This is a genomic window from Enterobacter sp. ECC-019 (assembly GCF_043974075.1).
Taxonomy (GTDB): domain Bacteria; phylum Pseudomonadota; class Gammaproteobacteria; order Enterobacterales; family Enterobacteriaceae; genus Enterobacter; species Enterobacter asburiae_D.
Genome location: NZ_CP143759.1, coordinates 2,353,406 through 3,262,113, shown reverse-complemented (window position 1 = coordinate 3,262,113; position 908,708 = coordinate 2,353,406). Strand labels below are relative to the sequence as shown.

The following is a 908,708-nucleotide window of genomic DNA, read 5'->3' as shown; positions in this document are numbered from 1 at the left end:
ATGCCGATAGCGGCATAGTGTCCACCCGCGAGGCGTACCTCAGGCGCACAAGCCGGATAGGCGCTACAGGTTCGCCCTTTCAGGATGCCTGCGGCAGCGAGCAGCTGCGGGCCGTGGCACACTGCAGCAATCGGCTTACGCGCGGCGTCAAATGCCTGCACCAGCTTTAACACATCCTCATTTAGCCGCAGATACTCGGGCGCTCTCCCGCCAGGGATGAGCAGCGCGTCGTAGTCCTGCTCTTTTACAGCGGAGAAGTCGGCGTTGAGGACAAAACGGTGACCGGGTTTTTCGCTATAGGTCTGGGCGCCGTCAAAGTCATGGATTGCCGTCATGATGTAGTCGCCCTTCAGTTTATCGGGGCAGACCGCATCCACCTGATGGCCAATCATCTGCAAAGCCTGAAAAGGCACCATGGTTTCGTAATCTTCGGCGTAATCGCCAACTAGCATCAGGATCTTCTTGCTCATCATTCCTCACCTTTTTCAATAAAGATGATTAAGATATAGCCTGGCATGGCTGAATTGCCGGAAATAAAAAAGCCCGTCAGAGCACGGGCAACATAAGCAAATGTATAAGTGATTCGTTATCAACATTTTTGGAGGATAACGCCGCGTATTTTACGCGGCTGTAAGAGAAGCAGATACCTGACATATTCGGTAGGTGAAACAAGCGATTAAACGTGCGTTACGGTGCTTCGAAAGTCGGGTAAAGGCTATTTTCAAGAAATTCGACGAGATACCAGATCTCACCGCTAAAAATAAACCAGAAGCCAAATATAATAAGGAGTAAAATAATTAAGGTGAGTATTATTTCGGTTTTTCCCATTGCAGCTTTAACCCACCTGAAGCTAATTGATTCGAGGTGGGCATTGTAGCGGGGCTTTCCTGGATACTCCAGTTTCATGCAGCAAGGACTTTATTGCGTCCGTCATTTTTTGCGCGATACAGCGCATCGTCCACACGCTTAAACAGCTCGTCAATACTCTCCCCCTGATTGTGCCGCGCCACGCCAATGCTGACGGTAAAGCGAGGCAAGCCGGGGATCGTAATGCGGGCAACGGCCGCACGGATCGACTCGGCAATCTGCAACGCGGTATCAAGAGAGGTATGCGGCAGCAGGATGACGAACTCTTCACCCCCCCAGCGGAACACCATGTCGTTCTCCCGGCTACAGGCTTCCAGCGTTCGCGCGAGGGCGATAAGCACCTCATCCCCTTTCAGATGACCGAACAGATCGTTAATGTTTTTGAAATGGTCGGTATCCACCAGCAGCAGGCTAAATTGCTGCTGCGCAGGAAGTTTATTCAGGTTGCTTTGATCGGTAATTGTGTAGAACTGCCGCCGGTTGAGTAGCCCGGTCATGGAGTCACGTAACGCCGCATGTTCCAGCTCCTGCTCCAGCCTTTTTTGCTCGGTGATGTCGTGGATGATGCACAGCATCAGCTTGTCACCGTAGATCTCAATGGGCCCGGCATACGTCTGAACGTGGCGGGTGGAGCCATCGGCAAGGCGGTGAACAAAATTAAGCGGCTTATGTCCGCCGGGCAGCGCGGCAATCGCAGTCATAATGGGCATTACATCCCGGCCCAGGGTATTGATTTCCCAGGTATGTTTACTGCACATATCATCATGCGAATAACCATAAAAATTGAGCGCGGCCAGATTCGCATCGACGATTTGGCCATCGCGGGCGGGATCGATTAGCAGCATCGGGGCGCTGTTGGTCAGAAAAAAGCGCGCGTAAAAACCCTGTTTTTTCCGCCGGTAGGTGGCGGAACGGCTGGCCTTCAATCCTGAGAGTATTTGTGGGGAGATTCCCTCGAAAACAATCACATCTCCCCAGGGAGCGTAGTGGGCAAGTGAGAGCCGACAGCTTAACGAGGTATCCTGTCCATCCCGGCTTAGCGTCCAGATTTCGACGATCTCCTGCTCTGTTTTCAGCTCAGGTACATACATCGACAGGAGGGTTTGCGCACTGGCAGAGTAGATCCCTTTGCGCAGGTCATCGAGCGTTTTATCCCCCATAACCTGCGTTGCGGCTACATTCGCAAAAATGATTTGTTCCGACACGGGTGAAATGAGCCACACGGGTGTTTTAATTACATTCAACGCATCAAAACAAGGTTGTGACATAGGCATTTCCTGTTCATCGGCACAGTGTGGCCGACAGTCATGACAGAATTGACTCGCGTGTACTCCTTTGAAACATACTCCACTTAACCCCGTCAGGCATGATTTTTTTGTGAAATAAATGTGGAGTCCGTTTGAATTTTATTAATGGGTATAATTTGCTTATCGGAGTTTATTTGCAGAAGCAGCCACGGCACCTGTTCGGCAGGTAAGGGGCGGGAAAAAAGGTAGCCCTGCAGATAATCGCAGCCGAGACGGGTGAGGACCGCCTGCTGTTCTTCCGTTTCGATCCCTTCTGCCACCACATTCATCTCCATGGTCCTGGCGATACTGATGATGGTTTCAACCAGCTTGTAGCTTTTTTCATTTTCCAGCATCGAGGTTACAAAGCTTTTGTCGATCTTGAGTTCTTTAGCCGGAAGCACGCTCAGCATCAGCAGGTTGGAATAGCCCGTACCAAAATCATCAATCGAGACGGTGATCCCCGCGTGATTAAACGCATTGAGCAACTCAATGCTGCGGTCGAGATTTTTAAGCGCGGTGCTCTCGGTTACCTCAAGGATCAGCCGGGACGGAGACAAGTTATATTTTTCCAGCATCGACGAAATGACAAGGAAAATGTCCGGCTGTTCGAACTGGACGGGGGATAGGTTAAGCGACAACGTCCACTGGCTGAACCCTTGTTCAGTCCAGAAATGAAGCTGTCGGCATGCCGCTTCAATGGCCCAGTTACCTACCGGAATAATTAAGCCCGTTTGCTCCAGCGAGGGGATAAACAGATTAGGTAACACAACCCCTTGCTCAGGATGTCGCCAGCGCAGAAGGGCTTCAAAACCGTGAATGGTTTTCTCTTCCGCATGCCAGGTTGGCTGGTACCACAGTTCAAACTGATCGCGTTCAAGCGCCTGAGAAAGCTCCTGCAGGAAACCAGGTTTCGCCGGGATCGCTGTTGACATCTCGGCCCGGTAAATCGCCCAGCCATTGCGGCCATCTTCTTTAACATGATGTAAGGCTGCATCCGCCTTGAGCTTCAGCTCGTGCAGCGTTTCGCCATCCTGAGGATAGAGGCTGACGCCCGCGCTAATCGTCGTGCTCATTGTATGTCCGCAGATAGACAGAGGGCGTCGTACATCCCCCAGCAACGCGGTGAGCAGGGCATTGAGCTTGTCGTCATCACATTCAGGCACCAGCAGGATAAAGGCGTCTCCTCCCAGCCTTGCCAGGGTCATCTCACGTGTGAGCCGGGCCGTGATGCGCTGCGCGACGGTGATCAATAGCTCATCACCGACGCTGTGACCCCAGGTGTCGTTAACGCGTTTGAAGTGATCGACATTCAGGAAAATAACGGCAAATGGTTTCTTGCTCAGCAGCGCGCTGCGCAGACAATCCTGCATGCGGAGATCCATCTGGTGGCGGTTTGCGAGCCCGGTGAGCGCGTCAAAACGCGCCTGCAGCTCAAGCTGGCGGTTGAGCTGCTGCAGATTATCCGTTAGCCGGCTGGTGCGCCGGTGAGAATCGATAAGTGAAATGATTAACATCAACCCGAGCAGGCAGAGCGTGGTGACTGAAACCCAGATGGATAACCCCAGCTCGCCAATCCCACCGGGTAGGGTATGCGCCATTTCCTGAAACTGCGCGGCACTCATGCCGGTATAGTGCATCGCACAAATCGCGGCGCCCATAATGAAGGCCGCGAGAATGCGATCGATAAAGACGCCTTTGTGTTTATCCCGCAGACGGAAAGCCAGCCACAGCGCCGTGCCGGAGGCAACAACGGCAATAACCACGGATACTGCCACAATGCGGCGATCCCAGATGATGCTGCCATCCAGCATCAGGGCCGCCATACCGATGTAGTGCATAGACACCACGCCAGCGCTCAGGATTGCCGTGGCGAGGATCAGTCGAAAGGGAGAACGTTTTTTGCCCGTGACGGCAATATTAAGGGCCGTGGCCGAAGCACCTACTGCGACGCCCAGTGACGCAAGGGTTAACCAGAGGTCGTAGCTCATCATCATGGGCATTTGCATCGACAGCATGCCGATAAAGTGCATCGACCAAATGCCAATACCCAGCGTAACCCCACCGGCAATGCGCCAGAACAGGGCAGCCTTGCGGCTGGAAAGGGGGATCTTTCCGGCGCTGTCCAGCGCCACAAAGGAGGCGATAAACGCCACCAGATAAGAGATAGCGATTAACACAGGGTCCCACGATATATTGAGCATTATGCAATCCCACGCCTGAGAGGGTTACCGATTTCGCCTGCCGGGTACATCTTTATCGGGCAACGAACATGCGCATTCAAACCATATTAGTTATTTATCGTGAACAATGACCAGTCATATTAATACTCTAAAACTTATTAAGAATATAAAATATATTCTTTTGTTAATGTATTAAGCATTGCTAAACAAAAACGAATAACTGTAGCAAAGCTCCTTAAATATGAGGGCGATCGTATCGTCTCACCGCGGGCGATACTATCGCTTAAGATGGCGGGAGACCAGTATCACAGCATCCTGCGCAGAACATTTTCACTAATACGCTCTTTTTATCTGACTTAAGACAAATCACAGGATGCTAACGGCGAAACCAAAAACAAGTGTCGTTTGCGATGAAAAAATTCTGAGCCAATGCTATAAGTCTTAATGCCGACAAAAATATAAAACGTGGATATTATCATGCTAAAAAATATTAGTGTCAGGACCTTTGTTATGGGGTTCCTTTTATCTCTTTTTTTGGTGAATGCAGGTGTCGTTGTTCTATTTTCCAGCAATCCTTCTCTCTTTATTTCGCTTAATGTCACCAACTTCGTTGCGCTATTTTTGCTCTGGGTCTATATGACGAAGTTCCTTGTGAAGCCGATCAATACGGTGAAGAAAAGTATTGAAGAGGTGACAGCAGGTAACCTTGGCGTCTCTATCCCTGAGTTTGGCAATAACTGTGCGGGCCGACTCATCCCGGGGATAAACAGTCTTTCCGGCAACATTGCGACGCTGGTGCGCGAGATCAGGGCGTCATCGCAAACCGCCATGACCTTATCGGATCAACTCTCGGCACGTAGCGCTCAGCTTTCGGTTAAAACTGAGCAGCAGTCTGCGTCTTTAGTGCAAACCGCAGCCAGCATGGAGCAAATGGCCGCGAGCACCAGGAACAATGCCGATAACACCCGCCTGGCGAGCGAGCAGGCCACTGTGGCGACGTTACAGGCGCGCAAGGGCGGCGAGCTCATGGGGCAGGTCGCCAGCAATATGCAGTCCATTACCGAATGCGCACAACAGATGACGGAGATTATTACGCTGATCGATGGCATTGCATTCCAGACGAATATTCTGGCGCTTAACGCGGCCGTTGAGGCGGCAAGGGCGGGCGATCATGGAAAAGGGTTTTCTGTGGTTGCGGAAGAGGTAAGACACCTGGCGCACCGCAGCGCAGAGGCCGCAAAGAATATCAAAACGCTGATTGACGTCACCAGCAATAACGTCACCCAGGGGGCCAGCGTTGTGTCACAGGCAGAGAAAAATATGCATGAAATTGTCACCGGCGCTGGGAATGTCAGCCGGTTGATGGACGACATTTCCGCATCGACGTCAGAGCAGGAGAAAGGAATCTCTCAGATTACGCTGGCGCTATCGGAGCTGGAGCGGGTCACGCAAAGTAACGTGGCAATGGCAGAAGAACTCAACGGTTCCTCTGATGTACTGCGCAATCAGGTGATTGAGCTGCAGGCCCGAACGCGTAATTTCAGACTCGACCCGGGTTCCTCTTCCTTATCATCTACCGGCTCGCCATCCTTCCTTCAGCGGCCAGAGCACTCAATGTGACATAATCTCAAAGCCTGGTATGTCAGGCCCTTTTACGCCTCTGGCCAATTCCTGAGCGATTTCAGCGCGATGGGAAACATAGTTGTTGCTTAAGCCCTGATGGAAGCTAGACTGACACCGAAAGAGCTAAAAAGGTGGAGGCGCTGTGGAAAGCATTAAAGGATCTGAACTTAACGTTCCAGACGCAGTTTTTGCGTGGGTGCTGGATGGTCGCGGCGGTGCGCGACCGCTGGAAGATAATGATGTGATCGACAGTGCGCATCCCTGCTGGCTACATCTGAACTACACCCATACGGACAGCGCTGACTGGCTGGCCTCGACCCCGCTCCTGCCTAACAACGTGCGCGATGCGCTGGCGGGCGAAAGCCTGCGGCCCCGCGTGAGCCGAATGGGTGACGGTACGCTGATCACCCTGCGCTGCATTAACGGCAGCACCGATGAACGTCCGGACCAGCTGGTTGCGATGCGTGTTTATATGGACGATGGGCTGATTGTCTCCACCCGGCAGCGTAAAGTCCTCGCGCTGGATGACATCGTCAACGATCTGAAAGAGGGCACCGGACCAGTCGACTGCGGCAGCTGGCTGGTGGACGTGTGTGACGCGCTTACCGATCATGCGAGCGAGTTTATTGAAGAGCTTCACGACAAAATCATCGACCTGGAAGATAACCTGCTCGATCAGCAGATCCCGCCACGCGGTTTTCTGGCCCTGTTGCGTAAGCAGTTGATTGTGATGCGCCGCTATATGACGCCACAGCGCGACGTTTACGCACGTCTTGCCAGCGAAAGGCTCACCTGGATGAATGACGATCAGCGACGCAGAATGCAGGATATTGCCGACAGGCTGGGCCGCGGGCTGGACGAGATTGATTCCTGTATTGCCAGAACGGCGGTGATGGCGGACGAGATCGCGCAGGTGATGCAGGAGTCGCTTTCGAGGAGAACCTATACGATGTCCCTGATGGCGATGGTCTTTCTACCCAGCACGTTTCTTACCGGGCTGTTTGGCGTGAACCTGGGGGGAATTCCGGGTGGCGCTTATCGCTACGGCTTTACCGCGTTTTGCGTCATGTTAGTTGTTTTGATTGGTGGTGTTGCATGGTGGTTGCATCGTAGTAAATGGCTGTAAATTTACGCTTTTTTCAGCTTTTACCGGGTTCAAAACGCTCTTTTAATTGAGCGAAGTCAATAAACATCTACCCCGTAAGGTGCAATATTACTCCCGCAGGTGAATGCAACGTCAAGCGATGGGCGTTGCGCTCCATATTGTCTTACTTCCTTTTTTGAATTACTGCATAGCACAATTGATTCGTACGACGCCGACTTCATAGTCGGCTTTTTTTTGCCTCCTGATTCTCAGCGTCTACCCTAAAAGGGACGACAGCAAATTCTGGAGGGAATGATGAGCATCCTGAACGCTCTGCTACTGCAACAATCGCGTCAATCCGATCCTATCCCCAGCGATCCGGTGCCAATGCCCGATCCCATCCCGCGCCCGCAGCCAATGCCCGACCCGCCGCCAGATGAAGAACCGATTAAATTGTCGCATCGAACCGCGAGATCTGCGAGGATACGCGCCATCTGACCGCAAAGATGACCACGAGAGATTATTGTGACCGCTTTTTCTACCCTGAATGTTCTGCCCGCAGCCCAACTCGATAACCTCAACGAGTTGGGATACCTCACGATGACGCCTGTTCAGGCGGCCGCGTTGCCCGCAATCCTCGAGGGCCGTGACGTGCGCGTGCAGGCGAAAACGGGCAGCGGGAAAACGGCGGCATTTGGCCTTGGCCTGTTGCAGCACATCGATGCGGCGCTTTTTCAGACCCAGTCTCTGGTGCTGTGCCCGACCCGCGAACTGGCAGACCAGGTTGCGGGCGAACTGCGTCGCCTGGCGCGTTTCCTGCCCAACACCAAGATTTTAACCCTCTGTGGCGGACAGCCGTTCGGCGCACAGCGTGATTCACTTCAGCATGCGCCGCACATTATTGTCGCCACGCCTGGCCGCCTGCTGGATCATCTGCAAAAAGGCACCGTCTCGCTGGATGCGTTACAAACGCTGGTGATGGATGAGGCAGACAGGATGCTGGATATGGGCTTCAGCGATGCGATTGACGAGGTGATCCGTTTCGCCCCGGCCGATCGTCAGACGCTGCTGTTCTCCGCGACCTGGCCGGAGGCCATCGCCGCCATCAGCGGGCGCGTGCAGAAAAATCCGCTCACAATTGAAATCGACAGCGTAGATGCGCTGCCCGCTATCGAGCAGCAGTTCTTTGAAACCTCGCAGCAGGGGAAAATTTCGCTCCTGCAGAAATTGCTGAGCCAGCATCAGCCTGCGTCCTGCGTGGTGTTCTGTAATACCAAAAAAGACTGTCAGTCGGTCTGTGATGCCCTGAATGCCGCCGGCCAGAGCGCATTGTCGCTGCATGGCGATCTGGAGCAGCGCGATCGCGATCAGACGCTGGTCCGCTTCGCTAACGGCAGCGCCCGCGTTCTTGTCGCAACCGACGTCGCTGCGCGCGGTCTGGACATTAAATCCCTTGAGCTGGTGGTGAACTTTGAGCTGGCGTGGGATCCTGAAGTCCACGTGCACCGTATTGGCCGTACCGCACGTGCAGGAAATAGCGGTCTGGCGATCAGCCTCTGCGCACCGGAAGAGGCGCAGCGCGCTAATATTCTGTCTGAGATGCTGCAGATTAAGCTGAACTGGATGAATGCCCCTGCTGGCGTCAGCCTGGTGCCGCTGGAAGCCGAAATGGCAACGCTGTGTATTGATGGCGGTAAAAAAGCCAAGATGCGTCCAGGGGACGTATTAGGCGCGCTGACCGGGGATGTGGGTCTGGACGGGGCGGATATCGGTAAGATTGCGGTCCATCCGGCGCATGTCTACGTAGCGGTTCGCCAGGCTGTAGCCCATAAGGCATGGAAGCAGCTGCAGAACGGGAAAATTAAGGGTAAAACCTGTCGCGTACGCCTGCTGAAATAAAGAATCAAGCGTCTCAGAAGATGTTTCTGAGACGCTCATCGCTTACTTCACTTCAAGTACGTTCAGACGCAACTCTTCAAACTGATTGTCATCTTCTTCCGGCTGCCAGCCAGCTGGTTGCATGGGAATATCTTCCCGGTCAAACGCCAGATCGCCGCCATTCACCACGTCTGAGTCATGGTTTATGCCTTTGAAGTCGAACAACTCCACATCAGCGAGATGGGAAGGGACGACGTTCTGCATCGCACTGAACATGGTTTCGATACGACCCGGATAACGCTTATCCCAGTCGCGCAGCATGTCGCCAATCACCTGACGCTGCAGGTTCGGCTGAGAACCGCAGAGGTTACATGGAATGATCGGGAACCCTTTCGCCTGAGAAAACCGCTCAATGTCTTTTTCACGACAGTAGGCAAGCGGGCGGATCACAATGTGTTTGCCGTCATCACTCATCAGTTTAGGCGGCATGCCTTTCATCTTGCCACCGTAGAACATATTGAGAAACAGGGTTTGCAGGATATCGTCGCGGTGATGGCCCAGCGCAATTTTGGTCGCGCCCAGCTCCGTCGCGGTACGATACAGAATGCCGCGGCGCAGGCGAGAGCAGAGTGAGCAGGTGGTTTTCCCTTCCGGGATTTTCTCTTTCACAATGCCGTAGGTGTTCTCTTCGACGATTTTGTACTCAACGCCCAGCTTCTCGAGGTATTCCGGCAGAATATGCTCCGGGAAACCCGGCTGTTTCTGGTCAAGGTTGACCGCCACCAGGGAAAATTTCACCGGTGCACTTTGCTGAAGATTACGCAGGATCTCCAGCATGGTGTAGCTGTCTTTACCCCCTGACAGGCAAACCATGATGCGATCGCCTTCTTCAATCATGTTGAAGTCTGCAATGGCTTCGCCGACGTTACGGCGCAGTCGCTTTTGCAGTTTGTTCAGGTTGTATTGCTCTTTTTTGTTAATTTCTTGATTCTCTTGCATTTAGTACTACCTTCGGAGCCAGCAGGGGCAAAATTGTATGCCGCGTATGGTACGGATTCCGGCGGCGAATACCAGCACGTTTTGCAGCGGGGTTATATCTGGCGTGGCAACGCTGTCAGGGTGCGCTGTGATTTCAAAACCTCTATAGCATCTTACTCGTCCTGGTTTTCCATATTTGTTATATGACGGCAGGGAACTTATATGGCATAAGAGCGTTAAACGAACATAAAAAGGAACGACGTTATGTCGCTTTATGACCTCAAAACCGAAGCACTTGCATTACCGGAGACCTGGCATTCTCTAGTATTAGGCCGCATTGGAACTGCGAATCTCAAAGTTTTACGAATGGATGAACGCTCAGTGATTGAAGAGGTTCATGAGTATGACGAGGGGTTACTGGTCATTGATGGACGTCTGGAGCTGAGCGTGAAAGGTAAAAAAATCTCTGTAACGCCTGGGCAGCTGTATGTAGCCAAAGCTGGCACTCCCCATACTGTAGAAACAGGCAGTTTTGGCACCCTGGTTATCATTGATTTACCCGAAACGGAAGTGGCCTCACGTTAAGCGGCTTGCGATGAAGTTACTGATTGTCAGGGTTGTTCGACGTGCTGATCCAAACTTTAATTAGACTCAACGTAATCAACCCCATCATAACGGCAACAGTGGTTACTATAATATAAGATGTCATGAGATAATCTTCCTGGTAAGCGTCTTCATTTGACTCATTTCTTTTGCATTAGTTCCAGCAAAGAGCAAAATTTCAATGAAAAGAAGTGTCGGGTTTTAGTTTGTTTTATGTAAATAAAAAGGAGGTGGAGTATAACTGCAGACTTTATAAAAAAGGCCTGCATTTAGCAGGCTTTAATAGTTAGGCATTTTGATTATTTTAATTCAATAGATAAAGCCGAAGACGCAGATCACAAATGGATTTTTGCGGCATCAAGTATCTTCTGAGAGGTGAGTTCTCTATCAGAGGCAACGTAGACAAAGCTGCGATCTCCGGTTAACGATGGGAAACCAGCAGACATAATCTGAAGGTATATTTCTTCTCCATCCGGATACTCCTGCCTTACAGACGTAACGCCTTGTTGTACCGTGACAACTTTACCTGGTTTCCCATTGAAAAAAACGATGACATTCTTCATAAACCACCCTGTGTTTTTTGGGAACATTCGAAAACTAAAGCAAGCATTTTTTAGCTTTAACGTGTATTGTGGCAGTCCGTAAAATCAGGAGATGCCTATGTCTGGACGTAAAAATACACAATCCCGTCGAAATCATTTAGTCAAATGTCCATGCCCAAATTGCTCTAAAGATTCAGAGCATAGTTTTAATCGCGTGCAAAAGGGCGCTCAACTTGTCTGCCCGTACTGCCACGCTTTGTTTAAAACTACTCAACGATTCTAAACCAAAGTAGTGGACAAATGAGTTAGCTTTGAGTTTTAGACTACTCGTGCACCAGTTCTGCACTTCATCACATTGGTTAGCGCACTCGTTAAGAAAATATGCTGGCTGTTGATATGAATAACAGTCATATAATCCAGGGCCCGTTTACACAGGAAACCTTATTGGTAATCACGGGCCATTGATAATATTATCTATCCAGAAGAATGACATTTGCAGCAGCAGGGCCTTTATCGCCGCTTAGAATCGCAAATTCGACTTTCTGACCTTCAAATAGTGTATTAAAGCTTTCTCCCTGCAGGGCAGAGAAACGAACAAGAACATCTTTACTGCCATCAAGCGGGGAGATAAAGCCAAAGCCTTTATCTTCATTAAACCACTTAACCAGACCTTGAATTCTTGAAGACATAAATACTCCTTTTAAAGACTTTTTAAGTGATAATAAATGGCAAAACGTATGGGCTCAAAAGGAGGGGATATCAGTGATAGCGCCTGGTTATGAGGGCTGTCTGGTAAAATAGTGTCTTCGGTATTACATCGAACTAACTAAATCATTAAGGCACGGACTGAGTTGATAAGCAAATATTATTTTAGCCATCTGGGTGGCTGTTTAAAAAGGTTAGCTAAAACAAGTATTTCCTGTATGATTGACGTTCGATTACTACAAGGAAATTATTTGTCTCGTAAAATGACAGGAATTGTCAAAAGTTTTGACTTCAAAAGCGGGAAAGGTTTTATCAGTCCCTCTGATGGCCGAAAAGATGTTGTTCTACATATCTCCGCATTAAATAATAGCGAAAATCAATCCTTAAAACCAGGCGTTCGCGTTGAGTTTTATCGCATAAATGGGCTTAGTGGCCCGATGGCGGCTAACATATTTCTTTCTTGAAGTATGATTTATATGAAACTGATGTGGAATGAGGTTATCCAGATATCAGCCTTACTCTCTGAAACATTTCTAAGATAGCGTATAATGGGTCTTCGAAAAAACACCAACAACCCAGTGGCGCGTGCTATGTCCCTCAATCGCTTTTGTTACTTACTCCTGATATTCGCTGCGATCGGCAGTCTTTTATCGTCGAATCCTGTGGTCGTGTGGTTTCTGCTGATCAATGTGCTGACGATGATCATGTATGGTGCCGATAAAATGGCGGCGCGGAAGGGGATGCGCCGGGTTCCGGAAGCGACGTTGCTGGTATTTGGCGTGACCGGAGGTTGGACTGGCGCCATCGTGGGGCAACAACTCTTTCGCCATAAAACCCAAAAGCAGCCCTTCAAAACCTACTTTTTCATCAGCGTTGTGGTCAGTATCGCCATGATGGCGGCGGTTTACCATTTTTCGTCTTATTCTCCCTTATATTAATCCCTCCGTTACTGCCAATAGTAGTAGGACTATTCTTAAGAGGTTGCTGTTTTTTGCACAATCTGAATAATACGTGTAACAACACGGAAGACAACATCCCATGAAAATAGAATCTATTATGCTGGCAGTGCTGGTGGTCTTTTCTGCACCTTCCTGGTCTGCATTTCAGGAGCGGGAATATAATACCTGGTATATCAAAAATGCCGTCCTTTATGATATGACTCAAACCTCGGAAGGTTTCCCGGTTATGGTGAGTGTTTCTCAGCCTGGGAGAAAATCTGCTAATTTGTTGGTGTCATATATTACTGAAGGTCGCTGTGGTGAGAACAACCAGTCACTTAATGTGAATGGTAAAGTGCTGCCCGCCAGGTATGATTGTGTCCAGGTAGGACAGAACAGAATTGAACATTTTTCAGTGGTTGATTCGGACAGCGTCAATGGTATGGTGACGTATCTGAAATCAGATTTCACTATTCTTCTGCAAAACGATATCAAGATTTGGGCTGCAAACATCAAAACGCCAAAATACGGTTTGACGCCGCGATTCTAAACATGGAATGCCTGTGTTTCGACAGGCATTTTTTTGGATGCAACGCAATCATTTCTAAAATAATAGTTTTAACACAATACTAATCAATATTAAGGGTAAGTGGCCCTGTTTTTTTACATGTCTAAATGTACTGTATACTAAATGGTACAAAATAATATAAATAAACGTTGTCAAATCTTCATTGCTTTATGGATAAAGCGCTCTATCAGACTTACGCTTGCTAACACCTTTTAGTTGTTCAACACATCTTTATTGGTAAGGAGCAGAAAATGTCACAGCGTAACAGTCTGGATTTACTAAGCCGTAAAGAAGGAATGTGTTTGTTAGAGCAAAGCATGGGTTTTGTCTGGCAGGCTGCACTTCGGGCGGTCGCGGTATTAGGCGTCGCAGATCTTCTGGTTGAAGGAAAAAAATCCGTTAAACAACTGGCTAAGGAACTGAAAGTCGACGTTGACTATCTTCATCGAATCATGCGCTTATTGTCCTCTCGTGGCGTTTTCAACGAATTATCTGAAGCTGAATACAGTCTTAGCCATTCAGCACAATTCCTGCGTTCTGACCATGAATTTTCTTTGCGTGCGGCGGTGCTCATGCTGACAGACCAAACATTCTGGCAGCCAGCAGCTAAAATGGATGAGATATTGCAAGGCAAACCTGTTTTTAATGAATTGTTTGGTAAGCCTTTTTACGATTACTGGCAGCATGACGATAGGGACGCTGACAGCAACATTTTTCATGCCGGTATGGCCTCTATGTCATCCGTAGAGAATGAAGTCATTGTTGATAGCTATTGGTTCTCTCAAAACGCTGTCGTTGCCGATATCGCCGGTGGTCTGGGTAACTTATTGTTGGCCGTTTTACGTCGAAATCCGACCCTAACGGGGATCCTTTTTGATCAAAAAGACGTGCTTGAGCGGAATCGACTGTACCTGTTAAATGATAATCGTCGATGGGAAACCGTTGAGGGCAGTTTTTTTGAAGCCTGCCCTGTAGCGGACATCTACCTACTCAAATATATTTTGATGGACTGGCCTGATGAGAAGGCCGTTCAGATACTTCAATGCTGCAGAAATGCTATGAAAGAAACCTCCCGATTATTAATTTTTGAGCCACTGATTAAAAAAGAAAATAATGAGCAGGGACGATTTGAAATTGACCTTCTTCTGTTAACAAGCTTTGATGGCGGACGGGCACGGACAGAGTCTGCGTATCAGGCCTTGTTTGAACAGACCAATCTGAAGTTGAACAAAATAATAGACACCCGTTCGTATCTGTCGATTTTAGAAGTCGTACCTGTCTGAACTGTTTAAATGATATTCACAGAGCACGTGTCCGGCATTCCGTTTTACTGTATTCCTGCTACGCTTGTTTGTTGTACCAGGAGCATGAATATGAAAAACAAAGATGAACAAACCGGATTAGTGGGGCTGGCGATTGGGGCCGCCGTTATTGGGCTGGTTTCAGCGCAGAAACCGATCCATCGCAACAGTATTGTCGATGAGCTGGTCAGGCTCGGCAGGCAAAAAGGCGATGGTGTAGAAGACGAGGTTTTCGTGAAAGCAGCAGAATTGGTGAGAAAAGGGGTATAGCTCATGTCTGAAAGACGTAATGCGAAGTGCCATTGCGCGTTCTAATCCAAATGAATACGGTGTGAACGCCGCATGTTTTGAAAGCGTTTCTCCGGTTGATTTCCCTCAGGTAACGGTGATGGACGGTGTCAACCATCCCACGGATGGGGAAAGTGGAGTATTTGGCTATCGAGACCCCTGAGTCAGGGGATAAAAAGCCTCAGCCTGTGAAAAAATAACGCGACCTTTGCGTTTATCCGCCACCGGCACTGCTGGTGGCTTTTTGTTTTCAGGGAACATAGTTAACTGCCATCCAGATGGTTTAATAGCGCGCCGAGATGCCCGACAATATCACCAAAATCAAAAATTAACGCCATCCACAGCACGGCTAAAAGGGTAAGTACGGCAAGGGATACACGACTAAACAACGCTGTTATCCTTAGTGACGAAAGGGCTATCACCTGAGTTTAACCAGCTTTCTTTCAACTTACCCTCAACCAACCCCTTTCTGAAACTGTCTTTTGTGACGGACTTCAAAAAAACGAGCCCGCATCATAATGCGGGCTCTGGCAATCAGAACTGGTAAACCAGACCTAACGCGACGACATCATCCGTGCCAATGCCGTTGTTTTTGTAGAAGCTGTCATCTTCATCCAGCAGGTTGATTTTGTAATCAACGTAGGTGGACATGTTTTTATTGAAGTAGTAGGTCGCGCCTACGTCAGCATATTTAACCAGATCCTGATCGCCCTGACCGTTGCCCAGGTCCTTACCTTTAGACTGCAGGTAGGAAAGGGTTGGACGCAGGCCGAAGTCGAACTGGTACTGCGCGGTCACTTCAAAGTTCTGGGTTTTGTTCGCCACGGCGTCGGTATTATCACCATACGGGGTCATATTGCGGGTTTCAGAATACATTGCCGCCAGGTAGATGTTATTGGCGTCATATTTCAGACCCGCAGTCCATGCATCCGCTTTGTCACCACCCGCTGTGGTATTCATCACCTGCTCATTGGTACGGTCAGAAGAGGTGTAGGCGGCACCCGCAGTAATTCCCATGCCAAAGTCATAGGTGGTAGATATACCGAAGCCATCACCATTCTCGTGACGCGTGTCGCGACCGTTGTTGGTGCCTTCCTGATTGTTGCTGGCATCTTCATTCTTGCCCTGATACTGCAGCGCAAAGTTCAGACCCTGCACCAGACCATAGAAGTCGGTGTTGCGGTAGGTTGCCACGCCGTTGGCGCGGCCCGTCATGAAGTTGTCTGCTTTGGTGTAGGAGTCGCCACCGAACTCAGGCAGCATATCTGTCCAGCCTTCCACGTCGTACAGCACGCCATAGTTACGGCCGTAATCGAAGGAGCCATAGTCGCCCACTTTGATACCGGCGAAAGCAAGACGCGTCCAGGACTGGTTATCAGACCCTTCGGTGTTATTGGCCTGAATGTTGTATTCCCACTGCGCGTAACCGGTCATCATGTCGTTGATCTGGGTTTCGCCTTTGAAACCCAGACGCATGTAGGTTTGATCCCCGTCAGCGCCTTTATCGTCGGAGAAGTAGTGCAGACCATCTACTTTTCCGTACAGATCTAATTTATTGCCATCTTTATTATAAATTTCTGCCGCATGCGCAGCACCAGCCATTAACAGAGCCGGAATCATCAGAGCCAGTACTTTTCTTTGCATTGTGATATTCCTTTGCAGTTGTTTTTATTTAATTACCTGTTGAACTTTCAGAATGAGAAAGTTGTCTCATGCTAAATCACTCCAGTGTAAGAGTAATAAAATATAATTGTTACGAACTAAGTAAAATCTAAACCGAATAAATCTGCGGAAATGATCATTGATTAGATGAATGATTTAGAAGTAAGTATATTAAATTGAAATTATTAATCAGGCGTTAATTAAGGTAGTCTTGCTGGCGTTATATGCCTTTAAGATGATTCATCCATAATTAACATGAATGCTATAAAGGAAACTCAATAGATATTCATTGATTATCTGGATTCGCCCGGTGTGAATACGCCGGGCTTTTTTTATGACAAAAAAATGCCCGGCCAAGCCGGGCAGAGGAACTAGTCGCTGGTCGGTTTTTCGGCTTTACCCGCCATTTGCGCCAGGAAGTCATAGCGTTTTTGCAGGTCAGCAGCGGCATCTTTCCAGAGCTGTTCGGCCACTTCCGGCTGCTGCGCGTTAAGGCGACGGAAGCGCTGTTCCTGCATTAACGTCTCGGCCAGAGCATCTGACGGCGGACGTGAATCCAGCGCCAGCGGTAATTTACCCTCGTCAGCACGACGCGGGTCGAACCGGTACAGCGGCCAGAAGCCGGTTGCGGTCAGCTGACGCATCTGGTCGTGGCTGAGCGCCAGGTCGTATCCATGCTCTTCGCAAGGGCTGTAGGCAATGATCAGAGACGGGCCTGGATACGCCTCCGCTTCCTGGATGGCTTTTACCGTCTGGTTAAGCTGGGCACCCAGCGAGATTTGCGCGACGTAGACGTGACCGTACATCATCATGCTCACGCCGAGATCTTTGCGCGCCTTGCGTTTACCGTGTTCACCGAATTTCGTCACGGCGCCTAACGGTGTGGCTTTCGACGCCTGGCCGCCGGTATTGGAATAACACTGCGTATCCAGAACCAGGATATTGACGTTTTCGGTCAGGCTCAACACGTGATCCAGTCCGCCAAAGCCAATATCGTAAGCCCAGCCGTCGCCGCCAATCAGCCAGATCGATTTTTCGACCAGGGCGTCAGCGTCGGTCAGCAGTTGTTCAGCTCCCGCCACACCCTGAAGCGCGCGACGCAGCTCAGCAACCTGCTCACGACGTTCTTCTGGCGTTGCGTCCGCATGAAGCGCGTCATTGAGCTCAGCAGGGATCTGCCCGGCAAACTGCTCCAGCTGGCGCATCACGCGTGCGCGATGTTGGTCAACGGTCAGGCGGAAGCCCAGGCCGAATTCGGCGTTATCCTCGAATAACGAGTTTGCCCACGCCGGACCGCGACCATTGGCGTCGGTGGTGTAGGGAGTGGAAGGCAGATTACCGCCATAAATTGAGGAACAACCGGTTGCGTTGGCAATCAGCATCCGATCACCGTACAGCTGGGTAAGCAGCTTGATATACGGCGTCTCACCGCAACCGGAGCAGGCCCCGGAGTACTCAAACAGCGGCGTAATCAGCTGTGACGTACGAATATCAATACGTTCCAGTTTGCTGCGGTCGATTTCCGGCAGATTCAGGAAGAAGTCATAATTGACCTTCTCCTCTTCAACGTGCTCAAGACGCGACATCATATTGATGGCTTTGATCTCCGGATCCTGCCTGTCTTTCGCCGGACAGACCTCAACGCACAGGTTACAGCCGGTGCAATCTTCCGGCGCGACCTGCAGAACGTATTTCTGTCCGCGCATGTCGCGGGATTTCACATCCAGCGAATGCAGGCTGGCAGGCGCGGCTTCCATCTCTTCCGGTGATACCACTTTGGCTCGAATGGCAGAGTGCGGGCAGGCCGCCACGCAGTGGTTGCACTGGGTACACAGCTCTTCTTTCCAGATGGGGATCGCTTCGGCAATGTTACGTTTTTCCCAGCGCGTGGTGCCCATCGGCCAGGTGCCATCCGGCGGTAGCGCAGAGACGGGCAGGACATCGCCCAGGCCGGCCAGCATCGCCGCCGTCACGGTCTTAACGAAATCAGGCGCCGCATCGGACACCACCGGAGGGCGATTCGGACTTGCGGCATTCACCGGCTGCAGCGGTACTTCAAACAGCGATTCGCGTGCCAGCGCCAGTGCCTGCCAGTTTCGCTCAACCAGCTCCTGGCCCTTGCTGCTGTAACTTTTGGCAATCGCGCCCTGCAGTTCTACCAGCGCGCTGTCGCCCGGCAGGATATGGGTCAGATGGAAGAAGGCCATTTGCATAACGGTATTAATACGCGCAGCAAGACCACATTCGCGGGCAATTTTTGCAGCGTTGACCACATAAAAACGGGCTTTTTTCTGGTTCAGCACCGCCTGAACTTCCTGCGGCAGGCGCGCCCAGACTTCGTCAGCGCTGTAAGGCGTATTGAGGAGGAAAATACCGCCGGGTTTCAGGCGCTCAGCCATCTGGTATTTATCGATAAACTGCAGCTGGTGACAGCCAACAAAATCAGCCTGAGAAATAAGATACGCGGAGCGGATGGGCTGTTCGCTCACGCGCAGGTGGGAAACGGTCAGGCCGCCTGCTTTTTTGGAGTCGTAAACGAAGTACCCCTGGGCGTACCACGGCGTTGAGTTGCCGATGATTTTGATGTTGTTTTTGGTCGCGGAGACGCTGCCGTCGCTGCCCAGACCATAGAACAGCGCCTCAAGTTTGGCGGTCGAGGGCAGGGTATTTTCCGGCAACGACAGGGACAGGTTTGTCACATCATCATAAATGCCGACGGTAAAGCGCGGCTTGGGTTTCGCTTCGCTTAACTCGTTGAATACCGCCAGCACGCAGTCCGGCCCAAACTCCTTGGATGACAAACCATAGCGACCCCCGATTACGCGCGGCAGCGTTTCGCGTTCGCCCTGATTAAAGGCTTCTGCCAGGGCTGTCATCACATCCAGATAGAGGGGTTCCGCCTGCGCGCCCGGCTCTTTGGTTCGATCGAGAACCGCCACCGCGCGGGTGCTTTCAGGCAGAGTCGAAAGCAGATGTTTGGCCGAGAACGGACGGTAGAGACGCACTTTAAGCACGCCAACTTTTTCGCCGCGCGTCAGCAGCTCGTCAACCACCTCTTCACAGGTCCCAATGGCTGAACCCATCAGCACAATCACCCGTTCCGCCTGCGGATGGCCGTAGTACTCAAACGGTTTGTACTCCCGACCGGTAGTGGCGGCAAAGTCATTCATTGCCTGCTCAACATGGTCGTAAACCGCGTTGTACCAGGGGTTCGTGGCCTCGCGGGACTGGAAATAGGTATCCGGGTTCGCCGATGTCCCGCGAATAACCGGGTGTTCAGGATTAAGAGCCCGGGCGCGATGCGCGTCGATTTCCGCCTGCGGCAGCAGATTCAGGATAGTATCGTCAGCCAGCGGGACGATTTTGTTGATTTCGTGAGAGGTGCGGAAACCATCAAAGAAGTGAATAAACGGCACGCGGCTTTTGAGCGTGGCGATATGCGAAATTAAGGCAAAGTCTTGTGCTTCCTGAACGCTGCTGGCGCATAGCATCGCGCAGCCGGTCTGGCGCACGGCCATCACGTCAGAGTGATCGCCAAAGATGGAGAGCGCGTGGGTGGCAACGGTACGCGCGGCAACGTGCAGAACGAAGGGCGTCAGCTGACCGGCAAGTTTGTACAGCGTTGGGATCATTAGCAACAATCCCTGAGAAGAGGTAAACGACGTGGAAAGCGCGCCAGTCTGAAGCGCACCGTGTACCGTGGCAATCGCACCGGCTTCAGACTGCATCTCAACCACTCTCGGGACATCGCCCCAGACGTTTTTTAACCCGTTACCCGCCCATGCATCTGCCTGCTCGGCCATGGTAGAACTTGGCGTAATCGGGTAGATGGCGATAACTTCACTGGTGCGAAACGCGACTGAGGCAACTGCACCATTACCGTCAATAGTTTGCATAGGACAACACCCTTACATTGCGCAAAAAATAGGGGTCTGTATTACGGCAACAAACCCTGAATATTATCAGTGTATTCTAGCAAATGCGGGATTTTACGATTTTCGCTTTTGTGTCCTTGGTATTCTCGCTATCAATGAGTAGATCAAACTTTTGGCGAAAAAATTGCGAGAAATTGTTTCTGGAGCGCATAAATACGCACTCCAGCTCTCGACGACGCGGGATGTGATGCCTATTATGCATAGGTTTCGGATTATTCATGGGGGAGAGAGCATGCGCTCAGCATTTTTGGTAGGGTGTGCCGCATTATTGTTGTCGGCATGTAGCAGTGAGCCAGTCCAGCAAGCAACGGCAGCCCACGTGGCGCCGGGAATGAAAGCGGCGATGTCCAGTTCTGGTCAGGCCAACTGCGCAATGATTGGCGGTTCGCTGTCTGTCGCCCGCCAGCTTGATGGTTCTGCTATTGGGATGTGCGCCTTGCCAAACGGCAAACGCTGTAGTGAACAGTCGCTTGCCGTTGGAAGCTGCGGTAACTACTGATTATTCTGCACGCTTAAACATCAGCGTTTTATCGGCTGTCGCCAGCGTTAACTGGTCCTCAGTCAGGTCGACCTGCGCCCCTTTGCGCAGCATGTCGCCGATGGCCTGATCCAGCTCATTCAGCTGCGGTTGAGTACAGAGCTTGCGCGTCATGGCCAGCGTTTTAACCTTAAGCTCGCCTTCGGACAATTTCCCCTGTCCGTTGAAGCGGTTACACATCTGGCCAGAAACGCTGATGTTATTAACCAGGCTGATATCTGGCAGCGCGCTAAAACCGATCTCAGGTTGCGTTGTCGCGGTCTTCACGGCCTTACCGTTCACATTTTCCAGCACAAAGCGGTGGTTTTTAAGTTGCTCCGGCTGTACGGAGGCTTTACCCGGATTAACGCACCCGGTAAGGACAAGACTAATAACACTTAACGCGATGAGCTTTTTCATTTTTCTTCTCAAACTATAAATACTGTGAATCTTTTCCAGTGTAACGATACTCTGCCGTGCGTTAATGGGGTTTATCTGAAAGTGCGGGGGGAAGTACCGGGCAACGCAGCGGTTGCCCGGAATGGCGTTAATGTGATTTAAACCCTGCCGCCGTCATCAGCATACGGAAGAGCATACTGACAGCAGCCAGCGCCAGTACGCTGCCGCCCCAGATAATGGCCAGCCACAGTAATCTTTTCCAGACCGGTTGTTGCATCAGTGATAACCCTCCCCATGCTGAACTTTGCCGCGAAACACGTAGTAGCTCCAGAAGGTGTAGACCAGAATAACGGGAATGATCAACAGCGCGCCCACCAGCATAAAGCCCTGGCTTTGCGTCGGGGCGGCGGCCTGCCACAAGGTGATCGACGGTGGAATAATATGCGGCCAGATGCTGATCCCAAGACCGCTAAAGCCGAGGAAGATTAGCCCCAATGTCAGGATAAACGGACGGCTATGGCTGTCGGGATTATTCAGGCAGCGCCACTGGTACAGGCTAAAAATCACCACCAGGGCAGGGACAGGCAGCAGATAAAACAGATTCGGCAGCGTAAACCAGCGCGCAGCGATGGCCGGTTGCGCCAGCGGCGTCCAGAGGCTTATCGCCGCAATAAACGCCAGCAGCACGATTAACAGCGTTTTCGAAACCTCACGCATCCGCTGCTGCAGCGCGTTTTCGCTTTTCATCACCAGCCAGGTAGAGCCTAACAGCGCATAAGCCACCACCAGCCCCGCGCCGCAAAACAGGTTAAATGCGGTAAACCAGTCAAAGGGGCCGCCGGTATAGGCCCGACCGGTGACGGTAAAGCCGTTAATGACGGCGCCTACCGTCACGCCCTGGGTAAACGTTGCCAGAATCGAACCGCCTATAAACGCCTTATCCCAGAAGGGGCGGTGGGCCGGCGTGGCTTTAAAGCGAAACTCAAATGCCACCCCGCGGAAAATAAGTCCGATCAGCATTAACGTCAGCGGAATGGTGAGAGCATCAACGATCACCGCATACGCCAGCGGGAATGCGCCGAACAGGGCGGCTCCGCCAAGCACCAGCCAGGTTTCATTTCCGTCCCAGACCGGCGCGACGCTGTTGACCATCACGTCGCGATCGTCGGCGTTCTGCGTTGCCGGGAACAGAATACCGATCCCCAGATCAAAACCGTCCATCACGATATACATCAGCGTGGCAAAGACGATTATGACAAACCAGATAATGGAAAGATCGATACCCATTATGGCTGCTCCTTATGTTCAGTTGTGACGGCAGAAAGCGGGCGCGCCGGACGTCCGTCGGACTCGGTGGCGAATGATTCATGCGGCTGCGGGCCTTTTCGGATGAGGCGCACCATATAGCTGTAACCCACGCCGAATACCGAGGTATAGACGACGAAGAAGGCCAGCAGGCTCACGCTCATGTGAAGGTCACCGTGGGCAGACACCGCATCCTTCGTTCGCTGGAGTCCGTAGACCACCCACGGTTGGCGGCCCACTTCGGTGGTGACCCACCCGGCCAGGATGGCAATCAGCCCGGTTGGCCCCATCAGCAGCGCAAACCACAGGAAAGGGCGCGACGAATACATGCGTTTTTTGTAGCGCAGCCAGAGTGCCGTCACCCCAAGCAGCAGCATCAGCATGCCCAGGCCCGCCATAATGCGGAATGACCAGAAGACGATGGTGGAATTCGGACGGTCTTCCTTCGGAAACTCTTTGAGGGCCGGAACCTGTTTATCCAGGCTGTGCGTCAGAATAAGACTCCCCAGCGCCGGGATCTCCAGCCCAAAACGGGTGCGCTCCTGTTCCATATCCGGCCAGCCAAACAGCAGCAGTGGGGTAGGTTCACCCGGCGGATTTTCCCAGTGGCCTTCAATGGCGGCAATCTTGGCGGGCTGGTGTTTTAAGGTATTCAACCCGTGCATATCGCCAACCATGGCCTGGATGGGGGCGACAATCAGCGTCATCCACAGCGCCATCGAAAACATCGCGCGGATGGCAGGGGTATTATTGCCGCGCAGCAGATGCCATGCCGCCGATGCGCCCACAAACAGGGCGCTACTCAGGAATGCGGCTATCGACATATGCAGCAGGCGGTAAGGGAAGGAGGGGTTAAACACCACGGCGAACCAGTCCACCGGCACGACCTGACCGTTGACGATCTCATAGCCCTGCGGGGTTTGCATCCAGCTGTTCGATGAGAGGATCCAGAAGGTGGAGATAATGGTGCCCAGCGCCACCATACAGGTGGCGAAGAAGTGCAGACCCGGCCCGACCTTGTTCCAGCCAAACAGCATCACGCCGAGGAACCCGGCTTCAAGGAAGAAGGCGGTGAGCACTTCATAGGTCAGCAGCGGGCCGGTAATGCTGCCCGCAAACTGTGAAAATCCGCTCCAGTTGGTGCCAAACTGGTAGGCCATCACCAGCCCGGAGACCACGCCCATGCCAAAGTTGACGGCAAAAATCTTCGACCAGAAATGGTACAGCGAGCGCCAGACCGGATTTTTTGTTTTCAGCCACAGCCCTTCGAGTACGGCAAGATAGCTTGCGAGACCAATGGTGATGGCCGGGAAAATAATGTGAAAGGATACGGTAAACGCAAACTGTATCCGTGCAAGGTGAAAAGCATCTAAACCAAACATGCACAGCCTCAATGTCAAACGGTGTGCTGTTATGGTATAGGGGCAACGTTCGGACTATCAGAGGCAGAAAAGTGATTTTTAACCATAACAGTTGGCATAAATCTCATGCTTTAGCCATCTGATATACCTCGCGAATGAGGAATAAAAACAGTATTTTTATGAATTTTACGCATAAAACTGCTTGCCTTGTCGTCTGCGCCGTGCGTTAATGGTCTTCTGGTTTTGAGTCCAAATAAATATCTGACGTAGTTTTATAAAGCAGTTCTCATCACGTTGTGCCTCTCCGCAGCCTCTCTTGGGTCTTTATCTACTTTCCGATTCGTTTTGTTTAAAACCATTATTGCCCAATCGGCCCATTAGTAATTTACGTTTTACGTTTCAGGAGAATCCTATGACTTCTTATATCCATTTTCGCTGCCCATGCTGTCATGGCTCGCAGTACCGTACCTCAGTCTTTGATATGTCTGAGAAAAACCCACTCGGCGCGAAATGCATCTTTTGCAAATCGTCGATGATTACGCTCGATCACCTGGCCGCTGCGCGTCAGGCGCAAAGCCACGTTACCGAGTACCGTAAGTAATTCATTTCACGAACTATAACAGTTAGCTAAATCTTCTCTTTTTCTCCTGCTGATATACACTGTCGGTCATAAGGAGAATCTGATGAAAAAATACCAGCGTCTGGCGCAACAAATTATCTCGCAGATTGAGCTTGGCGTATGGCTGCCGGGCGATAAGCTGCCTTCGCTGCGAGAGCAGGTGGCAAGCAGCGGTATGAGTTTTATGACCGTTGGCCACGCGTATCAGATGCTGGAAAGTCAGGGGCGCATTGTCGCCAGACCGCAGTCGGGCTATTACGTTGCCTCGCGCCCGACCGCACAACAGCCTGCTCCACCTGCCCAGGTGATGCGTGACGAAGTGGTGGATATTAACACCTACATCTTCGACGTCTTACAGGCCAGCCGCGACCCGTCCGTTGTTCCTTTTGCCTCCGCGTTTCCCGATCCCCGACTTTTCCCGCTGCAGCAGCTCAACCGCTCGCTGGCGAACGTCAGCAAAACCGCGACGGCGATGAGCGTGATCGAGAACCTGCCGCCGGGTAACGTCGATCTCCGCCACGCCATTGCCCGTCGCTACGCGCAGCAGGGGATGAACATCTCCCCGGAAGAGATCGTGATCACCGCAGGCGCGCTTGAAGCGCTCAATCTCAGCCTGCAGGCGGTGACCGAGCCGGGTGACTGGGTGATAGTCGAGAACCCGTGTTTCTACGGCGCGCTGCAGGCGCTGGAACGCCTGAAACTCAAAGCGTTATCGATTGCGACGGATGTCCGCGAGGGGATTGACCTGAATGCCCTTGCACAGGCGCTGAGTGAGTACCCGGTTAAAGCCTGCTGGATCATGACCAACAGCCAAAATCCGCTTGGCTTCACGCTGAGCGCGGAGAAAAAAGCGCAGCTTGTGGCGCTGTTAACGCAGCACAATGTCCCCCTGATTGAAGACGATGTCTACAGCGAGCTCTATTTTGGCCGCGAAAAACCGCTCCCGGCGAAAGCCTGGGATCGTCAGGACATGACGCTGCACTGCTCGTCCTTTTCAAAATGTCTGGTGGCCGGTTTTCGCATCGGCTGGGTTGCGGCAGGAAAACACGCGCGACGCATTCAGCAGCTGCAGCTGATGAGCACGCTCTCAACCAGTTCTCCCGTGCAGCTGGCGCTGGTGGATTACCTGGCAACCAAACGCTACGACGCCCATCTGCGCCGCCTGCGGCGGACGCTCGCCGAGCGTAAGCAGCAGGCCTGGCAGTCTCTTCTGCGCCATATGCCTGCCGGTGTCAAAATCCACCATAACGACAGCGGCTACTTTTTATGGCTGGAGCTTCCGGCGCAGTTGGATGCGGGGCTGTTGAGCGAAAAAGCCTTAACGCACCACATCAGCATTGCCCCCGGAAAGATGTTTTCCACCTCTGACGCATGGACACCGTTCTTCCGGTTTAATACCTCCTGGGCCTGGGGAGAGCGAGAAGAACAGGCGGTTGTTCAGTTAGGAAAATTAATTAGCGCGATGCTGGAATAAACTTTTCTGCGTTATTTAAATAATCAATTCTTATCCTGATGACGGCACGGCGAATATTTCGCGGTGTCCTGTCATAGGAAATCTGCATACCGTCTCTCGCGGCTAACTCCTTGTCTATAATCCAGTTAACGGGGAATGCGCCCTCTGTCACACCTTGATGAAATTTCCTGAAGCCGTACGGTGCGGCGCATTTGCGCGGTCTACGTTTAATAAGGGAGATATTTTTACGGCACGGCTGCCGCTAAATTTCATTGCGACAGGAGTAACTCTTATGAGCAAAAATTTTGCCCGCAGCAGCCTGTGCGCGCTCGGCATGACTATCATGACAGCGCAAGCCGCAGAACCACCAAAGGCCATTGGCGACGGGGAAGGTCGGCTGGATATTATCGCCTGGCCGGGATACATCGAACGCGGACAGACCGATAAAAATTATGACTGGGTCACCCAGTTTGAAAAAGAGACCGGGTGTGCGGTCAACGTCAAGACGGCGGCCACGTCGGATGAAATGGTCAGCCTGATGGCAAAAGGGGGATATGACCTGGTTACCGCCTCGGGTGACGCCTCCCTGCGTCTGATTATGGGCAAACGCGTTCAGCCCATTAACCCCGACCTCATCCCCAACTGGAAAACCCTCGACGCGCGGATTGTGAAGGGGGAATGGTTTAACGTCGGGGGCAAGGTCTACGGCACGCCGTATCAGTGGGGGCCAAACCTGCTGATGTACAACACCAAAACTTTCCCGACGCCACCGGACAGCTGGAGCGTGGTCTTTACCAAACAGGATCTGCCGGACGGTAAAACCAACCTGGGACGCGTGCAGGCGTACGACGGCCCGATTTATATCGCCGATGCCGCGCTGTTCGTCAAAGCCACGCAGCCGCAGTTGGGTATCAAAGACCCGTACCAGCTCACCGAAAAACAGTATGCCGCCGTGCTCAAGGTGCTTCGCGACCAGCATGCGCTGATCCACCGCTACTGGCATGACACTACCGTCCAGATGAGCGACTTTAAAAATGAAGGCGTCGTGGCCTCCAGCGCCTGGCCGTATCAGGCGAATGCGCTTAAGGCTGAGAACCAGCCCGTTGCTACCGTCTTCCCGAAAGAGGGAGTGACCGGCTGGGCGGACACCACCATGCTGCACGCGCAGGCAAAACACCCGATGTGCGCCTACAAATGGATGAACTGGTCGCTGACACCTAAAGTTCAGGGCGATCTGGCGGCATGGTTTGGCTCCCTGCCCGTGGTTGCAGAAGGGTGTAAGGCCAGCACGCTGCTGGGTGATAAAGGCTGCGAAACAAACGGTTATAACGAGTTCGACAAAATCATGTTCTGGAAAACCCCCATCGCCGAAGGCGGCAAGTTTGTCCCTTACAGCCGCTGGACGCAGGATTACATCGCCATCATGGGCGGTCGTTAATTGCCCGGGAGCAGAACATGACGTACGCGGTAGAGTTTAACGATGTTTCCCGTCTGTACGGCGACGTACGGGCGGTGGATGGGGTCACCATTGCTATTCGTGACGGAGAATTTTTCTCCATGCTGGGGCCTTCGGGCTCCGGCAAAACCACCTGCCTGCGTCTGATAGCGGGTTTTGAACAGCTGTCAGGCGGCACGATTTCTATCTTCGGCAAGGAGGCGAGCGAACTGCCTCCCTGGGAGCGGGATGTGAACACCGTCTTTCAGGACTACGCGCTGTTTCCGCATATGTCGATCCTCGACAATGTCGCCTACGGGCTGATGGTCAAAGGCATCGACAAGAAAAAACGCCATGCACAGGCCCGTGATGCCCTGGAAAAAGTGGGTCTGAGCTTTGCTGTTGCCCGCAAACCTTCGCAACTTTCCGGCGGCCAGCGACAGCGTGTCGCCATCGCCCGCGCGCTGGTCAATGAGCCGCGCGTCCTGCTGCTGGACGAACCCCTGGGTGCGCTCGATCTCAAACTGCGTGAACAGATGCAGTTCGAGCTGAAGAAGCTTCAGCAGGAACTCGGTATCACCTTTATTTTTGTCACCCACGATCAGGGCGAGGCCCTTTCCATGTCAGATAGGGTGGCGGTGTTCAATAACGGGCGCATCGAGCAGGTGGACACCCCGCGCGATCTCTACATGCGTCCGCGCACGCCGTTTGTCGCCGGTTTTGTCGGCACCTCTAACGTCTTCGATGCGGGTCTTGCGCAGAAAATATGCGGCATGGAAGGCAGCTATTCCCTGCGCCCGGAACATATTCGCCTTAATGAGGGCGGAGACGTTCAGGTTCAGGGCATCGTGCAGGCCGTTCAGTATCAGGGGGCGGCCACGCGGCTGGAGCTGAAGCTCGCCGATGGCGCCAAACTGCTGGTGAGCCAGGCTAATCTCAGTGAATCCTCGCCGCTGAGCGGCATTGCGCCGGGGCAGGCCGTCACGGCGTCGTGGTCACGCGAGGCGATGATTCGCCTGCACGAGGAAAGGTGAAATGGATATGAGTGTCGCGCATCCTCCCGCCTCGCGTGGCCGGTTAAGCCGCATGACGGCGCTGTTCTGGCGTAAACCGTCGCTCGGCCTGTTCCTGCTTCTGCTCGCGCCGCTGATGTGGTTTGGCATCGTCTATTTAGGATCGCTTCTGACCCTGCTGTGGCAAGGGTTCTACACCTTTGACGATTTCACCATGGCCGTCACGCCGGATCTGACCCTGGCGAACATTCAGGCGCTTTTCAACCCGGCCAACTACGACATCATCCTGCGCACGTTAACGATGGCGATTGCGGTGACGATTGCCAGCGCCATCCTGGCATTCCCGATGGCGTGGTACATGGCGCGATACACCCACGGCAAGTGGAAAGCGTTTTTCTATATCGCTGTGATGCTGCCAATGTGGGCGAGCTACATCGTCAAAGCCTACGCCTGGACGCTGCTGCTGGCGAAGGACGGGGTGGCGCAGTGGTTTCTTAGTCATATGGGGCTGGAGCCGATCCTGACCTCACTCCTTACGATCCCAGCGATTGGCGGCAACACTTTGTCCACCTCCGGGCTGGGACGGTTTCTGGTCTTCGTCTACATCTGGCTACCGTTTATGATCCTGCCCGTTCAGGCGGCGCTGGAACGCCTGCCTGTCTCGCTATTGCAGGCCTCCGCCGACCTCGGCGCGCGTCCTCGCCAGACTTTTCGCTATGTCGTTCTGCCGCTGGCAATTCCGGGTATTGCGGCAGGTTCAATCTTCACGTTTTCCCTGACGCTGGGTGATTTCATCGTTCCTCAGCTGGTCGGCCCGCCGGGCTACTTCATCGGTAACATGGTCTACTCGCAGCAGGGTGCCATTGGCAATATGCCGATGGCCGCCGCGTTCACGCTGGTGCCCATCGTATTGATTTCACTCTATCTGGCGTTCGTGAAACGTCTGGGAGCATTCGATGCACTCTGAACGCGCACCGCTGTTCCTGAAAGTGGCAGCGTGGGGAGGCGTCATCTTCCTGCACTTCCCGCTGCTGATCATCGCGACCTATGCCTTTAACACCGAAGACGCGGCCTTCAGCTTTCCGCCACAGGGGCTGACGCTGAAGTGGTTTAGCGTGGCGGCGGGGCGCGGCGATATCATCGAATCCGTGACGTTGTCACTTCAGGTTGCTGCGTTGTCCACCGCCATTGCCCTTGTGCTTGGCACGTTTGCTGCAGCGGCGCTGTGGCGAAGCGAGTTTTTTGGCAAGAATGCGATCTCACTGTTGCTGCTGTTGCCGATTGCGTTGCCGGGGATCATTACCGGTCTGGCGCTGCTGACCGCATTCAAAACGATTGGCCTTGAGCCGGGGTTTTTCACCATCGTGGTGGGACACGCCACCTTTTGCGTGGTGGTAGTGTTTAACAACGTGATTGCCCGGTTCAGACGCACCTCCTGGAGCCTGGTGGAAGCGTCAATGGATCTCGGGGCCGACGGATGGCAAACCTTCCGCTATGTGGTGCTGCCCAATCTGGGTTCCGCGCTGCTGGCCGGGGGAATGCTGGCGTTTGCCCTGTCGTTTGACGAGATAATCGTCACAACATTTACGGCGGGACACGAGCGCACGTTACCGCTGTGGTTGCTCAATCAGCTCGGCCGTCCGCGCGACGTGCCGGTCACTAACGTCGTAGCACTGCTGGTGATGCTGGTGACAACCATCCCCATTCTGGGAGCCTGGTGGCTAACCCGCGACGGTGAGAACATCGCCGGCAGCGGGAAATAACAGTGAATTCAACAGGAAAATGCTATGCAAACACAACTGCTGATAGAGGGAAAACTGGTTACCGGAGAGGGAGAAAAACAGCCGGTCTATAACCCGGCCACTGGAGAACGCCTGCTGGAGATTGCTGAGGCGTCAGCGGCTCAGGTCGACGCGGCGGTTCAGGCGGCCGACCGTGCTTTTGTGGAGTGGGGACAAACCACACCGAAAACCCGCGCCGAGTGCCTGCTGAAGCTGGCGGATGCGATTGAAGCGCATGGGGAGGACTTTGCCCGGCTCGAATCCCTCAACTGCGGCAAGCCGCTGCACTGTGCTCTGGGTGATGAAATTCCGGCGGTGGTCGACGTTTTCCGTTTCTTCGCCGGAGCCGCCCGCTGTCTCAACGGGCTGGCCGCCGGGGAGTACCTTGACGACCACACGTCTATGATCCGCCGCGATCCGGTGGGCGTAGTTGCCTCTATTGCGCCCTGGAACTACCCGCTGATGATGGCAGCCTGGAAACTGGCGCCCGCGCTGGCGGCAGGGAACTGCGTGGTGATTAAGCCCTCAGAGATCACGCCGCTGACCGCGCTGAAGCTGGGAGAACTGGCAAAAGATATCTTCCCGGCAGGCGTTCTGAACGTCCTGTTTGGCCGGGGGAAAACGGTCGGCGATCCGCTTACCGGGCATGAAAAAGTCCGAATGGTCTCGCTGACCGGTTCGATTGCTACCGGGGAACATATCATCGGCCATACGGCGCCCTCTATTAAACGCACCCACATGGAGCTGGGCGGTAAAGCGCCGGTTATTGTCTTTGATGATGCCGACCTGGATGCGGTTGTAGAAGGGGTGCGGACGTTTGGTTTCTACAATGCCGGACAGGACTGTACGGCGGCCTGTCGTATTTATGCCCAGAAAGGCATTTATGCCGCGCTGGTGGAAAAGCTTGGCGCAGCGGTCGCCAGCCTTAAAATGGGGGCGCCGGAGGATGCCTCTACCGAACTGGGCCCCCTCAGCTCGGCGGCTCATCTTTCACGCGTCTGTCAGGCTGTCGATGACGCGAAAGCGCTCCGCCATATTCGCGTTGTCACTGGCGGGAGCAAAAAAGAGGGGGCAGGCTACTACTTCCAGCCAACCCTGCTGGCGGGGGCAAAACAGGATGACGCCATCGTTCAGCGCGAGGTGTTTGGCCCGGTGGTAAGCGTCACCGAATTTGACGACGAGGCGCAGGTGCTGGCCTGGGCGAACGATTCGCAGTATGGACTGGCGTCATCGGTCTGGACCAAAGACGTGGGCCGCGCCCATCGTCTGAGCGCGCGCCTGCAGTACGGCTGCACCTGGGTGAATACCCATTTTATGCTGGTGAGCGAAATGCCGCACGGCGGCATGAAATTATCCGGCTACGGCAAAGATATGTCGGTCTACGGGCTTGAGGATTATACGGTTGTCCGGCATGTGATGATCAAACACTAATCCCGTCATGCCTGGTCGCATTCGCGGCCAGGCGTTCGCCACGCCCGCCATGAGTGTTATGCAAGATACTCAATTGTTATTATCCATGAATTTTAAGTGGTTATTCTGTAACGAAAAAACTTGATCTGTATCAACATATGACGCATATTGCGTGCGGTTATTTTTTCGGCTCTGGTATACAGAATGACGTTGTATCAAAAGATGTTGGTTTTCTACGCAATCATGGCTTCCATCTGCGCATTAATTACCTGGTTCCTCTCCAAAGACCGCAAACGTATCCGCCTGCTCAGCGCTTTCCTGGTGGGGTCAACCTGGCCAATGAGCTTTCCCGTTGCGCTGCTGGTCTCGCTTTTCTGAAGCACGCTTCCATTTTTAAAAGATGAATATGGCATTCCAGATACGATAACTGTATAAATACACAGTGCATCGTAAAAGGAGTGCTTATGAACAGTTTTTACTCGCAGCAGGCCGGTTGCACCGTGCGCTGGCATGACCTGCCCGGCACCGGCGATCCCGTGGTGTTTATTCACGGGCTGGGCTGCGCCTCTTCCTATGAATATCCCCGTGTCGTTCATGACCCGCTGTTTGGCGCGCGCAGAGCGATTCTCATCGATTTGCCCGGCAGCGGCTACAGCGACAAGCCTGAGCACTACAGCTATAAAACCACCGACCAGGCGCACGTTGTGGCAGAACTGATTGACCACCTTAAGCTTGATGCCTTCTGGTTATACGGCCACAGCATGGGCGGGAGCATCGCTATCGAAACGGCGGGGCTGCTGGCCACGCGCGTGAAGGGGCTGATGGTGTCAGAGCCCAATTTTCATGCGGGAGGGGGGATGTTCAGCCGGTCTATTGCAGCGCAAACCGAGCAACAGTTCCTGAACCAGGGCTATGACGCCATGCTCAGCGCGGAAAAAACGGCGTGGGCGGGATGTCTGCAAAGCAATGCGCCGTATGCCGTCTGGCGCGGTGCATCCGGCCTGGTGGCGGGCGTTGAGCCGGAATGGGACGCGCAGTTCCTGTCACTCCCTTGCCCGGTAACGTTGATTTTTGGCGAGCTGTCCCTGCCGGATGACGATGTGGATACTCTGAAGCAAAAGGGCGTTGAGGTGAAAATTATCCCTGCGGCGGGGCATTCAATGTCGTGGGAAAACCCGTCTGCGCTGGCACAGACGTTAGCCGGGTGTATGACGATGTGATTATTGTGCAGTTTATTATCGTTGCAAAATGTAGGCCGGGTAAGCGCAGCGCCACCCGGCAACAAGGGCGGCTACTTTATTAAAGCCTGTAGTGCCTGACGTGCCTCAGGCTGAACATCATGCGGATGCTGGTAATCAATGTTCTCTATCGCGCGGCTATAGAGGGCGACCAGCCAGTCGTAAACGTACGCGGTGGCCGCATGCACAGGCTGTTCCCCCAGGCGCGTCAGACGAGGCTCGGCGCTGCTGACCACGGGCGTGACGAAGATGGCCTGGCCCTTGCGGATGCGGCTTGCCGGACGTACCGCCACGGGCGTCTGGTCGTAACCCAGCCAGCCAATGAAATTGCCCATCACGGCATGCAGTTGCGCCGCGCTACTTTTATCCGCTTCGACGATACGCTGAAGCTGTTGAGGCAGATCAAGCCGGTAGCTGGTGACCACCAGGACATCCGCGATTTGCTGTAACACCGCAGGTTCCAGCCCAAGACGGGCTGCCGCGGCCTCATTGCGGCTCCACTGACGCAGATGATTTATCCAGACTCTGTGCGCCAGTCGCGCTTTGTCTTTTGTCTGGAACCGGCCGTTGCTTTCCTGCGCATTCTCGGCAAACAGGTCAATGGTGTCCGTAAACAGCCCGTTCACCTGCTCCTCGCGAGGCTGCTGAACGGCGAGCAGCGTTTCAAAGGCTTTCAGCGGCGGCAGCAGGCCTTCAAGCAGTTCGCCGTGGCGGGCGGCGCTGTTTTGCAGCGTGCGCACCATGTTTTCGGCCTGAGCACGTCTTGTCTCCGGATCCTCAACCAGCGGCGCCAGATAGCTTTGCATCAGCGATAAGAGCTCCTGTCGCAGCAGGCCATTCAGCGTGCTGAGACGCTTCTGTCGCTGCGCGGGCAGCGTGGCCTGAGAGAGCCACTCAATGACGCGCTGCATGCTGTGGCTGTCCAGCGCCTGCAGCGTGCCCCAGCGTAAACCCGGTTTCCCGAGCAGATGCTGTACGGCTTCATCGAGATTCTGCCGGGTGGTAAAGCGGGCGTCATGGGGGGTAATCGCCCACACCAGACCCGGAAGGGCAGACTCTTCAGCAGGCTGCGTCTCCTTCACCCAGTTCATCAACACTTTTGCTTTTTTGGCCGTCTGTTCGTGCTGCGCCGTCGCATTACAAATTACCAGCACATCAGGCTGAAGCTGTTGACGGTAATGCTCGAGCAGCCACTGGGATTTCGCCTGGCGTAGCGGGTCGGCACGGTTATCTTCAAAAACCGGAATATCAATAATATCGACGTTATCGAGCGCGCCGTTCTCAACCGGCAGCACCAGCTCGCGGGTCAGGAAGGCCAGCACATCGACGGGGATACTGATGGCGTTAAGCATTTCACCGCTATTCAGCGGATGAAGCAGCGTCTCCTGCGCGTCCTGAAGGTCTAACGTGCCGTCGTGCGTCAGGAATCCTTCACCCGGCAGCCCAAAGCTGTCCACCAGCAGGCTAAGCGGGGCAGCAAGCTCACCGGCATGGCTGGTCTGGTGCAGCACATGGGCCAGTTTTAACCACTGCTGGGTCAACTCCTGCTGCTCGCCCCACAGCAGCGACCAGACGCTGGCCCGCGTGCTGAGATCGAGCGATGGCACCAGTTGGGCAAATTCATGCCACAGGGCATCATCAATTTGCTGTTTCGCGACGGGTACGGTGCTTTGCCAGAAGCGGGCAATCGCACCCACTTCCAGAGCCGTGATGCCGGGCACGCCCTGCGGCTGGCGCAGCCCGCGCCATTTCTCCAGACGTGTCTCTATGACCGCCTTATCCACGGCGCGCATCTGCGGATGGAGGGTCGTGCGGGCAATAAACAGCTGTACCAGCTCGGCCTCGGTGACCAGACGCAGACGCAGCGGGAACGCCTCATCGGCCACCTCCGGGTTATCCCGGGTGAAGCGGACGGCCATGTTGGTCAGGGCATGTCCCGGATTGATATGCGAAAAATAGTCAAAGGTGCGCTGGCCCGGCGTCACGTTCAGGCGTCCATTACCGCTGCCGCACAGAGACAGCAGCAGGTGTGCTTTCGCGCTCTGCGAATGACCGTACAGCCCAATGCTGCTCTGGCGAGTCATGGCGCGTTCAATGGCCTGCTCCCGCGCCTGCGCCGCGTTGATGCGAGCAAGCAGGGCGTCAGCATCGTTATCCAGCACAGGGGCGTTCAGGCGCGTCTCATTAATCCACCCGATTAAGGCCTGAGTGGTGGTCGTCGTCGCTGTCATTTCAGGTATACGCTCCCGCTGTCGATCCAGTAGTGGCTACCGCTGTGTCGGCGATCGGCCAAGGTATTCAGTTTGAAGGTTAATGCGTCAGGTGCAACCGGCGTGCCGTCCTGCAGCCAGGCATCGCTCAGCTCGAAGGCCTCCGGGCCTTCCTGCTTGCTGCCGCCGCAGAGTTTGAGGCGCACGTTCAGCACGCCGTCACCGGCAATGGCTTTCGCCAGTTCAGCCGAGTTAATGCTGAGCGTGTAGAGCGGCGTGGCAGGCCAGCGCGCGTTCGCCAACTGGCGGAAGCCGAGGGTGACGTTACCGCGCAGCGGGAAGTGCAGACGCGCGTCGAGCTTCGCGCCGGGTTTATCAAGATCGATATCCTGATACCAGACGTTTTCCTCGCGCAGGGTATTGACGGTGTTATCCAGTACGCCGAGATACCGCACGGTTGAATACGCGCCAATGTCCGCGGCTTTAAAGTTGAAGCGCGGCAGACGCAGGTCGAGCGCCAGGCTACAGAGCATGGCCCCCACCGCGGCTGTCGATTTTGGATTGCCAATGCGCCCCTGCTGGCTGAACGGATACCACTCGTGCACCTGGTATTTATCCAGCCAGACGATGCGATTGACCGGCACCGGCTGCAGATGACGAATCAGCGCCTGAACGCCCGGCAGGCAGCCGGGGCGTCCGGTGATCAGCAGAATATCGCAGCTGTAATGGGATATCGCTTCACACACCGCGTGGAGCGGTGAGGCCAGCGTAAACTGCCCGGCCAGCATCGCATCCTGCATTTCGCGGAAATTCACATGCAGCGGCACGGCGAACAGGTCAAACGCGTCTGAACCCGCAGGCAGTGCATGATCGATCGCCTGCTGCAGGTAATTCATCACGTTGCGGGTCGGTTTCTGCGACAGGAGATCGCCAAAGGTGGCATGCAGACCGGCCAGCGGATCGTCAACGTCGCTCGATTCCCACGCGGCAAGAATGGCATGGCCAATCGACATAAAGAGCTGAAGCGCCGTTTGCTGGCGGAGTACGGCCTGGGTATCAATGCGCCCGGAGTCGCCGAACAGCGAAGCCATTAGCAGCGAGGCGTCCGCGATGCCGGATTTCTGCAGCTGCGTTTGCAGGGCAGGCAACACGTAGCGCTGAATCACGTCCAGAAGCGTATCGTCACCCGCGACTTTAAAGCCTTCACGGAACAGCAGCTGCGGGGTGATCTTAACGTTATTGCCGGAACCGTCATCCAACTGATAATGGGTGATCGCCATATCCGTTGTGCCGCCACCGATGTCGATGGAGGCAACGCGCAATGCGCGACCCGGCTGGCTACCCGGCTCAGGCTCGCGGTCCGGGCGGGCCAGGGAGGCGAAGAAGGCTTCGGTCTGACCGCCAAAGCGGGAGATCGCTTCGTTATACAGCCAGACCAGTTGACCACAGCTGGCTTCATCCCACTCCATCTGGATTTCAGGAACTGGCACCACGCTCTTATCCTGCTGCTTGCGGGTGACAAAATCCTCATCCTGCGGGTGCCAGCCCATCGCTTTCCAGACGATGGCGATGGCTTCAAACATGCGGCGACGGAAAATCTCGCGCTCCTGCTTCGGCATGGCCGAGGGCAGCGTCAGGATCAGGGTGCGCAGCTGGCGTGGCGACGCCGGGAAGCCCAGACGCAGGCGCGTGGCGACGCTGTTGATCTGCCCCAGCGCCTGCGCCAGCAGCTCGCACAGCATGTGCGTCATCAGGGTGCTGCGGCTGTACTGCGGCGAGAAGACCGGCAGCCGCTCGTCCTGCGGTAGCGTGAAGAGCGGCTCTCCGTCATCGTTCATCAGGTTCATCAGCGGAAATGCGGTGGCAAGCGGTTCACGCTGGGTTTTGCTGTTCATCTGGCTAAAGCGCCAGTCCTGTACAACCGGCGTTTCATCCCACAGGTAGCGGCGCGGGCTGGAGATGCCGCTGTTGCCTTCGGTCCCCAGACGCTGCATCGCCAGCTTGCGGGCTTCATCGCCCACGCGGACAATCGACGGCCAGACAAAGGCATCTTCGCGACCGCTTTCAACCGAGAAGTGCTGTTTGCCAAACCGCGCTTCCGAAAACTCGAGACGGCTGGTGAACAGCGGCTCGTTCAGGAATTGCGGCTCGCTTAACGAGCGTACCTGCAGCTCGGCGGTCTGGCGCAGTCCATCGTTAGCGTCGCCGTGGTCTTCAATAATAACGCCGCAGGTGTGGGTATTGCCCACGTCGAGGATCAGGTCGACCGGAATGGCAGGGGTGCTGAGCGTATGGGTAACAAATTTCACTTCCGGCACGGTGAGTTGTTCACCGAGCATGGTCATCAGGTTGAGCCAGTGGGCCTGATATTCAAAACCGCGCATCGCCAGCTGGAGATCGCGTTCTGAGCGGTTTTCAACGCCGTCGGCATACTGGGTAAATGCCTCGCGCAGCCAGCCGTCAATCCAGGTCTGGTCGAGGAAACTTTCAATCTCATTGTCTCGCCAGGCCAGCGCGAAACGGGTCCCGTTCAGAATATCGTTTTCAACCGGGGACAGGGCAGACGTGGCGTGTTCAGCAATCTGGCTGTCAAGAGCGAGAGTGACGCGGTGCGTATTGCCTGCCGTATCGGGTGTATCCAGCCTGCGCACCTGAACGCGGGCCCAGTTATCCGGCCCCTCAACAAAGGTTCGCGGTGGGTTGAAGCGCAGGAACGGAACCGGAAGCCAGACGCCGTCCAGCACCGTCAGAGACTGATGCAGCGGGATGGTGGTTTCCGGTTTGACCACTTCAGGCTGCCCGCCGTTCGTCCCCGGCACGGTATAACGCCCGTTGACCAGGTCGAAATCGAGTCGCAACAGCGGGCCGTTCGCGGTTTTACGTACGAAGCGCCCGTTGCTGGCGGTGTCCTGCGGCGTCAGACCGAAATCAAGGAACTGCACGCCGCTGTTGGCAATAAGCGTGACGCTTTGTTTATAGTCGCAAAGATTAACCAGCATAGGATCAGGCACCTGCTTTCTTGAACGTCAGTGGGACGACGGTATTGGCATCATAACGGGCGCGACATTCCGCGATATCGCTGGCGCCTGCTTTACAGGCAACCTCCGGCATCGGGTAGCGGGAGCCGTCGGTGCAGCGGGCAGTACCGCGACTTTTAATCATCAGCTCGCCATTGCTGTGCAGCCCGGAGAAGACCTCCGCGCGGCAGACAACGTTGTCGCCATGGACAACCCGGGCGAAACCTTTGTTGTTCTGAATCTGATAGCGCATTGACGGCGGCTTACCGGTTACCGGATCTTTTACGTCGAGAACCGCACGCCAGGTGCCGTTCAGGAAACGCGTCGATCCCGCTTTTACCTGATTCGCTTCCATCACCATGGCATCTTTCGGGATGGCGACAATCACCACCGGGGCGGGCTGTGGCGCAGGAGCAGGCTCTTTTTCTTTGCTTGCCAGGACCTCTGCCTGATGCAGCGGTAATTTCATTGCCAGCGGCTCAACCGCTTTGATCGGTTTTGGCGCAATCTCCACGGGCTCAGGTGCGGGCACCGGTGCGGGCTCAGCGGAAGGCGACTGTTTTGGCCACAGCAGCGGTGCTGCAATGGCGGCAACGATCACGGCGGCAACCGGCAGCGTCCACAGGGGAACGCGGCGCTTTTTCGCGACGATCGGCGCAGTCGGTTCCTGAACGGGTTGCGCCACAACCGGGGCTGGCTCTGGTTCATAAAGTTCTTCCGGCGTAATGCGCACCACCGTGGAAGGGGCGATCAGCGGCTCGTCAGCGTGTTCAAAGGCCACCAGCGGTTCTGGCTCAGGTTCTGGTTCAGGATCTTCAATGACAACGGGGGCAGGCTCAGGGACCAGCGATTCACGCAGGCAGTCGAGGACATCGTCGCGCGCATTCTCGTTCAGGTTTACAAACCCCCAGAAGCTGATGACCGGCTTTCCGTCGACCAGGAAGAGGAAGTTTTCACCCGGGAACTGAAACGCCTTCGACAGGAGAGAACCAAAAAGCTGCTGCGCGGTTTTGGGAGACTGGAGACATTTCTTGCTTAACGACTCGACGCTGGCTAGCGTGTTTTCCAGATAGCGCAGGGCGCGATAACGGTCATCTTCATCGGCCGCTTTCCAGCTGGTTACGCTCCCTTCCACAGGGGAATACCAGTCCACGCGGTCACCGCTGTCGTTGACCTGAGGAATAGCCAGACAGTCGACGATGGCCTGTTGTTTGCGCAACCGGAGCGCTTCCCGGATTTGTAACGCTGATTCAAAAACGGCTTGTCCGCCGCCGCCAACGGCCTGAAAGTCATCCAGGTTACCGCTGCGTAAAAGAGTTTTTGCCACGATTTGATCCCATATACTTCTTCACACCGTTACTTTAACGAAACGAGGAAGCAACCAAACGGGGGAAGAGACGCTAAAAGGGCCGATTTCTTGCGGCATAGAAAATGACGGTTGTGCTTGACGAATAATGGCCCTTAAGGCAAATCACGGTTTTTGGGCGCTGACGGTTAAAACAGCAAAAAATGCGGCTTTAGAATAACCTGATAGTGTTTCGTTATTTGCCAGGTCATACCGCCTGTGCTGTTATTACTGTCTTATATAATAAAACTGTCAGGGTTATAACCATGTCTACAGGGAAAACACTGCTCGCCCTTGCGCTGAGCGCTTTTTTACCAGCCGGTGCCGCGTGGGCGGCAAACAACAACACCCTTATTTACTGTTCTGAAGCGTCCCCCGAGTCGTTCAACCCGCAAATTGCCAGCTCTGGCCCGTCTTTTGTGGCCAGCTCTCAGGTGCTGTATAACCGCCTGATCAATTTCGACCCGGTGAAAAACACCCCGGTTCCGTCGCTGGCGGAGTCCTGGACGATTTCACCGGACGGCAAGACCTACACCTTTACCCTGCGCAAAGGGGTGAAGTTCAACAGCAATAAATACTTCAAACCAACGCGCGACTTTAACGCCGATGACGTTATTTTCTCGGTCATGCGTCAGAAAGACCCTAAGCACCCGTACCACAACGTGTCGCAGGGCAACTACGAATACTTCAACGATGTGGGTCTCGATAAGCTGATCCAGGACGTTAAAAAGGTCGACGATTACCACGTTCAGTTCACCCTCAGCGAGCCTAACGCCGCGTTCCTGGCCGACTGGGGGATGGATTTCGCCTCTATTCTTTCCGCTGAATACGCCGACGCGATGCTGAAAAAAGGCACGCCTGAGAACGTTGATACCTGGCCGATTGGGACCGGGCCTTATGTCCTCCAGCAATATAAGGTGGATTCGCTGATCCGCTATGTTGCTAACCCGAACTACTGGGACGGCGAGGTTCCAACGAAGCATCTCATCTTCTCCATCACGCCAAATGTGGAAACGCGTCTGGCGAAGCTGCAGACCAACGAGTGCCAGATCGTTCCTGCGCCGTCCCCGGTGCAGTTCGATGTTATCAAGAACAACAAGGACCTGACGCTGCACGCCGTCGATGCGCTGAACGTCGGCTACCTGGCGTTCAACACCGAGAAAAAACCGTTTGATAACGTGCTGGTGCGTCAGGCGCTGAACTACGCGACCGACAAACAGGCTATCGTTAACGCGGTCTTTATGGGATCGGGTACGGTGGCAAAATCGCCGATCCCGCCAAACATGCTGGGCTTTAACAAAGACCTGAAGGACTACAGCTACGATCCTGAAAAAGCGAAAGCGCTGCTGAAGCAGGCCGGGCTGGAGAAGGGCGCGGAAGTCACGCTGTGGTCAATGCCGGTTCAGCGTCCGTACAACCCTAACTCGCGCCGTATCGCGGAGATGATCCAGAGCGACTGGGCCAAAGTCGGCGTGAAGGCCAAAATCGTCTCCTACGAGTGGGGCGAATACCTCTCCGGAATGCGCAAAGGCGAACATGACTCCGCGCTGTTTGGCTGGATGTCCGATAACGGCGATCCGGACAACTTTGCCGACGTTCTGCTGGGCTGCAACAGCATCAAAACCGGTTCAAACGCCGCGCGCTGGTGCGATAAGGGGTATGATGATCTGGTGCAAAAAGCGAAGCTGACCAGCAACCTGGCCGAGCGTGCGAAACTCTACGGCCAGGCGCAGGAGATTTTCTACCAGCAGGCGCCGTGGATTGCGCTGGCAAACGGCAAAACGTTCTATGCGACCCGCAGCAACGTGACCGGATACAGCGTGAGCCTGATGGGCAGCGATTTCTCCAAAGCGAAGCTGAACTAAGCGTTTTTCGCCGGGTGGCGGCTGCGCCTTACCCGGCCTACATTTGGCACCCGTAGGCCCGGTAAGCGTAGCGCCACCGGGCACATAACAAGGAGTGACAATGTCACATTTAAATGAAGTTACCGCCCGTGTCGATGCCGCCATCGAAGAGAGCGTGATTACCCACATGAATGAACTGCTGATTGAATTAAGCGAAGATGCAGAGCTTAGCCGTGAAGATCGCTACACCCAGCAGCAGCGGCTGCGTACCGCGATTTCACACCACGGTAAGCAGCATAAAGAAGAGATGGATGCGCGTGAGGAACAACTGACCAAAGGCGGCACCATACTGTAACGATCAAAACTGGCGTCGCGCCACCAGCCAGGCCCCGACGACCAGCATCACCGCGCCGCACACCGGGCCAATCAGGGCGCGGAGCGGAACGCCATGGCTTCTCAGCACGTCCAGCATCAGCCCGCCAATCAGCTGGCTTGCCACCAGCACGGCGATAGTCGTCGCCGCGCCAACGTTCTGATACCCGCTAATGCTGGCAAACACGAAAAACGACCCCAGCAGCCCCGGGATAAGCGTCCACCAGCGTACCGTTGCGGCCAGCTCGCTAAACCCGGCGAAGCCCTGTTTCAGCAGCAGAATACTGACAAACAGCACAATGCCGACCAGGGAATTCAGCAGCATCGCGATAAGTATGGTGGAAGAGGACTGGGTGATTCGCACCATTAAGGTGTTTTGCACCACCAGGCCAATGCCCGCCGCCACCAGAAACGCCAGCGTCAGTGACTGATTCATGGGATGGCGTCCGGGTCGCTGCGCTCGTCCAGCTGCAGCTGCATAAAGGTTAAGTCCAGCCAGCGGCCAAACTTGGTGCCCACCTGTGGCATCTGTCCCGTCGTCACAAATCCCAGCGTTTCGTGCAGATGAATCGAGGCGTGGTTCTGCGCTTCAATTCCCGCCACCATGACGTGTTTGCCGATCTGACGAGCCTCAATTATCAACGCCTTCATCAGCGTGCGGCCAATGCCTTTGCCCTGATGCCCCGGGTGGACATAAACCGAGTGCTCAACCGTATGGCGAAAACCGTCAAACGCGCGCCAGTCGCCAAAAGAGGCGTAGCCGGTGACAACGCTGTCTTCTTCGCTTACGAGAACCGGGTAACCCGCGAGCGTGCGCGCCTCAAACCAGGCGATTCGGTTATCGGTATCGACGGTTTTATCGTTCCAGATTGCGGCGGTATGCAGCACCGCGTGGTTGTAGATCTCTCCTATCGCAGCGCAGTCTTCTTTGCAGGCGTGACGAACGATCATGATTAAACCTCTGTGTGTTGTTCACTATAGTATTACGTTGTTGCTACGATATTACACAACCGTATAGCCTGAACGCTACGGCATAAGCCATATTTTTTTGTTATCAAAAGCCCATTGAAATGCCGTTCATACACTATAGTATGACGTCATGAACACCATAACAGACACGATGAATCAACGGATTAGCGCAAGAATTCGCCTCGAGCGCGAGTCTCGCGGATGGTCCCTGAGCGAGCTTGCCGACCGGGCAGGCGTCTCCCGCGCCATGATCCATAAGATAGAGCGCGGGGACAGTAGCCCGACGGCCACCTTGCTTGCCCGCCTGTCAGGCGCGTTTGGCATCAGCATGTCCACGCTGATTGCCCGGGCCGAGATGCAGGAGGGCAAGCTGCTCCGCCTGGCAAACCAGCCCGTCTGGCGCGACCCGCAGACGCACTATCTCCGCCGCCACGTTTCTCCCCGCACCGATCTGCCCATCGACCTTGTTCAGGTTGAACTGCCCGCGGGCAGCGATGTTCCGATGCCTGCATCTTCATACGCGCTGGCACGTCAGCTTATCTGGCTCCAGTCCGGTGAACTGGTGTTTCAGGAGGGCGATACGCGCCACGAAATGCACGCCGGAGATTGTCTCGAGCTGGGGCCGCCAAATGACTGCCGGTTTATCAATGAAACGAATGAAACCTGTATCTATCTGGTTGTACGCCTTAACCAGTCTGCCTCGTAATGCTAATGCGATAACGCCGATCGTGAGCCAGGCTGTAATGACATGTGTACCAGAAGGAGATCCCGATGAATCAACCTGTTTCGCAAAATCGCCGCTGGGTACTGGCCTCTCGTCCACAGGGGGCGCCGGTCGCGGAAAATTTTCGTCTCGAAACGCAGCCTGTTCCAGCCCCCGTTGAGGGGCAACTTTTGCTACGTACCGTCTGGCTGTCGCTGGACCCTTACATGCGGGGACGCATGAGCGATGCGCCATCCTATTCACCGCCGGCTGAGCTGGGCGCGGTGATGGTAGGGGGAACGGTCAGCCGCGTTGAGCAATCCCGTCACCCCGATTTCAAACCGGGTGAGTGGGTTCTGGGCTACAGCGGCTGGCAGGAGTATGAACTCTCAGACGGCAGCGGCCTGGTGAAGCTGGGGGAAAATCCGTCACACCCTTCCTGGGCACTGGGTATTCTGGGCATGCCGGGCTTTACCGCCTATATGGGGTTGCTGGATATCGGGCAGCCAAAAGCGGGTGAAACGCTGGTGGTCGCTGCGGCGACGGGCCCGGTTGGCGCGACCGTCGGGCAGATCGGCAAAATCAAAGGGTGCCTGGTGGTCGGCGTCGCCGGTGGCGCTGAAAAATGCCGCCATGCCGTTGAGGTTCTCGGGTTTGACCAGTGTCTGGATCATCACGCGGCCGATTTTGCCGAACAGCTGAAACACGCCTGCACGAACGGGATTGATGTCTATTATGAAAACGTCGGCGGGAAAGTGTTTGACGCCGTGCTGCCGTTACTGAATACCTCCGCCCGCGTGCCGGTTTGTGGTCTGGTGAGCGGCTACAATGCGACGGGCCTGCCCGAGGGGCCGGATCGCCTGCCGCTCCTGATGGCGACCATTCTGAAGAAACGCATTCGTATGCAGGGCTTTATCATCGGCCAGGACTACGGGCACCGCATTAAGGAGTTTCAGGAAGAGATGGGGCGCTGGGTGCAGGAGGGCAAAATTCACTATCGTGAACAGGTAACGGACGGGCTGGAGAACGCACCGGAGGCGCTGATCGGCCTTCTTGAAGGGCGTAACTTCGGCAAAGTCGTGATTCGCGTCGCGGGTGACAATAAATAAACAGCTTTATGGCGGGGTTTCCCGCCATATTTATTTGTGAAGATACGATATATTGTCTTTAATTAATGGACATGGCATTTCGCGCCCGCATCCCGGATAGGCCCGAAACCGATAAAAAAACAAACTTTGCTTTTTTTGATGTTTTTATGAACTTCCCATCACCAGGCATGACGATACAGGATATATCGGACCAGCGTCGTTTTATTAAAACTGGCGTTTAAAAATAGCATTAAGTTTTAGCTACAGGAATTGAACATGCTTGATTTGGATCACTTAGAAAAAGCCCAAAGGATCAGTCTTACCATGCAAGTTGAACTCAGTTTGAAAGGAGCGTTAATTACGGGCTCCCTCAAACCTGGGGCACGACTGATTACGAAAGAGATCGCGGATAAATTAGGAACCAGTATTACTCCGGTTCGCGAGGCGCTTTTGCGTCTGGTGTCATCAGGGGCATTACACGCCACGCCCGCGCAGGCATTTCTGGTTCCGGAGGTGACGCTGGAGCGTTATAACGAAATTAACGCCATCAGAAAACAGCTTGAACCGATGGCGGTCGCCGCAGCATGCCAGAATATGTCAGAAGGCAAGCTGGAGGCGTTGCGCAAAATGTCAGAGGCATTCCATGAGGCCATGCGCAACGGAAACGTTCAGCAGGCGCTGCATGCAAATCGCATCTTCCGCTTTACGCTCTATCAGTATGCGGAAATGCCGACGCTTAATGCGTTGATTGAACAGCTCTGGGTGCGCATCGGGCCCTGTATGAACTATCTGCATCAGGAGCTTAACGACATCAAAGCATCGACCTATCACTATGACGAACTTCTTTCCGCCCTTGAGCGAAGAGATGTTGTCGCCTGCCAGAAGGCGATTGATAAGGTGATTGATGAAGCGAATTTGCTTTTACAGCGACAATATTTTAACTAAGAGATTATTTAACAGAGCGACTATATACCGCACCTAATTATTTATCTGGTGAATAACTCCTGATGGTTTATTGCCATCAGGAGGGTTATTTCATTAATAAAATAAACTTTTCTTTTTACTTACTCGAAGCGATAAGAGACCGACAGCCCGACCCCGTAGTTACGGCCTGGTGCAGGTTCGTAATAACGACCGTTGGACTCGTTGACAATAACCGAGCCAACGTATTCTTTGTCAAACAGGTTGTCGACGCGGCCAAAGACGTCCATGCCCCAGTTGCCATAGTTGAATTTATACCCGGTGTTCAGCCCGACCACCGTATACGATGGCGCTTTCGCCGTGTTCTCGTCGTCGGCCATGATATCGCTCATGTAGCGGACGTCGGAGCCTGCGTACCAGCCTTCCTCCGGCTGCCAGCCAAACGAGGCGTAGCCCATGTTACGGGCGATGCCCGGCATACGATTACCGTTACAGTCTGCGTCGCTGCAGACGTTGGTGCGGTAGGTCGCGTCCAGGTAGGTCCACGCCAGCTTCAGCTTCCAGTTCTCAGCAAACTGCTGGTCGAGGGAGACTTCCACACCCTGACGACGGGTTTTACCGGCATTTTTATAGCTGGTACGTCCGCCCGCGCTGGCATCCACCACGATCTCATCATCCGTGTCGGTGCGGAACAGGGCTGCCGTCAGCAGGCCATTGCCGATACGGGTTTTGCTGCCCACTTCGTACGTGTTGTTGGTGGACGGCTTCAGGCCAATGTTCAGACCGCCCTGGTTATCGGCACGATAGGAGAGTTCGTTGATGGTTGGCGTTTCGAATCCACGCCCTGCAGCAGCGTAAAGATTCCATGCGTCCGTCACCGCATACTTCACGGATCCCGCGGGGAGCCACTTGTGGTAGCTCGCGTCACCGCTGTCATCGCCGTTGCCCGGCGTAACGTAATGGTCATTGGAATCAAACCAGACTGAGCTGTAGCGCACCCCCGCATCCAGTGACAGCTTCTGCGTCAGCTGCCAGCTGCTTTGCAGGTAAGGATCGACGTTCCACATCAGGTTACGTTCGTTTCGACGTTTGTCACCCTTCACGCCATAATCCGGCACGCCGTTGTTCATCACGAAGTTCTCGTATCCGCGACGATCTTCGCTCAGGTTTTCGTAGTTCAGGCCAGTGGTGAAGGTGACCGGCACCAGCAGTTCGCCACGGTGCGTCCAGCGGGTATCGATACCCTGATAATGACGCTGCATATCAATCACCCCGCCGGAGTGGGAGGGTCTCAGCTGCGGCTGATACGGAATCGACTGGTACTGCGTCATTTCACGCTCGCCGGCGTACATCATCACGCTGAGGTCGTCCTGCACGCTGAGCTGGCGATCGTAGCGCAGACCGGCCTGGGTCTGTTTGATGGTCTTGCGGGTGTTGTACTGATCGCCACGCGGAGACTGACGCGGATTATTCTGCCACTCCTGATAGCTCAGCCCGCCCGGATCGTTAGCCTTCATGTCCACGCTGTTAAAGATGAGCGTCAGCTTGCTGACGTCATCAATCCGCACGCCCAGTTTGGCGTTGGCAAGGTTCTTACGCGCGCCGCTATGGTCGCGAAAACCTTTGGTGGTAAATCGGGTGGTAGAAACGGTGTAATCCACATCGCCCGCGTGGGTACCATCACCCATCGCGCCGGTGGCTTTCATGCCGTAGCGCCAGGTCCCGTAGCTGCCGTAATAGCTGCTGGCTTCAATGGTCGGCGGCTGCTGCCCGGTCTGGGTGTTGATGTTAATCACGCCGCCAGAGGCGTTGCCGTACAGGGCAGAGAAGGGGCCGCGCAGCACTTCAACGCTCTCGACGCTGGAGAGATCGATGTTGGAGGTCTGACCCTGGCCGTCCGGCATGGTGGCAGGGATACCGTCGACGTACATACGGATACCGCGCACGCCAAACGTTGAGCGGGCGCCAAACCCACGCATCGAAAGCTGGAGGTCCTGAGCATAGTTCTGGCGGTTCTGAATTTGCAGTCCCGGCACGCTGCCAAGGGATTCAGACAGGTTAATGCGAGGCGCGGCCTGGCGCATATCATCGCCATTGACGACGCTAACCGCGGCCGGGGTATCCAGCTCCGATACGGTTTGCGGCGTGGCGCTGACGATCATGGTCTGTTCCTCCGCGCTTATTGCGGTTAGCGGCGCGAAAGTAACGGGAACCAGCAGCAGCGGGAGAGAGGCCTTACGGGCAGAAATGATTTTCATGAATAAAACCGGTTGTGGTGTATAAACGAACCAAATGGAACATGTCCATACATGTTAAAGGTTTTGTAAATGTTTTGAAAACTATAACCGCACATTGCGTTAATGAAAGGCGAGACGCGAAAGAAAAACTCCACATTTCTCTCATTAATGATTACTATTCTCATTATCAAAAGGCATTGCCATGACGTTGCCTGCCGGAAGTGATGTCAGCGGAAACCCCTCTTTTCAGAAAAGGAATTGTTATGTCTTTACGTCATCTGTGCTCGCCGCGTCTGAGCATGTCACTGCTGTCTGCCACTTTACTGCTTGCCGGGACGTTCCAGGTGCATGCCGCCGAAGAGGTGCTGCGTAAAGCGGTGGGCAAAGGGGCGTATGAAATGGCGGTCAGCCAGCAGGAGAATGCACTGTGGGTGGCGACGTCACAAAGCCGCAAAACCGATAAGGGCGGGGTTATCTATCGCCTTGATCCGGTCACGCTGGACGTGACGCAGGCGATTCATAGCGATCTCAAACCCTTTGGTGCCACGCTTGATAGCGCGACGCAAACCCTGTGGTTTGGCAACACCATTAACGGCGCGGTGACGGCCATCGATGCGAAAACGGGCGACGTGAAGGGGCGTCTGGTGCTTGATAATCGCCAGCGCAGTGAAACCGTCAAACCGCTGCAGCCGCGCCAGCTGGTGGCGGATGACGCGAGCAACACGATTTACATCACCGGTGTCGGCAAAGAGAGCGTGATTTGGGTGGTGGATGGCGCAACGCTGAAGCTGAAAGAGACCATTGCCAATACCGGTACCTACAGCACCGGCCTGGCGCTGGATGCCCAGGCGAAACGCCTCTATACCACGAATGCGGATGGTGAGCTGGTGACGATCGATACGGCCACGAACAAAATCCTGAGCCGTAAGAAGGTGCAGGATGACGGTAAAGAGCACTTCTATCTGAACCTGAGCCTCGACACTGCCGGTCAGCGTGCCTTCCTGACCGATTCAAAACAGCCTGAAGTGCTGGTGGTGAGCCTGAAAGACGGCAGCGTAATGGAGAAGATCGCCGCGCCTGAATCACTGGCCGTCCTGTTTAACCCAACGCGTAATGAAGTCTATGTGACGCACCGCGAAGCGGGCAAGGTGAGCGTGATTGACGCGAAAACCTACAAGGTGACCAAAACGTTCGATACGCCGGTTTACCCGAACAGCCTGGCACTCTCTGCCGATGGTAAAACGCTGTATGTGACGGTGAAACAGAAGTCGACCCGTCAGCAGGAAGCTACCCAGCCTGATGATGTGATTCGTATCGCACTCTGATGTGGGAACTGCCCGGTGGCGCTGCGCTTACCGGGCCGACAAAACCATGAGAAGTAGGCCGGGTAAGGCGAAGCCGCCACCCGGCTTTTTTATTAACGCGAGGTCTCTTCTACCAGCGGCGCGTCGTGTTTTTCATCGTCGTGATGAACCGGCGCGGTGCTGTGGATCTCGTGAACGCGCTTACGCACGCCGAACCAGCCAGCAATCAGCAGTACCGCCAGCAGCGGAATGGTCGCGATGGTGTAGGTACCGTTCGGGTAGTCGAACGCCATCAGCACCAGCACGCTGAACAGGAACAGCAGGGTGAGCCAGGAGGTCACCGGTGCGCCCGGCATCTTGAAGCTCACATCAGCCGCTTTGCCTTCTTTGATCGCTTTGCGCAGACGCATCTGGCAGACCACAATAAAGGCCCAGGAGGCGATAATCCCCAGTGCAGCCACGTTCAGAACGATTTCAAATACGCGGGACGGCACCAGATAGTTCAGGAATACGCCAAAGACGTAAACCACCAGCGTTGCCAGAATCCCCGCATAGGGAACCTGCTGCTTGCTCATTTTCGACATGAACTTCGGCGCGGAACCGCCCATCGACATAGAGCGCAGGATACGACCGGTAGAGTAAAGGCCGGAGTTCAGGCTGGAGAGCGCTGCCGTCAGAACCACGATGTTCATGATGCTGCCAACGTAAGGTACGCCCAGCTTAGAGAAGAAGGTCACGAACGGACTCTGACCTGCCTGATAAGCAGTCCACGGGAGCAGCAGAACCAGCAGCACCACGGAACCGACGTAGAACAGACCGATACGCCAGATCACGCTGTTGATGGCTTTTGGCACCATCGTCTGCGGATCTTTACATTCACCTGCTGCGGTGCCCACCAGTTCGATGGAGGCGAAGGCGAACACGACGCCCTGAACCAGCACCAGCGCAGGCAACAGACCGTGCGGGAAGAATCCGCCGTTATCGGTTATCAGGTGGAAGCCGGTGGCATTGCCGTCCAGCGGCTTGCCGCTGCCGAGGAAGACGGTACCCACGACAAGGAAAATCACAATGGCCAGCACTTTTACCAGCGCGAACCAGAACTCCATCTCCGCGAACCACTTCACGCCGATCATGTTCATGGTGCCGACAATCGCCAGCGCGCCAAGCGCAAAGACCCACTGCGGCACGTCACCGAACGCGCCCCAGTAGTGCATGTACAGCGCAACGGCGGTGATATCGACAATACCGGTCATTGCCCAGTTAACGAAGTACATCCAGCCCGCAACGTAGGCCGCTTTTTCACCGAGGAATTCACGGGCGTAGGAGACGAAGCTTCCGCTGGAAGGGCGATGCAGTACCAGTTCGCCCAGCGCGCGTAGAATGAAGAAAGAGAAGATCCCGCACACCAGATAGACCAGGGCGAGAGCCGGGCCAGCCATTTGCAGACGCGCACCAGCACCTAAAAACAGACCCGTTCCGATAGCGCCGCCGATGGCGATCATTTGAACCTGACGGTTGCCCATCGCTTTGTGGTAGCCCTCTTCGTGGGAGTTTAACCAGCGACGTTTAGCAGCATGATGATCGGCTGCGCTTTTATTGCTTGTTTTCATTGAGTTACCTGTTTGCCTGTCTGAACCATTATCGTGATAGTCCTGCCTGGCAGAAAGCAATACAAACGATTGCTTCTGCGCAAACACATGTCGCCTTCCCAGTCATTCTGCGTATGGATAAGGCGAAACATGGCGAGGCATCCTACCTGCAATTCATAAGCGACGCAAAATATAACCGTGCCGAAAGTGATGCACGTCGAAGGAAATCGTGTGGTCAGAGCAGACGGCGATCGCAACACGCTGAATCGTGATGAGTTTTTAGACAAAACAGTTGGTGGGTTGATTATTTAATCATCAGAATCTCTTAATTATTACCAGATGGTATAAATTTGGATTACCTCAGAGCACCCGCCTGTAACCTGAAACGGTAACAGGCGGGCGATGGCTCTGCGATAACGCACAAAATGACCTCAGGCTTTACAGACCCCAAACGGCTAACCGCCAAAAACGGCAATCGCCTGCTGCAGGCGCGTCGTGCGCTGCGTCAGGTGATTCGCGGCGTGAGTGACATTATCCACCATCCCCGTATTGTTGCTGGTCATTGCGCCGATACGGGAGATGGATGCGTTGATGAGCGTCAGCGCCTGGGTTTGCTCCTGAGTGGCGTGGCCGATCTCCTTAATCAGGGAGGAGACCCGCAGCACGTTGTCGATCATAACCGTCAGCTGCGTTTCGGTCTGTTCCACTTTTTCAACGCCAGCGTTGACGCTGGCAACGTTTTTCTCAATCAGCACTTTGATCTCTTTCGCCGCCGTCGCGGAGTGCTGCGCAAGATTGCGCACCTCGGCCGCCACCACGGCAAAACCGCGCCCGGCTTCACCTGCACGCGCCGCTTCCACGGCAGCATTCAGCGCAAGAATGTTGGTCTGGAAGGCAATACGATCGATAACGCTGATAATATCGACGATCTGGCTGTTATCCTGCGACACGGATTGCATCATACCGATGGTCTCTTTCATCATCGCTTCGCCGCAATGGGCGCTGTCGCGGGTGCGATCCGCCATCTCCGTGGCTTCTTTCGCGGTTTCTGCCGTCTGCTTTACCGCGCTGGCGATCTCTTCCACCGCAGACGCGGTTTGCTGCAGAAAGTCTGCGGTCTCTTCTGAACGCGTCTGCAGCGCCGCGCCTTCTTTCGCCACCTGCTGGCTGATGGTGCCAATCCCGCTGATTTGCGCCCCGACATCGTCAACCAGCGAATTCAGGTTCAAACCTGATTGATTGACCAGGCGCATCATCAGCCCGATGTTATCGATCCTGTCAAAATGGTAATAGTCCGTTTTACGTCCTGAAACCACGCGCTGCATCTGTTGCACAATGGATTTAACCGGCCGGGAGATCTGCGCATGAAGATAATAGGTCAGGGCAATAAACAGCAGTACCAGACTTCCAGACTGCACAAATTTATCAGGGAATAAATACACCGCCAGGCAGGAGAGTAACGCTGTAGTCACAATACCCAGATGGATTCGTTTACTGGTGCTAAGACATTTAAAAAGCGACATAAACGAAAATAAACCGCGCCGAACCAGTAATCCTTTATAAAAGCGGTAATGTTTTAATTCATTATTACGCACTTTTGCATACAGTTTTTCACTGGCCGCGATCTCTTCCCGTGCGGGTATATTTCGCACCGAAATATAGCCCGTCAGAGAGCCACCCTGCCAGACCGGCGTCACGTTAGCCCGTACCCAGTAATGATCGCCATTATGACGACGGTTCTTCACCATCCCCGTCCAGGTCTCGCCCTGCTGCAGGGTAAACCACATGTCGCCAAACGCGTCGGCAGGCATATCGGGATGGCGGATGAGGTTATGTGGCTCACCTAAAAGATGTTCTTCTTTATATCCGCTGGCTTCAATAAAAGCGGAATTAGCATAGGTAATATGACTTTTTGTATCGGTGGTCGACATTAACGTCGAACCATCGTTAAGCAAATACTCGTTTTGTGTAACAGGAGTGTTACGCCTCATGAGTAACTCCATGATGATGTGCAAGAATAAAAAATACACTGAAAACGTTCAGGTAAGATTAATGTGATTATTTTTATAACAGCCTGTGGTCTATTCTCTCTGAAATTAAGACTGTTCGAAATAGCCCTGCGCAATATTTTTAAATTGTTAATTCCATGGAATGTAATAAAAATGAAAATATTTTCTGGGGGCGTTATGGGGTGGCGCTGCAAATAAATAACATAAGCCAAATTGAAAGGGGGAGATCGCCTCCCCGGGAAAATTGCCAGGCTGAAATAGCGTTTCGTTAACAGGATGAAAACGCTATCATTTGGTCAGTTTTTCGTTAACACAGTGAGGCTGAGGTGAAAATTAACGTCATCGGAACCAGCGGGAGCGGAAAAAGCACGCTGGCGAAGCAGATTGCGACCGAACTGGCTATTCCCTATATCGAGATGGACAGACTCTACTGGCGCCACGACTGGCAGGGAACGCCGGACGATGAATTTCAGGAAAAACTGGAGCAGGCGCTACAGGCGTCGCCAGACTGGGTGCTCGACGGCAACTATAACCGCACGCGACCCGTCAAATGGCGTAATGTAGACGTTGTGGTGTGGGTAGATTATGGGTTTGCCCGGACTCTCTGGCAGGCCGTCATCAGGGTAATCAAACGGGCCTGGCATAAGCACGAGCTCTGGCCCGGAACCGGGAACAAAGAGAGTTTCCGCCGCGCGTTCCTGAGCAAAGAGTCCATTATCATCTGGACAATCAAAACCTGGCGCAACAACCGCACGCGTTATGAAGCCGATCTGCAGGATCCGCGCTACGCACATATTCGCTTTGTCCGCATTACCCGCCGCGGGCAGGTGAAAGCGCTGATTGCCTTTCTAAAGGCTTATTCTTAGCATGGTTTTATATATCTGATTTCCGGCAAACCAAATGTAAATTAATTGTTTCTCAGTGGTGAAATGCGCCTTTAATAATGTCGACATGTTAAGTCAAACGAGAACGCAACATGTCATGGCGAATCAGCATTCTGGATAAAAGCCCCATCGCTGAAAATGAAACGGCTGCCGATGCACTGGCGCGTACCCTGGCGCTGGCGCAGCAGGCAGAAAATCTGGGCTATCACCGCTTCTGGATTGCCGAACACCACAATACCCCACAGCTTGCCAGCCCCTCGCCGGAGCTGCTGATTGCCTGGATCCTCGGGCAAACCACACGAATTCGCGTTGGCTCCGGCGGCGTGATGCTCCAGCACTACAGCCCTTATAAAGTTGCCGAAAATTTCAACGTTCTGGCCGCGCTGGCCCCCGGTCGCGTGGATCTCGGCGTCGGAAAAGCGCCCGGCGGCTTGCCGCTCTCAACCCGCGCGCTGCAGCAGGGGCTGAATCAGCAGGAAAAGGGCAGCTTTGCCGAACAGCTGGCCCAGCTCGATCGCTGGATCCGTCCTGAACATCCGTCAACTGAGGATGCCGTCCGCGCCACGCCTCTGCCGCCGTCGCCTGCAGAACGTTTTCTGCTGGGCGCGAGTACCGATAGCGCGCTGCTGGCCGCCAGGCTCGGCTGGCACTTTGTTTTTGCCGCGCATCTGAACGGTGACCCGGAACTGCTGCGCGAGGTGGTATCGACCTGGCGTAAGAGCAGCACGCGGGACGTGATTGTGGCGGTACAGGCGATTGTCGCGCCGACGCAGGCCGAGGCAGAAGCTTTGGCGCAAAAGGTCGAAGTGTGGGGCGTTGAGCTGGCAAACGGCCAGCGCGTCACCGTGGCCAGCGAAGAGCAGGCCTACGCCTTTGCGCGTCAGGCGGGCAGCGAGCCGGTACGCATTGCACGCCGGGCGCAGTCGCTGCTTGCCGGTACGGCTGAGTCGGTACTGGAACAGCTTAACGCGCTGCACCAGCAGTGGGGCATTGACGAATTTATCATCGACACGCCGGTAGCGGAGGGAGCAACGCGCGTCGCGTCGCTGCGCCTGCTGGCCGAGGCGCGTCTTAACAGGGAGGTCACCGTATGAGTTTTGGCGAACAGCTGATTGCCTGGCGTCGCGAACTGCACCAGAACCCGGAACTGTCCGGCCAGGAAGTTGAAACCACAGCGCGCCTGCGCCAGTGGCTGACGAATGTCGGGATTACCCCGCAGCCTTACGACCTGTCTACCGGACTGGTGGCGGAAATCGGCTCGGGCAATAAACTGATTGCGCTGCGGGCGGATATTGATGCCCTGCCGATTGAAGAGCGCAGCGGCGTGCCGTTTAGCTCGCAGCGTGCAGGCGTAATGCATGCCTGCGGACACGATATCCACACCAGCGTCATCCTCGGCGCCGCGTTGAAGCTGAAAGAGCGAGAGGCCTCGCTTAACGGCCGGGTGCGGATCCTGTTTCAGCCTGCCGAAGAGAACTTTGGCGGTGCGAAGAGCATGGTGCGCGCCGGTGCCTTACGCGATGTCAGCGCGATTTTCGGTATGCACAACGAGCCCGGCCTGCCGGTCGGTGAGTTCGCTACCCGCGGCGGGCCGTTTTATGCCAACGTCGATCGCTTCGTGATTCGCATTACCGGAAAGGGCGCGCACGCCGCACGTCCGCACGAAGGCAACGACGCGATTGTGCTGGCGAGCCAGCTGGTGACGGCGCTGCAAAGCGTTGCCAGCCGCAACGTCAATACGCTGGATTCGGTGGTGCTGAGCGTGACGCGCATTGCAGGCGGTAACACCTGGAACGTGCTGCCGGAAAGCGTCGAGCTGGAAGGCACGCTGCGCACCCATCGCACGGAGGTGCAGCAGAATGTGAAAGCTCGCGTGGGTGAAATCGCCGCCGGGTTTGCCAGCGCCTTCAGCGCGCAGATTGATATCACCTGGTATGCCGGGCCCACCGCGCTGGTGAATGATGAACGCTGGGCCGATTTCGCCACCTCGGTTGCCCGGGACGCCGGATACGAAACCCGGCACGCCGAGTTGCATATGGGCGGGGAAGATTTCGCGGTCTATTTGCAGTCCATTCCCGGCGCGTTTGTCAGCATTGGCAGCAACAGCGCGTTTGGTTTACACCACCCGGCGTTTAACCCGGACGAAGCCTTAATTGAGCCCGCTGCCCGCTATTTTGCACAGCTTGCGGAAAAAGCCCTGCAACACGTTTAATTCTTAAGAGGTGAATATGTCTGCACATCGTCAACTGCGGCTGGGGACCATTTTGCATGGTGCATCCGGAAATATGTCCGCCTGGCGTCACCCTGAGGCCGTCGCCGATGCCAGTATCAATTTTGATTTCGTCAAAGCGACGGCGTTAAAGGCGGAGGAGGGCAAACTCGATTTTTTATTCGTTGCCGACGGTCTTTATATAAACGAGAAATCGATCCCGCATTTTTTAAACCGGTTTGAACCGCTGACGGTGTTATCCGCGCTCGCCAGCATCACCTCGCGCCTGGGGCTGGTGGGAACCTTATCGACCTCCTACAGCGAGCCCTTCACCACGGCGCGCCAGTTCGCCAGCCTCGACCACCTGAGCAACGGACGCGCGGGCTGGAACGTGGTGACATCGCCGCTGGAAGGGTCGGCGAAGAACTTTTCCCGTGAAAAACACCCCGAGCATGCGCTGCGCTATCGCATTGCGGATGAGTATCTCGACGTGGTGAAAGGGCTGTGGGATTCCTGGGAAGGTGATGCGTTCGTACGTAATAAAGAGAGCGGGCAATTCTTTGACGCGTCAAAGCTTCACACCCTGGATCATCACGGTGATTTTTTCCAGGTCGCCGGGCCGCTGAATATTGGTCGTACGCCACAGGGACGACCGATTGTCTTTCAGGCGGGCGCGTCGGACGACGGGAAAAAACTGGCGGCGAAACACGCCGACGCCATTTTTACCCATCACGAAACGCTCGATGAGGCAAAAGCCTTTTACCGCGACGTGAAGCAGCAGCTGGAAATTAACGGACGCCGCGCGTCAGATTTACATATTTTCCAGGGCGTCAGCGTGATTGTGGGAAAAGACGCCGACGACGTGGAAAACCAGTACCAGACCACGGCGGCGCTGGTGTCGATTAACGATGCCCTCAACTACCTCGGACGTTATTTTGAACATCACGACTTCAGCCAGTATCCGCTCGACGAGTCGTTCCCGGATATCGGCGACTTAGGCAAAAACAGCTTCCGCAGCACCACCGATGAAATTAAGCGCAATGCCCGCGAGCGCAGCTTAACCCTGCGTCAGGTGGCCCTTGAAGCCGCATCACCGCGCCCGCGCTTTTCCGGTACGCCGGAAGAGGTGGCAGACGGTCTGCAGTCCTGGTTTGAAGGCTATGCCGCAGACGGCTTCATCATCCAGGGCGGTACGCCGGACACCTTCACGCGCTTTGTTGACCAGGTGGTGCCTGTTTTACAGGCCCGCGGCCTGTTCCGTACCGACTACCCGGGCACCACGCTGCGCGAAAGCCTCGGCTTAGACCAACCTAAAAACCAGTTCACACAACAATAAAAGAGAACACCGCTATGCAGAAAACATCGCTTATTCTGGCGCTCGCGCTGGCCTTTACCCCTGCCGTCTGGGCAGAGAATGTGAATATTAACGGCACCGGCGTGAGCATCGAGGCCAATAAAACGCCGGTTAATACCGCTAAAAACATTGATGCGGTGGCACAGCTGCCGAAAGACTATCGCTTCGCCGTGCCGGGGAAATTTACCGTGGCGGTGGCGGGCCTCAATCAACCGCCGCTAACGGTGTTTTCCGATGACAACAAAACGCTGCTGGGAAGTGAGGTGGACGTCGCCCGCCTGGTCGCTGACAGCCTGGGGCTGGAGCTGAACGTGGTGCCGACCTCCTGGGAAGACTGGCCGCTGGGCGTGGCCTCCGGGAAATATGATGCCGCCATCAGCAACATCACCGTCACCAAAGAGCGTAAAGAGAAGTTTGACTTTGCCACCTACCGTAAAGATTCCCTCGGGTTCTACGTGAAATCAAGCAGCCCGATCAAGTCGCTTGAGAAGGCTGAGGACATCGCCGGGCTGCGGATTATCGTCGGCTCCGGCACTAACCAGGAGGCCATCCTGCTCGCATGGAATGCCGAAAACCTGAAGAAGGGGCTGAAGCCCTTTACCCCGATCTATACCAAAGACGATGCGGCACAAACGCTGGCGCTGCAGTCCGGACGTGCGGATGCGTACTTTGGTCCGAACGTGATTGGTGCCTGGAAGGCCGCGCTGAACGGGAAAACCAAACTGGTGGGTAGCGTCGACGGCGGCTGGCCGAAGGCGGCGCACATTGCGGTGACGCTGAAAAAAGGCAGTGGGCTGGTTGAGCCGGTGCAAACCGCGCTGAACGGCGTTATCAAAAACGGCGATTACGACAAAGTGCTGAACCGCTGGGGGGAAGGGGTTGAGCGCATTCCTCAGTCAGAAGTGAACCCGGCTGGCCTGGGCGATTAAGGAGGCGTAATGAGCGAACGATTTCGTGATGTTTCCCCGGAAGATGCCGAGCTTCAGCCCATCATTGAGGGGCTGTTCGGTGAATATGCCGCCCGCTATGGCGACTACTTCTCTAAGGACGCGGAAGTTGAACTCACCGAGTGGTATTTAGCGCCGCAGGGGCTGTTTATCGTGCTGGAGCGCGACGGGAAGATTATCGCCACCGGCGCGTACAAACCTTTCGACGAACGCACCGCGGAAATCAAACGCATCTGGACGGACAAAACCCTGCGTCAGCAGGGGCTTGCCGGACGCGTGGTGCAGGAGCTTGAGCGCAGGGCGGTGCTGGCAGGCTATAGCCAAATCTACCTGACAACCGGTTTTCGCCAGCCGGAAGCGGTCAGGCTCTACCTCAGCCAGGGCTATCAGCCGCAGTTCGATCTGCACCGGGATCCGGAAGAGTACAGCCAGCCGCCGTTTGACGGTCGGCTGCGCTTCACTAAAACGCTGGTACGCGAAGCGTTCAGTAAAACCGCATGAGGAACGACGATGAGCAACGTTGAAACCATTAAGGTGGTCCCGGCGCGTTATCCGCTGCGGACCGTCGGCGCCGCGGTGGCGCTGTTTGTCCTGGCGGTCGTGATTCAGTCCGTGGCCTTTAACCCGCGCTGGGAGTGGGCGGTGTTCGCCCGCTGGTTCTTTGACCCGGTGATCCTTGAAGGCGTAGGGCAGACCCTGCTGCTGACCCTGATCGGCACCGCGCTGAGCGTGGTGTTGGGCGGCATGCTGGCGCTGGCGAGACTGTCCTCGTCGTGGCTGCTGAGCAGCCTGGCATGGGGGTACATCTGGCTGTTTCGATCGCTGCCGCTGATTGTGGTACTGATCATCCTGTACAACTTTTCCTATCTCTACGACACGCTCTCTCTCGGCGTGCCGTTCACCGGCATCACCTGGGGCAGCTTTGAAACCATCAACGTGCTGGGGCAGTTTTCTACCGCCGTGGTGGGGCTAACCCTGGTGCAGAGCGCCTATACCGCCGAGATCATTCGCGGCGGATTCCTCGGGGTCGATCACGGGCAGTACGAGGCCGCCGCCGCGCTCGGCCTGCCGGCCTGGCGCCGCACGGTGCGCATCATTTTGCCTCAGGCGCTGCGCACCATCCTGCCGTCGGGCTTCAATGAAATCATCAGCCTCGCCAAGGGCACGGCGATGGTGTACGTCCTGGCGATGCCGGAGCTGTTCTATACCATCCAGATGATCTACAACCGCACGCAGGAGGTGATCCCGCTGCTGATGGTCGGTGCCGCCTGGTACCTGGCGATCACCACCGTCCTGTCCGCTATCCAGTATGGTGTTGAACGCGCGCTTGCCCGCAGCGAACGCCGCTCTGCGGTTAACCAGAACCGTGCCACCCGTCGTACCCGTTCTGTCACCACCACGCCAGCACAGGAGCCCGTCCATGCAAGCCTCTCCTGAAGGACATATTTCGATTACCGGCGTCAGCAAATTTTTTGGCCGCCATAAAGCGCTCGACAACGTTTCGCTTGAGATCCCGCCCGGCTCCGTGACGGTGATCCTCGGGCCGTCCGGCTCCGGTAAATCGACGCTGCTGCGCACCATTAATCACCTGGAGCGCGTCGACGAAGGCTTTATCCAGATTGACGGGGATTACATTGGCTATCGTCGTCAGGGCGATAAGCTCTATGAGCTAAAGGAGAAGGAGATCCTCAAACAGCGCGTCAACGTGGGCTACGTGTTCCAGAATTTCAATTTGTTTCCGCATCTCACGGTGCTGGAAAACCTGATTGAAGCGCCGATCGCGCACAAAAAGCTCAGCAAAAAAGAGGCGGTGGAAAGGGCGTACAGCCTGCTGGACGTGGTTGGGCTACGGGATAAAGCCGATGCCTGGTCACGTCATCTTTCCGGCGGGCAACAGCAGCGTATTGCCATTGCCCGCGCGCTGGCGCTGCGTCCCCGCGTGATGCTGTTTGATGAGCCTACCTCGGCGCTGGATCCGGAGCTGGTGGGGGAAGTGCTGGACGTGATCAAAAAGCTGGCCCGGTCCGGCACCACGCTGGTGGTGGTGACCCACGAGATCGGCTTTGCCCGGGAAGTGGCGGATCAGGTGGTGTTTATGGTCGACGGAAAAATCGTCGAGCAGGGAAGCAGTGACGAGGTATTAAACCGTCCGTCACATGCGCGAACGCGCCAGTTTCTCTCCAAAGTCTTATAAGGAGTACCAATGAAATATGGACTTCTGGCGGGGCTGATCTTTACGACGGTGAGCCACGCCAGCATTGATTTGAAAGCCAACGAGCAGCCGCTGCCGGTGACGGTGGATCGGCAGGCCGTGGCGAAGATCCCCGCCAATTACAAATTTGTGGAGCCGGGTACGCTAACGGTCGCCGTTTCGGCGTTGAATTCTCCGCCGCTGGCGCTGCTGGCCAGCGATAACCGCACGCGCATTGGCAGCGATCCGGATATCGCCCGTCTGCTGGCGAGTAGCCTGGGGCTAAAGCTGAAGCTGGTGCCGACGGCGTGGGAAGACTGGCCGCTGGGGATCGCCTCCGGGCGCTACGACGTGGCGCTGGTGAATATTGCGGTGACCGAACAGCGTAAAGAGAAGTTTGATTTTGCGACCTACCGCGTCGATTCGCTGGCGTTTTCGGTGAAATCCACCAGCGAGATCCGGTCAATCAAAAGCGCGGAAGATCTGGCAGGGAAAAAGGTGATTGTCGGCTCCGGTACGAATCAGGAGCGCATTCTGCTGGGCTGGAACGAAGAGAACCAAAAGGCGGGGCGGACGCCCGCGCTGCCGGTCTATCTCCACGACGATGCCTCGGGCAATCTCTATATTCAGTCCGGCAGGGCGGACGTGTTCTTTGGCCCTCAGTCGGTTTCAGCCTACAAAGCGGCGCTCACCGGCAAAACCCGCGTTGTCGGTTTAGGGCCGAAAAAAGCCTGTGTCGCGACCACCACCAAAAAAGGCAATGAGCTGGTGTACGCGCTGCAGGCCTCGCTGGACGGCGCGATTAAGCGCGGAGATTACCAGAAGGTGCTGGCGCGCTGGGGCGAGCAGGGGGAAGCGGTGGCACAGTCGGAGGTCAACCCGCCTGGGATAACCTACTGATGGTGCTCTACACTTAGGGTTTTCATCCCGCAGGGGGCAACATGATTAAACTCTATGGCGTACCTGGCTGGGGCTCAGCAATCAGTGAAGTAATGCTAACCCTGGCTGATATCCCTTATCAATTTATCAACGTGGACGGGTTTGACCAGCCCGGCCCGCAGCGTGAGCTGCTGCAAACGCTCAACCCGCTGTGTCAGGTACCCACGCTGGAGCTGGAAAATAGCACCATCATGACCGAAACGGCGGCGATTGCCCTGATGGTGCTCGACAGATGTCCCGATCTCGCCCCGCCCGTGGGGCAGGCCGAACGCCAGCAGTTTCAGCGTCTGCTGATCTGGTTTGTGGCCAACGTCTATCCCACGTTTACGTATGCGGACTATCCCGAGCGCTGGGTGCCGGACGTGCCGGAACAGCTGCAGAAAAACTGCATCGAATACCGGAAGTCCCTCTATTTGTGGTTCGAAACTCAGCTCAAGGCTGCCCCGTTTGCGTTGGGTGAACGGCTGACGCTGCTGGATGTGTATATCGCGGTGGCGCGAACCTGGGGGCCACGCCATGACTGGTTTGCGACCAATACGCCGAAACTGACGGTCATCGCAGATACCGTATGTCAGCTGCCGGAACTGCACAAGGTGTTAAAGGCCAACGGTATTATCTGATAACGTGGAGCCATGACTCACAACTGGAAGCCTGCATATGCCACACGTAGATATCAAATGTTTTCCCCGCGATTTGAACGACGAACAAAAAACCGCACTGGCCGAGGATATTGCTGAGGTCATTATTCGCCATTTCAACAGCAAAGACAGTTCCGTGTCCGTTGCGTTGAATCAGGTGAACCAGGAGGACTGGAAAGCACAGGTCTGGGATACCGAAATAGGACCGAAGCTGGACGAGTTAATTAAAAAGCCCGGCTATTCAATGTAAGCGCAATTGCCGGGGGGGATCGCTCCTTCCCGGTTTTTTCCCCGCCTCGTCTTCCCGCTTTTCGCAAAAATCGATAAAAATGCGTTTTGTCTTATCCGTTACACTTTACGTTTCTGACTGACAGCCCATCAATCCTTAGGAAAGATCTCCAACAGAATCAGTTAAGGACAGACACGTTAAAGGATAATTTTCTCATGACAAAATTACCCCGTTTTTCACTCACCTTTCTTCATCCCCGTTACTGGCTAAGCTGGGCCGGCATTGCCGCGCTGTGGCTTGTCATGCTGCTCCCTTATCCGCTGTTGTTCAGCATCGGTCATGGCCTTGGTCGACTGGCAATGCGCCTGCTTCCGCGCCGCGTCGAGATTGCCCGCCGCAACCTTGAGCTCTGTTTTCCGGAGATGAAAAAGGATGAACGCGAGTCTCTGCTGCAGCGTAATTTTGAATCGGTAGGAATGGGGGTAATCGAAACCGGGATGGCATGGTTCTGGCCTGCATGGCGGGTGCGGAAATGCTTTACGGTGACGGGTTATGAGCACATGGAAAAGGCGCGGGCAAAGGGCAATGGCGTGGTGCTCGTTGGCATGCATTTTCTCACCCTTGAGCTGGGCGCGCGGATATTTGGCATGCTTAACCCCGGTATTGGGGTGTATCGTCCCAACAATAATGCGCTGCTGGACTGGCTTCAGACGCGCGGACGCCTGCGCTCAAATAAAACCATGCTCGATCGTCATGATTTAAAGGGGATGATCCGCTCGCTGAAGCAGAATGAGATTTTGTGGTACGCCCCGGACCATGACTATGGCAAAACCAATAGCGTCTTTGTGCCGTTTTTTGCGGTTCCGGATGCCGCCACGACCGCCGGGAGCTATATGCTGGTCAAAAGCGCTAAGCCTGCTGTCATTCCCTTTGTGCCGCGCCGCAGGGCGGACGGCACCGGCTACGAACTGATTATTCTGGAGGATATCAGCGAGGCGCTGCAGGGGGGAGATAAAGAATCAGTTGCGACGCAAATGAACAGGGCGATTGAGCAGGCGGTACGAATGGCGCCAGAACAGTATATGTGGCTGCACCGGCGCTTCAAAACGCGTCCTGAAGGTCAGTCTGACCGGTATGCCCGCCGCAAGAGCGTGGCACCACGGGCTGATATCCTGTCCGCCGCCGATCTTTCCGACCGGTCGGGCGTCCAGCACTAAGGCCGCAATCCTGCCCTCACCGTGCAGTGAGGGCAGGCGCGAGGCTTACAGCGCAGACCTGCGGTACGGCGCATAGTCCGCCTGCCACCAGGTCTTCTCGATACGCGCCATCAACGTCTCATCATCTATCGCCGGAGCCATGCCCTGTTCAATCGCGGCTCGGGCGACGGCGACGGCAATCTGGCGTGAGACCGTTTCAATCTGATCTACCGGCGGCAGCAATCCGCCTTTTTCCGTGGTCACCAGCGGAGACTGCGCGGCCAGGCTGCGGCTTGCTGCCATCAGCATCTCTTCAGTCACCCGGCGCGCGTTACAGGCCAGGACGCCCAGCCCCAGGCCCGGGAAAATATAGGCGTTATTACACTGGGCGATCTCGTAGTGTTCATTCTCCCAGAATACCGGGGCGAACGGGCTGCCGGTGGCCACCAGCGCGGCACCCTGGGTCCAGGCGATAAGATCCTGCGGCTGGGCTTCCGCCCGCGAGGTCGGGTTCGAGAGCGGCATGATGATTGGGCGCGGACAGTGGCGATGCATCTCTTTTACAATCTCTTCGCTGAACAGCCCCGGCTGGCCTGAAACGCCGATCATCACCGTGGGATGCGCGTTCTTCACCACGTCCAGCAGGGAAATGTTCTTCGCGTCTACCTGCCAGCTGCAAACGGCGTCGCGCGCGGTAAGCAGGTTTTTCTGGAAATCGAGTAGGTTCGTCATGTCGTCGGTTAGCAGGCCGAAGCGATCGACCATAAAGATCCGGCTGCGCGCTTCGGACTCGGTCAGGCCGTCATCCACCATCAGCGCCACAATTTTTTCAGCTATCCCGCATCCGGCAGAACCGCTGCCCAGGAAGACCACGCGCTGGTCGCGAATGCGCGTGCCCGCCGCATGCGCCGCCGCCATCAGCGTACCGGCTGTGACGGCAGCCGTGCCCTGGATATCATCATTGAAGCAGCACAGCTGGTCGCGGTAGCGCTGGAGAAGTCGGGTGGCGTTTTTCTGCGCGAAGTCTTCAAATTGCAGGAGAACATTGGGCCAGCGCGCTTTAACGGTGCTGACAAACATATCCATAAACTCAGCATACTGCTCGTCGCTGATGCGCGGATGACGCCAGCCCATGTACATCGGGTCGTCGAGGTGCTGCTGATTATTGGTGCCGACATCCAGCATAATCGGCAGGGTGGAGGCCGGATGGATCCCGCCGCAGGCGGTATACAGCGACAGCTTCCCAATTGGGATGCCCATTCCGCCGATACCCTGATCGCCAAGCCCTAAAATACGTTCCCCGTCCGTCACCACAATCACGCGAACGTCGTTGCGCGAAAAACTTTGCAGCATCTCATCAATACGATGGCGGTTAGGCCATGAAATAAACAGGCCGCGCGCGCGTCGATAAATCGTGGAGAAATGCTCGCAGGCTTCACCGACCGTCGGGGTATAGATAATCGGTAACGTCTCTTTCAGATGCAAACGCAAGAGGTTATAAAAGAGCGTTTCATTGGTGTCCTGGATATTTCGCAGGTAAACATGACGTGAAATATCGCTTTTAAAATGGCAGAACTGCACCCAGGCGCGCTCGGTTTGTTCTTCAATGGTTTCAACGTTGTGCGGCAATAATCCATGCAGATTAAAATTGTCACGTTCTTCTTTAATAAATGCGAGTCCTTTATTGAGCAGCGGGTTTTCCAGCAATACGGCCCCGTTATAGGGGGTGTACAGAACTTCTTTCCTGGACATGATTAACTCCTGAATTTTTTAAATAAAACAGATTAAGAGATGAAATAGATCATAATGCCTTCGGTCACGACCCCGACGGCAGTGCCAATTAATATGGAAGAGGATGCGGTATCAATATAGGTATCGCTGCGTAAAGCAAACATCCCCGCGGCAATAGCGGAAGGCGTTGCGCCAATAATCACAACCTGCTGCAGTAAAGTATGGCTCAGGCCAAAGGCGATCCCTGCGGCGGCCATCATTGCCGGTTGAATCAGGTTTTTAATACTGATATTGGTAAATGTCTGCACATTCAGTTTTGGACGCTCACCGTAAAACAGCAGGCCGAGGGCAAACAGGGACAGTCCGCCGGAAACCTTTCCAACCATCTCAATAGGCATGCTGAGAATAGAAGGGATTTGCACACCGGCCAGACTGAGCAAGACGCCGGAGACCGGGATCCAGACGATAGGATTGCGTGCCGCTTTGATGAGGTTTTGCACGATCATCGCGCCCGGGTGTAGCGCCTCCAGGCCATCATGTCCGTTTTTATCACCCATACGAATCAGGACGATAGTCAGGGGGATCATGATAACGCTGGTAATAATATTGCCGATCAGCACACCGATAAATCCTTCCGGCCCAATCAATACCGCCAGGACCGGTGCGCCAAAGTAGGCCATATCAGGAAAGGCGCAAACCAGAGACTGAATGGCGCTGGTTTTGATATCGTGGCGAAAAACGTAGCGTGAAATAAATAGCGTCAGTAAATACGACCCCATTAAACCGACGACCAAAACGGCCATAAAGGTCAGGTTCTTAATTTTATTGGGATCGGTATGCAATGCACCAATAAAAAGATGAAAAGGAAGAGCGAAACGAATCACCACGGTTGCCATGACGTTTGCATCTTCACGCCGGGAATATCCCAGCTTTCCACTTAGCCATCCAAGTAACATTATAAAGACGAGCGGAAACAGTGACTGTAATAGTAATGAAGGCATAGTATTTCCTGTAGGGTATTTTATGTGTTTTATTGCAGCGCTAATCTAGCGCTTAGCTAGCAGGGCAGGAGTGACAAGGGTCACACTCTCTCTGGTTTTATTAATTTCAAAAAGATTGCATTAGTTGGATAAGTAATGCTTTCGTTAAAAATTGATAAGACGCAAGAAAGCGACATGAGTCGCCATAAATAACTTTAGTTACTTAACTCTGAATTAAGTTATTTAAAGACAAATAGCCGAATTGTTCACATTTCTCCCGGTACGCCCGTGATAATTTCACATTGAGCCTGTTTTTAGAAAAGGCCATCTACGTCATTATTTATATTTAAGAACATTTTTTCGTATCAGGAATAGTTTCAGTTATTCCTTTCTCTGTATATCCGAACACAATTTTCAGGTGATTATATGAAAGATAATCCTGTACCGACTTCTGAGCTGTCTACCTCGCGTTTTGCCTTTGGGCTCAACAATACCGAGGTGGGCACGGTCCCGTTGATGCTGTTCGTCGGGATTGCCACCATTGTGGCGACATCCGCCTGGGCAGGGCTGCTGCCGAAAAATATGATAGGTGGTCTTGCGGTCATCATGACCCTCGGTTTCGCGTTTGCCAAAGTGGGGCGTCAAATCCCGGTGCTGAAGGATATCGGCGGCCCGGCTATCCTGTGCCTGATGGTGCCCTCCGTGCTGGTCTATTTTGGCGTATTCGGGAAACATACCCTTGATACCGTGCATTTGCTGATGAAAGAGGCGAATCTGCTCTATTTCGTCATCGCCTGCCTGGTGGTCGGCAGCATTCTGGGGATGAACCGGGTGCTGCTGATCCAGGGGATGATGCGCATGTTTGTTCCGCTGGTGGCGGGAACATGCATGGCCGTGCTGAGCGGCCTCATTGTGGGCTCACTGTTTGGTTATACGCCTTACCACACCTTCTTCTTCATCATTGTGCCCATCATCGGCGGCGGGATTGGCGAGGGGATTTTGCCGCTGTCCCTGGCCTATTCGGCAATACTGGGGCAGACGCCGGACGTCTACGTTGCGCAGCTGGCACCCGCTGCGGTCGTCGGGAATATCTTCGCCATTATTTGTGCGGGCTCGCTGGCGCGTCTCGGCGCGAAACGTCCTGCGCTTTCGGGAAATGGCATGCTCACGCGGAGTAAAGACGACGCCAGCCTGTTTGCCGGGGCGCAAAGCACGCAGCAGACGGATTTTCATCTGATGGGGGGCGGATTGCTGATGGTGTGCGCGTTTTTCATCGTCGGCGGATTGTTCGAAAAACTGGTACACATTCCCGGCCCGGTACTGATGATCCTGATTGCCGTTCTGTGTAAATACTTCAGGGTGATCCCGGCCTCAATGGAGCAGGGCGCGCACAGTTGCTATAAATTCGTCTCGGCTGCACTGGTCTGGCCGCTGATGATCGGCCTCGGGATGTTATACGTGCCGCTTGAGAGCGTGGTGTCGGTCTTCTCGGTGGGATACGTGGTGGTATGCGGTTCGGTTGTGATTGCGATGGCGCTGAGCGGCTACTTTATCGCGTCGCGTCTGAATATGTATCCTGTGGAAGCGGCCATTGTGACCTGCTGCCACAGCGGGCTGGGCGGAACGGGAGACGTGGCCATTTTGTCCGCGTCTAACCGGATGTCGCTCATGCCGTTCGCGCAGATTGCCACCCGCATCGGCGGCGCGTCGACGGTGATTTTCGCCACCCTGCTGATGGGCTGGATTATGGCGCGCTGATCCAAAACGTCAGGATACTGAATCGCAACGACATTTTCAGGATGTCGCTGCGGTTCAGTCCTTTATAAATATCACCGTACTGTATAGAATTACCGCATCCACAGCGACGGGATACCACACGATGACCGGAAGAGTTGATTATCAGATTGAAAAATATCTCCTTACCGAAGCCGCCGAGCCGGAGCGTCTGACGCGCCAGTGGGCAGAGGTGATGGAGGAGTGTCGTGAGCAAAAGTCCGGTGCAGAGGAGCGGTTGCGCCTCGCGTTGCTTAATGTGGATTACGTCACCAGCTTCGAGCTGCCCTTCAGGCTGCTTCTTACCCGTACGCCCCAGCTGATAGATGTTGTCAGAAAAGAGCTGCAGCTCAGTCAGAAAAATGTTCTCTTTAACGGCAAGCGCTTTGGCTGCGTCTATAGCCTTAAAAGGGATCTCGACGGAATACCTGACGAGTTTACCTATCAGCTGAAAACGCGGATCCAGCGCAGTGACGCGACGGGATGTAATGAATTACCTTACAGGCAAATAGCCCAGCAGGTTAAAGCCCCCCGCGAACGACTTAAGCTGGCGCTGGAAAATGGGTTAGCGGTAACGGCACTCGACGGGCTTTTCTGGTTTGGCATTCAGCGCATCGCGGCGGATGTACAGAGGTTAAGGAAAATGGGCGTGAGGATTGTGACGTCTGAGACCGAGGTCTTCGATACGCTTACAAAGACCAGCCGGCGGATCCCTGTTTATAGCCTTGCTCGCCCGGAATGAGTATTCGCCGCTGACCGGTCGACGGCATCAAACATGACGGAAAATTGCGGCCAATTTTTTTACAGCGTCTTCTATTTCTCTCTCCGTGTAAGCGGCAAATCCCATTAAAAAACCGGTGGACGCGGGGGAGCCTGCATATAAATCGGTAAGCCCAAGTATATCAACACCCGCGCGGCGGGCGGCGGTGGCTATCTCTTTCTCGGATATTCCGTGCTTCAGGTGACAAGGCATTTGCATTCCCCCGGCTGGCGTTTCACAGGCAACATACTCGGAAAGATACGTTTCTATCATGCTTGCCAGCGTGTTGCGACGAGCAACGTAGATACTCCGCATCTTTCGAACATAGGCGCCAAAATGGCCTCCCTCCAGAAATTTAGCCAGCGTCAGCTGGGTTATTGAGGCGGTGTGGCCATCCATTAACGTCCTCGCCATGGTAAAGGGCTCTATCAATTCTGAGGGAACGATGGTGTAGGCAATACGCAGCCCGGGGAAAAGAGACTTGGTGAACGTGCCGATATAAATTGTCCGGTTGTACGTATCAAGCCCCTGAAGACTGGCCATAGGCTTACCTTCGTAGTGAAACTCACTGTCATAGTCATCCTCGATGATCCAGGCTCCGTAACGGTTTGCCCATTTAACAACTGCCAGTCGTCGGTCAAGAGAGAGCGTCACCCCGGTAGGGTACTGATGAGACGGCGTAAGGTAGATCGCCCTGGCTGGCTCGGTCAGAGAATTAAGACCGTCAACCGAGATGCCTTTTTCATCAAGAGGAACCGGAATACAGCGAAGTCCTGCAGCGTTGAACGCTTTGTGTGCCCCTTGGTAGGAGGGATCTTCAATGACAATGCCATCCCCGGCGTCCATCAGCACATGGGAACAGAGCGCGAGCGCCTGTTGAGAACTTGTCAGCACGATAACCTGTTCTGCCCTCGCACGCGTCCCGCGCTCAAGGTTGACATATTCCGCAATGGCCCGTCGCAGGCGCTCTATACCCTGTGGTGGGCTTTGCTCTAACGCCTGGTGCTGAAACTCCTTCATGACCTGTCTCTGAAGACGCTCCCAGATCGGAATGGGAAACATGCGGGTTTCAGGAATGCCGGGCGCAAGGGGGCGAGGGGCGGAAAACTCGCGGATCCCGCCGCTTTCATAAACGATCTTTCCCCGGACGCTGAGTTTTGCTTTTCGTATATCAGCGGTTGGCTGAGGCTGTCGGGGGCGGGGTTTTAAAAAACGCGCGCTGGAAGAGACAAAACTCCCTCTGCCTGTTTGTCTCTCAATAAAACCTTCGGCATGCAGGCTGGAGTAGGCCGCTTCTATGGTATCCCGGGAAACGCTGAGAGAAGCCGCCAGCGCGCGTGAAGCAGGAAGGGCCTTACCGTGAGACAATACCCCTTCCAGTATCAGCGTCCGTATTGCTCTCTGGATCCTTTCATGAAGCGGTAGCGATCCGTTAGCGGGGTCGATAATCCATGCCTTAACCGTTTCAAGCTGTGCGTGCTTAAACATTATGTTGTCCACTTTCCCTCTGCGTCTCTTAATTCTAAAGCAATATTGCACGCAGCAGGATGAAAAATTGGTCTGCCTTGATGGCGAGAATTGGCGGGGCAAAACGTGCCATTCAGCGAATACACTCTTCCTGAAACGAATAAACGGGTGAGAGAAGAGGCAATATGAATAATACGAGCGTGACAATTGAGGCAGTTAAAGAACGTGATTTTGAAAGCTGGATGCCACTGTGGGGAAAATATCAGGCGTTTTACAACGTCGATCTGTCCGGGACCATTACTGAACGAACCTGGCAACGATTTTTCAGCCCCGTTGAGCCGCTATTCTGCGTGGTGGCACGATGTAATGGAGACATAGTGGGTTTCGCGCATTATCTCTTTCACCGTTCGACCTGGGCTGAGAGCGATTACTGCTACCTCGAAGATTTATATGTCTGCGAAGCTGTCAGGGGCAAACATATTGGCAAACAGTTAATAGAATATGTTCAGAGAGAAGCCAGAAAACATCATGCCAGTCATCTTTACTGGCATACGCATGAAGCCAATTATCGTGGGCAACGATTGTACGACTGGATTGGCAAAAAAAGTGGGATGATTGAATATCGTATGCAGGTAAGGTAAATCCCTTTGCTGACGATATGCCCCTTACATCATTAAGGGGCATGAACCCGATATGCTCTTATGACTTAGCCTGTAAAAGTATCGCCATCAGCCCCGGAAAGCGGGCATCCAGATCCTCTCTGCGCAATGAAATCATGTTTTCTCGTCCCTGTGGACGCTGCCAGATCACGCCGCTGTCGCGCAGTACGCGCCAGTGATGGGTCATCGTCGATTTCACCACATCTTCCGGGCGCAGCGCGTTACAGCTGAGTTCGCTGCCATCGGCCAGCCGGCGAATTATCGACAGCCGGAGCGGGTTGCCGAGGGCAAACAGCACATTTTCCAGCAGTATTTGTTCAGTTTCAGGGTGGTTTGGGATCATCGTTTTCCTGCGTTTGGCGTCAGATTGAGCTATATCAACAATAGGTCAACCGTTAAAAAATAGTTCGATAATACTCGTACAATAGGACTATTATAGCAAACGAACGAATGCACGACCATCCTGGTCGTCACAGACAAGTCATAAGACTTAAGGAAATATCATGCCCCGACCCATCCCTCTCGAACGTTATCGCAACATCGGTATCTCCGCGCATATCGATGCCGGTAAAACCACTACCACTGAGCGCATCCTGTTTTATACCGGGATGAGCCACAAGTTGGGTGAAGTACACGATGGCGCGGCAACCACTGACTGGATGGCGCAGGAGCAAGAGCGCGGGATCACGATTACCTCCGCGGCGGTCAGCTGCTTCTGGCCGGGTATGGACAGAGGATATGAACCGCACCGGATCAACATCATCGACACCCCGGGGCACGTGGATTTCACCATTGAAGTGGAACGTTCCATGCGCGTACTCGACGGTGCCGTGATGGTGTATGACTCCGTGGGCGGCGTGCAGCCGCAGTCGGAAACCGTCTGGCGTCAGGCCAATAAATATCATGTTCCGCGACTGGCCTTCGTCAACAAAATGGACCGTCCGGGCGCTGATTTCTTCCGCGTCGTGCGGATGATGCAGGAACGCCTGAAGGCCAATCCGGTGCCGATTGTCATTCCGGTGGGTGCCGAAGATCATTTCACCGGCGTGGTGGATCTCATCAAGATGCGCACCATTCTGTGGGACGATGCGACGCAGGGCATGGTATTTACCTATGCGCCCGTGCCGGATGATTTAGTCAGTACCGCCCGGGAATGGCGGGAGAAAATGGTCTCTGCGGCGGCGGAAGCCAGCGACGATCTGATGGATAAATACCTGGAGACGGGCGAGCTCGACGAAACGGAAATCATCAGGGGGCTGCGTATTCGCACCATCTCGGGCGAAATCCAGCCAATGCTGTGCGGCAGCGCGTTCAAAAATAAAGGCGTACAGCGCATGCTCGATGCGGTGATTGAGCTCATGCCGTCGCCGCTGGACGTGCCGGCCATTGATGGCGTGGATGAAAAAGGCCAGCACGCGGAGCGTCATCCAAGCGATGATGAGCCGTTCTCCGCCCTGGCGTTCAAGCTGATGAGCGATCCGTACGTCGGTCAACTGACCTTTATCCGCGTGTACTCTGGCGTGCTGCGTAAAGGCGACGCGGTGTACAACCCGGTGAAAGGGAAGAAAGAGCGTATCGGGCGTATCGTGCTGATGCATGCCAACGATCGCCATGAGGTGGAGGAACTGCGCGCCGGGGATATCGCGGCCTGCGTTGGGCTGAAAGATGTCACGACTGGCGACACGCTTACCGATCCGAACGCAGTGATCACGCTTGAACGCATGGAGTTCCCGGACCCGGTTATCTCGCTGGCGATCGAGCCGAAAACCAAGGCCGATCAGGAGAAAATGGGGATCGCGCTGCAGCGTCTGGCGGCGGAAGATCCGTCTTTCCGCCTGCATACTGACGAAGAGTCAGGCCAGACCATTATCTCCGGGATGGGTGAGCTACACCTCGAGATTATCGTTGACCGCATGAAACGTGAGTTTGGCGTCGAGGCGAACATCGGTCGTCCGCAGGTGACCTACCGTGAAACCCTGCGTAAAACGGTGAAGGATATCGAAGGCAAATTTGTCCGTCAGTCCGGCGGTAAAGGGCAGTACGGCCATGTGGTGCTGAGCCTGGAGCCGCTGGAGCCTGGAAGTGGTTTTAAATTTGAAGATGCCACCAAGGGCGGCGTGGTACCGCGCGAGTATATCCCGTCCGTTGAGAAAGGGCTGCGGGAAGCGATGAACAGCGGCGTGCTGGCGGGCTATCCGGTAGTCGATGTCAAAGCGACGCTGACGTTTGGCTCGTATCACGACGTTGACTCCTCGGAGATGGCGTTCCGCATGGCTGCGATCCTCGGTTTCAAAGAGGGCGCCCGCAGGGCGGATCCGGTGATTCTCGAGCCGATCATGCACGTGGAGGTGGAAACACCGGAAGAGTACGCCGGTAACATTATGGGCGATCTCTCTTCCCGCCGCGGCATGGTGCAGGGGATGGCAGAGCAGTACGGAAGCCAGATTATTCGTGCTGACGTGCCGCTGTCAGAGATGTTTGGTTATGCCACGACATTGCGCTCGATGTCCCAGGGGCGCGCGACGTATACGATGGAGTTCCATCATTTTGCGGAAGCACCGCGAAATGTTGCGGATGAGATTATTTCACGGCGTGCGAAGTAGTTAATTAATCGCACACGGTAGCCGCTGGGCTACCGTGTGCTTTTTCCTCTGCGACAGAGGGCGTTTCCTTTCATATCACGTTCTTACTTTATCAGCGTGGCCGAGCGAACTTTCCATGCGCCTTTTTCCTGAACGAGACAATCTGCTACAACGTGATCTTGTGTCTTACCAAACGCGATATAGACGTTTGTGCAAACGGCATCAAAATCAGAATGTAAGACGGTTATCTGATTCCAGTCTTCATCCCAATCCTGCGATTTGATGAACATATCCGCATCTGGCATGTCTTTTTCGTTACTGTCGCCAGAGTACATTTCTTTAATTGCTGCAATGGTTCCTGAGGCTACGTACTCGTTCATGGTGTCTGGATTAAGTACTGGCGGTTTGTTCTGATCTAATTGCGCGATATACCATTGATTGAATTTAAGCGCCGCCTGGCCCGGTGAAGAGATGCTATCTGCGACCGCGAACGGAGACAGGGCGAAAAGAAAAAAACAGAGTGTTTTCATTAGTCATGCCTGAACAGTTCGTAATGGGGCTGTATGTTTCGGTAAGCCTGTCCGGGATACAGAGTGCGTTGTACAAAATCGCTTATCCACTGCTGACCATCGTAGATGCAAACGTGCCCGCTATCGTGACCCACAATATTTTGGATAACGGCTACGTCACCGGCATGAGGTTGATCGTATACCAGGCGGAATCCAGCGTTGACCAATGTACGCCCCATGTCTTTTGCCAGACGCGTATTGGGGATTTTTAATCTTCCACCCGTTCTGATCGCTTCGGTGACGTAGTGAGCACAATAACCCGTGCTCTTCGGTTGGGCGTGTGATTTGGCATACGAGATTGCGCCATCTTTATTCCATGTCATTGATATTTCCTTAACGCGAGAGGGCTAATGCAGCAACTCAGGAAATATCCTCCGTTTTACGACGCAATAGTAAACATAAAATGCCATAGAAATTCAATATAATTCAGTAGGATATGATTAAGTAAATCAATTCAGCGCCTTCACCATCTTCCCGCTCGCCACAAACATCCCGGCTCCAAGATGATGCAGGGTATTCAGCTTATCCTCGTCAAACTGCCAGCGTCCGCCGACAAACGCGCGTTCATCGGCTGCCGCTGAAACCACTTCCCCAAACAGCGTATCGTATTTTTCTGCCGCGGAGGTGACGGGTAATAAACGACACTCCATCCACGCCAGACATTTTTCTTCAATCACCGGCAGGCCAAGTTCAGGACCGTTCACGACCGGGATCCCGTAGCAGTTGAATTTGTCTTCATCGCGCCCGCTGACGCTACCGACCGCGTAGGTCCAGTTGGCCGCCGCCACGCCAGGGATGACGATGCCAAATTTCCCGCTGCGTTCAATCAGCTCACGTGACCAGGTACTTTTATCTACTACTATTGCGATACGCGGCGGCTCAAACTCAACGGGCATTGACCAAGCGGCGGCCATCACGTTGCGTCTGTCGAGGCTTTCATCACGACTGGTGATAAGCACAGTTGGGCCGTGGTTCAGCAGACGGCTGGCGTGACGTAATTCAACAGGGCGAAAATGGCTCATAGGATCTCCTCATCTACACCGATGAGTATGACGAAAAAGCACGGAAATCAAAGTGAGTGCGTAAAATTAGTTTATAAACAGAACATCACAATCAAAGGAAACTGATTCATGTCCCCATTCCTGACCGCCTATTTCGCCCGCATCGGCTGGACGCAACCGACACGGGTGGATATCGACACCCTGCGCGCGCTGCATTTACATCACAACTGTGCGATCCCTTTTGAGAATATTGATGTCGTTCTGCCGCGCGAAATCCAGCTTGACGATCGGTGCCTGGTCGACAAGCTGGTCACCGCACGTCGCGGAGGGTACTGCTTTGAGCAAAACGGCCTGTTCGAACGCGTATTGCGCGAGGTCGGGTTTACGGTGCGTAGCGTGCTGGGACGCGTGGTATTAGCGAGTCCGCCGCAAATGCCCCCGCGCACGCACCGCCTGCTATTGGTCGAGCTTAACGGTGAGCGCTGGATTGCCGATGTCGGCTTTGGCGGCCAGACGCTGACGGCGCCGATTCGTCTGCTCGCCAGTGAAGAACAAGAGACGCCGCACGGGCTGTATCGACTGCTGAGCGAGGGTAATGACTGGGTGCTGCAGTTCCGTCACCACGAGCACTGGCAGTCGATGTACCAATTTGACCTGACGACGCAGTATTTCAGTGATTACGTGATGGGGAATTTCTGGTCGGCGCACTGGCCGCAGTCGCATTTCCGTCATCATCTGTTGATGTGTCGCCATCTGCCTGACGGCGGCAAGCTGACGCTGACTAACTTTAACTTTACCCACTGGCAGAATGGCCACGTTGAAGAGCAGATCCATCTGCCAGATGCTGAGGCGCTTTATCAGCTGATGCAGGAACGCTTTGGACTGGGCGTTGACGATGCAAAGCACGGATTTTCACTGGCGGAGCTGACGGCGGTAATGGCGGGCTTTGATACACATCCTCAGGCCGGGAAATAATACGCAAAGGGGCACAGGCCCCTTTATCGTTACAGGGTTTATAGCTGAGTAAACTTGCCGATCCAGGGGCTGCTGTTTTCGCCTGACCACAGATGTAATATCAGCTCCCGGAATTTTTCCGCCGCCGGGCTCAGGGTCGTTTCGCGGCGCTGCACGAGGCCCAGCGTACGCCGTATCACGGGTTCAATCAGCGGACGGCTGACAAGGACATGATGTTCGTCGGTCGGCATCGCCAGGCTGGGAACGACAGACACGCCAAGACCCGCTTCCACCATCCCCAGCGACGTTGACAGATGGCGCACTTCATAAAACCAGTTCGGTTTCCAGTCCATTTTCTCGAACGCCTGATCGATAAGCGATCGGTTCCCGCTGGAGCGTCTTACCCCAATCAGCTTCATGCCCGCCAGATCGTCCCATGTCACCAGCGGTTTCTTTGCCAGATCGTTGTCCCGTCGGCATGCCAGAACAAAGGGTTCATTCACCAGCGGCGCAAAATCAATATTTGGATGTGTGACGTTTATCATATTTATGCCGAAATCTGCGTCGCCATTTAACACCGCTTCGAGACAATCGCTGGCACTGTGCTCAAGTATGCGGATACGGATGTTTGGGTAGTCATTGTTATAATCTCGTATCACTGAAGGCAGAAAATAGAACGCGGCGGTCGGGATACAGGAAACGGTAATAACCCCTGCCTGATGGGTCGCCATCTCTTTAATACTCAGGATCGCGCTTTCATAAAAATCGATTAAATTCTTTGCCTTAGGTAAAAATTCCCTTCCCACGGTTGTGAGCTTGACGCTGCGCGTGGACCGTTCAAACAGCGTGGTCCCCAGGCTCTCTTCGAGCTTCTGAATTCTGCGTGTTAAAGCCGGTTGTGAAATATGAAGAAATTGCGACGTTTTTGTAAAACATCCGATTTCTGCAATTTTTACAAACGCTTGTATTCCCTGTAATTCATGCTGCATATCCGCACCTGATTATTGCTTTCCTATAACCACGATAACGCAAGGGCTATTAATACGTAAAGCGTATTAATCCTGCTTTTTTTGACATTAGAGTTATCAACGGGAGTGTGAAAACCTTATTGCGTTCCTGATAAACGCGAAATGAGAAAAAGACATGTTAAAGATCCCTTGCGTATTAATGCGTGGCGGTACCTCAAAAGGCCCGGTCATTCTGGCCAGCGATCTGCCTGCAGAAACCGAAGCGCGTGACGCGGTTTTACTCAGCCTGATGGGCGCAGGCCACGAACTCGAAATTGACGGCATTGGCGGTGGAAGTCCGCAAACCAGTAAGGTGGCGATCGTCAGTGCTTCCGACAGCCCGGACGCGGATGTGGATTACTTATTCGCCCAGGTGATGGTGAACGAACGTCGCGTCGATACCACGCCAAACTGCGGCAATATGCTCTGTGCCGTCGGCCCCTTTGCCATTGAAAAAGGGCTGGTGGAGGCGCAAAGCCCGGTGACGACGGTGCGTATCCGCAATCTCAACACCGGAACTCTGGTCGACGCAGAAGTGCAAACGCCTGATTATCGCGTCGTGTATGAAGGCGATACCGAGATAGACGGTGTGCCGGGTACAGCGGCACCGATTGGCTTAACCTTTCTGAATTCAGCAGGGTCGAAAACCGGGAAACTGCTGCCAACGGACAGCGTGACAAACGTGTTCGACGGTATCGAAGTTACCTGTATTGATATGGCGATGCCGATGGTCCTGATTGACGCCTCGGCGTTGGGCAAAACAGGCGGGGAGTCACCGGCAGAATTAGACAGCGACAGGGCGTTTAAGGAAAGGCTGGAGAACCTGCGCCGTCAGGCTGGCGCGGCGATGGGCTTAGGGGACGTGTCCAACAAAGTGATCCCTAAACCGGTTCTTCTTAGCCGGGCGCGTAACGGCGGAACGCTTCAGGTGCGCTATTTCATGCCGCATACCTGCCATAAATCACTGGCGATTACCGGCTCGATTGGTATCTCAACCGCGACGCTTATTGAAGGCTCCGTCGCCGCTAAAATTGTTGCCGACCGTCCAAAGGAGCGCTTTACCAACATTATTGATATTGAACACCCCAGTGGAAAAATATCCGTATCGTTGCTGAGGGACGGAAATAATATCGAAAATACCCGGGCAGCAGTTATTCGCACGTCACGCAAATTATTTGAAGGCGTCGTTTGCGTGCCAGGAAAAATGCTCTCTGAAGTTGATTAAATAAAGTATTAACTAAAAATCTATCCATCTTACAAAAATACATCCTGTACCTTAACTATAATACTGAGGTTATTATGGCGTTAACGCATGCTAACAATACCCTGAAAGCTCCCGATCCGGTAAAAGTCAGCGCAAATATTCGCGTGATTCTGGCCCTGGCATTATCCGGACTTGCGGAACTAGCTTCGTTGTTTTTTATTCAACCACTGCTCCCGATGCTTGCTGTGGAATATAATGTCCCGGTCAGCCAGGTGAGTATTATCTTATCCGCAGAAACGGCACTGCTGGCAATTGGGCTGCTGTTTACCGGAACGTTATCCGATCGCTATGGCAGGAAGCGGTTAATTATCGTCTCCCTCCTGCTGGGCGGCATACTGACACTGCTCTGCCCGCTGGTGGAATCGTGGGCGATGCTGGTGGCGCTGCGGGCGGTGATTGGTCTGGCGCTGAGCGGCATCGCTGCGGCGGCAACCGCCTACATCAGTGAAGAGGTCGCCCCGGTGGCGGCAGGCATCGTAACGGGATATTTTGTCTTTGGTAACTCGATGGGTGGCATGTCCGGGCGTATTGTAGCCAGCCAGCTGATTGATCACGTTTCTATCAACGTCATCTTTTACGGGTTTGCGGTCAGTCTGATCGCGGTTGCCATTCTGGTGAAATTCCTGCTGCCAGAATCGAAGAACTTCACGCCTACGCAGAGTCTGAACGTGATGCGCATGGTGAAAGGGGCAGCATCGCATTTCAAAAACAAAAATCTGGCGCTGGCGTTTGTTATCAGCTTCATCATTTTCGGCGCATTTACCTCACTTTATAACTATCTGGCCTTCTTCCTGAAAGGCGAGCCGTTCCATATTTCACCGGCAAACGCGGGTCTGCTCTCCTTTAGCTTCGCCCTGAGTTTCTTTACGGCTCCGCAGGCAGGTCGCTTATCGGCGAAATATGGCGCAATGAAAGTCCTGCGCGTGCTGTTCCTGATGATGGCCTTAGGGATGCTGCTGACGCTGACGTCAAATGTGGTCACCTTTATCGTTGGCGCAGTGATTTTTACCGGCTGTTTCTTCGGCTGCCACTCTATCGGTTTAAGCTGGGTCAGTAAAAACGCAACGCATGCAAGAGGCCAGGCCGTCGCACTCTATTTATTCTTCTACTACATGGGCGGTTCGGTTATTGGTTTTATCAACGGTTTTGTCTTCCACTCAATGGGCTGGCAGGGAATGACCGGATTTATTCTGGCATTACTGGGCGTGGGCGTTGTGGTGGCAACGTATCTGGCATCCGGGAATAAACAGGTACTGGTTCCAGCGCAGTCAGCTGAATAAATAGCATGGCAATGTGTTCACGCCTCCGGGCGTGAACACAGAATGAGCACGTCTATCAAACGGGTATTATTATGAAATTAGCAAGCTATATTCATCAGGGCCGTAAAAGCTACGGAATTTATACACCGTCCGGCATTATCGATCTGGGTAATAAAATCGGCCATCACTATGCGACATTGAAAGACCTTCTGCAATGGGATGCGGTTGACGTCGCCAGGCAATATCACGATTGCCCTGTGGATATGAAGCCTGAAGACATTACCTTCCTGCCCGTGATTGAAGAGCCAGGAAAGATTTTCTGCGTTGGGATGAATTACGCTGAAAAAAGAAAAGAATTTGCCGAGACGAATAATGCCCCCACGCTGTTTATTCGCTTTCCTGATTCACAAACCGGACATGCGCGGCCGGTTTTAAAACCGGTTCTCTCCAGCGAGTTTGATTACGAAGGCGAGCTGGCCGTGATCATCGGTAAACCCGGCTCCCGAATTGACGTCAACAACGCGCTCAGCCACGTCGCGGGCTACAGCTGCTATATGGATGGTTCCGTCCGCGACTGGCAGCACGCCTGGTTTACCGCCGGTAAAAACTGGAAGCAAACCGGTGCCTTCGGCCCGTATATGACCACGGCGGATGAGATCCCCGATCCTCACGCGTTGACCATCCACACCTGGCTAAACGGCATGCTGGTCCAGAATGACTCCACCGGCAGCATGATCCACAAAGTGGCGGATCTTATTGCCTATATCAGCACGTTCACCTCCCTCAGCGCCGGGGACGTCATCATTACCGGCTCGCCCGGCGGCGTCGGGAAAAAACGTAATCCGCCTCTGTTTATGCGCGATGGCGATCGCGTCGAAGTCGAAATCGAAAACATTGGCCGCCTGATGAACACCATCGTGGAAGCGCAACCCCAGCAGCAAGAATTGACCGTCTAGACGCTCAGGAGAGAGACGATGTACACCGCCACCACGCCAGAATTTGAGGTGATTAAAGCCGATAACGCTCAGGCCAGAGAGGAGGTTGCCCGCTTCCTGGCCCGCAACGGTTTAGGCATTGATAACGATATTGAGCAATTTATCGTTGCGCGCTATCAGCGTCAGCTTGTCGGCTGCACCGGCATTGCGGGTAACACGCTGAAATGCATCGCGGTGGATGCCGGGTGGCGGGGCACGTCGTTAAGCCTGACGTTAATCCATGAGGCCGAACTGCTGGCGGCACAAAACGGCGAACATCAGCTCTTTCTTTTTACCTGCCCGGATAACGTAAAGTCATTTCGCGGATGCGGGTTTTATCCCCTGGTGACGATCGAGAACTGTGCGGCATTAATGGAGAATACACCGGTCGGTATTCATCGTTACTGCAGCCTGCTGCGTCGCCATCATTTCGTGCCGGGGCAAAACATTGGCGCGATTGTGATGAACGCAAATCCGTTCACCCTGGGCCATCAATATCTTATCGAGCATGCGGCCAGCCGGTGCGACTGGCTGCATGTTTTCGTGGTGCAGGAAGATGTCTCCGCTTTTTCGTTTAAAGAACGGTTTGCGATGGTCAGAGACGGAGCGCGGCATCTGCAGAATGTCACTGTGCATCCGGGGTCGGCATATATTATTTCTCGCGGCACATTCCCGGGCTATTTCCTGAAAGACAAGCAGGTCATCGATAAAGCCTATGCCGCCATTGATCTGATGCTGTTCAGAAGTTATATCGCCCCCGCGCTGAATATTAATCATCGTTTTGTCGGTACCGAACCTTTCTGCCCGTTAACCGCGGAATATAACCTGGCGATGCACCGCTGGCTGGAAGACGAAACGTGTTCGACGCCGCGTATAAGCGTACACGAAATAGAAAGAAGAACGGATGGCAATAATGTCCCGGTGTCGGCTTCAGCCGTTCGTCGTTTATTAAATGAAAACAAACTCCCTGCCGCCAGCCGCATGGTGCCGGCCACCACGCGCGCGTTTTTGAATAAAGAGGTTCAGCATCAGCCTTGTTTATCCGAACCGATGTCGGCAGTGGTTTAACCGCATTATCACAGGAAAAATGATATGAAAATTGTGCAAGCCGCAATGGCGGGAACGCTGGAGTCCAGCGACCTGATGGTCAAGGTAAGCCCCGTCGAGAGCGGGCTGGATGTGGTCATCCAGAGCGAAGTGTATAAGCAATTTGGCGACCGAATTACTGAGGTTGTCAATGAAACCCTGGCCGCGTTCAACATCGAGCAGGGGCTTGTCGTTATTGATGATAAAGGTGCGCTGGACTGCGTGATCCGCGCCCGCGTGCAGGCTGCTCTGCTCAGAGGAATGGCCCAGGAAGACATTGCATGGGAAACGTTATAATGAAAAAGTTACGCCGCAGTATGTTATTTATTCCCGGCTCAAGTGCCGCCATGCTTTCAACGGCATTTATCTATAAACCTGATTCCATAATGTTTGATCTGGAAGATGCCGTCGCGCTAAAAGAAAAAGACAGCGCCCGTCTTCTGGTATTTCACGCCCTGCAACATCCGATGTACAGCGATATTGAAACCGTTGTCAGAATTAATCCCCTGAATACGCCTTTTGGATTAAAAGATCTTGAAGCCGCCGTCAGGGCGGGTGTCGATGTCATTCGTTTACCCAAAACCGACTCCCCGGAAGATATTCATCAGCTCGAACGTGAAATCGTCCGCATTGAAGAAACCTGCGGACGCCCGGTTGGCTCAACGAAATTAATGGCGGCGATAGAATCTGCCGTTGGCGTGATTAACGCTGTCGCCATTGCGAAATCCTCCGACCGCCTGATGGGTATTGCGCTGGCTGCCTTTGACTACGTGATGGATATGCAAACCGAGCGGGGCGATGGGACGGAGCTGTTCTATGCCCGGTGCGCCGTATTGCATGCCGCGCGCGGAGCCGGCATTGACGCCTTCGACGTGGTGTACGCCGACGTGAACGACGAGGCCGGTTTCCTGAAAGAAGTGGATCTCATCCGCCGGATGGGCTTCAACGGTAAATCGCTGATTAACCCGCGACAAATTGAAATTCTTCATAACGCCTACGCGCCAACGCAGGAAGAGGTGGATTACGCAGAGCGCGTGCTTGCCGCCGCAGAGGAGGGTGAACGCAACGGACTGGGGGTGATTTCGCTGAACGGCAAAATGATCGATGCGCCAATCATCAACCATGCCCGCGTCGTGATTGAACGCAAAAATGCCTCCGGCATTCGTCAGTAATCCCCTATACCGCAAGCGACAGGATGAAAAATGAAAAACCAAACTGAAACCCTGCACCACATTCCTGGCTCTCGCCGTGAGTACGTCGCCTTCAGCGGCGCTAACGCGACGACGCCTTATCTTGCTGACAGCCAGCAAAAGTATCAGCGCAAGCTGTTTACCAGCGTGGACGATGTGCTGGCCCGCTGCGATCTGCATGACGGCATGACCGTCTCTTTTCATCACGCCTTTCGTGAAGGGGATAAGGTCATCAATTACGTGATGGACAAGCTGGCCCAGCGCGGCCTGAAAGGCATCACGCTCGCGTCAAGCTCATTAATGTCCTGCAATACGCCGCTTATAGATCACATTCGCAACGGCGTGATCGGCAAAATCTACACCTCCGGGATGCGCGGCGAACTGGCGGATGCGATTTCGCACGGGCTGATGGACGAGCCGGTGCAGATTCACTCCCACGGCGGGCGGGTGAATTTGATTCAGCAGGGCGAAATTGCCATTGATGTCGCGTTTCTGGCTGTCTCCTGCAGCGACGAATACGGCAATGCCAGCGGCAACGGGGGCACCTCGCAGTGCGGCTCGCTCGGCTATGCGATGGTCGACGCGAAGTATGCCAGAAAGGTGGTCTTGCTCACCGAAACCCTGAAGCCGTTCCCCAACCTGCCAGCCAGTATCGTTCAGGATCAGGTTGACTATGTTGTGCAGATTGAGAGCGTCGGCGACCCGGCAAAAATCAGCGTCGGCGCCGCCAGGGTGACCAGCAATCCTCGCGAGCTGATGATTGCCCGCTCTGCCGCCGACGTTATCGAACACTCCGGCTATTTCCGCAACGGCTTTTCCATTCAGACCGGTTCGGGGGCGGCGTCAACCGCCTGCACGCGGTTTATGGAAACCCGTATGCGCAAGCACAATATTGTCGCCCGCTTCGCGCTCGGCGGGATCACCGGCAGCATTGTCGATCTGCATCAGAAGGGGTTAATTGAAAAGATCCTCGATACGCAAAGCTTTGACGGCGCGGCGGCAGCCTCCATGGCGGTCAATCCCGACCACGTGGAGATCTCCACCAACGTCTATGCGAACCCGGCCGCAAAAGCCGCCTGCTGCGACAGGGTGGACGTGGTGATCCTCAGCGCGCTGGAGGTGGATACCCAGTTCAACGTTAATGTTCTGACCGGCTCCGACGGCGTGATGCGCGGCGCGTCGGGCGGACACTGCGACGTCGCCGCGGCGGCAAATCTCACCATCGTGGTTGCCCCGCTGATCCGCAGCCGCATTCCTACCGTCGTCAGGCAGGTCACCACCCTGGTGACGCCGGGTGAAAGTATTGACGTTTTGGTTACCGATCACGGTATTGCCGTTAACCCGGCGCGCCCGGAAATTCGCGAACGCTTGATTAACGCCGGGCTGGCCGTTGTCGACATCGACGCGTTGTATCAAAAGGCGCTGCTCATCTCGGGTGAACCTAAGCCTGTTGAGTTCACTGACCGTATCGTCGGCGTGGTGCGCTACCGCGACGGCAGCGTGATTGACGTGGTTCGTCAGGTGAAGGAGTAATCGTCATGACGGATAAAGCCTCGAACGCGAAAGTCTCTCTGGAACAGGTGTTGAGCGCCAGAGAGCAGCGAGCCCGTCGGCAGCAGGCGTGGCTGTTTCAGTCGGAGCATACGGTTGTATCCGTCACGCTGGTCTGGCCGGGGGAGGTGAAGGATACCGACCTGGCCAGGCGGGTGATGGCCGCCGCGAATCAGGCACTCGGCGAGGTATTCCGCACCCATCAGTGGACGGTCTGCCGGCATCAGATCCTGCAGCCGGTCACCGGCCCCGAAGCGCTCTGGTCGGTGTCGGCACCCGCGTGGATGATCAAACACGTCACGGCGCATCTGGAAGATAACCATCCTCTGGGGCGCCTGTGGGACATCGACGTGTTTTGTCCGAAGACGGGACTGCTGAAAAGAAACGCCATCCAGCAGCCGATGCGCAGTTGCTTTATCTGTCATGAACCGGCCCACGTTTGCTCTCGTGCGCGGCGTCATTCGCAGGCCGAACTCGCGCGCGTAATCGAGGAGTTAACCGATGACTACTTCGCTTGCCAGATGTAAAGCGCCAGACGTTCAGCGCACTTTCGCTGAGCTGGCTGCCGAGGCCATGTATCGGGAAATTCGCTTAACCCCGAAGCCGGGTCTGGTGGATCGCGTAAACAGCGGGGCGCATAGGGACATGGATTTTGCGCTGTTCATGGTCAGCATCGCGGCGATTGCGCCCTGGTTCTCAACCTTCTTTCACGTTGGCAGAGAGACGGCTCGTCTTGCTGGCCCGCAAACGCTGCGAGCCATAAGACCGACCGGCCTGGCCTGCGAGCAGGCGATGTTTAACGCCACCGGTGGGGTGAATACCCATAAAGGCGGGATTTTCTCTCTGGGGCTGCTGTGCGCCGCAGCGGGACGTCTGACGCAAAGGGATGAAGCGCTCACGCAGCGCAGTTTATGTCGTGAGACCCGCATTATCTGTACCGGCATCGTTGAGCTGGAGCTAAAAACCACCGGCATCGCCAGAACGAAGGGCGAGCAGCAGTTCCAGACCTACGGGTTTACCGGGGCGAGAGGGGAAGCGGCCAGCGGTTTTATGACCGTCCGCCAGGCGGGTCTCCCGCACCTGCACACCGCATCAGGTCAGGGCGAATTCGAAGACGTGGCGCTCTTAAGGATGCTGCTGGGTTTGATGGCCGCGAATCCGGATACCAATCTGGTTTCCCGTGGGGGAATAGAAGGTCTGAACTACGCCAGACGCTATGCGAGGCGGTTATTAAAAATAAGACGTCTCCCGGCGGATAAATTGGTTAACGCGCTGCTCAGAATGGACGCGGAATTTATTAAACGCAATTTAAGCCCCGGCGGTAGCGCCGATCTTATTTCCGTTGGCTGGCTATTGTCGCAGTTTCCACCCGAATAATCGCGAATAGCGTAACAGGAAAACGTCATGATTGAACAGCGCCTGCAGCAGCTCAGTAAGGTGTACGCCCTTGTTCTTGTCCCGGGTCTTAGAGACAGCGATGAACATCACTGGCAAAGCTGCTGGGGGCGGCGTTTTCCCTTCTGGAAACGGATCCAGCAGAAAAACTGGTTAGAGCCCGATATCGAAAACTGGGTCTCGGCCATTACCCGCGAGCTGGCAATGTGCCCGCTGCCCGCCATCCTCGTCGGCCACAGCTTTGGCGCGCTGGCGTCATGTCGGCTGCTGCAAACGCGGCGGGTAAACGTAGCCGGGGTAGTGATGGTCGCACCGGCAGAGCCTGCTATTTTCGGACTCGAAGAGGCCATTCAGCCAACGCCATTACCCGTCCCCTGCATCATATTTGCCAGCCGAAACGATTCTCTGATGCCTTTTGCGCGCGCTCACTATTGGGCCACGCGCTGGCGTGGCCATCTCATCGATATCGGTGAGGCCGGACATATTAATTCGGAGTCCGGTTTTGGCGAATGGCCGTATGGACTCGAACGATTAACTGAATTTTGCGAACAACTTTAGCTTTAACAGGAGAACCTATGTTAGATGATTATCATCAGCACCAGAAAGCGCGCGCTGAGTCGGATATACCCGCGAAACCGTTAACGGCGGAACAAACCGATGCACTTATTCATCGTTTAATAAATAATGCGTCCGCACATCATCCACAATTATTGGATTTATTAACCCACAGCGTTCCGCCGGGGGTCGATCCTGCGGCAAAACTAAAAGCCGATTTTTTATTTAAGGTGGCACTGCAGGAATACCGTGTTAACGGGCTTTCTCCCGACGCGGCCACAACGCTGCTGGGGTCCATGCAGGGCGGGTATAACGTCCAGCCGCTGATTGAGCTTCTTGACCATCCGAACCTCGCACCGCTGGCCGCCGAGCAGCTTTCTTCTACCATCCTGATCTTTGAAAAATTCAGCCAGGTGGAAGCCAAAGCGAAGAGCGGCAATGTCCGGGCAAAAGAGGTGCTTCACTCCTGGGCTAATGCCGAGTGGTTCACGCGTCGTCCGGCCATGCCTGAAAAAATTACCCTGAAGGTGTTTAAGGTTCCCGGTGAGACCAATACCGACGATTTGTCTCCGGCACCGGAGGCGTGGTCACGTCCTGATATTCCGCTACACGCCCTCTCCATGCTCAGTAACGTCAGGGAAGGGGTAACGCCTGATGAACCCGGCGTGCGTGGCCCTTTGCGCCAGTTGGCAGAACTGAAAGCGTCGGGCTGGCCGCTGGTGTACGTCGGTGACGTCGTGGGGACCGGATCCTCACGTAAATCCGCCACCAACTCCATCCTTTGGCACATCGGGAATGATATTCCGTTTGTGCCGAATAAACGTAACGGCGGTTTTGTGTTTGGCGGCAAAATCGCGCCCATTTTCTTCAACACCCTGGAAGATTCCGGCGCGCTGCCGGTAGAGATGGATGTCTCCGCGCTGATGACCGGGATGCTGATCGATCTTTACCCGTACAAGGGCGAAATTCGTGAGACAGAAAGCCAGCGGCTGGTGACGACCTTTACCCTTAAAACCGAGGTGCTGCTGGACGAAGTACGCGCCGGCGGGCGGATCCCGTTGATTATCGGACGAAGCCTGACGGCGAAAGCGCGGGAATCGCTGAAGCTTGAGCCTTCAGCGGTATTCCGCATGCCCGCTTCACCTGCGCCATCCGCAACCGGCTTTACGCTGGCGCAGAAAATGGTGGGTAAAGCCTGCGGCGTGGCGGGGATCCGCCCAGGACAGTATTGCGAGCCGCAGATCGCTACCGTCGGTTCTCAGGACACCACCGGCGGAATGACGCGCGACGAGCTGACCGACCTTGCCTGTCTCACGTTTTCAGCTGACCTGGTGATGCAGTCTTTCTGCCACACCTCTGCGTACCCTAAGCCGGTAGATGTCCAGCTGCATGAAACCCTGCCGCAGTTTATCACCCGCCGGAATGGGGTGGCGCTCAAGCCGGGCGACGGCATTATCCACTCGTGGCTTAACCGCATGCTGCTGCCGGATACGGTAGGCACGGGTGCCGACTCCCATACCCGCTTCCCGCTGGGGATCTCCTTCCCGGGCGGCTCCGGGCTGGTGGCGTTCGCCGCCGCAACCGGCATCATGCCGCTGGACATGCCTGAATCGGTGCTGGTGCGCTTTACGGGTGAGATGCAAAAAGGGATCACCCTGCGCGACCTGGTGCATGCCATTCCGCTCTACGCCAGAAAGCAGGGGCTGTTGACGGTCGAGAAAAAGAATAAGCGCAACGTTTTCTCGGGCCGGATCCTCGAAATTGAAGGCCTGGAAGCATTAAGTGCAGAGCAGGCGTTTGAACTGGCTGACGCCTCCGCCGAACGGTCCGCCGCCGCGTGCGTTATGCGCCTGGAGGAAGAGAATGTCGCGCAATATCTTCGCTCCAATGCGGCTCTTCTGCGCTGGATGGTTAAGCAGGGGTATCAGAACGCCGCCACGCTTGAACGACGCATTGCTGAAATTGAGGCGTGGCTGGCTAACCCGTCGCTGCTCCGCGCCGATCCTGACGCGGAATATGCGGCAGTCATTGAGATCGATCTTAATGAAATCACCGAGCCGGTGGTCTGCGCCCCGAACGATCCGGACGATGCCCGGCTACTTTCGGAGGTTGCCAGCACCCCTGTTGAAGAGGTGTTCATTGGCTCCTGCATGACAAATATCGGTCACTTCCGCGCTGCGGGTGAAATCATGGCCGGTGCCAGCGAAAACCAGGCGCGTTTGTGGCTCGCACCGCCGACAAAAATGGATGCCCAACAGCTCGCGCGCGAGGGCTATTTTAATCAGTTTATTCAATCGGGGGCGAGAATCGAGCCTGCGGGCTGTTCCCTGTGCATGGGGAACCAGGCGAGGGTGCGCGAAGGGAGCAGCGTGGTATCGACGTCCACCCGAAATTTCCCGCATCGTCTGGGAACGAATGCGAAAGTATTCCTTGCCTCAGCTGAATTAAGCACCGTCGCGGCCATGCTCGGGAAAATGCCAACCGTGGAAGAATATTTTAGCTATACGGATAAACTTCACGATGCGCATGAAAATATCTATCGCTATCTCAGTTTTGATACTCTGGCCGAATATCAAATCACAGCAAGTGATAATATTTAGGTTGTTAGCGCGTAGTTTTTTATTATTTATTTAGCAAATGTATTTATCCGGCAGAGGCGTCTTTCAGGAGAACTCTCTGCCATTCAGGGACCCTTTTCTCATGGGTGAGATATGCTTAATTCCAATATTTTAAAAACAATCTTACTTGCCATAATAATATTATTATCAATATTTATTCCACCGCCTGATGGATTAACCAAAGAGGCGTGGATACTGGCAGGCATATATCTGTCCGCTATTGTTGGGCTGGTCATTAAACCGTATCCCGAACCCGTCATAATGCTGGTTGCGGTGGCATTAACCTGTTTTACCGTAACGAAATTTCCAGATTCTCCTGTCAAATCGATGGATGTCCTGAGCGGATACGCCTCCGGTACGACCTGGCTGGTGTTTAGCGCCTTTACACTGAGCGCGGCGTTTGTCACTACGGGGCTTGGGAAACGGCTTGCATACTGGTTTATCCTCAAGTTTGGCAGCACGACGCTGAGGCTGGGGTATGTGACCGCCTTGCTGGATTTGGTGCTGGCACCCGCCACGCCCTCAAATACCGCGCGGGCAGGCGGCGTGGTTTTTCCTATTATTAACAGCATCGCGACGGTATTAGGCTCGACGCCAAAAGAGACGCCGTGCAAGGCTGGCCGTTATTTAATGGTCAATGTCTATATGGTGACTAAAACGACCAGCTATATGTTTTTAACGGGCTTTGCCGGAAACGCGTTAGCGCTACAGCTCATTTCCGATATCTTCCATATTCATATTAGCTGGATCGGCTGGATGCTGGCAGGGGCCCCGTTGGGTTTATTGATGCTGTGTATCATTCCCTATATTTGCTACCGGGTTGCCTCTCCGGAAATTAAACATATTGATAATGTCGCTATTGCTACCAACGGCCTGCAAAGCCTCGGGGCAATGAGCCTCAAAGAGAAGGGGCTGGTGGTGATTTTTATCGCCGCGTTATTAGGCTGGATCTTCTCTCGTCACCTTGGGCTGAATGAATCCGCCGTCGCCATTATCGCGATGGGGGCGGCGCTGCTGTTTAATATTATCGGCTGGAGCGACGTACAGAAAAACAAAGGCGGCTGGAATACCCTGATGTGGTACGGGGGCATCATCGGTCTGAGCGCCACGCTGAGCAAGGAGGGATTTTTCCGCTGGCTGGCTGATTTCCTGTCAGCGCACCTCGATTTTCTCAGCGCAGGGAATATGACCATCGTTATTATCGTGTTTCTCAGCGTGCTGGTTCGCTATTTCTTTGCCTCCGGCGGAGCATACGTCGCGGCGATGGTGCCGGTCTTTGCCACCGTGGGGCTGGTCACCGGAACGGCACCCGTTCTGCTTGCTCTCGCTATTCTTTTTTCCAACTCCTATGGGGGTTGCATCACGCACTATGGCGGCGCAGCGGGGCCGATTATCTTCGCCGCCGGGTATAACGACATCAGGTCATGGTGGACCATCGGCACGCTCGTGGCGCTATGCACGTTTTTAATCCACATGTTCCTCGGCATTCCCTGGTGGGGTTTCCTGATGCAGCACGGCATGCTGCAGTCTTAACAGACCGGGTGTAGACAAAAGGTAGGCCGGGTAAGGCGTCGCCGCCACCCGGCAACCTCACTGCTTAGACGGGGTATTAAATAACTCGAGCGTGATTAATGTATCAAGATGGTTGTTAAACGCGGCTTCGTCCATTTCGGGCATGTTTAAGATATACATTCCGTCAAGACCGCACACCAGACCAATCAAGCGCCAGGCAATATTTTCCGCCCGATCGCCCGGATTCAATTCTCCGGCCTCTGTTCCCGCCTTGATTAGCGCCACCGTTTCCTGATGCCACATCTCCATGGTCATCACATAGGCGGCCTTGATTTCAGCATCACGGCTGGCGAGGATCTGCGCTTCACGCCACAGGCGAATATAGGGCTCAAACCTGCCGTCATCGCTGCCGAGCATACCATGAAGCTGCTCCCGCCATCCGGCCTGTTTACCCGCGACATCCGCATCCAGCAGCTCGCGAATCAACCGTACGAACGCCAGTGATTTTAGCTCTCCGCCGGACGTAAAGTGATGATGCACCTGGCCGGTGGCGACTCCGGCCTCGGCGGCAATACGGCGTACCGTCATGGCCGCCAGTCCTTCAGCCAGCGCCACGCGCATGGCGGCCTGTAAGATGGCTTCCCGCCGTTCATCCTTGCTCAGATATCGCATGTTTACTCACTCTCAATGGGAATGAAATGAGTGTAACAAAAAGCTGGACATGTGTTCAACTTTACGTAGGATCGCATCCTGGACATGTGTCCATGTTTTAAAAGAAAAGGAAATTTATGTTTCGTCAGTGGTTAGCGTTAGTGATTATCGTGCTGGTGTATATCCCGGTTGCGATCGACGCGACGGTGCTGCACGTGGCGGCGCCGACATTGAGCATGACGCTGGGTGCCAGCGGCAATGAATTGCTGTGGATCATCGATATTTACTCGCTGGTGATGGCGGGAATGGTGTTGCCGATGGGCGCCCTGGGTGACCGCATTGGTTTTAAACGATTGCTCATGATTGGCAGTACGCTGTTTGGCCTGTCGTCGCTGGCGGCAGCGTTTGCCCCTTCAGCAGGGTGGTTGATTGCGGCGCGCGCCTCGCTGGCAATCGGTGCCGCGATGATTATTCCGGCTACGCTGGCTGGGATCCGCACGCTGTTTATCGACGCGCGGGATCGTAATATTGCGCTCGGCGTCTGGGCCGCGGTGGGTTCAGGTGGGGCGGCGTTTGGCCCGCTGATTGGCGGTATGCTGCTTGAGCATTTTTACTGGGGATCGGTTTTTTTAATCAACGTGCCGATTGTGCTGGTGGTGGTTTCGCTGGCCGCGCGTTTTGTGCCTCCTCAGCAGGGCCGCCCGGAGCAGCCGCTGAATATTAGCCATGCCATCATGCTGATTGTGGCGATTTTGCTGCTGGTCTACAGTGCGAAAACCGCGCTAAAAGGTGTCCTGTCACCGTGGGTAGTTGCGTCCGCGCTAGTGACCGGCTCGGTGCTGCTGTTTATCTTCGTGCGTATTCAGCTCCGCGCTCGCGTACCGATGATCGACATGCGTCTGTTCTGCCATCGCATCATTCTGAGCGGCGTGGTGATGGCGATGACCGCCATGATTGCCCTGGTCGGGTTCGAGCTGCTAATGGCCCAGGAGCTGCAGTTTGTTCATGGCTTTACGCCGTTTGAAGCGGGAATGTTCATGCTGCCGGTGATGGTCGCCAGCGGGTTCAGCGGTCCTATCGCGGGTGTGCTGGTCGGGCGTTTGGGGCTACGCATCGTCGCCGCCAGCGGAATGGGGCTCAGCGCCGTCAGCTTTATCGGCCTGTCGATGCTCGACTTCAGCACCCAGCAGTGGCAGGCGTGGGGGCTGATGGTGCTGCTCGGCTTCAGCGCCGCCAGCGCGCTGCTGGCCTCGACCTCCGCAATTATGGCCGCTGCGCCGAAAGAGAAAGCCGCTGCCGCAGGGGCGATTGAAACCATGTCCTATGAGCTGGGCGCCGGGCTGGGGATCGCCATCTTTGGTCTGCTGTTGACCCGCAGCTTCTCGGCGTCAATTGACCTGCCGCAAGGGCTGAATGCCTCACTCGTCGATAAAACCTCGTCATCCATTGGTGAGGCGATGAAGGTGGCGCAGGATCTGACCCCGACGCTGGCGGAGTCGGTGATTGAGGCGGCGCAAAGCGCGTTTATCACCTCGCACAGCGTGGCGCTGGGCAGTGCGGGCGGAATGCTGCTGCTGTTGGCAGTGGGGATCTGGTTCAGCCTGGCGAAGGTCAAGCCGCAGTAATACAGGGTGCGAGGTTGGCGCGGGCGGGGCAGATGGGCTATGTTTTTTATAGGATTATCTGACTCTTGCTGGAAAATATGAGCCCTCGCCACAGCAGTGAACCGTCCCAACCGCTCTCCCGGATAACCCTGCTTGCAGGGGGGGCGCTGGGCGTCGTTTTTGGTGATATCGGTACCAGCCCGCTTTATACCTTCCGCACGGTGCTGTCGCTCTCTGAGCATGACCCTACGCCCGGTGTCATACTGGGCCTGCTCTCGCTGATTACCTGGACACTCATCCTGGTGACATCCATAAAATATGCCGCCTTCGCCATGCGAATTGATAATCATGGTGAGGGGGGCATCATGGCCTTGATGTCGCTTCTGGTGGAGAAAGGCAAAGGCGGGCGCTGGGTGATTTTTGCCGCCCTGATTGGCGCAGCGCTCATTTACGGTGACGGCGCGATAACCCCGGCAATCTCGGTGCTTTCCGCTCTGGAAGGGCTGGAGATGGTGATCCCTGAGTCCCAGCCGTACATATTACCCCTGACGGTGGCGGTTTTGCTGGCGCTGTTTCTTATCCAGCCTTTTGGTACCGCCCGCATAGGGAAAATATTTGGCCCGGTCATGGCGCTGTGGTTTTTGGCGATTGCTGCGCTTGGCGTGCGAGGCATCGTACAACACCCCTCGGTACTGCTGGCCCTCAACCCTGCGTACGGCATCGCGTTTTTGTTTTCGAACGGGTATACCAGTTTCCTGGTCCTGGGCGGCGTTTTTCTCTGCGTGACGGGTGCCGAGGCCCTGTATGCAGACATGGGGCATTTTGGTAAAAAGCCGATCTGGCTTGCCTGGTACGGTATCGTCTTTCCTTCGCTGCTGCTCAACTATGCTGGCCAGTCAGCGCTGATTCTGGCCGGTGCCGACAGCAAGCAAAACCTTTTCTACACGCTCTGTCCGCCTGTGCTGCAGGTTCCGCTCATCGTTCTTGCCGCGCTGGCGACGATCATCGCCAGTCAGGCGATTATTACCGGCGCTTTTTCCATGACGCGCCAGGCCATTCAGCTTGGCTGGTTACCCCGATTACGCATCAAACAGACGGCGGCAGAAAGCTACGGTCAGATTTATATCGGAATCATAAACTGGCTGCTGATGGTGGTGACCATCGGGCTGGTGGTGTTCTTCAAATCCTCCGATAAGCTCGCCGCTGCGTACGGCATCGCCGTGTCGTTAACCATGCTGATGACCACGGGGCTGTTGTTTGTGGCGATGCGGGAAGTGTGGCGCTGGAGCCTGGTCAGCAGCGCGCTTATTGCCCTCTGCTTCCTGGTGATTGATGCCACCTTCTTGTTTGCCAATCTGATTAAGGTCCTGGAAGGCGGCTATATTCCGTTGCTGATGGCCGCAGCGATTTGTACGGTGATGCTGATCTGGCACCGCGGCGTTAAGGCGGTATCCGCATCGGTGGGCGAGAAGGGCGTCAGCGTGGATGCGTTCTTTGCCCAGCTTCAGCAAAAGACGGTGCCCAGGGTGGCGGGCTCCGCCGTCTTTTTGACCCGTACACAGAACAATATCCCGCCGGTCATGCGCTGGCATGTCGCGCGAAATCGGGCGCTACAGCAAGATGTGTTGTCGCTTACCATTGATATTCTGAATGTGCCCTATGTGGGGGAAGAACAACGTATCAGGGTAGAGCCGCGCGCGCCGGGCTACTGGCACGGCGTGGCGCAGTATGGTTTTATGGAACACCCGGACATCCCGCGTTTGTTGCAGGGTGTCAGCGAGATTAACGCGCTTTTTGCCACGGATGACGCCACCTGGTATGTCGGACATGAAACCATTGTGGCAGGCGAGGGTGAGGCAGGTATGGCGGCCTGGCAACGGCACATATTTGCGTTCATGAAGCGCAACTGCACGCACGTCATCAACCATTATCACCTCCCCAGCGATCGGGTTGTTGAAATCAGTCGACGCGTTGCCGTGTAGACTCTGGCGAAAGCAGAGCTCCTCTGCTTTCGCACCGTTCTATCTCTCAAGGGCTGCAGACAGGACGCTATGCAATAACACATTCGCCCCTTTCTCCGCCCACTCTGGCAGGATCCTTTCCGCTTCGTTATGGCTAATGCCTTTCACGCAGGGGATAAAGATCATGCTGGCTGGCGCAATTTTGCTGACATAGCAGGTGTCGTGTCCCGCCCCGGAGACCATCGGTTTCGACGAATAGCCCAGTTCCGCCACGGCCTTCTCCGTACGAGCCAGGCATTCGGCATCAAATGCGATGGGCGCGTAGTCAAAAATGCGTTCAACGGCAGCAGCGACGCCGCGCAGTCTCAGGCTTTCAGCCACCTTATGCAGCGCCGCTTCCATGGTTTCCAGAGCCTGCTGCACCGGATGGCGAAACTCAACGCTGCATTCCACGCGAGACGGCACGACGTTGCGCGAGTTTGGCGTAACCTTTGCCATACCGATCGTCGCGCGTCCGTCCGGCGCATGCCGATAGCCAATCTCTTCCACCTTCAGCGCCAGCTCGGCGAAGGCGGTGAGCGCGTCGCGGCGGCTGTGCATCGGCGTCGTGCCCGCGTGCGCGGCGAATCCGTCCAGCGTCAGGGTAAACCAGCGCTGGCCCATTGCCGCGCGGACTAAGCCGATATCGATAGCTTCATCTTCCAGAATCGGGCCCTGTTCGATGTGCAGTTCGTAGCAGGCGTGAACGGGAAACGCGCGGGCAGGGGCTTCACCCCGGTAGCCAATGTTATCCAGCGCTTCACCCACGGTGATGCCATCGTTATCCGCGCGGGCATGCGCGTACGCTTCGCTAAATTGCCCCGTCCAGACCCCTGAAGAGAGCATGGCTGGCGCAAAGCGCGCGCCTTCTTCGTTAGTCCAGTTCACCAGCACAACGTCACGCTCAGTCTCAACGTGACGATCGTTAAGGGTTCGCAGCAATTCCAGCCCGGCCAGCACGCCGTAAACTCCGTCGTAGTTACCGCCCAGCGGCTGGGTATCCACATGTGAACCCGTCATGACCGGGGCAAGCTGCGGGTTTTTCCCCGGTCGACGGATAAACATATTGCCCATGCTGTCGACGTCGCAGGTGAAACCCGCGTCCAGCGCCCAGTCGCGCAGCAGGTTGCGCGCAATACGATCTTCCTCGCTCAGCGCCAGACGGGTCACGCCACCGGCGGGCGTGCCGCCAATCTGCGCCATCATCTCAAGCGTTGACCACAGCCGTTCGGCGTTGATGCGGATCATGTCTTGTCCTTACTGCTGCGGTAGCGGAAATCACAGCACGAACCGCCCTGCATGATGGTGGTCGTGCGGGTCAGCTTCACGTCCGGCGCATAGCCAACGATGAATTTTTCATCGCGCGCGCAGGAAAGCAGGTGACCAATCTCGCCCAGCCCCATTTCGTGATACATCTCCGCGTAGCGACAGCGGGTCACGTTGTAGTTGTACTGCTGGTCGTCGGCGTCGATCACCTTCACGTCCAGAGCGTTATCTTTTTCCCACAGATACTGCAGGGCGATGAAACTCTTGACGTCCGCGCCGTTGGGTTCTTTGCTGGCAAACGCTTTGCCTGCGTCAATCGCGGCCTGCTCGATAGCCTCGCCAATGACCGCCTGGGCGCGGGTTTTCCCTATCTCGCGCACCAGGATTTCATAAATTGGCTTAATAATTTCTGCTTCAATTTTGCGGCGGGCGAGAATGCCCAGCTCGTTATTATCACTCATCACATTGCCCTCACTGCGTTACTTCGCTTTTGCGCCACCCAGCACGGTCTGCGGCTGCCATTTGCCATCGACAACTTTGTAAACGGTGAAAGACGGCGATTTCAGGTTACCTTCTTTATCAAACGCGATCTGTCCGGTGACGCCGGAGTAGCTGATGGCGCGCAGGGCGGGCAGATAGTCGGACGGCTCAACGGAGTCTGCTTTTTCCATCGCCGCAACCAGCACGCGGGTGGCGTCATAGGCGAACGGGGCGTGCAGTTCGATATGGGTGTGGTAGCGTGACTGGTACGCCTGCTCGAACGCTTTACCGCCCGGCATCTGCTCAACCGGCAGGCCTGGTTCGAGGGCGACAACGCCTTCGCCTTCTTTCTGCGCGAGCTGCAGGAACGTCTGGCTGACAAATCCACCTGCGCCCATCAGGGTGGCGTTCATGCCCAGCTGTTTGATACGACGCGCCAGCGGTGCGGCCTGGCTGTCGACGCCGCCGAAGAAGATCAGATCGGCGTTTTTACTGCGGATGGCGGTCAGCACGGCGCTGAAATCCACCGTTTTGTCATCAACGTACTGACGATCGACAACCTTCACGCCCTGCGCTTCAAGCGATTTAATAAACTGGTCCGCCAGTCCCTGACCAAAGGCAGTACGGTCGTCGATCACCGCAATACGTTTGGCTTTCAGCGTATTGACCGCGTACTGACCGGCAAACTGACCGCCGTCGTCGTCGTGGCCCATCACGCGGAAGCTAGTATCAAAACCCTGTTTGGTATAGGCGTGACCGGTCGCGACCGGTGCCACCTGTGCGATGCCCGCATCGTGATAGATACGTGCGGCAGGAATGCTGGTACCGGTGTTCCAGTGACCGACGACGCCCGCCACGCCGCTATCCACCAGACGTTGCGCCACGGCCACGGCGGTGCGCGGGTCGGACTGATCGTCTTCGGATTGCAGTTTGAAGGTCACCGCTTTGCCGCCGATGGTCGGGTGCTGCTTGTTAATGTCGTCAATGGCCAGCTGCGCGCCGTTCTCCAGATCTTTACCGATACGGGCGGACGGGCCGGTGAGCGGGCCTGCCAGACCGATAACCACGGTTTCACCGTCGGCTGCCCACGCGGCCGTCGAGGCAAAACTGCCGAGGAGGATAGCGGCGCTGAGCGCACTGATTTTTACTGTTTTCATTGTATTTCCCTGATGTTGGCTGGTGTTGTTAAACGGGCATTTCGCCCAAATAAATCTGTGCAATCTGGTCGTCATTGAGCAGCGCTTTCGATTCGCCATGATGAACAATGCTGCCGCTGTCCATCACCCACGCGCTGTCGGTGACTTCCAGCGCGAGACGGGCGTTTTGTTCAATGAGCAGCAGGGCAACGCCGCGCTCGCGCAGGCCGGCAATGACGGCAAAAATGTTTTCGACCATCTTCGGCGCAAGGCCCATCGAGGGTTCGTCGAGGATCAGCAGTCGCGGGCGGCTGAGCAGGGCACGGTTAAGGGCCAGCAGTTGTTGTTCTCCGCCGGAAAGCAGGCCGGCTAGCTGATGCTGGCGTTCTCCCAGGCGCGGGAAGCGCTCGAAAATGGCATTCATTTCTTGCTTAACGGTGACAGTGTCACGCCTGAGCCAGGCGCCCATCTGCAGGTTTTCCAGCACCGTCATTCGGGAGAAGATCCCACGTCCTTCCGGGACCATGACTAACCCGTCGCGGAGCAGGGATTCGGACCTGTGCTTACGTACCGCTTTACCGTTGAACTCAATACTGCCGCTAAAACTTTCCAGCCCGGTAATGGCGCGCACGGTGGAGCTTTTCCCCGCGCCGTTAGCGCCGATCAGCGTAGCCTGTTCGCCCTCGTGCAGGGTAAAAGAGACATCGCGTACGGCCTGAATACCGCCGTAATGCACGTCCACACGTTCCACTTTCAGTAATTCAGACATGGGCGTTGCCTCCAAGCCAGGCGGCGATCACTGCCGGGTCGCGACGCACGCTCTCCGGCGTGCCGCTGGTGAGCGTTTTACCGTAATCAAGCACCGTCAGGCGATCGCAGATGCCCATTACCAGCTTGACGTCATGTTCAATCATCAGCAGGGTTTTGCCGTCATCGCGCAATCGGATAAGCAGCTCGCCGAGCGCCACTTTTTCCGCTGCGTTCATCCCGGCGGCGGGTTCGTCCAGCGCCAGCAGCAGCGGTTCCGTTGCCAGCGCGCGGGCAATCTCCAGACGGCGCTGATGGCCATAGGCCAGATCGCAGGCGCGGTAGTGCGCAAACTTCGCAATGCCGGTGTACTCCAGCCAGTGCCAGGCCAGCTCCCGGGTCTGCGTCTCTTCCGCACGAGCGCGTTTGTGGCGACTCAGCGCGGCCCACAGGCCGTTACGGGTGCGCACGTGACGACCCACCATCACGTTTTCCAGCACCGACATGTCGTTAAAGAGGCGCACGTTCTGGAAGGTGCGCGCAATCCCGGCGGCGGTGACCTTCTCAATGTGCTTTGGAAAATAGGGCTTGTCGGCAATTGAAAATTCACCGCTGTCCGCCGGATAAAGCCCGGTGATCAGGTTAAAACAGGTGGTTTTTCCCGCCCCGTTAGGACCAATCAGGCCGTAGATCTCGCCCTTGTTCACGGCGATCGAAACGTCATCCACGGCGGTAAGCCCGCCGAAGCGTTTTGACATGTTGCGTACGGTTAACAGACTCATGTATTCACCTCCTTGTGGCGTACCGGCCAGATCCCGGCAGGACGCACCAGCATGACCAGCACCAGCGCCAGGCCGTAGAACAGCTGACGCAACACTTCCGGGTCAATCAGTACCGTACCGAACAGCGCCTGCTGAACCGGGGCTGCCTGACTGCGCAGCAGTTCCGGCAGGGCGGTAAGCAGTATCGCGCCGAGGATCACGCCCGGAATATGTCCCATACCGCCCAGTACCACCATCGCCAGCACGGCAATGGATTCCTGTAACGTGAAGGATTCCGGGGAGACAAAGCCCTGAAACGCGCCGAACAGCGCACCTGCCACGCCGCCAAAAGAGGCACCCATCGCAAAGGCCAGCAGCTTATAGTTACGCACGTTGATGCCCATCGCGCGGGCCACATCCTCATCTTCACGGATGGCGTGCCAGGCGCGACCAATACGGGAATGCTGCAGGCGCAGGCAGACAAAAATAATCGCCACAATCACCAGCATCAGCAGGTAGTACCACAGCCACAGGGCGGGCACTTTGAAACCAAACCAGTGGTATACACCGCTGAACTTCAGGCCGAATAGATTCAGCGTATCCACCCCGGTAATGCCCTTTGCGCCGTTGGTGATGTTCACCGGACGGTCGAGGTTACGCATCAGGATGCGGATGATTTCGCCAAAGCCGAGGGTTACTATCGCCAGGTAGTCCCCGCGCAGTTTCAGCGTGGGAGCACCCAGTAAAATGCCGCAGACCGCAGCGACGAGCGCAGCCAGCGGAATAATCAGCAGATATGACGTGTGCAGCCCGTCCGGGAACCAGACGCCGAGGACAGGAAACACCTCCAGCAGGTGTGGGGAGGCCATCAGTGCAGCGAGATAGGCGCCGACCGCGTAAAAGGCGATAAACCCCATATCAAGCAGGCCGGTATAGCCCACCACAATATTGAGCCCCAGCGCCAGCATGATGTAGAGCAGGGCGAAGTCGATCACACGCACCCAGTAGTTGCCGCCAAGCTGCGTGGCCACCACGGGAGCAACCAGCAGCGCGAGGCAGAACAGGACCATGCCTGACCAGAATTTGCGTGTTGCCGCAGGGTTTTGTAGTTGAAGCGTTGTCATTGTTTTCCTTATGCCCTGTGCGCCACGCGCTCGCCCAGCAGGCCTGCCGGACGGAAGACCAGCACCAGAATCAGGACCATGAAGGCAAAAACGTCCTGATAGTTGCTGCCAAAGACGCCGTGGGTCAGTTCCCCCAGATAACCTGCGCCCAGCGCTTCGATAATGCCGAGCAGGATCCCGCCAATCATTGCACCACGAATGTTACCAATGCCCCCCAGCACGGCGGCGGTAAAGGCTTTGATCCCGGGCAAAAAGCCCATTGAGAAGCTGGCGTTGCCGTAGTTGCTGGCCATCATGACGCCTGCAAGCGCGGCAAATACGCCGCCAATGGCGAATGTCAGGGTAATAATGGCATTGGGGTTAACCCCCATCAGCGCGGCCACGCGCGGGTTTTCCGCCACGGCGCGCATGCCGCGGCCCAGGCGGGTGTATTCCACCAGCAGCCATAGCCCGGTCATTACCGCAAGCGCCAGCGCCACGGTAACAATGCCGGTGACGGTCACAATGGCAGGGGGATGCAGTTCGCTTCCTGACGTCACGGCGATCGGCTCCATGGGCAGGATCTGCGGGAACATCAGCGGGTTGCGCGTCCAGATAATCATCGCCACGGTTTGCAGCAGGACCGAGACGCCGATACCCGAGATAAGCGGTGCCAGGCGCGGGGCGTTGCGCAGTCGGCGGTAGGCAAAGCGCTCCACGGCCATTGCCAGCAGGGCGCAAACGGCCATGGCAATCGCCAGGGCAACGCCAAGCTGCAACAGCAGCGGCATGTGCGGAAAGGTGGCGTTCAGGGCGTTAATGGCGGAAAGCGTGGTGAGCGCGCCGACCATCAGAATATCGCCGTGAGCAAAGTTAATAATGCGCAAAATGCCATACACCATGGTATAGCCCAGCGCGATCAGCGCGTAAATGCTTCCCAGCATCACACCGTTGATCAGTTGTTGTATGAGTGTATCCAAGGTCTGTACCCGCAAAGTGCTCTTTCTGCGGCTACCATCCGATAAATGAATTAAATTGTAAAATACACATATATTATTTCTTATGATAAACCGATATTGCTTTATCTTAATGATTTATATAAAGATAATGCAATGGTATCCCCGGCTAAAAAGCCTAAAGAAATCAACATATGAATAAAACAGAACAATCGGCGGGTTTGTCTGAGTATGCAGACAGTCGCCTGGCAAACGATCCGCCGCTTCGGGCTGTCCGTGCCTTTGAGGCCATCGCCCGGCTGGGCAGCGTCACGCTGGCCGCGCAGGAGCTGGATATCTCACCGTCGGCGGTCAGTCATCAGCTCAAGGTGCTCGAAGGGTATCTACAAATGCCGCTGACGGAGCGTCAGGGGCGCAGGCTGGTGCTGAGCCAACACGGACGTGAATATTACCGCTCGATCCGTGCGGCGTTTAACGTCCTGCGCCAGGCAACGGAGCATCTGGCTGGGCAGGCGCAAACGCGGCAGGTCACCATCAGCCTGATCCCGCTTTTTGGCATGGGGTGGTTTATCCCGCGTCTGCCTGATTTCATACGTGCCAACCCGCAGACCGAGATCAACGTTGTGTATGCCAACCATCGTAACTATCTGAGCGATGCCTCGGATATGTCGATTCGTTTTGGTAACGGTCAGTGGGCGGGCTATCAGAGCGAAAAGCTGATTTCCGGACAGATGGTGCCGGTGTGCAGCCGCGCGTTTCTGCGCATTCATGGCCATATCGACACGCCTGAGCAACTGCTGCAAATGCCGCTGCTGCATGATGAGGAGCGCACCACGTGGCCGCAGTGGTTTCTGCTGCAGGGGGTAAAACGCCCTCTTCGGCGCAGCGGCCCTCTGTTTGAAGACGGGCTGTTAACGCTGGCGGGCGTGCAGGCCGGGCTGGGCTGCGCGTTGATGCGCGAGCCGCTGATCGCACCTTATCTTGAGAGCGGCGAGCTGGTGAAGATATTTGACTTGCCCATTGATGACGGGCGCGACTATCACCTCTGCGTTCGTTCAGATTCAGAGATGACCGAGGACGGTAAGCTGCTGCAAAACTGGCTGCGTCGGGCGGCGAGCGGGGAGTCGTCAGCAGGGTAAAAGAGACAGATAAAAAAAAGCCAGCTTATTCAGCTGGCTTTTATACAGACAAGGTTTAGAACTGGTAGGTCAGACCCAGCGCAACGATGTTGTCGGTACCGATGCCTGCCTGGCGAGTGAACTGGTTGTCGTCGAGCAGGTTGATTTTGTAATCCACGTAGGTGGACATGTTTTTGTTAAAATAGTAGGTCGTGCCAACATCGATGTATTTAACCAGATCCTGGTCGCCGAAGTTTTCGATGTCTTTACCTTTAGACTGCAGGTAAGCGATGGATGGGCGCAGGCCAAAGTCGAACTGATACTGAGCCACAACTTCGAAGTTTTGCGCCTTGTTTGCAAAACCGTAAATGTCGGTACGCTTATTGTTGGAGGTACCGAAGCGAGTTGCGTTATAGGTCTGAGAGTACTGCGCAGCAAGGTAAATGTTGTTCGCGTCGTATTTCACACCACCGCTGTACACTTCAGCGCGGTCGCCTTCACCGTATACGCCAGCAGCATTCTGGTCAGCGGTACGACGGGAAGAGGACATTGCACCACCTACGCTGAAGCCTTCGCCCAGATCGTAAGTCAGGGACGCGCCGTAGCCGTCACCGTTCTGGTTCAGCAGGCTGCGACCGCTGGTGTTTTCACCGCTTACGCTGCCGTTTTTGCCCTGGTACTGCAGAGCAAAGTTCAGGCCGTCAACCAGACCAAAGAAGTCCTGGTTACGGTAGGTCGCAACGCCGTTAGCACGTTGCTGCAGGAAGTTGTCTGCGCCGTAGGTATCGCCGCCGAATTCTGGCAGAACGTCGGTCCAGGAGGTCACGTCGTAGATTACGCCATAGTTACGACCATAATCAAAAGAGCCCGCCTCAGCGAATTTCAGACCCGCGAACGCCACACGGGTCCAGGACTTGTTGTCGCCTTCTTCCTGGTTGCCCTGAATCTGGTATTCCCACTGGCCGTAGCCGGACAGCTGATCGTTAACCTGGGTTTCGCCCTTGAAGCCGATACGCATGTAGGTTTTATCGCCATCTGCGCCAGCGTCATCAGAGAAATAGTGCAGACCTGTTACTTTACCGTACAGATCCAGCTTGTTACCGTCTTTGTTGTAAATTTCGGCAGCGTTAACAACGCCTGCTGCCAGCATGGAAGTGACTGCCACTGCAACTAATTTAAGTCTCATCTTAAATATTCCTTATAATTTTTTTCAGTATTTCCTGAGCCACTGTGAACGATTTCTAAACGAGGCTGCTCGTCAATGGCATGCTATTTTTAAAAATCTCGTAGTCTTATTTCAATAATAAGTTTCAAATTATTAGAGATAATTTCAATTAATGTGATCTCGATCGTGTGAAAAGGCCATTATTCAAACGAAGCGACCGAATTTTATACGATTAATAATTATTTTATCTGCGGGACTATTGCCATCGATATAATTTCTGCGAGTTTTAGTATATTGGGTTAGATTTCGGTATTCCCGATGCATTGAGGGGGTGGGTATTAGTATTTTTGGTTTAATAATAGTGGGTTAGGAGAGCGTTATGACGTATATTACGAATATTTTCAAGGGTGTGTCAGGATGGAATTATTGCACTCAATGCTATCCATGGTGTTAATATTCACGATTGACTAATTTCATTCTGTTGTCAGTTTGTGTCAATTATCTTATTGGTCGCTTACAGAAGGCCTCAAATATAAACCGTATTTAAACGAATGCCCTATTATTATGATAAACATTCTGAGGCGCGATCACATTTTAAATTTATGTTAATTATGTTGCCGGGCTGAAATCCCCCCGGCCGTTGGAGTAAGCATTATTGTCTTGTTGCGTACCAGCAGAGCAACGACCCGGCGCAGACCATCAGCGCGCCCTGCCAGAACGAGAATGAGAGGGGGGAATTCAGCACTGCGGCGGCAAGCGCGGCTGAGAGGACAGGGGTAAAATACGATACGGCAGCCAGTACCGTGACGTTACCGTGAAGAATGCCAATATTCCATGCGGCGTATCCAAACCCAAGCGCGATACCGCACATGATGAGTTTCACCACCACCGGAAGCGTGAACACCATCTCGGGCTGATCGCTCAGGGTATATTTCACCCACAGACTCAGCGCGGTCAGCAAAACAAACAGGGTGATGCCGTTTTGTCCTTTCGCAAATTTGCTGGTGACCGTGCAGTAGGCGGCCCAGATAAATGCCCCGGCAAACGCCAGCGCGTAGCTCAGCGGGCTGGACACGATATTGCGGGTTATTTCATCAAGATGTAAACCCTGTTCACCGCCCAATACCCAGCAGACGCCCAGCAATGAGACGGCTAAGCCGGGGATCACCCACAGGGTTGATTTCTGTCCGTTGAACAAAATGGCAAACACAATGGTCAGGCTTGGCCAAAGATAATTGACCATGCCCACTTCAATAGCCTGCGAGCGCGTTGCGGCATAGCCCAACGACAGCGCCAGGCATATTTCGTAGCTGACAAATAAAACGCTGCCGGCAATAAGATAGCGGGGTGAAAACCGCCTGATATCAGGAAATCCTACCGTCACCAGACACAGTAATCCGCTGAGGGTGTAGATCATTGCCGCACCGCCTACCGGGCCCAGTCCCTCACTCACGCTGCGAATAAGGCCGACCATGGTGCTCCATAACAGTATTGCCGCCAGCCCAATAAGCGTTGCTCTTTTTCTGTCCATTACTTCGCCATTGCAATAAAAATCAAAGGAAAAATGTATCGCATTACGCCTGTCGCTGTCGTGAATTATTCTCTTAAGCCGTTAATCAAAAAGGGGTAATGAAATATTGCGGGGGTGACTATTAAGGGGGGGAAGGCTGATGACCTTGATTTGACGCAAAAAAAACAGGGGGTTTGCTGTTAGTTTGCGGCGCGAAGTCTTTTCAGATAACGAGGACAACAATGGACGTCAGCCGCAGACAATTTTTTAAAATCTGCGCGGGCGGTATGGCCGGAACAACGGCAGCCATGCTGGGATTTGCTCCCAAAATGGCGCTGGCTCAGGCACGCAACTATAAGCTGCTGCGCGCGAAAGAGATCCGTAACACCTGCACATACTGCTCCGTAGGTTGTGGGCTTTTGATGTATAGCCTGGGCGATGGCGCGAAGAACGCCAGAGAAGCGATTTACCATATTGAAGGGGATCCGGATCATCCGGTGAGCCGCGGAGCGCTTTGCCCGAAAGGGGCGGGGCTGCTTGACTATGTGCACAGCGAAAATCGCCTGCGCTACCCGGAATACCGCGCGCCGGGTTCTGATAAATGGCAGCGTATCTCCTGGGATGAGGCCTTCTCCCGTATTGCCAAACTAATGAAAGCCGACCGCGACGCCAACTTTATTGAAAAGAACGCCCAGGGCGTAACGGTTAACCGCTGGCTTTCCACCGGGATGCTGTGCGCGTCTGCGGCGAGTAATGAAACCGGCATGCTGACGCAAAAATTTGTGCGCTCTCTCGGCATGCTGGCGGTAGACAACCAGGCGCGCGTCTGACACGGACCAACGGTAGCAAGTCTTGCTCCAACATTTGGTCGCGGTGCGATGACCAACCACTGGGTTGATATCAAAAACGCTAACGTCGTGGTGGTGATGGGCGGTAACGCCGCAGAAGCCCATCCGGTGGGATTCCGCTGGGCGATGGAGGCGAAAAATAACAACGATGCGACGCTTATCGTCGTCGATCCGCGCTTTACGCGCACGGCATCGGTGGCCGATATCTATGCGCCAATCCGCTCCGGCACGGACATTACGTTCCTGTCTGGGGTACTGCTGTACCTGATCGAAAACAACAAAATTAATGCGGAATACGTTAAGCACTACACCAACGCGAACCTGCTGGTGCGGGATGATTTTGCCTTCGATGACGGGCTGTTTAGCGGCTATGACGCCGATAAACGCCAGTACGACAAAACGTCCTGGAACTATCAGTTCGATGAAAACGGCTATGCGCTGCGTGATGAAACGCTAACGCACCCGCGCTGCGTGTGGAACCTGCTGAAGCAGCACGTTTCCCGCTATACGCCGGACGTGGTGGAAAACATCTGCGGCACGCCGAAAGCGGACTTCCTGAAGGTGTGTGAAGTGCTGGCCTCAACCAGTGCCGCAGACAGAACTACGACGTTCCTGTACGCGCTGGGCTGGACGCAGCATACCGTCGGCGCGCAGAACATCCGCACCATGGCGATGATCCAGCTGCTGCTCGGCAATATGGGCATGGCGGGGGGCGGCGTGAACGCGCTGCGCGGTCACTCCAATATTCAGGGCCTGACCGACCTCGGCCTGCTGTCGACCAGCCTGCCGGGCTACCTGACGCTGCCGTCTGAAAAGCAGGCCGATCTGCAAACATATCTTGAGGCGAATACGCCAAAAGCGACGCTGCCGGATCAGGTGAACTACTGGAGCAACTATCCGAAGTTCTACGTCAGCTTGATGAAATCCTTCTACGGCGATGCGGCGCAGAAGGAGAACGACTGGGGCTTTGAGTGGTTGCCGAAGTGGGACCAGGCTTACGACGTCATCAAGTATTTCAATATGATGGATAAGGGCAACGTCACGGGGTATATCTGCCAGGGCTTTAACCCGGTGGCCTCCTTCCCGGACAAAAACAAAGTCGTTCGCAGCCTGAGCAAGCTGAAGTACATGGTGGTTATCGATCCGCTGGTGACCGAGACCTCCACTTTCTGGCAGAACCACGGGGAATCAAACGATGTCGATCCGGCGTCGATTCAGACCGAAGTGTTCCGCCTGCCGTCGACCTGCTTTGCGGAAGAGGATGGCTCTATCGCTAACTCTGGCCGCTGGCTGCAGTGGCACTGGAAAGGCCAGGATGCGCCAGGCGAAGCGCGTAACGATGGTGAAATCCTGGCCGGGATTTACCATCGCCTGCGCGAAATGTACCGCACCGAAGGCGGCAAGGGCGTTGAGCCGCTGCTGAAGATGGGCTGGGACTATAAGCAGCCGGACCATCCTGAGTCAGAGGAAGTCGCCAAAGAGAACAACGGCGTGGCGCTGGCGGATCTCTATGACGCTAACGGCAACCTGGTGGCGAAGAAAGGCCAGCTGCTGAACAGCTTCGCGCTGCTGCGCGACGACGGCACGACGGCGTCGTCCTGCTGGATCTACACCGGCAGCTGGACGGAGCAGGGCAACCAGATGGCCAACCGCGACAACGCCGATCCGTCCGGGCTGGGCAATACGCTGGGCTGGGCATGGGCGTGGCCGCTGAACCGTCGCGTGCTGTACAACCGTGCGTCTGCAGACGTAAACGGCAGGCCGTGGGATCCGAAGCGCATGCTGATCCAGTGGAACGGGGCGAAATGGGCGGGGAACGATATTCCTGACTACAACACTGCCGCGCCGGGCAGTAACACCGGGCCGTTTATCATGCAGCCGGAAGGGCTGGGACGCCTGTTTGCCCTCAACAAGCTGGCAGAAGGGCCGTTCCCGGAACACTACGAGCCGATGGAAACGCCGCTGGGGACTAACCCGCTGCACCCGAACGTGATCTCCAGCCCGGTGGTGCGCATCTACGAAGAGGACGTGCTGCGCCTGGGCAAAAAGGACAAATTCCCATACGTCGGGACGACCTACCGCCTGACCGAACATTTCCACACCTGGACCAAGCACGCGCGGCTTAACGCCATCGCGCAGCCGGAACAGTTTGTGGAGATAAGCGAAACGCTGGCGAAGGCGAAAGGCATTGCCAACGGCGACCGCGTGAAGGTGAGCAGCAAGCGCGGCTTTATTCGCGCGGTGGCGGTGGTGACCCGTCGTTTGCAAAGTCTGAACGTGCACGGGCAGCAGGTGGAAACCGTGGGCATTCCGCTGCACTGGGGCTTTGAGGGCGTGGCGCAGAAAGGCTACATCGCCAATACCCTGACGCCAAACGTCGGCGATTCCAACTCGCAAACGCCGGAGTACAAGGCGTTTCTGGTCAACATCGAGAAAGCGTAAGGAGCGATTCAATGGCGATGGAAACACAAGACGTTATCAAACGCTCCGCGACTAACCCGATAACGCCCGCGCCCCGCGCGCGGGACTACAAGGCAGAGGTCGCTAAGCTTATCGACGTCTCCTCCTGCGTGGGCTGCAAGGCCTGCCAGGTGGCCTGCTTGGAGTGGAACGATATCCGCGACGAGGTGGGGCACTGCGTCGGGGTCTACGACAATCCGGCGGATCTGAGCGCCAAATCCTGGACGGTAATGCGCTTTAGCGAAACCGAGCAGAACGGCAGGCTGGAGTGGCTCATCCGCAAAGACGGCTGTATGCACTGTGAAGACCCGGGCTGCCTGAAGGCGTGCCCGTCTGCCGGCGCGATTATTCAGTACGCCAACGGGATCGTCGACTTCCAGCAGGACAACTGTATCGGCTGCGGCTACTGCATCGCGGGCTGTCCGTTTAATATCCCGCGCCTCAATAAAGAGGATAACCGGGTATATAAATGCACTCTGTGCGTGGACCGCGTTAGCGTCGGGCAGGAGCCTGCCTGTGTGAAAACCTGTCCGACCGGGGCTATCCACTTCGGCACCAAAAAAGAGATGCTGGACGTGGCGCAGGCGCGGGTGGACAAGCTGAAAGCACGCGGCTACCAGAATGCGGGTGTTTATAACCCGCAGGGCGTGGGCGGTACACACGTGATGTATGTGCTGCATCACAACGACCAGCCGGAGTTGTATCACAACCTGCCGAAGGATCCGGCGATCGATACGTCCATCAACCTGTGGAAAGGGGCGCTTAAACCGCTCTCGGCGGCGGGCTTTATCGCCACCTTTGCGGGGCTGATTTATCACTACATCGGTATCGGGCCAAACAAAGAGGTGGATGACGACGAGGAGGAACACCATGAGTAAGTCGAAAATGATAGTGCGCACGAAATTTGTCGACCGCGCCTGTCACTGGACGGTGGTGATCTGCTTCTTCCTGGTAGCGGTGTCGGGGATTTCGTTCTTCTTCCCGACGCTGCAGTGGCTGACCGAGACCTTCGGTACCCCGCAGATGGGGCGCATTCTGCACCCGTTCTTCGGCGTGCTGATTTTCGTGGTGCTGATGTTTATGTTCGTGCGCTTTGTTCATCACAACATACCGGACAAGCAGGATATCCCGTGGTTGAAAGGGATCGTAGAAGTCCTGAAAGGCAACGAGCATAAGGTCGCGAAGGTGGGGAAATACAATGCCGGGCAGAAGATGATGTTCTGGACCATCATGAGCATGATTTTTGTGCTGCTGGTGACCGGCGTGATTATCTGGCGTCCGTATTTTGCCCAGTATTTCCCAATTCAGGTGATTCGCTACGCGCTGCTGATCCACGCCATGTCGGCCATCATTCTGATCCACGCTATCCTGATCCATATGTATATGGCGTTCTGGGTGAAAGGATCGATTAAAGGGATGATTGAAGGGAAGGTAAGTCGCCGCTGGGCGCAGAAACACCACCCGCGCTGGTATCGTGACGTGGAACGTCTGGAAGCGAAACAGGAAAGTACGGAAGGAATGAAGTGAGCCCTGCGCCGTCGGCTTTGCCCGGCGGCGCTGCGCTTGCGCGGGCCTATCCCTGCTATATCAGAACCGCTCCTCCACATACCGGAACGGGTATTTTGTGGGTTTGACTTTACCAATTTTGCGTTTCGGTAAATCCACCTTTTCTACGTGTATTTCTTTATACGGAATTTGGGTTAGCAGGTGCGAAATAATATTCAGGCGCACGCGTTTTTTATCCTCTGAACGTGCCACAAACCACGGCGCCCATGCGGTATCGGTGGCTTCAAACATCGCGTCGCGCGCGAGGGTATACTCGTCCCACAGGTTAAAGGATTTAATATCCATCGGCGATAGCTTCCAGATTTTACGACCATCGTTAATACGGTCGCGCAGGCGGCGCTCCTGCTCTTTCGGCGTTACCTCCAGCCAGTACTTCAGCAGGATAATACCGGCATCGACCATCGCTTTTTCCATCACCGGCGTGCCGTCCAAAAATTTCTCCACCTGTTCCTCAGTGCAGAATCCCATCACCCGCTCGACACCCGCGCGGTTATACCAGCTGCGATCGAATATCACGATCTCGCCTGCCGACGGCAGGTGCGGCACATAGCGCTGGAAGTAGAGCTGGCTTTTTTCTTTATCAGTTGGGGCAGGCAGCGCAACAACACGAAACACGCGGGGGCTGACGCGCTCGGTGATCGCTTTAATGGTACCGCCTTTACCGGCACCGTCGCGTCCTTCAAAAACGATGCACACCTTTAGTCCCTTGGCGACGACCCACTGCTGGAGCTTAACCAGTTCAACGTGCAGGCGACGTAGCTCTTGATCATACTCTTTGGTCTTTAACGGAGCATTCTTTACGACATCAACAGCGACACTGGTTTTCTTTTTGTTTCCCATGATTGTCATCCTCAGGTTATCCGGCGCGGGAAAAGCGAGGCCGCACTATAAAGTGTAATCCACCTGAATTAATGGATTAACGTGTCAGCCAGCTGATTTGAACTGGCTCACCATACAAGATTATTCAATAATGCCCGTCGCGAGTGATTAACCAGTGGTTGAAGTATGAAAAAGACAATTTTTTCGTTGGCACTTGGCACATTTGGCCTCGGGATGGCTGAATTTGGCATTATGGGCGTGCTCACCGAACTGGCGCATGACACCGGTATTTCGATTCCCTCCGCCGGGAATATGATCTCGTTTTATGCTTTCGGTGTGGTGATTGGCGCCCCGATTATGGCGCTGTTCTCAGGCAAGTTCTCGCTAAAGACCACGCTGCTGTTTCTGGTGGCGATGTCCGCTGTCGGCAATGGCCTGTTTACGTTCTCAACGTCGTACTTCTGGCTGGCGCTGGGACGACTGATTTCCGGATTTCCGCACGGGGCCATTTTCGGCGTCGGGGCGATTATCCTGTCTAAAATTGCGCCGCCGGGTAAGGTGACGGTCGCGGTGGCAGGAATGATTGCCGGTATGACCGTGGCGAACCTTGTGGGCGTTCCGCTGGGGACCTGGCTCGGGCACCAGTTCAGCTGGCGCTACACCTTTTTTCTGATTGCCGTGTTCGATGCGCTGGTGATCCTCTCGGTTCTGCTCTGGGTGCCGGACATCCGCGACACGTCAGAAATCAAATTGACCGAGCAGTTCCACTTTCTGAAAAAACCAGAACCCTGGCTGATTTTTGCCGCCACCATGTTTGGCAACGCCGGGGTGTTCGCGTGGTTCAGCTTCGTTAAGCCGTTTATGGTCAACGTCTCCGGTTATTCAGAAGGGATGATGACGGCCATCATGATGCTGATGGGGCTTGGCATGGTGTTGGGCAATCTGCTGAGCGGTAAGCTCTCGGGGCGTTTTAGCCCGCTGCGCATTGCGGCCACCACCGACATGGTGATTGTCGCCTCACTGCTGCTGCTTTTCGCCTTTGGCGAACTGAAAACGGCCTCGCTGGTGATGGGCTTTATCTGCTGTGCCGGGTTGTTCGCACTCTCTGCGCCGCTACAAATTCTGCTTCTGCAAAATGCGAAGGGCGGTGAGATGCTGGGGGCTGCAGGGGGGCAGATGGCGTTTAATCTCGGCAGCGCGATTGGCGCGTATTTTGGCGGGATGATGATTACCTTCGGCTTTAGCTGGCGTTACGTCACGCTGCCGGCGGCAATACTCTCTTTCTCGGCCATGAGCGCACTGCTGATCTACGGTCACCTGCGGGCCAGACGGGATCAGGCTAACGCTCGCGCGCTAGCCTGACAGATTTCAGGCAAGCCAGGGCTCACCCAGGGTCAGCATCAGGCGGTTGGCCCAGGCGAAGAAAGCGGCGGACTGCACCAGGTCAAGCTGCGCTAAGGTATCCAGCCCCTCTTTTTCCAGTGCGGCAAGGTGCAGCGGCGTGGCGGCAGGCGGCGTGACCGACAGCGCCGCCGCAAAATCGATTTCCGCCTGCCAGCGTGCGGATTGCCCCTCGCTCAGGGACCGCCCCGGCCTCACGGCCAGCAGGGCCTCTACCGCCGCGTCATCCTTTGACAGCTGGCTGGCTTTCCGCGCATGGACAGATGCGCAGTAAATGCAGCCGTTGATTTTACTGGCTACCGTTGCGGCCAGCTCGCGCTCGGCGCGCGGCAATCCTCCCGATGTATAAAAAATTCCTTTATCCGTCAACGTGCGCTGTTCGAGCACCGGCAGGTTGCGCCCCAGCAGGCGGAAGTAGTCGGAATCGGTATGGCCAAATTTCGCCAGGATGGCAACCTCATCGTCACGGAAGTCTGCCAGCGGTTTGGCCGCTATCCACGGTTCCCATCCCAGCTCATGCTGGGTAAACGCGACGGGAGCCACCTTCCCGGTGACCGTTGTTGCGGTCGTGTGCCAGATGCCTGCCGCCACCGGCGCATCGCTTTTGGCGACGGGTTTGTCGTTCAGCAGCCGCAGTCCGGTGATGATTCGACTCTGGAAGCTCACAAACGCGACGAGCTGTGCCAGGGTAACAATGCCTTCCTTGCTCCATCCCGCCTGGGTCAGCGCCCTTAACGCCGCAGGCGTCGCTTCGACGGGGGAGAACGTCAGCAGCCGCGCGAAATTCAGCGCCGGGGTCAGGCGTTCTGAGGTGGGGTCGGCCAGGCCAAACCCCGCATAGTGCGCGGCCAGCGCCTCCGCGCTGTGCCAACGGGCGACTTTGGCCGCCACGGCGAAGCGCTCGTCGAGTGCAAAATCACCATCCTGCTGGCTAAACAGGATTTCGTAGCTGCCCTGCGCGTGGCGCGTGGCGGCATCACGCGTGGCGCGCGCCTCTGCCAGAGGGGAACCGGGTTTAATTTCCGCCAGCTCGGCGAGAATGTCCTGACTTAATGACATAGGTGTCTCCTCAAAGTATGTGGGGGGCAATGCGTTCGGCGATAAGTTCAATGGACCGCAGCGTGTCGCGATGCGTGGGTTCGACCGAATGAACCTGGAATGAGATATCCGTGGCGCGCCTGAGAACGGAATCCGCATTCAGTGAATGCAGCACCGTATCGGGCGAACCAATATGGGCGTCGAACTGACGACGATAATCAGTGACGCTGTCACCTTTAACGATGTGCCCGGCAGCGCGATGCTGCAGGGCTTGTTTGGTGAGACCCGGCGTCGCGACTTTGAGCGCATGGTCGTCGCTGTCGGCGACAAACGCCGTACGGGAGGCCAGAATACGCGGTGCTATTCCTGCAGGCAGCGCATCGAGATAGGCATCCACAATCGGGTTCTGGATCTCGTCGAGCGTTAAATCCAGCCGATCTGCCGGGCGTGGCTGCGTGCGTGAGAGCATTAAACCGTGTCCGGCCTGCGCGGCGCGAACGGCACCGTCAACAGAGAAGGTGGCAATCCAGATACGGTCGGCCAGTTGTGGTGCAGGCGGATAAAGGTGGTTATCCGGATGGGTCAGCGAATCCCCGCGCCAGGCGCTTTGAATTACATGCAAATGGTCGGCAAAGGCCGCGCCGCGCTCCTCAAACGTCAGACCGAACGGCAGAAATGAGGTCGGTGTGCCACCCGAACCAAAACCGACTTCAAGACGGCCATCGGCGAGTAAATCGAGCACGGCGGCATCTTCTGCAACGCGCAGCGGGTTTTCCATCGGCAGGGTAATGATGGCCGTGCCCAGACGAATGGTTTCGGTATGCGCGGCGACGTGCGCCAGGAACAGCAGCGGCGACGGCAGGCCGCCTTCACTTTCGTGGAAGTGGTGCTGTGCAATCCAGGCGCTGTCAAAACCGTGGCGTTCGGCGTGGCGGATCTGTTCAGTTGCCAGACGATAACGCTCCTTCGGCGTAGCGTCGTCAAGCAGGCGGGTGAAAAATCCCAGGCGTTTTCGCGTCATGCGAACTCCTCCGTAGCGGGTGAAAAATGGGGGATGGCGTCAATCAGCTCGCGGGTATAATCATTCTGCGGCGACGCGAATAAGGTTCCGACGTCGCCCTGTTCGACCACCTGACCGCTGCGCAGCACCGTGACGCTGTGGGCGATCCGGCGCACGGTAGACAGATCGTGCGTGATAAAGAGGTAGGTCAATCCCAGCTGCTGCTGCAGCTGCTGGAGCAGAGCCAGAATCTGCGCCTGCACGGTGACGTCCAGCGCCGAGGTGGCTTCGTCCAGCACCAGAATGGTCGGCTCGAGGATCAGCGCCCGGGCGATGGCAACGCGCTGACGCTGTCCGCCTGAAAGTTCCCGGGCGGTGCGGCTCAGGAGTTCGACGGGCAGGGCAACCCGCTGTGCCACTGTCTCCACCCGGACCTTTCGCTCCGCCTTACCGAGGCGAGAAAAGTTCTTCAGTGGCTCTTCGATGATGTCAAACAGCGTCTGACGCGGGTCGAGAGAGGCAAACGGGTTCTGGTAGACAAACTGGATCTTCTGGCGCAGCTGACGACGGGCCTCGCGGCTGAGCGCGGTGGCATCAATATCATCAATAATGACCTGTCCGCTGTCGGCCTGTTCAAAACCCAGCAAAATACGGGCGAGGGTGGTTTTCCCGGAACCGGATTCACCGACCAGCGCATGCGTACTGCCGCGCCTGACGTCAAACGTCACCCGATCCAGCGCCTGAAGCTGATGACCTTTGCCCAGCGAGAATTGTTTGCTGATGGCGCGAGCGCGAATGGCCGGTGACGCGAGCGGAAGACCTGATACCGGGGCAATGGTCAGGCGCTGGCCCTGGAGATCGCTCAGCAGCTGGCGGGTGTAGGCGTGCTGCGGCGTGCGGACGATATCGGCGGTGTTGCCCTGTTCCTGAACCTCGCCATCGCGAAAAACCAACAGCCTGTCCGCGCGCTGGGCGGCCAGCGCCAGATCGTGGGTGACAAACAGAACGGCAGTACCCGATTCCCGGCGCAGGATATCCAGCAGATCGAGAATGCGTTTTTGCACCGTCACATCCAGCGCGCTGGTGGGCTCATCGGCAACGATAACGTCCGGGCGCAGGGCAATGGCGATGGCAATCAGCACGCGCTGTTTCATTCCGCCGGAGAGCTGATGCGGATACTGCGTCATGCGCTGTTCGGGGTGGCTCAGGCCGACCTTTGTCAGCAGGGCGAGCACCTGCTCGTCGCGCTCGGCGCGGGTCACTTTCTGGTGTAGCTGAATAATCTCTCCGACCTGCGCGCCGACGGTTTTCACCGGGTTGAGCGAATTACCCGGATCCTGCGGAACCAGGCTAATTCGCGCCCCGCGAAGGGTATCGAGACGCTTAGCGGACCATCGGCTAATCTCCTCGCCATTGCGCGATATTTTTCCCGCATCGCGCCGGGCGTTGTCAGCCAGCAGACCAATGATCGCCTGTGCCGTGGTTGTTTTGCCGGAGCCGGACTCGCCGACAAACGCCAGCATTTCCCCGCGCCCGAGCGTAAAGCTGACGTTATGCACCACCTCTCGCCACTGGCGCGCGGTACGGTAGCTAATCGTCAAATTTTCTACTGAGAGAACGGTCATTAGCGACCTCCGCTGAACTGTTGGCTGATACGGTTGGTGGCCAGCACCACGGCGATGACGACGACGCCGGGGAAGGTGGTGAGCCACCAGGCGGTAGAGAGATAGTTACGGCCTTCGGCAATCAATAAGCCCCATTCCGGCACCGGTGGCGGGGTGCCGTAGCCGAGAAAACTCAGCGTGGAGAGCGCCAGGATGGCCTGACCAAACTGCAGCGTGGCAAAGGCCAGAACGGCGGTTAAGGCGTTGGGCAGGATGTGTCGCCACAGCACGGCAAAAAACGTCCCGCCGCTGCCAAACGCCGCCTCGACGTAATCCGTGTGCCGGATGCGCACGACTTCACCGCGCGCGAGGCGGGCGAAGCTGGCAATTGAGGCCACGCCGACGGCAATCGCGGCGTTAACGGTGCCAAACCCGAGCAGAATAATCACCGTCAGCGAGAGCAGCAGAGACGGGATGGACAGCAGCACGTCGACGAAACGCATCAGCAGAGACTCGACGCGTCCGGCGAACGCCCCGGCAACCACCCCTAAGCCGGTACCGACCACCAGACCCATCGTCACGGCGGCCAGCGCCGCGCTCAGGGAGTGTGATGCACCATAAACAATACGCGTGTAAACATCGCGGCCAAGCTGATCGGTGCCGAGCCAGTGTCCCGCCTGCGGCGCCAGGCGTTGTGCCCCAGCGATGCCCTCAATCGGGCTGTAGTGGGTTAACAGGCCGGGCGCCACGGCGGCAAAAGCGGCGAGAATAATCACCCCCCATGCCAGCCACAGTCCCGGCTGCCATTCCACTGCCTGCCACGCTGGAACGCGCTTTCGCGCGGCGGCAGCGTAATCGACAAGACTCATGATGCACCTCCGGTAACGGTTTGCAGACGGGGATCCAGCAGCGGCATCAGCAGATCCACCAGCAAATTGATCAGGACAAAACCGAGGGCGGAAATCATCACCACTGCCTGAAGCACGGCGATATCCTGGTTATTCACCGCCTGCTGGGTCAGCTGTCCGAGCCCGCTGCGGCCAAAAACGGTTTCCGTGATCAGCGCCCCGGCAATCAGCTCGCCCAGCAGCAGTCCGGCAATGTTCAGGACCGGCAGCAGGGCATTGCCGGTAACGTGACGCCACAGGACGGCTGTTTCACTCAGCCCTTTGGCCCGGGCAACGGCGACAAACGGCTGCGTCGCCATCTGGTCCAGACTGCGCATCAGAATTTGCGCCAGCGGGGCGGAGATCGGGATCGCAACGGTGACGATCGGCAGGATCAGTCCCTGCAACGGCGTCGGGTTAATCACCGGGATCAGCCGCAGCTGAAAAGAAAAGAGCTGGATGAGGGCAATCCCCAGCCAGAACGTGGGTAAGGAGATAAACAGGACCGGCAGAGACTGGAGGGTATTGCTCAGCCAGCGCAGACCCGGCAGACGCGATGCAAAGGCCAGCGCAAACGCCAGCAGGACCGCGAGTACAAACGCGGGCAGGGCGAGACTCAGGGTATCCGGCAGATTGCTGGCAATCAGCTCGCTGACCGGCACGCCTGCCTGTAACGAATAGCCGAAATCCCCGCGCAGCATCGCCAGCAGCGTGTGGCCGTATTGCTGCCACAGCGGGCTGTCCGCGCCGTAGGCCACGCGCATCTCCTCGATTTGCGCCGGGCTTAAGCCCAGGTCCGGGTTCTGAAATTTAATCAGCACCGCGTCGCCCGGCAGCACCTGGAGCAACACGAACGAGAGGGTAAAGGCGGCCCACAGTACCAGCAGCCCGTGCCCAAAGCGTTGAAGAAGTGCGTGGCGCATCGTCAGCTCCTCAGTGTTTCTCGATCCACGCGCCGTAGAATGACGGGCGGCCTACCGCTTCAAAATTGACGCCTTTCAGCCACGGCGCACCGGCAAAGACCTGCGGCTCTTCGAAAATTGGAATGACGTAGGCGTTATCCAGCAGATAGCGCTGGGCATCGCCGGTCAGCTGCAGTCGTTTTTGCGGATCGACTTCGGCGGAGATGTTCACCAGCAGCGCATTTAGCTTGTCGTCGCGGAAGTTTTTGACCTTGTCGCTGGAGCCGCCTTTCTGCAGCAGCGCGTCGCGGTTAGCAGGGTAGAACATGCTTTTCACCACGTCAGGATCGGCACGGCCTACTTCGGAGACGGTTAACGGGGTTTTCAGCGGGTCAAGGTTATCCAGCGTGCGGCTGCCTGCGTCACCGGCTTTGACGCTCAGCGCCACACCCACCTGTCGCCACTGCTGGGCAACCAGCTGCAGCACCTCTTTGTTCTGCGGCTGCGGCAGGGATTCATACACCGTCAGTGCCAGACGTTGGCCGTCTTTGGCGCGGATCCCGTCGCCGCCTGCTTTCCAGCCCGCGTCGTCCAGCAGCTGGTTGGCTTTTGCCGGGTCAAAGGTCAATTTGTCGCTGAGATCGACAAAGCCTGCGGCGGAATCGGCAATCACTGACTTCGCCTGCGGATAGTTGGCCGAGAAGAGGGTCTCGACCACCTGTTTTGCATTGGTGGCATGCAGCAGCGCCTGGCGTACGCGAATATCGGAGACCAGCGGGTTATCCGGGCGGAAGCTGATGCTGTCATTCACCCCGCGCGTCGGGGCCGCATAGATCTTATAGCCCTGGTCTGTCGCCTGCTTTTCGTCATACGCCTGCACCTGGCGAATAAAGTCGGCCTGACCGGCCAGCAGGGCGCCCACGCGCACGCTGTCTTCCTGGGTCACAATAAACTTGATGCCATCAAGATTGGCTGGCCCCTGTTGCGCCAGGTTTTTCGGTCCCCACTGATAGTCTTTGCGCGCTTCGAGCGTCACTTCACGGCCCAGCTTCTCGTCCTTCACCACAAACGGTCCGGAACCAATGATGTGGCGGGCATCTCCCAGCTCTTCGAAGTTGCGCTTCAGCGTGCTGAGCGAGACCAGACCCGAGCCAATGGTGGCGGTGCCTTGCAGGAACCCCGGTGACGGTTTTTTGAAGTAGAACTTCACAGTCAGCGGGTCGATGACTTCGCTGCGATCGTAGTTATTGATCACTTCGGACACCGGCAGGCGCTGCGCCTTATTGCCTAAACCGTAGGTATCAAAGTTTTTCGCCACGGCGTTCGCGTCCAGCGGCGTGCCGTCGGAGAAGGTGATGCCGGGACGAAGCTTAAAGGTGTATTCGGTTTTATCGGCGTTGGTGGTCCAGCTTTCTGCCACCCAGGGTTCCACCTGCAGCGTCTTTGGGTTCTGCCACGTCAATTTGTCGGTGATTTGATTCAGAATGCCGCCGTTCGGGTAAAAGCCACCGGCAGGTGGATAGAGGTTGGTGTGCGCCTGTTGCTCCAGATAAATCAGCGTGCCGCCTTTGACGGGCGCATCAGCGGACCAGGCTGCGGTTGTCGTCAGAATCAGCGCCGTCAGCAGCGGCAGACGAAATGGGGTTTGCATGGTGAATTCCTTTGTTATCTTCTTGTTAGCGTCGGATTCATCATCGGGCGCGGGGGAAAACAAGGGAACAAAGGAATTGAGATAAGGATTGCCGGAAAATGGCTATAAAAAAACCGCCCCGGAGAGGAGCGGTGATGAACAGTGAACGATTACGAACGTAAGTCGATCACCATACGGCCGCGAATCTGGCCCTGTTCCATCTCTTTAAAGATGGCGTTGATGTCCTCCAGCGGGCGCATCGTGACTTTCGGCACGACCTTACCTTCAGCGGCGAACTGGAAGGCTTCCTGCAGATCCTGACGGGTGCCGACCAGCGAACCCACTACCTGAATGCCGTCCAGCACCAGTCGCGGAATGTCGAGGCTCATCGCTTCCGGCGGCAGGCCAACCGCGACCACGCGGCCACCGGCACGCACGGCATCAACCGCCGAGTTGAATGCCGCTTTTGCGACGGCAGTGACAACAGCGGCATGCGCGCCGCCGGTTTTTTCCTGCACAATTTTAGCGGCATCTTCGCTGCGGGAGTTGATGGTTAAATCCGCACCCATGCTGGCCGCCAGTTTCAGCTGTTCGTCGTTAACGTCAAGGGCGATGACTTTGGCGTTAAAGACGTTTTTGGCGTACTGCAGCGCAAGGTTGCCCAGCCCGCCCAGACCATAAATTGCGATCCACTGGCCCGGTTTGATACCCGAGACCTTCACCGCTTTGTAGGTGGTGACGCCGGCGCAGGTAATGCTGCTGGCCGCCGCCGAATCCAGGCCGTCCGGCACTTTTACCGCGTAATCTGCGGTGACGATGCACTCTTCCGCCATCCCGCCGTCAACGGAGTAACCGGCATTTTTCACATCGCGGCACAGGGTTTCGTTGCCGCTATTACAGTATTCGCAGTGACCACAGCCTTCAAAAAACCAGGCCACGCTTGTGCGGTCGCCGACTTTCAGCGACTTCACGCCGGGGCCGACTTCTTTAACGATACCAATCCCTTCGTGGCCCAGGATAACCCCGGTTTTGTCGCCGAAATCACCGTTCTTCACGTGGAGGTCGGTATGGCATACGCCACAGCATTCCATCTTCAGCAGGGCTTCCCCGTGCTTTAGCGGGCGTAAGGTTTTTTCGGTGACGTTGACCTGGTGGTCCTGAGTGACAACAGCAGCCTTCATGTGTATCTCCTTGTTCATGATGAGTATCTGCATAGCAGGTGTAGTACCCCTAAGGATTGATACATTAGCCTGGTAATGCAAGGCTGCGGCAACATAATGTCATCATTTGAATCGATTGCAGATTAAGAATACGGCGATCCTCCAATAATTAAGGGGGAAAATGCTGGCCCGGCGAGGTGTTCGCCGGGCGCAGACTTACAGCATTGCTTCTATCTCCTCAATCTCTTTACGCCATTGCGCCTGCAGTTGCGGCTTTTGATGCTTCGGCTTTCGCGCCAGATCGTCTTCCAGCAGCGTTTCCAGCACGACCAGCCGCTCCAGCAGATCGTCATATGGCGAGGATTGAACCGTCGCGGCGACTGCGGGCGCAGAGGATGTCATAAGCCCCGCGCTTTCACGCAGACGCTCAAACACCGCTTCTGCATCGTGCCACTCGCTCAGTTTTCCCTCTTCAATCAGCCAGAAACGGTTGCAGCTTTGGCTAATTAACTGACGATCGTGGCTGACCAGCAGCACGCCGCCTTCGAACTGCTGGAGGGTTTGCGCCAGCGTCTCCTTGCCTTCCATGTCCAGGTGGTTGGTCGGCTCATCCAGCATCAGCAGGCTATAGCGGGCAAGCGTCAGGCCTACAAACAGCAGGCGCGAGCGCTCGCCACCGCTGAGCGTGCTGACCGTTTGCCCGTGACGCGCCCACGGGAAACCCGCGCTTATCAGCGCCATTTTGCGGTTCTGCGGATCCGGCGCGAAAGGCTCCAGCGCGTCGAGCAGCGTGGCGTCATCCGGCAACTGATGAAGCGTCTGGTCGTAATAGCCTGGCGACACGCGCGGATGGATTTTCAACCCGCTGTCTGCGTGCTCATCGGCAAACTGTTGCCAGATAAGCCTCATCAGCGACGATTTGCCGCAGCCGTTACGACCGACAATCGCCACGCGATCGCCGCTTTTCAGCCGCGCCATGTCGATGTTAAACAGCGGCGGTAGCCCGGGTGCTGGCGGGACGCTGAGGTTTTCCATCTCCAGCAGACGGTCTGCCCGCAGCGCGTCGCCGCGCAGGGTTAACGTCCACTGGCTGCCGGCCGTGAGCGCCGTCTGGATCTCCTTCAGCCGTTCGACCTGCTTTTCCATCTGTTTGGCTTTGCGGGCCAGGTCTTCGTTGTCGTAAACCTTGCCCCAGGTCGCCAGCCGCTTCGCGCTCGCGGTCACGCGGTCGATCTCCTTTTGCTCAGCCTTGTGGCGCTGGGCATCGCTTTCATCTTTTGCTTCAAGCGCCGTGCGTGCCGCCGTGCAGGGAAGGGCAAAGTAGTGCAGCATCTTATCGCGCAGGATCCAGCTGCCGTTAGTGACGGCATCCAGCAGCTGTCTGTCATGCGAGACCAGCACGAAGCTGCCTGACCAGTTCTGTAAAAAGTGCTCCAGCCAGAGCATGGTCGGCAGGTCCAGGTGGTTACTGGGTTCATCAAGCAGGAGCAGATCCGGCTCGTGAATCAGCGCCCGCGCCAGCAGCAGGCGGGTGTGTTGCCCGCCGCTCAGCGTGGTGGATTGCAGCATCATATCCTGCGGCGTGAAGCCCATGCTTGCCAGCAGCGTTTCGGCTTTCCACCGCAGGCTATCGCGCTCAGCTAGAGGCAACTGTGCGAGTACGGCATCCAGCATGGTCAGCGGGAAAATGGCGTCCGGGAGATGTTGCTCCACGCGTGCCATCAGACAGTGCCCGGCCAGCGCTACCGTTCCGGCGGCAGGGGAGTCCGTGCCGTCCAGCACCTTCAGCAGCGTACTTTTGCCGCAGCCGTTGTCGCCCAGCAGGCCAATGCGGTCGCCTTTTTTCAGCGTAAAGGAGAGTGAGTCGAAGAGCGTGCCAAATGCCGTATCAACACGTAAAGATTGTGCAGTGAGTAAAGTGCTCATTGTTGCTTACCCAAGAGTTACAGGCATGTTCATGCCTCGTCAAACATCGCTGACGATAACTCAGTAAGCCCGAGAGAAGGGATTTAAGGGGTTGGTGTCTTCGCTCAAGCAGAAGTTATCGCAGCACGATACCGATAACGCTTGAGCTGGTGCGATCACCAAATGTATGTGAAACATTGAAAATTTCACGATACAGCATAATTGGCCTCCTTATATATTCAGTAGGTTAATGGATTAAGGGAGTGTAGCGGGGGAAAGGGGGTTTGGCTAGTGGGTATTCAATGGTGCGGTCTGATGCCCTCACCCTAACCCTCTCCCACAGGGCTGAGGGTTCCCCAAAAAAATGAAAAGCACGATGAAGTGTGATCTACTGGTTGCGCTAACAAATCAGAAGAGACCTCATCGTGCCTTTACAGACAGTCTGCCAGAAATTTTTCTCCGCGTCTTTACCTGACATTCACAGCTTCCGGGTCAATGTCCTTGTTTCCATGGCCGTCGCCCTCACGCACGGTGCCAGTCTGACCCTGACCAGCCTGGGACGTACCCTTCCCGGCAGGGCGCACGTTAAAAATAAAATCAAACGTGTTGACCGTGCCCTGGGCAATACCGCCCTTCACCGTGATATTCCCCGTATTCAGCACCTGCTCACACATACCATCACCTCCCTGATGCCCTTCTGTGTTATCGCTGTCGACTGGACCGGCTGGCATGACAGGAACTGGCATCTTCTGCGGGCAAGCCTGGTCTGTAATGGCCGCTCACTTCCGCTTATGAGTGAAGTTGTCCCCGCAGAGCTGGCGCAGAACAGCGGTGTACAGTGCCGCTTCCTTGACCGCCTGCATGACGCCATCCCGAAAGACAAAGCCGTTACCATCATTACGGATGCAGGCTTCCGGACAGACTGGTTCCGGCATGTCAGCCAGCTGGGCTGGCGCTTCACCGGCAGGGTCAGGGGCTGTATCAGCTTCCGGCTGGACGGAGATAAAAAGTGGATGAAAATCAGCGAGCTTGAGGCTACCGGACAACCGGTCTGCGTGGGTTACGGTGTCCTGTCCCGTAAACCACGAGCGCCCTGTTACGGCCGGTTCTATCTGCATAAGCGCCCTGACGCAGGGCGTCAGGGAAAAGGGGGAATGCCAAAAACACAGCGGGAACACCGCAGTAGCGCCCGTGAGCCCTGGCTGCTGTTCAGTAATGCAGAGGGGCTGGAGCCGCACCAGATAATGGCGCTGTACAGCCGCAGAATGCAGATAGAACAGAACTTCCGGGACGACAAAAGTCCCCGCTTCGGGTTCGGTCTGAGGCTGAGCCGGAGTCAGGGAAAAGGGCGGCTGGAAGTGCTGAATCTGGTCGCAGCGATGGCAAGTCTGGTGCTGTGGCTGGCAGGTTACAGGGCAGAAAGGCAGTGCTTACACAGGCATTATCAGGCAAGCAGTATCAGACACAGGCGGGTCCTGTCTTACCTGAGTCTGGCAGAAGAAGTCATCCGGCATGAGCCTGGAAAAGTGAGGCGGCTGAATATAGGTAACGAGATAAAAAAGCTGGGAAAAGAGTACAGTAATATGGTCATGGTGGTATGACCATATTACTGGGGATCCCTCAGCCCACAGGGAGAGGGAACGGTCGGGTCGAATTAAATCGAGGTACGGCGATAGCTGCGGTATTCAGGCTTCCAGAAGTTGTCGTCGATGGCCTGCTGCAGCGCGTCGGCAGAGGTTTTCACCGCCACGCCCTGCTGCTGTGCCATTTTACCTACCGCAAACGCGATAGCGCGCGACACCTTGTGAATGTCTTTCAGCTCCGGCAGCACCAGCCCTTCACCGTTGTTGACCAGCGGCGAGTAGCCCGCGAGGGTTTCGCTCGCCGACATCAGCATTTCGTCGGTAATGCGGGATGCGCCGGAGGCGATCACACCCAGACCAATGCCCGGGAAGATGTAAGAGTTGTTGCACTGGGCAATCGGATAGGTTTTATCCTTCCACACCACCGGGTCGAACGGACTGCCGGTCGCGACCAGCGCGTTACCTTCGGTCCAGGCGATGATGTCCTGTGGCGTCGCTTCCACGCGGGAGGTCGGGTTGGAAAGCGGCATCACGATAGGGCGCTCGCAGTGCTTGTGCATCTCGCGAATGATCTCTTCGGTAAAGAGACCGGTTTGCCCGGAAACGCCGATCAGAATATCCGGCTTCACGTTGCGCACCACGTCCAGCAGGGAAAGGACTTCGTTGTCGGTATCCCAGTTTTTCAGGTTCTCACGTTTCTGCACCAGCTTGGTCTGGAACGGCAGCAGGTTTGGCATGCCGTCGGTCAGCAGGCCGAAACGGTCAACCATAAAGACGCGGGATCGGGCCAGCTCTTCGCTTAAGCCTTCACGCTGCGTCTGGGCAATAATCTGCTCGGCGATACCGCAGCCCGCAGAGCCTGCGCCCAGGAAGACGATTTTCTGGTAGCTCAGCTGGCTGCCGGCTGCGCGGCTGGCGGCGATAAGCGTACCCACGGTCACGGATGCGGTGCCCTGGATGTCGTCGTTAAAGGAGCAGATCTCATCGCGATAGCGGTTCAGCAGCGGCATCGCGTTTTTCTGCGCAAAGTCTTCAAACTGCAGCAGAACGTCCGGCCAGCGGTGCTTCACGGCCTGAATGAAATCGTCGACAAACTGATAGTACTCGTCGTCGGTAATGCGCGGATGGCGCCAGCCCATATAGAGCGGATCGTTGAGCAACTGCTGGTTGTTGGTGCCGACGTCCAGCACCACCGGCAGGGTATACGCCGGGCTGATGCCGCCGCAGGCGGTGTAGAGTGAGAGTTTACCGATTGGGATCCCCATCCCGCCAATGCCCTGGTCGCCGAGGCCGAGAATACGTTCGCCGTCGGTCACCACAATCACTTTGATATTGTGGTTCGGCACGTTCTGCAGAATATCGTCCATGTTGTGACGGTTCTGATAAGAGATGAATACCCCGCGTGAACGACGGTAGATCTCTGAGAAACGCTCGCAGGCCGCACCCACCGTCGGGGTGTAGATCACCGGCATCATCTCTTCCAGATGGTTCTGCACCAGGCGATAGAAGAGGGTTTCATTGGTGTCCTGAATGTTACGCAGGTAGATGTGTTTGTCGATTTCAGTTTTGAAACCCTGATACTGGATCCACGCGCGCTCCGCCTGTTCTTCAATGGTCTCAACCACTTCCGGCAGCAGGCCAAGCAGGTTAAAGCTGCTGCGCTCTTCCATGCTGAAGGCGCTGCCTTTGTTGAGCAGGGGGAATTCGAGTAAAACCGGTCCGGCGTATGGGATGTATAAGGAACGATGTTTTTTCAGTTTGTTGTCCATGTCACTCACTCTTTTTATGAAGATCCGTCCCTGACACTGCTGTTTGTCATCTTTCTGGCCTGTGCACTGGGATGCGGTCAGGCGGTATTATAAAGGAGCTGAATATTAATTACCGCAACACATAAACAAAAACACCATCGGGATTACCGATGGTGTTCTGGATCTCAGTCTGGAACTTACTTGCCCGCGTGGCGTTTTCTGCCGGTGGCGTGAGTGACCTGCGTTTCATGGTCGCCTTCAATCACCACTTTACGCTGATTGGAAAGCTTGTAGTTCAGTCCCAGAATATGGCGTGCCTGACGGTTCGATTTCATGTTAACTCCTCAATCCTGTTGATAGTTTTAAGGACCAGTTTGCTTACGCAAACGAAATGTAACCCCTTAGGTTGCTGATCCAGCTTAGCAGGTTTTTACAAAGGTGCGTTTTGCCCGCTGACGACGTAGTTAATGGTCTGCTGGTAGATGTCACTGAGGATGTCATTATCCGTGGATTCCACCCACCTGGTCAGTTCCATCAAAATGTCATCTTCAGTCACAGCACCGTGCTCGGCGTGAAGACCCTGCGCAATCGCGTTAACGAGTTCAGGTTGTGCTGCTGCGGTATTAGCCGGGTAATAAGTAAACATGCTGCCTCCGTGTCGTTGTCTGTTTAATGGTACGGCTCGCAAAAATTTATTTCATAAACAGAATGGCAAATATTTTACCGGTTGTGGCTCAGATTCATCTTAGAAATAAAAATGACATAAGTGCATGCTTTTATGCGTTTTTATGCGGGTCGCATATATCGACAACTAACAGCGGGGATATTATGAGGGTGCTCCTGCTATCACGAATATATAGCAGGAGCAGATGTTAAATTACCACTTCATTTCGCCGGTATTTACCTTGGCGCTTAATTCCAGCGAGCTCTCTTCAGCCAGACCCGGATACTGTTTTTTCAGGGTGCTGATGACGCCTGCGGAATCTTTATGCGCGGACAAGGCCTTTTCAAAGCGCTGCAGGTAGTCGCGGGTAAAATCAATCGCGCCACTCCCTGCGGGTGGCGTGCCAAGATAGTGGCCCGGGATCACGCGCTCTGGTTTGTGTGCGGCCATTTTCACAAGAGTTTCCTGCCACTGCTTGCGGCTTTCCGGTGTCTGGGTGTCTGCCGTCCAGACGTGAATGCCCCAGGCTACCCCTGTGCCGCCAAGGATCGTTTTTGCTGACGGGATCCACACATAGGCCGCATAGCTGTCTGGCTGCTCGATATCGACCTTTTCCCCGTCAACCATAAACGTGTTGGAGGCAAGCACCTGCGGGACGACCAGCTCCGTTGGCGCGCCGTCTTTCATCTGCGGTCCCCAGTAGGCGAGTTTGGCGTCTTTGGTGGCCTTGATGTGATCAACCACGTGCTGCGTGGCCACCACTTTAGCGTTCGGGAAGGCTTTGACCAGCGGCTGCAGGCCAAAATAGAAATCCGGATCGCCTGAGGTGATCACAATCTTATTCAGGGTTTTACCGCTGCGGCGAATTTTCTCTACCAGCGCTTCGCCATCCTTCACGCTGAACTGCGCGTCAAACAGCACTGCCTCTTTTGGGCCGGAAACCAGCGTGGAGGAGACCGGGAAAATGCCTTTTTCCTGCGGGTTGTAAGTATCAACGTTCAGCTGTGCGGCAAACACTGCCGGCGTGATAAGGGTGGAAAGCAGGGCAAGGTGAGTGAGTTTCATATTGTTGTCTCTGTTGTTCAGGAATGTCTCTATTGTACGGATATTCCCATTTGCCAGAATTCCTGAAACAAGACATGCTTAGTTTCATAAATCGAGCAAATGGAGCTTATATGGATCGCGTTATCGCCGCTCAGGTCTACAACCGGATATGCGAGCTGGGCAGTTTGAGCGCGGCGGCCCGCGCGTTGGGCATTTCCCGACCGATGGTGAGCCGCTACCTTGAACAAATGGAGAAGTGGGCGGGAACGCGGCTGGTAAACCGCTCTACGCGCAAGCTGACGCTGACCGCAGCAGGGGAAAAGGTGCTGCAAAAAACGCGGACGCTCTCGCAGATTTCGCAGGAAATTGAAGGTCAGTCTGAGAAAGATCTCCCGTCCGGCACGCTGCGAGTGGCCTGCGCGCACTTTACCGCCATGCACCTGATTGCGCCGGTGCTGCCCGGCCTGCTCTCGCGTTATCCGCAACTGCGCATTGAGCTGGACGTGAATAACCACCCGGTCAGCCTGGTGGGAGAGCGCATTGACGTCGCCGTGCGCATTACCGACAACCCCGAACCCGGCATGATTGCCCGCCGGCTGGGGGAGTGTCGCTCAGTGCTCTGCGCCTCGCCGGAGTATCTTGCACAGCACGGTACCCCCGCCAGCCCCGAAGAATTAGCGCAGCACAACTGCCTGCACTACAGCTTTTTTGCCGGGCAGTCCTGGCACTTCCTGACGCCGGAAGGGGAAAGCCTGAGCGTGGCCGTCAGCGGCAACCTGAGCGCCAGCATATCGTCTCTGTTGATGGATGCGGCGGTTAAGCACTGTGGTATCGCCATGCTGCCGGAGCGCGAAGCGTCTGCCGCGCTGGAACAGGGATTACTGGTGCCGGTACTGGCGGCCCTGGAGCCGAAACCGCTTGCCATCCATGGCATTTATCAGTCCCGGGAGTACCAGCCTGCCGCACTGCACGTGTTCCTTGACGCACTGGCGCAATATTTATTGAGTGACTAAGACTCTTCTGTCTTCCCCGCAGAATCTGAGCAGCATTCTATACTTAACCCTTTGTAAGCCAAAAGGAGAGCAAGAATGACTATTCATAAGCACGGTTCGGCACACTGGTCTGGCGACATTAAGCGCGGAAAAGGAACGGTTTCCACCGAGAGCGGCGTTCTCAATCAACAGCCTTATGGTTTCAATACCCGCTTTGAGGGTGAAAAGGGGACCAACCCCGAAGAGCTGATTGGCGCGGCACATGCGGCCTGCTTCTCAATGGCGCTGTCGCTGATGCTCGGGGAAGCGGGCTATACCGCCGACTCCATTGATACCACCGCGGACGTCTCTCTGGATAAAACCGACGGCGGCTTTGCCATCACGAAGGTGGCCCTGAAAAGTAAGGTGACTGTTCCCGGCATCGCCCCGCAGCAGTTCGATGGCATTATTCAGAAAGCGAAAGTGGGCTGCCCGGTTTCGCAGCTCCTGAAAGCTGAGATTACCCTGGACTATAAGCTTAACTAAGCCCCAGCCGGGTTCGCGCCCGGCTATCCCTTCAGCGCGGCGGGAAACACCTCCGCCAGCCACGCAATAAACACCTTTAGACGGTGCGTTAAATGCCGGTTCTGCGGGTATACCACATGAAACGGATAGGCGGCAGGGCGCCAGTCGCCCAGGATCGCCGTCAGCGTCCCCGCCTGCAAATATGACTTTGCCGAATACTCAAAGGTTTGAACGATCCCCAGCCCCGCCGCGGCAGCCGCCAGATGGGCATTACTTTCATTGACGCCGAGATAGTGCGGAATGTTGATTTCCAGCACCTCGCCGTTCTGTCTGAAGCGAAACGGAAATGCCCGCCCGGTGACAGGCGAAAGGTAGCTGATCAGCTTGTGCCCGTTGCACAGCTCCTGCGGATAGGCCGGGACGCCGTAATTTTTCAGGTAACCCGGCGTCGCGCAGGTGACCATTTCGGCGTTACCGAGATGACGGGCGATGAGGGTTGAGTCGTCCAGCGGCCCGCCGCGGATCACGCAGTCTACGTTACCGCTGATGAGATCGACCGGCCGGTCGGCAACGCCAAGGTCGATGCGGATATCCGGGTAGCGCCGCATAAATTCCGGAAGCAGGGGGATAAGCACGTCCCGGGCGGTGGATCCGCCCACGTCAACCCGCAAATGCCCTTTCGGCGTCGCACGGGAAACGCGAAACGAGGTGTCGATATCTTCGATATCAATCAGCACCCTGAGCGCTTTTTCATAGTATTCCATCCCTTCAGGCGTCACGACTACCCGGCGAGTTGTCTGGTGCAGGAGACGTATCTCCAGGTGCGCCTCAAGCGATTTAACCAACTTGCTCAGCGTGGCGATCGGCATATTCAGCGAGTCCGCCGCGCGGGTAAAACTGCCTGACTCCACGACTCGCGTAAAAGCGCGCATCGCCATGAGCTGGTCCATGATGACCTCTGATTATTTCTGTAGGTGAATAGTCATTTTCATTTTTGCCCATTTTCCCCTAATGCCGCAAGGGCTAAAGTTTGTCCAACGCAAACCCAACAAAAGGTAAATGACATGAATACGACTCTCTCAGGAAAAATCGCACTGGTCACCGGCGGCAGCACCGGTATTGGTCTTGCCACGGCGCAGGAGCTGGCGGCTCAGGGCGCGAAGGTATACATCACCGGGCGTCGCCAGGCCGAGCTGGACGCGGCGGTGGCTGAAATTGCTTCAACCGCGGTAGGCATTCGCGCGGACGTCTCTAAGCTTGCCGATCTGGATGAGGTCTATGCCCGGATAGCAAAAGAAGAAGGCCGTCTTGATATCCTGTTCGCCAATGCCGGTGGCGGCGATATGCTGCCGCTGGGCGCGATCACCGAAGAGCAGTTTGACCGTATTTTCGGCACCAACGTTCGCGGGGTGCTGTTTACGGTGCAGAAGGCGCTGCCGCTGCTCTCCGCCGGATCGTCGATTATTCTGACCGGCTCGACGGTGTCCATTAAAGGGACGGCCAACTTCAGCGTCTACAGCGCCAGTAAGGCCGCCGTGCGCAACTTTGCCCGCTCCTGGGCGCTGGATTTGCAGGGCCGCGGGATCCGCGTCAACGTGGTGAGCCCGGGCCCAATCAAAACGCCAGGTCTCGGCGATCTGGTGCCGGAAGAACACCGTCAGGGGCTGTACGACGCGCTGGCCGCACAGGTACCGCTTGGGCGTTTAGGCGCGCCGGATGAGGTGGGTAAAGCGGTGGCTTTTCTGGCCTCCGACGCGGCCAGCTTTATTAACGCCACCGAGCTGTTTGTGGACGGCGGGATGGCGCAAATCTAATCCAGACTGCGCCAGCAGCGGACGTTACGGCCCTCGCGTGAGGGCTGTAACGGCTGGGGACGCTCACACCCCTGCGTTGCCATCGGGCAGCGGTCGCGGAAAAAACAGCCTTCGGGCAGATGACGGTTGCCGGGAAGCTCCGTTTTGCGCAACGCCAGATTTTCATCCAGCGGTTCACCGGTGCGGGGAACCGAGTCGAGCAGCAAGCGGGTATAGGGATGGCGCGGCTCGCCAAGCACCTGCGCGGCGCTGCCCAGCTCCACAATCTGCCCAAGGTACATCACCGCCACCCGGTCGCTCATGTGTCTGACCACCGAGACGTTATGAGAAATTAACACGTAGGTCAGATTACGCTGCTGTTGCAGGTTCACCAGCAGGTTGAGGATTTGCGCCTGCACGGAGATATCCAGCGCGCTGGTGGGTTCATCAAGCACAATAATATCGGGGTCGGACGAGAGCGCCCTGGCGATGGCAATGCGCTGGCGCTGCCCGCCGGAGAAGGCGTGCGGAAGCCTGTCGAGATACTCCGGGCGAATGCCAACCTGCAGCGCCAGATCCTCCGCCAGCTGACGGCGCACGCGCTCGCTGCTGCGTTTCTGCACCCACACCGGCTCGGTGATGATGCGCCAGACCGGCAATCGCGGGTCGAGCGAGGAGAGCGGGTCCTGAAACACCATCTGCATGCCCCCCGCGTGGTGCGTCCGCTGGCATGCGCCGGTGCTGGGCTTAAGCATGCCCATCAGCAGCTGGGCCAGCGTGCTTTTCCCGCAGCCGGATTCCCCGACAATGCCCAGCGTTTCACCCCGTCGAATCTGAAGATCGAGCCCGTTGAGGGCATGGACTTGTTCCGTTACGCGCCCCAGCCAGTTTTTGCGTGCCGCAAAGTTGACGTGCACGCTATCCAGTTCCAGCAGTACATCAGACATGGTGTTTCTCCCGTTGTGGATACCAGCAGGCAGCCTGTTGGCCTTCTGCCCCAGTAGGCGCTAAGCGCGGTGTTTCGCTGCATTTCGCCCCGGCGGCAAAGCAGCGCTCGCGGAAGGCGCAACCCTGCGGAAGCTGGCTGAGGTTGGGCACCGTGCCGGGGATGGCGGGAAGCAGGTCGCGCGGCTGGCCGTTTTCCGGGGCGCACTGCAGCAGGCCGATGGAATAGGGGTGTACAGGGCGGTGGATCAGCGTTTGCGTGGCACCGCTCTCGATCACGCTGCCCGCGTACATTACGTACATTCTGTCGCAAAGCTGCGACACTACGGCCATATCATGACTGATAAACAGCACCGAGGTACCGCTGGCCCGCGCCTTATGCTTCAGCAAGCGCAGCACCTGGAGCTGGACGGTAACGTCCAGCGCGGTGGTCGGCTCGTCGGCGATGATCAGCTCCGGCTCGCAGGAGAAGGCAAGGGCGATCATCACCCGCTGGCGCATGCCGCCGGACAGTTCAAACGGATAACGCTCCATGACCTGCTTCGCGTCCGGGATTTGCATCTCTTCCAGCAGGGTAATCGCCTTCTGCTGCGCCTCGCGCCGCGACAGCGGCCGATGCTGACGGATCACCTCCACCATCTGTTTGCCAATCCGCCGCGTCGGGTTGAGGGCGGTCATCGGCTCCTGAAAAATCATCGCCACTCGGGCACCGCGCCACTGTCGAAGCTGTTTCTCGGACGCCGTCAGGACGTTTTCGCCGAGTAACTTCACCTGACCGTGATGAATACAGTAACTCCCTTCCGGCAGTAGCCGCATGGCGAGCATGGCGGTCACGGATTTACCCGATCCCGACTCGCCCACCACGCCGACAATTTCGCCCCTGCCGATCTCAAGCGAGACGTGGTTCAGCGCGTGGACCTCACCGCGAAAGATCGGGAAGCTCAGATGCAGGTCCTCAATACGTAATACCGGTTCGGTCATCACTGTTTTCCTCCCGACTTCGGATCCAGCAGATCGCGGATACCGTCACCAAACAGGTTAAAGCCCACGGCAGTAATTGAAATCGCGGCACCGGGAAAGGCGCAGTACCACCACTGGTCCAGAACGTAGTTACGGCCCACGGCCACCATCGCTCCCCATTCGGCGGTGGGCTGCTGCGCGCCCAGGCCAATAAACCCCAGCGTGGCGGCCATCAGAATGGCGCTGCCGATATCCAGCGAAGCCTGCACAATCAGCGGCGGCAGGGCGTTTCGCAGGATATGCCAGCGGATCAAATGCCAGCGGGACGCGCCAAACGTGCGGGCGGCCTGAACGTAGGTAAACTGGCGCACCACCAGGGTTTGCCCGCGCGCCAGGCGGACGTAAAACGGGATGCGAACAATCGCAATCGCCAGCATGGCGTTAAACAGGCTCGGACCGAGCGCGGCGGCCAGGGCCATGGTCAGCACCAGGGAGGGAATGGAGAGCATAATGTCCATCACCCGCATGATGATGGCGTCGCCGCGCCCGCCCAGTACGCCGGACAAACAGCCCAGCAGTGAGCCAATGCCGCCCGCAATCACCACGACCGCCAGCCCGGCGGTAATCGACTGCTGGCTGCCCGTCAGCACGCGGCTGAACAGGTCGCGTCCTACCTCATCGGTACCAAACCAGTGTTGCGAAGAAGGCGCCTGCAGACGGGCGGTCAGATCCAGCGCGTTCGGGTCATGCGGCACAATCCACGGTGAGGCCACCATCAGAAAGAGCATCGCAATCATAATGACGCCGCCAACTATCGTGAGGGGGCTTTGACGCAGCATCCAGAACAGCCTGGCCCAGTTGATGCGTTGTCTGGCGGTTTTAACCGGGACGAGCGTTTCCTGCGTTAACATCATTCGGCACCTCCGCGCCCGATTCGCGGGTCAATCCACAGGTAAAGCAGATCGACCACCAGATTAACCAGCACGTAGGCCAGCGAAACGACGACGGCAAAGCCCATCACGGCAGGGAAATCGAGTGCCTGAATGGATGTCACCACCCAGGCGCCCATGCCCGGCCAGGCAAAGACGGTTTCGGTCAGCACTGCGCCGTAAAGTAGATCGCCCAGCGCCAGCCCGAGCACGGTGATGGACGGGATCATCGCATTGGGCAGGGCGTAGCGCAGGACGATGTACCAGCCGGGCAGGCCGCTGGCGCGCGCGGTGCGGATGTAGTCCTCGCTAAGCTGCTCCAGCATCGCCGAGCGAACCTGGCGCGCCACAATCCCCAGGTGAACAAACGCCAGCGTCAGCGAGGGTAAAATCAGGTGCTGAAGCGCGTTGAAGAACACCTCACCGTTGCCCTCCAGCAGCGCGTCCAGCAGATAAAACCCGGTGACGTGCGTCGGCGGATCGAGCCAGTCGTCCAGCCTGCCGCCGCCCGGCAGAATCTGCAGGTGCCCATAGAACAGCACAATCACGCCCAGCCCAAGCCAGAAGGCCGGGGTGGAGATCCCGGTCATCGCCATTAAACGCACCAGGTGATCCAGCCAGCGGTTGCGGTACACCGCTGACAAAATCCCCAGCGGCACGCCGATGACCAGCGCCAGCAGCAGAGAACAAAAGGCCAGCTCCAGCGTGGCGGGGAAAAAGGCCTTCAGATCTTCGGCGACCGGACGTCCGGTACGAATGGACGTGCCTAAATCACCGTGGGCAAGGGCGTCCACGTAGCGACCAAACTGAATATACAGCGGCCGATCCAGCCCAAGCTGCTGGCGGATGTTCTGCACGATTTCGTCGCTGGCGCGATCGCCGGCCAGCAGACGGGCCGGATCGCCGGGGATCATGTGCGAAATAATAAAGGTGATAATACAGACACCGGCCACCACCAGGAGTAACCCCCAGCAGCGCTGGCGCACGATGCTCCAGAACGTCATACACTTTCCCCCGGCGAGAACCGTTATTTGCTCATGGTGGCGATGTTGAACACCTGCTCGAGCATCGGATTAAAGGTGAAGCCGTTGACCTCTTTGTTCATCGCCAGCTGGTAGTTTTTCTGGAACAGATAAACGTAGGCCGCCTCGTCGATGACCACCTTTTGCGCCTGCTGGTAATCTTTGGTGCGTTCCGCCTGATCGGTGGTTTTCAGCGCGGCCTGCAGCAGGGAATCGACCTCTTTGTTCTCATAGAACGAACGGTTGCCCGGCAGCCCTTTTTTGTCCGACTCAAACCAGTAGTTCATGAACATGTACGGGTCGGCAAAGTCCGGGCTCCAGTTGCCGATGGCAATGTCGTAATCGCCTTTGCCGACGCGGTCGCGCATGGTGGCATTGGCCAGTTTTTCCAGCTTGACGTTAATGCCGATCTTGCCGAGACTCGCCTGGGTCGAAAGGGCGATCGGCTCCCAGTTCGGGTCGTTATCCGAATAGAGGAAGGTCAGGCTGGCGGGTTTGTCTTTGACCTTCTCCAGCGCCGCTTTGGCTTTGGCCTCATCGAAGCTGTACTGCATTGCCGTGGCGTCAAAGCCCCACATGCCTTCCGGGATCGGGCCGCGCATCTGCTTGCCGTTGCCGCTCAGAATGCCTTTCACCATCCCCTGGTAATCCGTCGCCCAGGAGATGGCCCGGCGTAAATCCACCTGATTGAGCGGCGCTTTGCTGTTGTTGAGATAGAGGTAAGTCACGCGCAGGGACGGGTATTCCGCGACGGCGACTTTACCTTCCTGCTTCAGGGCCGCAAGCTGATCGACCGGCAGGGCGTCGGCAATGTCCAGGTCGCCACGGGAAAGCTGCAGTCGGCGCGAGGCGCTTTCACCGATAATTTTCACCGAGACGCGCTTAAAGTGCGGCTTCTCACCCTGCCAGTGGGGGTTAGGCACCAGGATCAGCTGCTGGCCTTTCTGCCAGCTTTTCAGCATAAACGGCCCGGAACCGGCGGTGTTTTGCGCCAGAAAACCGCGCGCATCGTCCGCCGCATTGGCCTTCAGCACCGCCGGGTTAATGATGGACGCCCCGTCGTTTGCCAGCGTATACAGGAAAGGCGCGAACGGCTGGCTGAGGGTGAACTTCACCGTATGGTCATCGACGGCATCAATTTTCAGGTCTTTCGGGAAGGCTTCAGACGGCCCCTGGCCGAGCTTCAGCAGGCGCTCAAAGGAGAGTTTTACCGCTTCAGCGGTGACCGGCGTGCCGTCAGCGAATTTCGCGTTATCCGCCAGGGTAAAGGTCCACTCCTTCTGGTCGTCGGACGCCTTCCAGCCCGTCGACAGATCGCCTTCCACCTCGGTAGAGCCTGGCTTGTATTTGACCAGACGCTGGTAGGACGGATAGGTCACGGTCCAGTCGTTGTTATCAATGGTGATGGCAGGATCGAGCGTTTGCGGGTCGGCGGCTTTACCGATCGCCAGCATGTCTTTCGGGACGGCAGCCAGCGCCAGCGGCGCGCTCAGAGCCAGCGTGGCGGCGATCAGCGTCGAGATAAGCGATGTTTTCATGGCAGTGCTCCAGGTTTAAAGAGGGGTGTGCGTCAGGGGAAAACAGGCAAAACGGTCATCAAGCAGCGGGTAGCTGGCGGCATTCGGCAGTTCGAAGTGCCACCATTCGCTGCTGATACCCACAAAACCGCCGCCAAACATGATGGCGTTCAACAGCAGACGGTTGCGCTGGGCGTGCGGCGGCACGGAGGGGTGATACGGATGCGATCGGTCATGCATTTCGTCAAAACCGGCCCCCATATCCAGCACGGCGTTATGTTCATCCATCAGGGTGACGTCGATGGCCGTACCGCGGCTGTGATTGGAGCCAATCGCCACGTCGACCACATATTCCGGGTTCGGGCAGGCATCCCACAGCTGAGCCTGCGCCTGCTGCGGCCGATAGGCGTCGTAGACCGCCAGCTTCAGCCCGGCCAGCGAGGCAATGCTGATGGCTTTTGCCAGCGCGGTGGCCGCGTCGGTATGCAGCAGGCACAGCGCCTCCTGATAGATCGGGCGGCCGGTGATGTTGTCGGCGGTGGCGTACTTCAGATCGATATGCAGCGTGGGAAACGTCTTCGCCACATCAATCAGTTCACTCTCTTCGGGCATAGCTCCGCTCCTTTAGCGTTCGAATTGACCAAACTCTTGTTGTAATTGTCGGTTTACCGCCAGACGCGCCGGGAGGGCGTCACCCAGCGCTTCCACCACGCCCGACAGCAGCAGGTTGAACAGACAGCTCACGGGGGCAAGTGAATCCCAGAAATGACCGGTATCGGTTTTCACCTGCAGTAAATCAATCGGGTAATCCCGCGCCCACGGGCACCAGATGTCGGTGATTAAGGCCAGCTGAATGCCTTTCTCGCTGGCGACGCGGCAGTACTGGCGGGCCATCGCGGAATAGGTGCGCGTATCGGTCAGCACGACGTACGGATGCGAAAACCCCGAGTTGAGGGATTCAACCCAACTGCCGGAAGCGCCCTCCGAATAGCTCACCCGCGGGCGCAGGTACTCAAGGTGGCTGAAGAAGGCGTTGGCAATCCCGCGCGTGGACTGGATCCCCAGCACAAACACCGCGTCCGCGTGGGCGAGGTTATGCACCACCTCACGGAAGGCGTCCGTTTGCGCCAGCTGGTACACCTGCGTGATGGCATCCACTTCCAGCGACAGGGCATGCTGAAGGCGGCTGGAAAGGGGGCGCTGCTGCTGCCAGGAGTCGAGCCGCTCGTTCATGCCCCAGGGCTGATACGGATCGCGCAGGCTCTTTTTGGCATCTTCCAGGTTGCGATACCCCAGCTTGCGCAGGAAGCGTCCGACGGTAATTCCGCTGGTCCCGCTCGCCAGACCCACGCTTTCCGCCGTTTCAAACGGAATTTGCGCGGCGTGTGCCAGCAGCCAACTTCCGACCCGCTTTTCGCTGGGCGTGAGCTGGCTGAACGTCGCTTCGATACGGCTCAACATCTCAGGTTTCGTCGTCATACCGCCTCGCTGTTAACAGGCTGTCAATGGCCGGATTTGTGTTACCCGGTTAACAATGCATGACGCGTGCCATATTCACAGGGCGGGTGAAATCCGCTGCGCCGTAAACTTCATGCAATATTTGCTTAACCAATGATCAACATTTGTGCAGCGTAGTTCACTTTTGGTGCACTGGCCGAAGCGGCAGGTATGAATTTGGTGAATACGTCAGCCTGTTCACATTTTTGATAAGATAGATGTACTGTGAACATAAAAGGGATCCCGGCATGGCGAATTTGCCCTGGCGAGTCAGCGTGCGCCTGATGGCGCTTGCAAAGAAAATGGCGATGGTCGTGGGGATCGTGCTGATCGTCCTGCTGGCGGTTAGGGTCTATCTCTCGCAGCAGGGACCGGAACTGCACCTCTGGCATACCTGGCGGGCCGACGAGATGTCCGTGCGCGAGATGGATAACGCCAATTTTGCCGGGTATATCACCCGGGAAAACGCCATTTTTGCCGATCTTGATAGCGCTGTGACGGCGAAAACAGAGGGCGAGGAACGTTCGCCGTTAAACCGTTTTTATCGCCAGAGCCTGGTGTGGCCCGGTCAGTTTGCACCCGATGCCAACCGCTCATTTGTGTTGATTCCTGCCGGAAAGCCCCGCGGCGCGGTGGTGCTGCTGCACGGTTTGACAGACTCGCCTTACAGCGTCAGGCGCCTTGCGGTGAACTATCAGCAACGCGGTTTTGTCGCGGTGGTCCCGCGCCTTCCCGGGCACGGCACCGCGCCTGGCGCGCTGACGGACGTTGACTGGGAGATGTGGCTGGCGGCGACGCGTCTTGCGGTGCGGGAAGCCACGCGTCTGGCGGGTGAGGCAGTGCCTCTGCATCTGGTGGGCTACTCTAACGGCGGGGCGCTGGCGATGAAATATACGCTCGATGCGCTGGACGCGCCTGCGCTTCGTCGACCGCAGCAGGTGATACTGCTCTCCCCGATGATCGGCGTGACGGCCTTTGCGCGCTTTGCCGGTTTCGCCGGGCTACCGGCGCTGCTGCCGCCGTTTGCCAAAGCGGCCTGGCTGAATATCTCCCCGGAATATAATCCGTATAAATACAACTCTTTCCCGGTGAACGCCGCCCGCCAGTCGTGGCTGCTGACGAAGGCCCTGCAGGAGCAAATTGGCCGCGCGGCGCGGGAGAACAGGCTGGCGAATTTGCCGCCGGTGCTGGCGTTCCAGTCGGTGATGGATTCTACGGTCAGCACCCGCGCGGTGGTGACCGGCCTGTTTGACCAGCTTCCGGCCAACGGCAGCGAGCTGGTGGTGTTTGACATCAACCAGGCGGCGAGCTTCCGCCCGCTGTTCAAACCGTCGTCGTGGACGGCAACCTCGGCGCTGCTGCCGGTTGCGCAGAGACGTTACGGTGTCACGATTATTACCAATGCAGACGCACACAGCTTCTCGACGGTAGCGAAAATCACCCCGGCTGGCAGCACCCGGGAGACGGTCGTGCCGCTTGCGCAGGCCTGGCCGCAGGATGTCTATTCGCTGTCGCATATTGCGGTGCCGTTCCCGCCGGATGACGACCTTTATGGCCGTGAGCCTGGGGTGAAAAACCGCTACGGCATCAGCCTGGGGACAATCGCGCTTTGGGGCGAAACCTCCGTACTGAGCGTCGGAAAAGAGGCGCTGATGCGCGTCACCTCGAATCCGTTCTACGACTATATGCAGGAGAGGATTAACAGCCGGATCGGGGACGCGGAAAAGTAACGTTCCCTAGTGGTGTGAATATGTTAGGTCACATTGATTAAGTATGTTAAATAATAGCTTCAAGGCACCTCTCTTTCTCATTGGAACCTATTTTTGTGCTGACGACTCTGATTTACCGAAGCCAGTTGAATTTATCCCGCCCCTCCACCGAGCTGCGGGAGCTGGTGGAGCGCGCCAGAGGCCGAAACGCAAAACTGAACATTACCGGTGTACTCCTTGCTAAAGGCAGTGAGGTTCTGCAGATCCTCGAAGGTTCAGAAGAGAGTGTGGTCAAACTGTTCCACACCATCCGCGAGGACAAACGGCACAGTGGGGTGGTTGAACTGATGCGGGACTACGGTCCGCGCAGACGATTCGAAAACGTCGGTATGCTGCTTTTCGATCTGCAAACGCAGTCGCCGAAAGAGGTGCTGCAGTCGGTCCTGCATTACAGCAAGCTGGACAGCTATCTCACATCCGATGACCGGGTGTTCAAATTTATTCAGACGTTTATTATGGGCAAACGTCCGGCCCCGTCGGGCGCGCGCTACGTCCCTCAAAAATGGACGCTGTCACCCGAGGCGTTACCCTTTGGCGAACGCCTGGGGCTGATGGCCAACCAAACCTGCCAGTTCGCGCTCCAGCCCATCGTTGAGCCCTCGGAAGGGAAGATCAGCTCTCTGGAAGCCCTTATTCGCGGCAATGACGGCGGCAGCCCGGAGCATTTCTTCAGCACCCTCGACCCGGACAAACTCTACGAAGTCGATCTCCAGACGAAAGCGTATGCCTTTGCTCTTGCGGAAAAGCTGGGGATTGGCAGCCATAAGATTGCGGTCAATCTGCTGCCGATGTCGTTGGTTAATGTCCCCGGCGCAGTGGAATTTCTGGTCGATCAGATTAAAAAACATGGGCTGCAGCCTGAGCAGGTGGTCATTGAAGTCACTGAAAACGAGATGATATCCGGGTTCAACCAGTTCAATAGCGCCATTAAACAGCTTCGCGGCGAGGGTGTTGGTCTGGCGATCGATGATTTTGGTTCCGGCTATGCCGGTCTTTCGCTGCTAACCCGTTTCCAGCCGGACAAAATTAAGATCGACCGGGAGATAGTTAGCGATATCCACCTCAGCGGCCCGAAGCAGGCGATTGTGCGCTCCATCGTCAGCTGTTGCTCCGATCTCGAAATTACCCTGGTGGCAGAAGGGATCGAGAAGATAGAGGAGTGGTGCTGGCTCGAGTCTGCTGGAATCCGTCGTTTCCAGGGCTTTCTGTTTGCCCGTCCGCAGATTAATGGCGTCGGTGATATTCACTGGCCGCATCTGGCGCGTTAGCCAATTTTCCTCCTGCGTTATTTCCCCTTTGCCCTGCCTGTGCTTAAATAGCTAAAACGGTTTAACATAGTTTAGCTGAGAGGGCTACATGAAAAAAATCTGGGTACTTGGCGATGCGGTAGTGGATTTGCTACCTGATGGAGAAGGCAGATTACTGCAGTGTCCCGGCGGAGCACCGGCAAACGTCGCGGTCGGCATTGCCCGGCTGGGCGGCCAGAGCGCCTTTATCGGCAGGGTTGGCGACGATCCATTCGGACGTTTTATGTCTAAGACATTAGCCGACGAGCGGGTCGACGTGAAGTCTATGCGCCTTGACCCGGCGCATCGCACCTCAACGGTGGTGGTCGATCTGGATGACCACGGCGAACGCTCGTTTACGTTCATGGTGCGCCCGAGCGCCGATCTGTTTCTGGAAACTGCCGATCTGCCGACATTCAGCGCCGGGGAGTGGCTGCATGTCTGTTCCATCGCGTTAAGCGCTGAGCCGAGCCGCTCCGCGACGTTTGAGGCGATGGCTGCCATTCGCGAGGCGGGCGGTTATGTCAGTTTCGATCCCAATATTCGTCCGGACCTCTGGCCGGATGAGAACGAACTGCGTCGCTGCCTGGAACAGGCCCTGCAGAGCGCAGACGTGGTGAAGCTCTCCGTCGAAGAACTGGCGTTCTTAACCGGCGATGTACAGGTAAACGTCGGCCTGGACACGCTGATGGCGCGCTGCCCGGCGCGTCTGGTGCTGGTCACCCAGGGGAAAGAGGGGGTGATCGCCTGGCATGAGGGCACCGTGAAGCACTATCCGGCAACCCCGGTTCAGTGTGTCGATACGACCGGTGCGGGCGATGCCTTCGTCGCCGGTCTGCTCTACGGCCTGGCCGCCGGGCAGGACCTGACGCCTGTCATCGCCTTAGCCCAGCGCTGCGGTGCATTAGCCACCACGGCCAAAGGGGCGATGACCGCATTGCCCTGGCAGCACGAACTGTAATTCCTTCCTTCACTGGCCGCCTTCCGGCGGCCTGAATTGTCGCCTCGATCACACTTACTAAAACGGTTTAGCAAAAAAGATTGCCGATCCAAAATTCAGAGGTTTAGTATCAGCAACCTAAACCGGTTTAGCAATTTAGCACGTTTAATGACTTTTTTTAGGGATGCGACAAAATGTATAAAAAACGCAGACTTGCCGTGATGATAGGCATGCTGGCCGGAAGTACCTCTGTTTTTGCCCAAACGGATATGACAAGTATCGAAGCGCGTCTTGCCGCGATGGAGCAGCGCCTCCAGGCTGCGGAAACGCGTGCGCAGGTGGCTGAAAAACGCGCCACCGATGCAGAACAAAAAACGCAGCAGCTGGTTGCCGCCCAGCAGCAGACGCAAACAACAACCCAGGCGGTGGCGCAGCGCACCACTGCGCTTGAGAAGAAAGCGGATCAAAGCAGCGGGTTTGAGTTCCACGGCTACGCCCGTTCGGGCCTGCTGATGAACGATGCGGCCTCCAGCAGCAAAAGCGGTCCTTATCTGACTCCGGCTGGTGAAACCGGCGGTGCGGTAGGGCGTCTGGGTAATGAAGCCGACACCTACGTTGAGCTGAACCTGGAGCACAAGCAAACCCTGGATAACGGGGCAACCACGCGCTTCAAAGCGATGCTGGCCGACGGTCAGAGAACCTATAACGACTGGTCAGCCGATACCAGCGATCTTAATATTCGCCAGGCCTTCGCGGAGCTGGGCAATCTGCCTGATTTTACCGGCGCGCTGAAGGGCAGTACCTTCTGGGCGGGTAAACGCTTCGACCGCGACAACTTTGACATTCACTGGCTGGATTCCGACGTGGTGTTCCTGGCCGGTACTGGCGGCGGCGTCTATGACGTGAAATGGAACGATTCGCTGCGCAGCAACTTCTCCATTTACGGCCGCAACTTCGGCAGCGTGGAGCAGACCGACAATAATGTGCAGAACTATATCCTCAGCATGAACCACTTCGCCGGACCGTTCCAGCTGATGGTGAGCGGCCTGCGTGCGAAGGATAACGACGACCGTAAAGACACCAACGGCGATCTCATCAAAACTGACGCTGCGAATACCGGCGTTCATGCGCTGGTCGGGTTGCACAACGAGAGCTTCTACGGCCTGCGAGAAGGGACCGCCAAAACGGCGCTGCTGTATGGTCACGGGCTGGGTGCGGAAGTGAAAAGCATCGGTTCCGACGGCGCGCTGCTGTCTGAGGCGGATACCTGGCGCTTCGCAAGTTACGGTGTCACGCCAATCGGCGGTGGCTGGAGCGTTGCGCCTGCCGTGCTGGCACAGAGCAGTAAAGATCGCTACGTCAAGGGCGACAGCTATGAGTGGGTGACACTCAACACCCGTCTGATTAAAGAGGTGACGCAGAACTTCGCTCTGGCCTTTGAGGGAAGCTATCAGTACATGGATTTAAATCCGGAAGGCTATAAGGACCGAAACGCTGTTAACGGCAGTTTCTACAAGCTGACCTTTGCGCCGACGTTAAAAGCGAGCAAAATCGGCGATTTCTTCAGCCGTCCGGAGCTTCGTCTGTTTGCCACCTGGATGGACTGGAGCAGCAAACTGGATCATTACGCCAGCGATGATGCCTTTGGCAGCAGCGGCTTCAACGCCGGCGGGGAATGGAACTTTGGGGTCCAGATGGAAACCTGGTTTTAACCCATCACGCTCCCGCCAGGCGGGAGCGTTTCGCACATCATAAAAAGAAGTCAGGCAGAGGTATCTATGGATTTTAATCAAATCGCCCGCGAGCTTATTCCGTTGCTCGGTGGCAAGGAAAATATCGCCAGCGCGGCGCACTGCGCAACGCGTCTTCGTCTGGTGCTGGTTGATGACGCGCTTGCCGATCAGCAGGCTCTTGGCAAGGTTGACGGCGTAAAAGGCTGTTTTCGTAACGCCGGGCAGATGCAGGTGATTTTTGGCACGGGCGTGGTCAACAAGGTTTACGCCGCGTTTATTCAGGCGGCGGGGATCGGCGAATCCAGTAAATCGGAAGCCGCGGATCTGGCGGCGCGCAAGCTGAACCCATTCCAGCGCATTGCCCGTCTGCTCTCCAATATCTTTGTCCCGATTATTCCCGCGATTGTGGCATCCGGCCTGCTGATGGGCCTGCTCGGCATGGTGAAAACCTACGGCTGGGTCAATGCGGATAATGCTATCTACATCATGCTGGACATGTGCAGCTCCGCGGCGTTTATCATTCTGCCTATTCTGATTGGTTTTACCGCCGCGCGGGAATTTGGCGGTAACCCGTATCTCGGCGCGACGCTGGGCGGCATTCTGACGCACCCGGCGCTGACCAACGCCTGGGGCGTGGCCTCCGGCTTCCACACCATGAACTTCTTCGGCCTTGAGATTGCGATGATTGGCTATCAGGGCACGGTATTCCCGGTGCTGCTGGCCGTCTGGTTCATGAGCATCGTGGAGAAAAACCTGCGCCGCGTGATCCCGGATGCCTTAGACCTCATCCTGACGCCGTTCCTCACCGTCGTTATCTCCGGATTTATCGCCTTGCTGATTATCGGCCCGGCGGGGCGCGCCTTAGGGGATGGTATCTCCTTCGTTCTTAGCACGCTGATCGCCCACGCGGGCTGGCTGGCCGGGCTGCTGTTCGGCGGGCTTTACTCGGTGATTGTAATCACCGGTATTCACCACAGCTTCCATGCGATTGAAGCCGGGCTGCTGGGTAACCCGTCGATTGGCGTGAACTTCCTGCTGCCGATCTGGGCCATGGCGAACGTGGCGCAGGGCGGTGCCTGTCTGGCAGTGTGGTTCAAAACCAAAGATGCCAAAATCAAAGCCATTACCTTACCGTCGGCGTTTTCTGCGATGCTGGGCATCACCGAAGCGGCCATTTTTGGTATCAACCTGCGCTTCGTTAAACCGTTTATCGCCGCGTTGATTGGCGGCGCGATGGGCGGGGCCTGGGTGGTCTCAGTCCATGTCTACATGACCGCCGTTGGGTTGACCGCCATTCCGGGCATGGCCATCGTGCAGGCCAGCTCGCTGCTCAACTATATTATCGGCATGGTGATTGCCTTCGGCGTGGCGTTTACCGTCTCACTGCTGCTGAAATATAAAACGGATTCTGAATAATGACGTTACCTTCCCGCTGGCCTGCGATCCTGCAGGCCGTTATGAAAGGCCAGCCGCGGGCGCTGGCGGATAGCCTCTATCCGCAGTGGCACCCCGCGCCGGTGACGGGGCTGATGAACGATCCCAACGGGTTTATCTGGTTTGCAGGCCGCTACCACCTGTTCTATCAGTGGAACCCGCTGGACTGCGAGCATCGGTTTAAATGCTGGGGGCACTGGAGCTCTGCGGACCTGGTGCACTGGCAGCACGAGCCGCTGGCGCTGATGCCCGACGAAGAGTATGACCGTAACGGCTGCTACTCCGGTAGCGCCGTGGATAACCAGGGCGTCCTGACGCTTTGCTACACCGGCAACGTCAAGTTCGATGACGGCAGCCGCACGGCCTGGCAGTGCCTCGCCGTGGAACAGCCGGACGGGACCTTTAAGAAGCTGGGGCCGGTGCTGGCGCTGCCGGAAGGCTACACCGGCCACGTGCGCGACCCGAAGGTATGGCAGCACGAAGGGGTGTGGTACATGGTGCTCGGCGCGCAGGATGTGCAAAAGCGCGGCAAGGTGCTGCTGTTTAAATCAGCCGATTTGCACGTCTGGACGTCCTGCGGGGAAATCGCCGGTCACGGGGTCAACGGCCTGACGGATGCGGGGTATATGTGGGAGTGTCCGGACCTGTTTGCGCTCGACGACACGCACATCTTGATCAGCTGTCCGCAGGGGCTGGCGCGCGAGCCGCATCGCTATCTCAACACCTATCCGGCAACCTGGATGAGCGGGGCGTTTGACTATGCAAACGCCGCGTTCGATCACGGCGAGCTGCACGAGCTGGACGCGGGCTTTGAGTTTTACGCTCCGCAAACGACGCTGTCGGAAGACGGGCGACGCATTTTGATCGGCTGGATGGGCGTACCGGACGGGGAAGAGATGCTTCAGCCAACCCGGGCGCACGGCTGGATGCACCAGATGACCTGCCCGCGTGAATTACGCTATCGCGACGGCAGGCTCTGGCAGACCCCGGCGCGCGAGCTGGCGGCGCTGCGTGAAGGTGAGCAGCGCTGGCAGGGGCGCGCGAGCGGGGCGCCAGACCTGGACGCGGCGCGCCTGGAGTTTGAACTGAGCGCATCGCAGGTGAATGTCGATTTTGGCGGCGCGCTGCGTCTCACGGTCGATGAGCAGGGTATACGTCTTGAACGCGCGAGCCTGAAAACCGGGGAAACATTGACCCGCTACTGGCAGGGCGAGGTCAGTCATTTGCGCGTTCTGTGCGACCGCTCCAGCGTTGAAATTTTCATCAATCACGGTGAAGGGGTGATGAGCAGCCGCTATTTTCCTGACCATCCGGCCCGGGTGCGATTCGAAGGTGCGTCCGATATCACATTACGCTACTGGTCGCTGCGCGCCTGCATGATAGAATGAGGGTTTTGGCAGCCGGATCTAAGTCGTTGTGAGAAAAACAAAACGCGTCACCATTAAAGACATCGCGGAGCTGGCGGGTGTGTCAAAAGCCACCGCCAGCCTGGTCCTGAACGGGCGCAGCAAAGAGCTTCGCGTGGCGGAAGAGACGCGCGAGCGCGTGCTGGCGATTGCAAAAGAGCACCACTATCAGCCCAGCATTCACGCCCGGTCGCTGCGCGATAACCGCAGCCACACCATTGGTCTGGTGGTTCCTGAGATCACCAACTACGGTTTTGCCGTGTTTTCTCACGAGCTGGAAACGCTGTGCCGCGAGGCGGGCGTTCAGCTGCTGATTTCCTGTAGCGATGAAAATCCGGGCCAGGAGACGGTGGTGGTGAACAATATGGTGGCGCGTCAGGTGGACGGGCTGATTGTGGCCTCCAGCATGCTTAACGACGCGGACTACCATAAGCTGAGCGAGCAACTGCCGGTGGTCCTGTTTGACCGCCACATCAACGACAGCGCGCTGCCGCTGGTCATCACCGATTCGATTACTCCAACGGCGGAACTGGTAGCCGACATTGCGCGCCAGCATCCCGATGAGTTCTACTTCCTCGGCGGCCAGCCCCGTTTATCCCCGACGCGCGACCGTCTGGAAGGGTTTAAGCAAGGGCTGCGTGATGCCGGTGTGGAACTGCGCCCCGAATGGATCATTCACGGTAACTACCACCCAAGCTCCGGGTACGAGATGTTTGCTGAACTCTGCGCCCGTCTGGGGCGTCCGCCGAAAGCGCTGTTCGCCGCCGCCTGCGGGCTGCTGGAAGGGGTGTTGCGCTATATGGGCCAACATAACCTGTTGCAAAGTGATATCAGGTTAGCCAGTTTTGACGATCACTATCTCTACGATTCGCTGACGATCCCCGTGGATACCATTCGCCAGGATAACCGTCAGCTGGCATGGCACTGCTTTGATTTGATTAGCAAATTGATTGAAGGCGAGACCCCGGAACCGTTGCAGCGGAAACTGGACGCTACCCTGCAGCGACGCTATAAGTCAGCGAAATAGCCCGGTTCGATACATCAATAACTTTAATTAATTTAAGTTTTGGAAGCGCCGATAACCATAAGGAATAATTTTCCTTGAGGTATTGGTTTATGTCGTTGAAAAAGTCGTCCCTGATTGTCCTGTTCTCGCTGCTTTTCTTCTTTGTTGTCAGCATCATCACCAGCGTTGGCCTCATCATTAAAAGTAATAATTCGCTGGATAACGTCAACAAAGAGATCCAGGTTGTGCTGTCGATTATTGACCCCATCAACCACAGCCGTACGCTGCGCGTGCGGGTGATGGAGTACGTGAAGATGGTTGAAGCAGGCAACTCGACAGACGAGTCTGCAAAGCTTGCCGCCGTGAAAGAGGCGCTGACCAAAGCGGACCACGCTTTTGCGGCCTTTATGGCTTCGCCGCGTCTGACGGATGAGGCGCCGCTGGTGACTGCCTATCAGGACGCCTGGCAAAACTACCGCAACCAGGGGCTGGCACCGCTGATCGATGCCGCTGCGGCGCACGATGTGGCCAAATTTAACGCGCTGATCCCGGAAGTCTCCCGTCTTGACCGTCAGTACGAGATCGTTCTCGACCAGGTCCTTTCCGTCCACCAGAAATACGCCAAAAGCCTGAACGAAGATGCAAGCAGTAACTTCGTCTCTGGCCTGGCGATCATTGCCGCTATCGCCAGCCTGTTTGTGGTGGTGATTGTCGCCGTCAGCCTGCTGATGAAGCGCTTTGTCTTTGCGCCGGTCAACCTGGCGCGCGAGCACTGCAGCCAGATTGCGGCAGGCAAGCTGGACATTCCGGTGCCGGTCAAGGGGAGCGCACATAACGAAATCGACCACCTGATGAGCTCGATGGAACAGATGCGTCAGGCACTGCTTGAGACCATCGCCCAGGTGCGCGATGCGAGCCATACCGTAACGCACGCGGCGCAGGAGATTGCCTCCGGGAATATCGACCTCGCTTCACGCACCGAGCAGCAGGCTTCAGCGTTAACCCAGACGGCGGCCAGCATGGAAGAGCTGAGCGCGACGGTGGCGAACAATACCGATAACGTCTATCAGGCCGGGAAACTGGTGCAGGACGCGGTGAAAAATGCCCATACCGGTGAAGCGGTGACCCGCGAAGTCATCGACACGATGAATACCATCGCTGCGAACTCGAAGCGCATCGAAGACATTACCAGCGTGATTAACAGCATCGCCTTCCAGACCAATATCCTGGCGCTGAACGCGGCGGTAGAAGCGGCACGCGCTGGCACGCAGGGACGCGGCTTTGCGGTCGTGGCCAGCGAAGTGCGCACCCTGGCGCAGAAAAGCGCGGTGGCGGCTAAGGACATCGAGAACCTGATTGCCCAGTCGGTTTCCAGCGTGAAAAACGGTGCGGAGCTGGTGAGCCGCTCGGGTGAGGTGATTGACTCGATTATTTCATCGGTGAATAAAGTGAATACGCTGATGGAGCAGATCTCCGTCGCCTCCGAAGAGCAGAGCCGCGGGATTAGCCAGGTCGGGCAGGCGGTAACCGAGATGGATGGCGTGACCCAGCAGAACGCCGCGCTGGTGCAGCAGTCCGCTGCGGCAGCGGCCTCGCTGGAAGAGCAGGCGCAGCAGCTTTCGCGGAGTATTTCGAGTTTTAGTTTGCCGGTGCAGGCTTGATGGTATGAGGGAGGCTCCTGAGGGAGCCTTTTTTGTATCTGGTGTAACCGTTTCTGTATAATTCAGGACGTCTCTATAGGCAGCACAAATCTAATATTAATTATCACCAGGGAAAGGATTGGCATCAGAAAGTTCAGTACTATCGACAGGTCGAGAAACTGAGCATTTGGGAAATGGCGGATGCAACAGGCTATAACCCCAAGATGTCTGAATCCAGGCGCTGTACCGACAATCAGAAATGGCAAATTTTAGTTAAGTTCTGAGTGATGTATGATGGATCGATAATTAACCAGGGAAACTAAAAGGGATTTCGGGCATGACGGATGCCAAAGACAACACAACAGTGACCTGCCTGAGTCACAAAATGAAGTACAAAGAGGTCGCTTGTGGCAAGCAGCGGATGCACTGGCTGGAACTACAGTTCGTGGATGAGAACAACAACCCGGTTTCCGGTCTGAAGGTACTGCTGGAATACCATCAGCTGGCAACGGAGGCGGAGCTGGCGCTCTTGAGACGGGGAGGTGACAACCGGTTCGATCCCACGCCGCCGCCGAACCCGCCCGCCTGTGTCACCGACAGCCAGGGACTGGTGCGGTTTGATAACCTGTACTGGATAGCAGTAAATGTGAAAACAGACGGCCAGCAGCTGGCCGATGAGATGGAGCTGCGCCCGCTGGGCATCAGTCGCAATCCAAACAGCCAGCCGGTGAGTAATAATATTTTCCGGCCTGAAACGCGCGACCCAAAATGGCGTTCAAACGTGCAGATTAGCGCTGAGCAGCACGGCTATGACCATCATTATGTGGTCATCGGTGAGCTGTGTGACCGGATGCCCGATATCCCTGAATGGACGGATAAAGAGCCTCCCCGGTTTCACTTTCCGCATGGAGTATCGCTGCAAGGCACGGAAATCAGCCGGGAGACGCTGGAGAAGCGGCATGTCATCGAAATCTGTCCTTTCCGGGCATGGTCACTGGTGCTGCATGACACGAAAGACTATTCGCTGGCAAATGGCTATAACCTTGGAGTGATGGCTGATATGGCCTATGCGAAAGGTGGGAATACGGTGATTAAGCCGTTTTTCCTGGAAAAGTGCCTGGATTTGTCCACGACGCCGATATATGAAGAATTTCCGTCGTTTCCTTACGCGCTTGTTGTTGATGTACCGTTCCGTGAGCGATACATCACTGCTGAATTTCTGGACTCATCCCGCTTAAGTGACATAGCCCCCGCCCGCTCACTGCTCGACAGTACCCAGCTTTTTTACGTGGAAAATGCGGCCCATGTGATCGTGGCATGGCGGGGAACGCAGGAAGTCCCGGACTGGCTCACCGACGGCTGGTTCTCCCCGCAACTATGCCCGGCTGAGTTGACTAAGGCCGGTCGTATTCACGGCGGCTTTCTGGAGGCATACCAGCTGGCGAAGGAGCGGTTTGGGGAGGATTTTGATGGAATTAGAGATCTTTTAAATAGAGGAAAAAAACTGTTTATCGCCGGGCACAGTCTGGGAGGGGCACTGGGGCTGACCTATGCGGCGGAGATGAAGGGATTTTCGCCAATACTCTATACCTACGGAATGCCCCGGACCTTCACCGCTGATGCTGTGGGTAACCTGTATCAGATCACCCACTACCGGCACGTCAACGACAGCGACACCATTCCCAGCGTGCCGTTTGATGCCAATCTTGATAACTGGCTGTACGGTAAGTTTGGGCCTCTCGGTGCCTCGCTGGGCTTTTTCTGGACACTGGCGGCCGAGCTGCCGGCACAGATGGCGGGGGCCTATATCGGTGAGCATTACTGGCATCACGGCAGCCCGGTGGTCTTCTTCCGCGCCACACAGACCCGCACCTGGCTGGAATGTAAAACGATGAACAATCATACCTGCCGCCGCCTCAGCTCCAGCGATATGCACAAAGTTAAACTGTTCCTTGTCCCGTCGCTGTCTGAGGCTGAAAACACGGAGGCAAAAGAGGCACAGGTGGCGTTTGTGCGCGAGTTCCCGGCCGCAGATATTCAGAAAGTTTTTCCCCGTAACACCAATCCGAATTTTGACCATATGACCAGTCCGGGCCAGCACTCGATGGCGAGTGAGTATCTGCCGTTTCTGAACAACCAGCTTCTGGAATCGGCATGGCCGGAGCTGAAACTGAGCCGGAAAGAGTACCGGGAGGATTTCCGGCAGCAAATGGCGGATTACGGGGCAGGCAGCCCACCGGAGGAGTTGATGCGAAACCGGATGTTCCTGGCCCTGCAGGATATGGTGGGCAGTTCGCTGACGGTTACCCGGAAACTACCGGGCGGTGAGAATGCCCTGACGCGTTTTAAATCAGTTGCGGAGGAAGAAGTTGAATCGACACGCTAAATCACTGGCAGGACTGTTGCCACTTCTGACACTGTTACCCCTGAGCGGCTGCGCCAGTCGCCCGGACTGTACTCTTAGCCCCCCTGCCAGTTCTGAATGGGTAACGGTAGCGGTGAAACTGCCAGCTGAGACGGAGGTATTGCCGCTGGATGTGCTTTATCGCTCTGAGACATGCCGACGGAAAATTTATGATCCCACGACGGAATCACATGAGAGTACGGAAAGGGGACTGTACCCCATGCAGATGGATCTCGATCCAGCCAATGGTGATGGTGTTCGCCAGATCCGCATTGCGCTTGATGGCGGAACAAAGTGTCGCTGGACGCTTAGTGGTATCAGGGTCGGAATACAGTTAGCCAAAACTTCTGCGTTGGCTAAATGGAAAGATATGACACCTGCAAATTATGTATTTGATTTTGATGATGAGGGGTACAGCAATGCGTTTGGGAAAGGGAAGCGAAGAGAAATTAGAGGTAACTTGCATTCAGCTACAGATTTCTTCCCTGTTATTACTCACCATTTAGATGGGAAGATCTCTGTTAAATTGTTTGGCGGTGATACTCGTTATGAGCAATGGAGTCGATATTACCGCGTTTACAGTATCAACCAAATACGTATAGAGCCGGTTGTTTACTCGAATAAAATTGTGACTATCACCCCTCCCAATCCATCTCCAGGGGATCTTAATGTAACCTATCCTGATGGAAGTACTGGAAAGGCTCCTTATATATATCCCGATTATAAAAAGCTACTTTTGATGAGGTAGATGTTAATTATATTCGCTGAAGGATCTCTTTGAGATCCTTTTTACACCTTCGACTTCCGTCTCCGCTCGTTTTGAATATGTCGAATTTTTCCGCTTCGCTCACATTGAGCCAGGCGGTTAAAAGTTGCCTTAACGTGCAATATTTTCCGTTTTCTAAACGGAGCCCAAGTTGTCCGCTCCGATGAAAAAGAAAATCATTATCGTGTAGAGAATAGAGTCTCTGATATCCCAGGGCTCACGCTTCCTCACTGGGAACAGGTAAAAAAACCGCGAATATGAACCCTGGAGAGAGAACATCTCACGTTGGGCACAGCCGTATTATCAGCAGAAGAGTGTGCAGATAAGATCCTGGCAATAAGGAATAAGATCGCTCTAAACCGGCCTTAAACGATGAACAAGCGTCAGCAATTGCTTTCAAGGGGTGTGTGAACAACGCATCCCGCAAAATTTTTCATTCACCCCAGCAATATTTCCCTTCCTCATCCGTCTACCTCATCACAAGCCATAATCAGTTACTGTAAATGAGGTAAACACCATGAGAGATTTTGATATGCACGGCAGAGGTCACGGGCGCGGATTCGGTCGCCACCGGATGGGCAAGGGCTTAGTCATTGGCGCGGTGATTTTCATCGTGCTCGGCCTGCTGGTGATGACCCTGTGGAACGCCTTGCTCCCGGCCATCCTCGGCGTTAAGGCCATCGGATTCTGGCAGGCGCTGGGCATTCTGGTGCTGAGCCGCATTCTGTTTGGGGGTTTAGGTTTCCGTCCGGGGATGTTTGGCGCGCACCGCCGGATGCACGAGCGCTGGATGAACATGACGCCCGAGCAGCGCGAGGCGTTTATTCAGCAGCGTCGCGAAGGGTTCGGTCGCCACGGACGCGGCCACTGCGGCTGGCACGGTCATCGTGACGATAAGCGCGACGACGCCACGCCAAAAGCACCGGAAGCAGAGTGAGCGAAATGAAAGCCGGGGAGGCGGGCGGATCCATGCTGATGTCGGCGCTTAATGCCTGCCGCGCCCGGCTGACAGCCTTCATTCGCGGGCGGACGTCCGTTCGCGATGATGCCGACGACATTTTGCAGGAAGTGACCTATCAGCTGATGAAAGTGGAGCAGCCGGTCGAAAACGTCGCCGCCTGGCTGTTCCGCGCGGCGCGTAACGAGATGACCGACCGGGCGCGTAAAAAGCGCGAGGTCTCACTTTCCGGCTACTTTACGGGCGAAGACGAAGAGGGTTTTCCGGAAGACGAGCTGGCCGAAACCCTGTTCGGCGTGCCGCACACGCCGGAAGAGGAGTATCTCAAAACGCTGCTGTGGGAAGAGCTGGGGCAGGCGCTGTCTGAACTTCCACCGCCGCAGCGTGAGGTGTTTGAAAAGACCGAACTCCACGGCTACAGCATTAAAATGCTGGCAGAGGAGACCGGCGCCAGCGAACAGGCGCTGTTATCCCGTAAGCACAAGGCGGTGCTGTTTCTCCGCACGCGGCTGCGGGACGTCTATGACGCGCTGACGGGCGAATAGCGGCGACAGACAAAACCTTACACTTCCGGCACTTGTAGATTCATCACTATCGTTTATGATCGGGGCGTCTTGTTACTCTGGAATGTTATGCGCAACCGTCAGCTCCTCGGAAAATGGCTTTTGATCGTCACCTGTCTCGCGATGGCGCTTTGCCTCGTGCAGCGTGCGGTGATGCTCAACCATTTTTTACAGGGACTGGATCCGCAGATTTCTCTGAGTGCAGATGCCCCGGCTCAAAGCAGCATCACCGAACAGCCCGGCCCGTCGCCTTGTCAACTTGGCGCACACTCGCTGCTTTGCGCCCAGCCGCTGTTCTTCGACGGCGCGCTACCCGCCATTATTATCTTCTTCGCGCTGCTGCAGCTGTTTACGCAAGGGCGGGCATTGGCTCCCGCAGAACAGCCCGTTCAGGCACCGCCTCCCCGAATACACCTTAAAAACTGCGTTTTCCGTGAATGAAAATCATCGTCCTCATACGATAATTTTCACTGTTCACGGAGTAAAACATGGTTAACCTCTTCAGGGGATTCGTCTTCCTGTGGCTGTCCTGCATTGGCATTGTCCATGCGGCGGACACAGGCTGGCAGGTTTCCCCACAAAACGATCACGCCCGCATCCGCTTTCAGGTGGAGAGGGAACAAACGCACATTAAAGGCCTGCTCACCGTTGAGCTGAAGCCCGGCTGGAAGACCTACTGGCGATCGCCGGGCGAGGGCGGCGTGGCGCCGAAAATCAGCTGGCCGGAAGGCGTGACGGATAGCTGGTCCTGGCCGGTCCCGTCGCGCTTCGATATCTCCGGCATGACGACGCAGGGCTATCACGATAAGGTCACTATCCCGATCGCGCTCGACGGAGTGAAGGGTGACGCGCTCGACGGAACGCTCACGCTCTCGACGTGCAGTAACGTCTGCCTGCTGACGGACTACCCGCTGCATCTCGATTTTACCCAGCCGGTGGATGAGAGCTTCCGTAGCGAGTTCGAGCAGGCGATGCGCGCCGTGCCCGGTACGTCTGGCGTATCCGCAGATCTCTTCGCCTGGCTCTCTGGCGACAAGCTGGTGATTACCGGAACGACGGACGGGAAGTGGGATAATCCGGGGATCTACTTTGACCCGCTGGAGGGCGACCTTCTTCCCGGCGAGCCGGTCATTAAACACGACGGCAATACGCTTCGGGTGACGGTTCCCGTGACCGACGAATGGGGCGATAAACCCGCCTCGCTGGAAGGCAAAACGCTGTCGTTTGTGCTGACCAGTGGCGGTCACGCGCAGCAAACCACCATGACCGTTGGCGAGACGCCAGTTACGCATTCTGCGCCTGAAGGGACGAGCAAAATGGTGCTCTTTGCGCTGCTGGGCGGGCTGATCCTCAACCTCATGCCCTGCGTGCTGCCGGTTATGGGGATGAAGCTTAACAGCATCCTGCAGACGGGCTCGGACAGGCACGCGATCAGGCTGCGCTTTCTGGCCACCTGCGCCGGGATCCTCACCTCCTTTATGCTGCTGGCGGGGATGGTGACCGCGCTGAAGCTGGCCGGGGCATCGCTGGGGTGGGGCATTCAGTTCCAGAACCCGTGGTTTATTGGCCTGATGGTCGCCGTCACCTTCCTGTTTGCGCTGAACCTGTTTAGCGTGTTTGAGATGCTGCTGCCTTCCGCCGCCACGGGACGGCTGGCTACGGCAGGAGGATCGGGGATTGGCGGCAGCTTCTGCGAAGGGATGTTCGCCACGCTGCTTGCGACGCCGTGCTCCGCGCCGTTCCTCGGTACCGCGGTCGCCTTTGCCCTTGGCGCGCCGCTGTACTCACTGTGGCTCATCTTCCTGATGCTCGGCGTGGGCATGAGCCTGCCGTGGCTGTTTGTCGCCCTGGTGCCCAAAACGGCCTTGCTGTTGCCGAAACCCGGCCGCTGGATGAACACGCTCAAAGTCATCCTGGGCCTGATGATGCTGGCCTCCAGCCTCTGGCTGGCGACATTGTTAAGCGTGCATCTTGGCGAGGCGGTCAGCAAGATTGTGATGCTGGTGCTCATCGCCGTCGCGCTGGCGCTGTTCGCGCTGAAGGGGCAAAAATCCTCACCGCTGTTCTGGCTCGTGATCATCGTGCTGTCGGCGTTCGGCGGGTATCAGGCGCGCGGGCTGCTTAGTTCCCCGTCTGACGCCGTGGCGCAGAATGTTGCTCAGACCATCCCGTGGCAGCCGCTCAGCGAGGAAGCCATCCAGCAGGCGCTGGCGCAGGGAAAACGCGTGTTTGTGGATATCTCGGCGGACTGGTGCGTGACCTGCAAAGTTAACGAGCATCGGGTACTGAATCAGCCGGACATCATTGCCGCGCTGCGCCAGCCGGACGTGGTGGCCCTGCGCGGAGACTGGAGCCAGCCGTCCGCGCTTATTGCGGAGTTTCTGGCGAAGCGAAATCGCTACGCCATTCCGTTTAACGCAGCGTATGGCCCCGGTCTGCCTGAGGGGGAAATCCTCTCGCCGCTGCTGGACAAGCGCACCCTGATCACCACCCTGAACAACGCAAAAGGCTAAACGTATTATGAAAAAACTCCTTATTACGCTTCTGCTCCTGCTGGCCCCGGTTCAGGTGTTCGCTGCCCAGCCGCTGACGCCGGACCAGGAGCAGCGTGCGCAGAAGATGATCGCTGATTTCCTGTTTAACGATCCGAACTCCCCGCGCATCGGCGCGAAAAACCCAAAGCTCACCCTGGTGGTGTTTACCGACTACAACTGCCCGTACTGTAAAAAATTCGATCCGTACCTGGAGAAGATTGTTGAGAAATACCCGGACGTCGCGGTGGTCTTTAAGTTCTTACCTTTCCGCTCGGAAAGCTCGCTGACCGCCGCGCGGGATGCGTTAACGCTCTGGCGTCAGGATCCCGGGCAGTTTATGAAGCTGAACCATACCCTGATGGCCAGGAAGGGTTACCACGATGACGCCAGCATTCAGGAGGCGCAGAAGCGGGCGGGCGTGAGCGTCGCGACGCCGGATGAGGAGAGCATGCTGACGATCAAGCGCAGCCTGATCGTCGCGGAAAAAATGGGGATCCAGGGCACGCCCGCCACGCTAATCGGCGAGGGACTGTTGCCCGGCTGGGTACCGTTTGAACAGTTCGATGAAATGGTCAGTGACGCACTGAAAAACCGCTAACCTGAAGGGGGTGTAATGCCCCCGACAAACCGGAGAGGGAAATGAAAAAATTACTGTTACTTTCGGCACTGGCGACGTCTGGGCTGGTACAGGCGGCTGAAGCCATACCGGAAGTGGTGAAGCACTTCGGCGAGCAGCAGAACATTAAAATCATTAAGAAGCTGGATGCCCCCGGAGGCGCACCGGCCTGGCTGGGGCAGTATCAGGATATGGGCGTGACGCTGTTTTTAACCCCGGACGGCAAGCACGTCATATCAGGCTATCTGTACGATGACAAAGGGAAAAACCTTAGCGAAGGCTATTTCCAGAAAGAGATCTATGCCCCGATGGGACGCGAAATGTGGAAGAACCTCAACGCGGCGCATCCCCTGAAAGAAGGGGCAGATAACGCTCCGCGTAAAGTCTTTGTGTTTGCCGATCCGTTCTGTCCGTACTGCAAGCAGTTCTGGGCCGAAGCACAGCCGTGGGTGAAGGCGGGCAAGGTTCAGCTCAATACGCTGCTGGTGGCGTTTCTCAACCCCAACAGCGGAAGAAACGCCTCAGCGATCCTGAATGCGAAAGATCCGGTTTCGGCCTGGCGCGAATACGAGCTTTCCGGTGGGAAAAAACTACCGAAACCCGAGGGCGAGGCTTCCCGCGAAACGGTCGAGATCCTGCAGAAGCACCAGACGCTGATGGACGGCCTGGGCGCTAACGCCACGCCGGCCATTTACTATCTGAATGCGGAAAATGAGCTGCAGCAGGTGGTCGGTATGCCGGATGCGCAGCAGCTTGAAGCGATGTTCGGGCCGAAGCCGTAAAAAATCAGGCAGAAACGGGGCGTTTCTGCCTGATAGTCTCTTAGCTTCCCCAGCGTCCTTTCAGGTAGTTCACCGCCTGCTGCGTCTGCGGCTGGTTCAGGTAATCTTCCCGGAACAGGATGGTGCCGTTCACGTTGGGCAGCGAATCGTTGAGATCGAGCTGTTTTTTCAGCTCCGGCACGCCGCCCTGAACCGTCCAGTCCGGCTCATTTCTCGACGGCTCGCCCACCTTGTAGAACGCAATGCCAATATACAGGCGAGTGTGGGTCGGCTTCACGACGTCGGCCCACCATTTGGTCAGCACGTCGTAGCGCGCGGCATCCCGCGAGAAGGGCCAGTAAATCTGCGGAGCGATGTAGTCCAGCAGGCCCTGCTGCACCCACTGCCGCGTATCGGCGTAGGACTCATCATAGGCCGCGGCGCCGCGGGTGTCGGATCCTGCCGGGTCAAAGGAGCGGTTACGCCACACGCCCGCCGGGCTGACGCCGAACTCAACGTCGGGCTTGGTCTGTTTAATCGCGCGTGAAACCTGGACGATCAGCTGCTGCGTGTTGTGTCTTCGCCAGTCTGCCTTTGAGGCAAATCCCTGACCGTACTGCCGCCAGGTCTGCGAATCATTGAGCGCGGACCCCGGCGATTCGACGTAAAAGTAATCATCAAACTGCACGCCGTCTACCGCGTAGTTTGCCACCACTTCGGTGACCACGCGGGTGATCCAGTCCCGCACCTCCGGAATACCGGGGTCGAGAACAAAGCGGTCGCCCGAGACGCGCACCCACTCCGGGTGCTGGACATAGACGCTGGACGGGGTCTGATATGAGGTCCGGTTCAGAGCGGCGATGGTTGACGGTTTAGTGTTGGTCGACACGCGGTACGGGTTGAACCAGGCATGGACCTTCATACCGCGCTTGTGCGCTTCATCCAGCATAAACTGCAGCGGATCGTATCCTGGATATTCGCCGACGTTGCCCGTCAGCATATCCGACCACGGTAAAATTTTGGATGACCAGAGGGCCGTGCTGTCCGGCTTCACCTGGAAAAACACCGTGTTAATACCGAGGTGTTTAAGGTTGTCGAGCTTGCTGGTCAGCGCCTGCTTTTGCATCGCGATGCGCTGGTCAGCGCTGCGGCCATTCACCGAGGCCACCGGCGGCCAGTCGAGACGAGAGACGGTTGCCAGCCAAATCCCGCGCATCGGCTCGTTGGCCTGCTGCGTCGGTTTGCTCACGGTGGGGAGAGGGGTAACCAGTGATTTGGGTGGTTTTGAGGAGCAGCTCACAAGTAAAAGCGCGCAGCCAGCCAGCGCACCAATCCGTTTTACGTGTCGCGTCATTTGCGTATTAGCTCTTGATAATCCGACTGTTGGCCCAGGGATTAAAGGCGGGCTCCGCCTGTTCAGTGCTCACCTCATCGTTGAGGGAGTCCAGATACAGGGCTTCCACTTCCGCGCGCGCCCACGGGGTGCGGCGCAGAAATTTCAGGCTCGATTTAACGCTGGGATCTTTTCTGAAACAGTTAATTTTAATTCGGTCGCCCAACTCGCTCCAGCCATATTTCGCCACCAGGGCGTTGACCATCATCTCCAGCGTTACGCCATGCAAAGGATCGTTAGAAATGTGTGCAGTCATAGGTGTCCGGATGTCTCAATGTTAATGGGGGCAGGGTTACCGGTGAAAGGGTACAAGAAAGTGGAGGAAGCGGCAACAAACCTACCTTATTTTAGCGTCATGAATTTTATCCAGAACGGTATAATAATGGTGGCTCAATAACCTGCAATTTGCGTTCGGGAAAAATGATTATGAATGAAAATGGGAACGTCTTTACCTGGCTTGAGGTTTCGGAACAGTCCTTGATTACAAGGGAAAACGAAAAAAAAGAAATTGATGCGATAAAAGCAAGCAATGAGAAAGAAGGGATTACCAAAATAGTTCATTACCCGTCTTATGAGAAGGTTTGCGTTTTTTATACCCCAGAGGAGGGCATGACGAAACCTGAAGAAAAACTTATCGCTGAAACACGATTGTATGCTACGCCAGGCGCACTGGAATGTGGATACTCGCAGTGTATAGACTGGACGGGTGAGGCTATTTTAAATGAAAACATTTATAAGTCGATTGGCTTGTATACCTGCGCCAGATTAAAGCTTGCAGGGTCATGTGTTGTGATAAGTAAAAACAAAGCATTCAAAATTCAAAGTTTTTACCAATGTATCGAGGCCTCCGAAAAATCAACCATATCATTTATCCTCGGCGGTTTTTTCTGCTATCAATCGGCAATTTACTGGCTAACGTCCAGACATGAGCAGATAGCACATTTTATTCACGCAGGGCTGATTAAGAAAGCCTCTTTGCAGTTTTACCCGGATAAGGAGAAGCGAAAAACACCTGATTATCTTATTGAAACGCACAAGGGTAAATGGCATGTATTTGAGAGTAAAGGTGGAGGACATACTTCTCGATGGCAAAGGATAGAAGAGGCGATCGCACAACTAGACAGTGTCACTCAGATTGTCCGTAAAGATGGAGAGCCAGAAGATATCATCACCTTCGTTTGTTCACACACGTCGATAGATGCCGGTAATGAGATCTCCATCAACGTTGTTGATCCTGTCCCGGACCATGCACAGCCCCTTATTATCAATCCCGACGTTTGCACCCTTCTCTCAAAACTCACGTTAATCAGTCTTTACGATACCCTGTCCGCCATTGAAACAAGCCGTAAATATGAGATAGAAGGAATGGATGAATGGGTATTTGTCCACGCGCCAGAATATGATGACGTTCAGTTTGGTATTCCCAAAACATACCTGAAGTTCAAGGGTGAAATAAAATCCAGCCTTGGAATCTATCTTGCGCTGAAAGAGGTGATTGATCTTAAACTTGTTGGTAATAACGAGGTGGGTTATTTCAAAGAGGGTCTGGTAAAACTCGCTGAGCTATTTCCTTCCCGAGCAACGCTACTCAATGTTATTAAAAGAGTAAAACCAACACTGGAACAATACAGGAAAATAACTGAAAATAATTATGGTCATTTTTTAAAAAGCCTGGCGAAATCACTGGTGATAGAGCCCCTGACAGAAATGATTCTCCTGGAAGAATATCTCTTAACCAACAAATTACCGTCATCTATAAAGAAACATCTTTCTCCATGGGGGGGACTGACGCGTACGGCGCCACTGCCGGGTTATGATGATCCCTGGGCTACGCCGAAAAGTAAGTCTTCAAACAGACCAAAGAAACCCCGCCTGTAACGACGGGTCGTAAAGGTCACGATCACGCCTGACGTCCGGCCGCCTGCAGCAACTGCTCGCGTAGCCAGGCGCTCGCTGGATCCTGACTGTTTTTCGGGTGCCAGTACATGTAAATGGTAATCGGCTGGAGCGGCAGCGGCGGCGGAAAAATATCCAGCGTGCTGGCAAACTGTTGCAGCATCCGTTCCGGCAGGGTGCATAACAGGTCAGTTCCAGCGACAAGCGCAGGCGCCATGGCATAGCTCTGCGTGGACATCGCGACGTGTCGCTGATAGCCCAGCCCGGCCAGGGTTTGATCGACAAAGCCGGTAAACGGATCCCCCGCCGATGACACCACCAGATGAGAAAGCGCGCAGTAGCTTTCCAGGTCTAACGCACCGGTCCCGCGCGGATGGTCTTTACGCTGGGCGGTGGCAAACGCGTCGTCGAGCAGTTTACGTCTGACCCAGCCGTCATGAGCACCCGCGCTCACGCCGATGTAGATATCGACATCACCATTTTCCAACTGCTGCGGCAGTTCGACCATCTCCGGCAGGGCGAAGCGCAGGCGGATACCGGGAGCATCGGTGCTCACCTGGTTAAGCAGCCCTGTGCCCAGCATCAGCGCCGGGTTTTCATGCAGAGCGATCACAAAGGTTCGGCGGCTGGTGGGGGCATCAAACGTGGTGGGGGCAAACATCGCGCTGATGCCGCGCAGCACGCTCTCTACCTGAGGCTTAAGCGCTTCCGCTCTCGGCGTGGGTAACACCCCACGTCCGTGTGGGGAGGGGATAAACAACGGTTCGCCAAACAGTATTCGCAGACGCGCTAGACGGGCGGACAGCGCGGGCTGGCTGATGCCAAGCCGCGCGGCCGCATGGGTGATATTCCTGTCCTGAAGCAGGGCGTCCAGGGTCAGGATCAGGTCTATGTCCATGCCAGAGAGGGGCGTCATCTTATTTCGCGCTGCTGGCGTCCCGGTTGGTATAGGTGACAGGAACCCAGGCATAGCCGCCGTTTTCGCCGTTGGTGACATAGCCGATACCCGGGAACGGCAGATGGGGCGCGGCGACCAGGTCTTTATTTTTCACAAAGTCCGCAAACGCATGTTCGCGCACGCTTGCCGCTTTGTTCTGATCTTCATCGTAGGTAATGGTCACGTCGGGCTGCGGGAACTGAACAGCCGCGGCATGAATGATGTCACCGACAAAGGTGATCTTCTCGCCTTTGCTTGTCAGAGTGTAGAAGGCTGAACCCGGCGTATGGCCGGGATGAACCGTGCCGGTAATGCCTGGAAGAAGGTCAGAGGTGCCGCTAAACGGCACCACTTTGCCGGCATCAAGATAGGGCTTTAAGGTCTTCTGCGCGACGGTAAAGTAATTCTTGTCGTAGCCGGTTTTTTTCTGATTGTCGTCGTTAAAGAAAAAGTCGATGTCTGGTTTGCCAACAAAAACGCGCGCATTGCTGAACACCACCTTGCCGTCTTTCACCAGGCCGCCAGCATGATCGGAGTGGGCGTGGGTCAGCAGGACTTCAGTAATGTCCTCGGGTTTAATCCCTTGCGTGGCGAGGCTCTCAATCAGACGTCCGCCGTTGCCGGGGCCAAAAAGCTGGCCTGAGCCCGTATCCACCAGAATTTTATGCCCGGGCATCGAAATCAGGAAGGCGTTGATGGACACCTCAGGCGGGTTGGTCTGGAAGTTTTTGGCCAGCAATGTATCGATTTGTTGCGGCGTTGTCCTGCGCAGCAGCTTATGCAGATCCTGCGCGACGGTCCCGTCCGTAAACGAGGTAACCAGAACGTCGCCGACCTGAACGCTGTATCCGCCCGCCGGTTGTTTAACGACGTGCTGGGGCGTCTCTGCCGACGCCTGTAGCGCAGGGTAGAAAAGCAATGAACTGGAAATAAGCGTGGACAGGGCAAGTTTTTTCACGGTAAGCATACGAGTCTCCTTTGAAAGTGCTCATCTTACTTCTTCGTAAAATTATAAGAACCTGCCCAGAAATGATAGGACCTATAAATACAGTGGATAACACAGCGAAGAAGCCGGGTGGCGGTGATGCCTTTCCCGGCCCGTAAAACGCTATTTTTTCAGCGGTGCGTTCCAGCTGTCCGGCGTAGCTTTGGACCAGGAACCATAAGCGGCATTTGGCAGCACAATCCAGTCGTTGCCGAAGTGTTCCGCGCTGGCCTCAACCAGCTCACGCTGCTGCTCGCTCGGCTTTTTGTTTTTAAACTGCACGGCGAAATCCGGCAGGCTGTCGCCAAACAGCATCACGATCTGCTGTTTTTTGAGGATGCTCTGGCGACGCTCTTCCTTGCTGACCGTATCCAGCAGCACGCTTTCGTCAGACACCTGCGGAAGGCCGAGAGTTTTTAACGTCTTCAGCGTGTCGGCTTTATTTTCCTGCATGCGGTCCGAGACATAATAGATACGGACCTTGCTTTGATTCACGTGGTCAAGAAACGCCTTCGCGCCCGGAATTAAGCCAGGTTTACCCTGTTTCTCCCAGTCGCTCCAGGTGTCCCATTTTGTATAGTCGTGACACTGCTCCGTGTCGCGCACCAACAGAGGGGTGTTATCCAGTACCGTTTCATCCAGATCCATTACCACGGCGTAATTTTCAGGCGTTTTCAGGTCTTTTAACTTTTCGTTGAAACGCTCGGTGGCAAACCGATACGTCTGCAGCTGAAGAGCCATAATCTCTGCCGATTTCTGCTGATAGCGCAGCGCCATTTCGTACGCTTTGGGTTCACACAGGTCGTGCCCGGCGGCCGTCGCCGCTGCGGTTGCACTCAAAACAGGTAATGCCAGCAGTAATGCCTTAGCCATTGAATTCACACTTCTTTCCTCAACACCGTGGTTAATCCCGAAAGCGTAATGAAATTCAATGACAGAAATATGAAGGCTGCGCCGCCAGGCCAGCATGTAATACCAGAACAGGGCGACTTCGTCTTTTTCCGGTAAAGAATAGACGAAGCGGTTAAATCCGCTGGGCTAACACACTTTTAATCCTGAACTAAGCTTGTACTTCGTTCCGCGTAAAATGTGGGTCATTCGAGGACAATGAATGGAATTCAGGACATTTCAAAAGCAGTGGGGTGCTGAGTTTATTTCCGATGACGTTGTACGTTTTCGCGTCTGGGCAGAAGGACAGAAAGAACTTACGGTACGTCTGGCTATCGCCGACGTGCCGATGACGGCAACCGGCGACGGCTGGTTCCAGGCTGATGTGCCCGGCGTCACGCACGGTGCAGAATATCAATTTGTTCTTCAGGACGGCATGACGGTGCCCGATCCTGCCTCTCGCGCGCAAAAAGGCGAGGTTAACGGCCCCTCCGTCGTAATCGATCCCCGACGCTATCAGCCACTCAACCGGGACTGGACAGGGCGGCCGTGGGAAGAGACGGTTATCTATGAACTGCACGTTGGCACCTTTACCCCGGAGGGCACCTTCCGGGCGGCCATCGACAAGCTGCCTTATCTGGCAGAGCTCGGTATTACCCAGCTTGAAGTGATGCCGGTCTCCCAGTTTGGCGGAACCCGCGGCTGGGGGTATGACGGCGTGCTGCTGTATGCCCCGCACGCCGCCTACGGTACGCCGGAGGATTTCCACGCGCTTATTGACGCGGCTCACGGACTGGGGCTTTCCGTGGTGCTGGATATCGTGCTCAACCACTTCGGTCCCGAGGGGAACTATCTGCCCCTGCTGTCACCAGGGTTTTTCGATGCGGATCGTACCACGCCCTGGGGTAACGGCATCGCCTATGAGAGGGAGCCGGTGAGGCAGTACATTACCGACGCGCCGCTTTACTGGCTGACGGAGTATCGTCTGGATGGGCTGCGTTTTGATGCCATCGACCAGATTAAAGACACCTCCGGGACGCACATTCTTGAAGAGATAGCAGAGAAGATCCGCGAGACGATCCCGCACCGTCACGTTCACCTGACCACGGAAGACAGCCGCAACGTGATTTTTCTGCATCCGCGCGATGACCAGGGCAACACGCCGCTGTTCACCGCCGAGTGGAATGATGACTTCCACAATGCCGCCCACGTATTTGCCACCGGCGAAACGCACGCCTACTACCAGGATTTTGCCTTTGAGCCGGAGAAAAAATTCGCCCGGGCACTGGCGGAAGGCTTTGTCTACCAGGGCGAGATTTCGCTGCAAACCGGTGAATCCCGCGGGGTGGAGTGTCAGACGCAGCCGCCGCAGTTCTTCGTCGATTTTATTCAGAACCACGATCAGACCGGGAATCGCGCCCAGGGCGAGCGGCTTATCACCCTGGCCGGTGCCGATAAGACGCGGGTGCTGCTTGCCGCGCTGCTGCTTTCCCCCCATATCCCGCTGCTGTTTATGGGCGAGGAGTTTGGGGAAACGCATCCGTTCCTGTTTTTCACCGATTTTCACGGCGATCTGGCAAAGGCTGTGCGGGAAGGGCGCGCAAAAGAGTTTACCGGCCACGCCGGGCACGATGAAACCGTCCCGGACCCGAATGACGTGAACACCTTTGTTCGCTCAAAGCTCGACTGGAATAAGATTGCCACCGAGGAAGGTAAAACGTGGCTGCGCTTCACGCGCCACCTGCTGACGCTGCGTCATCGCCATATCGTTCCGCTTCTGCGTCATGGCGGCACCGTTCAGGGCAAGGTGATCAAGACCGCGCCCGGCATGGTGGCGGTGAGCTGGCGCTTCCCGTCGGGGACGCTCTCTCTGGCGCTCAATATCGGTAGTAAACCCGTCGCGCTGCCCGTTCTCGCGGGTGAGACGCGCTTTGCCAGACCTGAAGTCACAGACGTTTTACCGCCGAACGGTATCGTCGTTCGCTTTGCTGATGGAGAAGCATCGTTATGATCCCTTCCGCCACGTACCGTATTCAGTTCCGTAACGGCATGACCTTTGACCGCGTTGCGGCGCTGGTGCCGTATCTGAAAGATCTCGGCATCAGCCATCTCTACGCGTCGCCCGTGTTTACCGCCGCAGCGGGTTCCACCCACGGCTATGACATCACCAACCCGAATGAAATTGACCCCGCGATTGGCGGACGAGACGGTTTCGACCGCATGGCCGCGGCGCTTAAGCAGGCCGGTATGGGGCTGATTCTGGATATCGTCCCGAACCATATGTCGACCTCGTTGGAAAACCCCTGGTGGCGGGACGTGATTGAATACGGCCAGCAGAGCCGCTATTTCCGCTATTTCGATATCGACGGGTCGCGCCCGCTAACGCTGCCGTTTCTCGGCGACACCTTTGAAGCGGAGCTGGAGAAGGGTGCCATCACCCTAAGACGTGACCCTGTCACTAAAAAGGCCGCGCTGGTCTACTATGACGCCGAGTATCCGCTCAACCCGGGTACATACAGCGAGGATAAGAGCATCGCCGAACTGCATGACGCGCAAAGCTGGCGGCTGATGTCCTGGCGGGAGGCGCCGAAGCAGCTCTCGTGGCGGCGCTTCTTTGAGATCACCGGGCTGGTCGGCGTTCGGGTTGAAGATGACGCGGTCTTCGACGATTCACACCGGCTGATCCTGGCGCTGGTTCACGCGGGCGTGGTGGACGGCCTGCGCATTGACCACGTCGACGGCCTGGCCGATCCGCTGGGCTATCTGCAGCGCCTGCGGCAGGAAACCGGACCCAACTGCTACATCACGGTTGAAAAAATTCTCGCCCGGGGAGAACAGCTCCCCTCAGACTGGCCGGTATCCGGCACCACCGGCTACGAGTTTATCGCCTCGCTGGCGGAAGTGCTGGTCGACGACGCTAACCTGCCGCGCCTGGAGACCATCCACGACGAGACGCTGGGAATAACGGTCGATCGGCACGCTGAGCTGCGCGATGCCAAAGGCCTGATGACCGACCGCAATTTTGAGGGTGAATTCACCACGCTGCTAAACCTTGCTGACGATCTGGCCCGCCGCAATGAGGTTGCGCTGCCGCGCGAGGATATCCGCCACGCGCTGCGCGAGCTGCTTATCGCCTTTCCGGTCTACCGTACCTACGGCACCCGGGAGGGATTAACCCCGCCGGACGTGGCGCTGCTTAACCGCGTGGTCGCCAGCGTGGAGACGTCTGAAGCGGCGCTGAGCCTGATTGTGCGCATTCTTACCGGCGACCTGCCGCAAGCGTGTCGCGAGTCCGCCGCGCTTTTCAGAACCCGCTTCCAGCAGCTAACCGGGCCGCTGATGGCGAAGTCGGTGGAGGACACGCTGTTCTTCCGCCACAACCTGGAGCTGGCGCTCAATGAAGTGGGCGCCGACCCGACGCCGCGCGCGTTTTCGTTATCCCGCTTCCACCAGGAGATGCGCATTCGCCTCGCCCGTCAGCCCGACGCGCTGCTGGGTACCTCCACGCACGATACCAAGCGCGGGGAAGATGCCCGGGCGCGTCTCTACACCCTGACGGAGGCGCCGGAACGGTGGGGTGACAACCTGGCCCGCTGGCGACAGATGAACCAGACCCAGGTGCGTTTTCTCAATGACGGTACCGCGCCAAACGCCGCCGATACCTGGATGATCTATCAGGCGCTGGCGGGCGTCTGGCCCGCCACGCTGTCACCGGACGACGCCGACGGGCTGAAATCACTGGAAGAACGTTTCCTTGGCTTCCTCGAGAAAGCGCTGCGCGAGGCAAAACAGCGCACCGACTGGATCGACAGCAACGAGAGCTATGAGAGCGTGGTGTTGAGCTACGCGCGGCATCTGCTCTCGCCGGACAACACCCTGTTCCTGCATGATTTCAGCGAGGCGATGCAGCCCTTTATCCGGGCCGGGCTGATGAACAGCCTCAGCCAGACGGTGATCAAGCTGACGGCTCCCGGCGTGCCGGATATCTATCAGGGCAGCGAGGCGCTCAACTTTAGCCTGGTCGACCCGGATAACCGACGGGAGCCGGACTTCCCGACCCTGGTGCACAACCTCAGCGCGGCGGATGCCACGGTGTTTGACAACCCGGCCTGCTGGCGAGACGGGCGCGTCAAACAGTTTGTTACCGCCACGCTGCTGCGGCTTAGACCGCATTACGCCGCGCTTTTCCGCTATGGCGACTGGCTGCCGCTTAAGGTTTCCGGTGAGCGCGAGGAGAACCTGATTGCCTATGCGCGCGTTAAGGACGACGAAGCGCTGATTGTTGCCGTGCCGCGTCTGGTTTTTGGTGTCAACGGTAACGAAACGCTGTGGGTTAATACCACGGTAGCGATACCCGACGAACTGGCCGGGAAGCGCTATCGGGATCTGTTCAGCGGTGGAAGCCGCATTCTGCAAGAGACGCTGGATTTAACGTCAGAAAAGGGATGTGTACTGGTTCTGCTTACCTGCGAATAATCGTGGAGAACGAAAATGGCAAAGGATACTACGTTTGAAATTCGGGCCGGTCATGGCCAGCAGTTGGGTGCTAATTATGACGGGAAAGGGGTCAACTTCGCGCTGTTCTCCGCTCACGCCGAGCGGGTGGAGCTCTGTCTGTTTGACCCGTCCGGGAAAACCGAAATAGCCCGGCTGGAACTGCCGGAATATACCCATGAGGTCTGGCACGGCTATGTGCCCGATCTGAAGCCCGGTGCGCTGTACGGCTATCGCGTCTACGGCCCTTACGACCCGGAAAACGGTCATCGCTTCAACCCGCACAAGCTGCTTATCGACCCCTACGCCCGCGAACTGGTGGGCGATATCGACTGGAACGATGCCCATTTCGGCTATGAGCTGGGGCATGATGAACTGGACCTCAGTTTTGACACGCGCGACAGCGCGCCGTTCACGCCGAAATGCAAGGTCATCGACCCGGACGCCTTTGACTGGCAGGACAACAGCCGGCCCAACGTGCCCTGGCCGCATACCGTTGTCTATGAGAGCCACGTGAAGGGCTTTACCCAGATGAACCCGGCCATTCCGCCCGAGCTGCGCGGAACGTTTGAGGGGATGGGGCACAAAGCCTCGGTCGACTACATCAAGAGTCTTGGCATCACCTCGGTGGAGCTGCTGCCGGTTCACTGGTTCCCTGACGATCAGCACCTGCTCGACCGTGGCCTGAAGAACTTCTGGGGCTATAACACGCTCGGCTTTTTTGCTCCGGCGTCGCGCTACTACGGCCCGGCGGGGATCCAGGGCTTTCGCGACATGGTACGCGCGTATCACGATGCGGGCATCGAGGTGATTCTGGACGTGGTGTATAACCACACGGCGGAAGGAAATGAGCTTGGCCCCACGCTCTCGTTTAAGGGGATTGATAACTACAGCTATTACCGCACCCTGCCGGACCAGCACCGGTATTACATCAACGACACCGGGACGGGAAACACGGTGAACACCTCGCACCCGCGCGTGCTGCAGATGGTAATGGATTCCCTGCGCTACTGGGCGGAATCGATGCACATTGACGGTTTTCGTTTCGATCTGGGGACGATACTGGGTCGCGAGCCCGAAGGGTTTGACCCGCGCGGCGGTTTCTTCGATGCCATATCGCAGGATCCGGTGTTATCGAGGCTAAAGCTGATTGGCGAACCCTGGGATATTGGCCCCGGTGGATATCAGGTCGGCGGTTTCCCGCCGGGCTGGGGGGAGTGGAACGACAAATACCGCGATACCGTCCGCGAGTACTGGAAGGGCGATAACGTCTCCACCGACTTTGCCGCCCGTCTGCTCGGCTCCGGGGATCTGTACGATCTGCGCGGGCGTCGTCCGTGGGCCAGCGTCAACTTCATCACCGCTCACGACGGCTTTACGCTGAATGACCTCGTGTCGTACAACGAAAAGCATAACGCCGACAACGGCGAGGACAATAACGACGGGCATAATGATAACCGTTCTTACAACTACGGCGAGGAAGGGCCAACCGAAAATCCGGACATCATCGCCACCCGGGAGCGGCAGAAGCGTAACTTCCTGACCACGCTGCTGTTTTCCCACGGCACGCCGATGCTGCTGGCGGGCGACGAGTTTGGCCGCACGCAGAAGGGCAATAACAATGGATACTGTCAGGACAGTGAGATCTCGTGGATCGACTGGAAGGGGCTATCCGAAAACGACGCCGCGCTGCGTGAGTTTACCCGACGGCTCATTGGCCTGCGCGCATCGCAGCCGTTATTGCGTCGTGAAAGCTGGCGCGACGGGCTGGAGATCCGCTGGTTTAATGCCGGAGGCGGTCCGCAGCAGACCGAGCAGTGGGATGAAGGCTCGACGCTCGGGGTCTCCATCAGCAGGCCGGATCTCAGGCAGGAGGACGGCATCTGGCACGACGTGCTGATGCTGTTCAACCCGTTTGAAGGCACCGTGCCTTTCCAGATCCCGCAGTTTGGCGAAGGGGGATGGGTGCTGGAACTGTCTACGGCAGATGACGCTGCCGCCGGGACAGCGATCACCGACACCGTAGAATACGAACTGGCTGGACGCAGTATTACCCTCTTCAGACGACCTTAACTTTAGAGTGATGCCGCCGCGCGGGCGGCGGTGTCATACAGGGAGGAGATCGTGCGTAACAGCTGTGCGGTCTCGCCAATCGACTTCCCGGCAATGCCGCTCTCCGCGTGTATCGCAATTAAGCACGCTTCCCGCACGTCCCGGTACTTCATGCACAACGCTTTCCCTTCTTCGGTAGTGGAGAAAAAGAGCTCTTTGCCCGCTTTCTCGCTCGTCACGTAGCCCGCTTTGACCAGCTTTTTCAGGGCGTAGGTCACCACGTGGGTATCTTCCACATTGAGAACGAAACAGATATCGGCCAGCTTTTTCTTGCGGTCGCGGTGGTTCACATGATGCAGCAGCGAGACGTCAAAGGCGCCCATATCAGGCTCTCCGGCTGCGGTCATGCAGCGCACCATCCATTTATTGAACGCGTTGCTGGTCATGATCAGCGCGTACTCCAGCTCTGACAGTTCCGCGCAGCGCTCGGACACCAGATGGCGGGAAGAGACGATCCGGCCATCGTTGATATCGTCGCGATCGGGTGAAGCACTCTTTTTCGAGGTCATAACGTTCCTTAGCCAGAAATGTAAACTCATCGATAAAATAAGAACATTTTATTGATAATTTGTTTACATGTTTTTGAGGTTCAGATATAGCTTTTTAGCGCAGGTTTTGCAAAACCTGGCGAAAAACACAACATCGCTCGCCGCAAATTAAAAAAATAGCCGTCGGCGCGCAACGCTCACTTTGGATAGGGTAAACGTTATGGACGGTACTACGCTGTTGCCGCTGATCGGGATACCGATCGTGGTTATTGGTTTTGCACTGCGCTTCAACCCGCTGCTGGTGGTCGTGGTGGCGGGGCTGGCGACGGGTCTGCTGGTCGGTATGGATTTCGGGATGCTGCTGGAGACCTTTGGCGAAAAGTTCGTGAATAGCCGCTCGCTGGCGACCTTCATTCTGATCCTGCCCGTGATTGGTCTGCTGGAATATTACGGGCTCAAGGAGCGCGCCCAGGCCTGGGTGGCGAAGATCGCCAGCGCCACCTCGGCGCGTATTCTGATGCTCTATTTTGTCGCCCGTGAAGGTACCGCCGCGCTGGGGCTGATGTCGCTGGGTGGTCATGCCCAGACGGTGCGCCCGCTGCTGGCGCCAATGGCCGAAGGGGCGGCGCTGAACGAATACGGCGAGCTGCCGCAGCACATCCGCGACAAAATCAAAGCCCATGCCGCCGCGTGTGACAACATCGCGGTCTTTTTTGGGGAAGATATCTTTATTGCCTTTGGGGCGGTGCTGCTGATCGATGCGTTCCTGAAAGAGAACGGTATTCCGGGCATCGAACCGCTGCATATCGGCCTGTGGGCTATCCCAACCGCCATTGCGGCATTAATTATTCATATGACGCGCCTGCTGCGTCTGGATGCCAGCATCCGTCGCGACGTTATGGCCTGGCGTGCAGAGCAGGGTACACAGGGGGCCGCGCAATGATGACGCTTATCACCATTAACCGCGTGTACTACCTGATTGGCTTTGTCGTGATGCTGCTGGTTGTGATGACCCTGCGCGATCGCGCCAACCCGAAGCGTTTTACCACCGCGCTGTTCTGGTTTTTATTCGGTGGGATCTTCCTGTTCGGTGACCTGATGGTGCAGGAGCTGGGGAAATCGCTGGCGTACCGAATAATCGGCGGGGGCGTTATCGCTATCGCGCTGCTGGCGGGCTTTGGCCTGGTCGGGAAAGGGCACTATAAAATGTCCACCGAGGAGGAGCGCGTCGCGTCGTCTAATCGACTCAAAAACTGGCTGTTCCTGCCCGCGCTGATGATCCCGGTGGTGACGGTTATCGGCACCCTGTTCCTGAAAGGGGTTTCGGTTGGCGGCGTGTTCCTGCTCGACCAGAAACAGCTCACCCTGGCGGCGCTGTGCGTGGCCTGCGTCGCGGCGATCCTCACCGGCTGGTGGCTGACCAAAGGCACGCCGCTGCATGCCATTCGTCAGTCTCGTCGTCTTGTCGATACCATCGGCTGGGCGGTGATCCTGCCGCAGATGCTGGCCATGCTCGGCGGCGTATTCGTGGCGGCCAATACCGGTGATTCGGTGCAGAAGGTGGTGAGCCTGTTCGTTAACCCGGATAACCGCTTTATGCTGGTGGTGATTTACTGCGTGGGGATGGCGCTGTTTACCATGATTATGGGGAATGCCTTTGCGGCCTTCCCGGTGTTAAGTGCCGGTATCGCCTTGCCGTTTCTGATCAACGTGCATCACGGCAACCCGGCGCCGCTGCTGGCGATTGGCATGTACGCGGGCTACTGCGGCACGCTGATGACGCCGATGGCCGCGAACTTCAATATCGTTCCCGCCGCGTTGCTGGAGCTGAAAGACAAATATCAGGTGATCAAGATCCAGATCCCGACCGCGTTAACCCTGCTGGTGGTGAACGTGTTTCTCATGTATTTCCTCGTGTTTCGCTAAGGAGCTGTTATGGAATTAACGCAACATCAGGCTGACGCGTTTGCCCGCATGCCTTTGACCTATTTGCGCCAGGAATACCCGAACCACATCATGCACCTGCTGAATGATGATGGCGACGTGCTGCCGCCTCGCGAACTGCACCCGATTTTCTACGGCTGTTTCGACTGGCATTCGGCGGTGCACGGTTACTGGCTGCTGCTGCGCTGCGTGCGCCTCTATCCGGAACTGCCGAGCCGGGACGAGATCGTCGCGCTTTTCAACGAGCACCTGACGGTAGAGAACGTGGCGAAGGAGCTGGCCTATTTCGCCGCGCCATTCCGCGCCTCGTTTGAGCGCCCGTATGGCTACGGCTGGCTGCTGGGACTGGCCCAGGAGCTAAAACAGTCGTCGCTGCCGCAGGCCGCAGGCTGGTACCGGACGCTTGAGCCGTTAACCCGGGATATTCGTAACCGGCTGGTGGATTACCTCAGCAAGCTCACCTATCCAATCCGCGTCGGAACGCACTACAACACGGCGTTTGCCCTCGCGCTGGGGCTGGACTACGCCCGAGCCATAGAAGATAGCGCACTTGAGCAGGCGATTGTGACGGCGGCGGAGCGGTTTTATCGCGCCGACACGCGCTATCCTGCCCACTACGAGCCCGGCGGGGATGAGTACATTTCCGGCGCGCTGACGGAAGCGCTGCTGATGAGTAAGGTGTCGGAGGGCTTCCCGGCCTGGTTTGACGCGTTTCTGCCGGATGTCGCCTCCGTTGCGGCGCTGATGAACCCGGCGGAAGTGAGCGACCGTACCGACCCGAAAATTGCCCATCTCGACGGGTTAAACCTTAGCCGCGCGTGGTGTATGAAGCATATTGCCAAAGCGCTTCCCGCTAACCATCCGGCACAGCAGGCGCTGCGTGAGGCGGTGGCGAAACACCTGACGGCAAGCGTTGAGCATGTGGTTGGCAGCCACTACAGCGGCGGGCACTGGCTGGCGAGCTTCGCGCTGCTGGCGCTGGAGTAAACAAACGAGTCGTCTTTTTTGCCGGGTGGCGCTGCTGTATGACCGGATACATAGGTGACAGATCAGACCGGGAACATAGGTAACACTTTTAGTCTATCCGGAGCACACTCTGGGTTCTTCGGTCATAGTACGCAAGCGTTATTCCGTTAAAGATGATGGCCTCAAGGCCATCATCTTGTTCTTCCAGCATGATGTACTCATCAGTCAGCGCTTCACTCAGGAACACCGTCCCCTTTTTCCCCATGTAGAGTGTCCCCCTCGATTTCACCCTGTAGACCGTACCGCCTTCCGGATAAGCATATTCAGGAACCCTGCCATCCCAGTGACGGCCTGAGGGCTTCCACACCGTTCCGGGCGTTGCACCCGCCAGGGCTTCATGCGGTCTTTCGTGGTTAAATTCTTCCCGGTAGTCACTGAACCACCGCTGTTGTTCTTCCATCGTCATGAAGGTGTTGCCCTGTTTCACTGCACTTTTCAGCGAGCGGTGCATTCGCTCATGACGGCCGTTTTCTTCCGGATGCCCCTTTCTGATACGTTCCGGTCTGATGCCCAGCTTTATCAGCCAGACTGCAAGGCGACTTAACCCGGCAATACCTGTTCCCGCGAACGGCTGACCATTATCCGTTCTCAGGACTTCCGGCAGACCGTACTCCAGGAACGCATCCGTCAGGCACTGCCTGACGAAGGGCTCGCTCTCCCGGTCCGTTCCCCGGCAGCTCAGAAGATACCGGCTGTGATTGTCGGTCAGGGTGAAGGGATGGCAGTATTCCCGGCTCAGCAGCCTGAACTTGCCTTTAAAATCAGCGCTCCAGACCTGATTGTTCTCACTGATGATGGTCAGGGGCTGGCGATTGCCCGGGGTTCTGCGTTTTCGCTTTTTATCCGGAACCAGGCCTTCACGCTTGAGGATATCGCCGATAGTGCTGGCAGCAGGGACGGTAAAATCGACGTGATGATTGAGCAGCCACATCCGCAGTTTTTTGGGACCCCAGTCAGGGTATTTTTGCCTCAGGGCCGTAAGCTGTCCGGCGATATCATCAGGAACCGTCCGGGAGTGGGAGTGTGGCGCGCGCGACCGGTCAGAGAGAGATGACAGGTCAGAGGGATCAAAACGCTGAAGCCATTTATAGCCGGTTTTACGGCTGATGCCAAAAAGACGGCAAAGAGCGGAGAAGGAGTCCGTACCTGCATGGCAGGCACGGATAAAATCAAGGCGTTGCATAGGTCGGGTCTCAGTCCAGGGCATAGCGAGTCTCCTCTTCTATGCCAGTTATAACTGTTACCCATGTATCCGGTCTAAAGTGTTACCCATGTTTCCGGTTCATACCCTGCGCTTACCCGGCCTTGTATTATCCTTCCGTGCAGAAAGAACCGGCCAGTTCTTTCTGCCATGCAGTCCACATGCCGTACCCGGCCTTAGGCCACGAGCCTGTGTTGTAGATCCCTGCAGTGGACTGCACCTTCTCCACAAGTGACAAACCGGACAGTATCATGGACCGGTTTTCCCGGTAATCCGCATTCACAAGGTTGGTTTCACTATGGAACAGGAACTTCACTTTATTGGTATCGATGTCTCCAAAGCTAAGCTGGATGTCGATGTGTTGCGACCTGATGGCCGTCACCGCAGCAAAAAATTTACTAACACACCTAAAGGTCACGAGGAGCTGCTCAGCTGGCTCCGCAGCCATAATGTGGCTCAGGCACATATCTGCATGGAAGCGACCAGCACCTATATGGAAGACGCAGCAGCATCCCTCAGCGATGCCGGTTTCACCGTATCCATCATCAACCCGGCTCTTGGTAAAGCCTTTGCGCAGAGTGAAGGCCTGCGCAGTAAAACCGATGCCGTTGATGCCCGTATGCTGGCAGAGTTCTGCCGGCAGAAGCGTCCGGTAGCCTGGGAGGCACCTCATCCGCTGGAGCGCGCGTTGCGGGCGCTGGTGCTGCGTCACCAGTCCCTGACAGACATGCACACGCAGGAGCTGAACCGTCGTGAGACGGCGCGGGAGGTGCAGATGCCGAGGACCCGGACCTGAAGCACCGGCGAAAACTGCTGGACAGCATACCGGGTATCGGTGAAAAGACATCCGCGGTGCTGCTGGCGTATGTGGGGCTGAAGGACAGGTTCGGTCAGGCGCGGCAGTTCGCGGCTTTCGCAGGACTGACACCGCGGCAGCATGAATCAGGAAGCAGCGTACACAGGGCAAGCAGGATGAGTAAGGCTGGCCATGTCTCGCTTCGCAGGGCGCTGTATATGCCCGCGATGGTGGCGCTGTACAAAACGGAGTGGGGAAAAGCGTTCAGGACGCGTCTGGAAAAGAACGGCAAGGGAGCGAAGCTGATAATCGGAGCGATGATGCGTAAGCTGGCGCAGGTGGCGTATGGCGTCCTGAAATCAGGACGCCCGTTCGATGCCACATTGCATCAGGAAAATGCTTGCGTGGCATAACAGTATCTACATTGTGCAAGCGTAGCGCCGCCGGGCGAATCAGGCTGATGCCCGAACCGCAGGGCGCAGCCTGCTCACGCTAAACAACACCGACCCCGTCGAGGCGATGACGGCTATCCACAGCGCAAAATGCACGGCCCGGTCATGGTCTGATTCGGTCGTCGCAAGCAGCACGCCCACCGCGGCGGCGCCGAGACACTGGCCGAATGTCCTCACAATCGACAACACGCCAGAGGCATAGCTGGCATATTCCCGCGCCACGTTAGAGAGCATTTCCCGGTTATTGGGGCTCTGAAAGCAGCCAAACCCAATCCCGCACACCAGACTGCGCAGGCAGATATTCCATGCGGAAGGGCTGTCCGGCAATGTCGCCAGCAGGACCAGTCCACCGACAAAAACCATCAGCCCGATTGTCGAGATCAGCCGCGCGGAAATCGTATCTGCCCAGCGTCCCGCGTGCGGCGCAATCAGCACGATGCCAATCGGCCACGGGGTGAACAGCAGCGCGGAGACCACCGGGCTATAGCCATACACGCTCTGAAACAGGAACGGCAGCGCGACAAAGGTGATGCCCTGGCTCACAAACGAGGCCAGCGAGGTCAGGGCTGCGAGGGTGAAGCGTCCGTTTTTGAACATGACGGGCGGCAGGATGGGACTTCGCGCACGCCGAATCCGCCAGATAAAGGCGAGGGTGCTGGTCAGCGTAAGAATCCCCCAGCCGAGGGCCTCCTGGCTAATGTGTTGCTCCACGCGCTGAAGGCTGTCGGCCAGCATAATCGCTGAGCCTAACAGCGCGGCGGAAAGCACGGCGCCCGGCGCGTCAAAGGGTGAGCGGTCAACGGCCGACTCCCGCGGCAAGGCGCGCCACGCCAGCAGCAGGGCAATACTGCCCGGCACAATATTAATGGCGAACAGCCACTGCCAGCTCAGCGCGTCCAGTATGGTTCCGCCCAGCACGGGGGCAACTGCCGTGCTGGAGGCGATAAGCAGGGCGTGCAGCCCCAGAATGCGGCCAAGCAGTCGACCCGGAAAAACGGATCGCAGGATCGCCGGGGCGATACTCAGCGTGGCCGCGCCGCCGATGCCTTGCAAAATACGCATGCCGATCAGCATTTCTGGCGTGGTCGCCAGCGCGCAGCCGAGCGAGGTGAGCGTAAAGGTGGCAAGCCCGGCAAGAAACACCGGGCGATAGCCCACGCGCGCCGCCAGCGCCGCGAAGAGGGCTAACGTCATTGCCGCTGCCAGCAGGTAACCGTTGGCGAACCAGACCGCCACGTTCGCGGTGACCTGCATCGCCGTTGCCATGGAGGGTAGCGCGATGTTGATCATGGTGCCGTCAAAGACGCCCATCAGCGTGGTGGTCATGACGGCGGCCATCACCCTGGCGCGTTCGTGCCCGGGCAAACCTTCATCGCCGGGCTGGTTTGAAAATAGCGTCATCGTCGTTACTCCGGATAAGAATAGTAATGACGAAACTATAATCATGCGGTATACAGGGCGGAAGACGCATTAGCTGCACTTAATCGTTGCATATAACGCCTTATCTGAGGAGCCATCGTGTCCGATCCTGACTTTAACCTTCTGGTTGCACTCGACGTTCTGCTCGCAGAAGCCAGCGTGGCGGGCGCGGCGCGACGTTTGAACCTCAGCACCTCCGCCATGAGCCGCACCCTGAGCAGGCTGCGGGAGGTGACCGGCGATCCTATTCTGGTGAGGGCCGGGCGTCATATGGTGCTGACGCCCTGGGCCGAAGCCACGCGGGACCGCGCCAGAAGCGCCGTGCATGAGGCGAGGGCGGTGCTACAGCCCTCCACCGACGCGCTGAAGGTGGAAAATCTCGAGCGGCTGTTCACCATCAGAGCTAACGACGGTTTTGTGGTGGCGTTTGGGCCGCTGCTTATTGCGGCGGTGGCGAGCGTTGCGCCCGAGGTATGCATCCGCTTCTCTCCGAAACCTGAAAAAACGTCGCGCTATTTGCGCGAGGGGCTGGTCGACCTGGAGATCGGCGTGCAGAGCAATATGGGGCCTGAAATACGGCTGCAAAGGCTCTTTCAGGATCGGTTTGTTGGCGCGGTGCGCAAGGGGCATCCGCTGTCACTACAGCCTGACGTCAGCCTTGCCGATTATGTCGCGTGGGGCCACGTGGTGGCCTCACCGGACGGATCGTTATACGGGTTTGTCGATGACGCGCTGGCGGAACGGGGGATGAAGCGCAAGGTCGCCAGCGTGGTGCCCGGATTTCCGACGGCGCTATCCGTGGCGCTGGCGTCCGATTTGGTTGCCATGGTGCCGGCCCTGTACCTGCTCAATCAGCCGATGAACGAGCGCGTACACGTCTTTGAGCTGCCGTTTAAAACCCGGACCATTACGGTGTCACAGATGTGGCATCCGCGTATGGAAAGAGATCCGGGGCATCGATGGCTCAGGGAAAAGGTACTGGAAGTGTGCCGGGCCGTGCGCTGACGCTCAGGCCATTTTTCCCGGTACGGAGAGGATGAAGCGTGTCGACACCTCATCCGATTCCACGCGGACTTTCCCATGGTGCGCGGTGACGATGGACTTCACGATGGCAAGCCCGATCCCGCTGCCTTCGCCTTTGCGCTGTCTGGACGGGTCGACGCGATAGAAACGGTCAAACAGCTTTGGCAGATGCTCTTGCGGGATCGGCGTGCCTGGGTTTTCTGTCATCAGTTCAACGTCGTTATCCTGATTTCTGATGGAGACCGTCACCGTTTTGCCCGCTGGGGTATAGCGCAGGGCGTTGGATAACAGATTATTGATTGCTCTCCTGAACATCTGAGGATCGCCTTCTATCAGGCAGGGCATCCCGTTAAATTTTAGCGTGATGTTGCGTTCTTCCGCCCAGGCTTCGAAGAATTCGAAGACTTTCATAACTTCGGCACTTAAATCAAACATCACCCGGTCAGGGATCAGCTGGTTATTATCCGCCTGCGCCAGGAAAAGCATGTCGCTGACCATCCGGGTCATCCGGTTGTACTCTTCCAGACTGGAGTAAAGAACATCTTCCAGCTCTTTCTGCGAGCGGTTCTGGCTCAGCGCGATTTCCGTTTGCGTCACCAGATTGGTGATGGGAGTTCTGATTTCATGCGCGATATCGGCGGAGAAATTCGCCTGACGGGTAAAGACGTCTTCAATCTTTTCGATCATATGGTTGAAGGAGATGACCAGCTGTTCCAGTTCAACGGGCACGCGGGAAGGCTCCAGCCGTGCATCCAGGTTTTCTGAGGTGATATTTTTAATGGCGTTGCTGACGTTACGCAGGGGCAAATGTCCCTGACGAACCGCGATGCGAATGACAAGAATAATCAGCAGGCTGATCGCCGCAGCAATCATCAGGAGGTTCTTTTTCAGCGCCTCAAGGTAGTGCAGATGAAAATTAATGGAGAGCCCGATCAGCATAACGTAGCCCTGCGATTTACCCTGCAGCGTCGCCGTTCCTGAAGAGGCGATAATCCGGTACGTTTCCATTTTCATGTTGGACCCGGCGTGCATGCTTTCGGCAGGGTCTTCAACCGTCCAGTGAAACACATCCTGCGCGCGGCGGTGTTCGCTAAAATCCGCCGTGTTCATCGCGGGGCGCAGTGCCGCCCCTTGCGCCGAGCTGAACAGGGTATTTCCCTGCGGATCCAGGAGCAGGACGGCCACGTTGCGGTAGCTGGCGATCGACTCTTTGATCTTGCTGATTTTCTTTTGGTCGGGGTCGACCGGCGATTGCAGTATGCGGTGCATCGCGGTGCTGATTTGCTGCAGGTCGCTGATATCCTGCTCGGCAAAATGCTTTTCAACGGAATGGAGCATAAACCAGGTAAAGGCGAAAAAGGCCAGTATCGTGGAGAGACTGATAAAAAAGGTCAGCCGCAGGGCAAGAGAAAAGGGGCGCCTGGGAAGCTTAACGTGCATCCGGTACCTCCAGCATATAGCCCACGCCGCGCACCGTCTGGATCAGTTTCGGTTCATAATCGTTATCGATTTTCGCGCGAAGCCGCTTTACCGCCACATCAATCGCGTTTGTGTCGCTGTCAAAATTCATGTCCCACACCTGGGAGGCAATCAGGGAGCGGGGAAGCACCTCTCCCTGATGACGCATGAAAAACTCCAGCAGGCTGAACTCTTTGCTGGTTAACAGGATGCGACTTCCGGCCCGGCTTACCTTTCTCGACACGAGGTCAACCGTCAGGTCTGCCACCTGAAGCTGGCTTTCCGCGATCACCGTATTTCCGCGTCTTAACAGCGTCCTTACCCGGGCGAGCAGCTCTGCAAAGGCGAAAGGCTTAATCAGATAATCATCCGCGCCCAGCTCAAGCCCTTTAACCCGATGTTCAATCGTGCCAAGAGCCGTGAGTAGCAGGATGGGCATTCCTTTGCCGCCGGAGCGGAGCATGCGGACAATGTCCCAGCCGTTCACATCGGGCAGCATGATATCCAGAATCAGCAGATCGTATTCAGCGGTCATGGCGAGATGGTAGCCGTTCAGGCCGTTATCCGCGTGGTCCACAACAAATCCCGCTTCGGTTAGCCCCTTACTCAGGTACTCACCGGTTTTAATTTCGTCTTCGACGATCAGTATTTTCATTGTGCTCCCCTGACTGGCTGCTGATGACATTCTAGTGAGCCTGCGACCGTTAACAATGACTTACGCTAAAAATGACAACATTGTCATTATCCTGTCACCCGTTAAACAGGATGCGTTTCGTAGAGTAACCCTAAAACTACTCTGGACTTCATTTGAACCGTTATGTTCCTGTTAAAACGACTAAGCATCAGTACGGTATTTATTCTGGCAGGCTGCGTCTCGCTGGCCCCAGAGTACCAGCGACCGGAAGCACCTGTACCCCAGCAGTTTTCGCTCTCCCGTAACGGCCTGACGCCCGCGGCGGCGGGATATCAGGACACCGGCTGGCGACGCTTTTTTGTCGATCCTCAGATAGCCGGATTGATTACGGAAGCCCTGAATAATAATCGCGATGTAAAAATGGCCGCCCTGAAGGTCGAGGAAGCCCGGGCGCAGTTCAACGTGACGGATGCGGATCGTTATCCTCAGCTAAATGCCTCCTCGGGTATCACCTATAGCGGTGGGCTGAAAAGTGACAAACCCACCACGCAGCAGTACGACGCGGGCATTGCGCTTAGCTACGAACTCGACTTCTTCGGCAAGCTGAGGAACATGAGCGAAGCCGACCGACAAAACTATTACGCCAGCGAAGAGGCCCGTCGCGCGGTGCACATCCTGCTCGTCTCTAACGTTTCTCAGAGCTATTTCAACCAGCAGCTGGCGTATAAACAGCTGCGTATCGCGCGGGAAACGCTGAAAAATTACCAGCAGTCTTATGCGTTCGTTGAGCAGCAGCTGGTGACGGGCAGTACGAACGTCCTGGCGCTGGAACAGGCGCGGGGACAGATCGAAAGCACGCGGGCAGATATTGCGAAAAGAGAGGGGGAGCTGGCGCAGGCCAATAATGCCCTGCAGCTGGTCCTCGGCACGTATCGCGCGCTGCCGGACGACAGCGGCATGAACGCCAGCGACGTTGCGCCGGTAAAACTGCCTCCCCATCTTTCCTCAGCGATACTGCTGCAGCGCCCGGATATTATGGAAGCGGAGTATCAGCTTAAAGCGGCCGATGCGAATATCGGCGCGGCACGTGCTGCCTTTTTCCCGTCCATATCACTCACCAGCGGGCTTTCAACCGGCAGCACGGAGTTGTCCAGCCTGTTCACATCAGCTAGCGGGATGTGGAATTTTATTCCTAAAATCGACATTCCCATTTTTAATGCGGGCAGAAATAAGGCCAACCTGAAGCTGGCCGAAATTCGCCAGCAGCAGTCGGTTGTGAATTACGAACAAAAAATTCAGTCCGCCTTCAAACAGGTTGCCGACGCGCTCGCGCTGCGTGAGAGCATTAACCAGCAGCTTGCTGCGCAGCAGCGGTATCTTGATTCGCTACGCGTCACCCTGCAGCGGGCCAGAGGATTATATTCCAGCGGCGCGGTCAGCTATATCGAAGTGCTTGACGCGGAACGTTCTCTTTTCTCCACGCAGCAAAATATTCTCGACCTTATTTATGCCCGGCAGGTTAATGAAATTAATCTCTTCACCGCGCTCGGCGGCGGTTGGGTCGAATAACGTTATTTAATTAAACAGGAAAATAAACATGCGCAATTCACTTAAGGCTGTTGTATTCGGTGCCATCATTATGTTTTCTGCCGGTATCCAGGCTGAGGTTCATCAGCACGAGGGGATGAGTGCTGCCAGCGAAGGGACCACAGAGCAGCTCATCACCGGGACCGGCATCGTGAAGGACATTGATCTCACGAATAAAAAAGTCACGATTTCTCATGAGGCTATCCCGGCGATTGGCTGGCCCGCGATGACCATGCGTTTCACCTTTATTCAGGCTGACGAGAGTATCAATGCCTTAAAAGTCGGCAGTCACGTTGATTTTTCGTTTGTTCAGCAGGGCAATATCTCTTTACTGAAGAGCATTAAATAGCGAGAAACGGCATGGCCTCATTAAAAATAAAATATTCTGCCATGATAGTCAGCAGCCTAATTGCGGGAGGGCTAATATCGGTGACGGCCTGGCAGGCTCTTCATTCATCTGTAAAAACGGAAAATAGCGCACCAGAAAGAAAGGTACTTTTCTGGTATGACCCGATGAAGCCAGACGTTAAATTCGATAAGCCCGGTAAATCGCCGTTTATGGATATGGATCTGGTACCGAAATATGCGGATGAAAACGAGAATAAAAGCAGTGCCGGTATCCGTATTGACCCGACACAGGTTCAGAACCTGGGATTAAAAACGCAAAAGGTGACGCGCGGAACGCTGAATTATGCCCAGACCATCCCGGCTAACGTCAGCTATAACGACTATCAGTTTGTCATTGTGCAGGCGCGCGCGGAAGGCTTTGTGGAGAAAGTGTACCCGCTGACGACGGGCGATAAGGTGAAGAAAGGCACGCCGCTTATTGATATTACCATTCCTGACTGGGTAGAGGCGCAGAGCGAGTTTCTGCTGTTATCCGGCACCGGCGGAACGCCAACGCAAATAAAAGGGGTTCTGGAACGGCTTCGCCTGGCGGGTATGCCGGATGAGGATATTCAGAGGCTGCGTGCGACCCGCACTATCCAGACCCGGTTTACCATCAAGGCGCCGATCGACGGAGCGATCACGGCCTTTGACCTGCGTACCGGCATGAATATTTCCAAAGATAAGGTGGTAGCGCAAATTCAGGGGATGGATCCGGTCTGGATCGGCGCGGCAGTGCCTGAATCCATTGCTTATCTGCTGAAAGATACCTCGCAGTTTACCGTTTCGATACCGGCTTATCCGGATAAATCCTTCCCGGTTGAAAAATGGAGCCTTCTGCCGAGCGTGGATCCGACCACCCGTACGCTGCAGGTGCGCCTGCAGGTCGCTAACAAGGATGAGCTGCTGAAACCGGGCATGAACGCGTACCTGAAGCTGAATACCCAAAGTCAGGAAATGCTGCTGATCCCCTCCCAGGCCGTTATCGATACCGGCAAAGAACAGCGCGTGATTACGGTTGATGCGGACGGGAATTTTGTCCCGAAAAGCATCCACGTTCTGCATGAATCTCAGCAGCAGTCCGGCATTGGTAGCGGACTGGAAGAGGGGGAGTCGGTGGTGGTCAGCGGTCTGTTCCTGATTGACTCGGAGGCCAATATTACCGGCGCGCTGGAGCGCATGCGTCACGCTGAAGCTGCTGACGGCGCGCATTCTGGCCATTAAGGAGACGATGATGATTGAATGGATTATCCGGCGGTCAGTCGCCAACCGTTTCCTGGTCATGATGGGGGCGCTGTTTCTCAGCGTCTGGGGGACATGGACCATTATCAACACCCCGGTCGATGCCTTGCCCGATCTCTCTGACGTTCAGGTGATTATCAAAACCAGCTATCCCGGCCAGGCCCCGCAGATTGTCGAAAACCAGGTGACCTATCCACTGACTACCACCATGCTCTCAGTTCCCGGCGCAAAGACCGTGCGCGGTTTTTCGCAGTTTGGCGATTCGTACGTGTACGTCATTTTTGAAGATGGCACCGATTTGTACTGGGCCCGTTCGCGCGTGCTGGAGTATCTAAATCAGGTTCAGGGCAAACTGCCTGCCGGCGTGAGCTCTGAAATTGGTCCTGATGCCACCGGCGTAGGCTGGATATTTGAGTATGCGCTGGTGGATCGCAGCGGAAAACACGATCTCGCAGAGTTGCGCTCATTGCAGGACTGGTTCCTGAAATTTGAGCTGAAAACTATCCCGAACGTGGCCGAAGTGGCCTCCGTCGGCGGCGTGGTGAAGCAGTATCAGATCCTAGTCAATCCGTTAAAACTGGCTCAGTACGGCATCAGCCTGCCGGAGGTTAAGCAGGCCCTTGAGTCGTCTAACCAGGAGGCAGGAGGATCGTCAGTTGAAATGGCGGAAGCGGAGTATATGGTCCGGGCCAGCGGCTATCTGCAGACGATGGACGATTTCAATAACATCGTCCTGAAAACCGGAGAGAGCGGGGTACCGATTTACCTTCGTGATGTTGCCCGCGTACAAACGGGGCCGGAAATGCGGCGCGGTATTGCCGAGCTGAACGGGCACGGGGAAGTTGCGGGTGGCGTGGTGATCCTGCGTTCGGGCAAAAATGCGCGCGAGGTCATTACGGCGGTGAAAGATAAGCTGGAGACGCTGAAGGCCAGCCTGCCGGAAGGCGTTGAGATTGTGACGACCTACGATCGCAGCCAGCTCATCGACCGGGCAATCGACAACCTGAGTTCCAAGCTGCTCGAAGAGTTTATCGTGGTGGCCATCGTCTGCGCGCTGTTCCTGTGGCACGTTCGCTCTGCGCTGGTGGCGATTATCTCTCTGCCGCTTGGCCTGTGTATTGCCTTTATCGTCATGCATTTCCAGGGACTGAACGCCAATATCATGTCGCTGGGAGGCATAGCCATTGCGGTCGGCGCGATGGTGGATGCCGCCATCGTCATGATTGAAAACGCGCACAAACGGCTGGAAGAGTGGGATCACCAGCATCCGGGAGAGCAGATTGACAACGCCACGCGCTGGAAGGTGATCACCAATGCCTCTGTCGAGGTTGGCCCCGCGCTGTTTATCAGCCTGCTGATCATCACCTTATCCTTCATTCCTATCTTTACCCTTGAGGGCCAGGAAGGGCGGCTGTTTGGTCCGCTGGCCTTCACCAAAACGTACTCCATGGCGGGTGCGGCCGCGCTGGCCATCATCGTTATCCCCATCCTGATGGGATTCTGGATCCGGGGTAAGATTCCTGCTGAGACCAGTAACCCATTGAACAGGCTGCTGATTAAAGCCTACCATCCGCTACTGATTAAGGTTCTCCACTGGCCAAAAACAACCCTGCTGGTTGCGGCCTTGTCCATCTTCACGGTGATCTGGCCACTGAGCCAGGTGGGCGGCGAATTCCTGCCGAAGATTAATGAAGGCGATCTGCTGTATATGCCGTCAACATTGCCGGGCGTTTCTCCGGCAGAAGCGGCGGCGCTGTTACAGACCACGGACAAGTTAATCAAAACCGTGCCTGAGGTGGCCTCTGTTTTCGGCAAGACGGGTAAGGCCGAAACGGCTACGGATTCCGCGCCGCTCGAAATGGTGGAAACCACCATTCAGCTCAAACCTGAGAATGAGTGGCGGCCCGGCATGACGATTGACAAGATTATTGACGAACTTGACAAGACCGTTCGGTTGCCCGGCCTGGCTAACCTGTGGGTTCCGCCCATTCGCAACCGGATAGACATGCTTTCCACCGGGATCAAAAGCCCGATTGGTATCAAGGTGTCAGGTACCGTTTTGTCGGATATCGACGCCACGGCGCAGAGCATCGAGGCGGTAGCCAAAACGGTGCCGGGCGTAGTGTCTGCCCTGGCTGAACGTCTGGAGGGCGGGCGCTACATTGATGTCGATATCAACCGGGAAAAAGCCTCCCGCTACGGGATGACGGTGGGCGATGTGCAGCTGTTTGTCTCCTCGGCCATCGGCGGGGCGACGGTGGGAGAAACTGTGGAAGGTGTCGCCCGGTACCCGATCAATATTCGCTATCCTCAGGACTACCGGAATAGCCCGAACGCGTTGAAGCAGATGCCTATTCTGACACCGATGAAACAGCAGATCACGCTGGGCGATGTGGCGGATATCAACGTGGTTTCCGGCCCCACGATGCTGAAAACGGAGAATGCCCGGCCTGCGAGCTGGATTTATATCGATGCCCGCGGCAGGGATATGGTGTCGGTGGTGAACGACATTAAGACGGCCATCAGTCAGAACGTAAAGCTGAGACCGGGCACCAGCGTCTCATTCTCCGGGCAGTTTGAGCTGCTCGAGCACGCCAACAAGAAACTGAAGCTGATGGTGCCAATGACGGTGATGATCATCTTCATTCTGCTGTATCTGGCGTTCCGTCGTGTGGATGAAGCGCTGCTGATCCTGATGAGTCTGCCGTTCGCCCTGGTCGGGGGAATATGGTTCCTCTACTGGCAGGGCTTCCATATGTCTGTGGCAACCGGCACCGGTTTTATCGCTCTGGCTGGGGTGGCGGCAGAATTTGGGGTGGTCATGCTGATGTATTTGCGTCATGCCGTTGAGGCACAGCCGGCGTTATCTCATCGGGAAACGTTCACCGAGCAGGGGCTTGACGACGCTCTTTATCATGGTGCCGTGCTGCGCGTGCGGCCAAAGGCAATGACCGTCGCGGTGATTATTGCCGGTCTGCTGCCCATTCTGTGGGGGACCGGTGCCGGGTCAGAAGTCATGAGCCGGATAGCGGCGCCTATGATTGGCGGGATGATCACGGCGCCGCTGCTATCGCTGTTTATCATTCCAGCGGCGTACAAGTTAATTTGGTTGCGCAGGCATAAAACAAAGACGGCCGTTGGGGAAGATGACAGGGGAGACAATACCTGATAAATTAGCTATTCAATAACCTATTCATAAAGCGATTCAACACCATGATAAATCGATCCGAAACGCTACGACAATTACTGAGGCAAGGTCCTGTGTCTGTAAGGCAACTTACTGATATAATGGGAATTAGCCAACCTACCGTTTCGCGATCGATTAAAGCGCTTGGCGATGAAGTTGTTCGTATTGGGTCCGGTCCATCTATTCACTATGTTCTGCGCGATGCACATCGTGGATTCAGTTCGGCCCCCATCTACCGTATTACGGAAGAGGGTCAGATTAAATCGCTGGGTAAACTCGTTCCGGTTCATCCAGACGGATTTGTTATGGAGCAAACGGACAATATATGCCTCCATAGCGATGGGTTGCCGTGGTGGTTGTTTGACATGCGGCCTCAGGGTTACCTTGGCCGGGCGTATGCCTCCCGATTTTCATCCGAACTTGGCCTGCCTGCAAATCCAGAGAACTGGAGTGACACTGACGTTATCAGGGCCCTGCTGGCTCATGGACACGATGCGGTGGGGAACCTTTTAATTGGTGAACAGGCACGAAATCATTTTGTCGATATGCCGTCGCCTGTTGCAGTGGACCGGGCAACCGCATACCCGTCACTGGCGCTGGCCGTTAGCGCCGGTGATGTGCCAGGTTCCTCAGCAGGCGGTGAGCAGCCGAAATTCTGTACTTACACAGAACGTGGCCACGTCATTGTGAAATTCACGGCGCCGGACGATAACCCTGTAAGTGAACGCTGGCGAGACCTGTTACTGGCGGAACATCTGGCGCTAATGGTACTTGGCGTTGAGACAGAGGTGTTTGATTTTGGCGGACAGCGCTTCCTTGAAATCCCGCGGTTCGACCGTACAGGACCGCTTGGCCGTAAAGGGCTTTTTTCTTTACGTGCGCTCGAGGCTGAGTTTGTCGGTCGGGCAAGAGAAACCTGGCCGGTACTGGTAAACGAGCTGGCAAAGCAGGGCTGTGTTCATCAGGATGCGGTCACCAGCACGTCAAGGCTTTGGGCGTTTGGCATGCTGATCGGCAATACCGACATGCACCACGGTAATCTGTCGTTTATCAGTTCCCATGGCCGGCCTTATGATCTTGCGCCAGCCTATGACATGCTGCCCATGGGATTTGCCCCGAAGCCAGGAGGCGCGCTGGTTAATACACTTCGTCCGGCCACGCTTATTGATGGGATTGCGGGAGAGACGTGGCATGAAGCACTGGCGTTGGCTGAGCGCTTTTATGCACTGGCCAGCGGCTGCAGCCGTTTTTCTGCCAATTTTGCGCCATGTCTTGCAGCATTGCGCAGCCATCTGGATGAGGCGAGATTAAAGGTGTCACGTCTTGGATGATGAGTACGGGATTTTTACGGGATGCATACTTAGTGTGACAAGTGTGCATCCCGTGCTTGTCTGATCGGCCAAGGAAGAGGGAGCTTTTAATGGATAAAGGCGAGATGTCATTGGAGGTATTGAAGTTGGGGTTACGACTATATCTTATTTAACATAATATACATTATGCGCACTAACGTCAGGTAACGAGGATTGTAGCCAGATTGGTGCAGTAGTTAGTTCGCATAACAGTTGGATTGTCTTATGTGTTTATCGATCAGATTTCTTGCAGGTCTATTATGTCGAAGTCCGTATCATTGCCCGTAACTCGCCAGATTTTGTCCCCGGTGTTAGCAAACCAGCCTTCTTGGACCTGAGCCCTGACTTGCTCGCGAGTCAATTTTTGATAATTTAAGCTGTCACTGCTCCATGTCATTGTTTCATACTCGCCATCTTTGGCCCAGCTTTCTTCATCGGTAATGATCATCTTCTTTTTTTTCCGCTCAGATCTGGCAGTAGCCTCAGCCTGGTTAATGGCTTGAAAAACTTCAGACCTTGTTAACGTTATAACTTCAGCCCTTACGTGGTATATCGGTATGTCTACAGTTCCTCCACACCGGCAGACTAAAGTTGGGTTCGTATATTTCAAGGGAGCGACCAACACTTCGGCTTGCCCGATGTCAACAGGTTTGGGTTTGCCCTCGGGTTTGGTGTTGTTCGGATACGACATCGCAATCATCGGATGGTCCGGCGGTACTACAACTTCCAAAAAAACACCGACTGTCCCTTCGCCGGGTTGTGCAAATCCGAGAGAAGTCTCGGGTTGCCAAGAAAAACTAGATGGTAATTGATCGCTGTACGTCCCGATGTTCGCTAACATAGCCTCTGCCGATTCGGGCCTTTCTATCACGAAGCCGCGAAAAAGGGATGTGTTTTTGACTCTAGGCGCTCTGACACTAATCACATCCGAGAGATTATAAAAGCTTTCCGTAAGACCCTTTGTTACCGTATATTCTTCATCTTCCATATCAGTTTTGATACCTCCAGTGTCGGCCCTCTTACCTGATAATGAGTGAGTACCTCCGCCGGTGATCGAACGGATCCAACTATTCTCAGTCTCTTCGCCGAATTTACCGAGACCTTCATGAATAATGCCCAGATGTTCCTCGGCAATTTTCATGTCAATTGCCAGGGAAATCATAGTTCTGGAGTCAGGTGCAATATCGTCTCGTTGCAGCAGCATTTCGAGGTATTCTCGGGATACATTGTCAGTTTCGATGCCATATCCGGAATCAATTATACCTTTACGTAAGAAAGAGACCCCAATCCACATGCCCTGGATAGGAACATTCGCGTTATTTCTTTCTTTCTGGGTCGGCTGATGTTGTTTGGTCGAGCGATTGTCTACCATGGGCCGTAATTGGGCTGCTTGCTTTGCGCTAGGACTATTGCTCACCATCTCTTGCATTTTTCTTTGTGCAATAACCTCAGGGCGATTATCCACAAATTGAAATATAGACTCACCACCTCTCTGCTTCTGAAACACAGCATTTGTCGCCGATTGGCTTTTATTTTCTTGTTTTTTACCAGCGTGAGTATTCAATCTCTAAGCTCCTTAACTTACTGATGATGCTGAAGAGTAGGAAGGAAAATGACAGTTTATTAGGAGGTCGACGCCGAAATCACAGATTTTTCCGTAACCACAGTTTCAGCGCGGCAACCAACGCATCCAGGTCAATAATCTCATTGCTGCTCTGGAAAGTGTAATGCCCGTTCAACAAAATGTGCAGCTAGGCCACCGGAGATATCCGTGGCAAAGACTCAATGCCTTTGGCATTCCCATCCGACTTCCAGTCGTCCCAGCAAACGTGACAAGCATGAATGGTACCCAGCTTCAGCGAACCGGCGGTTCGCATCATCTCATCCCACTGGTTCTCTGCCTTCGACAGATCTGCACATCCTCGCGCTAGCGGTTACACTCTTAACGTACGTTTTCGTTCCATTGGCCCTCAAACCCCTGGACATCCTTGGCCTGATGATAATGGCATCTGAGTGTGTCTTCTCTTGAGAGCATTCCTGAGGCTTAAAGCAGACTGCCTGCCAGCCTGTGAGCACAGGCTGGCTATCAGAGAGTGTCACTCTGAGGTCAACACAACGGAGACCCCCTTTTCCGATACCGCACGGATCCACTCCATATCGGTATTGTCTTCAACGACAATGGTATTCACAGATGACACATCGCCAATCACAAACGAAGACGCTGTGTTGATCTTTTCCGGAGAAGCCAGGACAACCGTCTCCGCGGCTCTGCCTGAAAATGCACGTTTGATGCACGACTCTTCGAAATCACCGGTGGTCAGCCCTGCATCAGGATGAATACCGGTCACGCCCATAAAAAACAGATCTGCATGAATATTCGCGATGCCTTCGATGACCGCAGCGCCGACCGCAACGATAGAGTGCTTATACAAGCGACCGCCGATCAGAATCACCTCAATGGACGGATGATCGACAAGCCCCAGGGCAATGCTCGGGCTGTGCGTAACCACCGTGATGCGTAAGTCTGCCGGTAAAAACGTAATCAGCTCCGAGGTCGTCGTCCCACCGTCGACGATCACCACCTGGCCTGATGAAATCAGCTGCGCGCCTTTGCGGGCGACCCGTTTTTTCGCATCCATTTTCACGGATTTTCGTTCAGCAAAGGGAGCAATTGCGGAAGATGCCGGAAGCGCGCCGCCATGAACTCGCTGCAAACGCCCTTCTGCCGCCAGCTCGCGTAAATCTCGCCTGATGGTGTCTTCAGAGACGTTAAAGAACATGCTGAGTGCTTTTGACTGGACCTGACCTTCGGCGCTGAGTTTTTCAAGGATCAATTGTTTTCGCTGACTGGTGAGCATCATGAATTCCCGATGTTGCATGTTTTATCTTGAAACTACACGATAATGCTGTTTATGATAATTACTCTACGTAAGGAGGAGCAAACGTGCAATCAAAACGTGCAGATGTGCGCATCATTAACAGTGAAACGCTGTCAGATAACTGGTACGTCCTTAAAAAATACAGCTTCGACCTGCAGCGACGTGATGGCGAGTGGCAACGTCAGCATCGGGAAGTCTACGACCGTGGGAACGGCGCGACGATTCTGCTCTACAACCGTGATAAAAAGACGGTGATCCTGACTCGCCAGTTCCGCTTCCCCGTCTTTATCAACGGCCATGAGGGTGATTTAATCGAAGCCGCTGCGGGGTTGCTGGACAATATGGATCCCGAAAGACGCATAAAAGCAGAAGCGGAAGAAGAGACGGGATTCCACGTTTCACGCGTGCAGAAAATCTTTGAAGCCTATATGAGCCCGGGTTCCGTTACGGAAAAGCTCTATTTTTATCTTGCCGAGTACCATCCGAAAGACAGAACCGGCGCAGGCGGCGGGATCAAGGCGGAAGGAGAAGATATCGACGTGCTGGAAATGACGCTTGAAGAGGCATTACGCGGCATTGAAACGGGTAAGATTGTCGACGGGAAGACTATCATGCTGCTTTATCATGTTGCGCTGAAAGGCATTCTCTAGCCTGCCGTTCTTCGGACACCTGCCGCCGTGCAGGTGTCTGCCTGTGCTATTCTTGCAGAAGCCTGCAAAACGGAGAACCGAAAATGGCCGACTGGAACCCTTCTCTTTACCTGCAATACGGCGCGGAAAGAACGCGTCCTGCCGCTGAACTGCTCGCCAGAATTCCGCTGGATGAGGTCTCCACCCTCGCGGATTTAGGCTGCGGGCCAGGAAACAGCACGGCGTTGTTGAAGCATCGCTGGCCATCGGCACACATCACCGGGGTCGATAACTCCCCAGCAATGCTTGAGGAAGCACGCGGCGCGTTACCCGACTGCCATTTTGTTGAGGCCGATATCCGCCAGTACAAGCCTGGCCAGCCGCTGAACCTGATTTACGCTAACGCATCGCTACAGTGGATCCCAGACCATTACGATCTCCTGCCGCACCTTGTTTCCCTGCTCACGCTTAACGGCGTATTAGCGATCCAGATGCCTGACAACTGGCTTGAGCCCACTCACGTAGCGATGCGCGAAGTGGCGCTGGAGCAAGACTACCCTGACCGCGGTCGCGAGCCTCTGCCGGGAGTGCATGCCTATTACGACATCTTGTCGGAGGCCGGCTGTGACGTGGATATCTGGCGGACAACCTATTTCCATAAAATGAGCTCCCACCAGGCCATTATTGACTGGGTAAGCGCCACCGGTTTGCGCCCGTGGCTCCAGGAACTGAATGAGAGCGAGCAGAAACGGTTCCTGAAACGCTACCATGAACTGCTGGAAGAGCAGTATCCACTCCAGGAAAACGGGCAGATACTGCTGGCTTTCCCGCGGCTGTTTATTGTGGCTCAGCGTCAGCCCTGATCGGGGCTATGAACGGGCCTCTTTGAGCAGCTGCTTGATGACCTTTTCCTGCTGCTCATAATCGCCTTCGCCAAAGGCGGTATAACGCAGCTGGCCTTTGGCGTCGAAATAGTAATGCGCTGGCCAGTACTGGTTCCCGAAAGCGTTCCAGATTTGGTAGTTATTATCCGTCACCACCCGGTACGGCAGCTGCCACTTATTTACCGCGTTTTTCACCGAGGCGAGCGGTTTTTCCCAGGGGTATTCCGGCGTGTGAACCCCTATCACGACCAGCCCCTGCGACTGATATTTTGTGGCCCATTCTCGCACGTGCGGGAGCGTATGCTGGCAGTTAATGCAATCCCACGTCCAGAAATCAATCAACACCACCTTACCTCTCAAAGATTCAGACGTGACAGGGTCACCGTTAATCCACCCTGTTCCACCGCTTAACGAAGGCAGCTGACTGCTGGGCTCTGTCATCACGACCGGCTGGAGCTTCACCGGCGCGGCTGTGGGTTTCGCCAGCGTCAGGAGAGTTGTCTCCAGACGATCCGCAACGCCGTTTGCTCCTTTAAGAAGCGAGGTCATTCCTGTCGCGTTAAATACGACAGCCGCCAGCATCATCACGCCCGCCCCCTGCCGCAGCTTTTCCATCAGCGCCGATTTTGCTCTTAACGGCGCTATCAGCGTGCGGCCTCCTAAAACGAGCAGGCTCAACATCAGCGCGCATCCGCTGCCATAGGCCGCCAGCAGCGCGCCCGTCGCAATGGCCGAGTGGCCGGCGATGTTAATACTGAAAATGGCGCCCAGTATGGGCCCGGCGCAGGGAGACCAGAGCAGCCCGACCGCCAGCCCAGCCAGAAAAGCCGATGCCATACCGCGCGTTTTCCCGCTTCGGGCGTTGAGGACGTTTCCCGCGCTGACGGCCGGACCCGCAATACGCTGGGCGAATGACGGAAAAATTAAGGCCAGCGCGGCCGCGGCCAGAATGACGAGGGCGATCCAGCGCCCGACGATGGTTGCCTCTGCGATCCACTCGCTGGCGACGGTGACGACCATCGCCACCAGGGTGAACATCACGATCATCCCCGCGAGCAGGGCCAGAATATGGCGTCGCTGCCCCTGAAAACCGGCGAACAGGAGCGGAATAACCGGGAGCGTACATGGACTGAGCAGGCTTATCATCCCGCCCAGAAAAGCGATTAACAGAAACATAGACACCTCACAATACAAGTCCTGCGACGCTGCAGTGAGGCTATTTCATCGTGCGGATGTGTTCAGGATATGTGTAAAAACGCGGGTTTTGTCTGGCTCTGTATCGCCCTGGCCGGGAGATACAAAGCTGTACAATTATTACCTAACGGCGCGGTAGCGTAATGGAGACGTTCAGCCCGCCTTCGGTCCGGTTCGTCAGGTTGAGCTTTCCTTCCAGCTGAGCGGTAAGCTGTGCGGCAATCGCCAGCCCGAGCCCTGTTCCGCCGGTATCGCGGTTGCGCGATGTTTCAACCCGATAAAACGGCTGTAACACCGCCTCAAGCTCGGCTTCGGGGATCCCCGGTCCGTCGTCCACAATGTGTATGACTACCTCGCTGTCAGACGAATCGTCTATGGCAATCGCGGCACGCTCGCCGAACTTGAGGGCGTTATCCAGCAGGTTGGTCATCACCCGACGAAGCGCCTGCGGGCGCGTGACGATCGGTAAACGGACTTCACCTGCCTGAAACTGCACGTTTTTACCGATGTCCTGATAATCACAGGCGATGCTGTTGATCCAGGCGTTCAGCTCCAGCTTCAGCAAGGTCTCATCCAGAGATTCTGATGACCGGGCATACGCAATGCCCTCCCGTACCAGACGCGACATGTTATCAAGGTCGTTTAAGAGCTTGTCCCGTAGTTCAGGCTGATCCGCCATTTCAATACGAAGCTTCATGCGGGTAATGGGCGTCTGGAGATCGTGCGAAATGGACGCCAGTATCTGCGCGCGCTCCCTGAGATAAGCCTGAATGCGCGCCTGCATTGCGTTGAAGGCATGGGCTGCGCGCTGCACCTCCAGCGGCCCTTTCTCCGTCATTGGCATGCTGGCGGCAGGATCCAGCGAGTCCACCGCGCGGGTAAATTGTGAAAAAGGCCGTATCACCTGCCGCACGGCAATCCAGGAGCAGGCCGCCAGGAGCAGCAGCTGCAGGATGAGCACTACGGGCAGCCAGCTGGCGACCGGCGGCATGCGCGGGATGAGGTCAATGGTCAGCGGCGAGCCATCGCGTAACGTAAGATGCGCCTGGATGTGTGAAATGGCGCCGGGAACGGCGGTGAAGCTGAGCGGATACTCTGCCGCGAGCGTCGCTTTTAAGGTACGGATGGCATCCTGCGAACGCTTATCCGTCGGCGCTGCGCCGGGCTCGCCTGTACCCAGAATATAGCGATAGTTACCCCGTTCAAGCCTCGGAAGCCAGGCCGCGCGCTCGCTGGCCGGTAGCCGGTCTAAAATGGCGACGCTGGTTGCGACGTCATTTTCCAGATTACCGAGCATCACCGTGCGGGCGCTGTGCATTCGTTCAATCATGACCAGCGTCAGGCTCAGGGCGTTAGCCAGCAGCAGACCGGGCAGCACGACAATCAGCAAACGGGCCAGCAGCGAGCGTGGCCAGAACCTCATTCGTTAACCTCTTTGATGGTCACCGGCATCGTAAAGACGTAGCCTTCGCTGCGCACGGTTTTGATATAGGCGGGCGTACGGGCATCTTCGTTCAGGCGCTGACGAACCCGGCTAACCAGCAGGTCGATAGAACGTTCAAACAGCTCGGCGTCGCGTCCCTGCGTCAGGTTGAGCAGCTGATCGCGGGTCAGCACGCGCTGAGGATGGTCAAGGAAAACGCGCAGCAGGCGATACTCCGCCCCGCTGAGCGCCACGATCACCCCTTCCGGATCGATTAAGTGGCGGGCGACGGTATCGAGTTGCCATTCACCGAAAATCACCAGCCGCCCTGCTTCAGTCACCTGTAGATTGGGCGGCATCGTGCGAAAACGCCGTAAAATCGCTTTGATTCGTGCCAGCAGTTCGCGGGCGACAAACGGCTTCACCACGTAGTCATCCGCGCCCATCTCCAGACCCAGGATCCTGTCCGTCTCCTCGTTGCGGGCCGTCAGCATCAGGATGGGCAGATCTTTATGTTTGCCGCTGCGCAGCTGCCGACATAGCGTAAGCCCGTCGTCACCAGGCATCATGACATCCAGCACCACCAGGTCGATATGCTGTTTATCCAGCACGACGCGCATCTCTTTGCCGTTGGCCGCGCCCGTGGCGCGATAACCCGACTTAACAAGATAATCGACAATCAGTTCACGAATATCCCTGTCGTCATCGACGACAAGGATATGATCAATATGCTCCACCGAAATCTCCAGACCGAAGGGTAACGTACTGAAAATAGCACATTTCAGAGCTTGTCAGCGTCAACAACGGCCTTGACGAAATCCTGCGGATCTTCCTGAGGAGGATTGTGCCCCACGGTTGCCCCGAAGGTGCGATGCTCATATTTACCGGTAAATTTACCCGCATAGGCCTGCGGAGCCGGATGCGGTGCACCGTTGTTCCCGCCTTCGATGGTGATCGTTGGCACGGTGATGTTCGGCAGCGCGGCCAGTTTTTGCTCGTAGCTGTCGTATTTGCGCTCGCCTTTTTCCAGCCCTAAACGCCAGCGATAGTTGCTGAGCGTCACGGCGACGTGATCCGGGTTATCGAGGGATTTGGCGCTGGCGTTAAAAACTGCATCGCTAAATTTCCAGTCAGGCGAGGCCTGAGACCAGATCAAACGGGCGAAGTCATGCGTGTTTTTGGCATAGCCCTCAGCACCGCGCGCGGTGGCGAAATAGAACTGATACCACCACTGCTGCTCCGCTTTTGGCGGCAGCGGCTGTTTGCCAATCTGCTGGCTGCTGATGAGATACCCGCTCACAGACACCAGTGATTTAACGCGCTCTGGCCACAGCGCCGCGACGATATCCGCCGTACGGGCACCCCAGTCATAACCTGCAAATACTGCCTGCTTAATATTCAGGGCGTCCATCAGGTTCACAATATCTTTTGCCATGGCTGAAGGCTGGCCGTTGCGCGGCGTTTTTGCTGACAGGAAGCGCGTGGTGCCGTAGCCGCGCAGAGAAGGCACAATCACCCGATAGCCTTTTGCCGCAAGCGCGGGGGCGACGTCGGCATAACTGTGAATATCGTATGGCCAGCCGTGCAGTAAAATAACCGGCTGGCCATTTTTCGGTCCGATGTCGACATAGCCGACATTCAGATCGCCGGCGTTGATTTGCTGCGGATGATCAAAGGCTGCCGCGACATTTGCGCCGGTGACTTCGGCCTGACAGGACATCACGGTGCCAAGAGAAACGGTCAGTGCGAGGGTTGAGTACGCGAGTTTGCTAAACATGTTGGTATCTCCGGTTGAGTACAATTCACGGGGATATAACAACACTGCAATGTATAGCGGATATGTGCGAAAGCGGGTTTATTGCAAGCCTGTGTATGTATCCGGGACGCTGATACAGTGTGATACAAACACAGGCGTTGTCGCCTTAAAGGGAGAGGCGATAGCGCACGTAATCGTCAGCTTCGCCATATTTGTCATAGAGTTTACGCGCCGGGTTGTTCTCCCGGGTGACCCAATACAGTTTTGACCATCCTTCGCGTTTGCCTTCCTCAATCAGGGCATCAATGAGCGCCTTCCCGGCGCCCGCCCCGCGTTCGTTGGCATCAACAAACAGATCTTCCAGGTAGCAGATAGGGGCCGTTGACCAGGTGCCTTCATGCAGAATGCACATCGCGAAGCCGATGACCTTTTGGTCCTTCTCTACCACGCGGCAGAACATCGGTGAATGCGCTGAAAGTGCCCTTTCCCATGTCGATGCGGTGACGGATTCCTCGAGGTAGCAATCATAAAAATGGGTGTAACCATCCCAAAGCGGTCGCCACCGGGAATAATCGTCATCGCATAGAGGTCTTACTGTGACAGCCATGTGTTCCTCACATTACAAATCGATCGCCATTTCAAAACAGCGTAAATCAGCCCCCGCCATACGCGAGTGATGATAGGTTTCGCTCAGCGTCACAAACCCCAGCTTCTGATAAAACGACTGGGCGTTAGGCGTTGCATCCAGCCTCAGGCGGGTTATCCCCCAACTGCGGGCCTCATTTTTTAGCGCCTCGAAAAAGAGGTAACAGCACTGCTACCGGATAAGGATTTTGACGCGGAAGCTCGCTGAGTGGACGCGAAAAATACCGTTCCAGCTCGGGTGTGGAATGATTCAAGAGACGGGTATCACGATGAGTAATAGCCTCCTCTATCTCTTTGCCATGCTGCAGGATATCCTGGAAAACCCGTCCGGTTAAAAGAGACACAAAGCTCATCAATATTTCGCCATTAAAGAAAGGATGCCCATTTCTGGTAGGGAATAAACCCAGCGCGTCTGAACTGAATGTGATAGAGATAAAAATACCAGAACGCAAACAAAAGCATAACGCTTAAATATGGAGATTCGCGGATGACGATACCGACGCTCACGACAGAACGCCTGCTGCTAAAACCGCTGGTTGCCGAAGATGCTGCCCAGATTCAAAAGCTGTATCCGCGCTGGGAGATTGTCCGCTATATGGTCTCTTCCGTGCCCTGGCCCTACCCGGATAACGGCGCGGAAAACTATGTCAACAACGTGGCGCTGCCGGATATGGCGAAAGGGATTGCCTGGTTCTGGAGCATTCGTCGTCGCGAGGTGCCGGACGCGCTGATGGGCATTATCTGCCTGTACGATGTGGAAGATAACAACCGAGGATTCTGGTTGGCCCCGGAGTTTCAGGGCCAGGGATACATGCGCGAGGCCAGCATTGCCGCGACGGCTTACTGGTTCAATACGCTAAACAAATCCGTATTACGCGCCCCGAAAGCCGCCGCCAACAGCCGCTCCCGGCGTATTTCAGACAGTAGCGGCATGCGGCTTATCAGAACGGAACAAAAAGCCTATGTCAGCGGTATGCTGGATTCTGAGCTGTGGGAGATCACCCGCGACGAGTGGAACGCCCGTCAGGTCAGCTGATAATGCCTATCCGGCATCAGCCTTTCCGGAATGTTCTCTTCATCGTTCATCTGCAGCAGATCGCGTTCCATCATGTTGCAGATGGCGTCCAGCGGCAGATCGTTATTCTCAGTGCCGAACGGGTCTTCCAGCTCTTCCGCCAGGGTGTCCAGCGAGATAAAGGTGTAGGAGATCAGCGCCGAGACAAAGGGCGTCATGTAGTGCAGGTCCACGACCAGCGCGAAAGGCAGCATGATGCAGAACAGATACACTGTGCGGTGTAATATCAGCGTATAGGCAAACGGCACCGGCGTTGTCGCAATGCGTTCGCACCCGGAAAGGACGATGGACATATCGTTCAGGCGGTTGTTCAGGCTGTGGAACAGGATGTCCGAGAGTTGCCCGTTACGCCGCCGCACGGCCAGCCACTCCCCCATGATCAGTAAAATACGGTTTGCCGGCGAGTTGGCGCTCATCACATGACGTAAATCATCCGGAGCAAGATAGCGAGAGAGTTGCTCGGCGTTCAGATCCCGGCGCAGGGTCATGCGCAGGCAGTTGGCAAAAGCAATCTGCAGGCGGACAAATTCCCCCAGGTGCCGATCGTCGGGCAACGTGTTTTTTACCTCGCGAAACAGCGAGCGCGCCGCTATCATCAGCTGTCCCCAGAGCAGGCGAGCTTCAACGTAGCGTGAGTAACAGGCGTTGTTTCTGAAACCCAGAAAGATAGCGATCGCCACGCCGAGAATGCTAAATGGAGCCACGGTAAATTTGATGCCCAGCGAGGTATACCACGGCAGCATCAGGATAACGGCGATAGAAAGCAGGAAGTTGAGCAGCAATCGGGTATAGATTTTGGGAAGTACCGAACCGTGCCAGACGAAAATAAGTTGTAGCCAGTGCTGTTTAGGACGAACAATCATAGTGAGTTTCAGGAAAGAAAAGAGCGAGGCTATTAAACGTGATCCCCCTCACAGTTGCAAGCATGTTAACGAAACATTGAATTTTCTCGCCTGCTTAGCAATAGTCGCACAGTGTTGCATGTGCTTTTAAAAAAAGGGCCATATAGTATGTTGTAACTAAATAGAGGTGTAATTAAACCCGGCCGAAGCCGGGTCACGTGATCAGCAAAGGTATTTAACCGCTAACCGCTGCGCGCATTCCTTTCAGCAGAATGGCATCCAGATCCAGGGTGACCTGGTCAACAAGACCGGCGACCTGCGTCAGGTCCTGTTCCCAGTGCTCGCTCACGCTCAGCACTGACTGCACCAGGTCACGGGTACTCAGCTGCTGGTCCCGGTGCTGCGCCCAGAGCTGCTGATAACGTTCCAGCCAGAATGCATCATCCTGCACCGGATAGTTTTCCCCGTTACGCTCCGCGCGATAAAACGCGATCAATGCAGCCAGAGCGAACGTCAGACGTGCAGGCAATTGTCCGCCTGCCTTCTGCCCTGCCAGCAGTTGCGGCAGGATGCGGGTGCGGTATTTGGTCATGCCGTTGAGCGCAATGGAAAGCAGCTGGTGTCGGATGTAGGGATTACGAAAACGCCCTGTTACCGCACTGGCGAATGATTCCAGCTCGTCACGCGGCAGATCGAGGACAGGAATAATCTCCTGATAAATCGCTTTCTCGACGAATGCGCAGATCTCTGCATCATTCATCGCCTCGCCCACCGTATCCAGCCCGGCCTGGAATGCCACCGGCACCAGCGCCGTGTGCGCGCCGTTCAGGATGGCGACTTTGCGCTCTTTGTAGGGCCTGATGTCGTCGACAATCAGCACATTTAACGGGTACTTATCCAGACGAAGTTCCTGAGCAAGGGATATCGGCCCCTGGATAACGAACAGATAGAAATGTTCAGCCGTGTCCAGGAACCCATCGTGATAGCCCAGCTCAGCTTCCAGCGTGGCTGCTTCGTCGCGCGGGTAACCGGTCACGATTCGGTCAACCAGCGTCGAGCAGAAGCTGTTGGCGTCGTTTAGCCACCGGATAAAGGCCGCAGGCAGCGCCCACTCCTGGGCATAGCGCAGAACGAGTTCACGTAGTGCATCACCGTTGTAGTCAATCAGTTCGCACGGAATGATGATCCAGCCTTTATCCGCTGCACCGTTGAAGTGGCTGAAGCGCTCAAACAGCAGTCGCGTCAGCTTCGCCGGGTAGCTCACCGCTGGGGCATCGTCGAATCTGTCCCCCGCGTGGTAGCTGATACCCGCTTCGGTGGTGTTCGAGAAAACAAAGCGCATATCCGGGTTGTGTGCCAGTTTCAGAAACGCGGCATAGTCGTCATAGACGCTGATTTCACGGTTAACCGAGCGAATAAGACGGCTCTCACTCACCGCTTCACCCTGTTCGTTCAGGCCGCGAATGATAGTGGTATACAAACCGTCCTGAGTGCTTAGCGACGGCGGGAAGTTGCTCTGAATAGGACGGACGATAACCACACCGGCGTTAAGATCGGTATGTTCATTTAACAGGTCAATTTGCCAGTCGACAAAAGCACGCAGGAAGTTGCCTTCGCCAAACTGAATGATGCGTTCTGGGTATTGAGCACCGGGAAAATCACGACGGTTGAGCGTGTTCACAAGGAGGTTCCTTATATGATTAGTCATACAGCATGATAAGATTGGTACGATAACTTATCAAAACTTAACGACCGGGAACCCTGTTTTGATCAATCCACGGCGTAGTTGTACAAAATAATCATAAGAACTTATAGAACACGGATGTGGCCGTCATGGCGCCGTCCGGCATCAGCACATAGCGAGGGATCTCGCCCACCTTTTGCCATCCGCCGCGCTGGTAAAAGGTCTCGGCCCCGCTGCCGGTGGAGGTATCGAGTACCAGAACCGAAATGTTCCTGGCCCGGGCCTCAGCTTCAAGCGCTTCCATAAGCGCCATCGCGGCCCCTTTCCGGCGCGCTTTCTCGTGAACCAGCAGCTTCGCCACATCGGCGCGATGCGGCTGGTTTTCCGGCTGGTCTGTGATTAGCTGCACTGTTCCGATAACGCCGTCCTGCGGGTCGACACAGGCCAGCACGAGGCGCTCGTTGCGCCCTACGCTTTCAGCAATGCCGCGCCAGAAAGAGCGGCCCTTCTCCAGGCTAAAGGGAAGCATAAAGCTGACGGACGCCCCGCCGTTCACACAGTTTTCGAGGATCCCGGCCAGCGCATCAAGGTGGGTGAGAATTTCGTCTCGGGTGAGATTTTTGATTTGCAGTGAGGTATTCATTGTTTTTCCTTACGTTGAATACCGTCACTGTGCATTTAACATCTTCTTAACGCAAACGGATCGGACATAGGCTTTTGTTATGTCACCGGGCGCGCTGGCGCTGCTGCTTCATGGCATACATCTTTTCATCGGCATCTTTTAACCACTGCTGCAGGTCGTTGACGTTATGATCGAATTCACTTAACCCCCACGAGAAGTGAAGCGACCAGGGGTGAAGCTTCCGGGCGTTATAGCTTTCGACCTGCTCGGCGAGATACTGCATGGCAATCCAGGCACCCTGCTCATCCGTATCCGCGAACAGCACGGCGAACTCGTCCCCGCCAAAACGAACCAGCAGATCCGCTTCACGGAAAGAGGCACGCATCAGTTGTGCCATGGCTTTCAGCGCCTTATCCCCCTCTTCATGCCCGAAGCGATCGTTAATGTCCTTAAAGCGATCCAAATCCAGCCAGCCGAGCGTCAGCGGCTCGGCACGGCGCCGGGCAACGGAAAGCGTGAAACGCACGAGTTGATTAAAGCCCCGACGGTTGAATAACCCGGTTAATTCATCCGTAGTTGCCGCGCTGATGGCAGCAAATTCATCTTCCGCCAGCGCGCCAAGGTCTCCCAGGACGGCGAGGTCGGCGGCCGAAAACTCGCGGGGAGCGTAATCAATCAGGCACAGCGAGCCAACGCTTGCGCCGTCACGCAGGCGCAGCGGGAAGCCCGCGTAAAACCGCACGCGAGGTTCACCGGCCACCAGCGGGTTATCCGCAAAACGATCGTCCTGAAGCATATCCCCCACCACCAGCGGTGCTTCGGTAAGGATTGTATGGCCACAAAACGAGATGTTACGCGGAACGGTGTCGGGTGCCTGACCATCAGCCGACTTCACGATGAGCGAATGCTCATCAATGAGATTGACCATCGCCAGCGGCACCTGGAAAAAACGTTTTGCCAGTCGCGTTAACCGGTCAAACGCCGGGGAACTGTCGATCTCAAGCAGACCTGATTCTCGTAGCGAGTTGAGTCTGTCCGTTTCATTTTCAGGGGTTGCAGGTGCTTTCATAATGTCTCCTGACGTAAAGCGTTACTAAAAGCGTAGCTTAAACAGAGACATTGTCAGTGTTCTGACATCCTGTTAAGCCGCTTACTATTCACGTCAATGCCTTATGACGATTAACGCAGCTATGTTTCACTCCCGGAGGGCGCGGTAATTTGCTCGCCCGCCCCCCGGGAGCTGGTACGGTTTCGACCCGCTTTTTTTGAACGATAGAGATGATCGTCCGCTTCGGCCATGAGCTTGTTGAAGACCTCGGTCAACTGCCACGACTCAGCCTTTCCGCTTCCGAGGCCAATACTGACCGTCAGAAAGAGCGTCTGTTGACGCCATGTAAAAGGATGGCTGGCAACGGTTGACCGGATACGTTCAGCCAGTGCAAAACCGTGCTGTGCGTCGCCTGAATTGACCACCACAGCGAACTCTTCCCCGCCCATGCGCGCCACCATGCCGTCTTCGCCGACAACCTGCTGAACCTGTCGGGCAAACGACGCCAGCACGCGGTCTCCGCACTCGTGGCCGTAGTTATCATTAATGCTTTTGAAATAATCAATATCCAGCAGCATGACGGTCAGAAAACGTGTATGCCGGTACGTCTCTTCATGCTTTAACGCCTCGTAAAGCCCGGAACGCGAGTAGACGTGCGTTAAAAAGTCATAATCCGCCCTCAGCGAAACCTGGCGGATCAGGGAATTAATCGCCGCCATGCTGACGGAGACCATCACCGGACAGATCGCCATCGTGGCGATGCCCAGCCTGGCTGAAAACATCATTGGCGTCGTAAACGGCGTCGCCACGGCAATATTAATAATCGAGTTGGCGACCAAAATGATTTCAGTGGCGCCCGTGATAAACGTCAGCAGACAGGTCGCAGGCAATGAGTAACGAACCGCACACCAGATAAGTGCGGGCAGAGGAAACGAGAGGCTCCCCGCGCCGCCAATCACCACCGACGCGACCACCGAGACGATCAACGCCATCACCGGCAGCAGCTGCTCCAGACGTAATCTGAGTTCACGCCCGGGCATACGTAACGTGAGCATGCAGGGCACAACAAGCACGCCGGTTGAAAACTGCTCGCTAAACCAGTCGGCAAACAGTGGCCAGAAGGTATGACGGTCAATCCCGACCGACCCCACCGCGCCGAGCAAGGCACAAAGCAGCGCGGCAATCAAACAGTAGTTAAACAGGCGCAATGCGTTAAGCGGATCGGGGGTTTTCTTCATCAGCCGCTTGTCGCGCTGAACCAGTACGGCGACGACAACGATAAAGATCATGTTAGACAGGTTGATCACCACTGAGGCCATACCCCAGTTGGTCGTCACCGCGTCGTACAACAGCATTGCGACATAACATACCGCATAGTAATGCAGGCGATTCAGGTAAACATAGCGGGCGAAGATCCCTGCCATGACGCCATTTAGCGGCCAGAACAGCGACAGGGCCTCAACGAGCCGTAATTCCGCCCCCACAAAATAGAATAAGGTGGTGAGGATGAAGATCGTCGATGCATTTCGCAGCGGCGTGTCAACCTGGAACGGCCTGAAAGCGGTAAGAGCAGAACGCATTAAATATCATTCCATATGAAAGCTTATGGCAATTATTGCGGTCGTCAGCATGATCGGGACTAACTTGGGATGCATCTATAACACAAATACCACTGGAGCATAACTCGTCAAATTTAGGCGTTCATCTCCAGCACCAGCCAGTGGCGGATGACGCTGACGATATAATTTTGTTGCGTCGCGGTGAGCGTTACGCCCTGTGGAATGTTATGCCATTTTGCCAGACAGCCCCGACAACAGGTGGCGGTGGCATGCTGGGCGATAAACACCGGGTGACCGCGCATGGGCGTCTGTTTACCGTCGTTTGCGGGGTGCGCGGGCGCAAGGCGCTTTTCGACAAAATCCGCGGCATGCTGGTCAATGGTTTCGGGGCCTTTGTCCCAACAGTACTGTCGTTCCTTATCGCCTAAGCGAAAGCGCGAGCGAAATGTCGATCGCGCAAGCCGGGAGAAGAGAGGATCCAGATCGGACATCAGTATACGGAACGTCCCAGACGCTGGGTCAGTTTCTCCAGAACCGCCACGCCAGCAAGCGAATTTCCCGTTTCATCCAGTTCCGGGCTCCAGACGGCTATCGCCATTTCATGCGGCACAATCGCCACAACCCCGCCGCCGACGCCCGATTTAGCCGGAAGCCCAACGCGCCAGGCAAACTCGCCGGCGTTTTGATACATTCCGCTGGTGGCCATCAGCGCGTTAACCTGACGAGCCTGAAGCGGAGAAACAACCTCCTGATCGAGATGCGGGGCGTGCCCCTGATGCGCAAGGAACAGGAACGTCTGAGCCAGCTCAACGCAGCTCATTTTCAGAGCGCAGTAATGGAAGTAGTTTTGCAGCACTGTCGCCACGTCGTTATGAAAATTACCGAAAGATTTCATCAGCCATGCGATAGCCGCGTTACGGGCGGAGTGTTCAAACTCCGAGCGTGCCACCACCGCATCATAGGCAATATCGTCAACGCCCGAGAGCTGGCGAACAATCTCAAGCATTCGCTGGCGCGGTGCGCTGAGGCGGCTTTGCAGCATATCGCAGACCACCAGCGCCCCGGCATTGATAAATGGATTTCGCGGTTTACCCTGCTCAATCTCAAGCTGAAGCAGCGAGTTAAAAGGCTGGCCGGAAGGATCTTTACCGACACGCTCCCAGATCTCGTCTTCTTCATACTGGCGCATCGCCGCAACCAGACTCAGCACTTTCGAGATGGACTGAATGGAAAAACGTTCCGTTGCATCGCCGGCCTGGTATCGCTGTCCGTCGATGGTACAGATAGCAATCCCCAGCTTATTCCCGCTCACCGAGGCAAGGGCCGGAATATAGTCGGCAACCTTCCCCTTTCCAATTAACGGACGAACCTGCGCCAGAATCTCGTCCAACATCTCATTATGGATGACCGCAGCCACACTTTGCTCCTTGCCCTCAGGCTAAAACGGGCTGCGAGTATAACAGAGGCTTATGTATTGCGTCAGGCGCTAAGACGAAAACGCGAAACGGCCTGCAATAAAAGATCGGATTGCTTTTGCAGCCGCTCAGAGGCATCCGAGGCGTCAGAGACCAGCAGGTCCGTCTGACGGGAGACCTGATTCAGCGCCTGAAGCTGGCGCGTCATCTGGTGAATACTGTCACCCTGACTGAGCGTGGCGGTGGAGATCTCATTAAGCAAACTGCTTAAATTGCCCACCAGACCGGTGACCTGCTGCAGATTCTCTTCCATCAGGGTAACGGCCCGAGAACCGTCTTCAATACCCTGCAGCGAGCGGTTAATAAGCTCCTGAATGGTCTGCGTCGAGTGGCTGCTTTTTCTGGCCAACAGCCCGACTTCCCGCGCGACGACGGCAAAGCCGCGCCCCTGGTTTCCGGCATGGGCCGCCTCGATGGCCGCATTCAGCGCCAGGATGTTGGTCTGAAACGCCACGCTGTCGATCATCGCCACGATCCCGCGCATCTCAGAAGATCGGTCGACGATCGCCTGCATAGAGGCATTGACGGTAGACATCATCTGGTCGCCGCCCACGGCGGCCTGGCGCGCTTCATCGGCCCGCGAGCTGGCGAGCCTGGCATAGCCGGTATTCCCTTCCACATGGCTTTCCAGCGACGCAATATGCGCCGTAACATCCTCAAGCTCTTTCGCCTGGCGCGCTGACTGCTGATACAGCTTCTGATTACCCTCCGCCAGGGAGCCAATGTTCTCCACCATGGTGGCAGTGGCATGGCTGACCTGCGTCACCAGCTGCTGCAGACCGTGCTGCATCGTCGCAATACTGTCGCTAAGCTGCCCTATCTCCCGGTTGAAGCGCATGACGTCCGGCGGCGTGCCGGAGAGATCCCCTGCCGCCAGCCGGTTAATATGCGCAATCAACCGACGCAGCGGCGAAATCACCCATCTGGACATGCCGAACCAGACGGCAACCGCGATGGCGAGCAGCAGCACCGGCGCAAACAGGAATAACGTTTGCAGGCCGGAGAGCTGTGCCATTAGGCTCTGGCGCCCCTGCATGGCCTGCTTCTCGCTTGCCTGCTGATAGCGCGCATAGTTGTCGTTAAAATCAGACTGAAACGCCTGAGCCGGTACGGCAAAAAAAGCGTCGATGGTATTGGTCTTGAGAAGCCCGTCTGCCTGCTCCTTGATCGCGCCGTAGAAAAGCTGATAGCTGTTCACCAGGGCGTCATCTTTCGGCGGATTCAGCGCCAGCCAGGCCTTCCACGCCTGCTGAGAAACCTTCAGCGCCTTTTGCGCATCGTCCATCAGGCTATGCCAGCTTCCGTCGGAACCGGTCTCTTTATCCTGCATAAACCAGACGCCGGAGCGGTTAAGCAGGTCGCTTGCCGCCAGCAGGGAAACGCGGGCCAGATCCAGCTTGCTCTGCTGCTGCCAGGCCAGCAGGTTTTGCTGCTCGTTACGCTGGGCGTCGTTCAGGGAGGCGTTAAGCAGGAATGACGAGGAGAGCTGCAGCGCGGAGAAAAGGCCAATAATGCAAAAGATACCCGTCAGCAGGCCAAAGTGACGAGGGGTGAGACGCTGCGCAATACGGCGAAAAATTTGCGTTAGGTTCATAATTATCTTCATTAACAATGCGTTAGACGCGTGCGAGTCTACGAAATGAAAATGACAGAACCATTGCAGATAAATGACAACGGCCCTCGTGATGAGGGCCGAAATCACAGGCGGGCGATAAGTTACACGCGATCCTTCCACACCGTCTGCACGTTGCAGAACTCGTGCAGCCCAAAGTGGGAAAGCTCGCGGCCAAAGCCGCTTTTCTTCACGCCGCCGAAGGCAACGCGCGCATCGCTGGCGCTAAAGCCGTTGATAAACACGCCGCCGCACTCCAGTTCGCGGGAGAATTTATCCGCAAGCGCTGCGTCAGAGGTGAAGACGGTGGCGGACAGGCCAAAGTCGCTGTCGTTGGCAAGCGTCAGGGCGTGATCTGCGTCTTTCGCAACAGTAATGGCCGCGACCGGACCAAACAGTTCCTGGCGGAACGCCGTCATCGACGGGGTGACGTTGGCCAGCACGGTTGGCGCGTAGTAATTGCCCTCTCCGCTGATCTTCTCTCCGCCCAGCAGCAGCGTTGCCCCTTCGGTCAGAGTGGCCTGCACCTGCTGATGCAATTCATCGCGCAGGTCAAACCGCGCCATCGGGCCAATAAAGTTCTCTTCCCGATCCGGTGCGCCAAGCTTCAGCGCAGAAACGGCCTCGACAAAACGACGGGTAAAGGTCTCTACAATACCCTCCTCGACGATAAAACGTTTCGCCGCCGCGCACACCTGCCCGGTATTCTGGTAGCGACCCGCCACCGCCGCCTTCACGGCAAGATCCAGGTCGGCATCGTTGAGCACGATAAACGGGTCGGAGCCACCCAGCTCAAGAACGCATTTTTTCAGCGCGGCTCCCGCCTGCGCGCCAATGGCCGCACCGGCGCGCACGCTGCCGGTGACGGTCACGGCCGCAATCCGGCGATCGTTAATCGCCTGGCTTACGCCGTCATTGGTGGCGTTCACCCAGCCGAATACGCCTTCAGGGAAACCGGCATCCGCAAAGATCTGTGCAATAAGATCCGCAGAGCCGAGCACGTTTGGCGCATGCTTAAGCAGATAGCTGTTACCTGCCAGCAGGATCGGCACCGCGCCGCGCAGCACCTGCCAGAGCGGGAAGTTCCATGGCATCACCGCGAGAATCGGCCCCAGCGGACGGTATTCAATGACCGCGTTGTGGTTTTCCACCTGCGTAGGCTCCGCACGCAGCATCGCCGGGCCGTGCCCGGCATACCAGTCGCACAGACCGGCGGATTTTGCCACTTCCGCCCGCGCCTGCAGGATAGGTTTCCCCATTTCACGGGAGATTATCTGCGCCATCTCTTCCGCGCGGTTTCGCAGCGCGGCACCGAGATCCCGGAGCTTCTGCGCCCGGTGAGACACGCTTTCACGTCGCCACTGGCGATATCCCGCATCAGACTGAGAAATCGCGCGTTCAACCTCTTCCGGCGTCGCCCAGGGATACGCAGCGAGGGTTTCACCCGTTGCCGGATTAACAGAGAGGGAATGTGTAGCAGATGAATATTTCATGATGTTCTCCACGCATTTCGGTTGATTCATTGTGGCTCACTCTGTTATTTCTTAAAAATGAATAATACTAACCACCTTATTCACGAAACGAGAATGCTATGGACCTAACCCAGCTTGAAATGTTTAACGCCGTCGCGCTGACGGGCAGCATCACCCAGGCGGCGCAGAAGGTGCATCGCGTGCCGTCTAACCTGACGACCCGCATCCGCCAGCTGGAAGCCGATCTTGGCGTTGAGCTGTTTATTCGTGAGAACCAGCGTTTGCGCTTATCCCCCGCCGGGCATAACTTCCTGCGCTACAGCAGGCAGATCCTCGCCCTGGTGGATGAAGCGCGCATGGTCGTCGCGGGGGATGAGCCGCAGGGGCTATTTGCCCTCGGCGCGCTGGAAAGCACCGCCGCGGTGCGCATTCCCGAAACGCTGGCGCAGTTTAACCAGCGCTATCCGCGCATCCAGTTTGCCCTTTCTACCGGGCCATCCGGGACGATGATTGATGGCGTACTGGAGGGAACCCTCAGCGCCGCCTTTGTCGACGGGCCGCTGTCGCACCCGGAGCTGGAGGGCATGCCGGTCTACAAGGAAGAGATGATGCTGGTGACGCCTGCCGGGCATGCAGAGGTGACGCGCGCCACGCAGGTCAGCGGCAGCGACGTTTATGCCTTTCGCGCAAACTGCTCGTATCGCCGGCATCTGGAAAGCTGGTTTCATGCGGACAGAGCCACGCCCGGCCGCATTCATGAGATGGAGTCCTATCACGGCATGCTCGCCTGCGTCATTGCGGGCGCGGGCATCGCGCTGATGCCGCGCTCGATGCTGGAGAGTATGCCGGGACATCTTCAGGTTGAAGCCTGGCCGCTGGCGGAAAACTGGCGCTGGCTCACCACCTGGCTGGTGTGGCGACGCGGGGCGATGACCCGCCAGCTGGAAGCCTTTATAGCGCTGCTAAACGAACGTCTTCAACCAGCGCCTTCTCCATAAACAGGCTGAGCGGGTCCTCAGCGTACGGGGCAAATGCCGGACGCAAATCGTACCCGCACTGCTCATACAGACGAACCGCGGCGCGCTGTTTGATGCCCGTCTCCAGCCTTACCGTGTGGCAATGACGGCTCAGGGCTTCATCTTCCAGGGCGGCCAGCAGCGTCTCGCCGAGATGCTGCCCGCGATGGGCCGGATCGATATAGACCCGCTTCATCTCCCCCGTTCCGTCACCGTTGAGAACGATGGCTCCACAGCCCACGGCGTGCAGCTGCTGGTCACGAATGACCATCAGGATCAGCGAGGCTTCCGGCAGCGCAGCGAGGTCGAGCAGATGATTGCTTTCGGCGGGATAGAGTTCACTCTGATAGCGGTCAAGCGCCGCGATCAGGTTGATAATGTCCGGATGACGTGCAGATTCAGAGGTAATGGAATACATGGCAGGCTCCTTGCTTTTTTTTGAGACTAAATTTCAACATAGCGCAGGCCTGCCAGGGTGCTTCATAGTATTAACTTATAGCGCGTCACTCAGCTAACGCAGGAAAACACGCCCTTTCAGATACAGGGTCGCCTGGCCACCAATCAGCACGCGGTCGCCCTTCAGCTCGCAGCGTAGATCCCCGCCACGGTATGAGACCTGGCGGGCATTGAGTGACGTTTTGCCCAGTTTTTCGCTCCAGTACGGGATCAGCATGCTGTGGGCGGATCCCGTGACCGGATCTTCCGGCACCCCTTCGCCCGGGCAGAAGAAGCGGCTGACGAAGTCATATTCTTCTCCCGGCGCCGTCACGCAGACCATTTTATCCAGCGGAAGCATTGCCCCAATATCCGGCGTTAACGCTTCCACCTGCTGCTGGCTCTCCAGCACCACCACGTAATCCCGTCCGACGCGCACCTCTTTTGCCGCTGTGATGCCCAGCGCGCTAAACAGCACCTCGGGAGGATTATCCACAACCTCCGTCGACCACGCTGGGAAGTTCAGCGTCAGCCAGTCGCCGCTGCGTTTAACCGTCAGTTCACCCACGAAGCGGGTGGTGAAGGTGATTTCGGTATGCGGGTAATCCAGATATTCGAAAATGACGTGTGATGCGGCAAGCGTAGCGTGACCGCACAGGTTAATTTCATCCAGCGTGGTAAACCAGCGCAGCTCAAACCCGCCGTCGGTCCGCACGAAAAAGGCGGTTTCAGACTGATTATGCTGCTGCGCCATTTTGAGCAGCGTCTCGTCCGGCAGCCACTCTTCCAGAGGACATACCGCTGCGGCGTTGCCGCCAAAGGTTTTGTCGCTGAAGGCATCTACCAGATAAAAATCAATTTCCTGCATTGTCTCTTCCTCTTTTGTTATGGCTATTTAGCGCAGAAAAACTGTGCCTTTCAGATAAAGTGTGGCCTGCCCGCTCATCAGCACGCGCGAACCTTTCAGCTCACAGCGTACATCGCCACCGCGCGCTGAAACCTGACGGGCAAACATCGTTGTTTTGCCCAGCTTTTCGCTCCAGTACGGGATCAGCATCGTGTGCGCGGAGCCGGTGACCGGGTCCTCCGGGACGGAAACACCCGGGGAGAAAAAGCGGCTGACAAAATCATATTCCCCCTCACCACGCGCCGTCACGCTCACCTTATGCTCGCCCGGTGTCATCGCCGAGAAGTGTGGCACAAGCGCTTCAACCTGCTGGCGATTATCCAGAACGATCAGCCAGACGCGCCCTTTACGGGCTTCAACGTAGCGGCTGATACCCAGCGCCGAAAGCATTTCCGGCGGGGGCGTCTCTTCATGGGTTGGACATGCCGGGAAGTCCAGCGTCATCCACTCCCCCTCCCGGCTGACCGTCAGGCGGCCAGAGGCGGTTTCAAAGTGGATCCGCGAATCCGGGTAATCCAGCTCGGTAAACAGCACGTGCGCGGCCGCCAGCGTAGCGTGGCCGCAGAGATTGACTTCGGTGAGCGTGGTAAACCAGCGGAGCTCAATGCCCCCTTTACTGCAGACGAAAAAAGCCGTTTCCGACTGATTATGCTGCTGCGCCATTTTAAGTAAGGTCTCATCGGGCAACCACGCCTTCAGCGGGCAAACGGCTGCCGGGTTGCCGCCGAACGAGGTCTCGCTGAACGCATCTACCAGATAAAAATCAATCTCCTGCATTGTCTTACCGCCTGTTTTTATTGTGTTGTTCTTTTATATTCAATGAAAACAGTATTCCCGGCTACCGCTTTTATAAGGTAAATATTGAGAGCTGCATCACATAATGGTTGAGTTTTCGCCGTTTGACGTTTTAAGATCGTCTCCTCTTCTTTTCAGCAACGAATCTCCGACATCCCTATGACAACGAACACAGTTTCCCGCAGGGTTGCGTGGCTACGCGTGGTCACGCTGGCCATTGCCGCGTTTATTTTTAATACCACAGAATTTGTTCCGGTTGGGCTGTTGTCTGACATCGCTGAAAGTTTCCAGATGGAAACGGCTCAGGTGGGCATTATGTTGACCATCTACGCCTGGGTAGTGGCGCTGATGTCCCTGCCGTTTATGCTGCTGACCAGCCAGATGGAGCGGCGCAGGCTGCTGATCGGTCTGTTTGTGCTGTTCATCGCCAGCCATGTTCTGTCGTTTATGGCGTGGAGTTTTACGGTACTGGTCATGAGCCGCATCGGCATCGCCTTTGCCCATGCGGTGTTCTGGTCGATCACCGCGTCGCTGGCTATTCGCCTGGCGCCGGCGGGTAAACGCGCTCAGGCGCTGAGCCTGCTGGCCACTGGTACCGCGCTGGCGATGGTGCTGGGCCTGCCGATTGGCCGCATCGTGGGGCAATACTTCGGCTGGCGTACCACCTTCTTCGCCATCGGTATGGGTGCGCTGGTTACGCTGGTATGTCTGATTAAACTGCTGCCCGCGCTGCCCAGCGAGCATTCCGGCTCGCTGAAAAGCCTGCCGCTGCTGATGCGTCGCCCGGCGCTGCTGAGTATCTACCTGCTGACCGTCATTGTGGTGACGGCCCATTACACGGCGTATAGCTACATTGAACCCTTTGTGCAGGTTGTGGCGGGCTTTAGCGCCAGCTTTGCCACCGTTTTACTGTTGATCCTCGGCGGAGCCGGCATTATTGGCAGCCTGCTGTTCGGTAAGCTGGGTAACCAACATGCCTCGATGCTTGTGAGCAGCGCCATCGGCCTGCTGCTGGCCTGCCTGCTGCTGCTGATGCCTGCCGCAGGCAGTGAGAGCCATCTGGCGATCCTCAGCCTGTTCTGGGGCGTGGCGATCATGATTATTGGTCTGGGCATGCAGGTGAAAGTTCTGGCCCTGGCACCGGATGCAACGGACGTCGCCATGTCGCTGTTCTCCGGGATTTTCAATCTGGGGATTGGCGCGGGGGCGCTGGTGGGAAATCAGGTCAGCCTGCACATATCGATGTCAGCGATTGGCTATCTGGGTGCCATTCCGGCTCTGGTGGCGCTGGTCTGGTCGGTGCTCATCTTCCGTAAATGGCCGGTGGCGCTGGAGGAACAGGGGCAGCACGGGTGAGCCTTCTTGCCGGGTGGCGGCTTCGCCTTACCCGGCCAACAAAACCCGTAGGCCCGTGCAAGCGAAGCGCCGCCGGGCAAAACGTCAATGATAGGTCTTAATAATTTCCAGCACGCCGTTAATAATAAACTGCACGCCCATACAGACCAGTAAGAAGCCCATCAGACGGGAAATCGCCTCGATACCGCCCTTGCCTACCCAGCGCATAATGGCGCCAGAACTGCGCAGCGACGCCCACACGATAATCCCGATAATCGCAAAAATCAGCGGTGGCGCAACCGTTAGCACCCAGTCCGGGAAGGTTGCGCTGTCGCGCACCGTTGACGCGGAGCTGATGATCATCGCGATGGTACCCGGCCCCGCCGTGCTCGGCATGGCAATCGGCACAAAGGCGATATTCGCACTCGGTTCGGTTTCCAGCTCTTCCGATTTACTGGCCGCCTCCGGCGACTCATGCGCTTTTTGCGCCGGGAACAGCATGCGGAAACCGATAAAGGCCACAATCAACCCCCCGGCGATACGCAGGCCAGGGATGGAAATCCCGAAGGTATTCATCACCACCTGCCCGGCATAGTAAGCCACCATCATGATGGCAAACACATATACCGAGGCCATCATCGACTGATGGTTGCGCTCGGCGCTGTTCATATTCCCTGCCAGCCCGAGGAACAGCGCCACCGTCGTTAACGGGTTAGCCAACGGCAGCAAGACCACCAGCCCAAGGCTGATTGCTTTTATTAAATCCAACATAGTGCGTTGTTGTCCTTATCCATATTTAACACAGCAATTATAGGGTGAAAGTGTGACATTCAGCCATGGGCGCAACGTAACGATTATTTTCCTCCGGGAATGATAACTGACAGTTATCTATATGATTTGAAAGACCTCAAAAAGAGTTCATGAAACGTTTTAGCAATTCGTGGCATCGGCTGACTCATTCAGTTGACTTATACTTGCCTGAGCAATAATATCTGCCGTGACTAACTACTTGCCAGGGCAACCATTGTGAAAAGCACCAGTGATATCTTTAACGACGTTGTTCCGCTGGGTCGTCTTATTCATATGGTAAATCAGAAAAAAGATCGCCTGCTCAACGACTATCTGTCACCGCTGGATATCACCGCAACACAGTTCAAAGTGCTGTGTTCCATTCGCTGCGAAGTGTGTATCACACCGGTTGAGCTGAAAAAGGTGCTCTCTGTCGATCTGGGCGCGTTAACCCGCATGCTCGATCGTCTCGTCTGCAAAGGATGGATAGAACGAAGCCCTAACCCGAATGACAAACGCGGCGTACTGGTGAAGCTGACCAGCGATGGCGCGGCCATGTGCGAGCAATGTCATCAATTAGTAGGACAAACACTGCATCAGGAACTAACAAAAAACTTAACGGCAGATGAAGTGGCAACCCTTGAGCTTTTGCTGAAGAAAATCCTGCCGTAAACAGAAAAAAGAGGTATGACGATGTCCAGACGCAATACTGACGCTATTACAATTCATAGCATTTTGGACTGGATCGAAGATAACCTGGAATCGCCGCTCTCCCTTGAAAAAGTGTCAGAGCGTTCGGGTTACTCCAAATGGCACCTGCAACGGATGTTCAAAAAAGAGACCGGTCATTCATTAGGTCAATATATTCGCAGCCGCAAGCTGACGGAAATTGCCCAGAAACTGAAAGAAAGCAATGAGCCGATCCTTTATCTGGCGGAGCGTTACGGATTTGAATCGCAACAAACCCTGACGCGTACGTTCAAGAACTATTTTGACGTGCCGCCTCATAAGTACCGAATCACCAGCGTGCCGGGCGAATCCCGATACCTGTATCCGTTAAAACACTGTAGTTAATCATCGCCTGTAACAGACGTAACCGAGGAAATCATGAAAGTTACCGCCTCCGCCGCCCTCGCCTTGCTGATGCTGTTCTCCAGCCAGACCTTCGCGGAGCAAACCCCTCGTGCAACGCAGCAAAATAATCCTGATACGATGATTTTGCCGTCAGCACATGACCAGTCGCCTTATGATTTCAACCATATGGGTGCTGGTAGCGACAAATCCGACGAATTAGGCGTGCCTTATTATAATCAGCACGGCCTCTGATTCGTTTTTGCCCCGCAGACGCGGGGCTTTTTTTATGCCTTTCTTACCCGCGTCGCCCGACGCACGCGCAGGCCAAAGACGTTAATGTACAGCCCGGCCATGATCAGCACGGCACCAATCAGCTGCAGCGCGCTCAGCGTTTCATCCAGTAAGAGTGCCGCACTGGCAAGCCCCACCACCGGCACCAGCAGGGATAACGGTGCGACGCGCCAGGTTTCATAGCGCCCCAGCAGCGATCCCCAGATACCGTAGCCCACGATGGTGGCGACAAAGGCCAGATAGACAAGAGAAAGGATCGTGGTCAGGTCGATCTCGACCAGGCTGTTGAGCATGACGGCCGGGCCATCCAGAATCAACGCCGCGACCATAAACGGTACGACAGGGATCAGGGCGCTCCAGACCACCAGAGACATCACCTGCGGGCGCGCCTCGTGCTGCATAATCAGCTTGTTAAAGATATTCCCGCAGGCCCAGCTCAGCCCCGCCGCCAGCGTCAGCATAAAGCCCAGCAGCGCCACGTGTTGGCCATTCAGGCTGGCCTCTATCAGCACCAGTACGCCAAACACCGCCAGCGTGATCCCCGCCAGCTGTTTGCCCTGCAGGCGCTCGCCAAACACAAACGCGCCGAGAATAATGGTAAAGAACGCCTGTGCCTGTAAGACCAGCGAGGCCAGGCCAGCCGGCATACCGAACTTGATGGCGCAGAAGAGAAACGCGAACTGGCCGAAGCTAATGGTCAGACCGTAGCCCAGCAGCAGCTTTAACGGGATCTTCGGACGGGCGACAAAGAAGATGGCCGGGAACGCAACCAGTAGAAAGCGCAAACCGGCCAGCATCAGCGGCGGCATATTGTGTAACCCCAGCTTGATGACTACAAAATTTAGCCCCCATACTACGACCACCAGCAACGCCAGCAGCCCGTCTTTACGCGTCATACCCTGCCCCTGAATTATTAATATTTTGTTAACACTTCAAGGTAACAGAAAAAAGTGTGCCGCGAGAAGATCATTAATTCTGGCAGTCAGCTGAAGCACTTAGGGACAAATCGGGTGCTATACAAGCCCCTTATGTCATGGTAATCCTGTTAACACACATCTAATAAAAGCATAAGCAACTGTCGGGCAGGAATATGAAACCATCTCTCAGGCGCTCTACCGCGGCGCTGCTGGCATCGTCATTGTTATTAACCATTGGTCGAGGGGCAACGCTGCCGTTTATGACCATTTATCTCACGCGCGTCTATAGCATGAGCGTCGAGAATATTGGTTATGCACTGACGATTGCGCTGACTATCGGCGTAGTGTTCAGCCTGGGATTTGGCATTCTTGCCGATAAGTTTGATAAAAAACGCTACATGCTGATCGCGATCGTGGCCTTTATCGCCGGATTTGTCGCGATCCCGCTGGTCGATAACGTCAAGCTGGTGGTGTTGTTCTTTGCTTTGATCAACTGCGCCTATTCCGTCTTTTCGACGGTGCTGAAGGCCTGGTTCTCCGACGTGCTCACCACGAGCCAGAAAGCGCGCGTCTTCTCGCTGAACTACAGCTTCCTGAACATTGGCTGGACGATCGGACCGCCGATTGGCACCCTGCTGGTGATGTACAGCCTGCAGCTACCGTTCTGGCTGGCGGCCTTCTGCGCCGCGCTGCCGCTCGGATTTATCCATTTCTTTGTGCAGAAAAGCGTTGCGCTGGATACCGCCGAGGAGAAGATGCCCTGGCAGCCGTCGGTGCTGCTGAAAGACCGCGCCCTGTTCTGGTACACGCTGTCTGGCCTGCTCGCGTCATACGTCGGCGGATCGTTCGCGACCTGCATTTCGCAATATGTTCTGGCCGCGCATGCAGACAGTAATTTCGCCGAAAAGGTGGTCGCCGTGGTATTACCCGTCAACGCCGCCGTGGTGGTGACGCTGCAATATGCGCTGGGTCGTAAGATCTCTGCCAGCAATATTCGCCCGCTGATGACCCTCGCCACCCTGTTTTTTATCGTGGGGCTGGGTGGCTTTATGCTCTCCGGGGAAAACCTGGTCTACTGGGGCATCGCTGCCGCCATTTTTACCCTGGGTGAGATTATCTATGCGCCGGGTGAATACATGCTGATCGACAACATTGCTCCGCCGGGGATGAAGGCAAGCTATTTCTCCGCGCAGGCGCTGGGCTGGCTCGGCGCGGCGGCAAACCCGATGATCACCGGTATTATTCTGACCAACCTGCCGCACTGGTCGTTGTTTGTCATCATGATGGTCGCCATCGTCATTGCGTGGCTGATGATTTTGCGCGGCATGAGCGTGAAGGCGTGGTGCGAGTCGCCCAAAGCGGCGTAGCAAATGTAGGCCGGGTAAGGCGCAGCCGCCACCCGGCAGTAAAGCATCAGTGGTGCAACATCTCCTCCACCACCTGCTCTTTGTACATCTCATTCGGATAATAGGTCGGCCAGTTATCCATCTCTTTCAGCAGCGCCTCGTGGGAGGTGTTGCCCATGAAAATGTGGAAATGCGAAGAGGCCTTCGGCGCGATGGTATGGTCGCTGAACTGCACGAACTTCGGTGCCTTGCTGCTGGCGTCCTTACACTCAAACAGGTAGCGAACGCCTTTTTTACCCGATGCGTAGGTCAGTATTTTGTAACCGCTGTAATCATAATGACAGCGGCTGACCGCTTTGCCTTTATGAAATTCCATCACGTTATTTTCAATGCCGATGGCATCCACGTCCGTCGCATATCCCTTACGGTAGTACGCTTTCACCTCATCAAAGCTTTTGCTTTTGTCTTTCTGCGCTTTCTGTTTAAAGACCGGATCCAGAGAACCATCGAGCAGGAACGGATAGACCGACTGCCAGGTCCCGTCCCAGTCAGACAGCGTTCTGTCCTTCACGTCTTTATCCTCAAACACACCGTTCGCCGCTTTCTGTTCCGCTTCAGTCATCTGATGGCCGTGCGAATGAGCAAACAGCTGGCCGCTGACCAGCAGCGCCCCCAGAGTCATGGCAAATTTTCCAATATGTGCAGTCAACATAACACCCTCATTCCGTTTGATAAGAATGCGAATGTTATATTATAACATTTCAGATCGCAACCAGCCCGCGCACGCCCTCCTGCTCCATGTTCTCACCCCGGCCGCGCTGGATAATGGTGCCGCGCGACATCAGCAGGTAGCTGTCGGCCAGCTCGGCGGCAAAGTCGTAAAACTGTTCAACAAGCAGGATCGCCATGTCGCCCCTGTTCGCCAGGGTGCGGATCACCAGGCCAATCTCCTTAATCACTGAAGGCTGTATGCCTTCCGTGGGCTCATCGAGGATCAGCAGCTGCGGGCGGCTCGCCAGCGCGCGACCAATCGCCAGCTGCTGCTGTTGACCACCGGAGAGATCGCCCCCGCGACGGTGCTTCATCTCTTTGAGCACCGGGAACAACTGCCAGATCTCGTCCGGCACCTGCTTTGCCTCGCGGGCGGAAAAGCGCGACAGCCCCAGCAGGAGATTCTCTTCCACGGTCAGCCGCGGGAAAATCTCCCGTCCCTGCGGGACGTACGCTACGCCAGACTGCACCCGCTGGTGCGGCTTACTGTGGGTGATCTTTTTCCCCTGCCAGATGACCTCCCCGGTTTTCGCCGGGATCAGCCCCATCAGACACTTCAGCAGCGTGGTTTTCCCCACACCGTTGCGACCCAGCAGACAGGTGACTTCGCCGGTGACGGCCTCAAAGCTCACGCCGCGCAGGATATGGCTGCCGCCGTAATACTGATTCAGTTCGTTGACCTGTAACATTCCCTCTCCTTAACGTCCCAGATAGACCTCAATCACCTGCTCGTTAGCCTGCACCTCGCGAAGCGACCCTTCCGCCAGCACCCGCCCCTGATGCAGCACCGTCACATGGTCGGCGATGGTTTCAACAAAGCCCATATCGTGCTCCACTACCATCAGGGAGTGCTTGCCCGCCAGCGCTTTGAACAGCTCTGCGGTGTATTCCGTTTCCGCGTCGGTCATCCCGGCGGCGGGTTCATCCAGCAGCAGCAGGTGCGGGTCCTGCACCAGCAGCATGCCGATCTCCAGAAACTGCTTTTGTCCGTGGGAAAGCAGCCCGGCGCGACGGTCGCGCTCGCTGCTAAGGCGCAGCAAAACCAGCATCTCATCAATGCGGTCGCGCTGTTCACCGTTGAGTTTTGCCCGCAGGCTCGCCCAGACGGATTTATCGGTTTTCATGGCTATCTCCAGGTTTTCCCACACCGTCAGCGCTTCAAAAACGGTGGGTTTCTGGAATTTACGCCCGATCCCCTGGCGGGCAATGGCCGCAGGCTCCAGCGCGGTCAGGTCGATGGACTGATCGTAAATCGCCCTGCCGCTCTTTGGCCGCGTTTTGCCGGTGATGACGTCCATCAGCGTGGTTTTACCGGCTCCGTTGGGGCCAATCACGCAGCGCAGCTCACCCACGCCGATATTCAGCGAGAGATCGGTCAGGGCCTGGAATCCATCAAAATTGACGTTAATGGCCTCAAGCTGAAGCACCGGGTCGGTCTGTTCACGGTAACGATCGCCGGGCAACTGGCGGGTAAATAACCCTTCGGCTGGCTGCATTATTTCTCTCCCTTACGAAACAGGCCGTAGACGCCGCGCGGTAAAAACAGCGTGACGGCGATGAAAATCAGCCCCAGAAACAGCTGCCAGTATTCCGGCATCGCGACGGTGAAGAAGCTCTTCGCCCCGTTGACCAGCGCCGCGCCAATCACCGGACCGACCAGCGTGCCGCGCCCGCCCAGCGCCACCCAGATCGCGGCTTCAATCGAGTTCGTTGGTGACATTTCACCGGGGTTGATAATGCCCACCTGCGGGACGTACAGCGCCCCAGCCAGGCCGCACAGCACGGCAGAGAGCGTCCATACCAGCAGCTTGAAGCCGCGCGGATCGTATCCGCAAAACGTCAGGCGGTTTTCGGCGTCGCGAACGGCGGTCAGGATGCGGCCAAACTTGCTCTTCGCCAGCGCAAATCCGGTGCCTAACGCCAGGATCAGCAACAGCACGGTCGCCAGAAACAGCGCGATACGGGTGGTCGTTTCCGTCACCGAGAACCCGAGCAGCGTGGTGAAGCCGGTAAAACCGTTATTGCCGCCAAAACCGGTTTCGTTGCGAAAGAACAGCAGCATCCCGGCATAGGTCAGCGCCTGGGTCATAATCGAGAAATAGACCCCTTTGATCTTTGAGCGGAAGGCAAACCAGCCAAACACCAGCGCCAGCAGGCCCGGCACCATCACAATCAGCACCAGCGCCCAGGCAAAATGCTGGGTTCCCCACCAGAACCACGGCAGTTCGCTCCAGGAGAGAAACGACATAAACGCGGGCAGACCGTCACCCGCGGCCTGTCGCATCAGATACATCCCCATCGCGTAGCCGCCCAGAGCGAAGAAGATGCCGTGTCCAAGAGAGAGCATCCCGGCATAGCCCCAAACCAGATCCAGCGCCACCGCAACGATGGCATAGCAAAGGATCTTGCCAGTCAGCGTCAGCATCCAGGTCGACAGCGCCAGCGGATGCGTCGCAGGGAGTAAGGCGAAAAACGGTAATATCAGCAGACACACCACCAGCAGGCTGCCTGCAAGTTGGGTTGTGCGTGGCGCTTTGCGCGCCAGCGTTAAGGTCAGCGGCTGGCTCATCAGTCAATCACCCTCCCTTTCAGCGCAAACAGCCCCTGCGGGCGTTTCTGAATAAACAGCACGATCGCCACCAGAATCACGATCTTGCCCAACACCGCTCCCATCTGCGGTTCAAGAATTTTATTAAAGATCCCCAGACCAAAGGCCGCAGCCACGCTGCCTGCCAGCTGGCCTACGCCACCAAGAACGACCACGAGGAAAGAGTCAATGATATAGCCCTGGCCCAGCTCCGGCCCGACGTTACCGAGCTGCGATAATGCCACGCCGCCTAACCCGGCAATCCCCGAGCCAAGCCCAAACGCCAGCATATCGACGCGACCTGTCGGTACCCCGCAGCAGGCGGCCATGCTGCGGTTCTGCGTCACCGCCCGCACGTTGAGCCCCAGACGGGTTTTATTCAGAATGAGCCAGGTAAAGAACAGCACCAGCAGCACGAAGCCAAGCACCACAATGCGGTTCCACGGCAGCGTCAGGTTGGCAAAAACCTGCACCCCGCCGGAGAGCCATGCGGGGTTGGCGACCTCCAGGTTCTGGGCGCCAAACGTCATGCGCACCAGCTGGATAATCATCAGGCTGATCCCCCACGTCGCAAGCAGCGTTTCCAGCGGACGACCGTACAGATGGCGAATCACGGTGCGCTCCAGTACCATCCCGATGCCCGCCGTCAGGCAGAACGCGACCGGCAGCGCGATAACGGGATAGAGTGCCAGCCACTGGGGCGCAAGCCCGGCCATCGCCTGCTGCACCATCCAGGTGGCATACGCGCCCAGCATCAGCATCTCGCCATGCGCCATATTAATGACGCCCAGCAGGCCGTAGGTGATGGCAAGCCCCAGCGCCGCCAGCAGCAGCACCGATCCCAGGGACAGCCCCATAAACGCCTGGCCCAGCAGATCGCCCCACATCAGTCGATACTGGATCTGGCTAAGGCTCTCCTGCGCGGCAGCGCGAACCCCGGCGTCAGGCTCGGTTTGTGCCTGGGTAAACGGGGTAAGTCTGGACTCCACGTCCGGATCGTCAGACTGCCCTAATAATTCGACGGCCTTGCGGCGTACCTCTGCCTGCGGGCTGGAGAGCTGGAGATTCGCCACCGCCAGCAGCAGCGCCTGACGTGCCACCGCGTCCGTTTCATCGTTTACCCGCTTTTCCAAAAAAGCGAGCATTCCGGGCTGGGCATCCCGCTGAAGCTGGCGCGCCGCCGCGCGCCTTTCGGTGACACTGTCACTCACCAGCTGATGCGTAGCGATGGCCGTGGCGGCCAGCACACGCAGCCGGTTAGTCAGGCGAACGGCTTTGGCCGGCCCTTCGGCCGCCTTAGCGTCACCGAGCGAGACCAGTTGACCATTGCGCTGCGCAAAAGCGTGCTTTTGGCTGTCGGTATACAGGTTTTCCTTTTGCAGCGCCTGCAGCAGCGGCAGCCTTACCGCGTCCGGCGCGACGGCCCACTGCGTCAGCAATTCCGCCTGCTGGCTGCGGCTGGCGGCAACAAAACGATCGGCATCCGATGCCTGCGCCATCCCTGGCAGCAGTCCGGAAAGCCATACAAGAGCGATGAACATGCGCATGGCGTTCATGACGTTTCTCCCTGCGGTGATGGCTTAGTTGCTGGCGGTTTTCATCGGCTGGTCGGGCTTTTTATCGTTTCCGGCGATGAACGGGCTCCACGGCTGGGCGCGTACCGGCTGCTGCGTCTGCCACACCACGTTAAACTGGCCGTTGCCTTCGATTTCGCCGATCATGACCGGCTTATGCAGATGGTGGTTGGTGGCATCCATGGTGAGCGTAAAGCCTGACGGCGCCTTAAAGGACTGACCGGCCATTGCCGCACGCACTTTATCCACATCGGTAGTGCCTGCTTTTTCCACCGCCTGCGCCCACATATGGATCCCTACCCAGGTGGCTTCCATCGGATCGTTGGTCACCACAGTATCGGCGTTCGGTAGCTTATGCGCTTTGGCATAGGCTTTGTAATCTGCCACGAAGGCCTGGTTGGTCGGGTTATCCACGGATTCAAAGTAGTTCCACGCGGCCAGGTTGCCGACCAGCGGTTTGGTGTCGATCCCGCGCAGCTCTTCTTCACCCACGGAGAACGCCACCACCGGCACGTCCGTCGCCTTCAGCCCCTGGTTAGCCAGCTCTTTGTAGAACGGAACGTTGGAATCGCCGTTGATGGTCGAGACCACGGCAGTTTTGCCGCCCGCAGAGAATTTCTTGATGTTGGCGACGATGGTCTGGTAGTCGCTATGGCCAAACGGGGTGTAAACCTCTTCGATGTCCTTATCCTCAACCCCTTTCGAGTGCAGGAAGGCGCGCAGGATTTTGTTGGTGGTACGCGGGTAGACGTAGTCCGTGCCCAGCAGGAAGAAGCGTTTCGCCGCACCGCCGTCTTCGCTCATCAGGTATTCCACCGCCGGGATGGCCTGCTGGTTCGGCGCCGCGCCGGTATAGAACACATTCGGCGACATCTCTTCGCCTTCGTACTGCACCGGGTAGAACAGCAGGCCGTTCAGCTCCTCGAAGACAGGCAGGACGGATTTGCGCGAGACAGACGTCCAGCAGCCGAACACTACCGCCACTTTATCCTGACTTAACAGCTGACGCGCTTTCTCGGCAAACAGCGGCCAGTTTGAGGCCGGGTCAACCACCACTGGCTCCAGCTTCTTGCCCAGCACGCCGCCTTTCGCGTTGATCTCATCAATCGTCATCAGGGCGACATCTTTCAGCGGGGTTTCTGAGATCGCCATGGTGCCGGAAAGAGAATGCATAATCCCCACTTTGATGGTATCGGCCGCCTGCACGCCGAAACTCATTCCCATAGCAACGACAGAGGCAGACAACGCAAAGGCTTTTAATAAAGTACGACGATGCATATTTTCACTCCTGAAAAAGAACGCAGTGCGAAAACGTCCGTTACGGCGTGGACGCGGAAAAAAATGTCTCAGCGAAGCAGGAGCAAAAAGGATGCCAGAATGGAGGAAGCGCGAATGCAGGAGGTGAAGCGTAGGATGTAAAGAGAATGTCTCAGAATAGCCCAGCGCTGCACTTTTATAATGCAGCGCTGAGGAGGAGGTTTTACCAGACTTCGCTGGCGATCTGTGTGACCAGACGGACTTTATCCCACTGCTGGGTTTCGCTCAGGCTGTTGCCCTCTTCGGTAGAGGCAAAGCCGCACTGTGGGCTGAGGCAAATTTGATCTTTCGCCACGTATTTCGCCGCCTCTTCCAGACGGGCTTTAATCCCCTCCGGGTTCTCCAGCTCGCCGTTTTTCGTGGTGATCAGGCCCAGCACCACCTGCTGCTTGCCCGGGCGAACAAAGCGCAATGGCGCGAAATCACCGCTGCGGTCGTTGTCGTATTCAAGGAAGAACGCGTCAACGTTGACCGTCCCGAACAGCACTTCCGCCATCGGCTCATAGCCGCCTTCCGAAATCCAGGTTGAACGGAAGTTCCCGCGGCAGACGTGCAGTCCGATGGTCAGATCGTCCGGCTTGCCTTCCAGCACCTTGTTCAGGACGCGGGCATAGATGCGTGCCAGCTCATCGGCATCATCGCCGCGCTCGCGGATCTGACGGCGCTGATCGTCCGAACAGAGATAGGCCCATACGGTGTCGTCCAGCTGCAGGTAACGGCAACCCGCGTCGTAAAATGCGCGGATGGCGTCACGCCAGGTGGTCGCCAGATCGTCGAAATAGTCATTCAGATCCGGGTACACCGTCGCATCGATGTCTTTGCGCCCGCCGCGGAAATGGAGCACGCTTGGGCTGGGAATGGTCATCTTCGGCTGAGCATTGCCACTGATGCTTTTCAGGTAGCGGAAATCTTCCAGCATCGGATGGTCGCCAAAGCCCAGCTTGCCGGTCACGCGCACGCCGTGGGCTTTGGTTTGTACTCCGTTGAACTGAATGCCCTGCTGTGAATCATAACGCTCTACGCCCTGCAGACCGTCAAAGAAATCGAAGTGCCACCAGGCGCGGCGGAATTCGCCGTCGGTGACCACGTTAAGCCCGCATGCACACTGTTGCTCAACAACGTGACGAATGGCATCGTCTTCCACCGCACGAAGCTGTCCGGCGTCAATTTCACCGCTGGCGAACTTCAGGCGAGCCTGCCTGATGGCATCCGGGCGTAAAAAACTGCCGACTACATCGGCGCGGTACGGGGCGTGGTGTCGTTGCATGGAATCTCCTCGGTCTGCCGGTATTAATAACCCGCAGTGATAATTCATTATTTGAATTTTTAGACTTCTGGATGTCTAAATGTCCAAAAAAGATGTCATACCTGTCCTGTTCCGGCAAACGAGAAAATTTCACGGGTATTGAAAAAAATTCATCTTCACAGCGCGGCGGCGGTTTCGCTACTGGCAAAGGCGAACTTTTCATCTTCCCAGCCGGTGATCCCCCCAAGCATAATTTTGACCGGCAGTCCGAAGCGAGCCAGCTTGAGCGCGGCTCTGTCCGCGCCGTTGCAGTGCGGCCCTGCACAGTAGACAACGAACAGCGTGCCTTCGGGCCATTGGGCCATGCGCTCAGTGGTAATCTGGCTCCGCGGCAGGTGCAATGCCCCAGGTACGTGACGGCGGGCAAACTGCTCCGGGCTTCCCACTACGTGCAGCAGCACGAAGTCCTGCTCATTATTGGCGATGGCATGATGCACATCGGCACAGTCGGTTTCGACGCTCAGGCGACGCAGAAAATGGGTGACGGCCTCCTGGGGCTCGGCAGCCGGAAATTCAGTAACATAGCTCATGATCCTTCCTCATCTTTGGCGTTTGTGTTAACACTACTCTATCCACAAATTCAGCCCGTGAATGCGCTCGCTTATGCCAGAAAACAGCAAAAAGATGACAAACTTAAGACAAATCGCCCGCCCGAAAGTGCTCGTGCTGGCGTATGACGGTCTGTGTACCTTTGAGTTTGGCGTAGCGGTGGAGATCTTCGGCCTGCCGCGCCCCGAGCTGGGCGACGAATGGTATCGTTTTGCGGTGGCGAGCGTTGACAGCGGTGAACTTCGGGCGACAGGCGGGATCCGCATCATTACCGATGGGGATATCACCCTGCTTGAGTCTGCCGACCTGATCGTTGTTCCGGGTTGGCGGGGGCTGGATTCACCGGTTCCGGACGCGCTCTGCGAGGCACTACGCAAGGCCAGCGCGCGCGGATGCCAGCTGCTCTCCATCTGTTCGGGGGTGTTTGTGCTGGCCGCAACGGGGCTGCTGAACGGCCACAAAGCCACGACGCACTGGCGCTATATTGACGCGCTAAAAGCCCGCTACCCTGACATCGACGTGGTTGAGGATGTGCTCTACCAGGATGAGGGCGATATCCTGACCTCCGCGGGCAGCGCGGCGGGGATCGATCTCTGTCTGCACGTTGTGCGTCGGGATTATGGCACGGAAACCGCCAACAGCGTGGCGCGTCGGCTGGTCATCCCTCCACACAGGGATGGATCTCAGCCGCAGCAGCTGAGCCGCCCGGTGGCGCAGCTACGGGAAAGCCAGCGTCTCGGCCAGCTGTTTGACTTTCTGCACACGCATCTTATCGAGGCGCACAGCGTCGACTCGCTGGCACGCAGGGTCGGCATGAGCCAGCGCACTTTCCTTCGTCGCTTCGAAGCGGCGACGGGGACAACGCCCGCACGCTGGTTGATCAATGAACGCCTGCTGAGAGCGAAAGATTATCTGGAAAGCAGCCGGTTAAGCATCGACAGCATCGCTGAACAGACCGGGTTTGGTCAGGCCTCGACATTGCGTCATCATTTTCGCCAGCAGTTCGCGCTTTCCCCGGCCCAGTATCGCAAACAATTTTCACGTCCTGGTAATGCCCGCTGAGGCGTTATTTTTATGGCTACACTGGCATACGGAGCACCTGATGGTTACCACACACGTTTTTATCGCGGTCAGTCTTGATGGTTACATCGCCCGACGGAATGACGATATCGACTGGCTGCTGCAGCGCGACGATCCGGCAGAAAATCATGGCTATGAGGCGTTCATTGCGGACAAAGACTGCATCGTGATGGGACGAGGGAGTTATGAGAAGGTACTGACCTTTGATGCCTGGCCTTACGATCGTCCCGTGCTGGTACTTTCCCGGCAGCTGGCCGATACGCCCGTGCCGGAGGCGCTGAGGGGAAAAGTGCAGTTCTCATGCCGCACGCCAAAGGAGGTGCTTGACGATCTCGCCGCTCAGGACATTCATCGCGTCTATCTCGATGGCGGACAGGTGATCCAGTCGTTTCTGCGCGAAGGACTGGTAGCCGATATGGTGATCACGACTGTCCCTGTCCTGCTCGGGTCGGGAAAACCGCTGTTCGGGACCCTTTCACAAGATATCGATTTAACTCTGGTATCAAGCCGCAGCTTCCCTTCGGGCCTGGTGCAAACGCACTATCGGCTGACGCCATAAACCCACCGCGACGGCCTGCGCAAAAAAAAAACCGCCAAAAATGGCGGTAAATGCTTGCATGGATAGATTTGTATTTTGGTCTCTATGTCCCGACACTCCATGGCCGGGCTGCGGATCCTTTACAACCTAACACCTGTTGCCTTAACGAACGCTAAACAACCTTATTAACCTGTATGGGTATTGATCTGTCATAACATGCAACGCTCCCGTAGTCATACTCATTGACATTCTCTTTGCGCTAATTTGAACTTTTGAATAATAACAATAATAAATAATCGGCATGATTACCCCGCAATGTCATTCGGCGGTGATCTCATGATTAAAAAAGGGTTATCTCTCGTCATGCTTATCTGTGCGCTGTTTTCAGGCCAGCTTATGGCCGGGCACAAAGGACATGAATATTTATGGGTAAAGAATGTAGCGCATCAGCTTCGTCATGAAGCCGACAGCGATGAGTTGCGAAGCGCTGCGGAAGAGTCGGCGGAGGGTTTGCGCGAACACCACCTGTGGCAGAAATCGCGCAAACCGGACACGCACGTTCGGTGATTAACTGCCCTTGCGTTTTGGCAGGGTTTTCATCAGGTCGTCCGGACTGACGGACGCCACGATACTGCCGGGCTGCGGCATTTTGAAGATGTGGTTTTTCATCTTGCCAATCACATGCATTTCGCAAGGACGGCAGTCGAATTTGAGGGTCAGAACTTCGTCACCGTTTACCAGTTGCATCGGGGTGGCCTTCCAGCTCTTAATGCTCCCTTTCGCCTGCTTAGGACACAGGTTAAACGCAAAGCGGAGGCAGTGCTTGGTGATCATCACCGGCACATCGCCCTTCTCTTCATGCGCTTCATAGGCGGCGTCGATCAACTGCACCCCGTGGCGATGATAGAATTCACGGGCTTTATGGTTGTAGACGTTGGCGAGGAAGGATAAATGGGTGTCCGGGTATACTGGCGCAGGAACGGCTTCCGCTTTACGGCTACCGCGCGGATAATGCGCCAGGCGCGCGGCATCCAGCATCTCTGCCGTTTCACGGCGGAACGCGTTAAGCAGGCTGTTTGGCACGAACAGCGCGTCCGGCAGATTCACGTCGATAGCGCGGGCGTAGTAAATGGTCTGGCCCAGCTTCGCCACACCATCCTTCAGGCTGTTAAGCGCTTTTTCCGCGTTATTTGCCACCTCGAACAGGCCATCGAGCGTATGCGTCACGCTGATGCCGTCTTCACAGGTCATGGTCAGAATCAGCTGCTCTTCCCAGCCGCCCAGCTCAATATCCACGGCGATACGGCGTTCGCTGGAGGTTTTCAGCAGCGCCTGCTGCCAGTTATGATCGAGGTTACGGTTAAGCGCCGCGTTCGGCCGCGCCTTATAGAGATCGGCGGGCATTTCATTCGGCCATACGCGGTAGCGGTTCTCGCCGGTTTTCTCCACCGTATTAGCACGGAAGCCCACGACTTCACGCTTAATCATCACGTTAAGGCCGTCGCCGTTCGCCAGCGGTTCCGTCACTTCGACATCAAGGTGATCTTTCGCCACTTTCAGCACTTCACCAACCGGTAAACCGATAAACTTCGGTGAGTCAAACGCGCCGATATCCCCTTTACGGGCATTCACAAAATAGTCCGTGCTGCCGCGGTGGAACGTTTTGTCCGTCGATGGAATAAAGAAATGCTCGGTGCGGCCGGCCGACGCGCACGCCAGGTCGCCGCGATCTTCGATGATGGCGTCCAGCATCTGGCGATAGTGCGCGGTGATGTTCTTCACGTAGCTCATATCTTTGTAGCGCCCTTCAATCTTGAAGGAACGCACGCCCGCGTCGATCAGCGCACCCAGGTTGGCCGTCTGATCGTTATCCTTCATGGAGAGCAGGTGTTTTTCGAACGCCACGACGCGGCCCTGATCGTCTTTCAGGGTATACGGCAAACGGCAGGCCTGAGAGCAGTCGCCGCGGTTGGCGCTGCGGCCCGTCTGCGCGTGGGAAATATTGCACTGACCGGAATAAGCCACGCACAGCGCACCGTGGATAAAGAATTCAATCGTCGCGTCTGTCGCCTGGTGGATATCGCGGATCTGATTCAGGTTCAGCTCGCGCGCCAGAACGATCTGCGAAAAGCCGACGTCGGAAAGAAACTTCGCCTTTTCGACCGTGCGGATATCGCACTGGGTACTGGCATGGAGCTCAATGGGTGGAATATCCAGCTCAAGCACGCCCATGTCCTGAACAATCAGGGCATCAACGCCGGTCTGGTAGAGGTCGGTAATCAGACGTTGCGCAGGCTCCAGCTCATCATCATGAAGAATGGTGTTCAGGGTCACGAACACTTTCGCCCCGAAGCGGTGGGCGAACGGCACCAGTTCAGCAATATCGCTCAGGCTGTTGCTGGCGTTATGGCGGGCACCGAAGCCTGGGCCGCCAATGTAGACGGCGTCAGCGCCGTGAAGGATCGCTTCACGGGCAATGGCGGCGTCGCGGGCCGGGCTTAAAAGTTCAAGATGATGGGATTGCAGGCGCATACTTCGTCGTTATCCGTTATGGTCAAAATGGCGGCTATTGTAGTCAGAAGTCTGCGTCAGCGAAACAGTTTTGCGTAGCGTCAGCGGGGATAATGAATCAGGGAGTGAAAATGCACCGTCCGCTCGCTGCTGTTGCGATAGGCGTGCGGTTTATCACCGGCAAAACGGACGCCCGAATCGGCAGAAATCGTCTGCCATTTGCCGTCAAGCTTCATCTCCAGCTCGCCGCTGACCACCACCACATGTTCAATCACCCCGGCCTCATGCGGCGTGGATTCACTCAGCGCGCCGGGTGCCAGCGTAATGGAGAAATAATCAAACCCGAGCGTCTCGTCCCACGGAAAGAGCGGTTTGACCATCATCGCCTGCTGCTGCGGGTCAAACACCGCCTGCCGGTCCGCCTCCGGCGTGATGAACGCGGAAAAAGGAACGTTGAGTCCGGTGGCAATTTTCCACAGCGTCGACACCGTCGGGCTGGATTCATTTCGCTCGATTTGCCCCAGCATGGCTTTTGACACGCCGGTCTCGTCCGCGAGCTTCGACAAACTCCAGCCGCGCGCCTGGCGCAGCGTTTTCAGCGTTGTTGCAAGATGTAGTGTGATGTCCATGTTCCCTCCTGATGGCGATCAGCATACCACTTGTACGCTATAGCGCACAGTGTTACCTTATGCCGGACGTTATAACGCACAACGGAGTTTCCATGCGCCCTTCCTCTCACTTTGTTCCAGTCGCACTGGCTGGATTTGTCGCCGTGCTGGTCGGATACGCCAGCTCGGCCGCCATTATCTGGCAGGCCGCCGCGGCGGCAGGCGCCAGCGCACAGCAGATTGCGGGCTGGATGACCGCGCTGGGGATTGGGATGGGTGTCAGCACGCTGGCGCTTTCCTGGTGGTACAAAGCGCCGGTGCTGACCGCCTGGTCGACGCCTGGCGCGGCACTGCTCGCCACCAGCCTGCACGGTGTGACGCTGGCTGAGACGATCGGCGTGTTCATCTTTGCTAACGCGCTGATTTTACTTTGCGGCATCACCGGGCTCTTCGCCCGTCTGATGAAGCTTATCCCCCATTCGCTTGCTGCCGCCATGCTGGCAGGCGTGTTGTTGCAGTTTGGCCTGCATGCATTTGCGCACCTGGAGGGACACTTTCTGCTGTGCGGCAGCATGATTGTGGCGTGGCTAATGGCAAAAGCGCTGGCGCCGCGCTATGCCATCGTGGTCACGCTGCTTGTAGGCGGTGTCGTGGCCTGGGCGGGAGGTGACGTTGTCACCGATAAACTCACGCTCTCCCTTGCGATGCCTGAGTTTATTGCGCCCACGTTCACCTTCACCAGCCTGGTGAGTATTGGCGTACCCTTCTTCCTGGTGACCATGGCATCGCAAAACGCGCCGGGTTTCGCCACGATGAAGGCCTCCGGTTACCCGCTGGCGGTCTCACCGCTCATCATCGTTACGGGTGCGCTGGCGCTGCTGCTTTCCCCTTTTGGCGTCTTTTCTATCTGTATCGCGGCGATTACTGCTGCCATTTGTCAAAGCCCCGACGCACACCCGGATCCCGCAAAACGCTGGCTGGCGGCCATCGCTGCCGGAGGGTTTTATCTGCTGGCGGGGATTTTCGGCGGTTCGATTACCGGGCTAATGGCCGCCCTGCCGCTCAGTTGGATCCAGACGCTGGCCGGTCTGGCACTGCTGGGCACCATCAGCGGGAGTTTATATCAGGCATTAAGCCACGAAGTGGAGCGCGAAGCGGCCATCGTGACGTTCCTGATGACCGCAAGCGGCGTCACGATCCTCGGCATCGGTTCGGCATTCTGGGGGCTGGTGCTGGGCGGCATATGCTATGCCCTGTTTTCACGCGCTCGCCGCGCGTAGCTGCGAAGGCGTCATGCCCGTCACGCTGCGAAAGCGGTTGCTGAAGTGGCTGGCGGAGTTAAACCCGCAGGCAAGGGCGATATCCGTTAGCGGCGTCGAGGTGTGCTGCACCAGGGCCTTTGCTTTTTCCATTCTTCTCTGCATCACGTACTGATGCGGCGCCAGCCCCGTCGACTGGCGGAACATGCGGGCAAAATGGTATTCGCTGAGCGCGGCCTGCGCCGCCAGTTCAGCCAGCGTCAGGGGCTGCCCCAGGTTCTCTTCGATAAAGGCCAGCACGTTGCGCAGCACGAATGGCGATAGCCCGCCGGTGACGACCGGCAGCTTCCACTGAACGTTAGAGTAGTTTTGCAGCAGATGGGTCAGGAGCAGCGTTGAGGCCGTGCTCAGGGTTAGCTGGTTGGCGTGCTGCTGCCAGTCGCAGCCAAGCAAAAACTGGCGATACAGCGCGGTGATCTTCGTATCGCTACCAAAAATGTGCTCGTCCAGCGTCAGCGAAAGCGGCCGCTTGTCCCAGATCTTTTCCCCCACGTCGCGCAGGTGTTCATCGGTGCAGTAGAGATGCACAAACGACAGGTCATCACGGATATCCCACGTCGATTCGCTCTCTTTTGGCATCAAACAGAAACGGTCCGGTCCTCCGCCGTTCTTCCAGCCGCCCGGCGTTTTTTGGTAGCTTTCGTAGCCGTCCGCCACGTACAGGCTGAGGGTATGATGATTGCTTTTTACCGTGATCGTATCGTGCTTGTTGTACCACGCAGCCAGCTGAATACCCGAATTCAACGAGACGGTTTCCCGCAGGACCGCATTCTGTTGGCAAAGCGTTTCAAAGGTATCGTAAGCGTGAGACATGACCGTAAGCGCGTGATTGACTGGAATATCAGTCTAAGAAGAGTTGTCTCCCGTTGCCAGCCCCCGGGAAAGAAAAAAGCGCAAGATTTTGCAAGTCACCCGCAAGCCGGTGAAAGCCCGTTGCGGATCTCAGCGCCATACTGCGGGCTTCCGTGGTTTGAGAAGAGAAAAAGTATGAACGCATTATTATACGGACTGGTGGTGGTCATCTGGGGAACCACCTGGATTGCGATTTTCCTGCAGCAGGGTCCCGTAGCCGCACCCGTCTCTATTTTCTGGCGTTTCGCCGTCGCCAGCCTCACGATGATGGTGGTGTTAGTCGCCCTGCGCCGCCTGCGCAAGCTGGCGCTGCGGGATCACCTTTATTGCATGCTCCAGGGATGCTGCGTTTTCTGCTTTAACTTCTGGTGTTTTTACGCCGCAGCCTCGCACATCAACACCGGGCTGGAATCGGTGATCTTCTCCATGGCCGTGCTCTATAACGCCATTAACAGCTTTATTTTCTTCGGACAGCGCCCGCCCGCCCGTTTCTGGACGGCGGCGGCATTGGGCCTAATCGGGATCGTCACCCTCTTCTGGGACGATCTGCTGGCCAGCGGCTGGAGCGCGTCGCTCCTGACCGGGATTGGTCTTTCCGCACTCGGCACCTACGGCTTCTCGCTGGGCAATATGATCAGCATGCGTCATCAGCGCAGAGGCCTTGAAACCATGACCACCAACGCCTGGGCGATGTTATACGGCACGCTGGTGATGGGCTGCATTGCCCTGTTCAGAGGCGACAGCTTCGCGCCAGAGTGGACCATCAGCTACATTGGCGCGCTGCTCTATCTGGCGCTGTTTGGTTCAGTCATTGCCTTTGGCGCCTACTTCACGCTGGTGGGACGCATTGGTCCGGGCAAAGCGGCCTACAGTACGTTGCTCTTCCCACTGGTGGCGTTGTCCATCTCAACGGTGTATGAAGGCTACGTCTGGCATATTAACGGTATCGTGGGATTAGTGCTGATTCTGGGGGGAAATATGGTGATGTTTACCAAACCAGAAACCTGGTTCAGGCGCTTACGCACGGCGTAAATAAAAAGGCCTGCATGTCGCAGGCCGTTTTTTTTATTTCGCGGTTTTTTTCACATCAAACATGGTGGCATCCGTCGCCATATCATCAACAACCTGCTTCAGCGTCGCAAAGGTCATTGGCGTACTTTCGTTGCTCAGCTCTTTACCTTCTCCCTTACGAACAACCTTCATCACCGGTTTGTTGGTGGCCGCATCGATCAGTTCGCCTTCAAAGAAGAGATGCGTATCCATGGTGCGATGCCCGGTTGCCATTTGCGTCCCGGCAACCACCAGCGCGACTGGCACCACTTCATAGAACTGCAGACCCTCTTTCTGCGAACTCACCCCGGTAATCGCACCGCGGAAAATCAGGCTGTGTTTACCCGGCGTGGTCACAACAGGCTTACGGGTACCAATAGCGGTTTTCATTTTGTTATTGGTGTAATTCAACAGCTCATCAAGTGTTTTTTGCCCAATTTGAGTGGTTGGTTTTGGCGCAGGGTAATAAGTAATCGGCGTCCAGAGAATACTGTCGTAATTTGCTTCGTTATAGGAAGGGTCAACCCAACGCAGCGTTGGTTTTCCCGTCGCAGAAGTCGTTTGCTGCAAGCCTGAATAATCTTTTAAAAAGCCGGAGTATTGTTCTGGAGCGGCGACTTTTGAAGAACAGCCCGCCAGCGCCAACAAACCAGTAAGCACTGCAACTTTAAAAAAAGTTTGAGTACGCATGATAGTTTTCCATGTTATCTGCAAGTATGCATTTGAAGTTATAGCAAAAGACGGGTGGGTTTGTTGTGACAAAAAATGATGCGGGGAGCACAAATTGCGAAAAGACTGCCCGGAGGCGCACCGGGCAGTGAAAAATTACTCATTTATATCCAGTTGCCAGAACAGATGTTTGCCAAACGGGTCGATTTCATAGCCCGTCACCTCCTTGCGCACCGGTTCGAAAATGGTTGAATGCGCAATCATCACCGCGGGCATCTGGTCATGCATCATCTGCTGAGCCTCTTTATACAGCGCCACGCGTTTATCGCGATCGGTGGTTGATTTTGCTTCCGCAATAATTTTATCAAAGGGCTTATAGCACCATTTCGCCGAATTTGAGCCGCCGTTTGCCGAGGTACAGGTAAACAGCGGACCAAAGAAGTTATCGGGATCGCCCGTTGCGGTCGTCCAGCCCATCAGCGCGGCCTGATGTTCGCCGCCCTTCACGCGCTTGAGGTATTCGCCCCATTCGTAGGTGACGATTTTGGTCTGAACGCCGACTTTCGCCCAGTCGGCCTGAATCATCTCCGCCATGCGTTTTGCGTTCGGATTGTACGGACGCTGCACCGGCATCGCCCACAGGTCGACGCTCACGCCGTTGGCAAAACCGGCCTCTTTCAGCAGCGCTTTCGCCTTTTCGGGATCGTAATCGTAATCCTTAAGCTCGCTGTCTGCGCTCCAGACGCCCGGCGGCAACAGGTTCTTCGCCGCAGTGCCAGTGCCGTGGAACACCGCGTCAATAATGGCCGGTTTATTGATGGCCATTGCCAGCGCCTGACGGACTTTTACGTTATCCAGCGGCGGTTTTTGAGTATTGAAAGCCAGAAAACCAGTATTCAGTCCGGCTTTGCTCATCAGGTTGATGTCTTTGTTCGCCTTCATGCGCGGCAGGTCCGCCGGGTTCGGGAACGGCATCACCTGACATTCGTTCTTCTCAATTTTGGCAAAGCGCACGGAGGCATCGGGTGTGATGCTAAACACCAGCCGGTCCAGCTTCGATTTCCCCTGCCAGTAGTCGGCGAACGCCGTAAACAGGATCCGCGAATCCTTCTGATACTGCGCCAGCTTAAACGGCCCGGTGCCGATGGGCTGCATATCCACCTTCTCCGGCGTGCCCGCTTTTAGCATCGCATCCGCATATTCAGCGGAAAGGATCGAGGCAAAATACCATGCCAGATCGGCGACAAACGGCGCCTCCGGGTGTGCCAGGGTAAAGCGCACGGTGTGGTCATCCACTTTATCAATGGCGGTAATCAGGCTGCCAAACTCCAGACTTTCAAAGTTGGAGTAGCTGCCGTTAGAGACGTTATGGTAGGGATGATTCACGTCTTTCTGCCGCATAAACGAGAAAATGACGTCATCGGCGTTAAAGTCGCGGGTCGGCGTGAAGGACTTGTTGCTCTGGAACTTAACGCCTTTGCGCAGATGGAAGGTGTAGACCTTGCCGTCGTCGCTCACCTCCCAGCGCTCTGCAAGGCTCGGCACCAGCTCCGTGGTGCCGGGTTTGAAATCGACCAGCCGGTTATAGACCGGCACAGCGCTGGCGTCCACGCTGGTTCCCGAGGTGTACAACTGAGGATTGAAGTTTTCCGGCGATCCTTCGGAGCAATACACCAGCGTTTTCGCGGCAACGGTGGAACTGACCGTGAGTGCAGCAAGTGCCAGCGCTAAAGTTGTGAGTTTGCTTTTCATCATTTATTCCTGTCTTTTTAATTCGACGGCTAATTAATTCTTTTGCCATTTCATAAATAACATTAAAGTGAGATGGCAAACACCTGAAAAATAAATAAGGAACAAATCACTATGGGCTCGCCGCTTTCCAGACAATTAACGCACCGTTTTTTCCGCTATCTCGCTATCACCAGCCAGAGCGACCCCAAAGTCAAAACCCTGCCCTCAACGACTGGCCAGCACGACATGGCGCGGGAGCTGGCGCAGGAGCTGGCACAGCTGGGGTTAGACGACATTGTGATTGATGAATTCGCCACGGTAACGGCGGTAAAAAAAGGCAACGTGCCCGGAGCGCCGCGCATCGGCTTTATTACCCATATTGATACCGTGGACGTAGGATTATCACCGAATATTCATCCACAAATATTAACCTTTACCGGTGAAGATCTCTGTCTGAATAAAGAAAAAGACATCTGGCTGCGGGTTAAAGAGCATCCTGAAATTCTGGCTTATCCGAATGAGGAGATTATTTTCAGCGACGGAACCAGCGTATTGGGCGCGGATAATAAATCGGCGGTCACGGTCGTCATGACGGTGCTGGAAAACCTGACGGCAGAGCATCAGCATGGGGATATCGTCGTGGCGTTTGTGCCTGATGAAGAGATCGGCCTGAACGGAGCAAAAGCGCTGGATCTTAAGCGCTTCGACGTCGACTTTGCCTGGACCATCGACTGCTGCGAGCTGGGGGAAATTGTCTACGAGAACTTTAATGCGGCAGCCGCTGAGATCCGCTTTACCGGCGTGACGGCGCACCCGATGTCCGCCAAAGGCGTGCTGGTGAACCCCCTGCTGATGGCGACTGACTACATCAACCATTTTGACCGCCAGCAAACGCCAGAGTGCACCGAGGGACGTGAAGGCTATATCTGGTTTAACGGCATTCAGGCCGGCCAGAACGAGGCCATTCTTAAAGCCAATATCCGGGACTTTGACAAGGACAGCTTTGCCGCCCGCAAGCAGCAGATTGCCGACGTTGCCGCGCTGATTGCCGCCCAACATCCCACGGCCACGGTCGACTATCGCATTGAAGATACCTACAGCAATATCAGCAATGCGATTGGCGAAGACCGACGCGCTATCGATCTGATGTTTGAGGCGATGGAATCGCTCGGCATCACGCCGAAACCAACGCCCATGCGCGGCGGGACCGACGGCGCGGCGCTCTCGGCAAAAGGGCTGCTCACGCCGAACTTCTTCACCGGCGCGCATAACTTCCACTCGAAGTTTGAATTCCTGCCGCTGTCGTCATTCGAGGCGTCTTACAACACTGCGCTGCAGATCTGCCTGCTGGCCGCCCGTTAAGCGGGCTTGCGCGCCAGCATCGTGGCAAAGCGCAGCTTGATGCGGTTGCCGTTTTCATCGGTGCGGTGCAGTTCGCCAACGTCTTCGTTGTATTTGAGCAACTCCCAGCCTTCATAGTAGTTGCTCAGTTCACCGGTTTTAAACGCAAACGGGAAGCCGACGGTGCACGGATAATCCGCCGTGTCCATGGCGGCAACGATCAGGTTGTAGCCACCCGGCGTCGTACAGCGCTGCATGTTAGCGATAAGTCCGGGGATGGTTTTTGATTCCAGGAACATCAGCACCACGGTGTAGAGAATGAAATCGTACTCGCCGTCAAAACTCAGGCTGTTGAGATCTTTAACTGCCGTCTGGAGGTTATCGATCCCTTCTTCCGCCTTGATGCGCTCGATATTATCGATGCTCATTGGGTTCTTATCCCACGCGGTCACCTCGTAACCGTTGGCCGCCAGAAAGAGGCTGTTACGGCCATTGCCGCAGCCCAGATCCAGCGTTTTACCCGGTTTAATCTTTTGCGCACTGAACAGCACCTCTGAATGGGTGCGGGTTAAGCCATATTTCTCTGTGAAGTAATTCTCATCGACGGTCATTATTTTTTCCTGATCCTGCATACGTTTAAAGTGCATCCTGAATGCCATTTTAAGGCGTTTACCGTCTGGTTGCCAACCGTTCGAAAACCGAAAAATTTGCTACGTTTAGTTAAGACGCTTATCAGAGACAGAAAGATGAACAAATATCGCCTTAGCGACGAGACACGCCTCTGGCAATGGAAAAACGGCGAGACAGCCCACTCTGTGACGCTGCGGCAGATCGTCGCCACGGCGGATTTTAGCGATGTGACGGCCGGTACCAAAGGCGGCTGGATTGATGACGAGCGCGCCCTCGCGCAGGACGGCGACTGTTGGATCTACGACGAAAACAGCGTGGTGTTCGCCGGTGCCGTTGTGTCCGGCAACGCGCGTCTTACCCTGCCGTGCGTCGTCAGCCATGATGCCCGTATCGGCGACAGCTGCTGGCTGGACGGCGCGGAGGTCAGCCACGGGGCGCGCATAAGTGACAACGTCACTATTCAACAGTCCTGCGTGCGCGGCGAGTGCCATATTTACGGCGAGGCTCGCGTACTGCATCACAGCGTGGTGATTGCTGCCAGGGGGCTGACGCCGGACCATGAGCAGATCCTGCAAATTTACGATAAGGCGACGGTCAGCCAGTCGCGCATTGTGCACCAGGCGCAAATCTACGGCGAGGCGATGGTCAACTTTGCCTTTGTTGAGCACCGCGCCGAGATATTCGATAACGCCATCCTCGAAGGTAACGACCTGAACAACGTCTGGGTGTGCGACTGCGCAAAGGTCTATGGCAACGCCCGCGTGATTGCCGGTTATGACGACGATGCTATTCCGACGGTGCGCTACAGCTCTCAGATTGCGGAGAATGCCGTGGTGGAAGGAAACTGCGTCATCAAGCACCACGTCCTGATCGGCGGTCAGGCCTGGCTGCGCGGCGGGCCGATCATGCTGGATGACAAAGTGGTGATCCAGGGGCGCGCGCGGATAAGCGGCGATGTGCTCATCGAGCACCGGGTTGAAATCACCGATGACGCAGTCATTGAAGCGTTTGCCGGTGAGAGCATTCACCTGCGCGGCGAAAAGGTGATTAACGGCGACCAGCGCATCACCCGCACTCCGCTGCTGGGGGCGTTATAGGGTAGCGATCTTCCCGTAGATATTCACATCGTCAAAGCGACCATTCAGGTACTCCGCTTCCCGCAGGCACCCTTCCAGCGTAAAACCGTTGCGCACGGCAACGTTGTTGCTGTGCTGATTCGCCACCCGACATTTGATCACAAAACGTCGGATCTCACCGCGTTCGACGTAGTAGCGCATAAACGCCTGCAGTGACCGGGAGAGAATGCCCTGCCCCAGGTGGTTTTCATCCAGCCAGTAGCCGATGTACCCGGCCTTGTTGGTCGGTTCAATCGTGTTGAACGACAGCACGCCAACCAGCGCATCATCCTTGAAGATCAGAAACATTTTGGCGTAGCCGCGCTGATGCAGCATCTGGTTACTCTGCACGTTACGGCGGGTATCCTCTTCGCTGCCCACATGCTGCGCCCAGTCAAAAGCAGTTTGCAGAAAGGTTTTGTTTTTGACGACGAGGTTGTGCAGGTCGGTGGTGTAGCGCTCTTCGACGGCGCGAAGCTCGATATCCTGGGTAACGGGGATGATTTCTGAAGACATATAGTGCCTCGTCATTGCCGGGTGGCGGCTTACTCTGGATGCATTTGTAGGCCGGGTAAGCGCTAGCGCCACCCGGCACAATCCCACAAGGGTTAACGCATTACCCTGTCATCAACGTAATGACGTTTATCCGGCGCTGGCGGGAAATACTGATACAGCCAGGTTTCGCTGATGGCATCGCCCTGGCAGCGCAGGAACAGGCGCATATCCACCGGCTCCGTCGAATCCGAGGTTGGATACCAGTCAAACAGAATGCGATAACCGTCAAACGGCTCGACGTAGAGAATCTCAATCTGCTTCGCTTCACCGCTGGAGAGCGTGATCACCGGCTCAATGCCTTTTGGCGCAGCGGCCTTCAGGTCGCCGCCGACGAAGTCGATGGCGAAGCGACGGGCCCACACTTTCGGGTAATTTTCGCCCGGTGCCCAGCCTTCCGGGAACCCGCCCATACCGGTACGGGTAGCGAAGACGTTGGCCAGCGGAGAACGCGCCGGCGGCATGGCGCTCCAGTACAGACGATATTTAAAGTCCAGCTCGTCGCCCGCCTTCACCGGTTTTTCCGGCTGCCAGAAGCAGACCACGTTATCCAGCGTTTCACCGGTGGTCGGGATCTCCATCAGGCCAACCGCGCCTTTCCCCCAGTCGTTACGCGGTTCAACCCACAGGCTCGGGCGTTTGTTATACCAGCCCATCACGTCCTGATAGTGCGAGAAATCGCGATCGAGCTGCAGCAGGCCGAACCCTTTCGGGTTTTTGTCCATATAGGCGTTGAACTGCAGCTTCTGCGGGTTGTTCAGCGGACGACAGATCCACTCCCCGTTGCCGCGCCACATTTCCAGGCGGTCTGAGTCATGAATTTGCGGGTGAATGGTGTCACACATGCGGCGTTCGTTATTGCCGCAGCTGAACATGCTGGTCATCGGCGCGATGCCGAGCTGCTTGATGTCCTTACGCGCATAGAGATGGTTTTCCACCTCCATGATCACCTGGCTCTTCTCGCAGTGGATCACGAATTTATAGGCACCGGTGACGCTAGGGCTGTCGAGCAGCGTATAGACGGTAAAGGTCGTGTCGCCGGGTTTGACGGTTTCAAACCAGAAGGAGGTAAAGTCCGGGAACTCTTCCGGCGTGTCGGTAAAGGTATCAACCGCCAGACCGCGGGCAGACAGGCCGTACTGATAGGTGTCGTCCACCGCGCGGAAATAGCTCGCGCCCAGGAAAGAGACGATATCGCGACGCGCCAGTTCAGGGGCCTTAAAGGCGCGGAAGCCCGCAAAGCCGAGATCGCTTTGTCCTTCCAGCTGCCTGGTATCCACACCCGTTTCGCCGTAGCTGAACAGCTCCGGACGGAAGTGGATCTCGCGCGCCATAGAGGTAGACTGGTCCAGCGAGAACATCCGCACGCGGCGACGGAACCCCATTCCCATATGGAAGAACTGCACGTCCAGCTGACGCCCTTCAATGTTGTTCCACAGTGACTGTTTTTCATCGTAGCGGATGGCGTTGTACGCCTGCGGCGTCATGGTTGCCAGCGTGTCCGGCAGCGGGCGCGGCGCGCCACCCCACGGGGTTTTCGCCAGGTCATGCGCCATGGATTGCAGTACGGAGAAGTCAAAACGACGGCTCTGGCCGTCAGCAATGTCAGAGTCGGCAGCGTATGCCGCTTTGGAAAACAGAGAAGCAAGGCCAGATGTGCCGCTCAGGGCTGCCACTGCCAGCGAGCCTTTTAGAAAACGTCTGCGATTCATGCCTGGAAAAACGTCCTTATGGTCGTGTGAATGTGTTTCGCGCTCGGCGAAATGACGGCAAGAAAGAACGCACAGCCTAAACAAAAATGGTTAAGAATCCAATTGTTGGCCGGTGATTATCTGAACAAAGTGAGAAATATTTTCTGTCGACCAGAACGGCCTGAAAGTGGTGTAAAGAAAGCCTGGAAAATGTGTATAAAAATGCCCCGTCAGGACATCAGCTGACGGGGCTAATGAGGCGGTTATTTTACGCTGACATCGATACCTGGAAAGTACTTATCAGCGAGTTTAGCGATCGTGCCGTCGGCACGTACTTTATCAATCGCGGCATCAAGCTGCTTTTTGGTAGCCTCGTCACCCTTACGCAACCCAAAACCGATCCCACTGCCGAGGATAGTGTCGTCAGACACCGGTTTGCCGATGAAGCCAAACCCTTTCCCCTGCGGCTTGCTGAGGAAACCTGCCTGCCCGGCCGCGGACATCACCAGCGAGGCGTCGATACGGCCATTCAGCAGATCGCCCCAGGCCATATTCTGATCTTTATAAGACACCACGGTGACACCCTGTTTTTCCCAGTGCTCTTTCGCATAGGTTTCCTGAATGGATCCCTGCAGCACGCCGATGGTTTTACCCTTCAGCCCTTCTGGCGTTGCCTCAACCGCCGTACCGGCCTTGCCGACCAGCTGCGACGGAATACGGTAAATCGGCTGGGTAAAATCAATGCTCTTGCGGCGCTGCTCGGTGATGTTCATCGCCGAGTTGATGGCGTCGAATTTCTTCGCCACCAGGCCCGGGATCAGCGCATCAAATGAGGTTTCAACCCAGCTGCACTTCAGCGCAGCCGCTTTACAGATGGCATTCCCCAGTTCAACGTCAAATCCTTCCAGATCGCCCGCCGCATTGCGGCTCTCAAACGGCGGATATTCCGCTTCCAGACCGTAACGCAGCTCGGTGGCCGCGAAGGAAGAAAAGGTACACAGCAATCCCATGCCGACTACTAACGCGCGTAATTTCATCTAATACTCCTCAGCGTGGTTTAACCCGACACAGGGCCTGGGCACCTGCCCGTAACGTCGCCTCATCTTTCGCAAAAGAGAGACGAATCAATTTATTATCCGTACCGTCCGCATAAAACGCCGACAGCGGAATGGTGGCAACGCCGTACTCAACGATCAGCCTCTTCACCAGCTCGCTGTCGCGCTCGTCGCTGAACTGGCTGTAGTCCGCCAGCATGAAGAACGATCCGGCGCTCGGCAGCAGCGTAAACGGCGAATCGGCAAGCAGGCTGTGCAGCAGATCGCGCTTGCGCTGGTAAAACGCCGACAGCGACAGCCAGGTTTGCGGGTCGACCATATGTTCTGCAAACGCGTGCTGCATTGGCGTATCGGCAGAAAACATTAAAAATTGATGGACTTTACAAATCTCGTCCATCAGTACCGCCGGTGCAACACAGTAACCCACGCGCCACCCGGTGACGTGATAGGTTTTTCCGAAAGAGGAAATAATCACGCTGCGCTCTGCCAGCTGCGGGTGCGTGGCCATCCCGTGGTGCGGCTCATCGTCAAAAACGACGTGTTCGTACACTTCGTCAGACAAAATAATGATGTCGGTATTGCGCGTCAGCGCCGCCAGCTGCTGCAGGTCATTGGCGGAGAAGACCTGGCCGCTCGGGTTGTGCGGCGTATTGATGATGATCATGCGCGTACGCGGGGTGATCGCGGCGCGAACCTCATCCCAGTTGACGGCAAAATCCGGCACGGTGAGCTTGATGGCAATCGGGGTTGCCCCCTGCAGACGGACAATCGGCGCGTAGCTGTCAAATGACGGCTCAAAGTAGATCACCTCATCCCCCGGATGCACCAGCCCGCTTATTGCCGAATAGAGCCCTTCGCTGGCGCTGGCGGTCACCAGCACCTCGCTGGCAGGGTCATACTGCGTGCCGTAGAGCGTGGCGATTTTATCGGCAATACGTTCCTTGAGCGGCTGCAGGCCGGTCATTGCCGCATACTGGTTATGCCCCGCCTCCATGGCGCGGGTGACGCCCGCAATCAGCTTCGGGTCGCAGGAAAAATTCGGTGCGCCCTGAGAAAGGTTAATCGCGTTATGCTGCGCCGAGAGCTGGCCGATAACGGTAAAAATGGTGGTTCCCACATCTGGCAGTTTGGAGCGCGTTTGCACAGGCGTTCGTAAAGTCATCCTCTTTCCCTTCTCATGGACATTGCATAACTATTCAAACAACATCTGTGCTGTCGGGACAATCGAATTGTTGTCATAATAGCCATGAGAAAAATGCATAGCTGAGGTGTTTTCTATGTCACGCCGTTCGCTCCCCCTGAATGCCATCGACGCATTTTTAGTCACCGCGCGTCACCTCAATCTTACCCATGCCGCCGCGGAACTGTGTCTGACGCAGGGGGCCGTGAGCCGTAAGATTGCCTCCCTTGAGGCGTGGTTTGGCTTTCCGCTTTTTGAACGCCACGCGCGCGGGCTGCGCCTCTCACCGCAGGGCAGCGCCCTGCTTCCGGAGCTGCAGTCCGCTTTCGAGCAGCTGCTGTCCGTGGCCGACCAGGCCCGCAGCCAGCACACCGTGATCCGGCTGAAGGCCCCCACCTGCGCCATGCGCTGGCTGGTGCCACGCCTGCTGGAGGTGGAGCGCGAGCATCCGGATCTGCAAATTGCGCTGACCACCACCACCGATCACAACGTCAATTTCAAAACCGAATCTTACGACGCGGCCATTGTGTTCGGCACGCACATGAGCGCAGGCGATCTGCTGTTCGAGGAGGCGCTCACCCCGGTGATAAGCCCGGTGCGGGCAGGCGCAGCGCTGGGATCGTTAACCTTCCTTCACCCCACAAGGGATAAGACGGACTGGTCGCTGTGGCTGACGAAACAGGAAGGCCCGGGCTTTGTCATGCACAAAAATCAACACTTCGACACGATGGATCTCGCCATTACGGCCGCCATTCAGGGGCTGGGCGTCGCCATCGCCGACGAAACGCTGGTGGCAGAAGATGTTCACGCAGGCAGGCTGATGCGGCCCTATGAGACAAGCATAAAAACCGGCGCAAGCTACCGGCTGGTGATGCGCGAAACGCCTGGCGAGGAAAATGGTCTCGCGGCGTTTCGCGCCTGTTTGCTTAATCGAGGCTGACGTGGTGCTTCATTACCCGCTTGAATAGGCTCATGCGGGCACGCATAAAGCGGTTTTCAAGCCTGAAAGCTGCATGTTTATTCACACCAATGCGTAACAGAACGTCCCGCCCTTTGCGACACGCGGGCCAGTGCGTCGGCCCGGGCAGGCTGTCGCGACGACCCGCGTCACGCGCAAAGCTCACCCAGTAATCCGCCACCTGAGCAGCAAACTGCAGGTCCCGCTCATTGGCATAATGACGTGAAGGCTCCACCTGACCGAGCGTATCGAAGACGTAGGGAATTTCGTTGCCGTGCCAGGCGCCGTTGATATACGTGCCATGTTCCGCCTCTGCGACATAGTCAAACCAGTAACGCCAGCACAACCCACCCACGCGCTGCTGGGCCTGCATCACCACGTAGCCCATGGTGGTAAACGCCATGTCGCGGCACACCTGTCTGCCCAGCTCTTCATCGCCTTTCACGCCCGGATAGAGCAGCTTAATCAGCCCCAGCCCGAAGCGACGCTCCCGACGAAGCTTCTGAATTTGTCCGGCGAGATCGATGCCAAACACCGCCATCACGCTGGCTTCATCGCTGTTGGAGCCAATCATCACCGGCACCGGATGCTGACGGGCGGCGAAAAAGACGTCCAGCATGGCTTCCGGCAGAACGCAATCTCCAGCGATGGGCGCCGGGGCGACGTTCAGCGGCGCGGTGAGCGGCCAGAACGCCTCAGGCGGAATGGCGCGCAGCTGCCCGGCGGTCGCATTTTCCAGCCCGAAATGGGCGGCCAGCGCTTCCCCTTTTTGCAGCGCCTGATCGCGCGGCGTGTCCGGCAGGGTATATCCGCTTTGGACAATCGCCTTATGGAACAATCCTGCCGCCAGCGGCGAGGCCAGCAGAGAGAGCACGCTGCGCGCGCCAGCGGATTCGCCAAACAGGGTCACATTAGCGGGATCGCCACCAAACCCGGCGATATTTTCCCGCACCCATTCGAGCGCGGCGATCTGATCCAGCAGGGCAAAATTATGCACCACTCGCCCTTCCTCGCCTTCCAGCGCGGGATGGGCGAAAAAGCCGAGATGACCGAGACGGTAGTTGATCGTTACGACAACCACGCCGCGCGTAGCCAGCGCTTTGCCGTTATACGGAGGCAGTCCCCCGGCACCAATCGTAAACCCGCCTCCGTGCAGCCAGACCATAACCGGAAGCGGCTCGGCGCGCTCTGTGGGGGACCAGACGTTAAGGTAGAGACAATCTTCGGAAAACTGGCCCGGATCGCCGCCGCCTAACTCCTGACAATACTCGCTGCTTTGCCAGCTTGAGGGAGAGAAAGCCGTAGCCTCGCGCAGGCCATCCCAGCGTTCAGGGGGCCGGGGTGAGCGCCAGCGCCACTCCCCCACGGGCGGTGCGGCGTAGGGAATACCGCACCAGAGGTGAACGTTTTCATCGGTTAAACCAGTCAGTGCGCCCTGGCGCGTTTCAACCACAGGGGCGGAAGGATTTTGCATAACAACCTTATTTTTTCCATCACACCCCAGCAGAGTAACGATTTCAGAGCAAACCGCAACGCTGTTTGCTGCGCGTTTCAGCCTCCTGGTAGAGCGTAAACTCGTCATACACCGGACAGCCTAGCGCGTCTTCAAACGCATCGCGGCTGGCGTTACCGTGGCTGCGGGCCTGGGTTTCGTTCCCGAGATTGGACTGGAAAATCCCCGCGGCGCTGACCGGGAGGAAATCTTCGTAGGTGATCGGCTGGGCAACCACCCATCCGCGCTCAATCAGCGGCTGCGGATCGTCTCCCGGACGAAACGCATGACGATGGGCTTCCCCTGATGGCGTCAGACGGTAGCGAAAATAGGCCAGCTCCTGACGGCGCATGAGCATTTCGCTGTCCGGGAAGGCGCTAAAAATCTCCCGCAGATGCAGCTGGTGTGTCAGGTTATCTTTACCGGTTCCGGCCTGAGCGAGGAGGCTATCGTACAGTTCCCGGCCTTTCGGGGTCAGCGCCACGCCGCGCTGCTCAATCTCACCGAAACGCGCGGTGTGGGTGCCCTTATGTTCCCCGGCAAACAGCACCGGCTCTTCCAGCGCCTTGAAGCTGGTTTGACGCAGTAAGACGGGCACCTCGCGACGCGGCGGCCCTTCGATCAGAATTTTTGGCTCGATACCGTACTTCGGCATCAGCTCCTGCACCCGGTCAATGTCCAGCGTGCGCGGCGTGAGGTGGTTAATATGGCAGCCCGGGAAGCAGACCACGTCGGCAATCAGCCGATGCTCGTTGCTCAGGGCCAGATAGGTTTCCTGATCGACCGTCGCATGGCGGTGCCAGCGGAAGGTCTCTAACGCTTCCAGCACAAACTCGTGGGCCAGCGCTTCAGTAAAATACCCTTCCGACTCGTGGAGGTCGATCAGCTCCAGACAACGCGGGGTAAAGATGTTCCGCTGAGACAGGATCTCTGCGGCACGGTCGCGCAGCGCGACGTTTTCAATCAGCTCAAGACGCAGCAGCGAGGTAAAGATACGAAACGGATTTCGACACAGGGCCGCATCATCAACTGGGCGAAACGCCGTTGAGTGGACCGGCACTCCCGCCTGAGAGAGATCGTAATAGCTGACCGGGTACATACCCATAATGGCAAACATACGACGCAGGGTTGAAAGCTCCTGTGCCGTGCCGACGCGGATCGCCCCGTGACGCTCAACGTTCAGGCGAGCAAGCTCATCGGCATTAGCCAGTTGTTCATGTAATAGTGGGTTATTTTCCAGAACCCCCAGGTTTACGTCCGCAACCAGTTCGAGCAAGGTGCCGTACTGCGGAACTTCCTGCTGGTACATCGCCGACATAGCCTGCGAAAAGTGTTCCCGAATGTCATCAGCCGTGATGGTGTTCGCCATGATGTCATGCCTCCAGTGAATATTACCTGGAGTGTAGAGAAACCCGTTCCTTCCGGGGGGAAGAATTTCTGATTTGTGATCTTAAGACGACAGTGGTCAAACCGTGTGCTACCGGTCCCCGAATAGGTCCGAACAGGTCCGCCCTGTCGACCTGAACGCCTTTATCCAGGATTTTCCTTATAATTATTTAGGGTTCCGCTTTCTAGCCATAAAGGAGTATTTTTTGCCCCCTCCCCTGACTGCAAATCAACCAATTGTGCATGCCATTATTTTTATCCCCACCTTTCATTTTTTAGCTCAAAGTTAGGAATAATCCGAATATTTGTTTACAAGTCCTTCCTCCCTATCCATATTTCCAATTTAAGCGAAGCGCAAATTTACAAATATTTAAAAATAACGCAACCGCAAATAGCCAAACGCATTTGACGGATGACGTACAGCGACTAGAGTTATTACTCGAACGACGAGTGATACGGAAATATTTTCGTATCGTACTGACATAACCAATATATGACTATGAGGTTTAATATGGCAGAGCATCGTGGTGGTTCCGGTAATTTCGCTGAAGACCGTGATAAAGCATCAGAAGCTGGACGTAAAGGTGGCCAGCAAAGCGGTGGTAACTTTAAAAACGATCCGCAACGCGCATCTGAAGCGGGTAAGAAAGGAGGACAGAACAGTCATGGCGGAGGCCGTAAATCTGATAACTCCTGATCTTATTTAAACTCTTTTAATAAAATCTGAGAGCATGCTGCGGGCTGAATAGCTCGCAGTACCCTTTCGTTATTTTACCGGAGCGTAATTATTATGAATATGAAAAGTGTCGAGGATGTCTTTATTCATCTTCTGTCGGATACCTACAGTGCGGAGAAGCAGCTTACCCGAGCACTCAGCAAGCTTGCCCGCGCAGCCTCCAGTGAGAAACTGAGCGCAGCCTTTACCGCACACCTTGAAGAGACGCAGGGTCAGATCGAGCGTATCGATCAGATCGTTGAACAGGAAGACGGTATCAGAATTAAGCGCATGAAATGCGTGGCAATGGAAGGCTTAATTGAAGAAGCCAATGAAGTCATTGAAAGCACCGAAAAAAATGAAGTGCGTGATGCCGCGTTAATTGCCGCTGCACAAAAAGTCGAGCATTACGAAATTGCCAGCTATGGTACCCTCGCAACATTAGCAGAACAATTGGGCTATAAAAAAGCCGTTAAACTTCTTGCCGAAACGCTGGAAGAAGAAAAAGAAACCGATCTTAAACTCACCGACCTGGCCGTTGGAAACATTAACCAAAAAGCGCAAAAATGACGCAATAACACAGGTTAAATAAAATGAGCATCAGTCCCAGGACAATTAAACGGTGCCATTTAACGGCAGCCATAATATGGTTCATTCTCGCTATCCCTTCCGTAATATGGTGGAAGAACAGCGTGCTATGGGTCATTATCATCAGTATTTACGCCAATATTGTCGGCCATTTATCCGGCTACAGTGCCGCGCGTGCCGATCAGGCTGCTGAAAGTGAGACCAAATAAGTGAACCCTAATGAGGATATAAAGATGAATCACGTAGAACACTACCATGATTGGCTACGCGATGCCCATGCGATGGAAAAGCAAGCCGAATCTATGCTGGAATCTATGGCCAGCCGTATCGATAATTATCCTGATGTTCGCGCCAGAATTGAGCAGCATATAAATGAGACAAAACGGCAAATTACCCTGCTGGAAGAAATCCTCGACCGGAATGATATTTCTCGTTCAGTTTTAAAAGACTCAATGAGCAAAATGGCGGCGCTGGGGCAATCCATCGGCGGCATGTTCCCGTCTGATGAAATCGTTAAGGGTTCGATCAGCGGCTATGTTTTTGAACAGTTTGAAATTGCCTGTTATACCTCGCTCCTCGCGGCGGCCAAGAAAGCAGGCGACGTCGCCTCGGTACCTGCCATCGAGACGATTCTGGCGGAAGAACGCGAAATGGCCGACTGGCTGATTCGTCATATTCCACAGACCACGGAACAGTTCCTGCTGCGTTCAGACGCATCGGGCGTCGAAGCAAAAAAATAATCAGGGAGAATCGCCATGTTCCGACACGTCAAACAGCTGCAATACACGGTTCGCGTTGCCGAACCTAACCCTGGCCTCGCCAACCTTTTACTGGAACAGTTCGGTGGGCCGCAGGGCGAACTGGCTGCCGCCTGCCGGTACTTTACGCAAGGATTGAGCGATGACGATCCGGGCCGTAAAGATATGCTGATGGATATCGCCACCGAGGAGCTAAGCCACCTCGAAATCATCGGCACGCTGGTCGGCATGCTGAATAAAGGCGCCAAAGGCGCGCTGGCGGAAGGGGTGGAAAACGAGGCTGAGCTGTATCGGTCCATGACCGAAAACGGCAATGACAGCCACATTACCTCCCTGCTCTACGGGGGCGGCGCCCCGCTCACTAACTCTGCGGGCGTGCCATGGACCGCGGCTTACGTCGACACCATCGGCGAGCCGACGGCGGACCTGCGCTCAAACGTGGCAGCAGAAGCCAGAGCAAAAATCATCTATGAACGGCTGATCAACGTGACCGACGATCCCGGCGTAAAGGATGCCCTGGCGTTTCTGATGACGCGCGAGGCGGCACATCAGCTCTCCTTTGAGAAGGCGCTGCAGTCCATCCGTAACAATTTCCCGCCGGGGAAATTGCCGCCAATCGAGGAATTCACCAACAAGTACTACAATATGTCCGAAGGTGGAGAGGTTCGCGGAAGCTGGAACAGCGATAAACATTTCGATTACGTTGAGTCCCCCCAGCCTGCGGTTGATGGTGGCGATGGCAGTGCAAGCGTCACGCTCACGACCGAACAGGCAACCCTGGTCAAGGCGATGTCTGCCCGCACGAAGTCCGATCCACATTCCGACCCGCTAACCGGTGCCGAGCTGGGTGCCGGTAAGACTAAACCGTAATCGGTTTTGCCGGGCAGCCATAAACTGCCCGGCAATTCTCGTGCCCCATCGTTTCAGAGGTACGGACCATGTTCGAACTCGACGCGTTTCATCTGGCCAGAATTCAGTTCGCTTTTACCGTCTCGTTTCATATCCTTTTTCCTGCGATCACCATCGGCCTCGCCAGTTATCTGGTGGTGCTGGAGGGCATGTGGCTGCGCACCAAAAACGACGTCTGGCGATCGCTTTACCATTTCTGGCTCAAGATATTTGCCGTTAACTTCGGGATGGGTGTCGTTTCCGGGCTGGTCATGGCGTACCAGTTTGGCACCAACTGGAGCGGGTTCTCCCAGTTCGCGGGCAGTATTACCGGCCCACTCCTGACCTATGAGGTGTTAACTGCCTTCTTCCTCGAGGCCGGTTTCCTTGGCGTCATGATGTTCGGCTGGAATAAGGTCGGTCCCGGCCTGCACTTCTTTTCAACCTGCATGGTGGCGCTCGGCACGCTGATGTCGACCTTCTGGATCCTCGCGTCCAACAGCTGGATGCATACGCCGCAGGGCTTCACTATCGAGAACGGACAGGTTATCCCGCAGGACTGGTTGGCGATCGTCTTTAACCCCTCCTTCCCTTACCGCCTTATTCATATGGCTATCGCCGCGTTTCTAAGCAGCGCGCTGTTTGTCGGCGCGTCGGGCGCATGGCACCTGCTGCGCGGTAACGATACACCCGCCATCCGCACCATGTTTTCCATGGCGATGTGGATGGCGCTGCTGGTCGCCCCCATCCAGGCGATCGTAGGCGATATGCACGGCCTGAACACGCTTGAGCATCAGCCGGCCAAAATTGCCGCCATTGAGGGGCACTGGGAAAACTCGCCCGGCGAGGCCACTCCGCTGCTGCTGTTTGGTCTGCCGGATATGGACGAAGAGCGCACCAAATACGGTCTTGAGATCCCCGCGCTCGGTAGCCTTATCCTGACGCACAGCCTGGACAAGCAGGTTCCGGCGCTGAAAGACTTTCCGAAAGAAGATCGCCCGAACTCGACCATCGTTTTCTGGTCGTTCCGGGTCATGGTCGGGATGGGGCTGCTGATGATCACCCTGGGTCTGGTCAGCGTCTGGCTACGCTATCGTCATCGGCTTTACCACTCTCGCCCGTTCCATTGGTTTGCCCTCTGTATGGGGCCTGCCGGGCTGCTGGCGCTGCTCGCCGGCTGGGTGACCACCGAAGTGGGCCGCCAGCCGTGGGTGGTCTATGGCTATCTGCGCACCATCGACGCGGTATCGCTGCACAGCACCCTGCAGATGAGCATCAGCCTGCTGGCGTTCTTCATCGTCTACACGTCGGTGTTTGGCGTGGGCTATGTTTACCTTATCCGGCTGATTAAGAAAGGGCCGCAGCCTGTCGATACGCTGACGTCAAACACCTCGGGCACACCCGCCCGTCCGCTGTCTGCCGCTGAGTCTGTTCCTGAAGAGGAGAGAACCTGATGGGCGTCGATATCTCAGTTATCTGGTTTGCCATCATCGTCTTTGCCACGCTGATGTACATCATTATGGATGGCTTTGATTTGGGCATCGGCCTGCTGTTTAACTTCGTGGGGGATGCGAAGGAGCGGGATGTGATGGTGAACAGCGTCGCGCCGGTCTGGGACGGTAACGAAACCTGGCTGGTACTCGGCGGCGCGGGCCTGTTCGGCGCATTTCCGCTGGCCTATGCGGTGATCGTGGATGCGTTGACCATTCCCCTAACCGCCATGCTAATTGGCCTGATCTTTCGCGGCGTGGCGTTCGAGTTTCGCTTTAAAGCCACGCCGTCACACCGAAAGTTCTGGGACTACTCCTTTGCGGGCGGCTCCCTGCTCGCGACCTTCAGCCAGGGCATCGTCGTGGGCGCAATGATCAACGGCTTTGACGTGGAAGGCCGACGTTTTGTCGGCTCCGCGCTTGACTGGCTCACCCCCTTCAACCTCTTCTGCGGTATCGGTCTGGTCGTCGCCTACACGCTGCTGGGCACCACCTGGCTCATTATGAAAAGTGAAGGCGCGCTGCAGGCCCGCATGCGCGAGCTGACCCGCCACGTGCTGCTGGCGCTGATGGTCGTCATCGCCGTGGTGAGCATCTGGACGCCGCTCGGCTGGCAGCACGTGGCCGACCGCTGGTTTACCTTGCCCAACTTCTTCTGGTTCCTGCCGGTACCTCTGCTGGTCGGGCTTTTCAGCGTGCTGATCTGGCGCCTGACCCGCAACCCGAACAGCCACTCTCGCCCCTTCCTGCTGACGCTGGGGCTTATTTTCCTCGGGTTTAGCGGGCTCGGTATCAGCCTCTGGCCGAACATTATTCCGCCGCGCATCACCCTGTGGGAAGCCGCGGCCCCGCCTGCCAGCCAGCTGTTTATGCTGGTAGGCACGTTACTGATTATTCCGGTGATCCTGGTTTACACCGCGTGGAGCTACTACGTCTTCCGGGGCAAAGTATCGGATACTGAAGGCTATCACTGAGGGACGCTATGACCGACTGGCATACACGAGCCATTATTTATCAGATTGATACCGCGCTATTTTATGATTTGAACGGCGATGGCTGCGGGGACATCGCCGGGATAGCGGCCAAGCTGCGCTATATTCGCCGCATGGGGGCGACGGTCATCTGGATCACCCCGTTTTACCTCACGCCCTTTCTCGATGAAGGCTACGACGTCAGCGACCATCTCCAGGTGGATCCCCGCTTCGGAAAACTGGCCGATATCATCGCCTTTATCGAACAGGCCCGCGAGCTGGGCATGCAGGTGATTATCGAGCTGCTGATCCAGCACACCTCGGACGCGCATCCCTGGTTCCAGCAGGCGCGCCGCAGCCCGGCGTCACCCTATCGTGATTACTACCTCTGGTCGGATAACGACGAGGACGATACGCCCCCCATGTTCCCCGGCGTGGAGAAGAGCATCTGGACCTGGGACGACGAGGCGGGACAATACTACCGGCACATGTTTTATCGCCACGAGCCGGATCTGAACCTCACCTCGCCTGCGGTGCTCAAAGAGATTGAGAACATCATCCTCTTCTGGCTCAAGCTGGGCGTGTCGGGATTTCGCCTGGATGCCGCGTCCCACCTCACCACGCAGGCGGGCAACGGTGATGAAAAAAAGGGCCTGTGGATCCTCGCACATATGCGGCGTCTTATCGAACAGCGCAATCCGGACGCGATCCTTCTGGGTGAAGTGGACGTCGAGGTGGAAGCCTATCAGGACTACTTCGGCAATAATGACCGCCTGAATCTGGTGCTGAATTTCTGGCTCAACAAGTATTTCTACGTCAGCCTGGCCAGGAAAAGCGCCCGCCCGCTGCGCAATGCGGTGAAAAAGATGATCGTCCCGCCTGATGCCTGCTGTTTTGCTAACTGGCTGCGTAATCATGACGAGCTGGATCTGGAAGGCATTAGTCAGAAAGACAAACAGTTTGTCCTCGACACGTTTGCCCCTGACGAAGAGATGAACGTCTATCAGCGCGGGATCCGCCGCCGCCTGGCGCCGATGCTGAATGGCGATCGGAAGCGGCTGGCGTTCTGCCACGCGGTGCTGTTTTCCCTGCCGGGCGTCCCGGTGATGCGCTACGGCGACGAGATCGGCATGGGTGACGACCTGGAGCTGGAGGAGCGCTACGCCGTTCGCACCCCGATGCAGTGGGCGGGGTCACAAGGGGGCGGTTTCTCCGCAGCCGCCCCTGAAAAATTTATCGCACCGATTATCGACCACGGCCCTTACCGCTATCAGAAAGTGAACGTCGCCGATTCGCTGCTTCACCACAACTCACTCCTGCACCGGATAATTGATATTGCCAATACCCGCTCGGAGTTCCCCGAAATTGCCGTTGCGCCCTTTCGCCTTATCACAATCGATGATGACGCGGTGCTGGGGCTTTATTACGAGACCGACGAGCGCAGCATCCTGACCTTCGTCAACTTCAGCGACCAGCCGGTGCAGTTCACTGCAAAAGGGATCCGCAACGCCACCTGGACTGCCTGTCTCGAGGACAAGCGCTATGATGATGCACTGATTTGCGGAAAAACCGTTCAGCTCACTCTTGGCGGCTACGGCTATCGCTGGTTCTGGACGCACCGTAGCGCGCTGCGCTGATTACGGTTTCCGGCGGGTTATCAGACGCGTCACCACTATTCCCGCCACCGCGAGGGCGCCCAGCGCCACTATACCCGGCATGCCGGAGGTGACGGACGGCGCGCGGGTTTTCGCCTCGTCAGTAAAACGGCCGTGAATTTTGTGGAGGTCGTTAACCGGCTGGTCTAGGTAGTCCCGGCGATCCGGCGCATTCAGATCGTCGGTCATCTGACCTTCCCAGGCTTTTTTCACCATCAGCCGGTCGAGAAAACCGGGGAAAAAAAACTGCCCGACGATGGACTGGATGGTGCTGCTGCCTACCCACAGCTCGCGCACCGGTTTTTGTGCCACCCTGAAGATGGCGCTGGCGGCCACCTCGGGCTCAAAGACCGGCGGCACCGGTCGCATCGCCCAGGCGAACTTATTCCTCGCCCATTCGAACTGCGGGGTATTGAGCCCCGGCATCTGCACCATCGAAAGCTGAACCCGGCTGTTCTCATGCATCAGCTCGGTACGCACCGCATCGGTGAACCCGCGGATCGCCGCTTTGGCACCGCAGTAGGCTGACTGCAATGGAATGGAACGGTAGGCCAGCGCGGAGCCCACCTGGATAATCACCCCCCTGTCGCGCGGAACCATGAGTTCAAGAGCGGCGCGGGTGCCGTTCACGTAGCCGAGGTACGTCACGTCTGTTACGCGACGGAACTCATCCGGCGTAAGGGTTCGAAACGGTGCCAGGACGGCCCCCATGGCGTTGTTCACCCAGACATCAATCGCGCCCAGGCGATACTCAATTTCGTTAGCGGCATCCACCACCGCCTGACTGTCGGCGACGTCCGCCTGTACGGCGTGCGCATTTACACCAAAGCGACGCAGCTCCTCCTGGGTGGAGTGCAGGCTGGCTTCATCGCGGGCGATGAGCCCGACATCGTAACCCGCCTTTGCAAAGTGCAGCGCCGTGGCTTTTCCCACGCCCGCCGTTCCGCCGGTAATCACTATGACAGCCATAGAACCTCCCCGTGAGTTTAACCGTTATCCTCGTCAGACAATGCTGCCAGCAGCTCCGCCAGCGAGAAATGCACCGCTTTTTCCACCACATCCTGACAGTCACCGGAGAAAAGCACGGTGCGGGTTTGCGTCTCGCCACGTATATTCCACGCAAAGCAGACCGTCCCCGCCGCCGTGCCGTCGTCGCCCCCTTCCGGGCCTGCGTATCCGCTGATGGCGATGCTGATATCCGCCTGGGCGATATCGCGGATACTGGCGGCCATCTCGGTAACCGTCTGTTCGCTCACGGCCGTAAACCGCTCAAGCGTCTCAGGACGCACGCCGAGGATCCGCGTTTTGGCTTCGTCGCTGAACACGACCAGGCCGACATCATAAAATTCGGCGGTATTTTCCTCAGCGCAAAGCGCCACCGAGAGCTTGCCGCCTGTGCAGGATTCCGCGGTGGTTAAGCGAAGCCCGAGATCGGTTAATTTGCTCGCCAGCTTTTTGGTCAGTTCACCCACGGTATTATTACTGTCGTGAAAAAGATTGCTCATCTTGCCGCCTCTTATTTCTCGAAAGGAATGATTGAAATATGACCATTGCGCTCAAGTATGGCATATTTAATGTCGCTTATTTCCGTAATGCCGTTATTCTGCCGTGCAGACACCAGAATATCATCGCAGGAGACATCGACTTTTTTCAGCTTATCGGCTAACGGCACGCCGTTCTCGACCAGAATCACGGGCGTGCCATCCAGAATATTCTCCACCGGGGAAAAATATTTCTTCATCAGCCCAAATATAATGTCCACTACCACCAGCGTGGTAATGGTAATCATCGCGCCGGTGACGGAAAAATCCTGTCCAAGAAGCGCCTGCTGTGTGGCTTCACTAATTATCAAGAGCAGAATGAGATCGAAGCTGGTCATCTGCAGCAGCGCGCGACGTCCGGCCACCTTAAATACCACCACGAGGAACAGATAAATAGCCAGCGCGCGAAAGACCATATCCATATCAGCCTCCTAGGGGTAAATAAATTGCCAGATGTTAATCCCCGGCTCGCTGTTGACGCGGATGACGGTGTTCCATTTGCCGGCTCTGGAAGGTGTCGTGAAGAGTAACACTGAGAAGCTGTCTGACTTTTTCAGATTGTTATAGACAAAAAAGAGGGTCTTCCCCCGGCTGAACATGCTATCAGGCTGCGGCCAGACGCTGCCGGGCTCATAAACATCGCTGCTCTCGCTGGTCATGCTGAGGGTATACTTCCCCTCGGCCTGCACCGGAAACGCGAGCTCCATCCGCGTCTCTGTCTCCCGCCGTCCAAAGCGTTCATAGTTTATGGTCAGTGATTTAGCGGAATTCGTTTTGATCGTGTCGCTGACCATTCCGCTGGAAAACAGACCGGCAATGGCCGCGACGAAAATACCCAACAGAACAATAAAACCCACCTGACGAAACGCGTATTCAAACGTCAGCAAGCGATAACTCTCATCTATCCCGGGTAACCTTTCTTTTTCACGCTTCATGGCCGTCGTCACCGTTTCGCTTATTATCCGATAATTTTGATTTCTAACGCGAATGTTTTTAGGACTTATCACATTTGCCACATAAAGGAATAGCAACAATACTTAATAAGTCAAGACACCCAAAATGAAGGATATCGGATGAAATTATCACTTATTTCCGCTTTATTGATATTTCTGGTTCCGGCCGCATGGGCAGATAATAACGGGGGTTTACAAAAAGGCGAAGCCCCACCGCCACCGCACGCGCTTGATAGCGGATATCGCGGAACCGACGACGCGCGTATTATGACCATCGACCAGGCAAAACAAATGCACGATGGTGCGACAATTTCATTACGCGGTAATCTTATTGACGGTAGCGGCGATAAGTTTGTATTTCAGGATAAAACCGGAAAAATCGACGTTATTATTCCCCAGGCAGTTTTCGACGGCAGAACGGTAAAACCCGACCAGATGATCAGCATCAACGGTTCGCTTGATAAAAAATCATCTCCTGCCGTTGTCCGTGTTGATCGTTTGCAGAAATAATTCAGCGAAGCGTTAACGCTGCAGCTATCCATCAAATCTCACCCCTTGGCTTAAGGAGTCAGCTATGAGTGATACAAAACAACGTACGAACGCTTACCCGCAGCCCCCGTTCCCGGAACAGCCGCAAACGCCGCCGGGACTGGCATCAGAAATGCAGCCTGTACCCGACCACGGGGAAACAAGCTACAAAGGACATGGCCGTCTGGCCGGCAAAAAAGCGCTGATTACCGGTGGTGACTCCGGTATTGGTCGCGCGGTCGCTATCGCCTATGCGCGTGAAGGCGCTGACGTCGCCATCAACTATCTGCCTGAAGAAGAAAAAGATGCCTCTGAGGTCATCGACCTGATCGAAGCGGAAGGCCGCAAGGCTATCGCGCTGCCGGGGGACGTCCGGGACGAAACCTTCTGTAAGAATCTGGTTGAAGAAGCCGTGTCGAAACTGGGCGGGCTGGACATTCTGGTCAATAACGCGGGGCGTCAGCAGTTCCGTGAATCGCTTGAGGAACTGACCACCGAGGATTTTGACGCGACGTTTAAAACCAACGTCTACGCTCCGTTCTGGATCACCAAGGCGGCCCTGCGCCACCTGAAAGCCTCGTCCGTTATCATTAATACCTCCTCCGTTCAGGCGGTGAAGCCCAGCCCCGTTTTGCTGGACTATGCCCAGACGAAAGCCTGTCTGGCGGTGTTTACCAAATCCTTAGCCAAACAGCTGGGTCCGAAAGGGATCCGCGTCAACGCGGTTGCCCCTGGCCCTTACTGGACAGTACTGCAGTCCAGCGGCGGGCAGCCGATGGAGAAAGTGAAGGAGTTCGGTGGCGACACCCCGCTGGGACGTCCGGGCCAGCCCGTCGAGATTGCGCCGCTTTACGTCACGCTGGCCTCGGATGAATGTTCCTTTACGTCCGGCCAGGTGTGGTGCTCTGACGGCGGTGACGGCGTGATCTAAACCGGTAAACGACACCCCTCCGCAATGAGCAATAAATGAACAAGGACGTTCGCTTATCGCCCCCTCCAGAAAAACATGTTGTAACTCAAACAGATCAAATGTTAAAAATATTTTGCTATCAAGTTATCAAAATTAAACAACTTAACTTGTCACCCGCATCGCTCTGTTTTTAACATCGCCTATGGAAAAAAATGGTCTGTTCAGTCAGCGCATACGCTTGCGCCATTTGCATACATTTGTGGCCGTCGCTCAACAGGGAACGCTGGGGCGTGCGGCTGAAACTCTTAACCTGAGCCAGCCTGCGCTCTCGAAAACCCTCAACGAGCTGGAACAGCTGACCGGTGCCCGTCTTTTTGACCGCGGGCGGCTGGGGGCGCAGCTTACCATCGTGGGCGAACAGTTCCTCACTCACGCCGTTAAAGTGCTGGATGCGCTCAATACCGCAGGCCAGTCCCTGCATCGAAAAGAAGAACAATCCAGTGAGGTGGTGCGCGTGGGTGCTTTGCCTACTGCGGCGCTGGGCATTCTTCCGCCGGTTATCGGCCAGTTCCACAAGCAGCAGCGGCATACCACTATCCAGGTTGCCACCATGAACAACACCATGCTGCTCGCGGGGTTGAAATCAGGCGAACTGGATATCGGTATCGGTCGAATGTCCGACCCTGAACTGATGGGCGGTCTCAATTACGAACTGCTGTTCCTGGAGTCCCTGAAGCTGGTGGTTCGTCCCAATCACCCCCTGCTGCAGGACACGGTGACGCTTAGCCGCGTGATGGAGTGGCCGGTTGTGGTGTGCCCGAAAGGGACCGTACCCCGTCAGACCGCCGAAACGTTGCTGCAAATGCAGGGGTGTACGCTGCCTTCAGGGTGTATCGAAACGCTGTCGGCCTCGCTTTCACGCCAGCTCACCCTGGATTATGACTACGTCTGGTTCGTCCCCTCCGGCGCGGTAAAAGATGATTTACGCCAGGGAACGCTGATCGCCCTGCCGATTACCTCCCCAGGAGCCGGGGAACCCATCGGCATTTTGACCCGCGTAGACACGCCACTCTCAACGGGCGCACAGACGCTGCTGAGCGCTATCCGTAAATCAATGCCGGTATAAAACCTTTTTCACCCCTCACCCTAACCCTCTCCCCTTAGGGGCGAGGGGACTAGCCCGTGCGTTAATCAAATAATGCGGAATAATCCATTAACAATTGCGTAAAACAATTTAACAGTTTTATCATAACGGTGAATTCACCAAATGGTTCGCAAATCATTTTATAAAACCGAATTCACTCGTATTAATCATTATTCCTCCCGCAATTATTACCCAACTGGTACACACCCGACACGGTGGGGGGCTCGAAAGGAGAAAGACATGGCATTTGGCAGCGCGCCGCGCGGGATACCTCGTATTCTGCAGTGGCTTCTTGCCGGACTGATGATACTCATCGGTCTGGCGGTCGGCGGGTTGGGCTTTAAGCTCGCCACCGTAGGCGGGAGTGGATACTTCCTGATAATGGGCGTGGTCATGGTGATTGCCGCGATCCTGATTTTCCTCAATCGCACCAGCGGGATCGCACTTTACAGCATCGCGTTTATTGCCTCGCTGTTCTGGGCGGTAAGCGATGCGGGCTGGGATTTCTGGCCGCTCTTCTCTCGCCTGTTTACCTTTGCCGTACTGGCCTTCCTCTGCGCCATCGTCTGGCCTTTCCTGCGTGCTGCGAACCACAGCGCCGCGAACAAGGCGCCCGCTTTTGGCGTCGCGGCCGTGCTCGCGGTGGCCATGCTGGTCAGCCTCGGCTGGATGTTTAAGCCCCAAACCCTCGTGGCTGCGAACGAGCCCGTTCCGGTTAAACCCGTCGCACCCGGCGAGCAGCAAAAGAACTGGGAGCACTGGGGCAATACCACTCACGGCGACCGTTTCGCCGCGCTGGACCAGATTAACAAGCAAAACGTCAGCGATCTGAAGGTCGCCTGGGTTGCGCACACCGGCGATATTCCGCAGAGCAACGGCTCCGGCGCGGAAGATCAGAACACCCCCTTACAGGTTGGCGACACGCTGTATGTCTGTACCCCATACAGTAAGGTGCTGGCGCTGGACGTGGATTCGGGTAAAGAAAAATGGCGTTATGATTCCAAAGCCACGGCCCCTAACTGGCAGCGCTGCCGCGGTCTGGGCTATTTTGAAGACCACTCCAGCGTGACAATGTCACAGGCGGAGACACCGCCTGCGGCATGCCCTCGCCGCCTGTTCCTGCCGACCACCGACGCCCGCCTGATTGCCATCAACGCGGATACCGGCAAGGTCTGCGAAGACTTCGGCGACCATGGCACCGTGGATCTGAGCGTCGGCATGGGCGAGATCAAGCCCGGGTATTATCAGCAGACCTCCACGCCGCTGGTCGCCGGGAATGTCGTTGTCGTCGGCGGTCGCGTCGCGGATAACTTCTCCACCGGCGAACCGCCGGGCGTGGTGCGCGCCTACGACGTTCACACCGGTAAGCTGGCGTGGGCGTGGGATCCGGGTAATCCGAACCTGACCGGCCTGCCGCCGGAAGGCCAGACCTACACGCGCGGCACGCCGAACGTCTGGTCAGCGATGTCTTACGACGCTAAGCTGAACCTGATCTACCTGCCAACCGGCAACGCCACCCCGGATTTCTGGGCGGGCGAACGTACCGCGCTCGACGATAAATACAGCTCCTCCATCGTCGCCGTCGACGCGACCACCGGTCAGGTGCGCTGGCATTTCCAGACCACCCACCACGACCTGTGGGATTTCGACCTGCCTTCCCAGCCACTGCTGTACGATCTGCCAGACGGTAAAGGCGGCACCACGCCTGTGCTGGTTCAGACCAGCAAGCAGGGCATGATCTTCATGCTTAACCGCGAAACCGGCAAGCCGGTGGCGAAGGTAGAGGAACGTCCCGTTCCGGCGGGTAACGTTGAAGGTGAACGCTACTCTCCGACCCAGCCGTACTCCGTGGGCATGCCGATGATTGGCAACCAGACGCTGACCGAATCCGACATGTGGGGGGCGACGCCTGTTGACCTGCTGCTGTGCCGCATTCAGTTTAAAGAGATGCGTCATCAGGGCGTCTTCACCCCGCCGGGTCTCGACCGTTCCCTGCAGTTCCCTGGCTCTCTCGGCGGGATGAACTGGGGCAGCGTCTCCTTTGACCCGAACAACAGCCTGATGTTCGTCAACGATATGCGCCTGGGGCTGGCAAACTACATGGTGCCGCGCGCTAACGTGGCGAAAAATGCCAGCGGCATCGAGATGGGTATCGTACCGATGGACGGCACGCCGTTCGGCGCGATGCGCGAACGCTTCCTGTCGCCGCTGGGCATTCCGTGCCAAAAGCCGCCGTTCGGCACCATGTCGGCGGTTGACCTGAAAACCGGCAAGCTGGTGTGGCAGGTCCCTGTCGGCACGGTGGAAGATACCGGCCCGCTGGGCATTCGCATGCACATGCCAATCCCGATCGGTATGCCGACGCTGGGCGCATCGCTTTCTACCCAGTCTGGCCTGCTGTTCTTTGCCGGCACGCAGGATTTCTACCTGCGCGCGTTTGATACCGCCACCGGGAAAGAGATCTGGAAAGACCGTCTGCCGGTCGGCAGCCAGTCTGGCCCGATGACCTACGTGTCGCCGAGAACCGGTAAACAGTACATCATCATCAACGCCGGGGGCGCTCGCCAGTCTCCGGATCGCGGTGATTACGTTATCGCGTACGCGTTACCCGATAAAAAATAAGATGTGAAAAGGGACCGAAAGGTCCCTTTTTTTGCCCGGTGGCGCTTCGCTTACGCGGGCCTACAAATGCCAGTAGGTCGGGTAAGGCGAAGCCGCCACCCGACAAAACACGCCACTCAGAACGTCTCCCAGTTATCCCCGGAAACCGTCGCCGCCGGGCGCAACGGTGCGTTCTTCGCCACTGGCGCAGACATCACCGCCCGGCCCGGCTTTGCACCGCTCAGACGAAACGCCCCGACCGCCTCGGTCAGTCGCGCGCCCTGTTCTTCCAGAGACGCCGCCGCCGCGGAGGCCTCTTCCACCAGCGAGGCGTTCTGCTGGGTCACTTTATCCATCTCAGAAATCGCCTGGCTCACCTGGACAATACCACGGCTCTGTTCATCGGACGCTGCGGCAATCTCCAGCATGATGTCGGTCACGCGTTTCACCGCGTCGACAATTTCATTCATGGTGTTACCGGCGGCGACAACCTCACCGGAGCCCTGGTCAATCAGCGAAACCGATTCGTTGATCAGGCTTTCGATCTCTTTTGCGGCATTCGCACTGCGGCTTGCAAGGGTTCGGACTTCGCTTGCCACCACGGCAAACCCGCGCCCCTGTTCACCCGCACGCGCCGCTTCTACCGCCGCGTTAAGCGCCAGGATATTGGTCTGAAACGCAATGCTGTTAATCACGGCGGTAATCTCAGAGATCTTCTTCGAACTGGTGGAGATATTGCCCATTGTTTTGACCACGCCGGAGACCATCTGTCCGCCGCGGCTGGCTTTACCGGAGGCATCTTCCGCCAGCTTGCTGGCATGATGGGCGTTATCGGCGTTCTGTTTCACCGTTGCGGTCAGCTGTTCCATGCTCGCGGCGGTCTGCTCGATGGCCGCAGCCTGCTGCTCGGTGCGCGAAGAGAGATCGGTGTTACCGGCTGAAATCTCGCTGGTGCCGCGGTAGATCTCCTCCGCCCCCTGACGTACGGTGCCCACGGTGTTTTCCAGCGAGTGCTGCATGGTTTGCAAATCGCGCGTCAGGCGGCCAATTTCGCTGCGCCCGGCCACATCGTCCGGCATCGTCAGATCGCCTTTGGCGATATTCTCGATACGTTTCGCTGCACGCTGCAAAGGATTGATTACCGTACGGCGCAGCACAACAAAGGTCATCGCCGTCAGCACCAGCGCCAGGGCAAACGCGCCCACCATAAACATCAGGCCCAGCTGCGTGCGGCTGTGCGCCTGCGCCGTCAGCGCATTGGCGCGATCGGTGCGGATCTTAATCGCCTTCAGCAGCACGGCGTTGTATGCGTCATCCAGCGGGCGCGCCGTTTCGTTTTCGTGGTTGATAATCGCTTCGAACATGCCGTTTTTGGCGAATTTCACCATCGGCTGCATGCCCGCGATATAGGCGTCGTACCGCGCCTTGAGATCTTCATCCAGCGCTGCGCCCTCAGCGGTACGCACGGCGCGATTCATGTAGGCGGTAAAGCTCTCCTGGGACTGCTTAATGCGCGTTTCCGCCTCGCTGATGTTCTGCTTCATCGCATCCATCTCCGCGATACGGCTTGCCGCACCGGCGTGGATCAGGTTGATACGCGCGGTTCGCAGATGGTTTGAGCTGTTCGACAGCCCCATACGCACCTGAATTTCGGATGTGACATCCTGCTGATCGCGATCGGCCTGCAGCAGGAAATAACCCGCCAGACCCGAGCTCAAGGCAAACAGAAGAATAATGCCACCGAGAATGGAGGAAAACAGCGGAACCAGCCTGATGTGATGCAAGAAGCCCAGCTTGCGCTGCGCCGGCATCGAAGTAGTGTTGTCCATGACCGTCGACTCTCTTGTAGGTAAGATGCGTAAAAACACGCCTGTTAAATAGTCATCGGCACGGTGGGGATTTAGATTACGGCTAAAAACGCCGCACTGGTCACACTTTAGAGAAGATTATTAAAGAAACGCCAGCGGCGAAAAACCGCTGGCAGAAGAGTTACTTGTCGCCGAAATGAATGACGGTGCGGATGGATTTTCCTTCGTGCATCAGATCGAACGCCTCGTTGATCTGCTCCAGCGGTAAACGGTGTGTAATAAACGGATCGAGCTGGATCTTGCCGGCCATGGCATCTTCAACCATACCCGGAAGCTGGGTACGCCCCTTCACGCCGCCAAACGCGGAGCCGCGCCATACGCGCCCGGTGACCAGCTGGAATGGACGGGTTTTAATCTCCTGACCCGCACCGGCCACGCCAATGATGATGCTCTCGCCCCAGCCTTTGTGGCAGCACTCCAGCGCGGATCGCATCACGTTCACGTTGCCGATACATTCGAAGCTGAAGTCAACGCCGCCGTCGGTCAGCTCAACGATGACGTCCTGAATCGGTTTTTCGTGATCTTTCGGGTTCACGAAATCGGTCGCGCCCATTTCACCCGCCAGCTTGAATTTCTCCGGGTTGGTGTCGACCGCGATGATACGCCCGGCCTTCGCCTGCACCGCGCCCTGAATCACCGCCAGACCAATGCCGCCGAGACCGAACACCGCAACGGTATCGCCCTCTTTAACTTTTGCTGTGTTATGCACCGCGCCAATACCGGTGGTCACGCCGCAGCCCAGCAGGCAGACTTTATCCAGCGGTGCCTGCGGGTTTACCTTCGCCAGCGAAATCTCCGCGCAAACGGTGTATTCGCTGAAAGTGCTGGTGCCCATGTAGTGATAAACAGGCTCGCCGTTATACGAGAAACGGGTGGTGCCGTCCGGCATAAGCCCTTTCCCCTGAGTCGCGCGAACCGCCTGGCAGAGGTTGGTTTTACCGGATTTACAGAACTTACACTCGCCGCATTCCGCCGTGTACAGCGGGATCACGTGATCCCCCGGTTTCAGGCTGGTCACGCCCTCGCCCACTTCCACCACAATCCCGCCGCCCTCATGGCCGAGTACCGCCGGGAAGACGCCTTCAGGATCGTCCCCCGACAGCGTAAACGCATCGGTATGGCACACGCCGGTATGGGTGATTTTGATCAGCACTTCGCCTTTCTTCGGCGGTGCCACGTCGATTTCGACGATTTTGAGCGGCTGGCCGGGGCCAAATGCGACAGCAGCGCGAGATTTCATCATTTCTTCCCTTTTTGTCAGGTGTGTGGGTTTATTTTAGATAAGAGCGCAGCAAATGGCCGACTTCCGCCATGCGTACGGCTCGCTGATCCGGCGTGGTTTCCCCCGTTACCAGCTCATCTTTGAGGTGAATTTCAACCATTTCGCCCATCAGGCCATTGGCAGCCCCGCGCACGGCGGCGATTTGCTGCAGGATGGCCAGACAGGGGTCGCCCGACTCCAGCGCGCGTTCAAGGGCATCAACCTGGCCCCGAATGCGACGGACGCGGGTAAGAATACGTTTTTTATCTTCGGGTGAATGCGGCATACGCCCTCCTGGTACTATAGGGGGGTATGGTATTTTATTTACCTGGCGATGTAAACCTTCCATTTCAGCTTGCAACAACAGCGCATCTACTGCAGCTCATCAACTAGGTAAATAAAATGTGGTGATAATTAACTTACTGAAATATATAATTATTTAATAACATTATTTGCCTAACCGAAATGAAGCTCTCGTTGTTTAGTGGCGTTTTCATATCCAGCAGGAGTTAATACATGGCATGGAACAAACACGCAGCAGCCCTGCACGCACGCCAGAATGCCGGCACTTCATCGCAAAGACGCTGTGGAGAATTTACGCGTAAGGCAATACGTGCAGGTGGTGTAGATATTGGAAATGCACCTAACGCAAAAGACTATGGCAGTAACCCTGAACGAGCAGGTTTTCGAGTTTTAGGGCAAGGTGAAACATTACAGGAAGGCGATGTGGTTGTTATTCAGCCCTATGATGGCGGTAATCCTGCGGGTCACATGGCGATTTATGACGGCACTACCTGGTACTCTGATTTCAGACAAAGAGATATGTGGGGTGGTCCGGGATATCGCTCCGCACGCCCTGCTTACAAAATTTACAGGAAAAGCTGATGCGTAACCTTCTTTTGATGTGTCTGTTGCTGACAGGATGCGCAACACAAATGGATATGCCTGAAAAACGTACACATGACTTTTATATGTTCTACCTCACGGCTTTCGTCACAGACAGTAAAGAAGATAATCTCGATTCACCAAAAATGCGTGACTATGTTGCGCAAGACACGCTCCTCCGACTGCAGAAAATTTCCTCTCTCTATGAGCAGGAAATTATCGGTTCCGACTATTTTACCTATACGCAGGACTATGCGGCGGAGTGGCTCCCTGACCTAAGTGTAAGCAACGCGATAAATTCTGCGTCCGGAAAAGTTGTTAACGTTGAGCTGGGTGCAGGTAATGGACAGAAACAGCGGTTAAACGTGTATCTGCGCAATGAAGACGGTAAGTGGAAAATTTATCGTGTCACCGATGCGAGCCATCATTTTGAACAATACATTTTTGACGACAGGGCGATTGCTGCCGCACAACGTTATGCCGCCAGTATAACCTCTCCATAATCAGCAAGATCGGTCAGGATTCTGGCCGTTCGGTGAGGCAAAGTGGGTCATCAGGAGGATGCAATGAACGATGCAATCAAAACGGCCTACCGCGAGCGCTTCACGATGGTGTGCGACTATATCGCCAACCATCTCGATGAACCGCTTACGCTGGAGAAGCTCAGCGCGTTAGCCTGCTGTTCGCCTTATCATTTTCACCGGCAGTTTCTGGCGTTTAGCGGCCAGCCTTTATATCGCTATATCCAGTGGCTGCGTCTGCGTCATGCTTCCTGGCGACTGGCGTTTAATTCTCAGGATAAGGTGATTGATATTGCGCTCGATGCCGGGTTCCAGAGCCCTGAATCGTTCAGTCGCGCCTTCAGAAACGCGTTTGGAAAAAGCCCGCGTCAGTTTCGGCAGCAGCCGGACTGGCTGAACTGGCACCAGCGCGTACCGAAAATGACCTTTCAGGAGCAAAAAACGATGGAAATTAAGATTGTCGATTTCCCACAGACCCAAGTGGCAATGCTGCAGCACCGTGGCAACCCGGATCGGGTAAATGACAGCGCGGCGAAATTTATTGCCTGGCGTAAAAGCACGGGCCTATCGCCAGTACACGAAAGCAGCACGTTTGGTATTGCCTGGGATGACCCGACAACCACGCCCGCAGACGCCTTTCGTTTCGATATCTGCGGCAGTATCGCTGAAGCGATACCAGAAAATGAATTTGGGGTTTCCAGTGGCGAAATCGACGGCGGACGTTACGCCGTATGCCGTCACACGGGTTCTCTGGATACTATTTCCGCCACGGTGTGGGCGATGTTTCGCGACTGGCTACCGGCCAGCGGCGAAACGCTGCGCGATGCCCCGGTATTTTTCCACTACCTCAACTTCATTCACGAGGTGCCGGAACATGCGCTGCAAACGGATATCTACCTGCCGTTAAATTGACTCTCCCTTATTGACCGCCATTTCTGCCGGGTGGCACTGCGCTTACCCGGCCTACAGTCTCCTGCCAGCCTGCGCCTTAAGCCAGCGAGTCGCCCCCGCTGTCCACCGATTAAATTTTCAGATCAAAGATAGCAACTGAAAACCTGTCGCTTATGGGCCACCCGCGCCTGCGCGATCGGTGCGAAAAATCAAACACACCTTTAGACAAAAGCCACTTACTCTGATGAACGTTACCAGATAGTCTTCTAAAAAATCACAGTTCATGTGCTGCAGATAAACCAACCCACGGAGATAAAATGCTGTTCATTTTCACAATGTTTATATTTTCACTGACGCTTTCATTTTCTCCTGGCCCCGTTAATATGGTAATTATATCGTCAGGGGCCGTTCACGGTTTTAGAAAGACCTTTTCATTTGTCTCCGGTGCAACGATAGGGTTTACGTTATTACTTATCTTTATTTGTTTCGGTTTTTACGCTGCAATCGAAAAATATCCTGTGTTTTTCCGGTATCTTAATATTGCCGGTTCTTTATTTATAATGTATCTGGGCTATAAGATAGCGTCGTCCCGGCCCGATATGTCATTAACAAAAACGAATGCACCCGGTTTTGTTCAGGGTTTTGTAATGCAATGGATCAACCCAAAAGCATGGACCGCGTGCGCCTCAGGGGCAGCAATGTTTTCCGAACCCTCAAACCCTGCGGCAGCATTCATCTTTATAGCGGTCTATTTTTTAGTCTGTTATCTGTCGCTTTCTGCATGGGCATTGATGGGAGAAAAAGTGTCGGTGCTGCTCAGGAGCACACAGCAGATCCGTACGTTTAACGTGTTGATGGGCGGATTGCTGCTTATTACGGCGTGTTACATGCTCTCTTTAGCATTTTAAACCCTTTATAATGTGTGAAACTCAAACGCATTATAAATATCATTAATCAATTTGTAGGCAATACTGCTGGTCGACATATTAGAAGGCCATACGGCATAGACTTTCAGCGGTTCTAATGACCAGTCGGGGAGTATTTCCTGCATTTCTCCGCGATTAACGTCCTCTTCGCTTAAATAGCGGGGAGGTGCGGCGAGACCAATTTGTTGCCTGGCAAGGGCATAAGCGGCTTCGACATTATCTACATACACCCCAGGCGTATACGTTACGACGGCCACTTCCCCATTTTTATGCCGGAACTCGCGGTTATTCGACCTCATATTGAGTCCAATCCATGGCAGTTGCGCCAGATCATCAGGATGCGTAATCGTCGGGTAATGGCTGAGTAAATCACGGGAACCAACTACCTGACGCGGCAGCACGAAAAGATGGCGCGCTTTCAGTGAACTGTCCGGAAGTTCGCCGATTCGAAATGCAACATCAATACCGTCGGCAATAATATCTCTGCGCGTATCACTGTAAGAGATATTCAGTAAAATGCCCGGATGACGTTTTATAAAATCGGCCAAATGCCGGGTAAACGCACTCTTCAAAAAAACGGCAGGAAGTGAAACAGTAAGCTTATTCGCCGTTGATATCGAACGCTGCTTAAATTCAATGACCCCCTGCTCATACAGCGCCAGCATCGATTTGGCCGTTTCCAGCAAATTTGCGCCATCGTGAGTCAAAGAGAGTTTACGCGTGTTTCTGTAGAGCAACGCGCAGCCAAGATTTTTTTCCAGCTTTGATAAATGCGTGCTTGCCGTAGCGGTTGTAAGCCCTAACGCTTCTGCCCCACCTGAAATGGATCCTGCCTCAGCAATCTTTGCAAACACTATCAGATAACGGATGTCATCAATCATTTATCGTCCTGTTGCGACGGCGTTCCTACGAACTTCTCATTCAATCATAGAGTTACGATATCGTACTTTCCTCCCCGGCCGCATCTCTTTTTATCGTGAGCGTGAGAGCACACCTACTAATTTTAGTGTAAAACAATAAATGCTTATTGTTTTACGATAAACGCCAGGCTAGCCTGCACGCACTTCACCTTACCCTTTGCCAGGAGAGGCATTGAATGAAAAGAAGTCTGCTGTATGGCGTTTCGATCGCAGGGATCGTGCTTTGCGCCCCCTTACACAGTGCGGAGCTGTCCGGCTACGCGGGTCTGGGCGTTGAGGTCAGTCCCGTTTATTCGGGTTCGCGGCATTACGCACCCGGACCGCTGCTGAAGGGCGGCCTGAGTCTGAAGAGTAAAGACTGGGGGCAATGGGATCTCTCCACGGAGGGGGTGGCATGGACATTTCACCCCGACGCCCCGTTTGCCGTGAGCCTGCTGCTGGCCTCTGATGAGGGTCGAAAAGAGACAATTAACTATCCCTTCTCCGCTCGAAAAAACCGTGACCTCCAGGGAATGGGCGATATGTCCGATATGCTGATGGCGGGCGCGGAAATGCGTTATCAACGCGACGACTGGACGATATGGCTGCGCGCGTTAAGCGCAACGCAAAAACACCGGTACGGTGGCGAGACGCAGCAGCTGGCGAGGACCGTGAACAGCGGCGTAAAGTCCACCCTCTGGCGCGGGCCGGACGTCGAATTTTCGGTCGCAGGTGACATCACCTGGGCGAACAGCGGCTATCAGCAGCGCCATTATGGCGTCACCGCGAGCCAGTCTCAGCACACCGGGTTTGAGGCGTATTCCCCCTCATCGGGTTTACAGGAAGCTGGAGTCGATGGCGAACTGGTCTGGCACATCAGTGAAAATCTGGCGGCTGGAGTGACCGGTCGCGCAGCCTGCCTGCTTGATGAAGCGGGTAAGAGCCCGCTGGTTAACAGCCGTATGCAGTACACCCTGTCATCAATGATCCAGTATGAGTTCTGAGGCGCAGACCATGAATAAACAGTATGTATACAGCCGCAGGCGATTGTTAGCCGCAGGGGTGGTTTTTGTGTCGCTGATTGCCGCAGGCATCTACCTGCAGCCGGGCGTCAGCACGCCGTCCCCGCGCCAGACGGGTGATGCAACCATCGTCTCGTTCCTGACGCCACTCCTCAGTGGTGCGCGTGGCAGCGTTGCCGTCGCACTTATCACGCCGAAAGGCGTGCAGTACGCCCTGTGGGACAGCGATTTTACGAAACAGTATGAAATCGCCAGCCTGACCAAAACCATGACCAGCAGCCTGCTGATTGAGGCGCAGCGACGCGGCGAAGCAGCACCGCAAACCCGCGTCAGTGAACTTATTCCGGAGATCGCAGGCCCGGCGAGCGATATTACCCTGGCGCAGCTGGCTTCGCATCGCTCCGGCCTTCCGCAGCTGGCGACGTCGTTACCCGAGAAATTTCAGGTTATTAAGACCATCATCCTGCGTGACAATTTCTGGAAATTCGATGAGGAGACATTAATAGACATGGTAAATAAAGCCAGCGTCGAACGCCCGGCCGGATTTGACTATTCCAACACTGGCTACGCGCTGCTGGGACTGGCGCTGGCGCGTGCATCGCATCAATCTTTTGCGGATCTCCTGCAAACGCGAGTATTCGCTCAGGCGCACATGACAGACTCCGTCGTTGCCAGTGATACAGCGCCCGCCTCTTCCACATACCGGCACGGTCGGTCCGCTTCCGGCCTGAGCGAAGCGCCGTGGATAATGCACGCATTTGCCCCTGCCGGAGGCGTGCGTTCAACCATTGTCGACATGGCCCATTACGCTCAGTCGCTGCTGGCAGGCCAGCTCGCATGGAGCGACGCAATGACGCCGCAGTTTGCGACTGACGATCCCGATTCACGTGTGGGCTATGGCTGGTTCACCACGCGCATTCAGGGGCGTGATATCACCTGGCATGATGGTGAATCGTCAGGGTTCGCTTCCGCTATTGCCTTCGATCGACAGCGTAAAAGCGCCGTGGTGATCCTCTCCGACACCGCGTGGCCGGTGGTTGTCCCGGCCATACGGCTGCTATTAACCCAGCCATCGCATACGGCAGAGGCGCATCATGAACTGGATTGACATTCTCTGGGCGCTACTGACCTTTATCTCGGCCCTGCTGTTTGCGTGCGGAACGTGGGCCGCGCAGTATAAACTTCGGCTGGTGAACACAATGCTGACCGTGGGAATAATTCTGTATAGCATGGAGATGATGCAAACTATCACCCATCTGAATACTCCAGGTTACTTTTTCAGAATGCTCACCTGGGTGATTCAGGCATCTTATCTAGCCTTTAGCGTGTATCACGTGTGGCCAAAACCCTGGATGAAACCCGAAGCTAACTGTCTGAACGGCGGCAAGATTGCCATCGCGTTGATGCTTATGTCATGCTTGAGCATGCTGATCTTAAAATAATATGAAATATTCAGGAAGGTTCGACGTGAATGGTGCGAGGGATAAACTCAGTCTGGTGCTCATCGCAGGGGTGCTGCCGCTCTTTCTCATCCTGGTATTAATCACCCCTTTGTGGATTTATTTCACCGGTGAGTCGGTTTTTATTTCCACTCTGCTAAAGCTCGCTGAGGTTCAGAATGACAATCTGGCGGTTTCGACGGTTTCGCCGCTCCGCCAGATACTCCTGTTGGCGATCCTTTATCTCCCGGCGGGGCTGTTTGCCTTTGCTGTCTGGCAAGGAATGAGCGTCACGCGACAGGTTCGTCAAAAACAGATCCTCTCCCGGGTCCTGGCAAACAGCGTCCGCAAGATTGCCCTCGCGATGCTAAGCCTTGGGATCGCACTGCCGGTCTGTCGCTTTCTGATCCCGCTGACCATCGCGTGGCCGGGTCATTACTACCAGGTCACTCTTTTGCTTGGGGATTTTGTTCTGTTATTAACAGGCGGTTTGCTGCTGGTAACGTTTCACTCCCTGGTCGAAGGGATCAAAGCGGAAGAAGAGAATAAGGAGTTCATCTAATTATGGCTGTCGTGGTTCATCTGGACAAAATGCTGGTAGAGAAGAAAATGACGTCCAGAGCACTGGCAGCCTTTGTAGGGATCACTGAGCAAAACCTGTCGCTGCTCAAGTCCGGCAAGGTGAAAGGGATACGTTTTGATACGCTGGCGAAAATTTGCGAGGCGCTAGAGTGTCAACCCGGCGACATCCTCTCCTGGGAGCCAGATAGCCCGGAATGACGCGCCTGCGCCAGCATTTGCAGCTCTTCCTTAAGCCAGCGGGTCGCGCCCCGCTGTCCGCTGCGTTTGTGTGAGTAAATTTTCACTTCAAACGTGCGTATCGAAAACGGTAAAGGAAAAATCCTCAGGTCCGCTGCCGCAGTGAGCTTCTCAGCGGCAAAGCGGGGGATCGCCATCAGCAGGTCGCTTTCCGCAACGATAAACGGCGCGCTGAGCATCGACGGCGTTTTGATCGCGATTTGTCGGGTATAGCCTAACTGTTCGAGCCGCACGTCCAGAACGCCCTGCTTCTCATTCCATGGCGTCACCACCAGATGTCGGGCTGCGAGATAATCCTCCAGCGTCAGACGCGTCCGGCGCGCGTTGCTGATGACCACATATTCATCTTCAAACCAGTCGATCTCTTCCAGCTCCGGGTGGCGGATATCATCCTGAGTGCTGAACCCCAGCGCGAGATCCACTTCGCCCGCCAGCAGTTCCGTCAGCGCCGGGCTGTGCGGCAGATAGCGCAATTCGAAACGCAAACCCGGGGCAGCAAGCTGCAGTTTGTACATCAGCGCCGGGAAAATGCACAGCGCGGTAAAGTCCGTAATCCCAATTTGTAAGCTTTCGGTACTGTTGGCCGGGTCAAACTCCGGCTGCGGGGTCAGCTCATGATTCAGGAACGACAATGCCGAGGCAATGGAAGGCGCAAGCTGAGTGGCATACACGCTGGGGGACATGCGATGCCCTTCCCGAAAAAATAGCGGGTCATTAAGGGTGATGCGCAAACGCGACAGCGCATGGCTCAATGCCGATGTGCTCATCGACAGCTCATCAGCGGCAAGCCGAACGGAACGGTGGCGGTAAATTGCGTCGAAAACGGGCAGCAGGTTTAAATCAAGACGTCTCAGTACCGGATGCATAATATTCATCATTTGTTGATTTCATTGCACTTAATTCTTCGGACAATACGCCGTATGCTTAACGCCATCAACCGAAACACAGGCTTAAAAACAGGAAAAGCAATGAGCATAACCATTCGTCAGGCCCGTCCCGAAGATGCGGCGGCAATTTACGCCATGATCTACGAGCTCGCGGTGTATGAAAAAGCGCCGGAAGAAGTCGTGACCACGCCGGAGGGGATCCGGGAAACGCTCTTTGGCACCGGCGGCCAAACCGAAGCGTTGATCGCGGAATGTGAAGGTAAGATCGCCGGCTATGCCGTATTCTTCACCAGCTATTCTACCTGGCTCGGACGCAGCGGTATTTATATGGAAGATCTGTACGTGTCACCGGATTATCGCAGTAAAGGCGCGGGAAGAGCGCTGCTGAAACATATCGCGCAGCTCGCGGTAAAACGGCAGTGCGGCCGCCTTGAATGGAGCGTGCTGGACTGGAACCAGCCCGCCATTGATTTTTACCTGAGCATCGGCGCGCAGCCGCAGTCCGAATGGGTTCGCTATCGTCTTGATGGCGAAGCGCTGCTGAGTTTTGCCGAATAACAGCCTCTCTCTGTGCGAGCCCCCGCACAGAGATATATCCGAAAACAGCCCTGCCAGGTGCCGAAATTAACCTTTCGTCTCTCAGTTCCTCAAAGAGCAGCTATCCTTTAATTATCAACAAAAGGAGGCAAAAATGTCCGATATCGGTACTGATAAAAACACCCAGTTTGCAGAAGACAAAGCAAAAAATAAATTTGATGAACTTGCAGGTTCAGCGCAGCAGCAGTTTGGTGAATTTGTAGATTCACCAAAGCATCAGGTCAAAGGTGCGGCTAAAAAATATGCCGCGCAGGCCAGTGATGCGGTTTCCGACGTCACTGAAGCTGTCAGAAATAACCCCCTCACCGGCCTCGTCGCAGCGGGTGCGGTCGGTATTGTTCTCGGCCTGCTGCTGGGTCGAAAATAATAAAAGGCCCTTCGGGGCTTTATTTTCCTTAGCTAAACAACCTCACCATGCGGTCTAACTCGTCCTCTTTCACGGCGCGAGATAAATAATATCCCTGAAAGTTTTTGACGCCCATCGCGACTAATTTCTCAAACTTTTCTTCACTATCTACCCCCTCCGCAATACAGTCCGTTCCGGTCATGTCGCTATAAAACTGTATCGCTTTAATCAGGTTATAGTCATTGTCGTTTGCCACAAAATGCTCAATGATGTCCCGATCCAGCTTGAGTCCATCAAAATGCACCTGCCGCACCGGGAACATGGTTTGATGATTAGAAAAACAGTCATCCAGAAACAATCGACACCCCGTATTACGTAAATGCCGCATGGTTTCAGGGATCCTTTTGTCCTTCGTCACGTCAATATCTTCTGCAAATTCAAAGACCAGCTTTTCAGCCCATTGCGGTTTGAGCAGCATGTCGATAGCTTTCCTTGCCATATCAGGCAATGCATTTCCGGACGCCAGGCGAGGTGGAATATTCACTGAAAAATAGTATTTGCCATTATACTTATTGATCCCCGACACGGCAGCATGGATAACTAACGCTGTTATTTTTAACCATATCTCATGATTTAAGATATCCGTGAGAAAGCTGGCTGGCTTGACAATTTTACCGTTTTTATTCCAGCGGATCAGTATCTCAAAACCTACCCCTTTTTTGTCACGATCGGTAATAATTTGATAGGCAGGGAAGATCTCTCTTTTAAGTAGCGCATTAAATATTTCTGTTTCCTTATCCGTTAACTCAGTTTTTTGACGCTGGTGTTTAATCCCCCCTTCCGCTTTAAAATTGTGCGGATCGTGTAACCATCGCTTAATTAAGCGTAACTTCAGCACACCTTCTTTACGGTGGGTATAAACCGTTTTATTAGAAAGCCCCATTTCGTCGCATATTTCCTTTACGGACATGCCGCGGTAGAAATTTAATAAAACGTCAATCTCTCTTTTTGTTAGCCACTTTACGTTTTCTTGCGAAGAATTATCCCTGCAGCGATCGCGTAATAAGTATGACCTGTCCTTAAAAACGTGATGTTGGGTATGAGAACAAGTTATGGCATCTGAAACGCGGGCAATACGAATCAATGACAATTGATAACTGTTATTTAAAAGACTGCCCAGAGTGCGGTACAGCCAGCCATCCGGTATGTCACCATACAGGGTGACGCGTCGAATAACGGGAAGCGTATTGAGCACGGAAGCCAGCCGCTTCAGGCTCTCCAGGAGATTAACGATACCCTTTCCGAGAAACACCACAACATGAGCATTCTGATTTATAAGGATATTTTCCACATCCTGTTGGGATACGTCATCGCCCTCAAAGTGAATATGCGAGGCCTGTATTCCGTACTTGCTCAGGATCTGACGATATCCCTGGAATGTGTAAGCGCAGGCTGAAACGACAAATTTATGTTCATCGCACGCCCCATTTCTGAGAGAAACATTGTGGTTCATAACCTGCTCCTGGGCACCAAAAGCGCCGTTTCCATTTGTGCATAAATTAAATTTGTTGCACATGTTGAGAATAGTAATTTTATCCTGAAGCCTCAGGGTAAGAAACAGTTATCAGCCTCATTCACTGGAACATCTTTGCGTTAATCACCACGGCTTAAATATACTTTTCTTTGCAAATAACAACGGCAAATATCTCATTCTCAGGGTATAATGAGAATTCCGAAAAAGAAGACTGGACACTTCATCTATCGGCTCATTTAAATACGAGAAAAATGCTATGGATAATCACGTCTCATCCAGGGCCTTGCTACATCGAAGGGATGTCATAAAGAACAATCCGCGATTCGGTGAGGCAATATTACAGCACTACACAATTAATGATACCATCTACAAAAAACAACCTCTTTTCTACAAGACCATGCTGCAGGAATCACGATTTAACATTATTCTCTCTATGTGTTGTTTTATTTTTGGAAATCAGGCAGAGTCAGTTTCAGAGATAAAAGAGTTATGTTCTCGCTATAAGATAGCCAGCCCCAACAGCGTCATTGCGATCATTACGATACTGAGAACCACCGGGCGCATCAGGACCTGGCGCTGCACGGAAGACCGACGCAAAACGAGAATCGCGCCAACCGACAAAGGTTTGAATGAACTTAAGCGTTATATGTCCGGCGCATTTTTGCCCGTCAGCATTCTTTACCCCGCATTTAATATTAATGTTAACCTACTGGATAATGATATTTTGCGAAATAACTTCTTCCGCCGCGCGGCAGAATATCTCTTTAGAGGATTAACGTTCAGAAAGGTTTTGCCAGAAGTGGGGTTATTTATCGATAAGGATGGCGGCCGCATGATTATGCTTTATATTTACCTGCAGGCCATGCAAAACAAATCCGCTCACGGTGCGGTTATTGACTATTCGGCCAGCACGCTCGCAAAAGAATTTTTCGTTTCACGCATCCACGTCAACCGAATTATCAAATCGGCACAAGAGGCGGGTTATCTTAAAGATCGTGGTGATGGTCGAATGTCGATATACCCGGCGTTTATCGAACTTGTCGAAAACTATGCCGGATTATATTTTGCGTATGTTACGCATTACATCAACGTTGTCCCTAAAGAGCGACGCCACGCTCACAACGTGGCGTCAACCGTATAATCCAGCAGGCGTTCGGATTTCCGAACGCCATCCCCCTATCGTTCCCGCAGCGCCTCTTTTGCCTTGTTCAGCGGTTTTAACAGATAATCCAGAATGGTTTTGCTGCCGGTTTTAATATCAACGGTAACAATCATGCCCGGAAAGACCGGAAATTCCTGACCTTGCTTATTGGTCAGATGGTTACTGTCGGTACGAATATAGACGCGATAGTAGTACACATCCCTTTTCACCTCATCCTGCAGGGTGTCCGGCGAAATCATGGTCACTTCCCCTTCCAGCCCGCCGTAAATCGAGTAGTCATAGGCCGTAATTTTCACCAGCGCTTTCTGGCCAGGATGAATAAACGCCACATCGCGCGGCGAAATTTTCGCTTCGACCACCATCTGATCGTCAAGCGGGACCAGGCTCATCAGCTTGCCGTTTGGCGGGATAACGCCGCCCACGGTCGTGACGTCAATATCCTTCACGATCCCGCGAACCGGGGCATTGAAGGTCAGCCGGGTCAGGGAGTCCTCACGCCCTTTCATCACCGAACGCTGGGCTTCAATCTCCGCATTGGCTTTCGCCAGCTCCTCACGGGCGCGAACGTAATACTGGTTTTTCATCTCGGTAATTTTGTTCTCAAGCTCATTTTTTTGACGCTCAAGACGTAACACCTCAACCTTGCTGGCCGCCCCCTGGGTCACCAGCGGACGGGTCAACGACAGCTCGCGCTGCACCAGCTCGGCGCCCTGGCGCAACCCGGCCAGCCCCTTTTCGAGGCTCTCACGACGGGACTGGTAGAGCGCCGTTTCCTGTTTAACCAGCTCAACGTCGTCATCCAGTTCATCCGGAAACGCGAGTTCCGTGTCGTTCACCTCGGCCTTCAGGCGCGCAGCCGTTGCCAGCGCCGCATTCAGACGAGACTCGCTCTCCAGCACGCTGGACTCGGTTTTTGTCCGGTCAAGCTGCGCGAGCTGCTGGCCGCGTTCCACAATGTCACCTTCGCGCACCATCAGGCTGTGGATAATGCCGCCTTCCAGGGACTGAATGACCTGCTCATGAGAAGACGGTATGACCTTGCCGCTTCCGGTCGTCACTTCATCAAGATGGAACAGGCTCGCCCAGGCGATAAACACCGCCAGCAGGGCGAACAGCGACCATGCTACCAGTGACGAGCGCGGCAGGCGTGGCTCCTTCAGTCGGCTATTGAAACGAGAGAAATCATTCATGCCGCGCCCTCCTCGGCAACCGCCGCCGGCTTCATGGTCACGGTACGCTGCGCGGCTTTCTGCGGCGCCATACCGTGCTGATGCAGGATCGCATCGCGCGGGCCGTCCATCACCACCTTGCCGTTTTCCAGCACAATGATGCGGTCGACCAAATCCAGAATCGGCAGGCGATGCGTCGCCACCACCAGCGTCCGGCGTTTACCCAGCCATTTGTGAAGATGCTGTATAAACTGCTTCTCGCTCATTTCGTCCAGCCAGGCGGTAGGCTCGTCCAGCAACAGGATATTCGGAGAGGTGATCAGCGCGCGCGCCAGCAGCAGCGCCTGACGCTGGCCGCCAGAGAGGCCAGCCCCGCCTTCGTTGATGATGTAATTCAGCCCCATTTTCTGCTTGCGCACAAACTCCAGCGCGCCGCTGTTGACCAGCGCCTGATGAATCTCGTCGTCGGTGGCTAACGGGTTCCCCATCAGGATGTTGTCCCGCACGGAGCCAAAGAACAGCCGGGCCTGCTGGCTGAGCAGTTGCATGTCGCGACGCACGTCGGCCGGGTCCAGATGATTGAGGGCGATATCGTCGAGCAGGATGCTGCCCTGCTGCGGCTCCTGCATGCCCGCCAGAAGCTGTAACAGCGTGCTTTTACCGGAGCCATTACGCCCAAGCACCGCCACGCGCTCTCCGGCGCGGATCTGCAGCTTGCTGATGTTGAGCACGGTGAGTTTCTCTTCCTCGTCGTAATAAAACCCGACGTCCTCAAGCGCATAGTCGCCGCGCAGGTGGGCTTTGTGCACCTTCTTGCCGTGCTGCGGATCGTCAATCGGGCGCTGCATCAGGTCGTCCAGCCCCTTGCGGGCCACTTTTGCCGACTGCCAGCGCGAGAGCACGCCTGAGATCTGCGACAGCGGCGCGATGGTGCGCGACGCCAGAATCGAGGTCCCCACCAGCGCACCGGTGGTCATGTCGCCGCTGATGACCAGGTAACAGCCCACCAGCAGTACCACGGCGTAGACGATTGACTGTACTTCCTGCGTCCAGGTGAGCAGCAGGCCCGTCAGCCAGCGCTGCTTCATGCCGACGCTGGCGGCAACGTCGTTGGTATTATTCCACTGGTTCTGGAAACGCTGTTCGGCGCGCATCAGCTTGATGTCTTCAAGGCCCTGCACCGCTTCCACCAGCGTGGCGTTACGAATGGCGGATTCACGCATCCCTTCGCTGGAAAGTTTCCCCAGCGGGCGCTGCACCAGCAGGCCGGGAATGAGCAGCAGCGGCACGGCGAGCAGGACCACCAGCACCAGCGGGCCGCCAATCATCCACAGAATAAAGACAAACAGCAGGAAGAACGGCAGATCGGAGATGGCCGCAATGGTGGTCGAGGTGATCAGCTCGCGCACCGACTCCAGCTCGCGGATCTGGGCGATAAACGATCCGGTTGATTTGGACCGCGCGCCGTTTTTAATCCGCAGCGCGTGGGCAAACACGCGTTCAGAGATACGCAGGTCGGCGCGTTTCCCCACCACGTCAGAAATATGCACGCGCAGCATGCGCATGATGAATTCGAACACGATGGCGATCATCACGCCGCCAAACAGCACCCACAGCGTGGCTTCCGACTGGGACGGCACCACCCTGTCGTACACCTGCATGGAGAAGACCATGCCTGAAAGCGCCAGCACGTTGGCCACCAGCGCCACCAGCATAATGTCGCTGTAGCGTCGCCAGTCCTTCAGCGCCAGCTGCCAGAACCAGTTTTTCTCATAGGGTTTGATGTAGTCGTCCACGCGGGCATCCGGCGTGGATTCGAGCGGGCGCAACACCATCAGCCCCTTTAACCGAGCCCCGAGTTCGTCACACGTCAGCGTCGTCTCCAGCCCCGCGTCGCCGCTAAACTGCAGGCTCACGTTGCCTTCGCTGTCCATGCGGTTAATGACCGCGATTTGTCCGCCGGTGAATTCCGCCAGCAGCGGCAGGCGCCACGGATCGAGGGATACAGCTTCAGCCGCCACCATACGCATCCCCAGCCCAAGCTGGCGCGCCATCTCCTCCAGCACCAGTTGACGCGGAGACTGGCTTTCATGGTTAATCGTGACCCGAACATGCTCCGCTGAAAAATCCAGCCGGTAGTGTTTCGCGATGATAAGCATGCCCTGCAGCCAGGGTTCGTACTGTGGATGTGTCTTCATAATCTCCGGGTTAACGCAATTCGTGTAAAAGAAACGCCAAAAGGCCGCGGGGATCGCTCCCCGCGGCGTTGGTTTACGCAATTAACAGCTGATGGTTCGCCAGCAGCGTCGCCAGATCCGTCTGCACGCCGTTCAGGGTCACCAGAGTGGTCGGCGAGAACTGACCGCCTGTACCGTCCAGGTCGACCTGGATCTCGGTATTGCTGCCGTTCTGCACCACGCGGATGTAATCGCTGATATTCCCCGCGCTGCTGTCCAGCGTGGCCACGCCGTTCACATAGCTCGCCGAGCCGGTGCCGGTATAGCCGCTGTCGGAGAGCAGATCGCGCAGGTCAATGCGGTCCGTGTCCGCGGTCCCTTCCCAGGTGCCGACCGTAAAGCCGTTCACCACGTCGTGACCGTTACCGCCCGTTGCGTCAGACGCGTTGATCAGCTTGTAGAGCAACGTATCGTGACCGCCGCTGCCAATGTTGAAGGTGTCGTTCCCGCCGCGGCCTTCGAACTGGTTATCACCGCTGTTGCCGGTAATGACGTCATCGAAGTTCGAGCCGTTAATTCCCTCAATGTTGAGCAGTCGTGACGTACCGAACCCGGTGTCCTGCGCGGTAGAAAGGCGCAAATCAACGGTTACGCCGGAGGTCGCATTGCGGTAATCCACCACGTCCATCCCACCGGTGTTGCTCCAGGTGTCGTGGTCGGAATGGGTATTCCAGCCGCCGGAACCGTTGTAGGTATAGGTGCCATCCTCTGCGATAAAGGTGTCGTTATACCCGGTCCCGGTGAGGGTCCCGCTGTGGACGCCAGTGGCTGCTTCGGCCGTCAGGACGTAGCCCTCTTTGCCGTTGCCCGCTTCCAGACCGCTCCAGGTGACGTTATCCGACACGCCGTTGGTGATCTTCAGGATCTCGGCCGAATAGGTTTCATTCGGATCCAGCCCGTAGAAGCTCACCAGCGCAGAGGTATCGTTCGAACCGATACCGGACTGGGCGTTGATGATCTGCGAAGCCACCAGCACGCCCGCGGCGTTGTACAGATTGACCGTGTTACCGTAGTAGGCGTTGATGCCCTCGCTGTCGACAATGTGCAGGTGCATCGCGGTGCCGTCAGCAATGGTTTTGCTGTTTTGCACCAGCACCACCTTGCCGTTCTGCTGAGACACCAGCAGATCCTGCGCGCCGTCCCAGTTGTAGTCCACTGCCGCCACGCCGGTCGCGTAGGCAATACCTGACGCCAGCTGGCTTGAGGTCCAGGTGGAGCCGTAACCGTTGTTGGTGAACAGGGTCGCCGTCTGTGAACCGCCGTAGGTGCTGAGCTTGACGACGTCCATCTGCCCGTCGCCGTTCCAGTCCACTGCCACCGACAGATAGCCCGCGGTGGCGTTAGAGGCTTCCACCGCGCTCTTAGTGGCAGAGAGCTTCCCGGTACCGTCGTTGTAGTAAATTACCCCGCCGTTGTTGTTGTAGCTGCTGCCCAGGTACAGATCCATGTAGCCATCGCCGTTGAAGTCCGCCCACGTCATGGACGCTGCCGTGGTGGTATTCGAGGCGTTTGCCACAAACACGTTCGTCAGGTTCTGACCGATAGAGAGCGTGCCGTTACCGTTGTTGTTGATCACGGTTAACGAGTACGCGCCGCTGCGGTTGGTGTGCTGGACAATGTCTACCGTGCCGTCGTTGTTCAGGTCGACGCCGGAGATTTCGCGTCCGGAATCGAACTGACCGTAGAAACCACCTTCGCCACCGGTGCCGTCCGGCGACAGAACGCCGTTGTTGTTCACCAGGTAAGTCAGTGAGTCCATGCCGGCATCGCCGTACGCCAGATCCAGATAGCCATCGCCGGTTTTATCGTACGCAATCACGCCGCCGTACCAGATGGTGGTCCCCATCGCCAGCTGGCTGGCGTTATAGGTGCTGCCATCATAGGTCCACATCACCTGCGTAGAGCCGGAGTAGGTATTTTCCGTCGCGAAAATATCCTGCGTGCCGTTACGGTCAAAGTCGGCGGCGGTCTGGCTCACCACGTAGTAGCCGCGGGTGTTGGTCAGCGTATTTCCGGCATAGGTCGAGCTATCGCTGCTGGAGTAAGACTGGCCGTTAGCAATGATATTCCACAGACCGCTGCTGTTCATGCCGAGGGTCATGGTGGAGTTGTTGCTGTTCCCCGCCGTGGTTGCCCAGTCGGTATTCACCGAGGTGGTATCAATCACCAGGCTGCCGGTCGCCGTACCGGTGGTATTACCATTACCCGCGCTGCTCTTCACCTGCGCCGTCACGCTGTAGCTCGACACGCTCAGCGCATCGCTGTCCGGGATCTGCAGATACCAGGTGTTGTGATCCGGGTCGACCACCACCGCGCCGCCGGTCTGGGAGGTGTAGGTTTTTCCGTTCACCGTTACCACCAGGTATTCACCGTTCACCAGGTCAGCGGAGACGGTACCAGTGACGATCGGCGTGGTGTCCGACGTGGTCTGCGCGGTAATCGCCGCCGTGGTAGTCGGGATGCTAGTATCAACGTTCAGTACAAAGCCGTCGGATTCCGTGTAGTTACCGGCCTTATCGGTGACGCGCACAATGTAGGTGTGGTTGCCGTCGCTCAGGCCGTTGTCCTGGAAGGACCAGCTTGCGCTGCCGTTCATGGTCACCTGGCCGAGCAGGACCCCGTCACGGTAGAGCTGCACAATTTCACCGTCGTCCGGGGCGCGGTTAAGCGTACCGTTGATCAGCGGCGAGTTATCGTCCGTTGCCACCGCACTGCCAAAGGTCCCCTGACGCTCGCCTTCACCGTCGGTATAGCTCACTACCGTGCCTACGGTGGTTGGCGGCGTGGTGTCCACCGTCACCACCTGAGAGGCGGTGGAGCCCACGTTGCCCGCCTGGTCGATAATCCGCACCTGGTAGGTGTAGTCTCCGTCAGGCAGATCGCGGGTATCGGTGTAGCTCCAGCGCTGGTTGGTGACCGTGGTATCGAGCCAGGTATTTCCGCCATCCAGGCTTATCTGTACGCGCTCGTCGCTTGCCAGCGCGCTGCCCAGCGAACCGTTAATGGTCAGCGTGGTGTCCATGGTGATGAAATCACTCCCGGACTGGCCGGTATCTTCGCTGATGCTGTCGATGGTGACGCCGTACTGCGGCGACTGGGTATCCACCGTCACCGCCTGCGCGGTGGTGGCCCCGACGTTCCCCGCCTGGTCAACGACCCGCACCTGATAGTTATGGCTGCCGTCGGTCAGGGTACGGGTGTCGCTGTAGCTCCACTGCGTACCGCTTACGGTGGCGTAAACCCAGGTGCTGCCCCCGTCCATGCTCACCTGTACGAATTCACCCGCGCCGAGTTCTGCGCCGAGCGTTCCGTGCAGCGTGTACGAGGTCGAACTGGTCAGGAAGTCGTTATTGTCGAAGCCGGTATCCACGGTGATGTTATCCACGGTCACCGTAATCGCCGCATCCGGGGCGACCGTATCGACGGTCACCTGCTGATGGGCGCTGGCGCCCACGTTGCCCGCCGCGTCCACCACGCGAACGTAGTAGTCATAGGTCTGGTTACCCAGCGTGCGGCCGTCCACGTAGTACCAGCTGTTGCCGGTGACGATCACGTTCTGCCAGGTGACGCCGCCATCGATGCTGATCTGGGCATACTCGCCGTCGGCCAGCGTCGCGCCGAGCGAGCCATGCAGCGTCAGGGACGTATCGTTGGTGATAAAGTCGCTGCTGCTCAGGCCGGTATCGTCGCTGATGCTGTCGATGGCGATAGTTTTACCGGCGTCCGGCGCAACCGTATCAATGGTCACCACCTGGCTGGCGGTGGCGCTGATATTGCCCGCGTCGTCAATCACGCGCAGCTGGTAGTTGTAATCCCCGTCGGCCAGCGTGCGGCCATCGACGTACGTCCAGCTCAGGCCGCTGACGCTGACGTCGATCCAGGTAACGCCGCCGTCGAGGCTGATCTGCGCGTGGTCGCCGCTGCCCAGCGCCGCGCCGAGCGTCCCTTTCAGGCTGATCTGGTTGTCGCTGGTGATAAAGTCGCTGCCGGACAGGCCGGTATCCTGGGTGATGGAATCGACCGTAATGGTGCTTGCCGCTGGCTTCGTCAGGTCAATCACCACGTCCTGGCTGTCCGTCGCACCCACGTTGCCCGCGTTATCGATCACGCGCACCTGGTACTGGTAGGTACCGTCCGTCAGGGTGCGGCCATCGGTGTAGCGCCAGGTGGTGCCGGTCACGGTCAGGTCAATCCAGGTGGTGCCGCCGTCGAGGCTGATCTGCGCCTTCTCGTTATTGCCGAGCTGCGCGCTCAGGGAGCCGTTGACCACGACCTGAGCGTCGTTGGTGATGAAATCACTCGCGCTCAGGCCTGTGTCATTTTGCAGCGAATCAACGCTAATCCCCATCGACGGCGCGGTGAGATCCACGGTGACGCTGTGGTTATCGCTGCCGCTGTTGCCGATGGTGTTGCTGACCTGGGCGTTAATCACGTACGAACCGCCGTCGGCCAGCGCGGTCACGTCTGCGCTGCCCACCGTGTAGCTCCAGGTACCGTCATTCTGAACGGTCGCCGTGTAGGTTTTACCGTTCAGCGTAATGGTCACCGTCTGGCCCGCCGGGGCGTCGGTGGTGCCGCTGACGACTAGCGGCGTGCCGTGCTCGGCGGCGTTGACGATATCGTCCTGCGCAAAGGTGTTAATGGTGATGGTTGGGACATCGCCGTTCAGCGTCACGTCGTGCGTTGCGCTGCCCGGGTTGCCCGCCCTGTCGTTCACCGAAGCGGTGATGGTGTAATCCCCGTCGCTCAGGCCGAGGAAATCACGGCCCGGCACGAAGACCGACCACGATCCGTCCGCCCCGACGGTCGCCTGATAGCTGTGCCCGTTGAAGGAGACGGTCACCGTCTGGCCCTGTTCCGCCGTGGTGGTGCCGCTGATGGTCTGGCCCGCCAGCTGCTCCGCGTTGTTGACGATATCGTCATCGGCCACGGTGCTGATGGTCACGGTTGGCGCGACGGTATCGACCGTTAAGGTGTGCGTGGTCTGGCCGTTATTACCCGCTTTGTCGTTCACCGAGGCGGTCACCGTCAACGCACCCTGGCTCAGCGCGGCCAGATCGGCTGCCGGAACATCCAGCGTCCACGTCCCGTCGTTCGCGACGGTGGCGGTGTAGGTTTTGCCGCCCAGCGTCACGGTGACGGTCTGACCGGCCTCCGCGCTGGAAGATCCGTGCACGGTCAGCGGCTGCTGCGCTTCAAGCGCGTTCAGCATGTCGTCAACCGACAGCGTCGCAATGCTCACGACCGGCGCAGTGGTATCCACGCTGATGCCGTGCGTTGCCGACGCGCTGTTGCCCGCGCTGTCCTGCGCCGACACGGACACCTGATAGCTCGCGCCATCGGCCAGGGCACCCACGTCGGCGGCCGGTACGGTGGTCGTCCAGCTGCCGTCGCTCTGGATGGTGGCCGTATAGCTCTTGCCGTTCAGCATCACGGTGACCTGCGTCCCGCTGGCGAGCTGGGCGCTGGAGCCGTTAATCACCAGGGCCGAACCGGCTTCTGCCGCGTTGATGACGTCGTCACCGCTAACGGTGTTCACCGTCAGCACCACGGAGGCGGTGTTCACCACCACATCGTGGGTCTGGGTGCTGCTGTTGCCCGCGCTGTCGGTAATCGTCGCGCTGAGGGTCACGGTGCCGTCGTTCAGCGCGGAAATCACGCTGGCCGGAACGCCCACGCTCCAGTTACCGCTGGCGTCAACGGTGGTGGTGTACTGGTTAGAACCGATGGTGATGACCAGCTTATCGCCGACGCTCGCGCCGGTTGCCGTGCCGCTGACAATCTGCGCCTGCCCGTGCTCCACGCTGTTAATGACGTTATCGCCCGCCACGACGTTAAAGCTGACGGTCGGTGGCGTGGTATCAAGCGTAATCGCTTTGCCCGCGCTGCCCGGGTTACCCGCAGCGTCGCTCACGCTGACCTGCACGGTGTAGCCGTTATCCGCCAGTGCGGACAGGTCTGTGCCCGGCACGTTCACGCTCCAGATGCCGCCCTGCTGCACCTGCGCGGTATAGCTCTTGCCGCCCAGCGTCACGGTGACCGTCTGCCCGATTTCCGCCGTGGTGGTGCCGGAGATGGCCACGCCCGCAGCCGCTTCGCTGCCGTTAATCACGTTATCGCCAGCGACCGTATCGATGGTCACGGCTGGCGCGGTGGCGTCCACGCTGTACTCCCGGCCCGCAGAGGCGCTGTTTCCGTGCGCGTTGGTGACGCTCACCTGCACGCTGGCATCGCCGTCCTTCAGGCCCGCGAGATCGGCGGAAGGCACGGTGGTCGTCCATTTGCCGTCGGCGTCCACCGTCGCGGTGTAGCTCTTGCCGCCGAAGGTGATGGTGACGGTCTGGTTTTCCTCCACGTTCGAGGTGCTGCCGGACAGCACCAGATCCGCGCCTTTCTCCGCCGCGTTAATCACGTCGTCGGTGGCAATCGCATCGATGCTGACGGCAACGGCAGACAGATCGACGGTGACATCGTGGCTGATGGTCACCGGGTTGCCCGCCGCGCTCTGGCCAGCAACGGTCACGGTGACCGTGCCCGCAGCCAGGGCCCCGACGTCTGCCGCCGGGATCGCCGCGCTCCAGGTGCCGTCTGCCAGCACGGAGGCCGCATAGGTTTTGCCATTGACGGTCACGGTGAGCGTGGTGCCTGCCGCCAGCCCGTCGCTGGAGCCGGTGACAATCAGGTTTTGAGTATGTTCGATGCTGTTGATCACATCGTCGCCCGCCACGGTATCAATGCGCAGACCCGGCAGGCTGGCGTCTATAACGATTTCGCGCTCGCCCGCGCCGGTGTTGCCGTGGCCGTTGGTGACGGTCGCCGACACGGTCAAGTCGCCGTTGCCCAGCGCGGTCAGGACGGATTCTGGCACGCTCACGGACCAGGTCAGATCGTTCTGCACCGTTGCGGTGTAGCTGTTGCCACCGATAGTCACGGTTACCGTGTTGCCCGCTTCCGCATTCGCTACCTTTCCGCTGATGGTCTGGCCTGCGGCCACTTCCGCCGCATTGATGATGTTATCGCCCGCCACGATATTGATGGTGACGGTCGGCAGTGCGGTGTCCACCAGCAGGTTCGCGGTGTTACTGACGCTATTGCCCACGCCGTTGGTGGCGGCGGCGCTAAGGGTGTAATTCGCTTCGCCCAGACCCGCCAGATCCGCTGCCGGAACGGTCAGGCTCCAGGTGCCGTCTGCGGCCGTCGTGGCCGCGTAGTTTTTACCGTTGAGGGTCACGGTCACCACGGTGCCTTCCGACAGGTTGGCGCTGGTGCCGCTGACGCTCAGATCCTGACCTTTCTCTACCGCGTTCAGCACGTTATCGCCGCTGATGGCGTTGAACGCCACGGACGGCAGGCCGGTATCGACGGTCACGTCATGGCTGCCGGCACCGGTGTTGCCCGCCGCGTCGGTGACTGACGCAGTGACGGTTACGGTGCCGTCCTGCAGAGCAGAAATCACGCTCGCCGGGACGCCCACGCTCCAGTTACCCGCCGCGTCCAGCACGGTGGTGTAGGTCTGGCCGCCAATCGTGACGGTGACCTTATCGCCCGCAGCCGCGCCGGTGGCGGTGCCGCTGATGATTTGCGCCTGAGCGTGCTCTGCGATGTTAATCACATCGTCGCCCGCCACGGTGTTGATGGTCACCACAGGAACGGTCACGTCGACTGTCAGAGTGTGATCAACCGACGCCGGGTTGCCCGCCTTGTCGCTGACGCTTGCCGTCACGGTCACGCTGCCGTCGCCGAGCGCGGCCAGATCCGCCGCCGGAACGCTCAGCGTCCAGCTGCCGTCCGCGCCTGCGGTTGCGGTGTAGTCTTTGCCGTTCAGCGTCACGGTCACGGTCTGGCCCGCTTCGGCGGTGGTGGTGCCGGACACGGTCAGATCGGCCTGAACTTCTGCGGCATTCAGAATATCGTCGGTCGCCAGGGTATTAATGGTCACGGACGGCGCGGTCGCATCCACGCTGTACTCGCGGCCCGCCGAGGCGCTGTTGCCGTTCACGTTGGTGACGCTCACCTGCACGCTAGCGTCGCCATCCTTGAGGTGTACCAGATCCGCAGACGGTAGGGTGTAGGTCCAGTTACCGCTGTCGTCTACTGTCGCGCTATAGATTTTTCCGTTCAGGCTGATGGTCACGGTCTGCCCGGCTTCCACGTGGGTGGTCGCACCGGACAGCACCAGATCCGCGCCCTTCTCCGCCGCGTTAATCACGTCGTCGGTAGCGATGGAATTGATGCTGATGGCAACGGTCGCCAGATCTACCGTCACGTCGTGGCTGATGGTAATCGGGTTGCCCGCAGAGCTGTCGCCGGTAACGCTGATTTTGACGGTGCCTTCCGGCCACGCGCTCACGTCGGTGGACGGGATCGCCGCGCTCCAGGTGCCGTCCGCCAGTACGGTCGCCGCATAGGTTTTGCCGTTGACGGTGACGGTCAGCGCCGTGCCCGGCGCCAGCCCGTCGCTGGAGCCGGTGACAATCAGGTTCTGCGCGTGCTCAATGCTGTTGACGACATTGTCGCCCGCCACGGTATCCACGCGCAGGCCCGGCAGGTTAGCGTCGATAGCGATCTCGCGCTCGCCGGTGCCGGTATTGCCGTGGCCGTTGGTGACGCTCGCCGTCACGCTCAGGCTGCCGTTGCCCAGCGCGGTCAGCACGTCAGACGGCACGTTCACGGACCAGGTCAGATCGTTCTGCACCGTTGCGGTGTAGCTGTTGCCGCCAAGGGTGACGGTAACGGTATTGCCCGCTTCGGCATTCGCCACGGTGCCGCTCAGGGTCTGGCCTGCCGCCACTTCCGCCGCATTGATGACGTTATCGCCCGCCACGGTATTGATGGTGACGGTCGGCAGCGCAGTGTCCACCAGCAGGTTCGCGGTGTTGCTCACGCTGTTGCCCACGCCGTTGGTGGCGGTCGCATTCAGGGTGTAATTAGCCTGACCGAGACCGGCCAGATCCGCTGCCGGAACCGTCAGGCTCCAGGTGCCGTCTGCCGCAGTTGTGGCCGTGTAGTTTTTACCGTTGAGGGTCACGGTCACCACGGTGCCTTCCGCGAGGTTAGCGCTGGTGCCGCTGACGCTCAGATCCTGGCCTTTTTCAACGGCGTTCAGGACGTTGTCATCGCTGATGGCGTTGAAGGCCACCGATGGCAGACCGGTATCGACGGTCACGTTATGCGTGCCGGTGCCGGTGTTGCCCGCCGCGTCGGTGACTGACGCAGTGACGGTTACGGTGCCGTCGCTGAGGCCCGAAATCACGCTCGCCGGTACGCCCACGCTCCAGTTCCCCGCCGCGTCCAGCACGGTGGTGTAGGTCTGCCCGCCAATCGTGACGGTGACCTTATCGCCCGCTGCCGCGCCTGTGGCGGTGCCGCTGATGATTTGCGCCTGGCCGTGTTCTGCAATGTTAATGACGTCGTCGCCCGCCACGGTGTTGATGGTCACCGCAGGCGCGGTGATATCTACCGCCAGGTTGTGGTCCACGGACGCCGGGTTACCCGCTTTATCGCTTACCGATGCGGTGACGGTCACGCTGCCGTCGGTTAATCCAGCCAGATCGGCGGCCGGGACGTTCAGCGTCCAGCTGCCGTCTGCGCTGACGGTTGTGGTGTAGTCTTTGCCGTTCAGCGATACGGTGACCGTCTGGCCCGCTTCGGCGGTGGTGGTGCCGGATACGGTCAGATCCGACTGCGCTTCAGCGGCGTTCAGAATATCGTCGTTCGCCAGGGTATTGATGGTCACGGACGGTGCGGTCTCATCCACGCTGTACTCGCGGCCCGCCGAGGCGCTGTTGCCGTTCACGTTAGTGACGCTCACCTGCACGCTGGCGTCGCCGTCTTTGAGATCCGTCAGATCGGCCGCTGGCACCGTGGCGGTCCATTTGCCGTTGGCGTCCACCGTCGCGGTGTAGCTCTTGCCGCCGAAGGTGATGGTGACGGTCTGGTTTTCCTCAACGTTCGAGGTAGTGCCGGAGAGCACCAGATCCGCGCCCTTCTCGGCCGTGTTAATCACGTCATCGGTGGCAACGGCGTCGATGCTGATGGCAACGTTCGCCAGATCCACCGTCACATCGTGGCTGATGGAAACCGGGTTACCGGCGCTGCTCTGGCCAGCAACGGTTACTGAAACCGTGCCTGCGGCCAGCGCACCCACGTCCGCCGCAGGGATCGCCGCGCTCCAGGTGCCGTCCGCCAGCACGGTCGCCGGATAGGCTTTGCCGTTGACGGTCACGGTCAGCGCCGCGCCCGCCGCCAGCCCGTCGCTGGTGCCGGTGATAATCAGGTTTTGAGTACGTTCGATGCTGTTGATCACGTCGTCACCCGCCACGGTATCCACGCGCAGGCCCGGCAGGTTAGCGTCTATAACGATTTCGCGCTCGCCCGTTCCGCTATTGCCCACGCCGTTCGTGACGCTGGCTGACACGGTCAAATTACCGTTGCCCAGCGCGGTCAGCACGGATTCCGGCACGTTAACGGACCAGGTGAGATCGCTCTGCACCGTTGCGGTGTAGCTGTTACCGCCAATCGTCACGGTCACGGTGTTGCCCGCTTCGGCATTCACCACCTTACCGCTGATGGTCTGGCCGGCTGCCAGCTCCGCCGCGTTAATGACGTCGTCACCTGCAATGATGTTGACGATCACGCCCGGCAGAACGGATTCCACGTTCACGGTGTGCGACGTGCTGGTATTGTTGCCGACGCTGTCCGTTGCCGATGCGGTAACGGTGTACAACGCTTCACCCAGCTGGCTCACCTGATCCGCCGGAACGGTAGTCGTCCATTTCCCGTTATCGTCCACCTGCGCGCTGTACGCTTTGCCGTTCAGCATCACGGTTACTACCGCGCCTGCCGCCAGGCCGGAAGCCGTACCGGAGATCGTCAGATCCTGGGTTTTCTCTGCATTGTTGATCACATCGTCGCCGGAAACGGTGTCGATGGTCAGCACCGGGGCGGTCAGATTGACGTTGACCTCATGCGTGGCGCTGTTGCTGTTGCCCGCTTTATCGGTCAGCGCCGCGGTGATGGTGTAATCCCCGGCGGCCAGCGCGGTGACGTCCGCCGCAGGCACGCCCACGCTCCAGTTGCCTGAGGCGTCCAGGGTGGCGGTGTAGGATTTGTTGTTGATGGTAACGGTGACCACGTCGCCCGCCGCCGCGCCGGTCACGGAGCCCGTGACAATCAATGCCTGCGCATGCTCGGCGCTGTTGATCACGTCGTCGTCGGAAACGGTGTTAATGGTCAGCTGCGGGACGGTGGTATCGACCAGCACGTCGCGATCCGCTGAGGCCGGGTTGCCCGCCTTATCAGACACGGCGGCGCTGATGGTGTAGTTGCCGTCGGTAATACCGCTCAGATCCGCAGACGGCACGGTCACGCTCCAGCTGCCGTTCGCCTGTACGGTGGTGGTGTAATCCACGCCGTTCAGCGTTACGGTGACGGTCTGGCCCGCTTCGGCGTTGGTCACGCCGTTAACGACCAGATCCTGCTGCGCTTCGGCCGCATTGATGATGTTGTTGTCGCTGACAATTTCAATAGACACCGTCGGCGCGGTGGCGTCCACGCTGTACTCGCGGCCTGCCGACGCGCTGTTGCCGTTCACGTTGGTGACGCTCACCTGCACGCTGGCATCGCCGTCCTTCAGGCTGCCCAAATCGGCGGACGGTACGGTCGCCGTCCAGTTGCCGCTGGCATCCACCGTCGCGGTGTACGACTTGCCGCCGAAGGTGATGGTAACGGTCTGGTTTTCTTCCACGTTGGTGGTCGAGCCGGACAGCACCAGGTCCGCGCCTTTCTCAGCCGCGTTGATTACGTCGTCCGAGGCAATCGGGTTAATGCTGATGGCGACCGCCGCCAGATCCACCTTCACGTCATGGCTGATGGAAACCGGATTGCCCGCCGCGCTCTGGCCGTCCACGGTCACGGTGACCGTGCCCGCATTCAGCGCGCTGACGTCTGCCGCCGGAATGGCCGCCGTCCAGGTGCCGTCCGCCAGCACGGTTGCGGCGTAGGTTTTGCCGTTGACGGTCACCGTTAACGCCGCGCCCGTTGCCAGGCCCTCGCTGGAGCCGGTGATAATCAGGTTCTGCGCGTGCTCAATGCTGTTGATCACATCGTCGCCCGCCACGGTATCGACGCGCAGGCCCGGCAGGTTGGCGTCAATGGTGATGTCGCGCTCGCCGGTTCCGGTGTTGCCGTGGCCGTTGGTGACGCTGGCTGACACGGTCAGATCGCCGTTACCGATGGCGGTTAAGACCGTGGACGGCACGTTGACCGACCAGCTCAGATCGTCCTGAACTGTCGCGGTATAGGTATTGCCGCCGACTGAAATAGTGACAGCGTCACCGCTCGCCGCGCCGCTCACTTTGCCGCTCAGGGTCTGCCCGCTAGCCACTTCCGCTGCGTTAATGACATCGTCCGTGGCGACAGGGTTGATGGTGACCTGCGGCAGCGCGCTGTCGACCAGCACGCTGTGGCCGGTGCTCGCGCTGTTGCCTGCGGCGTCGGTTACGCTCGCCGTCACGACGTAGCTCGCTTCGCCAAGCGCAGAAACGTCTGCCGCCGGAACGGTGATGCTCCAGCTGCCGCTGGCGTCGGTGGTGGCCGTATAGCTGATTCCGTTCAGGGTCACCGTAATGGTAGTTCCGTCCGGCTGGTTGCTGATGCCGGACACCAGCAGATCCTGGCCTTTCTCGGTCGCGTTGATCACGTCGTCAGCCGCCAGGGTATTGATGGCAACCACCGGCGCGGTGAGGGAGACGTCAAACTCGTGCGTCGCGGTGGTGCTGTTACCGGCTTTATCGGTGAGAGTCGCAGAGATTGTCTGGTCGCCGTTTGCCAGCGCGCCCACGTCCGTCGCCGGAACGCCCACGCTCCAGCTGCCGGACGCATCCAGCATGGCGGTGTAGTCTTTCCCGTTCAGGGTCACGGTAATCACGTCGCCCGCCTGCGCGCCCGTCACCTTGCCGGAGACGATCAGCGCCTGGCCGTGCTCGGCAATATTGATGACGTCGTCGCCCGCAACGATGTTGAATGAAATCTGCGGTACGGTGGTGTCGACCAGCACCGAGGAGCCCGCGCTGGCCGGGTTGCCTGCCTTATCGGACACGGTCGCCGTTACCGCCGCACTGCCGTCGGTGATGCCAGCCATATCCGCCGCCGGAACGTCGAGCGTCCAGCTGCCGTCCGCCTGCACCTGCGCGGTGTACTGATTGCCGTTGAAGGTCACGGTGACCGTCTGGCCTGCTTCGGCAGTAGAGGTGCCGCTCAGGGTCAGATCCTGCGCCGCCTCCGCCGCGTTCAGCATATTGTCACTGCTGATGGTGTTGATGGTCACCGTCGGCGCGGTGGTATCGACGCTGAATTCCTGCGCCGAAGACGCCGCGTTGCCGTTCACGTTGCTGACGTTTACCTGCACGCTTGCGTCGCCGTCTTTCAGGCCGCTCAGATCGGCTGCCGGAACGGTCCAGGTCCAGTCGCCGTTGGCATCCACCGTGGTGGTATAGGTTTTACCCGCGACGGTGATGGTCACGGTCTGACCCGCTTCAACGTTGGAGGTGGTGCCGGAAAGCACCAGGTCCTGGCCTTTTTCCGCCGCGTTGAGCACGTTATCGTCGGTCACGCTGCTGATGGTGATGGCGACAGGCGCGAGATCGACGTCCACGACGGTGCCGATGGTCACCGGGTTGCCGGAGGCATCCTGCGCGCTGGCGCTGATGGTGAGCGAACCGTCCGCCCACTGGGACACATCGGCCGCCGGTACCGCCGCCTGCCAGGTGCCATCCGCCAGCACCGTTGCCGAATAGGCTTTGCCGTTGATGGTCACGGTCACGGTGCTGCCCGCCGCCAGATCGGTGCTGGTACCGGACACAATCAGGTTCTGAGCGTGTTCGATCGCGTTGATGACGTCGTCACCTGCGACGGTATCAATACGCAGTCCCGGGAGCTGGGCGTCGATGCTGAAGTCGAGAGAAGAAGAGCCGGTATTGCCGTGCGCGTTGGTCACGCTGGCGGATACGGTGAGGTCGCCGTTGCCTAGCGCGGAAAGCTGGCTCTCGCTTAACGGCAGGCTCCAGGTCAGATCGTCCTGCACGGTAGCGGTGTATGTCTGGCCGCCAAGGATGATAGTGACAGTGTCACCTGACGCCGCGTTCGTCACCTTACCGGTCAGGGTTTGCCCTGCCGCCACTTCCGCTGCGTTAACGATATTGTCGCCCGCCAGCGTGCCGATCGTCACCACCGGCAGCGAGCTGTCCACCAGCACATCGTGTGAGGTTGAGGCGCTGTTGCCTACGTTATCCGTGACGCTCGCCGTCACGGTGTAATGGGCTTCACCCAGCGCGCTTACGGCCGAGGCCGGTACGGTCACGCTCCAGCTGCCGCTGGCGTCTGTCGTGGCGGTGTAGTTGATGCCGTTCAGGTTAACGGTGACGCGTGTTCCTTCCGGCTGGTTGCTGGTGCCGGAGAGCAGCAGATCTTCGCCCTTCTCTGCCGCATTGATCACGTCGTCCGCCGCCAGCGTGTTAATACCGATAACAGGCGTCACGGTATTCACCACCACATCCAGCGAACTGCTTCCGGTGTTGCCGGATCGGTCGGTCACGGAGACGTCGATGGTCCAGGTGCCGTCTGCCAGACCCTGCACGACGGATGCGGGCAGGCCGAGGCTCCAGTTGCCCGATGCATCCACCACCGTGGTGTAATCGACGCTGTTAATGGTAATGGTCACAAGGTCGCCCGCTGCCGCACCAGTGACGGAGCCGCTCAGGATCTGCGCCTGTGAATGAGCGAGCTGGTTAATGGTATTGGTGTCGGTGACAAAGTCGTTAATGGTCACCTGGGGTACGGTCGCGTCCACCAGACCCACGCGATCGGCGCTGCTGGCGTTGCCCGCCACGTCGCTGACGGTTGCGGTCACGGTAACGATGCCATCCGTCAGGGCACCGACGTCTGCCGCCGGGACGCTCAGCTGCCAGGTACCGTCCGTCTGGACCGTGGTCTGATACGTTTTGCCGTTCAGCGTCACGGTGACCGTCTGGCCGGGTTCCGCACTGCTGCTGCCGCTTAACAGTAAATCCTGCTGCGCTTCAGCCGCATTGATGATGTTGTCGGCGGTCAGGTTATCGAGCGTAATCGCCGGTGGCTGCGTATCCACCGTGACCACCCGCGACGCGTCGGCACTGTTGCCGCTGACGTTAGTGACGCTTACGCTCACCTGCGCACGCCCGTCGATCAGGGTTTCCATGGCGCTGGCGGGTACGGTCAGGCTCCAGGAACCATCCTGCTGCACCTGCGCGGTGAAGGTCTGGTCAGCGAATTTCACCACCACGGTCTGCCCCGCTTCCACGCCCTGCGTCTGGCCGGAAAGGGTTAAATCACTGCCTTTTTCTGCCGCATTCAGCAGGTCGTCGCCGGAGACGGTATCAATGGTGACCGCCACGGCGTTCAGATCGAGTTCAATCGGGTGTTCAGCCGCTACGGTATTGCCCCAGGCATCTTCAGCGCTGACGCTAACCGTCATGCCGCCCGCCGTCCAGGCCTGCAGGTCCGCTGCCGGAACGCCGATCTGCCAGTTGCCGCTGGCGTTAACCGCGGTGACGTACTCAACGTTGTTGATGGTGACGATAATCTGCGTACCCGCGGCCAGATGGCTACTGGAGCCGGTGACGCTCAAATCCTGCTGCTGTTCGATCGCGTTGATCACGTCATCGCCGGAAATGGTGTTCACGCGCAGACCCGGCAGCTCCGCGTTGATATTGATGTCACGCTCGCCGGTGCCGGTATTGCCGTGCCCGTTGGTGACGGAGGCGGTGAAGGTTAAATCCCCGTCGCCGAACGCCTGAAGATCCGCTGACGGGATTTTCACGCTCCAGGTCAGGTCGCTGCCAACCGTTGCGGTGTAGCTCTTGCCGCCTGCGGTGATAGAGACGGTATCGCCCGCCGCCGCGCCGGTAACGCGACCGCTGAGGGTTTGATCGACGCCCGCTTCGGCGTTATTGACCAGGTTGTCGCCCGCAAACGTATTGATAATGACCTGCGGAAGGACGGTATCCACCAGCAGATTCGCTTCGGCAGAACCGCTGTTACCCACGCTGTCGGTACCGCTGACGCTAACGGTGTAAAGCGTGTTCGCCAGATTCAGGACGTCGGAAACCGGCACCTGGACCGCCCAGATACCGTTTTCGACGGTGGCCTGATAGTTGACGTTGTTCAGCGTCACGGTGACGGCGGTGCCGTCCGGCAGGTTGCTGGTGCCGGTCAGGCTCAGCGGCTGCATCGCCTCCTGGGCATTCAGGACGTTATCCTGGCTGATGGCGTCAATCGTAAATTCTGGCGGGTGTCCGCTCAGCGTAATGCCGTGCGTGGCGCTGCCGGTATTGCCTGCCGCGTCAGTGACGGAAACCGAAAGCGTGTGGTTGCCTTCACCCAGCGCACCCAGCACGGACGCCGGAACGCCGACGCTCCAGCTGCCGTCCGCCAGAACCACGCCGGTGAAGGTCTGGCCGCCAAGGGTTACGGTGACCACATCGCCCGCGGCGGCACCGCTCGCCTGGCCGGAAATAATGTGCGCCTGGCCCTGCTCGCTGATATTGAGGATATCGTCGCCCGCCACGGTATGGATGGTGACGACCGGCGCGGCGGTATCCACCGTGAAATCTGCCGTCACGGAAGCGCCGTTGCCCGCTTTGTCGCTCACGTTAACCGTCAGGGTGTGATTGCCCTCATTGAGCACCTGCACGTCGCTCGCGGCAAGCGTGACGGACCAGGTGCCGTCGCTGCCCACCGTGGCGTTATAGTTTTTACCGTTCAGGGTGACCGTGACGATCTGACCGGCTTCAGCATTCGTTTTACCGGTCAGGATCAGCGGCTGATTGTGCTCAGCCGCATTAATGATGTTGTCCTGTGCGAGAGTATCGACAGCTTGAAATGTCGCGTCAGGATCTGCAGACGGTGATTGTGAATCGCGGTGCGCTGGAAGCGGATGTAGAAAACGCCAAAGTGGCGCTGGAGCTGGCGCAGATCGACCTGCAAAACACGCGCATTGTGGCCCCGCGCGACGGCCAGCTCGGCCAGATTGCCGTTCGTCTCGGGGCGTATGTCACCGCCGGGACCCATCTCACCACCCTTGTGCCGCCTCAGCACTGGGTCATCGCCAATATTAAAGAGACCCAGCTCGCGGAGCTGCGCGTCGGTCAGCCGGTGAAATTCACCGTCGATGCCCTCAATAACAAAGCGTATCAGGGCCGCGTGGAGAGCATCTCTCCGGCGACCGGCGTTGAATTCAGCGCCATCACGCCGGATAACGCCACCGGGAACTTTGTCAAAATCGCCCAGCGCATTCCGGTGCGCATCGAGGTGCTCGGCAAGCCAGAGGCGTCCGCGCTGCTGCGTCCGGGCATGTCGGTGCAGGTGACCATTGATACGCGGGAGGAGAAGCAATGATCCTTCGCCCGATAGCCGCGCTGGTGTTGGCGGTAACGCTGGCCGGATGCCAGTCCGTCGATGTCAAACCGGCGCAGCCGACGCTGCAAATCCCCACGCAGTGGCGCAGCGTCTCAGGCCCTGCCAGCCCGACGGAGCAGCTCTGGTGGCGCAATTTTCATGACAACAATCTGAACCGCTACGTGGACCAGGCACTTAAGAATAACAGCGACGTGCTGATCGCCCGCGAACGAATTAACGAATATCAGGCAAGGGTCTTTGCTGCTGACGGCAGCCTGTTTCCTTCGCTTGACGCGGGCGTAACGGGGACGCGCGCCCGTTCGCAATCCGCCGCGACCGGGCTGCCGGTCTACGGCACGCTGTACAGAGGTAGCCTGACGGCGAGCTATGACGTTGATATCTGGGGCGTCAACCGCAGCACGGCCAATGCCGCCGAAGCCTCGCTGGAGGCGCAAAAAGCCGCCGCTGCCGCCGCGGATTTGACCATCGCGTCTTCCGTTGCATCCGGGTATGTCACCCTGCTCTCTCTTGACGAACAACTGCGGGTGACCGAATCCACGCTGAAATCACGCGAAGAGGCATTTAACCTCGCGAAACGTCAGTTTGAGACGGGCTACAGCTCGCGTCTGGAGCTGATGCAGTCGGATTCCGAACTGCGCTCGACGCGAGCGCAGGTTCCCGTGCTGCAGCATCAGATTGCGCAGCAGGAGAACGCCCTGAGCCTGCTGCTGGGAAGCAATCCCGGCGCGGTAGCGCGCAGCGAAAGCTTTGAGACGCTGACGCCGCTGAAGCTGCCGTCACAGCTGCCTTCTACGCTCCTGAACCGTCGACCGGATATCGTTCAGGCCGAACGACAGCTGGTGGCGGCTGACGCCTCGCTTGCCGCGTCGCGCGCGAGCCTGCTGCCATCGATCAACCTGACCGCGACCGGATCGGTACAGGATCGCACCCTTTCAGGCCTGCTGGACAACCCGCTTCAGCTCTGGAGCGTCGGGGGCAGTATTCTCGCCCCGCTGCTGAACCGCCAGGCGCTGAATGCGCAGGTAGACATTTCCCAGTCCCAGCGGAACCAGGCGCTGTACGCCTATGAAAAAATCGTGCGTAACGCGTTTGCCGAAGTGAACAACAGCCTTGATGCTATTACGCGCTATCAGGAACAGCTGACGGAGCTGCTTGCTCAGCAGGATGTGGCGCAGGAGACGCTGCGCATTGCGCAGAATCGCAATCGCAACGGCTACTCCTCCTATCTGGACGTGCTGGACGCACAGCGTACGCTGTACTCAGTTCAGACCAGCGTGGTGCAGGTGAAAAATAACCTGCTGCTGGCGCAGATCGATTTGTACAGAGCGCTGGGCGGCGGCTGGGTCAGTGCCTGAAAACCTGCCCGGTGGCGCCGCGCTTACCGGGCCTACATTTCGCCCCGTAGGCCGGGTAAGCGAAGCGCCACCCGGCAATCCCTCTCAAGGAGTCAATCTATGCAACAACAATGGTCTGCAGTAGATAATTACATGATTTCTTCGCTTATCCCTGATGATGACGTACTGAGTCAGGTACTGGAAAACAACAAGCGCGCCGGGCTACCTGAACACGATGTTGCGGCCAATCAGGGGCAGCTGCTGGCGCTGTTCGTGCGCATGACGCAGGCAAGACGTGTTCTTGAAATCGGGACGCTGGGCGCTTATAGCTCAATCTGGATGGCGCGCGCCCTGCCGCCGGACGGAAAGCTGGTTACGCTCGAGGCTGACCCGACGCATGCCGACGTTGCCCGTCAGAATATTCGCCTCGCGGGGCTGAACGATCGTATTGAATTAATTGAAGGCCCGGCGCTGAACTCGCTGGAGAATTTCGGTGACGTTCCCCCGTTCGACCTGATCTTTATTGATGCCGATAAGCCAAACAATCCCGGCTATCTGGAGTGGGCGCTGCACTATTCCCGTCCCGGCACGATAATCATTGGCGATAACGTGGTGCGCGACGGCGAGGTCATTAACGGGGAAAGCGACGACGCGCGCGTGCTGGGCGTGCGGCGTTTTATCGAGATGATTGGGGATAACCCGCGCTTAACCGCCACCGCGCTGCAAACGGTGGGGGTTAAGGGATGGGATGGGTTTACGCTGGCAATTGTAGAACGATAACCAGCCGGGTGGCGGCTACGCCTTACCCGGCCTACATATTCTCCCGTAGACCCGATAAGCGCAGCGCCACCGGGCAAGGGTTTTAAGCGGAAATCTGCTCCATCGCCTGCAGGATACGCTTATCCGAAATCGGATACGGCGTACCGAGCTGCTGGGCAAAGAAGCTGACGCGCAGCTCCTCAATCATCCAGCGGATCGCCTGCACGTCTTCATCCTCGCGGCGCGCCGGCGGCAGCTTGTTTAGCCACTGCTGCCACGCCTGCTGCACGCTTTCCACTTTCAGCATCTGCGCGCGATCGCGGTGCGGATCGATAGCCATTTTTTCCAGACGTTTTTCAATCGCCTGCAGATAGCGCAGCGTATCGCCCAGACGCTTAAAGCCGTTGCCGGTGACAAAACCGCGATAGACCAGCCCCGCCATCTGCGCCTTCACGTCCGAGAGTCCCAGCGCCATGGTCATATCCACGCGCCCCTTCAGGCGCTTGTTGATATTGAATACGGCAGTGAGGATCTGCTCAACCTGTTTGGCAATCTCCACCACAGTGTCGTTCAGCTCCGCGCGCACCTTTTCATGAAGCTGAGCAAAGCCCTCTTCCGTCCAGACCGGACCGCCCGCCTCGTGGATCAGTTTGTCCACGCCGCAGGAGATGCAGTCGTCAATCAGATCCAGCACCTTGCCGTACGGGTTAAAGTACAGCCCCAGCTTGGCTTTGTTCGGCAGCTTCTCGTGCAGGTATTTAATCGGCGACGGGATGTTCAGCAGCAGCAGGCGACGCAGCCCGCGCCACATCATCTGCTGCTGTTCCTGCGGGTTATCGAACAGTTTGATCGCCACGCTGTCGCGCTCGTCCACCAGCGCAGGCCAGGCTTTGACCTTATAGTTACCGCGCTTCTGTTCGTAGCTTTCCGGAAGCTGACCAAAGCTCCAGATATGCAGCCCGCTCTGCTCGATACCGTCGTCCGCCACCGCAGACAGCGTCTCCTGAACTTTCCCCTTCAGCGCCTCTTTCAGCTCGCTCAGCGAACGCCCTTCCAGCAGCTTTTTGTTTTTATCATCCACCACGCGGAAGCTGATTTTCAGGTGATCGGGCACCTGATCCCAGTTCCAGTCTTCGCGGTCGATGGTGGTACCGGTCATGCGGCGGAATTCACGCTCCAGCGCGTCCAGCAGCGGCAGCTCCAGCGGCGTGACGCGGCCTAAAAAGGCTTCCGCATAGTTTGGCGCAGGCACAAAGTTACGGCGCACCGGTTTCGGCAGGGATTTGATCAGCGCAATCACCAGCTCGCGGCGCAGGCCGGGGATTTGCCACTCAAACCCGCCCTCATCGACCTGGTTCAACAGCGGCAGCGGAATATGAACGGTTACGCCATCCGCGTCGGCACCCGGTTCAAACTGATACGTCAGACGCAGCTTGAGGTTCCCCTGATGCCAGAAGTTCGGGTAGTCGAGCTTGCTGACCGACTCCGCCCCCTCTTTAATCAGCATGCTCTTTTCGAAGTTGAGCAGGTCCGGCGTCTCTTTGCTGGCCTTTTTCCACCAGCTGTCGAAGTGGCGAGCGGAAATCACCTCGTGGCTGATGCGCTGGTCGTAAAACTCAAACAGCGCCTCATCGTCCACCAGAATGTCGCGGCGGCGGGACTTGTGCTCAAGCTCCTCCACTTCGGCGCGCAGCTTCAGGTTTTCGCGGAAGAAGGCGTGACGCGTCTGCCAGTCCCCCTCCACCAGCGCGTGGCGGATAAACAGTTCGCGGCTGAGCGCCGGGTCAATCTGGCTGTAGTTGACCTTACGCGCGGCGACCACCGGCAGGCCGTAAACGGTCACTTTCTCGGTCGCCATTACCGCGCCCTGCGCGCGCTCCCAGTGCGGTTCACTGTACGAGCGTTTCAGCAGGTGCTGAGCCACCGGCTCGACCCATTCCGGATCGATACGCGCGGCAATGCGCCCCCACAGGCGGCTGGTTTCCACCAGCTCCGCGACCATGGTCCATTTCGGCGGCTTCTTGAACAGGCCGGAACCCGGGAAGATGGAAAAACGGGCGTTACGCGCGCCGGTATACTCCTGCTTTTCGGCGTCCTTCATCCCAATGTGGGACAGCAGGCCGGTCAGCAGCGCGATATGAATTTCGCGGTACTCCGCCGGTTCGCTGTTGACCGGAATGCCCAGCTCTTTCACCACCTGGCGCAGCTGGGTGTAGATATCCTGCCACTCGCGCACGCGCAGGTAGTTGAGGAAATCCACGCGGCACTGGCGGCGGAACTGGTTCGAGGAGAGCGCTTTCTGCTGCTCGCCGAGATAGTTCCACAGGTTCACGAAGGCGAGGAAATCGGACTCTTTGTCGTGGAAGCGACGGTGCTTTTCGTCAGACGCCTGCTGTTTGTCCATCGGACGCTCGCGCGGGTCCTGAATGGAGAGCGCCGAGGTAATGATCATCGCCTCGCGCACGCAGCCGTGCTTTTGCGCTTCCAGCACCATACGGGCCAGGCGCGGATCCACCGGCAGTTGGCTGAGCTGGCGGCCCAGCGGCGTCAGCTTGTAGACCGTGGCCTGCTCGTCGGTGGTAATGGCGCCGAGCTCTTCCAGCAGGCGTACGCCGTCCTGAATGTTGCGTTTGTCCGGCGCTTCGACGAACGGAAACGCCGCGATGTCGCCCAGCCCCAGCGCGGTCATCTGCAGGATAACGGACGCCAGGTTGGTACGCAGAATTTCCGGGTCGGTAAACTCCGGACGCGACAGGAAATCATCTTCGGAATAGAGACGAATACAGATCCCTTCCGACACGCGGCCGCAGCGGCCTTTACGCTGGTTAGCGGAAGCCTGGGAGACCGGCTCGATCGGCAGCCGCTGGACTTTGGTGCGATAACTGTAGCGGCTGATGCGCGCCGTGCCCGGGTCGATAACGTATTTAATCCCCGGCACGGTCAGCGAGGTTTCCGCCACGTTGGTCGCCAACACGATACGACGTCCGCCGTGCGGCTGGAACACGCGGTTCTGCTCGCTGTTTGACAGGCGCGCGTAAAGCGGCAGGATCTCCGTGTGGCGCAGGTCGCGCTTGCTGAGCGCATCGGCGGTGTCGCGAATTTCGCGCTCGCCGCTCATGAAGATCAGAATGTCGCCTGCGCTTTCGTTGCCCAGCTCGTCAACGGCATCGAAGATGGCCTGCAGCTGATCGCGCTCGGTATCATCCGCCTCTTCTACAATCGGGCGATAGCGCACTTCCACGGGATACGTGCGTCCTGACACCTCGATAATCGGCGCATTGTTGAAATGCTTCGAGAAGCGCTCCGGGTCGATGGTTGCGGAGGTGATGATGATTTTCAGATCCGGGCGACGCGGCAGCAGCTCTTTCAGGTAGCCGAGCAGAAAGTCGATGTTCAGGCTGCGCTCGTGCGCCTCATCGATGATGATGGTGTCGTACTGAATCAGCAGGCGATCCTGCTGGATTTCCGCCAGCAGAATACCGTCGGTCATCAGCTTGACCATGGTGTTATCGCTAACGTGGTCGCTGAATCGCACCTTGTAACCAATGCAGCCGCCCGGCTCCGTCTGCAGCTCTTCGGCAATACGGTTCGCCACGGTACGCGCGGCCAGACGGCGCGGCTGGGTGTGGCCAATCAGCCCTTTTAACCCGCGTCCCAGCTCCATACAGATTTTCGGCAACTGGGTGGTTTTCCCCGAGCCGGTTTCCCCCGCGACTATCACCACCTGGTGGTCGCGTACGGCCTCAAGGATATCCTGTTTTTTCTGGCTAACGGGGAGGTTTTCCGGGTAGGTAATCGCCGGACGTGCGGCTTCGCGCAGCACAACTTTCCCTGCCGCCTGTTCAATCTCTTTCGCCATCTCCTGGTAAATGGCCTGTTGTGCATCAGGATTTTTAACCTTCTTCACGCCGTGCAGACGGCGGGCAAAGCGCTGTTTATCGCGCAGCATCAGAGAATCAAGCTGTTGCAGGAGCATCGGGAAGGTTAATTTTTGTTGTTCTGTCATAGCGTTAAAGGGCAGTACACTGCCGGGTAAAATCTCTTTTTAATGATTGCTATAGAGTACCACATTGACGCCTTTAGCGCCTTATTCAAAAAATTCGAACATAGACTTCGATATATTGCGCTATCTCTGTGGCAGGATTGTGAATAGAGTGTCAACAAGCAACGGGGCAACCCCCTTCAATCAAATGCAACAACAGGAATCACCCATGAGCAAAGTATTAGTTTTGAAATCCAGTATTCTGGCAGGGTACTCTCAGTCTGGTCAGCTGTCTGATTACTTCGTAGAACAGTGGCGTGAACAGCATTCTGCTGACGAAATCACCGTGCGTGACCTGGCTGCAAACCCAATTCCTGTGCTGGACGGCGAGCTGGTTGGCGCGCTGCGCCCAAGCGATGCACCACTGTCTCCACGTCAGCAGGAAGCGCTGGCCCTGTCCGACGAACTGATTGCCGAGCTGCAGGCGCACGACGTTATCGTCATCAACGCCCCAATGTACAACTTCAACATCCCTACCCAGTTGAAGAACTACTTCGACCTGGTGGCGCGCGCTGGCGTTACCTTCCGTTACACCGAGAACGGTCCTGAAGGTCTGGTGAAAGGTAAACGTGCGATAGTCCTGACCAGCCGTGGCGGCATCCATAAAGATACCCCAACCGACCTGGTTGCACCGTACCTGAGCGTGTTCCTGGGCTTCATCGGCATCACTGACGTGAACTTCGTGTTCGCTGAAGGTATCGCTTACGGTCCGGAAGTGGCGACCAAAGCGCAGACCGATGCGAAAGCCGCCATCGACAGCCTGGTTGCAGCGTAAGACTTCGCCCTCTCACCGCCCGGTGGGAGGGTTTTTCTTTTCCCCGCATTTCGTTATCATCCGCTCCCACTCTCCAGCCGGGCGGCCTGATGTCTGCGATCATTGATTCATTTATTGCTCCACCGTGTCACGATGACATTGAGATCCTCTGGCAGGATGAACATCTGCTGCTGATCAATAAGCCTTCCGGTCTGCTCAGCCTCTCGGGCAAAAATCCGCAAAACCTCGATTCTGTCCATTATCGTCTGGTCCAGACGTTCCCCGGCTGCACGCTGGTACACCGTCTGGATTTTGGCACGTCCGGGCTGATGGTGGTTGCGCGCAATAAGGCCATCAACGCGGCGCTGTGCCAGCAGTTCAGCCAGCGCAGCGTGGAGAAAGTCTACAGCGCCCTTCTTTGCGGACATCTGGAAAACGATGAGGGAGTGATAGACGTGCCGATTGCCAAAGACCCGGCGCTGTTCCCGCTGATGTCGATCTGCGCCATCAACGGTAAGCCCGCCCGCTCCCGCTATCGGGTGGTGGAACGGTTTTATCAGGGGACGGGACTGCCGTTAACGCGGGTGAAACTGATACCGGAGACCGGGCGAACCCATCAGCTGCGTATTCACTGCCAGCAGCTGGGGCACCCCATTCTGGGCTGCGATCTGTATGGCGGTCTTGAAGCGCCGGGGACTGAGGAAACGCCCCGGCTGATGCTGCATGCAAGCGTTCTGAATTTTATTCATCCCGTGAGCGGAGAGCCGGTTAACGCCCGTCACGCCGCCCCGTTCTGAATGCGTTTTACCACATCAAATCGTCAGGGATTTTGAAGTCCGCGTACGGATCGTCTTCGTCCTGTTCTTCCTGGCTGAGCGCGCTATTTAACACGATGCTGTCGGCATCGCGCTGGGCAATTTTATCGGCCACCACCGCCGGAATAATCGCGTATTCACAGTCGCCGCTGGCGTTAATGACCAGACGGGCAATCGCCAGACGGCCGTTGATCAGCTGAGCCTGAGTTTGCTTGTCGACCTCGATTTTTTTGATGAGATTGCCGTCGGTGAAGTTAAAGGTGATGTTGCCTCTCGCGACGGTGATGCGGTTCATCTCAATCAGCTGCTTCACCTGTGCTTTAAACTCTTTCGCCAGCACGGCCTGCTTCTGCTGCTCGCTCAACTGCTTGTCGCGCTCGATCTGCGCTTTCTTGTTCTCTTCTACCGCTTCCCGAGCTTCACGCGCCTGAACACGTGATTTCTTTGCCGTGCGCTGCACTTTCGCCGCTTTTTTGCTGCTGACTAAGCCCGCTTTCAGCATCTGCTCTTGTAAGGTGAGTTTTGTCATGATTGTTTCTAAACCGGTTGGAAATTTTGGGGATTATAGCGGGAATTGAACGGAAATAAAAAATCCCTCTCCCCTGCAGCCGGTTAACGACGAGGGCCAAGTGCATATCACAGACATATTGCGAGCTTCGCCCGGCGGCGCTGCGCTTGCACGGGCCTACAAACGACGCTGAACCGTAGGCCGGGTAAGCGCAGCGCCGCCCGGCATGAAGGCTGCGACATCTCGAGCATTACACTTCATGAACTTCGCTCATGTTGCATTGAAATTAAGTCACTTCCCCTGCGCCGCGGGCTCAGGCATAAATTATGCATCGGTAACTTCTTAGCAACATGAACTTAGGATGCATAACCACAATGAGCAAAGCTTTCACATATACCCTTAAGCGCAGTTGCTTCGATGAGAATTACAACCCGTCAGAAAATACGCGTACGACCACCAACTTTGCCAACCTGGCGCGCGGGGAAAAACGACAGGAAAACCTGCGCAATACGCTGGTGATGATCAACAACCGCTTTAACGCCCTGGCGCGCTGGGATAACCCCAACGCCGATCGCTACGCGGTTGAGCTGGAAATCATCTCTGTCGATTTGAACATTGGCGCGGAAAAACCGTTCCCGGCCATTGAGATATTGCAAACCACGATTGTCGACAAAAAAAATAACCTGCGTATTCCTGGCATCGTCGGGAATAACTTCTCTTCTTACGTGCGGGACTATGATTTCAGCGTCCTGCTGCTGGAACACAACAAGAACCAGCAGCACTTCAGCATTCCGGAAAAGTTTGGCGAACTGCACGGCAATATTTTCCGCCACTTTGTGAATTCGCCGGAATACAAAGAGAACTTCAGCAAGGGTCCGGTGATCTGCCTGAGCGTCTCCAGCAAAGACACCTACCGCCGCACCGGTAACCAGCACCCCGTGCTGGGCATTGAGTATCAGCCGGATGGCGAGTCGCTAACGGAACAGTACTTCGCGAAGATGGGCCTGCAGGTTCGCTATTTCATGCCGGAAAACAGCGTCGCGCCTTTCGCGTTCTTCTTTACAGGGGATTTGCTGAGTGACTACACCGATCTGGAGCTGATTGCCACCATCAGCACGATGGAGACGTTCCAGAAAATCTATCGCCCGGAAATTTATAACGCAAACTCGGCGGCGGGACTGTGCTACCGACCGGATCTGAACCAGCAGGATCACTCCTTAACAAAAATTGTTTATGACCGGGAGGAGCGAAGCCAGCTGGCGATTGAACAGGGCCGTTTTACCGAAGCGTACTTCATTAAGCCTTACCAACATATTCTTGAGCAGTGGTCTGATAACTACACGCTTTAATTCATCAAAAAAGGTCTTTTATTATGAAAACATTGCTCCCGACTTCTACGGCTGGCAGCCTGCCTAAGCCAACCTGGCTTGCACAACCTGAAACGCTGTGGTCACCCTGGAAATTACAGGATCAGGAACTGCTGGCGGGTAAACAGGATGCGCTGCGCCTGTCTCTGGATGAGCAGATCCGCGCGGGAATCGATATTGTCAGCGACGGGGAACAGACCCGCCAGCACTTCGTCACCACCTTTATTGAACACCTGAGCGGCGTGGATTTCGAAAATCGCCAGACGGTGCGCATTCGTAACCGCTATGACGCCAGCGTGCCGACCGTGGTTTCAGCCGTTGCGCGTCAGAAGCCGGTATTCGTGGACGATGCAAAATACCTGCGCCAGCTGACGGACAAGCCAATCAAATGGGCGCTGCCCGGGCCGATGACCATGATCGACACCCTTTACGACGCGCACTATAAAAGTCGTGAAAAGCTGGCCTGGGAATTCGCCAAAATCCTCAATCAGGAAGCGCGTGAGTTAGAGGCCGCAGGTGTCGATATTATCCAGTTTGATGAACCGGCATTTAACGTCTTTTTTGACGAGGTGAACGACTGGGGCATCGCCGCGCTGGAGCGCGCAATCGAAGGGCTGAAGTGCGAAACCGCCGTACACATCTGCTACGGCTACGGCATCAAGGCCAATACGGACTGGAAAAAGACGCTCGGCTCAGAATGGCGACAGTATGAAGAGGCCTTCCCTAAGTTGCAGACCTCTAACATCGACATCATCTCCCTGGAATGCCACAACTCCCGCGTGCCGATGGATCTGCTGGAGCTGATCCGCGGTAAGAAAGTGATGGTCGGCGCGATCGACGTGGCAACCAACGCCGTTGAAACGCCGGAGGAAGTCGCCGATACGCTGCGTAAAGCGCTGCAGTTTGTCGATGCGGACAAGCTTTACCCGTCCACCAACTGCGGCATGGCTCCTCTTTCCCGCGAGGTTGCTAACGGCAAGCTGAGAGCGCTTAGCGCCGGCGCAGAGATTATCCGCAAAGAGCTCGGCGCGTAATCCCTTACGTTTGCCAGTACGGCGGCGTACCAAAGTGCTCGACGTAATAATCAATCACCGCCCTGACGTTCAGGGGCGGATGTCGGGCATCAGGATAGATCGCCGCAATGGCCTGCGGTTCCGTATTGATGGCGCACTCCAGCGCGGGCAGGAGCGGAACCAGCTCGCCGCGCTGGAGCTGCTCGCTCACCAGCCAGTCCGGGAAAAGCACGATCCCCATTCCACCCAGCGCCGCAGCCAGTAACGCTTCCGCATTATTGGAGATCATCAATGGCGTAACGGGATAGTGTATCCACGCCTCGCCCTTCCTGCGAAACAGCCAGCGGTTTGGCCCTGACGATCCGCGATAGACAAGACAGTGATGACGGTTCAGATCGTCCGGCCCTTCCGGCGCACCCTGTTTTCGCACGTAGTCTGGCGATGCCGCCAGATGATAAACCTGCTGTCCGAACACCCGCGCATGAAACGAGGAGTCCGTCAGCACGCCAATCCGGAAGATCACGTCGGCGGCATCCCGATGCGGGTCGATAAAATCATCGGTCAGCGTCAGCTCTACGCTCAGGCGGGGATAGCGTTCCGACAGGCCGGGAAGGCCAGGTGCAATATGCTTCTGCCCAAAAAACACCGGTCCGTTAATGCGGATCGCGCCGGAAGGCTCCACCGCACGCGCGTCCAGCTCCCGGCGCGCCTCTTCCAGATTTTCCGCCATCGACCGGGCATAGCGAATAAACAGATGACCGCTTTCCGTCGGGATGACGGCCCGCGTATTGCGATAAAAAAGCTGTTGACCGAGCGCATCCTCAAGCTGGTGGATGACGCGCGATATCTGCGAGGCCGATATCCCCTGCCGCCGCGCCACGACGGAGAAGTTCTGCGCTTCATACACGTCAATAAAGATCAGCAGCGCGCGGACGTTGATGTTGCTGGCGTCAACCATTAATGCATATCCTGCAAAGGTGTTTCCAGCATTATGGCATTTTTCTCACGAGACTGACGACGTAATCTTCTTCGCCTGAAAACGGAGGAAGCGTAATGCAGTTTGTGTTGATTTTACTGGTGATTGTCGGCGGAATGGGCCTCTCCGTCGAGGCGGGGTTACTTGGGCCGCTGGGCGGCGAAGTGGGTGACTTATGGGCGACGTTCAGCATTTTTGGCGTCGGCGCCGCGCTGACGTTTCTGCTAATGCTGTTTTTCAGCCCGCGTAACAGCCCGTCGTTTTTCGCACAGCCCGGCTGGCAGCTGCTCGGCGGCGTGCTTGGCCCTGTCTACGTGGTCATTTTGACCGTTGCGACCCCCGCTATCGGCATCGCGATGACCATGATTGGCATTCTGGCAGGTCAGGTCTTTAAGAGCCTGATCATTGACCACTTTGGTCTGCTGGGTACGCCGCACAGGAAGATAAACGCGAAACGCATCGTGGCGCTGGTTTTTATTATTGCCGCACTGGTTCTGGTGGCACAGGGGTAAACGTATGACACTGATTATGATTCTTCTGGCCGTGTGTGGCGGCGCAACGCTGAGCATACAGGCAGCAATTAACGGGCAGCTCGGCAGCAGCGTGGGCGTTTTCAAGAGCGCGTTTCTGACGTTTTCCGTCGGCGCGCTGGTGACCGCCCTGCTCATTTTCTTCTTTGAGCCTAAGCAGGCGGCCACGCTGCTGGACGTGCCGAAATGGCAGCTCCTCGGGGCGATGTTTGGCGTGCCCTATATCGTGATAATGGTGCTCGCGGTGCAGCGGATCGGCACCGCCGTCGCCACGGTAGCGGTGATATTCGGCCAGCTCGCCATGAGTATGCTGATTGATAACTTTGGCTGGCTGGGCAATGCGGCCATTCCGTTTTCACCGAGCCGTCTGAGCGCGGTGGTGTGCCTGGGGATTACCCTGTACTTCATCTACTCCAGCAGCAAAACCGGCAGCGTCCGCAACTAAGCTGAGGTCTTACGGGTAAAGAACAGCGTCACCGTGGCGACGGTGACGCCAAATTTCTTCATCTCGGTTTTGTTAAACAGATGGGTCTCATCCTGCAAATACATCCAGTCGTCAAAGTTCAGCAGCCAGGTGCTGCCGTTGGCCGTCACGTTCATGCTGTAATGCCAGTTAAAGGCGTTGCCTGCGGCCTGCCCCGTGGCAACCCCTTCAATATCCCCTGCCGTCCCCTCGTAGCGATCGTTCCCCACGCGGCGAATATGCCAGACCCGCTGCTGCTTCTCGCCGTCGTCGTAGACAAAGTGCTCATTGAGCGTCAGCGTATCGCCGATAACGTCCCCGGCAATCTCAACGTGGAAGCGACGGATCTGCTTCCCGCTACGATCCTGCACCATCCCCCACGCTTCGGTTTTGCCCTGGAAGTAGTGGAAGATATCAAGTCGCGGCTGCTGCTGGCGATACTCGGCCACCTCGGTGCTACAGCCCGCCAGCAGCATCGTGAATGCCAGCGCCATCATCAGGATACGTTTCATTTTTGGCCTCCGATTAACTGCTGACGCAGCTCAGGATATTGCGTGCGGGGATCGAGCCAGATGGCCAGAAAACGGGTGCTGAACGCTTCCGACTGGCGTGGTCCGAGTGGAATAAAGGAGGTTTGCGCCGCTGACTTGCGGTACCAGAACTGCCCCTGCTTATCGTTGAAAACAAACGCCAGCTGTGAGCCCGGTCGGACATCCGGCCACAGCGACTGAAGCATACGCAGCCAGGCTTCGCTTTGCGGCTCCTGCGCCAGGATCCCCTGCGCCTGCCACTGGTCGCGGGTCGCCTCAACCAGTTCATCGCGATCGATGTCGCGCGCATAGGTAATGATCAGCGCCTGATCCTGGTCCCGGCTGTAACGCCCATCAGGGGTGCGCAGCTGGGAGGTATAGACGGTGAAAGGTCCCCAGGTGAGCGTGGCGTCACCCACCTTCCGCCAGGCAAGCCAGTCGGCGGCCTGGGCGACAGGCACAACCAGCATCAGCCAAAGCAGCAAAACCGCAGCTCTCATTTTTGTCTCCCCATCAGCAGGTGGAAAAACAGCATCAACACCAGCCAGCCCGGCGCCATCCAGCTCACGACGATAAAGGTCGGCTCCAGAAACGTAATGCCCCCCAGCCGCTCGCCAAACAGGTAGGCCACCGGCCCCCCCGCGGCGGCCAGCAGGGTCAGCAGCCAGCCGGGTAGCGTGGTGGTGCGCGTCAGCTGCGTCCAGACCGTGGCGAACATCAGCCACAGTGCCACCATCCATAACGGCATCAGGGACTCGCCGGTAAAGGCAATCAGCCCGGTCAGGGCCCAGAGGGCGTCGAGCAGGCTGCCCGCCGCGGCCAGCCCAATAGCGTAAAAACGGTATGCAGGCGGCAAGAGCAGGCACGCCAGGATCGCCAGCGCGAGCCAGATAATCAGGCCCTGTTCGCGAAAGAGCACCACCAGCGCCCAGTAAAGATCGAACGCGACGGCCAGCAGGAAGACCTGAAAATACCGTCTCATACGCGCTCGGCGGTCAGCTGCACCACGCTGATGGTGCGAGCGTTAAACCCGGCTTCGCAGTAGCCGAAGTAGTACAGCCACATGCGGCGGAACCGTTCATCGAAGCCGAGCTTTTCAATTTCCTGCCAGGCGTGGACAAAGCGCTGCCGCCAGTGGGCCAGCGTGCGGGCGTAGTCGGGGCCCATGTCGAAGAGGTTGCGCACCACGAAATCGGTGTGGCGCGTCATCAGCTCGTTCATCGCGGTAATGCTCGGCAGGAAGCCGCCGGGAAAAATGTAGCGCTGGATAAAATCGACGCTTTTGCTGTAGTTGCGATAGCGCTGGTCCTGAATAGTGATGGCCTGAATCGCCATCCGTCCTCCGGGGCGCAGCCGCGCCTGGCAGGTGCGGAAGAACGTCGGTAGATAGCGTTGCCCGACGGCCTCAATCATCTCTATCGAGACCAGCTTGTCGTACTGTCCGGTGAGGTCGCGATAGTCGCAGAGCAGTACCTCAACGCGATCCTGCAACCCGGCGCGGGCGATCCGCTCGGTCGCCCAGATATATTGCTCCTGCGATAGCGTGGTGGTCGTTACCCGACAGCCATAATGACGGGCGGCGTATTCCGCCATCGCGCCCCAGCCGGTGCCAATTTCCAGCAGGTGGTCACCCGGGCTTAGCGCGAGCTGGTCACACAGGCGAGCCATTTTGGCCTGCTGAGCCGCCGTCAGATCCTGCTCGTCAGCGGTAAAGAGCGCGCTGGAATAGAGCAGCTCCTTATCCAGAAAATGGGCATAAAAGGTATTGCCCAGATCGTAATGGGCGGCAATATTTTCGCGCGCCTGCACGCGGGAGTTACGCCGCGTCCAGTGGCGTATCCGTTCCAGCGGCCTGCCGAGCAGGCGGAACCCGTTTTCCAGACGACCGAGCACCTCGCCGTTGAGCGCCAACAGCTCCAGAAGCGGCGTGAGGTGTGCGGTTTCCCACTCGCCGTCCATCCAGGCTTCTGCCGCAGCAAGGCTCCCGCCCGTTAAGACGCGCCAGTAGACGCCGGGCGTGAGGATCTGCACGTCGGCATGCAGCGCAGAGGACGTCTCGCCAAAATGAAATGTCTGCGCCCCTTCACGCAGCGTGAGCGAGCCGCCGCGAATACCGCTTAACAGACGAAACAGCAGCCATCGCGCGATACGGACGTTGCGCGGGATATCGGGTTCTAACGCAAAGACGGGATCGGTCATGAGCGTTCACTCCTGCTGACGGGATGGTTATACAGCGGCACGCGCTTGAGCCACAGCCGCAGCGCCTGCCAGTAAATGGCAAAAACGGTTTTCAGGGTCATGAGCGGGATGCGCAGCAACAGCGAGCGCAGCGCGGGGCGCGTCAAAGGCTCCCGGCGCAGCGCGAGCGTGGCGTCAAAGACCTTCGCTTCCTGATGATTTTCAATGTGCATATGCAGCGTGTTATCCGGGTCGTTAAAGCGCCAGTGATAGATCATGTCCATCGGGTTGAAAGGGGAAACGTGAAACGCTTTTTCCGTGGGCTGCGCATCCTGTCCGTTGACGGCATAGTAATGACGTTCATTCCACGGCGTGTTGCGAACCTCCGCCAGCACCCAGCACAGCGTTCCCTTCCCGTCGTAGCAGTAGTAAAAGTTGACCGGATTGAAATGAAAGCCGAAATAGCGCAGTTGCGTCAGGAGCATGACCCGCCCGTCCGGACGTTCTCCGGTCAGGCTCTCCAGCCTGCTCAGCACGTTCTCTTTGAGCGGCGTGCCGAGCGGATAGTCCGCATCGTGGAACGAGGCGGCGGCAAAGCGGTTGCGCCGCACGCCGACGGACGACAGCAGCGGAAGCTCATCCAGATCCAGCCAGGCCATAAAGACGCTGTAGCTAAATTCGTGGGTTTTCGGCTGGAGGCGGCGGTGGTGCAAGACGCCGTGGTAGAGGCAGCTGTTCATCTCAGTTCCCCTCTCCGGACGCTATCGCATTGACCACGTCCAACGCGCTGCGCACGCCATCTTCATGAAAACCGTTGTACCACCAGGCACCGCAGTACCAGCTCCGGTTATGACCGTTAATCTCGCCGCGCCGCGCCTGCGCCCGCCAGCTCTGCGGGTTAAACAGAGGATGTTCATAGACAAAGCGTTGCAGAACGAAGCGTTCATCTACCGGCGCGTCCGGATTAAGGGTGACGCAGAACAGCGGACTGCCCGCAGGCAGCCCCTGCAGGATGTTCATGTTGTAGGTGACGCAGGCGCTGGCCTGTTCCTGAGCGCTGAGGCGATAGTTCCAGCTGGCCCACGCGCGCTGCCGCACCGGCAGCCAGCGCGGATCGCTGTGTAAAACGACCTCGTTACGCTGCCAGCCAATATCGCCCAGCACCTCACGCTCTGCGGGGGTCGGGTCATCAAGCATCGCCAGCGCGCTGGCGGAGTGGCAGGCAAAAATCACCCGATCGAAGGTCTGGCTGCCGTCTTCGAGCTGTAGCGTAACCCCGTGCGCGTGGCGGCTTACCCGCTGCACCGGCGCGTTCAGGTGCAACGTCAGACGGTCGCCCAGCTTATCCAGCATGGCGCGGATATACTCCCGCGAGCCGCCCGGCACCACGTACCACTGAGGGCGCTGGGTGATATCCAGCAGGCCGTGGTGGTTAAAGAAGCGTAAAAAGAGCGGCAGCGGGAAACGCTTCATCTCCTGCAGCGACGATGACCAGATGGCGGCCCCCATCGGCAGAATGTAATGGCGCGCAAAAAATGGCGTGAAATTGTGCTGCTGCAAAAACGTCTGCAGCGTGGCGTTCGGGTCCACCTCCCCGTCCAGCGCCTGTTTCGCCAGGCGATTAAAGCGGACGATCTCCCCGAGCAGCCGCCAGAATGCCGGATTCACCAGGTTTCGGCGCTGGGCAAACAGCGACGTCAGGGTGTGTCCGTTGTACTCCAGCCCCGTCGCGGGATTGTGCACCGAAAAGCTCATCTGCGTTTTTTGCCCGCTGATGCCCAGCTCGCTGAGCAGGCCCATAAAACGCGGATAGGTGCGATCGTTATAGACGATAAACCCGGTATCGATCGCGTATGTGCCCTGTGGCGTTGTCACGTCAACCGTTGCGGTATGACCGCCGGGCGCCGCGCCTGCTTCAAACAGGGTCACCTGATGGTGCCCGGCCAGCCGCCAGGCGCAGGTCAGCCCGGCGATGCCGCTGCCGATAATCGCAATGTTCATGAACGCACCATCCTGCGCAGCAGCGCGCGCTGTAAAAACGCGGGCAGCCCGGAGAGCAGCCGCAAAATAAAGCCGAACCCGTCAGGAAACGCAATATGCATTTTTCCTGCCGCCAGCCCGGTACGGATCGCCTTGACCGCCTCGTCGACGCTCACCCTGCCCGGCATGGCAAAATCGTTTTTGCGCGTCAGCGGCGTATCGACAAAGCCCGGGGAGACCACCGTCACGGCTATCCCTTTTGGCTCCCAGTCCAGCCGCAGACTTTCGGCAAACCAGCTCAGGGCAGCTTTGGACGCGCCATAGGCCTCTGCCCGTGGGAAAGGCAGCCAGTGGGCCATCGAGCTCACCAGCACCACGCGGTTGCCAGCAGCCAGCTGCGCCTGCAGCGCGTCAAGGCAGTTCACCGGGCCGAGGAAATTTGTCGCCATAACCCGCTCCACCAGCGCCGCATCCACCACGCCCTGCTCGAGGTATTCGCAGGTACCGGCGCAGAGAATAATCAGATCGGCGTAGCTGCCGGTCAGCGCCTGGCGACAGGCGTCCCTGTCAGTCATATCGAACAGGCGAACGGTGAGATTGGGGCAGGTCTGATGCAGCGCTTCGAGACGCGCCGGATCGCGTCCGCAGGCAATCACGTGGTAGCCGTCTGCGGCAAAGGATTTCGCCAGCCCGGCACCGATGCCCGAGCTTGCCCCGGTAATCAGCACCGTCTTCATGATTTGACCCTCCGCTTCACGCCGCGCACCGCCCAGCCAAGCACAGGAAGGTGTTCGTAGATCATCTCTCCCGCATCGTAGTAGTCCCGCTGGTGCGTGATGAGATCGTTTTCTGTCTGCACCACTGAACACCCCGGCAGTTTGAGCGGCTCTCCCCCGGCAATGCGTGGGTGCGACCAGTGCATCACCCAGGTGACAACAAACCGGCTTCCGCTGCACAGGGGGGAATCGATGGTAAAACGGCAATGCTCGACGTTGGCCAGCAGATGGGTGAAATAGCGCTGAAGCGCGAAAATCCCGTCATGCTCGCCAAACGGATCGATAAGCGTGGCATTCGAATGGTAAAGCCCCACCAGCGCGGACGGCGGCTGGTTATCCAGTGCGGCGTAGTACTCAACAAACCGACTCACGACAGAGGGCAAAGTGCTCATGGGTCACATCCTGGCTGTAAACAACGTGGCGTAATCGCATAATTAAAACTTACACAACTAGCGTTATTTGTCCAAGTTTGTAATGATCTATTTTTTATTTTTAATTTATATCAATGAGTTAAAAACAGGCAAAAGAGTGAATTTCGTAGGCCGGGTAAGGCGCAGCCGCCACCCGGCATTAACTTTCAGGATATCCTTAAGGCAAACTCGCCGGACTTCTTCCAGGCTTATCCTTTTTATTCATAAGGATGCCTGCATGAAACGTTTCTTTCTCTCCCTTTTCTCCAGCCCCGAATCTTTGCTCCAGGTGATGAGTCAGCAGGAAATCATTGAAGCCGTGGAAGATGGCGATCGCATCATTATCGACCAGGACGGGAACGCCTCGGTGAACTACAAAAGCAACGAGGTGCGGCAGGATTTTCTGCGTCACGTCAACACGCTGAAGAGGGCCTGATATGGGAACGGCGATATTTATGGTGCTGATGGTATGCGGTTACTGGTACACCAGCCGCGACCTGTCGACCCGCTTTAAAATCAAGCGCTCATTTGGCTGGGACGTCTATTTCCTTGTGGCGCTGTACGGCTGTATTTTCGTTCTGCAGGGTGTGATTGCCACCGGTCTGCTCTGGCTGCTCCTGCTTACCCTGTCCGCCGCCAACAACGCTTTCCACTTTGCCTCACCGAAATATACCGACTGGCAAATCGACTTTATGAACTGGAGTTTTTTAGGCATTCAGGCGCCGGTGGTCGTGATGCTGGCGTTTGCCATCCTGTTTTGCCTCTACCGCTCTAACTGGGCAGGCAGCGCCAGGCTGGACGGTGAAAGCCGGAAAAAGCTCTACAAACGTCTGGCGCAGTCGAGCGGTATCGAACAACTGCTGTACCAGTGTATGGAGCAAGGCGAACTGGCGCAGGTTACGCTCCGTTCCAGGCGGATTTACGTCGGCATGATCCACACCGCGACGCTGGAATATGGAAAAACGGCCAATATCGTGCTGATCCCGATGTTGAGCGGGTACAGAGACGCGAAGACGATGAACTTTCGCATCGAGAATAATTACAGTAAGTGGTATGCGGAACATGACATTACGCTCGACTCTGAACCCCGCAGCGCCATGTCATTCCGGAAGGTGATTTTACTCAATCAGATCGAGAGCCTCTCGCTATTCGACCCCGCCAGCGCCAGCGCGCTGTCGCTGGCACAGCATGACACGCTTTCTAAAGAGGCATCCCCATAATTCTGAGAATGCTCTGCTGTGAAGCGGTTTCGAAAAGGACGCTCTTAACGCAGAGCATGCCCTGCTTCCGGTAGAACCGGTACGCTCCCGCATTCTGCTCAAGCACCTCCAGCCAGAGATAGTCTTTCCCCCTGCTTCGGGCCATGTCGGTGATGTTGTTGAACATCACCTGACCATAGTTCTTGCCGGTCTCGGCGGGATCGAGGTAGAGCTTATTGAGGAGAACGCCCTTCTTGTCCGTTTCCGGGAGCCTGGCTTCCCAGGTCACTTTCATGAATCCCACTGGTCGATCGGTCTCGGCAACATACCAGGAAACAGCGTTATCTTTCAGGCTCTGTTCAAGTACAGAAAGCGCGTACTCGCCATGCAGAAAATCCTTCATCTCTGCGTCTGACACCCACAGATGCTGAAAATGGGCGGGGTAAATGCGGTATCCCAGCTCGCTTAAGAGCGCAGAATCGGCCCCGGTGGCCTGTCGAATTCGAAGAGTCATGGAGGGTATCCTTACTAACCCGCTTTACGTGTGATGCCGCGCGAAACGAGAAAGACAAAAAACAGTTAAATTCTTGCAACATATATTATTGTGGTAAACGACGTTAAGTACAGCCCGCGTGTTATGAATCTCGCCCTGACACACCAAAACGGGTGGGTGAAAACTCTCATCAGATCGCGCTAGTCTGGCTGAAATTAATGGAAGATCAGGACTCGCGATTAGAACGTATGGAAATTATTTTGATGCGGCATGGAGAACCCCATTACAGGGGCGCGCCAAAGGTCTCGAGCAGGGAAATGACGGAATGGATCGACAGCTACAACCTCTCTTCGACGGGCAGCGACAGGCCGTCTGAAATGGCCCAAATTCAGACGTACCGCGCGCTCACGTTTCTCAGCAGCCCTCTCCCGCGAGCCCTCTCATCGTTGAAAACGCTGGGGTGTGAACCGGGTTTAATTGATGAGGTTTTTCGGGAAGCAGAGCTGCCGGTGTTCCGTATTCCGGGGTTACGGCTATCGCCTTTTTACTGGGCGGCGCTGTTTCGTATTCTTTGGCTCTGCGGCCTGTCTGGCGAGGCAGAGTGCGTGAGCGTCGCAAAAAAACGAGCCGTTAAGGCGGCAGAAATCCTGGTGAATGTCGCGAAGGACTCTGACGGCCCCGTCTTGCTCATGGGGCACGGAATGATCAATCGGTTTATTGCGAAGGAACTGATCGCATCAGGCTGGAAAGAACAGACTTCCCCGGGTACCGGTTACTGGGGAGCGGGGGTTTACAGCCTTGCGTAAGGGCACATACTGACACCGAGGATTTTTTCATCCTCGGTGCCTGGGTCATAGCGTCTGACCAAGGATAACGCGATCGAACAGACGGTCTCCCAGCCAGAGACGCATGCGGATGAGCATCTTTGCATACTTGCCGGCTGCATAGCGTGTACGCGGATGAGGGCTTTTAACGGCGCGGGCAACCACGTCCGCAATCACCTTCGGGTCGCTGCCTCTGCCATTCCCGTATGCATTTTTGACCGATTTAGCCACCTTCTCCACGAGGCGAGCGTAAGGGCCATTTGCTGAACGTTTAACTATATTGCCGCTGACCACATCACCAAAGCCTGTCTCGATTAAACCCGGTTCAACAATCACAACCTTAATGCCAAATTCAGCCACTTCAAGACGCAGACAGTCAGACCATCCCTCAAGCGCATGTTTCGTTGCGTGATACCAGGCTCCCAGAAGGGTGTAAATCTTACCCCCCATAGAGGTGATATTAATAATGTAACCGCTGCGTCTGGCACGCATGGCCGGGATCAGCAGTTGCGTAAGGCGGGCCGCACCAAACACGTTAACCTCAAACTGATAGCGAGCTTCTTCAATACCGATCTCTTCTACCGGTCCATAGAGCCCAAAACCCGCGTTGTTGACCAGTACGTCAACCCCACCTGTCTGCGACATGATGGTATTCACTGCAGCCAAAATGTCTTCATCACGTGAGATATCCATCCGCAGAGGGTACGCGCCAAGCTGGGCGAGATCGTGCATTTTCTCAACGCTACGGGCAGCAGCGTAAACCTGATAGCCATCCTGAATGAGACGACGGGCGATGGCTTTGCCCATACCTGACGATGCACCGGTGACCAGCGCAGTTTTTTTGTCCTGAGTAAACATAGATACCTCGGTGAGCAGACTGCGGCTAGTTTGCTCTCCTTCGACCTCATGTTAACTAGCGTATCGCGCCATGTGACTCGCAAACTGCGCCATCAGAGCGATACATACGCACGTGTTTACTCAAGACGCATGGCTGTCCTGGCCGCTTCAGGAGTCTGACCCGTCCAGGTCATAAATGCGCGATAGAATGAGTTAGGATCTTCGAAACCCAGCAAAAACGCGATCTCATACCCGGAAAGACGCGTATTGCGAAGATAATGACGGGCCAGGTGTTCACGACACGCGTTGACAAGGTTGCGAAAGTTGTCCCCTTCCTGCTCAAGCCTGCGCTGCAGCGTGCGTTTGCTCATTCCCAGACGCTCCGCCGCTTTTTCAATAGTCGCTTCGTTACCGGGAATAAGCTCCAGGAGTACCGCTCGTACACGATCGGCGGTTGAAGCCCGTTCATTTAACTGACCGAGACGACGCTGCAGTTCCGGTTCAAACACCTGCCACATCCCCTCATTGACCGTTAAAAAGGGTCGAAGCGCATCGGCTGCGGAAAAGCTGATGGCGGGCTGTTCTCCGTATTGCACGTCAGTACCAAAGAAACGCGAAAAGTGACTGTTCTGAACCGATGACGGTAGCGCAGAAACGCAGATCCGTAAGGGGTTAACCGGTTCGCGAGTTCCCAGACGCAGAAGCTTGAGCAGGAAGCCCAGCTCTGCCACCTGGAGAAACGGCGGAATAGTTGTCGCAAAAAGCCAACGCGGTGAGACGGTAAGATCGCCGTTTTGGTCGACCGTTGTCTCCAGAACCATGGGAGCAATAAGCTGTTTATATCTGGCCAGACGCTGGACAGCCTGCATCATATTGCTGCTACACAGTGCGGCAAAAAGGGGCGGGTCAAACACGTCCGCAGAGATCAACTCAATGAGCGGGACGGGAAAGGCAGGATCGTTCGTTTCAGCCTCCAGCGCGTTCCAGAAGCGAATGTATTCATTCGTATCGAGTCCACGCGCTTTTTGCAAAAAGAGATCGTCAGGTAATCCTGCCCTGCGGAGAATGCGTTCTGGCTCAAGCCCCGCGTCTTTCAGCAGCGTTTTCCAGCTTATATCGAGAGCGAAAGTACGGTTCGAAGCCATTTGCTCATTCCCGGTTGAAGGTTATGCAACGCTTAGCGTTATTGTTCATCGACGGATGAACGGGCGCTATGCAGTATGGTTGGCTGGCAGGTCACCGGGAAATTCAGTGAGTTAGCAATAAAGCAAAGCTCATGCGCGCGGTGATGAAGTGCCACAGCGCGATCGATATCATCCCCTGGGCGAAGCGTGATTTGAGGCTTCAGGACAATAGAGGTGAAGCACCCCTTTTCTCCTTCGCGCATCGTTCCTTCCGCCCGGTCAATATAGGTATAAACGCTTATCCCCGCTTCCGCGCAAAGATGCAAATACCATAATTTGTGACAGGCAGAGGCTGACGCGACAAGAAGATCTTCAGGATTCCAGCATGATGCATCCCCCAGAAATGCAGGGTCTGATGAACCTGAAATCGGAGATTTATCACCCGCCGTGATGTCATAAAGACGATCGTACGCTTTATAGGATTCCGTCCCACGGCCTTTGTTCCCTTTCCACTCGACCTTAACCTGATAATGATGCTCACGATGGCTCATCTTGATGCTCCCGATAATGATATCTGATGGATTTTGCTGGCGATGTTTGTTCGCAATCACCTGTCTCGACGTAAGCTATCAGATGGTATACCATTATTCCATCTTTTCAGGAGAAACAGTATGCAGCTTAACGCCCTTTCGACCCCGGACGTGCTCGCCAGTGAATTAAGAAAGATGATAAACAGCGGTCGTCTGCGTGATGGAGAGAGGCTTGTTGAAAGGGATCTTGCCAGTCATTTTTCTGTCAGCCGAATCCCAATGAGAGAAGCAATCAGGCAGCTTGAACGCGATGGGCTGGTGGAAATTTTCAGGAACCGCGGCGCTGTTGTCAGAACGCTTTCTGTTGATGATCTGGATGAGATTTACTCCCTGCGTGCCTTACTGGAAGGGGAAGCCGTCTTTCAAAGCGTGAAAAACCTGAGCTCTGATACGCTGGCGAGGGCCGAACTGACGCATACGCTTCTCGCCAGAACGACTGAATTTGACATGCAGGGCACACTTAACCGGGAGTTCCACGATCTTGTCTACAGTGGGTGCAAAAACCAACGCCTGCTGAGGCTGATTAATGATACCCGCAATCAGATAGAGCGGTATGAATACCTTCAGCGAAAGCTCCTTTCCGCAACACGGGTTTTTCAGGATGACCATGCAGGTATCCTTACAGCCTGCAGGGAACGGGATGCCGGGAATGCACGAGCTGAAGTCATGCGACATATTCTTAGTGCCGGAGAAATGCTAAAAACGTTTATCAGCCGTCGCGACGAGGGTTAAGGGAAATCCCGTTAACACGGCTAATGCCCGCTTCAACGGAGTGATGACATCATCCGTCTCCATGCCCATTTGCGCATGAATAATGGCACCGTCAATGAGCAGCATGATTTCATTGACGACGCGCTCATCCGCGATCTTCGTCAGCGACGCAATCATATTCTTTGTTTCGATTTTATGATCGCGACATATCTCTTTTATTTCGCTTTCAATATCTTCCGATTTTGCCTCAGCGCTGGCATTAATAAATGCGCAGCCGTGGAACTCAGGCGAAATAAACCATTCGTAAAGCGTTGCCGATATCGCATCAGAAGGTATTTCACCTTCATCAAGATGTCGACGCAGCGTGGTTTCAAACCAGCCAATCCATATTTCGTGCCGATAGTGCAAATAGGCGAGAATAAGTAAACTTTTACTCGGAAAATGGCGATAAAACGTCACTTTGGTCACTTTCGATGCTTTAATCAGCGTATCCACGCCCGTCGCCCTGAAGCCTGTGGAATAAAACAGATCGTGCGCCGTAAGTAATATCTTATCTCTGACGCTGATTTTGGTATCGTTGCCTGCGGATTCTGTTTTCACTTTTGGGTAGCCTCAAAACGGATGTTGACAGCGTCATTTTACAGGCATAGATTACCGCATGTAGACAGACCTGTCTACATAATATAACACTGAGGTAATCGTCATGAACACACGTCCTCCTTTACCGCCCTTCACGCGTGAAAGCGCCATCGAAAAAGTCAGACTGGCAGAAGATGGCTGGAACAGCCGCGACCCGGCGAAAGTCGCGCTGGCCTATACGCTGGATACCCAATGGCGCAACCGCGCGGAGTTCGCCACTAACCGTGAAGAAGCCCGGGCGTTTCTGGAGCGGAAATGGAAAAAAGAGCTGGACTATCGTCTGATTAAAGAGCTCTGGGCATTTACGGATAACCGGATCGCGGTGCGCTATGCCTATGAATGGCACGATGATTCCGGCAACTGGTTCCGCTCGTATGGCAATGAAAACTGGGAGTTTGAGCCGGACGGGTTGATGAAGCGACGCTTTGCCTGCGTAAACGATATGCCGATAAAAGAATCCGAGCGGCTGTTCCACTGGCCGCTGGGCAGACGCCCGGACGATCACCCTTCGCTGAGCGATCTTGGCTTATAGGATTTTCGCATCACTCCGGGCCGCCCCGGAGTGGTGAATTTACAGGGCGCCCAGCTGTTTCATCAGCGTCAGGTTGTCCTCAATATGCCAGTTAGCCGCAATCTTGCCGTCAGCGATCTCATAGATATCCGTGGCGATAAAATCTATTTTCTGCCCCTTTCCCTTCAGCTTGCCAAATGTCCCGGTGAATGTGCCGTGAAAATGTAAATGCGAGACCACGCGATTGCCTGAAATAATCATTTGCTCAACGTCGCAGCGTAAATCAGGCACGGCTGTACGAAACGCACGGGAGGCTAAAATAGCGCCTTCGGGACCTTGCTTACGACCTTCCGGAGGCGTTTTATCGATGAAATTCACTGCCAGCGCATCACGCGCCAGGAACTCTTCTCCCGTATTCCAGAACGTTGCATATTCTCTGGCAACGGCTTCATTCGCCCTTAATTGCGCCTGGGGCAGGCTCTTATCAACAATAAGCTGTTTCGGTGGAAGCCATTCCAGCTGTGCCGAAAATGCGGTGCCGGACAGACCGGCAAGAATAAGCATCGCCACTGCTGGACGAAAACACGTCGTATATTTCATGATATCTCTCAATAGAGTATTACATTACCCGCAGTCGATTTCTTGCGGTTCAAATCCGCGAGGGTCAGTTAATTAACGCCCCGCCCTCAATATCAATGACCGACCCCGTGACAAAGGGATTATCAATAGCGAAAAGATACCCTTGCGCGATGTCCTCCGCCCTTCCCCAGGCTTTGGCTGGCAGGGTTTCCGCCGCACCGGCGAGCATTTTTTCCCGCACGGCGGAGTCCATGCCCGCGTACGCTTCCGTGTCGGTCAGCCCCGGACTCACGACGTTGACGCGCAGCGATGAAAGCTCTTTCGCCAGCACTTTTGTCGCGGCCTCAATCGCGGCATTCATCGTCGTTTTAACAATGGCGCCCGCCACGGTGCGACGCGCCACGAAACCGCTGGTGAACGTCAGCGTACCGCGGGGAGCGATGTTCCCGCTGAGATAGCGGGCGACATTGATGCTTCCCCAGAATTTTGTATCAAAGGCCAGCCTTGCAGCGCGGAGATCAAGCCCGGAAAGAAGCCCTCCCGGAGCCTGTGAACCTGCGGTAACGACGATATTATTGACCTCACCCAGCGTTTCACCGAGCGCGACAAGCTCTGCCTCACGGCTGATATCCAGCACGAGGGTGTGAACAGAGGCGGCATGGGTGCTCAGCCGCTGCCGCGCAGCGTTCAGCTTCGCGCCGTCGCGGCCCGCAAGAATAATTTCCTCGCCTCGCCCGGCAAGCAGGCTGCCCACGGCGAAACCGATGCCGGACGCGCCGCCGATAATTAAGGTTTTACGGGTCATAACGTTTCCTCCTGCAGGATGTAAATGGGGTAATCGGTATAGCTCGTCGCGGTGCCGCCAAACAGCGTGGCGGGGTCGCGCACCTGGGCCAGAGGCAGCTGGTGCGCCAGCCGGTGGGGTAAATCCGGGTTGGCAATAAACGGTCGTCCGAAGGCAATCAAATCGGCATAGCCGGCAGCAAGGATCTTTTCCGCTTTTTCAAGGTCATAGTTACCCGCAACGATAAGGGTTCCGCTAAACGTCTCGCGAAGCGATCGACGGAACTGTTCAGGTACCTGCGGCGCATCGTCCCAGTCGGCTTCCGCCAGGTGGATGAAAGCAATACCTTTTTGCTCACACCAGGCCGCGAGCGCGAGTATGGCTTCCGTCACCTGCGGATCGTTCATCCCGCGCTGGGTAATAAACGGGGAAAGGCGAATACCCGTACGCTCGCGGCCAATGGCCTCAGCAATGGCGCTTAACACCTCCTGAGCAAAGCGGATCCGGTTCGCCAGCGTGCCGCCGTACTCATCCGTGCGTTTGTTGGATGTCTGACGCAGAAACTGGTCGATCAGATAGCCGTTTCCACCGTGGATCTCCACGCCATCAAACCCGGCCTGGACGGCATTCAGTGCCGCCTGACGATAGTCCGCAACGATGCTGTGAATCTCCTTGCGCGAGAGCGTTCTTGGCTGCGGGCAGTCAACCATCTGGCCTTCCCCCTGTTCATTCACCACCCACACCTGCGCGTCCGGCGCCAGTGCTGACGGCGCAACGGGCTGACCATCCTGATGAAAACGGGCGTGCGACATTCGCCCCACGTGCCAGAGCTGAGAAAAAATAACCCCGCCCGCCTGATGCACGGCACCCGTCGTGAGCTGCCATCCTGAAACCTGCTCCGGCGAATGGATGCCGGGAGTCCATGAGTATCCCTGGCCCTGAGGCGAGATCTGCGTGGCTTCCGTGATGATTAATCCGGCGCTGGCCCGCTGCCGGTAATACTCTGCCATCAGCACGGAGGGAATATTGCCCGGCTGAAGGGAGCGTGCGCGGGTCATCGGCGCCATGACGATACGATTTTTCAGGTCTTGCTGCCCCAGCCTGTAGCGTTCAAAAAGTGAGGTACGTTGCATGTTTTCATCCCTTATGGTTTGGATGAAATCACTTTACAGGCGGCATCTGGTTTTGATAATTACGCTAAAAGCAGATGCACTTTTCGGAAAATATGAATAATGGGTAAGCTCGAAGACATGGCATTACTGGTTGAAGTGGCCGAGGCCGGCGGTCTTTCTGCCGCCGGACGACGCCTGTCGCTTTCCCCCGCCACCATGACGGCAAGGCTGAAGGCGATTGAGGAGCGTTACCAGACCCGCCTGTTTCACCGCTCAACGCGGTCCATCACGCTGACTCGCGCCGGAGAAGAGTTTTACCATGCCGCGCTGCGCGTGCTGGAAGAGGTGCATCACGCCGAGTCGTTACTGACGCAAAAAGAAGGCGTGCTCAGCGGTAACATTCGCCTTTCTGCACCCTCGGACTTTGGCAGACAGTATCTTAGCCCCGCCGTCGTGGAATTCTCCCGACGCCATCCTGACGTTAAATTTTTCATCTCGTTAAAAGAACACGTTGAGGACCTGGTCGCTAACCGGTTGGATATGAGCGTGCGTTTCGGCAACCTGCCGGACAGCAGCCTTGTCGTCAGAAACATCCGCCCGAACCATCGGGTGCTGGTCGCAGCCGGGGAATATCTTAACGAACGCGGCACCCCCGCCACGTTAGCAGATTTGGCTCAGCACCGGTGCCTGGCACTTGAGTCTCAGGGCGTGGTGATGAACGAATGGCGCTTTGAAACGAATGGCGAAGAAAGCATTGTACGCGTAGAGCCTGCCATGGTGTGCGACGACGGGGCATTGCTTCGCCAGTGGGCTCTCAGCGGGGCTGGTATCGCGGGGAAATCGTGGTGGGACGTCAAAGACGATGTGGAAACCGGTAGACTCACGGTGCTGTTTGCCGACACCTTCACCGGCTTTAGCCGATACGATCGCAAAGATGTCGGGCTGCAGTTTGTTTACCCGCAACGCAAATTGCAGCCGCTTCAGGTTACGGCGTTTAGCCAGTTTTTTCTCGACTGGCTAAAAAAACATTAACGCAATAAACAGTGATACACTCGCCCGATACAACTCATTATCCCGTATGAACGGCTTATGACTACAAATATTGCTTTTTTCGACTTCGATGGAACGATAACGTTTTCCGACACCTTCACCCCGTTTATTTATCGTTCTGTTGATGAAAAAACGCTACGGCGTGGAAAGCTGCGCCTTCTTCCCTACATCCTCGCCTATAAAATGGGCGCGTTATCGGGATCGGTTTTACGAAAAAAAGTGGTAAGAATAGCGTTAGCTGGCAAATCTGAAGCTGAATTAAAGCAGGCCGGGCTTTTCTACAGTAAAACCGAAATTCCTGCCCTGTTGCGGGAGGATGCCATGAAAAAAATCAGCTGGCATAAGTCTCAAGGGGATACGGTGGTCGTGGTCTCAGCCTCGCTTGATTTATACCTTAAACCCTGGTGCGAGCAGAATGGGCTCGAGCTCTTATGCAGTGAAGTGGCATTTTCAGGTGGAAAAGCAACCGGGAAATACAAAAAGGGTGACTGCAGCGCTCGCTTAAAAAAAACGAAGATTATTGATAATTATGATTTATCTTCCTACAACGTTATCTATGCCTATGGCGATACGAAGGAGGATTTAGACATGCTCTCGCTTGCCTCGAAAAAATTTTATCAGTGGGAAGAAATGGCCTGATCCGGCAATGATATATCAGAAAACATCATAATAAGAGGCCTCAGGTGGCAATAATGAATTTGTCGCCAAAATAAGAGATAGCGCGCATTTCGCTAACAACCTCAGGACTACTCTGGGAGCGGTTTTCAGGAGGTACAAAATATGAAAAAGCTTCTGATATGTTGTTTGTTTGGTAATACCGCAAACTCCCTCGCCAAAAAGATGCAGTCTCTGGCAGAACGCGAAGGCTATCCGCTGATGATTAGCGCCGTTGGGCTGGATAACTTCGCCAGTGTCGCTCCCGCTTTCGATGGTTTCCTCGTCGCGCCGCACATTCAGTACAAACTGGATGAGATAAAAGAAACGGTGGGTAATACGCGTTCAATCGCCATTATTGAGAGTCTGCCCTATGCGTCCCTGGACGCGAAGAAAGTGTTGAATTTCGTGAAGGAACAGATGCCAGAACTGGCTGCCTGATAGACAAGGCCGCATCGGTATTGCGGCCTCCTCTCACCCGCCGATCAAAACGTGTCGACACAAGGCTGGCCAACCTTATTAAGGGCATTTTTCAGTCTGGCTCTGAGCTCAACTAACGCCGCTTCTTTCTCTTCAAGCTGCTGCAACTTGCGGCGCAGGGACGCTTGCTTTTGCTCAGCAGTAAATTTGTCGTCAACCCAGACAGCTAAAACCTCAGAAATTTCGGCTAAGGTAAAGCCCAGCATTTTGGCATGCTTGATCATATTTAAACGCTGTAAATCGACGGCGGAATAGACTTTGTAGTTATTGCTGCGATTGGGTTGGGGGATATTCTCTAACAGCCCCTGCCGCTCATAGTAACGGACCGTCTCTTTTGACAATCCCGTTTTCGCACACAGTTCACCAATTCGCATCTCGTCGCCCTCACTTCGTAAAAATCACGCTTGACCGTGTACCTAAGTACTCGGTTTATCCTGTGCAGCATACATTAGGGAAACGGGATTAACGATATGAATTCTTTTGATTATACAGGAAAAACAGCGCTGATTACCGGAGCGTCTTCTGGCATAGGTCGTGATTTCGCCAGGCAGCTCGCTGCCCGCGGCGCGGCACTGATCCTGGTCGCCCGCTCCGAGCCAAAGCTGCAGGCGCTTGCCGCAGAGTTGGTCAGAAAACATGGCGTATCCATCACGATTATTGTGCAGGATTTAGTGAAACCGCAAGCCATTCCCCACATTGTGGAACGGCTTGAAACCTTAAGACGTTTCCCCGACATTCTGATCAATTGCGCCGGGTTCGCCACCTATGGGCCATTCGAAAAGCTGTCGATCGACAGGCAGCGTGATGAGATAAACGTGAACTGCCTGGCCCCCGTGGAGCTGACTCACGCCTTGCTACCGGGAATGCTGCAGCAAGGCTCCGGTGTAATTATTAATGTTGCTTCAACGGCCGCGATGCAACCGGATCCCTATATGGCGATTTATGGCGCAACCAAAGCCTTCCTGCTCTCGTTTTCGAATGCGCTGTGGGGAGAGTATCGCTCAAAGGGCATTCGCGTCCTGGCGCTTTGCCCCGGCGCAACGGATACGGCCTTTTTTGATGTGGTGAATGCTGAGGAAGCCTCGGTAGGTAAAAGAATGCCCGCTGAGAAGGTAGTCACCCTGGCGCTGAAGGCCGTGGAGAGTAACCGTAGCTACCTGATTACCGGATGCGGTAACTGGCTTCTGGGGCAGCTACATCGGTTTGTGACGCGCAAGCGTCTGGTGCTCATCGTTGAAAAAATATTGCGCCCACGCTCGGCTTAAGCAAAAACGGCTCTGTTCAGCGCAAGGGAGTTGCGCTGAAATCCTCGCTTATCGCAGACAGATAGATGCCATAGTGCGCGAAAAACAGTGATACACTTACCCTACCTGGTTGATCGTCCCGCCTGAAGGGCTCATGATGAATGGCGGTAACCAAAGTACGAAATGGTCACTCGTTGTTAATCGTAGCCTGTCACGCTAAGCTTAAATAATGACTAAAAATATGAACCCCCCATCAGCGCGTGGTCCACTTGACCATGCTGTCAGAGAGCAAATCGTCGAAGCCGCTTTTGAGCACTTCGGTCACTACGGCTATGAAAAAACCACCGTCGCCGAACTGGCTAAATCCATCGGTTTTTCAAAGTCCTACATTTATAAGTTTTTCGATTCCAAACAGGCCATCGGTGAGGTGATCTGCGCTAACCGCCTGGAGCTGATCATGGCGGCGGTGCTTTCCGCCATCGAGGATGCGCCTTCAGCAAGCGAAAGATTACGCCGCCTTTTCAAGGCGCTCACCGAGGCGGGAAGCGAGCTGTTTTTCCACGACCGTAAGCTTTACGACATTGCCGCCGTCGCCGCGCAGGAGCAGTGGCCTTCAACTCAAAAGTATAGTGAAAGCCTGATGAAGCTGATTGAGAGCATCATTATCGAAGGCAGGCAGGCCGGCGAGTTCGAAAGAAAAACGCCGCTCGATGAGGTTACACAGGCTATCCACATGGTGATGTGTCCTTTTATCAATCCTGTTCAGCTGCAATACAACCTCGAAATGGCCCCCACCGCGGCGGTGCTTCTTTCTTCATTGATTTTAAGAAGCCTGGCCCCCTAGTTTGTGACCATTGACATTTTTGGTTACTAGTCAGAGAATGCGGATACCGTCCTGTTACGTCAAAAAGGTTTCCCATGCTCAGGCTCACTTCAGCCCGCGTTGCCGTTTGTCTCCTGCCGTTTGCCCTGGTGGCGTGCGGCGATATTTCCGCGAGTGACGATCCGCGCACAAAGCCACCGCTCGTCAGATCCGCATCCGTCGAGCTTGCGAATAATACCGCCCGCGCCTTTACGGGCGTGGTAGTTGCAAGAACGCAAAGCGATTTGGGTTTCAGGGTTCAGGGAAAAATCCTTGAGCGACTGGTTGATACGGGTCAGACCGTCAAACAGGGTCAGCCCTTGCTGCGCCTGGATCCGGTTGACCTGAAATTACAGGCCCAGGCGCAGCAGCGCGCGGTGGATGCTGCCCAGGCGCGCGCGCGAAAAGCCTCCAGCGATGAGGCGCGCTATCGCGGTCTTGTGGCGTCCGGTGCCGTATCTGCCTCGGAGTATGACCAGATCAAAGCGGCGGCCGATACGGCCAGGGCCGATCTCAGCGCCGCCCGGGCGCAGGCCAACGTGGCGCAAAACGCCACGGGCTATGCCGTACTGCTGGCGGATTCAGACGGCGTGGTCATGGAGACGCTCGCCGAGCCGGGTCAGGTCGTCAGTGCCGGACAGGTGGTGATCAGGCTCGCCAGAGCGGGACAGCGTGAAGCGCTCGTGCAGCTTCCGGAAACGCTGCGCCCTGCCGTCGGCAGCGAAGCGCAGGCCACACTTTATGGCAATGAAGAACACCCGGTCACCGCAACGCTGCGCCTGCTGTCTGACTCGGCAGATGCCACAACCCGCACGTATGAAGCCCGCTACGTGCTGGATGGCCTGCTGGCGAACGCGCCGCTGGGGGCGACCGTCACGCTGAACATTCAGGACAATAAAGCGGAAGGTCAGGTCATGCAGGTCCCGCTGGCTTCACTCTATGATGCAGGAAAAGGTCCCGGCGTCTGGCGTATTTCCGCCCAGCCGGCAAAAGTCGCATGGACGCCCGTCAAGGTGCTGAGCGTGGGTGAAGATGCGGTGCAGGTCACGGGCGGCGTGAAGCCCGGTGAGAAAATTGTTGCGTTAGGCGCACATCTTCTGCACGAAGGTGAGGTCGTCAGGCTTGCTAAACAACGCAATACCGCCCTGACGGAGAACACACCATGAGCGGAAGCCGCTTCAACCTGTCAGCGCTGGCCGTCCGCGAACGTTCCATCACGCTGTTTCTGATCGTTCTGGTCACGATTGCCGGAATTTATGCCTTCTTTGGGCTCGGGCGCGCGGAAGATCCGCCCTTCACGGTTAAGCAGATGACGGTGATAACCGTCTGGCCGGGTGCGACCGCACAGGAGATCCAGGATCAGGTCGCCGAACCGCTGGAAAAGCGCCTGCAGGAACTCAAATGGTATGACCGTACCGAAACCTATACCCGTCCCGGCATGGCGTTTATCACGTTGTCATTGCAGGACAAGACCCCGCCTGCCGAAGTGCAGGAGGAGTTCTATCAGGCGCGTAAGAAGCTTGGAGATGAATCTCAACGTCTTCCGGCGGGCGTCATCGGCCCGATGATCAATGACGAATTCTCGGATGTCACCTTTGCCCTCTTTGCCCTGAAAGCGAAAGGCGAACCGCAGCGGCAGCTGGTACGTGATGCCGAAGGCCTGCGCCAGCAGCTTCTGCACGTTCCTGGCGTGAAGAAAGTGAACATTATCGGCGAACAGGCCGAGCGGATTTATATCTCCTTCTCCCATGACCGTCTGGCGACGATAGGGCTCTCACCCCAGGATATTTTTAATGCCCTCAACAACCAGAACGCGTTAGCCGCAGCGGGTTCCATTGAGACCCGAGGCGCGCAAATTTTTATCCGCCTGGACGGCGCGTTCGATGAACTGCAGAAAATCCGCGATACGCCTTTTGTTGCTCAGGGCAAAACGCTTAAGCTGTCCGATGTGGCAACGGTTGAACGGGGCTACGAAGATCCCCCGACGATGCTGATACGTAATCAGCATGAACCCGCCCTTCTGCTGGGCATCGTGATGCGCGAAGGCTGGAACGGCCTGGCGCTGGGTAAAGCGCTGGATGCGGAAACGGCAAAAATAAATGATAGCCTGCCGCTTGGCATGTCCCTGACCAAAGTTACCGACCAGTCCGTGAATATTCGCTCGTCGGTCGATGAGTTCATGATTAAGTTCTTCGTCGCCCTGCTTGTGGTCATGGTGGTTTGTTTTGTCAGCATGGGCTGGCGCGTAGGGGTGGTGGTTGCGGCGGCGGTCCCGCTGACGCTGGCGGTCGTCTTCGTGGTGATGGAAGCCGCGGGAATAAACTTTGACCGCGTGACGCTGGGCTCCCTGATCCTCGCCCTCGGCCTGCTGGTTGATGATGCCATTATCGCCATCGAAATGATGGTGGTTAAAATGGAGGAAGGTTACGACAGAATCAAAGCCTCGGCCTTCGCCTGGAGCCATACCGCCGCGCCCATGCTGGCCGGTACCCTGGTGACGGCCATTGGTTTTATGCCGAATGGTTTTGCCCAGTCGACCGCCGGGGAATACACCAGCAATATGTTCTGGATTGTCGGCCTCGCCCTGATTGCATCGTGGTTTGTCGCGGTGGTGTTCACGCCCTATCTTGGGGTGAAGATCCTGCCGGCGATCCCCAAAGTAGAAGGAGGTCATGCCGCCATCTATAACACGCCTCGCTATAACCGTTTTCGCCAGCTGCTTGCCCGCGTTATCGCCAGAAAATGGCGGGTAGCCGGGTCGGTGGTCGCCATTTTCATCCTGGCTGTGCTCGGCATGGGTCTGGTAAAAAAACAATTCTTCCCGACCTCCGACCGCCCGGAAGTACTGGTTGAGGTGCAGATGCCCTACGGTACCTCGATTGAGCAAACCAGCGCCGCAGCGGCAAAAATAGAAGCGTGGCTGGGCCAGCAGCCTGAAGCCAACATTGTCACTGCTTATATTGGTCAGGGTTCGCCCCGCTTTTATCTGGCGATGGCACCTGAACTGCCCGACCCGTCTTTTGCGAAAATCGTGATCCTGACGGACAGCGAGACCTCACGCGAGGCGCTTAAGCTCCGGCTGAGAGACGCTGTCGCCAACGGCCTTGCGCCCGAAGCGCGCGTGCGTGTAACGCAGCTGGTGTTTGGCCCTTACTCGCCCTTCCCGGTTGCCTGGCGCGTGTCGGGGCCGGATGTCGAACAGGTGCATGACATCGCTGATAAGGTGAAAGCCGTGCTTCAGGCAAGTCCGTTGATGAGAACCGTCAACACCGACTGGGGGTCACGCGTTCCCGTCTTGCATTTCACCCTCGATCAAAACCGCCTGCAGGCGACCGGATTAACCTCCAGTGCCGTTGCCGGGCAGCTTCAGTTCCTGCTGTCTGGCGTGCCCGTCACCTCCGTGCGGGAAGATATTCGCTCGGTAGAGGTGATTGGTCGCGCGGCAGGAGATATCCGTCTTGATCCGGCAAAAATAGAGGGCTTTACCCTTGTCGGCAATGCGGGACAGCGCGTTCCGCTGTCTCAAATCGGCAAGATTGAGATCGGCATGGAAGATCCGATCCTGCGTCGTCGCGATCGCACGCCGACGATAACCGTTCGGGGCGATATTGCTAACAATCTTCAGCCACCGGATGTGTCGGTCGCCATCATGAAGCAGCTCCAGCCGATTGTTGATACGCTGCCGGCCGGATACCGAATCGACATGGCGGGTTCGATTGAGGAATCGGGTAAAGCCACGCAGGCAATGATTCCGCTGTTCCCGATCATGATTGCCCTGACGCTGCTGATCATCATTTTGCAGGTGCGCTCAATCTCGGCGATGGTGATGGTGTTCCTAACCGCGCCGCTGGGGCTGATTGGTGTGGTGCCCGTTCTGTTGATTTTCAATCAGCCGTTTGGCATCAACGCGTTGGTCGGTTTGATCGCCCTTTCCGGCATTCTAATGCGCAATACGCTGATCCTGATCGGTCAAATCGATCATAACCAGAAGGACGGTCTTGAGCCGTTCCAGGCGGTGGTTGAAGCGACGGTCCAGCGTGCACGCCCGGTCCTTCTGACCGCCATGGCCGCCGTGCTGGCGTTCATTCCCCTGACGCATTCGGTGTTCTGGGGTACGCTGGCTTACACGCTAATCGGCGGAACGCTGGGCGGGACGATCGTCACCCTCGTCTTCCTGCCCGCGATGTATGCGATCTGGTTCCGGATCCGCCCAGCGGAACAACGCGTGCTGCACCCCACAGAAAACGTGTAAACTACCATGAGTAGATAACACATCTGAGGAAAGCATGGTTGTTAAGCGCTTAAGAAAAGAGGACCGCCGCGTGCAACTGCTCGAGGTTGCGCGCGGAATCGTTCGCCAGCAAGGCACGGAGGCATTGACGCTTGGCTACCTGGCCGAGCGGGCCAACGTGACCAAGCCTATCCCCTATGACCACTTTGGCGATCGTGAAGGATTGCTGATGGCGCTGTACCAGGATTATAGCGATCGGCAGCTGGCGAAATTCCGTGAGACGCTGGCGGTCGACAGCAAAACGCCGGAAAAGACGATCCGCTTTTTCAGTGCCGCCTATATCGACTGCGCCATTACTGCCGGGCCTGAAACCGGGCCAATCGCCGCAGCGCTGTCCGGTTCCCACGCGTTGCAGACGTTTCGTGAGGCATGCGTGGCCGAATGTGCCGACTGCCTGCGTACCGCGCTTTCCCCTTTTGTCACGCTGAAAGGCGTTCAGGGGGAAGCGGCGCTGACGGCCATTATTGGCGCGGCGGACGCGCTCAGCACCGCCGCAGGCAACGGCGTGCTCGCCCGGAATGTTGCGGAAGATACGCTCAGCGGCGCCATGACCGGCGTGCTGCAGACCTACGTGAATAGCACAAAATGATCGCTTTGGGCGGATTGACACCTAAGTTACCAATAGTAATATAGACGTCAATTCTCACCCATTCGAGGTCGCTATGTCTGCTACAAATGCCATTAATAACGCACTGATCGTGACGGCTCACCCTGTCGACAATTCGTTATCCCATTCGCTGGCAGCCCACATTGCCGGGAAATTACGCGAGCAAGGTACGCAGGTTGAAATCGCCGATCTGCATGCTGAAGGGTTTAATCCGGCCATGTCTCGCGCCGACCTTGATTTGTATCACGGCGATCCGAGTGCCCTTCCCGACGATATTCTGCGCGAGCAGCAGCGCGTCGAGCGAGCGGATATGCTGGTGTTTGTCTTCCCCGTTTACTGGTGGTCGGTTCCTGCGCTGTTGAAAGGCTGGTTCGATCGTGTATTAACCCTGAACTGGGCGTATAAGGTAGCCGACGATGGCCGGATTGTGGGCAGCTTACGTGATGTCCCTGTCCGCCTGATTGCGACCGGCGGCAGCGATCTCAGCGGATTCGACAAACACGGCTATTCGACGGCGATTCAGACGCAGATTATCGAAGGTGTATTTGGCTTCTGCGGGTTGAAGAACGTTAAGCTCAATATCCTTTACCAGGCAGACACGGCGACGCCTGAGCAGGTTGAGGATTTCCTGCAAAGCCTCGGCAATATTAAATAATATCAGCCAGTGAACTTCATATAATCCAGGTGCAACGCTAACGTTGCACCTACTGATGTTAGTGTATTGAAGAGAATCTCTCACCAGCGCTATAACTGGATACGATAGTTGCGCTAAAAGCGAAATAAACAAAGGTCATTACATGGTTAAGTCAGGTCAGCCAACAACTACCCTCACCACCACCGACACCTTCGGCGGCGTGGGCGTATCTGTAGCGAACGACTGACAAACAGAACCTCACTCCCCGCCAAACTGGACGGGGAAATATCTCTCCGTTCACCACCCTCTGAATGGAGAAAGAAAATGGTTTCATCCGACAATGCTCTCTTAATTATCGACATGCAGCAGGGCCTCTTCCGGGGCCCGGTTTCCCCCTGTTCCGCAGATGCCGTTCTGGCAAATATCCGTTTGTTAATAGCCAACGCGCGGCACGCGCAGGTGCCCATCTTTTTTGCCCGCCATATTGGACCGGACAACTCCCCCTTCTCAGAGAAGGGGCCGTTAACACAGCTGATACCCGAGCTGGACGTGAAGGAGCGGGAGGTTGTTTTCACAAAGCGCTATCCCAGCTGTTTTCGGGATACCGAATTGCTGCGTGAACTTAATCAGAGAGGCATCAAACAGTTGGTCATTGCCGGGATGAAAACAGAATTTTGTGTCGACACTACCTGCCGGGCCGCGCCGGAGCTGGGTTTCAGGACGGTATTGATTTCAGATGCGCATACCACAATGAATAATGCACATCTATCCGCCAATGACATCATTGCGCATCACAACAGCACGCTGGCCGGTCCGTTCGTGACGCTGTCGACTGCCAGCGACTGGCATTTTAATACGGTCAGTTAAGTTGGCGGGATCGTCTCTCTCTTTCCCGGCGCGCCTTTCCGCGCGCCGGAGACATGAGAGCACAATTACAGGGTAAAACCACCGTCACCCACCTGCGCCTGGGCGTACCATTTCATCAACTCCGCACTACCGGGTGCGTTCTCAGCCGGTGACCATGGGGCGGTATCGTGCTCAGGAACGGGCTGGTAGCCACCGTGTTTTACCTCAAAAATGACGCCGCCTTTATCCAGCGACAGCACGGCATGCCAGGTACCGGCATCCGTCTCCAGCACTTTGCAGTCTTCACCTAACACCACGCGCTGGGTCACGTTACCGCTGTCATCAAAATTCAACACCAGAAAGCGACCGCTCAAAGCCGTCAGCAGTTCAAACGTGTGCGGGTGGCGATGGGGACGAACATAGGTGCCAGGCTCCATCGCGACGGCCAGGCGCTGCACCGGGTCGCTCAGCTCAGGATGTAAATTACGATGCGCGCGTAAGCGAGGAGAATTAGCAGCCTGCTCGCTTTGTTGCTGCAGGTCACTGAAAGTAATCTGTTTCATATAAGCCTTTGTGAATGGGATCAGCGGGCGGCAACCCGATTGCCGCAAGACGTTATACCATTCTGAACGGTCGACAGGCGATGGCATTTGTGAAACAAATCGCTGCAACGTGAGGATGTGCGTGATTGCACTCCAAATCGCAACATTGAGTAAAACTCACTTTGATTTCCACTATTAATCGTTTTTCAAAAGCGACGGCTCTGAAATACCATCCATTCATCCCTGGGATAGAAAAAATAAATAATACCAAGCCTGTATGGAGCACCTATGACACTCGATGTTTTATTCCATGTAATGAATATTATCTCGCCTCATAAATTTAGCGCCCAAGCAAATGCGCATGAGTTGATAACGTTACTTTCAACAGAAAAGAAAAGCTCAGAGGCGCTTTCACCTTTCATCCATCGGCTGCACCTCCTCTCTTTCGCTCAAAGCAATCCGGGTAACGCCGAAGAGTTGCTCTCAGCGCATTTACCAAAAGAGGATGGGATCCTTCCGCTGCTTGACTTTGCGGAGTGGCCAAAGGTGCGTTACGCCGCGTCAGGCGAAGCTCAGACGCGTGAATCGGAGGAGTATTTCCGTGAAATGACGTCGGCTGCCAACCTGTTACGCATTGCGCTGATCGATGCTGAACGCGCAAAAGGGACGCCTGCGCTTTATATTTTGGATAAATTACTTAACCTGAACAGCGCCCTGCCGGAGAGATATAAAAAGATGGCGAATATTCCCTACGCATAAAATTATTCATCAGGCAGGAAATCCCGTACGGAATATCCTGCCTTTATATTTATTAAAAACGTTTTTCATCGTAATCGAGACAAACAATATCCTGAGAGGGTAAAACCGGCGTATGGAGATGAAGCCAGGCCATCAGGCGTTCGATACTCTCTCTTCTGAGCGAATTTTTCGGCCACACAAGATAGTAGCCATCCCCGGTTGCGATTGCTTCCTTGAAAGGTAGCGCAAGAAGTCCACTCTCAAGCGCTTCACGGGTAAGACGAAGATCGGCCATAGCAACACCATGTCCGTTCATTGCGGCACGGCTTCCCTGTTCAAGGGTGTCGAACACTATCCCTCGACTCACGTCGAGTCCGGGGAATAACCCCGTTCTTTTCAGCCAACGCTTCCAGTCCCGTCTGTCCGGCGAGGGGTGAATAATATCGCACCGCGCAAGCTGATGCCGGGCAGAATCAAGCAAAGACGGGGTACAAACGGGAATGAGCCATTCACTGAAAAGCAGCCTACTTTCTGTTGATTCGCCGAAATAGCCATTACCGAGCAGGATCGCACAATCGTAGGGCTCACGGCTGAAGTCAACGGAATCAATGTCCATCCAGACGCTGGCTATCTCAACTTTAGGTTTTGCATGGTTATCACGAAAGATTTTCAGAACGTCAAGAAGCCACCGCATCGTCAGGGAGCTGGGGGCTTTGAGGCGCAGAAGGTGGTTTTCACTTTTAAATGCGCGACAGGCCCACTCGATGCTGGTGAAACTTTCGCTCAAATGTCCGGCCAGAACGCGCCCGGCATCACTGACCTCCACTCTTGGCCCTTGACGTTTAAAGAGCTCACAGTCGAACCACATTTCAAGCGTCCGGACATGCCTGCTGACCGCGCCAGGCGTAATATTCAGTGCTTCAGCCGCTTTGCTGAAGGAGTTCAGCCGCGCGGCAACTTCAAAAGCGCGAAGCGCATACAGTGGCGGTAAAGACATACGTTCCCTTTCTGTGAGGTTTAACTATGCAGTTTTTTATTATCGGCACTCGGTGACTTGTCGCCCAGGTCCTCGGGCGGAAACGTCAGCAGCAGCTCCCTGAGCAGGGATTCAAGCTGCGAACGCTGCGCGTCAGACAACTTGCTCAGCAGTGCATTTTGCGTTTGTGTATGCACGATCAGCGCCTGTTCGATACGATTCTGGCCGTGCGGTGTCAGGCTTACGAGCGTGCTGCGCTTGTCATCCGGATCGGCAATTCGCCTGATAAGCCCTTGCTGTTCGAGATGGTTGAGCCGGTTCGTCATCGCCCCTGAGGTTACCAACAGCGATTTATACAACTGCGTGGGGGAAAGGCAGTACGGCTCACCGGCACGGCGCAGCGTGGCGAGCACGTCAAACTCGCCCTCGCGAAAACCAAACTGCGCCATGGCCTCCGCCCATTCTTTTCCCAGATGCTTCATCAGCCGGAGCATTCGGCCAAAAATTTTCATCGACGAGGCGTCCAGCTCCGGCATGGCACGGCTCCACTGGCCGACAACGAAGTCTACATGGTCTTTCATTTTCACCTCTGATGGCGTGGGAATTTATCGTGTTGTGCGGTACATCTTACACAAAAACAGATTTTATCTTAACGTTAAGATAAATGCTCGCGGCAATTTGCCCGGGCCATTCACAACTGAAAAGGATCCCCTGTTGAAACGCACGTCGCCTTTACTCTTCGCCGTTATCGCTTTTATCGTCGGGCTGAACCTACGCCCTATTCTGGCTTCTGTCGGACCGTTGTTTTCCGTGCTGCAGCGCGAAGCGGGACTGACCGCTACGCAATTCAGCCTGCTAACCACCCTGCCGGTCGCGATGATGGGGCTGGCCGCCTTATGTGGGCCCTGGCTTTTAGCCAGAGTCGGCGCCGTACGGGGAATTATGTTCGGGCTCTTCATCCTGCTTTTAGCCTGCTTATTACGCGGTTTTAGCGCCTCACCGGAGAGTCTCATGGGCACCGCTTTACTGGGCGGGGCCAGCATAGGCACGATCCAGGCGTTAATGCCTGCCCTGATAAAAAAGGAATATACGCAGACGGCCAGCACGGTAATGTCGCTATTCAGCACGGGCATTATGGCCGGTGCGGCAGTCGCCGCCGCCAGCGCCGAGCCGTTGTTTTCATGGCTGACGCTGAAGCCCGCGCTGGCAATGGCCGGGCTGTTAGCGCTGCTGGCGCTAATACTGTGGTTAACCCTGGTTAAGCATCCTCAGGGGGAAAAAACAGCACCCGAAACCGTTACGCTCTCCTCCTCCCGTACGGCACTGCTGTTGCTCTTTTTCGGCGTGGGGACGGGAGCCTACACGCTGGTATTGGCCTGGCTGCCCCCGCTCTATATTCAGGCGGGATGGTCCGCACGCAGCAGCGGCTACATGCTGGCCTGGCTGACGTTAACCGAGGTTGTCGCAGGGTTTGCCGTCTCCGCGCTGATCGGTAAATTTCCCGACCGTCGCGTGCCGCTGATCGCCGTATTGTTGCTGCTGCTAGCGGGACTCCTGTGTCTGGTCTTTTCGCCAGGTACAACGCCGGTATTATCCACGTTGCTGCTTGGAACCGGGATCGGCGCTCTCTTCCCGCTGTCGCTCATCGTTACGTTCGAGCATGCGCGAACGCCCGCGCAGGCCGGGAAGTTACTGTCTAAAGTTCAGGGAGGTGGATACCTGATCGCCGCGCTGATGCCGTTAATTGCGGGGATCGTTCGCGACAGCTCGGTCTCGCTGACCAGCGCGTGGCTGATCATGAGTGCGGGAGTCGTGCTGCTGATCCTCATCGCACTGAATTTTAAGCCCATCGAAGCCATGCAGGCACGGTGAATGCGACACCAGGAGTGAGGGTCGTATTTCAGCCGGTCGTAAGATAAATTCAGATTAATTTCACGTAATTAAGGAGTGGATATGTCGCAGACGTTACTGAAAATTGATGTCTTGTTTGTAGCCGGGTTCGGGCCCATTTCGCCGTCTGACCGCTCGCACAGGCGGCAACGTCCTGTTTTGGAGAAGAACAGTGGCCCACTGAGCACCCGATACCGCAGGGATGGGTTGAGTATGAGGTGCAGGATCTGGACCTGGCTACCCGCGTTCTGAGCGAAAAAGGCTATCGGTTACTGGTGGTTAACCGTATGGAACCGTGGGGGCAAACCGTCACTCGCCTGCTCTGCTTTGAGCGAGCGTAGACTATGCAATGAACCGCTAAATACAACGGTATTTTCTTAAATTTGAATAGGCTCTCACCTATTATTGATCCATCGGGATTATCTATAAAATATAGGAATTCACTCTTATTGTTCAACCAGCGCGGGGATCGTTCGGGCTGAATATTGTATTGCTGATGTTAAATCTATCGTCATTACATTTGATAGTTATAACGCTAACCCACCCTCTGCTTATAAAAAATTCCCCACCTCGCAATGGCTAAAGTTTGTTAAAAAGTTAACATCTACTGCGGCAATTGCTTCCGACAAATTATTTCTATAACTCATTCAGCCATCAGGTTTCTGCATTCTTTCAACAACTTGTTAAAGTTAAACATCACACAGTTAGATGTGGAATGAATTACATTACTACCTAACTATTTTATCGCGGAAGCTTTTATTCATTTAGCATATCCAGGAAACCTGGCGCCTCATAAAATTAACAAATTTTTTTCATCTCATTATATAAGTTTCACAATGGAACATTTAGTTAGCTAAATATAAAAACTTTTTAATGCTTTACATTTTTTTTAATCAAGAGTATTACTTTTTAACGCCATATATAGATGAGGAATGGATGATGCATATATCGTATATTGATACGTACTTACCAGGATGTAATATCAACAATGAAGAGCTTGGGAGTAGATTAAACTTCAAACCTCAGTTAATAGAAAAATTATTTGGAAACTATGGGCGTCACTTCTCAACCAATCTAAAAACGGGAGAGAACACAGCATCATGCACTGATTTAATACACTTAATGATGCAAAAGCTTATTTCGTTAAATGATAATGGAATGAGGGACATTGATTTTGTCCTGGTATCAACAGCTACTCCTGACTTACTTTTACCCACCAGCATCAATGAAGCGTGTAGCATGATAGGGTTCAAAAATATTGAGACCTATCAAATCATTGGTGGTTGCTCTGGTGCCGTACAAGCATTAAAGATGGCTGATTATATGCTCAAAAGTGGTCTGCACCATAAAGGATTAGTCATTGGGGTCGAATGTTCAAACAAGTTCCTCAATCTATTTGATGAAAACAAGGCTAAAGTTGAACCGAAAGAAATGGTTAACTACTGCCTTTTTGGTGATGGTGTTGGTGGTTGTATTGTTAGCGCTGAAAGAACTTCGGGTTCTGTCTATGTGAAAGGTATTGATTATAAATACAATGGATTGCAGGAAAAAATTGGTCAGTTGGCTAACTGGAGTGGTTCAAGGAAAGATTTTGATGATGGGCAACCCATGCTTAAGGAGGAATATAAATTAATTGAATCTTTGGTCCCTAAATTAACAAGTGAGACATATTCTGAGTTAAAAAACAAATACTCATCTAAACGAGATATCAGATGGTTTATGCCTCCTCAGTTGTCCGGACGTATGGTTAATAATATTTGTAATGGCATGAACATTCATGAGAGTAAAATCCTTTCGCTTGTTCATGAGATTGGTAATTGCGCAAATGCAGCTTTGTATTTTCAACTGAAAGAGTTTTTTGATCTCTCAGATGAAGGCGATGAAGGGATTGCCATATCAATCGAATCATCACGTTGGTTATCTTCTGGTTTATATTTAAAAAAGGAATGTTAAAATGAACCTCGACTTATTGAAAAAAATAAGAGAAGAGAAAACAAAAAACTATAATGGAATGAAAAAAATAAATAGTCTTTTTTTATGTAATCTCAGTCACAAAGCTGGGCTTTCTCTCATGAAGCATGGCGCTTCAGAGCTTGGTGTATTTCTGAATTTTATAGATATTGAATACAGTGATTTCTTTACCCTTCTAAATTTCAAACAGCAAGAGCTAAAGAATTACAATCTTCAGAATATATATATCCTTTTGGATGAAAACTACTATCTTGATGAGTTTGGTCATTGCGAGGACATTGCATTAGCCAGGCAGAACATTTCAAAATTAAAGGATGAAATTAACGCCTCGCTGAAGATAATAGAGAGCTTGACTTCTAATAAAATAGACATTGTGATTTCAACTCTTTATTTAAACAGTGAATGCACAAATGAATATATAAGTTTGGATGAAAGGAACGCATTGTCCGATTTGGTTTTTGACTTCAATATGTTTCTTGCTACAAAAAGAAATGAAAGCAAGCATAGCATACACCTCGTAAACATGGCCGGATTTAAAGGTAAAAGCATTGAGAATATTTATTCTGAACACAACACAGTGGCCAGTTTAGATTATCTCAATTTCTTTAGCGAAAAATCAATAAGTTATCTTCGGTTAAGCGAGGGCAAATCATTAAAGTGCATAATAACAGACCTGGATAACACTGTTTGGGGAGGGGTAGCTGCTGAGGGAGAGTATGAGAATAATGACTTGTATAACCAGGGAGCTTACAGGAAATACCAAAAGTGGTTGAAATGTATGCATCGACAAGGTGTTATCCTCTCGATATCCAGTAAAAATGATTTTCATGTCATAAAAGACTTCTTCTCAGAAAACAAACACGATCTGGAAATTCAGTGGTCCGACTTTTCGTTTCCTGAGATAAACTGGAATAATAAAAGTGATAATATTTTAAAAATATGCAAAAGCCTCAACTTAAGCCCTGAACATGTCCTTTTTGTAGATGATAGTGATTTTGAGTTAGAGGAAGTAACCAACGCCATACCCAAAATTAATACATTCCGTTTTTCTAAAAACATAGATGAAAACATATTTAAGCTAATTAATAACGATTTTTTTATTAAAGGTTCAATCACTTTAGAAGATCGTCTCAGGAATGAAAGTTTTGCTAATAACATTAAAAGAGAGGAGTTTTATAAGAACAATAATTCCAAAGACGATTTTTTAAAAAATATATCAATGGAATTATCTGTCAGTAATTGCACCCCAGAGAATCACCCCAGAACCTCAGATCTAACTATGCGTACCAATCAGTTTAACCTGACAACCTTACGAATGGATACCACAGATGTTCAAAATTACGTATCGGAAAATTCAGGGCAAATACTGCTTTTCAAGTTTAGTGATAGATTTGGTAGTTATGGGATCATTGGCGCCTCATTTCTAAAAATTGAAGCAGACGCATGTTTGATCGAAAACATTGTCTTAAGTTGCAGAGCATTTGAACGAGGGGTGGAGTTTGCAATCATAAAATCCATAGGTTCTTTTGCTTCAGCAGGTGGTTGTTCTAAATTAATCGGCAGTTTCATCGAAACGATAAAAAATAAAAAATTCAAGAATTTTTATACTGAATGTGGATTTGGAAAAATCAGCAATAATATATATAGCATAGACATTGATGAACTTGATGTTTCTGAAAAATGTAAAAATATCACCATACTAAGGAATTAAAATGGAACCCAATGAATTTATTGATTTTCTTAATCAAAAAACTGGCATGAATTTGAAGTATGACCAGGTTGACACCGACTTGACTCAAATAGCTGAGTGGGATTCACTGACCTTTGTATATACAATAATGGAACTAGAATTCAGAAATAGCATCACCATAAATGTTGAAAAAATATTAAAATGCAATACCTTGCGTAGAATATTAAAGGTTGTGAATGATGAAATACAAAAAAATTGATAGCAACAGAAAGCAAACTCTTATTTTTCTGGAACTGGCTAAAGCTATCAGAGGTGTTGCATTAATCGATGAAATAAAATCCTATCGACAATACACAAAATATGCCACATCCCTCCTTATTAAGTCGATTAGTGACGCTCTTGATGAGGAACGACATCTAAATTGCATGATTAAATACGGAAGCGACAATAAACTTATCGAATTACAAGATATATCTGCGAGATTGACTGTATCATATGAAAAAGATGGTCTATCGTCTGGAGTCTACTCTTCTGTTATAACCAACACAAATAATATGTCTACCTTAGAAATATACAGAGCCATATCTAATTTAAAAAGCAAAGGAATAAGCAGTTTTGATGACTCCAGACGAATCATGATGTTACAGAGATTGCCGTATTTTTTTGCAAAATGGGTTTCGAAGTTCATTTTTTACTTTCGCCCTGCCGTTCAACGTGATTTTTTCAGGAGTTTTACTGTCACCTCCTTAGGGAAAAAGAGTTTAAAATTGTGCATCCCAATTTCAGGCTCAACGTTTACATTTCAATTGGGATCCCCCAAAATTTTAGATACAGATGAGTGCTTGTTTAATATCGTCATGATCTACGATCATCGAATTATTGATGGCATTCAAGCTTCAAATCTGCTAGATAAGATAAAAACCTTTTATTCTAAACACTTAAATGATTTAGGGCAAGCAGATGTATTCTTTGAATGAATGTAAGAAATTTGTCTCTTTGCATGCTAAGACATTAAACCTCGGGAAGGATTTTACCAATTCATTATCCCTAATTACTTCGTTATCCGACGACTCCCCTCATGGTTGGGCAAGAGTGTTTTCAGAGGCGACTGATAGACAATTAAAGAAAAATAAGATTGATAAGGCGTTAGGTTACTTAAATATAGCACGATTTCCGTATGCAGATACTCCAATCCAAAAAGAAGCATACCACCGCTATCTTTCACTATTCCGTAAAGAATACGTAGAAACAGGCTTTCTGGAATTTAAGAAGACAGATAATGGAAAATCAAGTTTCTATTACAAAAAGGGAAAGTCAAAGGTAACAGTTATCATTTGTGGAGGGATAATCTCTCTAAAAGAACAATGGATACGGGCATTAAAAACCTTCAATAAGTTGGGGTGTTCAGTAGTGCTGTATGAAATGCCCGGCGTGGGTGAAAATAGCGAGGCTTACGATAATAAATCACTTAATCTATTCTCGCATGTCCTTGATTCGATAGCTTTTGATGATGATGGTATATGCCATATTGTAGGAATAAGCTTTAGCGGTTATTTTGCCTTAAAAGATACCTGCACTGATGCAAGAATTAAATCAATAACTATGACAGGAACACCGCTTGTGGATTTTTTCCACGACCGTCAGTCTTTTGACAGGTCGCCGGAAATTACTAAAGATATACTTGCATATTTGATTTCCAAAAAGCACCCCTTACAAGATTCACAAAACTCTCTTTATAACTTCCTGAACGAGCACTTCCCAAGAATTAACGTCATTAGAAATGACATAGCCATTTATTACTCGCAGAGTAAATTTGATGAGGTTATTTCTGCCAATGAAGTGCTGGAGTTAACCAGAGGTTTTGATGATGTTTATTTATTATTATTACCTGATGAACATGGCTCACCAAACTTTTATAAAGTTGTCTTTACGTTCGTTTTATGGAGCATATCAAAAACTATCAATGCCAATTGGTTTGTACCTCGAATGCTCAGAGCGGGGATACATTTACTCTATGTTATCCTTTTAATAAAAAATGCGTTCCCTTGCAAACATAAAGAGTCTCCGCGCACAGAGATGCCGTCAGTGCAGAGGGAAAATATATAAAAATCAGTGGTATTTTACAACGTTCATGAAAGGGAGCAGGCACTGGCGATCCTTCCTCCCTGCCCTTAAAAGACTCCCCAGTGAGTGACACCTTCACCCTGTCCAGCCGACTACCCTCTTATTAATTCAGCCAATTCAAGTGACCTCCGACATGGCGACCAGCGCGAAGAAATTTTACGTTCAAGGAGGTTAAATGTGATACATTCCTGGCGCATCAACCACCACCACACTCGCTATCAGGTATGCAGAACATAACAATAAAAATTCACTGGCTTCTGCTTACTCTCCCACTCCTCAGCGGTTGTGGCACGCTCTCAAAAATGTCCTCTCCGGAAGGTACTCAGGAACTTCTCACTCATGACTCGTTGGATGGCGACGTTGACAGCGTGGTGCGTCACTACATGGCACAAAAATCCGTGTCCGGGATGACGGTCGCGGTGATCCATAATCACGGCTCACCGCAGTTTTACACCTGGGGCGTAACCGATGCGGTCAATCGCTATCCGGTCAGGCCCGATACCCTGTTTGCGCTCGGTTCGCTCAGCAAAGGGATCACGGCGGAAGTGGTGGCTTGTCTGGTCAATGAAGGGCAACTGAACTGGAACGATAACCTGGCGACATTGCTTCCGCCGGGGACGCCGCTTAGCGCAGATGCACAAAAAATCACCCTGCTTGAACTGGTAACCCACACCTCCGGCCTGCCGCGTCAGAATATGGATGTTCCGATGCTGGGAAAATTCATCGGCTACTTAAGCACGGGCGAAAATTTCTACGGTGAGCTGGATAGCGATAACGTGCTGCGCTACCTCGCCGACTGGCGAGCGCCAAAGAATAAAGTGCCGCAATACTCCAATACCGGCTACGCCCTGATCGGCTATATCCTGAAACACAAAACCGGCGAAGATATTCAGAGTTTAGCCTCGCGCTATATTTTCCGTCCGCTGCAAATGGCTAACAGCAGCTTTACGCCCCGGCAGCTAAAAGGGTACCCCCAGCGTGCGCTTGGCCACGCGGGCGATCAGCCGAAATTTATCCCGCGCGGGCAGCTCACCCCGGACTGGCATTTTTCCAACAACATGGTGGCGGCAGCGAGCCTATACAGTAGCGCCGAAGATCTGGCGACCTACGCTCGCTATCACGTATCGACGACCCACAACCCCTTGCTGGACAGCGTCTTTGCCGAAGTCAGAAATACAGATATTCAACGACCCGACGGAGTGCAGGGTATTGCCTGGACCACCGACTTTATCGGTCTGGAAAAAATCACCTACCAGGTCGGCTATATCGGCGGCTACTCCAGTTTCATCGGCTATGACAAAGAAAAAGGCAATGCCGTGGTGGTGCTGCAAAATACCTTTAACTGGAGTAATTACATAGGCATCGCGCTATTGATGGATATGGCGAAAAAAGACAGCCTTACCCCTACACCGCCGACTTCGGCCTTAAATTCTCATCAAACGTCAGCCGTTTCCGTTCAGGCTCTACCTCGCGCAGCGGCTCCACCTGGTGCATAGTTAGCTTGCAGCGCTCCACCAGCACCTGATACTCCCGCGTGCCCTGCTGCTTCCATGCCAGCTCCTGCTCGCTGAGTTCGCGAATCGCTTTGGCCGGGCTGCCGATGATCAAATGGTTGGCGGGCATCTCCGCTTTCGCCTTCACGAACGCCGCCGCGCCGACGATGCTGTTTTCACCGATGACCGCGCCGTCCATCACCACTGCGTTCATGCCCACCAGCGCATTGCGGCGGATCACGCAGCCATGGAGAATGGCGCTGTGGCCGATATGCCCGTCCTCTTCCACCACAGTGTCCTGCTCCGGGAAACCGTGCATCACGCAGTTATCCTGAATGTTTGCCCCGTCTTTCACCACGATACGGCCAAAATCACCGCGCAGGCTGGCGTTAGGACCAACATAAACGCCTTTGCCCAGAATCACGTCGCCAATCAGCACCGCCGTTGGGTGAACATAGCTCTCGTCAGGCACGACCGGCGTCAGACCGTCAATTTGATAAACTGGCATCTTCACTCCTTATGCGCTTGTAAGACCACCAAAGCGTTGATAGTAGAGCGTGCCGGGCACGGGCAGTTCGCCCACGGAGGTTTCGCCCTTCTCGCTGACAAACGCCAGCGCCCCCGGCGCGACACGCTGATAGATATTAATGCAGAGCTGTCGGGCGCTTTGCCCTGCCCAGTGCGCGGGCAGCAACTCTTCCGGCAGCAGCGGGTCTTTCAGCACCACGCGACGATAAAAATGAATCAGCAGCAGCTGGATCTGGAAACAGCGTTCCGGCGTCAGCTCCTCCGGCGCGGCCTCTTTCAGCAGCGGCAGCAGCGGACGGAACGAGTTGATAAACGACTCGTACATCGCGTTTTGCTCGGTTAACTGCCAGCACTCTTCCACCCGCGAACGCAGCGCGGCGCGGGAGAGCGCCAGCGGCGAGTGGGCTTCAAAGAAAATCACGTTTTCCGCCACACCGGCATCGTGAAGCAGGGACTGCACGTCCGCCAGATGCTGCGACGGCGAGGCCATCAGGCTCGGTGCCAGCGTGCCAAACCCCTGCCAGATCAGCTGTTTTTTGACGTCGGCAAGGGTGGTTTTGTCCAGCCCTTCTGAGAGCAGCAATAACCATTTTCCGTCCCAGGCGGGCAGTTCCGCACGGTAAATCTTATTCTCCGCGCGACGCGTCAGACGCAGCCCTTTGTCGCTCAGGCGGTAAAAACTGCGACGCCCGATGCGGGAAACGTCCAGCCAGCCCTCTTTGTTGAGGCGAAACAGCGCGGTGCGCACGAAGCGCTCGCCAAACCCCATGCCTTCCAGTAAGGCGGCCAGGCTGCCGAGCCAAATCTCACCGCCGCGATGGGAAAGCGCGTCACCATATAATGAGGAGATGAGCGAGGTCCCGCTGACGGGAACGGAGCTGACCGCGTGCTGGATGAAGGCGTCGAGTTTATTCATGTGATTCATTCTGTTGTTATTTTTGTCCTGGATGAATCATAGCATAGGAATCTGAAAGATACCGAAAGGGCCCCTGTCGAGCCCCTTTTCTGCTTTATTTCAATGCCCCGTATATCTGATCGACAATCCAGCCATATGTCGCTGCTGGCAACAAGCCGCTGAGAAACACGTTTGGATTCACCGCAGGGTTCGCCACTGGTGAGTGTGGTCTGTTTCCCAGGATGACAATAGCCATGTTGTTAACGGGGTCGATAGCTGTCAGTGTTCCCGTCCATCCAGTGTGGCCATACGTTTCAGAACTGGCGAGCAGGCCGAAAGTCGGCGTCATTGAAGCGTTACCGTTCACACGCCAGCCCAGGCCAAACGTAGCATCTTCTGCCGAACTGTGCGTAAACTGCTCTACGGTTGCCCTATCGAAGAGCTTGACCTTCCCGTAGCCGCCACCGTTCAACATAACCTGCATCAGCACCGCCATGTCACTTGTATTAGAGAACAATCCGGCATGACCAGAGACGCCGCCCATGGAGTACCAGGCTTTTTCGTCATGTACCTGACCCCAGATTGTTTCTTTACGAATGTTAGGGAAACTGATTACACCATCGCGCGTATTACCGTTAAGTTCAGTAGCCGCGATTTGCGTTTTTGAAAATCCCTTAGATAACGGATTAAATACGGTGTGTGACAGGCCGAGCGGCTGAAAAATATTTTCTTCAACATACTTATCAAGCGGCATTCCGGTGACGAATTCAATGATAAAACCGAGTATCATATAATCAACATCGCTGTAGATATGCTTTGTTCCCGGCTTGTACTCCAGTGGCGTTTTCTTAATCATCTCCAGCGTAGTAGCCTTATCCTGTGAGAATAACTCACCTGCTACGTTTTTATTTGGATATTGCGGATCGGCAGGGAACCCGGCAACGTGATGAAGAATATCAGTAATACGAAGACTGCTTTTTCCTTTAATTTTATCCTCTGCTGAATCGCCGAAACCAGGTAAATAGGTTGAAACCAGATCATTGACGTCAATCTTTTTCTCATATACCAGCTTTTGCAACGCAAAATTGGTTGCATACATTTTTGTGTTCGAAGCCAGATCGTACAGGGTGCTGGTTGTCGCTTTGACCGGATCTGCAAGCAACACAGAACCGTCATATTTTTTTGCATAACCCCAAGCTTTTTGCAGCACGATATGATTATCTTTAATGACAAGAATATTCATACCGGCATACCCGGCATCAATCTGATGCTGAACCCAGGTATCAAGCTTATTCAGTTTCTTTATATCAAACCCAACGTTGTCCGGGCTTGTGATTGTCAGCACAGGATAGTCAGCAGCAAAAGCCGATACAGAACAGGCCAGCAGCAGAGTTGCAATCATTTTGAGTTTCATCGTTATTCCCTTAATTAATCAAGATCAACGTTTTTACTGCCAAACATTGCTGTAAGCATAAACCCTGCAATGTACGAAATCAGCACGCCGCCGCCATAGACTGTAATAGCAGGAATAATCCCCCTCTCTGAAGTCATAAGAGGCAAAGCAACAAGCCCGGACGGACCAAATGCGCTGTTGAGACCCACTGGTAGCCCAAGTTGAGCAACGGTACCAATAAACAGACCGCCAACTGCGCCGCCGATGCATGCCGTAATAAAGGGTTTCATGCGGGGTAACGTCACGCCGTAGATTAACGGTTCGCCAACGCCTAATAAGCCAGGAATGATGGCCCCTTTGATCTGTGAACGCAGCGTGGAAGCCTTGTCTGCTTTCCAGTACAGTGCCAGTGCAGCGCCAACCTGCCCGGCCCCGGCCATGGAAAGTATAGGGAACAGACTGTTGAAGCCTTGTGTATCCATCAGCGCCAGATAAACGGGAATAAAGCCCTGATGAACACCAAATACAACGGCTATCAGGAATACCCCCGCAAGAACAGCACATCCGAGCGGATTGCTGTTCAGGTGCATGAACAGCCAGGACATCCCCTGGAACAGCCACACCCCGATTGGCATGATAATGATATAGGTGACAACAGCCGTGATAACCAGAGTGAACATTGACGTCAGAATCATTTCAAGCTCATCCGGAATATAATTACGCAGGAAACGTTCAATTTTAGCGCCAGCATAGGAAGCCAGCAGTATGCCGATTATATTGCCGCGCGGATCAATGGTATGACCGAAGAAATCCTGTAAACCAGAAAAATAGCCTACCGTTGCCGACGGATTATAGCCAAGAATAAAGAGCGCCGCGATTATTGCTCCGTTAACCCCTGTACCACCAAACGCTTTTTGCGCGTTGTATCCAACCAGTATCGGCAGGAAGGTAAACAAGCCTTTACTGAATACTTTGAGAAAGTTTAGCGCATCAGGCAGTACACCTTTAGCATCTGGTGCGACATGCAATACCGTACTGAGTAACGTTGCGATGCCGAGCATTAAGCCAGCGGCGATAAACCCAGGAATAAGCGGTGTGAAAATAGTGGCAAAATTCGCCAGGAATTGTTGCAGAGATGATTGTTGTTTACTTTTCATCTCATTTTTCTTTTCAGCAGCGATAGCATTTAAGTCTTTTTTGCCTAAAAGCGCATTCATAGCGTCTGCTGCACGATTTGCTTTACCCGTACCGAAAACGATTTGTACTTCACTGCCATTGATAATTACACCGTTTACCAGCCCCTTTAACTCTTCTTTAATCGATTCAGATATCAAAGAGGTCGATGTAACCTTGAGGCGTAAGCGGGTCATGCAATTTCCGCATGTTTCAATATTATCTTTTCCGCCAACCAGTTCAAGAATGGAAATCAGCAAATCCTTACTGATATTTTTAGACATTATTCAGCTACTCCATGTTCTATTGCTAAACGAGTAGATCCGTCGTACTTCTCAAGAAGTTCTGCGGCAATTTTAGAACTGCATTTTCGAGTGAGCATAACAATTGCCTGCTTGCAATTCTGATTATTTTGTTTAAGCGCGTATAATGCTTCGGTTCGAGTACATCCGGTGGCGTCGACGACTATCATGACCTGACGCTCGATTAATTTAAGATTGGTAGGAACCACATCAACCATCAAATTACCGTAGACCTTACCCATCTTTACCATCGTGCAGGTCGAAAGCATATTAAGTATCAGTTTTTGTGCAGTACCGGCTTTCATTCGTGAAGACCCGGTAATCACCTCAGGACCGACGACAGGCGTTATTGCAATATCAGCAATATGGCTGATTGGGCTATCAGGATTGCATGATATTGCTATCGTTTTGCATCCTATAACGTTTTTAGCATGCTCCAGCGCTGAAACGACATACGGGGTGCGACCGCTGGCAGCAATACCGACAAGGACGTCACAACTATCCACGCCATAGGCAGAAAGATCGCGTAGTGAATCGACTCTGGAATCTTCAGCCCCTTCTACAGCATCAGTCAATGCCGTTCTTCCACCGGCAATGATCCCCCTTACTAACAATGGCGAAACACCATAAGTAGGAGGGCATTCACTTGCATCAAGCACGCCTAATCTACCGGATGTACCCGCGCCGATATATAATAACCGCCCTCCATTTTTTAACGCAGCATGTATCATATCTACCGCCTCTGCAATTTGTGGTAAACATGACTCCACCGCATCGGGGACTTTTTTATCCTCATTATTAATGACTGAACACATTTCTAAAGTTGATAAACGGTCCAATTCCATAGTTGCAGAATTTGAACCTTCCGTGACTAATTTGCCAAGATCTAAACTCATAATATTCCCTTAGTTATTCATCAACCATTTCATAAAAATTAATTTTTGTTTATCAGAAAGATTTAAATATGCTTCTTTGGCTTTTTCAATTCCTTCCAGCACTTCGGGCTGAACATTAGCCTCTGCTGGCTCGCTGATATCAGTAACAAGCATAGATTTGAAGTCTGTGAAGGCGTTGACGCTCTCCTGGTCTATCTTCTTTAATGAGAACTTAACCGGCACGCCGTTTGCGGTTAAAGAAAATGACGGATTTTTTGCTTCACTTTTTGCCTCATTTTCGTTACTGACTTTGCCTGCCGATAATAAAACGGGTGTAGAACCACCATAGCTAAATGAGATAATATAGGGTGCAGATGTTAATCTTCCCCGTCCCTGGTTTACAGACTCGGGGTTTGTTGCGCTATCAAACCTGACCACTAATTGTTGTTTACCCTCCGGTAACGCAATCTCTCTCGAAAACATAGACACTTTTGCATTTGCTGCCGCAAGTGCAACAACATTATCACCCAGTTCTAACGCGGTTTGTGCCATGACCATGCTCGAAAAAAATAAAGGCAACGCGAGAAATAATCTTTTCATTGACCTGACCCTCGTAAAGCAATGAGGGTTTACCACCCTCATTATGCGTATTAATAAAATCAGAACTCGTAACGCAAACCAACATGGAAATAATCATCAGCAGGATCGCTACCACCAAATGATACGGTACTACCCGTTACGCGATTTTTTCCTGCCTCACCGTTTCGCCATGAGTAAGAGGCGTACACAGAACTACGTGTAGTCGCTTTGTACTGCACTTCAAATGTAGTGTCGCGTAATTTGAGTTCATCGCCGCCCTCATTTTCTAAATGACGATAGCCGGTTCTGAACCACCACTCAGGGGTCAGTGAATAAACGAGAGTGGCTTCATAATCTTTATCTGTGCTGTCCGGACGACCATCCAGATATTGCACGGTATCTTCGGAATAGAGCAAGCCAAACATAAAGTCGCCGATAAAGTAACGGCTACCGGCCCCCCACATTGTATATTCATCTGCATTATCATCCGACTGCGCAGATGTTTCATCATGACTCGCTTTTGATTTCTGTGCGACGAGAACCGGTTGCAGTTTACCCGCAGCGCCCATATCGAGCGTATAGCGCACAGCAGTGTTGACGCCGTAATCAAGATCAGAACTATTGTTACCGAGAATATAGGCGGTGGAGAAATCAACGTTACCGAAGGTATTTTGATACTGAATCGTGCCGTCCTGACGGAAAACCTGCACTGCCGTTGGATCGATAAAGTTAGCCTGTCGCGCTGCTGCCACATCAGAACTTGCGAATACATCTCCGATATCAGTGAACATGATCAGGCCAGATGAAACGCGCCCCCCTGTTATCTTGCCGTATTCAGCTAAATCAACCCCAGCCCAGACATAGCGTGCTGTAAAATCATCGGGATCTTCCGCTTTAATGTTGTTAGCGTATTCAGCAGCATTAACCTGGTATTGCGTAAAACCGATTACCGCTATTTTGTCATTGATCGCCTGGCGGGCAGAGAAGCCAATACGGGCGTCAAAATCACCGCTTGTATCACCTGTTTTTTTATCTGAAACGTTGAAACCCAGACGGCCATAAAGATCAATGTTTGAGCCGTCATTAGCCTGATAGATGACAGCAGCATTAGATGAAACAGCGAAAGCAGCCAATAAATACGGTAAATACCTCAACCCTTTTTTCATAAATAATCCTTATAATTGCTGTGAGGCGCTCAAATTGCGCGACAGGAATTGTTGATCATGTTTTGCATTATAAAAAAGGAAAAAAATTTTCCTTTTTAAAAAGTTGTGACATCTGTCAAAATAAACTACTCATTTTAAACAAAATATAATTTGCACTTATGAATTCATGCGGTTATATTTTCTGGCTGATTAGCTGTCTTTTTAAAAGGTACATTGCCGTGTATTTGAATAAATTGAAGGCGGGATTAAATAGTTTTTCGAATGTAGAACGCAAGATTGCTATATATATAATAAATAACATTGCACAACTTAAAGATGCAACAACGACATCTATTGCAAACAAACTGCATATTGGTGAATCGTCTATAACGAAATTTGCTAAAAAACTCGGCGCTAAAGGATTTACTGAACTCAAGATTGCGTTAATTGTTGAAGGTAATAAAACCAAAAATAAAACACTTCACAGTTCTATAAATACAGAAGACCCCTTAAATGTTATAGCTGAAAAATTAATTCATGAAAAAAATGTAGCTATAACCAAAACGACAGAGTGTATCAATTTTGAACTACTTGAAAAAATAATAAAAAAAATCAACAAAGCAAGACGTATTCAAATTATTGGTTTAGGAGGGTCAGCCTTAGTTGCAAAAGATCTGGCTTTTAAGTTGATGAAAATTGGGTACAATGTCACCTGCGAAGTTGATACGCATGTGCAAATAACGGTTGCTCAGGCTTTGACTAAAGATGATATTCAGATAGTCGTGTCTTATTCCGGTAAAAAGAAAGAGATTACCATTGCTGCTAATGCTGCCAAAGAAAAAGGTGCGACCGTTATCGCAATCACTTCTATGATGAAAAGTCCACTCAGACGAATCGCAGACTATTCGTTAGATACTTTATCTAATGAAGATGAATGGAGAAGTTCATCTATCACGTCACGTACAGCACAAAACTGTATTACCGATTTAATATTTATAGGGCTTCTGCAATTAAATGATGTTCGCGCATCGTCTATGATTAAACAAAGTCGAGAGCTCATTAACAAACTTGAATAGCCATTTGTAATTTCCAGAAATCCCTCATCCCCTGAAGAGGATGAGGAATCAGATATCAACCGTTGGCCGCAACTTTACGCAAATCAAACACCCGGCAGGCTTTACCCTCTGAGCGCGGGATGCTGCCGCAGTTCACGATTGTCACGTCGGTGGAGATCCCCACCATCGACTTAATGCGGTGGCGCAGCTGGTGGCACACCTGGCAACGCTGCTCGTGGGTCAACGTGAGGCTGCTCTCTTTTAGCTCCACCTTCACGGAAAGTGAATCAAGATGCCCGCGACGGTTCACCTCCAGCTGGTAGTGCGGAGAAAGGTGTTCGAACTTCACAATCTCCTCTTCCAGCTGCGACGGGAAGACGTTGACGCCGCGGATGATCAGCATATCGTCACTGCGATCGCTGATCCGATCCATACGACGCATGCTGCGCGCGGTGGCCGGGAGCAGGCGCGTCAGGTCGCGGGTGCGGTAGCGGATCACCGGCAGCGCCTCTTTGGTCAGCGTGGTGAACAGCAGTTCGCCCTGCTGACCGTCATCCAGCGGCGTGCCGTCGTTCGGGTTGACGATCTCCGGGTAGAAGTGATCTTCCCAGATGGTTGGGCCGTCGACGGTTTCGATACACTCCATCGCCACGCCCGGCCCCATCACCTCGGAGAGGCCATAAATATCCAGCGCCGTAATGCCTAAGCGTTTTTCTATTTCGCGGCGCATGGCCTGCGTCCACGGCTCGGCGCCGAAGACGCCCACGCGCAGGGAACAGCCGCTGGCATCGCCGCCCATCTGGCGCTCCAGCTCTTCAATCAGGTTGAGGCAGTAGGACGGCGTCACCATGATCATGTCCGGCTGGAAATCACGGATCAGCTGCGCCTGTTTCTCCGTCTGGCCACCGGACATCGGGATCACCGTCGCGCCTAAACGCTCGGCCCCGTAGTGCGCCCCCAGCCCACCGGTAAACAGGCCATAGCCATACGCCACGTGAATTTTGTCCTTCGCGCTGCCGCCCGCCGCGCGCAGGGAGCGGGCCACCAGATTCGCCCAGTTGTCGATGTCGCCCTGCGTGTAGCCGACAACGGTCGGTTTGCCGGTGGTGCCGGATGACGCGTGAATGCGCACCACCTGCTCCATCGGCACGGCAAAGGTATCGAAAGGATAGTTATCCCGCAGATCCTGTTTGGTGGTGCACGGGAATTTGCGGATATCCGCCAGCTCTTTGAAATCGTCAGGGTGAACGCCCGCGGCGTCAAACTTGCGTTTGTACATCGGCACGTTGTTGTATGCGTGACGCAGCGTCCATTTCAGACGCTCGGTCTGCAGCGCCTGTAACTCGTCAAGGGAGGCCGTTTCAATCGGATCAAGCTTTGTTGTATTTGTCATTGTAGGGTACTCACATTGTTTTTATGCTCAAACACGCTCAAGGATCATGGCAATGCCCTGACCCACACCGATGCACATCGTACACAGCGCGTAGCGCCCGCCGCGTCGGTGCAGTTCATTGCTCGCGGCCAGCGCCAGTCTGGCACCGCTCATGCCCAGCGGGTGGCCCAGCGCAATCGCGCCACCGTTCGGGTTGACGTGCGCGGCATCATCCGGCAGGCCTAACTGACGCAGCACGCCCAGCGCCTGCGCGGCGAACGCTTCGTTAAGCTCGATCACGTCCATATCGTTAATACTGAGCCCGGCGCGCTCCAGCACCTTGCGGGTGGCGGGTACCGGGCCGAGCCCCATCAGACGTGGCTCCACGCCTGCCGTCGCCATCGCCACGATCCGCGTGCGCGGGACTAACCCCTGCGCCAGCGCCATCTTCTCGCTGGCGACGATCAGCGCCGCAGCGCCGTCGTTTACGCCGGAGGCATTTCCCGCCGTAACCACCCCGTTCATACGAAACGGCGTTTTTAGCCCGGCAAGCTGTTCGAGCGTGGTGTCCGCGCGCGGATGTTCATCCACGCTGAACGCTGTGACTGCACCTTTCTTGCCCGGCACCAGTACCGGCACAATCTCCTGCGCCAGAATGCCGTTCTGCTGAGCCTGCGCAGTACGCTGCTGGCTTCGCAGCGCAAACGCGTCCTGATCGGCACGGCTAATATTTAACAATTCAGCTACATTCTCTGCCGTTTCCGGCATACTGTCAGTTCCGAATTGCTGATGCATGAGCGGATTCACAAATCGCCAGCCGATGGTGGTATCAAAGATCTCCGCCTGACGCTGAAACGCGGCGGTGGCTTTGCCCATCACAAACGGCGCGCGAGACATCGACTCCACGCCGCCCGCAATCAGCAGGTCGCCGTCGCCTGCCTTAATGGCGCGCGCGGCGAAACCAATCGCGTCCAGCCCCGATCCGCACAGGCGGTTAATGGTGGTCCCGGAGACCGTCTGCGGCAGGCCGGCCAGCAGGGACGACATACGCGCTACGTTGCGGTTATCTTCCCCCGCCTGGTTGGCGCAGCCGAAGATCACATCATCGATCTGCTCGAGGTCGAGCTGGGGATAGCGGGCCAGCAGCGCGCGCAGCGGCACGGCACCGAGATCGTCGGTTCGGACTGCGGCAAGCGCGCCGCCGTAGCGCCCCACCGGGGTTCGAACGCCATCACAAATAAATGCGTCACGCATCTGCCTCTCCTGTCACGCTGCCGCCGATGCGGTGAGATTTTCCGCGAAAAAGGGCGACGGTTTTCTGTTGTTGGTTCTGGATTTCAATGTCATACACGCCGGTCAGCTTGCCCTGATGCATCACCCGCGCGGTGGCGGTGAGCGTGTCCCCGGCAAAGCCCGGACGCAGAAAATCAATCGAGCAGCCAGAGGCTACCGCCGCCAGCCCCTGGCTGTTGCAGGCGTAGGCAAAGGCGGTGTCTGCCAGCGAAAAAAGCTGTCCGCCGTGGCAGGTTTTGTGGCCGTTAAGCATCTGCGGGGTGATGGTCATGGTCACCACCGCGTAGCCTTCCTCCATGTCGACAATGTCCATCCCCATCGCCTGCGCGCAGGCGTCCCGTTCGTACATCGCGCGGGCGTTATGCCAGGCGTTATGACTCATAGCTACTCTCCAGAAGCGCGCGCTGGCGCAGCAGTGAACAGGGGCGATAGCGCTCTTCGCCGTAATGACGCTGCAGGTTCTCCAGCAGCGTCAGCAGCCGCTGCCAGCCCAGACGCTCACCCCAGGCGATCGGCCCGATCGGGTAGTTCACGCCCAGGCGCATGGCGGTGTCGATGTCCTTCTCGCTGGCGACCCCTTTTTGCAGGGCATCCAGCGCTTCGTTGGCAATCATCGCCAGCGTGCGCCAGACCAGCAGGCCGGGATAATCGGCAATTTGCACCACCCGGTTACCCTGCTGTTGCAGGTAGTGGATCACCTTTTGCGTCGCGGTGTGCGGGTTGCTGGCGGCCGCTGCAATCACCGCCACATCGCGCTCAATGCGGTCCACTACCACCACCGCGCCGTTGAGCCGCAGCGCCAGCGCCTGAGCGGTTTCCCCCTGCGTTTCAATCAGATACACATCATCAATTTCGGTGACGCCGTCACGTATTTTTTCCACGCGCATCGGGCTGTAGCTGTCGTTCACGGCTGGAACCCACCGCACCTCGGGTTTGTCACCCTGCCAGTCGTAGACGCCCTTCCCGCTCTTTTTGCCCAGCCTTCCTGCCAGCACCAGCTCCTGCTGCACCAGCGAAGGCAGAAAACGACGCTCCTGCCAGAAGGCGTTAAATACCGAGCAGGTCACCGCGAAATTTACGTCCTGACCAATCATGTCGGTCAGCTCCAGCGGCCCCATCGGGAAACCGCCGCCTTCGCGCAGGGCGGCATCAATCACCTCCGGCGGCGCGACCTGCTCTTCCAGCGCGCGCCAGGCTTCGGAATAGAACGGACGCGCGACGCGGTTGACGATGAACCCCGGCGTTGACTGGCAGCGAACGGGCTGTTTGCCCCAGTTCAGCGCCAGCTCGCAGAGCGCATCTGCCACTTCCGGAGAGGTCGCCAGCCCGCTGACCACCTCCACCAGCTTCATCACCGGTGCAGGGTTAAAGAAATGCAGCCCTGCGACCCGTTCCGGATGGTGGATGTCCGCCGCAATCGCCGTGACGGAGATAGAGGAGGTGTTACTGGTCAACAACGTCTGCGGCGGGCAGACTTCCGCCAGTTTCGCAAACAGCGTTTTTTTGACGTCAAGGCGTTCGGAGGCCGCCTCAATAACCAAATCTGCCGATGCCAGCGCATCGATATCCGTCACCGGAACCAGTCGGGCGAGGATCTGTCCGCTCGCGTCCGCAGAAAGCTTTCCGCGCGTTACCCGGGACGCGAGGCGTTGACGAATGCCGTCAATCGCGCGGGAAATGGCGTCGGCAGAAATGTCGTAAATCAGAACCTGATGACCGTGGCTTGCCGCCACTTCGGCAATCCCTGCGCCCATCGTGCCGCTGCCAATCACGGCGACAGTGCGTATGTTCAGCATCTTATTTCCCCGCAAAGTTCGGCGCGCGCTTCGCCAGGAAGGCGCTGACGCCCTCGCGGTAATCATCGCTGCGCCCGGCCAGGCGCTGATAGTCGCGCTCCAGATCGAGCTGGGCGTCCAGGGTATTGGTTTCCGCGGCGTTGATGGCCTGCTTGATCAGCCCCAGCCCGAAGGTCGGCTGAGAGGCAAAATGCAGCGCCATCTGCTGCGCCGTGGTGGAGAGCTGTTCGTCATCCACCACCTGCCAGATCATCCCCCAGGCCTGCGCCTGTTCGGCGCTGAGTTTGTCGCCGAGCAGCGCCAGCCCCATGGCGCGGGCGCGTCCGGCCACGCGCGGCAGCAGCCATGTGCCGCCGCAGTCCGGCACCAGGCCGAGCTTGCTGAAGGCCATCACAAAGTTGGCGGAACGCGCGGCAATGACCATGTCGCAGCCTAATGCCAGCGTCGCACCCGCCCCCGCGGCCACGCCGTTAACCGCGCAAATGACCGGTTTCGGCAGCTTGGCCAGGCGGCGCACCAGCGGGTTATAGAAGGTTTCAACGGACATCCCCAGATCCGGCGCCGGGCCGTTGGGGTCGACGTTGCGGTCGTTCAGATCCTGACCGGCGCAAAAGCCGCGTCCCGCCCCGGTGATCAGCAGGCAGCGAACGGTGTCATCCCGCTCGGCCTGCTTCAGGCACTCGGCAAGCTGCTGGTGCATCACGTCGTTAAAGCTGTTCAGACGCTCCGGACGGTTCAGCGTAATGGTCATTACGCCCTGCTCAACATGACTGAGAATAAATTCCACAATTAGCGTCCTTTAAAGTCGGGGGTGCGTTTTTGTAAGAAGGCGTCGATGCCTTCCCGGCGGTCTTCGGTGGCAGAAAGCAGCGTAAACAGCTGGCGCTCCTGCGCGAGCCCGGCCTGGAGCGGTACCTCCTGAGACTGGCGCAGCGCCTGTTTCGCCGCCTGCAGCGCCAGCGGAGAGTGGCGCGCCATCAGCGCCGCCTGCTTCAGGGCATACTCCAGCGTCAGCGCTGCCGGGAAAACGTCGCTGACCAGCCCCGCGCTCAGCGCCTGCTGCGCGGAGATACTCTCTCCGGTCAGCACCATTTTGCTGGCAAGGGATTTACCGACGCTGCGAATCAGACGCTGGGTACCGCCCGCGCCGGGCATAATGCCCAGCGTGATTTCCGGCAGACCAAAACGGGCGTTATCGCCAGCAATGACCACGTCGCACAGCAGCGCCAGCTCGCAGCCTGCGCCGAGCGCAAAGCCGTTCACGGCCGCGATCAGCGGTTTGCTGAACGCGTTAATGCGCGCCCACAGCTGCGGGCGGATATCGTTCAGGGTGGCGGGCAGGTCTTTCTCCGCCATTTCGTTGAGATCGGCCCCGGCGGCAAAGCAGCGCTCGCTGCCGTAAATCACGCAGACGGCGATGTCGACATCCACGGCGGCGGCCTCCAGCTGTTCCGCAAGCTGCGTCAACAGCGCATTGTTGAGGGCGTTGCGCGCCGCCGGACGGTTGAGCGTCAGTTGCAGCACGCGGCCATGACGGGTAACAATCAGTTCGCTCATGCCATCCCCTTCGCGTCGAAGTCGACAATCACGTCGGCGGTTAACGGCAGCGACTGGCAGCTCAGCACGTATCCGGCGGCCAGCTCGTCTGGCTCCAGGCTGTAGTTGGTCGCCATGTCCACCTTCCCGCGCAGCACTTTGCATTTACAGGTGGCGCACACGCCGCCCTTGCAGGCATACGGGAGATCCGCCCCCTGACGCAGGGCGGCATCCAGGATGCTTTCGTCGTCCGCCGTCAGAGTGATTTCACGGTCGCGCCCGTCCTGGCGCACGGTCACTTTCTGGCCTTCCGCCTGCACGTTCACCGCGCGTTTAACGGCGCGTTCTGGCGCATTAAAGCGCTCAAGATGAATGGATTTTTCCGGCATCCCCAGCGCTTTCAGCGCAGCTTCCGCGTCGTCCATCATCGCCGTCGGGCCGCAGATAAAGGCTTCGTCGTACTGGCGGAAGTTGATCAGGGTTTTCGCCAGCGCCTGCAGTTTTTCCCCGTCTATGCGGCCGTAGAGCAGGTCGCTGTCCAGCCGCTCCTGGCTGAAGATGGAGACCAGCTGGAGCCGCTGCGGGTATTTATCCTTCAGGTCCGCGAGCGCCCGGCGGAACATCATGCTCTGGCTGCTGCGGTTGCCGTAGATCAGAGTGAAATGGCTGTTCGGTTCGGTAGCAAGCGTAGCGGAGATAATCGCCAGCATCGGGGTGATCCCGGAGCCTGCCGCAATCGCCAGATAGTGGCCTTCACGTTCAGCCCGCGGCTGGTAGCCAAACTGTCCCTGAGGGACCATCACCTCCAGCGCCATGCCCGCTTTGATCTTATCCCGGGCATAGCGGGAAAAGCGCCCGCCGTCGATGGCTTTGACCGCCACGCTGATCTCGCCCGGGGCGGTACTCCGGCAGATGGAGTAGCAGCGGCGCAGCTCGTCCCCGTCAAGCTTCGTTTTTAACGTCAGGTGCTGGCCGGGGCGGAAGCGGTAGGCGTCCTGCAGCGCCTGCGGCACCGCGAACGTGATGGTCACCGCGTCGCGGGTTTCGGGTTCCACTTTTGCCACTGTTAATGAATGAAACGTTGTCATGGCAGCCTCAAATACATTTGAAATAGTCGAATGGCTCACGGCAGGTATTGCAGCGGTAGAGCGCTTTGCAGGCCGTCGAACCAAATTCACTGATAAGCGAGGTATCGGTGCTGGCGCAGCGCGGGCAGCGCACCTCCGCCGGAATATGCGCGTGACAGCTATGCCCCACGGGCGGGCTGATGCCGTACGCCCGCAGGCGTTCGCGCGCGTCGGCGGTCATCCAGTCGGTGGTCCAGGCGGGCTCAAGCTGGAGCACAATATGCACCGGAGTAAAGCCGTTCGCGGTCATCGCGTCGCGGATCGCCCCCAGCAGGTGTTCCGTTGCCGGACAGCCCGAGTAGGTTGGCGTGAAGCCAATGACCCAGCCTTCCCCCTGCGCCTTCACGCTGCGCACCATGCCTAAATCGGTGATGGTTAATACCGGCACTTCTGGATCGGGGATCTGGCTTAACAGCGCCCAGATCTCTGGAATTTGCGCAGGCGCGATGTCGACGAGGCGTTGCATAGCGTTCTCCTTTACCACTGCTGACCGGGATACGCGCGCTGGAGATACTGCATTTCCGCCAGCATCGGGCCCAGATGTTCGGTATGCAGCCCCCTCTTGCCCCCGGTGCGATACGCCACCTCTGCGGGCACCTGCAGGCAGGCTTCATTGAGACCGGCAAAGACTTCGCTTTCCCACGGCTGGCGCAGGACGCGCGGGTCAACCGCCGCGCCCGAGTCAATCAGCGCCAGCTCGACCTCGTCGGCTTCAAACAGCTCCGCCGTAAAACGCCACAGGCTGTCGATGGCCTGCTGCATCTTTTGCGCAGACGCTTCTGTCCCGTCGCCCAGTCGTACCAGCCAGCCGCGGCTGAAGCGCAGGTGGTAGCGAGCCTCTTTAATGGCTTTGGCGGCGATGGCGGCAAGCTGGCCGTCGCTGCTCCGGGTCAGGCGTTCGTACAGCGCCACGTTCCAGGCATCCATCAGGTACTGGCGGGCAATCGTGTCGGCGAAGCTGCCGTTCGGCTGCTCTACCAGCAGGACGTTGCGGAACTGACGTTCGTCGCGGCCAAACGCCAGCGTGTCTTCATCGCCCTGGCCTTCCCGTTCCGCGGCATAGGTCAGGAAATTGCGCGCCTGGCCCAGCAGGTCGAGACCGATATTGGCGAGCGCGAGGTCGATTTCCAGCTCCGGCGCGTGGCCGCACCAGGCGCCCAGACGCTGGGAGAGCACCAGACCGTTGTCGCCCAGACGCAGGGCATAGGCAGTCACTGAATTCATTCTTTGCCTCACATATGCTCGATGCCGTCAGGGATGGTGTAGAACGTCGGGTGGCGGTAAACCTTGCTTTCCGCCGGGTCGAAGAACTCGCCGCTCTCTTCGGGCTGAGAGGCGACAATCTCGCTCGCCTTAACCACCCAGATAGAGCACCCTTCGCTGCGCCGGGTATAGGCATCGCGCGCATTTTCCAGCGCCATGCGGTCGTCGGCGGCATGCAGACTGCCCACGTGACGGTGGGATAACCCTTGTTTGCTGCGTACGAACACTTCGTACAGCGGCCAGTAGACATTGCTCATGGTTATTTCCTCTTATGCGGCCTGACGGGCGCGCTGTTTTTCGGCGTGCGCCAGCGCGGCTTCCCGCACCCACGCCCCCTCTTCCCAGGCTTTACGCTTGGCGGCCAGGCGTTCGTGGTTGCAGATGCCGCGCCCGTTAATGACCTCTTCAAACTCCTGCCAGTCGATCTCGCCGAAGCGGTAATGACCGCTCTCGTCATCAAAGCGCAGGTCGGGATCGGGCACCGTCATGCCCAGCATCTCCACCTGCGGCACCGTGTTGTCGACAAAGCGCTGGCGCAGCTCATCATTACCGAAGCGTTTGATTTTCCAGGCCAGACTGCGGGCGCTGTTCGGCGAGTTGTCGTCGTTCGGCCCGAACATCATCAGCGCCGGCCACCAGAAGCGGTTGATGGCGTCCTGCAGCATCTGGCGCTGGGCCTCGCTGCCCTGCGCCAGCGCCATGCAGGCCTCAAAGCCCTGACGCTGGTGGAAGCTCTCTTCTTTACAGATTTTCACCATCGCGCGGGCATACGGACCGTAGGAGGTCCGGCACAGCGCCACCTGGTTGACGATAGCGGCGCCGTCCACCAGCCAGCCAATCACGCCGATATCGGCCCAGCTCAGGGTCGGATAGTTGAAGATGGAGGAGTATTTCATCCTGCCGTCGAGCATCTTCTGGTAGATGTCTTCCCGCGCGCAGCCCAGCGTTTCCGCCGCGCTGTAGAGGTAGAGCCCGTGCCCGGCTTCGTCCTGCACTTTCGCCAGCAGGATCGCTTTTCGGCGCAGCGTCGGCGCGCGGGCGATCCAGTTCCCCTCCGGCAGCATGCCGACAATTTCTGAGTGCGCATGCTGACCAATCTGACGGATCAACGTCTTACGGTAGGCGTCAGGCATCCAGTCCTGAGGCTCAATCGCCGTCTCCTGCGCTATGCGCTGCTCAAACCGTTGTTCTTGCGTCACGTCATCACCTTTATGATTCGTTAGTTTGCAAATTAAAGCGTAATGTTGAATCACTTTGTTTTTTAAAAGTTACACAAAGGTTAAATATAACCCCAAGAGTTGTTTCCTGGTTTTGTGATGTTGCTCGCAAGGCTTTTACTGCAGGTGCGCTGAAGCGCGTCCTGGCGCGCCGCGTTTCATCAGGGTGGATCACAATGTTAACAATTCATTAAAACTCAGCTTGATTTTTATGATTCACGATCAAACTATTAATGAGCAAATTACGTAACATTTGGAGATAAGCGATGCAGCAGTTAGCCAGCTTCGTGTCCGGTACCTGGCAGTCTGGCCGGGGCCGCGAACGCACTATTCATCACGCCATCAGCGGCGAAGCGCTGTGGAGCGTAACCAGCGAAGGGCTGGACATGGCGGCCGCCCGTCGCTATGCGATTGAGCGCGGCGGTGAAGCGCTTCACGAGATGACCTTTATCGAACGTGCGGCCATGCTGAAGGCGGTGGCAAAGCACCTGCTTAACGAGAAAGAGACGTTTTATGCCCTGTCGGCCCAGACAGGCGCGACGAAGGCGGACAGCTGGGTAGATATTGAAGGCGGCATCGGCACCCTCTTCACTTACGCCAGCCTGGGCAGCCGCGAGCTGCCGGATGATACGCTGTGGCCGGAAGACGAGTTAATCCCGCTGTCGAAAGAAGGCGGCTTTGCGGCGCGCCACGTCCTGACCTCGAAATCCGGGGTGGCGGTGCACATCAACGCCTTTAACTTCCCCTGCTGGGGGATGCTGGAAAAGCTGGCGCCGACCTGGCTTGCCGGGATGCCCGCCATCATCAAACCCGCTACCGCTACCGCGCAGGTGACGCAGGCGATGGTGAAATCCATCGTCGACAGCGGACTGGTGCCGGACGGTGCCATCAGCCTGATCTGCGGCGGCGCGGGGGATCTCCTCGACCAGCTCGACAGCCAGGACGTGGTGACCTTTACCGGCTCTGCCAGTACAGGGCAAAGCCTGCGCGTGCACCCGAATATTGTCGCGAATTCGATTCCGTTCACCATGGAAGCCGACTCCCTGAACTGCTGCGTGCTGGGTGAAGACGTTACCCCGGACCAGCCGGAATTTGCCCTGTTCATTCGGGAAGTGGTGCGCGAGATGACCGCCAAGGCCGGGCAGAAATGTACTGCTATCCGCCGCATTATCGTCCCGCAAAACCAGATTGACGCCGTGAGCCAGGCGCTGATTGCGCGGCTGGAAAAGGTGGTGGTGGGCGACCCGGCGCAGGAAGGCGTGAAGATGGGGGCGCTGGTCAACGCCGAACAGCGCGCGGACGTGCAGGAGAAAGTGGATCAGCTGATCGCCGCTGGCTGCCAGATACGTCTGGGCGGCAAAGCAGATTTGCAGGCCGCTGGCGCGTTCTTCCCACCGACCCTGCTGTTCTGCCCGCAGCCGGACGAAACCCCGGCCGTCCACGCGACCGAAGCCTTCGGCCCGGTTGCAACGCTGATGCCGTATCGCAACGCACGCCACGCGATGCAGCTTGCCCGCGCGGGCGGCGGCAGCCTGGCGGGTACGCTGGTCACCGCAGACCTGGCCATTGCCCGCCAGTTTATTGCCGGCGCGGCGCGCGCCCACGGGCGTATTCAGATCCTTAACGAGGAATCAGCAAAAGAGTCTACCGGCCACGGCTCCCCGCTTCCTCAGCTGGTCCACGGCGGCCCGGGCCGCGCGGGCGGCGGCGAAGAGCTGGGCGGTCTGCGTGCGGTGAAGCACTACCTGCAGCGCACCGCAATCCAGGGCAGCCCGACGATGCTGGCCGCCATTGGCAAACAGTGGGTGCGGGGCGCAACGGTGCAGGAAGATCGCGTTCATCCGTTCCGCAAATACTTCGAGGAGCTACAGCCGGGTGACAGCCTGCTGACGCCGCGCCGCACCCTGACGGAAGCGGATATCGTGAACTTTGCCTGCCTGAGCGGCGACCACTTCTACGCCCATATGGACAAGATCGGTGCGGCAGAGTCAATCTTTGGCGAGCGCGTGGTGCACGGTTATTTCCTGATTTCCGCCGCGGCGGGACTGTTCGTCGACGCGGGCGTCGGGCCGGTCATTGCCAACTACGGTATGGAAAACCTGCGCTTTATCGAGCCGGTTAAACCAGGCGATACCATTCAGGTGCGTCTGACCTGCAAACGTAAAACGCTGAAGAAACAGCGAACCGCAGAGGAAAAACCGACCGGCGTGGTGGAATGGGCGGTTGAGATCTTCAACCAGCACCAGCAGGCCGTGGCGCTCTACTCCATTTTGACGCTGGTGGCGCGCCAGCAGGGCGAATTCTGACACCTTCCCTTCACCGCCTTTTCTGCCGGGTGGCGCGATGCTTACCCGGCCTACGGCGACCTGCCGGGGTGTGACGCCGCCCCGCTCTTTTTTTAACCTGGCAAGACTGACAAATAACCTGGCAGATGCAGGCAAACGCTTTTCTCATGGGCCTGTCAGGATAAGGCTGTCACAACACAATAAACACAACAAGATGAGGTCTACGATGGGAAGCAATTCTTCTTTTTCTGCCCGTAGAACGGCGCTGGCCATGGCCGTTGCGCTGTGTTGCGCCTGGCAATCCCCTGTTTTCGCCCACGGCAGCGAGGCGCATATGGTCCCGATGGACAAAACGCTGCAGGACTTTGGCGCGGACGTTCAGTGGGATGATTACGCACAGATGTTCACCATTGCGAAAGACGGTGCCTTTGTGAAGGTTAAACCGGGCGCAAAAACCGCCATCGTCAACGGTAAAACCCTCAGGCTTGAGGTGCCGGTGGTGATGAAAGGCAAGAAAGCCTTTATTTCCGATACCTTCATCAACGATGTTTTCCAGTCAGGCCTCGATCGGACCTTCCAGGTTGAAAAACGCCCTCACCCGCTAAACGCGCTAACGGCGGACGAAATTAAGCAGGCCGTTGAGATTGTGAAAGCCTCGGCGGATTTTAAACCGAATACCCGCTTTACCCAAATCGCCCTTGCAGAGCCTGAGAAAGCTAAAGTGTGGGACTTTGTGCTTAACGGTACGGCCGTGGATGCCCCCCGCCAGGCGAAGATCGTCATGCTTGATGGAAAACACGTTATCGAAAGCGTGGTGGACCTGAAGGATAAAAAAATCCTGCGCTGGGAACCGGTGAAAGACGCGCACGGCATGGTGCTGCTGGATGATTTCACCGCAGTTCAGCAGATCATCAACGAAAGTACAGAGTTCGCCGAGGTGCTTAAAAAACACGGCATCACCGACCCGAAAAAAGTGATTACCACCCCGCTGACCGTCGGCTATTTCGACGGCAAGGACGGCCTGAAGCAGGAAGATCGCCTGCTGAAGGTGGTGAGCTATCTGGATGTCGGCGACGGCAACTACTGGGCGCACCCGATTGAGAACCTGGTCGCGGTTGTCGATCTTGAGCAGAAGAAAATTCAGAAGATCGAAGAAGGCCCGGTCATCCCGGTTCCGCTCACCCCGCGCCCGTATGACGGCCGCGACCGGGTAGAAACGGTGAAGAAACCCCTGGAGATCGTCGAGCCTGAAGGCAAGAACTACACCATCACCGGGGATATGGTGCACTGGCAGAACTGGGATTTCCACCTGAGCCTGGATTCCCGCGTCGGCCCGATGATTTCAACCGTCACGTATAACGACAACGGCAAAAAGCGCCAGATTATGTATCAGGGGTCGCTTGGCGGCATGATCGTCCCTTACGGCGATCCGGACGTGGGCTGGTACTTTAAAGCCTATCTCGACTCCGGCGACTACGGTATGGGCACCCTGACCTCACCGCTGGTGCGCGGTAAAGACGTGCCGTCCAACGCCGTGATGCTCAATGAAACCATCCCGGATTACACCGGCGCGCCGATGGAGATCCCGCGCGCGATCGCCATTTTCGAACGCTACGCGGGGCCGGAATACAAACATCAGGAGATGGGCCAGCCAAACGTCAGCACCGAGCGCCGCGAGCTGGTGGTGCGCTGGGTAAGTACCGTGGGCAACTACGATTACATCTTCGACTGGGTGTTCCATGAAAATGGCACCATCGGCATTGATGCCGGCGCGACGGGTATCGAAGCGGTGAAAGGCGTTCAGGCGAAAACCATGCACGATGCCACCGCCAAAGACGACACAAAATACGGCACGCTGATCGACCATAACATCGTGGGCACCACGCACCAGCACATCTACAATTTCCGTCTTGATATGGACGTGGACGGCATCAACAACAAGCTGGTGGCCATGGACCCGGAAGTGAAGCCGAATACCGCCGGAGGCCCGCGCACCAGCACCATGCAGATCAATCAGTACGATATTGATACCGAGCAGCAGGCGGCGCAGAAATTCGACCCGGGCACCATTCGACTGCTGAGCAATACCAGTAAGGAGAACCGCATGGGCAACCCGGTCTCATACCAGATTATCCCTTACGCAGGCGGTACGCACCCGGTGGCGACCGGCGCGAAATTTGCCCCGGACGAGTGGATCTACCATCGCCTGAGCTTTATGGATAAACAGCTGTGGGTGACCCGCTACCACCCGGATGAACTTTACCCGGAAGGAAAATTCCCGAACCGCTCCATCCACGACACGGGCCTCGGACAGTACAGCAAGGATAACGAGTCGCTCAACGGTCAGGATGACGTGGTCTGGATGACCACCGGCACTACCCACGTCGCCCGCGCGGAGGAGTGGCCGATCATGCCGACGGAATGGGTGCATACCCTGCTTAAACCGTGGAACTTCTTCGACGAGACGCCAACGCTCGGGAAAAAGAAAGACGAACAGAAATAAATAACGCACCGGGCGCAATGCCCGGTTTTTCATCTATTTACTTGCTGAATACCTCTCCCCGATTATAGTTATTTCTACCTCGTTTATTTCCCTTACATTTCTTGAACCACTTTCAGCCAGGACACGAAGTTTCCACGAACGACGTAATACACCACTGAGAGGTTAGGATGAAATTCAATTTGATCGTCAGGAGTCTTGCTCTGGCTGGACTTGTTATTTCCGTCAGCTCCGCGTATGCCGCAGAAGCCCCGAAGGATGCCACGGCCGCAACGCAACAAGCTAATAACGCTCTGTTTAATCAGCTTCCTTTCTCCGATAACACCGATTTTACGGACGCCCATAAAGGCTTTATTGCCCCTATTCCTCAGGACATTATCAAAGGGGAACAAGGCAATGTCATTTGGGATCCACAGCCACGTTGACCACTATGGCGGCGTGCGCGGCGTGGTGGATGAAGCCGACGTGAAATCCGGCAAAGTGAAGGTCTACGCGCCTGCCGGGTTTATGGAAGCGGCCGTTGCCGAGAATATCATGGCGGGTAACGTGATGAGCCGCCGCGCCAGCTATATGTATGGCAACCTGCTGAAGCCAGACGCCAAAGGCCAGGTGGGTGCCGGTCTTGGAACAACGACCTCCGCCGGGACGGTCACGCTAATTGCCCCGACTAACATCATTGAGAAAAACGGGCAGAAAGAGGTTATCGACGGCCTGACCTATGATTTTATGCTCGCACCGGGATCCGAAGCGCCATCCGAAATGCTCTGGTATATCGAAGAGAAAAAACTGATTGAATCCGCTGAGGACGTGACCCACACCCTGCACAACACCTACTCGCTGCGCGGGGCCAAAATCCGCGAGCCGCTGCCGTGGTCGAAATACATCAACCAGGCGATTGTGCGCTGGGGTGACAAGGCCGAAATGACGCGCGACGAAATCGCCGCTAACTTCAAGCTACCGGATTCACTGGCGCATACCTGGGCCAACCGAGGCTATTACGGTTCGGTGAGCCATGACGTGAAAGCCACCTATGTGCTGTATCTGGGCTGGTTTGACGGCAACCCGGCGACGCTGGATGAACTGCCGCCTGAAGAAGGCGCGAAGAAATTCGTGGAGTATATGGGCGGCGCGGATGCCATCCTGAACAAGGCGAAAACCGACTTCGACCAGGGGAACTACCGCTGGGTGGCGCAGGTGGTAAGCAAAGTAGTCTTTGCCGATCCAAACAACCAGGTGGCGCGCAACCTGGAAGCGGATGCCCTGGAACAGCTTGGCTATCAGGCTGAGTCTGGCCCGTGGCGTAACTTCTACCTGACCGGTGCACAGGAGTTGCGTAACGGCGTGGTGAAAGGTCCAACGCCGAATACCGCCAGCCCTGATACGGTGCGCGCGATGACGCCAGAGATGTTCTTTGACTATCTGGCTGTTCATATCAATGGTCAGAAAGCCGGTGAGGCTAAATCGGTGTTTAACATTGATTTGGGCAGCGATGGCGGGAAGTACAAACTCGAGCTGGAAAACGGCGTGCTGAACCACACGGCGAATGCAGAAGCAAAAGATGCGGACGCGACGCTGACACTCAACCGTGACACCCTGAATAAAATCATCCTCAAGGAGGTTACCCTGAAACAGGCTCAGGACAGCGGAAATATTAAAATTACTGGCGACAGCGCGAAACTTGATGCCATGCTTAGCTATATGGACAAGTTTGATTTCTGGTTTAACATTGTGACACCGTAACGGTACACGTAAAAGGGCGGTTCGTCCGCCCTTTCCTGCTTCACGTGTTAGCCAGACAGGGTAAAAGCATCAATGGAAAAAAGAAAAAAACCGACGCTGGAACGGGCAACCTGGCCAACGCGCCATGCCATGGTCATGCACGGGCTGGCAATGAACCTGCCGTGGCTGGCCTTCGTCAACATCAGCTTCGCGGTGATGATTCTGCTGCGACACGTTCTGCTTAAGGCCAGCGATCCCCTTTATCCCCACTCGCCGCAGCTGACGAGAATGATCGATGCCTCCATGCTCGGCATTATCATCCTCTCAGCAGCACTGATCCTCATGGCCTGGCGGCGCATCGCCGGTATCAGCGTGGTGCTGTTTTTCTGCAGCGCCATCTGGTCGGTCTCCTGCTTCTGGTTTATCACCCAGCTACTGCTCCCGCACGTCTGGCCGCTGTGCGTTATTTTATTACTCGCCGGTTTAACGGCGCTCTATTTTTATCCTGAAGGGTTACTCGCCTTTGTGCTCCCGCTCTGGATCACCCTGCCGATAGCAAGCTGGATACTGAATGATGGTTTCAACCTTCATTTCGTCGTCATCTGGAGCGTGTTTTCGCTGATCCTGATCTGCGGGCGTTTCATTCTGTTGAGCTGGTTTGACGAAGCCTGGCGGCGTAACCAGCAAAATCAGCTGCTGATCTCCAGACTGGATGCGCTGGCGCATCAGGATCCGTTAACCAAAACCGCCAATCGCCGGAAAATGGAAGTGGTGCTGGAGAACGCGGTTGAGCAGAAAAAAAACTTCTCGGTGATTATGCTGGATATCGACTATTTCAAACGCTACAACGACACCTACGGGCACCAGGCGGGTGACGACTGCCTGACGCGCGTGGCGCGGGTGCTGAAGCAGTCGGTGCGAACGCCTGACGATGTGGTGTCACGCTACGGCGGCGAGGAGTTCGTGGTGATCCTGTTTAACTGCCCGGTAAACATCGCTGAAAAGGTGGCCTTACGCATTCAGGACGGCCTGCACGCGGAGTCCATACCGCACAGCGCGTCAACCGTTAGCGACCATGTCACCGTGAGCATGGGGATTGCGAGCATGGCGGAGGGGTTAGCGGGTACCGAAATCATCGCCCGCGCCGATGCGGCGCTGTATCGGGCGAAGGAGGCCGGGCGGGATCGGTGGTCGCTTTGAATAACGCCGGGTGGCGCTGCGCTTACCCGGCCTACGGTGCGAGTCGTTGTAGGCCGGGTAAGGCGTAGCCGCCACCCGGCAGTGTTTTTAATACCGCACGCAAACCGACTTGGTTTCACACCAGCCGTCCAGCCAGTCCGGACCAAAGTCACGCCCGGTGCCGGACTGCTTCATGCCGCCGAACGGCAGGTTGGCGTCGATCAGCGTATGGCTGTTCACCCAGACGGTGCCCGCCTGCAGCCTGTCGGTGTACTCCAGCGCCTTGCTGATATTCTGCGTCCAGACGCTGGCCGTCAGGCCATATTCGCTGTCGTTTGCCAGCTGGAGCGCCTCTTCCCCGTCGGCGACGCGCACCACGTTGACCACCGGGCCAAACACCTCTTCACGCGTCAGGCGCAGTGAGGCATCCGGGTTCACCACCAGCGTAGGTGAAACGTAATAGCCTTTGCCTTCCGGCCCCCGGTTACCGACGATCAGCTCCGCGCTGCGCGACTTCGCTTCATCAAGGAAGGTCTGCACCTTGTCGCAGTGCGCACGCGACACCAGCGGGTTGATAAACGCTTCCGGCGACATGCCCGGCCCGACGCTCAGGGATTTCACCGCCTGCTCAAACCCGCTGACCAGCGTGTCAAACAGCGGTGCTTCAATGTAGATGCGCGAGCTCGCCGCGCACACCTGCCCCTGGTTCAGGAAGCTGCCGGTCATCAGGCCTTCGATCACCCACGCCGGGTCCGCGTCTTTCAGTACGATAGCCGGGTTTTTCCCACCCAGCTCCAGGGTCACCCCGGTTAGCGTATCCGCCGCCGCGCGGGCGATTTGCTTACCCGTCGCCGTTGAGCCGGTAAAGCTCACCTTTGCAATATGCGGATGCGTGGTCAGCGCTGCGCCACACACCGCGCCGCTCCCGGTTACCACGTTGAACACCCCATCCGGAATGCCCGCTTCGCTTGCCAGTTCCGCCACGCGCAGCATGGTCAGCGGCGTGGTTTCTGACGGCTTGATGACAATAGAGCAGCCCGCGGCCAGCGCAGGCATCACTTTCCACATCCCGATCATCAGCGGGAAGTTCCAGGGCACAATCCCGGCCACCACGCCCACCGGCTCCTTACGCGTCCACGCCTGATAGCGGGCGCCTTGCGGCAACGGGATGGAAAGGTCGAGGGTCTTACCCGAAATTTTGGTGGTCAGCCCGGCGGTATAGCGCATCCAGTTCAGGGTGCAGCTGACTTCAAACATGCGGGAAATGTTAATGGATTTGCCCTGCTCCAGCGTTTCAAGCTGGGCCAGCTCTTCGCTGTGCTGTTCGACCAGATCGGCGAAATGAAGCAGGATCCGCTCGCGCTCCGCCGGCAGTTTTCCGGCCCAGCTGCGGGCGACAAACGCGCGCCAGCCGGACATGACGGCACGGTCAACGTCATCGACGCTGGCATCGGCAGTCGAGGCAATGACCTCGCCCGTGGCCGGGTTGAAGACGTTCAGCCGTTTTTCACTGTCCGACGCGGCCTGACGCCCTTCAATCCACAGGCCATGCTGTCGGTCTAAAAATTGTTGTACGGCAGGCTGAATGGCCACCTGTGATTCAGACATAGGATACTCCTTCGTTATTCTTCGCAGGGTGTCCATCCAGTCTAAGTGGGGTTTTGCATTCTCGCTTTTGTCTCTGTGACATTCGCTTTGCCACCTGTGACAGGCTCCGCAAATCGCGATAATTGCCGCTTATATCGCTGTTACCGGTGAGTGTTCTTTCCTATAGTCAGCCTCATAGCTCTGACAAAATGCAACACAAATGCAACAATGCGAAAACGTTGACAGTGCAGTGAGAGAAACGATGGCGTGTGCAAGCGAGCAGGAACAGTATCAGCAGTGGCTGGCGCAAATTAACCAGGTTTGCGGGCGTTTTAACGCGCAGCCCACCGAGGGGAAGTTCTTCGGCGAGCTGGAAACCAGCTATGCGCGTAGCCTGAAGCTCAGCACCGTGACCGCAGGCGGCGTTAACCTGTTCCGCTCCCGTCAGGAGATCGCTCAGAGTAACGATGCCTGGTTCTATACCGTGTTCCAGCTTGAAGGCAGCGCGGAAATTGAACAGGATGAGCGTCGCGCGGTACTCAGAACCGGTGATATCACGCTGATTGACGCATCGCGTCCCTGTTCGATCAACTGGCGGGAAAAATCCCGCCAGATTTCGCTGCTGGTTCCCCGTCAGATTATTGAGCAGCAGTGTCGTTTCCAGGAGATAAGCTGCGCGACCGCCCTTTCCCGCACCTTGCCCACGGTACAGCTGAGCCATCGCCTGCTGATGGAGAGCATGAGCAATGCCGACCTGAGTAATCGGGAGAGTGAAGCGGCGCTCGAAGCGATGATCTGCCTGCTGCGCCCCGCTTTCCAGCAGCGTGAAATCATTCAGCCGCGCAAGGAACGCCAGTTCCAGCATGTGGTGGCGCTGATTGACGACCATATTCAGTCTGAATCACTGCGCCCCGAATGGATTGCCGCCGAGAGCGGTATGTCCGTGCGCAGCCTGTACCGCATGTTTGCCGAAAAGGGGCTGGTGGTGGCGCAGTACATCAAAAACCGTCGTCTGGATCTGTGCGCGCAGGTACTGCGCGCTGCCGGTGATGATGAAAAACTGGCGGGCATTGGCTACAGCTGGGGGTTCACCGACCATAGCCATTTTTCGACGGCGTTTAAGCAGCGTTTTGGCGTCTCGCCGGGTGAATACCGCAGGCGCTACCGCTAACTACTTTTTGAGCCATTTTCCGTTAATGCCCTTCACGTATTCGCCCGGCTGCGCGCGGGCAACCAGTTTTTGACCTGCCATTTTGGCCACTTCATCGACCGGCAAATTATTGCTGTCAGCCAGCTTCTGGTAGTTTTCCGTGCGGGCCGCATTGATACGATTGACCAGCGCCAGTGTTTCCGCGTCCTGTTGAATTGGGGCAAGATAACCGCTGAGGGTTTCCCCCACGCGCCCCTGCGCCCGGGCATCGTTTAAGGTCAGCGCAGCCGCCTGCACGTTCATCCCCAGCGCCAGTAAAATCAGAGCTAATCGTTTCATGGCATCCTCAGAACAGATCGCTGCGCGATTTCAGCAGGGTTTCAACGTCTTTATCGACCTTAATATGGATCTCATGTTCGATTTTGACATTCATATTGATGGTAATCGGCTCCTTTGGCGCAGCGACTTCAATACGCGGCGTACAGCCGGTCAGTAGCGCGGCAACGGCAACGGCGAGCACACCAGCCATCTTTTTCATTGTTGTTCCTCACTTTCCTTGCCAGTCGAACTGCGGGGAGCAGGTATCGCCGCATGTTGCTCAAACCAGGTTTGCAGGTTGTCCCCAAAACGCAGGCTGCGCCAGAGGGTAAAGACATTCTCGTCATGGGTATAGTTCAGGTTGACGGAGCTGCTTTTGCCATCCACCCGGCTGGTCCCCTTGATGGTCGCCTGCATGGTTAATTCACCCAGGTTATCTAAATTGATTCTCGTCCACGAACGCGAAATTTCCATATAGCGGAGCCAGTTAATCGCCGCGCCCGCCACCATATTATCTTTCACGATGGCGTCGGCCGTATCTTTGTCGATACGTAGCGTCATTGGCCCCGGGTTGGTCAGCCAGCCATCTTTAATGATCCATTTTTCATTGTCCAGCCAGAACGGCAGCGCCCCGCTGACCGGACCAGACATGGCAAACTGTTTCGGATTAACGGCGCTAATCAGCTCGCTGGAGGAGATATTGTCCACGCGCAGCAGAGCCGGATCGTGCTGTGGCATCCGCAGCTGCTGCATGGTGATCTTCCCGCCGAGGGCCTCCACCTTCACGTTGGTGAGCAGCAGCGGATTGTCCTCCGTCCAGGGATAATCCCCCTGTAGATCGGCGGTAATGTTGCGCGCGGTCACCAGGTTTTCCACTTCGCCAATGCGCAACGTGACCGGGCCGCGCGTGCCGAGAGACCAGGTTCCCTCGCTGAAGCGGAACGGCAGCACAAAATCGACGCCGTTAATCTGGTTATCAGGCATCCAGGCGCTGCCTGATTTCAGCACGCCGTGCCCGCCCGCCTCAAAGCCCTGATCGGCCGCCGCCGAGAAGGCGACCTGAGCATAAAGTTCCCCGTCGCGCAGCGTCATTTTCCAGTCCGGCGGGATCAGCGGCTGGAAGACGGTGAGGGACTGTTTCGGCCACCAGGCCTGCCCGCGAAGACGCACGCCGTCCCAACGACCGTTCACCTGTACCGGGCCGATTTTGTCCGCATGGAGGTCGCCCTTAAACTGAAAAAGGGTTGGGTCGGTGCCGTCGACGCTAAAGGTCAGGACCGAGGGCGGCAATGCGCTGCCGCCGGAGAAACGGGTTTGCCCGGCGTTGAGCGACAGCGCGCCGCTGAAGGCCGGTTTATCAGGGTCACGCAGCCAGCGCACCGGTTTTTCCAGCACCAGGCGCGGCTTGCTGACCTCCATCGTGCCGTACTGGAGCTTGTCAAAACCGGTGGAGAGCGCCGTCAGCTCTATAAGGTTGTCGCGCCACTCGCCTTTCCCGGCGACATCCCAGCGGGCATGCATCGGCGTAAAACCGCCTTTACCCCAGTAGCGCCACTGCCACAGACCGTTATCAGGCAAAAAGTCGTTGGCCTGGCCGTCCAGGTGGAGTTCAAAATCGCCCATCTCGTTTTCATGGGCGCGCAGGATCGCCTGTAAACGGCCGTCCACGCCCTTCTGCGTCAGCTTCACGCCTGCCAGCGGCCAGCGAATTTCATCAATATCAAGTGAGTCAATGATGCGCCCGCGCGAGCGGAGCAGCGCGCCCGGCTCAAAGGCCAGCTGCGGTTCATACAGGCTGCCGGTCAGCGTGGCGGGCAATTTGGCGTAAAGGATGAGATCGTTTTGCTTCGCCTCGCCGCTGAGATGCAGGGGCATGTCGCTGCTTTCCATGCCGAGCCTGCCGGGCCCAATGTTCAGTACCGCGTTGCCTTTCCCCGCGTCACCGTGGGTAAGCACATTCAGTCGTCCGGTCAGGGTGGTTTTATCCAACCCCTGCTGCCAGTTGTCCGCGCGAAGGGACACACGCCCGCTCAGCGGCATACCCGAAAGATCCCAGTTCCAGCGCCCGTCGCTGATGTTCAGCTGCTCCGCCGTGATCTGCCATGGCAGGTCGAGCAACGGATCGGGGTTGTCCCGCGCCATCACCACCAGTTGTCCCTGGTTGTCTTCCCAGTCCAGATCGGCATCGACCAGAGACGTTAACTGTGGCACGTTAAAGGTCGCGACCGCGTGACCTTTCACCGGCACGCCATCCGGTACCAGCGGCAAGGTAAACTCGCCCACCAGCTTAATCGGCTGCGGCTGGTCCGGGAGCTGTACATCGAACTGGCTGACCGAGAGCGTCTGACCGCGAAGCGTGCCTTTAATGCTGACCTGCTCGCCTTTATAGGCGATCTCCTGAATGGACGGCGTCAGCGATGCATGAAGTTCGCCCTGCCACTGCTGCCAGGGCGATAGCGTCAGACGGTGAACCGTGAGCCAGGTATTGGGTAACACCGCCTGCCACTGTGCCAGCGTTTTGGGGGCGATCGTTGAGGGCGCAGACTCGGGAATTTTGCTCAGACAAATGGAGTTAAGATCCAGCGCGCCGATATCCAGCTTCCAGCGGCTCGGATGTGACAGCGTCACGTTATCGATGCGGGCAATTTCGCAGTCTTCAACCAGATAGCGAAGATCGGGGATCACCAGCGCGTGGCGAGTCAGTTTCGGACTCTCTTCGAATGCGATGCGCGTCCCGACGGGCAGCCAGATCCCGGCGAGCGTCGGTACCCACTGGGCGAGCGTCATCAGCAGCGTCAGCGGCAGCAATATGAACAGCAGTAAAAGCGCAAGAGCGGCTTTGTATTTACCCTTCATGGGCAGTTAATATCCTGATTTAGCGAAAGAATTAAGCCGGCAGTGCCGATCATTGTCGCATGTTTAGCCAGTCAGTTGAAGGGAATGCCATTTTTAAGGATAGATGCTCTAGAATAATTGATAGAACTTATTGAATTCAATAATATTTTAGAAATTGTAAGATAATTTTAATCATGCTAACGTGAATGCAAAATCACTGGAGAAAGTCTTATGAAACTCGCGGTATATAGCACAAAGCAGTACGACAAAAAGTATCTGCAACATGTTAACGAGGCTTACGGGTTTGAGCTTGAATTTTTCGACTTTCTGCTGTCCGAAAAAACCGCCAAAACGGCGCACGGCTGTGAAGGCGTCTGCATTTTTGTTAACGACGACGGCAGTCGTCCGGTGCTGGAAGAGTTGAAAAAACAGGGGGTGAAGTACATCGCCCTGCGCTGTGCGGGATTTAATAACGTGGACCTCGACGCGGCGAAAGAGCTGGGTCTGAAGGTGGTGCGCGTGCCGGCGTACTCCCCAGAAGCGGTGGCGGAACATGCGATTGGCATGATGATGTCGCTCAACCGTCGTATTCATCGCGCTTATCAGCGTACCCGTGACGCCAACTTCTCGCTGGAAGGGCTGACCGGCTTCACCATGTACGGCAAAACCGCGGGCGTGATCGGCACCGGTAAAATTGGCGTGGCTGCCCTGCGCATTCTGAAAGGCTTCGGCATGCGTCTGCTGGCGTTCGATCCGTACCCAAGCGCCGCTGCGCTGGATCTGGGCGTGGAATACGTCGACCTGCCAACCCTGTTCTCGCAGTCTGACGTGATCTCCCTGCACTGCCCGCTGACGCCGGAGAACTACCACCTGCTTAACCAGGCGGCGTTTGACCAGATGAAAGATGGCGTAATGATCATCAACACCAGCCGCGGTGGGCTGGTTGACTCTCAGGCCGCTATCGAAGCGCTGAAAACCCAGAAAATTGGCGCGCTGGGGATGGACGTGTATGAGAACGAACGCGATCTGTTCTTTGAAGACAAGTCTAATGATGTGATTCAGGACGACGTGTTCCGCCGCCTGTCTGCCTGCCATAACGTGCTGTTTACCGGACACCAGGCGTTTCTGACTGCCGAAGCGCTAATCAGCATTTCAGAAACCACGCTGGGTAACCTGCAACAGCTGGAAAAAGGCGAAGCGTGCCCTAACGAACTGGCATAAGCGTGACGCCGGGTGGCGGCTATGCCCCACCCGGCGTACTGTCTGTTTCCCAGGTCCGGTGCGCAAAGCACCACCAGAGCAGGACGGCCACCAGCGCAATCGCGCTCAGAACACTGAATGCCGTCGCAAAAGAGTAATGACCCGCAATCGTGCCGGTTAACGCCGGACTCATGGATGCCCCAACCCCCTGCATCAGCATCACCACACTCTGCCCTGCATTGACGTGCCCGCTCCCGCGCAACAGCATCACGATAAACGACGGTACCACCACTCCCAGGATCCCGGCGGCCAGCCCGTCGAGGATTTGTACCGGGATCATCATTAACGGTGCGTCCGTTATTGCTGCCAGCGCCGCGCGCACCGGCATCACCAGCAGTGCCAGCATAATTAAGCGCCAGTAACCGTAGCGGTCTAGTCGGTGGGCGACCCAGATGGCGACGGGGATCATCACCGCCTGAGAGATGATGACGGTGCCCGCCGCGTACAAACCGGGGTTGATCGAGGCAGGTGCCGCGGCAACCCTCATGCTCAGCATTGGCAGCAGCGCGGCATTCGCCAGGTGAAACAGCAGCAGCGTCAGTCCGGTCACGAACAGCGCCCGGTTTTTAATTAACACCGCAAAGCCGGGAACCGGCAGGCTCGCGGAAGAGGACAGTCCTCGCGCCGCATCGTTATCAATATCCCTGTTGCGAATGGCAAGCAGCGCGCACAGCGTTAACAGCGTGGTACAGGTCATCAGCAGGAAAATCCCGCCGACGCCCCAGTACCATGCAATGCCGCCCGCAATCAGCGCGGTGACAAAATTACCGCCATGATTGAACGCCTCATTTTTGCCCATTTGCGCGCTGAACCCGCTCTGGCCGGTCAACCCCAGCGTAATCCCGGCGATCAATGGCCCGACAAATGCCGCGCAGATACCGGTGACGATTTGCGAAACAGCGACAACGCCGCTCTGCTGGCTAAACCAGAGCAGGAGCGTGCTAAGAGTGATCAGCAGGCACACCATCGCCAGCACGGTCCGCTTGCTGCGTGAGGTATCGGTGATGAATCCCGCCGGCAGCGTAGCGAGTAATCCCGCCAGCCCACCTGCTGTCATCAGAATGCCGATATCATCGGGGGTCCAGTGGCGTTCGGTCAGAAAAATACCGAGAAAAGGACCGAGGCCATCGCGGACATCCGCAATGAAAAAACTTGTCAGGCATAATGCCCGCAGCGAACGAAGAGACATACTGCCTGCCTTTGTCTGTTATCGCCTGTAAAAAAGGAAATGTAGTATACCGGATATTTTTGAAAATCAGATGACGTCTTAAAAAATATGACTTACGAACTTAAACAATTCATAAAGGAGGCTGTTTTTTCGCTTTACTCATTATCTTGCCTGTCTATACTGGCCATAAATTTTCACAGGAGTCCTTCGTTGGAAAGTTATTTTATAGTCGATACGAAGGTAAGCTAGCGCAAATTTCTCGCTGCTTGCCTTAAACGGTGGGCAGCAATCCTCTTTAAGCGATTGTATCCCGAAACAGTAAAACCGCTCAATTTGTGGGGCATCGCGATGTTCATGTTTACACATTCACTCTTTCCGCCACCGTCGTCCTGATACGCTTAGCATTTAAACGGCGTGATGATGTGCTTAGCAAAGCACTGACGCTTATTATTTAATAACGTTAACAGGCGACAGGCTGATGTTCCCTTATATCTCTCATCTGCTCGCAGCGATGCTGCTGGGCGCAATTATTGGCGCGGAAAGACAGTGGCGCCAGCGTATGGCCGGGCTTCGTACCAATGCACTGGTTGCCACGGGTGCGGCGGTGTTCATTTTAAGTTCGGTATCCACCTCTCCTGATAGCCCGGGGCGTATCGCAGCGCAGATCGTCTCCGGAATAGGTTTTCTTGGCGCTGGCGTCATTATGCGTGAAGGAATGAATATTCGCGGTCTGAACACCGCCGCAACGCTGTGGTGCTCGGCCGGAATTGGCGTACTGTGCGGATTAGGCCAGTTCTGGAATGCCGCCATGGCCAGCGTAATTATTCTCTGTGCCAACATATTGCTACGCGAAGCCGCGCAGCGAATTAATCAACTGCCCGTGCTCCATGAAGGCGAAAAATGCTATGTCCTGAAAATCACCTGCAATGATGAGCATGAAGATGCGGTGCGGCAGAGCATCGTAAACATGGCGAAAGAGTTGACGTTAAGTCTGAAAGCGATTTATTCCGCAACGGCGCAAACAGAAGGTAAAACTGAAATTCGGGCGGAGGTGATGACCCGGGAGGAATACCGAAAATTACTCGATCTGATTATGGGTAATATGGGCGGGAATAAAATTATCGCGTCCGTCAGCTGTCACGCAATATAAGGATATTACCGGGCATTTCGCCCGGTATAGACGCTGGCGTATTGCACGGTCACTGACAATAACGCAGCTCAGGAAGCGAGAATGTTCATTGCCATGACGGAATGTCAGGCAGGTTCGACTAATATCACATAACTGAAATTTATCCCCGTTGTGACAGCGTGCTCTCTGTTTTCCTGAAATTAACGGTCTAACCTGAGTTGTGTGAAAAACACTCAGGAGGGACACATGTATAACTCAATTTTAGTTCCAATTGACATATCGGAGGATAGCCTGACACACATGGTTATCCCCTTCGTTCAGGCGCACTCAGCACTTAACACAGCCAAAGTCCACTTTCTTACTGTTATTCCATCGCTTCCTTATTATTCATCATTAGGTTTGGCCTACTCGGTAGAAATGCCGAAGCTGAAAGAGTTCCAGCACGCGGCCTTAGCAAAACTGGATGAAATTGTTAAACAATTCAAAATCCCTTCAGACAAGATTCAGACTCACGCCGTGACGGGATCCCCTAAGGATCAAATCCTTAAGCTTGCTGACACGATCGGCGCCGACCTGATTATCATCGCCTCCCACAAGCCTGACATATCAACATATCTGTTGGGTTCAAACGCTGCGGCAGTGGTGCGGCATGCGAAATGCCCTGTGCTGGTCGTAAGATAGAACGCTGCGTTTACGCTCATAGTTATGGTCAGATAGCAGAAAAAAACCGGGCGCAAAGCCCGGTTCTTTTTTCTGACGAGACTGACGCTATTCGCTCAACCCGCGATTCTCCAGCATCGGTTCAATCTTCGGATCGTGCCCGCGCCAGTTGCGATACAGTTCAGCTAAATCCGTGCTGTTACCACGGGACAAAATCGCCTCGCGGAATTTTTGCCCGTTTTCACGAGTCAGTCCGCCCTGTTCGACAAACCACTGGTAGCCATCGTCCGCGAGCATTTGCGTCCACAGGTAGGCGTAATACCCTGCCGCGTAGCCGCCGCCAAAAATATGGGCAAAATAGCTGCTGCGATAGCGTGGCGGTACGGCGGGCAGATCCAGCCCCTCTTTTTTCAACGCTGCCGCTTCAAACGCGTCTACGCTTGAAACGGCCTCACCGATGCCGTGCCAGTTCATGTCCAGCAGCGCGGCGGCCAGCAGTTCCGTCATGTCATAACCCTTGTTGAAATGGGTCGCGTTGAGCATGCTTTCACGCAGCGCGTCCGGCATCGGTTCACCGGTTTCATAATGGCGGGCGTAGTGGGTAAATACCTGTGGATGGCTGGCCCAGTGCTCATTAATTTGTGAAGGGAATTCAACGAAATCACGCGGCGTATTGGTCCCGGAAAGCGTGGCGAAACGCTGGCTGGCAAACAGGCCGTGCAGCGTATGGCCAAACTCGTGGAACAGGGTAATCACGTCATCCCAGGAGAGAAGCGCGACGCCGCCGTTAGCGGGTTTTTGGTAGTTACAGACGTTATAGATCACCGGACGGGCAGCAAGCTCGAAGGATTGCTCGACGAAATTCCCCATCCAGGCCCCGCCCTGTTTGGAATCACGGGCAAAGAAGTCGCCGTAAAACAGCGCCATGCCCTCACCGGTGTGGTCGAAAATTTCCCAGACCCGGACGTCCGGGTGATACACCGGGATATCGAAGCGCTCCACAAAGCGAATGCCAAACAGCTGGCTGGCAGCCCAGAATACGCCATCGTGCAATACGGTATTGAGCGCAAAATAGGGTTTGATTTGCGATTCATCGAGGGCATATTTTGCCTGACGCACGCGTTCGGCATAAAAAGCCCAGTCCCAGGTCTGCGCGGTGAAACCACCCTGCTCATCATCAATGACTTTCTGAATATCGGCCTGCTCTCGCTCTGCACGGGCGCGGGCAGCAGGCACAATGCCGCGCATAAAGGCCAGCGCGGCGTCCGCGGTTTTCGCCATCTGGTCGGCGATACTCCAGCTGGCGTAATCCTCAAAACCCAGCAGGCGGGCCTGCCGCGCACGTAGCGCCGTAAGGCGGAGGATCAGCTCGCGAGTGTCGTTTTGATCCCCTTTCTGGGTGCGCGTCCAGCCCGCGTTGAACAGGTTTTCGCGGGTCTGACGATTGCGCAGCGCAGAAAGCGCGGGCTGTTGGGTCGTGTTCAGAAGCGAGATCAGCCAGCGATCGTTTAGCCCTCGCTCCGCGGCAGCCTGCGCCGCGTCGGCGATCTCGCTGGCGCTGAGCCCGTCAAGCTGGTGCGCGTAATCCACCACCAGCCCGCCCGTCTTATCGGCAGCCAGCAGACGCTGGTTAAACTGGCTGGTCAGGGTGGCCGCCTCGGTATTCAGCGCCTTCAGCTCGGCTTTTTCTGCTTCATTGAGACGCGCGCCGGCCAGAATAAATCGCTGCCAGGTCTCCTCGACCAGCCGACGGGATTCGGCGTCCAGCGCGGCACGGTCCTGCCAGACGCTCTCCACGCGGGCGAAAAGCACGTCATTCAGCCAGATATCGTTCGCCAGCGCGGCAAGCTCGGTGGAGAACTGCTCCTCAAGCTCCTGCAGGTACGCATTGGTGTGCGCGGAGGTCATGGCGAAGAACACGCTGCTGACGCGCGAGAGCATGGCGCCGCTTTTCTCCAGCGCCAGCACGGTGTTAGTGAAGTCAGGCGCTGCGGCCTGAGACACAATGGCGTCAATGTCCGCCCGCTTCTGGCGAAGCGCTTCATCGAAGGCCGGGCGATAGTGGCCGTCGTTGATCTCATCAAAACGGGGGGCCTGATAGGGCAACAGGCTGATGTCAAAAAAGGGATTCGTGGCCGTCATCTTTCGCTCCTGAGTACGGGTATCCTCCCAGAGTAGGCCAGGCCGCCATCCCCTGCAACGCCGTCATACAAATGTTGCCTTAACGCACCCTCTGCGGCCGTGCTATGTTAGTACAACACAAAAAGCGTTGAGGAACAGTGAGATGATTATTTTAGTTACCGGGGCAACGGCAGGTTTTGGTGAAAGCATCACGCGTCGCTTCGTCGCCAACGGGCACAAGGTTATTGCCACGGGCCGTCGTCAGGAGCGCCTGCAGGAGCTGAAAGACGAATTAGGCGACAGCATCCTGACCGCGCAGCTGGACGTGCGTAACCGCGCGGCCATTGAAGAGATGATTGCCAACCTGCCCGCCGAGTGGCGCGCCATCGACGTGCTGGTCAACAATGCCGGTCTGGCGCTGGGCATGGAGCCCGCGCACAAAGCCAGCGTTGAAGACTGGGAAAACATGATCGACACCAACAACAAAGGGCTGGTCTATATGACCCGCGCGGTGCTGCCGGGCATGGTCGAGCGCAACCGCGGCCACATTATCAATATTGGTTCCACCGCCGGGAGCTGGCCTTACGCGGGCGGCAACGTCTATGGCGCGACGAAGGCGTTTGTGCGCCAGTTCAGCCTTAACCTGCGTACCGATCTGCACGGCACCGCCATTCGCGTCACCGATATCGAGCCGGGCCTGGTAGGCGGCACCGAGTTTTCCAACGTGCGTTTCAAAGGCGATGACGCGAAAGCGGGCAAAACCTACGAAAATGCTAACGCGCTGACGCCGGAAGATGTGACCGAAACGGTCTGGTGGGTGGCGACGCTGCCAAAACACGTCAACATCAATACCGTCGAAATGATGCCAGTCAGCCAGAGTTTTGCCGGACTTAGCGTCCATCGTGGCTAAATCTGCCCTTCCCGGCCTGCGGGCCGGGTCTGTTTCGGTCCCTAAAAGAATGGTAGTATGTACAGGCTAACTCTCTGAGAAATGACAACTCATGGCCGCTGAATCGCAACTCAATCCCACCCAGCCCGTTAACCAGCAAATCTATCGCATTTTGCGACGTGATATTGTCCACTGCCTGATCCCACCGGGAACGCCGCTTTCTGAAAAAGAGGTCTCCGTGCGTTTTGACGTTTCCCGTCAGCCGGTGCGCGAAGCGTTTATTAAGCTTGCCGAGAACGGTCTGATACAGATCCGCCCGCAGCGTGGCAGTTATGTGAACAAAATTTCACTCTCTCAGGTACGCAACGGCTGTTTCGTTCGCCAGGCCATTGAATGCGCGGTCGCGCGCCGTGCCGCAACGCTTATCAACGACAACCAGTGTTACCTGCTGGAGCAGAACCTGCACCAGCAGCGGATTGCGATTGACCGTAAGCAGCTGAATGACTTCTTCCAGCTTGATGATGAATTCCACCAGAAACTGGCGCAGATTGCCGATTGTCAGCTGGCCTGGGACACCATCGAAAACATCAAGGCCACCATTGACCGCGTGCGCTACATGAGCCTCGATCACGTCTCCCCGCCGGAAATGCTGCTTCGACAGCATCATGATATTTTCAGCGCGCTTGAGAAACGCGATGCGGACGGCGTGGAAAAAGCGATGACGCTGCATCTGCAGGAGATCAGCGAATCCGTGCAGCTGATTCGTCAGGAAAATAGCGAGTGGTTTAGCGAAGAGTAATATTTGCCGCCCCCTTTCGGGTGCGGCGACCTGATTAGCGAACGACTAACACCGGGATCGTGGCATAGCGCAGAATAGATTCCGCATTTGAACCCAGCAGATGGGTGGAGATGCTCGGATTTTTCGACCCGATAACAATCGCATCATATTCCCCCTCCTTGCTCAGCTTGATAATTTCATCGCGGACGTTACCAAAACGCACCATGCTGTGAATATTCTCCGGGGCAATATCGAACAGTCTTTTTAACTCATTCATTTTCTTGCCGGATTCTGCGGTCATATACTCTTCAAACTTTTTAATATCGGCGTTGAACCCGCGCAGCAGAGACCGACTGCTGGCTGGCAGAATGTTGACCAGGGTAATCGACGCGCCCTCTGCCTTCGCCAGGTTTGCCGCGTGGCGAACCGCTTTGTCGCTCAAATCCATTTCAAACACGTCTACAGGCATCAAAATGCTCTTATACATAAGCCTGACTCCTTATTCCGATGAAGGGTTATTTCCTGCCCCCAGAATGACATCAGGAATTTAAACCAACCCTCAACGCTTCCCTGTCGAAACTATCAGTTAATGAAAATAACGGTCTGCTTTGTAAATAACTGTCCTGAACCGTCAGCACCCAACGCAATAAAGAAAAAAGTGTGAGTTTGATCAAAAACAAAAACATGAAACGCGGACAGGCGTATTTATATGCCCCGTGAACGGCAAACCTGAAATAGCGCCGTAACGAACAGGTTAGAGAGGAGAAAATACCATGATGACATACGACCGTAACCGCAATGCAATCACCACCGGTAGCCGCGTCATGATTAGCGGCACGGGCAAAACTGGCGTGATTAAGGCGATCCACAGCGACGGGCTGGATGCCGCGCAGGTGCGCCGCAGCAAAACGGTTGAAGTGGAAGGATGCGAAGGTAAGTTCGAGCCGATTGAGCTGATTCGCCTGGGGATGCACTAAACTGTGCGCAGATATGCCGCCGCGCGCGGCGGCATGTGCTGAATTACCGTTGGTACGCGTACCGGGCCACGGTCGCTTTCGCGCCCTGTTGCAGCAACGACCGGTACGCGGTCATCACCGCAGCAACAAAGCGCGACTCCTGCGGTAACTCTTTACCAAAGATGGCCTCAATGCCGAGCAGCGCGTTAACCCGACTTTCCCCTTCCGCACTTCCCTTCACCGCCGACTGAATCACCGCCAGCTGCGGATCGCTCACGTCGATGGCGTTACCCTGCTCATCCACACCGCCGACATAACGCATCCACCCTGCCACGCCCAGCGCCAGCAGTGGGAAAGGTTTCTGGTGCACCAGGTGCCAGCGCACGGAGTCCAGCATCCGCTGCGGGAGCTTCTGGCTACCGTCCATTGCGATTTGCCATGTCCGATGGCGCAGGGCCGGGTTGCTGTAGCGGGCAATCAGGAGATCGGCATAGTGGCCTAAATCAACGCCCTTCACTTTCAGCGTGGGGGCCTGCTCGTTAAGCATCAGCGCGTGTGCGGCGAGGCGGTAGTTCTCATCTTCCATACAGTCGTTGATATGCTGGTATCCGGCCAGGTAGCCCAGGTACGCCAGGAACGAGTGGCTGCCGTTGAGCATGCGCAGCTTCATCTCTTCAAACGGGATCACGTCTGACACCAGCTCGGCACCGGCTTTTTCCCACTCGGGACGTCCTGCCACAAAGTTGTCTTCGATTACCCACTGGCGGAACGGTTCACAGGCTACTGCCGCCGGGTCTCGCACGCCGGTCAATTGCTCAATTTTATCCAGCGTATCGGGCGTAACCGCCGGCACGATGCGATCCACCATGGTTGACGGGAAGGTAACATTAGCCTCGATCCAGTCCGCCAGCTCACCGTCTACCGCCCGGGCGTACGCGCAGGTCACATTGCGCATCACGTGGCCGTTCTCCGGCATGTTGTCGCAGGACATCACGCTAAACGCAGGCAGACCCGCCGCTTTGCGACGCGCCAGCGCTTCCACCACCACGCCCGGCGCAGATTTCGGCTGGTGCGGGTTTTGCAGGTCGGCGACGATAAACGGGTGATCGAGCATCAGTTGCCCCGTCGCCGGTGAGTGGCAGTATCCCTTCTCGGTGATGGTCAGCGAGACAATCGCCACCTGCGGTTCACACATCGCTGCCAGCACGGTCTCCAGCCCGTCAACCTGCGCATGGAGGGCCTTTTTGACCACGCCAACCACGCGGGACGTCCATGCATCGGCAGACATCTCCGCCACGGTATAAAGATTATCCTGCGCGTTCAGATCGGCAATCTGCTGCTCGCCGCCAATCAGGTTAACCTCACAGTAGCCCCAGTCGCTGCCGTGCTCGGCCGCGAGAATGTCGGCATACACCGCCTGATGCGCGCGGTGAAATGCGCCAAAGCCTAAATGTACAATGCGTGCTTTTAGGCTGTCGCGATCGTACTGAGGCAGCGTCGCGTTGGCCTGTAATAAAGTGTTTTCCATGATTAAGACTCGTTAATTAGAAAGCTGTGGATCGCAGCCGCTCCTTCTGAAGCGGCTGCGCCTGCTGACTACACCAACTAGAATGGCAGTTGGAGTAAAAAAATAACTGCCATCAACCATACTGATACTGCCGTTTGAGATTTTGATTTATATTAACTTTTGCTCATGTGGTGTGACATAAAGATAAAGTTATGTGACAGGTCACGTAAGTTATAAACCATTAGCGTCGCGAGGAGACCGCGCCGTAACCCACACTCTCCTCTGGCGCGGACTCCGCTGCGTCGTGCGCCGCGCTCAAATCACGGTCGCGCACTTCCGGCATCAGGATCGCCGAGACCAGCCCAATCACGGAATAGGCCACCAGCATGGCGACGATCGGCCACCAGGAGCCGGTCATGTTGCAGAAGATCCCCGCCAGCACCGGACCAAAGCCCACCGCCACCAGACCGCCCGCCTCTTTCGAGATAGCCATGCGGGTAAAGCGATTTCGCGAGCCAAACATCTCAGCCATGGTGATATTTTCCAGCGCAAACAGCCCCAGTACGGCGAAGTTATGGATAACGATGATAGAGAGCATAATTGTCCCCGGCGCATAGCTCTTATCGACGATGATAGAGAGCATCGGATACGCGAGAAGAATGGCGGAGACATTGAGGATAATGTACGGCAGACGGCGCCCTACTTTATCGGAAAGCCAGCCCAGCAGCGGAATGGAGATAAACCCGAGAATGGAGCTTACCATCAGCGCATCGGTCGGGATGGCTTTATCGAACAGCAGCGTCTGGACCAGATACCCGGCGAGGAACGTCTGGATCAGACCCGAGTTGCCCGCCTGACCGAAACGCAGGCCGGTCGCCAGCCAGAAGGATTTACTTTTCACCATTGAACCCAGCGAGGTGTCCGGCTGTACGGTTTGGGCATCGTTCACTTTCTCAAAGACCGGGCTCTCTTTCAGGTTCATTCGCAGCCAGATGGCGAAAATCATCACCACGACGCTGGCGAGGAACGGCACGCGCCAGCCCCAGGCAATCAGCTCTTCACGGTCGAGGGCAAAGAACATCACTGCCCAGATCGCCGTTGCGCTCAGCGTTCCGCAGTTAGTGCCCATCGCCACCAGCGAGGAGATAATGCCGCGTTTCCCTTTCGGCGCGTACTCCGCCAGCATGGTCCCGGCCCCGGAAATCTCAGCCCCGGCCCCCAGGCCCTGGATGATACGCAGCGTTACCAGCAGAACGGGAGCAAAAATCCCGATCTGCGCGTAGGTCGGCAGGACGCCAATCAGCGTGGTGCAGATCCCCATCATGGTGATGGTGATAAACAGCACCTTCTTACGACCAATGCTGTCGCCCATTCTGCCAAAGATAAAGGCGCCGACAATGCGTGCGATATAGCCTGCGCCGTAGGTCCCCATCGCGAGGATCAGCGCCATCGCGGCTGACTGTTCCGGGAAGAAGATCTCGTGAAAGACCAGGGCAGCCCCCAGCGAGTAAAGCTGAAAGTCCATAAACTCCAGGGCGGTGCCCAGCCAGCCGGAAACGGCGGCTTTCACCAGATCGGAGGTAGTTCTTTGAGGTTGTGCTTGCGTCATAATGGCTATCTCTGAAGGGTAAGATGCGTACCACATAGAGCCTGTCTGCGCAGGCTCTTAACCGCGTAAAGGATTATTGCCCGAACGTGAGCAAGACTTTGCAGCACTGCCGCTGGTCTTTCTCAAACAGTTCAATGGCGTCTGTTACATGGTGATAGTCAAAGGCATGAGTGATCAGTTTTTCCGGGTCGATCAGCCCTTTTTTCAGCCAGTCGATGACGACCGGGAATTTGTTGGCATTGAGGCGCGAGGAGAAGATCGCCAGCTCTTTGCCGGTGATGCCCTGCTGGACAATATGGCTCGGCTCGCTGGAGAAGCCCATCAGCACGATACGCGCCGCCGGAGAGGCCAGGGTAATCGCCTCCTGCAATATCGACGGATGACAGGCGGCATCAATGATTAACGTCGGTTTGATCCCCCTTTCGTCCAGCGCGGCCTGTAGCGACTGCTCGCCGTTATTCAACACCCAGTCCGCGCCGCTGCGCTGGGCCATTTTCAGGCGTTCGTCGATGCGATCAACCACGATAACCTGCTTCACCTTATAGACGCCCTTCAGCGCCTGCACGGTGACCAGCCCCATCGGCCCTGCGCCGTAAATCAGCGCGACGTCCTGCTCGGTGGGAGTGGCCTGCCCCGTTACGTTGGCGGCGATGGTAAAAGGTTCCACCATAACGGCGTGTTTATCAGGAATGTCATCCGGGATAGGCCAGGCATTTTTAGCGGGTACCGCCGCGTATTCGCTGAAGCCCCCGTCGCGGTGTACGCCCAGCACCACCAGCGAGGTGCAGACGTTCGGTTTTCCGACGGAACACGGATAGCAATGTCCGCAGCTGATCACCGGATCGACCGAGACGCGCTGGCCCAGACGGGCACTGTCGACCCCCTCGCCTACGGCGTCAATCACGCCAAAGAACTCATGGCCGATGACGCGTGGATATTTCGCAAACGGGTTATGGCCGCGATAGATGTGGCTATCCGAACCGCAGATCCCCGCCAGCGTGATTTTGACGCGAACTTCACCTGCACCTGGCGCCGGGAGTGGCCGCTCTTCAATCACCAGTTCGTTCGGCTGTTGAATCACTACGCTTTTCATCGTTCGCTCCTCGTTTACCAGTTCCACAGCGTGCCGTCCTCAAGACGGGCCACCGGCAGATAGGCCGGATCGTAGGGGTATTTCGCCGCCAGCTTTTCATCAAACTCGATGCCCAGCCCCGGCCTGTCGCCCGGATGCATATAGCCGTTATCAAAGCGCCAGCTGTGCGGGAAGACTTCCAGCATCTGTTCGGAATAGCCCATATATTCCTGGACGCCAAAGTTTGGCACCCACAGGTCGAAATGCAGCGCGGCGGCGTGGCATACCGGCGAGAGATCCGACGGGCCGTGCGAGCCGGTGCGCACCTGGTAGAGCGAGGCAAAGTCCGCGATGCGACGCATCCCGGTGATCCCGCCCGCGTGGGTAATGGTGGTGCGAATATAGTCGATGAGCTGCTCTTCGATGAGCTGCTTGCAGTCCCAGATGCTGTTAAACACTTCCCCCACCGCAATAGGCGTGACGGTGTGCTGGCGAATGAGGCGGAAGCAGGCCTGGTTTTCCGCAGGCGTTGGGTCTTCCATCCAGAACATGCGGAATTCTTCAATGCTCTTGCCGAAGCGCGCCGCTTCGATTGGCGTCAGGCGGTGGTGCATGTCATGCAGAAGATGTTCATTGAAGCCGAATTTACTGCGCACCGCGTCGAACAGCTTCGGTGTGAAATCGAGGTATTTTTCGGTGGACCAGAGCTGCTCTTCCGGCCAGTCGCCTTTGGTCGCAGGCTCGTAGGCAAGCCCCTTCCCTTTGGCCATGCCGTAGGTGGTTTTCATACCCGGCACCCCGCACTGCACGCGGATCGCCTTAAAGCCCATCTCTTTATGGCGGGCGTAGTCTTCCAGCACGTCGTCAATCGTGTGGCCGGTCGTGTGGCAATAGACCATCACCCCTTCGCGGGATGCGCCGCCCAGCAGCTGGTAGAGCGGCATGTTGGCCGCTTTGGCTTTGATGTCCCACAGCGCCATGTCCACGGCGGAGATGGCCGACATAGTGACCGGGCCGCGACGCCAGTAGGCGCCCTTATAGAAAAACTGCCAGATGTCTTCGATACGGTGCGCATCGCGGCCAATCAGCTGCGGGCAGAGATGGTCTTTCAGGTAGGAAGCCACGGAGAGTTCACGCCCGTTCAGCGTAGCGTCACCGAGGCCGACAATCCCCTCATCGGTGGTGATTTTAAGGGTGACAAAGTTCCGCCCCGGGCAGGTAACAAACACGTCAGCCGCGACAATCTTCATATTTCCTTTCCTTACATCATTCGTTGTGATGCTGGAAACTTACCCACTAACCAGACTACCATACAAGTATAATGATCATAAAATCCGCTAACGATCACAAAACCGGGGCCTCAGGCCCGCCCCCATCCCGCCACAATAATCAGCATTCCGCACAGGGCAATCAGCGCGCCGGCCCAGTCGTACGCGCTGAGCTTGACGCCGTCCACCACGCGTAGCCACAGCAGCGCGGTACAGACATAGACACCACCGTAAGCGGCGTAGACGCGGCCGCTCGCGGCCGGATGCAGCGTTAACAGCCAGACAAACAGAGCCAGCGCGACGCTTGCCGGGATGAGAAGCAATACGGATCCCCCCTTCTTCAGCCAGAGCCAGGGCAGGAAGCAGCCGATGATTTCGCATAGCGCGGTGGCAAAAAAAAGCAGCGTCGTTTTGAGCATATTTCACGTCAGGTGAGGATTTATTTAGACATCATACCTGATGATATCCTTTACTTTTCCATACTTGCACCGCGGGTATGCCGTCTTTTCGCTTTGGTGTAGAATCTGTTCGGGGTAACTTGATTATCTGCACCCGTTTAAAAGGAAACGCTATGACCACATTAAGCAAACGCCTTTGTCTGACAGCCCTGCTGGCGCTGTCATCGTTCGCCTTTGCCGCCTCTGCGACAGCGGAAACCAGCAAGCTCATTATTGAGTCTGGTGACAGCGCGCAAAGCCGCCAGAACGCCGCTATGGACAAAGAACAATGGAATGACACCCGCAGCCTTCGCCACAAGGTCAACAAACGTGCTGAGAAAGAGTGGGATAAAGAAGATGTCGCTTTTGACGCGCGCGATAAGTGTCAGCAAAGTGCAAACGTCAACGCCTACTGGGAGCCAAACACCCTGCGCTGCCTGGATCGCCGCACTGGCCGCACGGTAGCCCCGTAATGTCGGCGCCCTGCGACGTTAAGCTTCGCCCGCTGGAGCGTGAAGACCTGCGCTTCGTCCACCAGCTCGACAATAACGCCAGCGTAATGCGCTACTGGTTCGAAGAGCCGTACGAGGCCTTTGTTGAGCTGTCCGATCTCTACGATAAGCACATTCACGATCAGAGTGAACGTCGTTTTGTGGTGGAGTGTGAAGGCGAAAAAGCCGGTCTTGTGGAGCTGGTTGAAATCAACCATGTTCACCGTCGGGCGGAGTTTCAGATCATTATTTCCCCTGAGCATCAGGGAAAAGGCCTTGCCTCACGGGCAGCGAAGCTGGCAATGGATTACGGATTCAACGTTCTGAATCTCTACAAGCTCTATCTGATTGTGGACAAAGAGAACGAGAAAGCGATCCATATCTATCGCAAGCTGGGCTTTATGGTGGAAGGCGAGCTGATTCACGAGTTCTTTATCAATGGTGAATACCGCAATACCATTCGCATGTGCATCTTCCAGCATCAGCACCTGGCCGGACACAAACCGTCAGGCGCCAGCCTGCTGAAACCTACCGCGCAGTAACCTGCGCGGTTTTATTCTCAGTAGTATTCAATCGTGTTTTTGATGGTGTACTTGCGCTCAACAGCAGGTTTGACGCTGTCGTCGGTGATCGTCAGATCGCAGCTCACCGGATTATTGTGTCGATCGTAGTCGCAGCTCTGCTTGACGTTGCCCATCGGCTTGTCATTCAGCATGCTCACTGCCGAGTAATCCATTCTTTTGCGAACATCTTTAGACGGCGTCGACTGGACGGACAGATGCTGATCGCCGGAGACGGTGGTTTTGCCCAGCGGGTAGCCATCCGCATCGTAGCGATACTTCACTTCCATCTCTTTACCGTGCGCCGCCACCACAAAACCGTTGTCGTCGGTATCCCACGTCACCCCGGCTGACGGCAGCTCGGCCAGTTGACATTTCCCCTGCAGCTTCACTTTGCGCTGCTGGGTTTCCGCATCAAGGTAGAAATTGGCATCCAGCACCAGCGCCACGCCGGTGTTGGCCTCAAGGTCATGCAGCTCCAGCGTATCGAAACACCCTTCCGCCGACACGGTGCCGGTGACCCGTTTGGACACTTCGCCCTTCTCATTGAACAGCGTCTGGGTAAAGTCTTTGACCGGGCCGCGCAGAGGATCAAAATCAAATTCGTTCGAAAAACTCGCCATCTCGGGCGTAAACGACAGCGGCGCGGAGTTGTTGTCACACCCTGCGAGAGTGGCTGCCAGAAGCGTTATCGCTGCAAATTTCTTCACATCATTTACCAATAGAATGAAAGGATTGTTGCTCTCATAGTAGCAAATAGAGTGTTGCCGATGGGTAGCATTTTGTAATTTCATGCCTTTACGTTCACTCTGGCTACAACTGATTTTTATACTCCCCCGGATATGCACTTACTGATGTAGAACTGATCCAAATACTGGTAAAATACCTGAAGTTGCTCCAGCCATCAGCCTTAACGGGACGCTCAAAGGATGAGAACTTTTATAATCAATCTTAAACATTCGCTCGAACGTCGTGCAAAAATGGAGGCTCAACTGATAAAGTTGAACATTGCACATGAATTTATTGAAGCAGTAGATGGTCGGGAAATGACTGATGCTGAACGTAAAAATGTCACGCGCGAGGTAAATTATGCTTTCCTCCCAGGTGAAGTGGGTTGCGCGTTAAGCCATCAAGCAATATATAAAAAAATAATAGCCGAGAATATAGAGGCAGCACTGATTCTCGAAGATGACGTCGTGCTAAGTTGCGATCTTCGCGAAATATTAAACAACGTGACGCTTAGCGACACTAAACCTGAGATTCTACTCCTTAGTCGCGTCAATAAATATTATAAGAAGCCGATTAAAAATATATACGGCGCTTATAACATGCATAAGACGCACCAGGCCACGACAGCTCACGCATACGTTATTAATCAAAAAGCTGCCAGTAGGCTCCTTCAAAATCTTTATCCTGTATGGATGGTTTCTGATAAATGGAGCTTATTTGAAGACCTGTCCCTGGCTAAAATACACTCATTAGTGCCTTATCCAGTGCGTCTTTCTGAAGAGGCTAATGCCTCGACAATTAATGAATCAAAAGGTGATGCCCGGTTAGATGCGAAAAAGAAACAAATCTGGAATTCATTGATGCAGGAAAGGCCATTAGCGGCAAAACTTCGCCACCGTTATCGCCGAGCCATTACTCCGCTATTCAATCAAATAATCAATCAAGGCAAAGGGTAAGCTTGCTTTTGTGTTAATACTGGCTGGTCATCAAAGCGCCTCCAGGACTATTCAGAAAGATGATTACAAAAACAAAAGCTTACCTTTGTCCTGCTATGCTTAATCTACACACAGAGAAAAGGAGCGACATGATGAAACGGTTACCCTGGATTACCGCCCTGCTGTTAATGAGTGCCTCAGCGGCCGCCCTGGCGGCACCGGACTCCTGCGAGCGCGTGAAAAGCGACATTCAGCAGAAAATTATCAACAACGGCGTGCCTGAGTCAGGTTTTACGCTGAGCATTGTGCCAAACGACCAGGCCGACCAGCCGGGCACGCAGGTGGTGGGTCACTGCGCCAACGACACCTTTAAAATTTTGTACACGCGTACAGGCAACGGCGCTGCTGAGGCTCAGTAATTTACTCTCAATCCCCTTTGATTTGATGAGGATTAAGATTTAATACTCCCAAATAAGTAACACTCACCCCATCATTAGCCCGGTTATCATTTCGGGAGAAATAATACGCAATTATAATGATGGGGTGAGCCATGTCCGATATTGAACATCACGGCGGAATTAGCCGTCGAACTCTCGTGAAATCTACCGCAATAGGTTCTCTGGCGCTTGCCGCTGGCGGGATCTCGCTTCCTTTTGGTTTAAAAAGCGCCGCCGCGGCGGTGAAGGACGCCGTCCAGCCTGCTGAAGATAAAGTGGTATGGGGCGCCTGCTCGGTCAATTGCGGCAGCCGCTGTGCGCTGCGTCTGCACGTCCGTGACGATGAAGTGTACTGGGTCGAAACGGATAACACCGGTGAGGATATTTATGGCAATCATCAGGTGCGCGCCTGCCTGCGCGGACGTTCAATTCGCCGTCGGATCAATCATCCTGACCGTCTGAACTACCCGATGAAACGCGTGGGCAAACGCGGTGAGGGCAAGTTTGAACGCATCACATGGGATGAAGCGCTTAGCACCATCACCGCCAGCCTGAAAGAGGTGGTCGACAAATACGGTAACGAAGCGGTGTATATTAACTACTCCTCCGGGATTGTCGGCGGCAATATCACCCGCTCCTCGCCTTATGCTTCACTGGTGGCGCGCCTGATGAACTGCTACGGCGGTTTCCTGAGCCACTATGGTACCTACAGCACGGCGCAAATCGCCTGCGCCATGCCTTACACCTACGGCAGCAACGACGGGAACAGCACCTCGGATATTGAAAACACCAGGCTGGTGGTAATGTTCGGCAATAATCCGGCGGAAACGCGCATGAGCGGCGGCGGGATTACGTATTATCTGGAGCAGGCTCGCGAGCGGTCCAACGCGCGAATGATCGTTATCGACCCGCGCTATACCGATACGGCGGCCGGACGCGAAGATGAATGGATCCCGATCCGTCCGGGTACCGATGCCGCACTGGTGGCGGGTATTGCCTGGGTATTAATCGACGAAAACCTGGTCGACCAGCCGTTTCTCGATAAATACTGCGTTGGCTACGACGAAAAAACGCTGCCGGAAGGCGCGCCCGCTAACGGCCACTACAAAGCGTACATTCTCGGCCTGGGTGAGGACCACACGGCAAAAACGCCGGAGTGGGCCTCACGCATTACCGGCATTCCGGCGGATCGTATCGTCAAGCTTGCCCGCGAAATCGGCTCCGCAAAACCGGCCTACATCTGCCAGGGCTGGGGACCGCAGCGCCAGGCAAACGGCGAGCTGACGTCCCGCGCCATCGCCATGCTGCCTATTCTGACTGGAAACGTGGGGATCAACGGCGGCAACAGCGGTGCCCGTGAGTCGACCTACACCATCACCATTGAACGTATGCCCCTGCCGGATAATCCGGTCAAAACGCAAATCTCCTGCTTCAGCTGGACGGACGCCATCGCACGCGGGCCGGAGATGACCGCCCTGCGCGACGGCGTGCGTGGGAAAGATAAGCTGGACGTGCCGATTAAGTTCATCTGGAACTATGCGGGCAACACCCTCATCAACCAGCACTCCGATATCAATAAAACCCACGATATCCTGCAAGATGAGAGCAAGTGCGAAATGATTGTCGTCATCGACAACTTCATGACCTCGTCAGCGAAGTACGCCGATATCGTGCTGCCGGACCTGATGACCGTCGAGCAGGAAGATATCATTCCGAACGATTATGCGGGCAATATGGGCTACCTGATTTTCCTCCAGCCCGTGACCGCGCCGAAGTTCGAACGTAAGCCTGTCTACTGGATTATGAGTGAAGTGGCGAAACGCCTCGGGTCGGATATCCATCAGAAATTCACCGAAGGACGTACGCAGGAACAGTGGCTGCAGTTCCTGTATGCCAAAATGCTCGCAAAAGACCCTAAGCTGCCGTCCTATGACGAGCTGAAAAAAATGGGCATTTATAAGCGCAAAGATCCGAACGGACACTTTGTGGCCTATAAAAAATTCCGCGAGAACCCGGAAGCCAATCCGCTGAAAACGCCATCGGGTAAGATTGAAATTTACTCCAGCAAGCTGGCGGAGATTGCGGCTACCTGGGAGCTGGAAAAAGATGAGACCATTAGCCCTCTGCCCGTCTACGCATCGACCTTTGACGGCTGGGACGCGCCCGAGCGCGCGCAGTTCCCGCTGCAGCTGTTTGGCTTCCACTTCAAAGCTCGTACCCACTCGAGCTACGGTAACGTCGACGTGCTGAAAGCGGCCTGCCGTCAGGAGGTCTGGCTTAATCCTGTTGACGCCGAAAAACGCGGCATTAAGAACGGCGATACGGTGCGCGTCTTTAATCGTCGCGGCGAGGTGAGAATTGAAGCGAAAGTGACGCCGCGCATCATGCCCGGCGTGAGCGCCATGGGCCAGGGTGCCTGGCACGATGCCAATATGAGTGGCGATCGTATCGACCACGGCTCATGCATCAACACGCTGACGACCCATCGACCTTCTCCGCTGGCAAAAGGTAACCCTCAGCACACCAATCTGGTGCAGATTGAGAAGGTATAGAGAGTGAAACGCGAGACCCTGGTTTATTCTATGGTCAGTATTATCGGTTAACACAGTCGCGCGGACGTCCTCCGCGCGAGCAAGGAAGGTTTAATGAAAGACGTCTCACATCGTGAATCGTTCGCGTTCAGCGCCCGGGTGCTGGGCGCGCTGTTTTATTTCGCTCCCGACAGCGAGCAGGCCGCGCCGCTGGTGAAAGTGCTCACCGCGGGCGAATGGGTTCAGGACTGGCCCCTGCCTTCGGAAATGCTGCATCCCGTTGCCGATACGTTTGCCTCCTCTTCCGATGAGCCGCTGACAGACGCCTGGCAAAAGCTGTTTATTGGCCCGTACGCCCTGCCCGCTCCGCCGTGGGGGTCCGTCTGGCTTGACCGCGAATCCGTGCTGTTTGGCGACTCGACCCTCGCGCTGCGCCAGTGGATGCGGGAGAACAATATCGCTTTTGAGATGCAGCAGAACGAGCCGGAAGATCACTTTGGTACGCTGTTGCTGCTGGCGGCGTGGCTGGCCGAGAATGGCCGCGAAGCGCAGTGCGCTCAGCTTCTGGCGTGGCACCTGCTGCCGTGGAGCACCCGCTTCCTGTCAGTGTTTGTCGGGAACGCCGGGCATCCGTTTTATACCGCGCTGGGCAGGCTCGCGCAGCTAACGCTCGCGGACTGGCGAACGGGGCTGCTTATTCCGGTTGCGGAAAAGACGCTGTATCGCTAAGGGGGGTGGCTTGCTCACGGGTGGCGGGCAAGCCTTTAACTTCTTATGCCTATCCACCTGATTCACTTGCACTCTCTTTGCTTTGAATGAACCGAAGTGCCAGATAGAGGTCTGGCGCCAGAATCATGTCATCGTCATTCATCGTTGGCCGACTCTCTTTAAACCAGCGTGTTAATTCCGTTTTCCTGCCCGCAAGGATTAACGTAATCTGTCGACCTTTCAGATCACGCTTTAACTCATTAATGGTTGCCAGAACACTGATATCTGAATAGGTGAAGCAAGCAACGGCATCAATAATCACCCATTTAGGTTGTAATGCTGCGCTATCAACTAAGTTCAATACCCGACGTTTAAAATAAGCCACATTAAAATAGGTCAACGGTGAGTTAAAACGATACATCAGCACGCCCGGGACCATTTTTATATCGGTTGTATTACCTAATGAGTGAATCATTCCATCTTCGTCAGTGCCCAACAAGTGCTCAGAGGGACGAAATACTGTACGAAGGAACTGTAATAGCCCAAGCAACACCGCAAGGCCGATCCCCTGGATAACGCCGATAATCAAAACACAGCCAAACGTGAAGAAGGCCAGGCGAAACGCCTGTTTATTTCTGCGCCTCAGGTTCCATAGCCCACGTAAATCAATTAATGACCACGAGGCATACATTAGAACAATACCTAATGCAGATACCGGAATAAATTGTAATGGCTGAGTGAAAAACACGACTACGATACCGATGAGTAAAGCAGCGACTATAGAAACCAGCTGACTTTTCCCACCCACTGAATCATTAACCGCGGTCCGGGAATCGGCTCCACTGATAGCAAACCCCTGAGATAACCCAGACATAATGTTCGCAATACCCAGCGCTCTGAACTCAGCATCAGCATTAATTTCATAGCCATTTTTCGCGGCGAAACTGCGAGCAGTCAGCATCAGGCTGACAAAACTGACCAAAGCCAGGTTCAGCGCTGGGATCACTAAATCACGCATCGGACCGGGCTGGAATGCCCCCCAGTTAACGACGGGTAAACCAGGCTGGAAGCCATCCCCCCCAATAGTGGCGATACCATACTGTTGCGCAGATGTTCCCCATACCAGTAACGTTGTTATCACAATGGCAATTAAAGGTGCTGGCCACTGACTGCGGTACGTTTTGATAACCATTAATATAATTAACGTTAAAAGTGATATACCTATGGTTAATAAATGGCTGTCCGAAAGACGGCCTGGCAAGGACATTATTTTCTCAATAACCTGCGCTTCATCTAGCTTAATTCCAAAAACCTTGCCTAATTGCCCGACAATAATCGTCACGGCTACGCCATTAAGTAAACCCGTAAGAATGGGATGAGAAAGCAGATCGGCAAGTGCCCCCAGGCGAAACTTACTGGCAAGCAGACACCATCCGCCCATCATCAATGTCATGATAATCGTCAGTTGCCAGTGCAGTTCGGGATTACCTGCTGAAAGAGGAAACACGACGGCCGCAATCACCGCGCAGGTCGTGGCATCAGGGCCAACAATAAGTTGACGTGAAGAACCAAACAGTGCATACGCTATCATCGGTAAAACGCAGGAATACAGCCCCACTATTGCCCCAACACCTGCCAGCTCAGCATACGCAATAGCGACGGGTAGCGCGACAGCCGCAACGGATAACCCAGCTTTAACATCCTGTTTTAGCCAGTTTTTATCGTAGGCTAACAAATTTTGTAACCCTGGCATGTAGTTTAATAAAACTTTTCCGAACACATTATTCTCCGGATATAAATATTACCCACGTCATGTTGGCACACTTCTCAGTGAGGTTCTGGCTTTCAAATGCTCCGGATTGAGGCCGCCTCTTAGTTCCTAATAAGAGTTCAGCCATTTTATTATTCTGACTGATGTTAAACATAGTTCAAAAACTACGGCTTCATCAGCCAGGCAGCCGACGATCTGACAGGTTTGTGGTTCGATATGACAAGTGTCGAGATAAAGTTAGGCCCAAGATTGTCCGCTTAGCGCCAGGAGCGGACGTTGTTAACAATAGTCTGTATTGATTAACGGGGATGCAGGTCAGTCATTCCAGTCTATAATCAGGCCCCCTGAGAGGTAAGTAGACAGCGGCCCCGTTAATATTCTTATCAAGGTTCCCATAAATAATGATTGTCTACGTCTTCAACTCGTTTAAGAAGAAAGCCCAAAGAGCGATAAAATGCGTTTGCTGGACTCTCAACTAAAGCAATCAGCTTTATCGGCTTACTGGTTTCCGCAGCATGAGCCTGAAGGCTTTTAAGCACATATTTACCTATTCCCCTGCCCTGATAGCTGGTTTTGATGTAAAAATGATCCAAATAGAAGTGATCGGTATAGCTTTTTAGTACGTAGAATCCGGCGATTTCATTCTGGATCTCGAGTATGAACGTATCGTTAAATGTGAATGACTTAAGAAATCTTTCACGCGCTCTGACCACATCAAACCTGTTAATCGCTTCGAGGCTAGGCCTCATTGATTCAACGCGAATCTCAGCGAGCATGTTCGCATCGTCAGGACTAGCGGGATGGATCCGCAGACTGGTTGTCAAGAATATATCACGTGTTATATAGGGAGGCTCATTCTTCATCATTTCCACTACGACTTTGTTAAAACTTTCTTTTATGTTTGCAATTTAAAAACTTAACACGATAAATTCTCCCTGTACATATTGTCATAAAAATACCCATCCGAGCGGTATTACCATTCAATGATAGGTATTGGGTATTTCGTTACGAAAATCAGTCCTGTGATTACAGAAAATTGAACGATATCCGGCTTTGGCTTTTGCTTCCTTGAGTAACTCAACACCCTCATGAAAATCGCTGGTCAGGTGGCCAAATTCAGTAAGCCACAAAAGTAGCCATTTTTTGTTGGCATAAAATTTCCACCTTCCGCTCCTCGCTCATAGCGGATCTTCGCCCCGCTCTGCGAGTTAAACGGGTCGATGCGCGCTACCCTTTCGAAGCGATTTCAGTTTCAACATCAGCTTGCAGGTTAAGAAGGTATCTTATCCCTTGGGTATAAAAACTGGTTTCGTGCAGAATTTGATGTATCCTGACAAACTCATGTACTAGTATGAGGGTTCACAGAATGACGTTCACCACTATTGATGATGTCAGAAGTCGGATCGACCAGTTAGACTGCGAACTGGTCAACATCATTGCCCGGCGTGCTGAATGCGTTAAAGCTGCAGCGGCATTCAAGACAGATCACTCAGCCGTTCGGGCTCCTGATCGCGTTCAACAGGTCATCTGTAAGGTTCGCAGGCAGGCAGCTGAGGCTGGGCTTTCAGAAGTGATTATCGAGAAAATCTACCGGACCATGATAAGCGCATTTATCGAGTATGAGCTTGAGCAACATGACCAGCTTCAACATGCTGCGGCGAAGACTGACTGAACCGGTCTGTCTGCAGCGACCGGGTAACGAAAATACAAGCTGTTGTTAATACCCATTCTGGTAGCTGTTAAGAGTACTTTGTTATGACAAAATAGCGCACGCAAACGGTTTCGTTGGTTTTAACCGTTTTCGACACATTATCTATTGCTGTGATGGCATTGTTGTTTAGCATTTTATTCTTGACGTCTCCCTCCCCTGTGGAGACGTTTTTTTCCCCACACTCTCTTCCAGATGCTTGCAAACCCAAACTCTGAGACATCATTGATGTAAACGGGTGAAATGAGCGCCCAACAGACAGATTAGATTTTAATATATTAATTATGCTCAATTAATAAGCTGCAGCTGAGGATAACGTTCTAACCAACGCTTCTCTTCAACGCGCCGCTTGAAGACATCATACTTTTCCCGCACAAAGGCAGGCGTCGGTCTTAAACTCAGTTCAAACAGGTCATTAAGACCATAGGGTGCAATGACCTCAATACGATCGTTAGCGCCCAGTCTGACACCCACAGCCGTCGCAGTTTCGGGCCAGTACAACAGCGCATTTTCTGTTGAGTGATAGGGATTATCACCATTGCGCAGATGCATTCTGGCTTGATTCTTTACAGACCAGTCAAAAGCGGGCAACTGTTGTTTAAGTTTTTGTTCCAGATGACGTTCATCGTCTGGCGTACACCATTCGGGATCGAACCAGACCACATCCACATCGCCAGAAAATGACTTTTTCCAATATGCATGCATATGATCCCATACGGCATCCCTGACAAAACCCGCGCCTATCCAGCAATCACGAAGTTGCAGATCACGAACCGCGTAAAGCACCTGCATTCGTAAAGGATCAACTGACAATATTCTCTGCAATGAATTTAGATAGTCCATCATTATTCCCGTCATCAAACAACACCGCCCCGCTATCTTAACCGGAGCGGCTTATATATGTCGTTAGTGCGCGCTCAAAACCCAGACCGCCGCAACCAACAATCAGAAGCTGTACGTCACCTTCAAACTCCCCGTGGGCGATGTTTTACGCAGCACAATGGGACTATCACCCGCATCCCCCGTCAGCTGCGTCACGCCCGCTGAGGCAAGCACGCTCCAGCGCGAGGTGAGCTTGTGGGTCCAGTCCAGATTCATCGACCAGGCATAAATCCCGGCCCCGGCGTCATGTCGGGCAAATCCCGATGCGCTCGACTGAGCGGCACTGACCCCGTAGTAGGTCTGCATATACTTGTCGGATCCCCAACTGCCGGTCAGCGCCAGCGTTACCTCATTTTTTGGTGAGGTATAGAACGGGCTGGAAATGCCGAAATGCACGGCTTCACCGTTGTCTCTTTCAGAAACCGGTACCTCTGCCTGGAGCTGCAGATGAAGCCAGTCGGTCACCTTGTACTCCAGCCCAGGCACAACGATTGCCGAGCCTTTTATCTCGCCCATCCCGCGCAGCTCGTCGCTGCCGGAGCTGATCGAATCGCTGCTCACGTCTTTATCTTTCCGGCCAACTCGATAGCTCAGCGCGGCGCTGTAATCCAGGTTGCCGATGTTGTTGCCGTAACCGATCCCTCGCGTGGTGCCGATAAAAAAGCCGTTTGCCATGGCGTAATCCACCACCTGAGCCGCGCTGACGCGGGTTTTATCTGAACCCGAGTAGCGTGGCGCGACGTCCACGCCGCCCCCCAGGGTTATGACATTTTCTGCCGCCAGTACGGGCGTGGCCAGTAACGCCAGAACGACGCCCGGCACGATGTTTTTCAGGCTGCGGCCCGAGAGTAAATGGGGGAACGTATGACGCAGTTCGATGTTTCTCATTACAGAAGCCCTTTGGATTCAAATGATGACGATGCATGCGGTTAACCGCCAGAACGCCCATTTTGAATACTGACCCTAAGGTTCTGATGAGCCGAATATGAAGAAACACTGAAGCGCGAGCAGGTGCTGTAAACCGGACAGGTTTCCTGATACCGTTTTTTTCTTAAGATGTTCTTCATTCACGGTTGATACAGTTACCAGTGTGAAAATTCTACTAATCGAAGACGACCTTGATCTCGGCAATGGCGTACGTATTGCCCTGTCAGATCAAGGTTTTGACGTCATATGGGTTCGCCGTAAAGAGGATGCGCTGCATCAGCTGGACGTCTGCGTGCCGGAACTTATTTTGCTCGACCTGGGGCTGCCCGATGGCGATGGCATGAGCCTGATGACGCGTTTGCGTCAGCAGCTCAAGGGGATCCCGGTCATCATCCTGACGGCGCGAGGCACGCTGCAGGATCGGCTTTGGGGGCTGGATGCGGGTGCAGACGACTATCTCGTCAAACCTTTTATTCTCGCCGAGCTGCTGGCGCGAGTAAGAGCTCTGGCGCGGCGCAGCTACGGTTTCGAGAATGAGGCGATAGAGATTCGAGGCTTATCTCTTCATGTCCCGACGCGTCGTGTGACGGTGAGCGCGCGCCACATAGACCTGACGGCGAGTGAATATGCGCTGCTTGAAACGCTGATGCTGCGCGCAGACCGCGTGATTACGCGACGTTTTCTGGAAGAACGGATCTTCGGCAACAAAGAGAACCTCAGTAATGCGCTCGACGTGCATATGGGTAATTTGCGGCGAAAGATCGGCGACGGCTATGTGCGAACGGTGCGGGGCGTCGGGTATGTCGTTGACACCGTCTCAATTCAGAAGGTGACCGGTTAATGCAAAACGTCTGGTACCACCTGAGACGCCCAACGCTGGTACGGCGAATTATCATCGCCCAGCTGTTGCTGCTTACCCTGCTTTGGTGTCTGTTTTTAACCTTCATTTTGTGGGAGGACCTGCGCAGTCCTCCCATCCTTACGGGCAGTCATACCTACGACACCCTTTTTACCCTGGTCGAGCGGATGGACGAACATCCGCAGGATCGCACCGCCGTGCTGGAAGCCTTCAGCAAGGCGCTGCGTGAGGGCTATGGCGGCGGCGAAGATCCCGCGCTGTCAATCAACTTCATCGTGCGCAAAAATAATGCGATTATTTTTTCATCGCCTGGTGCACCAACGGGGGTAACCAACACCCGGTTTGGGGAAATGCAGCGTGTTCAAAGCGACGGTCTTACCTGGACCAGCCGAACCCTTAAATCCGCGCATTCCGACGTGGAGGTCACCCTTTTCACCCCAGCCGGGGGCTGGAACTTCTTTATCTACCTGAACTCACGCGGCTACTACATCATGCCGCTGCTGGTCTGCTTCCCTTTTCTGCTGTTTCCCGCGTGGCTGTCAATCCGCATTGCGATGCGCCCCTGGAACAAGGTGGTCAATGAAATTACGCTGCGCACGCCTGACGATCTCTCTCCCTTAAAAGCCGTTCCCAGGCACAGGGAGCTTCGCCAGATGGTGGACGCGATCAACGACTTCCTTGCCCGGGTGCGTGAAAGCGCGGAAAGGGAACGGGTTTTCATTGCGGATGCCGCGCACGAGCTGCGTACCCCCCTCGCGGCGATGCGCATCAACGTGGAAGCGCTGCAGTCCTGGGTCATCAGCGAGAGTCAGCAGGAGCTGCTTGCGGGGGTGATTCGCAGCAACAGCCGGGCTGCGCGCCTCGTTAATCAGCTGCTGCTGATGATGCACAGTGAAGCGCGCATTGATACGGACCTGGAGCCCGTGCCCCTGACGACGCTCATTCAGGAGCGAATGGCCGAGCTGGAACCGCTGGCGTCTGCGCGCAGGATTGAGCTGGAATTCTTCGCCGAGGATGAAATCTGGATCTCAGGCGTCAGGGAACGCCTGGTGTCACTCATTGATAATCTCATTGAGAACGCCGTGAAGTACAGTCCCGAGGGCGGGCGGATTCAGGTCGATGTCCACACAGCAGATGGCTTCGCACGGCTTCGCGTGTCCGATGCGGGGCCCGGTATTCCTGTTGAACTGCGGGAACGCGTGTTCGACCGGTTTTTCCGCGATCCCAATCAGGTACAAAGCGGGAGCGGGCTGGGGCTTGCCATCGTCAAAGCGGTGGCGCAGCAACACAACAGCAGCGTAAACCTGAGCAGTTCCGCAGAAGGTGGCCTGATGGTGACGGTTGACTTCCCGAACCGCACGTTTAGCTAAATCAGAACAGGGGGTTTGATCGCAAATGCCGCAGATTGCTTCAAAATAATTACCGTATTTGTTATATTGTTGTTTATTGCTTATTCACCTCTGCGGTGCCAAAAAGAACAAGATTCACCGCAACCCAGGATACAAAAATGTTAGATTACCGCTTCCCGACAGCTTTGCAGATGGTTCTCAGCGTAGCGATGGCGGAGCAATTGGGTGAACGTTCGACGAGTGCGATTCTGGCCTACGGTCTGGAAGCGAACCCGAGCTTCATCCGCAAATTGATGGTTCCGCTTACGCGTGACGGCATTATCGTCTCAACGCTTGGCCGTAACGGCTCAATTCATCTTGGTCGTCCACCGGAAGAGATCTCCCTGCGCGACATCTACCTTTCGGTCATCGAAGATAAAAAGCTGTGGGCGTCGCGCCCTGACGTACCGGCCCGCTGCGTGGTCAGCGCTAACGCCTGCTGGTACTTCAAGTCTATCTCCGAAGAAGCGGAGCAAGCGTCGTTAGCGGTACTGGCTCGCCATACCGTGGCAAGCGCCCTGGAAGCGGTTAAGAACGCCGACAGCAGCGGATGGGATCCGCTCCCCGACCTTATTGCCCAGTATCAAAAAACGTCGTAACGTTTTACCTGATGCGAAAAAAAACCGCCTTCATAATGAAGGCGGTTTTTTATTATCTGCAGCGTTCCTACGCAGGCAGAACGTCCCTTTCCTCTTTTTTCCCGCGCGTCACAAACTTACGCAGCGTCACGTAAAACACCGGCGTCAGGAACAGACCAAACAGCGTCACGCCCAGCATCCCGGAGAAGACCGTGATCCCGGTAACGCCACGCACTTCTGCGCCCGCGCCGTGGCCGAGGATCAGCGGAATGGTCCCGGCAATAAAGGCGATGGAGGTCATCACAATCGGGCGTAAACGCAGACGGCACGCCTCCAGCGCGGCTTCCATGATGCCTTTGCCCTGAATTTCCAGCTCGCGGGCAAACTCCACGATAAGAATCGCGTTTTTACAGGCCAGCCCCATCAGAACCACCAGCCCTACCTGTACGAACACGTTGTTATCGCCACCGGTCAGCCAGACGCCAAACAGCGCGGAGAGCATGGTCATCGGCACAATAAGGATCACCGCCAGCGGCAGCGTCCAGCTTTCATACAGCGCCGCCAGTACCAGGAACGCCAGCAACACCGCGACCGGGAAGACGATCAGCGCCGTATTGCCCTGGGTGGCCTGCTGGAAGCTCAGATCCGTCCATTCAATGTTCATCCCGTTCGGCAGGATCTGCTTAGACATCGCGTCCAGCTGCGTCATCGCCTGCGCAGACGAAAGCACGCGCGGGTCGGCATCGCCAATCAGATCCGCCGCCGGGTAGCCGTTGTAGCGAATCACCGGATCCGGCCCGTAGGTGGTCGTGATTTTCACCATGCTGCCAATCGGCACCATTTCGCCCTGGCTATTACGGGTGCGCAGATTCGCAATGTCTTCCACGCTGTCGCGGAACTGTCCGTCGGCCTGCGCCATCACGCGCCATGTACGCCCGAACTGGTTGAAGTCGTTCACGTACGACGAGCCCAGATAGGTTTGCAGCGTACCGAAAAGATCGGTCAGCAATACGCCCTGCGCTTTCGCCTTATCACGGTCGACCTGCACGTCCAGCTGCGGAACGTTAGCCTGGTAGGTTGAGATCGGGAAGTGCATTCCCGGCGTCTGCATAATCGCACCGGACATGGTGTTTACCGCATTTTGCAGCGCGCCATAGCCCAGACCGCCGCGATCCTGGATGTACAGGGAATAGCCCGACCCCTGACCCAGCCCTAAAATCGGCGGCGGCAGAATGGAGAAGCCAAAGCCTTCCTGAATTTGCGCGATTTTCGCGTTGATCTCCGCGTTAATTTCCGCCGCAGTATGTTTACGCTGGTCGAACGGCTTCAGGCCGAAGAACACCGTCCCGGTATTCGGCGTGTTGGTGAACTGCAGCGCATTCAGCCCCGGGAACGCGACCGCGTAGTCCACGCCTTCAGTATTCATCCCAATTTCGCTCATTTTGCGGATCACCGCATCGGTGCGCGCCAGCGACGAACCTTCCGGCATTTTCACGCCGCCAATCAGATACAGCTTGTCCTGCGTCGGAATAAACCCGCCGGGTACCGCTTTAAACATCACGCCAGCGGCACAGAGCAGCAGCAGATACACCACAAATACCGAGCCGCGTCGTCCCAGCGTTTTGCCCACCAGCCCCTGATAGCCGTTCGAGCTGCGATGGAAAAAGCGGTTAAACGGACGGAAAATCCAGCCGAACAGACGATCGATAAGCCGGGTCGGGAAGTCTTTCGGCGCGCCGTGCGGTTTTAACAGCAGTGCCGCCAGCGCCGGAGAGAGCGTCAGCGAGTTAATGGCGGAGATGACCGTGGAAATCGCGATCGTCACCGCAAACTGCTTGTAGAACTGCCCGGTAACGCCTGAGAGAAACGCCATCGGCACAAACACCGCGCACAGCACCAGCGCAATCGCGATAATCGGCCCGGACACTTCGCGCATCGCCTGATGCGCTGCCGCAAGCGGAGCAAGCCCCTCTTCGATATTTCGCTCGACGTTTTCCACCACCACGATGGCGTCGTCCACCACGATACCGATGGCCAGCACCAGCCCGAACAAGCTCAGGGTATTCAACGAGAAGCCCAGCAGGTAGAGAATGCTGAAGGTACCCACCACCGACACCGGCACTGCGATCAGCGGAATGATCGACGCGCGCCAGGTTTGCAGGAACAGGATCACCACCAGCACCACCAGCACCACCGCTTCCAGCAGCGTTTGGACAACTGCGCGGATGGAGTCGCGCACGAAAACGGTCGGATCGTAAGGTGCCGCCCACTTCATGTCCGCCGGGAAGCGCGTGGACAGTTCGTCCATTTTCGCGCGCACCGCGTTAGACAAATCGATGGCGTTCGCCCCCGGAGACTGGAAGATACCAATCCCGACAGCGTCTTTATTGTTCAACTGGGAACGCAGCGCATAGCTGCCGGACCCCATTTCGATACGCGCCACGTCGCGCAGGCGAACGACCGTACCGTCCTGCGTCGTTTTCAGGACAATATTGCCGAACTCTTCTTCGGTATGCAGTCGCCCCTGGGCGTTAATGGAGATCAGGAAATCGCTCTCTTTCGGCAGCGGCTCAGCGCCAAGCTGTCCGGCGGACACCTGTACGTTCTGCTCCTGCATCGCCGTGACCACATCCGAAGCGGTCAGCCCGCGGGCCGCCACCTTGTTGGGATCCAGCCAGACGCGCATTGCGTATTCACCCGAGCCGAAAATCTGGATCTGGCCGACGCCGGGCAGGCGCGCCAGCTCGTCCTTCACCTTCAGCGTGGCGTAGTTACGCATATACAGGGAGTCGTACTTGCCGTTAGGCGAAAACAGATGCACCACCAGCGTCAGCGTCGGGGACTGTTTCTGGGTGGTAATGCCCAGGCGGCGCACGTCTTCCGGCAGACGCGCTTCGGCTTGCGCGACGCGGTTTTGCACCTGAACCTGCGCCTGATCCGGATCGGTCCCCGGACGGAAGGTAACGGTGGTCACCAGCACGCCATCGGAACCCGCGACGGACTTCATGTACATCATGTTCTCAACGCCGTTGATCGCCTCTTCCAGCGGCGTCGCCACGGTCTCAGCAATCACCTTCGGGTTGGCGCCCGGGTACTCCGCGCGCACCTGCACGCTTGGCGGCACGACGTCAGGGTATTCGCTCACCGGCAGCAGCGGGATGGCGATTAACCCTGTGATAAAAATCAGAATCGACAGCACCGCGGCAAAAATCGGCCTGTCGATGAAAAAACGGGAAAAGTCCATGGGTTGGATTCTCAGGTCAAGGGATCAGTTGAGGGCGCTGGTGGCGGTCATGGCAACGGTTTTGGCGTTAACCGGCATACCCGGCATAAACACTTTTTGTAAACCCTCGACGATGACTTTATCGCCAGGGTTCAGCCCCTGCCGCACGATGCGTAAACCGTCTGCCAGACGGCCCGGCGTGATGTCACGACGCTGCGCTTTCCCCTCTTTATCCACGATATAAACGTATTTACGATCCTGATCGGTCAGCACCGCTTTGTCGTCGATAAGCGTGGCTTTGAACTCCGCGCTGCCCGGCAGGCGCACGCGGGCAAAAAGTCCCGGCGTAAACTGACGCTGCGCGTTATCCAGCAGCGCACGCATACGGATGGTGCCGGTACCTGGCGACAACTGGTTATCCAGGAAATCCACTTTGCCCTGATGGGGGTAGCCCTCCTCGCCCGTCAGGCCAATCTCAACCGGCAGCGCCGTATGATTGCTGGACGCCCCTTGCCCGCTGCGGGCCAGATTTTGGTAGTGAAGGTAGGTTGACTCGTCCACGTCAAAGTAAACGTAAACCGTTTTCTGCGAGACCAGCGTGGTGAGGACGCTGGCGGTGTCGCCCGCAGTCACCAGGTTCCCGCTGGTGATCAGCGCCCGGCTGGCGCGACCGTCGATAGGCGCGGTGACTTTGGTGAAGTCCAGGTTGAGCTGCGCGGCGTCCACTGCCGCCTGCGCGGCGCGAATATCGGCCTGCGCCTGAGTGGCGGCCGAACGACGCTGCTCCCACTCTTCACGGGAGACAACGTTGGTATTGACCAGCTTATCGGTACGGTTAGCCTCACTTTGCGCCAGGCTGGCCTGCGTTTTGGCTCTCGCCAGGTTCGCCTGTGCCTGCTCCAGCGCCGCGCGATAGGTTCGGTCATCGATTGTGAACAGCACCTCGCCCTTCTTCACTTCCTGGCCGTCGGTATAATTCACTTTATCAATGTAGCCGGAAACGCGCGGACGTAGCTGAACGCTCTCTACCGCTTCAATCCGGCCATTAAAGCTATCCCACTGGCTAATGGATTTCACCACCACGTCAGCAGCGCTGACGGCGGGCGCAGGCGGCGCGGCATTTTGCGCGACGCTGTTATCGCATCCGACGAGCAGCACGGAGAGCAACATTACCCCCAGCGCGTTCAGATGAAAGTTACCCCAGGTTTTTTGCTGGCTCATTATTTTTTTCCGGTAATTGTCGCCGCCGGGCAAGACGCAGCAGGAGGCACCGCGCCACTTCCTTTGTCCGGTGGCTGTCTTAAGGCCATTTGTGTCGTTCATCGCCACAAAACTGTAACAGTTGCGAATACACTATCGCGGCGATTGTAGGAAGGCGCTTAACTAAGTGCAAGAATAATTGTTGCACTTTATGTGCTATTTGAGCGAATGTGAAAAGACCTGTTTCGCTCAGGGATTTAAATGCAACAATAAAACTTGCAATTAATACAAAAACGCGCCACCTTTTAATGCAACAGACAAAGATACTTTTAGACAGGCAGCGTGGGGGTAACCAGATGAACACTGGCGCATTTATGCATGATTTACTCGACTGGATCGACAACAACCTGGATAGCCGTCTGGACATTGAGTCCGTCGCCAGACGATCCGGCTACTCAAAATGGCATCTCCAGCGCCTGTTCAAAGAGCATACGGGCTATCCCCTCGCCGGGTATATTCGCGCGCAGAAGCTGCAAAAATCGGTTGAGCGCTTAACCCGCAGCGATGAACCGATTCTGAACGTGGCGATCGCGCTGGGCTTTGACTCCCAGCAGTCCTTCAACCGCAGCTTTAAGCGTCAGTATGGTCAGGCGCCTGGGGCATGGCGGCGGAGCATGGCTGGCCCGGAAACGCAGCAGCTACGCTAGCAATGAAATTGTCACGGATGACATCCTCCCTGCCTGCGTCCCAGGCGATGCCCACCTTCCAGCTGATTGACTCCCCCGCTAGCGGAATAATTGCCAGCTCCGGCGGCGCGATATGCGTCACGCTGGTGGGCAGAATGGCCACACCGATACCCGCAACCACCATCGCGACGATAGTTTGGATATCGTCAGTCAGCTGAGTCGATGAGATGAAAAGGCCGTTGTCATGCAGGAAGCGGTCAATCTGCGCGTTTAAACCCCGCCCTCGCTCATCATACAGCCGTAACAGAGGGCGTTTCGTGAGCCACTCTGCGACAGACAGTGTCGGCGACGCGGCGGGCGCAACCAGAACCAGCCGGTCGGTAAATAACGGCAGGTATTCAAGCGCCACGGGGGGAGGAACCCTGACAAAACCGACCTGTAGCTCATCATTTTGCAATCGCTCGTACTGCTGGAAGGAAGGCAGATCCGTCAATGACATCTCTACTTCCGGATAGTCTCGACGAAAGTCAGCGATACAGCGTGGCGCCAGATAAAAGCTTGAAAGTCCGAACCCGACGGCGATATGCCCCTCCACGCCTTTTGATACCCGCTCAGCATGCTGCATAAATTGCCGGGTCTGCCTGACCACTTTCTCAGCCTCTGGCAGCAAACGCCTGCCGCTCGCCGTCAGTATTGCGCCATGACGACCTCGTGAAAAAAGAGACATATTCACCAGGGATTCGAGGAGATTAATCTGTTTGGTCAATGCCGGCTGTGAGATAAACAGCGCCCGCGCCGCATCGGCATAATTTCCTTTTTCAGCCAGTATCAAAAAGGCCTTTAGCAACCGGGTGTTCATTTTTGCATTCCAGATGGTTATCGAATTCGGAAATGATTTGATTATACAGTTATCGGCAATCGTTATGTAATTCAGTCTCGATGACAACCGGAGACGCATCATGAACGAACTGACATCCTTAAAGGCGGCAACCGTACAGTTTCAGCATCAGGCCAGTAACAAAAAATACAATCTTCTGATAATGGAGAAATTTATTGAACAGGCGGCGCTTGAGCAGGTGAACATTCTCACTTTCCCTGAAATGTGCATCACCGGCTACTGGCATGTCCCAAAGCTCACCGCAGCGGAGGTGTCTGCGCTGGCAGAGCCGGTTGCTGACAGCCCTTCCCTGACGTTAATACGCTCCCTGGCGATAAAACATCAAATGCTGATTGGCGCCGGTCTTATTGAACGCGCCGAAGATGGTCGCCTCTACAATGCGTATGTTGCCTGTATGCCGGACGGCTCAATGCATACGCATCGTAAACTCCATGCTTTTGAACATCCGGCCATCAGCAGCGGGGACAGCTTTACCGTTTTTGATACGCCATGGGGCGTGAAGGTCGGTATCCTGATTTGCTGGGACAATAATCTGGTCGAAAATGTGCGCGCGACGGCGCTGCTGGGTGCCGATATTCTTCTCGCGCCGCACCAGACAGGCGGTACCGATTCCCGCAGCCCTCACGGGATGAAGCCTATTCCGCTGGCACTCTGGGAGGAGCGGGAAACGCGCAAGGAAGAAATTACCGCGGCATTCAAAGGGCCAGGCGGTCGGGAATGGCTCATGCGCTGGCTGCCTGCCCGCGCGCATGACAACGGGTTATTTCTTCTTTTCAGCAACGGTGTCGGTGCCGATGACGACGAAGTGCGTACAGGCAATGCCATGATCCTCGACCCCTATGGCAGGATCGTGAACGAAACCTGGGCGGCTGAAGATGCGATGGTGAGCGCTGAACTCGATTTACGCCTGCTTGCTATGAGCACCGGACGCCGCTGGATGCACGGTCGTCGTCCTGATTTATACCAGATACTGACGCAGCCGCAGGGCTATGAACGTGATGCGATCAGCGCGCGATTTTCGAATGAGCCGCCTGTCCGCTAAAATGTGAGCAATTTTTAGCTGCAACATAAAACCGGAACCGCTATACTGTATGTAATTACAGTATGAGGTGCGCATAATGGCTGTTGAAACAAAATTTGTTGTCGTAAGAAAAGGTGAAGAGAAAATGACATTTGCCAGTAAGAAAGAGGCTGACGCTCACGACAAGCTGCTCGATATGGCAGACGCGTTCACCGACTGGCTGTTGCAAAGCGGAATGCAGATGGATGAAACGCAGGCTGAAAATCTTGGCCTGTATCTCGCCGAGCAGAAAGAAACCGTGCAGCATATTCTGCGTACCAGCAAGCTTCCCGATCTCAACGCCCCAGTTGCAACGGATAAAACAGAATCCGACGCGGCTGACACGAAAAAAATCAGGGCTGTGAAAGCGGCCTGATTGTCATAAAAATCCTCACCGACCCTGGAGCCGTAAGCAGCCATCTGCTTGCGGCTTTTTTAGCCCGAACATGAAAAGAGTAAAGGAGATGACGTGCGGCAAGCAATGAAGGAAAAAATCATCCGGATCTGTGATTCAAAAATCGCCTCTAAGGGAAGCGATGTTGGGCTTTCGTTTTATGCTTTTTTTGCTAATAAAAATGACGATCCTGAACTGCTTATGGAAGTGGCGCACTGGTGGATTATGGAGATGAAGCTGGACCATTTTGAAAAGGCTGAAAAGATCAGAAACCTCGTCTCAGCCCTTTAACACGATAAAGCAGGATGGCCGGCAACATTGCGGGATTTCATCGCTCTGGCCGTCGCAGAACTCCTCTGAGGCCAGTCTGCCAATCGTCGCTGCGCACGTAACGGCTGGGTGCATAGAGGCGACGTATACCGTCCTGCTCTCATCAGCAAAACCAAGTACCGGATACCCATCCTGAATAACAGGACGCTCTCCTGTTGAGTACTGGATCAGAGCAGCCGACTCTGCGCCCGTGAGCCTGTGCCAGTCCGCAAGTGCAGCGCGCCGGATAAGCACGTCGGTCGCATCATCTTCACTACACCGGTTAGCCAGCCAAACGCGCTACCGGTTGCACCTGACGCAGGCATATCCTGTTCAACGAGGGTGACGTCAAATATGGGAAGAGCAGTGATCATCTACAAATCAGCATTTAACAGCAAACCACGTGCACGCTGACTTGATTTAAAAATATTGTCGCGTACTGGAGATGCGCCTGTATTTACACAGAAGAGCCATTCTTCTGTAGACAATACCGCAGCAAAACGTGATTGCAGAACTACGCTGAATACACGATGTATTTCCTCCGCACTCGCGGATCCAGCTTGGTTAGTATATGGAACTGTGCCCGACGCATCATGCAGAAACTCGACCGCAGTCCCGTTATGCAATGCATGATTGATAGTAGACGCATTGCAATTATGGGTCATGTAACCAACTACCGTAAGTGTGTCGATATCGTGCACTTGCAACCATTGAGCAAGGCCAGTTTCTGGATACGCACTCGGCAGTGTTTTGCGAACGTAATGATCACGTGGCCTGGAGGCCACTACAGAATGCAGTTCCCACGAATCACTCCCGATAGCAAACGTTGGTGCGCCTGCCGGCATCGTTTGTTGCACAACAATGATCGGAATACCTGCCGCATACGCTGCATCCATTGCAATTCCAATATTGATAATGCTCTGCCGAGGGTCTGGATACTCAACAGGCAGGTTGCCAGTAAAGTATTCATTCTGTACGTCTATAACGATCAGTGCACGCTGTGGTCTGGTACCGTTGCTCATGAAAAAACTCCTTAATATTGAATGTACGGGCAGTACGGGAACCCATGGACACTATCTTCGTTGAGATATATTCTTTTTGATATTGGCCTGTGAGACATCTTTAGAAATAATTGGGCCATTCGAGGAGAACCCATGCAGCTTAAGGAAATCGTTGTCCTGGCATTTGACAAAATCAGCCCCTTCCATCTCTCAGTACCCTGTCTCGTTTTTGAAAACCGCACGGGATTACCTGAACACAATCTGCGAATATGTGCAGATACACCTGCCCGAGACGGGAGTATTCGTACGACTGCAGGATTTGCAGTACAAACCAGCCTGACATTGGATGATGCGGCCCACGCTGATGTACTTATAGTGCCGTCATGGCGTGATGCCCATGAACGACCACCAAAAACGATGGTGAACGCAGTTAGTGCTGCATACGAGCGCGGCGCTACAGTCGTCGGCCTCTGCCTGGGGGCGTTTGTATTGGCCGAAGCGGGACTTCTGGATAATCGCGAGGCAACTACTCACTGGATTGCCAGGACTGAGTTCTCTAAACGTTACCCGCGTGTCAGGCTATTGCCAGACGCGCTGTATGTTGATTCAGGAAATGGCCAACTCATAACGTCGGCCGGAACTGCAGCAGGTCTGGACTGCTGCTTACATTTGATTAGACGATGGCACGGTGCTGAAGTAGCAAACCGACTGGCACGGCGACTGGTGGTAGCCCCACACCGGCAAGGTGGGCAAAGTCAATATATTGAACAACCTCTGCATGACTCCCCTGGAGGGGATCGTCTATCTGAGCTTTTGAATTGGTTAACGTCTAATCTGGCTGAGCAGCACACTCTCGACTCGCTGGCCGAACGGGTATCCATGAGCCGCCGAAATTTCACTCGCCGATTTCGAGAACTGACAGGAACGACTGTCGGACAGTGGCTGCTGGGGCAACGCCTGGTTTATGCTCAACGTATGCTTGAAACTACACGTCAGCCGGTAGAAATCATTGCACAACGGGCAGGTTTTGGTAGTGCAGTATCTCTACGTCAGCATTTCAATCGGATGTACAGCATATCACCCAGGATTTACCGCAGTATGTTTGTCCATGATGACGACTAACTGGGGAAAACAGGAATCGGCTTCGTAAAAATACCGTACCCTACGGATTACTGGGCTCCAAACTCAGGAAAACCATTCGTGAAGAGTGGAATGAATACGAAGAGCGAGAGGCCCGCACCTCACTCACAACGGGCCTTATCGAGTAGGAGCTTAAGCAAAATGACGAGCTTCAACATGCTGTGCGGCGAAGACTGACTGAGCCGGTCTGCCTGCGGCAGCCGGATAACGGAAATGCAAGCAGTCATTTTTACCCGTTCTGGTAGCTGTTAAAGGTGATCGGTTATGAGAAAATCACTGACGCAAACGGTTGCGTTGATTTGAACCGTTTTCGACACATTATCTATCGCTGTGATGGCGTTGTTGTTTAGCATTTTATTCTTTACGTCTGCTCCCCTGGGGAGACGTCTTTTTTCCCTCGCACTCTTCACAATGACTGCAACCCCAAACGCCCCTGAAAAATCGCCTTTGATACAGAGGCAGTTAAGGGATTAGATATACATCAATGATAGTCTGGCCTTCAGAAGAAAGGGTTTGCGCTCAGGATGGAAGTCAGATGCTGCCATGTTCCGTATTCGCTGCAGGGGAACCTGCTCTGAGTTTGTTTAATCTTTCCACAGTAATAACGTCTCTTTCGCACGGAGCGGGAGGAGCGTAAAAATAACCCTGTATCTCTGCACATCCTTCCTCAAGAATACGATCAAACTGCTCCTGAGTTTCAACACCTTCAGCGACTGTCGTCACGCCAAGACGCTTGCCAAGATCAGCTACAGCTCTAACGACAGCGGCACAGTCTGGCCGAACGACGGCATCTTTAACAAAACTGCCGTCAATTTTGATTTTGTCAAACGTGAACATACGCAGGTGTGCCAGTGATGAGTAACCGGTCCCGAAATCATCCAACGCAACACGAACCCCAAGATCGCGCAAGCATTGCAGGTCTGCGATGATACCGGCTTCCTCATTCAATAATGCGGTTTCTGTAACCTCTATCTCAAGTCGATCCGGAGGAAGACCGGATTCAGCCAGCGCGGCCATTACAGCAGAAGAGATAGTGCCCTTACCAAGTTGCGCTGCTGAAACATTGACGGCTACACGCGCGCCATCTTTCCATTCTCCAGCTTCTGTGCAGGCCTGGCGAAGAACAAAAATACCAAGTATGTCAATCAGATCACTTTGTTCTGCCACGGGTATGAATTCACTGGGCGAAACCCAGCCTCGATCCTCGTAATACCAGCGTATAAGCGCTTCCCGGGAAGTCACTTTACCAGTCACGATATCCGTTATGGGCTGATAAAAAACAAAAAGTCCGTCTTCACTTTCAAGGGTTTTGCGTAACTGACTTTCCAGTAATACGCGTTCATAAATACGGCGTTCTATATCGGGCGAAAACACCCTGAAAGTACCCTTACCCACAGCCTTCGCTGCATAAAGAGCCATGTCAGCCCTGGCCAGTAGAATTTCCCCGGTACTCCCATGACTGGGTGAAGATACAATCCCTATCGATGCGCTAATAGACACATTACGATCTTCATCAAGAAAATAGGGGGCACTCAATTTCTGGATAATCAGGGTAGCGAAAGCTTCCGCATCTGCAATCTCAGCATGGGGGAGTATGATTGCAAATTCATCCCCACCTAATCGGCTAATCGTAATACCAGGGGCAGAGCACACATCCCTCAGCCGACCAGCAACCTTCTCCAGGAGTATGTCACCGGTATGATGGCCCTTCGTATCGTTGATAAATTTGAAACCATCCAGATCGATATACATCAGACAGGTTTGTTTATCAGCTGAAACAAGTGCCGCTTTCAGTTGCTCATGAAATGTAATGCGATTTGCAAGTCCCGTCAGAATATCATAGTGAGCCAGCTGCAGGATGCGCCGTTCTGCCTCCACCTCTTTCGTGACAAGTGCCCATGTCAGCATTGGGCCAAGATAGTCGCCTTTGTCGCTCCGGACAGCCGAGACCTTGAGATCGAGGACCTCAGAACCTAAATTGATACGGGCGTTGTGTGGCAGATTCGAAGGATCAGCAAGGATACGGCGCTGATATTCAGGATGTCGGTGGAATACATCAATAGATGTGCCGATAAGTTCATCAGCCTTAATCGGTAGTAAATGTTCGATCTGAGCAATCAATCGTATCGATGTTGAATTTGCATAATTGATTTTAAGTGTATCAGGTTCAACCGTCATCACTGCGACCGGCATGTCATCAATCATCCGTAATAACCGTAACTGCTCAAGGTTTTTCAAATGATTCTCGGTACGAGCATTGATCATCCGAGTGAAGTCCCGATAGTTGACGTTAATAATGGCCAACATTCCAATCGACACGAGAGCCATGTTAACGGCCATTGCAATAAAAGCAGACTGACCGGTCAGTGAAAAAAATATGACAAAGGCACCATTTACAATGATGGCTACTATAAATGCAGCCGACCGTAGGTGCATCAAACTGAATACACAGGAAATTACAGTTACTGCCATGTAAAAGGCCAGGTGTGATCTGCTATATGCATCACCATATGGGAACAGCATGAAGGACCAGATGGTAAAAGCAATGGCAAAAAAACTGGCAAGATGGTTTGTTCTGCTGAGGGCATACCGGGCAGTTTCCAGTGTCGGCACTGCTTTTCGCCCTTTCCACCAATAGACAATCCGTAGTGCGCAGGCTATGGTCAGAGGGACTGGCAGGCCAATAGTCAACCATGTCGGAGCTGACGAGATGTGCGTACTGACTAACGCCCATGTACTCGACACGAGAATGAAATACATCATCGGTAGCTGCCGTGAAAACGCGTGGTACTGGGCTAAAAGTAATTCTGAATTTTCGGTCGGAACAGATATTAAGTGCTTAATTTTATGAACCAATTCATTTAAGATCATCTACTGCTCCACGTAAAAATATGTCAGCACATTGAATTCCCAATCTTTTTAGAATTAAACACTACTACGTACCCCCCACTTCTGGCTGATATAACATATGATTATATCAAAGAGCTAACAAAGCAAGAGCTGGCTATTCTACTCCCTATTTCAGGTGGTGAAGACTGTTATATTCAACTCGTCATTTCAATGACGTCCGTTGACCTTTCAGAAATGATAAAAATCAGTTTCGGTGATGTCAGATATGGAGAAATGAAAGCGGAGGGTATGCTAAATTGTGTATTTCGCCGTACTGTAGGCTGTCTGTTTTCAGAAGGTCGTGTCACTACGCCCAAGGACGTAGTGAGGGTTTTTCTCAGACCCCATAACCACGTGTAAAGGAATGGCAGGGCTATTCACAATGAAAATTCCCTTCATCCTTTTAACCTTAGTCCGCTATTCGCTGTGAATTCAACGGGTCGATGCAACGCAATCCTTAATCAAGGGGGATGTTGCCATGGAAAGGGGTATGCCATCAGTTGGGGATTGGGGGATTTACGGCTGAGATATCCGGTCTGTAGGCCAGATATCTCAGTTTCAGCGGGCCGCTCCTGGCCAGTATCAGCATTCTTTAAACATCTGAGCTGGGCTTCTGAAAACGGAGTTGACGAAAAACATTCTCTGCGTATAAATTCTGATTGTGATGAATCCCCCTGAGCGGTGGGGCGCATTAACTAACCAGGTTTTGTTAGCTGACATATGCGCGGATCATGGCTACACGTTATGGTTCACCGGGAGGCACCCGGCATCACATCAACACTTCCCATTGCCTGCAGGTACGCATTTAATTTTTAACATGCCTGGTTTATCGCCTGATCAACATATTTCACAGGCGTTTCCCCAGATAAACGGGTGTCGCTCATCCAACATTATCTGTAAAAGCATCAAAAACGCCTCTTATCGAAGAGTATTTTAACGTCATTTTTTATGGCCGGTAACTGACCAGAATGCAGCCTGAACGCTTTCTGGTGAAGTCTTTCCATTTGCAAGCAGAAGCTGAGTAAGGATGCGTGCTTTTGCCGGATTCAGCCCCGAAGAAACAACAAAACCGGCTTTGTTATCATCGACCTCCACGTTACGTTTTACTGCTCCTGTATAGGAGCGCGATGCGCGGACCACGACAAGTCCATGCTCCCGAGCCGCTTTGAGCGCGGCTAACGCTGAGGCGGATGTATTTCCGTCTCCCACGCCGGCGAGAATAATTCCTTTTGCACCATCACGCACCGCATTGTTGATTTGGACATCGTCCATATTACTGTGGGCATAAATGATCTCAACCCGCGGAAGTTTACGGGATGCAGGTAATTGTAGAGACAGACGAGGTTCTGCCGGCACCGGGGTAATATAATGAACTTCTGCCGCATCGACATAACCCAGCGGGCCGGCATAAGGTGACTGAAAAGTAGCCACTCCTGTTGTATCCGATTTCGTGGACCAAATCGGTGACTGGATGGTGTCATTCATCACAATCATCACTCCCCGCCCTTTCGATTGTTTGTCCACAGCTGCATTCACAGATTCAAGCATATTAGAAGGGCCATCTGCACCAGTTGCTGTCGCCGGTCGCATGGCTCCAGTAATAATAACAGGCTGGGGGTGATGTATTACCAGACTGAGGAAAAAAGCTGTTTCTTCAAGAGTATCTGTGCCATGGGTAACAATAATAGCGTCAGCGGCACCTGTACTGAACAGATCGTCGATCCTCTGGACAAGATCAAACCAGATTTTATCATTCATGTCCTGAGAACCAATGGATGCTACCTGGACACTACTAAGCTGGGCTTTTTTATCCAATCCTGGAACAGCTGCAAGCAATACTCTTGGGCTGATGGCGCCGGATGTGTATCCGATAGAGCTGGAGTCTTCACCAGTTCCTTGTCCTGCAATGGTACCGCCGGTAGCAAGAATCATCAATTTAGGCAGCGCTTCACTAGCTTTTTGGTTATATGTAGTTGATGACGGCAAGGCCGTTGTAGCCTGAGAACCTGGGGTAAATAGCGAGGTATATACTAGTGTTAGCGCAAACGCGACAGGATGATTTATAGGCTTGAACATGACTTATTCCTTAGATAAAAGGCAGATACCTTAACTTTTGTCGCCGATACTTTGGCTGGAGCATCATGGGGCATGACAATCGTAGCCGACATACCAGGTAATTTTGCAGACAGAGTGATAGCCTGAGCACGATTGCCGGATGAAAAGTCCAGACTACCGACTGAGCGCTGGCGTTAAAATCACTCATCTATCAATTTTTTCAGCAGATGCAACTGCATCACTATAAGCAAGCAGTGTTATATAAAGACCACCTCATTTATACACACCTTGTCCTTTCACTTCCAGTTCTCACTCTGGAAGACAAGCTTATATTGCGACATATCTCAAAGAAAAATCCCTGGTACATAAATGGGGTTATTTAATCTATGTGATTTATTCCATCCAAAATTTGATACAGAACCCGCTAACGAGTCAAAAGTTATCCCGGTGTTGGTTTTAACATAATTAATGTTATCAACACATAACAAACAGAACCAATGCACGCACAATATTAACAACATTAAAACATCCGCAAGTCAATGTGTTAACAAAAAAGACCGATGTTAAAGTTTAATATGTCAACTATGATTTCTAATAGGATTTGTTAATAAATCACTGTTTTCTTCACTTACATTTAAAAAGACAACGGCCTCGTTGCGGGAGAAATAGATAATGTTGAGTGCCCTGTTCTGGGGTAGCGTCAATTATGTCACATCGACATTTATGAACTTGATTAATCTGAATGCAGACTTGACCATAGTATGATGGCGATCATCGATTTAAATGCTAATTAAAGAGCGTTTATTGCGAAACTTTCTTCATAGGGATTCATTTTTAATACGCTTTTTTTTGCCACAATAACACCCTTTATTTTATACGTTATTTATGAAAAAAAATGAAATTCCTGGCGAAAAAGTGCATGCTGTAGATACACGCAATTACGTCCGCTTTTCTCTCATAGCAGTGCTGACGTTACCTACTCCCTTAACTTTCTCCCAACCCCCCGCCATAAAACCTGGTAGCTATACAAACACACCGGTCTGTTACGTTAATACGTGTTTACCCCTTAACGAGGAAACGCGCATGACACCACACCCGCTACGCCAGATCATTGAATCCTGCGACCACGCCATCACCACCAAAAACTATGACGCCCTGATGGAGTACTACGCCGACGACGCGGCTCTGGTGGTCAAGCCCGGCATGACCGTTAAAGGCAAAGAAAACATCCGCAACGCGTTTATTGCCATCTCTGATTATTTTCAGAACCAGCTGATCGTCGAACAAGGGGAGATGCAGGTGATCGAAGGTGGTGGCAATGCCCTCGTTATCATGGAAACCGTACTGCGTTTTCCTGATGGTCAGGGTGGGATAACGGAAATGTCCCGCCGCGCGACCTATGTTTTTCGGCAGGAAAGCGACGGTCGCTGGCTTTGTACCATCGACAACTCCTACGGTACGTCGCTTCTGGATTCGGTAAACGCATCACGTTAATCACGGCTTCAAAGGGGCGCTACCGCCCCAGCACGCCAGCGCCCTTAGTGTGTAGGGACGCGCGGTTCCTTCACAAACTCAGCCAGCAGCCACACCATATCGTGCAGCAGGCCCGTAAGCTCTTTCGCTACGTGAGCGGGCAGCGTTCCACCCATAACCGCTTGCGTCAGCGCCAGAACATAGTCCACCTGAGTCAGGGTGTCCTGCCAGCAGTCCGGCACGCAGGAGTTCAGTTTCTCACCCATGATCAATTGCGCGATCAGGTCAGGCGGCAGATCGACATCGCAGAGTTCTCTGAGCTTACGCAGAGCGTACAGCAGACGCTCGCAAAGCGTAGTAAACGTCTTCGCATCCTCGATTTCGACCAGCACGCTCACCAGCGCGGCGCAGTTGTCGGCGACGACAAACAGATCGGCATCAGCCGGAAGCGGCCGGGAGATCAGTTGAAGAATGATGTTTTCGTCAGACGGGAGGTAAGTCAGGGTTGGAATAGTAGCCATACAAGGCATCCTTCTATATGCAATTCATTTAACCACCCAGTGAGTTCCTACGCTCGGGGGGTAGCGCTGACAGAGGTAGGAATACCGCCCATATAGAAAAACGGCCAGCCTTACGGCTGCTCCGCCAGCGCCACCGCAATTGTAGCGGGATCGGTGCTGCCGCGACATACGAAATGTCACTATATGGTAGATACGGGTTCCTACGCCCGATTGCGGATATGCCGCAATGCAGGCACTTTACGACCCCGATCGGTTGAAGAAAAGACATAAACCTGAATTTAACGCGGTTAATTTGCGGTTTGCGAGTCGCCTTCCAGAAACGTTCGGTTGAACCGGGCAAAGCACTGCCCCCCAAATTTTGCTCCAACCTTCCCCGTGCAACTGGTGTATTGTTTTTAGACAATTCAATCCTCTAAAGGACACCTGCACAATGATCACCATCCTCGGCAAAACCACCTCCATTAACGTGCGTAAAGTGCTCTGGACCTGCGAAGAAGCCGGCCTCGCGTATCAACAGGAAGATTACGGCAGCGGTTTTGCCTCAACGGAAACGGATGCCTTCCGCGCCCTGAACCCCAACGCCATGGTGCCGGTGCTGATTGATGACGATTTCGTGCTGTGGGAGTCCAACGCCATCTGCCGTTATCTGACGCGCAAGGCCGGACGTCACGATCTGCTGCCCGCAGATCCGCAGGCCTGCGCCAACATTGAGCGCTGGATGGACTGGCAGGCAACCGAATTCAATAACGCCTGGCGCTATGTCTTCCCGGCGCTGGGGCGTAAAAACCCGGACTTTAACGATCCTGAGCGCATTGCGGCGGGAATAAAAGAGTGGAACCACTGCATCACCATTCTGGAAAACCAGCTGCAGCGCACCGGCGCCTTTGCGGCAGGCGAGACGTTTACCCTTGCGGACGTGGTGCTTGGGCTGTCGGTGAATCGCTGGAAGATGACGCCGTTTGATAAGCCCGACGTGCCGGCAATTGAGGCCTGGTTTGAACGACTTAACCAGCGCCCGGCGTTTTTGCGTCACGGCAATAACGGCATGATATAGAGTATTTACGCCCCCATGTTGAGCAAGGATATTTTATTTAATTACTAAACCCTGAAACGTGTCAGAGGGAATAATAATTAAGCCATATCCTGGACAGCCCGTTGCACCGCTTTGCTAGCCTGACTATTCAGGCAACGCTCAACCTGGAGGTATTCTTGCTGATTAGACTCAAGAAAGAACGAACGCATAAGGAGGATCGCCGGCTTGCTCTCTGGCTGGCGACCTCGGCAGGTTTGCTGAATGCCATCGCCCTCGGGGCATTTGGTTTTTTCCCCTCACACATGACCGGCAACACCTCACAGTTATCCAGCGAAGTTTCTTCTACCGACCTGAGCGATATTATTTTCTTCGGCTCGATTATTCTCTCCTTCGTCGCAGGCGCCATTATTGCGCGCACGATCGTGATATGGGGCATTATCCATAACGTCAGGCTGATTTTTTGCCAGATCCTGTTTGTCGAGGGGATATTGCTGACCGGCGTCTCCTTCTACGAGATGTATTTTCACGCCCTCACCAGCAACCGCGAGATTATTCTTTTTCTGTGCGGCCTGATGGGCATTCATAATTCCACTTCCACGCAGCTTTCCGGCGGACGGGTGAGATCGACGCACATTACCGGCACGCTGACGGACGCGGGGATATCCCTGGCCTCCGTACTGGTGGCGATGCTGCGAAGGGATTACTCCAAAGATACGGCGGCACAAAAAAGTCAGCTGAAAACCCACTTAACCACCCTTTTCTCGTTTATTACGGGCGGTATCGCGGGGCTGCTGCTGTTCAGATGGATCGGGTTTAACGCCATGCTGGCGCTCGGGTTGATGCTCGCCGTTGTCGCTATTGTTTCAATTATCACCGTCTCGACGCGGGTTCGACGGGTTCGCGCCTCTCTATGAAGATAATGACCTGTATTGGGCGTAAGAGCTCTTTAGAGGTGACGTTGTCACATCTAAAAAATCGCTTTAGGACTATTCTGCCTGCCCATCAATCAGCCCTTACGCCATAAGGCTTAACACCAGGTTGTCACTGTTTTCATAGGGTTACTGATTTTACCCCTTCGCTGGAACCCTTCCCAAACGCTTGCTATAGGTGAAATACCCCTGCCGAAACATGGCATAACAACAGGCAACCGGTGGTTGCTATAACGCATGCGCACAGGGAGACACACCGCAATGCACCCATTACTCAAACGTTCGCTGCTGTTTGTCGGCGCCATTATCGTGGTCCTCGCCCTCCTCGTCTGGGGTATCGGGATAGAGACGATAAAGGCGCGCCAGGTTGACCTGGTCTATCTCGGGCAACAGCACATGATTCTGGTTTTCTCATCCATGTTTTTTGCCCTGCTGGTGGGCATCCCAGCCGGTATTCTGCTGAGCCGCCCGGCCGCGCGGGGTATCGCTGAATATGTGATGCAAATCTTCAACGTCGGCAACACGCTGCCGCCGCTGGCCGTTCTGGCGCTGGCGATGGTTGTGATTGGCATTGGCGATACGCCCGCCATCATCGCCCTGTTCCTCGCCTCGCTGCTGCCGATAGTGCGTAACACCTACGCCGGGCTGTGCTCGGTCCCGCCGTCGCTGCTGGAAGCGGCAAACGGCATCGGGATGACCAAATGGCAGCGCCTGCGTCAGGTTGAGCTGCCAGCCGCCTGGCCGGTCATGCTCTCGGGGATCCGCATCGCCACCGCCATTAATGTCGGTACCGCACCGCTGGCGTTCCTGATTGGCGCCAGCAGCTACGGCGAGCTGATTTTCCCCGGTATTTACCTGAACGATTTCCCGACCCTGATCCTCGGCGCAGCGGCCACCGCCCTGTTCGCCCTGATCCTCGATACCCTGCTGGCGGCGCTGGGTCGCGCGATGAGTCCCCATCTCGCTCGATAACAATAACAAGGAGCTTTTATGAGACTGTTTTCCGGCCTGACGGCGCTGTGTGCCGCGGCGCTGTTCACCAGCCAGGCGATGGCGGCCCCGCTGATTCTGGCGACCAAGAGCTTTACCGAGCAGCACATACTCTCGGCGATGACCGTGCAGTACCTGCAAAAGAAAGGTTTTCAGGTCCAGCCGCAAACCAACATTGCCACGGTGATCTCCCGCAACGCGATGATCAACAAGCAGATTGACATGACCTGGGAATACACCGGCACGTCGCTGATCATCTTTAACCACATCAACAAGCGCATGTCGCCGCAGGAATCCTGGGAGACGGTAAAACGCCTGGACGCGAACCACGGTCTGGTCTGGCTCAAACCCGCAGACATGAACAACACCTACGCTTTCGCCATGCAGCGCAAGCGCGCCGAGGCAGAGCATATCAATACCATGTCGGAGATGGTGGCGAAGATTGAGCAGGTCCGTAAAACCAACCCGGACAAAAACTGGCTGCTGGGCTTAGACCTGGAGTTTGCCGGGCGCAGCGACGGCATGAAGCCGCTTCAGGCGGCCTATCAGATGGACCTGGACCGCCCGCAAATTCGTCAGATGGACCCCGGCCTGGTCTATAACGCGGTGCGCGACGGCTTCGTTGACGCCGGTCTGATCTACACGACCGACGGGCGCGTGAAAGGCTTCGATCTCAAGGTACTGGAAGATGATAAAGGCTTCTTCCCGAGCTACGCGGTGACGCCGGTGGTGCGGAGGGACACGCTGGAGGCCAACCCCGGTCTGGAAGAGGCGCTCAACACCCTCTCGGCCCAGCTCAACAACGACGTTATCACCGAGCTGAACAAAAAGGTAGATATCGACCATCAGTCACCGCAGCAGGTCGCCCGCGATTTCCTGCGTAGCAAACAGCTGCTGTAGGAGGCGCTATGGAGACGATTCACTACATTCTGGACAACTGGGATTACCTCTTAACCCTGACGCTGCAGCACCTGTGGCTGGTGGCGCTGGCAGTTGGTTTAGCCATCATCATCGGCGTACCGCTGGGCATTCTGATTGTCCGCCACAAGTGGCTGGCAACGCCGGTGCTGGGGATAGCCACCATCGTGCTGACCATTCCGTCCATCGCCCTGTTTGGCCTGATGATCCCGCTGTTTTCGCTGATCGGTCAGGGTATCGGTGCCCTGCCTGCAATCACCGCTGTTTTTCTCTACTCATTGCTGCCGATTGTGCGTAATACCCATACGGCGCTCGACAGCCTGCCGCCAGGCCTGCGCGAAGCCGGGCGCGGCATCGGCATGACCTTCTGGCAGCGCCTGCGCTGGGTTGAGATCCCGATGGCGCTGCCGGTGATTTTCGGCGGGATCCGCACCGCCGTGGTGATGAATATCGGCGTAATGGCGATTGCCGCCGTGATCGGCGCGGGCGGTCTGGGCCTGCTGCTGCTCAACGGCATCGGCGGAAGCGATATTCGCATGTTGATTGCGGGCGCGCTGATGATTTGTCTTTTAGCGATTGTGCTCGACTGGCTGCTGCACCGTCTGCAGGTGGTTCTGACTCCAAAGGGGATTCGATAATGATAAAACTGGAAAACCTCACCAAACAATTTTCACAGAAGCACGGCCAGACCGTTAAGGCCGTCGATAACGTCAACCTGAACGTGCCCGAAGGGGAAATGTGCGTCCTGCTCGGCCCGTCCGGCTGTGGGAAGACCACCACCCTGAAGATGATTAACCGCCTCATTACCCCAAGCAGCGGGACAATCCTGATCAACGGTGAAGACACCAGCGGGATGGACACCGTCACCTTGCGCCGCAACATCGGCTACGTGATCCAGCAGATTGGCCTGTTTCCGAACATGACCATCGAAGAGAACATCACCGTCGTGCCGCGCATGCTGGGCTGGGATAAAGCGCGCTGCAAAACCCGCGCCGAAGAGCTGATGGATATGGTGGCGATGGATCCGCACAAGTTCCTCAACCGCTACCCGCGCGAGATGTCCGGCGGCCAGCAGCAGCGTATCGGCGTGATCCGCGCCCTGGCGGCGGATCCTCCGGTGCTGCTGATGGATGAACCCTTCGGCGCGGTGGACCCGATCAACCGCGAGGTGATCCAGAACCAGTTCCTGGAGATGCAGCGCAAGCTGAAAAAAACCGTCATGCTGGTGAGCCACGATATCGACGAAGCCCTGAAGCTCGGCGACCGTATTGCGGTATTCCGTCAGGGCAAAATCGTGCAGTGCGCCAGCCCGGATGAGCTGCTGGCGAAACCGGCGAATGAGTTTGTCGGCTCGTTCGTCGGCCAGGACCGGACGCTGAAGCGCCTGCTACTGGTATCGGCGGGCGACGTCACCGACCAGCAGCCGACCATTACGGTGCGGGGCTCTACTCCGCTTCCCGAAGCCTTTGCGATCATGGATGATAATGACATTCGTGCCGTGACGGTGGTCGACGAGCACGGCAAACCGCTGGGCTTTGTGAAGCGTCGCGAAGCGCGTAACGCCAGCGGTACCTGCGCCGACATCCTGCATCCGTTCCGCATGACCGGCAAGGCGGAAGACAACCTGCGCGTGGTGCTTTCACGTCTGTATGAGAGTAATACCAGTTGGATGCCAATCGTGGATGAGGACGGTCGCTACAACGGCGAAATTTCGCAGGACTATATTGCCGAGTACCTGAGCTCCGGGCGTACGCGTCGGGCGCTGAATATTCATAGCGACAGCTAACCTTTCTGGCCGGGCATCGCCCGGCTTTTTCGCACGCATACCTTTTGCTAACCCCGCGATTTCCCGCCACAATATTGTATTGTCCCCGTTTAATCGCGACTCATGCAACGTCTTCATACGTACCCCGACATCCGCGCGATGTTTCGCCGACTGCTGATTGCCACCGTCACCGGCGTGCTGGCCGCGCTGGCCGTGGCGGTATTCCGCCACAGCATGTACCTGCTGGAGTGGCTGCTTCTCAGCAACGACAGCGGCAGCCTGGTGAATGCCGCCGAGTCGCTCTCGCCCTGGCGGCGCGCGCTGACGCCAGCGCTGGGTGGGCTGGCCGCTGGGCTGCTGCTCTGGGGATGGCAGCGTCTGACCGCCCAGCGGCCTCATGCCCCCACCGATTATATGGAAGCGCTGGAGACCGGTGACGGCCAGTTTGACTACGGCGCCAGCCTTGTGAAATCCCTTGCGTCGCTGCTGGTCGTGGCCAGCGGAAGCGCAATCGGGCGTGAAGGGGCGATGATCCTGCTTGCCGCCCTCGCCGCCTCCCTTTTCGCCCGGCGCTTTACGCCCAAATCCGAATGGAAATTATGGATAGCCTGCGGCGCCGCCGCCGGGATGGCCAGCGCCTACCATGCTCCCTTAGCCGGAAGCCTGTTCATCGCTGAGATTCTGTTTGGTACGCTGATGCTGGCCTCGCTCGGCCCCGTGGTTATCGCGGCAGTGGTGGCGCTTCTCACCACGCAGCTTCTGGCACCGGGCGCCGCTACGCTCTATGCGGTCCATCTGAGCGGCATTCTCACCGCGGCCGATTATGCCCTGCTGGTTGCGATGGGGCTGGTGGCGGGTCTCTGCGGACCGCTGCTGATGTGGCTGATGGCGTTTAGCCATGGCCTTTTCCTGCGCCTCAAGCTTTCGCCGCCGTGGCAATTAGCGCTGGGCGGTGCGATCGTCGGGCTGCTGTCTCTCCTGACGCCGAAGGTATGGGGGAATGGCTACAGCGTGGTTCAGGCTTTTCTGCTCGCGCCGCCGCTGCTGTCGGTGATTGCCGGGGTGTTCATCTGTAAGCTGCTGGCGGTACTGGCAAGCAGCGGATCGGGCGCGCCGGGCGGGGTGTTTACGCCCACGCTGTTTGTCGGTCTGGCAACAGGCATGCTGTTTGCGCAGCTGTTCGCGCTGTGGCTACCGGGTTCTGAGACGGCGATCCTGCTGGGGCTGGCAGGGATGGCAACCCTACTTGCCGCGACCACGCATGCGCCCATTATGTCTGCGCTGATGGTCTGTGAAATGACCGGGCAGTATTTTTTACTGCCCGGCTTGCTGGTCGCCTGTGTGGTGGCGTCCGTATTGTCGGGGACGTTACGCCACGACTCGATCTACGGTCAACACGCCACCGAGGGCAGAGAGATCGATGTACTGCGCTAGCTCGCGCTGCTCGGCGCGTGGCAGATAAGGCAGCTCGCCCACCAGCGGTCCGGGCAGCTTGGTGCTCAGCACATCGATGATCTCCGCGTAGTGCGCCAGGCCCGGGTTGATGCGGTTTGCCACCCAGCCGATCAGCGGCAGGCCGTCATTGGCGATCGCCTGCGCCGTCAACAGCGCGTGGTTGATGCACCCTTCCTGGATCCCCACCACCATCACCACCGGAAGCTGCTCCTGCACGACCCATTCAGACAGCGGGCGCAGGTCATTCATCAGGCTGCGCCAGCCGCCCGTCCCTTCAACCACCACGTGGTCAACCTTCTCGCTCAGGTTCGCCAGGCCATCGGACAACAGGGGATAATTAATCAGGCCGCTGTGCGCTACGCTGCTCTCCTCTTCGCTTAACGCAATGGGATTGACCGCGTGATAAGGCAGTTCCAGTGACGAGACGCTTTGCAGCACCAGGGCGTCTTTATTACGCAATCCCTCTGGCGTCTCTTTACTGCCTTTTGCGACCGGTTTGTACCCTGCCACGCGTTTACCGCTTGCTGCCAGCGCCTGCAGCAATGCGCGGGATACGACGGTCTTGCCGACAGAGGTATCTGTACCAGTAACAAAGAAACGCTTAAGCATGACTCACTCCACCTCTTGGGTATGCTTCGAAAATATAAACCAGGTAAATAATTCAGTGGAGGAAGTCTACGGGATGCGTGCGCTACCCGGCTTGAGATAGCGCAATTTTTCTTACATCTGCGGAAAAGAGTTAACCTTGTAACAGGCGGATCAACAGCGAGCCGTTATACATGGCATCTTTGACCAGCGCCGCGCCTGCCATCGTACCCTTGTTGGAAAACTGGGTGCTTTCTACCACGATATTCTTGCTGTAGGCGGGAAGCGACTGCTGATGGATACAGGCCGAGATCGCCGGGAAAAGGATCTCCGCCGCCTGGCTCAGCGGTGAGCCAATGAGGATTTTTTGCGGGTTGAAGAGGTTCACCATAATGGCCAGAATGCGGCCAACATTATTCCCCACCCCGGTAATAATGTCCTTCGCCAGCAGATCGCCCTCGCGCGCAGCGGCGCAGAGGGAATCCACCGTTAGGGGTTGTCCGTGTAGCGAGGAGCTCATGGACTGACTGAGCCGGACCTGCGCCAGCTCGAGCACGCTTTCCACGCTGGCAATGGTCTCCAGACAGCCGTGGTTCCCGCAGTAGCAGCGCTTGCCGTACGGGTCGACCTGGGTGTGGCCAATTTCCACCAGGCTGCTGCTTCCGGCGTGGAGAAGACGTCCGTCGGTGATCACGCCCGCCCCGACGTTATGGTCGATGACCACCTGAATCACATCTCGCGCACCGCGCGACGCGCCAAACAGCGCCTCCGCCATCGTCCAGGCGCTGATATCATGCTGAATATAGACCGGCACGCCGGTATGGTTTTTCAGCACCTCGCCCAGGGGCATCTCTTTGACGTCGTCATAAAACGGCATGCGGTGAACAATACCGTTTTCGGTATCAATAATCCCCGGCATGGTGATGGCAATCGCCGTTAAGCGTTCAAGCCGCTGCTGATGGCGGATAAAGAAGTGATCGATGTGCGAGACAATCGCGTCGAGGAGCGGTTCCTCCGCGTTGAGCGGCAGTTCAAGGCGGTCTTCCACCACCAGCTTGCTGCTCAGGTCGCGCAGCGCAAGGAAGATCTCCCCCCGGCTGATGCGCAATGACAGGTAGTGCCATGCTTCCGTTTCAACCACCAGCCCGACTGCCGGACGGCCACGGCTGCCCGGCTCCTGAATTTCCGTCTCCTGAACCAGGTGCGCTTCCAGCATCTCGCGGACAATCTTGGTGATACTGGCAGGTGCCAGTTGTGCCAGGCGCGAAAGATCGATACGCGAAACCGGACCAAGCTGATCAATCAGGCGATACACCGCGCCAGCGTTGGTCTGCTTAATCTGATCGATATGCCCTGGCTGACTATCAGCAACCACCTCGTACTCCCTTATTTTCGAGCTTCGAAATAAACTGTTTGCTATGGTGAAGCACTTCCATGTCCGTCGTCAAATATTTACTTAGCCATGTGATTTACCGCACATTTTTACCCCCTTTTCCCTGGAAATGCCGCCCGGCAGAGGCGCTAATTAGCTGCTGTTTGAAGCGCTGAGCGGCATGGCCCTGCTCGTGATGTTTTGACCAGACCAGCCACATCTCTGAAATGGCATCCTCTTCGGCGATGGTTACCCAGCGCATTTCGCGCAATTGTACCCGTTTAAAGGAGGCCGGAAGAATAGACACGCCCAGACCGGCCGCGACCAGGCCTATAATGGTCATCGCTTCCCCGACTTCCTGGGTGATGACCGGGGCAAGATCGTAGCGACGCATCAGTCCCAGGATATCGTCATACAGACCCGTCCCGACCTGGGGGTCAAAAAAGACAAACGGCTCTTTTGCCAGATCTGCCAGCGAGACCGCCGGACGCGACGCCAGCGGGTGATCGTGTGGGATCATAGCCATCAGCGGCTCGCGCAGGATCACCTCCCACGCCAGCGTGTCCGGCAATTGGGTGTTACGCATCAGCCCCAGATCCAGCGAACCTTCATTCAGCGGCGCAATCTGCTCCCGGGTGTTGATTTCGCGCGTCTGAATATGAACATCCGGAAAGTGACGACGGAATGACGATAGGGTCTCCGAGACGGCGCTGATAAACGGCGCGGACGAGGTAAACCCGATTCGCAGCTCTCCGGCTTCCCCGAGATAGAGCCGTTCTGCGCGAGCAGCGGCGTCATCGACCATGCTCAGGATTTGTCGGCTGTCGATCAGGAACTGCTTACCCGCCGCCGTCAGGCTCACGCTGCGGTTGGTGCGGGCCAGAAGGCGTGCCCCGACCTGCTGTTCCAGGATCTGAATCTGCTGGCTTAGCGGTGGCTGAGAGATATTCAGCCGTGCCGCCGCGCGGCCAAAATGCAACTCTTCGGCGACGGCGACAAAGTAGCGAAGATGACGCAGCTCGATATTCATATTTTTAAAGTATCATTTGAGATTATTAATATATTAGACAGAATATTTACATTTTCCTACCCTGAACATGTGGTCATACCCGTCACCAGAAATCACGGGGATGTTTAAGCAAGGAAACTGTGTGAGTCGTACAACTACTATTGATATCGATCCGGCAAGAGATATCAATGATTTACCCGCAGCACCGCAGCCGGTCCAGTTCATTAAACGTGGTACCCCCCAATTTATGCGCGTCACGCTGGCGCTCTTTTCCGCCGGTCTGGCGACCTTCGCCCTGCTCTATTGCGTTCAGCCGATCCTGCCCGTCCTCTCTCATGAGTTTGGCGTATCGCCTGCCAACAGCAGCATTTCCCTCTCCATTTCTACCGGCATGCTGGCGATTGGCCTGCTCTTTACCGGGCCGCTGTCCGACGCCATTGGCCGTAAACAGGTGATGGTGACCGCGCTGATGCTGGCGTCGGTCTGTACGTTACTCTCGACCATGATGACCAGCTGGCACGGTATTCTGGTGATGCGCGCGCTGATTGGACTCTCGCTCAGCGGCGTGGCGGCGGTCGGGATGACCTATCTCAGCGAGGAGATCCACCCGAGTTTTGTTGCCTTCTCTATGGGGCTTTACATCAGCGGGAACTCGATTGGCGGAATGAGCGGACGCCTGCTGAGCGGGGTCTTCACGGACTTCTTTAACTGGCGTATTGCGCTGGCGGTAATCGGGTGTTTTGCGCTGGCATCAGCCCTGATGTTCTGGAAAATTCTGCCGGAATCGCGCCATTTCCGCCCGACCTCTTTGCGCCCAAAAACGCTGTTTATCAACTTCCGCCTGCACTGGCGTGACAAAGGGCTGCCGCGCCTGTTTCTAGTCGGCTTCCTGCTGATGGGCTCCTTCGTCACGCTGTTTAACTATATTGGCTACCGCCTGATGCTCTCGCCGTGGCATCTGAGCCAGGCTATCGTCGGTTTGCTCTCGGTTGCTTATTTGACCGGAACGTGGAGCTCACCGAAGGCCGGGGCGATGACCGCACGCTATGGGCGCGGCCCGGTGATGCTGTTCTTCACGGCGGTGATGCTGGTCGGCCTGCTGCTGACGCTCTTCTCCTCCCTGTGGCTGATTTTTGCCGGAATGCTGCTCTTCTCCGCGGGGTTCTTCGCCGCCCACTCGGTCGCCAGCAGCTGGATTGGCCCGCGCGCGCGTCGCGCCAAAGGTCAGGCATCGTCGCTGTATCTGTTTAGCTATTACCTGGGTTCCAGCATCGCGGGGACGCTCGGCGGCGTGTTCTGGCATAACTACGGCTGGAACGGCGTGGGCGGGTTTATCGCGCTGATGCTGTGCGCGGCGCTGCTGGTGGGCACCAGTTTGCATAAACGTCTGCATTAACATTCCAGCGCCTTCATGTTTAAATCAAGCCGATGCTAATTTCTGTCATCGGCTGATTCAGACACGAGGACTTCATGAAAAACAATAACTACCAACAACTCACCCGCACCTTCCAGCGTCTCTCCCGCTTCTCGCACCTCTCCTCCATCGCCAGCTGGGACATGTTCACCATGATGCCGCCAGGCGGCAGCGCCGCGCGCGGCGAGGCGCTGGCGGAGATGAGCGTCCTGCAACACCAGATCCTGACCGATAAAAAAGTCGGAGACCTGTTAGCGGCGGCGGCAGGTGAAGATTTAAATGACGTCGAACAGGCCAACCTGCGCGAAATGACGCGCCACTACCAGCAGGCCACCCTGCTGCCGGAATCGCTGGTAGAAGCCAAATCCCTCGCGGGGAGCAGGTGTGAACACGCCTGGCGCACGCAGCGCCCAGCCAACGACTGGCAGGGTTTCTCCGCTAACCTGAAAGAGGTGGTCAAACTCAGCCGCGAAGAGGCTCGCCTGCGGGCTGAAGCCAAAGGCTGTACGCCGTACGACGCGCTACTGGATATTTTTGAGCCCGACATGACCAGCGCGCGTCTGGACGTTCTGTTCGGCGGTATGAAGTCCTGGCTACCGGACCTGCTGGCAAACGTGGTGGAAAAACAGGCTCAACGGTCGTTTATTCCCCCGCAGGGTCCCTTCCCGACGGCAACCCAGCGTGAGCTGGGCCTGGAAGCCATGAAGATGCTCGGCTTCGATTTTAACGGCGGCCGCCTGGACGTCAGTGCGCACCCGTTCTGCGGCGGCGTTCCGGAGGACGTGCGCATCACCACGCGCTATGACGAGGATGAACTGCTCAGCGCGCTGTTTGGCGTGATCCACGAAACCGGACACGCCCGCTACGAACAAAACCTGCCGCGCGCGTGGGCAGGACAGCCGATTGCCCTGGCGCGCTCAACCGCGATCCATGAATCACAGAGCCTGTTCTTTGAAATGCAGCTGGGACGCAGTGAAGCCTTCCTCAAGCATCTTCTCCCTGCGGTGCACGCCCGCTTTGGCAGCCAGGCGGCGTTCAGCGAAGAGAACTTTATTGCCTGGAACCAGCGCGTGAAGCCTGGCTATATCCGCGTCGATGCGGACGAAGTGAGCTACCCGGCACACGTGGTGCTGCGCTATGAGATTGAGCGTGCGCTGATCAACGGCGAGATCGAGGTGGACGATATTCCTGCACTGTGGGATGAGAAAATGCAGGCCTGGCTCGGGTTATCCACCAAAGACAACTACCGCAACGGCTGTATGCAGGATATCCACTGGACCGACGGCGGTTTTGGTTACTTCCCGTCCTATACGCTTGGCGCTATGTATGCCGCCCAGCTGTTCCATGCCGCCAGGATTGCCCTGCCGGGTCTGCAGGCCTCCATCTCTGAGGGCGATTTTTCCGCACTCTTTGAGTGGCTGCGTCAGAACATCTGGCAGCACGGCAGCCGCTTCAGCACGTCGCAATTAGTCACCCAGGCGACGGGCGAGGACCTGAATATCCGTTACTTCCGCGAACATCTGACCTCGCGCTATTTGTAATCTGCATCGCCGGGGGGAACCCCGGCAATGTACATATGGTTACACGCCGATACCAATCACTCACGGAAACCTCGAATTTACAGGGATATAGTTATTTCAACGGCCCCGCAGTGGGGTTAAATGAAAAACCAAATTCGAGGGTATGAGAATGAATAAAGTATTAGCTCTGGTTGTTGCCGCTGCTATGGGTCTGTCTTCTGCTGCGTTTGCTGCTGACACTACCGCAACTGCTGCACCGGCTGCCGCACCTGCTGCAACCACCACCGCTGCGCCAGCAAAAGCGGTTCACCATAAGAAACATCATAAAGCTGCAGCGAAAAAAGAAGCCGCTGCACCAGCAACCGCAGCGCCAACCGAGCAGAAAGCTCAGGCTGCCAAAAAGCACCACCACAAGAAAGCCGCTAAACCGGCTGTAGAGCAGAAAGCTCAGGCTGCTAAAAAGCATCACCACAAAAAAGCTGCTAAACCAGCTGTAGAACAGAAAGCTCAGGCTGCTAAAAAACATCACCACAAAAAAGCTGCTAAACCAGCTGTAGAACAGAAAGCTCAGGCTGCTAAAAAGCATCACAAAAAAGCAGTAAAACACGAAGCTGCTAAACCAGCTGCACAGCCAGCTGCGTAAGAGTACAAGCTTAACCGTGCCCTTCGGGGCACGTTGGTAAACCGGCGCTGAACCGGAACAGGTTCCGCGCCGTTTTTTTTATCCGGAGGGCGTATGCTGCGACGCTATCGGTTTGAGCTGATTCTGATCCTGCTTATTTTATGCGCGCTCATCGCAAGCCATTTTTATCTTTCCTGATTGTAGCACGCTGATTTTACTCCCACTTTAGCGCTGTCCCGTCTATAGTATTTTCATAGGGTTCACTTTTAATAATCATAATTACCCCCACCAGAGTGTGATATGCGTAAATCTGTTGTGTTGTTACTGGGAACGTTTGGTCTTTTTTCTGGATTCTCACATGCGGATGATGGCGGTGATGACACCATTAGCGCGAAAGAGCTAAAGACGCTTTTTTTCGGTCATGACGATCGTACGCGCGTCGCCGATCCCACCCAGGCCCCCTGGGATGCAATAGGTCAACTGGAAACCGCCAGCGGTAATTTATGTACTGCGACGTTGATCACTCCGCAGCTTGCCCTGACGGCAGGCCACTGCCTGTTAACGCCGCCAAACGGCAAGCCGGATAAAGCGGTTGCCCTGCGGTTTGTGTCGCAAAAAGGGACCTGGCGCTATGAAATCCACGGCATTGAAGGCCGGGTTGACCCGTCTCTCGGCAAACGTCTGAAACCGGATGGTGACGGCTGGATAGTGCCGCCGGCGGCCGCCTCATGGGATTTTGGGCTGATCGTTTTGCGCTACCCGCCTTCAGGCATTACGCCGCTGCCGTTATTTGACGGCGACAAAGCCGCACTCACCGCCGCGCTGAAAGCCGTCGACCGCAAAGTGACGCAGTCGGGCTATCCTGTCGATCATCTGGATACGCTTTATACACATACCGACTGTATTGTGACGGGCTGGGCGCAAAACAGCGTGCTTTCGCATCAGTGCGATACGTTGCCGGGTGACAGCGGTTCACCGCTGATGCTGAAAACGGAAAACGGCTGGCAGCTGATCGGTGTCCAAAGCTCTGCCCCGGCGGCAAAAGACCGATGGCGCGCCGATAACCGGGCCCTGTCCGTTACCGGTTTCCGCGACCAGCTGAAAGCGCTGGCGCAGCAGTAAATCAGCAGCGTCTGACCTTACGTAACGCTCTGATTGACTCAATCGGCATCGGCTGGCTGAACCAAAAACCCTGCAGTTGATCGCAGCCAGCCAGCCGCAGCAGTTTCATTTGCTTCTCGGTTTCCACCCCTTCAGCCACCACCGCCATGCCCAGCGCATTGGCGATCCGCACCGTGCCGCTCACCAGCGCGGCCGCCTGTTCATCGTGGTCCACCAGCCCGGCCAGGGATTTATCGATCTTGATGGTGTCGAAGTTAAAACGCCGCAAATAGCCGATGCTGGAATAGCCGGTACCAAAGTCATCCAGCGCCACCGCGGTGCCCAGCGCTTTAAGATTGGCTATCGCCATGCGGGCACGCTCAGGATTTTCCAGCACATAGCTCTCAGTGACCTCAAGCTGCAGCCGGTGGGCCGGGAAACGGGTGCTCTCCAGCACGCTGGCCACTTTTTCTTCGAAGGCAGGATCGCGAAATTGCGCGGGAGAGATATTAACGGAAAGCTTTAATTCACCGTAAGGCTGCAGATCTTCACAGGCCCGCTGCAGCACAAACTGACCCAGTTTGTAAATCAGACCGCTGGTCTCCGCAATGGCGATAAAGGTATCCGGACCAAGCGGCCCCTCCGGGCGACGCGGCCAGCGGACCAGCGCTTCGACGCTGCTCATTGTCTGGCTGCGGGCGTCAATAATCGGCTGATACCAGACCTCAAACTCATCGCGCTCCAGACCGTCACGAATCTGATTTTCAATCGCCAGCTTGCGTTCCCGGACGCTGTTCAGCTCCGCGTCGTAGTGGGTAATACGCCCTTTCCCGCTCATTTTGGCGTGATACATGGCAATATCGGCGCGGCGAAACAGTTCGGAACTGTTGCATTCGGTCAGGGTTCCGCTGGCGATGCCGATGCTGGCACCGATATGGATGGTGCGTTCCCCCAGCTGAACCGGGGTGGTGAGAAAATCCAGCACGGAAACGGCAAAGTCGGTAGCCTGCGCCTCTGCATCATCTCCGCCGATGGTCATGGCAAATTCATCCCCGCCCATGCGCGCCAGCATCCCGCCGGGCGGCACGCGTTCATTCAGCGTTTTCGCTATCGCCACGATAAGATCGTCACCGACGCTGTGGCCGTAGATGTCATTCACATCCTTAAAACCATCGAGATCGATAAATACCACGCTTTTGACGTCGGTATCACCGCGTAAACGCACCCGATCCAGCGCCTCGATGAGCGCGCGCCGATTAGGCAAATGGCTTAGCCAGTCCGTTCTTGCGACCAGACGCGCCTGGCTTTCGCCGCGCGCGAGTTTGTACAACCCCACGCTGCTCACCAGAATAAAAAGCAGGATCAGCGCCGACGCCAGCACCACAATCTGCCTGATATCAGAAGATGCCGCCCGGGCGGCCTGCGCGCCCGGAAGCCGCGCCTGCCAGTTCAGAAATCCGACTAACTCCCCTGCTGCACTGTGCAGCGGCATGCTGCGCTCGTTAATTTTTTTTGGGGTAAAGTGGAGGTTATCGATCTGAAAGGTGCCGCCCAGGTCGGATAGGATTCTGGCGTTCAGATGGCGGGTAATGACCAGATAGCGACGCGTTCCGTCGTGGATCTGTAACCTGCCGACCATCGGGCGAATCAGCCCAATGCCGACAAAGGCCACGCCGGTGCGCGTCTGGCTGATCCCCGCATAGATATTTTTTTCACCCGCGAGCGCTCGCCCGTGCTGGTCGATAAGCGCTTTGAGGCCTCTACCAAAGAAGTCGAGGTTTTTTTCGCCAAAGGGTCGGCTTTGAAACGATCCCCAGAGGACGTTGAAATGCTCATCCAGCACGAAGGTCCCGTCATAGAGGTTATTGATTTTAAAGCCGGTACCCCAGGTGTTGTACAGCCAGTCGGTATCGAGCGTGGGACGGTAGGCCTCCCGCACCGCATCGTCCCAGACGGCGTTATCAAGCACAAGAGAAGAGACGCGGTTAACCGAGGTCTGAATGGCCCCCTGCACGGAAAGCGCCGTGCGGTGTTCATCAATTTCGTTGGTTTTGGTGCTGATAAGATGCAGGGAAAGATAGAGCAGTGCGACGATGGAGATGATTAAGCCGATCCCCGCCATGAAGACCATGGCAAACAACGTTCTCGCATTGGGAATATTGCGCCAGCTTAATGTGCGATACATCAGCCATCCTCTTCATGTTTTGCTTTTCTAAGCGTAATACAGGCAGCGAATTTCGCTGCCTGTAAATCATGGATTGAGGTCTGTCAGGCGAGTTTTATCATGATCATGCCGGCAAGCAGCAGTATAAGCCCCATCCAGCCCTTGTTATTTAAGCGCTGGCCGAAGAGTACCCAGCCTGCGGCCAGCGTGGCGGCGATACCAAAACCACCCCACAGCGCATAGGCCACAGAAAGATCGATCCCTTTTACCGCCTGGGACAGGGCGCTGAACGCCCCCAGCACCGCGGCAATCGACATCAGGCCATAGAGTTTACGGCGAAAACCATCCGAGAATTTCAGCAGAACGTTCGCCAGGATTTCCAGCACGATGGCGAGCCCCAGCCAGGCCGCATGAACCCATTCAAACTGTTGCATGGTTCTGCTCCTTCTGCGGTTTGCCAGGCTTTCGGGTACCGGATTTAATCAGCACAATACCCGCGACCAGCGTCGTTAATCCGGCGACCTTCATTGTTGTTAATGTTTCGTCAAATATCAGCACGCTGAACAGCGTAATCAACAAAATACCGATCCCTTCCCAGAGTGCATATGCGACGCCCAGCGCAATTTTTTTTACCGCAAACGAGAGGAAAATATAAGAAAGCGAAATCATCACCAGCATCAAAATAAAACCGGTGTTGCCATCGCTGACGCTTGCCCACTTCATCGACAGCGTGCCGGTAATTTCAGCGATAATTGCCAGCGCTAATAGGATCCAGTAAAGCATGTTTTTCTCCTGCTTGAGAATATAATCCATCGTGGCCCGCTGCATGCAGCAAACCAAAAAATACGAATTGAAATCAGACAGCTAAGCGCTTAGCGCCAGCTCAGGCAGAAGAAATGACTATAGTGCGGTGCGCCAGTGTTGCTCACCAGAAAGCAGGCAGAAGGAGGTGGAGTATACAGCGGTATTGTTTGAAGAGTACGTCCTGAACATATTGTCCATAAAATTACAATTATCCGCGTTGTTGCTTCTCGTCTTTGCGGATGAAAATTGTCCTCAGTAGTTAAACACACCAAATTTGTATCATAAGCTAGGATTTTACTCAAAGTCTTTGCAATTCTTTACCCATCCCGTTTGATTTTGGTTAGTTTATTGCAACGCCTTTCACCTTTATTATAAATATAAATAAAATTTCGGAGTCACCATGGCTAAACCCATTATTACCCTGAACGGGTTAAAAATTGTCATCATGCTGGGCATGCTGGTGATCATACTGACGGGCGTTCGTTTTGCCGCGGACATTATTGTGCCTTTTATTCTGGCCCTGTTTGTTGCGGTGATCCTTAACCCGCTGGTACAGCGCATGACGCGGCTACGCATTCCGCGCGTGCTGGCCATCACGCTGCTTATCAGCATCATTATTGTGGCGATGGTCTTGCTGGTGGCGTATCTGGGGACCTCGCTAAATGAACTGGCGCGAACGCTGCCGAAGTACCGCTCTTCGCTGGCAATCCCGCTGCTGCAGCTGGAACCCTGGCTGCAGCGCGCGGGTATCGAAGTCTCGGTTGAGGAACTCCTGAAATATATCGACCCCAACGCGGCCATGACGATCGTCACCAGCCTGCTGGCGCAGCTTTCCAATGCCATGACCTCCATTTTCCTGCTGTTCTTAACGGTGGTGTTTATGCTGCTGGAGGTGCCGCAGCTGCCGGCAAAGCTGCAGCAGATAATGGTCCGTCCGGTGGAAGGAATGGGGGCGATTCAGCGCGCGCTGGACAGCGTCTCCCGCTATCTGGTGCTGAAAACCGCCATTAGCCTGGTCACGGGCGGCGTCGTCTGGGCGATGCTTCTGGCGCTGGACGTTCGCTTTGCATTTGTCTGGGGGTTGCTGGCGTTTGCGCTTAACTACATTCCCAACATCGGCTCCGTGCTGGCGGCGATCCCCCCTATCCTTCAGGTGCTGGTTTTCAGCGGGCTTTATGACGCGCTGATCCTGCTGGCCGGATACCTGGTCATCAATCTGGTGTTCGGTAACATTCTTGAGCCGCGCATGATGGGACGGGGGCTGGGACTCTCCACGCTGGTGGTCTTTTTGTCCCTGATTTTCTGGGGCTGGCTGCTCGGGCCGGTTGGGATGCTGCTCTCCGTCCCGCTGACCATCATCGTTAAGATTGGCCTGGAACAGACGGCGGGCGGGCAAAGTATCGCCGTGCTGCTGAGCGATATGAGCCATCAATAGCGCTGACAGGAGGATGTGCTGGCCCTCCTGTCTTCGCGATAAGCGACGGAAGAGTTGCAAATTGAGAAACACGCCACGCGTGGCGACAGTGCTTATTCTTTGCGTGTTGACTACTCGCGCCAGCCCATTGCCGGTGCGACATGTTTGAGAATAGACTCAATCACGTGCGCATTATAATCCACACCCAGCTGGTTCGGCACGGTCAGTAATAACGTATCGGCTTCGGCAATCGCGTCGTCCTTTTTCAGCTGTTCGATCAGCTTGTCCGGCTCCGCCGCATAGCTGCGTCCGAAGATGGCGCGCGTTTTCTCATCAAGGTAGCCCACGCTATCGCTGTCGTTACGGCTGGCACCGAAATACATCCGGTCGCGGTCGTCCATCAGCGCAAAAATACTGCGGCTGACCGACACCCGCGGCTGACGCGTGTGCCCTGCCTCTTTCCAGGCCTGACGGTACGCGCGGATCTGTTTTGCCTGCTGAATATGGAACGGCTCACCGGTTTCATCGTCCTTCAGGGTTGAGCTTTGCAGGTTCATTCCCAGCTTTGCGGCCCATACGGCCGTCGCATTTGAACCGGCTCCCCACCAGATACGCTCGCGCAGCCCTTCAGAATACGGCTCCAGGCGCAGCAGCCCCGGCGGATTCGGGAACATAGGCTGTGGGTTGGGTTTTGCAAACCCTTCACCGCGCAGCACCTCAAGCAGCACCTCGGTATGACGGCGCGCCATATCCGATTCGTCTTCCCCTTCCTGCGGGACATAGCCGAAGTGACGCCAGCCATCAATGACCTGCTCCGGCGAGCCGCGGCTGATGCCAAGCTGCAGACGACCGCCGGAAATGAGATCCGCTGCCCCCGCATCTTCGGCCATGTACATCGGATTTTCATAGCGCATATCAATCACGCCGGTACCGATTTCGATGGTTTTCGTTTTTGCGCCTATTGCCGCCAGCAGCGGGAACGGCGAGCTAAGCTGTCGGGCGAAGTGGTGCACGCGGAAATACGCGCCGTCTGCCCCCAGCTCTTCAGCCGCCACGGCTAAATCGATGGACTGCAGCAGCGTGTCTGCCGCCGAGCGCGTGCCGGACTGCGGAGAAGGCGTCCAGTGACCAAAGGATAAAAACCCGATCTTTTTCATAACCATGTGTCCTGATAATGCGTTGCGTTCTGTCCACTTTACGCATTACCCGGTAAGAATAAATGCCGTTTATTTAACTGAAAGCATCAAATAAATTGACAGAATAGCGTGGTTCGTCATTCCGCCCCATAATGGGATATAATATCCCCCACTTTTTTCATGGCAGGTAAAACCGGCAATGGCTCTGATCCCTAAAAACTACGCGCGACTGGAAAGCGGCTATCGCGAGAAAGCATTAAAAATCTATCCCTGGGTCTGCGGACGCTGCTCGCGGGAGTTTGTCTATTCCAATCTGCGTGAACTCACGGTTCACCATATCGATCACGACCATACCAACAACCCGGAAGATGGCAGCAACTGGGAGCTGTTGTGCCTGTTTTGCCACGACCACGAGCATTCGAAATACACCGAAGCGGATCAGTACGGCACCACCGTGGTCGCCGGGGAAGACGCGCAAAAAGACGTGGGCGTCGCCACGTTTAACCCGTTTGCCGATTTAAAAGCGATGATGGATAAGAAGAAATAATCCTCTCGTCCCCTCGCTCACATCGTGCTCCGCGAATTTAAAATGTCCAGGTGATAGCGGCGGTTGCAGACCCCTCATTACGCCGCATCACGATCGGGCTGTCATTCGCACGATCGCCAAGCCAGGTATAGTCCGCGCTCAGGACCGTCCCCCAGTGGGCATCGAACTGATGGCTCCAGGTCAGACTGGTGTCGACGCCGTAAAATCCACCCGGCGCTGAATAGCGGCGATATCCGGTGCGGCGGCTCTGCTGCTCGCTGACCCCATACCAGGTATTCAGATAACGACTGTCGCCAAACAGGGCCGCGGACTGAAAGGCGATCGTGTCCTGGTTATTTTGTACGGGGATCAGCGTCACGGAAGCCTGATAGCTGGCCCCCTGGCTGTCCGTTAACGGCAGCGTCGCTTTGCCTTCCACACTCAGCCAGGGCGCGGCCTGCCAGCCCACCGCAAGGCCGGTATTCAGGGTGGTATCAATGTCCCCCATCCCTTTCAGATTGTTTGCGCCCTCACGCCAGCCAGAATTTTTCTCAGCCCTTCCGAAGTCATAGCCTAGCGTGTGTTCGAAATACCAACCTCTGTCGTTTTGCAGGTCATATCCCACCCCTTTTTGCGCATCAATAAAGAAAGCGCCTTTACGACCCTGCAGCACCGGAACCACCTGCCACACCTGCTTGTCTGAGCCTGAGTAACGCGGGGCATACTGCCCTCCCAGCCCGACGGTTAAGGAATCGGACGCGGAGCCATCATCCGCCTGCACGCCGGAAGTCACGACCATCAGAAACGGGACGGACATATACAGAACTTTTTTTATCGCTATCATACTGCTCTCCATACAGACGCTGGCGTCTCCTGATTCAGGGGCGGCCATACAATGTTGGCGCAGTATGATTTGGCTGAATCAATGAATCATCGGGAAAGTGTTAAGAAATGGTCAAGGTGAACGGATGTTGTCCAGAAGAGTGCTGATTATTGAAGATGACGCCGATGCGGCTGGCGTGCTCGAAGCCTATTTACGGCGTGAAAATTACGACGTGACCATTACCGGAGACGGTCTTTCCGGGCTGGATATGGCGCAGCGGTGGAAGCCCGACCTCATCCTGCTGGACGTGATGCTGCCGGGGCTTAACGGCACCGAGGTGCTGGCTGGCCTGCGTCGTAAAAGCGATGTGCCGGTGATCATGGTCACGGCCATGGGGGATACCCCCGACCGCATTGGCGCCCTGCGGTACGGCGCCGATGATTACGTTGTTAAGCCTTATCATCCGGGAGAAGTGGTGGCTCGGGTGCAGGCGGTGCTGCGGCGCAGCCGTAAAAAAGAGACAGACGAAGCGATCCTTCGCTGGCAAACGCTGGAGGTGGATGTGGCCGCCATTGTGGCGAGCGTGGATAACGGCGACGACGCGCCCGTGATGCTCGATCTTACGCCAACGGAATTCTCGCTTCTGGCAACGCTGCTGCGTTCTCCTGCGCACCCGTTTTCCCGTCAGTATTTACTGGAACACTGTTTACCGGAAAGCGAGGCGCTGGAGCGCGTGGTGGACACCCATATTTATAACCTGCGTAAAAAACTCGAAGCGGCGGGGATTTCAGGCGTGCTGATCAACGTTCGCGGCGTGGGTTACAGGTTCAGACAGCCATGATAAAAAACCGGCACTCCTCTCTGTGGCGCTGGATTTGCGCGCGCATCTTAGCGCTGGCCATCGGCAGCGTGATCGTCATTGCCACCTGCATGTGGCTACGCTATGCGGTGCAGAACTACTGGATAATGGGCAGGATGCCTCCGGCGGTCCGCCAGGAGTTTCTTACGCTCAGCCAGAACCCGCAGGCCAATCCGGCCCGCTTCCACGCGATTGTGGACACCTGGTGGGGCCTGAGCTATTCCATGCCGTCTATCGCCTCAGCCGACTGGGTCACGGTGGCCCTGCTGGTGCTGGTAATGATCCCGTTTATCGTGGTGATGGGGCTAAAACACGCCCGGCCGCTGGCGCTGCAGTTCAGCCGCCTTCGCGATGCGGCAAAGGATGTCGCCGACGGGCAGTTTGGCCGTCAGGCAGAGCTCATCAAGAATGCACCGGCGGAAATGGTCAGCTTCGCGGCCGACTTTAACTCCATGACGGGGCAACTCGCCCGCTATGAAAAAGAGCTCCGCGCCTCACACGTTGCGATGGCGCACGAGCTGCGCTCGCCCCTGACGGCCGCCATTGGGCGTCTGCAGGGCATGTTAGACGGCGTGTTTGATGCCAGCCCAGCGCAGCTGGGCATGGTGATGAAACAGCTTCAGCATCTCAACCGCCTCACCGATGAGCTCCACCTTCTCTCGTTGGCCGACGCGGGTAACCTTGTGCTGGAGGACCAGCCGTTCTGTCTGGAAGAGCTGATTCAGGAGCGGGCAGCCTGGATCATGCCCCAGGCTGATGCGCATCATTTCCGGATAACGCTTCGTAACCCGCGCACCTGTCCCTTCAGAGGCGATGCGTTCCGTCTGGGCCAGGTTGTGACCATCCTCATGGAAAATGCGCTACGTTACGGACGTGATGGCGGCCATCTTGAGGTGGCGCTGCAGTACGCCAGCGGGCATTACGCCCTTGAATTTACCGATGACGGGCCGGGCGTATCGCCCCAGTTTTTACCGGAAATGTTTAAACGTTTTAGCCGCGAGGAGCAGTCCCGCGCGCGGCATTCTGGCGGCAGCGGCCTCGGTTTGTCCATCGCCCGGGCGATTTGTCAGGCGCATGGGGGTGAGATTAGCGCGTCATTACCGGAAACCGGCGGCCTCGCCGTGCGCATTTTGTTGCCCTGGCAACCGTCTGATAATGAAAATCTCCACTCTTGATAAAGCCTTGACAGAACATCGAATCTTTCTCGACGTAGCCCGCATTTAATAACGCCATTCCCTTTATGGAGCGGCGTTATGTCAGACGAATTTTTTCTCTCCCTCCGCCACTGCCTGCATCATTTGTACGGCGTGGCGCGCACCCTTTCCTGGCTGCATTTTCTTCCCCTGGCCCTGCTTGCGCTGGCGATTTTTCCGCTGACCGGCTGCGGTGATAAACATGAAAATAAGCCCGACCCTGTGCGAACGGTACGCTACGTCGTGGTTGGCACCGCCCAAACCCTTCCCGCGCTGGAAAGAACCGGTGAGATCCATGCCCACAATGAAACGACCCTGAGCTTTCGTACTGGGGGCCGGATACTGACGCGCAGCGTCGATATTGGTGACAGTGTAACCGCCGGACAGCTGCTGGCCACGCTTGACAACACGACCGGGCAAAACCAGCTCGACGGCGCTGAGGCCGACTATGAAGGCGCCAAAGCCTCTGCGCAGGTCGCCGCGCTTAACGTCAGTCGAATGCAAAAGCTCATGCCAACGGGTGCGATAGCCCGCACGCAGCTCGACAGCGCCCGTGCGGACTGGCTTGTCGCCAGCGCGCGCTTAAAAAGCAGCGAGGCCGCGCGGCGAAATGCCCGCGAAAGCCTCGGCTGGACGCGCCTGATCGCGCCGCAGGCGGGCGTCATTACGTCCGTGAACGCCTCTGCGGGACAGGTTGTCAGCGACGGTCAGTCCGTGCTGACGCTGGCGACCGGGGAAGATCGCGACGTGGCGTTTGATATTGCCACTCCCGATGCGATCCCGCCCCTGGATAAGGTGGTTTTGCAGGTTTCCCTCCTCAGCGACCCGTCGGTACAGGCGTCTGCCGTGCTGCGGGATATCACCCCGCAGGCCGATCCTCAGACCCGCACCTGGCGCGTCAGAGCCACCCTGCAAAACCCGCCGGCGGCCATGGCCCTGGGAGCCAGTGTTACCGTCACGTTGCCATCGTCAGCCCCGCACGGGTATACCCTTCCCACGTCCGCGCTGACCCGTGCCGGCGACAAACCGGCCGTTATTGTTATTACCCCGCAGTCGCGGGCGCAGCTGCGCGTGGTGGTACCCGCGAGCTATACGGCCACCTCCGTCATGATTGCCTCCGGCCTTGAGCCCGGCGATCGGGTGATTACGGCGGGCGTGAGCACATTGCGCTCCGGCGAGCCGGTGGTTGCCGGAGAGGTTCAGCCATGAACACAGAACAGGAAGCCAAATTTAATCTCTCTGCCTGGGCGCTGAAGAACCAGCAGATGGTCAGCTTTTTCATGCTGCTGGTGATTGCGATGGGGGTGTTCTGCTATGAGAAGCTGCCGCGTAACGAAGATCCGGCTTTTACCATTAAAACGGCCGTCGTCTCCGCCCAGTGGCCGGGAGCATCCGTGGCGGATACCACCCGCCTGCTGACCGATACGCTTGAAAAAAAGCTGCAGGAAACGCCCTGGCTGGACTATCTCGAAAGTGAAACCCGGGCCGGACGCACCGTTATCCACGTCAACCTCCGTGACGATACGCCCCCACAGAGCGTGCCGGACATCTGGTATCAGGTTCGCAAAAAAATGCAGGACATCGCGCCGTCCCTGCCTGAAGGGGTGCAGGGTCCTGCCGTGGACGACGAGTTTGACGACACGTTCGGCACAATTTATGCCTTTATTCCCGAAGGTTTCACCCTGCGGGAGGTGCGGGATCGTGTAGACACCCTGCGTCGTGAGCTCATGTCCCTGCCGGATATGGGCAAAACCACCCTGCTGGGCGAACAGCAGGAGCAGTGGGTTCTCGCCTTTTCTCCGGCACGCCTGGCCGGAATGGGGATCGATATTCAGGCGGTCGCCGACGCCCTCCGGGCGCAGAACGCGGTTGTCCCCGCAGGAACTCTGCGTACCTGGCAGGAGAACATGGCGATAAAAGTCAGCGGGGCGCTCACGACCGAAGAGAGTTTACGGGCCGTCACGCTGCACGTGAACAATCGCTATATTCCGCTGACCGACATTGCCACCGTCACCCGGGAAATCGCCGAGCCACCGGCCCCGGCCTACCGGGTGAACGGCAAACCGGCTATCGGGCTGGCGGTGTCGATGGCGCCAACGGGCAACATGCTGCGTTTCGGTGCTGCGCTAAACGCCAGAATGGCAGCCCTCAGCGCCGGGCTGCCGCACGGTATCGAGATGGTGAAAGTCGCCGATCAGTCAGCGGTGGTCAGTGACGCGGTAAGCGGGTTTATCCGGGTGCTTATCGAAGCCGTTATTATCGTGCTGGCGGTTTCATTTGTCTCACTGGGTTTACGGGCCGGGCTGGTGGTGGCGACGGCCATCCCGCTGGTGCTCGCCATGACCTTTGCCGGGATGATGCTCGCCGGCATCGGCCTTCAGCGCATCTCGCTCGGGGCGCTGATCATTGCCCTGGGCCTGCTGGTGGATGATGCCATGATCGCCGTTGAAACGATGGTCTCCCGGCTGGAAGCGGGGGATTCCCGTCGGCATGCGGCCACCCATGCATTCAAAACGACGGCCTTCCCGATGCTCACCGGTACCCTGGTGATGATTGCCGGTTTTATTCCCGTCGGTTTTGCGGCCTCCAGCGCCGGTGAATACTGTTTTTCCCTGTTTGCGGTGGTGCTCATTGCCCTGCTCTGTTCCTGGGCTGTCGCGATCCTGTTTTCGCCGCTGACGGGCACGTGGCTGTTGCCGGAAAAAGTCAGACATCACGCGGCAGGCCCCGGAAGGATCGCGCGCGGGTACGGACGGCTTTTACGCCTGGCACTGCGTCACCGAGTCGCTACCCTGCTGTTCGCCCTTTCCGCGCTGGGGCTGTCCGTGTACGGCACGACGTTTATGCAGGGCGAGTTTTTCCCCGCTTCGGACCGGCCTGAGCTGCTGGTCAGCCTGACGCTTCCGGCCAACGCGTCGCAGCCGGAAACGTTAAGAGAGGTGGAAAAGCTGGAAAAAGCGCTGGCCGACAACGGCAACATCAATCGCTATTCGACGTACGTCGGGTCGGGCGCCATCCGTTTTTACCTGCCGATGGACGTGCTGCTGGAAAATGAAAATATCGCCCAGATGGTCGTGGTGGCTAAGGATCTTGAGGCGCGGGATCGTCTGCATGCGCAGCTCAACAGGATCCTGGCGACGCAATTTAGCGACATCATCACGCGCGTGTCACCTCTTGAGCTGGGGCCGCCCGTCGGCTGGCCAATCAAATACCGGGTGAGCGGGCCTGATTATCTGCAGGTTCGGGCGTTTGCGAACCGTCTCACGGACGCGATTGGGCAGTCCCCGTACTCACACGACGTTAACCAGACGGCCGGAGAGCCGGAGAGGGTCATCACCCTTGAGGTGAATCAGACGGCGGCCAGGGCGGCGGGAATATCGTCAGAAAGCCTCGCCCGCACGCTGAACACCGTCTGGTCCGGCAGCGTTGTCACGTCCATCAGGGATAACGACCGCCTTGTCGACGTGGTGCTCCGGGCCACGGACGATGCACGTCACAGCACCGCCACCCTCTCCTCGCTCACGATCCAGGGGAATGACGGTAAAAAAATTCCGCTCAGCGCCGTCGCGACGCCGGTCTGGGGCGTGGACGATCCGGTCATCTGGCGTCGCCAGCGCGTGCCCTTTATCACGGTGCAAACGGATCTTGCCCCGGGGCTGAAGGCTGAAGCGGTATCCGCAGCGCTGCGTCCGGCGGTCGATAAACTGCGCGCGAGCCTGCCGGCTGGTTACGGCATTGAAGAGGGCGGCGCGGTTGCCGAATCGGATAAGGGGAACAGCTCCGTCTTTACCGTTCTTCCGGTGACGCTGGTCATCATGCTGTTGCTGCTGATGCTTCAGCTGCGGCGATATTCCCGTATGCTGCTGGCACTCCTGATGGCCCCGTTTGGTTTACCGGGGATCGTGCTGGCTATGCTGCCCGGCGGAACGCCGATGGGGTTTGTCGCGCTGCTGGGCGTCATCGCCCTGGCGGGGATGATCGTGCGGAACGCGGTGATATTGATTAGCGAGGTTGACAGCAATCTTGCTCAGGGAATGGCAAACGATGCCGCGATTATGGCGGCTGCGGAACACCGGGCCAGACCCATCTGTCTGACCGCCTGTGCCGCCATTCTGGGCATGATCCCCATTTCTCACCAGGTCTTCTGGGGCCCAATGGCCTATGCCATTATCGGCGGACTGCTGGTTGCAACGCTGGTGACGCTGACCGTGTTACCCGCGTCGTTTAGCCTGCTGTTACAGTGGGGTGCTCAGCGCAACGCCACAGAAGACGGACAGCGCTGAGGCCCCACCGTTTCCCGGCTGATTACGCGGCGGTCAGTGCAAAACGGTCCTTCAGGACATGGCGGATGTCCTCCTCCGCCAGCTGCCGCGTTTCAGTGCCGTTCACCGTGATGGTTTTCAGCACATCGCCCAGCAAAATCTGGCGTCCCTCCGGGCTGTGCTGCACCACCACCCGCTTCTGCACAAAGATGGCATCCGGGTGCGTGGAGTTAAGGTAGTTGGCCGGAACAAAATCAATCCATTCCTGAGGCGTGAGATCAAAGCCGTATTGCCGGGCCCATTCACCCTCCACCTTCGCCTCAAGCAGGTACTCGCCCTCCGCGCTGCGGCTCAGTCGGAACGTGTCGAAATCCTGCGTGATATCCACATCAAGCGTGTCCAGCGCCATCGGCGCGCGAATGCCGTAGCTGCCAAACCCGAGATCGCAAAGCCACTGTCGGCTCTCCACCTCGGCAATCAACGCCATATGGGTTTTCGGCCGCCGCGCAGGGTAGAACATCGGGCGCGCCGCCACGAAGCGGTAAGGTATCCCTAACGCCGCCAGCGCCATGGCAAAAAGCCCGTTCACCTCGTAGCAGTAGCCGCCGCGCCCCTGCGTTAACACCTTATCGGCAATGTCGTCTGGCGCCAGCGAGACAATTTTACCCGCCTGCACGTCCAGATTCTCAAAGGGAACGGAAAAGAGCTGATGACGCATCAGCGCATGCAGGGTGGCCGTATCGGCGCCCGCCGGTCCATTGTAGTTTATGCGTTTGAAATAGGTGGAAATGTTGAAATTGTCGCTGTGCATATTGCCTCCTTGTCCTGAACATGTCGGACACTATAGATGGCGCGCATCATTGGCTGTATAGTCAGTTTTATCGAAAATTAGCCTGAACAGATACCCATGTCTGCCCCGTCCCAGTCGTCCCCACACTATCGCCGAATTGCTGAGATGCTGCGCCTCACGCTGACGTCTGGCGCGCTGCGCGCCGGTGACAGGATGATCTCCGCACGTAAACTTGCCGAACGCGAGCACGTTAGCCTTCCGACAGCGCTGGAGGCCCTTCGCTGCCTGGAGGCGGAAGGGCTGATCGTTGCGCGCCCGCGTTCAGGATATTACATCCGCCAGACCAGCCTGCCACCGCGCGTAGAGCCCGCGCGTTCCTCACCAGGCCCGGTCCCCGTCACCATGTCCGCCGTGGCCCGGTCGCTGTTCAGCAGTGCAGAAGCCCGGCTGATCCCGCTGGGCGCCGCCCTGCCCGATCCCGCGTGGCTGCCGGGAGATGCGCTGCAGAGAGCGTTGCACTCTGCGGGCCGTCGTCTGGACGCGCACGGGCAGAGCTATAGCCTGCCTCCGGGGCGGGGAGATTTGCGCAGTAAAATTGCCGCGCGTGCCGCGCAGTGGGGAGCCCGGTTCGGCGCGGACGATCTCATTATTACCGCAGGCGCGACGCAGGCGCTGCGCCTGGCCCTTCGGGCCGTGTGCCAGCCTGGCGATGTCGTGGCAATTGAGCAGCCCGCCTACTTTGGCACGCTCCTGCTGCTGGAGGATTTAGGCCTGAAGGCCTTAGCGATCCCCACCGACCCTGTCGAAGGTCTGCTGCTGGAACCGCTGGCGGACGCCATCCGCTGCCACCGCCCCGCTGCCGTCCTGGCCTCGCCCACCGTGCAAAACCCGTTGGGTGCCAGCATGCCCGTCGCGCGCAAACAGGAGCTGGTTGCCCTGCTTGAAGAGGCAGAAATTCCTTTGATTGAGGATGATGTGTACGGTGACCTGGTCGGCGAGGGGCAACGTCCTCCGGCCTGCAAGGCGTTCGACCAGAGCGGGAATGTGATTTACTGCAGCTCCCTGTCAAAAACGCTGGCGCCGGGCTGGCGAATCGGCTGGATTGCCGCCGGACGCTACCACCCGCAGGTCTTACAGGCCCGCATGGCCGGAGACTGGGCCGGTACGCCGCTGCTGGAAGCCGCGTCGTGCGAGATGCTGGCAAGCGGCGACTACGATCGTCACCTGCGGCGGCTAAAGCGCCGGATCGCAGAGGGGATCCACGCCGTTGTGGCGCGGGTCGAGGCCAGTTTCCCACCCGGTACGCGCGTTAGCGTACCCGCAGCCGGTTTCCTGCTGTGGGTAGAACTGCCTCAGCAGGTCAACGCGCTGGAGGTGCATCGCCGCGCGCTGGCGCTGGGCATTGGCGTCAGCCCTGGCCCCCTGTTTTCCCCGGCCGCGGAGTTAACGCACTTTCTGCGGCTGAACTGCGCAAACGAACCCACGCCCCGCCTGCTGAACGCCGTGGACCAGATTGGCGCGCTGTGTCACGAGCTGACTGTTTTCACACCAGACTCTCCAGCCATTCGGTGAATACACGCACCTTGCGGGAGAGATGACGGTGTGGATAGAGCAATGACAGCTTGCGGTCCGGCGAGCGATAGTCGGGCAAGACTTCAACCAGAAGGCCGCGGTCAATGTAAGGCTGGAGAAAGAGATTCATCCCCTGCATTAGCCCCAGCCCGGCCAGGCCTGCCGCGATGTAGGCCTCGGAGTTATCCACGACAAGTTTACCGGGCAGGGTAATCTCCGCGATGCCTTCCGGCGTGGTAAACGTCCACGGATGAATTTGTCTGCTGCGGTTATTAATCCAGTTGATGGCCTGATGCTTGCGTAAATCATCCGGCGTTTCTGGCGTGCCGTGCTGTGCCAGCCAGGCCGGGCTGGCGCAGGTCGTGATTTTGATGTTCCCGATTTTACGCGCGATATACTCGCCGTCCTCCAGCTCTCCTACCCGCAGCACGCAGTCCAGGCCATCCCGCAGCATATCCCGACGGCGGTCAGAGCTGCTCAGAATGATGTCGATCTCAGGATGCTGACGATAAAAATCAGGCAGATTAGGTATTACCCGCAGCGTGGCAAAAGAGACCGGCATATCCACACGCAGCTGACCATGTATTGCCCGGTCCGTACCAAACGACTCCAGTAATTCGTCCGCCTGCGCCAGCAGGGGTTTACTCCGGCGATAAAACGCTTCCCCATCCGGCGTCAGGCTAATCCGACGCGTTGTGCGTTGCAGTAGCCGCGTGCCGCTGTGCTGCTCCAGAAGCTGTAACGCTTTGGTGACTGCCGGACGATGGACCTGCAGATTCTCCGCTGCCTGGGTAAGACTGCCTGACTCGACAATTTCAATAAAAATTCGAATAGCTTCAAAGAGGTTTATTTGCATAAGGGACGCTTTTGCCGCGAGCAGGATAAAATGATTGTTATTAATTTTATAACAGTGATGAATTTTTTTGGCTATTTTTCCTAACAATCCTGCGCCCTACACTCTTCCCCATTCAAACGTGAGGGAAAGTCTGCTATGAAAAATAACCGTATTTGTCAGATCCTGGGTATCGAAAAACCTGTTATTCAGGGGCCGTTATCCTGGCTCACGGACGCCCGTTTAGTCTCTGCGGTCAGCAATGCCGGAGGGCTCGGCGTGCTGGGACCCAATGCCGGTTTAACCGCCGACACCGCGGTGTCCACGCCGGAAGAGACCGCCGAAAAAATGCGCGAAGAAATTCGTAAAACCAAACGGCTGACCGAAAAACCGTTTGGCGTGAACCTGATCCCCACAGCCGTTAATGACGTCTGGACAGGGCCGATCCTTCAGGTGGTAAAAGAAGAAGGCGTCAGGGTCGTGGTGTATACGGGCTATGGGGAAGGCAGCATTATTCCCGCGCTGTTCAGCGAGTTAAAAGAGGCCGGTATCGCCATTATCTACCGCGACATCAACCCAACGCCGGAGAACACCCGCCTCGCAGAAGAAATGGGGGCTGACATTATCGTCGCCACCGGTTTTGATGAGGGCGGGACGTTACCCGCAACGGTGCTTGGCACCTTTTCCATCGTGCCGCTGATTGCCGATGCCGCGAAGCACATCCCGGTGATGGCCGCGGGCGGCATTACCGATAATCGCACCGCCAGAGCGGCCCATGCATTAGGTGCGGAAGGCGTGTTTGCCGGTTCGGTCTTTATCAGCACGGAAGAAAGCCGCGTGCCGCAGGGGGTCAAAGAGAAAATTGTTGCCGCCAACGGTCTCGATTTACTGCTTTTCCGCACCGTGCCCCATTACTACCGCGCTCTTCCCGGCAGGCTGGCGGACAAACTGGTGACTATGGATAAAGCAGGCGCAAGCAACGAAGCGCTGGGCAAGGCGATGGGAGGATTACGAGGCCTGCGTCTTGGCATGCTTGAAGGCAACACCGACGAAGGCTATATCGCGCTCGGCACGGGGATTGGGAACATCCGCAGCGTGAAAAGCGTGGCCGAGGTGGTTAATGCGTTAACGGTTGAGTAAGTGCCCCGGCGTCCTGGCCTGCACCAGGACGCCCTGGTTCATCAGGGAATAATCCGTGCGGCTCTCAGCTGCACGAACAGACGGAAAAACATCTCATCGGTGGCCTGCATTTGCGTAAAGCCCGCCCTGCGCAGCTTGCTCCCGTCACCGAACATGTCGTAATCCCAGCTAAAGACAAAATCGGCAAACCGTCCGTCGCTCAGCTGCAGAATATCCGCTTCCACCAGCCGCTCTCCGGCAAGCTCGCGCCATACGCCGCGATAGTCGTTAAACAGCTGATGAAATGACAACCTCACCGGCGGCGCAGAGTCCAGTTCAAACCAGCGTGCGATGCGCGGCCACAGCTCGCTCCAGCGCCAGACATCGCCATTATTTACGTTGAACGCCTGATTCTGTGCCCCGGGTGACGTGGCGGCCCACAGCGTTGCCTCGGCCAGCAGCCCGGCGTCGGTATGGTCAACGATGCTGTGCCAGGCCTGTTCCGAACCGGGAAAACGCAGCGGTAAACCCAGCGCCTTGCACAGGGAGGCGTACAGGGCGATGCTCAGCGCAAGGTTCATGGCATTGCCCGGTACCGCACTCCCCACCACGCCCGGCCTGATGGCATTCCAGTGCCAGCCTTTCCCCCGCTGAAACTGGCTGAGCCACGTGAGCTGCGCGGCGTTAAATTCGGCACCCGGTACGCCGGGATCGCTTTCCCGCGCCGGGGTTTTAAACGGCCCCAGATGCGCACCATAGACTTTGTACCCCTGCATCAGGCTTACCGTCTGCAAAGGCGCCGTTTTTTCGAGGGTGCTGACCAGATTACGCAGCATGGTGACGTTCGGCTCAACCATGTCCGTCCAGGTCGCCGCGTTCGCCCAGGCGCTGTAAAAGATGTGGGTGACACCGTTCAGGGCGTGCAGCGCCCGTGCAGTGTCCTGCGCATCCAGTAAATCGACGTTCACCACGGGAATGCCGTCCGGGTGGGTTACCCCGTCGCGACTGAGGCCGATCACCTCCCACTGATGGTGCAGGAGCGTGTTGACCAGCTGTCTGCCGACAATGCCGCTGGCGCCCGCGACCAGGGCGACGTTATGTTGCTGCATCTTATTCATGGTGTTTCTCCGGAAAGGGTGACAGACGCAGTGTGATCTATTATTTTTTCTGGAGATATCCCCTGAAACCGATGGCACTTATAAGCAGAATCATTAAATGAATAATAAGCTCACTGCCATTTACACCTTTCTACGCGTCGCTGAAGCGGGCTCGTTTTCGGCGGCTGCCCGTCAGACCGGTATTAAGCAGTCCGCCGTCAGTCAACAGATCGCTGCGCTTGAGGAAGCGCTGGGGGTGGTACTGCTGCACCGTACGACGCGTACGATGAAGCTGACCGAACAGGGTGAACGTTACCGGCGTGATATGCAGCTCGTGCTGGACGCCATGGGGGAAGCGGAGAGGCGTTTACATCCTGTCGATCATAGCGTTCAGGGACGCGTCCACGTCCAGCTACCGAGCGGCCTGGGGCAGATCATTTTGCCGCATCTGCTGGCGCTACAGCACCTGCATCCCGAACTGCAACTGATGATTTCCCTGGATGACCGCCTTGCCGATCTGGTGACGGAGGGCGTGGATGTCGCGATACGGCTGGGCAGTGAGCCTCCGCAGGCGCACGCGGCTCGCGTGCTGGCGCGTATTGAAGCCGCGCTGTTTGCCGCTCCCGGTTTTCAGGCGGTACACGCCGTCAACGAGTTGGCCACGCTGCCACACGTACGGTTCAGCGGTATTCCGCTGGATGCCCCCCTGCGCCTGATTTCTGACGAGGAGACGGTCGAGGTCAACGTGAATACCGTTTTCCGTGCCAACACCAGCGACGCGCTGTTGCAGGCGCTGGAGTCCGGCATAGGTATCGGCGGCATGCAGCGACCGCTCGTGGCCAGGGCGCTGCAGGCGGGCACGCTGGTACCTGTGCTGCCCGACTGGCGCTTACCCGAGCGCTTCCTCTATGCCGTTTATCCTGACGCCCGCTTTATTCCGCAGCGCGTCAGAAAGGTCGTCAGCGTGATTGAGCAGTTACTGCCTGAGATCGCGACGCATGAAACCACAAAATAGTTGCCTTCTACTTCGCCACCGGCAAATCGGCGTACCGCGTCGTATAGGCCGGTGACAGCATCTCACGCTTCATCGCCCAGGATTTCTCAATACCCTGCCCGGCGAACCATATCTTCCCTTTACCGGAATGATTTACGCTGTCCATCATCTCCATCAGCGCCGCGCTGTTGGCGCGCAGACGATTATCGTCAAACAAATTCAGTTGGGCGACGCCGCTGCTGAAAAAGTCCGCCAGCATGACTCCGGCTTTCATATAGCGATATCCGTCAAGCCATATACGCCCCAGCGCCTCCGTGGCGGCGCGGATAATATCGCGCGAGTCATTGGTGGGCGTCATCAGGGTGACAGAAGCCTGATTGCCGTAATAAATTTCGTTGTCCGCGTGCGGGCTGGTGCGCACAAACACGCTGATAAAACGACAGTATTGATGCTCGCCGCGCAGTTTCTCTGCTGCGCGTTCCGCGTAGGCGCAAATGGCCTGGTGCATCTCCTCGTACTGCGTAATACGGTGTCCAAACGAACGGCTACAGATAATTTGCTGCTTCGTGGGGGTGAACTCTTCCAGATCAAGACAGGGCTCACCGCGAAGCTCGCGGGCCGTCCGTTCCAGTACCACGTTGAAATGTTTACGAATGACCCAGGATGACGCTTCCGCCAGCTCCAGCGCCGTGGTAATGCCCATCGCGTTGAGCTTTTTCGTGGTGCGCCTCCCTACTCCCCACACCTCCTCTACCGGAACCTTTGCCAGCAATTTACGCTGCCGTTCGCGGCCTGAGAGATCGGCCACGCCGCCCGTGCTGGCCCAGCGTTTCGCCGCATAGTTGGCCAGCTTCGCCAGCGTTTTGGTCGGGGCAATACCGACGCCAACGGTTAAGCCTGTATTTTTAAAGACCTGCGTGCGCATCTGGTGACCGAACGCTTCCAGTGACAGGCAGTGGCTGACCCCTGAAACGTTCACGAATGCCTCATCGATGGAGTAAATCTCTATTGCCGGGGCGAGATCGGTCAGCGTCTGCATGACCCGACTGCTGAGATCGGCATACAGCGCATAGTTCGAGCTAAAGACGTAAACCCGCGACGGGTATAGCTTTTCTTTGAATTTAAAATACGGCTCACCCATTTTTATGCCGAACTGCTTTGCCTCCCGCGACAGTGAAATAATGCAGCCGTCGTTATTGGACACCACCACGATGGGTTTGCCCTCCAGATCGGGGCGGAATACCTTCTCGCAGGAGGCATAGAAGCTATTCACATCAACCAGCGCGAACATGTTTATGCGTTTTGAGCGTGTGGGTGACGACGCCGAAGATCTGCAGTTCCTCTTCGGACTGAAAGGTAATCGGCTGATAGCGGGCATTATGCGGCAGAAGTCTCAGAGCCGGGCGGGTCTGTAGCTCTTTCACCGTAAACTCACCGGCGACCGACGCCACGACGATATCCCCATGTTCGGCATTTAACGAACGATCGACCACCAGCAGATCGCCGTCGCCGATCCCAGCCCCAATCATGGAGTCTCCACTCACCTTGATAAAATAGGTCGCACTGGGGTGTCTCACTGCCAGCCGGTTAAGATCGAGACGGTCCTCCACATAATCCTGCGCCGGGCTGGGAAACCCACAGGCAACACGTTCTAAAAACAACGGTAATTCAATGATTTGTTTTGGGTGATAAGAAAAGAGAGTGTCCATAATGCCTTTCCTGCCAGATACTGTATATAAATACAGTATTACGGATTATGGATAAGGATCAAGGTCATTTCCGGAGGCAAACCCAAACGCGTTGAAGTTTGAGCGGTTTTAATTGAGCAACATAGCCCGCCGTTAACAGGCCTGACAGCAAAAGTCATATAAAAGACATCGAGCAAACTACTTACTTATGACTTATAAAAAATAACATCACTATTCAATAACTACATATTGACTTTAAAGTCAGATAAAAGCATATTTTACAGCACGAATTAACCAGACTTACTGGAGAATATTTTCCATGCCAGCCCGTGACTATCCAGACAAGCGTGTTGCACGCGGTCTGGCAAAGGAGGCCGATCTCAGGATGCTGAGCGCCCGCATCGATCCCGACCTGATGGAGTACATCAGAACCACCGCCTTTGAGACGCGTAAAAGTAAGCAAGAGATTGTGGCGGAAGCGTTAGCGCTCCACAGGCAGAAAAGTCAGACAGGCCCCTAAGCGCGCAAAGCCGGAAGACCCCTTGAGGCTTTGCGCATATCACGTTTAATCCATCAGCGAATTCAGCGTTTCCAGTGCTTCTGGCGGTAACTTCAGATCCGCCGCCGCGAGGTTTTGCCGCAGATGCGCCACGGAAGAGGTGCCCGGGATCAGCAGAATATTCGGGGAACGCTGCAGCAGCCATGCCAGCGCTACCTGCATTGGCGTGGCGCTCAGTGAATCCGCGACGGCCTTCAGCCCGGAAGATTGCAGTGGCGTAAAGCCGCCCAGCGGGAAGAACGGCACATACGCAATCCCCTGCTGCGCAAGCAGATCCACCAGCGCGTCATCTCCCCGGTTTACAATGTTGTACATGTTCTGCACACACACCACCGGGACCATCTTCTGGGCTTCCGCAACCTGAGTGGCCGTGACGTTGCTCAGGCCAATATGACGCACCAGCCCCTGCTGCTGTAATTCGGCCAGGGTGGAGAGCGGTTCAGCAATCGACCCTTCCGCCGGCCCGTGTGCGCTAAACATGATCCGCAGATTCACCACATCCAGCACGTCCAGCTGCAGATTACGCAGGTTGTCATGCACCGCCTGAGTCAGTTCCTGCGCGGAAAAGGCCGGCAGCCAGGCGCCTTTGTCGTCGCGACGGGCGCCAATCTTGGTGACGAGCGTCAGATCGTCGCGGTACGGGTGAAGCGCTTCGCGGATCAGCTGGTTAGTGATATGAGGACCATAAAAATCACTGGTATCAATGTGGTTCACCCCCGCCGCTACCGCTTCGCGCAGCACGTCCAGCGCGGCCTGCTTATCCTTCGGTGGACCAAAGACGCCCGGCCCGGCGAGCTGCATCGCACCGTAGCCCAGTCGTTTAACCGTCCGCGTCCCGAGCGCGTACGTCCCGCTTTTATCAATGCTGCTCATGTTAACCTTCCTCATAAAAATGATCCGGATTTACAACAGGTTCCCTCAAAGAACCTTTAGTTAAGCGCGAGTTAATTAAAGTTTAAATTCTCTACGACGATAGTAATGAAGTACCCCTGCATCTTCTCTAACGGACGACCGCTATGCTGAAAAATCTGCACGTGATTACCGGTATTATCTTTGCCCTCACCATATTCTGTCTGTTGCAAGTTGTCACGGGAGGGTTGTTCTACTCTGCCGTCAGTAACGATCGTCATAACTTCCAGAATTCCGGCGTGCTCAATGCTCAGCAGGAAAGCCTGAGCGACAGCGTGAACACGCTGGTGAAAACGCGCGTCACCGTCACCCGCGTGGCGATCCGCTACCTGAAAAACCAGCGCGACCCGGCTTCCCTTGCGGCGATCAATAAGCTGCTTGGCACCGCAGGCGACTCGCTGGCAAAAGCCGAAGCCTATAACAAAGAGTGGCAGAAACTGCCGCAGGTTAACGGCCAGGAGGCGGCATTAACCGACGAGATGCAAAAATCCTGGAACCAGATGCACGAAGTGATGCGCTTATCGATTGAGTATCTGCGTGCCGACAACTATCAGGCCTATGGCGATCTGGACGCGCAGCAGGCGCAGGACGAGATGGAAGCGATCTATAACCGCTGGCGCGCCGAAAACAACACCCTGCTGAAAGCAGCAGCCGAAGAGAACCAGAGCAGCTTCACGCAGATGCAGTGGACGCTGGCGGCGATTCTGCTGGCCGTTATCGCGGTTCTGGTGGTCATCTGGCAGGGTTTACAGCACCTGCTGTTAAAACCACTCCACTCCATTATGAACCATATTCGCGCCATTGCAGGGGGCGACCTGACGCAGGATATCGCAATCTCTGGGCGCAATGAGATGGGTCAGCTGGCCGCCGGCCTGCATGAGATGCAGCAGTCGCTGGTGACCACCGTCAGCGCCGTACGTGGAAGTACCGATTCCATCTACACCGGCGCAGGCGAAATTGCCGCAGGGAGCAACGATCTTTCCGCCCGCACCGAGCAGCAGGCCGCCTCGCTCGAAGAGACCGCCGCCAGCATGGAAGAGCTGACCGCGACCGTGAAGCAGAACTCCGATAACGCCCGTCAGGCCACGCTGCTGGCGAAAAACGCCTCTGAAACGGCCGCGCGCGGCGGTCACGTCGTGGATAACGTGGTTCGCACCATGAACGAAATCGCCGACAGTTCGCAGCAAATCGCGCATATTACCGGCGTGATTGACAGCATCGCGTTCCAGACCAACATTCTGGCGCTTAACGCAGCGGTGGAAGCGGCGCGAGCCGGGGAACAGGGTCGTGGTTTTGCGGTTGTTGCAGGCGAAGTCCGTACGCTGGCGAGCCGCAGCGCGCAGGCGGCGAAAGAGATCAAAGGGCTTATTGAGAACTCCGTCAGCCGGGTGAATACCGGTTCTGAGCAGGTCAGCGAGGCAGGCACCACCATGAAGGAAATTGTCGCCGCCGTCACCCGCGTGACCGATATCATGGGTGAGATTTCATCAGCCTCTGACGAGCAGAGCCGCGGTATTGAGCAGGTGAGCCTGGCCGTTTCGCAGATGGACAGTGTGACGCAGCAAAACGCCGCGCTGGTGCAGGAGTCCGCCACGGCGGCGGCGGCACTGGAAGATCAGTCCGAACAGCTGCGCCAGGCGGTGGCTGCGTTTCGTCTGAACGGCAAAGAAAAAACGGTCGCCCCACGCCCGGCCAATCTGAAAACACCACAGCTGCTGCGTCCGGCAACGACAACCGCCTCCACCGACAGCAACTGGGAAACGTTCTGAGTCTCAGGCGGGCGAGGATATCGCCCGCTAGCGGCTGCGCTTGGCGTGCCGCTCCCAGTTTTCCTGTTTTGCTTCATCGGATTTTCGCAGTGAAACATAACATGCCCCGCCGCCGCCGTGATGCGGCAGCGCCACGCAAAAAGCCTGCACTTCCTCGAACTCGGTTAACCAGCGCGCCAGATAGCTGCGCACCACGTTAGGATGCGAGTTCTGCTCGCGCCCTTTCCCGTGAATGATAATCAGATTGCGTAACCCGTCTCGTCCGGCCTGGCGAATAAAGGAATAGAGCATCTGGCGGCAGCGTTCGGCGGGCTGACGCAGGAGGTTTAAGCTGGCCTGGCGGGCGTATTTACCCGCGCGCAGCTTATCGATAACGCCCTGTTGTACTCCTTCACGCTTGAACGCCAGCGGCTCTTCGAGAGGCAGAAGGTCAAGAAAATCCAGCGTCAGGAAGTTATCCAGCTGTTCATTATCCACCTCCTCGCGCACCCGGGTATTGCGGCTCGGCTGCCAGTGAATATCCGCGCAGCGCTTCAGCGGCTGGACATCTTCCATGGCGTCAAGAAAAAATGATTTGTCGTCAGGGTTCATGGACATCCTCCGGCTACAACTGAGAACGGTACTATACCTGCGCCTGAGGCAGGCCTCAATCGCCGCTGTACGCCGTCGTGCGCCACAAATATTAACCTGATGAATATATATAGTATTTATAAAATAAGATTAACCGTCACTTAACTTAAATTACAGCAAGGATAAAATAAGTGATTTGTGTTAAATTTTCGTAAAATCAAATACTCAACACCCTTCCCTTTTTCGGGAAAGGTGTTATACCTAAATAAACCTGCTTCATGGAAATAATACTCAGGATTGGCGAAAGGACGCACTGCTGTGTGTACTGGAGGATCTGTCTGATGTCGGGCAGATCCTGTTTTTTTTATGTTCTCTTTTTCACGCTACGACTATTTTTCTCGCTTCCCTTCTGAATTGCGTAATTAATGATTCAGCAAGAGGCGTCTGACGTGAATCACGGCGCTGAATTAAATAATATGCCGCTTTTGGAAGCGATTCGACCACCGGCAGCATGACCAGTCGGTGCGCCAGCAGTGGGTCGCAGCCTAGCTCCTGAGGCAATATGCTTAAAAAATCGCTTTGCGCGACCAGGCTAATACAGGAAGAAAATGTTTCGCAAACCACACCAATTCGCGGTATTTGCGAGCGATGACTAAATACCTCTTCCAGCTGCTTATAATAGCTTCCCCGCGGCGTTGGCATTGTCCAGTTATAATGCAGAAGTTCATTAATAGACGTTGCCCCCGTCGCCGGATGCCCTTCCCGACAAAATACCGCAAACGGCTTTTCGAAGAGCTTTTCAAACGTAAACTCGTGGTCGTAAGGCCCCTGATAATAGGTGTTGATGGTGAAGTCCAGTTCGCCCTGGCGTAATTCATTGATCATCGACACCAGTTGCCCTTCCATAATCCGCACCTTGACCTGCGGATGCTGCGCATGGAAGCGGGTAATAACGGCGGGCATAAGCGTGCGTGAAACGCTGGCCCCCATGCCTATATTGATCTGCCCGGCCAGCTCACCCTGCCGCTGACGGATGTCATCCTGCGCCGCACGCAGCTCTTCCAGAATCAACCTGGCGCGCTGGTAAAAGCCCTCGCCGCAATCGGTCAACGCGACGCCCTTACTCCTGCGCACGAAAAGCTGCGCCGCCATGCCCTCCTCCAGCTCTTTGATGGATTTGGTCAGCGCCGGCTGGGAAAGATTCAGCGTCCTGCTGGCACCGCGAATGCTGCCCTGACGCGCAACCTCAACAAACGCCCGGATTTGATGAAATTTAATCTGGAATGTCATAGCCCGACCGATAACCGTTGTTTATCAGAGTAAAGAAACTGTCATCTACTTTAATGGAAAGGGATATGCGAGGGTAATTCCTGAACGGTTAAAACTGTGAAAAATCGGTTAGTGATAAGTAAAAACTATCACAGCGTGAAGCAGTTCACATATTTTAATGATGACAGGAAAAGATATGGACACACTGGCGCAGTACATCCAGACGTTAACCCCGCAGCTGAGCGCATGGCGTCGTGATTTTCACCATTTCGCGGAATCCGGCTGGGTAGAGTTTCGTACCGCCGCGAAAGTCGCGGAAATCCTGGACTCGCTGAGTTACGAACTGGCGATGGGTCGCGACGTGGTCGATGCCGAAAGCCGGATGGGGCTGCCCGATGCCGCTACCCTGGCGCATGAGTTTGCCCGCGCACGGGCGCAGGGCGCGCCTGAGAAATGGCTGGCGCCGTTTGAAGGCGGCTTTACCGGCATTGTTGCCACCCTGAATACCGGCCGCCCTGGCCCAACCCTGGCGTTTCGCGTCGACATGGACGCCCTTGATCTCAGCGAAGCGCTCGACGACAGCCATCGCCCGTTCCGCGACGGGTTTGCCTCCTGCAACGCAGGAATGATGCACGCCTGCGCGCACGACGGCCACACCACCATTGGTCTGGGGCTGGCGCAGGTGCTTAAGCAGAATGAAGCCCGGCTGAACGGCACCATCAAGCTGATCTTCCAGCCGGCCGAAGAAGGCACCCGCGGCGCGCGCGCCATGGTTGCCGCCGGGGCGCTGGACGACGTGGACTATTTCACGGCCATCCATATTGGTACCGGCATCCCTGCCGGAACGACGATCTGCGGCAGCGATAACTTTATGGCCACCACCAAGTTCGACGTGAACTTTACCGGCGTTGCCGCACACGCGGGCGGTAAACCAGAGGACGGACGTAATGCCCTGCTCGCCGCCGCGCAGGCCGCCCTCGCCCTGCACAGCATCGCCCCGCACAGCGAAGGCGCCTCCCGGGTGAACGTCGGGGTGATGCAGGCGGGCAGCGGACGCAACGTGGTACCCGCGAATGCCCTGATAAAAGTTGAAACGCGCGGCGAAAGCGAAGCGATTAATCAGTACGTCTTTGAACGCGCGCAGGCGGTCATTACCGGCGCAGCGGCGCTCTACGGCGTGCGCGCCGAGATGCGCCTGATGGGTGCCGCGACGTCCAGCGCGCCGACACCGGCGTGGGTTGATTACCTGCGCGAACAGGCGAGCCAGGTTTCCGGGGTTGTCCACGCCATCGATAAGGTGAAGGCGCCAGCAGGCTCCGAAGACGCCACGCTGATGATGGCCCGCGTGCAGCAGAACGGCGGCATGGCGTCCTATATGGTGTTCGGCACGGATTTGAGCGCCGGACATCACAATGAAAAATTCGACTTCGATGAGCAGGTCATGGCCATCGCCATTGAAACGCTGGCGCGAACTGCGCTCAATTTCCCGTGGACGCGAGGTGTGTAATGCAGGAGAACTACGCTTTTATTGCCGATGCGATCGACACGCGATGTCGGACGTTAGCCGATATTGCCGACGCGATCTGGGATCGTCCTGAAACCCGCTTTGAAGAGTTCTGGTCCGCCGAGCGGCTCGCCAGCGAGCTGGAGTCAGAAGGATTTACGCTGACGCGCGAGGCAGGCGGCATCCCCAACGCCTTTATCGCCAGTTTCGGCAGCGGGAAACCGGTCATTGCCCTGCTGGGTGAATACGACGCGCTGGCCGGGTTAAGCCAGCAGGCGCACTGCGCAACGGCGCAATCCGCCACGCCGGGGGCCAACGGCCACGGCTGCGGACATAACCTCTTAGGCACCGCGGCGCTTGCGGGCGCGGTGGCGGTGAAAAGCTGGCTGGAGCAGCACGGCGGTAGCGGAACGGTGCGTTTTTACGGCTGTCCCGGTGAAGAAGGCGGTTCCGGGAAGACCTTTATGGTGCGCGAAGGTCTGTTTGATGACGTCGATGCCGCCGTCACCTGGCACCCGGAAGCCTTCGCCGGAATGTTTAACGTCAGCACGCTGGCGAATATTCAGGCCGCCTGGCGTTTTCACGGCGTGGCGGCACACGCGGCCAACTCCCCCCATCTGGGACGCAGCGCGCTGGACGCCGTGACGCTGATGACCACCGGCACCAACTTCCTCAACGAACACATCATCGAGAAAGCGCGCGTCCATTACGCCATTACCGATACCGGTGGGATTTCGCCCAACGTGGTGCAGGCGCAGGCTGAGGTGCTGTACCTGATCCGCGCCCCCGAGATGGCCGATGCGCAGCAGATCTACGAACGCATCGAGAAAATCGCCCAGGGCGCGGCGATGATGACCGAAACCAGCGTCGAGTGTCGCTTTGATAAAGCCTGCTCCAGCTACCTGCCGAACCGCACGCTCGAGGCGGCGATGTATCGCGCCCTGCAGCACTACGGCACGCCGCTCTGGACGGAGGAGGAACGCGCCTTCGCCCGCGAGATCCGCGCCACGCTGACGCCCAACGATCTGCAAAACAGCCTGAAAAATATTGCCGCAACGGGGGGAGACGCGGGAAAAGCCTTTGCCCGTCGTCATCAGGAGACGCTGCTGGTGGATGAAGTCGCGCCCTATGCCATCACCGACAACGTGCTGGCGGGTTCAACCGACGTGGGCGACGTCAGCTGGAAAATGCCGGTCGCCCAGTGCTTCAGCCCCTGCTTTACCGTCGGCACGCCGCTGCACACCTGGCAGCTGGTGACGCAGGGTCGTACGTCGATTGCCCACAAAGGCATGCTGCTGGCCGGAAAAGTAATGGGCGCGACCGTGCTCAATCTGCTGCAGGACGCAGCGCTGCTGAAAAAATGCCGTGAAGAGTTCGAACAACAATTACAAGAAAAACCGTACGTGTGTCCGATCCCGCAGGGCGTGACACCGTCACCTTTAAAATAAAAAAACACAACACAACAACACAACACTCCCGAGGAACGCCCATGAGTATGTCATCCATACCTTCGCATTCCCCATCCGGTAAGCTCTATGGCTGGGTTGAAAGGATCGGCAATAAAGTGCCGCACCCTTTCCTGCTGTTTATCTATCTGATTGTGATTTTAATGGTCGCCACCGGCGTGCTCTCCGCCTTTGACGTGAGCGTGCGCAGCCCGGCTGACGGCAGCCAGGTGGCGGTAAAGAACCTGCTCAGCGTTGACGGGCTGCACTGGTTTTTACCCAACGTCATCAAAAACTTCAGCGGTTTCGCCCCGCTGGGCGCCATTCTGGCACTGGTGCTGGGCGCCGGGCTGGCGGAACGCGTTGGCTTGCTGCCCGCATTAATGGTGAAGATGGCTTCGCACGTCAGCGCGCGTTACGCGAGCTATATGGTGCTGTTTATCGCCTTCTTCAGCCATATTTCCTCCGACGCCGCGCTGGTGATCATGCCGCCGATGGGGGCGCTGATTTTCCTCGCCGTCGGGCGTCATCCCGTGGCGGGCCTGCTGTCGGCGATTGCGGGCGTGGGCTGCGGATTTACCGCCAACCTGCTGATCGTCACCACCGACGTGCTGCTCTCTGGCATCAGCACGGAGGCAGCGAAGACCATCGATGCGGCAATGCACGTCAGCGTGATCGACAACTGGTACTTTATGGCCTGCTCGGTGATTGTCCTGACGATTGTCGGCGGGCTGATTACCGATAAGATCGTCGAGCCGCGCCTGGGTAAATGGGAAGGCCGTAGCGATGAAAAGCTGGAAACCCTGAGCAAAGAGCAGCGCTTCGGCCTGCGCGTGGCTGGCGTGGTCTCGCTGGCCTTTATCGCGCTGGTGGCGCTGATGGTGGTGCCGGAAAACGGAATATTGCGCGATCCGGTTAAACATACCGTCCTGCCGTCGCCGTTTATTCAGGGCATCGTGCCGCTGATTATCCTCTTCTTCTTTGTCGTTTCACTCGCCTACGGTATCGCGACCGGCAAAATCCGCCGTCAGGGGGATCTGCCGCAGCTGATGATCGAGCCGATGAAAGAGATGGCGGGCTTTATCGTGATGGTGTTCCCGCTGGCGCAGTTTGTGGCGATGTTTAACTGGAGCAACATGGGCAAGTTTATGGCCGTGGGCCTGACCGACGCGCTGGAGGCGGCCGGATTAAGCGGCGTACCGGCGTTTGTCGGCCTGGCGCTGCTGTCATCCCTGCTGTGCATGTTTATCGCCAGCGGCTCCGCCATCTGGTCGATTCTGGCCCCGATCTTCGTGCCGATGTTTATGATGCTGGGGTTCCACCCGGCGTTTGCCCAGATCCTGTTCCGCATCGCGGACTCCTCGGTGATTCCGCTGGCGCCGGTTTCGCCGTTTGTTCCGCTGTTTTTAGGCTTCCTGCAGCGCTATAAACCGGAAGCCAAACTGGGTACCTACTATTCGCTGGTTTTACCCTATCCGCTTATCTTTTTAGGGGTATGGCTGGTGATGCTGGTGGCATGGTATCTTGTCGGCCTGCCGATTGGGCCGGGGATTTACCCAAGGCTGAACTAAAGGAATGAGGATGCTGAGATTACTCGAAGATAAGATTGCGACGCCGCTCGGGCCGCTGTGGGTGATCGCGGACGAGCAGTTCTGCCTGCGCGCCGTTGAATGGGAAGAGCACAGCGACCGCATGGAAGAACTGCTCCATGTTCACTACCGCGCGCAGGGATATGAACGTATTCGTGCTACCAACCCGGGCGGACTGAGCGACAAGCTTGCGGCCTACTTCGAAGGCGATCTCAGCATCATCGATACTCTGCCGACCGCCACGGCAGGTACCCCTTTTCAGCGCGAAGTGTGGCAGGCCCTGCGTTCGATACCCTGCGGGCAGGTCATGCATTACGGCCAGCTCGCGGAGCAGCTAGGCCGCGCGGGGGCCGCACGCGCGGTGGGTGCCGCGAACGGCTCTAATCCGGTCAGCATTGTGGTGCCCTGCCATCGCGTCATTGGCCGCAACGGCACCATGACGGGCTATGCCGGCGGCGTGCAGCGCAAAGAGTGGCTGCTGCGTCACGAAGGGTATCTCTTGCTCTAGATCCCAGGCTTTTTGTGCTTAATTTTCTTCCGGTTAGGCTAAAAATCCATAATCAAGCTGTGGAATTTCAAGAAGATGGCGACACGTTGCCGTCTCTTGTCCTTATTGAGGGTTTGTCAGGCTTACGTACTTACCAAAAAGATGTTAAAATTGACCAATATCAATTAAGGCTTGAGCAAACCTATGATCCCGGAAAAGCGAATTATACGACGCATTCAGTCTGGCGGTTGTGCTATCCATTGCCAGGATTGCAGCATCAGCCAGCTCTGTATCCCGTTTACCCTGAATGAGCATGAACTCGATCAGCTTGATAATATCATCGAGCGCAAAAAGCCTATTCAGAAAGGGCAGACGCTGTTTAAAGCGGGAGACGAACTGAAATCGCTCTATGCTATCCGTTCTGGCACCATCAAGAGCTATACCATCACCGAACAGGGTGATGAGCAGATCACCGGCTTCCATCTGGCGGGCGACCTGGTGGGCTTTGATGCCATCGGCACGGGCCATCATCCGAGCTTTGCTCAGGCACTCGAAACCTCGATGGTTTGCGAAATCCCGTTTGAAACCCTGGACGATCTGTCCGGCAAGATGCCTAACCTGCGTCAGCAGATGATGCGTCTGATGAGCGGTGAGATCAAAGGCGATCAGGACATGATCCTGCTGCTTTCCAAAAAGAATGCAGAAGAGCGCCTGGCCGCGTTTATCTACAACCTCTCCCGCCGCTTCGCCGAGCGTGGCTTCTCGCCGCGTGAATTCCGTCTGACGATGACGCGTGGCGATATCGGTAACTACCTGGGTCTGACCGTGGAAACCATCAGCCGTCTGCTGGGCCGTTTCCAGAAAAGCGGGATGCTGGCCGTTAAGGGTAAATACATCACTATCGAAAACGGTGAAGCGCTGGCCGTTCTTGCCGGGCACGCCCGCAACGTGGCGTAATTTTCCGCATGTTGATGACCAGACTGATAAATTCTTGTGATTTATTGGTCTGGTATAACCGCTTCCGTTTCAAGATATTTTCACCGTAGCACGTCCCCACACAGCGCCCGAAAGGTTCTCGTTGAGGTTATGAATTGAGAGAAAGTTTGTTTTTCGTTTCAGTCGTGATTGCCTCAGTGACCTTTATCTTCATCTGGATCATGCTTGTCGGCCCGATGAAGGGGGAGGAAAAAACCTACGTTCAGGACTCCACGACCTTTGCGATAGCGGTGATGGTGCTGCTGTTTATTGCGTTTATCGCGGTGACGACCACGGTACTTTTCCTCTGATAATTTTTCATGAATTATTGATCTGGTAAAACCTCCCCTCTGTTTCATTCAGGATATATAGGTTACTCTTTTAATTACAGACTGTGGTGACAGTAGTAAGGAGACCTGTATGGCCAAGTATCAAAACATGCTGGTAGCTATCGATCCGAATCAGGACGATCAGCCAGCATTACGACGTGCTGTGTATTTACATCAACGGATTGGTGGCAAAATCAAAGCGTTTTTGCCGATCTATGACTTCTCGTATGAGATGACCACCCTTCTGTCGCCTGACGAGCGCACCGCTATGCGTCAGGGCGTCATCAGCCAGCGTACTGCGTGGATCCGTGAACAGGCGAAGTATTACCTGGAAGCGGGTGTGCCCATTGATATTAAAGTGGTCTGGCATAACCGACCTTTCGAAGCCATCATCCAGGAGATTGTCGCCGGTGGGCACGACCTGCTGCTGAAGATGGCACACCAGCACGACAAGCTGGAATCAGTGATTTTCACCCCGACCGACTGGCACTTGCTGCGTAAATGCCCCTGCCCGGTCTGGATGGTGAAAGACCAGCCGTGGCCTGAAGGCGGTAAAGCCGTTGTCGCGGTAAACCTCGCAAGCGAAGAGGATTACCACAATTCGCTGAACGAGAAGCTGGTGAAGGAGACCATCCAGCTTGCCGATCAGGTGAATCATACCGAAGTGCATCTGGTTGGTGCCTATCCGGTCACCCCGATTAACATTGCCATTGAGCTGCCTGAATTTGACCCGAGCGTGTACAACGACGCGATCCGCGGTCAGCACCTGCTGGCCATGAAAGCGCTGCGCCAGAAATTCAGCATCGATGAGAAAATGACCCACGTGGAAAAAGGGCTGCCTGAAGAGGTGATCCCGGATCTGGCGGAACACCTTCAGGCGGGGATTGTGGTGCTGGGCACCATTGGCCGGACCGGTATTTCTGCCGCGTTCCTCGGCAATACCGCCGAACAGGTGATCGACCATCTGCGCTGCGACCTGCTGGTCATTAAGCCGGATGAGTACCAGACGCCGGTTGAGCTGGACGATCCTGAAGACGATTAACCAGCAGGATGAAAAAAAACCGTCGGGAAACCGGCGGTTTTTTTTGCCGGGTAGCGGCTTCGCCTTACCCAGCCTACGGGTTTCGTAGGCCCGGTAAGCTTGCGCCACCGGGCTTTACCCTGTCAGAGTGATTTCAGAATCGCATCCACGCTGGCTTTGGCATCGCCAAACAGCATGTGGGTGTTCTCTTTGAAGAACAGCGGGTTCTGAACCCCGGCATAGCCGGTATTCATAGAGCGTTTAAACACAATCACGTTCTGCGCTTTCCACACTTCCAGAACAGGCATACCGGCGATTGGGCTACCCGGATCGTCCTGTGCAGCAGGGTTAACGGTATCGTTGGCTCCAATGACCAGCACGGTGTCGGTGTCGGCGAAATCATCGTTGATCTCATCCATTTCCAGCACGATGTCGTAAGGCACTTTCGCTTCCGCCAGCAGCACGTTCATGTGGCCAGGCAGACGCCCTGCCACCGGGTGAATACCAAAGCGAACCTTGATGCCCCGCGCGCGCAGCTTCTCCGTGATTTCCGCCACCGGATACTGCGCCTGCGCCACCGCCATGCCGTAGCCCGGGGTGATGATCACGGAATGCGAGTTTTTCAGCATGTCTGCGGTATCTTCCGCAGAAATTTCACGGTGCTCACCCACTTCTTCGTCCGCACTGGAAGAGGACCCATCGGTCCCGAAACCACCGGCGATAACGCTGATGAACGAGCGGTTCATCGCCTTACACATGATGTAAGACAGGATCGCACCGGAAGAACCCACCAGCGCACCGGTGACGATCAGCAGGTCGTTGCTCAGCATAAAGCCTGCCGCCGCCGCTGCCCAACCGGAGTAGGAGTTCAGCATCGAGACAACCACCGGCATATCCGCACCGCCGATGGACGCCACCAGGTGCCAGCCGAAGGCCAGCGCGATGAGAGTCATTACCAGCAACGCCAGCACCTGCAGACCGACGCTTTCGGTACGCACGAAGACCACCAGCAGTACAAACGACACCACCAGCGCCGCCAGGTTCAGCTTGTGACGGTTTGGCAGCATCAGCGGTTTAGAGGAGATCTTCCCGCGCAGCTTGCCGAACGCCACAATAGAGCCGGTGAAGGTCACCGCACCGATGAAGATACCGAGGAACACCTCCGTCAGGTGGATGTTCACCAGAATCGGTTCCAGGCCCGGTTCGTGATACAGGTAGCTGTTGAAGCCCACCAGCACCGCCGCCAGACCCACGAAGCTGTGCAGAATGGCAACCAGCTCCGGCATCTCGGTCATTTCAACGCGTTTTGCCAGGCGAATACCAATCGCGCCGCCGATGATCATCGCCACCAGGATCCACGCCACGTTGCCGGTATCCGGCCCGAAGATGGTGGCAATCAGCGCAATCGCCATCCCGGCGATACCAAAGTTATTCCCCTGCTGAGACGTTTCGTGTTTGGAAAGCCCCGCCAGACTGAAAATAAACAGGATTGCAGCAACAATGTATGCGGCTATCACTAATCCTCCAGACATATGCTACCCCTTAGCCTTTACGAAACATTTTCAGCATGCGCTGAGTCACGGTGAAACCACCGAAAATATTGATACTGGCGATCAGCACCGCGATAAAGCTCAGGAAGCTGATCCAGCCGCCGTGACCAATCTGCAGTAACGCCCCCACCACGATGATCCCGGAGATGGCGTTGGTTACCGACATCAGCGGCGTATGCAGCGCATGAGAGACGTTCCATACCACGTAGTAGCCTACGACGCAGGAGAGCGCGAAGACGGTAAAGTGGCCGAGGAACTCTTTCGGTGCAACGTCAGCCAGCCAGCCGAACAGAATAATCACCAGCGCCATGATCGCGTATTTGCGCCACGGAGAAGCCGGTTTGGCGGGCTCTTTTGGCGCAGGAGCCGCTTTCGGTGCCGCCTGAGGCTGAGCAGAAACCTGAATTGGTGGCGCAGGCCAGGTAATTTCACCTTCACGGACCACGGTGACGCCACGCACCACCACATCGTCGAAATCAACGGTGACGTTGCCGTCTTTCTCTTTGCAAAGCAGCTTCAGCAGGTTGACCAGGTTAGTGCCGTAGAGCTGGGAGGACTGCGTTGGCAGGCGGCCCGGCAGATCGGTATAACCGATCACCTTCACGCCGTTAGCGGTCGTGGTCACCTGATTCGGTACGGTATATTCGCAGTTACCGCCGTTTTGGGCGGCCAGGTCGACAATCACGCTGCCCGATTTCATGGAATCAACCATCTCACGGGTAATCAACTTCGGCGCGGGTTTACCCGGGATAAGCGCGGTGGTGACAATAATGTCGACATCTTTCGCCTGGGCGGCGAAGAGTTCCATTTCGGCTTTGATAAACGCTTCGGACATCACCTTCGCGTAACCGTCGCCGCTGCCTGCCTCTTCCTTGAAGTCCAGCTCAAGGAATTCGGCACCCATACTCTGGACCTGTTCTTTTACTTCAGGGCGGGTGTCAAAGGCGCGTACGATAGCGCCCAGGCTGTTTGCCGCACCGATTGCGGCAAGGCCCGCTACGCCCGCGCCAATCACCATCACTTTCGCCGGAGGGACTTTACCCGCGGCGGTGATTTGACCGGTAAAGAAGCGACCAAATTCGTGGGCCGCTTCAACAATGGCGCGGTAGCCGGCAATGTTTGCCATGGAGCTTAAGGCATCCAGCGACTGCGCGCGCGAAATGCGCGGCACGGAGTCCATCGCCATCACGGTCACGCCACGGGCCGCCAGCTTCTCCATCAGCTCCGGATTTTGCGCAGGCCAGATGAAGCTCACCAGGGTCGTCCCCGGATTCAGCAGCGCAATCTCACTCTCTTCCGGTGCGTTGACCTTCAGAATCACCGGCGACTGCCAGACGTCAGCACCGTCGACCACTTCCGCGCCAGCCTGGATAAAGGCCTCGTCATCGAAACTCGCCAGTTTGCCTGCGCCGCTTTCAACCGCGACCGTAAAACCCAGTTTAAGCAGTTGCTCCACCGTTTTCGGTGTTGCCGCTACGCGGGTTTCATTGGCTAACCGTTCTTTTGGTACCCCAATACGCATAGTTTTCCCTTCCATCGGTTTTTGATGATGGTTTATCGATAAATGCCCGCGGTTTGTATCAATTTTCGCCATCGCGCAAGCGACGAGATATGATTAACCCCGGAAAATAAAACAGTAACAAACTGTCTATAACCTACTGAAAATAGCGCCCGCGATCTACCGCCAGAAAACACTATTTCTTACTTTATCTGTGAAAAATAAGCGATCGGCGTCACTGACAGCGTTATTTACCTTAAATTCATTGCCAGAACCGATAAATCGCGCAAGCGAAGCGGTAAAAACATGATATAGCGCCATAAGAGAACAACTTGTTAACATTAAATTAACTTGTAAAAGTCATATGCTTTATCAGTTTTACTTGTCAAACGCGTGTTTTTTCAACATATCACTAAATGTTATCGAATTCGGTGATTCAGTAAGCACAGGCAGTGAAAAATGGCGCAGACAGCGACGGGTTTTAAATGCAATAATCGGGACCGTCTCAAATTAACAACAATACCAGTACATGGTTTGCGCAAGGCGAAGGATCATTTTTATGAAGCTTAAGAACACACTCCTGGCGTCCGCACTTCTTTCCGCGACCGCCCTGTCTGCGAATGCCGCAACAGAGTTAACGCCGGAGCAAGCGGCAGCGTTAAAACCTTTTGACCATACGGTCATTGTGGGTCGTTATAATTCTATTGGCGACGCCGTCGCCGCGGCATCAAAAGCTGCTGATAAAAACGGGGCTGCCTCGTTTTATGTCGTTGACCAGTCCGATTACGGCAACAGCGGTAACCAGCGCGTGACCATTGCGCTGTTCAAAGACAATGCGCCAAAAGCTGACGCACCGAAAAACCGCGTGATCAACGGTGTTGTTGAACTGCCGAAAGATCAGGCGATTGAGCTGGAACCTTACGACACCGTCACCGTTCAGGGCTTCTATCGCAGCCAGCCTGAAGTGAACGATGCCATCACCAAAGCCGCGAAAGAGAAAGGGGCCGACTCTTTCTACATCGTGCGTCAGGTCGATGCTAACCAGGGTGGCAACCAGCGTATTACCGCGTTCATCTATAAAAAAGATGCGAAAAAACGTGTTCTGCAGAGCCCGGATGCCATCCCGGCGAATTCAGAAGCAGGTCGCGCGGCAATAGCAAAAGGCGGCGAAGCAGCGAAGACAGTTGAAATTCCAGGCGTAGCAACGACGGCTGCCCCAAGCGCTGAAGTGGGCCGTTTCTTCGAAACGCAGTCCACGAAAGGTGGCCGTTATTCTGTTACGCTGCCAGACGGTACCAAAATTGAAGAGCTGAACAACGCCACAGCAGCGCAGATGGTGCCGTTCGACAGCATCAAGTTTACCGGCAACTACGGCAACATGACGGAAGTCTCTTACCAGGTCGCGAAGCGTGCGGCGAAGAAAGGGGCGAAGTATTACCACATCACCCGCCAGTGGCAGGAACGTGGTAACAACGTGACCATCAGCGCCGATCTGTATAAGTAACAAAATTGTTTACGAAAGGCGGCGCAATGCCGCCTTTTTTGTTACTTTTTTTGAATTTCTGCCACACGTCATTGCATGCTTTCGTTACACTCCGTAAAATCCCGCGCCTTAGTGTGATCCACCATTTTTATGCGCCTGAGCGAAATAATTATTCTGGATTTTGACCTTTCATAACAGGAAGCCAATGGAAAAGAAACTTGGCCTGAGTGCTCTGACTGCACTCGTTTTAAGCTCAATGCTGGGTGCGGGCGTATTCAGTTTGCCGCAAAATATGGCGGCCGTTGCCAGCCCTTCCGCGCTCATCATTGGCTGGGGCATTACGGGTGTCGGAATACTGCTGCTGGCCTTCGCCATGCTGCTGCTCACCCGCATTCGCCCGGACCTGGATGGCGGCATTTTTACCTATGCGCGTGAAGGTTTTGGCGAGCTGATTGGCTTCTGTTCCGCCTGGGGATACTGGCTGTGTGCGGTTATCGCCAACGTCTCCTATCTGGTGATCGTCTTCTCGGCGCTCAGTTTCTTTACCGATACGCCTGAGCTGCGTCTTTTTGGCGACGGGAATACCTGGCAGTCTATTGTGGGGGCCTCGGTGTTACTGTGGTTCGTCCACTGGCTGGTATTACGTGGCGTACAAACGGCCGCCAGCATTAACCTGGTGGCGACGCTGGCGAAACTGGTTCCGCTCGGCCTGTTTATCGTTCTGGCCTTTATTGCGTTCCGTATGGACGTATTCAAGCTTGATTTCAGCGGCGTTGCGCTGGGCGTTCCCGTCTGGGAGCAGGTGAAAAACACGATGCTGATTACCCTGTGGGTATTCATCGGCGTTGAAGGCGCGGTCGTGGTTTCTGCCCGGGCACGGAATAAACGCGATGTGGGCCGCGCGACGCTGCTGGCCGTACTGGCCGCGCTCGGGGTCTATCTGCTGGTGACGCTGCTGTCGCTGGGCGTGGTGGCGCGTCCTGAGCTGGCTGAAATGCGTAACCCGTCAATGGCAGGCCTGATGGTGAAAATGCTCGGTCCCTGGGGCGATGTGGTGATTGCCGCAGGGCTGATCGTCTCCGTCTGCGGGGCTTACCTGAGCTGGACCATCATGGCGGCTGAGGTGCCATTCCTGGCCTCAACGCACAAAGCGTTTCCACGTCTGTTTGCCCGTCAAAACAAAAACAGTGCGCCGTCGGCATCACTCTGGCTGACCAACATCAGCGTTCAGGTCTGTCTGGTACTGATCTGGCTCACAGGTTCAGACTATAACACCCTGTTGACCATCGCCTCGGAGATGATTCTGGTACCCTATTTCTTAGTGGGTGCATATTTGTTAAAAATTGCCACACGCCCGGTGCATTATGTCGTGGGTGTCGGAGCCTGTATTTACGGCCTGTGGTTGTTGTATGCTTCCGGACCTATGCATCTGCTGCTGTCGGTAGTGCTGTACGCACCGGGTCTGCTGGTGTTTATCTACGCCCGCCGCACGCATCAGCTGGAGAAAGCGCTGAAACGCCGTGAGATGGCATTAATTGGACTGCTACTGGTTGCTGCCCTACCGGCAACCTGGATGTTAATGGGATAGCATCGCCTTTCCCATTGTTGAACTGTAAAGGAGAATACGATGGGAAATGCACCGCTTCGACCAATACTGATTACCGGCGGAGGCCGCCGTATCGGCCTCGCCCTCGCCCATCACTTTCTCAACCTTCGCCACCCGGTCATTGTCAGCTACCGTACGGAATACCCGTCGATTGAAGGGTTACGCAAAGCCGGTGCTGTCTGCATTCAGGCTGATTTTTCAACCGATGAAGGCATTCTGGCTTTCGCGGAAGAGGTGAAATCCACCACGACGGGGCTGCGCGCCGTGATCCATAACGCCAGCGCATGGCGTGCCGAAAAACCCGGTACGTCACTCAGCGAAACGCTCTCCGCCATGCTGCAGATCCACGTTAATACCCCTTATCTGCTCAACCACGCTCTGCAGGATCTACTCCGCGGTCATGGGCACGCTGCGGGCGACATTATTCACTTTACCGATTATGTGGTGGAGCGCGGAAGCGACAAGCACATCGCCTACGCGGCCAGTAAAGCCGCTCTGGATAACATGACGCGCTCGTTTGCCCGCAAACTCGCACCCGAGGTGAAGGTGAACGCCATCGCCCCGGCGATGATTTTGTTTAACGAAAACGATGATGCGGAGTATCGCCAGCAGGCGCTGAATAAGTCGCTCATGAAAATCGCCCCGGGCGAGAAAGAGGTCATCGACCTTGTGGATTACCTGCTCACCAGCTGCTACGTCACCGGCAGAACCTTTGCCGTGGACGGCGGCCGACCGCTGCGCTAGTGAAAGCGGCTCCAGAAGAAAATTAACACCCAGGCGCTGAGTCCCCAGCAGACCACCGCTCCGCTCAGCGCCAGGGGAAGACGCAGAAAACCGGTGAAATACCACAGCGAAAGCAGGTAGAGAAAATACGGGATGATAGACCACATGCCAAACACGATGGTCGTGCGTAACGCTTCCGTGCCCCGTTCCGAAGCCACAATATAGTGAGCAATCAGCGCAAAGGTCGGGAAAAGAGGGATCAGCCCGGCAATATAGTAGTTTTTCGTTTTTGCCAGAACGCCAATCAGTAACACCACCAGCGCGCCCAGCGCGGCTTTAATCACCAACCCCATACTTTTTCCTATTACAATCAAGTAACAATATGACTCAGAATAACGGAACCGGCGTTAATTTTGAAAGATTAATGGAAGGTTAAGGTTTCGCGGTGTATGTTGGCTTTTTTCACGAAAACAGACGCTGTATGAATAAGATTGTTTATGTTGAAGACGAACCCGAAGTCGGGCAATTGATCGCCGCCTATCTGGGTAAACATGATATGGACGTCATTGTTGAACCTCGCGGCGATCGTGCCGAAGAGGTGGTCGTCCGTGAAAACCCGGATCTGGTGCTGCTGGATATCATGTTGCCAGGCAAAGACGGCATGACGCTCTGCCGTGACCTGCGCGCCCGTTGGGAGGGCCCTATCGTCCTGCTCACCTCACTGGACAGCGATATGAACCACATTTTGTCGCTGGAGATGGGTGCCAATGACTACATTCTGAAAACCACACCGCCTGCCGTCCTGCTTGCACGCCTGCGCCTGCATTTGCGCCAGCACGCCAGCATCGAACGCGAAGCGCCTGCGCCGTCTCTGACGCCGCACAAAGCGATGCGCTTCGGTACGCTGTCTATTGACCCCATTAACCGCCAGGTGCTGCTCTCTGGCGAGCTTATCGCCCTCTCCACCGCAGATTTTGACCTGCTGTGGGAGCTGGCAACGCACGCCGGGCAAATCATGGACCGCGACGCGCTGCTGAAAAACCTGCGTGGCGTGAGCTATGACGGCATGGACCGCAGCGTTGACGTGGCGATTTCGCGTCTGCGCAAAAAGCTTCTGGATAACGCTACCGAGCCCTACCGCATTAAAACCGTGCGTAATAAGGGTTACCTGTTTGCCCCACATGCGTGGGAAACCTGATCGCGTCTCCCGATAAGATAACCTGCGCGAAATGAAGGCATTGCGCGACGATGCCCTTCTTTCGCGCGTTTATTTTTACGTTTGCGCAACAATTAACTTGCTAAGCACGCGAACTATTCCATAATTAAACCTTCTACAGTCCTTTCTTCAGCTGGCACTGACCCGGCTACAACGCATTTTCTCCGTGAAGCTCTCACGATACCTCTCCCATAAAATCTTGATATGAGGATTTAAGTCCATGACATATGTATAACTACAATCAGGTCGAAGCCATCAAAACCAATCTTGAATGGATTGTTAATCAGGCAGCGCTTAGCCATATCTCCCCCTCACGCGCCGATCAGAAAGCGCTCTTTGATCTCCTTGAACTCATCCAGTCTTACGAAATACTTCTGGATTTAATTAACGAATTCGGTACCGATGTGATTGATATGCACATTGCGGAAGGACTGGCCGTAACGGAAACACTCATCGCCAAGGTAAAAAACAGCGCGAATGCCATGTAACACGTTTCACAGACATGAAAATATCGACGGGTTTTCATGTATATTCTGCACAAAGCGTTTCTTCGGTGAGATCCAATGAAAAAGCTGTTTGTGCAGTTTTATCTTTTGCTGTTTGTCTGCTTCCTGGTCATGACCATGCTGGTCGGGCTGGTTTATAAATTCACCGCCGAGCGTGCGGGCAGGCAGTCGCTGGACGATCTGATGAAAAGCTCGCTCTATCTGATGCGCAGCGAGCTGAGAGAGATCCCGCCGCACGACTGGGCGAAAACCCTCAAAGAGCTGGATCTGAATCTGTCATTCGATTTACGCATCGAGCCGTTAAAAGATTTTGAGCTGGATCCGCCCGCCATGCAGCGCCTGCGCGACGGGGACATCGTCGCGCTGGATGAGAAATACACTTTTATCCAGCGTATTCCGCGCAGCCATTATGTGCTGGCCGTCGGGCCGGTACCCTATCTCTATTATTTGCACCAGATGCGTCTGCTGGACATGGCGCTGATGGCCTTTATCGCCATTTCGCTCGCGTTTCCGGTCTTCATCTGGATGCGCCCGCACTGGCAGGACATGCTGAAGCTGGAATCCGCCGCGCAGCGTTTTGGCGAGGGGCATTTTACCGAACGCATTCACTTCGACAGCGGTTCCAGCTTTGAACGTCTGGGCGTGGCCTTTAACCAGATGGCCGATAACATCAATGCCCTTATCGCCAGTAAGAAGCAGTTGATCGACGGGATTGCGCACGAGCTGCGCACGCCGCTGGTTCGCCTGCGCTATCGTCTGGAGATGAGCGAGAATCTGACGGAAGCGGAGTCTCAGGCCCTGAACCGCGACATTGGCCAGCTTGAAGGGCTGATTGAGGAGCTGCTGACCTACGCACGCCTCGATCGTCCGCAAAACGAGCTGAACCTCAGCACGCCGGACCTACCCGCCTGGCTGCAAACCCACATCGATGACGTTCAGAGCGTGAACCCGCAGCGCACGCTGTTGACCCGCGTCACGCCGGGTGATTACGGCGCGCTCGATATGCGTCTGATGGAGCGCGTGCTGGACAATCTGATCAACAACGCCATGCGCTACAGCGAAAGTACGCTACAGATCGGGCTGGATTTGCAGGGCAATCAGGCCAGCCTGACGGTGGAGGATGACGGGCCGGGGATCGCCCCGGAAGCGCGAGAAACCGTGTTTGAACCGTTTGTCCGCCTCGACCCCAGCCGCGATCGCGCCACAGGCGGATGCGGCCTGGGGCTGGCGATTGTCTACTCTATCGCGCAGGCGATGGGCGGCACGGTGCATTGTGAAGAGAGCGAGCTCGGCGGCGCGCGATTCTGCTTTAGCTGGCCGGTGTACCATAACATCGCCCTTCCCCTCCCAGCCTGACCTCAACCGCACGCTGGCCTGACCCGGCGTGCTGTGCTATATGATAAGTATGTTGTAACTAATGAGAGTGTTTATGGCGACCTACGATCTCCTCGAACGGCTGAACAGCACGTTTCGGGAAATAGAACACGAGCTCCTGACCCTGACCGAACGTTTGCAGGACTGCCGCCTGCTGGCCGCGCGCGTCTTTACCCTGCCCGAGGTGGCTAAAGGGGCCGAACACGACCCGCTGGACGCCATCGAGGTTGAACAACACATCGGCAGCGCCGCCCTTGAGCTGGCGCTGAAGCACTATCGCCGCCTGTTTATCCAGCAGCAGTCAGAAAACCGCAGCAGTAAGGCGGCCGTGCGTCTGCCCGGCGTGATCTGCCTGCAAACCGATGCGGCAACGCGCGACGCGCTGGAAAACCAGATTACCCATATCAACACCCTGAAAGCGGCATTTGAAAAGATCATCACCGAAGAGTCCGGCCTCGCCCCTGCCGCCCGGTTTGAATGGGTGCACCGCCAGCTTCCTGGGCTGATTACCCTGAATGCCTACCGCACGCTAACGGTTCTGCGTCACCCCGCCACGCTGCGCTTCGGCTGGGCGAATAAGCACATCATTAAAAACTTCACCCGGGATGAGATTCTGGCGCAGCTGGAAAAAAGCCTGAAGACGCCGCGCACCGTCGCGCCGTGGTCGCGTGAACAGTGGATTGAGCGCCTGGAGCAGGAGTACCACAGCATCGCCTCGCTGCCGGCGGACACGCGCCTCAAGATAAAGCGCCCGGTGAAGGTGCAGCCTATTGCCCGCGTCTGGTATTCCGGACAGCAAAAACAGGTTCAGTATGCCTGTCCGACGCCGCTGATTGCGCTTTATGACGCCGATCGGGGAGCCATCGTGCCGGATATTGGTGAGCTTTTGAATTACGATGCGGACAATGTCCAGCACCGTTACAGACCTCAGGCGCAGCCGCTACAGCTGATTATTCCGCGGCTGCACCTGTACGTAGCGGGATGATTATTTCAGGCTGCCGACCATCGCTTCCGGGCGAACCCAGGCGTCGAACTCCACCTCCGTCAGATAGCCCAGCGCCAGGGCGGAGGCTTTCAGCGTCAGCCCCTCTTTGTGCGCTTTTTTAGCGATCTCGGCGGCTTTGTCGTAGCCGATATGGGTATTCAGCGCCGTCACCAGCATCAGGGATTCATTGAGCAACTGGCTGATACGCTCGCGATTCGGCTCAATCCCCACCGCACAGTGCTCGTTAAAGCTCTCCATCCCGTCTGCCAGCAGACGAATCGATTGCAGAACGTTGTGGATCACCATCGGGCGATAGACGTTCAGCTCGAAGTTGCCGGATGCCCCGCCCATATTGACGGCCACGTCGTTGCCCAACACCTGGCAGCAGAGCATGGTCATGGCTTCGCACTGGGTCGGGTTCACTTTACCCGGCATGATAGAGCTGCCCGGCTCGTTTTCCGGGATGCTGATTTCACCAATGCCGCAGCGCGGGCCCGAGGCCAACCAGCGCACGTCGTTGGCGATTTTCATCAGCGAGGCCGCCAGCCCTTTCAGCGCGCCGTGGGTGTGGACCAGCGCATCGCAGGTCGCCAGCGCTTCGAACTTATTGGGCGCCGTGACGAACGGCTGTCCGGTGATGTTTGCCAGCTCCTCCGCCACGCGTACCGCGTATTCTGGATGGGTGTTTAACCCGGTCCCAACCGCCGTCCCGCCGAGAGCCAGCTCCGCCAGGTGCGGCAGGCTGTACTCAATATGCTTCAGATTATGTTCCAGCATCGCCACCCAGCCGGAAATCTCCTGGCCGAGCGTCAGCGGCGTGGCATCCTGCAGGTGCGTACGGCCAATTTTAACGATGTCGCGGAAGGCCTGCGCTTTCTCGTTGAGCGTGGATTTGAGCACGTTGAGCTGCGGGATAAGCTGCTCGCGGATAGCAATCACCGCCGCTACGTGCATCGCCGTCGGGAAGACGTCGTTGGAACTCTGGCTTTTGTTGACGTCATCGTTCGGATGGACCTTACGCTCCATGCCGCGCACGCCGCCCAGCAGTTCGCTGGCCCGGTTTGCCAGCACTTCGTTCATGTTCATGTTGCTTTGGGTGCCGGAACCGGTCTGCCAGACGGCGAGGGGGAATTCATCGGGATGCTTGCCCGCCAGCACTTCGTCGGCGGCATTGATGATGGCGGTCGCTTTGTCTGCCGTCAGCAGGCCTAAATCCTGGTTCACTTTAGCGGCGGCGCGTTTGGTGAGCGCCAGCGCCTGAATCAGCGAGACGGGCATTTTTTCAGTCGAGATACGGAAATGTTCCAGCGAACGCTGGGTTTGCGCGCCCCAAAGCTTGTCGGCCGGGACGTCGATGGCGCCCATCGAGTCTTTCTCATGGCGTACCGTAGTCATTACTTTCTCCTTGATAACAAAAGAGGGATTGCTCACATGCTTAAGGGATAAGTATTGATGACTTCTGGGAAACGATATGGCGCTTTGTGCGCTCTTATTGGTGTCGGGTGGCGGCTTTGCCTTACCCGACCTACGAGAATGTAGATACTGTTATGCCACGCAAGCATTTTCCTGATGCAATGTGGCATCGAACGGGCGTCCTGATTTCAGGACGCCATACGCCACCTGCGCCAGCTTACGCATCATCGCTCCGATTATCAGCTTCGCTCCCTTGCCGTTCTTTTCCAGACGCGTCCTGAACGCTTTTCCCCACTCCGTTTTGTACAGCGCCACCATCGCGGGCATATACAGCGCCCTGCGAAGCGAGACATGGCCAGCCTTACTCATCCTGCTTGCCCTGTGTACGCTGCTTCCTGATTCATGCTGCCGCGGTGTCAGTCCTGCGAAAGCCGCGAACTGCCGCGCCTGACCGAACCTGTCCTTCAGCCCCACATACGCCAGCAGCACCGCGGATGTCTTTTCACCGATACCCGGTATGCTGTCCAGCAGTTTTCGCCGGTGCTTCAGGTCCGGGTCATCATCCGTCAGGTCCTTTATCTGTTTCTCCAGCCGCTTCAGCTCCGCTTCCAGCCACAGAAGGTGCGCATCGATGCTCGGCATCTGCACCTCCCGCGCCGTCTCACGACGGTTCAGCTCCTGCGTGTGCATGTCTGTCAGGGACTGGTGACGCAGCACCAGCGCCCGCAACGCGCGCTCCAGCGGATGAGGTGCCTCCCAGGCTACCGGACGCTTCTGCCGGCAGAACTCTGCCAGCATACGGGCATCAACGGCATCGGTTTTACTGCGCAGGCCTTCACTCTGCGCAAAGGCTTTACCAAGAGCCGGGTTGATGATGGATACGGTGAAACCGGCATCGCTGAGGGATGCTGCTGCGTCTTCCATATAGGTGCTGGTCGCTTCCATGCAGATATGTGCCTGAGCCACATTATGGCTGCGGAGCCAGCTGAGCAGCTCCTCGTGACCTTTAGGTGTGTTAGTAAATTTTTTGCTGCGGTGACGGCCATCAGGTCGCAACACATCGACATCCAGCTTAGCTTTGGAGACATCGATACCAATAAAGTGAAGTTCCTGTTCCATAGTGAAACCAACCTTGTGAATGCGGATTACCGGGAAAACCGGTCCATGATACTGTCCGGTTTGTCACTTGTGGAGAAGGTGCAGTCCACTGCAGGGATCTACAACACAGGCTCGTGGCCTAAGGCCGGGTACGGCATGTGGACTGCATGGCAGAAAGAACTGGCCGGTTCTTTCTGCACGGAAGGATAATACAAGGCCGGGTAAGCGTCAGCGCCACCCGGCAATTTACAGAATTACTTCACACACGCCGAACACTGGGACGACTGGATCTGTTTGAAGAAGTCGTTACCTTTGTCATCCACGAGGATGAACGCCGGGAAATCTTCCACTTCAATTTTCCAGATCGCTTCCATACCCAGTTCCGGGTATTCCACGCACTCCAGGCTCTTGATGCTGCCCTGGGCCAGAACCGCAGCCGGGCCGCCGATACTGCCGAGGTAGAAACCGCCGTGCTTGTGGCAGGCGTCCGTCACCTGCTGGCTGCGGTTGCCTTTCGCCAGCATGATCATGCTGCCGCCGTTGGCCTGCAGCTGGTCAACGTACGAGTCCATGCGGCCTGCCGTGGTCGGGCCTAACGAGCCGGACGCGTAGCCTTCAGGCGTTTTCGCCGGACCTGCGTAGTAGATCGGGTGATCTTTAATGTACTGCGGCAGCCCTTCGCCGTTGTCCAGACGCTCTTTCAGCTTCGCGTGCGCGATGTCGCGGCCCACGATAATCGTGCCGTTCAGGGAGAGACGGGTCGAAACCGGGTACTGCGAAAGCTGCGCCAGAATCTCTTTCATCGGACGGTTCAGGTCGACATGAACCGCTTCACCCTCACCCGCTTTACGCAGCTCTTCAGGTATGTATTTGCCCGGGTTGTTTTCCAGTTTTTCGATCCACACGCCTTCGCGGTTGATCTTCGCTTTGATGTTGCGATCCGCAGAGCAGGATACGCCCATCCCGACCGGACAGGAGGCTCCGTGGCGCGGCAGACGGATCACGCGCACGTCGTGGGCAAAGTATTTGCCGCCAAACTGCGCCCCGAGGCCCAGGTTACGCGCCTCTTCCAGCAGTTCCTGCTCAAGCTGCACGTCGCGGAACGCCTGGCCGTGCTCGTTACCTTCGGTAGGCAGGCCGTCATAGTATTTAGTTGAGGCCAGCTTGACGGTTTTCAGCGTGCTTTCAGCCGAGGTACCACCAATCACAAACGCGATATGGTACGGCGGGCACGCCGCGGTGCCAAGGGTGCGCATCTTCTCAACCAGGTAGTTCTTCAGCTTGCCCGGGGTGAGCAGCGCTTTGGTTTCCTGGTAGAGATAGGTTTTGTTGGCTGAACCGCCGCCTTTGGCGATACAGAGGAATTTGTACTCGTCACCGTCGACGCTGTAGAGATCGATCTGTGCCGGCAGGTTGGTGCCGGTGTTGACCTCTTTGTACATATCCAGCGCCGCGTTTTGCGAGTAGCGCAGGTTGTCTTCGGTGTAGGTGTTGTAGACGCCGTGCGCCAGGGCCGCTTCGTCACCGCCGCCGGTCCAGACGCGCTGGCCTTTTTTACCGACGATGATCGCCGTGCCGGTGTCCTGACAGGTTGGCAGAACACCTTTCGCCGCGATGTCTGAGTTACGCAGGAACTGCAGGGCAACGTATTTATCGTTTTCGCTGGCCTGCGGGTCGCTCAGAATATCAGCAACCTGCTGCTGGTGCGCAGGACGGAGCATAAACGAGGCGTCGTGGAAAGCGTGCTGCGCCAGCAGCGTCAGCGCCTGCGGATCAACCTTGAGGATCTCTTGTCCTTCAAACTCAGAGACGGAGACGTGATCGTGGGTTAACAGGTAATACTCGGTCCGATCCTTACTAAGGGGGAAAGGATCCTGATAATGGAAGGGTTTATTCGACATTGGTCTCTCACTTACTGCTTCGGTCTGTTTATTCAGGGCAGATGTTCCGCTGCCCGGCTTAAAAGCGAGTCAGCTTATCCTACACAATTTTTTAACAAAAACTGAGACTAGTACGACTTTTTACATCCACAGGTTACTTCCATGAGGTTTATTGCTTTAATACCCGGAGTTAATTCCATAATTGAATCAGGGCTTGATAATGCAAAAACTCATTAACTCAGTGCAAAACTACGCCTGGGGAAGTAAAACTGCGTTAACGGATCTCTACGGTATCGCGAACCCGAACAACCTGCCGATGGCAGAACTGTGGATGGGTGCGCACCCGAAGAGCAGCTCAAAAATTGAAGACGCCAGCGGCCAGGTACGCAGCCTGCGTGACGTGATTGATGCCGATAAAGCCGCCCTACTGGGTGACAAGGTCGCTCACCGCTTCGGCGAACTGCCGTTCCTGTTTAAGGTGCTGTGCGCCGATCAGCCGCTCTCCATCCAGGTTCACCCGAACAAGAAAGCCTCTGAAATCGGCTTTGCAAAAGAGAACGCGGCGGGTATCCCGTTAGACGCCGCCGAGCGCAACTACAAAGATCCTAACCATAAGCCGGAGCTGGTGTTTGCGCTGACCCCATTCCTGGCGATGAACGCGTTCCGCGAGTTTTCAGAGATCGTTTCGCTGCTGCAACCGGTAGCGGGTGCCAACAAGGCTATCGCCCACTTCCTCGAAAACCCGAACGCAGACGCGCTGAGTCAGCTGTTTGCCAGCCTGCTGAATATGCAGGGTGAAGAGAAATCTCACGCGCTGGCGGTGCTGAAAGCAGCCCTGGGCAGCCAGCAAGGTGAACCGTGGGAGACCATCCGTCTGATTTCTGAATTCTACCCGGACGACAGCGGCCTGTTCTCCCCTCTGCTGCTAAATGTGGTGAAGCTGAGCCCGGGCGAAGCAATGTTCCTGTTCGCTGAAACCCCGCACGCCTACCTTCAGGGCGTGGCGCTGGAGGTGATGGCCAATTCCGATAACGTGCTGCGCGCGGGCCTGACGCCGAAATATATTGATATCCCTGAGCTGGTTGCCAACGTGAAGTTCGTGGCGAAACCGGCCGCGGAGCTGCTGACTCAGCCGGTGAAAAACGGCGCAGAGCTGGACTTCCCGATTCCGGTTGAGGATTTTGCCTTCTCCCTGCACGACCTGAACCCGGCCGAAACCGCCATTGCGCAGGAGAGCGCGGCGATTCTGTTCTGCGTGGAGGGCGAAGCGACGCTGCGCAAAGGCGAACAGCGTCTGGTGCTTAAGCCCGGTGAGTCAGCATTCGTTGCAGCCAATGAGTCTCCGGTTAGCGTAAGCGGCACCGGTCGTCTGGCGCGCGTTTTCAATAAGCTTTAAGCACTTACTGAATTTTTTAACAACTCTTGCTAAGCTAGTTGCAGGCTTAATATCTCCAGGCGGTTTTTACCGCCTGGTTTCATTTTAGGGATAGTCGCAATGAAAAAATCGGTCGTAGCGGTTGGAGTGATTGTAGCGTTAGGCGTGGTCTGGACGGGTGCCTCCTGGTTTACCGGGAAACAGCTGGAAGGCCGTCTGGCTGAGATGGTGGCGCAGGCTAACGGAGAGATTAAGCGCAGTGCGCCGGAGGCGGGCCTTGAGCTGAGCTACCAGAACTATCAGCGCGGCGTGTTTACCAGCCGTATGCAGCTGGTGGTGAAGCCGGTTGCCGGTGCTGAAAACGGCTGGCTGAAACCGGGCCAGAGCGTGGTGCTGGACGAGGTGGTGAGCCACGGTCCGCTGCCGCTGGCGCAGCTGAAGTCCTTTAACCTGATCCCGTCGATGGCGTCTGTTCATACCGTGCTGGTGAATAACGACGTCACCAAACCGCTGTTTGACCTGGCGAAGAATGAATCGCCTTTCGACATTAATACCCGAATTAGCTATGCCGGTGACACAAGTTCCGATATTGCTCTGAAAGCGCTTAACTACGAGAAAGAGAATGAGAAAGTCGCCTTCAGCGGCGGCCACTTCAAACTCGATGCTGACCGCGACGGAAACGTGTTCTCCCTGACGGGTGAAGCGGAAAGTGGCCTGGTCAATGCCGTGAATGAATATAACCAAAAAGTTCAGCTCACCTTCAGCAACCTGAAAGCTGACGGCAACAGCCGAATGACCGATTTCCAGGAGCGTATCGGCGATCAAAAACTGTCTCTCGACAAGGTTGCCATTGCGGTTGAAGGAAAAGAGATGGCCGTGCTGGAAGGCATGGACGTCAACGGCAAATCCGACGTTTCCAAAGACGGTAAGAGCATCAACACACAGCTGGACTACACGCTGAAGAGCCTGAAAGTGCAGAATCAGGATCTGGGCACCGGCAAACTGTCGCTGAAGATCGGCAATATCGACGGCCAGGCGTGGCATGAGTTTAGCCAGAAATACAGCAAAGAGAGCCAGGCGCTGCTGACCGATGCCGCGCTGCAGCAGAACCCTGAGGTGTACCAGCAGCAGGCGATGGCGGTACTGTTCAACAACCTCCCTATCCTGCTGAAGGGCGAGCCGGTGGTAACCGTTGCGCCGCTGAGCTGGAAAAACAGCAAAGGCGAAACCAGCTTTAACCTGTCTCTGTTCCTGAAAGATCCGGCAACCGCAACGGGCGAACCGCAGACGCTGGCACAGGAAGTGGATCGCAGCGTGAAGTCGCTCGACAGCAAGCTGACCATCCCGATGGATATGGCGACCGAGTTTATGACCCAAATTGCGAAGCTGGAAGGCTACGGCGATGAAGACGCCGGCAAGCTGGCTAACCAGCAGGTGAAAGGTCTTGCGGCCATGGGCCAGATGTTCCGCATCACCAAAGTGGACAACAACACGATTTCCACCAGCCTGCAGTACGCCAACGGCCAGGTAACGCTTAACGGCGACAAGATGCCGCTGGAAGACTTTGTCGGCATGTTTGGTATGCCGACGCTGGGGATGCCGGAACCGGCTGAACCGGCAGCGCCAGCCGAACCGGCGGCACCGCAGCAGTAAACGTCAAAACCCCTCGAATGAGGGGTTTTTATTGCCCGCTAGCTTTTCCATCCAGCCAGGAAATCCAGCAGAAACGCGTTCACTTTCTCTGGCTGCTCCTCCTGCGGCAGATGGCCGCACTCATCAATACCCTGCGCCCGCAGGTTCTCCGCCATTTCGGCCCAGACGCTTTCCATATCGAAAAGTTTGCCGACCGCATGAAAATCATTACCCCACAGCGACATTACCGGGCAGGTGATTTTCACCTCAGCGTCAGCCATATCCTGCGCCACATCCTCTGCGTTGGCGCGATAGTCAGCCATCGCGCCGCGCACGGCACCCGGCGCCTGATACGCCCGAACATAGGTGTCAAACGCCTCGCCGCTAATGGTCGAGGGGTTGTAGGTCCAGTCCGAGAAAAAGTGGCGCAGCCAGATATGCTCCCGACCCGCAATCAGGGCTTCCGGCAGGTCTGGTACAAGATGGAACAGGAAGAACCAGTATGCGCGCGCAATCGTCGCATTCAGATCGCGCGCCACAATCCGCGTTGGCACGTTATCCATTACCACCAGACGATCGATTAACTCGGGATAATCTTTAGCAAAGCGGGTGGCAACCCGAGCGCCACGATCGTGTCCAACCAGCACCACTTTCTCCAGACCCAGCACTCGCATAAGTTCCCGGATGTCCCTCGCCATGTTCCGTTTATCATAACCAGAGGCCGGTTTATCCGTTTCCCCATACCCGCGTAAATCCGGTGCAATGACGCGGTAGTGCCGGGACAGTACGGGTATCTGGTAGCGCCAGGCATAGTTTGTTTCAGGAAAACCATGCAGGAGAATAACCGGTGCGCCTTCACCCTCTTCGACCACAAACTGACGGATACCGTTTGCCGTTACGGTGTAACTTTTCATGCTCATCACCTCACTTTATTTCAGCAGAGGCACGTTGGCCGCACGTTGATAAGGACCGTAATTGACAGGATTCCAGCTATAGCCCTGCTGCCCGGAAGTGATATGCCCGATACCAGGGAAAGGCAGATGCGCTGCGGCCAACCACTCACCGTCTTTCGCCAGCGCGTTAAACTCCTGCGCCCTGGATGAGATGGCTTTTTTCGGATCGACATCAAAGCGAATAGACACTTCAGGGTGCGGGAACTGGACGGCAGGAGCATGAATCAAATCCCCAATGAAGTTGATAGCCGTTCCCTGCGACGCAAAGCGATAAACGGTACTGCCAGGCGTATGCCCTATGGCATATACCGTCTGGACTTCCGGGATAGGCGAAGCTGGCGGAACGAAGGTTTTAAGGTGCCCGGCGGCTTTATACGCGGACAGCGCATTCCTGGCGATAGCGAAATACGCCTTCGCATTAGCCGGCGCGCTCGCTTCTTTTTCGGGGTCAAGCCAGTAGTCGGCCTCCCCCTGCGGTACGTAGACGGTGGCATTGGGGAACAGCGCCTTACCCTCTGCATCGCTCAGGCCGCACACGTGGTCAAGATGCAGGTGGGTCAGGAAAATGGTATCAACCTGCTCGGGACGGTACCCTGATGCGTTCATATTGCTGACCAGCTGGCCGGCCGTTTCCGCCATGCAGTGGCCACCCCCGCTGTCAATCATGACCAGGTGTTTACCGGTATTCACCAGAAAGGCGTTAAAGGCGGTAGGCATGCGTTCGGCATCAATTTTGTGTTGAGCCAACAGGTTGCGAACCTTGTCGGGTGAAAGCCCTTGCAATAGCGTTGGCGAAAGATCGTTATAGCCGTCGAACAGCGCCGTCACCTCGTATGCCCCTACCGCCAGACGATAATAGCCAGGGACCTGCTGTTTCACCTGCGCGGGGGCATCTGCCCACGATGTGCCAGCAAAGAGCATGCCACTGAACGCCAGAACCGTTTTCAACTTTTTCATATTCACTCCAGATTGATATTTTTAAGGTTGTGAAGAGACTATGGCAGCGTAACGATAAATAATGTAGATATGTACTTTGATAAGTCAGCATAACGAAAATCGATACAATGAAACTGGAAGATGTTGAAGTGTTTGTCGAATCCGTCAAGGCGGGTAGCCTGGCGGGCGCCGCGCGTCGGCTCTCTGTGAGCGCCATGGCGGCATCACGGTCTCTTAATAACCTTGAGGCTGAACTGGGGGTCAGGCTGGTGCACCGCACCACGCGTTCCCTCTCACCCACCAGCGATGGGGCCGTTTTTTTGCCCCATGCGCAGGCATTGCTGGAAGATAAAAATAACGCGCTGGCCGACCTGTTTCCCGAGGGGACGCATCTTTCCGGACGCCTGCGTATTACCGCCTCAGCGGGGTTTGGCCGGAAGATCGTGGCTCCCATGCTGACCCGGTTCATGCAGCAGCATCCCGCCCTGCAGGTCGATTTACTCGCCACCGACGAACAGGTTGATATTGTCGGCAAAGGCATAGACGTGGCGTTACGCATTGCGCCGCTGCGCGATAACCGGCTGGTTGCCCATCGCCTGTGCCATAACCCTCGCGACCTCTGCGCCAGCGCGGAGTATCTGGCAGAAAACGGTTATCCAAAATCGCTTAGCGATCTGGCGGTACACAGCTGTCTGACTACGTCAGACACGGTCCACTGGTCTTTCGAACAGGGCGAACAGCGCTACAAACAGAAGGTATCGGGACGATTCTCCGCGAATTCTATTGAGGCAATTTTCGAAGCCTGCCTCGGTGGGATGGGCATCGCCAACTTATCTCGCTGGTACGTAGAACCGGCGTTCAAAGAGGGTAAACTCGTGCGGATCGTCCTGGAGGATGCCCAGCCGGAGTCGCTGGCCGTGTGGGCGGTTTATCCGACCTCCCGCCTGATCCCGGCAAAAGTACGAAAGTTTGTGGAAGCACTCGAGGCTGAACTGTTGCTCAACCCGCTTACGCAATACACCTGATATCACTTCACCGTCACCAGCCGCGCCGCCACAATCTGGTGCCCGGCCTGCACATCCGTATTGTCGATGCGCTGCATGATCCTGTCCGCCAGGGTGTAGCCCATCTCCCGCGCAGGAGTTGTAGCCCAGACGATCGGCAGATCGTCGAGGGCGTTTTCACCGACGTCGGCGAACGCCCCGAGCGCCACCTGGTGGCCGAAGAAAGTTTCTACCCCACCCTCGCCGCTCTGGCGTCCGGCGCGGATCAGGCCAAACCAGGCGCCCATGGCAATCACGTCGTTATAACAAATCACGGCGCTGATCGTCGGACTGCTTCGCAGCAGCGCGCCTATCGCTTCCGCCGCTTTCTTCTGGCTGGATTCACACTCCACGACCCATTCGCTGTGGAACGGCAGACCGTATTTAATCAGCGTCGCGCAGTAGCCCCCTACCCGCTCGGCGCGGGTCAGGGACGAGCTCTTCCCACCCAGCCAGGCAATGCGCTGATGCCCGCGACGAATCAGATGCTCGGTCAACATTTGTGCGGCCTGCATGTTATCCGGGCGCAGCGTATCGGCCTCGTCCAGGTAGCTGGCGCGCGAAGCAAATACCAGCGGCACGCCCTTTTCGGCGGCTCGTTCGCACAGTTCGCTGCCCACGCCCGACGCTCCGGCGACGATTACCCCGTCCACCCCCTGGTTCAGCAGCATATCGAGCCGGGAGAGAAGCTGGTTGGCCTCGCGACCGCCGTGCAGCAGAAAGACCATCCGCCCCTGCGCTTCAAGCGCTTCGGTTAACCCGGCGGTCAGCTCCGCATAGAAAGGTGACGTCAAGTCGCGAACAATCAGGCCAATCACTCCACTTTGCCCGCCGCGCAGCGCCGACGCCTGGCGGTTACGCACAAAGCCCAGCTGTTCAACCGCCTCGTTCACCCGCTGACCGGTTGCAGGAGAGATGCGCCCTTTCCCGCTTAGCACCAGAGAAACTGTGCTGACGGAAACGCCCGCCGCCAGCGCGACATCGTTGATGGTGATTTTTTTCGCTACAGCCATGTGTCGGCGTGACTCCCTGAAATGAGATCGGTAAAACGTTTTATCAATACGTTATCTTTATACTACCAGTCAAAGCCTGAGAATGTGATTTAGCGCGCACTAAACTTTGATAAAACGTTTTATCTTCTCGCAGCATTGAAGCAGACAAACTGATTTTAACAATAAAGGAGTCGTTTTATGACGGCGAAAGCAGCACAAAAAATATCGCTGTGGGAATTTTTCCAGCAACTGGGTAAAACCTTTATGCTGCCCGTGGCACTCCTCTCATTCTGCGGGATCATGCTCGGGATCGGCAGTTCGCTAAGCAGTAAAGACGTCATCACGCTGATCCCGTTCCTCGGTACCCCCGTGCTGCAGGCGATCTTTATCTGGATGAGTAAAGTCGGCTCCTTTGCGTTTAGCTTCCTGCCCGTCATGTTCTGTATCGCTATCCCGCTGGGCCTGGCGCGCGAAAATAAAGGCGTCGCGGCGTTTGCCGGTTTTGTCGGTTACGCGGTGATGAACCTCGCGGTTAACTTTTGGCTGACTGCGAAAGGCATTCTGCCAACCACCGACGCTGCCGTGCTGAAAGCCAACAACATTCAGAGCGTAATTGGCATCCAGTCTATTGATACCGGGATCCTCGGTGCGGTGATCGCGGGTGTGATTATCTGGATGCTGCATGAGCGCTTCCACAATATCCGCCTGCCGGATGCCCTGGCCTTCTTCGGCGGTACCCGCTTTGTGCCGATTATCACCCTCGTGGTAATGGGCCTGTTTGGTTTAATCATTCCGCTGATTTGGCCGGTCTTTGCGATGGGCATCACCGGCATTGGCCGCATCATCAACGGCGCGGGAGATTTCGGTCCGATGATCTTCGGCACCGGCGAGCGTCTGCTGCTGCCGTTTGGCCTGCAGCATATCCTGGTGGCACTGATTCGCTTCACCGAAGCGGGCGGTACGATGGAGGTGTGCGGTCACGACGTGAGCGGTGCGCTGACCATCTTCCAGGCGCAGCTGAGCTGCCCGACCACCCACGGCTTCTCCGAAAGCGCCACCCGCTTCCTGTCTCAGGGTAAAATGCCTGCCTTCCTCGGCGGCCTGCCGGGTGCCGCGCTGGCGATGTACCACTGCGCGCGCCCGGAAAACCGTCATAAAATTAAAGGCCTGCTGATTTCCGGCGTGATTGCCTGCGTCGTTGGCGGTACCACCGAGCCAATCGAATTCCTGTTCCTGTTCGTCGCGCCGGTGCTGTACCTCATCCACGCGGTGCTGACCGGCCTGGGCTTTACCGTGATGGCGGTGCTGGGCGTGACCATCGGCAACACCGACGGCAACGTGATTGACTTCGTGGTGTTCGGGATCCTGCACGGCTTGTCCACCAAGTGGTATCTGGTGCCGGTCGTGGCGGCAATCTGGTTTGCGGTGTACTACGGCATCTTCCGCTTCGCCATCACCCGCTTTAACCTTAAAACACCGGGCCGTGATGCTGAAACAGCGACCAGCGTTGAACAAGCGGTTGCAGGGACGGTAGGAAAATCGGGTTACAACACCCCTGCCATTCTGGCAGCGCTGGGCGGTGCGGATAACATCACCTCGCTGGATAACTGCATTACCCGCCTGCGTCTGTCGGTGGCGGATATGTCGAAAGTGGATACCAATGCGCTAAAAGCTAATCGCGCCATCGGTGTGGTACAGTTAAATCAGCACAATTTGCAGGTGGTTATCGGCCCGCAGGTGCAGTCGGTGAAGGATGAGCTGGCCACCCTGATGCGAACAGTAGAAGCCTGATGCCTCAGCCCCCTCTCATGAGGGGGTTTTACTTTAAGGATTAACGTCATGTTTGATTTTTCTACCGTCGTGGATCGACACGGCACCTGGTGTACGCAGTGGGACTACGTCGCCGACCGCTTTGGCGCGGCCGACCTGCTGCCCTTCACCATCTCGGATATGGATTTCGCCACCGCTCCCTGCATTACCGACGCGCTGCATCAGCGCATCAATCACGGCGTGTTGGGCTATAGCCGCTGGAAGAACGATGAGTTTCTCGCCGCCGTCGCGCACTGGTTCCAGCAGCGCTTCAACAGCCAGATTGAGACCGAATCGATCGTTTATGGCCCTTCCGTTATTTATATGGTCTCTGAGTTGATTCGCCTCTGGTCAAACCCCGACGACGGCGTGGTGGTACACACCCCGGCATACGATGCGTTTTACAAAGCCATCGAAGGCAATGCGCGTCATGTGGTGCCCGTAGAGATGGAAAAGTATGCCACTGGCTGGCAGGAAAACTTCGCTGCGCTGGAAGCGGCCCTCGCGAAACCTGAAAACAAAATTTTGCTGCTGTGCAGCCCGCAAAACCCGACCGGCAAGGTCTGGACGCGGGAGGAACTGACGCAGATGGCGGAACTGTGTGAGCGCTTTGACGTGGCGGTTATCAGCGATGAAATACACATGGATATGGTGTGGGGCGAGCATCGTCACACGCCGTGGAACGCGGTGGCGCGCGGCAAATGGGCGCTTCTCACCTCCGGCTCGAAAAGCTTTAATATTCCGGCGCTGACGGGCGCTTACGGCCTGATCGGCGATGAAGAGAGCCGTAACGGTTATCTCAGCGCGCTAAAAGGCCGGGACGGCCTCTCTTCCCCTTCCGTGCTGGCGCTGACGGCGCATATCGCCGCCTATCAGCAGGGAGCGCCATGGCTGGATGCCTTACGCCATTATCTCGAAGAGAACTTGTTGTATATCGCTCGCGAAGTAAACAGCGCTTTTCCGAAACTGAACTGGCAGCCGCCAGAAGCGACCTATCTGGCCTGGATTGACCTGCGCCCGCTGAATATTGACGACCGTGCGCTGCAAAAAGTGCTGATCGAACAGCAAAAGGTCGCCATCATGCCGGGATATACCTACGGCAAAGAGGGAAATGGATTTGTTCGCCTGAATGCGGGCTGCCCGCGCAGCAAGCTGGAACAAGGCGTTCAACGCCTCATTGCCGGGATTAACGCACTCCTGTAATCAATTTGCGCAACGGAATATTCCCTTGCGCAAATAGCTTTTTACCCCGTTTTGTTTTTATAATATGGCGCACTTTAACCAGAAAAGAGTGCGACCATGATTGATACACGCCTGCCTTTAACTGATATTCATCGTCACCTTGACGGTAACATTCGTGCCCAAACCATCCTCGATCTTGGCCGCCAGTTCAATTTAACGCTCCCAGCGCAGACGCTTGAGTCGCTGATCCCGCACGTACAGGTGACCTCCAATGAACCGGACCTGGTCAGCTTCCTGAGCAAACTCGACTGGGGCGTGAAGATGCTGGCGTCGCTGGATGCCTGCCGCCGCGTGGCGTTTGAGAACATCGAAGATGCGGCCCGCAACGGCCTGCACTACGTCGAGCTGCGCTTCTCGCCGGGCTATATGGCGATGACCCACAACCTGCCCGTTGCAGGCGTGGTGGAAGCCGTCATTGAAGGTGTCCGTGAAGGGTGTAAAACTTTCGACGTTCAGGCCCGTCTGATTGGCATTATGAGCCGTACGTTCGGCGAAGCCGCCTGCCTGCAGGAGCTGGAAGCGCTGCTGGCCCATCGCGATGCCATCACCGCTGTCGACCTCGCCGGTGACGAGCTGGGCTTCCCGGGCAGCCTGTTCCTCTCCCACTTCAACCGCGCGCGCGATGCCGGCTGGCACATTACCGTGCACGCGGGTGAAGCTGCTGGCCCGGAAAGCATCTGGCAGGCCATCCGCGAGCTGGGCGCCGAGCGTATCGGTCACGGCGTGAAGGCGGTAGAAGATCGCGCCCTGATGGATTTCCTGGCGGAGCAGCGTATCGGGATTGAGTCGTGCCTGACGTCTAACATTCAGACCAGCACCGTGGCAACGCTGGCGCATCATCCGCTAAAAACGTTCCTCGAGCACGGCGTGCTGGCCTCGCTGAACACTGACGATCCGGCTGTTCAGGGCGTGGATATCATCCACGAGTACAACATCGCCGCACCGCAGGCGGGTCTGAGCCGTGAGCAGATCCGTCAGGCGCAGATCAACGGGCTGGAAATTGCCTTCCTGACGCCTGAAGAGAAGCAGGCGCTGAAAGATAAAGTGGCTCGCGGTTAACACCGTTGCCGGGTGGCGCTGACGCTTACCCGGCCTACAAAATATTAAAAAATTATGCCAGACAGAGCGTGGCGCGATGTTTGGCAGATTCGATGCCCAGCTCAATCAGCTCCATAATCTGAATCGCCTGGCTGGCCGGAACCGGATTCTCTCCCGTGCCGTTCAGCGCATCGCGGATAGCGGCATAATACGCCGGATAGTTCCCCGGGATCGTCAGCAAAGTCTCCTCTACCAGTTCCTCACCTTCAACCCGCGTTACCACGCCGTCGCGCATGTCATAGCCCCAGTCTTCCTGCGGCAAACGTTCACCGCTTTTCAGTCGGTCCTCCTGCGGATCGAGACCAAACTTCACGTAGCTCCCGCGCGTACCGTGAATGATATAGCGGGCCGATTCTGCGGCCGCGACCATCGTGCCGTGCAGTACAATCCGCCGCTGCGGGTAGCTGAGCACCGCGTGGAAGTAATCGGTTGTCTGCGCTCCGGGCCTGAGCTGGGCCAGATCGACCGTCATGCTCACCGGCAGACCAAAAAGATTGACGGCCTGATCCAGCAGATGCGGGGCTAAATCGTACCAGATACCGCTGCCCGGACCGGCCTGCTCGCGCCAGCGGTTTCTCACCTGCGGACGGAAGCGGTCAAAGTGCGATTCAAAAAAGAGGATCTCCCCTAGCGTGCCCTCACTGAGAAGCCTTTTTACCGTCAGAAAGTCGCTGTCCCAGCGGCGGTTATGGAACACCGACAGCAGCCTGCCCAGACTCTTTGCCAGCGCATCCAGCTCGCGAGCCTGAGACAACGTGACGGTAAAGGGCTTATCGACAACCACGTGCTTACCGGCTTCCAGCGCGGCCTTTGCCAGCGGAAAGTGGGTGTCATTCGGCGTGGGGATGACGATTAAATCAATATTCGGATCGTTGAAAAGGTGTTTAGGTTCAGAGACAACCGGCACGGAGGGCCAGTCGGCATGGACTTTAGCGGCATCGCTGCTGGATACCGCCGCCAGCGCCATCCCCGGCGTTCCGGCTATCAGAGGCGCATGAAACGTTTTGCTCGCGTACCCATAGCCGATAAGCCCGACGCGGATATTATCACTCATAGTGCCATCCTCTTTTATGACGTTCTTATTTCACACTGGCTAACCTGGCTAGACCTCAGATTAATCATGTGCCGTATGACTTAAAATAGCAGGTTGTACGGGTTGTTTTTGTTACATAGTATTAACCTGCTGATTTTGTTTAAGGGAACCGTTCCCAAAGCGCTTGCCGTCGGGGAAACGTCGCTGTAACATCTGCGCCCTGTATTTATGGATAAAGTACAATTACGAATCATGACGTCAATTATTAATCGAATCATTGAATTAGCGGGATGGATTGTCCTTGGGGTTTCGGTCATATTGCTGGGCGTCGCCAGCCATATCGATAACTACCAGCCGCCGGAGCCTGTCACTATCGCCCAACCTAAGTAACCGGTTACTGCAATAAAGAGTGACATAATATGTCAGTTACTTATTGCCAGCCCTGGTGAACACGGTTAACCTTCTCTTCCAGGCATCGTCTGATGCCTGAATTTCAGCAAAGAAAACTCCTAATTTCGTCGCGTTACTGAGTGGGCTGTTTACGTCTTTATTAATCCGTTTATTATTCCAACGAATTACCTTAACTGGTATTACTCACTTTTATATGGAAACTTATTAATATGACAGTTCAGGACTATTTATTAAAATTTCGCAAGATCAATTCGCTTGAGAGCCTGGAAAAACTGTTTGACCATCTGAACTACACCCTGTCGGATAATCAGGACATCATTAATATGTATCGCGCCGCTGACCATCGCCGTGCGGAACTGGTTTCCGGTGGTCGTTTGTTCAACGTGGGTGAAGTGCCTAAGTCCGTATGGCGTTACGTTTTATAAGAAAGTAGCCATCCGCGCGAAATGTTATATACTCTCCGCCCTGCAAACTGGCTGTACAACATTTCGCGCAGATTATGGGAGAGTTCATGACCGCAACGCCTGGAGAACGCATTGGAGGCTGGTTAATCGCCCCACTGGCATGGCTGCTGGTTGCCTTATTAAGCGCATCACTTGCGCTGCTGCTGTATACCACCGCACTGGTTACCCCTCACGCCATCCAGACCCTGATGTCACAAAGCGTGCTGAATATTGCAATGTGGTTTGTGTCGTTCGTTTTCGCGATTGGAATGTGGTACTACACGCTGTGGCTGACTATTGCCTTCTTTAAGCGCCGCAAGAGTGTGCCGAAGCACTACATCATCTGGCTGCTGATTTCGGTCCTGCTGGCGGTGAAAGCCTTTGCTTTTTCGCCCGTTTCAGACGCTCTGGCCGTTCGTCAGCTGCTTTTCCCTCTGCTGGCCGCGGCGCTGCTAGTGCCCTATTTCAAGCGTTCGACGCGGGTGAAAAACACCTTCGTGAACCCGTAATAACCCTACAGATAACCTGTTGTCGCCTGCGTTGGTTTGTCCGATAATAGGCGGCTTTTTTATTTCAGGCTAAATAATGACCGATTACTTACTGCTCTTTGTCGGCACCGTGCTGGTTAACAACTTCGTTCTGGTGAAGTTCCTTGGCCTGTGTCCGTTTATGGGCGTTTCCAAAAAGCTGGAAACGGCAATGGGTATGGGGCTGGCGACGACCTTCGTGATGACGCTGGCGTCCATCTGCGCATGGTGGATCGATACCTGGATCCTCATCCCGCTGGGGTTGACCTATCTTCGTACGCTGGCCTTTATTCTGGTTATCGCGGTGGTAGTGCAATTTACCGAAATGGTGGTGCGCAAAACCAGCCCGGCGCTTTATCGCCTGCTGGGTATCTTCCTGCCGCTGATCACTACCAACTGCGCCGTTCTCGGCGTAGCGCTGCTGAACATCAACCTTGGCCATAACTTTATGCAGTCGGCGCTGTATGGTTTTTCTGCGGCAGTCGGTTTCTCCCTGGTAATGGTGCTGTTCGCCTCCATTCGCGAGCGCCTGGCAGCAGCGGATATCCCTGCCCCCTTCCGCGGTAACGCGATTGCGCTGGTGACCGCAGGTTTAATGTCTCTGGCCTTTATGGGCTTTAGTGGTCTGGTGAAGTTGTAATGAATGCTATCTGGATTGCCATCGCCTCTATCAGCGTTCTGGGGTTGGTGTTTGGCCTTATCCTGGGTTACGCCTCCCGCCGTTTCGCGGTAGAGGACGATCCTGTTGTTGAGAAAATTGATGAGCTTCTGCCACAAAGTCAGTGCGGGCAGTGTGGCTACCCCGGCTGCCGCCCGTATGCCGAAGCGGTAGGGATTCAGGGTGAAAAAATTAACCGCTGCGCCCCCGGCGGCGAAGCGGTGATGCTGAAAATCGCGACCCTGCTAAACGTTGATCCGCAGCCCGTTGACGGCGATGCGGACGTGCAGGAGCCGGTCCGTGCCCTGGCCGTGATCGACGAAGCCAACTGCATCGGCTGCACCAAATGTATTCAGGCCTGCCCGGTTGACGCCATTGTCGGCGCAACCCGCGCCATGCACACCGTCGTGGCGGACCTCTGCACCGGCTGTAACCTCTGCGTGGCCCCCTGCCCGACGCAATGTATCGAGCTGCGCCCGGTTGAAACGACTACCGAAAGCTGGAAGTGGGATCTTCAAACCATTCCAGTTCGCAATATTCCTGTGGAACAACATGCTTAAGTTATTTTCTGCTTTCAGGAAAGAGAAGATCTGGGACTTTGACGGCGGTATTCATCCACCGGAAATGAAAACCCAGTCCAACGGCACGCCGCTGCGTCAAATTCCGCTGGCGACGCGTTACGTTATGCCCCTCAAGCAGCATATTGGCGCTGAGGGTGAGCTGTGCGTGAAAGAAGGCGATACGGTGCTTCGCGGCCAGCCGCTGACCTTTGGTCGCGGACGCATGCTGCCGGTCCACGCACCAACCTCCGGTAAGGTGGTCGCCATTGCCCCTCATACGGTGGCGCATCCGTCCGCGCTCTCAGAACTGAGCGTTGTTATTGAAGCCGACGGCGAAGACCGCTGGATTGACCGTGACGGATGGAGCGATTACCGCGCCCACAGCCGCGAAGCGCTTATTGAGCGAATTCATCAATTCGGCGTTGCCGGGCTGGGTGGCGCGGGCTTCCCGACCGGCGTCAAACTGCGCGGCGGTGGCGATAACATTCAGACGTTGATTATCAACGCCGCCGAGTGCGAGCCGTATATCACCGCCGACGATCGTCTGATGCAGGACTGTGCCGCCCAGGTCGTGGAAGGCATCCGCATCCTTGCGCACATTCTGCAGCCGCGGGAAGTGCTGATTGGTATCGAAGACAATAAACCGCAGGCTATTTCCATGCTGCGTGCGGTGCTGGCGGGCAGTCACGATATTAGCCTGCGCGTTATCCCGACCAAGTACCCTTCTGGCGGCGCAAAACAGCTGACGCAAATTCTCACCGGCAAGCAGGTCCCGCATGGCGGACGCTCTTCGGATATCGGCGTGCTGATGCAAAACGTCGGCACCGCTTACGCCGTGAAGCGCGCGGTGATTGACGGTGAACCGTTAACCGAGCGCGTGGTGACGCTGACCGGGGAATCGATTTCTCGTCCGGGCAACGTCTGGGCGCGTCTGGGTACGCCGGTGCGCCATCTGCTGGAACAGGCTGAGTTTTGCCCGGGCAGCGACCAGATGGTGATCATGGGTGGCCCGCTGATGGGCTTTACCCTGCCGTGGCTGGACGTTCCGGTAGTGAAAATCACCAACTGTCTGCTCGCGCCCTCCCCGACCGAGATGGGCGAAGAGCAGGAAGAGAAAGGCTGCATCCGCTGCAGTGCCTGCGCCGATGCCTGCCCGGCGGATCTGCTGCCGCAGCAGCTGTACTGGTACAGCAAAGGCCAGCTGCACGACAAGGCAAAAGCCCACAACCTGGCCGACTGCATCGAATGCGGCGCCTGCGCCTGGGTTTGCCCAAGCAACATTCCGCTGGTGCAGTATTTCCGCCAGGAAAAGGCTGAGATTTATGCCATCTCCATGGAAGAAAAACGCGCTGCGGAAGCCAAAGCGCGCTTCGAAGCGCGCCAGGCACGACTGGAACGCGAAAAAATCGCCCGTCAGGAACGCCATAAGCAGGCCGCCGTTCAGCCTGCCGAAAAAGATCAGGATGCCATTAACGCTGCGCTGGCGCGCGTTCGTGAGAAAAAAGCGACCGCAGCACAGCCTGTAGTGATCCCGGCAGGTGAGAAACCTGATAACAGCGAAGCGATCGCCGCACGTGAGGCACGCAAGGCCGCAGCGCGCGCCCGTCAGGCTGAAAAAGCGCAAATTGTCCAGGCAGATGCTGAGGTCGACCCGCGTAAAGCCGCCGTTGAGGCGGCAATAGCCCGGGCCAAAGCTCGCAAAGTCGGTGAGCAAAACGTGGTCGTCGAGCAGGATGCGGTAGACCCGCGTAAAGCGGCCGTTGAAGCGGCGATTGCCCGCGCCAAAGCGCACAAAGCAGCGCAGCAGGCCCCAGCGGCAGAACCCGAAGCACCTGTCGACCCGCGCAAAGCCGCCGTCGAAGCGGCCATTGCTCGCGCCAAAGCCCGTAAGGCAGCACAGCAGGAAGAGCAACCGCAGGCCGCCAACGATGACCCGCGCAAGGCCGCCGTCGCTGCCGCCATCGCGCGTGTTCAGGCGAAAAAAGCCGCACAGCAAGCAGTTAACGAGGATTAAATGGTTTTCAGAATCGCAAGCTCCCCTTACACCCACAATCAGCGCCAGACATCGCGCATCATGATGCTGGTCTGCCTGGCGGCGCTGCCGGGCATTGCCGTTCAGTGCTGGTTTTTCGGCTGGGGAACCCTGTTCCAGATAATCCTGGGCTGTGCCAGCGCCTTAGCGGCGGAAGCCTTTGTGCTTAAGCTGCGCAAGGCGGCTGTATCCCGCATTCTTGCCGACAACTCCGCGCTGCTGACCGGTCTGCTGCTGGCCATCAGTATCCCGCCGTTCGCCCCCTGGTGGATGGTGGTCCTTGGTACCGTGTTTGCCGTGATTATTGCCAAACAGCTGTATGGTGGCCTGGGCCATAACCCGTTTAACCCGGCGATGATTGGCTACGTGGTGCTGCTGATCTCCTTCCCGGTGCAGATGACCAGCTGGCTGCCGCCGCACGAGATTGCAGCCACGGTTCCGGGCTTTATGGATGCCCTGCACGTTATCTTTACCGGCCATACGGCGCTCGGCGCTGATATGAACGCGCTGCGCATGGGCGTGGACGGTATCAGCCAGGCGACGCCTCTCGATACGTTTAAAACGTCCCTGCATGCCGGGCACAGCGTTGAGCAGATCATGAAATCCGCGATCTACAGCGGCATGCTGGCGGGTGCAGGCTGGCAATGGGTCAACCTGGCGTATCTGCTGGGCGGTCTGTTCCTGCTGCAGCAAAAAGCCATTCGCTGGCATATTCCTGTCAGCTTCCTCGTGACGCTGGCGGCCTGCGCGACACTGGGATGGGTATTCTCTCCTGAATCACTGGCCAGCCCGCAGATGCATTTGCTCTCCGGGGCGACCATGCTAGGTGCCTTCTTTATCCTGACGGATCCGGTTACGGCATCAACGACTAACCGCGGGCGCCTGATCTTCGGCGCGCTGGCGGGCCTGCTGGTATGGCTTATCCGCAGCTTTGGCGGTTACCCGGACGGCGTGGCATTTGCCGTCCTGCTCGCCAACATCACCGTTCCGCTCATCGACTATTACACGCGTCCGCGCGTGTACGGCCATCGCTAAGGGTTTCGCCATGTTAAAAACGATGCAAAAACACGGCGTCACGCTGGCTGTCTTCGCCGCGGTCCTGACGGGGCTGACGGCACTGGTTAATGCGTTAACCAAAACGACCATCGAAGAGCAGGCCTCTAAGCAGCAAAAGGCGCTCTTCGATCAGGTGATCCCGTCAGATTTCTACGATAATGACCTGCAAAAAAGCTGCTTTGTGGTAGACGCACCGCAGCTTGGGAAAGGCGCGCACCGTGTCTTTATCGCCCGCAAAGGGGATAAACCGGTAGGCGCAGTGATGGAAGCGACGGCGCCCGACGGCTATTCCGGCGCCATTCAGCTGCTTGTCGGCAGCGATTTCACCGGCACGATACTGGGCACCCGCGTGACGGAACACCATGAGACGCCGGGTCTTGGCGATAAAATTGAAACCCGGCTGAGCGACTGGATTTTGCACTTCGCCGGTAAAGTTATCCATGGCGAAGGTGACACCGCGTTTGCGGTGAAAAAAGACGGCGGCGAGTTCGACCAGTTCACCGGTGCGACCATCACGCCTCGCGCCGTGGTGAACGCCGTAAAACGAGCCGGGCTGTATGCTGAAACGCTGCCCGCGCAAATCAACAATCTTCCGGCCTGTGGGGAGTAATCATGAGCCAGGTTAAAGAAGTTATCGTCCAGGGATTGTGGAAGAACAACTCCGCGCTGGTACAGCTTCTGGGGATGTGCCCCCTGCTGGCGGTCACGTCCACCGCCACCAACGCGCTCGGTCTGGGTCTGGCAACCACGCTGGTACTGACCCTGACCAACCTCTCCATCTCCGCCCTGCGCCGCTGGACGCCGTCGGAAATTCGTATTCCGATTTATGTCATGATCATTGCGTCGGTGGTCAGTATCGTCCAGATGCTGATTAACGCCTACGCGTTTGGTCTGTACCAGTCTCTCGGGATCTTTATTCCCCTGATCGTCACCAACTGTATCGTGGTCGGGCGTGCGGAAGCCTTCGCGGTGAAAAACAGCCCTGCCATGTCGGCGCTGGATGGTTTTTCCATTGGCATGGGCGCCACGTGCGCCATGTTCGTGCTGGGCTCGCTGCGCGAGATCCTCGGTAACGGTACGCTGTTTGACGGCGCAGACGCGCTGCTCGGCGGCTGGGCCAAAGCGCTGCGTGTTGAAGTGTTCCACACCGATACGCCATTCCTGCTGGCGATGCTGCCGCCTGGCGCATTTATTGGCCTTGGCATGATGCTGGCGATAAAATACCTGATTGATGAGAAACGTAAGCGCCGCGCAGCTGAGCGTAGCGTTCTGGAAGGGACACCCGAGAAGGCTTCATGAATAAAGAAAAGCGCATTGCGATCCTGACCCGTCTGCGGGACGAGAACCCGCACCCGACGACGGAGCTGAATTTTACCTCCCCGTTTGAGCTGCTGATCGCCGTGTTGCTCTCCGCACAGGCTACCGATGTGAGCGTCAATAAAGCCACTGCCCTGCTCTATCCGGTCGCCAATACGCCGAAAGCCATGCTGGAGCTGGGTGTGGAAGGCGTGAAATCCTATATCAAAACCATCGGCCTGTTTAACAGCAAAGCTGAGAACGTCATTAAGACCTGCCGGATCCTGCTGGAACAGCACGGAGGCAAAGTGCCGGAGGACCGCGCCGCGCTGGAGGCCTTACCGGGCGTGGGGCGTAAAACCGCGAACGTGGTGCTCAACACCGCGTTTGGCTGGCCCACTATCGCCGTGGATACGCATATCTTTCGCGTGTCTAACCGGACTAACTTTGCGCCGGGGAAAAATGTCGAGCAGGTCGAAGAGAAGCTGCTGAAAGTGGTTCCGGCAGAATTTAAGGTTGATTGCCATCACTGGCTGATTCTGCACGGCCGTTATACCTGTATTGCCCGCAAGCCTCGCTGCGGCTCCTGCATTATTGAAGATCTCTGCGAATACAAAGAAAAAGTGTATCCCTGATCGCCCAAATCCCATACCAAAAGAATGGTTATCGAACGTTCTTCTTTTGGCCGTCCTTTGTCCGTCTTTCGCTTCCTCTGACCTGTCACTTGTTCGGTTATTTAACGCTTAAACAGGTTAATACTTTTTTCATGGCCAAAAATTTCTATACATCTGTGATCGCGATCACCCTGATAACTTCATGTTGAATTTTTGTTGTCAAAATCGACCTGAACCCTTTGTCTGACAAGATACTCTCCTTCCATTACCGAAGATAAGACCAGCTATTTTTCAGAATATGGGCTATATCACTGCATGAAGCGGTAAATAGCAGAACATATCGCCAAAGACCGATCTGAGAGGGATGTTGCCAGTCGAAAAAACTGCCTTTACTCATGGTATGAAATTTAACGCTGAATAACATTTATATGAACCGACGATTATACCACCCCAGATATATGTAACAGATTATTACAAACGTATTGCCAGATGGGGCAGGATAGTGAACATTACCCGCCGTTTCTCCTCCCAATATAATTATAAGGCGTATGGACTACGGCCATCACGCTATGAACACCCCCGTTAATATGGGATGTAAAAAAAGAGGTATATGTGTCTACTGCAAACAATAAACCAACAGATGAAAGCGTGAGTCTCAACGCTTTTAAACAGCCTAAAGCGTTCTATCTCATCTTCTCTATCGAGTTATGGGAGCGTTTTGGTTATTACGGCCTGCAAGGGATCATGGCGGTTTACCTGGTAAAACAGCTGGGTATGTCCGAAGCCGATTCCATCACGCTGTTCTCTTCCTTCAGTGCTTTGGTGTACGGCCTGGTCGCTATTGGCGGCTGGCTGGGTGATAAAGTTCTCGGAACTAAACGTGTCATCATGCTGGGCGCCATTGTCCTGGCGATTGGCTATGGTCTGGTTGCATGGTCAGGGCATGATGCCGCTGTCGTGTATATGGGTATGGCGACGATTGCCGTCGGTAACGGTCTTTTCAAAGCGAACCCGTCCTCCCTGCTTTCTACCTGCTACAACAAAGACGATCCGCGTCTGGACGGTGCATTTACCATGTACTACATGTCCATCAACATCGGTTCGTTCTTCTCGATGCTGGCAACCCCATGGCTCGCGGCGAAATTCGGCTGGAGCGTGGCATTTGCGCTGAGCTTCGTGGGTATGCTGATCACCGTGGTGAACTTCCTGTTCTGCCGCAGCTGGGTTAAAGACTACGGTTCAAAACCTGACTTCGAACCTGTGCATATGGGTAAACTGCTGGCGACCATCGCGGGCGTTGTTGTCCTCGCGGCAATCGCCACCTGGCTGCTGCACAACCAGGGTATCGCACGTGCCGTTCTGGGCGTGGTTGCGCTGGGTATCGTGGTCATCTTTGCGAAAGAAGCGTTCGCCATGCAGGGTGCTGCCCGTCGTAAGATGATTGTGGCGTTTATTCTGATGCTGGAAGCGATTATCTTCTTCGTGCTGTACAGCCAGATGCCAACCTCACTGAACTTCTTCGCCATTCGTAACGTTGAGCATTCTATTCTGGGCATTGCGTTCGAGCCGGAACAGTATCAGGCCCTGAACCCGTTCTGGATCATGATTGGTAGCCCGATTCTGGCCGCTATCTATAATAAGATGGGTGACCGTCTGCCAATGCCGCACAAGTTCGCCATCGGTATGGTGCTGTGTTCCGGTGCGTTCCTGGTGCTGCCGCTGGGTACCAAATTTGCCACCGACGCAGGTATCGTGTCCGTTAACTGGCTGATCCTGAGCTACGCGCTGCAGTCTATCGGCGAACTGATGATCTCTGGTCTGGGTCTGGCAATGGTTGCACAGCTGGTGCCACAGCGTCTGATGGGCTTTATTATGGGTAGCTGGTTCCTGACCACTGCCGGTGCGGCAATCATCGCGGGTAAAATTGCGAACCTGATGGCTGTGCCTGAAAACGTCACTGACCCGCTGGTTTCGCTGAACGTCTACGGTACCGTGTTCATGCAGATTGGCATCGCGACTGCGGTTATTGCCGTTCTGATGCTGTTGACCGCACCGAAACTGAATCGTATGACTCAGGACGACGACAAGACTGCTAAAGCGACCAACACCGCTACCGCGTGATTTCCGTGAGAAACGACTGACCAGAAGCCGCTAATGCATTAGCGGCTTTTTTTTTATCCATTTGCGCACTAACATAGCTGGAACCTCAGCAAAAAGGAGTTACCGATGAAACTGTTCTACAAACCGGGCGCGTGCTCTCTTGCTTCCCATATCACCCTGCGCGAGAGCGGCAAAGATTTTACGCTGGATGGCGTTGATCTGATGAAAAAACGTCTGGAAAACGGTGATGATTTTCTTGCCATCAACCCGAAAGGACAAGTTCCGGCGCTCTTGCTGGATGACGGTACCCTGCTGACCGAAGGCGTGGCGATTATGCAGTTCCTGGCCGATAGCGTACCCGATCGCCATCTGCTGGCACCGGTCAGTACCATTTCTCGCTATAAAACGCTGGAATGGCTGAACTACATTGCGACCGAGCTGCACAAAGGGTTTACGCCGTTGTTCCGCCCGGATACGCCAGAGGAGTTCAAACCGACCCTGCGCGCGCTTCTTGAGAAAAAGCTGCAGTACGTTAACGCATCGCTGAAAGACGATCAGTGGATTGCGGGTTCGCGCTTCACGATTGCCGATGCGTACCTGTTCACCGTGCTGCGCTGGGCGCGCGCGGTTAAGCTGAACCTTGAAGGGTTAGACCATATCGCAGCGTATATGAAACGCGTGGCAGAGCGTCCTGCGGTGGCTGCGGCGCTGAAAGCGGAAGGTCTTAGCTAATATCGCCCGGCGGCGCTTCGCTTGCACGGGCCTACGGGTTTTGTAGGCCGGGTAAGCGCAGCGCCACCCGGCATCGTTTAAAGCCGGGTGGCGCTAAAATAGTGCTCCGGCTTCGCGATACGATCCTGTGCCGCAACCACCTGCAGTTCATATTCCTGCATCTCTTTCGTCGCAATCATGATTTCGTACACCGCAGCGGTAACATGCTCCAGCGCGTCACGCATCGTCGCCCCTTGCAGCAATTTCACCAACAGCAGACCGCTGGTGACATCCCCGACCCCAACCGGCTGGCGCAGGCCAAAATCCACCAGCGGACGGCTGATATGCCAGGCGTCATCTTTCGTCACCAGAAGCATCTCAAAACGGTCCTGGCTCAGTCCTGCGCGCGCAAGGTGTTTTACCAGCACAACTTCAGGCCCCTGAGCGATCAGTTCACGAGACGCGCTTACCGCCTCTTCTACGCTGTTAACCGGGCGCTCGCAGAGAATTTCGAGTTCGACCAGGTTTGGCGCAATGATATCGCTGGCGGGCAACGCGTGGCGGACGTGAAACTCTGCAACGCCTGGCGCCACGATGCAGCCTTTCTCCGGATGGCCCATGACGGGGTCGCAGAAGTATTTTGCCGACGGGTTTGCGGCTTTCACCTGGCGCACGATGCCGAGGATATGCTCCCCCTGCTCTGCTGAGCCGAGGTAACCGCTCAGCACGGCGTCACAGCGTTTGAGCTGGTCGATATCGGCAATACCCTGCACAACCTCAGTGAGGTGCGAAGGCGGCATCACGCAGCCGGTCCATTTGCCGTATTGCGTGTGGTTAGAGAACTGCACGGTATTAAGGGGCCAGACGTTGACGCCGAGACGACGCATCGGGAATTCCGCGGCGCTATTGCCAGCGTGTCCAAAAACAACGTGGGACTGAATGGCGAGGATGTTCTTCATTTTTTCTTACCAAACCCTGAAAAAACAAAAAGGGGCGTGGTTTCCCACGCCCCCTGGAGACTGTTAATTACTTCCAGCAGACAAGGCAGTAGTTCTTCTTGCCTCGACGCAGCAGCGTGTAGCGACCATACAGACGGTCGCCGTCAACGAAGGTGTATTCCGGGTCGGCCTGTTTCTCACCGTTGATGGTGATCGCGTTAGACGCGATGGTTTTACGCGCCTGACCGCGGGAAGGCTGGAGCTCTGAGTCCACCAGCGCCTGCATCAGGTCAGCCCCTTTTTCCATCTCAACCATCGGCACGCCGTCCTGCGCCAGCTGTTCGAAGTCCGCTTCGCTCAGATCGCTCAGGGTACCGTTGAACAGGCTTGCGGTAATGCGTTTTGCCGCGGCCAGACCTTCTTCGCCGTGAACCAGTTTGGTCACTTCGTCCGCCAGCACGTACTGAGCGCGCGGCGCTTTACCGCTGTTCTTGTCTTCTTCTTCCAGCGCGTTGATCTCTTCAATGTCCATAAAGGTGAAGAACTTCAGGAAGCGGTAAACATCGGCATCCGCCGTGTTGATCCAGAACTGGTAGAATTTGTACGGGCTGGTTTTCTTCGGATCGAGCCATACCGCGCCGCCTTCGGTTTTACCGAATTTGGTGCCGTCGGCTTTGGTGATCAGCGGAACGGTCAAACCAAAGACCTGATTCTGGTGCAGACGACGGGTCAGGTCGATACCGGAGGTGATGTTACCCCACTGATCGGAACCGCCAATCTGCAGGGAAACGCCGTGCAGTTTGTTCAGGCAGGCAAAGTCATAACCCTGTAGCAGGTTGTAGGAGAACTCGGTAAAGGAGATACCCTGGTCGTCACGGTTCAGACGCTGCTTCACGGCCTCTTTGTTAATCATCTGGTTAACAGAGAAGTGCTTGCCGATATCACGCAGGAAGGTCAGCACGTTCATGCTGCCAAACCAGTCGTAGTTGTTCGCGGCAATCGCGGCGTTATCACCACAGTCGAAGTCGAGGAACGGTGCAACCTGTTTGCGGATCTTATCCACCCACTCCTGCACGGTATCTTCGGTATTCAGTTTACGCTCAGCGGCTTTAAAGCTTGGGTCACCAATCAGACCGGTCGCGCCGCCCACCAGGGCAACAGGCTTATGGCCCGCCATCTGGAAGCGTTTCAGGCATAACAATGGAACAAGATGCCCCAAATGCAAGCTGTCAGCGGTGGGGTCGAAGCCGCAATAGAGCGCGATCGGGCCTTGCGCCAGTCGCTCTGCTAACGCTTCCTCGTCCGTCACCTGGGCCACGAGGCCCCGCTCTTGCAATTGTTTAATCAAGTTACTGCTTGCCATCAAATTCTCCATGTATAAACGACTGCACCTTTGCCGGTACACGACTTTTCGCCTGATGCGAAAGGACCATAGAATAAAGCGCAAGCGCGGTGTGCGCTAGCGCTTAAATCAACAAATTTCGGGGATTACGGTGCCAGTCTGTCGATTTTCCAGCCGCCATTGTCGCGCTGGTATAAAAAGCGGTCGTGCAGGCGATGTTCGCCCCCCTGCCAGAACTCCATCTGCTCAATCGGGATACGGAAACCGCCCCAGAAACTTGGCAGGGGAATTTCACCCTGCTGGAACTTCTGTTTCAGCTCCAGGAATTTACTTTCCAGCACGCCGCGGGCAGAAATTCGACTGGACTGTTTTGATACCCAGGCGCCAATCTGGCTGTCACGCGGACGGCTGTGGAAATACTTCACCACTTCCAGCGTCGAGAGACGTTCCGCCTTGCCGGTTACCATCACCTGACGTTCCAGCATGTGCCAGGGGAACAGCAGGCTGATACGCGGATTGTTTTCTAAATGGTGCGCTTTGCGGCTGCCAAGGTTGGTATAGAACACCAGGCCTTTCTCGTCATAATGCTTGAGCAAAACGATGCGCTGATACGGTTGACCGTTTTCATCAACCGTCGCGACAACCATGGCCGTTGGGTCGGCAAGTTTTGCTTCGCAGGCCTGTTTCAGCCAGCGTTCAAAAAGCACGAGGGGTTCAGCGGGAAGATCCTGGCGACGCAGGCCGCCTTTGGTGTATTCACGGCGCAGATGCGCAATTTGCTGCAGTTCGTCGTTATCTGACATGGCGTTAGCTGATATTGAGAGTGGGTGGCGCTATTGTGCGCCGCCCCTGTAAAAATCTCAACGCTTCGGATTTTCAAGCTGGCAATTGTTCAGCACGATGCGGTCGCGTTTGTAGACCGTAGCGCTGTCGCCTTTTGACCAGAACACGTAGATACCGTCGGTATAACGCGCGCCGGAAGCCGACATGCCCTGCTTCAGCGTCAGCAGTTTATTGTCGTAAACAAAGCTGGCTTCCTGGCGAGGGTTATTCAGCTTCACGGTCAGTGGTTTTTCGTCGCAGCGATACTCCAGCGTATCGGTCTGCATGCGCTCAAGGAGTTGGTTATAGACGCTGCATCCTGACAGCAATAAAGGCGCGACAATAAGAAGAAGTTTTTTCATGGGCGTATTCCGAAGACTTTCCTGGTCCTGGAGGGCATGGCTGCCCTCCTGTTTCATTCCATTCTAACGACGACACGCCGCGCTGAATTTCAGTTAACTCTGATTATGACGAGGATTTGCCGGGAAAATCGCCCCGAGGACGCTCGCCTCACGTGCACCGGTTACCGACGGCAAGTTGCCCGGCAGTCCGGCAATGGTACGCCAGGCAAGCCAGGCAAAGGCCAGCGCCTCCATATCATCACCGCTGATGCCGGCCTCATCGGTCGTGGTCACTTCAGTACCCGGCAGTAGCCCCGCAAGCCGCGCCATCACCAGCGGGTTACGGCTTCCCCCGCCGCACACCAACAGGCGCTCACATCCGCCGCTGAGCAGAACCTGTTCGGAGATCGACACGGCGGTGAGCTCGGCAAGCGTCGCCTGAATATCCTGCGGCGCGAGCGCCGGGAATGGTGCCAGTTGACGCTCAAGCCAGCCCAGGTTGAAGTATTCACGTCCCGTGCTCTTAGGGGCTGGAAGGGCAAAATAAGGATCGCTTAGCATCGACTGCAGCAGCGGAAGAATCACCTTCCCACCGCTCGCCCACTCGGCGTTTTTATCGTACGGTTGACCGCACTGACGCCAGATCCAGGCATCCATTAGCATATTGCCCGGGCCGGTATCGTAGCCGCGGACGGGCTGCCCCGGAATAAGCATCGACAGGTTGGCAATCCCACCAATGTTGAGCACCATCCGCCGTTCTGTTGGGTGCGCCAGTAACGCCTGATGGAACGCGGGTACCAGCGGCGCGCCCTGCCCGCCAAGGGCGATATCGCGACGACGGAAATCGCCTACCACCGTCACGCCCGTCTTCGCCACAATCTGGTTGTTATCGCCGATTTGCAGGGTATGCGGGGCATCTCCGCCGGGCTCATGCCAGACCGTTTGTCCGTGACAGCCGATGGCCACCACGTCCTGCGGGCGAAGATGTTCTTTTTGCATCAAAGCCTGCACCGCATCCGCAAACAGCGCCCCCAGGCGAACATCAAGCTGTCCAAGCTGGGAGAGGGTCAGTTGCTGCCCCTGACAGATACTCAGAATATCCTCTTTCAGTGAAATGGGGATTGGCCAGGTCAGGCTCGCCTGCTGTGCCACCATGTTTTCGTCAATGGCGGCCAGAACGACATCTACCCCATCCAGACTGGTGCCTGACATCACACCGATGTAGCGACCCGATTTCATGCGCTTTCCTTACGTTGCGTGGGCTAAGGACATCCACTCAACCATAAACGGCGCAGCTTTGCCATCCGGCAATAATATTTTTTAACAATGTCAGACGGGTAACACAGACGGACCCTGTTTATGTCTCGTTAAGTCAAATTCAAGTACAATTTTCCTATTGTTAATGCAAAGATATGAACTATGGCTCCTTATGCCATATAATTTAGCCATAACGGATGCCCCACTCGGGCGTTTTTGGTGAACAGGAGATTCAAATGATTTTACGTGTACTGGGCGTTTCGCTGATTGGTTTAACTCTGGCTGGCTGTGTGAATGACAGTTCACTTTCTGGCGACGTTTACAGCGCTTCTGAAGCGAAACAGGTTCAGAACGTGACTTACGGTACCGTTGTTAACGCACGTCCTGTACAGATCCAGGGTGGTGATGAAAGCAACGTAATGGGTGCAATCGGCGGTGCCGTTCTGGGTGGTTTCCTCGGTAATACCGTCGGTGGCGGCACGGGTCGCTCGCTGGCAACAGCCGCAGGCGCCGTTGCGGGTGGCGTAGCCGGCCAGGGCGTTCAGGGTGCGATGAACAAAACCCAGGGCGTAGAGCTGGAAATCCGTAAAGACGACGGCAGCACTATTATGGTTGTACAGAAACAAGGCAGCACCCGCTTCTCTGCAGGCCAGCGCGTTGTTCTGGCAAGCAACGGAAGCCAGGTGACCGTTTCTCCACGTTAATTAAAAATGGATGTGGCCTGATGGCCACATCCATTTACAATATATATCACTCCCACAAATACAGTTACAAAATACATTCACCCCACCTATTATTTACCACAGCATATATTGTTTCTGCGCAAAGTATTTAGCGCGCTAATTGATTAAACTCTTCGAAATACCCTCACCTTAATTCATTATAAAGTCGTTAAAAACGTATATGCTTGCGAATCGTTGTTCTCTAAAGAGTCGTTATATTGCGTTCTGCCTCGGTTGCATTGTTGTCATCGGGATATTACAAACGCTCTATTTAAAGGTCGTTGAATGGGTACCTTCCTTTTCACCGCTTTTATTCCCTACGCTCACCATTTTTCTGCTGGTGTTCCACCTGTTTATTGCCTGTTTCATGGCGATGAAATACTGGTGTGACAGAAAACGGTTGTATCTGGTGGCGTTTGCCTTCGCCTTTGCGGGCTCCGCGTTGCTGATGGTGGGAACGCTGTCCAGCTTTCCCGCCTGGCTGGACCTCTACCAGTTTAACGTCGTGAACTACAACGATGCGATGATCTACTATATGTTTCGCCATCTCTTAATGGCGGTGCTCATCATCGTTGCGGCAATACTTTATACCACGCGCAATTATCCTCTTTCACGTTTGGCGCATATCGCGATTGTGAGCGGCGAATTTCTCTTTACGGCCTGTGCGGTGGGATTGGCCTGGATCTATTCCAGTCATTCGCCACTCTTATCAATTGACCTGGTTGATAATGAAACCCGTCAGTTTATGGTTCTCTGGAGCCACTTCATTAATATTGCTTTAATTGCCCTGTGGGTGGTGACATTAGCAGCGCTGATGTTTATTACGCGCGTACGCAATTTATTCTGGGTGGGCGGTAATTTTTTGTGCGTCTGCTATATCGTCACGCTCTCAATGCTGTTGGTGGGTGGACATGCCGAAGGTATCTCCTGGTATCGCGCCCGCTTATTTGAAACTGTCGCCACGCTGCTGATTATTTTTGTTCTGCTCTACGATGTCTTCAGGCTGTATCGCGACTCGCACGTAAAATACCAGCAGTCCTACCAGAACTCGATCCGCGACCCGCTCACGCGCCTGTATAACCGCAGTTATTTTTATGAATCATTAAAGCAGGCACTGGATATCGCTAAACCCAGCCGCCCAGTTTCCGTCATCGTCAGCGATCTCGATCGCTTCAAGCGTATCAACGACACCTACGGGCATCTTCAGGGCGACAAAGTCCTGCAGTTTGTTGCCAACCTGCTGATGGATTCGGTGCGCCCGCAGGATATCGCGGCCCGTATCGGTGGTGAGGAGTTTGTTCTGATGCTGGCCAACACCCCATCAGACGCGGCGTACCAGGTGGCAGAACGCATACGGTTGAAGCTGAGCAGCTTTGATCACACCAGCAGCGGCGGTCAGCTACCGGAGCCGATCACTATCAGCATGGGGGTGTTTACGGCAACCTCCTCGTCGGTAAGCGCAGAGGAGTGCGTGGAAAGTGCCGACAAGGCGATGTATGAGGCGAAGGAGACGGGCCGTAACCGTGTGGTCGTCTTTAAGTAAAAAAAGGCCTTGCTGCTGCAAGGCCTTGTTGTTTGTCAGTCTCGCGACTGCAGCTCATGGATGTTTTGCTCAAGGCGCCCAATGAGGCTGATGAGCATTTCCAGCTCCGCCGGTGAAACGCCAGACAGGATTTCACCGCGCGTCTTAGTGATCACGGCTTCCATTTCCGTGATGATAGGCGCCGCTTTCTCGGTGAGTTTAATCCGTTTCGCACGACGATCGCTGGCGCAGGTTTGCCGCGAAATCAACCCCTTCTCTTCCAGCTGATCAAGCGTGCGCACCAGCGACGGTTGCTCAATTCCTATCGCTTTTGCCAGTTGAATTTGCGACTGATCGGGCGGCAGCTGATGGATGTTGTGCAGCGTGACCCAATGCGTCTGTGTGAGCTCCAGAGGTTTCAGGCGATGGTCAATCAGAGCACGCCAGACGCGTACCAACCTTGCCAGATCAGAACCTAATGGCGATTCCAATTTCATCTCCTTATAATTAGCTTGCTAAGTTATTATACTGATTTTAGAATAGTGTGCAGCATTTGTATTGCCAAAACAAATGCAATACTGCATTCATCGAACTTAAAAGTATGACTTACACTGAATTGTGATGCTTCATCATACTAAGACAAGCCAACGCGGCATTCTGTTCACTGCAAAGGATTTCTGCCCGTGACGTTTTTTCATCGCTCAGAGGGTTTACCCCTTCAGGACCTGATCTTCGGTGCGTCAGTCTACTTTCCTCCCCTGTTTAAGGCCGTTCTGGCGGGCTTTATTCTCTGGCTCATCGCGCATCGTCTGCTTCGCGACTGGATGTATTCCGGCGAAATCTGGCATCCCATGCTGATGGATCTTTCCCTGTTTGCCCTCTCCGTAAGCCTGGGCCTTGTCATTTTGACTGTGTGGTGAATATGTCCCTGAAAACGCTAAAATACTTCTCCACCCTGTTTGTCCTTGTCCTCGCGCTGGTTGCGGGCTGGTGGATGTGGAATTTTTATATGCAGTCGCCCTGGACGCGTGACGGCAAAGTTCGTGCTGAACAGGTCAGCATCACTCCTCAGGTGTCGGGAAGTATTACGACGCTGTTGGTTAAGGATAACCAGTTCGTCAAAAAGGGAGACGTTTTATTCCGAATCGACGACACCCCGTACCATATTGCGATTCTGAACGCCCAGGCACAGCTGGCGAAAGCCCAGTCTGACCTGGCAAAGGCCAACAACGAGGCCAACCGCCGTCGCCACCTGTCGCAAAACTACATCTCAGCGGAGGATTTAGACACCGCGAATATTAACGTTAAGGCCATGCAGGCGAGCGTCAACGTGGCGGAGGCGACGCTTAAGCAGGCGCAGTGGCAACTGACCCAAACCGTGATTACGGCACCGGTCGATGGATGGGTGACCAACCTCTCGGCCCGCGTGGGGAATTATGCTACCACGGGACAACCGATATTCGCCCTCGTCGACAGCCACTCCTTCTACGTCGTGGGCTATTTCGAAGAGACCAAGCTTCGCCATATCCGCGAGGGATCGCCCGCCGCGATTACGCTTTACAGCGGCTCGCAAAAGTTACAGGGTCACGTATCCAGCATTGGCCGGGCCATTTACGATCAAAGCGTTGAAACGGATTCCGGGCTGGTACCGGACATTAAGCCGAACGTTCCCTGGGTGCGCCTGGCCCAGCGCGTTCCGGTTCGCGTAGAATTTGACCGTTTACCGCAGGACATTACCCTGGTATCCGGCACCACCTGCACTGTCTCCATCGGCAACCGGTGATGAAGCTGCAGGGTCTCTCCTGGCAAAACACGCCGTGGATGAAAGCGACGCGTCCCCAGTGGCGCTACGCGCTGCGTAACGGCATTGCCATGTGTCTTGCGCTGACTGTGGCTTATTACCTGAACCTGGATGAGCCCTACTGGGCGATGACGTCTGCAGCGGTGGTCAGTTTTCCGACGGTCGGCGGGGTGATCAGTAAAAGCCTTGGCCGTATCGCTGGCAGCCTGCTCGGCGCCACCGCAGCGTTAATTATCGCGGGCCATACGCTGAACGATCCGTGGCTGTTCCTGCTGAGCATGGCGGCATGGCTGGGATGCTGTACCTGGGCCTGCGCTCATTTTACCAATAACGTCGCCTACGCGTTCCAGCTGGCGGGCTATACCGCCGCCATCATCGCCTTTCCGGTGGTTAACGTGCTCGACACCACCGAGCTGTGGGATATCGCGCAGGCGCGCGTCTGCGAAGTGATTGTCGGGATCCTCAGCGGCGGCTTCATGATGATGATCCTTCCCAGCACGTCCGACGGCACCGCGCTCATCACCGCGCTGAAAACCATGCATACCCGGTTACTGGAACACGCGAGTCTGCTGTGGCAACCGGATACCAGCGACGATATCCGCCTCGCGCATGAAAAGGTTATCGGACAGATCCTGACCATGAATCTGTTGCGCATTCAGGCGTTCTGGAGCCACTACCGCTTTCGCCGTCAGAACACCCTGCTTAACTATCTTCTGCACCAGCAGCTGCGCATGACCAGCGCCATCTCCAGCCTGCGCCGGATGCTGCTCAACTGGCCAACGCCGCCTGAAAACACCCGTGCCGTGATTGAAACGCTACTCGCGGCCCTTGCGCGCCCGGATGCGGACATCTACACCGTGGCGCGGATTATCGCCCCGCTTGCCCCGGTTGATGAGTACGACTACCGCCATCGCGCCTTCTGGCAGCGCCTGAATTACTTTTGTCGGCTGTACCTGCGCAGCAGCCGCTGGATCACGGCAATCGAAAATGCCACCCCATTGACGGAGTTCAACGTCCCCGGTAGCCCGGCACTTGCACGCCATACCGACTATCTGGAAGCGCTGTGGAGCGGTTTTCGCACCTTCTGTGCGCTGATGCTGGTGGGGGCGTGGAGCATTACCACGCAGTGGGAGTCCGGCACGGCAGCCCTGACGCTTGCCGCCATCAGCTGCGTGCTTTACTCCGTCGCGGCCTCGCCGTTCAACTCGCTTACGCTCCTGCTGCGCACGCTGGTGCTACTGTCGCTGTTCAGCTTCGTGGTGAAGTTTGGCCTGATGGTGCAGATAAGCGATCTGTGGCAGTTCCTGCTGTTTCTGTTTCCGCTGTTGACCACCATGCAGCTTCTGAAGCTGCAAATGCCAAAACTGGCGGGCCTCTGGGGACAGCTGATTGTCTTTATGGGCTCGTTTATCTCCGTGACGAATCCGCCGGTTTACGATTACGCCGACTTTCTCAATGACAACCTGGCGAAGATCCTTGGCGTGGGACTGGCGTGGCTGGCTTTCGCGGTGTTGCGCCCCGGCTCCGATGCCCGCAAGAGCCGCAGGCATATCCGGGAGTTACGCAGAGGGTTTGTCGACCAGCTCAGCCGTAAACCGCATCTGGGTGAAAACGAGTATGAATCGCTGGTGTATCACCACGTCAGTCAACTGAATAACAGCCAGGACGCGCTGTCCCGGCGCTGGCTGCTGCGCTGGGGCGTGGTGCTGTTGAACTGTTCGCACGTGGTCTGGCAGCTTCGCGCATGGGAAACGCGTTCCGATCCGCTGTCGCAGGTTCGTGATGTTTGCATCTCCCTGCTGCGCGATGTGATGAGCGAGCGCGGTGTCCAGCAGCGGCCGCTGGAAACCACGCTGAATGAACTGCAGCGGATCTGCGATACGCTGGCACGGCATCATCTGCCCGCGGCCCGTGATTTGGCCTCGATAATCTGGCGCCTGCACTGCTCGCTGTCGCAGCTGGAACAGGCCCCGCCGCCGGGAACGATTGGGGATCAGATCACACCGCACGCATAGCGTGCCCCGCCGCCGCCAAGCGGTTTAGGCTGATCGGACATATTGTCGCCGCCGACATGGATCATCAGCGCTTTACCTTTTACCTCATCCAGCTTTTTCAGCCGCGGCGCGACAACGGGATCGGTGGCTTTACCGTCGTTATTCACCACCAGAACAGGCAGATCGCCTAAATGCCCCATTCCATCCGGGCCTTCATGCTTGCCGGAATGCTGCGGATCGAGGTGACCCCCTGCCGCTTCCGCCGCCGACGGTTTGCCCTCTTTTAAAGCGGGCTGGCAGCTGCCTTTGGCGTGAACATGGAAACCATGTTCACCGGGAGGGAGGGCTTTGAGGTTGGGGGCAAACTCCAGTCCTTTATCGGTTTCAGTGATTTTCACCGTTCCGATGGACTGACCCACACCCTGTGAAGTGACGAGATTCATTTCCACTTCATCGCTGGCTGCCTGCGCCCCTGCGCAAACAACCAGCGTGACCAGTGCCAGAGCAAAACGCTTCATAATGACCTCCGCGGGTTATTTTTTGCCCCTTAAGTGTATACCAGGGGCAAAGATTTCACCGGAAAGTCACCTTCAGGTGGTTTATGGTACGTCGTAACCCAGCGCGGACTTGCGGATGCGGAACCACTGCTGACGGGTCATCTGCAGCTCTTCAGCCGCCAGCGCAGACCGCACGCGTTCAATTTTGCCGGAACCGATAATCGGCAGCGGTTTTGACGGCAGGAGCAGGATCCACGCGTAAACCACCTGCTCGATACTCTCGGCGTTCAGCTCGCGGGCGATGGTTTCAAGCTCGTTGCGCAGCGGCTGGAATTCATCATCATTGAACAGACGTCCGCCCCCCAGGCACGACCAGGCCATTGGGCGAATGCGCAGCTGCTGCAGCTGATCGAGGGTACCATCCAGCAGTAGCGGCTGGTGTACCGGGGAGATCTCAACCTGATTAGTGGCCAGGGTAAACGGCAGACGAGACTGAAGCAGCGCAAACTGTGCCGGGGTAAAGTTAGACACGCCGAAATGACGCACTTTCCCACTCTGGTGCAGATTCAGGAAGGCTTCCGCCACCTCATCGGCATCCATCAGCGGGTCGGGGCGGTGGATTAACAGCAGGTCGATACGGTCGGTCGCCAGATTGACCAGCGACTGCTCGGCGCTCTTGATGATATGCGCGCTGTCGGTGATGTAATGACCGAGGGCGTGTTCAGGTTTTGCCGTGGTGGCAATCCCACACTTCGTGACGATCTCCATGCGATCGCGGAGTGCCGGAACCAGCTTGAGCGCCTCGCCGAACGCGGCCTCGCACTGGTAGCCACCGTAAATATCCGCATGATCGACCGTGGTGATGCCTAAATCAAGGTGCTCTTCAATAAAGCTCGCCAACTGGAGGGGGGACATATTCCAATCCATCAGGCGCCAGTAGCCCATGACAAAACGGGAGAATTCTGGCCCCTGGGGGGCAAGGGTAATTCGCTGAACCATAACATTTTCCTCAAGGACGTAATGTCATGAGTATACGCAATTACCGTGTTAAAAAAGTGAAGGTTGCTGCGGTTCTTCGGTCTCGCCGGCTTTGTTTGCGCGTATTTTGCGCAGAAAACGCTGTCTGCAGAGGCGTAGCACCTCCTGCTTTTGCGTGTCGCTAAAGTTTTGCCAGTTAAAACGCTCGTCACGGGTTCGCATGCACCCGCGGCAATATCCGCGTTCATCGACCTGACAAATACCCCGGCACGGGCTCTGGATGGGGAAAAACTCCAGCTGCTCTGCCACACTCACCTCCCGATAGCCACTCTCATCTACAGTGAAGACGTTAAATGCGCCGCGTGCAAGGCCTGTATCACAGATTTATGGCATTAAGGTTTCACTAATCTTCCCTCTCTATACTCGGCCCATCATGACAATGACAGGTTTACCGATCGATGTGGTTAATCAAAAAGTTACAATGTAACGACATTAAATTTACTCTGGGCTGTGCACTCTTCTTTACTCTGCTCAACGGGCTGTTTATCCAGCGCAGCTGGGCCATTATCGCCCCTGCCCATCTGCACGACATCCTCTTTGCCGCGTCCGTACCGCTGGTGCTGTTTTGCGGCTGGGTGATTGTTTTTAGCCTGCTGAATATCCCGTATCTCCGTAAGCCGCTGCTGATTGTATTGACGATTGGATGCGCTGCGGCAACCTACTTTATGTACACCTATGGCGCGGTGATCGATCAGAACATGATTGTGAACGTGTTCGAAACCAACTCTCAGGAAGCGACCGCCCTGGTGACCCCGCAGATGATCCTGTGGATTGTTATTGCCGGCCTCGTGCCTTCCGTGGTGCTGGCGTTGACCCGCATTCATACCGGGAAATGGTGGTATGCCCTGCTGACGCGGGTTGCCGCGATGCTCGGCGCCCTGCTGGTGATTATCCTGATTGCCGCGCTGTTTTATAAAGACTACGCATCGCTGTTCCGCAATAACAAAAGCATCGTCAAAATGGTCACCCCGGCGAACTATGTCAGCGCCGTGGTGAAGTACAGCAAAATGCGCTGGTTTGCCGGCGATCAAACGCTGGTGCGCATTGGTGAAGATGCCCACAAAGGCCCACTGATTACCGGTCAACAAAAGAAAACCGTTCTGGTGCTTGTCGTCGGCGAAGCGTCTCGCGCGGCAAACTACTCCCTGAATGGTTACGGGCGCGAAACAAACCCGGAACTGAAAAAGCAGGATGTGATTAACTTCCCGCAGGCCTCCTCGTGTGGGACTGAAACCGCGGTTTCCGTTCCCTGCATGTTCTCCGGGATGACGCGCAGCAAATACGATGCCGACCTGGCTCACCATCGCGAAGGACTGCTCGACGTGCTCAAGCATGCGGGTATCAACCTGCTGTGGCGCGACAACGACGGCGGCTGTAAAGGTGTCTGCGATCGCGTGCCCCATACCGACATGACGCAGTGGCAGCTGGATCAGTTCTGCAAAGACAAATCCTGTATTGACGATGTGAATTTCTACCGTCTGGACAACGTGCTGGATGGCGTCAAGCAAGATACGGTGCTGGTTATTCACCTGATGGGGAGCCACGGTCCGGCATACTATCGCCGTTACCCGGACAACTTCCGTAAATTCACTCCAACCTGCGACACCAATGAAATTCAGGATTGCGATCATCAGGCGCTGATGAATACCTATGACAACACCATCCTCTATACCGACAGCATGGTCAGCAAAACCATTGATGCGCTGAAAGCCCGCCAGGTGAGCATGAACACCGCGCTGATTTATCTCTCAGATCACGGTGAATCGCTGGGTGAAAGCGGCATTTATCTGCACGGTACGCCGTACATGCTGGCACCTGAGCAGCAAACGCATATTCCGTTTATGTTCTGGCTGTCACCGGATTACGCGAAAAACTTTGGCATCAACGAACAGTGTTTACGTCACCATGCAGCAAAAAATGCGGTTTCTCAGGACAATTTGTTCTCGACCGTGCTGGGTATGATGGACGTGAAATCAACGGTTTATCAGCAGCAGCTGGATATACTGAGCGCATGTCGCCAGTAAACGCGCTTGCATTAGACCGAACGGTCTATTAGAGTTCGGCCATGAGCAGAAATACTGAACACGATACCCGCGAACATTTACTGGCGACCGGCGAGCAACTTTGCATGCATCGCGGGTTTACCGGTATGGGGTTGAGCGAGCTTTTAAAAACCGCTGAGGTACCGAAGGGGTCCTTTTACCACTACTTTCGGTCCAAAGAGGCCTTCGGCGTGGCGATGCTGGAGCGTCATTATGCTGGCTACCACCAGCGTCTGGCGACCCACTTTGCATCGGGTGAAGGTAACTACCGGGATCGTGTTCTGAACTACTATCAGGAAACGCTGAACCAGTTCTGTCAGCAGGGCATTATCAGCGGTTGCCTGACGGTTAAACTGTCTGCCGAAGTGTGCGACCTTTCTGAAGATATGCGCACGGCGATGGATAAAGGCGCCCGCGGCGTTATCGCCCTGCTGGCCCAGGCGCTGGAGAAAGGCCGCGATGAAAAAACGCTGGCCTTTTCCGGCGAGCCGCTAACCCAGGCGCAGGTGTTATATGCGCTCTGGCTAGGGGCTAACCTGCAGGCAAAAATTTCGCGCAGTGCCGTGCCGCTGGAAAGCGCGCTGGCACATGTGAAAAACAGTATTACTGCGCCTGGCGTATAGCAGGCGTTTTTATTTACCTTCTTACTAGTCGACTGGTCTACTCAGGAGTCTTTATGTCAGCTGAAAAATTATTTACCCCCTTAAAAGTGGGTGCCGTCACTGCGCCAAACCGCGTGTTTATGGCTCCGCTTACCCGTCTGCGCAGCATTGAGCCGGGTGACATCCCAACCCCACTGATGGGTGAATACTATCGTCAGCGCGCAAGCTCTGGCCTGATCATCACCGAAGCCACGCAGATTTCTGCTCAGGCTAAAGGTTATGCGGGTGCGCCGGGTCTTCACAGCCCGGAACAGATCGCCGCATGGAAGAAAATCACCGCGGGCGTTCACGCTGAAGAGGGTCGCATTGCGGTCCAGCTGTGGCATACCGGTCGTATCTCCCACAGCAGCATTCAACCTGGCGGCCAGGCACCGGTCTCCGCTTCGGCCCTGAGCGCAAATACCCGTACTTCCCTGCGTGATGAAAACGGCAATGCGATCCGCGTGGATACCTCTATGCCGCGCGCACTTGAGCTGGACGAGATCCCGGGTATCGTGAACGACTTCCGCCAGGCCGTGGCCAATGCTCGTGAAGCCGGTTTTGACCTGATTGAGCTGCACTCCGCCCATGGCTACCTGCTGCACCAGTTCCTGTCACCGTCGTCTAACCATCGCACCGACCAGTACGGCGGCAGCGTCGAAAACCGTGCTCGCCTGGTGCTGGAAGTGGTTGACGCCGTATGCCAGGAGTGGAGCCCGGAACGTATCGGGATCCGCGTCTCCCCAATCGGTTCTTTCCAGAACGTCGACAACGGTCCGAACGAAGAAGCCGATGCCCTGTACCTGATCGAAGAACTGGCTAAACGTGGCATCGCCTATCTGCACATGTCCGAGCCGGACTGGGCTGGCGGTAAGCCTTACACGGACGCTTTCCGTCAGAAAGTGCGCGAGCGTTTCCACGGGGTGATCATCGGCGCAGGAGCTTATACTCCGGAGAAAGCCGAAGACCTGATCGGCAAAGGGCTGATCGATGCCGTCGCGTTTGGCCGCGACTACATCGCCAACCCGGATCTGGTTGCACGCCTGCAGAAAAAAGCTGCCCTGAACCCGCAGCGCCCGGAAAGCTTCTACGGCGGCGGCGCGGAAGGCTACACCGACTACCCTTCTCTGTAATCTCGCCGTTGTTCATTGATAGCGGCGATACTTCGCCGCTATACTAAAACATCGTTTCTGTTCAAAAAGACAGTCTATTTCATTGGTTAATGAGGAAATTATGCGCCTACTTCACACCATGTTGCGCGTTGGCGATCTGCAACGTTCCATTGATTTCTACACTAACGTACTGGGCATGAAGCTGCTGCGCACCAGCGAAAACCCGGAATACAAATACTCGCTGGCGTTCGTGGGTTACGGCCCGGAAACGAATGAAGCGGTGATCGAGCTGACCTACAACTGGGGCGTGGACAGCTATGAGCTGGGCACCGCCTACGGCCACATCGCGCTGGAAGTGGACAACGCGGCTGAAGCATGTGAACGCATTCGCAACAACGGCGGTAACGTTACGCGCGAAGCGGGCCCGGTAAAAGGCGGCACGACCGTGATTGCGTTCGTGGAAGATCCGGACGGTTACAAAATCGAGCTGATTGAAGCCAAAGATGCCGGTCGCGGTCTGGGCAACTGATCCCTCAGGGCGCAACATGCGCCCGTAGTTTTACTGCATCACCCTGCAAAATTTGCCATAATGCGCTCTGCTTTTTTCCCTGGTAAGAGACCCTGATGTCCGATAACGCTCAATTTAGCGGTCTGTGCGACCGTTTTCGTGGTTTTTATCCCGTTGTCATTGATGTAGAAACAGCCGGATTTAACGCTAAAACCGATGCGCTGCTCGAGATTGCCGCCATCACGCTGAAGATGGATGAACAGGGCTGGCTTATCCCGGACACCACGCTGCATTTCCACGTTGAACCTTTCGAAGGGGCAAACTTACAGCCTGAAGCGCTGGCGTTTAACGGTATCGATCCGCATAACCCGCTGCGTGGTGCAGTCAGTGAATATGATGCGCTGCACGCCATTTTTAAAATGGTGCGTAAAGGCATGAAAGAGAGTAACTGCAGCCGCGCCATCATGGTGGCCCATAACGCCACCTTCGATCACAGCTTTACCATGGCCGCCGCCGAGCGCGCTTCGCTCAAACGCAACCCCTTCCATCCTTTTGTGACCTTCGACACCGCCGCACTGAGCGGCCTGGCGCTGGGACAAACGGTGTTATCAAAGGCCTGCATCACGGCAGGAATTGAGTTTGACGGCACGCAGGCGCACTCCGCTTTATACGACACCGAGCGTACCGCAGAGCTGTTCTGTGAGATCGTCAACCGCTGGAAGCGTCTGGGCGGCTGGCCGCTGCCGATGGGCGACAGCGAAGAATAAAAAAAGCGACCTTATCAGGTCGCTTTTTATTTCCGCAGAAAATTACTCTGCGTCCGGCTCTTCAGTTTTGTACTTCGCCGCCGTCTCTTTGATCAGCTGCTGCAGTTCGCCGCGCTGATACATTTCAATCAGGATATCGCAGCCGCCAACCAGTTCACCGTCAACCCACAGCTGTGGGAAAGTCGGCCAGTTAGCGTACTTAGGCAACTCTGCGCGGATGTCCGGGTTCTGCAGGATATCAACGTAAGCAAAACGCTCACCACAGGCTGACAGCGCCTGAACCGCTTGTGCGGAGAAGCCGCAGCTTGGCAGCTTCGGAGAACCTTTCATATACAGCAGAATCGGGTTTTCAGCGATCTGGCGCTGGATTTTTTCAATAGTGGTGCTCATGTCTTGCTTCCTTTAACTTCTGTTACGGCATTCGTCTGACATTGTAGCGGGTCAGACTGGCATCGGAAAATAACATTTTTGTCACGTTTATACATTCTACCCCGAGTCACGAAAAGTTGCATTGCAAATGGTGTTTACCCCTGAGGCGGTCAGGGTTTTGCTTAAGGAGCGGGCAAATGTGCGACAGAACGATGAATTTTTTTGCACTTGCTAACGAAACAAGGTTGTAGATTGAAAAATGCTATTAACTTTCTGGGTTTTTATAGATTAGAATCGACGGGCTTTGTAAATCACACGCGGGTATTATTGATGACCTGCATTTACCAGGGGACTGCCCAGTGGCGCGGATAAATAAAATCTCGATCACGCTCTGTGCTTTACTGTTTACTTCACTCACTTTCACGCCAGTGGCGAACGCCTCTCAGCAGGCGCGGCATTCTGCTGTACAAAAAAACCATCTGGTGAAAGCCACAGAACGTAAGAAAAAAACCACCGTTAAGAACGACAAGAAAAAAACACCGGCTCAGACGAAACAGACCGCTTCCAGCAAGACGAAAACAAAACCTTCCCGCACTGCCCACTCCGCCAAAAGTAAAGCTTCGCAAACCGCCGCTAACCTCGTGACTGAAAAATGCATCACGCGTAAAGGCCACAAGGCGAAATGCACGAAGGTCACGAAAATAGCGGAAGTGCATAAAGTGCGTGTACAGAAAGCGCAAAAAACCGCGATGAACAAACTGATGGGCCAGATTGGCAAACCTTATCACTGGGGTGGCAGCTCGCCGCGTACCGGGTTTGACTGCAGCGGCCTCGTCTATTACGCCTATAAAGATCTGGTCAAATTCCGCATTCCTCGTACCGCCAATGAGATGTACCACCTTCGCGATGCCTCACCGGTTGACCGCGGTGAGCTTGAAAACGGCGATTTGGTGTTCTTCCGCACCCAGGGTCGCGGTACGGCTGACCACGTCGGCGTCTATGTCGGCAACGGGAAATTCATCCAGTCTCCACGTAGTGGCCAGGATATTCAGATCACCTCTCTCAGTGAAGACTACTGGGTACGCCACTACGTCGGCGCGCGTCGCGTGATGACGCCGAAAACCATTCGCTAACCCCTGCCCTGCCACATCCGTGGCAGGGTAAGTTCCTCTTTTGCATACCCTTTCAATTTGCTATCCTGTCCACGTTGTCTGTGTGGTTATTGGCAACGCAAAATACAATAAGGAGAGAAGCAATGTCGTTCGAATTACCTGCACTACCGTATGCAAAAGACGCCCTGGCACCGCACATTTCTGCGGAAACCCTGGAATATCATTACGGCAAGCATCACCAGACGTACGTCACCAACCTGAACAATCTGATCAAGGGCACCGATTTTGAAGGCAAAACGCTGGAAGAGATCGTCCGCAGCTCAGAGGGTGGCGTATTTAACAACGCGGCTCAGGTGTGGAACCACACCTTCTACTGGCACTGCCTGGCGCCGAATGCCGGCGGTGAACCTGCCGGTGAACTGGCTACAGCTATCAATACCGCCTTTGGCAGCTTCGCGGATTTCAAAGCGAAATTTACCGATGCAGCCATCAAGAACTTCGGTTCTGGCTGGACGTGGCTGGTTAAAGAGGCGGATGGCAAGCTGGCTATCGTGTCAACCTCTAACGCGGGCACCCCGTTGACCACCAGCGCTAAGCCGCTGATGACCGTGGACGTGTGGGAACACGCTTACTACATTGATTACCGCAACGCGCGCCCGAACTACCTGGAGCACTTCTGGGCACTGGTTAACTGGGACTTTGTCGCGAAGAACTTCGCCGCGTAAGAGACACGCAGAAGGGTTCGCCCTTCTGCGTTTTTGGTTTATTCCGCAGCGCAGGCTGCTTCAGGCTGTTTACGACCCGACATCATCACCAGCAGCAGGCCGAGCGCGGCAATAATCGCCCCCATCACCGGCACAAAGCTGTACCCCAGTCCCCCCGAAATCACGGCCCCACCTGCCGCCGCACCGAGCGCATTGCCCAGGTTGAAGGCGCCGATGTTGACCGAAGATGAGAGGCCCGGCGCTTCATGCGCAACACGCATCACGCGCATCTGCAGCGGCGGCACCACGGCGAAAGTGGCAGCCCCCCAGACGACCATCGCGATCGCGGCCCCAAATTCATTACGCGCGAGCCACGGAATGGCAATCATGATGACAATCAGCAGGGTTAAAAAGCCCTTCAGCGTCCCGCTCACGGAACGGTCGGCAAATTTCCCGCCGAGATAGTTACCGATCGAGAAGCCCACGCCAATCAGCACCAGCATCGCGGTCACAAAGAGAGGCGTTGCGTGGGTGATGTCATGCAATACCGGTGAAATATAGGTGTAAAGGGTAAACATCGCCCCTGCCCCCAATACAGTGGTGAGCAGCGCGGAGAGCACCTGCGGGCGCATCAGCACCGACAGTTCTCTGCGCACGTCAGGACGTTCCCCCGCGCTGCCTTTCGGCAAGGAGAAGAACAACGCCACCATCGCAACCACGCCCAGCCCGGCAGTCGCGAGGAAGGACATACGCCAGCCGATAGCTTCTCCCAGCCAGGTTGCCGCAGGCACCCCGCCGATATTAGCAATCGTCAGCCCCATAAACATGGTTGCCACGGCGCTCGCCTGCTTATGTTTTGGCACCACGCTGGCAGCCACGACTGACCCCAGCCCAAAGAACGCGCCGTGGTTAAGGCTGGTCAGAATGCGTGACAGCATCAATGTGGTGTAGTCCGGCGCAATCGCCGAAAGCACGTTGCCCAGGGTGAAGATCGCCATCAGGAAAATCAGCGCATTGCGGCGCGCGCGGTGCGAAAGCAGAAGCGTCATCAGCGGCGCCCCGACCATCACGCCGATGGCGTAGGCGCTGATTAACATGCCTGCGGCAGGGATGGAGACGTCTACGCCTCGGGCAATAACAGGCAGTAACCCCATCGGGGAGAATTCAGTGGTGCCAATCCCAAAAGCGCCAATCGCCAGGGCCAGCAGGGGAAAATTGATTTTCATGCGTCAACTCCGGATGCCGTGTCATGTGGTGACACAGAACAAAGAAGCGGAAAGCATGACATCAATCACAAAAAATGAGAAGTTAACAAAATGGCAAAAGATTTTTGCCAGAGAAGTAACAATCCGGGGAGTCGGGAGGGAGAAGGCTCTCCCTCCGCGTAAATCAGTGCAGCGCAGCCGTCAAACCGGCCGCGACAATCAGAGCCAGCACAACAACGGTGGTGAACAGCGAAAACTTAAGATCGGAACTCATCAATTTTTCTCCTTTTAATCCCCACACGAAAAGTGAGCTTGCTCATTTTTGCACAGATTACGTCAAAAATCTTCCTGGATTTATACTGATAACCACTTTACCTCTTCCCCTTTTCATCAAGATAGGACAAAATTCCACGCTAAATTTATTAGCGTACCGGCCATTGACCCCCTCCTGACGTCCCGTGTCGTTTTCCCGGCGTGCCGCAATTCAACATTGCGAGATAAGGGTGAGAGAAGGCAAACGTTTACCTTCAAGTTTTTCAGGAGTTTAGGATATGGTCTGGAGTGACATTTAATGGCAACAATTAAAGACGTAGCAAAACGCGCAAACGTTTCCACTACAACCGTATCACATGTAATTAACAAAACCCGTTTTGTGGCGGAAGAGACGCGCAACGCCGTCTGGGCAGCGATCAAAGAGCTGCACTATTCGCCAAGTGCGGTTGCGCGTAGCCTCAAGGTTAATCACACCAAGTCCATTGGATTGCTGGCGACCAGCAGTGAAGCGGCCTATTTTGCCGAGATCATTGAAGCGGTTGAAAAAAACTGTTTCCAGAAAGGCTATACCCTGATTCTGGGCAACGCCTGGAACAGCATTGAAAAACAGCGCGCCTACCTGTCGATGATGGCGCAAAAGCGCGTTGATGGCCTGCTGGTGATGTGTTCCGAGTACCCGGAATCCGTGCTGTCGATGCTCGAAGAGTATCGCCACATTCCGATGGTGGTGATGGACTGGGGCGAAGCGCGCGCGGATTTCACCGATTCCGTTATCGATAACGCCTTTGAAGGCGGCTATATGGCCGGTCGTTATCTGATCGAACGCGGTCACCGCGAGATTGGCGTGATCCCCGGTCCGCTGGAGCGCAACACCGGCGCGGGCCGTCTGGCTGGTTTTATGAAAGCGATGGAAGAAGCGCTGATCAACGTGCCGGAAAACTGGATTGTGCAGGGCGACTTTGAGCCGGAGTCGGGCTACCGCGCGATGCAGCAAATCGTCTCCCAGCCGCACCGTCCGACCGCCGTTTTCTGCGGGGGCGACATCATGGCGATGGGTGCGCTCTGCGCTGCCGACGAGCTGGGCCTGCGCGTCCCGCAGGATATTTCTGTGATCGGGTATGACAACGTGCGTAACGCGCGTTTCTTCACGCCAGCGCTGACCACCATTCACCAGCCGAAAGATTCGCTGGGCGAAACGGCCTTCAATATGCTGATGGACAGGATCGTCAACAAGCGTGAAGAGTCGCAGTCCATTGAAGTTCACCCGCGTCTTATCGAACGCCGTTCCGTTGCGGACGGTCCGTTCCGCGACTACCGTCGTTAATCGCTTTACGGGGCCAGCTACGCTGGCTCCCGTAACCATTCCCGGTTTAGCGTTTCGCTGTCTCCCAGATAATCCAGCAGCCAGGCCATCGCAGGCGAGACATCATTTTGCTGCCAGGTGAGGCAGCAGGCCGCATCCGGGAACGGATTCTCCAGCGTCAGCTCAACCCACTCTCCGGTATCGATGCGCGGACGCGCGAAATGAACGGGCACCATCGCGACGCACAGTCCTGCGCTGAGGCACGTCGCCGACGATTCCCAGTCAGGCGCAACCACCCGCCGCTGGTTGTCCAGAAGCCAGGTGATGCGCTTGGGCAGTGAACGGGACGTATCCTCCAGCACCAGCGACGGCCAGTTCCGCAGCGTATCATCGCTCAGCGGCCCTTCCATCGCCGCCAGCGGATGATTGCTTGCCACCACGCACTTCCAGCTCAGCATCCCCATATCGCGAAAGGCGTAACGCCCCCCGACCGGGATCGCCTGCGTGGCCCCAATCGCCATCTCTGCCCTGCCGTCCGCCAGCGCATCCCAGACGCCGTTGAACACCTCCTGCGAAACCCGCAGTTCGACATCCGAAAAATGACGATAGAAGTCGACGATCATCTGCCGGGTGCGTTCCGGCTTAACGATGTTATCCACCGCGATGGAAAGATGTCCCCGCCAGCCGTTAGCGATCTGCTGACACTGTTCGCGGGTGATCTGCATTTTTTTGATAACAGAACGCCCTTCCTTCAAAAACCACGCGCCTGCGGGCGTTAATTCCACATCACGATGCCGCCGTTCAAACAGCGGAACCGCCAGCCACTCCTCCAGCTGACGCACCGTGTAGCTGATTGCCGAAGGGACGCGGTGCAGCTCCTGCGCCGCACCGCTAAAACTGCCGTTACGCGCAACAGCATCGACCACTTCAAGAGAATAATCTGACCACATTTTCTGCCTGCAAAAAATTTGAATGCACCCGCCAAATATTAGCGTTTCACAAGCGGCTTTGCACTCCCTACACTCAGCGCCAATGTATACCTGCCTCCTCAGGAGAATAAAATAATGCAACCCAGGAACGGTTTTTTAGTCTGGCTCGGCGGCTTAAGCGTGCTGGGCTTTTTGGCCACCGATATGTACCTGCCGGCGTTTGCCGCCATGCAGGAAGACTTGCAAACCCCTGCTGCCGCCATCAGCGCCAGCCTGAGTTTATTCCTCGCCGGTTTTGCTTTCGCACAGCTGCTCTGGGGACCGCTCTCGGATCGCTTTGGTCGTAAACCGGTACTGCTGCTGGGCCTGGCCATTTTTGCCGTGGGCTGTCTGGGGATGTTATGGGTACGCGATGCCACCTGGCTGCTGGTGTTGCGTTTTATTCAGGCCGTGGGCGTCTGTGCCGCGGCCGTGACCTGGCAGGCGCTGGTCACCGACTATTACCCGGCTAACCGCACTAACCGTATTTTCGCCACCATTATGCCGCTGGTGGGTCTCTCACCAGCCCTCGCCCCTCTGCTGGGCAGCTGGATCCTCGCGCATTTCGACTGGCAGGCCATCTTCGCCACGCTGTTTGCCATTACCCTGGTACTGATGCTGCCGGCGTTCGCCCTCAAGCCCGCGCATAAAAAAGAAGCGCATGCTGACGCGAAGCCGATTACCTTCACTTCTCTGCTCAGCACCAAAGCGTATCGCGGCAATGTCCTGATCTATGCCGCCTGCTCGGCAAGCTTCTTCGCGTGGCTCACCGGTTCGCCGTTCATTCTGCATGATATGGGCTACAGCCCGGCAGCCATCGGCCTGAGCTATGTTCCGCAGACTATCGCGTTCCTGGTCGGCGGTTACGGCTGCCGCGCGGCGCTGCAAAAATGGGAAGGTCAGCAGATGCTGCCATGGCTGCTGGTGCTATATGCGCTGAGCGTCATCGGGACCTGGGCCGTTGGCTTTATTCCGGGTGCCGGTCTGGCCGAAATTTTGATCCCATTCTGCGTGATGGCCGTCGCGAACGGGGCGATTTACCCGATTGTCGTAGCCCAGGCACTGCGCCCGTTCCCGCAGGCGACAGGGCGCGCCGCCGCGCTTCAGAACACCCTGCAACTGGGGCTGTGCTTCCTGGCAAGCCTGGTGGTCTCGGCGCTGATTGCCACGCCGCTCCTGACCACCACCAGCGTGATGCTGGTCACCGTTGCGCTGGCGGCGATCGGCTATCGCATGCAGGCAGCCGCGCAGCGTGAGCAGGCTAATCGCACTCAGGTTGAAACGTCACATGCCTGATCGCGCCGGAAATCATGTTAATTTTCAGTGATTAGGTTGCTAAGAATTTTCTATTGAATCACCAAATTTTGAGGCCTATACTAAATTTGGTTCGATTAAATACGATAAATATTAAGTGTTAACGGGAGCCGGAGCGCTCCTGTTTTACCATGGAAGGCATTTCGGCAAGGGTTATCTCCCTTCCTCTGTTCTACGTCGGATACTAGCCTCGCGGTATTTACCGTGAGATTTCTCACAAACCAAAAAAAGCGTCTACGCTGTTTTAAGGTTCTGATCACAGTAGGGTGATGGAGAAGCTATGAGTTCATCGTGTATAGAAGAAGTCAGCGTTCCGGACGATAACTGGTCCCGGATCGTCAGTGAACTGTTAGGTCGAGCAGGCATCACTATCAATGGATCATCGCCATCCGATCCTCAGGTTAAACATCCCGACTTTTTTAAACGCGTGTTGCGGGAGGGATCGTTAGGCCTGGGTGAAAGCTATATGGACGGCTGGTGGGAGTGCGAACGTCTGGATACCTTTTTCGCCAGCGTGCTGCGTGCCGGTCTTGAAAATCAACTCCCTCGCAATCTGAAAGACACCCTGCGTGTCGCCTCTGCCCGACTGTTCAATCTGCAAAGTAAAAAACGCGCGTGGATCGTTGGCAAAGAACACTACGATCTTGGCAATGACCTGTTCAGCCGTATGCTGGACCCTTTCATGCAGTACTCCTGCGCCTACTGGAAAGAGGCGTCGACGCTTGAAGAGGCCCAGCAGGCCAAGCTGCGTCTGATTAGCGAGAAGCTGCTGCTTCAGCCCGGTATGCGCGTGCTGGATATCGGCTGCGGCTGGGGCGGGCTGGCGTATTTTATGGCGAAGCACTATGGCGTCAGCGTCGTCGGCGTGACGATTTCAGCGGAACAGCAAAAAATGGCGCGAGAGCGCTGCCAGGGTCTCGATGTGGATATCCGGCTGCAGGATTACCGTGACCTGAACGAACAGTTTGACCGGATCGTTTCCGTCGGCATGTTCGAGCACGTCGGGCCGAAAAACTACGATACCTATTTTGAGGTGGTGGATCGTAATCTGAAATCGGACGGCATCTTCCTGCTGCACACCATCGGCTCTAAGCGGACCGACAATAACGTTGACCCGTGGATCAACAAATACATCTTTCCAAATGGCTGTTTACCGTCCGTTCGCCAGATTGCCAACGCCAGTGAACCCCATTTCGTGATGGAAGACTGGCATAACTTTGGCGCGGATTACGACACCACGTTGATGGCATGGCACGCGCGTTTTCAGGAGACCTGGCCTGAGATTGCGGACAACTATTCTGAACGATTCAAGCGGATGTTTAGCTATTATCTGAATGCCTGCGCGGGGGCGTTTCGCGCACGGGATATTCAGCTCTGGCAGGTAGTATTCAGCCGTGGGATTGAACACGGACTCCGTGTCGCACGCTAAAAAATAACCCCGGATACCCGGGGTTATTTTTTTATTCTTCTTCTGCGGCGGTCTTTATTATTGCCGCTTCTTTTGCTGCCAGCACGCGCTCAACTGTATCCACCACCGCCTGGGTTTGCGGATCGATTTCAATATTCACGCGGTGCCCCAGTTTTTTCGCACCCAGCGTGGTGCGCTGCAGCGTTTCAGGAATTAAATGCACGCAAAAACGCGTTGGCGTTACTTCACCCACCGTCAGGCTAATCCCATCAATGCCAATAAATCCTTTATACAGGATGTATTTCATTAATGAAGGATCCTGCATTTTAAACCAGATTTGACGATTATTTTCCGAGGTCACGATTTTTGCCACTTCAGCGGTGGTCATGATGTGGCCGGACATCAGGTGGCCGCCAATCTCATCGCTGAACTTCGCCGCGCGCTCAACGTTGACGGTATCTCCCACCGCCAGCTCGCCCAGGTTGGTGATGCGCAGCGTCTCTTTCATTAAATCAAAGCTAATCTTGTTGCCGTTAATTTCGGTAACGGTCAGGCAGCAGCCGTTGTGGGCAATCGACGCGCCTGTTTCAATGCCCTCAAGCATATATTCCGGCAGCTCAACAACATGAGTACGGAAATTAGGTTTTTCCTCAATGGACACCACTTTGGCGGTGCCCTGCACAATACCAGTAAACATGCTTACAACTCCTGTTTTTTCCGGACGGTGGTGACACCGTTTAATCCCACCACAATAACAGTTGGAAAAACAGGTTGCCAGCGGAGCGCATTTTCTGGCGATTTTTTCACTAGATAAATAGCTAAAGCCCGCTACAATAGCTGGCACCCCCCTGCATTTTCTTCTTGCTGCCCGTTTCGGCGGCTTTTTTAGTCTCTCAAATAACTACAAAATAAAGGTGTTCACGTGCAGAAGTACATGAATGAAGCGCGCCAGTTATTGGCACTGGCTATACCAGTGATCATCGCGCAAGTGGCCCAGACCGCAATGGGATTTGTGGATACGGTAATGGCAGGTGGCTACAGCGCCACCGATATGGCGGCCGTTGCTATCGGCACGTCAATCTGGCTTCCGGCCATCCTGTTCGGCCACGGTCTGCTGCTCGCACTCACGCCTGTTATCGCTCAGCTCAATGGCTCGGGTCGTCGCGAGCGCATTGCCCATCAGGTCCGTCAGGGTTTCTGGCTGGCAGGGTTTGTCTCCGTGCTGATCATGGTCGTGCTCTGGAATGCGGGCCATATCATTCGCGCTATGCATAACATTGACCCGGCACTGGCTGATAAAGCCGTGGGCTATCTGCGCGCCCTGCTCTGGGGTGCGCCTGGCTACCTCTTTTTCCAGGTGGCGCGTAACCAGTGTGAGGGGCTGGCGAAAACCAAGCCCGGGATGGTGATGGGCTTTATCGGTTTGCTGGTCAATATTCCGGTGAACTATATCTTTATTTACGGACATTTCGGGATGCCGGAGCTGGGCGGCGTCGGTTGCGGCGTGGCGACGGCAGCCGTTTACTGGGTGATGTTCTTCTCGATGATCGTCTTTGTAAAACGCGCCCGTTCCATGCGCGATATTCGCAACGAGAACAGATTCAGCACGCCGGACTGGAACATCATGACGCGTCTGGTGCAGTTAGGGTTGCCGATTGCCCTCGCCCTGTTCTTTGAGGTGACCCTGTTTGCCGTGGTCGCCCTGCTGGTCTCCCCGCTGGGCATTGTGAACGTGGCCGGGCACCAGATTGCGCTCAACTTCAGCTCCCTGATGTTCGTCCTGCCGATGTCGCTTGCGGCGGCAGTAACGATTCGCGTGGGCTTCCGCCTGGGCCAGGGCTCAACGCTGGATGCGCAAACGGCCGCCCGGACCGGGCTGGGCGTCGGCGTCTGCATGGCTGTCTGTACGGCGCTCTTTACCGTTGCATTACGCGAGCAGATTGCCCTGCTTTATAACGATAACCCGGAAGTGGTCACGCTGGCATCGCACCTGATGTTGCTGGCCGCGATTTACCAGATTTCTGACTCCATCCAGGTGATTGGCAGCGGCGTGCTGCGCGGATATAAAGACACGCGCTCTATCTTCTTTATCACCTTCATCGCCTACTGGGTGCTGGGACTGCCGACTGGCTACATCCTGGCGCTTACCGATCTGGTGGTGGATCGCATGGGTCCGGCAGGGTTCTGGATGGGCTTTATCATCGGCCTGACGTCGGCGGCGATTATGATGATGATGCGTATGCGCTTCCTGCAACGTCAGCCATCAACGGTCATTTTGCAACGCGCTGCACGTTAACGACACAGTAGCCGCCCCCTGGCGGCTACTTTCTCTTCACTTTGCGCGGTAATGAAGCAATCGCGTGAAATCAGAGAGAAAAATGCATTTTCCCTCTTGCCACCTTGGTGCTGTGCCGCTAATATTCGTCCCCGTTGTCACCGACAACACGTTGCGTTCATAGCTCAGTTGGTTAGAGCACCACCTTGACATGGTGGGGGTCGTTGGTTCGAGTCCAATTGAACGCACCATTCTGCGTCCGTAGCTCAGTTGGTTAGAGCACCACCTTGACATGGTGGGGGTCGGTGGTTCGAGTCCACTCGGACGCACCATTTCAGTCCTGAAATGGTGCAAATCCTCTTCTGATATCCTGAATTTTCCTAATCCGTTATTTTCATCATTATTCTCCTGCTACGCTTTTCTTATGGAAAAAAACAGGAAGACCGTCGATGAAGAAAATCGCGATTATCGGCTCCGGCCCCACAGGGATTTATACTTTTTATCATCTCCTTAAAAACAGCACGCCGCTCTCAGTTTCCATCTTTGAACAATCCGAAGACGCTGGCGTGGGTATGCCCTATAACGACGACGATAACTCTCGTCTGATGCTGGCGAACATTGCGAGCATTGAAATCCCGCCCATTTTTTTGACCTACCTCGACTGGCTCAAGGAACAGAGTGACGCCCATCTTGCGCGCTTTAAGGTTGATAAAGCCCGCCTGCATGACCGACAGTTCCTGCCCAGGCTCCTGCTGGGTGAGTATTTCCGCGACAGCTTTCTTTCCATCGTAAAAGAGGCAAAAAGGCTGGGATTCAACGTTGATGTCCATGAATTTGCGAAAGTCACTGACATCATTCCCGCGACAACCGGCGTTACGCTTTCCGTAAACGGCAGCGTCTTGCCCGATCAATTCGACCTTGCGGTTATCGCCACCGGCCACGTCTGGCCCGAGGAGGATGAAGCCACGCGCACGTTCTTCCCAAGCCCCTGGTCCGGTCTGATGGATGCCCATATTCCTCCCTGCCGCGTCGGTATTATGGGGACATCGTTGAGCGGTCTCGACGCGGCCATGGCGGTGGTGATGCAGCACGGTGCGTTTCGCGACGATAAATTCGTGCTGGATAAGGGCAGCGAGGCATTAAACATTGTCCTGATGTCCCGGACGGGCATCCTGCCGGAAGCCGATTTTTACTGCCCTATCCCCTACGAACCGCTATCGGTATTGACCGAACACGCGGCTGAAAGCGAGATTGCCAAAGGATCGGATGGCCTGCTCGACCGCATCTTTACCCTGATGGTGAAAGAGCTTCAGCTCGCTGACCCGACGTGGTGCGAGAAAATATCGCTGCATAAGCAGAATGCGGACAGCATTCGTGAGGTCTGGTTTGAGGATCGTAAACGGCACGGCCCCTTTACCTGGGCAGAGGAGAATCTCAACGAGGTTGAGCGGAACAAGCGAGAACAGCGCACCGTGGCCTGGCGCTATGCCGTCCTTCGGCTGCATGAGGTGGTTCAGGAGATTGTCCCCCACCTCGACGAAGAGGACAGAGAGCGCTTTAAGCAAGGTCTGGCCCGGGTATTTATCGACAACTATGCGGCCATTCCTCCGCAGTCGATCCGCAGGCTGCTCGCGCTTCGCGAAGCCGGCATCATTAGCGTGGCTGCGCTCGGTGACGATTACGCGCTGGATGTTGGCAGCGATCGAACGGTAATCACCACAAAAGAGACCGTTTACCGTTACGACGTGTTTATTGATGCGCGCGGGCAGAAGCCGCTCAAAACGAAAGATCTGCCCTTCCCGACGCTGCGCAAACAGCTGGAAGCCACGGGCGAAGAGATACCCGACATCGGTGAGGATTACACCTTAAAAGCGCCTGACACCGTTCGCGGGCGCATCGCCTTCGGCGCGATACCGTGGCTGATGCACGATCGTCCCTTCGTTCAGGGGCTGGCGGAGTGTGCAGAGATTGCGGAAGCAATGGCAAAGGCGGCGGAAAAACCCGCGTCCGGATCGCGGCGGAGATTGCCGTTTATTGAGAACTGACAGGGCTTCCATGCCCTGCTGTCGCTGATTACTCGAAGAAGACTTCCGGGTTTTCAGACAGCGAAACGAAGGTTTTCGTCTCTTTATCCAGCGCGAGGATTTCGCCGCTTTCTATGTCGTACACCCAGCCGTGCAGTCGGATGGAGTGATTACGCAGGCCCACCGCGACGGACGGATGGGTCTTAATGTTGCTCAGCTGCGCAAACACGTTCTCCTGCACCATCGCATTGACTTTATCGATCGGCTTATCCCAGGTTTTCTTCTCAACCACGGCTTTCGCCGCGTCGGAATAGCGCAGCCAGTGTGAAACAGCAGGCATCGGCTCCAGGTTCGCGTTATCGGCAATCGCCTTCATCGCGCCACAGTTGGAGTGACCGCAAATCACGATATCCGTGACGCCCAGCGCCACCACGGCGTATTCGATAGTGGCGGACACGCCGCCAGGCTCCGGCCCGAAAGGCGGCACGATGTTGCCAGCATTACGAATGACAAAGAGTTGTCCTGGCTCTTGCTGGGTGACCAGTTCCGGGACCAGACGGCTGTCGGAGCATGAGATGAACAGCGCTTTGGGATTCTGGCTGGACGCTAAACTGCGGAAGAGTTCTTTACGTTGCGGGAAAATCTCTTTTTGAAAGCTGAGAAAACCTTCAATGATATGTTGCATAGCAATGTCTCTTTTATCTGTTTTAGTTTAGGTATGATCGAGATCACACTCGTAAAGTTTACCCATCGTGGTTTACTTCAGACAAGCAATATATTTCTGGCCCGACCGCCGCACAATCTCGTCGGCGAAGGCCCGGATGTTCTGCCCTTCGAACGCGCCGTAAAGACGTTCAAAGGTTTTGCCTTCCAGATGACCCATGACCGACGCCACTTCGCGGGCCGGCAGCGGGAGATAATTCGGGTAGCTCCACATAAACGAGACGGCGTCTTTACCCGGCGTGACCTGCAGAATATCGCCCACCAACAGTACCCCGCCCCCCTCCTGCCAGTGCAGCACCGTTCCACCGGCAAAATGCCCGCCCAGACGCAGCAAGGTGACCGACGGGAAAACGTCCAGCGCATCCCCCTCCCAGAAATGAATGGCCGGGCTGTCGCGCATGACCCACTCCCTGTCGCTGGCGTGCAGGTACACCGGCGCATCAAACGCTGCAGCCCAATCCTGCATCGTGGTGTAATAGTGCGGATGTGAAATCGCAATCGCACTGATGCCGCCGAGGGCGGTAATGAGCGTTTTGGTTGCGGGGTCGAGGTTGGCGATGCAGTCCCAGAGGATATTCCCGTGAGGCGTTTGCAGGAGCAGCGCCCGCTGGTTGATCGCAAACGCAGGCACCGTTTTGATCCCGAACAGCCGCGGCTCCAGCTGCTGCCATTTGTTAGTATGCGTGGCGGTGACGGTGTCGAGACCGGTCCACGCCTGGCCCGTAGCGGGCACGTACTGGCGCTCATCCTCGCAAATCGGGCATCGGTCCGGCTGCGTATCGTAGGCGGTTCCACAGGTTTTACAGAGTGTTATCATGTGCTCTCCTCAGCGATAAAGCACTGAGTATGGCAGGGATTATCCTTATGTGCTGCGAGGTACATTGCTGGCTTTTTTTGCCCTATACTGTGCCAGTATCAAAAACTGAACTGAGCAGGTGCCACATGGAAATTGATCTCGATAACTTAGTCTTTAACGGTCTGGATGAGGCCGAAGAGCGTAATGCGGAACGCCTGGACGATGCAGACAAAAAAGCGCAGGCGATTGTCGCCGACGACGACTGCGGCGATGCCTGCAAGATCTAATAAAAAAGCACCGGGAAACCGGTGCTTTTTTGTGTTACTTTTTGAGCCCTTCAATGGCTGCCTGAGCGCAGGCTTCATCAAGATGACCGCCCGGCGCACCGCCGATTCCAATCGCCCCAATAACCTCATCACCCTCTTTCACCGGCAGGCCACCCGCCAGCAGCAGGAAGCCCGGGACGTCACGCATATTTTGTGCCCCCGCATTGCTCTGCGCCGCCTCCATCACTTTACCTGACGCATTCTTCGCGCTGAGCGCCGTCCAGGCTTTCATTTCACTGGCTTTTACCGTGTGAGGACCGGCATTGTCCGTGCGCTGTACCGCTTTCACCACGCCCGCGCGGTCAACAACGGTGACGGTCACCTGATAATTTTTTGCCGTACAGGCCTGAATGGCGGAGGTTGCGAGCGCATTCGCCTGCGCCAGTGAGAGATTCTTTTGATTCAACGTATCGGCCTGTGCCGCCAGGCTCAGGCTACCCGCGGCCAGTGCCGCAACCATCATTATTTTTTTCATCGCACTTCCTCGCGTGTTGAGAGACACCCAGAGGTTACTCAGCCGTACGATGAAACGGTATTCGGTTGATTACGCACTCATCCTGGTAGTTCTACGGATTGCAATTTATCGTATTCCCGGGCTGCCTGGACCAGGCTATTGACCCCAAGCCTGGTAAATGCCGATGCGCGGTGCGCTTCTACCGTACGCGGCGAGAGGTTCAACCGGGCAGCCACCTCTTTGTTGCTGAGCCCTTTTATCAACTCACCCAGCACCTCATGCTCACGCGCGGTCAACTGAGCGAAACGCGCCGCAATCCGGGTTGTTTCCTGCCAGTCGGCAAAGCGGCGCTGGCTCTCTTCGAAGGCCAGGCCCACTGTTTCGATAAGCTTGTCGGCATCCATCGGCTTGGTAAAAAACTCAAAGACGCCGTTACGGAATGCCCGGCGGCAGGCGTCAACCGAACCGTGTCCGGTCATGATAATCACCGGCAGCAGGGGCCAGGGCCATTTGCCTTCTTCAAGCCAGGCGAGTCCGCCTTTACCCGGCATCCGCATATCCAGCAGCATACAGCCCACCAGCGCGGTCTCACGCGCATGGGCAGCGGTAAAAGCATCAACGCTTTCAAACGTCCTGACCGGCCAGCCCATGCCTGAAAGCAAAAACGCCATCGACTCCCTGATGGATTCATCGTCATCAATCAGCCAGACTGTCTTATCCATCCGTAGCCTCCTTTCCGTGCGCCAGTTGTAGTTTGATCTGCGCTCCGCCCTGCGGAGCATTACCCAACGTAATCGATCCATTCATTCGCGTCATCAATGATTCCGTTAAGGTCATCCCCAGCCCCATTCCCTCCTCTCTGCCGCTGTAAAACGGCATGAAGGCATTCTGTAACGCCTCCGGGCTAAAGCCTGGACCACCGTCAGTCACGGTAATCAGGATACCTCGCGCATTTTTATGACTTTCAATCTTTACCCAGCCAGCTGCAGAGGCCTGCTGCGCCTGAATCGCATTGCTGAGCAAATTATGCAGCACCTGCTCCAGCCAGAGACGATCGCCCAGAACGGTTGTCGCCCCCGGGGCAAACATATGGCTGACCGTGATATGTTCGGCCCTGCGCTCATGCTCAAGCAGGTTCACAACCTGCAGCCAGCACTGTGCCAGGTCAGTTTCTCGCAGGGATACATTCTCCTGCACTACGTGTTCGCGAAAGCGGGTCAGCAAGGCGCTAATTCGCTGCATTTGCGTCAGCGCGGCCACTAACGCCTGCGACACCGCAGGCCCATTGTCCTGCTGCAGCTGGCGTTGCGCCCCCTGGATCCACGTCTGCGCGGCGGTAAGCGGCTGGTTAATCTCATGCACGATACCGGCGGTGATCTCTCCCAGGGTATTCAGTCTGGCGCGCTGGTAATAGAGCGCCCTTTGCTCGGCCTCTTTCCGCGCTTTACGCTGCCAGAGCACCACGCTCGCCAGCGCAATCACTATCCCCCAACCGATAAACAAGATGGGATACACCAACCCGTTAATGGCGAGCCAGTCTGGCCGGGAATCGGCTTCCAGCGTAAAAGGTTGAGTATGCTGCGGGAAAGTACGTTGCCAGTGCCAGAAGGCATCTGACGCTGGCTCGTCGCCGTTTGGCATAAAACGGATCCCGAGATGAGTAAAGGGATGGTGCGCATTCAGGATCGGGCCGAGGTCCACCAGCACGCGGATCTGACGCCAGGGATTGTAAAGCCAGTACTGTATCTCGTGGGCAGGTTCAACCCGTGGCGCATCAAGCGGGCGTCCGGAGGTCTTTTCCAGGGCAAGAAGCTGAGGGAATTTTTTGCGCAGAGTGGCAATATCTTCATCGCCATTCAGAAGTGGCAATACGGACTCATTTTGCGTCAGTACCGCGCTTAACTCAGAGAAGAGTGCTGCAAACTCGCGATCGCGCTCCCAGAACTGGCGGCGAATTTGTTCGGCATAGAGCAGGACGCCGCTGATGAGGCAGACTATCGTCCAGACAATAATGCCGCGCTTTAAAAAGGGGTTCTTCATTCCGTTAACTAAGCAGACTCAACCATCTGTCGACATTAACAGCTATCCGGCGTCAGAACAAAATCCAGCACACCTCGTTCCAGTACGTTTCGCGCGTGCGGCGCAGTTCAGCGTGACGTTTTATCATGGAACCACTCCGGGTCAATGTTGGCAACGTCTACGCCATACAGGCTGGCGACAGGCAGTATTGACTCAAGAACACGTTGCGCGCTGTTCTCCGCATTCACTGGTCGGGTCGCAAAAAACCGCCGTAACGTGCTGATCCACTTTTTCATCGTCTTACCCTCTCTCGCCGTGTCTGACCTCAGTTAAACACTCAAATGACGCGCGGGGGAAATACCAAAATCCACTGTCGATGTGCAGGATTTGCAAATAGCATCCCGTTCTTTTCACTCTTCATTAACACCTTGTTCACTAATGCTTTTTTGCTCATAGCAAAGAACGATTTCTTATTTGGCGATAGCTTTCGCTTATGGGAGCGTAGCGGGGTAAAACAAAAACAACGGGATGGCGAATGACTATGGCAGCAAACATGAAAGGGTTTACCAAACGGACACTGGTTCTGGGATTACTGGCGGCGGGGAGCCTGCTTTCAGCGCAGGCACAGGCCGATCAGCTGGCGGATATTAAGGCCGCAGGGGTGGTGAAAGTGGCCACATTTGACGCCAACCCGCCGTTTGGCTCTATTGATGCAAAAACGCACGAGATCGTGGGTTATGACGTGGACTTCGCCAAAGCGCTGGCAAAATCGCTCGGCGTGAAGCTTGAACTGGTTGCCACCAATCCGGCCAACCGTATTCCGCTGCTGCAGTCCGGGAAAGCAGACCTGATCGTGGCGGATATTACTATCACCCCTGAACGCGCGCAGGTGATTGATTTCTCGACCCCTTACTTCGTCACCGGCCAGCAGTTCCTGGTTCCGGCTAAATCACCGGACAAGCTTGATGACTATAGCCGGGCGCGTATTGGCGCAGTCAAAGGAACGACGGGCGAGCAGGCGCTGCACCAGCGTTTCCCGCAGTCACGCGTGCTCTCTTATGACGATATTCCCCTGGCGCTGACGGCACTGCGCAACGGTAACGTACAGGCCATCACCCAGGACAGCACCATTCTGGCCGGTCTGCTGGCGCAGGCGCCGGATAAAGCGAACTTCAAAATCCTGCCCGATCTGCTCAGTAAGGAAGAGATTGGCGTTGGGGTGAAGAAAGGTGAAACCGCGCTGCTGAGGGCCGTTAACGACGAGCTGGTTAATCTCGAGAAAAACGGTCAGGCAGCAAAAATCTACGATGTCTGGTTTGGCCCAAATACGCCTGCCCCACAGCCTCGCGCCTTTAAAATAGAAGCCAGGTAATTATGCTCTCAGGTTTATTTTCACACTCCGCGGCTGGTGCCGCGGATTTTTCACATCTGGAACAGGCCAGCGTCGAGTTTCGTCATGTGGACAAACGCTACGGTGACCATCAGGTTTTAAACGACATTAATCTCACCATCACGCCCGGTGAAGTGGTCGCCATCCTCGGCCCTTCGGGTTCCGGTAAATCCACCCTGATTCGTCTCATCAACCAGCTTGAAACCCTGAGCGGCGGGGAGATTCTGGTCGACAGCAAGCCTACCGCAAAGCTCTCCGGTACCGGGCTGCGCCAGCTGCGCAGCCGCGTGGGGTTTGTGTTCCAACAGTTCAATCTTTACGCCCACCTCACCGCCAGCCAGAACATCACCCTGGCCCTGGAGCACGTTCACGGCTGGAAGCCGCAGCCTGCCCAGGAGCGCGCGCTGGCCCTGCTGGAGAAGGTCGGGATGCTGGAAAAAGCCCACCATTTCCCGGCAGAGCTTTCCGGTGGACAACAGCAGCGCGTCGCGATTGCCCGCGCCCTGGCCTCTTCACCGCAAATCATCCTGTTCGATGAACCCACCTCCGCACTGGATCCGGAGATGATTGGTGAAGTGCTGTACGTGATGAAAGCCCTCGCCCACAGCGGGATCACGATGATCGTGGTGACCCACGAGATGCAGTTTGCCCGGGAAATTGCCGACCGGATTGTCTTTATCGACGGCGGGCAAATTCTGGAAACCGCGCCGCCGGCGCAGTTTTTCAGCCAGCCGTCGCATCCGCGCGCGCAGCGGTTCCTGCAAAAGGTGCTCAACCCGCTGCATCAGGAGCATCTGTAATGCCCGCGCTCGACTGGCAGGGGGTACTGACCGGACAGCCTCTGCAGTGGATACTCTCCGGATTCCTCACCACCCTGTGGGTAACGCTTGCCGGGATGCTGCTGGCCAGCCTGCTCGCATTGCTCTTTATGCTTCTGCGCCTTTCCGGCGGACGCCTCGGGAACGCGGTCGTCAGCAGCTGGGTGTCGCTGTTTCGCAATACGCCACTGCTGGTGCAGCTGCTGTTCTGGTATTTTGCCGCCTGGAACGGACTACCGCAGGCGTTCCGCGACGCGGTGAACGCGGATCACAGCTGGTCAATTCTGCCCGGTGACGTCTGGTGGTTTACGCCCGAATTTTTATGTTCTGCCTGGGGGTTGGGCGTCTTTACCTCGGCGTTTTTAATCGAAGAGGTGGAATCGGGATTACGTTCCGTGCCTGCCGGACAGCGGGAGGCGGCGCTCGCTCAGGGATTCTCCGCGTGGCGTTTGTTTCGTTACATCCTTCTGCCGCAGGGTCTGGCCAACGCCTGGCAGCCGGTCGTGGGCCAGTACCTTAATCTGATGAAGCTCTCCTCGCTCGCAAGCGGAATTGGCTTTGCCGAGCTGACCTATCAGGTCAGGCAGATCGAGAGCTATAACGCGCACGCGCTGGAGGCATTTACCCTCGGAACCGCACTCTATCTGCTGACCGGCCTGGTCATGGGGATGGTGCTGGTTCGCATTGGACCTGAAGCGAAACGTAAACGTCCAAACGTCGCCACCTCAGGGAGTGAAAAACATGATTGCCGGACTTAATGTCATCACCGATAACCTCGATTATCTGCTGTGGGGACGCGCGGCAACGGGTGAACCGGGGGGCGTATTGCTCTCGTTGATGATGGCGGTTGCGGCCGCCGTCATCGCTCTGCCCGTAGGGATAGTGCTCGCATGTCTGGCCTGGCGCTTTACCGGGCTGGTGCGAAAGGCCCTCTTTTTGTGGGCAGAGCTGATTCGCGGTATCCCGCTCATCTTTGTAATTTTCTGGATGTGGTATCTTCTGCCGCTTTTAACCGGAGGCGATCTGCCGGGAGCGCTGACCGTCACGCTGGCCCTGGCCTGGTTTACCGCAGCAACCGTAATGCATTCGGTACTGGCCGGGCTTAATGCGCTACCGTCCGGGCAGTACGAGGCCGCACTGTCTCAGGGATTCAGCACGCAGCAAACCCTCTTGCGCGTGCTGCTGCCGCAGACGCTGAGGAATATTCTGCCGTCGCTGGTGGGGATTTTTATCAGCCTGCTGAAGGATACGTCGCTGGCGTTTATCGTGAACGTACCGGAACTGACCACGGTGGCGGGACAGGTCAACAACCGGGTGCAAATCTACCCGGCGGCCATTTTTATCTTTACGGGTGTGGTCTACTACCTGCTCTGCTGCTCGCTCGAGCAGCTTGCGAAACGCTGGCGCATTACCCGGCCAGCGCTTTAACCACCGTTTCCATCGCTTCGGTTGTCAGTTCACTGCGTTTAACGCGCTGGTTCGCCAGCGCGGTACGCAGGACTCCGGCAATGACAATATGCTTTGGCTCCTGCCCTAAATCACGCATCTCGAGCACCACCTTCCCGACCACCCGGCACATCTCCTGGTACAGCGCTTCATCTTTGGTCACGTTACCCATCGTCATCACTCCATTGCCTTTTAAACGTTGAGCTTAAATGATTCTCCTGCCGGATACAAAAAAGAAGCCCGGCGAGAGACTCGCCGGGCTTCATCTGTAAAATCAGTAAATTAGTTGTTTACTGGAATAACCGCGCCTTTGTACTTGGTGCGGATCCAGTCCTGAATCTCTTTCGAATGCAGCACGTTCACCAGCGCGACGATATCTTTCTTCTTCTCGTCACCGCGATGCACGGTAATGATGTTAGCGTACGGGTTATTTTCACCGCTCTCTACAGCAATCGGGTCGTGAACCGGGTCCAGACCCGCGTCAATCGCGTAGTTGGCGTTGATCACTACCGCCGCGCCTTCGTCGTTGTTGTACATCTGCGGCAGCAGAGAGGCTTCAACGTTAGGCGTGAACTTCAGCTTTTTCGGGTTCTCGACGATGTCGCTGATGCGCGCGGTCACTTTATCGATGCCCGGCTTCAGCTTGATCACGCCCTCTTTCTCGAAGATGGAGAGAATGCGCCCTTCTTCAGAAACCGCATCACGCATGATGATCTTGCCACCTTCCGGCAGGTCTTTCAGCGACTTGTATTTTTTGGAGTAGATGCCAATTGGCTCAATGTGGATCGCGCCCGCACTGACAAAATCGTAGTCTTTATCGCCCGCATGATCTTTCAGCACGCTGTTCAGGTAAGGAATGTGCTGGAAATAGTTCGCGTCGATGTCATGACCCGCCAGCGCGGTGTTCGGCAGAATGTAGTCCTGGAACGGTTTAATCTCCAGGTCGATACCCTGCTTCGCCAGAATCGGCTTTGCCTGCTCCAGAATTTCGGCGTGCGGCGTGTTGGATGCGCCCACGGTCAGGGTGTCGGCCCAGGAAGCGAAGCTCAGGGCGCTCAGGGTTGCGGCGGCGATCAGTGTCAGTGTCTTTTTCATGATGTGGTTCCTGTGTGTATTTATTAGCGTTTATCTAACAGTGAAGTAATGACATCGCCGCAGAACTGGATAATGAAAACGATGATCAGAATGGTCACCGTTGCCACCAGCGTGACGTCACCGTGGTTGCGCTGGAATCCTTCCAGATAAGCCAGATTTCCCAAACCGCCGGCGCCAATCACCCCCGCCATTGCGCTGTAGCTCACCAGCGCAATGAGCGTCACCGTGATACCTGATACCAGTGCAGGTGATGATTCCGGCAGTAAAACCCGAAACACTAACGTGCTCAGTCGTGCGCCCATCGAACGCGTTGCTTCTATGACGCCTTTATCCACTTCACGCAGGGCGATCTCCACCAGGCGTGCGTAGAACGGTGCGGCGCCCACAATCAGCGCCGGCAGCGCCGCGTTGGCACCAAGGATGGTGCCGACGACGGTCTTGGTGAACGGGATCAACAGGACAATCAGAATGATGAACGGAATTGAGCGGAACACGTTCACCACAATCGAAATGACGCTGTAGACCGTGCGGTTGTGGAACAGCCCACCGCGCGCGGTTAAAAACAGCGCCAGCCCCAGCACGAGACCCAGCACAAACGTCGCCACGCCGGACAGTGCGGTCATGTACAGCGTCTCCAGCGTCGCCGCCCAGAGCTGATCCCACTTGAGATGCGGAAAGAGATTCTCAGCCATGTTTAATCACCTCGCCTTCAATATCGCTGTGCTGCAGGTCGGCGAGGATATTGTTCAGTTGTTCATCGGATGCCACGACATGTACCCAGAGCTGACCAAACACGCCGTGGGCGGTTTGCGTCATTTTCCCGTGCAGGATGTTAAACGGCAGGCCATAGCGCAGGGTCAGTTCACCCACGATCGGCTTATGGGTGCTGTGCCCGGTAAAGGTCAGTCTGATGACCGTGCCTTCCAGATCCTTTGCCAGTTCGGTATTGAACGTTTCCTCTTCGGCGTACTGGCTCACCTGGCGGACAAACTGCTGCGTAATCGGCTGCTGCGGATGGGTAAAGACGCTCAGCACATCGCCCTCTTCTACGACTTTACCGTTCTCCATCACCGCCACGCGGTCGCAGATTTTGCGCACCACATGCATCTCGTGCGTGATCAGCACGATGGTCAGTTTGAAACGACGGTTAATATCCAGCAGCAGATCGAGGATCTGATCGGTGGTCTGCGGGTCAAGCGCGGACGTGGCTTCATCGCACAACAGCACGTCAGGGTTGTTAGCCAGCGCACGGGCGATGCCGACGCGCTGTTTCTGGCCGCCACTGAGCTGAGACGGGTAGGCATGCTCGCGGCCTTTCAGACCGACCAACTCCACCAGCTCGGCGACGCGGGCGGTAATTTTTGCTTTCGGCACGCCGGCAATCTGCATCGAGAAAGCAATGTTTTCATTTACCGTGCGCGACCACAGCAGGTTGAAGTGCTGAAACACCATGCTGATTTTCAGGCGCGCCTGACGCAGCGCTTCACCCTTTGCGGCAGAGATATCCTGCCCGTTAATGGTGACGCTTCCGGCGCTGGGTTTTTCCAGGCCGTTCAGCAGACGAATCAGCGTGCTTTTACCTGCCCCGCTGTAACCGATAATCCCGTATATCTGTCCCTGTGCTATCGTCAAATTGACGTTATCAACGGCTGTGAGTGCCACCTTTCCGTTGTCAAAAACCTTCGAAATATTGCTCAGTACAATCATTCTTATTCGTTATCCGTGCCGCCCATGGCGGTTTAGCAGTATGGATGTCCAAACGATAGTAAACAGGCGTTATCAGGTTTTAAATGACCAAAAAAGAATTTGTTATAACTTTCAGAAATAAACAGCGGATTGACCGGGTGGGACGCATTTAGACCAATTTCAGCAATGATTATCTGCCGGATGCATATCTGCTGGCGGATGTCCGCGAAAAACGGTCATTTTTTCAGCATTTCATACCGATATAGCCATCCTCACATCCAGACAACTTTACGTCTTGCTGTCCTGACTTCCCAAAATGGCATTTATATTCCTTTCTGATCTAAAGAGCAGTGAATGGTTCTTTATTGAGAAAATTTCACCGCCCTATCATCCCGTCATGACATCCAGAAAGGAAAACATCATGACGATTTATCACTCCGTCACTGAACTGATTGGTCGTACCCCGCTTATCCAGCTTCATAAGCTTGATACCGGTCCCTGCTCGCTGTTTCTGAAGCTGGAGAACCAGAATCCGGGCGGTTCGATTAAGGATCGCGTCGCGCTGTCGATGATTAACGAAGCGGAGCGCACCGGGCAGCTGCAGCCGGGCGGCACGATTATTGAGGCCACGGCGGGCAATACCGGACTCGGCCTGGCCCTGATCGCCGCCCAGAAAGGCTACTCGCTGATCCTGGTGGTACCGGACAAAATGAGCCGCGAGAAGATTTTCCACCTGCGCGCGCTGGGTGCCCAGGTGGTACTGACCCGCTCCGACGTCAACAAGGGCCATCCTGCCTATTACCAGGATTACGCCCAGCGTCTGGCGAACGAACTGCCCGGCGCGTTTTACATCGATCAGTTCAATAACGAAGCCAACCCGCTGGCGCACCGCACCACCACGGCGCCGGAACTGTACGAACAGCTTGACGGCAGGATCGACGCCATTGTAGTGGGCGTCGGCTCAGGCGGTACCCTGGGCGGCCTGCAGGCGTGGTTCGCCGAGCACTCTCCGCACACGGAGTTTGTCCTGGCTGACCCGGCCGGTTCCGTTCTGGCCGACCAGGTGGAGACCGGACGCTACCACGACGCGGGCTCCTGGCTGGTTGAGGGTATTGGCGAAGACTTTATTCCGCCGCTGGCCCACATTGAAGGGGTGAATCGCGCCTGGCGCATTACCGACCGCGAGGCCTTCACCACCGCGCGCGATCTGCTGAAAACGGAAGGCATTCTGGCGGGCTCCTCCAGCGGCACGCTGCTGGCGGCCGCGCTGAAATACTGCCAGGCGCAGACCGCGCCGAAGCGCGTGGTGACCTTCGCCTGCGACAGCGGCAATAAGTACCTCTCGAAGATGTTCAACGATGACTGGATGCGTCAGCAAGGGCTCATCACCCGCCCTCAGGCGGGCGATCTCTCTGACTACATCGCCCTGCGCCACGATGAAGGCGCCACCGTCACCGCCGCCCCGGACGACACGCTCTCCACCGTACTGGCACGCATGCGCCTGTATGACATCTCCCAGCTGCCGGTGCTGGAGAACGGCAAGGTGGTGGGCATTATCGACGAGTGGGATCTCCTGCGGCATATCGGCGGCGACGGCGATCGCTTCTCGCTTCCGGTGACGGCAGCCATGACGCGTCAGGTGGAGTTCCTGGATAAACACGCCCCGGAAAGCGCCCTGAATGCCATCTTCGACCGCGGCCTGGTGGCCGTGATTAATGACAACGACCGTTTCCTCGGTCTGATTACGCGCAGCGACGTTCTGACCGCCTGGCGCAACCGTCTTCAGCAATAAAGGAATAGATGATGAAAAATCTGGCTACCCTGAGCGTCCACAGCGGCGAGTTCAACGACCAGCACGGCGCCGTCATGCCGCCGATTTACGCTACCTCGACGTTTGCGCAACTGTCACCCGGCGAGCATACCGGCTATGAGTATTCCCGCAGCGGCAACCCCACCCGCCATGCGCTGGAAACGGCTATCGCCGAACTGGAAGGCGGCACGCGCGGCTACGCCTTCGCCTCCGGTCTGGCGGCCATCTCCACGGTGCTCGAACTGCTGGATAAAGACAGCCATATTGTCGCCATCGATGACGTATACGGTGGGACGTACCGCCTGATTGAAAACGTGCGCAAGCGCAGCACCGGCCTGCAGGTCAGTTGGGTTAAACCGGACGACTTAACCGGGCTTGAGGCCGCCATTCGCCCGGATACCCGCATGGTGTGGGTTGAAACGCCAACCAATCCGCGGCTGTTGCTGGCGGATCTGGCGGCCATTGCGGCGATCGCCCGTCGTCATAACGTCATTAGCGTGGCGGATAACACCTTCGCGTCGCCGGTGATCCACCGTCCGCTGGAGTCGGGTTTCGATATCGTGGTGCACTCCGCCACCAAATACCTGAACGGCCATTCTGACGTGGTGGCCGGACTGGCGATTGTCGGGGACAACAAGGAACTGGCGGATAAGCTGGGCTATCTGCAAAACGCGGTGGGCGGCGTACTGGATCCGTTCAGCAGCTTCCTGACGCTGCGCGGTATTCGCACGCTTGCGTTGAGGGTAGAAAAGCACAGCACCAACGCACTGACGATTGCGCAATGGCTGGATCAGCATCCTCTGGTCGAAAAGGTGTTCTATCCCGGCCTGGAATCGCATCCACAATTTCAGCTTGCCCGCACGCAGATGGCCCTGCCAGGTGGGATGATTTCCGTCGTGGTAAAAGGCGATGCGCAACGCGCCACCGAGGTGATTCGCAACCTGAAGCTGTTTACCCTCGCGGAAAGCCTGGGCGGCGTGGAAAGTCTGGTGAGCCAGCCTTACAGCATGACGCACGCCTCGATACCGCTGGAGCAGCGGCTGGCAAACGGCATTGTGCCGCAGCTCATCCGTCTGTCAGTCGGGATTGAAGATCCCAAAGACCTGATTGCCGACCTCAGCCAGGCGCTGCAAAAATAAGCAAAATGCGGCAGGTCAATCACCTGCCGCCATAAGTTGTTATCATGGCTTAACGCCTTGATAACAATATTATGTGAAACTGCATTGATTATTTCTGAAACACCGTTTCCATTTTCCTTTTATCTTAAAATCAGCGTATAATGCGCGCCTAATCCCTGGTGAATGGTTTCAGCGCTTGGAATACACAAAACAACGTACAACTTCTCCTCTCCTTCGTTGGGCTGTCACTCAGGCACACTTTCTTCTGCACGCTCATTTGATGTCTCCTATCCTTAGTGCGTGTCATATACTCTTTTGCAACACAGGTTTGACTCCGCGGCGGTGCGCCCCCGGAGCGAGATTTCCATATCCTTCCCAACTTAAAGACTAAGACTGTCATGAAAAAGACGAAAATTGTTTGTACTATCGGCCCGAAAACCGAATCTGAAGAGATGCTGACCAAAATGCTGGATGCCGGCATGAACGTGATGCGTCTGAACTTCTCCCACGGTGATTACGCAGAACACGGTCAGCGCATCCAGAACTTGCGCAACGTGCTGAGCAAGACCGGTAAAAAAGCCGCGATCCTGCTGGATACCAAAGGTCCAGAAATCCGTACCATCAAACTGGAAGGCGGTAACGACGTCTCTCTGAAAGCGGGCCAGACCTTCACCTTTACCACCGACAAATCCGTTGTTGGTAACAGCGAAATCGTTGCAGTGACCTACGAAGGCTTCACCAGCGATCTGTCCGTCGGTAACACCGTGCTGGTAGACGATGGTCTGATCGGTATGGAAGTCACCGCGATTGAAGGCAACAAGGTTATCTGTAAAGTGCTGAACAACGGCGACCTGGGCGAAAACAAAGGCGTTAACCTGCCGGGCGTTTCTATCGCACTGCCAGCACTGGCTGAAAAAGACAAACAGGACCTGATCTTCGGTTGCGAACAAGGCGTTGACTTTGTTGCGGCATCCTTTATCCGTAAACGTTCCGACGTGGTTGAAATCCGTGAGCACCTGAAAGCGCACGGCGGCGAGAAGATCCAGATCATCTCCAAAATTGAAAACCAGGAAGGCCTGAACAACTTCGACGAAATCCTCGAAGCGTCTGACGGCATCATGGTTGCACGTGGCGACCTGGGCGTAGAAATCCCGGTTGAAGAAGTGATCTTCGCGCAGAAGATGATGATCGAGAAATGTGTTCGCGCGCGTAAAGTGGTTATTACCGCAACGCAGATGCTGGACTCCATGATCAAAAACCCTCGCCCAACCCGCGCAGAAGCAGGCGACGTGGCAAACGCCATCCTCGACGGTACTGATGCCGTTATGCTGTCTGGTGAATCCGCGAAAGGTAAATATCCGCTGGAAGCGGTGTCCATCATGGCCACCATCTGCGAACGTACTGACCGCGTAATGAAAAGCCGTCTGGACTACAACAACGACAGCCGCAAGCTGCGCATCACCGAAGCAGTATGCCGCGGTGCTGTAGAAACGGCTGAGAAACTGGAGGCACCGCTGATCGTGGTTGCCACCCAGGGCGGTAAATCTGCTCGCGCCGTGCGTAAATACTTCCCGGATGCGACTATTCTGGCGCTGACCACCAACGAAACCACGGCCCGTCAGCTGGTGCTGAGCAAAGGCGTGATCCCTCACCTGGTGAAAGAGATTGCTTCTACGGATGATTTCTACCGTCTGGGTAAAGAAGTGGCGCTGGAGCTGGTTGATCGTGGTCTGGCACAGAAAGGTGACGTTGTGGTCATGGTTTCTGGCGCGCTGGTACCAAGCGGAACCACCAATACCGCATCTGTTCACGTGCTGTAATAATTCCCGAACGAATTAATTTTGATAAAAAGCGCCCGCCGGGCGCTTTTTTTATTCCTGGCATTAGCCAAAGTCATTCAAATTGCAAATCGGGTTTCTCTATTTAATTGCGAATTATCTAAGATGAATCCGATGAAAAATGCCTTTTTTTACATAGATTTTTGCCCCAAAAGGGCTGATTCGATGCTTCTTTGAGCGAACGATCAAAAATAGGTGTATTCCCATCAAAAAAATATTCTCAACCCAAAAAACTTTGTGTAATACTTGTAACGCTACATGGAGATTAACTCAATCTAGAGGGTATTAATAATGAATCGTACTAAACTGGTACTGGGCGCGGTAATCCTGGGTTCTACTCTGCTGGCTGGTTGCTCCAGCAACGCTAAAATCGATCAGCTGTCTTCTGACGTTCAGACTCTGAACGCTAAAGTTGACCAGCTGAGCAACGACGTGAACGCAATGCGTTCCGACGTTCAGGCTGCTAAAGACGACGCAGCTCGCGCTAACCAGCGTCTGGACAACCAGGCTACTAAATACCGTAAGTAATAGTACCTGTTAATAAAATGGCGCACATTGTGCGCCATTTTTTTTGCCTGCGTCAAACCGCTACTGCGTCACCTTCTCCCCTTCATTTTCCGCTACCGCAGCGGACACCCGACTGTTCTGCACCGACAACACGTTATTGCTGGCTGACGGGCCGCTTCCTGACGACACGACAACCGGGATCCCGGCGCGGCGTGACAGGGCTTTCTCAATCAGCGCCTTATCGCTTCCCGCCTGAGAAACAAAGGTCGCAAAGTCTGCGGAATGGGTAATGGGTGAGACCTGCGGGTTTTCTCCCTCAGCCTGCGCCAGCGGGCGGTGGACTTCAACATAGCGTTTACCGTCCGGCTCCACGGAGAACTTCACGGGTTCATTGATAATCTGTACCCGCGTGCCAACCCGCACCTGTTCGAACAGGGCTTTAATGTCCGGAGCATTCATCCGCATACAGCCGGAGCTTACGCGCAGGCCGACGCTGTCCGGCGCGCTGGTGCCGTGAATGAGATATTCCCCATTCCCCACGCCTAAACGCAGTGCGAAGCGTCCCAGAGGGTTATTTGGCCCGGCTGGCACCACCGGAGGTAATTTAATTCCCTGCTCCAGAGAGCGTGCTCTGATGCCCGGCGTAGGTGTCCAGGTCGGATTCGGGATTTTCTGGCTCACGCGCGTGGTCGTGACCGGTGTTTCCAGCCCTAGCTGTCCGATGCCGAGCGGGAAGACCTGAACGATGTTTTCTCCCAGCGGGAAATAGTAGAGCCGAAGCTCTGCGAGGTTCACCACAATGCCCTCGCGCGGCGTGTCCGGCAGCAGCATCTGCGACGGGATGGTAATGACGGTTCCCGGCGCAGGGTTTACCGGCGCAATGGTATTGTTTGTTTCCAGGATCACCTGTGCCGCCGTGTTAAACCGGCGGGCGATGGTCTGCAGCTTATTATCCCCTTCCTGTATGGTGTAGGTTTGATTTTGCCCAATCAGACGACTGCCTACGGGCGGCAACGGATAGTCCATCGCGCGGGCCGAATTAAGTGCGCCGAGCGAACTGAGGAGTAATAGAGTTATTAGAGACGCGCGCTTCATGCTGAGATTCCTTATTCACTGACAGAACGCCAGAAAGCTGAAAAACCAGCGAGGCGGGAACCACCTCGCGAAACAGAATGAATGCTGTTCTGTAAGTCTAGCTAAGGATTGCAGCTTTGGCGCGAATGGCGCGAATCATCGCTTCCAGTCCCTGGGAACGAGACGGGGTGAGGTGTTGGGTCAGGGCCATTTTTTCAAACCACGGGCGGACATCAAACGCGACAATATCCTGCGCCGACATCCGGTGATAAAGAATAAAGACGACCGCAATAAGCCCTTTTACAATGGCCGCATCGCTGTCGCCGTGCAGTTCGACAGTGCCGTCATCCGACTGCGCCATCACAATCCACACCTGGCTCTGACAGCCCTGAATACTGTTCTCCGGGGTATGCGCCTCTTCGCTGAGCGGCGGCAAGCGCTGTCCCAGCTCAATGATATAGAGATACTTCTCTTCCCAGTTTGCGCAACGCGAGAAGTTACGCAGTAATTTATCTTTGTCCGGCAGTTCTGCCATCTTTCGCCTCTCCGTTAGCCCAGCAGTTGATGAATGCGCTTAAGCCCCACCACCAGCCTGTCGACCTCTTCCGTTGTGTTGTACATCACCAGCGACGCGCGGCACATTGCTGGTACCTGGTAAAACGCCATCAGCGGCATTGCGCAGTGGTGCCCGGTACGGACCGCCACGCCGTAGTTATCGAGGAAACTGCCCACGTCATAGGCGTGATGTTTCCCGAGATTGAACGCAATCACCCCTTGCCGGTCGGCAGGCCCGTAGAGGGTCAGATCCGGCACGCTGGCAAGCTCCGCAAGCGCATAGTGCATCAGCAGTTGCTCGTACTCCTGAATGCTATCAAGGCCGATTGCGGACACGTAGGAAACCGCCGCCCCCAAACCGATAATCCCGCCGGTGTTGGGCGTGCCTGCCTCAAAACGCCACGGCGCGCGGGCATAGGTGGTGCCTTCCGTAAGGCTAACGGTGGCGATCATCGACCCGCCCCCTTCCCACGGCGGCATCGCCTGCAGGATCTCTTCTTTCACGTACAGCACACCAATCCCGGTCGGCCCATAGAGTTTATGGCCTGAAAAGACGTAGAAATCGCAGTCCAGCGCCTGGACGTCAATCGCGTGGTGCATCACCGCCTGAGCGCCGTCAATCAATACCTTCGCGCCCGCCTGGTGGGCTTTTTCGACAATCTCTGCCACCGGGTTTTCCGTCCCCAGCACGTTGGAGACCTGGGTGACCGCCACCAGTTGCGTTTTATCGTCCAGCAATGCGTCAAGCTGCTCAAGCTGCAGCGTCCCGTCGGTATTCAGCGGGATCACCCGCAGTTGTGCACCCACGCGCTCGCAGAGCATCTGCCACGGCACGATATTGGCGTGGTGCTCCATCTGGGTGATGACGATGTTATCCCCCGCGTGGACCTGCGCGTTGCCCCAGCTGTTGGCGACAAGGTTGATCCCTTCGGTGGTTCCGCGCACGAATACCAGCTCTTCAGGCGAACGTGCATTGAGGAAGGCGGCCAGTTGCGTACGCACGTTTTCCATACGCTGGGTCGCCTCGGCGCTCAGGGTATGAATACCGCGATGCACGGCGGCGTAGCCGTGGCGATAAAACTCGGCTTCTGCATCCACCACCTGATTCGGCTTCTGCGCGCTGGCCGCGCTGTCCAGATAGGCCAGAGGAAGACCGTTTACTTCACGGGTCAGAACCGGGAAATCTGCCCGTACTTTCTCGACGGGAAAACTCATGCTTCGCCTCCAGGCAGACGCTGGCCGATACGCGCCAGCACCTGCTGTTTTAACTGACCATCGTGCAGCGCTTCCGTCAGTTCGGCGGCAAACGCATAGATAATCATTTTCTGCGCCGCCTGCTCGTCGATGCCGCGGGAACGCAGGTAGAACATCTGCTCGTCGTCGATCCGTCCGACCGTCGCACCGTGGCTGCATTTCACGTCGTCGGCATAGATCTCCAGCTGCGGTTTGGTGTCCACCTCCGCCAGGCGCCCTAACAACAGATTGTTGTTGGTCATCTGCCCGTCGGTTTTAATGGCGTGCTGCGCCACGTTAATCAGTCCGTTAAACACCGCGCGGCCTCTGTCGCTGACGATGGTTTTATGCAGCTGACGGCTGTTGCAGTAGCCCTTGTTATGCTCCAGCCAGGTGCGCGTGTCGCACACTTCTGATTTAACCGGCATCGCCAGACTGTTGATGCGCAGTGTGGTGTTTTCACCGTTAAGCTGCGTGCTGGTATTGTGGCGCAGCACCGCTCCGCCGAGCAGGAAGCTATGGCTGTACGCCGCGGCATCCTGACCCAGCACAATATCGTTATGGGCAAAGTGGTGGCTCTGCGCATTCTCAAACGCCAGCTTGACGTGGTGAAGCTGCGCATTGGCGGCAACGTTCATCGTCAGACGCGACCCGGTAAAGTGTCGGATATCGTTGAGGCTGACGTAATGTTCGATGACCGTGGCCTCCGACCCCTCCGCCAGCTCAAGATGGTGGCGATAGTGCGCGGTATTGATTTCATCGCCGTCCAGCCCCTGGGTGATGTGCATCAGCAGCAGCGGTTTTGCCGAACGCTGGTTACGCTTCACGCGGATGTGCGTCACGCTGCGGGCCAGACTCTCGGTCAGGTGCAGGAAAACCTCAGGCTGAACCGGGGCGCTCAGGGACTGGCGATCGTCGTTTATTTCAATCTCAAATCCGCTCGCCGAAAGCGCGTCGCTCAGCTCAGGACGAAACGCGCCATCGACAAACACCAGGCGCACGGCATCCAGGGCCACTGCCAGCGCGTCACGCTGCGCAGGCGTGAGATCCGCCAGACGGGTCACAAACTCGGCGTTCAGCAGGCCATCAAGCGGGGTGTACTTCCAGTTCTCATGCTTACGCGTCGGCAGGCCGAGACGCAGCATCTGCTGCAGATGCTGCTGCGCCTGCTCAGAGCGCGTGCCGCCCTGGGCTTCAAACAGCCTGTGCCACTGCTGGAGTGCATTACTGCTGTTCGGTAAGCCAGCCATAACCCTGCTCCTCCAGTTGTTTAACCAGCGTGAAATCACCGGATTTCACAATACGCCCCTGGTAAAGCACGTGAACGTAATCCGGCTTGATGTAGTCCAGAATGCGCTGGTAGTGGGTGACGATAATGAACGAACGCTTGCCGTCGCGCAGGGAATTCACGCCGTCAGCGACAATCTTCAGGGCGTCGATATCCAGACCGGAGTCGGTCTCATCCAGAATGCACAGCTCGGGCTCCAGCACCGCCATCTGCAGAATATCGTTACGCTTTTTCTCGCCGCCGGAGAAGCCAACGTTCACCGAACGGGTCAGCAGATCTTCCGGCATTTTCAGCAGCTTGATCTTCTCTTCCATCAGATCCTGGAAGTCGAAGCGGTCCAGCGCCTCCAGGCCGCGATACTTGCGCACCGCATTCAGCGCCGTCTGCAGGAAGAACTGGTTGCTGACGCCCGGAATTTCGACCGGGTACTGGAAGGCCATAAAGATGCCCTCTCCCGCGCGGTCTTCCGGCGACATCTCCAGCAGGTTTTTTCCGTTAAACTCGACCGAGCCCTGGGTTACCTCATAATCTTCGCGCCCCGCCAGCGTCGCAGAAAGCGTACTTTTCCCGGAGCCGTTTGGCCCCATGATGGCGTGAACTTCACCCGGCTTGACGTCAAAATTGAGGCCACGCAGGATGGCTTTGTCTTCTACGCTAACCTGTAAATCTTTAATGCTTAACATGTGCTTTCCTTAACCGACGCTGTGTTCAAGACTAATGGCGAGGAGTTTCTGGGCTTCAACGGCAAATTCCAGCGGCAGTTCAGAGAACACATCCTTACAGAAGCCGTTAACGATCATCGAGATGGCGTCTTCTTCGCTGATCCCGCGCTGCAGGCAGTAGAAGAGCTGATCTTCCCCAATCCGCGACGTCGTCGCCTCGTGCTCAAGCTGGGCCGTGTTGTTACGGCACTCGACGTACGGGAAGGTATGTGCCCCGCAGTCTGCGCCAATCAGCATCGAGTCACACTGGGTAAAGTTTCGCGCATTGGTGGCCGTCGGCATGATTTTCACCAGTCCGCGATAGCTGTTCTGGCTATGCCCGGCGGAGATCCCTTTCGAGATGATGGTGGATTTGGTGTTTTTACCAATATGGATCATCTTGGTGCCGGTATCGGCCTGCTGATGGCCGCTGGTCAGCGCCACCGAGTAAAACTCGCCGATGGAGTTATCCCCGCGCAGGATGCAGCTCGGGTATTTCCAGGTGATGGCAGAGCCGGTTTCAGACTGGGTCCACGACATCTTACTATTTTCGCCTTCGCACAGCGCGCGCTTGGTGACGAAGTTCAGGATACCGCCGGTATTGCCGTCGCCCGGGAACCAGTTTTGCACCGTGGAATATTTTACCTCGGCATCTTTGTGGATGATGACCTCCACCACCGCCGCGTGCAGCTGGTAGCTGTCGCGGACCGGGGCGGAGCACCCTTCTATATAGCTGACGTAGCTACCTTCATCCGCCACCAGAATCGTGCGTTCGAACTGACCGGTTTTTTCGGCATTGATGCGGAAATAGGTGGAAAGCTCCATCGGACAGCGCACGCCTTTCGGCACATAGATAAAGGTACCGTCAGAGGCTACCGCCGCGTTGAGCGCCGCAAAGAAGTTGTCGTTAGAGGGCACCACGGTCCCAATGTACTTTTTCACCAGTTCCGGATGATCGTGAATCGCTTCGCCGAAGGAGCAGAAAATGATCCCCTGCTCTGCAAGCTTCTCGCGGTAGGTGGTCGCCACCGAGACGGAGTCGAAAATGGCGTCCACCGCCACCTCTTTGCCCTCACGCACGGGCACGCCCAGCTGGTTAAAGGCTTCTTCCACCTCTTTGCTGAGGAAGCTGTTCTCCGCACCGGTTTGCTGGACCGCGCCGGGCTGCGAGGCGCAGGTGTCGTCACAGCTGCCGCAGGACGGCGCAGAATAGTAGCTGTAATCCTGATAGTTCAGCTTGTCGTAGTGCGCTTTCAGCCAGTGCGGTTCCTCCATCTCCAGCCAGGCGCGGAAGGCGCTCAGGCGGAATTCCAGCATCCACTCGGGCTCGTTGCGTTTCGCCGAGATCGCCCGCACGACATCTTCGTTGATGCCTTTCGCCAGCTCATCGGTCTGCAGCTGGGTGAAGAACCCCTCTTTATAGTTGAGGTGCCCACCGCCCCAGGTATTTACTTCACTCGTTGCTTCAGTATTACGAGACATAGTACCGCCTATACCCCAAAGCTTTCGCCGCAGCCGCATTCGTTCTGGGCTTTCGGGTTATGAAATCTGAATAACTGGTTTAAGCCTTCGCGGACGTAGTCCACTTCGGTGCCGTCAATAAACGGCATGGCCTGCAGCGCGACGTACAGTTTCGCGCCGTCCGTCTCGAACACCAGGTCATCTTTCTCGGGTTCGGTGACGGTATCGAGTACGTAGCCAAAACCTGCGCAGCCGGTCTGTTTGACGCCCAAACGCACGCCGAGGATCTCGGGCTTTTTTGCCACCAGCTCGTGAATATGTGCCGCCGCCGCTGGCGTGAGCGTTAAACCGCGCCAGGCAAAATCGGCAGGATTAAAGGTTTCTGAATGCAGTTCCATAGGTCCACCTCATCTGATAAGCCATCAGGGCATAACACCATGTTAGTGATAACGATTATCACTTCAACCCTCTGTCAGCAGGGGCATTCGGCTAAACCGCCCTTTTTGCCTACTTTTATTAAGCATAGACCCTATGGCAGGATGCAGTCAGGATGGATTTATTTGTTCAATGCATTGATTAATAATGCATTTCGTCACGACATTTATGACGGAGAGGAGAAAAGTAAAATATGCATCGGAAATACCTATTTTTGAGATAGATTTTTTATCTCTCTATAAAATCAGGTGATTACCGTAAAATCAGTAAATTACTGATATTTGATATCAGACAATAACGGACAATATCGTACATTTTTTCGCCCCAAAACACGCCCCCGCACTGATTTTGCCCCCAAATTTGCCCCCAATTTCCATGTTTTTTGCCTTCCCTGGCATAGATTCCCGTTCATCAAAATTACGATTTTGCTGCCAAAACTGCCACCTGTACCGAAGCATATGATGCCGAGTGTTCGGTGATGTTTTGGCCGTTTGTGAGATAGACTACATAGATTAAAGTAGGGTCACCGACAGTTATCATGTAAGCCATCCCATCATTAAGAGAGACCGGACGCTCGAATTCGAACAAAAAACAGTCATCATAAATACGGCCAAGCCAGAACCCGCCGCCGCAATCATGGAGCCGCTGAAACATGACTCACCCGCCTTGCTCGTACTGCGGCAGTAGCTCGCCGCGGTAAACAACCTGGTAGTTAGAATCCTTCACGCCCATTATTCGCACCTCAAACACTGTATTTATACACAGCTCAATTTAATGTCAGAAGATCAAGTTTCAGGCATAAAAAACCCGCTTAGCGGGTGTGTGGATACGTCTTGTTCTGCTCACTGAGATAGTGATCGTGTGCGTAGTTGAACGCGGCGTTTTCAGTGTCGGAACGCAGGTCAGTCAGGTCCAGCCAGCGACCTTTTTCGTGACGTTGCGCCTGCCATTTGCCTTCGTACGGGAAAATGGCGTATGCGCCAACGTACTGGTTATCGTGACCTGCTCCCCGTTGATTAACACACCCCGATGTTAGTAATGTCTTCATAAGCCACATGAGGACATCCCCATGAAGAAGCGTTTTTCCGACGAACAAATCATTAGTATTCTTCGCGAAGCGGAAGCCGGGGTTTCTGCCCGTGAGCTCTGCCGTAAGCACGCCATTTCCGATGCCACTTTCTACACCTGGCGCAAGAAGTTTGGTGGCATGGAAGTTCCTGAGGTGAAGCGGCTTAAATCTCTTGAAGAGGAGAACGCCCGCCTCAAGAAGCTGCTTGCCGAAGCCATGCTGGATAAGGAGGCGCTTCAGGTGGCTCTGGGGCGAAAGTACTGACGACAGACCACAAGCGGGAAGCCGTTGAGTTTATGTGTGATGCGACCGGTCTGTCGCAACGTCGTGCCTGCAGGCTTACTGGTTTGTCTCTGTCGACCTGCCGCTACGAGGCTCAGCGTCCGGCGGCTGATGCGCATTTATCAGGGCGCATCACTGAACTGGCACTGGAGCGCAGGCGTTTTGGCTACCGCCGCATCTGGCAGCTGCTGCGTCGGGAGGGCCTTCACGTCAATCACAAGCGGGTATACCGTATTTACCACCTTAATGGACTGAGCGTAAAACGCAGACGACGCCGTAAAGGGCTGGCAACCGAACGGTTTCCGCTTCTGCGCCCGGATGCGCCGAACCTGACATGGTCGATGGATTTCGTTATGGACGCACTGGCCAACGGTCGGAGGATCAAGTGCCTGACCTGTGTGGATGATTTCACGAAGGAGTGTCTGACGATCACCGCTGCTTTCGGGATTTCAGGCGTTCAGGTCACGCGTATTCTGGACAGCATCGCGCTGTTTAGGGGCTATCCGGCGACAATAAGAACCGATCAGGGCCCGGAATTTACCTGGCGCGCGCTCGATCAATGGGCCTTTGAGCATGGTGTGGAACTACGGCTTATCCAGCCAGGTAAGCCAACGCAGAACGGATTTATTGAGAGTTTTAACGGACGCTTTCGCGATGAGTGTCTGAATGAACACTGGTTCAGCGATATTCTTCATGCCCGGAAAACGATTAATGACTGGCGGCAGGATTATAACGAGTGCCGTCCCCATTCATCGCTGGATTACCAGACACCAGCTGAATTCGCAACGGACTGGCGAAACAGGAAATATGAAGAAAAACCAACCGACATTACTAACTGAAGGTTGTATCTAATCCTGGGGGCATGTCCTGACATATCTTAACTCGCTAATAAATTCGCGGATAAATCATAGCAAAAAGCCCGCCGTGGCGGACTTTTTACATTCGAATTCTATTCTCTTATCATTCGATATGACAGTAAGGAAACGACATTACTTGCTTCGGTATGCATATCTTCAGGAGAAAGTGCATCACCAACTAACTCATAAAGAATATCAACTTCGATCTCCATCTCCTCAGCTATGCCCTTCATGTCATACCCAAGTTCTTCAATCAGAAACATCAAAGCTCGGCGAAACAATGCAGGTTGCTCATGAGGTATAAGATGATCTTCCTTTTCATCAATAGCCTCACCTTTACGCTTTAAGCCGACAAAAGCAGTTTTATATTGCTCATCTGTTAAAAGGCCCAATTGATGTGCCCTATAAACAATTGCTGCTTTACTCACCTTCCAGGTTAACTTGAACTCACTTAGCCCATTCCAATTAATTCTCCCGCCAACAGGTCTTGGAAAATACTTAGCCATTGCTGTCCTTGGGAGCAATAATGCAGATGCAAAGCGGTTGGCCTGTGATTCTGTCACGCGATCTCCTGTAGAGATTCCTTCGTGCAAAATCAGATGAGCAACCTCATGTGCAATATCAAACCGTTGTCGACATGGAGATTTTTTAGCCGTATTCCGTACAATAAATGGTCGTTTCAAAGGCACTGACAAAGCATCAACTTCATCACAAACCGAATCAAAAGATGTAACAAACGCCCCAAGCTTTTCAGCCAAGCGAGTCATATTCTCAATTGGCCCAAACCCTAATCCCCAATCGCTACGGCACTTCTCAGCAGCACGTTCAATATCTTCTTGTGTTTGAACGCGTAACTCCGGAAATCTCACAGGCGATAATTCTAAATTATCTTCAAATACAGCAATAAATCGACGATAAAATTCTGCCTTCGCAAGAGTTGAGAGCTTCGTCGACATCCTTGTTGAGGTGCGCTTACGGAAGTGGACAATTTCTTCATTAACGGGAGAATACTCCTGCCCTTCGAAAAAGGCAGGCTTTACCCGCAAAACCTCGGCTAATTTATTGATAAGCTCCGGAGATGGATAGGCTGAACCTGATTCTAGTCGTTGCACATACTGGCGTGTTTTTTCGACCTTTTCAGCCACTTGTTCCAGAGATAGCTCGTGATACAGACGAGCAAGCCTTAAATTAGAACCGTTAAACACATTTCACCTACTATTTATTATTTTGTTTCTTTTCCTTCTCAGCCTTAGATGCACTGATAGGTTCTAGCTCGATAGGTACCGGTGTAGGTGGTACATCATCAACAGAGTTCAGCAGAACAACACGCCCCGCCCCGTATGTCCAGGTTGATACAATCTCTCCGAACACGTTATAACCATTAAAGATTACTTTACCGCCTTCTCCTTCAAACTCAGGCTTCTCAACGATGAATCGATGCATCGTTGGAGTTGTGGCCTCAGTTTCGAAAAGCTGATCTACATCGTTTCTTTTAAAAAATCCACGTTTCTTAGGATTGTCAGCGTCATCAGTGAAAAAGCGGATTGGCACCTTCCCAATAGAGAAGGTAAGATCCATGCCAGGATTAAGAAGCCTCATCCAGTCATATTTTTTACGAACGCACATTTGCAAGAGTGACTGCCGCTGTCGGCCAAAAGTGGCTCCACCGCGCGTGTAGTTATCGTCAATGGATGACGATAAAAGCTCATGAGTGATATCTTGGATCTTGAGCAATTCTTCAGCGATGATAGTTAAACGCTCTTCTGTCAGCTCAGGGAAAAAATTCCAAGGATAGGGATGGGTTTGCATTAAAGCTCTCCGTATTACCGTGCAAAAACTAACTTTTGTCAACTAAGATGTTGGTGCATATTTTAACTTTTGTCAACCAATAAAAAACCCGCCGAAGCGGGTATGCAATATTCAAGATGAACCATCTCGAATCGGTGTTGGGTTAAATTCCTTCACAAGATCGACAACATCACCATCATCCTGTGGGTCTCCACTCGCAATCAGATAAAGCTTCCTCTCCCCATCCGACTCGATGGAATACTCCCTGACACGAAATCCATAGTAATGACCTGTACCAGGATTAGCGATCGTTACCTCCTGCCTGCCTTCTTCAATCCTTACTAACTTGCAGCGTCCAGTTCCTTCAACCAAGATACAATCATGCATACAATCCTCCAGTATCAGTCGGTACAGGTCCTACTTGAAAATATTAGAAGTCCCGTAGAGATGGGTTTCCTAATGTTGATAATCAATGTCGATTTTCCGCGTCATACCGGCATAGTTGGCACTTAAAATCGTCCTCTTGATAGCTCATCAACAGAGATTCATCGTCAACGAAGCCGTCACCTGTGCAAGTATCTTCACCATAAATACCAGAGCAACGGACACCGTAGATTAAAGGCTCTACGAAAGTTTTGAGATGGAATTTTTGCTTATCACTCAAAGCATCTTCGTTGCCATCATTTGCTATGAGGATCTTTATAACTGCAAATGTTGCATCACTATCATACTTAGTCGGTGCAACCAACTCCTCGACGTGTTCGCGACCGTCATGTTCTAAATAGCGTAAAACTTCAATATTCATCATCTTCCTCGGAGTATGTTACTTAGATAATGTTTAATCAGAATTATCTTAGTACGTCATTCCACTCTGTCACTTGATCTACGCCACCGAATACTGAATAACAGCCGCATTCATCTAAAAATATAAAACCCGCCGGAGCGGGTTCTTTTGCTAAGCAGCAAGGATGTGCTGGATAGCGAGAAACATTGGTATCGCACCAAACGCGTTTGGTGGTTCCTGCAACTCAACAAACCCTAAGCGCGCGTAAAAATTCACGGCCTTTGGATCTGCATCCAGGTAAACCCCCTTTATCGGGAGGGCCTGGTGAATGATCTTCACTTGCTCAAAAAATTCGGCAAGTAAGTCCTGCCCGTAGCCTTTATTTTGCTCTTTAGTAGCCACGCCTAACATGTTCAGACGCACTACCCCGACGTCGTTCGGCAATGAGCCGACGATAGTTCCGGCCAGGCGGCCTTTCTCTAATGAGAAGGCGCTGAAGCTGCAAAAACCTATCAGCTCGCCAGAGTCTTTATCGATAAGGGCCTTGGCAGCGCAATTGCCGTCTTTGACGCTCTTCTTTAGAGAATTACGTACAAATGAGTTAACAATTGCGTTCCCACAGTCAAAATGTTTTACGCCGGGGTAAGTGATATCAGACTGATAAGCACAAACCATTAATTCGTTTTCTACATCATTTAGTGGTGTTTCCATGGTTGACTTTCCTTCTTCGCATTAACGCTTTCAAAGCAAGCGTTGGCGCAGCAGGTTCGGATAGAAGTTGGTTAACCTGCTGCCAGCTCTGTTCTGAAAGCTGTCGGCGGCGCTGATTCTCCAGCACGCTTTCAGCTCGCTCTAGGGCTGCGTTAAGGATAAACGCACTTAAATCCAGTCCTGCGGCCGTTGCCGCTTCACGGAGTACATCTTTTAGATCGTTGCTTGTCTTCAACTCAACGCGAGCATTTTTTATACTCTTGGCGTCTGTTGGAAACGCTGTCAAATTAGTCATATATACCTCGCAGTTTTTATTAGTATTGCCTCCTTATAAAATTCAATTTCTTACTCTAACCCTTTGAAAATTCGAGACGATTGCGTTCTGATTTACCATTGTAAAAAACCTCATCAATTTAATTATTGATAGCGTATTTATCGCTATCTTTTATATTGAACCATCCCAAAAACTGACGGTTCATACTGCACACCTTAGGGGGAAACGATACGGCTGATAACCGTATGAGCAAATTTACGCCACCCCACAAGACATGTCAATACGTACGGCTGATAGCCGTATAAAAAAACCGCCGAAACGGGTTCACAGTTTTGGAAGGATTCAGCCAAGTAGCATGTTCTGCGCCCATTGTTGCCGACGCAGTGCGTCTTCGTTGCGGAGCTTTATCAGTTCCTGTCGTTCTGGGTTTGTAAGCGCTCCAGCATCCAGCGATGCCATCACGATACGCACGAGTCTCTCTCCTTCATCACGCGTGATTCCAACGCATCCCTTTCATTTGCCTCGTGGATTCGTGCGAGAATCGCTTCAACCTCTACTCTGGTAATAGCGCTCATGCCACACCGCCCTTGCGAAGTTGTTGAGCAACCGAAGCACAGATATTCGGCGCATCAGAGAAAGTTTCGTTTTCACCCCCACTTCGCGCTCAAAAATTAAAACCGAGTATTTTTCTAAAGGTTCGATCGCCTATAGCTGGCGCCGGGGAATGAAAAAACTGGCGTTCGTGAGCGTGATCCCTATCAGTCCCGCCAAACTTTTGCATGCTGGGCACTCTCCGCGGGCGCTAACCCGTCGTTTATTGCCAGCCAGATGGGACACGAAGATGCTCGGATGGTTTATGAAGTTTATTCAAAATGGGTCGGAGAAATGAACCAGGACCAGGTGGGAATGCTGAACAACAACATGCCGACGGCTACGCCCCCGACACGCCCCCAAGGCAAAGGGAAATTACGAAAAGTTGTTTAAAATTAGGCTGGTAAATGGCATTCGCATAAACAATGCCTATTTTTGAGATAGCTTTAGTGAGGAAAGGAACAAAAACAAAAAAAGGCCCTTAAGGCCTCTCAGGATCCGTGATGAAATGAGACAGCAAACCCCTGCTCACGCCAGTGATCTAGCTGTTCCTGCTGGCGAGGCGTTGGCAATTTCCCCGTCCAGACGAAGATTTTTTGCCCGGGGAAAAGCTCGGGACGCGGTGAGTCAATCGGTTCTGCCAGCACGTCTATGTGCCAGCCCTTCTGCGATAAGCGCGCAGCTTCCAGCCACAGAGGGGTGCGGTCATCGCATTCCCAGCCAATCAGCAGCGCGTCTTTACCGGCTTTTTTGCGGGACTCCGCCAGGCTTGCAATGGCGAATTCGATCAGTACGCCGTCAAACAGGCTCGCCATGTGACGCACGGTATTTTGATCCTGATTCATTCGCTGACGGACGGGAGAGATAATATTGTCAATCAGCGCGTCTATCGCGTGATCGCGGCGGAATTCACTGATTTTGGCTCGCAGCTTTGCCGGGCTGGCGTAACGCAGAACGGTCATCATCTCTTCCTGGAACGAGACCCAGTTCCCCTGCGTCAGCACTTCTTTGTTCTCCAGCAGGGCTTTGACTTTTCCGACCGAGACGCCGCTCTTCATCAGGCGCTTGATCTCTTCAATGCGCAGGATATCTTCATCGTCGAACTGACGATGCCCCCCTTCGCTGCGCTGCGGCTTCAACAATCCATAACGGCGCTGCCAGGCACGCAGCGTAACGGGGTTGATACCGCATCGTTCGGCCACTTCGCCGATACTGTAATAGGCCATTAACTCCCTCACGCTCAGAACTTCCATACCTAACTGCACCAACCTTATCAGATTGTACACACCATTTGTATAACTAAGACCGCATTTTGAACGGGTGAACGGGGTTCTTTCCCATCCACCGGTTAATACATTGTTGTATAAAATTTGCCATTCGTACAGTTAACTCTGCCGGATTGTGTACAGCTTTATCAGAAGTCGAACTTTTTCTCCGGCCATGCAATCGCGGGAATACCGCCGTATCGCGGGCTGGCAAAAAGATGCCCCTGGAACTGGGAAATTCCCGCGGACTCCAGCCACATCCACTCTTCCGCCTTCTCTACCCCTACCGCGCAGAACTGGATCTCAAGCGAGGAGCAGCATTTGATAATCGCCTGAATAATGGCCTGCCGGGGGCCACTTTTATGCACGTTCGCCACCAGATCGCGATTAATCTTAATTCTGTCCGGCTGGAACTGCGCCAGCAGCTGCAGCCCGGCAAAACCGGCGCCAAAGTGATCGATCGTCACGCTGATGCCCGCGCTTTTTAACTGCCTGACCGAATCCGTGAATTCATCAAAACGGGAAATGGCTTCGCTCTCGGTGAACTCCACCACAATTTGCTCCGGCACAAACCCATTTGCTTCGATCGCGGTGAGCAGGAAATCCACGGCGTTGGGAATGTTGACCAGCGTCATGGGCAGCAGGTTAAGGGACAACGTCTGGTCCTGGAGCCCCAGCGCGCTGGCCATAGAGAGCGCCACCTGTTTGCTTTGCAAATCAGAGGCATACACCTCGTCACGCGGGCGGTTGGCGAAATAGACCCCCGGCGGGTCGCCGTCAGGGGTGCGGAGAAGCGCCTCCCAGGAGACGACCTGCTGCATAAACGGATCGACTATCGGCTGGAACGCAAAGCTGCAATCCGCCCCCTTCGCGACCACCTCAGGCTGCCCGGACAAGGACGTTTCTTCGCGAACGAACTCCCAGGAATCCGCCGGCGGCAGTTCAAAATAGTTCGCTTTTTCCGTGGCCTCAACAAAGGTGCGGAAAAACTGCAGCGGGCGGTCGTTATACGTCAGCTGGTAGCGCGTCGTCCCCCTGTTGAGCACATGCTGCAGCACTTCGTCCCTGTCGAAGTGGCGCAAATCAAAGAGCTCCATGCCCACGTTGCCAAAGCGTCGGACAGGTCCGTGATCGCGCATCAACTCCACCACGTTATGGTGGCGCGGGTCGTTGCAGATCTGCTCATAGATAGCAGAAACGTGTTCCACCGGTCCTTCAAGCAGTTGAAAAAAATGTGTGCCGTTAAACAGCAGGATCCCCGTGACATTGGATTGCCGGTTTTTACTATTTGCAGCAGCGACCATTGCTTCCAGCGCCTTCACTGGAACGTCCTCGCAGATGTGACTGCGGTAAATGATGGTTGTGAGCATGCTCTTCCTGGGGGTTAGGGTTTTGACCACAAAAAAGGTGGGTAAAGATTATTTATAGCACATTAATTGCCTGACAAATAATTTACATCTCAACCATTTACGGCAGTTAATGAAACATTTTTCTGTGCTGTACAACTTACCCGTACCAGACCTTTTTGTACAATATATCCCGTAACGTTACTGGTTCCTGTTACGCAAGCAACCACATGAAAATAAAGTAATTTATAAAATATATCATAAAAATATTAAAATTCTGTACATTTTATATGTACAGATTTAGGAATTGTGTATACCTTAATTGTAACGTTAGTGATTACAAAATTTTACAGGAGCGAAACATGCAGCAGAAAGGTTACGCCACAGATTCCGCAGCAGCGATCGCACAGTACTTCGAAAAAGCCGCACTTCCTACCCAGCAGGAGACGCTGGGCCAGGTGGTTGTCGAAATTCTCAGCGACGGGCGGAACCTCAATCGCAAATCGCTCTGTACCAAACTGCTCAGCCGCCTCGAAAGGGCCGATGGTCCGGAAGAGGAAGAGCATTACCACATGCTGCTTGGCCTGCTCTTCGAACGGTAACGTGATGAATAGCAGTGACGCAGACCGACTGATCGACACGCTTATCGGTGAAGCCGTTCTTTCTCTTCTGAAAGAGCGGGGGCCAGTGACAACTGAAGGTTTGCTGCAGCGTCTGCGGGTAATGAAAGAACATGAAAAGGATCCCCGGCGGCGGGAGACACTTGCGGCGGTGATTGCCGAGATCGGCTCAAACAGCATCGCCTTTACACGTCGCAGAACCGCGCAAGGACGAACGAACAGAGAGGGACCTCTCAACGATAACAGAGACAATGTAGTGCCGTTATTTGGAAGTGGAAAACCGTCCGACCCCAAAAAAATACATTGACTGCAATTTAACAGCTACGGTGAGAACAAATGAGACAAAATATTCAGCTTCAACCCGAATACCATTCGGCTTTTTTAGACAGTGCGCTGTCGGAATATTTCCGTCACGCAGGCGATCGTTTTGCTGAAGAGTCCGCTGTTTTTTCTACTGCAGTACGCTGTGTTCTGGCCTCCGAAGGCCATCTGTCTAATAAAGCGATCATCCTCTGGCTCATTCAGACGCTGGAAGCCACCCACGATGTGGTTCAGGCGGATGTAATTCGTAAGACTCTGGAAATCGTGGTGGGTTACACGATGGACGATCTGTAAGCTCCTGCGCTCAACGCCCCCTAACGTGTCATCGTCAAAACTGACGAACAGTCTGACGATGACACGCGCCTTTCCCGCGTAACACCCTGTAAAACCAGCAAAGACAACCTGGCACGATTCCTGCTTACCTCTGCTTACGGGACTGGGTTTTCCAGTCAACTTTGCTTCATTTCTTAACAGGTCTGTTATTGATGAAAAAGATCGCCAGCGTCTGCCCCTACTGCGGTGCAGGCTGTAAATTAAACCTTGTCGTTGAAAATAACCGTATCATCCGTGCCGAAGCGGCAGAGGGCGTCACAAACCAGGGCACCCTGTGTCTGAAAGGCTTTTACGGCTGGGACTTCCTCAACGATACCCGTCTGCTCACCCCGCGCCTGACTCAGCCGATGATCCGCTACCACAAAGGCGAGGCATTCACCCCTGTCAGCTGGGAAGAGGCTATCCGCTACACCGCCCACAGGCTCAGCAGCATTAAAGCGCAGCACGGGCCGCGGTCGATCATGACCACTGGTTCCTCCCGCGGAACCGGCAATGAAACAAATTATGTGATGCAAAAATTTGCCCGCGCGGTGCTTAACACCAACAACGTGGACTGCTGCGCGCGCGTCTGTCATGGCCCTTCCGTGGCCGGTTTACAGGAAACGCTCGGCAACGGCGCAATGAGCAACTCAATCAACGATATTGAAAACTCAAAATGCCTGCTGGTGTTTGGCTATAACTGCGCGGACTCCCACCCTATCGTCGCCCGCCGCGTACTGAAAGCGCGTGAAAACGGCGCAAAAATTATCGTCTGCGATCCGCGGCGCATTGAAACGGCGCGTATTGCCGACCAGCATCTGCAGCTGAAAAACGGCAGCAACATGGCGTTGGTGAACGCCTTTGGCTACGTGCTGCTGGAAGAGGAACTCTACGACAAAAGCTATGTGGCGCGCTTTACGGAGGGGCTTGAGGCCTATCGCCAGACGGTGAAAGACTATGCGCCGGAGAAGGTCGAGCATCTTACCGGCATTCCCGCCCGCGACGTTCGTCAGGCGATGCGCACCTTCGCGGCGGCCCCTTCCGCCACCGTGATGTGGGGGATGGGCGTGACCCAGTTTGGTCAGGCCGTGGATGTGGTCAAAGGGCTTTCCAGCCTGGCGCTGCTGACCGGTAACCTGGGCCGACCCGCCGTCGGCGTCGGGCCCGTGCGCGGTCAGAATAACGTCCAGGGCGCCTGCGATATGGGCGTATTGCCGAATATGTTCCCCGGCTATCAGGATGTGACCGATCCGGCGGTCAGGCAGAAGTTCGCTGATGCCTGGGGGATTGACGTCAATAACATGGACGATCGGGTCGGGACGCGCATTACCGAGGTGCCTCATCTGGCGCTGGAAGGCAAGGTCAAGGCCTACTACATCATGGGGGAAGATCCGCTTCAGACCGAAGCCGATCTCGGCCTCGTTCGCAGCGGTTTTGAGGCGCTCGACTTTGTCGTGGTTCAGGACATCTTTATGACCAAAACGGCAGAAGTGGCGGACGTTCTGCTCCCTGCCACCTCCTGGGGTGAACACGGCGGCGTCTTTACCTGTGCCGATCGCGGTTTCCAGCGTTTTGGCAAAGCCATTGAGGCCAGCGGCAACGTGAAGCGCGACTGGGAAATCATCAGCCTGCTCGCCACCGAGATGGGCTACCCGATGCATTATGATTCCAACCAGCAGATCTGGGATGAAATGCGCGAGCTGTGCCCTCTCTTCTACGGCGTGACGTATGAAAAAATGGGCGAGATGGGCCACGTGCAGTGGCCGTGCCCGACGCTGGATCATCCGGGAACGCCGTACCTGTATAAAGACAATCAGTTCGACACCCCAACCGGTAAAGGGCAGCTCTTTGCCGCGCCGTGGCGCGCGCCGGCGGAAACCCCGGATGCGGATTTCCCACTGGTGCTGTGCACGGTACGTGAAGTGGGACACTACTCCTGCCGCTCGATGACCGGGAACTGCGCCGCGCTGCAAAGCCTGGCCGATGAGCCGGGCCGGGTGCAAATGCACCCTGCCGATGCGGAAAAACTGGGCATTACTGACGGACAGCTGGTCTGGGTGCGTTCGCGTCGCGGCAAAGTGATTACCCGCGCCAGCATCAGCGAGCGTATCAATGCCGGGGCCGTCTATATGACCTATCAGTGGTGGATTGGCGCCTGTAACGAGCTGACCCAGGATAATCTCGATCCCATCTCCAAAACGCCGGAAACGAAGTACTGCGCGGTGCAGCTGGAGGCGATTGAGGACCAGCGCTGGGCAGAGGACTATGCCGCGTCGGCGTATCAGTCCATGAAGTCGCGACTGATTAGCGCGGTGAATGTCTGAAGAAAATGTCGGGTGGCCTAACCGCCACCCGGTAACAACACGACGACAGTCCCACCGTCTCTTCCCCTCATCCGTCGTACCCGATCAGATGGTCACGCAATTTATTCGGGTAGGCATTTTTTTCGACCATCCTGTGAATGAGCGCCATAAGCTCAAAATCACTGCGCAGATCGAATTTTTGCATCAGCAAATACTTATGCGTGAATACCGTTTTATCACTCGTCCTGAGCACATCCGCAATCTGCCCTACCGATAACCCTCGGTAAAAATTCACCGTAACGCGAATCTGCTGCGGCGAGAGTATCTTATGCTGGCACTCGAAGCAGCCTTTATGCTGCCAGCGATATCCCGGCAGTTGCGTACGATACCAGGCAATAAAAAGCATCTCGCTAACCTGACCAAGCGGGGCGCGGCGGGAGATGAATATCATATTCTGAAAACAGGATGAAAATGCGGAAAAACGCCGTTCATCGTCTACCAGACCAATCACAATCCCTTTTTTTCGCGCTTTCAATTCGGGAATACAGGTCAGCGTTTCCCCAGGGCATAAAGCGAGAATAATAATATCGGCGGCACTGACGCTGTCATAAGTAAGCTCAGTATCAAAATGAATTTGATGCCTGAAATTATGCAGAAAAAAATCTACAAGAAAATATTGTAGGCCATTTTTAAAAAAAGAATCCGGTTCTTTAATCAGAATATTCAACATAACAATTACCGACATCTGCATATCAATAAGGACAACTAACGCGCGTGTCGATCAGTTGTATTGCATCGTCATGACCACAACGGCACTGATGCTCCCCGGCGTCGCACCGCCGGTCATAGATTTGACTGATGCCTGCATGGCCATCGTCGCGGTTCTGTCTGCTGTAATGCTCTGCGTAATGCTTGTCCCCGTGCCTTTTAACGCACCGGTTGCAGCCTCGCTCATCGCAATCGCGACGTTCGTGGCCGAACCGCTGTTCATGTAATAATCCGCTCCCGCGACGGGATCGGGGTTACCGGTAAAGGAGACCGTAACGCTGCGCGTGCCCGCCGGACACTGGGTAAACAGCAGGCTAAAAGGCACGGGATCGGATGTCGACCCCGGCGTGGCCATATTGGACGCCTGAATATTGCCGAGATTAATATCCAGAGTGTTATTCCCACCGTTAAAGATACAGGGGGAGGCAACAATATTTCCGGTCACGCTGACGTTTACACTGTCCGCCGCAAATAAATGACAGCTGATTAATGTGGCGCCGAGCGCTGCCGTGCGCAGAATATTCATCGTTTTATCCATCACTGATACGTCAAATTTAAGGTTGCAGACGCATTGGCAGTACCGGGTTCAACTGTCGTTTGCGTCTGGTAATAACGCGCTGTTAATGGAAACGCCTGCTGCCCGCCCGTGGCGACGTTTAACGGTAGACGCGTATTCAACGTGATGGGGGTACCGTTGTAGAGCAACTGAACGCCAACCCCTTTCGCCGTGCCGGTATTACCCTGCCCCGTCAGCGCGAGCACGCTCGTTGTTGCTACGTCCGGGTTCTGAATACCGCTGAGTGACACATTGACGTTAGCCCCCGCATCGCAGTTAAGCCCGAGATTCTGCGTATTTTGGGCGCCCGCCGGTGTGGTGCCTACCGTTGAGCCAAAAACTGCGGCAGAAATATCACCTATCGGAAATGTCAGTTGCGGTGTTGTAATGCTGCAGGCCAGCACGTTGATGGTTCCGTCCAGCAGCGTCGTCGTCAGGCCATCACGATAAACGCCGTCACTGCCCTGCAGCATCACCACGCCCAGCACGCCCGGCGTCAGTGAACCCGACACGACCGGTCCGGTAACAATGAGCTCTATTTTACCGCCCCACCATTCGACATAACTTGCCTGCGCAGTATAAGAAAAGGTATTGGTCGGGTTTTCAAAATAATTACCCGATGAAAAGCGCACACCAATACCGTTTACATTGGTGTTATAAACATGATTACCGTAAGTACCTGGTGTCGCATTAAGGTAGCGCATGCTAAAACCCAGCATTAACGGGTTGGTACATCCCGTTAAATAGGAACCGGTTAGTGTCGCATTTCGCGAAAATAATACGGTACCCACGGCGACATCGCGTTGGACCGTAATTGTGCCAATGGACAAGGTTGATTCCTGCGGCGTAATCGTCGTGCAGGTTCCTGCATGAGCACTGTTCCAGCCTGCTGCGACACACAGCAGGAATATGATGTTAATCAAGCGCATGTTAAAAAACCCTAAAGACAATTGACGTTAATTTCGGTAATTCCGCCTGCCGACGACTGCGGGGAAAGCACGTACGGTGCGCGGCATTGTCGGTCGCTTTCCGCTCCCCACGTGACGAAGACGGTTCCCTGTGCGTCCAGACCGGTGAGATAAGCCTGGCCTTTATCGCCAACAATAACGCTGCTGCCGTCGGCACCTTTCAGGCTTGCCGTTGCACCAAAGGGAACAAACTGGCCGTTATGCAGTAAAGTCAATAACGCCCGTCGCCCCACCTTCGCCTGATAGTCGGCCAAAACGATCGCGCCGCGCGTCGGCGTCACCGTCCGGGTATTGATATCCAGCTCAACATCATCCGGCAGGCTTTCCGGGGCCAGGGTGATGTCATTTTTACGGTATACGGACAAATTACTGACCACCGTATACCCCCGAAAATCCGTTTTAACGCCCGCCTGATTGTGGATATCGACGTCGTGCGCACCCGGCGCACTAACCAGAACATTGGTCTCACCCAGAGGCTGTGAAAGCGTGATCCCCTCCCTGTGAGCAAGTATGCCCCCCTGCAGGCCATAGTTAAGACGCTCGCTGTTTTTGTCGTAGCTGTAACCCGCCGTCGCTTCGCCGTAGGTTCCCTTATAATCACCATTCATATTGCCCGTGTAGCCAACACCGTCCGACCCGTATCCCTGCTGCACGTTCCAGTTCAGGGCGTGGTTTTCCAGCGCCACGCCGTTCAAGCCGATGTTCTGTGTGGTGCCGTTATTCTTGCTGGCGCTCACGTTATAGTTAGCCCAGGTCTGCGGCAAAAATTTATCGAGAGGAATGCTGACGTTAAAGGCCAGCAGCCGATCTTTGTCGTACCGTTTATTGTCATCGTATGAACCCGCACTGCCGTTTTGACTGTAGGTCCAGGTGAGTCCGTAACTGATGTTGTGCCAGTAGTTGTTGTAACCCAGACTGTATGACGCCATCGTTTTACCCGAATTCCAGTAGTCCTCACGGGCCGCGCTCAGCGTCAGCGAGCCAAGATTGCCGCCCAGCGTCTGGCTCATCGTGAGTTCGGCCCGGTTGCGACGTCGGTCCTGAAGCGCGGAGCTGTCACCCCAGGAATCGAGGACCTCCTGCATGCCGTAGTAGCCGCTGGTCGAGTAGCGGTAGCCCGCAATCGAAAATTGGGTTCCGGTACCCACAAAGTTCTTGCTGTATCGCGCCCGCCAGGACTGTCCGTTGGATTTCTCACCCCCCTGCAGGGTGGACCAGGCCTGGGTCATGTCCGCCGAAATCGCGCCGAAATTACCCATGTTTTTCCCGAGACCGGTGGCGATGGACTGATATTTGCTCGACTCCTGCAGCCCGCCATAGAGCGTGAGGCCATACGGCAAACCATAAATTCCGGTGATTTGCCCAAACGGGGTCTTATCAACGCTGCTGCTATAGGAACGATACTGCCCTCCGGTCACCGCATATTTCAGGCGCCCTTCACGCTGTAAAACCGGTAATGAGGCATAAGGCAGGGTGAAATGCTGCTCGCTGCCGTCAGCTTCCTTAACGGTGACATCCAGATCGCCCGCACCGCCCGTGGGGTACATATCGGTAATTTCAAATGCGCCGGGCGCGACATAGCTCTGATAAATCTGGTAGCCATTCTGGCGAACAATCACCTGCGCATTGGTACGCGCAATACCCCGCACGACGGGCGCATAGCCTTTGAGCGAATCCGGGAGCATGTCGTCATCTGAAGCCAGCTGTCCGCCGCGAAACGGCATGCTGTCGAACACGTCGGCTGGCGCAGAGCTATCCCCCAGGGTGAACTGCGCTTTGAGCGGAATAATGGCCCGCTGCGCATAGGTGTAGACGGTATCCCATTTGTCCTGACCGCTCTCATCCCGCGACCAGGTGGTGTAATTTCGCAACCGCCACGGCCCAACGTTGAGGCCCGGGCGCAGGTTGACATATTGACTGTTGGTGTTTTTACTGCCGTTTTGTTTTGCCCAGGTGTTTGCGCCGCTCAGGCTATAGTTGAGCATCGCGGCGACGATCCCCTCATCCCACTGTTCTGGCGGGACATACCCTCTGGCAGGCAAATCGATCGCGGCCTGAGGAATGCTGATAACCAGCCGCTGCGCGCTAAACTGAAAATCCGTGCTGGCGTGAGGGATCGCCTCCAGGTTAACGCAGGTTGCGTTTTCAACAGCCAGGTTGGGAAACAGCGCCGTTTTGACGCCCCATTTTTTTAGCTGTGCAATGCTCAGGCAAGGCTGCAGGCTGTCGTTTTCCTTCCCGTCTTTTCCGGCAACAAAATCAATATCGCTGCTCTCAATAAGCTGGTCGTCAAGAATGATGTCAACATGGTATTTCCCTGGTGCCTGCGAACCTGATTCAAACGCAGATAAATCGGCTTTACCCATTCCCGGATTATCCAGCTCCACCAGTTCGGCGTTAAAAGAATCACTGGCGTTAACCGCGGGAACTGCATTAGCCAGCGCGAAGGCAATACATATCGCCAGCCGCGCGGGTTGCATTTTTTTATTTTTCGTTGCCATCATCATAAACCTGACTAGATATTGAGGCTGCTGCTTTATTCAGGAATTAAAAACTGGCCTGATGCGCTATTCCCGGACTACCGTAATCATTAATTACTTTGAATATAATCTGATTACCAGCGGCACCTGGCGGCAGGCTAAATATTGCCACTTTGCCAGGATCCACCCAGGTGACATCTTCAAGTTTTTTGCCGCCAACGCTTATTTCATTAAAGTTAATGACGTACGGCGTGGAATTAGTCACCTGAATTTTATTTCCGCTCCGCGACCAGGTTAATTTACTCGCCTGTTCTTCAGGCGTTGATGCCTTCAGACCTGCCGGACGATAAATGAGTTTGATGCGGGTTTTAACGGCAATTTGCAACGCGTTTGCCTGTTTCGTGGCGGACGGTATCGCTTTAATATTTAACCAGAACAGGCTCTCTTTATCCTGCGGTAACGATCCAGCGAATAAAATACGCTCAATGTTTTGCTGGCCACCGTTCAGCCTGTACAGGGGGGGCGTGACGATAAATGGCGCTTTATTAGCATTACCCTCTGGCATGTCGACCCAGGACTGAATTAAATAAGGGGCTTGTTCCACATTATTTACGCTAATGGCTGCCTCTTTTTTCCCACCATCAAATATTACGCGGGTACCGCCAATCACGACCCCGGCATACGCTTGTGACAGCGACGCAGTAATCACCGCCGCGGTCAGCAGGGTTTTGCTAATAACATTCATTTCAAACCTCTTAAAACAAGGGGGCATAAATGCCCCCGCGCAGCGCCTCGCGGTTCTGGCTATTGTTATGCTTTACGACTAGTTATAAACAACGGAGAAGTTAGCGACGGAGTTTGCAGGACCGGCCGTTACCGCTGCCGCCGTTGAAATATACTGCGCGTAAAAGTTCAGCGTGTTGTCAGCGGTGCTGCTTAGCGTATAGTTGTAGTTGTTGCTGCAGTGCAGCGGCAGATCGGCTTTATCCGCGGTCATTAAATTGATGGCAATACCGGTAGCCGCACCGGCAACGGAGGTATCGATGGCCAGCAGGTCGGCGTTGGTCAGATCTGGCGTACCGTCAAATCGGACTTTGGCACTGGTGACGGTAACCGGGCAGTTTTTCAGAATAATATCGAATCGCGTTGCCGCCGTTCTGGAACCCGTCGTCGTAAATTCTGTTTTATAATAATCACCTAATACGACCACCTGGTTTTGAGAGGCAACCGCCACATCACAGGCAGAATCCAGGATGTTACCATTAAAGTTAACGGTTCCTGCAGCAGCGAAAGCATTGCCCACCATTAAGGCAGATGCTGTCGCAACCATCGCTAAAATAATGTTCTTTTTCATAATCTTCATTTTCCTGTTTACGGGATAACTTTATTTATTATTGAAATTCATGCAGCAGAAAGCTGATAAAAGAATCGCTATACATTCTTTTATTTCTCAATAAATGACTTAAGGTCTTTCTTACTGACTGATTAAAATTTATATAATCATTTTAATGAACACAACTTTTTGATGGTCTAGCTGTAGACTCTGATTTAACGAAAAATCAACATTTCTTTAAGAATAGGCTTTCTCCTCATTCCCCTGGTCTATTAGTAGACTTGATCGCCTTTCTGTTTTCATTCAACACGTTAGATATCAGGCTCGCAGCGGTCTATTTTTGGACCTTGCCGAAACATTCCCTGACCTCTTCATTTTTAAGATAATTCCCTGCGCAGATCAAAAAACGATCGAATCCGTAGTCGCTGTGAGGTATCTTATGAATACGCGTTTAACCACGCCATTAAATAGCCACGAATCTACCGTTCTTGGTTTAAAACCGTTTATCCATATCGATACCCTGATTAAATCAGTGCTGCCTGCTGCGAACAGACTGGTCATCTGTCGGGGAGAAACCGTACATTATTATAAAGATGATGTGCGCCAGTGTTTTTTACTTCTCCAGGGCAGCGTAGCGCTTCATCGTCGTGGCGACGGTATTGTTTTAAACTCTGAATCTGCGCCGTTTATTCTGGGTGTCAGCAGTCAATTTTCTTCGGAGCATCTCTACGTCAGGGCCCTGGAGACGGCAGAAATCGCCCGCGTGTCGCTGGAGACGTTTAATCAAATTGTTTCACAGCAGGATTTATGGGAGCACTTTTCAAAGCTGCTTATTTATACGGCCTCACGCGTTTATGAGCATTGCGCGCAAATATCGCAAATGTCCGCCTACGACATCATTCGCTTCCAGCTTGTTGAGCTTATGCAGGAGCCCGATGCCATACGGAAAAATACGACGGCGGCCGCGTACATCAAAAGCCGGACGTATCTTTCACGTAGCGGAATTATGCGTATTCTGGCAGAACTGCGGACCGGGAAGTACATCACCATGGAGCGTGGTGTGCTGCTTGACATTCACCATCTGCCGCGAAAATATTGACAGCCAGCGTGCCTGTACCCGGGAGAAGCGCTATAATTAGCCAGGTTATTTTTAAGGTTGTCGGCTACCATGTCCCTTCCAGAAAAGTCTCAACGGGGTTCTCCCTACGCGCAAGAGCTTATTTCACACCTGTTGCCTGATTGCACAACCCATCGCGCCTCCCGTGGCGAGCGTCTGGACCTGCAAGACAACGGTCAGGGGATGTGCTATTTAATTCTTGAAGGAACCATCGCCATCTACAGAAGAAGCGATGACATGATGCTGTCCACGGCCCGCGGCCCCGCGGTGTTCGGCCTCGCTAACCTCACCGATATCTATTTCAATGATTATATTAAGACCGTCAGCCCTTGTCTGATTGGAACGCTCACCACCGAGCGTGTGAATGCCATTATTCAAGAGAAAGCGCTGTGGGGACTGCTTTCTCAACAGCTCATGTTTGTGTATAGCCGTCTATATAACAACGTGATGCCGCAGGGCGCGCCGACGGCGTATGAGATGATTCGCCAGCAGCTGGTCAAGCTGATGGAGGAAGATGAGAGTTATCGGCTCAGCGTGACGGCGGAAAGGTATATCAGGGAGAAAACCCAGCTCTCCCGCAGCGGCGTGATGCGCATTCTGGCGGATTTAAAAACCGGCGGATTTATCGAAATGGAAGAAGGCAGGCTCATTAAAATCAATAAACTCCCCGCCCGATACTGAATGTCAGACACAAAAAAGGCCGCACTCGCGGCCCCTTTATTCTCATGTACTCAATGGACGTGAACGCCCAACCGCCAGGCAAAGTAGATCTCTTCTTTCAGTTCATTCGAAGAGAGCGCCAGCAAATCTGTAAATTCCAGCTCAAGCTGTTTCAGCTTTTTCAGGTACTGCGCCGGAGACAGGTTGCTCTTATCGCGACGTAAATATTCAATTGCCAGCTGTGTTGGGGTTATTTCAGTATCCATGATGTCCTCGCTTATGTACAAAACCTGACCAGTATATCACAACGCACTGGCTAGTTTTTGACCAAAGGCAAAACATCTGAAAACTTTACACAACCGCCGTGGTCAGCCGCGACGAGCAGCACAGGCGATCCTGCTCATCGAGAATATCTATTTGCCACACCTGATGGCGGCTTCCGGCGTGCAGCGCGCGGCAAACACCTCGCACGCGCCCGCTGCGCACCGAACGAATGTGGTTAGCATTCACCTCAAGTCCGACAACCTTCTGCTCCCCTTCGGTACAGAGATACCCCGCCACCGAGCCCAGCGTTTCGGCCAGCACGACGGATGCTCCGCCGTGCAATAAACCAAACGGCTGGTGGGTGCGACTATCGACGGGCATTGTAGCCTCAATCTCATCGTCGCCAATGCGAATGAACTGGATATCCAGCAGCCCCACCATATTCCCCTCGCCCATGGCGTTCAGCGCCTGCAGCGTCACGGCTCGTTTCCAGATCATCCAATTATCTCCAGTAAAGCCTGCAATGGGTGACGTACACCGTTACCCTCTACCCGTTTTACCTGGCTGCGGCAGGAGTAACCCGTCGCCAGACAGCGGTTTCGCGGCAAACGCTGCATCGCCTGATGCCAGGACAACTCATAGATGCCGAGCGAGTTGGCGTGGTTTTTCACTTCGTGTCCGTAGGTTCCGGCCATCCCGCAGCAGCCTACGTTGACGCTCTCCAGCTTCGCACCAAAGCGGGCAAAAACAGACGCCCACTGCGCGGGGGCACCCGGCAGTGCGGTCACTTCCGTGCAGTGACCGAACAGATACCAGGGTTCACCGCTGACATCCTGAACAGCCTTTTCTTCCAGCGCCATCGGCAGCCATTCGTGCACCAGCATCACGTTGAAATCGCCGCGCTTATCGCCCAGCGTCTGCTTGTATTCATCGCGATAGCAAAGCACCAGTGCCGGATCGACGCCGACCATCGGTATCCCGAGCTGCGCCACGCGATTCAGGAAGTCAGACGTTTTCTGCGCGGTCTTCGCAAAGCGGTTCAGGAAACCTTTAATGTGCTGCGCCTTGCCGTTGGGAGAGAACGGCAGCACAACCGGCTGGTAACCCACTTTCTCCACCAGACGGACGAAATCGGCCACGACCTGCGCATCGTAGTAGCTGGTGAACGGATCCTGCACCACCAGCACTACATTCGCTTTTTGCTCCGGAGCCAGCGCCTCCAGCTGTTCGAGGGTCATGTTTGCCGAACGGTGGCCCACAAGCTGGCGCTGCAGAGACGGGACCGACAGCAGCGGCAGATCGACCATGCCGATGTGTTTTTCGGAGAGCTTGCGCACCAGCGGCTGGTTGATAAAGAAGTTGAAGGTCTTTGGCGCACGCGCCATCAGCGGCGCGTAGCTTTCCACCGTCGCCACCAGATGGTCGCGCACCGGGCGGAGATATCGGGTGTGATAAAGCTGCAGGAAACGCGAGCGGAATTCCGGCACGTCGATTTTAATCGGGCACTGGGTGGAGCAGGCTTTACAGGCCAGACAGCCGGGCATCGCCTCTTTCACCTCATGGGAGAAATCGTACTCTCCTTTGTTGGCATGCCAGCTGTTGCGGGTGCGCTCAATCAGCGAGCGCAGGCTGGCCCGTTTTTCCGGCAGTTCCTGCTCCAGCTTGAGCGGATCCACCCCGCGGTCGGCCAGCAGTCGCAGCCACTCGCGCACCAGCGTCGCCCGCCCTTTCGGCGAGTGGATACGGTTGCTGGTGATTTTCATCGACGGGCACATCGGGCTTTTCACATCAAAGTTAAAGCACAGGCCGTTGCCGTTGCACTCCATCGCGCCGCGCCACGAAGCGCGCACCGCAATCGGGATCTGCCTGTCGTACGTGCCGCGCTTGACGGCATCCACCTGTAGCATCGGGGCATCAACACCCTCAGGCGGGCAGATTTTACCCGGGTTGAGGCGGTTATGCGGGTCGAATGCCGCTTTTACCTTACGCAACTCCGCGTAGAGCTGTTCCCCGAAGAATGCCGGGCTGTACTCCGCGCGGAACCCTTTCCCGTGCTCCCCCCACAGCAGACCACCGTATTTGGCGGTTAGGGCCACCACGTCGTCGGAGATCTGCTTCATCAGGATCTCCTGCTGCGGGTCGCACATATCCAGCGCCGGACGCACGTGCAGTACCCCGGCGTCGACGTGGCCGAACATGCCGTAGCTCAGGCCGTGGCTGTCCAGCAGGGCGCGAAACTCAACGATATAATCCGCCAGATGCTCAGGCGGCACGCAGGTATCTTCGGCAAAAGGAATAGGCTTCGCCGCCCCTTTCGCATTGCCGAGCAGGCCCACGGCTTTTTTACGCATCGCATAGATACGCTCAATCCCGGCCAGATCGTTACAGAGCTGCCAGCCGATGACGCCGCCTTCGCCCTGCGCAATCAGCTCATCCAGACGCTGGCAGAGCGTGGTGACCTGGCGCTCAATCAGCTCCGCATCATCGCCGGCAAATTCCACGATATTGAGACCGAGCATCTCTTTATCCGGCACGTCGGTAATGAGGTCACTCACGGAGTGCCAGACAATATCTTCCCGGGCGAGATTGAGCACCTTAGAGTCGACGGTCTCTACCGAAAGCGCCTGCGCTTTCACCATAAACGGCGCATTGCGTAGCGCGGAGTCGAAGGAGTCATATTTGACGTTCACCAGACGGCGCACTTTCGGCAACCGTGTGATATCCAGCCGCGCTTCGGTAATAAACGCCAGCGTCCCTTCGGAGCCGGTCAGCACGCGGGTTAAATCAAACTGGGTCAGGTCGTCGTTAAAGACGTGGCGCAGATCGTACCCGGTCAGGAAGCGGTTCAGTTTTGGGAATTTATCGAGAATAAGCTGGCGGTTGTCGCGGCAGCGTTCCAGCACGGTGCGATAGATGCGCCCGCTGGCGGTGTTATCTTTGCCCAGCGTTTCCGCCAGTTCGACCGGCATCGGCTGGGTATCGAGGATATCGCCGCCCAGCAGCACCGCACGCACGCCCAGCACGTGATCGGAAGTTTTACCGTAGACCAGCGAGCCCTGCCCGGAGGCATCCGTGTTAATCATCCCGCCAAGGGTCGCGCGGTTGCTGGTGGAGAGCTCAGGGGCAAAAAAGTACCCGTAAGGCTTGAGATACTGATTGAGCTGATCTTTGATGACGCCCGCTTCGACCCGCACCCACCCCTCTTCCGGGTTGATCTCAATGATGCGGTTCATATAGCGCGACATATCAACAATGATGCCCTGATTCAGCGCCTGACCATTGGTCCCGGTGCCGCCGCCGCGCGGCGTAAAGACCAGCGAGGCAAACCGCTCCTGCGTGGCCAGCCGGGCGATAAGCGCGACGTCAGCCGTTGAACGAGGGAAAACCACGGCATCGGGAAGAAGCTGGTAGATACTGTTATCGGTCGCCATCGTCAGCCTGTCGGCATAGTTCGTGGCGGTATCACCTGTAAAACCCTGTTGCTCCAGTGCTTGCAAAAAATTAAGCACCAGCTGAACGACGCCAGGTGCCTGAGAAATCTGTGGGATCATGACTGTCGACCCTAATTAGAGTTGTATGAAATCGTTTGCGTGTATCTTAAAAGTTTTATCACATTTTTTTCTTATAATCTCTGCTGAATTACAGGCAAAATCCGCCTGTCAAAAACCGCTGAGATCATTAATGATTAAAGAGACGCGGTTTTCCGTTCCCGCCAGTGGTACTGGCGTTCTTTTAAGGAAAGTTTCATTTATGGTCAATCTTCGCCAGCCCAGGGATGTTGCGCAAATTTTGCTGTCGGTGCTGTTTCTGGCCCTCATGATTATTGCGTGTCTGTGGATTGTTCAACCCTTTATTCTCGGCTTTGCGTGGGCTGCGACCGTTGTCGTCGCCACGTGGCCTTTGCTGCTGCGCTTGCAGAAGCTGCTGTTTGGCCGTCGCGGGTTAGCCGTGCTGGTCATGACGCTCCTGTTGTTCCTGCTGTTTATTATTCCTATTGCCCTGCTGGTGAATAGCCTGGTGGATTCCAGTGGCCCCGTTATTCGCGCCATCAGCAGTGGTGACCTGACGTTGCCGGATCTCGCCTGGCTGAACAGCATTCCGGTGGTGGGGGCCAAACTCTACAGCGGCTGGCATAGCCTGCTGGAGATGGGCGGCAGCGCGCTGATGGCAAAAGTCCGCCCGTACATTGGCACCACCACCACCTGGTTTGTCGGTCAGGCGGCGCATATCGGCCGCTTTATGATGCACTGTACCCTGATGCTGCTCTTCAGCGCCCTGCTCTACTGGCGCGGTGAGCAGGTAGCTTTAGGCGTTCGTCACTTTGCCACCCGCCTGGCGGGCAAACGCGGTGACGCTGCGGTACTGCTGGCTGCGCAGGCCGTGCGCGCAGTTGCGCTGGGCGTGGTGGTCACCGCGCTGGTGCAGGCGGTGCTGGGCGGTATTGGTCTGGCGATTTCCGGCGTACCGTACGCCACCATTTTCACCGTTGTCATGCTGATGACCTGCCTTGCGCAACTGGGACCGTTGCTGGTGCTGGTACCCTGCATTATCTGGCTCTACTGGACGGGTGATACCACGTGGGGAACGGTGCTGCTGGTCTGGAGCTGCGTGGTCGGCACCATGGATAACGTCATTCGCCCGATCCTCATCCGCATGGGTGCTGACCTGCCGCTGATCCTGATCCTCTCCGGGGTGATTGGCGGTCTGATTGCCTTTGGCATGATTGGCCTGTTTATTGGCCCGGTGCTGCTCGCCGTCACCTGGCGCCTGTTCTCCGCCTGGGTGCATGAAATTCCGCCGCCGGGGACTGACCCGGACGTGATTTTGAGCGAACTGGAAGAGCTGGAAGAGAAAAACACGCATTAAGTTTTTTTTGCCGGGTGGCGCTAACGCTTACCCGGCCTACATTCCCCCTCATGATACTTTAACGCTGCTAAAGTATTTATTCGTTACTCACTGGTCAGACCCGCTCTTTCAGCAGTAAGTCTGCTATTAACCTCAAGAAATCTTTACGCCTCTTAAACTATTGAGACGAATCCGATCGACGCTAAATAACACAATGCCTACTATTAGCACACGGTTATAAATCAACACCTTGATTTATAAGCATGGAAATCCCCTGAGTGAAACAACGAATTGCTGTGTGTAGTCTTTGCCCATCTCCCACGATGGGCTTTTTTTTATCCTGACTACGCGCGCTTAACCTCACAGGCACTGAGCATCCGCCACTCCGCAGGCAGCACCCGCGTTTCCCCCGTCACATTGACCGTCACCGCCTCGCGGATATCCGCCGACGATGCGCCAACCTGTAGCTCAAACTCGCCCGGCTCAACGATGCGTTTCCCGTCGCGACGGGTAAAGTTGAACATCTCAACCGGCAGCGTAAAGGCGAGCGTGGCGGTTTCGCCCGGCGAGAGCGTGACGCGCTGGAAGGCCTTCAGCTCCTGAAGCGGCCGCACCTGCGTGGCGACCTTATCCCTGACGTAAACCTGCACCACCTCGCTGCCGCTGCGCTCTCCGGTATTGGTAATATCCATACTCAGCGTCACCTCGCCGTCGATCGGCACGCTGCTTTCGGCGACGCGGGCTGCTCCCCAGCTAAACGTCGTCCAGCCGTGGCCGAAGCCAAACGGGTAACGCGAACCGAAATGGAACGCAAACGGCGTACCGCCGCTTTTGAGCTTGTGATTGTAGTAATACGGCATCGCCCCGGCGCTTTTCGGCACGCTCACCACCAGGCGACCCTGCGGCTCCGCGCGTCCGGTTAACACGTCCGCAATCGCCCAGCCCCCTTCCTGTCCCGGCGCCCAGGCCATCATCAGCGCCGCGACCTTGTCTTCCAGACCCTGCAGGTTGTATGGACGCCCCCCGGTCATGACCACAATCACCGGCTTGCCCGTCGCCACCAGCGCATCCAGCAGCTGTTGCTGCACGCCCGGCAGGTTCAGGGAATCGGTATCGGAACCTTCCCCCACGGTACCGCTCTGGAACAGCCCGGCGAGATCGCCCACGCAGGCCACCACCACGTCACTCTCCTGCGCGGCGTTTACCGCCTCGGGGATCAGGGCGGTGCTTAGTGAAACCGGAGACTGCTGCATCGGTTTACCGCCGCTGTCGCCAGGGAAAACCGGCGCGCCCGCCATCCGTTTTTCGATGATATGGCACCCTTTGGCATAGCGGACGTTCGATGCACCGAGATACTGCTCCAGCGCCGCGCGCGGGGTCGTGACCTGCGAGGTCTCTTCCACCATATCGCTGATGATCAAATGCACCGGGAAGCTGTAGCCGCTCAGTAACGCCAGCGGATCGTCTGCCGTCGGCCCCACCACCGCCACGCGGGGTTTGCCGCCGAGCGGTAAAATCCCGTTATTTTCCAGCAGCGTGAGCGATTTCGTCGCCACTTCCCGCGCGACCTGGCGGGTCATATCGTTTTGCAGATCGATACCGTTTTCATCCGCGTATGGCTTTTCAAACAGCCCCAGACGGAATTTTTCGGTCAGCACGCGCGCCACAATCTTATCCACTTTCTCCATAGAGATCAGCCCGCGCTCTACCGCTTGCGCCAGATGCCGCGCGCAGTCGTCTTTCGGCAGCTCAACGTCCAGCCCGGCGTTGAACGCCAGCGCGGCAGATTCGGCCGCGTCGTGGGAAATCCCATGATGCTGGTGCAGCAGGCTGACGCCGCCGTAATCCGCCACGACGATGCCGTCAAAGCCCCACTGTTCGCGCAGGACGGTGGTCAGCAGGAAGCTGTCGCTGTGACCCGGCTGATTATCGATATCGTGATAGGCTGGCATCACCGACCCGGCATTGGCCAGCTTCACCGCCATTTCAAACGGCAGCAGGAAGGTGTCGTTCAGCTCGCTGAACCCCAGGTGTACTGGCGCATGGTTGCGCGCCCCTTCGCTGAACGAGTGCCCCACGTAATGTTTCAGGGTTGCCAGCAGGTCGCGTTTATCGCCCTGTAAGCCCTTCACGTAGGCGGTCGCCATCACGCCCACCAGCCAGGGATCTTCTCCAAAGCTCTCTTCGGTTCGCCCCCATCGCACGTCGCGGGACACGTCAAGCACCGGTGCAAGCCCCTGCTGGCAGCCAACGGAGCGCGCCTCTTTGCCAATCTGCTCTGCCGCCCGCTGCACAAGCTCCGGATCCCATGTCGAACCGTAGTTCAATGACGACGGGAACAGGGTGGCGTCTTTGCACAGCAGCCCCACCAGACACTCTTCATGGAACAGCGCCGGTATGCCAAGACGCGTCTCTTCCATCATCATCCGCTGCAGGCGGTTCGCGGCGCGCACGCCGGTTTTCGCGTCAACGATGTGGGTGCCCAGCGGCCGCGTAATCTGCCCGACGCCCAGCTTCAGCCGTTCGCTAAGCGACGCCTGCTCGCTCACGCCGGCGAATTCGTCGCTCAAATCGCTGCGCTCACGGTGGTTGCCGTTTTCATCGAGGATCAGCCAGTAGGCATGCATCTGGGCGAACTTCTCTTCCGGGGTCATGCGCGCCAGTAAATCGGCGACGCGCTCGTGCACGGGACGTCCCGCGTCCTTATAGATAGCTGTCATGTTTTACTCCTGTATTGCGGAAGGGGTTGCCGGGCTGAGCTGCCCCGCTTCGGGTCTGACGTCACGCTTGCTGGCCAACTCCCGGGCAATGGAATCCACCAGCCGGCTGTTGAGCTTGTAGATGGCAAGCAGCGCGACCATGCAGAGGAACAACACGCACGGGATAAGGGTGAACAGCGCGTTGATGGTTGAGAGAACGTTCGGCGCCTGGGTAGCCTGTCCCGGTGCGTAATCCACCATGCCAAGCACCCAGCCGACCACGGCCCCGCCCAGCGCCAGCCCAAACTTGATGGCAAACAGCGCGGTAGAGAAGACCAGACCGTCCAGACGACGACCGCTGCGATGCTCTTCGTAATCCACCACGTCGGAGAACATGGTCCACTGCAGCGGCGTGGTGAGGTTTTGAATAAAGCTAAAAACAATGTTGAGGCCGAATATCAGCCAGACCTGCGAAGGAGGAATGAAGAAAATCAGCGCCCCGAAAATCACGAAAGTCATAATGGTCCACTGATAGGCGCGTACACGGTCAAATTTCCCCAGCAGCCGTTCAGATAATAATGCGCCGCTTAACGAGGCCACCATGCCGGAAACAATAAAGGCAAAGACCAGTTCCGGGCGCAGCAGCACATAGTTGACGTAATACATGGTTGCAGAGCCGCGCGTCACCACCGCCGTTAACAGCAAAATATTAAACACGAACACAATGCGCCACTGACTGTTCCCGGCCAGCAGTTTTAAATCGGTGAGCATGGAGCCCGAAGTATCATTGCGTGGAGAATAACGCTCGCGGGTCATCAGGAAACAGCAGAAGAACAGCACAATTCCCAGCAGGCCCATCAGGCTCATGGCATAGAAATAGCCTTTCTGCACGTTGCCCTGGCCTAACAATGAGACCAGCGGCAGGGCGATAACCGTCACAATCAACCCGCCGATAAACGACAGGCCAAAGCGCCACGACTGCAGAGAGTGACGCTCGCGCGGGTCTAACGTCAGCGCGCCGGGCATGGCGCAGTAAGGCACGTTAATCGCGGAGTAAATCAGGCTTAAAATCGCGTAGGTCACGCAGGCATAAATGATTTTTGCCGTCGGCCCAACGTCCGGCACATAGAAGGTAATCAGGCAGCTCACGCCAAACGGGATGGCAAACCACAGCAACCAGGGACGGAAACGTCCGTGACGCGTTTGGGTGCGATCGACCAGTGCGCCAATGCACGGGTCGACAAATGCATCGACCACGCGCACCACTAAAAACATGGTGCCCATAATCGCGGCGGGCAGGCCAAAAACGTCCGTATAAAAATAAGCGAGAAATAACGTTGCCGTTTGCCAGACCAGCGCGCTGGCCATATCGCCTAAGCCATAGCCTATTTTATCTTTGGTACGCAATACAGAGGAGAGTGTCATTGTTATTTGCCTTTTTATCAGGTTAAAACGTATTTCAACCAGTTGCGCATCATCTGAAGGGAAATGCGCAGTAAGGCTCAAGTATTAGCAACGGTTTGCGCGCTAACAATTGTCTAAATTGACAGACAAATTATGATATTTGGTTTTTTACTTTATTTGTGATGGGGAGCAAATAAGAAATGAAATAAAAAAGGCGAGGAATAATATCCTCGCCTTTTCGGGTCAACGTGGCGTTACTTGTTCAGTTCAGCCAGGCTCAGCCAGGTTTGCACCACGGTGTCCGGGTTCAGGGACAGGCTATCAATCCCCTCTTCCATCAGCCATGCGGCAAAGTCTTCATGGTCGGATGGACCCTGACCACAAATCCCGACGTATTTACCCTGCTTCTTCGCCGCGCGGATGGACATCGAGAGCAGCGCTTTCACCGCCTCGTTGCGCTCGTCGAACAGTTCGGAAACCACGCCGGAGTCGCGGTCCAGACCCAGCGTCAGCTGCGTCATGTCGTTCGAGCCGATAGAGAAGCCGTCGAAGTGCTCGAGGAACTGCTCGGCCAGCAGGGCGTTGGACGGGATTTCACACATCATGATGATCTTCAGCCCGTTCTCGCCGCGCTTCAGCCCCTGACGCGCCAGCTCGTCCACAACGGCTTTCGCCTGATCCACGGTACGCACGAACGGGATCATGATCTCCACGTTGGTCAGCCCCATGTCGTTGCGCACGCGTTTCACCGCCTCACACTCCAGCGCGAAGCAGTCGCGGAAGCTGTCGGCAACGTAGCGTCCGGCCCCGCGGAAGCCCAGCATCGGGTTCTCTTCTTCCGGCTCGTAGCGCTCGCCGCCTACCAGATTGGCGTATTCGTTAGACTTAAAGTCAGACAGACGCACGATCACGCGTTTCGGATAGAAGGCAGCGCCCAGCGTCGCGATCCCTTCGGTCAGACGGCCGACGTAGAACTCTTTCGGTGAGTCGTAGCCTTTCATCATCTCGCGGATTTCGTTCTGCAGCTTCGGATCCTGATCGTCAAACTCCAACAGCGCACGCGGGTGAACGCCGATCATACGGTTGATGATAAATTCCAGACGCGCCAGGCCAACGCCTTCGTTCGGCAGGCAGGCGAAGTCAAACGCGCGGTCCGGGTTACCGACGTTCATCATGATCTTCAGCGGCAGGTCCGGCATGGTATCTACGCTCGAGCTCTTCACGCTGAAGTCGAGAATATCGGCGTACACGTAGCCGGTATCGCCTTCGGCACAGGAGACGGTAACGTTCTGCCCGTCCTTCATGCGCTCGGTGGCGTCACCGCAGCCGACAACCGCAGGAATACCCAGCTCGCGGGCAATGATCGCCGCGTGACAGGTACGACCTCCGCGGTTGGTGACGATAGCCGCCGCTTTCTTCATGATCGGTTCCCAGTCCGGGTCGGTCATGTCGGTTACCAGCACGTCGCCTGGCTCAATACGGTTCATCTCGCTGATGTCGTGGATCACTTTGACCGGACCGGCACCGATGCGGTGACCGATGGCACGACCTTCCGCCACGATTTTGCCCTGCGCGTGCAGCGTATAACGCTCCATCACCTGACCGCGTGAGCGAACGGTTTCCGGACGCGCCTGCACGATAAACAGCTTACCGGTGTTACCGTCTTTCGCCCATTCGATGTCCATCGGACGGCCGTAGTGTTTTTCAATCTGCACCGCCTGCTTCGCCAGTTCCTGCACTTCGGCATCGGTCAGGGAGAAGCGGTCACGCTGCTCCTGCGGTACATCTTCAATTTTAACCTGCTTGCCATGCTCCTGGGTTGGGGCATAGATCATGCGGATTTTTTTCGAGCCCATGGTCCGGCGCACCACCGACGGACGGCCAGCGGCCAGCGTAGGCTTGTGGACGTAGAATTCGTCAGGGTTTACCGCGCCCTGCACCACCATCTCACCCAGACCCCACGCGGAGGTGATAAATACCACCTGGTCGAAGCCGGATTCGGTATCAATGGAGAACATCACGCCGGATGAGCCCACGTCCGAGCGCACCATGCGCTGCACGCCAGCGGAGAGCGCCACGCCGCGGTGGTCGTAGCCCTGGTGCACGCGATAGGAGATGGCGCGGTCGTTGAACAGGGAAGCAAACACGTGCTTCACCGCCACCAGCACCGCATCGTAACCCTGGACGTTCAGGAAGGTTTCCTGCTGACCGGCAAACGAGGCGTCCGGCATATCTTCTGCGGTTGCAGAGGAACGCACGGCAAAGGAGGCCTGCGCATCGTCAGCAGAGAGCTGGTTATATGCGTCGTGAATGGCTTTTTCCAGTTCTGGCTGGAAAGGTGTGTCGATGATCCACTGGCGGATTTGCGCCCCGGCTTTGGCAAGCTCGGTAACGTCATCAATATCCGTTTTATCCAGCAGGTCGTAAATGCGCTGGTTAACACCGCTCTGGTCTAAAAACAGGTTAAAGGCATCGGCGGTGGTGGCAAACCCGTTCGGTACGGAGACACCCATAACCGACAGATTTGTAATCATTTCACCCAGGGAGGCATTTTTGCCCCCAACTCTGTCTACATCATTCATGCCGAGTTGGTTATACCAAAGCACCAGCGGTGACGAGCCATTGTTGGACATCGAAACAATCCTTTTGTGATATTTGATCGGAGTAAGTAACACCTGACTACGTATTTATACTGGCATATTTATTAGTGCTAAAAAAACGGTGAATCGTGTAAGCAATTTAAAATTTCAACTTTTCGGATACTTTCCCACCAGGCATTAACCCGATGATTCCTCTATATTCAGCCAGAAACCCCAAAAATAAAGTCGCTATTTGAAAAATGAAATCCACTTTTCAGGAAAATCAAAAACACCGTTTCATTTATAATTAAGATAAGTTCTTTGCTGTGTAATTTACTTTTTTAATTTATGCTTTCAGTCAATTAGGTCTCATATTCAGGGTGGATAAAATGGATAGTGCTGTCGATCGCCACGTTTTTTATATTTCTGATGGTACGGCGATCACCGCCGAGGTCCTGGGCCACGCGGTGATGTCGCAGTTTCCCGTATCGATTAACAGCATCACGCTGCCGTTTGTTGAAAACGAGAGCCGCGCCAAAGCGGTGAAGGACCAGATTGACGCCATCTACCAGCAGACCGGCGTCCGCCCGCTGGTGTTCTACTCTATCGTCATCCCCGAGATTCGCTCCATCATTCTGCAAAGTGAAGGCTTCTGTCAGGATATCGTGCAGGCGCTGGTGGCTCCGCTCCAGAGCGAGCTTAAGCTCGACCCGACCCCTATCGCCCACCGAACCCACGGGCTCAATCCCGGTAACCTGATCAAGTACGATGCACGTATTGCCGCTATTGATTACACACTCGCACACGATGATGGCATCTCCATGCGCAACCTTGACCAGGCGCAGGTGATCCTGCTTGGCGTGTCGCGCTGCGGCAAAACCCCGACCAGCCTCTATCTGGCGATGCAGTTTGGCATTCGCGCTGCAAACTACCCGTTTATCGCTGATGACATGGATAACCTGGTGCTGCCTGCCGCCCTTAAGCCGCTGCAGCACAAGCTGTTCGGCCTGACGATCAACCCGGAACGCCTTGCCGCCATCCGCGAAGAGCGCCGCGAGAACAGCCGCTACGCCTCCATGCGCCAGTGCCGGATGGAAGTCTCCGAAGTGGAAGCGCTGTACCGCAAAAACCAGATCCCGTGGCTGAACAGCACCAACTATTCGGTTGAAGAAATTGCCACCAAAATTCTCGACATCATGGGGCTTAATCGCCGCATGTACTAATATGCTAGTACAGTAACTCAGATTCAGGTATCATCATCTGCAACCACGGGGCGGTGTCGCCCCGAACTTGAAATCAGCAGGGATTGGTTTAAGGTGATGCCCATCACTTCCCGGTAGTCTGCCGATGAAGCAAAAATTTTCTGAGACATTCCATGAATAAAACCGATGAACTCCGCACTGCGCGCATTGACAGCCTGGTCACGCCGGCTGAACTGGCTCAGCGGCATCCTGTTTCCGCCGCCGTCGCGGAACACGTGACGGCTTCCCGTCGCCGCATTGAAAAAATCCTCAATGGTGAAGACAAACGTCTTCTGGTGGTGATTGGGCCTTGCTCCATCCACGATCTGGATGCCGCGATGGATTATGCAAAACGACTTCAGGGACTGCGGGATAAGTACCAGCATCGCCTTGAGATTGTGATGCGTACCTACTTTGAAAAACCGCGAACCGTGGTGGGCTGGAAGGGACTGATTTCCGACCCTGACCTCAACGGCAGCTATCGCGTTAACCACGGTATCGAGCTGGCGCGGAAGCTGCTTTTACAGGTCAACGAGCTGGGCGTTCCGACGGCGACCGAGTTTCTCGATATGGTGACCGGGCAGTTTATCGCCGACCTGATCAGCTGGGGCGCGATTGGCGCGCGCACTACAGAAAGCCAGATCCACCGTGAGATGGCCTCCGCCCTCTCCTGTCCGGTCGGCTTTAAAAACGGGACCGACGGCAACACCCGTATCGCGGTGGATGCCATCCGCGCTGCCCGTGCCAGCCACATGTTCCTGTCGCCGGATAAGAGCGGTCATATGACCATCTACCAGACCAGCGGTAACCCTTACGGCCATATCATTATGCGCGGCGGGAAGAAACCCAATTACCATGCAGAAGATATTGCGGCGGCCTGTGAAACGCTGGCCGAGTTCGACCTGCCGGAACATCTGGTGGTGGATTTCAGCCACGGCAACTGCCAGAAGCAGCATCGCCGCCAGCTGGACGTCTGCGATGAGATCTGCCAGCAGATCCGCAGCGGTTCCACCGCCGTGGCAGGCATTATGGCGGAAAGCTTCCTCAAAGAAGGCACGCAGAAAATCGTTGCCGGACAGCAGATGGTTTACGGCCAGTCGATCACCGACCCGTGCCTGAGCTGGGAAGACAGCGAACTGCTGCTGGAAAAGCTGGCAGCTGCGGTTGATTCTCGCTTCTGATGTTATTGTCGGGTGGCGCTGCGCTTACCCGACCTACAATCCGTGCCGTTGTAGGCCCGGTAAGGCGTAGCCGCCACCGGGCGTTCCATTGCACAAATTTGATCCCCTCACCCTTTTTTCACAAAAACGCTTGCCGTCAATTTGCAGTTTATTGATAATGATTATCATTGTTACATTGATTGCTATTTATATACATTATGTCACGTACGGATAACAGCGCGGCAACGCCAGCAAAAACATACACAGCGCCAGCCCCCGCCGAGCGTCGGATTGACAGCAAAACCCTCCTCGGCGATGAGGGACGGGTCATTATTGAGCATGACGGCCAGCGCTATCTTTTGCGCCAGACCCATGCCGGAAAACTGATCCTCACAAAATAAACAACACCTAAAAATACGCCAGCCACCCAGGTGATACCCAGGCAGCCAGCGCTTTTCACTTCTTATGGAGAGTTGCTATGCCACACCTGCCTTCCGCATCTTTACGTCCGTCACTTCTGGCGCTGACGATTGCCAGTACCCTGCCGGGCGTCGCGTTCGCCGCCACAGACGACATTACCGTCACCGCCACGGGCAACGCCCGCAGCGCCTTTGAAGCGCCCATGATGGTAAGCGTGATCGACGCCAGCGCGCCGGAGAAACAAACCGCCAGCTCAGCGGCCGACCTGCTGCGTAATGTCCCCGGTCTGACGCTGGACGGCACCGGACGCACCAACGGGCAGGACGTAAACCTGCGCGGCCATAACCGTCGCGGCGTGCTGGTGCTGGTTGACGGCGTGCGCCAGGGAACCGATACCGGCCACCTGAACAGCACCTTCCTCGACCCCGCGCTAATCAAACGTATCGAGGTGGTTCGCGGCCCTTCGGCCCTGCTGTACGGCAGCGGCGCGCTGGGCGGCGTGATCTCTTATGACACCGCCGAAGCCAACGATCTGCTCGAACCGGGTAAAAACAGCGGCTACCGCGTGTCTGGAACGAGCGCGACGGGCGATCGTAGCCTCGGGATGGGGGCCAGCGCCTACGGCCGCACCGATACGCTGGACGGTCTGGTCTCCTGGTCCAGCCGGGATCGCGGTGATATCCGCCAGAGCGACGGTGCAACCGCGCCTAACGACGAATCCATCAACAACATGCTGGCAAAAGGCAGCTGGAAACTCGACCCGGCCCAGACCCTGAGCGGCTCCCTGCGCTACTACAACAACGCCGCTCAGGAGCCGAAAAACCCGCAAACCATCGGGGCGGACAGCAGTAACCCGATGACCGACCGCTCAACCATCCAGCGCGATGCGCAGGTTGGCTACCGCATTGCTCCGGAAGGGTACGACTGGCTGAACGCCGACGCGAAGGTCTACTGGTCCGAAGCGCGCATTAATGCCCAGAACGTCGACGGCAGCGGTGAGTTTCGCAAGCAGACGACCAAAGGCGGCAAGCTGGAAAACCGCACCCGCCTGTTCAGCGACACCTTTGCAGCACACCTTCTGACCTACGGCGGGGAATACTATCGTCAGGAGCAGCATCCGGGCGGAGCAACCACCGGCTTCCCGGACGCGAAAATCGACTTCAGTTCCGGCTGGCTGCAGGACGAGATCACCCTGCGCGATCTACCAGTTACCCTGCTGGGCGGCACGCGCTATGACAACTACCGCGGCAGCAGCGACGGCTACAACGATGTGGATGCCGATAAGTGGTCATCCCGCGCCGGATTAACCGTCAGCCCAACCGACTGGCTGATGCTGTTTGGCTCTTACGCGCAGGCCTTCCGCGCGCCGACCATGGGCGAGATGTATAACGACGCCAAACACTTCTCCATTGGCCGCTTCTACACCAACTACTGGGTGCCAAACCCGAACCTGCGCCCGGAAACCAACGAAACGCAGGAGTTTGGTTTTGGCCTGCGCTTTGACGATCTGATGCTTGCCAACGATACGCTGGAGTTTAAAGCCAGCTATTTCGATACCAAAGCCAAAGACTATATCTCTACCACCGTCGATTTTGCCGCCGCGACCACCATGTCGTACAACGTCCCGAACGCAAAAATCTGGGGCTGGGATATGATGGCAAAATACTCTGCCGACCTCTTCAGCCTTGACCTGGCCTATAACCGCACGCGCGGGAAAGACACCGATACGGGCGAGTACATCTCCAGCATCAACCCGGACACCGTCACCAGCAAGCTGGACGTTCCGGTGGCGCAAAGCGGGTTCTCCGTCGGCTGGATCGGTACTTTTGTCGATCGCTCAACGCATATCAGCAGCAGCTACAGCAAGCAGCCGGGCTATGCGGTCAACGATTTCTACGTGAGCTACAAAGGCCGGGAGCGGCTCAAAGGCGTGACCACCACGCTGGTGCTGGGCAACGCCTTTGACAAAGCCTACTGGTCACCTCAGGGCATTCCGCAGGACGGTCGTAACGGCAAGATTTTCGTAAGCTATCAGTGGTAATTCCCTTCGGGGCCACTATTCAGAAGGAAGAGACAATGAATCACTACACGCGCTGGCTTGAGCTAAAAGAAGCCAATCCGGGTAAGTACGCGCGCGACGTCGCAGGGTTAATGAGCATCAGTGAAGCAGAGCTGACCTTTGCCCGCGTGGGTCACGACGCCTGGCGACTGCGCGGTGAAATCCGCGAGATCCTGGGCGCGCTGGAGGCGGTGGGCGAAACCAAGTGTATCTGCCGCAACGAATACGCCGTTCACGAACAGGTGGGGAGCTTCACCAACCAGCACCTGAACGGCCACGCCGGGCTGGTGCTGAATCCGCGCGCGCTGGATCTGCGCCTGTTCCTCAACCAGTGGGCGAGCGCGTTTCACATCAGCGAAACCACCGCCCGCGGCGAGCGACAGAGCATTCAGTTCTTCGACCACCAGGGCGATGCCCTGCTGAAGGTCTACGCCACGAATAACACCGACGTTTCCGCCTGGGGCGACGTGCTGACCCGCTTTATTTTTGCTGACAACCCGCCGCTTGAACTGAAGGCTGCCGATACCCCGGCTCACGCTGAAAACGCGGATGCTGCTCTCGTGGATAAAGAGTGGCGCGCCATGACCGACGTTCATCAGTTCTTCAGCCTGCTCAAGCGCCATAACCTCAGCCGCCAGCAGGCGTTTCGCCTGGTGGGTGGCGATCTGGCCTGCCGGGTAGAAAACACCGCACTGGCGCAGCTCCTGGAGACGGCGCGTCGGGACGGTAACGAAATCATGGTCTTCGTCGGCAACCGCGGCTGCGTGCAGATCTTCACCGGCGCGGTGGAAAAGCTGGTGCCGATGAAAGGCTGGCTGAACGTCTTTAACCCAACCTTTACCCTGCATCTGCTTGAAGGAACCATTGCGGAAACGTGGGTCACGCGCAAGCCGACAGCTGACGGGCATGTCACCAGCCTGGAGCTGTTTGCCGCCGACGGAACGCAAATCGCCCAGCTGTACGGCCAGCGTACGGAAGGCGAACCGGAGCAGAGCCAGTGGCGCAGCCAGATTGACGCCTTAACGGCGAAAGGGCTGGCCGCATGAAACCGTGGCTTGCCCTGCTCAGCGCCCTTCCCCTGCTGGCGTCTGCGGGGCCGCAGGAGAAAATCGTTACCCTCGGCGGCGACGTCACCGAGATTGTCTACGCTCTCGGCGCGGCGTCCTCGCTGGTGGCCCGCGACAGCACCAGCCAGTGGCCGCAGGCGGCGAATTTGCTGCCTGACGTGGGTTATCTGCGCCAGCTCAATGCGGAAGGGATCTTATCCATGCGCCCCACGCTGGTGCTGGCCAGCGCTCAGGCGCAGCCGTCTCTGGCGCTAAAGCAGGTTGAGCAAAGCCACGTCAGAGTGATCGCTGTTCCTGCCAGTAACGACCTGAGCGTCATTGACGAAAAGGTGCGGATCGTCGCTGAAGCGACGCACCGCGAGGCCGAGGGGGAGGTCCTGCGCAGCACGCTGCGCCAGGCGCTGTCGGCGCTTCCCGCGTCACCGCTCAATAAGCGGGTGCTGTTTATTCTTAACCACGGCGGGATGACCGCGATGGCCGCCGGGCAACAGACCGCCGCGGATGCTGCCATTCGTGCGGCGGGGCTGCAGAACGCGATGCAGGGGGTCACCCGCTATCAGCCGCTGTCTCAGGAAGGCACGATCGCCAGCCGACCCGATCTGGTGGTGATTTCTCAGGACGGTCTCAACGCCCTGGGCGGTGAAGCGAATCTGTGGACACTGCCCGGCCTGGCGCAAACTCCGGCGGGACGGAACAAGCAGGTGCTGGCGATTGACGATATGGCGCTGCTGGGCTTCAGCGTGCGAACGCCGGAAGCCATCCAGCAGCTGCGTGCCAAAGCGGAGCAGCTGCCCTGATGTCCCGGCGGATAGCCTTATCGTTATGGATGCTAACCGCGATCCTGACCATCATGACGCTCGCAGCGACCGGGGTTGGGGCATTACGCCTGCCGGTCAGCCTGCTGTGGAACAGCAGCGACGAGGCGCTGCGTCAGATCTGGCTAACGATCCGCCTGCCTCGCGTGCTGCTGGCGCTGGCGATCGGCGGTTCACTGGCGCTGGCGGGCTGCGTGATGCAGGGGCTGTTTCGCAATCCGCTGGCGGACCCGGGACTGCTCGGCATCAGCAGCGGCGCGGCGCTCGCCGTTGCGCTGTGGGTGGTGCTTCCGCTCTCGCTGCCTGCACTGGTGATGCTGTACGCCCCGATGCTGGCGGCGTTTCTCGGCGCGCTGGCCGCCACCTTCGTGATTTTCCTGCTCAGCCGACAGCGTGACGCCTCCCTGTCGCGCCTGCTGCTGGTGGGAATTGCCATCAACGCCCTGTGCGGCGCGGCCGTCGGGGTGCTGTCATGGCTCAGCAATGACGCCCAGCTTCGCCAGCTTTCACTCTGGGGAATGGGCAGCCTCGGCCAGGCGCAGTGGTCAATCCTGCTGGCCGTCGCATCGCTGATGGTCCCCACCGCGCTGGCGATCTGGCGTCTGGCAGGCGCCCTCAACCTGCTGCAGCTGGGCGACGAAGAGGCGCATTACCTCGGCGTGGAGGTTGCCGCCGTGCAGCGGATCCTGCTGCTGTGCAGCGCCCTGCTGGTGGCCGCCGCCGTTGCGGTCAGCGGCGTGATCGGTTTTGTTGGGCTGGTGGTGCCGCACCTGGTGCGCATGTGGCTGGGAGCCGACCATCGCGCCGTGCTCCCCGGCTCGGTGCTGGCCGGCGCGCTGCTCCTGCTGGTTGCCGATACGCTGGCGCGCAGCCTGGTCGCCCCGGCGGAAATGCCGGTCGGCTTATTGACCAGCCTTCTCGGCGCGCCGTGGTTTCTGTGGCTTATCTTTCGTCGCGGAGGTGCGCATGGCTGAACGCTATTGTGCAGAAAACCTTGTTTTTCGCGCCGGACAACGCACGCTGATTAACGACGTGTCGCTGACCTTATCTCAGGGCGAGCTGGTGGCGCTGATTGGCCCCAACGGCGCCGGGAAATCAACGCTGTTGCGGCTGCTGACCGGCTATCTTAAACCTGCGGGCGGACGGTGCAGCCTGGCGGGTACATCGCTTGCGGCCTGGCAGCCGGACAGGCTCTCCCGCTACCGGGCGGTAATGCGCCAGAACACGCAGCTCGGATTTGACTGGCCGGTTGAGGCGGTCGTCGGCATGGGGCGAGCGCCCTGGACCCGCACACCTGAAGTGTCGGTTATTGAGGAGGTCATGGCCGTCACCGGCTGTTTACCGCTGGCGGGCAGGCAGTTTGCCGCACTCTCCGGCGGCGAGCAGCAGCGCATTCAGCTCGCCCGCGCGCTGGCTCAGCTCTGGTGCGACGGTGCGCCGCGCGGCTGGCTGTTCCTGGATGAACCCACCTCTGCGCTGGATCTCTATCACCAGCAGCATCTCCTGCGCCTGCTGAAATCCCTGACCCGTCGGGGACATCTGCACGTTTGCGCGGTGCTGCACGACCTTAATCTGGCGGCGCTGTGGGCGGACCGCATCCTGCTGCTGCATGGCGGCACAATCGTGTCCCAGGGAGAACCGGAAACCGTTTTGCAGGCCGACGCGCTGACGCGCTGGTACGGCGCGCAGGTTATCGTCGGCAGGCATCCGGCTCACGCCGCGCCGCAGGTGTTTCTCGCTCCCTGATTGGGCTGGTAAAAATCTTTCAGGGTTTCCAGCAGAGCATGCGCCGCCTTAGAGAGCTGCGTGTGCCCTGGATGGATCACCCCGATACACTTTTCAATGGGCGGGCTGTCCAGCGGAATACAGACCGCGCCCAGCGACGCCATCTGTGTCTCGCACAGCGCCGGAACGGCGCTGCCGCCCAGACCACTCGCGACCATTCGCCCGACCGTCACCAGTTGATGGCTTTCCAGCGCGACGTCCAGCTTTCTGCCGCTTCGCGCCAGCTCCTCTTCCATCATCAGACGCACCGCAGAGGGGCGCTGCAGGGTGATGAAATCCAGCGTCAGCAGCTCTTCCCACGTCAGGCGCTTTTTGCCCGCCAGCGAGGAGTCTTTCGGCACAATGGCAACAAACCTGTCGAGGCCCAGCGGGGTAAACAGCAGGTTGTGCGTCGGCGCGGGCTCAAAGGCGATGCCCATCTCGACCCGCCCTTCCCGCACCATCTCAATCACCTGCTCGTTAATAACGTCATGCACGGTGACGTTGACCCCGGCATGACGATCGCGAAACGCCTTTAGCACCTCGGGCAGGACATTCGCGGCAAACGACGGCATGGCGGCGACCGAGATTTTACCGCGCTGCAGGGTAAAGCACTGATGCATCGCCTCTTCGACGTTATCCCAGTCGGCTAGCAGCTGGCGCGCCATGGGCAAAAACGTCTCTCCCTCCTGCGTCAGCGCGACCTTACGCGTGCTCCGCTGCAGCAGCGGTCCGCCGAGCGTGTCCTCCAGCGATTTAATGGTCAGGCTCAGGGCCGGCTGGGAAAGATTCAGCCGTTCGCTGGCGTGCGCGAAATTCAGAGTGTGAGCTACCGCTAAAAACGCGCGTAACTGTTTGACACTCATTCTCATTTTTCATCCTGTTAACTAATTGAAAAAATTTAGTTAACAGGAAATTAATAAAAAAACCAAATGAGTGGGTCACAAATTCAAAATTAACAAATGAGTCGTCGCCCCTAATGATACCGGCACGGTTAACGGGAGGGATGACTATGGCGGGACTGGATAAGCGCGTCGGCAGCTATGCGCAGGCGCTGGATGGGCTGACGGACGGGATGACCCTGCTGGCGGGCGGCTTTGGCCTGTGCGGGATTCCGGAGAACCTGATTGCAGAGGTCAGACGCCGTCAGGTGAAAGATCTGACGGTGGTATCAAACAACTGCGGCGTGGACGGTTTCGGTCTCGGGCTACTGCTCGAAACGCGGCAGGTTCGCAAAGTGGTGGCCTCTTACGTCGGCGAGAACGCGCTGTTCGAGCGGCAGGTGCTGAGCGGCGAACTGGAGATTGAACTCACGCCTCAGGGCACGCTGGCGGAAAAGGTGCGCGCGGGCGGCGCGGGCATTCCGGCATTTTACACGGCCACCGGCTACGGCACGCCCGTGGCTGTCGGCAAAGACGTGCGCCAGTTTGCGGGGAAGCACTACATCCTTGAAGAGGCCATTACCGGTGATTTTGCGCTCATTAAGGGCTGGAAAGCGGACTGGTACGGCAACGTTGTCTATCGCCATACCGCGCAAAACTTTAATCCGCTGATGGCCACGGCGGGCCGGATAACGGTCGTCGAGGTGGAAGAGATTGTTCCCCCGGGCGAGCTGCCCCCGTCGGCCATTCATACCCCGGGAATTTACGTCGACAGGCTGATTGTCGGCCAGTTTGAAAAACGCATTGAACAGCGCACGCTGCGCGCGGAAGGAGTGTGACGATGTTAACCCGTGAACAGATGGCCATGCGCGTCGCCCGCGAGCTGCGCGACGGTTACTACGTCAACCTGGGGATCGGCATCCCTACCCTGGTAGCGAACTACATTCCGGACGGGATGGACGTGATGCTCCAGTCGGAAAACGGGCTACTGGGGATGGGGGCCTTTCCTGACGAGCAGAGCCTTGACGCCGACATGATCAACGCCGGTAAACAGACCGTGACCGCGCGGACAGGTGCGGCCATTTTCGACTCGGCCCAGTCGTTTGCCATGATCCGCGGCGGTCATGTCGACCTGACCGTGCTGGGCGCGTTTGAAGTGGACGTCGAGGGCAATATCGCCTCGTGGATGATCCCCGGAAAGATGGTGAAGGGCATGGGCGGCGCGATGGATCTTGTCGCCGGGGCGCAGAACATCATTGTGGTGATGACCCACGCGTCAAAAAGCGGCGAGTCAAAGCTGCTGCCGCGCTGCACGCTGCCGCTCACGGGCGCGGGCTGCATCCGCCGGGTCTTAACCGACCTCGCGTTGCTTGAGATCGCGGACGGCGCGTTCATCCTGCGGGAATACGCTCCCGGCGTCAGTATCGACGAAATTGCGGCTAAAACGGCCGGGAAACTGACCGTGGCGGACGACGTTCGCGAGATGCGCTTCAACTGAGGACTCACGATGAAAGAGGTCATGATTGTCGGGGCAACGCGAACCCCTATTGGCAGTTTTCGCGGATCGCTATCGTCCCTTTCGGCGGTTGAGCTGGGAGCCGTCGCGGTGCGGCATCTGCTGGAGAACAGCGGTCTTAGCGCAGAACAGGTAGGTGAACTGATTTTCGGACAGGTGCTGACGGCCGGGTGCGGACAAAACCCTGCGCGCCAGACGGCCATCACCGTCGGATTGCCCGTCAGCACACCGGCGACAACGGTCAACCTGGTATGCGGCGCGGGCTTAAAAGCGGTGCAGCTCGCCGCGCAGGCGATCCACTGCGGCGACGCGGATGTGGTTATCGCAGGCGGTCAGGAGAGCATGAGCAGCGCCCCTTATCTGCTGAACGGGGCGCGGTCAGGGCTGCGTTTTGGCCATACGGGCCTGCAGGACAGCATGATTACCGACGGTCTGTGGGACGCGTTCAACGATTACCACATGGGGATCACCGCTGAAAACGTCGCCCGTGAGAATGACATTTCCCGCGCGCAGCAGGACGCCTTTGCCGCCCGGTCGCAGCACAAAGCGGCCTCCGCCATCGAAGCGGGTCGCTTTGACGACGAGATTGCGCCGGTGACGGTGCAGCAGGGTAAAAAACCGCCGCTTATCGTCAGCCGTGACGAACAGCCCCGTCCAGGCACTACCGCTGAGCAGTTGGCGCAGCTACGCCCCGCCTTTTTGCAGGTGGAAGGCACGGTCACGGCCGGAAATGCGTCAACGCTCAACGACGGTGCCGCTGCGGTGCTGCTGATGAGCGGCGAAAAGGCGCGGGAGAGCGGTTTGCCCATTCTCGGTCGCATCGTCAGCTACGCCGTGACGGGCGTTGATCCGTCGGTGATGGGTATCGGACCGGTCAGCGCCTGCCGGACGGCGCTGGCTCGGGCGGGCTGGACGCTGGATGACGTGGACCTTATTGAAGCCAATGAAGCCTTTGCAGCCCAGGCGCTGGCGGTGGGCAAGCAGCTCGGCTGGGATGAACGCAAGGTGAACGTTAACGGCGGCGCTATCGCCCTGGGTCATCCGATTGGCGCCTCCGGCTGCCGTATTCTCGTAACGCTGCTGTACGAAATGCAGCGCCGTGACGTCAAAAAAGGGCTCGTCACCCTGTGCGTAGGCGGCGGGCAAGGCATCGCCCTGACCGTCGAGCGTTAAGCCTCTCGTTGGTACCCGAATAATAATTAAAGTGAGGAGTCGTAATGAGCGTGTTAATTGCCCTGGCGGCGCTGGCGCTGCTGATGCTGGCGGCCTATCGCGGATACAGCGTTATTTTGTTTGCGCCGATTGCGGCGCTCGGCGCCGTGCTGCTGACCGATCCGGGCGCCGTCGGCCCGACGTTTACCGGCCTGTTTATGGAAAAGATGGTGGGCTTCGTTAAGCTCTACTTCCCGGTGTTCCTGCTGGGGGCGGTGTTTGGCAAGCTGATTGAGCTTTCCGGTTTCTCGCGGGCCATCGTCGCCGCCGCGATCCAGATCCTCGGTCGTCGCCACGCCATTCCGGTGATTGTCCTGGTGTGCGCGTTGTTAACCTACGGCGGCGTGTCGCTGTTCGTGGTGGCGTTTGCGGTTTACCCTTTCGCCGCGGAGCTGTTCCGCCAGAGCGGCATCCCCAAGCGGCTGATCCCGGCCACCGTGGCGCTGGGGGCATTCTCGTTTACCATGGACGCCCTGCCCGGCACGCCGCAGATCCAGAATATCATCCCCACCAGCTTTTTTGGCACAAACGCCTGGGCCGCGCCGTGGCTGGGGCTTATCGGCTCTCTGTTTATTATCGTCTTTGGCCTGCTCTGGCTGGAGCGCCAGCGTCGTAAGGCGTTCAATAACAACGAAGGTTACGGCACGGATCTGAAAAATGAGCCCGAAACGCCGGATAACATTAACCTTCCGCATCCGCTGATTGCTATCTCCCCGCTGCTGGTGGTGGGCATATTGAACCTGCTGTTTACCCGCTGGATCCCCGGCTGGTACGGCACGACCCACGAGCTTACTCTGCCAGGCCTGGCGAAACCGATTGTGACCGAGGTGGGCAAGATCACCGCCATCTGGGCCGTGGAAGCGGCGCTGATCTCCGGTATCGTGCTGGTGCTGATTTTTGGCTTTCGCAATATCCGGGGGCGTCTGGCTGAAGGCAGCCGGACCGCGGTGAGCGGTGCCATTCTGGCGGCGATGAATACCGCCTCGGAGTACGGTTTCGGCGCGGTTATCGCCGCCCTACCCGGGTTCCTGGTGTTATCCAAAGCGCTGGCAGCTATCCCGAATCCACTGCTGAATGAGGCCATCAGCGTGACGGTGCTTGCGGGGATCACCGGCTCAGCGTCCGGCGGGATGAGTATTGCCCTCGCCGCCATGGCCGACTCCTTTGTCGCCGCCGCCCACGCCGCCAATATCCCGCTTGAGGTGCTGCACCGCGTGGCCTCAATGGCGAGCGGGGGGATGGATACCCTACCCCATAACGGCGCGGTGATTACCCTGCTAGCGATTACCGGCCTGAGCCATCGCCAGGCCTACGGCGGCATTTTCGCTATCACCATCATTAAAAGTCTGGCAGTGCTTTTTGTCATTGCCGTGTTCTATCTGACCGGCATTGTGTAAGGAGAGAAAGATGAATCTGAACGGTAAGACCGCACTGGTGACAGGCTCGACCAGCGGCATTGGGCTGGGGATCGCCCGCGTGCTGGCGAAGGCCGGGGCACAGCTGATCCTCAACGGTTTCGGCGACAGCGAATCAGCTAGAGATGAGATTGCGCAACTGGGCAAAAAGCCGGGCTATCACGATGCGGACCTGCGTGACGTGCTGCAAATTGAAGCCATGATGCGCTACGCCGAATTGCAGTTTGGCGGCGTGGACATTCTTGTCAACAACGCCGGGATACAGCATGTCGCCCCGGTTGACGCGTTTCCGGTGGAGAAATGGAACGACATTATCGCCATCAATCTCTCCTCAGTATTTCACACCAGCCGGCTGGCGCTGCCCGCCATGCGCGAGAAAAACTGGGGGCGCATCATTAATATCGCCTCGGTTCACGGGCTGGTCGCGTCAAAAGAGAAGTCAGCCTACGTGGCCGCCAAGCATGGCGTAGTGGGCTTTACGAAATCGCTGGCGCTGGAAACCGCCCGCACAGGTGTTACCGCCAATACCATCTGCCCAGGCTGGGTACTGACGCCGCTGGTGCAACAGCAAATTGATAAGCGCATCGCGGATGGCGTGCCGCCGGAGCAGGCGCGCGATCTGCTCCTTGCAGAGAAACAGCCTTCGGGCGAGTTTGTCACCCCTGAGCAACTGGGTGAACTGGCGCTGTTTTTGTGCAGCGACAGCGCCGTGAACGTTCGCGGCGCCGCGTGGAATATGGATGGCGGATGGGTTGCGCAGTGATTTCCAGGCCGGGTGAAGCAACGCCGCCACCCGGCAAAAAACGCTAGCTTGAGCAGCTGATCTCCAGCCGTTTGCCCCAGTCAGGCGGGCGGTTGACGTAGTCATCATCCCGGTCGGCAAACGGCGTGCGCAACGCCACGTGCAGACGGTGTAACTCGTCGTACTCGCCCTGTTCTGCCTGCTCAATCGCCCGCTGCGCCAGCCAGTTGCGCAATACCATCGCGGGATTCGTCGCGTTCATCTGCGTCTGTCGGACAGCGTCATCCACCTGCTCCTGCTGCAGCCGAGTGCGGTACTGCGCAAACCAGTCGTCAAACGCCTGCCTGTCAATAAACTCGTCGCGCAGCGGGGAGGCCGCGCTGTTTTGCTCCGTCTGGCTCAACATCCGGAAGGTACGGGTATAATCGCTGGCCTCACGCGCCATCAGGGCAAACAGGCCATTGAGGATGTCGTTATCGCCCCTCTCCTGCGTCATCAGTCCCAGCTTATTGCGCATCAGCGTGCCATATTCCCGCAGCAATATGTCCTGATAGCTGTCAAGCGCATCATTGAGGGCATCAACGTCGATAAACGGCGACAGGGTTTGCGCAAGCCGCTGCAGGTTCCACAGGCCAACCGCTGGCTGATTGTCAAAGCTGTAACGTCCCTGATAGTCGGAGTGGTTGCAGATATAGCCAGGCTGGTAATCGTCCAGGAAACCAAACGGACCGTAATCTAAGGTCAGCCCGAGGATCGACATGTTGTCCGTATTCATCACGCCATGGGCAAAACCTACCGTTTGCCAGCGGGCAATCAGGGCTGCGGTTCGGGCAACCACATCCCTGAACCAGAGAACGTATTTATCCGCCTCGTCCTGCAAATGCGCCCAGTGGTGACGAATGGCAAAGTCAGCCAGCTGGCGAACCTTGTCCGGCTCGCGGCGATAGTAAAAGTGCTCAAAATGGCCGAAGCGCAGATGGCTTTGCGCGATGCGCATCAGCATTGCCCCCTTTTCTACCGTTTCGCGCACTATCGGTGTATCGCTGGTGACAATCGACAGCGCGCGGGTGGTTGGGATCCCCAGGGCATGCATCGCTTCGGACGCCAGGCTCTCGCGAATCGTTGAACGCAGTACCGCGCGCCCGTCGCCCATTCGCGACCAGGGAGTAAGGCCTGCACCTTTCAGGTGCCAGTCAACCGTCTCCCCGTTGGGAAGCTGTTGTTCACCGAGCAGGATCCCCCTGCCGTCGCCCAGCTGTCCCGCCCAGACGCCAAACTGATGTCCGCTATAGACCTGAGCCAGAGGTTGCATACCGGCGAGAAGCGTTTCACCGCCCCAGACGCCTGCGCCCTCTGAACCCTGAAACAGCTCAGGCGGAATGGCCAGCTCTTCTGCCAGCAAATCGTTATGCCAGATAAGGCGTGAATTTTGTAACGGTGTCGGTTTGAGCGCGGTGTAAAAGCCAGGCAACTCGTCGTGCCAGTGAGCAGTAAAAGACAGGGTCATAGGTCCTCCTGCTTTTAGTGTAGAGGGTTTACCCGGACTTAAACACGGGCGAAAGCAAGGGTTATCGCTGCTGAACCAGCGTTGTGACGTGTTCTGCAGTGACGGCTGGCCAGAGTGCCCCCTGCATTGCGCCAAAATTGAAGGATAAAACGCGTTGCAACAGGCTGTGGTCGTCAATGCCCGAGACGATCACTGACTGGCAGTGCGGCGTGATTTGCCAGAGGATGGCGCGCATAAAAGGCTCAAAAGAGAGCTCCGGGGCACGCTGCTGAATGAAGCCTTTATCAAGGATGACCCGTTTAAATAGTCCATCATAGACCGCTTTGAGCGATGCGGCACCTGCGCCAAAGTTTGCCAGAACCAACGGGAAATGGATTGCCATTCTCGCCAGCTGCAGGTCGTCCTTTCCATTATTTAAACCTGGATAATTCTCATTAACAGTAAACTCAAGAAACGGATAACGCTCAAGGATTGAAACAGCGTTTCCATTACTTAATAAAAATTCAACTATTGCAGGTGTAATATTGATCCATGCAATTAACTGATGCTGAATAAAAAACAGTTTACAGGTATCAAGCAATTGCAGTTTTTCGTTAAACAGCGCTAACTCTTCAGCCGCTGAAAGCCGAGGGATAACAAGCTCAGTGGGGATCCGCACATCGCTGCCGACGCCAGTAAAGTTAACCAGAATTTCTAAACCTTTAAGCTCACCTGCGCTATTACGGGCAGGCAGAAGCAGCAGTTCAGACTGGTAAGCATTATCTAGCGTAATAATCATTGCACTCGCCCCGCATTAAAGATGAGAGAGGACATCCTGGAGCAATTGCCGACACAATTCCACTGTCTTGATTTTAATAAGATTAATTTCATTAGTTCCGTATTAATTTTCAGATTTATCCCTGAATCTAAAATAATTTTATCCTGGTTGCAGAATAATAGCCAGTTTTAGATAAAACAGACACATGCAGGATTCACTAATTTTAGGCAAATTTAACTTTAAGCATCTTATTTGAGAAAAACGGCATGGTTTATTACTTACCATGCCGTCATAAGAGAAGGATCCGACAAAGACTATATACGTCGTGCCTGCCAGAAATTTTTACGCCAGTAAACATTATCAAGAGAAGAGCGCATCACCCCGCGGCTGGTCGACGCGTGAATAAACTGATTGTCTGTATCATATATCCCCACATGAAGACCGCTTTCACCCGATCCGGTTTTGAAGAAAACCAGGTCCCCGGGCAGAAGATCGTCTTTATCAATTTCAGTGCCTATTTCTGCCTGTTTGCGCGTTTCACGCGGAAGCTGTAAATCAAACTTATCGCGAAACGTCATCAGAACGAAGCCGGAGCAATCTACGCCGCCGCGGCTCATGCCCCCGTAGCGATAAGGTGTGCCGCGCCAGTTGCTCAGCTGATCGTTAAGGCTGGCAATAACGGTGATCGAATCTGAAAGCCGTGGGTTAGGCGGCGGCGCACGATGGCTACTGCATCCCGCAAGAAAGAGCGCTGCCATCAGGAGAAACCAGAATCGCATTTCAGACGAATCCTCTGCTTTTTTTGTTCTTTTCGTAATTTAGCGTGCAATTGTGCTAAGAGGCAAGAAACGGTTACGCCTGCCCGGTAGAAATCAGCATCTTATGTCCCTCTATATCCAGCCTGCGGAACGACATGTTGTACGCGCGGGCAAGATGGGGCGGCGTAAGAACCCGATCCCGCGCACCGCTGGCGAGCATCTTTCCCTTCGACAGCAGCCACACCCGGTGGGCATGACGCAGGGTGTGGTTGAGGTCATGGCTACTCATCACCACGGCGATACCTTTTCGGCTCAGGGCGCTTAGCAGCGTATCCAGTGCCGCCTGCTGCGCCACGTCCAGACCGCTCATGGGTTCATCGAGAAGCAGCATCCGCCCGTGAGGATTGCCTGCCGGGTGGATCTGAAGGATGACCGCCGCCAGGCGCACCCGCTGCCACTCTCCGCCGGAAAGCTGGCTGGCGTGCCGGGACAGTTTATCTTCGAGCCCGAGCGCCGCGGCCACGTCCGTCAGCAGTGACGTTTGTTGTTTGTCGTGCAAATGCAGCATCAGATAGTGCCAGACCGGCATCGCAAAGGGTGGCATCTGCTGCTGCACGAGGTAACTGCGCCGATGCGCCAGCGAGACCGGAGACCAGTCGGCGAGCGTATGCTCCAGCAGCGTTATCTGCCCTTCTCCGTCGGTCATGCCTGCCATCCGAGCCAGCAGCGTGCTCTTCCCCGCACCGTTTGGCCCGACAAGATGCAGGATTTCGCCCGCATTGACGGTATCGGTTATCGGCTCCAGACGTCCCCTCTCGGCAACGTCCGTGAGCTGCATCAGCAACGACATTATTTCGCCAGCGCCAGCTTGATCGATTCCATGACGATCGGATCCTCAGGGGTCATATCCGGCGAAAAACGCTGAACGACCTGGCCGTCGCGGCCAATCAGGAATTTTTCAAAATTCCACAGGATATCGTCCGGGTAAAGCGGCGCGCGGCCTTTGCTGGCCATGCGTTCATAAAAACCGCTTCCTTCCGGCGCAACGGCCTTCGGCGCGGCAGCGATCAGCTTCGCATACAGCGGATGGCGGTCTTCACCGTTGACATCGATTTTGCTGAACATCGGGAACGTCACGCCATAGGTGGTGCTGCAGAAGGTTTTAATCTCCTCTTCGCTGCCTGGCTCCTGGCCGAGGAACTGGTTGCACGGGAAGCCCAGCACGGTGAAGCCGTCTTTCTCCCAGGCCTTCTGAATGTTTTCCAGTTGCTCGTACTGCGGCGTCAGGCCACATTTGGATGCCACGTTGACGATAAGCAACACGTTGCCTTTGTAGCCTTCCAGCGTGGTTTTCTCGCCGTCAATGGTGGTCACTTCGGTATTCAGGATAGTTGACTGCATAGCATTCCCTCAGGTTGTCTTACGGCTAGTTGATTTAACGTCCAGCTTTTAATAGTAGCCAGATAAATACCGGCGCGCCCAGCGTGGCGGTCACCACGCCAATCGGCAGCTCTGCGGCCGTCAGGGCAAGCCGGGCGATGATATCGGCCACCAGCAGCGTGACGGCCCCGGCAACCGCCGAAGCCGGAAGCAGGGTCCGATGGTCCGTGAGGCCACACAGACGCAGCATGTGCGGAATAACCAGCCCGATAAAACCGATCGCGCCCGCCAGAGCCACGCTGACGCCGACCAGCCAGCCAATGACGATCACCAGCACATTACGCCAGAACCCAATCGGCATGCCGAGCTGGCGGGCAGAGGTTTCACCCAGCGCGAGCATATTCAGCGGCTGCGCCTGCAGGGCAGCCCACACGATGACCGGTACCAGCAGCGCCATCAGCCAGCCCTGGTGCCAGTCAACGCCCCCAAAGCCGCCCATCATCCAGTACATTAGCTGACGCAAGTCAAAGGAGGTTGAAAAGTAGACCGCCCAGGTCATCAACGCGCTACAGATGATCCCCAGCGCTACGCCGGCAAGCAGCAGACGGCTGGTCGATAAGTGCCGTCTGGCGAAGCGAAGAAGGATTGCTGTGATCAGTAATGCGCCGAGAATAGCGCTCAGGCTAATACTCCATCCGGAGAGTTCTCCCCCGCCCAGCATCACCGCCGCAATCAGACCCACGCCAGCGCCGTTCGACACGCCGAGCAGCCCGGGCTCCGCCAGAGGGTTATCAAACAATGCCTGCATAATGGTGCCGCACAGCGCCAGCGCGGCGCCCACAAGAACCACTGCGACGGTGCGCGGCAGGCGAATTTGCCAGACAAAGAGCTGCCCGTCCGGCCCCCACCAGCTTTCAGGCCCTATCCATCGGTCCCCGGCGCAGAGGCTCACGGCCGCGGCGACAATGAGCAACAGCACCAGCAAAAGCAGGCGACGCTTATCGGAACGGTGCTGGCGATGGGCATAATCAAGCATGTGTACGGTTTTAGTAACGTGAGATGTAATTGATTTTACGGCGGGTTTGCCGGAGAGCGCAAAGAAAAAAGGCCGCGTGGGCGGCCTTTTTAGTTAGTTCATATTACTCTGCTTTGGGCGTTGCGTTTTCGACACGGCTTTTTAACTTCTGGCCGGGTCTGAAGGTCACCACGCGGCGGGCTGTAATGGGAATATCTTCCCCCGTCTTCGGGTTGCGGCCCGGACGTTGGTTTTTGTCTCGCAAATCAAAATTGCCAAAACCGGAGAGTTTTACCTGCTCACCATTTTCCAGAGCACGACGGATCTCTTCGAAAAACAGCTCTACCAGCTCTTTGGCATCCCGTTTGCTAAGCCCAAGCTTATCAAACAGATATTCTGACATTTCAGCTTTTGTAAGCGCCATAGGTTCAATCCCTCAATGATGCCTGGAATCGCTCTTTTAATGCCTCTACACATTTGGCGACGGTAGCGGCAATCTCCTCTTCTTCGAGTGTACGGCTGGTATCCTGAAGGATAAGGCTAATAGCGAGGCTCTTGAAACCTTCTGCTACGCCCTTGCCGCGGTACACGTCAAATAAGTTTACGCCAACTACCTGATTTACGCCAACTTTCTTACATTCGGCCAAAATATCTGCTGCGGGCACGTTTTCAGCGACGACAATCGCGATATCACGGCGGTTCGCCGGGAAGCGTGATACGTCCTGCGCCTGAGGAATGACGCGGTCTGCGACCGGGTTCCACTCCAGCTCGAACACGATGGTACGGCCATTCAGGTCCAGCTTACGCTCCAGCTCCGGATGAACAACTCCAATAAAACCAACGCGTTTACCGTCTAAATAAATCGCCGCGCTCTGGCCCGGATGCAGGGCTGGATTCGCTTCTGCGCGGAATTCAATTTCAGATAATTTACCGGTCAGATCCAGAATTGCTTCCAGATCGCCCTTCATATCGTAGAAATCAACCGTGCCTTTTGCCAGGTCCCAGTGCTCTTCATAGCGGTTACCGCTGATGGCACCAGCCAGCATGAGATCCTGACGGATGCCTAAATTTGCCTGATTATCCGGTACAAAGCGCAAACCGCTTTCGAAAATTCGCACGCGGTTTTGCTGACGATTCTGGTTATAAACGACAGTACCCAGCAGGCCCGTCCACAGAGACAGACGCATCGCGGACATTTCGCTGGAGATTGGGCTTGGCAGGATCAGCGCCTCCTGGCCCGGGTGGATCAGCTGCTGAAGCTTTGGATCCACAAAGCTGTAGGTGATCACTTCCTGGTAGCCTTTGTCGTTCAGCATGGTTTTCACACGCTTCAGGGACAGGTCGGCTTCACGGTGGGCACCCATCACCAGACCTGCCTGGACAGGCTCGTCAGGGATGTTGTTGTAGCCATAAACGCGGGCCACTTCTTCCACCAGATCTTCTTCAATTTCCATGTCGAAACGCCATGATGGCGCAACGGCTTTCCACTCGTCCTGGCCTTCGGTCACTTCACAGCCCAGACGCGTCAGGATATCGGTCACCTGCGCATCAGCAACGTGATGGCCAATCAGGCGGTCCAGCTTGCTGCGGCGCAGGGTGATGGTCGCACGCTTCGGCAGGGTCGCTTCGTTGGTAACGTCGATAACCGGGCCCGCTTCGCCGCCGCAGATGTCGATCAGCAGGCGGGTCGCGCGTTCCATCGCTTTGTACTGCAGCGCCGGGTCAACGCCGCGCTCGTAGCGGTGAGAGGCATCGGTATGCAGGCCGTGACGGCGTGCGCGACCGGTGATGGAGAGCGGGCTGAAGAACGCGCATTCCAGCAGGACGTTTTGCGTCTCGTCGTTTACGCCTGAGTGCTCGCCCCCGAAGATACCGCCCATTGCCAGCGCTTTGCTGTGGTCAGCAATCACCAGGGTATCGGCGTTCAGTTTCGCTTCGCTGCCGTCCAGCAGAACCAGGGTTTCGCCCTCTTTCGCCATGCGCACAACGATACCGCCGTCGATACGATCTTTATCGAACGCGTGCATCGGCTGACCCTGCTCCAGCAGAACGTAGTTAGTCACGTCAACCACGGCGTCGATAGAGCGGATACCGCAGCGGCGCAGCTTCTCTTTCATCCACAGCGGGGTTGGCGCTTTCACGTTAATGCCTTTCACCACGCGACCGAGGTAGCGCGGGCAAGCATCCGCAGCGTCAACCTGAATAGGCAGCACGTCACTGATGGTCGCTTCAACCGGCGCGATGTCCGGCGCGTTCAGTTCGGTCTGGTTCAGCACGGCCACGTCGCGCGCCACGCCGATGATACCTAAGCAGTCGGCACGGTTTGGCGTGACGCTGATTTCGATGGTGTTGTCGTCAAGCTTCAGGTATTCACGGATATCGGTGCCGACTGGCGCATCCAGCGGCAGCTCAATGATGCCGTTGTGGTCGTCAGAAATACCCAGCTCGGAGAAGGAGCACAGCATGCCTTCAGACGGCTCGCCGCGCAGCTTAGCCGCTTTAATTTTGAAATCACCCGGCAGCACCGCACCGACGGTCGCCACGGCCACCTTCAGGCCCTGACGGCAGTTTGGCGCACCGCAGACGATATCCAGCAGACGGTCACCGCCCACGTTCACTTTTGTCACGCGCAGTTTGTCAGCGTTAGGGTGCTGGCCGCACTCTACCACTTCGCCGACAACCACGCCGTTGAAGGCACCGGAAACCGGCTCGACGCCGTCCACTTCCAGACCTGCCATGGTGATCTGGTTAGAAAGCGCGTCGCTGTCCAGCGTGGTGTTCACCCACTCGCGTAACCACAGTTCACTGAATTTCATTGTTCTGTCCTGCCCTTATTTAAACTGTTTGAGGAAACGCAGATCGTTTTCGAAGAATGCACGTAAGTCGGTCACGCCGTAGCGCAGCATGGTCAGACGCTCCATGCCCATGCCGAAGGCAAAGCCGGAGTAAACTTCCGGATCGATACCCACGTTGCGCAGCACGTTTGGATGCACCATGCCGCAGCCCAGCACTTCCAGCCATTTGCCGTTTTTACCCATCACGTCAACTTCCGCAGACGGTTCGGTGAACGGGAAGTAGGACGGACGGAAACGAACCTGCAGATCTTCCTCAAAGAAGTTGTTCAGGAAATCGTGCAGCGTGCCCTTCAGGTTGGTGAAGCTGATGTTTTTATCAACAATCAGACCTTCCATCTGGTGGAACATTGGGGTGTGGGTCTGATCGTAGTCGTTACGATAGACGCGGCCCGGCGCGATAATACGGATTGGCGGCGCCTGATCCTTCATGGTACGGATCTGAACGCCTGAGGTCTGAGTACGCAGCAGACGCGTAGCGTCGAACCAGAAAGTGTCGTGGTCAGCGCGTGCCGGATGATGGCCAGGAATGTTCAGGGCGTCGAAGTTATGGTAATCATCTTCGATTTCCGGGCCAGTCGCCACGGTAAAGCCGAGCTCACCGAAGAAACTTTCAATGCGATCGATGGTGCGGGTAACCGGATGCAGACCGCCGTTTTCGATACGGCGACCTGGCAGAGAAACGTCAATCGTCTCTGCGGCCAGACGCGCATTCAGCACCGCGCTTTCCAGCTCGGCTTTGCGCGCGTTCAGCGCCTGCTGTACCTGCTCTTTGGCTTCGTTAATCACCGCACCCGCTGCCGGGCGTTCTTCTGGCGGCAGCTCACGCAGGGTTGTCATCTGAAGGGTCAAGTGCCCTTTCTTCCCAAGATATTCGACGCGGACATTGTCTAACGCGGCAACATCTGAGGCCTGATTAATGGCGGCTGTTGCACTGGCAACCAGCTCTGCGAGATGTGACATGATTTTCCTCATTATGTCGGTGCAGACACCGATTTGGTGGAGTTATTCTCTCAAATTCAGGCACAAAAAAAGCCTCCATCGGGAGGCTTATCTGGCGCTGTTTTTCGTTTCATCTTTCACGCGCTAGCCTCCTGAAATCAGGTGCTAAAGTAAAAGAAGAAGCGGAAAATAGCAGCATTCATGCTTGCGTTACCTTGTCTGGTAAAAACCGTTAAGGCCTTATTGAAAAGCCTGGACGGATAAATGTCAATCTTCTGATGGTGTTAAATGAAAAGAGGGAGCAAAGCCCCCTCTTTCAACTGGCTTATGCCAGTGCTGCTTTCGCTTTTTCGACCAGAGCGGTGAACGCTACTTTGTCGAATACTGCGATGTCAGCCAGGATCTTACGGTCGATTTCAACAGAGGCTTTTTTCAGGCCGTTGATGAATTTGCTGTAAGAAATACCGTTCTGACGTGCTGCTGCGTTGATACGCGCAATCCACAGTTGACGGAACTGACGCTTACGCTGACGACGGTCACGGTAAGCGTACTGACCTGCTTTGATAACAGCCTGGAAGGCAACGCGGTAAACGCGTGAACGCGCACCGTAGTAGCCTTTAGCTTGTTTCAAAATTTTCTTGTGACGTGCACGTGCAATTACACCACGTTTTACGCGAGCCATATGTGCTCTCCTGTATCTATATTCTTAGTAAAAAAATTAAACGTTAACGGCTTATGCGTACGGCAGGCACGCGATAACCAGACCCAGATCGCCTTTAGAAACGAGGCCTTTTGGACGCAGGTGACGTTTACGCTTAGTAGATTTTTTGGTCAGAATATGACGCAGGTTTGCGTGCTTACGCTTAAATCCACCACCACCGGTTTTTTTGAAGCGCTTAGCAGCACCGCGTACGGTCTTAATTTTTGGCATCTTAATAACTTCCACTTCGCATTGTTAAATAAACGAAACATAGGCGAACAAAACCTATGAAACCCGAAGGCTCCACAGATTTTGCTGCTTGAAGGCCTTACTGTTTCTTCTTAGGAGCGAGCACCATGATCATCTGGCGGCCTTCGATCTTCGTAGGGAAGGATTCGACTACTGCCAGTTCACTCAGATCGTCACGGACGCGGTTAAGCACTTCCATACCAATCTGTTGGTGGGCCATCTCACGACCGCGGAAACGCAGTGTGATCTTGGCCTTATCGCCATCTTCCAGAAAGCGAATCAGGCTGCGGAGTTTTACCTGATAATCGCCATCGTCGGTACCAGGACGGAATTTAATTTCCTTAACCTGGATAACTTTTTGCTTCTTCTTCTGTTCCTTAGAAGACTTACTCTTTTCATAAAGGAACTTGCCGTAGTCCATGATACGACAAACTGGCGGTTCGGCGTTAGGGCTGATTTCAACTAAATCTACTCCAGCTTCTTCAGCTTTTTCGATCGCTTCTCTCAGACTCACAATCCCCAGTGGTTCACCTTCAAGATCTGTTAAGCGAACTTCCTGGGCGCGAATCTCGCCATTGATACGATTCGGACGTGCCGTTTGAACTCGTTTTCCGCCTTTAATACCTTATTCCTCCAGTTGTTGAAGACTGCGGCTGCGAATCTCTTGTTGCAGCTTCTCAATCACTTCACTTACGTCCAGGCTCCCCAGGTCTTTACCACGGCGGGTGCGAACGGCAACTTTGCCTGCTTCCACCTCTTTATCACCACAGACCAACATATACGGGACACGACGTAAAGTGTGCTCGCGGATTTTAAAGCCAATCTTCTCATTTCTCAAGTCTGCTTTTACGCGAATGCCCGCATTTTGTAGTTTCTGCGTCAATTCTTTAACGTAATCCGCCTGAGAATCGGTAATGTTCATCACCACGACCTGCACTGGCGCAAGCCAGGTTGGGAAGAAGCCTGCGAACTCTTCGGTCAGGATGCCGATGAAGCGCTCCAGAGAACCGAGAATTGCACGGTGAATCATTACCGGTACCTGACGCTCGTTGTCTTCGCCAACATAAGAGGCGCTTAAACGCTGCGGCAGGGAGAAGTCCAGCTGTACAGTACCGCACTGCCAAGCTCTGTCGAGACAGTCATACAGGGTAAATTCAATTTTCGGACCGTAGAATGCGCCCTCGCCCAGCTGGTATTCGAACGGAATGCCGTTCTCTTCCAGCGCCACGGCGAGATCCGCTTCTGCGCGATCCCAGGTCTCATCGCTACCGATACGTTTTTCCGGACGCGTTGAGAGTTTGACAACGATCTTCTCGAAGCCAAAGGTGCTGTACATATCGTAGACCATACGAATACAGGCGTTAACTTCGTCACGGACCTGATCTTCAGTACAGAAGATATGCGCATCATCCTGAGTAAAGCCACGAACACGCATCAGACCGTGCAGCGCACCTGATGGCTCGTTACGGTGGCAGCTACCGAACTCCGCCATACGCAGCGGCAGGTCGCGGTAGGATTTCAGACCCTGGTTGAAGATCTGAACGTGGCCCGGGCAGTTCATTGGCTTGATGCAGTATTCACGGTTCTCAGACGAGGTGGTGAACATCGCATCTTTGTAGTTGTCCCAGTGGCCGGTTTTTTCCCACAGCACACGGTCCATCATGAACGGGCCTTTCACTTCCTGATACTGGTACTCTTTCAGCTTGGAGCGTACGAAAGTTTCCAGTTCACGGAAGATGGTCCAGCCGTCGTTATGCCAGAACACCATACCCGGCGCTTCTTCCTGCATGTGGTACAGGTCAAGCTGCTTACCGATTTTACGGTGGTCACGCTTCGCCGCCTCTTCCAGGCGCAGCAGGTACGCGTTCAGGGCTTTTTTATCGGCCCACGCGGTACCATAAATACGCTGCAACATCTTGTTGTTGCTGTCGCCACGCCAGTAGGCGCCCGCGATCTTCATCAGCTTAAAGTGATGACAGAAGCGCATGTTCGGCACGTGCGGTCCACGGCACATGTCGACGTATTCTTCGTGATGGTACAAGCCAGGCTTGTCATCATGCGAAATGTTTTCGTCAAGAATAGAGACCTTGTAGCTCTCGCCGCGCTTCACGAAGGTTTCACGCGCTTCGTGCCAGCTGACTTTCTTCTTGATGACGTCATAGTTCGTTTCGGCGAGCTCGTGCATACGTTTTTCGAGCGCGTCGATATCTTCCTGAGTCAGGGTGTGGTCAAGGTCAACGTCGTAGTAGAAACCGTTATCGATAACCGGACCGATCGCCATTTTGGTGTTTGGCCACAGCTGTTTGATGGCATGGCCTAACAGGTGTGCGCAGGAGTGACGAATGATCTCCAGACCTTCTTCGTCTTTCGCGGTGATGATGGCAAGCGTCGCATCGTTTTCGATCAGATCGGAGGCATCCACCAGCTCACCGTTAACGCGGCCAGCGATAGTCGCTTTTGCGAGGCCAGGACCAATGTCCAGGGCAACATCCATTGGGCTAACAGCACGGTCGAAATGGCGTTGACTGCCATCAGGAAGAGTAATTACAGGCATTTTATATCCTTATTTGCAGTGATGCCCCACACATAAGAGCATATACAAAGAAAATAATCGTGATTTGACAATAGATTACGACACCATCTGACCAACAATCGTCAAATTGGTTCGTCATCATTCACCTGCCGAATTCAGATTAATGCGGATTTACGGCAAGCGACGTAATGTTAACACTAACGCAAAGGAGATTGCACCCTCTGCGGCCAGATTGATGGGCTGGCACTTTCGTACGAATTTGCAGGTTGCTTCTCCCCTGCGCTCACATTTCGAAGATGCTGAGCTACTCTTGAACAGGTCTTTAAACCCAAAGGTGCATACCATGAACGTATCCAGTAGAACGGTTGTGATATTGAATATCCTTTCCGCCACAGGTTTATTGTTGATTCTCGCCGAACGATTCCACTGGTTCTGAACCGCCCCCTACGCTGGCATAACCCAATCGAGCTGAAAAGGGGCATATTTCGGCCCTGTTTGGTAGACTGTGGGTATCAACGAACAAGGATTAGGTTATGCCAACAAAACGATTTGCCGTAAAACACTGGAAAATGGTGCTGGTGCTGATTGCCATCTGCGGCGCAATGCTGCTACTCCGTTGGGCGGCAATGATTTGGGGCTAGGGGCGAAGACAGGTCATCAGAAGGGACGTCAAAAAGCCACAGACAATAAACGGGCCGACATCATCGTCGGCCCGCTTTCATTACATTCTATAACCCAGTGAAACCGTGGTTCTGCGGTCGGTATGATCCGGCGCAGATTCTGGTGGTGAAGAGTTCCAGGTCACGTTGTAGGCGACTTTCAGACCAAAGTGTTCGTTGATAGCCACGTTCAGCGCCGTTTCAGAGTTCAGCGTCGTGTCGTCGGCACCAAATACAGAAACACCCTGGGTAAATTTGGTGTTGTCAGTCATCTGCCAGGCATAAGTACCGGAAGCGTAACCGAGCGGTTGGGTTTTGGTATCGCCATTAGTGTACTCGTCATAACGCACACCCGGACCGAATTCAAAACGGAGGCTGTGTACCGGACCGTTCAGGAACTGGCGACCATAACCGGCGGTGAACACATCGCGCTGGCGATAACCGTTGTAACGGTCGGTTAACCAACTTGCCTGTCCAAACAGGTAGTCATAGTCGGTCATGTTGTAACGGCTACGTCCGCCTAGCGCATATTTCTCGGAAGAACGTTCGTCATTAGCGGAAGTGTTGCTGGCATTACCCCACAGAGACCAGGCGGTGGTGTTGCCGTACCAGGTGAGCGTACTGTCCGCCGTCAGAGAAGAGCTTTTCGTGTTACCGGATTGTGCCAGGTACCCGGCGTTCAGGTTACCTTCGAACGGTTTTTTCGCGGTGGAAGGATCGTCCATGACAGTAAAAACGGTATCATCAGCGGTCGCGTTCATAGCCGCAAACACGCCACCCGCCAGCATCAGTGCAGCGGGCACTGTCTTTAAAAGCTTCATTTTATTAAGGAGTCCGTACAACAAAAAAAGAGACCACACGGTCCCGGAATCTTTCTTGAGGATCAATGACAAGGCGTCCAGAGAAAGGTAACAAATTATAAAAAGCTGCTAATAACATAGCAATGTTTTCTTATTTCATTTTTTGAATAAGAACGATCTCAAAAAACGTTTTATTTTATATATCCCCCGCCTCACTTTTTGTCAGTATTCATATTTAAAATCATACTGTTATTTACATTGCCTTCCTGACAAATGGTGCCAGGCTAATAAGAACCCATGCTAAAAGGAGGTAATGATGGTTTCTATCTATACTCTGACGCTCTCCCCTTCCCTGGATTCCGCCACCCTGACGCCGCAGATTTACCCGGAAGGTAAATTGCGCTGTAGCGCCCCGGTCTTTGAGCCCGGCGGCGGCGGGATCAATGTGGCGCGCGCCATTACACACCTTGGCGGCAAAGCCACGGCCATTTTCCCCACGGGCGGTGCCACCGGCGAACACCTGGTCTCTCTACTGGCAGATGAACAGGTGGCCGTAGAGACCGTCGAGGCCAAAGACTGGACGAGGCAAAACCTGCATGTCCATGTGGGATCCAGCGGCGAGCAGTACCGTTTTGTAATGCCGGGCGCGAAACTCAGCGATGACGAGTTTCGTCAGCTTGAAGAGAAAGTGCTGACGATAGAAAGCGGCGCGCTGCTGGTGGTAAGCGGCAGTCTGCCGCCCGGCGTAAGCACGGAAAAATTAACGGCGCTGATTCAGGCGGTACAGCAGCGCGGCATCCGCTGCATTGTCGACAGCAGCGGTGAGGCCCTGCAGGCGGCCCTGGTGCCGGGCAATCTGGAGCTGGTCAAACCCAACCAGAAAGAGTTAAGCGCGCTGGTCAACCGCGAACTGACGCAGCCTGATGATGTTCGCACCACCGCGCAGGAGCTGGTACGCAGCGGCAAAGCGAGACGCGTAGTCGTCTCCCTTGGTCCCCAGGGGGCGCTGGCAGTCGATGAATCGTCGTCCGTTCAGGTTGTCCCACCGCCGATGAAGAGCCAGAGCACGGTTGGCGCTGGCGATAGCATGGTGGGCGCGATGACGCTAAAACTGGCTCAGGGTGCATCTCTACTGGAAATGACACGCTACGGCGTGGCGGCGGGTAGCGCCGCAACCATCAATCAGGGCACGCGTCTTTGTTCACTTGCCGATACGCAAAAAATCGTCGATTACCTGTCCCGAAACTAACGCCTTTTCCCCTTCGTCTTTACGGAGGGGAATGTTCTCTCTGAGTCGCCAAACGCAAACTATCGACTATGCTAAGAAAACTTCCATGATAACAATGAGGTGAATTATGAGCAGTGGTGACATCACACGTTACGTCGTGACCATCAACCTTCATGAAGCATCGCTGACCGAGCTGAATGAGCTCAACAATGCTTTCACCCGGGCTAATTTTCTCCTTACGCTGACGGATGACGAGGGCAATATTCATGATTTAGGCACCCTGGCATTTGGTCTGATCGCCGCCCTGAGCCAGGAAGAGGTCCATGAGCTGGCCGCCAGCCTGGTGGAAAGCGTGACCGACAAGCCTGCCGAGATAGACGTGGATACCTGGGAAAGTTGGCGGAAAAAAGAACAATAAGTGCGCTGCATGCATTTAAACCGCTCAGGTGTGCGTTAGTTCGTATTTTTTTACCGCAGTTATGCGCTAACTTTATGATCTGGCAGACAACATGGGAGAGACAACATGTGGCAGGCTATCAGTCATCTTTTACGTGAGCAACTGGGTGAAGGTGAAATCGAACTGCGTAACGAACTGCCAGGCGGAGAGATCCACGCCGCGTGGCATTTACGCTACGCAGGACGCGATCTTTTCGTTAAATGTGACGAGCGAGAATTGCTCCCGATATTTTCCGCCGAAGCCGACCAGCTGGCGCTATTGTCGCGCAGCAAAACGGTGACCGTCCCGCAGGTTCTGGCCGTAGGGAGTGACCGCGACTACAGTTTCCTGGTGATGGAGTATCTCCCCGCCCGGCCGCTGGATGCCCATAATGCTTTCATACTCGGCCAACAGTTAGCGCGACTGCATCAATGGAGCGACCAGCCGCAGTTTGGTCTCGATTTTGACAACGATCTCTCCACCACGCCACAGCCCAATGCCTGGCAGCGTCGCTGGTCGACATTTTTTGCCGAACAGCGCATTGGCTGGCAGCTTGAGCTGGCTGCCGAGAAAGGGCTGGAATTTGGCAATATTGATGCCATCGTCGAGCACGTTCAGCAGCGTCTGGCATCCCACCAGCCTCAGGCGTCTCTGCTTCACGGCGATTTGTGGTCCAATAACTGCGCGCTGGGTCCCAACGGCCCCTATATCTTCGACCCGGCCTGCTACTGGGGTGATAGAGAGTGCGATCTTGCCATGCTGCCGCTTCATCCGGAGCAGCCGCCGCAAATATACGACGGATACCAGTCTGTTTCCCCCCTGCCGCCCGGTTTCCTCGACCGCCAGCCGGTGTATCAGCTTTATACGCTGATGAACCGTGCCATTCTTTTTGGCGGGGAACACCTGGTTAACGCCCAGCGGGCACTCGAGCGTCTGCTTGCCGCCTGAGAAGCGAACGGGTGGCATTGCCGCCACCCTTATCGCTTACAGAAAACCGAGCAGTGAAAAGAAGAAGTATCCCGCCACAATGATGATCACGGGAAGGATATAGAGCGGGAAAATTTGCAGGAAAATGGTGTGACGCGGCACAACAATGCGGGATTCAATCTGCTCCCGACTCATTCCTTCCGAGCCTTTGGCCTGCTCCAGAATCAACTGATCCTCAACGCCTTCGCGTAAAAAGCGCGTCTGGCGGCCCATTCTCGCGCCAGAGGCCTGCAGCGCCAGCGCGACAAAGATCAGGGCATATATCACCCAAAAGCCGATATTCAGCTGTTGATGAAAATCCGGGGTGGGTGAGTTAAACCAGAAGACATTCAAAAATGGCGTATTAAAACGCATCATCTCAATCATGACATGAGCGAAATCAAGCATTACCGCATTGATACCCGGCTGTTTTTCGCTGTGATCGTACATAAATTTGAGTACAGAAATCAGCGTAGAAATGACGGCGGGAATAAAAATCACCCAGCCAGCAATACGTTTTAAGACCGCGATGCGTCCAGCTTGTTGATACGTCATCAGTTCCTCTTCATAAAGACGCGTTATTTGTGCCTAAGTCTACCTGCTGGTCATCAATTTCGCCCGCTCTTTAAAAGCAATATGCTAAATTGCAGATTGTGCTTAGCACGTATCGTCTGTCGAACACCCTGGATAAGGAGACGTTGTGATGTCGACACCGCGCCAAATTCTTGCCGCAATTTTTGACATGGATGGATTATTGATCGATTCCGAACCGCTATGGGATCGCGCCGAACTGGACGTGATGGCCAGCCTGGGCGTGGATATCAGCCGCCGTAATGAACTTCCCGATACGCTGGGCCTGCGCATCGATATGGTGGTTGACCTGTGGTTTGCCCAACAGCCGTGGGTAGGTCCCAATCGCGATGAGGTGACCGCACGCATTATCAGCCGCGCCATTTCTCTGGTGGAAGAGAACAGGCCGCTGCTACCCGGCGTACGTGAGGCTGTCGCGCTGTGTAAAGCCCAGGGTCTGAAGGTTGGCCTGGCTTCCGCTTCACCTCTGCATATGCTGGAAAAAGTGCTCACGATGTTTGAACTGCGCGACAGTTTCGACGCGCTGGCGTCCGCTGAAAAATTGCCTTACAGCAAGCCGCACCCGCAGGTCTATCTGGACTGTGCCGCAAAACTGGGTCTGGATCCCATCAACTGCGTTGCGCTGGAAGATTCCGTTAACGGTATGGTGGCGTCGAAGGCTGCGCGGATGCGATCCATTGTGGTGCCCGCAGAAGAAGGCCGTCACGATCCCCGGTTTGCTCTTGCCAATGTGAAGCTTAATTCACTGGCAGAACTCACGGCGCATCACCTGCAGGGCGGTTAACACCCTCCTCCGGTTTGTGACAAACAGTTACACCGTCACCTCTTCCGCCTACTGTATAAAAACCCTATACTGTATGAATTGACAGTTTTGTGGGTTTTATCATGACGGCGGAAGGCCACCTGCTTTTTTCTATTGCGTGTGCAGTATTTGCCAAAAACGCTGAACTCACCCCCGTGCTGGCACAGGGGGACTGGTGGCATATTGTCCCTTTCGCCGTATTGACCTGTCTGCTGCCCGACATTGACCATCCCAAATCCTTTCTCGGACAACGCCTGAAGTGGGTGTCGAAACCCATCGCCCGCGCGTTCGGCCACCGGGGGTTTACACACAGCCTGCTGGCCGTGTTTGGCCTGCTGACACTTTTCTATTTAAAGGTGCCCGAAAGCTGGATAGTCCCTGCCGATGCCATCCAGGGGATGGTGCTGGGCTATTTAAGCCATATTCTCGCCGATATGCTGACGCCTGCGGGCGTGCCGCTGCTTTGGCCCTGCCGCTGGCGTTTCCGTTTTCCCATCCTCGCCCCGCAGAAAGGTAACCAGCTTGAGCGCGTATTGTGCATGGCGCTGTTTGCTTACGCCGTCTGGATGCCGCAAACATTGCCCGAAAATAGTGCAGTTCGCTGGTCATCCCAGATGATTAATTCGCTGCAATTTCAGTTTAATCGCTTTATTCACCACCAGATTGAACAGTAAACCGACAAAATTATCCCATTTGTCATAACCCATTCCATTTGGATATAAGCGCTACATCACACTTCTGCTAACCTTCCGCCAACAGGATCGGTAAAAACCGACCCAATAATAAATCAGGAGAACGGGGATGAATTTTCCACTCATCGCGAACGTCGTTGTGTTCGTTGTATTGCTATTGCTTCTCGCGCAGGCGCGCCACAAACAGTGGAGCCTGGCGAAAAAAGTGCTGGTTGGTCTGGCCATGGGTGTCGTATTTGGTCTGGCATTACAGGCAATTTATGGCTCCGATAATCCAGTTCTGAAAGACTCTATTCAGTGGTTCAACATCGTCGGTAACGGCTATGTCCAGCTGCTGCAGATGATCGTTATGCCGCTGGTGTTCGCCTCTATTCTGAGCGCCGTGGCCCGCCTGCATAACGCCACTCAGCTGGGAAAAATCAGTTTCCTGACCATTGGTACGCTGCTGTTCACCACGCTGATTGCCGCGCTGGTGGGTGTGCTGGTCACCAACCTGTTTGGCCTGACCGCAGAAGGTCTGGTTCAGGGTACCGCTGAAACGGCGCGTCTTACCGCGATTCAAACCAACTACGTTGGGAAAGTGGCTGACCTGACCGTGCCGCAGATGGTGCTCTCCTTCATTCCGAAGAACCCGTTTGCTGACCTGACCGGTGCGAGCCCAACCTCGATCATCAGCGTGGTTATTTTCGCCGCGTTCCTGGGCGTAGCGGCGCTGAAGCTGCTGAAAGACGACGCGCCTAAAGGCGAACGCGTGCTGACCGCGATTGACACCCTGCAAAGCTGGGTGATGAAGCTGGTTCGCCTGGTCATGCAGCTCACCCCTTACGGCGTGCTGGCGCTGATGACCAAAGTGGTTGCCGGCTCTAACCTGCAGGACATCATTAAGCTGGGCAGCTTCGTTGTCGCCTCTTATCTGGGCCTGGGCATTATGTTCGTGGTGCACGGAATCCTGCTGGGCGTGAACGGCGTCAGCCCGCTGAAATACTTCCGTAAAGTCTGGCCGGTACTGACCTTTGCCTTCACCAGCCGTTCCAGCGCCGCGTCTATTCCGCTGAATGTTGAAGCGCAAACCCGTCGTCTGGGCGTGCCTGAATCCATCGCCAGCTTCTCTGCCTCCTTTGGTGCCACCATTGGTCAGAACGGCTGTGCGGGTCTGTACCCGGCGATGCTGGCCGTGATGGTCGCCCCGACGGTGGGTATCAATCCGCTGGATCCGGTATGGATCGCCACGCTGGTCGGGATTGTTACCATCAGCTCCGCAGGCGTTGCGGGTGTTGGCGGTGGCGCAACCTTCGCCGCGCTGATTGTGCTGCCTGCGCTGGGTCTGCCGGTGACGCTGGTCGCGCTGCTGATCTCCGTTGAGCCGCTGATCGACATGGGCCGTACCGCGCTGAACGTGAGCGGCTCCATGACCGCCGGTACGCTGACCAGCCAGTGGCTGAAGCAGACCGACAAAGCGATTCTGGAAAGTGAAGACGACGCCGAGCTGGCGCACCGTTAATCACGGTAGAAATAAAAAAACCGCCTGATGGCGGTTTTTTTATGGCTGTTATTCTTCAACCTCTTCATCCTGGCGGATCTGCATCGCCCACCGTTGCGCTGACTCCGGCACCGTAAACGTGGGAGAGCGACGGAAATGTTCGCCGATCAGCACAAAGGCCACATATTTCCCCCGCAGCTGCCAGACATCGCGAAAACCCTCCACTTTCAGGGCATGGTCAGGCGGCGCGGGCTCAACGCGGGGCACATAGCTAATAACCTGGCGGTTTTGTTGACGAAGAGGTTTCATAAGCGACTGGTTCACTAAAGCAAATTCTTGAAGCAGGAAAATTCTATGATAGCCGATCCTGCTGCCTTCCGTCGCGCTCCGAGTGGGTGGGATGGCTCCTTTCGTTAATGACGGCATGTGAAAACTCTTAGTTCGCGAGCTATCTCGCGACATTGTTCTATCCTTAATAGGGTTTTTAGCAATGGATAAAGGAGAAGCGTGCAATGTCGAACAAAGATAAAACACATCAATCACCGATTCATGGCACTGAGGAATCTCAACCGGGTATGGACTCTCTCGCCCCTGCTGACGGCTCTCACCGCCCCTCCCCTGGCCCTTCCGCGCCAGGCGAACAGCCCACCGCACCGGGAAGCGTGAAATCGCCGGACACGGGAAACGAGAAGCTGAAATCGCTTGAGCCACACCGTAAAGGCGGCGAAGGTTTTGCGCTCACCACCAATCAGGGCGTGCGCATTGCTGACGATCAGAACTCCCTTCGCGCAGGCGCGCGCGGGCCAACCCTGCTGGAAGACTTTATCCTGCGGGAAAAAATCACCCATTTTGACCATGAGCGCATTCCGGAACGCATCGTTCACGCGCGCGGTTCCGCTGCGCACGGCTACTTCCAGCCATACAAGAGCCTGAAAGCGATCACCAAAGCGGACTTCCTCTCCGACCCGGACAAAATTACTCCGGTATTTGTGCGCTTCTCCACCGTGCAGGGCGGCGCAGGTTCGGCAGATACCGTCCGGGATATCCGCGGCTTTGCCACCAAGTTTTATACCGAAGAGGGTATTTTCGATCTGGTCGGCAACAATACCCCGGTGTTCTTCATTCAGGACGCGCATAAATTTCCTGACTTTGTCCATGCGGTAAAACCGGAGCCCCACTGGGCCATACCGCAGGGACAAAGTGCGCACGACACCTTCTGGGACTATGTTTCCCTGCAGCCTGAAACCTTACACAACGTGATGTGGGCGATGTCAGACCGCGGCATTCCGCGCAGCTACCGCACCATGGAAGGGTTTGGCATCCACACCTTCCGTCTGATCAACGCCGAGGGTAAAGCCACGTTTGTGCGCTTCCACTGGAAGCCGGTGGCGGGTAAAGCCTCGCTGGTATGGGACGAGGCGCAGAAGCTGACCGGGCGCGATCCGGACTTCCATCGCCGCGAGCTGTGGGAATCTATAGAAGCGGGTGATTTCCCGGAATACGAACTGGGCCTGCAGCTCATTCCGGAAGAGGACGAATTTAAGTTTGATTTCGATCTTCTTGACCCGACGAAGCTGATCCCGGAAGAGCTGGTGCCGGTGCAGCTGGTGGGTAAAATGGTGCTCAACCGCAACCCGGATAATTTCTTTGCCGAAAACGAACAGGTTGCGTTCCACCCTGGGCATATCGTGCCGGGGCTGGATTTCACCAACGATCCGCTTTTGCAGGGTCGTTTGTTCTCGTATACCGATACGCAGATCAGCCGTCTCGGCGGACCGAACTTCCACGAAATTCCGATTAACCGCCCAACCTGTCCGTACCACAATTTCCAGCGCGACGGGATGCACCGTCAGGATATTGATACCAACCCGGCTAACTATGAGCCGAACTCCATCAACGATAACTGGCCGCGCGAAACCCCTCCCGGGCCGAAACGCGGTGGATTCGAATCGTACCAGGAGCGTATCGACGGCAACAAAATTCGCGAGCGCAGCCCGTCGTTCGGCGAGTATTACGCCCACCCTCGCCTGTTCTGGAACAGCCAGACGCCGATTGAGCAACAGCACATTATCGGCGGCTTCAGCTTTGAGTTGAGTAAGGTGGTGCGTACCTACATCCGCGAGCGGGTGGTCGATCAGCTGGCGCGCATTGATATTCAGCTCGCTCAGAGCGTTGCGGATAACCTGGGTATTACGCTGACCGATGAGCAGCGCAACCTTGCGCCGCCGAAAGAGGTTAACGGCGTGAAGAAAGATCCGTCGCTGAGCCTGTATGCCGTGCCGGGTGGCTCGATTAAAGGCCGCGTGGTCGCCATCCTGCTGAACGACAACACCCGCGCCAGCGACGTGCTGGGGATCATGCAGGCGCTGAAAACCCAGGGCGTGCATTTGAAACTGCTTTATTCCCGCATGGGGGAAGTGACCGCCGATGACGGCTCCGTGCTGCCGGTGGCCGCAACCTTTGCCGGGGCGCCATCGCTGACCGTCGATGCGGTGATTGTACCGTGCGGGGATATTGACAGTCTGCTGAATAACGGTGACGCCGTGTATTATCTGCTGGAAGCCTATAAGCACCTGAAACCGATCGCGCTGTCCGGCGACGCGCGACAGTTTAAGGCGCAGCTGAAGGTGGCCGATCAGGGTGAGGACGGTATTGTCGAGGGCGACAACGTTGACGATGCGTTCATGACGAAGCTGTTTGATTTGCTCGCCGCGCACCGCGTCTGGTCGCGCAGCAGTAAGGTTGACCAGATACCGGCGTAAAAAAAGCCCGGTGGCGGCTTCGCCTTACCGGGCCTACAAGAGTTCGCAGGTCGTTCGTAGGCCGGGTAAGGCGAAGCCGCCACCCGGCATCTTTTACAGATCCCTGAACGTTCCCAACCGATACCCACGCTCGGCAATCGCGTATTTCAACGACGGCGACGTCAGGACATCCAGCTCCGCCAGACGCGGCCAGCAGTAGGCGCTTTTACGCACAGTGTTATCGACAAACGCCGGATGCGCCATCACTTCTACCGACTTTTCCCCCCGCGCGGCGGAATCATCCAGCACCTTCAGGAACAGCGCTTCGTCGATCTCGTCGCCGTAAAATGCGCTGCTGAACCCCTCTGTGGTTGTCACGGCGCAGTCCGGCACGCCGCGCGCGTCCCGATCCATGCGCATCGCCACGCCTTTGCGCTGCGCAAACTCCGCGACAATCGGGAAAATCGCCGGGATCATGTGCACGTGGTGATGACTGTCGATGTGCGTCGGCGCCTTACCAAACACATCAACAAAGCGGTTGAACTGACGCTCCAGCTCGCCGGCAATCTCTTCGAGCGGCAGAGCATCCTGCTCCGCCAGTTCCCAAATCCATTTGCCCAGCTGGCCGTCGCGCGTCAGGCCCGGCATTGGCGAAAGCGGTATCCCGAGCGTCAGCACAAAATGCATGCCGACGCCCAGCTCAGGCACCTCGCGGCTCAGCTGCGCCGCGTGTTCAACCGCCTCACCATTCACCAGTGCCGTGGTAGAGGTCACAACCCCTCGGCGACAGGCTTCAATAATGCCGTAGTTCTGGCCTTTCGAGAGGCCAAAATCATCAGCATTAACGATCAGCAGGTTTTCCATTGTGCGTCCTCTTAGTGATGTTTGAGCTTCAGCTTCTCGATCGTGGCGGCAAAGTTCGGCAACCATTTTTCATGTGCCAGGATCATCTCGCTGGCCAGCTGTTCCGCGTCGCGGTCAGAATGCACCAGCGGGCTGAGGTTCAGCGCCAGAAGCACGTCATTGAGCTCGCCGCTCAGCGCCGCATTGCTTGCCGCCACTTCAAAGCCTTTGATGGTGTGGATCAGGCCCATGACCTTATCATCGAAGTGGGTGATGCGTGGATGCGGTTTAGCGCCATCGCGTCCAAGGATGCAGGTCATCTCGACGGCCCAGTCTGCCGGGATATTGTCGATATGGCCGTGGTGCGGCACGTTGACATAGTGCTCCGCCTGCTTGTCGTTGTAGATGGCGTTAATCACCTCGCACGCCGCATCGGAGTAGTAGGCCCCGCCACGCTGCTCCAGCTCTTTCGGTTTGATGTTCAGGTTCGGATCTTTATACAAATCGAACAGCTGCTTCTCGACTTTCTGAACGATCTGCGCGCGCGCGCCGCCCTTATAGTACTCGCCCATTTCGATGGCCAGCATCTCTTTCTGCTTGAAGTAGTAAAGCAGGTACGAGCACGGCAGCAGGTTCAGCGAGCGGATCAGCCCTTCGCTGAACGGCAGGTCAAAGATGTTTTTCACCGATGCCGCGGTCAGGCGACCGGAAGCCACACCGTCGAGCAGTTCGGCAAAACGCGATTTTCCGTTCACGATAACGTCTTTAATGAACACCATGTGGTTCAGGCCGAACAGGTCGATGGAGAGATCGTCGCTGTCGGTCAGCGCCAGCACGTCGTGGATAAACATCTTCATACCGATCGGAATATTACAGACGCCGATAAAGCGTTTGAAACCGGTATGACGATAGACCGCCTCGGTCACCATCCCGGCCGGGTTGGTGAAGTTAATCACCCACGCGTTTGGGCAAATCTCCTGCACGTCTTTGACGATGTCGAAAATGACCGGGATGGTACGCAGCCCTTTAAACAGGCCGCCCGCGCCGTTGGTCTCCTGCCCGAGATAGCCGTGGCTCAGCGGAATACGCTCGTCCAGCTCGCGCGCTTTCAACTGGCCAACGCGCAGCTGGGTTGTCACGAAATCCGCATCTTTCAGCGCCAGACGACGGTCCAGGGTTTTATGCACAGTCAGAGGCACGCCCGCTTTCTCCACCATTCGCTTGCACAGGTCAAAAATAATATTCAGCTTTTCCTCACCTTCCTCCACGTCCACCAGCCATAATTCGCTGACCGGTAATTCATGATAACGTTTCAGGAAACCTTCAAGTAATTCCGGGGTATAGCTGCTGCCGCCACCAATGGTTACGACTTTTAATTTCTTCTGCATAATATCTCCCTTAGCGTATCAGGTTAATCGCCTGCAAGGTATAGCGTACTCTTCCCGCTATTTGGGCAAGCCATTAGAGCAATATTTGTGGCGGGTAATCCGCCGAAAGTTAATTAATTACCGTTAAATTCTTCCGGTAACTGTTCGGTGTGAATGACGTTAATTTTTTAAAGGTCTTAATAAACAGACTGGGACTGCTGTATCCTGACTCGTACGCAATATCGGTGACAGAATAGTTGGTGATCTCCAGCTGTTTCTTGGCAAAATTAATGCGAATTTCATTAATAATTTGCACGGGTGTTTTACGATAATAGCGCTGCGTCGCGCGGGTCAGATATTCCTGGGATTTCCCCGACAGCGACACCATATTTTCCAGCGCATTTTCGCTGAACTGGCCTTTATCATGCATCAGCTCAACGGTGCCGCGCAGCCATTGCGGAATATCATCCGTCACCTGCTGCTCTTCACGATGGTGGCGTAGCCGGTTCATCACGTAGAAGGTCACCGTTTCAATAAACTCATCAAATTCATTGTCGCGGAAGTTAAGCGAGGCGATAACCGTTTCAATCCAGGTCATAAACTCGTTTTTGACCCGATAGACCTGGGAGGCCACGAAGCAGAACGGCACCAGCGGCAGATAGTGCTTCTCAAAAAAGCGTCTGCTGACGCCCACATTCAAAATACGGGTGGCACCAAATTCGTAAAAGCTCTGGTGATAAGACCCCATCGGCAGGAAGACAAAATCCCCTCGCTCAAGCAGGACGCGCTTACCATTGATCTCCTGGTAGTAGCGGCCGGTCAGAACAATCGTGAATTCGTAGTAGTCATGCTGGTGCAGACCACTGGCGCTCTCCGTTTTGTTGTAGATAACCACGTGAAAATTTTTGCCGTTAAACAGCTGCTGCTCAAGTGCGGTTTTAATTTCCATCGTGCTGACCTCCTGCTGCGAAATCCGACTCAGTGCATTTTCTCGTGAAGCTCAATGAGCTCCGCCACCAGCTCACGCGCCAGCATCGAGGTCATCAGGTGATCCTGCGCGTGGACCAGCACCAGGCTGACCTTCATCTTCCCTTCGCCCTGATCGCTTTCAATCAGCTTTGTCTGCACCAGGTGCGCTTCGTTCAGGGCCGTGCGGGACTGTTCCATCATGGTTTTCGCGGCGGCGAAATCCCCCTGTTTGGCCTGCTTCAGCGCGGCATAGGCCAGGCTGCGGGCCTGTCCGGAGTTGATGATAAGCCCCATCACCACTTCTTCGAGATCGTTCTCGACGGCTTCGTCTGCGACAATACTATCCAAATCTAACATTTTTAAGCTCCTTGTGGCTGGCGCGGGCTTCCCCGCGCCGGTCAATCTTAGAATTTCAGTGAGAGGGCAATATCCTCTTCGCTCTCTTCTTCATCAATAATGGTGGCGGCTTTGTTGGCAATCGCCACGAACGGCATGTACAGCAGGGTGGCAATCCCGAGGTTGAATATCGCCAGCAGGAAGGCCGCGACGCTGCCGTTAGTGTTGAAGAAGGCGCCCAGACCCGCCGGCATGGTCCACGGTGCAATGTTGGTGACCGGTGGAATGATGCCCAGGTAATACGCCGTCAGGGTAATAGCGGCCAGCAGCGGCTGAATCAGGATGAACGGAATGAACATCACCGGGTTCATGATGATTGGCAGACCGAACAGAATCGGTTCGTTAATCTGGAAGATGCCTGATGGCAGCGCCAGCTTCGCGACCTGACGGTAGTCAGCACGACGAGAGACAATAAAGACCGCGATGATCAGACCCAAGGTCGCCCCGGTACCGCCCAGGAAGATATAGGAGTCAAGCATCGGCTTCGCCCACACATGGAAGGTTTTACCCGCTGCCAGCGCCGCGTCAACGGAGCCGTACTGCTGGTAAAGCGCAACGTTTTCCAGTGCCCAGGGGGTCATAATCCCGCTGTCCAGCGCGGCCAGTGCCAGTGAACCATGCACGCCAAAGAACCACAGCAGAGAGGTGAAAATCACATACGCCCAACCGACCACGCCACCCATCGACGCCAGCGGCGTAGAGATAGAGTCCATGATGATCTGGTGGAAGTTTGTGCCCCAGTGGGAGAGCGCCCAGGCGATAATCCCCATGATGGAGAGAATAATGAAGCCTGGAATCAACGCGGAAAACGAACGAGATACGGAAGCCGGGACGCTATCCGGCAGGCGGATAACCCAGTTGCGACGGATAATAAAGGTGAACATTTCTGCCACTACCAGGCCGATAACAATACCGGAGATGATGTTGGCCCCGCCCAGCCAGTTGGCGCCCACGGCATAGGCTTCACCCACGCTGTAAGGCGTCACGGTCATAAAAGCGGCGACGGATAATAACCCGGCAGCCAGCGGATCCACTTTACGCTCTTCGGCCAGTGCCATCCCAATAAAGAAAGGCGCCATCAGCGACATAATCCCTAACGTACCGTTATAGACGTTGCCGCCGATGGCTTTAAAACCATTAAGGGTTTCAATAGTGGAAGCATCTAACCGAATTCCTAATGAATAAAAGAAGGAACCTTCACCAAAGCTCAGAAAAACGTTGTTAATTAAAACGAACATGGCCCCGGCCAGCGTCAACGGCATTAATTTAATAAAGCCGTTTTTGATGGCGTTAACGTGAGGCTGCTTTCCTATTTTAACAGCAAAAGGAAGGAGTACCTTTTCAAGTGAAGCGATGACTTTACTCATAGGAAAATACCCTTAAATGCCGTAACGCATGTTACGGCGTATTGTGTGTGAAATAACTCTTTGACGGGAAAAATAAAAATTAATTAGCAGCTTTTTTAATTGCTGCGACAGCAGCTTTAAGAACACCTAAACCATCAATCTTGCCGTACAGCCCCGAGTCGATCACTTCGACCGGTTTATTCGGTAACAGTCGTTGAATTTCGGGCAACATATAGGCAATTTGCGGCCCCAGTAAAACGACATCGGCTGTCTGGCCTTTTTCGCCCGCCAGCGTCTCTGGAAACGCTTCAATCACCACAGGGACTTCATACTTTTCAGCCTGCGCACGCATCTTTGACACCAGAAGCGACGTAGACATGCCCGCTGAGCAGAACAGGTAGATATGTTTCTTTTCCATCGTGATTTCCCTCTTTTATAACTACCTGCCATCGCGCTATCACTCGACTCGCTGTCCCGGCAGACAGGTAGCTTGCGTACTGTTGTTTATCGTTGGAGTGAGTATACGCAATGGTACAGACAGGGGATAATTCTGGATAGGCTCAAATTGTCTCTCATTGACCTGGCTTGTTGACTCCCTTCACATTTCGGGCAAATAATTCGCGCAAAGAAATAAGATTTCCTGATGCATAAAAAAACCGGCCCATGGGCCGGTTTGTTAACATCCTCAGGCAAGAAGGGTTACTGCGCCTTAGGTGCCTGTGGATCGGTGTCGTATTCAGCACAGGTCTGATAGCCGGAGTTGATCACATGACCGGTATCATCCAGGGCGACGAAGTAGGTTTCTGCCTTACCATCACGTTGACCCAGGATATAGGTCTGACAGGTCCCCTTCGCATGAATCATGGTTACTTCAGAAGAAGGTTTACCGGCAATCGCAGCCACCTGCGAGCGGGTCATCCCTTTTTTGACGTCTTTTACTACGGGCTGCGTAAACTGATCCTTGGTGCGATCGTAAGCCGTACACCCTGCCAGCATAGTCAGTACCGCCGCTGCGCTAAGAATTCCTGCTACGTTCTTGTTCATATTCCGTCCTCTTGTTTATCAGCGTGTTATCTAAGCATGGGATAAAAAGTACTATTGTTCAACTTTGTGAATTACGCCAGACGAATTTCGGAAAATTCTAATAAAACAACGATAACCTGCTAAATCGGCGCAAATTAGCGCACTCGAAACTGTGATCCTTGTCGTTTCTCGCCCAAAGGGTTAGTTTTAACAGCTAACACATTCTGTTTATGTACTGCATATGGAGGGCGTGATGGCTCTGCAACAAGAGATTATTCAGGCACTGGGCGCGAAGCCCACGGTAGATGCACATGAAGAGATCCGCCGCAGCGTGGATTTTTTAAAGTCATACTTAAAAAAGAACGCTTTCCTGAAATCCCTGGTGCTGGGCATCAGCGGCGGCCAGGATTCTACCCTGACCGGTAAACTCTGCCAGATGGCGATTTCAGAGCTTCGCGAAGAGACGGGCGATGAGACACTGCAGTTTATCGCGGTGCGTCTTCCTTATGGCTTACAGGCGGACGAGCAGGATTGTCAGGATGCCATTGCCTTCATTCAGCCTGACCGCGTACTGACCGTGAATATTAAGGGCTCCGTGCTGGCAAGCGAGCAGGCGCTTCGCGAAGCGGGCATTGAGCTGAGCGATTTTGTTCGCGGCAACGAGAAAGCCCGCGAGCGCATGAAAGCGCAATACAGCATCGCCGGGATGACCAAAGGCGTCGTCGTCGGCACCGACCATGCGGCAGAAGCGATCACCGGTTTCTTCACCAAATACGGCGACGGCGGCACCGACATTAACCCTATATTCCGTCTCAACAAGCGTCAGGGTAAGCAGCTGCTGGCCGCGCTGGGCTGTCCTGAGCATCTTTATAAGAAAGCGCCGACGGCCGACCTTGAAGACGATCGCCCTTCCCTGCCGGATGAAGCGGCCCTTGGCGTCACCTATGACAACATTGATGATTATCTGGAAGGCAAAAAACTGGATGAAGGTACCGCGAAAATCATCGAAGGCTGGTATCTGAAAACCGAACACAAGCGCCACACGCCAATTACGGTGTTTGACGACTTCTGGAAATAAACGCAAAACGGTAACCCGCTTTCGTAGATACTGTTATGCCACGCAAGCATTTTCCTGATGTAATGTGGCATCGAACGGGCGTCCTGATTTCAGGACGCCATACGCCACCTGCGCCAGCTTGCGCATCATCGCTCCGATTATCAGCTTCGCTCCCTTGCCGTTCTTTTCCAGACGCGTCCTGAACGCTTTTCCCCACTCCGTTTTGTACAGCGCCACCATCGCGGGCATATACAGCGCCCTGCGAAGCGAGACATGGCCAGCCTTACTCATCCTGCTTGCCCTGTGTACGCTGCTGCCGGATTCATGCTGCCGCGGTGTCAGTCCTGCGAAAGCCGCGAACTGCCGCGCCTGACCGAACCTGTCCTTCAGCCCCACATACGCCAGCAGCACCGCGGATGTCTTTTCACCGATACCCGGTATGCTGTCCAGCAGTTTTCGCCGGTGCTTCAGGTCCGGGTCGTCATCCGTCAGGTCCTTTATCTGTTTCTCCAGCCGCTTCAGCTCCGCTTCCAGCCACAGAAGGTGCGCATCGATGCTCGGCATCTGCACCTCCCGCGCCGTCTCACGACGGTTCAGCTCCTGCGTGTGCATGTCTGTCAGGGACTGGTGACGCAGCACCAGCGCCCGCAACGCGCGCTCCAGCGGATGAGGTGCCTCCCAGGCTACCGGACGCTTCTGCCGGCAGAACTCTGCCAGCATACGGGCATCAACGGCATCGGTTTTACTGCGCAGGCCTTCACTCTGCGCAAAGGCTTTACCAAGAGCCGGGTTGATGATGGATACGGTGAAACCGGCATCGCTGAGGGATGCTGCTGCGTCTTCCATATAGGTGCTGGTCGCTTCCATGCAGATATGTGCCTGAGCCACATTATGGCTGCGGAGCCAGCTGAGCAGCTCCTCGTGACCTTTAGGTGTGTTAGTAAATTTTTTGCTGCGGTGACGGCCATCAGGTCGCAACACATCGACATCCAGCTTAGCTTTGGAGACATCGATACCAATAAAGTGAAGTTCCTGTTCCATAGTGAAACCAACCTTGTGAATGCGGATTACCGGGAAAACCGGTCCATGATACTGTCCGGTTTGTCACTTGTGGAGAAGGTGCAGTCCACTGCAGGGATCTACAACACAGGCTCGTGGCCTAAGGCCGGGTACGGCATGTGGACTGCATGGCAGAAAGAACAGGCCGGTTCTTTCTGCACGGAAGGATAATACAAGGCCGGGTAAGGCGTAGCCGCCACCCGGCTCTTTTTTAACCACCACACTCCTGCTACACTGTATACCTGAACAGTATATGGAGCAGTATGTGAGCAGGCGTCAATCCGCCCCGCGTCTTGAGTTTGAAGCGGCGGCTATCTACGAATATCCCGAGCACCTTCGCCCCTGGCTTGAGGCGCTGCCTAAACAGCCGGGCGTGTACATCTTTCACGGCGAAAGCGACACCCTGCCGCTTTATATCGGCAAGAGCGTTAACATTCGCAGTCGGGTGTTATCCCATCTGCGTACGCCGGACGAGGCCGCCATGCTGCGCCAGTCGCGACGCATTACCTGGTTCCAGACGGCGGGAGAAATGGGGGCGCTGTTGCTGGAGGCGCGGTTGATAAAAGAACAACAGCCGCTGTTCAATAAGCGCCTGCGCCGCAACCGTCAGCTCTGCTCCCTGCAGATCAACAATGGCAAGCCGCAGGTCGTCTACGCGCGCGACGTCGATTTTTCTCATGCGCCGAATCTCTACGGGCTGTTCGCCAATAAACGTGCCGCACTCCAGGCGCTGCAGACGCTGGCGGACGAGCGACAGCTTTGCTACAGCCTTTTGGGTCTGGAGGCAACCACCCGCGGACGCGCCTGTTTTCGATCCGCGCTCAAGCGCTGCGCCGGTGCCTGCTGTGGGAAAGAGAGCGTTGAGGCGCATCACGCCAGGCTCCTCACCGGTCTGGCGGCCATCAGCGTAAACTGTTGGCCGTGGGAAAGCGCCGTTGCGCTAAAAGAAGTGGGCGAGGCAATGACCCAGTATCACATCGTCAACAACTGGCTCTGGCTGGGCGCTGTCGACGACATCAACGACGCGGCAACTCTGCTGCGCACGCCCGCCGGATTTGACCACGATGGCTACAAAATTCTCTGTAAACCGGTCCTGGCCGGAAAGTTTGAGATCGTTGTGCTCAATGACCTGGCAGCCACGTGATTTCGTTGAATAATAAGGTGCCCTGAGCCTCCAGCAGACGCAGCGTATGGGTACCCTCCTCCCAGCTGGCACCCTGATCGGCCGTCAGCAATTTATCACCCAGCTGCCACGCCCCGCTTAGCACAAACACCACGCCCCCGCGCGAGCCAAAGGTGGTAAAGGTTCGGTCAGCAACGCGCACCTTTGCCTGGCAGCAGTCGCGCCGGGTCATGATGTTGAAGTCCATCGCCATCCGCCCATCGGAAAGCAGCGCTTTCACCGGCAAATCGCCGGCAAAACTGTAGGGCTGATGATGCTTCAGGGTATGGAAGAACGCCTTGCCCGCATCCAGCGTCACCTCTCCCCCTTCCAGCAAGGTAATCACCCGATCGACACCGGGAAACGAGGAGAATTCGCCGTTGCTGGCGATAGTCGCGATACTGGCACGCCAGTGAAAATCGCGCGTCGCGGGAGGGAAGCAGCAAATCTCACGCGTTTCGCCAGCACCATTGCGCCAGAGGCTGACTGGCATCTTACGGATATCAAAGAACTCCATCACCACTCCTGAATGGCACAACCCGTGCCAGGACAAGGATATTGCTATCGTTGCTGTCTTGTTTGTTATCGTTGGGTATTCACAGAAACAGTATCGGCAGCAGAGCGAACAGGCCTTAGCGGAACGTTAATAAAAATTCTAACGCCATGACTCTACAAACATTCTCTGAAGCGACTACAGGAGGATACCGCGCTGGCGGCGGCAGGCAAGAGGGCAGGAAAGAAAAACCGCCGGTCCTGTCCACAGCGGTTGCGCTTTTGTGGACAGGATCCCGGCGGTCTTAAGAGTGTGAACCGATTATTCGGTTGGTGCTGGCATTTTACCTTCCATCGCCGGACGTTCTGTCAGACGCTTCTCAAAATTCGCATTAAATTGTTTTTTCTGTTCCGGGGTCAGAATGTTGTAGATCTTGTTCTGGGTTTCCATGTGAGCCAGCATGCGGGCTTTGTGCTGCTCGGCCATTTTGTCGATCTGCGCCTCGGCTTTCGCCTTATCGAAGCTGTCGCTGGCGATGATGTCATGCATCGCACGGCGCTCTTCAAGCGGAGGACGTTTCATCTGGTCGCGTTCACCTTTTCTGATGTCGCGGATCTGTTGCTTCTGCGCATCCGTCAGGTTGAGATCCTTAAACATCATCATCTCGTTGTGCATACCCGGACCTTTATGATGCATCATCATTTTGCCTTCAGCAGGCGCGGCAGTCGTAGTGGTCGCAGTATCTGCGGCGAACGCCATGCTGGTAGCGCCCAGAGCCAGGGTAGAAGCAACAAACAGTGCAGTAAACTTACGCATAATTTATTTCCTTTCTTTCAGTTATTCTTCGGCGCTATGCCGTGTTGACGAGATTAACTTTACGGGGTTTATCGTCAATTAGTCAGAGCAACGGTAAAACAATGAAAGTGTAAAAAACAAATTTTCACCAAATGTGGAGGAAATAAGGATAAAGCGCGGAGAGTTGCAACAAAAAATATTCAATGCGATGATTTTAAAGCGATTTAGCAGAAGTATAGCGAAGTGAAGAACAATAATAAAGCAATTCACCAGGAATATTCTGCAAAACAAGCGCAAGCGCTTTAATCGTTAAGAAAAGTTTTTTACTTCCCCCTCCCGGAAGATGAGAGGGGAAAGATTCAGGATATTTTTTCCAGCATCAGCCCGGCCCGCAGGCCAAACGCGACGGTGGGGTTAGGAAATAAAACATACTCGGTGGTTTTCTGCACCTCGTAACGTTCCTCGCCATCTTCAGCCAGCAGCGCCCCTTTGCGGAACGGGGTGAAGTTTAGGGTGTGCGCGGCCATGTGGAGCAGGAAGGCATCGCTGCGGCGCGTGATCTGCTGTACGACCCGATACCGCTCAACGGGCTGATGCGCGTGCTCAGGAGCCGTTCCTCCCAGCAGAGCCCGAAGGGCGAGATGCGTAGGCGCAAAGCGGGTCAGATCGTTCTGGCCGAACGGTAGCGCTTTTCCCAGCTCCAGCGTGCAGGCCAGCGCAGCGAAACGTTCACAGGTGAAATGGGTAAACGTTCCGCCCGGCGACTGATGAAATACCAGCGCCTCAAGCCCGGCGTCACCCAGCCAGCTCAGGAACGCTTCATCCCACGGCTGATTACGCTGCGGCAAAACGCCGAAGCGAACGTGGTAGGACGCGCGGATTGCCGTATGCAGATCCAGATGCCAGCGCGCCGGTCCCGCGGCGGCAAAAAACGCGGTCACGACGTTCTCCAGCCACTCTGCCCGCGCCGTTTCATCGCTCTGAGGAAACTGCGACCAGCGGCCGCCGAACATGCGGTTAATGTCGCTTACCAGATAGCGTTTGTTTTGCGCCAGCGCAGGGGGATTGCCGAGCACCACCAGCACGCGGCACTTCAGGGCGATCTCATTGCGATACAGCGCACGCAGCAACAGATCAACAATCTCAACGGGTGCGGTTTCATTCCCGTGGATACCCGTTGAAAGCAGCAGCGAGAGTTCGCTTTTTACGGTCGGCGTCAGCTCAAGCACCCCGCGCCCCAGCCACCGCCAGCGAAATGAGGGGCCGTCCCCCTCTTTCTGTTCCGGCGTCTCATCGGCCAGGGTTAGCGCCAGTATATTTTCCATATCCACTCCTTTAGCGCTGGAACGGGTAAACCGATCCCAGCTGCAGGATTGTCGATAACGCGTCCAGCGCCTCGCGCCCTTCACGCAGAAGCTGCGGGTCAACCAGATCCGCCTGCGTCAGCCGATCGCGATAGTAGCGATCGACCCAGTCATTCAGCCGCTTAAAGAGCGTATCGTTCATCATGACCGCCGGGTTCACTGCCTGCATTTCGTCCTGGGTCAAGACCACGCGCAGACGTAAACAGGCTGGACCACCGCCGTTGGCCATGCTTTCGCGCAGGTCAAACACACGCAGCTCGTCAATCGGGTTATCGGCCTTCACCAGCTCCGTCAGGTAGCGCCACACGCCTTTATGATCCCGGGACTCCTGCGGCAGGACCAGCATCATGCTGCCATCGTCACGGCTGAGCAGCTGGCTATTGAACAGATACGTTTCTACCGCGTCCTGCACGCTCACCGCCTCCGTGGGCACCTGGACTGGCGTAAAGCCGCGCACGCGCTCATGTAGCGTGGCGAGCAGCGTCTCCTGATGGGCAAACGCCTGCTCGTGGCAGAACAGCACCTGGCGGTTAGAGACGGCAATCACGTCGTTATGGAACACGCCCTGGTCAATCACATGCGGGTTTTGCTGGGCAAAAATCACCTGGGAAGGATTGACCTGGTTCAGGCGGGCAACCGCCTGGCTGGCTGCCAGCGTCTGACGAGCAGGATAACGGGTTGGCGCAGCGTGGCCTCCCTCTTCTCGTCCGTAGATAAACAGCTGCAGGCTCGGGTCACCATAGTCTCCCCCCAGGCGGTTATGGTTGGCCGCGCCTTCGTCGCCAAACATCGCCACCTGCGGCAGGGCCTGATGCACCTCGAAATGGGCGTCATGGTTGAAAATGGCGCGCAGCACGCGCTCGGTGGTTTCCGCTTCGGTGGCGCGGTGGAATTTATTGTTCAGGTTCGCCACCGTCAGATGAACTTTGCCATCCAGCGTGTCGGCTGACGGCGCGACGGTCGCCGCGTTTGCCACCCACATAGAGGAGGCAGAGCTTGCCGCGGAGAGCAGGTGCGGTGTCTGCGTACCCGCTTTTTCGACGACCTGCTCATCGGTACCGCTAAAGCCGAGCTGACGAAGGACAGCCACGTTCGGGCGTTCCTGCGGCGGGATCACCGCCTGCGGGAAACCGGCATCCGCCAGCGCCTTCATTTTTAGCAGCCCCTGCTTCGCCGCCAGCTTCGGGTTCGACACCTGAAAACGGTGCTTCGTCGAGGCTTCATTACCAAAAGAGAGACCGGCATAGTGGTGCGTCAGCCCCACCAGCCCGTCAAAGTTAACCTCACGCGCTTTCATGACGATCCCCTCCGGTAAAATCCAGCCCCGGATTCAGCGTCTCCGGCAGCGTCAGCGCCGGGGTTTCCAGGCTTGCCATCGGCCACGCGCAGTAATCGGCGGCATACCACGCGCTGGCGCGATGATTGCCCGACGCGCCCACGCCGCCGAACGGTGCGGTGCTCGCGGCCCCGGTCAGCGGTTTATTCCAGTTCACAATCCCGGCGCGCGCTTCCAGCAGCAGTTGGTCAAACTTCTCGCGATGTGGTGAGATCAGCCCGCTCGACAGGCCATAGCGGGTGTTATTCGCCATCGCAATGGCCGCATCGAAATCGTCATAGCGCCAGACGCACAGCAGCGGGCCAAAGACCTCTTCATCCGGCACGTTGCTCGCGCCGCTCATCTCCACGATGCCCGGCGTCAGCAGCGAGGCACCCGGCTGAACCTGCTTCGGCTCCAGCAGGGTTTTCGCGCCGCGCGCGACGTGGTCCTGCCAGGCCTTCAGCACGTTCAGCGCGGCCTGCTCGGAAATCAGGCCGCCGATAAACGGCTGCGGGTCGGCATCCCACGCGGCAGGCACCAGACGCGCGCTCACCTCTACCAGACGCTTCAGGAAGGCATCCCCCTGCGCGCCGCGCTTGACCAGCAGGCGGCGGGAGCAGGTACAGCGCTGTCCGGCGGTAATAAAAGCAGACTGAATCGTCAGGTGCACCGCGGCATCGATATCGTCAGGATCTTCCACAATCAGCGGGTTGTTGCCGCCCATCTCCAGCGCCAGGATTTTCTCCGGCTGTCCCGCCAGCTGGCGGTGCAGCTGATAGCCCGTACCGGCGCTGCCGGTAAACAGCAGGCCGTCGATATCGCTCAGCGCGCTCAGCGCCTGACCGGTTTCCCGCCCGCCCTGCACCAGGTTCAACACGCCCGGCGGCAGGCCAGCCTGTTCCCACAGCTTAACCACCGCCTCGCCGGTGAATGGCGTGAGCTCGCTCGGTTTGAAAATAACGGTATTGCCCGCCAGCAGCGCAGGCACAATGTGGCCATTTGGCAGATGCCCCGGGAAGTTATACGGGCCAAACACCGCCAGCACGCCGTGCGGTCGGTGGCGCAGTGTGGCGGCGCCGTCCGGCATGTCGGTATGCTGTTCGCCGGTGCGGGTGTGGTACGCCTTGATCGAAATGGCGATTTTGTTGATCATCGCCGTCACTTCGGTTGTCGCTTCCCAGCGCGGTTTACTGGTTTCAGACGCGATGATGCGCGTCAGTTCGGCCTTGTTTGCCTCCAGCAGCCCGGCAAACTTTTCAACAATTTCCTGGCGCACGGCGAAAGGCTGTTTTGCCCATGCCGGAAACGCGCGGCGAGCGGCATGGCAGGCCTGTTCTACCTGCGCGACGCTGGCGTCATGCCCCTTCCAGAGCACCTCTTTTCCAACCGGATTGGTTTTTACGCGCTCTTCGCCTTCGCCCGTTATCCAGTCACCGTTAATCCATAATGTCATGCTGTTTTCTCCTCAGGGCAGAGACGCACCAGGCGAACCGTATCGCCGGCGTTACATTTCAGGGCATCGAGCTCAGCAGCCGTCAGCACCAGACGTTCACATTTCGGGTTGGTCCGCACCAGCATGGCGCGGAAGTTGGCGTAATTTTCGTTCGCCACCAGGCATGCGGGCCAGTCGCCTGGCGCGGGCTGACCTTCAGAGACCTCAACCAGACGGCTTTTACGGATCGCGCGCACGCGGTCGATATCGCACTCAAGCGTAGGCCCGCCGTCAAAGATGTCGACATAGTTCCGGTAGCGGAACCCCTCTTTCTCCAGCACCGCGCGGGCGGGCGCGGTTTGCGGATGGACTTCGCCAATCACCGCCTGCGCTTCCGGGCTGAGGAAATGGGTATAGATAGGATGCTTCGGCATCAGCTCGGCAATAAAGGCTTTCTGGCCGGTGCCGCAGAGATAGTCCGCCCGGCTGAACTCCATCGAGAAGAAGCGCTCGCCCAGGCTCTCCCAGAACGGCGAGTAGCCGGTGTCGTCGATTACGCCGCGCATCTCTGCGACCACTTTTTCGTTAAAGCGATCGCGGAAGGCGGCCATAAACATAAAGCGCGATTTGGAGAGCAGGTAGCCGTTGCCCTCTTTGCGCCACGCCGGGTCGAGGAACAGCGTGCAGAGCTCGCTGGCGCCCGTGTGGTCATTGCAGAGAAATAGCGTGGGCAGCGCGTTGTAGACGTTCAGCTCTTTCGAGGCGTGAACCATGGTGCCGACGCGGTAGTTGTACCACGGGTCGTTAAGCCCGACGGCCACTTCAATGGCGCAGATCCCGGCCACGGTCCCCGTGTCGGTGTCTTCCAGCACGAACACATACCCCTGTTCGCTTTTTGGCAACGTCCCCTGCCAGGTTTGCAGGGCGCGCTCAATGCGCGCCGACAGCGTTTTTTCATCGGCAGGAAGCGAGGTCAGCCCGCCTCCCGTCTTACCGGCAAGCTGCATGAGCCCGGCGATATCGCCGCGCTCAACGGGACGGATGACCATCATGATGACACCCCGGATTTCACTTTTTCACACGCCAGCGCAAAACGGTCCAGACCGGTTTGCACCTCTTCCTCGCTGACGATCAGCGCAGGCGCGAAACGCACCACGTTGGCACCGGCAATCAGCACCATCACGCCCACTTTTGCCGCTTCCTGTGAAATAAGTTTAGCTTTTCCGGCAAACTCAGCGGTGAGCTCGCAGCCGATTAACAGCCCCAGACCGCGAATTTCTTTAAACAGCCCCGTTTTGCCGTTGATGGCATTCAGGCGCTCGACAAACCAGTCGTGACGCTGCTTAACGCCTTTCAGCACCTCAGGCGTGTTAATGATGTCGAGAACCTGGCCGGCGACGGCGGTGGCCAGCGGGTTGCCGCCGTAGGTGGTGCCATGGGTGCCCACGGTCATCACGCTGGCGAATTTATCGGTGGTCAGCGTCGCCCCAATCGGGAAGCCGCCGCCCAGCGCTTTGGCGGTCGACAGCACGTCCGGCGTCACGCCGTAGTGCATATAGGCATACAGCTCGCCGGTGCGGCCCACGCCGGTCTGCACTTCGTCGAAAATCAGAACCGCATCGTGGCGATCGCACAGCTCGCGCAGCCCCTGCAGGAAGGCTTTTTGCGCCGGAAGCACGCCGCCCTCGCCCTGCATCGGCTCGACGATCACCGCGCAGGTGGTGTCGTTAATCAGCTCGCTGGCGGACTGTAGATCGTTATAGATGCCGTGGCGAATATCCGGCGGCAGCGGGGCGAAATCCTGCGAGTAGGAAGGCTGGCCGCCCGCGCTGACGGTAAAGAGCGTGCGCCCGTGGAAGGCATTTTTAAATGCCACGATGCCGCTCTTGTGGGTACCAAATTTATCGTGCGCATATTTGCGCGCCAGCTTCAGCGCCGCTTCGTTGGCTTCCGCCCCCGAGTTACAGAAAAAGACTTTTTCGGCAAACGTCGCGTCGATCAGTTTTTTGGCCAGGCGCAGCGCAGGCTCGTTGGTGAAGCCGTTGCCGGTATGCCAGAACTTCGCCGCCTGGTCATTCAGCGCCTGACGCAGCGCAGGGTGCGCATGCCCCAGCGCGTTGACCGCAATCCCACCTGCAAAGTCGATATACTCTTTACCCTGCTGATCCCACAGGCGCGAGCCTTCCCCACGAACCGGAATAAAAGCCGCCGGAGCGTAAACCGGCATCATCCATTCATCGAAATTTTCACGCGTAATTGACAGAGACATAGCGACCTCATCCGGTAAATAAAAAGTTATTTGAATGTTAAATAATTGAGTGTTTGCACTGTGAATGTAGATTGCAGCCTTCGTGCCAGCCAGCGATAAAAATGCATAAACGGGTTTGGGTAACAGAATATCAACGAGTTACGATATGGAGTTATTCACCATTAGTGCATAAAAAGTGAATATTTTTACGACAAGCGGCGCTTTGCCGCATGAAAATCAGAAAGAGTATGCACAGGCCAAATATAATTCTGGAATTGTGATCGCTCGCGAAATTTATCGGTCATTTACGCCCTGTTTGAGGGCGGGACGCGTCAGAATGGTGCAAATATTGCACCACCGGCATTATCTGTCGCAGTTATTGGTCGAACCCGGTAACAGTTGACGCAAATTCTGCTACCATCCATGCACTATTCACCTTGCACTGGCAGCGACTATGAAATTTGTCTCTTTTAATATCAACGGCCTGCGCGCCCGCCCCCATCAGCTTGAAGCTATCGTTGAACAACATCAGCCAGATGTGATCGGCCTGCAGGAGACCAAGGTTCACGACGATATGTTCCCCCTCGAAGAGGTGGCAAAACTCGGCTACAACGTCTTCTATCATGGGCAGAAAGGCCATTACGGCGTTGCGCTGTTGACCAAAGAGACGCCAGTTTCCGTCCGCCGTGGGTTTCCCGGCGATGACGAAGAAGCACAACGCCGCATCATCATGGCGGAGTTGCCTTCCCCGCTGGGTAACATCACCGTGATTAATGGTTACTTTCCCCAGGGCGAAAGCCGCGACCATCCGACCAAATTCCCGGCCAAAGCCAAGTTTTATCAGGATCTGCAGAACTACCTGACAACCGAACTAAAAAAAGAGAATCCGGTGCTGATCATGGGTGATGTGAACATCAGCCCGACCGATCTGGATATTGGTATCGGTGAAGACAGTCGCAAACGCTGGCTGCGTACCGGCAAATGCTCCTTCCTGCCGGAAGAGCGCGAGTGGATGCAGCGCCTGCTGGACTGGGGCCTGGTGGATACCTTCCGCAATGCCAACCCGGAAACGCAGGACCGTTTCTCCTGGTTTGACTATCGCTCAAAAGGCTTTGACGACAACCGCGGCCTGCGCATCGACCTGCTGCTGGCCAGTTCGCCGCTGGCAGAGCGCTGCATCGAAACCGGGATCGACTACGAGATCCGCAGCATGGAAAAACCGTCTGACCACGCGCCGGTGTGGGCTAAATTCAAGCTGTAATGACGCGTGAACATTCGAAAAATCGCTTTCCTGTGCGCCCTTCTGGGCGCATTTGTTCTGACGTTTGTCGTGCTTCCCCCGGGCACACTCTCCCTGGAAGGGATTAAAACTCACCAACAGGCGTTACTCTCCCATGTTGACCACGAACCGCTACGAAGCGCGCTGATCTTTTTTGCGCTCTATGTGCTGGTCTCCGCCCTGTCGATACCCGGCGCGGCGATCCTCACCCTGCTGGGCGGGGCGTTATTTCCTCTGTGGGAAGGCACCGTGCTGGTCTCGTTTGCCTCCACGCTCGGAGCCACGCTTGCGATGCTCGCCAGCCGTTATCTGCTGCGCGAATGTGTCCAGCGTCGGTTTGCTCAGCAGATGAAAACGGTGAACGCCGGTATGGCGCATGACGGCGCGGGATATCTTTTTGCCCTGCGCCTGATGCCGCTGTTCCCGTTTTTCCTGGTAAATTTGCTGATGGGGCTGACCCGCATTGGCGTATATCGCTACTGGTGGGTCAGCCAGGTCGCCATGCTGCCCGCGACGGTGGTCTTTCTGAACGCCGGGCGCGAGCTGGGAAAAGTGGCGTCGCCGCGCGATATTTTGTCGCCGGGCATGCTAATCGCCTTTACACTACTGGGGTTATTGCCGCTGGCCACGCGCCGGCTGTTTTCCCGTTATCTCCCGTCAGCTAAAAAGTGAGGCATTATGCGCCGTGTGCGTTTTTGCGCGTTTCTGACCGGTCTGCTGCTGGCAGCCCCCCTGTGTGCCGCCGAGGGCTGGCACGCTATCCAACAGCAGGCCAAAGGCCAGACCGTCTGGTTTAACGCCTGGGGCGGCGATCCGGCGGTCAACCGCTACCTTGAGTGGGTCAGCGGTGAGATGCAAACGCACTACGCCATTACCCTCAAAATCGTCCCACTGGCGGACGCTGGCGATGCGGTAAAACGGATTCAGACCGAAGCCGCCGCAGGACGTAAGACGAACGGCTCAGTCGACCTGCTGTGGGTCAACGGGGAAAACTTCCGTACGTTAAAAGAGGCGAACCTGCTGCAAACCGGGTGGGCGCAGACGTTGCCAAACTGGCGCTATGTCGATACCCGTAAACCCGTCACGGAAGATTTTGCGATTCCCACCGACGGGGCGGAATCGCCGTGGGGCGGCGCGCAGCTGACCTTTATCGCCCGCAAAGCCAGCATGCCGACGCCACCGGAGGATCCTCAGGCGCTGCTGGCTTACGCGCAACAGCACCCGGGCAAGGTGAGCTATCCTCGCCCGCCCGATTTTACCGGCACGGCATTTCTTGAGCAGCTGCTTCTGACGCTCACCGATCGCCCTGAGGCTTTACAAAAAGCGCCCGATGCAACGTTTAATCACGTTACGGCGCCGCTCTGGGCCTACCTCGATAAGTTGCACCCGCTGCTGTGGCGCGAAGGCAAAGACTTTCCCCCTTCCCCTGCGCGGATGGATGCCCTGCTTGCCAGCGGCAGTCTGAACCTGTCGCTGACCTTTAACCCGGCGCATACGCAGCAGAAAGTGGCGAGCGGCGAACTGCCTGCCGACAGCTACAGCTTTGGTTTCCATAGCGGGATGCTCGGCAACGTCCATTTTGTGGCTATCCCGACCAATGCTGGCGCGAGCGCGGGTGCGAAAGTGGTCGCGAATTTCCTGCTGTCGCCGCAGGCGCAAATCCGCAAGGCCGACCCGGCCATCTGGGGAGACCCGAGCGTACTGGATGCGAAAGCGCTGCCCGAAGGTGACGCGAAACAGCTGCTGGCCCATACGCCTCAGGGGCTGCCGCGGGTGCTTGCAGAGCCGCAGTCCGCCTGGGTGAACGCGCTGGAGCAGGAATGGCTGCGCCGTTACGGCACCCGCTGAGCGGGCTCGTCTGGCTGGCGATGGCGGTGATTTATCTGCCGATCCTGCCCGCTGGCGTGATGCTGTTCGCACCGGCGTTTTCCGTGACAAACTGGCAGCGGCTGCTGAACGATCCGCAGCTGCCCCAGGCGACCGTCGCCACGCTGGTCTCAACGCTCATCGCCACGCTGGGGGCGTTGCTGATTGCCCTTTTCCTCGTCTGCCTTTTGTGGCCCGGTCAACGCTGGCGACGCCTCTCTACCCGCCTGCCGTGGCTACTGGCGATCCCCCACGTGGCGTTCGCCACCAGCGCGTTACTGCTGTTTGCCGAGGGCGGTCTGTTTTATCAGGTCTGCACCGTCTGTTCGCCGCCGTTTGACCGCTACGGCATCGGTCTGGGTCTGACGCTCGCGGTCAAAGAGAGCGCGTTTGTGCTGTGGGCCATTTACGCCGTACTGCCGGAACAACGGCTCGCGCAGCAGAAGATCGTCCTGCAGACCTTTGGCTACGGGCGTTATCAGACGCTCAGCTGGCTGATCCTTCCGGCGATCGCCCCTGTCCTCGGCGCGGTGATGCTGGCGGTGCTGGCGTGGTCACTTTCGGTCGTGGACGTGGCGATCGTTCTCGGGCCCGGCAATCCGCCCACCCTGGCCGTGCTGGCCTGGCAGTGGCTAAGCCAGGGCGACGCGCAGCAGCAGGCAAAAGGAATGCTGCTGTGTCTGCTTCTCCTTATGCTGCTGGCCGCGCTTGCCGCCCTCGGGTACGGCCTCTGGAAAGCATGGCGTCGCACGATCCCGGACCTCGCGGGGACGCGTCCCCGGACTCAGCGCGTCCTGCCTGCGCGGGCACTCAGCGGGTTACTGCCCGCGTGCGGCATCCTGTGCGCCGCGGTACTGCTGATGCTGGCACAAGGAGGCGACGTGGGTCCCGTGGGTACCAGCCTCTCCTTCGGTCTGCTTTCGAGCCTGATCGCCCTCATCGTCATTTTTCTCTGGCTGGAATGGGGACCGCAGCGCGGCGCAACGTGGGTGTGGTCTCCGCTCGCCCTTCCGGCGCTGCCGCTCGTCACCGGGCAATACTTTATTGCTTTGCGTCTGGGACTCGACGGGCACTATGCCGCCGTGCTCTGGAGCCATCTGCTGTGGGGGTTGCCGTGGATGCTGCTTGTTCTGCAGCCCGCCTGGCGGCGGATCGATCCCCGGCTTATTCTTACCGCCAGAACGCTCGGCTGGCGACGTGCGAAAATATTCTTACTGCTGAAATGCCCCCTGCTGGCGCGCCCTGCGCTGCTGGCCTTTGCCACCGGCTTTTCCGTCAGCATGGCGCAATACATGCCGACGCTCTGGCTTGGCGCGGGGCGTTTCGCCACGCTGACCACCGAAACCGTCGCGCTCAGCAGCGGGGGCAGCATCCCCGTTCTCGCCAGCAGGGCGCTGGGATTGCTGCTGGTCACGGGCGCGGTGTTTGGTCTTGCCGCACTGTTATCCCGGCTCGCGGGCCGCTACCGTCAAGGATTACGATAATGCTGAAGGTAAACCATCTCACCATCGAACCGCTTTTCCGCGAGGTCAGTTTTTGCGTTCCTCGCGGGGAGATCGTTACCCTGATGGGGCCGTCCGGCAGCGGCAAATCGACCCTTTTTGCGTGGATGGTCGGCGCGCTGTCAGACGATTTTCAGGCGCAAGGCGAACTGTGGCTCGACGCGCGTCGCTGCGACGGTCTTCCCGTTGAATCCCGCGGGCTGGGCATACTCTTTCAGGACGCGCTGCTGTTTGAACAGTTCAGCGTCGGGCAAAATTTGCTGCTGGCGCTGCCTGAGCGGATCGTCGGTCGCGCGCGGCGGGAAGCGGTCGAGCAGGCGCTGGATTCCGCCGGGCTGAGCGGTCATTACGCCAGCGATCCGGCCACCCTCTCCGGCGGGGAGCGTGCCCGGGTCAGCCTGCTGCGCGCCCTGCTCGCTGAGCCGCAGGCGCTGCTGCTGGACGAACCGTTCAGCCGCCTCGATAAAACGTTGCGCACGACGTTTCGGACATGGATATTTGACGCCGTCCGCGCGCGCAATATCCCGGTGGTGCTGGTCACGCACGATGTGGACGATATTCCGCCCGGCGGCGAGCTGATTGAGATCTCTCGCTGGCAATAATGTGCTAACGCAATGTTTTACGTTTCGGGAGAGACGACAATGCCCCCCTCTTTTACTGACGTCAGGTTATTCGATGAAACGTGTTTCTCAACTGACCGCGCTGGCCCTGCTCTGCGGCCTCGCTTCCTTTTCCTCTCTGGCGGCTGATATGGACAACGCGATGACGCTGTCTCAGCTTCAGGCGCAGCACGGCACGCCTGTCGACACCCGTCCCAGCGCGTTTTATAACGGCTGGCCGCAGACGCTCAGCGGCCCCTCCGGGCATGAACCCGCCGCACTCAACCTTGCTGCCGCCTGGCTTAGCGCCATGAGCGACGAGCAGATTGCGCTTTGGGCAAAACAGCATCAGCTTACTCCTGCAACGGCCATCGCCCTGTACGGCGACGAGAACGATAACCAGGCGGTGAAGTCCCGCCTGGAGAAAGCCGGATACCGCCACGTCTCGCTGCTCAGCGACGCGCTGCAGACGCCCGACCGCCTTCAGCGCCTGCCTCACTTTGAACAGCTGGTTTACCCGCAGTGGATCCACCGCCTCCAGCAGGGTAAACCCGTGACCGCCGCGCCGTCGGGTGACTGGAAAGTGATTGAAGCCGCCTGGGGCGCACCGAAGTTTTACCTGCTGAACCACATTCCCGGCGCGGGCTACATCGACACCAACGAGGTGGAAAGCGAGCCGCTGTGGAATAAAGTCTCCGACGACAAGCTGAAAGCGATGCTGGCGAAGCACGGGATCCGTCACGATACCACCGTTATTTTGTATGGCCGTGACGTTTACGCCGCCGCGCGCGTGGCGCAGATTATGCTGTATGCGGGCGTGAAGGATGTGCGCATTCTCGATGGCGGCTGGAAAGCGTGGTCCGATGCAGGCCTGCCGGTTGAACGCGGCACGCCCGGCAAAGTGACGCCGGCCCCCGATTTCGGCACGCCGATCCCTGGCCAGCCGCAGCTGATGGTCGACATGGAGCAGGCGCGCGGGATGCTGCACCGCCCGGATGCCTCCCTGGTTAGCATTCGTTCCTGGCCGGAGTTCATTGGCGAAACCAGCGGCTACAGCTACATCAAGCCAAAAGGTGAAATAGCCGGTGCCCGCTGGGGTCATGCGGGTAGCGACGCGACCCATATGGAGGACTTCCATAACCCGGATGGCACCATGCGCAGTGCGGACGATATCGCCGCCCAGTGGAAGCGCTGGAATATTCTGCCGGAACAGCACGTCGCGTTTTACTGCGGCACCGGCTGGCGGGCGTCCGAAACCTTTATGTACGCCCGGGCGATGGGCTGGAAGAATGTCGCCGTCTATGACGGCGGCTGGTACGAATGGAGCAGTCACCCGCAGAACCCGGTCACCACCGGCGCGCGCGGGCCAGAGAGCGCGCTCTAAGGGGTGAGTGACTTCAGCGTCACATAGCCGCTCCAGATGCGCGTTGTGGTGGTCAGCCAGCACAGCGCGCCGAATACCCACGCGAATAGCGCAAAGTGTGCCGGAAAGAGGCAGCACAGCACGAACAGCGCGATGGTCTCCGTCCCTTCCGTTAGCCCCCCGATGTAATAAAACGACTTGTGCGCATAGCCGGGGTTGTCGATGTCGTGCTTCGCGGCCAACGCCGCAAACGCCAGAAAACTGCTGCCGGTACCGATAAACGCAAACAGCAGCCAGGCGGCCGCCAGCGCATTTTCTACGGGAGCCGCGAGCGCAAAGCCAAACGGCACCAGGGCGTAGAACAGAAAATCGAGCGCGATATCAAGAAATCCCCCCGCATCGGTCAGCCCTCTCCGGCGCGCCAGCGCGCCGTCCAGACCATCCAGCAGGCGGTTAAGCACAATAGCGATCAGCGCGGCCGGATACCAGCCGAGGGCCAGAAACGGCAACGCCAGCACGCCGACGGCAAACCCGGTCAGGGTTAATCCGTCGGGCGTGATGCCCGGCTTATCCAGCACGGAAACCAGACGATTCAGAGCGGGCTTAACCCGCGGGTGCAGGTGACGGTCAAGCATGGGGAGTCTCGTTAAACGTGGCGCACAGCCCCTGCGCCGGAATATCCAGCGCGGCATTAAAGCGGGCGGAGAGATTCTGAAACGCAATGAGCGCCGTCATCTCGGCGATGGCATCGTCCGTGAAGTGGCGTTTCAGCGCCGTTCTGATTGCCTCATCCGCTCTGGGTGGCGTGGCGGTCACCGCCTCGGCGTAGGCCAGCGCCGCACGCTCTTGCTCGGTGAACAAAGTGGAATCATGCCAGTCGCCCACGGCCTGAACCTTATCCAGCGCGCCGCAGCGCTCGGCCAGCCGCAGGCTGTTGGCATCAATACAGAAAGCGCAGTGACAGAGCTGGGACACCCGCGTCATGAGCAGCGAACGAAGCACGGGCGTCAGGCGCGCGTGACGGCGCTCAAGAAAACCGACAAACAGCGCCACCAGCCAGAACAGACGTGGCATGCGCCCCCACCAGCAGGTGGGATTCAGCACCGCGCCAAAATGCTTTTTCTGCATGGCGGCAATCGGTTTAAGGCTGGCGGGAAGGGATTCGAGGGGGGCAACCCAGGCGGTGGTCTCTTTCACCTGATTCTCCTGATTACTGGACTCTGAGAAAGGGCACGATAATATGTCTTTTTTCGCTATCAATTATTGACGACCATGCTGAAAACACTCGATGTCGTTGCCGCCATTATCGAAAAAGACGGCAATATTTTACTGGCGCAGCGCCCTGCCCATGCCGACCAGCCGGGATTGTGGGAATTTGCAGGCGGTAAAGTCGAGGCCGGAGAAACCCAGCCAGAAGCGCTTATCCGCGAGCTGCGTGAAGAGTTGGGTATTGACGCCCTGCCGGGGCAATACGTGGCAAGCCACCAGCGGGAAGTCTCGCAGCGGTTGATCAACCTGCATGCCTGGCACGTCCCTGCTTTTCACGGCGAGCTCACGGCGCACTACCACAGCGCGCTGACGTGGTGTACGCCGGAAGAGGCGTTTGGCTACGCCTTAGCCCCCGCGGATATTCCGCTGCTGGAGGCGTTTATTGTTTTACGCGACGCCAGACCAGCGGGTTCGTGCTGATGGCGCGCTCGTCGCGCTGGCACTGCAGCAGAATGCCGTCCGCTTTCACAACGGCCCCTTCCGAGTAGTTCTGATTCTGATAGATACAGCACTGATTACAGGGTTGCACCGTTTGATTCTGGCCGCTGGAGCTAAACACTTCCGGCGGCACATTCACTTCCACATCCGGGCGAATGCGGTCAGCCTGCGCGGCTGCGGTAAAGATCAAACATAACGCGGTGAGTAGATAACGGTTCATAGACACATTTTCCTGTTATTCCTTGATAATGACTATAACGGTAAACCCGAGCGGAACCTTTAATTTATATCTTCATCGCTTTTGGTTATGACGCCCGCGCTCTCATTAATTTCCCTTTCGGCATACATTTCTGCTTGCCTCACAAAGTGGTACGGGTGGTATAGTCAAAAAAACAACACAAATCGCATAAGTAATACACATAAAATACGATAAGAGGTTCTTATATCTATGGATCAGACACGCTCTCTGGAAAGTTTCCTTGCCCATGTTCAGCAGCGCGACCCGCACCAAAGCGAGTTCGCGCAGGCCGTACGTGAAGTTATGACTACCCTGTGGCCCTTCCTTGAACAAAACCCGCGTTATCGCCAGATGTCGCTGCTTGAACGCCTTGTCGAGCCAGAGCGCGTGATCCAGTTCCGCGTGACGTGGGTTGACGATCGCAATCAGGTACAGGTTAACCGCGCGTGGCGCGTTCAGTTTAACTCGGCCATCGGTCCGTTTAAGGGCGGCATGCGTTTTCATCCGTCCGTGAACCTGTCGATTCTGAAATTCCTCGGCTTCGAGCAGACCTTTAAAAACGCCCTCACTACGCTACCCATGGGCGGCGGCAAAGGCGGCAGCGATTTCGACCCGAAAGGCAAAAGCGAAGGCGAAGTGATGCGCTTCTGCCAGGCGCTGATGACCGAACTCTATCGCCATCTTGGTCCTGATACCGACGTGCCTGCCGGTGATATCGGCGTGGGTGGACGTGAAGTGGGCTTTATGGCCGGGATGATGAAAAAGCTCTCCAACAACAGCGCCTGCGTCTTTACCGGCAAGGGGTTGTCGTTTGGCGGGAGCCTGATCCGCCCGGAAGCGACCGGATACGGCCTGGTTTACTTCACCGAGGCCATGCTCAAGCGTCACGGCCTGGGCTTTGAAGGCATGCGCGTCGCGGTGTCCGGCTCCGGTAACGTGGCGCAGTACGCGATTGAGAAAGCGATGCAGTTTGGCGCTCGCGTGGTGAGCGCCTCTGACTCCAGCGGCACGGTGGTGGATGAAGCGGGCTTCACAGTAGAGAAACTGGCGCGTCTGTGTGAAATCAAAGCCAGCCGCGATGGCCGCGTGGCGGATTATGCCCGGGAGTTTGGCCTGACCTACCTCGAAGGTAAACAGCCGTGGGGCGTGCCGGTGGATATCGCCCTGCCGTGCGCAACGCAGAACGAGCTGGATGTTGAAGCCGCGCGTACCCTGATTAGCAATGGCGTAAAAGCGGTGGCCGAGGGGGCAAATATGCCGACCACCATCGCCGCAACGGACCTGTTCCTGGAAGCGGGCGTGCTGTTTGCACCGGGCAAGGCCGCTAACGCGGGCGGCGTGGCGACCTCCGGTCTCGAAATGGCGCAAAACGCCGCGCGTCTCGGCTGGAAAGCGGAGAAAGTGGATGCGCGCCTGCACCATATCATGCTGGATATTCACCATGCCTGCGTGGAGTATGGCGGCGAGGCATCGCAAACCAACTATGTGCGCGGAGCGAATATTGCCGGGTTCGTGAAGGTGGCGGATGCGATGATTGGGCAGGGTGTGATTTAGTTTCCCTGTATTCTCGCCCTTGTAGGCCCGGTAAGCGTTAGCGCCACCGGGCTTTTTTCAGGCCGCAGAGCTGCTTTCGCCGGGTGGCGGCTTCGTCTTACCCGGCCTACGGTTTAAGAGGCTGCCGCGCTCTTTTTCTTTTTAAACGGTTTCTTCGCGCCGCCCCCGGGTGCAACCATTCCTCTGAACGTTTTCACCGGCGTGCTGCGCGCCTGCTCGATCATCTGATAAAGCGTCCCGACCAGCGGCTGCATAAAGTCCTGATAGCGGCACTGCTTCTCGCTGATCTGCGTCAGCACCGACTCCCAGTGCGCAGTCATGTCCGGCCTGGCGGCCAGCTCCGGCAGAGAGTGGATTAGCGCCCGGCCCGGTTCCGTTGAGTGGATGTAGCGTCCCTTTTTCTCCAGGAAGCCGCGCTTAAAGAGCAGCTCAATGATCCCCGCGCGGGTCGCTTCCGTACCCAGACCGTCGGTGGCGCGCAGGATCTTCTTCAGATCTTTATCCTGAACAAACCGGGCGATCCCGGTCATCGCCGACAGCAGCGTCGCATCGGTGAAATGGCGCGGGGGCTGGGTCTGACGTTCAACCACTTCGCCCTTCTCGCACAGCAGTTCGTCATCTTTAGCGACCACCGGCAGCGGCGTGCCGTCGTTCTCTTCGTCGCGCTCTTTATTCCCCAGCAGCGTGCGCCAGCCTGCTTCTGCGAGGAAACGCGCTTTGGCAATAAACTTGCCTTTGGCAATCTCGAGCTCAATCACGCACTTACGGAATACGGCGTCCGGGCAGAACTGCATCAGGTACTGACGGGCGATCAGGTTATAGACCTTCGCTTCGTTCTCGGTCAGATTGACGCTGCTGGCGCGGGCCGTCGGGATAATCGCGTGGTGGGCATCCACCTTTTTATCATCCCAGCAGCGGTTATGGGTGTCCGGGTTTACCGCCGGCTGCGGGAGCAGATCCGGCGCGTGGACGCTAATGGCGTTCATCACCGAATGGCGTCCGGCAAAGTGCTCTTCCGGCAGATAGCGGCTATCCGAACGCGGATAGGTGATGAGCTTATGGGTTTCGTAGAGCTTCTGGCAGATATCCAGCACGTTCTGCGCGCTCAAGCCAAACTTTTTGGCGGCCTCAATCTGCAGGGCCGACAGCGAAAACGGCAGCGGCGCGGGTTCTGATTCCCGTTTATCGTTATAGCTGGTGACGATAACGGGCTGACCGGTAATGCGGTTGACCACATGCTCCGCCAGCGGACGGTGCAGCAAACGCCCCTCTTCATCCTGATACGATTCGCAGGCATCGCTCGGCTGCCAGACGGCGGTAAAGCGTTCGTCTTTAGGCGTGACGATATGCGCTTTCACTTCAAAGAAATCTTTGGCGACGAAGTTTTCAATCTCTTCATCACGACGCACCACCAGCCCCAGCACCGGCGTTTGCACGCGCCCCACGGAAAGTACGCCCTGATAGCCCGCGTTGCGCCCAAGAATGGTATACGCGCGGGTCATGTTGATGCCGTACAGCCAGTCGGCGCGGGCGCGGGCTAAAGCCGAGACGCACAGCGGAATAAACTCGCTGTTGGCGCGCAGGCGCGAAATCGCCCGCTCGACGGCCTGCGGGTTGAGGTCGTTGATCAGGCAGCGCTGCACCTGCTGGCGCTTTTCCGGCGCCAGCTCCAGGTAGTCCAGCACCTCATCCACCAGCAGCTGTCCTTCCCTGTCCGGGTCACCTGCGTGCACGATTTCAGCGGCGTCATGCAGGAAGCGCTTGATCACGTTGAGCTGTTTGGTGACCGAAGGTCGGGGCTGCAGGCGCCATTTTTCCGGCACGATGGGCAGATCGTTTAAATTCCAGCGGGCGTAGCGGCTGTCATAGACATCCGGCTGCGCCTGCTCAAGCAGGTGACCAATACACCAGGTGACCACCTGCCCGTTACCGCATTCGATAAAGCCGTCACCTTTGCGATGCGGTTTAGGCAGCACGTCGGCGATGGCTCGGGCCAGGCTCGGCTTTTCGGCAATAAACAACCGCATCGAATTAACGGATCTCAATCATCGGTCGGCCACCGCGCGCGGTCACCAGCTCGCCGATCGCCGTCAGGGTGATGCCGAACTCGGCGGCAGTGGCCTGAACCTCGGCTTCGGATTCCGGCGTGACCGCCAGCAGCAGGCCGCCGGAGGTTTGCGGATCGCACAGCAGGTTGCGCCACTCCTCAGGCATTTCGCCCATGAGGTGACCGTAGCTGGCGAAGTTGCGCTGAGTACCGCCCGGGACCGCGCCCTGAGCAATATACTCCTCCACGCCCGGCAGCTTCGGCACGTCCTGATACCAGACCTGCGCCTGCACGCCCGCGCCCTGACATACTTCAGAGAGGTGCCCCAGCAGACCAAAACCGGTGACGTCGGTCATCGCCTTCACGCCGTCGATATTGGCAAACGCCGCACCCGCGAGGTTCATCTGGCACATGACTTCCGTTGCCAGACCTTTGTGCTCCGGCTTCAGCAGGGATTTTTTCTCGGCGGTTGTCAGCACGCCAATGCCCAGCGGCTTGGTAAGGAACAGTTTGCAGCCCGCCTGCGCGGTACTGTTGCGCTTCACGCGTTCGGTCGGCACCACGCCGGTGACGGCCAGGCCAAAGATCGGTTCGGGCGCATCGATAGAGTGACCACCGGCCAGCGCAATCCCCGCCTGCTGGCAGGCAAAACGACCGCCATCGATCACTTCACGGGCTACTTCCGGCGGGATGGTGTTGATCGGCCAGCCCAGAATGGCAATCGCCATGATCGGCTTACCGCCCATGGCGAAGATATCGCTGATGGCGTTGGTGGCCGCAATGCGACCGAAGTCGAACGGGTTGTCGACAATCGGCATAAAGAAGTCAGTGGTGCTGATAATGCTGGTGCCGTTACCTAAGTCATAAACTGCAGCATCGTCACGCGTTTCGTTGCCGACAAGCAGGTTCGGGTCGACAAACTTCGCCTGTTCACTGTGCAGGATGGTCTCCAGCACTTTCGGGGAAATTTTACAACCGCAACCGGCTCCGTGGCTGTACTGCGTTAAACGAATGGTTTGCTCGCTCATGGACGTCTCCTGTCATCTCAATCGCGCTATGGTAGCGCTCATTCCATAAAGAGGTAAGTATGACTGTCTGAATTCTGCGGCAGATGCTCAGAATCCAGACAGTTTAGCGTGCGTTATCAGAAACGGCTGACGAAAGGCGTGGTGTCCGGCACGCTGATGGTGCTGGAGGCTTTAAGCTGCGGGGTGCCGAGATAGAGGAAGCCGACAATTTTGTCATGCTCGCCGCAGCCAAAACCGTCACGGACCGCCGGGCTTTCGGTCAACGGACCGGTGCGCCAGATACCGTTAAAGCCCTGCGCGACGGCGGCCATTTGCATCGCCATGACCGCACAGCCTGCGGACATTTCCTGTTCCCAGACCGGCACCTTATGGTCAGCCTGGCATTTCGCCACGACGGCGATAATCATCGGAGCGCGGAATGGGGCATTGCGCGCCTTGTCGATACCTTTCTCATCCTGCCCGGCGGCAACCGCGCCCTGCTCCAGCAGATGGCTGAAACGATCGCGGCCTTCGCCTTCAATCACAAAGAAGTGCCACGGCTGCAGCGTACCGTGATCGGGGGCACGCATGCCGGCACGCAGAATGTTCTCCAGCTGCTCGCCTGCCGGGGCAGGTTCGGCCAGACGGGAAGCGCTACGGCGGTTAACAAGCAGTTCGAGTGCGTCCATTGGTTAACTCCTTTTTTGAAATTTACTCACAAAATTAACACGACGGCAGATTTTGTTACAGCCTGGTAGGCGATTCCTGCTGACAAGTGGCGGTTGGGTCATTACGATAACCCAACATTACCGTCCAGTGGCGACGGAAACAGTCATTTTCTGGTTAGGGAGAATACATGCGAACCCTTTGGCGAATCATTGCCGGTTTCTTTAAATGGACGTGGAGACTGCTCAACTTCGTCCGCAACCTGGTGATGAATATCTTCTTCATCTTCCTGGTTCTGGTTTGCGCGGGCATCTGGATGCATATCAGCAGCGCGAATCAGGCGCAGCATTCAACGCGCGGCGCGCTATTACTCGATATCACCGGCGTTATCGTTGATAAGCCGTCCACCAGCAGTCGCCTGAGCGTGATTGGTCGCCAGCTGTTTGGCGCAACCTCAGATCGTCTGCAGGAAAATTCCCTGTTCGATATCGTCGATGCCATCCGCCAGGCCAAAGACGACCGTAACATCACCGGGATCGTACTGGATCTGAAAGATTTTGCCGGCGGCGATCAGCCTTCAATGCAGTACATCGGTAAAGCGCTGCGCGAATTCCGCGACAGCGGCAAGCCGGTGATTGCCGTGGGCGACAGCTACAGCCAGGGGCAATATTATCTGGCGAGCTTCGCCAATAAAATCTGGCTCTCCCCGCAGGGGACGGTGGATCTGCACGGCTTTGCCACCAACGGTCTGTACTACAAATCTCTGCTCGACAAGCTGAAGGTCACCACCCACGTCTTCCGCGTCGGCACGTATAAATCAGCCGTCGAGCCGTTTATCCGCGACGATATGTCCCCTGCCGCCCGTGACGCGGACAGCCGCTGGATTGGCGAGCTGTGGCAGAACTATCTGGGCACCGTTGCCGCCAACCGCCAGATTACGCCTGAGCAGGCGTTCCCCGGCGCGAAAGGCGTGCTGGAAGGCCTGCGTAAGGTTGACGGTGATACCGCGAAATATGCGCTGGATAACAAACTGGTTGATGCCCTGGGCACCAGCGCCGAGATTGAAAAATCTCTGAGCAAGCAGTTTGGCTGGAGCAAAGAGGATAAAAATTACAGCGCCATCAGCATGTATGATTACTCGACGAAAAAGCCGGATGACAGCGGTAACAGCGTCGCGGTGGTGTTTGCCAACGGCGCCATCATGGATGGTCAGGAGACCCCGGGTAACGTGGGCGGTGATACTACCGCGTCACAAATCCGCGATGCTCGCCTGGATCCGAAAGTGAAAGCGATCGTCCTGCGGGTGAACAGCCCTGGCGGCAGCGTCAGCGCCTCCGAGGTGATCCGCGCTGAGCTGGCCGCGGCGCGTGCCGCCGGCAAGCCGGTGGTCGTATCCATGGGCGGAATGGCCGCCTCCGGGGGTTACTGGATCTCAACGCCAGCCAACTACATCGTGGCCAACCCAAGCACGCTGACCGGTTCGATTGGCATCTTCGGGGTGATCAACACCGTGGAGAACAGCCTGGATTCTCTGGGCGTGCATACCGATGGCGTGGCTACCTCTCCGCTGGCGGATGTGTCGGTGACCAAATCTCTGCCGCCGGAAGTCTCTGAGATGATGCAGCTCAGCATCGAGAACGGCTATAAACGCTTTATCACCCTGGTAGCGGACTCGCGTAAAAAGACGCCTGAGCAGATCGACCAGATCGCACAGGGCCACGTCTGGACCGGCCAGGATGCGAAGAGCAACGGTCTGGTCGACAGCCTGGGCGACTTCGATGACGCGGTGAAGAAAGCCGCCGAACTGGCGAAGCTGAAGCAGTGGCATATCGAGTATTACCAGGACGAGCCGTCGTTCTTCGATATGGTCATGGACAGCATGTCCGGCTCGGTACGCGCCATGTTGCCGGAGGCGATGCAGGCTTACCTGCCTGCGCCGGTCGCTACGGCAGCGAAAGCGATGAAGGCAGAAAGCGATAAGCTTGCGGCCTTTAACGATCCACAGAGTCGTTACGCGTTTTGCCTGACCTGCGCTAACGTCCGTTAAAAACCGTCCCCTCTTCACGCGAAGAGGGGATTTTTTTCTTTTGAAGAACAAGAACTCACTACCATGCAGAAGAAATCGATTTATGTAGCCTACACTGGCGGTACCATCGGTATGCAGCGCTCTGAAAACGGCTACATCCCTGTCTCCGGCCACCTTCAGCGTCAGCTTGCGCTGATGCCCGAATTCCACCGTCCGGAAATGCCTGACTTCACAATCCACGAATACGAGCCGCTGATGGACTCCTCCGACATGACGCCGGAAGACTGGCAGCACATCGCGGATGACATTAAAGCCCATTACGACCAGTACGACGGCTTCGTGATCCTGCACGGTACCGACACCATGGCGTTTACCGCCTCGGCGCTCTCCTTCATGCTGGAGAACCTGAGCAAGCCGGTTATCGTCACCGGGTCGCAAATTCCGCTGGCGGAGCTACGCTCCGACGGGCAGATCAACCTGCTGAACTCCCTGTACGTGGCGGCGAATTACCCGATTAACGAAGTGTCGCTGTTCTTTAATAACCGTCTGTATCGCGGCAACCGCACCACCAAAGCCCATGCCGACGGTTTTGACGCCTTCGCCTCCCCTAACCTGCAGCCGCTGCTGGAGGCCGGTATTCATATCCGTCGTCTGGGAACCCCTCCTGCGCCGAACACCGCGGGCGAGCTGATCGTGCATCCGATTACTCCGCAACCGATTGGCGTGGTCACCATCTATCCGGGTATCTCTGCGGACGTGGTGCGTAACTTCCTGCGCCAGCCGGTGAAGGCGCTGATCCTGCGCTCCTACGGCGTCGGCAATGCGCCGCAGAACGGCGAATTCCTGAAAGAGCTTCAGGAAGCCAGCGAGCGTGGAATAGTAGTCGTGAACCTGACCCAGTGTATGTCCGGTAAAGTGAATATGGGCGGCTATGCCACCGGCAACGCGCTAGCGCACGCGGGGGTCATCAGCGGCTTTGATATGACCGTTGAGGCAACGCTGACTAAACTTCACTATTTACTGAGTCAGGATCTGGACATTCAGTCCATTCGCAGCGCGATGATGCAAAACCTGCGCGGCGAGCTGACCCCGGACGAATAAGGAGTGCTCATGAAGCAACGCGCCCTGCTACTGGTCGATTTGCAAAATGATTTCTGCGCGGGCGGTGCGCTGGCCGTCGCCGAAGGTGACAGCACCGTTGACGTAGCAAACACGCTGATTGACTGGTGCAAAGCCCGCGGCGAAGCGGTTGTCGCAAGCCAGGACTGGCACCCGGCGAACCACGGCAGCTTTGCCAGCCAGCACAACGTCGAGCCCTTCACTCAGGGAGAGCTCGACGGGCTGGCGCAAACCTTCTGGCCGGATCACTGCGTGCAGCAGACGGAAGGCGCGGAGCTGCATCCGCTCCTGAATCAGAAAGCCATCGACGCGGTGTTCCATAAAGGCGAAAACCCGGCTATCGACAGCTATAGCGCGTTTTTTGATAACGGGCATCGTCAGAAAACGGCGCTGGACGCGTGGTTACGTCATCACGAAATCACGGAGCTGATTGTGCTGGGCCTGGCGACGGATTACTGCGTGAAGTTTACCGTGCTGGACGCGATACAGTTAGGTTACACCGTCAGCGTCATCACCGACGGCTGCCGCGGGGTGAACATTCACCCGCAGGACAGCGCTCAGGCGTTTATGGATATGGCTGCGGAAGGCGCCACGCTGTATACGCTCGAAGACTGGCTGGAAACGCAGGCGTAGGCCTTTTTAGCCGGGTGGCGGCTGCGCCTTACCCGGCCTACTTTCTCTGGTTTTGTAGGCCGGGTAAGCGCAGCGCCACCCGGCATTTCTTCCCCAATCCCCATAAAGTGAACTCCCTCGCATCCTCAGCGAAGCGGCAATGCTATTCTCTTTAGGTTGTTTTTTCGCCACGCCTTTTCCGTGGCGTGGTTAATTTTATTATGTCAAAGAGGAACTTGTATGAAACGTTTGCCCTTGCTGGCAGCATTACCTTTGCTTTGCGCGTCAGTTGCCTCCGCCAGTACCCTGATGTCCGTGGGCTACTTTAACGGGGGTGGCGATGTCACCGCCGGACCGGGTGGCGATATCAATAAGCTCGACGTTCGCCAGATCACCCACCTGAACTACTCGTTTGGTCTGGTCTATAACGACGAAAAAGGCGAAACCAACGCCGCGCTGAAAGATCCGGAGAAACTGCATCAGATCTGGCTATCGCCAAAAGTCGCCGCCGATCTGGCCCTCATCCCTACCCTGCGTAAACAAAACCCGAACCTCAAAGTACTGCTTTCTGTTGGCGGCTGGGGCGCGCGTGGTTTCTCTGGCGCAGCGGCAACCAAAGAGAGCCGCGCGGTGTTCATCCGCTCCGCGCAGGAGATTGTCGACAAATACGGCCTGGACGGGATCGATCTCGACTGGGAGTATCCGGTCAACGGCGCCTGGGGTCTGGTCGCAAGCCAGCCCGCCGACCGGGATAACTTCACCGCCCTGCTGAAAGAGATGCGTACGGCGTTCGGGCATAAAAAGCTGGTGACCATTGCGGTGGGCGCGAATGCGGAAAGTCCGAAAAGCTGGGTGGATATCAAAGCCATCGCGCCCCTGCTCGACTACATCAATCTGATGACCTATGACATGGCGTACGGTACGCAGTACTTCAATGCCAACCTATATGACTCCAGCGCCTGGCCGACGGTGGCTGCCGCAGACAAATACAGCGTGGATTTTGTGGTGAATAACTATCTGGCCGCCGGGCTGAAGCCGCAGCAGATGAACCTCGGGATTGGTTTCTATGGCCGCGTACCGAAACGCGCCGTAGAGTCGGGGATCGACTGGACGAAACCGGATGCGCAAAAAAATCCGGTTACCCAGCCCTACTTTGGGCCTCAGGAGATCGGGTTGTTCAAGTCACTCGGCTATGACCTGACCAAAGATACCTACGTGAAGTACAACGATATCGTGAAGAAGCTGTTGAACGATCCGCAGAAGCGCTTTACCGAGCACTGGGACGACCAGGCGAAAGTGCCGTGGCTCTCGGTGAAGGGTGCCGATGGCAACGCGCTGTTTGCGATTTCGTATGAGAACCCACGTTCCGTTGCGATCAAAGCGGACTACATCAAAGAGAAAGGTCTCGCCGGAGCCATGTTCTGGGAGTACGGGGCTGATGACAACAATCAGTTAGCGAAGCAGCTGGCGGAGTCGCTCGGGATTAAGCACTAAGGTGTATGTGCCGGGTGGCGCTAGCGCTTACCCGGCCTACACGGAGAGCATTATTTGAAGGTCGCAATCGGCTTCGGCGTAATGCCGAAGTCTTCTTTCAGCTCGCGCTTGCTCTTCATCACCATCTGGCCCTGGGTGTCGATAGTCATGTGCTGCGCGTCGGTGTTATTGCGCGCCTGCCACAGCATCACCAGCTGCAGGCTGTTCTCTTTTTGCTCCGGCGTCAGCGCGACGCCATCCGGCCATTTTCCCAGCTCTACGGCGGTCACCAGACGCTGATAAATCTCCGGCGTCATACCGCTAATCATGTCATCAATATTCACAATCGCGCCCTTTTAAAGGAATAATTTGCTGAATCGTTTTTTCAACCCTTCACCTGGTCGCCGTTTTCGTCGTCAGTGAAGCTCATTGAGGCTGAGTTCACGCAAAAACGCTCGCCCGTGGGCTGAGGGCCATCCGGGAAGACGTGCCCAAGGTGCGCATCGCAGTTGCCGCAGCGAATTTCCGTGCGCACCATGCCGTGCGACGAGTCGGTCAGGTAGCGGATGGCCTCATCGCTCACCGGCTCGTAGAAACTCGGCCAGCCGCAGCCAGAATCAAATTTCGTTTGTGAATTGAACAGGGGCGCATCACAGACCAGGCAGTGGTAGACGCCGTCTCGCTTGTTGTGCAGTAAACGCCCGGTAAATGGCGGTTCCGTCCCGTGATTCTGCGTCACGTAAAACTGCATTTCTGTGAGGTTTTTTTTCAAATCTTCAGGGTTACGTTGGTTCGACATATGCTTACATCTCGCTGTAGAAACAGACATCTTTTAACCCGGATTCTAACAAAACATTAACACCCTTGCGTGCACTTTTGTTCTAAACTTATGTGTCGCGAAAAGGCGGTCAGGCAATTGTGATCATGCTCACATTTTTATCCTGCGGGGACTTTAAAATCCGGGCGCAGCCCCCATATGGGTGCAAGCTCAAAGGGAAAGTGAGGCGAGTCAGTCGCACAAACGTTAGTCACAGGATTGATTTGTCGCAATGATTGACACGATTCCGCTTGACGCTGCGTAAGGTTTTTGTAATTTTACAGGCAACCTTTTATTCACTAACAAATAGCTGGTGGAATATATGACTATCAAAGTAGGTATCAACGGTTTTGGCCGTATCGGCCGTATTGTTTTCCGTGCTGCTCAGAAACGTTCTGACATCGAAATCGTTGGTATCAACGATCTCCTGGACGCTGAATACATGGCGTACATGCTGAAGTACGACTCAACTCACGGTCGTTTCGACGGCACCGTTGAAGTGAAAGACGGCCACCTGGTTGTTAATGGCAAAACCATCCGCGTTACTGCTGAAAAAGACCCAGCTAACCTGAAATGGAACGAAATCGGTGTTGACGTTGTTGCTGAAGCAACCGGTATCTTCCTGACCGACGAAACTGCACGTAAACACATCACTGCGGGTGCGAAGAAAGTTGTTCTGACTGGTCCTTCCAAAGACAACACCCCAATGTTCGTTCGTGGTGCAAACTTCGAAACTTACGCTGGCCAGGATATCGTGTCTAACGCATCCTGTACCACCAACTGCCTGGCACCGCTGGCTAAAGTTATCAACGACAACTTCGGCATCATCGAAGGTCTGATGACTACCGTTCACGCAACCACCGCTACTCAGAAAACCGTTGATGGCCCGTCTCACAAAGACTGGCGCGGCGGCCGTGGCGCGGCTCAGAACATCATCCCATCCTCTACCGGTGCTGCTAAAGCTGTAGGTAAAGTACTGCCAGAACTGAATGGCAAACTGACTGGTATGGCGTTCCGCGTTCCAACTCCTAACGTATCCGTTGTTGACCTGACCGTTCGTCTGGAAAAAGCTGCTTCTTATGAAGAAATTAAGAAAGCAATCAAAGCTGCTTCCGAAGGCACAATGAAAGGCGTTCTGGGCTACACCGAAGACGACGTTGTATCTACCGATTTCAACGGCGAAATCTGCACTTCAGTATTCGATGCTAAAGCAGGTATCGCACTGAACGACAACTTCGTTAAACTGGTATCCTGGTACGACAACGAAACCGGCTACTCTAACAAAGTACTGGACCTGATCGCTCACATCTCCAAATAAGTTGAGATGAGTGCTTGATCCAAAAAGGCGACTTCGGTCGCCTTTTTTTATTTATAAGACAGAGGATTGCTTAATGATTAATAAAATTTTTGCACTTCCGGTAGTCGAACAACTTACCCCTGTGCTCTCCCGCCGTCAGATTGACGGTGCCGACGTTATCGTCGTTGACCATCCGCGCGTCAAAGCGTCCGTGGCGCTGAACGGCGCTCACCTGCTCTCCTGGAAACCGGAAGGCGAAGCCGAAGGTTTGTGGCTGAGCGATGCGACCTCCTTCAAAAAAGGGGCCGCTATTCGCGGTGGCGTGCCGATCTGCTGGCCGTGGTTCGGCCCGTCCGCACAGCCGGATTTGCCTTCTCACGGTTTTGCCCGTAACCAGCAGTGGACGCTGAAAGCACATAATGAAGATGACAACGGTGCCGTGCTGACCTTTGAGCTGCAGGCTAATGATGAAACCCGCGCCCTCTGGCCGCACGATTTCACCCTGTACGCCCGCTTTAAGCTGGGTAAAACCTGTGAAATCGAACTGGAAGCCCACGGTGAGTTTGAAACCACCGCCGCCCTGCACACCTACTTCAACGTGGGTGATATCAGCGCCGTGAAGGTGAGCGGTCTTGGCGATACCTTTATCGACAAAGTGGATAACGCCAAAGAAGGTAAACTGAGCGACGGCGTACAGACGTTCCCTGACCGTACCGACCGCGTCTACCTGCACCCGGAAGCGTGCAGCGTGATCCACGACGGCGCGCTGAACCGCGCAATTGAAGTGGTTCATCATCATCACAGCGACGTGGTGGGCTGGAACCCGGGTCCTGCGCTGTCCGTCAGCATGGCCGATATGACGGATGAAGGGTATAAAACGTTTGTCTGCGTGGAAACCGCCTGCGTGAGTACCCCGCAAAAAGCGAGCGACGAAAAACCGTCTCGTTTAGGGCAGACGATTCGCATTGTTAAGCGATAAATTCGCTGCACCACGCTAAAGCAAACGGGGCGCAAGCGCCCCGTTTTAATGCATCAATTGCACGATAGTAGTGCGCAATCAGAACTTGTAGCTCACGCCGACAGAGAAAATACCTGCCCAGGATTTGTCGACCATCGGGCTATCCTTCACTTCGTCGCTCAAACGCTCGTAACGGCCGGTACCGTACACGCTCCAGTCGCCAAGGAAGTTGTAGCTCGCGGTCAGCTCCAGGTAAGGATCCCAGCCGTCATCTGCACTATAACTTTTCAGGCCACTGCGGCGGGACTCGTTTTTAGAGACGCCATAATAGTAGTCGTTGTAGTTTTCGCTGTTGTATTGCACACCGATACCCGGCGTCAGAGTCAGCCCACCGTTGGTATAGCGGTACAGCCACGCCAGATCCCAGATAAAGCCGTTGCTGTTATCCAGCGTATCACCCGCCAGGGCCGTACGCAGGAAGCCATACTGGGTGTTATGCACGTATGAGAGCCCGGCCATCATCGAGCTTTTGCGCTTGTCGAGCTGGCGAAGCGCGTGGCTGTCGCTGTCACCCGGCTTGAAGTGCGTTGGATCGTAGTAGGCCATGATGGAGAGCTTATCGGCCTTATCGTTCCAGAGATAGTAGCCGCCGCCGAGCCCGCGGAACCAGACGTTATCGCCTTCATAGGTGATAACGGGAACAGGATACACATCACGGTCATACTGTTTGTACGGGCTGTTAATGACGCCAACACCCGCGCCAACCGTCCACTGACTTTCCGCCTGTGCGGTGTTCACTGCGGTCGCGGCAAGGATGCCCAATGCCAGAAGTTTGAGTTTGGTCACAATCCATTCTTTCCTGTAGTCAAATAATCAGCGGATGAAGTGTAACCGCCATTCCCGTACATCCCAAAATTTTTTGCCTGCTAATCAGTCTGATTAACCCGTTATTTTTAACTTTTCAGATGACAGCCCGCTTTCATTTATATGACCGCTGAATGAAAAACGTGCTTTTGTCTTATAACGACAGTGGAAATTTTTGGATGAGTTATTGATATGTCATTGAAAGTAGATTTTCTGGGCATGCAAGTTTTGCAAATGCCATCTACGCTTTAATTTAAGAAGAGTTTTCCTGAACACCTGCGGTTCTTAGCGTCTGACCTGGCACACAGGTTGCTGCTCTGGCAGTGAGGTGCGAGAGATTCTCTTCCGGGAGCCTCCACTACTCATACGAACGGCTCTTATCCTGTGCTAAAAAACGAAAGGACGGCATGCCATGAATATATTCGATCACTATCGCCAGCGCTATGAAGCTGCCAAGGACGAAGAGTTCACACTGCAGGAGTTTCTTACCATCTGTCGGCAAGATCGCAGTGCCTATGCCAATGCGGCAGAACGGCTATTGATGGCTATTGGTGAGCCAAACATGGTTGACACTGCCCTGGAGCCTCGGCTTTCCCGTCTCTTTTCGAATCGGGTGGTCGCCCGATACCCGGCGTTTGAAGAGTTCTATGGTATGGAAGATGCCATCGAACAGATTGTCTCCTATCTGAAGCATGCCGCTCAGGGTCTGGAAGAGAAGAAACAGATCCTCTATTTACTCGGCCCGGTGGGTGGCGGTAAATCCTCGCTGGCTGAACGCCTGAAGTCGCTGATGCAGCGCGTCCCTATCTATGTTCTGAGCGCCAACGGTGAACGCAGCCCGGTGAACGACCATCCGCTGTGCCTGTTCAATCCGCAGGAAGATGCGCAGATTCTGGATAAAGAGTATGGCATCCCGCGTCGCTACCTCGGTACCATCATGTCGCCGTGGGCGGCAAAACGACTGCACGAGTTTGGTGGCGATATCACCAGGTTCCGCGTGGTGAAAGTCTGGCCATCTATCCTTGAACAGATCGCCATCGCCAAAACGGAACCCGGCGATGAGAACAACCAGGACATCTCGGCGCTGGTGGGTAAAGTCGACATCCGCAAGCTGGAAAACTTCGCGCAAAACGATCCGGATGCCTACGGTTACTCGGGCGCGCTGTGCCGCGCGAACCAGGGGATTATGGAGTTCGTCGAGATGTTTAAAGCACCGATTAAAGTGCTGCATCCTCTGCTGACGGCGACCCAGGAAGGCAACTACAACGGGACGGAAGGTATCTCCGCCCTGCCGTTTAACGGGATTATTCTCGCCCACTCGAACGAATCTGAATGGGTGACCTTCCGTAATAACAAAAACAATGAGGCCTTCCTTGACCGCGTGTACATCGTCAAGGTGCCTTATTGCCTGCGGATCTCCGAAGAGATCAAAATTTACGAGAAACTGCTTAACCACAGTGAGCTGGTGCATGCCCCCTGCGCGCCCGGCACGCTGGAAACGCTGTCACGCTTCTCCATCCTTTCGCGTCTGAAAGAGCCGGAAAACTCCAGCATCTATTCAAAAATGCGCGTCTATGACGGTGAAAGCCTGAAAGATACCGACCCGAAAGCGAAGTCGTATCAGGAATACCGCGACTATGCCGGGGTTGATGAGGGAATGAACGGTCTGTCCACGCGCTTCGCGTTTAAGATCCTCTCCCGCGTGTTTAACTTCGACCATGCGGAAGTGGCGGCCAACCCGGTTCATCTGTTCTACGTGCTGGAGCAGCAAATCGAACGCGAGCAGTTCCCGCAGGAGCAGGCCGAACGCTACCTTGAGTTCCTCAAAGGTTACCTGATCCCGAAATACGCCGAGTTCATTGGCAAAGAGATCCAGACGGCCTACCTGGAATCCTATTCAGAGTACGGGCAGAACATTTTCGACCGTTATGTCACCTACGCTGACTTCTGGATCCAGGATCAGGAGTACCGCGACCCGGATACCGGCCAGCTGTTTGACCGTGAATCCCTGAACGCGGAGCTGGAAAAAATCGAGAAGCCTGCCGGGATCAGCAACCCGAAAGACTTCCGTAACGAGATTGTGAACTTCGTCTTGCGCGCCAGAGCGCATAACAACGGGCGCAATCCGAACTGGACCAGCTACGAGAAGCTGCGCACGGTCATTGAGAAGAAAATGTTCTCCAATACCGAAGAGCTGCTGCCGGTTATCTCGTTTAACGCCAAAACCTCAACCGATGAGCAGAAAAAGCACGACGATTTTGTCGACCGTATGATGGAAAAAGGCTACACCCGCAAGCAGGTCCGCCTGCTCTGCGAATGGTATCTGCGCGTGCGTAAATCGTCTTAAAACAAGTGCCCGGCGGCGGTTAGCGCCTGCCGGGCCTACAAAATGCAAGTTGGCAAATGCAGTACGGGGGGTATATGACCTGGTTTATTGACCGGCGTCTTAACGGCAAAAACAAGAGCACGGTGAACCGCCAGCGCTTCTTGCGTCGTTATAAAGCGCAAATTAAACAGTCTATCTCCGAGGCCATCAACAAACGCTCGGTGACCGACGTCGACAGCGGCGAATCTGTCTCCATCCCCACCGATGACATCAGCGAACCGATGTTTCATCAGGGGCGAGGCGGCCTGCGCCATCGCGTACACCCAGGTAATGACCACTTCGTTCAGAACGACAGAATTGAGCGTCCTCAGGGCGGCGGCGGTGGTTCAGGAAGCGGTCAGGGACAGGCCAGCCAGGACGGTGAAGGTCAGGACGAATTTGTCTTCCAGATTTCGAAAGATGAATATCTCGACCTGCTGTTTGAAGACCTGGCGCTGCCGAATCTGAAAAAGAATCAGCATCGTCAGCTTAATGAATATAAGACCCATCGCGCGGGCTATACCGCCAACGGCGTGCCCGCCAATATCAGCGTCGTGCGTTCGTTGCAGAATTCACTGGCCCGACGCACGGCGATGACGGCGGGCAAACGTCGCGAACTGCGCGAGCTGGAGAGCAGCCTGAAGGTCGTGGAAAACACGGAACCGGCGCAACTTCTGGAAGAGGAGCGCCTGCGTAAAGAGATTGCAGAGCTGAGGGCGAAGATCGAACGGGTACCGTTTATCGACACCTTTGACCTGCGCTACAAGAACTACGAAAAACGTCCTGAACCCTCCAGCCAGGCAGTGATGTTCTGTCTGATGGACGTGTCCGGCTCAATGGACCAGGCCACCAAGGATATGGCGAAGCGTTTTTATATTCTGCTCTACCTGTTCCTGAGCAGAACCTATAAGAACGTGGAGGTGGTCTATATCCGCCACCATACTCAGGCAAAAGAGGTGGATGAGCATGAGTTCTTCTACTCGCAGGAGACCGGCGGGACCATCGTATCAAGCGCCCTGAAGCTGATGGATGAAGTGGTGAAAGAGCGTTACGACCCGTCGCAGTGGAATATTTATGCCGCGCAGGCGTCGGACGGTGATAACTGGGCCGACGACTCACCGCTGTGTCACGAGATTCTGGCGAAGAAAATTCTGCCGGTGGTGCGTTACTACAGCTATATCGAAATCACCCGTCGCGCGCACCAGACCCTGTGGCGGGAGTATGAACATCTGCAATCGATGTTCGATAATTTTGCCATGCAGCATATCCGTGACCAGGATGATATTTATCCGGTGTTCAGGGAGCTATTCCACAAGCAATCTTCTACCAGCAACGCATAATCCAACAGCCAGCGAACCCGCTGGCTGTTTTCTTTCGACCCCGTTCATCCCGTGCTAATGTAGAACGCTGCATACTGGATTATCACCGGGAAATCGTTATGACTGACGACGTTATTGGGGCAGGAACCCACCAGCAACTGATTACCTTACTCACCGAGCAGGGCGCGCGGTTTCGCGTCATGGAGCACGAGGCGGTCGGGAAATGTGAAGCGGTAAGTGAAATTCGCGGGACCGATCTGCGGCAAGGCGCTAAGGCCCTGGTCTGCAAGGTGAAGGGAAACGGTGTAAAAAAACACGTTCTGGCGATCCTCGCCGCCGATCTGCAGGCTGACCTGAGCCAGCTTGCCAGCCATTTTGGCGGGCTGAAGGCCTCCCTCGCCAGCCCGGCCGAGGTCGATACCCTGACCGCCTGCGTTTTCGGCGCTATCCCGCCCTTTAGCTTCCATCCTGATTTGGCACTGGTTGCCGACCCGCTGCTGTTCGAGCGTTTTGACGAAATCGCGTTTAACGCCGGCCTGCTGGAGAAATCCGTGATTATGGATACCCAGGATTACCTGCGCATCGCCCGTCCTGAGCTTGTGAACTTCCATAAAGCGTAACCGCTATGGCTGGCGACCCTGTCAGCCTTTTCTTTCCAGGAACAGTACGGAGGCGACGAGAATAACGGCAATAGCGAAAAACGATGAGGAGATAATCAGCGTTTCAACAAACATGTGATCGTTCATGATGGCGACCCCTTTTGCGATATCTGCCTCCGTTTTAATCCGCGTAAATGACAAGGTTATGACAACAATAAAATCTTTTTAAAACTGTCCTGCGTCGCGTTTGCGCGTACTGTAAGCAGGTTAATTATTTTGGCAAGGATTCCCTATGTTTGACCCTACTCTGCTCATTCTCCTGGCACTCGCCGCGCTCGGCTTTGTCAGCCATAACACCACCGTGGCCATCTCGATTCTGGTGCTGATTATTGTTCGCGTGACCCCGTTAAATAGCTTTTTCCCGTGGATTGAAAAACAAGGGCTCACCATCGGGATCATCATTTTAACCATCGGGGTAATGGCGCCCATCGCCAGCGGTACGCTTCCCGCCTCAACCCTGCTGCACTCGTTTGTAAACTGGAAATCGCTGGTAGCGATCGCGGTGGGGATTTTTGTTTCGTGGCTGGGCGGACGCGGCGTTACGCTGATGAGCAGCCAGCCCTCGATAGTGGCGGGTCTGCTGGTGGGCACCGTTCTGGGCGTGGCGATCTTCCGCGGCGTTCCGGTGGGGCCGCTGATTGCGGCAGGCCTTGTCTCTCTGTTTATCGGGAAGTCGTAGTCAGGCTGGCCATATAGCGCGCTGGCGTCTGGCCCAGACCCTTCCTGAACATGGTGATAAACGCGGTGGTAGAGTCATAACCCAGTGACTGTGCCACCTGCTGTACCGATTTCCCACTAATCAAATGCTGTAACGCCACGATCAGCTGCAGCTGGTGACGCCAGCGGCGAAAGCTTAAGCCGGTCTCTTTCACCACCAGCCGCGCCAGGCTGCGTTCGCTCATGGCGAAGTGGCTCGCCCACTGCGCCAGCGTCTGCCAGGCGGCAGGCTCTTCCGCCATTTTCTCGCTCATCAGCCGAATTTTAGGATGGGGCGACACGGGCAGCTGCAGATGCTCCTGACGCTGGAGCGGCAGCTCGTCAAACAGGACGTCCACCAGGCGCGATGTGGCCGCAAGAGGCAGTTGTTCACGCGATTTTTCCGCCAGGGATAAAATCAGCTCCCGCACCAGAGGAGAGATTTTCAGGGTGCAGCAGCGTTCGGGCAAGCTTGCCGCCCCCGGTTCAATGAACAGAAAGCAGAGCTGCGCGCCCGGCGTGGCCCTGTTGCTGTGCGGCATTTGGCCGGGGATCCAGACGGCGTACTGGGGCGGAACCATCAGCATGGCATTTTCCACTTCGCAGGTGATCGCGCCGCCGAGGGCCAGGATCAGCTGCCCCTTACGGTGATGATGTCGGGGAATATATTGTTCTTCCGCCACCACGCGGATGCGAAATGCGACGGCCGCATCGTGCTGGCTATCGGGATCATAGCCGTCCAGTCCCAGACCAATCATCAGTTTGTCCGATTTTAGCGATAAACTGTCATTTTAGCCTGATTTCAACCGCGGAGAAAATCGGTATTGTGTGCGCTCGCTTGAACGTATGAGAACATAATGACTACTGCTATTCGCACCTCAGGAAAACACGGCGCGCTGTTGATTGCAGGCATCCTGATGATTGCCACTACGCTTCGCGTCACCTTTACCGGCGCAGCCCCGCTGCTCGACACTATTCGTCTTGATTATGGCTTAAGCACGGCGCAAACCGGTCTGCTGACCACCCTGCCCCTGCTGGCTTTCGCCCTCGTCTCGCCGCTCGCCGCAGGCGTTGCCCGACGTATCGGCATGGAGCGCAGCCTGTTTATCGCCCTGCTGCTGATTTGCGCCGGAATTGCGGTTCGCTCGCTGCCTTCCGCCACGCTGCTTTTCACCGGAACCGCAGTCATTGGCTGCGGGATTGCGCTCGGGAACGTGCTGTTACCCGGATTAATCAAACGTGACTTTCCGGGACAGGTGGCGAAACTCACCGGAGCCTATTCCCTGACGATGGGCGTCTCGGCGGCGTTTGGCTCAGCGATGATTGTGCCCCTGGCGCAGGGTAGCGCGGGCTGGCATGGCGCGCTGCTGATGCTGATGGCGTTTCCGCTGGTCGCACTGCTACTCTGGCTGCCCCAGTGGCGTCAGAAACACGTTGCAACGGTAACGGGCGCTGGCGCGCTGCATAATCGCGCCATCTGGCGCTCGGCCCTCGCCTGGCAGGTGACGCTCTTTTTGGGGATTAACTCGCTGATTTACTACGTCATCATCGGCTGGCTGCCAGCGATATTGCTTAGCCACGGCTACAGCGAAGCGCAGGCCGGCTCGGTGCATGGTCTTTTACAGCTGGCTACGGCCGTGCCTGGCCTTGCCGTGCCTCTGGTCCTCCACCGTCTGAAAGATCAGCGGGTCATTGCAGGCGCAGTGGCGCTGCTGTGCGCGGTAAGCGCGGCGGGGCTGTGGTTTATGCCTGACATGGCGGTGATGTGGACGCTGGTGTTTGGCTTTGGCACAGGGGCAACGATGATCCTCGGCCTGACGTTCATCGGGCTGCGCGCCAGCTCCGCGCACCAGGCTGCGGCGCTCTCCGGCATGGCGCAGTCGATTGGCTATCTGCTCGCCGCCTGTGGCCCTCCGCTGATGGGTAAAATTCACGATAGCGCGGGTGACTGGCGGATCCCGCTCCTGGGCTGCGCCCTGGCCGCCGTGATAATGGCTATTTGCGGCGTTCTGGCCGGGCGAGACCGGGAGATCGCGCCCCGTTAAACAGTGTGGCAGACCATCGGGTCTGCCTTTTCTTACCCGCGCGCCGCGCGCAGCATCGCCTGCACCAGCACCACCGGGCGTCCTTCCAGCGCACCACGCTCATGCTGGAATAAGGTGATCACGAAGAACGGGTGCGTAACCAGCTCTGCGGCGCGAATTTCACCCTGTTCGTCCCAGCCCGTAACATGCATATCACCGCTTTCCAGCGCCAGGGCAAACGCCGGCGACACGCCATAGTTACAGTGATACCCCTCTTCAATTTCCGGCTTGCCGTACGCCTTCGCGATCAGCGTATTTTTGCGCAGCTCAATGGCATCGGTTTTTTCCACCAACGAGCAGGCCAGCGGTGCAATCACCATGGTGCCTTCGGTATCCGTCTCAGCGTGTGCCGCATCAGCCCAGCCCAATACATTGCGGGCATATTCAATCAGCGCATGCTGGAATCCACCGCAGGTGCCAAGGAACGGAATGCTGTTTTCACGGGCGTAGCGCGCGGCGATAAAAGCGGCCTCGGTATTTTTATAGGGGCTGGCGGGAACCAGCCAGATGGCATCGTAGCCCACCAGATCTTCAGGGCTTGTCAGCTCCGTGGTAGCAAGCCAGTCGTAATCGGCGGTGAGGTCAAGGACTGCGGCGGCGTCGTCAATGGCCAGCGGGATCGCCTGATGTGCAATAACATTGGGATTGTAATCGCCAACCAGCGCAATGCGCAGCGTCGTTTTAACCGGGAGGTGTTCCATGAAAGGTTCCTTATGCCAGAGTATTATCAGATAACATAAGGAACCTCAGACTACCGATCTTCTGCAATTATCACAATACCTTAAATTGGGAGGGTGGAATCATGATTCAATGCAAACGCGTGTACGAACAGGCAGGTCCGGACGACGGCTATCGGGTGCTGGTGGACAAGCTGTGGCCGCGCGGGGTCAAAAAAACGGACCTCGCGTATGATGAATGGTGTAAAGCGCTCACGCCCTCGAATGAATTACGCAAGGCCTTTCATAGCGAAACCATTGATTTCGCCGCCTTCAGTAAGGCCTATCGGGAAGAGCTGGCGCAGCACGCTGACGAGGGAATGCGTCTGGCGACGCTGGCGAACAGGCAGACCGTCACCCTGCTCTTTGCTGCCAAAGACACGAAGCAAAATCACGCCCTGGTATTAGCCGACTGGCTGCGCCACCTCTGATCAGCCGATCGCCAACTCGTCAAGCATTTGCGGTGCTTCATCGGGGGTGAGCGGCATCAGGTGTTCGGCGCGGACAAACGCAAAGCCGTGCTGATTATCAAAGGCGTAAACATCACCTGTCACCAGCCAAAGCGCGCGATCCGCAGTTGCGGGGAGTTGCGTCATCACGCCGTTGACCGGGTTCACGAAACGCAGGCCAGGCTGGCACAGGCCAAACAGCTCAACAGATTTACCAATATTGCGACGGCCTGACGCCGTGCGGGCACCCACGATCATCGCCATGCTGCCCGGTTTAAGCTGGAACATACTTCTCTCACGATAACGGTAGCCAGGAACTGGCTAAGAATAATCCTAAAGAGAAGTGTATCGCAGGCAATATACGTCTGTCACCTGGTGGGTTGCGGATGATCGCGACGGTAGAGCGTCCATTCATCAATCACTTCGCCACCCGGTAGTTTGCACTCTGTGCGTATGCCCTGCGGGCTTTGAACCGGGATCTGTTCCCCGCCTTTCTCCAGACAGTATACGGAGGCCGGGTTCGCCATACCGATAGCGTGCGGGGGTTTCGGTGCATCGGGTGGGGTCGTTTTAGCGGTGCAGGCCACCAGGGGAAGCGCCAGCGCCAGAAGCAGAAATCTCATCTCAATGATCCTCGTGACATCATTACAGTCTAAGGGTAACGGGTCACCGCCGCTTTCTCCATGATTTCTCCATTTTAACTGCACTTTTCAACACTATAGTGGGGCGTGTTCTTGATATGACCAGAGAACATCATTCCGTAATCAAGATGTCTTTGCCCCGGTCTCAACAACGGGGCCTTTTTTACTCTGCCGCTGCCCTCGCCCTGCATATATTAAATTTTCTATATTCATGTTTTACTATGCCTGAAGTCTAAAAACTCAGCATAACATGCAGATGCAGACGTCATCTGCCTGGGAGTCATTCTACGTCATGTCGGATATTATCCTTGCCCGTGTTTCAGAAACCCTCGCCACTGAACAATCCCTTGAAGGTCTCGTTCGTCAGCTGCTTGAGATGCTGGAGATCGTGACGGACATGGAGTCGACTTACCTCACCAAGGTGGATATCGAAGCTCGACTGCAGCATATCCTCTACGCCCGCAATAGCAAGCAGATGACAATCCCGGAGGGACTGAGCGTCCCGTGGGATGAAACCCTGTGTAAGCGCGCGCTGGACAGCGACACCGTATTCAGCAACGACGTCCCCGAACGCTGGCCGGAGTGCGAGGCGGCGAAAGCGCTTGGCATTACGACCTACATGAGTATTCCTGTCCATCTTGCGGATGGTTCACTCTACGGAACGCTCTGCGCCACCAGCACGGCCAGAAAGCCGCTTAGCGAGCGCGGTGAACAGGTTCTGAAGTTGTTCGCCGGGCTGATTGCCCAGTCCATTCAGAAAGAGTCGCTGGTGACCCAGCTTCGCGAAGCTAATGCCGCCCTCATCGCGCACTCCTACACGGATGCCCTTACCGGTTTACCCAACCGTCGCGCCATTTTTGAAGACCTGACCACCCTGTTTTCGCTGGCGCGCCATCTTAAACGTAACGCCGTCATCGCATTCATCGATCTGGATGATTTCAAGCTGATTAACGATCGCTACGGCCACGAGGCTGGCGACCAGTTCCTGATTGACGTGGGTAAGCGTCTGACTGAAGAAAAACAGCAGGACGATATCATTGGTCGGCTGGGCGGCGATGAGTTTCTGGTGGCGTCGTTGAGCACATCCCACAGCGAAGTCACCCTGCTTAAAACGCGTCTCAGCGCCTGTATTACCGGTGAATACGGGCTGGGTAGCATCAACCTCATTTACCCCGGCGCCAGCCTCGGCGTTATCGAAGTGGACCCTCGGGTAACCGATCCGGACAGCGCATTACGCGCCGCGGATGTCGCGATGTATCAGGATAAGAAAGGAAAAAGCAAAACACGCTTTCTCACCATGGATTAACCCCGTACACTCTACGGCATGATAGAAACCGAAACAGGTGATGGTATGAGAATAGGGATCCTCTTCCCGGTCGTTATTTTTATAACGGCGGTGGTTTTTTTAGCATGGTTTTTTGTCGGTGGTTACGCGGCTCCAGGGGCATAAATGAGAAAAACGACCCTCATTATGCTGATCGTTGCCATCGCGGCGTTTGCCGGCACGCAGCTTGGCTGGTGGTAAACCCGCCACGTAAAAAAGGCCGCCATCTGGCAGCCTTTTTTCACGCTTTTAAGCCTTAGCTTTTGATTTTTCTGTAGATAAACAGAACAACCAGCGCACCGATCACCGCGACGGCGAAGCTGCCGAAGTTAAAGCCATCGACTTTACCAAAACCGAACAGCGTACTGATCCAGCCACCCACTACCGCGCCGATAATACCCAGTATTACGGTGACGATAAACCCACCGCCATCTTTGCCCGGCATGATCCACTTCGCCAGAATACCCGCAATAAGCCCAAAGATAATCCAGGATAAAATTCCCATAACTTTCCTCTCTGTATGGTTTTTGTCATTAAATCAACGACACAAAAAAGAATAGCACAGGATTTCAGAAAGGAAATTTGTGATAGGCATCACAATGAGAGAGTGCGCAATTATTCATCAACAAAAAGAACGTGCCACATAAACTGTGGGGTTGCATCTTTTGTTGAGAAAGATTATCTTTCTCAACACTAAATAGTTGAGCGAAACACTCAGGTATTCAGTACGACATTGCTCACATTGCTTCCAGTATTTCTTGCCCACTTTTAAGTGGGCTTTTTTTTCTGTTCATACCCCAACAAACGCGTAACGGTTACGTCCTGCGCGTTTTGCCTGGTAGAGCGCCTGGTCAGCGGCAATAATAATATTTTGCTGGCTGCCCGCGATGTCGACGGCACGCGCGGTAGAAATTCCGACGCTTACCGTTACCCGTCCGAAGGGGCTAAAAGCATGCGCGATTTGCAGGGAAAACACGTTGCGTATAATCGTCTGCGCCAGTCGAAGCGCCTCCTGGATGTCCGTATCAGGCAATATCAGCGCAAACTCCTCTCCGCCGTATCGCGCCACAATCTGATTATCACGGGTAAGGCTCTTCCTGAGACTGTTTCCCAGCAGCGCCAGACACCGGTCCCCTTCAGGATGGCCGTAGTTATCGTTGTATTTTTTGAAGAAGTCCACGTCTACAATCAGTATCGAAATCGGCGCATCATGTGCGGCACAAAGCGCGATTTCCGAGAGGATTTTTTCATCAAAAATACGACGGTTGTAAAGCCCGGTCAGCGCATCCTCAGAAGCGATAATCTTCAGCGCCTTGTTATCTCTGGTTTTTCTTGATAAGTCGGAATACAGGAAGTATGACGCGACGATGAGTACCGCAGTGAAAACGAAAATGAGTACCGCCAGCTGAATGGCCTGCTTGCGCCACGGAGCGAGGGCCTCATCGATGCTGACGGCCACGGTGGTGACCAGCCCGTAGCGTCGGTTTTTCTCATAGGCATAAATGCGTTCGATTTTATCAAACCGCGAAATGGAACTGGCTATCCCGGTATTTTGTACCTTGAGGTATTTCCTGAAGAGAGGTGAATCAGAAACAATCGTGCCGATATAGGTATTTTTAAAAGGATAACGGACCAGCAGTACGCCTGACTCGGTTGTTAAGCCAATGACGCCCGAGTGACCAATATTAATCTGCCCGTAGAGCGCGAGAAAATTCTCGATACCCAGCGTCACCACCACAACACCATTAAATGCCCCGGTGTGGGTTTCAAGGCGCCGGCTAATGGTGATGACCCATTTACCATTGGTTCTGCTGACTACGGGCTCACCAATAAAAATCTGCTGATTTTTATTTTCCTTGTGATACATAAAAAATGACCTGTCCGATCCTTTGCGTGGGCCCATAAAAGTTTCGTGTAATGCGGTAAAGATATCGCCCTGAGCATCGTAAACAACCACATTATTAATCTGGGTAAGGAGATTATCCTGATTATTTATCATCCACTGAACATGGGTCGCCTGTTGCGGGGTCATGCCATAAATTTCGATTATGTCAGAAACGGTAGTAATTAACATTTCACTCTGGCGCATGATCCCCTCGGTATAGACATCAAGGGTATGGCTCAGGTTAGCGACGCTGGTATTAATTTGCTGGATTGACTGCTGCCTGGACGTGGCAATTTGGACGGCAAGCGACAGCGAGATGATCAATGAGACAATGATGACGGTAATGGTTGTTGTGTAAAAAGTATTTTTCACATGCACGAGCTTTTCCACCTTATCACGCCTGACATCCCTGGCTGACAACTCTTGTCACTGTAACAAAGCTCAGGATAAGAGGAAAATGAATTGCACTTAAGCATACAACAGAAGCTCGTCTTAATTTCGTTTTACAAACTTACCGTCTCCCGGGGCTTAGATAAAATGACTTTAATAAAATCGATATACGAGACGGGCTTACCAAAATAATAACCCTGCAACAGGGTAATCTCATTACGGTTGAGATACTCCAGCTGCGCTTTCGTTTCTACGCCTTCAGCCACAATACGCAATGAGAGTTTTTTCGCCAGGTCAATGACGCAGTCCAGCAGGATCGTAGAGTCCTTTTCATCTGAAACCCGATTCACAAAGCTTTTATCAATTTTAATATAATCAATGGCAAGCGCATTAAGGCATGACAGCCCTGAATAACCTGTACCAAAATCATCCAGGGCAATGACAAAACCGGCGTTATGCAGCATGTTAAGGTTTTCCACCAGGTGAGGATTATCAGTCAGCGGTTCACGCTCGGTCACCTCGAGAACCAGTTTGACTTCTTTACCCTGAAATCCCTTTCCGAAGACGCGACAGTCACCGATGAAGGAAGGCGCATTGATGTGTCTGGCGCTGATGTTCACCCCGATATGAAACCCGTCCGGTAGCTTAGGCAAAAGCGGCTTAAGCTGTGTCACCACTTTCGCCATCAACCCTTTGGTTAGCGGAATAATCAAACCGCTACGTTCGGCAATCGGAATAAAGACATCCGGAGGGATAAAGCCTGACTTTGGATGCTTCCATCTTGCCAGAACTTCAACCCCATACAACCCGCCGGTATCGCCGTTCACGATCGGCTGGTAATAAGGCTCGATCTCCCCCTGCAAAATGGCCTTACGCAAATCGTCTTCAAATGAGGTGCTTTTCCCCTTGTAACGGCGGATCAAAATGCCCACCGCTACCGATAGTGCAAGAATAAGCAGTATCAGGCTCCATCCCTGCTGCAGGAGCCGCGTCAGGCTAAAAAAGGCAGGAGGTTGCCAGGCCAGGCTAAAGGGGAATTGCGTTGACGCCGTAATCGCTCCCGACCAGGAGGCGGCTTTCCACCCGGTAACATCACCGTTGCGCCCAAGCATGCTTTCGCCGACAACCAGCCCCAGATCTACGCTGTTTGATGCGCTCGCGATGACGTCCCGCAAATGCGCGTCACTGATGCTGACGATGACGCGCCCTGCCGCGACAGGCATCTGGAAAATAAGCACCGGAATGCCGTTTACCAGCCGATTACCAGGTAACAGCATCAGTTTTTCAACAGGCACTCTCTCCGGATGAATAATCAACACGCCATTCCCGGGAAGGGAAGTACAGATGATTTTACCCTGCTGCTGGATCATGATGGCGCGCAGATGCGGTTTTAGCGCGGCCTCTGTCCCCAGCACCAGCTGTCCGCTACGGGTACACCCTTCGGACGCAACGCGCTTCGCCGTGTTGGCCGCACTGACGGCTTCAGCCAGAATGTTTTCTATTTTATGAGTGCTTGCCGTGGCGGTATGACTATTATTGAGCTTCGCCATCTGCCATAGCTGCCAGTTAATAATCAGAATGCCGCTCAGAAAAAGAAACAAGGCACTGAGAATAGGGATCATCACGTTGCGCACGAGGTTTTCCTTAATAGAAAAAGCAAGCATGGATGTTCCGGGAGAAGAGCCTGTGCTAGCCCGGTATTGCTTATAACAATGAAAATAGCTTAGCTGAGAATTGTCTTAAAAAACTGATGCTTTCGTATGAGTTCACCTGCCCGATTTTACTCACCTGACGTGACTATCAGGCTTGTACCTTGCCCTGGCTGTGTTAAGATTTGTGAAATCAGGGAGCGGACAGGATAACCGGGAAATGAAAAAGCTCATTGCCGTTGCGATCGTTTCAACGCTTCTGGTCATTCTGTCTCTTTATGCGGTCAATTCTGTTATCGTGCAGCAGCAGCAGAGCAAGCAGCGTGAGATATCCCATACCCTGTTACGTTATTCAGAAGACCTTTCCCAAAGCGTGGCGCTGGCCCTTAAAAGCATTACTACGCAGGGATGTGATAAAACCAGCCTTGATAGCTACCGGCAAATAACGCTGAATAACTATTATTTTGACGATATCGGTTTTATCGAGAAGGGGAAAATAGTCTGTACTGCCTTTTGGGGTAAACTTGCAGCGCCCGTTGCCCTTCCTTCAGAACTGCATAAAACGCCGAGAGGGTTTCTCCTGGCACAATTTTCCAGAAAAGATTTTTTCTCGGGCAATGCGGCAATTTATAATAATATTATTATCTTCACCACCCGCTATGCTTACGATAAATTCACTCCGGTTACGGCAAGCTATTCTCTCAGTACCACGACCAAAGACTTCGGCAGAGTCTTTTTTTCAACCGTCCCTGAGTTAACACAGCAGAGCTGGCTGCATTCGAGGTTGTTTACCCTGACCCTTACGCAGTGCAGCGTCCTCTGGGACCTGTGCGTCATCGTGAAGCATCACGACGCTGGGCTGGCCTCGTTACCCCCCTTTATCTTTTCATTTCTTACAGTCATTCTCTATTTTATCTGGGTCGCGATAACGTTATTTATCTTCCGCATCTATGAAGACCGTTTTTCTCTGGAACGCACGCTGATCAAAGCCGTCATCACCAATACCATCAGCGTTAACTACCAGCCCATTATCCGCATTCACGATCAAAAAATCGTGGGCGTCGAAGTTCTGTCGCGATGGCGCGATCAAAAGCATGGGGACATCTCTCCGGAGCTGTTTATCCCATTAATTAAAAAGATTGGTCTGTATAAAAAATATTACAGTAATATTATTGAGAAATCCCTTTCAGAGATTGCCCCACTGGCGATTAAACATCAGCTGATCGTCTCCATTAACGTTGGGCGGAAGGAAATTGAAGACGGGCAGTTCATCAACATTTTGCGCCGCGAGTGTTTAGCCAATCACCTTCCCCTTTCCCTGATGAAGGTCGAACTTTCTGAGAAAGCCGTTTCCACGGCAGATATCCTCGAGGGGTTTTGTCAGGAGCTCAAATCGCTCGGCGTTAAAATATCAATAGATGATTTTGGCGTGCAAAATTCAAACCTCGCCCGCCTGTCGCTGCTTGAATATGATGAGATCAAAATCGATAAGTCGTTAGTGGACGGCATTAGCGAGCATTATAAGCAAAACATCTTTGCTATCTTCAGCGATGCCCTCGCGAGATTGAATAAGACCCTTGTTTTCGAGGGCGTGGAAAATGAAATTCAATATCGCTTTATTGCGAGCAGATATCCCGATGCGCTGATTCAGGGATGGTATTTTTCAAAAGCACTCACCCGCCGCGAGCTGGCGAAACGACTCACCGGGGTCGCACCGTAACCAGAAGCCTTGCGCGTCCGTTTTTTTCCAGTCGGGCATTTCTATTTTTTACGCAAAAACATATAGTCGTCACAATCAGACGGTAGATTACCCTGACGCACACTCATATTTTGGTTAAAAACGTGAAATTATCCTTACTATTCCCAGTGGTACTCTTTTGTCTGACCGTTATTTTCGCGCTGTTTATCGACGCTCCCGCTTCGCATATTCTGCGGAAAAAATGCATGTGGTCCGATAGCGTGATGCTGAGCTGTATCGCAAAGCATCAGCATAACGGTTTCTGAAGCAGACTATTCATTTCCCCACTGATTGAGGAAATTCGCAATATCATCAATGCGGCCCGCACGGATCCCGGCCTCAGTAGCCATCTCCTGCTGAGCCTCCTCGCTGATCTCCTCATTATTCGATAAACGGGTGAGCAGCAGCTGGAAATAATGCGCCAGCGCGTCGCGCTCTGACTCAGCGACGGGCTCTGCGGCTTCCGTCGCATACTCATCGGCAATGTCATAATATTTCAGTGGGATATCGTTGTTCATAACTGTCTCGTCGCTAACCTGTAAAGGTAAAGCCATCAGTATATCGGACACCTTACCTCAACCAAAGCATTGCTTCAGATGAGTAACGCAAGCAGCGCTGCGAGCGCGGGCGCGGCCTGTACATACAAAATTTTTCGGCTGGCGGTGGCTGCGCCAAAGAGCCCGGCGATCAATACGCAGGCCAGGAAGAAGATGGCCACCGGAATACCCTTTTCGCCGAGCCAGAGGCTCCAGAGCAGACCGGCCGCCAGAAAGCCGTTATACAGCCCCTGGTTTGCGGCCAGCACGCGGGTGTCGCGCGCAAAGTCGGGACGCAGATTAAAGGCCTTATGCCCTGTTTTGGTATTCCACAGGAACATTTCCAGCACAAGAATGTAGAGATGGATGAGTGCAACAACAGTGATAAGGACTGTGGCTAACATCGTGTTGTCTCCCGCAGGCAGAGGCAAAAAAAACGGGAACCCTCAGGCCCCCGCTCTTGTTTAACCCAGAATCTGGATTACATGTTCGCGATAATTGCGTCGCCAAACTCTGAACATTTCAGCAGTTTAGCGCCTTCCATCAGACGTTCGAAATCGTAAGTTACGGTTTTCGCGTTGATCGCGCCTTCCATACCTTTAACGATCAGGTCTGCGGCTTCGAACCATTCCATATGACGCAGCATCATCTCTGCGGACAGGATGATAGAGCCTGGGTTCACTTTGTCCTGACCTGCGTATTTTGGTGCAGTACCGTGGGTCGCTTCGAACAGGGCGCACTCGTCACCGATGTTCGCGCCAGGGGCGATACCGATACCGCCAACCTGTGCTGCCAGGGCGTCAGAGATGTAGTCACCGTTCAGGTTCATACAGGCAATCACGTCGTATTCAGCAGGACGCAGCAGGATCTGCTGCAGGAACGCATCGGCGATCACATCTTTAATGATGATCTCTTTGCCGGTGTTCGGGTTCTTGATCTTCTGCCATGGGCCGCCGTCGATCAGCTCACCGCCGAACTCTTCTTTCGCCAACTGGTAGCCCCAGTCTTTGAACGCGCCTTCGGTGAACTTCATGATATTGCCTTTGTGAACCAGGGTCACAGAGTCACGGTCGTTGGTGATTGCATATTCGATGGCTGCACGCACCAGACGTTTGGTTCCGTCTTCGGAGCACGGCTTGATGCCGATACCGCAATGCTCAGGGAAGCGAATTTTCTTCACGCCCATCTCTTCGCGCAGGAATTTAATTACTTTTTCTGCGTCAGCAGAGTCCGCTTTCCATTCGATACCCGCGTAGATGTCTTCTGAGTTTTCGCGGAAGATAACCATATCGGTCAGTTCAGGGTGCTTAACCGGGCTAGGAGTGCCCTGATAGTAACGAACCGGACGCAGACACACGTACAGGTCCAGCTCCTGACGCAGTGCCACGTTCAGGGAACGGATACCGCCGCCAACTGGCGTCGTCAGTGGGCCTTTAATAGCAACACGGTAGTCGCGGATCAGGTCCAGCGTTTCTGCTGGCAGCCAGACGTCCTGGCCATAAACTTGAGTAGATTTCTCACCGGTGTAAATTTCCATCCAGGAAATTTTACGCTCGCCTTTGTAGGCTTTCTCAACAGCGGCATCAACCACTTTTAGCATTGCCGGGGTAACGTCTACACCGATACCGTCACCTTCGATGAACGGAATAATCGGATTGTGAGGAACGTTAATCTTGCCGTTTTGCAGGGTGATCTTTTTACCTTCCGCCGGAACAACTACTTTGCTTTCCATTAACCTCTCCTTCGAGCGCTTCTGGTTGTTACTGATCTTATGTTAATAAATTGTAATGAGCCCTTCGATAGTACCTGATTGTCCTGCGCCATGAAAGGTCTTCGTTATTAGGCTATAATGCGGCAATTGATAACGCCTGAAAATACCATGAAGAAAACTTCTTTTACAAAACACCGGGTTGAGCGATTCAGCTCGCGACAAGCCGCCAGAAGACCGCAGGAAACCCAGCCGAAGCGGGTTATTTTGTTCAATAAACCCTACGATGTTTTGCCGCAGTTTACCGATGAAACCGGGCGCAGCACGCTGAAGGACTATATTCCCGTTCAGGGCGTCTACGCAGCCGGGCGTCTGGACCGCGACAGCGAAGGCCTTCTGGTCTTAACCAACGACGGTGCTTTACAGGCGAAGCTCACGCAGCCCGGGAAACGCACCGGTAAAATTTACTTCGTACAGGTGGAAGGCGAGCCGGATGAAGCGACGCTGGCAGCGCTACGCAGCGGCGTGACGTTGAACGACGGCCCAACCCTGCCCGCAGGTGTTGAACGCGTGAATGAACCGGAGTGGCTGTGGCCGCGCAACCCGCCGATTCGCGAACGCAAATCCATTCCGACAAGCTGGCTCAAAGTTACCCTTTATGAAGGCCGCAACCGCCAGGTTCGCCGCATGACCGCGCACGTCGGCTTCCCTACCCTGCGTCTGATTCGCTACGCCATGGGCAGCTACACCCTGGAAACGCTGGCAAACGGCGAATGGCGCGACGTTACCCCTTAAGGAGTCACTATGTTTAAACCTCATGTCACGGTTGCCTGCGTGGTCCACGCCCGGGGTAAATTCCTTGTTGTCGAAGAGAGCATTAACGGCAAAGCGCTGTGGAACCAGCCTGCCGGACACCTTGAAGCCAATGAGACCCTGCTGCAGGCAGCGAAACGCGAGCTGTGGGAAGAGACCGGCATCCACGCTGAACCCCAGCACTTCATCCGTATGCACCAGTGGATCGCGCCGGATCACACCCCGTTTCTGCGCTTTTTATTTGCCGTTGAGCTTAGCGAAACGTGCGCCACTGAACCGCACGATGACGATATCGATCGCTGCCTGTGGGTGACCGCCGACGAGATCCTGAACGCACCAAACCTGCGCTCTCCGCTGGTTGCGGAAAGCATTCGCTGCTGGCAGTCTGCGGGTCGCTTACCGCTGGATGTTATCGGCGCATTTAACTGGCCGTTTACAGAGGGTGTCAATGGTGGGGGGGCGTGATAGAATACGCCGCCTTGAAGTTCAATGTCGTGAGTATTCCATGTCAGATAACAGCCAGAAAAAAGTGATCGTCGGCATGTCCGGCGGTGTCGATTCCTCCGTTTCCGCCTACCTGTTACAGCAACAGGGCTATAAGGTGGAGGGCCTGTTCATGAAGAACTGGGAGGAAGATGATGGCGAGGAATACTGCACTGCCGCTGCGGATCTCGCCGACGCGCAGGCCGTATGCGATAAGCTCGGCATTGAACTGCACACCGTTAACTTTGCCGCAGAATACTGGGACAACGTTTTTGAACTGTTCCTGGAAGAGTACAAAGCGGGCCGCACGCCGAACCCGGATATTCTGTGCAACAAAGAGATCAAATTTAAAGCCTTCCTGGAATTCGCCGCGGAAGATCTGGGCGCCGACTTTATTGCGACCGGCCACTACGTGCGTCGTGCAGACGTGAATGGTAAAAGCCAGCTGCTGCGCGGCCTGGACGGCAACAAAGATCAAAGCTACTTCCTCTATACGCTGAGCCACGAGCAAATCACCCAGAGCCTGTTCCCGGTCGGCGAACTGGAAAAGCCGCAGGTGCGTAAAATCGCCGAAGAGCTGGACCTGATCACCGCGAAGAAAAAAGACTCTACCGGCATCTGCTTCATTGGTGAGCGCAAATTCCGCGATTTCCTGGGACGTTACCTCCCTGCACAGCCGGGTAAAATTGTCACCGTCGACGGTGAAGAGATTGGCCAGCATCAGGGGCTGATGTACCACACGCTCGGTCAGCGTAAAGGCCTGGGTATCGGCGGGACCAAAGAAGGTAGTGAAGATCCGTGGTATGTTGTCGACAAAGACGTCGAAAACAATATTCTGGTTGTTGCCCAGGGTCACGATCATCCGCGTCTGATGTCCGTTGGCCTTATTGCGCAGCAGCTGCACTGGGTCGATCGTGAGCCGCTGAAAGGTACGCTGCGCTGCACGGTGAAAACCCGCTACCGTCAGACCGATATTCCTTGCACCATAACAGCGCTCGATGATGACCGCATTGACGTGCGCTTCGACGAGCCGGTCGCCGCCGTCACCCCGGGTCAGTCTGCTGTATTCTACAGCGGTGAGATTTGCCTGGGCGGCGGGATCATTGAACAGCGCCTGCCGCTGCCTGCTGTTTAATACGATTGCACACATAAAGGAGACCGTGTGGCGAAGAACTACTATGACATCACCCTGGCGCTGGCGGGAATTTGCCAGTCAGCCCGTCTGGTGCAACAGCTGGCGCATCAGGGTCATTGCGACGCTGACGCCCTGCACGTTTCACTGAACAGCGTTATCGATCTCAACCCCGGCTCGACCCTGGGCGTGTTCGGTGGCAGTGAAACCAATCTTCGTCTCGGTCTTGAAACCCTGCTTGGCGTGCTTAACGCCAGCAGCCGTCAGGGATTAAACGCGGAGCTGACCCGCTACACGTTGAGCCTGATGGTACTGGAGCGTAAACTGAGTGCGGCGAAAGGCGCGCTCAATACCCTGGGCGATCGTATTGCCGGGTTACAGCGTCAGCTCGACCATTTTGACCTGCAGTCCGAAACGCTGCTCAGCGCCATGGCCGGCATTTATGTTGACGTCATCAGCCCGCTGGGCCCGCGTATTCAGGTCACCGGCTCCCCTGCCGTGCTGCAAAGTCCGCAGGTACAGGCAAAAGTGCGCGCGTCCCTGCTGGCAGGGATCCGCGCCGCCGTGCTGTGGCACCAGGTTGGCGGTGGCCGCCTGCAGTTAATGTTTTCTCGTAATCGCCTGACCACTCAGGCAAAACAAATTCTTGCTCATTGTTAACCTCCCGGAGTTGCGAATTATGGAATTATCCTCACTGACCGCCGTATCCCCTGTCGATGGACGCTACGGCGATAAAGTCAGCGCGCTGCGCGGGATCTTCAGCGAATATGGTTTGCTGAAGTTCCGTGTTCAGGTTGAAGTACGCTGGCTGCAAAAGCTGGCCGCCCAGGCAGCAATCAAGGAAGTTCCTGCTTTTGACGAAGAGGCAAACGATTACCTTGATAAAATCGTTGCCGAGTTCAGCGAACAAGACGCCGCGCGCATTAAAATCATTGAACGCACCACCAACCACGACGTGAAAGCGGTTGAGTACTTCCTGAAAGAGAAAGTGGAAAGCGTCCCTGCGCTGCATGCCGTGTCTGAGTTCATTCACTTCGCCTGTACCTCTGAAGACATCAACAACCTCTCTCATGCGCTGATGCTCTCCACCGCGCGCAAAGAGGTGGTGCTGCCTTACTGGCGTAAAATCATCGACGCGGTAAAAGCGCTGTCCGTGGAATACCGCGACCTTCCGCTGCTCTCCCGTACCCACGGCCAGCCAGCCACTCCATCCACGATGGGTAAAGAGATGGCGAACGTCGCGTACCGTATGGAGCGCCAGTACCGTCAGCTGGAGCAGGTTGAGATCCTCGGCAAAATCAACGGCGCGGTCGGTAACTATAACGCCCACATCGCCGCTTACCCGGAAGTGGACTGGCACCAGTTCAGCGAAGAGTTCGTGACCTCTCTGGGCATTCAGTGGAACCCGTACACCACGCAGATTGAGCCGCACGACTATATCGCCGAACTGTTTGACTGCATCGCCCGCTTCAACACCATCCTGATCGACTTCGATCGTGACGTGTGGGGCTACATCGCCCTGAACCACTTCAAGCAGAAAACCATCGCCGGGGAAATCGGCTCTTCCACCATGCCGCACAAAGTAAACCCAATCGACTTCGAAAACTCCGAAGGCAACCTGGGCCTGGCGAACGCCGTGCTGCAGCATATGGCGAGCAAACTGCCGGTATCCCGCTGGCAGCGAGACCTGACCGACTCCACCGTACTGCGTAACCTGGGCGTGGGCATTGGCTACGCGCTGATCGCGTATCAGTCCACCCTGAAAGGCGTGAGCAAACTGGAAGTGAACCGTGACCGTCTGCTGGACGAGCTGGATCACAACTGGGAAGTGCTGGCGGAGCCAATTCAGACCGTGATGCGCCGTTACGGCATCGAAAAACCGTACGAGAAGCTGAAAGAGCTGACCCGCGGCAAACGCGTTGACGCTGAAGGCATGAAGCAGTTTATCGACGGTCTGGCGCTGCCGGAAGAAGAGAAAACGCGCCTGAAGGCGATGACCCCGGCGAACTACATTGGCCGCGCCATCACCATGGTCGACGAGCTGAAGTAACGCCCTTCCCCCCCTTTTCACCCGAAAAGGGGGATGCTTTTCCCCGGTTTACTCAATGTTTATCCCCACAACAACATAATCAGCGTTAGACTGCACAGCGAAAATCACAACCAGCACCAAAACAATAAGTTACTTATCATTCAGTCGCTTACTGAAATTGCAATGCGGACATTATCGGACAATAATGGTCATTTTATCGCCCCAAATCATGCCCCCAGTTCAGTTTTGCCCCCAAATTTGCCCCCAAAATCGACTCTTTTATCGTCCCTTCACTGTCGTTCTTTCCTGTTTTTTTGTCGGTAAAAACCCGCCGAAGCGGGTGTGCTAGATTTTCCCTGATGCGGAAGTGAGGGTGAAGCCGATGCAGGCGAACGGCTTGAATAGTGATGCCAGCAAAAACGATCGGGAAAAGCTGAACCGCATGCTGGAGGAAATGTTTGAAGAATCCGATATGTGGCTCGTTAGTGAATAAATCGAAGCAGCCTCTCTTTTGTTCTGCTGAGGCTGCGCTGTTCTCAACTACCCGCCTGTAATCTTTCAACCGTCGCTGTCAGCTCTTCAACTTTATCCATTAACACCAGAATAGCTTCATGGTGCAGAGCGGCAGCCACATCACCGGGTGATAGTGCCAATGGTTGCTCTATCACCTGACCATCTACTGTCAAAGAACCTTCCCGGGAATGTGACACAGCTTCAGGGAATACCTCCTGCACTTCCTGAGCCACAAATCCCATACCAAAAGAACCTTTCATCTGGTCATCTTTGCGCACCCAGGTACACCCACGTATCTTTTTCATTTTCTCAAGTGGGTCTTCGATCGGGGTAATCTTATCTTTAATCCGACCATCACAGTTATTAACCCACGATGCGGGAGCGTAAGCATTTCCGCTACTGTAATCCATGTACCAGTCTTTATAAGATGAATCCTGATAAAGACGTAAAAACCCATATCTCTGGCCACCTGAAGCAATTTGACAAAACATTTGCAGTTGAGCGGGTATTGAACCACCTGTCGTCTGAGTTGTTGATGCTACGGTCCCACCCAGCGCTGGTAATGTATTCTGAATGATTTTAAAGTAGGTATGTCCTACTACAGCCCCACCGCTCTTTCCATCCAGAGTATCAAGACGAGTATCATTACCGGCGGCTACTGTTCCCGCGGTTGTCCCTACGTTCTTAGTGGCGCTGTTTCCTAATTCGAGGTTTGTGCGGGCACCTGAAGCGGTTATCGAACCGGTACCGCCCTGATTAACAGGTACGGCCCCGCCGCTCTTGGTTGCCATATTGTCAGACAGATATTTCCATGATGGGCCGGTGAAGGTGGTCCCGTCAGGCAGCTTCACTGTGATGTTTCCGGCGGCGCTGTAAACCTGCTGCCAGTTCTGTTTGTCGTAATTCAGTCCACGAAGCGCTTCAGCACTTTGCGCCACCAGCGCGGCAGTGACCATGTTCAGCGCCACGCGGGGGACCGCTGACCAGGCCGCGCCGGATTGCGTTGGCCCAGTAAAGTTGCTGACCAGCGTAAGTTGCACATTACTCTCAACCGATTTTACTGGCAGCGTATAATCAACGCCGCCCACAGTAGAGACAATAAAGTCACCTGCGGCGAGTTCGGTTGCGAATGAGGTTCCGGAACCGCCAATGATAGCGGACCCGTTTGTCAGGGTGATAGTTCCTGCAGACATATGCGCTCCTTTCGGGCAATAAAAAACCCTGCCGAAGCAGGGTTTGTAATTGGTTGCTGTTGTGCTGGGTGCCTCCCAGTGAACTCTCCAGCCAAAGAGTCCGCGATCTCGTTTACGATCTCATCAGAGATAGCTCAGCTGTACGCCCATCCGCATAGGTGGATTCACAACAGCGACATAATGCTACCTTATAGCATTTTTAATAACAAATTTAGGTTCCACACGTGGTTGATGTAAAATTGTTTTTCCCGACCCACTGCCAATTAAAAGGATAGCCAGCTCGATACATCGTTTGATTGTTTTGCTTACGAACGCTGTAAATCTGAACTTCTGTTTCCTGACCACCTATCAAAGCTGTACCAGTACACACCGGAGACTGTTTTTCTAGTACCCCAGAACATCCAGAAAGTAGTAACAAAAGCCCTGCTGCAATAATTGTCTTTTTCATTTATGAAAATCCTTATGAATATAAGTTTATAAACAATAACAGTATGGTGATGCCAGTCATAGTCAATAAAATATATTTATATTCATTAATCAATCGGGAATAACGATCAACTAATCGAATGCAGCCGTGTTGATTGCCGTCAAAGCTATTCCAGTCGTAGTCCCACCCGCAGCAGAACCGGTAGCCGTTGTCGAAGGCGCGGCATTAACCCGGGTTGATGAACCATTAAACCGACATCCTGAGTAGGCTGTGATATTCACAATAGTGGGTGGTTTAGTGTTATTGTTCTGAATGATCTGGGAACCAAGAATAGCGGGTGCCACCGCATAACTCCCAGGCAAAGTGACGTCAATATTAATTCCACCTGTTGCAGCTCCTGGTGTTCCAACAGTCACGAGATCACTCAATATCCGACTCTCGTTTGTCAGGACCAGCTTTCCGGAAGCATCCCAGATAGCAAATCCCCATTTTGGCAATGTCTGAGGAAAAATGGCAAATATGTAAGCCGTTAAGGTATGTGCCTGTCCATACGCATTGCTTGACCCAACAAGAATATTTCCCCCTGATCTGGCGGCAGTAACTACAGTGGGCTGAGCGGTATCACTCGTTTTGCAAAAAACCATTGCCGGATAAGAAATATCCAGAGCGACTGTTTCAGATGCTCCATGATATGCCCCGCTTGCTACTGAGTTAACAACTACCTTCCTGTAGAGGCAAAATGGTGTGGACTGTGGCGTAATAAAGGGATTTCCATTATCCAGAGCTATCAGTGCGCCATAATCTGACATTATGCTTTCTCCACAAAAACTACTAGCTCACATTCAGAGGCTGGATAGTTTCCAATCCCTGCGCTGCTTGCCGCGCCAAGGGTTATCGTATTTCCACTAGCGACGATACTACGCCCTACCGAGATCGCCCCCTTATCCAGAGAAACGACAAACCCGACCTTCATTCCTGCCGGAATGGTAAACGACCAGCTTCCTGAGTTTTGCCCCTCAGAAAGTTGAATACGGCCGACAACAGAAACTGGCTTAATACCGTAATTGTTTGGATTGCCATTGGCATCCCATGTCTGAATGCCCCACGTCATTAAAATACTCCTGTAAGTTTGCCAATCTGTACGCGGAGGACGCCGTTCGCATCCCTGATGCTGTCCGTTACATTCGTGGTCTTTCTTGCGCCATCCCCGTCGCTGCCGAAGTTTTCCCAGGTACCGCCTTTGTCCAGTTTCCACCCGGACTGCCCCGGGACGTAATTGTTGGACTGGATGAAATTGCCGATTTTGGCATTGGTGATCGTGCCGTCCTGAATAAACGCTGAGCTGATAAAGACCTGTCCATTAACCACAGCGAACGGCGAATACTGGGTATCACCACTGCCGCTCATCAGTACGAACTGGTTAGCGTTGAAACCTACTCGGGTAACAATCGGCTGCCCTGCCTGCGCCAGAACGGCAATCGACATCCCGGCGTTATACATGATGCCGTTTATCCTCACGCCTGCTTTGAGGGTATAGATCGCCGAAGCGCCGGAAGCATCAACGACGGCGGTAAGCTTATCCTCCAGTGCTGCAGTGACGTCCTCTATCTGAGCCTGTACCTGCGTGGACATTTCCGCCATTGCCTGGCTAACGTCAGCAATGGTCGTTTTGACAACCAGGATATCGGCACGCACTTCCCCGTACTGTGCCCACTGGTGCTCAACTGTTCCGTGGTTCGCCAGGGCGTTCTGAAGAATTCCCTCAATGTTGGTATCGATGTCACCAGTGAGACGCTCCCCATCTGCAGAGGTAAGGAAATCGTCAGCGATGTCACCCAGATAATCATCGGCGTTATCGTTAGACATCCCTCTGATCCAGTCGGTATAACCGGACTCATTACCCGTTCTGTCAACCAGCTGCGCGCGGTACCAGAATTCCTGCCCTGCTTTAAGCCCGAGCTGGGTATATTCAGCGGAAGGATAAGGTACGTCAGATAGCAATAGGGGATCAGAAAAGTCACTGTTGGCAGTGTACTGAATTTCCGTTTTTAGTGTATCGCCGGTGTTTGCCGGGAAACCCCAGTTAAGACGAATCCCCCAGTTAATGCCCGTGGCCATGAATCCTACTGGCTTAGGCGGATTACCTACTTTACCGGTCAGTGTCTTCTCTTCTGAATATCCCCATCCTGAGGAAATTTCAGCGGCATTAATTGCGCGCACGCGCACCAGGTAGCGCCCGGCATAAATCCCCGGGACGTCAAATGACGTGGTGGAACTGCGAGGCATGTTCACCCAGTTTCCGTCGTTACGGCGCCACTGCCCCTCATAGGCGATAGCATTCTGCGCCTGGTCCCAGCTGACGCGCATGGTCTCGACGCTGATATTCTGCTGAACAACAGAAAACGAGCTGATCACGATGTTAGCTGGCGGGGACTGATTACCAGGAGGTATTACACTTATTGGCCGCTGGTCGATAATTGCGCCAGTATCGATACGGGCATATTTATCCGGATCGTGCCATGCGGCGGTGATCGAGAAGGTGCCATTATCATTATCGCTTACGCTGACAACGCGATACTGCTGAGCGTAAAGCTCGTCAGATTCAACCACCCAAACAGCTTCAACCTGTGGCGTCTCACTGTATGCCGTGGTGACTGTGACTGATTCACCGTTCACGGCCTGAATGGTCCTGCTCTGCGACGCTCCGGAAGGTAGGTTGAGAATAAGGCGATCACCTGCTGTCGCATCTGCCACGCGGTCAAGTTTGATAACGCGACCGTTAACGGCGCTGATGCGGCCGCCCATAACCTTTCCGGAAAGCAGCTCGTCTGCCACCGCGATGATGTAGCCCGGCTGAGGAATGTTGCCGTCCAGCCCGACATCAAACGAAACAACACGATCCTTGTTGTTGGTGAGAATCCCCCAGCGCCCCTTTCGGTTTGCTTCAGACTGCCTGGTACAGCCGATGGCTGTCATTTCCAGTTGATTGAAACCGTACCGCGCCACCAGCGCCTGCTCAAATACCGGCTCCATCGCGTCGGCGTAAGCATTACCGGGATCAGACCATGATACCAGCGCTGTGGTGTAGCGGCTTTTCTTGGTGCTGCTCGAATAGGTGAAGCGACCGCCAACAACGTTAGCGCGCGTGTAGCTGTAATCAACATCGCGCGGCATGTCAGCCAGGGCAACAATCTGATCCCCGCCCCAGTAGGTCATACCACGGAAGATAGCAGCAAAATCACGCAGGACTGTGTAGGCGTCGTTCCGGTCCTGAATGTACACGTTGCAGGTATAACGTGGTTCGGTACCGTTGCCCCCTTTGCCATCTGGTACCATCTGATCACAATACTGGGCAACCTGATAAAGCGTCCATTTATCAATATTCGCAGCGGTCAAACGGTGACCAAGGCCGAACCGGTCAGAAACAACCAGATCGTAAAAAATCCACGCAGGGTTATCCGTCCATGCCCACTTAAACGCACCGGTCCATGTACCGCTATAAGTGCGGGTTTCAGGGTCGTAGGTATCTGGAACGCGGATAACGCGGCCGCGCGGTTCGCATGAAATTTGAGGAATAGAGCCGTTGAACTGGCTTGAGTCGAATTCGATGTAAAGCAGCGCGGTGTTCGGGTAGCGCAGTTTGGCGTCAATCACCTCGGTGAAGCTCTGCAGCGTCATCGTGTCGCCGATCTTCGCGCTGTTGGCGTCAGAGGTAATCTTACGCAGGCGGATTGTCCAGGTGCTGCCAGCCTGCGGTAAATCAATACGATGGCTGCGCTCATAACCAGACGTCGTTTTTCCGGTCACGCTGGTATTGAGTACCGTCTGCCACGCGCCGCCGTCCGTCTGCAGGTCAATCGCATAATTGACCGAGTAACCCACCAGATCGCCGTCGTCCTCCTGTTTGAAAAGCGAGGTCCATTTCAGACGCAGGCGAACTGCTGAAAGCTGCGTATTGGTAAAGGTGCGCGTCCATGCTGTAGCGCTTGATACCTCAGTTCCCACGCTGATTTCGTTTTCGGTACCGGGAATACCCTGAATATATTTTTGCGCCTGCGTTCCCGCGCGAAACTCCCACGTCACGCCGCTGAAGTTTTGGGAGCCGTCAGCATTTTCCAGGGCCGTTCCGTCCAGGTAGATATCTTTTCCGGTTAGCTGCCCTGCAAACTCCCCTTCCCCAAGCGCAACAAGGATTTTTGCCTTCGCTACAGATTGCAGATCATCAGGCTGTTCGGTAGGGGTTCGGGAACTTGAGCTGCCGCCCTTGCGGCCCTTTAAAACTTTTTCTGTAGCCATATTGCGCCCATAAAAAAAGCCACCCGAAGGTGGCCAGAAAAAAGGTTAGTTATCTACTGCTGCTCTTCGACATAAATTCCGGCTGAGATAATCGCTCCGCCGATTCGCCGGCGACCATAAAGAAGCGGTACCGGGTAGCCCTGAGCAGCGGTGTTTGTTACTCCACCGAATGCGTATGATGCGCGGTTATCTGCGCTTTGTTTGCTGGCCAATCCGGTTGGCTGAGGGGAAAGCATTTGCACAACACCGCCGACCATCATCGCCGCACCAAATTGTGCGACACCATACCCGGCCGCAGATAATGTTCCCGCTGAAAAATAGCCGATAGCGACCCCGACAACGACCAGCACTGCGCCAAGAATTGTTTGCAGTACTCCCGCTTTTTTACTGCCAATGATTACCGGAATAATGCGAATAACGTCACCGGTAACTGGAAAGCCAAGATCATCCTCGCCAATGTTTCTTTTCCCTTCGAAAACGGAAAAAATGAGTCCTCGGCGTTGGCTGGAAATCATAAACTGCTCAAATCCAGGGATGGTTTTTGCGAGCGCAACACCCGCCTCACTCACACGGGAGATTAGGCGGTGGTGAACTTTGCCGAAGGTTTTACCGAGCACGCCACCCAGCTCAATACGACTCATAACTTCTTGCATTATCCATCTCCCCTTAAATCTTTATAACGAACGATTTTCATTGTCCGTTCTTGCCAGTAGCCACCATACGGCACGCGTTGGCTAAGATGCCCGTACAGGTGTTGCAGCAGCATATTACCCTCCAGCAGAATTCCCGCGTGATTCCACTTATCAGCCTGGACCTGCATGATCACCATATCTCCGGGTTTCGGTGGCCCGTCGAATTCACGGAATCCGCACTCATACCAACAGTCCTGATAGAAGTTATCCGGATAGTCGTTTTCCCACCAGGGATAATCAACCCGGTAGTCGTGCAACTCAATCCCATGTGTTTGCCGGAAATAGCTCATTACCAGCCCCCAGCAGTCGAAGTGGCCAAGCACAAACGGACGCTCCAGCAGCGGCAATTCCCCACGCGGCTGAATGGTGCGTAAATCCCCCTCAGGCCAGCTCACAATGTGCCAGGGTAAAAGCGTTGCGTCGCATTGCGCTTTATCCAGTTCGCTCGGTTGCGTTGTGGCGTCAGGGTGACTGTGAACGATGGCGATCACCGTTCCCCAGTCCTCAGCAGCTGCGTAATCTTCCGGGCAAAGGACAAAATTGTCCTCCGGCGCCGCGGCAAGATTCCGGCAAGGAAAATACCGCTCAACGCGGCTTTTCTGCGCCACCACGCCGCAACACTCGCGAGGATATTCAGCTGCAGCATGCGCCATAATCGCATCGATGGTTTTCTGACGCATATCAACTCCTGATCAAAGACGTGCCCGGGAAGCCACCAAAGGAGAGTTCGTTATTTTCACCGAATCGGAGTTTGCAAGCCGTTAGCGTGCCGTTGCATTCATCCAGCGACGGATCGCTTACCGGATTGTTGTTTTTGTCGAAATATCGGGTTCCGGCATAGTCGCAGCCGTCGCCGGTGCGATACTTGTTCCGGATGCACCAGGTGCACAGAGAATGAAGCTGCCGCGTCGGGATCATTTGCCCCTGCAGGTCCATCGGGCTGGATAGCGTGAACTCAACAACTTCGTTGGTTTCACTGCTCTTTGCATCGATGTAGAAAACCTTCAGCTTTTCCTGAGTCGGATCTGCTGTGGGATTTCCGTCGGCAAAGTTATTCGCGTCAAGATATTTGCCCAGCGTGTCATGAATAGTCACTTTCGCCTGAAGCAAATCGTCATAGGCCAGACAAAGCGCTGTAATAGAGCTGTCAAGGTTAGCCACCGATAATTTTGGCTGCGCACTGCTTCCACTGGTAGACGCCTCGATCCCCTCTATCTGGCATGGCCAGGGTTTATACTCATTACCCTGCCACCAAATAGATTTTGCAGGCAGTTTATTTTCATCACCGCCAGCAGCGAGGATTTCAGCCTCAGTATGCGCGAGACTGTAGCTGTGAAAGCGCATGACTTCACCGGTGCCAAATGCCGTGCCATCTACTTCGAAAAGCCTGACCACATCACCAGGTTCGAGTTTCTGAAAATCAGCGTTAAGACTCATGGTCGGAATGCCTGTATGAATGTTGCTTCAAGGTTGAATTTCCCAGCGCCGAGCCCGGTGGGTTTATACGTTTCGCAACGATACAAACCCAAAGGTTCCAGCGGTGGCTTCCATTGAAAGGCTTTCATTCCTTCATGCCTGTCGAGAAAAGATTTAATGGCAGAAATGTAGGTTTCGTTTCCTGTGAAGTTGAGCGTCCACTGCTGGGTTCTCGTGTTCAATCCATCCCCTGACACCTGCTCATATCCATCGCCAAACTGTGCTTTCCTGACGCGGAAGTTAGTATCTGCCTCAGCGTTAATCCGCGGGCACCAGGTGAAAGTTTCGATAGCCATTTTTATCTGGTTCCTTTCATTGCGTTCCAGATGTCACCACCTGGGCTGATATCTCGCATGACGTTCTGCTTGTATCGCTGATCAACAAATCGGCCAACGTCTGCACCGAATTGTTCAAGCCCAGGTGAGGTCTGTGTTGATGTGTTGCCATTACCATCAATGGTGATATAAACCTGTGGCGCCGAAGATACCGACTGACCGCCACCAGCTCCGACTGCACGAACACCGAGAGAACCATCCGGCGCGCGGGTAAGCGGCATGATCGCCTCCGGCCCAGCCTCGCCCATGATTCCGGCCCCGCCTTTTGCGAAAGCGAACATGGTGGGGTTTCTGACGATCCCATTACTGAAAGCGCTCAGAGATGGAGAGTCATAAACGCCGCCTTTGGCGTTAAACTGGAAGCTCGAACCGTAACTGGAAACCGCAGTACCGGTGCTGGCTGCTGCTCCCGCCCCGCCCCCGAAGAAGCTGCCTACACTGCCGATGAGTGAGCCAAAGATGCCAGAACCGGAAGAGGCCCCACCCATCGCGCTAACAACCGCCATCTGCAGAGCCACTTTTTCGATAATCTGCAGGACAGAAATACCCCACGATTTCCAGCTAACCTTATTGCCTTCGAGCATTGAGGTGACGTTACCAAACGCGCTGTCGAGTGTGGTTTTCACCCCGTCAGAAACTGTGCCGGAAACGTTACTGACTTCATCAAACCAGCTGGCATAGCCCCGCGATACTCCGGACATCCAGTCCGCTTCAGCTGCTGCTATAGCCTTGTATTTATTTTCCAGGGCATCGAGGGCATCCCTCCGAGCTATCACAGCCTGGGTGCTTTTGTCGCCACCAGCTTTTGTGAAAACACGGTCAATCTGTTGGGTCTCGTCGAACCGGCTGCGCTGGCGATCACTCATGCCTGCGGTTTCAGTTGTCAGCGTCGCCTCATCCCTGAACTTTCGGGCCGCTTCAGTTAAATCCTTCAGGGCGTCAGCTTGTTCGCGCTGCTTGCGCACGTTCTCGTCGGCTTTTTGCGTCCATTTTGCCAGCTCTGCTGAAGATGCCTGGATCGCCCTGCGCTGCTCGTCGGTCCATTTAGTGCCTGCCTGGTGCGATGCAGCGTAAAGCTCAGAGGCTTTTTCGCCTTCCGTGGCCCTGACGCGTTGCACGTCGATAGCCACGCTCAGATCGGCCATTTTCCGGGAGTACTGTTCGGCAGTGCTGGCCGCTTCGCGCTCGGCTTTACTCTGAGCTTTCGAGGCGGCGGTAGAGGTTTTTTTTGCCTCCGCAGCCGCTGCATCCTTTTTGGCTGCCTGATCCTTGTTGTAGATGTACTTGGTGTAAAGTGCTCCCGTCAGCTTCAGGTCTTCTGCTTCATACACGTGCTGCTGATGGAGTTTCTCTAATCCGCTTAAGCTGGCCAGCTCATTATCGCGGCGCGAGCGCTCCAGTGCGGTTTGCTGTTGCGGTGTTGCGTTAGCCAGTGAAACGACGGGCCCGGCATATTGTGGCGGCTTGGCGCCAGCGGTCGCAGACATTGAGCGGTTAAGCAGGTCATACGCACCTTTCAGGATTGAGACAGCGCCAGCCTGTTCGATAGCCTTTTGCGTGGCCAGATCACTGGCCTGGTTAACCAGCTTCTGAGTTTGCTCGACTTTTGAAGCTGCCTGTTCGCGCTGGTACTCCAGCTGGTTCAGCTTATCGGTCAGCTCGATGTTTTTGGCCGTGATGTCGGCCTGGTCCATGAAGGTGTTGATCAGGGTCAGCGTCGGATGGCGGTTGTAGTCCTGCTGGATTTGGTCAACCGCCTTAAGGCTGTCTTTCACCTTCGCGATCTGAGAGTCGAGGTCGGCCAGGTCCTGTTTTTGCGCCTGTAAAGATGTACGGGCATCAGCCGCGGTCGAACGCAGGCCAAGCACCGACATCTGCTGGAGCTTGGTGTTGATCTCGTCAAGATTGTTGGCAAAGCCGACTGCCTCACGATGCACCTGCTGGGTATGCTGATAAAGGCCATACATCGCAGCGCCGGCACCGATGATCACTCCAGGCCAGCCACCGAGAATACCCAGAACCCCGCTACCCAGCCGGGACATTACTGAGGCTGTATTGGTGAGATTGTTAGCTGCAGAGGTCCTGCCAGCCAGCGCCGTATTCAATGATGCCTGAGCTGCAGCAAGATTACGCTCAGCGACAATCTGAGCCTCAATACTCGTCGCCGCTGCGCGCGCCTGTTGAGCGCGGTAAACAGCCTGGCGACCAGCAGCAACGCTAACCTGAGCGCCGCGAACCTGAGCCTGCGCCAGCGCGACCTCGGCGGCCGTATTAGCGAGCACTGCCCGGGTTGACTGAGCAACGCTGCCGACCATGTTGCCAAAATAACGAGCGAGGCCAACACCAACCAGAAGACCGGCTGTATTTGCCACATCATCGATGTTATTCGCCAGACCATCCAGCACGCCAGAAAGCGTGGATGATGCGCCGACAGCATCATTCGCCCCGCCAACCCATGCGAGAAAGGCGTTTTGCACTTTCTGTGCAGATCCGCTGATGGATGCAGGAAGAGTGTCGAATTCTTTACGCAGGATCTCGACATTGGTCAGCAGCGGGACGATCTTGTTGGTCGTCAGCTCGCCGTTGTTGGCCATATTTCGCAGGCCACCAACAGTGGTACCCAGCCCATCAGCCAGCAGTTTCGCCAGGCGGCCACCGTTCTCCATGATGGAGTTAAATTCTTCACCTCGCAAAACGCCTGAGCCAAGTGCCTGGCTAAGCTGGGTGATAACAGAACTCGCCTCTTCGGTACTGGCACCAGACAGCTTCAGTGAGGTTGCTACGGTTTCCGTAACTTTTGCGACGTCAGCAGAAGCGTAACCGGAATCTCGCAGGGACTGCGCAATTCTGCTGTACAGGTTGCTGTTTGCCTCGAGTGATGTTCCGGTGCGCTGGCTAATCTCCATCAGCTCGCGCTGGGATTGCACGTAATCCTCACTGGAAGAGGACGCAAGGCGAAGACGCCCATTCAACTGGTTCCACGTGTCGGCAAACTGAATCAGCTGATGCGTGGCAAATGCACCAGCCCACGCACCGGCAAGCCCGGCAGCAGAGGATCGCACGGTTGCAAGCTGAGAATTCAGGTCAGCCAAAGACCGCTGAGTTTCACGCGTGGCCGCTGCAGCTTTTTTCCCGCCCTGTTCCATAGTGCGGTAGTAATCCGTCCCCATACGGGACGCTCTGGCGATCTCAGACTGGAAAGAAGACGAGTTCGCAGAAATTTTGATGATTAACTCGCGCAGCGTTGCCATATTTCACCCATAAAAAAGCCCGCAGCCGCGGGCGTCAAAGACCAGACATCCATTTTTCGAGCTCTGAGACTTCTGCTATCTCTTCCTGCTCACCCCATTTCAGCATCACGTCAGGGATAGTAAATTTACCTCCCTGAGAGTTCAGCATTGCAACGGAGATCTGCGCCGCCTGTGCATCGGCGCGCCAGTCACCAATCGGACTGATGCGGTCGAACTCGATCCACATTTTGAGCTCGCTGGCGGTCATGGTCTGACGCAGTTCGTGGAGAGTACGCCCCAACCGGAGCGCCAGCGACATCAGGAAGAAGGTCAGCGGCTGCTTTACGGCTTTCCCGCTTCTTCCTGGCTCATTCCGAGGTTGAGGGCCTGAGCCAGCAGGCGGGAGTGCACAGGACCATAAATTTTAGATACCTGCTCCTGATCCTCATCGCTGAATACTCGTTCGCCGTTTTCATCCAGCAGAACGTCAATAAACAGAACCACATCAGCCTCTTTGTTACGCAGAAACTTTTCCGCCTCCGTCAGCGTCGGTGCCTCTTCGCCCTCGGCGAGCTGGGGATTAACGATCTCCCGGAATTTCACCCAGGCATCGCCAGAGGGTTCACGCAGCGTTACCTTTGCGCCATCCCATTCAGGGACCGTGATACCTTCTTTGGTGCGATAGGCTTTCGATGCTGTAAGCGCCACGTTGCGTAATGAATTCTGTGATGTTTTTTGCAGCATTTCATTTTTCTCTTGTTACATGATCGGAGGGATAAAAAAAAGCGGCCGAAGCCGCTCAGGAACCAGACGCGTAGATGCGTTTAGGTTTGCCGCGTACACGCAGAGAATAGGTAGCGCCAACAACGGAAGAGGTTGCAGCAGACCATGAGCTCTGGCGCACCTCAACCAGCACGTAGAAACCGTTGCCAGACGGGAATACCACGCGCAGCGCGCGCAGTTCGTCATTTTCGTAAGCGGTCTGCAGTGCCTCCTGTGCTGCTTCATCGCCAACCCAGTTACGGGTAATGCTCATTTCAGCAGGCGCTGCGAGGCCGTTGGTTTGCTCCTGTTCAGTTGAGCACAGCGTGGTTACGTCGATATCCCCTTTCTGCCCGCCGGTGAAGGTGATCTCCTTTGTTGCACAGGCTGCTTCCAGCCAGGTAACACCAGCACCCGGGAAACCTGAGGCGTTAAAATCCTCGGCGGTTACGGGTGCGTCGGAGACGGCAAAGGTCATCCCCTTTGTGACTTCATACTTACTGGTCATGGTTTCTCCAGTTAAAAAAAAGACCGCCGGAGCGGTCTGTTATGGTGGGTAAAGTTAAACGGTTACCTGAAATTCGAGCGTTGCCCGGTGATAGCGCAGATCAGGCTCATAGCCCGGCGTTTTCACAATGCTTTCCGGCTTCAGCACCTGCAGAGCATCAAGCGCCATATTCCTGATCGTGCGCGCTTCAGCGATGGTGCTGGAATAGACATCAACCTGCACAGAAACGGCAGATTCAGCCTGACCGCAAAGAACGTCTGCGGCCACGTCGGTAATAATCGAGAAAATTACCCATGGCGGAGAGACTGAAGGCTTTCCGTCACTGCCGAGAGGCGCAACGTAGGGATAAACCTGCCCTCCGGCCAGCGGCGCCAGCAGAGGATAAAGATCGTCTTCCGTCATTTGCTTAACGCCTCGTCAATGGCCTGGTTCATGCGCCTGATTGCGACCTCCGTCGCCTGCTCCTGGCGTACATCGAACGCGGGACGAATGAAAGGGTGCGGCGGCATGTTAACGGTACCCATTTCAACGAAACGCCAGTAAAACGCATTACGCGGGTCGCTGGCTTTCATGGTGTTGTCGCTATTACCGGTTCGCATGTTGCGGCCACGGATGTGAATACCGGAAGATATTTCCCCGCGGCGGCGGCTTTTTTGGGTCACCACCACCACGTTTTTTTTCAGTTTCCCGGTACGCACCGGTGCGCGGGCGATCACTTCTTCCTTAAGCACTTCGGCGCCAGCGCGCGTGGCATCACGCAGAACCTTGTTGTTTTCAGCGCGGCTAAGCGCCTCCAGATCCTTTGCGATGTCATTCAGCCCGGAAAAATCGAGGCTCGTCTCAATCATTTTTCGGTACCCTGTTTGCAAAGAATTTCGAGCTGAACACCGCAAGAGTCAGGGATTGGCGGACCAATGATATTCAAAATGGCCCCCTTGAACGCGCCAGTCATAACCCTGAGTCTGGACGCAGCAGTTATATCGCTACGAAATCGTGTCCATACCCTGATAGTGGCGACTGCGGTTTCAGCACCAGCGGCTACCAGCTCGCGGCCACTAATGCCCTTTACTTCTGCCCAGGTTTCTGCGCCGTCATGCCATGCTTCAACAGGCTGGCCAGAAGAATCTCTGGATGTTGTGAGGTTCTGAACCACCACCCTGTCTCTCAGTCTTCCGGCCTGCATAAAGTCCTCCTATACCCCGTAAATTCGGTATGGCTGCAGCAAGGCTTCAACTGCAAGCGGGACCTCTGCAACAGTCTGACCGACGGAAACTGATTCTCTGTTGGCATACCAGTGACCTATCAGCAATAACATGGCCGCTTTAACATCATCATTTAGTAGAATCGGGTCCGGGTCATCTGCGTAGCCAGGGGAGCTCTGGTTTTCATAGAGCGTTCGCCTTGTCCATGTCTGGACGTAACGCGCCGCCGCACCGGTGTATAAAGTCAGCAGGGCATCGTCTCCGGAAAAATCGGCATCAATGCGGCAGTGCTGTTTCACCACATCAAGGTCGACCATTATTTTTTCGCCTTCTTGTCCGCTTTTACTTCCGGCTGTTCCTGCTGCTGTTCCTGCTGCTGTTCCTGCTGCTGTTCCTGCTCTGCAGGATTTTCTGATTCATCGAGCATCGCATAGCCTTTTTTGATGAGCTCGCGACCGTGCTGTTCCAGAGTTTCCAGCGGAAGCCCCTCAGTAACGACGGTACCGCCGAAATAAATCGGTTTAAGTGCAATCAGTTTCATTTTCCCACCTGTAAAAGCGGCCCGAAGGCCGCTATTTCATCAGCTACCAGCGCCAGTGCGGAATGCACCGTATACAAATGCCTCAGGGCGTTTGACGGCCAGCGCCAGACGTTCCTCGCAACGGATGGTGAGCATGTTTTTCTCGAAGTCGTCGGCGTTCTCTGTGGAGATCACCACGTTCGCATCTTCGCGGTCGAAGATTTGCGCGCCTGCGTTGAAAGCACCGGTCAGGAATTTACCCTGGAATGCCGCTGCTTCGGTGGCAACAACCGGCAGGCCCCACAGAGTCGGTCCAGTCAGCGCCGCAGGGTTAGCCAGGATGTAGCGGCCCAGGCTGTCTTTTGTCAGCTCGATCCGCGCCCAGTCAATGAAATGAAGGACATGACCGGAAGCCGGGAAGCGCGCCAGCTGCACCTGCAGCATTGCCAGACGCAGATCGTCAATACCGCTCTGCTGTTCAACAGTGAACGCTGGATCAAACGCTGACGCCTGAGGAACGATGCCATGCAGATGCACGCCGGTACCATCACCGAAGAGAATTTCCTGCTCTTCTGCGTACTTCAGCCCGTAGCGCATTTCGGCATCAACGGTGGACTGCAGCTGTGCGAAGTCATCCAGGATCTGCTTAGAGGCTTTGAACAGGTGGGCAATGGTGCTGACGCCAGTGATTTTCGGCGTAAACTCAATTTCGCTGTATGGTTTCTGCGTGTTTTCAGGAACCACTTTCGCGTTATTGGTAAAGCCCGTCTGCTGCACCCAGAAGATAGCAGAGGAGGAAGTACGACCTGGAGCAATCAGATCGCGGATAAACAGGCGCTGTTTCGGTGCCGTATCAATACCCGGCAGGCGCTGTGGCTCCACAACACCATCAGGCACATCCACCGAAGTCAGGGCAGCCTTCACAGGGATGCTGATACGTTTGCCACCTTCAACACCTGCAGCAAAAGTTTTCAGCGCTTCAGCAGAGATCACCTGCTGGCCGATTGATTCCACAACATGCTTCGCGTTAGCCAGCGGCATCTGAGCAACATGTTGCTCCAGTTCCCCCATCGCAGACTTCAGCGTTTTTTCTGCTTCGCGCAGGGCGTTGAACTCAGAAGCCATTTTATCAACGGCTGCCTTTGTTTCTTCTGACAGCTTGCCGGATTTCTGCGCCTCTTTGAGTGCGTCTTCTGCTTTCGCGTTGAACTTGCCAGTTGCCTCTTCGATGCTGGCCGTGACTTTTTTCAGAATATCGTTTACTTCAGACATAAAGGGTCCTTATTTGACTAACGCCGCCAGGGCGCTTTCAAGTGAATTGATGGTTTCAGGTTTGATGTCTTCGGCAGCGCCCGGCGTACCGTCGTTGGTGGTGACAGCGCCAGGCATGCCACCGGATAAGGCTTTAATGAGTTTTCTGCGCTCAGAGCGCGGTGTGTTGGTCTTGGCCAGCAATGCATCAAGTTTGCGAAGCGCGGCTGCAGGCGATTCGTCGCCGTCGCTGACCGCATCAGCAGAAAGCAGGCTGTCTGCCAGTCCCTTCGCTACTGCATCACTGCCACCGATATAGCTTTCCGCGTCCATCAGCTTCTGCACAGCGGCCATATCAAGGCCGGATCGCGCCGCGTAGATGTCAGCCATAGCGGTATCGAAGGGTTCCAGTGACTGTGCCAGTTCTGCAAAATCATGGCGGTTTCCCATCGCATATACCCAGCAGTTGTGGATCATCAGGAAGGCACCGCGGCCAATCTGAATATCATCCCCGGCCATCGCAATTATCGAGGCGGCGCTGGCGGCAATGCCCAGCACCTTCACCGTTACACGGCCTTCGTATTCGCGGAGCAGGTTATAAATAGCCAGACCTTCGAACATGTCGCCGCCCGGTGAGTTAATATTCACCGTGACGTCGGCGCCGTTCATAGCCCGAAGCGCACCAGCAATACGTTTAGCTGTTACCCCTTCGCCCCAGTAGTCCTGCCCGATAACATCAAAAACAGAAATGCTGTTATCGTCGGTGGCCGCCGCTTTGATCCCGCCGTCCCAGCGGTCCAGTGCGGACGGTAATGTTTCACAGGTAACGCGCGCGCAGGGGCGACCCGCCGGTGCTACCGGAAGTTGTTTTTTGCTCATCAGGAAAGTGCTCCTAAGCGGCCTGTTTCAGCGGAGATTGTTCAAAGGAAATATCGGGGAATACGTGGTTATGCAGCTCTCGCAGGGCAAGAGCCTGAACAGCAGGGTTGCTGCTTTCGAGATTTTTCAGTTGCGTCAGGTTGAGCTGCACAGTGTAAATGTCGCCCCCTTCAATCGGCGGCATGTTCTCAAGACGACGAACGTCATTACGGGACATCCAGCCATTCTGAAGCGCGCTGGTATAGTATGCCGCGCGACCGGCACTATCGGCTCGCAGCAGACCTTCAACAGAGAATTCCGCAAACACTTCGTCATCGCTGTCGAGTAAACACCGGCCAATTTCCTGCTCAATATTCACCAGCAGCGGTCGAAGTGTATGAGTCAGAAACTGCAGGTTCATACCTTCCAGGCTGGATGCCCAGCTGCTTTGTTTCGTGGTGTGACCAACCATGAAAGGCGGCACGCGAAACCAGCGGCAGATCTCCTCAATGCTAAATGCGCGGCTTTCGAGCATCTGAGCATCTTCCGGGTTCATGGTCACGCCCTGGTACGTCAAACCACCCTCAAGAACCATGATTTTTCCGGCGTTTTTCGAACCGGTAAACGCCGCCATGTAACCGCGAAGTTTTTCACGTTGAGTATCATCCAGAGCTTTATCAGAAGAGAGGAATCCTGAACTCTGCAGGCCCTGTTCGAATATCTTCGCCGCGGACTCTTCAACGGCCATTGCTGAACCGATCACATCCCGGCCAGTCTTCATCGGCATCATGCCGCAAACACCGTCCAGACCGAACCCGCGAATGTGCATGATGTTTTTGACCGGAATGACGCGCTCGTTTCCGTTTTCAGTGTATTTGTATTCCAGCGCCCCGGTAGTGAGACGTTTAACCACCATGTTCTGCGGCAGTAAAGGCACCAGCGAAACCAGGCGGTTTGCGATGAATTTCTTCTCAATGAAGGCGTTCCCGCGCAGGCAAATACTGGCAACCACCATCAGCATAAAGCGTGATGGTGTCATTTCTGAATTGGGGCGGCGGCACAGTATCGAATAGGCCGGATGATCGGTTGCCGCTTTGCGCGAACCGTCAGGCTGTCGAACGTATATTTTCAGCGGAAGGGTTGAAATAGACTCGCTTAACAGCCTTACGCATGCCCACACAGCCGATAGCTGGATGGCTTTATCGGCCGTGACCACCTTTCCGCTGCTGCTGGTGCCAAACCATTCCTCCCAGAACGTGCCGGTAGTCAGGCTGATAGGCACACCAAGCCAGTTAAGCAGAGCGCTTTTCACCCTGCCTGGCTGTTTGTTTTTTTTCATCAGAAACCTACCATGATGGGATTATTGAAGAATCCGGAGAGATCCTGCTGGTCGTTGCCACCGTTAACCAGAACGCGGCTCATTGCTGTGAACAATGCCGCCGGGCCATCAATCTTGGCCTCTGGTGTGGACTTGTTCGGGAAAATGTTCTCGTTCCGGTCAGGTTTGACGGTTACGTTGGACATCATCCAGTTCATTACCGGGTGATCGCTGTGATGGAAGCGGCCGCCGTATACCAGTGCTTCGACCTCTTTCATCGCCTCAGAGAAATTGCGAACCGTCTGCGGCACTTCCACCAGCGGCAGCCCTTCTTCTGCCAGCGCAAGGCTGAACTGCGTCGCACTCCACGGGTCGAAGCCAATTTCTTTCAGACTCTCGCCAGCAACCCACACCTGCAGCTCTTCCTTAATCTGAGCATGGTCGATTACATCCCCGTCGGTAAGGATCAGCTTGTCCATCTCGGCCCACTTACGATAGAGCTCTGCCATCTGGCGTGAACATTTCTCAAGGCGTCCTTCCGGCAGCCAGAATTTAAAATCCGCATGAACGTGGCCACCTGGCGCGCGCCAGACTTTAGCGGCTGCACAGATATCAATTTTGTTTGAAAGGTCAACGCCCACCCAGGAGGGATAGGTTTTAAGTTCGTGCTGCGGGGCGATAAACTCGCATTTTTCCCATTTCATCATGTCCATCCAGGCAGACTCAGCAGTAACCCAGATATTCATGTGTTTGGTGAAAAAGTTAATCCTGGCCGAAACCTGCTCTTTCGCCTTTTTAGCCAGGCGGCGCAGGTCATCCCAGCGCTTACAGATACCCAGCCCCGGATTCGCCTTCTGCCAGACTTTTTCATCAAAGGGATCGTCACCTTCATCTAAGGTATAGATGATGGCAAAAAACGTATCGTCTTTAACCAGGCCGCGCAGGACCTTGATTGCGTAATCGCGTAGTTCGTAACAGATACCTTCTTTGTTGAAGCCGGCGGTGGTGATACCGAAAAGCAGCGATTGCAGGCGCGCGCCTGTGGCCGTCTCCAGAACGTCCCAGACGTCACGGGTTTTATGAGCATGCAGCTCGTCGACGATGGCACAGTGGATGTTCAGGCCGTCGAGGTTGTTCGCATCTGAAGATAAAGGCTCGAATTTGGAGGCCGTTTGCTCCTGGTAGATAGCGAGCTTGTTGAATTCGAAGATCCGCCCAAGAGTGGCTTTCGCCTTCTTGACCATATTTTTCGCGTCTTCAAAAACAATTCGCGCCTGGTCACGGGTGGTTGCAGCGGAATAAACCTCCGCCCCGCCCTCGCCGTCAGCGCCAGCCATATAGAGCCCCACGCCGGAGCAAAGTGTTGATTTGGCATTTTTACGGGCCACCTCAACATCTGCTGTACGGAAACGCCGAACCATCACCGGCCGACCGCTGCCGTCGTTACGCAGGACGGTTTCCCCCGTCTCTTCGTTCACCAGCGGGATAACAAAACCAAAAATATTAATCAGGATGAAAACATGCCAGTCCATCAGCTCAATAGGCTGGCCTGCCAGGGCGCCTTTTACGTGAGGCACAAAATTATAGAAATTCAGAATGTGCTGCGCGCGCGGCTCACTGAAGAAAATACCGCGCTCTTCGCCGTGTGCCAGATCGTCAAGAAAACGCTGGCAGGCAAGGCGCACATACTCACAGGCAATAATTTCCCCCGCCACCACCCTCTCGGCATAGCGGATGCCTTCTGCAACCTTAGCCATTAATCCCTCGCTTTCATAAACTCGGCCAGCGGATCAACCGCATCAGGACCTTTTGCATTCACTTTAGAGCGGCTGGCTGGCGTCATGCCGAACTCACCGAGCATGGCGCGCAGACGTTTCCAGGCATCAGCTTTCATAATGGCGGCCGGGTGAGCCTTGATCATGCGAATCTCTCGCTCTTTACCTTCGTCTGGCTCTTCGTCGCTATAAACGGCGTAGGTGTAGCCTTCTCTCTCCAGCGTATCGCAGTGATGCCGGTACTCGGTGTAAACCTCAACCAGAAGCTCAAGTGCTCTCGCGTCCAGCTGCGACATGACGCCAAGCGCATCGAGCTCTTCAGCCATACGCCTGAACCAGTATTTCCCCTGCTTGTCGAAATGCTTCGGCGTTGGGGGTACCCCTGCAGCTGGCTTAGGTTCGTTTTCATTAATCGGGCGTTTTGATGGGTTACCCCTCACCAAACGTAGATGGGTCGGGGTTTTCGGTGGTCCAGACATAATCGAAAACTCCTATTAATCATCGAATGGGGGACCCCATAAAAAAGTTTTCTAACCTGCGGCGATGTGAAAAGAGGTTAGGCGGCGGTCCTTTGACGCGTCGTTCCTGAACTTTCAACCCGCCCTCCCCCTCGGCCGATTCAAATGAGAATTGATATCATTTAAGTCTTTCGACCGCTGTCTTCGCCCTGTGGCAAGGCTTGCAGAGGCTTTCGAGGTTGGACAGGTCATCGGTCCCCCCATTTGCTTTGGCGGTGATGTGGTCCACCGTCTCAGCGGGCGTGTACCTTCCATTTCGCAGGCATTCCTGACAAAGGTGTTTGTCTCTGTCGAGAACGATTGGGCGCAGCCTGTCCCATTTGCTGCCATAACCTCGCTGATGCCTGCTCTGCCCTCGCTGATGCTGCTGCCAGCCTTCGTTAAGGTGCTTGGGACAATAGCCTGAGCGGTCTGTGGTTGTGCCAGGACAACCACGCTTGCGGCATGCCCTCGGTAATAACGCAGGCATTAGGCTAACCTCCACGCCCTGCGGCGTTCTGTTCGAGGCGCTGAGTCAGGGTGGCGTTCAACCGGTTCGCCGTCAGCGTGGTCCACCAGCGAGTAACACGGATAGACCACTGAACCGCCCCAGGCATCACCCACTGCAAAATCGGCAGGCTTATCACTGTCCCATCGAGATAGCACACGGTTTATACGGTGAGGCGGTACGCTGTAGCAAACACCATGAATCAGCCGAGGAAACGAAATGAATTCATATCGAGCTTTATCAGCAATGATTAGCCGTTCGGCTATTTGCATCTGGTACTGAGGAGGCCGACCAGTTCCGAGGTAAAAGCTCAGAAGGTCATCTGGGCAGCGCGCTAACCAGTCGGTTACCTTTTCGGTGAATCCGGGTACCGGCAATGCGTCGTCTTCCAGCACCACCACCCGGCAGGGTTGGCAGGCAGCCCACTCAAGCGCGCGTCGATGATTCCAGTTAGCCCCGTGATTCCCTTCATCGATAAGCAGGTGTGCGCCAAGTTCGCCAGCCAGCAATGCAGCTGAGGCATAGCGGGAATGGTGACCAACCACAACATACTTCACTTGTGTTTCCACCACGCGGCCTCCTTACCGATACCATCAGTTTTGAAAACGGTATGAACCATAGGGCCGGTGACCAGCCTGTCAGCGAATGACTGTGCGACAATACCGAATGCCAGCATGTCGCCCACCGCGGCGCCAGCCTGTTCTTTCTTCCAGAAACGATAACTCTCGATCCGGTAGTAAAGACGGATGATGCCGTGAGCAAACGCCATGACATCAGCGCGGTTGCCACCCAGCAGGCCAGCATTAAGCATCACATCGCCGCGGTGCGCTTCAATGAATTCCTGATAGATACGCTCAGGATGATTCTGCTTTGCCCAGGTGTCGGCGTAGGTCTTCGGTTCAGAACCGACATACACCTTTCCGGGCTCCATTTCATCCCATGGTGCGCGGAGCATTTCGACATCGGTACCATCGGTACACCAGATGAACCGGTATTCAGGGTGATCGCGCAGGTGCTGCCAGATATGCAGCCAGCGCCGAAAGTAGACATTCATCTTCACGTCAGGTACGAGATACAGCTCAACATCTGCCGGGGCCGTCAGTAATTCATCCACCAGCGCAATACGTCCACAATTCCGAAGCGAGGCCGCCCACCTGGTCAGCATGTCAGGTGAGGCCGTCATTTTCGTGCCGCGCTGAGGGTCAGGCTGGCTGGTCAGTAACGTAGTGATAACCACGTCGCGCTGACGCCGATATTCAACGTAACCGGTAAAGCCAGTATCACGTCGTGCGTTGTGGATCTTCACATTACGTTCCACCAGCGCCTGACGGTCTGGCTTCGGTACCGAACGCTCCACGGCCTCATGCTCATCGAGAGAATGAATCAGCTTTTCTGAACCTACGACATCAGCGTAAGCCCACGTCGTGAGGCCAGCATTATGAATACGCAGGGCGAGGTCGCTGTGCTCGTACATACCGCGACCATAAACCGGATCGAATCCGCCCACCTTCTCGATGGCGCTGCGGTGGTAATAAAGCATCACGCCGCGCTGCCCGGTGTACGCCACATGCTGATCGTCACGGTAAAGCACCGAAAGGTCATTCAGCTTATTGCGGCCAGCCAGATCGAGAAACTGGTAAGCCAGGTGCGGCTCAGGTGATTCGATGTAAGGGAGGTGCCAGTTATCAGCGATGGGCCAGGCGTCATCGTCCCAAAGGAAAAGATGCTCACACCCGGCGACCATCAGCGCGGTTAAACTGGCGTTCTTCGAAGCAACAATGCCGAGTGATGTTTCATGGCGAAGCAGCTGCACACCGTAGGGAACTACAGCGGCAGGTTTCGAACCATCATCGATAACAACCACCAGCGCGCCGGCTGGCAGGTGCGTCATGTGCTGTTCGAGAGCTCGTTTCAGAACGTCGGGGCGTTGGTGTGTCGTTATTGCAATGCCAATCCGCGATGAAATTGCGCAGGCGGGTGCATACGGGACACCATCAATAGTGACCTGCATTTGATTTTCCTTTTAGACGTGAGCCTGTCGCACGGCAAAGCCGCCGAAAGTTAACGGTTTGCCCAGGCTCACAGCTGAAAGACTTTCTTTGATGTGCGCGTGCGATGCGCATAAAAAAAGCCACCGGCGAATACCAGTGGCTACTTAATTTTTAAACGGATTACTTAGCAAGAATTACATAATCAGAAATTAACTCTGCTTTTTGCGAATACTCTTTTGCCAAGCGCTCAAGCTCACTCGCTTCGAGTTTCCCGGACTGTGAGCTTTTGATGTAAGCGGCAACCTCGGATTCGTGCAGTAGGACATTTGGGTTTTGGAAAATAATTTCTTTTACAGCACTATAAAATATTCCCATATCGATAGGATGCCCTGTATGCCATGTGGAGCGAGCAAGCCATTTATCTAAAGCACTAATACCTTTCAACATAAAACCTCCTGTTTGTGTGGAATGCTATCCTCCCACCAAATGGGTTATGTCAAAAATGATTCTTCCATTATCACAGGCACTCAGTGAATGCCTGCTGTAATGCCCGCTACGTGTCAAACTTCCCCGTGGCAATCATCTCATCCCCCAGCCGGCCATTTTCTTTCATAGCTTCAAACATGTACGAAGCATGCTCACGACTGAGTGCGTAGAAGTAAGCGCTGAATGTTTTGTCATCCAGGGTGAAGTCAATTTTTTGCAGTTTCCATTCCCGCCCTTCAACCTCTACTGAATCCTGAAGTGTGATTGCCATTTCGTTATGCTCCTGTAGATCATTATCAAGCCCACCAGCAGGTGAGCTTTGTAATGGCTAACAGTCGGCATCTGGACGTGCTACAGCACGACAGGCCCACATGCAGGCTTCTTGCATTTTGGTGCGCGCAATGGAGAGACAGCGGGAAGCTTCGTGTGCTTCAGCTGAGTGGTTGCCGGTAGCAGATAACTCATCGTTGACATGCTCACGTTCTGTATCAAGTAAATTACAGAAGTGTCGGCTGACACCCTTCAGGCGATTCATGCGCTCAATATCACCAGGCGTTAAGGTTCGATAGCCTTTAACGGTGGTACCGTCCTGCGGTTTAGCTTCGCTCATAGTTTTTTCTCAGTTGGTTTCTGGCAGTTCGCCTGCCACGCTTTGTTATGCGCCAGGATGTCGCGCTTCGTCTGCTTATCCAGGACGTCAATATCATGGTTTGTCACGTAGATAATCCGAGTCCACAGACAGCCCGTATCAACCACCACCGGGGCGGGTGAAGTTTTCACGCAGCTCGCGATCAACATCGTCATCAGGCATATGGTTAACAGTCTGCTGTACATTGCTGGCCTCTTTCGTTGTCTCTACCCGGCGTTCTGCTACGGCGACCGTTACCGCTGCGTTATCTTCAGTGCGCTGCTGATCTGCTTTTGCTTCTGCTTTGCTTGTACCGCGAAGATGGCCCAGGCCGAAAGCGCCAGCGATGGCGGCAATTACTGCTGCAGCAATACCAATTAAAGTTTCAAACCCCATATTTACCTCACACCAGAACTGACTTTGCCAGGTTAAACAGCGCACTGCGGTTATCCAGACCGTTACGGCCGCCATTGATAAGCAGCGTGACGCGCTCCACGTCGCCGGAATGGAGCTGGCATCCGTGAGAGACGTAGAACCATGCAGCGGAGCGCGCAGCGTATTCGTCTCGTTCCAGCAGTTCGGGATAAGAAACCAGATCCAGTTTGAGCGCCTGCCCACAGTTGCGATAGTTGCTAAGCCCGGTGATTTGCTTCAGGCCGCGGCCGCGATATTTCCAGCCATCACCAGCAACCTGGTTGCCTAGGTTCTTTTTGCCCCACTCACCGCCGTAAACCAGATTAGCTATCGCTTTCTGATTTGCCGGTTGCGTTGCCGTTCTGCCGAGTGCGGCGGCCTGCTGGTGGGTAATGCGGTGGCTGCCGAACGTGGGGACCAGGTTTTCCACCGCATAGTTAAGGTTTTCCACCAGCCGGGAGAACCCGCCGGACTCGTGCCCCATCTGTGCGATGAACATGGCCTGATCGAGCGGCGCGGTTATGCCGAATTCCTTCATTGCAGCATCGATGCAGTGAAACCAGCGCATGGCCATCCCGGCGCTGATACCTGCCGCCTTTTGAAATTGTGTTTGGAACATTAGTGCCTCAGATGATCAACCAGGCGCGCAACGTTGCCTTTAACGGCTACCAGCACGGAAAGAAAGATGATATTGGCCCCGATTGAGGCCCAGGAAGAATGAGGATAAATACCGCACAGGTAGGCCAGGGGCACAGCGCTGTACGTGACAGTAATCAGCCAGGCTAAACGCGAAACCCAAGGACGGTGCCGGGAATCACCTCGACGATAAAACATCAGGGTAACCACCACCCCAGCACAGAGCAGTGCGTTTAATGTTGCAGTTGGGTCATTTAGTACCACCTGAACCTCCCCGGCGCGTTATCAGCGCCACCAGCGAGCCGATATCCTGGTTATTCAGGAACGTCAGGATTTTGACGGCTAATGCAGAAATAATTACGGCACCGATGGCATCCAGCGGTTTATCACTATATCCAGTCCAGGCAGAGAGCTTTGAGCCTACCAAACCGGAACATAAGATCCCGGCAATGTACGACACAACAAAATATGCCAGTCGGCGGGTCGCACTCAGATCAGCAGCTGTCGCGATATAGAACACGGCCCCTGCAAATGCACCAAACACCACGCCATAATCGGTACCTGTAAGCAGGCCATAGATACTGGCGCCCGTCAGAGCACCACCGGCTAAGCCTGTGCCGGAAATTGGATCGGACATCGGTCCCCCTCTTATTGCTGTGAATCCTCTCAGAAAAATTGAGGGGAAATAAAAAAGGCCGCCGGATGGCAGCCCTCAAAGAAGATGTTTTGATTGAATAAATCAGGTGAGATCGGCGATATGACAGGGGTACTGGTGCAATGCACCATCGCGAATACCCCTGTCGTATCGCCGGATAACAAAAAACCCCGGCAGGCGGGGTTTAAAGTTTTTTCAAATTGTCGCTTTACATCGCTGCCATCGTGGCGCAGCTCTGCCAAGCATGAATGGATTATCTGATTTTCTGGCCCGTTTTCAATATCATTTCGAATAAATAGCACTTTTTGCTAATTAACGTTTGATCATGAATTTTCTTTCAGGCTCTTCCTCGCTGACAGAAATACCTTCGCCCTGAATATTTCCAGGCACCAGCGCACACGCTTTCTGGCCTCCGAGTCGGTTAGCCACGGGGCCAGGCCCTGCAGATCTCTGGTGATATCCGCTATCTTTTTGCGCGTGGTGTAATACTGGCACCCAACGATGTAAACGGGATCCTTCAAATCGAATGCCTGCAGCACCACATCCTCAATAAATTTTGCGTCATCACTGCTCATCGCAGCGTCAATGACACTTGACGGCGGCTCAGGCCAGAGTATCGAGCGCGCGCGCCTCATTGCCTGCTCACCACGGAATCCCTCTTCTCTCGCCTGGTTCAATGCCGCCGTAAATCGCTCGAGCGCTTTATCAGACCAGTTTTTTCCGCTGATCACGCTCCAGCACGAATGGCCGCACGGTTTGGCCGGTGCCGTTCCGCCGCGTACAGATTCCCCCCATACAGTTAGCAGCGATTTAATCCACCCGGACTGGATATCAGTCAGGAGAATGCTTTTCCCGAGCCAGCTCTTGCGTGGCGCCATTGCGGTTTTTCCCAGCCCTTCAAGATACTGGCGTTTCTGGCGTGGCGTCATTTCATGTCCTCGATAATTATCATTCCGGTTTCGCCCCATAGTTTTGATGTCCGGGCGTCCCAAATATGGGAATCATCCTCAAACAAGGCGTCCAACAGAGATTTTGTTAAGTTGTCCAGATCGGGCTTTTGCTGGTGGGGCTGGCCGTCCATAGCTGCGCGCTTTTTCTTGCTCCAGCTCTGCGGCATCGGCAAAACAAAGGTGATATGGGCGCCGTTCTCCGGTACCTGGATTCCATGAAGGCGGGCTTCATCGCAGAACATGCGATACCGCATCACCGGTGGTCGCTGTTTCCATTTATCTCGGCGGGTCATGCGGGGTTTTCCGACAGGGGTAATCATGTATTTAGGCATGGGCGCCCTCGCCCAGCAGATAGAGCACCTGCACCAGCAGCTCAGCTTCTGTGCCGTGCTTCATTTCCCAGGTGCGGCGGCCAGCATGAATCGCCACACCGTAACCGCCGTTGCGATGATGCATATGGCACAGAGGAATTGATTTTCGATGGTCAGCGCGCTGGCTTGTGCCCTGCCCGGTTCGGATGTGGTGGATTTCCGCAGGCGTTTCGCCCAGGTTCTGGTTTCTGCACGCGATACAGCCCAGTGCGGCCACGCGTGAAAGATGGAGGCTATCTGCTTTTTTCATGCTGGACCACCAGCATAAGCAGAAACACCGCGCGTAAACGGGCGGTGTGAGTAAATCAGGGTAGTTCTTTGCGCCATCACTTTTCTCCGGTGATGGTGCGACAGGCGCTGGTTGTTCAGGCCAGCTTGATTATTATAAATCAGTTATCAGGGTTGCGGAAGCGCTCAAGGCATTGTCTCAGTGCTTCCCGGGTAATCAGCATTGCTTCAGCAGGCACTGGAATCACAACAAAGGAGCCATCCTCATGGCTCACCACTTCATAGCGTCCAACTGGGCGAACGGCAGCGATTAATTCTTGCTCATTCATAACGAAAAATCCTATTCAAATCAGCTATCCCCCGATAAATCGGGGCCGTCCCTTTTTCTCCCTGCGCGCTGAACGTAACTTAAGCAGCCCTTCCATCGAACGTCTAATAGGTTAGATAGATCAATTAACAATAATTGATCTGTATAACCGATCGGCTCTTATTGCACAGGAATCATGGCGCTTATATTACCGGCCTGTTGTCAGTATCTGTCACACGATTCAGGAGGTGCGTTACCACTCCCATTACGGTTGCATCATCCAGCGCATCGCCCTCAATAGCCTCTCCATCCTGAGTAATCAGAGCCTTTCCCTGGACTTTTGCAAAGTCCAGACTGCCGCAGAACGAAACCAGGACTGTGTCACCCACTTCCGGCTTTCTGGCAACGTTTATGAACGCGTATCCGGCTGATGTTTCGATAGTTCGGCAATTGCCGTCATAGCCGCAAAGGCTGGTGATAGTGAGCGTCTGCTCTGCGTAGTCTGCTGCCGGAGATGGAAAGCCCATGATGGAACCTCACATAAAAATACTGTACATTTAAACAGTATAATCATGTGAGGATTTAGTCAATAGGCCGTGACATGTCATAGACTACCGATATCAACTATGTCACCAGGCTCAAGCAGCGCAGTCCGCTTAATGTCTTCAACAACATATGACGCGTGCTCACGGCTTAATGCGTAGATGTAGAATGAAAATTTAATACCATCAGCATCAGTAAACCCTACGTCGAAAATTTTCCATACTTTCCCATCAGGCATTGTGACGCTTTGTTCAAGAGTGATTGAGCCTGCCACGCTACACCTCCAGCTTCGTTTCGTGCCAGCCCAGTCTTGCCCAGCAGGATCCCTCCTCCTTAAGGCAGCAGTCAGCCACTGGCAATTTGTCACCGCACCTGCCGCACCTGTTTACGCTGATGGCCTTGATTCGCCCTCGAACCCGGGCATCATCCTGGCGGATCAGTAGCGCAATGTACTCGCTAAGTTCGTATGGCTCTCGACCGGGTCGCCGTCCGGCGCAGTTCCGCGCCAGCATCTCCATTTCCTGCTCATCGAGCACCAGCTCCAGCTTGCGCTCTCCTGCTTCCGCCTGGCGTGCTCGCTGTGCTGCTTTGCGTTCTGCTGCGGTTTTAGCCATTGCCATTCTCCCTGTTCTCGTCAGCATGACCTGCCAGATACTTGAGAAGCATGCGATACGCTGCGAGTTGATATTCCTCGTTCAGGGTTAACCCTAATGCGTATTCAGCACTGCTGCGCGACTCAAGCCGCTTAATCTTTTCGGCCAGCGATTCCTGTGTTACCGTGACCATTTCCGAACCTCCCCGTTTTCTATTTCGATTACCGCTGTTTGGTCCGCGCCACCAGCAAGGTCAATTCCGATGAATGCCGCAGATTGAGCCGGAACCACCACCGGCATCGGCACGCGAATGACAAGTTTCTTGAGACTGTCGACTTCTCCGGCCAGCTCCAGTAGGCGTGAGCGGCAATCCTCTGCCTCCTCGCGCCACCATGCCACGTCCGCTTTAAGGCGGCGTATGCGCCGCTGTTTGAGTTTGCTCACCATGGCAGCCACCCCATACCCTGAAGTGCGCTGATGGCCAGCAGCACGAACATCACGAAATCGAATGGGTTAGGCATCACCGTTTCACTCCCTGCTCGGTATCTTTCAGGTCGTTCTCTGCGAACAGGATAGAAGTCTTGACGGAGCGTAAGCGTGCCTTAGCATTCTTCTCTTCGCGTTCCAGGTTGGCTACAGACTCGCGCAGTTCATCCCGTTTCGCATACAGAGACTTAATCTCAAACACAATATTTTCACCGTTTCTGGCTCTATCCAAAATCACCTCGAACGGGTCAAGCATAGAACCACACTGAAGGCAAATGAGCGTGCGGTTAGCTTCAGATATCTGAGTCTGATTGTGCTTGCAGTATTTCTGTCCAGCGCTTTTCCTGTCGGTTATGGCAACGTTAAGAAGCTTTTCTTCTTCTGACTTTGGCTGCACAAGCTGCACTACATTGTCGGCTGAGTCATCCATCACTTCACCTCCTGCTGCGGTGCTGCTGGCAGTGGCATCCAATGGGTGACATCTCCAGGAACAGAATAGTAATCGTGTTGTGTTTGCCAGGTATCTCCATCCCACCATCCCTGACCTACATCTTGACCATTGGAGATATGCACATCCGTCATTCCTTCCGGCATCCTCTCACTGCAAGCCACCCAACCATCCGGAATCACCGGAGAGTTGCTGCAGCGCGACTCGGCATTTTTTGGCAAAGAATCCAGTATTGGCGCGGTCTGGATGGTGCAGCGCGACTCGGAGTTTTCTGCACCCTGAAGCATGGCGGCGCGGCTACCATTAATCATCTTCACACCCAGGCGGATATCGTCCAGCTGAAGGTCGCCGTTAATTTCTGCATGCCGGAAAGCGATCGACAGGAACTCCAGACACTGCTTGTTTGTCCATTCAGGAACAGATGCAGGCGCTGGAGGGGCGGTGCGATACAGAAGCACATCACCCATCTCCGTTCTGGATGCTGGCCATACATCGGCATCAGAGCCAGATTTTAGATAATCAAGATTGGACTGGTCGATGACGCACACAGCCCCCGCTTCGAGCGATGCCAGCGCGATACGCGCCAGCTCCAGTTCTTCTTCAAGCTCTGCGCGTGAATCAGCGAAAGCTGTTTGTGTTACTGCAAACTCCAGACTCTTAACCTTTTCGCGCGCACGTTCGCGTAATTGCTCTCTGGTAATAGTGCTCATGATACCTCTCCTTTACCGGCTGCGGCGACCTTCAGGCCAGCGGATACCAAGGCTGACAATACGTCTTCGCGCGAATACCACTCACCATCCGGGGAAGGGGTAGGACACATGTCTACCTCGTAACGCTCAGGCAATTTCACCTCACGCGCCTCCAGTTCATTGATGCGCTTGCGGTGGGCTGCTATCTCCATCTCGGCAGCATCGGCATAATGAACGTTTGAATGCTCTTTAAGATGTCCGCACGCCATCATGAAACCACGGTGGTGCTCGCGGTTAGCTCGGCCAATCTCTTCCTCAAGCCTCCTGTCTTTGGCTTCCAGCTCATCCTTCAGGCGCTTTGTTTCTCGCTGAACGTGCTCACTGATAAACCTCAACCCAAGCGCGGACGCGCAACCCTTCGGTGTCAAAAGCCCAAGCTGAGTACAGATAGTTGTTGCTGTGTAGCCGCAACGCCAACCCGCAGCGGCATCAATAACCGTTTCGGCCAGAATGTTTTTAAAGTCATCTCTGCCAAAATTTGTACCAGCAAAAGCCTTGCTGATCGCCTCGTCTGTCAGAGCCTGTTTGTCGATGTTGCTCATTGGGCGGCCCTCTCTTCAATCTGGTAATCCTCAGAACCATCGCCAATCGCCTCTCGCAGATAGGCAATAACTTTCACGGCATCTTCCCTGGTTGGGCAGCTTCCTGCTGCTAACGGCACTGTTCCATCGCTACTGCTCTGGAATCCAATTCCGCTAAGAGGGTTGTTTTCATCTTCCAATTCAGTCAGGTAAAGTTTGCTGCCGATACGGTTTTCATAAATCAGGTATTCATTGCTCATGACTGCGCTCCTTTGCGAAGGTTTGCTGCGAACATCTGCAATTCGTTAATCTGGCTGCGGATAGACATAGCGGTAGCGCCGAACGCATGAGTATCTGGATGCATATCTGCCAACTGCTTAGTCTTGATGTCTACCAGGCTATCTACAGCACTGGCCCGCACTTCTTCCAGGATTGCGTCGGTGGCTGGGGTTTCAGATTCAATCAAATCCGCTCCAGCATGTATGGCGTCAGGATTTACAACGAAAGAGAAATAACCGTCATACTCCGCCTCTTCTGCACTATCGACGATCTCTTTGATGGCAGCCTTCAGCCCCGCATTCGCCGCAGCCAGCGCCGCGCATCTGGCTTCTGACTCGGCCAATTTAATGCGCAGACCATCAGCACAGTCATGCGAGCCGCTGCGACCTCTCTGGAAAGAAAACCCGCAGTCACAATAAAAAACGTTGTCTTTCTCGGTGATCATACTGCCGCCTTACTGTGCGAAAATCGCTTCAGGTCAAAATCGATGATTGCGCGATCGTCGCGAAAAATACCGCAGCGACCGTAGCGGATAAACTCTCCACGTTGCTCGGCGATCCGGATGTATTTCTCCGCTGTGGTTCGGTGAAGGTTAAACATCGCGACGACATCCTTTGTCGTGATGCGGCCCTGCTCTTTCACCAGTTCGATAATCCGGTTAATCATCACAGTGCGCTCTTCATGAGTTTTTGGTCGTGGCATCGTTAAGCCCTCCCACCAGCTCTTTCCATTTTTCCTGAAGCAACTGACGGGCCGCTGCCTCACCATTAGGCGGGAACGAAAATCCCGCGCGGATGCCAGGGCAACCGTTCGAACAGCGGACCTCTGCCGAACCCCAGTTCATTCCCCGGCTGCGGACCCTCACTGACGGCGGCATGCCGCATTTCGGACACTTAGGTAAACTACTCATCGCTCATTCCTGCCAGGAGGTGCTTATGGCGGCGCAGCTCCCGAACGGCGCCCTGAAGACGCTGCAGGTTTGCCAGCTTCGCTTTTGTCCGGCGGATTTCACCTGAGATATAACGGGATGACGGAATAATCAGATCATCGGGGCGGGAAGCGAATGCCGGGATGGTCTCAATAATTTCTGCCGTTGTTTTTTCTGGCTGTGCAGCTTCGGCTGTAACACCTGCGGCCTCACCGGTTCCAGGCAGAGACCATGTCACGCCCTTCCCCTTCCCATTTTTGATAACCACGCCCTGGTGCTCAAAAGACAGCATTACAGAGACCATACCGCGGGCATTACGCTCTACAGCTGCAGCCAGAGCTGCGGTGGTCATCGCTCCGTTCTTGCCAAGCAGCTGGCGGATGGCCACAGCATCAACCGGTGCTGGTTCATCACCTTTCAGGCGCGGAGCCTTATGTGCTGGTGCCGCTGCCGGTTTCACGGGATCGTCGCCGGTCAGCTCCCAGCCGCCATCGTAAAAATCACATAACCCCTGTTCTTTCTGCTCCCGCAGCATGTTCAGCGCTTCAACGGGCTCGATATCCAGACGGGCAGCAACCTCGCGATATGTCGCTTTTTTCATTGCTTTCAGTGCATCAAGTACGGTTTCCATAAATATTCTCCTGATAAAATTCAGTTAGATCAGACCCTGAAGCCCGCTTTTGCTGCGGCCTCAATGTCGTTTTTGTAATATTCATCGTCAAAAGAACTGCGCATCACTCCGCTGTGAGCGACAGGTGCCAGTTTCAGTACCAGGTCATCCCATTTTTCACGCAACTTCGCCGGGCTTAGCACGTTTCGGCACCAGAACGGGTCGCCCTGGACTCGCTTGAACATGTCGCAAATCTGGCGGTGTGTGCGCCCGTCAACAGTGCGCATCAGCCGGATCTCGTTTGCCCATGCGTTCCAGTTTGGTTCTCTTGGGAGGGCAACTTCACCATCGGTTTCGGCGGCTTTTTCGTACAGGGAGCGGATCTTGGAAAATATCCAGCTTGCGCATTGATGATCTTCTGGTGTGCCCCATTTTTTCGTGGCCGATATTTTTTTGGTTGAATCTTCGCCGTCTGGAGATTCGCCAGAATTTCCGGACGAAGAGATCTGTTTTAATGATGGATCTGTAGTTACTGACGGATCGTGTCCAGATTCTGAACCCTGAGAACCCTGTTTATTCGCGTTTTCTGAACATTCGGGATTTGAACGTTCAGAACCTGAATGTTCAGAATCTGAATCATCAGGATTTGCTAACCCTTTGTTTAATGGGTGTCCAGATTTTGAACGTTCAGAATCTGTACCCTGAAAATATGCTGCCGCCGTGCGTAACTTTTCAGCATTCAGCGTGTATAAATTTGTGCCGCTTCGCTGGCCGTTTCGACGTTCAGTACGGGTTAACCATCCGTCTGCCTCGAGCTGGGTTATCGCTGTTATCACAGTGCTGCGCCCGGCCCCAAGCTGGCGGGCGATGGTGGCAACCGACGGCCAGCACACACCCTCATCCGAGCTAAAATCAGCCAGGCGAGCCATAACCAGCAGTTTTATGCCCTTGACACCCTGTGCGGCACAACCGTCCCACACCCAGGAAGATAATTTCACGCTCACGACTTCACCTCAGTGAACTTAATTTCAAACTCTCGGCGCCCTGTTTCACTGACGCCTGTGTGCCCCTCCCGGCGATATGACACGCGGAGCTGGGATGCACGTAAAACTGTCACCATGCGCCCGCGTTCGTCGCGGTACCGCTTCCCTGGAATGATTTCACCGCGGCGATCCACTGGCTCCTGAGCGGGTCGGTTATTCATCGCGTTTTTCATGCGCTCTGCCAGTGCGCTCGCTAATTCCTGAGAAGTACGCATAGTTGCCTCCAGAACGTTATGCAGCCCGATGGCTGGTCATGATTTGAACCTTTACGCCCACCAGCTGCGCCAGCGCGTCTATCGCTTCCAGAGTTTCTCGCCTGATTACCGGTTTCGGTTTGCCGGTGAATACCGCGTTGGTGGCTTCAATACACTCTTTGTTAACCCTGGCGGCCCGGTAGAGCATGCAGTCCTTCTGCTCCAGCTCGTTATCAATCGCGGCGCGCACCGCATAGCTCAGCGCCTCTGCCTGCTTGAGATAATTTGGCGTATCGTTTCTGAAGGCGCGCTGAATAACCTGCTTGTTGTTGTGCAACCGGCGCGCATACTCGTCAGGGTCGGTTACGTCATTGAGAGTCAGCAGCAAATCACCGAAATGATGCGGAGTTATCAGCTGCGTGACCGTCTTCCAGCCCTTTTCCTGTGCCCAGGACTCCAGCTCGCATGCCAGCTTTTTGATTTCCATCAGTCAGACTCCTTCTGCGCGCGTGGGATATCCTGAACAGGAATTCCACTGGTAGGGGTTGGATGCAAATCAGGACGTAACTCGTGCGGGGTTACAGTCCAGCCGCCAAATTCACAGAGCTTTATAACTCGCTCACTTGGAACTCGGTTTCGGATAATCCAGTTGGCAACTGACTGTGAGGACTTAAAGTTGAATTTCCGGGCGACGGCCGAAACAGAGCCAATCGACCTCACTGCCTTTTCAGTAATGTTCTTGTATGAAGTAGTCATCGTGTTCTCCAGAATGAGTCGATGACTGCAATATACTACATAAAGTAGAAAATACAACTACGAAAAATAGAAATGACTATAAACGCGCCGTGCCTTACTCTTCTACCTATGGTAGAAAAAGCGAATAAACATCAAGATTTCGCAAACCGGCTGACCGAAGAAATGCGCAGACAGCGCCGTTCTGTAAAGGATTTAAGCCTGGCTTGCGATGTCACATACGAAATGGCTCGTCGTTATACGCTGGGCACGGCAAAGCCACGCGATGAGAAATTGCAAAAGATAGCTGACTGGCTGAACGTCCAAGCGGCCTGGCTTGACTACGGCGAGGGCGAGAGCGCGACAGGTATGCTCCCAGAGACTGAGTTTTCTGGCTTCCATGCATCAGAACCAAATGCAGACAGTGATGCGGAATTCAGAGAATTAAGCGAAGACGAAAAGCGATTGGTTAGGGTGTTTCGTCAGTTCCCTAGTGTCGAAGCCAAAAACATGCTACTGGCTTTCGAAATGCGGTATAAACAGCTTTATGATTTCTTCCTGAAGTACGCAAACACCCCCCAAAAATAATATAATTCCTTAAGAACCCGGCACATGCCGGGTTTTTTTACGCCATCACCCACTACCACAAGTAGCAATAACCTCCTTGATTTCTACTTTTAGTGTTGACACATCTACTTTATGTTGTATTCTCTACTCATCGAAGCACAACAGGTGCGACAGGTAAACGTTCCGCCTACCCGGCGATAAGGGTGATTAGCCAAGCAAAGCAGCAAACAGGGGTTCGAGATGGAAAAAGCATACGAAGAGTATTTCAACAGTCTGGCGGAAGGTGAAGAAGCACTGAGCTTTTCCGAGTTCGTCCAGGCAGTTTCTTGAATATGGCGAAAGCCGAAAGACTTGAAGGCGGTTTTCTCAGGTTGCGCGCTAAAGCATAGCGGGGAGAACCTGGGGCGGAGAGCAAACCCCGCGATGCAGGACTTGAAATACCTGCACAGACCAATAAGCCGCATGGCAGCGTAACTGCCCTTTACATCTGCCCTGGCGAGGTGGCGCCGCCGGACCAGGGCAGATGAATCGTCCACAACATGTAAGCGCATTCCTCTTTTCACTGATGGGGATCGGTTTGTTAACTGGCGGAATGCGCTTCCAGTTGTGGGCAATCGCAACATGAGGCTGCGTGTAGTTTTGGTGGTATATGCGTTTCCCGTGGTCCATGCATATACAACCATTTTTAAAGCTGGTTTCATAGTGGAGTGTTCATATATGGATAAGACACAATTAACACCGGAACAACAAATTGCCTGGGCACAGGGAAAGCTCGTCACTTCAGTATTTCTTCGTGATGTTGCAGGATGCCATGCCGCCTGGAAAGTATTACGGAAATACAGAAATTTCGTTGTACATCGCCAACCTCATCAGGAATGGCGAAATAGTTTAAAAGTAATTTAATTTTACCAATTTAAGACCTATGCCTTAAACGGCAGGGATTTTCACACCCTGAACTATGGAGTTTAAAATGAAAGTAAGCGTTACAACCGTTGAACTAAATCTCGTTATCGTAAATAAAGATATTGCTACCTTTAATATTAACGGTGCCATTTCAGGCGTAGTCCATTTGCCATCATCAGGCCCTGTAACAGTCGTGCTTGACGGTGGCTACGTGCTCGGTGAGTTTCATTGCCCGGTTTGCGCTGTTAAGCGCATTAGCTTGCTGTCTGTGAATTTCGCAGAAGCGCAGAACGCTTGTGGCATGTCTTATTACGATCACAAACGCCAACAACTTAACTGATATGGATGACATCATTTGTCATTGCGCTGTTTGCTGCCACGAATATAAAAAATCGGAAATGCACGAAAGGAAATCAGATATATACCCCTTTAAGCGCATGATTTATTTATGTGAGCAATGCAATGAAAAAAGAGAAAAGCGTGACGCTTTAAGAAAGGTTAAACGCGGCATCCGCAAACCATATCATTCAACATCATTTTTCAAATATTAAGCGAGATCATTATGTCTGTTGAGTTAAAAGTTTTTGGCGGAGCTTATTTCCCAAAAGATAAAGCATTGAAAAAATACCCGGACTTAAAACCGCTTGCTACAGCAGTAAACTCGGCCACAAAAGCCATTGCTGAAGCTGTTATTTTCGGCAAGCTGGCATATGAACACCCTGAACATATTGATGATTATTTTAAGGTGAAAATCTGGGAGCACCGTGAGGATTTACCCTGCCCTGAGCTTGATGTGTTCTCACCTGATTTTTTCGACACAGTGGCTATCTGGAATGTGAATGCAGGTGAACCAGCTGCGGCACCACAGCCTGAACCTGAGGAAAAGACGGAATGGGACGACAACAAGGCCAAGGAAGAATTGAAAACAGTTGCACGCCTCGATCAGTTATCCCGCGCAGCTTGTCTTGCGCTGTTCGGACCGGTATCTGAAATCACAGCGGCGCAATATGGGCAGATTGTCGACCTGATAAACGACGACGCCACCAGCTTCACCCGCGGACTGGCAGAAGCACTGGCGAAAGAAACCCGCGCTCTGGCACTGTCGCCGGAACGGCAGGAGCAGTTGATCGCCTGGGTACGTGAAAACACAAAAGATTCAGCACAGTGGCCGGATATCAAAAAGCAGATCGCTAAATGGATTGATACTCCTTTAGATAAGCGCCCACAGGCCACCAGTGCTGCTAATGAAGAAGTGAGTGTTTTTCGCACTGACTCAGGCGCACGCCTATGCACTGGCACGCCTACAGACCGCCATTATAAGCACGGCAAAGAATCTCTGGGTAATGAGATCGCAAAAGGCATACTGGCGCGCAAACGCGAGTTCAATATCTACAACTCACAGCCTGAAATATTCCAGGAAGCTGAAAGAATACGCCTTTCTGGTACCAATGAAGAATTTGACGCCTGGTACCGAATTTTCATCACCACCCCTGGCGGCCTGGATTTTTCCATGGCCATCAATATCGCCGTGGTTAAAACCGCCCCGGAAGGAATCTGGAAAGACCATGTTAAGCATCGTGAATACTTCAATCGCGTCATGACCGAATCAGATCATGCGAACCCTGACCCGCTGATCGTCGATATTGCCTGCGGCCGGTCCTCTTCACCAATGCCACAAGCCATCAAAGAGAATGCTTCCCATGATGAAACCAAACCGCCTCTACCTGGCGAAACTCAGCCACCAGCAGTTTGCCCTGCCAAAGCTGCGCAGCTCGACAAAGAACTCAATGAGGCATTCGCTCAGAGCTCAGCACCAGAAGAGCAAGCGAGTGACCAACCACGGGTGGAGAACCTGGGCGGCGGAGTCTTCTCTGTTGATGCACTTATTAATAATTTCCCCTCAAATGAGGTCGAAAAAACGGAAAATCGTCCGGAAATGAGCGGGCGGGAAATAGAAATTGCCTACGCCCTTAACGATCTTATGTCGGGTCGCACTCGGGAACTGTCTCTTGAGGAATCCGAAAGTGATGTATTGCGTACAGGGCATCCGGTCGCGCACCTCATAGATTTAATGATCACAGATATTGCTGATACTGAATTTTGTCTCTCTCCCGATTTTGAAATTGATGAGATTCAAATGGTGGCAGCCTGCATCCTTGATCAATGGTCTGATGATCACAGTGAACGCAAGAAAATAGCGCTTGATGCGATCGTGGAATACCGCCGCCCGGAACCACCAAAACCTGTCGTGCTCGATCCGCCATCTGTTACTGCAAAGCCGGATGCCGAGCCCGAGCCGGCAGCTGAAAAAAAACCGCCGCTTTCATCCGTTACCTACCTGCAACAGCTGACCATTGCCGCACTGCAGGGCTTATGTTCCAACCCGGCATATTGCAATCAGTATGATGAATTACCGGCTATGGCCGCCGGACTTGCCCGCAGCGTTGTCAGCCAGCAGGAGGTTGCAGAGTGAGTAAAGCAAAGGAAGTCATCGCCAATACCAGGTATGCGGAATTCCCGGACACGCTGGTAACTCTGGAGCTGTGCCGCGCGTTTGCAGCCATAGAAAAACGCCGGATTGGTGAATCGCTACGTGCATGCGCTCGCGTTCTGGCCGCTAAGGCACAAGATCACCATCTTGTCAGCGTGCTGGATGAAATGGGCCGAAGCCAGTTCCCGGAAGTCCAGATGACGAGAATACGTGACTGCATCAGAAGGATGGAATCAGCGCTGGTCAGGAATTTTATCAATGCGTCTGATTAATCGTAGTGCGAAAGACAGCGTCGGCGGGCCAGCATGTGCCGCCGCGCTTAAATGTCATGTTGATAAATTTGGCGAGCATGGGCGCAGCGACAAGCAGACTTTTTACACCATCAAGTTCCAAAGTAGAAAAATTACGGTTGAGATTGTTAATCGCCCCCGTAGTTACGTAGCCACGGCAATGATCGGTGCCAGGCATCTTAAGTGCCTCCCTGGTCTTGGTCGGTGATTTTTGACAATCAATATACTATCTGCCGCTGCGGTATCGTGGCGGCGTCATGGAGTTAAGCATGGCGCAAATCATTTTCGATGAAGAGTGGATGGTGGCGGGAAAGCTAACTGAAAAAACGGGGCTGGATGACAGGCAAATAAAAGCTTATCGCCTCGGATGCTGGATTGAAGGGGTTCATTTTAAGCGAGTACCCGCGGTACCCGGTGGAGAAAGTAAACGCGCTTTGGTCTGGTACAACTTTCCGCTGATTAATAGATTTATTCAGGAAGCATGATGAACTTTCCAACCGGCGTTGAACTTCATAACGGAAAAATCAGGATCACGTTTACCTATCGCGGCATTCGCTGCCGCGAAGTTCTCCGTGGCTGGGTGGTTAACAGCAGCAACATTAAGAAGGCGGGAAACCTTCGCGCCGTCATCGTGAGTGAGATCCAGTTCGGCCAGTTCGACTACGCGGCGAGATTCCCTGAATCAAAGGCTCTTAAAAAATTCTCATCAACAAAGCGGATCACGACATTTAAAGAACTGAGCGATTTTTTCATTGATACAAAGGCACTGGAGGTGTCAGGGGCTACGCTGCATTCACTCACATCTGCAGTTAACACACTGAAACGTGTTGTGGGAGAAAATACTCCCCTGGCTGATATTCAGCACGCCGACATCCTGAATTACCGCAAAGAGCTGCTGACCGGCAGCGTATTAAACCCTTCAATGCCTAACCTGGTTAGAAAGGGACGCGCGCCCTCAACAGTCAATAAACAGATGGCGGTTTTATCAGAAATGCTGAAGCTTGCGAATCGAAGTCAGTTTATATTACACGCTCCTTATGAAGGCGTATCCCGGCTCAAGCTATCTAAGGCAGACCCCGATCCGCTTCTACTTCATGAGTACCAGGCACTGACTGCCGCCCTTCCCCGAAAACTGGCTTTGATCATCATTGTAGCCGTCCACACGGGAATGAGGCCCGGCGAGATTTGTGCTCTGGCGTGGGAGGATATCGATCTGAGAAAAGGTGAGATTCACGTATCAAGAAGCCTGACGAACAAGCGGGTGTTTGTGCCGCCTAAAACAGATGCTGGTATACGAACGATCACCCTGCTTAAGCCTGCACATGATGCGCTGCTGGAGCAGTTCGAAATCACAGGCAATAACCCAAGGCAGCAGATCATTTTCCATCACCGGGAAATCGGCAAAACAGAGCCACAAAATCTGCGGTTTGTGTTTTCCCCTGAAAAGAAATCTTCAGTGAATGAGAGCTTTTTTTCCAAAAACTCGATTTCGTATGGATGGAAACGGGGCACTAAACTTTCGGGAATACGTGAGAGAAATCCTTATCAGTCCCGACACACATACGCATGCTGGACACTTATGGCCGGTGCTAACCCTTCCTTTATCGCCAGCCAGATGGGCCATGAGGATGCGCGTATGGTGTATGAGGTTTATTCGAAGTGGATCGGCGATATGAACCAGGACCAGGTCAACATGCTGAACAGCCAGATGCCGACAGCCGTGCCCCCAGGACGCCCCCAAGGCATTGGGAGTATTAAAAAAGTCATTTAATTTCATGACGCTGGTTTCAAACTCCATAATCAGCGTTAAACTATTCATACCAATTATTTAGGGAGAAGAGATGATGCGCGTACTGGTTGTTGAGGATAACGCATTGCTACGTCATCACCTGAAGGTTCAGCTTCAGGAGATGGGACATCAGGTGGACGATGCTGAAGATGCAAAAGAAGCCGATTATTATCTCAATGAACACCTGCCGGATATCGCCATTGTCGATTTAGGGTTGCCTGACGAAGACGGTCTGTCGTTAATTCGTCGCTGGCGCAGCCATGATGTCTCCTTGCCGGTTCTGGTTCTGACCGCCCGTGAAGGCTGGCAGGATAAGGTTGAAGTGCTCAGTGCGGGTGCGGATGATTACGTCACCAAGCCGTTTCATATTGAAGAGGTGGCGGCGCGCATGCAGGCGCTGTTACGCCGCAACAGCGGGCTGGCTTCACAGGTTATTTCCATCCCGCCTTTCCAGGTCGATCTCTCCCGCCGGGAATTAGCGATCAATGATGAAGTGATTAAGCTCACCGCCTTCGAATACACCATCATGGAAACGCTGATCCGTAACAATGGCAAAGTGGTGAGCAAAGATTCCTTAATGCTCCAGCTTTACCCTGATGCTGAACTGCGCGAGAGCCATACCATTGACGTGCTGATGGGACGTTTGCGTAAGAAAATTCAGGCACAGTATCCGCAGGATGTGATTACCACCGTCCGTGGCCAGGGCTACCTGTTCGAATTACGCTAAATGAAACGGATTTTACGCCACATTCTGCCCCTCTCGCTGCGGGTTCGTTTCCTGCTGGCAACAGCCGCCGTCGTGCTGGTGCTGTCGCTCTCCTACGGCATGGTCGCCCTGGTGGGCTACAGCGTCAGCTTTGATAAAACCACCTTTCGGCTGTTGCGCGGCGAAAGCAATCTTTTTTATACCCTGGCGAAGTGGGAAAACAACCGAATCACCGTCGAAATGCCGGAAAACCTGAATAAGCAGAGCCCTACTCTAGCCCTGATTTATAACGAAAAGGGAAAGTTACTGTGGGCGCAGCGCGACATTCCCTGGCTGGTCAAAAGCATTCGTCCGGAGTGGCTTAAAACTAACGGGTTTCATGAGATTGAAGCCGATCTCAATACCACCAGCACGCTGATCCGCGAAGATCGCTCTATGCAGCAGAAGCTCAATGAAATTCGCGCTGATGATGCCGAGACGGAGATGACGCACTCCGTGGCGATCAATATTTACCCTGCGACAATGAACATGCCGCAGCTAACCATTGTGGTGATCGACACCATTCCGGTTGAGCTAAAACGCTCTTATAAGGTCTGGAGCTGGTTCGTGTATGTTCTTGCCGCCAATCTGCTGCTGGTGATCCCGCTGCTTTGGGTAGCGGCCTGGTGGAGCCTGCGGCCAATTGAATCTCTGGCCCGCGAGGTACGCGAGCTGGAAGAACATCATCGCGAGAAGCTGAACCCGGAAACGACCCGTGAGCTCACCAGCCTGGTGCGTAACCTCAATCGCCTGCTGAAAAGCGAACGCGAACGCTACGATAAATACCGTACCACCCTTACCGACCTTACCCACAGCCTGAAAACCCCGCTGGCCGTGATGCAAAGTACCCTGCGTTCCATGCGCAGTTCGAAGCTGAGCGTCGACGATGCCGAGCCGGTGATGCTGGAACAGATCAGCCGTATTTCACAGCAAATTGGCTATTACCTGCATCGCGCCAGCATGCGTTCCGGCAGCGCCCTGCTGAGCCGCGAGCTGCACCCGGTCGCCCCGCTTCTGGATAACCTCACGTCCGCCCTCAACAAGGTGTATCAGCGTAAAGGGGTGAACATCAGCCTCGATATCTCGCCAGAGATAAGCTTTGTGGGTGAAAAAAATGACTTCATGGAAGTGATGGGTAACCTGCTGGATAACGCCTGCAAATACTGCCTGGAGTTCGTGGAAGTGTCTGCGCGCCAGACGGAAACCGAGCTGCATATTATCGTTGAGGATGATGGCCCGGGGATCCCGCGCAATAAGCGTGACGTAGTGTTCGATCGCGGCCAGCGCGCCGATACGCTACGTCCAGGCCAGGGCGTAGGATTAGCCGTCGCGCGCGAGATTGTCGATCAGTACGACGGAAAAATCGAAACCAGCGAAAGCCTGCTGGGCGGCGCCAGAATGGAGGTCATTTTTGGTCGCCAGCAGCCCACATCGAACGATAGTTAACCCGTTATGTGAAAAATGCGAGGATCTCGCAGCCGGGGGGCTGAGCTTCCGTTATAATCCGAGTCAGTAAGAGCCTGCGGAATAAAAAAATTATGGATTATCACTTAACACTTAACTGGCCCGAGTTTATTGAACGTTACTGGCAAAAACGCCCGGTGGTTCTGAAGCGCGGGTTCAGCAATTTTGTCGACCCCATCTCGCCTGACGAACTGGCCGGTCTGGCCATGGAAAACGAAGTCGACAGCCGTCTGGTCAGCCACCAGGACGGGAAATGGCAGGTTAGCCACGGTCCTTTCGAAAGCTACGATCACCTCGGTGAAAACAACTGGTCGCTGCTGGTGCAGGCGGTCAACCACTGGCACGAGCCAACTGCCGCCTTAATGCGTCCGTTCCGCGCCCTGCCCGACTGGCGCATGGACGATCTGATGATCTCCTTCTCCGTACCTGGCGGCGGCGTGGGTCCGCACCTGGACCAGTACGACGTGTTTATCATTCAGGGTACGGGCCGCCGCCGCTGGCGCGTGGGCGAAAAAGTGCCAATGAAACAGCACTGCCCGCATCCGGACCTGCTCCAGGTTGACCCGTTTGAAGGGATTATCGACGAAGAGCTGGAGCCGGGTGATATTCTCTACATTCCGCCGGGATTCCCTCACGAGGGCTACTCCCTGGAAAACTCACTCAACTACTCCGTGGGGTTCCGCGCGCCAAGCGGCCGCGAGATGATCAGCGGATTTGCCGACTATGTTCTGCAACGCGAGCTGGGCAGCTATCGTTACAGCGATCCTGATGTGCCTGCACGCGAGCATCCGGCGGATATTCTGCCAGAGGAACTCGATAAGCTGCGCGGCATGATGCTGGATATGATTAACGAGCCAGAGCACTTCAAACAGTGGTTTGGTGAGTTTATCAGCCAGTCTCGTCACGAGCTGGACGTTGCGCCGCCGGAGCCGCCGTATCAGGCTGATGAGATTTATGATGCCCTTCAGCAGGGCGACAAGCTGACGCGTCTGGGCGGATTGCGCGTGCTGCGCATTGGTGAGGAAGTGTTCGTCAACGGCGAAAAGCTGGACTCTCCGCACCGTCCGGCGCTCGAAGCCATTGCCAGCCATCTGGTGTTGACTGCCGACACCTTTGGCGATGCGCTGGAAGACCCGTCCTTCCTCGCGATGCTGGCCGCGCTGGTCAACAGCGGGTACTGGTTCTTTGAGGACTGAGTCGTGATATTTGCCGGGTGGCGGCTTCGCCTTACCCGGCCTACAAAAGTGCGATCCTGTAGGCCCGGTAAGCGTAGCGCCACCGGGCGTTTTTATCTCCGCTCCCCCGCTGCAAAATCCTCGATCTCTCCCGCCCAATCCACCGGATACAACCCTTCACGTACGTCCCGATGAAACGTTGAAAACGGCCAGTCGCTGACTTTACTGACATAGCCATGCTTCAGCGGATTGATGTAGACATAATCCATATGCCGCCGGTAGTCCTCTTCGTTACGGACGGTGTGCTCCCAGAAACGTGGCTGCCATATGTGGCGCATGTCGATGTTGCGGCTAAACGTTTTTTTAATATCCCGCCAGCGGGCCGAAAAGTCGCTGTCGCCTTCCGGTAAGGTCCAGATACAGTGCATATGTTCGGGAAGGATAACCCAGGCGTTTATGGTAAAGGGCTTCGCGCGTTTAACCGTAGAGGTGGCAGCACGCAGGCTGTCGATATGGCGTGTAAGCAAATCGCTTTGGCGGTTTTGCAGATTGACGGTGAAGAACCAGGTACCGCCGGGGATGTAGTGGCGACGGTAGTTTGACATGGGCATTCCTTGCCTTAATGCCGGGTGGCGCTACGCTTACCCGGCCTACGATCCGAATGTAGGCCCGGTAAGCGTAGCGCCACCGGGCGTTTTCTCAGCGTTTTGCCGTCAGTTCAGCTATCCGCACAATCACCTTCACCGCTTTTTCCATCCCTTCCAGCGTCACAAACTCATGCTTACCATGGTAGTTGTAGCCACCGGTAAACAGGTTCGGGCACGGCAGCCCCATAAACGACAGCTGAGAACCGTCGGTGCCGCCGCGAATCGGCTTCAGCTGCGGTTCAATATCGCAGTCGCGCATCGCCTGCTGGGCGATATCGAGAATGTGCGGATGCGCCATCACCTTCTCGCGCATATTGTAATAGCTGTCTTCAATGATCAGCTCAATATAGCAGTCAGGGTGTAATCCTTTACCGACCTTCCTGGCGATCTCCATCATCTTACGCTTGCGCGCTTCAAAGGCTTTGCGATCGAAATCGCGGATGATGTAGTGCATCTGCGCGCTGTCCACGGTACCTTTGATGCTGGTCAGGTGATAGAATCCTTCATACCCTTCGGTCTGTTCAGGACTCTCTTCCGCCGGGACTTCCGCATGAATTCGTGACGCCAGCGACAGCGCGTTCACCATGACGCCTTTCGCCGAACCGGGGTGAACGTTGTTGCCGACAATTTTGATCGTGACGGACGCGGCATTGAAGTTCTCATACTCCAGTTCACCGACGCCCCCGCCGTCAACAGTATAGGCCCACTGCGCGTTAAAGGCCTCCACGTCGAAGTGCTTCGCCCCCTTGCCGACCTCTTCGTCCGGCGTAAAGGCCACGCGGATATCCCCGTGCGGGATGTTTTTATCCTTCAGCACCGCCAGCGCGGTCATGATCTCCGCAATACCCGCCTTGTCATCCGCCCCCAGCAGCGTTTTGCCGTCGGTGGTGATCAGCGTCTGGCCAAGCAGCTGGTGCAGCACCGGGAACATCACGGGCGAGAGTACTTCGTCGCCAATGCCCAGCGCGATGTCGCCGCCGCGGTAGTTTTCCACAATCTGCGGGTTCACATGTTTACCGCTAAAATCCGGAGAGGTGTCGACATGGGAGATAAAGCCAATCGCCGGAATATCACCCGGGACATTCGCCGGCAGCGTTCCCATCACAGTGCCTTTCTCGCTTAACGTGACGTTGACCAGCCCCATGGCGTTAAGCTGCTCTTTAAGCAAGTTTAATAACTTCCACTGGCCTTCGGTGCTCGGCACCTGGCGAACACCCGGCTTAGATTGGGTATCCAGCGAAACGTACTGTAAAAAACGCTCAAGTAATTTATCCATGCAGTCACCCTCACTTTTTGTGACAACATTATCAATAAGCATCAAAACGCAAATATTGCGTCAGGTCACTTTTATCCCGCAAACGAGAATATTTTCCGTTTATATCGTTATGCGTTAATAAATGTAGCTTATGAATCAGTGACAAGGATTGGCGATTGCAGGTGATTGCCGTAGAATGTCCGCCCTCATTACGAGTCACCAAGGTGGTTACACACAAACCCCGCTTCAGTCTGCTGCCTGAGGCGTCTATATGGGACAGCGCAAAAATTGAATACACAATCCCGTTCACGTTCACCGCTGGTGCAACTGGAACGAATTCGTAAAAGCTTTGATGGCAAAGACGTCATTTCCGACCTCACTCTCACCATCAATGACGGTGAGTTTCTGACGCTGCTTGGCCCCTCCGGCTGCGGCAAAACAACCGTACTGCGTCTTATCGCTGGGCTGGAAAGCGTCGATAACGGCCATATCCATCTTGAGAACCAGGACATCACCCGGGTTCCCGCCGAAGATCGCCACGTCAATACCGTCTTTCAGAGCTATGCCCTGTTCCCGCACATGACCGTGTTTGAAAACGTGGCGTTTGGCCTGCGAATGCAAAAAACTCCGTCGAGCGAGATCGAACCGCGCGTCACCGAAGCCCTGCGCATGGTGCAGCTTGAGATGTTTGCCCAGCGTAAACCCCATCAGCTTTCCGGCGGCCAGCAGCAGCGCGTGGCCATCGCCCGCGCCGTCGTCAACAAGCCGCGTCTGCTCCTGCTGGATGAATCCCTCTCGGCGCTGGATTACAAGCTGCGCAAGCAGATGCAGAACGAGCTCAAAGCCCTGCAGCGCAAGCTCGGCATTACCTTTGTCTTCGTCACCCACGATCAGGAAGAGGCCCTGACCATGTCTGACCGCATCGTGGTGATGCGTGACGGTAAAATCGAGCAGGACGGCACGCCGCGCGAAATCTACGAAGAGCCGAAGAATCTGTTTGTCGCCAGCTTCATTGGCGAGATCAATATCTTCGACGCCACGGTGATTGAGCGTCTGGACGACCAGCGCGTGCGCGCCAGCGTCGAAGGACGCGAGTGCAATATCACGGTGACTTTCCCCGTCGAAAAGGGACAAAAGCTCAACGTTCTGCTGCGCCCGGAAGATCTGCGCGTCGATGAAATTCACGGCAATACCGAGGCTGAAGGGTTAATCGGCTATATTCGCGAGCGCAACTACAAAGGGATGACGCTGGAATCTGTCGTCGAACTGGAGAACGGCAAAATGGTGATGGTCAGCGAATTCTTTAACGAAGACGACCCTGACTTCGACCACTCCCTCGATCAGAAAATGGTTATCAACTGGGTAGAAAGCTGGGAGGTTGTGCTGGCTGATGAAGAACACAAGTAAATTCCAGAATGTGGTGATTGCCACGATCGTCGGTTGGCTTGTGCTGTTTGTCTTTTTACCCAACCTGATGATCGTTGCCACCAGCTTCCTGACCCGCGACGACGCTAGCTTCGTTTCGCTGGTCTTTACGCTGGACAACTACGCGCGCCTGCTCGATCCGCTCTATTTTGACGTGCTGCTGCACTCGCTCAATATGGCGCTGATTGCCACCCTTGCCTGTCTGGTGCTGGGTTATCCCTTCGCATGGTTCCTCGCGGGCCTGCCGCAAAAAGTGCGGCCCCTGCTGCTGTTTTTACTGATTGTTCCCTTCTGGACCAACTCGCTCATCCGTATTTATGGCCTGAAGATCTTCCTCAGCACAAAGGGCTATCTCAATGAGTTTCTGCTGTGGCTGGGGGTGATTGATACGCCGATCCGCATTATGTTTACCCCGAGCGCGGTGATTGTCGGCCTGGTCTATATTCTGCTGCCGTTTATGGTGATGCCGCTCTACTCCAGCATCGAGAAGCTGGATAAACCGCTGCTGGAAGCGGCAAAAGATCTGGGTGCCAGCAAGCTGCAGACCTTTCTTCGCATCATTATTCCGCTGACGATGCCCGGCATTATCGCGGGCTGTCTGCTGGTGATGCTCCCGGCGATGGGCTTGTTCTATGTGTCGGATCTGATGGGCGGCGCGAAAAACCTGCTGATCGGTAACGTCATCAAGAGCCAGTTCCTGAACATCCGCGACTGGCCGTTCGGCTCGGCCACCAGCATTACACTGACGGTGGTCATGGGCCTGATGCTGCTGGTCTACTGGCGCGCCTCGCGCCTGCTGAATAAAAAGGTGGAACTCGAATGATCGGTCGACTGCTTCGCGGCGGTTTTATGACCGCCATTTATGCCTGGCTCTATATCCCGATTATCATTTTGATCGTGAACTCGTTTAACAGCTCGCGATTCGGGATTAACTGGCAAGGGTTTACGACCAACTGGTACGGCCTGCTGATGAACAATGACAGCCTGCTGCAGGCCGCTCAGCACTCGCTGACGATGGCGATCTTCTCCGCCACCTTCGCGACGCTGATTGGCTCGCTCACCGCCGTAGCGCTGTACCGCTATCGCTTTCGCGGCAAACCGTTTGTCAGCGGCATGCTGTTTGTGGTGATGATGTCGCCGGACATCGTGATGGCCATTTCGCTGCTGGTGCTGTTTATGCTACTGGGCGTACAGCTTGGCTTCTGGTCGCTGCTGTTTTCCCATATCACCTTCTGCCTGCCGTTTGTGGTGGTGACCGTCTTCGCGCGCCTGAAAGGGTTCGACGTGCGCATGCTGGAGGCGGCGAAAGATCTGGGCGCCAGCGAGATGACTATCCTGCGTAAAATCATCCTGCCGCTGGCGATGCCTGCCGTGGCGGCCGGATGGCTACTTAGCTTCACCCTGTCGATGGATGACGTAGTCGTGTCCTCTTTCGTCACCGGTCCGAGCTATGAAATTCTGCCGTTGAAGATCTATTCAATGGTGAAAGTCGGCGTCTCACCTGAGGTGAACGCGCTGGCGACCATTCTGCTGGTGTTGTCGCTGGTTCTGGTGATCGCCAGCCAGGTTATTGCTCGTGATAAAACAAAATCTCAGGGGACAATGAAATGAAAAAAATGCTCGCCGCTGCGGCACTGGTGCTTAGCATGGGTGCCGCACACGCTGATGACAGCAAAACACTCTACTTCTACAATTGGACCGAATATGTACCGCCAGGGCTGCTGGAACAGTTCACCAAAGAGACGGGCATCAAGGTGATCTACTCGACCTATGAGTCGAATGAAACCATGTATGCCAAGCTGAAAACCTACAAAGACGGCGCGTACGATCTGGTCGTTCCTTCCACCTACTTTGTCGACAAAATGCGTAAAGAGGGGATGATTCAGAAGATCGATAAAACGAAGCTGACCAACTTCGGCAATCTCGACCCGGAAATGCTCAACAAGCCGTTCGACCCGAATAACGACTACTCCGTTCCGTATATCTGGGGTGCGACCGCGATTGGCGTGAACAGCGAGGCCGTCGATCCGAAAACGGTGACGAGCTGGGCCGACCTGTGGAAGCCGGAATACAAAGGGAGCCTGCTGTTAACCGACGACGCGCGTGAAGTGTTCCAGGTGGCGCTGCGCAAGCTGGGCTATTCGGGCAACACGACGGATCCGAAAGAGATTGAAGCGGCGTATAACGAGCTGAAAAAGCTGATGCCTAACGTGGCGGCATTCAACTCTGATAACCCGGCAAACCCGTATATGGAAGGCGAAGTGAATCTGGGGATGGTGTGGAACGGCTCCGCGTACGTGGCCCGCCAGGCCGGTACGCCGCTTGAGGTGGTCTGGCCGAAAGAAGGCGGGATCTTCTGGATGGATAGTCTGTCGATTCCGGCCAACGCGAAAAACGTTGAAGGGGCGCATAAGCTGATTAACTTCCTGCTGCGCCCGGACGTGGCGAAACAGGTTGCCGAGACGATTGGCTATCCGACGCCAAACCTCGCCGCACGCAAGCTGCTGAAGCCTGAAGTGGCTAACGATAAATCGCTTTATCCGGACGCGCAGACCATTAGCAAAGGTGAATGGCAGAATGACGTCGGCGACGCCAGCCGCCTCTACGAAGAGTATTACCAGAAATTAAAAGCGGGCCGATAAACGGTATCGCGTTCTTCCTCACGCCACCTGTACGGCGTGAGGAAGGATTAACTGACCGCATTCTCCCCGGCCCAGACCGTCGCCTTTCTCATCGCCTCAACCACCTCTTCATCCGACAGACCCAGCGCCTGGCGAACTCTGGTCGCCTCGTCCCACTGCTGCTGCTCATAGTAACGGCAAAGGCTCACCATATCGGCTAACCGTCCCTCCTGGTGGCACAGTGCATTGCTCACGCTCTGCGGCACCGCAATTTGCTTCATCAACTCTGCCATCGGCAGTTCAAGGAGGGTGTCGAGCAATGAAAACAGGCCGCATATGAAGGCATTTTCAGCCAGCGCAGGTTCTTTCATCGTCTCAGCAATCAGTTCACAGAACTTACCGCGCATCATACTCAACGGGTAAAGCTCGCTGACGGTATCATTACCCGCACTGGCGAGGACCACGACGGCAACAAACCGTCTCAGCTGGTTTTCACCGAGGTATCTGAGCACTTCGCTCAGGGTTAACTTGCTGAAATTACAGGCGCCGACATGTTTAAGAGCCGTATGCTTCATATAGCGCATGATTTTATAAGAGAGCGTGAGATCGGTTTTAATCAACGACTCGACGATCCGAAAATCAGGTTTATTGCGCCCGACCTCTATTTGCAGCCGAAAAATCGCCAGCTGATTTTGCGATAGCCGTTTATATTTAATGACCTCCGGACGGCAGAAAAAATAGCCCTGAAAAAGCGAGAATCCCTCTTCCCTGTATTGGTTGAATTCCTCTTTAGTCTCAATTTTTTCAGCGAGATATTTAATATTCCCGGTCAGATGTTTACGCTCTTTCAGATACGCTTTAATTTGCGCTAAAGTATAATTTCTGACGTCAAATTTCAGTATTGAAATATAGGGTAAAAAAGCATCCCATTCTGGTGCAAGGGTGAAATCATCAAGCGCAAACTGATAACCGTGCGCATTCATCTCCCTGACGGCCTGCAGCAGTTCAGCTCCCGGCACAGCATCTTCAAGGATCTCAATGACCACGCTCTCTTTATCCAGCGCTTCTCCACTGCGGTCAATGACCATTCGTGACGGAAAATTAATAAACGACGTATGCGGCCCGGCGATGCGCTGGGACGGCACGCATAAAAACTGATCTGATATCATTCTGGATGTGGCATATTCCGCCGACACATCCGGAAAACGGTTTGTCATCCCATCTCTGAAGAGCAGCTCATAGGCCACCGTATTCATTTCAGGGTTAAAAATGGGTTGTCGCGCAATAAATCCGTACATATCCCATCCTCCTCTACAACTTTATATTTATTAGCATCCTCTTTCTACACGACGATAACGAGCATTATCGAGCACTATTTTGATTGAATGCACAAAATAATAGCATCCACACTAATTAACGGGATTTATATGTTCAGGATTTAAATTAAATATACCTGGCGATCTACAGAAAGAGGAAAAAATATCCGATAAGGAATAGGTGCCTGCCCGACATGCACAATATTACGGGAGAAGAGAATGAAAGACGCCATGGTCAAAAGACAAAAAATAAGAGTCAAGACGTTGATGCTATTGTCCATTTTCCTCACCGTGACGGTGGGCTTTACGGCAACGATCGGGTTTATGATGTGGCAGTGGATGGCGCAGCAGGAGGTTCTGGCCAAAAAACATATCCGCCAGATTGCCGAGGTGCAATCGTTGCAGGTCAGCAAACAGCTGGATTCAGCCCTGACTGCCGCCCGGGATTTGGGCAACAGCGCCCTGGCGCTGCGCGAGGCGGGCGTATCCGATCGCCAGAGCCTTAACCAGTTGCTCATCCACTATCTGTCGGCTCATCCACAGTTTCTCTCCATGTCGATGGCCTTTGAGCCCAACGCGTTCGACGATAAAGATGCCGCCTGGGCCGGTCAGAGCGGTGAAGATCCTGCCGGGCGCTACGCCCGCTACGTTGACCGGGACGCCACCGGCAAACCGGCATTACACCTGCTGACGGATATCGAAACGCCCGGCAGCGGTGATTACTATCTGCTGCCGAAACAACGACATAAAGATGTGATCATCGAGCCCTATATTTATCCCTACAACGGCGTGGACGTGATGCTCACCTCGATTGCCGCCCCCATCATGCGTGACGGTCAGTTTCTGGGCTCGGTCACCTCGGACTTCTCCCTTGCCACGCTGCAATCCACGATCGGCGCTATCAAGCCGTGGAACGGCACAGGCTACGCCCTGCTCCTCTCAGCGGGTAATAACGTGGTGTCCAGCCCTGACAAGCGCGCGGCAAACAAGCCTTACGCCGGTCAGATTACCGGTCATGACGTCACCCGGGTAAGCGATCCGCTGCTGAAGGAGGACGTGTTCATCACCTGGCAGGACATCGCCGTCGGTAATAGCCAGACGCCGTGGAAACTCGCCATTATCACGCCGGTCAGCGAAGTGATGGCCGAAGCGCGCGCATTTTTACTGAAAGCCATCGTCCTGATGGTGTTAAGCATCGTGGCGGTGAGCCTGGTGATGGCGCAAATCTTTACCCGCAAAGTTGACCGTCCGGTTGGAGGGGAACCTTCGGAGGCCGCCGGGATCGCCCTGGCCGTTGCCCGGGGGGATCTGAACAACACCATCCCGGTTCGTTCCGGAGATACCCACAGCATTTTTTATGCCCTGCACACCATGCAGACGCAGCTCAAGCGCATCGTCGACAATATCAGCGAAGCCAGCCATTCCGTGCACGGCGGCACCAGCGAAATTTCGGCGGGCAACCTTGATCTCGCCTCGCGAACCGAAGAACAGGCGGCGGCGATTGTTGAAACGGCAGCCAGCATGGAAGAGATTTCGGTCACGGTGAAGAATAACGCCGACAACGCGCACAAGGCGACCACGCTGACCGATCGCGCCGCGAGCCTCGCCGGGCATGGCGAAACGCTGGTAAACGACGTGGTCGTGGTGATCGGGGAGATTGACGAGAGCGCGCGTAAGATCGGCGAGATTAACAGCATTGTCGATGGCATCGCCTTTCAGACCAATATCCTGGCGCTGAATGCTGCCGTTGAAGCGGCACGGGCTGGCGAACAGGGGCGCGGCTTCGCGGTAGTCGCAGGGGAAGTGCGCAATCTTGCCCAGCGAAGCGCCAACGCGGCAAAAGAGATCTCTCAGCTGATTGCCGAGTCCTCAGGCCGTGTAAGCAAAGGCGTTGAGCTGGTCAATGAAACCGGGGTGATGATGAAACAGGTGATTGAAGCGGTATCGCATGTGCATCTGGTCATTAACGATATCGTTCAGGCGCTAGACGAGCAAAATCGGGGGATTAGCCAGGTGAGCACCGCCGTTAACCAGATGGACAGTACAACCCAGCAGAACGCCTCTCTGGTTCAGCAGATCTCCGCGGCGGCGCTCTCGCTGGATGAGCAGGCCAAATCGCTGGAGAAGACGCTGGCATTCTTCCATTCATAAATAAAAAGGCACCCGCTGGACGGGTGCCCGTTTACTCTCTTACCGCTACAGCCCTTTCAGCAGCTTGTCGACAAACTCCGGGACGACCGTACTTGCCAGACCGTAGTGTTTCTCTTCAAACTCGCTGCCCACCTGGCTTGGCTCAAGGTTGAGTTCAACCGTATGCGCACCGTGCAGTCGCGCTTCGTGGACAAACCCCGCCGCCGGGTAAACATGACCGGATGTGCCGATGGCGATAAACACGTCGGCCATCGCCAGCGCGCTATAGATCTCATCCATGCCCAGCGGCATTTCGCCGAACCAGACCACGTGCGGACGCAGGCGCGACGGGAACTGGCAGCAGTGGCACTTATCCTCTGGCAGCACGTCCTCTTTCCAGTCCAGCACCTGGCCGCTCCAGGCGCAGCGAACCTTGAGCAGCTCGCCGTGCATGTGGATGATGTTCTTGTTGCCGGCCCGCTCGTGCAGGTTGTCGATATTCTGCGTGACCAGCAGAAAACGATCGCCGAGCTCCTCTTCCAGCTTTGCCAGCGCCAGATGCGCCGCATTCGGCGCGACTTCAGGCTGCTGAAGCTGACGACGGCGGGCGTTGTAAAACGCCTGCACGAGATCAGGGTCGCGGGCAAAGCCTTCCGGCGTAGCCACATCCTCCACGCGGTGCTCTTCCCACAGCCCGTCCGCCGCGCGGAAGGTTCGAATTCCTGACTCGGCGGAGATCCCCGCCCCGGTCAGCACCACCACTCTGGGTTTATCCATCGCTTCTGGCATCATTCTGTCTCTGAAAAAGATCCGCTGGCGCAAGCGCTCACGCAAGCGGCGTTTGTTTTTGCGAAAACGGCTGAGTCGACCCTGGCGACGCGACAGCATAGAAACCTCGTAAACTAATCGGTGAGATGAAGGAATGCGGCTCCGCGCATGCCTCCTGCGTCCCCGTGTCGCGCGCGTTCAATACGCGGCTCGCGGGCAACCGGCAATAAATGTCGGGGCAAACGCCCGGACAACCGTTCCGTAATCGCGGTAAAGTTTGAAAGCCCTCCCCCGATCACCAGCAGATCCGGGTCGACGATGGTGAGAATATTTCCCAGACACACCGCCAGCAGATCCAGATAGCGCTCGACGTGCTCACGCGCCTGCGCATCCCCTTGCTCCCACAGGGTAATGATTTGAGGGGCCTCAAGTTTCTGATGATAGAAGTGTTCGTAAAGCCATGCAAATCCGCGCCCTGAGAGGTAGTTCTCAATACAGCCGTGCTGGCCGCAGCCGCAGCGGGTCAGCGGAAAATCACGCCCCACCATCTCCAGCGCGTCCACCGGCAGACGGATATGGCCAAACTCTCCGGTGATGTAGCTGCGCCCGGTAATGGGCTTACCGTTGATGACAATCCCCCCGCCGACGCCGGTACCGAGGATCAGCCCCATCACCAGCGGATAGCGGCGGAATTCATCATCCCAGGCTTCGGAGAGCGCAAAGCAGTTGGCATCATTGTCTAAACGCACGTCGCGTTCAAGGAGGGCAGAGAGATCGGCGCGGAGAGGTTTACCGCTGGCGGCAGGCACGTTGGCGGCATACAGCGTGCCGTCGTCGGTTTCGGGCATCCCGGGAATGCCGATGCCGACGCTGCCTTTCACGCCAAAGCGTTCATCGGCCTGCGCCACCAGCGCGGCAATCGCGGTTAAAAATTCGTCGTAGCTTTCGCGCGGCGTGGGAACGCGGGTTTCCCACTGCAGCTTGAGGTCTTTATCAAACACGCCGAGCGCAATCTTGGTGCCGCCAATATCAAATCCATAATACATAAACGCATTCCTCTTTTGACCTGGCGGCCCGAAAGCCGCTAGATCATGACGTAATTACTGGCCACTTAATACCCTCGCCGGATCAATTCGGCTTGCGCGACGCGCCGGATACCAGCTTGCCAGCAGACTCAGTAAAAGTGCTGTAACCAGCACATAAAAAACATCCAGCCAGTGCAGTTCAGACGGCAGGAAGTCAATAAAATAGATATCACCCGACAGGAACTGGTGGCCGATAAGCTTTTCGATCCCGTTGATAATGGGGGTCAGCTGCAGGGAAACCACCACGCCAATCACCACGCCGCACAGGCTGCCAAAGAGCCCAGCCAGCAAACCGTACCAGACGAAGATGGCGCGAATAAGACCGTCTTTCGCCCCCAGCGTACGCAGCACGGCGATGTCGCCGCTCTTGTCCTTGACCGCCATCACCAGCGTCGAGACGATATTAAAGCACGCCACACCAATCACCAGCACCATCGCCAGATACATGATGGCGCGGATCATCTGGATATCACGGTACATATACCCGTAAGTGCCGATCCAGCTTTTGATATAGACATAGTTATTGGTCACGCTGCCCGCGTCGCGGACCAGCTTGTTGGCGTTAAAGACGTCGTTCACCTTAATGGCAATACCCGTCACGCTGTCGCCCATATCGAGATACTGGCGCGCATCTTCCATCGGCACCATGGCGAAGCTGTGATCGAGCTGACCGCTCAGCTGAAGAATACCGGTGACGTGCAGGCGCACGCGCTTAGGCTGCTGCAGTTTGTGGTCGGCGCTGGCGTTCGGGATCATGATTGACACCCAGTCGCCCTGCTTCACCTTCAGGGCATCGGCAACGCCTTTACCCATGATGATCTGCTGCTCGCCAGCCTTAAAGTTGGCCCACGCGCCGTTCTGCACGTAGTTTGGCAGCGCGCTGAGACGCGCTTCCTGGACGGGGTTGACCCCTTTCACCTGAATGGCGCGCAGGTTTACCCCGCTCTCCACCAGCCCGGTAAAGTTGATGTAGGGTGCGGCCGCAGCAATGCCCGGCACTTTTTCAACTTTGGTGAGCGCATCGCTCCAGTTCGTCCACGGCTGGTTAACCGGCTCGATCTCCCCGTGCGGCACCACCGCCAGAATGCGGTTATTCAGCTCGCGCTCAAAGCCGTTCATGGCGCTTAAGCCCACAATCAGCACCGCCACACCCAGCGCAATACCGATGGTCGAGATGACGGAGATCAGCGATACCATGCCGCCGCGACGACGGCCGCGGCTAAAACGTAAACCAATGAGTAACGATAACGGTGACGCCATTACTCTGCTCCCATCAGGGTCAGTTCCGCGTTCAGATGGCCGTCGCGCATCTCAAGCTGACGCCCCATGCGTTTTGCCAGCTGCAGATCGTGGGTCACGACCAAAAACGCGGTGCCCTGCGAGGCGTTCAGCTCGCCCAGAAGCTGGAAAATACTGTCCGCATTGCGGGCATCCAGGTTACCGGTAGGCTCATCCGCCAGCACCAGACGCGGGTTGTTGACCAGCGCACGGGCAATCGCCACGCGCTGGCGCTCACCGCCGGAAAGCTCAGAGGGACGATGGTTACCGCGATGGCCCAGCCCTACCGCTTTCAGCATGTCGCTGGCGCGAGCGTTAATTTCTGCCGGTTTCTTTTTGCCAATCAGCAGCGGCATCGCCACGTTTTCCAGCGCCGTGAAATCCGGCAGCAGGTGGTGGAACTGGTAGATAAAGCCCAGCTCGCGGTTGCGCAGCTCGGCCTTCGCCGCGGAGGACATTTTGCTCATCGGCTGGCCGGAGAAAATCACGTCGCCTTCGGTTGGCGTATCCAGCCCGCCCAGCAGATGCAGCAGCGTACTTTTGCCCGAGCCGGAGCTGCCGACAATCGCCATCATCTCGCCTTCACCCACGCTAAAGCTCACATTGTGCAGCACGTCGGTTTGCACAGTGCCTTCCTGATAGCGTTTGGACAGGTTGTCGCATTGCAACAGGATCTTATTCATAACGTAAAGCCTCAGCGGGTTGAGTGGCGGCGGCGCGCCAGGAAGGATAAAGCGTAGAAAGCAGCGCAATGGCCATCGCGGCCAGCGCAATACCGACCACCTGCAGCGGCTCGATAGCCACCGGCAGCGCCGCGCCGTCAAGCAGCGCGCCGATGATCGGCATTAAGTTATTCAGCTGGCTGGCAAGCAGTGCCCCCAGCACGGCGCCGAGCAGCGCGCCGATAATACCGGCACTGGCCCCCTGCACCATAAACACCGCCATGATCTGGCGCGGCGTAAGCCCCTGGGTTTGCAGAATGGCGACTTCGCCCTGCTTCTCCATCACCATCAGGCCCAGCGAGGTAATGATGTTAAATGCGGCCACAGCCACGATCAGGCTCAGCAGCAGCCCCATCATGTTTTTTTCCATCCGCACGGCCTGGAACAATTCGCCTTTGCGCTCGCGCCAGTCCTGCCATTTGGTGCCGTCCGGCAGTTTTTGCTGGCTGAGGGTATCGACCTTCAGCGGCGCGTCGAGCCACAGGCGCCAGCCGGTGATGTTCCCTGCCGGGTAGCGCATCAGGCGTGATGCGTCCTGAATGTTAACCAGCATCTGATAGCCATCGACTTCGCTGTTGGCAGCAAAGGTACCAATCACGTTGAACAGGCGCTGGCTTGGCAGGCGCCCCATCGGCGTAAACTGGCTGGCAGAAGGCACCATCACGCGCAGCTGGTCACCACGGTTGACGCCAAGCTGGCCGGCAAGCTGTTCACCCAGAATCACGTTGTATTTTCCGGCTTCCAGATCGGTCTGCTTCACGTTAACCAGATACGGCGTCAGCGGATCGTTTTGCGCCGGGTCGATACCCAGCATCACGCCGACCGCCACGCTGCGGGCGCTTTGCAGCACCACGTCGCCGGTCGTCAACGGCGCTATGCGCGTGACGCCCTGTAACTTCGCCGCGCTTTCCGGCAGCTGTTGCGGGTTAACCGAACCGTTGGATGATGAGAGAACGGCCTGCGGCATCAGCCCCAGGATGTTGTTTTGCAGCTCGCGTTCGAAGCCATTCATGACGGAAAGCACCGTCACCAGTGCCATCACGCCAAGCGTAATGCCAATAGTCGAAAGCCAGGAGACAAAGCGACCGAAGCGGTCCGCGGCGCGCCCACGCATGTAACGTAAGCCTATGAAGAGTGCGACAGGTTGATACATGAAATCCGTCTGTTTGCTGATAGCAGACCCACGAGTATATAAGCGAATCCGTTAAGCGTAAATGACTGAAACAGTAAGCTTTGGTAATCATTTTTGCGAAAAATTCAGATAAATCAGGGTGCTATTGTCTGAATACTCACCTCGCAACCTCCACCTTTTCCGAAAAACCTCCTGATACAGACTGTTACCCATTACATCCTGGTTTCGTTTTACAACAATTGCTCGTTCGTTTATGGCAATAAGGTAGTGGCGAACAATGAAGCAAAAAGCATTATGGATTAACCAGATAAAAGGGCTGTGTATCTGCCTGGTGGTTATCTATCATTCGGTTATCACGTTTTATCCGCATCTGATCGGGCTGCAACACCCGCTCTCCGGCCTTCTCGCCAAATGCTGGGTTTATTTTAACCTCTATCTCGCACCGTTTCGTATGCCGGTCTTCTTCTTTATCTCCGGCTATCTGATCCGTCGCTATATTGACGAGGTGGACTGGCGAACCAGTCTCGACAAACGGATCTGGAGCATTGTCTGGGTTCTGGCGCTGTGGGGCATCCTGCAATGGCAGGCGTTGACCCACCTGAACGCCTGGCTGGCGCCCGAGCGTGAGCTTACCACCTCGTCGAACGCGGCCTACGCCGACTCGTTCTCAGGCTTTGTGCTGGGGATGATCACCGCCAGCACCAGCCTGTGGTATCTGTATGCTCTGGTGGTCTACTTCACGCTGTGTAAACTGCTGAGCCGCTGGAAGCTGCCGGTACTGGCACTGCTGGCGCTGGCAAGTATCGCGATTAACTTCCTGCCGCTGCCGTGGTGGGGAATGAACAGCGTGGTACGCAACATGATCTACTACAGCCTTGGGGCGTGGTATGGCGCAGAGCTGATGGCGTGGATGAAAAGCGTCAACCTGCGCCGCATCGGGCTGGCAACCGGCGCTTTCGCCGCCGTCTCCGTGGTGCTGTGGTTTGCTAACGTTCCGCTGCTGCTCTCATTGCTGTCGATTGTGCTGATCATGAAGCTATTCTACAGCCTTGAGCAGCGCTATGCCGTTCACCCGAACAATCTGCTGAACGTGATTGGCTCAAACACCATTGCGATTTATACCACCCACCGTATCCTGATTGAGGCCTTTAGCCTGTTCCTGATTGGCGAGATGAATGCCGCCTCGTGGCCGGTCTGGGCAGAGCTCACCTTAGTGCTGGTCTACCCGTTTGCCAGCCTGCTGATCTGTACCCTTGCCGGGCTCGGGGTGCGTAAGATCTCTACCGCGCTGTTTGGGGACGTTTTCTTCTCTCCTCCGTCTACGCTGACCCTGTCACCTTCAACGCGTTAATGCCCTCTCCGCCCCCGTTTCGGGGGCGTTTAGCCCTGCCGTGCGGTTACGATTTGCTTATGTAAAACGATCGAGGATAATAAAGACATTGCGTATCAGTGATATGCCCCAATACTGTTGGTATATCCATAAGAGACTCTGACATAGCCATGCCTGAACACTATCGTTATTCCTTACCTGTCAAAGCGGGCGACCAGCGCCAGCTGGGTGAACTCACGGGCGCGGCGTGCGCCACGCTGGTGGCGGAAATCGCCGAGCGTCATCCAGGCCCGGTGATTCTGGTTGCCCCGGATATGCAAAACGCCCTGCGCCTGCACGATGAAATTCGCCAGTTCACCGATAGCCTGGTGTTCAGCCTGGCCGACTGGGAAACGCTGCCGTATGACAGCTTCTCTCCTCATCAGGAGATTATCTCCTCGCGCCTGTCGACGCTCTATCAACTCCCTACCATGCAGCGCGGCGTGCTGATTGTGCCGGTGAATACCCTTATGCAGCGCGTCTGTCCGCACAGCTATCTGCACGGTCACGCGCTGGTGATGAAAAAAGGCCAGCGCCTGTCCCGTGATGCCCTGCGCGCGCAGCTTGACGGTGCTGGCTATCGCCACGTCGACCAGGTGATGGAGCACGGGGAATACGCGACCCGCGGCGCGCTGCTCGATCTTTACCCGATGGGCAGCGACCAGCCATATCGTCTGGACTTTTTCGATGATGAAATCGACAGCCTGCGCGTATTCGACGCCGACACGCAGCGCACGCTGGAGGAAGTAGAGTCCATCAATTTACTCCCCGCGCATGAGTTCCCCACGGACAAAACCGCTATCGAACTGTTCCGCAGCCAGTGGCGCGATAAGTTCGAGGTGAAGCGCGACGCGGAACATATTTATCAGCAGGTCAGTAAAGGCACGCTTCCAGCCGGGATCGAATACTGGCAGCCCCTGTTCTTCAACGAGCCGCTGCCTGCCCTGTTCAGCTACTTCCCGGCGAACACGCTGATTGTTAACACCGGGGATCTCGACGCCAGCGCCAGCCGCTTTGAAAGCGAAACCCGCGCCCGTTTTGAAAACCGTGGCGTTGACCCAATGCGTCCGCTGCTGCCGCCGGAAGCGCTGTGGCTGCGTACCGACGAGCTCAACGCCGAGCTGAAGCGCTGGCCGCGCATGCAGCTGAAAACCGATTCGCTTGCCGATAAGGCCGCCAACACCAACCTCGCCTTCCGGACGCTGCCGGACCTGGCCATTCAGGCGCAGCAGAAATCCCCGCTGGATAATCTGCGCAAATTCCTGGAGTCCTTTACCGGCCCGGTGGTGTTCTCCGTTGAGAGTGAAGGCCGCCGGGAAGCTTTAGGCGAGCTGCTGGGACGCATTAAGGTGGCGCCGAAGCGCATCCTGCGTCTTAGCGAAGCGACCGGAAACGGTCGTTACCTGATGATTGGCGCCGCCGAGCACGGTTTTATTGATACGCTCAACAACCTGGCGCTGATTTGTGAAAGCGATCTGCTGGGCGAGCGCGTCGCGCGTCGCCGTCAGGACAGCCGTCGGACCATCAACCCGGACACGCTGATCCGTAACCTGGCCGAGCTGCACCCGGGCCAGCCGATTGTTCATCTGGAACATGGCGTTGGGCGCTATCAGGGAATGACCACGCTGGAAGCGGGCGGTATCAAAGGTGAATACCTGATGCTGACCTACGCTAACGACGCCAAACTGTATGTCCCGGTTTCCTCCCTCCATCTGATCAGCCGCTACGCGGGCGGTGCCGAAGACAATGCGCCGCTGCACAAGCTGGGCGGCGATGCCTGGGCGCGCGCGCGCCAGAAGGCGGCGGAAAAAGTGCGCGACGTGGCCGCCGAGCTACTCGATATCTACGCCCAGCGCGCGGCCAAACAGGGCTTCGCCTTCAAGCATGATAAAGAACAGTACCAGCTGTTCTGCGACAGCTTCCCGTTTGAAACCACGCCGGATCAGGCTCAGGCCATCAACGCCGTGCTGAGCGACATGTGCCAGCCGCTGGCCATGGACCGCTTAGTCTGCGGCGACGTCGGCTTCGGTAAAACCGAAGTGGCGATGCGCGCCGCCTTCCTTGCGGTCGAAAACAACAAGCAGGTTGCGGTGCTGGTGCCGACTACCCTGCTCGCTCAGCAACACTTCGACAACTTCCGCGACCGTTTCGCCAACTGGCCGGTACGTATCGAGATGCTCTCGCGTTTTCGCAGTACTAAAGAACAGACGCAGATTCTGGAACAGGCAAGCGAAGGCAAAATTGATATTCTGATCGGCACCCACAAGCTGCTGCAAAGCGACGTGAAGTGGAAAGATCTGGGGCTGCTGATCGTCGACGAAGAGCACCGCTTCGGGGTGCGTCATAAAGAGCGCATCAAAGCGATGCGCGCCGACGTCGATATCCTGACCCTGACCGCAACGCCAATCCCGCGAACCCTGAACATGGCGATGAGCGGCATGCGCGATCTGTCGATTATCGCCACGCCGCCAGCGCGCCGTCTGGCGGTGAAAACCTTTGTCCGCGAGTACGATAATCTGGTGGTGCGTGAGGCCATTCTGCGTGAAGTGCTTCGTGGGGGACAGGTCTACTACCTCTACAACGACGTGGAAAATATCCAGAAAGCGGCGGACAGGCTGGCGGAGCTGGTACCGGAAGCGCGCATTGCTATCGGTCACGGGCAGATGCGCGAGCGCGAGCTGGAACGGGTAATGAACGACTTCCACCACCAGCGCTTTAACGTGCTGGTGTGCACCACCATCATTGAGACCGGGATCGACATTCCAACGGCGAACACCATCATCATTGAACGCGCGGATCACTTTGGTCTGGCGCAGCTTCACCAGCTGCGCGGCCGCGTCGGGCGTTCGCACCATCAGGCGTACGCCTGGCTGCTGACGCCGCATCCGAAAGCGATGACCACCGACGCGCAAAAGCGTCTGGAAGCCATCGCCTCGCTGGAAGATCTCGGCGCAGGATTTGCGCTGGCCACGCACGATCTTGAGATCCGCGGTGCCGGCGAGCTGCTGGGTGAAGACCAGAGCGGCTCCATGGAAACCATCGGCTTCTCGCTCTATATGGAACTGCTGGAGAACGCGGTCGATGCCCTGAAGGCCGGGCGCGAGCCGTCGCTGGAAGATCTCACCAGCCAGCAGACCGAGGTCGAGCTGCGTATGCCTTCCCTGCTGCCGGACGATTTCATTCCGGACGTGAATACCCGTCTCTCATTCTACAAGCGCATCGCCAGTGCGAAGAAGGAGAACGAGCTGGAAGAGATCAAGGTTGAGCTGATCGATCGCTTTGGTCTGCTGCCCGATGCGGCGAGAAATTTGCTGGACATCGCAAGACTGCGCCAGCAGGCGCAAAAGCTGGGGATTCGTAAGCTCGAAGGCAATGAAAAAGGCGGCGTGATTGAATTCGCCGAGAAGAATCACGTCAACCCGATGTGGCTGATTGGCCTGCTGCAAAAACAGCCGCAGCATTTCCGTCTGGATGGTCCAACCCGTCTGAAATTTACCCAGGAGCTAACGGAGCGCAAAACTCGTATGGACTGGGTGCGTAACTTCATGCGTCAACTGGAAGAGAACACGATCGCATAATCCTCCCTTCCCCCTGTTAGCCCGGCGCTACGGGGGGGACAATTTACAAACTCTTTGCACTTCACCCGATCTTCCCGACACACCCATTCGCCATAATTATGTTTAACGCCTTATAAAACAATAACCTTATCATTTACATGGATTATGGTGATGATGACCTCTTCGCGTTTTACTCGCTGGATGACCCTGTTTGCGCTGGCAGCCACCGTCGCGGTTGCGCTTCCCGCTCGGGCAAACACCTGGCCCCTTCCCCCTCCCGGCAGCAAGGTGGTGGGTGAAAACCGCTTTCATGTGGTTGAAAACAATGGTGGTTCACTGGAAGCGATTGCCAAAAAATATAACGTCGGTTTTCTGGCCCTGCTGCAGGCCAACCCCGGCGTCGATCCGTATGTCCCGCGCGCGGGCAGCGTACTGACCATCCCGTTACAAACTATCCTGCCGGACGCCCCGCGCGAGGGGATGGTAATCAATCTGGCAGAGCTACGTCTCTATTATTACCCGCCGGGTAAAAATGAAGTGACCGTCTACCCTATCGGGATTGGCCAGCTGGGCGGCGACACGATAACGCCGACGATGGTCACCACCGTCTCGGATAAACGCGCGAACCCAACCTGGACCCCGACGGCCAATATTCGTGCCCGTTATAAAGCACAGGGCATTGACCTCCCCGCCGTGGTGCCGGCAGGCCCGGATAACCCGATGGGACATCACGCGATCCGCCTGGCGGCATACGGTGGGGTCTACCTGCTGCATGGAACGAATGCGGATTTTGGCATCGGCATGCGCGTCAGCTCCGGCTGTATTCGTCTGCGCGATGACGATATCAAAACGCTGTTTAACGTCGTTACGCCGGGGACCAAAGTGAATATTATCAATACGCCAATTAAAGTTTCAGAAGAGCCCGGCGGCGTGCGGCTGGTTGAAATTCACCAGCCGTTATCGAAAAACATTGGCGACGATCCGCAGACGCTGCCCATTAACCTGAATGCCGCGATGGTGAGCTTCAAAACGAATGTGAATACCAATAGCGTGGTGATGGAGCGTGCGATGGAAGCGCGGTCAGGCATGCCGACCGATATCACCCGGCATCACGACGTCGTCCAGCAGTCGATGTAAATCAGAAATAAAAAACGCCCTGCTGTGCAGGGCGTTTTTTATTGCAGTGGCATAAATGAGGGTTTATGCCCGGCTTATTTGTAGATGACAGCCGTACCGTGCAGGGTGTTAGGACCGGTCACGGAGGTGATACGGTAAGATTTTGCACCCATCTCTTGCGCTTTTTGTGCCAGCTGATCTTCCAGGGAACTCAGGTTAGTACCGGCAGAGGCAGAGATTGTCCCGACTTTATGCTGGTCAGCAGGGGTGGATTGTACTTGTACAGCAGCAAAGCTTGCGAAAGAGAGTGAACTCAGGACAGCGGCAGCGATGAGGGTTTTTACGTTTTTCATGATCTTTACCTTTAGCAGATGAATTTGGAGGTCGTTAATCATTTAGTTAACGATCGATAGGTAAATCATAAGTGTGATCCAGGTCACGCGTCAACATAATTTTATAACGAACGTTAACTTAATTTTAAAATTGTTATTTTTCATACATATATGATTAATTTATTTTTAAGCATTCTGCACTGGTGGTGGGTTGCGTTTATTTTTATAATGGTCATTCACCAAACCAACAGAGGACCAACGGCAAATGACAACCGATGTCACGAGTTGTGCGAAGAAAAGCCGTGGCCGACCAAAAGTGTTTGACAGGGATGCAGCGCTTGATAAGGCCATGACTCTCTTCTGGCAACATGGGTATGAAGCAACCTCGCTTTCCGATCTGGTAGAAGCCACCGGAGCCAAAGCGCCGACGCTGTATGCCGAATTTACCAATAAAGAGGGGCTGTTCAGGGCGGTACTGGACAGATACATTTCGCGCTTTGCGGCGAAACACGAAGCCCAGCTGTTCTGTGAAGAGAAAAGCGTTGAACAGGCGCTTCGCGACTATTTCACCGCCGTCGCGACCTGTTTCACCAGTAAAGAGACGCCTGCGGGCTGCTTTATGATTAACACCTCTGCCACCCTTGCGGCGTCCTCTAAAGAGATTGCCAATACGGTGAAATCGCGGCACGCGATGCAGGAGGAAACGCTCAGCGCATTTCTGGCGCAGCGCCAGCAGCGCGGTGAAATCCCCGCGCAATGCAACCCTCAGCTACTGGCGCAATACCTGAGCTGTATTTTGCAGGGGATGTCGATCAGCGCCCGTGAAGGGGCCACGCTGGAAAAACTGCAGCATATTAGCGAAACCACGCTGCGGCTGTGGCCTGAGCTACTTAAAATCTGACGCAAAAAAAAGCTCCTCAGCCTGAGCGCATGAGGAGCTAAATTCAGAGAACATCTTTTTTACACTTTGTTATTCAGAACCAGCTGGCCATTTCCATCCAGCGGAATTTGCGTGCCGGGGTCTTTATCCATGCGGATTTTGCCCTGCTGATCGCCAATTTTGTACGTCACGTCATAGCCCAGCATTTTTTCCGACTTGTCATAAACGGTTTTGCAGCGTTGCTGAGTGGTGGTGTAGGTATCATTATCCTGCATCGCGCCCTGCACCTGGTTACCGGCATAGCCGCCACCCAGCGCGCCGACCACGGTCGCCACATCTTTACCCCGGCCGCCGCCAAACTGGTGACCAATCACGCCACCCGCTACCGCACCCAGAACAGAACCGGCAATGCGGTTTTCATCCTGGACAGGACGACGGTGCGTCACGGAGACGTTGCGGCACTCCTGACGAGGGGTTTTCACGGTTTCTTTAATCGGTGTAGCAGAAACCACCTGTGCATACTGCGGGCCGCGATCTAATACGTTGAGACTGGCAACGGCAGCCACACCTAACGCAGCCGCGACGCCAATCCCTATACCCGCCAACATTGATTTATTCACGGGACTTCCTCCTTTGTTGCTATTGGTAACAATTTTGCAATGGAGGCAACGCTTCGCCAATCAGATAAAGGATCAAAAAAGGGGCGTTGAGAGGAGATATATTGTATTTAGGAGAACTCTTAAGCAGTCAAACTGTGATCTACAGCATGAAATGCTAAAAACTCCCTCCGGATGGCCCGGAGGGAGTGAAAGATTAGTGCAGCTTCAGACGTGGACGGATTACGCGGTTAATTCTGCCCACCAGCATCATCAGCCCGGTTTTGAAGTAGCCGTGCAGCGCAATCTGGTGCATACGGTACAGGGAGATATACACGAAGCGGGCAATGCGCCCTTCAACCATCATTGAGCCGCGCATCAGGTTGCCCATCAGGCTGCCGACGGTAGAGAAGTTTGACAGCGACACCAGTGAACCATGGTCTTTGTAGACATAGGCTTTCATTGGCTTGCCCTTGTACTGCGCCAGAATGTTGTGCAGCACCAGGCTTGCCATCTGGTGAGCGGCCTGTGCGCGCGGCGGCACGAATCCACCTTCAGGACGTGCGCAGGAGGCACAGTCACCGATAGCAAAGATTTCAGGGTCACGCGTGGTTTGCAGCGTTGGCTCGGTTACCAGCTGGTTAATGCGGTTCGTTTCCAGACCGCCGATCTCTTTCATAAAGTCAGGCGCTTTGATACCTGCCGCCCAGACCATCAGATCCGCTTTGATATACTCGCCGTCTTTGGTGTGCAGGCCGCCTTCGTCGGCGCTGGTTACCATGGTCTGCGTCAGCACCCGCACGCCCAGTTTGGTGAGCTCATTGTGCGCCGCACCGGAAATTCGCGGAGGCAGTGCAGGCAGGATACGTTCACCGGCTTCAACCAGCGTGACGTTCAGCGCTTCGTTAGTTAACCCTTTGTAACCGTAGCTGTGCAGCTGTTTCACCGCATTGTGCAGCTCCGCAGACAGCTCAACGCCCGTCGCACCACCGCCAACAATGGCGATATTCACCTTACCGTTCGCACCCATATTGCTGGTGTACTTCAGGAACAGGTTCAGCATTTCCTGATGGAAACGACGCGCCTGGTGCGGGTTATCGAGGAAGATACAGTGCTCTTTCACGCCCGGCGTGTTGAAATCGTTGGAGGTACTGCCCAGCGCCATGACCAGCGTGTCGTACGCCAGTTTACGCTCGGGAACCAGCAGCTCCCCTTTTTCATCGCGCAGCTCTGCCAGGGTAATGGTTTTGCTTTCACGGTTGATGTCCACCACCGAGCCCAGCTGGAACTGGAAATGATGGTTGCGCGCGTGCGCCAGATAGCTGAGCGCGTCCACGCCCTCATCCAGAGAGCCGGTCGCCACTTCGTGCAGCAGCGGTTTCCACAGGTGGCTGTGGTTACGATCCACCAGCGTAATTTTGGCTTTTTTACCGCGACCCAGCTTCTTGCCCAGCTGTGTAGCCAGCTCCAGCCCGCCAGCACCACCGCCTACAATCACTATCTTTTTCAATGGCGTAGTCAACGTGACCCCCTCAAATTATTAACCAATTGTTAATTAAAAGTTATAAAAATAACCCTTAATTAACAACAGGTTACAGCACTGAAACCATTCAGGTGCATTGAGAATAACACGTCAGGCGCATTGGTCATACCAAAATTGATATGCATCAAGTTTTGATGGCTTAAAAGTAGACAATTCTGGTCAAAAAGAAAGCCCGGCACGCTTTCGCGGCCGGGCTTTGATGCCTGCGGGTAAAGGGTTAACCGAGCGTTTTAAACGCTTTGATACGCTGCAGATGCGGGGAGATGTTTTTGAACTTGTGAGTCTGCTCTTCGTCCCAGACGATCTCATAGTAATGATGCAGCAGTTCTGCTGCCCGATGGCTGTTGAGCGCTTCATCATTACGTGAAAGGATCACCAGGCAGCGGTCGCGGTTTTTCTCACGAAAATTGCTGACGCACTTGGTCGCAATATCGACATACTCTTCCGGGCGGTCAATTTTGCCTTCCATGTTCTCGTTCGGGAACAGGTTAGGATTGAACACCACCTGGCGAATGTCGCACAGGAAGCCAATGCGTTCCGCCCAGTAGCCGCCCAGCCCCACGCCGCAGATCAACGGGCGATCGTCGACGTTGAGCTGCAACATCTTATCCACCTCTTTGAGCAGATGCTGCATATCATGCTTCGGATGGCGCGTGCTGTAGCTGATCAACCGTACATCCGGATCGATAAACTGCAGCTGCAGCACCTTCTCATGATTACCAGGACTGTTTGAGTCAAAACCGTGTAAATAGATGATCATCGTCTTCTCACCACGCTACGCCTTCCGGGAGGGTTTACAGGCTGGCTTTATGTGCCTGCCAGCGCTCATTCAGGTCTTCAAGCCGGGCGTTGACCGTCTTCCAGCGCGCCGAATCCATCAGCTCCTGACGGCTAAATGAACCTTTATGATACAATTGTGTAACACGCTCTGCATTGATCGGCGACAGGTTATCCAGCACGCTAACGGCACCTTTACGATTATTGCAGACCAGGATCATATCGCAACCTGCGTCCAGCGATGCCTGACCGCGTTCAGCGTAACTGCCCATGATCGCGGCCCCTTCCATCGATAAATCGTCAGAGAAAATCACGCCGTTGAAACCGAGCTCCTGACGCAGAACGGTTTTCAGCCAGTGCGGAGAGCCGCTGGCAGGACGCGGGTCAACGTCGCTGTAAATCACATGCGCAGGCATAATGGCATCGAGCTTGTTATCAGTGATAAGCGACTGGAAAACCGACATATCTTTGGCGCGAATTTCCGCTTCAGGGCGCGGATCGCGCGGGGTCTCTTTGTGGGAATCCGCCGTCACCGCCCCGTGCCCCGGGAAATGTTTACCGGTGGTTTTCATCCCGGCATCGTGCATGCCGTCGATAAACCGGGTCGCCACCGCCAGCGCAATACGCGGATTGTCATGGTATGAACGCTCGCCAATGGCAGCGCTGATATGCCCCACGTCCAGCACCGGGGCAAAGCTGATGTCGATATCCATGGCAATCATTTCGCTGGCCATCAGCCAACCGGCCTCCTGCGCCAGTTTTCCACCCTCTTCCGTGCCGAGCAGCGCGGCAAAAGACTGGGCGGCGGGCAGGCGGGTAAACCCTTCGCGAAAACGCTGCACGCGTCCGCCTTCCTGATCGACGGCCACCACCAGATGATTGCGCGACGCGGCGCGGATCTGACGAACCAGCTCACGCAGCTGCGCCGGATCGTGATAGTTGCGGGTAAACAGGATCAGGCCACCCACCAGCGGATGCGCCAGAATTTCACGCTCCTCCGCATCCAGCTCAAACCCTTCTACATCCAACATGACTGGACCCACATCCACCTCTCTTATCCTTTAGTTTGTAACTGACGCCAGGCATCGTCTGCCAGCGCAATAAATTGTTTATCTCTGGACTGCCGATAGCGCATTTCAAACCAGCCAGCCATTAACATGACGACCCAGGGTCGCCAGCGCCTGACCTGACGCGTAAGCGCATCGGGGTCAATATGTGCCACCCGGGCGTAGCCTCTGATGAGCATTTGCCGCGCGGCGTCACTCTCCGTCCAGACTGCTGCCAGCTCCAGCGCCACATCGCCATCTCCGGCATACTCCCAGTCGATAAGCCTGATGCCTGCTGGCGTATGGACAATATTCCCGGCATGAACATCCATGTGCAGCGGCGCGAGCCGAATCGGCCGCGGCTCGCCCGTTTTACGCAGCCGCTTGAGATGTGCCAGCCATACTGGGGTACGCCTGTCAGGCAGGGCTTGCTGCCAGTAATGTTCAAGCAGCGGGAATAACGTAATTCGCCATCCCAGACGTGGCTGCCGGTGCAGATGATACAGCATCGCCGCAAGCGCCGGCGTGTCCGGCAGCGCGCTTTTAACGTCACCGTCCAGATACTCGACGGCCATCCAGCCCTGTCTGAAAAAACGAGGAGCAGGCACGAGATCTGACGGAAGACGTCTCAGGGCACGAAACAGGCGACGGAAATGGAAGGCAGGCGCATCGGGGTCGTGATTTTGCCGCAAGACCAGACGTTTTTCACCCTGCGCTATAATGCAACTCGCGCCGCCAAGCCCGGAGTGGGCCTGCGGCGCGATTAGGCGGTACTGAGGAAAATAGCGCGTCAGAATCTCTTCACGCGTGCTGTCATTGTTGCGTAACCGCACCTTTACCTGACCAGATAATTTCGCCTGTCTGAACCAGCATCAGCTGCATCTGCAGGGCTGGGGTATTCACGTTACCGGTGGCGTTAGAGTAAAGCACATACTGTGCGCCAACGTTACGGGCGATGCCGATCGCCTTGCTGCGTGTGCCGAGGCTGTCCTGCGGAGACAGTCCCAGCTGCTGTTTGGCTACCGCGAGCTGCTGAGCCGAGACCAGCGTAAACTTGCCGTTGTTAGCCAGAGCATTGCGCAGGGTTTCCGTCGCTTCACCCGCGTTCAGCGAACCGTTGGTACGGTTGTTCACGCTGTCGACCAGCAACACGCTGCCCGCCGTCACGCCCTGTGCCTGCAGCATTTTGCCTACCATCGGCTGCATTGCCCCGTTCCAGTCGTAATGGCGCACGCGCGGCGTGGGCTGTGACGTCTGGTCCGGATGCTCAATCGGGCCAGGCTGCGCCGGAATAGACGGTACAGACGGCACGGTTGGCTGCTGCTGCGTTGGCGGAGCCGGCTGTTCAGTACCCGGTTTAGCCTCTTCCACAGGCGCAGGCTGTTCAGTTCGGGTCACACACCCTGCCAGGAACAGAGCGAAAGCTGTCACGAGCGCATAGCGGCTCAAATTTTTAATCAAGGTTCACCCCTCAGAGATAAAGATAAAGTCTCACCTTATGCGCACCCAGATAGTTGGCGCTGCCATAAAGCGTTACCGACGACCTGGCCGGAATGGTGACGCTGCGCGGCGCCTCCAGCGGATGCATTTCAAGACCTCTTACGTCATACCAGAAAAAACGGTAGTGAACCGTCACTGGTTCGTGTCTTTCATTAAAGAGCGTAGAGGAGGCAGATGAGTTGATTTCACTGATGGCCAACGCGGGCTGTTGCGCCGTGATGCCTGCGGCAAGCACGGAGGATTCCATGACCAGCGTCTGTTCATCATTCACGGGGATCGCCGGACGCGAGCTGCACCCCACAATCATCATCGTCATTACCAGCGCTGCAATACGCCCTTTAAGCATGTCAAAGACCTTTATGTGCCAGCATCGGCCCCAGAGGACGTCCACCCAGCAGATGCATGTGAATATGATAAACTTCCTGGCCACCATGACGGTTGCAGTTCATGATCAGACGGTAACCGTCTTCTGCAATCCCTTCCTGTTCAGCGATTTTCGCGGCCACCGTCAGCATACGACCTAACGCCACTTCATGCTCGGTTTTTACGTCGTTTACAGTCGGAATCAGAATATTGGGAATGATAAGGATGTGCGTCGGGGCCTGAGGGGAAATGTCCCGGAAAGCCGTCACCAGTTCATCCTGATAGACGATATCCGACGGAATTTCGCGGCGGATAATTTTACTGAAAATCGTTTCTTCAGCCATGACCTTTTCCTTTTTTGTTTAATCTGGCGCAATGCGTCCGCTGTAAACACACTCCCGGGATCGGTGTGTGACACAATTCAAGAGTATGAGCGAGTTTCTCCTGTCCTTTCAACCTCCTCCCTCGATTTCTTTCCTGAATGTTCATCAGCTGAGTGAAGAGTGACCGCTCTCGCGTCTCAGTGGCGTTTTTTACGACACAAATAAAAAAGGCAGCCATTCGGCTGCCTTAGTCTCCCCAGGTCACAACTTAGTTGCTGCGGATGTACTCATCCATTTCGGTTTTCAGGTTATCGGATTTGGTACCGAAGATTGCCTGTACACCAGAACCTGCAACAACTACGCCCGCTGCGCCCAGTTTTTTCAGACCCGGCTGGTCTACTTTCGCGACGTCGGCAACGCTCACACGCAGACGAGTGATACACGCGTCCAGGTTAGTGATGTTCTCTTTACCACCGAACGCGGCGACCAGTGCCGGAGCCATTTCGCTGGTAGCGCCTGCTTTGCTGTCTTCTGTCGCATCTTCACGGCCTGGGGTTTTCAGGTCCAGTGCTTTAATCAGCACGCGGAAGATGGTGTAGTACGCAACTGCATAGCACGCACCCACGATTGGGAACAGCCACAGTTTGCTGCTGTTACCGGACAGAACGATGAAGTCGATCAGGCCGTGAGAGAAGGACGTACCGTCACGCATACCCAGCAGAATACAGATTGGGAACGCCAGACCCGCCAGAATCGCGTGGATAACGTACAGGATCGGCGCAACGAACATGAAGGAGAACTCGATCGGCTCGGTGATACCGGTCAGGAACGAGGTCAACGCTGCGGAGATCATGATACCGCCCACTTTTGCACGGTTCTCTGGCTTAGCAGAGTGCCAGATAGCAATCGCAGCAGCCGGCAGACCGTACATTTTGAACAGGAAGCCACCAGACAGTTTACCTGCAGTTGGGTCGCCCGCCATGTAACGTGGGATATCACCGTGGAATACCTGACCTGCTGCGTTGGTGAATTCACCAATCTGCATCTGGAATGGAACGTTCCAGATGTGGTGCAGACCAAATGGCACCAGGCAACGCTCGATGAAGCCGTAGATACCAAACGCCACAACCGGGTTCTGGTAAGCAGCCCACTGAGAGAAGGTCTGGATAGCGGAGCCGATTGGCGGCCAGATGAAGGACAGGATCACGCCAGTGAAAATCGCTGCCAGACCAGAGATGATCGGAACGAAACGCTTGCCCGCGAAGAAGCCCAGATACTCAGGCAGCTTGATGCGATAGAAGCGGTTAAACATATACGCTGCAATCGCACCGGAGATGATACCGCCCAGAACACCGGTGTCCGCCAGGTGTTTCGCGGCGATCTCTTCTGCCGGTAAATGCAGAACTAGCGGCGCAACCACAGCCATGGTTTTCACCATGATGCCGTAGGCAACCACTGCAGCCAGCGCAGAAACGCCGTCGTTATTGGTGAAGCCCAGAGCCACACCGATCGCGAAGATCAGTGGCATGTTAGCAAAGACAGAACCGCCTGCTTCGGCCATCACGTGGGACACTACGGCTGGCAGCCAGCTGAAGTTAGCAGAACCGACACCCAGCAGGATACCTGCGATAGGCAGTACGGATACTGGCAGCATCAGCGATTTACCGACCTTTTGCAGGTTAGCAAATGCATTCTTAAACATAATTGAGAGTGCTCCTGAGTATTTGTGCTTTTTTTACGCTTTCACGCATTGGCCCGGGGGGAGTACCGTGCCGTGGACAGGACATCTAAGCGCCCTTTATTTATTACACAGAGTAAAATAATTCCCTCTGAGTTTGTTTGACGGCTATCACGTTTCAGCTTAAGGCGGTCGAAAAACTTTCAGTTATTTACAAAAAGCATGTCCGGATGTGTCCAAAAACACCTTCACCGCCCCAAATGAGGCGGTGAACTTTACTCGCTTTACTTATTAATTACGAGCCTAAAAAAAACAGGTGTATCAGACAGATTGCAGGCGGGCGGGGTCGATATGGAACAGCGTGGAGAAGTTTTCCGTCGTCACGCGGGCCAGCTCATCGATGCTGACGCCCTTCAGTACGGCCATGTACTCAGCCACATCTCTCGTCATAGCGGGCTGGTTCTCTTTACCGCGATGCGGTACCGGTGCCAGATACGGAGAATCTGTCTCCACCAGAATACGATCGAGCGGAACATAGCGTGCAGCATCACGCAGCTGCTCTGCGTTACGGAACGTCACGATCCCCGAAAACGAGATATAAAACCCTAAATCAAGCAGCTTACCCGCCGTTTCTCTGTCTTCTGTGAAACAGTGTAGTACGCCACCGCAATCCGTCACGTTTTCTTCCCGGAGGATCGCCAGGGTATCCGCACGCGCGTCGCGGGTGTGGACGATAACCGGCTTGTTCAGCTCGCGGCCAATGCGAATATGGTGACGGAAGGACTCCTGCTGACGCAGTTTGGTTTCCGGCGTGTAAAAATAGTCCAGCCCGGTCTCGCCCATCGCCACCACGCCCTCTTCTGCTGCCAGTCGGCGCAGATCCTCAACGTCGTATGCCTCATCCTGATTCAACGGGTGCACGCCGCAGGAGAACACCACGTTATCGCGAACGCCCACCAGCTCACGCATGGAGCGGTAGCCCGGCAGCGTGGTTGCCACCGCAAGACAGAATTTCACATCGCGGGCAGCGGCTTTTGCCAGCACGTCATCCACGTTTTTATGCAGGGATTGATAATCCAGGCCATCAAGATGGCAGTGTGAGTCGACTAAAAACATAATGTCTCTCTCAGAGATGGGAAACAGGCGGTATGACGCCGGGTTGCAGGTAATGTTCGATACGCAGTAGCTGGTCGGTCAGTAAAAGCTCGCGATTAAGTCCCGTCACGGTTAAAAGCTGTTCACGACTCTGGCAAATTTCATGGAGCATCGCGTGAAGAATCTTCCCTGAGAGGCGGTTCGCCAGCGTATTCATCAGCGGCCATGCATCCGGGTTAGTCAGAAGCGTTGCCCCTTGCTGGATTTTGAGTGCATCCAGCAGCAAGGAGGCCAGCCAGTGCAGACGCTCAACGGCCCGATCGCTGTTAAGCGCAGGCAGTAAACTTAGCCAGTCGTGACTGTTCAGTGAGGCATCCAGCGCCCGGCAGAGCGTTTCTCGTTCAGACCAGACGTCAGGCTGCAGTAATGCCAGCGCCGCAGCAGGCGCACCGCTGCTCAGGCGCAAGGCGGCCAGCGCGCTCTCAGGTGACGTTGTCACCTCTCGCTCCAGCCAGCTCAGCGCCCACGATTCCTGGGGGACCGCCAGGTGATGAAGACGACAACGGCTGCGCAACGTCGCCAGTAATCGCCCCGGGTCACGGCATGAGAGGAAAAACCACGTTTTTACCGGCGGCTCTTCCAGGGTTTTAAGCAGGGCGTTAGCCGCCGCCTCGGTGAGCAGCGTGGCGTCTTTAAGCCAGACCACTTTAGCCCCGCCCAGTCGCGCGTGTTCATACAATTTTTCACTGACTTCACGCACGGCATCAATACCGAGCGCGCTTTTGCCCTTCTCAGGCTCAAGGGTGTAGTAGTCAGGATGCGTGCCCGCCTGCATCAGCTGACAGCCACGGCATTTACCACAGCTCTTGTGCCCTTCCGGCTGCTGACACATCAGAAAACGGGTGATGGCATAAATCAACGCATCATCCCCCATCCCTGGCAATGCCTGAATCAGTAACGCATGATGCCCCCGACCCGCCTGATAGCTGCCGATCAGCTGTTCAAAGTGTGGGCGCAACCATGGATACCATTTCATGCCTGCTGCTCCTGCACCCACTGCGTAATGGTTTGCTGAATGTCACGCGTGACGTCGTCCAGAGACTGCGTCGCATCGATGGTACAAATTGATCTATCCTGTGCGGCCAGTTCAAGATAGCGCGCACGGGTGCGGTTAAAGAAATCAAACGACTCTTGTTCAATGCGGTCCAGCTCGCCGCGCGCGCGGGCACGCTTGAGACCCACTTCCGGAGTCACATCCAGATAGAGCGTCAGGTCGGGGCGAAAATCACCCAATACGGCATTACGCAGCGTGGCCAGCATTGTCTGGTCGATACCGCGTCCTCCGCCCTGATACGCCTGAGTCGACAGATCGTGACGGTCGCCGATCACCCACTTACCCTCGGCCAGGGCGGGTTTGATAACCGTCTCAACCAGCTGAACGCGCGCCGCGTAGAACATCAGCACTTCGGCTTTGTCAGTGATAACTTCGTCGCCGACGGATTTGATATCCAGCACCAGGCTGCGCAGCTTTTCAGCCAGTTGCGTGCCGCCCGGCTCGCGGGTAAATACCATGTCCGCCACGCCAAGCGCTTTGAGCGTATCCACCACCACGTTGCGGGCGGTGGTTTTACCCGCCCCCTCGAGTCCCTCAATGACAATGTATTTACTGCGCATTTTTTTCCTTAAGTGCCTTCAGATAGTCCTGAACAGAGCGATTGTGGCTGGCAAGGTTGGTGTTAAAGGTATGCCCCCCTTTTCCATCAGCCACAAAATAGAGATACGGTGTTTTGGCCGGATGCGCGGCGGCTTTGAGCGACGCTTCGCTCGGCGTGGCGATCGGGCCTGGCGGTAAACCGCTAATTACGTAGGTATTATACGCCGTTGGCGTCTCCAGATCTTTTCTTGAGATCTTGCCGGTATAGCTCTCGCCCATGCCATAGATAACGGTAGGGTCAGTTTGCAGACGCATGCCGATGCGCAGACGGTTGATAAATACTGACGCCACCCGCTCGCGCTCAGCAGCGACGGCCGTCTCTTTCTCAACGATCGAGGCCATGGTCACAAACTGGTTCGGATCGCTGTAAGGCAGCCCTTCCATTCGGCCTTCCCAGGCGGCATCCACGGCGGCGACCATTTTTTTGTGCGCCCGCTTCAGGATGGCCACATCGGTCGTGCCTGCCGTGTACATCCAGGTGTCTGGCCAGAACCAGCCTTCCACCCATTCGGGATGTTCAAGCTTCAGCGCGTCAGCCACCGTCTGATAGCTATCGTCTTTTAACGTATGTTTGATATACGGCGCGTCACGCAGCTGTTTGAGGTAATCGCTCAGGCGCATCCCTTCCACAAACCGCAGGGGGAACTGGGCTTCTTTTCCGCTTTCCAGCAGCTGCAGCATCTCTCTGACGGTCATTCCCGGCGTAAAGCGATAGGTACCGGCTTTGAAATGTGACAGCTCAGGCTCCACGCGCAATAGCCACTGAAATACCCGTGGACGATTGATAATCTTGTCGCCATAGAGCTGTTCCCCCAGCGCCTGACGGCCGGTTCCCGCTTTCAGGGTAAAGATCGTTTCGTCTTTAACCAGGATCTTGCTATCCGCCAGCTGGCGAACTTTCCATACGCCAGCTCCGCCAGCGACGCCCAGCGCAACGATGAGGATAAGGACAAAGCGCAACATTTTTTTCATGACTATCTGGTTTGCTCACATATCGGGGCTAAAAACTGAAACAGCTCGCGCGAAGACCAGCGTTGTTGGCCATACGCACGGACGGGTACAACAGGCATCAGCGCATTGCAGATGATGACTTCATCGGCAGCCTGTAGCGCGGCTGCTCCTGCGCTAACTTCGACAACGCGAAAGCCAGAGCGTGCCAGCTGTTGCAGACAAAACTGACGCATTAGCCCATTTACGCCAGCGTGCTCCAGCGACGGAGTGAACACCTCTTCCCCTTGCCGCCAGAGTAAATTAGCCGCACAGCATTCCGTAATGAACCCTTCGCTGTCAAGAACCAGCGCCTCATCGGCGTCCGTCTGTTCAAGATGAGTACGAATGAGCACCTGCTCCAGGCGATTGAGATGCTTAAGCCCGGCCAGCATCGGGTTTCGTCCCAGTCGTACTGGGCTCAGCGTCAGCGTGACGCCGTCTTCTCGCCAGCGAGAGTAATGCGTGGGATAAGCAGAAACGGAGAGAATACGCGTTGGGTTGAGACACGATGCGGCGCTGTAACCCCGGCCACCGCTACCGCGGCTGAGGATGACCTTGAGTACGCCGCTGTCCTTCCCGGTTGCCAGCTGGCACATTTCCTGGCGCAGTGTGTCCCAGTGCGTAAAGGGGATCATTAGCGTTTCACAGCCATGCTGCAGGCGTCGAATATGCGCCTCCAGCAGGCAGACATCGCCGTCCAGAATGCGCGCCGTCGTAAAGCAACCATCACCGAACTGTATCGCCCTGTCGCTGGCAGGCAGCGTGTCCTGCTCAAGGCCATTGATTAAAAACATGGTGGCTCCTTATGCGTGGGCGTTTAGTCTGGCAGGATGTTATGCAGCCGACAAGAAGATTAGGCTTAATAAAAAAGGCCCGGCAAGCGGACCTTTTTAAACGCTATCGGGACGTCTGGATCAGATCTTTTTGAAGATCAGAGAGCCGTTGGTGCCGCCGAAGCCGAAGGAGTTACACAGGGTGTACTCCATACCGCTAACCTGACGCGCTTCGTGAGGAACGAAGTCCAGATCGCAACCTTCATCCGGGTTATCCAGGTTGATGGTTGGCGGTACAGCCTGATCGCGCAGCGCAAGGATGGAGTAGATTGACTCTACTGCACCCGCCGCACCCAGCAGGTGACCGGTCATGGACTTCGTGGAGCTCACCATTACGCGGCTGGCAGATTCGCCGAAGATAGACTTAACCGCCTGAGCTTCAGCTTTATCGCCTGCAGGCGTAGAAGTGCCGTGCGCGTTCACGTAGCCAATTTGTGCTGGGGTAATTCCCGCATCACGAATCGCGTTTTCCATCGCCAGCGCAGCACCCGCGCCGTTCTCAGGAGGAGACGTCATGTGGTAAGCATCGCTGCTCATGCCGAAACCAACGATTTCAGCATAAATTTTCGCACCGCGTTTTTTCGCGTGTTCGTACTCTTCCAGTACGATCATGCCCGCCCCGTCGCCCAGCACAAAGCCGTCACGGTCTTTATCCCACGGACGGCTCGCCGCCTGCGGGTTATCATTACGGGTAGACAGCGCACGCGCCGCACCAAAACCGCCGACACCCAGCGGGGTACTGGCTTTTTCAGCGCCGCCCGCAACCATAGCATCTGCATCGCCGTACGCAATAATGCGCGCGGCCTGGCCGATGTTATGTACGCCAGACGTACAGGCGGTCGCAATAGAAATGCTTGGCCCACGCAGGCCGAACATGATGGTCAGGTGACCCGCCACCATGTTAACAATCGTGGACGGAACGAAGAACGGGCTGATCTTACGCGGGCCGCCATTCATCAGAGATGTATGGTTTTCCTCGATCAGGCCAAGACCGCCAATCCCGGAGCCGATAGCGGCGCCGATACGGGTTGCGTTCTCTTCCGTAATCTCAAGGCCAGAATCCTGCATGGCCTGAACGCCAGCGACAATTCCATATTGAATGAAGGCATCCATCTTGCGCTGTTCTTTGCGCGAGATGATCTCTTCACAGTTAAAATCCTTTACTAAGCCAGCAAATTTCGTTGCATAGGCGCTAGTATCGAAATGGTCGATTAGGCTGATGCCGCTCTGACCGGCAAGGAGAGCTTTCCAGGTGGACTCTACGGTATTGCCGACAGGAGACAACATGCCAAGTCCGGTCACAACTACACGACGCTTAGACACGTTTGTCCTCCAGGGAGGGATAAAAAAAGAGATTCGTGGGACTAAAAAAGATAAAACTCAGGCGGTCGAATGACCGCCTGGAGATGTTCACTTACGCCTGGTGACCGTTGATGTAATCAATGGCAGCCTGAACGGTGGTGATCTTCTCAGCTTCTTCGTCCGGAATCTCAGTATCAAACTCTTCTTCCAGAGCCATTACCAGCTCAACGGTGTCAAGAGAATCTGCGCCCAGGTCTTCAACGAAGGAAGCGGAGTTCACAACTTCTTCCTGCTTAACGCCCAGCTGTTCGCCGATAATTTTCTTAACGCGTTCTTCGATAGTGCTCATACTCTTAAATTTCCTATCAAAACTCGCTTTCGCGATGGTTTTCGTAGTGTATAAAATGTTGAAAAATTTGCAACTAAATCCCGGCAGTTCGTACCACGATTTTACGTTATTTTGAGGCCATTCGCCCTAATAACGCAAATATTTTTCATCGTGATTAAACCATATACATCCCGCCGTTGACGTGGAGGGTCTCACCAGTGATGTAACCCGCTTCGTCAGAGGCTAAAAATGCAACCGCACTGGCGATTTCTTTAGGGTCGCCAAGACGACCCGCCGGAACTGCCGCCAGCGTACCCGCACGCTGCTCATCAGTCAGCGCACGCGTCATGTCCGTTTCAATAAAGCCCGGAGCAACAACGTTTACCGTAATACCGCGGGACGCAACTTCACGCGCCAGCGACTTACTGAAACCAATCAGGCCTGCTTTCGCCGCAGCGTAGTTAGCCTGACCAGCATTTCCCATGGTACCAACCACAGAACCGACAGTGATAATACGACCATGACGCTTTTTCATCATAGCGCGCATTACCGCTTTTGACAGACGGAATACAGATGACAGGTTGGTTTCGATGATATCGTTCCACTCGTCGTCTTTCATTCGCATTAACAGGTTATCGCGAGTGATCCCGGCATTGTTTACCAGAATATCCACTTCGCCAAACTCTGCGCGAATATTTTCCAGAACAGATTCGATAGATGCAGGTTCGGTCACATTCAGTACCAGACCTTTACCGTTCGCACCCAGATACTCGCTGATGGCCTGAGCGCCATTCTCGCTGGTTGCTGTACCAATCACTTTCGCGCCGCGCGCAACCAGTGTTTCAGCAATTGCACGCCCGATACCGCGGCTTGCGCCGGTAACCAGTGCGATTTTTCCTTCAAAACTCATGGTATTCCTCTTTTATTGCGAGAGTGCCGCTGACATCGCTTCCGGCTCGTTAATCGCCGTGGCTGTCAGGGTGTCAACAATACGTTTTGTCAGACCGGTGAGGACTTTACCTGGGCCGACTTCATACAGATGCTCAACGCCCTCCGCTGCCATAAACTCAACGGTTTTGGTCCACTGTACCGGGCTGTAGAGCTGGCGAACCAGTGCGTCACGGATAGCTTCCGGCGTGGTTTCGCATTTCACATCGACGTTGTTCACAACGGAAATCGTCGGTGCGTTAAACGTAATTTTTTCGAGCTCAACTGCCAGTTTCGCAGCAGCAGGCTTCATCAGCGCACAGTGAGACGGCACGCTGACCGGCAGCGGCAGCGCACGCTTAGCACCGGCTGCTTTACAGGCCGCACCCGCACGTTCAACCGCTTCTTTATGACCGGCGATAACGACCTGGCCAGGCGAGTTGAAGTTGACCGGAGAGACAACCTGGCCTTCAGCAGATTCTTCACACGCTTTTGCAATTGCAGCATCATCCAGACCGATGATGGCAGACATGCCGCCCGTGCCTTCAGGCACCGCTTCCTGCATGAACTTACCGCGCAGTTCAACCAGACGTACCGCGTCAGCAAACGCGATCACGCCGGCACACACCAGCGCAGAGTATTCACCCAGGCTATGACCCGCGAGCAGCGCTGGCGCTTTACCGCCCTGCTGCTGCCAGACGCGCCACAGCGCAACGGACGCGGTCAGCAGCGCTGGCTGGGTCTGCCAGGTTTTGTTCAGTTCTTCGGCCGGACCCTGCTGGGTCAGCGCCCATAAATCATAACCCAGTGCATCAGAAGCTTCACGGAAAGTCTCTTCAATTACCGGGTAGTTTGCTGCCATTTCAGACAACATCCCAACCGTTTGAGAGCCCTGGCCCGGGAACACAAAAGCAAATTGCGTCATTTTTTATTCCTTATCCTAGAAACGAACCAGCGCGGAACCCCAGGTGAACCCGCCACCGAAGGCTTCAAGCAAGACCAGCTGGCCCCGTTTGATTCGTCCATCGCGTACCGCTTCATCAAATGCGCACGGTACCGACGCCGCAGAGGTGTTGCCGTGACGATCCAGCGTCACCACAACGTTATCCATCGACATGCCGAGCTTTTTCGCGGTCGCGCTGATGATACGCAGGTTCGCCTGATGCGGCACCAGCCAGTCGAGCGCGGAGCGCTCAAGGTTATTTGCTTCCAGCGTTTCATCAACGATGTGTGCAAGCTCAGTCACCGCCACCTTGAACACCTCGTTCCCTGCCATAGTCAGGTAAATCGAGTTGTCCGGATTAACGCGATCGGCGTTAGGCAGAGTCAACAGTTCGCCGTAGCTGCCATCAGCATGCAGATGCGTCGAGATGATACCCGGCTCTTCGGACTGCCCCAGCAGCACCGCGCCCGCGCCATCACCAAAAATAATGATCGTTCCGCGATCGGTTGGATCGCAGGTGCGCGCCAGCACGTCAGCACCGATCACCAGCGCATATTTAACGGCACCGGATTTCACGTACTGATCGGCAACGCTCAGCGCATAGGTGAAGCCTGCGCACGCGGCAGCGACGTCAAACGCCGGACAGCCCTTAATGCCGAGCATATTCTGCACCTGGCACGCCGCGCTTGGGAAAGCATGCGTGGCAGACGTCGTGGCGACCACGATCAAACCAATCTGTTCTTTATCAATGCCCGCCATTTCGATAGCACGCTGTGCGGCTTCGTAACCCATGGTCGAGACGGTTTCGTCTGGCGCGGCAATACGACGTTCACGGATACCTGTGCGCGTGACAATCCACTCGTCAGACGTATCTACCATTTTTTCCAGATCGGCGTTGGTACGCACTTGTTTTGGCAGGTAGCTGCCGGTACCTAAAATCTTCGTATACATGTACGCTCAGTCACTTTTAGCTAATACAGATTCCAGGCGAGCGGCAATCCGCTGAGGGACTTGTCGCTGCACCGCCTGCACTGCCTGTTCAATCGCGACAGCAAATGCTCGCTGATTGGCGGCGCCATGACTCTTAATCACGATGCCGCGCAATCCTAACAGACAGGCGCCATTATACTGGTCGGGGTTGAGGTGACTGAATCGCCGCGTCAGGCTCTTTTGTAACCAACGCTTCAATAAAATTAGCCACCAGGCGCTTTTTTTGCCTTCTCCCTGAGATTTCAGCAGAGAAAGAAACATGCGCACGACCCCTTCCATGGTCTTCAACGTTACGTTTCCAGTGAAGCCATCGCACACCAGAACATCCGTTTTACCCGTCAACAACTCATTGGCTTCGAGATAACCAATATAGTTGATGGAGGGAACCTGTTTGAGCAATTCAGCCGCTTCGCGAATGCTGTCCAGGCCTTTGGTCTCTTCTTCACCAATGTTCAGTAACGCAACACGGGGAGTGTTGATCCCGACGACTTCTTCTGCCAGCACCGATCCCATCACGGCAAACTGAGCCAGCATAGTACTATCACAGTCGACGTTAGCGCCCAAATCGAGCACCACCGTTTTGCCCTTCTGCTGATGCGGTAACACCGTCACCAGCGCCGGACGCTCAATACCTTCAATAGGTTTGAGCAGTAATTTCGACAGCCCCATCAGCGCACCGGTATTCCCCGCGCTAACGCAAGCCTGGGCTCGCCCTTCTTTCACCAACTCCAGCGCTATCCGCATAGAGCTGCCACGACTATTGCGAATAGCCTGCGAGGGTCGGGCATCACTGGCAATAACTGACTGCGCAGGAATAATCTGCAGACGCGAACGTTGTTCAAAGTCAGCTTTTGCGAGTAATGGCGTGATTGCGTCGGGATTGCCGACTAAAAGAAGTGTGAGTTGCGAATTAGAATTCAGTGCCTGCAATGCTGCAGGCACTGTCACGGAAGGGCCAAAATCTCCCCCCATGACATCTAACGCCAGGGTTAGACGTGTCAAGGTATCGTCGCAGCCTGGTTCGGTAAATTCCCCGTTTGCACGGGGAAATCCTCACTAAGCCTAATCACGCTTGCGCGTGATTACTTAGTGATAACCTTGCGGCCGCGGTAGAAACCGTCAGCGGTGATGTGGTGACGCAGGTGTTTCTCACCAGAAGTCTTGTCTACAGACAGGCTGGTAACTGCGGTCAGCGCGTCATGGGAACGACGCATGCCACGTTTGGAACGGGTTGGTTTATTCTGTTGTACGGCCATGGACCTTACTCCTCAATTACTTACGCTTTAAGCTGGCTAATACGGCAAATGGGTTTGGTTTTTGCGCTTCATCAGGCAGTTCCCCAAAGACCATGTCCGCCTCGGACACTTCACAGTGTTCAGAATCATGCACCGGAACCACTGGCAAGGTGAGGATGATTTCATCTTCAACCAGAGCCAGAAGATCGATTTCACCGAATTCGTTAACCTCAATCGGCTCATACGCTTCCGGGAGTGCTTCAGCCTGTTCGTCAGAACGAACCGGACTGAAACAATACGTTGTGTGAACATGCTGTACAAACGGTTTCCCGCAACGCTGACACTCGAGCGTTACCGTCACCTTTGCATCACCGGTTAAAACGGCGAGACGCTGGTTGTCGATAGCGAACGACATGGAGCATTCTACATCACTGTCCACACTGACTACGGATTCGGCAATACGCTCAGCCTGATCGGAAGTATAGATACCTTCGTAATCGAGGCGTTTTTGAGCCGTACGAACCGGATCAAGAGTCAGGGGTAATTTTACCTTTTGCATAGGGCGCGCATATTAACTTTGTAACGTCATAGAGTCAAAGAAAAAGGCAACCAGAGCTGCCTTTTGCCAATTATTCGCACACATTGCGGCCTGTAGTTTAAAATGGCTGGCATCGATACGCTATATCTGGTGATAAAAATATGCCAAATCTCGTCCTTGCTTCCACTTCTCCCTACCGCCGAACGCTGCTGGAAAAGCTCGGGATCCCGTTTGAATGCGCCGCGCCAGAGGTTGATGAGACGCCACAGCCGGGCGAGTCACCGCGTCATCTGGTGACACGTCTTGCTAAGGAGAAAGCGCAGTCGCTGGCCGCACGCTATCCTTCACATTTGATTATAGGCTCCGATCAAGTTTGCGTGCTGGACGGCGAAATCACCGGCAAGCCCCATACGGAGGAGAACGCCTGCCAGCAGCTTCTGCGTGCGCGAGGCACGATCGTGACCTTTTATACGGGCCTGGCGCTCTATAACTCCGCCACCGGTCATCTGCAAACGGAGTGCGAGCCGTTCGATGTGCACTTCCGCCATCTCAGCGAGCAAGAGATCATGGATTATGTGCGCCGTGAGCGACCGCTGAACTGTGCGGGGAGTTTTAAAAGTGAAGGCTTAGGGATTGCGTTGTTCGACAAGCTGGACGGTCGCGATCCCAACACGCTGGTGGGGTTACCGCTGATTGCCTTGTGTCAGATGTTAAGACGAGAAGAGTGTAATCCGCTGACCATGTGACTTTTGCCCAGCGGCGCTTCGCTTGCATGGGCCCACGGGTTTCGTAGGCCGGGTAAGTGCAGCGCCACCCGCCACATAATCAGCCGCGCAGAACTTTAAGACAGCGTTTCAACTGCTCATCTAGCGGCGCTTCAATACGGATGACTTCCCCCGTATTAGGATGGGTAAACTTCAGCGCTGCCGCATGCAGGAACAGACGCGACAGCCCCGTCCCCGCCAGCTGCTTATCAAACTCGCGGTCGCCATAGCGGTCATCAAAGGCGATTGGGTGCCCTGCAAACTGCGTATGCACGCGGATCTGGTGGGTACGACCGGTCACAGGACTGCAGCGCACCAGCGTGGCAAACTCATAGCGCTCTTCAACTTTAAAGCGCGTCTCAGACGGTTTCCCTTCCTGGCTCACGCGGACAATGCGTTCGCCGCTTTGCAGAATGTTCTTCAGCAGCGGCGCCTGCACCACTTTTACATGAGACTGCCACTGACCGCGAACCAGCGCCAGGTAGTCTTTCTGCATCCCTTTTTCTCGCAGCTGTTCATGCAGCGAACGCAGCGCAGAGCGCTTTTTCGCTACCAGCAGTACGCCAGAGGTGTCACGGTCAAGACGGTGCACCAGCTCAAGGAAGCGCGCTTCCGGGCGCAGGGCACGCAGCCCTTCAATCACGCCGAAGCTCAGACCGCTACCGCCATGGACAGCCGTTCCTGACGGTTTATTGAGCACCAGAATGTGGTCATCTTCGTAAAGGATCACATCACTTAAGGCCGCCACTTTCTGTAGCTTCGGTGAAACGGTCTCTTCTTCACGTTCCGCAACGCGCACCGGCGGAATACGCACTTCATCGCCCGCCTCGAGTTTGTACTCGGGCTTCACGCGTTTTTTGTTAACCCGCACCTCGCCCTTACGCAGGATGCGGTAAATCATGCTCTTTGGCACACCTTTCAACTGGGTGCGCAAAAAGTTATCGATACGTTGCCCCGCGTCATCTTCGGCGATAGCAACCATTTTTACGGCTGGAGTCTCTGTTTTCATGGTTGGCGATTCTAAATATCGTCAGCCATTAGCGCCACTCATTTTTCTATGCTTATATTTACTTTTATCCGGCCAGCTCCCCGTTTCGCGCAACCGATTTGGTGGTTATTAAACCAATCGCCATTCTGAAGTGAAGAAACTGTGAGTAACCGGGTGATAATTGGTAAAAGTCATCTTGCTATAACCCGGCGAGCAGTGGAATAATGAGGCTGTTTTCCGTGTTAAATCCTGGTTAAGTAAGGATGTTGACGGAATGACCAATTTTGTCTGACCGATCATCAACGCAGCAATGGCGTAAGACGTATTGATCTTTCAGGCAGTTAGCGGGCTGCGGGTTGCAGTACTTCCCGGTATAAGGATTGTTCTCTGGAGAGTTCTACCCAGGCAATTCCCCTGATAATTGCGCTGTGTTTCCGTATGAAACACAGGCAACCGACACTCTGCGCCTCTTAAGCGAGCGACAACCGTGAGGTTGGCGACGTGAACAGACACGAGGCCATCGGTTCATACCCCGGAAAGCGTCACCTTGCCCGCAGCTTTGTCGTCAATGTAAGAATAACGAGTAAGTTACGATGAAAAGAATGTTAATCAACGCAACTCAGCAAGAAGAGTTGCGTGTCGCCCTTGTGGATGGGCAGCGCCTGTACGATCTGGATATCGAAAGTCCTGGACACGAACAGAAAAAAGCGAACATTTACAAAGGTAAAATCACCCGCATTGAACCAAGCCTTGAAGCTGCATTTGTCGATTACGGTGCTGAGCGTCATGGTTTCCTCCCTCTGAAAGAAATCGCCCGCGAATATTTCCCCGCAAACTACAACGCCCATGGCCGCCCAAACATCAAAGATGTTCTGCGTGAAGGTCAGGAAGTTATCGTTCAGATTGATAAAGAAGAGCGTGGCAACAAAGGTGCCGCACTGACCACCTTTATCAGCCTGGCAGGGAGCTATCTGGTTCTGATGCCTAACAACCCGCGTGCGGGTGGCATCTCTCGCCGTATCGAAGGTGATGACCGTACCGAACTGAAAGAAGCGCTGGCAAGCCTCGAACTGCCTGATGGCATGGGGCTTATCGTGCGTACCGCAGGCGTTGGCAAATCCGCCGAAGCGCTGCAGTGGGACCTGAGCTTCCGTCTGAAGCACTGGGAAGCCATTCAGAAAGCTGCGGAAAGCCGCCCTGCTCCGTTCCTGATCCACCAGGAAAGCAACGTTATCGTGCGTGCCTTCCGTGATTACCTGCGTCAGGACATCGGTGAGATTCTTATCGATAACCCGAAAGTGCTTGAGCTGGCGCGCCAGCACATCGCCGCGCTGGGTCGTCCGGATTTCACCAGCAAAATTAAACTGTACACCGGTGAAATCCCGCTGTTCAGCCACTATCAGATCGAATCCCAGATTGAATCCGCCTTCCAGCGTGAAGTGCGTCTGCCTTCCGGCGGTTCTATCGTTATCGATACCACTGAAGCGCTGACCGCTATCGACATCAACTCTGCGCGCGCAACGCGCGGTGGCGATATCGAAGAGACCGCCTACAACACTAACCTCGAAGCCGCTGATGAAATCGCCCGCCAACTCCGCCTGCGCGACCTGGGTGGTCTGATTGTTATCGACTTCATCGACATGACCCCTGTTCGCCACCAGCGTGCGGTTGAAAACCGTCTGCGCGAAGCGGTGCGTCAGGACAGGGCACGTATCCAGATTAGCCATATCTCACGCTTTGGCCTGCTGGAGATGTCCCGTCAGCGTCTGAGCCCGTCTCTCGGTGAGTCCAGCCATCACGTTTGTCCGCGCTGCTCCGGCACCGGTACCGTGCGTGATAACGAATCTCTGTCTCTCTCTATCCTGCGTCTGATTGAAGAAGAAGCGCTGAAAGAGAACACCAAAGAGGTTCACGCCATTGTGCCGGTGCCCGTTGCCTCTTACCTGCTTAACGAAAAACGTGCAGCGGTAAGTGCGATCGAAGCGCGTCAGGGCGGCGTTCGCTGCATCATCGTGCCAAACGACCAGATGCAGACCCCACACTATCACGTGCTGCGTGTGCGTAAGGGCGAAGAGACGACCACCCTCAGCTACCTGCTGCCGAAGCTGCATGAAGAAGAGATGGCCCTGCCATCCGATGAAGAGCCTGCCGAGCGCAAACTGCCAGAGCAGCCTGCGTTAGCGACCTTCATCATGCCAGAAGCGCCACCGGAAGCCGCTCTGGAAAAACCTGCTGCCAAACCTGAAGCGCAGAAACCAGAAGCAGCTGCAGCGAAAGCCCAGCCGGCACAGCCGGGTCTGCTGAGCCGCTTCTTTGGCGCGCTGAAGAAGATGTTTGCTGAAGAAGAAGTTCAGCCAGAGCAGCCGAAAGAAGAGCCTAAAGCGGCCAAACCGGAGCGTCAGCAGGACCGTCGCAAGCGTCAAAACAACCGCCGCGATCGTAACGACCGCAGCGATCGTAATGACCGCAGCGAGCGTCGTGACAATCGCTCTGACAATGGCGAAGGCCGTGAGCAACGCGAAGACAACCGCCGCAACCGTCGCGAGAAACAACAGCCGAATGTTGAAGATCGTGAAATTCGCCAGCAGGCGGGCGATGAGTCTGAGAAGAGCAAACAGCGTGATGACCAGCAGCCGCGCCGTGAACGCAGCCGTCGTCGTAACGACGAGAAGCGTCAGGCACAGCAGGAAGTCAAAAACCTGAACCGCGAAGAGCCTGTTGAACAGCAGGACGGCGAGCAGGAAGAACGTACCCAGGTAATGCCGCGTCGTAAGCAGCGCCAGCTTGCTCAGAAAGTTCGCTTCGCCTCTGAAGTAACCGAAGAGTCAGCCATTGTTGCGGTTGAAAACAGCGAGAGCACAACCGGTACGCAGCTGGCGAAAGTTGATCTGCCAGCGGTCGTTGAAAACAACGTTGAGCAAGATGATAACGGTGAAAACCGTGATAACGCCGGTATGCCGCGCCGTTCACGCCGTTCTCCACGTCATCTGCGCGTCAGCGGTCAGCGCCGTCGTCGCTATCGTGACGAGCGTTACCCGACTCAGTCGCCAATGCCCCTGACCATTGCCTGTGCTTCACCAGAAATGGCCTCCGGTAAGGTCTGGATCCGCTACCCGGTTGCTCGCCCGGAGCAGGTTGTTGAAGAACAGCCTGTAACCGAAGAGGTGATTGCACCCGCAGCTGCGGTAGAAGACGTCGTGACTGAAGCGGCAACCGTGGTTGAACCTCAGGTTGTTGAAACGGAAGCACCTCACGCAGTGGAAGTTGAAACCACTCATCCAGAAGTGATTGCCGCGCCGGTTGATGCCGCACCGCAGCTTATCGCCGAAGAAGATGCCGTGGTGGCTGAGGAAGTCGCTGAAGAGGCTGAACCTGTAGCCGCAGTGGAAGACACCGCTGAAACCCTCGTTGAAACCACCACTGAAGAAGTCGTTCAGGACGTTGAGATTCAGGTTGAACCGGTTATCGAAGAAGCGAAAGCGCCTGAGGTGAAACCTGAGCCGGTTGTTTCTGCGCCAGCCGCTGCCCACGTGGCGACAGCACCAATGACGCGCGCCCCGGCGCCGGATTACGTGCCAGAATCCCCGCGTCACAGTGACTGGGTACGTCCGGAGTTCAACTTCGACGGTAAAGGCGCTGCAGGCGGCCACAGTGCAACGCATCAGGCGACTGCACCGGCAACGCGTCCGCAGTCTGTCGAATAACAACGCTGAAAGTAAAAAGCCGACCTTAGGGTCGGCTTTTTTTATGGCTGCTGCACGGGCTTTCTCATCCCGGTGACCTCCGGCATGACCTGCCGCATCAACTCCAGAAAACGCCGCAAGCGTGCCGGATAATAACGGGACCAGGGATAAACCAGATGCACCGGTAACGCCGCTGGCTGCCAGTCTGGCAGCAAATGCACCAGCCGCCCTTCCCGAATATCATCCTGTACCGTCCAGCTGGATACTACCGCCACGCCAAGGCCGGTGAGCACCGTATTGCGTGCGACATACAGGCTATCGGTGCTGAGGCGTGGGGTAATCGCCACTCGCGCGGTGGCAGGTGATGCATCGTGAAAAAGCTCCACATGGCGCTGGTAGAAAGAGCTAATCGCTATCCAGGGAAACTGCTGCAAATTCTCCGGCGTGGTAACCGTTGGAAAACGGGCCAGCAGTGCCGGAGAAGCCACCACCGAGCGCGGCACTTCCGCCAGCAGCACGGATACGGTCGCCGGATCGACTTCCACGCCCACCCGAATAGCACAGTCAAGGTTGTCGCCGAGGAAGTCCGCCGACCGATCGTTGAGCATCCACTCAATCGAAAGCTGCGGGTAGCGTTGCAAAAATTCGGTTACGGGTTTCAGAAGCTGGTCCTGACCAAACGCGTGGGGTGCCCGCACCCGCAACACGCCTACAGGCTCATCTTCCGTCTGCCCCACCTCATCTTCCAGCGCCAGCCAGCTGTCAATCACCCGACGGGCGTGCTGATAGCAGCGTTCGCCGTCATCCGTCAGTCGCGTTGTATGGGTGGTGCGCAATATCAGGCGCACGCCCAGCATGGTCTCCAGCGACTGTAACCGTCTGCTCACCGTGGCCTGGGTGGTGGCCAACTGCCGAGCCGCCGCAGAGAGGGAACCCGCCTCCACTATACGGACAAAGGTCCGCATTAACTCCACCCTGTCTATACGCTCAGCTCTTTTCATCTCATTTTTACTTATACGTTCAACGTATAAGCGTTTTACCACCGGGACCGCTACCGTCGCAAGGCATACTGATAAAAAATAGCCTCACACGACGAATGAGGAACATCTTATGAACACAACAACCGCCGCCCATGCCGTGAGCCGCTGGGTAATCTTAATGCTGGCGATAGGTGCAGGTTTCAGCGTGGCATCTATCTATTATGCCCAGCCTCTGCTGCCGCTGATGGGCGCAGACCTTCACCTGAGTATCGAAGGAATGGGCCTGGTCCCGACGCTCACCCAGGCGGGATATGCCCTGGGGATCCTGTTCCTGCTACCGCTCGGCGATCGCCACGACCGCAGGACGTTAATCCTGATAAAGAGTGCGGCGCTGGCGCTGTTTCTTCTCGGCTGTAGCCTGACCGGGCAGATCCATTCTCTGCTGCTGGCAAGCCTGCTCATCGGCATGGCCGCCACCATAGCACAGGATATCGTCCCTGCCGCGGCCATCCTTGCGCCGGAAGGTAAACAGGGGAAAACCGTGGGCACGGTAATGACCGGGCTGCTGATGGGTATCTTATTATCAAGAACCGTGAGCGGCGTGGTGGGCGAAGCGTTTGGCTGGCGCGTCATGTACCAGCTGGCGGCGGCGAGCATTGCGTTCATCGGGGTGATGATGTGGTTTGTGCTTCCCCGTTTTGCCATTCACTCCACGCTGAGCTACCCCGCGCTGATGCGCTCAATGGAACATCTGTGGCGTCGCTATCCGGCGCTGCGCCGTGCGGCGCTGGCTCAGGGCTTCCTGTCGATTGCCTTTAGCGCCTTCTGGTCTACGCTTGCGGTCATGCTGCTGGAACGCTATCACCTGGGCAGTGCCGTCGCGGGGGGCTTTGGTATTGCTGGTGCCGCCGGCGCGTTAGCTGCCCCGCTGGCAGGAGGTCTGGCGGACAAACTCGGCGCAGGAAAAGTCACGCAGCTTGGTGCAGTTCTTGTAACCGTCTCATTCGCCCTGATGTTCCTGATGCCCGCGTTGGGCGTTCATGGACAGCTGATGCTGATCGCCGTCTCTGCCGTCGGGTTCGACCTGGGCCTGCAGTCCAGCCTGGTCGCTCACCAGAACCTGGTATACAGTCTTGAACCGCAGGCGCGGGGTCGTCTCAATGCCCTGCTCTTTACGGTGGTCTTTATCGGGATGGCGCTGGGTTCCGCGTTAGGCAGCAATATCTACTCGCTGGCTGGCTGGACGGGCGTGGTCGCGCTGGCGACAGTCTGTGGGGTCATTGCGCTGGCAATCCGTCTGATAGAAAGCGCACGAGTCGCCTCCGCACCGGCGGAAGTTGCATAAAAAAAAATGCCCAATCCAGACGGATTGGGCAGTAAAACATGCCCAGTTTCAAGACATGCTCTAAGAGGTCAAGATGTTATTTGTTCAGCTGGAACAGAGACATGCCCTGCATATCGCTAAACGCTTTATAAGACGCCTGCAAGGCCGCCTGCTGCATGGTGTAAGAAGAAATCGCTTCGTTCCAGTCAACATCCACCAGGTCACTCATCTGCTTGGTCTGACCCAGCGCGCGGTCATCACCCAGCGTATCGAGTTTTTCCAGCTCGTTCATCTTGGTTCCCACATCCGCAACGACCGTCAGGACGTTGTTCTGGGAGTTTTTAATGCCGATTTGCGCATTGGTAATCACCTGGTTTTGCGCCGTTGCGGCAGCCGGATCGTTCTCAATCGGTGTCTTCAGCGACGCAATGGCAGAATCCAGGATTTTGAACATGTTGGTCTGGCCATATCCACCGCCCGGCAGCTGTTCCGCATTACTGGTAATGCTTTCGAAAATTTGCTGTCCGGTATGGCTAATGGTCATATTTCGCGCCGTATCAACCTGTTGCGTGATGGCCTCCGCGCCGCCGTTGTAATCCCCGGTCGCGGCATCAAACGGTGCGCTCTCGGTTTTGTATCCCGCAAAGATAAAGCGACCATTACCATCCGTCGTATTGGCCAGGTTCATCAGCTGATCGCGGATCCCCTGAATATCGGTTGCCAGAGACAGACGGTCGTCATCGCTTAATGTGCCATTCGACGCGTAAACTAACTTCTCGCGCACGCTTGAGATCGCGGTGTTCACCTGAGTTAACACGTTATCTTCCAGCGAGACCTTCTGCGTTGCAAAGGTACGCGCGAGTGCAAACTGGCTGTTTTGCGACTGAGATTGTGACAGAACGATGGCCTGCGACGCGGCGATAGGATCGTCCGAAGGACGATTGACGCGCTTACCAGTGGACATTTGCTCACCGTAGCTCAACCATCTGCTCTGGGAATCGGTGATCCCACGCATGTTCTGCTCATACATCATCTGGGTGCTAATACGCATTGTTCACCTCAACCTTAACGAATGTTGATAATTGCATCGAAGAGCGTACTGGCAGTTTGTAATACCTGGGCATTGGCCAGGTAATACTGCTGATAACGCTGCAAATTGCCATACTCTTCGTCGAGGTTTACCCCAGAGATGGTCTGCTGCTGCTTGATTAGCTGTGTTTCCACATTGGCTTTCGTCTGGCTACTCACTTTCAGTGACGCCGTTGAGCTACCGACGGTACTGACGAGAGAGGCATACGCATCGTTGAAGGTTTTATTCCCCCCCACCACTTTGCCGTTTTGCAGATCGAGCAGTTTCTGTCCGTTACGGTTGTCACTTTCGCCGCCGTTCTGCACCGATGCCATCGCCAGTTTGGACTCGTCGCTGATCGCGAGATCCATGTTCATGATGACGTTGGAAACAGGCTTCACGGTGAAACTGTCTTTGGTATTTGCCGTGCCGCTGACGTTGACGTTAAGACCATCAAACGACAGATTACCGCTGGCATCCGGGCTCATCGTAAAGCTGGTTTTGTCTGATGTGCGGGTAACTGTCCAGTCAGTGCCGTTAAACTGCAGCTTATAGTCTGTCGCCTGAACCTGTTTACTGTCCGCCACGGAGGCCGTGACAACGGCCGAGCCGCCGTTCTTGCTGTTGGACAGGACCGCCGGAGAACCAAAGTTGAACAGCTTACCGCCCGCATCACCGTTTGCATCAAAACCGGCTTCATGCTGCGTGTTCATCGCATCGGCAAAGGCCAGCGCCATCTGATTCAGAGTGTTACGCGCTTTATCCAGGTCTTCCGTGCGGAAGGTCAGTAAACCGCCCAAAGAACCGGTGGTGATAAATTTCTCGGGGATCTCGACATTACCCGCCACGTCATCGACATAGGCTACGGTGGTACGAGCCGGATCGGCACTCGACTTCACGGCAGCCAGCTGGTTGGCTTTACTGCCCTGAACCAGGCTGTAACCGTTACCGAAAGAGATGTTAAACGTACCGCTATCCTGAACAGACACTTCCACGCCCACGATTTTGTTCAGCTCGTTGACGAGCTGATCGCGCTGGTCAAGCAGATCGTTAGGCGATGCGCCCGCACCGACGCCGGTCAGACGGGAAATCTGATCGTTCAGGTTCGCAATCTGTTTGGCATAGTTGTTGATCTGGGAAACGCTGGTCCCAATCGCGGTATTGACCTGCGTATCCTGGTCACGAAGATATTGATCGTTGGTTTTGAACTGATTGACCAGACCACCCGCTTTACCCAGCACCGTCTGACGTGCAGCCGGATCTTCCGCGTTGCTCACCAGCGTTTGCAGACTTTTGAAGAAGTCCTGCAGGGTGGTGGAGAGCGAGTTGGTGGTATCGGAGAGCACATCATCAATTTTTGACATCTGCTGATAGCGCGTCGTCAAACCGCTGCTCTGCGTCTGCGCGGCGCGCAGCTGGTTGGTGATGAAGGCGTCATACTCACGCTGGACACCGGAGACATAAACCCCGTTACCCACCCAGCCACCGCCGGTCAGCGTGCTGTTAGATGCGCCCAGCACCGTGGTCTGGCGGGTGTAACCTGCCACGTTATAGCTTGAAATATTATTACTGACGGTATTGAGTGCCGACTGCGCAGCACTGAGGCCACTCATGGCGCTGTTAATCAAACTGGACATGGGGGTTCCTTTTATACGTTCAGACACGAGTCCTGATGAAGGTTATCGGCAACCTCCACCGGGACTTGAGAACTTTCAGAACAGATTTTCAATATCTGTGCTATAGGCTTTGCTGACCTTCTCGCCCATGGATTTCAGTTGCTGGATCATGCTGGTGAGCTTACGTGCATAGTTCGGGTCAGTCGCGTAGCCCGCGTTTTGTAGCGCCTGAGCCCCCTGCTCCGCCGTCGCCGCCTGCGTAACGGCGGTATACCGCGGATTTCGGCTCAGCAGGCCGACATAATCGGACAATGCTTCCAGATAAGAGCTGTAGACGCGGAATTTTGCTTTGACCTTCACCGCCGCACCGTTCTCGTATTCGGTGGTCGTGATCTCCGTTGTCGGCCCCTTCCAGCTGGAGGTGGCCTTCACGCCGAAGATGTTGAAGCTCGGCTCGCCGTTTTCCTTGCGGATCTGGCGCTGACCCCAGCCCGACTCCAGCGCGGCCTGCGCCAGAATCAGGTGATGCGGCACGCCGCTCTGTTCGCTGGCAAGACGCGCAGGCAGAGAAAGCTGCGCCAGGAAGTCTTTGCTGTCACCGGAGAGCGGCTCATCGCCGCTGCTCGTGGCTTTTGGCATCGCTTTTCGCACCAGCTGCGTCAGAGCCTGGTTCTGATAACTGGTCACCGTTTCCAGGTCGAACTTCATCGGCACCTGCTGCGGCTGCTCCTGAGGCTGAATGCCCTGCGCGGCTTCGGTCTGTTTCACAATCATGTCAGCCAGCCCGAGGCCTTTACCGGCGGTCATCTGCTGCGCAATCTGCTGGTCATACATGCTGGTGTAGAGACGCGTTGAATCACTGCTGAACATCCCGTCTTTCGGCAGGGTTTCACGCATGCTTTTCAGCATCATCTGTACAAACATCCCTTCCACCTGGCGGGCGACCGGGCGGATATTCGCCGCCGGGTCTTTTCCTGCTTTGGTTTTCAGTTCGTTGAGCGACTGGGCATCCCAGGCTGCACTGGTCAACAGTTTGCTATCGGTCAGCATTAGATGATTTCCAGTTTGGCACGCAGGCAGCCCGCGCTTTGCATGGATTGCAGGATGGACATCAGGTCCATCGGCGTTGCACCCAGGGCGTTCAGGGCACGCACCACGCTGTTCAGGTTGGCGCTGGAGCGAACGCTTTGCAGTGACCCGCCACTCTGACGCATATCAATCTGCGTTTGCGGCGTCACCACCGTCTGGCCGCCACCAAATGGCGTATTCGGCTGGCTCACGTTCGCGGAGCGGTTTACCGTCACGGAGAGGTTCCCCTGCGCCACGGCGCAGCTGTCCAGCGACACTTCCCGGTTCATCACCACCGAGCCGGTACGGGAGTTGATGATTACTTTCGCATCCTGAACCGGAACGTTCACTTCCATATTCTGGATATCCGCCAGCATGCGCACCTGGTTGCTGCTGCCGGTGGAGGTACGGATCTGCACGGTGCGCGCATCGAGTGCCGTTGCATTACCGTAGCCGCGGCTGCGGTTGATGGTATCGGCAATTTGCTGCGCCATCGTGAAGTCTTCATTATTGAGCTGCAGGTTGATGGTGTTGCCCGCGCCAAACTGGGTCGGCAGTTCACGCTCAATGATCGCACCATTAGTGATACGTCCACCGTTCAGCTGGTTCACCTGCACGCTGCTTCCGCCTGCGGATGCACCCGCACCGCCAACCAGAATGTTCCCCTGCGCCAGCGCATAGACCTGACTGTCAACGCCTTTCAGCGGGGTCATCAGCAGCGTACCGCCGCGCAGGCTTTTGGCGTTACCCATTGAGGAGACCACCACATCAATGGTCTGCCCCTGACGCGCAAACGCCGGGTAGGACGCGGTGACCATGACCGCGGCCACGTTTTTCAGCTGCATGTTGGTTCCCGCCGGCACGGTAATGCCGAGCTGGGAAAGCATGTTGTTCAGGCTTTGGGTGGTGAACGGTGTCTGGGTCGTCTGGTCACCGGTACCATCCAGACCGACCACCAGGCCATAGCCAATCAGGGAGTTTTCACGCACGCCCTGAACGCTGGTGAGATCGCGAATACGGTCAGCCTGGGCAAAGGTTGCCACCAGCGCGAGCGCCACGGCGAAGATCGATTTAAACATGGGCCACCTCGCTTACATCGGCGATAAATTAAGGAAGAAACGCTGCAGCCAACCCATATTTTGCGCTTCATTGATATAGCCGTTACCGACGTATTCAATGCGCGCATCCGCCACCTGGGTGGACGGAACGGTGTTGGTGCCGCTGATGGTGCGAGGGTTAACCACGCCCGAGAAGCGAATGAATTCAGTGCCCTGGTTGATGGCGATCTGTTTTTCACCCACAACGTGTAAGTTGCCGTTAACCAGTACCTGGTCAACCGTGACCGTCAGCGTACCGCTGAAGGTGTTGCTGGCGTTCGCGCCGCCTTTGCCGTTAAAGGTGTTGCCGCCGGACGCGTTCACATCAGCACGCGCGTTGCCGAACAGCCCTTCGAGATAGCGTGGAACGGTGTCGAAGCCAAAATTGGTTTTGCCATCGCGGCTGGCGTTCGCCGACGAGCTCTTGCTCGCGCTGACGTTTTCCTGCAGCACAATGGTCAATGTATCGCCGACGTTACGCGGGCGGCGATCTTCAAACAGCGGTTGATAGCCGTAATTAATCGGCTGCGCGGTCTGGAAAATGGAGCCGTTTACCACTGGCGCTGGGCCAGGAACGGGTTGGGCAGTCGTCGCACCCTGGACCAATGGTTTAGACGGGATCAAAGCACACCCGCTGAGGGTGACAGCCAGAACAGTCAGTATCGGATAACGAAACGCCGCGTTTTTTTGCATTGCCTTCATCTTCGAAAACAGGGAGCCGGTGCGGCGTTTACCGCACCGGGCTACACCTTAGAGTTGCGTCAGTTTCTGCAGCATCTGGTCGGTCGTCGACACTGCTTTACTGTTAATTTCATACGCGCGCTGAACCTGGATCATATTCACCAGCTCTTCCGCCACGTTCACGTTGGACGTTTCAACATAGCCCTGGTACAGCAGGCCCGCACCGTTCAGGCCCGGGGTGCTCTCATTCGGCGTACCGGAGGATTGCGTTTCGGTGTAGAGGTTCTCACCAATGCTTTCCAGACCGGTATCGTTCATGAAGGTGGTCAGGTTGAGCTGCCCAACCTGAACCGGCGCGGCCTGTCCCTGCTGGGTCACGCTGACCACACCGTCACGTCCGATGGTGATGCTCAGGGCGTTCGCCGGGATGGTAATCGCAGGCTGAACCTGGAAACCGCCCGCCGTCACCAGCTGGCCGTTCTGATCGACCTGGAACGAACCGTCGCGGGTATAAGCAGAGGTACCGTCAGGCAGCTGCACCTGGAAGAAGCCCTGGCCTTTGATCGCCACGTCTTTACTGTTGTTGGTCTGTGACAGGTTGCCCTGGCTGTGCAGACGCTCGGTGGCCACCGGGCGAACGCCTGTACCGATCTGCAGGCCCGACGGCAGCGTCGTCTGCTCAGAAGACTGCGCGCCCGGCTGGCGGATGGTTTGATAAAGCAAATCTTCGAAAACGGCACGCTGACGCTTGAAACCATTGGTGCTCACGTTTGCCAGGTTGTTGGCAATCACGTCCATATTGGTTTGCTGGGCGTCCAGGCCAGTTTTCGCGATCCATAAAGAACTGATCATAAGGTGTCCTGTTAACTCATAGCCAGAAGTTGGTTAGCTTTGCCCGCGTTTTCATCCACGCTGCTGATGATCTTCATCTGCATTTCAAAACGACGGGCGCTGGCAATCATGTCGCTCATGGCGGCTACCGGCTTGACGTTGCTGCCTTCCAGAACGCCGGACATCACGCGGATGCTCGGGTCGGCCTGTAACGTGGCACCACGCGTCGCCTGCGCCGCCTGGGTCAGACGGAACATGCCGTCATCGCCACGCTGCACGTCTTTGCCTTCCGCCTTAACCAGCTTCAGACGTCCGACGGGCGCAACGGTGTTGGCCGGGTCGCCCGGGTTCAGCGCCGAAATGGTGCCGTCCGCGGCAATAGTCAGCTCAGAGCCTTCCGGCACGGTCAGCGGACCCGCTTCCCCCATCACAGGATGGCCCTGAATCGTCAGCTGGCCCGTCGCGCTCACCTGGATATTACCGTTACGGGTATACCCTTCGCTGCCGTCCGCCGTTTGCACCGCCAGCCAGCCGTCCTGCTGCAGGGCAACGTCCAGCGGGCGCGAGGTGTAGTCCATCTGCCCTGGCGTCATATCTGCGCCAGGGGTTGATGCCGTCACCAGCGTACGGGTTGGCATGGAGAGCCCTTCAACCGGCACCGCGCGCAGCGCATTAAGCTGCGCGCGAAAGCCCGGCGTTGAGGCGTTTGCCAGGTTGCTGGCAGTAACGGCCTGCTGATTGAGCGTCTGGCTTGCCGCGCCCATCGCGGTATATATTGCGTGATCCATTGCGCTTTCCTGTTAGCCGCTTAACGCAGGTTAACCAGCGTGTTGAGGATCTGATCCTGGGTTTTGATGGTCTGCGCGTTCGACTGATAGTTACGCTGCGCGACAATCATGTTCACCAGTTCTTTACTCATATCCACGTTGGAGGCTTCCAGCGCGCCGTTGGTCAGCTTGCCGAAGTTACCGGTGCCTGCGGTACCCAGCAGCGCCACGCCGGAGGACTGGGAGGCAGACCAGACGTTGTCGCCTTCCGATTTCAGGCCTTCGTTGTTCGCGAAGTTTGCCAGCACGATCTGACCCAGAACCTGAGTCTGTTCGTTGGAGTAGTTCCCCACAACGGTGCCGTCATCGTTGATCTGATAGCTCACCAGATCGCCAGGCTTGAAGCCGTTCTGGCTGGTCGCAACAATGTTGTTGGCACCCGTATTCTGTTGCATTGAGTTAGCAAAACTCATTGCGAAGGTCGCAGGGGTTGCACCAGGTATGGTCGCGGTCGTTAAGTTAATGTTTCCACCGCCGGTCAGCGAACCGTTGTTATCAAAGGTCAACGTAGTTGCCAGCGTTGCCGCGCTACCTGCCACGCTACCGTCCTGGGAATACACTTTCCAGGAGTTAGCGGGTGCTGCATCTTTGACGTAAAACAGGTTCATGTTGTGCGCATTACCCTGGCTGTCAAAGACGGTCACAGTCCCTTTTTTGTTATAGGTATCCGGGTTAGTCGCATCAAATGCCACTGTTGGCGCGGTATCGGTAGAGTTAAGGTTGATCTGCTGGGATGCCGTAGTGGTTGACTTGGCTGCCATCAGCGTTGTTGGGATAGTGATCGCCTGTGGGTTGGCACCGGTTTGGACTTTTGATGGCGTACCCGCTACCGGGTAGCCCGTCAGCTGCATGCCCTGCATGTTAACCAGCGTACGGTTTTCGTCCAGTTTGAACTGACCGTTACGGCTGTAGAACACAGAGCCGTTGGAATCGACCATACGGAAGAAACCGTTCTGGCTGATGGCAACGTCCAGACCACGACCGGTGTTGGTGGTGGTGCCGTCGGTAAAGTCCTGAGTGATGCCCGCAACTTTCACGCCCAGGCCGACTTTGGAACCGGCAAACATGTCTGCAAATGAAGCAGAACCGGATTTAAAACCATAGGTCGCGGAGTTGGCGATGTTGTTGCCAATGACGTCCAGGTTGGTGGCCGCAGCATTCAGGCCGCTGACCGCTTGAGAAAAGGCCATGACTTACTCCTGATAAGTGTTAAGGCTTAGATAATCTGCCGAACTTCGTCGAGTGTGGTGGAACCAGAGGTTCCCAAATCCAGTTTGTTGCCGTCGCTTCCTTTAATCACGCCCTGGACCAGCGCGAACTGCAGCGGCTGCGCCACCAGCTGGGTCGTGCCGTTGCTGGCGCTGATCGCGACTTTGTAGGAACCGTTTGGTGCTTTAGTGCCGTCGGTCAGGCTGCCATCCCAGGTAAAGGTGTGAACGCCCGCCTTCAGCTCACCGATATCAATGGTGCGAACCACTACGTTATTGGCATCCGTGATCGTTGCAGTCACCTTGTCAGCCGGCTGCTGGAGCTCAACGCCAAACGGTGTGGTGGTGGTAGTGGTGTTGCCTTCGGTGGTGCTGGTGCCCGCCAGAATCGTGGTTCCCGGGATCATCACCCCGTGGCCAATCAGGCTTGCCGCCTGCAGAGACTGGGCACTGTTAATCTGCCCGGAGACGGAGCCGAGGGTGGTGTTGAGTTTCTCAATGCCGCTAACAGTGCTGATCTGCGCAAGCTGCGTGGTCAGTTCGTTGTTCTGCATTGGGTTGGTGGGATCCTGGTTCTTAAGCTGCGCCACCAGCAGCGTCAGAAAGCTGCCCTGAAGATCGGAGGCATTGCTCCCGGTGAGGGAGTTAGAACCCGTCGTACTCCTGGTGTTATTCACACCCGAGTTCGTAGGATCATTCACATTTACGGCGATGGACATGCATGTCTCCTTTACTGGCCGAGAGTGAGTGTTTTGAGCATCATGCTCTTCACGGTATTCAGCACTTCGACGTTGGCCTGGTAGCTACGGGAAGCCGACATGGAGTTCACCATCTCACCCACCACATCCACGTTTGGCATTTTCACGTATCCGCTGGCATCCGCGAGCGGGTTACCCGGCTCATACACCAGCCTGTCCGGCGCCTGGCTCTCTACCACATCAGACACCTTCACGCCGCCCGTCGCCGCGCCCGGCGCAGCATCGACCTGAAAGACAACCTGTTTGGCACGATAAGGCTGGCCGTCTGGTCCGGTTACGCTGTCGGCGTTCGCCAGGTTACTGGCAGCCACGTTCAGGCGTTTGGACTGCGCGGTTAACGCCGAACCGGCAATATCAAAAATATTCAACAAGGCCATCTATCAGTTCCCCCCCTGCAGGACGTTCATCATGCCTTTGATTTGTCCGCCGAGTACGGTCAGGCCCGTCTGGTATTTCAGGCTGTTATCGGCAAACTGCGTACGCTCCCGGTCCATATCCACGGTGTTACCGTCGAGTGAGGGCTGATCGGGTATGCGGTAAAGTAAATCGGTCGCTGGCGCGGTCATCGCCTGAGCAGGAATATGGCGAGAGGATGTCATGGCAAGTGCAACACCCGTTCCTTCGGCACGTCCACGCTCCATCACCTTTTTGAGTTCACTGGAAAAATCAATATCACGCGCCTGAAACCCTGGGGTATCGGCGTTAGCGATGTTGGCGGCTAAAATTTCCTGCCGCTGGGCGCGTAAATTGAGCGCTTCCTGCTGAAAACGTAACGCGGCGTCGAGTTTATCGAGCATGTCTCCTCCGCTGATGGCAAAATTTCAGTTCACAGCTTAAATCTCACGCGGTCTCCCCTATCGACGGAATAAGCGCAAAATGCGTCGCTATTTATTGCGTTGATGCAAAACCACTGCAGGTAGAATTCATTCAACTCTGGAAACGGTGGAACTTGCGATGCAAACGTTAAAACGTGCCCTGATGGCAACTTTCTTGCTGTTTAGCCCTCTGGTGCAGGCTGAAGGCTTACAGGATCGGCTGACGGCTTTTTTTGCTGAAAAGCTGGCGGGTTTTAGCGATGACGTTACCGTTACCGTGCGCACCCCACCGAATCTGTATCCAACCTGTGACCAACCGTCATTCAGCGTGACGGGGACCACCCGACTGTGGGGAAATGTCAACGTACTGGCACGCTGCGCCAACGAAAAACGCTATTTACAGGTTGCAGTTCAGGCGACGGGCAATTATGTTGTCGCCGCCGTGCCGATTGCGCGCGGCAGCGTGCTGCAGACGAACAGCGTGACGTTGAAGCGCGGTCGTCTGGATCAGCTGCCTCCACGCACCATGCTGGAAATGAACCAGGCACAGGACGCCGTCAGCCTGCGCGACGTCGCCCCCGGCCAGCCGATACAGCTCTCAATGCTGCGTCAGTTATGGCGGGTAAAAGCGGGTCAACAGGTGATGGTGGTGGCCAATGGAGATGGCTTTAGCATCAACAGTGAAGGGAAAGCGTTAAACAATGCCGCGGTGGCGCAAAACGCCCGCGTCAGAATGTCCTCAGGCCAGGTGGTGAGCGGAACCGTCGATTCTGATGGGAATATTCTGATTAACCTATAATCTTTTTAAAGATTTCGCGGCGCGTGCCGATAAATATTCCACTAATGATGATGTCAGGCGCAAACGCCGCGAACCCTCGATGAGGACAACACTATGAGCATTGATCGTACATCAGCCCTGAAGCCGGTAAGCGCTGTACAACCTCGCGAAACGAATGACGCTCCTGCGCAGAAAACGCGTCTGGAAAAACCGTCAACGTCCAACAGCACCAGCGTAACCCTGAGCGACGCGCAGGCAAAACTGATGCAGCCAGGCAGCAACGATATCAATATGGAACGTGTTGAAGCGCTGAAAACGGCTATTCGTAACGGTGAGCTGAAAATGGATACCAGCAAGATTGCTGATGCCCTGATTCAGGAAGCACAGAGTTTCTTACAGAGTAACTAACCGTATGAGTCGACTGTCAGAAATACTGGATCAAATGACGGTTGTCCTGAACGACCTGAAAACGGTAATGGACGCTGAGCAGCAGCATCTCTCTTCCGGTCACATCAACGGCAGCGCGCTGCAGCGTATTACTGAAGACAAAAGTTCGCTTCTGGCAACGCTGGATTATCTGGAGCAGCAGCGCCGCGCTGAGCAGGATCCTAAGCGCAGCGCCAATGACGATATTGTTGAGCGCTGGCAAACCATTACCGAAAAAACCCAGCACCTGCGCGACCTTAACCAGCACAACGGCTGGCTACTGGAAGGTCAGATTGAGCGTAATCAGCAGGCGCTTGAGGTCTTGAAACCGCATAAAGAAACCGGACTGTACGGTGCGGATGGTCAGACGGCGACTGCGCGTATTGCGGGAGTTAAAAAGATTTCGATTTGACGCCTGGGCGATAAATCATGCAGCGGGGAGCACCATAAGGTGAACTCCCCTTTTGGCGTTTATGCCGTACGGCGGGCAAACTCTTTCACTTTGAAGCCCAGCACCGCGAGCGTGGCAAAGTAAGCCACCACCCCGACGCCTACTACGGCCATCAGCCGCATCAGACGGTAAGGCATGGTGCCCTGAGACCACTCCGGCATCACGTACATCATGCCGAGCAGCGCGGCAGACATCACCAGTACCGCAACGATCAGACGCACCAGGAAACTCCCCCAGCCCGGCTGCGGCGTAAAGATATCCTGCTTGCGCAGTTGCCAGTACAGCAGCCCGGCGTTCAGACAGGCCGCCAGACCAATCGATAATGACAGGCCGGCATGCTTCAGCGGACCAATAAACGCCAGGTTCATCAGCTGCGTCATAATCAGCGTCACAATGGCAATTTTCACCGGCGTTTTGATGTCCTGACGCGAATAGAACCCTGGCGCCAGCACCTTGACGACGATCAGCCCCATCAATCCGACCGAGTAGGCAATCAGCGCGCGCTGGGTCATGGCGGCATCAAAGGCGGTGAATTTCCCGTACTGGAAGAGCGACACCGTTAGCGGTTTAGCCAGAATACCCAGCGCCACCGCGCTTGGCAGAGCCAGCAGGAAGCAGAGACGTAACCCCCAGTCCATCAGGCGGCAATATTCATCATGGTTACCGCTGGCAAAACTTTTCGACAGCGACGGTAGCAGAATGGTCCCCAGCGCCACGCCCAGCACTCCGGACGGGAACTCCATCAGACGGTCGGCGTAGTACATCCAGGATACCGAGCCGGACACGAGGAAAGAGGCAAAGATGGTGTTGATGATAAGCGAGATCTGGCTGACGGAGACGCCAAGAATGGCGGGCCCCATCTGCTTGATCACGCGCATCGCCCCGGCATCTTTGAGATTGATGCGCGGCAGCACCAGCATGCCGATTTTTTTCAGATGCGGCAGCTGGTACGCCAGCTGCAGCACGCCGCCGACGGTGACCGCCCAGGCCAGCGCCAGCACCGGCGGGTTAAAGTGCGGCGCGGCGAACAAGGCAAAACCGATCATGCTGACGTTGAGAAACGTTGGCGCAAACGCCGGAACAGAGAAGCGGTTCCAGGTATTCAGGATCGCCCCCACCAGCGAGGCCAGCGAGATGAGCAGAATATAGGGGAAAGTGATGCGCAGCAGCTGCGAGGTCAGCGCAAATTTGTCAGCCGTATCGGCAAAACCGGGCGCGGTCACCATAATCACCCACGGCGCGGCCAGCATCCCGAGTACGGTCACCACCGCCAAAGCCAGCGTCAGCAGCCCGGAGACATAAGAAACAAAGACGCGCGTCGCGTCTTCACCCTGCTTGCTTTTATATTCCGCCAGGATAGGCACGAATGCCTGAGAAAACGCCCCTTCCGCAAAAATACGACGCAGCAGGTTCGGCAATTTGAACGCGACGAAAAAGGCGTCCGTGGCCATCCCTGCACCAAATACCCTTGCCACAATGGCGTCGCGCGCAAAACCCAGCACGCGGGAAAACATGGTCATCGAGCTGACGGCCGCCAGCGATTTTAATAAGTTCATTAACGTGAATTTCCAGAACCATACGGATTTGTAAGCCGGGTGAGCCTAAGCGCCACCCGGCAAAGCCAACAAGCGGCGCTTAGTCTAACCGGATTTCAACGAATTACTATCCGCAGATGTTACAGCGAGTTATTCGCTCATGGCTTCGCGCCAGAGTCTTTCCACAATGCGCTGCGCCAGAATGGCCTGCTCGCCGGACGTTTCAGGAACCGTCTGATTTTGCACGCAGGTGATAAAGTGACGGGCGCATCCTGCGAAACCGCGCTGCTCCAGGGTGCTCTGCCAGCCTGGCGCCGGGAGCGTCACCACGCCGTTGCCCTTCTCTTCCCGCCACTCGCGCATGTCCGTAATGTCATACAGCGCGCCGTCGGTCACCGCCTGCACGGATTCACGCTGGCTTCCTGCCCGACGGTGCATGCTGGTGGTAATCTGAAGATGCTCAACGGCGAAGTGGTGTTCCGCGTAGACCATCTGCCCCTGGTCATTCGTCAACAGGGTACCGCTTTTCAGCAGCGCTTCGCCGTTGCTCAGCCACAGCGCCGTATCCACAACGTGCAGATAATCATCCAGAAGGGTGAAGCGCAGATCGTTAGGCCCAACGCTGTCGGTACGGTGCTTATCCATTCGCAGCGAGGCGAGCGTACCCGACTGCGCCTTCAGTTGCTGATAAAGCGGCGCGAAACGACGGTTGAAGCCCACCATCAGCGTCAGTTTTTTGCGCGCGGCCAGCTCAATCAGCCGCTCGGCATCCTGAACATTTTCAGCCAGCGGTTTATCCACGCAGACGTGAACCCCCAAATTGAGCAGCTCGCTCACAACCTGATAGTGGGTTGCCGTTGAGGTATGCACAAAGACCGCATCACACTCGCGGGCCAGATCCTGCAGGGAGGCAGCATAAGGAATGCGCCAGGTTTCGCAGATACGTTCTGCCTTTTCTCGGGTGGGCGACCATGCCCCTTGCAGGGTCCAGTCCGTCGCCGCACCTAAAACAGGCAGCCAGGCTTTTTGCGCGATACCGCCCAGCCCCACCACGCCTACGCGTAATTTTTTCACCGTCAGTCTCCCAAATGTGCCAGCAACGCATCCAGACGCTGTTTCAGCCCGGCGACCTCTTCTTCCAGCGCCTCTACTCGCGCGGCAAGAGTGTCATTGCCAGCTGAGGAGCCCGCATCGCTCTCCACGGTAGCGACATCGACGTCGCCGCTGAACAGATGCATATAGCGGCTTTCACGTTTGCCCGGCTCGCGCGCCAGACGCACCACGTACGGGCCGTCTTCGCGAGAAGCCAGCCCTTCCAGGGTCTGCTCGACCTCCTGCATATCGCTGAACTCATGCATCCGGGAAGCGCGCGTGCGCAGTTCCCCCGGCGTCTGCGCCCCGCGCAGCAGCAGCGTGGTGATGACCGCCACTTCCGCGCTGCTCAGCTTCAGGTCACCGAATTCGGAGTTACAAAAGCGCTGTTCGTATTTGGTCACGCGGTTGCCGAAGCCGCTGACGGTGCGCAGATAGTGGCGTTTTACCAGCGCATCCAGCACGTCCTGAACCTCATGCTCGCTGAGGTTCATCACCGGCTCGCGGTTGGTCTTCTGGTTGCAGGCCATGGTCACGGCGTTGACAGAGAGCGGATACTGCTCCGGCGTGGTGACCTGTTTTTCGAGTAAGCACCCAATCACGCGCGCTTCTGTACCGTTTAGCTGATACTTCATCTTTTCTCCTTAACGACCTGCGGTCCAGTCCCGGGTGGTTAACGCCGTCAGAACGTGGTCGCGCCACTCTCCGTCTATCAGCAGATAGTCTTTAGCGTAACCCTCTTTCTCGAACCCTAAACGCGCCAGCAAATTGCCGCTGCGCTGATTATGCGGCATATAGTTCGCCATGATGCGATGGATATGCTGCGTGCGCTGCATATAGCGGATCGCCACCGTTAACGCCTCGTACATCAGCCCCTGCCCCTGCCATTTCTGGCCGATGGAGTAGCCAAGGTAGCAGGCGTGAAACGACCCGCGCACCACGTTTGAAAAATTGGCGATCCCGATAATCTCTTTCTCTTCAGGATCCAGCAGCGCGAAATAGAACGCGCTGCCCTGCTTGTGAAATTCCGTAATCATGCTGAGGCGCGCCTGCCAGCCGGAAGGGTAACAATGGCTCTCATCCCGAACGGGTTCCCAGGGTTTTAAAAACTGGCGATTCTCGGCGTAATAATCCGCCAGACGCCAGGCATCACGCTCATGCACCAGACGAACGACCAGCCTGTCCGTTGTCAGACGCACTTTTGGCACATTACTGCGATAGCCAAACATCGATACCACTCCTTCCCGTCACTTCAGCTTACCCATTAGCTTTACTATACCTGCGCCTGCGCCGTCTGTGAAAACAGTGACATACCATTTTGCCCTCTTTTCATTATTTTCGATGAGAACTCTCTATCAAAGCACCCTTTTGATAAAAAAATATTGTCACGCCCAGGGGTGGGAAAAAACGCGGCGACACCGCAGAATGTTAGCGTGCTCACCTTCTTATTTTCCCTGGAGGGAAAATGTCCCGCGTTTCACAGGCCAGGAGCCTGGGTAAATATTTCCTGCTCGTCGATAACATGCTGGTCGTGCTCGGCTTTTTTGTCGTTTTTCCGTTGATATCGATCCGCTTTGTCGATCAAATGGGCTGGGCGGCATTAATGGTTGGCATTGCCCTGGGGTTACGCCAGTTTGTCCAGCAGGGTCTGGGCGTCTTTGGCGGGGCCATTGCCGACCGCTTTGGCGCTAAACCGATGATCGTTACCGGTATGCTGCTGCGCGCGGCGGGCTTCGCCACGATGGCGGTCGCCCGGGAGCCCTGGCTGCTCTGGTTCTCCTGTTTCCTCTCCGGTATCGGTGGCACGCTGTTCGATCCGCCACGCACCGCGCTGGTGGTGAAGCTTATTCGCCCTCAGCACCGCGGCCGTTTCTTCTCGATTCTGATGATGCAGGACAGTGCCGGGGCGGTTATCGGCGCCCTGCTGGGAAGCTGGCTGCTGCAGTATGACTTCCGACTGGTCTGCGCGGCGGGGGCGGTGCTCTTTATTCTGTGCGCGCTGTTTAATGGCCTGTTCCTGCCTGCCTGGAAACTGTCGACGGTCAAAGCGCCGGTCCGGGAAGGGCTTGGCCGCGTCCTGCGCGACAAACGTTTTGTCACCTATGTGCTGACCCTGACGGGCTACTACATGCTGGCTGTGCAGGTCATGCTGATGCTGCCGATTATGGTTAACGACATTGCAGGCACGCCTGCTGCCGTTAAATGGATGTACGCCATTGAAGCCGCACTTTCCCTGACGCTGCTCTATCCGATTGCCCGCTGGAGCGAGCGGCGTTTTCGTCTGGAGCATCGCCTGATGGCCGGGCTGTTCCTGATGACGCTGAGCATGATGCCGATCGGCCTGGTGAACTCTCTCCAGCAGCTGTTTACCCTGATTTGCACGTTCTACATAGGGTCGATCATCGCCGAGCCTGCCCGTGAAACGCTGAGCGCCTCCCTTGCGGACGCGCGTGCGCGCGGCAGCTATATGGGTTTCAGCCGGCTGGGGCTGGCGCTTGGCGGCGCATTAGGTTACGCCGGTGGCGGTTGGTTGTTTGATGCCGGCAAAGCGTTAAACCAGCCCGAACTCCCGTGGATGATGCTCGGCGCGGTGGGCTTTATGACGCTCCTGGCCCTGTGGTGGCAGTTCAGCCAGAAACGCAGTGCGAGCGGCATGCTCGAGCCTGGCGCGTAGCCTTTCCCTCGGGCGGGAGCCGCTCCCGCCCCACTTCTCAGTTTTTTCTGCTGGTTTCTGCCAATTCACGCTGACATACTGACGTAACAGGACAGAAGCGCCGATTTTTCGTTGAGGAACACTATGAAGAAAATTGTCTTTGCCGCTGCATTAGTTTTCAGCGGTCTGCTGGTTGGCTGTAACCAGCTCACGCAATATACCGTCAGTGAACAGGAAATTAATCAGGCGCTGGAAAAACATAACAATTTTTCTAAAGACATTGGTGTGCCTGGGCTGGCGGACGCGCATATCGTGCTCACGAATCTGACCAGCCAGATCGGACGTGAAGAGCCAAACAAAGTCACCCTGGCCGGTGACGCGGCTCTCGATATGTCATCCCTCTTTGGCAATCAGAAAGCCAACATTAAGCTCAAGCTGAAGGCACTCCCCGTGTTCAACAAAGAGAAAGGGGCGATTTTCCTCCAGGAGATGGAAGTCGTCGATGCGCAGGTTTCGCCGGACAAGATGGCACCGGTTCTGCAAACCCTGATGCCTTATCTGAACCAGTCGCTGCGTAATTATTTCAACCAGCAGCCCGCTTACATCTTAAGCGAAGACAAAAGCAAGGGCGAAGCTCTGGCGAAAAAATATGCAAAAGGGATAGAGGTGAAACCGGGTGAAATTATCATTCCTTTCACCGATTAACCTGAAGGGCGCTGCGGCGCCCTTTTTTTTACGGAAAAGTGTGCAAACGAAAACGTTTCCGCTTATGATTTGTGTCCGGCAAAAACAGCCATCCTTATGACTGATTCCTGACAAGCCGGAGCTTCCATGACTGCACAACCCCAGGTTCTTAAAATCCGCCGCCCTGACGACTGGCATATCCATCTGCGTGATGGCGATATGCTGAAAACCGTCGTGCCTTATACCAGCGAAATTTATGGCCGCGCGATTGTCATGCCTAACCTGGTTCCACCAGTCACCACCGTCGATGCCGCGATGGCCTATCGCCAGCGCATCCTGGATGCCGTCCCTGCGGGACACAATTTTACCCCGCTAATGACCTGCTATCTGACCGACTCGCTGGACCCGAACGAAGTGGAGCGTGGGTTTAACGAAGGCGTATTTACGGCCGCGAAACTCTACCCGGCGAATGCCACCACCAACTCCAGCCACGGCGTCACCAGCATTGATGCCATCATGCCGGTTCTGGAACGCATGCAGAAACTGGGCATGCCGCTGCTGGTCCATGGTGAAGTTACGCATGCCGAGATTGACATCTTCGACCGTGAAGCCCGGTTTATCGAGACCGTGATGGAGCCTCTGCGCCAGCGCCTGCCCGCGCTTAAAGTGGTCTTTGAGCATATCACCACCAAAGACGCGGCAGAGTATGTGCGTGACGGCAACGAGCTTATCGCCGCCACCATTACGCCGCAGCACCTGATGTTTAACCGTAACCACATGCTGGTGGGCGGGGTGCGCCCTCACCTGTACTGCCTGCCGATTCTCAAGCGCAACATCCACCAGCAGGCGCTGCGCGAACTGGTTGCCAGCGGGTTCTCCCGCGCGTTCCTCGGTACCGATTCCGCGCCTCACGCCCGCCACCGTAAAGAGGCGAGTTGCGGCTGCGCAGGCTGCTTCAACGCCCCAACGGCGCTTGCCAGCTACGCGACCGTCTTTGAAGAGATGAACGCGCTGGAACATTTCGAAGCGTTCTGCTCCCTTAACGGCCCGCGCTTCTACGGCCTGCCGGTCAATGACACCTTCATCGAACTGGAGCGGAAAGCGAGCCACGTTGAGGAGTCCATTGCGCTGACGGATGACACGCTGATCCCCTTCCTGGCGGGCGAAACCGTCAACTGGACGGTAAAACGTTAAAAAATCAATGCCCCTTGTTGTCAAACCGATAATATACCTGTATAAATAAACAGTATATTACACAGGGGGGCATTTATGCGTATTGAAGTCACCATAGCCAAAACAACCGTTCTGCCTGCCGGCGCGCTTGATGCACTGGCAGGCGAATTATCCCGCCGTATTAACAATACCTTTCCCGACAACGCGGGTGCCGTAACGGTGCGTTACGCCGCGGCGAACAACCTCTCCGTCATTGGTGCTGCGAAAGAAGATAAAGATCGCATCAGCGAAATCCTGCAGGAAACGTGGGAAAGCGCAGACGACTGGTTTATCACAGATTAACACTGCTCCCTCATTGTGTTTTTTTGCCGGGTCGCCCCGGCTTTTTTTTGTCTAAAAATACGGTAAGTTCAAATTAATTCGGCATCTTCTTTAAGAATCGTGAACAAGATGGTGTTTTATTGTTCGAACAATCCTAAAAAGCAGAAAAATGTGTTGCCACCTGTTTATTTTTCCCTTCGGAACCCTTATTACTTGGTATACTGAAGATGCTTTCAGAAAAACATGCATTGAACCTCAAAGCCGTTGTCTTCTAACACGCATTAAGGGGGTTATAATGGAAAAGAATAGTGAAGTGATCCAGACCCATCCACTTGTTGGCTGGGATATCAGTACCGTAGATAGCTACGATGCGCTGATGCTGCGTTTGCACTACCAGACCCCGAATCAACTCAACCGTGAAGAAGCGGAAGTTGGACAGACGCTGTGGCTAACAACAGACGTCGCCCGTCAGTTTATTTCTATTTTAGAGGCAGGTATTGCAAAAATAGAATCTGGCGACTATCAGGAAAATGAGTATAAACGGCACTAAGCTTATGCCCACTTTTCTCTCTACAGGCACCCTCGCGGTGCCTTATTTATTTCACCCTTGTCTAACCCCGCGTTGTTAATTACTCTGCTAAAAAAACGTCAGTTTACGAGATGCATATGAGATACGACTTAATCATTATTGGTAGCGGCTCCGTGGGTTCCGCTGCCGGTTATTACGCAACACAGGCAGGTCTGAAGGTCCTGATGATCGATGCCCATCTTCCTCCCCATGCAGAGGGCAGCCATCACGGCGATACCCGCCTCATGCGCCATGCGTATGGAGAAGGCGAGCGCTATGTACCGCTGGTGCTTCGCGCCCAGACGCTGTGGGACGAGCTGGCGAAACAGACCGAAGAGCGTATTTTCGAGCGTACCGGCGTTATCAACCTTGGCCCTGCCCATTCTGATTTTCTCGCCAGCGTCGAGCGCAGCGCAAAAGCCTTTAATCTGGATGTTGAGAAGCTGGACGCAGCGGGCGTTACCGCGCGCTGGCCTGAAATTACCGTCCCCGACGATTACATTGGTCTCTTTGAAGCCCACTCCGGCGTGCTGCATTGTGAAACGGCGATTAAAACCTGGATCGATCTTGCCGCGAAAGCCGGCTGTGCGCAGCTGTTTAACTGTCCGGTGGAGGCCATCACCCATGACGAGAATGGCGTCACGGTAACGACTATTGACGGCGACTATTCAGCGTCCCGCCTGCTCGTCAGCGCAGGAACCTGGATCACTCGCCTGCTGCCGGAACTGCCGATCCAGCCGGTGCGCAAGGTCTTCTCCTGGTTCCAGTCGGATGGACGCTACAGCGCGCAGAATAAATTCCCGGCCTTCACCGGCGAATTGCCGAATGGCGACCAGTTCTACGGTTTCCCTTCCGAGAAAGACGCGCTGAAAATCGGTAAACACAACGGTGGCCAGGCTATCTCCTCCCCTGAAGAGCGTAAGCCTTTCGGTGCCTTTCCACAGGATGGTTCGGAAGCCTTCTCGTTTCTGCGTACTATCCTTCCGGGCGTCGGTGGCTTGCTGTATGGCGCGGCCTGTACCTACGACAACACGCCGGATGAAGACTTCATCATTGATACGCTGCCCGGGCATGACAACACCCTGCTAATCACCGGGCTGAGCGGCCACGGCTTTAAGTTCGCTTCCGTGCTGGGTGAAATCGCCGCGCAGTTTGCCCAGGGTATCAAACCGCAGTTTGATCTGACGCCCTTCTCACTCTCGCGTTTTAACAGATAATCGGCACGGGCTCCGGATGTCCCGGGGCCCGTTTCATTCACACTGCATTACGGGGCGTTATGCGCAGGATCGTTAGCTTTCTGATGAATAATATTCGCGAGCATTTTATGCTCTATATCTTATTGTGGGCGCTGCTGGCCATTATTGATTTTGTTTACATTGTATTTTATTGAAAGCCCCGATTGACAATAATTGACATTTATTTAGCTTTATTGAAATTCTCAATTTCATCTTGCACGAAGACATTGAATTACCTTCATCAATCCTGTTCAAAAGCGCTGAAATAAATAAAATAAAAATCAATAGACAATTATTTCAGTTGCAATATCACATCTTCCCGTTCATTTTTACCCTTCGGTTAATTTGAAAATGGACATTCTGATGCAATTGCGTAACTCCTCCCGACGCTACGGAATAATATCCATAGGTTTGCACTGGATATTTGCTATTGCCGTCTACGGTATGTTTGGACTTGGGCTCTGGATGGTCACGCTCAGCTATTACGATGGCTGGTATCACCAGGCACCGGAGTTACATAAAAGCATTGGCGTCCTCCTGATGCTGGGGCTGGTTTTTCGCGTAATCTGGCGACATATTTCCCCGCCGCCCGCCGCGCCGAACACCCACAGCAAATTTACCCGCGTCAGTGCTGTTGTCGCGCATATCGCGCTCTATGCGCTGCTCTTCGCCATTCTTGTCAGCGGCTATCTTATCTCGACGGCGGACGGTAAGCCGATAAGCGTCTTTGGCCTTTTTGACGTCCCGGCAACGCTCAGCGATGCGGGCGCTCAGACTGACACCGCAGGGGTTGTTCACCTCTGGCTGGCGTGGAGCGTCGTGATCCTGTCTGTACTGCACGGGCTTGCCGCCCTCAAACACCATTTTATTGATAAAGACGATACGCTAAAGCGCATGCTTGGCCGCTCGTCAGTTGACTCTGGAGCATAAAATGAAAAAACACCTGCTGGGTATCGCATTGGGTTCTCTGTTATTCACCGCCGGTTCCGCCGTGGCGGCTGATTATAAAATTGATAAAGAGGGCCAGCACGCTTTCGTCAATTTCCGTATTCAGCACCTGGGATACAGCTGGCTGTACGGTACCTTTAAGGATTTTGACGGCACATTCACCTTTGACGAGAAAAATCCAGCCGCCGACAAGGTCAACGTGACCATTAATACCAACAGCGTGGATACCAATCATGCTGAACGTGATAAACATCTGCGCAGTGGGGAATTCCTCAATGTCGGGAAATACCCACAGGCTACTTTCACCTCCACGGAAGTGAAAAAAGACGGTGATAAGCTGAATATTACCGGCAACCTGACGCTTAACGGCGTAACAAAACCGGTCACGCTGGATGCTAAATTACTGGGTCAGGGTGACGATCCGTGGGGCGGTAAACGCGCAGGATTTGAAGCGGCGGGTAAAATTCACCTGAAAGATTTTAATATCACAACGGATTTAGGCCCGGCGTCTCAGGACGTTGAGCTGATTATTTCCGTTGAAGGTGTACAGCAGAAATCATAATAGATTCGCCCGGCAGGCTTTGGCCCTGCCGGGCGTTATTATCATTCCGGGTCAGGGATACCCAGTTTGGTATTCAGACGGCCGCGTGATTTATTGAAAATCTTGTTGCCGTTTTCGCGTCCTGCACGACGGCGACGCTGCTCTTCTTCCGGCAGGATGCTCTCTTCGCTGCACAGCTCGCTACAGCAGCCGTTAAACTTCTCGGCACAGGCCGGGCACTGAATAAACAGCAGATGACACCCGTCGTTTTTGCAGTTGGTATGGGTATCGCAAGGCGCACCGCACTGGTGGCACTGGGCAATCACGTCTTCCGAGATACGCTCCCCCATACGCTCGTCAAAGACAAAGTTTTTCCCGATAAAGCGCACCGGTAAACCCTGTTCACGGGCGCGGCGGGCATACTCGATAATGCCGCCTTCAATATGCCAGACCTTATTAAAGCCGTTGTGCTTCATCCACGCGCTGGCTTTCTCACAGCGGATACCGCCGGTGCAGTACATAACGATCTTTTTATCTTTATGTTCCTGCATCATCTCAACCGCTTTGGGCAGTTGCTCGCGGAAGGTGTCGGCCGGGATTTCCATCGCGTTCTCGAAATGCCCCACTTCGTACTCATAGTGGTTACGCATATCAATGAACACAGCATCCGGATCGTCCAGCATCGCATTCACTTCCGCAGCCTTCAGATATTCACCGACATCCGCCGCGTTAAACTCAGGATCGTCGATACCGTCCGCCACGATGCGCTCACGCACCTTCATGCGCAGCACCCAGAAGGATTTCCCGTCGTCATCCAGGGCAATGTTCAGGCGCAAGCCGTCGAGGGCAGGATCGAATTGATAAAGAGCGTCGCGGAAAGCACTGACTTTGCTTTCCGGTACGCTAATTTGCGCGTTGATGCCTTCACGGGCAAGGTAGACGCGGCCAAAGACGTTCAGGGCCGTGAACGCCTGATAAAGCGCATCGCGGGTCGCCTGCGGATCGTCGATGGTGAAATATTTGTAGAATGAGATGGTGGTGCGCGGTTCGGTTTCAGCCAACATACGCGCCTTTAACATCTCATTCGACACGCGGTTGTGTAACACTGGCATGGTGTACAGTCCTGGAATCGTTAGAGAGAATGAAAAATCGGTCGGCATCATATAGCAAACAAAACCAATTTACATCCATACAATTTACGCTACATTTCACACACCCTGATTAGTCAGGCTTAACAATTGCTGTATTCGTGCTCGCTTCGAAAGCAGATATTTTGGCTACGTCTCAAAAAATGAGACACTAGCAAAACAGGACGTTTGAAAACAGGAAAGACATGACCCAGTTACCAAAATTTACTGCCGCCCTTTTGCATCCCCGCTATTGGTTGACCTGGCTAGGCATCGGCTTTTTATGGCTTCTGGTACAGCTTCCCTACCCTGTTATTTTTCGGTTGGGTAAATTTCTGGGCCGTTTCGCGCAACTGTTTATGAAGCGTCGCGCCAGTATCGCGTACCGCAATCTTGAGCTGTGTTTTCCGCAGATGAGCGAATCAGAGCGTCACGATATGGTCTCGAAGAATTTCGAATCCGTCGGGATGGGGCTCATGGAAACCGGTATGGCGTGGTTCTGGCCGGACAAACGCATGGCCCGCTGGAGCGAGGTGACGGGGACCGGCATGGAGCCGGTGCATACGCTTCAGGCCAATCAGACGGGCGTTCTGCTTATCGGCATCCATTTCCTGACGCTGGAAATAGGGGCGCGCATGTTCGGCATGCAGGCGCCCGGCATTGGCGTTTATCGTCCTAACGATAACCCGGTCATCGATTTAATCCAGACCAACGGCCGCATGCGATCCAACAAAAGCATGATCGACCGTAAGGATCTGAAGGGGATGATCCGCGCGCTGAAATCCGGTGAAGTGGTCTGGTATGCTCCCGACCACGACTATGGCCCGCAGGCCAGCGTATTTGTCCCCTTCTTCGCCGTTGAAGAGGCCGCCACAACGACCGGTACCTGGATGCTGGCGCGCATGTCCAAAGCCGCCATCGTGCCTTTTGTTCCCCGCCGTAAGCCGGATGGTTCAGGCTACGAGCTGATGATGCTGGAGCCGGAACTTGCGCCGCCGCTTGATGATGCGGAAACCACCGCGCGCTGGATGAACAGCGTTGTGGAGAAGTGCATCATGCTGGCGCCTGAGCAGTATATGTGGCTGCACCGCCGTTTTAAAACGCGCCCTCAAGGCACGCCGTCCCGCTATTAATCCTCATGCGGTCCTCAGGGCCGCATGCCGTTTTAGCTTTAAAAGCTCCTCCTCATTGCGGCAATCATAACCCAGGCGCATAATTAGCAAGCTTATTACTTTATGCTTCAGGTGCTCTGCACCTCATTATGCGGATAGTTATGTCACCCTCAGATGCCCCCATAAACTGGAAGCGTAACCTCACGGTTGCGTGGCTTGGCTGTTTTCTAACCGGCGCGGCCTTTAGCCTCGTCATGCCCTTCCTCCCGCTCTACGTCGAACAGCTTGGTGTGACGGGCCACAGCGCACTCAATATGTGGTCTGGCCTGGTATTCAGCATTACGTTTCTCTTTTCCGCGATAGCCTCGCCCTTCTGGGGCGGCCTTGCCGACCGCAAGGGACGTAAAATCATGCTGCTGCGCTCGGCGCTGGGGATGGCCATTATCATGGCGCTGATGGGCGTGGCGCAGAACGTCTGGCAGTTTCTGATCCTCCGCGCGCTGCTGGGCTTGCTGGGAGGATTTATTCCCAACGCGAACGCCCTGATAGCCACGCAAATCCCCCGCCATAAGAGCGGCTGGGCGCTAGGAACACTCTCTACCGGCGGCGTGAGCGGGGCTCTGCTGGGACCGCTGGCAGGCGGATTACTGGCAGATAACTACGGCCTGCGTCCGGTCTTTTTCATCACCGCCAGCGTGTTGTTCCTGTGCTTTATCGTCACCCTGCTCTGTATTCGCGAAAACTTCACGCCTGTCGCCAAAAAAGAGATGCTCCACGCCAGGGAGGTGCTGACCTCGCTTAAAAATCCCAGACTGGTGCTAAGCCTGTTCGTGACGACAATGATTATCCAGGTGGCTACCGGGTCGATTGCCCCTATTCTGACGCTGTACGTTCGCGACCTGGCGGGTAACGTCAGCAATATTGCGTTCATCAGCGGGCTGATTGCCTCCGTACCCGGCGTGGCGGCGCTGCTGAGCGCCCCGAGGCTGGGAAAACTGGGGGACCGGGTGGGTCCGGAAAAAATCCTGATCTGCGCGCTGGTGATTTCCGTCCTGCTGCTTATCCCGATGTCGATGGTGCAAACGCCATGGCAGCTGGGCGTCCTGCGCTTTTTGCTGGGTGCCGCCGACGGCGCGTTGCTGCCCGCCGTACAGACCCTGCTGGTCTACAATTCCACGAACCAGATTGCCGGGCGCATTTTCAGCTATAACCAGTCATTCCGGGATATCGGTAACGTCACCGGACCGCTGCTCGGGGCCGGGATCTCCGCCAGCTTCGGTTTTCGCGCCGTATTTATCGTGACGGCGGGCGTCGTGTTGTTCAATGCCATTTATTCGTGGTTCAGTTTATCCCGCGCGTTACGGCCCGTGACGGAATAAGACGAACGCCTGACAGCTTATTTTCGCATTCATACTTGCAGAATCTTATATTCAGCTATTCTTTCCCTGAAACCTTCTGGAAAACAGGGAGACACCAATGACCATGTACGCCACGCTGGAAGAAGCTATTGATGCCGCTCGTGAAGAGTTCCTCGCCGACAATCCCGGCGTTGAAGAAGAAGATGCTGACGTGCAACAGCTTAATATCCAAAAATACGTTCTGCAGGATGGAGATATTATGTGGCAGGCCGAATTCTTTGCCGACGAAGGTGAAGAAGGGGAATGTTTGCCGATATTAAACGGTGAAGGTGCGCAGGCGGTCTTTGATGGCGATTATGACGAAATCGAACTTCGGCAGGAATGGCTGGAAGAGAACACCCTGCACGAGTGGGATGAGGGCGAGTTTCAGCTCGAGCCACCTCTGGATACAGAAGAAGGTCAAACCGCTGCCGATGAGTGGGACGAGCGTTAATTTACGCTATTCGTAAGGGCCGTGGCTGGCATCGATCGGCAGCAACAGCGTGTCGAAAATCAGCGAGAACGGCAGATCGAGCACGGTCAGGTAGCGCCATGCGGAATCACGGAGATCCCATTTCACGCCCGGGTAATACTGATTACCGTGGCCTTGCCCTGGAATGGTGCGACTGATGATACTGCCGCAGCCGCTGAGCAGGCATACCATCATGACGACGATGATTATTCTCATCTCTAGCCTCTAAAAAAATACCGGCCTCACAGCCGGTATTTTATCTGGCGGGTGGCGCTTCGCCTACCCGCCCTGCTTAACAACTTACTTCGCCTTCAGTGCAAGCGGATTCAGCTTCATGTCCTTATAGTAGTTCACCCACGAAGAGTATTTCTCCGGAGCGGACCACACGCGGTAATGAAGTCGCGCCATTGTCACCGGGTCGCTCAACAGCACCAGTCGACGGTCGCGGTTGAGTTTTTCCGGGGTCTCGTTAAGCGCCTGCTCAACGTGACGATCGCGAGCAATCTCCAGCACCTGGCTGGCACGGTGACGCGCCGTCGCCATTGCCGTTGCCAGGGCGTTGAATGACGGGTTAAACACGGCGTGCATGAAGCCGTCATCCAGCGAGCGACTGCGGTTCTGTTCCAGATAACGATCGGTATCCACCAGCACCTGCGGCGGAGAATACTCTTCCGGGATCAGGAACAGTTTCCAGCGTTTGGTACGCAGCCCCACCGTTGAACGGCTGGAGATCACGGACACAAACGGCGACAGGATCAGCGAGAAGACAATCGGCGCCAGCCAGAACAGGAAGCGCAGATCCAGCCAGGCCATCCCGGCCGCCCAGACCAGACCCAGCAGCAGCTGAGAACCGTGGCGCATAAAGGCTTCACTCCACGGCGTGGAGTCGTCATCACGCTGCGGCGAGTTCCAGACCACTTCCCAGCCCAGGAACGCGCTGACCACAAACACGGTGTGGAACAGCATACGTACCGGCGCCAGCAGCACGGAGAACAGCACTTCCAGCAGCAGTGAAAGGGTCACGCGGAAGAAACCGCCGTACTCTTTCGAGCCTTTGCACCAGATCAGGATGATACTGAGCAGCTTAGGCAGGAACAGCAGCACCATGGTGGAGGCAAACAGCGCAATCGCCAGCTCCGGACGCCACTGCGGCCACACCGGGAACAGCTGGCGCGGTTGCAGGAAGTATTGCGGCTCCGTCAGAGCATGGACGACCTGCAGCGCAGTGGAGAGTGCGAGGAACATAAACCACAGCGGTGCGGAGAGATAAGACATCACGCCCGTCAGGAACACCGCGCGGTGAACCGGGTGCATTCCTTTTACAAGGAACAGGCGGAAGTTCATCAGGTTACCATGACACCAGCGGCGGTCACGCTTGAGCTCGTCCAGCAGGTTCGGCGGCAGCTCTTCGTACGATCCCGGCAGGTCGTAAGCAATCCAGACGCCCCAGCCAGCACGACGCATCAGCGCCGCTTCTACGAAGTCGTGCGACAGAATAGAACCGGCAAACGAACCCTCGCCCGGCAGCGGCGCCAGCGCACAGTGCTCAATGAACGGTTTCACGCGGATAATGGCGTTGTGGCCCCAGTAGTGCGACTCACCCAACTGCCAGAAGTGCAGACCCGCCGTAAACAGCGGCCCGTAAACACGGGTGGCGAACTGCTGGCAACGCGCATACAGCGTGTCCATGCCGGACGCTTTTGGCGAAGACTGAATAATGCCCGCGTTAGGGTTGGCTTCCATCAGGCGCACCAGACCGCTCAGGCAGTCTCCGCTCATGACGGAGTCAGCATCCAGCACCACCATATAGCTGTACTGGTTACCCCAGCGACGGCAGAAGTCATCGATGTTACCGCTTTTACGCTTCACACGACGGCGGCGGCGGCGGTAGAAGATCTGACCTTCGCCCTGCACTTCTGCAATCAGCTCCATCCACGCTTTTTGCTCTGCAACGCAGATATCCGGGTTGTAGCTGTCGCTCAGGATGTAAACGTCAAAATGCTCCGCGTTGCCAGTCGCCTTTACGGACTCCCAGGTCGCACGCAGGCCCGCAAATACGCGGTCAACGTCTTCGTTACAGATAGGCATAATCAGCGCAGTACGGTGCTCGGGATTGAGGGGTTCATCCCCGACCGTTGACGCCGAAATGCTGTATTTGTCACGCCCCATCAGCAACTGCAGGAAGCCCATCAGCGCGGTCCAGAAACCGGCCGAGACCCAGCAGAAGAGGACAGCAAACAGCAGGAGAATGCCGCTCTGCAGGATATACGGCAGCAGCTGCATGAAGGAGACCCAGAGATCCTGGCCCATCATGTCCGTCGGGTTGATAAACGCCCAGCCCTGGTAAGGCAGGATGGTTTTCATATACCAGGTCGCGACGACGGTCTGCGCCAGCGTCAGAAGCAGCAGGATATAGCGACGGATTGTCCCCACAGTACGCCATTTCTGTTCGGACGCCTGCTCTTCTTTCGTCAGGCGCGACAGATAGCGCGGCGTGACATCACGCCCGCGCAGGCGATCCCAGAAGCGACCCACCGGGTTGGTGCGCCATGGGTCGGGGAACATAGAGGAACGCGTGGCCTTCGGCATCGCCTGAAGCTGATCGCGTCCTTCATCGTCTTTAATCAACTGCCCTTCCGCCAGCGAGTCCGGCCAGGCCTGCTCCAGACGCGCCTTGACTGACCCGAGCGGTGTATCATCATCACGAGAAAACGGATGATGTTCACCATCCAGCGCGGTGTGAACCGCGCGGATGTCGCTCTTAGGCAGTGCCGCTTTTTCGATATCCGTCAGCGGCATGGCATCAATATATTCAGATGTATTATTCATTGGCAGGTAGCTGATAGCTCCAGGTTTCACTCAGCGGCTGATCGTTACTGACCAGCGCAGCACGCATTTCAGTGGTCTGTTTCGGATCTTTCACTTTCACGCGCAGGGTCAGACGCCAGCCTTTGGTTACCGGGTTGTAACGCACGGTATTCTCAACGATTTCACCGTTATCACCGATGCTTGCCTGAGCGGCAACGGCGGTGTCCGGTGACAGTTTCTTCATATCCTGGCCCGTGAAGTCCACGACGAACGCCACGGTACCGTCAGGCTGACGGATAAGATTAGACTGCTTCACATCACCCGTTGAGCGGCGAGTCTGCATCACATACGCGTTATCCGGCGCATGCAGCTTATCTTCGTCGCGGCTGAAGGTAATGGTGTACTTGAAGTTCATCTCTTTACCGGCTTCCGGTAGTTGATCCGGCGTCCAGTAAGCGACGATGTTATCGTTGGTTTCGTCGTTGGTTGGAATTTCTACCAGCTCGACCTTACCTTTACCCCAGTCACCGTTTGGCGTGACCCAGGCGCTTGGACGCTGGTCATAGCGATCGTCCAAATCTTCAAAGCGAGAGAACTGACGACCACGCTGCAGCAGGCCGAAACCTTGCGGGTTTTCCATTGCGAAGCTGCTAACCGCCAGATGTTTCGGGTTATTCAACGGACGCCAGATCCACTCACCGTTACCGGCATGAATAGACAGACCGTTGGAGTCATGCAGTTCCGGGCGGAAGTTGGTTGCCGGAGACGGCTGGTTCGGCCCAAACAGGAACATGCTGGTCAATGGTGCAACGCCCAGTTTGCCCACTTTATCACGCAGGTAAACCTTGGACTGCACGTCAACCACCGTGTCACGACCCGGCATAATCACAAAGCGATAGGCACCGGTTGCACGCGGGGAATCCAGCAGCGCATAAATGGTCAGACGTTTATCCGTTGGTTTTGGACGCTCAATCCAGAACTCACGGAAACGCGGGAACTCTTCACCTGATGGCAGCGCGGTATCAATAGCCAGACCACGCGCTGAAAGCCCGTATACCTGCCCCGCGCCAATGACGCGGAAATAGCTGGCACCCAGCATGCTGACGATTTCGTCGTTTTTATCTTTGCTGTTGATCGGGTAAAGCACCTTAAAGCCTGCGAAGCCCAGGTCTTTCACCGTATCTTTGTCGTGTTGCACATTGCCAAAATTGAAATAATCCGGGCTGTATTTAATCTTACGAACCGCTGTCGCCGTCACTTCATTGATGGCAACAGGCGTGTCGAAGTACATACCCTGATGATAAAATTCAAGCTTGAACGGGGTTTTAATATTGCTCCAGTACGCTTTGTCGTGATTGAACTGGATCTGCTGATAGTCCGCATACTTCATGTCGCGGAAAACGGAGGGCAAGTTACTTTTCGGCGCTTCGTAGCTCTTGCCTGCCATCGATTTTGCCTGTTTTGCGACATCGTCGATGTTAAAGGCCAGTGCCGATGAGGTATACAGTGACAACACCACTGCAGCACCCAACCAACGCATTTTCATCATCTGTGGTTTATGTTTCATAATAAGTAAGCACTTCCCCCTTTGTGTGCTTATATCGATCCGATCCATTTTAATGGAAACTCAGGCAATCCGACAACATTATCACTGCTTTGTTCAGCTGCTGGCTCATGGATTAAGCAAATGAAAGAACCCGCTATTCACTTTGCGTGCTTATCCTGGAGACAGGGTGTCGGTCTTGGTGTAGGGTTGCCTTCGAATGTAACCATTATGAGTCTTAGGGATAAGACGAAAAGTCTGAGAATGCACAACGTTATATGAGCACATCACCAACAGAACGTGAATATTTCCTCGACTCGATCCGGGCATGGCTGATGTTATTGGGGATCCCCTTTCACATTTCACTGATTTACTCCAGCCACACCTGGCACGTGAATAGCCAGATGCCCTCCTGGTGGCTGACGCTGTTTAATGACTTTATTCACGCCTTCCGTATGCAGGTGTTTTTCGTCATATCCGGCTATTTCTCTTACATGCTGTTTCTGCGATACCCGCTCAAGCGCTGGTGGAAAGTGCGCGTAGAGCGCGTGGGGATCCCCATGCTGACCGCAATACCGCTGCTGACGCTGCCCCAGTTCATTATGTTGCAGTACGTGAAGGGCAAGGCGGAGAACTGGCCGAATCTGACGCTGTATGAGAAGTACAATACGCTGGTCTGGGAGCTGGTGTCTCACCTGTGGTTCCTGCTGGTCCTGGTGGTGCTCACAACGGTGAGCCTGTTGATTTTCAGCCGCCTGCGCCACCATCTGAGTACGACAGCCGACACTTTTTTCGCCAACGTTACGATGGGCAAACTGTCAGTGCTCTTCTTGCTGTTAGGGATTGCCTATGCCGCCGTGCGAAGGACCCTGCTTATCGTCTACCCGCCGATTTTGAGCGACGGGTTATTTAATTTTGTGGTAATGCAGTCCCTGTTCTACATTCCGTTCTTTTTAATCGGCGCGCTGGCCTTTATTCATCCGAAGCTTAAATCGCTGTTTGTCACCCCGTCACCGTGGTGCGCGCTGGGAGCCACCCTGGCGTTCGCGGCCTATCTGCTGAATCAGCGCTACGGTAGCGGCGACGCCTGGATGTATGAAACGGAAAGCGTGATCACTATGCTGCTGGGCCTGTGGATGGTGAACGTGGTATTCGCGCTGGGCCACCGTTTGCTGAACTTTAAGTCCAGCCGCGTGACCTACTTCGTTAATGCTTCGCTGTTTATCTATCTGGTGCATCACCCGTTGACGCTTTTCTTCGGGGCTTACATCACACCGCACATCGCCTCGAACACGCTGGGCTTCTTTACCGGGTTGGTGTTTGTGGTGGGGGTGGCGATCGTCCTCTACGAAATCCATCTGCGGATCCCGCTCCTGCGTTTCCTCTTTTCAGGAAAACCACCGGCGAAAGCCTCATAAACCACGCGGCGCACCCGATGCGCCGCGTTTGCTTCAGCTTTCCAGTTCTTGTCTGCGCTGAGTCAGAAGCCGCTGGTACAGATGCAGGGTGTCCTCGTCAAAACAGACAAAAATCACCTTCTCCGGCAGCGGTTTTAACGACAGGTAGCGGTAAACGGTTTCTACGGCGATCGTTGCGGCGGCGGCCTTAGGATAACCATACACGCCGGTGCTGATGGCCGGGAACGCCATCGTTGTATAGCCGTTGTCGGCGGCCAGTCGCAGACAGTTTCGGTAAGCCTCTTCCAGAATACTCGCTTCGTGCTGGTCCCCGCCATGCCAGACGGGTCCTACGGCATGAATAACCGCTCTGGCAGGCAGATTACCCGCAAGCGTAATCACCGCGTGACCGGGAGGACACTCGCCCTGCTGCTGCCGCACGGTTTTACAGGCTTCCAGCAGTTGCGGTCCGGCAGCCCGGTGGATAGCCCCGTCCACGCCCCCTCCCCCCATCAGGGATGGATTGGCCGCATTGACGATAACGTCGACGTGCATTGTCGTAATATCGCCATGAATAATGTCAATTTGCGGTTTCATAAAGCCCCTCTGCAACCCGCCATTTTCTTAAGTGTATCGCAGAGGAGACTGGGAGAAAAAACTATCAGAAAAAATCCTCTTCCACCGCAGGGCGGAAGAACGCGCATTAGCGATACTGGATTTCGACAACCGCGAGCGTTTTTTCAGGATTAAGGTATTTCATATTGAGCGTCACCAGGCTTGAGTCGCTCACTTTCCCGTTAAGCGCCTCTTCATAGCTGACCATACGCGTTTGCATACGGTTATTATTTGGACATGACATTTCAAACTGTTGCTTCTGGGGAGTGACTTCACAGGGGTCTGCGACAATGGCACCGCGAAAATGAATGACACCACCGTCAACAATTGTGGCCGAATAAGCCGGGATACTCAAAGCAGAAACGACCAGACCCAGACCTGCCGCGAGTCGAGCAAAATAGTTGTTCATTATAGGTACTCCTCAATGAAAATCGTCCATGAGGGGTAAACGCGCTTCATTTACTACGGCAAACGAAGTTTAACGTTACGGAACATAACGACCTGGTCCCTGATATCAGCATAGCTCAACGGTACAGACCCGCCACATTCGCAACGTATTGATTACATGAATGTTTATAGTGAACGTTCCGCTGGCGACCACTGTTGTGATAAATGTAGCGATTTACCGTCTGAAACGGTGACAACGATTTTTACCGTGTCTCCCGCGCTAATATTTAAACTCAGGCGCATTAAATCAATCGTCTGATTAGCGGGTATAAAAAGTGTGTTTTGCTGTCGGGAAGAACTTTGTCCTCCCTGCCCTTCTCGCAGAGAAACAATCTGAACCTGACAATCACACGATTGCGCCAGAGTGACCTGCGGAATAATGGTGGTCATATTTTCCTGCTGTGACGTTTTGAAGGTTATCTGGCTTGAAAGGGCGGCAAGGAGAATTAAGGTATTCATGATGAACTCCCGAAAAAAAACAGGGCTGATGCCCTGTTTTTTTGTAGCACAGATTTCAGTATCAGTACTGATGAGCCGATGCGTGGTTACCAAAACCGATCTGGGTAACGTTAACAGTCGAGTTGGACGCAGTCTGGTCTACGAGTGCACCGTTAAAGCCGCCGGACTGGCTAACATTCATAACGGATTTTTTACTGTTCCACTGATCAAGTGTTGCACTGTTGCCAAAACCTTTCTGGGTCAGGTTGATTTTACTGTCATCAGAACCCTGACCAACGTCAGCACCGTTAAAGCCACCGGTCTGGCTAATATTCAGGACGGAATTTCTGGCGTCTGTCTGCAGGGCAACCGCAGAGTTACCGCCACCGTTCTGATAAATATTCAGGGTTGAATTTGGGCCACTGTATCCACCGTGACCATGCCCATGACCCCATCCGCCCTGATTAATAGAACCCGCCATAGCACTACCAGAAACTACGATTGCTGCAAGTGCTGCCACTTTGATAAATTTCATGGTAAACCCCCATCGGATTGATTAAAGTCGTCGCAAAAGCGCTAATGTTGAATAACGTTAATAGCCATTTGCGACTGTTTCTGCACTACAACTGCGGTTTTCTGCGTACCGTACTGCGTAATATTTGCTCTATTACCCGACCCTTTCTGGATAATTTTCGCGCTATTACCGTATCCATCTTGCGTAATACCTGCATCATTCGCGTTACCGCTCTGATCGATCCAGGCTAAATTGTAACTCCCTGATTGATCAACTCTCGCTCTGTTACCTGCCCCATCCTGGGAAACAATGGATAAGAGCCTTGAACCGTCCTGGCGAACCTCAGCGTTATTAAAAACGCCCTGTTGACCAATAATGGCTGCCTGATTTAGTGATGAAAGACTTAATTCGTTAACCGCAAAGTTATATTCAGAGTTTGCCAAATCTGAATTCGCTGCGGCTACAAATCCAGGCGCACCCAGTAATGTAAACATCATAATTAACGATGCGTTTTTCATGTTGTCACCCTGGACCTGGCTATTTAATCACTCCATGTTTAAACGACTCGTATTGTGTTAACGCGTCGTTACGGTGAAGAGTATGTCCGCTGAAACATTTTAAATATCTCACCCGCGCGGCTTATTTTTATTTATCGAATCACCACAAAGTCGTAATTTACATCAAAAATCACTTTAATCAGGCCAGCTTATATTTTTTATTAAAGGTTTTTTGCGAAAGGGTTTTACAACGAGACGAAGGCTGTCCACGCGTCCTCCCGGGTTGTTTAAACGTAACGGCAAGAGAACATTTTTCTCAGTGCGTGACACGGAGCCTCTTTTCTTAAGCCAGACAGTCGCTCATTCGCGGGCTTAGAAGTTAGCTGAAACTCATACTTAATTATCGCCTTACAAAAATAACAAATAACATTAAAAATCAAGCCATTAAAAATATTTGTATGATTTTTAAAATCTGTGCACCTCTATTTATGTGTACAACTTTCTCATCATTTATTGCCATTCAAAACAACCTAATTTCACAATTTAATATTGATTTTTACATCCTGTTACATGTTTAACACTTGCTTTAAACTTCGTAAAAGCTAGATTGAAATTAGATGTACGAAATTGGTTTTATATTTACCTCCCTGTGGAGGTTATGGTCTGATTCTACACACAGCAGTGCAACATCTGTCAGTACTTCTGGTGTCCTCTTTTAAAAAGGAGGACAGCTGCCAGGTGCCAAAAAAAAGTGGGGTTTCATCATGTATAATGAAGTCCATAGTTTACATGGTCATACATTACTGTTGATCACAAAACCTTCTTTGCAAGCGACAGCGTTATTACAACATTTAAAGCAATCTTTATCACTGAACGGGAAATTGCATAATATTCAACGTTCTTTTGATGATATTGCACCTGGCAGCATCATTCTTTTCGATATGATGGAAGCTGATAAAAAGCTTATCCATTACTGGCAGGATATTTTAAGCAGGAAAAACAATAATATCCGCGTGCTATTGTTGAATACGCCTGATGAATATCCGTTCAGAGATATTGAAAGCTGGCCGCATATCAATGGCGTGTTCTACGTCACGGAAGAAGAAGACCGGGTGGTAGAGGGGCTGCAAGGTATATTGCGCGGAGAGTGTTATTTTTCGCAAAAGCTTGCCAGCTATCTCATCACGCATTCCGGAAATTATCGCTATAACAGCACAGAGTCAGCACTGCTCACGCACCGTGAGAAAGAGATCCTGAATAAGTTACGCATTGGTGCTTCAAATATTGAAATCGCCCGTTCGTTATTTATCAGCGAAAATACGGTAAAGACGCACCTTTATAATCTTTTCAAGAAGATAGCTGTGAAAAATCGAACTCAGGCGGTTTCGTGGGCAAACGATAACCTCAGGCGTTAATCACATGAAGCGCACGTTGAGTTGGATCGCCGCAGCGAGTTTCCTGCTCGCTGCTGGGAATCTGAAGGCCGTCGAGGTCGAAGTTCCCGGATTGTTAACAGACCACACTGTCTCGTCAGTCGGGCACAGTTTTTACCGTGCCTTCAGTGACAAATGGGACAGTACCTACACGGGTAATATAACAATCAACGAGCGGCCCAGTGCACGATGGGGAAGTTGGATAACAATAACGGCTAATCAGTACGTTATTTATCAAACGTTTTTATTCCCGACCAAAATAGACTTCGATAAAAACGTTGTCTTAGCACTGGCACAATCAGAAGACGCTATTAATCGCCTGCAAATAGATAAAGCCCTATTAAGCACCAGCGATTTAGCAAAAGACGAGTTCTAGCGAACCGATATGCGGAGGCTGTCATGCGTATTGCATATGCAGTTGTTTCGATAATGCTGATAACACCCATCTGTTGGGCCGGAAACATGACGTTTCAGTTCCGTAACCCTAACTTTGGCGGTAACCCTAACAATGGCGCGTTCCTGCTGAATGAAGCTCAGGCGCAAAACTCCTATAAAGATCCAAGCTTAAAGGATTTTAGCATTGATACCCCGTCCGCACTGGACAACTTCACTCAGGCCATCCAGTCGCAGATTTTAGGTGGGTTATTGACCAACATTAATACCGGTAAACCCGGGCGGATGGTGACCAACGACTTTATCGTTGATATCGCCAACACGGACGGACAGCTTCAGTTGAACGTAACCGATCGTAAAACCGGAAGAATCTCCACCATTCAGGTTTCCGGTCTACAAAGTAATTCAACTGACTTTTAAACAATAGCTAAATAAGGACAACGATCATGCAGCGCTTCCTGATATTTGTTGCAGTGTGCTTATTGAGCGGTTGTTTAACTGCTCCACCTAAAGAAGCTGCAAAACCAACATTAATGCCTCGGGCCCAAAGTTATCGTGATTTAACGCATTTACCTTCACCTACGGGGAAAATATTTGTCTCCGTATACAATATTCAGGATGAAACCGGACAATTTAAGCCTTACCCGGCAAGTAACTTCTCCACGGCCGTGCCGCAGAGCGCCACCGCCATGCTGGTTACCGCGCTCAAGGATTCGCACTGGTTTATTCCGCTGGAACGCCAGGGTCTTCAGAACCTGTTGAATGAACGCAAAATCATTCGTGCCGCCCAGGAAAATGGCACCGTCGCGGACAATAACCGCATGCCTCTGCAATCTCTGGCGGCGGCGAACGTGATGATTGAAGGATCGATTATAGGCTACGAAAGTAACGTTAAATCGGGTGGTGCGGGAGCACGTTACTTCGGTATCGGTGCGGATACCCAGTATCAGCTCGACCAAATCGCCGTTAACCTGCGTGTGGTTAACGTCAGTACAGGCGAAGTGCTCTCTTCGGTGAACACCAGCAAAACCATCCTGTCTTATGAAGTTCAGGCTGGGGTATTCCGCTTCATCGATTACCAGCGCTTGCTGGAAGGTGAAATCGGCTACACCTCTAACGAGCCGGTCATGATGTGTCTGATGTCGGCCATTGAAACCGGCGTGATCTACTTAATTAACGACGGTATTGACCGCGGGCTGTGGGATCTGCAAAACAAAGCAGACGTGCAGAACCCGATACTGGTGAAATACCGCGATATGTCAGTCCCTCCGGAATCCTGACAGGAAGCGCATAAAAAAGGCGAGATGATTATCTCGCCTTTTTTTATTCGCTCACTGCCGTGATGTTTTGCGCTTTTTCCCGCCGCGATGCCAGCCACAGTCCGCTGTTTTTCATGGCATAGCCAAACAGCAGCCCCAGCGCCAGCGAGGGGACTACCAGCTTCCAGTCCCCCTGCCCTGCAAAGGTCGCGCACGCCCCCATGAAGGTTCCCGGCACAAATGAAAGCAGCAGATGCTTAGCCTGGATGCACATTAAAAAGGCGACGACACCCGTCATGACGTATCCCAGGATTTCCAGATGCGGCGCCATTGCGCTGCCTTTCATGATCACCAGCGCCCAGATAACACCGCTCATCAGCGTGCAGCCTGAGATAAAGAGCCCTCTGACGCCTCCCTGCGGACAGGCGAAATAGGCGGTACAGCCGAGGAACCCGGCCCAGCTGAGCAATCCAAGAGACACGGCTACCCATCCCCAGAGCCCGGAGAGAATACCTGTCGTAATTGCGATACAAAGTAATATGTTCATGGCGCGCATCTTAGCAGAAGCGCACCATAGAAATGAGATCGGCAGCACATTACATGCAAATTGGAATGTTGAGTTGCAGAAATTATGTGACCTAAATCACTCTTCGTTCTCTTCTTCCAGCTCATCCCACATTGCCGCGATAGCGTCGCGGGTCAGCGGCGCCAGCGTTCTCCAGAATGGCGAGGTGGCATGCGCTTCAACTTTACCCAGGAATGTCCCGACCCACGGCAGCAGGTACGTTTCGAACAGGGTTCCGATGGCTTCGTTCTCATCATCACCGGCGTTGTCTTCGATCCAGGACGCCGCCAGCAGCAGCGTACCGATATGATCGGCTGGCGTATCGCTCAGCGGCATACCGCGCGTGGAGAGGAAAGCACGGACTTCCGCTTCCGTTGCCCCGTCCTGCCAGGCTGAACGGTATGGCGAAACGCGGCACTCATCGCCGACGAACAGCGCATTGTAGTCCGTCGCAATCTGCTGCATGTCGCAGCTTTTTTGCAGACGTTCCAGTAAATCATCCTGTTCCAGCGGCCAGTTCTGCGCCAGCTTGCCTTCACGGATTAACGTAAAAAGCGGAACCAGCAGCGGGTCTTGCGGCTGACGATAATAGAGCGTACCCAGCACGCGGCAGAGGATGGAAAACTCGTTCATTTTTATGATTCCATTACACAATTAAAGATCGGCAAATTCGGCAATCGGCTCCATTCCGCGCGACTCGAGGAAATCGAGCATGCGGCGTGGGGTCACGTTCAGGATTTGCGCTTCCGGGAAGTTAACATCATTCAGCACTTTCAGGCACTCGCTGAAATCACCGAGCGTAAACGCGGTATGAGAGTCTGAGCCCAACGCCACCATGCCACCCGCATCACGCACGGCGGCCGCCACGGCACGACAGTTGTCTTCGCTGCCCTTACGCGAGTGAACAAAGGAGGAGTTATTAATCTCCAGCGCCACGCGGTGTTTTGCTGCCGCCTGCGCGACAGCCTGAATATCAATCGGATACTTCGGGTTACCGGGGTGGCTGATAATGTGCACATTGCCGCTGGCAATAGCGGCAATCATCGCCGCGGTGTTGGTCTCTTTATCCTGAGGCGGGAAAACCGGCTCATGGAAACCGGCGAGAATAAGGTCAAGAGACGTCAACATCGGGCCGGTACAGTCGATCTCACCGTCGATATTTTTGATGTTTGCCTCAATGCCCCGCAGTATCCCAATGCCGTCCACCAGACGTGGCCAGATCCGCATATTCACAAAATGCCAGTAGTGCGGCGCATCCGCCATGTCCGGGCCATGATCGGTGATCGCGAACAGCTTAATACCTTTAAGCTTCGCCTGGGCAATATAATCATGGAGGTTACTATACGCGTGGGTGCTGGCGACGGTGTGCATATGCAGGTCAACGGGATACATCTCTCTCTCCTCTGCGGTTTTTCCAAAGGATAGCAGTTATCAGCGGCGAATATTAGCAAAAACCCGGCGAACGCCGGGTTTCTCTCAGTAGCCGCGCTGTCTGTCGACCTGCCCGGTGACCGCATGACCCTTTTCCATTTCGCTGATGGTATGGGATATGTAGGCCACCGCTTCTGCCGGACGCGTCACGGCAGCCACATGTGGCGTCATCGCGACGCGCGGGTGCTTCCACAGCGGGCTTTCCGCGGGCAGCGGCTCACGGCTATAGACATCCAGCATGGCGCCTTTTAGCTTTCCGCTGTCCAGCGCCTTCAGCAGATCGCCTTCCACGACATGGACCCCGCGCGCCAGGTTCATTAAATAGCTCTGCTCGGCTAACTGGTTCAGGAGAGTACTATTGATGATACCCACCGTTTCGGCGGTATTCGGCAGCAGGTTGATAAGCACGCGTGTCCCTTTCAGGAATGCAGGAAGCTCATCCGTTCCGGCAAAGCTCTCAACGCCCGGATAGTCCTTACGGCTGCGACTCCAGCAGCGCAGCGGGAAGCCCCACGGGGCGAGTGCTTCTGCCACTTTTGAGCCGAGCACACCTGCGCCGAGGATCCCGACGGTAAAATCTTCATGTCGATAATCCGGCAGTGGCTCCCAGTGGGCATGCTGTTTAAAGGCCTGATAATCGTCGAAGCGACGGAACCAGTGCAGCACCTGGCTGACGGCATATTCCTGCATTTGCTGGCCCATCCCGGTATCTTCCAGGCGGAACAGAGGGATCTCTTCCGGCAGCATTTCAGGGTGTGCCTTCAGTTTACTGAGAATCGAATCCACGCCCGCGCCCAGGGCGAAAACCGCCTTCAGTTTACGCCCCTGGAGCATTTCTACCGGAGGATGCCAGACCAGCGCATAGTCGGCATGTTCATTATCGCCACGCTTCCACTCGCGAACGCGTGCGCCGGGCAGCGCCGCCGAAAGTGCGTCAATCCAGTAAGCGGTATCAAATGTAGGGTGATAGAAGAGAATATCCATGGTCATTCCTGCCTTTTATTGCGCTGTTTTGTTTTCGTTTTCAAGTGGATTGCCAGCATAACAAATTTATCAGGAAACCGCGTTGCTGATAAAAGAGGCGCTTTGTGCACATTTAGGAGTCAGGTTGCTTGAAGTTTGTCTAAACGCGCTAAATTACTGAAAAAGTGAGTTGACGGCAGTTCGGCTTTTCCTTACATTAGCGCCCGTCCCGACAACAACGGGATGACAATATGGTGAGGTGTCCGAGTGGCTGAAGGAGCACGCCTGGAAAGTGTGTATACGGCAACGTATCGGGGGTTCGAATCCCCCCCTCACCGCCATATTTAAAGAAGAGCTCGCATGAAAATGCGGGCTTTTTTTTCGCATTTTGCACGCCTGCGGGGGGATGAGAATCCCCGACCGGGGTTCGACAACTGGCGACAGCCAGTTGGACAGACTGAGAGCGTAGCGAACAGGCTGCCCGCAGGGCGAGCGAAGCGAGTCAATCCCCCCTCACCGCCATATTTAAAGAAGAGCTCGCATGAAAATGCGGGCTTTTTTTTCGCATTTTGCACGCCTGCGGGGGGATGAGAATCCCCGACCGGGGTTCGACAACTGGCGACAGCCAGTTGGACAGACTGAGAGCGTAGCGAACAGGCTGCCCGCAGGGCGAGCGAAGCGAGTCAATCCCCCCTCACCGCCATATTTAAAGAAGAGCTCGCATGAAAATGCGGGCTTTTTTTTCGCATGTTGCACGCCTGCGGGGGGGATGCCGCAATATACACTATCGTTGGCAGGGTAAGGCCCAGACCGTACCCGGCAATTGCATCCCCTACTGAACCCCCTCACGAAGTTGTTTCATGTTGTAAAAGCAGCAGAAAATGAGTTATAGATGTCATATCCCAATTAGCATTACTCTTTTCAATTCTGATCAGGAATTTCTCATGCTAGATCTCTGTCTGGAATACCTAAAAGGAAGAATGGACCAATCGATAAAGAATGTTTTTGAATTATCTGATGACCTGGTGGTTGTCTCTCCACCAGCCGATCTTGATGGTTCTAAATCGCTAAAAATACAGAATAAAATCCTCATCTTTATTAGTAACATCGAAAAAGACTCCTTTTCCAAAAGTTACAGACCCGAAAACAGCCACAGCAGCAATCGATCGACTATTTCCTCAAAACCCCTCTTCATTACCATGACTGTCACGATCGCGGCCAACTTTGCTACTAGTCACTATACTGATGGATTAAAGGTGCTTTCCCACTTACTGGCATTCTTCAATCGTCATAACAATTTTACCCGCCAAAACTCCCCAGATCTACCGAGAGACATTGAACAGATTAATATGGAACTGGAATCTATACCGGGTGAACAGTTAAACCATATGTGGGGAATATTTGGTTCTCATTACCTGCCATCGTGTATTTATAGAGTGAGAGCGTTAATTCCTGATAGCGAAGCAATTTTGTCACAGGTTGGCAGGATTCATGTCTCAGACACTGATTTAACAAAAAGAGAGAACTAAATGACACACTATCAATCCATCCTGGTCATTAATGTAAGGCATGAATACTATAACGCGCGCAAAGATGAATTAGCCCCTGTAGAGGTCTGCCCCGCTCAGACAACACAGCATTTACTGAGACAATACGGTATGTTGTTAAGATCCGGCCCCGGATTCGCACAATTAATAGTAGAGAAAGAATTATTTAGCGACCTTGCTTCGCTAACTCATGATTTTCATCTCAGATTTTATCTCGTCAGCACCGACCCTGTACTCAGAAGCATCACCATAATGCCAAATATGTTTGATATCTCACACGTCAATGCAGTATTAGTTGATGATATCAATCTGAACCTCACGGCCAGCAACTGGATGGGAATAGATGATTTAGATCAAGGCGATACTTTCCACCCCTCCGTTATTTGTAGAAGAAATTTAATCGGCGTTCTTGACATTCATATTCCTGACAGTCACTTCACGCTGGAGAAAAAATCAATAACCATCCATTTCAAAACCATATCAACCTATTGGAAGTACTACATTTTCTTACAAGGAAAGAAGAAAGACATGAATCTTTCCTGCCCACCAAATGATGCCCTTTCATTCACTGAACAGGAAGATGAAATAATCTCAGGCAAAACTGCCAAGATTTTTCTTTCAAACAATGAAATTCCATTGACCAAGTCTTATGGCGATTCAGTGTCGCTATCACTGGAGAATAAAATCTTTATTAAAACACTACCTTATCCAGTTCCTGAGAGAACCTCAACGTTATTTACCGAAGAAAAAACAAAATTAATCTCTCACATTTACGTTAACTAACGCTCGGATACCTATCCTATTTTCATATTGCCCATATGAGATGTCACCCAGTGAACTGTTATCAAGCGCAGCCCATGTCGCTTCGATTATGATTCATGATATATTGTATTTTTATGATTTAAACAATACTAAAGTTTACTTAAGCACACGTAAACTACTCCATTACCCTTTAAACGCGCGTTATGCCGACATTGAAAAGAAGCGGCCGCACCGTGAATCCGAAGTGATTGGTAAGGTATCTGCAGTGCGAAAAATATCTATTTGTAAAAAAGAAAAGGGAGCAAAAAATATTGCAATAATGTGTTGACAGAAAACAAAGGCCACGTTATACCAATCATGTCAATCAGATTAGTCTTTTATTGAATGCCTTTCTTAACAGCGTCTTTTCCTGTGTGTTGACAGTTGGGCATGGTTGCCATTCAATTACATGAAGGTCCGGACTATGGGCGTAATGAAAACACCTGGCGTTTATATTGTTGAGAAGAATGCTTTTCCAAACTCTGTTGTTGAAGTTGCTACTGCAGTTCCTGCATTTATTGGATACACTGAAAAAGCTGACAACGGAGGTAAATCGCTAATAAATCAAGGATGGCGTATTACGTCAATGTCAGAATACCGGCAATATTTCGGCGGAGAGCCTCAGCATTTATTTGAAATAGCCGAAATCAGCGTCCCCCCCGATGCGAAAACCCGAGAAGCCTTTAAGCATGCAGGAAAGACCTATCAGATAACGCAATCAAATACCCGTCATCATCTTTATTACAGCATGCTATTTTTCTTTCAAAATGGTGGTGGTCCTTGCTATATCGTTTCAGTGGGGAGCTATGCTGATAACATTGATGCTGGTGTATTAAAAAGCGGTATTACACCTCTTATTAAAGAAGCCGAACCGACCATGCTGCTCATTCCTGAAGCCGTACAACTTTCTGAAGATGACTGCATAAACGTCGAGCAGGCAATGCTGGCTCACTGCGGTGGCAAAATGAGAAATCGTGTCGCCATTCTGGATATCTGGAACGGTTACAAAGACCGCCAGCATCCTGATGGTGACTGCATTGAAAACTTCCGCTCCAAGCTGGGCACAAATTATCTCGATTTTTCATCCGCCTATTATCCGTGGCTCAATACGTCTATCGTACTGGACAGCGACGTCAGTTTTCTTAACGTCAGCAATGTCGATAAGCTCGTAGAACTGCTGAATGCTGAAGTCGCGTCTATATTTAGCGACTTAGATGGCCTTTCAGAAGAAGAACTCAGCACTGGGGGTAATAAGCTTAGAGCAACTCGTAAGCAAGCGATGCTCGATGAAATTGCCAGGCTCAGTGGCGATATCTCAAAGCCGGATGCGGTGTTACTGCACAAAATCCTCTTCAATATGAGTCCACTGTATCAAACCATAATGGCGGACATTAAATTACAGCAAAACATCCTGCCGCCTTCGTCTGCAATGGCCGGTATTTATACCATGGTTGATAACTCCCGTGGGGTATGGAAAGCGCCGGCCAACGTCAGCGTTAATGCTGTTGTCTCTCCTACCGTCAGCATTAGCGATGATGAGCAGGAAGATTTAAACGTCAGCACGCAGGGTAAATCGATCAATGCCATTCGGCCTTTTATTGGTGAAGGTACCCTGGTTTGGGGGGCAAGAACACTTGATGGCAATAGCCTGGACTGGCGTTATATCAACGTCAGACGCACGATGATAATGCTGGAAGAGTCCATTCGGCTTGCGTCAAAAGCTTACGTCTTTGAGCCTAACGTCGCCAACACGTGGGTATCCATGGAAAGTATGCTGGGAAACTTTCTCTATGGTATCTGGAAACGAGGTGGCCTGGCTGGCTCAACGCCAGGCGAAGCTTACAGTGTCAGCGTTGGTCTGGGTAAGACCATGACTGCTAACGATATCCTGGAAGGTATTTTGCGCATTACCGTGCTGGTCGCAATGGTCCGCCCGGCGGAATTTATTGAAATCACCTTCCAGCAAAAAATGCAGGAGTCATAGAGACGTACGCAGTTCCTGGTTTTGATTAGCATTCAATATTAACGGTAACGACGTGGAAAGCTTTTAGGAGATCCCCATGGCAGATGATGGCTCAGCTCAATCTGAAACCGTATGGCCAATGCCGAAATTTCATTTCGAAGTGAAATGGGATGGTGGCGCTGGCGCGGGTATGGTTTCAGCTTTTCAGGAAGTATCAGGACTTGATTCGGAAGCACAACCCATCGAATACCGGGCGGGTAATAGTCCTGTATTCTCGACCATAAAAATGCCTGGCCTGATTAAAAGCGGCAACATCACGCTCAAGAAAGGTATTTTTAAAAGTGATAATAAGTTCTACGAATGGTATTCAAAGATAAAAATGAACACCATTGCCCGAACCGCTGTCACCATTAACCTGTTAGATGAAAGCGGCGCGCCTGTAATGAGCTGGAAATTAAAAAATGCCTGGCCCACCAAAGTGACCGGTACTGACCTAAAGTCGGACAGTAATGAGGTTGCAGTAGAATCTATTGAGCTTGCTCATGAAGGACTGGAAATATCCGTTTGATTTTGTCATTAATTAGGCCAGCCCTGATTTACCCTCTAGACCTAACATTTTATTAAGGATACTCAGAACATAATATTATGGGAATCATTACTGGTTCAGGTGCGAGTCAGGATGATGGTGAGTGGCCACTCCCAGCCTTTTACTTTACTGTTTCCATCAGCGGCTGTGCTGGCGACACAGCCTTTCAGGAGGTCTCCGGTCTGGAATTCCAGATAGAAACGGAAGAATACAGTGAAGGTGGAAACAACCTGGTTTATCACCTCCCGAAAACCATAAAAACCAGCAACCTTATTTTAAAAAGAGCCGTTACTGATAACACGTCTAAACTGCTTGCATGGTGCCTGAGCATTTTAAACAATGGATTGTCAAAACCGATCCAAACAAAAAACGTTTCAATTAATTTACTCAATGAAAATGGTACAACCTGTAAGAGCTGGACAGCCTCGAATGCATATCCGGTAAAGCTGAAGACGGCATCATTCAACGCCATGCAAAATGATGTGGCGATAGAAGAAATTGAGATCTGTTTTAATCGTTTACAGAGGAACTTATAACTGTGCCATTAGAAATAAAGCAACTCGTTATTAAGTCGAAAGTGATTGGTGAGCAAAGCAAAAAAGAGACTATCGTTTCAGACGAGTGGAATGTTGATAATGAGCAAAATCCGCCTGAGATAAGTCGAGCTTATTATGTCACTGACCCATTTAATGAAACAAGAGAAAGATAGTTGATTTAATTAAAGGGAATGTCGTATGGAAAGAATAACAATAAAATCTGTGACGTCTGATGGAAATGTCGCCCAAACATTCTCAGCAACATTGAATCCCAATAGTATAAAAAATAGCTTTGGAATTTCCTATACTAATAAAGGCACGCAGCAACAAGGGGATATCTCACCCAGTACATCTTTTAAGGGATATGACAGTGAAAAACTGGATTTTGAACTGTTGCTTGATGGGACTGGCGTCACAGGTAACACCAGTACCAGCACTGTTCAAAAGCAACTTTCAACATTAAAAAAAGTGACCTACGCCTATAACGGCGAACAGCATGAGCCCTATCCGGTAATAATATCGTGGGGGACATCTGTCAGTTTCCGCGGACGTTTAACGTCCCTCAGCGTGAGTTACTCTCTTTTTGACTCCTCCGGGAATCCATTACGCGCTACGGTGGCGCTCAGCTTTACAAAATTTTTAACGCAAAAGGAAAAAAGTGCGTTAAAAAAACAATCTTCCCCTGACTTAACCCACATTATTGAATTTAAGGCGGGTGACTCGCTCCCGATGCTGTGTCATAAAATATACAATGACAGTAGTTATTATATTGACGTTGCTCGAGCCAATAACTTAAGCAGTTCAAGACAAATCAAGCCGGGTACGAAAATTTACTTTCCACCGTTAATTTAGGTATCAGAATCTCATGGCAATCTCTCCCTCAAGCAATAGCAATGGCGTAACAACCTACACCATTAAAATAGATGGAAAAGCAATTGACAGTTCAATTGGCATTATCACTATTCATGTTGATTACCGTATAAATCATATCGCCACAGCCGAGATCACTATTAGTGATGGTAACATGGCCTCTCAGTGCTTTGACGTTAGTGATGGAGATACCTTTAAGCCAGGATCGGCTATTTCCATTTCTGCAGGATATGCAGCTGATGAAAGCACGATATTCGAAGGTATTATTATCAGTCATGGTATAGAAATAGCGACTGATAGCAGCACCTTCCTGAAAATTGTTTGTAAAGACCAGGCTATCGCAATGACTATCGCCAGGCATAGCCAATGCTTCCTCGCTAAATCTGACAGCAATATCATTGGCGGTCTTATCGCCAATTATTCAGGGCTCACCGGCACTGTCGGAAGTATTAGTGAGACTCACGCTGAACTCGTCCAGTTCAACAGTACTGACTGGGATTTCCTTCTCGCTCGCGCTGAGGCCAATGGCTTCGTGGTCACCAATCAATCCAATAAAATCATTGTCGATAAACCTTCTGTCAGCGACACGGCAACTCTCATTGTGACCTATGGCACGGATTTAATGTCATTTTCTGCAAAAGTTGATGCCAGAAACCAGTTAAATACGGTCACGGCAGCATCCTGGGATCCGACCACACAAGCCATGCTGACAGGCACCAGTTCCAGTCAGTCCATTTCAGGACAAGGCAATTTCACGACGGCTGATTTAGCCGCAGTATTGGGCATTAGCGATTACACGCTACAAACCGCCGCCACGATCGGTTCTGATTCTCTGACTCACTGGGCCAACGGACAGCAAGTTAAGGCCATGCTAAGCAAAGTGCGGGGGAGCGTCACCTTTCAGGGAAATGCCGGTGCCAGGATTAACAGTCTGATTGAACTGGCGGGTGTAGGTGAACGCTATAGTGGCTCACATTATATTGGCGGAATTCGGCACAGCATTGAAAAAGGCCAGTGGATCACCACGGCTGAGCTGGGTCTTTCCCCCATGTGGTCTGCGGAACATCGCGATCTTGGGGCGCCACCAGCATCGGGCTACTTACCTCCAGTCGATGGTTTGCAAATCGGCGTGGTGACGAAACTGGATGGCGATCCAGAGTCAAATTATCGAATTCAGATACAAATCCCCACCCTTAACAGTGAATCAAACGTAATCTGGGCGCGTCTGTCCACCTACTATGCATCTTCAAATTGCGGCAACTTTTTTATTCCAGAAGTGGGTGATGAAGTTATTGTTGGCTGTCTCAATCAGGATCCCAGCACCCCCGTTATTCTTGGTTCATTGTACAGCAGCAAGAATAAAATGCCGGAAGAGCTTTCGCCTGATAACTCGATTAAGTCCCTGGTCACCAAAAGTCAGATGAAGGTTATTTTTGACGATGAAAAGAGCGTCATGACGCTGAAAACCCCCAACGGTAACTCCATTGTGGTGAGCGATAAAGATAAATCAATTACGCTGACCGATCAGAACAGCAATACGATAAGTATGGGTGAAGGGGGTATTACGATATCCAGCAATAAAGACATCACTATTTCGGCGAAAAACGTCATCAATATGTCATCTACCAGCAACACCAGCATTAATGCCACCGGTGACGCAAAAATTACAGGCCTGAATGTTTTAGCACAGGCTAGGACGGGGTTAACGCTAAAAGGAAATGCCACCTCTGAATTGTCTTGCTCGGGGATCACGACCGTCAAGGGCGCACTGGTTAAGATTAATTAATAATTTGCGGAGCTGATTTATGCCGTTCGCAGCAAGAATTACTGACTTACAAATTTGCCCAATGGCCACGCCGGGTCTTCCCCCAATTCCCCACGTCGGAGGCCCGGTTATCGGGCCGGGGGTGCCCACCGTACTCATTGGCAGTTTACCCGCGGCAGTAGTGGGTGATAGCTGCGTCTGTGTAGGTCCACCGTCAACCATTGTTAAAGGATCGACGACGGTAATGATTGGCGGTAAACCTGCGGCTCGAATGGGCGATACCACCAGCCACGGGGGAAATATCACTATAGGCTGCCCCACTGTAATCATTGGCGGCTAAGGCAACTATGACTAACGATAATGCATTCTTAGGCACCGGCTGGGCATTTCCTCCCCGCTTTAGCGGTGCAAATCATCAGGTCATCATGAGCTCTGATATCCAGGACATTGAGCAAAGTTTAACGATCCTGCTCTCCACAACGCCTGGCGAACGGCCTATGGCACCTGATTTTGGCTGCCGGATTAATCAGTTTGTGTTTGAAGAACTCACTCAGACGGTGCTCACGCAGTTAGAGTCTGAGATCCGCCATGCCATTTTATTCTTCGAATCACGCATTAATGTCGAAGATATCCATTTTTTACCCGACCCTGTCTCCGGGCAATTACTCATTCAAATTGACTATCACGTGATCACCATTAATACCCGCAGTAATATGGTTTATCCGTTTTATTTAAACGAAGGAACGTTGATATCACCGCAATTGCTACCGCTTTTTGATGTGTGGGATTTAGCAAAATGACCACGCGGTTGCAGCGACAGGATGAAGCGATTCATTCATCCGCATTTAGCCCGCATGAGCTTAACTTTGAGCAGTTAGTGGTCTGGGCACATCAATTTGCCCAACGGCTGCCGTTCAAAAATCTGCAAGATCAGGTTGAGGGAAACTGGGGAGACTTATTTAAACAAAATGAAATTGTCGTCTGTGCGGCCATCTCAACCAGTGATACAACACAGATCCAGGAACAATTTAAACACGCCCTGACCCACGGTGAAGAGACAACCGTTGAGTTTTTACTGATTCTACTGAAGCGGCTACAGGAGTGGTATTTGCATCTGCCGGGTACGCCAGAATCCGCATACCAGTTCAAATATTACCTGCTACATGAGTATCAGCATCATCTTTCGCTGCCGCTCAGAGTGATGATTACCCGTCTGCCTGAACAATTTCGCCACAGCGTGCAGAAGCTGGATCCCTTATGGAATCTTGATCAACAAACAGTAGATACTGCGTCAACGGTGTTGCAACACAGCAGCTTTACTGAACAAATGCGTCACTGCTTTGCCAAAATAGTGTACGTCATTGAACAAATAAAACAGCACAGCCAGCAGGTATTACAAGCTGCATTATCGCACCAGGTAAACAGTCCGCAGCAGGCACTCTATTTTGCCTTCCTGAAACTGTTTGAACGAGCACAGCAATGCCTGAATCAGTTCACGGAAAAACATCTGCAGTTTTACTATCAGCAAGTCCTGCAACAGCACAAGAAAGTGACATCAGACAACTCGGTGTACCTGAAGCTCTCATTAAATAATCAAACGAACGATACTATTCATTTTGAACGTGGAGCCGAGTTTAGCCCTGGGGACGATACTGACTTTAATTCGATAATTTACCGCAGTCGTTATCCGATAGAAGTCACGGATGCCGAGGTGTCACATATTTTCAACCTCACGTTACAGCGCGATCCGCTTGTTTCACCTGAAAAAGAATCAGGGCTAGTTTGTGGCGTGAGCGGACAACAACTGCTGATGACGCCGGGTGCCACTGGCAACGATTTTCCGAAAGACCAGCAATTTGCTCTCTTTAATAACAAGTATAAAACGGAAGAGCACACCCAACCGATGGGGATAATTATCACCGATCCCCTGTTTGCGATGCAGCAAGGGAACCGGACTATCGAAGTCGTCTTTCAGCTTAAAGAAGTGAAATCCGGTATCGTGGCGCAGGAGCTACTGGCTATCGATGACGATGAGAAAACCAGAACCGCATTAATCCGAGTATTTTCTCAATTACTGACCACCCATGCCCACCTGTTCGAGGATTGGGCCGTCAGGATCACCGCCAGCCACTTAGCCAAACAAATCATACCTGAACAGCTCAGTCAGCTTCGGCACTTTAAACATTCACAACGGGTCTGGGCGACTTATAAATTATTTTATCTGCAAATATTGCAGTTTATTAGCTCAACGCCGGATCAGGGGGGACAATATGGTTTATCCCGCACAGATCTGCTATTTCGGGTATTAGGACAGAAGATAAGCCGACGCTGTCTTTACACGGTCCCATGGTTAACCGCCGCCGATATTGAGGGGATCCTTACAACCCTCACTCCACTTCTTGCTACAGATCCTGGCGCTTTTACCACCATCAAAGAATTACTGAGCCACTCCTCGACGGCGGCTTTTTATCAGCTTTTCCAGGGCATTTTCCATGTTGAAGTCTCAACCGAAACCGGCTGGCAGCCAGTTGAAAATGTGGAAATTTACCCCTGTGCCTCTCATGAATGTCAGATGGGTTTTAGGATGAAATGCCATATTGATGCTGGCTTCGCGCCGGTCATTCCTGTTCATGCGCATCTTCCGCACAGTGCATCATTAAAGATCACGTTGAAACGGCAAAGCCATTGTTTCCCCTACGCCATTTTCCGTGATTTCGAATTATCAAAACTCGCCATGACGACTCATGTGAGCGGAGTGACTCAACTGCAGTTATTTAACCCTGAGGGACAAGTGGACCCATCCCAACCCTTTTACTTATTTGGGTCTCAGCCTTATCCCGATGCTTATATGGTCATTGCCAGTGAAGAAATCGCCAGGAAAACCGTTAAGTATTTATCAATGTATCTTAGCTGGGGTAACCTGCCTCGCGGGTCTGACGGCTTTAAACAGCACTATGCTCAATACTCTTATCAATATAGCAACGCCAGTTTCCGAATGAGCATGGAAGTTCTGGATAATGGACAATGGGTTGCGTTTGGTCCCGCTGACTTGACTTTATTTACACCGGCCAGTGGTTTTCTTCAGCACGACCGGCACCTGTCATTCCCGAATATCAAAAACAGCTACACGCCTATTACTCAGCCATGGCCTAAAACACCTTACAGCAACCAGTCTGGCTTACGTAACGGACTCTTCAAGTTAAAACTCACGGCACCTGAGCAGGCCTTTGGCCACAAAGAATATGCGTCCTTGTTGAGTGATACCCTGACTTATAATGTGAGCAAAAAACATAAAAAAACGCTGCCTAATCCTCCTTACACGCCATTAGTGACCCACATTTCAATCGACTATTCGGCGGAGTCGACCATTGATTTAATGCGGATAGACGATCACGTCCAGAGTGAGATTATTCACCTGCACCCTTTTGGCACAAACGCAATTTATCCACCGAAGCAAACTCGCCAGCTAAGTCGGCCACGCTTCTTCCCGGATTATCAGGAAGACAGCCACTGCTTTATCGGCATCACCGCCAGCGAATTATCGGGGTATTTAAATATTTTCTTCGTTTTTGGCGGCAGTTCAAAACTCCTGCTGCCCTACCCATCGACGTCATACCGCTGGTATTACCTGGTGGATAATGACTGGCATGAGCTCAATCCCCACCAGATTATTCATGATACGACGCTCAACTTTCTGACGACCGGTATCGTCACTCTGGATTTACCTGATGAAATCAACACAGAACATACCGTTATGCCGTCAGGTTTGTTTTGGTTACGGGTGAGTACCAATAAAGGAATTGACCACTACCCTGACTGCCTGCATATTGCCACGCACGTAGTAAAAGTCACAGGAAAAGGCATCCCCCTCGCCAGCGATGGGGTCACCCCTCAGCTTTATTCTGCATGGCGAAGCACACCGCGAAAACCCAATCTGGCAAACATTGCACAGTTAAACGCAATGATAAAAATCCCAGAAGCCGAAAGCGATCAGCATTTTCAGATGCGAGTGAGTGAAAGCCTGCGCCATAAAGGCAAGGCCTTAACCCCCTGGGATTACGAACATCTTATTCTGGAGAATTTCCCTGAAGTCGGCGCGGTATATTGTTTCCCGACACGAACATATTACTCACACCGCAAAGTACCCGGTAACGTCTTAATCATTGTGACGCCGGTGAACACCGATTGCGATCATACCCTTTGTACCCCCAAACAGCTGGATTCCTCTTGTCTGATCGCTATTCGCCGCTTTTTAATGGCTGTGTCTCGCTCGCATGTGCAAATCGACGTTCGTAATCCCGGCTACGAAAAAATACAGATACGCTGCAAAGTAACTTTAAAAGAGGGCGTAAGCCATGGCCCCGCGCTGCGAAGACTGGAAAAGGCGATTAAATCGCAATTATGCCCCTGGGAAGCAAATACCCTCAATACGGGACCGGGGTTTGGCTTATCGCTAGAAAAGCTCAGTGCCTTTATCCTCAGACAGAAAAACATCATTAAGGTCAGCTCATTATCCGCACTGAAGATCAGCGTTGATGAAAATACTGTGTACACACTCCAGGACAGTGCGGCGTCCAGTCAGCCGATTCGCGCGGCCTATCCCTGGTATTTTTTAATCCCCGAAGAACATCAGTACATTCAAATTTCACCGGATAATCTCACTCACAAGCCCATGACGGTGGGTATCGGTGAGTTAGTGATCGGCGAGCAGTTTATCGTCAGCACCTCAACAGCGTCGAATTCTGAAGGCGAAAAAAATAATGGCTAAACGCAATCGCAGCACGCTCAAAAATTATTTCCGTCATGGGACCATGCCGTCTGCAGAACATTTCTCAGATCTGATTGACTCCTGCGTGAATCAGAATGATGAAGGCTTTATCAAGCCTCCGGAGACAGGTCTTCAGCTCAGAGCGTTAGATCAGGAACATTTACTGAGCTTCTATCAACAAAACAGCCCGGATACCCCCCTCTGGCATGTTGGATTTGCACCACAAAGTATTAACTTGCAGGTTTTTGCCAATCCGGATGCGGATATCACCGAAGACAACGTGGGCACTGACGGGGCAATAAAAGCGATAAATCTCTCGATGACGCCGACGGGAAATGTGGGCGTTAACACGGCGACCCCCACTCAGACACTGGATGTCAACGGCACCATCGCGTCGAAGGGAAGAATGGGAGGGGTACTGATCACAACCTCGATCCCCGCAGATGGTGAGTGGCACGATATCACCCCGGATCTGGAAGGCTGCCATATGTTCGAAGTGGTTGCAGGAGTCGGCATCCGATATAGCGGTCGTTATGCGCTCGTTCACGCTATTGCTATTAATACCTGCGCCCCTAACAGGCAGTGGTGGCACTGGAGGGACAAAAATCCCATCCGAATAACTCAGTCCTGGTTCCATTCTTCAGCAGACAAAATTCAACTTCGCTGGCGGCAAAACAACCACAAAGGCACTGTGCGTCCCTACGCTTTACAAATCCGCACCAATACCCCCTTTGAAGCAGAACACACGATCCAATACCACATTACGCAACTATGGAATGACCCCTTTATGCAGCAATGCCAGCCAGCGGTAATTGGGGAGTAAATGAATAATGTCTAAGACAATATCGAAAAAGCAGCATAATGATAACCCGAATAGTTTTGAACATCTTTACCAGTTGGGTCTGACCTTGATCCAGCAACTGAGTGGTCGCGTCTGGACTGACTACAACACCCATGATCCGGGCGTGACAATCCTGGAGCAGGTTTGTTATACCCTGACCGACCTCATTTACCGCTGCGAGTTTGAGGTAGCGGACTACCTTACTGAAAGTACTGGTCATATCGATTACAAGGCTCACGGGCTGGCATTAGCGCAGGACATTATTCCGGCTTTTTCTCAGCAGCCCGCAGAGTATGAAACATGGTTATTAACTCGGCTCCCTGAACTCGATAAAGTGTGGTTATGCTCGTGTGAAAGCAATCCGGCACTGGGTATTTACACCCTCAATGCGCAGCTCAACCACTTTTACGCGCTAAGCCAGCAGCGCACCGATCCCGGCAATCGCTGGATTTACACTCAGCAGCATGCCGCCATTAGCCGTATTCGCCATGAGTTTCATTGCATCCGGGCGGTAGGAGAAGATTTGGCCGCCATTGAATTAACCGGCCAGCATCCCCTGACGCTCACCGCGACTATTCACATCAGCGATGATGTCACCGATGTCACCTTGCTTGCAGCCAACATTTATTACCGGATCGGTCTCTGGCTGGGCACTAATACGCAAAACACGTCTGCTGATGTTATCCGGGAAATACTGCTTGCTGAAGACGGTATCCTACAAATCGACCGTCTGCAATTTTGCCGCTACCCTGATAATACCGACGATTTCGAGCCTGCAGCTATCAATGAGATAGCGCCTTTCTCATATTTAACACTGCCAGAATTTTCAGCCAGTTCAGGCCTTGAGATCATCCAGTTTCAGCATCCAGTCAGCCTCGACCATGCCGACCTGACCATTCAGATAGAGCAGATCCAATACCAGCGGCGCACCACTCAGCTCAAAACCGTTAACGCCCCTGCACTCCCAGTCGGGCGATATTTTGACTTTAGCCGTTATGAATCGATTCAGACTCTTTTTCCCCGAAACTATCACTTAGCGCCAGGATTGCCGAACCAGTACCTTGCACAGCAGCAAGCGCAGCGGCATCAGTTACGCAGTTATTTACTGCTGTATGACCAGCTGATGGCCAATTTCTGTGACGACATTGCCGGGTTGAATACGCTGTACTCGTTATCCCTGACCCCTGAGACAACCTACCGCGCCCATCTGTTACGGGATGATGAGTTTTATAACATTGGTAAGCACTATCCCGATAATGCGAGCAACACACTGGATCAATTGCGCAGTCAGTTTGATGATTACCCGGAGCGGAAAAACCGCATCTTCAATTATTTACTTGCCCTTTATAGCGAACGTTTCCCTGAGTCACTGCACCGCCAGTTTAACCCTTATTTTTCTGCAAAAAGGCTAGAAAAACAGCTTCTCAAATATAAGCAATTTTTTATTCTGAATATTGTTACGATGACCAACTGCCGGGGGATCGGGGATAATTTACTCCAGCCAGCCCATCGGGGAGGTTACAGTCAACGCCTTGCGCTTCTTCTTGGACTGGCGCCAAAAACCGATTCCACGTGGCGTTATTTGCGAGCCATCACCGATCAGTCACTGAAGCTGGTGTCGGACCACACCTTCGTGCTCAGCAATGCGGGCAGAAAAGCTTTATGGCTGCTGGATCCTGATATCGTTGCGAGTTTGCAACCCGTGGACGAGAACCATTCTGCAGAAAATCTGCACGAAAATAAAATTCGGCACAACCTGTTATCTCTCCCTCTGTTCAATCAGCAGACGTTACCCGAAGTGTTGTTGCAGTTTGGTATTGATAGCAGCCGATATCGGGTGCTTCAACGTGTGAAGCAGGGTGACTATCAGCTGTTTTTTAAAGCCAACAGAGAAAACAGCCAGCACTGGTTCTGTATTGCCAGCCACAAGAGCCAGCAGAAACTGACGCAGCTTTGTCATCAATTGCAACGCTGGCTCATTCAGCTGAACCAGAACAGTGAAGGGCTTTATGTTGTTGAACCCATTTTGCTCCGACCAACGAACAATGACGAGCAGTTAAATGACTATGCAAACCGTGTCACTGTTGTATTGCCTGGCTACACCGCGCGTTTTAATAACCGCAGATTCCGGGAACAGGCCGAGCAACTGATCGTTGAAAATAGCCCGGCGCATCTGCTGACAGAATGTCTGTGGCTCAATTTTTCCGCTTTTGGCCACTTTGAATCCCTGTATAGCCAGTGGCGGCAGGCAAAATCCAGCGCTCTGCAACATAAAGAGCACCAGCAGGAATGTGACGATCTTGCTCTGCGGTTATACCAGTTGATTCAGTCTCATCTGAATGAAACTGAAGAGTCACAAAGACGATGACGTACGTGCACCTCATCAAGCAAGCTCACCTGGAATTTGACTTTACCGGGTTTGCGGATGCAGAAATCTTCGAAACTCAGGCCGCAGCGTGGGTTATTCAGCACGTTCTGCCGGTGGTTGAGGCGGTATTTGACGAAGTGTGCCCGGAGCATCAAACCCTGGTTATTGATAGCCTGACTCTCGATCTCGGTAGCCTCAATGGAAAAACGTTTTACACGCAGGCTCCGGAAAAGCTCAGGCAGGTTCTGCGAGAGAAGCTCAGCGTAGAGTTACGCGCAGCTACGCACGCGCTTCAGAATATGGGTGCCGCCAGACCGGGCGATGCTGAGTCGCCAGACATGACAATATTGAGCCAGAAACAGCAGCGCTGGAACATACTCTGGCAGTTTCTCAGCACCGGTATTCTCCCGTGGTCGGTTTCAGGCCTTCAGCCGCTGGACGCTCTCGGTTTCTCTGATATGTTGACTGAACATGCCGCTCAATTTACCAGCATGCTCAATCAAACCGCTCACCCTGAACGCACATTACGTCGGGTGGTTGAGCAATTCCCTGTCAGCCAAATTGCAGGCTTATTTCCGTTGTTAACATCAAAACAGCAGTGGCAAATGATGTTACTGCTTTTAGCACATCCTAAAAGCCACACCGCTGAATTAGCAGGCCATCTGACAGAAGCCTGGTTCGCCCGTATCACGCAGTTTTTCGCGCAGCACAATTTAGCCCCGCTTCGCCTGCACTGGGAAAAGCTCATTAAGCAGTTCGCACCGCAGCTGATTAAAGCGCTCTTTTTGCGTCATAGTGACAGCCAACTCTCCGGATATCTGGTGCGGGATTTAACTGAGGACGAGCGCCTGTTACTGCTTAGCGTGTTAACGCCGCAAGACTATCCCTTCCTGGCCGCGATCCTGCGTGCACCGGCCTGGTGGCAAATGGAAAGCCTTCCCCCACGTAGGACCCGCCCTTCTCAGGCACTCCGCATTACGCGGCCCACCACGCTGTTGCCACAAGAGCAGATTCAGCAGCATTTGTGGCTTTTTACCTTCCAGTATCTACTGGTTGACCGGGGGAGTACCTTCAATCGCCAGAGTTACATGACGGGCCTGATTGTCCGGATGGCGCACGCGCAAAACCAGACGGCAGAGATCCTGCTGGCGTCACTGATTTCAGCCCTCAATAGCAGCAATCTCGACAGCACGCTGCGAGGACAACTGCTGGATTTACTGTATACCATCCAGCCCGCGATCGCTTCCGCGGATCCTTTGCCGTCAAAAGTTGCTGCTCAGCCGATCGTTCCTGAGGGCTCTGCAACGCCCGTCGGGGAAGCTCAACGACGTGATATTAATGAGCTGGTCCTGGCTCTCTGCTCAGGCACGGAAAATCAGCTGATCCAGTACTGGCCGCGCGAACGACAGCCCTTTGCCGCCCTGTTACGCTGGTGCGGTCAGCTGGACTACGTGCGCCGCCACTGGGCAGAAACATATTCAGACAAGACCTTACTGGCGCTGATCGACGTGCTGGATCCTGCAGCAACGCCGCTGATACGCCTGCTGGCCGCGAACATGGAACGCACGATGGCCGCTTATCTGTGGAAACAGACCTTCACATTCCTGATTGTGGAAAAAGGCAAGGAGACATTTCATCCACAAAACTATCTCCACTATGTGATCCAGCAGCTGGCTGCCTGGCACCGCGGCTCTTATTCGGTTCTGTTGGAAAAAATGCATCACAGCGTCCTCCGTCACGGCGATTTTTCTGTGTCTGGCATATCGATGAATAGCCTGCTGGAAGACCTTACCCGCCAGGAGCAACTCGTCGAGCGCAATGAGTCACGCCCTGCTCTGCTTCAGTCTTCACTCTCTTCATCGTTGGTAAGTGCATTTTCATTCAGCCAGTTGACCGACATTGAAGAGATCCTCAATACGCTAAAAAGTGCCGACCAGCAAAAGTGGGATAGCCACATTAAGCAGTGGCAGCATGAATATGGCCGACAGCTGCCGCTGATTATTCGCGATACCGGACGTTCAGCCTCCGTGTTAACAGGCTGGGTGACGCATTTCGATGACTCAGCGCTCTCTACATTAACCGCTATTATCAATCCACACGCGGCAGAGAGCGTGCGCACTCTTATTAACCAAAGGCAGCCTCTGGGCGCGGCCATCAACCAGACCACCACCAACACCAGAAATGCGCTCTGGGAATTGACGTTGCACTACCTGATTAGCCGCCGGGGCAGTGAATTCAACCAATACCAATATTTACTGAGCATCACGGAGCAACTGTCAGCACGCTACCAGATTAAAACTGAAGTCTTAATTGAGGAGTGGTTAAATCTCAGCGAAAGTGGCTTTTTATGGCGACAACAGCTGCTTGATCTTATCGATTACCAGGAACGGTCTCCCGTCACTGCCCCCGAATTACTCGCCACGCTTCAGTTCGCCAGCGATACTTCGACGCTGGGCCAACAGCAAAGCGCTCTTCTGCATCACTATGCCGCGAGCAACGCAGCTGTGATGGCAACGCAGCTGCAAACCTGGAATGCCCCTGAGTTAGCTCGCCTGCTACGGATTATGCAGCCACTTGTGAGTGAGCGAGTCACCCTGCTGCTGCCTTTATTGCTGGATATCGTCCGCCGCTTTCACCTCGCTCCCCACTGGTTTTATCCGCTGCTGATGGGTCGGGATTGTCCTTCAACAGCCGAGCAATGGTTACAGCACATGTTGCGTCAAATTAATCGCCATGCCCCATCGGCATCACGGTCACACTATCAGCAATTGCGACAGTTAGTGCTCAGCAGTCAGGCAATACATCAACACCAGGATGAGCGGAAACGGTGGCTGTACAGCATAATCCCGGAAGAAGAACTGTCGGAAACAGTACAACGCTGGCTTGAAGGTAAGGCCCCCGCGCCTGAGCAAGCCTTGCTGCTCGGAGTGTTACGCCACTCGCGGCAGAATGTATCGCTGCAATGGTTACAGCAAGCCCTGGTAAATCCACGCTATCTACAGCGCTGGTGCCAGGCGTTGTCTCCCGAGATACATCGGGTGATTTTACTTCCAACGTTAACCCGTAGCGCCATCGACCTGTTGGCAATCCGCCGTGCCGTTTGCCCGCTCTTTGGTTCCTGGCATCAGGGTGAACCGCTGTTCTGGCAAACGCTTTATCACCTGCACTGGATCAGAGGCATAACCCTGACCGGCAACGCGCTAATGCGGGAATTGCTTACAGAGTTAAACCGACTCTGGCTGGACTCCATGCCTCAGGGCCAAACATCGCCGGACACGTCGGTGGCAGGTTTGATTACGCAACTACTCCCCCTGGTATCCTCGCCATCACTGCGAAAGACGTTAGCGGACATTGCCAGTCAGGCAGAAGCTCGCCAGCCAGACGGCCCGAAATGGGCCGACCGTTTACATGACCAACGACCCGAGATCAAACAGCTTATTGAGGCCATTGAAATGCAGCACAAGGACGTAAAAAAAAGCGCCGGTATTCTCTGGAAAAAACCGCAGGATGACGCTGACATCAGCAGCGACCCCGTGACCATTCATAATGCGGGATTGGTTATCGCATCGCCCTATATCCCCATGTTATTTCAACGATTAGGGCTGACCAACGGATCGGCCTTTGTTGATATTCAGGCGCAGCATCAGGCTCTGTTTTGCCTGCAGTGGATGACAAACTGTACCAACAACGCCCCGGAGTACCAGCTCCTGCTGAATAAAGTGTTGTGTGGGGTAGCGGCAACCACCCCGATCCCGCAACAGGCCTTATTACCGGATGGCGCCGAAACCCTTATTGATGGCTTACTTACGGCGTTGATTGCGCACTGGAAAGTGCTGGGAAACACCAGTATCAGCGCACTGCAATCCACCTTTGTTCAACGTGAAGGTCTGCTCATGGAAACCCCCAAACACTGGCAGCTGAATATTGTTCCCGGCTCGTTTGACATGTTACTTGACCATCTGCCCTGGAGTTTTCAGACCCTTAAATATCCATGGATGGATAAACCCCTTTTTGTTTCATGGCGCTAAGGACGAAAACAATGATCAATCCTGGTTTCAGTTTGTTATCACTGATGCGTAAGCCACCTCTGCGCTCTGCGCTGCATGTTATCGGCTGGGTCATATGCGGTGGTCTGATTGGCAGTATCCCAACGTCAGGTTACACCAGCCAGAGCAACACAGCGGAACAGGCGGCGGCGCTTAAAACCTGCAGTCTGCAGTTAACGCCCAGCGATAATCGCTATCTGGGAAGAGTGATTCAAACTCAACTGGCCTCTCTTTATCAGAACAACAGCGATTTTCAGGCTCAGCTGAAAAACGGCCGCCTGCTGAATGATGGCATCGTTGGACCGGCAACACGCTACTGGCTGGATTATTTTTGCGGTGAATTTGCCTTCACCACACCCCAAACGTCCACCAACCAGCACCAGGTTTTTATCGAGTCTTTACTGATTGAGCTAAGTCGCGCCGCCCAGCTTAATGCGCTATTTCCAACGTGGCGTACAGCGATTAAACCCGCAGAGCTCCTGCACTTAACCTCGCCGGCGATAGTGCAAAAACTCGCATCAGGTGCCGCTAACGGCAACAGAGGAGCTGCGATCCCCACGCCAGCGCCACAAATTCCCGACAGCAGTACCGCGCCTTATTACTATCAGTTAACCGAGGAGAATATCGCCAGCCTGACGCAGCGCCAGAGCCTTCTGGATACGCTGACAAAATTAGAAAAGCAGCAGTTTGATCAGCGCAGCCAGCTGTATAATCAGCTCAGCGATTTATTTACCCAGTTGCAAAATCCGGATGCGCCGCTGCCGAACATCGATAGCCTGATTGACTCTTATTCTATTGAGGATTCCCACTCCAGCAGCAGTGCAACGACCAGCACCAGCACCAGCACGAGTACGAGCACCAGCCAAAGCGCGAATAGCGCAGGGACGGATACCAGTACTGCTAATCAAAGTCCTGATGATAAAACCGCCGCCATCCCGGATACCTCAACGCAGGTCATTGAGACAAGTACGCAAAGCGACACGCAGATGACGGCGCCGCAGATAGTCTGGCAGCTAAACGCTGAAGCCCTGCACGACATGCTTAAGCAGATGGGGATTACTGCTCTGTCCAAAAAACAGTTAAAAGCACTGGCACCGCTGCAGAATGAAGTTTTCCCAAGCCTGTATTTATTAAAAATGGCGGTGAATGAGTCGGGTATTCCACCTGAGGAAATGCAGGACAAAGGCGTCTTTGCCTTGGCCCGAAAAGATGGCCTGAGCCCCCGCCACGCAGTCCCTATGCAGTGGGATGCCCCCCCGGACTGCGGGTGCCAGGACAGCACTAAGTCTGTCTTTAATGTGGGGAGCTTTTATGGTTTCTACCCTTACTGGCAGCACCTCGCTAAAGGTCAGACTATCGATTTTAGTCGCTTAGACCGCGTCGGCTACATTGCCGCGGTAATGAAACCGGAAGGGAGCGGCAATACGTTAGCGCTGCCGCAAAACTGGTTAGCCGGGCAAAAATTTAGTCAGTTTATTCAGACGACTCACCGTTACCGCACCAAACTCGACCTGGTTGTCACCACGCCAGGGGATCTGTCCAGGGACCAGCTGACCGCGCTGTTTACCGACGACATGGTGAAAAATCTGGTCGACGCTGTCACAGCGCCTATGGATAACTACCTGATTAACAGTCTAAAACCAGTAATAAGCTTCGGATTTGAAGATGTGCCCTCAATGGCTGACGGTATTACTTTTGATATCGATCTTTCTATCCTGAATACCCAGGAAAGCCAACAGGCACTATTCATATTCCTCGATAAGCTGAAAATTGCGCTGCGCCAGAGCTATAAACGGCAGGCGGTCGCCAGTGATTTAGATTATCCCATCAGCAGCAGCGATAAATATTATCTGAATGTGGTGGTTCCCATTAAAGATGTGGTGAACTCGAAAGATAATTTTTACAGTTTCAACAATCTCAATACGCTTTCACAGAGTACTAACCTGCTGATTGCTCAGCCTGGTTCACCGGTGGTGAATGATAAAGCAGACGACGAGCTGGCTCAAATTAAGCAATTACAGCAGTGGCTTAGCAATCAGGAAAACCAGCTGGCCGTGCAGCAGGTGTATAAACGGCTGGTACCGGTGCTGATTACGGAGGATAACCGCGAGGCATCCTCCCTGCCGCAGCTGGTAAATCTTTCAAGCTGGAGCTTTTTGGGCGCGGCCTACTGGCCTCTACCGTTAAGCGAGACCAACGAGAAGCTGATTGATAAAACGTTCTTCCCGGAAGCCACTCAATATCCGCCACCGCTCAATCGGGTGATCAATGGCACCACCAGCCTGTTAAACTGGATCTGTATTTATCGCTGGGAGATAAGAACAGGATTATTTGTCTCGTTTATCTTTATCTTCGTTTTCCTGGCTGTCTGCATCTGGTCATTCCCGCTCAGAAAATATCTGAGCCGCGTCCCATTCGTGGCCCTTACGTCGCTCTCCATCTGCGGCCTGATGCTGGTGTTTGTCGCCGACCCGTTATTTAAAGATTATCAGGGACCTATCTTGCTGGTCTTTATGGTGGCGATTGGCTGGATACTGTTTGCGGTGCGGATGGTCAGAAAGGAGGGGGATAAGCCTTAGGAGCGACTGATCCTTAGTATGGGGATAATTAGCGTAACGTTTACCCCCATACTTTTTCTGTTGAAGTTTGCACAAAAATTATTGCTTACATAACCCACATTGTTCCCCATTCCATTACTGGCATTAAAAATCCTCCATTTTATTTTGATTTTTTGAGCGAGATTTCATCCATTGAGCTCTATACAAATGTATCAATCTTAATTTATCCTTAGGTGAATTAGCCTTTTTTAGTTTCTTCTCATATAATAATTTTGAATAAGACAAGCGCTTATTAAGATTTGAATTTTCCCGCTCCCATATTTTTTTATTTCCTAATCTATTTCTATTCAACCCACGAACATATTGATAGCGAGTTAATTTTTTATACGCCAGTATATCTTTCTTGTTTATGGTCGTGCGAGTCGTCCTTAGGTCCATATTCCCATCTACTGCTCCCGCAAAAGCCAGCATTTCCATACTTCTCATCCCCTCCATGCTTTTTCTCATTCTACTCAAATTAGTCATGATAGCATCAGCTACCGATAGCCCCCCCGCGCCAATTTCAGAGCCATGACATGCCCATAACCATATTTTTCCCTTATATGTTTGAGGCAACATTCTATTTAGAAGAGTTGCCGCATGATGCGGCGTGTAATCAATGTTATATTTCTCACCTTCATTAGCATCTCCAATGCTAGAGGTGTTACCATGAGTGACTATATAAAGAGGCTCGTCATCACCAATATTAATAATTCCATTCGGATCCCAATCCCACAGAATTTCCGCTTTATTAATCCTCGCTCCATTTTCAATATCTTCTTTTTCCGTTGGCGTCACTTTATTTTGCAAGGGGAGTATTTTAGCCAATTGGATAATATTACTACCATATGTAGCAGAAAAAAAAAGGCTCATACTATGATGCCCAATTGACTCTTTACGATTATCTACTAAGCCAAGGCCCCCCTTCCTTTGAAAAATTGCCATAATCCCATTATCTTTTTTCTTCGCAATTTGTTTGTACATATTAATACCTTTTATCATCGCTTATTTTTCTCGGCTTCATACTTAGCTTTTTTCTCGGCACTTCTGGCCTCTTTCTTCTGTGATTTTTTTGCAGCCGCCGCTGCCATTTCCACTGAATTATGTTTCTTTGATTTATCAACTACTTTCTTCTTCTCTGGCGTTGATACCTTGACCTGAGCGCGCTTAGCGGCCTGAAGATGAGGTAAGAGTATATCCATTTCATTTTGCGTCGCGGCGTTGATACCGTCACCTGGACTTCCACTACCATGGGCATGTACCCTTAAGTTCTGCGCTGTACATACCTGCTCAATGAGTAGTTTTCCATAATGATTATAGGTATCAGGGAAATAAAGTCGGATGATGTTACTTGTATCTTCTGGTTCAGCTCTTTGTATAACAGTATAAGATTTTTTTTGGATGATATCCTGCAAGGTATAATTCACAGCATCCCGCAACTTCCTTTGAACAGTACTTTCAGAACGGTTATCTTCAAAACCAATATTTTTTCTTTGCCCAACAGGATAAGAAACAACTTTAGTTTGTCTCGAATGAGTAGGTGCTGAGCTCTGCTCTGATTTCTCTGCTTGTTTAAACATATCTCAAACCTTCTAATCAGATGTATAGGATATATTCAGTTTCCATTATTCTCTGCAACGTCCCGCACGCCCAAACCTACCCCCCCACGCAAAGCCGTAGTTCCCATCACATCCGCCTCATGTTCTAAAGCAGGGTTATCATTGACCGCCATTCCGGCAACGGAGGTCGTCGCAGAAACCCGCCCTTGCGCCTGCTGAACCACGTGCCCCAGCTCGTGCGGTAAATGTTTTTCCTGCCCGGAGGCAAGGTGGATATCGCTGCCCTGTGCATAGGCATGCGCCTGCACGGTGGCGGGTTTGGCGGAGTTGTAGTGCACCCGGACGTGATCCAGACTTATACCGCTGAGATTTTCCATCCCGCTTTTTAAGTTATCAGGCAGACCGGTTTTATTGGCTTGACGTTGCACGGTTTGAGGGCGATTGTCCGCCAAAGCCGCCGCATGATTCTCTTTGCGCTGCGATATTGCCGCCTGGGAAACCGTCTGTCGGGCTGAATGATGTCGGGCCTTCTGTTTTGAAAACATAACAAACAGTCCTCTTGTTCAATCCTGCAGTTTTAGTCAGAAAACAACACTTTCTCACTTCTTGCGCGCCAGCGATGTGACACGGCTTCACTCAAAGAAAAGTTTATTATCTTTGCGGAATTCCTGGCGAATGCTGGCAATAATATCGTCCTGATTCACGGTACGTTGATTGCGTTGAATGGCCATCAGTGCGCACTGGCGCAGCACGTTAATAATTTGTCCGCCAGCGACTTCATAGCGCTCGGCAATCTCTGGCAAATTGACATCCGCGGAAAGTTCACAAGTACCGTTAAAGGCGTTTTGCCATAACTGCAACCGTTCCTGTGGGCCCGGAATGGTAAATTGCACCATGCTCTGAAAACGCCGGGTAAAGGCTTCGTCCATGTTGGTTTTCAGGTTGGTGGCAATAATAATGGTGCCGGGAAAATCCTCTATTTTTTGCAATAAATAGCCCGTCAGCTGATTCGCATGTCTGTCGTTGGACGAACTCACCTCAGAACGCTTGCCAAATAACGCATCGCCTTCATCAAAAAACAGGATCCACTCTTTGTAACTCGCTGCCTCAAACACGCGGGATAAGTTTTTTTCCGTTTCACCGATATATTTCGACACCACCATGGATAAATCGACACGATAAACATCCCGCTTTGTCGCTTTACCGAGTAGCGCCGCCGTCAGCGTTTTCCCCGTGCCCGGCGGGCCAAAAAACACGGCCCGATAGCCTGGCTTCACCTTTTTCGCCAGCTGCCACTCATCCATTAATGTGTGACCGTATTTAAGCCAGGCATGCAGCTCTTCAATTTGCGCCATGACGTCGCGCTCGAGTACCAGATCTTTCCATTCCAGCGGGGATTCCAGCAAATGCGCCGGAAAGCTCGCGCTTAGCTCAGGGCGAAGACGCTCTCCGGTGGTAAAATAATGCAACCACTCTTCGTTTAATCGATATATCCCCGCCCATTTCGGTAAACCGTCATCGACGGGTAATAGCTGTGTGACCTGCTCGGCCATCAGGCGGTGTTTGTTTGAAAAAAGGACGTGTGAATAGATGCGCCAGTCCGGATCGTTAGCGCTAATAAGAAAGTTGAGCGTTTGCCCGGTCGGAATGAAACCGCTAAAGGCTTTGTCACTGACGCCGCCAAATTCCGTAAAGGGGCGGTCGATAAGGCTGTTCAGGCCGAAGAAGATATCGAGGGTATCGGGTTTAACGCCAGGTGCCATCGCCAGCGCGAGCGCCAGGCGTTCAATGATGGATAATTGCCAGTCAATTATCAGGTCTGCGTACGGCGTTCCCTTTATTAACTCCGGTGGCGAAATATCTGACCAATGGCGTTCGTGCCCATCCTGTTTGAGATAGCTGCAAATAACCTGATTAATCACCAGCGATAACCACGCCATCTCGCGATGGAGCATAATGACATTATTCGCCTGCTGAGGATTGTCGACATCTGTTTGCTGGAGCATGGCACATCCTTGCTAAGAAGTGAGTCCGCTTTTTGTCTGAATCGTTTGTGATAAATCCATTATAGCTTCGCTCACAATAGCTGTTTTTTCCACCATTTCTGAGCTCAGAAGATGCCAGCAGGGTCGCCTGGAAAGTGGTTACCCTACTCTTCCACCATCTTCGCATACTCTTCGGTGAGAAAATCCACCAGCGTTCTAACCGACGGCAGCAGACCGCGCCGCGAAGGATAAACCGCGTGAATCACTTCCCGTCGGGGTTCCCACGCGTCCAGCACCCGTACCAGTTCCCCTGACCCAAGCTGATCCTTCACCATCAATATCGGCAACTGCACAACGCCCACGCCCGCCATCGCCGCTTCCCGCAGTGCCAGCATGTCGGTGGTAATAAAGCGCGGTGCGTAGTGGATCTCCGCTTTCGCCCCCTCTGGACCACTGAGCTCCCATTTATGCACCTGTTTACCGGCCCCCATACTTAAACCCGGCCATTCACTGAGCTCGGAAGGCATTCGCGGTTTACCCATACGTTCAATCAACTGCGGACTCGCCACCAGGCAGTGCCCCCTGTCAGCCAGCACCCTTAAGACCAGATCGCTGTCATCAAACGGACGCGGACGCACGCGGATCGCCACATCAATGCCTTCGCCAACAAGATCGACCCGACGATTGGTGGCCTCAAGCTGGAGATTAATCCCGGGGTAGCGCGCCATAAACCGCGCCAGCATCGGCCCCACGTGGACGTGCAGTAACGTGACGGGACAGGTGATCCTGACGACGCCGCGCGGCTCAGCCTGCAGAGCAGCAACGGCCTCTTCTGCCGCTTCTGCTTCTATCAGCATTGCCTTACAGTGCTGATAGAAAGTGTGCCCCACTTCCGTCACCGTAAACTGCCGCGTAGTGCGCTGTATCAACCGTACGCCAAGCCGCTCTTCCAGCTGCGCGATCCTGCGGCTCAGTTTAGACTTGGGTTGGTCGAGCGCCCTTCCCGCCGCCGCAAAGCCACCGTAGTCGACCACCTTCACAAACCAGACAAAGTCATTGAGATCCTGCATAAAACCCCATCGTTCTATTTTCGGAACAGTGAATGCTATTTTCACTATCTACCGGGAGATTAACTCTGAATATAAGCTAATTACATCAACAGAACATCAGGAGTTAATCATGAAAAACGTAACAGGCGTTTATACCGCTCCCCGCCAGCACTGGGTTGGCGATGGTTTCCCGGTTCGTTCGATGTTTTCTTATCAAACCCACGGCGAGCCGCTGAGTCCGTTTTTGCTGCTGGATTACGCAGGTCCGTACACCTTTCCGGCAGATGGGGCGAAACGCGGCGTAGGCCAACACCCTCACCGGGGTTTTGAAACGGTCACCATCGTCTATTCCGGTGAAGTGGAGCATCGTGACTCCACGGGTAAAGGCGGCGTGATTGGCCCCGGCGACGTGCAGTGGATGACGGCAGGTGCAGGTATTTTGCACGAAGAGTTCCACTCCAGCGCGTTCTCGCAGAAAGGCGGAGAACTGAAAATGATGCAGCTCTGGGTCAACCTGCCGGCCAAAGACAAAATGGCGACGCCGGGCTACCAGAGCATCACCAAAAACGACATCCCGGTTGTGACGCTACCGGATAACAGCGGCACCCTGCGGGTGATTGCCGGTCGCTACGACGAGGTTACCGGCCCGGCGCACACCTTCTCACCGCTGAACGTCTGGGACATCGCGCTGAACCAGGGAAGCCATCTGACGCTCAATCAGCCCGAGGGCTGGAGCACCGCGCTGGTCGTGCTTGAAGGCAACATCACGGTGAACGGTACAACTCAGGCAGGTGAAGCCCAGCTTGTCGTACTGAGTCAGGAAGGCGACAAACTGCACCTGGAGGCGAACAGTGATGCAAAAGTCCTGCTGATGGCCGGCGAGCCGTTGAATGAACCCATCGTGGGCTATGGCCCGTTTGTGATGAACAGTAAAAGCGAAATCAACGAAGCGATTCGTGATTTCAACTCCGGCCGCTTCGGCCAGATCTGAACGTAATAAAGGAGAAGAACATGTCTACACCTGCGAATTTTAATGGTACCCGTCCGGTTATTGATGTGAACGATGCGGTGATGTTGCTTATCGATCACCAGAGCGGTCTGTTCCAGACCGTTGGGGATATGCCAATGCCAGAACTGCGTGCACGTGCGGCTGCACTGGCAAAAATCGCGACCCTGGCGAAGATCCCGGTGATCACCACCGCATCCGTCCCGCAGGGACCGAACGGACCGCTTATCCCGGAGATCCACGCCAACGCACCGCATGCCCAATATGTTGCCCGTAAAGGTGAAATTAACGCCTGGGATAACCCGGAGTTCGTGGCCGCGGTGAAAGCGACCGGACGCAAGACGTTGATTATTGCGGGCACTATTACCAGCGTTTGCATGGCCTTCCCGTCGATTAGCGCGGTGGCGGACGGATATAAAGTGTTTGCGGTGATTGATGCCTCCGGCACCTACAGCAAGATGGCGCAAGAGATCACCCTGGCGCGCGTGGTGCAGGCCGGTGTGGTTCCGATGGATACGGCGGCGGTGGCCTCTGAGATCCAGCGAACCTGGAACCGTGAGGACGCGGCTGAGTGGGCTGAGGTGTACACCCACATCTTCCCGGCTTACCAGCTGTTGATCGAAAGCTACGGCAAAGCACAGGAAGTGGTTAAAAACAGCGAAGTGCTCGATTCACAGCGTTAATCCCCTGCTCCATGGCGTAAAAACCGTGGAGCTGATTATTGCTTAACCGAACAGGCACTAAAGCTGAAAATCTGCTTGACCGTGTCAGCGCAACTCCCTATAGTAGCGCCCCGTTGCCCCCCAAGCGGTCAGGCAGCAAAACAATATGGTGAGGTGTCCGAGTGGCTGAAGGAGCACGCCTGGAAAGTGTGTATACGGCAACGTATCGGGGGTTCGAATCCCCCCCTCACCGCCATATTTAAAGAAGAGCTCGCATGAAAATGCGGGCTTTTTTTTCGCATTTTGCACGCCTGCGGGGGGATGAGAATCCCCGACCGGGGTTCGACAACTGGCGACAGCCAGTTGGACAGACTGAGAGCGTAGCGAACAGGCTGCCCGCAGGGCGAGCGAAGCGAGTCAATCCCCCCCTCACCGCCATATTTGAGATGAGAGCTCGTACGAAAGTACGGGCTTTTTTCTTTTGGATCGCACCTGGGGATTCGAACCTTGAGACTCCCTGCGCTCTTTATGCCTGGTGGCGCTGCGCTTACCAGGCCTACGGATATTGTAGATACTGTTATGCCACGCAAGCATTTTCCTGATGTAATGTGGCATCGAACGGGCGTCCTGATTTCAGGACGCCATACGCCACCTGCGCCAGCTTGCGCATCATCGCTCCGATTATCAGCTTCGCTCCCTTGCCGTTCTTTTCCAGACGCGTCCTGAACGCTTTTCCCCACTCCGTTTTGTACAGCGCCACCATCGCGGGCATATACAGCGCCCTGCGAAGCGAGACATGGCCAGCCTTACTCATCCTGCTTGCCCTGTGTACGCTGCTGCCGGATTCATGCTGCCGCGGTGTCAGTCCTGCGAAAGCCGCGAACTGCCGCGCCTGACCGAACCTGTCCTTCAGCCCCACATACGCCAGCAGCACCGCGGATGTCTTTTCACCGATACCCGGTATGCTGTCCAGCAGTTTTCGCCGGTGCTTCAGGTCCGGGTCGTCATCCGTCAGGTCCTTTATCTGTTTCTCCAGCCGCTTCAGCTCCGCTTCCAGCCACAGAAGGTGCGCATCAATACTCGGCATCTGCACCTCCCGCGCCGTCTCACGACGGTTCAGCTCCTGCGTGTGCATGTCTGTCAGGGACTGGTGACGCAGCACCAGCGCCCGCAACGCGCGCTCCAGCGGATGAGGTGCCTCCCAGGCTACCGGACGCTTCTGCCGGCAGAACTCTGCCAGCATACGGGCATCAACGGCATCGGTTTTACTGCGCAGGCCTTCGCTCTGCGCAAAGGCTTTACCAAGAGCCGGGTTGATGATGGATACGGTGAAACCGGCATCGCTGAGGGATGCTGCTGCGTCTTCCATATAGGTGCTGGTCGCTTCCATGCAGACATGTGCTGGCGCCACATTATGGCTGCGGAGCCAGTTGAGCAGCTCATCGTGACCTTTAGGTGTGTTAGTAAACTTTTTGCTGCGGTGACGGCCATCAGGTCGCAACACATCGACATCCAGCTTAGCTTTGGAGACATCGATACCAATAAAGTGAAGTTCCTGTTCCATAGTGAAACCAACCTTGTGAATGCGGATTACCGGGAAAACCGGTCCATGATACTGTCCGGTTTGTCACTTGTGGAGAAGGTGCAGTCCACTGCAGGGATCTACAACACAGGCTCGTGGCCTAAGGCCGGGTACGGCATGTGGACTGCATGGCAGAAAGAACAGGCCGGTTCTTTCTGCACGGAAGGATAATACAAGGTCGGGTAAGCGCAGCGCCACCCGACAAAAAGCCCGCACAAAAAACAAAGCCCGGTTTCCCGGGCCTTGAACACAACAGCAAACTCAATAATACGCTTGCAGCGTGCGCTGGCAGAGTGCCGATCGCACGCAGTCATCTTTGGTGAAGCGTACCACCCCAATCATCTCATCTTCCTCAAAACGTGACATGGCGTCGCTCAGCCCGGATTTCACGCCGGATGGCAGGTCACACTGGGTAATATCGCCGTTAACGATAACCGTCACGTTCTCCCCGAGGCGCGTTAAAAACATCTTCATTTGCGCAGCGGTCACGTTCTGAGCCTCGTCAAGAATGACGACCGCATTTTCAAATGTACGTCCGCGCATATAGGCGAACGGCGCGATTTCCACCTTGCCAATCTCTGGTCGCAGGCAGTACTGCATGAAGGATGCACCCAGTCGCTTCACCAGCACGTCATAGACGGGCCTGAAGTACGGGGCAAACTTCTCCGAAATATCTCCGGGCAAGAAGCCGAGATCTTCATCAGCCTGCAGTACCGGACGGGTAACAATAATTCTCTCCACGTCCTTATGGATCAATGCTTCCGCCGCTTTGGCTGCACTGATCCAGGTTTTCCCGCATCCGGCTTCACCGGTTGCAAAGATGAGCTGTTTACTCTCGATAGCATTCAGGTAGTGCGCCTGAGCCTCATTGCGCGCCACAATTGGAGAATTATCACGGCTGTCTCGGGCCATGCCAATTGCTTCTACGCCACTCATCTGCACAAGCGAGGTGACCGATTCTTCTTCACGCTGTTTATGGCTACGTGAATCCCGTCTCAGCACACGTTTTGCTTCGCGACGAGCTTTGATCACTGCTTTTTGTCTTCCCATGGATAGCACCTTGAGTTGTTGGTATTCATCACACGCGCCAGCTTCGGCACGATTATGCGCACGAACATCAGAGGGTTGGCTTCCTTGTAAGCCATTGCTTGCTTTATCGGATGACGATACGGAACAGCTACGCGCACCGTTCTGCACGTCGGTCGAATCAGATTCTTGAGGAAGGGGGGAGAATTTAGTGGTGAGGAAATCGCTGCCGGAGTCTGAGCCTCCGCGCCGGGTGCTGCGGTTGTTATGTTTACCTTGTCCAGTACAGGACGCAACCATTCGCGATCTCCATAGTGATTCAGCATCACTGCCGGGAACTACCGCTTTCTTAATCTTAAGTACATCAGGAGTTATCATAAATGCAACATTTATTTTACCTGAATGCAACTATTAAGACTGTCCCTACAGGTGGAATCAGTCTCATATAGAAATATTACAGAAATATAACAGGAGGATAGTCATATGAAAAAATAATGTCCCCGCGAACTGTCGCAGGGACAATTATCAGGCTTCAATAAGATCTTGAGCGAGGTATGCGTTCCGATCGCGCACGCCCGGCAGGGCAAAGAAATAACCACCGCCGATGGGCTTAATGTACTCTTCCAGCGCTTCGCCGTTGAGCCGCTCCTGCACGGTCAGGAAGCCTTTTTCCAGATCGTGCTGATAACAGACGAACAGCAGCCCCATATCGAGCTGACCGGAGTTGGTCACGCCGAGCGAGTAGCTGTAGCCCCGACGCATCATCAGGCTCGATTGCGTCTCTTTGGTGCGCGGATTGGCAAGGCGAATATGGCTGTCGAGCGCGATGGTATCGCCATTGGGATCGCTGGCGTAGTCAGGCACGTCATGCTCGTTCTTCATGCCGAGCGGTGCCCCGCTTTGCTTATCCCGACCAAAGATCGTCTGCTGCTCTTTCAGCGGCGTGCGGTCCCAGAACTCCACGTGGAACTGAATAATCCGCACCGCCTGATAGCTGCCGCCCACCGCCCATGCCGGTTCACCCTGATCGGCAGTAACCCACACCACCTCCTTCATGAGCGCACCATCGTGGCTGTCCGGGTTGGCCGTACCGTCCTTAAAGCCCAGCAGGTTCACCGGGGTCTCTTTCCCTTTGCTGCGGGCGGCGTGGTCCGAGATAAACCCTTCCCGCTTCCAGCGCACGCTCAGCAGATCCGGCGTGTGCTTGATAATATCGCGCAGGGCGTGGATCACCGTGTCCTGGGTATTGGCACAAATTTGCAGAAGCAGGTCGCCATGGCAAAGAGCGGCGTCCAGTGAATCGTTCGGGAAACGCGTCATTTTTTGCAGCGCTTTCGGCTTCTGTTTTGCCAGGCCATAGCGCGCGTCAAACAGCGATTCACCCAACGAAACGGTAATGGTCAGGTTATCCGGGGCGATAAACGGCCCCAGAATACCGGAGTCCATTGGCGGCAGACGCGGGTTCGGCGTATCGGGCGCCGGTCCGCCCGCGGTGAGAAACGCGATGCGCGTCGTCAGCAGGCGGAACAGACGCGCCAGGTCGGCTTTATCGCTGGCCAGCGAATCAAAGGCCACCAGCATCATGGACGCCTGCTGCGGCGTCAGGATGCCCGCCTGATGCTCACCATAAAACGGCTGCGTCTCCATGCGGGCATTGGGTGACAGCGTGCCGGGCGCGCTTTGCGGTTTCGCCGCATGCGCTACCGGACAGCCACCGGCCAGCGCAAGCGCGCCGCCCAGCGCCCCAACCCCTTTTAACAAACGACGTCGGGAAGGTTCCGCCACGTCGTGCTCGTCATGCTTGTTCATCGTGCTTAGTCCAGACCCAGTACGCCACGCAGCAGAGAGAGATCTTCCGCCAGGGCGGTAATCGGGCCTTTCAGCGCGTTACGGTCGGCATCGGTCAGCTTGTCGTAGGTTTCAAACCCGTCTTTGGTGCGGTACTTCGCCAGAATGGTGTCGACTTTTTTGAAGTTGGCATCCACTTTGGCCAGCAGTTCGCCATTCTCTTTCTGCAGCTGAGGACGCAGCAGCTCGACAATTTTCTGCGCGCCGTCGACGTTGGCCTGGAAATCCCACAGATCGGTATGGCTGTAGCGATCCTCTTCACCGCTAATTTTGCTCGCGGCCACTTCTTCAATCAGGCCGGCCGCGCCGCCCACCACTTTTGACGGCGGGAAGGCCAGCTCGCTGATGCGCTTTTGCAGCTCCAGCACGTCGCCGTTCAGCTGCTCAGCGTATTTCTCCATCCCTTTGGTGGAGTTGTCGCCAAACAGTGCTTTCTCCAGACGGTGGAAACCGGTGAATTTCGGATCGGCGGCTTTCTGCTCGTAATCGTCTTCGCGGGCATCAATGCTGCCATCCAGGTCAGAGAACAGCTCGGCAATCGGCTCGATGCGCTCGTAATGCTGACGGGTTGGCGCATAGAGGGATTTCGCTTTTTCGATATCACCGGCCTTCACCGCATCGGTAAAGGCTTTGGTTGCCGTCGCCAGGTCCGCCGTCTCTTTCGTGACATAGGCTTTATACGCGGTGATCGCGTCGCCCAGGCTCAGCACCGCAGCACCTTTCGCCGCATCGGCCGTCGCTTCACCTTTGACGATAAGCTTCCCTTTAGGGTTGGTCAGCAGGCCGCAGGTCATCTCATACTCACCCGGCTGCAGGTTGGCGGTCATCTTCTGGCTGAAGCCAGGGGCGATATTTTCACGCTCCTCCACCACCAGAACCCCTTTCAGGATCTCCCATTCCAGCGCCTTCTGGCTGTGGTTCTGGATAATGAACTGGGTTTTGCCGCTGTTCACCGTGAGGGTCATCGGCTCGCACTGCTTATCGTTGACGGTGACTTTGACCTGAGGAACATCCGCGCCCCAGGCGGAGAATGCAGAAGCGAACAGCGCGGCAATGCCTGCGCATAACGCACTACGACGGAACTGAATTGCCATGACTCTTCCCTTTAAAAGTATGTTGTAACTAAAACAAAAATTATGGCGTAACGCGCGACGCCTGCGAGCCGGTACGCGGCGGCATAGCGAACAGCACCAGCGCCGGAACAAGATAAATAAAGTACATCGCCACTTCGCTGACGCTCGGCGTTTCCTGATAGCCGAAGATACCTTCGAGCAGGGTGCCGGTCAGAGAATGGGTGGAGAGCACGTTGCTGAGGTCGAACGCCACGTCCTGGAAGTGGTTCCACAGGCCCGCCTCGTGGAAGGCGCGTATCGCCCCTGCCGCCAGCCCGGCCGCCACCAGCAGAATAAACAGGCTGGTCCATTTGAAGAAGGCGCCCAGGTTCAGGCGAATACCGCCCCAGTAGAGCAGGAAACCGAGCACCACGGCCGTGGCAAGACCCAGCACGGCCCCCAGCGGTGGCCAGATACCCACGTCCTGCTGAAACGCCGCCAGCAGGAAGAAAACAGACTCCAGGCCTTCACGCGCGACGGCGAAAAAGACCATCATAATGAGCGCCCAGCCGTGGTTATTGCCCTTTTGCAGCGCGTTATCCACCGCCTGCTCCAGCTGCACCTTCACGTTGCGCGAGACTTTACGCATCCAGAACACCATCCAGGTAAGGATCACCACCGCAATCACGGCGACGATCCCTTCGAACAGCTCCTGCTCTTTCTGCGGGAACTCCCCGGTGGTTTCGTTGATGAGGATACCGAGGCCCAGACAGAGTGCCGCAGCAAGGAATACCCCAACCCACATGACGCCAATCCAGCGTCCGCGCTGGGTTCGCTTCAGATAACTGGCGATGAGGCTCACGATGAGGGCAGCTTCGAGCCCTTCACGTAACATAATGAGAAATGGAACAAACATGCCGACACCTTAAATGTTTATCGCGGTCAACTGATGCAAAGAAAGGTAAATTCTTGTGATAGTGATTATCATTACGCAGAAAAGAAACACAAGCGAAATGTGCGGTGTTTTGATGACGAGTTGTAAACGCGAAGCTTGTTAATAGTTGCCTACGTTACCGTTAAGTTTATAAGTTATAATAAAATTGCCCATTTACGGTAAACCATCGCTGTGGCTAAATATCCTCCTCAAAAACCAACTGAAAATAAACCATGTTTAAAATTGTCCATTTCCTGCTGGCGCTGGTGATTATTCTTGCGCTCGCCTGGCTGGTGAGTTTCGACCGCCGAAAAGTTCGCATTCGTTTTGTTTTACAGCTGATTGTTATTGAAATTGCGCTGGCGTTCTTTTTCCTGCACGCCGAAAGCGGGTTATTCCTGATTAAATACGTCTCGGGATTTTTCGAGTCACTGCTTAAATTTGCCGGTGAAGGTACCAATTTCGTCTTTGGCGGAATGGGGGAAAAAGGGCTGGCGTTCATTTTCCTCGGCGTGCTTTGCCCGATTATTTTTATTTCCGCGCTGATTGGTATTCTTCAGCACTGGCGGATCCTGCCGATTTTTATTCGGGTAATCGGTACGCTGCTGTCAAAACTGAACGGTATGGGCAAGCTGGAATCCTTTAACGCGGTGAGTTCCCTGATCCTCGGCCAGTCGGAAAACTTCATTGCCTACAAGGGCGTACTGGGGGATCTCTCCTCTCGTCGTCTCTTCACCATGGCGGCCACGGCGATGTCGACGGTCTCCCTGTCGATTGTCGGCGCCTATATGACCATGCTCGACGCCAAATTTGTCGTCGCGGCGCTGATTCTGAATATGTTCAGCACCTTTATTATTCTCTCCGTCATCAACCCGGCGCGCCCGGAAGCGGAGCCGGATATCCGGCTTGAAAAACTGCATGAATCGCAGAGCTTCTTTGAAATGCTGGGCGAGTATATTCTGGCCGGTTTTAAGGTAGCGATGATTATTCTGGCTATGCTGATTGGCTTTATCGCGCTTATTAGCGCTATTAACGCCCTCTTCTCCAGCGTATTTGGCATGAGCTTCCAGCAGATCCTGGGCTATGTATTTTATCCTCTGGCATGGCTGGTGGGTATTCCGCTGAGTGACGCCCTGAACGCGGGCAGTATTATGGCGACCAAGCTGGTGGCGAATGAATTTGTGGCGATGATTGAGCTGCAAAAAATCGCCCATCAGATGTCCCCTCGCGGGCTGGGCATTTTGTCCGTCTTCCTGGTGTCGTTCGCGAACTTCGCTTCCATCGGTATTGTCGCCGGGGCGATTAAGGGCCTGAACGAGCAGCAGGGGAACGTGGTGTCGCGCTTCGGCCTGCGTCTGGTGTACGGCGCGACGCTGGTGAGCCTGCTGTCGGCGAGCTTTGCGGGGTTGGTGTTGTAAGTTTTGTGCCGTTTGTGCCCGGCGGCGCTTCGCTTGCACGGGCCTACGGGTTTTGTAGGCCCGGTAAGGCGTAGCCGCCACCGGGCATCGGTTTCTCAGAACTGCACGCACACCGGCTGGTCGACGCGCATCACCGACTCCTGCGCAAAGCGGGACTTATAAATCCCGCGTAACGCTTCGATGTTCTTCTCGCTCTGCGCATCTTTACCGTGGATCAGCATCAATGCCTTGCTCGGCTCACGCGCCACTTTCCCGTCGTTCCCCAGCCACTGCCCGCGCGCATCAAATACCGTTAAGCCATCGCGAAAGCGCGGCGTCACGTCCTGGTCAACAAACTGCTGCCACTCGTTGCTGGTGATCTGCGCCCCGGCAGGTCGATTTAAGCCGAAATAGAGCGTAGTTTGCTGCATCTGGTTATCCGCTTTGCAGGTCTCTACCGCTGCGTGTTGCGATGGCGCGTTGCAGCCAGCCAGCATCAATAATGCCGCCGCCATTAACCCTGTTTTGATTGTCATGCTTCGCTATCCTCATTGTTATAAGCACATGGATATCACAGGAAAATACGGATTTAGGCAAGAAAAAAGCCGGGTAGCGCTAGCGCTTACCCGGCCTACGGTGTTACTTGGGAAAATTATTCCGGCTGCAGCTTAGACGGCGGCGCGGAGTGGTAGTGCGCGTCTGCTTCTGCAAAGCGTTTCTGCATAGAGGCAGACGGTGCTTTACCCAGCAGGCTGAAGACCACGATACCGATGCTGCCGAAGAGGAAGCCCGGAATGATTTCGTACAGGCCCAGCCACGCGAACTGTTTCCAGACGATAACGGTCAACGCACCGATGATCATTCCCGCCAGCGCGCCGTTACGGGTCATACGTGACCACATGACGGAGAACAGCACGACCGGACCAAACGCCGCACCAAAGCCCGCCCACGCGTAGCTCACAAGGCCCAGCACGCGGTTTTCCGGGTTGGCCGCCAGCGCGATGGCAATCAGCGCCACCACCAGCACCATAAAGCGCCCTACCCACACCAGCTCTTTCTGGCTCGCGTTTTTACGCAGGAAGGCTTTGTAGAGGTCTTCGGTGATCGCACTGGAGCAGACCAGCAGCTGGCAGCTCAGGGTGGACATCACCGCCGCCAGGATCGCAGAGAGCAGAATACCGGCAATCCAAGGGTTAAACAGAATTTGCGCCAGCTCAATGAACACGCGCTCGGCGTTCTGGTTCACCGCGCCTGCCTGTGCCGGGTTGTTGTTGAAATACGCGATACCGAAGAAGCCGACCGCACACGCCCCTGCCAGACACAGGATCATCCACGTCATGCTGATGCGACGGGCATGAACGATGGTGTGGTGAGAATCCGCCGCCATAAAGCGCGCCAGGATATGCGGCTGACCGAAGTAGCCCAGGCCCCAGCCCATCAGCGACACGATGGCAACAAAGTTCAGCCCTTTCAGCATGTCGACGTTTTCAATGCTCTTCTGCTTGATCACTTCCAGCGAATCGGCAAAGCCGCCAACGGTGAAAATCACAATCACCGGGGTCAGGATCAGGGCGAAGATCATCAGGCTCGCCTGCACGGTGTCGGTCCAGCTTACGGCCAGGAAACCGCCCACGAAGGTATAGAGGATGGTCGCCGCCGCACCGGCCCACAGGGCGGTTTCGTAGCTCATGCCGAAGGTGCTTTCGAACAGGCGCGCGCCGGCCACGATGCCGGAGGCACAGTAGATGGTGAAGAACAGCAGAATAACCACCGCAGAGATAATGCGCAGGATGCGGCTGTTATCCTCAAAGCGTCCGGTGAAGTAGTCCGGCAGCGTCAGGGCGTTATTGTTGGCCTCGGTATGCACGCGCAGACGGCCTGCTACCAGCTTCCAGTTGATCCACGCGCCGACGGTCAGACCGATGGCGATCCAGCTTTCCGAGATACCGGAGATGAAAATCGCGCCCGGCAGCCCCATCAGCAGCCAGCCGCTCATGTCGGAGGCGCCCGCAGAGAGTGCGGTCACCATTGGGCCTAAACTGCGTCCGCCCAGAATGTAGTCGTCAAAGTTCTTTGTAGAACGCCACGCCAAAAACCCTATCAGGATCATGCCAAAAATATAAACGAGAAATGTCACCAGCATCGGTGTGCTAATAGCCATTCAAATTCTCCAAAATGTCGAGCGACAACCATCCGGGCTGCCTTGTTATATGATCACCGGAACGAGGTGAATGTATCTTGTGTTTCGGTTGGGCGCGCTATCCTGCCGTATGCGCCCTCCGCTGACAAACGATTTAACACTGCATTTACATCAATTTCATCCCCGGTTTGATACGAGTTTCCTATAGGTTGCACTCGCTCACGCTTTTACGGGTTGCACCTTTTAAAAGTGTTAACTCCCGCATAAAAACAGGCTTCCCGCCCAAAAGCCAGCGCGTTTTTCCAGCTAACCATTCGTTAACAATCCATTCATTTTCCGGGTTGCAAACCAGGTCACATTTAACACGGTTGCACAAAGTTGCAACATGGGGGATATTTCACGCTATCTACAGAACGCTATTACAGAACAACAGGAGCTTTGGCATGGGTATGACCACCATGGGGGTTAAGCTGGATGACGCCACCCGCGAACGGATTAAGACCGCAGCAACCCGCATTGACCGCACGCCGCACTGGTTAATTAAGCAGGCGATTTTTAACTATCTCGAAAGACTCGAGAGCGACGAGGGCCTGCCAGAGCTGCCTGCCCTGCTGGCCGGCGCAGCGAACGAAAGCGAGGAAGCGCCAGCCGCGGGCGACGAGAACCATCAGCCGTTCCTTGAATTTGCCGAGCAGATCCTGCCGCAGTCCGTCAGCCGTGCCGCCATTACCGGCGCCTACCGCCGTGCCGAAACCGACGCCGTGCCGATGCTGCTGGAGCAGGCTCGCCTGCCGGAAGCCATTGCCGCACAGGCGCACAGCCTGGCCTATCAGTTAGCGGACAAGCTGCGCAACCAGAAAACCGCCACCGGCCGCGCCGGGATGGTTCAGGGTCTGCTGCAGGAGTTTTCCCTCTCGTCTCAGGAAGGCGTGGCGCTGATGTGCCTGGCGGAAGCGCTGCTGCGTATTCCGGATAAAGCCACCCGCGACGCGCTGATCCGCGACAAGATCAGCAACGGCAACTGGCATTCACACATTGGCCGCAGCCCGTCGCTGTTCGTCAACGCTGCCACCTGGGGCCTGCTGTTTACCGGCAAACTGGTCTCCACCCATAACGAAGCAAACCTTTCCCGCTCCCTCAACCGCATCATCGGTAAGAGCGGCGAGCCGCTGATCCGCAAGGGCGTGGACATGGCGATGCGCCTGATGGGCGAACAGTTCGTCACCGGGGAAACCATTGCCGAAGCGCTGGCGAACGCCCGCAAGCTGGAAGATAAAGGTTTCCGCTACTCGTACGACATGCTGGGCGAAGCGGCGCTGACCGCCGCCGACGCGCAGGCCTACATGGTCTCTTACCAGCAGGCGATCCACGCCATCGGTAAAGCGTCCAACGGTCGCGGTATTTATGAAGGCCCGGGCATCTCCATTAAGCTCTCCGCCCTGCACCCGCGCTACAGCCGCGCGCAGTACGACCGGGTGATGGAAGAGCTCTACCCGCGACTGAAATCCCTGACCCTGCTGGCTCGCCAGTATGACATCGGCATCAACATTGACGCCGAAGAGGCAGACCGTCTGGAGATCTCCCTCGATCTGCTGGAAAAACTGTGCTTCGAGCCGGAGCTGGCAGGCTGGAACGGCATCGGCTTCGTTATCCAGGCCTACCAGAAGCGCTGCCCGTTCGTCATTGATTACCTGATTGACCTGGCAAGCCGCAGCCGTCGTCGCCTTATGATCCGTCTGGTGAAGGGTGCCTACTGGGACAGCGAAATCAAACGCGCCCAGATGGACGGGCTGGAAGGCTATCCGGTTTATACCCGCAAGGTTTACACCGACGTCTCTTACCTCGCCTGCGCGAAAAAGCTGCTCGGCGTGCCGAACCTGATCTATCCGCAGTTCGCGACCCACAACGCCCACACCCTGGCGGCGATCTACAGCCTGGCCGGGCAGAACTACTACCCGGGCCAGTACGAGTTCCAGTGCCTGCACGGCATGGGTGAACCGCTGTACGAGCAGGTCACCGGTAAAGTGGCGGACGGCAAGCTGAACCGCCCGTGCCGTATCTATGCTCCGGTGGGTACTCACGAAACCCTGCTGGCGTACCTGGTGCGTCGCCTGCTGGAAAACGGCGCGAACACCTCCTTCGTTAACCGCATCGCCGACACCACCCTGCCACTGGACGAGCTGGTGGCCGACCCGGTGCAGGCCGTTGAGAAGATGGCGGCGCAGGAAGGCCAGATTGGCCTGCCGCATCCGAAGATTGCCCTGCCGCGCGAGCTGTACGGCAAAGGCCGCGTCAACTCGGCGGGTCTGGATCTCGCTAACGAACACCGTCTGGCGTCACTCTCCTCTGCCCTGCTCAACAGCGCGCTGCAGAAGTGGCAGGCCAAACCGATTCTGGAGCAGCCCGCTGCTGACGGCGACATGCAGCCGATAATTAACCCGGCAGAGCCAAAAGATATCGTCGGCTACGTGCGTGAAGCCACCGAAGCGGAAGTGGATCAGGCGCTGGACAGCGCGGTGAACAACGCCCCTATCTGGTTCGCCACGCCGCCGCAGGAGCGCGCCGCGATTCTGGAACGCGCCGCGGTGCTGATGGAAGATCAGATGCAGTCGCTCATCGGCATTCTGGTGCGCGAAGCGGGCAAAACCTTCAGCAACGCCATCGCCGAAGTGCGCGAGGCCGTCGACTTCCTGCACTACTACGCCGGTCAGGTACGTGATGATTTCGATAACGAAACCCACCGTCCGCTCGGTCCGGTCGTCTGTATCAGCCCGTGGAACTTCCCGCTGGCGATCTTCACCGGCCAGATTGCCGCCGCCCTGGCCGCAGGCAACAGCGTGCTGGCAAAACCGGCAGAGCAGACCCCGCTGATTGCCGCGCAGGGCATCAACATTCTTCTGGAAGCCGGCGTGCCGGCGGGCGTGGTTCAGCTGCTGCCGGGCCGCGGTGAAACCGTCGGCGCCAAACTGACTTCCGATAACCGCGTGCGCGGCGTGATGTTCACCGGTTCAACCGAAGTGGCGTCTCTGCTGCAGCGCAACATTGCCACCCGTCTGGATGCGCAGGGTCGTCCTACGCCGCTCATCGCAGAAACCGGCGGGATGAACGCCATGATCGTTGACTCCTCCGCGCTCACCGAGCAGGTGGTGGTCGACGTGCTGGCCTCCGCGTTCGACAGCGCCGGTCAGCGCTGCTCCGCCCTGCGCGTGCTGTGCCTGCAGGACGACGTGGCGGACCACACGCTGAAGATGCTGCGCGGCGCGATGGCCGAATGCCGCATGGGTAACCCGGGCCGTCTCACCACCGACATCGGGCCGGTGATCGACGCGGAAGCCAAAGCCAACATCGAAAACCACATTCAGACCATGCGCGCGAAAGGCCGTCCGGTGTTCCAGGCGGTGCGCGAGAACAGCGAAGATGCCCGCGAATGGCGGACCGGCACCTTTGTGCCGCCAACGCTGATTGAGCTGGCAAGCTTCGACGAGCTGAAAAAAGAGGTCTTCGGCCCGGTGCTGCACGTGGTGCGCTACAACCGTAACAACCTGAACGAGCTGGTTGAGCAGATCAACGCCTCCGGCTATGGCCTGACGCTCGGCGTGCATACCCGTATCGACGAGACTATCGCGCAGGTGACCGGCAGCGCCAAAGTGGGCAACCTGTACGTCAACCGCAACATGGTCGGCGCGGTCGTGGGCGTACAGCCGTTTGGCGGCGAAGGCCTCTCCGGCACCGGTCCGAAAGCGGGCGGTCCGCTTTACCTGTACCGTCTGCTGGCGAACCGTCCGGAGAACGCCCTGGGCGTCACCCTGGCACGCCAGGATGCGGACTATCCGGTGGATGCGCAGCTGAAAGCCGTGCTGACGCAGCCGCTGGAAGGCCTCATCTCATGGGCGGAAAAACGCCCTGAACTGCGTGCCGTTGCCCGGCAGTATGGCGAGCTGGCGCAGGCGGGCACGCAGCGTCTGCTGCCGGGGCCAACCGGCGAGCGCAACACCTGGACGCTGATGCCGCGCGAGCGCGTGCTGTGCGTGGCCGATAACGAGCAGGACGCGCTGGTGCAGCTGGCTGCCGCGATGGCAACCGGGTGTGAAGTGCTGTGGCCGGAAGATGCGCTGCATCGCGATCTCGCCAAACAGCTGCCGAAAGCGGTCTCGTCCCGCATTCACTTCGCGAAAGCCGATGCGCTGCTGACGCAGCCGTTTGATGCCGTAATTTACCACGGTGATTCCGACCAGCTGCGCGAACTGTGCGAGCAGGTGGCGGCCCGTAGCGGGGCGATTGTTTCGGTACAGGGCTTCGCCCGCGGTGAAACCAACCTGCTGCTGGAGCGTCTGTACGTGGAGCACTCGCTCAGCGTCAACACGGCGGCAGCAGGCGGTAACGCCAGCCTGATGACAATCGGCTGATCGTGTAAACTCTCCCCGGTGGCGCTACGCTTACCGGGGCTACAAAATCACCCCAGGCCGGATAAGCGCAGCGCATCCGGCTTTTTTACACGGAGGGAATGATGAAAAGAGTATTTCTCGCAGGTGCAGCACTGCTAATGAGCGCCAGCGCGCTGGCCGACGAGTGCGACAAAGCGACCACCCAGCTTGAACTGAATACCTGTAGCGCGCAGCAGTACCAGGCTGCCGATAAAAAGCTCAACCAGACTTATCAGGCCGCCATCAAGCGTGCGGCAGCCCCCCAGCGCGATCTGCTGAAAAAAGCGCAGCAGGCGTGGATTACCCTGCGCGACGCGGACTGTGCGTTTATCGGTTCGGGGACGGAAGGCGGGAGCGTCCAGCCAATGATTGTTAACCAGTGCCTGGCGGAAAAAACCGTGGAGCGCGAAGCATTTCTGGCCTCGCTGATGCAGTGTGAAGAGGGCGACTTAAGCTGCCCTCTCCCGCCGGGGAACTAGCGTAAGCGGATCCCTTCGATAATCATCCGCTGCACGTTTTCCAGCGTGGTCTGGAAAAACGCCTCGTCCTGGAGCGTTTTACCGGTCACCGCCTCAACCTGGGCCGCAAAGTCAGCGTAATGCTGGGTGGAGGCCCAAATCATAAAGATCAGATGATGCGGGTCGACCGGGGCCAGTTTGCCGCTGGCGACCCATCCGGCAATAATGGCCGACTTATCGTCAACCAGCTGTTTTAAATCTCCGGTGAGTTCCGCCTGCAATAGCGGCGCACCCTGCAGCATCTCAAGACAAAACAACCTTGATGCCTGCGGGTAATCGCGCGATACCTCCAGCTTCAGGCGAATGTACTCTTTGATCGCCACCAGCGGGGCCAGCTCTGCGCGGAAGGCTTTCAGCGGCGCCAGCCAGATATCGAGGATCTGCTGCATCACCGCGATATAGAGCGCCTCTTTCGACGGGTAGTAATAGAGCAGATTGGTTTTGGATACCCCGGACTGCTCCGCCACCTGCTCCAGGCGCGTGCCGTGAATACCAAACTGCGAAAAGGTCTCCAGCGCCGCGCTGAGGATCGCCTGTTTCTTAGCGCTCACCGCCTGCGAACGTTTACCTGGTGTTTTCACTGCGCCTTGTGCCATTCCCGCTCTCCTTATTCTGCGTTGCCCTCAGCATAGCAAAACCCCCGTCTCGCCACGACATTCTGCACTCCGATCGCGCATGAGTGCCTGTTTTCTGTGCAATGTTTTTGACCATTTAGTCCACATTTAACCGTATCAATCCACCAACTTCTGGTTAACACATTAATAACGTTGCTATTTTCAAAACTGGCACTGCCTTTGCAAAAACACCGTTACACCTGCGACGTAATGAAGAGAGGTTCGTGATGAAAATTGGCGTATTTGTACCCATCGGCAACAACGGCTGGCTTATCTCGACCACTGCACCGCAATACATGCCGACCTTTGAGCTGAATAAAGCCATCGTGCAGAAAGCGGAGCACTACCATTTCGACTTTGCGCTTTCGATGATCAAGCTGCGCGGCTTTGGCGGCAAAACCGAATTCTGGGATCACAACCTGGAGTCCTTCACCCTGATGGCCGGGCTGGCCGCGGTCACCTCGCGTATCCAGATCTACGCCACCGCCGCCACGCTCACCCTGCCCCCTGCTATCGTGGCGCGCATGGCGTCCACCATTGACTCCATCTCCGGCGGGCGCTTTGGCGTTAACCTGGTCACCGGCTGGCAAAAACCCGAGTACGAGCAGATGGGGCTCTGGCCGGGTGACGATTACTTCTCGCGTCGCTACGACTACCTGACTGAATACGTCCAGGTACTGCGCGATCTGTGGGGTACCGGAAAAAGCGATTTCAAGGGTGACTTCTTCACCATGAACGACTGCCGCGTCAGCCCGCAGCCGTCGGTGCCGATGAAGGTGATTTGCGCCGGACAAAGCGACGCGGGGATGGAATTTTCCGCCAAATACGCCGACTTCAACTTCTGCTTCGGTAAAGGCGTGAACACACCTGCCGCCTTCGCCCCGACCGCCGCGCGAATGAAAGAGGCCGCCGACAAAACCGGACGCGACGTGGGCTCCTACGTGCTGTTTATGGTCATTGCCGACGAAACCGACGACGCGGCGCGCGCGAAATGGGAGCGCTATAAGGACGGCGCCGACGAGGAGGCCCTGAGCTGGCTCACCGAACAGAGCCAGAAGGATACCCGCTCCGGCGCAGACACCAACGTTCGCCAGATGGCCGACCCGACCTCCGCCGTCAATATCAATATGGGTACGCTGGTCGGCTCGTACGCCAGCGTCGCCAGAATGCTCGACGAAGTGGCGGCCGTGCCCGGGGCGGAAGGCGTTCTGCTGACCTTCGATGATTTCCTCACCGGCGTGGAAACCTTCGGCGAGCGCATCCAGCCGCTGATGCAGTGCCGCGCCCACATCCCTGCCGTTACGAAGGAGGTGGCGTAATGACCACTCTTAACGCACGCCCGGAAGCCATCACCTTTGCGCCAGAGCAGAGCGCGCTGATCGTGGTGGATATGCAAAACGCCTACGCCAGCCAGGGTGGCTATCTGGATCTGGCGGGGTTCGACGTCTCCGCCACCCGGCCGGTGATCGCGAATATCAAAACCGCCGTCGCCGCCGCGCGCGCCGCGGGCATGCTCATCATCTGGTTCCAGAACGGCTGGGATGACCAGTACGTCGAGGCCGGCGGCCCCGGCTCGCCCAACTTCCACAAGTCGAACGCCCTGAAAACCATGCGTAAACGGCCTGAACTGCAGGGCAAGCTACTGGCGAAAGGCGGCTGGGACTATCAGCTGGTGGATGAGCTGGTACCGCAGGCGGGCGATATCGTCCTGCCCAAACCGCGCTACAGCGGCTTTTTCAATACCCCGCTCGACAGCCTGCTGCGCAGCCGGGGCATTCGCCACCTGGTGTTTACCGGGATCGCCACCAACGTCTGCGTGGAGTCGACCCTGCGCGACGGTTTTTTCCTCGAGTATTTTGGCGTGGTGCTGGAAGACGCGACCCACCAGGCCGGGCCGGAATTCGCCCAGAAGGCGGCCCTGTTCAATATCGAAACCTTTTTTGGCTGGGTCAGTAACGTTGCAGATTTCTGCGACGCCCTGAATCCCCCGCTCGCCCGTATCGCCTGAGGAGACACCTGATGCCAAAATCCGTGATTATTCCGCCGGGCACCAGCACGCCCATCGCCCCGTTTGTTCCCGGCACCCTCGCCGACGGCGTGGTGTATGTCTCCGGCACGCTGCCGTTTGATAAAGACAATAACGTGGTGTTTATCAACGACCCAAAGGCGCAAACCCGCCACGTGCTGGAGACGATCAAAACCGTGATCGAAACGGCGGGTGGCACGATGGAGGATGTGACCTTCAACAGCATCTTTATCACCGACTGGAAAAACTACGCCGCGATTAACGAGATTTACGCCGAATTCTTCCCCGGCGATAAACCGGCCCGGTTCTGCATTCAGTGCGGGCTGGTGAAGCCAGAGGCGCTGGTTGAAATCGCCACCGTTGCGCACATCGCGAAGTGAGGCAGGTATGAAACTCTCCGTCTCGCCGCCCCCGTATGAGGGCGCGCCCGTGGTGGTCTTTATTTCCGGTCTCGGCGGCAGCGGCAGCTACTGGCTGCCCCAGTTGGCCGCGCTGGAGCCTGAGTATCAGGTGGTGTGCTATGACCAGCGGGGAACGGGCAATAACCCTGACACCCTGCCGGAAGGGTACAGCCTTGCGCAGATGGCGGATGAACTGGCCCAGGCGCTGGCGGATGCCGGGATTGCCCGCTACTGCGTCGTGGGTCACGCGCTGGGGGCGCTGGTCGGCCTGCAGTTGGCCCTCGACAGGCCCGACGCCCTCACCGCGCTGGTGTGCGTCAACGGCTGGTTGACCCTCAACGCCCACACCCGCCGCTGCTTTCAGATCCGCGAGCGCCTGCTGCATTACGGCGGCGCACAGGCGTGGGTCGAGGCGCAGCCGCTGTTTCTCTACCCGGCGGACTGGATGGCCGCCCGCGCTCCCCGCCTGGAGGCAGAAGAGGCGCTGGCGCTGGCCCATTTCCAGGGCAAAACCAACCTGCTGCACAGGCTCAGCGCCCTGAAAAAGGCCGACTTCAGCCGCCATGCCGCGCGCATTCGCTGCCCGGTACAGATTATCTGTTCCGCCGACGACATGTTGGTGCCGTCTGTCTGCTCGACCGAGTTGCAGGCAGCGATCCCGCATAGCCGCAGCGCGGTGATGCGCCAGGGCGGGCATGCCTGCAACGTCACCGAGCCGGATACCTTTAACACCCTGCTGCTGAACGGGCTTGCCAGCCTGCTGCACAGCCCGGAACCCGCTTTATAAGGAGCTTTAATGAGCGAAGCCATTACCCCCGCCGCGCTGGAAACGCTGTTCACCGGCGCACGCACCCATAACGGCTGGCATGATATGCCCGTCAGCGACGAAACGCTGCGCGAGATCTACAACCTGATGAAATGGGGGCCAACCTCCGCCAACTGCTCCCCGGCGCGAATTGTGTTTGTGCGAAGCGCAGAGGGAAAAGAGAAGCTGCGCCCGGCGCTCTCCAGCGGCAACCTCGAGAAAACGCTCACCGCCCCGGTCACGGCCATTGTCGCCTGGGACGGTGAATTCTACGAGCGCCTGCCCGAGCTGTTCCCGCACGGCGATGCAAAGAGCTGGTTTACCACCAGCCCCGCGCATGCGGAAGAGACCGCCTTTCGCAACAGCTCAATGCAGGCCGCCTACCTGATTTTCGCCTGTCGCGCCCTGGGGCTGGACACCGGCCCGATGTCGGGCTTTGACCGCCAAAAGGTCGACGAGGCCTTTTTCACCGGCACCACGCTTAAAAGCAATCTGCTGATCAACATTGGCTACGGCGATCCCCGCAAACTTTACGGGCGCCTGCCGCGTCTGGACTTCGACGAGGCCTGCGGGCTGGCGTAAGGAGCGATTATGACGACACCGGATAAACAAACCTTTCGCGACGCCATGGCCTGCGTTGGCGCGGCGGTCAACATCATCACCACCGACGGCCCGGCGGGGATGGCAGGCTTCACCGCCAGCGCGGTGTGCAGCGTCACGGATTCACCGCCCACCCTGCTGGTGTGCCTGAACCGCGGCGCGTCCGTCTGGCCAACGTTTAGCGAAAACCGCACCCTTTGCGTGAATACCCTGAGCGCCGGGCAGGAGCCGCTGTCCAATCTGTTTGGCGGGAAAACGCCGATGGAGGAACGCTTTGCCGCCGCCCGCTGGCAGACGGGCGACACGGGCTGCCCGCGCCTGGAGGATGCGCTGGCCTCGTTTGACTGCCGCATCAGCCAGGTGGTGAGCGTCGGCACCCACGACATTCTGTTTTGCGACATTGTTTCGATTATCCGCCACCCCGCGCCGCAAGGGCTGGTGTGGTTTGACCGCGGCTACCACGCGCTTATGCGCCCCGCCTGTTAACCCGCTTTAAGGAGACAGACCATGTTCGGATTTCCCCACTGGCAGTTGAAATCGACCTCCACAGAAGCTGGCGTGGTCGCGCCGGATGAACGCCTCCCGCTCGGGCAGACGATGGTGATGGGCGTTCAGCACGCGGTCGCCATGTTTGGCGCCACGGTACTGATGCCAATGCTGATGGGACTCGATCCCAACCTCTCCATTCTGATGTCGGGTATCGGCACGCTGCTGTTCTTTTTCGTCACCGGCGGGCGCGTGCCCAGCTATCTCGGCTCCAGCGCCGCCTTTGTGGGCGTCGTCATCGCCACCACCGGGTTTAACGGTCAGGGGATCAACCCCAACCTGAGCGTGGCCCTCGGCGGCATCATCGCCTGCGGTCTGGTGTACACCCTGATTGGTCTGGTGGTGATGAAAATCGGCACGCGCTGGATAGAGCGAATGATGCCCCCCGTCGTGACGGGCGCCGTGGTGATGGCGATTGGCCTGAACCTCGCCCCGATTGCGGTCAGGAGCGTCTCCGCCTCGCCGTTTGAAAGCTGGATGGCGGTGATCACCGTGCTGTGCATCGGCCTGGTGGCGGTGTTCACGCGCGGCATGATCCAGCGGCTGCTGATCCTGGTCGGGCTGATTGTCGCCTGTCTGGTCTACGCCCTGCTGGCCAACGTTTTCGGTCTGGGCAAGCCGGTTGATTTTACCCTGCTGCATCAGGCCGCCTGGTTCGGCCTGCCGAAGGTGACCTCGCCCACCTTTAACACCCAGGCGATGATGCTTATCGCACCGGTGGCGGTGATCCTGGTGGCGGAGAACCTGGGCCACCTGAAGGCCGTGGCGGGGATGACCGGGCGCAGCATGGATCCGTACATGGGCCGCGCGTTCGTCGGTGACGGGCTGGCGACCATGCTCTCCGGTTCCGTGGGCGGCAGCGGCGTCACTACCTATGCTGAAAACATCGGCGTGATGGCGGTGACCAAGGTTTACTCGACGCTGGTCTTTGTGGCAGCGGCGGTGATGGCGATGCTGCTCGGCTTCTCACCGAAGTTCGGCGCGCTGATCCACACCATTCCGTCACCGGTCATCGGTGGGGCATCGATTGTGGTGTTTGGGCTGATCGCCGTGGCTGGCGCGCGCATCTGGGTGCAGCACCGGGTCGATCTTAGCCAGAACGGCAACCTGATTATGGTGGCGGTCACGCTGGTGCTGGGCGCGGGCGATTTTGCCCTGACGCTGGGCGGGTTTACGATTGGCGGGATTGGCACGGCGACCTTCGGCGCGATCCTGCTTAACGCCCTGCTGGGCCGCCGAATGGCCTCCGCGCCGCAGGGCGCCGTCGTGCATCAGGATTCCTGATTTAACGCCGCGCTGTCATTTTCTGGCAGCGCGTTTTTCTTCCGTTTGAGCTTTAACTCGCTCACCAGAACCCCGGCGACAATAAATGCCGCGCCCACCAGGGCCAGAAGCGGCAGACGCTCCCCGGCCAGTCGCCCGAAAATGCCCGCCCAGACCGGTTCTCCGGTATAAATCACCGTCGCGCGGGTTGGCGATACGCTGCGCTGCGCCCAGTTCATGGTGACCTGAATAATGGCGCTGAAGATACCCAGCCCCAGAGCGACCACCACCAGACCGGTGGACATCGGCGGTACGGACTCGCCTGCCGGCACCATCGTCGCAAAGGCCACCAGCGACGCGGTGGCAAGCTGTACAACCGTCACCCGCTTGACGTCGACCTTGCCCGCCCAGGCGCTAATCAGAATAATTTCCGCCGCAATGGCAATCGCCCCAATCAGGGTGATGATTTCGCCCGGCCCCAGCGCCAGCAGGTTATTTTCCGGCCCGGCCAGTAAGATCAGGCCGATAAACGCCAGCACGATGCCAATACAGGACATCAGCCCCGGCAGTCGCCCCAGGCACAGCCACTGCAGTAACGGCACCAGGGGCACATACATCGCTGTGATAAACGCGGATTTGCTGCTGGAGATAGTCTGCAATCCCCACGTCTGCAGGCTGTAGCCCATCGCTATCGCCACCCCAATCGCCACGCCGGCCTTAAGCTCTGTAAGCGTCAGCCCCCGCAGCGTTTTAAGCGAAATCAGCCCTACGGCAAGCGCCGCCGTCGCAAAGCGCAGGCCAACAAAAAAGAACGGATCGCTGAGAGTCACCGCGTACTGGACGGCCAGAAACGTCCCGCCCCAGAACATAGTGATGAGAATGAGGATGGCTTCCTGCGGTTTTACGGAGAATTTGAAGCGTGAGACAGACATGCGGCACTCGCAATTAAGATCAATTCCCTAGTGTGCGTTGCCTTTGGTTACAGTTCAACGTTGCAGAAATAAAAAAACCGCCGGGAGATCCCGGCGGCAGGGGTCAACCCGGCGTGTTACTTACTGCTGCTGCCGTGGCTGTTTTTGCCCCCTTTCTTGCCAGCTTCAGATGCGCGTTGCGGGTCATTCTTGAAGTTGCCCCCGCTATGCTGGCCACCTTTACGGCCTGCTTCTGATGCTCTTTCACGGTCTTCTGCGAAATTACCTGAACCACCACGATGGTTTGCCATCTCTAACCTCCAGAATGTGAAACATTAAACATCATATTGCATTCAGTAAAAGAAGATTCTTTCACCTCGCAACACAAGGACAGTGCCTTTATCTGTGCCGCGTGAAACTAAGCTTAGTGGAATGCCGCTATCCGGCAAGCCGCAGGTAATATTCTGCAACATGAACTCAGCCTTTCGGGTGAGATGACGCGACGGTGATTCATAAACCTTTCTTATCATTTCAAAAATCCCCCGCCGAAAAGTTGTATCATTTTGCTACAACGCCGCCTTGTCATCATATTGTTATAAATCAAAGAAATGCCGTTCATTTTTGCAGTCTGGCTGTGATGACATATCTTTAAAAGAACGCAGCGATCCGCTGTCAGAAAAACCAACGAGGAGTGATGCAAAATGGCAAAAGTTCTGGTGCTCTATTATTCCATGTATGGACACATTGAAACCATGGCTCACGCGGTAGCAGAAGGTGCAAACAGGGTTGATGGCGTTGAGGTTGTGGTCAAACGCGTACCGGAAACCATGCAGGCGGAAGCCTTCCTGAAAGCCGGGGGGAAAACGCAAAACGCCCCGGTCGCCACCCCGCAGGAGCTGGCGGAGTATGATGCCATTATCTTCGGCACCCCGACCCGCTTCGGCAATATGTCGGGCCAGATGCGCACCTTCCTCGATCAAACCGGCGGACTTTGGGCATCCGGGGCGCTCTACGGCAAACTCGCCAGCGTATTCAGCTCTACCGGCACCGGCGGCGGTCAGGAGCAGACGATTACCTCAACCTGGACTACCCTTGCTCATCACGGGATGGTGATTGTGCCGATTGGCTACGGTGCGCAGGAGCTGTTTGACGTTTCCCAGGTGCGCGGCGGTACGCCGTACGGCGCAACCACCATTGCCGGTGGGGATGGCTCACGTCAGCCAAGCAATGAAGAACTGTCTATTGCCCGCTATCAGGGTGAATACGTCGCGGGTCTGGCCAAAAAACTGAACGGCTAACACCCAACAGGAGGACAAGCATGCCAACTCAAGAATCCAAAGCTCACCACGTGGGCGAATGGGCAAGTTTACGCAACACCTCTCCGGAGATTGCCGAAGCTATCTTTGAAGTCGCGAAGTACGATGAAAAGCTGGCCGAGCAGATTTGGGAGGAAGGTAACGATGAGGTGCTGGTGCGCGCCTTCGAAAAAACGGATAAAGACTCGCTCTTCTGGGGCGAGCAAACCATCGAACGTAAAAACGTCTAAGCGTTCCCCCCCGCCGCAGCGGGGGGTTCTCCTTTACTTCTACTTCGCCGCGTTATTCATTACCGCATTGAATTTATCGACAGGACAAAAGCCGTTCGCATCCACCGGGCAGCCTTTCAGCTCCAGCGTCACGCGCTGCGCGGGCGACTGCAGCGACAGCACGCTGGCGTTACGCAGCTGCTCTGAGCTCTGGTAGACATACTCAATTTTCATCAGCTCCTGATTGGCGTTTTTGTCATGCCAGCGCTGGAAAACAATCTTGCCGCCAATCGGGGTGCGCTCCTGCTGGTCGTGCAGCTGATACGGTTTGAAATCCAGGGCAGTCAGCAGGGAAGCAATGTTCGAGTCATGCCCCACCAGCAGGGTGATTTTCGGCGCTTTCGCCTGTTCGGTGACCAGGGTTTTATCGATATATTTCACCAGCGGCTTCGCCACGTTTTGCGCCACCTCGGTAGAGGTAAACAGCGAGTCCTGATACCCGTTCTTCAGCTTCGAGAGTACGCGCCACTGCTGGTCAGTTTTAATTTCACCCCAGGCCACCTGGTCAGCCGGGAAACCTTCGTAATACTGCAGCGTGAACGCATCGACCAGCGAGTTACCCACCTTCAGCGGCCCGGATACGCCCGGCTCTTTTTCATAGTCGGCGCTGAAGGTATCTTTCGCGTCCGCCAGCGAACAGACCTTTTTCTCTTTGCACGACGGGGAATCGGCGTAGTTCGTCATCTGCTCCAGCAGCTTATAGCTTTCTGTAAGCTGCATTTTCTGCCGCTCGGTCTCCATCGCCTTGAGCGCTTTTTCGCGGAATTCCGGCGAGTTATCGGTAATCACCGGATTGAAAGTCGGATCCATGGTGCCCATTTTTTCCTGATGGTGCACGGGAACGTCGCAGCCCGGGAACGCGCCGGTGATAAAGAACTGTGCGGTCGCGACGGTACGCTGCAGGCTGTTGGCATAGGCATAAACGCTATCCGCCGCTGGACATTCTCCCGTCTTCACCATCCCCTGCTGCGCCAGCCACTCGCGCATGTAATGGCCCATATAGACCTCCAGCACGCCACCCTTGGTGGTGAGCTGACCGCCCGGCACCTCCCACTCCGGCCACTGCTTCGGCGTGGACTGCTCCAGCACGCTGCCGTTATTGGCGAGCGGCGCGCGCAGGTTATGGCGGCTCATGATTAAAACTTGCTCCAGCTGATACCCTTCCGGCGTCTCTTGCGCCTGCACGCCAAACGTTGCTGAAATGGAACCGGCGACTGCCAGCGCGAGTAGTGCTTTTCTCATCCCTAATTCCTCACTCGTTTTAAAATGTCGCGTTCAGTGTGACAGATTGGTGACAATTTTCCGGGAAGCATTTCTCAAACTGATGATTAACGTGCTTACGACGCGTGCAGATTAGTTTTATAATAAAACCACACCCTACCGGAGAATTGACCGTGAAACGTACCCGCCTCGAAGAGAGCACCTGCCCCGTCGCCCGTTCGCTGGATATCATCGGCGACTGGTGGTCGCTGCTGATTGTTCGCGACGCGCTGCGCGGGATTAAACGCTTCGGCGAGTTCCAGAAAAGCCTCGGTATCGCGAAAAACATGCTGACCACGCGACTGAAGCTGCTGGTCGACGAAGGCATTCTTACGCTTCAGCCCGCGTCCGACGGCAGCGCCTGGCAGGAGTATGTCCTGACCGAGAAAGGGCGCGCCCTGCAAACGGTGCTGGTTGCATTGTCCCAGTGGGGCAATGAATTTTTGTTTGCTGAAAACGAATGCGGCACCGTGCTGGTCGATGCCGAACAGCGCAAACCTCTGCGCAAGCTGGCGCTTATCGCCGACGATGGGCGCGAACTGACGCCTGAAGAGATCGTGGCTAAACTCCCCTCCTGATCGTTCCCGACGGCAAAAGCACAAAATGATCGCCAATATGGTTGCATTATAAAACCAAATAGCAGAGAGTTAATTCAGTTTCATCTTGAAACCAAATAACCCACTTTGCCTTGAGGTAACACACGATGACTACGCAAATCACCACCGCCCTGATTACGGGCGCCTCTTCCGGGATTGGTGCCGTCTATGCCGACCGTCTTGCCGCGCGCGGCGCTAACCTGGTGCTGGTTGCCCGCCGCGAGGATCGTCTGAAAACCCTCGCTGCCGACCTGCGCGCGCGCTATGGCGTGGCCGTCGATATTCTGGTGGCCGATCTGACCGATGAAGCCGGGATCCGTGCCGTGGAAGAGGAACTGCGCAGCAATACCGCGATAGATACGCTCATCAACAACGCGGGCACCGCGCAGATGGCACCGTTCCTCGCGGGCGAGGTAGCGCAGCATCAGGCCATTAACACCCTGAACACCACGGCGCTGATGCGCTTAACCTACGCCATCCTGCCCCGCCTGGCGCAGAAAAACCGCGGCACGCTGATCAATATCGCCTCCGTGCTGGCCCTGCACGTGCGGGCGGGCAGCGCGCTCTACAGCGCCACCAAGGCGTGGGTACTGAGCTTTACCCGTGGGCTACAGGAAGAGTTTGCCGAGAGCAATGTGCGCATTCAGGCCGTGCTGCCCGCCGCCACGGCGACAGAAATCTGGAGCCATTCGGGCGTCACGGTTAACGATCTGCCGGAAGGCTCGGTGATGACCACCGACGATATGGTGGATGCGTCGCTGGCGGGTCTGGATCAGGGCGAACCGATCACCATCCCGCCGATGCATGACGCAGGCCTGTGGGAGCGCTACGAAGCGGCGCGCCTTGAGCTGTTCAACAGCGCGCGCACCGGCATTCCGGCGCCGCGCTACGTAAAACAGTAGCCTAACGCTCAAGCTGGTCGCCGTACTCGCTCATCCAGGCGGCCAGCGGCGAGAGCGCGTCCTGCAGGGTTAACCCCAGCCCGGTGATCTGATACTCCACGCGCGGCGGGATCTCCGGGTAGACCGTCCGCGTCACCAGCCCGCGCTGCTCAAACAGGCGCAGCTGCTTCGTCAGCTCTTTCTGCGTGATGGGGGCAGCGGCACGCAGCAGATCGCCAAAGCGTACGGGCGCGTTGAAGACAATCAGGCGGTAGAGAATGGGGATCGCCCACTTACCGGATATCAGGTTGACAAACTGCGTCATCGGGCAGGTATACGCCTCAGATTTTTTTTCACAGCACTCCTCCAGCATTTCTGCCATAGCACACCTCTTGCCTCTTTAGTATCCATTTGGTACCTGGTTTCCTTTCGATACTAACGTTTCTATAGTGCTTTCTCCAGTGACATTTCAGGAGAAGAACATGGGTCGTTTAACAGATAAATATACACTGATTACCGGCGGCACCAGCGGCATCGGTCTTGCCACCGCGCAGGCGTTTATCACCGAAGGCGCGCGCGTCGCCGTGACCGGACGTAACCCGGAAACGCTCGCCGAGGCAGAACGTATTCTGGGCGATAAGGCCTGGGTGATCCCGACCGATGCGGGAGATACCACGTCGCAAAAAGCGCTGGCGGACACCCTCGCCGCCCGCTGGCCGCGCCTGGACGCGGTGTTTCTCAACGCTGGCGACGTGACGCACGCGCCGCTGGAAGCCTGGCAGGAGGATGCCTGGGACCGCCTGATGGGCATCAACCTGAAAGGACCGTTCTTTTTAATTCAGGCGCTGCTGCCGCTGCTTAATAACCCGTCGTCGGTGATCCTCTGCGGCTCCGTGAGCGCGCGCATCGGCCTGCCCACCAGCAGCGTGTATGCCGCGAGCAAGGCCGCCCTGCTGTCGCTGGCGCGTACGCTGTCGGCGGAGCTGCTGCCGCGCGGGATCCGCGTTAACGGCCTGAGCCCCGGTCCGGTGGAAACCCCGGCCTTTACCAAAACGGGCTTAAGCGAAGAGGCGCTTAACGCGATGATGGCAGAGGTCATCAAGCTGGTCCCGCTCGGCAGAATGGGCTCGACGACGGAGCTGGCAAAAGCCGCGCTCTATCTGGCGTCCGACGAGTCGAGCTATACGGTAGGAACGGAGCTGCTGGTAGACGGCGGAATGGGAAGTTTGTAAATCAAAAGGCGCTGATGCCGGTGACCGCGCCGACGTACAGCGCCGCCCACGCACAGGCGGAAAGCAGGCTGACGGCGTAGACCTTGACTGCATTCAGCCTGAGCATCCCCGCCGCCAGCGGCACGATGTAGCGCAGGACCGCCAGAAAGCGCGACGTAAACAGCACGATGACACCGTTCTTTTGCAGCTGGTGCTGTACCCGCAAGAACTTGTCGGCATGCTTTGAGGTGAAACGCGTGACCAGCCGGGAGTGCCCCATCAGCTGGCCGATATGGTAGTTCAGCACCGAACCCGCCGCTGCTCCCATCATCACGGCGAGCCACGCCAGCGCGGGAGGCATGCTCGTCTGGCTGACGGTAATCCCTGCCAGCAGCATCACCGAGGCGGGCGGCAACACGGAGGAGATCAGCACCGTCGATTTACTCAGCGCCATCATAAATAACAGCGCGAAAAGATGTGCCGGATACAGCGCAAAATGATTCAGCAGATTATCAAACCACGCCATTTTCCTCTCCTCCGTTGATTATATAATCCTCCATTAGAAATGAATTACCTTAAATAAACCGTCAACGCTTTATTAATAAGATTCTCCTAAACCGTTCTTAAACATTATTTAATTTCCCGAGCGGCAATATCAAATAAGCGTATTATCCCTCTCGTTTTACAACGATCTCGTTATGGCGAGGCTCCTGTACAAATACACGTTATCGCTCTGGTGGGTTCGAGAGAACCGGCACAGGGTAAAACAGGCACTGTCGAATCAAGGCTTTGTCAGTATAACTTCCCTCACGGGATACGGTGTACAGTGCTGAACCCAGGACGTGGGGATCTCCTCTTCGACATGCCCTGTCTTGCTCGCCCCTGAGAGATGTTATTATTCAAAGGGAATTCACTATGTCTTACGCTATTCACAACCATAACCTGGCATTCAACGACAGCGCGATCGCGCAATATATGAATACCGATTTTATTGTCCTCGATATTTCATTATGCGTGGCGCTGGCGCGCGAGCAATTCTTCGAAAAATTAAAAGACGACGATATTCCGTCGCATATTTTTATTGAAGACAATGGCCGCCTGGCGGGTATGATTGCCGTGCGTAAATTGCTGCAGACCGCCGACACGGTACAGCCGGTGAAATCGCTGATGATTTCGCAGTTTTTACAGGTCAAACCGGAGGATGAACGTGCCGACGTTGCCGGGCTGCTGGCGCACGGCGGCGCGGACGTGGTGCCCGTGGTCACCCACGGCAAGCTCGTCGGCTGCCTGACCGAGCGCGAAATCGCCCATCTGCTGGAAGATGACGTCACCGAAGACGCCCAGCTTCAGGGGGCGACGCTGCCGCTGGAGAAGCCCTATCTGGACACCAGCCCGTATAGCCTGTGGAAGAAACGCTCCGTCTGGCTGCTGCTGCTGTTTGTCGCGGAGGCCTATACCAGCTCGGTGATCCAGCATTTTGAAGAGGCGCTGGAGTCCGCCATCGCGCTGGCGTTCTTTATTCCGCTGCTGATCGGCACGGGCGGCAACAGCGGGACGCAGATCACCTCCACGCTGGTGCGCGCCATGGCGCTGGGGGAAGTCCGTCTGCGCGACGTTGGCCGCGTGCTGCGTAAAGAGATGACCACCTCGCTGATGATTGCCGCCACGCTCGGTATCGCCGGGTGTATCCGCGCCTGGATGATGGGGATTGGGCTGGAAATCACGCTTATCGTTAGCCTGACGCTGGTGTGCATTACGCTGTGGAGCGCGATTGTGTCGTCCGTCATCCCGATGGTGCTCAAGCGCTGCCGGATCGACCCTGCCGTGGTGTCCGCCCCCTTTATCGCCACGCTGATTGACGGAACCGGGCTGATTATCTACTTCAAAATTGCCCAGTACACCCTGGGGCTGGAGTAATGGGATTCCTTGCCGGGTGGCGCTGCCGCTTACCCGGCCTACCCATCCCGTAGGCCCGTGCAAGCGTAGCGCCGCCGGGCAATACTCAGATCGCACCAATCGTTCTCACCGCCCGCCCAAACGCCTCAATCGCCAGGGCAACATCCTCAGCCATCACCGATTCCGCCGGATGGTGGCTGACGCCCCCTTTGCAGCGCACAAACAGCATGCCGACCGGCCAGCGTTCTGCCAGCGCGATGCTGTCATGCCCGGCACCGCTCGGCAGCGATAATGAGCGCCCCTGCACCGATTCAACGGCCTGTCCCAGCAGATCCTGTAAACGCGCATCGCACGGCGTGGCGGCGATACGGTAAAACTCCTCGGCGCTGAAGCTCAGCCCGCGACGTGCTGCAATGTTTTGCGCCTGCGCCAGCAGTTCCGCGAGCAGCGCGTCAAGCGGGGCATCCTGCGGGCCGCGAATATCCAGCGAGAGCGCAACCTCGCCCGGAATAACGTTGACCGCGCCGGGCAGGCAGCGCAGTTCCCCAACCGTCGCCACGCGATTACCGCCCTGCTGTCGGGTGGTGTTTTCGATCAGCACCATCCATTCGGCGGCGGCGGCCAGGGCATCCTTACGGTGATTCATCGGCACGGTTCCCGCGTGTCCGGCTTCCCCGGTGAAGCGGCAGCTGAGGCGGCGCGCGCCGTTAATGGCTTCCACCACGCCCAGCGCCAGACCTTCCTGCTCCAGGCACGGCCCCTGTTCGATGTGCAACTCCAGACAGGCGCTGAAATCGTCCTGATGGCGTGCCGCCAGCGCCACGCGGGCGGGATCTAATCCCGCTTGCACCATCGCCTGCGCCACGCTGATGCCGCGGGCATCGCAGGTCTCCAGCCAGCCCTGCGGCCAGGTGCCCGTAATACCCCGGCTGCCTAGCAGGGTGATGCCAAAACGGGTTCCCTCTTCGTCGCCAAACCCGACAATCTCGATGGCCTGGGCCAGATGCAGCCCCTGCTGGTGCAGGCTGTCCACCACCTCAATGGCGGTGAGCACCCCGAGCATGCCGTCGTAGCGCCCGGCGTTGCGTACGGTATCCAGATGCGAGCCGAGCAGCACCGCCTGCGCCCCTTCCTGCTCGCCCTCATAGCGTCCACAGATGTTGCCCACGCTGTCCTGCCAGACGGTCATTCCCGCCTGGCGCATCCACTCTCCGACCAGTTGGTTGGCCTGCAGATGCTGCGCCGAGAGGTACACTCTCGTCAGCGCATCCGGGGTTTCGCTGATGGCGGCCAGCGCGTCGGCGCGCGCCATCACCCGTTCTGCCGCCGGGCTCATTGCGGCGTCTCGCGGCGATAGTGTTCCCACGCGGCCTGCATGGCGGCACCCTGCGTGGTGGTGAATTTCAGGTAGTTCAGCACCGACTCCAGCGCGCTCAGGGTGGTCATCACGCAGTCTTTGCGCGCGTTGTAGCCCATGGTGCCAATGCGCCACACTTTGCCGTGCAGCGGGCCAAACGAGGTGCCGATTTCAATCCCGAAATCCTCCAGCATCAGCTTACGCACCTGGTCGCCGTTGACGCCCTGCGGGATAACCACGCCCAGCACGTTGTTCATCTTGTGCTTCAGATCGCCAAAGGTCTCCAGCCCCATCGCCTGAATGCCCTTCAGCAGCGCATCGCCGTGCAGCTTATGGCGCGCGATGCCGTTATCCAGCCCTTCCTGCAGGATCAGCCGCGCGCATTCGCGGGCACCAAACAGGGCGGTGGTCGCTTCGGTGTGGTGGTTCAGGCGCTCCGGCCCCCAGTAGTCCATCACCATACCGAGATCGAAGTAGTTGGAGTAGATCATCTCCTCGTCGCCGTCGCGGTGGGCGTCGGTGCGAATGCCCTCCTCAACGCATTTGCGGCGGCGGATCGCCTCCTCCATGCGCGCGCTAAGGGTGATCGGCGACGTGCCCGACGGGCCGCCGAGGCACTTCTGCATCCCGGCCGAGACGGCATCCAGCCCCCAGGCGTCGGTCTCCAGCGCGTTACCGCCGAGCGACGCGGTGGCGTCGGTGTAGAACAGCACGTCGTAGCGGCGGCAGATGGCCCCGAGCTCGGCGAGCGGCTGCAGCATAGTGGTGGAGGTGTCGCCCTGCACGGTCAGCAGCAGGCGCGGGCGAATACGCTTAATCGCATCCTCAACCTGGTCAGGCGTGAACACCTCGCCCCACGGCACCTCAATGGTATGCACCTCCGCGCGGCAGCGGCGGGCAATTTCGCACAGCAGATGACCAAAGCGGCCAAAGACCGGCACCAGCACCCTATCTCCCGGACGAATGGCGGAGACCAGGACGGCTTCAATTCCCGCGCGGGAGGTGCCGTCCACCAGCATCGTCCAGCGGTTCTCGGTGCGGAATACCCCGCGATAGAGCGCCATCACCTCGTTCATGTAGTGGGTCATGGCCGGATCGTACTGGCCAATCAGTTGGCTCGACATGGCGCGCAGCACGCGCGGGTCGGCGTTGATCGGGCCCGGCCCCATCAGCAGGCGCTGGGGCGGATTGATTTGCGGAAAGCGTGCGATATCCATTGTTAAGTCCTTATCAGTTGAGGCCGCGCACGGAGGAGATGAACTGCTTCAGTTCCGTGGTCTGCGGGTTGGCGAACAGCGTTTTACTGTCGCCCTGCTCCCAGACTTTCCCCTGGTGCATAAACACCACGCGGTCGCCCACTTCGCGGGCAAAATTCATTTCATGGGTAACCAGTATCAGCGTCATCCCCTCGGCCGCCAGTTGCTCCAGCACCTTGAGCACTTCGCCCACCAGCTCAGGGTCGAGCGCGGAGGTGATCTCGTCACAGAGTAAAACTTTAGGCGACATGGCCAGCGCCCGGGCAATCGCCACGCGCTGCTGCTGGCCGCCGGAGAGGCTCGACGGGTAGTAATCCAGACGATCGCCTAAGCCGACCTTCTCCAGCATCTGCTGCGCCAGCGCCCGGCATTCGGCGGCGCTTTTCTTCAGCACCCGACGCGGGGCGAGCATCACGTTCTCCAGCGCAGTCATGTGCGGGAACAGGTTAAAGCTCTGGAACACCATCCCGACCGAGCGGCTGATTTCACGCGCCTGAGAATCCCGGTCGGTAATGGTCATGCCGCCCAGCTTGATGCTGCCGTCCTGATACCCTTCCAGCCCGTTAATGCAGCGCAGCAGCGTGCTTTTGCCCGATCCGCTGCGCCCGATAATGGAGATCACCTGTCCCATGTCGATATCCAGATCGACGCCCTTGAGCACGTGGTTATCGCCGTAGTACTTCTGCACCTGATTAATGGTGATGAGAGGCATTGAATTTTGTCTCCAGATAGCGGCTGTAGCGCGACAGCGGATAACACAGAATAAAGTAGCCGAGCGCCACCAGCGCAAAGACCTTAAACGGCTGATACGTCACGTTGGTCAGCATGGTCCCGGCCTTGGTCAGCTCGATAAAACCGATAATCGACGCCAGGGCGGTGCCTTTAATTACCTGCACGGCAAAGCCGACCGTCGGGGCGATGCCGATGCGCAGCGCCTGCGGGGCGACGACGCGAAACAGGGTCTGGCCGAAGGTCAGCCCCAGACAGCGCGACGCTTCCCACTGGCCTTTCGGCAGCGCGCGAATGCTGCCGTTCCAGATATCGAGCAGAAACGCGCTGGTGTAGAAGGTTAACGCCAGCGAGGCGGCGGTCCACGGCGAGACGTCGATGCCGAACAGCGCCACGCCGAAGAAGGCCAGGAACAGCTGCATCAGCAGCGGCGTGCCCTGAAACAGCTCAATATAGCCGCGGATGATGCGCTTCACCGCGCGCCCGCCCGTCAGGCGCAGCAGCAGGAGCGGCAGCGTCACCGCCGCCCCGCCGACAAACGCCACCAGCGACAGCAGCACCGTCCAGCGTCCGGCCAGCAGCAGGTTGCGAATAATGTCCCAGTCGGTAAAGGTGGTCATCATGCCTGCACCCCCAGCCATTTGCGTCCTGCCGCCATCATCAGCTGGCGCAGGGTAATCGACAGCATTAAGTAAATCCCGGTTGTCACCAGATAGACCTCAAAGCTCAGAAACGTTCTGGACTGGATCAGGTTGGCGGCGAAGGTCAGCTCTTCATACGAGACCTGCGACACCACCGACGAGCCCAGCATCACAATAATGCACTGGCTAACCAGCGCCGGGTAAATGCGCTGCAGCGCGGGCGGCAGCACCACGCGAATAAAGGTCTGCAGGCGGGTCAGCCCAAGCACTCGTCCGGCTTCCCATTGCCCTTTCGGCGTGACCTGAATGCCCGCGCGGATAATCTCGGTGCTGTAGGCGCCCAGGTTCACCACCATGGCCAGCAGCGCCGCTTCCCCCGCCGTCATCTTCAGCCCGAGATTCGGCAGGCCGAAGACGATGAAAAACAGCTGCACCACAAACGGCGTGTTGCGGATGATTTCCACGTACGCGCCCCAGATCCGGCTGAACCAGGTGGTGCGTCCGCTGCGGATCGCCGCCCCGAAAATCCCTGTTGCCAGCCCGCCGACGGTCGCCATCACCGTCAGTTGAACGGTGACCCACAGCCCCGCCAGCAGCTCCGGCCAGTGCGGCCAGAGCGCGGAGAAATGAAGTTGCTCCGTCATCGGCTCAGGCGCCAAGGTTTGCCGGCAGCGGGGCCTTCAGCCATTGCTCAGACAGGCCGTTCAGCGTGCCGTCCTTGATACCCTGCTCAATCAGCGCATCCACTTTTGCCTTCAGGGCCGGTTCGTTTTTCTTCAGGCCAATAAAGCACGGCGAATCTTTCAGCATAAAGCTCGGCACCGGGGCTTTATCCGCGTTCTGGCGCGAAATGGCCGCCACCACGAGGTTGCCGGTTGCCACGTACTGCACCTGGCCGGAGAGGTAAGCGGAGAGCGTGGTGTTGTTGTCTTCGTAGCGCTTCACGGCCGCGTCTTTCGGCGCCAGGCCGGTCAGCACCATGTCCTCCACCGCCCCGCGCGTCACGCCGATGGTTTTTCCGCTCAGCGCGGCGGCGTCCTTCAGCTCGGCCCCTTTCGGACCAAACACGCCGAGGAAGAACGGCGCGTAGGCGCGGCTGAAGTCGATCACCTTCTCGCGCTCCGGGTTTTTACCGAGGCTTGAAATGACCAGATCCACCTTATCGGTTTGCAGATACGGCACGCGGTTGGCGCTGGTCACCGGCACCAGCTGCAGCTTGAGCTTCATCTGTTTGGCCAGATAGCGCGCCATGTCGATGTCATAGCCCTGCGGCTGCAGATCGGTCCCCACCGAGCCAAACGGCGGGAAGTCCTGCGGAACGGCAATGCGAATGGTGCCGCGCTTCTCGATATCCTGAAGCTGGTCAGCCTTTGCCGGCAGCTGTGTGAAGAGGCATGCGGCCCCGGCCAGTGCAATCAACATTTTTTTCATGGTGCTTCCCCGTAACGTTAACATGAAACAAAAGATTCTTTGAATGTGATTTTGCAACTAATGTGCCAGATAAGGCGAAGCGGGGAATATTCTTGTGAAGCCTGATAAAACGCGGGCGGGTCGAAAAAATGTGCGTTTCTCCGCCCCGTCGCCTGCACCATTTCAATGCAAAGCACCAGCCTGATGCCCCATTATCGTTGTTCCAGTTCGTCCAGCTGCTGGTAGAGGGAGGCAATGTCGTGAATGCGTGGACGGCCTTTATCGAGAATTTCATGCAGGAAGGCATTCGCCAGCAGGTTGATCAGGCTGTTGACCGAGGAGTAGCTGTCATAGGCCGAGACGCTGTCCAGCGGGGCGCAGAGCTGCCAGCTCGCCAGCGGAAACAGGCTGTGCGCCTGCGGCTCGCACATCAGCAGCACCGGAATACCGTTACTCTGAAGCTGCTGCATCAGCGGGCGGATAATGCGCGGGCGGCGGCGGAAGGCCATCATGACCACCAGATCGTCCGGCGTTAAATCCACCAGCTCTTCGCCCAGGCTCTGCCCCGGCTGCGGCAGGACCAGCACCTGACCGCGCGCCTGCAGCAGCTGCTGGCGCAGATGCAGCGCCGCCGGATAGGCGTTACGCATGCCGATAATGACGATGCGCCGCGCCTTCACCATGCAGGCCATGGCGTCGGCAAACTGCTGCGCGTCGAGGGCATTGACCCACTGGGTCAGGTTAGCCATCTCCTGCTTATAGTGGCGCGCCAGCAGCGTATTGCCCTGCACCGCGTCGCGGTTATCGGTGAGCGGCATCCCGCTCTGGCGCAGGGTGCGCAGCTCGTCGCGCATGTCCTTATATTTCTCATAGCCCAGACGCTTAAACAGACGGCTGACCGTGGCTTTCGACACCCCGCTCAGCTGCGCCAGCTCGGCGCTGTTGTAGCTGATCAGGTCGTCAAAATGGTCGAATATAAAGTCCGCCACCCGCTGCTCCTGCGGCGACAGCGACGGGTACTGTGCTTTCAGACGTTCATCCAGTTGTTCCATAGCGCCTCTGTAACTTTTGTTTCATCACATTTTGCCTTTCATTCTACCTTTCATTATACGTGCCAGTTTACTGAAACTTTTCTTTCAGAACTGGAACAGCTTTTGCAGCACCTTGTGACTTTCAGGGTTACGAGGACGCTTCATGCAAAGTAATGTCTCCACGCACGGCATGGCCGTTGCGCCCCACCATCTTGCCAGCCAGAGCGCGCTGGCGGTGCTGCGCGAAGGCGGCAGCGCCATAGAGGCAATGGTCGCCGCGGCGGCCACCATTGCCGTGGTTTATCCGCACATGAACGGGCTGGGCGGCGATGGCTTCTGGCTTATCGTGCCGCCGGAAGGCGAACCTGTCGCCATTGATGCCAGCGGCGCGGCGGGTTCTCGCGCAACGCTCGCCGCCTACGACGGTCTGGCGCACATCCCCCATCGCGGCCCCCGCGCGGCGCTGACCGTCGCCGGCACGGTGAGCGGCTGGGACGAGGCGCTGAAGGTCTCGCGCGAGATGACCGGCAAGGCGCTGCCGCTGGCCCGCCTGCTGGCCGACGCCATTGAGTACGCGCAGAACGGCACGCCGGTCACGGCCTCTCAGGCTCATGCCACGGCCAGCAAATTCGACGAGCTGAAATCCATCCCCGGCTTCGCGGAAACCTGGCTGGTGGACGGTAAGCCGCCAGAGGTCGGGAGCCGTTTTTACCAGCCCGCCATGGCCACGACCCTGACGCGCCTTGTGGAGGACGGTCTGGACAGCTTTTACCGCGGCCCGCTGGCGGACGTGCTGGCGCACGGCATGGAGACGCTGGGCCTGCCCGTGACGCTGGCCGATTTACACGCGCACGCTGCCCGGCGCACCGCGCCGTTGAGGCTGCAGCATCAGCAGGGGGAGATCTTTAACCACGCCCCGCCGACGCAGGGGCTGGTCTCGCTGGCGATACTCGGCATCACCGACCGCCTGAACATGGCGGAGGCCGACGACGCCGACACCGTTCACCGCATCGTTGAAGCCACCAAGCTGGCCTTTGGCCTGCGCGATGCCCACATCACCGACCCGCGCGAGCTGAAAACCGATATTCAGGGTCTGCTGGATCCCGCCGCTCTGCAGGCGCTTGCCGACAGGGTTGACGACGGCCGCGCCGCCCCGTGGGGCACCGGAAAAGGCCCCGGCGATACGGTGTGGATGGGGGTAATGGATAACAGCGGGCTCGCCGTGTCGTTTATCCAGAGTATCTATCACGAGTTCGGCAGCGGCGTGGTGCTGCCCGACACCGGCATCGTCTGGCAGAACCGGGGGGCATCGTTCAGCCTCGATCCGAATCATCTTCTGGCCCTCGCGCCGGGCAAGCAGCCCTTCCATACCCTGAACCCGGCGGCGGCGCGTCTTAAGGACGGGCGCGTGATGGTCTACGGCTCCATGGGCGGCGACGGCCAGCCGCAAACCCAGGCCGCGCTCTTTACCCGCTACGCGATTCAGGGCGTGCCTTTACAGGAAAGCATTTCCCGCCCCCGCTGGCTGCTGGGGCGCACCTGGGGACAAACCTCTGACACGTTAAAGCTGGAAGGACGCTTTACCGCTGAGACGGTCTCGCAGCTCCGCGCGCGGGGACATGAGGTGGAAATATCCCCTGACTTCAGCGAAGCGATGGGCCACGCGGGCGCGATTGTTCGCCACCCCAACGGGCTGTTCGAAGGGGCCTTTGACCCGCGCAGCAACGGCGCGGCCGCCGGATTCTGAGGAGAAAACAATGACGACACCACAACCCGACTGGCAGGCGTATCTTGCGCAAATGGAGTCCGTGCTCGGCGTGACGCTGGATGATGCCCGCCGCGCCGAGCTGCAATTGCAGTTCAGCCGCATTGCCACCCTGGCCGCCCCGCTGATGGCGCTGCCGCTCGAAGACCGTCTGGAGATCGCAGGAGTGTATAAAGCATGAGGCTACACGAGATGAGTATTAGCGCGATCCAGCATGCGCTGAGCGCAGGCGAGCTGAGCGCTCGCGAGATTGCCCGCCAGACGCTGGAGGCGATTGCGCGCGTGAACCCGCAGATCGGCGCCTGGACCGCCGTAACGGAAGCGCGCATGCTCGCCGAGGCCGAGAGCATCGACACCCTGCGCCGCGAGAAGCGCCCCCTGCCGCCGCTGGCGGGCGTGCCGTACGCGGTAAAAAACCTGTTCGACGTTGCCGGTCACACCACCCTTGCCGGGGCAGAGCTGTTCAGCCAGCGCCCTGCCGCGGCCGCTGACAGCTTCGCGGTGCGCCAGCTGCGCAGCGCGGGCGGGCTGCTGACCGGAATGGTGAATATGGACGCCTACGCCTACGGCTTCACAACCGAAAACAGCCACTACGGCACCACGCGTAACCCACACGATCTGGCGCGCATTGCGGGCGGGTCGTCCGGCGGTTCAGCCGCCGCCGTGGCAGCCGGACTGGTGCACTTTTCGCTCGGCACCGACACCAACGGCTCGATTCGCGTTCCGGCCTCCCTGTGCGGCATCTATGGCCTGAAGCCCACCTTTGGCCGCCTGTCGCGATCCGGCAGCCATCCGTTTGTCGCGAGTCTGGATCATATCGGCCCCTTTGCCCGCCGCGTGTGCGACCTGGCGTCCGTGTACGACGCGCTGCAGGGCCGGGACAGCAGCGACGGTTTTCAGGCAGAGAGCTCGCGCGAGCAGACGCGCCCCCTGCTCGATCGCGGGCTTGACGGCCTGCGCTGCGCGGTGCTCGGCGGCTACTTCACCACCTGGTGCGACGCGGATGCCAGAGACGCCGTGGCGCGGGTGGCGAAGGCGCTTGACGTGCAGGATGAGCTGCAGTTCCCGGACGCCGAGCTGGCGCGCTCCGCGGCGTTTATCATCAGCGCCTCCGAAGGGGGAAACCAGTACCTGCCCGCGCTTCGCCGCGAGCCCGAGCGTTTTGAACCGCACTCCCGCGAACGCCTGCTGGCCGGGGCGATGATCCCCTCCGCCTGGTACATTCAGGCCCAGCGGTTTCGCGCGCACGCCCGGCAGGCGTTTAAAACCCTGTTCGCGCAGGCCGACGTGCTGATCGCCCCGGCAACGCCGCGCAGCGCGACGCTCGCGGGTGAGCAGACCATGGAGATTAACGGCCAGCCGCTCCCCATTCGCGCCAGCATGGGGATGCTGACCCAGCCGATATCATTTTTGGGCCTGCCCGTGACCACCGTTCCGCTGCGCACCGCCCAGGGTGCGCCGATTGGCCTGCAGCTGATTGCCGCGCCGTTTAACGAGCAGGCCTGCCTTCGCGTCGCGCGCGTGCTGGAAGAGAGCGGAATCACCGATGCCCGTCCGGCGGAGATAGCAGCATGATGAATCACGATGACATTAACCTGCCGTGGGTAGTTGCCGAGGTGACCGCCGCGTTTTACCGCTATGAAGACGCGCTGGTGAGCAACAACGTTGCGGTGCTGGACGAGCTGTTTTGGCACGACAAAAACACGGTGCGTCTGGGGGCGGGTGAAAATCTGTACGGGATTGACGAAATCCGCGCCTTTCGCGCGGCGCGTCCGTCCGCCGGTTTACAGCGGACGTTGCGCCACACCGTCATCACCACCTTCGGGGAGGATTATGCCGTGTGCAGCACCGAGTTTACCCGCGAAGGCACGGAACGCATTGGCCGCCAGCAGCAGACGTGGGTGCGGTTTGCCTACGGGTGGCGGATCGTAGCGGCGCAGGTGAGTTTGATGGTGTAATGAAAAGTTGCGTAGGGTTGCATAAGTCCCTCTGCTTGTTGCGGGGGAATCCATACTCTTTTCCGGCTCAGTGCTGTAGATACTGTTATGCCACGCAAGCATTTTCCTGATGTAATGTGGCATCGAACGGGCGTCCTGATTTCAGGACGCCATACGCCACCTGCGCCAGCTTGCGCATCATCGCTCCGATTATCAGCTTCGCTCCCTTGCCGTTCTTTTCCAGACGCGCCCTGAACGCTTTTCCCCACTCCGTTTTGTACAGCGCCACCATCGCGGGCATATACAGCGCCCTGCGAAGCGAGACATGGCCTGCCTTACTCATCCTGCCTGCCCTGTGTACGCTGCTTCCGGATTCATGCTGCCGCGGTGTCAGTCCTGCGAAAGCCGCGAACTGCCGCGCCTGACCGAACCTGTCCTTCAGCCCCACATACGCCAGCAGCACCGCGGATGTCTTTTCACCGATACCCGGTATGCTGTCCAGCAGTTTTCGCCGGTGCTTCAGGTCCGGGTCATCATCCGTCAGGTCCTTTATCTGTTTCTCCAGCCGCTTCAGCTCCGCTTCCAGCCACAGAAGGTGCGCATCAATACTCGGCATCTGCACCTCCCGCGCCGTCTCACGACGGTTCAGCTCCTGCGTGTGCATGTCTGTCAGGGACTGGTGACGCAGCACCAGCGCCCGCAACGCGCGCTCCAGCGGATGAGGTGCCTCCCAGGCTACCGGACGCTTCTGCCGGCAGAACTCTGCCAGCATACGGGCATCAACGGCATCGGTTTTACTGCGCAGGCCTTCGCTCTGCGCAAAGGCTTTACCAAGAGCCGGGTTGATGATGGATACGGTGAAACCGGCATCGCTGAGGGATGCTGCTGCGTCTTCCATATAGGTGCTGGTCGCTTCCATGCAGACATGTGCCTGAGCCACATTATGGCTGCGGAGCCAGCTGAGCAGCTCCTCGTGACCTTTAGGTGTGTTAGTAAATTTTTTGCTGCGGTGACGGCCATCAGGTCGCAACACATCGACATCCAGCTTAGCTTTGGAGATGTCGATACCAATAAAGTGAAGTTCCTGTTCCATAGTGAAACCAACCTTGTGAATGCGGATTACCGGGAAAACCGGTCCATGATACTGTCCGGTTTGTCACTTGTGGAGAAGGTGCAGTCCACTGCAGGGATCTACAACACAGGCGCGTGGCCTAAGGCCGGGTACGGCATGTGGACTGCATGGCAGAAAGTACTGGCCGGTTCTTTCTGCACGGAAGGATAATACAAGGCCGGGTAAGGCGCAGCCGCCACCCGGCAAAACACGGCACAATTATTTCTGAAACGGATGCACCTCCCGCCAGTGGTCGGCAATCTGCTGGCGGGTACAGACCCACACCCGCTCATGCTGCTGCACGTAATCCAGGAACCGCTGCAGCGCGCGAAAACGCCCCGGCCGCCCCAGCAGGCGACAGTGCATGCCGATGGACATCATCTTCGGCGCGCTTTCCCCCTCTTCGTACAGCACGTCAAAACTGTCCTTAAGATACGTATAAAACTGCTCGGCGGTGTTAAACCCCTGCGCGGTCGCGAAGCGCATGTCGTTCGCATCCAGCGTATAGGGCACAATCAGGTGCGGTTTTTGGGTGCCGTCGCCGCAGGCCACTTCCGTCCAGAAGGGCAGGTCGTCGCCGTAGTAGTCGCTGTCGTAGTCGAAGCCGCCGTGCTCCACCACCAGCTGGCGGGTGTTGGGGCTGTCGCGCCCGGTGTACCAGCCCGTCGGCGGCTTGCCGAACAGGTCGGTCAGCACCTGCACCGCCTTGTGCAGGTGTTCGCGCTCCTGCTGGATATCCATGTGCTGATAGTGGATCCAGCGCCAGCCGTGGCTCACCACGTCGTAATCCGCCGCCCTGATTGCCTCGACGATCTCCGGGTGACGCGCCAGCGCCATCGCCACGCCGAAGACCGTCAGCGGCAGGCCGCGCTTTTGAAATTCACCGTGGATCCGCCAGAACCCGGCGCGGCTGCCGTATTCGTAGAGGGAGTCCATCGACATGTGTTTATCCGGGTAGCTGGCCGCGCCGATGATGTCCGACAGGAACTGCTCGGAACCGGCATCGCCGTGCAGAACATGGTTTTCCGCCCCTTCCTCATAATTGAGTACAAACTGCACGGCGACGCGCGCCTGTTTCGGCCAGCGCGCGTGCGGCGGGTTGCCCGCGTAGCCGCGCAGATCCCGCGGGTAATTCTGTTCAAAAAGCGCCATTACGTCTCCCCTCACCTTCAAAATGGATTCAATGCCTGAAACTGTCCGCTTAACGCTTTTTTCTCCGGGAAGGCCAGATCCCCGTGCTTGCTGGTCGACAGCCCCAGCGCTACCAGCGATTCCACCATCTTCACCGCCGCGCTGACGCCGTCGATGACCGGCACGCGCAGCTCGCGGGTCAGCTCCTGGGCCAGGGTCGCCATGCCGCCGCAGCCCAGCACGATGGCGCCGCAGCCGTCCTCCTTCAGCGCCTGTATACAGCGCGCGCGCACCTTCTCCTGCGCCACACCGCTGCCGTCTTCCAGCGCCAGCACCGGGAGATCGATAGCGTGCAGCGCCGCGCAGCGATCGTGAAAGCCATACTGGTGCAGCAGATGACGGGCAATGATCAGCGTGCGCGGCAGCGTGGTCACCACCGAAAAGCGCGTCGCCACCAGCGTCGCCATATGCATGGCGGCTTCGGCGATGCCGACCACCGGCCCCTGCGCCAGCTCGCGCGCCGCCAGCAGGCCCGGATCGCCAAAGCAGGCGATGACGTGACCGTCCACGCCCTGCTCTCTGCCGAGCTTGACCTGTTCGAGAACCCCCACGGCGGCGATGGCTTCATCAAAGTGGCCCTCTATCGACGGCACGCCCGCGCTGGGGCAGACCGCGAGGATCTCCGTCCCCGGTGCCGCCACCGCCCGGGCCGCCGCGCCGATGGTTTCCGTCATCGCGAGGCTGGTGTTGGGGTTAATCACTTGTATACAGACAGAAGACATTACGACTCCTTGTGGCCGGCAAACAGCCGGGCAAAATCAGGCAGGCACTCGCCCGCCCGCTCGAAGCAGAGGCTGGCGACGATATGTTCAAAATGGTGCATTAAGGCATCGCTGAGCGGCTCAAGCGCCTTCTGGCGCAGCAGATCCACAAGCTGCTCGTGATCGTTGCAGCGACAGCCCTGACGCCACGGCGCGCCCCAGGTGGCAATCACCAGCGACGAGCGCTGGCTCAGGCCGGTCACCATCTCCGTCAGCACCTGGTTGCCGGAGATGGCCTGCAGCTGAATGTGGAAATTGGCAGAGTGGCGGATCGCCGCCGGGCCGTCGTACGCCTCGTGCGCCTGCTGCTCCTGGCGAATAATGGTCTCCAGCGCGGCAAGGTGCGGCGGCCGGCAGCGGGCCAGCACGTCCGGCAGGTTGGAGACCTCCAGCAGAGCGCGGGTGCGGAAAATATGCTGCGCCTCTTCCACCGTCGGGCTGGCGACGTGTGCACCACGCTTGGGCGTTAAGGTGACCATTTGCACAGCCGCGAGTCGCTGCAGCACCTTACGGATGCCCGTGCGGCTTACGCCAAACACCTCGGCCAGCGCCTCTTCCGGCAGTTTGCTCCCCGGCAGCAGCTGGTGTTCGACAATCGCGGTCATCAGCGCCTGAAAGATCGATTCGTCTTTGTCATGCAGGTCTGGCGCGGTCTGCAGGGCGTTTATGTTGTTCATTCACCACTCCATCTTTTACTCTTCGTTATCGAATCGTATACATAAAAATAAAATATTGCATACAAGATTTATTGTTTTGGCCTGGATCCTGCAACACCGTCTGTACTCCCACTCAACGGGTTTTCATTCACAGGAGCAGGTTTCATGCCAAACAGTCAAAACGCGCAGCAGGGTACGGCCGCTGATTCCGGTGCGGTTTACAGCCCACGTCTTTGCAATGAGGATCTGGCACCGACGCGTGACCAGAACTGGAGCTGGTACAACATCTTTTCGTTCTGGATGTCGGACGTTCACAGCATGGGGGGTTATGTTGTCGCTGCGAGCTTCTTTACGCTCGGGCTGGCAAGCTGGCAGGTGCTGCTCTGCCTGCTGGTGGGAATATGCATCGTGCAGCTGTGCGCCAACCTGGTGGCCAAACCGAGCCAGATGGCGGGCGTGCCCTACGCGGTGATCAGCCGTCAGGCGTTTGGCGTCTTCGGAGCCAATATTCCGGCGGTGATCCGCGGGCTGATTGCCTTCGCTTGGTACGGCATCCAGACCTATCTGGCCGCCAACGCCCTGATGCTGGTGGCGCTGAAGTTCTGGCCGTCGCTCTCTTCGCTCACTACTGGCGCGTTCCTGGGCCTGTCGCATCTCGGCTGGATCTGCTTTGCCATCATGTGGGTACTGCAGGCGATGGTCTTCTGGCACGGCATGAGCGCCATCAAGCGCTTTATTGATATCGCCGGTCCGGCAGTCTACGTGGTCATGCTGGCCCTCGCAGGCTGGATTGTATACAAGACCGGTTTTGACGGCATCTCCTTCACCCTCGCCAGCAAATCCCTGAGCGCGGGCGAGCAGACCTGGCAGATGATCACCGCGACCGCGCTGGTGGTATCTTACTTCTCCGGCCCGCTGCTCAACTTTGGCGACTTCTCCCGCTACGGCAAAAGCATGGGCGAGATCCGCCGCGGCAACCGCTGGGGCCTGCCGTTTAACTTCCTGCTGTTCTCCATCGTCACCGTGGTCATTGTCTCCGGCACCCAGTCGCTGTTTGGCCGCATGATCACCGACCCGATTGAGACCGTCAGCCGCGTGGGCAACGATCTGGCCGTGGCGATTGGCCTGCTGACGATGATCACCGCCACCATCGGGATCAACATCGTCGCGAACTTCGTCTCCCCGGCGTTTGATTTCTCTAACTGCTCGCCGCAGAAAATCAGCTTCCGCACCGGGGGCATGATTGCCGCCGTCGGCTCGATCCTGCTCACCCCGTGGAACCTGTTCAACTCGCCGGAACTTATCCACTACACCCTGGACGTGCTCGGGGCCTTCATCGGCCCGCTGTTCGGCATTCTGATTGCCGACTTCTACCTGATTAAGCGCGGCAAGGTGTCGGTTGACGATCTGTTCGACGACACGCCAAAGGGCAAATACTGGTACCGCAACGGCTTCAACCCTAAAGCCATTGGCGCGCTGATCCCGTCCGTGGCCGTGGGCCTGGTGATTAGCTTCATCCCGGCCCTGCATGAGGTGGCGAACTTCAGCTGGTTCATCGGCGTCTTCCTCGGCGGCGTGACCTACCGCTGGCTGGCGCGGGAAGATCGCGAGACGGCGGGCGCGACGTCGTTCAGCTCCCGCGTGGCGACGCAAAAAGAGTAACCCTCTCCTTCCGGCCGCAGCGTGTCTGCGGCCCGTTCATTCTGGCACCGTTCTTGCTGCGCCGTATCACCCCGCTACGCAAACACTAAGGCAGGAACCATGATGGATTACCAGACAGCGATCCGCGGTGCATTTTTTGATATTGCCCAGGTCTGCGACAGCGCAGACGCGATTGCCCGACACGCGCGCTACCTTGAGGACGGGCTGCTGTTTATACAGAGCGGGAAAATTCTGGCGCAGATGCCGTGGCAGGAGGGCGAGCAGTATCTTGACCCCCACAAGGGCTACACCGACCTGCGCGGCAGGCTGCTGCTGCCTGGTTTTGTCGACACCCACGTCCATTATCCGCAAACGGAGATGATCGGTGCCTTTGGCGAACAGCTGCTGGAGTGGCTGACCACCTACACCTTCCCGGTGGAGAGCCAGTTTGCCGATGAAGCCTACGCGAAAGAGATCGCCGAATTTTTCATTCAGCAACTGGTGAGCAACGGCACCACCACCGCGCTGGTCTTTTGCACGCTGCATCCGGAATCGGTCGAGGCGCTGTTTACCGAAGCCCTGCGCCTCAACATGCGCCTTATCGCCGGAAAGGTGATGATGGACAGACACACGCCGGACTACCTGAGCGAAGACGCGAAGCAGAGCTACCGGCAAACGCGGGCGCTGATCCAGCGCTGGCATCACCGTGGACGGCTGGGCTACGCCATTACGCCGCGCTTTGCCCCGACCTCATCCCCCGAGCTGCTTGCCGCGGTCAGCCTGCTCAGAGAGGAGTTCCCGGATACCTGGCTGCAGACCCACCTGAGCGAAAACCCCAACGAAGTGGCCTGGGTGAGCGACCTCTGGCCGGAGCACGAGCGCTATCTGGACGTGTATCACCACTACGGCCTGACCGGCGAGCGCAGCGTGTTTGCCCACGCGATTCATCTTCACCACAGCGAGTGGCAGTGCCTGCACGACACCGGTTCGGCGGTGGCGTTTTGCCCCACCTCAAACCTGTTTCTCGGCAGCGGGCTGTTTCGCCTGCCCGCCTGCTGGCAGCACAGGGTGCGGATGGGCATCGGCACCGACGTCGGTGCGGGCACCACCTTCAGCATGCTGCGCACCCTGGGGGAAGCCTACAAGGTCGGCCAGCTTCAGAGCTACCGCCTGCGCGCCAGCGAGGCCTTCTACCACGCCACGCTGGGCGGCGCGCACGCGCTCCGGCTGGACGATAAGATCGGCAACTTCGCGCCCGGCAAAGAGGCGGATTTCGTGGTTATCGACCCTGACGTAACGCCGCTGCAGCGCCTGCGCAATCGCCGCTGTCAGGATATCTACGAGCAGCTTTTCGTGCTGATGACGCTCGGCGACGAGCGCAACATCAGCGAGACCTGGGTCAACGGCGAGCGGGTATGGTCAACTGCCCCGGTAGGTTGACCACCCGCCGGGCGCAATCACAAACGGCAGGTGGAAGTGCTCGCCTGCCGCTTCTCCCGTCACAAAATCAATCTGCGCGCAGGGGTAGAGCGTGTCGCGACCGGTTTCGCTAAACCACGCGCCGATCTCCGCCACCAGCCGATAGCGGCCTTTTGGCAGGAAAGGGACAAATTCGGTGATGCGACCGTTTACGTTGGTCACGCCCGTCGCCATGATTTCGCCCTCCCGTTCGAGGTGAACCGTCACGCCCGCTGCGGGTTTGCCCGTCGAGATATCCAGAATATGGGTGCTGAGTGTGCTCATTCGCTAATGACTCCTTCCAGCCGTAGCAGCGTAATTTCCCGCAGCTGTTCCAGCGCGGCACGGACTTCCTGCGCGTCGCTGTTCGCCAGCCGCGCGTGCAGCGCCTGTAAAATATCTTCGCCGCTGCGGCCCTTCGCGCGGATCAGAAAGACGCGTCCGAAGCGGGCCTCGTAGCGGTCATTCCCTTCGCGCAGCGCCTGCACAAGCGCCGTATCGCGGTCATTCACCGCGCCCTGCTCCTGACGCGACAGCGCCGCCTCCGCCTGTGCGCCCGCGGGCTTTTCCCCGATGCGCGGATGGGCGCTCAATGCCTGCGTTAATGCCTCTTCGTCCCAGTTTTGCGTCAGCGCGTTTGCCGTGCTGAACAATTCGTCCCGGCTGGCGTAGGGCCGCCCCAGAGCCAGCGCGTCGGCCCAGCCGGGGAGCGCCACGCAGGGGTGAATCAGCGCTAACGCCTTTTCGTGGGGAAGATGATTGAACTCGTGCAGTGCGATCATAGCGTCTCCTTTATTGTCTTCCTCCGGGTTGTTGCACAAACCACGCCACTCTGAGCGCGGGCGTGAAACAGTCGATTCCGCATAGCTCAACTGGAAATTTTTGATTCAAAAAAAGGCACGCTCACCGCGTTTGCGCACCTTAGCAGTGCACACTCACCTCTCACAACGCCGTTTTCGCCACTCTGCAGCCTGGTACGCAAATTGCTGAATGCCTTTACACCCTGCAAAAGGAGAGAAGCATGAGAGCAATCGTCATTGGCGCGGGTATTGGCGGCCTGAGCGCTGCCGTCGCGCTGAAGAAAGCGGGCATCGACTGTACCGTATTTGAAGCCGTAAAGGAGATCAGGCCCGTCGGGGCGGCCATCTCTATCTGGCCTAACGGCGTGAAATGCATGCAGCACCTCGGCATGGGCGACATCATCGAGACGTACGGCGGGCCGATGCGTTTTATGGCCTACAAGGATTACCGGCGCGGCGAGACCCTGACCCGCTTTAGCCTGGCCCCGCTGGTTGAGCGTACCGGCGGGCGTCCCTGCCCCGTCTCGCGCACCGAGCTCCAGCGCGAAATGCTGGACTTCTGGGGGCGCGACAGGGTGCAGTTCGGCAAGCGCGTGGAGCGCGTAAGCGAAGACGACGCGGGCGTGAGCGTGACCTTCACCGACGGCACCACGGCATCCGGCGATTTTCTGATTGCCGCCGACGGCAGCCATTCGGCGGTTCGCCCGTACGTGCTGGGCTATACGCCGGAGCGCCGCTACGCCGGGTACGTGAACTGGAACGGGCTGGTGAAGATTGACGAAGAGATTGCCCCGGCGCACCAGTGGACCACCTTCGTTGGCGAAGGCAAGCGCGTGTCGCTGATGCCCGTCTCTGGCGGTCGTTTCTACTTCTTTTTTGACGTGCCGCTGCCCGCGGGCCTGGCGGAGGATCGCACCACCCTGCGCGCCGACCTCACGGGCTACTTCCGCGGCTGGGCGCCGCCGGTGCAGAAGCTTATCGCGGCGCTGGATCCTGAAACGACCAACCGCATTGAAATCCACGACATTGAGCCGTTCGACAGCCTGGTGCGCGGCAACGTCGCGCTGCTCGGCGATGCTGCGCACAGCACCACGCCGGATATCGGCCAGGGCGGCTGTGCGGCGATGGAAGACGCCGTCGTACTGGGGGAATGCCTGCGTGAAAACCACAGCATTACGCTGGCGCTGCGGCAGTACGAAGCGCTGCGCTGCGACCGGGTGCGCGACCTGGTGCTGAAGGCACGTAAACGCTGCGACGTCACCCACGGGAAAGACATGGCGTTGACGCAGGCCTGGTATCAGGAGCTCAAAGAGGAGACCGGCGAGCGCATCATCAACGGTCTGTGCGACACCATTCAGGGCGGCCCGTTAGGCTGAACGCAAGAGGGACAACGATGAAAAGAGAACCGACTCCACCCGCCCACTGCACGTTTGAGCCAGAGGACTGGCTGCGCCTGGCGAAATGCTGGCACCCGGTCGCGCGCGCCTGCGACGTCGGCCCGGCGCCGGTCAAGGCGACCCTGCTGGATGAACAGCTGGTGATTTACCGGATCCACGATCAGGTCGTGGTCGCCCGTGACGTCTGCCCGCACCGCGGCGTGCCGCTGACGCTCGGCTTTCACGACGAGCACGGGATTATCTGCCCCTATCACGGCCTCCGCTTTGGGGAGGACGGGCGCTGCAACCGTATTCCGTCCAGCCCCGACCAGCCCGTTCCGGCGAAGCTGAACCTGATTAATTACGCCGTGGAGGAGCGCTTCGGCCTGATCTGGACCTGCCTGGCGTTTGATCCGGAAAACCCCGCGCCGCTGCCCACCATGCCGCACTGGGATGACGACGGATTTCAGCAGATCAACTGTCCGGCGTTTGAGGTGAACGGCTTCGCCGGACGACAGGTGGAGGGTTTTCTGGACGTGGCGCACTTTGCGTGGATCCACACCGATACCTTTGCCGATCCCAATAATCAGCTTGTGCCCGCCTATCAGCCGCAGGAGACGCCGTTCGGCTTCGTGGCGGATTACTGGAGCTCCGTGAGCAACTATCCCGCCGGTTCACCCGTGCAGGCGCCAGAAGGGTTCCAGTGGCTGCGCCATTTTGAAATGCACCTGCCGTTTACCGCCACCCTGACGATCCATTTTCCGGGAGAGTCGAGACTGGTCATCATGAACGCCGCGTCGCCCGTGTCATCGCGCGTGACCCGCATGTTCGCCCCTATTGCGCGCAACTTTGACCTGCATATTCCGGTGGAAGACGTGCATTCCTTTAACCTGCGCATCTTCGAAGAGGATCGCCTGATGGTGGAAACCCAGCGCCCGGAAAGCCTGCCGCTGGATCTGACGCTGGAAGCCCATATTCCCGCCGATAAAAGCTCAATTGCCTACCGTCGAGGACTGAAGAAAATGGGCTTTGGCGTGTTTTTCCTGGTATGACGGAGGCCGATATGCTGAGCGTAATTGTTGACGGGCTGTGGCGCGAGGGCGAC

General features: G+C 55.5%; 886 protein-coding genes, 4 tRNA genes, 4 other RNA genes, 11 pseudogenes, 1 riboswitch and 1 other annotated feature (2 of these 907 running past the window's edge). Of the genes and pseudogenes, 433 read left to right on the top strand and 472 right to left on the bottom strand.

Annotated elements, in window-relative coordinates:
- The 4 genes from V1566_RS15510 to V1566_RS15495 all read right to left on the bottom strand — a co-directional run.
- Nucleotides 1-470, bottom strand: partial view of a DJ-1/PfpI family protein gene (locus tag V1566_RS15510; RefSeq protein ID WP_395306002.1) — the 5' portion only. The gene continues 94 nt to the left of window position 1, outside the view; only the first 470 of its 564 coding nucleotides appear in the window; the start codon lies at nt 468-470; its stop codon lies off the left edge, out of view.
- A 217-nt stretch (nt 471-687) separates the two neighbouring features.
- On the bottom strand, nt 688-828 hold the full coding sequence (locus V1566_RS15505; RefSeq protein ID WP_395306001.1) for an Ecr family regulatory small membrane protein: 141 nt from the start codon (nt 826-828) through the stop codon (nt 688-690).
- Nucleotides 829-902: 74 nt separating this feature from the next.
- Nucleotides 903-2,135: a diguanylate cyclase domain-containing protein gene (locus tag V1566_RS15500; RefSeq protein WP_395303904.1), complete on the bottom strand. Its 1,233-nt coding sequence runs from the start codon at nt 2,133-2,135 to the stop codon at nt 903-905.
- 92 nt (nt 2,136-2,227) lie between these two features.
- On the bottom strand, nt 2,228-4,357 hold the full coding sequence (locus V1566_RS15495) for a putative bifunctional diguanylate cyclase/phosphodiesterase (protein ID WP_395303903.1): 2,130 nt from the start codon (nt 4,355-4,357) through the stop codon (nt 2,228-2,230).
- 456 nt (nt 4,358-4,813) lie between these two features.
- Here V1566_RS15495 and V1566_RS15490 point away from each other — a divergent pair, with 456 nt between their 5' ends.
- The 4 genes from V1566_RS15490 to dbpA all read left to right on the top strand — a co-directional run bounded on the left by V1566_RS15490 (nt 4,814) and on the right by dbpA (nt 8,942).
- Complete coding sequence (locus V1566_RS15490) at nt 4,814-5,956, top strand: methyl-accepting chemotaxis protein (RefSeq protein ID WP_395306000.1); 1,143 nt, start codon at nt 4,814-4,816, stop codon at nt 5,954-5,956.
- A 145-nt stretch (nt 5,957-6,101) separates the two neighbouring features.
- Nucleotides 6,102-7,085: a zinc transporter ZntB gene (gene zntB, locus V1566_RS15485; protein ID WP_395303902.1), complete on the top strand. Its 984-nt coding sequence runs from the start codon at nt 6,102-6,104 to the stop codon at nt 7,083-7,085.
- 282 nt (nt 7,086-7,367) lie between these two features.
- Nucleotides 7,368-7,541: a hypothetical protein gene (locus tag V1566_RS15480; RefSeq protein WP_316326207.1), complete on the top strand. Its 174-nt coding sequence runs from the start codon at nt 7,368-7,370 to the stop codon at nt 7,539-7,541.
- A gap of 27 nt (nt 7,542-7,568) precedes the next feature.
- On the top strand, nt 7,569-8,942 hold the full coding sequence (gene dbpA, locus V1566_RS15475) for an ATP-dependent RNA helicase DbpA (RefSeq protein ID WP_395303901.1): 1,374 nt from the start codon (nt 7,569-7,571) through the stop codon (nt 8,940-8,942).
- Nucleotides 8,943-8,984: 42 nt separating this feature from the next.
- Here the strand turns inward: dbpA and ttcA are convergent, their stop codons facing one another.
- Together ttcA and V1566_RS15465 are read right to left on the bottom strand one after the other, a co-directional pair.
- The gene (gene ttcA / locus V1566_RS15470) at nt 8,985-9,920 is read right to left on the bottom strand and encodes a tRNA 2-thiocytidine(32) synthetase TtcA (protein WP_061715008.1); all 936 of its coding nucleotides are present in this window, start codon (nt 9,918-9,920) and stop codon (nt 8,985-8,987) included.
- A gap of 34 nt (nt 9,921-9,954) precedes the next feature.
- Nucleotides 9,955-10,023 (bottom strand): annotated as a pseudogene (locus V1566_RS15465) (hypothetical protein); the annotation flags it as partial.
- A gap of 140 nt (nt 10,024-10,163) precedes the next feature.
- On the opposite strand from V1566_RS15465, the gene V1566_RS15460 reads away from it, so the two are divergent.
- Nucleotides 10,164-10,484 carry a cupin domain-containing protein gene (locus V1566_RS15460; protein WP_395303900.1) on the top strand — a complete coding sequence of 107 codons (321 nt, stop codon included), beginning with the start codon at nt 10,164-10,166 and terminating at the stop codon, nt 10,482-10,484.
- A gap of 16 nt (nt 10,485-10,500) precedes the next feature.
- Here the strand turns inward: V1566_RS15460 and V1566_RS15455 are convergent, their stop codons facing one another.
- A complete protein-coding gene (locus V1566_RS15455; RefSeq protein WP_395303899.1) occupies nt 10,501-10,608 on the bottom strand; it encodes a YnaM/YnfT family protein in 108 nt (35 codons plus the stop codon).
- Between the two features lie 229 nt (nt 10,609-10,837).
- Nucleotides 10,838-11,065, bottom strand: a complete 228-nt coding sequence (locus tag V1566_RS15450; RefSeq protein WP_196349881.1) for a hypothetical protein — start codon at nt 11,063-11,065, stop codon at nt 10,838-10,840.
- 91 nt (nt 11,066-11,156) lie between these two features.
- On the opposite strand from V1566_RS15450, the gene V1566_RS15445 reads away from it, so the two are divergent.
- Nucleotides 11,157-11,327 carry a YnfU family zinc-binding protein gene (locus V1566_RS15445; RefSeq protein WP_395303898.1) on the top strand — a complete coding sequence of 57 codons (171 nt, stop codon included), beginning with the start codon at nt 11,157-11,159 and terminating at the stop codon, nt 11,325-11,327.
- A 187-nt stretch (nt 11,328-11,514) separates the two neighbouring features.
- On the opposite strand, the gene V1566_RS15440 is transcribed toward V1566_RS15445, so the two are convergent.
- Nucleotides 11,515-11,733 (bottom strand): cold shock domain-containing protein, encoded by a 219-nt coding sequence (locus V1566_RS15440; RefSeq protein ID WP_032656808.1) that lies wholly within the window; start codon nt 11,731-11,733, stop codon nt 11,515-11,517.
- 267 nt (nt 11,734-12,000) lie between these two features.
- On the opposite strand from V1566_RS15440, the gene cspF reads away from it, so the two are divergent.
- The 5 genes from cspF to V1566_RS15415 all read left to right on the top strand — a co-directional run bounded on the left by cspF (nt 12,001) and on the right by V1566_RS15415 (nt 14,826).
- Nucleotides 12,001-12,213 carry a cold shock-like protein CspF gene (gene cspF / locus V1566_RS15435; protein WP_148241793.1) on the top strand — a complete coding sequence of 71 codons (213 nt, stop codon included), beginning with the start codon at nt 12,001-12,003 and terminating at the stop codon, nt 12,211-12,213.
- A 126-nt stretch (nt 12,214-12,339) separates the two neighbouring features.
- On the top strand, nt 12,340-12,687 hold the full coding sequence (locus V1566_RS15430) for a DUF1294 domain-containing protein (RefSeq protein WP_395305999.1): 348 nt from the start codon (nt 12,340-12,342) through the stop codon (nt 12,685-12,687).
- Nucleotides 12,688-12,787: 100 nt separating this feature from the next.
- Nucleotides 12,788-13,237, top strand: a complete 450-nt coding sequence (locus V1566_RS15425) for a hypothetical protein (protein ID WP_395303897.1) — start codon at nt 12,788-12,790, stop codon at nt 13,235-13,237.
- A gap of 269 nt (nt 13,238-13,506) precedes the next feature.
- Nucleotides 13,507-14,538: a methyltransferase gene (locus tag V1566_RS15420; RefSeq protein WP_395303896.1), complete on the top strand. Its 1,032-nt coding sequence runs from the start codon at nt 13,507-13,509 to the stop codon at nt 14,536-14,538.
- 90 nt (nt 14,539-14,628) lie between these two features.
- Nucleotides 14,629-14,826 (top strand): hypothetical protein, encoded by a 198-nt coding sequence (locus tag V1566_RS15415; RefSeq protein ID WP_023312007.1) that lies wholly within the window; start codon nt 14,629-14,631, stop codon nt 14,824-14,826.
- 281 nt (nt 14,827-15,107) lie between these two features.
- Here the strand turns inward: V1566_RS15415 and V1566_RS15410 are convergent, their stop codons facing one another.
- From V1566_RS15410 to nifJ, 3 genes are all read right to left on the bottom strand, one after another.
- Nucleotides 15,108-15,233: a hypothetical protein gene (locus tag V1566_RS15410; RefSeq protein ID WP_395303895.1), complete on the bottom strand. Its 126-nt coding sequence runs from the start codon at nt 15,231-15,233 to the stop codon at nt 15,108-15,110.
- A 145-nt stretch (nt 15,234-15,378) separates the two neighbouring features.
- Complete coding sequence (gene ompC, locus V1566_RS15405; RefSeq protein ID WP_395303894.1) at nt 15,379-16,488, bottom strand: porin OmpC; 1,110 nt, start codon at nt 16,486-16,488, stop codon at nt 15,379-15,381.
- Nucleotides 16,489-16,877: 389 nt separating this feature from the next.
- Complete coding sequence (gene nifJ / locus V1566_RS15400; protein ID WP_395303893.1) at nt 16,878-20,402, bottom strand: pyruvate:ferredoxin (flavodoxin) oxidoreductase; 3,525 nt, start codon at nt 20,400-20,402, stop codon at nt 16,878-16,880.
- A gap of 271 nt (nt 20,403-20,673) precedes the next feature.
- Between nifJ and V1566_RS15395 the strand changes: the two genes are divergently transcribed.
- Complete coding sequence (locus V1566_RS15395; RefSeq protein WP_032658293.1) at nt 20,674-20,940, top strand: DUF333 domain-containing protein; 267 nt, start codon at nt 20,674-20,676, stop codon at nt 20,938-20,940.
- Here V1566_RS15395 and hslJ read toward each other — a convergent pair whose 3' ends face one another.
- The 4 genes from hslJ to V1566_RS15375 all read right to left on the bottom strand — a co-directional run bounded on the left by hslJ (nt 20,941) and on the right by V1566_RS15375 (nt 24,044).
- Nucleotides 20,941-21,378: a heat shock protein HslJ gene (gene hslJ / locus V1566_RS15390; protein WP_395303892.1), complete on the bottom strand. Its 438-nt coding sequence runs from the start codon at nt 21,376-21,378 to the stop codon at nt 20,941-20,943. It abuts the gene before it with no gap.
- Between the two features lie 127 nt (nt 21,379-21,505).
- Entirely contained in the window at nt 21,506-21,634 is a 129-nt protein-coding gene (locus tag V1566_RS15385; RefSeq protein ID WP_008501283.1) for a DUF2474 domain-containing protein, read from the bottom strand.
- Nucleotides 21,634-22,644: a cytochrome d ubiquinol oxidase subunit II gene (gene cydB / locus V1566_RS15380; RefSeq protein ID WP_148241787.1), complete on the bottom strand. Its 1,011-nt coding sequence runs from the start codon at nt 22,642-22,644 to the stop codon at nt 21,634-21,636. The genes V1566_RS15385 and cydB (V1566_RS15380) overlap by 1 nt, the downstream gene beginning before the upstream one ends.
- Complete coding sequence (locus V1566_RS15375; protein WP_395303891.1) at nt 22,644-24,044, bottom strand: cytochrome ubiquinol oxidase subunit I; 1,401 nt, start codon at nt 24,042-24,044, stop codon at nt 22,644-22,646. Before V1566_RS15375 ends, cydB (V1566_RS15380) begins: the two co-directional genes overlap by 1 nt.
- A gap of 391 nt (nt 24,045-24,435) precedes the next feature.
- Here V1566_RS15375 and V1566_RS15370 point away from each other — a divergent pair, with 391 nt between their 5' ends.
- From V1566_RS15370 to V1566_RS15330, 9 genes are all read left to right on the top strand, one after another.
- The gene (locus tag V1566_RS15370) at nt 24,436-24,624 is read left to right on the top strand and encodes a hypothetical protein (protein WP_023335881.1); all 189 of its coding nucleotides are present in this window, start codon (nt 24,436-24,438) and stop codon (nt 24,622-24,624) included.
- A gap of 82 nt (nt 24,625-24,706) precedes the next feature.
- Complete coding sequence (locus V1566_RS15365; RefSeq protein ID WP_395303890.1) at nt 24,707-26,116, top strand: PLP-dependent aminotransferase family protein; 1,410 nt, start codon at nt 24,707-24,709, stop codon at nt 26,114-26,116.
- Nucleotides 26,117-26,387: 271 nt separating this feature from the next.
- Nucleotides 26,388-27,533 (top strand): putative ABC transporter substrate-binding protein YdcS, encoded by a 1,146-nt coding sequence (ydcS, locus tag V1566_RS15360; protein ID WP_395303889.1) that lies wholly within the window; start codon nt 26,388-26,390, stop codon nt 27,531-27,533.
- A 17-nt stretch (nt 27,534-27,550) separates the two neighbouring features.
- On the top strand, nt 27,551-28,564 hold the full coding sequence (locus V1566_RS15355; protein WP_395303888.1) for an ABC transporter ATP-binding protein: 1,014 nt from the start codon (nt 27,551-27,553) through the stop codon (nt 28,562-28,564).
- Nucleotides 28,565-28,571: 7 nt separating this feature from the next.
- Entirely contained in the window at nt 28,572-29,510 is a 939-nt protein-coding gene (locus V1566_RS15350; protein ID WP_395305998.1) for an ABC transporter permease, read from the top strand.
- Nucleotides 29,500-30,306 carry an ABC transporter permease gene (locus tag V1566_RS15345; RefSeq protein ID WP_395303887.1) on the top strand — a complete coding sequence of 269 codons (807 nt, stop codon included), beginning with the start codon at nt 29,500-29,502 and terminating at the stop codon, nt 30,304-30,306. Before V1566_RS15350 ends, V1566_RS15345 begins: the two co-directional genes overlap by 11 nt.
- A 24-nt stretch (nt 30,307-30,330) precedes the next feature.
- A complete protein-coding gene (patD, locus tag V1566_RS15340; RefSeq protein WP_395303886.1) occupies nt 30,331-31,755 on the top strand; it encodes an aminobutyraldehyde dehydrogenase in 1,425 nt (474 codons plus the stop codon).
- Between the two features lie 183 nt (nt 31,756-31,938).
- Nucleotides 31,939-32,112, top strand: a complete 174-nt coding sequence (locus V1566_RS15335) for a GhoT/OrtT family toxin (protein WP_013096478.1) — start codon at nt 31,939-31,941, stop codon at nt 32,110-32,112.
- 86 nt (nt 32,113-32,198) lie between these two features.
- The gene (locus tag V1566_RS15330; RefSeq protein WP_395303885.1) at nt 32,199-32,954 is read left to right on the top strand and encodes an alpha/beta fold hydrolase; all 756 of its coding nucleotides are present in this window, start codon (nt 32,199-32,201) and stop codon (nt 32,952-32,954) included.
- Nucleotides 32,955-33,025: 71 nt separating this feature from the next.
- On the opposite strand, the gene V1566_RS15325 is transcribed toward V1566_RS15330, so the two are convergent.
- From V1566_RS15325 to V1566_RS15315, 3 genes are read right to left on the bottom strand one after another with little or no spacing between them, the layout of a single operon-like run.
- Entirely contained in the window at nt 33,026-35,203 is a 2,178-nt protein-coding gene (locus tag V1566_RS15325; protein WP_395303884.1) for a virulence factor SrfC family protein, read from the bottom strand.
- The gene (locus tag V1566_RS15320) at nt 35,200-38,181 is read right to left on the bottom strand and encodes a virulence factor SrfB (RefSeq protein WP_395303883.1); all 2,982 of its coding nucleotides are present in this window, start codon (nt 38,179-38,181) and stop codon (nt 35,200-35,202) included. The genes V1566_RS15325 and V1566_RS15320 overlap by 4 nt, the downstream gene beginning before the upstream one ends.
- Before the next feature lie 4 nt (nt 38,182-38,185).
- Nucleotides 38,186-39,526 carry an SrfA family protein gene (locus V1566_RS15315; protein ID WP_395303882.1) on the bottom strand — a complete coding sequence of 447 codons (1,341 nt, stop codon included), beginning with the start codon at nt 39,524-39,526 and terminating at the stop codon, nt 38,186-38,188.
- A gap of 284 nt (nt 39,527-39,810) precedes the next feature.
- Between V1566_RS15315 and V1566_RS15310 the strand changes: the two genes are divergently transcribed.
- Nucleotides 39,811-41,409: an ABC transporter substrate-binding protein gene (locus V1566_RS15310; RefSeq protein ID WP_395303881.1), complete on the top strand. Its 1,599-nt coding sequence runs from the start codon at nt 39,811-39,813 to the stop codon at nt 41,407-41,409.
- Between the two features lie 100 nt (nt 41,410-41,509).
- Entirely contained in the window at nt 41,510-41,743 is a 234-nt protein-coding gene (locus V1566_RS15305) for a YdcY family protein (protein WP_148241772.1), read from the top strand.
- A 3-nt stretch (nt 41,744-41,746) separates the two neighbouring features.
- Here V1566_RS15305 and V1566_RS15300 read toward each other — a convergent pair whose 3' ends face one another.
- Complete coding sequence (locus V1566_RS15300; RefSeq protein ID WP_395303880.1) at nt 41,747-42,196, bottom strand: DMT family transporter; 450 nt, start codon at nt 42,194-42,196, stop codon at nt 41,747-41,749.
- A complete protein-coding gene (locus V1566_RS15295) occupies nt 42,193-42,711 on the bottom strand; it encodes a GNAT family N-acetyltransferase (protein ID WP_395303879.1) in 519 nt (172 codons plus the stop codon). The genes V1566_RS15300 and V1566_RS15295 overlap by 4 nt, the downstream gene beginning before the upstream one ends.
- Before the next feature lie 148 nt (nt 42,712-42,859).
- On the opposite strand from V1566_RS15295, the gene V1566_RS15290 reads away from it, so the two are divergent.
- From V1566_RS15290 to V1566_RS15280, 3 genes are all read left to right on the top strand, one after another.
- Nucleotides 42,860-43,435 (top strand): helix-turn-helix domain-containing protein, encoded by a 576-nt coding sequence (locus V1566_RS15290; protein WP_023311983.1) that lies wholly within the window; start codon nt 42,860-42,862, stop codon nt 43,433-43,435.
- A gap of 65 nt (nt 43,436-43,500) precedes the next feature.
- Nucleotides 43,501-44,541 carry an NADP-dependent oxidoreductase gene (locus V1566_RS15285; protein WP_395303878.1) on the top strand — a complete coding sequence of 347 codons (1,041 nt, stop codon included), beginning with the start codon at nt 43,501-43,503 and terminating at the stop codon, nt 44,539-44,541.
- A 255-nt stretch (nt 44,542-44,796) separates the two neighbouring features.
- A complete protein-coding gene (locus V1566_RS15280; protein WP_395303877.1) occupies nt 44,797-45,465 on the top strand; it encodes a GntR family transcriptional regulator in 669 nt (222 codons plus the stop codon).
- Nucleotides 45,466-45,584: 119 nt separating this feature from the next.
- On the opposite strand, the gene pqqU is transcribed toward V1566_RS15280, so the two are convergent.
- Nucleotides 45,585-47,699, bottom strand: a complete 2,115-nt coding sequence (gene pqqU / locus V1566_RS15275) for a TonB-dependent receptor PqqU (protein WP_395303876.1) — start codon at nt 47,697-47,699, stop codon at nt 45,585-45,587.
- 242 nt (nt 47,700-47,941) lie between these two features.
- On the opposite strand from pqqU, the gene V1566_RS15270 reads away from it, so the two are divergent.
- On the top strand, nt 47,942-49,003 hold the full coding sequence (locus V1566_RS15270) for a YncE family protein (RefSeq protein ID WP_395303875.1): 1,062 nt from the start codon (nt 47,942-47,944) through the stop codon (nt 49,001-49,003).
- Nucleotides 49,004-49,095: 92 nt separating this feature from the next.
- On the opposite strand, the gene ansP is transcribed toward V1566_RS15270, so the two are convergent.
- Together ansP and V1566_RS15260 are read right to left on the bottom strand one after the other, a co-directional pair.
- A complete protein-coding gene (gene ansP / locus V1566_RS15265) occupies nt 49,096-50,592 on the bottom strand; it encodes an L-asparagine permease (RefSeq protein WP_047651051.1) in 1,497 nt (498 codons plus the stop codon).
- A gap of 434 nt (nt 50,593-51,026) precedes the next feature.
- Nucleotides 51,027-52,562 carry a methyl-accepting chemotaxis protein gene (locus V1566_RS15260; protein ID WP_395303874.1) on the bottom strand — a complete coding sequence of 512 codons (1,536 nt, stop codon included), beginning with the start codon at nt 52,560-52,562 and terminating at the stop codon, nt 51,027-51,029.
- A 344-nt stretch (nt 52,563-52,906) separates the two neighbouring features.
- On the opposite strand from V1566_RS15260, the gene V1566_RS15255 reads away from it, so the two are divergent.
- From V1566_RS15255 to V1566_RS15205, 11 genes and pseudogenes are all read left to right on the top strand, one after another.
- Nucleotides 52,907-53,446 carry an AAA family ATPase gene (locus V1566_RS15255; protein ID WP_395303873.1) on the top strand — a complete coding sequence of 180 codons (540 nt, stop codon included), beginning with the start codon at nt 52,907-52,909 and terminating at the stop codon, nt 53,444-53,446.
- Nucleotides 53,447-53,556: 110 nt separating this feature from the next.
- On the top strand, nt 53,557-54,558 hold the full coding sequence (locus tag V1566_RS15250; RefSeq protein ID WP_395303872.1) for an LLM class flavin-dependent oxidoreductase: 1,002 nt from the start codon (nt 53,557-53,559) through the stop codon (nt 54,556-54,558).
- Nucleotides 54,555-55,676, top strand: coding sequence for an amidohydrolase (locus V1566_RS15245; protein ID WP_395303871.1), 1,122 nt, complete (start codon nt 54,555-54,557; stop codon nt 55,674-55,676). The genes V1566_RS15250 and V1566_RS15245 overlap by 4 nt, the downstream gene beginning before the upstream one ends.
- A gap of 16 nt (nt 55,677-55,692) precedes the next feature.
- Nucleotides 55,693-57,956, top strand: a pseudogene (locus V1566_RS15240) (NtaA/DmoA family FMN-dependent monooxygenase).
- Nucleotides 57,957-57,965: 9 nt separating this feature from the next.
- Nucleotides 57,966-58,475, top strand: a complete 510-nt coding sequence (locus V1566_RS15235; protein WP_395303870.1) for a GNAT family N-acetyltransferase — start codon at nt 57,966-57,968, stop codon at nt 58,473-58,475.
- Between the two features lie 9 nt (nt 58,476-58,484).
- Nucleotides 58,485-59,411 (top strand): amino acid ABC transporter permease, encoded by a 927-nt coding sequence (locus tag V1566_RS15230; protein WP_395303869.1) that lies wholly within the window; start codon nt 58,485-58,487, stop codon nt 59,409-59,411.
- Nucleotides 59,395-60,168 carry an amino acid ABC transporter ATP-binding protein gene (locus tag V1566_RS15225; RefSeq protein ID WP_023335851.1) on the top strand — a complete coding sequence of 258 codons (774 nt, stop codon included), beginning with the start codon at nt 59,395-59,397 and terminating at the stop codon, nt 60,166-60,168. Before V1566_RS15230 ends, V1566_RS15225 begins: the two co-directional genes overlap by 17 nt.
- 9 nt (nt 60,169-60,177) lie before the next feature.
- Nucleotides 60,178-61,065 (top strand): transporter substrate-binding domain-containing protein, encoded by an 888-nt coding sequence (locus V1566_RS15220; RefSeq protein WP_395303868.1) that lies wholly within the window; start codon nt 60,178-60,180, stop codon nt 61,063-61,065.
- 41 nt (nt 61,066-61,106) lie between these two features.
- On the top strand, nt 61,107-61,724 hold the full coding sequence (locus tag V1566_RS15215; RefSeq protein ID WP_395303867.1) for a glutathione S-transferase family protein: 618 nt from the start codon (nt 61,107-61,109) through the stop codon (nt 61,722-61,724).
- A 37-nt stretch (nt 61,725-61,761) separates the two neighbouring features.
- Nucleotides 61,762-61,992: a tautomerase PptA gene (gene pptA, locus V1566_RS15210; RefSeq protein ID WP_023335848.1), complete on the top strand. Its 231-nt coding sequence runs from the start codon at nt 61,762-61,764 to the stop codon at nt 61,990-61,992.
- Between the two features lie 194 nt (nt 61,993-62,186).
- Nucleotides 62,187-63,188, top strand: a complete 1,002-nt coding sequence (locus V1566_RS15205) for a Kdo(2)-lipid IV(A) acyltransferase (protein ID WP_395303866.1) — start codon at nt 62,187-62,189, stop codon at nt 63,186-63,188.
- Between the two features lie 45 nt (nt 63,189-63,233).
- Here V1566_RS15205 and V1566_RS15200 read toward each other — a convergent pair whose 3' ends face one another.
- Nucleotides 63,234-64,919: an NAD-dependent malic enzyme gene (locus V1566_RS15200; RefSeq protein ID WP_395303865.1), complete on the bottom strand. Its 1,686-nt coding sequence runs from the start codon at nt 64,917-64,919 to the stop codon at nt 63,234-63,236.
- 32 nt (nt 64,920-64,951) lie between these two features.
- A complete protein-coding gene (locus V1566_RS15195) occupies nt 64,952-65,899 on the bottom strand; it encodes an AEC family transporter (protein ID WP_024909596.1) in 948 nt (315 codons plus the stop codon).
- 405 nt (nt 65,900-66,304) lie between these two features.
- On the opposite strand from V1566_RS15195, the gene V1566_RS15190 reads away from it, so the two are divergent.
- On the top strand, nt 66,305-67,636 hold the full coding sequence (locus V1566_RS15190; RefSeq protein ID WP_395303864.1) for a 2-hydroxycarboxylate transporter family protein: 1,332 nt from the start codon (nt 66,305-66,307) through the stop codon (nt 67,634-67,636).
- A gap of 121 nt (nt 67,637-67,757) precedes the next feature.
- Nucleotides 67,758-68,393, top strand: coding sequence for a helix-turn-helix domain-containing protein (locus V1566_RS15185; protein WP_395303863.1), 636 nt, complete (start codon nt 67,758-67,760; stop codon nt 68,391-68,393).
- A gap of 27 nt (nt 68,394-68,420) precedes the next feature.
- On the opposite strand, the gene V1566_RS15180 is transcribed toward V1566_RS15185, so the two are convergent.
- Nucleotides 68,421-69,899: a PLP-dependent aminotransferase family protein gene (locus tag V1566_RS15180; protein ID WP_395303862.1), complete on the bottom strand. Its 1,479-nt coding sequence runs from the start codon at nt 69,897-69,899 to the stop codon at nt 68,421-68,423.
- A 164-nt stretch (nt 69,900-70,063) separates the two neighbouring features.
- Here V1566_RS15180 and V1566_RS15175 point away from each other — a divergent pair, with 164 nt between their 5' ends.
- Entirely contained in the window at nt 70,064-70,519 is a 456-nt protein-coding gene (locus V1566_RS15175; protein ID WP_395303861.1) for a GNAT family N-acetyltransferase, read from the top strand.
- Nucleotides 70,520-70,577: 58 nt separating this feature from the next.
- On the opposite strand, the gene V1566_RS15170 is transcribed toward V1566_RS15175, so the two are convergent.
- Nucleotides 70,578-70,880: a helix-turn-helix transcriptional regulator gene (locus tag V1566_RS15170; RefSeq protein ID WP_024909591.1), complete on the bottom strand. Its 303-nt coding sequence runs from the start codon at nt 70,878-70,880 to the stop codon at nt 70,578-70,580.
- A 160-nt stretch (nt 70,881-71,040) separates the two neighbouring features.
- On the opposite strand from V1566_RS15170, the gene fusA reads away from it, so the two are divergent.
- Nucleotides 71,041-73,140 (top strand): elongation factor G, encoded by a 2,100-nt coding sequence (gene fusA / locus V1566_RS15165; protein WP_395303860.1) that lies wholly within the window; start codon nt 71,041-71,043, stop codon nt 73,138-73,140.
- Nucleotides 73,141-73,223: 83 nt separating this feature from the next.
- On the opposite strand, the gene V1566_RS15160 is transcribed toward fusA, so the two are convergent.
- The gene (locus V1566_RS15160) at nt 73,224-73,649 is read right to left on the bottom strand and encodes a DUF3828 domain-containing protein (protein ID WP_395303859.1); all 426 of its coding nucleotides are present in this window, start codon (nt 73,647-73,649) and stop codon (nt 73,224-73,226) included.
- Between V1566_RS15160 and V1566_RS15155 the strand changes: the two genes are divergently transcribed.
- A complete protein-coding gene (locus tag V1566_RS15155) occupies nt 73,640-73,900 on the top strand; it encodes a hypothetical protein (RefSeq protein WP_395303858.1) in 261 nt (86 codons plus the stop codon). The two genes, V1566_RS15160 and V1566_RS15155, sit on opposite strands and share 10 nt — an antisense overlap.
- 237 nt (nt 73,901-74,137) lie before the next feature.
- On the opposite strand, the gene V1566_RS15150 is transcribed toward V1566_RS15155, so the two are convergent.
- Nucleotides 74,138-74,710, bottom strand: a complete 573-nt coding sequence (locus V1566_RS15150; protein ID WP_395303857.1) for a flavin reductase family protein — start codon at nt 74,708-74,710, stop codon at nt 74,138-74,140.
- 108 nt (nt 74,711-74,818) lie between these two features.
- Between V1566_RS15150 and nhoA the strand changes: the two genes are divergently transcribed.
- Nucleotides 74,819-75,664: an N-hydroxyarylamine O-acetyltransferase gene (gene nhoA, locus V1566_RS15145; RefSeq protein WP_248237735.1), complete on the top strand. Its 846-nt coding sequence runs from the start codon at nt 74,819-74,821 to the stop codon at nt 75,662-75,664.
- Between the two features lie 38 nt (nt 75,665-75,702).
- On the opposite strand, the gene V1566_RS15140 is transcribed toward nhoA, so the two are convergent.
- Complete coding sequence (locus V1566_RS15140) at nt 75,703-76,632, bottom strand: LysR family transcriptional regulator (protein WP_395303856.1); 930 nt, start codon at nt 76,630-76,632, stop codon at nt 75,703-75,705.
- Between the two features lie 154 nt (nt 76,633-76,786).
- Between V1566_RS15140 and V1566_RS15135 the strand changes: the two genes are divergently transcribed.
- The 12 genes from V1566_RS15135 to V1566_RS15080 all read left to right on the top strand — a co-directional run bounded on the left by V1566_RS15135 (nt 76,787) and on the right by V1566_RS15080 (nt 90,075).
- Nucleotides 76,787-77,875 carry a 4-oxalomesaconate tautomerase gene (locus V1566_RS15135; RefSeq protein ID WP_395303855.1) on the top strand — a complete coding sequence of 363 codons (1,089 nt, stop codon included), beginning with the start codon at nt 76,787-76,789 and terminating at the stop codon, nt 77,873-77,875.
- Between the two features lie 74 nt (nt 77,876-77,949).
- A complete protein-coding gene (locus tag V1566_RS15130; protein WP_395303854.1) occupies nt 77,950-79,194 on the top strand; it encodes an MFS transporter in 1,245 nt (414 codons plus the stop codon).
- Nucleotides 79,195-79,265: 71 nt separating this feature from the next.
- Nucleotides 79,266-80,129, top strand: a complete 864-nt coding sequence (locus V1566_RS15125; protein WP_395303853.1) for a fumarylacetoacetate hydrolase family protein — start codon at nt 79,266-79,268, stop codon at nt 80,127-80,129.
- Nucleotides 80,130-80,147: 18 nt separating this feature from the next.
- The gene (citC, locus tag V1566_RS15120) at nt 80,148-81,215 is read left to right on the top strand and encodes a [citrate (pro-3S)-lyase] ligase (protein WP_395303852.1); all 1,068 of its coding nucleotides are present in this window, start codon (nt 80,148-80,150) and stop codon (nt 81,213-81,215) included.
- A gap of 24 nt (nt 81,216-81,239) precedes the next feature.
- On the top strand, nt 81,240-81,530 hold the full coding sequence (gene citD / locus V1566_RS15115) for a citrate lyase acyl carrier protein (RefSeq protein WP_395303851.1): 291 nt from the start codon (nt 81,240-81,242) through the stop codon (nt 81,528-81,530).
- A complete protein-coding gene (gene citE / locus V1566_RS15110) occupies nt 81,530-82,405 on the top strand; it encodes a citrate (pro-3S)-lyase subunit beta (RefSeq protein ID WP_023335830.1) in 876 nt (291 codons plus the stop codon). Before citD ends, citE begins: the two co-directional genes overlap by 1 nt.
- A gap of 30 nt (nt 82,406-82,435) precedes the next feature.
- Nucleotides 82,436-83,956 carry a citrate lyase subunit alpha gene (citF, locus tag V1566_RS15105; protein ID WP_395303850.1) on the top strand — a complete coding sequence of 507 codons (1,521 nt, stop codon included), beginning with the start codon at nt 82,436-82,438 and terminating at the stop codon, nt 83,954-83,956.
- 5 nt (nt 83,957-83,961) lie between these two features.
- Nucleotides 83,962-84,501: a citrate lyase holo-[acyl-carrier protein] synthase gene (gene citX, locus V1566_RS15100; protein WP_395303849.1), complete on the top strand. Its 540-nt coding sequence runs from the start codon at nt 83,962-83,964 to the stop codon at nt 84,499-84,501.
- The gene (gene citG, locus V1566_RS15095) at nt 84,476-85,351 is read left to right on the top strand and encodes a triphosphoribosyl-dephospho-CoA synthase CitG (RefSeq protein ID WP_395303848.1); all 876 of its coding nucleotides are present in this window, start codon (nt 84,476-84,478) and stop codon (nt 85,349-85,351) included. Before citX ends, citG begins: the two co-directional genes overlap by 26 nt.
- A gap of 27 nt (nt 85,352-85,378) precedes the next feature.
- Nucleotides 85,379-85,927 carry an RBBP9/YdeN family alpha/beta hydrolase gene (locus V1566_RS15090; protein ID WP_395303847.1) on the top strand — a complete coding sequence of 183 codons (549 nt, stop codon included), beginning with the start codon at nt 85,379-85,381 and terminating at the stop codon, nt 85,925-85,927.
- Nucleotides 85,928-85,944: 17 nt separating this feature from the next.
- Nucleotides 85,945-88,524: a bifunctional aconitate hydratase 2/2-methylisocitrate dehydratase gene (locus V1566_RS15085; protein ID WP_395303846.1), complete on the top strand. Its 2,580-nt coding sequence runs from the start codon at nt 85,945-85,947 to the stop codon at nt 88,522-88,524.
- Between the two features lie 111 nt (nt 88,525-88,635).
- Nucleotides 88,636-90,075 (top strand): anion permease, encoded by a 1,440-nt coding sequence (locus V1566_RS15080; RefSeq protein WP_395303845.1) that lies wholly within the window; start codon nt 88,636-88,638, stop codon nt 90,073-90,075.
- 57 nt (nt 90,076-90,132) lie between these two features.
- On the opposite strand, the gene V1566_RS15075 is transcribed toward V1566_RS15080, so the two are convergent.
- A complete protein-coding gene (locus tag V1566_RS15075) occupies nt 90,133-90,726 on the bottom strand; it encodes a TetR family transcriptional regulator (RefSeq protein WP_395303844.1) in 594 nt (197 codons plus the stop codon).
- Nucleotides 90,727-90,842: 116 nt separating this feature from the next.
- Between V1566_RS15075 and V1566_RS15070 the strand changes: the two genes are divergently transcribed.
- On the top strand, nt 90,843-92,330 hold the full coding sequence (locus V1566_RS15070) for an MFS transporter (protein ID WP_395303843.1): 1,488 nt from the start codon (nt 90,843-90,845) through the stop codon (nt 92,328-92,330).
- Between the two features lie 77 nt (nt 92,331-92,407).
- Complete coding sequence (locus tag V1566_RS15065; RefSeq protein ID WP_395303842.1) at nt 92,408-94,291, top strand: potassium transporter Kup; 1,884 nt, start codon at nt 92,408-92,410, stop codon at nt 94,289-94,291.
- A 39-nt stretch (nt 94,292-94,330) separates the two neighbouring features.
- Here the strand turns inward: V1566_RS15065 and V1566_RS15060 are convergent, their stop codons facing one another.
- Genes V1566_RS15060 through V1566_RS15030 form a run of 7 tightly spaced genes read right to left on the bottom strand, consistent with a single transcriptional unit; the run spans nt 94,331 to nt 100,782 of the window.
- Nucleotides 94,331-95,557, bottom strand: a complete 1,227-nt coding sequence (locus V1566_RS15060) for a Zn-dependent hydrolase (protein ID WP_395303841.1) — start codon at nt 95,555-95,557, stop codon at nt 94,331-94,333.
- Nucleotides 95,554-96,036, bottom strand: coding sequence for an L-2-amino-thiazoline-4-carboxylic acid hydrolase (locus V1566_RS15055; protein ID WP_032656897.1), 483 nt, complete (start codon nt 96,034-96,036; stop codon nt 95,554-95,556). The genes V1566_RS15060 and V1566_RS15055 overlap by 4 nt, the downstream gene beginning before the upstream one ends.
- Before the next feature lie 18 nt (nt 96,037-96,054).
- Complete coding sequence (locus V1566_RS15050; protein WP_395303840.1) at nt 96,055-97,212, bottom strand: branched-chain amino acid ABC transporter substrate-binding protein; 1,158 nt, start codon at nt 97,210-97,212, stop codon at nt 96,055-96,057.
- A gap of 28 nt (nt 97,213-97,240) precedes the next feature.
- On the bottom strand, nt 97,241-97,960 hold the full coding sequence (locus V1566_RS15045) for an ABC transporter ATP-binding protein (protein WP_395303839.1): 720 nt from the start codon (nt 97,958-97,960) through the stop codon (nt 97,241-97,243).
- Complete coding sequence (locus tag V1566_RS15040; RefSeq protein WP_395303838.1) at nt 97,953-98,720, bottom strand: ABC transporter ATP-binding protein; 768 nt, start codon at nt 98,718-98,720, stop codon at nt 97,953-97,955. Before V1566_RS15040 ends, V1566_RS15045 begins: the two co-directional genes overlap by 8 nt.
- Nucleotides 98,717-99,823, bottom strand: a complete 1,107-nt coding sequence (locus V1566_RS15035; protein WP_395303837.1) for a branched-chain amino acid ABC transporter permease — start codon at nt 99,821-99,823, stop codon at nt 98,717-98,719. Before V1566_RS15035 ends, V1566_RS15040 begins: the two co-directional genes overlap by 4 nt.
- 8 nt (nt 99,824-99,831) lie before the next feature.
- Nucleotides 99,832-100,782, bottom strand: a complete 951-nt coding sequence (locus tag V1566_RS15030; protein WP_395303836.1) for a branched-chain amino acid ABC transporter permease — start codon at nt 100,780-100,782, stop codon at nt 99,832-99,834.
- Nucleotides 100,783-100,952: 170 nt separating this feature from the next.
- Between V1566_RS15030 and V1566_RS15025 the strand changes: the two genes are divergently transcribed.
- Nucleotides 100,953-101,897, top strand: a complete 945-nt coding sequence (locus V1566_RS15025; RefSeq protein ID WP_395303835.1) for a LysR substrate-binding domain-containing protein — start codon at nt 100,953-100,955, stop codon at nt 101,895-101,897.
- Between the two features lie 55 nt (nt 101,898-101,952).
- Here V1566_RS15025 and V1566_RS15020 read toward each other — a convergent pair whose 3' ends face one another.
- A complete protein-coding gene (locus V1566_RS15020; RefSeq protein WP_395303834.1) occupies nt 101,953-103,062 on the bottom strand; it encodes a porin OmpC in 1,110 nt (369 codons plus the stop codon).
- 631 nt (nt 103,063-103,693) lie between these two features.
- A complete protein-coding gene (gene yddG, locus V1566_RS15015) occupies nt 103,694-104,572 on the bottom strand; it encodes an aromatic amino acid DMT transporter YddG (protein ID WP_395303833.1) in 879 nt (292 codons plus the stop codon).
- A gap of 221 nt (nt 104,573-104,793) precedes the next feature.
- On the opposite strand from yddG, the gene fdnG reads away from it, so the two are divergent.
- Genes fdnG through fdnI form a run of 3 tightly spaced genes read left to right on the top strand, consistent with a single transcriptional unit; the run spans nt 104,794 to nt 109,386 of the window.
- Nucleotides 104,794-107,841 (top strand): formate dehydrogenase-N subunit alpha, encoded by a 3,048-nt coding sequence (gene fdnG, locus V1566_RS15010; protein ID WP_395303832.1) that lies wholly within the window; start codon nt 104,794-104,796, stop codon nt 107,839-107,841.
- An 11-nt stretch (nt 107,842-107,852) separates the two neighbouring features.
- Complete coding sequence (gene fdxH, locus V1566_RS15005) at nt 107,853-108,737, top strand: formate dehydrogenase subunit beta (RefSeq protein WP_395303831.1); 885 nt, start codon at nt 107,853-107,855, stop codon at nt 108,735-108,737.
- The gene (gene fdnI / locus V1566_RS15000; protein WP_395303830.1) at nt 108,730-109,386 is read left to right on the top strand and encodes a formate dehydrogenase-N subunit gamma; all 657 of its coding nucleotides are present in this window, start codon (nt 108,730-108,732) and stop codon (nt 109,384-109,386) included. Before fdxH ends, fdnI begins: the two co-directional genes overlap by 8 nt.
- 60 nt (nt 109,387-109,446) lie before the next feature.
- On the opposite strand, the gene ppk2 is transcribed toward fdnI, so the two are convergent.
- Nucleotides 109,447-110,265 carry a polyphosphate kinase 2 gene (gene ppk2, locus V1566_RS14995; RefSeq protein WP_395303829.1) on the bottom strand — a complete coding sequence of 273 codons (819 nt, stop codon included), beginning with the start codon at nt 110,263-110,265 and terminating at the stop codon, nt 109,447-109,449.
- Between the two features lie 165 nt (nt 110,266-110,430).
- Between ppk2 and araJ the strand changes: the two genes are divergently transcribed.
- On the top strand, nt 110,431-111,606 hold the full coding sequence (araJ, locus tag V1566_RS14990; RefSeq protein WP_395303828.1) for an MFS transporter AraJ: 1,176 nt from the start codon (nt 110,431-110,433) through the stop codon (nt 111,604-111,606).
- A 6-nt stretch (nt 111,607-111,612) separates the two neighbouring features.
- Here the strand turns inward: araJ and V1566_RS14985 are convergent, their stop codons facing one another.
- The 8 genes from V1566_RS14985 to V1566_RS14950 form a co-directional block, all read right to left on the bottom strand.
- Nucleotides 111,613-112,704 (bottom strand): alkylhydroperoxidase domain protein, encoded by a 1,092-nt coding sequence (locus V1566_RS14985; RefSeq protein WP_395303827.1) that lies wholly within the window; start codon nt 112,702-112,704, stop codon nt 111,613-111,615.
- A gap of 10 nt (nt 112,705-112,714) precedes the next feature.
- A complete protein-coding gene (locus V1566_RS14980) occupies nt 112,715-113,704 on the bottom strand; it encodes a putative FMN-dependent luciferase-like monooxygenase (RefSeq protein WP_395303826.1) in 990 nt (329 codons plus the stop codon).
- The gene (locus V1566_RS14975; RefSeq protein ID WP_395303825.1) at nt 113,701-115,308 is read right to left on the bottom strand and encodes a dipeptide ABC transporter ATP-binding protein; all 1,608 of its coding nucleotides are present in this window, start codon (nt 115,306-115,308) and stop codon (nt 113,701-113,703) included. Before V1566_RS14975 ends, V1566_RS14980 begins: the two co-directional genes overlap by 4 nt.
- On the bottom strand, nt 115,308-116,156 hold the full coding sequence (locus V1566_RS14970) for an ABC transporter permease (RefSeq protein ID WP_395303824.1): 849 nt from the start codon (nt 116,154-116,156) through the stop codon (nt 115,308-115,310). Before V1566_RS14970 ends, V1566_RS14975 begins: the two co-directional genes overlap by 1 nt.
- A complete protein-coding gene (locus V1566_RS14965) occupies nt 116,153-117,097 on the bottom strand; it encodes an ABC transporter permease (RefSeq protein WP_395303823.1) in 945 nt (314 codons plus the stop codon). Before V1566_RS14965 ends, V1566_RS14970 begins: the two co-directional genes overlap by 4 nt.
- A 10-nt stretch (nt 117,098-117,107) precedes the next feature.
- A complete protein-coding gene (locus tag V1566_RS14960; RefSeq protein WP_395303822.1) occupies nt 117,108-118,727 on the bottom strand; it encodes a TIGR04028 family ABC transporter substrate-binding protein in 1,620 nt (539 codons plus the stop codon).
- Between the two features lie 149 nt (nt 118,728-118,876).
- The gene (adhP, locus tag V1566_RS14955; protein ID WP_213327589.1) at nt 118,877-119,887 is read right to left on the bottom strand and encodes an alcohol dehydrogenase AdhP; all 1,011 of its coding nucleotides are present in this window, start codon (nt 119,885-119,887) and stop codon (nt 118,877-118,879) included.
- Nucleotides 119,888-120,082: 195 nt separating this feature from the next.
- Entirely contained in the window at nt 120,083-121,792 is a 1,710-nt protein-coding gene (locus V1566_RS14950) for an ABC-F family ATP-binding cassette domain-containing protein (protein ID WP_395303821.1), read from the bottom strand.
- 404 nt (nt 121,793-122,196) lie between these two features.
- Here V1566_RS14950 and V1566_RS14945 point away from each other — a divergent pair, with 404 nt between their 5' ends.
- A complete protein-coding gene (locus tag V1566_RS14945) occupies nt 122,197-123,372 on the top strand; it encodes an IS4 family transposase (protein WP_395303820.1) in 1,176 nt (391 codons plus the stop codon).
- Nucleotides 123,373-123,425: 53 nt separating this feature from the next.
- Here V1566_RS14945 and V1566_RS14940 read toward each other — a convergent pair whose 3' ends face one another.
- The 4 genes from V1566_RS14940 to V1566_RS14925 all read right to left on the bottom strand — a co-directional run bounded on the left by V1566_RS14940 (nt 123,426) and on the right by V1566_RS14925 (nt 126,831).
- Complete coding sequence (locus V1566_RS14940) at nt 123,426-125,123, bottom strand: NAD-dependent malic enzyme (protein ID WP_159514237.1); 1,698 nt, start codon at nt 125,121-125,123, stop codon at nt 123,426-123,428.
- Nucleotides 125,124-125,299: 176 nt separating this feature from the next.
- Complete coding sequence (sra, locus tag V1566_RS14935; RefSeq protein WP_008501714.1) at nt 125,300-125,437, bottom strand: stationary-phase-induced ribosome-associated protein; 138 nt, start codon at nt 125,435-125,437, stop codon at nt 125,300-125,302.
- 95 nt (nt 125,438-125,532) lie between these two features.
- Nucleotides 125,533-125,748, bottom strand: coding sequence for a biofilm-dependent modulation protein (gene bdm / locus V1566_RS14930; protein ID WP_008501713.1), 216 nt, complete (start codon nt 125,746-125,748; stop codon nt 125,533-125,535).
- Between the two features lie 231 nt (nt 125,749-125,979).
- Complete coding sequence (locus V1566_RS14925) at nt 125,980-126,831, bottom strand: Vmh family MBL fold metallo-hydrolase (protein WP_395303819.1); 852 nt, start codon at nt 126,829-126,831, stop codon at nt 125,980-125,982.
- A gap of 110 nt (nt 126,832-126,941) precedes the next feature.
- On the opposite strand from V1566_RS14925, the gene V1566_RS14920 reads away from it, so the two are divergent.
- Nucleotides 126,942-127,823: a LysR family transcriptional regulator gene (locus V1566_RS14920; RefSeq protein ID WP_395303818.1), complete on the top strand. Its 882-nt coding sequence runs from the start codon at nt 126,942-126,944 to the stop codon at nt 127,821-127,823.
- 75 nt (nt 127,824-127,898) lie between these two features.
- A complete protein-coding gene (locus V1566_RS14915; RefSeq protein WP_395303817.1) occupies nt 127,899-128,327 on the top strand; it encodes an OsmC family protein in 429 nt (142 codons plus the stop codon).
- Nucleotides 128,328-128,350: 23 nt separating this feature from the next.
- Here the strand turns inward: V1566_RS14915 and V1566_RS14910 are convergent, their stop codons facing one another.
- Nucleotides 128,351-129,256 carry a LysR substrate-binding domain-containing protein gene (locus V1566_RS14910; protein WP_395303816.1) on the bottom strand — a complete coding sequence of 302 codons (906 nt, stop codon included), beginning with the start codon at nt 129,254-129,256 and terminating at the stop codon, nt 128,351-128,353.
- Between the two features lie 114 nt (nt 129,257-129,370).
- Between V1566_RS14910 and V1566_RS14905 the strand changes: the two genes are divergently transcribed.
- Entirely contained in the window at nt 129,371-130,120 is a 750-nt protein-coding gene (locus tag V1566_RS14905) for an SDR family oxidoreductase (protein ID WP_248164723.1), read from the top strand.
- Here the strand turns inward: V1566_RS14905 and V1566_RS14900 are convergent.
- The 7 genes from V1566_RS14900 to V1566_RS14870 are packed head-to-tail and all read right to left on the bottom strand — an operon-like array spanning nt 130,117 to nt 136,951.
- On the bottom strand, nt 130,117-131,046 hold the full coding sequence (locus V1566_RS14900; RefSeq protein WP_395303815.1) for an oligopeptide/dipeptide ABC transporter ATP-binding protein: 930 nt from the start codon (nt 131,044-131,046) through the stop codon (nt 130,117-130,119). The genes V1566_RS14905 and V1566_RS14900 overlap by 4 nt on opposite strands.
- Complete coding sequence (locus V1566_RS14895) at nt 131,039-132,025, bottom strand: ABC transporter ATP-binding protein (protein WP_395303814.1); 987 nt, start codon at nt 132,023-132,025, stop codon at nt 131,039-131,041. Before V1566_RS14895 ends, V1566_RS14900 begins: the two co-directional genes overlap by 8 nt.
- Complete coding sequence (gene ddpC / locus V1566_RS14890) at nt 132,025-132,918, bottom strand: D,D-dipeptide ABC transporter permease (RefSeq protein ID WP_395303813.1); 894 nt, start codon at nt 132,916-132,918, stop codon at nt 132,025-132,027. Before ddpC ends, V1566_RS14895 begins: the two co-directional genes overlap by 1 nt.
- Nucleotides 132,915-133,937 (bottom strand): ABC transporter permease, encoded by a 1,023-nt coding sequence (locus V1566_RS14885; RefSeq protein WP_395303812.1) that lies wholly within the window; start codon nt 133,935-133,937, stop codon nt 132,915-132,917. The genes ddpC and V1566_RS14885 overlap by 4 nt, the downstream gene beginning before the upstream one ends.
- Before the next feature lie 23 nt (nt 133,938-133,960).
- Complete coding sequence (locus tag V1566_RS14880; RefSeq protein ID WP_395303811.1) at nt 133,961-135,493, bottom strand: ABC transporter substrate-binding protein; 1,533 nt, start codon at nt 135,491-135,493, stop codon at nt 133,961-133,963.
- Between the two features lie 15 nt (nt 135,494-135,508).
- Complete coding sequence (ddpX, locus tag V1566_RS14875; protein WP_395303810.1) at nt 135,509-136,084, bottom strand: D-alanyl-D-alanine dipeptidase; 576 nt, start codon at nt 136,082-136,084, stop codon at nt 135,509-135,511.
- Nucleotides 136,085-136,096: 12 nt separating this feature from the next.
- A complete protein-coding gene (locus V1566_RS14870; protein ID WP_395303809.1) occupies nt 136,097-136,951 on the bottom strand; it encodes a MurR/RpiR family transcriptional regulator in 855 nt (284 codons plus the stop codon).
- A gap of 266 nt (nt 136,952-137,217) precedes the next feature.
- On the opposite strand from V1566_RS14870, the gene V1566_RS14865 reads away from it, so the two are divergent.
- The 16 genes from V1566_RS14865 to dsbG all read left to right on the top strand — a co-directional run bounded on the left by V1566_RS14865 (nt 137,218) and on the right by dsbG (nt 156,806).
- A complete protein-coding gene (locus V1566_RS14865) occupies nt 137,218-138,699 on the top strand; it encodes an alpha/beta hydrolase (protein WP_395303808.1) in 1,482 nt (493 codons plus the stop codon).
- Nucleotides 138,700-138,794: 95 nt separating this feature from the next.
- Complete coding sequence (locus V1566_RS14860) at nt 138,795-140,006, top strand: diguanylate phosphodiesterase (protein WP_395303807.1); 1,212 nt, start codon at nt 138,795-138,797, stop codon at nt 140,004-140,006.
- A gap of 88 nt (nt 140,007-140,094) precedes the next feature.
- Nucleotides 140,095-140,985: an aminoimidazole riboside kinase gene (locus V1566_RS14855; RefSeq protein ID WP_395303806.1), complete on the top strand. Its 891-nt coding sequence runs from the start codon at nt 140,095-140,097 to the stop codon at nt 140,983-140,985.
- A 173-nt stretch (nt 140,986-141,158) separates the two neighbouring features.
- On the top strand, nt 141,159-142,676 hold the full coding sequence (locus tag V1566_RS14850; protein ID WP_133549058.1) for a carbohydrate porin: 1,518 nt from the start codon (nt 141,159-141,161) through the stop codon (nt 142,674-142,676).
- Between the two features lie 66 nt (nt 142,677-142,742).
- The gene (locus tag V1566_RS14845) at nt 142,743-144,113 is read left to right on the top strand and encodes a sucrose-specific PTS transporter subunit IIBC (RefSeq protein ID WP_395303805.1); all 1,371 of its coding nucleotides are present in this window, start codon (nt 142,743-142,745) and stop codon (nt 144,111-144,113) included.
- Complete coding sequence (locus V1566_RS14840; RefSeq protein ID WP_395303804.1) at nt 144,113-145,519, top strand: sucrose-6-phosphate hydrolase; 1,407 nt, start codon at nt 144,113-144,115, stop codon at nt 145,517-145,519. Before V1566_RS14845 ends, V1566_RS14840 begins: the two co-directional genes overlap by 1 nt.
- A gap of 28 nt (nt 145,520-145,547) precedes the next feature.
- Entirely contained in the window at nt 145,548-146,564 is a 1,017-nt protein-coding gene (locus V1566_RS14835; RefSeq protein WP_395303803.1) for a LacI family DNA-binding transcriptional regulator, read from the top strand.
- An 89-nt stretch (nt 146,565-146,653) separates the two neighbouring features.
- Nucleotides 146,654-148,204 carry a methyl-accepting chemotaxis protein gene (locus tag V1566_RS14830; RefSeq protein ID WP_395303802.1) on the top strand — a complete coding sequence of 517 codons (1,551 nt, stop codon included), beginning with the start codon at nt 146,654-146,656 and terminating at the stop codon, nt 148,202-148,204.
- Nucleotides 148,205-148,520: 316 nt separating this feature from the next.
- Entirely contained in the window at nt 148,521-150,569 is a 2,049-nt protein-coding gene (locus tag V1566_RS14825) for a lipase family protein (RefSeq protein ID WP_395303801.1), read from the top strand.
- A 238-nt stretch (nt 150,570-150,807) separates the two neighbouring features.
- Nucleotides 150,808-151,335: a hypothetical protein gene (locus V1566_RS14820; protein ID WP_395303800.1), complete on the top strand. Its 528-nt coding sequence runs from the start codon at nt 150,808-150,810 to the stop codon at nt 151,333-151,335.
- 535 nt (nt 151,336-151,870) lie between these two features.
- Nucleotides 151,871-152,290, top strand: coding sequence for a hypothetical protein (locus tag V1566_RS14815; RefSeq protein WP_024909528.1), 420 nt, complete (start codon nt 151,871-151,873; stop codon nt 152,288-152,290).
- Nucleotides 152,291-152,295: 5 nt separating this feature from the next.
- Nucleotides 152,296-152,856, top strand: coding sequence for an RNA polymerase sigma factor (locus tag V1566_RS14810; protein WP_080277788.1), 561 nt, complete (start codon nt 152,296-152,298; stop codon nt 152,854-152,856).
- An 87-nt stretch (nt 152,857-152,943) separates the two neighbouring features.
- A complete protein-coding gene (locus V1566_RS14805) occupies nt 152,944-153,315 on the top strand; it encodes a hypothetical protein (RefSeq protein WP_395303799.1) in 372 nt (123 codons plus the stop codon).
- 47 nt (nt 153,316-153,362) lie between these two features.
- A complete protein-coding gene (locus tag V1566_RS14800) occupies nt 153,363-155,387 on the top strand; it encodes a protein-disulfide reductase DsbD domain-containing protein (RefSeq protein WP_395303798.1) in 2,025 nt (674 codons plus the stop codon).
- 7 nt (nt 155,388-155,394) lie between these two features.
- Nucleotides 155,395-156,006 carry a DsbA family protein gene (locus tag V1566_RS14795; RefSeq protein WP_395303797.1) on the top strand — a complete coding sequence of 204 codons (612 nt, stop codon included), beginning with the start codon at nt 155,395-155,397 and terminating at the stop codon, nt 156,004-156,006.
- 41 nt (nt 156,007-156,047) lie between these two features.
- On the top strand, nt 156,048-156,806 hold the full coding sequence (gene dsbG / locus V1566_RS14790; protein ID WP_395303796.1) for a thiol:disulfide interchange protein DsbG: 759 nt from the start codon (nt 156,048-156,050) through the stop codon (nt 156,804-156,806).
- 40 nt (nt 156,807-156,846) lie between these two features.
- On the opposite strand, the gene V1566_RS14785 is transcribed toward dsbG, so the two are convergent.
- A complete protein-coding gene (locus V1566_RS14785) occupies nt 156,847-158,139 on the bottom strand; it encodes a glycoside hydrolase family 10 protein (RefSeq protein ID WP_395303795.1) in 1,293 nt (430 codons plus the stop codon).
- Nucleotides 158,140-158,146: 7 nt separating this feature from the next.
- Nucleotides 158,147-158,434 carry a VF530 family DNA-binding protein gene (locus V1566_RS14780; protein ID WP_010431276.1) on the bottom strand — a complete coding sequence of 96 codons (288 nt, stop codon included), beginning with the start codon at nt 158,432-158,434 and terminating at the stop codon, nt 158,147-158,149.
- A gap of 164 nt (nt 158,435-158,598) precedes the next feature.
- Here V1566_RS14780 and V1566_RS14775 point away from each other — a divergent pair, with 164 nt between their 5' ends.
- Complete coding sequence (locus V1566_RS14775; RefSeq protein ID WP_395303794.1) at nt 158,599-160,056, top strand: hypothetical protein; 1,458 nt, start codon at nt 158,599-158,601, stop codon at nt 160,054-160,056.
- Between the two features lie 22 nt (nt 160,057-160,078).
- Here V1566_RS14775 and V1566_RS14770 read toward each other — a convergent pair whose 3' ends face one another.
- The 3 genes from V1566_RS14770 to V1566_RS14760 all read right to left on the bottom strand — a co-directional run bounded on the left by V1566_RS14770 (nt 160,079) and on the right by V1566_RS14760 (nt 162,869).
- On the bottom strand, nt 160,079-160,990 hold the full coding sequence (locus tag V1566_RS14770; protein ID WP_395303793.1) for a LysR family transcriptional regulator: 912 nt from the start codon (nt 160,988-160,990) through the stop codon (nt 160,079-160,081).
- Between the two features lies 1 nt (nt 160,991).
- Nucleotides 160,992-161,978 (bottom strand): MBL fold metallo-hydrolase, encoded by a 987-nt coding sequence (locus V1566_RS14765; RefSeq protein ID WP_395303792.1) that lies wholly within the window; start codon nt 161,976-161,978, stop codon nt 160,992-160,994.
- A 141-nt stretch (nt 161,979-162,119) separates the two neighbouring features.
- The gene (locus V1566_RS14760; RefSeq protein WP_395303791.1) at nt 162,120-162,869 is read right to left on the bottom strand and encodes a 5'-nucleotidase, lipoprotein e(P4) family; all 750 of its coding nucleotides are present in this window, start codon (nt 162,867-162,869) and stop codon (nt 162,120-162,122) included.
- Between the two features lie 238 nt (nt 162,870-163,107).
- On the opposite strand from V1566_RS14760, the gene treZ reads away from it, so the two are divergent.
- Genes treZ through glgX form a run of 3 tightly spaced genes read left to right on the top strand, consistent with a single transcriptional unit; the run spans nt 163,108 to nt 169,451 of the window.
- Complete coding sequence (gene treZ / locus V1566_RS14755; protein WP_395303790.1) at nt 163,108-164,895, top strand: malto-oligosyltrehalose trehalohydrolase; 1,788 nt, start codon at nt 163,108-163,110, stop codon at nt 164,893-164,895.
- Nucleotides 164,892-167,360 (top strand): malto-oligosyltrehalose synthase, encoded by a 2,469-nt coding sequence (gene treY / locus V1566_RS14750; protein ID WP_395303789.1) that lies wholly within the window; start codon nt 164,892-164,894, stop codon nt 167,358-167,360. Before treZ ends, treY begins: the two co-directional genes overlap by 4 nt.
- A gap of 15 nt (nt 167,361-167,375) precedes the next feature.
- A complete protein-coding gene (gene glgX / locus V1566_RS14745) occupies nt 167,376-169,451 on the top strand; it encodes a glycogen debranching protein GlgX (protein ID WP_395303788.1) in 2,076 nt (691 codons plus the stop codon).
- Nucleotides 169,452-169,453: 2 nt separating this feature from the next.
- Here glgX and V1566_RS14740 read toward each other — a convergent pair whose 3' ends face one another.
- Complete coding sequence (locus V1566_RS14740; protein ID WP_023311843.1) at nt 169,454-169,999, bottom strand: winged helix DNA-binding protein; 546 nt, start codon at nt 169,997-169,999, stop codon at nt 169,454-169,456.
- A gap of 199 nt (nt 170,000-170,198) precedes the next feature.
- Here V1566_RS14740 and V1566_RS14735 point away from each other — a divergent pair, with 199 nt between their 5' ends.
- The 3 genes from V1566_RS14735 to V1566_RS14725 are packed head-to-tail and all read left to right on the top strand — an operon-like array spanning nt 170,199 to nt 172,909.
- Nucleotides 170,199-170,921 (top strand): DUF969 domain-containing protein, encoded by a 723-nt coding sequence (locus V1566_RS14735; protein ID WP_047653331.1) that lies wholly within the window; start codon nt 170,199-170,201, stop codon nt 170,919-170,921.
- Nucleotides 170,918-171,904: a DUF979 domain-containing protein gene (locus V1566_RS14730; RefSeq protein ID WP_395303787.1), complete on the top strand. Its 987-nt coding sequence runs from the start codon at nt 170,918-170,920 to the stop codon at nt 171,902-171,904. Before V1566_RS14735 ends, V1566_RS14730 begins: the two co-directional genes overlap by 4 nt.
- A 9-nt stretch (nt 171,905-171,913) precedes the next feature.
- Nucleotides 171,914-172,909 carry a DUF2891 domain-containing protein gene (locus tag V1566_RS14725; RefSeq protein WP_395303786.1) on the top strand — a complete coding sequence of 332 codons (996 nt, stop codon included), beginning with the start codon at nt 171,914-171,916 and terminating at the stop codon, nt 172,907-172,909.
- An 88-nt stretch (nt 172,910-172,997) separates the two neighbouring features.
- Here V1566_RS14725 and V1566_RS14720 read toward each other — a convergent pair whose 3' ends face one another.
- Nucleotides 172,998-174,155 (bottom strand): DDE-type integrase/transposase/recombinase, encoded by a 1,158-nt coding sequence (locus V1566_RS14720; RefSeq protein ID WP_395303785.1) that lies wholly within the window; start codon nt 174,153-174,155, stop codon nt 172,998-173,000.
- 292 nt (nt 174,156-174,447) lie between these two features.
- On the opposite strand from V1566_RS14720, the pseudogene V1566_RS14715 reads away from it, so the two are divergent.
- Nucleotides 174,448-175,358 (top strand): annotated as a pseudogene (locus tag V1566_RS14715) (IS110 family transposase).
- A gap of 39 nt (nt 175,359-175,397) precedes the next feature.
- Here the strand turns inward: V1566_RS14715 and V1566_RS14710 are convergent.
- Nucleotides 175,398-176,798, bottom strand: a complete 1,401-nt coding sequence (locus V1566_RS14710) for an MFS transporter (protein ID WP_395303784.1) — start codon at nt 176,796-176,798, stop codon at nt 175,398-175,400.
- A gap of 117 nt (nt 176,799-176,915) precedes the next feature.
- Here V1566_RS14710 and V1566_RS14705 point away from each other — a divergent pair, with 117 nt between their 5' ends.
- Nucleotides 176,916-177,821, top strand: a complete 906-nt coding sequence (locus tag V1566_RS14705) for a LysR family transcriptional regulator (protein WP_395303783.1) — start codon at nt 176,916-176,918, stop codon at nt 177,819-177,821.
- 3 nt (nt 177,822-177,824) lie between these two features.
- Here V1566_RS14705 and V1566_RS14700 read toward each other — a convergent pair whose 3' ends face one another.
- Nucleotides 177,825-179,279 carry a Cu(+)/Ag(+) sensor histidine kinase gene (locus V1566_RS14700; protein WP_395303782.1) on the bottom strand — a complete coding sequence of 485 codons (1,455 nt, stop codon included), beginning with the start codon at nt 179,277-179,279 and terminating at the stop codon, nt 177,825-177,827.
- The gene (locus V1566_RS14695; protein WP_121423768.1) at nt 179,269-179,952 is read right to left on the bottom strand and encodes a copper/silver response regulator transcription factor; all 684 of its coding nucleotides are present in this window, start codon (nt 179,950-179,952) and stop codon (nt 179,269-179,271) included. Before V1566_RS14695 ends, V1566_RS14700 begins: the two co-directional genes overlap by 11 nt.
- 162 nt (nt 179,953-180,114) lie before the next feature.
- Here V1566_RS14695 and V1566_RS14690 point away from each other — a divergent pair, with 162 nt between their 5' ends.
- From V1566_RS14690 to yjjJ, 5 genes are read left to right on the top strand one after another with little or no spacing between them, the layout of a single operon-like run.
- Nucleotides 180,115-181,500: an efflux transporter outer membrane subunit gene (locus V1566_RS14690; RefSeq protein WP_395303781.1), complete on the top strand. Its 1,386-nt coding sequence runs from the start codon at nt 180,115-180,117 to the stop codon at nt 181,498-181,500.
- Between the two features lie 28 nt (nt 181,501-181,528).
- Nucleotides 181,529-181,867, top strand: a complete 339-nt coding sequence (cusF, locus tag V1566_RS14685; RefSeq protein ID WP_395303780.1) for a cation efflux system protein CusF — start codon at nt 181,529-181,531, stop codon at nt 181,865-181,867.
- Nucleotides 181,868-181,878: 11 nt separating this feature from the next.
- Complete coding sequence (locus V1566_RS14680) at nt 181,879-183,129, top strand: efflux RND transporter periplasmic adaptor subunit (RefSeq protein ID WP_395303779.1); 1,251 nt, start codon at nt 181,879-181,881, stop codon at nt 183,127-183,129.
- A 10-nt stretch (nt 183,130-183,139) separates the two neighbouring features.
- Nucleotides 183,140-186,316: a Cu(+)/Ag(+) efflux RND transporter permease subunit SilA gene (gene silA, locus V1566_RS14675; RefSeq protein ID WP_395305997.1), complete on the top strand. Its 3,177-nt coding sequence runs from the start codon at nt 183,140-183,142 to the stop codon at nt 186,314-186,316.
- 44 nt (nt 186,317-186,360) lie between these two features.
- Nucleotides 186,361-187,665 (top strand): type II toxin-antitoxin system HipA family toxin YjjJ, encoded by a 1,305-nt coding sequence (gene yjjJ, locus V1566_RS14670; RefSeq protein ID WP_395303778.1) that lies wholly within the window; start codon nt 186,361-186,363, stop codon nt 187,663-187,665.
- A gap of 256 nt (nt 187,666-187,921) precedes the next feature.
- Here yjjJ and V1566_RS14665 read toward each other — a convergent pair whose 3' ends face one another.
- Entirely contained in the window at nt 187,922-189,247 is a 1,326-nt protein-coding gene (locus tag V1566_RS14665) for a hypothetical protein (protein WP_395303777.1), read from the bottom strand.
- A gap of 532 nt (nt 189,248-189,779) precedes the next feature.
- Nucleotides 189,780-190,541, bottom strand: coding sequence for a DeoR/GlpR family DNA-binding transcription regulator (locus V1566_RS14660; RefSeq protein ID WP_395305996.1), 762 nt, complete (start codon nt 190,539-190,541; stop codon nt 189,780-189,782).
- An 86-nt stretch (nt 190,542-190,627) separates the two neighbouring features.
- On the opposite strand from V1566_RS14660, the gene V1566_RS14655 reads away from it, so the two are divergent.
- Nucleotides 190,628-191,212, top strand: coding sequence for an NUDIX domain-containing protein (locus tag V1566_RS14655; protein ID WP_395303776.1), 585 nt, complete (start codon nt 190,628-190,630; stop codon nt 191,210-191,212).
- Between the two features lie 83 nt (nt 191,213-191,295).
- Nucleotides 191,296-192,054: a trans-aconitate 2-methyltransferase gene (gene tam / locus V1566_RS14650; protein WP_395303775.1), complete on the top strand. Its 759-nt coding sequence runs from the start codon at nt 191,296-191,298 to the stop codon at nt 192,052-192,054.
- 6 nt (nt 192,055-192,060) lie between these two features.
- Here the strand turns inward: tam and V1566_RS14645 are convergent, their stop codons facing one another.
- The 7 genes and pseudogenes from V1566_RS14645 to V1566_RS14615 all read right to left on the bottom strand — a co-directional run.
- Complete coding sequence (locus tag V1566_RS14645; RefSeq protein ID WP_395303774.1) at nt 192,061-193,251, bottom strand: cytochrome c biogenesis protein/redoxin; 1,191 nt, start codon at nt 193,249-193,251, stop codon at nt 192,061-192,063.
- A 142-nt stretch (nt 193,252-193,393) separates the two neighbouring features.
- Nucleotides 193,394-194,692 carry an ATP-binding protein gene (locus V1566_RS14640; protein ID WP_395303773.1) on the bottom strand — a complete coding sequence of 433 codons (1,299 nt, stop codon included), beginning with the start codon at nt 194,690-194,692 and terminating at the stop codon, nt 193,394-193,396.
- A complete protein-coding gene (locus tag V1566_RS14635) occupies nt 194,689-195,429 on the bottom strand; it encodes a response regulator (protein ID WP_395303772.1) in 741 nt (246 codons plus the stop codon). The genes V1566_RS14640 and V1566_RS14635 overlap by 4 nt, the downstream gene beginning before the upstream one ends.
- A 44-nt stretch (nt 195,430-195,473) precedes the next feature.
- The gene (locus tag V1566_RS14630) at nt 195,474-196,469 is read right to left on the bottom strand and encodes an alpha/beta fold hydrolase (protein ID WP_395303771.1); all 996 of its coding nucleotides are present in this window, start codon (nt 196,467-196,469) and stop codon (nt 195,474-195,476) included.
- 145 nt (nt 196,470-196,614) lie between these two features.
- Nucleotides 196,615-197,055 (bottom strand): GNAT family N-acetyltransferase, encoded by a 441-nt coding sequence (locus V1566_RS14625; protein ID WP_395303770.1) that lies wholly within the window; start codon nt 197,053-197,055, stop codon nt 196,615-196,617.
- A gap of 12 nt (nt 197,056-197,067) precedes the next feature.
- Nucleotides 197,068-197,196 (bottom strand): hypothetical protein, encoded by a 129-nt coding sequence (locus tag V1566_RS14620; protein ID WP_395305995.1) that lies wholly within the window; start codon nt 197,194-197,196, stop codon nt 197,068-197,070.
- 49 nt (nt 197,197-197,245) lie between these two features.
- Nucleotides 197,246-197,446: pseudogene (locus V1566_RS14615) on the bottom strand (hypothetical protein); the annotation flags it as partial.
- A 134-nt stretch (nt 197,447-197,580) separates the two neighbouring features.
- On the opposite strand from V1566_RS14615, the gene V1566_RS14610 reads away from it, so the two are divergent.
- The gene (locus V1566_RS14610) at nt 197,581-198,129 is read left to right on the top strand and encodes a GNAT family N-acetyltransferase (RefSeq protein WP_395303769.1); all 549 of its coding nucleotides are present in this window, start codon (nt 197,581-197,583) and stop codon (nt 198,127-198,129) included.
- Here the strand turns inward: V1566_RS14610 and V1566_RS14605 are convergent.
- From V1566_RS14605 to sad, 9 genes are all read right to left on the bottom strand, one after another.
- Nucleotides 198,117-199,031, bottom strand: a complete 915-nt coding sequence (locus tag V1566_RS14605; protein ID WP_395303768.1) for a bestrophin family protein — start codon at nt 199,029-199,031, stop codon at nt 198,117-198,119. The genes V1566_RS14610 and V1566_RS14605 overlap by 13 nt on opposite strands.
- 214 nt (nt 199,032-199,245) lie before the next feature.
- Nucleotides 199,246-200,691: a tagaturonate reductase gene (locus V1566_RS14600; RefSeq protein WP_395303767.1), complete on the bottom strand. Its 1,446-nt coding sequence runs from the start codon at nt 200,689-200,691 to the stop codon at nt 199,246-199,248.
- A gap of 118 nt (nt 200,692-200,809) precedes the next feature.
- The gene (locus tag V1566_RS14595; RefSeq protein ID WP_395303766.1) at nt 200,810-201,337 is read right to left on the bottom strand and encodes a GNAT family N-acetyltransferase; all 528 of its coding nucleotides are present in this window, start codon (nt 201,335-201,337) and stop codon (nt 200,810-200,812) included.
- An 82-nt stretch (nt 201,338-201,419) separates the two neighbouring features.
- Nucleotides 201,420-202,385, bottom strand: a complete 966-nt coding sequence (locus V1566_RS14590; RefSeq protein WP_395303765.1) for a sensor domain-containing diguanylate cyclase — start codon at nt 202,383-202,385, stop codon at nt 201,420-201,422.
- Nucleotides 202,386-202,504: 119 nt separating this feature from the next.
- Nucleotides 202,505-203,944 (bottom strand): diguanylate cyclase, encoded by a 1,440-nt coding sequence (locus V1566_RS14585; protein WP_395303764.1) that lies wholly within the window; start codon nt 203,942-203,944, stop codon nt 202,505-202,507.
- 113 nt (nt 203,945-204,057) lie between these two features.
- A complete protein-coding gene (locus tag V1566_RS14580; protein ID WP_395303763.1) occupies nt 204,058-204,414 on the bottom strand; it encodes a DUF4186 domain-containing protein in 357 nt (118 codons plus the stop codon).
- Nucleotides 204,414-205,340, bottom strand: coding sequence for a glutaminase B (gene glsB, locus V1566_RS14575; RefSeq protein ID WP_121423726.1), 927 nt, complete (start codon nt 205,338-205,340; stop codon nt 204,414-204,416). The genes V1566_RS14580 and glsB overlap by 1 nt, the downstream gene beginning before the upstream one ends.
- Nucleotides 205,341-205,402: 62 nt before the next feature.
- Complete coding sequence (locus V1566_RS14570) at nt 205,403-206,992, bottom strand: methyl-accepting chemotaxis protein (protein WP_395303762.1); 1,590 nt, start codon at nt 206,990-206,992, stop codon at nt 205,403-205,405.
- A gap of 122 nt (nt 206,993-207,114) precedes the next feature.
- A complete protein-coding gene (sad, locus tag V1566_RS14565) occupies nt 207,115-208,503 on the bottom strand; it encodes a succinate-semialdehyde dehydrogenase (RefSeq protein ID WP_395303761.1) in 1,389 nt (462 codons plus the stop codon).
- 98 nt (nt 208,504-208,601) lie between these two features.
- Between sad and V1566_RS14560 the strand changes: the two genes are divergently transcribed.
- Nucleotides 208,602-209,480, top strand: a complete 879-nt coding sequence (locus V1566_RS14560; RefSeq protein WP_395303760.1) for a LysR substrate-binding domain-containing protein — start codon at nt 208,602-208,604, stop codon at nt 209,478-209,480.
- Here the strand turns inward: V1566_RS14560 and V1566_RS14555 are convergent.
- The 3 genes from V1566_RS14555 to V1566_RS14545 all read right to left on the bottom strand — a co-directional run bounded on the left by V1566_RS14555 (nt 209,434) and on the right by V1566_RS14545 (nt 211,617).
- A complete protein-coding gene (locus V1566_RS14555) occupies nt 209,434-209,916 on the bottom strand; it encodes a GNAT family N-acetyltransferase (RefSeq protein WP_395303759.1) in 483 nt (160 codons plus the stop codon). The genes V1566_RS14560 and V1566_RS14555 overlap by 47 nt on opposite strands.
- Nucleotides 209,917-210,009: 93 nt before the next feature.
- Nucleotides 210,010-210,801, bottom strand: coding sequence for a PhzF family phenazine biosynthesis protein (locus tag V1566_RS14550; protein ID WP_395303758.1), 792 nt, complete (start codon nt 210,799-210,801; stop codon nt 210,010-210,012).
- A gap of 27 nt (nt 210,802-210,828) precedes the next feature.
- The gene (locus V1566_RS14545; RefSeq protein ID WP_395303757.1) at nt 210,829-211,617 is read right to left on the bottom strand and encodes a PhzF family phenazine biosynthesis protein; all 789 of its coding nucleotides are present in this window, start codon (nt 211,615-211,617) and stop codon (nt 210,829-210,831) included.
- Nucleotides 211,618-211,794: 177 nt separating this feature from the next.
- Between V1566_RS14545 and V1566_RS14540 the strand changes: the two genes are divergently transcribed.
- The gene (locus tag V1566_RS14540) at nt 211,795-212,991 is read left to right on the top strand and encodes a sugar transporter (RefSeq protein ID WP_395303756.1); all 1,197 of its coding nucleotides are present in this window, start codon (nt 211,795-211,797) and stop codon (nt 212,989-212,991) included.
- Nucleotides 212,992-213,075: 84 nt separating this feature from the next.
- Here V1566_RS14540 and V1566_RS14535 read toward each other — a convergent pair whose 3' ends face one another.
- The gene (locus V1566_RS14535; RefSeq protein WP_047647729.1) at nt 213,076-213,741 is read right to left on the bottom strand and encodes a MarC family NAAT transporter; all 666 of its coding nucleotides are present in this window, start codon (nt 213,739-213,741) and stop codon (nt 213,076-213,078) included.
- Nucleotides 213,742-213,996: 255 nt separating this feature from the next.
- Here V1566_RS14535 and marR point away from each other — a divergent pair, with 255 nt between their 5' ends.
- Genes marR through marB form a run of 3 tightly spaced genes read left to right on the top strand, consistent with a single transcriptional unit; the run spans nt 213,997 to nt 215,085 of the window.
- Complete coding sequence (marR, locus tag V1566_RS14530) at nt 213,997-214,431, top strand: multiple antibiotic resistance transcriptional regulator MarR (protein ID WP_008502236.1); 435 nt, start codon at nt 213,997-213,999, stop codon at nt 214,429-214,431.
- 21 nt (nt 214,432-214,452) lie between these two features.
- Nucleotides 214,453-214,833 carry an MDR efflux pump AcrAB transcriptional activator MarA gene (gene marA, locus V1566_RS14525; protein WP_008502237.1) on the top strand — a complete coding sequence of 127 codons (381 nt, stop codon included), beginning with the start codon at nt 214,453-214,455 and terminating at the stop codon, nt 214,831-214,833.
- A gap of 33 nt (nt 214,834-214,866) precedes the next feature.
- Complete coding sequence (gene marB / locus V1566_RS14520; protein WP_395303755.1) at nt 214,867-215,085, top strand: multiple antibiotic resistance protein MarB; 219 nt, start codon at nt 214,867-214,869, stop codon at nt 215,083-215,085.
- Between the two features lie 32 nt (nt 215,086-215,117).
- On the opposite strand, the gene eamA is transcribed toward marB, so the two are convergent.
- Nucleotides 215,118-216,020: an O-acetylserine/cysteine exporter gene (eamA, locus tag V1566_RS14515; RefSeq protein WP_339274054.1), complete on the bottom strand. Its 903-nt coding sequence runs from the start codon at nt 216,018-216,020 to the stop codon at nt 215,118-215,120.
- Between the two features lie 194 nt (nt 216,021-216,214).
- Between eamA and ydeE the strand changes: the two genes are divergently transcribed.
- Nucleotides 216,215-217,408 (top strand): efflux MFS transporter YdeE, encoded by a 1,194-nt coding sequence (gene ydeE / locus V1566_RS14510; RefSeq protein WP_395303754.1) that lies wholly within the window; start codon nt 216,215-216,217, stop codon nt 217,406-217,408.
- Between the two features lie 46 nt (nt 217,409-217,454).
- On the opposite strand, the gene zinT is transcribed toward ydeE, so the two are convergent.
- The 8 genes from zinT to V1566_RS14470 form a co-directional block, all read right to left on the bottom strand.
- Complete coding sequence (zinT, locus tag V1566_RS14505) at nt 217,455-218,096, bottom strand: metal-binding protein ZinT (RefSeq protein WP_395305994.1); 642 nt, start codon at nt 218,094-218,096, stop codon at nt 217,455-217,457.
- Nucleotides 218,097-218,148: 52 nt separating this feature from the next.
- Nucleotides 218,149-218,847 (bottom strand): urea ABC transporter ATP-binding subunit UrtE, encoded by a 699-nt coding sequence (gene urtE / locus V1566_RS14500; RefSeq protein WP_395303753.1) that lies wholly within the window; start codon nt 218,845-218,847, stop codon nt 218,149-218,151.
- A 9-nt stretch (nt 218,848-218,856) separates the two neighbouring features.
- On the bottom strand, nt 218,857-219,654 hold the full coding sequence (urtD, locus tag V1566_RS14495) for an urea ABC transporter ATP-binding protein UrtD (RefSeq protein ID WP_196354398.1): 798 nt from the start codon (nt 219,652-219,654) through the stop codon (nt 218,857-218,859).
- The gene (urtC, locus tag V1566_RS14490) at nt 219,654-220,727 is read right to left on the bottom strand and encodes an urea ABC transporter permease subunit UrtC (RefSeq protein ID WP_395303752.1); all 1,074 of its coding nucleotides are present in this window, start codon (nt 220,725-220,727) and stop codon (nt 219,654-219,656) included. Before urtC ends, urtD begins: the two co-directional genes overlap by 1 nt.
- A complete protein-coding gene (urtB, locus tag V1566_RS14485; protein WP_395303751.1) occupies nt 220,727-222,301 on the bottom strand; it encodes an urea ABC transporter permease subunit UrtB in 1,575 nt (524 codons plus the stop codon). The genes urtC and urtB overlap by 1 nt, the downstream gene beginning before the upstream one ends.
- Before the next feature lie 24 nt (nt 222,302-222,325).
- Nucleotides 222,326-223,597, bottom strand: a complete 1,272-nt coding sequence (gene urtA, locus V1566_RS14480) for an urea ABC transporter substrate-binding protein (RefSeq protein WP_395303750.1) — start codon at nt 223,595-223,597, stop codon at nt 222,326-222,328.
- 202 nt (nt 223,598-223,799) lie between these two features.
- The gene (locus V1566_RS14475) at nt 223,800-224,903 is read right to left on the bottom strand and encodes a cobalamin-independent methionine synthase II family protein (RefSeq protein ID WP_395303749.1); all 1,104 of its coding nucleotides are present in this window, start codon (nt 224,901-224,903) and stop codon (nt 223,800-223,802) included.
- A gap of 155 nt (nt 224,904-225,058) precedes the next feature.
- The gene (locus tag V1566_RS14470) at nt 225,059-225,472 is read right to left on the bottom strand and encodes a rhodanese-like domain-containing protein (protein ID WP_395303748.1); all 414 of its coding nucleotides are present in this window, start codon (nt 225,470-225,472) and stop codon (nt 225,059-225,061) included.
- Between the two features lie 73 nt (nt 225,473-225,545).
- Here V1566_RS14470 and ftrA point away from each other — a divergent pair, with 73 nt between their 5' ends.
- The 3 genes from ftrA (at nt 225,546) to V1566_RS14455 (ending at nt 227,676) form a co-directional block, all read left to right on the top strand.
- Nucleotides 225,546-226,553, top strand: a complete 1,008-nt coding sequence (ftrA, locus tag V1566_RS14465) for a transcriptional regulator FtrA (RefSeq protein WP_395303747.1) — start codon at nt 225,546-225,548, stop codon at nt 226,551-226,553.
- A gap of 40 nt (nt 226,554-226,593) precedes the next feature.
- The gene (locus V1566_RS14460) at nt 226,594-227,130 is read left to right on the top strand and encodes a dihydrofolate reductase family protein (RefSeq protein ID WP_395303746.1); all 537 of its coding nucleotides are present in this window, start codon (nt 226,594-226,596) and stop codon (nt 227,128-227,130) included.
- A 315-nt stretch (nt 227,131-227,445) separates the two neighbouring features.
- Nucleotides 227,446-227,676 (top strand): DUF2554 family protein, encoded by a 231-nt coding sequence (locus V1566_RS14455; protein WP_115876065.1) that lies wholly within the window; start codon nt 227,446-227,448, stop codon nt 227,674-227,676.
- Here the strand turns inward: V1566_RS14455 and V1566_RS14450 are convergent, their stop codons facing one another.
- Both V1566_RS14450 and V1566_RS14445 read right to left on the bottom strand, forming a co-directional pair.
- A complete protein-coding gene (locus V1566_RS14450; RefSeq protein WP_395303745.1) occupies nt 227,677-229,641 on the bottom strand; it encodes a U32 family peptidase in 1,965 nt (654 codons plus the stop codon). It abuts the gene before it with no gap.
- Between the two features lie 80 nt (nt 229,642-229,721).
- On the bottom strand, nt 229,722-230,249 hold the full coding sequence (locus V1566_RS14445) for a helix-turn-helix domain-containing protein (RefSeq protein WP_395303744.1): 528 nt from the start codon (nt 230,247-230,249) through the stop codon (nt 229,722-229,724).
- A 92-nt stretch (nt 230,250-230,341) separates the two neighbouring features.
- Here V1566_RS14445 and V1566_RS14440 point away from each other — a divergent pair, with 92 nt between their 5' ends.
- Nucleotides 230,342-231,508 carry a benzoate/H(+) symporter BenE family transporter gene (locus V1566_RS14440; RefSeq protein WP_395303743.1) on the top strand — a complete coding sequence of 389 codons (1,167 nt, stop codon included), beginning with the start codon at nt 230,342-230,344 and terminating at the stop codon, nt 231,506-231,508.
- Here the strand turns inward: V1566_RS14440 and V1566_RS14435 are convergent.
- Nucleotides 231,488-232,360 (bottom strand): helix-turn-helix transcriptional regulator, encoded by an 873-nt coding sequence (locus tag V1566_RS14435; RefSeq protein ID WP_395303742.1) that lies wholly within the window; start codon nt 232,358-232,360, stop codon nt 231,488-231,490. The two genes, V1566_RS14440 and V1566_RS14435, sit on opposite strands and share 21 nt — an antisense overlap.
- Before the next feature lie 174 nt (nt 232,361-232,534).
- Between V1566_RS14435 and V1566_RS14430 the strand changes: the two genes are divergently transcribed.
- Nucleotides 232,535-233,431, top strand: a complete 897-nt coding sequence (locus tag V1566_RS14430) for a DMT family transporter (RefSeq protein WP_395303741.1) — start codon at nt 232,535-232,537, stop codon at nt 233,429-233,431.
- A gap of 33 nt (nt 233,432-233,464) precedes the next feature.
- Here V1566_RS14430 and V1566_RS14425 read toward each other — a convergent pair whose 3' ends face one another.
- Both V1566_RS14425 and V1566_RS14420 read right to left on the bottom strand, forming a co-directional pair.
- Nucleotides 233,465-234,139, bottom strand: a complete 675-nt coding sequence (locus tag V1566_RS14425; RefSeq protein WP_395303740.1) for a DUF3313 domain-containing protein — start codon at nt 234,137-234,139, stop codon at nt 233,465-233,467.
- A gap of 135 nt (nt 234,140-234,274) precedes the next feature.
- Nucleotides 234,275-235,870 (bottom strand): ABC transporter substrate-binding protein, encoded by a 1,596-nt coding sequence (locus V1566_RS14420; protein WP_395305993.1) that lies wholly within the window; start codon nt 235,868-235,870, stop codon nt 234,275-234,277.
- A 111-nt stretch (nt 235,871-235,981) separates the two neighbouring features.
- On the opposite strand from V1566_RS14420, the gene pepT (V1566_RS14415) reads away from it, so the two are divergent.
- Nucleotides 235,982-237,211 (top strand): peptidase T, encoded by a 1,230-nt coding sequence (gene pepT, locus V1566_RS14415; protein WP_395303739.1) that lies wholly within the window; start codon nt 235,982-235,984, stop codon nt 237,209-237,211.
- Here pepT (V1566_RS14415) and tehB read toward each other — a convergent pair.
- Nucleotides 237,208-237,801, bottom strand: coding sequence for a tellurite resistance methyltransferase TehB (gene tehB, locus V1566_RS14410; protein ID WP_395303738.1), 594 nt, complete (start codon nt 237,799-237,801; stop codon nt 237,208-237,210). The genes pepT (V1566_RS14415) and tehB overlap by 4 nt on opposite strands.
- Nucleotides 237,802-237,936: 135 nt before the next feature.
- On the opposite strand from tehB, the gene ydcK reads away from it, so the two are divergent.
- The gene (ydcK, locus tag V1566_RS14405) at nt 237,937-238,917 is read left to right on the top strand and encodes a YdcK family protein (RefSeq protein ID WP_395303737.1); all 981 of its coding nucleotides are present in this window, start codon (nt 237,937-237,939) and stop codon (nt 238,915-238,917) included.
- Here the strand turns inward: ydcK and rimL are convergent.
- The 4 genes from rimL to V1566_RS14385 form a co-directional block, all read right to left on the bottom strand.
- Nucleotides 238,912-239,451 carry a 50S ribosomal protein L7/L12-serine acetyltransferase gene (gene rimL, locus V1566_RS14400; protein WP_395303736.1) on the bottom strand — a complete coding sequence of 180 codons (540 nt, stop codon included), beginning with the start codon at nt 239,449-239,451 and terminating at the stop codon, nt 238,912-238,914. The two genes, ydcK and rimL, sit on opposite strands and share 6 nt — an antisense overlap.
- Before the next feature lie 92 nt (nt 239,452-239,543).
- Nucleotides 239,544-241,199: a glucan biosynthesis protein D gene (locus V1566_RS14395; protein ID WP_395303735.1), complete on the bottom strand. Its 1,656-nt coding sequence runs from the start codon at nt 241,197-241,199 to the stop codon at nt 239,544-239,546.
- A gap of 242 nt (nt 241,200-241,441) precedes the next feature.
- Nucleotides 241,442-242,215: a transporter substrate-binding domain-containing protein gene (locus V1566_RS14390; protein ID WP_395303734.1), complete on the bottom strand. Its 774-nt coding sequence runs from the start codon at nt 242,213-242,215 to the stop codon at nt 241,442-241,444.
- A gap of 10 nt (nt 242,216-242,225) precedes the next feature.
- The gene (locus V1566_RS14385; RefSeq protein ID WP_213330521.1) at nt 242,226-243,395 is read right to left on the bottom strand and encodes a pyridoxal phosphate-dependent aminotransferase; all 1,170 of its coding nucleotides are present in this window, start codon (nt 243,393-243,395) and stop codon (nt 242,226-242,228) included.
- A gap of 115 nt (nt 243,396-243,510) precedes the next feature.
- Here V1566_RS14385 and V1566_RS14380 point away from each other — a divergent pair, with 115 nt between their 5' ends.
- Entirely contained in the window at nt 243,511-244,353 is an 843-nt protein-coding gene (locus tag V1566_RS14380; protein ID WP_395303733.1) for a LysR family transcriptional regulator, read from the top strand.
- Here V1566_RS14380 and V1566_RS14375 read toward each other — a convergent pair.
- Nucleotides 244,340-245,845 carry a carboxylesterase/lipase family protein gene (locus V1566_RS14375; RefSeq protein ID WP_395303732.1) on the bottom strand — a complete coding sequence of 502 codons (1,506 nt, stop codon included), beginning with the start codon at nt 245,843-245,845 and terminating at the stop codon, nt 244,340-244,342. The two genes, V1566_RS14380 and V1566_RS14375, sit on opposite strands and share 14 nt — an antisense overlap.
- 43 nt (nt 245,846-245,888) lie before the next feature.
- Complete coding sequence (locus V1566_RS14370; RefSeq protein ID WP_395303731.1) at nt 245,889-247,232, bottom strand: VOC family protein; 1,344 nt, start codon at nt 247,230-247,232, stop codon at nt 245,889-245,891.
- Between the two features lie 528 nt (nt 247,233-247,760).
- On the opposite strand from V1566_RS14370, the gene V1566_RS14365 reads away from it, so the two are divergent.
- The 8 genes from V1566_RS14365 (at nt 247,761) to V1566_RS14330 (ending at nt 254,296) form a co-directional block, all read left to right on the top strand.
- Nucleotides 247,761-247,946 carry a general stress protein gene (locus V1566_RS14365; RefSeq protein WP_063142815.1) on the top strand — a complete coding sequence of 62 codons (186 nt, stop codon included), beginning with the start codon at nt 247,761-247,763 and terminating at the stop codon, nt 247,944-247,946.
- Nucleotides 247,947-248,039: 93 nt separating this feature from the next.
- Nucleotides 248,040-248,534 carry a ferritin-like domain-containing protein gene (locus V1566_RS14360; protein WP_063142816.1) on the top strand — a complete coding sequence of 165 codons (495 nt, stop codon included), beginning with the start codon at nt 248,040-248,042 and terminating at the stop codon, nt 248,532-248,534.
- A gap of 23 nt (nt 248,535-248,557) precedes the next feature.
- Nucleotides 248,558-248,761: a hypothetical protein gene (locus V1566_RS14355; RefSeq protein ID WP_013096662.1), complete on the top strand. Its 204-nt coding sequence runs from the start codon at nt 248,558-248,560 to the stop codon at nt 248,759-248,761.
- Nucleotides 248,762-248,785: 24 nt separating this feature from the next.
- Nucleotides 248,786-249,292, top strand: coding sequence for a ferritin-like domain-containing protein (locus tag V1566_RS14350; RefSeq protein WP_024908416.1), 507 nt, complete (start codon nt 248,786-248,788; stop codon nt 249,290-249,292).
- A 15-nt stretch (nt 249,293-249,307) separates the two neighbouring features.
- Complete coding sequence (locus V1566_RS14345; RefSeq protein ID WP_395303730.1) at nt 249,308-250,180, top strand: manganese catalase family protein; 873 nt, start codon at nt 249,308-249,310, stop codon at nt 250,178-250,180.
- A gap of 68 nt (nt 250,181-250,248) precedes the next feature.
- Nucleotides 250,249-251,652 (top strand): cytochrome ubiquinol oxidase subunit I, encoded by a 1,404-nt coding sequence (locus V1566_RS14340; protein ID WP_395303729.1) that lies wholly within the window; start codon nt 250,249-250,251, stop codon nt 251,650-251,652.
- Entirely contained in the window at nt 251,652-252,662 is a 1,011-nt protein-coding gene (gene cydB, locus V1566_RS14335; protein ID WP_395303728.1) for a cytochrome d ubiquinol oxidase subunit II, read from the top strand. The genes V1566_RS14340 and cydB (V1566_RS14335) overlap by 1 nt, the downstream gene beginning before the upstream one ends.
- Before the next feature lie 8 nt (nt 252,663-252,670).
- Nucleotides 252,671-254,296, top strand: coding sequence for an alpha-amylase family protein (locus tag V1566_RS14330; protein ID WP_395303727.1), 1,626 nt, complete (start codon nt 252,671-252,673; stop codon nt 254,294-254,296).
- Here the strand turns inward: V1566_RS14330 and V1566_RS14325 are convergent, their stop codons facing one another.
- Genes V1566_RS14325 through V1566_RS14310 form a run of 4 tightly spaced genes read right to left on the bottom strand, consistent with a single transcriptional unit; the run spans nt 254,297 to nt 256,790 of the window.
- Nucleotides 254,297-255,283, bottom strand: coding sequence for an SDR family oxidoreductase (locus V1566_RS14325; RefSeq protein ID WP_395303726.1), 987 nt, complete (start codon nt 255,281-255,283; stop codon nt 254,297-254,299).
- Between the two features lie 17 nt (nt 255,284-255,300).
- Complete coding sequence (locus V1566_RS14320) at nt 255,301-255,819, bottom strand: 2-oxo-tetronate isomerase (protein WP_121423684.1); 519 nt, start codon at nt 255,817-255,819, stop codon at nt 255,301-255,303.
- A gap of 11 nt (nt 255,820-255,830) precedes the next feature.
- A complete protein-coding gene (locus V1566_RS14315; RefSeq protein WP_023311671.1) occupies nt 255,831-256,277 on the bottom strand; it encodes a DUF421 domain-containing protein in 447 nt (148 codons plus the stop codon).
- Nucleotides 256,278-256,286: 9 nt separating this feature from the next.
- Nucleotides 256,287-256,790 (bottom strand): hypothetical protein, encoded by a 504-nt coding sequence (locus V1566_RS14310; RefSeq protein ID WP_395303725.1) that lies wholly within the window; start codon nt 256,788-256,790, stop codon nt 256,287-256,289.
- A gap of 138 nt (nt 256,791-256,928) precedes the next feature.
- Here V1566_RS14310 and V1566_RS14305 point away from each other — a divergent pair, with 138 nt between their 5' ends.
- The 4 genes from V1566_RS14305 to V1566_RS14290 all read left to right on the top strand — a co-directional run bounded on the left by V1566_RS14305 (nt 256,929) and on the right by V1566_RS14290 (nt 262,012).
- On the top strand, nt 256,929-257,318 hold the full coding sequence (locus tag V1566_RS14305) for a YdeI family stress tolerance OB fold protein (protein WP_063142825.1): 390 nt from the start codon (nt 256,929-256,931) through the stop codon (nt 257,316-257,318).
- Nucleotides 257,319-257,382: 64 nt separating this feature from the next.
- A complete protein-coding gene (locus tag V1566_RS14300; protein WP_395303724.1) occupies nt 257,383-258,267 on the top strand; it encodes an SDR family oxidoreductase in 885 nt (294 codons plus the stop codon).
- A 181-nt stretch (nt 258,268-258,448) separates the two neighbouring features.
- Nucleotides 258,449-259,372 (top strand): LysR substrate-binding domain-containing protein, encoded by a 924-nt coding sequence (locus V1566_RS14295; RefSeq protein WP_023335657.1) that lies wholly within the window; start codon nt 258,449-258,451, stop codon nt 259,370-259,372.
- Between the two features lie 258 nt (nt 259,373-259,630).
- Nucleotides 259,631-262,012: a glucose/quinate/shikimate family membrane-bound PQQ-dependent dehydrogenase gene (locus V1566_RS14290; RefSeq protein WP_395303723.1), complete on the top strand. Its 2,382-nt coding sequence runs from the start codon at nt 259,631-259,633 to the stop codon at nt 262,010-262,012.
- A 116-nt stretch (nt 262,013-262,128) separates the two neighbouring features.
- Here V1566_RS14290 and V1566_RS14285 read toward each other — a convergent pair whose 3' ends face one another.
- The 3 genes from V1566_RS14285 to V1566_RS14275 all read right to left on the bottom strand — a co-directional run bounded on the left by V1566_RS14285 (nt 262,129) and on the right by V1566_RS14275 (nt 265,406).
- Nucleotides 262,129-263,820 (bottom strand): methyl-accepting chemotaxis protein, encoded by a 1,692-nt coding sequence (locus V1566_RS14285; protein ID WP_395303722.1) that lies wholly within the window; start codon nt 263,818-263,820, stop codon nt 262,129-262,131.
- 160 nt (nt 263,821-263,980) lie between these two features.
- The gene (locus V1566_RS14280; protein WP_029740540.1) at nt 263,981-265,099 is read right to left on the bottom strand and encodes an S-(hydroxymethyl)glutathione dehydrogenase/class III alcohol dehydrogenase; all 1,119 of its coding nucleotides are present in this window, start codon (nt 265,097-265,099) and stop codon (nt 263,981-263,983) included.
- Between the two features lie 31 nt (nt 265,100-265,130).
- Entirely contained in the window at nt 265,131-265,406 is a 276-nt protein-coding gene (locus V1566_RS14275; protein WP_003857256.1) for a metal/formaldehyde-sensitive transcriptional repressor, read from the bottom strand.
- A 230-nt stretch (nt 265,407-265,636) separates the two neighbouring features.
- Between V1566_RS14275 and V1566_RS14270 the strand changes: the two genes are divergently transcribed.
- The 4 genes from V1566_RS14270 (at nt 265,637) to V1566_RS14255 (ending at nt 268,325) form a co-directional block, all read left to right on the top strand.
- Nucleotides 265,637-266,005: a hypothetical protein gene (locus tag V1566_RS14270; protein WP_395303721.1), complete on the top strand. Its 369-nt coding sequence runs from the start codon at nt 265,637-265,639 to the stop codon at nt 266,003-266,005.
- Nucleotides 266,005-266,508, top strand: a complete 504-nt coding sequence (locus V1566_RS14265) for a YbjP/YqhG family protein (protein ID WP_395303720.1) — start codon at nt 266,005-266,007, stop codon at nt 266,506-266,508. Before V1566_RS14270 ends, V1566_RS14265 begins: the two co-directional genes overlap by 1 nt.
- 63 nt (nt 266,509-266,571) lie before the next feature.
- Complete coding sequence (locus V1566_RS14260; RefSeq protein WP_395303719.1) at nt 266,572-267,438, top strand: GyrI-like domain-containing protein; 867 nt, start codon at nt 266,572-266,574, stop codon at nt 267,436-267,438.
- Between the two features lie 296 nt (nt 267,439-267,734).
- A complete protein-coding gene (locus tag V1566_RS14255; RefSeq protein ID WP_395303718.1) occupies nt 267,735-268,325 on the top strand; it encodes a LysE family translocator in 591 nt (196 codons plus the stop codon).
- A 5-nt stretch (nt 268,326-268,330) separates the two neighbouring features.
- On the opposite strand, the gene V1566_RS14250 is transcribed toward V1566_RS14255, so the two are convergent.
- Nucleotides 268,331-269,224 carry a LysR family transcriptional regulator gene (locus V1566_RS14250; protein WP_395303717.1) on the bottom strand — a complete coding sequence of 298 codons (894 nt, stop codon included), beginning with the start codon at nt 269,222-269,224 and terminating at the stop codon, nt 268,331-268,333.
- A gap of 215 nt (nt 269,225-269,439) precedes the next feature.
- Between V1566_RS14250 and V1566_RS14245 the strand changes: the two genes are divergently transcribed.
- The 5 genes from V1566_RS14245 to V1566_RS14225 are packed head-to-tail and all read left to right on the top strand — an operon-like array spanning nt 269,440 to nt 272,483.
- Nucleotides 269,440-270,246, top strand: a complete 807-nt coding sequence (locus V1566_RS14245; RefSeq protein ID WP_395303716.1) for a MipA/OmpV family protein — start codon at nt 269,440-269,442, stop codon at nt 270,244-270,246.
- A gap of 10 nt (nt 270,247-270,256) precedes the next feature.
- Complete coding sequence (locus tag V1566_RS14240; RefSeq protein ID WP_395303715.1) at nt 270,257-271,372, top strand: serine hydrolase domain-containing protein; 1,116 nt, start codon at nt 270,257-270,259, stop codon at nt 271,370-271,372.
- Nucleotides 271,359-271,706, top strand: a complete 348-nt coding sequence (locus V1566_RS14235; protein WP_395303714.1) for a hypothetical protein — start codon at nt 271,359-271,361, stop codon at nt 271,704-271,706. Before V1566_RS14240 ends, V1566_RS14235 begins: the two co-directional genes overlap by 14 nt.
- 25 nt (nt 271,707-271,731) lie before the next feature.
- Complete coding sequence (locus tag V1566_RS14230) at nt 271,732-272,265, top strand: DUF2975 domain-containing protein (protein ID WP_395303713.1); 534 nt, start codon at nt 271,732-271,734, stop codon at nt 272,263-272,265.
- A gap of 2 nt (nt 272,266-272,267) precedes the next feature.
- Nucleotides 272,268-272,483 (top strand): helix-turn-helix transcriptional regulator, encoded by a 216-nt coding sequence (locus tag V1566_RS14225; protein ID WP_148245184.1) that lies wholly within the window; start codon nt 272,268-272,270, stop codon nt 272,481-272,483.
- Here the strand turns inward: V1566_RS14225 and V1566_RS14220 are convergent.
- On the bottom strand, nt 272,438-273,400 hold the full coding sequence (locus V1566_RS14220) for a LysR family transcriptional regulator (protein ID WP_395303712.1): 963 nt from the start codon (nt 273,398-273,400) through the stop codon (nt 272,438-272,440). The genes V1566_RS14225 and V1566_RS14220 overlap by 46 nt on opposite strands.
- Before the next feature lie 90 nt (nt 273,401-273,490).
- Between V1566_RS14220 and V1566_RS14215 the strand changes: the two genes are divergently transcribed.
- Both V1566_RS14215 and V1566_RS14210 read left to right on the top strand, forming a co-directional pair.
- Nucleotides 273,491-273,967 (top strand): GNAT family N-acetyltransferase, encoded by a 477-nt coding sequence (locus tag V1566_RS14215; protein ID WP_395303711.1) that lies wholly within the window; start codon nt 273,491-273,493, stop codon nt 273,965-273,967.
- Nucleotides 273,968-274,100: 133 nt separating this feature from the next.
- Nucleotides 274,101-274,373, top strand: a complete 273-nt coding sequence (locus V1566_RS14210; protein ID WP_395303710.1) for a YqjD family protein — start codon at nt 274,101-274,103, stop codon at nt 274,371-274,373.
- A 28-nt stretch (nt 274,374-274,401) separates the two neighbouring features.
- Here V1566_RS14210 and V1566_RS14205 read toward each other — a convergent pair whose 3' ends face one another.
- The gene (locus V1566_RS14205) at nt 274,402-275,865 is read right to left on the bottom strand and encodes an EAL domain-containing protein (RefSeq protein ID WP_395303709.1); all 1,464 of its coding nucleotides are present in this window, start codon (nt 275,863-275,865) and stop codon (nt 274,402-274,404) included.
- Between the two features lie 277 nt (nt 275,866-276,142).
- Between V1566_RS14205 and V1566_RS14200 the strand changes: the two genes are divergently transcribed.
- A complete protein-coding gene (locus V1566_RS14200; RefSeq protein ID WP_395303708.1) occupies nt 276,143-277,027 on the top strand; it encodes a MarR family transcriptional regulator in 885 nt (294 codons plus the stop codon).
- Between the two features lie 35 nt (nt 277,028-277,062).
- Here the strand turns inward: V1566_RS14200 and V1566_RS14195 are convergent, their stop codons facing one another.
- From V1566_RS14195 to V1566_RS14185, 3 genes and pseudogenes are all read right to left on the bottom strand, one after another.
- Entirely contained in the window at nt 277,063-278,238 is a 1,176-nt protein-coding gene (locus V1566_RS14195) for an HlyD family type I secretion periplasmic adaptor subunit (RefSeq protein WP_395303707.1), read from the bottom strand.
- On the bottom strand, nt 278,235-280,415 hold the full coding sequence (locus V1566_RS14190; RefSeq protein ID WP_395303706.1) for a type I secretion system permease/ATPase: 2,181 nt from the start codon (nt 280,413-280,415) through the stop codon (nt 278,235-278,237). The genes V1566_RS14195 and V1566_RS14190 overlap by 4 nt, the downstream gene beginning before the upstream one ends.
- 73 nt (nt 280,416-280,488) lie before the next feature.
- Nucleotides 280,489-297,369: pseudogene (locus V1566_RS14185) on the bottom strand (Ig-like domain-containing protein); the annotation flags it as partial.
- On the opposite strand from V1566_RS14185, the pseudogene V1566_RS14180 reads away from it, so the two are divergent.
- The 3 genes and pseudogenes from V1566_RS14180 to V1566_RS14170 form a co-directional block, all read left to right on the top strand.
- A pseudogene (locus V1566_RS14180) lies at nt 297,366-297,887 on the top strand (HlyD family secretion protein); the annotation flags it as partial. The pseudogenes V1566_RS14185 and V1566_RS14180 overlap by 4 nt on opposite strands.
- On the top strand, nt 297,884-299,263 hold the full coding sequence (locus tag V1566_RS14175) for an efflux transporter outer membrane subunit (RefSeq protein WP_395303705.1): 1,380 nt from the start codon (nt 297,884-297,886) through the stop codon (nt 299,261-299,263). The pseudogene V1566_RS14180 and the gene V1566_RS14175, both read left to right, overlap by 4 nt.
- Before the next feature lie 99 nt (nt 299,264-299,362).
- The gene (locus V1566_RS14170; RefSeq protein WP_395303704.1) at nt 299,363-300,022 is read left to right on the top strand and encodes an O-methyltransferase; all 660 of its coding nucleotides are present in this window, start codon (nt 299,363-299,365) and stop codon (nt 300,020-300,022) included.
- 82 nt (nt 300,023-300,104) lie between these two features.
- Here the strand turns inward: V1566_RS14170 and hrpA are convergent, their stop codons facing one another.
- A complete protein-coding gene (gene hrpA, locus V1566_RS14165; protein ID WP_395303703.1) occupies nt 300,105-304,007 on the bottom strand; it encodes an ATP-dependent RNA helicase HrpA in 3,903 nt (1,300 codons plus the stop codon).
- A 205-nt stretch (nt 304,008-304,212) separates the two neighbouring features.
- Between hrpA and azoR the strand changes: the two genes are divergently transcribed.
- Entirely contained in the window at nt 304,213-304,818 is a 606-nt protein-coding gene (gene azoR / locus V1566_RS14160) for an FMN-dependent NADH-azoreductase (RefSeq protein WP_395303702.1), read from the top strand.
- An 89-nt stretch (nt 304,819-304,907) separates the two neighbouring features.
- Nucleotides 304,908-305,594 (top strand): RluA family pseudouridine synthase, encoded by a 687-nt coding sequence (locus tag V1566_RS14155; protein ID WP_395303701.1) that lies wholly within the window; start codon nt 304,908-304,910, stop codon nt 305,592-305,594.
- A 7-nt stretch (nt 305,595-305,601) separates the two neighbouring features.
- Here the strand turns inward: V1566_RS14155 and V1566_RS14150 are convergent, their stop codons facing one another.
- Entirely contained in the window at nt 305,602-306,141 is a 540-nt protein-coding gene (locus V1566_RS14150; protein ID WP_029740565.1) for a DUF2058 domain-containing protein, read from the bottom strand.
- Between the two features lie 353 nt (nt 306,142-306,494).
- On the opposite strand from V1566_RS14150, the gene V1566_RS14145 reads away from it, so the two are divergent.
- Both V1566_RS14145 and V1566_RS14140 read left to right on the top strand, forming a co-directional pair.
- A complete protein-coding gene (locus V1566_RS14145) occupies nt 306,495-307,469 on the top strand; it encodes a DUF1852 domain-containing protein (RefSeq protein ID WP_395303700.1) in 975 nt (324 codons plus the stop codon).
- Nucleotides 307,470-307,492: 23 nt separating this feature from the next.
- Nucleotides 307,493-308,521, top strand: coding sequence for a methionine synthase (locus V1566_RS14140; RefSeq protein WP_202772933.1), 1,029 nt, complete (start codon nt 307,493-307,495; stop codon nt 308,519-308,521).
- Nucleotides 308,522-308,525: 4 nt separating this feature from the next.
- On the opposite strand, the gene V1566_RS14135 is transcribed toward V1566_RS14140, so the two are convergent.
- On the bottom strand, nt 308,526-309,458 hold the full coding sequence (locus V1566_RS14135) for a LysR substrate-binding domain-containing protein (protein ID WP_395303699.1): 933 nt from the start codon (nt 309,456-309,458) through the stop codon (nt 308,526-308,528).
- 95 nt (nt 309,459-309,553) lie between these two features.
- Here V1566_RS14135 and V1566_RS14130 point away from each other — a divergent pair, with 95 nt between their 5' ends.
- Together V1566_RS14130 and V1566_RS14125 are read left to right on the top strand one after the other, a co-directional pair.
- A complete protein-coding gene (locus V1566_RS14130; RefSeq protein ID WP_063145723.1) occupies nt 309,554-309,988 on the top strand; it encodes a DMT family transporter in 435 nt (144 codons plus the stop codon).
- Between the two features lie 4 nt (nt 309,989-309,992).
- Nucleotides 309,993-310,451 (top strand): DMT family transporter, encoded by a 459-nt coding sequence (locus V1566_RS14125; protein WP_395303698.1) that lies wholly within the window; start codon nt 309,993-309,995, stop codon nt 310,449-310,451.
- Here V1566_RS14125 and V1566_RS14120 read toward each other — a convergent pair.
- The 8 genes from V1566_RS14120 to V1566_RS14085 are packed head-to-tail and all read right to left on the bottom strand — an operon-like array spanning nt 310,448 to nt 316,325.
- Entirely contained in the window at nt 310,448-310,981 is a 534-nt protein-coding gene (locus tag V1566_RS14120; protein WP_121423644.1) for a DUF3833 domain-containing protein, read from the bottom strand. The two genes, V1566_RS14125 and V1566_RS14120, sit on opposite strands and share 4 nt — an antisense overlap.
- A complete protein-coding gene (locus V1566_RS14115; protein ID WP_395303697.1) occupies nt 310,978-311,499 on the bottom strand; it encodes a hypothetical protein in 522 nt (173 codons plus the stop codon). The genes V1566_RS14120 and V1566_RS14115 overlap by 4 nt, the downstream gene beginning before the upstream one ends.
- Complete coding sequence (locus V1566_RS14110; RefSeq protein ID WP_213329311.1) at nt 311,496-311,981, bottom strand: DUF2878 domain-containing protein; 486 nt, start codon at nt 311,979-311,981, stop codon at nt 311,496-311,498. The genes V1566_RS14115 and V1566_RS14110 overlap by 4 nt, the downstream gene beginning before the upstream one ends.
- Entirely contained in the window at nt 311,978-313,198 is a 1,221-nt protein-coding gene (locus V1566_RS14105) for a class I SAM-dependent methyltransferase (RefSeq protein ID WP_395303696.1), read from the bottom strand. Before V1566_RS14105 ends, V1566_RS14110 begins: the two co-directional genes overlap by 4 nt.
- A complete protein-coding gene (locus V1566_RS14100) occupies nt 313,195-313,917 on the bottom strand; it encodes a DUF1365 domain-containing protein (protein ID WP_395303695.1) in 723 nt (240 codons plus the stop codon). The genes V1566_RS14105 and V1566_RS14100 overlap by 4 nt, the downstream gene beginning before the upstream one ends.
- Before the next feature lies 1 nt (nt 313,918).
- Nucleotides 313,919-315,178 carry an NAD(P)/FAD-dependent oxidoreductase gene (locus V1566_RS14095; protein ID WP_395303694.1) on the bottom strand — a complete coding sequence of 420 codons (1,260 nt, stop codon included), beginning with the start codon at nt 315,176-315,178 and terminating at the stop codon, nt 313,919-313,921.
- Entirely contained in the window at nt 315,175-315,894 is a 720-nt protein-coding gene (locus V1566_RS14090; protein WP_395303693.1) for an SDR family NAD(P)-dependent oxidoreductase, read from the bottom strand. The genes V1566_RS14095 and V1566_RS14090 overlap by 4 nt, the downstream gene beginning before the upstream one ends.
- Entirely contained in the window at nt 315,891-316,325 is a 435-nt protein-coding gene (locus V1566_RS14085) for a nuclear transport factor 2 family protein (protein WP_395303692.1), read from the bottom strand. Before V1566_RS14085 ends, V1566_RS14090 begins: the two co-directional genes overlap by 4 nt.
- 256 nt (nt 316,326-316,581) lie before the next feature.
- On the opposite strand from V1566_RS14085, the gene V1566_RS14080 reads away from it, so the two are divergent.
- Both V1566_RS14080 and V1566_RS14075 read left to right on the top strand, forming a co-directional pair.
- Nucleotides 316,582-316,779, top strand: coding sequence for a hypothetical protein (locus V1566_RS14080; protein WP_024908361.1), 198 nt, complete (start codon nt 316,582-316,584; stop codon nt 316,777-316,779).
- Nucleotide 316,780: 1 nt separating this feature from the next.
- Nucleotides 316,781-317,563 (top strand): hypothetical protein, encoded by a 783-nt coding sequence (locus V1566_RS14075; protein WP_395303691.1) that lies wholly within the window; start codon nt 316,781-316,783, stop codon nt 317,561-317,563.
- On the opposite strand, the gene V1566_RS14070 is transcribed toward V1566_RS14075, so the two are convergent.
- Nucleotides 317,544-318,056 carry a GNAT family N-acetyltransferase gene (locus tag V1566_RS14070; protein ID WP_395303690.1) on the bottom strand — a complete coding sequence of 171 codons (513 nt, stop codon included), beginning with the start codon at nt 318,054-318,056 and terminating at the stop codon, nt 317,544-317,546. The two genes, V1566_RS14075 and V1566_RS14070, sit on opposite strands and share 20 nt — an antisense overlap.
- A 197-nt stretch (nt 318,057-318,253) precedes the next feature.
- Here V1566_RS14070 and V1566_RS14065 point away from each other — a divergent pair, with 197 nt between their 5' ends.
- The gene (locus V1566_RS14065) at nt 318,254-318,841 is read left to right on the top strand and encodes a histidine phosphatase family protein (protein WP_395303689.1); all 588 of its coding nucleotides are present in this window, start codon (nt 318,254-318,256) and stop codon (nt 318,839-318,841) included.
- 45 nt (nt 318,842-318,886) lie between these two features.
- Here the strand turns inward: V1566_RS14065 and V1566_RS14060 are convergent, their stop codons facing one another.
- The 3 genes from V1566_RS14060 to V1566_RS14050 all read right to left on the bottom strand — a co-directional run bounded on the left by V1566_RS14060 (nt 318,887) and on the right by V1566_RS14050 (nt 321,371).
- On the bottom strand, nt 318,887-319,717 hold the full coding sequence (locus V1566_RS14060) for an oxidoreductase (protein ID WP_032647039.1): 831 nt from the start codon (nt 319,715-319,717) through the stop codon (nt 318,887-318,889).
- A gap of 116 nt (nt 319,718-319,833) precedes the next feature.
- On the bottom strand, nt 319,834-320,841 hold the full coding sequence (locus V1566_RS14055; protein ID WP_395303688.1) for an AraC family transcriptional regulator ligand-binding domain-containing protein: 1,008 nt from the start codon (nt 320,839-320,841) through the stop codon (nt 319,834-319,836).
- Between the two features lie 38 nt (nt 320,842-320,879).
- Nucleotides 320,880-321,371 (bottom strand): OsmC family protein, encoded by a 492-nt coding sequence (locus V1566_RS14050; RefSeq protein WP_048989728.1) that lies wholly within the window; start codon nt 321,369-321,371, stop codon nt 320,880-320,882.
- 120 nt (nt 321,372-321,491) lie between these two features.
- On the opposite strand from V1566_RS14050, the gene V1566_RS14045 reads away from it, so the two are divergent.
- Nucleotides 321,492-322,142 carry a GntR family transcriptional regulator gene (locus V1566_RS14045; protein WP_395303687.1) on the top strand — a complete coding sequence of 217 codons (651 nt, stop codon included), beginning with the start codon at nt 321,492-321,494 and terminating at the stop codon, nt 322,140-322,142.
- Here V1566_RS14045 and V1566_RS14040 read toward each other — a convergent pair.
- Nucleotides 322,107-322,721 (bottom strand): TetR/AcrR family transcriptional regulator, encoded by a 615-nt coding sequence (locus tag V1566_RS14040; RefSeq protein ID WP_395303686.1) that lies wholly within the window; start codon nt 322,719-322,721, stop codon nt 322,107-322,109. The genes V1566_RS14045 and V1566_RS14040 overlap by 36 nt on opposite strands.
- A 103-nt stretch (nt 322,722-322,824) precedes the next feature.
- Between V1566_RS14040 and V1566_RS14035 the strand changes: the two genes are divergently transcribed.
- Entirely contained in the window at nt 322,825-323,292 is a 468-nt protein-coding gene (locus V1566_RS14035; protein WP_032645324.1) for a nuclear transport factor 2 family protein, read from the top strand.
- A 39-nt stretch (nt 323,293-323,331) separates the two neighbouring features.
- Here V1566_RS14035 and V1566_RS14030 read toward each other — a convergent pair whose 3' ends face one another.
- From V1566_RS14030 to V1566_RS14020, 3 genes are all read right to left on the bottom strand, one after another.
- Nucleotides 323,332-323,871, bottom strand: a complete 540-nt coding sequence (locus V1566_RS14030; protein ID WP_395303685.1) for an ester cyclase — start codon at nt 323,869-323,871, stop codon at nt 323,332-323,334.
- A 64-nt stretch (nt 323,872-323,935) separates the two neighbouring features.
- A complete protein-coding gene (locus V1566_RS14025) occupies nt 323,936-324,655 on the bottom strand; it encodes an SDR family oxidoreductase (protein WP_395303684.1) in 720 nt (239 codons plus the stop codon).
- Complete coding sequence (locus V1566_RS14020; protein WP_395303683.1) at nt 324,652-325,767, bottom strand: alkene reductase; 1,116 nt, start codon at nt 325,765-325,767, stop codon at nt 324,652-324,654. Before V1566_RS14020 ends, V1566_RS14025 begins: the two co-directional genes overlap by 4 nt.
- Before the next feature lie 99 nt (nt 325,768-325,866).
- Here V1566_RS14020 and V1566_RS14015 point away from each other — a divergent pair, with 99 nt between their 5' ends.
- The 3 genes from V1566_RS14015 (at nt 325,867) to V1566_RS14005 (ending at nt 327,891) form a co-directional block, all read left to right on the top strand.
- Nucleotides 325,867-326,778: a LysR family transcriptional regulator gene (locus V1566_RS14015; protein WP_395303682.1), complete on the top strand. Its 912-nt coding sequence runs from the start codon at nt 325,867-325,869 to the stop codon at nt 326,776-326,778.
- 57 nt (nt 326,779-326,835) lie between these two features.
- Nucleotides 326,836-327,435: an HAD-IB family phosphatase gene (locus tag V1566_RS14010; protein ID WP_395303681.1), complete on the top strand. Its 600-nt coding sequence runs from the start codon at nt 326,836-326,838 to the stop codon at nt 327,433-327,435.
- A gap of 141 nt (nt 327,436-327,576) precedes the next feature.
- Nucleotides 327,577-327,891 (top strand): PTS sugar transporter subunit IIB, encoded by a 315-nt coding sequence (locus V1566_RS14005; RefSeq protein ID WP_213329343.1) that lies wholly within the window; start codon nt 327,577-327,579, stop codon nt 327,889-327,891.
- Nucleotides 327,892-327,935: 44 nt separating this feature from the next.
- Here V1566_RS14005 and V1566_RS14000 read toward each other — a convergent pair whose 3' ends face one another.
- On the bottom strand, nt 327,936-328,304 hold the full coding sequence (locus V1566_RS14000; protein WP_395303680.1) for a MerR family transcriptional regulator: 369 nt from the start codon (nt 328,302-328,304) through the stop codon (nt 327,936-327,938).
- A gap of 96 nt (nt 328,305-328,400) precedes the next feature.
- Between V1566_RS14000 and V1566_RS13995 the strand changes: the two genes are divergently transcribed.
- The 7 genes from V1566_RS13995 to V1566_RS13965 all read left to right on the top strand — a co-directional run bounded on the left by V1566_RS13995 (nt 328,401) and on the right by V1566_RS13965 (nt 336,435).
- The gene (locus V1566_RS13995) at nt 328,401-329,195 is read left to right on the top strand and encodes an SDR family NAD(P)-dependent oxidoreductase (protein WP_395303679.1); all 795 of its coding nucleotides are present in this window, start codon (nt 328,401-328,403) and stop codon (nt 329,193-329,195) included.
- Between the two features lie 208 nt (nt 329,196-329,403).
- Nucleotides 329,404-330,018: a TetR/AcrR family transcriptional regulator gene (locus V1566_RS13990; RefSeq protein WP_395303678.1), complete on the top strand. Its 615-nt coding sequence runs from the start codon at nt 329,404-329,406 to the stop codon at nt 330,016-330,018.
- Nucleotides 330,019-330,092: 74 nt separating this feature from the next.
- Nucleotides 330,093-331,202: an efflux RND transporter periplasmic adaptor subunit gene (locus tag V1566_RS13985; RefSeq protein ID WP_395303677.1), complete on the top strand. Its 1,110-nt coding sequence runs from the start codon at nt 330,093-330,095 to the stop codon at nt 331,200-331,202.
- Nucleotides 331,199-334,288 carry an efflux RND transporter permease subunit gene (locus V1566_RS13980; RefSeq protein ID WP_395303676.1) on the top strand — a complete coding sequence of 1,030 codons (3,090 nt, stop codon included), beginning with the start codon at nt 331,199-331,201 and terminating at the stop codon, nt 334,286-334,288. The genes V1566_RS13985 and V1566_RS13980 overlap by 4 nt, the downstream gene beginning before the upstream one ends.
- Before the next feature lie 34 nt (nt 334,289-334,322).
- Nucleotides 334,323-334,916 (top strand): TetR/AcrR family transcriptional regulator, encoded by a 594-nt coding sequence (locus tag V1566_RS13975; RefSeq protein WP_395303675.1) that lies wholly within the window; start codon nt 334,323-334,325, stop codon nt 334,914-334,916.
- A 73-nt stretch (nt 334,917-334,989) separates the two neighbouring features.
- Nucleotides 334,990-335,589: an NAD(P)H-dependent oxidoreductase gene (locus V1566_RS13970; protein ID WP_395303674.1), complete on the top strand. Its 600-nt coding sequence runs from the start codon at nt 334,990-334,992 to the stop codon at nt 335,587-335,589.
- Nucleotides 335,590-335,892: 303 nt separating this feature from the next.
- Complete coding sequence (locus V1566_RS13965; protein ID WP_395303673.1) at nt 335,893-336,435, top strand: cysteine hydrolase family protein; 543 nt, start codon at nt 335,893-335,895, stop codon at nt 336,433-336,435.
- 65 nt (nt 336,436-336,500) lie between these two features.
- Here V1566_RS13965 and V1566_RS13960 read toward each other — a convergent pair whose 3' ends face one another.
- A complete protein-coding gene (locus V1566_RS13960) occupies nt 336,501-336,977 on the bottom strand; it encodes a WbuC family cupin fold metalloprotein (RefSeq protein WP_395303672.1) in 477 nt (158 codons plus the stop codon).
- A gap of 267 nt (nt 336,978-337,244) precedes the next feature.
- On the opposite strand from V1566_RS13960, the gene V1566_RS13955 reads away from it, so the two are divergent.
- Nucleotides 337,245-337,715 (top strand): hypothetical protein, encoded by a 471-nt coding sequence (locus V1566_RS13955; protein ID WP_395303671.1) that lies wholly within the window; start codon nt 337,245-337,247, stop codon nt 337,713-337,715.
- Nucleotides 337,716-337,767: 52 nt separating this feature from the next.
- On the opposite strand, the gene V1566_RS13950 is transcribed toward V1566_RS13955, so the two are convergent.
- Together V1566_RS13950 and V1566_RS13945 are read right to left on the bottom strand one after the other, a co-directional pair.
- Nucleotides 337,768-338,691, bottom strand: coding sequence for a LysR substrate-binding domain-containing protein (locus V1566_RS13950; protein WP_395303670.1), 924 nt, complete (start codon nt 338,689-338,691; stop codon nt 337,768-337,770).
- A 20-nt stretch (nt 338,692-338,711) separates the two neighbouring features.
- The gene (locus V1566_RS13945; protein WP_395303669.1) at nt 338,712-339,251 is read right to left on the bottom strand and encodes a MarR family winged helix-turn-helix transcriptional regulator; all 540 of its coding nucleotides are present in this window, start codon (nt 339,249-339,251) and stop codon (nt 338,712-338,714) included.
- Between the two features lie 133 nt (nt 339,252-339,384).
- Here V1566_RS13945 and V1566_RS13940 point away from each other — a divergent pair, with 133 nt between their 5' ends.
- From V1566_RS13940 to V1566_RS13905, 8 genes and pseudogenes are all read left to right on the top strand, one after another.
- Nucleotides 339,385-340,542 (top strand): MFS transporter, encoded by a 1,158-nt coding sequence (locus tag V1566_RS13940; protein ID WP_395303668.1) that lies wholly within the window; start codon nt 339,385-339,387, stop codon nt 340,540-340,542.
- 149 nt (nt 340,543-340,691) lie between these two features.
- Nucleotides 340,692-340,901 (top strand): annotated as a pseudogene (locus tag V1566_RS13935) (glyoxalase); the annotation flags it as partial.
- Nucleotides 340,902-341,496: 595 nt separating this feature from the next.
- Nucleotides 341,497-342,513, top strand: a complete 1,017-nt coding sequence (locus tag V1566_RS13930; RefSeq protein ID WP_395303667.1) for a 3-oxoacyl-[acyl-carrier-protein] synthase III C-terminal domain-containing protein — start codon at nt 341,497-341,499, stop codon at nt 342,511-342,513.
- A gap of 1 nt (nt 342,514) precedes the next feature.
- Nucleotides 342,515-344,242 carry an HAD-IIIC family phosphatase gene (locus V1566_RS13925; protein WP_395303666.1) on the top strand — a complete coding sequence of 576 codons (1,728 nt, stop codon included), beginning with the start codon at nt 342,515-342,517 and terminating at the stop codon, nt 344,240-344,242.
- A gap of 1 nt (nt 344,243) precedes the next feature.
- A complete protein-coding gene (locus V1566_RS13920) occupies nt 344,244-344,480 on the top strand; it encodes an acyl carrier protein (RefSeq protein WP_395303665.1) in 237 nt (78 codons plus the stop codon).
- On the top strand, nt 344,458-345,198 hold the full coding sequence (locus tag V1566_RS13915) for a hypothetical protein (RefSeq protein ID WP_395303664.1): 741 nt from the start codon (nt 344,458-344,460) through the stop codon (nt 345,196-345,198). Before V1566_RS13920 ends, V1566_RS13915 begins: the two co-directional genes overlap by 23 nt.
- Complete coding sequence (locus tag V1566_RS13910; RefSeq protein WP_395303663.1) at nt 345,182-346,327, top strand: alpha/beta hydrolase; 1,146 nt, start codon at nt 345,182-345,184, stop codon at nt 346,325-346,327. Before V1566_RS13915 ends, V1566_RS13910 begins: the two co-directional genes overlap by 17 nt.
- A gap of 242 nt (nt 346,328-346,569) precedes the next feature.
- Nucleotides 346,570-347,841 (top strand): serine hydrolase domain-containing protein, encoded by a 1,272-nt coding sequence (locus tag V1566_RS13905; RefSeq protein ID WP_395303662.1) that lies wholly within the window; start codon nt 346,570-346,572, stop codon nt 347,839-347,841.
- Here the strand turns inward: V1566_RS13905 and paaY are convergent.
- From paaY to V1566_RS13870, 7 genes are all read right to left on the bottom strand, one after another.
- Nucleotides 347,750-348,346, bottom strand: a complete 597-nt coding sequence (gene paaY / locus V1566_RS13900) for a phenylacetic acid degradation protein PaaY (RefSeq protein ID WP_025757959.1) — start codon at nt 348,344-348,346, stop codon at nt 347,750-347,752. The genes V1566_RS13905 and paaY overlap by 92 nt on opposite strands.
- 9 nt (nt 348,347-348,355) lie before the next feature.
- Nucleotides 348,356-349,291: a phenylacetic acid degradation operon negative regulatory protein PaaX gene (gene paaX, locus V1566_RS13895; RefSeq protein ID WP_021241337.1), complete on the bottom strand. Its 936-nt coding sequence runs from the start codon at nt 349,289-349,291 to the stop codon at nt 348,356-348,358.
- Between the two features lie 85 nt (nt 349,292-349,376).
- Nucleotides 349,377-350,675, bottom strand: coding sequence for a penicillin binding protein PBP4B (gene pbp4b / locus V1566_RS13890; protein WP_395303661.1), 1,299 nt, complete (start codon nt 350,673-350,675; stop codon nt 349,377-349,379).
- 14 nt (nt 350,676-350,689) lie between these two features.
- Nucleotides 350,690-352,111: a PTS N-acetylmuramic acid transporter subunit IIBC gene (murP, locus tag V1566_RS13885; RefSeq protein WP_395303660.1), complete on the bottom strand. Its 1,422-nt coding sequence runs from the start codon at nt 352,109-352,111 to the stop codon at nt 350,690-350,692.
- Nucleotides 352,111-353,025 (bottom strand): N-acetylmuramic acid 6-phosphate etherase, encoded by a 915-nt coding sequence (murQ, locus tag V1566_RS13880; RefSeq protein ID WP_395303659.1) that lies wholly within the window; start codon nt 353,023-353,025, stop codon nt 352,111-352,113. Before murQ ends, murP begins: the two co-directional genes overlap by 1 nt.
- A gap of 9 nt (nt 353,026-353,034) precedes the next feature.
- Entirely contained in the window at nt 353,035-353,604 is a 570-nt protein-coding gene (locus tag V1566_RS13875; protein WP_395303658.1) for a DUF2057 family protein, read from the bottom strand.
- Nucleotides 353,605-353,663: 59 nt separating this feature from the next.
- Nucleotides 353,664-354,749, bottom strand: a complete 1,086-nt coding sequence (locus tag V1566_RS13870) for a porin (protein ID WP_395303657.1) — start codon at nt 354,747-354,749, stop codon at nt 353,664-353,666.
- 158 nt (nt 354,750-354,907) lie between these two features.
- Between V1566_RS13870 and V1566_RS13865 the strand changes: the two genes are divergently transcribed.
- Nucleotides 354,908-355,804 carry an SIS domain-containing protein gene (locus V1566_RS13865; protein ID WP_395303656.1) on the top strand — a complete coding sequence of 299 codons (897 nt, stop codon included), beginning with the start codon at nt 354,908-354,910 and terminating at the stop codon, nt 355,802-355,804.
- 55 nt (nt 355,805-355,859) lie between these two features.
- Here V1566_RS13865 and paaK read toward each other — a convergent pair whose 3' ends face one another.
- The 11 genes from paaK to paaA are packed head-to-tail and all read right to left on the bottom strand — an operon-like array spanning nt 355,860 to nt 365,369.
- Nucleotides 355,860-357,176, bottom strand: coding sequence for a phenylacetate--CoA ligase PaaK (gene paaK / locus V1566_RS13860; protein WP_395303655.1), 1,317 nt, complete (start codon nt 357,174-357,176; stop codon nt 355,860-355,862).
- 27 nt (nt 357,177-357,203) lie between these two features.
- The gene (gene pcaF / locus V1566_RS13855) at nt 357,204-358,409 is read right to left on the bottom strand and encodes a 3-oxoadipyl-CoA thiolase (RefSeq protein ID WP_395303654.1); all 1,206 of its coding nucleotides are present in this window, start codon (nt 358,407-358,409) and stop codon (nt 357,204-357,206) included.
- Complete coding sequence (gene paaI, locus V1566_RS13850) at nt 358,402-358,830, bottom strand: hydroxyphenylacetyl-CoA thioesterase PaaI (protein WP_395303653.1); 429 nt, start codon at nt 358,828-358,830, stop codon at nt 358,402-358,404. The genes pcaF and paaI overlap by 8 nt, the downstream gene beginning before the upstream one ends.
- A complete protein-coding gene (gene paaH / locus V1566_RS13845; protein ID WP_395303652.1) occupies nt 358,820-360,244 on the bottom strand; it encodes a 3-hydroxyacyl-CoA dehydrogenase PaaH in 1,425 nt (474 codons plus the stop codon). Before paaH ends, paaI begins: the two co-directional genes overlap by 11 nt.
- A gap of 1 nt (nt 360,245) precedes the next feature.
- Nucleotides 360,246-361,034, bottom strand: coding sequence for a 2-(1,2-epoxy-1,2-dihydrophenyl)acetyl-CoA isomerase PaaG (gene paaG / locus V1566_RS13840; protein ID WP_395305992.1), 789 nt, complete (start codon nt 361,032-361,034; stop codon nt 360,246-360,248).
- Nucleotides 361,034-361,801: a 2,3-dehydroadipyl-CoA hydratase PaaF gene (gene paaF, locus V1566_RS13835; RefSeq protein ID WP_395303651.1), complete on the bottom strand. Its 768-nt coding sequence runs from the start codon at nt 361,799-361,801 to the stop codon at nt 361,034-361,036. The genes paaG and paaF overlap by 1 nt, the downstream gene beginning before the upstream one ends.
- Nucleotides 361,798-362,868, bottom strand: a complete 1,071-nt coding sequence (paaE, locus tag V1566_RS13830; protein WP_395303650.1) for a 1,2-phenylacetyl-CoA epoxidase subunit PaaE — start codon at nt 362,866-362,868, stop codon at nt 361,798-361,800. Before paaE ends, paaF begins: the two co-directional genes overlap by 4 nt.
- Before the next feature lie 7 nt (nt 362,869-362,875).
- Complete coding sequence (paaD, locus tag V1566_RS13825; RefSeq protein ID WP_395303649.1) at nt 362,876-363,373, bottom strand: 1,2-phenylacetyl-CoA epoxidase subunit PaaD; 498 nt, start codon at nt 363,371-363,373, stop codon at nt 362,876-362,878.
- An 11-nt stretch (nt 363,374-363,384) separates the two neighbouring features.
- Nucleotides 363,385-364,131 carry a 1,2-phenylacetyl-CoA epoxidase subunit PaaC gene (gene paaC / locus V1566_RS13820; RefSeq protein ID WP_395303648.1) on the bottom strand — a complete coding sequence of 249 codons (747 nt, stop codon included), beginning with the start codon at nt 364,129-364,131 and terminating at the stop codon, nt 363,385-363,387.
- An 8-nt stretch (nt 364,132-364,139) separates the two neighbouring features.
- Nucleotides 364,140-364,427, bottom strand: a complete 288-nt coding sequence (gene paaB, locus V1566_RS13815; protein WP_003857353.1) for a 1,2-phenylacetyl-CoA epoxidase subunit PaaB — start codon at nt 364,425-364,427, stop codon at nt 364,140-364,142.
- Between the two features lie 12 nt (nt 364,428-364,439).
- Nucleotides 364,440-365,369: a 1,2-phenylacetyl-CoA epoxidase subunit PaaA gene (gene paaA / locus V1566_RS13810; protein WP_264438765.1), complete on the bottom strand. Its 930-nt coding sequence runs from the start codon at nt 365,367-365,369 to the stop codon at nt 364,440-364,442.
- Nucleotides 365,370-365,653: 284 nt separating this feature from the next.
- Between paaA and paaZ the strand changes: the two genes are divergently transcribed.
- From paaZ to V1566_RS13790, 4 genes and pseudogenes are all read left to right on the top strand, one after another.
- Complete coding sequence (gene paaZ / locus V1566_RS13805) at nt 365,654-367,693, top strand: phenylacetic acid degradation bifunctional protein PaaZ (RefSeq protein WP_395303647.1); 2,040 nt, start codon at nt 365,654-365,656, stop codon at nt 367,691-367,693.
- Nucleotides 367,694-367,898: 205 nt separating this feature from the next.
- Nucleotides 367,899-370,175 carry a primary-amine oxidase gene (gene tynA / locus V1566_RS13800; protein WP_395303646.1) on the top strand — a complete coding sequence of 759 codons (2,277 nt, stop codon included), beginning with the start codon at nt 367,899-367,901 and terminating at the stop codon, nt 370,173-370,175.
- Between the two features lie 167 nt (nt 370,176-370,342).
- A pseudogene (locus V1566_RS13795) lies at nt 370,343-371,912 on the top strand (alkyl/aryl-sulfatase).
- A gap of 72 nt (nt 371,913-371,984) precedes the next feature.
- On the top strand, nt 371,985-373,091 hold the full coding sequence (locus tag V1566_RS13790; RefSeq protein WP_395303645.1) for a membrane-associated sensor domain-containing protein: 1,107 nt from the start codon (nt 371,985-371,987) through the stop codon (nt 373,089-373,091).
- 87 nt (nt 373,092-373,178) lie between these two features.
- Here the strand turns inward: V1566_RS13790 and V1566_RS13785 are convergent, their stop codons facing one another.
- A complete protein-coding gene (locus tag V1566_RS13785; RefSeq protein WP_395303644.1) occupies nt 373,179-374,678 on the bottom strand; it encodes an aldehyde dehydrogenase family protein in 1,500 nt (499 codons plus the stop codon).
- A gap of 241 nt (nt 374,679-374,919) precedes the next feature.
- On the opposite strand from V1566_RS13785, the gene feaR reads away from it, so the two are divergent.
- Complete coding sequence (gene feaR / locus V1566_RS13780) at nt 374,920-375,828, top strand: transcriptional regulator FeaR (protein WP_395303643.1); 909 nt, start codon at nt 374,920-374,922, stop codon at nt 375,826-375,828.
- Here the strand turns inward: feaR and V1566_RS13775 are convergent, their stop codons facing one another.
- Genes V1566_RS13775 through V1566_RS13765 form a run of 3 tightly spaced genes read right to left on the bottom strand, consistent with a single transcriptional unit; the run spans nt 375,829 to nt 378,981 of the window.
- Entirely contained in the window at nt 375,829-376,146 is a 318-nt protein-coding gene (locus V1566_RS13775) for a YdbL family protein (RefSeq protein WP_028017556.1), read from the bottom strand. It abuts the gene before it with no gap.
- A gap of 7 nt (nt 376,147-376,153) precedes the next feature.
- A complete protein-coding gene (locus V1566_RS13770) occupies nt 376,154-376,345 on the bottom strand; it encodes a YnbE family lipoprotein (protein ID WP_395303642.1) in 192 nt (63 codons plus the stop codon).
- On the bottom strand, nt 376,342-378,981 hold the full coding sequence (locus V1566_RS13765) for a YdbH family protein (protein ID WP_395303641.1): 2,640 nt from the start codon (nt 378,979-378,981) through the stop codon (nt 376,342-376,344). The genes V1566_RS13770 and V1566_RS13765 overlap by 4 nt, the downstream gene beginning before the upstream one ends.
- A gap of 210 nt (nt 378,982-379,191) precedes the next feature.
- Here V1566_RS13765 and V1566_RS13760 point away from each other — a divergent pair, with 210 nt between their 5' ends.
- Nucleotides 379,192-380,181 carry a 2-hydroxyacid dehydrogenase gene (locus V1566_RS13760; RefSeq protein WP_008502392.1) on the top strand — a complete coding sequence of 330 codons (990 nt, stop codon included), beginning with the start codon at nt 379,192-379,194 and terminating at the stop codon, nt 380,179-380,181.
- Nucleotides 380,182-380,200: 19 nt separating this feature from the next.
- Here the strand turns inward: V1566_RS13760 and V1566_RS13755 are convergent, their stop codons facing one another.
- Entirely contained in the window at nt 380,201-381,409 is a 1,209-nt protein-coding gene (locus V1566_RS13755; protein ID WP_395303640.1) for an MFS transporter, read from the bottom strand.
- Between the two features lie 457 nt (nt 381,410-381,866).
- On the opposite strand from V1566_RS13755, the gene V1566_RS13750 reads away from it, so the two are divergent.
- Together V1566_RS13750 and uspF are read left to right on the top strand one after the other, a co-directional pair.
- On the top strand, nt 381,867-382,538 hold the full coding sequence (locus V1566_RS13750; protein WP_395303639.1) for an MgtC family protein: 672 nt from the start codon (nt 381,867-381,869) through the stop codon (nt 382,536-382,538).
- A 225-nt stretch (nt 382,539-382,763) separates the two neighbouring features.
- Entirely contained in the window at nt 382,764-383,198 is a 435-nt protein-coding gene (gene uspF / locus V1566_RS13745; RefSeq protein WP_395303638.1) for a universal stress protein UspF, read from the top strand.
- 87 nt (nt 383,199-383,285) lie between these two features.
- Here uspF and dcp read toward each other — a convergent pair whose 3' ends face one another.
- A complete protein-coding gene (dcp, locus tag V1566_RS13740) occupies nt 383,286-385,319 on the bottom strand; it encodes a peptidyl-dipeptidase Dcp (protein WP_395303637.1) in 2,034 nt (677 codons plus the stop codon).
- A gap of 142 nt (nt 385,320-385,461) precedes the next feature.
- Here dcp and ydfG point away from each other — a divergent pair, with 142 nt between their 5' ends.
- On the top strand, nt 385,462-386,208 hold the full coding sequence (gene ydfG, locus V1566_RS13735; RefSeq protein WP_023311558.1) for a bifunctional NADP-dependent 3-hydroxy acid dehydrogenase/3-hydroxypropionate dehydrogenase YdfG: 747 nt from the start codon (nt 385,462-385,464) through the stop codon (nt 386,206-386,208).
- 91 nt (nt 386,209-386,299) lie between these two features.
- Nucleotides 386,300-386,986, top strand: a complete 687-nt coding sequence (locus V1566_RS13730) for a GntR family transcriptional regulator (protein WP_063145668.1) — start codon at nt 386,300-386,302, stop codon at nt 386,984-386,986.
- Between the two features lie 34 nt (nt 386,987-387,020).
- Here V1566_RS13730 and V1566_RS13725 read toward each other — a convergent pair whose 3' ends face one another.
- The gene (locus V1566_RS13725; protein WP_023335546.1) at nt 387,021-387,452 is read right to left on the bottom strand and encodes a universal stress protein; all 432 of its coding nucleotides are present in this window, start codon (nt 387,450-387,452) and stop codon (nt 387,021-387,023) included.
- A 286-nt stretch (nt 387,453-387,738) separates the two neighbouring features.
- Here V1566_RS13725 and ydfZ point away from each other — a divergent pair, with 286 nt between their 5' ends.
- Nucleotides 387,739-387,942 (top strand): putative selenium delivery protein YdfZ, encoded by a 204-nt coding sequence (ydfZ, locus tag V1566_RS13720; protein ID WP_014883679.1) that lies wholly within the window; start codon nt 387,739-387,741, stop codon nt 387,940-387,942.
- Nucleotides 387,943-387,985: 43 nt separating this feature from the next.
- Here the strand turns inward: ydfZ and V1566_RS13715 are convergent, their stop codons facing one another.
- From V1566_RS13715 to V1566_RS13695, 5 genes are all read right to left on the bottom strand, one after another.
- Complete coding sequence (locus V1566_RS13715; protein ID WP_395303636.1) at nt 387,986-389,449, bottom strand: mannitol dehydrogenase family protein; 1,464 nt, start codon at nt 389,447-389,449, stop codon at nt 387,986-387,988.
- A 220-nt stretch (nt 389,450-389,669) separates the two neighbouring features.
- A complete protein-coding gene (locus tag V1566_RS13710) occupies nt 389,670-391,037 on the bottom strand; it encodes an MFS transporter (protein WP_240608375.1) in 1,368 nt (455 codons plus the stop codon).
- 73 nt (nt 391,038-391,110) lie between these two features.
- Nucleotides 391,111-392,130 (bottom strand): Zn-dependent oxidoreductase, encoded by a 1,020-nt coding sequence (locus V1566_RS13705; RefSeq protein ID WP_240608376.1) that lies wholly within the window; start codon nt 392,128-392,130, stop codon nt 391,111-391,113.
- Nucleotides 392,131-392,144: 14 nt separating this feature from the next.
- Complete coding sequence (manD, locus tag V1566_RS13700) at nt 392,145-393,359, bottom strand: D-mannonate dehydratase ManD (RefSeq protein ID WP_032657497.1); 1,215 nt, start codon at nt 393,357-393,359, stop codon at nt 392,145-392,147.
- A 110-nt stretch (nt 393,360-393,469) separates the two neighbouring features.
- Nucleotides 393,470-393,796 (bottom strand): YnfA family protein, encoded by a 327-nt coding sequence (locus tag V1566_RS13695; RefSeq protein ID WP_021241222.1) that lies wholly within the window; start codon nt 393,794-393,796, stop codon nt 393,470-393,472.
- A 152-nt stretch (nt 393,797-393,948) separates the two neighbouring features.
- Here V1566_RS13695 and V1566_RS13690 point away from each other — a divergent pair, with 152 nt between their 5' ends.
- A complete protein-coding gene (locus tag V1566_RS13690) occupies nt 393,949-394,287 on the top strand; it encodes a DUF1283 family protein (protein WP_023311550.1) in 339 nt (112 codons plus the stop codon).
- Nucleotides 394,287-394,847 (top strand): spermidine N1-acetyltransferase, encoded by a 561-nt coding sequence (speG, locus tag V1566_RS13685; RefSeq protein WP_023311549.1) that lies wholly within the window; start codon nt 394,287-394,289, stop codon nt 394,845-394,847. The genes V1566_RS13690 and speG overlap by 1 nt, the downstream gene beginning before the upstream one ends.
- 17 nt (nt 394,848-394,864) lie before the next feature.
- Here the strand turns inward: speG and V1566_RS13680 are convergent, their stop codons facing one another.
- Complete coding sequence (locus V1566_RS13680) at nt 394,865-395,575, bottom strand: YnfC family lipoprotein (protein ID WP_395303635.1); 711 nt, start codon at nt 395,573-395,575, stop codon at nt 394,865-394,867.
- A gap of 219 nt (nt 395,576-395,794) precedes the next feature.
- Here V1566_RS13680 and V1566_RS13675 point away from each other — a divergent pair, with 219 nt between their 5' ends.
- The 4 genes from V1566_RS13675 to dmsD all read left to right on the top strand — a co-directional run bounded on the left by V1566_RS13675 (nt 395,795) and on the right by dmsD (nt 400,226).
- Entirely contained in the window at nt 395,795-396,550 is a 756-nt protein-coding gene (locus V1566_RS13675; protein WP_395303634.1) for a glycosyltransferase family 25 protein, read from the top strand.
- A 131-nt stretch (nt 396,551-396,681) separates the two neighbouring features.
- On the top strand, nt 396,682-396,948 hold the full coding sequence (locus tag V1566_RS13670; protein ID WP_395305991.1) for a DUF1161 domain-containing protein: 267 nt from the start codon (nt 396,682-396,684) through the stop codon (nt 396,946-396,948).
- Between the two features lie 131 nt (nt 396,949-397,079).
- Nucleotides 397,080-399,518, top strand: coding sequence for a selenate/tellurate reductase subunit YnfE (ynfE, locus tag V1566_RS13665; protein ID WP_395303633.1), 2,439 nt, complete (start codon nt 397,080-397,082; stop codon nt 399,516-399,518).
- Nucleotides 399,519-399,611: 93 nt separating this feature from the next.
- On the top strand, nt 399,612-400,226 hold the full coding sequence (gene dmsD / locus V1566_RS13660; protein ID WP_395303632.1) for a Tat proofreading chaperone DmsD: 615 nt from the start codon (nt 399,612-399,614) through the stop codon (nt 400,224-400,226).
- A 49-nt stretch (nt 400,227-400,275) separates the two neighbouring features.
- Here the strand turns inward: dmsD and V1566_RS13655 are convergent, their stop codons facing one another.
- Together V1566_RS13655 and V1566_RS13650 are read right to left on the bottom strand one after the other, a co-directional pair.
- Complete coding sequence (locus tag V1566_RS13655; RefSeq protein ID WP_395303631.1) at nt 400,276-401,985, bottom strand: SulP family inorganic anion transporter; 1,710 nt, start codon at nt 401,983-401,985, stop codon at nt 400,276-400,278.
- A 374-nt stretch (nt 401,986-402,359) separates the two neighbouring features.
- Nucleotides 402,360-402,752 carry a GNAT family N-acetyltransferase gene (locus V1566_RS13650; protein WP_395303630.1) on the bottom strand — a complete coding sequence of 131 codons (393 nt, stop codon included), beginning with the start codon at nt 402,750-402,752 and terminating at the stop codon, nt 402,360-402,362.
- 590 nt (nt 402,753-403,342) lie between these two features.
- Here V1566_RS13650 and V1566_RS13645 point away from each other — a divergent pair.
- On the top strand, nt 403,343-403,648 hold the full coding sequence (locus V1566_RS13645; RefSeq protein ID WP_134350116.1) for a chorismate mutase: 306 nt from the start codon (nt 403,343-403,345) through the stop codon (nt 403,646-403,648).
- A gap of 324 nt (nt 403,649-403,972) precedes the next feature.
- Here V1566_RS13645 and V1566_RS13640 read toward each other — a convergent pair whose 3' ends face one another.
- Together V1566_RS13640 and V1566_RS13635 are read right to left on the bottom strand one after the other, a co-directional pair.
- On the bottom strand, nt 403,973-404,527 hold the full coding sequence (locus tag V1566_RS13640) for a nucleotidyltransferase family protein (RefSeq protein ID WP_395305990.1): 555 nt from the start codon (nt 404,525-404,527) through the stop codon (nt 403,973-403,975).
- A gap of 102 nt (nt 404,528-404,629) precedes the next feature.
- On the bottom strand, nt 404,630-405,454 hold the full coding sequence (locus tag V1566_RS13635) for a MipA/OmpV family protein (RefSeq protein ID WP_395303629.1): 825 nt from the start codon (nt 405,452-405,454) through the stop codon (nt 404,630-404,632).
- Between the two features lie 202 nt (nt 405,455-405,656).
- Between V1566_RS13635 and V1566_RS13630 the strand changes: the two genes are divergently transcribed.
- From V1566_RS13630 to V1566_RS13620, 3 genes are all read left to right on the top strand, one after another.
- Nucleotides 405,657-406,334 carry a response regulator gene (locus V1566_RS13630; RefSeq protein ID WP_395303628.1) on the top strand — a complete coding sequence of 226 codons (678 nt, stop codon included), beginning with the start codon at nt 405,657-405,659 and terminating at the stop codon, nt 406,332-406,334.
- Nucleotides 406,334-407,722, top strand: coding sequence for a sensor histidine kinase (locus V1566_RS13625; protein ID WP_395303627.1), 1,389 nt, complete (start codon nt 406,334-406,336; stop codon nt 407,720-407,722). The genes V1566_RS13630 and V1566_RS13625 overlap by 1 nt, the downstream gene beginning before the upstream one ends.
- Nucleotides 407,723-407,859: 137 nt before the next feature.
- Nucleotides 407,860-408,339, top strand: coding sequence for an Rrf2 family transcriptional regulator (locus V1566_RS13620; protein ID WP_024909112.1), 480 nt, complete (start codon nt 407,860-407,862; stop codon nt 408,337-408,339).
- Between the two features lie 67 nt (nt 408,340-408,406).
- Here V1566_RS13620 and oqxB read toward each other — a convergent pair whose 3' ends face one another.
- Both oqxB and V1566_RS13610 read right to left on the bottom strand, forming a co-directional pair.
- Nucleotides 408,407-411,562: a multidrug efflux RND transporter permease subunit OqxB gene (gene oqxB, locus V1566_RS13615; RefSeq protein ID WP_023311530.1), complete on the bottom strand. Its 3,156-nt coding sequence runs from the start codon at nt 411,560-411,562 to the stop codon at nt 408,407-408,409.
- Nucleotides 411,563-411,586: 24 nt separating this feature from the next.
- On the bottom strand, nt 411,587-412,762 hold the full coding sequence (locus tag V1566_RS13610) for an efflux RND transporter periplasmic adaptor subunit (protein ID WP_395303626.1): 1,176 nt from the start codon (nt 412,760-412,762) through the stop codon (nt 411,587-411,589).
- A gap of 335 nt (nt 412,763-413,097) precedes the next feature.
- Here V1566_RS13610 and V1566_RS13605 point away from each other — a divergent pair, with 335 nt between their 5' ends.
- Nucleotides 413,098-413,448: a helix-turn-helix domain-containing protein gene (locus tag V1566_RS13605; RefSeq protein ID WP_029739383.1), complete on the top strand. Its 351-nt coding sequence runs from the start codon at nt 413,098-413,100 to the stop codon at nt 413,446-413,448.
- On the opposite strand, the gene V1566_RS13600 is transcribed toward V1566_RS13605, so the two are convergent.
- Nucleotides 413,372-414,286 carry a LysR family transcriptional regulator gene (locus tag V1566_RS13600; protein WP_395303625.1) on the bottom strand — a complete coding sequence of 305 codons (915 nt, stop codon included), beginning with the start codon at nt 414,284-414,286 and terminating at the stop codon, nt 413,372-413,374. The genes V1566_RS13605 and V1566_RS13600 overlap by 77 nt on opposite strands.
- A gap of 100 nt (nt 414,287-414,386) precedes the next feature.
- On the opposite strand from V1566_RS13600, the gene V1566_RS13595 reads away from it, so the two are divergent.
- From V1566_RS13595 to V1566_RS13585, 3 genes are all read left to right on the top strand, one after another.
- Complete coding sequence (locus tag V1566_RS13595; RefSeq protein WP_395303624.1) at nt 414,387-415,367, top strand: nitrilase family protein; 981 nt, start codon at nt 414,387-414,389, stop codon at nt 415,365-415,367.
- Between the two features lie 76 nt (nt 415,368-415,443).
- On the top strand, nt 415,444-415,761 hold the full coding sequence (locus tag V1566_RS13590) for a YebG family protein (protein ID WP_395303623.1): 318 nt from the start codon (nt 415,444-415,446) through the stop codon (nt 415,759-415,761).
- Nucleotides 415,762-415,854: 93 nt separating this feature from the next.
- Nucleotides 415,855-416,070: a DUF6500 family protein gene (locus V1566_RS13585; protein WP_090417165.1), complete on the top strand. Its 216-nt coding sequence runs from the start codon at nt 415,855-415,857 to the stop codon at nt 416,068-416,070.
- 392 nt (nt 416,071-416,462) lie between these two features.
- On the opposite strand, the gene V1566_RS13580 is transcribed toward V1566_RS13585, so the two are convergent.
- Nucleotides 416,463-417,110 (bottom strand): cysteine hydrolase family protein, encoded by a 648-nt coding sequence (locus V1566_RS13580; protein WP_395303622.1) that lies wholly within the window; start codon nt 417,108-417,110, stop codon nt 416,463-416,465.
- Nucleotides 417,111-417,242: 132 nt separating this feature from the next.
- Between V1566_RS13580 and V1566_RS13575 the strand changes: the two genes are divergently transcribed.
- The gene (locus V1566_RS13575; protein WP_395303621.1) at nt 417,243-418,211 is read left to right on the top strand and encodes a GlxA family transcriptional regulator; all 969 of its coding nucleotides are present in this window, start codon (nt 417,243-417,245) and stop codon (nt 418,209-418,211) included.
- 549 nt (nt 418,212-418,760) lie between these two features.
- On the opposite strand, the gene V1566_RS13570 is transcribed toward V1566_RS13575, so the two are convergent.
- From V1566_RS13570 to V1566_RS13560, 3 genes and pseudogenes are all read right to left on the bottom strand, one after another.
- Nucleotides 418,761-421,100: a putative bifunctional diguanylate cyclase/phosphodiesterase gene (locus tag V1566_RS13570; protein ID WP_395303620.1), complete on the bottom strand. Its 2,340-nt coding sequence runs from the start codon at nt 421,098-421,100 to the stop codon at nt 418,761-418,763.
- A gap of 957 nt (nt 421,101-422,057) precedes the next feature.
- On the bottom strand, nt 422,058-423,194 hold the full coding sequence (locus V1566_RS13565) for an asparaginase (protein WP_395303619.1): 1,137 nt from the start codon (nt 423,192-423,194) through the stop codon (nt 422,058-422,060).
- Between the two features lie 35 nt (nt 423,195-423,229).
- Nucleotides 423,230-423,346: pseudogene (locus V1566_RS13560) on the bottom strand (serine dehydratase); the annotation flags it as partial.
- 910 nt (nt 423,347-424,256) lie between these two features.
- On the opposite strand from V1566_RS13560, the gene V1566_RS13555 reads away from it, so the two are divergent.
- Nucleotides 424,257-424,667, top strand: coding sequence for a YybH family protein (locus tag V1566_RS13555; protein WP_395303618.1), 411 nt, complete (start codon nt 424,257-424,259; stop codon nt 424,665-424,667).
- A 44-nt stretch (nt 424,668-424,711) separates the two neighbouring features.
- On the opposite strand, the gene V1566_RS13550 is transcribed toward V1566_RS13555, so the two are convergent.
- A complete protein-coding gene (locus tag V1566_RS13550) occupies nt 424,712-425,167 on the bottom strand; it encodes a hypothetical protein (protein ID WP_395303617.1) in 456 nt (151 codons plus the stop codon).
- A gap of 430 nt (nt 425,168-425,597) precedes the next feature.
- On the opposite strand from V1566_RS13550, the gene V1566_RS13545 reads away from it, so the two are divergent.
- From V1566_RS13545 to clcB, 7 genes are all read left to right on the top strand, one after another.
- The gene (locus tag V1566_RS13545) at nt 425,598-426,221 is read left to right on the top strand and encodes a glutathione S-transferase family protein (RefSeq protein WP_395303616.1); all 624 of its coding nucleotides are present in this window, start codon (nt 425,598-425,600) and stop codon (nt 426,219-426,221) included.
- Between the two features lie 155 nt (nt 426,222-426,376).
- The gene (locus tag V1566_RS13540) at nt 426,377-427,114 is read left to right on the top strand and encodes a YoaK family protein (protein ID WP_395303615.1); all 738 of its coding nucleotides are present in this window, start codon (nt 426,377-426,379) and stop codon (nt 427,112-427,114) included.
- 276 nt (nt 427,115-427,390) lie between these two features.
- The gene (gene osmY / locus V1566_RS13535) at nt 427,391-428,101 is read left to right on the top strand and encodes an osmoprotectant ABC transporter permease OsmY (RefSeq protein WP_395303614.1); all 711 of its coding nucleotides are present in this window, start codon (nt 427,391-427,393) and stop codon (nt 428,099-428,101) included.
- Nucleotides 428,102-428,119: 18 nt separating this feature from the next.
- Nucleotides 428,120-429,019 (top strand): osmoprotectant ABC transporter substrate-binding protein OsmX, encoded by a 900-nt coding sequence (gene osmX, locus V1566_RS13530; protein ID WP_395303613.1) that lies wholly within the window; start codon nt 428,120-428,122, stop codon nt 429,017-429,019.
- Nucleotides 429,020-429,027: 8 nt separating this feature from the next.
- On the top strand, nt 429,028-429,675 hold the full coding sequence (osmW, locus tag V1566_RS13525) for an osmoprotectant ABC transporter permease OsmW (RefSeq protein ID WP_006808875.1): 648 nt from the start codon (nt 429,028-429,030) through the stop codon (nt 429,673-429,675).
- Complete coding sequence (gene osmV, locus V1566_RS13520) at nt 429,675-430,823, top strand: osmoprotectant ABC transporter ATP-binding protein OsmV (RefSeq protein ID WP_395303612.1); 1,149 nt, start codon at nt 429,675-429,677, stop codon at nt 430,821-430,823. Before osmW ends, osmV begins: the two co-directional genes overlap by 1 nt.
- Nucleotides 430,824-430,925: 102 nt before the next feature.
- A complete protein-coding gene (clcB, locus tag V1566_RS13515; RefSeq protein WP_395303611.1) occupies nt 430,926-432,236 on the top strand; it encodes a voltage-gated ClC-type chloride channel ClcB in 1,311 nt (436 codons plus the stop codon).
- Here the strand turns inward: clcB and bioD are convergent.
- The 3 genes from bioD to V1566_RS13500 form a co-directional block, all read right to left on the bottom strand.
- Nucleotides 432,171-432,866 (bottom strand): dethiobiotin synthase, encoded by a 696-nt coding sequence (gene bioD, locus V1566_RS13510; RefSeq protein ID WP_111965730.1) that lies wholly within the window; start codon nt 432,864-432,866, stop codon nt 432,171-432,173. The genes clcB and bioD overlap by 66 nt on opposite strands.
- Before the next feature lie 130 nt (nt 432,867-432,996).
- The gene (gene mlc / locus V1566_RS13505; RefSeq protein ID WP_395303610.1) at nt 432,997-434,217 is read right to left on the bottom strand and encodes a sugar metabolism global transcriptional regulator Mlc; all 1,221 of its coding nucleotides are present in this window, start codon (nt 434,215-434,217) and stop codon (nt 432,997-432,999) included.
- A 94-nt stretch (nt 434,218-434,311) separates the two neighbouring features.
- Nucleotides 434,312-435,244, bottom strand: coding sequence for a LysR family transcriptional regulator (locus V1566_RS13500; RefSeq protein ID WP_395303609.1), 933 nt, complete (start codon nt 435,242-435,244; stop codon nt 434,312-434,314).
- A 121-nt stretch (nt 435,245-435,365) separates the two neighbouring features.
- Between V1566_RS13500 and V1566_RS13495 the strand changes: the two genes are divergently transcribed.
- The 4 genes from V1566_RS13495 (at nt 435,366) to V1566_RS13480 (ending at nt 439,901) form a co-directional block, all read left to right on the top strand.
- Entirely contained in the window at nt 435,366-436,619 is a 1,254-nt protein-coding gene (locus V1566_RS13495; protein ID WP_395303608.1) for an MFS transporter, read from the top strand.
- Nucleotides 436,620-436,693: 74 nt separating this feature from the next.
- On the top strand, nt 436,694-438,178 hold the full coding sequence (locus V1566_RS13490) for a carboxypeptidase M32 (protein ID WP_395303607.1): 1,485 nt from the start codon (nt 436,694-436,696) through the stop codon (nt 438,176-438,178).
- 148 nt (nt 438,179-438,326) lie between these two features.
- Entirely contained in the window at nt 438,327-438,800 is a 474-nt protein-coding gene (asr, locus tag V1566_RS13485) for an acid resistance repetitive basic protein Asr (protein WP_024909141.1), read from the top strand.
- Nucleotides 438,801-439,079: 279 nt separating this feature from the next.
- A complete protein-coding gene (locus tag V1566_RS13480; RefSeq protein ID WP_395303606.1) occupies nt 439,080-439,901 on the top strand; it encodes a trypsin-like serine peptidase in 822 nt (273 codons plus the stop codon).
- Between the two features lies 1 nt (nt 439,902).
- Here the strand turns inward: V1566_RS13480 and V1566_RS13475 are convergent, their stop codons facing one another.
- The 3 genes from V1566_RS13475 to mdtJ form a co-directional block, all read right to left on the bottom strand.
- Nucleotides 439,903-442,065: an EAL domain-containing protein gene (locus V1566_RS13475; RefSeq protein WP_395303605.1), complete on the bottom strand. Its 2,163-nt coding sequence runs from the start codon at nt 442,063-442,065 to the stop codon at nt 439,903-439,905.
- Nucleotides 442,066-442,148: 83 nt separating this feature from the next.
- A complete protein-coding gene (gene mdtI, locus V1566_RS13470; RefSeq protein WP_024909144.1) occupies nt 442,149-442,478 on the bottom strand; it encodes a multidrug/spermidine efflux SMR transporter subunit MdtI in 330 nt (109 codons plus the stop codon).
- Nucleotides 442,465-442,827 (bottom strand): multidrug/spermidine efflux SMR transporter subunit MdtJ, encoded by a 363-nt coding sequence (gene mdtJ, locus V1566_RS13465; protein WP_395303604.1) that lies wholly within the window; start codon nt 442,825-442,827, stop codon nt 442,465-442,467. Before mdtJ ends, mdtI begins: the two co-directional genes overlap by 14 nt.
- 421 nt (nt 442,828-443,248) lie before the next feature.
- Between mdtJ and V1566_RS13460 the strand changes: the two genes are divergently transcribed.
- Nucleotides 443,249-444,283, top strand: a complete 1,035-nt coding sequence (locus V1566_RS13460) for an AI-2E family transporter (protein ID WP_395303603.1) — start codon at nt 443,249-443,251, stop codon at nt 444,281-444,283.
- 110 nt (nt 444,284-444,393) lie between these two features.
- Here the strand turns inward: V1566_RS13460 and V1566_RS13455 are convergent, their stop codons facing one another.
- Nucleotides 444,394-445,419: an LLM class flavin-dependent oxidoreductase gene (locus V1566_RS13455; protein WP_032657621.1), complete on the bottom strand. Its 1,026-nt coding sequence runs from the start codon at nt 445,417-445,419 to the stop codon at nt 444,394-444,396.
- A gap of 178 nt (nt 445,420-445,597) precedes the next feature.
- Between V1566_RS13455 and yajD the strand changes: the two genes are divergently transcribed.
- The gene (gene yajD, locus V1566_RS13450) at nt 445,598-445,945 is read left to right on the top strand and encodes an HNH nuclease YajD (protein ID WP_003857471.1); all 348 of its coding nucleotides are present in this window, start codon (nt 445,598-445,600) and stop codon (nt 445,943-445,945) included.
- A gap of 37 nt (nt 445,946-445,982) precedes the next feature.
- On the opposite strand, the gene V1566_RS13445 is transcribed toward yajD, so the two are convergent.
- On the bottom strand, nt 445,983-446,768 hold the full coding sequence (locus V1566_RS13445) for a MipA/OmpV family protein (protein ID WP_395303602.1): 786 nt from the start codon (nt 446,766-446,768) through the stop codon (nt 445,983-445,985).
- 124 nt (nt 446,769-446,892) lie between these two features.
- Here V1566_RS13445 and V1566_RS13440 point away from each other — a divergent pair, with 124 nt between their 5' ends.
- The 4 genes from V1566_RS13440 to V1566_RS13425 all read left to right on the top strand — a co-directional run bounded on the left by V1566_RS13440 (nt 446,893) and on the right by V1566_RS13425 (nt 453,082).
- Nucleotides 446,893-447,588 carry a response regulator gene (locus tag V1566_RS13440; protein WP_395303601.1) on the top strand — a complete coding sequence of 232 codons (696 nt, stop codon included), beginning with the start codon at nt 446,893-446,895 and terminating at the stop codon, nt 447,586-447,588.
- On the top strand, nt 447,585-448,781 hold the full coding sequence (locus tag V1566_RS13435) for a sensor histidine kinase (protein ID WP_395303600.1): 1,197 nt from the start codon (nt 447,585-447,587) through the stop codon (nt 448,779-448,781). The genes V1566_RS13440 and V1566_RS13435 overlap by 4 nt, the downstream gene beginning before the upstream one ends.
- A gap of 78 nt (nt 448,782-448,859) precedes the next feature.
- Nucleotides 448,860-450,008 (top strand): efflux RND transporter periplasmic adaptor subunit, encoded by a 1,149-nt coding sequence (locus V1566_RS13430; RefSeq protein ID WP_395303599.1) that lies wholly within the window; start codon nt 448,860-448,862, stop codon nt 450,006-450,008.
- The gene (locus tag V1566_RS13425; RefSeq protein ID WP_395303598.1) at nt 450,005-453,082 is read left to right on the top strand and encodes an efflux RND transporter permease subunit; all 3,078 of its coding nucleotides are present in this window, start codon (nt 450,005-450,007) and stop codon (nt 453,080-453,082) included. The genes V1566_RS13430 and V1566_RS13425 overlap by 4 nt, the downstream gene beginning before the upstream one ends.
- Nucleotides 453,083-453,104: 22 nt before the next feature.
- Here the strand turns inward: V1566_RS13425 and V1566_RS13420 are convergent, their stop codons facing one another.
- Nucleotides 453,105-453,872, bottom strand: a complete 768-nt coding sequence (locus V1566_RS13420; protein WP_395303597.1) for an arylamine N-acetyltransferase — start codon at nt 453,870-453,872, stop codon at nt 453,105-453,107.
- 96 nt (nt 453,873-453,968) lie between these two features.
- Between V1566_RS13420 and V1566_RS13415 the strand changes: the two genes are divergently transcribed.
- The gene (locus tag V1566_RS13415) at nt 453,969-455,423 is read left to right on the top strand and encodes a PLP-dependent aminotransferase family protein (RefSeq protein ID WP_395303596.1); all 1,455 of its coding nucleotides are present in this window, start codon (nt 453,969-453,971) and stop codon (nt 455,421-455,423) included.
- Here the strand turns inward: V1566_RS13415 and V1566_RS13410 are convergent.
- A complete protein-coding gene (locus V1566_RS13410) occupies nt 455,395-456,279 on the bottom strand; it encodes a LysR family transcriptional regulator (protein WP_032658317.1) in 885 nt (294 codons plus the stop codon). The genes V1566_RS13415 and V1566_RS13410 overlap by 29 nt on opposite strands.
- 135 nt (nt 456,280-456,414) lie before the next feature.
- Here V1566_RS13410 and V1566_RS13405 point away from each other — a divergent pair, with 135 nt between their 5' ends.
- A complete protein-coding gene (locus V1566_RS13405) occupies nt 456,415-457,395 on the top strand; it encodes an NAD(P)H-dependent flavin oxidoreductase (RefSeq protein WP_395303595.1) in 981 nt (326 codons plus the stop codon).
- 41 nt (nt 457,396-457,436) lie between these two features.
- Here V1566_RS13405 and V1566_RS13400 read toward each other — a convergent pair whose 3' ends face one another.
- Nucleotides 457,437-458,492, bottom strand: coding sequence for an SDR family oxidoreductase (locus V1566_RS13400; protein WP_395303594.1), 1,056 nt, complete (start codon nt 458,490-458,492; stop codon nt 457,437-457,439).
- A gap of 97 nt (nt 458,493-458,589) precedes the next feature.
- On the opposite strand from V1566_RS13400, the gene V1566_RS13395 reads away from it, so the two are divergent.
- The gene (locus tag V1566_RS13395; protein ID WP_395303593.1) at nt 458,590-459,486 is read left to right on the top strand and encodes a LysR family transcriptional regulator; all 897 of its coding nucleotides are present in this window, start codon (nt 458,590-458,592) and stop codon (nt 459,484-459,486) included.
- Nucleotides 459,487-459,493: 7 nt separating this feature from the next.
- Here V1566_RS13395 and umuC read toward each other — a convergent pair whose 3' ends face one another.
- Both umuC and umuD read right to left on the bottom strand, forming a co-directional pair.
- Entirely contained in the window at nt 459,494-460,756 is a 1,263-nt protein-coding gene (umuC, locus tag V1566_RS13390; RefSeq protein WP_395303592.1) for a translesion error-prone DNA polymerase V subunit UmuC, read from the bottom strand.
- Nucleotides 460,740-461,174, bottom strand: coding sequence for a translesion error-prone DNA polymerase V autoproteolytic subunit (gene umuD, locus V1566_RS13385; RefSeq protein ID WP_395303591.1), 435 nt, complete (start codon nt 461,172-461,174; stop codon nt 460,740-460,742). Before umuD ends, umuC begins: the two co-directional genes overlap by 17 nt.
- Before the next feature lie 298 nt (nt 461,175-461,472).
- Here umuD and V1566_RS13380 point away from each other — a divergent pair, with 298 nt between their 5' ends.
- Nucleotides 461,473-461,673: a hypothetical protein gene (locus tag V1566_RS13380; RefSeq protein ID WP_032657653.1), complete on the top strand. Its 201-nt coding sequence runs from the start codon at nt 461,473-461,475 to the stop codon at nt 461,671-461,673.
- Between the two features lie 45 nt (nt 461,674-461,718).
- Here V1566_RS13380 and V1566_RS13375 read toward each other — a convergent pair whose 3' ends face one another.
- Complete coding sequence (locus V1566_RS13375) at nt 461,719-462,585, bottom strand: aldo/keto reductase family oxidoreductase (RefSeq protein WP_395303590.1); 867 nt, start codon at nt 462,583-462,585, stop codon at nt 461,719-461,721.
- A gap of 143 nt (nt 462,586-462,728) precedes the next feature.
- On the opposite strand from V1566_RS13375, the gene V1566_RS13370 reads away from it, so the two are divergent.
- Nucleotides 462,729-464,390: a methyl-accepting chemotaxis protein gene (locus V1566_RS13370; RefSeq protein WP_395303589.1), complete on the top strand. Its 1,662-nt coding sequence runs from the start codon at nt 462,729-462,731 to the stop codon at nt 464,388-464,390.
- 27 nt (nt 464,391-464,417) lie between these two features.
- Here the strand turns inward: V1566_RS13370 and smrA are convergent, their stop codons facing one another.
- Together smrA and V1566_RS13360 are read right to left on the bottom strand one after the other, a co-directional pair.
- Nucleotides 464,418-464,981, bottom strand: a complete 564-nt coding sequence (smrA, locus tag V1566_RS13365) for a DNA endonuclease SmrA (RefSeq protein ID WP_395303588.1) — start codon at nt 464,979-464,981, stop codon at nt 464,418-464,420.
- Nucleotides 464,982-465,338: 357 nt separating this feature from the next.
- Nucleotides 465,339-466,250 (bottom strand): LysR family transcriptional regulator, encoded by a 912-nt coding sequence (locus tag V1566_RS13360; RefSeq protein WP_395303587.1) that lies wholly within the window; start codon nt 466,248-466,250, stop codon nt 465,339-465,341.
- A 175-nt stretch (nt 466,251-466,425) separates the two neighbouring features.
- On the opposite strand from V1566_RS13360, the gene V1566_RS13355 reads away from it, so the two are divergent.
- The 7 genes from V1566_RS13355 to uspE all read left to right on the top strand — a co-directional run bounded on the left by V1566_RS13355 (nt 466,426) and on the right by uspE (nt 473,600).
- On the top strand, nt 466,426-467,736 hold the full coding sequence (locus V1566_RS13355) for a M20 family metallo-hydrolase (protein WP_395303586.1): 1,311 nt from the start codon (nt 466,426-466,428) through the stop codon (nt 467,734-467,736).
- On the top strand, nt 467,736-469,181 hold the full coding sequence (locus V1566_RS13350; RefSeq protein ID WP_395303585.1) for a M20 family metallopeptidase: 1,446 nt from the start codon (nt 467,736-467,738) through the stop codon (nt 469,179-469,181). The genes V1566_RS13355 and V1566_RS13350 overlap by 1 nt, the downstream gene beginning before the upstream one ends.
- A gap of 41 nt (nt 469,182-469,222) precedes the next feature.
- A complete protein-coding gene (abgT, locus tag V1566_RS13345; RefSeq protein ID WP_395303584.1) occupies nt 469,223-470,749 on the top strand; it encodes a p-aminobenzoyl-glutamate transporter in 1,527 nt (508 codons plus the stop codon).
- Nucleotides 470,750-470,759: 10 nt separating this feature from the next.
- Nucleotides 470,760-471,275: a methylated-DNA--[protein]-cysteine S-methyltransferase gene (ogt, locus tag V1566_RS13340; RefSeq protein WP_047647947.1), complete on the top strand. Its 516-nt coding sequence runs from the start codon at nt 470,760-470,762 to the stop codon at nt 471,273-471,275.
- Between the two features lie 183 nt (nt 471,276-471,458).
- Nucleotides 471,459-472,211 (top strand): fumarate/nitrate reduction transcriptional regulator Fnr, encoded by a 753-nt coding sequence (gene fnr, locus V1566_RS13335; RefSeq protein ID WP_006174991.1) that lies wholly within the window; start codon nt 471,459-471,461, stop codon nt 472,209-472,211.
- A gap of 146 nt (nt 472,212-472,357) precedes the next feature.
- Nucleotides 472,358-472,540 (top strand): hypothetical protein, encoded by a 183-nt coding sequence (locus V1566_RS13330; RefSeq protein WP_014883604.1) that lies wholly within the window; start codon nt 472,358-472,360, stop codon nt 472,538-472,540.
- A 109-nt stretch (nt 472,541-472,649) separates the two neighbouring features.
- The gene (gene uspE, locus V1566_RS13325) at nt 472,650-473,600 is read left to right on the top strand and encodes a universal stress protein UspE (RefSeq protein ID WP_023335478.1); all 951 of its coding nucleotides are present in this window, start codon (nt 472,650-472,652) and stop codon (nt 473,598-473,600) included.
- 122 nt (nt 473,601-473,722) lie between these two features.
- On the opposite strand, the gene pntB is transcribed toward uspE, so the two are convergent.
- Entirely contained in the window at nt 473,723-475,111 is a 1,389-nt protein-coding gene (gene pntB / locus V1566_RS13320) for a Re/Si-specific NAD(P)(+) transhydrogenase subunit beta (protein WP_395303583.1), read from the bottom strand.
- Between the two features lie 10 nt (nt 475,112-475,121).
- Entirely contained in the window at nt 475,122-476,651 is a 1,530-nt protein-coding gene (gene pntA, locus V1566_RS13315) for a Re/Si-specific NAD(P)(+) transhydrogenase subunit alpha (protein WP_121423520.1), read from the bottom strand.
- Nucleotides 476,652-477,186: 535 nt separating this feature from the next.
- Between pntA and ydgH the strand changes: the two genes are divergently transcribed.
- The 3 genes from ydgH to folM all read left to right on the top strand — a co-directional run bounded on the left by ydgH (nt 477,187) and on the right by folM (nt 480,460).
- Complete coding sequence (ydgH, locus tag V1566_RS13310; RefSeq protein ID WP_395303582.1) at nt 477,187-478,131, top strand: DUF1471 family protein YdgH; 945 nt, start codon at nt 477,187-477,189, stop codon at nt 478,129-478,131.
- Nucleotides 478,132-478,315: 184 nt separating this feature from the next.
- A complete protein-coding gene (locus V1566_RS13305) occupies nt 478,316-479,698 on the top strand; it encodes an amino acid permease (RefSeq protein WP_395303581.1) in 1,383 nt (460 codons plus the stop codon).
- A gap of 39 nt (nt 479,699-479,737) precedes the next feature.
- Nucleotides 479,738-480,460 (top strand): dihydromonapterin reductase, encoded by a 723-nt coding sequence (gene folM / locus V1566_RS13300; RefSeq protein ID WP_061715397.1) that lies wholly within the window; start codon nt 479,738-479,740, stop codon nt 480,458-480,460.
- On the opposite strand, the gene V1566_RS13295 is transcribed toward folM, so the two are convergent.
- Nucleotides 480,457-480,792 (bottom strand): GlpM family protein, encoded by a 336-nt coding sequence (locus V1566_RS13295; protein WP_063142993.1) that lies wholly within the window; start codon nt 480,790-480,792, stop codon nt 480,457-480,459. The two genes, folM and V1566_RS13295, sit on opposite strands and share 4 nt — an antisense overlap.
- Nucleotides 480,793-480,920: 128 nt before the next feature.
- On the opposite strand from V1566_RS13295, the gene rstA reads away from it, so the two are divergent.
- The 4 genes from rstA to tus all read left to right on the top strand — a co-directional run bounded on the left by rstA (nt 480,921) and on the right by tus (nt 484,520).
- Nucleotides 480,921-481,637, top strand: coding sequence for a two-component system response regulator RstA (gene rstA, locus V1566_RS13290; RefSeq protein WP_395303580.1), 717 nt, complete (start codon nt 480,921-480,923; stop codon nt 481,635-481,637).
- Between the two features lie 245 nt (nt 481,638-481,882).
- Nucleotides 481,883-482,143: a hypothetical protein gene (locus V1566_RS13285; protein ID WP_395303579.1), complete on the top strand. Its 261-nt coding sequence runs from the start codon at nt 481,883-481,885 to the stop codon at nt 482,141-482,143.
- A 75-nt stretch (nt 482,144-482,218) separates the two neighbouring features.
- Entirely contained in the window at nt 482,219-483,517 is a 1,299-nt protein-coding gene (gene rstB / locus V1566_RS13280; protein WP_395303578.1) for a two-component system sensor histidine kinase RstB, read from the top strand.
- Between the two features lie 73 nt (nt 483,518-483,590).
- The gene (tus, locus tag V1566_RS13275) at nt 483,591-484,520 is read left to right on the top strand and encodes a DNA replication terminus site-binding protein (protein WP_395303577.1); all 930 of its coding nucleotides are present in this window, start codon (nt 483,591-483,593) and stop codon (nt 484,518-484,520) included.
- Here tus and fumC read toward each other — a convergent pair whose 3' ends face one another.
- From fumC to fumA, 3 genes are all read right to left on the bottom strand, one after another.
- Complete coding sequence (gene fumC, locus V1566_RS13270) at nt 484,521-485,915, bottom strand: class II fumarate hydratase (protein WP_395303576.1); 1,395 nt, start codon at nt 485,913-485,915, stop codon at nt 484,521-484,523.
- 150 nt (nt 485,916-486,065) lie between these two features.
- Nucleotides 486,066-487,052 carry an IS110 family transposase gene (locus V1566_RS13265; RefSeq protein ID WP_395303481.1) on the bottom strand — a complete coding sequence of 329 codons (987 nt, stop codon included), beginning with the start codon at nt 487,050-487,052 and terminating at the stop codon, nt 486,066-486,068.
- Nucleotides 487,053-487,285: 233 nt separating this feature from the next.
- Complete coding sequence (fumA, locus tag V1566_RS13260; protein WP_395303575.1) at nt 487,286-488,932, bottom strand: class I fumarate hydratase FumA; 1,647 nt, start codon at nt 488,930-488,932, stop codon at nt 487,286-487,288.
- Between the two features lie 199 nt (nt 488,933-489,131).
- Here fumA and manA point away from each other — a divergent pair, with 199 nt between their 5' ends.
- Complete coding sequence (gene manA / locus V1566_RS13255) at nt 489,132-490,307, top strand: mannose-6-phosphate isomerase (RefSeq protein WP_395303574.1); 1,176 nt, start codon at nt 489,132-489,134, stop codon at nt 490,305-490,307.
- 99 nt (nt 490,308-490,406) lie between these two features.
- Nucleotides 490,407-491,939, top strand: coding sequence for a YdgA family protein (locus V1566_RS13250; protein WP_395303573.1), 1,533 nt, complete (start codon nt 490,407-490,409; stop codon nt 491,937-491,939).
- Nucleotides 491,940-491,977: 38 nt separating this feature from the next.
- On the opposite strand, the gene V1566_RS13245 is transcribed toward V1566_RS13250, so the two are convergent.
- Entirely contained in the window at nt 491,978-492,832 is an 855-nt protein-coding gene (locus V1566_RS13245; RefSeq protein ID WP_395303572.1) for an alpha/beta fold hydrolase, read from the bottom strand.
- Nucleotides 492,833-492,847: 15 nt separating this feature from the next.
- Nucleotides 492,848-493,828, bottom strand: a complete 981-nt coding sequence (locus tag V1566_RS13240) for an MBL fold metallo-hydrolase (RefSeq protein WP_395303571.1) — start codon at nt 493,826-493,828, stop codon at nt 492,848-492,850.
- A gap of 107 nt (nt 493,829-493,935) precedes the next feature.
- On the opposite strand from V1566_RS13240, the gene V1566_RS13235 reads away from it, so the two are divergent.
- Nucleotides 493,936-494,832, top strand: coding sequence for a LysR family transcriptional regulator (locus V1566_RS13235; RefSeq protein ID WP_395303570.1), 897 nt, complete (start codon nt 493,936-493,938; stop codon nt 494,830-494,832).
- A gap of 2 nt (nt 494,833-494,834) precedes the next feature.
- Here the strand turns inward: V1566_RS13235 and V1566_RS13230 are convergent, their stop codons facing one another.
- On the bottom strand, nt 494,835-495,863 hold the full coding sequence (locus V1566_RS13230) for a Mal regulon transcriptional regulator MalI (protein WP_395303569.1): 1,029 nt from the start codon (nt 495,861-495,863) through the stop codon (nt 494,835-494,837).
- Nucleotides 495,864-496,040: 177 nt separating this feature from the next.
- Between V1566_RS13230 and malX the strand changes: the two genes are divergently transcribed.
- The 3 genes from malX to add all read left to right on the top strand — a co-directional run bounded on the left by malX (nt 496,041) and on the right by add (nt 499,952).
- Nucleotides 496,041-497,633 (top strand): maltose/glucose-specific PTS transporter subunit IIBC, encoded by a 1,593-nt coding sequence (gene malX / locus V1566_RS13225; RefSeq protein WP_395303568.1) that lies wholly within the window; start codon nt 496,041-496,043, stop codon nt 497,631-497,633.
- 48 nt (nt 497,634-497,681) lie between these two features.
- Complete coding sequence (locus tag V1566_RS13220; RefSeq protein ID WP_395303567.1) at nt 497,682-498,854, top strand: MalY/PatB family protein; 1,173 nt, start codon at nt 497,682-497,684, stop codon at nt 498,852-498,854.
- Nucleotides 498,855-498,950: 96 nt separating this feature from the next.
- Nucleotides 498,951-499,952 (top strand): adenosine deaminase, encoded by a 1,002-nt coding sequence (gene add / locus V1566_RS13215; protein WP_045353860.1) that lies wholly within the window; start codon nt 498,951-498,953, stop codon nt 499,950-499,952.
- Nucleotides 499,953-500,004: 52 nt separating this feature from the next.
- Here add and V1566_RS13210 read toward each other — a convergent pair whose 3' ends face one another.
- Entirely contained in the window at nt 500,005-501,045 is a 1,041-nt protein-coding gene (locus V1566_RS13210; protein ID WP_159513987.1) for an oxidoreductase, read from the bottom strand.
- Nucleotides 501,046-501,288: 243 nt separating this feature from the next.
- Here V1566_RS13210 and blr point away from each other — a divergent pair, with 243 nt between their 5' ends.
- From blr to gstA, 12 genes are all read left to right on the top strand, one after another.
- Nucleotides 501,289-501,414 (top strand): division septum protein Blr, encoded by a 126-nt coding sequence (gene blr, locus V1566_RS13205; protein ID WP_169814161.1) that lies wholly within the window; start codon nt 501,289-501,291, stop codon nt 501,412-501,414.
- A 230-nt stretch (nt 501,415-501,644) separates the two neighbouring features.
- Nucleotides 501,645-501,860 (top strand): transcription modulator YdgT, encoded by a 216-nt coding sequence (ydgT, locus tag V1566_RS13200; RefSeq protein ID WP_013096896.1) that lies wholly within the window; start codon nt 501,645-501,647, stop codon nt 501,858-501,860.
- 86 nt (nt 501,861-501,946) lie between these two features.
- The gene (locus tag V1566_RS13195; RefSeq protein ID WP_023335458.1) at nt 501,947-502,387 is read left to right on the top strand and encodes a DUF2569 domain-containing protein; all 441 of its coding nucleotides are present in this window, start codon (nt 501,947-501,949) and stop codon (nt 502,385-502,387) included.
- Between the two features lie 76 nt (nt 502,388-502,463).
- On the top strand, nt 502,464-503,045 hold the full coding sequence (rsxA, locus tag V1566_RS13190) for an electron transport complex subunit RsxA (protein WP_008500564.1): 582 nt from the start codon (nt 502,464-502,466) through the stop codon (nt 503,043-503,045).
- The gene (gene rsxB / locus V1566_RS13185) at nt 503,045-503,623 is read left to right on the top strand and encodes an electron transport complex subunit RsxB (RefSeq protein ID WP_032657710.1); all 579 of its coding nucleotides are present in this window, start codon (nt 503,045-503,047) and stop codon (nt 503,621-503,623) included. Before rsxA ends, rsxB begins: the two co-directional genes overlap by 1 nt.
- A complete protein-coding gene (gene rsxC / locus V1566_RS13180) occupies nt 503,616-505,637 on the top strand; it encodes an electron transport complex subunit RsxC (RefSeq protein WP_395303566.1) in 2,022 nt (673 codons plus the stop codon). The genes rsxB and rsxC overlap by 8 nt, the downstream gene beginning before the upstream one ends.
- Nucleotides 505,638-506,690: an electron transport complex subunit RsxD gene (gene rsxD, locus V1566_RS13175; RefSeq protein WP_395303565.1), complete on the top strand. Its 1,053-nt coding sequence runs from the start codon at nt 505,638-505,640 to the stop codon at nt 506,688-506,690.
- A 10-nt stretch (nt 506,691-506,700) separates the two neighbouring features.
- Nucleotides 506,701-507,321 (top strand): electron transport complex subunit RsxG, encoded by a 621-nt coding sequence (gene rsxG / locus V1566_RS13170; RefSeq protein ID WP_063142978.1) that lies wholly within the window; start codon nt 506,701-506,703, stop codon nt 507,319-507,321.
- A 2-nt stretch (nt 507,322-507,323) separates the two neighbouring features.
- On the top strand, nt 507,324-508,010 hold the full coding sequence (locus tag V1566_RS13165; RefSeq protein ID WP_023617347.1) for an electron transport complex subunit E: 687 nt from the start codon (nt 507,324-507,326) through the stop codon (nt 508,008-508,010).
- A complete protein-coding gene (gene nth / locus V1566_RS13160) occupies nt 508,007-508,642 on the top strand; it encodes an endonuclease III (RefSeq protein ID WP_032638247.1) in 636 nt (211 codons plus the stop codon). The genes V1566_RS13165 and nth overlap by 4 nt, the downstream gene beginning before the upstream one ends.
- 591 nt (nt 508,643-509,233) lie before the next feature.
- Nucleotides 509,234-510,742 (top strand): dipeptide/tripeptide permease DtpA, encoded by a 1,509-nt coding sequence (gene dtpA / locus V1566_RS13155; RefSeq protein WP_023335452.1) that lies wholly within the window; start codon nt 509,234-509,236, stop codon nt 510,740-510,742.
- A gap of 105 nt (nt 510,743-510,847) precedes the next feature.
- Nucleotides 510,848-511,453, top strand: a complete 606-nt coding sequence (gene gstA, locus V1566_RS13150) for a glutathione transferase GstA (RefSeq protein ID WP_024909353.1) — start codon at nt 510,848-510,850, stop codon at nt 511,451-511,453.
- A gap of 77 nt (nt 511,454-511,530) precedes the next feature.
- On the opposite strand, the gene pdxY is transcribed toward gstA, so the two are convergent.
- The 5 genes from pdxY to anmK all read right to left on the bottom strand — a co-directional run bounded on the left by pdxY (nt 511,531) and on the right by anmK (nt 516,114).
- A complete protein-coding gene (pdxY, locus tag V1566_RS13145) occupies nt 511,531-512,391 on the bottom strand; it encodes a pyridoxal kinase PdxY (protein WP_121424376.1) in 861 nt (286 codons plus the stop codon).
- A gap of 67 nt (nt 512,392-512,458) precedes the next feature.
- Nucleotides 512,459-513,733 (bottom strand): tyrosine--tRNA ligase, encoded by a 1,275-nt coding sequence (gene tyrS / locus V1566_RS13140; RefSeq protein ID WP_134350028.1) that lies wholly within the window; start codon nt 513,731-513,733, stop codon nt 512,459-512,461.
- 125 nt (nt 513,734-513,858) lie between these two features.
- Nucleotides 513,859-514,515, bottom strand: a complete 657-nt coding sequence (gene pdxH, locus V1566_RS13135) for a pyridoxamine 5'-phosphate oxidase (RefSeq protein WP_028017303.1) — start codon at nt 514,513-514,515, stop codon at nt 513,859-513,861.
- Between the two features lie 57 nt (nt 514,516-514,572).
- Complete coding sequence (gene mliC, locus V1566_RS13130; protein WP_134350026.1) at nt 514,573-514,896, bottom strand: C-type lysozyme inhibitor; 324 nt, start codon at nt 514,894-514,896, stop codon at nt 514,573-514,575.
- Nucleotides 514,897-514,989: 93 nt separating this feature from the next.
- Nucleotides 514,990-516,114 carry an anhydro-N-acetylmuramic acid kinase gene (gene anmK / locus V1566_RS13125; RefSeq protein ID WP_395303564.1) on the bottom strand — a complete coding sequence of 375 codons (1,125 nt, stop codon included), beginning with the start codon at nt 516,112-516,114 and terminating at the stop codon, nt 514,990-514,992.
- Between the two features lie 254 nt (nt 516,115-516,368).
- Here anmK and slyB point away from each other — a divergent pair, with 254 nt between their 5' ends.
- Entirely contained in the window at nt 516,369-516,836 is a 468-nt protein-coding gene (slyB, locus tag V1566_RS13120) for an outer membrane lipoprotein SlyB (RefSeq protein WP_023311367.1), read from the top strand.
- 199 nt (nt 516,837-517,035) lie between these two features.
- The gene (locus tag V1566_RS13115; protein ID WP_395303563.1) at nt 517,036-518,397 is read left to right on the top strand and encodes an MASE4 domain-containing protein; all 1,362 of its coding nucleotides are present in this window, start codon (nt 517,036-517,038) and stop codon (nt 518,395-518,397) included.
- A gap of 35 nt (nt 518,398-518,432) precedes the next feature.
- Here V1566_RS13115 and slyA read toward each other — a convergent pair whose 3' ends face one another.
- Nucleotides 518,433-518,873 carry a transcriptional regulator SlyA gene (slyA, locus tag V1566_RS13110; RefSeq protein ID WP_024909359.1) on the bottom strand — a complete coding sequence of 147 codons (441 nt, stop codon included), beginning with the start codon at nt 518,871-518,873 and terminating at the stop codon, nt 518,433-518,435.
- A gap of 186 nt (nt 518,874-519,059) precedes the next feature.
- Here slyA and V1566_RS13105 point away from each other — a divergent pair, with 186 nt between their 5' ends.
- The 3 genes from V1566_RS13105 to V1566_RS13095 are packed head-to-tail and all read left to right on the top strand — an operon-like array spanning nt 519,060 to nt 522,192.
- On the top strand, nt 519,060-519,296 hold the full coding sequence (locus V1566_RS13105; RefSeq protein WP_395303562.1) for a DUF1656 domain-containing protein: 237 nt from the start codon (nt 519,060-519,062) through the stop codon (nt 519,294-519,296).
- Between the two features lie 2 nt (nt 519,297-519,298).
- Nucleotides 519,299-520,159: an efflux RND transporter periplasmic adaptor subunit gene (locus tag V1566_RS13100; RefSeq protein WP_395303561.1), complete on the top strand. Its 861-nt coding sequence runs from the start codon at nt 519,299-519,301 to the stop codon at nt 520,157-520,159.
- Nucleotides 520,159-522,192, top strand: a complete 2,034-nt coding sequence (locus tag V1566_RS13095) for an FUSC family protein (protein ID WP_395303560.1) — start codon at nt 520,159-520,161, stop codon at nt 522,190-522,192. The genes V1566_RS13100 and V1566_RS13095 overlap by 1 nt, the downstream gene beginning before the upstream one ends.
- Here the strand turns inward: V1566_RS13095 and sodC are convergent.
- The 3 genes from sodC to V1566_RS13080 form a co-directional block, all read right to left on the bottom strand.
- Nucleotides 522,171-522,689, bottom strand: a complete 519-nt coding sequence (sodC, locus tag V1566_RS13090) for a superoxide dismutase [Cu-Zn] SodC (protein ID WP_395303559.1) — start codon at nt 522,687-522,689, stop codon at nt 522,171-522,173. The genes V1566_RS13095 and sodC overlap by 22 nt on opposite strands.
- Nucleotides 522,690-522,770: 81 nt before the next feature.
- Nucleotides 522,771-523,667 (bottom strand): aldo/keto reductase family oxidoreductase, encoded by an 897-nt coding sequence (locus tag V1566_RS13085; protein ID WP_395303558.1) that lies wholly within the window; start codon nt 523,665-523,667, stop codon nt 522,771-522,773.
- Between the two features lie 48 nt (nt 523,668-523,715).
- Nucleotides 523,716-523,955: a DUF1289 domain-containing protein gene (locus V1566_RS13080; protein WP_023335439.1), complete on the bottom strand. Its 240-nt coding sequence runs from the start codon at nt 523,953-523,955 to the stop codon at nt 523,716-523,718.
- Nucleotides 523,956-524,104: 149 nt separating this feature from the next.
- Between V1566_RS13080 and eptA the strand changes: the two genes are divergently transcribed.
- The 5 genes from eptA to rnt all read left to right on the top strand — a co-directional run bounded on the left by eptA (nt 524,105) and on the right by rnt (nt 528,776).
- Nucleotides 524,105-525,730 (top strand): phosphoethanolamine transferase EptA, encoded by a 1,626-nt coding sequence (gene eptA, locus V1566_RS13075; protein ID WP_395303557.1) that lies wholly within the window; start codon nt 524,105-524,107, stop codon nt 525,728-525,730.
- Nucleotides 525,731-525,771: 41 nt separating this feature from the next.
- Nucleotides 525,772-526,371 carry a TetR/AcrR family transcriptional regulator gene (locus tag V1566_RS13070; RefSeq protein ID WP_063142961.1) on the top strand — a complete coding sequence of 200 codons (600 nt, stop codon included), beginning with the start codon at nt 525,772-525,774 and terminating at the stop codon, nt 526,369-526,371.
- A 53-nt stretch (nt 526,372-526,424) separates the two neighbouring features.
- Nucleotides 526,425-527,522 (top strand): alkene reductase, encoded by a 1,098-nt coding sequence (locus V1566_RS13065; protein WP_395303556.1) that lies wholly within the window; start codon nt 526,425-526,427, stop codon nt 527,520-527,522.
- A gap of 100 nt (nt 527,523-527,622) precedes the next feature.
- On the top strand, nt 527,623-528,030 hold the full coding sequence (gene gloA / locus V1566_RS13060; RefSeq protein ID WP_395303555.1) for a lactoylglutathione lyase: 408 nt from the start codon (nt 527,623-527,625) through the stop codon (nt 528,028-528,030).
- A 95-nt stretch (nt 528,031-528,125) separates the two neighbouring features.
- Nucleotides 528,126-528,776, top strand: coding sequence for a ribonuclease T (gene rnt / locus V1566_RS13055; protein WP_395303554.1), 651 nt, complete (start codon nt 528,126-528,128; stop codon nt 528,774-528,776).
- A gap of 42 nt (nt 528,777-528,818) precedes the next feature.
- On the opposite strand, the gene grxD is transcribed toward rnt, so the two are convergent.
- Nucleotides 528,819-529,166: a monothiol glutaredoxin 4 gene (gene grxD, locus V1566_RS13050; RefSeq protein WP_003832760.1), complete on the bottom strand. Its 348-nt coding sequence runs from the start codon at nt 529,164-529,166 to the stop codon at nt 528,819-528,821.
- Between the two features lie 338 nt (nt 529,167-529,504).
- Between grxD and V1566_RS13045 the strand changes: the two genes are divergently transcribed.
- A complete protein-coding gene (locus V1566_RS13045; protein WP_395303553.1) occupies nt 529,505-530,278 on the top strand; it encodes a C40 family peptidase in 774 nt (257 codons plus the stop codon).
- A 122-nt stretch (nt 530,279-530,400) separates the two neighbouring features.
- Entirely contained in the window at nt 530,401-530,982 is a 582-nt protein-coding gene (sodB, locus tag V1566_RS13040) for a superoxide dismutase [Fe] (RefSeq protein WP_395303552.1), read from the top strand.
- Nucleotides 530,983-531,020: 38 nt separating this feature from the next.
- On the opposite strand, the gene V1566_RS13035 is transcribed toward sodB, so the two are convergent.
- Together V1566_RS13035 and V1566_RS13030 are read right to left on the bottom strand one after the other, a co-directional pair.
- Entirely contained in the window at nt 531,021-532,187 is a 1,167-nt protein-coding gene (locus V1566_RS13035; RefSeq protein ID WP_121423486.1) for an MFS transporter, read from the bottom strand.
- Nucleotides 532,188-532,350: 163 nt separating this feature from the next.
- Entirely contained in the window at nt 532,351-532,440 is a 90-nt protein-coding gene (locus tag V1566_RS13030; RefSeq protein WP_008500596.1) for a YnhF family membrane protein, read from the bottom strand.
- A gap of 297 nt (nt 532,441-532,737) precedes the next feature.
- Here V1566_RS13030 and purR point away from each other — a divergent pair, with 297 nt between their 5' ends.
- The gene (gene purR, locus V1566_RS13025; protein WP_023335431.1) at nt 532,738-533,763 is read left to right on the top strand and encodes an HTH-type transcriptional repressor PurR; all 1,026 of its coding nucleotides are present in this window, start codon (nt 532,738-532,740) and stop codon (nt 533,761-533,763) included.
- A 17-nt stretch (nt 533,764-533,780) separates the two neighbouring features.
- On the opposite strand, the gene punR is transcribed toward purR, so the two are convergent.
- Nucleotides 533,781-534,692 carry a DNA-binding transcriptional activator PunR gene (gene punR, locus V1566_RS13020; protein WP_121423485.1) on the bottom strand — a complete coding sequence of 304 codons (912 nt, stop codon included), beginning with the start codon at nt 534,690-534,692 and terminating at the stop codon, nt 533,781-533,783.
- 114 nt (nt 534,693-534,806) lie between these two features.
- On the opposite strand from punR, the gene punC reads away from it, so the two are divergent.
- Both punC and cfa read left to right on the top strand, forming a co-directional pair.
- Nucleotides 534,807-536,006: a purine nucleoside transporter PunC gene (gene punC, locus V1566_RS13015; protein WP_395303551.1), complete on the top strand. Its 1,200-nt coding sequence runs from the start codon at nt 534,807-534,809 to the stop codon at nt 536,004-536,006.
- 298 nt (nt 536,007-536,304) lie between these two features.
- On the top strand, nt 536,305-537,453 hold the full coding sequence (gene cfa / locus V1566_RS13010) for a cyclopropane fatty acyl phospholipid synthase (protein WP_395303550.1): 1,149 nt from the start codon (nt 536,305-536,307) through the stop codon (nt 537,451-537,453).
- A 31-nt stretch (nt 537,454-537,484) separates the two neighbouring features.
- Here the strand turns inward: cfa and V1566_RS13005 are convergent, their stop codons facing one another.
- Entirely contained in the window at nt 537,485-538,129 is a 645-nt protein-coding gene (locus tag V1566_RS13005; RefSeq protein ID WP_395303549.1) for a riboflavin synthase subunit alpha, read from the bottom strand.
- 225 nt (nt 538,130-538,354) lie between these two features.
- On the opposite strand from V1566_RS13005, the gene mdtK reads away from it, so the two are divergent.
- The 4 genes from mdtK to V1566_RS12985 all read left to right on the top strand — a co-directional run bounded on the left by mdtK (nt 538,355) and on the right by V1566_RS12985 (nt 541,752).
- The gene (gene mdtK, locus V1566_RS13000) at nt 538,355-539,728 is read left to right on the top strand and encodes an MdtK family multidrug efflux MATE transporter (protein WP_395303548.1); all 1,374 of its coding nucleotides are present in this window, start codon (nt 538,355-538,357) and stop codon (nt 539,726-539,728) included.
- A 153-nt stretch (nt 539,729-539,881) separates the two neighbouring features.
- Nucleotides 539,882-539,958 (top strand) — tRNA-Val (locus V1566_RS12995).
- A gap of 4 nt (nt 539,959-539,962) precedes the next feature.
- Nucleotides 539,963-540,039: transfer RNA gene (locus V1566_RS12990), tRNA-Val, on the top strand.
- A 117-nt stretch (nt 540,040-540,156) separates the two neighbouring features.
- Entirely contained in the window at nt 540,157-541,752 is a 1,596-nt protein-coding gene (locus tag V1566_RS12985; RefSeq protein ID WP_395303547.1) for an FAD-NAD(P)-binding protein, read from the top strand.
- 28 nt (nt 541,753-541,780) lie between these two features.
- On the opposite strand, the gene V1566_RS12980 is transcribed toward V1566_RS12985, so the two are convergent.
- On the bottom strand, nt 541,781-542,416 hold the full coding sequence (locus V1566_RS12980) for a carbonic anhydrase (RefSeq protein WP_395303546.1): 636 nt from the start codon (nt 542,414-542,416) through the stop codon (nt 541,781-541,783).
- Between the two features lie 72 nt (nt 542,417-542,488).
- The gene (locus V1566_RS12975; protein WP_395303545.1) at nt 542,489-543,271 is read right to left on the bottom strand and encodes an MBL fold metallo-hydrolase; all 783 of its coding nucleotides are present in this window, start codon (nt 543,269-543,271) and stop codon (nt 542,489-542,491) included.
- Between the two features lie 125 nt (nt 543,272-543,396).
- On the opposite strand from V1566_RS12975, the gene V1566_RS12970 reads away from it, so the two are divergent.
- Complete coding sequence (locus tag V1566_RS12970) at nt 543,397-543,537, top strand: hypothetical protein (RefSeq protein WP_003857665.1); 141 nt, start codon at nt 543,397-543,399, stop codon at nt 543,535-543,537.
- 34 nt (nt 543,538-543,571) lie between these two features.
- Here the strand turns inward: V1566_RS12970 and V1566_RS12965 are convergent, their stop codons facing one another.
- The 4 genes from V1566_RS12965 to V1566_RS12950 all read right to left on the bottom strand — a co-directional run bounded on the left by V1566_RS12965 (nt 543,572) and on the right by V1566_RS12950 (nt 546,345).
- Nucleotides 543,572-544,051 (bottom strand): heme-binding protein, encoded by a 480-nt coding sequence (locus tag V1566_RS12965; RefSeq protein ID WP_395303544.1) that lies wholly within the window; start codon nt 544,049-544,051, stop codon nt 543,572-543,574.
- Nucleotides 544,052-544,128: 77 nt separating this feature from the next.
- Complete coding sequence (locus V1566_RS12960) at nt 544,129-544,752, bottom strand: response regulator transcription factor (RefSeq protein WP_395303543.1); 624 nt, start codon at nt 544,750-544,752, stop codon at nt 544,129-544,131.
- Nucleotides 544,745-546,070, bottom strand: a complete 1,326-nt coding sequence (locus tag V1566_RS12955) for a sensor histidine kinase (RefSeq protein WP_395303542.1) — start codon at nt 546,068-546,070, stop codon at nt 544,745-544,747. Before V1566_RS12955 ends, V1566_RS12960 begins: the two co-directional genes overlap by 8 nt.
- A gap of 107 nt (nt 546,071-546,177) precedes the next feature.
- Nucleotides 546,178-546,345, bottom strand: a complete 168-nt coding sequence (locus tag V1566_RS12950) for a hypothetical protein (RefSeq protein WP_014831607.1) — start codon at nt 546,343-546,345, stop codon at nt 546,178-546,180.
- Nucleotides 546,346-546,590: 245 nt separating this feature from the next.
- On the opposite strand from V1566_RS12950, the gene V1566_RS12945 reads away from it, so the two are divergent.
- The 4 genes from V1566_RS12945 to V1566_RS12930 are packed head-to-tail and all read left to right on the top strand — an operon-like array spanning nt 546,591 to nt 549,685.
- Nucleotides 546,591-547,421 carry an ABC transporter substrate-binding protein gene (locus tag V1566_RS12945; protein ID WP_395305989.1) on the top strand — a complete coding sequence of 277 codons (831 nt, stop codon included), beginning with the start codon at nt 546,591-546,593 and terminating at the stop codon, nt 547,419-547,421.
- Nucleotides 547,422-547,423: 2 nt separating this feature from the next.
- Complete coding sequence (locus tag V1566_RS12940; RefSeq protein WP_395303541.1) at nt 547,424-548,239, top strand: amino acid ABC transporter ATP-binding protein; 816 nt, start codon at nt 547,424-547,426, stop codon at nt 548,237-548,239.
- Nucleotides 548,239-549,015, top strand: coding sequence for an amino acid ABC transporter permease (locus V1566_RS12935; protein ID WP_121423477.1), 777 nt, complete (start codon nt 548,239-548,241; stop codon nt 549,013-549,015). Before V1566_RS12940 ends, V1566_RS12935 begins: the two co-directional genes overlap by 1 nt.
- Nucleotides 548,999-549,685, top strand: coding sequence for an amino acid ABC transporter permease (locus V1566_RS12930; protein WP_395303540.1), 687 nt, complete (start codon nt 548,999-549,001; stop codon nt 549,683-549,685). The genes V1566_RS12935 and V1566_RS12930 overlap by 17 nt, the downstream gene beginning before the upstream one ends.
- On the opposite strand, the gene fumD is transcribed toward V1566_RS12930, so the two are convergent.
- The 4 genes from fumD to V1566_RS12910 all read right to left on the bottom strand — a co-directional run bounded on the left by fumD (nt 549,666) and on the right by V1566_RS12910 (nt 552,505).
- Nucleotides 549,666-549,875: a fumarate hydratase FumD gene (gene fumD, locus V1566_RS12925; RefSeq protein ID WP_008500615.1), complete on the bottom strand. Its 210-nt coding sequence runs from the start codon at nt 549,873-549,875 to the stop codon at nt 549,666-549,668. The genes V1566_RS12930 and fumD overlap by 20 nt on opposite strands.
- 110 nt (nt 549,876-549,985) lie before the next feature.
- Nucleotides 549,986-550,798, bottom strand: coding sequence for a MetQ/NlpA family ABC transporter substrate-binding protein (locus V1566_RS12920; RefSeq protein WP_063142945.1), 813 nt, complete (start codon nt 550,796-550,798; stop codon nt 549,986-549,988).
- A gap of 23 nt (nt 550,799-550,821) precedes the next feature.
- Complete coding sequence (locus V1566_RS12915) at nt 550,822-551,490, bottom strand: methionine ABC transporter permease (RefSeq protein ID WP_063142944.1); 669 nt, start codon at nt 551,488-551,490, stop codon at nt 550,822-550,824.
- Entirely contained in the window at nt 551,483-552,505 is a 1,023-nt protein-coding gene (locus V1566_RS12910) for a methionine ABC transporter ATP-binding protein (RefSeq protein WP_395303539.1), read from the bottom strand. Before V1566_RS12910 ends, V1566_RS12915 begins: the two co-directional genes overlap by 8 nt.
- A gap of 400 nt (nt 552,506-552,905) precedes the next feature.
- Between V1566_RS12910 and V1566_RS12905 the strand changes: the two genes are divergently transcribed.
- The 4 genes from V1566_RS12905 (at nt 552,906) to lpp (ending at nt 557,778) form a co-directional block, all read left to right on the top strand.
- Nucleotides 552,906-554,276 carry a cystathionine beta-synthase gene (locus tag V1566_RS12905; protein WP_213328497.1) on the top strand — a complete coding sequence of 457 codons (1,371 nt, stop codon included), beginning with the start codon at nt 552,906-552,908 and terminating at the stop codon, nt 554,274-554,276.
- 11 nt (nt 554,277-554,287) lie between these two features.
- Nucleotides 554,288-555,433 (top strand): trans-sulfuration enzyme family protein, encoded by a 1,146-nt coding sequence (locus V1566_RS12900; protein ID WP_395305988.1) that lies wholly within the window; start codon nt 554,288-554,290, stop codon nt 555,431-555,433.
- Nucleotides 555,434-555,810: 377 nt separating this feature from the next.
- Nucleotides 555,811-557,232, top strand: coding sequence for a pyruvate kinase PykF (pykF, locus tag V1566_RS12895; RefSeq protein ID WP_395303538.1), 1,422 nt, complete (start codon nt 555,811-555,813; stop codon nt 557,230-557,232).
- Nucleotides 557,233-557,541: 309 nt separating this feature from the next.
- Complete coding sequence (lpp, locus tag V1566_RS12890; protein ID WP_001082307.1) at nt 557,542-557,778, top strand: murein lipoprotein Lpp; 237 nt, start codon at nt 557,542-557,544, stop codon at nt 557,776-557,778.
- 60 nt (nt 557,779-557,838) lie between these two features.
- Here lpp and V1566_RS12885 read toward each other — a convergent pair whose 3' ends face one another.
- The 9 genes from V1566_RS12885 to V1566_RS12845 form a co-directional block, all read right to left on the bottom strand.
- Nucleotides 557,839-558,852, bottom strand: a complete 1,014-nt coding sequence (locus V1566_RS12885; RefSeq protein ID WP_395303537.1) for a L,D-transpeptidase family protein — start codon at nt 558,850-558,852, stop codon at nt 557,839-557,841.
- 97 nt (nt 558,853-558,949) lie between these two features.
- Nucleotides 558,950-559,366 (bottom strand): cysteine desulfuration protein SufE, encoded by a 417-nt coding sequence (gene sufE, locus V1566_RS12880; RefSeq protein ID WP_048991554.1) that lies wholly within the window; start codon nt 559,364-559,366, stop codon nt 558,950-558,952.
- Nucleotides 559,367-559,380: 14 nt separating this feature from the next.
- Nucleotides 559,381-560,601 (bottom strand): cysteine desulfurase SufS, encoded by a 1,221-nt coding sequence (gene sufS / locus V1566_RS12875; RefSeq protein WP_395303536.1) that lies wholly within the window; start codon nt 560,599-560,601, stop codon nt 559,381-559,383.
- Nucleotides 560,598-561,869 carry a Fe-S cluster assembly protein SufD gene (sufD, locus tag V1566_RS12870; protein ID WP_395303535.1) on the bottom strand — a complete coding sequence of 424 codons (1,272 nt, stop codon included), beginning with the start codon at nt 561,867-561,869 and terminating at the stop codon, nt 560,598-560,600. Before sufD ends, sufS begins: the two co-directional genes overlap by 4 nt.
- Entirely contained in the window at nt 561,844-562,590 is a 747-nt protein-coding gene (sufC, locus tag V1566_RS12865) for a Fe-S cluster assembly ATPase SufC (RefSeq protein ID WP_395303534.1), read from the bottom strand. Before sufC ends, sufD begins: the two co-directional genes overlap by 26 nt.
- Nucleotides 562,591-562,599: 9 nt before the next feature.
- Complete coding sequence (sufB, locus tag V1566_RS12860) at nt 562,600-564,090, bottom strand: Fe-S cluster assembly protein SufB (protein ID WP_023335409.1); 1,491 nt, start codon at nt 564,088-564,090, stop codon at nt 562,600-562,602.
- A gap of 8 nt (nt 564,091-564,098) precedes the next feature.
- Nucleotides 564,099-564,467 carry a Fe-S cluster assembly scaffold SufA gene (sufA, locus tag V1566_RS12855; RefSeq protein WP_395303533.1) on the bottom strand — a complete coding sequence of 123 codons (369 nt, stop codon included), beginning with the start codon at nt 564,465-564,467 and terminating at the stop codon, nt 564,099-564,101.
- 454 nt (nt 564,468-564,921) lie between these two features.
- Complete coding sequence (locus V1566_RS12850; protein ID WP_395303532.1) at nt 564,922-565,158, bottom strand: hypothetical protein; 237 nt, start codon at nt 565,156-565,158, stop codon at nt 564,922-564,924.
- 157 nt (nt 565,159-565,315) lie between these two features.
- Nucleotides 565,316-565,552 carry a hypothetical protein gene (locus tag V1566_RS12845; RefSeq protein ID WP_395303531.1) on the bottom strand — a complete coding sequence of 79 codons (237 nt, stop codon included), beginning with the start codon at nt 565,550-565,552 and terminating at the stop codon, nt 565,316-565,318.
- A gap of 21 nt (nt 565,553-565,573) precedes the next feature.
- Here V1566_RS12845 and V1566_RS12840 point away from each other — a divergent pair.
- Nucleotides 565,574-566,694, top strand: a protein-coding gene (locus V1566_RS12840) for an IS3 family transposase (protein ID WP_395303530.1) whose coding sequence is annotated in 2 segments (ribosomal slippage) — nt 565,574-565,832 and nt 565,832-566,694 — 1,122 coding nt in all. Because the reading frame shifts where the segments join, the coding sequence is not laid out codon by codon here.
- Nucleotides 566,695-566,804: 110 nt separating this feature from the next.
- Here the strand turns inward: V1566_RS12840 and V1566_RS12835 are convergent.
- The 8 genes from V1566_RS12835 to V1566_RS12800 all read right to left on the bottom strand — a co-directional run bounded on the left by V1566_RS12835 (nt 566,805) and on the right by V1566_RS12800 (nt 573,495).
- Complete coding sequence (locus V1566_RS12835; protein ID WP_395303529.1) at nt 566,805-567,917, bottom strand: helix-turn-helix domain-containing protein; 1,113 nt, start codon at nt 567,915-567,917, stop codon at nt 566,805-566,807.
- A 10-nt stretch (nt 567,918-567,927) separates the two neighbouring features.
- On the bottom strand, nt 567,928-568,521 hold the full coding sequence (locus V1566_RS12830) for a hypothetical protein (protein ID WP_395303528.1): 594 nt from the start codon (nt 568,519-568,521) through the stop codon (nt 567,928-567,930).
- A gap of 111 nt (nt 568,522-568,632) precedes the next feature.
- Entirely contained in the window at nt 568,633-568,887 is a 255-nt protein-coding gene (locus V1566_RS12825; protein ID WP_395303527.1) for a hypothetical protein, read from the bottom strand.
- Nucleotides 568,888-568,969: 82 nt separating this feature from the next.
- Entirely contained in the window at nt 568,970-569,305 is a 336-nt protein-coding gene (locus V1566_RS12820) for a hypothetical protein (RefSeq protein WP_395303526.1), read from the bottom strand.
- A 150-nt stretch (nt 569,306-569,455) separates the two neighbouring features.
- Entirely contained in the window at nt 569,456-569,995 is a 540-nt protein-coding gene (locus tag V1566_RS12815; RefSeq protein WP_395303525.1) for a GNAT family N-acetyltransferase, read from the bottom strand.
- Nucleotides 569,976-570,290 carry a DUF1778 domain-containing protein gene (locus V1566_RS12810; RefSeq protein WP_395303524.1) on the bottom strand — a complete coding sequence of 105 codons (315 nt, stop codon included), beginning with the start codon at nt 570,288-570,290 and terminating at the stop codon, nt 569,976-569,978. Before V1566_RS12810 ends, V1566_RS12815 begins: the two co-directional genes overlap by 20 nt.
- A gap of 1,061 nt (nt 570,291-571,351) precedes the next feature.
- Nucleotides 571,352-572,086: a MerR family transcriptional regulator gene (locus V1566_RS12805; protein WP_395303523.1), complete on the bottom strand. Its 735-nt coding sequence runs from the start codon at nt 572,084-572,086 to the stop codon at nt 571,352-571,354.
- Nucleotides 572,087-572,274: 188 nt separating this feature from the next.
- A complete protein-coding gene (locus tag V1566_RS12800; RefSeq protein ID WP_395303522.1) occupies nt 572,275-573,495 on the bottom strand; it encodes a diguanylate phosphodiesterase in 1,221 nt (406 codons plus the stop codon).
- A 338-nt stretch (nt 573,496-573,833) separates the two neighbouring features.
- Here V1566_RS12800 and ycgZ point away from each other — a divergent pair, with 338 nt between their 5' ends.
- The 4 genes from ycgZ to fdhF all read left to right on the top strand — a co-directional run bounded on the left by ycgZ (nt 573,834) and on the right by fdhF (nt 577,048).
- On the top strand, nt 573,834-574,073 hold the full coding sequence (gene ycgZ, locus V1566_RS12795; RefSeq protein WP_029739771.1) for a regulatory protein YcgZ: 240 nt from the start codon (nt 573,834-573,836) through the stop codon (nt 574,071-574,073).
- 4 nt (nt 574,074-574,077) lie between these two features.
- Nucleotides 574,078-574,398, top strand: a complete 321-nt coding sequence (locus tag V1566_RS12790; protein ID WP_395303521.1) for a hypothetical protein — start codon at nt 574,078-574,080, stop codon at nt 574,396-574,398.
- A gap of 29 nt (nt 574,399-574,427) precedes the next feature.
- Nucleotides 574,428-574,706, top strand: a complete 279-nt coding sequence (locus V1566_RS12785) for a biofilm/acid-resistance regulator YmgB/AriR (RefSeq protein ID WP_023311323.1) — start codon at nt 574,428-574,430, stop codon at nt 574,704-574,706.
- A gap of 191 nt (nt 574,707-574,897) precedes the next feature.
- Nucleotides 574,898-577,048, top strand: coding sequence for a formate dehydrogenase subunit alpha (gene fdhF / locus V1566_RS12780; protein WP_395303520.1), 2,151 nt, complete (start codon nt 574,898-574,900; stop codon nt 577,046-577,048).
- 67 nt (nt 577,049-577,115) lie between these two features.
- Here the strand turns inward: fdhF and V1566_RS12775 are convergent, their stop codons facing one another.
- The 6 genes from V1566_RS12775 to V1566_RS12750 form a co-directional block, all read right to left on the bottom strand.
- Nucleotides 577,116-577,757, bottom strand: coding sequence for a helix-turn-helix transcriptional regulator (locus tag V1566_RS12775; protein WP_395303519.1), 642 nt, complete (start codon nt 577,755-577,757; stop codon nt 577,116-577,118).
- Between the two features lie 51 nt (nt 577,758-577,808).
- A complete protein-coding gene (locus V1566_RS12770) occupies nt 577,809-578,321 on the bottom strand; it encodes a fimbrial protein (protein WP_395303518.1) in 513 nt (170 codons plus the stop codon).
- 11 nt (nt 578,322-578,332) lie between these two features.
- Nucleotides 578,333-579,280, bottom strand: a complete 948-nt coding sequence (locus tag V1566_RS12765; RefSeq protein WP_395303517.1) for a fimbrial protein — start codon at nt 579,278-579,280, stop codon at nt 578,333-578,335.
- 11 nt (nt 579,281-579,291) lie between these two features.
- Nucleotides 579,292-581,820 carry a fimbria/pilus outer membrane usher protein gene (locus V1566_RS12760; RefSeq protein WP_395303516.1) on the bottom strand — a complete coding sequence of 843 codons (2,529 nt, stop codon included), beginning with the start codon at nt 581,818-581,820 and terminating at the stop codon, nt 579,292-579,294.
- A 46-nt stretch (nt 581,821-581,866) separates the two neighbouring features.
- Nucleotides 581,867-582,544, bottom strand: coding sequence for a molecular chaperone (locus V1566_RS12755; RefSeq protein ID WP_395305987.1), 678 nt, complete (start codon nt 582,542-582,544; stop codon nt 581,867-581,869).
- Nucleotides 582,545-582,622: 78 nt separating this feature from the next.
- Entirely contained in the window at nt 582,623-583,153 is a 531-nt protein-coding gene (locus tag V1566_RS12750; RefSeq protein WP_395303515.1) for a fimbrial protein, read from the bottom strand.
- 418 nt (nt 583,154-583,571) lie between these two features.
- Here V1566_RS12750 and V1566_RS12745 point away from each other — a divergent pair, with 418 nt between their 5' ends.
- The gene (locus V1566_RS12745; protein WP_311390627.1) at nt 583,572-584,231 is read left to right on the top strand and encodes a helix-turn-helix domain-containing protein; all 660 of its coding nucleotides are present in this window, start codon (nt 583,572-583,574) and stop codon (nt 584,229-584,231) included.
- Nucleotides 584,232-584,300: 69 nt separating this feature from the next.
- Nucleotides 584,301-584,930, top strand: coding sequence for a helix-turn-helix domain-containing protein (locus V1566_RS12740; RefSeq protein ID WP_395303514.1), 630 nt, complete (start codon nt 584,301-584,303; stop codon nt 584,928-584,930).
- Between the two features lie 50 nt (nt 584,931-584,980).
- On the opposite strand, the gene V1566_RS12735 is transcribed toward V1566_RS12740, so the two are convergent.
- From V1566_RS12735 to V1566_RS12725, 3 genes are all read right to left on the bottom strand, one after another.
- Nucleotides 584,981-585,175, bottom strand: coding sequence for a YdiH family protein (locus tag V1566_RS12735; protein WP_003857766.1), 195 nt, complete (start codon nt 585,173-585,175; stop codon nt 584,981-584,983).
- Between the two features lie 85 nt (nt 585,176-585,260).
- Nucleotides 585,261-585,671, bottom strand: coding sequence for a 1,4-dihydroxy-2-naphthoyl-CoA hydrolase (gene menI, locus V1566_RS12730; RefSeq protein WP_023311321.1), 411 nt, complete (start codon nt 585,669-585,671; stop codon nt 585,261-585,263).
- Nucleotides 585,668-588,724, bottom strand: a complete 3,057-nt coding sequence (locus V1566_RS12725; protein WP_395303513.1) for an FAD-binding and (Fe-S)-binding domain-containing protein — start codon at nt 588,722-588,724, stop codon at nt 585,668-585,670. The genes menI and V1566_RS12725 overlap by 4 nt, the downstream gene beginning before the upstream one ends.
- Nucleotides 588,725-588,923: 199 nt before the next feature.
- Between V1566_RS12725 and ydiK the strand changes: the two genes are divergently transcribed.
- Nucleotides 588,924-590,039, top strand: a complete 1,116-nt coding sequence (gene ydiK, locus V1566_RS12720) for an AI-2E family transporter YdiK (protein ID WP_370883838.1) — start codon at nt 588,924-588,926, stop codon at nt 590,037-590,039.
- A 210-nt stretch (nt 590,040-590,249) separates the two neighbouring features.
- Nucleotides 590,250-590,357, top strand: an RNA gene (rprA, locus tag V1566_RS12715) — antisense sRNA RprA.
- A 5-nt stretch (nt 590,358-590,362) separates the two neighbouring features.
- On the opposite strand, the gene V1566_RS12710 is transcribed toward rprA, so the two are convergent.
- The 3 genes from V1566_RS12710 to ppsA all read right to left on the bottom strand — a co-directional run bounded on the left by V1566_RS12710 (nt 590,363) and on the right by ppsA (nt 596,754).
- Nucleotides 590,363-592,738, bottom strand: coding sequence for a glycoside hydrolase family 3 N-terminal domain-containing protein (locus V1566_RS12710; protein WP_395303512.1), 2,376 nt, complete (start codon nt 592,736-592,738; stop codon nt 590,363-590,365).
- A 3-nt stretch (nt 592,739-592,741) separates the two neighbouring features.
- On the bottom strand, nt 592,742-594,142 hold the full coding sequence (locus V1566_RS12705; RefSeq protein WP_395303511.1) for an MFS transporter: 1,401 nt from the start codon (nt 594,140-594,142) through the stop codon (nt 592,742-592,744).
- Nucleotides 594,143-594,375: 233 nt separating this feature from the next.
- On the bottom strand, nt 594,376-596,754 hold the full coding sequence (gene ppsA, locus V1566_RS12700) for a phosphoenolpyruvate synthase (RefSeq protein ID WP_395303510.1): 2,379 nt from the start codon (nt 596,752-596,754) through the stop codon (nt 594,376-594,378).
- A gap of 335 nt (nt 596,755-597,089) precedes the next feature.
- Between ppsA and V1566_RS12695 the strand changes: the two genes are divergently transcribed.
- The 8 genes from V1566_RS12695 to V1566_RS12660 all read left to right on the top strand — a co-directional run bounded on the left by V1566_RS12695 (nt 597,090) and on the right by V1566_RS12660 (nt 605,208).
- Nucleotides 597,090-597,923 (top strand): pyruvate, water dikinase regulatory protein, encoded by an 834-nt coding sequence (locus tag V1566_RS12695; protein ID WP_148243135.1) that lies wholly within the window; start codon nt 597,090-597,092, stop codon nt 597,921-597,923.
- Between the two features lie 152 nt (nt 597,924-598,075).
- Nucleotides 598,076-599,122: a 3-deoxy-7-phosphoheptulonate synthase AroH gene (gene aroH, locus V1566_RS12690; protein ID WP_395303509.1), complete on the top strand. Its 1,047-nt coding sequence runs from the start codon at nt 598,076-598,078 to the stop codon at nt 599,120-599,122.
- A 197-nt stretch (nt 599,123-599,319) separates the two neighbouring features.
- Entirely contained in the window at nt 599,320-599,502 is a 183-nt protein-coding gene (hemP, locus tag V1566_RS12685; protein WP_395303508.1) for a hemin uptake protein HemP, read from the top strand.
- Nucleotides 599,503-599,579: 77 nt separating this feature from the next.
- A complete protein-coding gene (locus V1566_RS12680; RefSeq protein ID WP_395303507.1) occupies nt 599,580-601,562 on the top strand; it encodes a TonB-dependent hemoglobin/transferrin/lactoferrin family receptor in 1,983 nt (660 codons plus the stop codon).
- Between the two features lie 35 nt (nt 601,563-601,597).
- A complete protein-coding gene (gene chuS / locus V1566_RS12675; RefSeq protein WP_395303506.1) occupies nt 601,598-602,626 on the top strand; it encodes a hematinate-forming heme oxygenase ChuS in 1,029 nt (342 codons plus the stop codon).
- Nucleotides 602,623-603,444 carry a hemin ABC transporter substrate-binding protein gene (locus tag V1566_RS12670; protein WP_395303505.1) on the top strand — a complete coding sequence of 274 codons (822 nt, stop codon included), beginning with the start codon at nt 602,623-602,625 and terminating at the stop codon, nt 603,442-603,444. The genes chuS and V1566_RS12670 overlap by 4 nt, the downstream gene beginning before the upstream one ends.
- On the top strand, nt 603,444-604,436 hold the full coding sequence (locus tag V1566_RS12665) for a FecCD family ABC transporter permease (RefSeq protein ID WP_395303504.1): 993 nt from the start codon (nt 603,444-603,446) through the stop codon (nt 604,434-604,436). The genes V1566_RS12670 and V1566_RS12665 overlap by 1 nt, the downstream gene beginning before the upstream one ends.
- On the top strand, nt 604,429-605,208 hold the full coding sequence (locus tag V1566_RS12660; protein WP_395303503.1) for a heme ABC transporter ATP-binding protein: 780 nt from the start codon (nt 604,429-604,431) through the stop codon (nt 605,206-605,208). Before V1566_RS12665 ends, V1566_RS12660 begins: the two co-directional genes overlap by 8 nt.
- On the opposite strand, the gene V1566_RS12655 is transcribed toward V1566_RS12660, so the two are convergent.
- On the bottom strand, nt 605,175-606,098 hold the full coding sequence (locus V1566_RS12655) for a LysR family transcriptional regulator (RefSeq protein WP_395303502.1): 924 nt from the start codon (nt 606,096-606,098) through the stop codon (nt 605,175-605,177). The two genes, V1566_RS12660 and V1566_RS12655, sit on opposite strands and share 34 nt — an antisense overlap.
- 140 nt (nt 606,099-606,238) lie before the next feature.
- On the opposite strand from V1566_RS12655, the gene V1566_RS12650 reads away from it, so the two are divergent.
- The 5 genes from V1566_RS12650 to V1566_RS12630 are packed head-to-tail and all read left to right on the top strand — an operon-like array spanning nt 606,239 to nt 611,013.
- Entirely contained in the window at nt 606,239-606,946 is a 708-nt protein-coding gene (locus tag V1566_RS12650) for a CoA transferase subunit A (protein WP_336668181.1), read from the top strand.
- Between the two features lie 2 nt (nt 606,947-606,948).
- Nucleotides 606,949-607,605, top strand: coding sequence for a CoA transferase subunit B (locus V1566_RS12645; RefSeq protein WP_395303501.1), 657 nt, complete (start codon nt 606,949-606,951; stop codon nt 607,603-607,605).
- 9 nt (nt 607,606-607,614) lie between these two features.
- Nucleotides 607,615-608,796, top strand: a complete 1,182-nt coding sequence (locus tag V1566_RS12640) for an acetyl-CoA C-acetyltransferase (RefSeq protein ID WP_395303500.1) — start codon at nt 607,615-607,617, stop codon at nt 608,794-608,796.
- Nucleotides 608,797-608,840: 44 nt separating this feature from the next.
- Nucleotides 608,841-610,232, top strand: a complete 1,392-nt coding sequence (locus V1566_RS12635) for a GntP family permease (RefSeq protein WP_395303499.1) — start codon at nt 608,841-608,843, stop codon at nt 610,230-610,232.
- A 10-nt stretch (nt 610,233-610,242) separates the two neighbouring features.
- Nucleotides 610,243-611,013 (top strand): 3-hydroxybutyrate dehydrogenase, encoded by a 771-nt coding sequence (locus tag V1566_RS12630; RefSeq protein WP_395303498.1) that lies wholly within the window; start codon nt 610,243-610,245, stop codon nt 611,011-611,013.
- Nucleotides 611,014-611,056: 43 nt separating this feature from the next.
- On the opposite strand, the gene selO is transcribed toward V1566_RS12630, so the two are convergent.
- The 14 genes from selO to thrS form a co-directional block, all read right to left on the bottom strand.
- Entirely contained in the window at nt 611,057-612,499 is a 1,443-nt protein-coding gene (gene selO / locus V1566_RS12625) for a protein adenylyltransferase SelO (protein WP_395303497.1), read from the bottom strand.
- Between the two features lie 61 nt (nt 612,500-612,560).
- Complete coding sequence (locus tag V1566_RS12620) at nt 612,561-613,277, bottom strand: EAL domain-containing protein (RefSeq protein WP_395303496.1); 717 nt, start codon at nt 613,275-613,277, stop codon at nt 612,561-612,563.
- Between the two features lie 293 nt (nt 613,278-613,570).
- Complete coding sequence (locus V1566_RS12615) at nt 613,571-614,035, bottom strand: NlpC/P60 family protein (protein ID WP_008500650.1); 465 nt, start codon at nt 614,033-614,035, stop codon at nt 613,571-613,573.
- Between the two features lie 73 nt (nt 614,036-614,108).
- The gene (btuD, locus tag V1566_RS12610) at nt 614,109-614,864 is read right to left on the bottom strand and encodes a vitamin B12 ABC transporter ATP-binding protein BtuD (RefSeq protein ID WP_395303495.1); all 756 of its coding nucleotides are present in this window, start codon (nt 614,862-614,864) and stop codon (nt 614,109-614,111) included.
- Nucleotides 614,864-615,415, bottom strand: coding sequence for a glutathione peroxidase (locus V1566_RS12605; protein WP_395303494.1), 552 nt, complete (start codon nt 615,413-615,415; stop codon nt 614,864-614,866). The genes btuD and V1566_RS12605 overlap by 1 nt, the downstream gene beginning before the upstream one ends.
- 34 nt (nt 615,416-615,449) lie before the next feature.
- Nucleotides 615,450-616,430, bottom strand: a complete 981-nt coding sequence (gene btuC, locus V1566_RS12600; RefSeq protein WP_032650944.1) for a vitamin B12 ABC transporter permease BtuC — start codon at nt 616,428-616,430, stop codon at nt 615,450-615,452.
- Between the two features lie 103 nt (nt 616,431-616,533).
- Complete coding sequence (gene ihfA, locus V1566_RS12595) at nt 616,534-616,833, bottom strand: integration host factor subunit alpha (protein WP_003857805.1); 300 nt, start codon at nt 616,831-616,833, stop codon at nt 616,534-616,536.
- 4 nt (nt 616,834-616,837) lie between these two features.
- Nucleotides 616,838-619,225 (bottom strand): phenylalanine--tRNA ligase subunit beta, encoded by a 2,388-nt coding sequence (gene pheT, locus V1566_RS12590; protein WP_395303493.1) that lies wholly within the window; start codon nt 619,223-619,225, stop codon nt 616,838-616,840.
- Nucleotides 619,226-619,240: 15 nt separating this feature from the next.
- Complete coding sequence (pheS, locus tag V1566_RS12585) at nt 619,241-620,224, bottom strand: phenylalanine--tRNA ligase subunit alpha (protein ID WP_021241084.1); 984 nt, start codon at nt 620,222-620,224, stop codon at nt 619,241-619,243.
- 62 nt (nt 620,225-620,286) lie between these two features.
- Nucleotides 620,287-620,411: a sequence feature (Phe leader region), on the bottom strand.
- Nucleotides 620,362-620,406, bottom strand: coding sequence for a pheST operon leader peptide PheM (pheM, locus tag V1566_RS12580; protein WP_001386830.1), 45 nt, complete (start codon nt 620,404-620,406; stop codon nt 620,362-620,364). Its footprint overlaps the feature before it by 45 nt.
- 117 nt (nt 620,412-620,528) lie before the next feature.
- On the bottom strand, nt 620,529-620,885 hold the full coding sequence (gene rplT, locus V1566_RS12575; protein ID WP_000124850.1) for a 50S ribosomal protein L20: 357 nt from the start codon (nt 620,883-620,885) through the stop codon (nt 620,529-620,531).
- Between the two features lie 51 nt (nt 620,886-620,936).
- Entirely contained in the window at nt 620,937-621,134 is a 198-nt protein-coding gene (gene rpmI, locus V1566_RS12570) for a 50S ribosomal protein L35 (RefSeq protein ID WP_003030583.1), read from the bottom strand.
- A gap of 97 nt (nt 621,135-621,231) precedes the next feature.
- Nucleotides 621,232-621,774 carry a translation initiation factor IF-3 gene (gene infC, locus V1566_RS12565; RefSeq protein ID WP_014069901.1) on the bottom strand — a complete coding sequence of 181 codons (543 nt, stop codon included), beginning with the start codon at nt 621,772-621,774 and terminating at the stop codon, nt 621,232-621,234.
- A gap of 3 nt (nt 621,775-621,777) precedes the next feature.
- Nucleotides 621,778-623,706, bottom strand: coding sequence for a threonine--tRNA ligase (gene thrS / locus V1566_RS12560; RefSeq protein ID WP_008500657.1), 1,929 nt, complete (start codon nt 623,704-623,706; stop codon nt 621,778-621,780).
- Nucleotides 623,707-623,848: 142 nt separating this feature from the next.
- On the opposite strand from thrS, the gene yncL reads away from it, so the two are divergent.
- Complete coding sequence (gene yncL / locus V1566_RS12555; protein WP_395303492.1) at nt 623,849-624,121, top strand: stress response membrane protein YncL; 273 nt, start codon at nt 623,849-623,851, stop codon at nt 624,119-624,121.
- Nucleotides 624,122-624,218: 97 nt separating this feature from the next.
- Nucleotides 624,219-624,326 (top strand): small membrane protein YniD, encoded by a 108-nt coding sequence (gene yniD, locus V1566_RS12550; RefSeq protein WP_008500658.1) that lies wholly within the window; start codon nt 624,219-624,221, stop codon nt 624,324-624,326.
- 80 nt (nt 624,327-624,406) lie between these two features.
- Here yniD and V1566_RS12545 read toward each other — a convergent pair whose 3' ends face one another.
- Nucleotides 624,407-625,165, bottom strand: coding sequence for a YdiY family protein (locus V1566_RS12545; protein ID WP_395303491.1), 759 nt, complete (start codon nt 625,163-625,165; stop codon nt 624,407-624,409).
- 295 nt (nt 625,166-625,460) lie between these two features.
- Between V1566_RS12545 and pfkB the strand changes: the two genes are divergently transcribed.
- The 3 genes from pfkB (at nt 625,461) to V1566_RS12530 (ending at nt 627,756) form a co-directional block, all read left to right on the top strand.
- Nucleotides 625,461-626,393, top strand: a complete 933-nt coding sequence (pfkB, locus tag V1566_RS12540; protein ID WP_395305986.1) for a 6-phosphofructokinase II — start codon at nt 625,461-625,463, stop codon at nt 626,391-626,393.
- A gap of 106 nt (nt 626,394-626,499) precedes the next feature.
- A complete protein-coding gene (gene ghoS / locus V1566_RS12535) occupies nt 626,500-626,790 on the top strand; it encodes a type V toxin-antitoxin system endoribonuclease antitoxin GhoS (protein WP_395303490.1) in 291 nt (96 codons plus the stop codon).
- Between the two features lie 105 nt (nt 626,791-626,895).
- Nucleotides 626,896-627,756, top strand: a complete 861-nt coding sequence (locus V1566_RS12530) for a fructosamine kinase family protein (protein WP_395303489.1) — start codon at nt 626,896-626,898, stop codon at nt 627,754-627,756.
- A 36-nt stretch (nt 627,757-627,792) separates the two neighbouring features.
- Here V1566_RS12530 and V1566_RS12525 read toward each other — a convergent pair whose 3' ends face one another.
- The gene (locus tag V1566_RS12525; protein ID WP_395303488.1) at nt 627,793-628,329 is read right to left on the bottom strand and encodes a YniB family protein; all 537 of its coding nucleotides are present in this window, start codon (nt 628,327-628,329) and stop codon (nt 627,793-627,795) included.
- Between the two features lie 148 nt (nt 628,330-628,477).
- Between V1566_RS12525 and hxpB the strand changes: the two genes are divergently transcribed.
- The 3 genes from hxpB (at nt 628,478) to V1566_RS12510 (ending at nt 631,360) form a co-directional block, all read left to right on the top strand.
- Nucleotides 628,478-629,149, top strand: coding sequence for a hexitol phosphatase HxpB (gene hxpB / locus V1566_RS12520; RefSeq protein WP_395303487.1), 672 nt, complete (start codon nt 628,478-628,480; stop codon nt 629,147-629,149).
- Nucleotides 629,150-629,250: 101 nt separating this feature from the next.
- Complete coding sequence (locus V1566_RS12515; protein ID WP_395303486.1) at nt 629,251-629,841, top strand: metal-dependent hydrolase; 591 nt, start codon at nt 629,251-629,253, stop codon at nt 629,839-629,841.
- A gap of 127 nt (nt 629,842-629,968) precedes the next feature.
- Nucleotides 629,969-631,360 (top strand): L-cystine transporter, encoded by a 1,392-nt coding sequence (locus V1566_RS12510; protein ID WP_029740442.1) that lies wholly within the window; start codon nt 629,969-629,971, stop codon nt 631,358-631,360.
- Nucleotides 631,361-631,408: 48 nt separating this feature from the next.
- Here the strand turns inward: V1566_RS12510 and cedA are convergent, their stop codons facing one another.
- A complete protein-coding gene (gene cedA, locus V1566_RS12505; protein WP_074166726.1) occupies nt 631,409-631,765 on the bottom strand; it encodes a cell division activator CedA in 357 nt (118 codons plus the stop codon).
- Nucleotides 631,766-631,851: 86 nt separating this feature from the next.
- Here cedA and katE point away from each other — a divergent pair, with 86 nt between their 5' ends.
- The gene (gene katE, locus V1566_RS12500; protein WP_395303485.1) at nt 631,852-634,101 is read left to right on the top strand and encodes a catalase HPII; all 2,250 of its coding nucleotides are present in this window, start codon (nt 631,852-631,854) and stop codon (nt 634,099-634,101) included.
- 93 nt (nt 634,102-634,194) lie between these two features.
- On the opposite strand, the gene chbG is transcribed toward katE, so the two are convergent.
- The 7 genes from chbG to osmE all read right to left on the bottom strand — a co-directional run bounded on the left by chbG (nt 634,195) and on the right by osmE (nt 640,045).
- Nucleotides 634,195-634,944, bottom strand: coding sequence for a chitin disaccharide deacetylase (chbG, locus tag V1566_RS12495; protein WP_395303484.1), 750 nt, complete (start codon nt 634,942-634,944; stop codon nt 634,195-634,197).
- Nucleotides 634,945-634,955: 11 nt separating this feature from the next.
- Nucleotides 634,956-636,311, bottom strand: a complete 1,356-nt coding sequence (locus V1566_RS12490; protein ID WP_395303483.1) for a 6-phospho-beta-glucosidase — start codon at nt 636,309-636,311, stop codon at nt 634,956-634,958.
- 109 nt (nt 636,312-636,420) lie between these two features.
- Nucleotides 636,421-637,263, bottom strand: a complete 843-nt coding sequence (gene chbR / locus V1566_RS12485) for a transcriptional regulator ChbR (protein WP_072034209.1) — start codon at nt 637,261-637,263, stop codon at nt 636,421-636,423.
- 5 nt (nt 637,264-637,268) lie between these two features.
- Nucleotides 637,269-637,616, bottom strand: a complete 348-nt coding sequence (gene chbA, locus V1566_RS12480) for a PTS N,N'-diacetylchitobiose transporter subunit IIA (protein WP_063142895.1) — start codon at nt 637,614-637,616, stop codon at nt 637,269-637,271.
- A 47-nt stretch (nt 637,617-637,663) separates the two neighbouring features.
- Nucleotides 637,664-639,022 carry a PTS N,N'-diacetylchitobiose transporter subunit IIC gene (gene chbC / locus V1566_RS12475; RefSeq protein WP_063142894.1) on the bottom strand — a complete coding sequence of 453 codons (1,359 nt, stop codon included), beginning with the start codon at nt 639,020-639,022 and terminating at the stop codon, nt 637,664-637,666.
- A 79-nt stretch (nt 639,023-639,101) separates the two neighbouring features.
- Complete coding sequence (gene chbB / locus V1566_RS12470; protein ID WP_008500676.1) at nt 639,102-639,419, bottom strand: PTS N,N'-diacetylchitobiose transporter subunit IIB; 318 nt, start codon at nt 639,417-639,419, stop codon at nt 639,102-639,104.
- A gap of 281 nt (nt 639,420-639,700) precedes the next feature.
- Nucleotides 639,701-640,045 carry an osmotically-inducible lipoprotein OsmE gene (gene osmE, locus V1566_RS12465; RefSeq protein ID WP_010430142.1) on the bottom strand — a complete coding sequence of 115 codons (345 nt, stop codon included), beginning with the start codon at nt 640,043-640,045 and terminating at the stop codon, nt 639,701-639,703.
- Between the two features lie 232 nt (nt 640,046-640,277).
- On the opposite strand from osmE, the gene nadE reads away from it, so the two are divergent.
- A complete protein-coding gene (gene nadE, locus V1566_RS12460; RefSeq protein WP_395303482.1) occupies nt 640,278-641,102 on the top strand; it encodes an ammonia-dependent NAD(+) synthetase in 825 nt (274 codons plus the stop codon).
- A 33-nt stretch (nt 641,103-641,135) separates the two neighbouring features.
- Here nadE and V1566_RS12455 read toward each other — a convergent pair whose 3' ends face one another.
- A complete protein-coding gene (locus V1566_RS12455; protein WP_395303481.1) occupies nt 641,136-642,122 on the bottom strand; it encodes an IS110 family transposase in 987 nt (328 codons plus the stop codon).
- Nucleotides 642,123-642,405: 283 nt separating this feature from the next.
- Between V1566_RS12455 and cho the strand changes: the two genes are divergently transcribed.
- Nucleotides 642,406-643,284, top strand: a complete 879-nt coding sequence (gene cho / locus V1566_RS12450; RefSeq protein ID WP_395303480.1) for an excinuclease Cho — start codon at nt 642,406-642,408, stop codon at nt 643,282-643,284.
- Here cho and ves read toward each other — a convergent pair.
- The 7 genes from ves to V1566_RS12415 form a co-directional block, all read right to left on the bottom strand.
- Complete coding sequence (gene ves, locus V1566_RS12445) at nt 643,262-643,819, bottom strand: environmental stress-induced protein Ves (protein ID WP_395303479.1); 558 nt, start codon at nt 643,817-643,819, stop codon at nt 643,262-643,264. The genes cho and ves overlap by 23 nt on opposite strands.
- Before the next feature lie 297 nt (nt 643,820-644,116).
- Nucleotides 644,117-644,611 carry an ATP-independent periplasmic protein-refolding chaperone Spy gene (spy, locus tag V1566_RS12440; protein ID WP_023311279.1) on the bottom strand — a complete coding sequence of 165 codons (495 nt, stop codon included), beginning with the start codon at nt 644,609-644,611 and terminating at the stop codon, nt 644,117-644,119.
- A gap of 338 nt (nt 644,612-644,949) precedes the next feature.
- Nucleotides 644,950-645,915, bottom strand: a complete 966-nt coding sequence (gene astE, locus V1566_RS12435; protein WP_395303478.1) for a succinylglutamate desuccinylase — start codon at nt 645,913-645,915, stop codon at nt 644,950-644,952.
- A 10-nt stretch (nt 645,916-645,925) separates the two neighbouring features.
- The gene (gene astB / locus V1566_RS12430) at nt 645,926-647,251 is read right to left on the bottom strand and encodes an N-succinylarginine dihydrolase (protein ID WP_395303477.1); all 1,326 of its coding nucleotides are present in this window, start codon (nt 647,249-647,251) and stop codon (nt 645,926-645,928) included.
- Nucleotides 647,238-648,725, bottom strand: coding sequence for a succinylglutamate-semialdehyde dehydrogenase (gene astD / locus V1566_RS12425; RefSeq protein ID WP_395303476.1), 1,488 nt, complete (start codon nt 648,723-648,725; stop codon nt 647,238-647,240). The genes astB and astD overlap by 14 nt, the downstream gene beginning before the upstream one ends.
- Complete coding sequence (astA, locus tag V1566_RS12420) at nt 648,722-649,756, bottom strand: arginine N-succinyltransferase (protein WP_159513922.1); 1,035 nt, start codon at nt 649,754-649,756, stop codon at nt 648,722-648,724. The genes astD and astA overlap by 4 nt, the downstream gene beginning before the upstream one ends.
- Complete coding sequence (locus V1566_RS12415) at nt 649,753-650,973, bottom strand: aspartate aminotransferase family protein (protein ID WP_032657899.1); 1,221 nt, start codon at nt 650,971-650,973, stop codon at nt 649,753-649,755. Before V1566_RS12415 ends, astA begins: the two co-directional genes overlap by 4 nt.
- A 433-nt stretch (nt 650,974-651,406) precedes the next feature.
- Between V1566_RS12415 and xthA the strand changes: the two genes are divergently transcribed.
- The 6 genes from xthA (at nt 651,407) to V1566_RS12385 (ending at nt 657,582) form a co-directional block, all read left to right on the top strand.
- Nucleotides 651,407-652,213 (top strand): exodeoxyribonuclease III, encoded by an 807-nt coding sequence (gene xthA, locus V1566_RS12410; RefSeq protein WP_395303475.1) that lies wholly within the window; start codon nt 651,407-651,409, stop codon nt 652,211-652,213.
- Between the two features lie 6 nt (nt 652,214-652,219).
- On the top strand, nt 652,220-652,903 hold the full coding sequence (locus tag V1566_RS12405; RefSeq protein WP_395303474.1) for a TVP38/TMEM64 family protein: 684 nt from the start codon (nt 652,220-652,222) through the stop codon (nt 652,901-652,903).
- 15 nt (nt 652,904-652,918) lie between these two features.
- On the top strand, nt 652,919-654,079 hold the full coding sequence (locus V1566_RS12400; protein WP_395305985.1) for an ABC transporter substrate-binding protein: 1,161 nt from the start codon (nt 652,919-652,921) through the stop codon (nt 654,077-654,079).
- Nucleotides 654,052-655,581 (top strand): thiamine ABC transporter permease, encoded by a 1,530-nt coding sequence (locus V1566_RS12395; RefSeq protein ID WP_395303473.1) that lies wholly within the window; start codon nt 654,052-654,054, stop codon nt 655,579-655,581. The genes V1566_RS12400 and V1566_RS12395 overlap by 28 nt, the downstream gene beginning before the upstream one ends.
- Nucleotides 655,581-656,201 carry an ATP-binding cassette domain-containing protein gene (locus tag V1566_RS12390; RefSeq protein ID WP_395303472.1) on the top strand — a complete coding sequence of 207 codons (621 nt, stop codon included), beginning with the start codon at nt 655,581-655,583 and terminating at the stop codon, nt 656,199-656,201. Before V1566_RS12395 ends, V1566_RS12390 begins: the two co-directional genes overlap by 1 nt.
- Nucleotides 656,202-656,274: 73 nt before the next feature.
- Nucleotides 656,275-657,582 carry a sulfurtransferase gene (locus V1566_RS12385; protein WP_395303471.1) on the top strand — a complete coding sequence of 436 codons (1,308 nt, stop codon included), beginning with the start codon at nt 656,275-656,277 and terminating at the stop codon, nt 657,580-657,582.
- On the opposite strand, the gene V1566_RS12380 is transcribed toward V1566_RS12385, so the two are convergent.
- Nucleotides 657,579-658,196, bottom strand: coding sequence for a CDP-alcohol phosphatidyltransferase family protein (locus V1566_RS12380; protein ID WP_395303470.1), 618 nt, complete (start codon nt 658,194-658,196; stop codon nt 657,579-657,581). The genes V1566_RS12385 and V1566_RS12380 overlap by 4 nt on opposite strands.
- A complete protein-coding gene (locus V1566_RS12375; RefSeq protein ID WP_395303469.1) occupies nt 658,189-658,758 on the bottom strand; it encodes a carboxymuconolactone decarboxylase family protein in 570 nt (189 codons plus the stop codon). The genes V1566_RS12380 and V1566_RS12375 overlap by 8 nt, the downstream gene beginning before the upstream one ends.
- A gap of 75 nt (nt 658,759-658,833) precedes the next feature.
- Here V1566_RS12375 and V1566_RS12370 point away from each other — a divergent pair, with 75 nt between their 5' ends.
- Nucleotides 658,834-659,250, top strand: a complete 417-nt coding sequence (locus V1566_RS12370) for a pyrimidine (deoxy)nucleoside triphosphate diphosphatase (RefSeq protein ID WP_395303468.1) — start codon at nt 658,834-658,836, stop codon at nt 659,248-659,250.
- Here the strand turns inward: V1566_RS12370 and V1566_RS12365 are convergent.
- Nucleotides 659,210-659,488, bottom strand: a complete 279-nt coding sequence (locus V1566_RS12365; protein ID WP_335244200.1) for a DUF1496 domain-containing protein — start codon at nt 659,486-659,488, stop codon at nt 659,210-659,212. The genes V1566_RS12370 and V1566_RS12365 overlap by 41 nt on opposite strands.
- Nucleotides 659,489-659,716: 228 nt before the next feature.
- Here V1566_RS12365 and gdhA point away from each other — a divergent pair, with 228 nt between their 5' ends.
- Nucleotides 659,717-661,060: an NADP-specific glutamate dehydrogenase gene (gene gdhA, locus V1566_RS12360; RefSeq protein WP_395303467.1), complete on the top strand. Its 1,344-nt coding sequence runs from the start codon at nt 659,717-659,719 to the stop codon at nt 661,058-661,060.
- 113 nt (nt 661,061-661,173) lie between these two features.
- Here the strand turns inward: gdhA and V1566_RS12355 are convergent, their stop codons facing one another.
- The 3 genes from V1566_RS12355 to V1566_RS12345 form a co-directional block, all read right to left on the bottom strand.
- Nucleotides 661,174-663,087 (bottom strand): DNA topoisomerase III, encoded by a 1,914-nt coding sequence (locus V1566_RS12355; protein WP_395303466.1) that lies wholly within the window; start codon nt 663,085-663,087, stop codon nt 661,174-661,176.
- 4 nt (nt 663,088-663,091) lie between these two features.
- On the bottom strand, nt 663,092-664,135 hold the full coding sequence (gene selD, locus V1566_RS12350) for a selenide, water dikinase SelD (RefSeq protein ID WP_008500702.1): 1,044 nt from the start codon (nt 664,133-664,135) through the stop codon (nt 663,092-663,094).
- A 116-nt stretch (nt 664,136-664,251) separates the two neighbouring features.
- Nucleotides 664,252-664,803 (bottom strand): NAD(P)H nitroreductase, encoded by a 552-nt coding sequence (locus tag V1566_RS12345; protein WP_395303465.1) that lies wholly within the window; start codon nt 664,801-664,803, stop codon nt 664,252-664,254.
- Between the two features lie 167 nt (nt 664,804-664,970).
- Between V1566_RS12345 and sppA the strand changes: the two genes are divergently transcribed.
- The 4 genes from sppA to V1566_RS12325 all read left to right on the top strand — a co-directional run bounded on the left by sppA (nt 664,971) and on the right by V1566_RS12325 (nt 670,031).
- Nucleotides 664,971-666,827 carry a signal peptide peptidase SppA gene (sppA, locus tag V1566_RS12340; protein ID WP_395303464.1) on the top strand — a complete coding sequence of 619 codons (1,857 nt, stop codon included), beginning with the start codon at nt 664,971-664,973 and terminating at the stop codon, nt 666,825-666,827.
- A 63-nt stretch (nt 666,828-666,890) separates the two neighbouring features.
- Nucleotides 666,891-667,907 carry an asparaginase gene (ansA, locus tag V1566_RS12335; protein ID WP_008500705.1) on the top strand — a complete coding sequence of 339 codons (1,017 nt, stop codon included), beginning with the start codon at nt 666,891-666,893 and terminating at the stop codon, nt 667,905-667,907.
- A gap of 9 nt (nt 667,908-667,916) precedes the next feature.
- Complete coding sequence (gene pncA, locus V1566_RS12330) at nt 667,917-668,558, top strand: bifunctional nicotinamidase/pyrazinamidase (RefSeq protein ID WP_395303463.1); 642 nt, start codon at nt 667,917-667,919, stop codon at nt 668,556-668,558.
- A 219-nt stretch (nt 668,559-668,777) separates the two neighbouring features.
- Nucleotides 668,778-670,031 carry a glycoside hydrolase family 18 protein gene (locus tag V1566_RS12325; protein WP_395303462.1) on the top strand — a complete coding sequence of 418 codons (1,254 nt, stop codon included), beginning with the start codon at nt 668,778-668,780 and terminating at the stop codon, nt 670,029-670,031.
- Between the two features lie 50 nt (nt 670,032-670,081).
- Here the strand turns inward: V1566_RS12325 and V1566_RS12320 are convergent, their stop codons facing one another.
- Both V1566_RS12320 and msrB read right to left on the bottom strand, forming a co-directional pair.
- Entirely contained in the window at nt 670,082-670,354 is a 273-nt protein-coding gene (locus tag V1566_RS12320; protein ID WP_045327016.1) for a YeaC family protein, read from the bottom strand.
- A 41-nt stretch (nt 670,355-670,395) separates the two neighbouring features.
- A complete protein-coding gene (gene msrB / locus V1566_RS12315) occupies nt 670,396-670,809 on the bottom strand; it encodes a peptide-methionine (R)-S-oxide reductase MsrB (RefSeq protein WP_024908573.1) in 414 nt (137 codons plus the stop codon).
- 340 nt (nt 670,810-671,149) lie between these two features.
- Here msrB and gapA point away from each other — a divergent pair, with 340 nt between their 5' ends.
- Both gapA and V1566_RS12305 read left to right on the top strand, forming a co-directional pair.
- Nucleotides 671,150-672,145 (top strand): glyceraldehyde-3-phosphate dehydrogenase, encoded by a 996-nt coding sequence (gene gapA, locus V1566_RS12310; protein ID WP_395303461.1) that lies wholly within the window; start codon nt 671,150-671,152, stop codon nt 672,143-672,145.
- 73 nt (nt 672,146-672,218) lie between these two features.
- Nucleotides 672,219-673,103, top strand: a complete 885-nt coding sequence (locus tag V1566_RS12305) for a D-hexose-6-phosphate mutarotase (RefSeq protein ID WP_395303460.1) — start codon at nt 672,219-672,221, stop codon at nt 673,101-673,103.
- Between the two features lie 78 nt (nt 673,104-673,181).
- On the opposite strand, the gene V1566_RS12300 is transcribed toward V1566_RS12305, so the two are convergent.
- A complete protein-coding gene (locus V1566_RS12300; RefSeq protein WP_121423406.1) occupies nt 673,182-673,928 on the bottom strand; it encodes a MipA/OmpV family protein in 747 nt (248 codons plus the stop codon).
- Between the two features lie 430 nt (nt 673,929-674,358).
- On the opposite strand from V1566_RS12300, the gene yeaG reads away from it, so the two are divergent.
- From yeaG to V1566_RS12285, 3 genes are all read left to right on the top strand, one after another.
- The gene (gene yeaG, locus V1566_RS12295; RefSeq protein WP_395303459.1) at nt 674,359-676,293 is read left to right on the top strand and encodes a protein kinase YeaG; all 1,935 of its coding nucleotides are present in this window, start codon (nt 674,359-674,361) and stop codon (nt 676,291-676,293) included.
- Between the two features lie 74 nt (nt 676,294-676,367).
- A complete protein-coding gene (locus tag V1566_RS12290) occupies nt 676,368-677,651 on the top strand; it encodes a YeaH/YhbH family protein (protein ID WP_024908577.1) in 1,284 nt (427 codons plus the stop codon).
- 98 nt (nt 677,652-677,749) lie between these two features.
- Entirely contained in the window at nt 677,750-678,250 is a 501-nt protein-coding gene (locus V1566_RS12285; RefSeq protein WP_029739834.1) for a YbaK/prolyl-tRNA synthetase associated domain-containing protein, read from the top strand.
- A gap of 21 nt (nt 678,251-678,271) precedes the next feature.
- On the opposite strand, the gene yoaI is transcribed toward V1566_RS12285, so the two are convergent.
- Entirely contained in the window at nt 678,272-678,376 is a 105-nt protein-coding gene (gene yoaI / locus V1566_RS12280; RefSeq protein WP_010430055.1) for a small membrane protein YoaI, read from the bottom strand.
- A gap of 145 nt (nt 678,377-678,521) precedes the next feature.
- Here yoaI and V1566_RS12275 point away from each other — a divergent pair, with 145 nt between their 5' ends.
- The gene (locus tag V1566_RS12275; RefSeq protein ID WP_121423405.1) at nt 678,522-678,968 is read left to right on the top strand and encodes a DUF441 domain-containing protein; all 447 of its coding nucleotides are present in this window, start codon (nt 678,522-678,524) and stop codon (nt 678,966-678,968) included.
- Here V1566_RS12275 and V1566_RS12270 read toward each other — a convergent pair.
- Nucleotides 678,952-679,743, bottom strand: coding sequence for a helix-turn-helix domain-containing protein (locus tag V1566_RS12270; RefSeq protein WP_159513908.1), 792 nt, complete (start codon nt 679,741-679,743; stop codon nt 678,952-678,954). The genes V1566_RS12275 and V1566_RS12270 overlap by 17 nt on opposite strands.
- A gap of 99 nt (nt 679,744-679,842) precedes the next feature.
- Between V1566_RS12270 and V1566_RS12265 the strand changes: the two genes are divergently transcribed.
- Nucleotides 679,843-681,030 (top strand): CynX/NimT family MFS transporter, encoded by a 1,188-nt coding sequence (locus V1566_RS12265; protein WP_395303458.1) that lies wholly within the window; start codon nt 679,843-679,845, stop codon nt 681,028-681,030.
- Between the two features lie 32 nt (nt 681,031-681,062).
- Here V1566_RS12265 and V1566_RS12260 read toward each other — a convergent pair whose 3' ends face one another.
- Nucleotides 681,063-681,770, bottom strand: a complete 708-nt coding sequence (locus V1566_RS12260) for a CTP synthase (protein WP_395303457.1) — start codon at nt 681,768-681,770, stop codon at nt 681,063-681,065.
- 101 nt (nt 681,771-681,871) lie between these two features.
- Here V1566_RS12260 and V1566_RS12255 point away from each other — a divergent pair, with 101 nt between their 5' ends.
- Complete coding sequence (locus V1566_RS12255) at nt 681,872-682,216, top strand: DUF488 domain-containing protein (RefSeq protein ID WP_047061597.1); 345 nt, start codon at nt 681,872-681,874, stop codon at nt 682,214-682,216.
- Here V1566_RS12255 and V1566_RS12250 read toward each other — a convergent pair whose 3' ends face one another.
- Together V1566_RS12250 and V1566_RS12245 are read right to left on the bottom strand one after the other, a co-directional pair.
- The gene (locus tag V1566_RS12250) at nt 682,217-682,522 is read right to left on the bottom strand and encodes a hypothetical protein (RefSeq protein ID WP_109844443.1); all 306 of its coding nucleotides are present in this window, start codon (nt 682,520-682,522) and stop codon (nt 682,217-682,219) included. It abuts the gene before it with no gap.
- Nucleotides 682,523-682,602: 80 nt separating this feature from the next.
- Complete coding sequence (locus V1566_RS12245) at nt 682,603-682,857, bottom strand: DUF333 domain-containing protein (protein WP_395303456.1); 255 nt, start codon at nt 682,855-682,857, stop codon at nt 682,603-682,605.
- Between the two features lie 310 nt (nt 682,858-683,167).
- Between V1566_RS12245 and V1566_RS12240 the strand changes: the two genes are divergently transcribed.
- On the top strand, nt 683,168-684,181 hold the full coding sequence (locus tag V1566_RS12240; RefSeq protein WP_395305984.1) for a diguanylate cyclase domain-containing protein: 1,014 nt from the start codon (nt 683,168-683,170) through the stop codon (nt 684,179-684,181).
- A 45-nt stretch (nt 684,182-684,226) separates the two neighbouring features.
- Nucleotides 684,227-684,325, top strand: a complete 99-nt coding sequence (locus V1566_RS12235) for a YoaK family small membrane protein (protein WP_014883431.1) — start codon at nt 684,227-684,229, stop codon at nt 684,323-684,325.
- 130 nt (nt 684,326-684,455) lie between these two features.
- Here the strand turns inward: V1566_RS12235 and V1566_RS12230 are convergent, their stop codons facing one another.
- From V1566_RS12230 to V1566_RS12220, 3 genes are all read right to left on the bottom strand, one after another.
- Nucleotides 684,456-684,704, bottom strand: coding sequence for a GlsB/YeaQ/YmgE family stress response membrane protein (locus V1566_RS12230; protein ID WP_006174788.1), 249 nt, complete (start codon nt 684,702-684,704; stop codon nt 684,456-684,458).
- 285 nt (nt 684,705-684,989) lie between these two features.
- Nucleotides 684,990-686,474 (bottom strand): diguanylate cyclase, encoded by a 1,485-nt coding sequence (locus tag V1566_RS12225; RefSeq protein ID WP_395303455.1) that lies wholly within the window; start codon nt 686,472-686,474, stop codon nt 684,990-684,992.
- A gap of 113 nt (nt 686,475-686,587) precedes the next feature.
- The gene (locus V1566_RS12220) at nt 686,588-688,138 is read right to left on the bottom strand and encodes an EAL domain-containing protein (RefSeq protein WP_395303454.1); all 1,551 of its coding nucleotides are present in this window, start codon (nt 688,136-688,138) and stop codon (nt 686,588-686,590) included.
- 205 nt (nt 688,139-688,343) lie between these two features.
- On the opposite strand from V1566_RS12220, the gene V1566_RS12215 reads away from it, so the two are divergent.
- Nucleotides 688,344-689,843, top strand: coding sequence for an EAL domain-containing protein (locus tag V1566_RS12215; RefSeq protein ID WP_395303453.1), 1,500 nt, complete (start codon nt 688,344-688,346; stop codon nt 689,841-689,843).
- A 290-nt stretch (nt 689,844-690,133) separates the two neighbouring features.
- On the opposite strand, the gene V1566_RS12210 is transcribed toward V1566_RS12215, so the two are convergent.
- The 3 genes from V1566_RS12210 to icd form a co-directional block, all read right to left on the bottom strand.
- The gene (locus V1566_RS12210; protein WP_029739845.1) at nt 690,134-690,379 is read right to left on the bottom strand and encodes a YmjA family protein; all 246 of its coding nucleotides are present in this window, start codon (nt 690,377-690,379) and stop codon (nt 690,134-690,136) included.
- Between the two features lie 74 nt (nt 690,380-690,453).
- A complete protein-coding gene (locus V1566_RS12205) occupies nt 690,454-690,801 on the bottom strand; it encodes a DUF1304 domain-containing protein (RefSeq protein WP_395303452.1) in 348 nt (115 codons plus the stop codon).
- A gap of 77 nt (nt 690,802-690,878) precedes the next feature.
- Nucleotides 690,879-692,129, bottom strand: coding sequence for an NADP-dependent isocitrate dehydrogenase (gene icd, locus V1566_RS12200; protein WP_032657958.1), 1,251 nt, complete (start codon nt 692,127-692,129; stop codon nt 690,879-690,881).
- 117 nt (nt 692,130-692,246) lie between these two features.
- On the opposite strand from icd, the gene rluE reads away from it, so the two are divergent.
- The 6 genes and pseudogenes from rluE to V1566_RS12170 all read left to right on the top strand — a co-directional run.
- Nucleotides 692,247-692,900 carry a 23S rRNA pseudouridine(2457) synthase RluE gene (rluE, locus tag V1566_RS12195; RefSeq protein ID WP_395303451.1) on the top strand — a complete coding sequence of 218 codons (654 nt, stop codon included), beginning with the start codon at nt 692,247-692,249 and terminating at the stop codon, nt 692,898-692,900.
- A gap of 9 nt (nt 692,901-692,909) precedes the next feature.
- A complete protein-coding gene (locus V1566_RS12190; protein WP_395303450.1) occupies nt 692,910-693,383 on the top strand; it encodes an NUDIX hydrolase in 474 nt (157 codons plus the stop codon).
- A gap of 40 nt (nt 693,384-693,423) precedes the next feature.
- Nucleotides 693,424-694,536, top strand: coding sequence for a tRNA 2-thiouridine(34) synthase MnmA (gene mnmA / locus V1566_RS12185; protein ID WP_395303449.1), 1,113 nt, complete (start codon nt 693,424-693,426; stop codon nt 694,534-694,536).
- Nucleotides 694,537-694,563: 27 nt separating this feature from the next.
- The gene (gene hflD / locus V1566_RS12180; protein ID WP_013097081.1) at nt 694,564-695,193 is read left to right on the top strand and encodes a high frequency lysogenization protein HflD; all 630 of its coding nucleotides are present in this window, start codon (nt 694,564-694,566) and stop codon (nt 695,191-695,193) included.
- Between the two features lie 19 nt (nt 695,194-695,212).
- Entirely contained in the window at nt 695,213-696,583 is a 1,371-nt protein-coding gene (purB, locus tag V1566_RS12175) for an adenylosuccinate lyase (protein ID WP_395303448.1), read from the top strand.
- Between the two features lie 328 nt (nt 696,584-696,911).
- Nucleotides 696,912-697,055: pseudogene (locus tag V1566_RS12170) on the top strand (DinI-like family protein); the annotation flags it as partial.
- Nucleotides 697,056-697,098: 43 nt separating this feature from the next.
- Here the strand turns inward: V1566_RS12170 and V1566_RS12165 are convergent.
- The 54 genes from V1566_RS12165 to V1566_RS11900 all read right to left on the bottom strand — a co-directional run bounded on the left by V1566_RS12165 (nt 697,099) and on the right by V1566_RS11900 (nt 731,739).
- Nucleotides 697,099-698,268 carry a tail fiber domain-containing protein gene (locus V1566_RS12165; RefSeq protein ID WP_395303447.1) on the bottom strand — a complete coding sequence of 390 codons (1,170 nt, stop codon included), beginning with the start codon at nt 698,266-698,268 and terminating at the stop codon, nt 697,099-697,101.
- 211 nt (nt 698,269-698,479) lie between these two features.
- Nucleotides 698,480-698,716 carry a lipoprotein gene (locus V1566_RS12160; RefSeq protein ID WP_395303446.1) on the bottom strand — a complete coding sequence of 79 codons (237 nt, stop codon included), beginning with the start codon at nt 698,714-698,716 and terminating at the stop codon, nt 698,480-698,482.
- Nucleotides 698,717-698,826: 110 nt separating this feature from the next.
- The gene (locus V1566_RS12155; protein ID WP_395303445.1) at nt 698,827-699,504 is read right to left on the bottom strand and encodes a hypothetical protein; all 678 of its coding nucleotides are present in this window, start codon (nt 699,502-699,504) and stop codon (nt 698,827-698,829) included.
- Nucleotides 699,504-699,806 (bottom strand): hypothetical protein, encoded by a 303-nt coding sequence (locus tag V1566_RS12150; protein ID WP_395303444.1) that lies wholly within the window; start codon nt 699,804-699,806, stop codon nt 699,504-699,506. The genes V1566_RS12155 and V1566_RS12150 overlap by 1 nt, the downstream gene beginning before the upstream one ends.
- The gene (locus V1566_RS12145; RefSeq protein ID WP_395303443.1) at nt 699,806-702,991 is read right to left on the bottom strand and encodes a host specificity protein J; all 3,186 of its coding nucleotides are present in this window, start codon (nt 702,989-702,991) and stop codon (nt 699,806-699,808) included. Before V1566_RS12145 ends, V1566_RS12150 begins: the two co-directional genes overlap by 1 nt.
- A gap of 53 nt (nt 702,992-703,044) precedes the next feature.
- Nucleotides 703,045-703,644: a tail assembly protein gene (locus V1566_RS12140; RefSeq protein WP_395303442.1), complete on the bottom strand. Its 600-nt coding sequence runs from the start codon at nt 703,642-703,644 to the stop codon at nt 703,045-703,047.
- Nucleotides 703,644-704,363, bottom strand: a complete 720-nt coding sequence (locus V1566_RS12135; protein WP_395303441.1) for a C40 family peptidase — start codon at nt 704,361-704,363, stop codon at nt 703,644-703,646. The genes V1566_RS12140 and V1566_RS12135 overlap by 1 nt, the downstream gene beginning before the upstream one ends.
- Before the next feature lies 1 nt (nt 704,364).
- The gene (locus tag V1566_RS12130; RefSeq protein WP_103786987.1) at nt 704,365-705,120 is read right to left on the bottom strand and encodes a phage minor tail protein L; all 756 of its coding nucleotides are present in this window, start codon (nt 705,118-705,120) and stop codon (nt 704,365-704,367) included.
- Nucleotides 705,117-705,455 (bottom strand): phage tail protein, encoded by a 339-nt coding sequence (locus V1566_RS12125; protein ID WP_395303440.1) that lies wholly within the window; start codon nt 705,453-705,455, stop codon nt 705,117-705,119. Before V1566_RS12125 ends, V1566_RS12130 begins: the two co-directional genes overlap by 4 nt.
- A 2-nt stretch (nt 705,456-705,457) precedes the next feature.
- Entirely contained in the window at nt 705,458-708,745 is a 3,288-nt protein-coding gene (locus V1566_RS12120; protein WP_395303439.1) for a phage tail tape measure protein, read from the bottom strand.
- 34 nt (nt 708,746-708,779) lie between these two features.
- On the bottom strand, nt 708,780-709,043 hold the full coding sequence (locus V1566_RS12115) for a DUF4035 domain-containing protein (protein ID WP_196367788.1): 264 nt from the start codon (nt 709,041-709,043) through the stop codon (nt 708,780-708,782).
- Between the two features lie 23 nt (nt 709,044-709,066).
- On the bottom strand, nt 709,067-709,468 hold the full coding sequence (locus V1566_RS12110) for a phage tail assembly chaperone (protein ID WP_128111315.1): 402 nt from the start codon (nt 709,466-709,468) through the stop codon (nt 709,067-709,069).
- A 55-nt stretch (nt 709,469-709,523) separates the two neighbouring features.
- Nucleotides 709,524-709,994 carry a phage tail tube protein gene (locus tag V1566_RS12105; protein WP_000202242.1) on the bottom strand — a complete coding sequence of 157 codons (471 nt, stop codon included), beginning with the start codon at nt 709,992-709,994 and terminating at the stop codon, nt 709,524-709,526.
- A gap of 54 nt (nt 709,995-710,048) precedes the next feature.
- Nucleotides 710,049-710,396, bottom strand: a complete 348-nt coding sequence (locus V1566_RS12100; RefSeq protein ID WP_047389186.1) for a DUF3168 domain-containing protein — start codon at nt 710,394-710,396, stop codon at nt 710,049-710,051.
- Complete coding sequence (locus V1566_RS12095) at nt 710,393-710,842, bottom strand: HK97-gp10 family putative phage morphogenesis protein (protein WP_061382654.1); 450 nt, start codon at nt 710,840-710,842, stop codon at nt 710,393-710,395. Before V1566_RS12095 ends, V1566_RS12100 begins: the two co-directional genes overlap by 4 nt.
- Complete coding sequence (locus V1566_RS12090) at nt 710,839-711,177, bottom strand: phage head closure protein (protein ID WP_395303438.1); 339 nt, start codon at nt 711,175-711,177, stop codon at nt 710,839-710,841. Before V1566_RS12090 ends, V1566_RS12095 begins: the two co-directional genes overlap by 4 nt.
- Nucleotides 711,178-711,186: 9 nt before the next feature.
- Complete coding sequence (locus tag V1566_RS12085; protein WP_395303437.1) at nt 711,187-711,513, bottom strand: head-tail connector protein; 327 nt, start codon at nt 711,511-711,513, stop codon at nt 711,187-711,189.
- Entirely contained in the window at nt 711,513-711,737 is a 225-nt protein-coding gene (locus V1566_RS12080) for a hypothetical protein (protein ID WP_053528466.1), read from the bottom strand. Before V1566_RS12080 ends, V1566_RS12085 begins: the two co-directional genes overlap by 1 nt.
- A 39-nt stretch (nt 711,738-711,776) precedes the next feature.
- Nucleotides 711,777-712,988, bottom strand: a complete 1,212-nt coding sequence (locus V1566_RS12075; protein ID WP_395303436.1) for a phage major capsid protein — start codon at nt 712,986-712,988, stop codon at nt 711,777-711,779.
- A 9-nt stretch (nt 712,989-712,997) separates the two neighbouring features.
- Nucleotides 712,998-713,846: a head maturation protease, ClpP-related gene (locus tag V1566_RS12070; RefSeq protein ID WP_063217331.1), complete on the bottom strand. Its 849-nt coding sequence runs from the start codon at nt 713,844-713,846 to the stop codon at nt 712,998-713,000.
- Between the two features lie 13 nt (nt 713,847-713,859).
- A complete protein-coding gene (locus V1566_RS12065) occupies nt 713,860-715,164 on the bottom strand; it encodes a phage portal protein (RefSeq protein ID WP_059476491.1) in 1,305 nt (434 codons plus the stop codon).
- Nucleotides 715,164-716,900, bottom strand: a complete 1,737-nt coding sequence (locus V1566_RS12060; RefSeq protein ID WP_042889604.1) for a terminase large subunit — start codon at nt 716,898-716,900, stop codon at nt 715,164-715,166. Before V1566_RS12060 ends, V1566_RS12065 begins: the two co-directional genes overlap by 1 nt.
- Complete coding sequence (locus V1566_RS12055; protein WP_045326830.1) at nt 716,900-717,397, bottom strand: phage terminase small subunit P27 family; 498 nt, start codon at nt 717,395-717,397, stop codon at nt 716,900-716,902. The genes V1566_RS12060 and V1566_RS12055 overlap by 1 nt, the downstream gene beginning before the upstream one ends.
- Nucleotides 717,398-717,554: 157 nt before the next feature.
- The gene (locus tag V1566_RS12050; RefSeq protein WP_395303435.1) at nt 717,555-717,905 is read right to left on the bottom strand and encodes an HNH endonuclease; all 351 of its coding nucleotides are present in this window, start codon (nt 717,903-717,905) and stop codon (nt 717,555-717,557) included.
- Complete coding sequence (locus V1566_RS12045; RefSeq protein ID WP_395303434.1) at nt 717,905-718,495, bottom strand: hypothetical protein; 591 nt, start codon at nt 718,493-718,495, stop codon at nt 717,905-717,907. The genes V1566_RS12050 and V1566_RS12045 overlap by 1 nt, the downstream gene beginning before the upstream one ends.
- Nucleotides 718,477-719,934, bottom strand: a complete 1,458-nt coding sequence (locus V1566_RS12040; protein WP_395303433.1) for a glycosyltransferase family 2 protein — start codon at nt 719,932-719,934, stop codon at nt 718,477-718,479. Before V1566_RS12040 ends, V1566_RS12045 begins: the two co-directional genes overlap by 19 nt.
- Nucleotides 719,935-720,094: 160 nt before the next feature.
- Complete coding sequence (locus tag V1566_RS12035; protein ID WP_395303432.1) at nt 720,095-720,361, bottom strand: hypothetical protein; 267 nt, start codon at nt 720,359-720,361, stop codon at nt 720,095-720,097.
- Nucleotides 720,362-720,467: 106 nt separating this feature from the next.
- Nucleotides 720,468-720,671: a hypothetical protein gene (locus tag V1566_RS12030; RefSeq protein WP_395303431.1), complete on the bottom strand. Its 204-nt coding sequence runs from the start codon at nt 720,669-720,671 to the stop codon at nt 720,468-720,470.
- Between the two features lie 57 nt (nt 720,672-720,728).
- Complete coding sequence (locus V1566_RS12025; RefSeq protein ID WP_395303430.1) at nt 720,729-721,010, bottom strand: hypothetical protein; 282 nt, start codon at nt 721,008-721,010, stop codon at nt 720,729-720,731.
- On the bottom strand, nt 721,007-721,198 hold the full coding sequence (locus tag V1566_RS12020; RefSeq protein WP_395303429.1) for a hypothetical protein: 192 nt from the start codon (nt 721,196-721,198) through the stop codon (nt 721,007-721,009). Before V1566_RS12020 ends, V1566_RS12025 begins: the two co-directional genes overlap by 4 nt.
- Nucleotides 721,149-721,424 carry a hypothetical protein gene (locus V1566_RS12015; RefSeq protein WP_395303428.1) on the bottom strand — a complete coding sequence of 92 codons (276 nt, stop codon included), beginning with the start codon at nt 721,422-721,424 and terminating at the stop codon, nt 721,149-721,151. The genes V1566_RS12020 and V1566_RS12015 overlap by 50 nt, the downstream gene beginning before the upstream one ends.
- 7 nt (nt 721,425-721,431) lie before the next feature.
- A complete protein-coding gene (locus tag V1566_RS12010; protein ID WP_395303427.1) occupies nt 721,432-722,061 on the bottom strand; it encodes a glycoside hydrolase family 19 protein in 630 nt (209 codons plus the stop codon).
- On the bottom strand, nt 722,061-722,342 hold the full coding sequence (locus tag V1566_RS12005; protein ID WP_395303426.1) for a phage holin family protein: 282 nt from the start codon (nt 722,340-722,342) through the stop codon (nt 722,061-722,063). Before V1566_RS12005 ends, V1566_RS12010 begins: the two co-directional genes overlap by 1 nt.
- Nucleotides 722,329-722,715: a phage holin family protein gene (locus tag V1566_RS12000; protein WP_048986177.1), complete on the bottom strand. Its 387-nt coding sequence runs from the start codon at nt 722,713-722,715 to the stop codon at nt 722,329-722,331. The genes V1566_RS12005 and V1566_RS12000 overlap by 14 nt, the downstream gene beginning before the upstream one ends.
- 341 nt (nt 722,716-723,056) lie before the next feature.
- Nucleotides 723,057-723,662, bottom strand: coding sequence for a hypothetical protein (locus V1566_RS11995; protein WP_395303425.1), 606 nt, complete (start codon nt 723,660-723,662; stop codon nt 723,057-723,059).
- Complete coding sequence (locus V1566_RS11990) at nt 723,659-724,015, bottom strand: RusA family crossover junction endodeoxyribonuclease (protein ID WP_395303424.1); 357 nt, start codon at nt 724,013-724,015, stop codon at nt 723,659-723,661. The genes V1566_RS11995 and V1566_RS11990 overlap by 4 nt, the downstream gene beginning before the upstream one ends.
- Nucleotides 724,008-724,304: a Ref family recombination enhancement nuclease gene (locus V1566_RS11985; protein ID WP_395303423.1), complete on the bottom strand. Its 297-nt coding sequence runs from the start codon at nt 724,302-724,304 to the stop codon at nt 724,008-724,010. Before V1566_RS11985 ends, V1566_RS11990 begins: the two co-directional genes overlap by 8 nt.
- Nucleotides 724,305-724,443: 139 nt before the next feature.
- Complete coding sequence (locus V1566_RS11980) at nt 724,444-724,611, bottom strand: hypothetical protein (protein WP_395303422.1); 168 nt, start codon at nt 724,609-724,611, stop codon at nt 724,444-724,446.
- 181 nt (nt 724,612-724,792) lie between these two features.
- On the bottom strand, nt 724,793-725,116 hold the full coding sequence (locus V1566_RS11975) for a hypothetical protein (RefSeq protein WP_395303421.1): 324 nt from the start codon (nt 725,114-725,116) through the stop codon (nt 724,793-724,795).
- 77 nt (nt 725,117-725,193) lie between these two features.
- Nucleotides 725,194-725,406 (bottom strand): hypothetical protein, encoded by a 213-nt coding sequence (locus tag V1566_RS11970; RefSeq protein WP_395303420.1) that lies wholly within the window; start codon nt 725,404-725,406, stop codon nt 725,194-725,196.
- A 1-nt stretch (nt 725,407) separates the two neighbouring features.
- Nucleotides 725,408-725,746, bottom strand: coding sequence for a hypothetical protein (locus V1566_RS11965; protein ID WP_395305983.1), 339 nt, complete (start codon nt 725,744-725,746; stop codon nt 725,408-725,410).
- The gene (locus V1566_RS11960) at nt 725,739-725,918 is read right to left on the bottom strand and encodes a hypothetical protein (protein ID WP_395303419.1); all 180 of its coding nucleotides are present in this window, start codon (nt 725,916-725,918) and stop codon (nt 725,739-725,741) included. Before V1566_RS11960 ends, V1566_RS11965 begins: the two co-directional genes overlap by 8 nt.
- Entirely contained in the window at nt 725,906-726,172 is a 267-nt protein-coding gene (locus V1566_RS11955) for a hypothetical protein (RefSeq protein ID WP_395303418.1), read from the bottom strand. Before V1566_RS11955 ends, V1566_RS11960 begins: the two co-directional genes overlap by 13 nt.
- 73 nt (nt 726,173-726,245) lie before the next feature.
- A complete protein-coding gene (locus tag V1566_RS11950; RefSeq protein WP_395303417.1) occupies nt 726,246-726,641 on the bottom strand; it encodes a hypothetical protein in 396 nt (131 codons plus the stop codon).
- Nucleotides 726,641-727,369 (bottom strand): DUF551 domain-containing protein, encoded by a 729-nt coding sequence (locus tag V1566_RS11945; protein WP_395303416.1) that lies wholly within the window; start codon nt 727,367-727,369, stop codon nt 726,641-726,643. Before V1566_RS11945 ends, V1566_RS11950 begins: the two co-directional genes overlap by 1 nt.
- The gene (locus tag V1566_RS11940; RefSeq protein ID WP_395303415.1) at nt 727,366-727,950 is read right to left on the bottom strand and encodes a hypothetical protein; all 585 of its coding nucleotides are present in this window, start codon (nt 727,948-727,950) and stop codon (nt 727,366-727,368) included. Before V1566_RS11940 ends, V1566_RS11945 begins: the two co-directional genes overlap by 4 nt.
- Complete coding sequence (locus V1566_RS11935) at nt 727,947-728,189, bottom strand: hypothetical protein (protein WP_395303414.1); 243 nt, start codon at nt 728,187-728,189, stop codon at nt 727,947-727,949. Before V1566_RS11935 ends, V1566_RS11940 begins: the two co-directional genes overlap by 4 nt.
- On the bottom strand, nt 728,186-728,653 hold the full coding sequence (locus tag V1566_RS11930) for a hypothetical protein (RefSeq protein ID WP_395303413.1): 468 nt from the start codon (nt 728,651-728,653) through the stop codon (nt 728,186-728,188). Before V1566_RS11930 ends, V1566_RS11935 begins: the two co-directional genes overlap by 4 nt.
- Entirely contained in the window at nt 728,650-728,910 is a 261-nt protein-coding gene (locus V1566_RS11925) for a DUF977 family protein (RefSeq protein ID WP_395303412.1), read from the bottom strand. The genes V1566_RS11930 and V1566_RS11925 overlap by 4 nt, the downstream gene beginning before the upstream one ends.
- Before the next feature lie 200 nt (nt 728,911-729,110).
- Nucleotides 729,111-729,767 (bottom strand): DUF1627 domain-containing protein, encoded by a 657-nt coding sequence (locus tag V1566_RS11920; protein ID WP_395303411.1) that lies wholly within the window; start codon nt 729,765-729,767, stop codon nt 729,111-729,113.
- A 29-nt stretch (nt 729,768-729,796) separates the two neighbouring features.
- A complete protein-coding gene (locus tag V1566_RS11915) occupies nt 729,797-730,750 on the bottom strand; it encodes a helix-turn-helix domain-containing protein (protein WP_395303410.1) in 954 nt (317 codons plus the stop codon).
- Nucleotides 730,747-731,004 carry a DUF4222 domain-containing protein gene (locus tag V1566_RS11910; RefSeq protein WP_020884636.1) on the bottom strand — a complete coding sequence of 86 codons (258 nt, stop codon included), beginning with the start codon at nt 731,002-731,004 and terminating at the stop codon, nt 730,747-730,749. The genes V1566_RS11915 and V1566_RS11910 overlap by 4 nt, the downstream gene beginning before the upstream one ends.
- A gap of 16 nt (nt 731,005-731,020) precedes the next feature.
- A complete protein-coding gene (locus V1566_RS11905) occupies nt 731,021-731,470 on the bottom strand; it encodes a hypothetical protein (protein WP_395303409.1) in 450 nt (149 codons plus the stop codon).
- A complete protein-coding gene (locus V1566_RS11900; protein WP_032663354.1) occupies nt 731,470-731,739 on the bottom strand; it encodes a YdaS family helix-turn-helix protein in 270 nt (89 codons plus the stop codon). Before V1566_RS11900 ends, V1566_RS11905 begins: the two co-directional genes overlap by 1 nt.
- 72 nt (nt 731,740-731,811) lie before the next feature.
- Here V1566_RS11900 and V1566_RS11895 point away from each other — a divergent pair, with 72 nt between their 5' ends.
- The 11 genes from V1566_RS11895 (at nt 731,812) to V1566_RS11845 (ending at nt 741,160) form a co-directional block, all read left to right on the top strand.
- Entirely contained in the window at nt 731,812-732,303 is a 492-nt protein-coding gene (locus V1566_RS11895; protein ID WP_395303408.1) for a helix-turn-helix domain-containing protein, read from the top strand.
- A 696-nt stretch (nt 732,304-732,999) separates the two neighbouring features.
- Nucleotides 733,000-733,185, top strand: a complete 186-nt coding sequence (locus V1566_RS11890; protein WP_126345250.1) for a hypothetical protein — start codon at nt 733,000-733,002, stop codon at nt 733,183-733,185.
- Nucleotides 733,186-733,252: 67 nt separating this feature from the next.
- Nucleotides 733,253-733,525 carry a hypothetical protein gene (locus V1566_RS11885; protein ID WP_395303407.1) on the top strand — a complete coding sequence of 91 codons (273 nt, stop codon included), beginning with the start codon at nt 733,253-733,255 and terminating at the stop codon, nt 733,523-733,525.
- Nucleotides 733,526-733,747: 222 nt separating this feature from the next.
- Nucleotides 733,748-735,658: an exodeoxyribonuclease VIII gene (locus V1566_RS11880; RefSeq protein ID WP_395303406.1), complete on the top strand. Its 1,911-nt coding sequence runs from the start codon at nt 733,748-733,750 to the stop codon at nt 735,656-735,658.
- Complete coding sequence (locus V1566_RS11875; protein ID WP_054829617.1) at nt 735,655-735,948, top strand: hypothetical protein; 294 nt, start codon at nt 735,655-735,657, stop codon at nt 735,946-735,948. Before V1566_RS11880 ends, V1566_RS11875 begins: the two co-directional genes overlap by 4 nt.
- On the top strand, nt 735,935-736,174 hold the full coding sequence (locus V1566_RS11870; protein WP_395303405.1) for a DUF4060 family protein: 240 nt from the start codon (nt 735,935-735,937) through the stop codon (nt 736,172-736,174). The genes V1566_RS11875 and V1566_RS11870 overlap by 14 nt, the downstream gene beginning before the upstream one ends.
- A gap of 61 nt (nt 736,175-736,235) precedes the next feature.
- Complete coding sequence (gene xisR / locus V1566_RS11865; protein ID WP_010429804.1) at nt 736,236-736,451, top strand: excisionase family protein; 216 nt, start codon at nt 736,236-736,238, stop codon at nt 736,449-736,451.
- Complete coding sequence (locus V1566_RS11860) at nt 736,451-737,737, top strand: Arm DNA-binding domain-containing protein (protein WP_395305982.1); 1,287 nt, start codon at nt 736,451-736,453, stop codon at nt 737,735-737,737. The genes xisR and V1566_RS11860 overlap by 1 nt, the downstream gene beginning before the upstream one ends.
- A gap of 73 nt (nt 737,738-737,810) precedes the next feature.
- On the top strand, nt 737,811-738,482 hold the full coding sequence (phoP, locus tag V1566_RS11855) for a two-component system response regulator PhoP (protein ID WP_028019015.1): 672 nt from the start codon (nt 737,811-737,813) through the stop codon (nt 738,480-738,482).
- Nucleotides 738,483-739,946: a two-component system sensor histidine kinase PhoQ gene (gene phoQ, locus V1566_RS11850; protein ID WP_395303404.1), complete on the top strand. Its 1,464-nt coding sequence runs from the start codon at nt 738,483-738,485 to the stop codon at nt 739,944-739,946.
- A gap of 92 nt (nt 739,947-740,038) precedes the next feature.
- Nucleotides 740,039-741,160 (top strand): JmjC domain-containing protein, encoded by a 1,122-nt coding sequence (locus V1566_RS11845; RefSeq protein WP_395303403.1) that lies wholly within the window; start codon nt 740,039-740,041, stop codon nt 741,158-741,160.
- Nucleotides 741,161-741,252: 92 nt separating this feature from the next.
- On the opposite strand, the gene V1566_RS11840 is transcribed toward V1566_RS11845, so the two are convergent.
- Together V1566_RS11840 and pepT (V1566_RS11835) are read right to left on the bottom strand one after the other, a co-directional pair.
- Complete coding sequence (locus V1566_RS11840) at nt 741,253-741,744, bottom strand: REP-associated tyrosine transposase (protein ID WP_395303402.1); 492 nt, start codon at nt 741,742-741,744, stop codon at nt 741,253-741,255.
- A gap of 94 nt (nt 741,745-741,838) precedes the next feature.
- Nucleotides 741,839-743,062, bottom strand: coding sequence for a peptidase T (gene pepT, locus V1566_RS11835; RefSeq protein ID WP_395303401.1), 1,224 nt, complete (start codon nt 743,060-743,062; stop codon nt 741,839-741,841).
- Between the two features lie 237 nt (nt 743,063-743,299).
- On the opposite strand from pepT (V1566_RS11835), the gene potA reads away from it, so the two are divergent.
- Genes potA through potD form a run of 4 tightly spaced genes read left to right on the top strand, consistent with a single transcriptional unit; the run spans nt 743,300 to nt 747,108 of the window.
- Nucleotides 743,300-744,448 carry a spermidine/putrescine ABC transporter ATP-binding protein PotA gene (gene potA, locus V1566_RS11830; RefSeq protein ID WP_395305981.1) on the top strand — a complete coding sequence of 383 codons (1,149 nt, stop codon included), beginning with the start codon at nt 743,300-743,302 and terminating at the stop codon, nt 744,446-744,448.
- Nucleotides 744,432-745,289 carry a spermidine/putrescine ABC transporter permease PotB gene (gene potB, locus V1566_RS11825; RefSeq protein WP_121425912.1) on the top strand — a complete coding sequence of 286 codons (858 nt, stop codon included), beginning with the start codon at nt 744,432-744,434 and terminating at the stop codon, nt 745,287-745,289. Before potA ends, potB begins: the two co-directional genes overlap by 17 nt.
- On the top strand, nt 745,286-746,077 hold the full coding sequence (potC, locus tag V1566_RS11820) for a spermidine/putrescine ABC transporter permease PotC (protein WP_395303400.1): 792 nt from the start codon (nt 745,286-745,288) through the stop codon (nt 746,075-746,077). The genes potB and potC overlap by 4 nt, the downstream gene beginning before the upstream one ends.
- Complete coding sequence (gene potD / locus V1566_RS11815) at nt 746,074-747,108, top strand: spermidine/putrescine ABC transporter substrate-binding protein PotD (RefSeq protein WP_395303399.1); 1,035 nt, start codon at nt 746,074-746,076, stop codon at nt 747,106-747,108. The genes potC and potD overlap by 4 nt, the downstream gene beginning before the upstream one ends.
- Nucleotides 747,109-747,155: 47 nt before the next feature.
- Here potD and V1566_RS11810 read toward each other — a convergent pair whose 3' ends face one another.
- Complete coding sequence (locus tag V1566_RS11810; RefSeq protein ID WP_395303398.1) at nt 747,156-748,385, bottom strand: EAL and HDOD domain-containing protein; 1,230 nt, start codon at nt 748,383-748,385, stop codon at nt 747,156-747,158.
- A 237-nt stretch (nt 748,386-748,622) separates the two neighbouring features.
- Here V1566_RS11810 and V1566_RS11805 point away from each other — a divergent pair, with 237 nt between their 5' ends.
- Nucleotides 748,623-750,554 (top strand): methyl-accepting chemotaxis protein, encoded by a 1,932-nt coding sequence (locus V1566_RS11805; RefSeq protein WP_395303397.1) that lies wholly within the window; start codon nt 748,623-748,625, stop codon nt 750,552-750,554.
- Nucleotides 750,555-750,599: 45 nt separating this feature from the next.
- Here V1566_RS11805 and cobB read toward each other — a convergent pair whose 3' ends face one another.
- Genes cobB through lolC form a run of 5 tightly spaced genes read right to left on the bottom strand, consistent with a single transcriptional unit; the run spans nt 750,600 to nt 755,539 of the window.
- The gene (gene cobB, locus V1566_RS11800; RefSeq protein ID WP_121425907.1) at nt 750,600-751,421 is read right to left on the bottom strand and encodes a Sir2 family NAD+-dependent deacetylase; all 822 of its coding nucleotides are present in this window, start codon (nt 751,419-751,421) and stop codon (nt 750,600-750,602) included.
- A 14-nt stretch (nt 751,422-751,435) separates the two neighbouring features.
- Nucleotides 751,436-752,347 (bottom strand): N-acetylglucosamine kinase, encoded by a 912-nt coding sequence (gene nagK / locus V1566_RS11795; RefSeq protein ID WP_395303396.1) that lies wholly within the window; start codon nt 752,345-752,347, stop codon nt 751,436-751,438.
- 54 nt (nt 752,348-752,401) lie between these two features.
- Nucleotides 752,402-753,646: a lipoprotein-releasing ABC transporter permease subunit LolE gene (gene lolE, locus V1566_RS11790; RefSeq protein ID WP_159513883.1), complete on the bottom strand. Its 1,245-nt coding sequence runs from the start codon at nt 753,644-753,646 to the stop codon at nt 752,402-752,404.
- Nucleotides 753,646-754,347, bottom strand: a complete 702-nt coding sequence (gene lolD, locus V1566_RS11785; RefSeq protein WP_010429765.1) for a lipoprotein-releasing ABC transporter ATP-binding protein LolD — start codon at nt 754,345-754,347, stop codon at nt 753,646-753,648. The genes lolE and lolD overlap by 1 nt, the downstream gene beginning before the upstream one ends.
- The gene (lolC, locus tag V1566_RS11780) at nt 754,340-755,539 is read right to left on the bottom strand and encodes a lipoprotein-releasing ABC transporter permease subunit LolC (RefSeq protein WP_395303395.1); all 1,200 of its coding nucleotides are present in this window, start codon (nt 755,537-755,539) and stop codon (nt 754,340-754,342) included. Before lolC ends, lolD begins: the two co-directional genes overlap by 8 nt.
- A 256-nt stretch (nt 755,540-755,795) precedes the next feature.
- Between lolC and V1566_RS11775 the strand changes: the two genes are divergently transcribed.
- The 3 genes from V1566_RS11775 (at nt 755,796) to V1566_RS11765 (ending at nt 761,581) form a co-directional block, all read left to right on the top strand.
- Nucleotides 755,796-756,869 carry an acyltransferase family protein gene (locus V1566_RS11775; RefSeq protein ID WP_395303394.1) on the top strand — a complete coding sequence of 358 codons (1,074 nt, stop codon included), beginning with the start codon at nt 755,796-755,798 and terminating at the stop codon, nt 756,867-756,869.
- 149 nt (nt 756,870-757,018) lie between these two features.
- Nucleotides 757,019-760,465 carry a transcription-repair coupling factor gene (gene mfd / locus V1566_RS11770; RefSeq protein WP_395303393.1) on the top strand — a complete coding sequence of 1,149 codons (3,447 nt, stop codon included), beginning with the start codon at nt 757,019-757,021 and terminating at the stop codon, nt 760,463-760,465.
- Nucleotides 760,466-760,615: 150 nt separating this feature from the next.
- Entirely contained in the window at nt 760,616-761,581 is a 966-nt protein-coding gene (locus tag V1566_RS11765; RefSeq protein WP_395303392.1) for a L,D-transpeptidase family protein, read from the top strand.
- Nucleotides 761,582-761,655: 74 nt separating this feature from the next.
- Here V1566_RS11765 and bhsA read toward each other — a convergent pair whose 3' ends face one another.
- Nucleotides 761,656-761,913: a multiple stress resistance protein BhsA gene (gene bhsA, locus V1566_RS11760; RefSeq protein ID WP_032639138.1), complete on the bottom strand. Its 258-nt coding sequence runs from the start codon at nt 761,911-761,913 to the stop codon at nt 761,656-761,658.
- A 244-nt stretch (nt 761,914-762,157) separates the two neighbouring features.
- On the opposite strand from bhsA, the gene V1566_RS11755 reads away from it, so the two are divergent.
- The gene (locus V1566_RS11755; RefSeq protein WP_029739866.1) at nt 762,158-762,793 is read left to right on the top strand and encodes a TetR/AcrR family transcriptional regulator; all 636 of its coding nucleotides are present in this window, start codon (nt 762,158-762,160) and stop codon (nt 762,791-762,793) included.
- Nucleotides 762,794-762,852: 59 nt separating this feature from the next.
- On the opposite strand, the gene V1566_RS11750 is transcribed toward V1566_RS11755, so the two are convergent.
- The 22 genes from V1566_RS11750 to yceD all read right to left on the bottom strand — a co-directional run bounded on the left by V1566_RS11750 (nt 762,853) and on the right by yceD (nt 781,514).
- A complete protein-coding gene (locus V1566_RS11750) occupies nt 762,853-763,392 on the bottom strand; it encodes a glycine zipper 2TM domain-containing protein (protein ID WP_008500779.1) in 540 nt (179 codons plus the stop codon).
- A gap of 193 nt (nt 763,393-763,585) precedes the next feature.
- The gene (locus V1566_RS11745) at nt 763,586-764,890 is read right to left on the bottom strand and encodes an NAD(P)/FAD-dependent oxidoreductase (protein WP_023335290.1); all 1,305 of its coding nucleotides are present in this window, start codon (nt 764,888-764,890) and stop codon (nt 763,586-763,588) included.
- A gap of 238 nt (nt 764,891-765,128) precedes the next feature.
- On the bottom strand, nt 765,129-765,671 hold the full coding sequence (gene ycfP / locus V1566_RS11740) for an alpha/beta hydrolase YcfP (RefSeq protein ID WP_008500781.1): 543 nt from the start codon (nt 765,669-765,671) through the stop codon (nt 765,129-765,131).
- A 34-nt stretch (nt 765,672-765,705) separates the two neighbouring features.
- The gene (nagZ, locus tag V1566_RS11735; RefSeq protein ID WP_395305980.1) at nt 765,706-766,731 is read right to left on the bottom strand and encodes a beta-N-acetylhexosaminidase; all 1,026 of its coding nucleotides are present in this window, start codon (nt 766,729-766,731) and stop codon (nt 765,706-765,708) included.
- Nucleotides 766,732-766,742: 11 nt separating this feature from the next.
- Nucleotides 766,743-767,567 carry a thiamine kinase gene (gene thiK, locus V1566_RS11730; RefSeq protein WP_395303391.1) on the bottom strand — a complete coding sequence of 275 codons (825 nt, stop codon included), beginning with the start codon at nt 767,565-767,567 and terminating at the stop codon, nt 766,743-766,745.
- Nucleotides 767,548-768,192: a penicillin-binding protein activator LpoB gene (gene lpoB / locus V1566_RS11725; RefSeq protein WP_395305979.1), complete on the bottom strand. Its 645-nt coding sequence runs from the start codon at nt 768,190-768,192 to the stop codon at nt 767,548-767,550. The genes thiK and lpoB overlap by 20 nt, the downstream gene beginning before the upstream one ends.
- Nucleotides 768,193-768,205: 13 nt before the next feature.
- Nucleotides 768,206-768,580 (bottom strand): YcfL family protein, encoded by a 375-nt coding sequence (locus V1566_RS11720; RefSeq protein ID WP_395303390.1) that lies wholly within the window; start codon nt 768,578-768,580, stop codon nt 768,206-768,208.
- A 1-nt stretch (nt 768,581) separates the two neighbouring features.
- On the bottom strand, nt 768,582-768,941 hold the full coding sequence (hinT, locus tag V1566_RS11715) for a purine nucleoside phosphoramidase (protein WP_006809243.1): 360 nt from the start codon (nt 768,939-768,941) through the stop codon (nt 768,582-768,584).
- A 247-nt stretch (nt 768,942-769,188) separates the two neighbouring features.
- On the bottom strand, nt 769,189-770,622 hold the full coding sequence (ptsG, locus tag V1566_RS11710) for a PTS glucose transporter subunit IIBC (protein WP_029739869.1): 1,434 nt from the start codon (nt 770,620-770,622) through the stop codon (nt 769,189-769,191).
- 297 nt (nt 770,623-770,919) lie between these two features.
- Complete coding sequence (locus V1566_RS11705) at nt 770,920-771,714, bottom strand: metal-dependent hydrolase (protein WP_395303389.1); 795 nt, start codon at nt 771,712-771,714, stop codon at nt 770,920-770,922.
- A gap of 10 nt (nt 771,715-771,724) precedes the next feature.
- Nucleotides 771,725-772,729 (bottom strand): DNA polymerase III subunit delta', encoded by a 1,005-nt coding sequence (holB, locus tag V1566_RS11700; RefSeq protein ID WP_395303388.1) that lies wholly within the window; start codon nt 772,727-772,729, stop codon nt 771,725-771,727.
- Complete coding sequence (gene tmk / locus V1566_RS11695; RefSeq protein WP_395303387.1) at nt 772,726-773,367, bottom strand: dTMP kinase; 642 nt, start codon at nt 773,365-773,367, stop codon at nt 772,726-772,728. Before tmk ends, holB begins: the two co-directional genes overlap by 4 nt.
- Nucleotides 773,357-774,379 carry a cell division protein YceG gene (gene yceG / locus V1566_RS11690; protein WP_395303386.1) on the bottom strand — a complete coding sequence of 341 codons (1,023 nt, stop codon included), beginning with the start codon at nt 774,377-774,379 and terminating at the stop codon, nt 773,357-773,359. The genes tmk and yceG overlap by 11 nt, the downstream gene beginning before the upstream one ends.
- A gap of 2 nt (nt 774,380-774,381) precedes the next feature.
- Nucleotides 774,382-775,191, bottom strand: coding sequence for an aminodeoxychorismate lyase (gene pabC, locus V1566_RS11685; protein ID WP_395303385.1), 810 nt, complete (start codon nt 775,189-775,191; stop codon nt 774,382-774,384).
- Nucleotides 775,192-775,311: 120 nt separating this feature from the next.
- On the bottom strand, nt 775,312-776,553 hold the full coding sequence (gene fabF, locus V1566_RS11680; RefSeq protein ID WP_023335279.1) for a beta-ketoacyl-ACP synthase II: 1,242 nt from the start codon (nt 776,551-776,553) through the stop codon (nt 775,312-775,314).
- A 91-nt stretch (nt 776,554-776,644) separates the two neighbouring features.
- The gene (gene acpP, locus V1566_RS11675; RefSeq protein WP_003857954.1) at nt 776,645-776,881 is read right to left on the bottom strand and encodes an acyl carrier protein; all 237 of its coding nucleotides are present in this window, start codon (nt 776,879-776,881) and stop codon (nt 776,645-776,647) included.
- A gap of 154 nt (nt 776,882-777,035) precedes the next feature.
- On the bottom strand, nt 777,036-777,770 hold the full coding sequence (gene fabG / locus V1566_RS11670; RefSeq protein ID WP_008500795.1) for a 3-oxoacyl-ACP reductase FabG: 735 nt from the start codon (nt 777,768-777,770) through the stop codon (nt 777,036-777,038).
- A gap of 12 nt (nt 777,771-777,782) precedes the next feature.
- The gene (fabD, locus tag V1566_RS11665) at nt 777,783-778,712 is read right to left on the bottom strand and encodes an ACP S-malonyltransferase (RefSeq protein WP_395303384.1); all 930 of its coding nucleotides are present in this window, start codon (nt 778,710-778,712) and stop codon (nt 777,783-777,785) included.
- Between the two features lie 15 nt (nt 778,713-778,727).
- Complete coding sequence (locus tag V1566_RS11660) at nt 778,728-779,681, bottom strand: beta-ketoacyl-ACP synthase III (RefSeq protein ID WP_008500797.1); 954 nt, start codon at nt 779,679-779,681, stop codon at nt 778,728-778,730.
- Nucleotides 779,682-779,687: 6 nt separating this feature from the next.
- Nucleotides 779,688-780,722: a phosphate acyltransferase PlsX gene (gene plsX, locus V1566_RS11655; RefSeq protein ID WP_060568787.1), complete on the bottom strand. Its 1,035-nt coding sequence runs from the start codon at nt 780,720-780,722 to the stop codon at nt 779,688-779,690.
- Nucleotides 780,723-780,802: 80 nt separating this feature from the next.
- Nucleotides 780,803-780,976: a 50S ribosomal protein L32 gene (rpmF, locus tag V1566_RS11650; protein WP_003857964.1), complete on the bottom strand. Its 174-nt coding sequence runs from the start codon at nt 780,974-780,976 to the stop codon at nt 780,803-780,805.
- 16 nt (nt 780,977-780,992) lie between these two features.
- Nucleotides 780,993-781,514, bottom strand: coding sequence for a 23S rRNA accumulation protein YceD (gene yceD / locus V1566_RS11645; RefSeq protein WP_014883375.1), 522 nt, complete (start codon nt 781,512-781,514; stop codon nt 780,993-780,995).
- A 140-nt stretch (nt 781,515-781,654) separates the two neighbouring features.
- Here yceD and V1566_RS11640 point away from each other — a divergent pair, with 140 nt between their 5' ends.
- On the top strand, nt 781,655-782,239 hold the full coding sequence (locus tag V1566_RS11640) for a Maf family protein (RefSeq protein WP_395303383.1): 585 nt from the start codon (nt 781,655-781,657) through the stop codon (nt 782,237-782,239).
- A 79-nt stretch (nt 782,240-782,318) separates the two neighbouring features.
- Here V1566_RS11640 and rluC read toward each other — a convergent pair whose 3' ends face one another.
- A complete protein-coding gene (gene rluC / locus V1566_RS11635; RefSeq protein WP_024909023.1) occupies nt 782,319-783,266 on the bottom strand; it encodes a 23S rRNA pseudouridine(955/2504/2580) synthase RluC in 948 nt (315 codons plus the stop codon).
- 572 nt (nt 783,267-783,838) lie between these two features.
- Here rluC and rne point away from each other — a divergent pair.
- Nucleotides 783,839-786,949, top strand: coding sequence for a ribonuclease E (gene rne / locus V1566_RS11630; RefSeq protein ID WP_395303382.1), 3,111 nt, complete (start codon nt 783,839-783,841; stop codon nt 786,947-786,949).
- A 41-nt stretch (nt 786,950-786,990) separates the two neighbouring features.
- Here the strand turns inward: rne and V1566_RS11625 are convergent, their stop codons facing one another.
- Nucleotides 786,991-787,893: a LysR family transcriptional regulator gene (locus tag V1566_RS11625; protein WP_395303381.1), complete on the bottom strand. Its 903-nt coding sequence runs from the start codon at nt 787,891-787,893 to the stop codon at nt 786,991-786,993.
- A 145-nt stretch (nt 787,894-788,038) separates the two neighbouring features.
- Between V1566_RS11625 and V1566_RS11620 the strand changes: the two genes are divergently transcribed.
- A complete protein-coding gene (locus V1566_RS11620) occupies nt 788,039-789,253 on the top strand; it encodes an MFS transporter (protein WP_395303380.1) in 1,215 nt (404 codons plus the stop codon).
- Between the two features lie 76 nt (nt 789,254-789,329).
- Here V1566_RS11620 and flgL read toward each other — a convergent pair whose 3' ends face one another.
- The 11 genes from flgL to flgB all read right to left on the bottom strand — a co-directional run bounded on the left by flgL (nt 789,330) and on the right by flgB (nt 799,184).
- Complete coding sequence (gene flgL / locus V1566_RS11615) at nt 789,330-790,283, bottom strand: flagellar hook-associated protein FlgL (RefSeq protein ID WP_395303379.1); 954 nt, start codon at nt 790,281-790,283, stop codon at nt 789,330-789,332.
- A 14-nt stretch (nt 790,284-790,297) separates the two neighbouring features.
- The gene (gene flgK, locus V1566_RS11610; RefSeq protein WP_395303378.1) at nt 790,298-791,938 is read right to left on the bottom strand and encodes a flagellar hook-associated protein FlgK; all 1,641 of its coding nucleotides are present in this window, start codon (nt 791,936-791,938) and stop codon (nt 790,298-790,300) included.
- A gap of 75 nt (nt 791,939-792,013) precedes the next feature.
- On the bottom strand, nt 792,014-792,967 hold the full coding sequence (gene flgJ, locus V1566_RS11605) for a flagellar assembly peptidoglycan hydrolase FlgJ (protein ID WP_032650844.1): 954 nt from the start codon (nt 792,965-792,967) through the stop codon (nt 792,014-792,016).
- Nucleotides 792,967-794,064 (bottom strand): flagellar basal body P-ring protein FlgI, encoded by a 1,098-nt coding sequence (locus V1566_RS11600; RefSeq protein ID WP_029740346.1) that lies wholly within the window; start codon nt 794,062-794,064, stop codon nt 792,967-792,969. Before V1566_RS11600 ends, flgJ begins: the two co-directional genes overlap by 1 nt.
- A 12-nt stretch (nt 794,065-794,076) precedes the next feature.
- Complete coding sequence (gene flgH, locus V1566_RS11595) at nt 794,077-794,775, bottom strand: flagellar basal body L-ring protein FlgH (protein ID WP_024909015.1); 699 nt, start codon at nt 794,773-794,775, stop codon at nt 794,077-794,079.
- Nucleotides 794,776-794,832: 57 nt separating this feature from the next.
- Nucleotides 794,833-795,615, bottom strand: a complete 783-nt coding sequence (gene flgG / locus V1566_RS11590; protein ID WP_008500810.1) for a flagellar basal-body rod protein FlgG — start codon at nt 795,613-795,615, stop codon at nt 794,833-794,835.
- Nucleotides 795,616-795,626: 11 nt separating this feature from the next.
- A complete protein-coding gene (locus V1566_RS11585; protein WP_395303377.1) occupies nt 795,627-796,382 on the bottom strand; it encodes a flagellar basal body rod protein FlgF in 756 nt (251 codons plus the stop codon).
- Between the two features lie 20 nt (nt 796,383-796,402).
- Nucleotides 796,403-797,611 (bottom strand): flagellar hook protein FlgE, encoded by a 1,209-nt coding sequence (flgE, locus tag V1566_RS11580; RefSeq protein ID WP_133550296.1) that lies wholly within the window; start codon nt 797,609-797,611, stop codon nt 796,403-796,405.
- A gap of 26 nt (nt 797,612-797,637) precedes the next feature.
- A complete protein-coding gene (flgD, locus tag V1566_RS11575; protein ID WP_395303376.1) occupies nt 797,638-798,348 on the bottom strand; it encodes a flagellar hook assembly protein FlgD in 711 nt (236 codons plus the stop codon).
- A gap of 11 nt (nt 798,349-798,359) precedes the next feature.
- Nucleotides 798,360-798,764: a flagellar basal body rod protein FlgC gene (gene flgC / locus V1566_RS11570; RefSeq protein WP_008500814.1), complete on the bottom strand. Its 405-nt coding sequence runs from the start codon at nt 798,762-798,764 to the stop codon at nt 798,360-798,362.
- Nucleotides 798,765-798,767: 3 nt separating this feature from the next.
- A complete protein-coding gene (flgB, locus tag V1566_RS11565) occupies nt 798,768-799,184 on the bottom strand; it encodes a flagellar basal body rod protein FlgB (protein ID WP_023311135.1) in 417 nt (138 codons plus the stop codon).
- Between the two features lie 157 nt (nt 799,185-799,341).
- Between flgB and flgA the strand changes: the two genes are divergently transcribed.
- The 3 genes from flgA to flgN all read left to right on the top strand — a co-directional run bounded on the left by flgA (nt 799,342) and on the right by flgN (nt 800,818).
- Nucleotides 799,342-800,001, top strand: a complete 660-nt coding sequence (gene flgA / locus V1566_RS11560) for a flagellar basal body P-ring formation chaperone FlgA (RefSeq protein ID WP_395303375.1) — start codon at nt 799,342-799,344, stop codon at nt 799,999-800,001.
- 93 nt (nt 800,002-800,094) lie between these two features.
- Nucleotides 800,095-800,388, top strand: a complete 294-nt coding sequence (gene flgM / locus V1566_RS11555) for a flagellar biosynthesis anti-sigma factor FlgM (protein WP_023311133.1) — start codon at nt 800,095-800,097, stop codon at nt 800,386-800,388.
- A 4-nt stretch (nt 800,389-800,392) separates the two neighbouring features.
- Entirely contained in the window at nt 800,393-800,818 is a 426-nt protein-coding gene (gene flgN, locus V1566_RS11550; protein WP_025755834.1) for a flagella biosynthesis chaperone FlgN, read from the top strand.
- 59 nt (nt 800,819-800,877) lie between these two features.
- Here the strand turns inward: flgN and murJ are convergent, their stop codons facing one another.
- The 4 genes from murJ to rimJ form a co-directional block, all read right to left on the bottom strand.
- Nucleotides 800,878-802,413, bottom strand: coding sequence for a murein biosynthesis integral membrane protein MurJ (gene murJ, locus V1566_RS11545; RefSeq protein WP_024909009.1), 1,536 nt, complete (start codon nt 802,411-802,413; stop codon nt 800,878-800,880).
- 129 nt (nt 802,414-802,542) lie between these two features.
- Nucleotides 802,543-803,466, bottom strand: coding sequence for a Gfo/Idh/MocA family protein (locus V1566_RS11540; RefSeq protein ID WP_395303374.1), 924 nt, complete (start codon nt 803,464-803,466; stop codon nt 802,543-802,545).
- Between the two features lie 2 nt (nt 803,467-803,468).
- A complete protein-coding gene (locus tag V1566_RS11535) occupies nt 803,469-804,119 on the bottom strand; it encodes a YceH family protein (protein ID WP_159513865.1) in 651 nt (216 codons plus the stop codon).
- A 9-nt stretch (nt 804,120-804,128) separates the two neighbouring features.
- Nucleotides 804,129-804,713: a ribosomal protein S5-alanine N-acetyltransferase gene (rimJ, locus tag V1566_RS11530; RefSeq protein ID WP_008500822.1), complete on the bottom strand. Its 585-nt coding sequence runs from the start codon at nt 804,711-804,713 to the stop codon at nt 804,129-804,131.
- Nucleotides 804,714-804,949: 236 nt separating this feature from the next.
- Here rimJ and mdtH point away from each other — a divergent pair, with 236 nt between their 5' ends.
- The 9 genes from mdtH to V1566_RS11485 all read left to right on the top strand — a co-directional run bounded on the left by mdtH (nt 804,950) and on the right by V1566_RS11485 (nt 811,628).
- Nucleotides 804,950-806,158, top strand: a complete 1,209-nt coding sequence (mdtH, locus tag V1566_RS11525) for a multidrug efflux MFS transporter MdtH (protein WP_395303373.1) — start codon at nt 804,950-804,952, stop codon at nt 806,156-806,158.
- A 123-nt stretch (nt 806,159-806,281) separates the two neighbouring features.
- Nucleotides 806,282-806,842 carry a lipoprotein gene (locus V1566_RS11520; RefSeq protein ID WP_395303372.1) on the top strand — a complete coding sequence of 187 codons (561 nt, stop codon included), beginning with the start codon at nt 806,282-806,284 and terminating at the stop codon, nt 806,840-806,842.
- A gap of 126 nt (nt 806,843-806,968) precedes the next feature.
- Nucleotides 806,969-808,015 carry a dihydroorotase gene (gene pyrC / locus V1566_RS11515; RefSeq protein ID WP_395303371.1) on the top strand — a complete coding sequence of 349 codons (1,047 nt, stop codon included), beginning with the start codon at nt 806,969-806,971 and terminating at the stop codon, nt 808,013-808,015.
- A 75-nt stretch (nt 808,016-808,090) separates the two neighbouring features.
- Entirely contained in the window at nt 808,091-808,336 is a 246-nt protein-coding gene (gene dinI / locus V1566_RS11510) for a DNA damage-inducible protein I (protein WP_008500826.1), read from the top strand.
- 274 nt (nt 808,337-808,610) lie between these two features.
- The gene (gene bssS / locus V1566_RS11505; RefSeq protein WP_008500827.1) at nt 808,611-808,865 is read left to right on the top strand and encodes a biofilm formation regulator BssS; all 255 of its coding nucleotides are present in this window, start codon (nt 808,611-808,613) and stop codon (nt 808,863-808,865) included.
- Nucleotides 808,866-808,981: 116 nt separating this feature from the next.
- Nucleotides 808,982-810,100 (top strand): N-methyl-L-tryptophan oxidase, encoded by a 1,119-nt coding sequence (gene solA, locus V1566_RS11500; protein ID WP_395303370.1) that lies wholly within the window; start codon nt 808,982-808,984, stop codon nt 810,098-810,100.
- Nucleotides 810,101-810,159: 59 nt separating this feature from the next.
- A complete protein-coding gene (locus V1566_RS11495; RefSeq protein ID WP_032638658.1) occupies nt 810,160-810,273 on the top strand; it encodes a YceO family protein in 114 nt (37 codons plus the stop codon).
- Between the two features lie 208 nt (nt 810,274-810,481).
- Nucleotides 810,482-811,048: a cytochrome b gene (locus tag V1566_RS11490; protein ID WP_395303369.1), complete on the top strand. Its 567-nt coding sequence runs from the start codon at nt 810,482-810,484 to the stop codon at nt 811,046-811,048.
- Between the two features lies 1 nt (nt 811,049).
- Complete coding sequence (locus V1566_RS11485) at nt 811,050-811,628, top strand: YceI family protein (RefSeq protein ID WP_024909002.1); 579 nt, start codon at nt 811,050-811,052, stop codon at nt 811,626-811,628.
- 41 nt (nt 811,629-811,669) lie between these two features.
- On the opposite strand, the gene V1566_RS11480 is transcribed toward V1566_RS11485, so the two are convergent.
- Nucleotides 811,670-812,719 carry a rhodanese-related sulfurtransferase gene (locus V1566_RS11480; protein ID WP_395303368.1) on the bottom strand — a complete coding sequence of 350 codons (1,050 nt, stop codon included), beginning with the start codon at nt 812,717-812,719 and terminating at the stop codon, nt 811,670-811,672.
- Nucleotides 812,720-812,940: 221 nt separating this feature from the next.
- On the opposite strand from V1566_RS11480, the gene V1566_RS11475 reads away from it, so the two are divergent.
- The 3 genes from V1566_RS11475 to V1566_RS11465 all read left to right on the top strand — a co-directional run bounded on the left by V1566_RS11475 (nt 812,941) and on the right by V1566_RS11465 (nt 815,697).
- Nucleotides 812,941-813,867: a Kdo(2)-lipid IV(A) acyltransferase gene (locus V1566_RS11475; RefSeq protein WP_395303367.1), complete on the top strand. Its 927-nt coding sequence runs from the start codon at nt 812,941-812,943 to the stop codon at nt 813,865-813,867.
- Nucleotides 813,868-814,007: 140 nt separating this feature from the next.
- Nucleotides 814,008-815,225, top strand: coding sequence for a multidrug efflux MFS transporter MdtG (gene mdtG, locus V1566_RS11470; RefSeq protein ID WP_193940013.1), 1,218 nt, complete (start codon nt 814,008-814,010; stop codon nt 815,223-815,225).
- Between the two features lie 97 nt (nt 815,226-815,322).
- On the top strand, nt 815,323-815,697 hold the full coding sequence (locus V1566_RS11465; protein WP_395303366.1) for a MysB family protein: 375 nt from the start codon (nt 815,323-815,325) through the stop codon (nt 815,695-815,697).
- Nucleotides 815,698-815,703: 6 nt separating this feature from the next.
- Here the strand turns inward: V1566_RS11465 and V1566_RS11460 are convergent, their stop codons facing one another.
- The 3 genes from V1566_RS11460 to mdoG all read right to left on the bottom strand — a co-directional run bounded on the left by V1566_RS11460 (nt 815,704) and on the right by mdoG (nt 820,090).
- Nucleotides 815,704-815,931 carry a YceK/YidQ family lipoprotein gene (locus tag V1566_RS11460; RefSeq protein WP_395303365.1) on the bottom strand — a complete coding sequence of 76 codons (228 nt, stop codon included), beginning with the start codon at nt 815,929-815,931 and terminating at the stop codon, nt 815,704-815,706.
- A gap of 84 nt (nt 815,932-816,015) precedes the next feature.
- The gene (mdoH, locus tag V1566_RS11455; RefSeq protein ID WP_395303364.1) at nt 816,016-818,544 is read right to left on the bottom strand and encodes a glucans biosynthesis glucosyltransferase MdoH; all 2,529 of its coding nucleotides are present in this window, start codon (nt 818,542-818,544) and stop codon (nt 816,016-816,018) included.
- On the bottom strand, nt 818,537-820,090 hold the full coding sequence (mdoG, locus tag V1566_RS11450; RefSeq protein ID WP_021240787.1) for a glucans biosynthesis protein MdoG: 1,554 nt from the start codon (nt 820,088-820,090) through the stop codon (nt 818,537-818,539). Before mdoG ends, mdoH begins: the two co-directional genes overlap by 8 nt.
- Before the next feature lie 254 nt (nt 820,091-820,344).
- Here mdoG and mdoC point away from each other — a divergent pair, with 254 nt between their 5' ends.
- The gene (gene mdoC / locus V1566_RS11445) at nt 820,345-821,484 is read left to right on the top strand and encodes a glucans biosynthesis protein MdoC (RefSeq protein ID WP_395305935.1); all 1,140 of its coding nucleotides are present in this window, start codon (nt 820,345-820,347) and stop codon (nt 821,482-821,484) included.
- A gap of 33 nt (nt 821,485-821,517) precedes the next feature.
- On the opposite strand, the gene ymdB is transcribed toward mdoC, so the two are convergent.
- The 5 genes from ymdB to csgB form a co-directional block, all read right to left on the bottom strand.
- Nucleotides 821,518-822,060, bottom strand: a complete 543-nt coding sequence (gene ymdB / locus V1566_RS11440) for an O-acetyl-ADP-ribose deacetylase (protein WP_395305934.1) — start codon at nt 822,058-822,060, stop codon at nt 821,518-821,520.
- A 106-nt stretch (nt 822,061-822,166) separates the two neighbouring features.
- On the bottom strand, nt 822,167-822,487 hold the full coding sequence (locus tag V1566_RS11435) for a type 1 fimbrial protein (RefSeq protein ID WP_395305933.1): 321 nt from the start codon (nt 822,485-822,487) through the stop codon (nt 822,167-822,169).
- 164 nt (nt 822,488-822,651) lie between these two features.
- Entirely contained in the window at nt 822,652-822,984 is a 333-nt protein-coding gene (gene csgC, locus V1566_RS11430) for a curli assembly chaperone CsgC (protein ID WP_032658052.1), read from the bottom strand.
- Nucleotides 822,985-823,045: 61 nt separating this feature from the next.
- A complete protein-coding gene (gene csgA / locus V1566_RS11425) occupies nt 823,046-823,498 on the bottom strand; it encodes a curli major subunit CsgA (protein WP_039261729.1) in 453 nt (150 codons plus the stop codon).
- 41 nt (nt 823,499-823,539) lie between these two features.
- Nucleotides 823,540-823,995, bottom strand: coding sequence for a curli minor subunit CsgB (csgB, locus tag V1566_RS11420; RefSeq protein WP_395305932.1), 456 nt, complete (start codon nt 823,993-823,995; stop codon nt 823,540-823,542).
- Between the two features lie 743 nt (nt 823,996-824,738).
- On the opposite strand from csgB, the gene csgD reads away from it, so the two are divergent.
- The 4 genes from csgD to csgG are packed head-to-tail and all read left to right on the top strand — an operon-like array spanning nt 824,739 to nt 827,080.
- Nucleotides 824,739-825,389, top strand: coding sequence for a biofilm master transcriptional regulator CsgD (gene csgD, locus V1566_RS11415; RefSeq protein ID WP_090417387.1), 651 nt, complete (start codon nt 824,739-824,741; stop codon nt 825,387-825,389).
- Nucleotides 825,390-825,393: 4 nt separating this feature from the next.
- Nucleotides 825,394-825,783, top strand: coding sequence for a curli production assembly/transport protein CsgE (gene csgE / locus V1566_RS11410; RefSeq protein ID WP_048991542.1), 390 nt, complete (start codon nt 825,394-825,396; stop codon nt 825,781-825,783).
- A 23-nt stretch (nt 825,784-825,806) separates the two neighbouring features.
- Nucleotides 825,807-826,220 (top strand): curli production assembly/transport protein CsgF, encoded by a 414-nt coding sequence (gene csgF / locus V1566_RS11405; protein WP_395305931.1) that lies wholly within the window; start codon nt 825,807-825,809, stop codon nt 826,218-826,220.
- A gap of 26 nt (nt 826,221-826,246) precedes the next feature.
- On the top strand, nt 826,247-827,080 hold the full coding sequence (csgG, locus tag V1566_RS11400) for a curli production assembly/transport protein CsgG (RefSeq protein ID WP_257258079.1): 834 nt from the start codon (nt 826,247-826,249) through the stop codon (nt 827,078-827,080).
- A gap of 43 nt (nt 827,081-827,123) precedes the next feature.
- On the opposite strand, the gene V1566_RS11395 is transcribed toward csgG, so the two are convergent.
- The 4 genes from V1566_RS11395 to ghrA all read right to left on the bottom strand — a co-directional run bounded on the left by V1566_RS11395 (nt 827,124) and on the right by ghrA (nt 830,039).
- Nucleotides 827,124-827,606: a DUF1097 domain-containing protein gene (locus V1566_RS11395; RefSeq protein WP_395305930.1), complete on the bottom strand. Its 483-nt coding sequence runs from the start codon at nt 827,604-827,606 to the stop codon at nt 827,124-827,126.
- 96 nt (nt 827,607-827,702) lie between these two features.
- A complete protein-coding gene (locus V1566_RS11390; RefSeq protein ID WP_213328277.1) occupies nt 827,703-828,257 on the bottom strand; it encodes a molecular chaperone in 555 nt (184 codons plus the stop codon).
- Between the two features lie 21 nt (nt 828,258-828,278).
- A complete protein-coding gene (locus V1566_RS11385; protein WP_395305929.1) occupies nt 828,279-829,016 on the bottom strand; it encodes a phosphatase in 738 nt (245 codons plus the stop codon).
- A gap of 84 nt (nt 829,017-829,100) precedes the next feature.
- Nucleotides 829,101-830,039, bottom strand: coding sequence for a glyoxylate/hydroxypyruvate reductase GhrA (gene ghrA, locus V1566_RS11380; RefSeq protein WP_395305928.1), 939 nt, complete (start codon nt 830,037-830,039; stop codon nt 829,101-829,103).
- Nucleotides 830,040-830,271: 232 nt separating this feature from the next.
- Here ghrA and V1566_RS11375 point away from each other — a divergent pair.
- From V1566_RS11375 to V1566_RS11290, 18 genes are all read left to right on the top strand, one after another.
- Nucleotides 830,272-830,359: transfer RNA gene (locus V1566_RS11375), tRNA-Ser, on the top strand.
- Nucleotides 830,360-830,403: 44 nt separating this feature from the next.
- A non-coding RNA gene (locus tag V1566_RS11370) (RtT sRNA) lies at nt 830,404-830,540 on the top strand.
- A 44-nt stretch (nt 830,541-830,584) separates the two neighbouring features.
- Nucleotides 830,585-830,721: non-coding RNA, RtT sRNA (locus V1566_RS11365), on the top strand.
- 241 nt (nt 830,722-830,962) lie between these two features.
- Nucleotides 830,963-831,547 carry a DUF4255 domain-containing protein gene (locus V1566_RS11360; RefSeq protein ID WP_395305927.1) on the top strand — a complete coding sequence of 195 codons (585 nt, stop codon included), beginning with the start codon at nt 830,963-830,965 and terminating at the stop codon, nt 831,545-831,547.
- Nucleotides 831,548-832,348 carry a hypothetical protein gene (locus V1566_RS11355; RefSeq protein ID WP_395305926.1) on the top strand — a complete coding sequence of 267 codons (801 nt, stop codon included), beginning with the start codon at nt 831,548-831,550 and terminating at the stop codon, nt 832,346-832,348.
- Nucleotides 832,349-832,790: 442 nt separating this feature from the next.
- Nucleotides 832,791-834,350 carry a phage tail sheath family protein gene (locus V1566_RS11350; RefSeq protein ID WP_395305925.1) on the top strand — a complete coding sequence of 520 codons (1,560 nt, stop codon included), beginning with the start codon at nt 832,791-832,793 and terminating at the stop codon, nt 834,348-834,350.
- A gap of 76 nt (nt 834,351-834,426) precedes the next feature.
- Nucleotides 834,427-834,897, top strand: coding sequence for a phage tail protein (locus V1566_RS11345; RefSeq protein WP_032648932.1), 471 nt, complete (start codon nt 834,427-834,429; stop codon nt 834,895-834,897).
- Nucleotides 834,898-834,974: 77 nt separating this feature from the next.
- Entirely contained in the window at nt 834,975-835,451 is a 477-nt protein-coding gene (locus V1566_RS11340) for a phage tail protein (protein WP_395305924.1), read from the top strand.
- Between the two features lie 2 nt (nt 835,452-835,453).
- Nucleotides 835,454-835,624 carry a hypothetical protein gene (locus V1566_RS11335; protein ID WP_395305923.1) on the top strand — a complete coding sequence of 57 codons (171 nt, stop codon included), beginning with the start codon at nt 835,454-835,456 and terminating at the stop codon, nt 835,622-835,624.
- Nucleotides 835,625-835,649: 25 nt separating this feature from the next.
- Nucleotides 835,650-836,303, top strand: a complete 654-nt coding sequence (locus V1566_RS11330) for a peptidoglycan-binding protein (protein ID WP_395305922.1) — start codon at nt 835,650-835,652, stop codon at nt 836,301-836,303.
- Between the two features lie 13 nt (nt 836,304-836,316).
- On the top strand, nt 836,317-838,107 hold the full coding sequence (vgrG, locus tag V1566_RS11325) for a type VI secretion system tip protein VgrG (RefSeq protein ID WP_395305921.1): 1,791 nt from the start codon (nt 836,317-836,319) through the stop codon (nt 838,105-838,107).
- A gap of 19 nt (nt 838,108-838,126) precedes the next feature.
- Complete coding sequence (locus V1566_RS11320) at nt 838,127-838,426, top strand: PAAR domain-containing protein (protein WP_071995268.1); 300 nt, start codon at nt 838,127-838,129, stop codon at nt 838,424-838,426.
- A 7-nt stretch (nt 838,427-838,433) separates the two neighbouring features.
- The gene (locus V1566_RS11315) at nt 838,434-838,886 is read left to right on the top strand and encodes a GPW/gp25 family protein (RefSeq protein ID WP_395305920.1); all 453 of its coding nucleotides are present in this window, start codon (nt 838,434-838,436) and stop codon (nt 838,884-838,886) included.
- Nucleotides 838,883-842,854, top strand: a complete 3,972-nt coding sequence (locus tag V1566_RS11310) for a hypothetical protein (RefSeq protein WP_395305919.1) — start codon at nt 838,883-838,885, stop codon at nt 842,852-842,854. The genes V1566_RS11315 and V1566_RS11310 overlap by 4 nt, the downstream gene beginning before the upstream one ends.
- Complete coding sequence (locus tag V1566_RS11305; RefSeq protein WP_395305918.1) at nt 842,847-843,677, top strand: hypothetical protein; 831 nt, start codon at nt 842,847-842,849, stop codon at nt 843,675-843,677. The genes V1566_RS11310 and V1566_RS11305 overlap by 8 nt, the downstream gene beginning before the upstream one ends.
- A gap of 7 nt (nt 843,678-843,684) precedes the next feature.
- Entirely contained in the window at nt 843,685-846,063 is a 2,379-nt protein-coding gene (locus V1566_RS11300; protein ID WP_395305917.1) for a hypothetical protein, read from the top strand.
- Complete coding sequence (locus V1566_RS11295; protein ID WP_395305916.1) at nt 846,060-850,091, top strand: contractile injection system tape measure protein; 4,032 nt, start codon at nt 846,060-846,062, stop codon at nt 850,089-850,091. The genes V1566_RS11300 and V1566_RS11295 overlap by 4 nt, the downstream gene beginning before the upstream one ends.
- Before the next feature lie 11 nt (nt 850,092-850,102).
- A complete protein-coding gene (locus V1566_RS11290; protein WP_395305915.1) occupies nt 850,103-852,688 on the top strand; it encodes a hypothetical protein in 2,586 nt (861 codons plus the stop codon).
- Nucleotides 852,689-852,811: 123 nt separating this feature from the next.
- Here V1566_RS11290 and V1566_RS11285 read toward each other — a convergent pair whose 3' ends face one another.
- From V1566_RS11285 to V1566_RS11265, 5 genes are all read right to left on the bottom strand, one after another.
- Nucleotides 852,812-853,690: a hypothetical protein gene (locus tag V1566_RS11285; protein WP_395305914.1), complete on the bottom strand. Its 879-nt coding sequence runs from the start codon at nt 853,688-853,690 to the stop codon at nt 852,812-852,814.
- 14 nt (nt 853,691-853,704) lie between these two features.
- Complete coding sequence (locus tag V1566_RS11280) at nt 853,705-854,286, bottom strand: hypothetical protein (RefSeq protein WP_395305913.1); 582 nt, start codon at nt 854,284-854,286, stop codon at nt 853,705-853,707.
- A 35-nt stretch (nt 854,287-854,321) separates the two neighbouring features.
- The gene (locus V1566_RS11275) at nt 854,322-854,810 is read right to left on the bottom strand and encodes a DUF4157 domain-containing protein (RefSeq protein WP_395305912.1); all 489 of its coding nucleotides are present in this window, start codon (nt 854,808-854,810) and stop codon (nt 854,322-854,324) included.
- 87 nt (nt 854,811-854,897) lie between these two features.
- Nucleotides 854,898-856,271, bottom strand: coding sequence for an ATP-binding protein (locus tag V1566_RS11270; RefSeq protein WP_395305911.1), 1,374 nt, complete (start codon nt 856,269-856,271; stop codon nt 854,898-854,900).
- Nucleotides 856,272-856,414: 143 nt separating this feature from the next.
- Nucleotides 856,415-857,320, bottom strand: a complete 906-nt coding sequence (locus V1566_RS11265) for a LysR family transcriptional regulator (RefSeq protein ID WP_395305910.1) — start codon at nt 857,318-857,320, stop codon at nt 856,415-856,417.
- 109 nt (nt 857,321-857,429) lie between these two features.
- Here V1566_RS11265 and V1566_RS11260 point away from each other — a divergent pair, with 109 nt between their 5' ends.
- The 4 genes from V1566_RS11260 to V1566_RS11245 all read left to right on the top strand — a co-directional run bounded on the left by V1566_RS11260 (nt 857,430) and on the right by V1566_RS11245 (nt 859,405).
- Complete coding sequence (locus V1566_RS11260; RefSeq protein ID WP_395305909.1) at nt 857,430-858,290, top strand: pirin family protein; 861 nt, start codon at nt 857,430-857,432, stop codon at nt 858,288-858,290.
- Between the two features lie 20 nt (nt 858,291-858,310).
- Nucleotides 858,311-858,988 carry an isochorismatase family protein gene (locus V1566_RS11255; RefSeq protein WP_032638688.1) on the top strand — a complete coding sequence of 226 codons (678 nt, stop codon included), beginning with the start codon at nt 858,311-858,313 and terminating at the stop codon, nt 858,986-858,988.
- A 147-nt stretch (nt 858,989-859,135) separates the two neighbouring features.
- Nucleotides 859,136-859,223, top strand: a tRNA-Ser gene (locus V1566_RS11250).
- A gap of 44 nt (nt 859,224-859,267) precedes the next feature.
- Nucleotides 859,268-859,405, top strand: a non-coding RNA gene (locus V1566_RS11245) — RtT sRNA.
- Nucleotides 859,406-859,544: 139 nt separating this feature from the next.
- On the opposite strand, the gene V1566_RS11240 is transcribed toward V1566_RS11245, so the two are convergent.
- The 5 genes from V1566_RS11240 to efeU all read right to left on the bottom strand — a co-directional run bounded on the left by V1566_RS11240 (nt 859,545) and on the right by efeU (nt 865,391).
- Nucleotides 859,545-860,531, bottom strand: a complete 987-nt coding sequence (locus tag V1566_RS11240; RefSeq protein ID WP_395304094.1) for an IS110 family transposase — start codon at nt 860,529-860,531, stop codon at nt 859,545-859,547.
- 279 nt (nt 860,532-860,810) lie between these two features.
- Entirely contained in the window at nt 860,811-861,599 is a 789-nt protein-coding gene (gene phoH / locus V1566_RS11235; protein ID WP_008503509.1) for a phosphate starvation-inducible protein PhoH, read from the bottom strand.
- A gap of 501 nt (nt 861,600-862,100) precedes the next feature.
- Complete coding sequence (gene efeB / locus V1566_RS11230; RefSeq protein ID WP_395305908.1) at nt 862,101-863,384, bottom strand: iron uptake transporter deferrochelatase/peroxidase subunit; 1,284 nt, start codon at nt 863,382-863,384, stop codon at nt 862,101-862,103.
- Between the two features lie 5 nt (nt 863,385-863,389).
- Complete coding sequence (gene efeO, locus V1566_RS11225; RefSeq protein WP_395305907.1) at nt 863,390-864,517, bottom strand: iron uptake system protein EfeO; 1,128 nt, start codon at nt 864,515-864,517, stop codon at nt 863,390-863,392.
- A 40-nt stretch (nt 864,518-864,557) separates the two neighbouring features.
- Entirely contained in the window at nt 864,558-865,391 is an 834-nt protein-coding gene (gene efeU / locus V1566_RS11220) for an iron uptake transporter permease EfeU (RefSeq protein WP_339277124.1), read from the bottom strand.
- Nucleotides 865,392-865,642: 251 nt separating this feature from the next.
- Between efeU and V1566_RS11215 the strand changes: the two genes are divergently transcribed.
- Nucleotides 865,643-866,827, top strand: a complete 1,185-nt coding sequence (locus tag V1566_RS11215) for a NupC/NupG family nucleoside CNT transporter (RefSeq protein ID WP_395305906.1) — start codon at nt 865,643-865,645, stop codon at nt 866,825-866,827.
- Nucleotides 866,828-866,922: 95 nt separating this feature from the next.
- Here the strand turns inward: V1566_RS11215 and V1566_RS11210 are convergent, their stop codons facing one another.
- Nucleotides 866,923-867,342, bottom strand: coding sequence for a DUF3574 domain-containing protein (locus V1566_RS11210; protein ID WP_032648964.1), 420 nt, complete (start codon nt 867,340-867,342; stop codon nt 866,923-866,925).
- Nucleotides 867,343-867,458: 116 nt separating this feature from the next.
- Nucleotides 867,459-868,967, bottom strand: coding sequence for a sodium/proline symporter PutP (gene putP / locus V1566_RS11205; RefSeq protein WP_213328286.1), 1,509 nt, complete (start codon nt 868,965-868,967; stop codon nt 867,459-867,461).
- Between the two features lie 422 nt (nt 868,968-869,389).
- Between putP and putA the strand changes: the two genes are divergently transcribed.
- Nucleotides 869,390-873,352, top strand: coding sequence for a trifunctional transcriptional regulator/proline dehydrogenase/L-glutamate gamma-semialdehyde dehydrogenase (putA, locus tag V1566_RS11200; protein ID WP_395305905.1), 3,963 nt, complete (start codon nt 869,390-869,392; stop codon nt 873,350-873,352).
- A 101-nt stretch (nt 873,353-873,453) separates the two neighbouring features.
- Nucleotides 873,454-873,849, top strand: a complete 396-nt coding sequence (locus V1566_RS11195) for a lysozyme inhibitor LprI family protein (protein WP_395305978.1) — start codon at nt 873,454-873,456, stop codon at nt 873,847-873,849.
- On the opposite strand, the gene rutR is transcribed toward V1566_RS11195, so the two are convergent.
- The gene (rutR, locus tag V1566_RS11190) at nt 873,846-874,484 is read right to left on the bottom strand and encodes an HTH-type transcriptional regulator RutR (protein WP_395305904.1); all 639 of its coding nucleotides are present in this window, start codon (nt 874,482-874,484) and stop codon (nt 873,846-873,848) included. The genes V1566_RS11195 and rutR overlap by 4 nt on opposite strands.
- 245 nt (nt 874,485-874,729) lie before the next feature.
- Between rutR and rutA the strand changes: the two genes are divergently transcribed.
- From rutA to rutG, 7 genes are read left to right on the top strand one after another with little or no spacing between them, the layout of a single operon-like run.
- Complete coding sequence (gene rutA, locus V1566_RS11185; RefSeq protein WP_023617762.1) at nt 874,730-875,821, top strand: pyrimidine utilization protein A; 1,092 nt, start codon at nt 874,730-874,732, stop codon at nt 875,819-875,821.
- On the top strand, nt 875,821-876,510 hold the full coding sequence (gene rutB, locus V1566_RS11180; protein WP_395305903.1) for a pyrimidine utilization protein B: 690 nt from the start codon (nt 875,821-875,823) through the stop codon (nt 876,508-876,510). Before rutA ends, rutB begins: the two co-directional genes overlap by 1 nt.
- Nucleotides 876,511-876,521: 11 nt before the next feature.
- Nucleotides 876,522-876,908 carry a pyrimidine utilization protein C gene (rutC, locus tag V1566_RS11175; RefSeq protein ID WP_010429508.1) on the top strand — a complete coding sequence of 129 codons (387 nt, stop codon included), beginning with the start codon at nt 876,522-876,524 and terminating at the stop codon, nt 876,906-876,908.
- A gap of 7 nt (nt 876,909-876,915) precedes the next feature.
- Complete coding sequence (gene rutD, locus V1566_RS11170) at nt 876,916-877,716, top strand: pyrimidine utilization protein D (protein WP_395305902.1); 801 nt, start codon at nt 876,916-876,918, stop codon at nt 877,714-877,716.
- A gap of 9 nt (nt 877,717-877,725) precedes the next feature.
- Nucleotides 877,726-878,316, top strand: a complete 591-nt coding sequence (locus V1566_RS11165) for a malonic semialdehyde reductase (RefSeq protein ID WP_395305901.1) — start codon at nt 877,726-877,728, stop codon at nt 878,314-878,316.
- Between the two features lie 9 nt (nt 878,317-878,325).
- Nucleotides 878,326-878,820 (top strand): NADH-dependent FMN reductase RutF, encoded by a 495-nt coding sequence (gene rutF, locus V1566_RS11160; RefSeq protein WP_023327078.1) that lies wholly within the window; start codon nt 878,326-878,328, stop codon nt 878,818-878,820.
- Nucleotides 878,821-878,841: 21 nt separating this feature from the next.
- Nucleotides 878,842-880,164, top strand: a complete 1,323-nt coding sequence (gene rutG, locus V1566_RS11155; RefSeq protein WP_395305900.1) for a pyrimidine utilization transport protein G — start codon at nt 878,842-878,844, stop codon at nt 880,162-880,164.
- On the opposite strand, the gene V1566_RS11150 is transcribed toward rutG, so the two are convergent.
- Nucleotides 880,152-881,075, bottom strand: a complete 924-nt coding sequence (locus V1566_RS11150) for a DMT family transporter (RefSeq protein ID WP_395305899.1) — start codon at nt 881,073-881,075, stop codon at nt 880,152-880,154. The genes rutG and V1566_RS11150 overlap by 13 nt on opposite strands.
- Before the next feature lie 116 nt (nt 881,076-881,191).
- Entirely contained in the window at nt 881,192-881,365 is a 174-nt protein-coding gene (locus tag V1566_RS11145; protein WP_024909630.1) for a general stress protein, read from the bottom strand.
- 390 nt (nt 881,366-881,755) lie between these two features.
- On the opposite strand from V1566_RS11145, the gene wrbA reads away from it, so the two are divergent.
- The gene (gene wrbA, locus V1566_RS11140; protein WP_121425840.1) at nt 881,756-882,352 is read left to right on the top strand and encodes an NAD(P)H:quinone oxidoreductase; all 597 of its coding nucleotides are present in this window, start codon (nt 881,756-881,758) and stop codon (nt 882,350-882,352) included.
- A gap of 20 nt (nt 882,353-882,372) precedes the next feature.
- Nucleotides 882,373-882,600, top strand: a complete 228-nt coding sequence (locus tag V1566_RS11135; RefSeq protein WP_008499832.1) for a YccJ family protein — start codon at nt 882,373-882,375, stop codon at nt 882,598-882,600.
- A 39-nt stretch (nt 882,601-882,639) separates the two neighbouring features.
- Here the strand turns inward: V1566_RS11135 and agp are convergent, their stop codons facing one another.
- Nucleotides 882,640-883,881, bottom strand: a complete 1,242-nt coding sequence (agp, locus tag V1566_RS11130) for a bifunctional glucose-1-phosphatase/inositol phosphatase (RefSeq protein ID WP_039261681.1) — start codon at nt 883,879-883,881, stop codon at nt 882,640-882,642.
- A 152-nt stretch (nt 883,882-884,033) separates the two neighbouring features.
- On the opposite strand from agp, the gene V1566_RS11125 reads away from it, so the two are divergent.
- Both V1566_RS11125 and V1566_RS11120 read left to right on the top strand, forming a co-directional pair.
- The gene (locus tag V1566_RS11125) at nt 884,034-884,477 is read left to right on the top strand and encodes a winged helix-turn-helix transcriptional regulator (protein WP_395305898.1); all 444 of its coding nucleotides are present in this window, start codon (nt 884,034-884,036) and stop codon (nt 884,475-884,477) included.
- 125 nt (nt 884,478-884,602) lie between these two features.
- Entirely contained in the window at nt 884,603-885,397 is a 795-nt protein-coding gene (locus tag V1566_RS11120; RefSeq protein WP_395305897.1) for an SDR family NAD(P)-dependent oxidoreductase, read from the top strand.
- Nucleotide 885,398: 1 nt separating this feature from the next.
- Here V1566_RS11120 and V1566_RS11115 read toward each other — a convergent pair whose 3' ends face one another.
- Nucleotides 885,399-885,758 (bottom strand): winged helix-turn-helix transcriptional regulator, encoded by a 360-nt coding sequence (locus V1566_RS11115; RefSeq protein WP_395305896.1) that lies wholly within the window; start codon nt 885,756-885,758, stop codon nt 885,399-885,401.
- A 100-nt stretch (nt 885,759-885,858) separates the two neighbouring features.
- Between V1566_RS11115 and V1566_RS11110 the strand changes: the two genes are divergently transcribed.
- Complete coding sequence (locus V1566_RS11110) at nt 885,859-886,608, top strand: SDR family oxidoreductase (protein WP_395305895.1); 750 nt, start codon at nt 885,859-885,861, stop codon at nt 886,606-886,608.
- 1 nt (nt 886,609) lies between these two features.
- On the opposite strand, the gene V1566_RS11105 is transcribed toward V1566_RS11110, so the two are convergent.
- The gene (locus V1566_RS11105; protein WP_395305894.1) at nt 886,610-887,113 is read right to left on the bottom strand and encodes a DedA family protein; all 504 of its coding nucleotides are present in this window, start codon (nt 887,111-887,113) and stop codon (nt 886,610-886,612) included.
- Nucleotides 887,114-887,272: 159 nt separating this feature from the next.
- Nucleotides 887,273-887,442: riboswitch (M-box (ykoK) riboswitch) on the top strand.
- A gap of 60 nt (nt 887,443-887,502) precedes the next feature.
- On the opposite strand from V1566_RS11105, the gene V1566_RS11100 reads away from it, so the two are divergent.
- A complete protein-coding gene (locus V1566_RS11100) occupies nt 887,503-888,504 on the top strand; it encodes a magnesium transporter (protein WP_395305893.1) in 1,002 nt (333 codons plus the stop codon).
- Between the two features lie 85 nt (nt 888,505-888,589).
- On the opposite strand, the gene hpxK is transcribed toward V1566_RS11100, so the two are convergent.
- From hpxK to hpxU, 7 genes are all read right to left on the bottom strand, one after another.
- Nucleotides 888,590-889,819 carry an allantoate amidohydrolase gene (gene hpxK, locus V1566_RS11095; protein WP_395305892.1) on the bottom strand — a complete coding sequence of 410 codons (1,230 nt, stop codon included), beginning with the start codon at nt 889,817-889,819 and terminating at the stop codon, nt 888,590-888,592.
- Entirely contained in the window at nt 889,816-891,057 is a 1,242-nt protein-coding gene (locus V1566_RS11090; protein ID WP_395305891.1) for a pyridoxal-phosphate-dependent aminotransferase family protein, read from the bottom strand. Before V1566_RS11090 ends, hpxK begins: the two co-directional genes overlap by 4 nt.
- A gap of 13 nt (nt 891,058-891,070) precedes the next feature.
- Nucleotides 891,071-891,808 (bottom strand): amino acid ABC transporter ATP-binding protein, encoded by a 738-nt coding sequence (locus V1566_RS11085; RefSeq protein WP_023327069.1) that lies wholly within the window; start codon nt 891,806-891,808, stop codon nt 891,071-891,073.
- A complete protein-coding gene (locus tag V1566_RS11080; RefSeq protein ID WP_071789398.1) occupies nt 891,789-892,445 on the bottom strand; it encodes an amino acid ABC transporter permease in 657 nt (218 codons plus the stop codon). The genes V1566_RS11085 and V1566_RS11080 overlap by 20 nt, the downstream gene beginning before the upstream one ends.
- Entirely contained in the window at nt 892,445-893,110 is a 666-nt protein-coding gene (locus V1566_RS11075) for an amino acid ABC transporter permease (RefSeq protein WP_395305890.1), read from the bottom strand. The genes V1566_RS11080 and V1566_RS11075 overlap by 1 nt, the downstream gene beginning before the upstream one ends.
- A gap of 4 nt (nt 893,111-893,114) precedes the next feature.
- Entirely contained in the window at nt 893,115-893,897 is a 783-nt protein-coding gene (locus V1566_RS11070; RefSeq protein ID WP_395305889.1) for a transporter substrate-binding domain-containing protein, read from the bottom strand.
- Between the two features lie 191 nt (nt 893,898-894,088).
- The gene (hpxU, locus tag V1566_RS11065) at nt 894,089-894,928 is read right to left on the bottom strand and encodes a MurR/RpiR family transcriptional regulator HpxU (RefSeq protein ID WP_395305888.1); all 840 of its coding nucleotides are present in this window, start codon (nt 894,926-894,928) and stop codon (nt 894,089-894,091) included.
- A gap of 142 nt (nt 894,929-895,070) precedes the next feature.
- On the opposite strand from hpxU, the gene hpxW reads away from it, so the two are divergent.
- From hpxW to hpxZ, 4 genes are read left to right on the top strand one after another with little or no spacing between them, the layout of a single operon-like run.
- A complete protein-coding gene (hpxW, locus tag V1566_RS11060; protein ID WP_395305887.1) occupies nt 895,071-896,654 on the top strand; it encodes an oxamate amidohydrolase in 1,584 nt (527 codons plus the stop codon).
- Nucleotides 896,655-896,664: 10 nt separating this feature from the next.
- Nucleotides 896,665-896,853 (top strand): oxalurate catabolism protein HpxX, encoded by a 189-nt coding sequence (gene hpxX / locus V1566_RS11055; protein WP_395305886.1) that lies wholly within the window; start codon nt 896,665-896,667, stop codon nt 896,851-896,853.
- Nucleotides 896,850-898,247 carry an AtzE family amidohydrolase gene (locus V1566_RS11050; protein ID WP_395305885.1) on the top strand — a complete coding sequence of 466 codons (1,398 nt, stop codon included), beginning with the start codon at nt 896,850-896,852 and terminating at the stop codon, nt 898,245-898,247. The genes hpxX and V1566_RS11050 overlap by 4 nt, the downstream gene beginning before the upstream one ends.
- A complete protein-coding gene (gene hpxZ, locus V1566_RS11045) occupies nt 898,244-898,630 on the top strand; it encodes an oxalurate catabolism protein HpxZ (RefSeq protein ID WP_063143946.1) in 387 nt (128 codons plus the stop codon). The genes V1566_RS11050 and hpxZ overlap by 4 nt, the downstream gene beginning before the upstream one ends.
- An 85-nt stretch (nt 898,631-898,715) precedes the next feature.
- Here the strand turns inward: hpxZ and V1566_RS11040 are convergent, their stop codons facing one another.
- The 4 genes and pseudogenes from V1566_RS11040 to V1566_RS11025 form a co-directional block, all read right to left on the bottom strand.
- Nucleotides 898,716-899,702 carry an IS110 family transposase gene (locus V1566_RS11040; RefSeq protein WP_395305884.1) on the bottom strand — a complete coding sequence of 329 codons (987 nt, stop codon included), beginning with the start codon at nt 899,700-899,702 and terminating at the stop codon, nt 898,716-898,718.
- 237 nt (nt 899,703-899,939) lie between these two features.
- A complete protein-coding gene (puuE, locus tag V1566_RS11035) occupies nt 899,940-900,839 on the bottom strand; it encodes an allantoinase PuuE (RefSeq protein WP_395305977.1) in 900 nt (299 codons plus the stop codon).
- Nucleotides 900,757-901,633, bottom strand: a pseudogene (gene hpxA / locus V1566_RS11030) (allantoin racemase). The gene puuE and the pseudogene hpxA overlap by 83 nt, the downstream one beginning before the upstream one ends.
- Nucleotides 901,633-902,349, bottom strand: a complete 717-nt coding sequence (locus V1566_RS11025; protein ID WP_395305883.1) for a GntR family transcriptional regulator — start codon at nt 902,347-902,349, stop codon at nt 901,633-901,635. Before V1566_RS11025 ends, hpxA begins: the two are co-directional and overlap by 1 nt.
- Nucleotides 902,350-902,493: 144 nt before the next feature.
- Between V1566_RS11025 and V1566_RS11020 the strand changes: the two genes are divergently transcribed.
- Both V1566_RS11020 and guaD read left to right on the top strand, forming a co-directional pair.
- Nucleotides 902,494-903,990 (top strand): NCS1 family nucleobase:cation symporter-1, encoded by a 1,497-nt coding sequence (locus V1566_RS11020; RefSeq protein ID WP_029741848.1) that lies wholly within the window; start codon nt 902,494-902,496, stop codon nt 903,988-903,990.
- Between the two features lie 99 nt (nt 903,991-904,089).
- The gene (guaD, locus tag V1566_RS11015; RefSeq protein WP_395305882.1) at nt 904,090-905,409 is read left to right on the top strand and encodes a guanine deaminase; all 1,320 of its coding nucleotides are present in this window, start codon (nt 904,090-904,092) and stop codon (nt 905,407-905,409) included.
- Here guaD and uraH read toward each other — a convergent pair.
- Nucleotides 905,389-905,712, bottom strand: coding sequence for a hydroxyisourate hydrolase (uraH, locus tag V1566_RS11010; protein ID WP_198885116.1), 324 nt, complete (start codon nt 905,710-905,712; stop codon nt 905,389-905,391). The two genes, guaD and uraH, sit on opposite strands and share 21 nt — an antisense overlap.
- Nucleotides 905,709-906,209, bottom strand: coding sequence for a 2-oxo-4-hydroxy-4-carboxy-5-ureidoimidazoline decarboxylase (gene uraD, locus V1566_RS11005; RefSeq protein WP_395305881.1), 501 nt, complete (start codon nt 906,207-906,209; stop codon nt 905,709-905,711). Before uraD ends, uraH begins: the two co-directional genes overlap by 4 nt.
- 239 nt (nt 906,210-906,448) lie before the next feature.
- Between uraD and hpxO the strand changes: the two genes are divergently transcribed.
- The 3 genes in view from hpxO to V1566_RS10990 are tightly spaced (at most 17 nt apart) and all read left to right on the top strand, a layout consistent with a single transcriptional unit that may run on beyond the window.
- A complete protein-coding gene (hpxO, locus tag V1566_RS11000) occupies nt 906,449-907,603 on the top strand; it encodes an FAD-dependent urate hydroxylase HpxO (RefSeq protein WP_395305880.1) in 1,155 nt (384 codons plus the stop codon).
- Between the two features lie 17 nt (nt 907,604-907,620).
- Entirely contained in the window at nt 907,621-908,655 is a 1,035-nt protein-coding gene (gene hpxD / locus V1566_RS10995) for a molybdenum cofactor-independent xanthine hydroxylase subunit HpxD (protein ID WP_395305879.1), read from the top strand.
- A gap of 11 nt (nt 908,656-908,666) precedes the next feature.
- A protein-coding gene (locus tag V1566_RS10990) for a PDR/VanB family oxidoreductase (protein WP_395305878.1) crosses the window boundary here: on the top strand, nt 908,667-908,708 show its 5' portion. Its footprint extends 894 nt past the window's final position; only the first 42 of its 936 coding nucleotides appear in the window; its start codon is at nt 908,667-908,669; its stop codon lies beyond the right edge, outside the window.

Bases quoted from the DNA above. Each gene is read 5' to 3' on its own strand.
- yddG (WP_395303833.1), bottom strand. From the start codon at position 104,572: ATGGACAGAAAAAGAGCAACGCTTATTGGGCTGGCGGCAATACTGTTA.
- V1566_RS13490 (WP_395303607.1), top strand. From the start codon at position 436,694: ATGAAAAACAATAACTACCAACAACTCACCCGCACCTTCCAGCGTCTC.
- V1566_RS11195 (WP_395305978.1), top strand. From the start codon at position 873,454: ATGAAAAGAGTATTTCTCGCAGGTGCAGCACTGCTAATGAGCGCCAGC.
- glgX (WP_395303788.1), top strand. From the start codon at position 167,376: ATGGCAAAGGATACTACGTTTGAAATTCGGGCCGGTCATGGCCAGCAG.
- V1566_RS15140 (WP_395303856.1), bottom strand. From the start codon at position 76,632: ATGCAGCATGAATTACAGGGAATACAAGCGTTTGTAAAAATTGCAGAA.
- V1566_RS12605 (WP_395303494.1), bottom strand. From the start codon at position 615,415: ATGCAGTCAACTATCCTGAATACCGAAGTGACCACCATTGACGGCGAG.
- V1566_RS14085 (WP_395303692.1), bottom strand. From the start codon at position 316,325: ATGAGCACTTTGCCCTCTGTCGTGAGTCGGTTTGTTGAGTACTACGCC.
- rsxG (WP_063142978.1), top strand. From the start codon at position 506,701: ATGTTAAAAACGATGCAAAAACACGGCGTCACGCTGGCTGTCTTCGCC.
- flgA (WP_395303375.1), top strand. From the start codon at position 799,342: ATGCAAACGTTAAAACGTGCCCTGATGGCAACTTTCTTGCTGTTTAGC.
- V1566_RS12385 (WP_395303471.1), top strand. From the start codon at position 656,275: ATGAAACGTGTTTCTCAACTGACCGCGCTGGCCCTGCTCTGCGGCCTC.
- V1566_RS12915 (WP_063142944.1), bottom strand. From the start codon at position 551,490: ATGGCTGAGAATCTCTTTCCGCATCTCAAGTGGGATCAGCTCTGGGCG.
- mdoG (WP_021240787.1), bottom strand. From the start codon at position 820,090: ATGAAACATAAACCACAGATGATGAAAATGCGTTGGTTGGGTGCTGCA.
- flgB (WP_023311135.1), bottom strand. From the start codon at position 799,184: ATGCTCGATAAACTCGACGCCGCGTTACGTTTTCAGCAGGAAGCGCTC.
- V1566_RS13285 (WP_395303579.1), top strand. From the start codon at position 481,883: ATGTATAACTACAATCAGGTCGAAGCCATCAAAACCAATCTTGAATGG.
- V1566_RS15425 (WP_395303897.1), top strand. From the start codon at position 12,788: ATGAAAATAGAATCTATTATGCTGGCAGTGCTGGTGGTCTTTTCTGCA.
- phoH (WP_008503509.1), bottom strand. From the start codon at position 861,599: ATGGGAAGACAAAAAGCAGTGATCAAAGCTCGTCGCGAAGCAAAACGT.
- V1566_RS11090 (WP_395305891.1), bottom strand. From the start codon at position 891,057: ATGGATATCGCACGCTTTCCGCAAATCAATCCGCCCCAGCGCCTGCTG.
- V1566_RS14700 (WP_395303782.1), bottom strand. From the start codon at position 179,279: ATGCACGTTAAGCTTCCCAGGCGCCCCTTTTCTCTTGCCCTGCGGCTG.
- V1566_RS13245 (WP_395303572.1), bottom strand. From the start codon at position 492,832: ATGAAAAGTTACACCGTAACGGCAAACGGTATCCGTCAGTTTGTGGTC.
- V1566_RS12390 (WP_395303472.1), top strand. From the start codon at position 655,581: ATGCTGAAGGTAAACCATCTCACCATCGAACCGCTTTTCCGCGAGGTC.
- btuD (WP_395303495.1), bottom strand. From the start codon at position 614,864: ATGTCGTTGCTGATGCAGCTCACGGACGTTGCCGAGAGGGGACGTCTG.
- V1566_RS11280 (WP_395305913.1), bottom strand. From the start codon at position 854,286: ATGTTTAAACAAGCAGAGAAATCAGAGCAGAGCTCAGCACCTACTCAT.
- V1566_RS14245 (WP_395303716.1), top strand. From the start codon at position 269,440: ATGAAAAGAAGTCTGCTGTATGGCGTTTCGATCGCAGGGATCGTGCTT.
- cydB (WP_395303728.1), top strand. From the start codon at position 251,652: ATGGGCGTCGATATCTCAGTTATCTGGTTTGCCATCATCGTCTTTGCC.
- osmY (WP_395303614.1), top strand. From the start codon at position 427,391: ATGCACCCATTACTCAAACGTTCGCTGCTGTTTGTCGGCGCCATTATC.
- urtB (WP_395303751.1), bottom strand. From the start codon at position 222,301: ATGAACGCCATGCGCATGTTCATCGCTCTTGTATGGCTTTCCGGACTG.
- V1566_RS14255 (WP_395303718.1), top strand. From the start codon at position 267,735: ATGCTGTTCATTTTCACAATGTTTATATTTTCACTGACGCTTTCATTT.
- V1566_RS14350 (WP_024908416.1), top strand. From the start codon at position 248,786: ATGAATCACGTAGAACACTACCATGATTGGCTACGCGATGCCCATGCG.
- paaK (WP_395303655.1), bottom strand. From the start codon at position 357,176: ATGACAAATACAACAAAGCTTGATCCGATTGAAACGGCCTCCCTTGAC.
- silA (WP_395305997.1), top strand. From the start codon at position 183,140: ATGATTGAATGGATTATCCGGCGGTCAGTCGCCAACCGTTTCCTGGTC.
- V1566_RS14175 (WP_395303705.1), top strand. From the start codon at position 297,884: ATGATCCTTCGCCCGATAGCCGCGCTGGTGTTGGCGGTAACGCTGGCC.
- paaI (WP_395303653.1), bottom strand. From the start codon at position 358,830: ATGAGTCATAACGCCTGGCATAACGCCCGCGCGATGTACGAACGGGAC.
- V1566_RS11765 (WP_395303392.1), top strand. From the start codon at position 760,616: ATGATGACCTCTTCGCGTTTTACTCGCTGGATGACCCTGTTTGCGCTG.
- V1566_RS14370 (WP_395303731.1), bottom strand. From the start codon at position 247,232: ATGGCGAACACCATCACGGCTGATGACATTCGGGAACACTTTTCGCAG.
- V1566_RS11990 (WP_395303424.1), bottom strand. From the start codon at position 724,015: ATGCCTAAATACATGATTACCCCTGTCGGAAAACCCCGCATGACCCGC.
- V1566_RS12120 (WP_395303439.1), bottom strand. From the start codon at position 708,745: ATGGCAACGCTGCGCGAGTTAATCATCAAAATTTCTGCGAACTCGTCT.
- V1566_RS11495 (WP_032638658.1), top strand. From the start codon at position 810,160: ATGCGCAGGATCGTTAGCTTTCTGATGAATAATATTCGCGAGCATTTT.
- abgT (WP_395303584.1), top strand. From the start codon at position 469,223: ATGAGTATGTCATCCATACCTTCGCATTCCCCATCCGGTAAGCTCTAT.
- chbG (WP_395303484.1), bottom strand. From the start codon at position 634,944: ATGGAAAACCTGCTGATCGTTAATGCTGATGATTTTGGCCTCTCGAAA.
- V1566_RS11810 (WP_395303398.1), bottom strand. From the start codon at position 748,385: ATGTACGGATTTATTGCGCGACAACCCATTTTTAACCCTGAAATGAAT.
- sppA (WP_395303464.1), top strand. From the start codon at position 664,971: ATGCGAACCCTTTGGCGAATCATTGCCGGTTTCTTTAAATGGACGTGG.
- V1566_RS15325 (WP_395303884.1), bottom strand. From the start codon at position 35,203: ATGACAGCGACGACGACCACCACTCAGGCCTTAATCGGGTGGATTAAT.
- yeaG (WP_395303459.1), top strand. From the start codon at position 674,359: ATGAATATATTCGATCACTATCGCCAGCGCTATGAAGCTGCCAAGGAC.
- V1566_RS13035 (WP_121423486.1), bottom strand. From the start codon at position 532,187: ATGAAAATCAATTTTCCCCTGCTGGCCCTGGCGATTGGCGCTTTTGGG.
- urtE (WP_395303753.1), bottom strand. From the start codon at position 218,847: ATGTTACAGGTCAACGAACTGAATCAGTATTACGGCGGCAGCCATATC.
- V1566_RS14170 (WP_395303704.1), top strand. From the start codon at position 299,363: ATGCAACAACAATGGTCTGCAGTAGATAATTACATGATTTCTTCGCTT.
- V1566_RS14110 (WP_213329311.1), bottom strand. From the start codon at position 311,981: ATGAGACGGTATTTTCAGGTCTTCCTGCTGGCCGTCGCGTTCGATCTT.
- V1566_RS13670 (WP_395305991.1), top strand. From the start codon at position 396,682: ATGAAACGGTTACCCTGGATTACCGCCCTGCTGTTAATGAGTGCCTCA.
- gapA (WP_395303461.1), top strand. From the start codon at position 671,150: ATGACTATCAAAGTAGGTATCAACGGTTTTGGCCGTATCGGCCGTATT.
- mdtJ (WP_395303604.1), bottom strand. From the start codon at position 442,827: ATGCTTTACTGGATCCTATTAGCGCTGGCAATTATCGCTGAAATTACC.
- V1566_RS14710 (WP_395303784.1), bottom strand. From the start codon at position 176,798: ATGACGCTATTTTCAAACCAGCCCGGCGATGAAGGTTTGCCCGGGCAC.
- ompC (WP_395303894.1), bottom strand. From the start codon at position 16,488: ATGCAAAGAAAAGTACTGGCTCTGATGATTCCGGCTCTGTTAATGGCT.
- rutR (WP_395305904.1), bottom strand. From the start codon at position 874,484: ATGGCACAAGGCGCAGTGAAAACACCAGGTAAACGTTCGCAGGCGGTG.
- V1566_RS15125 (WP_395303853.1), top strand. From the start codon at position 79,266: ATGAAATTAGCAAGCTATATTCATCAGGGCCGTAAAAGCTACGGAATT.
- V1566_RS12100 (WP_047389186.1), bottom strand. From the start codon at position 710,396: ATGACGGAAGACGATCTTTATCCTCTGCTGGCGCCGCTGGCCGGAGGG.
- V1566_RS12065 (WP_059476491.1), bottom strand. From the start codon at position 715,164: ATGAAAAAAAACAAACAGCCAGGCAGGGTGAAAAGCGCTCTGCTTAAC.
- V1566_RS14095 (WP_395303694.1), bottom strand. From the start codon at position 315,178: ATGAACATTGCGATTATCGGCAGCGGCATCGCCGGGCTGACCTGCGCC.
- rimL (WP_395303736.1), bottom strand. From the start codon at position 239,451: ATGTCTTCAGAAATCATCCCCGTTACCCAGGATATCGAGCTTCGCGCC.
- V1566_RS12135 (WP_395303441.1), bottom strand. From the start codon at position 704,363: ATGCGTCAGAAAACCATCGATGCGATTATGGCGCATGCTGCAGCTGAA.
- fdhF (WP_395303520.1), top strand. From the start codon at position 574,898: ATGAAAAAGATCGCCAGCGTCTGCCCCTACTGCGGTGCAGGCTGTAAA.
- btuC (WP_032650944.1), bottom strand. From the start codon at position 616,430: ATGCTTGATTATGCCCATCGCCAGCACCGTTCCGATAAGCGTCGCCTG.
- V1566_RS14770 (WP_395303793.1), bottom strand. From the start codon at position 160,990: ATGACGCCCCTCTCTGGCATGGACATAGACCTGATCCTGACCCTGGAC.
- malX (WP_395303568.1), top strand. From the start codon at position 496,041: ATGACGGCGAAAGCAGCACAAAAAATATCGCTGTGGGAATTTTTCCAG.
- V1566_RS13625 (WP_395303627.1), top strand. From the start codon at position 406,334: ATGCAAAACGTCTGGTACCACCTGAGACGCCCAACGCTGGTACGGCGA.
- V1566_RS13570 (WP_395303620.1), bottom strand. From the start codon at position 421,100: ATGATCTTAAATGAATTGGTTCATAAAATTAAGCACTTAATATCTGTT.
- V1566_RS13755 (WP_395303640.1), bottom strand. From the start codon at position 381,409: ATGTCTCTTCGTTCGCTGCGGGCATTATGCCTGACAAGTTTTTTCATT.
- nagK (WP_395303396.1), bottom strand. From the start codon at position 752,347: ATGTATTATGGATTTGATATTGGCGGCACCAAGATTGCGCTCGGCGTG.
- V1566_RS12370 (WP_395303468.1), top strand. From the start codon at position 658,834: ATGCTGAAAACACTCGATGTCGTTGCCGCCATTATCGAAAAAGACGGC.
- V1566_RS11935 (WP_395303414.1), bottom strand. From the start codon at position 728,189: ATGAGCAATGAATACCTGATTTATGAAAACCGTATCGGCAGCAAACTT.
- add (WP_045353860.1), top strand. From the start codon at position 498,951: ATGATTGATACACGCCTGCCTTTAACTGATATTCATCGTCACCTTGAC.
- nth (WP_032638247.1), top strand. From the start codon at position 508,007: ATGAATAAAGAAAAGCGCATTGCGATCCTGACCCGTCTGCGGGACGAG.
- V1566_RS13565 (WP_395303619.1), bottom strand. From the start codon at position 423,194: ATGTTCAAGCCTATAAATCATCCTGTCGCGTTTGCGCTAACACTAGTA.
- osmX (WP_395303613.1), top strand. From the start codon at position 428,120: ATGAGACTGTTTTCCGGCCTGACGGCGCTGTGTGCCGCGGCGCTGTTC.
- V1566_RS11295 (WP_395305916.1), top strand. From the start codon at position 846,060: ATGACGTACGTGCACCTCATCAAGCAAGCTCACCTGGAATTTGACTTT.
- citG (WP_395303848.1), top strand. From the start codon at position 84,476: ATGACTACTTCGCTTGCCAGATGTAAAGCGCCAGACGTTCAGCGCACT.
- V1566_RS13945 (WP_395303669.1), bottom strand. From the start codon at position 339,251: ATGAAAGACCATGTAGACTTCGTTGTCGGCCAGTGGAGCCGTGCCATG.
- V1566_RS14450 (WP_395303745.1), bottom strand. From the start codon at position 229,641: ATGCGCCTGCAATCCCATCATCTTGAACTTTTAAGCCCGGCCCGCGAC.
- fumC (WP_395303576.1), bottom strand. From the start codon at position 485,915: ATGACTACGGTACGCCATGAGAAAGACTCGATGGGCGCCATCGACGTC.
- V1566_RS15350 (WP_395305998.1), top strand. From the start codon at position 28,572: ATGAGTGTCGCGCATCCTCCCGCCTCGCGTGGCCGGTTAAGCCGCATG.
- V1566_RS14595 (WP_395303766.1), bottom strand. From the start codon at position 201,337: ATGAATACCTCACTGCAAATCAAAAATCTCACCCGAGACGAAATTCTC.
- V1566_RS15035 (WP_395303837.1), bottom strand. From the start codon at position 99,823: ATGACAACGCTTCAACTACAAAACCCTGCGGCAACACGCAAATTCTGG.
- V1566_RS14315 (WP_023311671.1), bottom strand. From the start codon at position 256,277: ATGGATATGGTCTTTCGCGCGCTGGCTATTTATCTGTTCCTCGTGGTG.
- V1566_RS13765 (WP_395303641.1), bottom strand. From the start codon at position 378,981: ATGAAGGGTAAATACAAAGCCGCTCTTGCGCTTTTACTGCTGTTCATA.
- V1566_RS11115 (WP_395305896.1), bottom strand. From the start codon at position 885,758: ATGGCAGAAATGCTGGAGGAGTGCTGTGAAAAAAAATCTGAGGCGTAT.
- csgF (WP_395305931.1), top strand. From the start codon at position 825,807: ATGCGTATTGCATATGCAGTTGTTTCGATAATGCTGATAACACCCATC.
- V1566_RS11945 (WP_395303416.1), bottom strand. From the start codon at position 727,369: ATGAGCACTATTACCAGAGAGCAATTACGCGAACGTGCGCGCGAAAAG.
- V1566_RS13230 (WP_395303569.1), bottom strand. From the start codon at position 495,863: ATGGCTGTAGCGAAAAAAATCACCATCAACGATGTCGCGCTGGCGGCG.
- V1566_RS11995 (WP_395303425.1), bottom strand. From the start codon at position 723,662: ATGACGCCACGCCAGAAACGCCAGTATCTTGAAGGGCTGGGAAAAACC.
- V1566_RS15050 (WP_395303840.1), bottom strand. From the start codon at position 97,212: ATGAAAACAGTAAAAATCAGTGCGCTCAGCGCCGCTATCCTCCTCGGC.
- V1566_RS13350 (WP_395303585.1), top strand. From the start codon at position 467,736: ATGCAGGAGAACTACGCTTTTATTGCCGATGCGATCGACACGCGATGT.
- V1566_RS15195 (WP_024909596.1), bottom strand. From the start codon at position 65,899: ATGCCTTCATTACTATTACAGTCACTGTTTCCGCTCGTCTTTATAATG.
- V1566_RS11465 (WP_395303366.1), top strand. From the start codon at position 815,323: ATGACCATGTACGCCACGCTGGAAGAAGCTATTGATGCCGCTCGTGAA.
- gstA (WP_024909353.1), top strand. From the start codon at position 510,848: ATGAAACTGTTCTACAAACCGGGCGCGTGCTCTCTTGCTTCCCATATC.
- V1566_RS12150 (WP_395303444.1), bottom strand. From the start codon at position 699,806: ATGACGTGGGGCATTCAGACATGGGATGCCAATGGCAATCCAAACAAT.
- V1566_RS14570 (WP_395303762.1), bottom strand. From the start codon at position 206,992: ATGAACCTAACGCAAATTTTTCGCCGTATTGCGCAGCGTCTCACCCCT.
- ihfA (WP_003857805.1), bottom strand. From the start codon at position 616,833: ATGGCGCTTACAAAAGCTGAAATGTCAGAATATCTGTTTGATAAGCTT.
- V1566_RS12630 (WP_395303498.1), top strand. From the start codon at position 610,243: ATGAATCTGAACGGTAAGACCGCACTGGTGACAGGCTCGACCAGCGGC.
- V1566_RS12705 (WP_395303511.1), bottom strand. From the start codon at position 594,142: ATGACACTCTCCTCTGTATTGCGTACCAAAGATAAAATAGGCTATGGC.
- V1566_RS14235 (WP_395303714.1), top strand. From the start codon at position 271,359: ATGAACTGGATTGACATTCTCTGGGCGCTACTGACCTTTATCTCGGCC.
- V1566_RS12530 (WP_395303489.1), top strand. From the start codon at position 626,896: ATGTGGCAGGCTATCAGTCATCTTTTACGTGAGCAACTGGGTGAAGGT.
- V1566_RS12130 (WP_103786987.1), bottom strand. From the start codon at position 705,120: ATGAGTCTTAACGCTGATTTTCAGAAACTCGAACCTGGTGATGTGGTC.
- astA (WP_159513922.1), bottom strand. From the start codon at position 649,756: ATGATGGTCATCCGTCCCGTTGAGCGCGGCGATATCGCCGGGCTCATG.
- marB (WP_395303755.1), top strand. From the start codon at position 214,867: ATGAAAGTTACCGCCTCCGCCGCCCTCGCCTTGCTGATGCTGTTCTCC.
- V1566_RS12125 (WP_395303440.1), bottom strand. From the start codon at position 705,455: ATGGCTATCGAAACTTTCACCTGGTGCCCGCGGATTAACGCTGAGGCA.
- V1566_RS11910 (WP_020884636.1), bottom strand. From the start codon at position 731,004: ATGCGTACTTCTCAGGAATTAGCGAGCGCACTGGCAGAGCGCATGAAA.
- V1566_RS15420 (WP_395303896.1), top strand. From the start codon at position 13,507: ATGTCACAGCGTAACAGTCTGGATTTACTAAGCCGTAAAGAAGGAATG.
- V1566_RS12000 (WP_048986177.1), bottom strand. From the start codon at position 722,715: ATGTCCGATCCAATTTCCGGCACAGGCTTAGCCGGTGGTGCTCTGACG.
- V1566_RS15245 (WP_395303871.1), top strand. From the start codon at position 54,555: ATGAGTTTTGGCGAACAGCTGATTGCCTGGCGTCGCGAACTGCACCAG.
- V1566_RS14320 (WP_121423684.1), bottom strand. From the start codon at position 255,819: ATGAGCAATCTTTTTCACGACAGTAATAATACCGTGGGTGAACTGACC.
- potD (WP_395303399.1), top strand. From the start codon at position 746,074: ATGAAAAAAATGCTCGCCGCTGCGGCACTGGTGCTTAGCATGGGTGCC.
- V1566_RS14545 (WP_395303757.1), bottom strand. From the start codon at position 211,617: ATGCAGGAGATTGATTTTTATCTGGTAGATGCGTTCAGCGAGACCTCG.
- V1566_RS12735 (WP_003857766.1), bottom strand. From the start codon at position 585,175: ATGGATACTGAAATAACCCCAACACAGCTGGCAATTGAATATTTACGT.
- V1566_RS14455 (WP_115876065.1), top strand. From the start codon at position 227,446: ATGATTAAAAAAGGGTTATCTCTCGTCATGCTTATCTGTGCGCTGTTT.
- V1566_RS11860 (WP_395305982.1), top strand. From the start codon at position 736,451: ATGAACTTTCCAACCGGCGTTGAACTTCATAACGGAAAAATCAGGATC.
- araJ (WP_395303828.1), top strand. From the start codon at position 110,431: ATGAAAAAGACAATTTTTTCGTTGGCACTTGGCACATTTGGCCTCGGG.
- V1566_RS15415 (WP_023312007.1), top strand. From the start codon at position 14,629: ATGAAAAACAAAGATGAACAAACCGGATTAGTGGGGCTGGCGATTGGG.
- V1566_RS14115 (WP_395303697.1), bottom strand. From the start codon at position 311,499: ATGAGAGCTGCGGTTTTGCTGCTTTGGCTGATGCTGGTTGTGCCTGTC.
- V1566_RS14840 (WP_395303804.1), top strand. From the start codon at position 144,113: ATGACGTTACCTTCCCGCTGGCCTGCGATCCTGCAGGCCGTTATGAAA.
- V1566_RS13410 (WP_032658317.1), bottom strand. From the start codon at position 456,279: ATGCAAATAAACCTCTTTGAAGCTATTCGAATTTTTATTGAAATTGTC.
- speG (WP_023311549.1), top strand. From the start codon at position 394,287: ATGTCGGCGCCCTGCGACGTTAAGCTTCGCCCGCTGGAGCGTGAAGAC.
- flgH (WP_024909015.1), bottom strand. From the start codon at position 794,775: ATGCAAAAAAACGCGGCGTTTCGTTATCCGATACTGACTGTTCTGGCT.
- V1566_RS15040 (WP_395303838.1), bottom strand. From the start codon at position 98,720: ATGAGTCTGTTAACCGTACGCAACATGTCAAAACGCTTCGGCGGGCTT.
- dsbG (WP_395303796.1), top strand. From the start codon at position 156,048: ATGAAAAAATTACTGTTACTTTCGGCACTGGCGACGTCTGGGCTGGTA.
- V1566_RS12950 (WP_014831607.1), bottom strand. From the start codon at position 546,345: ATGAAAAAGTGGATCAGCACGTTACGGCGGTTTTTTGCGACCCGACCA.
- V1566_RS11355 (WP_395305926.1), top strand. From the start codon at position 831,548: ATGACACACTATCAATCCATCCTGGTCATTAATGTAAGGCATGAATAC.
- V1566_RS14720 (WP_395303785.1), bottom strand. From the start codon at position 174,155: ATGCCCTGGACTGAGACCCGACCTATGCAACGCCTTGATTTTATCCGT.
- yniD (WP_008500658.1), top strand. From the start codon at position 624,219: ATGCCAACAAAACGATTTGCCGTAAAACACTGGAAAATGGTGCTGGTG.
- csgB (WP_395305932.1), bottom strand. From the start codon at position 823,995: ATGAAAAACGCATCGTTAATTATGATGTTTACATTACTGGGTGCGCCT.
- V1566_RS14540 (WP_395303756.1), top strand. From the start codon at position 211,795: ATGACAACGAACACAGTTTCCCGCAGGGTTGCGTGGCTACGCGTGGTC.
- V1566_RS14845 (WP_395303805.1), top strand. From the start codon at position 142,743: ATGGATTTTAATCAAATCGCCCGCGAGCTTATTCCGTTGCTCGGTGGC.
- V1566_RS14920 (WP_395303818.1), top strand. From the start codon at position 126,942: ATGGATCGCGTTATCGCCGCTCAGGTCTACAACCGGATATGCGAGCTG.
- V1566_RS12905 (WP_213328497.1), top strand. From the start codon at position 552,906: ATGACGATTTATCACTCCGTCACTGAACTGATTGGTCGTACCCCGCTT.
- V1566_RS14885 (WP_395303812.1), bottom strand. From the start codon at position 133,937: ATGACGTTCTGGAGCATCGTGCGCCAGCGCTGCTGGGGGTTACTCCTG.
- V1566_RS15070 (WP_395303843.1), top strand. From the start codon at position 90,843: ATGTTTCGTCAGTGGTTAGCGTTAGTGATTATCGTGCTGGTGTATATC.
- V1566_RS14395 (WP_395303735.1), bottom strand. From the start codon at position 241,199: ATGAATCGCAGACGTTTTCTAAAAGGCTCGCTGGCAGTGGCAGCCCTG.
- V1566_RS12975 (WP_395303545.1), bottom strand. From the start codon at position 543,271: ATGATAACACTCTGTAAAACCTGTGGAACCGCCTACGATACGCAGCCG.
- V1566_RS15045 (WP_395303839.1), bottom strand. From the start codon at position 97,960: ATGTCTGAATTACTGAAAGTGGAACGTGTGGACGTGCATTACGGCGGT.
- V1566_RS14090 (WP_395303693.1), bottom strand. From the start codon at position 315,894: ATGAAGACGGTGCTGATTACCGGGGCAAGCTCGGGCATCGGTGCCGGG.
- ymdB (WP_395305934.1), bottom strand. From the start codon at position 822,060: ATGAAACCGCAAATTGACATTATTCATGGCGATATTACGACAATGCAC.
- V1566_RS14910 (WP_395303816.1), bottom strand. From the start codon at position 129,256: ATGGACCAGCTCATGGCGATGCGCGCTTTTACGCGAGTCGTGGAGTCA.
- uspF (WP_395303638.1), top strand. From the start codon at position 382,764: ATGTATAACTCAATTTTAGTTCCAATTGACATATCGGAGGATAGCCTG.
- V1566_RS12015 (WP_395303428.1), bottom strand. From the start codon at position 721,424: ATGGGGTTTGAAACTTTAATTGGTATTGCTGCAGCAGTAATTGCCGCC.
- V1566_RS13375 (WP_395303590.1), bottom strand. From the start codon at position 462,585: ATGAGCAGCATTGATAAAAGCGGGACGTACGCGCTCGGGACGCGGACG.
- paaC (WP_395303648.1), bottom strand. From the start codon at position 364,131: ATGAATTCAGTGACTGCCTATGCCCTGCGTCTGGGCGACAACGGTCTG.
- pykF (WP_395303538.1), top strand. From the start codon at position 555,811: ATGAAAAAGACGAAAATTGTTTGTACTATCGGCCCGAAAACCGAATCT.
- solA (WP_395303370.1), top strand. From the start codon at position 808,982: ATGAGATACGACTTAATCATTATTGGTAGCGGCTCCGTGGGTTCCGCT.
- ydgH (WP_395303582.1), top strand. From the start codon at position 477,187: ATGAAGCTTAAGAACACACTCCTGGCGTCCGCACTTCTTTCCGCGACC.
- V1566_RS14925 (WP_395303819.1), bottom strand. From the start codon at position 126,831: ATGAAACTCACTCACCTTGCCCTGCTTTCCACCCTTATCACGCCGGCA.
- yceD (WP_014883375.1), bottom strand. From the start codon at position 781,514: ATGCAAAAGGTAAAATTACCCCTGACTCTTGATCCGGTTCGTACGGCT.
- V1566_RS11755 (WP_029739866.1), top strand. From the start codon at position 762,158: ATGACAACCGATGTCACGAGTTGTGCGAAGAAAAGCCGTGGCCGACCA.
- rutD (WP_395305902.1), top strand. From the start codon at position 876,916: ATGAAACTCTCCGTCTCGCCGCCCCCGTATGAGGGCGCGCCCGTGGTG.
- flgC (WP_008500814.1), bottom strand. From the start codon at position 798,764: ATGGCCTTGTTGAATATTTTTGATATTGCCGGTTCGGCGTTAACCGCG.
- V1566_RS13980 (WP_395303676.1), top strand. From the start codon at position 331,199: ATGAGCGGAAGCCGCTTCAACCTGTCAGCGCTGGCCGTCCGCGAACGT.
- V1566_RS12140 (WP_395303442.1), bottom strand. From the start codon at position 703,644: ATGCAAGAAGTTATGAGTCGTATTGAGCTGGGTGGCGTGCTCGGTAAA.
- V1566_RS13640 (WP_395305990.1), bottom strand. From the start codon at position 404,527: ATGGACTATCTAAATTCATTGCAGAGAATATTGTCAGTTGATCCTTTA.
- V1566_RS13605 (WP_029739383.1), top strand. From the start codon at position 413,098: ATGAACACTGGCGCATTTATGCATGATTTACTCGACTGGATCGACAAC.
- tus (WP_395303577.1), top strand. From the start codon at position 483,591: ATGGCGACCTACGATCTCCTCGAACGGCTGAACAGCACGTTTCGGGAA.
- V1566_RS13725 (WP_023335546.1), bottom strand. From the start codon at position 387,452: ATGTATAAGAGCATTTTGATGCCTGTAGACGTGTTTGAAATGGATTTG.
- V1566_RS14385 (WP_213330521.1), bottom strand. From the start codon at position 243,395: ATGACTTTACGAACGCCTGTGCAAACGCGCTCCAAACTGCCAGATGTG.
- V1566_RS14225 (WP_148245184.1), top strand. From the start codon at position 272,268: ATGGCTGTCGTGGTTCATCTGGACAAAATGCTGGTAGAGAAGAAAATG.
- V1566_RS13580 (WP_395303622.1), bottom strand. From the start codon at position 417,110: ATGAGCAACGGTACCAGACCACAGCGTGCACTGATCGTTATAGACGTA.
- V1566_RS12825 (WP_395303527.1), bottom strand. From the start codon at position 568,887: ATGCATGATTGTATCTTGGTTGAAGGAACTGGACGCTGCAAGTTAGTA.
- V1566_RS14580 (WP_395303763.1), bottom strand. From the start codon at position 204,414: ATGTCCGATCTGGATCCTCTCTTCTCCCGGCTTGCGCGATCGACATTT.
- V1566_RS13435 (WP_395303600.1), top strand. From the start codon at position 447,585: ATGATAAAAAACCGGCACTCCTCTCTGTGGCGCTGGATTTGCGCGCGC.
- V1566_RS11885 (WP_395303407.1), top strand. From the start codon at position 733,253: ATGAAAGTAAGCGTTACAACCGTTGAACTAAATCTCGTTATCGTAAAT.
- V1566_RS12260 (WP_395303457.1), bottom strand. From the start codon at position 681,770: ATGGAACACCTCCCGGTTAAAACGACGCTGCGCATTGCGCTGGTTGGC.
- V1566_RS11660 (WP_008500797.1), bottom strand. From the start codon at position 779,681: ATGTATACGAAGATTTTAGGTACCGGCAGCTACCTGCCAAAACAAGTG.
- tynA (WP_395303646.1), top strand. From the start codon at position 367,899: ATGGGAAGCAATTCTTCTTTTTCTGCCCGTAGAACGGCGCTGGCCATG.
- V1566_RS14555 (WP_395303759.1), bottom strand. From the start codon at position 209,916: ATGTATTCCATTACCTCTGAATCTGCACGTCATCCGGACATTATCAAC.
- V1566_RS14780 (WP_010431276.1), bottom strand. From the start codon at position 158,434: ATGACTGCACACATTTCTAACGATCCTTTGCATGGCGTAACGCTGGAG.
- V1566_RS13360 (WP_395303587.1), bottom strand. From the start codon at position 466,250: ATGACATTCCAGATTAAATTTCATCAAATCCGGGCGTTTGTTGAGGTT.
- chuS (WP_395303506.1), top strand. From the start codon at position 601,598: ATGAATCACTACACGCGCTGGCTTGAGCTAAAAGAAGCCAATCCGGGT.
- punR (WP_121423485.1), bottom strand. From the start codon at position 534,692: ATGTGGTCAGATTATTCTCTTGAAGTGGTCGATGCTGTTGCGCGTAAC.
- pfkB (WP_395305986.1), top strand. From the start codon at position 625,461: ATGGTTTCTATCTATACTCTGACGCTCTCCCCTTCCCTGGATTCCGCC.
- V1566_RS15190 (WP_395303864.1), top strand. From the start codon at position 66,305: ATGAAAGATAATCCTGTACCGACTTCTGAGCTGTCTACCTCGCGTTTT.
- V1566_RS13750 (WP_395303639.1), top strand. From the start codon at position 381,867: ATGTTCCCTTATATCTCTCATCTGCTCGCAGCGATGCTGCTGGGCGCA.
- V1566_RS13915 (WP_395303664.1), top strand. From the start codon at position 344,458: ATGATGAAATACAAAAAAATTGATAGCAACAGAAAGCAAACTCTTATT.
- hpxU (WP_395305888.1), bottom strand. From the start codon at position 894,928: ATGGAACAACTGGATGAACGTCTGAAAGCACAGTACCCGTCGCTGTCG.
- V1566_RS12645 (WP_395303501.1), top strand. From the start codon at position 606,949: ATGTTAACCCGTGAACAGATGGCCATGCGCGTCGCCCGCGAGCTGCGC.
- V1566_RS14050 (WP_048989728.1), bottom strand. From the start codon at position 321,371: ATGAGCCATCGTGAGCATCATTATCAGGTTAAGGTCGAGTGGAAAGGG.
- V1566_RS12365 (WP_335244200.1), bottom strand. From the start codon at position 659,488: ATGAACCGTTATCTACTCACCGCGTTATGTTTGATCTTTACCGCAGCC.
- V1566_RS14035 (WP_032645324.1), top strand. From the start codon at position 322,825: ATGAACACACGTCCTCCTTTACCGCCCTTCACGCGTGAAAGCGCCATC.
- holB (WP_395303388.1), bottom strand. From the start codon at position 772,729: ATGAAATGGTATCCATGGTTGCGCCCACACTTTGAACAGCTGATCGGC.
- V1566_RS14390 (WP_395303734.1), bottom strand. From the start codon at position 242,215: ATGAAATTACGCGCGTTAGTAGTCGGCATGGGATTGCTGTGTACCTTT.
- V1566_RS14850 (WP_133549058.1), top strand. From the start codon at position 141,159: ATGTATAAAAAACGCAGACTTGCCGTGATGATAGGCATGCTGGCCGGA.
- pepT (WP_395303401.1), bottom strand. From the start codon at position 743,062: ATGGATAAATTACTTGAGCGTTTTTTACAGTACGTTTCGCTGGATACC.
- V1566_RS12305 (WP_395303460.1), top strand. From the start codon at position 672,219: ATGATTAATAAAATTTTTGCACTTCCGGTAGTCGAACAACTTACCCCT.
- V1566_RS11210 (WP_032648964.1), bottom strand. From the start codon at position 867,342: ATGACAATCAAAACAGGGTTAATGGCGGCGGCATTATTGATGCTGGCT.
- V1566_RS13220 (WP_395303567.1), top strand. From the start codon at position 497,682: ATGTTTGATTTTTCTACCGTCGTGGATCGACACGGCACCTGGTGTACG.
- V1566_RS15075 (WP_395303844.1), bottom strand. From the start codon at position 90,726: ATGCGATATCTGAGCAAGGATGAACGGCGGGAAGCCATCTTACAGGCC.
- sufE (WP_048991554.1), bottom strand. From the start codon at position 559,366: ATGGCAGAACTGCCGGACAAAGATAAATTACTGCGTAACTTCTCGCGT.
- V1566_RS13355 (WP_395303586.1), top strand. From the start codon at position 466,426: ATGGACACACTGGCGCAGTACATCCAGACGTTAACCCCGCAGCTGAGC.
- V1566_RS12545 (WP_395303491.1), bottom strand. From the start codon at position 625,165: ATGAAGCTTTTAAAGACAGTGCCCGCTGCACTGATGCTGGCGGGTGGC.
- V1566_RS12055 (WP_045326830.1), bottom strand. From the start codon at position 717,397: ATGTCTGGACCACCGAAAACCCCGACCCATCTACGTTTGGTGAGGGGT.
- V1566_RS14310 (WP_395303725.1), bottom strand. From the start codon at position 256,790: ATGAAGCGTGAAAAAGAAAGGTTACCCGGGATAGATGAGAGTTATCGC.
- V1566_RS14435 (WP_395303742.1), bottom strand. From the start codon at position 232,360: ATGTCTCACGCTTACGATACCTTTGAAACGCTTTGCCAACAGAATGCG.
- V1566_RS14810 (WP_080277788.1), top strand. From the start codon at position 152,296: ATGAAAGCCGGGGAGGCGGGCGGATCCATGCTGATGTCGGCGCTTAAT.
- mdtI (WP_024909144.1), bottom strand. From the start codon at position 442,478: ATGCAACAGTTTGAATGGGTTCATGCGGCCTGGCTGGGGCTCGCCATC.
- V1566_RS12380 (WP_395303470.1), bottom strand. From the start codon at position 658,196: ATGCTTGACCGTCACCTGCACCCGCGGGTTAAGCCCGCTCTGAATCGT.
- fdnI (WP_395303830.1), top strand. From the start codon at position 108,730: ATGAGTAAGTCGAAAATGATAGTGCGCACGAAATTTGTCGACCGCGCC.
- V1566_RS12060 (WP_042889604.1), bottom strand. From the start codon at position 716,900: ATGGCTAAGGTTGCAGAAGGCATCCGCTATGCCGAGAGGGTGGTGGCG.
- V1566_RS12845 (WP_395303531.1), bottom strand. From the start codon at position 565,552: ATGAAGACATTACTAACATCGGGGTGTGTTAATCAACGGGGAGCAGGT.
- V1566_RS11895 (WP_395303408.1), top strand. From the start codon at position 731,812: ATGACTATAAACGCGCCGTGCCTTACTCTTCTACCTATGGTAGAAAAA.
- V1566_RS11840 (WP_395303402.1), bottom strand. From the start codon at position 741,744: ATGTCAAACTACCGTCGCCACTACATCCCCGGCGGTACCTGGTTCTTC.
- pntB (WP_395303583.1), bottom strand. From the start codon at position 475,111: ATGTCTGGAGGATTAGTGATAGCCGCATACATTGTTGCTGCAATCCTG.
- V1566_RS12090 (WP_395303438.1), bottom strand. From the start codon at position 711,177: ATGCAGGCCGGAAGACTGAGAGACAGGGTGGTGGTTCAGAACCTCACA.
- V1566_RS13065 (WP_395303556.1), top strand. From the start codon at position 526,425: ATGTCAGCTGAAAAATTATTTACCCCCTTAAAAGTGGGTGCCGTCACT.
- V1566_RS14965 (WP_395303823.1), bottom strand. From the start codon at position 117,097: ATGCGCCACGCACTTCTTCAACGCTTTGGGCACGGGCTGCTGGTACTG.
- V1566_RS13250 (WP_395303573.1), top strand. From the start codon at position 490,407: ATGAAAAAATCGGTCGTAGCGGTTGGAGTGATTGTAGCGTTAGGCGTG.
- lpp (WP_001082307.1), top strand. From the start codon at position 557,542: ATGAATCGTACTAAACTGGTACTGGGCGCGGTAATCCTGGGTTCTACT.
- V1566_RS12395 (WP_395303473.1), top strand. From the start codon at position 654,052: ATGGCTGCGCCGTTACGGCACCCGCTGAGCGGGCTCGTCTGGCTGGCG.
- V1566_RS14360 (WP_063142816.1), top strand. From the start codon at position 248,040: ATGAATATGAAAAGTGTCGAGGATGTCTTTATTCATCTTCTGTCGGAT.
- V1566_RS12655 (WP_395303502.1), bottom strand. From the start codon at position 606,098: ATGAGAATGAGTGTCAAACAGTTACGCGCGTTTTTAGCGGTAGCTCAC.
- V1566_RS12850 (WP_395303532.1), bottom strand. From the start codon at position 565,158: ATGTTTCAGCGGCTCCATGATTGCGGCGGCGGGTTCTGGCTTGGCCGT.
- ansP (WP_047651051.1), bottom strand. From the start codon at position 50,592: ATGAAAACAAGCAATAAAAGCGCAGCCGATCATCATGCTGCTAAACGT.
- pntA (WP_121423520.1), bottom strand. From the start codon at position 476,651: ATGCGTATTGGGGTACCAAAAGAACGGTTAGCCAATGAAACCCGCGTA.
- phoQ (WP_395303404.1), top strand. From the start codon at position 738,483: ATGAAACGGATTTTACGCCACATTCTGCCCCTCTCGCTGCGGGTTCGT.
- V1566_RS11775 (WP_395303394.1), top strand. From the start codon at position 755,796: ATGAAGCAAAAAGCATTATGGATTAACCAGATAAAAGGGCTGTGTATC.
- csgC (WP_032658052.1), bottom strand. From the start codon at position 822,984: ATGAATACCTTAATTCTCCTTGCCGCCCTTTCAAGCCAGATAACCTTC.
- tam (WP_395303775.1), top strand. From the start codon at position 191,296: ATGGCCGACTGGAACCCTTCTCTTTACCTGCAATACGGCGCGGAAAGA.
- V1566_RS13760 (WP_008502392.1), top strand. From the start codon at position 379,192: ATGAAACTCGCGGTATATAGCACAAAGCAGTACGACAAAAAGTATCTG.
- nhoA (WP_248237735.1), top strand. From the start codon at position 74,819: ATGTCCCCATTCCTGACCGCCTATTTCGCCCGCATCGGCTGGACGCAA.
- V1566_RS14020 (WP_395303683.1), bottom strand. From the start codon at position 325,767: ATGCAACGTACCTCACTTTTTGAACGCTACAGGCTGGGGCAGCAAGAC.
- wrbA (WP_121425840.1), top strand. From the start codon at position 881,756: ATGGCAAAAGTTCTGGTGCTCTATTATTCCATGTATGGACACATTGAA.
- V1566_RS13775 (WP_028017556.1), bottom strand. From the start codon at position 376,146: ATGAAACGATTAGCTCTGATTTTACTGGCGCTGGGGATGAACGTGCAG.
- V1566_RS14325 (WP_395303726.1), bottom strand. From the start codon at position 255,283: ATGGCTGTCATAGTGATTACCGGCGGAACGGCGGGCGTGGGAAAAGCC.
- slyA (WP_024909359.1), bottom strand. From the start codon at position 518,873: ATGAAATTGGAATCGCCATTAGGTTCTGATCTGGCAAGGTTGGTACGC.
- uraH (WP_198885116.1), bottom strand. From the start codon at position 905,712: ATGAGCACACTCAGCACCCATATTCTGGATATCTCGACGGGCAAACCC.
- hinT (WP_006809243.1), bottom strand. From the start codon at position 768,941: ATGGCTGAAGAAACGATTTTCAGTAAAATTATCCGCCGCGAAATTCCG.
- gdhA (WP_395303467.1), top strand. From the start codon at position 659,717: ATGGATCAGACACGCTCTCTGGAAAGTTTCCTTGCCCATGTTCAGCAG.
- xthA (WP_395303475.1), top strand. From the start codon at position 651,407: ATGAAATTTGTCTCTTTTAATATCAACGGCCTGCGCGCCCGCCCCCAT.
- V1566_RS15460 (WP_395303900.1), top strand. From the start codon at position 10,164: ATGTCGCTTTATGACCTCAAAACCGAAGCACTTGCATTACCGGAGACC.
- V1566_RS12510 (WP_029740442.1), top strand. From the start codon at position 629,969: ATGAATTTTCCACTCATCGCGAACGTCGTTGTGTTCGTTGTATTGCTA.
- V1566_RS14740 (WP_023311843.1), bottom strand. From the start codon at position 169,999: ATGACCTCGAAAAAGAGTGCTTCACCCGATCGCGACGATATCAACGAT.
- V1566_RS13460 (WP_395303603.1), top strand. From the start codon at position 443,249: ATGGCTAAACCCATTATTACCCTGAACGGGTTAAAAATTGTCATCATG.
- V1566_RS15395 (WP_032658293.1), top strand. From the start codon at position 20,674: ATGCGCTCAGCATTTTTGGTAGGGTGTGCCGCATTATTGTTGTCGGCA.
- V1566_RS15335 (WP_013096478.1), top strand. From the start codon at position 31,939: ATGACGTTGTATCAAAAGATGTTGGTTTTCTACGCAATCATGGCTTCC.
- V1566_RS14055 (WP_395303688.1), bottom strand. From the start codon at position 320,841: ATGGCTTCGAACCGTACTTTCGCTCTCGATATAAGCTGGAAAACGCTG.
- flgN (WP_025755834.1), top strand. From the start codon at position 800,393: ATGAGTCGACTGTCAGAAATACTGGATCAAATGACGGTTGTCCTGAAC.
- V1566_RS15310 (WP_395303881.1), top strand. From the start codon at position 39,811: ATGTCTACAGGGAAAACACTGCTCGCCCTTGCGCTGAGCGCTTTTTTA.
- fumD (WP_008500615.1), bottom strand. From the start codon at position 549,875: ATGGGTAACGTGACCAAAGATGAAGCGCTGTACCAGGAGATGTGCCGG.
- V1566_RS14420 (WP_395305993.1), bottom strand. From the start codon at position 235,870: ATGAAAAGCAAACTCACAACTTTAGCGCTGGCACTTGCTGCACTCACG.
- V1566_RS14330 (WP_395303727.1), top strand. From the start codon at position 252,671: ATGACCGACTGGCATACACGAGCCATTATTTATCAGATTGATACCGCG.
- V1566_RS12640 (WP_395303500.1), top strand. From the start codon at position 607,615: ATGAAAGAGGTCATGATTGTCGGGGCAACGCGAACCCCTATTGGCAGT.
- V1566_RS13100 (WP_395303561.1), top strand. From the start codon at position 519,299: ATGTCCCTGAAAACGCTAAAATACTTCTCCACCCTGTTTGTCCTTGTC.
- flgK (WP_395303378.1), bottom strand. From the start codon at position 791,938: ATGTCCAGTTTGATTAACAGCGCCATGAGTGGCCTCAGTGCTGCGCAG.
- V1566_RS14680 (WP_395303779.1), top strand. From the start codon at position 181,879: ATGGCCTCATTAAAAATAAAATATTCTGCCATGATAGTCAGCAGCCTA.
- V1566_RS12800 (WP_395303522.1), bottom strand. From the start codon at position 573,495: ATGCTCACAACCATCATTTACCGCAGTCACATCTGCGAGGACGTTCCA.
- rpmI (WP_003030583.1), bottom strand. From the start codon at position 621,134: ATGCCAAAAATTAAGACCGTACGCGGTGCTGCTAAGCGCTTCAAAAAA.
- V1566_RS14855 (WP_395303806.1), top strand. From the start codon at position 140,095: ATGAAAAAAATCTGGGTACTTGGCGATGCGGTAGTGGATTTGCTACCT.
- V1566_RS15150 (WP_395303857.1), bottom strand. From the start codon at position 74,710: ATGAGCCATTTTCGCCCTGTTGAATTACGTCACGCCAGCCGTCTGCTG.
- osmE (WP_010430142.1), bottom strand. From the start codon at position 640,045: ATGAACAAGAACGTAGCAGGAATTCTTAGCGCAGCGGCGGTACTGACT.
- V1566_RS15170 (WP_024909591.1), bottom strand. From the start codon at position 70,880: ATGATCCCAAACCACCCTGAAACTGAACAAATACTGCTGGAAAATGTG.
- hslJ (WP_395303892.1), bottom strand. From the start codon at position 21,378: ATGAAAAAGCTCATCGCGTTAAGTGTTATTAGTCTTGTCCTTACCGGG.
- V1566_RS12080 (WP_053528466.1), bottom strand. From the start codon at position 711,737: ATGAAACTGATTGCACTTAAACCGATTTATTTCGGCGGTACCGTCGTT.
- pheS (WP_021241084.1), bottom strand. From the start codon at position 620,224: ATGTCACATCTCGCAGAGCTGGTTGCCAGTGCAACAGCCGCCATTAAT.
- V1566_RS14365 (WP_063142815.1), top strand. From the start codon at position 247,761: ATGGCAGAGCATCGTGGTGGTTCCGGTAATTTCGCTGAAGACCGTGAT.
- gloA (WP_395303555.1), top strand. From the start codon at position 527,623: ATGCGCCTACTTCACACCATGTTGCGCGTTGGCGATCTGCAACGTTCC.
- hemP (WP_395303508.1), top strand. From the start codon at position 599,320: ATGTCACGTACGGATAACAGCGCGGCAACGCCAGCAAAAACATACACA.
- urtA (WP_395303750.1), bottom strand. From the start codon at position 223,597: ATGCATCGTCGTACTTTATTAAAAGCCTTTGCGTTGTCTGCCTCTGTC.
- V1566_RS12255 (WP_047061597.1), top strand. From the start codon at position 681,872: ATGATTCAATGCAAACGCGTGTACGAACAGGCAGGTCCGGACGACGGC.
- V1566_RS12250 (WP_109844443.1), bottom strand. From the start codon at position 682,522: ATGTTCCAGCTTAAACCGGGCAGCATGGCGATGATCGTGGGTGCCCGC.
- V1566_RS14145 (WP_395303700.1), top strand. From the start codon at position 306,495: ATGAGCAAAGCTTTCACATATACCCTTAAGCGCAGTTGCTTCGATGAG.
- citD (WP_395303851.1), top strand. From the start codon at position 81,240: ATGAAAATTGTGCAAGCCGCAATGGCGGGAACGCTGGAGTCCAGCGAC.
- V1566_RS14915 (WP_395303817.1), top strand. From the start codon at position 127,899: ATGACTATTCATAAGCACGGTTCGGCACACTGGTCTGGCGACATTAAG.
- V1566_RS11240 (WP_395304094.1), bottom strand. From the start codon at position 860,531: ATGGAACAGGAACTTCACTTTATTGGTATCGATGTCTCCAAAGCTAAG.
- V1566_RS14630 (WP_395303771.1), bottom strand. From the start codon at position 196,469: ATGTTTAGCAAACTCGCGTACTCAACCCTCGCACTGACCGTTTCTCTT.
- V1566_RS12490 (WP_395303483.1), bottom strand. From the start codon at position 636,311: ATGCAGAAGAAATTAAAAGTCGTAACCATTGGTGGCGGCAGCAGCTAT.
- selO (WP_395303497.1), bottom strand. From the start codon at position 612,499: ATGACCCTGTCTTTTACTGCTCACTGGCACGACGAGTTGCCTGGCTTT.
- murP (WP_395303660.1), bottom strand. From the start codon at position 352,111: ATGTCTAAAAATATCAGTAAGGATTTGCTGATTTCCATTCTTGAACTG.
- chbC (WP_063142894.1), bottom strand. From the start codon at position 639,022: ATGAGTAAAGTCATCGCTTCACTTGAAAAGGTACTCCTTCCTTTTGCT.
- V1566_RS14010 (WP_395303681.1), top strand. From the start codon at position 326,836: ATGACTACAAATATTGCTTTTTTCGACTTCGATGGAACGATAACGTTT.
- eamA (WP_339274054.1), bottom strand. From the start codon at position 216,020: ATGACGCGTAAAGACGGGCTGCTGGCGTTGCTGGTGGTCGTAGTATGG.
- V1566_RS11385 (WP_395305929.1), bottom strand. From the start codon at position 829,016: ATGTATCCCGTTGACCTGCATATGCACACCGTCGCCAGCACCCACGCG.
- fusA (WP_395303860.1), top strand. From the start codon at position 71,041: ATGCCCCGACCCATCCCTCTCGAACGTTATCGCAACATCGGTATCTCC.
- hpxD (WP_395305879.1), top strand. From the start codon at position 907,621: ATGAAAAGAGAACCGACTCCACCCGCCCACTGCACGTTTGAGCCAGAG.
- V1566_RS14215 (WP_395303711.1), top strand. From the start codon at position 273,491: ATGAGCATAACCATTCGTCAGGCCCGTCCCGAAGATGCGGCGGCAATT.
- V1566_RS14690 (WP_395303781.1), top strand. From the start codon at position 180,115: ATGTTCCTGTTAAAACGACTAAGCATCAGTACGGTATTTATTCTGGCA.
- V1566_RS15055 (WP_032656897.1), bottom strand. From the start codon at position 96,036: ATGAGTGATAATAACGAGCTGGGCATTCTCGCCCGCCGCAAAATTGAA.
- V1566_RS13475 (WP_395303605.1), bottom strand. From the start codon at position 442,065: ATGTATCGCACATTAAGCTGGCGCAATATTCCCAATGCGAGAACGTTG.
- V1566_RS13985 (WP_395303677.1), top strand. From the start codon at position 330,093: ATGCTCAGGCTCACTTCAGCCCGCGTTGCCGTTTGTCTCCTGCCGTTT.
- V1566_RS13415 (WP_395303596.1), top strand. From the start codon at position 453,969: ATGTCTGCCCCGTCCCAGTCGTCCCCACACTATCGCCGAATTGCTGAG.
- paaH (WP_395303652.1), bottom strand. From the start codon at position 360,244: ATGCTGAACATACGCACTGTCGCCGTGATTGGCAGCGGCACGATGGGC.
- purR (WP_023335431.1), top strand. From the start codon at position 532,738: ATGGCAACAATTAAAGACGTAGCAAAACGCGCAAACGTTTCCACTACA.
- sodB (WP_395303552.1), top strand. From the start codon at position 530,401: ATGTCGTTCGAATTACCTGCACTACCGTATGCAAAAGACGCCCTGGCA.
- cusF (WP_395303780.1), top strand. From the start codon at position 181,529: ATGCGCAATTCACTTAAGGCTGTTGTATTCGGTGCCATCATTATGTTT.
- tehB (WP_395303738.1), bottom strand. From the start codon at position 237,801: ATGACCGTCGATGAGAATTACTTCACAGAGAAATATGGCTTAACCCGC.
- V1566_RS11350 (WP_395305925.1), top strand. From the start codon at position 832,791: ATGGGCGTAATGAAAACACCTGGCGTTTATATTGTTGAGAAGAATGCT.
- V1566_RS14130 (WP_063145723.1), top strand. From the start codon at position 309,554: ATGCAGTTTGTGTTGATTTTACTGGTGATTGTCGGCGGAATGGGCCTC.
- V1566_RS15305 (WP_148241772.1), top strand. From the start codon at position 41,510: ATGTCACATTTAAATGAAGTTACCGCCCGTGTCGATGCCGCCATCGAA.
- V1566_RS11920 (WP_395303411.1), bottom strand. From the start codon at position 729,767: ATGGAAACCGTACTTGATGCACTGAAAGCAATGAAAAAAGCGACATAT.
- V1566_RS12345 (WP_395303465.1), bottom strand. From the start codon at position 664,803: ATGGACGCACTCGAACTGCTTGTTAACCGCCGTAGCGCTTCCCGTCTG.
- ddpX (WP_395303810.1), bottom strand. From the start codon at position 136,084: ATGCCCGAAGAGAGTGAACTGATTGATGTGGCGAAGACGTTTCCCACG.
- V1566_RS13975 (WP_395303675.1), top strand. From the start codon at position 334,323: ATGGTTGTTAAGCGCTTAAGAAAAGAGGACCGCCGCGTGCAACTGCTC.
- rstA (WP_395303580.1), top strand. From the start codon at position 480,921: ATGAATAAGATTGTTTATGTTGAAGACGAACCCGAAGTCGGGCAATTG.
- V1566_RS12620 (WP_395303496.1), bottom strand. From the start codon at position 613,277: ATGATTATTACGCTAGATAATGCTTACCAGTCTGAACTGCTGCTTCTG.
- V1566_RS13925 (WP_395303666.1), top strand. From the start codon at position 342,515: ATGAACCTCGACTTATTGAAAAAAATAAGAGAAGAGAAAACAAAAAAC.
- V1566_RS14015 (WP_395303682.1), top strand. From the start codon at position 325,867: ATGGGTAAGCTCGAAGACATGGCATTACTGGTTGAAGTGGCCGAGGCC.
- V1566_RS14060 (WP_032647039.1), bottom strand. From the start codon at position 319,717: ATGTTTACTCAGGACAAAAAAACTGCGCTGGTCACCGGTGCATCGTCA.
- V1566_RS15500 (WP_395303904.1), bottom strand. From the start codon at position 2,135: ATGTCACAACCTTGTTTTGATGCGTTGAATGTAATTAAAACACCCGTG.
- spy (WP_023311279.1), bottom strand. From the start codon at position 644,611: ATGCGTAAGTTTACTGCACTGTTTGTTGCTTCTACCCTGGCTCTGGGC.
- V1566_RS15320 (WP_395303883.1), bottom strand. From the start codon at position 38,181: ATGCTGGTTAATCTTTGCGACTATAAACAAAGCGTCACGCTTATTGCC.
- V1566_RS14430 (WP_395303741.1), top strand. From the start codon at position 232,535: ATGAACGCATTATTATACGGACTGGTGGTGGTCATCTGGGGAACCACC.
- V1566_RS14865 (WP_395303808.1), top strand. From the start codon at position 137,218: ATGGCGAATTTGCCCTGGCGAGTCAGCGTGCGCCTGATGGCGCTTGCA.
- rsxD (WP_395303565.1), top strand. From the start codon at position 505,638: ATGGTTTTCAGAATCGCAAGCTCCCCTTACACCCACAATCAGCGCCAG.
- lolD (WP_010429765.1), bottom strand. From the start codon at position 754,347: ATGAATAAGATCCTGTTGCAATGCGACAACCTGTCCAAACGCTATCAG.
- V1566_RS11100 (WP_395305893.1), top strand. From the start codon at position 887,503: ATGTCTTACGCTATTCACAACCATAACCTGGCATTCAACGACAGCGCG.
- V1566_RS12285 (WP_029739834.1), top strand. From the start codon at position 677,750: ATGACTGACGACGTTATTGGGGCAGGAACCCACCAGCAACTGATTACC.
- csgA (WP_039261729.1), bottom strand. From the start codon at position 823,498: ATGAAATTTATCAAAGTGGCAGCACTTGCAGCAATCGTAGTTTCTGGT.
- V1566_RS14240 (WP_395303715.1), top strand. From the start codon at position 270,257: ATGAATAAACAGTATGTATACAGCCGCAGGCGATTGTTAGCCGCAGGG.
- V1566_RS14475 (WP_395303749.1), bottom strand. From the start codon at position 224,903: ATGCAACGACACCACGCCCCGTACCGCGCCGATGTAGTCGGCAGTTTT.
- ghrA (WP_395305928.1), bottom strand. From the start codon at position 830,039: ATGGATATTCTCTTCTATCACCCTACATTTGATACCGCTTACTGGATT.
- V1566_RS11620 (WP_395303380.1), top strand. From the start codon at position 788,039: ATGAACACAACAACCGCCGCCCATGCCGTGAGCCGCTGGGTAATCTTA.
- V1566_RS15060 (WP_395303841.1), bottom strand. From the start codon at position 95,557: ATGATCCGCATCAACGCCGAACGGCTGTGGTCAACGCTTGAGATGATG.
- bssS (WP_008500827.1), top strand. From the start codon at position 808,611: ATGGAAAAGAATAGTGAAGTGATCCAGACCCATCCACTTGTTGGCTGG.
- V1566_RS13960 (WP_395303672.1), bottom strand. From the start codon at position 336,977: ATGAAACAGATTACTTTCAGTGACCTGCAGCAACAAAGCGAGCAGGCT.
- V1566_RS13710 (WP_240608375.1), bottom strand. From the start codon at position 391,037: ATGACGCAAGCACAACCTCAAAGAACTACCTCCGATCTGGTGAAAGCC.
- V1566_RS12230 (WP_006174788.1), bottom strand. From the start codon at position 684,704: ATGGGAATTTTATCCTGGATTATCTTTGGGCTTATTGCGGGTATTCTG.
- rstB (WP_395303578.1), top strand. From the start codon at position 482,219: ATGAAAAAGCTGTTTGTGCAGTTTTATCTTTTGCTGTTTGTCTGCTTC.
- V1566_RS15385 (WP_008501283.1), bottom strand. From the start codon at position 21,634: ATGCAACAACCGGTCTGGAAAAGATTACTGTGGCTGGCCATTATCTGG.
- ydfZ (WP_014883679.1), top strand. From the start codon at position 387,739: ATGATGACATACGACCGTAACCGCAATGCAATCACCACCGGTAGCCGC.
- V1566_RS13620 (WP_024909112.1), top strand. From the start codon at position 407,860: ATGTTAGATTACCGCTTCCCGACAGCTTTGCAGATGGTTCTCAGCGTA.
- mliC (WP_134350026.1), bottom strand. From the start codon at position 514,896: ATGAAAAAACTTCTTCTTATTGTCGCGCCTTTATTGCTGTCAGGATGC.
- fnr (WP_006174991.1), top strand. From the start codon at position 471,459: ATGATCCCGGAAAAGCGAATTATACGACGCATTCAGTCTGGCGGTTGT.
- chbA (WP_063142895.1), bottom strand. From the start codon at position 637,616: ATGTTAGATTTGGATAGTATTGTCGCAGACGAAGCCGTCGAGAACGAT.
- V1566_RS11965 (WP_395305983.1), bottom strand. From the start codon at position 725,746: ATGGCTAAAACCGCAGCAGAACGCAAAGCAGCACAGCGAGCACGCCAG.
- paaY (WP_025757959.1), bottom strand. From the start codon at position 348,346: ATGCCAGTTTATCAAATTGACGGTCTGACGCCGGTCGTGCCTGACGAG.
- rutB (WP_395305903.1), top strand. From the start codon at position 875,821: ATGACCACTCTTAACGCACGCCCGGAAGCCATCACCTTTGCGCCAGAG.
- V1566_RS11475 (WP_395303367.1), top strand. From the start codon at position 812,941: ATGACCCAGTTACCAAAATTTACTGCCGCCCTTTTGCATCCCCGCTAT.
- V1566_RS12020 (WP_395303429.1), bottom strand. From the start codon at position 721,198: ATGTTGATCGCGAGCTGCGTGAAAACTTCACCCGCCCCGGTGGTGGTT.
- V1566_RS15295 (WP_395303879.1), bottom strand. From the start codon at position 42,711: ATGATCGTTCGTCACGCCTGCAAAGAAGACTGCGCTGCGATAGGAGAG.
- V1566_RS13430 (WP_395303599.1), top strand. From the start codon at position 448,860: ATGTCAGACGAATTTTTTCTCTCCCTCCGCCACTGCCTGCATCATTTG.
- V1566_RS14975 (WP_395303825.1), bottom strand. From the start codon at position 115,308: ATGACCGTTCTCTCAGTAGAAAATTTGACGATTAGCTACCGTACCGCG.
- V1566_RS12270 (WP_159513908.1), bottom strand. From the start codon at position 679,743: ATGATTGGTCTGGGACTGGACGGCTATGATCCCGATAGCCAGCACGAT.
- V1566_RS15290 (WP_023311983.1), top strand. From the start codon at position 42,860: ATGAACACCATAACAGACACGATGAATCAACGGATTAGCGCAAGAATT.
- mdoC (WP_395305935.1), top strand. From the start codon at position 820,345: ATGAGCACATCACCAACAGAACGTGAATATTTCCTCGACTCGATCCGG.
- ycfP (WP_008500781.1), bottom strand. From the start codon at position 765,671: ATGATCATCTATTTACACGGTTTTGACTCAAACAGTCCTGGTAATCAT.
- sufB (WP_023335409.1), bottom strand. From the start codon at position 564,090: ATGTCTCGTAATACTGAAGCAACGAGTGAAGTAAATACCTGGGGCGGT.
- V1566_RS13370 (WP_395303589.1), top strand. From the start codon at position 462,729: ATGCTGAAAAATCTGCACGTGATTACCGGTATTATCTTTGCCCTCACC.
- V1566_RS13965 (WP_395303673.1), top strand. From the start codon at position 335,893: ATGGTTTCATCCGACAATGCTCTCTTAATTATCGACATGCAGCAGGGC.
- V1566_RS11345 (WP_032648932.1), top strand. From the start codon at position 834,427: ATGGCAGATGATGGCTCAGCTCAATCTGAAACCGTATGGCCAATGCCG.
- V1566_RS13440 (WP_395303601.1), top strand. From the start codon at position 446,893: ATGTTGTCCAGAAGAGTGCTGATTATTGAAGATGACGCCGATGCGGCT.
- V1566_RS12985 (WP_395303547.1), top strand. From the start codon at position 540,157: ATGAAGAAAATCGCGATTATCGGCTCCGGCCCCACAGGGATTTATACT.
- V1566_RS14045 (WP_395303687.1), top strand. From the start codon at position 321,492: ATGCAGCTTAACGCCCTTTCGACCCCGGACGTGCTCGCCAGTGAATTA.
- potB (WP_121425912.1), top strand. From the start codon at position 744,432: ATGAAGAACACAAGTAAATTCCAGAATGTGGTGATTGCCACGATCGTC.
- V1566_RS15135 (WP_395303855.1), top strand. From the start codon at position 76,787: ATGTTAAAGATCCCTTGCGTATTAATGCGTGGCGGTACCTCAAAAGGC.
- V1566_RS11075 (WP_395305890.1), bottom strand. From the start codon at position 893,110: ATGACGGAGCAACTTCATTTCTCCGCGCTCTGGCCGCACTGGCCGGAG.
- V1566_RS12160 (WP_395303446.1), bottom strand. From the start codon at position 698,716: ATGAAAAAGACAATTATTGCAGCAGGGCTTTTGTTACTACTTTCTGGA.
- V1566_RS13950 (WP_395303670.1), bottom strand. From the start codon at position 338,691: ATGTCTTTACCGCCACTGTATGCGCTTCGCGCTTTTGAAGTTGCCGCG.
- V1566_RS11330 (WP_395305922.1), top strand. From the start codon at position 835,650: ATGGAAAGAATAACAATAAAATCTGTGACGTCTGATGGAAATGTCGCC.
- V1566_RS11050 (WP_395305885.1), top strand. From the start codon at position 896,850: ATGAGGCTACACGAGATGAGTATTAGCGCGATCCAGCATGCGCTGAGC.
- V1566_RS12105 (WP_000202242.1), bottom strand. From the start codon at position 709,994: ATGACCAGTAAGTATGAAGTCACAAAGGGGATGACCTTTGCCGTCTCC.
- V1566_RS15455 (WP_395303899.1), bottom strand. From the start codon at position 10,608: ATGACATCTTATATTATAGTAACCACTGTTGCCGTTATGATGGGGTTG.
- V1566_RS11985 (WP_395303423.1), bottom strand. From the start codon at position 724,304: ATGAAAAAAGCAGATAGCCTCCATCTTTCACGCGTGGCCGCACTGGGC.
- V1566_RS12755 (WP_395305987.1), bottom strand. From the start codon at position 582,544: ATGAATGTTATTAGCAAAACCCTGCTGACCGCGGCGGTGATTACTGCG.
- ghoS (WP_395303490.1), top strand. From the start codon at position 626,500: ATGAGCAGTGGTGACATCACACGTTACGTCGTGACCATCAACCTTCAT.
- V1566_RS13425 (WP_395303598.1), top strand. From the start codon at position 450,005: ATGAACACAGAACAGGAAGCCAAATTTAATCTCTCTGCCTGGGCGCTG.
- V1566_RS14785 (WP_395303795.1), bottom strand. From the start codon at position 158,139: ATGACGCGACACGTAAAACGGATTGGTGCGCTGGCTGGCTGCGCGCTT.
- V1566_RS13715 (WP_395303636.1), bottom strand. From the start codon at position 389,449: ATGGAAAACACTTTATTACAGGCCAACGCGACGCTGCCTCAGTACGAT.
- V1566_RS15260 (WP_395303874.1), bottom strand. From the start codon at position 52,562: ATGAGGCGTAACACTCCTGTTACACAAAACGAGTATTTGCTTAACGAT.
- paaD (WP_395303649.1), bottom strand. From the start codon at position 363,373: ATGCAACGCCTCGTCGACATCGCGCCTGCGCAAATTCCAGAGATCTGG.
- V1566_RS13210 (WP_159513987.1), bottom strand. From the start codon at position 501,045: ATGAGTGATAATATCCGCGTCGGGCTTATCGGCTATGGGTACGCGAGC.
- rutF (WP_023327078.1), top strand. From the start codon at position 878,326: ATGACGACACCGGATAAACAAACCTTTCGCGACGCCATGGCCTGCGTT.
- V1566_RS15430 (WP_395305999.1), top strand. From the start codon at position 12,340: ATGTCCCTCAATCGCTTTTGTTACTTACTCCTGATATTCGCTGCGATC.
- menI (WP_023311321.1), bottom strand. From the start codon at position 585,671: ATGATCTGGAAACGAGCCGTGACGCTGCAGGCGCTGAACGCCATGGGC.
- eptA (WP_395303557.1), top strand. From the start codon at position 524,105: ATGTGGTTAATCAAAAAGTTACAATGTAACGACATTAAATTTACTCTG.
- V1566_RS14375 (WP_395303732.1), bottom strand. From the start codon at position 245,845: ATGCAAAATCCTTCCGCCCCTGTGGTTGAAACGCGCCAGGGCGCACTG.
- V1566_RS15065 (WP_395303842.1), top strand. From the start codon at position 92,408: ATGAGCCCTCGCCACAGCAGTGAACCGTCCCAACCGCTCTCCCGGATA.
- yajD (WP_003857471.1), top strand. From the start codon at position 445,598: ATGGCTCTGATCCCTAAAAACTACGCGCGACTGGAAAGCGGCTATCGC.
- V1566_RS12770 (WP_395303518.1), bottom strand. From the start codon at position 578,321: ATGAATATTCTGCGCACGGCAGCGCTCGGCGCCACATTAATCAGCTGT.
- V1566_RS14765 (WP_395303792.1), bottom strand. From the start codon at position 161,978: ATGCTTACCGTGAAAAAACTTGCCCTGTCCACGCTTATTTCCAGTTCA.
- V1566_RS11890 (WP_126345250.1), top strand. From the start codon at position 733,000: ATGGATAAGACACAATTAACACCGGAACAACAAATTGCCTGGGCACAG.
- V1566_RS11705 (WP_395303389.1), bottom strand. From the start codon at position 771,714: ATGTTTTTAGTCGACTCACACTGCCATCTTGATGGCCTGGATTATCAA.
- bhsA (WP_032639138.1), bottom strand. From the start codon at position 761,913: ATGAAAAACGTAAAAACCCTCATCGCTGCCGCTGTCCTGAGTTCACTC.
- flgG (WP_008500810.1), bottom strand. From the start codon at position 795,615: ATGATCAGTTCTTTATGGATCGCGAAAACTGGCCTGGACGCCCAGCAA.
- hxpB (WP_395303487.1), top strand. From the start codon at position 628,478: ATGTCGACACCGCGCCAAATTCTTGCCGCAATTTTTGACATGGATGGA.
- V1566_RS12635 (WP_395303499.1), top strand. From the start codon at position 608,841: ATGAGCGTGTTAATTGCCCTGGCGGCGCTGGCGCTGCTGATGCTGGCG.
- V1566_RS14290 (WP_395303723.1), top strand. From the start codon at position 259,631: ATGGCATTTGGCAGCGCGCCGCGCGGGATACCTCGTATTCTGCAGTGG.
- V1566_RS14155 (WP_395303701.1), top strand. From the start codon at position 304,908: ATGTCTGCGATCATTGATTCATTTATTGCTCCACCGTGTCACGATGAC.
- V1566_RS13600 (WP_395303625.1), bottom strand. From the start codon at position 414,286: ATGAACACCCGGTTGCTAAAGGCCTTTTTGATACTGGCTGAAAAAGGA.
- V1566_RS12765 (WP_395303517.1), bottom strand. From the start codon at position 579,280: ATGCGCTTGATTAACATCATATTCCTGCTGTGTGTCGCAGCAGGCTGG.
- V1566_RS12265 (WP_395303458.1), top strand. From the start codon at position 679,843: ATGACTACTGCTATTCGCACCTCAGGAAAACACGGCGCGCTGTTGATT.
- V1566_RS15130 (WP_395303854.1), top strand. From the start codon at position 77,950: ATGGCGTTAACGCATGCTAACAATACCCTGAAAGCTCCCGATCCGGTA.
- pbp4b (WP_395303661.1), bottom strand. From the start codon at position 350,675: ATGAAACTCAAAATGATTGCAACTCTGCTGCTGGCCTGTTCTGTATCG.
- V1566_RS11120 (WP_395305897.1), top strand. From the start codon at position 884,603: ATGACTACGCAAATCACCACCGCCCTGATTACGGGCGCCTCTTCCGGG.
- V1566_RS14275 (WP_003857256.1), bottom strand. From the start codon at position 265,406: ATGCCGCATTCACCCGAAGATAAAAAACGTATTCTTACCCGCGTCCGT.
- V1566_RS13790 (WP_395303645.1), top strand. From the start codon at position 371,985: ATGGAAAAAAGAAAAAAACCGACGCTGGAACGGGCAACCTGGCCAACG.
- V1566_RS11020 (WP_029741848.1), top strand. From the start codon at position 902,494: ATGCCAAACAGTCAAAACGCGCAGCAGGGTACGGCCGCTGATTCCGGT.
- ydcS (WP_395303889.1), top strand. From the start codon at position 26,388: ATGAGCAAAAATTTTGCCCGCAGCAGCCTGTGCGCGCTCGGCATGACT.
- V1566_RS14905 (WP_248164723.1), top strand. From the start codon at position 129,371: ATGAATACGACTCTCTCAGGAAAAATCGCACTGGTCACCGGCGGCAGC.
- V1566_RS14075 (WP_395303691.1), top strand. From the start codon at position 316,781: ATGGGAACGGCGATATTTATGGTGCTGATGGTATGCGGTTACTGGTAC.
- V1566_RS11340 (WP_395305924.1), top strand. From the start codon at position 834,975: ATGGGAATCATTACTGGTTCAGGTGCGAGTCAGGATGATGGTGAGTGG.
- fabG (WP_008500795.1), bottom strand. From the start codon at position 777,770: ATGAGTTTTGAAGGAAAAATCGCACTGGTTACCGGCGCAAGCCGCGGT.
- V1566_RS12695 (WP_148243135.1), top strand. From the start codon at position 597,090: ATGGATAGTGCTGTCGATCGCCACGTTTTTTATATTTCTGATGGTACG.
- V1566_RS12740 (WP_395303514.1), top strand. From the start codon at position 584,301: ATGTCCCTTCCAGAAAAGTCTCAACGGGGTTCTCCCTACGCGCAAGAG.
- asr (WP_024909141.1), top strand. From the start codon at position 438,327: ATGAATAAAGTATTAGCTCTGGTTGTTGCCGCTGCTATGGGTCTGTCT.
- paaZ (WP_395303647.1), top strand. From the start codon at position 365,654: ATGCAGCAGTTAGCCAGCTTCGTGTCCGGTACCTGGCAGTCTGGCCGG.
- V1566_RS14660 (WP_395305996.1), bottom strand. From the start codon at position 190,541: ATGCTCACCAGTCAGCGAAAACAATTGATCCTTGAAAAACTCAGCGCC.
- V1566_RS14585 (WP_395303764.1), bottom strand. From the start codon at position 203,944: ATGCGTTCTGCTCTTACCGCTTTCAGGCCGTTCCAGGTTGACACGCCG.
- V1566_RS14900 (WP_395303815.1), bottom strand. From the start codon at position 131,046: ATGTCTGATGTACTGCTGGAACTGGATAGCGTGCACGTCAACTTTGCG.
- V1566_RS13545 (WP_395303616.1), top strand. From the start codon at position 425,598: ATGATCACCATCCTCGGCAAAACCACCTCCATTAACGTGCGTAAAGTG.
- V1566_RS15025 (WP_395303835.1), top strand. From the start codon at position 100,953: ATGAATAAAACAGAACAATCGGCGGGTTTGTCTGAGTATGCAGACAGT.
- V1566_RS11435 (WP_395305933.1), bottom strand. From the start codon at position 822,487: ATGAACAACTATTTTGCTCGACTCGCGGCAGGTCTGGGTCTGGTCGTT.
- rutG (WP_395305900.1), top strand. From the start codon at position 878,842: ATGTTCGGATTTCCCCACTGGCAGTTGAAATCGACCTCCACAGAAGCT.
- ttcA (WP_061715008.1), bottom strand. From the start codon at position 9,920: ATGCAAGAGAATCAAGAAATTAACAAAAAAGAGCAATACAACCTGAAC.
- V1566_RS14560 (WP_395303760.1), top strand. From the start codon at position 208,602: ATGGACCTAACCCAGCTTGAAATGTTTAACGCCGTCGCGCTGACGGGC.
- V1566_RS13635 (WP_395303629.1), bottom strand. From the start codon at position 405,454: ATGAGAAACATCGAACTGCGTCATACGTTCCCCCATTTACTCTCGGGC.
- dinI (WP_008500826.1), top strand. From the start codon at position 808,091: ATGCGTATTGAAGTCACCATAGCCAAAACAACCGTTCTGCCTGCCGGC.
- V1566_RS11105 (WP_395305894.1), bottom strand. From the start codon at position 887,113: ATGGCGTGGTTTGATAATCTGCTGAATCATTTTGCGCTGTATCCGGCA.
- V1566_RS12290 (WP_024908577.1), top strand. From the start codon at position 676,368: ATGACCTGGTTTATTGACCGGCGTCTTAACGGCAAAAACAAGAGCACG.
- V1566_RS13910 (WP_395303663.1), top strand. From the start codon at position 345,182: ATGTATTCTTTGAATGAATGTAAGAAATTTGTCTCTTTGCATGCTAAG.
- rimJ (WP_008500822.1), bottom strand. From the start codon at position 804,713: ATGTTTGGCTATCGCAGTAATGTGCCAAAAGTGCGTCTGACAACGGAC.
- V1566_RS14820 (WP_395303800.1), top strand. From the start codon at position 150,808: ATGCAGATGGATCTCGATCCAGCCAATGGTGATGGTGTTCGCCAGATC.
- fdxH (WP_395303831.1), top strand. From the start codon at position 107,853: ATGGCGATGGAAACACAAGACGTTATCAAACGCTCCGCGACTAACCCG.
- tmk (WP_395303387.1), bottom strand. From the start codon at position 773,367: ATGCGCAGTAAATACATTGTCATTGAGGGACTCGAGGGGGCGGGTAAA.
- V1566_RS13730 (WP_063145668.1), top strand. From the start codon at position 386,300: ATGGCCGCTGAATCGCAACTCAATCCCACCCAGCCCGTTAACCAGCAA.
- V1566_RS12070 (WP_063217331.1), bottom strand. From the start codon at position 713,846: ATGAGCAAAAAACAACTTCCGGTAGCACCGGCGGGTCGCCCCTGCGCG.
- V1566_RS12965 (WP_395303544.1), bottom strand. From the start codon at position 544,051: ATGAAAAAAATAATGATGGTTGCGGCACTGGCCGCGGGTAGCCTGAGC.
- V1566_RS14730 (WP_395303787.1), top strand. From the start codon at position 170,918: ATGATGACGCTTATCACCATTAACCGCGTGTACTACCTGATTGGCTTT.
- V1566_RS12650 (WP_336668181.1), top strand. From the start codon at position 606,239: ATGGCGGGACTGGATAAGCGCGTCGGCAGCTATGCGCAGGCGCTGGAT.
- folM (WP_061715397.1), top strand. From the start codon at position 479,738: ATGGGAAATGCACCGCTTCGACCAATACTGATTACCGGCGGAGGCCGC.
- V1566_RS12785 (WP_023311323.1), top strand. From the start codon at position 574,428: ATGAGACAAAATATTCAGCTTCAACCCGAATACCATTCGGCTTTTTTA.
- agp (WP_039261681.1), bottom strand. From the start codon at position 883,881: ATGAGAAAAGCACTACTCGCGCTGGCAGTCGCCGGTTCCATTTCAGCA.
- pabC (WP_395303385.1), bottom strand. From the start codon at position 775,191: ATGTTTTTAATCAATGGCCTTGAGCAGGACACGCTGCCTGCCAGCGAC.
- adhP (WP_213327589.1), bottom strand. From the start codon at position 119,887: ATGAAGGCTGCTGTTGTCACTCAGGACCACCAGGTCAACGTCACCGAA.
- V1566_RS13070 (WP_063142961.1), top strand. From the start codon at position 525,772: ATGAGCAGAAATACTGAACACGATACCCGCGAACATTTACTGGCGACC.
- V1566_RS12940 (WP_395303541.1), top strand. From the start codon at position 547,424: ATGCTCTCAGGTTTATTTTCACACTCCGCGGCTGGTGCCGCGGATTTT.
- V1566_RS13610 (WP_395303626.1), bottom strand. From the start codon at position 412,762: ATGAGCCAGCAAAAAACCTGGGGTAACTTTCATCTGAACGCGCTGGGG.
- ydeE (WP_395303754.1), top strand. From the start codon at position 216,215: ATGAAACCATCTCTCAGGCGCTCTACCGCGGCGCTGCTGGCATCGTCA.
- phoP (WP_028019015.1), top strand. From the start codon at position 737,811: ATGCGCGTACTGGTTGTTGAGGATAACGCATTGCTACGTCATCACCTG.
- V1566_RS12815 (WP_395303525.1), bottom strand. From the start codon at position 569,995: ATGGAAACACCACTAAATGATGTAGAAAACGAATTAATGGTTTGTGCT.
- uraD (WP_395305881.1), bottom strand. From the start codon at position 906,209: ATGATCGCACTGCACGAGTTCAATCATCTTCCCCACGAAAAGGCGTTA.
- V1566_RS12030 (WP_395303431.1), bottom strand. From the start codon at position 720,671: ATGGCAATCACACTTCAGGATTCAGTAGAGGTTGAAGGGCGGGAATGG.
- V1566_RS15085 (WP_395303846.1), top strand. From the start codon at position 85,945: ATGTTAGATGATTATCATCAGCACCAGAAAGCGCGCGCTGAGTCGGAT.
- sufS (WP_395303536.1), bottom strand. From the start codon at position 560,601: ATGAGTTTTCCCGTCGAGAAAGTACGGGCAGATTTCCCGGTTCTGACC.
- V1566_RS11975 (WP_395303421.1), bottom strand. From the start codon at position 725,116: ATGGGCTTTCCATCTCCGGCAGCAGACTACGCAGAGCAGACGCTCACT.
- V1566_RS13115 (WP_395303563.1), top strand. From the start codon at position 517,036: ATGCTTGCGAATCGTTGTTCTCTAAAGAGTCGTTATATTGCGTTCTGC.
- V1566_RS11870 (WP_395303405.1), top strand. From the start codon at position 735,935: ATGCGTCTGATTAATCGTAGTGCGAAAGACAGCGTCGGCGGGCCAGCA.
- V1566_RS12415 (WP_032657899.1), bottom strand. From the start codon at position 650,973: ATGTCTCTGTCAATTACGCGTGAAAATTTCGATGAATGGATGATGCCG.
- hpxZ (WP_063143946.1), top strand. From the start codon at position 898,244: ATGATGAATCACGATGACATTAACCTGCCGTGGGTAGTTGCCGAGGTG.
- xisR (WP_010429804.1), top strand. From the start codon at position 736,236: ATGGCGCAAATCATTTTCGATGAAGAGTGGATGGTGGCGGGAAAGCTA.
- V1566_RS12910 (WP_395303539.1), bottom strand. From the start codon at position 552,505: ATGATTGTACTGAGCAATATTTCGAAGGTTTTTGACAACGGAAAGGTG.
- V1566_RS15490 (WP_395306000.1), top strand. From the start codon at position 4,814: ATGCTAAAAAATATTAGTGTCAGGACCTTTGTTATGGGGTTCCTTTTA.
- V1566_RS13405 (WP_395303595.1), top strand. From the start codon at position 456,415: ATGAAAAATAACCGTATTTGTCAGATCCTGGGTATCGAAAAACCTGTT.
- V1566_RS15270 (WP_395303875.1), top strand. From the start codon at position 47,942: ATGTCTTTACGTCATCTGTGCTCGCCGCGTCTGAGCATGTCACTGCTG.
- treZ (WP_395303790.1), top strand. From the start codon at position 163,108: ATGGAATTCAGGACATTTCAAAAGCAGTGGGGTGCTGAGTTTATTTCC.
- cedA (WP_074166726.1), bottom strand. From the start codon at position 631,765: ATGCCGTCATTAACGAAAGGAGCCATCCCACCCACTCGGAGCGCGACG.
- V1566_RS14870 (WP_395303809.1), bottom strand. From the start codon at position 136,951: ATGACGACGAAACCTGAGATGTTGAGCCGTATCGAAGCGACGTTCAGC.
- V1566_RS12240 (WP_395305984.1), top strand. From the start codon at position 683,168: ATGTCGGATATTATCCTTGCCCGTGTTTCAGAAACCCTCGCCACTGAA.
- pyrC (WP_395303371.1), top strand. From the start codon at position 806,969: ATGACTGCACAACCCCAGGTTCTTAAAATCCGCCGCCCTGACGACTGG.
- V1566_RS15300 (WP_395303880.1), bottom strand. From the start codon at position 42,196: ATGAATCAGTCACTGACGCTGGCGTTTCTGGTGGCGGCGGGCATTGGC.
- V1566_RS14125 (WP_395303698.1), top strand. From the start codon at position 309,993: ATGACACTGATTATGATTCTTCTGGCCGTGTGTGGCGGCGCAACGCTG.
- V1566_RS14445 (WP_395303744.1), bottom strand. From the start codon at position 230,249: ATGGACATCACACTACATCTTGCAACAACGCTGAAAACGCTGCGCCAG.
- V1566_RS14285 (WP_395303722.1), bottom strand. From the start codon at position 263,820: ATGGACAACACTACTTCGATGCCGGCGCAGCGCAAGCTGGGCTTCTTG.
- V1566_RS13420 (WP_395303597.1), bottom strand. From the start codon at position 453,872: ATGCACAGCGACAATTTCAACATTTCCACCTATTTCAAACGCATAAAC.
- V1566_RS13235 (WP_395303570.1), top strand. From the start codon at position 493,936: ATGAAACTGGAAGATGTTGAAGTGTTTGTCGAATCCGTCAAGGCGGGT.
- V1566_RS13870 (WP_395303657.1), bottom strand. From the start codon at position 354,749: ATGAAAAAAGGGTTGAGGTATTTACCGTATTTATTGGCTGCTTTCGCT.
- V1566_RS12830 (WP_395303528.1), bottom strand. From the start codon at position 568,521: ATGCAAACCCATCCCTATCCTTGGAATTTTTTCCCTGAGCTGACAGAA.
- V1566_RS11485 (WP_024909002.1), top strand. From the start codon at position 811,050: ATGAAAAAACACCTGCTGGGTATCGCATTGGGTTCTCTGTTATTCACC.
- V1566_RS14345 (WP_395303730.1), top strand. From the start codon at position 249,308: ATGTTCCGACACGTCAAACAGCTGCAATACACGGTTCGCGTTGCCGAA.
- V1566_RS11395 (WP_395305930.1), bottom strand. From the start codon at position 827,606: ATGAACATATTACTTTGTATCGCAATTACGACAGGTATTCTCTCCGGG.
- V1566_RS14775 (WP_395303794.1), top strand. From the start codon at position 158,599: ATGATTATGAATGAAAATGGGAACGTCTTTACCTGGCTTGAGGTTTCG.
- V1566_RS12210 (WP_029739845.1), bottom strand. From the start codon at position 690,379: ATGAACAACGATATCCCACTGAAATATTATGACATTGCCGATGAGTAT.
- patD (WP_395303886.1), top strand. From the start codon at position 30,331: ATGCAAACACAACTGCTGATAGAGGGAAAACTGGTTACCGGAGAGGGA.
- V1566_RS14135 (WP_395303699.1), bottom strand. From the start codon at position 309,458: ATGGTTGACGCCAGCAACATCAACGTCCGCGCGCTGCTGATCTTTATT.
- V1566_RS13995 (WP_395303679.1), top strand. From the start codon at position 328,401: ATGAATTCTTTTGATTATACAGGAAAAACAGCGCTGATTACCGGAGCG.
- V1566_RS14205 (WP_395303709.1), bottom strand. From the start codon at position 275,865: ATGAACCACAATGTTTCTCTCAGAAATGGGGCGTGCGATGAACATAAA.
- V1566_RS15345 (WP_395303887.1), top strand. From the start codon at position 29,500: ATGCACTCTGAACGCGCACCGCTGTTCCTGAAAGTGGCAGCGTGGGGA.
- thrS (WP_008500657.1), bottom strand. From the start codon at position 623,706: ATGCCTGTAATTACTCTTCCTGATGGCAGTCAACGCCATTTCGACCGT.
- V1566_RS14940 (WP_159514237.1), bottom strand. From the start codon at position 125,123: ATGGACAACAAACTGAAAAAACATCGTTCCTTATACATCCCATACGCC.
- azoR (WP_395303702.1), top strand. From the start codon at position 304,213: ATGAGCAAAGTATTAGTTTTGAAATCCAGTATTCTGGCAGGGTACTCT.
- V1566_RS11275 (WP_395305912.1), bottom strand. From the start codon at position 854,810: ATGTTTTCAAAACAGAAGGCCCGACATCATTCAGCCCGACAGACGGTT.
- V1566_RS15445 (WP_395303898.1), top strand. From the start codon at position 11,157: ATGCCTATGTCTGGACGTAAAAATACACAATCCCGTCGAAATCATTTA.
- V1566_RS14425 (WP_395303740.1), bottom strand. From the start codon at position 234,139: ATGCGTACTCAAACTTTTTTTAAAGTTGCAGTGCTTACTGGTTTGTTG.
- feaR (WP_395303643.1), top strand. From the start codon at position 374,920: ATGGCGTGTGCAAGCGAGCAGGAACAGTATCAGCAGTGGCTGGCGCAA.
- dcp (WP_395303637.1), bottom strand. From the start codon at position 385,319: ATGACGGCCACGAATCCCTTTTTTGACATCAGCCTGTTGCCCTATCAG.
- csgE (WP_048991542.1), top strand. From the start codon at position 825,394: ATGAAGCGCACGTTGAGTTGGATCGCCGCAGCGAGTTTCCTGCTCGCT.
- V1566_RS13240 (WP_395303571.1), bottom strand. From the start codon at position 493,828: ATGAAAAAGTTGAAAACGGTTCTGGCGTTCAGTGGCATGCTCTTTGCT.
- V1566_RS12455 (WP_395303481.1), bottom strand. From the start codon at position 642,122: ATGGAACAGGAACTTCACTTTATTGGTATCGATGTCTCCAAAGCTAAG.
- urtD (WP_196354398.1), bottom strand. From the start codon at position 219,654: ATGCAGCCAGCCGAAGGGTTATTTACCCGCCAGTTGCCCGGCGATCGT.
- citC (WP_395303852.1), top strand. From the start codon at position 80,148: ATGTACACCGCCACCACGCCAGAATTTGAGGTGATTAAAGCCGATAAC.
- sufA (WP_395303533.1), bottom strand. From the start codon at position 564,467: ATGGAACTGCATTCAGAAACCTTTAATCCTGCCGATTTTGCCTGGCGC.
- V1566_RS14815 (WP_024909528.1), top strand. From the start codon at position 151,871: ATGAGAGATTTTGATATGCACGGCAGAGGTCACGGGCGCGGATTCGGT.
- dmsD (WP_395303632.1), top strand. From the start codon at position 399,612: ATGAAAGACGTCTCACATCGTGAATCGTTCGCGTTCAGCGCCCGGGTG.
- V1566_RS14260 (WP_395303719.1), top strand. From the start codon at position 266,572: ATGAACGATGCAATCAAAACGGCCTACCGCGAGCGCTTCACGATGGTG.
- V1566_RS12245 (WP_395303456.1), bottom strand. From the start codon at position 682,857: ATGAGATTTCTGCTTCTGGCGCTGGCGCTTCCCCTGGTGGCCTGCACC.
- potC (WP_395303400.1), top strand. From the start codon at position 745,286: ATGATCGGTCGACTGCTTCGCGGCGGTTTTATGACCGCCATTTATGCC.
- V1566_RS12760 (WP_395303516.1), bottom strand. From the start codon at position 581,820: ATGGCAACGAAAAATAAAAAAATGCAACCCGCGCGGCTGGCGATATGT.
- V1566_RS14605 (WP_395303768.1), bottom strand. From the start codon at position 199,031: ATGATTGTTCGTCCTAAACAGCACTGGCTACAACTTATTTTCGTCTGG.
- ppk2 (WP_395303829.1), bottom strand. From the start codon at position 110,265: ATGGGAAACAAAAAGAAAACCAGTGTCGCTGTTGATGTCGTAAAGAAT.
- V1566_RS12725 (WP_395303513.1), bottom strand. From the start codon at position 588,724: ATGATCCCACAGATTTCTCAGGCACCTGGCGTCGTTCAGCTGGTGCTT.
- V1566_RS15215 (WP_395303867.1), top strand. From the start codon at position 61,107: ATGATTAAACTCTATGGCGTACCTGGCTGGGGCTCAGCAATCAGTGAA.
- ydgT (WP_013096896.1), top strand. From the start codon at position 501,645: ATGACAGTTCAGGACTATTTATTAAAATTTCGCAAGATCAATTCGCTT.
- lolE (WP_159513883.1), bottom strand. From the start codon at position 753,646: ATGGCGTCACCGTTATCGTTACTCATTGGTTTACGTTTTAGCCGCGGC.
- anmK (WP_395303564.1), bottom strand. From the start codon at position 516,114: ATGAAATCGGGTCGCTACATCGGTGTGATGTCAGGCACCAGTCTGGAT.
- V1566_RS11640 (WP_395303383.1), top strand. From the start codon at position 781,655: ATGCCAAATCTCGTCCTTGCTTCCACTTCTCCCTACCGCCGAACGCTG.
- sad (WP_395303761.1), bottom strand. From the start codon at position 208,503: ATGAAATATTCATCTGCTACACATTCCCTCTCTGTTAATCCGGCAACG.
- V1566_RS11905 (WP_395303409.1), bottom strand. From the start codon at position 731,470: ATGGAAATCAAAAAGCTGGCATGCGAGCTGGAGTCCTGGGCACAGGAA.
- V1566_RS11600 (WP_029740346.1), bottom strand. From the start codon at position 794,064: ATGTTTAAATCGATCTTCGCCGTGGCGCTCGCGCTGGTGGCAACCTTT.
- V1566_RS11255 (WP_032638688.1), top strand. From the start codon at position 858,311: ATGTCTACACCTGCGAATTTTAATGGTACCCGTCCGGTTATTGATGTG.
- V1566_RS13400 (WP_395303594.1), bottom strand. From the start codon at position 458,492: ATGAATAAGATGCAGCAACATAACGTCGCCCTGGTCGCGGGCGCCAGC.
- nadE (WP_395303482.1), top strand. From the start codon at position 640,278: ATGGCTCTGCAACAAGAGATTATTCAGGCACTGGGCGCGAAGCCCACG.
- paaE (WP_395303650.1), bottom strand. From the start codon at position 362,868: ATGACAACGTTTCATTCATTAACAGTGGCAAAAGTGGAACCCGAAACC.
- putA (WP_395305905.1), top strand. From the start codon at position 869,390: ATGGGTATGACCACCATGGGGGTTAAGCTGGATGACGCCACCCGCGAA.
- ogt (WP_047647947.1), top strand. From the start codon at position 470,760: ATGCTGAGATTACTCGAAGATAAGATTGCGACGCCGCTCGGGCCGCTG.
- V1566_RS12790 (WP_395303521.1), top strand. From the start codon at position 574,078: ATGAATAGCAGTGACGCAGACCGACTGATCGACACGCTTATCGGTGAA.
- V1566_RS14895 (WP_395303814.1), bottom strand. From the start codon at position 132,025: ATGACCGAACCGGTATTACGTATTGAGGACCTGCATCTGAGCTTCCCG.
- V1566_RS14880 (WP_395303811.1), bottom strand. From the start codon at position 135,493: ATGAAAACATCGCTTATCTCGACGCTGATCGCCGCCACGCTGGCTCTG.
- manD (WP_032657497.1), bottom strand. From the start codon at position 393,359: ATGAAGATTGTCGCGGCTGACGTGTTTGTTACCTGCCCGGGGCGGAAC.
- V1566_RS12820 (WP_395303526.1), bottom strand. From the start codon at position 569,305: ATGAATATTGAAGTTTTACGCTATTTAGAACATGACGGTCGCGAACAC.
- V1566_RS13555 (WP_395303618.1), top strand. From the start codon at position 424,257: ATGACACCACACCCGCTACGCCAGATCATTGAATCCTGCGACCACGCC.
- V1566_RS13030 (WP_008500596.1), bottom strand. From the start codon at position 532,440: ATGAGTTCCGATCTTAAGTTTTCGCTGTTCACCACCGTTGTTGTGCTG.
- V1566_RS12040 (WP_395303433.1), bottom strand. From the start codon at position 719,934: ATGCAGGTCACTATTGATGGTGTCCCGTATGCACCCGCCTGCGCAATT.
- V1566_RS11150 (WP_395305899.1), bottom strand. From the start codon at position 881,075: ATGTCTGTCTCACGCTTCAAATTCTCCGTAAAACCGCAGGAAGCCATC.
- pheT (WP_395303493.1), bottom strand. From the start codon at position 619,225: ATGAAATTCAGTGAACTGTGGTTACGCGAGTGGGTGAACACCACGCTG.
- V1566_RS13695 (WP_021241222.1), bottom strand. From the start codon at position 393,796: ATGCTCAAAACGACGCTGCTTTTTTTTGCCACCGCGCTATGCGAAATC.
- V1566_RS11040 (WP_395305884.1), bottom strand. From the start codon at position 899,702: ATGGAACAGGAACTTCACTTTATTGGTATCGACATCTCCAAAGCTAAG.
- flgD (WP_395303376.1), bottom strand. From the start codon at position 798,348: ATGTCCATCGCCGTAAATGTGAATGATCCTACGAACTCGGGTGTGAAT.
- rplT (WP_000124850.1), bottom strand. From the start codon at position 620,885: ATGGCTCGCGTAAAACGTGGTGTAATTGCACGTGCACGTCACAAGAAA.
- rnt (WP_395303554.1), top strand. From the start codon at position 528,126: ATGTCCGATAACGCTCAATTTAGCGGTCTGTGCGACCGTTTTCGTGGT.
- ynfE (WP_395303633.1), top strand. From the start codon at position 397,080: ATGTCCGATATTGAACATCACGGCGGAATTAGCCGTCGAACTCTCGTG.
- V1566_RS14190 (WP_395303706.1), bottom strand. From the start codon at position 280,415: ATGAAGACACATCCACAGTACGAACCCTGGCTGCAGGGCATGCTTATC.
- V1566_RS12275 (WP_121423405.1), top strand. From the start codon at position 678,522: ATGTTTGACCCTACTCTGCTCATTCTCCTGGCACTCGCCGCGCTCGGC.
- osmV (WP_395303612.1), top strand. From the start codon at position 429,675: ATGATAAAACTGGAAAACCTCACCAAACAATTTTCACAGAAGCACGGC.
- V1566_RS12165 (WP_395303447.1), bottom strand. From the start codon at position 698,268: ATGTCTGCAGGAACTATCACCCTGACAAACGGGTCCGCTATCATTGGC.
- V1566_RS14265 (WP_395303720.1), top strand. From the start codon at position 266,005: ATGCGTAACCTTCTTTTGATGTGTCTGTTGCTGACAGGATGCGCAACA.
- marA (WP_008502237.1), top strand. From the start codon at position 214,453: ATGTCCAGACGCAATACTGACGCTATTACAATTCATAGCATTTTGGAC.
- astD (WP_395303476.1), bottom strand. From the start codon at position 648,725: ATGACATTATGGATTAACGGTGACTGGATAACGGGCGAAGGCGAAGAG.
- murJ (WP_024909009.1), bottom strand. From the start codon at position 802,413: ATGAACTTATTAAAATCGCTGGCGGCCGTCAGCTCGATGACCATGTTT.
- flgM (WP_023311133.1), top strand. From the start codon at position 800,095: ATGAGCATTGATCGTACATCAGCCCTGAAGCCGGTAAGCGCTGTACAA.
- V1566_RS15440 (WP_032656808.1), bottom strand. From the start codon at position 11,733: ATGTCTTCAAGAATTCAAGGTCTGGTTAAGTGGTTTAATGAAGATAAA.
- V1566_RS13575 (WP_395303621.1), top strand. From the start codon at position 417,243: ATGCAGCTTAAGGAAATCGTTGTCCTGGCATTTGACAAAATCAGCCCC.
- V1566_RS13675 (WP_395303634.1), top strand. From the start codon at position 395,795: ATGAGAACTTTTATAATCAATCTTAAACATTCGCTCGAACGTCGTGCA.
- V1566_RS12355 (WP_395303466.1), bottom strand. From the start codon at position 663,087: ATGCGGTTGTTTATTGCCGAAAAGCCGAGCCTGGCCCGAGCCATCGCC.
- V1566_RS14100 (WP_395303695.1), bottom strand. From the start codon at position 313,917: ATGAACAGCTGCCTCTACCACGGCGTCTTGCACCACCGCCGCCTCCAG.
- rsxB (WP_032657710.1), top strand. From the start codon at position 503,045: ATGAATGCTATCTGGATTGCCATCGCCTCTATCAGCGTTCTGGGGTTG.
- V1566_RS13395 (WP_395303593.1), top strand. From the start codon at position 458,590: ATGAATAATAAGCTCACTGCCATTTACACCTTTCTACGCGTCGCTGAA.
- cfa (WP_395303550.1), top strand. From the start codon at position 536,305: ATGAGTTCATCGTGTATAGAAGAAGTCAGCGTTCCGGACGATAACTGG.
- V1566_RS11960 (WP_395303419.1), bottom strand. From the start codon at position 725,918: ATGGTCACGGTAACACAGGAATCGCTGGCCGAAAAGATTAAGCGGCTT.
- V1566_RS12680 (WP_395303507.1), top strand. From the start codon at position 599,580: ATGCCACACCTGCCTTCCGCATCTTTACGTCCGTCACTTCTGGCGCTG.
- nifJ (WP_395303893.1), bottom strand. From the start codon at position 20,402: ATGCAAACTATTGACGGTAATGGTGCAGTTGCCTCAGTCGCGTTTCGC.
- V1566_RS12115 (WP_196367788.1), bottom strand. From the start codon at position 709,043: ATGTCGCTGGCGCTCCGGTTGGGGCGTACTCTCCACGAACTGCGTCAG.
- V1566_RS15365 (WP_395303890.1), top strand. From the start codon at position 24,707: ATGAAAAAATACCAGCGTCTGGCGCAACAAATTATCTCGCAGATTGAG.
- mdtG (WP_193940013.1), top strand. From the start codon at position 814,008: ATGTCACCCTCAGATGCCCCCATAAACTGGAAGCGTAACCTCACGGTT.
- V1566_RS12885 (WP_395303537.1), bottom strand. From the start codon at position 558,852: ATGAAGCGCGCGTCTCTAATAACTCTATTACTCCTCAGTTCGCTCGGC.
- V1566_RS14825 (WP_395303801.1), top strand. From the start codon at position 148,521: ATGACGGATGCCAAAGACAACACAACAGTGACCTGCCTGAGTCACAAA.
- V1566_RS14025 (WP_395303684.1), bottom strand. From the start codon at position 324,655: ATGACCCGTAAAACCTTAATTATCGGCGGCGCGTCCGGCATCGGTTTC.
- V1566_RS14270 (WP_395303721.1), top strand. From the start codon at position 265,637: ATGGCATGGAACAAACACGCAGCAGCCCTGCACGCACGCCAGAATGCC.
- V1566_RS11980 (WP_395303422.1), bottom strand. From the start codon at position 724,611: ATGAATGAGCAAGAATTAATCGCTGCCGTTCGCCCAGTTGGACGCTAT.
- V1566_RS14070 (WP_395303690.1), bottom strand. From the start codon at position 318,056: ATGACTCTTCGAATTCGACAGGCCACCGGGGCCGATTCTGCGCTCTTA.
- sufC (WP_395303534.1), bottom strand. From the start codon at position 562,590: ATGTTAAGCATTAAAGATTTACAGGTTAGCGTAGAAGACAAAGCCATC.
- V1566_RS14725 (WP_395303786.1), top strand. From the start codon at position 171,914: ATGGAATTAACGCAACATCAGGCTGACGCGTTTGCCCGCATGCCTTTG.
- V1566_RS12945 (WP_395305989.1), top strand. From the start codon at position 546,591: ATGGCAGCAAACATGAAAGGGTTTACCAAACGGACACTGGTTCTGGGA.
- V1566_RS14140 (WP_202772933.1), top strand. From the start codon at position 307,493: ATGAAAACATTGCTCCCGACTTCTACGGCTGGCAGCCTGCCTAAGCCA.
- V1566_RS13920 (WP_395303665.1), top strand. From the start codon at position 344,244: ATGGAACCCAATGAATTTATTGATTTTCTTAATCAAAAAACTGGCATG.
- V1566_RS11955 (WP_395303418.1), bottom strand. From the start codon at position 726,172: ATGGTGAGCAAACTCAAACAGCGGCGCATACGCCGCCTTAAAGCGGAC.
- pdxY (WP_121424376.1), bottom strand. From the start codon at position 512,391: ATGAAGAACATCCTCGCCATTCAGTCCCACGTTGTTTTTGGACACGCT.
- V1566_RS12775 (WP_395303519.1), bottom strand. From the start codon at position 577,757: ATGTTGAATATTCTGATTAAAGAACCGGATTCTTTTTTTAAAAATGGC.
- V1566_RS12050 (WP_395303435.1), bottom strand. From the start codon at position 717,905: ATGCCTGCGTTATTACCGAGGGCATGCCGCAAGCGTGGTTGTCCTGGC.
- V1566_RS13480 (WP_395303606.1), top strand. From the start codon at position 439,080: ATGCGTAAATCTGTTGTGTTGTTACTGGGAACGTTTGGTCTTTTTTCT.
- pptA (WP_023335848.1), top strand. From the start codon at position 61,762: ATGCCACACGTAGATATCAAATGTTTTCCCCGCGATTTGAACGACGAA.
- bdm (WP_008501713.1), bottom strand. From the start codon at position 125,748: ATGTTTACTTATTACCCGGCTAATACCGCAGCAGCACAACCTGAACTC.
- paaB (WP_003857353.1), bottom strand. From the start codon at position 364,427: ATGAGCAATGTCTACTGGCCGCTGTACGAAGTGTTCGTACGCAGCAAA.
- V1566_RS11625 (WP_395303381.1), bottom strand. From the start codon at position 787,893: ATGCGGACCTTTGTCCGTATAGTGGAGGCGGGTTCCCTCTCTGCGGCG.
- V1566_RS14280 (WP_029740540.1), bottom strand. From the start codon at position 265,099: ATGAAATCTCGCGCTGCTGTCGCATTTGGCCCCGGCCAGCCGCTCAAA.
- V1566_RS12805 (WP_395303523.1), bottom strand. From the start codon at position 572,086: ATGGCCTATTACAGTATCGGCGAAGTGGCCGAACGATGCGGTATCAAC.
- guaD (WP_395305882.1), top strand. From the start codon at position 904,090: ATGATGGATTACCAGACAGCGATCCGCGGTGCATTTTTTGATATTGCC.
- V1566_RS11080 (WP_071789398.1), bottom strand. From the start codon at position 892,445: ATGACCACCTTTACCGACTGGGACATTATTCGCAACCTGCTGCTGGCC.
- rne (WP_395303382.1), top strand. From the start codon at position 783,839: ATGAAAAGAATGTTAATCAACGCAACTCAGCAAGAAGAGTTGCGTGTC.
- V1566_RS12010 (WP_395303427.1), bottom strand. From the start codon at position 722,061: ATGTTCCAAACACAATTTCAAAAGGCGGCAGGTATCAGCGCCGGGATG.
- V1566_RS14645 (WP_395303774.1), bottom strand. From the start codon at position 193,251: ATGTTTCTGTTAATCGCTTTTCTGGGCGGGATGATAAGCCTGCTCAGT.
- V1566_RS15205 (WP_395303866.1), top strand. From the start codon at position 62,187: ATGACAAAATTACCCCGTTTTTCACTCACCTTTCTTCATCCCCGTTAC.
- V1566_RS11585 (WP_395303377.1), bottom strand. From the start codon at position 796,382: ATGGATCACGCAATATATACCGCGATGGGCGCGGCAAGCCAGACGCTC.
- murQ (WP_395303659.1), bottom strand. From the start codon at position 353,025: ATGAGTTTAGATCTTGGCAAATTAGTCACGGAAGGTTCAAATTCTGCA.
- V1566_RS13265 (WP_395303481.1), bottom strand. From the start codon at position 487,052: ATGGAACAGGAACTTCACTTTATTGGTATCGATGTCTCCAAAGCTAAG.
- V1566_RS14295 (WP_023335657.1), top strand. From the start codon at position 258,449: ATGGAAAAAAATGGTCTGTTCAGTCAGCGCATACGCTTGCGCCATTTG.
- V1566_RS14380 (WP_395303733.1), top strand. From the start codon at position 243,511: ATGTCACGCCGTTCGCTCCCCCTGAATGCCATCGACGCATTTTTAGTC.
- rluE (WP_395303451.1), top strand. From the start codon at position 692,247: ATGCGGCAATTGATAACGCCTGAAAATACCATGAAGAAAACTTCTTTT.
- chbB (WP_008500676.1), bottom strand. From the start codon at position 639,419: ATGGAAAAGAAACATATCTACCTGTTCTGCTCAGCGGGCATGTCTACG.
- V1566_RS13990 (WP_395303678.1), top strand. From the start codon at position 329,404: ATGACTAAAAATATGAACCCCCCATCAGCGCGTGGTCCACTTGACCAT.
- mdoH (WP_395303364.1), bottom strand. From the start codon at position 818,544: ATGAATAATACATCTGAATATATTGATGCCATGCCGCTGACGGATATC.
- V1566_RS13690 (WP_023311550.1), top strand. From the start codon at position 393,949: ATGACCACATTAAGCAAACGCCTTTGTCTGACAGCCCTGCTGGCGCTG.
- vgrG (WP_395305921.1), top strand. From the start codon at position 836,317: ATGGCAATCTCTCCCTCAAGCAATAGCAATGGCGTAACAACCTACACC.
- flgJ (WP_032650844.1), bottom strand. From the start codon at position 792,967: ATGCTGACCGATAGCAAACTGTTGACCAGTGCAGCCTGGGATGCCCAG.
- V1566_RS11305 (WP_395305918.1), top strand. From the start codon at position 842,847: ATGGCTAAACGCAATCGCAGCACGCTCAAAAATTATTTCCGTCATGGG.
- V1566_RS12935 (WP_121423477.1), top strand. From the start codon at position 548,239: ATGCCCGCGCTCGACTGGCAGGGGGTACTGACCGGACAGCCTCTGCAG.
- msrB (WP_024908573.1), bottom strand. From the start codon at position 670,809: ATGTCGAACCAACGTAACCCTGAAGATTTGAAAAAAAACCTCACAGAA.
- V1566_RS12900 (WP_395305988.1), top strand. From the start codon at position 554,288: ATGAAAAATCTGGCTACCCTGAGCGTCCACAGCGGCGAGTTCAACGAC.
- katE (WP_395303485.1), top strand. From the start codon at position 631,852: ATGTCGAACAAAGATAAAACACATCAATCACCGATTCATGGCACTGAG.
- V1566_RS12960 (WP_395303543.1), bottom strand. From the start codon at position 544,752: ATGGATAAGACAGTCTGGCTGATTGATGACGATGAATCCATCAGGGAG.
- sodC (WP_395303559.1), bottom strand. From the start codon at position 522,689: ATGAAGCGTTTTGCTCTGGCACTGGTCACGCTGGTTGTTTGCGCAGGG.
- V1566_RS12970 (WP_003857665.1), top strand. From the start codon at position 543,397: ATGGAAATTGATCTCGATAACTTAGTCTTTAACGGTCTGGATGAGGCC.
- efeO (WP_395305907.1), bottom strand. From the start codon at position 864,517: ATGGCAATTCAGTTCCGTCGTAGTGCGTTATGCGCAGGCATTGCCGCG.
- V1566_RS11215 (WP_395305906.1), top strand. From the start codon at position 865,643: ATGTTTAAAATTGTCCATTTCCTGCTGGCGCTGGTGATTATTCTTGCG.
- V1566_RS13705 (WP_240608376.1), bottom strand. From the start codon at position 392,130: ATGAAAAGCGTAGTGATTCAACAGCCGAACGAACTGGTGATTGAAGAG.
- V1566_RS14305 (WP_063142825.1), top strand. From the start codon at position 256,929: ATGAAATTATCACTTATTTCCGCTTTATTGATATTTCTGGTTCCGGCC.
- V1566_RS14440 (WP_395303743.1), top strand. From the start codon at position 230,342: ATGCGCCCTTCCTCTCACTTTGTTCCAGTCGCACTGGCTGGATTTGTC.
- V1566_RS14195 (WP_395303707.1), bottom strand. From the start codon at position 278,238: ATGAATGATTTCTCTCGTTTCAATAGCCGACTGAAGGAGCCACGCCTG.
- V1566_RS14200 (WP_395303708.1), top strand. From the start codon at position 276,143: ATGGATAATCACGTCTCATCCAGGGCCTTGCTACATCGAAGGGATGTC.
- clcB (WP_395303611.1), top strand. From the start codon at position 430,926: ATGCAACGTCTTCATACGTACCCCGACATCCGCGCGATGTTTCGCCGA.
- V1566_RS14550 (WP_395303758.1), bottom strand. From the start codon at position 210,801: ATGCAGGAAATTGATTTTTATCTGGTAGATGCCTTCAGCGACAAAACC.
- sra (WP_008501714.1), bottom strand. From the start codon at position 125,437: ATGAAATCGAACCGTCAGGCACGCCATATTCTGGGACTGAACTACAAG.
- V1566_RS13785 (WP_395303644.1), bottom strand. From the start codon at position 374,678: ATGTCTGAATCACAGGTGGCCATTCAGCCTGCCGTACAACAATTTTTA.
- osmW (WP_006808875.1), top strand. From the start codon at position 429,028: ATGGAGACGATTCACTACATTCTGGACAACTGGGATTACCTCTTAACC.
- V1566_RS12810 (WP_395303524.1), bottom strand. From the start codon at position 570,290: ATGACTAATTTGACAGCGTTTCCAACAGACGCCAAGAGTATAAAAAAT.
- pqqU (WP_395303876.1), bottom strand. From the start codon at position 47,699: ATGAAAATCATTTCTGCCCGTAAGGCCTCTCTCCCGCTGCTGCTGGTT.
- umuD (WP_395303591.1), bottom strand. From the start codon at position 461,174: ATGGACACTCTCTTTTCTTATCACCCAAAACAAATCATTGAATTACCG.
- lolC (WP_395303395.1), bottom strand. From the start codon at position 755,539: ATGTATCAACCTGTCGCACTCTTCATAGGCTTACGTTACATGCGTGGG.
- umuC (WP_395303592.1), bottom strand. From the start codon at position 460,756: ATGTTCGCGCTGGTTGATGTGAATAGCTTCTATGCCTCCTGCGAGAAG.
- V1566_RS11315 (WP_395305920.1), top strand. From the start codon at position 838,434: ATGACTAACGATAATGCATTCTTAGGCACCGGCTGGGCATTTCCTCCC.
- treY (WP_395303789.1), top strand. From the start codon at position 164,892: ATGATCCCTTCCGCCACGTACCGTATTCAGTTCCGTAACGGCATGACC.
- hpxO (WP_395305880.1), top strand. From the start codon at position 906,449: ATGAGAGCAATCGTCATTGGCGCGGGTATTGGCGGCCTGAGCGCTGCC.
- V1566_RS11165 (WP_395305901.1), top strand. From the start codon at position 877,726: ATGAGCGAAGCCATTACCCCCGCCGCGCTGGAAACGCTGTTCACCGGC.
- cydB (WP_148241787.1), bottom strand. From the start codon at position 22,644: ATGGGTATCGATCTTTCCATTATCTGGTTTGTCATAATCGTCTTTGCC.
- V1566_RS11880 (WP_395303406.1), top strand. From the start codon at position 733,748: ATGTCTGTTGAGTTAAAAGTTTTTGGCGGAGCTTATTTCCCAAAAGAT.
- V1566_RS13380 (WP_032657653.1), top strand. From the start codon at position 461,473: ATGCCAGCCCGTGACTATCCAGACAAGCGTGTTGCACGCGGTCTGGCA.
- V1566_RS15370 (WP_023335881.1), top strand. From the start codon at position 24,436: ATGACTTCTTATATCCATTTTCGCTGCCCATGCTGTCATGGCTCGCAG.
- V1566_RS15160 (WP_395303859.1), bottom strand. From the start codon at position 73,649: ATGAAAACACTCTGTTTTTTTCTTTTCGCCCTGTCTCCGTTCGCGGTC.
- V1566_RS12110 (WP_128111315.1), bottom strand. From the start codon at position 709,468: ATGCTGCAAAAAACATCACAGAATTCATTACGCAACGTGGCGCTTACA.
- V1566_RS15250 (WP_395303872.1), top strand. From the start codon at position 53,557: ATGTCATGGCGAATCAGCATTCTGGATAAAAGCCCCATCGCTGAAAAT.
- cobB (WP_121425907.1), bottom strand. From the start codon at position 751,421: ATGCTGTCGCGTCGCCAGGGTCGACTCAGCCGTTTTCGCAAAAACAAA.
- V1566_RS11845 (WP_395303403.1), top strand. From the start codon at position 740,039: ATGGATTATCACTTAACACTTAACTGGCCCGAGTTTATTGAACGTTAC.
- manA (WP_395303574.1), top strand. From the start codon at position 489,132: ATGCAAAAACTCATTAACTCAGTGCAAAACTACGCCTGGGGAAGTAAA.
- ves (WP_395303479.1), bottom strand. From the start codon at position 643,819: ATGGAGTTCTTTGATATCCGTAAGATGCCAGTCAGCCTCTGGCGCAAT.
- V1566_RS11950 (WP_395303417.1), bottom strand. From the start codon at position 726,641: ATGGATGACTCAGCCGACAATGTAGTGCAGCTTGTGCAGCCAAAGTCA.
- ptsG (WP_029739869.1), bottom strand. From the start codon at position 770,622: ATGTTTAAGAATGCATTTGCTAACCTGCAAAAGGTCGGTAAATCGCTG.
- V1566_RS11025 (WP_395305883.1), bottom strand. From the start codon at position 902,349: ATGAACAACATAAACGCCCTGCAGACCGCGCCAGACCTGCATGACAAA.
- V1566_RS14120 (WP_121423644.1), bottom strand. From the start codon at position 310,981: ATGAAACGTATCCTGATGATGGCGCTGGCATTCACGATGCTGCTGGCG.
- V1566_RS12215 (WP_395303453.1), top strand. From the start codon at position 688,344: ATGAAAAAGCTCATTGCCGTTGCGATCGTTTCAACGCTTCTGGTCATT.
- efeU (WP_339277124.1), bottom strand. From the start codon at position 865,391: ATGTTTGTTCCATTTCTCATTATGTTACGTGAAGGGCTCGAAGCTGCC.
- V1566_RS12615 (WP_008500650.1), bottom strand. From the start codon at position 614,035: ATGCGATTCTGGTTTCTCCTGATGGCAGCGCTCTTTCTTGCGGGATGC.
- citE (WP_023335830.1), top strand. From the start codon at position 81,530: ATGAAAAAGTTACGCCGCAGTATGTTATTTATTCCCGGCTCAAGTGCC.
- V1566_RS15230 (WP_395303869.1), top strand. From the start codon at position 58,485: ATGAGCAACGTTGAAACCATTAAGGTGGTCCCGGCGCGTTATCCGCTG.
- V1566_RS13295 (WP_063142993.1), bottom strand. From the start codon at position 480,792: ATGGGGTTGGTGATTAAAGCCGCGCTGGGCGCGCTGGTGGTGTTACTG.
- V1566_RS11480 (WP_395303368.1), bottom strand. From the start codon at position 812,719: ATGCCAGTGTTACACAACCGCGTGTCGAATGAGATGTTAAAGGCGCGT.
- V1566_RS13165 (WP_023617347.1), top strand. From the start codon at position 507,324: ATGAGCCAGGTTAAAGAAGTTATCGTCCAGGGATTGTGGAAGAACAAC.
- V1566_RS13905 (WP_395303662.1), top strand. From the start codon at position 346,570: ATGCAGAACATAACAATAAAAATTCACTGGCTTCTGCTTACTCTCCCA.
- V1566_RS14300 (WP_395303724.1), top strand. From the start codon at position 257,383: ATGAGTGATACAAAACAACGTACGAACGCTTACCCGCAGCCCCCGTTC.
- V1566_RS12085 (WP_395303437.1), bottom strand. From the start codon at position 711,513: ATGGTCGACCTTGATGTGGTGAAACAGCACTGCCGCATTGATGCCGAT.
- V1566_RS15505 (WP_395306001.1), bottom strand. From the start codon at position 828: ATGGGAAAAACCGAAATAATACTCACCTTAATTATTTTACTCCTTATT.
- V1566_RS12670 (WP_395303505.1), top strand. From the start codon at position 602,623: ATGAAACCGTGGCTTGCCCTGCTCAGCGCCCTTCCCCTGCTGGCGTCT.
- slyB (WP_023311367.1), top strand. From the start codon at position 516,369: ATGATTTTACGTGTACTGGGCGTTTCGCTGATTGGTTTAACTCTGGCT.
- yceG (WP_395303386.1), bottom strand. From the start codon at position 774,379: ATGAAAAAAATGTTGCGCTTTGTCCTTATCCTCATCGTTGCGCTGGGC.
- V1566_RS12525 (WP_395303488.1), bottom strand. From the start codon at position 628,329: ATGACGTATCAACAAGCTGGACGCATCGCGGTCTTAAAACGTATTGCT.
- V1566_RS14460 (WP_395303746.1), top strand. From the start codon at position 226,594: ATGGTTACCACACACGTTTTTATCGCGGTCAGTCTTGATGGTTACATC.
- V1566_RS12750 (WP_395303515.1), bottom strand. From the start codon at position 583,153: ATGAAAAAGAACATTATTTTAGCGATGGTTGCGACAGCATCTGCCTTA.
- efeB (WP_395305908.1), bottom strand. From the start codon at position 863,384: ATGAACAAGCATGACGAGCACGACGTGGCGGAACCTTCCCGACGTCGT.
- V1566_RS12145 (WP_395303443.1), bottom strand. From the start codon at position 702,991: ATGGCTACAGAAAAAGTTTTAAAGGGCCGCAAGGGCGGCAGCTCAAGT.
- V1566_RS14960 (WP_395303822.1), bottom strand. From the start codon at position 118,727: ATGCAAACCCCATTTCGTCTGCCGCTGCTGACGGCGCTGATTCTGACG.
- V1566_RS14005 (WP_213329343.1), top strand. From the start codon at position 327,577: ATGAAAAAGCTTCTGATATGTTGTTTGTTTGGTAATACCGCAAACTCC.
- V1566_RS14590 (WP_395303765.1), bottom strand. From the start codon at position 202,385: ATGAAAGCACCTGCAACCCCTGAAAATGAAACGGACAGACTCAACTCG.
- ftrA (WP_395303747.1), top strand. From the start codon at position 225,546: ATGCCAGAAAACAGCAAAAAGATGACAAACTTAAGACAAATCGCCCGC.
- sufD (WP_395303535.1), bottom strand. From the start codon at position 561,869: ATGGCTGGCTTACCGAACAGCAGTAATGCACTCCAGCAGTGGCACAGG.
- V1566_RS12930 (WP_395303540.1), top strand. From the start codon at position 548,999: ATGATTGCCGGACTTAATGTCATCACCGATAACCTCGATTATCTGCTG.
- smrA (WP_395303588.1), bottom strand. From the start codon at position 464,981: ATGAACCCTGACGACAAATCATTTTTTCTTGACGCCATGGAAGATGTC.
- V1566_RS15375 (WP_395303891.1), bottom strand. From the start codon at position 24,044: ATGTTTGGTTTAGATGCTTTTCACCTTGCACGGATACAGTTTGCGTTT.
- V1566_RS12205 (WP_395303452.1), bottom strand. From the start codon at position 690,801: ATGTTAGCCACAGTCCTTATCACTGTTGTTGCACTCATCCATCTCTAC.
- fumA (WP_395303575.1), bottom strand. From the start codon at position 488,932: ATGTCGAATAAACCCTTCCATTATCAGGATCCTTTCCCCCTTAGTAAG.
- bioD (WP_111965730.1), bottom strand. From the start codon at position 432,866: ATGCTTAAGCGTTTCTTTGTTACTGGTACAGATACCTCTGTCGGCAAG.
- V1566_RS13305 (WP_395303581.1), top strand. From the start codon at position 478,316: ATGGAAAAGAAACTTGGCCTGAGTGCTCTGACTGCACTCGTTTTAAGC.
- V1566_RS14735 (WP_047653331.1), top strand. From the start codon at position 170,199: ATGGACGGTACTACGCTGTTGCCGCTGATCGGGATACCGATCGTGGTT.
- V1566_RS12955 (WP_395303542.1), bottom strand. From the start codon at position 546,070: ATGAAGAACCCCTTTTTAAAGCGCGGCATTATTGTCTGGACGATAGTC.
- V1566_RS11520 (WP_395303372.1), top strand. From the start codon at position 806,282: ATGAAGAAAATTGTCTTTGCCGCTGCATTAGTTTTCAGCGGTCTGCTG.
- V1566_RS15235 (WP_395303870.1), top strand. From the start codon at position 57,966: ATGAGCGAACGATTTCGTGATGTTTCCCCGGAAGATGCCGAGCTTCAG.
- yoaI (WP_010430055.1), bottom strand. From the start codon at position 678,376: ATGAACGATCACATGTTTGTTGAAACGCTGATTATCTCCTCATCGTTT.
- V1566_RS13085 (WP_395303558.1), bottom strand. From the start codon at position 523,667: ATGGTTCAGCGAATTACCCTTGCCCCCCAGGGGCCAGAATTCTCCCGT.
- V1566_RS11310 (WP_395305919.1), top strand. From the start codon at position 838,883: ATGACCACGCGGTTGCAGCGACAGGATGAAGCGATTCATTCATCCGCA.
- rutA (WP_023617762.1), top strand. From the start codon at position 874,730: ATGAAAATTGGCGTATTTGTACCCATCGGCAACAACGGCTGGCTTATC.
- V1566_RS14105 (WP_395303696.1), bottom strand. From the start codon at position 313,198: ATGACCGATCCCGTCTTTGCGTTAGAACCCGATATCCCGCGCAACGTC.
- V1566_RS11145 (WP_024909630.1), bottom strand. From the start codon at position 881,365: ATGGCAAACCATCGTGGTGGTTCAGGTAATTTCGCAGAAGACCGTGAA.
- V1566_RS11805 (WP_395303397.1), top strand. From the start codon at position 748,623: ATGAAAGACGCCATGGTCAAAAGACAAAAAATAAGAGTCAAGACGTTG.
- V1566_RS13445 (WP_395303602.1), bottom strand. From the start codon at position 446,768: ATGATAGCGATAAAAAAAGTTCTGTATATGTCCGTCCCGTTTCTGATG.
- V1566_RS12515 (WP_395303486.1), top strand. From the start codon at position 629,251: ATGACGGCGGAAGGCCACCTGCTTTTTTCTATTGCGTGTGCAGTATTT.
- V1566_RS14625 (WP_395303770.1), bottom strand. From the start codon at position 197,055: ATGGCTGTCACAGTAAGACCTCTATGCGATGACGATTATTCCCGGTGG.
- hpxX (WP_395305886.1), top strand. From the start codon at position 896,665: ATGACGACACCACAACCCGACTGGCAGGCGTATCTTGCGCAAATGGAG.
- selD (WP_008500702.1), bottom strand. From the start codon at position 664,135: ATGAGCGAGCAAACCATTCGTTTAACGCAGTACAGCCACGGAGCCGGT.
- urtC (WP_395303752.1), bottom strand. From the start codon at position 220,727: ATGAGCCAGCCGCTGACCTTAACGCTGGCGCGCAAAGCGCCACGCACA.
- V1566_RS12660 (WP_395303503.1), top strand. From the start codon at position 604,429: ATGGCTGAACGCTATTGTGCAGAAAACCTTGTTTTTCGCGCCGGACAA.
- V1566_RS14030 (WP_395303685.1), bottom strand. From the start codon at position 323,871: ATGAAATATACGACGTGTTTTCGTCCAGCAGTGGCGATGCTTATTCTT.
- V1566_RS11940 (WP_395303415.1), bottom strand. From the start codon at position 727,950: ATGAGCAACATCGACAAACAGGCTCTGACAGACGAGGCGATCAGCAAG.
- V1566_RS12665 (WP_395303504.1), top strand. From the start codon at position 603,444: ATGTCCCGGCGGATAGCCTTATCGTTATGGATGCTAACCGCGATCCTG.
- V1566_RS11900 (WP_032663354.1), bottom strand. From the start codon at position 731,739: ATGACTACTTCATACAAGAACATTACTGAAAAGGCAGTGAGGTCGATT.
- V1566_RS13930 (WP_395303667.1), top strand. From the start codon at position 341,497: ATGATGCATATATCGTATATTGATACGTACTTACCAGGATGTAATATC.
- rutC (WP_010429508.1), top strand. From the start codon at position 876,522: ATGCCAAAATCCGTGATTATTCCGCCGGGCACCAGCACGCCCATCGCC.
- astB (WP_395303477.1), bottom strand. From the start codon at position 647,251: ATGAAAGCGCGTGAGGTTAACTTTGACGGGCTGGTGGGGCTGACGCAC.
- V1566_RS14220 (WP_395303712.1), bottom strand. From the start codon at position 273,400: ATGATGAATATTATGCATCCGGTACTGAGACGTCTTGATTTAAACCTG.
- V1566_RS11285 (WP_395305914.1), bottom strand. From the start codon at position 853,690: ATGTACAAACAAATTGCGAAGAAAAAAGATAATGGGATTATGGCAATT.
- V1566_RS14985 (WP_395303827.1), bottom strand. From the start codon at position 112,704: ATGTCATTAAGTCAGGACATTCTCGCCGAGCTGGCGGAAATTAAACCC.
- yncL (WP_395303492.1), top strand. From the start codon at position 623,849: ATGCGGATTTACGGCAAGCGACGTAATGTTAACACTAACGCAAAGGAG.
- V1566_RS12220 (WP_395303454.1), bottom strand. From the start codon at position 688,138: ATGCTTGCTTTTTCTATTAAGGAAAACCTCGTGCGCAACGTGATGATC.
- V1566_RS13955 (WP_395303671.1), top strand. From the start codon at position 337,245: ATGACACTCGATGTTTTATTCCATGTAATGAATATTATCTCGCCTCAT.
- V1566_RS13195 (WP_023335458.1), top strand. From the start codon at position 501,947: ATGACCGCAACGCCTGGAGAACGCATTGGAGGCTGGTTAATCGCCCCA.
- V1566_RS11290 (WP_395305915.1), top strand. From the start codon at position 850,103: ATGATCAATCCTGGTTTCAGTTTGTTATCACTGATGCGTAAGCCACCT.
- V1566_RS11360 (WP_395305927.1), top strand. From the start codon at position 830,963: ATGCTAGATCTCTGTCTGGAATACCTAAAAGGAAGAATGGACCAATCG.
- V1566_RS13455 (WP_032657621.1), bottom strand. From the start codon at position 445,419: ATGAAAAAGATCGGGTTTTTATCCTTTGGTCACTGGACGCCTTCTCCG.
- V1566_RS11320 (WP_071995268.1), top strand. From the start codon at position 838,127: ATGCCGTTCGCAGCAAGAATTACTGACTTACAAATTTGCCCAATGGCC.
- V1566_RS14250 (WP_395303717.1), bottom strand. From the start codon at position 269,224: ATGATTGATGACATCCGTTATCTGATAGTGTTTGCAAAGATTGCTGAG.
- V1566_RS15225 (WP_023335851.1), top strand. From the start codon at position 59,395: ATGCAAGCCTCTCCTGAAGGACATATTTCGATTACCGGCGTCAGCAAA.
- ddpC (WP_395303813.1), bottom strand. From the start codon at position 132,918: ATGATGTTAACGCAGGAAACGCTCGTCCCGGTTAAAACCGCCAGACAA.
- V1566_RS11490 (WP_395303369.1), top strand. From the start codon at position 810,482: ATGCAATTGCGTAACTCCTCCCGACGCTACGGAATAATATCCATAGGT.
- V1566_RS12745 (WP_311390627.1), top strand. From the start codon at position 583,572: ATGAATACGCGTTTAACCACGCCATTAAATAGCCACGAATCTACCGTT.
- V1566_RS15280 (WP_395303877.1), top strand. From the start codon at position 44,797: ATGCTTGATTTGGATCACTTAGAAAAAGCCCAAAGGATCAGTCTTACC.
- V1566_RS14830 (WP_395303802.1), top strand. From the start codon at position 146,654: ATGTCGTTGAAAAAGTCGTCCCTGATTGTCCTGTTCTCGCTGCTTTTC.
- astE (WP_395303478.1), bottom strand. From the start codon at position 645,915: ATGGAAAATATACTGGCGCTAACCCTGGCCGATGAGACGCCGGAACAG.
- hpxW (WP_395305887.1), top strand. From the start codon at position 895,071: ATGCAAAGTAATGTCTCCACGCACGGCATGGCCGTTGCGCCCCACCAT.
- V1566_RS14610 (WP_395303769.1), top strand. From the start codon at position 197,581: ATGACGATACCGACGCTCACGACAGAACGCCTGCTGCTAAAACCGCTG.
- V1566_RS14080 (WP_024908361.1), top strand. From the start codon at position 316,582: ATGAAACGTTTCTTTCTCTCCCTTTTCTCCAGCCCCGAATCTTTGCTC.
- V1566_RS11925 (WP_395303412.1), bottom strand. From the start codon at position 728,910: ATGCCACGACCAAAAACTCATGAAGAGCGCACTGTGATGATTAACCGG.
- grxD (WP_003832760.1), bottom strand. From the start codon at position 529,166: ATGAGCACCACTATTGAAAAAATCCAGCGCCAGATCGCTGAAAACCCG.
- V1566_RS12095 (WP_061382654.1), bottom strand. From the start codon at position 710,842: ATGATTGAGACGAGCCTCGATTTTTCCGGGCTGAATGACATCGCAAAG.
- flgL (WP_395303379.1), bottom strand. From the start codon at position 790,283: ATGCGTATTAGCACCCAGATGATGTATGAGCAGAACATGCGTGGGATC.
- ydiK (WP_370883838.1), top strand. From the start codon at position 588,924: ATGGTCAATCTTCGCCAGCCCAGGGATGTTGCGCAAATTTTGCTGTCG.
- punC (WP_395303551.1), top strand. From the start codon at position 534,807: ATGCAACCCAGGAACGGTTTTTTAGTCTGGCTCGGCGGCTTAAGCGTG.
- V1566_RS14795 (WP_395303797.1), top strand. From the start codon at position 155,395: ATGAAAAAACTCCTTATTACGCTTCTGCTCCTGCTGGCCCCGGTTCAG.
- V1566_RS12920 (WP_063142945.1), bottom strand. From the start codon at position 550,798: ATGAAAAAGACACTGACACTGATCGCCGCCGCAACCCTGAGCGCCCTG.
- rpmF (WP_003857964.1), bottom strand. From the start codon at position 780,976: ATGGCCGTACAACAGAATAAACCAACCCGTTCCAAACGTGGCATGCGT.
- V1566_RS14150 (WP_029740565.1), bottom strand. From the start codon at position 306,141: ATGACAAAACTCACCTTACAAGAGCAGATGCTGAAAGCGGGCTTAGTC.
- V1566_RS11085 (WP_023327069.1), bottom strand. From the start codon at position 891,808: ATGCCTCTCATCACCATTAATCAGGTGCAGAAGTACTACGGCGATAAC.
- V1566_RS15220 (WP_395303868.1), top strand. From the start codon at position 60,178: ATGAAATATGGACTTCTGGCGGGGCTGATCTTTACGACGGTGAGCCAC.
- V1566_RS15200 (WP_395303865.1), bottom strand. From the start codon at position 64,919: ATGTCCAGGAAAGAAGTTCTGTACACCCCCTATAACGGGGCCGTATTG.
- V1566_RS14800 (WP_395303798.1), top strand. From the start codon at position 153,363: ATGGTTAACCTCTTCAGGGGATTCGTCTTCCTGTGGCTGTCCTGCATT.
- ansA (WP_008500705.1), top strand. From the start codon at position 666,891: ATGCAGAAGAAATCGATTTATGTAGCCTACACTGGCGGTACCATCGGT.
- V1566_RS13645 (WP_134350116.1), top strand. From the start codon at position 403,343: ATGACGTTCACCACTATTGATGATGTCAGAAGTCGGATCGACCAGTTA.
- V1566_RS11460 (WP_395303365.1), bottom strand. From the start codon at position 815,931: ATGAGAATAATCATCGTCGTCATGATGGTATGCCTGCTCAGCGGCTGC.
- acpP (WP_003857954.1), bottom strand. From the start codon at position 776,881: ATGAGCACTATCGAAGAACGCGTTAAGAAAATTATCGGCGAACAGCTG.
- ycgZ (WP_029739771.1), top strand. From the start codon at position 573,834: ATGCAGCAGAAAGGTTACGCCACAGATTCCGCAGCAGCGATCGCACAG.
- V1566_RS11135 (WP_008499832.1), top strand. From the start codon at position 882,373: ATGCCAACTCAAGAATCCAAAGCTCACCACGTGGGCGAATGGGCAAGT.
- V1566_RS14760 (WP_395303791.1), bottom strand. From the start codon at position 162,869: ATGGCTAAGGCATTACTGCTGGCATTACCTGTTTTGAGTGCAACCGCA.
- tyrS (WP_134350028.1), bottom strand. From the start codon at position 513,733: ATGGCAAGCAGTAACTTGATTAAACAATTGCAAGAGCGGGGCCTCGTG.
- V1566_RS11535 (WP_159513865.1), bottom strand. From the start codon at position 804,119: ATGAAGTATCAGCTAAACGGTACAGAAGCGCGCGTGATTGGGTGCTTA.
- V1566_RS12710 (WP_395303512.1), bottom strand. From the start codon at position 592,738: ATGACAGCTATCTATAAGGACGCGGGACGTCCCGTGCACGAGCGCGTC.
- pepT (WP_395303739.1), top strand. From the start codon at position 235,982: ATGGGCTCGCCGCTTTCCAGACAATTAACGCACCGTTTTTTCCGCTAT.
- V1566_RS14695 (WP_121423768.1), bottom strand. From the start codon at position 179,952: ATGAAAATACTGATCGTCGAAGACGAAATTAAAACCGGTGAGTACCTG.
- V1566_RS15330 (WP_395303885.1), top strand. From the start codon at position 32,199: ATGAACAGTTTTTACTCGCAGCAGGCCGGTTGCACCGTGCGCTGGCAT.
- V1566_RS13650 (WP_395303630.1), bottom strand. From the start codon at position 402,752: ATGCTCGCTGAGATTCGCGTTGAATCAATGAGGCCTAGCCTCGAAGCG.
- V1566_RS15180 (WP_395303862.1), bottom strand. From the start codon at position 69,899: ATGTTTAAGCACGCACAGCTTGAAACGGTTAAGGCATGGATTATCGAC.
- pdxH (WP_028017303.1), bottom strand. From the start codon at position 514,515: ATGTCAGATAACGACGAACTGCAGCAAATTGCGCATCTGCGCCGTGAA.
- V1566_RS11720 (WP_395303390.1), bottom strand. From the start codon at position 768,580: ATGCTTAAAGGGCGTATTGCAGCGCTGGTAATGACGATGATGATTGTG.
- V1566_RS14470 (WP_395303748.1), bottom strand. From the start codon at position 225,472: ATGAGCTATGTTACTGAATTTCCGGCTGCCGAGCCCCAGGAGGCCGTC.
- V1566_RS13875 (WP_395303658.1), bottom strand. From the start codon at position 353,604: ATGAAAAGATTATTTCTCGCGTTGCCTTTATTTTTTTCGAGCATGGTC.
- V1566_RS12075 (WP_395303436.1), bottom strand. From the start codon at position 712,988: ATGTCTGAAGTAAACGATATTCTGAAAAAAGTCACGGCCAGCATCGAA.
- V1566_RS14805 (WP_395303799.1), top strand. From the start codon at position 152,944: ATGCGCAACCGTCAGCTCCTCGGAAAATGGCTTTTGATCGTCACCTGT.
- mfd (WP_395303393.1), top strand. From the start codon at position 757,019: ATGCCTGAACACTATCGTTATTCCTTACCTGTCAAAGCGGGCGACCAG.
- V1566_RS14340 (WP_395303729.1), top strand. From the start codon at position 250,249: ATGTTCGAACTCGACGCGTTTCATCTGGCCAGAATTCAGTTCGCTTTT.
- V1566_RS13550 (WP_395303617.1), bottom strand. From the start codon at position 425,167: ATGGCTACTATTCCAACCCTGACTTACCTCCCGTCTGACGAAAACATC.
- V1566_RS11110 (WP_395305895.1), top strand. From the start codon at position 885,859: ATGGGTCGTTTAACAGATAAATATACACTGATTACCGGCGGCACCAGC.
- V1566_RS11930 (WP_395303413.1), bottom strand. From the start codon at position 728,653: ATGATCACCGAGAAAGACAACGTTTTTTATTGTGACTGCGGGTTTTCT.
- icd (WP_032657958.1), bottom strand. From the start codon at position 692,129: ATGGAAAGCAAAGTAGTTGTTCCGGCGGAAGGTAAAAAGATCACCCTG.
- V1566_RS13500 (WP_395303609.1), bottom strand. From the start codon at position 435,244: ATGAATATCGAGCTGCGTCATCTTCGCTACTTTGTCGCCGTCGCCGAA.
- V1566_RS14950 (WP_395303821.1), bottom strand. From the start codon at position 121,792: ATGAGCACTTTACTCACTGCACAATCTTTACGTGTTGATACGGCATTT.
- V1566_RS14980 (WP_395303826.1), bottom strand. From the start codon at position 113,704: ATGACGCGAAAACGCCTGGGATTTTTCACCCGCCTGCTTGACGACGCT.
- csgD (WP_090417387.1), top strand. From the start codon at position 824,739: ATGTATAATGAAGTCCATAGTTTACATGGTCATACATTACTGTTGATC.
- V1566_RS12155 (WP_395303445.1), bottom strand. From the start codon at position 699,504: ATGTCAGATTATGGCGCACTGATAGCTCTGGATAATGGAAATCCCTTT.
- V1566_RS15355 (WP_395303888.1), top strand. From the start codon at position 27,551: ATGACGTACGCGGTAGAGTTTAACGATGTTTCCCGTCTGTACGGCGAC.
- V1566_RS12190 (WP_395303450.1), top strand. From the start codon at position 692,910: ATGTTTAAACCTCATGTCACGGTTGCCTGCGTGGTCCACGCCCGGGGT.
- mdtH (WP_395303373.1), top strand. From the start codon at position 804,950: ATGTCCCGCGTTTCACAGGCCAGGAGCCTGGGTAAATATTTCCTGCTC.
- V1566_RS15080 (WP_395303845.1), top strand. From the start codon at position 88,636: ATGCTTAATTCCAATATTTTAAAAACAATCTTACTTGCCATAATAATA.
- V1566_RS11265 (WP_395305910.1), bottom strand. From the start codon at position 857,320: ATGCAGGATCTCAATGACTTTGTCTGGTTTGTGAAGGTGGTCGACTAC.
- aroH (WP_395303509.1), top strand. From the start codon at position 598,076: ATGAATAAAACCGATGAACTCCGCACTGCGCGCATTGACAGCCTGGTC.
- hrpA (WP_395303703.1), bottom strand. From the start codon at position 304,007: ATGACAGAACAACAAAAATTAACCTTCCCGATGCTCCTGCAACAGCTT.
- oqxB (WP_023311530.1), bottom strand. From the start codon at position 411,562: ATGGACTTTTCCCGTTTTTTCATCGACAGGCCGATTTTTGCCGCGGTG.
- V1566_RS13005 (WP_395303549.1), bottom strand. From the start codon at position 538,129: ATGTTTACTGGTATTGTGCAGGGCACCGCCAAAGTGGTGTCCATTGAG.
- V1566_RS13595 (WP_395303624.1), top strand. From the start codon at position 414,387: ATGAACGAACTGACATCCTTAAAGGCGGCAACCGTACAGTTTCAGCAT.
- V1566_RS14210 (WP_395303710.1), top strand. From the start codon at position 274,101: ATGTCCGATATCGGTACTGATAAAAACACCCAGTTTGCAGAAGACAAA.
- V1566_RS14000 (WP_395303680.1), bottom strand. From the start codon at position 328,304: ATGCGAATTGGTGAACTGTGTGCGAAAACGGGATTGTCAAAAGAGACG.
- paaX (WP_021241337.1), bottom strand. From the start codon at position 349,291: ATGAATCACATGAATAAACTCGACGCCTTCATCCAGCACGCGGTCAGC.
- V1566_RS13095 (WP_395303560.1), top strand. From the start codon at position 520,159: ATGAAGCTGCAGGGTCTCTCCTGGCAAAACACGCCGTGGATGAAAGCG.
- mnmA (WP_395303449.1), top strand. From the start codon at position 693,424: ATGTCAGATAACAGCCAGAAAAAAGTGATCGTCGGCATGTCCGGCGGT.
- V1566_RS11260 (WP_395305909.1), top strand. From the start codon at position 857,430: ATGAAAAACGTAACAGGCGTTTATACCGCTCCCCGCCAGCACTGGGTT.
- V1566_RS15495 (WP_395303903.1), bottom strand. From the start codon at position 4,357: ATGCTCAATATATCGTGGGACCCTGTGTTAATCGCTATCTCTTATCTG.
- V1566_RS13770 (WP_395303642.1), bottom strand. From the start codon at position 376,345: ATGAAAAAGATGGCTGGTGTGCTCGCCGTTGCCGTTGCCGCGCTACTG.
- V1566_RS15020 (WP_395303834.1), bottom strand. From the start codon at position 103,062: ATGAGACTTAAATTAGTTGCAGTGGCAGTCACTTCCATGCTGGCAGCA.
- hpxK (WP_395305892.1), bottom strand. From the start codon at position 889,819: ATGAGCCCGGCGGCAGAACGGGTGATGGCGCGCGCCGACGCGCTGGCC.
- yjjJ (WP_395303778.1), top strand. From the start codon at position 186,361: ATGATAAATCGATCCGAAACGCTACGACAATTACTGAGGCAAGGTCCT.
- V1566_RS13865 (WP_395303656.1), top strand. From the start codon at position 354,908: ATGAATTCATGCGGTTATATTTTCTGGCTGATTAGCTGTCTTTTTAAA.
- citF (WP_395303850.1), top strand. From the start codon at position 82,436: ATGAAAAACCAAACTGAAACCCTGCACCACATTCCTGGCTCTCGCCGT.
- V1566_RS15090 (WP_395303847.1), top strand. From the start codon at position 85,379: ATGATTGAACAGCGCCTGCAGCAGCTCAGTAAGGTGTACGCCCTTGTT.
- flgE (WP_133550296.1), bottom strand. From the start codon at position 797,611: ATGGCCTTTTCTCAAGCGGTCAGCGGCCTGAATGCTGCGGCCACCAAC.
- V1566_RS14065 (WP_395303689.1), top strand. From the start codon at position 318,254: ATGGAAGATCAGGACTCGCGATTAGAACGTATGGAAATTATTTTGATG.
- V1566_RS15450 (WP_196349881.1), bottom strand. From the start codon at position 11,065: ATGAAGAATGTCATCGTTTTTTTCAATGGGAAACCAGGTAAAGTTGTC.
- rsxA (WP_008500564.1), top strand. From the start codon at position 502,464: ATGACCGATTACTTACTGCTCTTTGTCGGCACCGTGCTGGTTAACAAC.
- rluC (WP_024909023.1), bottom strand. From the start codon at position 783,266: ATGAAAACAGAGACTCCAGCCGTAAAAATGGTTGCTATCGCCGAAGAT.
- csgG (WP_257258079.1), top strand. From the start codon at position 826,247: ATGCAGCGCTTCCTGATATTTGTTGCAGTGTGCTTATTGAGCGGTTGT.
- putP (WP_213328286.1), bottom strand. From the start codon at position 868,967: ATGGCTATTAGCACACCGATGCTGGTGACATTTCTCGTTTATATTTTT.
- V1566_RS14640 (WP_395303773.1), bottom strand. From the start codon at position 194,692: ATGAGGTTCTGGCCACGCTCGCTGCTGGCCCGTTTGCTGATTGTCGTG.
- ppsA (WP_395303510.1), bottom strand. From the start codon at position 596,754: ATGTCCAACAATGGCTCGTCACCGCTGGTGCTTTGGTATAACCAACTC.
- rsxC (WP_395303566.1), top strand. From the start codon at position 503,616: ATGCTTAAGTTATTTTCTGCTTTCAGGAAAGAGAAGATCTGGGACTTT.
- V1566_RS15175 (WP_395303861.1), top strand. From the start codon at position 70,064: ATGAATAATACGAGCGTGACAATTGAGGCAGTTAAAGAACGTGATTTT.
- V1566_RS12980 (WP_395303546.1), bottom strand. From the start codon at position 542,416: ATGCAACATATCATTGAAGGTTTTCTCAGCTTTCAAAAAGAGATTTTC.
- ydcK (WP_395303737.1), top strand. From the start codon at position 237,937: ATGAACAAATATCGCCTTAGCGACGAGACACGCCTCTGGCAATGGAAA.
- V1566_RS14355 (WP_013096662.1), top strand. From the start codon at position 248,558: ATGAGCATCAGTCCCAGGACAATTAAACGGTGCCATTTAACGGCAGCC.
- fabD (WP_395303384.1), bottom strand. From the start codon at position 778,712: ATGACGCAATTTGCTTTTGTGTTCCCGGGCCAGGGCTCTCAAACGGTT.
- pcaF (WP_395303654.1), bottom strand. From the start codon at position 358,409: ATGCGTGACGCATTTATTTGTGATGGCGTTCGAACCCCGGTGGGGCGC.
- V1566_RS12025 (WP_395303430.1), bottom strand. From the start codon at position 721,010: ATGAGCGAAGCTAAACCGCAGGACGGTACCACCGTTAAAGGCTATCGA.
- paaF (WP_395303651.1), bottom strand. From the start codon at position 361,801: ATGAGCGAACTGATTGTTACCCGTCATGGCCGCGTGCTGCAACTGACG.
- citX (WP_395303849.1), top strand. From the start codon at position 83,962: ATGACGGATAAAGCCTCGAACGCGAAAGTCTCTCTGGAACAGGTGTTG.
- V1566_RS15185 (WP_395303863.1), top strand. From the start codon at position 67,758: ATGACCGGAAGAGTTGATTATCAGATTGAAAAATATCTCCTTACCGAA.
- V1566_RS13590 (WP_395303623.1), top strand. From the start codon at position 415,444: ATGGCTGTTGAAACAAAATTTGTTGTCGTAAGAAAAGGTGAAGAGAAA.
- V1566_RS12235 (WP_014883431.1), top strand. From the start codon at position 684,227: ATGAGAATAGGGATCCTCTTCCCGGTCGTTATTTTTATAACGGCGGTG.
- V1566_RS15285 (WP_395303878.1), top strand. From the start codon at position 43,501: ATGAATCAACCTGTTTCGCAAAATCGCCGCTGGGTACTGGCCTCTCGT.
- ydfG (WP_023311558.1), top strand. From the start codon at position 385,462: ATGATTATTTTAGTTACCGGGGCAACGGCAGGTTTTGGTGAAAGCATC.
- V1566_RS13970 (WP_395303674.1), top strand. From the start codon at position 334,990: ATGTCTGCTACAAATGCCATTAATAACGCACTGATCGTGACGGCTCAC.
- purB (WP_395303448.1), top strand. From the start codon at position 695,213: ATGGAATTATCCTCACTGACCGCCGTATCCCCTGTCGATGGACGCTAC.
- V1566_RS11070 (WP_395305889.1), bottom strand. From the start codon at position 893,897: ATGAAAAAAATGTTGATTGCACTGGCCGGGGCCGCATGCCTCTTCACA.
- V1566_RS12035 (WP_395303432.1), bottom strand. From the start codon at position 720,361: ATGTTGAAAGGTATTAGTGCTTTAGATAAATGGCTTGCTCGCTCCACA.
- V1566_RS11390 (WP_213328277.1), bottom strand. From the start codon at position 828,257: ATGAACGAGTTTTCCATCCTCTGCCGCGTGCTGGGTACGCTCTATTAT.
- V1566_RS14970 (WP_395303824.1), bottom strand. From the start codon at position 116,156: ATGAGTCTTGTCGATTACGCTGCCGCCGCGCGAAAGCGCGTTCCAGCG.
- V1566_RS12325 (WP_395303462.1), top strand. From the start codon at position 668,778: ATGAAACGTTTGCCCTTGCTGGCAGCATTACCTTTGCTTTGCGCGTCA.
- V1566_RS11300 (WP_395305917.1), top strand. From the start codon at position 843,685: ATGTCTAAGACAATATCGAAAAAGCAGCATAATGATAACCCGAATAGT.
- pncA (WP_395303463.1), top strand. From the start codon at position 667,917: ATGAAGCAACGCGCCCTGCTACTGGTCGATTTGCAAAATGATTTCTGC.
- uspE (WP_023335478.1), top strand. From the start codon at position 472,650: ATGGCCAAGTATCAAAACATGCTGGTAGCTATCGATCCGAATCAGGAC.
- V1566_RS14535 (WP_047647729.1), bottom strand. From the start codon at position 213,741: ATGTTGGATTTAATAAAAGCAATCAGCCTTGGGCTGGTGGTCTTGCTG.
- V1566_RS11270 (WP_395305911.1), bottom strand. From the start codon at position 856,271: ATGCTCCAGCAAACAGATGTCGACAATCCTCAGCAGGCGAATAATGTC.